The organism is Spirosoma oryzicola (assembly GCF_021233055.1).
Taxonomy (GTDB): Bacteria; Bacteroidota; Bacteroidia; order Cytophagales; family Spirosomataceae; genus Spirosoma; species Spirosoma oryzicola.
Window position 1 is genome coordinate 3,091,457 of sequence record NZ_CP089538.1, and the last position, 922,746, is coordinate 4,014,202.

Sequence of the window (922,746 nt, forward strand, 5' to 3'; positions counted from 1 at the left end):
GTGTGATGGCTCAGAATTAACCGTCTGACAGGCTGTAATCCTGCTTTCTGCGCTAAATCGGCCAATCGCCCACTTTCGTAAGGCGGCAGTAAAACCCACAACTGCCCTTCTGGGCGTATCAACTGCCGAACCGCTTGGACCAATTCTTCAAACGGTAAGTCGTCGGTATGCAGCGCCCGGTTTACGGCGGCATCGGGTGAGCGCAGATGGTTAGTATAAAAAGGAGGATTGGTTAAGATGCGGTCGTATTGCCCATCGCCAACGCTAAAATCCTGGATGCGTTCCCGAAATAGACTGATTCGTTGGGCAAAGGGACTGGCAGCCACGTTCTCCTGCGCCTGTCCGAAAGCGGCCTCGTCCATTTCTACCGCATCGACCAGAGCCGTAGCATTTCGTTGCGCAGCCATGAGCGCCAGCAAGCCCGTCCCGGTACCAATGTCGAGAATACGATTCACCGGTTCGGAACCCGCCGGTTCGGAACCCGTTACGTCGGCATACGCACCCAGCACGCACGCATCAGTGCAGACTTTCATGGCCGTACGATCCTGCTGAATAGTGAACTGCTTGAACGAAAACACGATCTGAACCGGGATTTTTTTGATTGATACGATTTACGGGAGCTTCCGCTTTGGCAGCAATTCTCAGTGGCGTTTCGTCTGGTTGTAGACCGTCTGGTTTACGTTATTTCCGGCCAAAATCGGCGGGGTTTTCGCCCCATACGGTTGTTTCCCACTTCAGAATTGGGTTGGCGTACCGATGCGTTTTAAGCCAAGTTTCGGCCCGGTCAAGCAAATCGAACAGTTCTTCGTTCCGAGACGTTTCTTCAAGCTTGGTATTGGCTTTCTTGTTTTTTACCCAACTAATAGCCGTTCGGGAGTCCGAATAAATTGGGATATTACTGCCTTTCTGATGCAGCAGCGCGAGCGCGTGAACGATTGCTAAAAACTCACCGATGTTGTTGGTTCCATCGGCATACGGTCCTTTCAGAAACAGCTTTTGCTTGGTAGCCAGGTAGATTCCCTGGTACTCCATATCGCCGGTCGCCGTGTTCCAGGCGGCATCGACAACCAGACTGTCCTCAATGGGCGAGCCAACCAAACCCGGTATCTTCGCACTGGTAGTTTCCGGCTTTTTTCCCTGACCGATGTGCTGGTGGGGTTTATCCTTATAGGCTTTCAGCGCAGCGGGTTTGCTGTCAAACGATTTGTAGAGCGCACCGTCGAAACCCGCCGTTTGTTTCTGACAGGCGTCCCACGAATCGTAAACACCCGTTTCGCGCCCACGCCAGACCACATAAAATTTTGGCTTTTTCTGAGCCATAACGACTAATCTTTTCCGCAAAAGTAGCGACAATCCGGTTTATTGCCTTCGCCGGTCGTCGGGAATCCGCTGGGCTAGTTGGCTAAAGTGGCTTTAGACAAGGGTTTAGCTTTTACGTAAAAAAGGTTTAATCCCGCAGGACCAAACCTTTTTTACATGGATTATCTATTCACCTCTTCTACTCGTCGTTATCAGGCCAGAACAGATACAAAGCCAGACCGACGACGGCACTTATACCGATTACCCGCGCTACGTGAAACGAAACGGGCGTAGGCATATCGACAATACCATGCTCATCGGTGACGGCGGGTTGTTTGACGTAACGCCCTTTCGACGGAATGGACATCTCGTCAAAGTTGTGCGCGAGTTTGTTCAGCCCTAATTCGAGATCAAGACCCCGCACGGATACGCCATGTCCCGTTCCGGCAGCTGATGGATTGAGGTTGTTTAATTTTTTTACTGAATTCTGAGCAGCTTCCCAGTCGTAGGTGAAATAAGCGGGTGGGCCGTGAAACTCTTCCCGCTGGGTAGCTACGGCAATGCCTGAGTTCTGATTGGTTGTGACAAAAGCATCACCAGCGATGAGCGTACGGTCCTTGTCCCGGAAAAAAGAAACGTGCCCCGGTGCATGACCCGGTGTATGGATTGCCCGCCAGTCCGGCAATTCAGGAATGATGCCATTTTCGGGAAAGGGCTTAATCTTATCCCCGAAATCCATTGGCCCGATTGGGAACACCCACGACATATAGGACATTGCTCCCCCGCCGATAGCCGGATCGGGTGGTGGATAGCTCGATTTACCTTGCAGGTAAGGCAGTTCCAGCATGTGCGCGTAGACCGGCACGTCCCACTCTTTCAGCAACGATTTTAGCGATCCCGTATGATCTGAATGGCCGTGGGTCAGTATAATCGCATTGGGTTTTGTTCCAGCGCCGAAGAGTTGTTCCGCTTTCTTTTTGATCTGGCCCGTGTAACCGGGAAGTCCCGCATCGACCAGCACCCAGGGATTGCCTTCTCCTGGCTCACCAATAAAAAAGACGTTGACGAATAATGTCTTGAGCCCTGCGACGTCGTGCGTAACGTCATAAGGTGACTTTGTACCAGCATCAACTGGCGCATCGAATTCAGTTTGGCTTTCCATATACGTTGCGTTTGTTCCGGTAAAATAACCTACTCCTTTTGTAGATTGTTTACGGGAACAAACGCAATGGACTTACTAGCTACGCTCTTCCCAAACCTGAACCAGATTAACAATCACCTCAACGGCTTTGTGCATATCCTGCACCGACACCCACTCCAGCCGGGAGTGGAATGCGTGTTCACCAGCGAATATATTGGGGCAGGGCAAGCCCATGAAGGACAACCGCGAGCCGTCGGTCCCCCCCCGGATACTCCGCCGTTCAGCCGATAAGCCGGCCCGACGGATGGCTTCGAGCGCGTTCTCAACCACATCGGGATGCTGATCCAGTACTTTTTTCATGTTGCGGTACTGTTCTTTTACGAGCAGTTGCGCCGACGAGCCTGGATAGCTTTTCAGCACATCGTTTAGTTTGTTTTGCAGGTACGTTTCTTTCTCCTGCAAGCCCACTTCGGTAAAATCGCGAATGATGAATTCCAGCACGGCCTGATCCTGATTACCTTCAAAACGCGTCGGATGCACAAAGCCTTCCTTATCCTCGGTTGTTTCGGGGGACAGGTGCTCTTTGGGCAGCGAAGCCAGCAGATCAGCGGCAATTTTTAGGGCGTTTTCGAGCTTGCCCTTCGCAAAACCGGGGTGCGTACTAACGCCCTGAACGGTGATGGTGACGGCATCCGCCGAGAACGTTTCGTCTTCAAGTGTCCCCAGGGCTTCGCCGTCGATGGTATAGCCGAAATTGGCGTCCAGCTTTTGCATATCGACTTTCTCGGTACCCCGACCGACTTCTTCGTCCGGCGTAAACAGCAACCGAATTCGTCCGTGTTTTACGTCTGGGTGAGTCAGCAAAAAATGGGCAGCGTCCATGATTTCGGCGACACCCGCTTTGTTGTCTGCCCCGAGCAAGGTGGTTCCGCTGGCCGTAATGATATCGTTGCCAATCTGATGCTGTAAATCAGGATGCTCATGCACCCGAATCATCTGCGTAGCGTCATCGGGCAATACAATATCGGAACCGTTCCAGTGGGTATGAATAATCGGTTTCACGCCCGCGCCCGTTACATCGGGCGACGTATCGACGTGCGAGCATAGGCAAAGGGTTGGTACGTTTGCTTTATCGGTCGTGGCGGGTATGGTGGCGTAAACGTATCCCCACGCATCGAGTTCTACGTCGGAAAGGCCCATGTCGTGCAACTCCTGCACGAGTACACGGCTGAGGTCTTTTTGTTTTTCGGTGCTGGGGTTCGTCGTTGACTGCGGATCAGACTGGGTATCGATCTGAACGTAGCGAAGAAAGCGATCAACAGCGGTGTAGGAATAATTGGCGAAGCGATTGGTTAGCATATGGTTGAGTAAAAAAGCCCGTTCCTACCACAACCGCGCTAGTAAGCTGATGGGTATTCAGAACGGGCTTATGGAATACGATTTATTTGAGCGTAGCCAGGACTTTCTGCATCTGTTCGGCTACAAACTGATTACCGGCGTCGTTGAGGTGAACGCGGTCGGTCGTCAGGATGCCTTTCTCTTTGTTGTCAGGGTTGTGCTTGAGGTTGTAGTCTAGGAATGCTTTGCGCAAATCGACCAGCGGCAGATTGTTCTTTTTAGCAATATCACGGATTAGCTGGCTGTACTGGTTCAGATCGCCATCCTGCTGGTTCGACATGTCCGTCTTTTCGCCGATAGCAGCGGGTGTACATAGCACAACGCGCGCATTGGCCGCCTGTAACTTCTTGACGACGGCTTCGTAAAACCGCACAAACTTGTCGGCATCGGTTCCGGTACCCGACGAAGCTTTGTGCCATACGTCGTTGACGCCAACCCACACCACGACAACATCGGGTTTCTTGGCCAGTACATCGTCATCCATCCGCAGGTATAGATCGTAAATCTTGTTACCACCAATACCTGCACCGATTAATTCATACTGATTGGCGGGCAGCAACGATTTCAGGCGATCAATGTAGCCGCCCGGATTAACCCCCGCCTGGGTAATCGAATCACCGAAAAACACAACACGGGTAGGGTTGGCGGTTGTCATAGCCAGCAAGGCGCCAACGCAAAAAAGGGCGATTACGCGAAAAAAAGTAGTCATACGAATAAACGAAATTGTAAATGGATTGATCGCTGTAGTTTTCTGTGGTGTCAGCGGGGCCGCCCATGCGGTTCGAAAACCCGACACCACGGTCAAAACAGAAAAACACTACTTATACGACCAGATTAAGTGCTAATACGCCCAGCAAGCCAACGACCGACACGATGGTTTCCATCAGCGACCAGGTTCGGATGGTCTGCGTGATACTCAGGTTAAAATATTCCTTGAACAACCAGAATCCCCCGTCGTTGATGTGCGAAAACATCAGGCTTCCCGACCCGATTGCCAGCACCATCAATTCTGGTTTGATCGGCTGATTCTGGATCAACGGCCAGATAATACCCGACGTAGTTAGGCCCGCTACCGTTGCCGAACCCACACACACCCGAATGAAGGCAGCAATCCCCCAAGCCAGTACCAGCGGTGGAATGGCCACGTCAGCCAGCATGGTACCGATGTATTTGCTTGTGCCGCTATCGGTAAAAATCTGCTTCAACGCACCCGCCCCGGCAATAACCAGTAGGATCGGCGCAATGGCTTTAACGGCTTCTTCCAGATCTTTCGTTACAGCTTTCATGGTCTGGCCCCGACGGATACTCAGTGTATACACAGCCGTTAAAACGGATATTAGCATCCCGATATACGGTTCGGCCATCAACGTAACGATTGTTTTCAGGGGCGACGAGTCAGGGAAAACTGTTTTCAGCGGACCAAACGTGGTTAGCAGTAACACCGGTAATAACGCGACAAAAAAGCTGATGCCTGTACCGGGTAAATTCTCGTCGGGTACTTCGCGAATATCGAATAGATCTTTATCCGGCGTCACTTTCATGTTGACCAGCGTTTTCCCGAAGATCGGACCGGCGATTACAATGGCGGGGATGGCCACGATCAACCCGTACAGAAGCGTCTGCCCAATATTGGCGTTAAGTTGTCCAGCCACCGCCGAGGGCGACGGGTGCGGAGGCAGATAACCATGCGCTACTGAAAGAGCCGATAGCATGGGTACCGCGATGGACAGCAAGGGCAGCCGCGACGATGCAGCTATAGTAAAAATCAACGGAACGACGATGATAAAACCGGCATTATAGAAAAGCGGAATCCCGACGACAAAACCTGCCAGGGCCAGCCCCCACCGAATGTTTTTGATGCCGAACAGCTTGATGAGTACGTTGGTGATTCGTCGGGCGGCCCCGCTCTCGGCCACGATGCGGCCCAGCATGGCCCCGAATCCAATGATCAATACCAGATCACCCAGCGTACCGCCAATGCCGGTTTGAATGGATTTGCCGACTTCCTGCACGGACATGCCCGAAGCCAGGCCGATACCGAGCGAAACAAGAACAAAGGAAATAAAGGTATCTAAACGAACAAATGCAACTAAAAAGACAAGGGTAAGTATTCCAATCAGCGTTAAAAAGAGGGGCATGAGACGTTACGGCTTCGGGTTGGTGACGTGTTTCCGACTGCAAAGGAAACATATCATTGAAACGATAAAGCGTAATCGGCTAATTTTTCTACTTCATTGACCAGCGGATTCAGAACATCGAAGGGTACAACGTGCAGTCGGGTAGTCGAATCGTAGCCAAAAACGGGTAATGGCTGCTGAAACGTTTCGTTGGCCGGATACACCAGAAAGAGATCGCTGGCTTCGTATTTTTTGCCGTACGCAAAGAGCTGGTATAAGTCAGCATGATCGATTCCGTAGCTTCCCGAATGGTCGGTGCCCGTCACTTCTTTCCATTTCATGTCCAGCACAAACTTGCGGTCGCTGTGCTCAATAACAATATCGGGGCGTAACTTAAACTTGGGCATGCCAGCGTGTTCGTCAACCAAATGTGCCAGCGATTCTTGCACCGTCACCTTGTCGGCCTCGGGCCAGTACCGGCGGATACCGTGCGAGACGTAATCCTCGAAAACACGCTCCATTGGAAACAGAAGCGACAAATCGGCAGTCAGCCCCACTTTGACGCCATACGCCCGCCGACCCAGCAAGGCTTCCGCCCAGCGCAACGCCAGTTCATAGCGGGCAAACAGCCGATTCGACCGTTTTACCAGTTTCAAATCGTCCTGTACGGACCCACAAGCCGAAATTCCGTCCAACGCCCCATCCAGTTGCCGAATGCGTTGCTGAACCGGAGCGCTGTGGTTCCGCTGCTGCAAATAATGCAACGTCGTTTTCAGGATTCGATTGGGCGCTACATCGGCGGTTAGCACGTCATACACCACCGCTAGCCGTTCGGCATGTTGCGCGTTTTCGCGTTGCTGACGGGTGGATTGAAACCGTCCTTTCCAAAACCGCTCATTGCTTTCTACCGAAACGTAAGACCGCTGAAGACCCTGCTGCACCAGCGATTCCAATGCGTCCAGAAAAGCGGTGACAAACACCTCCCACAGCGGCAGGTGCGTAGCATTGGTATGCGCCGACGAGAGCGTACGAAACGGGCCGTGTTGCAGGTGTCGCAACATCGAAAGCAGCATCGAACGGCTGGTAGCACCTCGCCCGATTTTGGGTAAGATTTCTAGCTGGGTTCCGTCTGGCAAGGTCACCAACCCAACGTATTTCCGAACCCGAACGTATTCGCGACCCTTTTGTACGAAAAAAGTCAATAAGCCATCGACCCCTTCCGCATCGACGGCTAGTTGCCGGAGTGCTTCAAAAACGGCGTCCGTTACAGACACATCGGCCGATGGGCCGGGGCGAATGGCACGGTCGGTTTCCTTGCCGATTAGGCCATTTTCAGCAACGGAAAGGATCGAAGGCATAACTAGTGTTGATTGGGACAGGTAGTGACAGAGCGGGCGGGGTGGTGTCAGGTTTAAGAACCTGACACCACCCCGCCCGGACACTTTGTTTGTATGCAGTCTTAAATCGTTACGCTGGGTTGCGTTACGTAGCGCAGCAGTTCCTGCTTGGTCGCTTCTTCGGCAAACTTCCCGTTGTACGATGCCGTAACCGTCGATGAATTGACATCATGCACACCCCGTGTCGATACGCACAGGTGTTTGGCGTCGATGATCACGGCTACGTCTTCTGTTTCAAGTATTTTTTTCAACTCGTCGGCAATTTGTACCGTCAGCCGTTCCTGCACCTGAGGGCGTTTGCAGAAATACTCGACAATGCGGTTGAGCTTCGACAAACCGATTACTTTACCGCTGGAAATGTAAGCTACGTGCGCTTTACCGATGATCGGGACAAAATGGTGTTCGCAATAGGTCTGAACGGTAATATCTTTCTCGACCAGCATCTCGTTGTACCGAAACTTGTTGTCGAACAGCGTCGGAGCGGGTTTGTTGGCCGGATTCAGTCCCCGGAAAATTTCTTTCACGTACATCTTGGCCACGCGCCGTGGCGACCCCTTCAGGCTGTCGTCGGTCAGGTCAAGGCCCAGAATGTTCATGATCTCCCGAAAATGCTCTTCGATCAGATCGACTTTCAGCTCGTCATCCAGGTCAAACGCATCGGGACGCATGGGCGTATCGACGGACGAAGCACCGTGCGCGTCACCAATTTCATCGACGAGTTCGTCCTGATCTGCCATGGCGGAATAATTTTCGTGACGACTATATCCATTCGTGTGCACTCCCTCTTGCTGGTTGGCACTCGCGCCATTAAGCGGGGTACTCGACGAAGTTCCGTTCAGTTTCATACAGTCTGATTTTAAGATCTAAGCCCTCGCTTAGCTGATTGCGTAAAATGGTATAAATAACGATAGCAATGTTTTCGGCCGAAGGATTCAGGTCGGCAAACTCTTCGGTGTCGAGGTTGAGGTTTTTGTGATCGAAGCGCTCCGTAACGTGTTCTTTGATGAGATCACCCAGGTACTTCATGTCAATCACATAACCCGTCTCGGGGTCAATCGGGCCCGTAACTTGTATAATCAGCTCGTAATTGTGACCATGATAATTGGGGTTATTGCATTTACCGTAGACGCGGGTGTTTTTCTCATCCGACCAGTTTGGATTGTGCAGACGATGAGCCGCGTTGAAATGTTCCTTGCGAAACACCGCAACCCGTGGGGCATTGGCCCGTTGTGTATCCATAAAAAGAAAATCGAAACCAGGATTCGATCAACCTGTCGTTACAAAGTTTGTGTACAACACAGGCAGACGGCGGAGCGTGTAGCCAGTACACTCCTCAGTGTGCTATTCTGCTTCGTAACAGGGTGTTTTTTAAAATTGTTCGACCGTTTCAACGAAACATTCAACCTAAAAAGCCCCCTATTCGCCTTCATAACACCTGTCATCACGGTATTGTTCCGCTCGTCATTCTGCGGAACCGGGCTCGTATTGCTACCGTTGACGTACCATGAAACGCGTACAAACCGCCATGATCACACTCGCTCTTATACTTGCTATTGCCACGGGTTCCACTTTTCTTTTTTTACGACAGGACGTCTTCGGCAGCGACCCGGCCACGACTCGTCTGGAGCGCATCAAGCAATCGAAAAACTACCAAAACGGGGTCTTTGAAAACCTCGAACCGACGGCAGTCATGCGCGAGGACGGGTCTTACTGGCAAATGATGAACGATTATTTCCACAAAGACAAGTTCAATACCCCGCCCCAGCCGCTGCCTTCCGTTAAAACCGATTTAAAGTCACTTGCCGACGATAAACCGACCGTTGTTTGGTTTGGGCATTCTTCGTACCTCATCAAAGCAAACGGTACCACCGTACTGGTCGATCCGGTTTTTAGTGGCTACGCGTCGCCCGTGTCGTTTTTCGGAAAATCATTCGCCGGTTCGGATGTGTACCGGGTAGACGACATGCCCGATATTGATATGCTGGTCATTTCGCACGACCACTACGACCACCTCGACTACAAAACGATCACGGAACTGATCCCTAAGGTCAAGAAATTTTACACCGCGCTGGGTGTAGGGGCACACCTCGAACGGTGGGGCGTTCCAGCCGACCGCATTGTCGAATTCGACTGGTGGGAAGGCAAACAAGTAGCGAGTGACATTCAACTAACGGCGGTTCCGGCACGACACTTTTCGGGTCGTAGCCTTGCCCGGGGCAAAACACTCTGGTCGTCCTATGTGCTTAATCTGCATGGCTACACCTTGTTTCTGGGTGGAGATTCGGGCTACGGTACGCACTTCAAGGAAATTGGCGACAAGTACGGTCCGTTCGACCTGGCTATTCTCGAATGCGGTCAATACGGTAAAGACTGGCCCAACATCCACATGTTTCCCGAAGAGGTTGTTACGGCGGCCGAGGATTTACGCGCCAAAACGCTTTTACCGGTTCACTGGGCTAAGTTCTCGCTGGCTTATCACGCCTGGAACGAGCCGATTCAACGACTTGTAACGCGGGCATCCGAAAAAGCCCTGCCCATAACAACACCCCGAATTGGTGAGCCGGTAGTCGTCAACGCGAGCTATCCACGGTCGGTCTGGTGGAATTTTTAAACGAAATAAACTTCTTTAGCGGACAGGATTGGCCCAACGAACTGGATTTTTTGACGATCCATTCCGTTCATTGGGCCAATCCTGTCCTTATTTTAGCCGAATTCCTTATCTTTCCCGTTCTAAAAACTGCTTTTGCATGAATCTTACGCCTACCCGCCGTCAATTTATCAAAACCGCTGCGTTAACGGGCACAGCGGCCACGGTTTTTCCATCCATCTTAACCGGTGCAAAGCCTGCCGATACCAAAGTTCGATTAGGCTTTATTGGCGTCGGGCTTCGGGGACGTAGTCATGTGGAGCAGGCCCTGTACCGCGAAGACGTGGTCATTCCGGCCATTTGTGATGTTGACCCGAACAGCATTGCCCTGACCAACGAGATTTTTAAGAAGAAAGGCAAACCACTACCCGAAGCGTATTCGAAAGGCGACGAAGCGTTTTTGCAGATGCTCAAACGCGATGATCTCGACGGTGTTATCATCGCGACGCCCTGGGAATGGCACGTACCGATGGCGGTGGCGACGATGAAAGCCGGGAAATACGCGGGCGTAGAAGTATCGGCCACGGTGAAGCTAAAAGAGTCGTGGGATTTAGTCGATACGTCGGAGAAGACCGGGGTTCCGTGCATGATCCTGGAAAACGTCTGCTACCGGCGCGACGTACTGGCTATTCTAAACATGGTCCGGCAAGGGATGTTCGGCGAAATGACCTACGCGCACTGCGGCTACCAACACGACCTACGCGAGGTAAAATTCAACAATGGCAAACAAGCCTACGGCGGTGGGGTTGAGTTCGGGGCTAAAGGTTATTCGGAAGCACACTGGCGTACGCAACACTCGGTGGATCGCAACGGCGATATCTACCCAACGCACGGGCTGGGACCGGTAGCTCACTGGCTGAATATCAACCGGGGGAACCGCTTTACGCACCTGACCAGTACCGCTACCAAAAGCCGGGGTTTGCACAAATACGTCGTCGATAAAGGCGGGGCCAATCACCCCAACGCTAAAGTCAATTTTAAACTCGGTGACGTGGTTACCACGGTTGTCGAGTGCGCCAACGGTGAAAATATCGTTATTATTCACGATACTAACTCGCCCCGCCCCTATTCGCTGGGATTCCGGGCGCAGGGTACGCAGGGCATCTGGATGGACGACAATGACATGATTTACCTGGAAGGCGTCAGTCCAAAAGCTCACACCTGGGAGCCGTTTGCTGCCTATCAGGAAAAATACGACCACCCTCTCTGGAAACGGCACGCGCAAACCGCCGAGAATGCCGGACACGGTGGTATTGACTTTTTTGTGATGCGGGCGTTTATCGAATCCGTCAAAACCAAGACTCCTCCGCCGATTGACGTGTACGATGCAGCCGTCTGGAGCGCGATCAGCCCGCTGTCGGAGGAAAGCATCGCGGGCGGCAGTAAACCCGTTGAAATTCCTGATTTTACGCGGGGTAAGTGGAAGACGAACAAACCTATTTTCGGGCTTAACGACCAATTTTAGGTAGCTTCTGAGCGACGAAACGAATTTCTATTCTTAATTTGTAAAAAAATTTAAAATATACCAATCGCGCGCTCTTTCCATTTCTAAGCGACTCTTTCTCATGACACCAACTGCCACCCCTCCGCAGGTTCGTCCCAATTACACCATCCCGCTGATCATCATCGGCGCTTTGTTTTTTATTTTTGGCTTCGTCACCTGGGTCAACAGTGTGCTTATCGCTTTTTTTAAGCAGGCGTTCAACCTGAGTACGGTCGGCTCGAACCTAGTGGCCTTTGCGTTTTTTATTTCGTACACGCTTATGGCCATTCCGTCGTCGGCTCTGCTGAAAAAAACCGGCTTCAAGAACGGTATGTCATTAGGATTGCTGGTCATGGCGGTTGGTACGCTGATCTTTGTTCCGGCGGCCAAATCGGTTTCGTATCCGTTGTTTCTGGTTGGTCTTTTCCTGATCGGCATCGGCCTGACGGTACTGCAAACGGCTTCGAATCCCTACGCGACCATTCTTGGTCCCCGCGAAAGTGCGGCCCAGCGCATCAGCTTCCTGGGTATTGCCAATAAACTGGCCGGAATCATCAGCCAGATCATTTTCGGTGGGTTATTGTTAACCAGCGGCAATGCCGTTGCCGGTGCAGCTTCTCTGGAAAAAGTAGTTTCTCCTTACCTGATTTTAACGGGTGTTCTGGTCGTTCTAGCCGGGCTGATCCGCTTTTCGAGCCTACCCGAAGTATCGGAAGAGCAGGATGATTCACCCGCCGATGTTACATCGCATACAAGCGTAGGCCAGTTCCCCAACCTTGTCTTGGGCGTTATCGCCTTATTTTGCTACGTTGGCGCGGAGGTAATTGCCGGTGATACCATTATCAACTATGGTAAAGCCATTGGTTTTGACAACGATCAGGCGAAGTACTTCACGACCTACACCCTGTATGGTTTGCTGGCGGGCTATGTGCTAGGCATCGTGCTGATTCCACGGGTTATCTCTCAGCAGACATCCCTGCGATTCGGAGCCATCTACGGACTTGTCTTAACAACGGCAACGCTGGTAACCAGTGGCTTCACGTCGGTGCTCTGCGTAGCCTTGCTTGGTTTTGGGCTGGCTCCTATCTGGCCAGCTCTTTGGCCGCTGGCGCTCAACCGTTTAGGTCGGTTTACCAAAATTGGATCGGCCTTGCTGATTATGGGCATCTCAGGCGGTGCGTTGCTGCCACTGGTGCATGGCTACCTTACGGACGCTATCAGCCCGAAAATGGCGTATGCCATGCTATTGCCTTTGTTTGGTTTCATCCTGTACTACGCAACGGTAGGCTACAAGAAAACAAGCTGGTAATGCCTACGACTGATTCTACCCCTGTCGCGTCGACGCTGACGGCTTCAACGCCAGGTCGTATCTGCCTGTTTGGCGAACATCAGGATTACCTGGGTTTACCGGTGATTGCCGCTGCAATTTCCCGACGTATTCAGATTCAGGCGAAGCAGGTCGATAAGCCCGGTTTTCGACTGAATCTACCGGACATTAATGCGACCGTTGCTATTCCGTTTGATGGTACCGAACTGGCTTATCCCAATAGTCGGGATTACTTTCGGTCGGCGGTCAACATACTTTTGCGCGAAGGATTTCAATTCTCCAAGGGTATTGACGGTGAAGTGCATGGCAACATTCCCATCAACTCCGGCACCTCTAGTTCTTCGGCCCTGCTCGTAACCTGGCTGAACGTGCTGACGCAACTGGCTGACGAACCTCGTCAGCTACCGCAGGAGCGACTGGCGGAACTGGCTTACGTAGCCGAAGTACTTGAATTTGGCGAACCGGGTGGTATGATGGACCATTACTCAACCGCCGTTGGTGACGTTATCTACCTGGAATCGACACCCAAAATCGCCCTTCGTAAATTTCACCCGATGCTTGGCACGTTCGTATTGGGCGACTCGCAGGAGCCGAAAGATACAATTGGTATTCTGTCACGGGTCAAGTTTGGTATGCTCGATATCATCAAGAGGCTTAAAACGGTAAATCCCGCCTTTTCGCTGCACGAGGCTACACTTACCGAAGCGGCTGAGTTCAAGGATATATTGACCAAAGATGAATATATTTTGCTGAAAGGAAATCTGGAGAATCGGGACATTCTTCGCGAAGCCCTAACCGTTTTGGATGCCTCCGCTACATCGGCAAGTATCGATCACATCCGGTTCGGGCAGCTCTTAACCCAGCACCAGACTAATTTGCGCGATGCCCAGCGGATCAGCACTCCAAAGATCGACCGTATGCTCGACGCAGCACTCGCAGCGGGTGCATTAGGCGGCAAAATCAACGGATCAGGTGGAGGAGGCTGCATGTTTGCGTACGCCCCTGAACATCCCGAAAAGGTTGCCGAAGCAATTGAGCGCGAGGGCGGCAAAGCGTACGTCATAACCGTAGCCGAAGGAACAACGACCTTTTCCAATAAGCCTTAAAGCTATTTTAGGTTTTTATACAAGAAATGTGCTTTTGTCATCCCGACGCCAGGAGGGATCTTCGGGAACAGGTGTTTAGTCCTTTTTCGAAGATCCCTCCTGGCGTCGGGATGACAAAAAATGTTTGTTTTCAGCGCCAAAAACGAGTAAGGCCCTATTCGGTGAATAGGGCCTTACTCGTTTTTGCGGTCTATTTCACACTAGCCGCTCGTTGCGCTGGAAACCACGAGGTTAAAAACGTAACGAGGATGACCAACACACTTACCAGCACAAGGTCGCTGGTATCAAGCCGAACAGGATAGGCGTCGATTATCGAACTGACAGTCCCCATTCCGATAAATCCGTATCGTTCCTGCGCAAGACAGATGACAATGCCGAGTACCAGACCGGTAAAAGCCCCCGTCAGCGCAATAATCGCTCCTTCAGTCATGAAAATTCGGCGTACCAGCCCCGTCGTGGCCCCCATCGCGTAAAGAATTCGGATATCTTCTTTCTTTTCGATAACCAGCATCGACAGCGTAAAAAAGATGTTGATGGATGCCACCAGAATGATAAATGAGAGTGTGATCGCAACAAGAAGCTTTTCGATCCGAATCGTCCGGTATAGATCAACGTTCAGGTCGTCGCGACTTTGGACCAGCAACTTTTCGCCTACAATCGTCTGCAATGCCTGTTTAGCCGCATTTTCATCCGTACCGGGCTTTAACTGAATCTCAAGGCTAGTCACTTCGTTGGGCCCGTACCCTAACAACGACCGCGCCACATTGACCGGAATCAGTACGAAGTTGTCGTACTTCGATTCAATAAAAAACACGCCTGAAACCGTCAAAGCTTCCCGGTTGAATGCATCCGGATTGAGCACACTAAACGATTGACCACTTTGCGGGTACAGGATTTCCAGCGGTGTCAGAATATCAACCGCCGAAATACTCAGGTCATTGCGAACCCCGTCGGCCACGATCGCGTAGTTGACGCCCTGATCGCGGAGCCGCAACCGTCCTTCGAGTAAGGCCGAATCGAGCTGTTTTCGTTGTAGATAGGTATCATCAACGCCTTTAAGCCGGACAACGGTTTGCCCGTTAGCGTAGCGGGCCAGAGCGTTATCCTGCGCTACAGTAGTCAGAAGGCTAACGCCTGTCGTCTGACGCAACCGATTCAAGAGTTCCGGCGATGCCACGAACCGTTTCCCTTCCCTGGGCGAGACGGTCATGTCGGCTTCAAACGTTTTAAAAATCTGGCGGTTCAGCTCATCCATCCCGTTGAAGACGGAAAGGACAACAACCAGTGCCATCGTTCCGACGCCTACACCAAGCATTGACAGAATAGACAGCCAGCTGATAAAGCTGCGTTTCTTGCGGGAAAAAAAATAGCGTCGGGCGATCCAGGCGGGGAGGTTCATATACAACGGGTGAATGAGTGGGTAAGTGAATGAGTGAATAGCGCTGATCGATTATTCGCTCATTCACTCACGCCCAATTCGCTTACTCTTCGTCTTCATCCTCCTCTGGTGCGGGCGGAATGTCGAGACCAGCGAATAGTTTGTCCATCTTGTCGGCGTATTCAGCCGTATCGTCCATGAAGAAACTGAGATCAGGAACAATGCGCAACTGATGGCGAACCCGTTCGCCGAGATGCTGACGAATAATTTTACCTTTTTCCTGAATGCTTTCCAGCAGCATTTGCTTATTCTTCGTAGCCAGGAAGCTCAGGTACACGCGCGCTACGCTCAAATCCGGCGATATGCGCACACTGGTGACCGTAATAAAGGCCCCATTGAACAAATGCGGCACCTCACGCTGAAAAATTTCACTTAAATCTTTCTGCAACTGCCTGGATACTTTCTGTTGTCGTTTTGATTCCATACTATCTTACCTGGGTATCTAGTTGAACGGGCAACTGATCGAATAGTTTTCCGTTTGCATATAAGCCCACTACCTGTTTATTCGCGAACAATCCGGCAACTCAACTGGACTCCCGGACCGCAAATATCCGTACCTTTTTCGGTTCTGCCGAAATTGACCGTAAATTCGCAGGGTGAGTTCGCGCCTGAGTGGGTCAATTCAGGCTCTTTGTCGCTTGAATTCATGCGCCTGCTCACCACCAACATACTGAATTACCGACTGTTTTGTTACGTTTTTTTCGCTCTTACTTTCCGTATCAATACGTAAGCCTGCTCGGTTTACTGTTACTGATTCGTCTGCCGCTGTTACTGCACCCGTTTCCTTTGTTGATACCAGAGCTAAACTGGCTGTTGGTGGGCGAACAGATTGGTGAAGGGAATCTGCTCTACCGCGACATCTGGGATAGTATCAGCCCCCTGTCGGCAGTGGTTTACTGGGGTTTGCACACGCTGTTTGGCCGGTCCACTCTGGCACTCCACGTGGCGGCTACGGTGGTTTCGGTATTCCAGATTGTGTATTTCAACTACCTGACCAACAACCGCGATGTGTATCCCGACCGCTCGTTCTGGCCGGGCCTGATCTACATGCTGTTTCTGCACCTGTCCTTCGATTGCCTGACGCTTTCGCCCGTGCTGATGTCCACCAGCTTTCTGTTGCTTGCTTTCGGCACGCTTATTAAACAAATGGAACGCCGGGGCGCTACCGACGAGGTTTTTGAAGTCGGTTTTTACATTGGCATTGCGGCTTTATTTTATCTCCCATCGGCGCTGTTTATAATTTGGGCCTCCCTGTCACTTCTTTTCTACACGGGAGCAAGTTTTCGGCAGCACTCGCTGGCGTTGTTTGGCTTTCTGTTCCCAATTGCGGCTACCGTGCTGTTTTATTATCTCAACAACAGCCTGGACGATTTTAACCGCAACCTGCTGGCGTCTGTATTCCGGGTTCGGCAATATTCGCTGTCCGACTTTCAGTCCCTGTTTGCTTCGTTGTTTATTCCACTGGGTCTGGGTATACTGGGTTTTCTTAGCTTATTCAGTAGCACAAGCCGCTACGTCAACTTTCAGCAGCGCGTTCAGCAGATCATGATGGTCTGGTTCGTTACGGCGTTTCTGACGATTGCGCTCATGCCGTTCCTGGCTCCCATGTCTTTCCTGAGTTTTGTGCCGCCGATGGCTTATTTTGCCATTTATTACTTTGAAAATATTCGCAAACAATGGCTCGCTGAATTGGGTTTCTCGGTGGCTTTTGGTCTGATTCTCCTCTTGTTTTACCAAGGTCTTCTCGGAATTATTCCGGGCGTCGAATTAGGCCGATTGAGTAGTTTACAGGTACGCCCTTCGCCCCTTCCGGATAACATTCGGAATCAGCATATTTTAATCATCGGCGAAGATTTAAGCGCGTATCGGGAAAACCGCCCGGCGACACCTTACCTCAACTGGGATCTGGCTAAGTATGATCTGAAAAATCTGGATAACTACGAATCGGTTATCAACGTATTCGATCATTTTCGAAAAGACCCACCCGACTACATCATTGATCGGGAAAACGTGATCGATAAATTGTTTCAACGCGCCCCGGCCCTGGCTAGCCGCTACGAAAAAACGGCAACAGCGGGCGTATACAAGCGAAAATAGATAAAAATTTGTAGCTTGTTGTTCTTTCTGACAGAGCTATAGCCTGCGAACGAAAACCGTAAATTTTTTAGTGACATGCCTTCCCACTCGTTCACCAATAAACGCACGAATCTTTACATCTTCCTAAGCGCTGTTTTCCTGACCAACGCCCTGATTGCGGAAATAATCGGCGTCAAAATCTTTTCGGTTGAGACGTTACTGGGTACCCGGCCCGCACAAATTCATCTGTTTGACAATTTCGTACTGGACTTTAATCTTACCGCCGGGGCTATCATCTGGCCGTTTGTCTTTATCACCTCCGATATTATTAACGAGTATTTCGGTAAGGCGGGTGTCCGGCGAATTTCGTTTCTGACGGCAGGTTTTGTGGGATACAGCTTTCTGATTATCTACGCGGTTACGAACCTTCCTCCGGCGCAATTCTGGCTTGACGTGAACGCGAAAGACGGAGCCGGAAACCCTATCAACATTGACAACGCTTTTCAGATGATTTTTCGCCAGGGACTAGGCATTATCATTGGTTCGTTGACTGCTTTTCTGGTTGGTCAGATTCTGGATGTGTACGTATTCCATTCGTTGCGCAAAATCACAGGAAGCCAGAAAATCTGGCTTCGGGCTACCGGTTCTACGCTTGTTTCACAGCTCGTTGACTCGTTCGTTGTGCTGGGTATAGCGTTCTATGTTTTCGGCAACTGGTCGCTGACGCAGGTACTAGCAGTAGGCATCATCAATTACATCTACAAAGCAACATCAGCCATCGTACTGACGCCTTTGTTGTACGTAGCGCATTACTTCATCGACCGTTACCTCGGAAAAGAACATGCCGAAGAACTAGCGAATGAATCGGCCATGAGTTCGTTTATGTAAGGCTACGGCGCCAGTTATCGAGCAACACTGCCGTGGCAATACCCACGTTCAATGATTCGGCTTCGCCGTAGCGCGGGATGGTTACCCGCTTGGTAACGTACTGCCCGATCTCAGGACTGATCCCATTCGACTCATTGCCCATAACCAGATAGCCCGACTTACTGAAAGCGAGTGCATGCACATCGTCGCCACCCAGAAATGCACCGTACACGATCTGCCCCTTAGCCGACTGTTTCAAAAACTGCTCAATATCACCGTACCACCAGTTCACCCGCGTGAAGGAACCCTTACTGGCCGAAATCACTTTCGGATTGTACACGTCAGCGGTCGTTTCGGAGCAAATGATTTTACGGATGCCGTACCAATCGGCAATGCGGATGATGGTGCCCAGATTGCCCGGATCGCGGATATCATCCAGAATCAGCGCGATTTCGTCGGGTCCAGCCAATAGCGGACGGTTTTCTTTCGTTCTGACGACAGCCAGAGCCGCGTTGTTGCTTTCAAGGGTCCCCGTTCGCTCCAGATCAGCCACTGACGCAATTTCGACCGGCGTTCGTTGGCGGTCTGTCAGTCGAGTGTTTTCTTTGTAGAATGCTTCGGTCGCCACCAGCAGGTCGACCTGAAAATCAGATTGCAGCACTTCCTGCACGCTCTTGGCTCCTTCGACCAGAAAAGCGCCATGCTGCTGACGGTATTTTTTCTGATGTAGCGACTGAATGTATTTGATTTGATTTTTGGAAAGCATGAAAAAAATAGATGGTGTGCGCTGTATGATGTATGATTGGCTGGCGGGCCGTACATTATGCATCCTACATCATAAGTCCGTCGTTATCGTATGTATGCTGACAGTCGCACTGTCAGGCTGTTTAAGTTCTAAAAAGTTACAGGGCGATCAATACCTGCTCACCGCGCAGACGGTCAAAGGAAACCGCACGGTCACGCGCGAACAACTCGAGAGCCTTATTCCCCAGCGCCCCAACCGCCGTACGCTTGGCTTACCCATCACACCGCCCCTTTGGTTTTATCAGCTGGGTCTGCACTCCTACAACCGCGAAGCGGTGTTGCGCGAGCTACAGGCCAAAACTAATGAATTTGAACAGCAAAGCCAGCAATTGGCCAACCAGCCCAAAGCGCTGAAGAAACTAAACCGGCGCTTCAGCCGGCAAGCCAAGAAACTTCGCCTGAAGGCCGAAGAAGGAAACTGGCTGATGCGTAATCTGGGTGAACCGCCTTCGTACTTCGCAGAACGCGATGCGCAGACGAACGCGGCTAAAATGCAAAAGTATCTGTCGGATAAAGGATTTTTCCACGCCCGAACCGCCTATAAACTGGATACACTGCGCCGGCGGCAGATTCGCGTTAACTATCTGATCACCGAAAATGCGGGCTTTTACCTGCGAACGGTGCGATATGAAATTGACGACCCACGCGTCGATTCGCTGGTGCGCAGCTCACTCAATGTGTCAAAATTAAAATCGGGCGATCGGTTTGATCTCGACAATATTTCGGGCGAAAAAGTGCGCATTGAGTCGCTCCTGCGCGATCAGGGCTATTATACATTTTCGCGTCAGTACATTCCCGTAACCGATCTGGATACGACCCGACGCAGCACTGAGCGACTGCCCACAGTGGACACCCTACGCCGAAACATTGACGTTTACCTACGAATCCTGAACCCGCCCGGCCAGTCAGCTCATCCCATTTATCGAATTGGCGACGTAGAAGTGCGGATCAGCCCCGACGAGCAGCAGTCACCCGTTGTGTCAACTGAACTGGACACGGTTAAGCGGAATGGTATTACCTACTTATTGGGTGGTCGCAATATCTCTTCCCGGATATTAGACAGTAAGATACGGATTCGCCCCGGCGAACTCTACAGCCAGACAAATTACCGCGAAACGCAACGGTCGTTGTTTCTGCTGAACCAATTCAAATTTGTCAACCTGAATTTCATCGATACCACCAATCGACGCTTGCGGGCGCTCGTCACTGCTACTCCGTTAGACAAATACGAAGCTACTGCGGAGAGCGGGGTAACGGTTCTGTACCAAGGTCAAGGTTATCCCGGTGGGTTTGGCAACCTGACGTTCCGGGTCCGTAATTTGTTTGGTGGCCTCGAAACGTTTGAAACCAGCATTCGCTACGGTTTCGAAGCACAAACCGGCTTCTTGCCCAAAGCCATTAGTGAACGGCAAGTGTATTCCTCTCAGGAACTGGGCATAAGCAGTTCATTAATTTTTCCTCAAATCATCTTTCCAAGTCGTTTACGGTTTTTATTCAATACTTATAATCCTAGAACCCAGCTAAGTATAAGTTACAATAATTCCTTTCGGCCCGATTTCCGTCGATCCTTATTGCGGGCATCGATGGCTTACAACTGGCAAATTTCGCCAACCAAGCAATTCAATTTTCTAATTGCTGACATCAATCTAATCAACGCTGGCGCTGGTACCGATTCGCTCGTTAGTAGTAGCTTTTATGAGCAAGTCGATTCATTATTCAGGTTAGGCAGTACAATTTATTTGGGTTTCAGACGGTCATTTGCCTCTAGTGTGAGCCTTGCCTACACCTATAACACCAATACTGTCGGCCAAAATCGGCGGGCTAATTTCCTGCGTACCGTTGTTGAGTCGGGAGGAACGACCTTAAATTTCTTTTCTGAACAGCAACTGCGTCAGTTTTTCAGCCTGAGAGATGAGAACGGTCAACAGGCTGGTTTACAGTACTATAAATATTTACGACTTAATGTCGATTACCGACATTACTATCCCATCCGTTCACGTACCACGCTGGCTTTCCGGGTTAATACTGGACTTGTATACGGGTATGGTCCTACCAATGGGGTTCCTTACGAGAAACTGTTTTTTGCGGGTGGTAGTAACAGTGTACGGGCCTGGCTACCACGCCGGTTAGGACCGGGAGCCGCTTTTCCCTTCTCCAGTAATCCAAACTTCCCAGACGTTACACAATCAGGCCAGTTCGTTTATCTTTTCGAACAACCGGGCAATATTTTGCTGGAAGGATCAGCCGAGTTACGAGGGAGGCTGTTTCATCTCTTTGCAGATGTCAACGGAGCCATTTTTGTTGACGCAGGCAATGTCTGGACATTAAACAACAGCCGACCGGGGTCCGTGTTCCGGCTAAACACGTTCGTACCGCAAATTGCCGTTGGAACCGGCGTTGGACTACGATTCGACTTTTCTTTCTTTGTCGTCCGCTTTGACGGTGGGATCAAAGTTTGGGACCCGGCCAGACAATACCTGAACGATATCAAGGACGGCGGTCGTGACGAACGATTCATCTTACCCAAGTTCTCGTTAAAACAGTTGTCGAGCGGCCCAAATCCGCTGGTCATCAATTTTGGTATTGGCTATCCGTTCTGATTACCGACCATACCAGTTTAAGAGAATTTAACGGGTAAATCCTGCCAAAATGACAGCATCTTTGCGGCATTCTTTGTAATTTTGTAACTCAGTTGATGAGATCGGAAGCACGCAATGTGATGCTCCATCATCTTGATTTCCATCAATATACTGACTTACTGACACTTATGACGCTTATTCCCGAACTAACAATATTACAACCTGCTGATAAGGAAGCCATTGATCTGCCCCGCACGCTGAAAGATGAGCTGGCAGTCGGTAAAAAACGCCTGTACATCGAAAGCTATGGTTGCCAGATGAATTTTGCGGACAGTGAGATTGTAGCCGCCGTCATGCGCAATGCCGGTTTTGCCACCACCTCTTCCGCCGAAGATGCTGATCTGATTTTTCTAAATACCTGCGCTATCCGGGAGAATGCCGAGCAGAAGGTTCGGAATCGCCTGAAGCACCTTACGGGCTTGAAACGCCAGAAACCAGAGTTGCTCGTCGGCATGCTCGGTTGTATGGCCGAACGGCTGAAAACTAAACTTCTGGAAGAAGAAAAGGTCGTCGACATCGTCGCTGGTCCTGACGCGTATCGGGATATTCCGAAACTGGTTGAGGAAGCGGAATCGGGTCAAAAAGCAGTTAACGTGTTTTTGTCGCGCGAAGAAACCTACGCCGACATTTCGCCGATTCGCCTGAATTCAAATGGCGTAACGGCATTCGTTTCGATCATGCGGGGCTGCGACAACATGTGTAGCTTCTGCGTCGTGCCGTTCACGCGGGGTCGCGAGCGGAGCCGGGATGCCCACAGTGTCGTTCGGGAAGCGCAGGATTTATTTGATCAGGGCTACCGGGAAGTGACGCTACTCGGTCAGAACGTCGATTCCTATAAATGGCAGGGTGAATCCGAGCCGGTTGTCACGTTTGCCAATTTGCTTGAAATGGTGGCGCTTATCCATCCCGATTTGCGCGTCCGTTTTTCGACTTCCCACCCCAAGGATATCACCGACGATGTGTTGTACACGATGGCGAAGTACGATAACATCTGCAAGTACATTCATTTGCCCGCGCAAAGCGGCAACAGCCGGGTGCTGAAGATCATGAACCGGACCTACGACCGTCCTTGGTACATCGGAAAGATCGACCGCATTCGGGAGATTTTGGGCGAAGATTGTGGTATTTCGACCGATATGATCTCGGGTTTCTGCACCGAAGACGAGGCTGAACACCAGGAATCACTGTCGTTGATGGACTACGTTCGGTACGACTACGCGTACATGTTCGCTTATTCGGAACGGCCCGGTACGCTGGCTGCGAAGAAATACACCGACGACATTCCGGAAGACGTCAAAAAGCGTCGGCTAAATGAGATCATTGCCAAGCAGCTGGAACACTCTACCATCCGCAACCAGCGGCACATCGGTCAGGTGCAGCGCGTGCTGATCGAAGGAACGTCCAAGCGCTCGGACGATTTCCTGTGTGGCCGCAATGACCAGAATAAAATGGTTGTTTTCCCGAAAGGAAACCTGGCCAAAGGACAGTACGTCGACGTGCTGGTTACCGAATGCACCTCGGCTACCCTGCTGGGAGAAGTAGTTAGTCGTTAATTGTCGTTCCTGTGATTCGTTGCCGTTTGGCAAATAGGCCCAACAAATGACCGTTGCAGACGAATAATAACGACAAATGCCCTACGCATGAACAATCAAGAAATTCAAAGCGTTAAACAACGCTTCGGTATAATCGGTAATGCGCCCGCCCTCAACTACGCCATCAATGTAGCGATGCAGGTTGCAGCCACCGACCTGACCGTACTGATTACGGGCGAGAGCGGTAGTGGTAAAGAATCGTTTTCTAAAATCATTCACAGCCTAAGCGCCCGCAAGCACGGTCAATTCATTGCCATTAACTGCGGAGCTATTCCAGAAGGTACGATTGACTCGGAGCTGTTTGGTCACGAAAAAGGGTCCTTTACCGGTGCTGTCGATTCCCGGAAAGGTTACTTTGAGACAACCAACGGGGGGACTATCTTTCTCGACGAAATTGGCGAAATGCCGCTCGGCACCCAGGCTCGTTTGCTTCGGGTGCTGGAAAATGGCGAGTTCATCCGCGTAGGTTCCTCCAAAACGCAGAAAACCGACGTGCGCGTCGTGGCGGCAACCAACGTTAACTTGATGGACGCCGTTGACAAAGGGAATTTTCGCGAGGATTTATATTACCGACTGAATACCGTACCGATCTTCGTCCCTCCCCTGCGCGAACGCGGTACTGACATTGAGTTACTGTTCCGGAAGTTCACAACCGATTTTGCGGAGCGCTATCGCATCAGACCCCTTCAGCTAACAGAGGGAGCCAAGCAACTGCTGATGAGCTTTCCTTTTCCGGGCAATATCCGGCAGCTAAAGAACATTGCGGAACAGGTATCGATCCTCGAATCGGAGCAAAACAAACCGATTGAAGCCGAAACGTTGAACAAATACCTGCCTCAGCAGCAGCCAAGTAACCGCACGCTGGCCTTGTTTCCGCAAGCGCAAGGCACGTCTGGATCAGACAATTTTTCCGAGCGCGAGTTGCTCTATAAGGTCTTGTTCGATATGCGCCGGGACGTGAACGATCTCAAAAAACTGGTTCGCGATGTGCTGGGTAATGAACAGGATGGCCGGCAAATTCTAAATAACCACAAAGATCTGTTCGATTCGATTCAGTCCGACGCAGACCATCCACCAGCCGAAACAAGCGTAACGCGTTTCTTACCGGCGGTCAACGGTTCGACCCGGCCTGACAGTCCACCGCCCTCGGAAACGTATAATACGCATCCGCCGGTGCAGCTCTTCGATGACGTAGACCGGGACATTAACGACGTGACGGTTGAGGATGTCACGCACGAAACCGAAGAAGACGATTCGCTTTCGCTCGAACGGCAGGAAAAAGAAATGATTCTAAAAGCCTTACGGCGGAACAACAATAAACGCAAATACGCAGCGCAGGCACTGGGTATTTCCGAACGAACGTTATACCGCAAAATCAAGCAGTATGAAATTGATGAAGAATAAACGTCAGCCAGCAGCGACCAGTCAGCGGCCAGCAGTAAGCCTAGGCAGGCTATCCGGCAGACATTGGCTCGGGTTACTGCTGGTTGTCGGCTGTTCACTGTTCACGACCAGCTGTGGTGTGTACTCGTTTACAGGTACGACGCTGTCGCCGGACATCAAGACAGTGACCGTCAACAATTTTGTGTTAGCCACCGCCGGTGGCCCGGCCAATTTGCCGCTGACCTTTAACGAACGACTGAAAGAATATTACCAGCGGTACACGAATCTTAAGGTAGTTCCCAACAATGGCGACATGGTGCTGGAAGGAAACATAACCGGCTATGATCTGCTGGCAGTTGCCCCAACAGCGCAGGACCAGGCGGGCGTCAACCGGCTTCAAATCACCGTGCTGGCCCGGTTCTACAACAACAAAGACGAAAGCAAAAACTTTGAGCAGTCGTTTTCGTTCTACCAGGATTTTCCGCAGAATCAGACGCTTAGCCAAAACGAAAGCCGTTTAATACCAAAGATTCTGGATCAGATCGTTCTGGATATTTTTAATAAGACAGCTGCCGACTGGTAAGCGTCGGGTATGAATGATGAGCGTCGACCGGTAAAATTTATCGAGGTTTATCATTCGTAACTTACCATCCGTACTTACTTTTGACCAACCGTAACACACGAATTAATATGCTGCCAATCGACAAAGAAACGTTTTCCTACTGGGTCACGCATCCGGATGACCTGTCTTCGACCGACTTCGTCCAGTTGCAGGAAAGCCTGCAAACCTACCCGTACTGCCAGGCGTTACACACGCTGACGGCAAAAGCGGCTTCCATTCACCTCAAAGGTCAGACAGTTCCTTTCACCCGGCAGGCAGCCGCTCACGCCTTGAGCCGTAATGCGCTGCGCAAATTGATCGACAATGAGTTTCAGTGGTCGGAGAATCTGCTGACCAAATTAAACGAACTCTCGACCAAGCACGTCCCTATTCCAGAGGATTACCAGCAGGAAAGCTATGCTTTGTTCAAATCAAAAGCAGGTCTTAGTGGCGGATTTCCCAAGATGCCTTTGATCCGTCTGCCCGAACCAGCGCAGTCCGAAAACGAAACAATTCCAACCCCTGAAGACCCAACACTTACCGAGACGGCCCTGCAAAAGGACCTTGCTCAGATTGCCGAACCAGTAGCGGTCGAGCCGGCCCCCGCCCCGGTTGATCTCGAACGCAAACGCCAGTTTGATCTGATCGAAGACTTTATTAAGAAAGAGCCACGCATTTCGCCCGTACGCGCCAAAATCAACGAACCCGTTGACCAGGAAGACTTAACGAAGCGGAGCAAACCTACGGGTGGCGGTCTGGTTACGGAAAGTTTCGCTAAAATCTTGGCAAAACAAGGTAAACTTGACAAGGCACGCGAAATCTATGAACAGTTAATAGTGAAAAATCCAGAGAAAAAAGCGTACTTTGCGGCAAAAATCAGTGAACTATCGAGTGCAGCCAGCGAATCAAGCGACTCATAAATCCACTCTTATTCATTGAAATAACTCTTTACTGATAAACGCACCGGCCTTCCGGTGATAACTAAACATTCATGATAACGGCAACTATTGTCATCATTTGTATCCTCACCGTCCTGTTGATTTTGATTGTACTCATTCAGAACTCAAAAGGTGGTGGCTTAGCCGGTGAATTTGGCGGACTAGGTTCTAATCAGCTTATGGGCGTCAAGAAAACGACTGACCTGCTGGAGCAAATCACCTGGGGCCTTGGCATCGGCGTAATGGTCTTATCCCTGGCTTCCTACATTATGGTTGATCGGAACCAGGCCGGTGGAATCAACAGCGTTAACGTAGATCGCGCTCAAACCCAAACGCTTCCTGGCTCCGCAGCGCCTACGCCAAGTCCGGCAGCGGGTGCAGCACCAAGCCAGGCGGTACCGGGTGCCGCTACACCAGGCGCGTCAACGTCTGCACTGACGCCACAGAAATAAAACAAAAAGACTTTGTTAAAACGGCTCTGGTAGCATGTCTACCAGAGCCGTTTTTATTTGGCAGCAAACGAGTCGGTGTTACTAGGCTACCGCTTGCGCCAGCAACTGACGGGCAATGGGCAAAAGCGTTTCCTGAACCGGATACGTCCGCTGACTTTCCAGGATGAATGTTGCCGGATTAGGCAGATGCCGATGCCGCCGGATTAGATCAAGTTTGATATTTTCAACGGTGTTGACAAAACTTCGGCGAATCGCTTCTACAAATTGAAAACGAACCAGACGGCCACCTGGCTCCTGTTCAGAATAAAGCGTCAGGCAGAAATAGTAAATCTGCGTCTCGGCCTGATTAGTGGCTTGCAGAAATAAGTAGCCTTCTTCGGGTCGTAGTGGCAGCAAACCAACCGGCGACAGCGTCAACGAACCCGCAATGTCGGCCCACTGCTGCTGCCCTTCTGTCAGCATCGTCTGAAAGCGGGGCAGCGCAAAATTCATGATCGTGTCGATCTCGTTCATGAACTCATCGTCCGTTACCTCAGATTTGTATTCAATTCGGGGCGGTGGTCCGGTAACTCGCTCTGCACGCTTGGGAAACGCGGCATTTAACGTACCTTTGCCCCGCGAAAAGCGCACGCCAGCCTCGTAGTGATTTCGTAGATCCGGCAAATCGGGGCAAAGTTTGTTTTCTGTAAAGTTCTGTCGGACGGCCTGTAAGTATGCCATCAAGACATATTTCTGGTACTCGGCATCAAGCCAATTTTGCGTAAACCAATCGGACTGTAATTTTTTCATAGACTCAATCCTGCACTTTAGTCAACATATTGGTACCTCAACATACCGAAGAAAGCTTGAATAACCAAATAGTGTTTGCTAAAAAAGATTGATGCACGAATGAATCGACCAGAAGTTAGCGAATGGCAGTATGTCAGGCTAAAGTCTGAAAATTTGACAGTTTATCGGCTTGGCACAGAAATTGGCACTTACAAAACAGCGTGTAATGCATTGCACAAACAGTTAATAACCTTAATCAACTCATTGTCATGGTAGCAGAAACGGAAAGCGTTAAAGTGAACGTGAAACCGCTGGCTGACCGGGTGCTGGTAGAAGCAGCTCCGGCCGAAGAAAAAACCTCGTTCGGCATCATTATCCCCGATACGGCAAAGGAAAAACCACAGCGCGGTACGGTTGTAGCCGTTGGTGCGGGTAAGAAAGATGAACCCCTTACGGTTCAGGTGGGCGACACGGTGTTGTACGGCAAATATGCTGGTACCGAAATCACCGTTGATGGCAAAGAATACCTCATCATGCGCGAATCGGACATTTTCGCAATTCTTTAATTCTAAGCGTTTCGATAATTCTTTAACGGGATTATCAAGGCAACGTTTTTTGTAATCCAAACTGATTCTAAAGCACAATGGCTAAGAAAATTTTCTTCGATACCGAAGCCCGCGAGCGTATCAAAAAGGGTGTTGACACCCTGGCCGACGCGGTAAAAGTTACCCTCGGACCTAAAGGCCGGAACGTAATTCTGGATAAGAAATTCGGCTCGCCTGCAATCACCAAAGATGGTGTAACGGTAGCTAAAGAAATTGAACTGAAGGACGCCATGGAAAACATGGGTGCTCAGTTGGTAAAAGAAGTGGCTTCGAAAACGGCTGATTCAGCGGGTGACGGTACCACAACGGCAACGGTTCTTGCTCAGGCGATCTACTCGATCGGCGCGAAGAACGTAGCTGCTGGTGCAAACCCAATGGATCTGAAGCGTGGCATCGACAAAGCCGTTACGGCCGTAACAGCGAACCTGGCGCAACAGGCACAGACAGTTGGTGACGACTTCGGCAAAATTGCTCAGGTTGCTACCATCTCGGCTAACCACGACGAGGAAATCGGTACGATGATCGCCGAAGCCATGAAGAAAGTGGGTAAAGAAGGTGTGATCACGGTTGAAGAAGCACGCGGTACTGAAACGGAAGTAAAAACCGTAGAAGGTATGCAGTTTGACCGGGGTTACCTGTCTCCATACTTCGTGACGAACACCGAGAAAATGGAAGTTGAACTGGATCGTCCGTTCATCCTGATTTCGGAGAAGAAAGTATCGTCGATGAAAGAGTTGCTGCCTGTTCTGGAGCAAGTAGCTCAAACCGGTCGTCCGCTGCTGATCATTGCAGAAGACGTTGACGGTGAAGCACTGGCTACGCTGGTAGTAAACAAAATCCGGGGTGCGCTGAAAGTTGCCGCCGTGAAGGCTCCGGGCTTTGGTGACCGTCGTAAGGCTATGCTGGAAGACATCGCTATCCTAACGGGTGGTCAGGTGATCAGCGAAGAGCGCGGTTTCAAACTCGAAAACGCGTCGATCGATTACTTAGGTCAAGCCGAAAAAATCCTGATCGACAAAGACAACACAACTGTTGTTAATGGCGTAGGTCAGAAAGAAGATATCACCGGTCGCGTTAACCAAATCAAAGCGCAGATCGAAAACACGACATCGGACTACGACCGCGAGAAATTGCAGGAGCGTCTGGCCAAACTGTCGGGTGGTGTGGCTATCCTCTACATCGGTGCTGCTACCGAAGTAGAAATGAAAGAAAAGAAAGACCGCGTTGACGATGCACTGCACGCAACCCGCGCTGCCGTCGAAGAAGGTATCGTAACGGGTGGTGGTATTGCACTGATCCGTGCTATCTCGGCTCTTGACAGCGTACAAGGAAGCAACGAAGACGAGAAAACCGGTGTTAATATCATCCGTGTAGCACTCGAATCTCCATTGCGTACTATCGTTGCTAACGCTGGTGGCGAAGGTTCGGTTATCGTGAACAAAGTGAAAGACGGTCAGGACGGTTTTGGCTACAACGCTAAAAACGATACCTTCGAAGACCTGTTTGCAGCTGGTATTATCGACCCGAAAAAAGTAACCCGTCTGGCCCTGGAAAACGCTGCGTCAATCGCAGGTCTGTTGCTGACGACCGAGTGTGTAATCGCTGACGAACCAGAAGAAGCTCCAGCTGGTGGTGGTGCTCCAGGTATGCACGGCGGTGGCATGGGCGGTATGATGTAATATCAACCGATATGAGTAGGCCAAACGGCCTGTTCATTCATAAGAAAGGCTCCCGATCGTCTGATTGGGAGCCTTTCTTTTTTATCTATTAATCCGTGTTTCTCTGTAAAGTCGCTTATTTGTGGGTACGTTCAACGAGGCTTATTGGCAAGATACCCTCACTTTATACAAACAAAAAAGCCAAGCGAGACACTCTCTTGGCTTTCTGATTTACTCAACGTTATGAAAAACTTTTCTTTTCGACACAATTATAAAACAAAAATAGAAAATAATCATTCTATTTCGTAAAATAATTTTTCAGAAAATTTTTAAACAATTAAAAATCAACTATTTATTAAAAATAGTTCTACAGAATTTTAAGTATATATACCTGTGTCTCAACGAAAAACCCCTTAGTTATTTCGTTGTTTTTTGATGGTCTAGGTAAACAATAGCCCATCACGAATGGTGACCGTCCGATCCGCTAACGCAGCTAAGGTTTCGTTATGGGTGACGATGATGAAGGTCTGTCCAAGCTCATCGCGGAGCCGAAAAAACAATTGATGCAGTTCTTCCGCGTTTCGCGAATCCAGGTTACCGCTGGGTTCATCGGCAAAAACGATAGCCGGTTTATTGATCAACGCGCGGGCAACCGCAGTGCGTTGCTGCTCCCCACCCGACATTTGCGACGGCAAGTGATTCAGTCGATGTTGCAGCCCTAAGGTTGTCAGCAACGACTCAGCCCGCTCCCGGACTTCCCGCTCGTCTTTCTCCGAAATAAAGCCCGGGAGGCACACATTTTCGAGGGCTGTAAATTCAGGCAGCAAATTGTTGAATTGAAAGACGAAGCCAATGCGCTCGTTACGGAACTGCGCCAGCTGTCGATCCCCCAGGGCAAACACGTTCTGTCCCGCAATGTGCAACTCCCCGCCATCAGGTCGGTCGAGTGTACCCAGAATCTGAAGTAACGTTGTTTTACCCGCGCCGGACGCACCAACGATGGAGACCACCTCGCCCGCTTCGATGGTTAAGTTTATGCCTTTTAGAACAGGAAGATTACCGTAGTTTCGGCGTATATCAGTAGTTTGAAGAAGCGACACGCGGTTTGTGATTTGTGGTTTATGGCCAATGGCTTATGATCGTTCGATTCGCTGATGGATAAGGCCGCTCGAACGCTAAACCACCAAAAACCGTAATCAATAAACCAAAAACTCGTTTTATTAGCTAACTTGCCGCACAAAAATACGATTTACAATTCTCCTTGTTGCAGTTGCCATGAATATACACGAGTATCAGGGTAAAGAAATTCTGAAAAAGTACGGTGTCCGGATTCAGGAAGGCATCGTAGCTGAATCGCCCGAGAAAGCCGTTGAAGCCGCTAAACAGATTATGGCGCAGTCCGGCTCAAAGTTCGTCGTCGTAAAATCGCAAATTCATGCTGGTGGTCGCGGCAAGGGTAAAGTCGTCGGTAGTGAACAGCGTGGTGTGGCTCTGGCGAAATCCGTTGAAGAGGTACGCGATATTGCGAAAAACCTGATCGGTAATGTACTGGTAACGCACCAGACTGGTCCGGAAGGCAAAAAAGTAAATAAAGTGCTGGTTGCCCAGGACGTTTTCTACCCCGGTGCATCGGAGCCGAAAGAAATGTACATCAGCATCCTGCTGGATCGTACCAAGGCTTGCAACGTTATCATGGCCAGCACCGAAGGGGGCATGGACATTGAAGAAGTAGCCGAGAAAACACCCGAAAAAATCGTAAAAGAGTGGATCGATCCGGCGGTTGGCTTACAGCCCTTCCAGGCTCGTAAAGTGGCTTTCGGCCTTGGTTTAGAAGGCGAAGCGTTCAAAGAAATGGTGAAATTCGTTACGTCGCTGTATAAAGCGTACGTTGATACGGATGCTTCCATGTTCGAGATCAACCCGGTTCTGAAAACATCGGATAACAAGATTTTGGCCGTTGATGCGAAAGTTAATCTCGACGACAACGCGCTTTACCGTCACCCTGACCTGGCCAATCTGCGCGACATCTCAGAGGAAGATCCGCTCGAAGTAGAAGCGTCAGCCAATGACCTGAACTACGTTAAGCTCGATGGTAACGTTGGCTGTATGGTAAACGGTGCTGGTCTGGCGATGGCTACGATGGATATCATCAAACTGTCGGGTGGCGAGCCTGCTAACTTCCTCGACGTAGGGGGTGGCGCTAACGCAAAAACCGTTGAAGCCGGATTCCGGATTATCCTGAAAGATCCAAACGTAAAAGCGATTCTGATCAATATCTTCGGTGGTATCGTTCGCTGCGACCGCGTGGCAACGGGCGTCGTGGAAGCGTACAAAGCGATTGGCGACATTCCGGTTCCAATCATCGTTCGTTTACAAGGTACCAATGCCGAAGAAGGCGCGAAGATCATTGACGAGTCAGGCCTAAAGGTTCAGTCAGCCGTGTTGCTGAAAGAAGCCGCCGAGAAGGTTCGTCAGGTTGTAGCTGCTTTATAAAGACAAAGCTGACTAACAAAAAAAGCCGGGACGAACCCGGCTTTTTTTGTTAGTCAGCTTTGTTAGCTATTCCGTCTTGATCCATTATAATACTTCTGTGCGTCAGGCAGTAGTTTCTGCAAGTCGGCAATCCGGCGCTGATCGGACGGGTGATCAGACAAAAACTCAGCGGGTGCTTTACCTCCGCTTGCCTTGGCCATCCGCTCCCAGAACGTAATGGCTTCCCGAGGGTCATAACCAGCCATTGCCATAAAGATCAGCCCGAGGTGATCCGCTTCCGATTCCTGCTTGCGGCTGTGCGGTAAGCCTACTCCGTATTGATATGCCAAAGGTCCTACGACGCCGAAAGCCTGTTGAAACAACGCCTGCGTTTGAGGGGTTCTGGCCGATGAAGCAATACCCGTCGCTACCTGACCAGCTTGGAGCAATCCATTGGCAACTAGTCCCTCACTCATACGCTCGTTACCATGCTCCGCAATAGCGTGCGATACTTCGTGCCCAAGTACCGTTGCCAGCCCCGCTTCGTTTTGGGTGTACGGTAGAATACCTGAATACACGACAATCTTACCGCCGGGCATACACCAAGCATTGACCTGGTTACTTTGCACCAAGTGGTACTCCCACTTAAACCCTTCCAGGCGTTTGCCATATCCGTTGCTGTTCATGTAACTCTCAACAGCCTGTCGAATTCGATCCCCCACTCGATTGACCATCTGGGCATCTCCGCTGTTGCTTACAACTCGGCTCGTGTCAAGGAACTGTTTATACTGGGTAAAGCTCATCGAGAGCATATCGTTATTCGGTACTAAAATCAGTTGCTTTCGTCCAGTTAGGGGTACTTTCTCGCAAGCGGTTACCGCAAAGACAAGCGACAACATCGCTATGATGGCTTTTTTCATTTTTGTGCGTTTTTGTTGAATGGTTATTCTGACGATATATGACGCGCAACATACGGGATTTGTTCAAATATTTACAAACGGGTGCGGTCAGGCCCTCTTTAGTCCTTAGATTTGCAACTGTCAGAATAGTTTAATAAAAACGCTGAGGGGCCGATCACTGTCCTTTGTGCCAAAAACTCGGACTCGCTGTCCGCGTTACACTATGAAAATTATCGCCGTTGGTCGCAATTACGCCGAACATATTAAGGAACTCAACAACGAACAGCCCGACGATCCGGTCATCTTTTTAAAGCCCGAAACGGCGGTACCGCTTAAAAACGAACCGTTTTTTTACCCTAGCTTTTCGAACGACGTTCATTACGAAGTTGAAATTCTGGTAAAAATCAATCGAGTTGGGAAAAACATCGACGAGAAGTTCGCTCATAAGTACTACGACGAAATCGGGATAGGAATTGATTTTACGGCCCGCGATGTACAGAGCAAACTGAAAGCCAAAGGACTACCCTGGGAACTGGCTAAAGGCTTCAATGGCTCTGCTCCTATCTCTCCGTTTATTCCAAAGACAGAATTTGCCAATTTGCAGAATCTGAACTTCCGTCTTGATGTTAACGGAGAAACCCGTCAGCAGGGAAACACCAGTCTGATGCTGTTCAAAATTGACTACCTGATTTCATTCGTTTCGCGGTATTTTCTGCTGCAACAGGGTGACGTTATCTTTACGGGTACGCCTAAAGGAGTTGGTCCCGTCCAAATCGGAGATCAGTTGACGGCTTACATTGAAGATCGAAAAATGCTGGAGATTGACGTAAAATAAACGACTCTTTATTGCCTGTTGGCATCACACAGTCCTCTGTGGTATCGCAAACGGGGAGTAGAAGTCTTCAATGCCTTTATATTGAAACGAGTACGTATTACGAGTGTCCTGGCGATGCTGATCTCCGCTGGAATGACCTTTGGTCAGACGAGTATAGACACGGCCAAGTCACCACAGAATGGAACCGCTACGGCGAGCCGCCTGGGAGAGCCGCCCATTGCCCCAGCCGGTTATTTTATGTTTCCAATCCGGCCGGGTTCCGCTAATTCGCTGGCGGGTGGATTGGGTGATTTACGAGCCAATCACTTTCATGCGGGTCTGGATATTCGAACGGGAGGTCAGGAAGGCTTGGACGTTCATGCCGCAGCCGATGGCTACATTTCTCGCATTGCCGTCTTTACCGGCGGCTACGGTAATGTTGTGTTTATCAAGCATCCCAACGGCCTGACAACGGTTTACGGGCACCTGAAAACGCTTAAAGACACGCTTGGCACTTACCTCCGCGAGCAGCAATACCAAAAGAAAACGTTCGAGATTGATTTACGGCCCGTACCGGGTCAATTTCCGGTTAAGCAGGGCGACGTGATTGCAGCATCCGGCAATACAGGCGGATCAGGCGGTCCTCACCTGCACTTCGAAGTGCGCGACGCGAAGGACAACCTCATCAATCCGCTGCTTTACGGTTTCTCCGAACTGAAGGATGATGTGCCGCCTTATTTTGAGCGAATTGCGCTGAAAACCATGACCTCGACCTCGCGCGTTAACGGTGAATACCAGCGAATCACCTACGCACCCGTTCGCCGGTCTGACGGAACTTACACGCTCACGCAGCCCATCACAGCATCGGGCTTAATCGGTTTAGAAGTGCTGGGCTACGACAAAACCAGCGGTTCGCCTTATCGCAATGGAATCAGTTGTCTGGAAATCCGGCTCGATGGGCGCGAGGTTTTTGCGTACAACATGAATAGCTTTCCCAATGAGCAAACCCGGTACATGAACATCCACGAGAATTACGAAGTGGAACAAATGAGCGGGCAACGCTACCACCGCGCGTACATTGCGGACGGCAACATACTGAACCTTTACAAGTTACAAAGCAATGCCGCCTATCGGGGGCGTTTACCCTTGCTTGATGGCAAACCGCACGAAGTAACGCTGACGCTTTTTGATGCGTTCGATCATGCGGCCCAGCTGACGTTCACGATTCTGCCGGAAATAACAACGACAAAGCCGCTTCCAGCAGATTCGGTAGCCACCCTTCCGGCGGAATCAGATCAGACGAGCGATATTCCAACAGCCACCATCACGACCGATGAAAACGTACTAAAGCTGACGGTCAGGAACATATCGGCGGCTAATCCTCCGATGGCAAAATTACACGTGGGCCGTACGATAACGGAGCAGGCGGTTAGCTATGTTCGTAACAATCAAGCGGTTTATCTCATCGATTTGCGGCAGACATTGCCCGATTCGGTACAGTTTGGCCGGGGTGTTGTGCGGACTAATTTTAAAAAGCGCATTATTCCCGGACGGGGTGATGTGGTGGTCGATGGCACAACTCGCTTGGCCTTTTCGCCTAAAACGCTTTATGACACGTTACATCTGGCCATGCGACCGCTACCGGGTGGTGGATTAGAGATTAACCAATCAACGATTCCGCTCAACGATTATTTAACCATTCAGTACCAACCGAACTACCCGATTGCCATCGATACCATGCGCACAAAAGCGTATTGGACCAGTGGCGGACGGGCCAGCTTCCTGGGTGGCAAATGGAATAAAGGACGAATCGAATTTAAGACTCGTTCCTTAGGCCGGTTTCAGCTTATGACGGACGCGAACCCGCCTACGGTCGAGATTCTGTCCGCTACGCCAAAGGGAATAACGGCCAAGATCCGGGATGATCTGTCGGGTATTGCGGATTTCCGGGCGCTGGTCAACGGCGAATGGGTGCTGATGCAGTACGATTACAAGCGGGCGTTGCTTTGGTCGGATAAACTCGATCCGGACGAACCCTTTGAAACGGGCTCGGAAGTACTTGTGCAGGTGAAAGATCGGGCTGGCAACATCGGTTCCGACAGCACGACGATTGAAGCCCCCCGCGCCCGACCAGCGGCACGTCCTAAAGCCGCACCAAAGCGTCGAAAAAAACGGTAAGGGTAGCTTAAGAAAGGTTCTTTCTTTTGTGTGAACTGGTATAAAACAGCAACTATAGATTTTTAGATATGAGTCTGAACGTTGGCGATATCGCTCCTGATTTCACAAGTACCGACCAAAACGGTCAGCCTATTAAGCTGTCCGATTATCGGGGAAAGAAGGTGGTTTTGTATTTTTACCCCAAAGACGATACAACGGGTTGTACGGCTCAGGCGTGTAGCCTTCGCGACAACTATTCGGATCTCAAAGCGGCTGGTTACGAGGTACTGGGCGTAAGTATCGATGATACGAAGTCGCACCAGAAATTCATCAACAAGTACAATCTGCCCTTTACGCTCGTCGCCGATACGGACAAGCAAGTCGTTGAAGACTACGGCGTGTGGCAGGAAAAATCCATGTATGGCCGTACGTACATGGGTACGGTCCGCACGACGTTTCTAATTGATGAAAACGGTATTATTACGGAAATAATCGGCAAAGTAGATACCAAGCAACACGCCGATCAGATTTTGAAATAAGTAAGTGCGGATGCCCACGTCCGTGCTGTTTCCTTAAATCCTGATGCGGATGTGGGCGTCCGCACCATTACTACATGGAACTCGAACAACTCGAACACATTGCAACCGCCGTTCGGCGCGACATCGTTCGCATGGTAGCCGCCGTTAATTCTGGTCACCCAGGCGGTTCGTTAGGCTGCACCGACTTTCTGGTCGGCCTTTATTTTGACGTAATGAAGCTTAAGCGGGATGAGAATGGCACCGTCATTTTCGACATGGACGGACGCGATGAGGATCTGTTCTTTCTCTCGAACGGACACATATCGCCGGTTTTCTATTCCGTGTTAGCTCGGTCAGGGTACTTCCCGATCGACGAACTGGCTACGTTCCGCAAACTGGATAGCCGTCTGCAAGGGCACCCCACCACCGCCGAACACCTACCGGGAATTCGCATCGCTTCGGGCTCCTTGGGACAAGGTTTATCGGTAGCAGCGGGAGCGGCTTATTCGAAAAAGCTCAATGGCGACACGAATCACGTGTACGTATTAATGGGCGACGGCGAGCAGCAGGAAGGCCAAATCTGGGAAGCAGCTCAGTTTGCACCCAACAAAAAACTGGGCAACCTGACCGCCGTAATCGATTACAACCTGGCTCAGATTGACGGCAAAACGGAATACGTCAACGACAACCGCGATCTGGCGGCCAAATACAAAGCTTTCGGCTGGCACGTCGACGAAATGCAGGGTAACGACATGGCTGATGTAATCAGAACCCTCAAGAAAGCACAGGAAAACCCGGACGTTCCGACGTTGATTCTGATGCATACAGAAATGGGCTTTGGTGTGGATTACATGGTTGGCAGCTACAAATGGCACGGCGTAGCGCCAAATGCTGAGCAGCTTACTCAGGCCCTCAACCAACTGCCGCTATCTGTAGGCTACTCTGATTACTAAACATAAGCCCTTGCTGTCTCTGAAGAAATTATGAAAAAGTACGAATATACCGAAAAGAAAGATACTCGCTCGGGCTTCGGCGCGGGCATGGCCGAATTAGGCAAAACCCACCCGAACGTTGTTGCCCTGACGGCTGACTTAGCGGGATCGCTTAAACTTGATGCGTTTATCAAAGAGAATCCCGAACGGTTTGTGCAGTGCGGGATTGCCGAAGCAAATATGATCGGCGTATCGGCGGGATTGACCATCGGTGGCCATATTCCTTTCGCCACGACCTTCGCCAACTTCGCGACGGGCCGTGTGTACGATCAGATCCGTCAGTCGGTTGCTTATTCAAACAAGAACGTTAAAATTTGTGCGTCGCACGCTGGGGTTACGCTTGGCGAAGATGGTGCTACCCACCAGATTCTGGAAGACCTGGGCATGATGAAAATGTTACCAAACATGACCGTCATCAACCCTTGCGACTACAACCAGACCAAAGCCGCTACGCTCGCTATTGCCGACCATGTTGGCCCGGTTTACCTCCGCTTCGGACGGCCTGTTATTCCGGTGTTTACCCCCGCCGATCAGAAATTCGAAATTGGCAAAGCGTGGACGGTGAACGAAGGTTCGGATGTGTCGATCTTCTGCACTGGTCATCTGGTCTGGGAAGCCATCAAAGCGGGCGAAATGCTGGCCGAAGAAGGAATCGAAGCCGACATTATCAACATTCATACGATTAAACCGTTAGATGAAGAAGCAATTATCGCTTCCGTGAAAAAAACGGGTTGCGCTGTATCGGCAGAAGAACACATGATCAGTGGCGGTTTGGGCGATAGCGTTGCGCATGTTCTGGCGCAACATAATCCGGCTCCGCTGGAATACGTGGGTGTCCATGACACTTTCGGCGAAAGCGGAACCCCTGACCAGCTGATGCAGAAATATGGTCTCACCGCCGACAAAATTGTTGAGCAGGTGAAGAAAGTAATGGCAAGAAAATAAGTGTTCGGTTTTTCAGCTTTCAGTTGGTTGACCCCTCATGCAGGCTTAGGTCAGCCAACTGAGAACTGAAGGCTGAATATTAAACAACGAATGACTGACGCAGAACTCCTCGCCAAATACCGCGATCCGTCGAGCCGGAATTATGCCTTTAATCTGTTGGTACGACAGTATCAGCAGAAAGTTTATTGGCATATTCGGAAGATGGTCATTGACCACGACGACGCTGATGATCTGGTGCAGGAAACATTTATTAAAGTCTGGAACAGCCTGGAACAGTTTCGGGGTGATAGTCAGTTATATACTTGGATATACCGCATTGCGACCAACGAATGCCTGAACTTTCTCAACAAAAAACGTCGTCGTTTTTTCCTGCCCATCGGTGACGTAGAGGGTGAGTTGATGGAAAAATTGGAAAGTAATGCTGATTTTGTCACGTCGGGCAATGAACCCAGCGGTGAAGAAATACAAATGAAGTTGCAGAAGGCGCTTCTGAAGCTACCGGACAAACAACGGCTTGTCTTTAACATGAAGTACTTCGACGACATGAAGTACGAAGACATTGCCGAGATCACGGGTACATCAGTTGGCGCGCTGAAAGCATCCTATCACCTGGCGGTAAAAAAAATCGAAGATTATCTGGATAAATCTGACACGTCTGATTAAACCTCAGCTCGCGTGGCTTGTCAAATCGCTAATAGGAAACGAATTGTGTGACTTGTACACAGAACGACAATGAACGAAATGAACAACTTCAGGCTTGACGAACTTCCCCCTGAGCATCCGCTTCGGCAGCAACCGTTTCGGGCTCCGGACGGCTACTTCGATCAGCTGCCTTCACGCGTACAGGCTCGGGTGACCCGCAAACCGAAACCAGCCTTCAGTATCAGCTGGTCCTGGCAACGAACGGCTACGTCGCTGGCAGGAGCCAGTTTAATTGCGGTGCTGATCTGGAAAACATTACCGCAGCGACAAGAGTCTTTAGGAAATGAAGCCTTGACGGGGGTGAGTAGTGAGGTGATTGCGGCTTACCTTGACGACCAGGGAGTCGACCCCTATGAATTAGCGGACAATCAGCAACTTCATTCATCACTGGGCAGTGATACGACGGCAATTCAGTATTTAAACGTGAAACCCGCCGATATTCAGCAGCTCATTGACGAACAAAACGTATCGGAATCTCTGGGCCTCGGCTCCTGACTTTAAAGAATGGTTAATTTTACCGCAATGAGACACGCATGGATTGGTTGGCTAGTAGCGATGATGATGACAACAAATGTCACTATCGCGCAACAGGACCCAAACGGACGCCAGAAGATAGAAGCCGCCAAGATCGGTATGATCACCAACCGGCTGAACCTAAGCACCGATCAGGCCCCGCAGTTCTGGGCGGTTTATAACGAATACAACGCGAAGAAGCAGGAACTAAACCGGCGGATTCGTCAGCTTAACAACGAGCCGTCCCGTACTAATCTCAACGACAACCAGTTGGTCAACGGTTTACGCGAAATCAATTCGACGAAACAAAAGCTGGCTGATCTTGATGACGAGTATATGAGTCGGTTCCTGAAAGTTATCAGCGCACAGCAATTAACAGAGCTGTACAAAACGGAGCAGACGTTTAATAAAATGCTGCTTAATCGGTTGAACAACCAGAATTAGCAGCCGATCACACGCGATTATCCTGACTGACTCTGGTCTCATCGGATTCAGGTGCTCTGAGTAACAGAAGCGGCACGACAAAGTCAGTCAGAATAATCCGTTCTATTTACCAGCTTAATAGCGTACGACCTTAAAGCTGGAAATACCCCCGTCGAAGCGAATAAGCATTTTCTTTTTGGCAGCATCATAACCGGGGCTTTCAAACACACCCCCACCGACCTCGGTAAATTCGTCCAGATGCTCTATGTTTAGCGCACCATCTTTTTTGATACGGCAACCGACTTCTTTGGGAACATGAACGGTTACCGAAGCGGCCCCTACTTCCAGTTTCACGTCCGACATATCGGCTTTTGACCCCAGTTTAAGATCAAGGTCAGCCGCTCCGGCGGCCAGTTTGAGGTTCTTCACGGCATAAGCGCTTAAGTCCAGATCACCCTGACCGGCTCCCAAAGCAATGTCCATCGTCCAGGCGGGATTCTGATTAAGATGAACGTCTACCCGGTTTTCAAACTTACCGTCTTTCAGATTAAAATCCTGGTTATCATCCTTGGGCTTCAATTCAATCGTCGGAATGTGGGTTACCGCATCGCGATCTACGGACATGGAATAACTACCGATGTTTTGGCGGGTATCCGCTTTGATCAGCTCCGAGGTCGGATCGCTAATGACAAACCGACCGGCCCCTCCGGCCATTTTGAATACCGCTTCACGAGTATCGGCCTCCATCGACTCCGTAAACGTGTTTGTCTGCACCGTAGTCGACTTCCGCTGCTCCCGTTCTGAACGATAATCGCTTTCATTATCATCGTCGTCATCACGGCTGGACTCGTTAGCGTCATCATTGTTGTCATCATCCTGATTCCAGTGGATACCGAACCCATCGTGATCTCTGTCGTGCGCAAAGAAGCCAAACAAGGTGGTTGGTACCGCTACGGCCAGCATAACCGTTGTAACAAAAGCCGCTGGATTGCCGCGTCGTTCGAGAATCAGGTTTACACCCGCCAAAATCAACAGCACGGGCCACAAATCGACCAGCGAGTGCCAGTTAACATCCAGCCAGCCAGCCCGACGAGCCAGGAACAGCACGCCAAACGTGAGCAGAAAAATACCCCAGAATAATCCATTTCTTCGTTGCATGACAAAGGAGATTTAGGAAAGGTATAGGTGTATTCACACAGCCTATACCCTCGCATGGTACCTCTATTACAAAGGGTTATTTGTATTGTTGTTATTGGGATCGTAGGGTGTTTTGATACGATCCCGGAAGATGAGCCATAAACCAATTGCGATCAAGACAAAAGGCCATAGATCACCAAAGTCGATGTCGAAATAACGATCCAGCAGGAACAGCACGCCAAGCAGGATCAGTACGGCACCTCCGATAACGCTACGGTCGGGTGATGCAGGTTGGTTGGGATTGTAGGGGTTCATAGAAAAAACGGGGTTTGCATAAACGGTTGATTGAGCCACTGATCCGCCAAATCGACGTTCAGGCAGAGCAATCCACAAGATACAGTAAATGATAAAAGACGGGAAATGAGGGATTAAAATTCCGATCACAAAAATGAACCGGACCAAGGCGCGATCTATTCCAAAATAGTCAGCTAAACCAGCGCATACCCCGCCTATCTGGGCTTGTTCAGAAATTCGTTCTAATCGTTTGTTCATGGCTTTCGTTGTTAAAACCGATGTAAACCTAGTCACGAAGCCGGATGTGCGGAAAAAGAATAGGAAGAATGGACGCGCGGTTTGATGGAAGTGTGTTTTCAATGATAGTAGGTAATACATAGTAGCAGGTAACGACTAATAAATGATAGCCGCTCCTTGCCTTAAGCCATCTACGATTGTCTGAACTCGCTACTCTTCTTCGATTGCTTCCAGAATATCCATTAACTCCCCGAACTCTTTGTTGCCCGGACGCTCTTCGTCGCCACCGCTGAGCGCGATACCCCGAACCGGTAATTCAGCTAGCAATTCATGGACATTCTGGGCGGAGATACCGGTTCCGAGCAATACGGAATGACGATTGGCTATTCGCTGAAGGGCCCCTTTTAATTCGGCATCAAGATGAAGCGGGGCCTTACTTTCAAGCAGGACATACTCCGCTCCGGCTGCGCCCGTTTGCAACAAGCTATCTAATTGATCAAGCGTTAAGAGCGATAAATCGACCCGTAGAATAAGTGGTTTTCCAAATGTGCCCAGATAAGGAAGCAACGCGGCTTCGTCTACCTGAAGCAGATCGGGCTGGTAGGTTTCGAGCAACGATTCAATGGTTTCTGGATCGGTTGACGCTGTTTCGCCGACAATCTGAACACCCGCCACCCACGATTTTATTTCTTCAAATTTCTTTGGATCAACATAGTCGGGCGACTCGGTGTCCATCGAGAAACCAAGCATGTCAACGCCCATACCGGCGCAATACCGGGCATCACTGAGATTCGTAACGTTGGAAATTTTAACAAGTGTTGCGAGAGCCATGATAAAGTCAATTGATGCTGCGAAGGTAAGAGCGCAAAAAGCGTGGTGCAAGGAGCAGGTGTTTTCTCCATGCTCTTTGCACCACGCGCTTCATGCAATATCCTGGCTCCGGTTGACTATTTATTCACCCGATTGTATATGGCCCGAAAGTTTTTGACGCTCTCGGCAATTTCCGGACCGTTGTTTTCCCAGTGGTATTCGTACTCCGCTGAAATGGGTCCTTTGAACCACTGACGCTTCAACTCCCCAATAACGGCTTCCACTTTACTATCCCCAGTACCCCAGACTACATCATGGTATTTTCCGTCCGGCGTATCCTGCTTCACGTCTTTAAAGTGCATACCGAGTACATGCCCGTTTAGTTTTTTCAGGCACTCAACCGGATCGAGTCCGGAGCGCACCCAGTGACCAATATCCGAGCAAGAGCCAACGTACTTACTACCACCGATGGCCGCCAGAACCGTATCGGGATGCCAGTAGCGCGACGGCTTGGGGTGGTTATGTAAGGCTACGTTTATCTTATACTGCTCAGCCAGTTTGCGCACCAACGGCATTTGTTCGGGTGTTGGCTCGGAGTTGATGTTTAACACACCCATATCCTTGGCAAATTCAAAAACGGCTTGCCAGTCCTGATCGGTCTTAGGGCTGATGACGCCATAAGCTACAATCGTAAGGCCACGATCTTTCACTAATTTCTTGATGGTCTGTCGCGCTGTTGCGTCCATGTTGAAATCCATCTTTCCGTCGATCCCTCCGCCAATCGTCTGACCCGGATAAATCTCAACGTATTTCAGGCCACAACTATCAATTTTCCGCAAGGCTTCCGTAAACGGAAATAACCGAAACGAGTAGGCTTGAGCACCCAGTTTCCAGCCCGCTTTGTCTTCCGGATTTTTCTGCGCTAACGCCGAAACAACGCTCATGACGACAATTAATCCGCTTAACAGGTATTTTGTCCGATAGTTCATAGAGTCCATTCTTTTTGACAAAAGGATAGAGACAACCTGCTTTACCCATTTCACGGTTGGGTGCCCGGCGGCAATATAAATCACCGGCAAACTTCAGCGAATCTCGTACCGCCGAAACTAAGCAGAAGTTAATTCGTGTTGGTATCTTTGTGCGCCGTTGTCGAAGCAACGACGCATTTGAACGATTCAATCGCAGGACTTTGAATCCTGGCAGATCATTATGAGCAAACACGGACGCATTTTAGTCGCCATGAGTGGCGGCATTGATTCCTCACTAGCAGCGGTTATGCTGCACGAAGAAGGCTACGAAGTTATCGGCATGACCATGAAAACATGGGATTATGCGTCTTCGGGCGGTACCAAAAAAGAAACGGGTTGTTGCAGCCTTGACAGCATCAACGACGCCCGGAACATCGCCGTTAGTCTCGGCTTTCCGCATTACATTCTGGATATCCGGGAGGAATTTGGCGATTATGTAATCAATCATTTTACGGGTGAATACCTCGAAGGCCGGACACCGAATCCCTGCGTGCTGTGTAATACCCACATCAAATGGGATGCGCTCCTTCGCCGGGCCGACCGGCTCGACTGCGAGTTTATCGCCACCGGACACTACGCCCATATCCGCGAAGAAAACAGCCGCTTCGTTATTTCGAAAGGAGTTGATACGCTGAAAGATCAGTCCTATGTATTGTGGGGCGTATCGCAGGAAAGTTTGAGCCGGACGAAACTTCCGCTTGGTCATCTGCGCAAATCGGAAATCCGCGATATGGCGAAAGACCGGGGCTTCATCGAACTGGTCACCAAGTCGGAATCGTACGAGATCTGCTTTGTACCCGACAACGATTACCGGGGTTTTCTGAAACGGCGGGTGCCGGGGCTGGAAGCGGAAGTAGCCGGTGGTAACTTCGTGATGGAAGGCACGGGCAAAGTGCTGGGGAAACACCTGGGCTATCCGTTCTATACCATCGGGCAACGGAAAGGGCTGGGTATGGCGTTTGGGCAACCCATGTTCGTGACCGAAATCCGGAAAGACACCAACGAAGTGGTACTGGGCATTGACAAAGATTTGTACCGCGATGGCATGATCGTTAGCAAGCTAAACCTACAAAAATACGATTCGATCAATGGGCCGCTGGAAACCGTGACGAAAGTTCGTTACAAAGATCCGGGTACACCCGCTACCATTTCACAAACGGGCGACAAAATAGAGGTCCTGTTTCAGGAAGGCGTTTCTGCCATTGCGCCGGGTCAGGCAGCCGTTTTTTACGAGGGCGACGACGTAGTGGGGGGCGGTTGGATCATGAAAAGCTTCCGCCAGAATGACCCGATCCGTGAGTCCGCCTACGCAGTTGTTTCCTAATGCTTATATTCACAGCGCAGTCCACCGGGGCTGCGCTTCTTGTTTCACCCATGACGACCGAACCCACCGATCCCACTCGTTACCCAATTGGTCTTTGGCAATCGCAGGATACCTACACCGTAGCGGAGATTCGTCAGCTTGTTGATCAGATCGCAACGCTGCCCGATGCTTATGCCCTCGTATTGGCCAACGTTTCGACGGCTGACCTGTCCCGCCAGTATCGACCTGGTAGCTGGACCGTCCAGCAGCTTGTCCACCACGTTGCGGATACGCACATGCTGCATTTTATGCGGTTGAAAAACGCCCTGACAGCGCCCGACACCGTTGGCGTTATGGCCGATGTGAATGCCTGGGCGGCCCTCAGCGAAGGACAACATGCGCCAATTGCCGATTCGCTTATCTTGTTAAAAGGAATTCATCAGCGCATCGCTTTTCTGGTTGGCACCTTGCTGCCCGACCAACTCGCCATCACGTATTACCACCCAGTTCGCCAGCGCCACCTTACACTGGCCCAGGCACTGTCGGTTATCGTCTGGCACGCCGAGCATCACCTCGCCCATATTCGACTCGCTCTCCAAGTAGCCTAACGAAAGAACCGATCACCCGTTTTCCAACTTCTTCTGCGATGCGCATTCAGACTGGTATCATTCTACTTTTTTTAAGCTGTTCAACGTTTCTTTTCGCCCAAACGCCACCGACCGGGCATCCGAATACGAACGGTGCCGGCTGGAAACCGCTTTTCGAGCGGGACCTTTCCGACGCCAATTACCCCAAGGGGGTTTGGAGCTACGACGAAGGCGAACTAACAGCCACTGCCGACAAAGCAATCTGGACCGCTAAGCCCTACGACGATTTCATTCTTGACTTGTTCTTTAAAACCGCCGAGGGTACCAATAGTGGCATTGTCGTTCATTGCAGCGATACAACCAACTGGATTCCGAACGCCGTCGAAATCCAGATTGCCGACGATCACAACAAGCAGTGGGCCGACGCGCCGACCAATGGGCAGTCCGGCGCTTTTTTCGGTCATCAGGCTCCTACCAAAAAGCTCGTTAAAAACCCCGGCGAATGGAACCGCTGCACAGTAACGTGCCAGGGCAAGACAATTTATGTCGTGCTTAACAATCAACTGATTAATACAATCGATCTGACAAAATTTACGTCTGCTCAGAAAAATCCCGATGGTTCGGATGTACCCGAATGGCTCAACAAACCAGCCGCCGATTTGCCGCTGCGTGGCTACGTTGGCTTACAGGGAAAACATGCCGGAGCACCGATCTACTTTAGAAACCTGAAGATCAAGGAGCTGTAGTCACATCATTGCTTTGTAGCTGTTCCTTATCCAGACTAGTTAGCGCAGATGTAGGCGAACCAGTCACTTTTTCGCCTGGATTTTGTTATGTATACGCTATGCAGAACGAACCTCAAACCCGTCACAGTCGCATCCTTCCCGAACTGCGCTTTTCCCTCAACCTGCTGTATGTGGGACGGCTGCTGGTGGGCATGAAATCGGCTGAAGAGGGGCAGGAACTATTTGATGAACGTATTGAAACCGTAACCGACGATCTCGTTTCGACCGAATTGCTCCACGAAGCGGCAGTGCTGGCGGGTGATGTGTTGCCCGAAGCCCCTTCGGTCTCGGCACCGGACGATACTGAATAAGTCGCAATCTATTTTCTTTGCATTTCCAACCTTACGCTATACATGACCGACGCTCCGTTAGCCGCCCTTTTCGATATGGACGGCGTTTTGGTCGATAATACCGACTTTCACATCAATGCTTGGCTACAATTTGCCCAAGCCAAAGGATTTCCGATTACCCGCGATCAGTACGTGGCAAATATCAATGGCCGCGTCTCCGCCGATGCGATGGCTTACGTGTTTCAGCGCCCCGTTGAAGGTGGCGAGCTGATTACCTTAACGGAAGAAAAGGAAGCCATTTACCGGGAGCTTTATCGTTCGCACTTGCAACCGGCACCGGGTCTGATTGCTTTTCTGGAAGCCTTGAAAGCGCAGAATATCAAGTTGGCCGTTGGCACATCGGCACCTATGAGCAATGTTCACTTTACGCTCGATGGGCTACAAATCCGACGCTATTTCGATACGGTCGTTGATGCCAGCATGGTTCGTCACGGCAAGCCCGACCCCGAAATCTACCTGAAAGCCGCCGAGCGGGTAGGCGTTGACCCCGCGCGTTGTGTTGTGTTTGAAGATGCTTTTGCGGGTATCGAAGCCGGATTGCGGGGAGGAATGCAGGTGGTTGCGCTTGCCACGACGCACACGCAGGCGGAATTGGTCAATAGCGGTGCGGCTCTTATCGTCAATGATTTTACGGAGCTTTCGGTAGCAACTATTGAGGCATTAGTCGACAAAACACCCCGTTGACCCGCCCGGATTTTGTATCTTTGTCCCCTAAATTTGTCTTGGCACCAACGTTCATGTCTTTGAACTCTTCATCTGAAAGCCCCCTGATTCCCGCCCGCGAGGGCTTTTTCTTTCCGGCAGAATGGCATCCTCACGTCGCCACCTGGCTAAGCTGGCCCCATACCGAAGCGTCGTGGACGAAAGAGCGGCAGGAGCTGATGTATCCGGCCTACATTGATTTTATCAAAGCCATCGCCGAAAGCGAACAGGTTTGCATTAACGCGCATAACGAGATTGTGATGCAGGCGGCCAAACTGCGCTTATTGGCCGCTGGCGTGAATATGGACCGCGTGACGCTGCTCCCCCACCCGACCAACGATTCGTGGTGCCGCGATCACGGTCCGGCCTTTCTGATCAATCCGACTACGAAACAACGGATGATCGTTAACTGGGGCTACAACGCCTGGGGGGGGAAATACCCGCCCTACGACCGCGATGACCTGATTCCGGTGGAGATTGCCCACTATCGTGGACTCGATTACGTCACGCCTGGCATCGTTATGGAAGGTGGTTCGGTTGAGTTTAACGGAGCCGGAACAGTGCTCACAAGCCGGGCCTGCCTGCTTAACCAAAACCGGAATAGCCATCTGAAACAGGCTGACATCGAGCGCTACCTGTGCGATTATTACGGCGTTCAGCAGGTGCTTTGGGTAGAAGAAGGCATCGTTGGTGACGACACCGATGGCCATATTGATGATACGGTGCGGTTTGTAAACGAAGATACGGTAATCGCGGCTTACGAAGCAGACAAGAACGACGCTAACTATCCGTTCCTTCAGGAGATCCATCACGAGCTAAAGCAGATGCGGCTTCTGAACGGTAAGCAACTAAACATTGTTGAACTGCCCATGCCTGACCCGGTTGTCAGCGATGGACTGCGGCTACCGGCTTCGTACGCCAACTTTTTAATTACGAATCAATCGGTTATCGTACCTACGTTCCGCTGCGCGGCTGACCAACCGGCGCTGGATATTATCGGTCAGTGTTTTCCTGATCGTAAGATCGTCGGCATCGACTCGACCGATATTGTGTGGGGTCTGGGTAGTTTTCACTGCCTGAGTCAACAGGAGCCAAGCATCTAATTGCCTATCAACGTTCTTCCGATGTACGACAACAAAACCTTTCGCTCCGTTGCCAACACCGAGAATGGTGAAGTCGGTGGAGAAACCTTGTTTCATTATCACCAACAGGATCAGATCGTCTGGGCCGAATACAGTGGCGGGGCTATCGTAAAGGGGTTTCTGATTGCGACAGTCGATAGTCACCATCGGCTCGACATGCGCTATCAGCACGTTAATGTGCAGGGTGAGCTGATGACTGGCTACTGTCAGTCAACGCCCGAACGGTTGCCCGACGGACGAATCCGGCTCCATGAACGCTGGCAGTGGACGAGCGGAGATCAGTCGTCGGGCGAATCCGTTGTTGAGGAAGTTGCCGATTAAGTGTCCTGAAGCTATGCGAGTCATTGTAAGTCTATTGAGTTTAATGCTGCTGGTTGGATGCGCCCGCCCGACATCGCTCGTAGCGGAGTTGGCTCCCCGTTCGCTGAAAGCGGTGAATCTCGAAGAAACGCTGAGCCGACGCGATGAGCTGATGATGGCGTATTCAATGACCAGTTACGACGCTAAAAACAAACCTGTATCGGTGGTCAATGGCGGTTGGGGCGTCGTAACCGTGCAGAAAGGCCAGCAGTTGGACCTTAGCGCGGCTGGTCCCGACAAAGCCCTACCGATTAGCCTGGAACTACCGAAGAATGGGCGCATTGTGGCCTCACTGGTCTTGATTGAAGTGGACGATTACAACCGGGCGAAGCAAATGCTGGATCGGGTTCGGCAAGTACATAATATTGTGGCTGGCCCGGCGGCTTTTCTGATCACAGCAGCCGAAGTCCTAACTCCGCTCAAATACGTAGCCGCTGGTCTGGCCGCTTCGGGCATTGGCCTGAAATTGGTCGATCAGTTTGACGATGATGATTTATTGGGCCAAAGCAGCGTCGACCTTTACGAAGCGGAACTACGCAAAAAAAAGCAGCAACTCGTGCACGTACCAACGGTATTCACGGGGCAGAACCTTCGCGACGCTTTCGACTATCGACTCGACTATGACATTACGCTTAAATCGGTGAAAATCCGGCCCGTTCGCCAATAAGCCCTTCGTTCAATCGTTGCTTAAACAGAGCGAATGTTTTTACAAAAAACGCTGTTTTCAACCTATTGAGACAAGGCACGCATGCCCCCTCAACCCAGTAATCAGTAACTTAGTACCTTACTTTTCCATTCCGACGCTATGCGCCAACTTACCGGCGGTATCTTGCTGGCTCTTGCCGTAACAGCCTGCAAAACAACCGCACCCGTGGTCCAGCAAACACCTCCACAGCCCGTTATCCTGACGCTGGGGACCAAAGCTTTCACTACGGATGATTTTTTCCAGTCGTTTACGAAAAATCAGTTTTCGTCCGACTCCGCCCAGCGGACCGACGTGAAGAACTATTTTGATCTGTATACCAATCTGAAGCTGAAAGTACTGGCCGCCGAAGCCGAAGGGCGCGATACAACCGAGGCTTTTCGGGAGGAAATGAATACCTACCGTAACCAGTTGGCGCAATCGTACCTGACGGACAAAGTGCTGGTGGAGTCGATAGCCGCTGAAGCGTACCAACGGATGCAGGAAGAAATCAACGCGTCCCATATTCTGGTACCTGTAACCGAAGACGCGGCTCCCACCGATACGTTGGCGGCCTACCAGAAAGCACTGGACATTCGCAAGCAGGCGCTGGCCGGTACGGATTTCGCCCAGCTTGCCCAGGACAATTCACAAGATCGTCAGACGGCTGCCAACGGTGGTAATTTAGGCTATTTCACGGCTTTTTCACTTGTTTACCCGGTCGAAACAGCGGCTTATAACACGCCCGTCGGCCAAGTCTCCATGCCCATCCGAACTCGGTCGGGTTATCACCTGATCAAGGTAAACGACCGTCGGCCAAGTCGCGGTAAGTTACGGGTGGCTCACATCTTGGTGCGGCTTAGCCCCAGTGCCGATGAAGCCGGTCAGAAAGCAGCGCAGGATCGTATCGACGCTGCGTACGCCCGGCTCCAGAAAGGCGAATCGTTCGAAGCGGTTTGCCAGGCCGTATCAGACGACATTACTTCTCGCGCGAACGGAGGACTGCTACCGGCGTTTGAAACCGGTAGGCAGGTTCCGGCGTTTGAACAGGCCGCTTACACCTTGACGAAACCCGGCGACGTATCGAAACCGGTTCGCACAAATTACGGCTGGCATATCATCAAACTCATCGAGCGGAAAGGGCTGGAACCTTATGCTGACTTAGCTCCTTCGTTGCGCCAGCGCGTTATGACCGATACGCGTGCTGATGTATTGCGCCAGGCAACCGTGCAACGCTTGAAGAAAGAATATCCTGTTCTGGAAGAAAAAGCAACCGTTGAGAAGGTGTTAGCCAAGGCCGATAGCAGTCTGCTGCGTGGTCAGTGGCGCTACACCGAGCCACTGGAGCCGGCGTTACAAAGCAAATCGTTGTTCGCCGTCTCCGGAAAGCCCGTAACCGTAAACCAGTTTTTTGATTACGTCCGGCAGAAACAGCAACCACAGCGTAATCCAGCCCTGGCACCCGCTGCGCCGATTGCATCAGTTACGGGTTCACCAGCGATAGCGATGCGCCGATTGCTCGACCGGTTTGAAGGGGATCAGTTAATGGCAACGGAGGAAGCTAATCTGGACAAGAAATCGCCGGAGTTCCGTTCGCTGCTGAACGAGATCCGGGATGGTGTCCTGCTTTCGCAGGTGATGGAGCAAAACGTATGGGAACGCTCGATGACCGATTCAACGGGACAACGCCAGTATTTTGACCAGAATGCGGAGAAATATCGTTTTCCGGAACGGGCTGCCGCAACGATCATTGTCGCTCAGAACGATGATTTATTGAAACAGGCCCGTCAGATGCTGTCCGGCAAACCGCCCTACCAGCTCAAGCGCTCGGCGGCTGACCTGACCTACGACAGTAACCAGACGATGCTGACGCCTAAACAGCGGGAAACCTTGTACGACGTACTCGTAACGATGGCCCGTAATCCAGAATATGTTGTTGAAGTTTCCGGTGCGCACGATGCCGCCGAGCGGGATTCGGTGTCGGCGGGTCGGATTCGGGCCGTTGTGAGTTACCTGCAAAAGAGTGGTGTTCCCTTGAACCGCATTGCGGAAAAGGATTATCAGGGGGCTCCCCCCCGCCGGGCAGCCGATGCACCTAAAGATGCGGCCGCCCAACGCCGGGTTTCGTTCCAGTATTTTTCGAATGATAAAGCCGACATTGCTAAAGTTCTCAACAGCCGGCAACCATCGTCCTCCGCTGGTCCGGCGGTGACGATCACCGAAGGTATTTTTGCGCAGGGAATCAACCCTTACCTCGACAGTATCGACCAGTGGAAAGAAGGTATTACCACCTTCAACCGGGCCGGTAAAGCTGTTTCGGTAACGATAAACCGCGTTGAACCCGCTCGGGCAAAAACGTTTGCCGAAGCCAGGGGCGCTGTCATCAACGATTACCAGGCTTTGCTCGAAAAACAGTGGCTTGCTCAGCTTCGTCAGAAATACCCGGTGAAGGTGAATGAAGACGAGATTCGGAAGTTAGGCAAGTAATTCACTAGTCAGCAGATCGGGGACGCGCTCAGCTTGCCAGGCAGGTTGTCCAGCACTCACAATCAAGTTCTTAATTTTTCTAAAAAGGCAGGACGGTTTCTGTTCTGTGCGTATCTTTAACTCATGAAAAAAGTAATCAGTAGCGCTTTTATTGCCTTGCTTGGCTGGTTCCTGACCGCACCGGTTTTTGGCCAGGGACAAGGGGTAAGCCTGAACAAGATCATTGCCAAGGTCGATAACTATTACGTACTTCGGTCCGATCTTGAGGAATCCTATCAGTCCTACGTGGGCCAGAACCAGACACCACCCCAGAAATGTCAGTTGCTGGAGAGTCTGGTCATCAATAAGATGATGCTTGCCAAAGCCGAGATTGACTCGGTTGTGGTTGACGATAAGATCGTAGACAGCGAACTCGACCAGCGGATGCAGTACATGGCGCAGCAGTTCGGTTCCGAAAAGAACATTGTTGAAGCCTATGGTAAGAGCCTAGAAATGCTCAAAAGCGAACTGCGCCAGCAGGTGAAAGATCAGAAAGTTGCGCAGAAGATGCAGCAGAAGATCACGACCGACGTAAAGGTGACCCCCCGCGATGTTCGTAAGTTCTTCGATGCTATTCCAAAAGACAGTTTGCCCTACATGCCCGCCGACGTTGAGGTTGGTCAGATTGTACGGTTTGCCAAGCCGACCAAGGAGCAGAAAGAAGCCCTGCGTCAGCGATTGTTGGACATCAAAAAACGGGTGCAGGCCGGTGAAGACTTTGCCAAGTTAGCGAAAGATAATTCGGAGGACGTGGGTTCGGCCCAGAACGGTGGCGATCTTGGTTTTGCCAAACGCGGCATGATGGTGGCTCCTTTCGAAGGGGCGGCTTTGAAAATGAAGCCAAACGAAATTTCGGACGTTGTTGAATCGGAATTTGGTCTTCACCTTATTCAATTGTTGGAAACGCGCGGTGCGGAATACCACGCTCGGCACATCCTGCTCCGCCCCGATTACAACCGGCTGGATCTGAGTAGCCCAACGCGCTATCTGGACAGCCTGCGGACACTTATCGTTGCTGACTCGGTTAAATTTGACAAAGCAGCCCACGACTTTTCGGAAGATAAAAGCACAGCAGATGCAGGTGGTTTGATCCGCGATGCACAGTCGGGAAGCAGCCGCCTGGCAATGGATGGTTCGATGGAATACGCGATGTTCCAGATGCTGGACACGATGAAAGTGGGCAGCGTTTCGGCACCCCTGCCGTATCGTACCGAGGACGGCAAAAGTGCGGTTCGGATTTTGTACTTCAAGAGCAAAGTCCCCCCACACACGGCAGATTTCAAGCTTGACTTCGAAAAGTTGCAGAATATCGTGCTGACTAACAAAAAGAACCGGGCCATTGATGACTGGTTCCGGAAATCGGTGGCGGATGTTTACATCAGCGTAGATCCTGAGTTTCAAAACTGTCGCATCTTTGGAACAACGCAAAATAGCGCAGCAGCATTGAGTGGTGGCGGCAATGAATAGCTTTCCGTTTTGAGGTTTACAGTTTTCGGCTAACTTGCATTGTCAGGGTCAACGCGGAAACCTGTAAACCATAAACTCTTTAACTGTATTATTGTGCCTTACTCATCGGATGTTGCGGCTGCGGAAGCCCTTACTACCTATTACCAAAAGTTAAAAGCGGAAATTTCGAAGGTTGTTATCGGCCAGGACGACACGGTTCGCTTGCTCCTAACCGCTATCTTCTGTCAGGGACATTGCCTGCTGGTCGGTGTGCCGGGCCTCGCCAAAACGCTGCTTATCCAGACGATTGCGGGGGCATTGGATCTCGATTTCAACCGTATTCAGTTTACGCCCGACCTGATGCCCTCAGACATCCTGGGTTCGGAAACACTCGATCAGGAACGGAATTTCAAGTTTATTAAAGGACCGGTTTTTGCCAACATTATCCTGGCCGATGAGATCAACCGGACGCCCCCTAAAACCCAGTCGGCTTTGCTGGAAGCGATGCAGGAATATTCCGTTACCATCGCCGGTCAGAAATACGGATTGGGTCGTCCTTTCTTCGTACTGGCTACGCAGAATCCCATTGAGCAGGAAGGAACGTACCCACTTCCAGAAGCGCAGCTCGACCGGTTTATGTTTAACATTTACCTGGATTATCCGTCGTTTCAATCGGAACTGGACATCGTTAAGAGCACCACAACCGACAAACGTCCCGAAGTACAGCGCGTCATTACCGGCGAAGAAATTCGGGAGTTTCAGCATCTAGTACGCCGGGTTCCGGTGGTTGACAATGTCGTTGAGTATGCCGTCAAGCTGGTACACAAAACCCGTCCAAACACGGAGCTGGCTTCTTCCGATGCAAATCAATACCTGGAATGGGGCGCTGGTCCGCGTGCTTCACAGGCATTGATTCTGGCTTCGAAATGTAACGCGCTGTTGAATGGCAAATACTCGCCCGATATTGAAGATATACGAGCCGTTGCGTTGCCCATTCTCCGCCACCGCGTCGTTCGCAATTTTAAGGCCGAAGCCGAAGGTATCTCCGTTGAGCAGTTGATCAAACGAATGCTGTAAGCCAAGCGATAGCTGTAAAGTAAAAGGCCGATCTTCGAAAAAGAGCGGCCTTTTGCTTTGTAAAAATGATTATTCGTCTTTATTACCCTCGCGATTTGTTTTACCCAGGTAGTCATCCTCCCCCATACCGGTCGAGTGGTCGTCAACACCCGAAGCGTCAACATCATCGTGTTCTTCTCCCACCAGATACTCAACGTCGGGCTTGGCCGAAAAATCGGGCTCGCCTACTTTTTCATGATCGTGCTGCGAACTTTCCATAACGTTTTGTCAGTTTGTTTCCCTCTATAACCGAAAAAGACGCGCGGAGTTACCACAAAATTAGCGTTGGAGCGGCCAGACCGAATCGGCAGTCACCTGGATGTTCACGCGCAGCCCTGCGTACAGGCTGTCATTGGTCGTCAGTACACGCAAGCAAAAATCAGGGTTTAGCTCTACTTCGATTTCGTAGTGGCTTCCTTTAAAAAACACCGCTCGAACAGTTCCCGAAATACCTGCTTCGCTTAGCCTGACCTGTTCTGGTCGCAAACAAAAAAGCGCCGAAGGGTATTCGACAGCCGATAAGCCTAACAAGGGCAGATGCTCCGTTTGCAAGATGTTGACCGGGCCGGTCATCTGGGCGGCATACGCCGTTTCGGGTCGTCGGTAGATGTCGACGGGATTGCTGAGCTGAATCAGTTTTCCGTCGCGCAGAATACCTACCGTATGAGCAATTGATAGTGCATCGCTGGCATCATGCGTAACAAACAGACACGCCGTATTTTCGTGCCGGACCAGATCAAACAGTAAGTTACGAACGATGAGCCGGTTTGGTAAGTCAAGATGGCTGAACGGTTCGTCGAGCAGCAACACGGCGGGTTTATCAGCGATAGCCCGCGCAATGGCCGTCCGTTGTTTTTCGCCCCCCGACACCTGGCGTGGTAACCGGTTCTGCACTTCCGTCAGTCGGCACAGTCGTAGCAATTCATCGACCCGGTAGTCGCGATACGTTTTCGCGAAGAAGCGGAGCGCATACGTGATATTTTCCCGAACGGATACATTCGGCATCAACTGGTATTCCTGATGGACAAGCCGGATCGCTGCGTGACCCGCCACCAGCACTTCGGAAGGACCTGGCACCCGTTTTCCGTCCAGCCGGACGTCTCCTCCATCGGCGTCCGTTAAGCCAGCCAGTATGCTCAGCAGCGTACTTTTTCCAGAACCGCTTGCTCCAACGAGCGCCATGACCTGACCTGCCTGGAGCACAAACGATACCTGTTGAACTGCCGACAACGGGCCGAATGATTTAGTAAGTGTAGTAGCTTCGAGCAATCGTTCGTTGTATTTATATGGGTTGATAATCACAAAAAAACAACCGACTGGCCCAAATGACCCAGTCGGTTTTCAACTGCGCTTCCAGTTCCGTTAGAAAATGAAATTCGTTGACAAAAACGTCGATTTATGGTCGCCCACAATGTCGTTTAGTACTTCTTTGTTGGCAGCAGTATCTTTCGTGGCTACTGCCGACCGGATAGAAAACGACCGAAGGGCATCTTCTACGGACAAGGTTCCCTCCGCCGAATCTTTGCGCCCCGTGAACGGAAACGTATCCGGTCCGCGCTGGCATTGCGCATTGATGTTGACACGGCTTACCAGGTTAACCAGCGGGTCGATGAGTTGGGCAATTGCATTGCTATCCGTCCCAAAAATACTCGCCTGCATACCGTGGTCGTCCGTAATCAGGTAGTCGATAAACTCTTCCACATCATCAAAGGGTACGATTGGAATAACGGGGCCAAACTGCTCTTCGCGGTATAATTTCATGCCTTCCTGAACGGGATAAACCACCGCTGGTTTGAACAGCGAAGCCGACACCTGGCCCCCGCCTTCGTTAACAACCGTTGCTCCGCTGGCTTCGGCATCACGGATGCACTCGGTCAGGTAATCCGGCTTGCCGGGTTCAGGTAAGGGCGTAATTTGTACACCAGCATCCCAGGGCATACCCGGCTTTAGTTTACTGACTTCGGGATTGAACTTACTCAGAAACTGATCCGCAACGGACCGATGTACCCAGATAATTTTGATGGCCGTACAGCGCTGACCATTGAACGAGAGCGTACCAAGCAAGCACTCTTTCACGGCTACGTCGAGATCAGCGTCGGGCAAAATGATAGCGGCATTTTTGGCGTCAAGGCTCATAATGGAACGAAGCCGGTTGAGTTTCGGGTGTTGGCGCTGGAGCTGATCGGCAACGCGACTGGACCCGATCAACGTCAGCACATTGACCTTACCCGACTGCATAACGGGGGGTATCACGTCGGCACCACGCCCGTAGAGCGAATTGACGACGCCTTTCGGGAAACTGCTCCGGAATGCTTCGAGTAACGGATAGTGCAGCAGCGAACCATGCTTAGGGGTTTTAAACAGGATCGTGTTCCCCATCAGAATGGCCGGGATAAGCGTAGTGTACGTTTCGTTGAGCGGGTAGTTGAACGGTCCCATCGCTAGCACCACGCCCAACGGCGACCGCCGTATTTGCCCGATAATTCCTTCTTCGATGCGGAACCGCGATGAGTTACGGTCCATCGTTTTCAAGGTATCAATCGTGTCGTAGATGTACGTTACGGTCCGGTCGAATTCTTTGGTCGCATCGGCGAGGTTTTTACCGATCTCCCACATAATCAGGTTGACAACCAGCTTTTTCTGCTCAAGCATTTTCCCCACGAAGGTTTCCATGCAGGCAATGCGGTCGGCGACGGCCATTTGGGGCCACTCGCCCCGACCATTGTTGTAAGCTGCGTAGGCCGCGTCGAGGGCTTCGAGGGCCTGTTGTGGTCCCGTTACGGGAAAACTGCCGACTAACTGACGCTGTAGCTCACCCTGCTCGTCGGGTACACAAACAGGCGAATACACCTCAGAAACAGGGCCGTCCCACTGCTTCATTTCACCGTTGAGCAAATACGCACGCTGGTGAATAGGTTCAATTCGAAATTCGGCGGGAATCTGGTCGTTGGTGGGAAACAGTTGGGTAAGTTGCGGATCGTTCATAGCGTGATGTCATCTGATAAGACGGGGCAAACGTCGCTATTCGACCAGCAAAATCAAACAGGAAGCCCATAAAATTACTCGTTGGTCCGGCTAAAAATTGGGTCCAACGAGTAATTGGCTGGCTAGCCTTCCGTTACAGCAAATTTAACCGGCTCATCAGTTCGGGTTTGTTTGCGCGACTGATCGGAATCACTTTATTGTTGATAACCAACGTATTTTCTTCGATGTCGACAATCCTGTCGAGATGAACAATGTAAGACCGGTGGACGCGAAGAAACTGCGACCCCAGTTTCTCTTCCAGGTACTTCATCGTTGTATAGACAATGTGCGTTTGCTTGTCCGTATGGATCTTGACGTAATCACCAATGTTCTCGACATACGCGATGGCATCAAACGGTATTCGGATATAACGACCTTCGCTCTTAACGTATATTTCCTGACGCTCGGTGGCCGACGCCAGTTTGGATCGGTGGTACACCTCCAACACTTTTTCGACCGCCAGGTTGAAACGAGGCATCGTAATCGGCTTCTTTATATAATCCGTCACCTGATACTGAAACGCGTCGAAAGCGTATTCCGTTTTACTCGTGGTAAGCACGACCAACGGAATGGACGGCAGCTTTTCCAGCAAGTCGAAGCCCGTCAAATCAGGCATTTCGACATCGAGCCAGATCAAATCGACGCTATGTTCTGCCAGAAAGCTCAGTGCTTCAGTCGGGTTATCAAATACACCCATCAGATCTAGCGAGCCGTGGTTCTCGCATAGCCGCTGAAGCGATTTGCGAGCCATCAGTTCATCCTCAACAATTATACAGGTCAATGCCATGATTTACGCTGGAGTAATCTTTTGTATCTCTTTCTTTATAACCGGAATCATTTCATTAACCTTTACGATTATATCGTTACAATAGATTTCTAACAGCTCATCTTTAGACCCTTGTTTTACTATTTTTTCTAACTGTGCCATTTTTCCTTCCAGCTGCGATAAGCCAACCATCCCAAACGTCGGCTTTAACTTATGCACTTTCTGGCCTAATTCCGTTCGTTTATCTTCCTGGCAAAGAACGGGCAACTCCATAATCTCCGGAACAATATCCGATAGAAAGATGGAAAGCATCTCAGCCGTGTATTCCATATCGGACCCATACAGAAGATTCAGCCGCTCCCAGTCAAGCATCGTATCGCCATCATGTACCATTTCGGCGGGGGCGTACTGCTGCAACAACGACCGAAGCTGAGCTGGTTCGAAGGGTTTGGTCAGGAAATCATTCATTCCGGCTTCAAGAGCCAGGTTTTTTTGGTCAAGCATAGCGGATGCGGTCAACGCAATAATGGGTATATTTTGATTGGGGTTATGAGAACTGCGGATGGCCACGGAGGCTTCATACCCGTCCATGATAGGCATTTGTATGTCCATCAAAATGATGTCGAAGCGTTGTTTTTTTGCTTCCTCAACGGCGTGTTTACCGTCCAGAGCAAGCGTATAGGGTACGTTCCACTTCGTAAGAAGACTAGTGATGTACTTCTGATTCATCAGGTTGTCTTCCACGATCAGTACGTGGCACCCCAGCGTATCATCGCACAGGGGTACGTTGCCCGGAGCTACTACGACCGGTTCCGATGGCGTTTCACTTTTGCCGAAAGGAAGCGTAAACGTGAACTGACTTCCTTCCCCAACGTGACTTCTGACGGCGATGGTCCCTCCCTGAATTTCGACCAGTTCTTTGGTAATGGCTAAACCCAGCCCGGTGCCTTTGTGCTTATGCCCGTGAGGATTTACCTGCTTGAACTTTTGAAACACCAAGTCTAATTTTTCTTTCGGTATGCCAATGCCCGTGTCAACAACCGCAAATTCAATCCAGTATTTGGCGGCTTCCTGTTTTTTCAGCCGGGCGGTAATCTGAATACTGCCTTCTTCGGTAAATTTTTCGGCATTACCGACCAGATTCATCAGGATCTGGTTCAGCATCACGTCATCACCGACAAAATCGCCGGAAATGCGGGCATCCAGCATGACATCGATTGAAATGGCGCGATCCTTTAGTTTCATCTCGAATACTTTCTGGATGGACCGCAGCAGGCCCGTCAAATCGAACGGTCGAGCGTGAACCTCAATCCGTCCAGCTTCAATCTTGGTCATATCTAATAAATCAGAAATCAGGCTGTGCAAAAAATTAGCGGATGTTTTTAAAATATCGATATACTCGCGCTGCTGCTGATCAGGTTTGGTATCGAACAACAGGTGCGACATGCCAATGATTGCGTTGAGGGGCGTTCGGATCTCGTGACTCATGTTAGCCAAAAACTGCTTTTCGGCCAGCCGAGCTTCATCCGCAATTCGTTTTGCTCTCGCCAATTCCTCTTCCAGTTGCTTGCGTTCGGTCAGGTCGTAATGAATGCCGATCGAGCCAACAATCTTCCCCTCTTCGTCCAGGATCGGTACACCACTGACCAGTGCCCAGATCCGGCTACCGTCTTTCCGAATCAACTGCATTTCGTACGAGCTGGCATTCCCCTGCTTTCGCGTAATTTGCTGCTGATTGATGACATTTCTAAACTCCGGGGCAACCAGCAGGTCAGCGGCATGTTTACCAACCAGTTCCTCCTCGGCGTAACCAACCATTTGACAGAAACGCTCGTAGGAACGAATAATGGTCTGGTTGTGATCAACCTCCAGCAAACCAAGCTCCATATTATTCATGATACCCCGGTATTTTTCTTCGCTTCGGCGAATGCGTTCGCGAGCCAGGTACTTGTCGGTAACATCCGTGTATTTCCACAAATGTCCCATGTACTGCTCCTTCAAAAATATAGGGATATAGTCGCGCTCCAGGATTCGGCCGTTCACCATTCTGATTTCTTCCCCAGTGACGGCCTGCCGGTCTTGCATTAACTGTTCAACCTGCTGCGCGAAGGCCTCGGGGTCTTCCATCGAACCCTTGATAAATTCAACCGACCGCGAGTAATCCTGCCCGATTAGTTGCTCGGGAGCATCTTGGATGCCGAACATGTCGCAAAAAAGCTGATTAGCCAAAATGACACGCTGCTGTTCATCTTTTACCAGAATGCCGGATTCCAGACTGGTTATCAGGGTTGAAAGCCGGGTTTGGGTCCGTTGCAACTGACTTTCGGCCAGTTTCCGGTCGGATATGTCGCGCGCTACCGCCACGAGTTCTGCTATATTGCCTTCCAACTCGATAAACCGAACGGTTTGACCAATCCAGACCGTTCGCCCATCTTTGGCAACCACCGGAAACTCACTATATGTGCTGTCGATACGCTCTTCCAGCATCGACTGGTAGAAAGCAAGGGTGGCCTTCCGGTAACCAGGCGCTACAATATCGGTAAAATGTTTGCCAACAAATTCCTGCTCGGTATAGCCCAGTAATTTTTCGACGACCGAGTTGACAAACGTAAAGACGCCTTCGGGTGATATTTTATAAATAATATCCTGAACAGACTCGATCAACTGACGATACCGCTGTTCGCTTTCTTGCAGCTCCGCTAATTTGGCCTGGATTTGCTGCTCCAGATTTTCATTGAGGTGTTGAAGCTGCTCATTGGCGTTGTATAATTCCAGCGCTTTTTTCTCTAGAATAGCTTCGGCCTCAACCCGGGCCCGCTTTTCGCGCTCCAGACGTCTTCTTAGTAGGTTGCTATCGTCTACCTGTGTCATTCCTTCACAATTTCAAAAAATACCCGGCTGCCATCATCAACGAGGTTAGTTTTCCTGATGATTGCTTTTTCACCGAAATGGGCCAGGCAACCTTCAATCAAACCGTGGGCAAAATCAGATAACTTACGTTCGGATTCGTAGTACATATGCAGCTGATTGTCGGATGGCTGCTCGACCGTAAAATGAGGCAATTCAGCATCCGGGTACAATTTTTTAACCTCTACGTGGATATAATGCTGAATAGACTTAAGCAAGTCGAAAGCAGAATGCGAGTAATCAACGAAAGGACGGTAACTTCTGGTGAAGGTAACAAACATGTATCGACCGTACGACCGAAGCAACTCAGATACAGGAATTTGCGCCTTCTGGCTCAAGTTACTAACCAGCGTCACCATTTCGCTGTGATCGTACGTACCAATCGCAGTGTATGTTCCTCCCGATGGCAAGTTACTTTCTGTAAGTAATTGATCTACTACTATATAGCCATACTTATCTTCGATCATTTCTAAAAACTCTGTAAACACAATGCCCTTCATAGATCTATTACTTATATATATACGGTAATATTACTCATTTTTCGGTAACAATTATAGTACTTTATGATATTAATCTATAATTAATAGATACCAAACCCATTCATTTCTCCCAAAAACCGGGCAAAATCTACAGTTCATCGAAATGTAAGCCCTCATGCCAGCTGGGTAAGCCAACTTTACATCGTCAGCAAACAAAAAAAGCTGGCCCGGTCTTCACCTTTCACACTGTAATTGACATGAAGCTTACTCTTAACGACGAAGAAGTAATTCGTCAATTCTACACCACCCGCCCTAACGATTGCTTCGAAACGCTTTACACTCGCTACGTTAGTAAAGTTTACAACCGCTGTCTTTCGCTAACGAAAGACTCCGACAAAGCCCAGGACTTCACGCACGACATTTTTCTCAAGATGTTTGCTCATCTCGACCGCTTCGAACAGCGTTCGTCCTTTTCGACCTGGCTATATTCCATTTCGTATAACTACTGCATGGATCAGCTTCGCATAGATAGCCGTATGGCAGTTAGTACCATCGACGAAAACCGAGATGATGACTCCGATGCGGTGGATAATCAGTTTGTTAGCGTAAACGACTCGGAAGAACTGGAAGAGAGTCTGCTACAACTCTCGCGGGTTATGAACAAAATAACGCCCGAAGAATCCATGATTCTTCGCCTGAAATACCAGGAAGGGCTGGACATCCGGCAGATTGCCAGCCGCCTTCAATTAAACGATAGTGCCGTGAAAATGCGCCTAAAACGCTCGCGGGACAAGGTAAGACATTTGTGCGCAATGCCTGCATTCGCGCGATAAAAGCAAATCGCAGTAGCTGACTAGTCAACCACTGCGATTTAAAAATTCGGCCTAAAGAACGACTAGCGCCATGCCTTTCGTAAAAAACGAAGCCAGTTGCCGTGCATAACCTTGGCAACGTCGTCGTCCGTATAGCCGCGTTGCCGTAATAGATCAGGAATTTTCTCTAAATCAGCAATCGTTTCCAGGTCGTACGGGCATTGTTCTTTTCCAAAAGCGCCGTCCAGGTCCGAGCCAATACCGATGTGGTTGGCATTACCCGCCAGCTGACAGATATGATCAAGGTGATCGACCATAACGGCCAGATTGCAGTTCGTGCTTTCGGGCGTCGATTGACCCCGTACCCAGCCGGGCACCATCATCCAGGCGTCCAGGGCTCCCCCGATAACGGCATCACGGGCGATCAGCTCCCGAATCTGGTCATCGCTAAACTGGCGATTGTGGTTCACCAGCGCGCGGCAGTTGTTGTGGCTGGCCCAAACGGGTCCGTTGAAGTGACTCAGTGCTTCCCAGAAGCTATCGTCGCACAGGTGCGTAGCGTCCAGGATGATGTTTAACCGCTCCATTTCGCGAAGTAACTCCTGCCCGGCGGCCCCCATGAACCCCGTGGCATCCGTTCCCTGTGCGTAACGCCCCGGACCATAATGCGCAGGACCGATAGCCCGCAAGCCGTATTCGTAAGCCCGCTCGACATAAGCGGTTGTCACCAGCGAGTCGGCTCCTTCCAGACTAAGAATGTAGCCAACGGGTTTGTGCTCGTTGGGTGTACCATCGTTCCAGAGCGCCAGATGACGTTCCAAACCCGCCAGGTCCCGGATTTGAACCATCTCCCCCGCTTCTTCCATGGTTTTGTACCAGATCTGCTGTGCCTGCGTCTGCGCCCAGGCTTGCTCCGGCGACTGCCAGCCAGGCAAGGGATTACCGGGAGCGACGAACCGGGCAATCTGTGTAGCAACGACTAATCCGATGTTTCCCCGGCGCAAGTCGGGCAGCGAAACCGTAGCTTTTGCCCGGTCGGGTTTGTCGGTCATGCCTTTCTCGCGCTCCCGCAACCGAGTGACCGGCTGCCGCAAATCGCGATTCCATTCCATCGCGTTCATGCTCAGGTCGAGATGGGCGTCAATTGTAAACATGCTTGTTTCTGTAATTTATAAGTATTCGTGCTTGTAGTAATGCTGGTGGTGTCGGTTTTGAGAACCGCGCGGGCGGCCCCGCCGACACCACCAGCATTACGTTGAGAGTTTTACGGATCTCGGACAATACTGTTTCGCAAAACCGACACCACCGACACCACGACAAGGCTAAAGCATCCTTTATACCGAAATCATCCGGTCGCGCGCAATGGCCAGCCACTCGCCGGTAATGGTTCCATTTTCGACCGTAAAGGCCCGCTCGTACAACGCTACGGTTGGACAAATGTGATTAGGCAATCCGTACAACACATCGCCGATCTGGTATGAGTGACCAACACCCGCTTCGACAACCAGATGTTCTTCACTCTGGCCGATTGCCTTCAAATGGGGAGCGTTCAGGAACGTAACGCGCTGCGCCAGTTCCCCTTCCGGGGCCACGGATTTATGCCCTAAATCCAGACACAGTTTATCAGCATCGGGTAAGGAAATAACCCGCGTTACCACGAGCGCTGCGGGTAAGAACGGCTGCTCCGGCAAGCCGGTCTGGTAACCTTTATCCCAATAAATAAACGTACCGGGACTGCATTCTACGTCAGGTCGTTTGGCGTAAATCGGGAACGTTGGACTCCCCCCCGCTACAATGACGGGTGACTCGAAACCAAGCGCGACCAGCTTATCGCGTAGCTGCTGCACGGGCGCAAAAGCCTTATCGCAATCGGCAGTACGCGCAGCCAGATCGGGGTTGCGGAGGTGTCCGTCGTACGCGTGTAACCCGACGGGTTTGATGCCATCCAGTTTATCAAGCTGAGTGTACAGCGTCAGCACGGCATCGTCGGGAAGTATTCCCGTCCGATTCATACCCACGTTGAGATCAATGTAAACCGGTACGATCAGTCCCGCTTCGACGGCTTGTTCGGCAATTTGCCGCGCCGTTGTGAGGTTATCAACCAGGCAGGAAAACCGGGTGTCTGGATACGCCTTCATGAGCGCCAGCAGCCGGTGTATTTTAGCGACATTGGGCTGGTAAGCCAGTAGCACGTCGTGCGCACCGCATAGGGCCAGCATTTCGGCCTCGGCGATGGTCGCGCATTTAAACTTCTGAATACCCGCTTCCAGCATCAGCTGGGCCGCTTCCCGCGACTTACTGGTTTTTACGTGGGGCCGCAGCCGGGAAACATCGTCAATCGCGTCAATGAGCAGTCGAATATTTTCCCGCACGCGGTCTGGATAAATAACCAGCGCGGGTGTATCCAGTTGATCGGCATCATTGAGTTGAAACCAGGGCGTTTGCTCCATTAATCGGCCAGTTCAAACAAGGCTTCTACTTCAACGGGAATATTGTCGGGCAACGAGCCCATACCCACCGCTGAGCGAACCCCGATCCCATTATCGGTTCCCCATACGTCGGCAAACAATTCGCTGCAACCGTTAATGATGTACGGATGACGCTCGAATTCAGGCACGCAGTTCACCATGCCCAACACTTTGATCACGCGCTTAACCCGGTCGAGGCTTCCCAGGTGCGTTTTGATCGTTGACAGGATCGTCAGGCCAACCTGCCGGGCGGCTAACTTACCTGCTTCCATGTCCATATCGGCACCGATCCGACCGATGATCAGACTTTTGTCATCGCGTACCGGACCATGTCCTGATACGTACAAATATTTTCCGTCGATAAGATACGGTTTATAAACACCCAGCGGTTGAGGAGCGGGTGGCAACGAAAGGCCCGTTTGTGCAAAAGCAATTTCGGGTGTTAATACATCAGCTTGCATAATAACTTGATTTTAAGCAAAACAATTGAGTAATGAGGCTTTTACCAGAACAGTCATAGCCGTCTAATCGCTACGGTATTGGTCTTGTAACGCTCAAACTTAACGGAAAATAGTTGTTTAATGGTCAGCGGACCAATCATCAATTAGTGAACGTTTGCGACCATTAGCCCTATTTTATTACGTGTTTTTTCCCCGATATACGCCGATCAAAAGCCGATTTTCCGCTTAAGATCGATGACGCCCAGGGCTACGAACGGGGCGTCTGCGTTACGACGACCGGGATGGCAATGCCGTTCAGATCGTAGACAATCTTACCCTTGCGGATGGTCATTTCGCATTCGAGTTTTTGCTTGCCGACGATTTTATGGCCGGTGTAGTCGAAGAAACCAAAGTAGCCCGTATCACGCACCTCAAACTCTCCTCCCCGAACGTTCAGAATCGCAATGTCCGCAACGGCACCTACGGATAAATGACCGAGTTCGGGTCGCCGGATCGCCTGCGCTGGATTCCAGGTACTGGCTTTGATGACACTCGGTACATCCATCCCCATCGCCATAAATTTCGACATGACATTGAGCATATCTTTCATCGCATTGTTCATGCTTCCCGTGTGAATATCGGTACTGATGGTGTTGGGGTAAAAGCCACTTTTCAGGGCCGGAATCGCCTGCGAAAAAGCGAAGCTGATACCGCCGTATCCAACGTCGAACAAAACGCCTTTTTTCTGCGCTTCCCAGACAAACGGTTTTACTTTACCGGTTGCCACATCGAGAATCGGCTCACGCGTTTTTAGCTGCCCAAAACAATGGGTATAGATGTCGCCCGGACGCAGGTATTTGGTAAACAATTCTTCTAGTGACAGCATTGGCGTACTCCCACCAAAATCGATCATAACCGGCAGGTTGGCCAACTTCCCCGCTTCGGCAGCCCGCTCGGTGGGCGTCCAGTTGTAGCCGCTGTAGTGCGCCAGTTTAACCCCAACGACCAGATCGGGATACTGTTTTGCCATGTCAGCGGTCAGACGGGCATCCATATCATCCAGATTCTGTTCGACCTTACCGCCCCGCATACCGCTTCCGACGATATTGAGCAAAGCCAGCACCCGCGTCTGCGAGCGATCAATCGTCTGGCTCTTGAACGTCGGGAAGTCGCGCCAGCCCGAGCAGCCCGCATCGACAATGGTCGTTACGCCGTTACGAAACGTAAAGCCGTCGGGCGGCAAGGCATTTGGGCCGTTGCTATACGCCTGATCGGGGTTCGTTCCGAAAAAAACGTGGGTGTGAATGTCGATCAGACCCGGCGTGACGTACAATCCTTTGGCATCGACAACCTGCGCAACGCCCTGCGTATCGATGTTTTTTTCGACCTTACTGATTTTACCGTCCCGGATGGCAACGTCCATGATGCCATCAATCTTGTTTTTAGGGTCGATAACGTGTCCGCCTTTGATGACAATACTATACGGCTGGGCGCAAGCCAGTTTACCGGCGAAGAGAATAAACAGCCAAAGAACGACCTGTTTCACAATCGGATCTCTCTAGAATAAACAAATGATTTCCCGGCGAGGCTGCTTTTGGTCTACCCCGCCAGAGACCTACCTAAACAGCAGCTTTTGACAGTTCTTCCTTGATCCGACGCGCCACAATCTTTTCCTGACCGGGTTTCAGCATCCAAACCGTTACGCCAATATGGCTGGGTCCGCTGCCGCCTACTTCAATCGACGGGTCGCCTTTCCGGAGTGATTCCTGTAGATCTTTTCCGGTCAGATGAAGTTTGCCGGGGTCCCACGAGATACGGAGCGTAGGCGTATGATTGCCCAACGGCGGAACGTGTACGTCCGTCTTAACTCCGCTGACGGTTTTCACCGTATTTTCGATGTGGGCTGTGTTGTCTTCCCACATTTTCCAGACTTTACCGTGGTCCTCGTTGATGAATCGTTCCAGCGCCACGTACATGCCCAGAATTTCTTCTTTGTTTACCTTCATACCCCGACCGATGTTGAAACCGCGCGGAGGCATGTGCAGACGAGCCGCCGAAATAATGTCTTTTTTACCCATCAGCAGACCGGCGCTCTGGGGACCCCGCATGGCTTTACCACCCGACACAACCACAAAACTGAACCCCATGTCGTTGAACCGCCATAAGTTCTCAACCGGCGGCACATCGGCGGCAATGTCAATAGACGTTGGGATGTTGTGCTTCTTGCCCAGCGCTACCCATTCTTCGTGCATGATCTTGCCCTTGTCGGCTTCGATGTGCAGAAAGTGCATGAGCGCGGTCTTTTCGTTGATGGCTTTTTCGACATCCTCAGCGGTCTCTACCTGAATGATTTTACAGCCCGTATTGGTCAGGGCATGGTTGTACACGATGTCGTGGGCCTTCTGACAGATTACCTCCGTTTTCATGTCTGTTCCTGCCAGGTGAGGCAGTTGCTCCACTTTCTTCAGATCCATGCCGGTCAGAATACCCGCCAGCCCGAGCGTCATACCGGAAAAAGCGCCCGAGGTAACCACAGCCGCTTCCGAATGAACCATCTGCGCAATCTTAGCCCCTACTTTGTCCTGAATTTCGTCGAGCAGACAAAACTCCTTGGCACCGCTCTGAATAGCTTCCAGCACTTCGTCATGCATAAGCGAGCCGGTCATGTAGGTCAGCGTACCAGCCGCATTGATGAAGGTGCGTACGCCCAACTCCTTGAACAAATCACGTTTAGGGGCGGCTGTTGGAGTGGCCGTGACGGCTATCGGAAGACCACCGCCAACCAATCCACCAACGAGCGTTCCGCTCGATAACCGCTTGATGAGTTTTCGTCTGCTTAACATGTGAGTAAGGTTAAAAAAGAAAGAAGGTTAGTTAGATATAGGCAATGCAATCCATTTCGACCAGCGAGCTACCCGGTACACCCCCGTAAACGGCAACGGTCGTGCGCACCGGCGGCTTGTTGCCAAACCGGCCTTTGTAAACTTCGTTCATGCCCTTGTAATCGTTCAGATCATGCAGGAACACGCTTACTTTCAGGACTTTCTCCATCGATGAACCGGCTTTGATCAACTCTTTCTCGAGTTCTTTCAGCACCTCTTCCGTGTGGACCTTGATGTCTCCTTCTTTGTGGTAGCCTTTTCCGGCGACGAAAACGAGATTGCCCAGCTTGGTCGAACCCGAAAACAAGGGTACGTCGTCCTGCGTCACGACATTGAAGGCTTCTTTCTGCGGAGCGGCTTCGGTTTTCACCAGTTCTATTGATTCATTGGCGGCAACCGCGTTGGTCGCTGCGCTTAGTCCGGCGACACCGGCAATGGACGAGAAAAGACGTTTTAAAATGGATCGACGTTGTGCTTTCATGAGAGAATTAACTGATTGAGGTTATCGTTTTCTGTGGTTTTGCGCGTTTTTGGCTTACTCCTACGTTCCGGTTTTACGCTTTACTCCAAGCGTAGCTTACTGATCTTCTGCGTATTGCCGTCAATCTTCAACCCGTCCTGGTACAGAATGGCCCGGTATTCGATCTCATCGTACGACTTGATATTGCTCTGCACGATTTCCAGACTTTGCTCGCCCGTTTTAGCGACGGGGTACACGTCTGTTTCGGTCCATTTCTGGTTGAACTCCTCGTTGAGCGAACTCTGAACAGGCCGGTATTCGAAGCCAACCCGGTAGTCCTTGCCGCTCCCCATCTTGCTCAGATCCGCCGTTAGTTTCAGGTTACCGTTCGGCAATTTTTCGGCCTTAACCGTTTTGAAATGAGCAGGTTCTACAGATGCTTCGACATTCTTTAGTTTGACCACGATCGGGTTCGGCCACTTGTGGTTGTTGTAGATCCGCTGCGCTCTTACAACCGAGATTTTAAGCCCTTCCGGCGTTTGCTCGAAGCGCGTCTGGCCATCGTTTTTCGGCTGGTATTCCACCACGTTGCCGGTCTGCCCCAGCACGCTTACCTCTGTGGTTGGCGTTGTTTTGATGGATTTCAGGAGAAAGGTCCGGCGCTCACCGCGTGGCCAGTCGGGCATTCCGGTCAGATAGGCGTAGACCGTTTTTTCATCTTTATTTTTGGTTAGCCAGATATTTCCTTCGTTGCGGACGATCCACGGACGGACGTTATGAACCGCTTCCTGATTGATGAAATGCCAGGCCCCAATTTCCATCAGTCGTCCCTGCTGGCCTTCGTTGAGGTCGCCCCACTGCGTTGGTCCGATGTTAAGCAGGTACGAGCCGCCCTTCGCCCGCGACTCGATGAGAATATCGATCAGTTCGGTTCCCGATTTGTAATGGTCGTTGGTTGGTTTGTAATTCCAGGCCGTTCCCATCGTCATGCAGCTTTCCCAGGCCGTATTGAGCGTTTCGCCGGGTAGGTACTGCTCGGGCGTTTCCAGCACTCCACGTGTCACCAAACAGTTGGGTTGGTATTTCCAGACGGTAGCTTTCACTTCTTCGCGCAGTACATCGCTGTCAATAAAAAACAAGTCGACCTGACCATATTTGGTCATCAACTCCTGACACTGGGCTTCGACAAATTGCTTGTACTTGGCCTGAAACGGCTTGGCTTTTTCCCAATGGTCGTCGCGGGTAATGTCTTTCATACCATTGCGGTAGGCAAACGAAAAATCTTCGGGTGAATAATAAAACCCAACCGCCAGTCCCCACTTGCGGCAGGCATCGACGTACTGCCGCACGATGTCTTTTTTGTAGGGCGTGTTCATCACTCCGAAGTCAGTGGTTTTGGTATCCCACATGCAGAACCCGGCATGGTGCTTGGTCGTGAACATGATGTATTTCATGCCCGCATTTTTCGCCAGAATGACCAGCCGTTCGGGATCCCAGTCTTTTGGATAAAACGTTTTCGGCAGTTCGCTGATGTACCGCTCAACGTAATCCGGCGACGCACCAACCAGTGAGTGACTGATCACGACGCCCAGCTGCGTATCAACGTTCCAGTGAATGAACATGCCAAAACCGGCATCTTTCAGCCACTCTTCGCGCTGTGGTTTGTTGTGGTTAGCCCCGATCTGAGCCCAGAGGCTGGTTGCCAGCAGATTGACGAAAAGAAAAACAAAGACGCTAACGAACTTCATAAGAAACTAGACTAGAATAAACTATATACCGAATCGATCTGGCAAAGAAAGCACGCGTTAATCGACCCTAAACTCATCAAGCAGTAGCCACGCTTTACCACCAGCTCCATATTCATTCGCCGGAATGACTCCTTTGTTGGTGGCGCGTATCCGCACGTAACGTGCCTGGACCGGCGAAAAGGTCGCCCGCACCGGATTGATGCCGTTGACGGGAAACTGCGTTTGCTGGTACACCTCCCGAAACGTTTTTCCGTCCTCAGACACGGCCATCTGGAGCATTTGGGGTGCCCACATTCGTTGCCAATGATAATTGAGTATGTGCGTACCGATGCTCGACACGGTTTGCGTTGCCTGTAAATCGATGATCACTTCGGCGTCTTTTCCCTGAAAACCAATCCACTCGCCTGTGTTGTAGCGGCTGGTTCCGGCCACACCATTGACAGCTACGAGTGGGCTTGCGGGTCGGTAGCCCCCCATCGGTTCGGGGGTAAAGGTGACAGGCTTTCCAGTGGCCTTGCTGATCGTGAATGCCTTTTGAAAGAGGCGTCCCTGTTGCTTACTATCCCGAAAAACGGCGGCTTTCACGGTACTCGTCTGAGCAATGGATAAGGGTTTGGAATAGACTGCACTCGTTAAGGTGGGCGTCGTACCGTCTGTCGTATAGCGAACGGTAGCGTCGGGTAAGGTGGTTGATAGCTTCAGATCTACGCCACCGGCTGCGTTGACAGACACCGTATCGGTCAGTTCGTCGAATCGGTTGGCGTAGTTGACGTTCCGTTGTTTTAAGAGCGTTTCCTGCTGACGAAGCCGACGAAGAAAGTCCGCGTAATTTCGGTTGTCGCGCGGGCTCCAGGCGATTTCGGCGACGGCCATCGCGCGGGGGAAAACCATATACTCAGCCTTTTCGGGGCTATCCATGTACTCGCTCCAGGCGGTTCCCTGCACGCCTTTGAGGTAAACCGCTTCATCGGGACGAAGCTCCGCCGGGATTGGTTCGTACGCGTACACTTTGCTCAACGGCGTATACCCCGCAGCCGCCAGCGGTTCTTCGGGGTAAAGCGATTGGTAATAATCAAAGTACACGTGACTTTCGGGCGTCATAATGGCGTTGTGCTTCTGCCGGATTGCCTCGATACCACCCTGAATGCCCCGCCAGCTCATGACGATAGCCTCCGGCGACATGCGCAACGACGGCGACGACGCGTGTTCGGTTCCTTCCAGAATTTCGTCCCAACCGATGATATGCCGCCCTTTTTTGGTCAGGTACATATCCATCCGACGGACAAAGTACCGTTGTAATTCTTCTTCGTTTTTCAGGTGTTCCCGCTGGATACGGGCCTGACAGCGGGTGCAGGTTTTCCAGCGCGTTTTCGGGCATTCGTCCCCGCCGATGTGAATGTACTTTGACGGAAACAAGGCCACAACCTCGTCCAATACCCCTTCGAGAAAGGTAAACGTGCTGTCGTTTCCGGCGCAGAACACGTCGTCAAATATACCCCAGAACGTAGCCGCCTGATACGGTCCGCCGGGCTGCCCATTGGGTTTCAGACAACCGAGTTCTGGGTAAGCACTCAGCGCGGCCAGTGCATGGCCCGGCATTTCAATTTCAGGAATAATGGTAATGTGCCGTTGCGTGGCATACTGAATAATGTCCTTGACCTCGGCCTGGGTGTAGTAGCCGCCGTAGCGCTTGCCGTCAAAACGGTGCGGTAGTTCTTTTTTGTGACCGATCAGCGTTTCGGAGCGGTACGCGGCTTTTTGCTGCAAGGCGGGATACCGTTTTATCTCGATGCGCCAGCCCTGATCGTCGGTCAAATGCCAATGAAAGGTGTTGAACTTGTACAGCGCCAGGAGGTCAATGTATTTCTTGATGAAGGGAATCGGGAACTGATGCCGACTAACATCCAGGTGCATACCGCGATACGAAAAGCGCGGGTAATCTGTCACTTCACAGGCAGGAACGATGCCCGATGTAGCCTGCGAAAATAGCTGAGTCAGCGATTGAAGGCCGTAGAACAATCCGGCTTCGTCGTGCCCGGTCAGGCGAATACCCTGCGGAGTGATTTGCAGCGCGTACCCTTCCGGCTGTTTACTGGTGATGGAATCAATCGACAGGAAGAGAGTCGATTTTGTTTTTTTGGTTGGCAGCGTCAACCCGGTGCTCGCCCTGATCTGCGCCTGAGCAAGCCCGATAAACTGATTAGAAACGCCAGCGCCGGACACAATACCGGTCAGTTGATTAAGTCGTAAATCGCCGGAAGTTTGTCGATACGATACCGGTTCGGGAATCAGTCCACTTTGCGCGAAAGGCTTTCCCAAATTGAGTAGTAACAACAAAATCGTAAGTCTAATGGGCATAGGAAAGGGGTAATGTGTATAGCGACTAGCCTATACAAGTGTTATAAAATTGACTGGGCACAAGATCGGCCCAGTCAATAACACGAAAGAAAAAATAAGGCACTTTACTAATCATGATGGCTTACTTATCGAGCCAAATACGTGAAAGAAAGTTGTTTTCACCCTGCCGGGCAACGGCAGCGTTATAGTTCTCCCGGTTCAGGTTTTCCTCTAGCGCCGGATACAGCATCCGACGGAAGATTTGCCCGCCTGTAATATTACCCACGTAGTTGTTAGGCACCAGAGCCGGGTAGCCCGTCCGACGCCAGTTCAGGAAAACTTCCTGTGAGTTCGGGAAAATCGACACCCAGAACTGCGTGTACAGCTGCTCCATCTGCTTTGCCATCGTAGCGGTCGTGACCAGCGCATTGGCCGACGCGTAGGCATCAATGTTCGCCTGCGAAATCACGCCATCCGATCCGAACAACGCCCATTGCCGCATGGCCGCTTTTAGGCCCTGATCGTACAGCGTGGCAGCCGATTTTGCGGTGTACCAGCCGCGCATAGCCGCTTCGGCCAGGTAGAAATTCGCTTCGGCGTTGGTCATGACCAGCATCGGCGAATTCAGTTTCAGGATCGTGTTCTGATTCGGCTCCGAATACGTTACGAAATCCGCTGGTTTCGAGTTGGCGATATTGGCGGGCATCCCTTTCTGGATCGACACGTCCGTGCTGGGTTTACCGTTGACATACACGACCGACAAAACGGGCAGGCGCGGATCGTTTGTTTTCTTGAGGTAATTGATAAACGTGTCGTAGTACTTGCCACCTTCGGGGTTGCTCACGCCATCGGCTTTCAGGTAATCGCTGTTCAGCATCCAATAGGCCAGCGGATTTTGGTTGATTACCTGACCCGAAGCCATGTACGTAATCTTTGCCAGATCAGCATCTTCCAGAATCGGTCCACCGGCAATGGCTTTCTTTACCCAGGTTTCGGCCAGGGCAACGTCGGGTTTTGTCATGCGCATCCCCATCCGCAGCATCAGCGAATACGCAAACTTTTTCCATTTCGTGATGTCGCCCCCGTAAATCAGATCGGCAGCGCCAAACGTTCCTTTCGACGCGTCAAACATCGCAATCGCCTTGTCAAGCTCGTTCAGCAGATCCATGTAAATGTCTTTCTGAGGATCATACGCTGGCTTGAACACACTGCTGGTGTAGCCCTGCACGGCCTGGGTGTACGGAATGTCGCCGTACAGGTCCGTAACTTTCGAGAAGCTGTACACGCGCCAGATTTTGGCAATCGCCAGTTTGTTCACCAGGGCCGGATCTTTCTCCAGGCCCCGGATTACTTCGCCGATCTCGTTGATTTCGTTCGGGTAGGCATTACTGAATACCGTATACGGTGCCGTTCCCTGGTTGAAAATGTACTTGGATCCCCAACTGGCTACGTCGTTGTAGCTCGTGGTGTATTGCATGGTCCCCTGTAAACCCGTGATCATGTTGCCCACGGCATCGTACTGTGCCTTGGTGAATACGAAATCGGGGCTGGCCGCGCTGGATGCGTCGGGATTGACGTTTAGTTCTTCCAGTCCCTGGCTACAGCTTTGCAACAGGCAAAGCGCAACCAGACAAGCGGCAATTTTATGGAATCGATTTTTCATGGGTGTCATTAGAATTTTACGATGAGGTTCAGACCGTAGCTTCTGGTGCGGGGCAGACCCAGCGATTCAAAACCCTGGTTGGAACTGTTGGTGAAGCTTTGCTCAGGATCGAAGTTGTCGGTCTGGCGGTACAGGGTCAGCAGGTTACGCGCTACGAACGAGACGCTGGCCGACTGAAGCCGAACGAACTTAAGCGTGCTTACCGGAATGTTGTAGCTGAAAATCACCTGACGAAGTTTTACGAAGCTACCGTCGTGCAGGAACAGTTCGGTGTAGTTTTTGTCGTTGTCGTAGTAGTTACGCAGGTTTTCTTTTGCAATCGTTTTGGTGTACGCATCTCCGTTGGCCGTCACACCAGTTACGGTCAGTCCGTTTTCGCGTCCTTCCAGCGTCCGCTTCAGCTTACCCATCCGGTTGGCGTAAACTTCCATTACCGAGAACACTTTGTTGCCAAACTTACCGTCGAGCAACACATTCAGCGAGAAGTTTTTGTAGCGGAATTCGTTGGTCAATCCCATCGTCAGCGGGGGAACGCCCTTGCCTAATTCCTGAAGCGCTGATTTCTGCGCGAAGCCGGTCGTTGGATCGTAGACGATGTTGCCGTTGGCGTCCCGAACACGGGTGGTACCGACGATGGTCCCGTACGGGCGACCTTCGATGGAGTTGATGTACGCCCAGTTACCTACCGACGTGGCCATCTGCATAGAATTGATCCCATCGGCCAGTTTCACGACTTTGCTGTCGTTGTAGGCTACGTTGTAACTCAGGTTCCAGCCGAAATTCGACGAGCGAACTGGGTTTACCGTTACGAGCGCTTCGATACCCCGGTTGTTTAGTTTACCCACGTTCAGGTAAACCGAATTGTAACCCGACGTTGACGAAATGCTGGTTTGCACGATGTCGTTGGTCGTTGCCCGGTTGTAGTACGTCAGATCAAGACCCACTTTTTTGTTGAAGAACTGAAGATCAAGACCTACTTCGTAAGTCGTAGACGTTAATGGTTTCAGGCCCGCATTGGTAATGGCGTTGCTGGTTACGTTCTGAAGCGGCTGTCCCGAGCTAGGCACCATCGAATAGCTCAGGTTGATCACGTACGGATCGGGGGTAGCACCACCAACCTGCGCCCAGGAAGCCCGCACTTTCGCGTAATCAATGACGCGGGGTAATTGGATAGCCTGCGACAGCACGAAACTACCACCGATGGATGGGTAGAAAATCGTGTTGTTTTTCGGACTCAGTGTCGAGAACCAATCCTGACGACCTGTCATGGTCAGGAACGCAACACCTTTGTAGTCAAGGTCAGCCGATGCAAAAACCGAGTTGGTACGCGTCTGCTGATTCAGCGGAACGGTGCTTACCGTTGCCAGGTTGGTTGAGCTGTAGAAGTACGGAATAATAAACGTCTGACCGCTCGTGTTCAACTGGTTATAGCTGAAATCGCGCCGGTTCATACCTGCCAGTGCCGACAAGCCAAAGTTGCCGAAGGTTGTGTTGTAGTTCGCCGTGAGCATGGTATTGGTTTCACTCACGTCTGTTTTCAGCTGCGTGTACTGCCCGTTGGGAATGTAGCGCGTACCGGTCGGCAGGATGTATTTATAATTGTAGTTGTAAAAATCGCGGCTAACCGTTCCTTTTACCGACAGGTTTTTCAGGAGTTTATACGTCAGACCGACTTGGCCGATGAAGCGGTTTTTACTGTCGTCCTGTTTGTATTTGTTCACCACAAAGTAGCTGTTGGAGGCAATATCGGCGTCATTCCAGGCAATTTCGTTGCCGTTGGCGTCGTAACCGGGGCTCAGCCACCGGATATCCGATGTGTTACCGATCATGTAGGGTGTCCAGTTCGGGTTACCCAACGCATCACCGGCTCCCGTTTTGTTATGGCCTTTTTCGAGGGTGTACTGCGCCAGGGCTTCAATAGAAATTCGCTCACCAAAGGCCCCGTTCAGGTTCAGGTTACCGGTTTTCCGGTTATACGTGTTGGTTGGCAGAATACCTTTTGCATCCAGATCCGATACCGAAAAACGGTAGTTCACTTTATCGCTACCGCCGGTAAAGGCCAGCGTATTGGTAAACGTTTTACCAGTTTGGTAGAAATTTTTGATGTTGTTTCGCTGAGCCGAATACGGATGGGTTTTGCCGTCAGCCGCTACGAAATCCGAACCGTCGATTTTGGCACCCCACGAACGCCGTCCCCAGGCAATCCCTTCGGCCTGCGTTGTTGGTTTCTTCGCGTTATCGCCCTGACCGTATTCATACTGCCAATCCGGGAAAACAGCCGCATTTTCCATCGTGAACGTCGAGTTGTATTCAACGCCGATTCCACGCTGGGCTTTTCCTTTTTTGGTCGTGATCAGGATAACGCCGTTGGCCGCCCGCGAGCCGTACAAAGCCGCAGCCGTACCGCCTTTCAGAACGCTAATCGACTCAATGTCATCCGGGTTGATACCCGCGATACCGTCGCCCCGGTCCACGTTTCCCTGACCACCGTTTGGCGTCGCGCTGCCGCCCGGTACCGTATTGTCAATGGGCATTCCGTTGATTACGTACAGCGGCTGGTTATCGCCAGTCAGCGAACCATTTCCCCGAATAATAATCCGGCTGGAGCCACCCGGTCCGGTTGACAGACCCGTTGCGTTTACCCCGGCAATTTTACCCGAGAGTGCATTGGCTACGTTGTTTTCCCGCGCTTGCGTAAACTCCGATCCTTTTACTTCACTGACGGCGTAAGCCAATGCCTTTTTGTCTTTGGCAATACCCAGCGCCGTAACGACCACTTCACCCAGTTGCGTAGCGTCTTCTTTCAGAGCGACATCGATTACTGACCGGCCGGAAGCGCTAACCTCCTGCGCTACAAAACCAATGTACGAAAAGATCACGGTTGCCTGAGGGCTCGACAACCGGAGCGTGTATTTACCCTCGCTGTCTGTTACCGTTCCTTTCGTTGATCCTTTTTCAATAATGGTAACGCCAGGCAGCGATGCCCCATCACTTGTATTTGTCACTTTTCCAGAAATCGTCTGCGCCAGAGCCGGTGCACTGAGCACCAGCAATAGCACAAGAAGCTTACTCAAACGAGCTTGCCAAGGTGGTAACATACATTTCATAAGAATGCCACTTTGAGGGTAGAACTGATAGGTTAAATCGAGACGCAAGTCTTAACTATGCAAACTTTGCAATATGTTCTGCAAACTTTGCGCAATATAATTGATCAACCGCTCCTATTGCAAATAATATTTTATTTTTCTGCCATCATATAGACGATTCTATGCAAAATATACGACATAGTTCTATTTTTGTTAGTGTATTTGGCAATATTACAAACTACATTTGCAACGTATGCAACGAAGAAAAGTACCTTGCAGACTTAGCAAACTAGCGATAGGTGAGATTTAGCCTTATTTTTGCTTTTACGTCGAATACATGACTTCCTCATTGCCCCATGTCAGTTGCTTTCTTAAAGGACGAGCGTAAAGAGTTAATTATTAAACAGATAGGACTCCACACGCGGATGAGCCTAACGGATTTGGCTACGACACTCAACGTGTCGGAAGACACGATTCGACGCGATATCAATGATCTGTCGGAAGAAGGTAAGCTGATCAAGATTCGTGGGGGTGCTATGTCAAAAGCGTATCATCACTCGTCACAGTTGCAGGAAACGTACGCACATCAAAATAAAATAACGATTGCGGAGAAAGCCTTGACGCTACTTCATGACGGTATGCTTATTCTGATCGGTGGCGGAACAACCATCCGGGAGTTTATCAAGATGATACCAACGGATCTGAAAGCCACCTTCATCACCGTAAACCCGCTGACAGCCGTTGAGCTGCTGGACAAGCCCAATCTGGAAATCATTATGATTGGCGGGCAAATTTCCCGCTATAGCCGAATGAGCGTTGGGGGCGAAGTGTACCAGCGGCTGTCTGAGTTACGGGTCGATCTGTGCATTATGGGAACAAACGCCATTGACCCCAAAGAAGGGCTGACCGACTCAGACTGGGAAACGGTACAGGCGAAAAAAGCCATGATTCGGGCGGCTCAGAAGGTAGCGGTATTGGCCATCGCCGAGAAAATGAATAGCGTCATGCGCATGAAAGTTGCGGATTTAGACCAGATCGATTACCTGGTTACGGAACTATCCGCTGACTCCGTACAACTGGCTCCTTACCGGACCGGACAGACAAACGTGCTTTAAGCAGTTGTTTTAAATTCTGGCCTAAAAACCATTCTGATTCTGTTCAATCGGCCTTTTTTCCATACAAAAGTCGTCCCATTCGCTCAAATTTTCAACCACAGCCCGACAAATGCTGTTTAGTAAGCAGTTCCGATTTCATACTAAACTAACGCTTCTTTGTCATGGGAAATTTATTGTACACCATCGCCGTCATCTTGATCATCATCTGGCTGCTGGGCTTCTTAGGATTTAACAGTTTTGGCTTAGGTGGCCTCATTCACGTACTGTTAGTTATCGCCATTATTGCCGTTGTTCTTCGCCTGATTCAGGGTCGAAGTGTGTAGCGGATTTGAGTAATACATGAAAAGCCAGTATCAAACCGATGCTGGCTTTTTTTATGGATACAAATGACTTTTTTAGCCGTTAGCGTTCTCTAACGTTTACCTAATTTTTTTCTAATGCTCTTCTAATCCGGCCAACTGGCCAACGCTCTACCTTTGTTGTATTAGTTTAACATGTATTTTAAGGTAGATAATCCAAAAATGCCAGCCCTTCTGGGACTGGCGTTTTTTGTTACGAACCGCTTCCTTTAAACTTAAGGAAACGTAACCTCCCCGGCTTCACCCGTGGGTTCAAGTACGGACACCTGGATACCCTTTGCCGAATCAGCTTCGTCTGGTTTTTGTCCGCTGGCCAGATAAGCTATGACCGCCTGCTCATTGGCAAAGTGATACCTTTCTATAACCTGGCTACCAGGTTCTGATTCCGGCGATTCCCTTTTTTGCCCGTCAGAAACAAGCAGGTTCAAAACGGTAAAATCATCGGTCCGACGAACCCTTATCGTTAATGTCGCCGACTCGGCGGCCCCGCCTTCCCGGTTGGTATTTAGAATTGTGTAGTAGTTACCAGCGTTGCCGGTATTTTCAAGAAGCCAGTTATAAATCGTTTCCATAGCGAATGTCCTCCAGACTGATTACAACCATAACGGAGTAAGAGTCATCGCTGTTTTTAAAATAGACGTATGCTGCGAGCGACGGCAACGTAAGCAGTCCACCAGGGCTATGATGGCAACACCTAAACGCAGTGAATGGCAACGGCGCTCACTACAATAGCTAACCAACTGACTGCTAATTATATAGCCATTCGGTGCCCGAAGCTTGTAAGCCTAATTATAAAAACCCCAAACAACTTCCGCCTTTACGTTGTCCAAAGACTAGTTACAATGCCTTATCTCAACGTCCCTATGGCCACGAACAACGATGATCTACACGGCAATGCGCCAGATTCCGCCCCGGTAGCGCTTCTGATCATTGATATGATCAATGACCTTGAATTTCCGGGTGGCGAAAACGTACTGGAGCCAGCCGAGAAAGCAGCCGAGAAAATTGCCCACCTGAAAAAGCAGGCGAAAGAATTAAAGATACCAGTCATTTATGCCAATGACAATTTTGGCAAATGGCGCTCTGATTTTAACGAACTCATTGATCACTGTCTGAACGACGGCGTTCGAGGCCAGCGATTGGTTGAACTTCTCAAACCCGACCGCGAAGATTATGTCGTACTGAAGCCGAAGCATTCTATTTTCTTCGCCACCACGCTTGATGCGTTACTGACCTACCTACACGTTGAGCAGCTCGTTATAATGGGTATCAGCGCCGATGTGTGCGTCCAGTTTTCGGCGAACGATGCTTACATGCGTGATTTCGGTTTGTACGTTCCAGCCGATTGCGTAGCCAGTCAATCAGCGGAAAACACCAAGCAGGCGGTCGATTACATGGCACGGGTCCTTAGAGCGGATACCACGCCCTCGGATAAACTTGATCTGAGCCGTTTGCTTCAAGAGTCATCATCAGTGCAAGAATAGAATATTACACTTTTTATAAATTTAAGTTTCCTTACATTGCTCAGCTTCTCCGTAGAACTTAGGCGTCAACATTCCTCTGAGCAATAGATTAACTACCTGATCGGCTTGATCAGCAATGTCTACCGGTAATGCCGCTACCATCTCAGCCGGAAACTGTTTTAAATAATCCGGATCGTTCAGTTGTTGCATGGCGCTGATGTACACAATCAGCGCTGTGTACCGCGTAGGATCATCCCGTACGTACCCTACACGTACGCCTTCGTCCATCAACTGCCCGAAATGCTTCAATAGAATTTCGCGTTTGTACACGCATAACTTCTCCCAAGCCTCTGGCTCTGAATGCCTTAAATCAGACCAGAAGTTTGGGTGTGTATTGGCAAAACTGACGCCGATGAAGCGTAGGTACTGCGCAAACCGCTGCCGCAACGACAAATCAACGTCGTTCAGAATCGCTTCGGCTTTGATCTGATAGTCTGCGGCAAATTGATCCATGCAGGCCATCAGGATGTCGGCCTTGCTGCTGAAATGATTGTAAATCGTCTTTTTACTAATCGATAAATCACGCACAATATCATCGATCAGCACATGACTGTAGCCATGTTGCAGAAACAGCCGTTGGGCGGATTCTAGAATCCGCTTACTCATTTTAATTTTTACAGACACTGTTTAAAAGTCAAGAGGAAACTAAAATACACCAAAAAGTGTAATATTTGCGCAACGAATAGCTGTACCATTGCCAAGTAAATAAAAACCGCGTTTATCGCCGAACGGTTCTTACCCATTACTCTATTACGCCATAGTAGCCATGAACTACGCTCCTAGTCAATTGTTTATCAGCGGCCTACTGATTTTTAGTCTGACGGCCTGCCAGTCAGCGTCCGATAAACAGCAGCATGCCAGCTCGGCTGCGCCCGAAGCTCCCGCTCCTATTCCGGTTGTTGTCAGTCCGATCAAAAATACACAGGAAGGGGGTCAACTGGTTCTGAGCGGCTCGGCCGAATCCGAAACAACAGTTAATTTAGGTTTTATGGTGGGTGGCAAACTCAACCGGGTTCCGATTCAGGAAGGCCAAACGGTTCGGGCGGGTCAGCTGATTGCGTCCATCGAGCCAACGGACTATCAGTTGGGCGTCACCATCGCCAACGCAAATGTGGCGCGGGTGCAGGACGAATACAACCGGCTCACCATTCTGAAAGAACGCGGCAGCGTGACGCCCAGCGATTATGAGAAAGTAGTTACGGGATTGGACGAAGTCAAAGCGCGGCAGCAGTTGGCTCAGAAAAATTTAAAAGAAACAAAACTGTACGCACCCATTTCGGGGATTGTAGCCCGCAAGGGAGCCAACCCCGGTGAAATCATCCCACAGGGTCAACCGCTTTTTCAGATTGCCGACATTCAGCCGATCAAGGTTCGGGTGGCCGTACCGGAATCCGAAGTAGGTCAGCTCCGGCTGGGACAATTGGCGCAGGTAACGATTCCAGCCCTTAATCAAACGTACAAGGGCAAAATATCCTTGATCGGTGCCGTGGCGGACCCTTCGTCGCGTACGTATTCGGTCAAGATCGACTTACCCAACCCCCGACTTCAGATTCGTCCCGGCATGATCGCCGACGCTCGCCTGACCTCATCGCATACCACAAAAGCGCTCACGTTGGCAGGCAATGCCGTCCTGCGCGACGATGATCAGTCCACCTACGTATTTGTGGCGGACCCTCAGAAAAAGCAAGCATTCAAACGCAAAGTAACCGTCGGAAAGGTTTTCGCCAGCGACGTTGAAATCACGTCGGGCCTTTCGGCTAACGATCTGATCGTCACGGGCGGACAGCAGAAACTCCAGAATGGTTCGTCGATTCAATTCAATCAGCCCGCACAATGAATCCCATCAAAGGCTCTTTACACTATCCGCAAGTGACGCTTAGCGTCGTGTTTCTGGCGGTAGCGGTTGGCATTTATTCGTTGCTGACCATGCCCCGCCGGGAGGACCCCAAAATTACGATTCGCTCCGGTCTGGTGGTTGCTTTTTACCCCGGTGCCAACTCGGCTCAGGTCGAAGATCAGGTAACGCGCAAAATCGAACAGTACTTGTTTGGCTACGCCGAAGTCCGAAAAGAAAAAACGTACTCGACCACCCGCGACGGGGCCGTTGTCATCAACGTTGAACTGGAAGAAAGCGTTAAAAACCCAGATATTTTCTGGTCGAAACTGCGGCACGATCTGAATCAGGCCAAAGTGCTGGATCTGCCCCAGGGCGTTCAGGGACCCATTGTCAACACCGATTTTGGCGACACGGTAGCCCTGCTCATCGGCATCGAATCAGATGATCTGTCGTATACGGAACTGGACCAGAATCTCAAACAGATTGAAGACGGTCTGCGTACGATCAAGGCGGTGTCTAAAATTCGGCGTTACGGCGAACAGAAAGAGCAGATTACCATAACGGCTCGTTCCGCGCAAATGGTGCAGTACGGCATTAAGTGGACGCAGGTCGTTCAGGTGTTGCAGGCTCAGAATGCCATCAAAGCGACAGGCAATGTTAAGACGGAAGATTCTCAAGTCCCGCTTTACGCGCAGGGCTATTACAATACCGAGCAGGAAATCAGTAATCAGGTTATTGGCACCAGTTCCACCGGCGCGGTCGTACGGCTGGGCGACGTGGCCACGATCAAACGCGAGTATACCGAACCGACATCAAGCATTACGGTCAACAGTCACCGCGCCCTGATGCTGTCGGTAGAGATGCAGGAAGGCAATAACATCGTTCAGTTTGGCGATAACGTAGCCGCCAAGCTGGCCGAGATTCAGCACAACCTGCCTAGTTCCATCAAGCTGACAACCGTGGTCAACCAACCGCAGATTGTTCAGCACAGCGTCAGCGATTTTATCCGCGAGTTTTTCCTGGCGATCATCTCGGTGGTGATCGTGACCATTATTCTGTTACCGTTCCGTATTGCCGCCGTAGCCGCGATGGCTATTCCCGTGACCGTTGCTGTCACCTTCGCCCTGTTGCACACCTTTAATATCGAACTGCACCAGGTATCGCTGGCTGCGCTGATCGTTGTTCTGGGGATGGTGGTTGACGATGCGATTGTCATTGCCGATAACTACGTCGAACTGCTGGACGAAGGCGTTGACCGCTGGACAGCCGCCTGGCGCAGTGCGAGTGATCTGGTCGTTCCCGTCCTGACGGCCACGGCTACCATTATCGCGTCGTTTCTGCCGATGGTCATCCTGAGCGGCTCGGTGGGCGAGTTTATTTTCTCACTGCCCATTACGGTTTCCATTGCCCTGGCCTCCTCGTTTATCGTAGCCATGCTGCTGACACCCTTTCTTTGCTACACGTTTATCAAGAAAGGACTTCATCAGGTCATTGATGCGACTCAGCAACACGCTCGGCCTAAAAAGAAATCGCTGCTTGATTACATGCAGGATGGCTACGACAAAGCCATTAGCTGGTGCGTCGATCACCGGACCGCTACGCTTGTTTTTGCCGTTGTGTCCATCGCTGCGTCGGGACTGCTATTCAAGGCCATCCGGCAGAAATTCTTCCCGGCAGCCGAACGAAATCAGTTCGTAGTTGAAGTCTGGATGCCGACGGGTACGAAGCTAGAGAAAACGAAAGAAGCTGTTGTCAAACTGGAAAACCTGATCAAAAACGATAGCCGGGTTACCAATTATGCGTCCTTTTTTGGCACCAGCGCTCCCCGGTTCTACTACAATTTTTCGCCGGAGCCACCCGTCACCTATTACGGTCAGATGTTGATCAATACGCATACGACCGAAGAAACCGAGACGCTGGCCGAAGAACTTACCGACAAAGTAGCGGCTGTTGTTCCCGAGGGAACGCCCCGCGTCCGATTGATGCAGCAAGGTTCGCTGACCATCGCCCCGGTTGAAGTTCGGATCGTCGGCAACGACCTCAACGAGCTAAAACGGCTTGGCGCACAGGTGCAGGCCATCGTTCGCCGTGCGCCGGGTAGTTCGCTCGTGCGCACGGATTTCAAAGAAGACTACTACGGTGTCGGCATCAACCTGAAAGACGAAGCCAACCGGCTAGGCTTCACCACAACGGGCGTTGCTACAAGCATTTATACCGGCTTTTCGGGCGCACCGATCTCCGTACTTTACGAAGGGGATCAGCCCATCAATCTGGTCCTTCGGCTCGACGAAGAAAGCCGCCGGAATTTTTCGGACCTGGAAAACACCTACCTGTCATCGCCCGTTACGGGCAGCAGCGTTCCACTTCGGCAGATCGCCACGCTGCAACCCGAGTGGCAAACCGGTCGCATTATGCACCGCAACGGCGTTCGGACGCTGACGGTTCAATGCGAGCCCAGCGGCAATGTTCTACCCTCGGAAATTCTGAAAGCCATCCAGCCCCAGATTGCCAAGCTTGATCTTCCCGTTGGCTACAGCATCCAATACGGGGGTGAAGATGAAAACCGCCGAGCCACGTTCAGTCAGATGGTTGGCGCGCTGGGAATCAGCCTGGTGCTTATTTTCCTGATCCTACTTTTCCAGTTCCGCAACCTGAAAGAATCGCTGGTCGTCATGGCGTCGATTCCGCTTAGTCTGTTCGGTGCCTTGCTGGGTCTGGTACTCACCGGCAACCCGTTTGGCTTTACCGCTTTCATGGGGCTCATCAGCTTATCGGGCATCGTTGTCCGCAACGCCATTATCCTGGTCGATTACGCCAATGAACTGATGCGAAAAGGCATGGACGTTCGTACAGCAGCGATAGAAGCCGGAAAACGACGGTTGCGTCCGATTTTCCTGACGACGATGGCCGCAGCGATTGGGGTTGTCCCCATGATTTTGTCGGGTTCACCGATGTGGAGTCCGCTGGCGAGTGTCCTTGCCGTGGGGGTCATTTTCTCGATGGTCATGGCGCTGCTTGTCATACCGGTTCTGTTTGTGATGACGGTCAAAAAGGAAAAAACGGTTACCGTAGCCACCACCTAGATTCAGTCAGTTATGAAGTGTCGTATCGTATTCGTACTCTGTATTTTCGTATTCATCAACCCAGCGCTCCGGGCGCAGACGATCACGCTTGCCCAGGCGCAGGAACAAGCTATTCAGCAAAACCGACGCCTTAAAATTGCCCGCTACAAGGTGGACGAAACAAGCTATAAAATTACGGAAGCGCGCAGTCGGCTTTACCCGTTGATCGTCGCCAACGGCATGTACACCTACAACGGTGTCACGCAGGATCTGACCTTGCCGCGCGGTTCTATCAGCGTGTTACCCGGTGCAACGCCCATCCCGTTACCGCAGCAGGACCTGACCTTGTTCAGGGCAAAACATCATCTATTTCTCGGCAATGTGCTGGCGTATCAACCCATCAGCCTGCTCGGAAAAATTAAGGACGGCATTAAAGTAGCCCAGGCCGACGTTGATTTAGCCAACACGCAGGTTAGCCAGGCGGAGCTGGCGATTCGGCAAGGGGTAGAAAAACTGTATTTCGGTCTGTTGATTGCTCAGAAGCAGCAGCAACAGGCTTTAGCCACCATTGCATTGACGCAGGCGAAGCTATACGATCTGGAAAGTGCCCTGCTGGCTGGTAAAACCGACCCGGTCAACAAAGTAGGATTACAAGCCGATCTGGCGAACCAGCAGCAGCAGCTTCTGCAAACCAACAACCAGATCGAAGACTATACCGCCGATCTGAACGAACTGATGGGGCAACCCACTGGAACGGCCTTGACCCCAACACCACTAGCCGATTCGCTGCCGGTTCTTCCCCCGGTCGAAACGTTTTTAGAGCGGGCCAAAAGCGGTAATCTAGAGGTTCGTCAGGCCGACCAGACCAGCCAGAAAGCGTCGCTTGGCGTACAGGCCGCCCGGAAGGATTACATTCCAACCGTCGGGGCCGTTGGTGGTTATTTGTTCCAGAATGTTATTTCCGACCTTCCGCAGAGTAATTACTTTCTGGGCTTGCAGGTAAGCTATACTATCGTTGATTTCGGTCGGCGCAAAGCGTCGCTTAACCAGCGACTTTCGCAGCAGAAGCAGGCCGACGAAAACCGGCAGTACACCCAGGAACACATTACCGGCGAAGTCGAGAAAGCGTACCGAAAAGCCCGACAGGCGGCAGCGCTGCTACCCGTTGCGGCTCAGGCGGCTCAATACCGGCGCGATGAATTCAAGCTAAAGAATGATCGATTGATTGCTGGTCTAGCGCTCAAGCGTGATGTGCTGGAAACACAGGCCGCCCTCACCAAAGCCGAAGTTGATTTGTACGCAGCACAACTAGCCTATCGCCTGGCTGTCTCCGATTTGCACCTGTTAACAGGCACACTCCGCTAACCTGGTTCTTGTCTGTCAGCTGACCAACCAAAAAATGGCCGCATCCCAGCAGGATGCGGCCATTTGGTTAACAATTCACCTAGACTTTATGCGCTTAAAACGCTTTCCCTATACTTGGAGGACCGTCAACACAATCAACTGTTAGGATTTGGTCCCGGATGAAGCTGAAACCAAAAGCCAGTTCATTTCTTACCGAATTACTAGTGATCATCCGCTTATACCGTTCTAATGCATACCACTTCGCTTATTTTCGCCAACAACCGGTGACGCTTTGGGTTACTCTTATAGAGGCCACTGTGTCCGTTGCTGGACACGCATCAAACCCATGTGGCTTTTACTACTACCGAAACGTTATGGAAAAGGACACAAACAAAAAATTCTTTGCCAACATTGTCCCGATACTCAAGGACTCTTTTAACGGCTTTTTGGATGATCGCTGCCTGAAACTAAGCGCAGCTCTTGCCTACTATACGGTGTTTTCGCTGGCCCCGCTGCTGGTGTTGATTATTTCGCTGATCAGCGTTTTTCTCGGCCAGGAAGCTATTCAGGGGGAAATTTTTTCGCAACTCAACGGACTGGTGGGCAACGAAGCGGCCAAACAGATTCAGGATATGATCAAGAGTGTAGAGCTATCAGGCAAAACGAACACGGCCTTGGCTATCGGGATTGTCACATTGTTACTGGGTGCCACCAGTATTTTCGTAGAAATTCAAGATTCCGTCAATATGATCTGGCGGGTTAAGGCGAAACCAAAACGCGGCTGGTTAAAACTCGTCAAGGATCGTCTGCTTTCGTCGTCGTTAATCATCAGCTTGGGCTTCCTGCTCCTGGTATCGTTGATTGTCAACGGTCTTGTACTGGCCTTGAGTGGTTTCCTTACTCGCTACATTCCAGGTCTTGGCGTTTTCCTGATCAGTGCGATTAACCTGGCTATTAGCACCGGGGTCGTCGCAGTGCTCTTCGGCGTTATTTTCAAAGTATTACCCGACGCCAAAATTGCCTGGAAAGACGTGCGCTGGGGTGCGTTCTTTACGGCTTTGCTGTTCATGCTGGGTCGCTACCTCATCGGTCTGTACATCGAAACGACTAGTACTAGTTCGGCTTACGGAGCTGCCGGTTCGCTCATTGTTATCCTGACCTGGATCTACTACACGGCAGCCATCCTGTACTTTGGCGCGGAATTCACGCAGGCCTACGCAAACCACGTCGGCATTCGGATCGAACCGGCAGACTATGCCGTGTACGTCGAGCAAACCGAACGGGAACGCACCGACGTTAAAAGTATTCCCGTTGAGCAGAAAGCGGCTTCAAGTCGTTAATTCGACGTAAATAATGAATTTTATTCATTGATAGTCAATCAATTAATAGTCATTTTTGTGTCGTTTTTTGTCATCCCGAGGAACGACAAAAAATAACCATTATTCACGTTAATTCAGGGCGTTTTCTGTTGTTGACAGCCTTTCGTTTGCAAACGAAAGGCTGTTTTTTTATGCGTTTTCTACCGTTGGGTGGCGGCCACAAACCGAAGCAAATCCTGATAGATGATGTTCTTCTTCCAGAACAACTGCGTGACCATCGCGATGTGTTTTTTGCGGGGCAACTCCGTGAACTCATACTTTACACCCACTTCCTTGAGCCGCTGACTGAACTTGCGGGCGCTCCGAGCAATACTTGGATACGTACGCTCCCCTACAAATAGCAGCATGGGCGGTGTACGGGCATCGACATGGTACAGAGCCGATACCGCCCGCCAGACCGCCGGGTCTTTTCCGAACGGAATGAGGTATTTTTCGTCGTCAGGGTATTCCATTTTTTGCAGGTAATCATACATATCGAGTCCCGCCGGATCATCGAGGATTGCCCCTTTGATGGGATTGCGATCCAAACCCAGTTTCGTAAAATACGCATCGTCGGTAGCGAGCAGGGCCGCCAGTCCGCCCCCCGCCGAATGTCCCATCACAAAAATCCGACCCGGATCACCACCGTATTCGGAGATGTGCTGCGCTGCCCAGCGAACCGCCCTGGCACAGTCGTCCGCTTGCTCCGGTACTTCTACATCAGGGGAAAGCCGGTAGTTGATCACGACAGCCACCACACCTTGCTTAGCCAATCGTCGCCCGATAAATGCGTACAGGCTCTTGCGGCCACTATTCCAGTTTCCGCCGTGAATAAACACCACAACCGGGCGACCCAAAACCACTTTATCGGTAGGCGCATACACATCAAGCTGATGCCGCTCGGCATCATAGTCGGGATAATCAGCGTTCACGTACGCAATATCCTTGGTTCGCCGACTGGCGCGGGCAAACGTGTATTCATTCGCCAAAATTAAAACGGTCAATAGTACAAACAGGGTAACGGGCGCAAGCGCGAAAAAGCGAAAGAAAGTCATTATTGAAAGCGAACGGAGTAAACCCGCTTCAGGTATACAAACTCGATTCGGGATTTGTTCTGTTCTCGTTCTGCTTTCCCCACCTGAATTCTTTTTGCAAAACACGACGTAACGGTTCGGTAACAAATACCAACAGTAGGACAGTACAGGAAAGCCCTTCTCCGTGTGTCTACTACATTTGGTCAAATCAAAAAGCGAAACACACACCGCTGCTTCCGGCGGCTTATCAACTATGTCAACCACGACAAAATCATTTCAGCACGTCAGTTATTTATGGGATGAAGCCAAAGCGGCAGAACTGGCTGGCGACGAGGTAGGGCTGTTAATTTACCGGTCTAACCTGCTCGGGGCCGATCTGCGCCTGACCAACTACGGGGGCGGCAATACGTCCTGCAAAGCGACGGCTAAAGATCCGCTAACGGGTCAGGACACCGAAGTTATGTGGGTAAAAGGGTCCGGTGGTGACTTGGGTACGCTAAAACGCAGCGGACTGGCGGCTTTGTACGTAGACCGTCTGCGGAGCCTTAAAACCATTTACCGGGGGCTCGAATTCGAGGATGAAATGGTCGAGCTGTTCAACCACTGCATTTTCGATCTGTCGTCAAAAGCGCCGTCTATCGATACCCCCCTGCACGGTTTTCTGCCGTTCAAGCACATCGACCACCTCCACCCCGACGCAGCCATTGCCATCGCAGCAGCCAAGGACGGCAAACAGATTGTGCAGGATTTATTCGGTGGTACACTCGGCTGGGTAGACTGGCAACGTCCCGGCTTTGATCTGGGTCTGAAACTGGAAGCGTGCGTTCAGGCCAATCCGGGCATCCAGGGTATTTTCCTCGGTTCGCACGGTTTGTTTACCTGGGGCGACACGGCGTACGAAAGCTACGTTAACACGCTGGAAGTCATTGAACGGTGCGCCGAATACCTCGAAGAAAACTACGGCAAAAAAGGGCCTATTTTCGGGGGTACGAAATTGGAATCCGTCGAAAAAGACGACCGGTTGAAACAGGCTGCGGCACTGGCTCCCATCCTGCGCGGGTTCTGCTCGAATCAGCAACCGATGGTCGGCCACTTTACCGACGACGACCGCGTTTTGCAATTTATCAACTCGGCGGATCTTGACCGGCTGGCTCCGATGGGTACCTCCTGCCCCGACCACTTTCTGCGCACAAAAATTAGTCCGCTCGTGCTGGAACTGGCTCCCAACGACGACTTGTCCGACGCGCAGGCTGTCAAAGCGAAACTAACCCCGGCGTTTGAGGCCTACCGGGCCATGTACGAGGATTATTACAACACCTGCAAGCATCCCAACAGCCCAGCCATTCGCGACAAAAATCCGGTGGTCATTCTGTATCCGGGGGTGGGTATGTTCACCTTCGCCAAAGACAAGCAGACCGCCCGCGTAGCCGCCGAATTTTACATCAACGCCATCAACGTAATGCGCGGGGCCGAGGCCATTTCGGAATACACATCGCTACCTCGTCAGGAAGCGTTTAACATCGAGTACTGGCTTTTGGAAGAAGCCAAGCTGCAACGGATGCCGAAACCCAAGCCGCTGACGGGCCGGATTGCCTTGGTTACGGGCAGTGCGGGTGGTATCGGTAAAGCAATCGCCAAACGGTTTCAGGCCGAAGGGGCCGTGGTGGTCATCAACGACAACGACGCCGACCGGCTGAAAGGAGCCGATGACGAATTCAACCAGCAGTACGGCAAGGACGCTTACGCATCGGCGCTCCTCGACGTTACGGATGGCGCAAGCATTCGGAAAGCCTACGATGTGGCGGCACTGGCATTCGGTGGTGTAGACATTGTGGTCAACTGCGCCGGTCTGTCGATTTCCAAACCCATTGAAGAGCATACCGAGAAAGACTGGGACTTGCTGTACGATGTACTCGTAAAAGGCCAGTTTCTGGTAACCCAGCAAGGAGTCGAGATCATGCGCAAACAAGCGATTGGGGGCGACGTACTGAACATCGTCAGCAAGAACGCCCTGGTGTCGGGTCCCAACAACGCGGGCTACGGATCGGCCAAAGCCGCGCAACTGCACCTGAGCCGACTGAATGCCGCCGAACTGGGCAAAGACCACATCCGGGTGAACGTGATCAACCCCGACGCGGTCATTTCCGATAGTAAAATCTGGGCGGGAGCCTGGGCCGAAGGTCGCGCCAAAGCCTACGGCGTAACGGTCGAGGAATTGCCTGCCTACTACGCCAAACGTACCCTCTTGAACGAGATCATTTTGCCCGACGACATTGCCAATGCGTGCTTTGCCTTTGTCGGTGGCCTGCTGAACAAATCGACGGGTAACGTACTGAACGTTGACGGTGGCGTAGCAATGGCTTTTGTTCGATAAACTTCAATCCTAAACCCTTATGCAACTCGAATCGTATCAAATTGCCGACCATAACAACAGCCTTCAGGAAAGTCACCAGCGTAAACTGGCGTACTGGACCGAAGAACTGGCGAACGCGGAAGCGATCATTGCAAAACTTATTGATTTTCAGATCGCTATTCCGAGCTGGGCGCTGGGAACGGGTGGCACTCGCTTCGGGCGGTTCGCCGGGGGCGGTGAGCCGCGTTCCCTGGAAGAAAAGCTCGAAGACATCGGTTTGCTGCACGCCCTGAACCAGTCGAGCGGAGCCATTTCGCTGCACATTCCCTGGGATATTCCGACGGACCCCGAAGCAATCAAACAACTAGCCGCTCAGCATGGTATCCGGTTCGATGCCATGAACTCGAACACGTTTCAGGATCAGCCGGACCAGCCGCTCAGCTATAAGTTCGGGTCGTTGCAGCACGTCGATCCGGCGGTTCGGCAGCAGGCTATCGACCACAACATCGAGGTAATTCGGCACGGTATTGCGCTTGGCTCCGATTCGCTGACGGTCTGGCTGTCGGATGGGTCCTGTTTTCCGGGTCAGCTCAATTTCCGCAAGGCGTTTGACCGGACATTAGGCAGCCTTCAGGCGATCTACGAAGCCCTGCCCGACGACTGGAAACTGCTCGTTGAATACAAAGCCTACGAACCGAATTTTTATTCGACTACGATTGGCGACTGGGGTTCGTCGTTGCTGTACGCCACCAAGCTCGGTCCCAAAGCCTACACGCTGGTCGATCTGGGTCACCACCTGCCCAATGCCAACATCGAGCAAATCGTTGCTATTCTGCTGAACGAGAAAAAACTCGGCGGTTTTCATTTTAACGACTCCAAATACGGGGACGACGATTTAACGGCGGGCAGCATCAAACCCTACCAGCTGTTTCTGATCTTCAACGAACTCGTTGACGGATTGGACGCGCGCGGTCTGGATCACGCAACGAGTCTGGGCTGGATGATCGACGCTTCGCACAACGTGAAAGACCCGCTGGAAGATTTGCTCCAATCCGTTGAAGCGATCCAACTGGCCTACGCGCAGGCGCTGCTGGTCGATCGGGTGGCCCTGGAAGAAGCACGGGAAGCCAACGATGTCGTTCGGGCGCAGGAGATCTTGCAGGAAGCGTTCCGTACCGACATTCGACCGCTGGTAGCCGAAGCCCGTCGGCGGGCGGGCGGTGCGCTCCAACCGCTGGCTTTATTTCGCCAGTTAGCCGTCCGCCAGAAGCTTATCGGCGAACGCGGTGCCAAGACCATCGCCACCGGTTTATAAGTGATACCGGTTACGGAACGCAACCGTCATGCGTTCCGTAACCGGTATTTTCGATCATTCTTATTGCCTACCCCCCGCCCTATGCCTGCAACGCCTGTTATCGCCATTTTCGACGTTGGCAAGACGAATAAAAAACTGTTTTTGTTTAATGAGCAATACGACATTGTCTGGGAAAAGACGACGCAGTTTGACGAAACGGCCGACGATGACGGTGACCCCTGCGAAGACGTAGCGCGGTTGGCGGATTGGGTACGCGATTCGTTGCAGGAGGCTGAAAAACTCAATGAATTCACGATCAGAGCCGTCAACTTTTCCGCTTACGGAGCCAGTTTTGTCCATCTGGATACGGATGGTAACGTAGTGGGTCACCTGTACAATTACCTCAAGCCATTTCCAGCAGCGTTACGGCGGCAATTTTACGCAACCTATGGCAGCGAAAGCGACCTATCGGTGCAAACGGCCTCACCCGCGCTGGATAGCCTGAATTCGGGTCTGATGCTGTATCGGCTCAAGCACGATAAACCGGCGCTATTTACTCGCACCACGTGTTCGCTGCACTTACCGCAGTACCTGAGCTACCTCGTTACGGGGCAATGCTTCTCGGATCTGACCAGCATTGGCTGTCACACGATGCTATGGGATTTCGTAAAAAACGATTACCACGACTGGGTAAAAGCGGAAGGAATCGACCAACGTCTGGCTCCGATTTTCCCGTCGGATGCCGTGGTATCGACCCACGATACGACCTTGCCGTATCCGGTTGGCATTGGTCTGCACGATAGTTCGGCGGCTCTCATTCCGTACCTGGCTTCGTTTCAGGACGCACCCTTTATCTTGATCTCAACCGGTACCTGGTCGATCAGCATGAACCCGTTCAATACCAGCCCGATCTCACCCGAAGAATTGCAGTATGATTGTTTGTGCTACCTGCATTACAAAGGTCATCCCGTGAAAGCATCGCGCTTGTTTGCGGGTTACGAACACGAACAGCAGACTAAACGACTGGCGGAGTATTTCAACGCGCCCGTTGACTATTACAAAACGGTTGCCTACAATCCAGGCACCATCCAGTCGTTGCGCACCAACCGGCCCGATTCCGGCACCAATTTCGATCAGGTAAAAAACCCACCCATGCAGGAATCGCTGTTCGGCTACCGGGATCTAGCTCATTTTCAAACGTACGAAGAAGCGTATCATCAGCTGATGCTGGACATCGTGGCTCAGCAGTTGATTTCGACGGATCTGGTGCTTGAAAATTCACCCGTCAAGCGGTTATTTGTGGATGGCGGATTCAGCAAAAACCCGATTTACATGGCTTTGCTGGCAACGGCTTTTCCGCAAACGGACGTGTATGCCGCTTCGGTAGCGCAGGCGACCGCGTTAGGTGCCGCCCTGGCTATTCATCAGCACTGGAACAAGCAGCCTATTCCGACCGAAATCATCCAATTGAAACTGTACACCGCTGACTCCGTAGCTAGTTCGTCGCCATTGACCAACCGGTAAAGCTCGTTACAAGCCGTTATCATCGCCCCAGACTCTTTTTTAGAGACTATTCAAAAATTTGTTTTATACCATTTCCATCCTGGCTCCGGCGAAATGGCCCGATGCCAAGACCGGGTCGCCGGGCCGGGTGGCCGGAGCCAGGACAAAAAACGTCCACTTCGGTTCGTCAGGACAAAATTTAGACAGCCTCTTACAACCTGAAACTGATTCGGGAAAGCACGTCGGTGCCGACGCGGGCGATAAATCGGTACTCCCCCGACGCGGGTAAAGTTATTGACTCGGTAATTTGGGCAGTGTTCACATATTGTTTTTCAAACATGACAACACCCTGGCTATCGGTGACGTGCACATCAATTGTTTTTGGACTGGGAATGGCTACTTTGATCGTGGCGGAACCGGTAGCCACATTGGGGTAAATGGCTAGTTGCCCCTCAAACCGCACATCCGTATTCGTCGGATTATCGACATCCACCGCAAAGGCATCCAACAAACAACCGGATTGATCGGTAACCGTATAAGTCGCTGACGCTGTCGGCGCTACGTTGATCGTCCTACCCGTTTGGCCCGAACTCCAGGTATAATTACCGGGCCACGATGCCGTCAGGGTAAGCGGCTTACCGGGCGTCGTCAAAAAATAACGACGTTGATTCACTTTCTTCAGCACGGTAAATTTGTCGCGGACAACCCCATCGGCAGCCACCCACTGTGCATCGAGCCGGTTGTCGGTAACGTCGATGACCATCGAGCCGCCCACCTGGTTATCTGAATACACCATAGCCGGATGCGGATATCCCACAGACTGCCAGCCCAGTTGCCCACCACTCCCGTTAACGACGTAGATCGTACCCGCCTGCTTATTCATGATCGGGCACGAATTGGGCGAACCGTCGTAGCGGGCGTTGCCAGTCGACACCGCGTGTTGACTCTTGTCGAACGTGGTCGATTGCCCGTAATGACCTTTCATCAGATAGCTACGCTCGTACAAATGGCTATGGCCCGACAAGACCAGATCAACCTGATACTGCTCCAGAATAGGCAATAGCTGCTGGCGGATTTGAATCAGATCGTTGGCGTTATCCGAATCATGCGACCCTTTGGTATAGGGCGGGTGGTGAAAAAACACGATCGTCCAGGGCTGGCGATTAGCGGCTAGATCCTTTACGAGCCATTGCGCCTGCCGACCGTTTGGGTCATACACGCGGCCACCGTCATTACCCTGTGAATCGAGGGACACGAAGTGAATATTTGCATAGTCGAACGAATAATTGCGTTTCGACCCCGACGCTACGCCCCCGGCCTCAGCCTGTTGGGGTACATTGACCAGCCGAAAATAATCAATATCCAGGTTGTTTGGATTGTCCACGTACTCATGGTTACCGGGGGTAGGCCATACCGGCAGGCGCTTCAGCAGGTCGGTGTACACGTTGAAAACATTCTGCTGGTATTGGGAATCGTAACCCTGATTGTAGGCATTATCGCCGAGCCATAGCCAGATGTCGGCGGGGCGGTCTTTCGTGGCATTCCGGTATTTCTCCAGTACGGCAAACTGATTGGCAGTGCCACTACCAAAATCGCCCAGCGCCCAGATACGAACGGGAACGGTTGAACCCGCCGTTGGCGACGTTTGAAAATACTGTTCACCGGAAGCCATCAAATCGTTCGTGTTCGTACCAATGGCGTAAAAATAACGGGTAGCCGCCTGCAAGCCCGTCAGGGTAACGACGTGTTCGGTAGTCAGAGCCGGATCAGAAACCGCCTGCGTAAGCTGGTCAGCATTCGCCCCGAAACGAACCCGGCTGGTCGTTGGCTGGTCGGTTCGCCACCGGACGGTTATGCTCGTCGGCGTAACGACTTGCAGATAAGGCGAACGGGTGACAGTCTGTGCGTTAGCAGCAGCCTCGCTTAGGAACAAGCAGACCAGCCACAGCACAGGTGCGGTATATTTACGGATCATGAGTAGTGGTAAAAACTACTAAAACTAAGAAATCATATGACAAGTTGCATCAACCAAGCGCAGGCAATTCCGCCGTAGGTACCCAGTACATGACTCAATACAGCCAGCAAAACGCCCACGGGTGCCAGCGCCGGATGAAACACAGACGCTACTGCCGGGGCCGTCGCCACCCCGCCGATGTTGGCCTGACTGCCTACGGCTACGAAGAAATAAGGCGCTTTTAGCCAGCGGGCGGCCACAAACATGACCAGGATATGAATAAGCATCCAGATAACGGCCACCCCAAACAGCCCAACATTACCGCTGACGTTCGACAAGTCGAGCCGCATTCCGATGGTCATAATCAGGAAGTAGATGAACAGAGTCGATAGATCGGTCGTACCCAGTTTTTCGAGCTTACGGGCACGGGTGAACGACAAACCAACGCCCAGGCTGGTTGACAAAATAACCACCCACAGGAAATTGGACAGAAACGGCTCCAGGCCATGCGCCCGCATCCAGTCGGCGTGGGGTTGAAACGTTTTGGTCAAATAAATGGCCAGGGCGTGGGCAATAGCAGCTCCCCCGAACCCCAGTGCCAGGATCGTTGTCAGATCGGTTAGATCGGTCGGTTTGTCGCGCTCCTCTCGGTAGTTTAAAATGCGTTGTTTTACTTCTTCGATGCTGCGGCTATCCGCTTTCAGAAAACGGTCGATGCGTTCCGAATACGCGGCTCCGTAGATCAGGCAGGCCGTCCAGGTATTAGCCACAACCGCATCGACCACCAGAATAATGACGAACAGGGCTTCGCTACAACCATAGATTTCCTTCAGTGCGATCTGCGTACCGCTTCCGCCAATCCAGCTACCGGCAATCGTAACCAGACCTTTCCAAAGCTGCTGTTCTTCGGCCTGTTGGTGAAAAGCGGGTGATAATGTACTGACAATCCACAGCGCAATGGGACCACCGAGAATAATGCCTACCGTTCCGGCCAGAAAAACCAGCAGGGCTTTGTTCCCCAACCGAAGAATAGAGCGTAAATCGGCGGTAGATGTGAGCAGGACCAGCGCAGCCGGCAAAAGGTATTGGGAGGCTACGGTGTACAAGCTCGATTGCTCGCCCGAAATAACGCCTAAACTGTTCAAGGCCCCCGGAAAAACGTAACACAGCAGCAAAGCCGGAACCCAATTGTAAAAGCGCTGCCAGCTTTTGTTTTCGGAGCGGGATGTATGAAAGATTAAAGCCAGCAAGGCCAATAGGATGCCTAACACAATGGCATCGTGAGCAATCAGGGGTTGTTTAGGCATTCGAGTAGGTACAGCACAGACCATTCGCTGGTCTTGGCAGCTAGTTACAGAAATAATTTGGCACGGGCCAGGCTTATCACCGGCGAAGTTGGCGAGCGATTCGATTTCTTCGACAAATCGCTTTCGCCAGGATGAGACAGGTAAACCTATTTATCGCTACCCGCCTGGATAGTTACATTGCCGGACCCCATGGCGAAATTGACTGGCTGTACACCGAAGGCGACTTTGGCTACGAAGCGTTTATGAAACGTTTGTTTCGGCCAATATCATCGGGTCTGTGCAATTCCTTGAGGAGCAGGACGGAAGAGACATCTTCTGGTTGAGATGCATTACACGAAATAGCATTGTGCGGTTCGACTTACGTTAATCAGTTATCCTTTTGTCGTGGTGTCGGCGGGTCCGTGGTGTCAGTTTCTCAAAACCGACACCACGGACCCGCCGACACCACTCTGCCCGTATTACATTACAGATTTTGGACAGTACGGATTACACGAAAGCGTGAAATAGCCGGCAGAGCGGGATTTGGAAGATCAGTCAACGAACACAACACTCTCAAGGCATCCGGTTGAGCCCTTCCCAGCGCACCTTCCAGCTTCCATCCTGCGGAAAGCCCGGCGAAGCGGGCCCCGCGTAGCCGTCCCAACCCGCGCACATCATCGACACCGCCATCAGCAGCCCGCCGTTGCCGGGAAGGTAAACACGGAGGTTGTCTCGCTGATAATTGTGCCCGTTGGGCAGGTACGTATTTTTCGTCACCTTCATCAGCAACGCATCCACGGCTTGTTTAGGTCGCCCCAGCCGGGCTGCGGTCATAGCCACCAACGGATAGTCCCAGCCCCAGGTATCTTCCCAATGCCAGACCGCCATAACCTTGTCGAAGGTGCGCTGCATCGTAGCAATATCCAGCCTATCCGAAGCGGGCAGAAATCCATAAGCACCCAATACGGTTGGGTGGTCGGTCATATACGGCTGAAACGTGTAGGAATCGGGAGCGCTCTCAGCCGCCAGATACAAGCCGTCCTGTACCGGCAAGAGGGACAATTTAGTCAGTACGTCGTCCCATTTTGGATTGCGAGCAAGACCCAACCGCTCGCGCCACTGCTGCGCAACGGAAAGTCCCCACCGCCAGTAGGCCAGTTCAAACGTTGGGTTGTACGTTTCTTCGGGCTTGAATCGCTCCTGAGCCGGAATTAACGCTTTTCCCAAGATGTACCGATTACGGGTCGAGTCCCAGTAAGCATAGGAGGCCATAAAATCAGCCGTATCGAACACCAGCTCTTTGTATTTCTCCAGCGTGGCCCGGTTCTGGTGATGCCGATACGCTAATTCGGCAAAATACAGGATGTGTGGCTGTTGCCAGATCAGAAACGGCGAAATGGTTGACGGACTTTCGTTGCCATCCTCGTCGGTCATTTTCTGCCAGCGTACGCCCTTAAAACCCTGCCGCTCGGCAATCGCGCGGGCTTTCTTTTGCACCGACCGATACCAGCCCAGACTTCGTTCCAGCAGATCGATTCGGTTCCACTGGGCGAAATGGGCCGCGTGCCACCAGTGCATTTCCAGGTGCGGTCTGCCGTACCAGCTGTTGTAGGTCAGGCCCGTTTCCTGCGGAGGCATCGAACCCGCACACTGAATCCGGGTCAGGTATTGCGATAACACAACGCGTCGTTCCAGTTCGGTCGTGCGGGGGTCGGTGCTCCCCGAAAAATCGACGGCCCCACCCGACTCCCAGAACTGCGCCCAGCTTCGATGACTACGAGTCTGCGTGTCGGTAAACGACGTAGGTGTTTCGCCGGTTGGCCGCTTCGAAAAACGGCAACTCATGTCGAGCGATGTCTCCTGACCGGACGGTTTCAGCACGAAGGTATGCGGTTCCGTTTGCTCAAGCGAAGCCTTCGAACGCCAGACGATACCCGCCGAATAATGAGTCGTATCAAGCGTTCGGTCTACAACCGCTGCGTTGGCGTTTATTGGCCGAAGTCGCGACGTATGGCGTTCCGGGTTCTGCCAGTCTACGTTGTTTTCCCACCCGCCCGCAGCGTACGGAAAGCGTATGGTTAACACCAAATGACCAGTTTTGAGTAAAGGCGACTGTACCCGAACGGCCAGTTGATCCTGAGTCGGATGAGCCACCGTCCATACATCCACCGACTGACCGTCAAATTCAAAATGACTACGAATCTCGCCCGTCCACAAGTTCAGCACCTGACGAATGTGCCCCAAATCCTGCGGTTTGGCCAGTGTCCCATCCGCTTTGGTCAGCCCGAAGCCAATCTGGCCTAGCTGCAACCGATGCGGATTCTCCCGAAACCAATCCGACGCCTGTTTCTTCCGCGTGGGTTCTGAATAGGCATACATGTACGCAATCATTCGCCCGTGTGATTGGTAGTCTTTGTACACTTCTTCGATCCGGTATTGCTGCGGGTTCGGGAAACTGTGCCAGCCCCACTGCGACTGCGTACCGAGCGGAACGCCCTGTCGATAGGTTTCGGGAAAGGTTTGCAGTCCAGTTGGGTCAACCGTGAACGCAAACTCGCCGTTGCCGACCGACAGCGACTGCATCGAATCAAAGCGGGTAACGACGACGTTATGACGCGTGACCACGGCTTTACGGTCAATGCGCGCTTCCGGTGAGAAGTCGTGAGTGGTAGGTTGACGCAACAGGTTTCCGAGCAGGCCCAGCGTACCCAATACCAATAAGCGAGTGAGCATATAAGCAGTTGATTGCCGTATAAAGGCGCTGGTAACCGATTCATACCGTAGGTCGAAAAGCGGAGTAGGAATAGACCGCTGATCCGTCAAAAAACAAGTCAGATCGCCCTTATTGACGGTTGCGTGTACGATTGATTAGTATTTTTGGGACGAAAACCGCTTACTACTTCAACTAATTATTTTTTTCGTTCAGGTTTACTTTTCGTATGAACAAACCTTCCTTCGCGGTTGCCTTCCTCCTGGCCGCGTTAACCACTGGTATGCGTACAGGCGCTACGCCTACCCCGCCGACTCGATCACCTCGTCATGTCACAAAAACCATTGTCGCATCGGAGCTAAAAGTACCGACCGGCTTTTCTGCCAGTATCGTCGCCGAAGACCTGGGCTCAGCCCGGCACATCGCCATCAGTAAAACCGGCGACATTTACGTGAAACTGGCCAAATTGAAGGATGGCAAAGGCATTTATCGCCTTCGTGATACCGACAAAGATGGCGTCATCGATGAGCGCGTTGGCTTCGGCGATTATCCGGGTACGGGTATTTACCTTAAAAACGGCTACCTGTACACTTCCTCAAATTCAAGCGTTTTTCGTTATAAACTGGATGAAAACGGCGAAGTAATCAATCCGGATCAACCCGAAAAACTGGTGTCAGGACTGATTGTTAAAGAACGGGACCAGTCAAAATCCATTGCGGTTGATAACCAGGATAACATTTATGTCAATGTAGCGTCGGATAACGATGCCTGCCGGGAAGCCGGGACGGGAAAAGGAATGATGCCCTGCCCTATCCTCGACTCGGCTGCGGCCATCTGGCAGTTCAAAGCCAACAAGCCGAATCAAACCTACGCCGATGGGGTTCGGTATGCCCGAGGACTGAAAAACGTGGTCGGTCTGGACTGGAATCCGGTTAGCAACTCGTTGTTCGTTATGCAGCACGGCCGTGGTCAGTTTCACGATTTTTACCCGCAGTATTATACGGCCAAGCAAAGCGCCGAACTACCCGCCGAAACGATGTACGAAGTACACAAGGGCGACGACGCGGGCTGGCCGTATGTCTACTACGATCAGATTCAGAAAAAGAAAATTCTGGCTCCCGAATACGGCGGTGATGGCAAAAAAACGGGTGGCGAAAAAACCATCGATCCGGCCGTGGCTTTCCCGGCCCATATGGGTCCGAATGGCTTGCTATTCTACACCGGAACCGCTTTTCCCGCCAAATACCGGAACGGTGCGTTTATTGCGTTCCATAGCCAGTCGGCGGAGTTGCACAAAGGCTATCTGGTTGCGTTCGTACCGTTCAAAAATGGCAAACCTTCCGGCAATTGGGAAATCTTCGCCGATAATTTCGCCGGCACGGATCTGGTGAAACCGACCGGTCCTGTTCAGCATCGTCCGTGCGGATTAGCGCAAGGCCCGGACGGGTCGCTGTACGTCACTGACGATATGAACGGAACGCTGTTCAAGATTGCCTACAAAGGTGCCTCGATGAGTCCGAAGAAAGCAGCGTCGACCCCCAAAGCGAAGTAAGCGAGCGATTACAGTTCACCGAATAAACGTCGCATCCACACCAGCAGGCTAGTTTAGTAGCTGACGGTGTGGATGCGACGTTTTGTTTAAATGCAGATAGCTTCTGTAGTACTTTAACTTGACTGTCTAAATTTTATTTTGGCGAACTGAAGTGGGTATTTTTTGTCCTGGCTCCGGCCACCCGGCCCGAGGAACGACCGGGCCGCCGGATGACAAAAAACTATAAAAATATTTTATACAACTCACTACCAATCAACGCTTTACCTGTACGGGCAAATCTTCGAGTTGAGCGTAGCTTAGCTTCCAGGCACCATCTTCCCCTTTTTTCCAGAGCAGGATAAAATTCCCTTCGCCGATGCCATGTGGTAGATCGGGACTGGCGGGCAATACATCGACCGAAAACGTACCGGCTTCGTAGGCTATTTGGCTATCTATACCGGAACTGACGACGTTGGTTTTCAGGTCGGCCAGCGTTGGCAGTGTTTCGTTGACCCATTTTCTGGATACTTCCGATTTACCCTTGAAGTGGGTGCCTCCCTGGACAAAATCCACATCTTCGGCTAGAAAGCCCGTAATTTTGTCCGAACTTTTGTTATTCCAGGCGTCAATAAACTGCCGATTGAGATCCTGAACCGTTGCCAGATCATTTGACCGTGAACAAGCGGTGAGGAGGCTACTAACGATTAGAATCCAAGAAAGTGTTTTCATGACTTTAGTGAGTGTGACATTTACCTCCCGTTCGTGTCCGCTACGCTAACAGCGTATGACACGAACGGGGCAAACGTCCAGTAAAACAAATGTTGTTTAAACAAACTACTTACCAGCTTTTGCGCCGATATTCAGATTCACCGTACGGCGTAGATGGATCACCGTAGGATTCGTTGGGCAGAAATCCTTCCCGTAAGATGTAGGATACTGGCGCTGTTTTGGGGTTGTACAAAGCCTGAGGCTGAACCGCTGGTGTCGCGGTGGCCGCTACCGCCGATCGGGTACGAGCCGTGGGCACATAGGGGGCCAGGTCGTTATTGGCAGTATTGGCAACGCGGGCAGCGGCTTCGCGCTCAGCTTCGGCACGGGCCAGCGCTTCCTGTTCGGCAGCAGCGCGGGCAGCCGCTTCTTTTTTGCGCTTATTGTCAACGTGCTTCCCGATAGCGTAACCGGCGGCTCCACCCGCGACCCCGCCAATTAAACCGCCGACGACTCGGTTACGCCGATTGATGATGGCACCCGCAGCGCCACCAACGCCCGCCCCAATGGCCGTACCTTTCGCCTGCGGACTCCAGCGCTTCTTTTTTTGCTTACCAATGGCGTAACCCGAAGCGCCACCGAGTACACCACCAACCACGCCCCCAACTGCTGGATTGCGTTTGTTAATGACAGCACCGGCTACAGCTCCAACACCTGTTCCTACTACGGCTCCCGTCGTCTGGGGTCCCCATCCGGAGCGACTTTGCGCCTGGCTAGTGTGCCCCAACAGGGTTACTAATAAAAACAGCAGACCAATCTTATGATGAATCGTTTTCATAGCAGTGGATTTTTGTGCGTTCATAGGTTAATTACTTCAACTAGAAACAACCGACCTTACTATTCACTTGTTTCATTTTACTCTAAGACATACATAGAGCAAATTGGTTTAATCCACGCCCTCAGGCGGTCAATATCCCGTTACATTCCACTCAGCCGTATCGACTAGTTCGACGCGCTTGCCCATCTTTTTCTGAATGATTTTAAAGTGATGTTCGTCATCGGGTGTGATGAGCGAAATGGCTTCCCCCTCGGCTTCGGCCCGGCCCGTTCGACCGATGCGGTGAATGTAATCTTTGGGCGAGCGGGGCAGTTCGAAATTGATCACATGCGGCAGCAACTGAATATCAATTCCTCTGGAAATCAAATCCGTAGCAACCAGCGCCGTGAGCCGACCGGCTTTAAACGTCGTCAACGCTTCGGTGCGGGCACCCTGACTTTTTCCGCTGTGGATAGCAGCAGCCCGGATGCCGTTTTTGTTCAACTTTACGACGAGGTTATCGGCGGTTCGGGTCGAGGAAACGAAGATGAGCACTTGCTTCATAGCGCCCGTCTTGATCAGGTAGCGCACCAGCGGTCCTTTCCGCTCGGGGTCAACCCGGTAAGCAATTTGTTTGATCAAATCCAGGTTTTGCTCCTCGTCTACCGCTTCAATTTTAGTCGGATTGCGCAGCAGATTTTTCTGAATAGTATCAATCGCGTCGCCCAACGTAGCCGAAAAAAGAATCGTCTGTCGGCGTGTCGGCACCTGATCAATGAGCTGATTTACCTCATCAGCAAAACCCAGTTCAAGCATTTTATCCGCTTCATCGAGGACTAGAATGCGTACCGCCGATAAACGAACCGCATTCGTAGAAATCAACTCCAGCAACCGACCGGGCGTAGCGACAACGATTTCAGCGTCTCGCACAGCAATCATCTGCGGGTTGATCGATACCCCACCGTACACCGCCAGCGTCTTTACGGGTCGGGGCAGTTTGGCGCTAAACGTTTGAAAAACCTCTGCTACCTGCACCGCCAATTCGCGGGTAGGCACCAGCACGAGTACTTTCACCTCGTCGTTTTTTGGCAGTTGCCGACGCATGAACTGTTCGAGAATGGGCAAGACAAAACCAGCCGTTTTACCCGAACCTGTTTTGGCAATTCCTAAAATATCTTTTCCCTCCAGAATGGCCGGAATGGCCGTCTCCTGAATGGGGAACGGTTTTGTGTATTCTTGAGCCGTGATCGCTTTCAGCAGCGACGGCGATAAACCCAGCGACGAAAAAGGCATGTAAATGGTAGCTTGTGATGACTATGAGGGAGCCCAGCGACGGTTATTTCTTACCGCTCCGCTTGATGGGTCGACCGTATTTCAAACGCTTCTCGGCTTCGTAATCCCGGCGAACGTTTACTTTCTGGTTTTTCGCCAGTTTCTCATGGAAAGCCGGGCCGACATCCTCCCGCTTGGGCGCTTTGACCTCAACGATCTTCATGTGAACTTTCGGCTGTTCGGCTTCCGTCAGTTCGGTAGATATAATGAGTTGTTCGGGCAGCGGTTCGCGCGGGATCTGGTATTTCATCAGGGCTTCGATGGCCGCGATGGGCGCTTGATCCGCTTCGGTGATGAACGTAATGGCAATACCTTTTTTATCGGCCCGGCCCGTTCGACCAATGCGGTGAATGTAATTTTCAGGAGCATCCGGCGCATCGAAGTTGATCACATGCGATACGTCGGCCACGTCGATACCACGCGCAACCAGATCCGTAGCGATCAAGATCCGGTACGTACCGGCCTTGAACTGATCGACGGCGTTGAAGCGGGCGTTCTGCGATTTATTGGAATGGATAATGCCGATTTGGTCTAGGTAATCATCCGAAAGCTGGTCGTATAGATCGTCGGCGAGTTGTTTGGTAGCGGTAAACACCAGCACTTTGGTCATGGCTGGGTTTTGCTCCAGGAGCAGCTTCAGCAGATTGACCTTTGTGTAGAAGTTAGGCACTTCGTAGCCTTTCTGCTCGATGTTTTCCAGTGGCGTACCGACGGGAGCCGCTTCGACCCGCACCGGATTGGCAAAGTATTTACCGATGAGTTGCTCGACTTCGTCCGTCATCGTGGCCGAAAAAAGCAGGTTTTGCCGTTTGGGTGGCAGTAGATCCAGGATCACATTCAGCTGCGCCCGAAACCCCAGGTTCAGCATTTCATCGACTTCATCGATCACCAGTTTCTTAAGCGATTTCATTTTCAACGCACCGTTGGTCAGAAAATCAACCAGCCGACCGGGTGTTGCCACCAGTATATCGGCCCCCTGTTGCACCTCGGCCAGTTGCGTTTTCAGATTGACTCCCCCGTAGACGCCCACAACCATCAGGTTCAGATACGTCGACAACTGCTTTATAGAGTCAACGACCTGCACCACCAATTCCCGCGTCGGAACGATGATGAGGATTTGCACCTGATGCTCTTTCGAAAACTGATACTGTCGAAGACTCGGCAACAGATACGCAAACGTTTTACCCGTTCCCGTCTGGGCAATGCCACAGACATCCTGCCCTGACATTACCACCGGAAACACCCGTTCCTGAATAAGTGTCGGCGTGGTGTAGCCAAGGTCGTTGAGTGCGTTCAGGAGCGGTTTGTTTAGATTCAGCGCGTCGAAAGTCATAGTCGTATCAGTCTACCAAAGGACGAAGGTAGGGCTTATCTTTAGTAGCCCCCGCATTTTGAACTACTTTTACGGTATGATTACTCCCGAACAACAAACCGATATACTGGCCCGGCTGGGCATCACGACGCTGAACCCCATGCAGGAAGCCGCCCAGAAAGCGATTCTCGCCGACAACGACACGTTTCTGATCGCGCCCACCGGTTCGGGAAAAACGCTTGGCTTTCTGCTACCCATTCTTCAGTTGCTCAGCCCCGACCAGCCCCAGGTGCAGTGTTTGATTCTTTCCCCCTCGCGTGAACTGGCCCTGCAAATTGAACAGGTCTGGAAAAAGATGGCGACGGGCTACAAAGTCAACGTGTGCTACGGCGGTCATCCGGTCGAAACCGAAATTAAAAATTTAAGCAACCCACCCGCCTTGCTGATCGGAACACCCGGTCGAATTGCCGATCACATTACGCGCCGGACGTTCTCGCTGGACGGCATTCACACGCTGGTGCTGGATGAGTTCGACAAGTCGCTGGTAATGGGCTTCCACGACGAAATGGCGTTTATTATCGGCGGTCTGCGCAATCTGCGGAAGCGGGTGCTGGTTTCGGCTACCTCCACCATCAGCATTCCCGATTTTGTCCGGCTTTACAAACCAACCACGCTGACGTTCACCCCCGAGAATGTAGAGCAAACGGGCTTGACGACGCATGTTGTTTACGCTCAGTCAGCGGATAAGTTCGACACGTTGTTTCGGCTGCTTGGCTCGTTGAATTCGGAAGGAGCCCTGATTTTCTGCAACCTGCGCGAAACCAGCGACCAAACCAGCGACCAGTTGGCCGAACGCGGTATTCAATCACTCATCTACCACGGTGGTATGGAGCAGGCCGACCGCGAACGAGCCTTGATTCAGTTCCGAAACGGCAGCGTGCGGTATCTGGTCACCACGGATCTGGCAGCGCGGGGTCTGGACATTCCCGAGATGAAGCACGTCATCCATTACCAGTTGCCCCTGCACGAAGCGGAATTTACGCACCGAAATGGCCGAACGGCCCGAATGCACGCCAGCGGAACGGCGTATATTATTTTATCGCCGAACGAAGAAACACCCGCTTATCTGCCCACGTCCCTAGACGAGTTAGTGCTCCCAACCGGAAAACCAGCGTTACCGAAGCCAGCGGACTTTGTGACGCTGTACGTCAGTGGTGGCAAGAAAAACAAGCTCAACAAGGTCGATATTGTCGGTTTTTTCTCGCAAAAAGGTCAGCTCGACAAAGGCGATCTTGGGCTGATCGAGGTCAAAGATTTTATGTCCTTTGTGGCCGTCAAGCGTGACAAGGTTGAGGATTTACTGGAGAAGATCAGTCAGGAGAAAATGAAGGGAAAGAAGTATAAAATCGAAATAGCCCGGTAAATGACAAGCCGCTGGGTTTTTCTCCTGAACGTTGAATAGAATCGCCTGCTGATTCTCTTTCTAAAGAGTACGTTACAACTACCTTCCTCATGACCCGATTTTCGATACGTTTACTGGCACTTCTTTTCGGCCTGATTTCCCAGACGGCCTGGGCGCAAACAAAACTGGATAGCTTGCTGCCCGTTCGTGGCTTCTGCATTGCCGCTCCGCAGCCTAAGCAACTGGACACGTTTCTTAAATTCATCAACGAAGAGCTTGCTCCGCGTCAGGTTAATACGCTTATCCTGCGAATCGACTTCAATTACCAGTTCGACAGCCATCCCGAACTCCGTGACAGCGTCGCCTTGTCGAAACGAGACGTAAAAAAGCTGGTGAAAGCCTGCCAGAAAAACAACATCCGCCTGATTCCGCAGATCAACCTGCTCGGTCACCAATCCTGGGCCAGCACAACGCATAACCTGCTTCGCGTTTACCCCGAATTTGACGAAACCCCGCACGTCAAAATGCCCGAAAAATACGTGTGGCCCAATCCCGACGGTTTGTATTGCAAGAGCTACTGCCCGCTGCATCCGGGCGTACACAAGGTTGTTTTTGAACTGGTAGACGAAATCTGCGATGTGTTTGAAGCCGACGCTTTTCACGCGGGGATGGACGAAGTGTTTTACATCGGCGACGATAAATGTCCGCGCTGTTCGGGTCGTGACAAAGCTGAATTGTTTGCCGGAGAAGTGGGCGAAATTCGGAATCACCTCGCGCAGAAAAACCGGAAGCTTTGGATTTGGGGCGACCGGCTTCTCGACGGGAAAACGACGGGCATCGGCATGTGGGAAGCCAGCATGAACAACACGCACCGCGCCATCGACCTGATTCCCACCGATGTGATGATCTGCGACTGGCACTACGAACGGCCCGACCAGACCGCCGTTTATTTCGCGACCAAAGGACTTAGCGTGATCACCTGCCCCTGGCGCAAACCGGCTTTTGCCGTTACCCAAACGCAGGACATGGTTAAATTCCGAAAGTCGGTAACCCCCCAGATGAAAGAACGGCTTCAGGGCATGATGCAAACGATCTGGTCAGGAGCCGGGCAGTTTCTGGACGAATTTTATGGGGTGAAGACGAATCCTGACGCGGGCGAAAACACGCAAACAAACTGCTTCAAAGCGCTTTACGGCGAAATTAACCGACTCGGCGAAGCAAACTAACGTCCATTGGCTATGATAACCTCTCAACCAAAGCTTAGCGCGGTAGACCTGTCGCTCAAACGCGTGTTTTCCATCGACGTGTTTCGGGCACTGACCATGCTGACAATGATTTTTGTGAACGACCTCTGGACCTTATCTGGTATTCCGGTCTGGCTCGAACACGCCCGCTCCGATCAGGATTTCCTGGGTTTTGCCGACACGGTTTTTCCGTGTTTCCTGTTCATCGTGGGCATGTCGATTCCGTTCGCCATCCGGCAGCGGCTCAGCAAGGGCGATTCGTACGCAAAGATCGTGCAGCACATCGTCATCCGGTCGGTTGCCCTACTGGTGATGGGCGTGTTTACGGTTAACGTGCCGGATCTGAACGCTCGGGCAACGGGTATAAGCGCCGAATGGTTTCAAATTCTGATGGTGCTGGGTTTCTTCTTGATCTGGAACCAGTACCCCAAAGGCGAAGGAAGCGCTAAGGCCCTTTTCATGGGTCTACAATTGCTGGGTGTGGTCCTGCTCATTTACCTGGCGGTTGTGTTTCGGGGCGGTCCTAATGACAAACTCGTGGTGATGACAGCGCAGTGGTGGGGTATTCTGGGACTGATCGGCTGGACGTACCTGACCTGCGCCATCCTGTATCTGTTCACTCACAAACAGCCGTTGTTGTTGGCCGGTCTGTGGCTGTTCTTTTCGCTCGTCTGTATAGCGGGTCATGCCGGTTGGCTCCACGCACTTTGGCCCGACGGTCCCCGCGACTGGATTCTGGGCAACGGCGCGTTTGACTCGTTCGCCTTCGCGGGCATTCTCGCCACGACACTCCTGACCCATCTTTACCGAACCGAACAAACCCACCGATTACCCACTTTCTTTGCCGGTATTGGCGTCTTGCTTCTGCTGGCTGGGTTCGTTGCGCGGCAATTCTTTATCATCTCAAAAATTCAGGCAACGCCAACCTGGGTATTTCTTTGCTGCGGCATTGCGTTCCTGGTTTACGCGGTCGTTTACTGGCTGGTCGATTTGCGGGGAAAGGCGAACTGGTTTGACCTGATCCGACCCGCCGGAACCAGCACACTGACCTGCTATCTGATTCCGTACGTGTATTACAGCGTCGCTGATTTGTCCGGTATTTCGTTGCCTCAAAGCCTTGCGGTCGGCGTTATCGGCTTGCTGAAAAGTATGCTATTTGCGTTAGTGGTTGTGGGCATCACGGCCCTCCTGGGCAAACTACGCATCAAACTTAAGCTATAACCAAGCCTTAGGCGATGAAACCGATTATACACGCCCTAGTTGGCACCTGGTTTATTTGCAGTACGAACTTTCCGATGTGGCTGAAGGGCGACAAGATCAACCCTACGTTCACGTACTCGCTAACGACCAAAAACGGGAATCCTAACGTTTTGCTGGACGAAGTAACGTACCATAAAAAAGGAAAAACCAAGACGCTGACCGGCTTTGACTATCCCGATCCGAAAAACGCATCGGCTTTTGTCTGGCGGGGCAAAGGCGTTTTAAGTCTACTACGGAGCCGGTGGAGCGTTGTCCTGCAAGATCCCAATGGACAATGGGCGGTTATTCAGTTCTCGAAAACGCTGTTTACGCCCGAAGGCATTGACATCATCAGTCGAACTCCGCAACTACCTGCCGAAACCCTCGATTACATCAAGGCTCAGATTGCGAATAAGCCGGAATTAGCCAGCCACCTGGCTACGATGCACGAACTCGCTATCCGCTAACGAAATGATTAATAACGCGTTCGGCTTTACAAAGCCAGCAGCAGTTTGGCGTTCGAACCGAGTTGCAGCTGATTACTGGCGGAATAAATAATCCGCAACGCATACACGTTCGTATTAGCCGGAACGGTCACGGTATGGTTCACCTGGAGAATATCGCTGCTGTTCGGCACCCGATTACCCGACCAGATCGACGGATCATTCCAACTGCCGGATTTAACCGTGTACATCGTGCGGGAACTGGTTTCGAGGGTAATGACAACGGCACTCATCGGCGCAACCGTAATAGCAAGGCTGGATGAATTCGGCAACGTCAGGGCGGTGGGTGTTCCTTTCGTGAACAAGCCACTGGTGGCTACCTGAGCGCTGGCGTAATACGTATCGGCCGCGTACCCGTACCGACCGGCCTGCGACAAAAGCGTCTGGTAGCTTGCCGTACGGATCGACACACCCGGTATCGTTATGCCCGCGTTTATCGTGTTGGTAACGTCTTTATTCAGTACCGTAATTTTTATCGTTTTCCCGTCGTCGGACGACGTAGCGAAATAGCTGGCTCGCGGATTTTTGGCAGATGTCGTTGGCGTGACCGTTAACAACCGCCCATTTTTTGCGCCGTCTACGAACGCGAGCAGACCGTAATAAATAGGCGCTACCCGGTACGACGCCACCGTACTGCTCGCTCCCCAGTCGATGGCCGAGTAAACGCTGGAACCCGAGGAATGAAAATTCACACCACTGACGCCACTAGCCGCCAGTTCGTACAGATAATTCAAAGCCCACAGCGCCGACACGTACGTGTGCGATACGTTCGTGGTATCAGCCGTACCCGTTGCGGCACTGCTCGTTTCCGAAAACCGCAACGGCACTTTCTTGGTCTGAGCCAGTTGCGTCACGTATGGCAACAGGCTGGCTTTGAACGTAAGCGGTGCGTTGTTAAAATTTAAAAGCGTATCGGCTGCGGCATCCCGCGACAAGGTCGTAGCGTTGTTACCTAGTCCGTAGCTATGCACATTGAGGGCGGCTAAAGGTCGAGTGCTACCCGAATTGTTTAGGTACGATGTGTACACGTCGTTCCAGCGCTGGTTCATCGCCCCGTAGTATTTTCGGGCTCCGCAATCCAGACCGCTGATGGGTATCGCCGAATTGGCCGCTTTGATGGCATCGTACATGGGTAGGTAATCTTTGATCAGGCAGCTATCGGGCGTGTAAGCCGTACTTCTGAATACGCCAGCGTACAGGTACGGCTCGTTACCCAGGCTGATGCTGTGCAGCTGAGCGCTGTATTTGTTCATGATGTACGTAGCTTCCGACACGGCGTTGGCAGGCGTATTGTTCGGCAGATTGATGGTGTAGATGCCTTTCCAGCCAATCTCCGACAAAAACGTAAAGAATTTGTCGGTGTCGTCCTGATAGGTAGCCCGAACGTTTGTGCTGCTTCCCCGAGTCGTGTTCTGCCAAACCATCCGATCATCAGCGGTAAAACCACCCAGCCGGATCACGGACCGATTGCTGATGTTGGCCAGTAGATTCTTAAGTCGGTTGTTGCCATTCGTCCCTCCTTTCCAGAAACTGCCCAATACACCCCACCGTCCCGTAGATAAGGTGTATTGCTCCATGCTGAATCCGACAAAATCCTCATTAACGCGATACCCCGCCGTTGCCGCGTCGACGTTGATCGCTACGTTGACGGACTGAGCAGACACAGACGGACGCAACAGTAGATTGACTACCAGAAACGCAAAGCAGACGATACATTTCATAAAAGAGACTACTAAGACGATAGTAAAGAAGTAAAGCTTAACCGGTTAGTTGTCAAAAAAGAGGAGATCGGAGCGAAGGTATACCTAAAGTTTATGAACCGAAAATAGTGTTCTTTTCCCATCAAAAAATAGCTACGTCGAAAAAATAATGCCAATCGCTGTAATGTTTTACGAACTCGCTCGTCTTTGTTTCTGAAATGGACTTACAAGCCTTTAAGCAGCGGATACTGCCCGTTCAGGGACGACTTTTTCGACTAGCGAGTATGTTTCTCCGCAATCGCGAAGAAGCCGAAGACGCTATGCAGGACGTGCTCCTGCGGCTTTGGTCGAACCGACAACAGCTGGATACGTACCAGAGTGTCGAAGCCCTGGCGGTACAGATGACCAAAAATCTGTGCCTGGACAGGCTAAAGTCACCGGCTAGACAGAAGATGACGGACGATTCAAGCTTACTGACGATACAGGCCGAAGGGGTTTCCCCCTATCGGCAGACGGAGCTAACCGATAGCGCCACGTTGCTTAGACGGCTAATCGACGAACTGCCCGAGCAGCAGAAGTTCATTCTCCATCTGCGGGATGTAGAAGAGTACTCATTCGAAGAGATCGAACAGGTTACGGGCCTTACGGTCAACAACATCCGCGTCATTTTGTCGAGAGCCCGCCAACGTCTGCGGGACAATTATTTAAAAGCCAATGCGTATGAAGCTGGACATTGAAGCCTTACTGAAAAAATATTACGAAGGAGAAACGACGGTGGCGGAAGAAAACCAGTTGCGGCAGTTCTTCCAGCAGGAAAACGTTCCTGAACACCTACGAAGCCATACGGCCCAGTTTCGCTACTTCGCCGAAGCCCGGAAGCAACAGCCCTCAGCCGCCAGCACAACCCAACTGGCAGCAAAGCTGGATACGCCCCCCCTTGGTCGCGTGCGGAGTCTGACAAGCTGGACCATGCGAATAGCCGCCGGCGTAACCTTACTGCTGGTTGGTTTTGCCAGCGGTCGGCTTTACGACCGACGGTTGTGGGACCGGGCAGGCACCGAAGCGGCCTATGGGGAAAGCTCCGACGAAGCGCCAGCCCGCGACATCAAAAAAGTACTGGCGTTCGGTCAGACACCCAGCACATCGGCCAGCGAACGAATTCAGGCCGTTAACCAAAGTTATGAGCTAGCGCAGGTGGATCGCGACATTACGCAACTGCTCATTAACACCCTGAATTTTGACGCCAACGTAAACGTGCGACTCGCGGCCTGTCAGGCGTTGATCCGCTTCGAAAACGAGCCGGGCGTCCGCGAAGCCCTCATCCAGTCGCTCAAGATTCAGAATGACCCGAATGTACAACTAACCCTCATCGACGCACTGGTGGCGATCAAAGAAAAACGGGCCGTGAATGAAATGCAGCGATTGGCGCAAAATCAGCATGTACTGGACATTGTACGCACGAAAGCCGCCGAGAGCATTAACCGTCTGAATCAAACCGGCCATTCGCCTTCGTAGGTTTTAGGGCAAAACCATTCGACAATGGCTAGTAAAAGGTACCCGATCGGGCGCACGCTGCGTCGTAGCCGTAAAACAACCATTGACCACTTAATTCAAATCCATTTAATCCGAATCATGAAAAAGTTACTCCTACTGAGTACCAGTATCGTATGGTGCATAACCGCTGTCCAGGCTCAGGAATACAAAACAAAGCTAGCGAATGCCAAAGACCGCAAAGTGATCATCGAAATGTCGGCCAGCGACATTAAAATCGAAGGGCACAACAGCGACGAGGTGCTGATTCAGGCTACCTCCGGCTACGAAGCCCCCCCCGAACGAGCGAAAGGACTCAAACCGCTCTACAACAGCGCCGTTGACAATTCCGGCATTGGCCTGGCGGTAACGCAGGAAAACGGTGGACTCAAAATTGAGAAAGCAAGCCGGAGGTCGATAAAATACACGATTCGATTACCCCGTAAAGTAGCCGTGCTGTACGAGCAATCGAACTGGCAGGGCTCTGCCATCAGCATCAGCAACATGGATGGCGACTTAGAAGTAAAAACCAACAATGCTCAAATCGACCTGACCAATGTAACGGGCCCGGTCGTAGCCAACACCACGAATGGACCGATCAACATCACCTTCTCCGCCCTGAGTCAGGAGAAACCGTCAGCCCTTTCCACCGTCAACGGCCCGATCGACATCACCTTACCGGCTAACTCGAAAGCGAATCTGCAACTTCGATCCATTAGTGGCGAGATGTATACCGACTTCGATCTGGGTGTCAAAAGCACAAAGGACGGGATGTCGAAGGTTGGTGGAGGCCAGATCATCGAAGGAACAACAAACGGTGGTGGCGTTGAGATGCAACTCAAGACGATCAACAGCAACATCTACATCCGCAAGCAAAAATAAAGACTTCTTCACCCTTTCCTACTATGAAAAAACTATCATATCTATTCCTGTTTAGCCTACTGATCAGTCCAGCGTTTGCGCAGAAAATCATTGAAAAGAGGCTCTCCGTAGCGAATGACCAATGGGTAAATCTTAATTTGAAGTTTGGTGACAGCATTCGCATCCGGTACTGGGACAAGTCAGAGGTGTTTATCCGTATAGCGGTAACCGTTAATGGCGGTCGACTCAATGACGCCCTGCTAGTAACCACAGGCAGTACCGAACAGGAGGTTACGGTCAAGACCGACTTCGACAAGGAGCTGATCAAACAAGGCAAGGCCGAAGATTGTCCCGGCGCAGCATCGACCTGGCGCAGCGATCGCAATGGCCAGAGTCACTACCTGTGCAGTGACATCAATTATCAGGTTTTTCTACCCCGCAAAGCCCGGCTAAAAGTGGAAACCATCAGCGGTAACATTGATATCGAGGGAGCTACAGCGGCTGTCTTTGCCAAAACCATCAGTGGTTACGTGGATATGAACTGGCCTAAAGGCCAGGGGGCTAATCTGGAAGTAAAGACCATCACGGGAGAAGTTTATTCCAATCTGGATATTGATTTCAAAAACAAAAAGCAAAAACACCCGATGGTAGGCTACCTGCTCGAAGGAACCACCAATGGAGGGGGTGCGGATGTACACCTCGAATCGATCAGCAACAATATTTTCCTGCGCCGAAAAGAGTAGCGCCATTTCCTCAGACCGGTAGATAGAATCTTTGCGATACGGTGCGGGCTACCTAGCTTGTCTACGTTTCGGCAAAGGTTCTATTTATTGCTTAAACGGTAGACTACTCTGCTACTCCGAATCGGCGAACGTTATTCACACAACAATAACAGGCTGATAAACAGTAGCATACCAATAAACAGATCTACCTTTTAAGCCGTAATATCTCCAACTTGGAGCTCCATTCATTGGCCTTTATACGAATCAACCGGATTAAATCGATCTTAGAAAGATATATACGTTTCTCCGCCCAATGCGTTGTACTTGAAATGCGATAACTCTATGCGTCTTGTTTACAACATTGGGCTATTTGCACTGTGCCTGCTGGCACTTCTGCGGCCAACTGTCAGCCAGGCTACCCACGTGCGGGCTGGCGAAATTACTACCCGACGCCTTCCCGGTCCGTCCTTGACCTACCTTATTACCTTAACGGCCTATTATGACGAGAGTCCCAGAGGCCGGGATGCGGCCACTGCGGCCACGGAAGCGCCGATCTGCTTTGGCGACGGTACAAGCCTGTCGGTTCCTCGCTCAGGACGCGTGTACATCAACGGCAACACATCCTCCGTAAACTCCTACACGGTCATTCATACCTACGCGGGACCAGGAACGTACGTCATCGGCAGTTACCTGATCAACCGAAACGCGGGAACCTCAAACACTCCTCCCGCTAGTTCTTCCGACCAGATTTCTTTTTACGTTTCGACTACAATTTTGATCAATGCAGCGTTACAGGTCAACTCCACACCCGTAATGCTCAACCCTCCGCTGGATTCCGCGCGCGTAGGTCAGAAGTTCTGTCACAACCCGGCGGCTTTCGACGCTGATGGCGACAGCTTGGCGTACCGGCTGTATAAGCCGCAGGCAACCGTTTCGGGCTGTCGGAGCCAGATCATTCCTTCCTACCTGGACCCGACACAATTCAGTACCAACAAGGAAGATGGCAGTACACCACCTACCTTTAGCATCGACTCCCGAACGGGTGATCTGTGCTGGGACGCCCCCGGCCAAGCGGGGCAATTCAACTTTGCCTTTATCATCGAAGAGTGGCGCAACGGCGTGAAGATCGGGGAGATTATTCGGGACATGCAGCTTACGGTTGTCGATCAGCCAAACAAACGACCCCTGATTGTGGGAGCGGAGATCTGCGTAGAAGCCGGCACTTTGATTCAGCAAGCCATCACGGCCACCGACCCCGACGGCCAACGGGTTATCATCCGAGGATTCGGAGGGCCGCTGAACGTCAACAACGATGGCTTACCGCTGCCCCCAGATCTGCGTATTCCGCCCGAGTTTGCCCGCCTGATCAACGGAGGAGTAGCCCAGGCCCAACCCGCTACGGTAACCTTCAACTGGCAAACCAACTGCAATCAGGCCCGAGCCGAGCCCTACGACATTACCCTCAAAGTCAACGACGTGCCCGGACGCGGGGCTGTTTCGCTGGTCTCCTTCGCCACTCTGCGCATCCGGCTCTACGCTCCCTCGGTCAAAAACCTCACCGCCCGACCCACCGCCACCACTGCCGGACGAGCCATCCAGCTCAACTGGAGTGCCTACAGCTGCGGACGCGTGACAACACTCGGCGCAGGTAACGACACGACCCAGCTCATCATCTACCGCAAAGAAGGTTGTACGCCTATTCAATCCCAGAGCTGTACCACCGGTTTAGACCCTAGCTACGGCTACCAGGAGATAATCCGGGTTCCTTATACGGCTACCAGCTACATTGACACCAGTGCCTTGCGTCGGGGAGTGAGCTACTCCTACCGCATCGTGGCCCGCAACCCCGGCATCGGCAACAACGGTGGCTTTAGCGTGGTCTCCACCGAAGCCTGTCTGGAACTACCCCTGCTGGCACCGGTCATGACTCAGGTCACCGTCGACAGCACCGACACACAACGGGGCCAAATTACCGTCCGCTGGACCCGCCCGCTGGGCCTGCAACCGGGTGATCTGGGCGCTCCTTACCAGTACCGCTTGCAGCGGGCCACTGGCCTGACGGGTACTGACTTTGTGACCGTAGCCACCATTAACACCAATCTGCAAGCCGGGCTGGCTGACACGGTCTACGTGGACAAAGGCAGCTCGACGAGCGCGCTGAACACGACGGCCAACGCCTACCGCTACCGGGTGGAGTTCTACTACACGGCTCCGGGCGGTGGGTTGACGCGGCTGGATGTGACCGAGGGCGCTTCGAGTGTGCGGCTGTCGGCGGCTCCGGCTCAGCGTCAAGTCACCTTGAGCTGGCAGGCGAGTGTGCCCTGGAGCAATGACAATCAGGTGCATGATGTGTATCGGAGTCGGTCAGGCCCCACCGGTCCTTTCAACAAGATTGCTGAGGTACGTGTCAGCGGAACGGCTAGTTACACCTATGTAGATACGGGTACGGACAACATCGTAGTGGATGGTAATACGAGCCGGGTGTTATCCGCCGACAGCAGCTACTGCTACCGGGTGATGACCCGGGGGACCTACACCGATGCACGGCTCGCGGTGGCCGTGCGGTCTCCCTTGGAGAACTACAGCCAGATTCTCTGCGCCACGCCCACCGACACGACCCGGCCCTGCCCTCCCCGGCTGGGGTTGGATAGCCTGAACTGCGCCAGTCTAAGCCCCGAAAGCCTGTGCAACCAAACCAGCTTTACCAACAAGCTGCGCTGGACACCCACTAGCGGCCCCACCTGTGATCCAAATGTAGTAGGTTATAAGCTTTACTACGGTCGCTATGAGCAGGACACACCCGCCGAGTTAGTGAGCATCCCCGCCCCAACGACTAGCTTCGAGCACAGCAGCTTGAGTACCGTAGCGGGTTGTTACTACGTGACAGCGGTGAGCCGCTCGGGGGTGGAGAGTTTACCCTCGAACCGGGTGTGCAATGATGCGTGTCCGTTGTTTGTGTTGCCCAACGTATTCACGCCCAACGGCGACGGCAAGAATGATGTATTCGCGGCCTTGAGTTGCCCTCGTTTTGTGGAGAGCGTCGCCCTGGTGGTTTACAATCGGAATGGCAGCAAGGTCTACGAAGGCAGCAGCGCAAGCCTAGCTTGGCCTGGTAAGTCGAGTGACGGTACGGACCTGCCGAGCGGGTTGTACTACTATCAGGTGAGTGTGCGGTATGCGGTGCTGGACCGTGCTGCGCCGGCGCAGGTCTTGAAAGGTTGGGTACAAATCCTGCGCGAAGGGGTCAGCATGCGGTAGGGCATCACGCGAACAATTCATAAAAAGATCGGTTTAAGCAATCAGTTTATCACTTAACTCAATCACCTTGTATGGCTTCGCTGACAGAAAGAATAGCTAGTTTTTTTAGTGGTAACGACTCGTCAACCGATGAAGGGTTACGCGACTTGTTCATCAGCGAGTTGAAGCGTGTTTATTACATCGAAAAAAGAGCCGTTGATGCGCTGGGTGAACAGGCCGAGGCCAGTACAACCAACGAAGTTCGTTCGGCTTTCCTGCAACATCAGGACGAGAGCGCCAATCAGGTTGATCGCTTGGAAGAAATATTCAGAATAATCGGCATCCAGACCGAAGAGCAGTCATCGGATGCCATCAACGGGCTAATTAGTGATGCCCGGCTGGTCGTTACAGAAACCGAAGAAGGTTCGCTTACGCGCGATGCGGCTTTGATTATTGCCGCTCAGAAAATCGAGCATTACGAGATTGCGATCTACGGTTCTCTGCTGACACTGGCCAACGTCCTTGACTTTACGCAGTCGGCGGAATTGTTATCTATGACGCTGGAGGAAGAGAAAACGACGGATCATAAACTAACGGCACTGGCCGAATCCTTTGTCAACTCGCGCGCTAGAGAAGAGGAAGAGCAGCATCCGGGAAGTCACCATGCGAGTCGCCATCCGCTTCACGGTTCCGATGCTGACGTAACGCTCGGTGGTCCGCTGGGCGTTTAACGATACTCACTACTGGTTCTCTACTAACGTCCCGACTGTTCTGACAGTCGGGACGTTTTTGTTTTGCGTAGTACAAAGCGTTTCGTACGCTTTCATACGACTATGCCCCGAACGCTACTGACCGTTTGTGTAAAGCTTGAATTCTTAGTGCCCGATTTTCGATAGTTTAGCCGATTCAATCAGCATCCGCCGGATCAGTGATCCAGTGTCTATTTATGAGAAAACTAATTTTATTTTCCTGTTTTATGGTCGGTATGGCATTTGCTGCTCAGTCTCAGCAGTTGTACATGCCCCGTAACATCAAACAAGCGTACCAGAAAGGAACGCGGTCGATGGATGGGAAGCCCGGCAAAAAATACTGGCAAAATTCCGCCCGTTACGCCATTACGATCACGGCAGCACCGCCTAACCGCACGATTCGGGGAACGGAAGAAATTACGTATGTCAACAATAGCCCCGACACGTTACGGCAGCTCGTTTTCAAATTGTTTCTGAACAGCCACCAGCCCGGAGCAATACGACAATCAGCCGTTTCGGCCAACTACCTCACATCGGGGATTCACATCGACAAATACGCCGAAAACAATACGTCGAAAACCTGGCAGGATGCGGGTAGCTCTACGGTCAAACGGGTTGGCTTGACCAAACCGCTGTTGCCCCGCGATTCGGTAAAACTATCGCTTGACTGGCATTACGACATATCGGTGGAAAGCAACCGCGAGGGCGCGCTCGATTCCACCACGTTCTTTCTGGCTTACTTCTACCCGCGCGTTGCCGTGTATGATGACTACAACGGCTGGGATCGAACCGACTTTACGGAAGCGCAGGAGTTTTACAACGACTTCAATGATTACAGCCTTACGGTTAATGTGCCCAAAAATTACGTCGTTTGGGCCACCGGCAATCTATTAAATACCGACGAGGTGTTGCAACCGACCTACGCCAAGCGCCTGAACGAATCCATGCGCACCGATTCGGTTGTCCACATCGCGACATTGGCTGAAATGACGGCGGGAAATGTAACGAAATCACAGGCTGTAAATTCCTGGAAGTGGAGCGCGAGTTACGTTCCCGATGTCGCCCTGTGCATCAGTAACCACTACGTTTGGGACGCGTCGAGCGTGGTGGTCGATAAATCCACCAAGCGACGGGCCAGCGTGCAGGCGGCTTTTCTGGATACGGCCAAGGATTTTCATCAGATGGTCGATTTTGGTCGACACTCACTCGACTGGTTTTCGAACAACTGGCCGGGTATTCCCTATCCGTACCCCAAAACAACGATTGTTCAGGGTTTTGCCGACATGGAATATCCCATGATGGTAAACGATGCCACCACGGACGACCTGAATTTCTCCCGCTTTGTCGCCGAGCACGAAATTGCGCATACCTGGTTTCCGTTTTACATGGGCATCAACGAAACCCGTTACGGTTTCATGGACGAAGGCTGGGTTACGGCGCTCGAATACCTGATTAGTCAGGCGGATTTGGGTACCGAGACAGCTACCCGCAACTTCCAACAGTTTCGCGTGGCCTATTGGAGCAAAGACCCCTCCGCTGAACAGGACTTGCCGATCATTACTCCCGCCAATATCCTGAGTGGTGCTGCGTTGGGTAACAACGAATACGGTAAAGCCGCCATTGGTTATCTCGCCTTGAAAGAGTTGCTGGGTGATGCTGTGTTCAAAAAAGCGCTGCACGACTTCATGGACCGCTGGCACGGCAAACACCCTACGCCCTGGGATATGTTTTATAGCTTTAACGACGCGTCGGGGCAGGATCTGAACTGGTTCTGGAACAACTGGTTTTTCAGCAATCACTACATCGACTACAGCATTCGGCAGGTTATCCCTTCAGCGAGCAAATGCACCATTTCGCTCGAAAATATCGGCGGCTACGTGGCTCCTGTCGATATTGTTGTGACCTACACCGATGGCACGACGGAGACGTTTCACCAAACGCCCAACCTGTGGAAAGCAAACCAAAAGCAAGCGACCGTTAATTTGACCACGAAGAAGAAAGTACAGGCAGTAACGCTGCAAGGCGGCATTTTTATGGATGCCGACCCCAGCAATAATAGCTGGAAAGCCAAGTAAAAACTAACAGGCCGGGACGATTAGGCAATGCCTGTTCGTTCACGGGTTCTGGTTTAGCGGGGTCTATTTCAGCCCCTGCTAAACTAGAACATCGGGCTGAGCCATCTGAATGCCAAAGTATTGATAAAGCAGGTGCTCAAATTCCGGCTTATCCCGAACGGCTTTATTGATCAGTTGATTGTTGCTCGTAATTTTCAACGCGCTATCTGTCATTGTGACGCGCCCGTGCGTTAAGGCGATGGTGCATAGCTTGTTTTGCGTGAAATACGAATCGGCAGATGTTTGATGAAAGTGGCACATTGACGCAAAATCCGATAGTTCGCGGGCCGTACGCGTGAACAGATAGGCTGGAATCCATTCGCCCGTTCTATCCCGCTGATTGATAGCGAAGTAGTTCGCATCGTATTCCGTAAGCAGATACCGACCGCTCGCATCCGACTGAATCAGGTTCAGTCGTAGCGGCATGGGATAGAACGGAAACCGGCGTCCGAATCCAACATCGACCAGCCAATCGATGCCGTCAACGTGGGCGATTATTGCCAGATGATCAAATTCAGCGTTGAAACCTATTTCCGGATCGTAGACGCGACCCGATATACGCCGAACCTGAAAGCCGATGGCGCGCAGTAATTCGTAGAACAAGCCATTCAGTTCGTAGCAAAACCCACCCCGCTTCTGCTGGACAATTTTCGTAAACAACGCATCAGGTTCCAGTATAATCGCTTCTCCGTAATGGATGGACAGATTTTCGAGCGGTATGGTCAGTAGGTGATGGTAATGCAGTTTTCGTAGCGTAGCCAGGCTTGTATCGACCGGTCCTGCGTAAAGAAGTCGATTTAGATAAGCATTGATGTTCATAGCGGTTGTGCGAACAATAGAGTACCTAAAGTAGCATCAACGCCGACAAAATTCGCTACGGTCATTCCTAAAATAGCCCGAATGATTGCTCAACCGCTCTTTACGGTGTTTGAGTTGCGCACTCGTAGCCAATACGCACAAACTACCGGGTTCAGGAACAATCCCTTACCGTCGAACGTCTCTAGAAGAAAGTACATCCTTTTGAGCGTTTATGACTCGCCGACAACATTTTGTTATTATTCTGATCTTAGGTACGCTTACGACAATCAGTCCTTTTTCGATTGATATGTATCTGCCGGGCTTCCCGGCCATTGCAAAAGATCTTCATACATCCATCGCTCAGGTCCAGTTGTCGTTAACTGCTTATCTGGTCGGTATTGCTGTCGGACAGCTTATCTACGGTCCTCTGCTGGACCGGTTTGGCCGGAAGTTGCCTTTGTACGCGGGCTTACTTCTTTATCTGGTGGCTTCCATTGGCTGCGCACTGACAACCTCCATAGAAACGCTTATTCTTATGCGGCTCCTTCAGGCCCTGGGTGGCTGTGTTGGACTGGTAGCAGCTCAGGCGCTGGTGCGCGATCTGTTTCCCATCAGTGAAATCGCTCAGGTCATGTCCCTGCTGACGCTTGTACTGGCCGTATCGCCCATGATTGCCCCAACCGTTGGCAGTTACACAACCGTCGCGTGGGGCTGGCATTCGATTTTCCTGATCCTTGCCGTAATAACCGTGTTTATTCTGGTAGGTGTCCATTTTGCACTGCCCAACGGGAAAGCCCCGGACGACTCTTTATCGCTCCGGCCAGCCGCCGTTTTGGGCAACTTTTTTATGGTCCTCAAGCAGCCTCAGTTTCTGACGTATGCGCTGGTAAGCGGCACGGCAACATCGGCCTCGTTTGCTTACATTTCCGGATCACCCGATGTGTTTATAAACCTCTACAGGATGAGTGAGCAGCAGTACGGCTGGCTTTTTTCGGCCCTTGCGGTCGCGTTGATCGCCCCAACGCAAATGAACCGATTCTTGTTGAAACGCTTCACTAGTGAACAAATTATTTACGTGACCTTGCTCTACCAATGCGCCGTAGGGCTGCTCATGGTTTTAGGTACCTGGGCGGGGTGGTTTGGTCAGTACGGTCTGATTGTCATGCTATTCCTGTTTTTATGCGGGCAAGGGTTGACCGGGCCCAATTCGACCGCCTTATCGCTGGCTCCGTTCAGCCGTCACGCCGGTAGTGCGGCTGCGCTGATGGGAAGCTTTCGTATGGCATTTGGAGCTGTTGTGTCCGGACTAGTTAGCGTCCTGCATAATCATACGGCAATACCGATGGTTGGGGTTATGTGCGGCTGTGCCCTTAGCGGGTTAGTGGCTCTGTTGATCGGCAGGCGCGTCATTCAGGGCGAAAACCATCAGAAAACAATTGGTGCTGTTTCGGAAGCAACCTTGTAGTTCAAACGGACTATTCACTGCAAATTCAGCCGAATTAGTATGAATCTATTTTTTAATAGAATTTTTTATAAAAAATTTGCAAACTTAATGTTACCAATTTAGTTATAAGTTATATATTAGCAGAACAAAACTGATAGTTATTATGCCTACCGTAACTTGTGAAATTTCTGCTGTTGCCAAACTGGCTTTTGTAGCCGACGCTTATCTGTACAAGGACAATCAGTCGATTATTGTTGTCCTCAAGCCCACTCTTCGGGAAGGCTTACCGTTGAATCGATCCATGCTGACGTTTCAGGTCAGTGGCTTCACGGTCGATGCCGTAGTAGAAGCCTACGAGCGAGAAGTGGTGTACACGCTGGCTCAGACGCTTCGCACCGCCGAACTATTGCTAGCCAAATCGACACCCCACCGCACAAACCGGTTTTCTTCGCTGGCTTTAAACTAGAACGCCTACCTGATGGCTATTGCACGGCAACAGCCGTTCGGGCTTTGCTTCCGACTCTGTAAGATGTCTGTCGTCTGTATAGCTTATTAATCCGTGAATTGATTGGGAAAGAGTACATTGCGGTGTCGGTTTTAGGAAACCGACACCGCAATGTCAAACACATAACTCTTAAATAAGACCTTTATCGCCAATAACGTTACGCAGCATTGGTTTCTGCAGTAGGCTTCTCCTGGTTGATTGCACTGGGGTCCATGTAGAACAGCGACCACAGATGCCCATCCAGATCCTGAAAACCACTCTCGTACATGAAGCCGTGATCCACGGGATCGTTTGGTGTCGTTGCCCCGGCGGCTACAGCTTTGTTTACCAAATTATCGACGGTCTCCCGGCTTTCGACAGAAAGGCTAATGATTGACTCCGTAACGCTGGTGGCATCAGCGATGTCCAGGTGCGTAAACGTTTTAAAGAATGATTTGACAACCAGCATCACGTAGATGTTTTCGCTGATAATCATGCAGGTTGCCTTCTCGTCGGTGAATTGCGGATTGAATGTGTAACCGAGTTCGGTGAAGAACGCAATTGACTTATCCAGATCGTTAACGGGCAGGTTTACAAAGATTTGCGTTGCCATGAGTATTTGTTTGTTAAGGTTTACTGGACAAAAATACATACTGGCGACGGCTTCAAAGAGGGGTATATCCGGCAATGTAAAGGGGTGATTGCGGCAACTTTTTCACCGCAATCACCCCTGTTTTACAAGCAACCGCTGCTTAGGCTGGCAACGCGAGTTCGCCCTGTTCCTCGCCAACGATATACACGAGTTTGTTAATAAATACGTCGTAATTAAGTCGTTCGTCAAACTCACGGCGCGCGCTTTCGGCCAAACGGGAATACACTTTTTTATTGTACCAGATCCGTGCCCAGCGCTGCGCAAATGCTTCGGGCGCTTCGTCGTTTTTCATCAACAGCCCGTTTACCCCTTCTTTGATGGCTTCGGATACGCCACCGGTATCACGGCCCAGTGCAGGCAATCCATAAGCATTGGCTTCACAGTAAACACAACCAAAGCACTCGGCCAATGAGGGAAGCAGCAGAGCCGTAGCGCTTACAAACAACGCTTCCAGCTTTTGCGCTTCGTCGTCAACGTTTTTCCGCAAGAATCCAAGCAGTTTCACGTATTGCCGACTCGTTTCCGGAATATCGGGCTGGCATCCTACGATAACAAGGCAACTCCTGATTCCCAGCCGATTCAATTCGATTATAAACCGTAGTGCATCAGGTCCTCCTTTTCGCTCCCAGTCAATACCCAGGAACAAAAAGTTGCAGGTGTTTGCGTCGAGCCGATTATTGATCCATTGCTCAACGTGATCGGTATGCGGGATTTGGGACAAGTTGGCCCCAAACGGAATGGTATGAATTTTCGACGGGTCCACCCTGTAATGGGAAAGCGCACTCTGCGAAGCCCAGTCCGACGAAAAAACGGCAGCGGTAGCCCGATCGAGCCCCCGTTGATACACCGCATTGCCATTCTTGATACTGCGGGGAGTGAGTACCGTGAAATCAGCGTAATAGTCAATGATTTGAGCAAAGGTGGTGTCATGGACGACCACTGTGTTCTGCTTAAAAGTCGTGTAGGCCAGAAAGTGCCCGTGAATCAGGATGACCAGGTCAGGATTAATTGCGTTTACTTCCCGGTCAAACTGCTCAGCGATCTTCTTTAGGTAATAAGGCTCCATCTCCACCCAGAGCCATTTTTTATAAAGCTTGTAATAGATTCGTTTGTAGAGCGTATAGTACCAGGGTTCCGAGGGAGCGAGTAAATTTACGCCATAGACTCGGTGACCTTTCTTTTCAAGTGCTTTGTAAATGTAGTACGGTATTCCAGACCAAGTTTTTATATCGTTGGGATCGCCTTTGCTTGCAACAACAATTTTCATGTTTGCCCGAGAGACTATGAAAAATTCAGTTCTTGTATTCAGTAACTAATTGTATCTAGACGAATGTAGCTTACGGCGTATAACATCAAATCCGTAAGCTACGCTAAGTACTTTTTTCCGTAGGCTACTATAAAGTAACGTATGTAAACGTTTGATTGCCTAGAGTACGGTAAGGCAATGCCTATACTTTCCACTAAGTTAGTAACCTTAACTACTGATGACATTAAAGAAATCAAATTCTTGATCTACCGGCGACTTAAGCGACCAAACGCCAGACAAAACGTTTGGTGCCGTTCTACAAGTGGTAAAATTGACCAGGACAACCAAGCACGATTAATTGTCTTTTACAAACCGCAGGTTAAAACGATAAGCAGGGCTATCACTTGCATAGAATAAGATTGTATACGCGTCGCCTGTGGCCCTCTCCTGAATGCTAAACGTACTGCCGTCGGCAGTCCAGAATTCACTGATATCGCCGTCCATAGGTTCGCCGTTCCGGAAGCTGTAGCCAGCAGGATGTGCATCGAAACCCGATGCATTTGTCCCACGGACCGTTCGCCAGTTGGCCGTAGATGTTAGCTTTTTGATGGCCTCCTGACCAGTTGCCCGGTTTTTGGTAAAGACCACGCCCTGACTTTCGGCGAGTGCTGTGTAGTCCTGTATCGTGGGCAATCGCCATCCGGCAGGCAGTGCAATAGCGCTGGCTTCTTCTAGCGTATAGTATCTGCCGTATTCCGGTTTTTCGTTTCCTGGGCGGTATGGTACCCCACCGGGACCGTCATAATTGATTGTTGTCCAGGTGTGCTTGCCGATTGTACGCGTTGCATAGTCTTTACCGCCAACGTGCACCACACTCACTGACGGTACTTGGGGGGCGGGTTGACTCTCCTGCTCTTTCTTGCAAGCAGCAAAACTGATAAGGAGTAAAAGAGTAAAAAGCGCTTGTAACGTGTCTGTACGGCGCTGTTTCAGTAGGTACTTTATGGCCATAACAATCGAGAATAGACGTTCACCTCTGCATTAGTCCGGTTTGACGCCAATGCCAAATCGGGGAATACGCTGCAAAGCAAACGTGTCGACAGAGCGGTTAACAGGCAATTGTCACCAAGTTCAGAAAACGCTGCCTGAATTGACTGAAAAGGGGGATGACCCGTACAGCTTACTGGCGGTTAAGAAAGGCTAGCTACTGAATAATGCCGATAAACCATGAGATTTCATCAACCAGTTACCTTTATAGTCAAACGCATTATAGCTCATGGTTCGATTACTTTTCTTTCTCCCTGCCCTGTTCAGCCTGGCCTTTTTGACTATTGGCTTCAGGCCCGCGCCCAAAACCAAACCGATTGTACTTGCTTACGTCGGCGGTTTTCGTGGTTTGGTCGATACCGACCGGATTGCCGCCGAGAAGCTGACCCACATCAATTATGCCTTCGTGGACATCAAAAACAACCGGGCGTGGCTGCACAACCTCGCTACCGACTCCACTAATTTCCGGAAGTTGAACGCGCTCAAACGTCGTAATCCCGACCTGAAAATTCTTATTTCAATTGGCGGTTGGGCCTGGAGCGAAAACTTTTCCGATGCGGTTTTAAGCGATACCTCCCGGACGGCCTTTGCGGCTTCGGCGGCTGATATTGTCCGGCAATACCAACTGGATGGCATCGACATCGACTGGGAATATCCCGGTATGAAAGGAGAAGACAACGTGTTTCGGCCCGAGGACAAGGAAAATTTTACGTTGCTGTTCAAAGCCTTGCGCGAGCAGCTAAACGGTCTCAAGCAGCAGACGGGCAAAAATTACCTCGTCACGACAGCCATGCCGGGCTTCAACGAGATTTTCACGCATACGGATATGGCGCAGGCGCACCAGTACCTGGATTACATCAATGTCATGTCGTACGACCATTTTACGGGCGGACTACTGGCGGGACACCACACCAACCTGTATCCATCGCGCAAGGCAGACAACGAGCAGTCGGGTGACCGAGCGGTGATGCTCTACAAGCAGGCCGGGGTTCCCGCCCAAAAACTGGTGCTGGGCATTGCCTTTTACGGTCGGGCGTGGCAGTTACAGAACGCTGATCCTGATGTGCATCCACGCTCCATCGCCAAAGTTGAACGGGGTGGTGGCTATACGTTTATCAAAGACAGCCTGTTGACCAATCCGGCTTACAAACGCCACTGGGACCGTCACGCCAAAGCGCCCTATCTTTACAATAGCGACTTAAAACGTTTTGTCTCCTACGACGACGAGCAATCCGTGAAAGAAAAGTGCCGCTACGTAAAAAAGAACGGCTTGGCGGGTGTCATGTTCTGGGAGTATTTCAGCGATCCCAAAACCTATTTACTGACCGAGATTGACAAACAGCTGGCAGAATAACGAAAAAGCGTAGCCAGATTCCTGGCTACGCTTTTTCTGTGTGCGGTTGTCGCGGTGCGCTTATCGACGGTAGCTTACGCGATAGATAACACCGTTGTTGTCTTCCGAGAAAAGAAGCGAGCCATCCGTTTGTACGGCAATACCAACCGGACGGCCAAACTGGGCTTGGTTACCGTCAACGAGGAATCCCGTAACAAAATCCTGCGTGCTGACGGGTTTACCGTTTTCAAAGTGAACCCGCACAACTTTATAACCTGATGGCTTTGTGCGATTCCATGAGCCGCGCATGGTTACAAACGCGTCGTTCTGGTATTCCGTTGGAAACTGGTTCGCCGTATAAAAGACCATACCGAGTGGGGCAGCATGCGCTTCGTATTGTAGCACAGGCAGCGTAGTTTTAGCCAGGATCTGGGCGTAGGTCGTGTCGCCCATGGGCCGTGGATGCGGGTTGTATCGACCATCACCATAAATGTACGGCCAGCCGTAGAAAGCCCCTTCTTTGATCAGGTTAATCTCCTCTTGCTGCTGTTCATCGCCTAGCCAATCGATGCCGTGGTCGAAACCATACATTTCTTTGGTTTGTGGGTGCCAGCCGAAGCCAATCGTGTTGCGCAGGCCTTTGGCGTATACCTTACGGCCCGATCCATCAGCGTTTGCCTGTAATATAGTCGCGTGCTCTACGTTCGGCTCTGCACAGGCATTGCAGGTGCTGCCTACGGTGATGTACATTTTGCCATCGGGACCAAACGCAATCGTGCGGTTCGGGTGCTGACCGGCATCGGGCAAATCATTGATGATGCGCTGCGGTTCCGACAAGGTACCATCGCCGTTGATGTTGGCTACGTACACATCGTTGATGGACACCAGATACATGCGATTTCCGTTGATGGTCAGGCCGTGCACGCTCTTGATGTTGGCAACAACCTGCTTCTGTTCAGCCACACCGTCGTTGTTGGTATCGCGGAGTAACGTTACCGTTCCGGCATCCCGGCTGGTCACGTAAACGGCTCCCGACGCACCAACGGTCAGCATTCGGGGTTTACCCAAACCATCCGCAAATTTGGTTACCGTGAAGTTAGCGGGAGCGGTCAATTGGGCAATGCGCGCATCCGTTGCAGGAACTAATGCTGGCTCAAACACACTACCCGTTACCTGGGCTGTCGTTGGCTGTTGGTTTGTTTCTGGAATCTGGGTGTTGTACGCTTCATCTTTGCTACAGGCAACAATAAGGCTTGCCAGTACAACACCTGCTACAGGCGTAAGTAAATTTTTCATTCGTTTTTCAACTGTTTAACATTGAGTAAGAATTAATATCAATCTATAAATCACACTCGACGTGATCCATAGATTGATGTTACAACACGTAACACTTCTTTAACAGGCGTCTAACAAGCAAGTTTAGGCGAAAAAATATATCCTATCGAATGGGATAAAGCCGGGCAGCAAGCGTCAGACATTCGCGCGGCTTGCGTCGTTCTTTCTTCTTTCTCTGGTAAAATCACGTATCTTGCCTGAACAGATCAGACGCTCTCTGATTCGTGGCTTCCTCTTATGATCAATCGTTTATTGCTTCTGCTGGCTGTGGTCATCACGCTGGCGGCTTTTGCCTTTCGTTCCGACGAAACGGCTGTTATTCGGATAAATCTGTTAGGCTACCGTCCGTCCAGTTCCAAAAACGCCGTGTGGGCCAGCCTGACCGACAAAAAAACGGCTCGCTTTCAAATCGTCAATGCGGAAACGAATCAGGTGGTCTGGCAGCGGGAAGTTAGCCCGGCCTTTGGTGCTTACGGGCCTTTTCGCCAAACCTGCCGACTCAATTTCTCGGCCTTCCGGCAACCGGGCCGCTATTACCTTCGTACCGATGAAGGCACTCGTTCGCCCGCGTTTCGCATCGGCGAGGACGTGTATGATGGAGCTGCCGATTTTTGTCTGCGTTACATGCGGCAACAGCGCAGCGGTTTCAATCCGTTTTTAAAGGATTCCTGTCACACCCATGACGGCTATACGATGTACGGTCCCATGCCCGATAGCACGCACATTGACGCGTCGGGTGGCTGGCACGATGCGTCGGACTATTTGCAGTATGTCACAACATCGGCCAATGCGACCTATCACTTGCTGGCCGCCTTGCGTGACTTTCCAACGGCTTTTGCGGATCAGCACCAAACCAACGGACTTGCGGGCGCAAACGGTCAGCCCGATGTTCTTGACGAAGCGCGCTGGGGCCTCGACTGGCTCCTGAAAATGCACCCGACCGACGAGTGGCTGTTCAACCAACTCGGCGATGACCGCGACCACGCTGGCCTGCGGATTCCTCAGGAAGATAAGCTGTACGGTAAAGGGTTCGAGCGTCCCGTTTACTTTGCAACCGGCGAACCACAGGGTCTTTTCAAGTACAAAAACCGGGCGACGGGCGTAGCGTCTACCGCTGGCAAAGTCAGCAGTGCACTGGCCCTCGGTTATCAGCTCATGCGCAATCGTCCTTCGGACTACGTAGATCGTGACTACGTAAACCGGCTTCGCCAACGGTCTCAATCAGCTTATCAGCTTGGCATTCAAAAGCCCGGCAATAGCCAGACTGCACCGGGTCGCGCACCTTATTTCTACGAAGAGGATAATTATACGGATGATATGGAATTGGCCGCCGTAGAACAACTGAATGTAGCGGGTTCGGCTAGCAAACAGGCCGTTCAGTGGCGGAGCACAGCTCTTAAATTTGCGCGTCAGGAGCCGGTCACACCCTGGATCGACAACGATACGGCCCGCCATTATCAGTGGTATCCTTTCGTCAATATCGGTCACGCCGAACTCGCTAAACGACTTCCGATCAGCCAGCGCAAACCGGTCACCGATTTTTACAAACGCGGCATTGAAACCGTCTGGCAACGAGCCAGGCAAAACGCTTTTTACCGGGGTGTGCCGTTTATCTGGTGCAGTAACAACCTGACTACTTCGTTCGCCACCCAATGTTACTGGTATCGTCAGTTAACGAATGATCAGCAGTATGCCGCGCTCGAACAGGCGAATTTCGACTGGCTATTTGGCTGCAATCCGTGGGGAACGAGCTTTGTATACGGCTTACCGGCTATGGCTGACACGCCCGCCGACCCGCATTCTGCCTTTACGCACCTAAAAAACTATCCGATCGATGGCGGTTTGGTGGATGGTCCCGTACGTGGCAGTATTTACAAGAATCTGATCGGTATCACGCTCAAAGAGCCCGATGAGTACGCCCTTTTTCAGAGTGATCTGGCGGTCTACCACGACGATTTTGGCGACTACAGCACCAACGAACCCACGATGGACGGAACCGCTTCGCTTGTTTACCTGCTGGCAGCCAAACAGTCCGAAAAGCGGCCCAAAACCGTAGAATTAGCCCGGTTGACGCCAAAAGCAGGTCAACCGTCGATTACCGATTCAAAAGCCACCTTCGATAAAGGAGCTAAAATTCAGGGTGATACCAGCAGCCGACAACTTTCCTTGGTGTTTACGGGCGACGAATTTGCCGATGGTGGTATGACCATTGCGAAGGTGCTTCGCAAACACAAGGTGAAGGCGTCTTTTTTTCTGACCGGACGTTTCCTGCGCAACCGGGCCAACGCTTCGCTCGTGCAGCAGCTTCGTCGCGATGGGCATTACATCGGCCCTCACTCCGATCAGCATTTACTGTACTGCGACTGGACCAAGCGCGATAGTCTGCTGGTCACGCGCGAGCAGTTTTTGCGGGATTTAAAGGCGAATTATACCGCTTTAGGCCGATTCGGTATTCAGCGCAGCAAAGCAACCTGGTTTCTTCCGCCTTACGAATGGTACAATGACAGCATTTCAACCTGGACTCGGCAAGCGGGTTTACAACTAGTCAATTACACACCCGGAACGCTAAGCCACGCAGACTATACCACACCAGAAGCAGGTAATTACCGGGACAGCGAGACTATTCTGCAATCGATTCGTACGTACGAACAACGGAATAGTAGTGGCCTGAACGGGTTTATTCTACTGATGCACTTGGGTACAGCGCCAAGTCGTACTGATAAGTTATACGATCACCTGGACGAACTGTTGACCGAACTTCGCCAGAAGCCATACCAACTGGTTAAGATCAACCAACTATAAATGAAAAATGCCTGCTTACACACAGTAAGCAGGCATTTTAAAATCTATTCGTCAATTTTCTACTCCGTTAATTGACCCGCAGTTTCTGACCGGGACGAATACGTGACCGGGAAGAAAGATGGTTTTTCCGACTCAACGCCGACACAGACATGCCATAACGACTGGCAATCGAGCTAAGCGTTTCTCCCGAACGGACCCGGTGTAACACCGTCCGTTTGATGTGCGGTCGGGAGCCAGATTCCGACGACGACGAGCGACCTCCCCGCAGGTAATCCCATACCGAGCCGGTCAGCAGAAAATGATCCGAGTTAATTGTATTCTCCGGAAATGAGTAAATGTTGAGCGGACTAAACGGGTTGCCTTCGTAACGTGTTTCGAAGTGCAAGTGCGCGCCAAAGCTCCGACCGGTATTTCCACCAAGCCCCACCTGATCACCTGCCTTGACAAGCTGCCCCGTCTCAACGGTTTGTTTGGACATGTGTCCATAGAGGGTTTCCAGTCCATTATAATGGCGAACCAGTACGTAGCGGCCATACCCGTTGCCATCCCAGCCTACAACCCGGACAATCCCATCAAAAGCCGCGTAGACCGGGTCACCCGTTTCCAGATCTAGGTCGGTACCCGTATGCCAGCGGCCCCACCGATACCCAAACGTAGAGGTCATTTTGCCCTCGTTCAAGGGCGCTGACCAGTAGTGGTTGGCTGGTGGGTCATAGAGCTTAAGATCGATAGCTTCGTTAAACTCCAGTGGATTGATGTTGTAGGGGTCAATGGTGCGGGAGTCCCAAACGGCGTAGTAGTCCGCTATTTTAACCCATTCGTTGCCGACCAGGACCGAGTCAATTATTTCAACCACGCTGGATTCGCCCTGGTCGATGGTGCTGGTGTCTTCGCTGACGACCTTATTCAGTTCTTTTTTGGGTTCGAATTGGTTATTAAAGCGCAGTTGGGTAGTTTCTTGTTCGAATGCTTCGTCCGCTTTCTGAGGCTGATCAACGATGGGTGCATTCGGGTTAGCCTGATTTTTGGGTGTAATCGTAAGGTTCTTTTTAAACCGCCCCCGTTCCTGTGCCTGTGTTGTTAGGGTAACACACAGACAGCCAACGGCTAGGAGCCATCGAACAGCCGTTTTTCTCATCAGTATCAAAGATGAGTTTGCAGCTACCCGTTGTCGGTACGCTTATGGATCAGCCTACTGACAACGGGTAGCTGCAAACTAGTAAGTTAATGAACAAGTTGTTGCTCCTGCATTTCTACAGTGACAAGATAACGTTCAGCATCAAGGGCAGCCATACAACCGGTTCCGGCGGCTGTAATAGCCTGACGATAAATGTTATCCTGGGCGTCTCCGCAGGCAAAGACACCAGGAATATTGGTGCGGGTACTTCCTTTGTCGGTCAGAATGTAACCGTTTTCGTCTAGATGAAGGTACCCTTTAAAAATATCTGTATTTGGTTTGTGACCGATGGCAACAAAGAAGCCGGTCACGTCTAGAACGTTTTCTTCGCCCGTTACCGTATCTTTTACCCGGATACCTGACACTTCATCGTCGCCCAGCACTTCTACCGTTTCGGTATTATACAGGATTTCGATGTTTGGAGCGGTTTTAACGCGCTGCTGCATGAATTTCGACGCCCGCATTTCGTCCCGGCGAACGAGCATGTATACTTTGCGGCACAAGTTAGCCAGATAGCTGGCTTCCTCGGCTGCGGTATCCCCCGCCCCGACAATCGCGACATCCTGCCCCCGGAAGAAAAAGCCGTCGCAAACAGCACAGGCCGAAACGCCCTTACCGTTTAGCCGCATCTCAGATGGCAGACCTAGCCATTTGGCCGAAGCCCCGGTTGAAATAATAACCGAATCGGCGGTTATCTCGTGTTTGTCATCAACGATGGCCCGGTGTACAGGACCCGAGAAATCAACGTTGGTGACCATGCCATAGCGAATATCCGTACCAAACCGACGGGCCTGATTCTCTAAATCCAGCATCATCTGCGGTCCCTGAACACCGTCCGGATAACCAGGGAAATTGTCTACCTCATTGGTAATGGTCAATTGACCACCAGGCTGTGGTCCCTGGTACATAACAGGGTGCATATTAGCCCGCGATGCGTATATAGCCGCTGTATAGCCAGCTGGGCCGGAGCCGATGATCAGGCACTTAACGTGTTCGGAAGTCATGTGATTGGTACTACGTTGTCTTCTTTTTAACAAAATACCGTTCCCTAAAAAAGGAGAGCATTAAGACAACATATACAAAATTGAAAAAAATCCCGCAGGAAAGCAAAAGAGCGTAACCGTGTAAGCAACAACCGATCTATTTTGGTTGATCCCGATACAAAAGCCATACGCCAAAGCTTTCTCAAAGCACGCGCCACTCGATCCGGCGATTCAACCGGCGGTTTTCGTCGCTCGTATTTGGCACAAGTGGGCGGGTTTTCCCAAATCCCGCGGCCCGTATTCGACCCGGATCAACACCTGTTTTCGTTAGATACGCCACAACAGCCTGGGCTCGCTTCTGCGAAAGAGTCAGGTTCGCTGCTGCGTCACCCCGGTCGTCGGTGTGGCCCGCAATTTCGATTTTGACGGCGGGGCTGGCTTTCAGAAAGGCCGATAAGCGATCCAGTTCCGTACGTGATTTGTCGGCAAGATCGTAGCGACCCGTTTCGAAAAATAGGTTGTTCAGCGTTTCTTTAGCCGTTTCGCCCGCAATGGCAGGTTCAAGCGGTACGTTCATAGACATTCCCGCGCCCGCGTCCCGCTTCTGGGTGAAGTCGAACGAAAGACTTTTGAACAGATACCCCGGCACACTGACGTACAACGCGTACTCACCACCACTGGGCAGCACAGCCGTGTACTGACCCGTCTGCTGATCGGCCTGTACGCGTGAAACAACTTGGTTCGTGGCTAAGTCAATCAATTCGACCGTAGCGGCCAACGGCTTTTTCGTTTTCGCATCGGCGACAATTCCTTTGAGGTAACTCACGGGCTTTACCCGCTCCCGCAGCGATTCGGGCAAGTCAAACGCGTACAGTCTCGACTTTTGCGAAACACCGTCTTTCTGCTCCTCAAATGAGTAATAAGCCCGCTTGCCATTGGCCGCCACAAATAACGAAGCCTGGTCTTCGGAGGTGTTGATTGGGTAACCCAGATTAGCAGGTGACGACCAGCCCGTTGCGGAGCTGTCCGATACGAATAAATCGTACCCGCCCATCCCGACATGCCCTTCCGACGCAAAGAACAGACTCTGCCCATTGGCGTGAATAAACGGCGACGCTTCGTTGAAAGCCGTGTTGACCGGCTCGCCAATGTTGACCGGCTCCCGCCAGTTTCCTTCGCCGTCCAGATCGCTGCGCCAGATGTCACGTCGCCCTTTTCCGCCCGGCCTGTCCGACACGAAATAAAGCCGTCTGCCATCCGCGGATAACGACGGCTGCGACTCGTAAAAGCGCGTATTTACTGACGAACCAAGATTTTCGGGAGCTGACCAGTCGTTGCCGGTTTTGCGACTCAGATACAGATCACAACTGCCGAACCCTTTCCGCCCCTGACAAGCCGTAAATACCAGCATCCGTCCATCCGCTGACAAGCTAGCGGTACCTTCGTTGTCGGGCGTGTTGATGCTGGCGTCAAGCGAAACCGGCGGTGACCAGGTTTCGCCGTTGAAGGTTGAGGTCAACAGGTCCTCGTCCCCTTCGGGCTTGAGGGCCGTAAAAACAAGCGTCTGCTCATCGGCGGTCAGTACGGGAAAATACTGCGAAGGTGTGGTTTGCAAGACAGGCGACAGCGGCTTGGGATCAACCGGTTGCGGATGCTGAACAGCCTCCTGCGCAAACCGCGCGGACTCAATCTGACGACCAATGCGTTTTCCCTGCACCGACTGGGGCGGAAACAGTGTCTGAAACTTTTCCAGATAAGGCAACGCTTCCGCGTAACGCCCCAACCGAAGGAGTGTGTTACTCAACGATTGGTAGGCCGCTCCTGACGCCGGACTGTCGGGCTGAATTTTTATTGCGTTCCGGTAAGCGGCAACGGCGGGTTCGTACCGGCGGGTAAACTCATAAAGTTGCCCAAGTTTCAGGTACGCATCCACAAAGTCAGGGTCCTGCTTGACAGCCTGCTCCATGAACGGAATCGCTTCGTTCGCCTTGCGCTCGCCGAATAGTTTGATTGCCTGATTATAGAGCTCCTTTGCTTTAGCGTTCTGCGCGAGCAGCGATGTACAGGGAAAGAGCAACAGGCCAATCAGCAGCGAATAAAGTAAAGCGCGGGAAACGTAGCGTTCGGGGTTACTCGTCTGTAGTGCGGTGGTGCGGCATGTCAACACCGTGTCCGCACAAACACGTTGATTATCTTTACTACGAAACGTACCCATCCAGAAGCGCCAAACTTTTTCCTTTACGGAATGTCCATGTATTTGTGTGTCTGCAACGAAATTTGCCATTGCGGGTGATCTTTAACGTAATCAACGATGCGGGACAGCATTTCATTGGAACGACTCCACTCTGTTTGCAAAAAGAGTTTGCAATCAGGTCGCAGATGCGGTACAAACGATTCGGCAAACGCAAAATCAGACGAATTGTAAATGATTACTTTCAGTTCGTCGGCTTTCTGAAAAATAGCCGGGTTGGGCTTTTTGAATTTTTTGGGTGAAAAGCAGATCCAGTCCCACGAGCCGGTAACGGCCTGACACACGCCCGACGTTTCGATGTTGGTCTGGAAACCGGCGCGATGCAGCGCGGCTGTAAGGTCGGTAAGATCGTGCATGAGCGGCTCTCCACCCGTTATGACTGCCATGCGGCCAGGGTACTGCAAGGCCCCTTCCACAATAGCCTCAATGGATTGTTTCGGATGCGCGTCGGCATCCCACGATTCTTTAACGTCGCACCAGTGGCATCCTACGTCGCAGCCGCCGAGCCGGATGAAGTAAGCCGCCCGTCCGGTGTGAGCGCCTTCCCCCTGAAGCGTATAAAAAGCTTCCATAACCGGCAGCGTAGCCGGTGTGGATTCGAGGGTATCTAGTTCCTGTTGTTTCTGTTCCAAAAGCATAGCACAAAGATACGCACTTATAACCCAGGCGTAAAGATTTTTGAAACCGTACTCGTCTTGTTATTTTTGTCGGTATGCTTCAATCTGTACGCTCGTTCCTGAACCGTCCCATTGCCGAAGAATTTAGCTTCCGTAACCACGTCAAACTGGCTTGGCAGGGCGGCCTTTACGTTTTCGTATTTACCAGTCTACTGAGCGGTAGTTTCAGCCACCTCGACCGACTGATGATGACGGCGTTGGTTTCGGTCGGCGTTGTTGGGGTTGTACTCTTAGCCAACGTGCTTATACCAAAGCTGGTTCCTGCCTTTTACAACGAAGATCGGTGGACCGTGGGTCGGCACATTCCGCACGTCCTACTGGTTCTGTTCCTGATCAGTTGCAGTAATCAGCTTATTCTAAGTTTGTTGAATGTGTCCCGGCCAAGTTTTGGGCAGATGTATTTTTCCGTTACCGTCATTGGATTCTTCCCGATCATGCTGGGGGTATTTGTCGCAGAACAACGACGCCTTAAACGGAATCTGGCCCACGCGCAGACCTTGAACGAGTTCGTTAGTCAACGCGCGGAGACGGCGGTAACCGTTGCGGCCACCCCTACCGTCAGCGTGATACAGGGTCAGGAGTTTGTCCAATCCAGCCCGATTGTGCTTACCTCTGAAAACGGGAAGGAGCGCTTGAGTCTGCAACCCGACCAGTTGCTTTATATCGAATCGGTCGGAAACTATGTCGATGTGCATTGGTTAAATCTGGCTCAGCCGCAGAAAACCGTTCTGAGAAGCACCCTCAAAGAAATCGCCGACACGCTCAGCAATTATCCGCAGTTTTTTCGTTCCCACCGCGCTTTTCTGGTCAATCTGAAAGCCGTTAGCCAGACGGAAGGCAACGCACGGGGCTACCAGTTAACGATCACCGGCGCTGAGGTTAAGATCCCCGTTTCCCGGAGTTATCTGGAAGCCTTCGATCAACGTATGACATTGCCGCCATTGATAGGCGGTCCGGCTCTTTCCTAGCTAAAGACAACCATTTTTCGGCTTCCCATTCATCCCTTTCCGTCCCAAACGGCCCGGAAACGTCATTTTATCCCTGTACCGTACTGCGTGTCCCACCCCCTTGCAGCGCCGTTTCCGCTGACTGAGTTTTGTATCATTCAACCGATTCAAAACCTAGTTCAGCTATGCAGTTTTTCGCCTTTCCAATCCGCCTTTCGCCCATTTTTTTCTGCTTATTCCTAACCCTTTTGACCGGATCTTTCGTCCAGGCGCAGTCCGACAGCCTTTCGTACGGCACTATCCCACAGGAAGAAATCGCAACGGGTAACGATCCAAAATTTACGCTGTTCGATGACGCTTTTTACCAGAACCAACTTTTTTTGCTGGGCGAATCGCACGGCGTCCAGAAGCCACAGGAAGTTGATTTTGACTTGCTCAAACACCTGAATCGAAAGCTGGGCATCCGCTATTACATTGCCGAGGTAGACGCGACCAAAGCGCATTACCTGAACGACTACCTCAAAACTGGCGACGACGCGACCCTGAAGAAGGTATTCAGGAGCTGGGTCCAGCAGACAGCCCAGTGGGCGAATAAGGATTTCTTCCGGAAGATTCAGAAAATCCGGGCGTTGAACCAAACGCTTCCCGCTCAGCGCCAGATTCAGTTTGTCGGTATCGACCGCATCCAAGACAACGCGCTGGTAGCCGAACACCTGACCGAACTGATACGCGGTAAAAAGCTACCCAAAGCCGCCCAGTCACTGGCCGACTCGCTTGTTCAAAAGCTGACGAAAAAAGACGCCGACAGTTTGGCCGCCAACCTAGCGTTGACCTGGCTTGACGATTGGAAAAAGAACGAAAAAGCCTACCAGAAAACGTTTGGTCCCCAAGCGCCTACCCTTCACCATCTGCTGACGAACGTCGGTTATCTGCAAACCATCAAAAGCCGCGAAGTAACGATTTTCACGAATTTCAAAACGCTGTTACCAACGCTGAACAACGAAAAGCTGTACGGATTCTGGGGCTTTTTTCATGTGTTGCAAAGTCCGCTGACGAACCGGACAAAATCGTTTGCCTGTATGCTGAAAGAATCCGACCTGTATCTGCACGACAAGATTGTATCAATCACCTTCAGCTACCTGGACTCCTACTCGATGGTACCAACGGCTTTTCTGCCTCCTTTCTGGCAGGATAAAGGTAAGCCCTACACACGCCTTGACAAGTTCAACAACGACAGTGAGTTGATGCAATCCGAAGGAACCGGTGCCATGCGAGCCGCTACCCGTCCAAACACCCTGACGCTCTTTGCCGTCGACCGACCCGGTTCATTCGCCCGGACGACGCCTATCCGTGTAAAGTACGCTCCCTACATGCCGAAGTCGCAGCAGATCCAGTTCGATCCCAAGCTACCGACAACGGCTTATTTTCAGTATGTCATTCTGGTCCGCAACTCGGATATGACAGAGCCGTTGGTTTTTTGATCAACCAGACGAGTTACGCCAAACACCCTGTTTCGATCCGGGCAGAATGCCTTTCGCGGGTTCTTGATTCGGTATAAAACATGCTGGAAGCCAGGCACAGTTCAGTACTACACAATGCGAACCGGGACGCTGGTGCGGTGTGCCTTTCGCAGTAGACGTTCGACAGACGGCAAGTGGGGACAGTAGTATCACCAGACAACAAAAATAACGTAGGCAGGCCAAAAACAATCCACTATGAAAACAGGCAAATTAAACTTCGACAAGGCAGTCACCCTAAAAATCACCTTATACTTTGTTTTAGCCTTTGGCATTTCCTATTGCTTACATCTACTTCAAACTATTTTGCCTTTACACGGAATCAAGTGGATTTTGAATGTCGGATTCTGACCATTCTTATCAGCAATAGTGGTAAGTTTTCTGTATAAAACCCCTCTAAAAGTAGAATTTTTCAGTAAAACCAAATGGGTTAGAAAAATTGAATTTGTTGGACTTGGCCTATTTTTCATCGGCACAATCATCAACAATATCGTACTAGGTAAGACCGATTATTCGCTGATTATTTTGTGGTCGGTATATGCCCTCTACTACACACTGTTAGAGGAATTGGGATGGCGGGTTTTCTTAGGAAATGAACTCAGTAAATATTCATTTTTAACTGTAGTTTTAATAAGTACGGTACTTTGGTTTACTTGGCATTACTCATTTCCAAATCGGCTTATAACGGAAAATCCATTCCAATTCTTAGTACTGATTGCGGCAGGAAGTGCAGGGATGGCCGAATTTTACAGAAAAACAAAATCCTGGATGCTTGTAGCCCTTACGCACGCTCTCGTTAATGTGAACCCACCAAGCCTACCAACATTGATTATTTTTTTAGTTGTAATAATTGGGCTGTTGACGTTTCATGAAAGTAAAAACAAGAAAGCGAATGTAACCTGTCTACGGTGAAAGCATGGACCCAGCCCAAATCGCGGCAGATCCAGTTTGATCTCAAGCTACCAACAACGGCTTGTTTCCAGTACGTTATTTTGGTTCAAAACTCGGCCATAAGGAGCCATTAACTCCCGAATTAACCCGAAGAAAAGAACACGACGAACGCCTTACTTCGATCCGGGCAGGATCCCTTTCGCGTTGGTTTTGATCCGGCACAAAAACATGCTGGAAGCCAGATACAGCGTCGAACCGTCGTCACCCCAGGCGCAGTTGGAAATAACCTCACCCGTGTCGATGCGGCCAATTAGTTTACCGGCTGGCGATATAATCAATAAGCCGCCGGGCCCCGATGTCCAGAGGTTGCCGTCCCGGTCTGTTTTAAGGCCGTCGAACACTTCTTTGGGGCGAAATTTTGGCAGTGACGACCCATCGTAGAAAACCCGGCCTTTGCCAACGGAACCGTCAGCGACTACGGGATAGGCCATGATCAGCGGCTTTGTCGAATCGGACTGCGACACGAACAGCGTCTTGCCATCGGCTGAAAAAGCCAGTCCGTTCGGTAAAGCCAGGTCTTTGATCAAGAGCGTTACCGTCCCGTTCGGCGCATAGCGGTAAACGCCATTGACGGTTGTTTCCTTGCCGGGATCTTTGTCCTGCTGCGGCAACCCATACGGCGGATCGCTAAAATACAGGCTGCCGTTGGTATGAGCCACCACGTCGTTGGGACTACTGTACCGTTTACCCTGCGCATTGTCAGTGAGCGTTCGTTTACCGCCCTTACCCCGTAGCGGCATGGCCGCAATTCGCCGGTCGCCATGATCGCAGACGATTAGTTGTCCTTTTGAGTCGACGGTCATGCCGTTGCTGCCGGGTTCTTCGCTATACGGCAGTCGGCCCGTATAGCCGTTATGCTCGACAAACTTCGACAAGCCCGTTTTGGGCGACCACTTATAGGTGGTTTGCGCTTTGGTTTCATTCACGAGCAGATAGCTGCTGTCGCGTACCCAGACGGGACCTTCCAGATGCCCGAACCCAGACGCGATGATTTCAATTTTGGCATCGGACGGAATAAGTCGGTTTACTTGCGGATCGATCCGGACAACCTGGCCAATGGTTGCGTATGGCTGGTTTTGTGCCACGGCCAGCCCACCAATAAAGAGCTGACTGACTACTATGATTGTAGCGTATTTCGAATAGTTCATAACGTTGATTAGGCTCACGCACGTCGATCTTCAACTGTCTGCTGAACGGCGAAGTTTAGGCGATATGACCGAACCTTAGCGAATGGAACGGACGACCAGGATGGCGTAAATTCCATAAACCTTCTCTTCTGTCCGGCGTTACATCCGTATTCTTTACGTCTGAGGTTTATATGAAAACTCCGCTCCTTACTGCGTTGCTTCTATCAAGTAGTTACAGCTTGTTCGCGCAACCGGCTCTATCGCCAAAACTCGAAACCGTTGCCGAATTCGGAAAACATCAGCCTATTGGCGTAGGTGTGTCGAAGGAAAACCGCATTTTTGTTACGTTCCCTAAGACCCCTACCGATTACGATTACGGCCTGGCGGAAATCGTGAACGGACAGCGTCGTCCTTACCCGAATGAGGAGTGGAACAAGTGGGATTCGCTCAACCCACAGAATCGGTTTATTAACGTGCAGGCGCTGTTCGTTGATCAGAATAACGCACTTTGGGTACTCGACCCGGCGAATCCCGCCGAACAGCCACCGCTTGTTCAGGGCATCAAACTGATGAAAATCAACCTGGCGACAAACCAGGTAGAAAAGATTTATCGCTTCGAAGACATTCCCCGCGAGAAAAGCGCGCTCAACGACGTTCGCGTCGATACACGTCGGCAAGTGGCGTATCTGTCAGACCCTGGTCGAGCGGCTATTGTCGTACTTGATCTAAACTCGGGGAAAAGCCGCTCATTGCTGGAAGGTGACAAATCGACCAAAGCCGACCCTGATTTTCACCTTAAAATCGACGGCAAAGAAGTCCGCGACACCAAAGGAAAATATTTCAGCAGCAACGTCAACGGCATCGCCCTGACCGACGATTTCAAATACCTGTATTACCGACCCATCACACAGACAAAATTATTTCGCATTGAAACGCAGTACCTTAACGATCCAAAGTTGAGTCCATCGGAGGTTTCTTCGTACGTTGAAACGATGGCCGAAACGGGCGTTTCGCACGGGATGTATTCCGACAAAGCAGGAAACGTGTATCTGACCGATTCGCCCACCAAAGCGGTGCGCTACCTCACCCCCGACCGCAAGCTCGAAACGCTCGTCCGCGATAGCCGCCTGCTCTGGCCTGATAGCTTTGGGATCGGCTCGGACGGCTATCTGTACCTGACAGCCGCGCAAATTCACCGCACCAAACGCTACAATGACGGCGAAGACAAAGTCGATTACCCGTTCCGTTTATACCGCATGAAGCTACCTAAATAGCCGAAGTCCGGGCTGCTTCCGGCATACAACGCTAAAGCGACGAGTGGCAATTGGGTCGTACTGTTTGTGAGTAAAAAAAGGGATACAACCCGCTTATAACCCGTAAGCTACTTACTCTCAACTGCGCTCCTGCATGAAACCGCTATCGCTGCTTCTCGTATTCGTCGCCCTTATACCGCTAACAAAAAATTCCGCTTCCGCGCAGGTCGATCATCTGGCAACAACGCCCAAACTGGCCGATCACCCACGCATTCTGTTGGGCAAGGGCGAAGAAGACGCGCTCAAACGAACGGTCGGTGCCGACAAAACGTGGGGCAAGCTTCATCAGGCGATCCTGAACGAGTCGGATGGATTGGTAGCAGCCGCTCCGCTGGAACGCATTCAGGTTGGTCGCCGGTTGCTGTCTACATCCAGGGAAGCCCTGCGCCGGTTGTTTTTCCTTGCCTACGCCTGGCGAATGACCCATCAGGACAAATACCTGAAACGCGCCGATCAGGAATTGCAAGCGGTGTCGGCTTTCAGCGATTGGAATCCGTTGCATTTTCTGGACGTGGCCGAAATGACGATGGCCGTTTCGCTCGGCTACGACTGGCTACACAATGACTTATCGGACCAGTCACGCTCGGTTATCAAAGAAGCGATTCTCAAAAAAGGGTTGGAGCCATCACTGAATAACCAATACAACAGCTGGCTCAAGGCAAGTCACAACTGGAACCAGGTTTGCAATGCGGGCATGGCTTACGGAGCACTAGCGATCTACGAAGACCAGCCTGATCTGGCGAAGCGGATTATCAACCGCGCCATTGACTCTATCGTTTTGCCAATGGGCGATTACAGCCCAAGCGGTGCTTACCCCGAAGGATACGGCTACTGGGGCTACGGAACCAGCTTCAACGTCATGTTTCTGAGCGCAATGGAAAAAGCGTTCGGCACTGACTTCGGCTTGTCCGCTAAACCGGGCTTTCTGGAAACCGCTGGTTTTATGGAAAACATGACCGGGCCATCGAACAATGCCTTTAACTTCTCGGATTCCGGTTTGAGTGGTGAGTTGCAACCCGCCATGTTCTGGTTTGCCCAAAAGCGCAACGATCCTTCCTTACTTTGGGTAGAACGCAGCCGTTTGATGAATAGCGACACCAAGCAACACCTGAAAAACCGACTTCTGCCAGCGGCTATTCTGTGGAGCAACGGTGTTGGCGTATCGACCGTCGCAGAACCCAAATCGACGATGTGGGTAGGCATGGGTAAAACACCGGTTGCCCTGATGCGAACATCGTGGTCTGACCCCAACGCGATCTACGTGGCGATGAAAGGGGGTAGTGCGTCAACGAATCACGCCCACATGGATATTGGCTCCTTCGTTATGGAGGCAGACGGGGTTCGCTGGGCGATGGATTTCGGTATGCAGAACTACGAATCGCTGGAGTCGAAAGGCGTTGATCTGTGGAATGGCAAGCAGGATTCGCAACGCTGGCAAGTGTTTCGGTACAACAATTTTGCGCACAACACCTTAACGATTAACGATCAGCTACAACGTGTCGAGGGGAAAGCACCCCTAACCAGTTCTTCAAAAACGTCTTCGTTTATGAACGTGACAACTGATCTTACCGATATCTACAAAGGGGCGCTGCCAAAAGCAAATCGCGGCATTGCGATTGTCGACAAAGCCTACGTCGTTGTTCGGGATGAATTGGAAACGCTGCCCAATGGAACAACGGCTCGCTGGACCTTGCTTACACCGGCCACCGTTACGATCGTAGACGATAAGACCGTTGAACTAACGAAAGATGGCAAGGTACTCAGGCTGCTGGTACAGGAACCCGCCCGCGTAACGCTGAAGACCTGGCCCACCGATCCGCCACATGACTACGACGCGCCAAACCCCGGTACAACACGGGTTGGCTTTGAAACCAAGCTACCGGCAAACGCAAAAACAGCACTGACCGTCCTGCTCGTACCCCAGCGGTCAGCTTCCAAAGTCAACCAAGGTGTAAAACCATTACAGCAATGGCCGAAGTAGCCCCTGCATTCATGCCCGGTTAACGAACAAAACCAGGCTGAACACGAATATCCGGGTTACTTTCTTAATTTTTTGCAATTCTCCCGTGATCTTTGTTGGCTTCTGCTGTTTATCGTTTTATACAAAGTGCCTCATGGACGCATCAACGCTAGAACCTCATAAAGCCAAACGGGGGGAGAAAACAACACTCGTCGGTATTTTTGTCAACATTGGCCTCGTCCTGGTGAAAGGGCTTGCGGGTTGGTTAGGTCATTCGTACGCGCTCATCGCCGACGCGATGGAATCGGCCACGGATATTGTCACCTCGCTTTTTGTGTGGGTAGGTTTGCGTACTGCGTCCAAAGCGCCCGATCAGAACCATCCCTTCGGCCACGGAAAAGCCGAACCGCTGGCCGCTATTGTCGTCTCCATGGCGCTGGTGGGAGCGGCTATTTTGATTGCGGTCCAAAGTATTCAGAACATTCAGGTGCCGCACGCTATTCCCGCTCCATTTACGTTGTTTGTGCTGGCGGGGGTTGTGGTGGTCAAAGAGGTGTTGTTTCGGCGCATTGCCAAAGTGGGAGCCGAGGTTGATAGCAGCGCCGTGAAAGCAGACGCCTGGCACCATCGCAGCGACGCCATTACGTCGTTAACGGCATTTGTGGGAATCAGCATCGCCCTGATTGGTGGACCGGGTTACGAAAGTGCGGACGACTGGGCAGCTTTGCTGGCATCGGGCTTTATTTTTTTCAATGCCTACCAGATTTTCCGGCCTTCGTTTGGCGAGATTATGGACGAAGCACCCGCTGGCGACTGGGAACAGGAACTGACAACCATCGCCATGACCGTGCCTCAGGTAAAAGGCATTGAAAAATTCAGGGTTCGCAAAACAGGATTTGAGTATTTCATCGACCTGCACCTCACCGTACCCGGTACGTTGACCGTTAGTCAGGGCCATGAAATTGCCCATGCCGTGAAAGCCGCCATCATGGAAGCCAAACCAGCCGTGTACGATGTGCTGGTTCATATCGAACCGGCCTGAAACCTTTCCGTTCTGCCCTTGTGTTGGAAAAGTAGAACATTCATGCATGGAATCATTCACAAAAATGTAGCAAACAAGCACGTTTGTCCGATTACGTGCTGACCTTTGCAGCTTAGTGCCAGTACCTTCCTTTTTTTATTGCTCAACTCTATGTTAAACCGCTACCTGTCCGCTGTTATTTTAAGCGGCCTGATCACTTCTCCTGCGTTACTTTTCGCGCAAACCCCTACGCCCAGTTCCTTAGATGACACGCTTCAGTTGAACGAAGTGGTGGTGCGTGGGTACGCGACAAACCGACGTTTGCTGGAAACACCCGCTTCCGTCGGCTTATTGACCCGACGTGACCTGAATCAACGCTTCGGAACGCCTACCATCGTCCCATCTCTGAACACCCTGCCGGGCGTACGGGCCGATGAGCGGTCACCGGGTAGTTACCGGCTGGCGATCCGGGGCAGTGCCATTCGGTCCCCCTTTGGTGTGCGAAACGTTAAAACCTACTGGAATGAACTTCCGCTCACGGATGCAGGGGGCAATACTCCCCTCAATGCGCTCGACGTTCGGGCGTTAGGACGGATTGAAGTCATTAAAGGGCCATCGGGAAGTTTGTACGGAGCGGGTACGGGCGGTACGGTTCTGTTCAGCGGATTAGGGGTTCCGGCGGGAAAGACGAACATCGAATTATCGGCTTTGGGTGGTAGTTATGGCTTATACGGCAACGGGGTCGCCGTCCAAACCGGCAAAAACAATTCGGCCATCAGCCTGAGCTATAACCATCTTCAATCGGATGGCTACCGGGAACAAAGCGCCGTAGTACGTGACAACATAAGCTTGATCGGCTCGTTCAGCGTCAGTCCGAAGCGAACGATATCAGTGCTCGGTCTTTATTCGGATCTGCACTACCAGACGCCGGGCGGACTAACAGAAGCGCAGTTTCGGGCTAACCCACGGGCATCGCGCCCGGCAACGGCGACGTTACCAAGCAGTGCGGCTCAGCAAGCAGGTATCTATCAAAAAGTCGGCTACCTGGGTTTTTCGCATGAATACCGCTGGAACGACCGGATTCAAAACACAACCGTTATTTACGGTTCGACAACGGACTTTGCCAATCCCTTCATTACGAACTACGAAAAACGAACGGATCAGGGAATCGGCGGACGAACCATCACCCAGATTCGATTCCCGAATGGTCCGCTCCCGACTACCTTTACCGTTGGGGCGGAGTTGCTGCGTAATTTCACCGTAGACCGCAATTTTGGCAACCGGGGTGGCACACCCGACACCATTCAAACGGACGAAGAACTGACCGCCCGACAGAGCACCGTTTTTGCCCAGGCCGAAACGGTACTTCCTGCCCGTTTCCGGTTAACAGCAGGATTAAGCCGAAACGATGTACGCTATGGCTTTACCCGCTTCCCGGTTCGGTCAGCAGGCGCTTTACCGGCCACAACCCTTACCCGCAATTTTTCGCCCGTCTGGCTACCTCGGGTAGCGTTACTGCGCACGTTTGGCAATAACTTATCCGCGTTTGCCAGTATCAGCACCGGCTATTCGGCTCCATCCAGCCAGGAAGTTCGGCCATCGGCGGGTGGCTTCAATACCACGCTTGACCCCGAACTGGGAACAAATTATGAGGTGGGACTACGTGGCTCGGCGTTCAACAGTCGGTTTCGGTTCGATGTAACGCTATACCAGTTTTACCTCCGCCAAACCATTGTTCGACGGTCCAATGCTGCCGGAGCTGAATTCTTTGTCAACGCGGGCCGTACCGACCAACGTGGCCTCGAAGCACAGCTTTCCTACGATTTTATCAGCCCTTATAAAGCCTCGTCATTTTCGCTCCTGCGCATCTGGCACAGCATGACGCTGACCAACTATCGGTTCCGGGATTACCAGCAGGGCACTACGGATTTGTCGAACAACCGGGTACCGGGTGTAGCGCCAACAACGCTCGTGACGGGTCTGGATGCCGAAACCCGACTGGGCGTTTATGCCCACGTGACTTTTCAGTTTCTGGATCCCTTCCCCCTTACGGACGCCAACACCGTCACCTCCGACCCAACCCGGTTGTTACAGGCTACCGTTGGGTTCCGCCGACCGCTGGGCCAACACTGGACGCTGGACATCTACGCTAGTGGCGATAACCTGCTGAATCAGACGTACTCGCTTGGCTACGATCTGAATGCAGTCGGCAATCGATTTTACAATGCCGCGCCAACCCGGAACGGTGTCGGGGGCGTGCGGTTGAGCGTGAAGTGGTAATACGATTATCGGGTTGGCAAATTGTATATTCGCCAACCCGATAATCGTTTAGAAACCAATATCAATGACGAGCGGCTGAACCAGCCATTGCTGCGTAGTGATGTTGTAAATTGTGCGAAAACCGGCCTCCAATGGCGTCCTTAGCCGAAGTGCGTTGAAGACGAACGACACATCCAGACCCGTTGTTCGATAGCCCTGACGCTCTGTTTGGTACCCGCTCACTCGGCCAAATCGATCGCGCACTTCGATCAGGCTTTGCCCCTCCGCGGCATCAAAAAACCCGGCCGCTTTAATACGCTGAACGTACAGCCAACGCCCCAGCGACCAGTGCGTATCGGCTATCGGCAAGCGGTATTCAACGCTACCAGCCGTGATTTGATCATCACTAATATAAGACTGTCCGCGTGGGTAAAACACCAATGCGCTAAACCGGTATGTACCCCTGGATTGCTCCTGATAGCCACCCCGCAACCGGATAGCCTGGTGTTTTCCAATGCCGGGCAAATACACGTTTCCCTGAATCCCCCACTGTTCGGCGGTTAAGCGCCCCCCGAAAGGTGTCGTTCGCCAGTTGGCCGAAATGGTCTGGCCCCAGCGCGGAGCTACGTCGCGTTTACTTTGGCGCAATACTCTTGAATAGCTAAAGCCGTAAGTCAGCGCATTCAGCGAACCTGCCGAACCAACGTCGGTTATGTATCGAAAGGGCAAATCATAGCCCGAAACTTGTAAATAGCTGTAATAAGCGGACAGGTTTAAGCCCTGAATGTATTTCGAATTGGTTAGTTGCAAGGGGAGTCGAATCCCTGCTGTAAGCTGGTTGTACTGCCATTGATCGGAGCGCAGACTATCAGCGGGGGCAACCCGGTCGATGTAGAGCGATGTGTTGCGGTTACCATGCTGAAAACTCAGGTCAAAAATTGGGTACAGGCCCTGGTAGCTTAGATTGGCGTAGAAGTTTCCGACCCGCTCCGCTTGATTATAGCCATAGCCAACTCCGATCTGGGTAGTACTTAATAAATCCTGTGAGCTCAAGCCGACCGATAATGCCTGCCCGGTACTGCTGATAGTTGGTCCCCAGCTGTAGACGTTGACCGCGTTGGCCAGCCGTCGAAAACGAGTGGACGGGTAAGGCGCGGATACGGGTACCGAGTCGGTTAAAATTTGGCGGCCCTGGCTTGCCCCCGGTTCTATGCTCGGCAACGAACCAAAGAAGCGAACGGGCTGCACCTGCCCTGGCGCATTCGGGCTGGTAGGAACAGCCTTCCAGTCAGACGGATTCAGCGGCATACGGGCAATGCGGTAGCCGGTTGCGGCAAAATCGTCGAAGGCGAGTGCGGTTCCCGATGGCGACACCGTTGCATGATAAGCGGCCAAGGGTCGTGACGTGACCTGAGAGACCTGCTTTGTACGGACATTCACGGCGTAGATATTGTCGATACCCGAGCGGGGCGAATTGTAAAAAATATAATCGCGCCAGGGCTGTGGGTTACTCAGGTTTTCATTCGCGTACGGCAATAGCTCCGTGCGTGCATCGGTCTCGGTATCGATCGTCAGAATTGTTTTCCGGTTATTTTTGAGCGCAACGACGGATAGCGTCTTATTGTCCGCCAACCAACGGGGATGGAGAAAAAACTCGTTTTCCGGATTGGAAAGTATCTTTACGACCTTTCCCGTTTTGCCGTCCAGCACGAGCAGTTGTGTTTTATACCGCTCCGTATTTTGTACAACCCCAATTTTTGAATTGTCGGGCGACAGCGCAGCCGCAGTGTACCGAGCGCGGTGCGTCAGACGGGTCAGCGTACCGGTGGTCAGGTTGAGCAGCCGAACGTTTGAGTAAATGCGTTGCCCCCAGCGCGGATCATAACCGAATTCGATCCAGCATACCTTGTTGGCAGTTGCCGACAGCATACTCGGATCATTTGGAAAACCCTGCACAAAAATCGTTTTCTCGGTACCGTTTTTACCCAAAATAACCAGTCGGGGGGTGTCACCAAGCCCGCTTTTCACGCATAGAATCGTTGAATCGGTCAGGAATTGCGGATACTGGTAATTGGTGAATACAGGCCGTTTGCTGTCGGCTTTTTCGGCTTCGACCGGAAGCAGAGTCGCGGGAGTGATGGTTAGCCGTTCCTGCTGTTTTTGCCAGCTTTCGGTTAAGTCATCCATCGTTTTGCGGTACAAATCCTCGGTACGCAGTTTTGTTTCGTCTTTAATGCTGGCCGAAAACGCAAACGGCCAGGGAAACCGGCGGTAGTTTCGATTTAGCACCCGGCTCCACACATCGGGACCATACGTACGCTTCAGGTAAGTTGTCATGAAGTAGCCAAGCACGTAATGGTTGGGCACGTTATCCCGATACGAACCCCCAACGGCTTTTGGGTAGTCGAAGCGACGACCAGCCAGCAAATTAGCCCGCATGCCTACGTCAAAATTAGGGATACGACCCCGCCCACTCGTACTCAGCAACGTTTCGGTGCTTACCGCATCCCCTTCCGCAAACCAGTCGGGCACCGTCAGCAACGGCAGAAATAAGCCCGAATTACCAAATACGGTATACAGAAATCGACCATACCCCTGCAACGCTTTGTCATTTTGAACCACATGCCGGTACTCGTGAACGGCCAGTTGATCAAGCCAGTTGAACGTTCCCAGTAAGCCGGGGTCCTGGGGAGGTATCGCAAAAAATTCCGACCGGCGCGGAAACAGCGTGACAAAGCCGTTGCTGTTGGTGGTCTGATTCTGGATCAGCAGCGAAATTCGTCTTGGTTTTTTCTCGAGTGACGCGCTGGCGGGTTCGTACAAGCTTTCGATTCGTTGGGCCGTTCGCTGAGCCGTGGAGTCAAGCCCCCTTGGGTAAAGTACGTTGAAATGAGGGGTTCTCAGCCGATACCAGCGTAGACTGGCTGGATTCTGGTCAAGAACAGGAAAGATTTGGGCTTCCGCCGTGAGCACGACAAGCAGAAGGATAGCGGTAAAAACAGGTCTTCGTAACATGCGTGTCAATGATACGAAGTTTACCGGAAAAACAGCTGCTCACTAATTCGTCACCCTGCTCCCGGATACGGAAATAAAGAAGATTATTGGAAAATAGTCAGCCATTGAAATAAGTAAACATTATTTTATATTTAGCTTCGTTACTTCACAATAAATTCTCGTCTAACCCATAGTTATTCAGCAAATTCTTACCGGTAACCCCCAATGAGCGTAGCAATAAACGAACTGAAAGGCAGTACAGACGTTGTGATCAATGCATTAAAAGCACAGGGTATCACGTATAGCCATGAGCTTCTGGAAGCAACTCGAACACCCAGCGACCGCAAAAAACTGGCGTCACTGCTGGAGACCGACGTAAGTGTAGTTTTAGAGCTGGCGAACCGGGCCGATCTGTCTCGCATTCACGGCGTTGGCGGTGTGTACAGCGACTTGCTGGAAGAAGCCGGCGTGGATACGGTCAAAGAACTGGCTCGGCGTGTCCCCGAAAACTTATTTGCCAAAGTCATTGAGATCAATACTCATAAACAGCTTACCCACCGTCCACCTACACTAGAGCAGCTTTCTGGCTTCATTGAGCAAGCCAGGCATTTACCCGCTGGTTTAGATTATTAATGACAGTAGTACCACCGTAACTTTAAGCAAAGAGCCATTCGCTAGTGAATGGCTCAATTTTTTTAACGTCGAGGAGAACTGGTCCAAGCCTTTACAGCCTATAAATGCTTCACGATGAAGTTGATGAGTTTCTTTACTTTATCGGTGTAGGGCGGATAGATAAACTTCATCGTACCAAAGTTACGCTGCATCACCCCCCGCTGATTGGAAAATTCCTGAAAGCTGAAATAGCCGTTCGATTTACCCAGACCACTGTTGTTTACGCCCCCAAAAGGTAGCTCAACGTTTCCAAACTGAAGCAACGTATCGTTGATAACCGTATCCCCCGCCGACGTTCGGTCCAAAATGTATTGCGTGTTGTTGCGGTTCCGGCTGTGGATGTAAAGGGCAAGCGGCTTCTCGCGCTGATTGATACGCTGCAAGGCTTCGTCGAGGTTTGTATAGGTACACAAGGGCAATACAGGGCCAAAAATTTCTTCCTGCATGATGCCCATGTCGTCGGTCACCTTGTCGAGAAGAGTGGGTTCAATAAAATTCTGGTCCGCGTTCATCTTCCCGCCCAGTGTAACTACCGCCCCTTTAGCAACAGCGTCATTCACTAAGGCTCGAATCCGCTCAAAATGGCGCTTATTGACAATCCGGGCGTAACTATCCGACGCTTCGACCGTATCGTTCGTTGGGCTGTACATTTTTCGAACAGCCTCACCAAAGGCTTTTACGAAAGGTTCTTTGATGGATTGATGCACCAGTAAATAATCCGGGGCAATGCAGGTCTGACCGTTATTTAAAAACTTTCCCCAGGCCAACTGCTCGGCGGCCTGACCAATGTTGGCCGATTCATCAACGATAGCGGGGGATTTACCGCCAAGTTCAAGCGTGACCGACGCTAAATGCTTAGCTGCGGCAGCCATGACTACCCGCCCAATAGCCGGACTGCCCGTAAAGAAAATGTGGTTGAAAGGCAATTCCAGCAGCGCCTGCGCCACCTCCGCATCGCCGTCAAAGACGGCTACCTCTTCCGGCGGAAACAGATCGGTAATCATCCGTTTGATCAGGGCAGCCGTATGCGGAGTCAACTCCGACGGTTTTATCATAACCACGTTGCCAGCAGCAATGGCCGACACCAGTGGTCGTATGGTAAGCACGAACGGATAGTTCCAGGGCGCGATGATCAATACGTTGCCCTTTGGTTCATGATGCAGATAGCTCGTAGTGCCTATCAGACTCAGAGGAGTTGGCAAACGCTGTGGCTTCATCCACTGCCGAAGACGCTGTGACGTGTATTTGATCTCGGCGTACAGTGACATCAGTTCACCAATCATGACTTCGGCGGAAGGTTTCCGAAAATCATCGTACATAGCCTGCTGAATATCCAGTTGATGCGCCATCACCCACGTCTTGATTCGTGTGATTCGCTCAATCCGATGCTGGGCGGTCGTCAACGCCATTTGACGAGCGTGTTGGCGCTGCCGGGTAAAAACCGTTTTAATCGTTTTGCTGAGGTCGGTTTTAGAAAATACAGTAGTCATGCGGAAGAGCGCGGAGTAACCAGAGGATAGTCTAAAAGTACAAATAATTGGCCAGAAAGCCCGATATTGGCATTTATATCGTGAATCGGCTATCTTAGCTAAAACTTTAGCACCCCAACTGGATGACGCTCGTCAGTGAAAACATCCGCTATCTGCGTAAACTCAACGGGCTAACGCAGGAGCAATTTTCCCGAAAAATAAATATAAAACGTTCGCTCTTGGGCGCTTACGAAGAAGGGCGTGCCAATCCGAATCAGCAAAATATACAGGCGATTGCTAAAGCGTTTAACACGACAGTTGAGTTGCTTACCCGCCAGGACCTGCGCAAAATTCGTGAAACACCCAACCTGAGTATTCCGCTCGGGCAGCCTGCCCGGTTGGCCGACACCAGCATGGGCCGGGGCGAGGGACCGATCATTCGTTCCGACGGTCATATCAATCCAGGTGATGACGATCCGTTTCAGCATCCTGACTTTCCCGATATTTTTTCTCAGCCCGGTGGCGTAGCCCACCCTGCCCCCCAAACGCCCGAACCGCAACCCCTTTCATCGGTACTGAACAAATACTACCGACCTCAGGAAGCCGTTCGGTCGGCTCCGACTCCACCCGTCATTACGCCCCCGGTGCACCCGACGCAGGAAAGGCCAATTCATGAGCGGGCACAACCCGTAAATTTTCAGCCCGTTCAGACCGAAGCACCGGGCCGCTCGCCCGTTGATCGGTTGTTTGGCAACGCAGACGGACATACCACGACCTCGGCGTTGAACCGCCCCTCGGAACCGCTGACCTTTAATAATGTTTACGAAGGCTCTGGACGCTTTGGCGATACGACGGCCAGCCGCCCGGTCCCTCCTCAAGCCATTGCTCCAACGATCCCGGTGGTCATGCAACCGCAGTTTGCGGAATACAGTCAACGGTACCAGCAATCCGATTTTCTGCACCGGCTTCCGGCTATGCATTTACCGACACTACCGGAAGGAAACTACCGGGCTTTTGAAGCGGGTGACGACTTTGTGTTTCCGGGTGCGCTGCTGGTGGGTCAATTTGTCCGGAACTGGTTTGACATTGCCGACGGAAAGTTGTACGTACTGCTTACCCAACACCCCCGCCCCGACGGGACAGGCGTTTTATGCCGCCGGGTCTACAATCAGGTGAAAATCAAGGGAACATTGCTACTCACGGTTGATAAGGCGGGGATTCCTAATCAGGAAGTGGCGCTGAAAGATGTGGTAGAAGTCTGGGAAATACGGGCCTTCGTGAGTCAGCAGATGCCAGCCCCACCACCAAACACAGACCGACTAAAACAGCTGGTTGATGAGTTACGCTTTGAAGTGGATCGTCTGTAAAAACGCATCGGTACCGTTACCTCACTATTGAGTCTATTTGACTCGCTTCCGTAACGCAATGATTGAGCGGAGGGTTAGCACTACCGAGTGCCGTAGTATGGTATGCATACTAATTCGCAATCAACTTCCGTTCTTTCCTCTTTTGATGAGGGCTTTAGGTAGGGGTCGAAAGGGCTTTACACTAAAGCCCTTTCCTATTGGGGCAAAAGCGCAGATCGCTTTGTATTTTTGCCCTTCATATGCGTTATTTTCTCGAATTAGCTTATCGGGGTACAACATACCACGGCTGGCAACGCCAACCAAACGGCTTAAGCGTACAGGAAGTACTGGAGACAGCTCTGACCACCGTTTTTCGGCAGCCGATCGCTATCGTGGGCAGTGGCCGGACCGATACCGGCGTTCATGCGGGCCAGCAGTTTGCCCACTTCGAAATAGAGGGTTCGTTGCCCAAGAATTTGCTCCGCTCACTGAATAGCCTCATCCCGAATGACGTCGCCGTCTATGACTGCTTCCCGGTTCGGGCCGACGATCATGCCCGGTATACGGCTACCTATCGGTATTATCAATATTCAATTATTCGCCGTAAAGACCCTTTTCGGGACGGTTTAGCCTATGTTTTTACCTTACCGCTTGACATTGACCGAATGAATCAGGCGGCCGAACGGCTCCTGCACCACACTGACTTCGAAAGTTTTAGTAAAGTAAAAACAGACGTTAAAACATTTAACTGTCAAATTGACTTTGCTTATTGGATCGCTGATGCAGCCGGGAATCTAACGTTTCATATCAAAGCAAACCGGTTTTTGCGGGGTATGGTCCGAGCAATTGTCGGTACACTGCTGGACGTGGGACAAGGCCGACTCAGCGTTGCCGGTTTCGAGGCAATCATTCTCGACAGAGATCGTAAGAGAGCCGGACGCGCGGCTCCCGCTGATGGCTTGTCATTAGTCGAAGTCGGGTATCCAGCCGAAGTGTTTGGTCAGCGAACAATCCTCTTGGCTAATACCATTGTTTAAGTAAAGCACACACGCAACGTAAAGACATACACAAAGAGACAACAGTAATTGAACTGGGTGCTTGTTCACTTCTCTTTTTGGCTCTTTTAGTTTGTCTACAAACATAAATTCTCTTGGAGATTGGAACGATTATACTGGCGGCAGGTGCTTCATCCCGCATGGGTGGCGAGCCAAAGCAGTTGTTAACCTACAAAGGTCAATCGCTTATTCGCCGGATTACGGACACCGCGCTGGCCCTGCAAAAGGGACCGGTCGTTGTTGTTCTCGGTGCCAACCGCGAACGCATTGTGCCCGAACTGGCGGGCCTTCCCGTAACGATTGTCGATAATGCAGCCTGGCAAACGGGTATGGCCTCGTCGCTCAAAACCGGGCTGGCGGCCCTTTATTTAACGAATAAATCCATCAAGGCTGTCATGGTGCTGCTGACCGATCAGCCGCTCGTATCGGTTGGACTGCTGCAATACATGCTCGAACGCTATACCGCCGAAAACAAAGGGATCGTAGCCTGCCGTTACGATGATCAGCTAGGAGTCCCGGCACTCTTCGACCGGCGTTACATCGAGCAAATGCTGAAACTGGAAGGCGACAAGGGAGCCAAATGGGTGATTATCAAACACCGCCAGGATTGCGTCGAAGTGCCGTTTGAAGCGGGCGCTATCGACCTGGATTCCAAACGCGATGTCGAACTGTTCAGCTTAGCTCAGTCGGGCCTTACGCAGTAGGGAAAATGCGGAAATTACTTATTTTTGCCCGGTACAACCGACTCGGCTTGAGTTGGTAGCCCTTGGGCGATTTTCCATAAAATACGTGTAAACTACCATAAACCCCCGACGCCTTGCCGTCAAGCGGTGGGCTGTACGTTACCTGGCAGCCGATTGCTTTTAACCTGTGACTGAATGAAAAATTACATTACTCAAGACCCTTGGTGTATTATCGAAGATGGGTTTCACCATCAGTACAACGAAATCAGTGAAAGTGTAATGTCCCTGGGTAACGGTCGCTTTGGCCAGCGGGGCAATTTTGAAGAGAAATTTACGGGTCGAACGCTTCAGGGAAATTATGTAGCGGGCGTTTATTATCCCGACAAGACCCGCGTCGGCTGGTGGAAAAATGGCTATCCCGAGTACTTCGCAAAAGTGCTCAATGCCGCCAACTGGATTGGTATCGATATCGATATTGAATACGAATCCCTTGATCTTAACCAGTGTGAGGTTCGTAACTTTCGGCGGGTGTTAAACATGCAGGAAGGCTACCTCGAACGTTCTTTCGTGGCCGTCCTCAAAAGTGGCAAAGAATTACAGGTCAACTCAAAACGATTCTGCTCGATTGTTGACGACGAAGCCGGGGCGATTCGCTACGCCATCAAACCGCTCAACTTCGACGCTAAGATTACGCTTACTCCTTACCTCGACGGTGCCATTCGCAACCGGGATGCCAACTACGACGAAACGTTCTGGGATGAAGTGCGCAAAGAAACGGGTTATGGCGAAGCGTTCATCGAGTTGCGGACCCGTAAAACCGGCTTTCACGTAGCGACTGGCATGTGCGTTGAGATCGAGCAGGACGGCGTCAAGGTAGATTACCAGTCGCAGCCGATCAAGCACGAGAAATACGTTGCCAATCGCATGACGCTCGATTGTCGGCAAGGCCAGGAGACGGTAATTTACAAGTACGCCGTCAACCTGTCGTCCCTGAACTACGATCCGGACACGATTACCAAAGAAGCGCACTACAGCCTGCAACGGATTAGCCGAAAAGGGTTTGACAAGATGCTATTCGAGCAGATGCAGGCATGGGCAGACAAATGGAAAACAAACGACATCATTATTGACGGTGATGTTGCCGCTCAGCAAGGCATCCGGTTTAATATTTTCCAGCTCAATCAGACCTATACGGGCGAAGATGAACGGCTGAATATTGGTCCCAAAGGCTTTACGGGCGAGAAGTACGGTGGCTCAACCTACTGGGATACCGAAGCGTATTGCTTACCGTTCTACCTGTCGACGGCGGATCAGAAAGTGGCCAAGAACCTGCTGGTCTACCGGTTCAAACAGTTGGGTAAAGCCGTTGAGAATGCAAAGAAGTTAGGCTTCCGGGCAGGAGCCGCGCTGTACCCGATGGTAACCATGAATGGCGAAGAAAGCCATAACGAGTGGGAGATCACCTTTGAAGAAATTCACCGGAACGGAGCTATCGCGTATGCTATCTACGATTACGTACGCTACACAGGCGACAAGCAGTATCTTGTTGATTACGGCCTCGAAGTGCTTATTGCCATCAGCCGTTTCTGGAGCCAGCGCGTCAACTGGTCGCAGGCGAAACAGCAGTATGTTATGCTGGGCGTGACAGGTCCCAACGAATACGAAAACAACGTCAACAACAACTGGTATACGAGTTATATCGCAGCCTGGACCCTACGGTACACCATTCAGGCCGTCGAGATCGTCAAATCACTGGACGCTGAAAAGTACGCTGAACTGATTGATCGGATTCATTTCCGGGAAGAGAAAGAAATGGCAACCGTCCGGCAGATCATCGACAAGATTTACTTGCCACAAGACGATGAACGCGGCATTTTTCTGCAACAGGAAGGCTTTCTGGACAAAGATTTAATGCCCGTTTCTGATATTCCGAAAGGACAACGGCCTATTAATCAGCACTGGTCGTGGGATCGGATTCTGCGTTCGTGCTTTATCAAGCAAGCTGACGTTCTTCAGGGGCTGTATTTCTTCGAAGACGAATTCGACACCGATACGATCCAGCGTAATTTTGCGTTTTACGAGCCGATGACCGTTCACGAATCATCACTCTCGCCCTGTGTACACAGCATTCTGGCATCGAGATTAGGCATGCGCGACAAAGCGTACGAAATGTACCTGCGCACCGCCCGACTCGACCTTGACGATTATAACAACGACACCGAAGACGGTTGCCACATCACAAGTATGGCCGGTACCTGGCTCGCTGTCGTAAAAGGGTTTGGCGGCCTGCGCGTAGAAAACGACCGACTGGTGCTGAATCCGTACTGCCCCGACCAGTGGCAGTCGCTGGCCTTTAAAATCAGGTTCCGGGGGGCGTTACTTCAAATCACCACGACACAGTCGGACGTAACGGTTCAAAACTTTTCGGCACAACCCGTATTGCTTCAGGTACACGGCGACGAGACGCTCCTTAAAGGACAAAGTAAGCACACCGTCAAAACGTCAGTTGACGCATAGCACGCACAGGGGCAGGATAAACCTGCCCCTGCTGATTTATTTGCTGAGCCCTTCCGAGCCTTCGCCAAGTGGCTCGTCACTGGTAAAAATTGTAAACGATGTCAGCGGTATCAGTTCGCCCACCGGTGTCATGCTTGGGTCTTCGTCGAAATCGAACCGAATCGATACGGGCTTTTCATTTCGCAAAACGTCGTAATAATTCGGAAATTCGGCGATTGGAATCGTAGTACTTCCCCGGAAAGCACCCGTTTTCAGTTTCTCAATCATCCCGGTTGAAGCGTATTTAGCCTCAGCTACGAAACTCAGGCTGTAAAACTCCAGCGGTCCTGCATTAGCCTTAAACCGCAAATGAATAAATCGTTGTCGATACGGTGTTTGACTTTGGTTATTTCCATGCACAAAAAGCACGGAATAGGTTGAAATTTCAGCTGTGAAGGTTGCCATGGAAGAAAAATGATACAGGATTTGGTGTGGTAATGTATTATCGTTTATATAAGTAACCAAAATAGCTTTATCGTACGGTTTGTTTGTAGGCTAATTGGTCACATACATAGAATCGAAATTCATTACCTATAACCTTAAAGTACCGGCTTTTGTCTTTTTGCTGCGATGAAGAAAATCCCCAGATCCAACGTTGGTTTTGATTGGGTTGCCCCCATCTACGATCAATTAGCCTCCGCTGTTTTTGGCAAGAAGCTGCAAAAGGCTCAACTAACGTTCCTGACCGACATTCCTGAAGCGGCATCGATTCTTTTGGTTGGGGGTGGTACGGGCTGGTTACTCGAGCAGATCCTGGTTCAGTGTAAGCCCAGGCGAGTTCTTTACTTGGAAGCATCGGCAAAAATGGTCGCCCTCGCGAGTCGGCGAATGGCGCAGAAATCCCTGCCGGGTACGGTCGAATTCCGGGTCGATGATCAGCTAAGTCTGCACCCGGACGAACAGTTTGACGTGGTTATCACGCCCTTTTTGCTCGATCTGTTTACCGAAAAAACAGTGCAGTCGTGGTTAATTCCTCGCCTGCGTCATGCGCTTCGACCCAACGGGCGCTGGCTTATTACGGATTTTGTGCAAACCCGCGTTTGGTGGCAGATCGTGTTATTATGGACGATGATCCACTTTTTCCGGCTTGCGGCAAACATTCAAACAAAACAATTAGTGGATTGGCCGCGGCTTCTGGCCGAAGGCGGATTGTCGCTCGAAAAGCGCCAGACACACGTAGCAGGTATGGTTGTCGCTGATGTCTGGAGAATTACGGCTTGACTTTACGTTGTTCCGACGTAAAAACTACAGCGTCCGAAGCATCTTTGTCAATGAAGTAAATTCGCCCACATCGTACCATTCTTCGTCTCCCAGGTTCAGCCACTGTCCGTCACGTCTAGGACGCTTCGTCTCAGCTTCATCGGGTTCGTAATCGTGATTGTATACCTCGGCCATTACGTGCTGTAAGGTTGTCCAGGGCAGTGTTTTCGTGGATTCGCGCCGGTTTTGACTGGTTACGATCTTGACCGTCCGTTCGACAAACGAAGCAATTAGCCGAATCTCGGTTTCCGATTGGCGGTTCGTCAGATCGAGGTATGTTAACTCAAAGGGGCGCTCGCGTTCAATCGCTTCGTAGGATGCCTGAATTAGTTCCTGCATCAGGTATTGCCAGCTATCCGCATTTTTTGGCCGTCCTCTTCGCAGACTACCATTATCTGGTTCAACCGAGATTTCCCAATAGTCATCGTCTTCGTCCAGTTCCTCTTCCGAAAAAAGATCCAGTTTCGTTTTGTTGACCAGTTCCGTTACGGTTTGCAGCCATGCCTTCGGTAACTGCCCCGACCACATGAAATCGTCGTCCCGTGTGTATCCTTCGGCAATCAGTTCATCATCATCAATACTATCGCGATCGGGATAAGTGATAGACAGTTTGATGTCCAGCGACTTGTTCGCCAACGAGCGCGCCGTCAGCGTGTAAAAGTAAGCGTAAGGCGCGGGCAACGACCGGGCGGTTTGGTAGCGAATTTGAATAGTAGTGAACGACATGCTTTTTTGTGCGCAGGACAACGAGCCGCAAAGTTAACGGATTCGGGCAATTGTGGCATTGCGATCAATCTTTCCGGTCGATGTCTCGGCCAATTCAGGAACAACCACCATGTCTTTGGGCACCGCATACGGTCCGAGTTGAAGCCGGATCGACTCCTGAACGGTCTGAAACTGCTCGGGGCTTAATGCGCGTTGTTCAAGCACCAGAACGACCCGTTGACCAAGCCTATCATCCGGCATAGCCGCAACAAACAAGCGGGGCACCCAACTAGCCTGGTCCTCTCCGGGAGAGGCAGTACCAGCTTGCCTGTATATCGCCAGTGCTTCCTGTGCCACGCGCTCTACTTGTTCCGGCTGTATTTTTACGCCACCGCTGTTGATGATCGTATCGGCCCGCCCCAGCAGTTGAAATTGCGTTAGGCTGGCTTGGCTACGAAATTCGACCACATCGTTTGTTTGAACCCGCTCAAAATTGGTCGCAGCCGATGTAATATGCAGACACCCGCGCTCATCGACACCCAGTTCGACCCCGTCCAGTGCCGTAAACCAATGGCTCCGCTCCTGACCGTTGAGCCGGCGCAATGCAATATGCGACACCGTTTCGGTCATGCCGTAGGTCGCAAAAACAGGCGCTTTTATAAGCTGCAACTCGCGTTCAAGTAAAGGGCTGGTAGCCGCTCCCCCAACCAGAATTGCTTTCATGGTATTCAGTATGGAGAGTTTTTCCGGAGTTGCTTCCAGAACCGTTTGCAGTTGTAAAGGCACCAGCGCCGTAAAGTCGAAGTGTGTACCCGGCGAATCAAAAAGCGCCAGCGGATTGCCCGACGGCTCTTGAATCGTCATGGGCATCCCCAGTTCGAGTCCGCGCACCAGCATCATAACCCCGGCTACGTAGCGCGTATTCAGACAGACCAGCGCCTTGTCCCCTGGTTGAAGGCCAAGCACACGACCCGTTAGTTGCGCACTCGCCCGCATCTGCGCCCGCGTGAGGACAATTGGCTTAGGCGTACCCGTTGACCCCGACGTGTGCAGCGTGAAACTCGACTGGTGGCTTAACCAGGCCCGACAAAACGCCTGTGTCTGCGCTTCGTAGTCAGTCAGGGGGTCGGGCCAGTTATCAGGAAACGTAGGGTCTAAAACCATTGCGTCAGAAAAGCCAGTGAGCGCTAATCGGTTCAATTAAGACTGTACGCGCAGTGTGCTGTTCGCGGCCTCTTCGATAACGTATCGTTTCAGCGGCAGCGTAGCGGGTCCTGAAATAACTTTACCCGTAACATCAAACCGCGATAAATCAAGCGGGCAATAGAACTGGTTTTCCTTAGCCCGGTACACCAATTCGGTTCCCTGGTACGTACATTTCGAGGAGACAGCAACGTATTCGCCACTATTTGTCTGGGCAACAATAACCTTGTTGACGACGACATAACCGCCTTTCTGCTTTAAGTTTTCATTGTCAGCAGCATTCAGATCAACCAGAAAATCAATCCCTTGCTCAGCGTCCGGAGCGGGTTCTTCCGTCGAGTTGGATGAGCAACCTGCGCTGGCGCGCGTTAGTAAAAGAGTGCCTACACCCGTGGCGGCCACTCGAAAAAACTCCTGTCGGTCCATTGTTCGTAAGGTGTTTTAGATGCTGGTTCGTTGTACTTTTGCCAACCACATCCTTTCGTGATGTAAATATGAGTTTTTTTTGTCATTCAACGACAGCGAACAAACATGTTCGCCGGGCGGTTACCCAAACAGTATGGAAGAAGCAAAAGTAATTGTCAATCCGATCTCGCCAGACAAAGTCGCCGAAGCACCGGGACTACTGGAGTATGCCCACACAGCAGGTGGCGCTATTATTCGCCCCGAAGACAAAGGCAAAATCACCGGTCGGGCTGTGGCGGCCATGCGCGAGCAAACCGACATGCAGCTTAGTCAGCTCTACAAGCAGATGCAGTTGCTGGCCGAACAGGCAACCGCCATTCGGCACCGCGTCGAAATATCCGAACGGATTTACGCAGCGCAGATGAGTTTTGAGCCCGTGGTAGGTCACACGTATCACTTTTATCAGCGCAAAAATGGTACCGATCTGCTTTCGATGGTCGGTCCAACCGAATGGGGCCGTAAGTTCCCCTTTGAACGCTGCCTTGCCACGGTTCGCATGATGGCGGACCATACCTGGGATGTGCAGTATCACGACGTTTCGTATAGTGAGTAAAATGCATGCGTGAAAAAGCGAATTGAAAGAGCTGCTTTCTCACGCATTTACGTTCGCTCTTTCTCGCTCTATCATGCAAAGTAACTATCCCTGGGAACCCATCAAAGAGTACCAGGAAATTCTGTTCAGCTACTACGACGGTATCGCTAAAATCAGCATTAACCGCCCCCACAAACGCAACGCGTTTACCCCACTTACCGTGAAAGAAATGTCGGAAGCGATGGAAATCGCCCGGCAGGACGAGCGCGTTGGCGTTATTATTCTGACCGGCGAAGGTGGCGACGCGTTCTGTAGCGGTGGCGACCAATCGATACGCGGTCATGGCGGCTACGTAGGCGAAGACAAGGTTCCTCGCCTGAACGTGCTGGATTTGCAGATGCAGATTCGTCGGATTCCAAAGCCGGTTGTCGCGATGGTAGCGGGTTACGCCATTGGTGGTGGTCACGTTCTGCACGTTGTCTGCGACCTGAGTATTGCCGCTGAGAACGCCCGGTTTGGTCAGACCGGCCCTAAAGTCGGTAGTTTCGATGGTGGTTTCGGCGCTTCATACCTGGCACGCATTGTTGGTCAGAAAAAAGCCCGCGAAATCTGGTACCTCTGCGATCAGTACGACGCTCAGGAAGCCTTGGATATGGGCTTGGTCAACAAAGTCGTTCCGCTCGATCAGCTCGAAGAAACGACGATAGCCTGGTGCCGGAAAATGTTGGAAAAAAGTCCGATTGCCCTGCGGATGCTCAAAGCTTCGTTCAACGCCGAACTTGACGGGCAGGCTGGTATTCAGCAACTGGCGGGCGATGCAACCCTGCTTTACTATCTTTCGGAAGAAGCCAAGGAAGGCAAAGACGCGTTTCTCGAAAAGCGGAAACCGGATTTCAGCAAGTTTCCGAAGTTTCCGTAATAAAAAAATGGGTGGTGTCCGGTTTGTAAACCAGACACCACCCGTTTTTTTATTGGTATACTAACTCCCGCACTTTCGACGGCGAAGAAGGATCGATACTCGACACGATAAACTCCCGAATAGCTCGTCCCTGCTGGTCAAAATCGTAGTAAAACGAGAAGACCGTCATTTCCGACGCTGCCACATTGCCCGTTGTTGATACCATCGTTTGTTTGGTCACCAAATTCTGGGTTTGTTTCCCCCGGAATGTCAGTGGGGATGGAATGCTCGGTTTGGTCAGGTCATACTCATAGGTGTTTTTTTGCACAAGACCCGAGTTGTAGACCGTTTCCTTGGCGACAACGTTCCCGTTTTTGATCGTGTAGGTGTCCTGCTGGCCATTGCCCGTATACCGAATCAAGTAGCCTTCCGAGTCATAGACGTATTCCCCGGCCTCCTGGTTACCTTTCAAAAAACCGCTGGTGTTCAGCAATAATGTGTTTAGGTAGTCCTTCCGATCCGAATCCAAATAGCGCTGGACGAGGTCGGGTGTGTATTCATACGAAAGCTGCTTCCACCAGGTAGCATTCGTGGTTTTTTCCTGAGTCAGCCGCTTTTGGGTATCATATCCGTACTCATTTTTGAGCCCTCCCCCCAACCGAATTTCTTTTCCGTTCAACATGACTGTTTTACCACCCGTTGTGTTTGGATAATACTCCGTTGTCTGGATCAACAGGCCCGGCTTCGCGACAGCTGCCGTCTGCGCATTAACGGATGATGCGGGTTGCGACGATGTAGCGGGTGTAATGTCGCTTTGTGGATTACTACAGGCCGACAATAAAGCGAACGAAACAAATAAAGTTACAGGAGCTTTGATAGCTGTTTTCATGCTGTAGGTATGGTGCTGATTAAATTGACTTTAAGGAACTTAGGTTAACCTGGTATACCAAAGTCAAATATAGGATTATACGAAACATTCCCATTTATGGAATCTACTTTTTTACGATGTGGGCCAACCAGGCTTTGTACTTTTGCGAAAACGCGCCCCTCTCCCTGCGACGTGACCGTTGAGCGGACTGAAAGTGCGATTGATTATTTGTTCACACATCGTTAATCTAGCTTCACGGCCATTCTAATAGCTTTGTGCTGAAATTTCCTCTTAAGCTAGTATGATACATGTAACTCGACTTAACCGGCTTTTACAGATTTGTAGTTTGCTCGGTTGGTTTGCGACGGCTACCTCTGCACAACAGACAGGTTCGCTGGTGCGAGGGCCCTATTTGCAAAAAGCGACCCCTACCAGCATGACCCTCCGGTGGCGGACAAATTCGGCTTCCCTTGGTGTTGTCCGCTACGGCACTTCCGCCGATAAATTAAACAAATCGACTCCGGAAGCGGAAAACCGCACCGACCATGAAGTTACGCTGACGGGCCTGAAGCCTAACACAAAATACTTCTATTCGATTGGTACGGAAACGACACCGCTGGCAGGTAGTGATCAGCATTATTTCTACACCTTTCCGGTCGAAGGTACGGTAAAGAAAACGCGTATCTGGTCATTAGGCGATTTCGGCAATCGGTCGGCCCGGCAGTATACTGTCAAAAACGCGTTCAAGAATTACGTCCAGCAAATGGGCGATCCTTACATTGATCTTTGGCTGTGGCTGGGCGATAACGCTTATAATCGGGGGCTGGATAAGGAATATCAAACAAACGTTTTCAGTGCAGATACCGGCTACAGTGGCGATCGATTCATGAGACAAACGCCCATTTTCGCCACGCCCGGCAACCATGACTATGCCGGTAACAACGACTTACGCCTAAACTGGAATATCCCTTATTTTGGCGTCGTTTCTCACCCGACCAACGCCGAAGCGGGCGGCATTCCATCCGGTTCAGAAGCGTACTATTCGTTTAATTACGGCAATATTCACTTTGTCAGTCTTGACTCTGACCGTTATGACGACAGCACATCGAAAGCATCCAACGTACGGTTCGGTGAAACAAGTCCACAACTTAACTGGCTTAAGCGTGATCTAACAGCTGCTCAGACCAATCCAAACATCACCTGGATTATCGCCTACTGGCACCATCCGCCGTACACCAAAGGCACGCATGATTCAGACAAAGAAAAGCAGCTTCGAGATGTTCGGATGAATCTGCTGCCCGTTCTGGAACAGTACAATGTCGATCTGGTTATGTGCGGGCACAGCCACGTTTACGAGCGGTCGGACCTGCTGAAAGGGCATTATGGCGACGAACCCACTTTCGACGCGAGTACGCATAACCATCCCAGCGTAAACGCAGAGCAGATGACAACCGCTACTTCGTCGGTGAAGGCAACGCACTTTATCAAACATCGGAAGGCAACGGCCAATGAAGGAACGATATACGTCGTAAACGGCGACGGGGGTGCCGGTGGTGGACACGTATCAGCTGGTACGGCGCAGTGGCCCCACAACGCAATGGACGTTTCGTACGACGGAGCGGGTGGCTCGATGTACATCGAAGTGGACGGCGACAAGCTGGAAGCAACCATGATTGCCGGTGATGGCTCCATTCAGGACCAATTTACGATCAGCAAGGAAAACAGCCGGTCGAAACGGAAATAGCTGTCTGGCCTTATTTATATTTCGTGCATCAGCCCGACTGGAGAACCCAGCCGGGCTCTTTTTATGAATCCGTTACCTGTTGAGCAAACGTGCGGTACCAAAACCCGATTGCACCTGCCCATCCTACAGTCAGCCATGCTCCTACGGGTAGCCCAAACATAATAAACAGTAAACCACCGATAAATCCGGCAAACACACCGGAAAGCCAGCGCTCGGGCAAGGCTTCATGCTTATACGCCAGGCTGTGCAAAAAAAGTAACCAGCCCCAGCCCGCCAGCCAAAGCCAAATGACATAATCGAGCCGTATATCCGCTGGGCAATTGCGGATGACGATCAGCAATTCAGGTAGCCAGATCAGGCTGTACGTCAGGACATACCGTCTGAATCGCTGTAGCCACGACAGCGGCAGATTCGGCAGTACCAACAGATACCGTCGCTCGAACGCACTGACCTGCCCGCCTATCTGAGAATGTGCGATTACGGCTAGCAACAAGCCGATGAGCAACAGCCGCTGGTCATAATCGTCGGTTGGGTACAGTCGACAAACGCCCGCTAGCAAAAGACCAGAAAACGCTTTGGTCAGCAAAAAGGACAATGGTTCGTGACGCAGCCAATAAACCGGGAAAAATAATTCATACGGTAAGGTAATAGCCAGTTGTAGCAGCCGGATTGACGACGGTGACGGATGCCGTAGTCGATAATCAGCCGCTCCCGCTCCGACCCCAACCAGAACGAAAATAAAAAGCACGATAGCGCCAAATGAGTCCCATCGCCGGTAGAAAGCCGCTACTTGCAGCATCCAGCCCGCATAGGCTATGACAGGCAGCAGCACAGCAATTTGCACAGCCAGCCACATCCCTACTCGCGTCGGGGTGGGAATGAGCCAGTATGTTTGCAGAAATAAATTCTCCGGTGCGGTTAATCGGTCTCGGATAAATGCGATTGTTTTCAGCAGATACAAACTCCACAGCAGAAAGATCAGCGTCAGGAAAAAGGGTGATCCCAGTGCTGCCGTAATCAGTGCTTTATGTTCATTTCCACTTAGGAAACCAAAGGCGATCAGCACAACGACCAGAAACGTACCGGCGTTTTGATTATAAAACTGAACGACAAAAATCCGATTAAGTGTAGTCAGCATAGCCGGTCAGGTTGCAGGAAGGATAACTCCATCGCCAACCTGCCAGACACGCGTAATAGACAAGCCGGTTAAGCTAACATCCTGATGCGAGGTTAGCAGAAACGAAACGGACTGATCTGTCGTAAGCTGCCGTATGTAATCGAACAGCTTAGCGCCCGTAGCCACGTCCAGTGTGGTCAACGGTTCGTCCAGCAGAACGAGTCGGGGATTACCCAGCAAAGCCAACAGCAACGACAATTTTTTGAGCATTCCGCTCGAAAACGTACCCGTGGTCTGTGTCCAGAACTTATCCACGCCCAACAGTTCGGCCAGCCTATTGACCTGATGGGTAGGCGCTTGTTTCGCCTTGCCGACAAATCCAGCCAGGTCACGGGCTGTCAGAAAGTCTGGATACAGCGGTTCTGCTTCGGCGTAATTTACACGCATTCGATAAGCCACCGGGGCCTTGCTGATTTCGTACTGATTGTCAAGAATAATCGTCCCCGAAAAAGGCAGCAACCCGGCTACCGTTCGAAAAAACGTAGTTTTTCCGGAGCCGTTGCCACCCCGAAAGTAATGGATGCCGGGCGTCAACGTTAGCGCCGGTACCGTCAGCACAGTACGGCCATTATAGGCTTTGGTAAGATTAGAAACGGCGAGCAAGCAAGGTGTTTGGTTTGTAGTCGTTGGTTCATCGTGTCCGGTGGGCTTTACGAACGCGCAAGGCGACACGATGAACAGACGACCTCCTTATGCTTTATAAAATAACCACTTCGACAGTTCCTTGTAGGTCACTTTTTTGCCGTACATCAGAATACCAACGCGGTAAATCCGAGCGGCCAGCCAGGTTGTTCCCATGAAGCCCAGCACCAGCAAAATCATCGACAATACCAATTCCCAGACTGGTACGCCAAAGGGAATACGGACCATCATCACCACCGGCGAGGTAAACGGAATAATGGATGTCCAGAATGCCAGCGCCCCGTCAGGATCACGCATAACGAACTGCGCTACAGCAATAGAACCGATGATTGGCAGCGTAATTGGAAACATAAACTGCTGCGTTTCCGTCTCGTTGTCAACGGCGGCCCCAATCGCCCCAAACAAGGCACTGTAAAGCAGGTACCCCCCCAGGAAGTAAAACAGGAAACAAGCGACAATCAACGGAATATTAAGCGTCTCAACCGCACGAACGACGCTGGTTAGTGCGCCCGACGATGCCTGACTGCTGGCCATAGCAGGTGCCTGTGTCACGGCTCCCGACGCTTGCATGGCCTGCCGTCCCCGATCAGCCTTGTCGCCAACCAGAGCGCCCCCCACCGAAAAAAGACCAACGGTCAGCAAAATCCACAGCATAAACTGGGTAAGTCCAACGAGCGCCACGCCCAGAATTTTCCCTAACATGAGCTGAAAGGGCTTCACCGACGAGATAATCACTTCCACGATGCGGTTGGTTTTTTCTTCCATAACCCCGCGCATGACCTGCGTTCCGTAAATAAATACGGATATGTAGATCATAAAGGCGCAGAAATAGCCAATGATCGTCATGGCAATCGCATTACTGTTTCGCTCTCCTTCCTCGCTCAGGCTAATCGTCTGCGCATCGACATTCACTTTTGCATCCTGAATGATTTGCTGGGTAATTCCCGCCTGGCTTAGTTTGATGGTTTCAATTTCCTTTGAAATCGCCTTCTCAATGTTGCTTTGTAAGGTCAAGCTAACACTTTTCTCCGCAAAAATCTGAACGGACTTTGGTTCCTCAATGACGTTTTTCGGGATGAATACCAGCGCGTCGTATCCTTGTTTTACGAATGACTTTTTGGCTTCCGGCAAAGATTCTTTCGGATAGGCATAGACAGTTTCGTCGTCGTTTTTAAACTTGTTAACAAACCGACCGCTATCGTCAACAACCGCTATTTTCTTCTGGTTGATCGAACTCACAGCTGCCCAGCCAATAATCGCGTAGAAGCTAAAAATCAGCAGCGGCCCCAGAATCGTCATAATCAGAAACGACCGTTTACGCACTCGGGTCAGGTATTCACGCTTGATAATCAAGGCAATTATATTCATTGCTTAATAAAGTAAAGGTCAGAATGATTCGTAATTAGGTAGTTTGAGCGTATTACTGAGCTAGCCCGTATCGACCAACCGCATCGCTGGTTTGATTAGTCTATGGCTTCGCCCACAGCCTGGATAAAGATCTCGTTCATGCTTGGGATGTTTTCGCCAAACGAACGAACAGCAACCTGATCGAGCAGAATACGGATCAGTTCATTGACGGCGGCATCGGGCGGAATCCGAATGTCGGCGCGGTAAAAGCCCTCATCGACCGGGCGGGTAGCCAACACCTCGAAGGCCGACGGCAGAGCGCTTAGTGTTCCCTGGTATTCGACGTGGTAAGTATGGGTTTTGAACTGCTCTTTGATCGCTCGCTTGGAACCGTCCAGTACCTTGTGCGAGCGGTTGATCAGGGCAATGTTGTCGCAGAGTTCTTCTACCGACTCCATGCGGTGCGTCGAGAAAATAATTGTTTTGCCGCTGTCGCGTAATTCAAGGATTTCGTCCTTGATCAGATTGGCGTTGATCGGGTCAAATCCCGAAAACGGCTCATCGAGAATAATCAGATCGGGTTCGTGCATGACGGTAGCCACAAACTGCACTTTCTGCTGCATCCCTTTCGAAAGATCCTGAATCTGTTTAGTCCACCAAGTCTTGATGTCAAACTTGACAAACCAGATTTTGAGCTTCTCCATCGCCTGCTTCTCGCTTAGCCCTTTCAGCTGGGCCAGATAAAGCAGCTGCTCCCCTACTTTCATTTTTTTGTACAACCCCCGTTCTTCGGGAAGGTAGCCGATTCGCCGGATGTGGTCCGGATTGAGTCGTTGACCGCCCAGGATAACCTCGCCGGAGTCGGGAGCGGTAATCTGATTGATGATCCGGATAAGTGACGTTTTACCAGCGCCGTTCGGACCAAGCAATCCAAAAATGCATCCCTGAGGAACGGTCAGACTGACGTCGTCCAATGCCCGATGCTCGGCGTACTGCTTGACAATGTGGTGGGTTTCGAGAATATTCATTCCGTTTAGGTAAGTTGTTAACACTTTCTCCAGCCAAACTACGGATATAGACAAGGTAAGATCAACCAAATTACGGATAAACTGTCACCGGGCTGTACGGACGGCAATAAAAAAAGCCACAACTCGTAAGCTGTGGCCTTAAAAGGCTTTTACCGTTACTCTTTATCAGTTGTAATAATCTCTCACCTGGAACAGCAGCATCAGAAAAATCAAGCCGATCAAAATACCCAGCAGGCTAAAGGCGAACACACTGGTTAGTATGCTAAGGAGCTGGGCATAATAACTGAATACCCAACCGGACCGCTTCCGGTTAAACAACCCCGGTAAGGCCAGTATACCCAATACAAGGCCGACTAGCGATAAGACCATGGAAATCGTATAGCCGAATCCGGTACCAATTCCACCGACGTAGGCGACGGGAACCAGCGCGGCTCCCAGACCCAGAAAGACCAGGATACCCGGCAAGGCAATAACCAGGAGTACCAGTGAAACAATGGGCCAGTATTTAACGAACCCTTCCCGAAAATTGATCGGGAACTGAAAAGGAGCTTTGGTAGTGAAAAAAGGAGCCAGTTCGGTCTCCAGCACGGCGGATTGAGTCATAAAAAGAAGGCTTAGTACCTTTGTACAGATCGGTTAGAACGATCAAAAGTACATAGCGTCATTTTTTGACATTGAACTGGCTGTGTGAACGGCAAACGACTGATTAAACGGTAGCGGTCTCTTCTGAATCAATGGGTTGTGTCCGGAATTCACCTTCCCATTTTGAGATAACACAGGTAGCCACGGCATTACCGGCTACGCTCGTCGCGCTACGGCCCATATCGAGCACCTGGTCGATACCCAGTAGCAAGGCCAATCCTTCGATCGGCAGATTAAACAAAGACATCGTTCCGGCAATAACGACCAGCGATGCCCGTGGCACTCCGGCAATTCCCTTGGACGTAATCATCAGAGTCAGCATCATCGTAATTTGCTGCTCCAGGCTAAGGGGCACGTGATAAGCCTGCGCGATGAAAGCCGTTGCGAATGTCATGTACAGCATCGACCCGTCCAGATTAAACGAGTAGCCCAGCGGCAGCACAAAGGAGATAATCCGCTCCGAACAGCCAAACCGGCGTAATGCTTCGATGGTTTGCGGGAAAGACGCTTCCGAACTGGCGGTGCTAAATGACAGGATGATAGCCGAGCGAACTTCCTTCAGCAAAGCGACGTACGGAATGCGAGCCACCACGCAGATCAAGGCCAGAACGACGAAAACAAAAAACAAAAGACCGCCGAAAAAGCAGAAAATTAAATAAACGTAGCCCGTCAGAATACCCAGTCCCTGCTGAGCCACCACGGCGGCAATAGCACCCAGCACACCAAACGGGGCAAAGGACATGACGTAACTGGTTACCTTGAACATGATGTGTGACAGGGCATCCAGCGCTTTGATGACAATCTTCCCCTGTGCACCTACTGAACCAACAGCGATACCAAAGAAGATGCTGAAAATAACGATTTGAAGAATTTCATTCGTTGCCATCGCTTCGAAAAAACTTGTCGGGACGATGTGCGTAATGAAATTATCGAACGTGAGTTTTTGAACCTCAACCCCCGTATCGGTACCTTTGGCGGGTAAGGGTAAGCTCATCACTTCACCCGGCTTCATGATGTTAACCACCAGAAGGCCAACCACTAAGGACAGGATGGTTGCAAAATAGAAGTACGCTAATGTTTTTAAGCCAATACGTCCTACCGTACCAAAATCGCCTAGTTTGGCAATCCCGACCACAAGCGTAGCAAATACCAGCGGCCCAATAATCATTTTGATGAGCCGGAGAAAAATTTTAGAAAGTATGTTCAGATCAGTTCCCGAAAATCCTGCATCGGTGGCCGGAAACAAATAGCCGATCAGGATACCAAGTACCATACCCAGAAAGATGCGGGTTGTCAAGTTGGGGAGTTTCATGCAAATAGGTCAAGTAGCCGTACTGACAAAAGTAGCAGAATCCGGGCACTCATAAAAACATCCATTCCTAAAAAGCCCCCTCGCTCAGTCCTATCGCCTTTTTTATCCTAAACCTACCGGTTAATATACATTTTTTTTGCAAAACCCGATTCATTGACGTAATATGCAGGTAAACTAATAAGCCAATTAATAAACAAACGCTTACCTAAACGTCCTTTTATAGATCGGTTTTCGATAAGTAAACAGCAGCCACATTACTGGATACAGCAGGATATCCGTCACCAGAAACGGAGTTTTGAACCGGATATCGTCAACAATGACTGTTCCGCTTCCGGAGTCACGCAACAGGCGATGGCGGTGGTGCCAGGATGTAAGGAAAAAAGGCAGGCGCGTGCCCTGATCAACAAAATAGATTTCCTGATCCGTTGACTGCTGATCGACAATCAAACTAATCCAGTCCTGTTTGACAAGCAGGAAATTAAGCCGCAGATGAACGACATCGCCCTGAAGGCAACCATCGAAACGCACGACCTCAACGGGCGGAAAGGGCGGACTGAGCCGATTGAAAAGGCTTCGGTCAAAGCCGTTCCATACCGTTGCGATGGGCTGATTGACATGGGTTTTAAGCACTAGGTGCATAGGCGGATTTTGGTCCTAAAACGAAACGAATGGGAGCAGACAACTACCCGATACGAATAGCATATAAACATCGAAAAGCCACAGCTGCTAGCGCTAATTTAGCCTTTTTACTCGTTTATCCAGTGAGCCTATGTAAACAGGTAACCTTCGGGTGTATGCGTAGATCTTCCAGCGGTGTTTTTTTCGTGCTGTCCTTTCTATTGATTGGTCAGTTAAGCTGGGCCTTTGGACCAAGCCCGGATTACCTGTCTATGCAGAATGGCCTGCCGCAAGGGCTTATTAAATCAATGCTCCAGGATCGGCGGGGCTTTGTCTGGCTGGCTACCCGCGATGGGCTGTGCCGCTTCGATGGTCTCCGTTTCAAGGTCTACCATCACGACCCTCACAATGCGCAGTCTCCTTCTTTCAGCAGTATTTACGAAATAAAGGAAGACAGCCGGGGTTCGCTCTGGACCCGTACGGAAAACAACAACGTCGATCAGTTTAACCCAACAACCGAGCAAACGCGTCGGGTTTCCGATTCTCCCGCTTTTCGCAGCATCGTCAATCATCATCTGCTGACGGCTATCTACCCCGACCAGCAGGGCAATGTATGGGTAGCTACACAATCCAATGGCTTTTTTCTGCTAGGCCCCGACGGCGGAATCAGTCAACGCAACTGGGCGATTAAAAACGACACGGTTCAGCACCGGATTGACGCTCTGCTCGTTGACCGCCACGGATATTTGTGGCTGGCAACCGCCGACGGTCTTCACCGCTATGACCCGAGAGCGCATCAGTTTACCGTTTTTCGGACGGCAAATGGCTTGCCGCGAAATGACGTGCGGGCGCTGCACGAACGCAAAAACGGCGAGTTGCTGCTTAGCTTTCCGGGGCAGTTTGCCGTTTTTAACCCGAACGGCGGTGAAACCCGGCAGGTCGTTGCTGTACCCGATCAGCCAACGTTCCCTCCCCTATTCACGGTTGACCATCACGGAAACGATTATGTAAATCTGTATCGCTACAACGACAAAACAGGGCTAACGCCCCTGGAAATACCGACGGCTCCATCGGTTGTTCATAGCCTCCCGCTGTCGATGCTGATTGACCGGTCAAACGTGCTGTGGATTGGTACCAACGGTCAGGGTGTGGCTAAATATGACCTCAACAAACGACCTTTTCAGGCCCGGCCTTATGCGATCAATTTCCAGACGGACTGGATAAGCCAGCAGTACGGTATGCCGGCTACCGCCATTCCACCAGAAATCAGAGTACAGGACCCTTTTACACTACGGTATCAACTCGACCGCAGTAAGAGCCTGTGGGTGGGTGGACTTAAAACGCCCGTGTTCCGGTATAATTCATCGCTCTGGAAGTTTGAACCCATTCCGCCTACGGGTATTGAAGCCAAGTGGTTGACCAAGGGCGCTTTCCGACTATCGGCGCTGGCTGTTGGAGCCGAAGGCGAATTCTGGGGGCTGCTGGCACCCGACGGACGGGCCGTTGTACGCTACGATCCGGCCAAACGCTCGTTTACCGCTTTTCCTTTGCCGTTGCCATCGGGTCACCCGTACGAAGTTATGGCCATGCAGGTTGACGGTGGCCGCATTTATCTGGCTACGCAAAGTCATGGTCTGCTTCGGGCCGACCTGGCAGATAAGCGATTGATTCACTGGCGTGTGAATCCCGAAGATCCCAACGCTCTCCCGATCAATTCGTTACTCAGCCTGGCCCAAGATCCGAAGCAGTACAATTATTTATGGATAGGAACCTACGGCAACGGTCTGTGCCGTCTGGATAAGCATACCGGCACGATCCGTACGTTTACCGTTCGGAATGGTCTACCCAACAACGTTATTTATGGCATTCGCCCCGACGCGGACGGTCATCTCTGGCTCAGCACCAACCGGGGCCTTTGCCGATTCGACACGCGCACGTTCGAAGTACGCAACTACACCACCGACGATGGACTGCCCGGCGATGAGTTCAACCGATTCCACGACATTTCCCTGCCCGATGGCCGTATTATTTTTGGTGGTTCAAATGGCTACGTTGCTTTTTATCCGCGCCGTGTCATCGATAATGCCTTCAAGCCCGTTGTTGCCCTGACAGCCCTTCGGGTTAACAACCAGCTTGTCGATGCAACCGTCCCCGATTCTCCGCTCACGCAGGACATCAACGAAACTCGTGAGATCATCCTTAATCACCAGCAGAACTTTTTGTCGTTTGATTTTGCCGCGTTGCAGTTTAACCACAGCAGTAAAAATCAGTATCGGTACAAACTGATCGGACTGGATAACGATTGGGTGTATAACGGTAACCAGGCTTCCGCTACGTACACGAATCTGCCACCGGCAACCTACACCTTTGTTGTCAACGCATCAAACACATCGGGGGTGTGGAGTCCTTACACCCATCAGATTCGCGTTGTCATCAAACCAGCTCCCTGGTCTACCTGGTGGGCGTATGCCTTCTACGCGCTTCTTTTGGTAGGCGCTATCATCGCGTTCGTCAGAATACGGATCAATCGGGTTCGGCTTCAAAGTCGCATGGAATTACGGGAGCAGGAATCCATCCAGCTAAAAACCATTGATGAAATCAAGTCCCGGTTCTTCGCTAACATTACACACGAGTTTCGCACGCCGTTAACGCTTATTCTGAGTCCACTTGAGCAGTTACTCAAAGAGGTTAACGATCCGCACCAGCATAGCCGACTGGGCATGGTGTACCGGAACGCGAGCCAATTGCTGCGTCTTATCAACGAATTGCTTGATCTGGCAAAGCTCGAAACCGGCAGCCTGACCGTTGTACCTACCCAGGGCGATCTGCCCGATTTCCTGGAGCGCACGGTCAGTTCCTTTGAGCAGGAAGCGCAGCGAAAAAATATCAAGCTGCGCGTCTACTACCAGCTGGCGCAACGGATGTATTGGTTCGACGCCGACAAAGTCGAGAAGATTATCAATAACTTATTGGCGAATGCCTTAAAGTTCACGGACAAGAATGGCACGATCGACGTCAACTTCTTTACATTCACGGCGGTAGACCCTGGCGCTCCGGCTGACGTACCAACCTCAATCAATAGTTTACGAATCATCGTTAAAGACACGGGTATTGGTATTTCAAATCAGAAATTACCTTTGATTTTCAACCGATTTTACCAAATCAATCAAGCCGACAAACCCGAACTGGTTGGCTCGGGTATTGGATTGGCCTTGGTTAAAGAATTGGTCGATATCATGCAGGGAACGATTCAGGTGGAAAGTCAGCCCGGCAAAGGATCGACCTTTACCGTCGAATTGCCCTGCCAGCCCACAATCGCTCTAGCTTCAATTGCGGCCTCCACGCCCGACTTGGTCAATCACTTGCCCGAGCCGTCATTGCAGCCGTTGGACGAGGAAAATGCCGTAACCGACCTACCCCACCTCTTACTGGTAGAAGACAATGACGACATCGCCGAGTTTGTAACGGACATTCTTCGTTCCGACTGGCGGGTCCAGCGGGCTAGCAATGGTCAGGAAGGCATCGAAGCGGCCCTTGCCGATGGTCCGGATTTAGTGATCAGCGACGTGCTGATGCCCGAGATGGACGGGTATGAACTGTGTAGGCAATTGAAAAGCAATCCCATCACCAACCATATTCCGGTGCTGCTGTTAACGGCCAAATCGTCCATCGAAAGCCGGGTTGAAGGGCTAGCCGCAGGCGCTGATGATTACATTGCCAAACCTTTTCAGGTCGATGAACTTCGCTGGCGCGTTCGAAACCGGCTGGAACAGCAACGGCGGTTTAGTCAGCACTTCCGAACAAGGCTGTTGAGTGAAGGGCACGTACCAACCGTCAGTGCTGTTCCCGAAGATGAGTTCATGAACAAAATCTACGCAGTCCTTAACGCCCGGCTGGGAGATACAACCTTTGGGGTAGAGCCACTGGCTGCGGCTGTCAACATGAGTCGGATGCACCTGAACCGCAAAGTGAAGGCGATGACCGGTCTTTCGCCTAATGAACTGATCCGGGCGGTGCGACTGAACCGGGCCAGCGAAATGCTGCTGACGAATGTTCCGATTTCCGATGTTGCCTATGCCATTGGCTTCGACACGCCCGCTTATTTTTCGAAGGTATTTAAAGAGCACCACGGTCTGACACCCTCCGAATACGTCGAACAAAACCGCCACAAATCGACCTAACTAGTCGATCCTCCTGCGTTTACCGCTCAATAAAGAAAGTCCCGGATGTGCATCCGGGACTTTCTTTATTGAGCGGCAGGTAACCATTTGCTCGTAAAAGTGAGCCAATTAGTGGGTATGTTACAAATTTTATAGCACTTGTTACGAATGAACAAGTCGTTCGAATTCATACGTAGTATCATTGCATATCTTCTTTTCTGGCCTAACAGGCAAGCACCGCTAAATGTAAATTTTTATGACCTACGTATCCTCTGTCACAGCTTCGGCCCGTACTACACCCGCTGAATGGCCCCCCTTGAAGTTATACCTGCGTGAGACAGGGCGGCAGTCGTTTCCTGTTTCAGACTTGGTCTATATGCAGGCAGTTGCCAACTACAGTTGGTTGAACTGGATGGATGGACGTCGGATGCTCATGCCACGTACGCTAAAGTATTACATGCCCAAACTGCCAACCGACTGGTTTATCCGGTTGCACCGTAACTGCGTCGTCAACCGTCGGTACGTAGAGCGGCTGGAACGCACCGATACAGGTGGGTTGGTTCACCTAAGCACCGGCGACGTATTACCCGTATCACGTCGGCGCTGGAGCAGCGTTCGTCGGCAGTTAGTCAATAATATGCCACACTTGAATTAAGTCAGCGGTTTTTCGCTTCTTGCAACACCTGTCTTAAAAGAATGGGCTCCGTCACTATCGACGGAGCCCATTTTCATGCGCTAAAAGCTGACTTGTGATTACATTTTTTCCAGAACGCGTTCGATCGACACTTCCTGTCCGATGCGCGCTTTGAGTTCACTGATTGGAACGCGGATCTGCTCGGTGGTGTCGCGGTACCGGATCGTAACCGTGTTATCTTCCAGGGACTGATAATCGACCGCAATACAGAACGGGGTTCCAATTAGGTCCTGCCGGGTATAACGCTTGCCAATCGCATCCCGATCTTCGTAGATAATCCGAAACTCCGACCGCAGACTCTTGACAATTTCCTGTGCTTTTTCGGGCAGGCCATCCTTGCGCACGAGCGGGAATACAGCCGCTTTCACCGGTGCCAGCGCCGGATGCAGTTTGAGGTAGGTACGCTCTTTCTGATCGTCGCCCTCACCGACCGTTTCTTTAGTGAACGCGTTGCAAAAGATAGCTAGGAACAACCGGTCCGCTCCTACCGACGTTTCGACCACGTATGGAACATAATTGCCATATGGCTTGCCCGTTGCCGGATCAACATCGTTGTCGAAATACTGTTGTTTTTTACGGCTTAACTCCTGGTGCGATTTCAGGTCAAAATCCGTGCGGGAGTGAATGCCTTCCATTTCCCGAAAACCAAACGGAAACTGGTACTCAATATCCACGGCGGCATTGGCGTAGTGCGCTAATTTTTCGTGAATATGGAATTTGAGTTTCTCCGCAGGAAGTCCCAATGCCTGGTGGAATTTCAGGCGCGTATCCCGCCAGCGTTCGTACCACTCCATTTCGGTACCAGGCCGAACAAAGAACTGCATTTCCATCTGCTCAAACTCCCGCATCCGGAAGGTGAACTGCCGCGCTACAATTTCGTTCCGGAACGCTTTCCCGATCTGAGCAATGCCAAACGGAATTTTCATCCGACCCGTTTTTTGTACGTTCAGAAAGTTCACAAAGATCCCCTGTGCCGTTTCGGGGCGCAGGTAAATCAGACTGGCATCTTCGGCCAGCGAACCCACCTGCGTCGAAAACATCAGGTTAAACTGACGTACCTCCGTCCAGTTGTCATTGCCCGAAACCGGATCTTTGATTCCTTCCGCAATAATCAGATTCCGAACACCGTCGAGGTCTTCGTTACCCAGCAGCCGGGCCAGCTCTTCGCGCAGGGCTTTCCCTTTTTCTTCGTCGCCGTTGGTTTCGTAGATCTCAGCTTTCTGCTCAATGAGCTGATCGGCCCGGTACCGCTTTTTCGAATCGCGGTTGTCGATCATGGGATCATTGAACGAATCGACGTGCCCCGACGCTTTCCAGGTGAGCGGGTGCATAAAGATCGACGCGTCAATGCCAACAACGTTATCGTGGAGCTGGGTCATTGCCTTCCACCACAATGTCTTGAGATTATTTTTCAGCTCGACGCCATTCTGACCATAATCATATACAGCCTGGAGACCATCGTAGATTTCGGAAGATGGGAATACGAAACCGTATTCTTTAGCGTGGGCAATAATGTCTTGTAAGGAAATTTTCTGCTCTGTCATAATCAGTTACTGAGTCCGCAAAGATAGGGTTTACGACGAAAATCCCCGATATTGGCTAACTTTCCATAACAATGACGACCATCATTTTTGAATCACCGCTGGGTCTTGTTCAGGTGACGGGGGATGAAGCCGGGGTTTCGGCCATCTCCTGCGTGAACGTTTCGGTCGACGAACCCGTCTCGGCATTCATTCCCGAACCCGTCAGCCAGGCCGTCCAGCAGTTAGCAGATTACTTTGCCGGAACGCGCAAAACGTTCGACTTCCTGATCAACCCGGCGGGTACCACCTTTCAACAAACGGTCTGGAAAGCACTCTTGAACGTACCCTTCGGCACAACGCTTTCGTACCTGGCCCTAACCCGGCGTATCGGCGACGAGAAAGCGATTCGGGCGGTAGCCGCTGCCAACGGAAAAAATCCGCTTTGGATTGTCGTTCCCTGCCACCGGATCATTGGCTCCAACGGTTCGCTGACCGGCTACGCGGGTGGCCTCTGGCGTAAAAAGTGGCTGCTGGAACACGAACGGGGTGGTACCGGACAATTGGTTTTATTTTAACTAATGATTAGATCTCGCTTCATTCTCTTTCTGTGGCTCCTGTCGGCGCTGACAGCCTGCGCCCCGCACTACAAAGGCCCGGTTACGGATCACTTTAACGGCAAAAAGTTTGTCAACCCGAACATGCCCGAACGAACATCGGGGGGAGTGCTAAAGTGGCTGTTGCACCGCGACAAAGGCCCGTGGCCGGAGCAACCCGACGCCTTCGTGGGGCCACGACCAGCCACACGCGTCGAAGGCGATAGCCTGGTCGTTACATTCGTCAACCATTCTACATTTCTGCTTCAGACAAACGGCCTTAATATTCTGACCGATCCTGTCTGGTCGAAACGCGTTGGCCCCACCTCGTGGCTGGGTGTCAAGCGTAAACGTCCGCCGGGCTTACGTTTTGACGAACTACCGCCCATCGACGTAGTGCTGCTCAGCCACAATCATTACGACCACCTTGACTTACCGACGCTAAAAAAACTGGTCAAAGCGCATAACCCGCTTTTTGTCACACCACTTGGTGTATCCTATCTGCCAAAGTCGGTAGACGGTCGGACAACGCGCGAATTAGATTGGAATGACACCTTACGGGTAAACGACAACTTACAATTGACCTGCGTACAGGCGCAGCATTTCAGCAACCGGGGCATGGGCGACCGCGACGAAACGCTTTGGTGCGGTTATCTGCTGCACACGGGTTTCGGTACGGTTTATTTCTGCGGGGACAGTGGCTACGGTCCGCACTTCAAACGCATTGGCGAACAGGCATCGCGTAGTTCGACCGGTCCCATTAAAGTGGCACTCTTACCGATTGGCTCGTACCGCCCCGAATGGTTTATGGCTCCGGTCCATGTGTCGCCAGCCGGTGCTGTCCAGGCCCTTCTGGATACGAAAGCACAGCAAGCCGTGGGCATTCACTTTGGTACGTTCCAGCAGGGCGACGACGGCCTCTACGAGCCAGCGAACGATTTGAGGAAAGCACTCCAGGAAAAACATATTCCAGAAAACCAGTTTTTAGTACCTCAGGAAGGCCGGGCAATTACGTTTAAACGATAAGCAGACAATTCGCTCCGTTTTTTGTAATCTTGCCAACGCGATCAGGCAACTATTGAGTAATGAATCCTTCAATCCCGTGAAACAAAAATCCTTACTTTTTCTGCTTGCGGTCTTTTGCGCGAGCGTTCTTGCCGCCTGTTCAAGAGAAAATGAGGTAGCGGCTGACTCAGGCCCAATTGTCGGCCAGTGGGATATCAACCGCTACACCATTTCGAACCTGCCCGCTTCCTACTCTACGTTGAATGGAACGGTCAGCACCAATCTCGGCACCGATACCTATACCTTTCGATCCGATTCGACGTATTCGGAAGAGTATTCCCCGTATAATTCTTCGTCCAAAAGCACCGAAGAAGGTCGATGGTCGTTTCGCGATACGTTGTTAACGCTACGCCCCAATCCAGCCTCTGGTCAAGTGACTCCTTATACACTTAAGTATGCACGGTCTACGGGCGAAATGTCTACCGGGCCGTTTAAATCCTCCGGAACTGTTGTTAATCCGACAACCCAGGCAACCGAGACCGTGAATTATCAGCTTGAGTTTTTCTACAGGAAGCGCTATTAACCACCAGTTGATTTTGGGAAACGAGCCTCGTAGCTTTGCAGCATGGATGAGATATTAAAGAGCGATCGGCTGACGCATTTAAAATATGATATCAGAGGGCCGGTTTACGAAAAATCGCTTGAGCTTGAGAGTCAGGGCTATAAAATCATTAGCCTGAATATTGGTAACCCGGCAACGTTCGGCTTCGACGCTCCCGACGAAATTGTTCATGACATCATCCTGAATATCCGCAACGCCCAGGGTTATTCCGATTCGCGTGGGTTGTTTGCCGCCCGCAAAGCGGTTATGCACTATACCCAGAACATTGGCTTGCCGGGCATTACCATCAATGACATTTACATCGGCAACGGTGTCAGCGAGCTGATCATGTTATCGATGCAGGCATTGCTGAACGAAGGCGATGAAGTGCTTATTCCGACCCCAGATTATCCACTCTGGACCGCTTCTGTGGCGTTTTGTGGGGGGAAACCCGTCCACTACGTCTGCGATGAAGCCGCCGATTGGAACCCTGATCTAATCGATCTGGAAAACAAAATCACGCCCAGAACCCGGGCGATCGTCGTCATCAACCCCAATAATCCGACCGGTGCCGTTTACGATAAGAGTGTCCTGGAAGGAATCGCTCGCATCGCTGAAAAGCATAAACTGATTGTCTTCTCCGACGAGATTTATGACCGGATTCTGTACGACGGAACGATGCACTACCCGATAGCCAAGATGATCCAGGATACGCTCTGCATCACGATGGGCGGTTTATCAAAAAATTATCGGGCTGCCGGTTTTCGCGGAGGGTGGATGATTATGAGTGGGGCCAGACAACGGGCCAAATCCTACATTGAAGGGTTAACGTTATTGGCCAGTATGCGCCTTTGTGCCAACGTACCAACGCAGTACGCTATCCAAACGGCCCTCGGTGGCTACCAAAGTATCAACGACCTGGTTATTCCAGCGGGACGGCTCTATAAGCAAATTATGCTGGCCTACGACCGTATGACGGCCATTCCGGGTGTATCGTGCGTGAAGCCGAAAGGTGCCCTGTATATTTTCCCGAAACTCGACTTAACCCAGTTCAACATTGCCCACGACGAGCAGTTTGTCTACGATCTGCTGACGGAACAGAAAGTGCTGGTCGTAGCCGGAACCGGATTTAACTTCCTGGATAAAAATCACTTCCGCATCGTTTGCCTGCCAAGCGTTGATGAGTTGACGGTAGCCTTAGATCGTATCGAAGCGTTTCTGGAGAGCCGCCGAAAATAAACAGTTCGCCCGGACAGCCGCCATGAGTAGCGCGACGATCCGGGCGAATAACTTCTTTAGCATTGTTCGGTCAATCAGCAGGCTATCTTGTCTACCCGCTGCTGGTGACGTCCTCCCTCAAATTCGGTGGCCAGAAAGAGCTGCACACACTGAAGCGCATCGTCCAGCGAAATGAAGCGCTCCGGTAAGCAAAGCACGTTGGCATCGTTATGCTGGCGGGTAAGCTGAGCAATGGCGGGTTGCCAGACTAAAGCCGCTCGTATGTTCGGGTGTTTATTAGCCGTCATGGATACGCCCTGTCCGCTCCCACAGATCAAGATTCCCCGTTCTGCTTTCCCCGTTTCGACCGCTGACGCAACCGGGTGAGCAAAGTCGGCGTAGTCAGCCGAATCCGCTGAGTAAGTTCCAAAATCAGTTACGGTGTAGTTACGGTCTTCAAGCCACGATTTGATCGCTTCCTTGTAGGTAAACCCGGCATGATCGGCACCGAGTGCAATGTGTTCAGGCATAGTACAATACGATAAGTAGAAAGTTGGCTATGGATTGATTGATGCTGGTCATATGGCTCAGCTATCAATTCATTCGGATAGCTTATTTATCTAGTTTCTGACGAAACGTTTTGGCAAAATTATTCGTTATTTGAATCCGCCCTAATAAAAATTGCGGTTAGACTCATTGCTGACTCTTTATTTTATTACTCAACACAGGACGGTAGTAGTCTGATTATTAACGAAGTGAGTACGTTTCGCGCCCACTGCCTTTTTTATTACCCAAATGGAAGAAACAAAAGAAAATGTTCACCGCTCTGAAACGCAGAGTACCGAACGCATTACGCAAGACTTACCAAAGCGCGACGAGTTACTGCTTACTCCTGACGAACAACGTATCAAAGACGCCTTTCAGGATCGTAACTGGAACGAAATTAAAACAGCCGACTCCTGGGCAATTTTTAAAGTAATGGCGGAGTTTGTGGAAGGTTTCGACAAACTCGCCAAAATCGGCCCGTGTGTTTCTATCTTCGGTTCGGCCCGCACCAAACCTGATAATCCGTACTATAAAATGACGGAAGAGATTGCGGCTAAGCTGGTACGTCACGGTTATGGCGTAATCACCGGTGGCGGTCCGGGTATTATGGAAGCGGGTAACAAAGGAGCCTTTGAGCAAGGCGGGAAATCAGTTGGTTTAAACATCAAACTTCCTTTTGAGCAACACAGCAACATTTACATCGATCCAGATAAAAGCATCAACTTCGACTTCTTTTTCGTCCGGAAAGTAATGTTTGTTAAGTACGCGCAGGGGTTTGTTGTCATGCCCGGTGGGTTAGGAACTCTTGACGAACTGTTCGAAGCTATGACGCTTATTCAAACCCGTAAAATCGCTCGTTTCCCTATTGTTCTGGTAGGCCGTTCGTTCTGGAGTGGGTTAATGGACTGGATCAACGACGTCATGTTGGGTCAGGAACATAACATCAATCCGGAAGATATGAAACTGGTGACTGTTGTAGACACACCTACCGAAGCTGTCAAAGCAATCGATGATTTTTACAGCAAGTATCTGCTGAAACCAAACTTCTGATAGGTGGTTGAATTTTGACCTGATCGTCTTGGCGGTTGGTCAAAATTCAACCATTCTTTGGTTAAAACTCCAAATATGGACCGATCTTTTCGATTGTCTTCGCGTCCAGAATCCGGATTGGCTTCAGCGATTCAGCGGAACTGTAAGCGCCGTGCTGCTCCCGGTAGCGTACAATGACCTCAGCCTGCCGACGTGATAAAAACGGGTGACGATCCAGTTCTTCAGCACTAGCCGTGTTGATTGCGATCCGGCGCGGTGCGGATTGAATTTTTGCAAATTTCTGTAACTCCTCCAGGGCTAACGAGTCAAGTCCGTATATATCCCTGAACTGGTCCGTCGCGACGAAACCGCCGAGCGCATCCCTGAATTTAATGATTCGTCCGGCCAGTTTGGAGCCAATTCCTTTCAAGGCAATCAACTGAGTGGTATCGGCCGTGTTGATGTCAAATGGTTGTAGTGCGGGTTTTGCAAAAGAAGCGTGACTGTTGCCTTTATACCCATCGGTGGCGTATGACTTCCCGGCTGAAACCTGTTTATCGGTTGTCCGGCTGTCCGCATATTTTTTCGTTGCAGGCTGCTCGGCCAACGTTATGTATGGCTCTAGCTGATCGTACAGATCGGGAGGAAAGTCATAAATACGCAGTAAATCTTCTTTTTTACGGAACTGCCCTCCTTTGCTACGGTATTTGTCGATTCGCTCGGCCAGCCAGCGGGGCAATCCTAGTTGCTGCCAGCCTGCTACGCTAACAGTATTCGGATCGAACGCGAAGAGTTTTGGCTCGCTGAAACGCTCCGCAGTGGTCTTTTCGTTTTCCGGTCTTGCGCCAAACTTGGGTTGTCGAGCTTCCTCCGCTTGCATCAGGCTCACCAGACTATCTAGTTTGCGCTGATCAGCAACGGATGTATCGACGGATTTGGGATCGGCAACAAAGCGATACAAAAAAGGGATTAGCAGGCAAAGCAATGTAAGGGAAATCAGTACCAACGTCCCTCTGGCTTCTTTGTGAGAAAATCCGAAATAATCACGAATAAGCGCTTGTAAACGATTGAACATAATGGTGAGTACCTGTCGATTGAACGACTAAAATACGTAACCAAAATTAAACAATCAATTTACTTACAGCTCTACTAAAACTAGTTCTCAACGAGTTTAAGGATCTTTCCTTCTCCCAGATCGCACAAGTATAACTCGTTTTTCTGGTCCTCGCCGAAAGCTGATATGGCCCCTGCCCTGGGTACGATTTCCTGATTCGAAGCTGACTTCGTACCGTTCGGTGTAAGCGCCCAAACCCGGCCACTCGCGTAATCAGCATAAACATACTTGCCGCGTAACGATGGATTCTGCGCTCCCCGGTACACGATACCACCCGTTATAGAGATATTGCCATCCCGATGCGGATACTGCCAAATCGGGGCAATCAGGTTCTTAGGAGTGGAATTCCCTTCGGCCTTATAGTCCTCACGGCCTTCTTTAACACGCCAGCCGTAATTTCCTCCTTTTGTGATGATGTCAACTTCCTCTATTTCATTCTGACCAACGTCGCCCGCCCATAGCTGACCTTTTTCGTCAAAGCTTATCCGCCACGGATTGCGCAAACCGTACGCAAATAGTTCTTCACGCAATCCCTCCTTGTTGTTGGCAAATGGATTGTCAGCGGGAATACCGTAGTGCCCTTTTTCGGTGCTGTTTACATCGACACGCAGTATTTTACCAAGCCAACTGCTCCGATCTTGTCCGTTGTTCTGCGGATCGCCCCCACTTCCGCCATCACCCGTTGCTACATACAGATAGCCGTCAGGCCCAAACAGCACTTTACCGCCGTTATGATTTGAGTACGGTTGTTTGAACCGGAACAGGATCACTTCGGAATTAGGATCAACCTGTGACGCATTGGTCGAAGAAGCTTTAAACCGGCTTACTATCGTTTCGCGGGGATTATTCTTGGTGTAGTTCACAAAGAAAAACCCGTTCTCCTTAAATTTTGGGTGAAAAGCCAGTCCTAATAGCCCCATCTCCCCGCCATAGGCGACTTTATTCCGAATGTCCAGATAGGTTTGGGAGGACGTAGCATCAGGGTTGTTATCAAACATTTTGATACGACCGACCTGTTCGACCACAAACACCCGATTAGAGCCATCGTTGGCGTGTGTGTACTCAACCGGTGAGTCAAACGTCAATTTTGGGTAAGCGTTTACGGCCCGAACTGAAGCAACTGACTTGGCTGAAGTAGCTTTGTCAGATTCGAAGATCGGAGGCAGTAGACCGGCCTCCTCGACATCTCCTTCGTCACCGGTGCTCACCAGCGATTTTATGTGCTCTACGCCGGCATTGTCAGCCACTTTTTTACTGGGTTGACAGAGCGACCACATAAACCAGGAAAACCCGGCTGTAGCAACCAGCGATAATAAAAATGCATTTATAGCCTTACTAAACATGGCTGTTCATCGTAGTTTGTTGATTAATTCAACACGAACAAAATAGACGCCAAACTAACCGTAGCTACTTTACGTTACGCTTTTGTTATGATATTGACAAAAATCCTTGGATTAGGAACGTTATTTGCTATTATTATACTCAGTTAAGTGTCGTACGATTTCCTCATCGCGGGGCAACTATTCTACTTTTTGAGTTCTCGTAACGACCTTACTTATTTAGTTATTCGCCAATACGATTATGCTTGTTGCTAATACTTCTTTCCTCGACCACCTACAGGCCCAACGGTCGCAGTATCGGTATAAACTTCCCTCCCGCCCCGATGCCGGTCGATTTATTGATCAGTTGATGCGGTTGCTGTTTCCCGTTACGCAGGACTGCCAGTCGGCTTCTCAGCATATCGAGGAAACGTACCAGAAGCTGCATCAGCAACTTATTTGCCTGTTTCAACCCTTGTCAGCCACGCTGCCCACTAATCCTGAAACGATTGCGGACAAGTTCTTTGAGCAGTTGCCCGTTATTTATGACAAGCTGTTTTTGGATGCTCACGCCATCGTAGACAACGATCCGGCGGCCGTTGGCGTCGAAGAGGTGGTAGCGGTCTACCCCGGTTTCTACACCATTGCCGTGTATCGCATTGCGCACGAACTTCTTGGCCTGAACGTGCCGCTTCTGCCACGGATGCTCACGGAGTACGCACACGGTCTTACAGGAATCGATATTCACCCTGGCGCGCAGATTGGCCGGTCGTTTTTCATCGACCACGGCACGGGCGTCGTGATTGGAGAGACAACCGTTATTGGCAATAATGTCAAGGTTTACCAGGGGGTTACCCTCGGCGCAACCCACGTTGCCAAGTCCATGGCTCAGAAGAAACGGCATCCAACGATTGAAGATAACGTGGTTATCTACGCGAATGCCACCATCCTGGGCGGGCGCACCGTTGTTGGGCATGATTCGGTCATTGGCGGTAACGTTTGGCTGACCAGTAGTGTAGAACCTTATTCGCTGGTTTACAACCAGCACCAGACCGAGGTTCGGCTTAAATCGCTTGACGATGCCGAGCCAATAAATTTTGTCATCTAAAATAGAATAACCTTAAATTAAGTTAAATGGGTAATTAAGGAGCTAGCGAACACGGCTATCTTTTTGATTACCCATTTATCTTTAGTGTTCACGTACCCAATTCCTACTTTCATGAAAGCTACCACTATCCTAGATACCATTGGCCAAACTCCGCACGTGCGCCTGAACCGCCTTTTTCCGGGTTATGAGGTTTGGGTAAAACTCGAGCGAGCCAACCCCGGTGCCAGCATCAAAGACCGCATTGCGCTGGCGATGATTGAAGATGCCGAAGCAAAAGGCTTACTTACATCAGGAAGCACAATTGTCGAACCTACCTCGGGCAATACAGGTATTGGTTTAGCGATGGTAGCCGCCGTAAAAGGATACAAGTTAATTCTGGTCATGCCGGAATCAATGAGTATCGAACGGCGTAAGATCATGGCGGCCTACGGTGCTACTTTCGACCTAACCCCACGCGAGTTAGGCATGAAAGGAGCAATTGCCCGCGCTCACGAATTGATCGAAGCAACACCTGACGCCTGGATGCCCCAGCAGTTTGAAAACCCGGCAAACATTGAAATTCACAAACGCACAACCGCCCAGGAGATTCTTGCCGATTTCCCCGACGGATTCGATGTGTTGATCACGGGAGTTGGTACGGGCGGTCATATTACGGGCGTATCGGAGGTGCTGAAAGAAAAATTTCCGAATCTCAAAGCCTATGCCGTCGAGCCCGAGGCTTCCCCAGTGATTCGTGGTGGGGCTCCAGGCCCACATCCTATCCAGGGCATTGGTGCCGGTTTCATACCGCAGAACTTACAACTCAGCGCTATTGATGGCACTATCCAGGTAAGCCGCGACGATGCCTTTGACTGGGCGCGACGAGCAGCACGGGAAGAAGGTTTATTCGTGGGTATCTCGTCAGGTGCTTCCCTGGCGGCTGTTCACCAAAAATTACCCGAAATCACGCCTGGCAGTCGAATTTTGACATTCTCTTACGATACGGGTGAACGATATTTGTCGGTTGATGGGTTGTACTAAGTAAGCAGGCAAACAGTACACTGTCCGTTTGCATCGATTAACTGCTTAACTACCAAAGTACATGTGGGGAATTACGGTAAACGGGTAATTTGGCTTTGTCCCTCAAAGTCACTAGTTACCCCGGCTACTTGTTTACCTCACGCTTCCTAACTACCAGTAACCCATAACTTAGTTTTCACGTTTAACGCGACACTATGATCCAACATTCCGCAACGTACCGTATCATTAAAGACACACTTTTTATTACCGCAGGCGTACTTGGTGCCGGTATGGGTATCAAAGGTTTTCTGTTATCAAGTCATTTCATTGATGGGGGTGTGACGGGCATATCGATGCTGCTCGCTTCCCTGTTTAATATTCCCCTACCCATCTGGCTATTGCTTATCAACTTACCTTTTATTGGGTTGGGTTACCGACAGTTTGGTCGGCAATTTGCCCTTAAAAGCACACTTGGGATTGCGGGTCTTTCGCTTAGTCTGGCCGTTATTCCTTTCCCGGATGTAACACCGGATTTTCTGTTGACGTCTGTTTTTGGCGGATTTTTCATCGGAGCCGGAATCGGACTGGCCATGCGGGGAGGTGCTGTTCTGGACGGAACCGAAATTGCGGCTTTGCTCATCAGCCGAAGCAGCCACATTTTTAAGGTAAGTGACGTTATCCTGGTTCTCAACGTAGTCATATTCAGCGCTGCCGCTTTTTTCCTGGGCGTCAACCCTGCGCTGTACTCCATGATCACTTATTTTGCCGCATCCAAAACAGTAGACTTCGTTATTCACGGTATCGAGGAATACACGGCGGTCCTGATCGTTTCCAAAAATCATGTGGCCATTCGCGAACAGATTATCGAGTGTGGTTGGGGAGTAACCGTCTTGAAAGCCGAAGAAGGCTATGGAAAGCACGGTAGCCACCATGACCTCGACTGTGTCTTGTACGTGGTATTGACCCGACTAGAACTCAGCCGTTTACGAAACATGATCTCGATTGTTGACCCAACGGCCTTTGTCATTCAGCACACGGTTGATGATGTGGCGGGCGGAAAAGTAAAAAGTTTACCCTTGCATTGACGCGCTGTCGGCGAAACGCTCAACGGTTGTTTGTGGAACACCCAGGTCGGTCCACGTTTGCTGGGCCTCAAACACTTCGGGATACCCGTTGAGCGCTTTTGTGATATGCCAGCCGTAATCGGCCTGAGCTGAAAATAACTGTCCGAGTCTTATCAGCGAAGAAGGTACCGTAAGTGTCACCAGTTTTTTCGTTGGGTAAGCTTTCACGAAGCGTTCGGCAGCTTCATGCTGGGTGATCGCTTCCGGTCCCTGAATGACGTATTCCTGATGTTGTCCTCCCCGCGCAATCTGAAACGCCCTGGCCACTTGTTTGCCGTAATCCTCGGCGGCTATATACCACGGACGCACGGAAGATCGATCGATCTGCAACACAAAACGCCCGACCCGCTGCGTGGTGTTCAGTGACTCCATAAAACAGGACGGATAAAAGATGGTGTACGGAATTCCCGACGCTTTGAGCAGGCGGACAGCCTTCTGCTTTATCGCAAACACCCACCAACTGAACCCATCCATGTCTTGATAGCGCATAACCATTGACGATAGATACGCAATTCGACGTACGCCAGCTTGTTTGGCCGCTTCAATTAGATTAACTATCCCCTGCTCTTCGGTATGAAAATCGGCAGGTTTTTCGGTTTGCCTGATCGATAGGTTCAGGTAAACCGTATCGATGCCTTGCAAGGGACCGATGAGACTAGCTATAGTTCGCAAATCACCGGCGGCTATCTCTGTACCAGGAAACAGACGACGGGCTGCGGCCACATCACGGGCAATGATCCGAATGCTGAAACCGGCCTTACGTAGTTCGTGAGTAACAGGTTTACCAATCATTCCTGTTGCACCAATAATGGCAATATGCATTTGATGGCTGCGCTGAAAAGCACAAATTAGCGCAGACCCCGCACAAACCGACGCATTGCTTCCCGGTAAACCTGCTCCGATTTATCGAGCGGCTGCTGGTCTTTCAGCAGCATTGCCAGCGTAATCATGCCATGCGATACCGACCACCACTCGAAATACAATCGTTGAATGCTTTCCTTTGCTTTGGGAATAAACGAGAAAATTGTCGCGCTAACCACGTCGCTAACCGCCTGCATAGCCTCTGACTGATCAACGGGGATGGTACAGTAAGCACCATCCAGGTTATACATCACCTGGTAAATTTCGGGCTGTTGCCGCGCAAACTCCCATTGAATAAGCGAAATCTCGTAAAGTCGCTTTTCCGGGTCTCTATATAATTTTACAATACGCTCGTACTCCTGATGCAGATGGCGAAACCCTTCGTTTCGAATTTCGTTCAGCAACACATCTTTGCTGTCAAAATATTCGTAGACGATGGGGGCACTATACTCAATGGCATCTGCAATTTTACGGATTGACACGGCCTGCCAGCCTTCCCGGCGGGCGATAGCTTTTGCGGTTCCCAGTATGCCAGCACGGGCATTTTCACGGGAACGGGGCTTGCGCTCGATGGTTTCCATAAACGATATAGAAGGTTAACCTTAGTTAACAGTGTTAAATCGCCTGAAAACTACGTATTTATGCGCGTATAATCTATGATTAATGCATAAATTATAAAAAAAATTATATACTCTCCCAAAGGCTTTAAACCCTGAGCAATGAAAACGAGACGAGAAGGAAGGTAGTTAACACCTGTTAAGTTTGTTAAAAGAGCCTTGGTAATCAACGCTATCTTCGTTCGGCTACTAGCCATACGCCAGCATCGCCAAGTTCATACGGTTCTCCTTCAACCGTACCATAACAGTCAACGATGGCGAAGCCTGCTTCGACAAACAGGTGACTTAATTCAGCTAAAGTATACACAAAGTGTTGCGCTGTCCGGGTCTGTGTCTCGCCATTTCTGACGTAAGTCAGGTGGGAATCGATGCGGCTTTCAAGGGGATCATACGTATTTTCAACCAGGAACAGAATCGCATCGTCGCCTTCACCCACAGGCTGCCAGTTGCGCTCCTGGTAGTCCGGTAGCACCGATTCGGCAACCATTTCCGAATGAGCCAGGAACCGCCCGCCCGGTTTTAACAGATCCGCTATTCGCTTCAAAAAAGCAAGCATATCGTGGCGGGGAAAGAAACTAAAGCTATTTCCTAAACAGTAGGCTGCATCATACGGCGCATACGGATCTAGATCCGAAACGGGCATCGTCAGAAAATCACCACGAATCGCTTCGAGCGCCAATTTTTCTTTCTTAGCAACCGCCTTGCACTCATCGATGTATTCGTCCGAAATATCGACGCCCACAACATGAGCACCCATCCGGGCCAGCGGCAACGCATGACGACCGTACCCGCAAAAAACGTCGAGTACCCGATCGCCCGGACCGAAATCCAGTGTTTCGACGAGTAATTCAAGATCCAGTTGTGTCTGCTCGTCAGTTTGGGCGGCTTTCCAGGCATTTTGCGGCAACCCGTGAAAAAAAGTATGATACCAGGCCATGAGGAAAAGAACTACGAACGGTGAATGGACTACCCTATATAGCAGCCCATTCACCGTTTCCTAATTCGGTAATAGTGATGATTAATTAAGAGAAGCGAGTGTTTCGCGGACAGCCTGAAAGTTGGGAACGTCACCCGCACTGTCGAGCACTTCGGCATATTGAATAATCCCTTCTTTATCGATCACGAAAGCAGACCGTTTGCTCACTCCTTTCAAATTCATGACAAACGTTTCGTAATACGTATCGTAGGCTTGCGACACTTCCTTGTTGAAATCCGACAGCAGATTGAACGGTAATTGCTGATCTTCCTTGAACTTTGCCAGCGTGAATGGCGAATCGACGGAGATAGCAGCAATATCAGCGTTCAGATCTGCGTACGTGGTTATATTATCCCGCATTTCGCAAAGCTCAGCCGTGCAAACGCTCGTAAAGGCCATTGGAAAAAACAAAATGATTAAATTTTTGCCTTGAAAACTGCCCAATGATACCTCCTGTCTATCACTATTAAACAGGGTAAAATCGGGTGCTTTTTGTCCGGGAGTTGGCATAATCGATTTTTGATTTTGGATTTTGGATTGTTGCTTTGGTGTAAAATCCGTCTGGAGGCCGAAATTCCGAAAAAGCAAAGGGAAAACAAGCATTATTCTGCAAACCGCTACTCGTTCTTTTTACAAATCACCCCAACGGCTCTTGTTTTAGTTATCGTTTTTGGCCAACTAGTCAACCAAGGTAGCGTATAAACGGTTACTCAAACACTATACCTTTACAGACACTCGAACGTAAATCAGAAATCGTATCTTTTTAAATGCAAAACTACTGGGGCATTGATTTGGGCGGCACCAAAATAGAAGGTGTTATTTTAAGTGCTCCTTCGCCCGACGCCGTTATTATCCGGAAACGAATCGACACAGAAGCGCACAAAGGCTATGATCATATCCTAGCCCAGATTCTCCGACTCATTGACATTCTTAAAACAGAAACGGGTTTGACTCCGGAGCGGATCGGTTTTGGAACGCCGGGCACGCATGATCCGGCCCGGCAAACCATGAAAAACTGCAACACCACCGTGCTGAATGGCCGCCCTATGAAACAGGATCTGGCCCGGATGCTCGGTGTTCCCGTCGAGGTAGCCAACGATGCCAACTGCTTTGCGCTGGCCGAAGCCACGATGGGTATTGTGCCCGATGTTGTCCCCAATTTCCAGTCAGTATTCGGCGTGATCATGGGTACGGGTGTTGGCGGGGGCGTTGTTATTCGCGGACGCGATGGCGTTCCGTTCGTGCTGAACGGCCTACAGGGTATTGGGGGCGAGTGGGGTCACAACATTCTGGAAGAAAACGGCTATCCTTGCTATTGTGGCAAACGGGGCTGTAACGAACAAGTAATCTCAGGACCTGCCCTACAACGGTATTATCACCAGATCAGTGGTGAAGAGCGGACGATGAAAGACATCATGGAACGGTATACTGCCGGTGACGATTTATTTGCTAGCCAAACGGTCAACCGACTGCTGGAATACTTTGGTCGTGCGATTTCCGTGATTGTAAACATCCTTGACCCAGATGCGATTGTGTTGGGCGGGGGCGTCGGTAATGTTGATTTGCTGTACACCGAAGGTGTTGAGCGAGCAAAAAAATATGTGTTCAACTCGGGCGAATTGAACACACGTTTTCTAAAACCTAAATTGGGCGACAGCGCGGGCGTCTTTGGTGCAGCGCTGCTGTAACGCTTTATCGTTTGTGGTTTTCAGCGGGCTAGCGCAACACGTCAGCCCGCTGTTCATATTCTACACTTAGCGCGGACGACCACCGCCCCGGTTGCCTCCCTGAGCGGGTTGCTGCTGTGGCTGGTTGCCGCCATCGCCACCTTCTCCGGCTTTAATATCGTCGTTGTCCACCGAACGACCGCGCCGACGCTGTGGCTGATCGAAGCTTAGTTTGCCAAACTTATAGTTGAAGTTGACCCGGATACCCGCGTTGTACAGGCTGGTAATGCTGTTCTGGGCGAAAATTGGCGATGACGATTCTGAACGGATGGTAAACGGATTGTTCAGGAAGTTTTCACCTGCTATACCGATACTACCCCGCTTGTCTTTCAAATCTTTTTTCACGCCAAGGCTGTAGAACGCAAACCCACCCTGGTAGCCCTGCAACTGAACTTGTCTTCCTCGTGCGAAGCCAAAACCCTGAATCCCCCAGCCGTTTTTAAGCGTCAGGTTTGTAAAGAGTCGTCCGGTGATAACCCAACCCGAATTGGTCGCGTTGTAAATGCTCATTGCGCTGTTGTTGGTCAGGTAAGCGTAGTACAAGTCAAAACCACCGCCAATCTGCCATTTTGAGAACAGCGTCGCGTTACCAAATATGTTAGCCCCGTAAGCGGATTCTTTACCGATGTTCAGGTACGTCGTCCGGATGACCTGCGCCAGAGCCGGGTTATTCACCTGGCCTACGCTTGACCGTACGGTATCCCGAACGCTGGTGATCGAGTTGTTGGTTTGCCGGGCAAACAACGACATATTTACGTAAACACTTTTGATGTAAGCGCTGCTGCTCAGTTCAAGGTTGTCCGTCAACTCGGGCGACAACAGCGGATTTCCCTGTGTAATGTTTGTTGGGTTGGCCGCATTTATGTTTGGGTTCAGGAATTGAATCCCTGGCCGTTGTAAACGACGGTTGTACGCCAGTTTGACGGTTTTGCCGCCTTTAAGTGCTTTCGAAATATTAACGCTCGGCACCAAATTGCTGTAGTTAGGAATGCCCAGATCCTGTCCGGCAGCACCACCCTGCTCACCAGGCTGCGTTTGGCTGTAGTTGGCGTTGATCGTAGTATGTTCGAAACGAGTTCCCGCTTTGATGGTGTATTTATTTTTGGTGGTTAAGGTGTACGACACGTAACCCGCTCCGATTGTCTGGTCGTAGTTGAGCGTATTGCCCGACCGTGATGGGTCCGCTAAAAGCTCAGCGGTACCGACGCCCAGGTTATACGTAAACGAGCTCTCGACCTGCCGGAAAATCCCTTTACCCCCAAATTCAATCAGTTGATTTTTTCCAATCGGTGTCTGGTAATCCCCCTGAATGGTCGTTTCCTGGTTGTAGCTGTTATTCAGGTTCTGCTGGCGGGATACTATCGTGGCAAAATCCGAAGAACTTAGAATGTCCGCCGTAAAATCGTTGTTCCGGTTGTTGCGACTGTACTGCGCCGATACGCTCAACTCCTGCTGAGGCTTTGCGTAGGTGCGGGTATAATCGATGTTCGCATCTACCGTACCGGACAAATCTTTCGTCAATACATTGCGATTGTTCAGGCGCGGAAAATAATCGTTCGGCGACGTCGTACGGGTCAGGAAGTTGTCTTGATTCTGATAGTTGTTCCGAGCACCATAACGCAGGCTCGCCGTAATCGCACTGTTCTTCGTGATATCGTAGTCCCAACCGAGTGTATACTGACCAAAAATACCGTTGTTGCGTGTATCAGCGGTTTGTTCGGTCGTGGTAGTTCCGTTACTGCCAAATGTCCGCTGCGTATTCTGGAACTTGCCAATCACGTTGTAATTGGCCCGGCCAAAGCCGCTTAAGCTAAAGCCCATTTTTCCCGTTCGCAGGTTACCGTTCAACCCCAGGTTAGTACCCCGGTTTCCAACGCCACTATCTAGATTTAAGGTAAACCCTTGTAACGTTGTTTTCTTGGTGATAATGTTAATAATTCCCGCTGACCCTTCCGCATCGTACTTCGCCGAGGGGCTGGTAATCACCTCTACCGTTTTGATCATGTCCGCCGGAATCTGCTTCAACGCGTCCGCTACGCTACTGGCGACAATGGTAGAGGGTTTGTTGTTGATCAACACCCGAACGTTGCTGCTACCCCGCAGGCTAACGTTACCGTCTAAATCTACCGATAGCAGCGGTACTTTACGCATGACGTCAGTAGCATCACCCCCTTTTGCCGTTATATCCTTGTCCGCGTTATAGACAAGCCGGTCCACTTTTTCTTCCACCAAAGAAGCCTGCCCAACTACTTCAACCTCTTTGAGCGTCCGTACATCGGCAGCCAGTTTCACCGCGCCTAAATCGACATCACCTTTACGATTGAGTTTAACGCTCGACAGCGTTTTATTCCGGTAACCAACGAACGAGATCAGAATCTGAAATTCTCCCTCCGGCAGTTTGGTAAGCGTAAACTTTCCTTTTTCGTCGGCAACGGTTCCGTCAATCGTTTTTTTCGTTTTCGTTTCAATCAGAGCAATGCTGGCAAATTCAACGGGTTTATTGGTCGTCGAATCAACAACGGTACCCGTTAATTTGGCACTACCCCGGGGTGTATCATCACTAGCCGTACCGGGAATAGCGGTAGCAGGCCGCTGCCCTCCCCCACCCGGCAAGGTCGGGAACTGCGCCCGAACCGCGTTGGATGCGGTAAACAGAGCAGTACCTACTACTAAAACACGTAAAACCTTTTTCATAGTCAGGTTAATCAAAAATAAAGGTGATCTATCCGGAGAATGTCCCGGAAAAAGACAATTTAACTCACAAAAAAACGAACAGGTAACGACTTATTGCTTATTACTACATAAACGGACCGCTGTTGGGACAGACGGAGCCCATTACTTAAGTAAAAAGTGCAGGTTCGTTTTTAAGCTCGGCGTATTCCGCACGTTGCATCACTTCGGGGACATCACTTGGTTCCGTCCGCGACGTGATTCGCTTACTGATGCTATAACTGTGCATCTGGCTGGCCGGATACGGTTTAGCCAGTAATGCCAATACCTGTTTTTCGTTCAGGTTTTCGTGCAACCAGGCGTGCTCTTCGTCAGGTGTCAGCACGCAGGGCATCCGTTTTTTCGAATTATGGATAGCCGCCAGCAATGGATTGGCCTCTGTGGTCAGCAACGTGTAGGTCGGGTATAGTTCGCCGGTTTCGGGATCAGGCCACTCGTCCCACAAGCCCGCAATGGATGCAATTTTCTGATCCTTCGTCGTGATGTAGAACGGAAACTTCTTGCTTCCAAGCGTATGCCATTCGTAAAAACCGGTAACCGGAATCAAACACCGCTTACCACTCTGCGCTGCCCCCCGGAACGACGGTTTTTCGTAGATACTTTCCGACCGGGCGTTGATGGTCTTTGTACGGATCTCCGTAGCATCGGTACTCGATTTGGTCCAGCGCGGAATCAGTCCCCAGTGAATCATTTGAAAACGGGCCGGCTCCTGCTTGGTTATGATGGGCCAGGCAGGAAACTGATAGGCATTGGCATGATAAACCGGCTGAAAATGGGTACCGCTGGGCAAGGCTGCTTCGTAGCGTGCTTCGAGTTCGGCGGCTTTGATAGCCAGTGATTTATGAAAACACATTAGACGATTTGATAGTCAGTGAAATGTTAGTCTCTATGGTAACCTAACCACCAAAACCCTGCTTCGGTTATACAACTCAGTAGTATTTACCAAAAGGAAAGAGTTTCGTTTTTGAGCCGTTCGCTGATCCGTCTTATCCCGGCTTTTGGACAAAGCCGGGTCATGGCTTTAGGCTTGTTTTTCGCAAACAAAAAAATTAACAAGCCGTTAATCAACCGACTCTATTATAACTCCTTTATGCCTGCTTCTGAACAACCGAGTAACACTGAACCTGTTCAAACGACCTCGCCTTCGTTGGCGGAGCTTGAGCACACCAGTTGGCAACAATTGGCATCGGCTCCTGAAAGCGAAAAAGATCCATTCAAAACAATGGTTGTCGCAACCTGCGCCGATGCCGGAGCCGATGCCCGAATGGTTGTACTCCGGCAGGTTGACGCTAACCGAAAATACGTTTGGTTTCATACCGACGCCCGTGCCGAAAAGGTTATACAACTGGAAGCCTTTCCAACGGCTACGCTACTTTTCTGGGACGAAAACCGGCAGATTCAGCTTCGATTAATCGTCGAAACCCGACTGCATACGGACGATTATGTTGCCGATGACCAGTGGGCTGCGCTCTGGGTTGGCGGTCGAAAGACATATCTTTCAGAGCGTAAACCGGGTAGCGAACAACCCGCCCCTTACCCTGGCTTTCCGGAGTCCCTGGGCGAAGAACTACCCACCGAGGCACAAAGCGAAGAAGGCCGAGACAATTTTGCGGTGATCGAATGCCGGGTCTTATCCATGGAGTACCTGCACCTCAGCCGGAAAGGGCAGACCCGCGCCCAGTTTCGGTACGAGCCAGAATCCAAAATGGTGTGGCTGGCTCCTTGATTGCTTTTAGCTTGCCGTTTCGCTCTCCTAAACGAAAACGAACTACATGCCAACCAACGACCGGGCTTTCAATTACGACCTTGATTATCGGCACCTGAACCTACGCGAACAGCCCGAACTGTACCGGGTTGGCAAAGGCGAAATGGGTGTTTTGCTGGTTCAGCCGTATAAATCGGAAATCTTGCCTTACTGGCGCTTCAAAACACCTGACATCGCCCGCGAATCGTCGGAAAAGATTTTTCAGCTGTTTCAGGACTACAAACAGAAAGGCGACTTTATTGGCATGGACATGGCCCGTAAATTTCTGCAAATGGGCTACACCCGTTCTCGTCGGTATGCTAACCACCGCACGGGTCAAAAATACGACGGTCCCGTACCGGATGATCAGAAAGGGCGTTCGGGTGCGCACGGGCGAGACCAACTTCCCCGCGACGAAGATCCAGTCAAAGCGGAATCAGCCCGAATCTTCTACGCCAAATACCTGGAAGCGAGGGAAGATCCTGACTATAAACGGCTGAAAAAAGCCTGGCAGGAACAGTACGGCTAATCTTTGTGTAGCTTTGTGGCTTCTTTACGAGCGCTGGTTGGTCGTAGTAGCGGACAAACGCGTTCCTAAGAGAAAGCACGAAGATCACCAAGATATCTATGCAACTCCTTGACGGTAAAGCCCTTTCGGCACAAATCAAACAGGAAATCGCGGCTGAGGTCGCGCAGATTCGCGAACAGGGCGGTAAAATCCCCCACCTCGTCGCCATTCTGGTAGGCAACAAAGGCGCATCGGAAACCTACGTAGCGTCTAAAATGAAAAACTGCGAAGAAGTGGGAATGCATTCAACCCTGATTCGCTTCGATACATCCGTTACGGAAGAGGAACTGCTGGCGAAAGTCCAGGAGGTTAACAACAACCCGGATATGGATGGTCTGATTGTGCAGCTTCCCCTCCCCGACCACATCTCTGCCGACCGTGTTATGGAAACCATTGATCCCGCAAAGGACGTGGACGGTTTTCACCCGATCAACATTGGCCGCATGGCAAAAGGGTTACCTGCTTACGTTTCGGCGACTCCGCAGGGCGTGCTGGAAATGATCAAACGCTACGATATTCAAACAGCGGGCAAACACTGCGTGGTGGTAGGGCGTAGCCAGATTGTTGGTTTACCCATGTCGATTCTGATGCAGCGCAACACGTATCCCGGCAACTGCACCGTAACCATCACCCATAGCCGCACACAGAACCTGGACGAAATCTGTCGATCTGCGGATATTCTGGTGGCTGCACTTGGCCGACCAGAGTTTGTTACGGCAGACATGGTCAAAGAAGGCGCGGTTGTTATCGACGTGGGCCTGGAGCGTGTACCCGATGCCAGCAAGAAAAGCGGCTTCTCGCTCAAAGGCGATGTCAAGTTCGACGAAGTAGCGCCCAAGACAAGCTTCATAACGCCCGTTCCCGGTGGCGTCGGACTGATGACAATCTGTTCACTCATGCAGAACACGCTGAAAGCCGCGCGTAAGGAAATTTATTCGTAGTTGCGATACCCAACAAGGACAGCTTCTTTAGCAAAGTTGTACCGCATAGGTCCGCTTAACAAACTTTAACAGCCCGCTCTAACCCGGTCGGGCTGCTTTTTTACGTATTTTTGGCAACTACTTACACAAAAGCAGTCAGTTAATCTTTACCTATATGCAGTCATTCAAACGCCTGAACACCCTCACAGGCTGGTTCGTTTTCGCGGTCGCGCTGTTTACCTACGCGAGCACCGTTGAACGGACGGCCAGCTTCTGGGACTGTGGCGAGTTCATTGCGTGTTCGTTTAAACTCCAGGTACCACACCCTCCTGGCGCTCCTTTCTTTTTATTGCTGGGCCGGATTTTCTCTATGCTCTCGTTCGGTGATTTAACCAGCGTGGCTTACTGGATCAACATGGCTTCGGTACTAGCCAGTGCATTCACAATCGCATTCCTGTTCTGGACGATCACGATGCTGGCCCAAAAGCTACTGGATAAACCGGAAAGCGAGTATAACACCGCCGATACGTTGCTGGTGATTGGCACGAGTGCCGTTGGCGCTCTGGCTTATACCTTCTCGGATACCTTCTGGTTTTCAGCCGTTGAGGCAGAGGTGTACGGGATGTCGTCTTTCTTTACGGCTATTGTCGTGTGGGCGGCTTTCAAATGGGAGCGCATCGAGGACGAAGCAGCTGCTAACCGCTGGTTGATTTTTATTGCTTACCTGACAGGTTTGTCGATTGGTGTTCACTTATTGAACCTGGTAACGCTACCCGCGCTCGCCCTGATCTATTACTTTAAAAAGTATCCGAAGCCAACGTTCTGGGGTGGTGCAACAGCCTTTGGCGTCGGCCTTGTTATTCTGGCAATTATCAACTCTGGTATCATTCCGGGTTTGCCTGGAATGGCCTTTGCGGTTGAGCGTCTGTTTGTCAACTCGTTCGGCCTTCCGTTCAACTCCGGCATGTTTTTCTTTATTGTCGTTTTTCTGGGAGCCGTAACGTATGGTATCATCTGGTCGGTACGGCAGAAACGGGCGGTCCTCAATACCTCCCTGTTAGCGCTTGCCTTCGTTCTTATTGGCTACGCTTCGTACATGCAGGTACTGGTCCGGGCTGATTTCAACCCGCCCATCAACGAAAACGACCCCAGCGACGCGCTGAACTTCCTATCGTACCTGCGTCGGGAGCAGTATGGAAGCCGCTCACTGCTTTACGGACCTGTCTTTACAGCTCGTCCAATTGATCAGAAACAGGGCGCTCCAATGTGGAAAAAAGAAGGCAACAAATACGTTATCTTCGACCACCAGCCTGAGTACGTTTACGCTCCCGGTGACGAAATGCTTTTCCCTCGGGTATACAGCAGCCAGCAAAATCACCCGCAGTTGTATCGCCAGATGCTTGGCTTAGCCGAAGGGCAAAAGCCTACGATGGGTGACAATCTCAAGTTTATGTTCGACTACCAGCTGGGTCATATGTGGTGGCGCTACCTGATGTGGAACTTCGCGGGTCGGGAAAGCGACGAAGAAGGCGCGGGTTACCTGCTGCCCTGGTCGTCGGATCAGAATGCACCCGATCTGCTAAAAACCAACAAAGCCCGCGACAACTTCTACATGTTGCCGTTTATGCTTGGCTTGTTTGGCATCGCGTTCCAGTATTTCCGCCGTCGTCGTGACTTCCTGATTGTCGGTCTTCTGTTCGTCTTTACGGGTATTGCCCTGCAAGTTTTCCTGAACTCGCCCCCATCGGAACCCCGCGAACGCGATTATATCTACGTAGGATCGTTCTATTTCTTTGCAATCTGGCTTGGCCTAGGCGTCATGGCGATTGCTGAAGGCATACGAACCTATCTCAAATCGGATATGACCCGTAACGGTCTGGTCGTTGGTTTATCACTGCTCGTGCCAGTGATGATGGGCGCGAAAAGCTGGGATAACCACAACCGGAATCACCGCTATCAGTCGGTTGACTTTGCCAAGAATCTGCTAAATTCCTGCGCTCCTAATGCTGTGCTATTCACGGGTGGCGACAATGATACCTTCCCACTTTGGTACGTTCAGGAAGTAGAAGGATTCCGTCGCGACGTTCGGGTGTGTAACCTAAGCCTGCTGGGCACCGAATGGTACATTCAGCAGATGAAGCGGAAAACGTACGAATCGGACGCACTGCCGATTTCGCTGGAGTTGGACAATTTCAACAAGGGCAAAAACGACATCGTACCCTTTTACGAAGTTCCCGGTGTGAAAAATGGCATTGACCTGAAGCAGTACATCAACCTGATCAAGACCAGCAGTCCTGCTATTCAGGTTCCGCTAACGAGTGGCGACATGACGAGCGTTCTGCCTTCGTCGGTGCTGTTCCTGCCCATCGATCAGGCGGCTGTTGATCAGGCAAAATTCGTTCCTGCCATGCTACGGCCACTGGTAAAAGATACGTTACAGTGGACCATCGGTAAAAAGGATCTGTACAAGCCGGATCTGATTATGCTCGATATGATCGCAACCAACAACTGGAAGCGTCCTCTTTATTTTTCGAGCACACTGGCGAGCGATAATTACCTGAACCTGAAAAATTACATGCAGCTGGAAGGGTATGCTTACCGACTAATGCCGGTTGCAGTACCTGGTGCCACGGATGGTTATGTTAATTCCGACATCATGTATAACAACATGCTGCACAAAACCTTCTGGCGTGAGTTCAACAATCCGGACGTATACTACGATGAGACCTATAAAGGACCACCGGTTATTTCAGCCCGGATCGCGTTCTTCCGACTGGCCGATCAGCTATTGCGTGAGGGTAAGAAAGACAAAGCGCATGAAGTGCTGAATTATTCGCTGAAAGTCATTCCGGATAAGAGCATTCCTTACGACCAGATTTCGTCAAACTACGTTCGGTTCATGTTCTCGGTTGGCGATAACAAAAAGGCGCTCGAAATTGCTGACACGATGGCGAAACGCGCTGACCAGAATCTGACGTACGCCAAAACCGGCAACCGATTTGGTAATCCTGACGCTGATCTGTACATCCTGCAAACGATTGTTGAAGCGTGTAAAGAATCAAACCAAACGGCAGCCGCCAATAAATACGAAGCGATTTTCCAAAAGCATATCAATTCTTTCGGTTGATCGATAAGCCCAAGAGAGGACAAAAAAGCCCCGACTACGCAATGTGGTCGGGGCTTTTTTTATTTTTCTGATCCGTAACGCTTCAGGGAACCGGCAAACAATTCTCTTTATTCATTAGGCTTGTGGGCACTCATTGTGCTTCGAACAGGTTTAGCAAACAGCTTTATTACGAAAAAATATGACTCCCGCTCTTGAAACCCGTGAAGTCTGGCTGCGTGGTCCGCTACCCGATATGCCTTCGCTTCTACAGCCCGTCGCCCACGCCCTGTTGCAAGCCAGAGAAGAAGTTACCGCGCTACTGGCCGACTTCCCGGAAGCGCAGCTTTGGGAACGGCCCGCTGCTGTCGCTTCAGTTGGATTTCATTTACAACACCTCACCGGTGTACTAGACCGGTTGTTCACCTACGCTCGTGGCGAAGCCCTGTCAGCGCCCCAACTGGACGCGCTCGCGCAGGAAGGCAAACCAACGGAACCGCCGTTGGCTGTTTCGGAATTAGTCCACCGCTTTCACAAGCAGATTGATAGTGTCCTTGCGCAGTTACGCAGCACCGACGAGGGTACCTTGACAGAAACTCGGGGTGTTGGACGAGCGCAGATTCCGTCGACGGTGTTAGGCTTATTCGTTCATGCAGCCGAACACACGATGCGGCATGTGGGTCAACTATCGGTAACGGCACGCGTGTTGTCCGCTTGATAATCTTTATGTCCTGCTTGGTTGACTTTTCATAGACAACCCTCGACCTTTCCGTCCGAAACGCCTGCTACATTAGCGGGCGCGACCACTAAACACCAGTCACATACGTATGAAAACGTCCTTATTGATCACCTGCATTCTGTTTTCTGTCGGAGGAAACGCCGTTCTAGCCAACCATCCTTCGCAGGATAAACCAGTCAGCAAAACGGTGACTACGTCCAAGCAGACGACGGCTCCGAAAAAGACAATGGTAACCAAGACGGTGCATAAGAAGCACGTCAAGAAGTCGGAGTAGAGTCGTGTACGCCCAGAGCGAAATAATGATTCCTGTTACTTCGCTCTGGAAACATATCCCTAAAGAATACTCAATCGTCCCCCGTCGGCAACGAGCGTCGTTCCGTTGATAAAGCGAGCTTCATCAGAAGCCAGGTAGCAAATCGCCGAAGCGATGTCCTCAGGCTTGCCGATCACACCTTCTATTTTCTCCTTACCGCTTTTTACATTCGGATTATCCCACAGCATGGGTGTGTCAACGGCTCCGGGCGCGACGCAGTTGATCCGTACTTTAGCAATGTCGTATTCGAGTGAAACACCCCGTGTAAACGCTTCCATAGCGCCCTTGCTGGCAGCGTACGGAATTACGTTTGCCGTTGTCTGATGGGCGTGAACGGAACTGACGTTGACAATTGCTCCGCCGTTTATGTGAGGAATGCAGCGTTTACAGAACACAAACACGGCTCTTAGGTTGACGGCCAACACGTTATCCCAGTCTTCAATCGACAGGTCTACAATTGGCGTATAGGTCATCATAGCGGCATCATTGACCAGCACGTCGACCTTTCCCCAGGCCGCCAGCACCTGGTCGACGGCGGCTTCGATCCGCTTTGCATCGGCTAGATCGACTTCCGCAAACAGCGCGTCGCCACCACTACGCTTAATTGTTTCGACAACCTCCTGACCTTCTGTTTCGTCCCGGCCTACAACCAATACCTTGCCGCCTTCCCGGCCCATTTGTTCAGCCGTAGCCCGACCGATACCCGACGTTGCGCCGGTAACAATGCATACTTTATCCTTAAATCGCATGAAATAGCTTTTTCCAGCTTAACTGCTTGCCGAATGGAACTGTTTATGGAGCGTATAGCCCAACCGATAGCAAAAAAGCGCAGGTCAAATGACCCACGCTAACCTTTCAAGCACTTAAGAAACGTTTCTGTTATTGAACAGCCAGAATTTTGAACTCTGTCCGGCGATTTTGCTGGTGATCATCCTCGGAACAGTTGACACCGTCAATGCAACCATTAACGATTTCGCTTTCGCCGTAACCGCGAGCCACCAACCGTTTAGCGTTGACCCCGCGCGATACCAGATAATCCAGTGCGGCCCGAGCCCGGTTCTCCGAAAGTCGAATGTTGTAGGTATCCGTAGCGCGCGAATCGGTGTGAGAACGTAGTTCAATCTGCATCTGCGGGTATTCCTTTAAAATTTCCAGAACGTGATCGAGTTCTTTCGCTGCATCAGCCCGAATAAAGAACTTGTTTAGATCGTAATAAATGTTTTTCAGCTGAAACACGTCGCCCACGCCGTATAACCCCAACGAGTCGGTAACAATCTTGTCCTTTTTCTTGACCTTGTTGTACTGGGTTCGTTTGGTCGCGTAACGGTCTTTTTGAGCGGTTAGCGTGTACGGCGCACCGGGCTTCATGTTGAATTCATAGCCACCATCGGGTCCCGTCATAACGGTCTGTTCCGATTTATCTTTTTCGTTACGAAGGGTTACTTTGACCCCGGCGGCTGGCTGTTGGTTGACCTCTGTTTTCACAACACCCCGTACCAGCGTACTCTCGGTTCGTTCGAGATAGATTGATACGCTTAAAACGGGCTTTGCCGATTGGGTAAGCGTCGAGAACCGGACGCTGTTTAGTGCATAGCCTTCTTTTACGGCCCGAAACTCGTAGTCAGTATTTGCTTCCACGCAGATCTCCGCGCGACCATCGACGTTAGTTATCCGCAAATCCTGGTTCGATCCGTTACGCAGGATACGTACATCGGCGCTTTCGATGGGCGAACCCGTTTTCGAATCAAACACCAGAATATTGAGTTGCTTGCAGGCCCGACGAAAGGCATAGATATCATCGTCGCTGACGCCTTTCTTCCGGTTACTGCTGAAGTAGCCCGTCGTTCTGTATTTGTCCGTGATAAATCCAAAGTCGTCTTTCTCGGAGTTAACCGGCGCACCCACGTTCTGAACGCCTTTGTAGGCAATACCATCTCTCAACTCAGCGAAGAAAACATCAAGACCACCCAGCCCTTCGTGGCCATCCGACGAAAAGTACAGATTCCCGTTAGCGTCCACAAACGGAAACATCTCGTTTCCTTCCGTATTAATTTCTTTACCCAGGTTTACGGGCGTGCCCCATTGGCCGTTGTTATACTCGACTACATACAAATCCGTGCCACCATATCCGCCGGGCATATCGGACACAAAATATAGCTTCGAATCGTCAGGCGCAAAGGCAGGGTGTCCAACGGAATATTCATTACTATTGAACGGCACCTCTTTGATGTCAACCCACTTACCACCGTTGTTTACGGAAGAATACAATTTCAGTTTCTTGATACCATCCGAGCTTTTTCCGGCTTTGCCTTTACTGGTATTGTTCCGGGTAAAAACAATCGTATTCTGATCGCGGGTGAAGGTCATAGGCCCTTCGTGATATTTCGTGTTCAGCGTGCGGCTGAAAATCTCGGCTTTGGTCAAAGGCTGATTGGGATCAGCAGCTTCGTTTGTAGCCATTTCTTTCGCTTCAGCTCCTCCTCCCAGGACGGCTGCGCTGGTACTACGTGTCTTTACGTCGGCGTTTGGTACGTGCAGTTGGTTGGTATCTGAATGGAAATACATGTCCAGAAATGGGGTCTGGTTCCAGCTAAAGACCCGCTTTACCACACCCGATTCGTCACGGGCCGACACAAATACAAGGCCGCCTTTGTAATACATCGGACTAAAATCAGCCTGCCGGGAGTTGATGGGCAAACTGGAAAGACGATACGACGACGAATCCTGATAGAACCGGCTCATATCCATGTAAGAAACCGTGTACCGGCGTCCGCGTAGATCCTGACCTTGTTTTTCGCCGTACTGACTGTACATTTTCTGCGATTCGCGGTATTTCCCGTTCTGGGCCAGTGCCTGCGCGTAGTACAGATAAATTTCGCTGTCCAGATCAGTATAGCCCTTCACCAATTCAGCGTAAATCCGTTCCGCATTTCGTGTATCTTGAAGCTTCCGGTAGCTATAGCCCAGTTTAGTCAGTGCTTCCTGGGTTTCGGCAGCATCTTTCTTTTTATCAGCTCGCAGAAATTCTTCATACGCTCGTACGGCACTGAGGTAACTAAGGTTATCAAACTGTTTGTTAGCCGCTCGCAGGCGCGCACTTTGCGCCTGAACGGTAAGGCTACCAAACGATATTCCAACGATGAGCAAAACCCGTATAATTCGGTTCATGGGAGTCAATCCGTTTATTTACTATGAACTCATGGCAGATCTATCAAAAAAAATGCCAGACTCAAAACCTAAAGAAGTAATTGCAAATCGCCTGACGAAGCGATTTGCTCAAACGATAAAAGTACAATTTATTAGATCGTAACCTGCGATTGAGGTCACTCATTTGTGATAATGAAGTCGTGTTTCAACCAGCAAACGGCGCAATTAATCTTTTGTAGTCTGTTTATAAGCCTATTTAAGATCCGCTGCCAAGCTAATTTTTACGATATCACGGGTTTCACTCGTTATTCGGTATCGATGGTCGATCCGTCGGCCAATGACCCAGACAATCTGGTCACCAGACAGCAATACAGCCGTTGATTCGCGTTCAGATCGGGTTAGTTTCAAGTCGTTCAACAGATCACTCACCAGCTTATGTCCATTCAACCCCAACGGACGGAAGCGGTCGCCCTGCTGCCAGGGCCGGATGGTCAGTGGTAAGGTTAAATACCTGGCGTCCAGGCAAGCTATCGCAGCGGTGGCAGGTACCTTAAAGTCGTCTGTCTTTTGGAAGATCGCTATTGTTAAGGCAAATTGACCCGCTACATCCACTGGCGTATCAGGCCAATCCCTCAACGTGATGGTATACGGCAAAGCCGCTATACGCTTCTCCAGCAGCAGGCCGGGCGTTCCATCGGCCAGCCGGTCGTGCATGATCCGGTGCGTAGTAGAAACAAATACCTGCCCGACCGACTGATTCAATGCGTCGATCATAGCGTCCACCTGAGCGATCGCAAAGCCAAACGGTTTTAGCCATTCGGCCAGCCGAAAAGTCAACTCATTTTGATCTCTAAGTTTTACTGTAGGCAGGAAGAGCTGCTCCCCCACCGGTTCGACAAGCGCATTCCAGGAACGGTTCAATTCCGACTGCACAAGCGTTTCGGCGGCACGAAGCCGCTCAACCGTTCGGGGAAGCGTCTGCCACAAACCAGCATTCAGTTCAGTGAGTACGGGCACCACATAGTGTCTGATTCGATTACGCGCGTATTTATCGTTGGCGTTTGAACTATCCTCCCGATACGTCACCGCTTTTTCCGTCGCGTAATCGGCCAGTTGATCGCGCGTGGCAAAGAGCAGCGGTCGAATGATAATCTCGTGTTCCGAACGCTGTTGTTTTGCTGCTATACCATGTAGTCCGGCCAGTCCCGTACCACGTGTCAAGTTCAGCAGTAGCGTTTCCAGCATGTCATTCTTGTGGTGAGCCGTAGCGATACAGTCGTAATCATGCTGTCTTGCTAACTCCCGAAACCAATCGTAGCGCAGATCGCGGGCCGCCATTTGAATAGACACACCACGTTCTTCGGCTATGGCTGCCGTATCAAAACGAATTTGGTGAAACGGAACCCCATATTGCTCTGCCTTGTTCTGGACAAAATGAGCATCAGCGTCCGATTCGGCTCCGCGCAGGCCAAAGTTGACATGGGCGATGGCAAATAATCGCTTTGTTTGGTGAAACAATTCGGTCATCACCATCGAATCCAGTCCACCGCTTACGGCCAGCAGCACGCGGTCAGTCGGATCAAACAGCTGATTGTCGTTAATAAATCCTAAAAATTCTCGCTCTACCATCCGGTTCCGGCGCCAAGCCGTAGTTTTGCCCCATGTTTCGTCTGTTTGTCCGCTTTCTTGTCGTTTTCGTTCTATTCAGTTCACTGATCGTGTCCAATCATGCTCTGGCACAGGTAGGCGGAGCGCCTGTGGCGGATAAGGTGGAGTTGTTGCATGCTGACAGTCTTGTTGGCGTCAATACGCCCGGTCAGGTTGTCCGCAAAATATACAACAACGTGCGCTTCCGGCAAAAAGGCGTGCTAATGTACTGCGACCTGGCGATACAAAACGCGACAACAAACATTATTGAAGCCTACGGAAATGTCCGGTTGGTGCAGGGCGATACCATTAGTGTACGGGGCGACACCATGTTTTACTACGGAAACACCCGGCAGGCCAACGTTCGCGGGCGCGTCATTATGCGCGACCGTAAGATGACACTGACGACCAGTCAGCTCGAATACGATATGCTATCGGGAATTGCGCACTACCCGACGCCCGGCCGCATTGTTGACAAAGAAAACGTACTCACCAGTCGCGAAGGGTACTACGATACGCGTAGCAAACTGTTTACGTTCCGACAAAACGTCCGGCTTGTCAATCCGAAAGGTACGCTCACCGCCGATTCACTGCTGTATAATTCACTGACCCGCATTGCCACCTTCCAGGGTCCGACCCGCATCGTCAACAAAGACGGGGTTCTCACTGCCGTTGAAGGCCAGTACAACACCACAACCGGTATTTCTAACTTCCAGCGCCGGGCCACCGTCGAAACACCTAAATACCGACTCACCGGCGATTCCTTGTATTACGATAACCTTTCCGAACTGGGGGTTGCTAAAGGTAATGTCATCATGGTTGCCAAGGACCGTAAAGCAATCATTACGGGCGACCACGTTCGTTACAATGGCAAAATTGGCATTTCGCGGGTAACGGGCCATCCGGTCGCGAAGAGTCTCGCGAACGAAACGACAAAGGACACTCTTTTTCTGCGCGCTGACACCTTGTTTTCCTTCGACGACAAAGTAACGAACACACGTCGTTTGCTGGCGCACAAAAACGTGTACATCTATAAATCGGATCTACAAAGCAAGTGCGACTCGTTGATTTACAATACCGCTGACTCAACGATTTATTTTTACAAAAAGCCGATTGTCTGGAGTCAGAACAGATACCAGATGGAAGCGGATTCGATCTTAGCGCAGTTAAAAAACAACCGCATTAACACGATGTACCTACGCAGCAAATCGTTCGTGATTTCGCTCGATACGCTGATGAATTTCAACCAGGTGAAAGGCAGGACAATAACGGCTTATTTTACGACGAAAACGGCACCAGTCAAACCAGCGGCCAAGCCAATTTTAACAGCAAGTCGCTCAGTCACTGCAACGAATGCCCCCGTCCGCAGCGTAATGACTAAAGAAACCACGCCATCTGCTACAACGGCTACTCAGCAGGAACAGACCTCGCTGGAACGCGTTCTTGTTGATGGCAACGGCCAGAGCATTTATTACGCTGTTGACGACCAGAATAAAATGATTGGACTTAACCACGTCGAGTGCAGCCGGATGAACATTGAGTTCAATGAAAGCAAAGTTGGACGTATACGATTTTATGGCCGTCCGGACGCGCAGTTGATACCACCTAAGGAGATTACCGGCGACGATAAAGAACTGGATGGATTCAGCTGGCGGGAGGCCGAAAAGCCAACAAAAGGACAAGTTTTGTGGCTCGAAACACCACCGGAAGCTAAGCCCGGAAGTAAAAAACCATTAAAAATCAGGAGTTCAACTAAACCTTTGGCTAAGAAACTCGTTCCAAGGGGTAATAAATAAGTGTTTTAACAATTTTTTAGAGTGTCACCCGTTGACATTGTCTTTGTCAATGAATACGTTTGTGGTGAGTACTTGTGTCCCTGAAGTTGACTTTTATGAAACAAATTATACTTATTGGTTTTCTCACCGCCTTTCTGACAGGCACAACTCCGCTACGGGCGCAGGTTGCCCCGCGCGATTCCGACGCCCGAAAGGGAAGTCGGCTGGAGTTGGGCCGGACAGCAGGAAGTCGGAAGCAAACCGCTCCAACACTGTCTAAGCAACGCTTTTCACTTGCTCCCCCCACAGCGACTACCGCAGTAAATCTTGACCGATCAGCGACCATTCGCAAAAACGCACCGATCAACGAATATTACCGGTCATTGCTGGTAGGACGCCCAGCCACAAAATCGACGGCTCGTTCATCTGCATCCGACGCTACCCCTTCGCCTACTGAAGCTAAATCTAGCCCGGATATAGCGATACGGGATGACGAACAACTGTTTAGCAACGACCAAATCACGGTTTCGAACATCTATCCGAATCCAGCCAGTGAGTCAGCCGAAATTGATTATCAGATCAAGGGGCACGTTGGCGAAGCAAAGCTGATTCTGCTGAACGTACTAGGATCACCCATTGAAGAATATGACATGTCACAGCACGAGCGGAAGGTCCGTGTGGCAACCCGCTCGTTGGCAAGTGGTTACTATTTCTATCAATTATCGCTTGAAGGAAAAAAGGTTGCGACCAAGAAACTGCTTGTCCGGCATCAATAACAACCGAAACAGGCTTGTTAAAAATTCATAAATAGGGTCCAAAAACCAGACACTACACTGCACTATGCGGGCTTCGTTGACGTTAAGTCGGTGTAGCCCGCATTTTTTTAGTATATTTGCAACCTTATGCAACAACGTCATATCAGTAGAAGTCTGCTGGGAGTTCTGATCGTGTTTTTTCTAGGGTCTTGCAGTCCGTTCTCCAAATTGCAGAAGAGCGGAAATGACGATCAAAAATATAAAGCAGCCGTTGAGTATTATAAAAAAGAAGACTGGTATCATGCTGGCCTGCTCTTTGAAGAACTGATTCCGGTATTGAAAGGTAGCACCGAATCAGAACTGGCGCAGTTCTACCATGCTTACACGCAGTTTCACCAGCAGCAGTACTTGCTGAGTGCAACGCTCTTCAAGAAATTTTACGAAACATTTGCCCGCAGTGAGTACGCGCAGGAGGCTATGTATATGTATGCCTACTCGCTGTATAAAGATACTCCGCAGTACAATCTCGATCAGTCAAATACGCTCACCGCAACCTCGGCTCTTCAGGATTTCATTAACACCTACCCGGATAGCAAATACCGCGACGAATGCACGAAAATCATTCTCGAACTACGCGGTAAGCTGGAACGGAAAGCGTACGAAAAAGCCAAGCTTTATTACAAAACCAGTGGTTTTAACATCGCATCGTATAAGTCGTCGGTTATTGCCATCAACAACTTTCAGAAGGAGTTTCCAGATTCGGAATACAACGAAGAACTGGCCTTCATGAAAGTGGATGCTGAATATAGCCTTGCCAATAATAGCCTGGAAAGTAAGCAAAAGGAACGCTATCAGGACGCAATCAGTTACTATCAGGCATTCATTGACAAATATCCTAGCAGCAAGTACGTAAAACAGGCTGAACGGATGTATGAATCCAGTCAAAAGGAAATCGAACGGCTCGACAAACTGGAGCAGGAGCGCGAAAAATTAAAGAACCTGCACAACCGTCCAGCTAAAGTAACAGCAGCAAATCAATAGTTTATGATTTATGAATAGCAGCGGTAAACGCTGCTGTCCGTGAACCAAAACCAAAATAGTATGGCAACGAATCAATCGATCATTACCCGCGACAACGACAAAATCGCACTTCCTACGGGCAATCTATACGAATCAGTATCGATTATTTCAAAACGCGCCCGGCAGATCGCAACCAAAAACAAAGAAGAACTGAGCAATAAACTGTCTGAGTTCGTTTCAGCAGTAGACAATCTGGAAGAGGTATTTGAAAACCGCGAACAGATCGAAATCTCGAAATTCTACGAGCGGATGCCGAAACCAACATCGACCGCTACGGATGAATTTCTGGAAAGCAAGGTGTACTGGCGCTATAACGACGAAGAGTAGTCTTTAGCCATTCCTAATGATATTCTCATAGCCGCACGGTACATTTGCCGTGCGGTTTTTTGATTTGTGATTTCAAGACTTTCTTGTGAACGGAAAACGTATTCTTCTGGGAGTAACGGGCAGTATATCTGCCTACAAATCAGCGCTACTCGTCCGCTTACTAGTCAAAGCCGGGGCCGACGTACAGGTTGTTATGACCCAGTCGGCGCAGGAATTTATCACCCCGCTTACGTTAGCCACACTGTCAAAACGCCCGGCCTTATCCGCTTTTGTGAACGACGCAAGCGGTAGCTGGAACAATCACGTTGAACTTGGCCTGTGGGCGGATGCGCTTGTGATTGCGCCCGCATCGGCTCATACGCTCGCCCGCTGCGCCCACGGCTTCTGTGATGATCTGTTGTCAGCAGTTTATTTATCGGCAAAGTGTCCTGTATTTTTTGCCCCAGCCATGGATCTGGACATGTACCGCCACGCTACCACAATCGAGAATCTTCAGCGACTCGAATCATACGGTAACCACATCATCCGGGCCGAACACGGAGAATTAGCCAGTGGCCTTGTCGGTGAAGGACGATTAGCCGAACCTGAAACCATTGTTCAACGGCTGGAATCGTTTTGGAATCAGGAGGCCCAACAATTTAATTCTGACCATAGTAATTCGTCTTTTCCCGTGGGTTCTGGCCCCCTGCTCAACAAACATGTTCTGATTACAGCGGGCCCAACGCAAGAAGCGATTGATCCGGTTCGTTATATCAGCAATCACTCGACGGGTAAAATGGGGTATGCAATTGCCCGCGCTTTTGCGCAGACAGGGGCTCAGGTAACATTAGTTAGTGGTCCAACAGCCCTGCCACTTCCTCATCCATCCGTTCGGCGCATCGATGTACGGTCAGCTAAAGAAATGTTTGAAGCCTCACAGGCCGTATTCCCGGTCGCCGATGTGGTGGTTTTAAGCGCGGCTGTCGCCGATTACACCCCGGTCTACGTGGCTGAGCAAAAGATCAAAAAAAAAGAAAATCAGTTTTCGCTCGAACTGACCAAAACTACCGACATTGCGGCTACGCTCGGTAGTCAGAAACGGTCCGACCAATTCCTTATGGGCTTTGCGCTGGAAACGAACAATGAGCGCGAGAATGCCTTGAAAAAGCTGAAAAGCAAACACCTGGACTGGATTGTTCTGAATTCATTGCGCGATCAGGGTGCAGGCTTTGGACACGATACAAACAAAATTACGGTTATTGACAAAGACGAGCAAACCCACGAATTTGCGTTGAAAACGAAAGATGAAGTCGCGCAGGATCTGGTTAATCTGGTCGTAAAAAAGCTGTCGGTATGAAGCGAATACTAGTAATCATAAGCCTGCTTTGCGGTATGCTTCCAGCACAGGCGCAGGAGCTGAATTGTCAGGTTACCATCAACTCGGATCAGCTGTTTGCCCAGCAGAAAACGGATTTTTCCTACGTTAATCAGCTCAAGGGAATCGTTACCGAGTTTATGAATAACCGGCGATGGACCAACGACCAGTACACGGTTTCTGAACGAATCAATTGTTCGCTCAATATTAACCTCATCAAGTCATTGACCCAGGGGGTATTTGAAGCAACTGCGCAGATTGTTGTCACCCGACCAGTTTATGGTTCAAGCTACGAGACTACGACCTTTAGCTACGTCGATCGGGCCTTTAACTTCGTTTATTTGCCCACCACACCGGTTTACTACCGAGAGAATCAATTTTCCGACGATCTTACTTCGTTACTAGCTTTTTACGCCAATGTAATCCTGGCGGTTGACTACGATACCTTCAGCAAGCGGGGTGGCAACCCGTTTATTCAGCGAGCCTTTACAATCATGAACCTGGCTCAGCAGGGCTCCCCCAACGGAGCCTGGCAAACGGGCGGTGATCGGCGCAATCGGTACTGGCTTGTCGAGAATCTGCAAAATCAGCAATTGCTTCCGTTTCGTGATGGATTATATACCTACCACCGCTTGGGATTGGACGTATTTGCCGCCAATCCAGTACAGGTGCGCAAGCAAACGCTCTCACTGTTGACTACCATTCGCACCATCGGGCTTCAACTGCCTAACTCGGTACTAATCAATTCGTTCTTCGACGCCAAGTCGCAGGAATTGCTGAATATCTTGTACGAAGGAACACCAGCGGAACGTAAACAAGCGTTTGATTTGCTGTCGTATCTGGACCCTAGTAAAACTGAAGCCTACCGAAAATTGGTGGCTGCCGGTCAATAGCCACCAATTTTTTAGCAGCCTTCCGGGAAGCAACGGTAGGAATGCAAATTGATGCCAGAAACCCCTGTCTGTTTTGAACCGCACTCAAACAGGCATTGTTGTTTAAGTAAGAGCTTCATCTATGCTATCGCATTTACTCATAAAAAATTACGCCCTGATTGATCAACTCGAACTGACGCCCGACCGTGAGCTAAACATCATTACGGGCGAGACGGGTGCGGGTAAGTCGATTATGTTAGGGGCAATCGGCCTGTTATTAGGTAATCGGGCCGATACGCGCGTTTTGTTCAATCCCGAACAGAAATGCATTATCGAAGGCGTATTTGGCGTGTCCGGTTATTTGATTGAACAGATTTTCGACGAAGAAGAATTAGACTTTTCCGATACCTGCATTGTTCGGCGGGAAATTAGTGTGAGTGGTAAATCACGGGCTTTCGTCAACGATACGCCTGTCAATCTGGAGACGCTCCGGCGCGTGACCAGCCAGCTGATGGATATTCACTCCCAGCACGATTCGGTTTTGTTGGGTTCGAATGAATATCAACTGGAAATCGTCGATACGTACGCACAGGACGACAACCTGCTTCGGCAATACCGTGTTGACTATCAGGCATACCGGTCTAAAAAGACGATTTACGATCAACTTCAGGCAGAAGCATCGGCCATGCGGAAGGAGTTTGATTACAACAACTTTTTATTTGAAGAATTAGCCAAGGCGCAGCTACTACCTGACGAGCAGGAATCGTTGGAGCAAGAGCTGAACATTCTTGAAAATGCCGAAGAAATCAAAGAGCGGTTGCAGCTCGCGTACGAATATTTAGACAATACCGAACAGTCGGTCATTGACTTTCTAAAAGGCACCGTCAGCAACCTAGCCTACATCAGCAAGCTATCGGACCAGTACGAACAACTGTTACAGCGAGCGCAGAGCAGTCTGATCGAACTGCGGGATCTGGCTGACGAAATCAGTTCGGAGCAGGATAATGTCGATATTGACGACTCCCGCGCCGAAACCATCCGGGAACGACTCAACCTGATTTACCAACTCCAAACCAAGCACCAAGTCAAAGATGTAGCGGCTCTGATTGCGTTACGCGATGAACTAGAGCGGAAGGTCGGTAAGGTGCTTAATCTGGACGATACACTTGCCGAAGCCAAGGCGCAGGCTGATGCGGCCCGTGAGCAGCTACAACTCAGCGGGCAAACGCTGTCGAACGCCCGACAGGTCGTGTTACAGCCTATCGAAAACGAAATTGGTGGTTTGCTCAAAGAGTTAGGCATGCCCAACGCTTCTTTAAACGTTCGATCCGAAGTTAGTAAACCGACGCCGACAGGCATTGACACAATCTCGTTTCTGTTTAGCGCGAACAAGGGCGTCAAACCACAGCAGCTGAAGAACGTAGCTTCCGGTGGCGAGTTCTCCCGATTGATGATGGCGATTAAATACATTCTGGCCAGCAAGCGCTCTTTACCGACAATTGTCTTCGATGAGATTGATACCGGCGTCTCGGGCGAGATCGCGATCAAGATGGGAAATATGATGCGTGATATGGCCCATAGTCACCAGATTATAGCCATTACTCACCTGCACCAGATCGCCGGACAAGGGACTGCACATTACTTCGTGTACAAAGATCATTCGGCCTCCAAAACCGTCAGCCGCATCAAAAAGCTTACCTTTGATGAGCGGGTCAATGAAATTGCTCAGATGATTGGGGGTAACAACCCATCGGCCAGCGCCGTTAAAAACGCCCGCGAGATCTTGAAACAACGAGCTACCGCCACTGTCAAATGATACCCGATGTACGACACAGGAGAACCGTACTTCTGTGTCGTATCTTTTATTTTTTCGTTCTCTATGATTAAACCTATTCGTACCGTTTTCGTATTGTTAGCCTTAGGCGGATTGTTCTGGGCTTGCGGCAAATCAGACGATGAAACCGTCAAAGAAGCAGAAGATGAAGTTTTTGCCATTCATGATGAAGTTATGCCGTTGATTGATGACGTCATGAAACTGCGTAAGCGCGTAAAAGCACGTATCACGACACTCGATAGCACCAAAGCGGCTGGCTCGGCTTCGACCACGCTCCGCATCGACGAAGAACGTGATCAGGCGCAGCGAATTGTCCGAAACCTGTCGGAAGCGGACAGCCTTATGATGAACTGGATGGACCAGTACAAGACGGATACAATCGCCAAGTTGCCCTCAGAAGACGCACTGCGCTATCTGGATGGGCAAAAAGAAAAAATAACTGATGTTAAAGCAAAGATTACGGGTAGCCTTACAGAAGCCGGTCAGTATTTACAGAAAAAATAAGAGCCGGTTTTTGGTAGTAGGTTTATTGGCTGTCGCAGCGGGTTGTAGCACGGGCGATGATAAATTACCGATTCTGGGCCAACGCGAAGCCATTACAAAGACGGTCAATGGTAAGTCTGTTACCGACTCCGTTTACCACACGATTCCCGATTTCAAGTTCGTCAGTCAGTATGGTGATACGGTCACGGCTAAAAACCTGGCCCGAAAAATTTACGTTGCCGATTTTTTCTTTACAACCTGCCCCACGATCTGCCCGAAAATGAAGGTTCAGTTAAAGCGGGTTTACGAGAAATTTAAGGGTAATTCGGATGTAGCCCTCCTGTCGCATACCATCAATCCCGATCACGATTCAGTGGCGGTGCTGAAAGAGTTTGCCGACAATCTTGGTGTAACGGGTAAGCAGTGGCTGTTTGTCACGGGTGATCGGGAAAAGATTTACGACATCGGTCAAAATAGCTACATGGTTACCGCCCAACAGGACTCATCAGCGCCAGGTGGCGTTGTTCACAGCGGTGCGTTTATCTTGGTGGATAAGGACAAACACATTCGGGGAATTTACGACGGCACAACCGAGAAGGGCGTTGACAACTTAATGAACGATATGGACCGGCTGTTGGCCGAGTATAAAAAATGAAACGGCTTTGGGGTTTTACAGTTCTTGCTTGTTTACTTGTCAGTAATATATCCTGCCAGAGCGAAGAAGAAATTAAGCGACAACGGTATATCACGGAAGGGATTCTACTCTACAAAAACTACTGCGCTAACTGCCATCAGAACAAAGGCGAAGGTCTTGCGGCCCTCTACCCGCCTATTGCGAACTCTGATTACCTAGCCAACAAAAACGACGTAATTTGCCTAATCCGCTACGGCCAGCAAGGCCCTATTGTGGTTAACGGAAAGCGGTATAATCGACCAATGCCTGCCCAGCCACAACTTAGCAATCTGGAAGTGGCAGAATTAATGACCTACATCTACAACCAATGGGGCGGAGAAAAGAAAGTAATTGATGTCAAGCAGGTAACCCCCATCCTTGAGCAGTGCAAGAAACCTTAACGGCACGGCGGGCTTACCGCAAAGATTTTGCCCTTATCGCTGATTGATCGCCAGCAAACAGATTCATTGTTGGCAATTAATTAGCGATAAGGGCAACGTTTATGAGTGCTTAGTTAAAACCGGGTCCTCCTTCGACGTTGAAAACGCCGGTTGGCTTACGAATGGAATACTGCGAAAAGTCCTGATTGGCGTCCAGACCTACCCCGTATAATTTTTCGCCGGTAAGCTGGCTGATCACAGCAACTTGCTTGTCGGTGAATACTTTTTTGGTAACGGGGTTCCAGTTCAGCTCCGGGGTAAGCAGTTTTTCCTGCTTTAGTTTATTGATTACAACAACGTGGCCCATTACCGTGTACAAATCCTTTGCTTTGTCGTAACGTCCCGAATCGGAGCGTAGCGTGGTGGCCTCTTCGCCGGTTGGCCCGTAGAATACGATATTTACGGGTTTGGGGTACTTACGGTTGTCGTTTAGGTAGCGGTACTGCTTAGGCGTTGTTAACTTTACTTTTAGCATAGCAGCCTCGCTGTACAGCAGACGGACATCGTTGATTTCTTCGATTGGTCCTTGATACGGTTCAACTTTCTTGGCCTGCTTTGGTTCACCACATGCCAGCAGCAGTAAGCTTCCAACTGCTGGCACGACAATCATTCTTATGAATACGCAAATTCTGTTCATTGGGTAAGCAGTGTGAATGCTACCGAAATAACACCTGATACTGACGGTAAGTTTACAGGTTCGATTAGTCGATAACGGGCTTACGGAACCAGCGGTCCGTTAGCGAGAAACCAAGGGCAATCCGTACGTACTGCTCCCGTACCTGCGTACCTGTTAGCACACCGCGCTGTCCACCAACGAACGATAACGTAATCCGATTGACAAAGTAAGCGCCTACTGGCAGCGATAAGCCCAGGCTACCGTTGATGTCATTGATCTGCGCTCCCTGAATTTCGTAAGGTAGTTTGTTGTACTGGAAGCCAGCCCGATAAGTAATCAGATCGCTGTATTTGTTCGAGGTAGGCTTGGGTGTGTACTCAACACCAGCCGCAACGTTCATTCCATCGACTAATCCACCCGACTGGTTATTGATCGTTTTGTATTTTCCCCACTGCTGAAAACCAACATCAACGCCAATGAGCAACCGGTTTGACCGTTCGATGCTTACGCCGAAATTCATCTGCTGAGGCAGTGTCGTTTTTCCTGTCGCGTTATAACGCAATGTATCGGCTGTGCCCAGGTCTGCACCGGCGAGCGTAGTCTGCTGATAAATGTTTGTTTCGCTTCCCTTAACCCGTGTGGTGGGATCATAGGTTGCACCCAGATTAAGCGTCCATTCATTACTCAGCTTAGGCCGCCAGGCAGCACCCAATTTCCAGACGACATCGCTGTAATTGGCCCGGCTCAACCGATTGACACGCGTATCCGGCGAACCAACACCTAGTTGATTGACAATGATCCGCGCATCCGACGAGTTGGTAACGTTTCCAAACAAAAAGGCGGCCTCAGCACCTACGAATATATTTTTAAATAACCGGTAACCAGTGGCAAACGCACCTTTGTTTAGACCGCCACGGCCACTGTAATTATATTCTACGACTGACGAATTACCAGGCAACACGTTATACTGCGTGAGTGAGTAATTGACGTACGTATAAGGGCGAAGGCTCAATGACATACTCCACCGGGAGCTAGCCGGAAAGGCCAGCGCCAGATACCCCAGGTTTCCGCCAAAATTCCGCTGAACCTGCGTCTGGTTACTGACGTTCTGACTGAGTGTTCGTGACTCACCCAGCAAGCCAACTTCAAAAACAGTATACGGCGGACGGCTTCCCAGCAACGCGGGATTCTGTAAATTCAAATAAAATGGACTGGAGTTGCTGATGCCGATTCCCCCCATGCCTATATTAGTGACGTTGCCCGTTGGGTAAAGTTCGCCAATACCCAGTGCTGAATAGGGTGAGCTTCCTAATCCTTGTGCCAGTACAACCGGCGACGTCGCGGCAGTGGCCAGCAAACTAGCAAATAGTACCCGGCTTATCCGCGTGTAAATTCTCAACATTATAGCGTAAAATTCGATTCAATCCTACCAGCACCAGTTCCGGCGCTGCAAATATCGGCTGTTTCAGACGACTTTCAAAAACCGGAGCGTCGCCACCACACAGTAAAACAACCAGATCGGGGCGATCCCGGCGGTACGTTTCTATGATACCGTTCATTTCGAACGCCATCCCATTTACGACGCCACTCTGCATAGCCTGCCGGGTGTTTTTGGCCGTTACGTCCGGCCAGTCCGTTGGCACATCCACGAGCGGGAGTCGCGCCGTTTGTTCGTGCATTGCCCGAAAACGCATCTGTAGACCCGGCGAAATAAGTCCTCCTCTAAAAACAGCGTCCCGGTCAACCAGATCAGCGGTCAGGCAGGTACCCAGATCAAACACCAGACAATCCTGCCCCGGAAATAAGCTTGAAGCGCCTACCGCAGCCGCCACCCGATCCGTCCCAAGCGTAGTAGGCGTATCATAATCTTTGCGCACAGGTACGGGCGTTTGTCCGTCCAATACCCAGACCGTATCGCTTACAGCTTGCAATAGGGTTCGTATCGCTTCGGCCGAGCGACTTGTCGATGACGCTAGTACCTGCTCAGGGTGTTTATAGGCCTCGCCTTTTTTATCCCAATCGGCTAAGAATACGTCGACAGACTCATAACGACCTGTTTCAACCAGCAGGGAGTCGCGAAACCAGGCGGTTTTCAAACTTGAATTCCCCCAATCAATAACCAGATTCATGCGTACAGATTCGTTGACCAGCTTCCGCACTACTATTGCACCCGAAAGGTAACGACAGTTTAGGGTGTAAACAGTGTCAAACGTTGTTGTTTTAAGGATTTTTAACGACTCTGACTGACCGTTGTCACGTAAAGAATCTCAAAATTACGGATAATTGGCAAAGCTTTTTATCGTTTCTGGAATAGATCGCAGAAACATTATTTGCGTATAGGGTGTTATCTTGACAAAACCGGATTAATACATTACCTTTGTCTTCATCAAGCCTGTTGGCAGGTAGTATCCTTCCTAGCAGCAATTCATAGCTGCGACGGATTTCCGGTTTTCCGACCATTTTGTTAACCACCGTATCTGGCCCCACCAGGTTCTCGTGTTTGGATCAAACAAACTACGTCCTAGTTATTTTATTTGACTTGTTTTCATTGCGTACGTATTCTGAACTTTCCAGGTTAGTTTAGTTTGGCTATCGGCGAGCGTTTTCGCTATCGTATAGTAGTCACAGACAGCCGCCCTGATAACTCCCCCCGGCACTCGATCAACTCCATTTTTCACTATTCCCGTACGAACGGCTTTTAAAGGTTTATTGAACCTGCACCCTATGTTTAAGAAAGAAGAATTAGATAAGAAGCTTCTCTCGGAGCTTCAGCCCATTGCCGAGCAGTTTGGCATTCGTAACATTGCCAAATACACCAAAGAGAAACTCGTTTACGAAATTATAAAACAACAGTCGGAACGCCCAGGCCCGGAAGGAACTGAAGAAACGGCTCCGGCTGAAGAAGCACCACGGCGCGGTCGGCGGACAAAAGCCGCCACGACGCCCGTAGAGACACCAAAAACCGATCAGCCGGAAACGGCTCCTACTGCTGAGACACCAGCCAGCACACGCACTCGCCAGCGCGTACGGCGCGATGTTGATGCCGCTGACATTCCAGCGCCAACGCCCGAAGATGGCATGACGGCAGCGGTTGATACAACGGCTATCGAGACGACACCAGGAACATTTCCGACTGATACACAGCCCTTAGACCAGTCGCCGGAAAGCATTCCTGCCGAGGCAGCGGCTCCGGTAACTACGGACGCCGAGCCAACGGAACAACCCGTTCGTAACCAGAACGAAAACGGACGTGACCGCAACAACGGTAACCCAGCAGCACGCTCAACGGAACCAGGCCAGCGAAACGATCGAAATAACGGTGCAAATGGCCGCTCTGACCTCAACCGGCAACGGAATCAACGGCCCGATGGAGCGCCATCCGGTCAAGGTCAGCGGGACACGGGCAACCGCCCACGTCTAGACAGTCAACGGGATGCCGGAACGACCGAGCGGAACCCACGCGAAACAGCAACCCCGGATCGTGGCTCGCGAGACGCAGCAACACCAGAGCGCGGACAACGCGATAACAATTCAAACCGGCGGGATTTCAACCAGCGCGACAACGGATCAAACGATCGCGGCAATCGTGACCAACGCGCTCGCAATCAACGGGTAGTAGCTGACGAAACAGCCTTGAATTTCAACGGCCACACGGAGGATGAATTCTTGACGCCAACGGTTGTCTCGGACGATAACATCGCAAACATGCAACCCACGGCTGCATCGGAAGCAACCGTTACGGAAACAGCCCCACAATCGCCCGAAACGGCGGTCGAAGCGCAACAACCCGGTCAGCCTCAGACGCAACAGCAGCAACCTCAGGTTCAGGCGGCTTCGCGGGAAGCCCAGGAATACCAGAACCGGATTCGTCGCCAGTACAATCAGCACATCCGGGAATTCGACGGTATCATTGATAACGAAGGAGTTCTGGAAATCATGCAGGATGGTGGCTACGGGTTCCTGCGTTCAGCCGATTATAACTACCTGGCTAGCCCCGATGATATTTACGTATCCCCTTCGCAGATTAAGCTGTTTGGCCTGAAAACAGGCGATACCGTTCGCGGAGCAATTCGTCCACCGAAAGAAGGCGAAAAATACTTTGCGTTGCTTCGGGTATCGACCGTAAATGGTAAAACAACCGAGGAAATCCGCGACCGGATCCCGTTCGAATACCTAACTCCTTTATTCCCGGACGAACAGCTCCATCTGAGCAACCGCCCTGAAAACTACTCATCGCGCGTACTCGATTTGTTTGCGCCTATTGGTAAAGGACAGCGCGGTATGATAGTGGCACAGCCTAAAACGGGTAAAACGGTGCTGCTCAAAGAGATTGCGAACGCCATCACGAAGAACCACCCGGAGGTGTATCTGATCGTGCTGCTGATCGACGAACGTCCCGAAGAGGTAACCGACATGGCGCGTAGCGTCAACGCAGAAGTTATTTCGTCGACGTTTGATGAGCAGGCGGATCGGCACGTTAAAGTATCGAGCATGGTACTTGAGAAAGCTAAACGCATGGTTGAATGTGGTCATGACGTAGTTATTCTGCTCGATTCCATCACTCGTCTGGCTCGTGCGTATAACACAGTCGTTCCTTCCTCGGGTAAAATCCTGTCCGGTGGTGTTGACGCCAACGCACTGCACCGTCCGAAACGCTTCTTTGGAGCGGCCCGTAACGTAGAAAATGGGGGTTCGCTAACGATTATCGCGACAGCGCTCATTGATACGGGCTCGAAGATGGACGAAGTAATTTTCGAGGAATTTAAGGGCACGGGTAACATGGAACTCCAGCTCGACCGCAAGCTTGCCAACAAGCGCGTTTACCCAGCGGTTGACGTACTGGCGTCGGGTACCCGCCGGGAGGATCTTCTGCTGGACAAAGAAACGCTACAGCGCGTCTGGATTCTGCGTAAACACATGGCCGACATGAACCCAATGGAAACAATGGACTTCCTGCTCGAGCGGATGAAAGGCACGCGCACCAACGAAGAATTCCTTATCTCGATGAACCGGTAAGCGGTTTATCACGAAATGCAGAGGCCCAATGCATAAAAGAGAATTCTCTTTTAGGCATTGGGCCTCTGCTATTTATGCCAGTTGACAACGTCCAGACGGGTCGTTAACTTGCACAAAATCCACAGTACCAATGAAAGACCTTATTCAATTAGCGATTCCGGGTTTTGTGCTTCTTTTGGTTGCGGAAGTCGTTGTTACGGCCATTCAGCAAAAGGATTACTACGAACTAAAAGATACGAGCAGCAGCCTGGCAATGGGCATCGGGAACGTGATCGTCGGCTTCGTCGGAAAAGTAATTGTCTTTGGGGCCTATTCGCTGGTTTATCAGTTTCGGCTGTTCACGTTTGATATGACCCAGTGGTGGTCGTGGGCAATTCTGTTTTTTGCCGACGATTTGAGCTATTACTGGTTTCACCGGATCAGCCACAGCAGCCGTTATTTCTGGGCATCGCACGTGGTCCATCACTCGTCGATGAAATACAATCTGGGTACAGCTTTACGGCAAACCTGGACGGGAACGCTCAGCGGCTCCTTTCTTTTCTGGATTTGGCTGCCACTCATTGGTTTTTCGCCGGTGGCCGTGATGACCATGCAGTCGATTAGTCTGCTGTATCAATTCTGGATTCACACTGAACACATCAATAAGCTCCCGGCTCCGATTGAGTTTATCTTTAACACGCCGTCCCACCACCGGGTGCATCACGGCTCGGATTTGGCTTACCTTGACAAGAACCATGCGGGCATTCTCATCATCTGGGATCGTCTGTTCGGTACTTTCGAGCCAGAAAAAGATCGGCCAACCTATGGTCTGACAAAAAACGTCGGCTCGCATAATCCGGTGCGGATTGCCTTTCACGAATGGATTGAGATCGGTCAGGACCTGCGCCGGGCCGGTTCGTTCGGAAACGCGCTGGGTTATCTTTTTGGACCGCCGGGATGGAGTCACGACGGGTCGCGTAAAACCACAAAGCAGTTACGAGCTGAACAGCGAGAGTCTCAGCAACCTTCACAAAATCAACATATTGAGCTAAACGCTTAGTAAACATTAAGGGGTTGACATAACCACAGCATTCGTTTTTGGGTTAGGTGAGCGTTATGTTTGCTACGTTACTACTTGCCTACTCCCTACTTCGTTTACCCGCTGATTCACTGGCACCGACTGATTCAGCGAAATTGCTACGACCATTAACCAAGATCGCTTACAACCTAGATTTTCGAAATTCGTTTCTAGACCGGCAACCCGTCAACGTTTGGGGTATTAACGCCGGCATTGAGTTTGGGCAGAAACGCCATCAGCTTACGTTAGGCTATTACTGGTTAAGTTACGCTACTTACCTCCGGCTTATTAACTGGCGTCGGGATGCCGCCCAGCGGATTAACCTTGATTATTACACACGAACCGATATGTGGTTCGTCAGTCTGCTGTACTGGTGGAATGTAACGAACAACCGGCGGTGGATGATCAGCGTACCCGCCGAGATAGGTGGCGGTATTGCTTACGCGCTTCCGCTGGACCTTCGCCAGAACGTTCAGATTGACCGTACCAAGCGTGATTTTTTTGTTCCGATCCAAGCGGGTGCCTACGCTCAGTGGAAAGCCACACGCTGGGTAGGCCTAAGCGTACAGTTCGGCTACCGGTTTTCCGTCTTCCAAACCGCGATCAACCAGAATTTTAACGGAGCGTATTACAGCTTCGGTGTAACGGTCTACCCCGCGTTATTTTTGGATGTATGGAAAGCAGTCACTAAAAAAGCGCATATTTCTCCCACACATCCCCCCCGATTCGACACCCAGTAACGTTTGGCCTAGAGTGCCCCCTAACGTACGCGCTTAGAAATCGCTGGTATTATAGGCTGTCGACACCACCCGATTCCAGTCAGGATGCCGCTTCAGATAAGCCGCTACGAACGGGCAAAGGGGTACGATTTTAAGGTTGTGCTGCTCCGCATAAGCGAGTACACCCTCAACCAGATGCGACCCAACGCCCTTTCCTTCCAGACTCGGATCCACTTCGGTGTGGGTAAGCGCCAGTGTTTCGTCGTCAACGTTCTGGTAAACCACAATAGATAGTTTTCCGTCCGTTTCCATCTCAAAACGGTGACGATGGTGATTATCGCGAATAGCAGCGTCGGTAAGATTCATAATTGGTTTATTTATTCACAAATTTAGCGTATACCTATTTACTGAATAAGCGGCCTACTTGTTTAATCGCCGACCTCAGTATGGACCTTACATCAAGTTACCGTTCTCTGTTCGAGAAACCTAGCCTAAGTTCACTGACGCAACTTTACCAGTTTGGCCTTGGTGTCTATCATGCCGACAAATGGCGAGAATTATCTTCCTACTTGCGCTGGGAAGTCAAACACAAGCTCGGCTTATTTCCTAAAAGTGGTTACCTGCGTTTTACAAACGATAGGCCGCTTCGGTTAGATGCCGACTCCGGCTCTCCTGAAACGCTCCCCGTTCATATACCGGTTCGTCTTGAGAAAGCAGCGTTACCGTGGCAACTACTGATAACCAACTCCCGTAGCCAACAATGGGGTTATCTGTTCGGCGATGAGCATAGTCTTTACAGCAGCTTCGACGGTGGCAAGACGGCAACCTGCCGATATCGGTTCCCCAATCCGATTCAGTCACTTTTTGTATCCAGTGCCGGCTACGTGTTTGTCTGCTCCCACGGAGATCTGATGTGCAGCACGGACCAGGGCCATTCGTTTGCCACCGTACTCACGCTGGCGAGTACCAGCAGCTATTTCCTGCCCAACAACGGCATGACCGAACTACCCGATGGTCGCTTGGTTCTCGGCGAATACGGTGTCGTTCGTCAGCAAAATGCCTGGCAGAATCTGGCGTATGTGTACTACTCCACCAATCAGGGAGCCAGTTGGCAACGTTCCGATTTTCTGATCCGCGACGGCGTCAACAAACACGTTCATCTGGTAAAATACAGTGTGTATTTGAACAGCCTGTTTCTGACGGATGGCGATAACAAAAAACAAGTATGGCAAAACCGAACGCTCTCGCAGCTCGATCAGCCTGCTCACGCGAACGGACACGGCTGGCATCGGCTGAATCAGAGTCACTACCAAACGGGCGGCTATCTGTCAATGGCAGAACTTAACGGCAACGTATTCTTTGGGTCTGATTACCTGGGAGGCACCAATTTTATCGTCTCCACGACCGATGGTTACCGATTTGACAAGCAGATCATTCCTGACCCGTATCGCCGGAGTCCGGTCATGAACATGCTGACGCGTCGGGCGGAGGCCGGTAAAACGGAATTATGGGCTGTTCTGCACAATAGCATTTCATCTTCTACGCGGTCGCTGCTGATGTTTTCGACCGATGAAGGGAAAACGTGGACGCGAGTGATCGATTACGACGGAACCCAGCACGAGATAAAACTCGTAAATGCGTCCCCAAAACTCGTTGATAACGTTTACTTCGCCCTTATTTCCCGACAGCAAAATCAATTTGAGCAAGCAGTTTTCTGCGTATCAGCGGTCTGAATCTAAGCCAGCGGCTTTGTTTTTAGGCAGATTCTACGTTTGTTCGCTGTATGAATCGTCTCGACCGTCTAACCGCAATTCTGATTCACTTACAAACTAAACGGGTGGTACGCGCGCAGGAATTGGCCGACCGTTTTGGCATTAGTCTGCGTACCGTTTACCGCGACGTTCGGTCACTGGAAGAAGCGGGTGTTCCAATCGGGGCCGAAGCCGGTGTCGGTTATTTTCTGACAGACTATCACCTGCCGCCCGTTATGTTCACCAACGCCGAAGCCAGTTCGCTGCTTCTGGCCGCCAAGCTGATCGAAAAATGGACGGATCAATCGGTACGAACCGAGTTTGATTCGGCCCTATTCAAGATAAAATCAGTCCTAAAGCGTCCCGATCAGGAGCATCTCGACGACCTGGCTCCCAATGTCGATGTGTCGAAGCCATCGGCGCGTCCACCGTATGCGGACGGGCTACTTTCCACCATCCAGCAGGCAATCGCCCGGCACCACGTGCTTGATCTGCATTATCATTCACTGTACAACGATACCGAAACAAAGCGCGAAGTAGAACCGGTTGGCTTGTATCACTACAGTTTGACGTGGCATCTGATTGGCTTTTGTCGCATACGGCAGGATTACCGCGATTTTCGCCTTGACCGGATTCGATCCATGACGGATACCGGCCAGCGTTTTGCGCGTCACGAACGATTGTCGTTGCAGGAGTACATCCAGCGGGAACGTAGTGGCTGCGATATGCCGGTCATTAACGTTACGCTTGTATTCCCCAAATCCGTGGCCCGCTTTATCCATGAGTCGAAGTATACGTGGGGCTTTGACGCCGAGGAAGATCTGGGCAAATACGTCCGGATTCACCTCAATACGCCCTATCTGGAAGGGCTGGCCCGCTGGCTCCTTACCTTTGGAACGACTATTACAATCGAGCAGCCCGACTCGCTGCTGACACTGATGCATACGCTCGCCGAAGAAGTCAGAGACCATTATGCTGCGCAAGCTGTACTGACGTAACCTACAGCCGTTCAGTGCTGACACTTCCTTTTTAGCCATCAGCAAGATAGTGCTGCGCTTCTGAATCCTACTGACATACGGCTGTCACCGGGGGTTGTTTTCTTTGCTTCGTCAACAAACAAACGGCTATGCAAACGAAACAAGCGCCCCCGATGACTACGCTGTGTTATACCACAAACACCACACTAAAGGAGCTTCATCAGTTTTGGAATGTTACGGCGCAGGGTATATACCGAGAAGCAAACCGGCTCGGCCTCGACATTATGGGGCCGGTATACTGGTCCTACTACGGTGTCGATGGCAATCCCGATACGGTGTTCAGGCTGGAAATTTCCTTACCGGTCAGCAAAGCAACCGGACAGCCTGACGGATTTTCTTTTAAGCGTAGGGAACCGTTTCATTGCCTGGCTGCGCTGCATGTAGGCCCGTGGGAGAATCTTCCCGAAACATACCAACGTCTAATGCCCACCGTTTTCGAACAGGGCAACCAGCCTAACGGCATTTGTCGGGAAGTGTACCTGAACATGAATCTGGAACAGCCGCACTACAACGTCACGGAAGTACAGATTGGCCTTGCGTAAATCACCCAATGAACTTGACCGATCCATGAAAGCAACCGCACAGCGCACCTATCAATCCCGGAAAGAAGAATCGTACGATGAACTGGCAGGAGCGCCTACACTTACGCAAACCTGGGTACGAAACCGGTTCGAGGGCGATATCGAAGGCGAAAGCTGGGAAGAATACCTTGTGATGTACCGCACTGATAATTCGTACGCCTTTGTGCTGCTGGAACGCGTTATCGGGAAGCTCGGCAATCGGTCAGGGAGTTTCGTCGTTCAGGGCAGAGGCACATCCGAAAACGGCACGGTCCGGGCGGAACTGACAATTCTGCCCGGCAGCGGTACGGGCGACTTGGCTGGATTACGAGGACACGGTTACCTAATCACGCCCTCTGGACAATCGTCAACGGTTACGTTTGATTACGATCTTGATTCCCCTGCTGCTAAACAACAAGTACGATGAAACTGAACGCTGGCATCATTACCGACAAGCTCCCAGAAACTAAACAGTTCTACTGTAACATACTCCATTTCGGCGTTACGTTCGAAAATGAATTCTACGTATTACTGCACACACCGAACCGGCAAGCAGAACTTGCCTTTCTGTTACCAGACCATCCTTCCCAGCAAGATCTGTTTAAGCCTTCTTTCGGCGGGAAAGGCGTTTTCCTAACCCTTGAACTGGATGACGTTGACGCAGAATACAAGCGATTGAAAGACTTAGGTATTCCTCTGGCGATCGATCTGCGCGACGAACCCTGGGGCGACCGCCACTTTGCTATCGTTGACCCAAACGGTGTTGGCATTGACCTCGTCACCTACGCACCACCGAGCAAAGCCTAATGACGTTTGCGCCAACAGCCGTCTGGCCGTTGGCGCAAACAATCCGGTTATTTATACGCCGGAATACCTGTGATCTCCGCCCCCAATATCAACAAGTGAATATCGTGCGTACCTTCGTATGTACTGACGGATTCAAGGTTCATCAGGTGACGCATAATCGGGTAGTCGCCGGAAATGCCCATCGCTCCCAGAATCTGGCGGGCATCACGCGCTACGCGCAGGGCAATTTCAATATTGTTACGCTTTGCCAGCGAAATCTGAGCATTGGTCGCCCGGTCTTCGTTCTTAAGCATACCTAGTCGCCAGCAGAGCAATTGCGCCTGGGTAATGGCCGTCAGCATTTCGGCCAACTTTTTTTGCACCAACTGAAAGCTAGCAATCGGCTTGTTGAACTGCGTTCGGTCAAGGGCGTACCGACGAGCCACTTCGTAGCACTCCATAGCCGCTCCAAGCGCTCCCCAGGCAATGCCGTAACGAGCCTGATCCAGGCACCGTATCGCACTTTTTAGCCCAAACGCTTCCGGCAATAAATTCTCTTTTGGCACCTTTACGTCCTGGAAAATCAACTCACCGGTACTGCTGGCCCGAAGCGACCATTTGTTACCTATTTCGTTTGTGGAGAACCCTTCCATACCACGCTCTACGATCAGCGCCCGAACCTTTCCCTGTTCGTTTTTGGCCCAAACAATCGCTATGTCCGCAAAAGGCGCGTTGGTGATCCATAGCTTAGAACCACTTAGCAGGTAATAATCGCTTCGCTCGATAAAATTCGTTTCCATACTACCCGGATCCGAACCGTGGTTCGCTTCAGTCAGGCCAAAGCAGCCAAGCATTTCTCCCTTGGCTAGTCCAGGCAGGTATTTTTGTTTCTGTTCCTCCGAGCCAAACGTGTAGATCGGATACATCACCAGCGAATTCTGGACCGACACGCACGAGCGCATGCCCGAATCGCCCCGCTCGATCTCCTGCAACATCAAGCCATACGAAATCTGATCCAGGCCACCGCCCCCAAATTCCGTCGGGATTGTGGCTCCGAACGCGCCGATCTTACCAAATTTCTGAACCAGCTGAGCCGGAAATTCAGCCCGTTGCGCATAGTCTTCGATGATCGGCGTAATCTCACGCTTTACAAAATCGCGTACTGCCGAACGTACCAGCTTGTGTTCGGCCATCAGAAGATCGTCAAGGCAGTAAAAGTCAGGTGACTCAAACGGATCTACCTTATTTCGGGGAGGGGTGGTGGTTATTGGCTGCATACTGCAACAACTCAAAAAACTACCGCTTGTTGGCATGCTTAGCGTTTTTTGCCAATTTATCAGCGATAGAAAAACAGGCGTGTAAACAGAGTAAAGTAACCGCTTCCGTAGAACGAACCCAAAGGTAAACCTGCCTGTTACATAACCAGGAAGCAATTTCCCTTATTTTTGTGAACCATCTGCCGGATAAAAACCGGCCTTACGAATTCATGATTCACCAACTTTCTATTACTTTATCACCGGAACACGCCTACGACGATGCCGCTTTTCGGGAGCAGGTGCTGCGCTCGTTAAAGATTTCTACCGATAGCTCGGCAGTTGTTCGCAAACGGCGGCAGTCGATTGATGCGCGTGGACGGCAAATCCGCATTCACGTCGATACGGACGTGTTCGTTAGTGAAACCCCGCCCCCACTCATCGGCTACAAAAAGCCGAAAGTAGATGTCAGCAGCGCTCCACAGGCTATTGTAGTTGGCGCGGGACCGGCGGGTCTGTTTGCCGCTTTACGTCTGGTTGAACTGGGTATCAAACCTATTGTCCTAGAACGCGGCAGCGACGTTCGCACCCGCCGACGTGATTTAGCGGCCATCAATAAAAACCATATCGTTAACCCAGAGTCGAACTACTGCTTTGGCGAAGGCGGAGCAGGTACGTATTCAGACGGTAAATTATATACTCGTTCCACCAAACGGGGTGATGTCCGTCGCATCCTGGAAATTTTTGTGGCCCACGGAGCCACCGAAGAAATTCTGGTGGATGCACACCCGCATATTGGTACCAACAAACTTCCCAACGTAGTCGCCGATCTTCGGCAAAGCATCCTCAACGCCGGTGGTGAAGTTCGCTTCGACACGAAAGTTACCGACCTTATTCTGGAGAAAGGTGAGCTGAAAGGCGTCGTTACGGCAACGGGAGAAGCCTTAACCGGCATCGGAGTTATTCTGGCTACCGGGCACTCCGCACGCGACATTTTCTACCTGCTGCAAGACCGGAATGTCCTGATTGAGGCAAAGCCGTTTGCAATGGGCGTTCGCATTGAGCATCAGCAAAGTCTGATTGATCAGTTTCAGTACCACCGACCCGACCGGGGCGACTACTTACCCGCAGCCTCGTACAGTTTGGTAACACAAACCCGTTTCAATGGGGTAGATCGGGGTGTTTTTTCGTTTTGTATGTGTCCGGGTGGATTTATTGTGCCAGCGGCTACGGCTCCAGGCGAGTTGGTCGTTAACGGGATGTCGCCATCGCGCCGGGATTCTAAGTACGCCAATTCAGGGCTGGTCGTTGCGATTACGGATCAGGACCTGAAACCTTATGCCGACGAAGGCCCACTGGCCGGGCTGGCTTTGCAGCAGGATTTGGAACGATGGGCGTGTCGAATGGGTAGCAAGGACAGTAGCCAGCCGTCACAGGTTGCTCCTGCCCAGCGCGTGGCCGATTTTGTGGATGGACGCGTGTCAACAGACCTGCTACCCACGTCGTATCAGCCGGGCCTGACCTCGGTAGATATGGCAGCGGTATTGCCCGACCATATTGCGCAGCCCCTGCGTCAGGGATTACGTGATTTTGGCCGCAAAATGCAAGGTTATCTGAGTAACAACGGTCAGGTAATCGGTGTTGAAAGTCGTACTTCGTCGCCGGTACGGATTCCGCGTGACCGCGATACCTGTGAACACGTAGGGGTTCGGCGGTTGTTTCCCTGTGGCGAAGGGGCTGGTTACGCGGGTGGTATTGTTTCAGCGGCTATGGATGGCGAACGCTGCGCCGAGCAGCTTGTACACTTATATAAAACGAGTTTATAGCGTATCGTTCGTGAGTTATCGTGGTTGACGCCCCGCGTATAACCCACAGACAAAACGCTATAAACTGTAACGCAAACCATGATCGACACTTCGTTCCATACCTTTACTGAGCAGCTCCGCCAGCGATTGCAGAAACCGTTACCCGGCGAAACGGCCCATCAGAAAATGGCATCATCAGCTCGTTATCGCCTGGGTATCAGACCTAACGAACGAACACGACGAAGTGCGGTTTTGATTTGCTTTTATCCGTATCAGAACTCGATCTACCTGCCGTTGATTCTCCGACCGCAGTACGACGGTGTTCATGCCGGGCAGATGGCGTTTCCCGGTGGCCGAATGGAACGCTTCGACGAGAATCTTACCCGGACAGCTTTGCGGGAAGCCCAGGAAGAAGTAGGCATTCGGGTGACGGACGTAAAGGTGCTGGGCTTATTGACCGAATTGTTTATTCCACCGAGCAATTTCTACGTACAACCCGTTGTCGGTATGCTTCCTTACCGGCCCGATTTTTATCCTGACCCTCGCGAAGTCGAAGCCGTGATCCAGGTTGATCTAGAAACGCTGCTGGATGAAACAATCGTTGGCGACAGTCAGATCGAAGTACGGGGCGTACTGGTTGACGCTCCTTTTTACGAAATTCAGGGGCACCGGGTTTGGGGAGCCACCGCCATGATGATAAGTGAGTTGCTGATGGTTATGGCCTCGTAGCCTACCTTAATCGATTTAGCACAATTTTTTTCAACGAATTCATTTTTACAAGTAATAAGTATTTTTCGGAAAGGCGGCCCGGTTGGTTAATCAACCCCTTCGGGATCGTTCGGTAATAGCTAGCTCATTATCATAACGGACGTCTTTTAAGATGGCAGGGACGCCACCGATTTCATAAGCATTTCTACGGATACCAGACGGTACTACTCACCAAAATAAAGGTGACTCTTATCCGTAAAGTAAGCTCATATACAGGCTACTGCCGATTGTTATAGTCGTCAACATTGATAGCTTTGTAGTTTGTAACAAACACGGTATCTCCACCGTTAGAAATTAAATCCCTTATTGCAAATTACTACTCCGTGAAAAGATGGATTGCTATCGGTCTCGTCGTTCTTGTGCTCGGCGGGATAATTGTGTATAACAAAGTATTACATCCTGCTCCCGGTGCTACCCCAGGTGGTCCTGGAGGAGGCAGCGCTGGAAAAGGTGGCTCCGAAAAAGGAGGACCTGGGGGCAAAGGTGGCCCCGGCGGTGGCGGCCCGGCTACCGTTAGTGGCTTTGTTGTGATTTCGAAAAACCTACAGGAAGATGTTGTCTCCAGCGGATCGCTACTAGCAGCCGAACAGGTCGATATTTACCCTGAGATTTCCGCGCGCATTACTCAGCTAAACATTCGGGAAGGCCAACCCGTCAAAAAAGGGGATTTGCTGGTCAAACTTTTCGATGCCGATCTACGGGCACAGTTGTTGAAACTTCAGGCTCAGGCCGACAATGCCCGCCGAACGGAAGAGCGGAACAAGCAACTATTGGAACGGGGCGGCATAAGCCAACAGGAATTTGACATTACAACAACAAACCTACGGTCGTCGCTGGCCGATATCGAGTTGGTGAGAGCAAACCTGCAACGTACCGAAATCAGAGCGCCTTTTACGGGTGTCATCGGTTTGCGGAACGTCAGCTCGGGAGCGGTCGTTTCGCCCAATACGCTGATCGCCCGATTGCAACAGGTTTCGTCACTTAAACTTGATTTTTCGATCCCGGAAAAATACGGCCAGTCGGTGCATCCGGGTAGCGAGATATCTTTCCAGGTAGACGGCAGCAACCAATCCAGCCAAGGCGTTGTTTACGCTATAGAACCCGGTGTTGAAGAGCAAACCCGTAACCTACGTATTCGGGCGAAGGTTAACAACACAACGGCTCGCTTCCGCCCCGGTACGTTTGCCCGTGTGACGCTAACCATTCAGAACGAACGTAGTCTGGTTGTGCCCACACAGGCCGTAATTCCTCAGACGCGTACTAATCAGGTTATTGTCGTTAAGAACGGAAAGGCGCAGTTTAAAGACGTCAAAACCGGAATCCGTACGGCCGGAACCATCCAGATTCTGTCGGGTGTCCAGGCCGGAGATACCGTTGCAACAACGGGTTTGTTGTTTCTTAAGCAGGATGCTCCGGTCAAGATTGGCCGTGTAGTAACCCTACCCGGTAACAGCCCTAAAGTAGCCAGTAATTAATCGAGTAGCCGATGGCAACCGGTAAATGCCAAACCCTAAAATATAAACTCAACCAGCAATGAGTCTGCCCGAATTAAGCCTGAACCGACCGGTCTTTGCTATGGTTATGTCCATTGTCATTGTCCTGTTCGGCATTATCGGCTTCACCTTCCTTGGTGTACGCGAGTATCCGGCGATTGACCCGCCGGTGATCACCGTACGGACCAATTATACTGGTGCGAACCCTGATATTGTCGAGTCGCAGATAACCGAGCCCATCGAGAAATCGCTCAACAGTATCGAGGGTATCCGGACCATCTCGTCCAACAGTGCGCTGGGAGCCAGTACGATTACCGTTGAATTCAATCTGGACGCCAACCTCGAACAGGCGGCCAATGACGTTCGTGACAAGGTTTCGCAGGCGCAGCGCCAGCTCCCGCAGGATATTGACGCCCCTCCGGTTGTAACCAAAGCCGACGCCAACTCGGACCCGATTATTTTCATGACCGTTCAAAGTACGACCCGTAACCCGACCCAATTATCGGATTACGCCGAGAACGTACTCCAAGAGCGTTTGCAGACGATTCCGGGCGTAAGTCAGGCCAATATTTACGGTCTTAAGCGCCAGGCTATGCGGCTTTGGATTGATCCAATCAAGTTGTCGGCTTATCGGCTGACCGCGCAGGACATTCAGAGTGCACTGACGGCTCAGAACGTCGAACTACCCAGTGGTAAGGTCTACGGAAACAATACAGAGCTGACGGTAAAAGCCGTTGGTCGCCTGACAACCGAAGAAGACTTTAATAACCTGATTCTGCGGCAGACGGCTAACCAGATCGTTCGCTTTAAAGATGTAGGCAGTGCAGTGTTAGGCGCTGAAAACGAAGAAACGCTATCGAAGCAAAACGGCGCAGTGGGTGTCATTCTGGTGCTTATTCCTCAGCCGGGAGCCAATTACGTGAGTATAGCCGACGAATTTTACAAGCGATTCGATCAGTTGAAGAAAGACCTCCCCAGCGATATTATCGTCAGCGTAGGGATTGACCGCAGTACGTTTATCCGTCGGGCGATTGAGGAAGTAGGCGAAACGCTGATCATTTCGTTTGTGCTCGTCGTATTGGTTATCTACTTCTTTTTCCGTGACTGGCTCATCGCCTTCCGTCCGCTGATTGATATTCCTGTATCGCTGATCGGAGCGTTTTTTATCATGTACGTTGCGGACTTTAGCATTAACGTACTAACGCTGCTCGGTATCGTACTGGCAACGGGTCTGGTGGTCGATGACGGGATCGTGGTCACGGAGAATATCTTCAAGAAAATTGAAGATGGCATGGATACCAAGGAAGCCGCCCGTGAAGGTTCTAACGAGATTTTCTTTGCGGTATTAGCCACATCGATTACGCTGGCGATCGTATTCCTGCCGATTATCTTCCTGGAGGGCTTCGTTGGTCGCTTATTCCGCGAATTTGGTATCGTCGTCGCGGGTGCCGTCTTGATTTCGGCCTTTGTTTCGTTGACGCTCACACCGGTACTAAGCGTAAAACTGACGAGCAAAAATCACGGTAAAGACTCCTGGTTCTACAAGAAAACGGAGCCGTTCTTTCAATGGCTTGACGAGTCGTACCGCGATTCGCTCAATGGTTTCATGCGCAAAAGGGGTTGGGCTTTCGTCATGATTGGTGCGTGCGCCGTAATTATTTTTGGCATTGGTTCGCTGCTTAAATCAGAATTAGCTCCGCTCGAAGACCGTGGCCGTACCCGTATTGCGATTACGTCGCCGGAAGGAACAAGCTATGAATCGCAGGCCGCAACTACCGACCGCGTGATGCAGCTTGTCCTCGACTCCATCCCCGAAACACGGTTGGCATTCAGCGTCGTAGCACCTGGTTTTTCGGGAGCAGGCGCGGTAAACTCGTCGTTCGTGATGATCAACATGGTTGAGCCTTCCGAACGCAAACGTTCGCAGCAGGAGATTGTCGATTACCTAACCAAGAACCTGAAAAAGTTCAGCGAAGCGCGTATGTTTGCTACGCAGGACCAGACGATCCAAGTCGGTCGGGGTGGCGGTTTGCCCGTTCAGTTCGTTATCCAGAACCTGAATTTTGAAAAGCTACGGGAGAAACTACCAGTTTTCCTTGACGAAGTCGCCAAAGATCCAACGTTTCAGAACAACGACGTTGACCTGAAATTCAACAAGCCGGAGCTAAACATCAGCATCGACCGCGAAAAGGCAACCAACCTCGGTGTTTCGGTACAGGATGTGGCGCAGACGTTGCAGCTGGCCCTGAGTAACCGTCGTCTGGCGTACTTCCTGATGAACGGAAAGCAGTATCAGGTGATTGGGCAGGTTGACCGGGCCGACCGCGACGAACCCGTCGATCTGGCTTCGTTCTACGTCCGCTCCAATCAGGGTCAGCTAATTCAGTTGGACAACCTGGTGAAATTTCAGGAGGTGAGCAGCCCACCCCAGGTGTACCACTACAATCGATTTAAGTCGGCTACCGTATCGGCCAGCTTGGCTCCCGGCAAAACCATTGGTGATGGGGTAGCCGCTATGAATGCTATTGCTGATCGTACGCTTGACCAAACGTTCCAGACGGCGCTCTCCGGCCCTTCGCGCGACTACGCCGAAAGTTCATCGAATACCTTGTTCGCCTTTGGTTTAGCGCTGGTGTTGGTTTATCTGGTCTTGGCCGCCCAGTTCGATTCGTTTGTCGATCCACTGATTATTATGATTACCGTACCGCTGGCGCTGGCCGGGGCTGTCTTCTCGCTTTGGATGTTCAATCAGACGCTGAACATCTTTAGTCAGATCGGTATCATCATGCTCGTGGGTCTGGTTACTAAAAACGGTATTCTGATTGTCGAATTTGCGAACGAGCAACGATTAACGGGCAAGAATAAGTTTGAAGCCGCCACCGAATCAGCGGCTATGCGGTTACGACCTATTCTGATGACAACGCTCGTGGCTGCGTTTGGCGCATTACCGCTCGCATTAGCGCTTGGGTCGGCATCGAAGAGCCGTATTCCACTGGGTATTGTGATTGTGGGCGGTCTGATGTTCTCACTCGTGCTTACGCTCTACGTCGTACCAGTAATTTATACGTATATGACTCGCCGGAAAGACGTTTCGGAAGAGAAAACGCACCAACGTCCATTACCACAACCAGATGGTCGACCAACGGGAGACACGACAAAGCCCGAAGAGATGGAAGTGCAACTTTAAAAAATGCATCACGCACAAAAAACCCCGGCGGACAAAATCTGCCGGGGTTTTTACTTCTCATAGGTTAATTAATGTCCGTTTTAACTCCGCCGAATCGTATGAATAGCGACAATGGTTGGCGCAGCCAGGTAAAAATCAAACAAAGCACGACCGACCAGTTCATGTCCAACCGCATTCAGGTAGCCAGTGTTTGTCGTACTGGTCAGAAAATATTCTTCGCGGGGCTGAATTACGGCGTCCGAGTCAAAAACGCTGAACGATTGCCGTACGTCCGACCGCATAAACAAAGCCCGTCCCTGCTGCCGTAACCACCGATAGACAGGCTCCGGATGCGGGAACGGACTAAGCAGTATTACTTTATGGCGATATGGTTTCAGCAACGTAAGTAAATCGGTCAACTCGTGCCGAACCGTAAACAACCGTGGAAGCAGTCCGAGTGTAGCCATACCTTGCATCAACAGGAACTGCCCGGCCTCGGCGGTTCGTTTGATCAGCCCCACTGGCTTTTTTTCAACGGTTGGCAAGAGCCACTCAGGCAGTACCAGATCTCCGGAAACGTCAGGCACACGACTCGTATCGCGGACGAATACCGATTCCAGGCCAGCCGGATGGTCCACACAGCCCTGACCCGCCTGCACCATGATCAGATCATAGTGTTCCAGCGGTAGCTGACTCATAGTCATCTGAACCGCAGCCAATGTTGACTGGGCGTACGCTTCTACCGAAACCGCTCGGCCAGTCTGGCTTATTTGCCGAATAAAATGACCAACAAAACTAATTTGTCCGGCAGAAAGGCCGTATCCTCCAATATGCCGGTCACCAATGATCAGTATCTTCATCGTACGATGTGACACCCGTGTGCCTTTTTCTATCCATACGCCCCTGAATTGATGAGTGTGGCAGTTACCAGCTAAATTTTTAGATATTATTTTGGCTAACCCGTGCAACGAATTACTACCCCACTGCGTATTAATACGTATATGCGCCTACTCACTCTAATCGGAACAAACGTTGTTTTTCAAGAAATCATCCTCGTTTGCCGAACATGACCTTATCAGCGTCATTCAGGCCTGCCGTGCCAATGATCCGCGGGCGCAGCGAACGCTTTTCAAGCAGTTTTTCGGGTACGCCAAGAGTATATGTCTTCGCTATACATCGAGCCGCGAGGAAGCGGAAGATGTTTTGAACGAAGGCTTCCTGAAAGTCTTACAACATCTGGATCGCTTCGACGAAAAACAACCCTTCAAGGCCTGGCTGCGCACCATATTGGTCAACACAGCCATTAGTCATTACCGGCGGAATCACCAACTAGAACAACATTCTAATCTGGAATCAGGCGAAGACGTACCTTTTGACGATGACATCGTTGACCAGATAGCCGCCGACGAGATTCTGGCTTTGGTGCAACAGCTGACGCCAACTTACCGAACGGTGTTCATGATGCATGTCGTTGACGGATATAGCCTGCACGAAATTGCGGGCATTCTATCGCACAACGAAGCTACTGTACGCTCCAACTATGCGCGTGCGCGCCAGAAACTACAGCAAATGATTCGGCAAGCTTATCCATTCCACGCTAAGACCGGCCCCAAGGCCCCATTACCCTATCATGAAAACTGATCGATTTGCCGATAGTATCCGACGAAAGCTGGATAGCATTCGACCTGAATTTTCAGAGCGAGACTGGAAACGGATGCAGGCGTCCTTAAACCAGGCAAGCCCTTCGCCCGGTGCACCCACCCCTTCCGCTCATCCTTTTGCGGGATATACGGCTAAGCTGGCCGCTGCTGGCCTGGTTGGTACCGCTATTTTCTTATCGACCACTATCTGGCAACACTATGAATTAAAACATCTACATCAAACGCTTCAGCAAGTAAACCAGAAAGTTAATACACCAACCAATAACGCCCCTGACCAGGATCAGCCTAGCCTGGCGTCAGGATCGGCCGGTGCTCAATCGGAACAGCTTGCCCTGCAAAATCAACGCCCCGCTGGTACAACGTTACCGGGTGAGGCAACCGTGAAGCGAGATACCGTATACATTGATCGGTATATAACCGTACCTGCTTCCCCAATACGTCTTCGCTCTACAGATAACGCTCAACTGGCTAATCAGCAAAGACGGCAATCGTCAAACGAGCCAATAGCCCTAACAAACGCGTCAGACCTGACGACGCAATCTGGTAGTTTGTCTCAAAATGACAAGCCACGACAAGGTTCGACTCATTTTGACGAGGCAACGACAGGCGCGATACAGCCTACTGGTGCGGGTATGTACCGCGAGAAACGGGAAAAGTTGCTTTCCAACGCAACTTCTCCGGCTAAGCGTCAGGAGCGAATTTCGGAGAGTCCGGAGAAAACTTCCCCACCGGATGCCGCTAGCCAGCAAGTCGCCTTGACCGAATCGTCGGGAGCAACAACGCGCAGCAACGGCTCGGTCGCTAACACGGGGAATGCCCCTGTAGCAGATAACGGAAACGTACCAACCCAATCGGCAACATTCAACGCCCCCCCCGCCACTGGATCAGCCGACGCGGCTCAATCGGCAATCGCTTTCGAACCGATGTCGGCCCTACCGATGCAGTTGAATACCATTCATTGGGACGCTGTGCTGGCACAACGGGCAAGACGTATGCGCCCGGCTAGAACAACAGTAATAAGCGGCCAGGCGTCATCAGCTCCTGTCGTTCAACGTGTTCGGCCAATTCCGTTTCAGTTTAGAGCGGGGCTTGGAACGGACCTGAATACGCAGGCGCAGAGCATAGGGGCTTACGCTGAAGTAATAGCATTCAAGCACTGGAGCCTGGGAATAGGGCTGAGTCAGGCTAAATTTGGAACAAGTTTCTTTCCGAGCATTCTTGATTTCGACAAGAGTAATCCGCAGGATTTTCGGAAGCAATATGGCCGTGGTTTTGACCCCCGGTTTGAAATTTTCGGCATTCAACTGTATACCAAACGAATTCAGCTTCCCATCAATCTAAGCTACCGGATTCCTGTATCCCAGTCTCTCACGATTTTACCCACCATCGGTACGGACCTAACGCTACAGAATCAACAGTTTATTAGCTTCTACCATCAATTGCCGTTCAAGATGGGTTACGAAAAAATTGACGGAAAAAGCATTCGTCCGATGGATTTGCTGAATAACGCGACATTTGGAGCAAGCGTTGAGTGGCAGGCAAAACATTGGGCTGCGCAGGCTGGGCCACTTATTACGACACCACTGCAACCCGATCCAGGTTGTCAGCAGGCAACGACCATTGGGTTACGGGCCAGGGTATTTTATCAGTTTTAAGCCGTGAGAAGGCCAGAGCAACTCGAATAAGTCAGTAAAAAAAGAAACGCAACGTAAGCGCTTACGTTGCGTTTCTTTTTTTAGACCAGTTTTTTTACTTGGATGCGACTACGCGCCATATCCGTCCGGCGGCATCGTCAGCAACTAGTAAGGCTCCGTCTGGTGCTACCGTGACTCCTACTGGACGGCCATAAACATCTTTGTCATTACCTGCTGTGATAAATCCGGTTAAGAAATCTTCCGGTTTGCCCGGCTTACCATTCGCAAACGGCACAAATACCACTTTATACCCCGAAAACGTCGACCGGTTCCAGGAACCGTGTTGCCCAACAAACGCACCATTGCGGTACTTTTCCGGAAACGCGGTTTCATCGTAAAAAGCTAAGCCAAGCGAAGCGGTATGCGAACCCAGTGGTACATCGGGAACAACCGTTTTTTTCACCAGATCGGGACGCTCACCTTTCCGGCGCGGATCTTCGTTCTGACCGTAATAGGAATAAGGCCAGCCGTAGAAAGCCCCTTCTTTGACGCTCGTTAGATAGTCCGGGACCAATTCATCACCCAACTCGTCGCGTTCGTTAACAGCCGTGTACAGGGTCTTGTTTTCGGGTTGCCAGTCCATACCCACCGGGTTACGCAAGCCGCTGGCAAAAATCCGTTCACCCGACCCGTCTGGATTGATCTCCAGGATATTGGCCCGCCGAACTTCGTTGTCCATACCATGTTCGCCCACGTTACTTCCCGATCCAACAGAGACATAGATCTTTTTGCCATCGGGGCTGGCCAGCAGATTGCGTGTCCAGTGATTGTTATAGCCACCGGCGGGCAAGTTTAGGATCTTTTTACCTGGACTGCTCATTTTTGACTGCCCAGCCTTATACGGGTACTGCCAGATACCGTCGGTATTAGCGACATAAAAATGATCGCCCAGCACCAGCATTCCAAAGGGTTGATTCAGCCCGCCTAAAAATGTTTCCTTTACTTCGGGCTTTCCATCTTTATTCGTATCGCGCAGGAGCGTAATCCGGTTGGCACTCGGTGCCGAGCGTTCCGAATTACTTTGCCCTACCGCAATGTTTTTGATTGCCTGTTTGACTCCTTTACGCTCCGTATTGGCTTCAGCGACGAAAATATCACCGTTCGGTGCTACATAAATCCAGCGAGGGCTCGCTAAACCACTAACGTATTCTGTTACGGCAAAACCCGCTGGTGCCTGTGGTGTTTTCCCCTGCGGCCAGCCAATAACATTACTGAAATGCTGCGTCGATTTTGTCGCGTACGGAGCAGGCAGAGTGATCGTCGTGTCGGCAGTGGCTACGTCGGTAGCGGCTGTATTGCTTTCTTTTTTTGAGTTGCAGGCTGCAAACAAAGCAGTCATGGCAACCGTCGTCACAATAAGTGTTTTCATTGTTGAGTTTTAGCCTCTCGTTTTTCCAAAGCCTTTTCTAAGACTTATCGTAAGAGTATGCTCGTTAAACTCATAATGAAATCGTTTAGTTACGGATTCTCTTTCTTGGCCGTTAGCTCGGTACCTTGAGCGGCTAGCGTCAACCCTGTCACGGCTTTTGTCGCCACGTCGCGAATAAATGTGATGACTGAACCGTACGAACTCGTCGATTGATAGGTATCTTCTTTTGCCTGTTTTACGAGCCGGTTTTTCCCAAATTCATTCGCTTCGCCCATTAAGTCCCCTTTTTGAGCCGTAACGGTAAATTTTTCAATTGGACTTCCGCTCGTAAATGTGTACGTCCCGGTATATTCACTCAAGCGGATTGAATCGGCAACCGCAGCCGTTGATTGGGCGTACGAAGAACCGCACAGCGACAGGGTTAATCCAGCGATTAGGAGAAAGAAGTATGTTGTTTTCATGGTTTTTAGGGTTAGTTCAGGTAAACTAACTGATTATAAAACCATTTCAAAACGGGCGTACGGAATCGGACCTTTGTAGAACACATCACTAACAGCCTTCATGCCAAAACGCCGGTAAAAATCAGCTGCATCGAGCCGGGCATCACACCAGAGTGTCGTAGCTCCCAGCCGACGGGCTTCGGCAATCGTGTGGTTCAGCAATTGAGTACCAATGCCCCGGCGCTGATGAGCGGGAGACGCGGCAAACTTTCGGAAACGCGCGGTCTGACCGTCCACAAATAAGGAGATTACAGCTACCAAATCGTCGTGAAGAAATGCGCCAACGTGATAGCCTTCCGAATCGTTGTCTACTTTTACATAATCGAGGGGTTTGTCAGGCCATAACACGCTGTGACGAAGCGGGTAGGTTTGCTCGGGTTTGATTGCCCGAATGGATAAGGTATCAGTCATCTGTCTATAATCAAGGGCCTGCAAGCTACCAATCATTTGGCAAAGCGCATCTTCTGGAGCTTGATGTAGCCTTGTTCCTTACCCCCATAAAAGCAGGAAACCGCCCCCAAGCGGGAACGGCTCCATGAGTACAACAAAACCACAGTAAAGCTGCCGGTCGTAACGGCCAGACAGAGTGCCTGTGGATTTGTCGTTGTTTCTTATGCTTCGATCAGGAATTCGTCATGCTGACTAACATCCAGACCTGACTTCTCATCTTCTTCAGACACACGCAGTGGCAGAATCAGATCCGTGATTTTCAAGATCAGATACGACATAGCGAAGGCAAATATCGAAACGCCAACCAGTGCAATCATGTGGTTTGTGAACAAGGTCGTTTGACCGAATGCCAACCCTTCGTCTACTACGGCTGAGTTTACCCCTTTGCTAGCGAAGATCCCCGTCATTACTAAACCAACCATACCCCCAACACCGTGGCAAGGGAATACGTCGAGGGTATCATCGAGCGTTGATTTCGAGCGCAGGTGAGCCACATAGTTCGAGATAATAGAAGCAACCGTACCGATAAAGATCGACGTAGGAACCGTAACAAAACCAGCCGCTGGCGTAATCGCAACCAAACCGACAACCGCACCGATGCAGAAACCAAGCGCCGATACTTTCTTGCCTTTAGCAGCATCGAACAGAACCCAGGCCAGACCAGCCGCAGCCGCAGCCGTATTCGTCGTAGCGAAAGCCGAAGCAGCGAGTGGCGTAGCACCTACTGCCGAACCGGCGTTGAAACCGAACCAGCCAAACCACAGCAGCCCCGTACCTAACAACACAAATGGAATGTTGGCTGGTGGAAAATAGCTGGCTTCGAGGTGCGACTTACGACGCTTCAGGTACAAGGCACCGGCCAAAGCAGCCCAGCCTGCCGACATGTGGACAACCGTACCACCGGCAAAATCAAGAACGCCCATTTTGAACAGAATACCTTCTGGATGCCAGGTCATGTGTGCCAAGGGAGCATATACGAACAGGCTGAACAGGATCATAAACAATACGTACGACCGGAAATTAACGCGCTCAGCCATCGAACCTGTTACCAGAGCGGGCGTAATTACCGCGAATTTCAGTTGAAAGAAAGCAAAGACGACCAGTGGGATACTTGCCGCTAATGACCAGGGCTTGCCGTCGAGTACACCTTTGAACATGAAGTGATCCATTGGATTGCCGACAATACCGCCAATCGATGAACCGAAGGCTAGGCTAAAGCCAACAACCACCCATAATATGCTGATAACACCCATCGCGATAAAGCTTTGTAGCATCGTCGAGATTACGTTTTTGTTATTGACCATCCCACCGTAGAAGTACGCCAGGCCGGGTGTCATCAACAAAACAAGCGCCGTAGCAACAAGCATCCAGGCTGTATCGCCAGAGTTGATGCCTTCCGTTACGATCTGGGTCGGAACACTGTTAAAGCCGGGAAGCACACCGAGTATGGCGAAAGCTCCCAGGAGAATTAGAGGTACGTAATTGGGCTTTTGCATGACAATTGAGGGGTTTTTGTTGTACTAAGATTATCGTATTCGTTTGGGTTAAGAAAACAGAGTTACCGTTAGAACTTAAAGATGGCAGCCATCCCCAGCGTCGTCTGTGATTTCGTAAGCGATCCGTCGTTTTTCTCGAATTTATCCGCATTGTAGGCGTCAATCCGTAGTTCGGGCTTGAACAGGATGTGGCCGTCTGCTGCGTTGATATTACCCGTCAACGTGATTGAGTTGACACTGGCACCATTACCAGCAGCGTCCGTTAATGCGCGGGCACCGTTCTTGTTATCAAATGTCTCGTAGCGAACACCCAGGCCAAACTTGTCGGTAAACGAGTAGTTCGAATACACGGCTACTCCACCCCAGCTCTTCGACGTAGCAGGGCCACCAACGCCCTGATAGTCACCTTTCTGCGATCCAGTAGCAGCATTCAAGCCCAGATAGAACTTAGGGGTAACCTGGTAGGTAGTCGTCAGATCGAACAGCGAGTAGCTTGCGTTGTCTGCGTTTACAGCGTCCGTGTTTTGCGATGCTTCATTCGACGTAATAGCATTCAAATAGACATTCCAGCCTACAACCGGCGAGAAAAAGAACTGTCCAATCAACCCCTTCTTCTTGTTGTTGTCGAACAGGTTATCGACGTTGTTGACAACGCCCAGCATCAAGTACGCCCGGTCACTGAAGGTATACTGTCCCTTTAACCCGATGTGATAGAAAGGACCGTTGTTGAAAAGGTTCGAAAGCGAATAGTTGTAGTTGACAGGTGCGTCAATCACCTCATAACCGATATGCGTACCGAACTGACCAGCGGTAAACGATAATTTGCTGGACGCTTTAAAAACAATGTACGCTTGTTTGATCGCCAGTGCGGTTGATCCGGGAGTACCGAGCAACCCAACATTATTACCATAGTTACCAAGATCGGCGAATGGTCCAAATGCCAGGTCGATAACCGCATCCACTTTATCAGCTGTGTATGTTGCTTTAGCCTGAACCAAGCCAATTCCGAACTGACCCGCTTTTTGGTCGAAGGCGCGCGCATTACCAGCGTTTGTACCATTCAGACCCAGGTTTGACTGGCTTTTAGGATTATTGAAGTTTCCAAAATAGTACGTATCCATGTACCCCGAGAACGTGAATTTCCCCGGCGTAGTGGACGTTGAATCCTGAGCGTATGTGCTCCAACTAACAAACAAAGAACTAATAAGTAAAAGTATTTTTTTCATGCTTTTTCTTTGGTAGCGTAGTGGATCTGTTGTAGTTTAACTGGGAGCAAATTTTATCATATAATTCGTTCAATACAAGAGATTTTAGCAAACAAAGAGGCAATTTTTTAGTTTTTCTGTTATTTTGTTCAAATTATTATAATTTTTAGAAGCAAAATACTCCATTTTACTAGTTTTTTCCTCTTTATAACATATTCTGCTATAGTCATTGTAGACCAAATATTATTTTCTAAGGATTATCAAGATTGATTCAGTTAGGATACGGCCTGGAAACATAAAAGCCCGACTGGATAACCAGTCGGGCTTTTCGCTTGCAGAGTTGCTACTAGTTAGGCTTCTGCGTGTAACCAGGCTTTCTTGGAAAGCAGCGTTTCTTCATCTTCAACGACCTCTGGGTCGGGAACGCAGCAATCTACCGGACAAACGGCTGCACACTGTGGCTCTTCATGAAAGCCGACACACTCGGTGCATTTGTCACTTACTATATAATAAAACTCATTAGAGACGGGAGCCTGTGGCGCTTTGCCGCTTACAACCGTTCCATCGCCGAAATCGACTTCGGTTAGTTCGGTTCCTCCGCCCCAAGTCCATTCAACACCACCTTCGTAGATGGCTGTATTGGGGCATTCGGGTTCGCAGGCACCACAATTGATGCACTCGTCAGTGATCATGATTGCCATGAGCAGTACAGATTTATTGGCGATGAACTTTTATCTTCCTGAATTGAACAACAAATATAACTATTTAAAGGTTATGGGAAAACTAAAAATTCATTACTTTAGTTGATGGTGTATTCCATTTGTTTATTTACTTCATGCTTCAATCAGAACGCCTGCAAACGTTCGTGGCTTTAGGCGATCATCTACGCGCTGCCGAAGCCCAGCCCGAGTTAGAGGAAATCGCTCAGCGGGCTTACCACAAGAATAACTGGTTTACTCCTGCGAACACAATAAATGCGCTGAAAGCCATAGCGGATGAGTTTTTATCAGCCGATAAACTAAACGCGTGGGTTAATCGCTATCCAAGCGAACCCAACACCTCGCCCCGTTCCATTGGTGTTGTCATGGCGGGTAACATTCCGGCGGTTGGTTTCCATGACTTGCTCTGCGTGCTAATCAGTGGCCATCGGCTTCTCGCTAAGTTAAGTGCCCAAGATTTTGTATTAATTCATTATTTAATACAAAAAATAAAAGACATTAACCCTGCTTTTTCGGATTATATCGATGAAGTTGAGCGTCTTAATGCAGCGGACGCGTACATCGCAACGGGAAGTAACAATACCGCTCGCTATTTTGACTACTACTTTTCTAAAAAGCCGAGCATCATCCGCAGAAATCGGACCTCTGTAGCCCTACTGACGGGTGCGGAGACAGAAGGAGACTTCGAGAAGCTCGGAAGCGACATTTCTGACTATTACGGGCTGGGATGCCGTAATGTTTCGACCCTGGTAGTGCCCGAAGACTATGACTTTACGCCCTTACTGCGCACTTTAGAGCCGAACGCGCGAACGTTTCTGAACAACCACAAATACCAGAACAACTACGACTACAACAAGTCCATTTATCTGATCAATGCGGTTCCTCATCTTGACAACGGCTATCTGTTGCTGACCGAAAACGAGGGGCTCGTTTCGCCCATTTCCGTTGTTTACTACCAGACGTATCGCACGCAGGCGGACGCAATGACGTGGTTTCAGGAACGGGCAGATCGCATCCAGGTCATTGCCTCAGCGCAAAACTGGCTCGCTGGCCATACGGATTTGCCGACGGTAGCATTTGGGCAGACACAACGTCCGAGCTTGAGCGACTACGCCGATGGCATTGATACAATGGCCTTCCTGACGTCACTATGAGTTGCTTTTTATCGTTTTCAGTGTGTGATTTTGAATGCTTCACGCACTGAAAACGATTTAATTGATCCAGGAAAACCGTGCCGATTAAAAGCTTCAGGACACATCAGCATTAGCTAGCTGATTCGGCCCCAATTGTTTTCCGTTTGTTTTAAGCCATCGAGGTGATTCCGGATCGGCGCATGCTGGGGCAATACGAGTTCAGGATCTTCCTGTAAAATAGCCTGTGCCGATTCGCGGGCAGCTGTTAACACCGCTCCATCTTTTGCCAAGTCCGCAATCATCAGATCCATGACCCCACTCTGCTGGGTCCCCGTTAGATCACCAGGTCCACGCAATTGCAGGTCTACGTCAGCAATCTCAAAACCGTTATTTGTACGAACCATTGTTTCGAGTCGGGTGCGGGTGTCGCTGCTAAGTTTATAGCCCGTCATCATAATACAATACGATTGTTCGGCTCCTCGCCCAACGCGCCCACGCAGCTGGTGCAACTGCGACAGTCCAAAGCGTTCGGCACTCTCAATGACCATAACGCTGGCATTGGGTACGTTGACCCCTACTTCAATCACCGTAGTGGCGACCAGAATCTGCGTTTCATGCTTGATAAACCGCTGCATCTCGTCGTCTTTTTCGTAAGCCAGCATTTTACCGTGAAGGATACCAATCTCGTACTTCGGACGCGGGAAGGCCCGCTGCATACTCTCGTAGCCATCCATCAAATCTTTGTAGTCGAGCTTTTCTGACTCTTCGATCAGCGGATATACGACGTATACCTGCCGCCCCAGTTCGATCTGCTGCCGCATAAAGCCAAACACTTCGGAACGGTGTTTATCGAACTTGTGGACGGTTTTGATGGGTTTTCGCCCTTTTGGCAATTCGTCAATGATCGAAACATCGAGGTTACCGTACAGCGTCATTGCCAGCGTCCTCGGAATAGGCGTAGCCGTCATAACCAGGATGTGCGGAGGTACGGTTTCGTTCTTACGCCAGAGTTTAGCCCGTTGCGCTACCCCAAAGCGGTGCTGTTCATCGATGATACACAAGCCGAGATTTTTGTACTGTACTGCATCTTCGAGTAAGGCGTGCGTCCCGACGAGAATGTGCATTTTTCCGGCCTGCAACTCCTCGTGCAACACAACCCGGCGTTTCTTGTTGGTCGAGCCAGTCAGAATGCCGATGTTTAGTCCCATCGCATCGGCGAAGGGTTTAAGTCCGTTGTAGTGCTGATCGGCCAGAATTTCGGTGGGAGCCATCAGGCAGGCTTGGGCACCGTTGCCAATCGCCAGTAGGCAGGCAATAAAGGCTACGATGGTTTTTCCGCTCCCCACGTCACCCTGCAACAACCGGTTCATCTGCTTTCCCGTCAGAAAATCCGTATAAATTTCTTTGATAACGCGCTGCTGTGCCCCCGTCAGTTCGAAAGGTAGCAACTCGTTATAAAAGTGCTTCATCAGCGACGTGTCGCGAAAGATCTGTCCGGGAAATTCTTCCTTCTGAATCAGCTTATTTTTGATCAGCCGAAGCTGATTATAGAACAGTTCTTCGAACTTTAACCGTCGTTGCGCCTGTTTCAGCCAACCCTGATTCTGAGGTAAGTGAATGTTCCACATGGCCTCACGCTTTCCTACGAGCCGGTACTGCTGGATCAGGGCGTCGGGAAGCGTCTCGTGAATATGGGGCCATGCCTGTTCGAGCAGTATCCGCATCGCTTTGCCAATCGCCTTGCTGTCGAGGTGCCGCTTACGGAGTTTATCGGTGAGGTTATAGACGGGAAAAAAACCTAATTCATGCTCAGCAGCCGTATTCGCGTTTTCTAGTTCGGGATGGACGATGCTAAACTGTCCGTTAAACGATTGCGGTTTACCGTATGCAATGTATTCACCGTCACGTCGAAGAGTTTTTTCGATGTACGTAATTCCCTGAAACCAGACGAGCGTCATCGAACCGGTACCGTCGGTAAAGGTACCAACCAGTCGCTTCTTCGGGCCTTCGCCTTCCAGATACCAGTCGCGAAGCCGTCCGCGTATCTGCGCAGATGACATCGAGTCCATCAGTTCGCTGATCGTGTAATAGCGCGTCCGGTCGTCGTACCGAAACGGGTAATACTGAATCAGGTCCCCGAAGGTAAATAAATTCAATTCTTTATTGAGGAGTTCTGTCCGTTGTGGACCGAGCCCTTTGAGGTAAAGAAGCGGTGTGTCAAAAAAAGTTGTACGTTCGGTCATAGCAGACCCGGTCTTGATTCACCCAATTATTCCGGCGTCCGGACTGGATTTAACCAAAATTAAACATTTCTAATCGAAAAAGAATAGTAACCTGTTTTGTAGAATTCAGGTATTACAGGCGTTTCCTGGACTTTGAAACAACCGATTTTACGAATGCGCTGTTAATGAGTCTACTGGCTATTCCTCGTCGGCCCGACCAATACCGAAGGCAAAACCGGCGTAAATATCCAGGCCCCGTGGTCGAATACCGTTACCGCTGCTTCCCAGCAAACCCAAAAAGTTGTCGGTTCCCAACCAGCCTGGTCCAACCCGAACGGATGCTCCTACCGACAGGCCACGGTTCAGATAGGATACGGGCACGGACAAGCTCAGCCAGCGCGCATCGTAACGGGGAGTTACAGCAACCAGCGATGGCTGGTGCGTAGCAAGCGCCTGCTGTGATCGAACGTCCTGCAAGTACGTTACGTTGATACCAAATCCGTCTGGAAGCTGATAATCAGCCGTCAGATTAAGCGATGTGGGAAGCCCGGAACGAAAACTCGTTCTATCAGGATTACGGCCCGTGTTGAATTTTGTTTGAATGACGCGCGCGATGTCTTCAACACCGTTCAAATTGTTGAAATCGCTGCTCCGAAACAAAACCGGGTTTTGCCCGATGTCGGAGTACTTATACTCCTGTCCCGTATAAGACAATCCCCCAATGTCGGTTAGGGCCAGGCCCAGTTGTAAAGCCGGACTATCGGCGTCATACTGACTGCGATACGTTAGCCCAAGATCGAGGCCAAACCCTTTACCCGGCGCTGCATTGCTGAACAGAGTACGAGGATTCAGGCTGCGGCCCTGCAAAAAGCTGGTGTACGCTAACGTAGCATCAAACCGATTAACCTCCAGCAGCGCACTGTTCGGGTTGTTTGGGTCGGGGATGATTTGGTAATCCATACCCCGATTGATCAAATGCTGCGCGTTGTAGCCGAGCAGCAGTTTGGCGGTTGCGCCGAGTTGCAGTTTCTGTCCGTCGCCTTCCCAAATGGTTCCGGCATACGTAAAGCCTAACTCCGCAAAAGTATTGGTGTTCGCACTGAATTTGTTGTCTCTATTAGGGATGCTATACAAGGCATTATCAACCAGGCTAGATCGAAAGGCAGAAAGCAGTTCTTCGGGTGCCCCTATCACCTGCCCTACCGCTCGAAAGCGTGTTGTCACCGCAAAAGCGGCCCGCTCACTGGTCTTTATCAGAAAGGCAGGACCCCGAATTTCACCCAGGATTGTTCCGTTTTTAGGCGCTCCGTCTAGGATTTCCTTTGTGTAGGAAGCATCGAAGCGCAGTGAGCCATCCGAATTTTTATACTGAGCCGGTACTGTTCCGCTAATTAAGCGCAACATGGAGAAGGGTGCCTGGTATCGAACGTAATTGTTGTTTACATGAGCAACACCCGTTACCCCATTCAGGTAAAACTTGGAAGGCGAATCAGCGGCTAAGGCCGGATTAATGTATAGCCGGTTGGTGCCACCGTAGCGGCTGGTTGATATGCCTAAAAGATTTTGGGAGAAACTGGCCGTAGCAGCCAGCAAAAATACTGGTAATACAAACGAATACTTCATCTAGTCACGGTTTGAATGGCAGAGCGTGCTGCAAAGTAAACGTCTATTCGCCACGTCAGTTTATTCCTGGGGCATTTATTTTGATCTAGTGGTAAAGGAAAAGACCGTCAATAGTAGCGATAGTATTGACTACCAGTTACCAATTGACGGTCTTACTAAATACAAACGATTACTTATACGCCTTCTGCCTCAACCAGTTTTACTTCAGGTACCAGGCGTGTCAGTAAGTTTTCAATTCCGGCTTTAAGCGTGAGCGTCGATGAAGGACAACCACTGCATGATCCCTGCAACAGCACTTTAACCGTACCGCTCGGCTCATCGAACGAGTAAAAACTAATGGCACCACCGTCCGATTCAACGGCAGGTTTGATGTATTGATCCAGTACAGCCTTGATTTTCTGGACAGTCTCAGAATCTACCTCAAGTTTTGTGGTATTGGTGTCCATCGTCCGCTGCGCAAAAACGGGCTTCTGCGCACCGAAATATTCTTTCAGGAAAAACTTAACTTCAAAAATTACTTCGTCCCAATCGGTTTCGTCATCCTTGGTAATCGTGATAAAGTTACCGGCAATAAACACCCGACGCACAAAATCGAAGCCAAAGAGCGCTACAGTCAAGGGTGATGCTTTGCCATCAACAAGGGCATCGCCAGCGGAAGCGTAATCGAACGACAATCCGGAAGGGACGAGTTCAAAATTGACGACGAACTTCATCGAGTTCGGGTTAGGACTTCCTTCGGTAAAGATGGATACGGGACGACTCAGCGTAGGATTCATGAGTGATGCGTTTTCGGTATACTATAAAGGCATTTAGCCGGTGATTCGTAGGGTAATAACAGCGACGGCTATTTTTTAGTTTTTGCCCACAAAAAAACCCGTCTGGTTGAATAGCCAGACGGGTTTTTGTATTGAGGAGGTTGACTAACCTTCTACCGTTTCGGCAGGAGCCGCAGCTACAGGAACGGTTTCGATTGCTGATGGACCAGCAGGAACGATGTCAACATACGAACGGCTGTTGCGGCCAGGACGGAATTTTACCGTACCATCAACCAGCGCGAACAGCGTATAGTCTTTACCCAGACCGACGTTTTTGCCGGGATGGTGTTTCGTACCGCGCTGACGGACGATGATATTGCCGGCGATAGCCGACTGGCCACCGAACAACTTCACGCCCAGGCGTTTGCTGATCGAGTCACGGCCGTTTTTGGAACTACCTACACCTTTCTTGTGTGCCATTTTTTTAGTGTTTTCAGTTTTTGAGCTTTCGGTTTACAGGGATGAACTGTAAACTAAATAACTGTCAACTTTACAGAGTGATATCTTCGATCAATACTTTGGTCAGGTACTGACGGTGACCATTTTTCTTTTTGTAGCCTTTACGACGCTTCTTTTTGAAGACGATAACTTTCTCGCCTTTCAGGTGTTCGACGATTTTGGCCGATACTGTCGCCCCAGCGACGGTTGGAGCACCAACGGTGATGCTTCCTTCGTTGTCAACAAGGAGAACTTTCACCTTGTCGGAGGCAAGTGCAGCGTCCACGTCGCCTTCTAACCGGTGGGTATAGATAGAACGACCCTTCTGGATCTTGAATTGCTGCCCTGCGATCTCTACGATTGCGTACATGTTTGTGTATGAAATTGGAAATGAGGTGCGAAATTACAGCTTTTCCGTATCAGTCGCAAGTGATCCGTGATTACTTTTTTGCATGATTCAAGCGTACAACACCTAAAAGGGCAGTTTTAACGACGTCTGAATCAGATTAGTAGCACATTTCGCAATTAGTTTGCCATCAGCCGCAACAATTCGCCCTTCGCCGTGAATAATGTTTTTGCCTTCGCGAATGATCTGACCCGTTGCCGTAACGGTATCGCCTAGCCGGGCTGCGTGCAGAAAATCAATGTTCAAGTTGACGGATGTATAGGCATACTCACGACCGAGGGTAAACACGGCAGCCCCGACCAGATCGTCCAGAATAGCAGCTGCCGCTCCACCATGTAGTGTGCCTGCCGGATTGGTAAGATCTTCCCGAATCAGGTAGTCGGCCACCAACCGCCCATACTCAGCGGCCCGGATTGTACCTTTCAGCCAACGGCCCATTGGCGAAATACTATGACGCATATCGTTGCCAATCTGCGAACGAAAGAAATCGAGACGAGGGTTTGTTAAATTGTCCATATCCAACAAAAATAGTACGAAACTAAGCCACAACCTCAATTGACGCTATTATTTGTGTACTTTCTTGGGAGGTTACCAGGACTTGTGCTACTTTTGGGCGATTTTATAACATGCCTATTTGATCACTCGGAATGAATTATACGCTTACGCAGATTCCCGAACGTACCCCTAAGCCGCGCCAAAGCGGGCTGACAATGGTAATGGACAAGGGACTAAGCCTGCGCGAAGTCGAGGACTTTCTGTCCACCTCCGCAGACTACGCAGACATTATCAAACTGGGCTGGGCAACCTCTTTTGTTACCCCCAAACTTCAGGAAAAGCTCGATCTGTATCGGTCGGCTGGCATACCGGTCTACTTCGGAGGGACACTGTTCGAAGCCTTCGTCGTTCGTAACCAGTTTGACGACTATCGCAAGCTTCTGGATAAGTACAAAATGGAATATGCCGAAGTATCGGACGGTTCCATCGACATGGTTCAGGATCAGAAGTGCGAATACATTCGGCAGTTGGCTACGCAGGTGACGGTTCTGTCGGAAGTTGGCTCGAAAGACGAAGCCAAGATCATCCCACCTTACAAGTGGATTCAATTGATGAAATCTGAACTGCAAGCCGGTGCTTGGAAGGTGATCGGTGAAGCCCGCGAAGGCGGCAACGTCGGCCTGTTCCGCTCGAGTGGCGAAGTTCGGCAAGGACTGGTTGAAGAAATTTTGACGCAGGTACCGTTTGAATCCATTCTCTGGGAAGCTCCGCAGAAAGAGCAGCAGGTCTGGTTTGTCAAACTGCTTGGTGCCAACGTTAATCTGGGTAATATTGCGCCCCACGAAGTGATCCCGCTCGAGACCATTCGCCTGGGCTTACGGGGTGATACCTTTATGCATTTTCTAGAAAAATAATTTTTCAGTTATCGTCTTCCGTTCACTGCGTACAGTAACTACCTGTCTCTGAACGGAAGGTCGCAAAACAGCAAACGGAATCCCTCGTTCTATGGAACTTATCAAATCGCTCATTGACTTCCTGCTTCATCTGGATCGTTACCTTGACGCATGGGCAAACGATTACGGTGTCCTGCTCTACGCCATCCTGTTCCTGATTGTATTTACGGAAACCGGGCTCATCGTTATGCCACTGCTCCCCGGCGATTCGCTGTTGTTTGCAGCCGGAGCCCTAGCCGCCCGTCCGACCAACGAACTAAGCGTATGGGTCATCATTCCGCTGCTGATCGTAGCCGCTCTGATGGGCGATAACGTCAATTACTTTGTCGGTAAGTTTCTGGGAGGTCGGATCAAATCCAGGGAGCGTATTCTCTTCTTCAAACGCGAGTACATTACCGAAACCGAGAATTTCTACGCCAAACACGGTGGTCGCACCGTTATTCTGGCTCGCTTTATTCCCATCATTCGGACAATTGCGCCGTTTGTTGCCGGAGCTGGTAGCATGAACTACGGAACCTACCTTCGGTTTTGCATCTTCGGTGCCATCCTGTGGGTTACGAGCATTTCGCTGTTGGGTTATTTCTTCGGCAATTTCCCGATCGTTCAGAAAAACTTTGAACTTGTCGTATTTGGCATCATTGGCTTGTCCATACTGCCTATCATCTTTGGAGCGCTCAAAAAACGAGCAAGCCGCCCTACTGTTTAAAAGATGACTCGCTACGGTCTTATCGGCTTTCCGCTCACCCATTCATTTTCACAACGGTACTTCACGGAGAAATTTCTCCGTGAAGGTATCGAAAACAGCCGCTACGACCTATTCGAGATGGCTGACGTTGGAGACTCGCTACCCGATCTGCTTACGATGCCGGGTTTGCGGGGTCTAAACGTGACCATTCCCCACAAACAAGCCGTATTACCTTACCTCGACCGGCTGGATTCTTCAGCGCAAAAGGTGGGTGCCGTCAACGTCATTAAACTCGAATCCGACGGAACGAAAACAGGCTACAACTCAGATTATTACGGCTTTCGACAATCAATTACTGACTGGCTGGCTTCGCTGGGTCGTTCCACGAACGGTTTGCAGGCATTGGTACTAGGAACAGGTGGCGCGTCGAAAGCGGTGCTGGTGGCTTTAAGCGACTTAGGCATTTCCTATAGATCGGTATCGCGAACGAAGACCGCTGATAACGCGTCGTACGACGAATTGCCCGAACTGATCGGTGATTATGCGCTTATTATCAACTGCTCGCCGGTGGGTACGTATCCGCATACTAACGAAGCACCGGCCCTCCCCTACGATAAGCTGACAGACCGGCATTTACTATATGATCTGGTTTACAATCCGGCCGAAACCCAGTTTATGAAGCATGGACTGGAACGCGGGGCTGCGGTTATGAACGGTTATCAGATGCTCGTCCTGCAAGCCGAAAAAGCCTGGGCGATCTGGCAGCAATAACGTATTGACTTGTTCTGCCGCAACGCTAGCTTTGCATTCGTCAATCGGCTAATCAATTCTCAGACTCAGTAAATTCAACAAGACATGGCACTCAGCGTTTTTGCGATTATTACGGCGAAGCCGGGTTTCGAAACTGAATTACGGAACGGCTTATCGGAGCTTGTTCCGAAAGTTCGGGAGGAAGAGGCCTGCTTGTTCTACGAACTATTCCAGAGCACCGAGCATCCCGATAAATTTATCATGCATGAACTCTGGACCGATACGGCAGGGCTTATGGCTCATGATCAGATGCCGCACATGAAAGCGTTTGGCGAACTGGCTAAAAACTGGCTGGCAGGTCCGGTAGAGCTGATTAAAGTAGAAAAATAAGCGCAATAGTAAGATTCTGGCGGGTATTCCGGGCTAGTAACTTACTTTCGCGTTCATGCAGGCAATTACATTTCAGAACGCTACGGTTTTTACCGGCGAATCATTTCTACCAGGCGCATCGGTTCGTATAGCGGATGGGCATATTCTGGAAGTTTCCGATACAGTTCTCAAGGCTAACGATGACGGAGAAACGGTCGTCGATCTGGCTGGCGATTACCTGATTCCGGGATTAATTGACTTGCAATTATACGGCGGTTCAAACCTCTTTTTGAACGATATACCAACGCCCGAAACCGTTCGGCACATTTACGAATCACACGCTCGTAACGGCACCACAACCTTACTCCCCACGATTCATTCGACGTCACTGGACGTCATGCAACAGGCGATGGCGGCTGTGCAGACCGTTCGAGCCGAAAATCCGTATGGCGTGCCGGGCATTCACCTCGAAGGGCCGTACTTCAATCCAATCAAGCGAGGTGCCCACAGCCCGGCTTTTGTGCGTACTCCCGCCGAAGGCGAGTTAGAGGCTTTATTCAGCACTAATGCGGATGTCGTCCGGATTCTGACGCTGGCCCCCGAAATACTGACGCCCGAACAACTGGCTACGATTCACCGCTTAAAGCATGCGAATACGCTGTTGTCGCTAGGGCACAGCAACGCAACGTACAAGCAAGCGATGGGTGCTTTTGCCGACGGCTTCCCGCTGGCAACGCACCTGTACAATGCGATGCGGGGCTTCGAAAGTCGTGAACCAGGTATTGTTGGCGCTATTTTCGACGATCAACACGTGCATTCGAGCATCATTGCCGACAGTTACCACTGCGATCCTGCTGCGATCCGCATTGCGTATCGGTTGCTGGGTGAGCGGCTGTTTTTGATCTCCGACGCTCTGTTCGCCAATCCACCCCGTCCCGATTTTTCGCTGGGTGAATTCGTTGTTCATTTCGAACCCGATCCGAACGGGCCAGGCCGCTACGTCAATAACGAAGGCAAACTCGCCGGTTCGGCTATCACGCTGATTGATTGTGTGCGGGTCGCCGTCGAGCAGGCCGATATTCCCCTGGTCAACGCCCTGCGGATGGCGTCGGTAATTCCGGCCCAACTGATTGGTATGGGCAGCCAGCTGGGACGGATTCAGCCGAACTACGTAGCTAATTTGATTCGGTTGGATAAATCGTTGCTGGTGAAAGGCGTCTGGGCGTCCGGTGTCGCCATTTCGACAGCGCGATAATCACTATTGACGTGCTTCGCTGGCAACGGCCCGCTCGTAGTTTTGATTGAGCATTTCGACGAATTTACCCGTTACCCAGCTGATGTCCGAATCTCGGATAAACACGAATCGCTTGGTAATGGATGTGTTCGCGTATGCCCGAAAAACCGTTTCCAGCAGCAAAGCACCGGCAATGATCTGCTTTTCGTTGAACTGATTTTGGGCATTGTTTACATCCGCTTCTGCCTTTTGGCGTACTACAGGATCGGTCAGATTTGTTAGATCAGGGTGGATCAACCCCTGGTAATTGGTCATCGCCAGCTGAGCGAACCGCTGAACATCACCGATTGTCAGCGGTACTGCCGTCGTACCTGCTCGTTCGGGATGCAGATAAGCCGTCATGGCCCAGGCGATCCCCCCGCCCAATGCCACCGTTTTACGCTGCTGTAAGCCTGGACTGGTCGTGTTGAATTCGAGATTCAACGCCGTATCAGCAACCATTTTAAGCACGCGTTGTGCTTCCTTTTTGTAATCCTCGATTGGCAGCGACCGGTTATTATCAATCAGATTAGCCAATGTTTTGGTACCGAAGGGCATACTGATGGAGTGAAACCGTCGATCCGCATCATAGTATCCTCCTTTCGTGTTACCACTTCCGATATCCATGCACGAGGTCGATCCCCATAATTTGCGGGGTACTGAACCAATCATAAACAACTCAGCTTCCCGAGCGGCTGTCAGCGTAGAATCAATTATCAAACTGTCGCTTTGGGGCATCTGGTTTTTGATCAGATCCGAGAAAAGTTCGTGAAGCTTGCCTTTCTTACCGGGTGTCTTGCCCAGCGTTTCGTTGATCCCGCTACTAAAGGCAATATAGATGTGATCGGCGGGTACTTTATACACTCGGATGGAGTCCAGGTACGCTTTCATTACGTTCTGACCCGCCAGAAACGCCTGCGCAGACCCACTCACCAACGTTACGTTCGGCGCATTTGGCCTTAGCTTCACTTCTTTTTTGTAAAAGCCGTTTTCGTACGTCGTTCGAAAAATCGCCAGTTTCACCCCGGAGGCTCCGACATCGATTCCGGCATACATGTCCCGGCCTGATATTTCTCCAATGAGTTGCTGCATAGCGGCCTCGCTGGCCCCAAATTTCAACTGTTTATACAAATAGTAGGCCTTCTGAAAGTAGCGTAGTGACGCCTGCGTGTTTTCCTGATCGCTGTATGCATAGCCCAAATTCTCGTAAGCGATGGCTTCCAGATAGTTGTCTTTTGATTGAACAGTGGGTAAGGCTCTCAACAGCAGATCAATCGCCTGCTGCGACCGGTCAACCATGCGTAACGTATTACCGAGCTTTATAAAATGGGAAGCTTCTTCGATGGTCCGGGCGTTCTGTGCCTGAACCGTATGGACACAGCCAACCAGTAAGAGGAAGTAGAAAATAGAGCGCATAAATAATAGGGATTCTGCTGATCAGTACAAACTAAGATAGAAGAAATACGGATAATCGCAAGCGAAATTTTATAAAAAGGATTCTTAGTTGGTAGCTACAGACTGATCGGTAGAATACGATCAGACACAATCGGGCGACATGATCCTTCTTGATCTCCCAAAGTTTTACCGTCCTAAAATTAAGTATAAATACAGCTACCGCCAAGTATGCAGGATCAAATAGCATACGTACCATTATATTCTTCACTATTCAAATATTTTGCAATTTTATTATGCATATTTTTGTTTTTTACTTATTATAATTTATATATTCAACTTTTAACAAATTATTATACTAGTCATTTGTTTCAATAGTTGAGCAGCCTGATGGCTAAAAGCCGGCCAACAGCTGGCTCAGAACTCGTTTGGTCAAGCCGCGAGTCAGCACGCTATTACGATTCAGTACACGTATTCAAACCCAATTTATCCAGTCAATTTTTCTTATCTATGAAAAGAAAACTACTCAAGCGTGGCTTCCTTTCCCTGCTACGTATGGCGCTAACGCTATCTATGATAGCACCTGTTGCTGCGTTGGCACAAACCAAACGCGTAACGGGTAAGGTCACATCCAGTGTTAATTCAGAAGCTTTACAAGGCGTCAATGTTTTAGTCAAAGGAGACTCCCGAAAAGGGGCCATTACCGACAATCAGGGTACGTTTTCTCTCGAAGCCAGCCCCAGCGACGTACTGGTTGTTAGCTTTATTGGTTTCAAATCAAAAGAGTTTAAGGTAGGCAACGAAACCACTTTTAATGTAACCCTGGATGAAGATGCGACGCAGTTGACGGAGCTAATCGTCACGGGAACCCGCAATACGGGACGCACCATTCTGGAAACGCCTGTGCCGGTCGATGTGATCTCGATCAAGGACATTATGGGTGAACTTCCGCAGATGGATCTGGCGCAGATGCTGGCGTATGTGGCGCCCAGTTTCAACGCCATCCGGTCGCAGGGGGGTGACCTCGACTCGCACGTCGATCCGGTTCAGTTGCGCAACATGGCTCCGAATCAGATTCTGGTGCTGATTAACGGCAAGCGTCGCCATACATCGGCCCTGCTGATTACGGGAACGGCGGTGGGCAGTCCCTCAACCTCGGTCGATATGCTGACCATTCCGGCTGCGTCGATTGACCGCGTCGAAATCCTGCGCGATGGTGCAGCCGCTCAGTATGGTTCTGATGCGGTAGCGGGGGTGGTCAACATCATCCTTAAAAAAGGAACCAACAAATTAACCGGTAGCCTGACCGGTGGAGGTTACCTTAATTCGGGCGGTAGCGCCGGAGCATTGACCAACGCCGGTAAACCGGACGGATTCAATTATCAGTTCGACGCGAACTATGGCTTTAAAATCGCAGATCGGGGCTACCTGAACATTTCAGGCCAAATCACCCAGCGCCGACCTACGCTACGCCCTTTCGTGAACGATTGGGGGTTTTACGACAACACCTACCTGAGCAACTTAAGGACCGACAAGTACGGCAATCCGATCATTACCAATCCCGAACTGATCTCGGCGCAGGCTGCGGGCAACACCACGCAGATTGCCGCCCTACAAACCCAGGATGGCCTGATGAGCGCACGGGGTCTGACAAAGGCTGACTTTGCCGTATACGCGGGTATGCCAGCCGTTACGCTGGGCAGTACGTTCTACAACGCCGGTTACGAGATTAGTCCGAATACAACCCTGTACAGCTTTGGGGGCGCTTCGTACAAATATTTGCAGGGCTACTCCTGCTATTTTAGAAGACCCTCGCAGACGGACCGATTCAACTACCTGCTTTACCCCAACGGCTTCCGACCACAGATGACCTCCAACACGTCTGATTTTTCCAATACCACGGGGATAAAGAGTAAAGTGGGTGAATTCAGCGTTGATTTCAGCAATACGTTCGGACGGAATGCCATGCGTATTGGTATGGTCAATACCATGAACGCTTCGCTGGGTTCCAACTCCCCCGTCAACATGTACCTGGGTACGCACCAGTTTTCGCAGAATTCGACTAACCTTGATTTTTCGCGGTATTTCAAAGGCATCATGAACGGCCTGAACGTCGCCTTTGGCGCGGAGATGCGCATTGAAAATTACAAAATTCTGAAAGGTCAGGACGAAAGCTACAGTTACGGCGACGCGGGTATCCTGACAGTAACCAAGGCTGGAGCCCTCGTAGGGCCGGATGGTAAACCGCTCGAAAACGCCAGCAGCGTTCCCATTGTCGATGCCACTGGACTACCGCTGCAAGTGTACGCAGGACAGCAAGTGACCGTTAAGAATTTATCGTCGAACTGTCAGTGCTTCGCGGGTTTTGGTCCAAAGAATGAACGCAATGAATACCGGACGACCATGGCTGCCTATCTGGATGCCGAACTCGAATTGACCCGCAAGTTCCTGGTAGCCGCAGCGGTACGACTGGAAAACTATTCGGATTTTGGGGGAGTGTCCATTGGCAAACTGGCGGCTCGCTATTCGCTCAGCAACAAGCTTACCCTGCGGGCTTCCATCGCCAGCGGTTTCCGAGCTCCTTCGCTTCAGGAACTGAACTATACTCATACCGCAACAGCCTTCGTTCCCGATGCCAATGGCGTTCCTCAACCCCTGGACGTAACGACCTACCCCACTAATAGCACGGCGGCACGTGTATTAGGTATCAAAGGATTGCGTCAGGAAAATTCACGCACGTACGGTTTGGGCATGACTTATCAGCCAACACGCGGTTTCGAAGTAACGGTTGATGCCTACCAAATCGACGTAGACAACCGCATTTTCCGCACCAGCTATTTCAATGCATCGGAAGTGGGTAACAACTACGGTGAGGTTATCGGCGGTGGCGAAGCGCAGTTCTTCGTCAACGGAGCTAACGTTCGTTCGCGCGGTATCGAATTCGTGGGCAACTACACGTACAACCTGAGCCGGAACAAAACTCTGAACTTTACGCTGGCGGCTATTTTTAGCAAGAACACGATCCTCAGCCGCAAAACCCTCGATCTGAAGGTAGCGAACCTCAACCCCGAACAAGTGGTCGAGAAGTACCTGAGCCGCGATGTTATCGGTCAGTTTGAAACGGGAACCCCACGAACCAAGCTGATCGGCTCGGCTAGCTACCGGTTCAACAAAGTGAACGTCATGCTGCGCGGCACTTATTTTGGCTCCGTCACCGAACGGTCGATCTCGTCGGACGATAACGGCAACTATTACGACCAAACGTTCTCAGCGCAAACCATTTTCGACCTGAGCGTTGGCTACGATCTAACCCGGAATCTAAAACTTTCGATCGGTGGCAGCAACATCTTCGACCGGTATCCCGACATACTCCGTTCGGAGAACCAAGGTTTTTACCTGTACTCCAACAACCAGCAGGGTTCAAACGGTGCCTATTACTACGGCCGCGTGATGTTCAACTTCTAATCATTCACTCCATCATGACTTACTTTCGTAAACTAAAAAGCGCGGGTCTTCTGCTGTGCTTCGTTTGTTCACTGACCGTCTTTCTGAGTTCGTGCGAACAGAAAAGCTACGAACCCAATCTGAACGCGGCTCCCGGTGGCGGTACCGTATCGACTTACAAGGCGTATACCCTATCGTCTACAGACGGCAAAAATATCTACGGACGGGTCGTTTTTTACAAGTACAACCCATCCGTTACACTGGTTCAGGTGGGACTATACAACACTACTGCCGGGGCTTCTTACACGTCGTCCGTTTATCAGGGAAAAATCACGGAAAGTACGGCGACGGTATTGAAACCACTCGACTCCATCAGCGGTGCTACCGGTGAATTTTCGAGCAATAAGTATTTCACCATCAGCGAAGCTGGTTTTTACGATAAGCTGAATGCCTACAATGCGAATGTTAAAATCATGGCCGGGACAACGCTGGTAGCCAGCGGTAATATCGGCGCGAATGCCGCACCTGTTGCGCAGCAGTAAAATCAATAAAAAGGGGTTGTCATCAAGACAGCCCCTTTTCTTTCCAGACTGTTTAACTCTTATGGTTTGTAGATCGTCAACTGATCCTCGCCCACTCGTTCCGTTTCAATAAGCCGACCCCGAACCCTGGGAGCAGTGATGCCTTCCTGTAACATACCGTGGCTCCGAAACACTCGCATTTCGTCCCACAAGCCCACTTCGATAAACGATTCCAGCAAGGCCGTTCCTCCTTCAACCAGCACCGACTGAACCCTTCGTTCGTACAGATCGGCCAGCAGTTGCGGTAAAAAGGGCTGATCGGCCAGCAACTGAATGGATCTTGTTTGCCCAACCGTATCAGTCTTGATAAAATTATAGACCAGCGTCGGTTGCGATTGATCGAACAGGTGTAGATTATCGGCTAGTTGAAGCGATTTATCGATAACGATACGGACGGGATTACGTCCCGGAACCAATCTGACGTTCAGGCGGGGGTTGTCCGTACGGGCGGTGTTTGTACCAACCATAATTGCATCTTCTTCGGATCGCCACCGATGCACCAGCCGATGGGACAAATCACCGCTTATTTTGACGGGAACGCCACCAGCACCCGCGATAAATCCATCAGCCGTTTGAGCCCATTTCAGGATAATATACGGTCGCTTCTGCTCGAAAAAAGTAAAAAACCGGGCGTTCAACTCCCGACCATACTCAGCCAGAAGACCCGTTTCAACCACGATACCAGCCTTCTGGAGTTTTTCAAACCCTTGACCCGCTACCAATGGGTTAGGATCATCGTTGCAGCAGACAACCCGTTTAACGCGCTTTTCGATGAGTAAATCGGCGCAGGGCGGTTGTTTTCCGTAATGCGAACAAGGCTCAAGCGTGACGTAAACCGTACTTTCGGGCAAAAGGTATTCATCGTCGGGCTTGATCGAAAAAATGGCGTTTCGTTCGGCATGGGCTTCGCCGTACCGCTGATGCCAGCCTTCGCCGATAATGCGCCCGTCGTGTTCAATCACGCAGCCAACCATTGGATTCGGACTTACCTTCCCTCGGCCAAGCGTGGCTAATTCAAGTGCGCGACGCATAAATTGATGCATAGTTGGTAACTTATGGTTGGTCGTTTATCGTTATACGATTGGATTAGTCTCGCTACTTCGGACGAGAAACCGCAAACTTCTTTAGTTTTACGCAAAATTACGCGACTTAACCCAATGGCCACCGCCAAACCACTCTATCAACGTTTAAGTAAGAATATTACAGCCTACCCGCCCGAAGAAGCGCGGGAAATGGCGTTTATGCTGCTCGATCATTATTTCGGCCTGCGCAAGACCGACGTACTGACCGACAAACCGCTTCCCCCCAATCGCACGGAACCCGACTGGTTTAGAATACTCGAACGCCTGAACCGGCAGGAGCCTATTCAACACGTAATCGGCACAACGATCTTTTGCGGTCTTGAGTTTGAGGTATCGCCGGATGTACTGATTCCCCGACCTGAAACGGAAGACCTCGTTCGGCTGATCATGCACGATTTCGCCGACCGTACCGACGATGTACCCATTGTTGATATTGGTACCGGAAGCGGCTGTATCGCAGTTACGCTGGCCCGTTTTCTGCCGCAGTCCGTTGTCACGGGTTGGGATGTTTCGGACGAAGCGCTTGCGCTTGCCAAACAAAACGCGCAGAACTTGAACGCCGACGTGTCGTTTGAGATACAAGACATTTTGCAGATTCCTGCCGATTTCGTCGGTAAATTTGATTGTGTCGTCAGCAATCCGCCTTACGTGACCCGGTCAGAAGCGGCTGACATGAACCGGAACGTGCTGGATTACGAACCCGATCTGGCCCTATTTGTCGAAGACAATGACCCGCTGGTGTTTTACAAAGCCGTAGCTGATTTCTGCGTTCGTCATCTGACGAAAGATGGCGCGTGTTACGTTGAAATAAACGAACGGTTTGGTGAAGCGACCCGGCAGGTATTTGCCGACCGTGGCTTTAGCAAAATTCAGGTTTACAAGGATATTCACGGCAAAGACCGGAGCATTCGGGCTACGTTCTAGCGATTAGGTTTTCAGTTGACTAGTTTATAGCTTTCGGTAGCCGAGATCAGGAATCAGAAACGTACCGCTCCCGAACCTTATACACTGCAAACGTCAGACGCATACCGATGCAAGCGACATCATTCACGTACCATACTAAAATCCGCGAGGTATTCCACGAAATGAGCCAGGTGGTTGTTGGGCAGGAACGGCTGCTCAACCGGCTACTTATCGGCCTTTTCACGGGCGGACATATTCTGCTCGAAGGGGTGCCGGGCCTGGCCAAGACTCTGACGATCAATACACTCGCCAAGGTCCTGGAACTTGATTTTCAGCGAATCCAGTTCACGCCGGATCTGTTACCCGCCGATCTGGTCGGCACAATGATTTTCAACCAGAAAACGGCGGAGTTCGAGGTCAAGCAGGGGCCGATTTTTGCTAACCTGATCCTGGCCGATGAAGTAAACCGCTCTCCGGCTAAAGTACAGGCGGCTTTGCTCGAAGCCATGCAGGAGAAACAGGTAACCATCGGCGAAGAAACCTTTATCCTTGACCGTCCCTTTCTGGTGCTGGCCACGCAAAACCCGGTAGAGCAGGAAGGGACCTACCCGCTTCCCGAAGCGCAGGTTGACCGCTTCATGATGAAGGTGTTCGTCGATTACCTGAACAAAGACGAAGAACTGGAAGTGATGCGCCGGATGTCGAACATGAACTTCGACTACGAAGTGCAATCGGTACTGGGCAAAGAAGATCTGGCTGCGATCCGCGATGAAATTAACGGTGTAACAATTTCAGAAACGCTGGAGCGCTACATCATCGAACTGGTTTTTGCGACCCGCCGACCCATGGAATACAATCTTCGCGACGAAGCCCGCTACATCCAGTTCGGCGTGTCGCCCCGTGCGAGCATCAACCTGAATCTGGCGGCTAAAGCCCTCGCCTACTTCGACCGACGCGAGTATGTACTGCCGGAAGACATTAAGGAACTGGCACCCGACGTTTTTAATCACCGGATCATGCTGAATTACGAAGCGGAAGCCGACGGCGTTACAACCTTGCAGGTGATTGATTCGATTCTGCGGAAAGTCGCGATTGGACGCTAAACTCTTACGACACGGATGCTGTTCTGGAACAATACTGCTCCGTAAGGGTGAACGTTTAATGAAGCAAAACAAGCTGTTTTTATTGGTTGCCTTGCTGACGGCGGGCAGTTTGTGGCTGTACGGACGCTTTCTGACTACGCCCAGACCTCAACATAAACCGCCCGTCGGAACAACGTCACCGGGTGGCAGACGGGTTGAAAAGTCCGATGCCGAATGGCGGTCCATCCTGTCGAACCCCCAGTACGACGTGACTCGCGAACGCGGTACCGAGTGGCCCAACAGCAGCGAGCTAACCCACGAACACCGACCGGGAATCTACCGCTGTGTGTGTTGCCACAACCCACTTTTTTCCTCGCTGACCAAGTTTGACTCGCAAACGGGCTGGCCGAGTTTCTACGCGCCCATCGTCCAGAACGCACTGTACACCGAACCCGATGGCGGGCGCACAGAGGTTCGTTGTGCGGTCTGCGATGCGCACCTGGGTCACGTTTTCAACGACGGTCCAGATCCGACCGGTCTTCGCTACTGTATGAACGGCGTGGCGCTTGTGTTTACTCAAGCAGACATGAAACGAGCTGCCCGAAACGAAGCCGCAAAGAAATAGCCCATAAGTCACCTTTTGGCCTAACATTTGCACTAATAGCACTAACTCCTTCAAGGAGTATTAAGCCGTTGCAATTTGTTTGGCTAGCGAGTGTTCTTATTTCTTTACATGGATAAATGTTTACTTTGGCGAGTTACCCGTCCTTTCTGGCTAATGGGTCTCTTTTCCTTCTGCTGCCTTTCTACCGTCTGCACTGCTCAAATGCGGCATGAAGTCGCTACAGAAAGCGGGCTGATTTCAGGAATGTCTACCGGAGACAGCGCCCTCGTAGCTTTTAAAGGGATTCCGTTTGCGGCTCCACCAATTGGTAATCTACGTTGGCAACCGCCCCAACCAGCACTTAAGTGGGAAGGCGTCAAAGCCTGTACCGATTTTGGCCCAAGTCCGATGCAGCCGACACCAGCACCTTTTGGTGTGTACACCCCAGAATTTCTCGTTCCGGCTGAACCCATCAGCGAAGATTGTCTGTACCTGAACGTCTGGACAGGAGCCAAATCTTCCAGCGAGAAACGCCCGGTTTTCGTCTGGCTGTATGGCGGAGCGTTCAGCAGCGGGGGAAGCGCCGTTCCTATTTACGATGGCGAAGCGCTGGCCCGAAAAGGTGTGATTTTTGTTTCTATAAACTATCGGGTAGGCATTTTTGGTTTTTTTGCCCATCCCGATCTGAGCAAAGAGTCTTCGACTAAAACGTCAGGCAATTACGGTCTGCTGGATCAGATTGCGGCCTTACAGTGGATTCAGCGCAACATCGCGGCCTTTGGGGGCGACCCTTTGAACGTAACCATCGCGGGTCAGTCGGCGGGTTCCAGAAGCGTCAACTGTCTATTGGCTTCTCCACTGGCTTGGGGATTGTTTCACAAAGCCATCGCCGAAAGTGGTTCAAGTGTACTGGCTAATTCAACCATCAATACAACCAGCCTTTTAAAAGCCGAAGAGCAAGGTGTAACCGTAGCCACAGCTCTACACGCGTCCTCTCCTGATAAGCTACGAGCGATACCCGCTCAGGAGTTACTTCAACAGGTGCAGGAACGTTTTGGCCCGATTGTCGACGGCTATGTGCTACCTCAATCGATAGCAACCATTTTTGGGTCAGGTGAACAGGCGAAAGTCCCTTTACTGACAGGCTGGAATGCCGACGACGGCGGGGCACCAACGGATCGCAAACAAGACGAGTTTCGGCGGGATTTGCAACGGCAGTACGGTGCATTCGCAGATGACGTTCTGCGCTACTACCCGGCCTCTACCGATGAACAGGCAGGTGCTTCACAAGCCGCGCTTCATCGCGATTTGACGTATGCCTTACCAACGTATAAACTGGCACAGATGCAGAGTGAAGCGGGAAAATCACCAGTGTACGTTTATCATTTTGCCCACAAGCCACCGGCTACGGGAAACTTTCTTCAATACGGTGCGTTTCACACCGCCGAGGTAGCTTACGCCCTAAACAATCTAGCGTTTTTAAAGCGGCCCTGGCAAGCTATCGACCGCGAACTCGCCAACCAACTATCTTCTTACTGGGTGAACTTTGCCAAAACTGGTAACCCAAACGGCTCAAACCTACCGCAATGGCCTTCGTATACGGCAACAAACGCCGACATTATGCTCTTTGGCGATAAACCGATAGCGCAAAAGCTGCTGGGCAACGAAGTACTTGATTTTCTGTATTCGAAAACCATCAGCCACTAAGCTCACTGGTTCGAACCTTCCTCTTAAACAAAGATGGCTAGACCCTCATAAAAGGTCTAGCCATTGTTTTGTGCAGAGAGCCTCAATTACTTTAAAATTGGCTCCAGAGCCGCCCGGTTTTCGTTGAGCCACGCGTGAATGTCGGCTACAATCTCGCGGATACCAAGTTGCGGTTTCCAACCCGTGAGGTTCGTTACCTTCGTGTTATCAGTGATGTAAAGCCGGATATCAGCCGCCCGGTTTTCGGCAACTTCTTTAATCGGGATCGTTTTTCCGGTCACCTCCTGACAGATTTCGGTTAGTTCCTGCAACGACGCGCTGCTTTCGACACCACCACCCGCATTCAGGATTTCACCGTTTACTTTATCCAGGTTATGCAATTCCCAGTCGATCAGGCGATACAGATCATCGATGTGGAGCATATCGCGGGTTTGTTTACCCGTACCGCCGTAGCCGATGTACGCCAGTTGCTGCTCGAAGTAATGTTTGGCGATCCAAAGTACCATCACACCCTGATCCACCTTGCCCATTTGCCAAGGGCCGGTTAGTACGCCACAGCGATTGATGACCGTTTTCAGGCCATAAAATTCGTTGTATTCCTGAATCAGCAACTCCGACGCCAGCTTGGTTGTGCCGTACAGCGACCGAGCCCCGTCCAGCGGAAAGTTTTCGGCGATGCCGCGTGATGATACGCCAGCAACCGGCTGATCATCCGTCAGCACAAACCGGGTGTCGGCTTCATCGAAGTTCAGCGTTTCGATGGTTTTGATCGGATAAACGCGACTCGTTGACAGAAAAACAAAATTGGCTTTGTGCTTGAGCGCGTAGTTCAGGCAGTTGACCGTACCAAACAGGTTCGTGTTGATGAGGTAGTCCGGCGTTCCATCCAGACCTGCCAGTACCGACGGTTCTGCCGAAGCTTCAATAACGGTATCCACCGCAGGTAGTGAATCAAAATCTTCTTTGCTACGAATGTCACCGTGGATAAACTCGATTCCGGCTGCTTTCAACCGCGCCAGACTCAGTTCCGAACCACGCCGTTTCAGGTTATCGAGAGCAAAAATCTGATAATCAGGGTAATTTTTCTTGAGTGCAATGCCCAGTGATGAGCCAACAAAGCCGGCCCCGCCGGTGATGAGAATTTTCATAATCTACTGTTTATCGGTTTACCGTTCACGACGTTCGGGTGCCTCTATACGACTTTACGGATGGCCACGCAACAAGTCATGAACTGTAAACTTAGGATGCGATTCGTTTGAGTTTGACGTTTTCGACCGGACGAATGACCAACGGTACCTTTTCAATTTTTACCGAGCTACTATCGAGACCAAACCAGCGGTCTTCTGACGTGGTAAAGCCTTTTATGTTGAAGTACAGGTTCATAATAAACCGCTCCCGAAACGGCAGTTCGTTTTCAAAGGAAAGGAATTTTTCCAGCACGACAAACCGGAAGTCGCCAATAACGTTCTGGCCCCGGAGCGATTCGTACCGGCTGGTGATGTCCACTTCCTTGTTTTTCACCATGTCCTCGATAACCTTCCGAAAGAACAGGTTGATACGCTGCTCGACCCGGAATCCGAGTTTAAACGTCACTTTGTAAGCGTCATCGGGCGCGATGGTGTTTACTTTGTATTCCATCGTGTACGGATCGTCGGTGGTATCGACGTGGACAAACCAGTAAATATCAGCACGCTTGGGCCGTTTCTGGAAAATAGAATAAATAATCTTGGATTCGATCTCCGATTGACGGGCCGCGTTGCTCATAAAGACCAGGTGCGTCGCGTATTTAGGAATACTGATATCGCGGCTAAGCTCTTTGATAGCCTGTACGTAGTGATCAATTCGGACGTATTCCGTCAGTCGAAGTTTGATCTGGAACGCCTGTAGCCAGATGTACATTACACTGGCAATGGCGAGGCCAATCAACAGCGACACCCAGCCACCATGCGGGAATTTGATCAGGTTAGCGACCAGGAATGATCCTTCGATACCCAGATAAACGGTCAGGAAAAGCACAACGCCCCAGGCCTGGTACTTCTTTGTGTACAGGTAATACGACATCAGCAGTGTCGTCATCAGCATCGTCAGTGTAATGGCCAGCCCGTAAGCCGCTTCCATGTTTGACGACTCGCGGAAATACAGCACAACCCCAACGCAACCAGCCCACAGCAAGAGATTGACGCTTGGTACATAAAGCTGCCCTTTTTGAACGCTTGGGTAACGCAGCCGGACTTTCGGCCAGAAGTTCAGCCGGATGGCTTCACTGATCAGCGTAAACGAACCACTGATAAGCGCCTGGCTGGCAATAACCGTTGCGGCTGTAGCGATGACGATACCAATAGTCAGGAACCAGGGCGGCATCACTTCGTAAAAAGGAATACGATCTTTCAGCACTTGCCCTTCCTGGCTGATCAACCAGGCACCCTGCCCAAAATAATTCAGAATCAGGCACGTTTTGACAAAAATCCAGCTAACCCGGATATTGGCGCGTCCGCAGTGACCCATATCGGAATACAGTGCTTCAGCCCCCGTCGTACAGAGGAATACGGAACCCAGCAACCAAAAGCCACCCGGATATTCAGACAAAAGCCACCAGGCGTAGTAAGGGTTGAGCGCTGCCAGAATACCGGGTGCCTGCGCAACCTGAACCAGCCCGAGTGTTCCCAGCATCACAAACCAGACCAGCATGATCGGGCCAAACGCCGTACCGACAACGCTTGTTCCAAACGCCTGAATCAGAAACAAAACCGTCAGAATCGCGATAACAATCTTGACAATCAGTTCTTCCGTTATATCGGGATACAGCAGCCGAAGCCCTTCTACGGCTGACGACACCGATATGGGCGGGGTAATGATCCCATCGGCAAGCAGGGCCGAACCACCAATGATAGCGGGCAGCGTTAGCCAGCGAGCGTGCCGCCGAACCAAGGCGTATAACGCAAAAATTCCTCCTTCACCCCGGTTATCAGCTCGTAGAATTAAGATTACATACTTAACGGTTGTTTGTAAAGTGAGTGTCCAGAATACGCAGGAAAGAGCCCCCCGAACGACGTCGGCCTGAATGACATTTCCCGCTCCAATAATGGCTCTTAACGTGTACAACGGTGATGTGCCAATGTCACCGTAAATAATTCCCATTGCTACCAGCAAACCGGCAGCCGAGACAGTGTCTAAATGCTTCTTATCTTCCATAAGATCGGCTTTCGCCTGGTCATTTTACGAGCGGGTCAAAACGGGGCAAAGATAGCCGTTGTTTAGATTCATCAACGCTGGTTGATCGGAAAGTTGCTAATTTGTTCGATTGGCGTAAAGCTAACTGTTAAGTTATTGTTTGAGTTTAAACTATATCAGCGCTGGCAACCCATAAACCCCTTGTTCATGCCCCTTTTCCAAGCTAGTTCAACGCACTACCGATACACTAGTCTACCAAAGCAGCATACAAAAAGTAGCCTTTCGATAAATCCAAAAAACACACTTTTCCGTATGTATGGAATCCCCATTTACACAATAGGTTTTGTTTAATTAGGTGTGTTTGAGCAGACGATTCGTTCCATGAGCGAATCGTCTCTTTTTTAACTCGTTACGCAATCAATTGCTAGTCGACACTACCTATCGTCCCGTCATCCGATCAACGTCTCCGTATCCACCAATAGCTTCTATACAATCAGCACAAAGCGCTATCATACTCTTTCAAATCAGTTGATGTGAAGCGCCACGATGCCAAAAAATTGATAAATAGAGTTTAACTGGCTTTAAAGTAATATTTTTCTTTATATTGTTACTCGGAAGTGAAGATGATAAATCCAAACGAAGCTAAAAATCGTATACCATACATTCAGGGCTTTCGCAGTCGGTTGTACGACGTTTCTTTGTGACGCAAGAAGTAAGCGTGGTACAGCCGCTGCGAAAGCCCTGATCTTTTTTGCTCATCAGCTAAATCGCTCCCAAAAAATACCAGTCATCAATTCGTCATTTGCTGGCTCCATCGAACGATCATTCACCGCTGCGCTAGGATACAGGCGGCTGGTTCCTCCGAAAAAGTACTTTTCGCATCAATACGACGACCAGCAAGCCAAAAAATAATGGAATAAATAGCCGGCCGTAGGAAGGCAAAAAAGCAACGGACATAAAATCGTTTAGTGACTCATTGTAAATAGCCCCCAGTGAGTCGTTGGGTTTGAGTTGCCTAAAATCATCCTCGCTGAAATGATTTTTTTGAGCATTCGGCCCGAACGCTGATGTGCTGTCATGCATCAGGTCCTTAAAATTAGCCCAACCGGAGAACCAACAATCGATTACTTTGTAAACGGCCAAGCACAAAGTCCATACCCAAAGCGGCACAAAAAGCAGATTGATCTACGCCTTTTGTGCCGCTTTAATTATCCGAAAAACGGTATGCTTAAAACAGGGTATCCCAAAGCAAATATCCATTCAACCCCATGATGATAACGGCCACGACCCAGGAGACGACTTTTACCCAGCCAGGATTTACGAAACGACCCATTTTCAGCTTATCATTGGTAAACGACACCAGCGGGAATACAGCAAAACTTAACTGAAGCGATAAAACTACCTGACTGAATACCAGGAGTTCCGAAGTTCCCTGCTCGCCGTACAGAATAGCGACGATCAGAGCAGGTACGATAGCAACTAGACGCGTAATAAGGCGACGTAACCAAGGTTTGATCCGTAGCTCCAGAAAGCCTTCCATGACGATCTGCCCGGCCAGGGTACCCGTCAGCGTCGAATTCTGACCCGACGCCAGCAAAGCTACAGCAAACAGGATACCAGCCAGTTTAACGCCCAGGATGGGGTCTAACAGCCGATGCGCATCGGTAATATCAGCAACATGCTGGTTTCCCGAAAAATGGAACGTTGCCGCCGATAAAATCAAAATAGCCGCATTAATGAAAAACGCCAAGAACAGCGAAACGGTCGAGTCAATCGTGGCAAACTTGATAGCGGTTTGTCGTCCTTCGTCGTCCCGGCCAAAGTCGCGGGTCTGTACAATGCTCGAATGCAGGTAAAGGTTATGCGGCATTACCGTAGCCCCCAGAATACCAATCGCAATGTAAAGCATGGCGGGATTGGTAACGATTTCTGTACGAGGAAGTAACCCACTAAGCACATCACCGACGGCAGGTCGCGACACAAACAACTCATAACCAAAGCATCCGATAATCAGGAAGATAAGGCTGGCCACGATTCGTTCGATCGTCTGAAATCCTTTGTTCTGCAAGTAAAGTAACAGCAGTACGTCAAGCGCCGTTATAAGAATACCGACCGTAATGGGTAAGCCGAATAGCAGGTTCAGGGCAATAGCAGAGCCAATTACTTCGGCCAGATCGGTAGCGGCAATGGCAATTTCGGCTAGTACCCATAAGCCAACCGCAACCGGACGGCTATAGTGATCCCGACACGCCTGCGCCAGATCTCGTCCGGTAACAATGCCTAATTTGAGCGAAAGGTGTTGAAGCAGAATAGCAAACAGATTTGAAATCAGTACAACGGACAGCAACCGATAGCCGAACTGAGCGCCCCCCGCAATATCGGTTGCCCAGTTACCGGGGTCCATATAACCAACCGCCACCATGAGCCCCGGCCCGAAATAAGCCATCAACGTCCTGAAAAAACCGCTGTTTTTAGGAACGTGAACGGAGCTATGAACATCCGGCAGAGAATTGTCTGTACTGGCTCGCTGCCATCCTTTCATGGGTGTATTTGTTGCTTCCATTTTATTCGATACACTAATGGATACTTGTCGCCAACCCGAAATGTTTTACTGGCTACAGCTATAACATTCAAATATAAGCATTGTTGAAATAAAAATTTAGACTTGTCTAAATTTTTAGAAAGTTTAACATAAAAACTATCTTTGCCTTTAAACTGTTCCATGCTACTTATCCGTTTCTACTAGGTAGCTATCGTTATGCAGTCATTTACCGAAGAGAATTATCTAAAGACCATTTACTACCTCGCCACCCGTCAGGAAGGAGAGGTAAGCACGAATGCGTTGGCTGAAATGACCGCCACTAAAGCGGCTTCCGTGACTGACATGTTGCGCAAACTGGCGGATAAGCAACTGATTCATTACAAGAAGTACCAGGGTGTCCGGCTGACAGACGAAGGCGAACGGCTGGCGCTGCAAATTATCCGACGGCACCGGCTCTGGGAGGTTTTTCTGGTTGAGAAGCTAGGCTTCGGCTGGGATGAAGTGCACGACATCGCCGAAGAACTGGAACACATTCGCTCGGACGAACTGGTGAGCCGTCTGGATGCGTTTTTGGGTAACCCGAAGTTTGACCCGCACGGTGATCCGATTCCGACTCCGGCTGGACACATGCCCCAGACCGGTTACCGAAAATTGTCGGACGTGGTTGCGGGCGAGGGTGTCCGACTGATGGGTGTGCTCGAACATTCGACCGAGTTCTTGCAGCACCTCGATCATTCCCAACTGACGCTTGGCTGTCTGGTGACTGTGACGGAAATCAACGCCTTCGACAAATCGGTTTTACTTCAGATTACGGGTGGCCGACCGGTGTTTGTCAGTCACGAAGTTGCCCGAAATTTGTTAGTCAATTAATTGTGCAATGTCGGTTGTAAGAAACCGAAAGGCTAAGCTAAGTTCTGTGTCGCTTCAAAGAAGCCGACTTCCTATACGATGAAACTGTTAGACTGGTATATACTCAAACGTTTCCTGCAAACCTATCTCTTCGTGGTGATGGTGATTGTGCTGGTTGTCGTTATGATCGATTACACCGAAAAGGTGGACAATTTCCATAAGAACAATGCCCCCGCCAGCGAAATCTTGGGGAGTTATTACCTTAATTTTATTCCCTATTGGGCCAACTACATCAGCCCACTAATGGTCTTTATTGCGACCGTGTTCCTGACCTCACGGTTAGCCGCCCGCACCGAGATTATCGCAATTCTGAGCAGTGGTGTCAGTTTCATTCGTTTGCTGTTTCCGTACGTACTCGGCGCGTCAATCCTGGCAGTAGTGACGTATTTTATGGTCAACTACGTCATTCCGAAGGCCAACAAGACCCGAATTAACTTCGAGATAAAATACATCAACGACGCTTTCACCTACTCCCGTCGCAATGTTCATATCAAGATTGCGCCCGATACCTACGCGTATCTGGAGAGTTATAACAACCAAAGTAATACGGGTTATCGATTCACGCTGGAACGCGTTGAAGGAAATGAGCTAAAGCAAAAACTTACCGCCGATCACATTGAGTGGGATAAGAAGAAAAAGAAGTGGGGCGTGTACGACTATAAAATTCGGACGATCAACGGCTTACAGGAAACCTTGACGCCCGGTGCCCGACTGGATACCACGCTCAATCTGAAGCCCGACGATTTCGGCTCCGATTTCAACCTATACGAAACACTGACTCGTCCAGAGTTAAACAGACACATCGACTTACTCGTCAGTCGTGGTTCGGACGGTGTAGAAACCTACCTGTTGGAGAAGTACAGCCGCGATACGCGCCCGTTTGCCATTATCATCCTGACGGTAATTGGCGTCATCATGTCGGCCCGTAAAAGTCGCCGGGGCGTGGGTTGGCAGGTGGCGCTGGGCTTCTTCCTAGCCTTTACGTATCTTTTGTTTTTCATGCTGGCGAAGGGGATTGCCGAATCGGGCAACCTGAATCCGGTTGTGGCAGTCTGGCTGCCAAATGCTATTTTTACGGTCGTCGGCGTATTTCTGTATAATACAATTCCGAGGTAATCATGCGCGGGAAGAACCCGTTTTGACTCTCAGAACGGCCCTCTCCCGCCTATTCATTATGTCCCAAAAGCCCACGTTTACCGATTATTTTCAGCTTCACTTCATTGTGCTGATCTGGGGCTTCACGGCCATTCTGGGCAAGCTCCTGGAACCTCTCGATTCGTCGGCGGTCGTTTTGTTCCGAACCCTACTGGCTGTACTTGGATTAGGAATTGTACTGGTGGTCCGTCGCCAGAATCTGCACGTTTCTTCTACCGACCGCTGGCGACTGCTGGCAACCGGCGGTCTTATTGGCTTGCACTGGGTCTTGTTTTTCGCAGCGGCCCGACTGTCAAACGTGTCGGTCTGTCTGGCCGGTATGGCCACCAGTTCCTTGTGGGCAAGTCTGCTGGAACCGCTGATCCTGCGCCGACGCATCCAACTGATTGAGGTTGTGCTGGGTGGAGTTGTTATGGCGGGTTTGTACCTGATCTTTCAATTTGAGTTCGACAAAATAGCGGGTCTAGTCGTGGCTATGGCTGCGGCTATGTTGTCGTCACTATTTACGATCATTAACAGCCGTTTCACGCAACGATACGATGCGCTGGTCATTTCGTTTTACGAGATGATCGGAGCTTCCATCGGGGCGCTTGGTTTGTGGTTCATTGCCCGGATGGTCGACCCCCTCGAAGCCAATCCTCCGATTCAATACGTACCGCACACACCCTTGCAATGGCTTTGGCTGTTGATCCTATCATTGGTCTGTACGGTATACGCGTATACGGTTGGGGTACGACTGTTGCGTAAGTTTTCACCGTACATGGCCGTTTTAACTGTAAATTTGGAGCCGGTGTATGGGATTTTACTCGCTGTACTGATTTTCGGCAACGCCGAACGCATGACAGCAGGCTTTTACCTGGGTACGCTGGTCATCCTGGCGGCCGTGGTCGCTTACCCGCTCTGGAACAACCGTCCCAGAAAAGTAAAATCCCAACAGCCAACACCGCTTTAATAGCCTGTTCATGACTACATCTTCGCCACTGGCGCGTTCTGTCTCGTTCTTGCTTTTGTTTTTTTCGATTGTCATTGCGTTGCCGCTGATTGCCTTGTCGTTTTACAATCACCCCTCACCCACCGACGATTATTGTTTTGCCAATACGTCGATGCGATACGGTTTCTGGCAATCACAGCAAATCTATTATGACGGATGGAGCGGTCGTTTTTTTCACAACTTTCTGGTTCATGGTAGCCCGCTGACCTTTGGCTGGTACGCTGGTTACAAGATCTACCCCATTGTTTTGCTGGCGTTACTGGCACTAAGTTTTTACGCTTTCGCGAGTCAGTGGCTACACAACCCGTTTGATGCCACGGTCAAACTAGCACTAGCTGCCGGTCTTTTTGTGGGCTTTGTCGCCACGTTGACGAGCCTATCCGAATATTTGTACTGGTACGCGGGAATGGCCTGCTACAGTCTGTCCAGCGTTTTTCTGCTATTTTTGTTAGCCACACTACTCGCGCACAAACGAAGCGGTTTTGGCTGGCACATCGGCTATATAGCCGTCGAGAGCCTGCTTATTCTGGGTATTATTGGCTCCAGCGAGACAAGCATGGTTATGGTTATGTCGGTCCTGGGCTTGCTAGCACTGGGCGAACTGATCCAGCGTCGTCGCTTATCGTTTACGACGCTGACGCTGCTGGTTGTGGGAGCCATTGGTTGTTACTACCTGATCTCCGCACCGGGTAATGCCGTTCGGATGGGCTCGAACCCCAACAGCCGGGATATTCCGCTTACGTTGCTGTCGTCGCTCCGATTTGCGGTAGGGTACGTGACGCGTCAGATTTTTCTAACTCCTCTGCTCCCCTTATCGCTGTTGTACATTCCTATCGCCTACCGGCTTACGGCTAACCGGCCTTTACCAGCTTACCTGCGCTTACACCCCTTGCTCGCATTGCTGCATGGTTCGGCAACGGTACTGGTACTGATTTCGCTGCACTTCTACGCAGTAGGCATAGCACCCGCCTATCGGCTGGTTAACCTCATCAATTTAGTGTTCTGGCTGAGTTGGGGGTATAACCTGACGCTTTGGGTAGCCGTTTTACGCGACCGCATCCATCCGCAACTAGGTCAACGATTTGTCCGTCCGGTCGCCATGGGCGCACTCGTGTGGACGGGACTTTCGGCTGGCTTTGGGCCGGTGCTTCCGCTTGCCTACGGTGACTGGCTTAGCGGTCGGGCGGCTCGTTACGACCAGGCGATGCAGGATCGGTATAACCAGATGACCCAATCAGGCACCGACACGGCGCTGGTTACTCCGTTACCGGTTTATCCGGCTTCTATGTTCATGGAAGATGTCAAAGAAGACCCAAAGCACCTGTGGAACCGCTGCTGGGCCGATTATTACCACAAACAGACGATTGTTCTCCAGGACAATCCGACTTCCCCTACTCACTAAGCGCATTCTCTGAACCGTATGACTCGGCTCTACCGACTACTGGCATCATCTCGACTAACGATTCCCTTGTTACTGCTGCCGATTGCCGGTTTCTTTGTTTACTTTTTTGCTCTTCGCTACAACATTCCTTGGTTCGATGATTTTGAGAATATTCCTTATTTTCTGGACCGGTTTCTCAACGCTCCGTCTGCCGGTGAATCCGTAGCCGCTTTGTTACGCCCGAACAACGAACACCGGGTGGTTTACGCCCGGCTCGTGGTTCTTGCTCACTATTACCTGACCGGGGGCATCAACTTCGCGAATCTGATGCTTTGGGCCAACGCCGGTCTGGTCCTGATTTTTTACCTTCTTTACCGCGCGCTCAGGAGTCAGGAACGCCTATCGCAATCCGCTCTGATCGGACTGCTTCCCGTACCACTGCTGCTTTTCACGGCGCAGAGCTACATTATGACGTTCACGGCCATTTTCTCTCTGCAATATCTGGCCATCATTTCACTAGTCACACTCACGCTTTTTGTGCTCGCCGTCAACCGACCGCTTTACGTAGGCATTGCGCTGGCACTCGGCTTACTCAGCACGTTCAGTATGGGCAATGGGCTCCTGCTGTGGCCTGCCGGCGTTGGTATGCTGGTCCTGCAACGACGTTGGCAAGCGTTAGCTATCTGGATTATAGCCGGCGGGTTGAGCGTATACCTGTACTTTTTGGGTTATCCGGTTCAGCAGGGTAACGACGCGGGGTTTGCGTACGTATTGCAGCATCCGCTACAAACGATTGCCGGTTTTCTAATTTTCTCCGGAAGTGTATTTGACTTATTTCCAACACTACCCGAAAAATACCGGTTTTTTCTGCCATTTCTGGCCGGTTTGGTTCTGATGATCGGCCTGGGTTACTGGCTGTTTCGCATGCTGGTTCGTTTTGTCAAAAGCGACAAAAATTATTCGTTCTTCGAGATCTTTGTTGCGGGCTGTCTGCTCTTTTTACTGGCCAACATTGCCCTGATCGCCTTTTTCAGACTTCGGTTTTATTTTGGCATGGCGCTCCACATCCCCTACCGGATCTACGCTTTGGCCCTGTGGTCGGTTGCCAGCGTATTACTCTTTAGCCAACTTTCCGAAACGATACGCACCCGCATCTGGCCAGCGGTCTGGCTGCTTTTTCTGGGTCTTAATCTGCTGACGTATGGTACGTACATACCCGAAGCCATAGAACGTCGCAAACAAATGCAGGGCTTAACGTTCAATCAACTGCATAGCGATATTGGCCTTGGCGGAACCCGTAACTCTGAACTCGCACGGTATATCAGCAATCTAATTGTGCTAATGCGTGATCGAAACTGGTACCATCTCCCCAGCCCGGCCATCACACCCGACGAACAGCAACTTGCCAAACCCGTTGTTGCGACGACCGCAATGCCGCCCTTACAAGTCGCTCGTCAAGCGGATTATTTTGTTGTGGACGGTACTACTCCAAACTACCATGTGGGACTTAATTCAGGAATTTATGTAATCATAAAATCGGCCCAGCACACCTACCTGGTATTCGCACCGAAAAACCGACCGGTAACGTATAAACCGTGGCGGGTAGCTCCTGGCTTTTCGGCGGCTTTACCGATTCACTTAATGCAGCCGGGCCACTACCGACTGGGGCTTTTTCAGACTCAGCCTGAACAGAGTACCATTCGGTTTGGCGACCAGTTTGTTGATATACCTGACTAACACGGATACTCGCAATCGCCTACGGGATTGTGCTATACGCTAAATGTACAGGCATGTTTTAGGATAAAAGGCTATTTTTGCCGCTCAAACCACCATCACGTTGGACACTAGAACCAATTCACTGCCTGATCAGATTAATGTTGTCATACCACTTTTCAACGATTGGCTGGCAGTAGGGCTGCTAATTGAGCGTATTCGGTCAGTGGTCGATGCGTCGATACAGAACCGGCTTGCTTTTTTAATCGTAGATGACTGCTCGGCCATCAATTACGATACGTTACCCACCGGAGTCGGAAAATCCTTATCCATACTACGGCTGTTTCGGAACGTTGGCCACCAGAAAGCCATCGCCTTAGGCATTGCTTATTTGGCCGATCAGCCGGATCAATACCCCACTATTGTGATGGATTCCGACGGCGAAGACCGCCCGGAAGACATTGTGCAACTGGTGGAGCGAGGTATCGAAAAGCCGGGCCATGTTGTATTCGCGCATCGGGCCAAACGTCACGAAAGCCTTATGTTCCGGACGTTTTACATTGTTTATAAGTCTGTTTTCCAGTTATTGACGGGTAAGGTAATTACCTTTGGCAATTTTAGTCTGGTTCCAGCCGGTCAGTTGCGAAAACTAGCCCATGTCTCCGAAATCTGGAATAATTATCCGGGGGGTGTCATTCGCTCACGGCTTCCGTATACCGCTATTCCGCTCGAACGGGGTCGTCGCCTGGCTGGTGAATCGAAGATGAATTTCGTGTCGCTGGTACTGCATGGCCTGAGTGCCGTCTCGGTACTGATCGACACAACCGCCATGCGACTCGTACTTTTTTGCATGATGATGCTTGTTGTGTCGATCTTTGGAATAAGTATTGTCTTGTTTTTAAAGTTTTTCACCAATACATCAACGCCCGGCTGGACGAGTAATCTGATCTTTTCGTTTTTGATTGTTATTCTCCAGGCATTCCTGATTTCATTGCTGCTCGTGTTCATGGTGCTGTCGTACCGAACACAGATCCAGTTTATTCCCGCCAAACAGTTTGGCGATTTTGTCGAGCGCGTTGAGCGCGTGTATTAAATCAACGTGTTTTCAATTCGAAGTTTTTACGAGTGTGGACTTTGTTTGCACCCAAAACTTCGGGCTGAAACTCATAAACTAGATGTCAGTTTATGACTATTGTTTATATCAAAGCAGCGGTTTCGGTTGCTTTAGGACTTTTCCTGATTGGACTGCTGTGGCAACGAACCGCAGTCGTCAATAAACTACAACGTTCTGGCGTATGGGTCCTCGACGGTTGCTGGGTAGCTTTCCGATTGATTCCATTCATCGTTACCTATATCGTCCTCGGCTATCAACCCCAGTCGGATGTAGCTACGTTTTATTATCCCATTGGCATGTCGGCCTTACAGGGTGGGGTTCCCTACCGCGATGTATACAGTTGCTATTCGCCGTTGTTCGGGTACTGGCTTGCGCCGTTCCTGAGCCTGTGGAGCGATATGCGTATGGTGGTCCTTGCCATGATGATCGTTGAAGGACTGGCCGTTCGGCTGACGTTTCACTACTATCAGACGCAGGAGTCGCTCGGCGAACGACTGTTCCGAGGTGTGTTTTATTATATCCTACCTCTGCCCCTCGTCATGTGCGTGTTCAGCGGACAGGAAGACGTTATTCTCTGGCTGTTTGCCCTACTGGCTATTCCGCTGATGCAATCAAGACCTTATGCCGCCGGGCTGGTACTTGGTCTGGGAATGCTGGCAACCAAAGCCGTTTTTATCCTGCTGCTTATTCCAGTCTGGCTGCTCAGTCTGCGTAATCTGCGGTTTGTATCGTGGTTCACAGCAGGCTTATTGACTGTCGGCATTCCTGCTATACTTTTTCTTTATTTCAAAGCGGGCCTACCCCTATTCATTGAGCAGCAATCGCACGAAGGCGATTTCCTAAAAGCACCCAACTGGCGTTCGATTTCAAATCCCTTCCTGACCGAAGGACTCCGCTCGGCAAATGACCTGTGGAAATGGGGCGGTTTATTGATTACGCTTCTGATCATGCTCGTTGGGGTATGGCGAATTTACTCGTCCCGCAAAAACTGGCGGTATCAGGATTATCTACCATTTCTGTACATCCTGACCTACAGTGTCATGAGCATTGTCCAGCAAAATGCGATCAGCAACTACGCGTATCTGTTTATGTTGCCGCTCGTTTTCACCATGACCAATTTCCGACGGACCTGGTTTTGCGTTGGGCTAATCGGGTTCAACATTCTGGCGGCTATCCATCCGTCGCTGTGGTGGCGGCTTGGTATGCCCTACTACAACCGGTTGACGGCCCTGGTAACCCCAGTTGCCGCGCTGGAATATTCGATTGAACTGCTCATATTTACTGGATTTATCTACTACGCCATTCGGGCAATGAACGCGCTGCGCCGACCCAAGTCGGTTGCGCAGGCAGAACCATATGCTGTTTAATTCGCTTCAGTTTTTACTGTTTTTTATTGTTGTAACACTCGCTTACTTTAGTCTGAAGTGGCAGGGGCGCTGGATACTGCTGCTGCTGGCGAGTTTTTACTTCTACATGGTGTTTAAGCCAGCGTACGTGCTGATCTTATTCGCAACTATTGTTATTGACTACATTGCGGGGATCTGGCTCGAAAAAACGCACGGCAAAGCCCGTAAGTGGCTGCTCGTTGTGTCGTTGGTCACGAACATTGGCATTCTTGCTTTTTTTAAATACCTCGGCTTTTTTACCGAGAATATTTCCTGGCTGTTCGAGCATCTACATATGCCAGAAGCAGCTGACCGGGCTTTCAACCTGGGCAATCGACTTTTCGTGAGAGTGCTTCGTTTCTTTGGCGAAACAGGCATTACGTCGTTCAAAAACAACATGAGCATTCTTCCGGTTGGGCTCTCGTTCCATACGTTTCAAGCGATGAGCTATACCATCGAGGTGTATCGGGGTAATCAGAAAGCAGAACGGCACTTCGGAATATACGCTCTCTATGTCATGTTTTATCCGCAGTTGGTAGCCGGACCGATTGAACGACCGCAAAACGTGCTCTGGCAGTTTCACAAGCAATTCTCTTACGACGCGGAAAACGTAAAAGCCGGTTTGATGCAAATGGCGTTCGGCTTTTTTAAGAAAGTAGTGATTGCCGACCGCTTAGCGATGCTTGTTGATCATGCTTACGGCGATCCGTCGGCGCATAACGGACTGACGTTACTGGCCGCAACGTTTTTTTATACCATCCAGATATACTGCGACTTTTCGGGCTATTCCGATATTGCCATCGGGGCCGCGCGCGTGATGGGCTTTACGCTCATGGAAAACTTTCGGACGCCGTACATCGCCCAGTCCGTTTCGGAATTCTGGCGACGGTGGCACATTTCGCTATCGACCTGGTTTCGCGATTACCTGTATATTCCGCTTGGTGGCAACCGCAAAGGTGAGTTCCGGCAGTACCTGAACATGATGATCGTTTTTCTGGCGAGCGGTCTGTGGCACGGCCCTAACTGGACTTACGTGATCTGGGGTGGGCTGAACGGCTTTTATCAGATTCTGGCCGTTCTACGGGATAAATTGCTAGCTCGGCTCGGCTTCTCGTCAACGCCACCCCGAATGATCACCTCCCCCGCCAGTGAGCGCCAATCGGATCGATCACCTGTACGGGTCGTCGTCAACGTGCTGATCACCTTCGTACTGATTATGCTGACATGGGTGTTTTTCCGCGCCCGAAGCGTGGGTGACGCGTTTCTGGTTCTACAACGGATTACAACCCTATCGCCCAGCGATCACATCGACAGCCCTATGAATGCCACCGAAATGTGGTTTAGCCTGTTCCTGATTGCGTTCCTCCTCATCAAAGAGTATTACTACCTTTACATTCCGACACGCAACACCGTCCGGTTCGCAGTGCTGTTTGTCCTGATTACGTTTGTGACGTACTTCTTTGGTGTCTTCTCGTCCAATCAGTTTATTTACTTCCAGTTCTAAAAAAATTGTGGGGTATTGGTGGTGTCGGGTTCTCAAACCCGACACCACCAATACCCCACAATTTTTACACGTTAACGACTCGTTCTACACTAAGCCTTTTTTCATGGCTTTCACTGCATAATCGACCGAACGGGCGCTCATGGCCATGTAGGTTAGCGATGGGTTTTGCGTCGAGGTTGAGGTCATACTCGAACCATCGGTTACAAACACATTCTTAACGGCGTGGAGCTGATTCCACTTGTTGAGCATCGACGTTTTAGGATCTTTACCCATCCGAACGCCACCCATTTCGTGGATATCCAGTCCTGGATTCCGGCGGTCGTCGCGCACCCGGATATTGGTAAAACCAGCCGCCGTAAACATTTCGGTCATCTGCTCCTGATAATCTTTGACCATTTTGTCATCGTTATCATCGTAAGCAATCGAGATTTTTAGCTGCGGAATACCAAACGGATCTTTTTGATTGGCGTCGAGCGCAACGTAGTTCGTTTCTTTCGGAATCGTTTCGCCCATCATGTGCGAACCCACGGACCAACCACCTAATTCGGGATTGAGCAGACTTTGCTTTAAGTCGGCTCCAATACCATCCTGGTTTGAGCGCGAAACACGATTGGCAGAGAACCCAGCCGCGTAACCCCGCAGAAAGTCGGTCTCCTGCTTGTAGACGTTACGGAAACGCGGAATATACGGACCGTTTGGACGACGGCCATCGGTGGTCGAATCGAGGTTGCCGTCATATTGCGCTGAAATACCGGCCCGGTAGTTGTGGAAAGCAACGTATTTACCCAGTACACCGCTGTCGTTACCTAATCCGTTCGGAAAACGATGCGAGGTTGAGTTCAGCAGAACCAGGTTTGAGTTCAACGCTGCCGCATTCAGGAAAATAATGTGGGCATAAAACTCCTGCATCTGCTTCGTGTTGGCATCAATGATCCGAACGCCAGTTGCCCGCCCCTTCTGCTCATCGTAAATAATCGAGTGAACGACCGAGTCTGGACGCAGGGTCATTTTACCGGTTCTGGCAGCCCAGGGGATCGTTGATGAATTGCTGCTGAAATATCCACCAAACGGACAGCCACGCTCACAAATGGTCCGGTGCTGACACTGTGCCCGACCTTGTTGCAAATGAATCGGCTGAGGCTTGGTAATATGGGCCGCCCGACCCATAATTACGTGACGATCTTTGTAACGACCTGCTACTTTCTGCTGGAAATGCTTTTCTACACAGTTCCATTCGTGGGGCGGCAGAAACTCGCCATCGGGTAGCGTAGCGAGCCCGTCTTTATTACCGGTAATCCCCGCAAAGCGTTCGACATAGCTGTACCAGGGAGCCAGATCGGCGTAACGAATGGGCCAGTCAACCGCAAAACCGTCACGAGCCGGACCTTCAAAATCGAAGTCGCTCCACCGTTGCGTTTGCCGCGCCCACATCAGCGATTTTCCCCCTACCTGATAGCCCCGAATCCAGTCGAACGGCTTCTCCTGAATGTACGGGTGTTCGGCGTCTTTCACGAAAAACTGCTGCGTCCCTTCGTAAAAAGCATAGCACTTGCTAATGATCGGATTGGCATCCTTTACTTCTTTGGTTAGCTGCCCCCGGTGTTCAAACTCCCAGGGCTGCGTCATGGTCGTTGGGTAATCGGTCACGTGCCGAACATCCCGACCCCGTTCCAGAACAAGCGTACGAAGCCCTTTACCGGTAAGTTCTTTAGCGGCCCAGCCCCCACTGATACCCGACCCAATTACGATCGCGTCGTAGGTGTTCTGTGCTTTAGCGTCAATATTCAGATTTGCCATGTTGAAAGTATGCTGATGGAACAGACTTACGGTTCAGCTAGCTACGTCCGTACAGTCAGTACCACAAACGACGGATTATTTAGTCGGAGTTTGTGAAATCGCCTTGGTTGGTACAGGAACACAGCCGTAATAGTGGCCGGGGATAAACTGGTAGTGAGTCAGGTTGGTCATAACATACTCCGAGTTCAAGTATCCCCGAATGGTCATGCCTTTCACCATCGAATAGAAGTCTTTCTGCGCGGGTAGCGTGGATTGCGAAAACTGGGTCAGCAGCGCCGTACGCTGCGTTGCATCGCCCTCCCGAAACGGTTTACCGAATGTTTTCTGCGCTTGTTCGTCTATCGCCGTCAACCCATTCAGGAACGTTTCCTGCGCGGGCTTATCGTAGCAATCAGCTACAATCTTTTGGATAAACTGATGCACATTCAGGGCTTTGGCGCCTGGGGTATCGGTAACCGGGATGATGGTTTCGACAATCTGGGCGAGTAAGTCGTCTTGACTGGACGAAAGAAATTTGCTGGTTAACTGAACAGTTTCGGAGGTCCAGCTATTGGCCCAGGCTGGCAGGCTGATGAGAGCCCCGGCGGCCATCGCCATTGATTTAAGCGCACTACGTCTTTCCACAGCAGGTTGTTATCGGTTCAATTTACTCTTCCAAAGATACAAAATCTAGTAGACTAAAGCGGTACAACAACCTCGTAAAACACAAAAAACCGGGCAACAAATTTTGTTGCCCGGCCTCTTTACCGAGTATTTATACGGAATAGAGCCGCTTGTTTACTTCGATCCCATACCGCTGCTACCAGCCATCTTATTAAGCACTTCTTTCGACACTTTCAGGTGCGTTTTAACCAGTGGGTGAGCCGCTTTTGCAACATCCTTCAACGCTGGGTCCGACGCATTCGATTTAACCATCGACATCACTTTATCCAGCTTTTCGTGACCGTTCACACCGCTCTCCTGTACATACATCCGGTCTAGCTCCATGCCCGACATGCCTTGCATTTTAGACACCATCGCCTGCGTTTCGGCATCGGGTTCCGACGGTAACGTTACGCCTTTCGCACTGGCAATTTCCTTTAGCTTGGCCGACAGTCCGGTTTGTTCGTCAACCTCAGCCTGCGCTAGTTCGCGCACTTCGTTGTTGCTTGTTTTTTGCAGGGCGGCTTTGCTTACTTCCAGTTGCATCATACCCCCTTTGGCAACCTGCATCATCAGATCCTGATCGGCACTAGATAATTTGGCGTTACCCGCACTGATGGCGCTTACAGCCGCGGCTCCTTTTTTGTTCTGACGATCGAACTCCGACTTACTTTCTTTACCGACCATGTTGGTCGATCCGGTGTTCGTCATACCACTGTTTTGCTGAGCCAGCGAGAGACTTGTCACTGACAAAACCGTCAGGAATCCAAGAGCGAGTGATTTAGTTTTCATAGCGTTATTGAGTTGAAAAAAATATTAATTACCCACCCCTAACGGATTGAATAAATCTACTGTTTATAAAAAACTCTAAAATCTATAGAGTATTTTGAGATAAGCCCCGTAGCCTCATAAACGCGACCAAGATTGAACAAAATAGGCCTTAAAACGGCCAAAACGCACTATTTACCGAAGCGACGAATAACGCGTTTCAGCTATCGACCGATCAACAACGCCTTCAGTCACCAATATGATTCTGGTCACTTGCCGCCAGCCAGTCCCTTGCCAGATACATCGGGCTGTTTTTCCAGTTCGGCACCATTCCAATTTAAGCGAGCCACTCGTCCCTGGCTGTTCAGTATAAAGCTGACGGGATCATGCCCATTCCAGAATTGGTCATAAGCTAACCGGAAAGTATCAAAATGCCAGTGAGCGAGCGTTCCCGTCATTGCGTTATTTATCGAAATATGAAGCTTACTATCCTTTATCGTTACGGTTGCGTTTCCATACAGTGGACTATTGTAGCTCCCCACATAAGCCGTCAGCGGAAGTGACGGATTTGTGTTGCGAACCCGCGTGCTATCGGCTTTCCGCTCGGCAGCTTTTGCCCGTTGCCGGATACCGCCGTAGAGTTGTCGAAACTCAGTGCTCCAGTCGTGGGATACCCCTAGCGCAAACTCGTCGAAAGCCCGGTACATAATTGCATGACGCAGTTCGGTATGATCAAGGTTTCCCTGCACGTATACAGCTAGCTTATGATCGGGCAATTGCGCGTGAATAGCGATCATACCAGTCAGGCTACCCGTATGAAGATTAATTCGATGTCCTCGGTAATCGTGTTGAAACCAGCCCAAACCGTAGGTTTTCCAAACCGGTTTTGTCAGTTGTTGAGTCGGATAAAACTGGCTGTCGGTCACCAACGTTTGTGGTTTCAATAACTCGGCCCAGGTCGCTGGTTTCAACAGCGTTTTTCCCCCATACCGGCCACTATCCAGCATACACTGCATCCAGGCGGCTATATCATCCGGACACGTCCACGCCGAACCCGCTGGCCCAATGGCATCGACTAATTCCTCTTCCGTCCGGCTATCTACCAATCGAATGGTATCATTGATCTGAATGTGCGGCCTGGCCCGGTTCGCATCGGTTACCTGCCGGACCAGAGCCTGTGTACGGCGCATGTTGAGTGGTTCGAAAATTCGCTTGTGGATAAAGGTTTCCCATGGCATGCCACTTACTTTTTCCACCACTTTTCCGGCAGCCAGATACATGATGTTCTGGTAAATAAAACCCGACCGGAATGAATACACGGGTTTAACAAAGCGCATTCGGTGTAGAATTTCGTCGGACGGAATCTGCATGGCTGTCCACAGATAATCCGCATTACCGACGCCCGTGTTGTGAATGAGCAGATCGCGCACCCGCAGTTCACGGGTTACTGCCGGATCGTACAGTTGAAAATCCGGCAGGTAATTGATGACCGGATCGTCCCAGCGAAGTTTACCTTCGTCAACCAACATACCCAGACAGGCAGCTGTCATAGCTTTAGTAGTCGAAGCCATCGCGAAAAGCGTTTCTGTATTTATCGGCTCGGTTTTACCTGCTTCGCGAACACCATACCCTTTCTTAAACAAAACCCGACCGTCTTTGACAACCGTCACAGTGAGCCCAGGCACCTGCCAGTCGCGAACGGCCTGTTGTACGTAGCGATCGAAGCGTCCTGTGGGGTCAACCGAAGCCTTTCTGGACTGAGCAACAAGAGCATGTTGAGGTACGTTTCCGAGAATAACCAATAAAAAAAGGTATAAAGTCCGCATGGCTTATTATTTATTTGGCCAATATACCATTTTGTTGCCTCGCGTAATGAGCAGAGTTACAAGATTTTGTGTCATCTAACCAACTAATCCTATACGGTATCTAGCTTGTACCGACGCACAGGGTATTTTGTCACTGCGTAAATTTGCTTTCACCCAATCATCAACGTATACCGAAACAATGATCTATTTAAACTACAGACGAATGCGGTACTTATTCGCTGGTGTAGCTACGCTCATAGCGCTCTCCGTCCCGATGAGTAGCTTCGCTCAGTCAAAAGCTGGTGCTGTCAAGTCTGCCAATGCTGCGTCGGCCATCAAGGAAAGCGACATCAAACGCGACTTGTTTGCCTTGGCCGGTGATCACTTCAGGGGCCGCGAAGGAGGTTCGCTGGACGAGTTGAAAGCGTCCGTCTGGATTGCGGACCAGCTTCGGGCAATGGGTCTCCAACCCGCTGGTGACGACGGTACTTTTTTCCAGTTCTTTCATATTCAGCGTACCCGCATCACCGAAACCAGCCGGCTGAATATAGGCGCTCATCAGCTCGTACACGGACAGGATGCCTTTATTCTGGCTCCGGCCATTGCCTCCGTCGATGCCCCACTGGTGTTTGTCGGTAAAGGTACACCCGAAGAACTGGCAAAAGTCGATGTAAAAGGCAAAGCCGTAGCGCTGGAATTTTCGGGAACGCCCCCGTCGGAGTTGAGCTACCGCCGGTTTCTGTTCGGTACCATGAGCCGACGGGCCGCCGAACTCGTGAAAGCGGGAGCGCTGGCCGTTATCTGGGTTTCGGATAAAGCTGCTCAATTTTACTTCGACAACTGGACGACTGGTCTCGAACGGGGACGGTACGATCTACCCGGTGGTCCGAATACGCGCGTCTTTTCGCAAGCGCCAACCCTGTGGCTTCCTTCCAGCGCTTTGGAATGGATTAAACAACCCGGCCAGCAGTTTACCAACATCGTGAACGTCGAAAGCTTCAACTATCCGTCGGTCAACATTGTCGCTAAAGTACCCGGAACGGACCCGAAGCTTAAAGATGAATACGTGTTGTTCAGCACCCACCAGGATCACGACGGCGTTCGCCGGGCGATTGCCGGTGACTCGATCTGGAACGGAGCCGACGATAATGCGAGCGGTTGTGTGGCGACGATGGCGATTGGTCGGGCGTTTGCGAAACAGCCCGGCAAGCGGTCGGCGTTGTTTGTTTTTCACGGTGCCGAAGAACGAGGACTGCTCGGCTCTCGCTACTACGTCGAAAAACCAACCGTTCCTAAAGGTTCTATCGTGGCCGTATTAAACGCCGAGATGATTGGCCGCAACGCACCCGATAGTGCCTGTATTCTGGGCCAGCAACCTCCGCATCGCAACTCAACGGATCTGGTCAACGCGGCTCTGGCGGTCAATCAGGCCGATGCGCATTTCAAACTGGATACGCTGTGGGATAAGCCCGAACATCCCGAAGGCTGGTATTTCCGAAGCGATCACCTGCCCTACGCCCGCGCCAACGTACCGGCCATTGCGTTCACAACGCTGCTTCATAAGGACTACCATACACCCAAAGATGAGCCAGACCGCATCAACACGGCGAAAGTAACCCGGATTGCCCGCTGGATTTACCTTACTGGCTGGGATGTCGCCAACCGCCCGCAACGTGTGCGGGTAGACGAAGGGTTTAAGTTAGAGCGCTAAAGCAAGACGTGTGATACTATAAAAGCAGAACGGCGTAACTTAGAAAGTTACGCCGTTCTGCTTTTCCTGCTCACCAGCGAATCAGCATGATCAGTTATGCCGCATGTCTACCATGAACGCCATCAACATTGACGGATCAATGACCGGCTACTCGTCAGTTAAAAAATAAGCTACTCAAGAAAGTGTTGGAGTTGGCAAAGAAGCCGTCGCTTAAATAACGATAAGATGATCAGATCTTCTTTAAATAACCTAATTTGGGACTTCGTTTTTTACCGGAACGGTATTACAGACAATCACTCACTTTAGTTGACGCGCGATGCTGCTTTTTTACCGGAAACTTATCCTATATACGTTGACGCTGGCTACTTTGTCGGCCTGCCATCGACAACCTTCCTCATCAACGATCTATTTCCCAGCCAAAGGCAACAACTGGACCCACGTTTCCCCTGAGAAAGCGGGTATGGACCCAACGTTGCTGAATGAGGCTGTCGCATTCGCCAAGACGCAGGAAACCACGCAGATGACGCCCAACTTCTCAACGCAGGAAGAAATTTTCGGTAAGCTACTCGGCCCAATGCCCAGCAGCCGGGCGGCTACGAATGGGATTGTACTGCGGCACGGCTACATCGTGGCCGAATGGGGCGACACGCAACGGCCCGATCCGACCTATAGCGTAGCCAAAAGCGTTTTGTCGACCGTAACGGGTATCACCGTCGAGCGCGGTATGATTCCGAATGTGCATGACCCAGTCGCTACGCTTATTCGCGATGGCGGCTACGATTCGGATCAAAACAAAGCGATCACCTGGGAGCATCACCTACAACAAACCAGCGAATGGGAAGGCAGCCTGTGGGGTAAAAACAGTGATTTTGTCGGAAAAGAAGCGTTTGGAAAAGGAGAACGTAAGCCTCGTACGCTCCAGAAACCCGGCTCCTATTATGAGTACAACGACGTACGGATCAATCGACTGGCGTTGTCGCTACTGCGTTTGTGGAAGAAACCTATTCCCGACGTTGTACGCGACGAGATTATGAACCCGATTGGCGCGTCGGACACCTGGCGTTACATCACCTACCCGACTGCTGTCGCCGATGTCGATGGTAAATCAATGCCCTCGGTTAGTGGCGGTACCCGCTGGGGTGGTGGCTTGTGGATCAACACCCGCGACGAAGCCCGGTTTGGTTATCTCTTTTTACGGCAGGGTCGTTGGGGCAACCGTCAGATCGTTTCGTCTGATTGGGTAAAGCAGGCGACTTCGCCGAGCCCTGTTGGCCCAGATTACGGCTACTTATGGTGGCTCAACACAGGCACCAGCTCGACGGGCAAGAAAGCCTGGCCCGACGCACCGACCACTAGTTTCGCGGCTCTGGGTGCAGGGTCAAACACCATCTGGGTAGATCCTGAGCACGATATTGTCATCGTCTGGCGATGGCACAACGGCAGTCCGAATGAATTGATTAAACGTGTACTAGCCGCCGTTAAAGAATAAATCCGTGCCAATAGGCTTGCTTTTTCGGATGAATCCGTTGCAAGTATATAGTAAAAACATACCGTCTAGTCAACTAGTTAACCAACGGGTATAGTTCTTAGTTGTCTTTAATGTAGTGACACAGTTTAGCACTATTTTTGACTCCATCAAACTACCAGATCTCACCTACCGTACAGCACAATGCCAACAGCAGAACGCGAACGAATTTACGAACGAGCCGATAACAAAGGCTGGAAAAAGTGGGGACCTTATCTTTCCGAACGGGCCTGGGGAAGCGTCCGCGAAGATTATAGCCCTTACGGTGACGCATGGAACTACGTCACGCACGACATGGCACGATCCCGCGCTTACCGATGGGGAGAAGAAGGGATCGGTGGCTTTTCGGATAACAAAGGCCATATCTGCTTCTCACTTGCCTTCTGGAATCACAAAGATAACATCATCAAAGAAAGACTCTTTGGCCTGTCGGGACCGGAGGGGAACCATGGTGAGGACGTAAAGGAGCTGTATTATTATCTGGATAGTACGCCCACGCACTCATACATGAAAATGCTGTACAAGTATCCGCAGCAGGAATTTCCGTATAACCGTCTCGTTATCGAAACATCGCGCCGGGGAAGGCACGACCCGGAGTTCGAATTGCTGGACACCGGGATTTTCGACCGGGATGAGTACTTCGATATCTTTATTGAATACGCCAAAGCCGATCAGAACGACTGGCTTGTGACCGTAACCGCACATAACCGTTCGGCGCAGACGGCCCCGCTTACGCTGCTACCCACGATATGGTTTCGGAATACCTGGGCCTGGGGCTATGAGCAGTACAATGCTCGGCCAATGCTCAACGGCATTGGCAATAAACAGATTGAGGTCAATCATAAGCAGCTAGGGAAGTATAAACTCTACTGCGAGGACGCCGACGCTTTGCTGTTTTGCGACAATGACACGAATACCGACCGGCTCTATGGCCGGCCGAACGTGGCGAAGTACCCAAAAGATGCCATCAACAACTTCATTGTCTCCGGCGGTAAGAAGAGCTTCATCAATCCGAATCAGATTGGCACCAAAGCGTCGGCGCAATACACCCGGCAGATTCCGGCAGGTGGTAGCGTTACCATACGCTTACGATTCAGTGACCAAACGCTTCTCAGCCAGCCTTTCGGCGATTTCGACGAAATATGGAACAAACGGCTGCAAGAAGCTGATGCTTTTTACGGTGAGTTACAAAAAAACGTAACCGATCCCGAACTGCTGTCTATTCAGCGGCAAGCCTACGCGGGTATGCTCTGGAATAAGCAGTTCTATTACTACAACGTCAACGAGTGGCTCAAAGGGGACCCAAAAATGCCTGTTCCTTTTCAGGGGCGCGTCTACGCGCGCAACGAAGGCTGGCGGCATATGTACACGGCCAACATCCTGTCGATGCCCGACAAATGGGAATACCCGTGGTTTGCCGCCTGGGATCTGGCGTTCCATACCCTGACGCTGGCCCGACTTGATCCGCATTTTGCCAAGCGACAACTGGCCGTTATTCTGCGGGAGTATTACATGCACCCGAACGGTCAGATTCCGGCTTACGAATGGAATTTTGGGGACGTAAACCCACCTGTCCACGCCTGGGCAACCTGGAAAGTATACGAAATCGACCGCGACCTCAATGGTGTGGGCGATGTGGGTTTTCTGGAACGGGTTTTCCATAAACTTCTGCTCAATTTTACGTGGTGGGTCAACCGGAAAGACGTAGCAGGAAACAACATCTTCGGTGGTGGCTTCCTCGGGCTGGATAACATTGGGGTATTCGACCGCTCACAACCGCTACCGATGGGCGGTCGCATCGAGCAGGCTGACGGTACTGGCTGGATGGCAATGTATACGCTTAATATGCTGCGGATTGCCTGCGAAATTTCCTTGACTCGTCCTTCCTATCAGGACATGGCCAGTAAGTTTTTCGAGCACTTCCTGCACATTGCCTCAGCGATGAACAACCTGGGCAAGCAAAATATAAGCCTGTGGGATGAAGTCGATCAGTTCTATTACGACGTGCTGCACACGCCTGACCAGAATGCCCGACTGCTTAAAATCCGCTCGATGGTCGGCTTGATTCCTTTGTTTGCCGTTGAGATTCTGGATGAAGAATTACTGTCTAAACTGCCTGATTTCAAACGGCGTGTCGAATGGGTCTTGACGAACCGACCTGATCTGGCGTCGCTTATTTCACGTTGGCACGAGCCGGGCAAAGGCGAAACGCACCTGCTGAGTTTGCTGCGAGGACACCGGATGAAAATGATTCTCAAACGGATGTTCGATGAAACTGAGTTTTTATCCGACTACGGTATCCGTGCCCTCTCGAAGTATCACGAACAAACTCCTTATCAGTTTGAGTTGAACAGCGAGATATTCCAGGTACGCTACGTTCCGGCTGAGTCTGAAATGAGTATGTTCGGCGGTAATTCCAACTGGCGGGGACCAATATGGTTTCCGGTGAATTTTCTGCTGGTCGATGCGTTGCTGAAGTTTTATCAGTACTACGGCGATGACTTTGAGATCGAGTACCCAACCAATTCGGGACAGGTCATGAGCATTAAGGAAGCGACCGTACTGCTCACGGAACGGCTGATCAACATTTTCCGTCGGGGTGCAGATGGTCGGGTTCCGGCTTACGGGTATGACGAAAAAATGCAGCACGATAAGAATTTCCAGGGGCTTTACTTATTCTACGAGTATTTCCACGGCGACTTGGGGGCGGGCCTGGGGGCCAACCACCAGACCGGCTGGACGGGGTTGGTAGCTGACCTGATCGAATACTGGTACAAGTATCAACCGGAAAATGCCTTGACGGAAACCATTGATAAATAGCAAATATCCTTAGACAGCCGGGCGAACCCGGCTGTTCTTTGTTTACGGCACACCAATAAATAAGTTCATCGTAGGCATTCAGGGCTATCCTTATCAACTTTGCGGAAAATCGTCATTTGAGTTGCTTGCTTATGTCTCCCCTTATCACCACCCGGTTGGCCTTATTACCCATTGATCTTCCGACTTACGATGCACTTTTTGCGGGCTCAGACAAGCTGAGTCAGCATCTGGGCATTCGTGTTCCGGAGATTCTCAGCGAATTCGGCATGGACGGTTTTGAGTATACTTATACCAAACTGGCAGCGGATCAGAGCGAAGGTCCCTGGTGGCTTTATTTGTTTATTCACCGTGCCGATCAGGCGTTAATTGGTGTTGGCGGTTATAAAGGCAAGCCCGACGAAGCGGGTATGGTCGAGATTGGCTACGAAATCTACCCTCATTACCGGGGGCAAGGTCTGGCGACCGAAACCGCTCAGGGCCTGATCGACTGGGCTTTTGACCAGCCCGCCGTGACCATTGTTCAGGCGCACACCCTTGCCGAGATGAGTCCATCGGTGCGGGTGCTGGAAAAATGCGGCATGACATTTAATGATGCCTTCGACGATCCCAACGATGGCGCGGTATGGCAATGGCAGCTCAAACGATCTTACCGAGATCGGGCATCTATGGCTCTGCGCGCCCATCGTAAGTAACGCAGTAGTTACGGCAACCAACATACTTAAGAAGCATTCTACTCTGCGTAATTACTATGATAATCGTTCGATCCAGGCTTTACAGCAAGTTCATAATGCTACTTTTCTAAACTTGCTGTATTTTTGCGGGTTAATTTACCATGACTACAAGCATCCGCGATATAGCTTACCAACTTCGGCAGAGCCAGCTCATAGCTCTGGCCGACGAAACGGGCTGGTCTGTAGCAGCCGATCCGACCAGCGACACAGCCGTTGCGCAACTGCTCACCCTTCGGCCACTTATTCCCACTGGTTTGCGGCCAACCGTTGTTATCCAGAACACGGATCAGCTGGGGTTATATGTTGCTAAAGTACCGGACATCGCCTATGACCTGGTTGAGTTTGCGGAAAATCCGCTGACGGTCGTGTACGATCAGGGAAAGAACGTGTCAGCCCAGCTTTGGTCAACGGGAGAACCGGCATCATCAGCGGGCGAAATTGCCGTCCGGCGATCATTGAGCGCCGATGTGCAGCGACTTATCGGAAGTTTTGGCCGTGGCTTGTTAACGATTCCGTTCGAGTCGCTAAGACTACCAGCCGAAGCGGAGGCCATTGGTAAGGAGCACTTTGGTACACTACCGGCGATGCCCCGCAAACCACGGATCATGCGGCTTGGTATCAATGGCGAAGTAAGTTTTATTAGAAAGTAGGGTTAGTTTTCAACGTATAGGTTCTCGCAGTTTGCTACTATACCTGGCTGTTTGCAGACCGTATGCCGAAGACTGAATACCAGTATTATGAATTTCAGTGACACGTTACATAAAAATCCGGTCTTTGCCATCGTCGCCCGCGAGGCCGAATTACTCGGCGTTCAGGCGTATGTCATCGGTGGGTTTGTCCGCGATCTGATCCTGCAACGACCGTCAAAAGATATTGACGTCGTTTGCATTGGTAGCGGTATTGCCCTGGCCGAAGCCGTTGGAAGAACCCTAAAAACGAAAGTATCGGTGTTCCCCAACTTTGGTACCGCCATGTTACGGGCCGCTTCTGACGAAGATCGTGATGGTGGCGCCGATTGGGAAGTTGAATTTGTGGGGGCCCGCAAAGAATCGTACCGAAGCGATTCGCGGAAGCCAATTGTCGAAGATGGTACCCTTGAAGACGATCAGAATCGGCGAGACTTTACAATCAACGCGATGGGTATTAGTCTGAACGCCGGCAACTTTGGCGAATTAATTGATCCCTTCGATGGCCTGAAAGACCTCAAGCGCAAGATAATTCGCACACCACTCGATCCGGACATTACGTTTTCCGACGACCCCCTTCGGATGATGCGGGCCATTCGCTTTGCCGCCCAGCTCAATTTTGACATTGAACCCGACACGTTCGATGCCATTGTACGCATGAACGAGCGAATCAGCATTGTGTCGCGTGAGCGAATTACCGACGAATTAAACAAAATTGTTCTGGCATCGACCCCTTCGTACGGCTTCAAATTATTGTACCACGCGGGTTTGCTGGACCGTATTTTCCCTGAACTGGTCGCGCTGAAAGGCGTTGAAACAATCGAAGGAAAGGGTCACAAGGATAATTTTTACCACACGCTCCAGGTTCTCGACAACATCGCTAACCGAACCGACCAATCAGCTACGTTACGGGATAACGAACTTTGGCTTCGTTGGGCAGCTCTCCTGCACGATATCGCCAAACCCGCAACCAAGCGGTTTGATGCCAAAGTCGGCTGGACGTTTCATGGCCACGAAGATATGGGTGCGCGGTGGGTACCGGGTATATTTCGCACGATGAAATTACCGCTTAATGAGCACATGCGTTTTGTGCAAAAACTCGTTCGCCTTCATCTACGCCCCATTGCTCTCACCAAAGAACAAATCACCGACTCGGCCCTACGACGACTTTTGGTTGATGCGGGTAACGACCTCGACGGTTTGATGGCGTTGTGCCGGGCCGATATTACATCGAAAAATTACGAGAAAGTCCAGAAGCACCTACGCAACTTTGACCGGGTTGAGCGCAAACTTCATGATCTTGAAGAGCGGGATAAACTCCGCAATTTTCAGCCGGTTATTACGGGGGAGCTGATCATGGAAGCGTTCAATATCCCCCCATCGAAAGAAGTGGGTGAAATTAAAACGATCATTCGAGAAGCCATCCTGGATGGAATGGTAAAAAACGAACTGGAAGCAGCGTTTCCGCTACTGGTTGAGGAAGGAAATAAGCGCGGGATGAACGTCGTAAAAAAGCTGTCCGAGCTAACTCTCAGTCCCGCAATAACTGAAGATGAAAAACCTGTATAATTGAAAAAATGGAGAACAAAACAAACTTTCGCCGTTTCTTCGGCGCATCGCTTACCATTCTGGGTGTAGTCGTTATTCTTTTCGCCTTGATTGCGTTCCTGTCTGACAACAGACCCGTTCTGGGCCTTTCCGTCTCGAAAGGAGAAGCTGCGGCTCCATTCATTGTCGGTATGATTTTCCTTGTCACCGGTGTGAACCTCGTTCGCGAATCGTAACGGCGCTCGTAGGATAGCGCATCGTGGGAACAGCTTGTATCTGGAGTTACATCACTTCGACAATTTAGCTGTCAGGAGCCACGGGTACGTGTTCAACGGGAGTGGCAGGCCGCTCGGTTGAATCTGAAGGTACATGAGATGCAGGTGCGTCGGCGAACGGGTTTTGTAAGCGTTAAAGCCGGAGCGGCCCATCTCACCCAGTTTTTGACCAGCCTGCACCCATTGCCCAGGCGCTATCTCTACCTTGTTGTTGTGGGCGTAGTAAAACAAGCCGTGTAAGATCGGATCATAGACCCAGATCCAGTTTCCACCCCGATATTCAGAGCCGGGATGCCAATCGGTTTCGACAGCCAACACAAGCCCACTGGTCATTGCCAGAATATCGACTGGCTTTCCGGTTCGGTCATCGACAGTATCCTGATTTCGGTCGACGATGAAAATATCCTGAGCCGGATGGCTTCCACGCACATTGTGGTCGAACAAGTCAAAACCTGTTGCCCGGTAGCCCTCCCCGTGTGTACCGCCAATAGCGCTGGTTGTGTAGCCCCGAATAGGAAACGAAAAGTACGTTCCTGTCCGGCGCAGACTATCGCGCTGTAAGCTATCGGAAGGGATGGTTTCCGAGCTACGGAAACGTTCCTGCAAGCCCTTCATGATGGCGCTAAACTGTTGCCGGGCTGAATCGGGTGTTATACTCTGCTCCCGGATCTTCGTATAAAGCGTCTGGTATTGCTGGCAGTACTTGTAGAGAGTAGGTTCATCTGAATTGCTGGTAACAACTTGCGACGATGCCACGTTAATCCCGCCTACCAGCAAAGCAGCCATCACACCCACTATCCGCATGAACAAAGTAATATCGATCTTCACTAACTCATTTTTCCGTTACGTCCCCAAAAATACGCAAAGTCGGGCTTATGCGTATCGTATCCTTTCACGAACGGGAGAGACTATAACAAAAAAATCTAGCAGCGGCTACTCGTTTGCGCAGAGCGACAAAGTTTCGGCTCGCCAAATCGGTGTTTATCCGCTTACGGGCAGACAATTTTGTAGAACGTATAACTGACTGTTATTGCGGTATAGGTGTAGCTGTCTTTCAAAGCCGTATTACCCTGGGCAATCTTATTTGTTGTTACGCCAAAAGTTCGTTCGCCTAAGCCGTCCAGGTAATCGTTGTTGGTAAACCGCGTACCAAATTCCAGCCCAACGCTCCAGGGGCGCTTTATTTCGTACTTGACGCCTATCCCAAGCGGAAAGTTTAACAGTGCCCGCGCTTTGACAACGGCGTTCGTGTAGCTGTAAAGGCCTATCCCACCAAACACGTAAGGTGTCCAGTTTTTCACTTTAGGTAGCAGCTTATAGTTCAGAAAATTGTATTGCAAATCAACCGTTGCTTCGCTGGTTCTGCTTCTGAATGAATAATTACGTGCCTGCTGAAACGGATCATTACTGTAATGATCTTCGGCCTGATAGCCACCGACTGCTAGTCCGGCCCGTATTGAAAACGAGCGCGTCGCATTATAACGGAAAAACATGTTAGCCGCTGGCCGGTAAAAGCGTGGATTCAGCCGCGTTGATACGTCGCCTTTGTAAAGCATACCACCCAGCCCTCCGCCAATTTCAATTTTTTGGGCCTGCGCACTAAAACTGATAAAAAGCCCGACTATAAACAGCCGGGCTATAATGATGTGTTGTTTGCTCACAGTCTATTTGATGGGTGGACACTTGATTTTCCCCGGAATTATGTAATGGATCTGAAAGCTAGTCAATAAATAACCATCCTTCAAGAAACCTAAAACATTGCTGGACGACCCACGAACAGGAGTGTTCAAAGCACTTAACACATCTTCCTGACTTGTCCCTCCAGCCTGATACAAACTTTCGAGTATCGCATAACGATCAGGAGCATCTTTTTTACGAGCGGCAAACCGCTGTTGCCGCCGATCGGCCATTTTTGAAGCCACACCTGTTAGCACTGCCGGATCGGCGTATGGACCTCCCACATCGTCCAGATAATCACTGAAGGTGTAGCGATAGCCTATTTCGAAGCCAAGATCAAAATCCTGATTAAGCTTATAGCGTAAACCGATTCCAACAGGAATGGCTACCGTGACGAGACTATACGGTTTTTCGTAACCGGGTTGGCCCTGCCCCTCGGTATGAAGCGGTTGCAGCTTCACCCATTTCTGAGCTTCATACGGTTGAGCTTCCTCGTTTGCGGGTGTCCGGGCTTCGGGGCTGTGGGCCACCAAGGCTATTCCCCCGAAAAGATAAGGAGATAATTTAGCTCGAACGCTGGAGTTACGGCCGTCGGCCACAAAATTGTAAATACCCGAGATGGCAAATTCTTTCAGATCATTCCGAAAGTGTAGATTTCGCGTGTACTGAACCAGATTTTCGGTACTTTTTTCAATTCGTCCCTTGTTGAACGTGTAATCGTCACCTGCAATTCGAGCCCAGGTAAATGAAGCCCGCGCAGCAAAATGAGGGGTAAACTGACGCGTATAGCCTAGCCCTACGTTCCAACGCGGCATGATGTAGGTAGCTCTCAGAAATTGCCGGTAACCGGCCAAATCGCCGTAGTAATGGGAAGAGCCGACACCAAAACTAACCGACGAATAAGGTAAAAATCGAGTGTTTGGTCGCCGTTGAGCCTGACTGTCTGACAAGCTGCTGATAAAAAGCAGACCTGCCAGAGCACTCGCTGCCAGATAATGGTATCGCTTCATGTGGGTAAGTTTCGTGAATCAACCGGGCTGTTGGCCCGAAGGTCAGCCATTTCCGAAACGGCTGTCACACTAATTTTATTGGAAAATAAGACCGAAAAATATATTATGGTCTGCAAAGAGAGTGCCAAGAATCAGGGTAGCTCCCCTGCAGACAGGCTACTTTCTCTAATTTCTGATATCCCAGCCCCAATTTAATTTGCTGCGGAGCGTATTGAGGAAATTATCATCACTGAGCTTGACCAAACGCGCTTTGAAGGCTTCTTTCTGCACGCTGATTCGGGCCGATACATCAACGGTAAACGAACGGGAATCCAGAGCTGCCAGGAAATTACCGCTCCGGCTTTCGACCTCAAAGGCAAGCTGACAGCTATCCATCACAATCATCGGTCGGACATTGAGATTGTGCGGACTGATCGGCGTAATGATGAAATTGTTGGTTTGGGGCAGCAGAACCGGCCCTCCACAACTGAGCGAATAACCCGTGGAGCCAGAAGGCGTGGACACAATGATACCATCGGCCCAGTAGGAGTTCAGAAACTCACCGTCCAGATAGGTATGAACCGTTATCATGGACGAGGTTTGTGTGCGTGTGATTGTAAAATCGTTGAGCCCAAACGGAAGATTTCCGAAGATGTCCGGATTCGACCGAACACCGACTAAAGAACGCTCATCAATGCTGTATTGCTCGTTGAAGAGCGCATCGATCATTAAGCGGATGGAAGGCGGGGCTACCGTTGCGAGAAAGCCAAGTCGACCAATATTGATACCAACGATTGGGATTTGCTGAGGCCCTACGTGCGTGACTGCGTCCAGCAACGTTCCATCCCCTCCCAGGCTAAAAATAAAGTCAGCATCAGCAATACCTTGCTCGGTCTGGTAGACGGCTTCACTGTTATGTGCTACAGCGGCACCGTCTAAAAATTCGCGGTATACTTCGGAGAGAACAACTTCGACCTGACGTTTGGCCAGCTCATCGAACATGGACTGAATATAGGGCCGAGCTTTCTCGGGAAAGTTGCGTCCGTGAATGGCAATTTTCATGAAAGAGTGTCACCGGGTCGCCGGTGCGGTTTTCGGTTTTCAGTGTTTGACTCTATCAACTAACTGAAAACCGAAAACGTTGGAACTAAGTATTAAGAAAACGGAGTAACGAATCGAGTCGCTCCTGATCGATGCTTTCGACCGGAGCGTTGGCAAAGGCTGCTTCGATATGGTAACCAAAGCGCTCCAGCGTCGATATAACCGGGGTAATATCGCGCCGATTGAGCTTGAGCGTCAGACGAGAACGATCCGGCATACCGTAGGCAGCACTGGAAAAATAGCTACTGATAATTTTAACGTTATTCGACTCGACTAGCCGACTCACTTCGGCCATTGAGTAGTCGCGCTCATGAAGCGTCAGAATCAGGATTGCCCCCGGTTCCTGAACACCGAGTTCCTGGGCAAACTGTTTCAGCAGTTCGTTGGCAGAGATCGTCCCTGCAAACTCCCGCCCTTCGTTCACAACCGCCACGACCTCCATACGATTTTGAATAATCAGTCCCATAATTTCATACAGGTGCTGATCTTCATTGACGTAGATCTGCTCAAACAAGCGCATCACGCTGCTCAGCGGTTGATCGCTGTCGGGCACATCCATCAGTAATTCTTCACTAACCACACCTCGGTAATCACCCTGATCAGTCAGTACGAGTTGCCCGATGCGGTGCTCCTGCATCCAATCCAGCGCCTGCCCAACCGAGTCAGTCGGCTTGAGCGCTGGAAGCATCGGGTCTATGAGTTCGGCAGCCAGCATACGAAATGAAATTAAAGGAAACTGTATGGCAGAAAACTACGGAAATTAAACCATAGTTTCCAAAACTTAGCGAAAAACAGCGTCTATATTTGGCCGAGAGTCGGCAGTTTCTGCGTCAACGGGACCAAATCAATAGCAGCAGCACTACCCAAATGTCGCTACGATAAACTACCAACCGACAGATGCTCGCTAAAGATCGGGTGTCTTTCGAGCCAATCGTCCAGCAGTTCGTTGAATCGGTATGGATGTTCCATCATCGGCGCGTGGCAGCATCGGTCGATAAAATGCAATTCCGAGTCAGCGATCAGGCGGTTGAATTCATACCCTACTTCAGCCGGTGTAATGGTGTCGTTCAACCCCCAAACCAGTAAAGTCGGCACTTTTATTTTATACAAATCTTTAGCCACGTTGTTGCGCTGAGCCGATTTCGCAATACCAACAATACTCATGCACTTTGGAATACTGCTGGTAATCTCGAATACCTCATCGATCAGTTCTTTCGACGCTACCTTCGGGTCGTAGAAGGTGTACGCTACCCGTTCGGCAATGTAGTCGTAGCTACCCCGCTTGGGAAACGAACCGCCCATCCCGTTTTCAAACAGGCCCGAGCTGCCTGTAAGTACCAGCCGCTGTACATGGTCGGGATGCTTGAAGCTATACAACAAAGCCAGGTGACCACCGAGCGAATTGCCCAGTAAGGTAAGATCAGTGAGTTGCTTATGGTCAACGAATTTTTCGATGAATGCCACGAGGCCCTCTAAACTGGCCTGACGCAAGGGCATTTCGTAAATAGGCATCAACGGTATCACCACCCGATATCGGTTCGAAAAACCACTAATGACGCCATCCCAGTTACTCAAGGCCCCAAAGAGACCGTGTAACAACAGTAATACTTCTCCCTGACCTTCGTCTACGTATCGAAAACCTGCTTCTTCCCGAATCTGATAGCTCATACGACAGCCTTAATTAGTGCAGTACCCCGACCGCAGCCGGGATTTCCCGCTTTGTTGTACTAAATCTTAAAAAATTAACCCAATTCGACAAAATAGATACACCGAATTCTGTTAAAGCCGCTTCCGGATGAAATTGAACACCCCACACGGGCAATGTCTGATGCCGTAACGCCATTACCTCCTCCTGTTCCGTAACCGCCGTGCAGACAAGGCTGTCGGGCAAGTCGCGGAGCAGCAACGAATGATACCGCGTAACGTTGAAGCGCCGGGGAACATTTTGAAACAAATGATCCTGCGCCTGCACCCGAATGGCTGACACTTTCCCGTGCATCGGTCGATCCGCTGGAACGACTGTAGCCCCGAAAAATTCGCCGATGGCCTGATGCCCAAGACAAACACCGAGCATCGGTAGCTGCTGGTGATAATAAGCAATTACCTCCATCAACCGACCCGCCTGCTGGGGTGTACCTGGACCGGGTGACAACACCACGCCGTCAACCGACCGTCTGGTTAGTCTGTTCATCGACTCGTCATTCCGCACCACATGACAAACGGCCCCAGCCTGTTGCAGGTAGTCTACCAGCATGTACGTGAACGAATCGAAGTTATCGACTATTAACAGATTCATACCTGTATAACACAATCGGCTGCGACAAAATTAATAGTTTCTAAAAAAAAGTATCAACCACTTTCTATTACCAATTGATTATCAAGTTATTAATTTTTAATAATCTTCTAATTATTCAATATTTCTAAAAAAAATACCAGATAATTAAGCGTACTTACACGGTATCGGTGATCAGAAAGGCTAATTTTGGCGTTTATTCGGTTGATTAAACGTACTACACATGCCTACGAATTCGCCCAATCAGTCGGTCAACCCAGTTTCTTCGTCCAACCCGTCTTCAACGTCAACGGACTATCCAGTACTCATTGTCGGTGCGGGCGTAGCGGGTTTAACCTGCGCCGTTTATCTGAAGCAGGCGGGTATTCAGGCGTTACTTGTTGAAGCAACCGACGGCATAGGCGGGCGTGTGAGAACGGATCGTGTGGACGGATTTCAGCTTGATCGGGGTTTTCAGATTTTTCTGACGGCGTATCCCGAAGCCCAGCGTCTCCTGAATTATTCGGACCTGAATTTACAAACGTTTCGGTCAGGGGCGCTCATCCACGACCAGGACGAATGGATCAAACTTCTTAACCCGTTTAAAGAACCTTTATCGACGTTTCAAACACTGGCCTCGTCGGTGGGTACGGTTAGCGATAAGCTGCTTATTGTCGAGTTGATTCGACGCACGCAAAGCCTGTCCGTTGGCGAGTTGTTTCAGCAAACGCCCACGACCACGCTGGCCTTTTTGCGCAGCATGGGCTTTTCAAACCAAATCATCGAGCGTTTTTTCCGGCCATTTTTTGGGGGCGTTTTTCTGGAAGACGCGCTTACCACTTCGAGCAATTTCTTTGAATTTTGTTTCCGTATGTTTTTTACGGGCGATGCCGCCGTACCCGCAAAAGGGATTGGTGCGATTGCCCGCCAGCTAGCAAACCGATTAGCTCCGGATCAGATCAGGCTCAACAGTCCCGTGTTACGAATTGATGGTAACTCGGTGCAGTTGACCAATGGTGACACCCTCAACGCAGAAACGGTCGTTTTGGCGGTCGATGCGGCTCAGGCGGCTTCTTTACTGGGCCGCCCCGCACCAACCGAGCAAGCCTTCAATCATACGACTTGTACATACTTCGCCACCGATTCGGAATTGCCCGCTGTAGCGAAACAAAAATTGCTGTTGTTGAACCCGCAGCGTAGTTCAACGGTACATAATGTGGCTATTATAAGCGACGTTGCACCTGATTACGCGCCAGCCGGTCAAACACTTGTCTCGGTTAGCACGCAGGGGCTGGCAACGATTAATGCAACAGCATTGACCGAACGGATTCGACAGGAGCTAACTGGTTGGTTCGATAACACGGTAACGAATTGGCGTCATCTACGCACCTACCACATTCCCCAGGCGCTACCGGCTTACCCACCCGGCCGGGCGGGTACCGAGTCGATTCACGAGCTGCTGCGGTTAGCCGATAATGTATACCAATGTGGCGACCATACGGCCTATCCTTCCCTGAACGGAGCCATGCAGACGGGCCGACTCGTTGCCGAAATGATTCGAAAACAGTAGTCAACAAAACCTATGAAAGCAGATTTTGACGTAGCCATCATCGGTGCCGGATTTGCCGGACTCGCTGCGGCTATCCGTCTGAAAGAACGCGGCAACACGTCTTTCGTCGTTTTTGAGCGGGCCGGTCAGGTGGGAGGCACCTGGCGGGATAATACGTATCCGGGCTGCGCCTGTGATGTTCCCTCCCACCTTTATTCGTTATCGTTTGCGCCAAATCCGGCTTGGTCACGCACTTATTCTACCCAACCCGAGATACTGGCTTACCTGACCGATGTGGTTGAGCGTTACGCACTTGACGCCCACATCCGGTATAGAACAGAAATCAACCGCACCGAATTTTCACCGGCTACGGGCCTCTGGACGCTTACTGACAGCCTGGGTCATTCGCTTACCGCCCGCGTTGTTGTAGCCGCTGTCGGCCCACTTAACTATCCATCCATTCCGAAACTGAACGGCTTAAAATCATTTGCTGGCAACGTCTTTCACTCGGCAAACTGGGATGCGGGCTATGACCTCACCAACAAACGGGTCGCCGTCGTCGGTACAGGAGCAAGCGCCATTCAATTCATTCCTAAAATAGCCCCTCAGGTACAGCAACTCACGGTCTTTCAGCGTACGGCTCCTTACGTGACACCCCGGCTCGACCGGGCCATATCGTCGTTTGAACATCGTCTTTTTCGGCGGTTGCCGATTGCGCAGAAAGCGTATCGTTCGCTTATCTACTGGCTTAACGAACTGCGGGGTATGTCTTTTCTGGGCAATGAGACGTTCAACCGGATTGGTACGAAACAGGCACTCAAACACCTTAAGAAATCGATTCGAGACCCGGAGCTTCGGCGTAAAGTAACTCCCGATTACAAACTGGGCTGCAAACGCGTTCTGATCTCTGACGATTATTACCCAGCCCTTACCCGCCCGAATGTAGAGGTTGTAACGGATGGTATTGCCGAAGTCAAACCCAACACCATCGTTGATACCAACGGCAAAGAACGACCGGTCGATACGATTATTTTTGGGACGGGATTCGTGGTTGCCGGTATGATCAGCCGCACGAATATTCTTGGACGCTACGGGCAAAATCTCTTCGAACAATGGTTATCGCAGGGCGCGCAGGCACACTATGGTCTTACGATTTCCGGCTATCCCAATTTACTATTCCTGGTCGGGCCGAACACCGGATTAGGTCATACATCGATCATTCACATGATCGAGTCGCAGGTCAATTATGTGCTCGACTACTTGAATCTGCTCGACAAAGCGGGCGAAGGTGCTTTTCTGGACGTTAAGCCAGAAGCGCAGCAACGCTACAATAACCTGATTCAGCAAAAAATGGCTGATACGGTCTGGGCATCGGGCTGTAAAAGTTGGTATATGGATTCGCAGGGGAGAAATACGACAATCTGGCCAGCGCTGACCGTGACGTATCGCAAGGCGACCCGGCGCGTTAACCCGGACGATTACGAGGTGGTCCATAGTAAACAGCCAGTCGTGGCCTAACGCTGGTACCAATCGTAGAGCGTTGTTGGTGGAGTCTGCCCTGTCCGTAATATCAGTTTCTTAAAACCGACATCACGCACAAGGCAGACTTACTTACAAAGCAATACCGATCAACTGTAGGAAAAATCAGCGCTTCGCTCTTACTTCGTGGACTGACAGGCAATCTGCCCGAACTGTCTTTTTTCTTCATGCGTGGAAACGTATTGTTTCGTTATGTACTGCCGTTTCTAATTGCCCTGCCGATTAGTTTCCTGATTCTCTATCCGCAACTAATCCGGTGTATGCGCGTGAGTCAGTCAACTGATTTTGAGCAACTCGACAGTCAGAAGCAGGTATACGTCAATCGATTGGCTACTCAGAAACAACGGCGGCAGCTTCGGCAAAACGTCGTGACGGCCACCAACCGCATTCGACGATTCTGGGATGGGCAGCGCGGACGGGCTATCCTTATCTACTGCCCTACGCAGGATGAATACCGCCAATACTGCATCGGTGGCGAAGGTGCCGGATGCAGCCTTGGCCTTCCCTGGGGTGAATCGTATCTCGTTCTGGGACCGGAGGGCAACAATGCTGATGTCATTGCCCACGAACTTTGCCACGACGAATTGTTTGCCCGCCTGGGCTGGTGGCGAGTCAAACGCCAGATTCCGCAGTGGTTTAATGAAGGCTTGGCGTTGATGGTCGATTACCGGTTTAGCAGCCCATCTCTTTGGGAAAAGCCAGGCACGGCCCAGCCGGACTCTCTATTTTCTGACGATGCAACCACCATGACCTTCGGTCAGCCACCCATGCTCAAACTAACGGATCTGGAAACCACCCGCGACTTTTTCGGAGGAAGCTACGAGCGGGTCATGCTGGCTTACCAGACCGCAGCTGACGAAGTAGGACGCTGGTTAGCCATTGTAGGTCAGGCCGGTGTTCCAGCTCTGGCTAATGCGGTCGCCAATGGCGATGACTTTAGAAACGCCTATCAACAGTTAGAACGGGAAAAACGGCGATCCCGCTCCCGATAGGGCTAGCGTGCATCTTTCTGAGAAACGCTGACGACCTGCTCTCCAGCGCTTTCTTCAAGTAATTGTTTTGGTAAGTGATCCAGAATTTCCTGTTTGAGGGCGTTTATCAACTTCCGTTTCAGAAAGCTACGGTGCACAACAAGGCTTACCTCCCGCACGGGTTGAGGGGCCGTGAAAGGCCGGGTTCTGGCCCGACGGGTTTCATCCATATCGAAGGTTGCCAGATACGGCAACAACGTAAAACCATCCTGTTTATCAATTAATTTGATGAGTGTTTCGAGCGAACCCGTTTCATAACGCAGTGCCGAACCGTTGGCTTTGCGGTCGGCTCCACAAATGTTCATCACCTGGTTTCGAAAACAGTGTCCTTCCGTCAGCAGCCAAAGGCCCGCCGTCTGAAGATCGTCCAGATCAACGTCTTGTTTGCGGGAAAGCGGATGCGAATCGGCTGCGTAAACCACAAACGGCTCTTTGAACAACGTAACTTCGGTGATACCATTTTCCGCGAGTGGCGTCACTACCAAGCCCACATCGATCAACCCGTTACGAAGGCGCTCAATGATCTGTTCCGTCACCAGCTCCTGAATCTGCACCGAGACAGCGGGGTACTTGTCGATAAATTCACCGATGAAATAAGGTAACAGATAAGGAGCCAGGGTTGGAATAATGCCAATTTTCAATTCGCCCTGAAAATCATTCTTCGACTCACTGACGATCTCGGGGATTCGACGAGCCGCCCGGAGTACTTCGCGCGCCTGGGCCAGAACCGCTTGCCCGGCTTCGGTTGGCACAACGGGCTGCTTTGAGCGATCAAAAACAAGGATGCCTAGTTCGTCTTCCAGTTTTTGAATTTGCATGCTTAGCGTCGGCTGGGTTACGTGGCAACTATCGGCGGCTGTTGCAAAGTGCCGATGCGTATCAACAGCTACAATATACTCAAGTTGAGAGATCGTCATTGAACGAGAAGGCTACGGCTTATCTAGGCGATATGCCTATCATCACTAAAACTGATGCAAAAATAGATCATATCAGATCAGACAATAAGCTCGTTGCCGATATTTCACGAATAAACCCATATTTGCTTGGTAAAAGTAAAATTCCGTTTGTGCCCCGGTTAAGCGCATCAGTAAGGCTTCTCACCGCAAATTGAGGGCTGTAGAGAAACAATTCAAACAAACAACGTATTCTCACACTGCGAAACAAGGGTTACCTTTGCGGTTTCGATGCGACAAAATGAGCTGCGGTTCGCGCTGTATAGTTCTAACCTGCCAGCAAACTAACTTTAAAAATTTACGGTTTCCTCACTATGGAAGCACCTGTTGTACAGTCACCCACTGCTAGGGTAAAAGCACCCGGCAAAACGGGCGTTCTACTCGTTAATCTCGGTACTCCCGATTCTCCGTCGGTGCCCGATGTACGCAAATACCTACGCGAATTTCTGATGGATGGTCGCGTAATCGATATTCCTTACATCCAGCGATTTTTCCTGATCAATGGCATTATTGCGCCATTTCGCGCTCCCAAGTCGGCCAAAGTTTACAAGGAACTGTGGACTGAAACGGGTTCTCCCCTGAAATACTACGGGCACGTTGTCGAACGGGAATTGCAAAAGGAACTTGGCAGCGAGTATGTTGTAAAACTGGCCATGCGCTACCAGAATCCCAGCATCAAAGCGGGTCTGGATGAGTTTCAGCAGCAGGGCTTAACGGAGATTATCGTCATTCCTTTCTTTCCGCAATATGCGTCGGCGTCTACCGGATCTGTTTACGAACTGGTGATGGACAACGTAAAGAACTGGCAGGTTATTCCGGCGGTTCGTTTCATCAACCGGTTTCTGGAACATCCAAAATTTATTGAGGGCTTTGTACGATTAGGCCGTAAGTACATGGATGCTTACGATTATGATCACATTATATTCAGCTACCACGGCTTACCTGAACGTCAGATTACCAAGGGCGATGTAACGCACTCCGTCTGCCAGTTCGGTAGTTGCTGCGAATCGTTTCACGCCATGAATCAGCACTGTTACCGCGCGCAATGTTTTGAAACGACCCGCCTGCTCGTGCGGGAGCTTGGTATTCCGGAAGGAAAATACACGACCTCGTTTCAGTCGCGCCTGGGCCGTACGCCCTGGATTAAGCCGTATACCGATGATGTTATTCGCGAACTGGGGGCCAAAGGTGTTCAGAGCGTTCTGGCTTTCTCCCCTTCTTTCGTAGCCGACTGTCTGGAAACTACCATTGAAATTGGCGTTGAGTACAAAGAGCTGTTCGAAGAGTCAGGTGGCAAGCACTGGCAGTTGGTGGAAAGCCTCAATGATAGCCCGTTGTGGATCGAAACACTAGTCGATTTAGTTAAAACAGCCTAATACAAATCGTTTCTCCCAGAAAAGCCCGGTGTCATTTACATCGGGCTTTTCTTTTGGTATTTGAGCCAGCTTACTCCTTGCTTAATGACTGACAGCCCCAATTCATTCATATTCAATGGCATAGTATCCCTTTCTCTACTCATTGATTTCAATTTGTCGAAGATTTGGCCCTTAAGAAAACCTGTTTTTTCTACTACAAGAGCTTATCGACAAGCCATAATTAACTTTTGGCATCTTTATTGACAATTGATAATATACTCAATGTAAAGATTAATTTACTTATATTTATAGCACCTATTTTCCACTCTGAATGAATGTCAATGCCCGATTGGGCTACTTCTGGAATCGCCTTGTCCATCTGACGATTTCATTTAAGTAGCCGACCTACCACGTCTTACCGACGAACTTTACCTAACTTGTATGATAGCAATTTTTTACGCCCCTCTCAAGCGCGTTGTCCGATGCGCCGTGACCAATTTTTGTTTGCTCGTCTGGTTGACCCTTCCGTCCTCCGGTCTTCCGATCACGAAAAAGCCAATGGAGCCTAGGCCTACTCAAAGTAAGCCCAGACCTACGCCCGTCAATCTGTTTACGCATCCCACTTACTTGCCTATAGTAGGTCAATCCAGCTTATCACCAGCCGATAATGATCCTATCCGGTTTAGCTTGCGGGCCAATACGCAGTCGATACGACTAGGTGAGGCTATTGACCTAACCATCAAAGCGGAACTGTTAACCGTATCACCAACCTTAGCGTTTCACCTTCCCGGCGCTACGGGTTACAAACTGAAACTTCTGCTTCCGGATGGCTTCGAGCAGACCGGAGGGGACATCATCGATTACATAGGAGCCGAACTGTCTTATCCAAACCAGACCGAAATAACCTACCACGTTATTGGTCACTTTTCAACGGTGGCGACTGGCACCTCGTTTCGCTTGTTAAGGGGTCATAGTCAGGCTGGTGCACAAAGCTTATTCGTCGAAAAAGCCGTTATCACGCTTAAAGAACGGCCTACGGAAAAAAGAGCGCTTCGGGAAGCGGAAACGGTTAGTGCTGAAACAACCCTGTACGTACCTACTGAAAACGCGTTAAAATCAGCACGGGTGGGTACGCCTAATTACCGGAGTTATCTGGAATTTGCCACTTGCGAGAGCATAGGCGGATGGGCTATCGATCTGGCTGACGTGAAGCAATCCATCGATCTGGCTATTTACGTCAATGACACAAAGGTCGCTACCGTTAAAGCCGATGAACGCCGAACTGACGTTGCCCAGGCATTTGACATTACCGACTCTTATCAGTACGGCTTTCGCTGGACTATTCCCGATCAGTACAAGGGCAACAAACCGCTACACATTTCGGTAAGGTATGCTGGCGACAATACCGAGTTGACGCACAGTCCCTTGAGCACCCCCGTTTGCTATGGATCAGCCCAACCTACGGAAACCGTCTCGGGTCCTGCCGAATCACCTGCCAATGCTAATTATCGGGGCTTTCTGGAATCCGCCAACTGTGACGCCATTGGCGGCTGGACCATGAACACCACAGCACCACGGCAAACCGTACGTCTGGACGTTTATATCAATGATACTAAAGTTACAACAATCAAAGCCGATGAAAACAGAACGGATGTCGCGCAGGCTTATTCGGTTACCGGCTTCGATCTGTACGGGTATCACTGGATTATTCCCGACAAATACAAGCAGAACGCTCCATTGAAAATTTCAGTAAAAGCAGCAGGCAGCACGTTTGAATTATCGCAGAGTCCTGTATTACTAACTACGTGCCCTGGCTCAACGTCTGCCAATGCGCCAACTCCATCAACTCCCCCAACGGACCCGGCCCCAGTGACTCCGGTCGTCCCAATAGAACCAGCCAAATGCGCGTTTACGCTTTCAACTACTTCAACTAACACGAGCTGTAGCAGCGCGGTTAGTCTGAGTGCCAGTTGTTCAGGTGCCAATTGCGATCAGGTCAGCTACACTTGGAGCGGTAACGGTGTCCGTCAGCAAGGACAGACAATCAACTTGACGGCCCCCGCCACGAACGGAGTTTATGCGTATACGGTCACAGCGAGCGCCACGGGTTGCGACAGCAAAACCGCTGTTGCCTCGTTAACTGTCGAAGGATGCCCGACTCCTGCCCCAACCGACTGCGATCTTATGCTATCAGCCAGTTCCATCAATACCAGTTGCGGCAGCGCTGTTAGTCTGAGCGCTACCTGTTCTGGTGCTGCCTGCGATCAGGCTAGTTACGCCTGGAACGGAAATGGCATTACAGGACAAGGTAAGACGCTCAATCTGACGGCTCCTTCCACTAATGGAACGTACTCGTACAGCGTAACCGCTAGTGTAAACGGATGCAGCCGCATTGCTGTCGCTACGATAACCGTCGACGGCTGTACGCCCCCTCCCACCTTGTCTTCGAACGAGCAGTACCCGATCTTAGACAGCCCACAACCCGAAGACAAACGACCGGTTTTACAAAACGACCGGGTGCGGGTGGCTATTGACTTAGGCGTTGGCGGTGTTGTTCGCGAGGTAACCGATCTACAAGTAGGCGAAAACATGATCAATTGTTACGTCAAATCGAACGGAAAGCGGGACGCCGGGCGCGACGATCAGATCTCCCTGTACAGTTTACCGGATGCGAATACGAAATGGACCATCAACGGCAAACAGATTCTGGATGACATTGGCTATAACCCGGTTCAGGGGGGGAACATTGCCGGAGAATACTCGCCGATTCTGGGCTACGGTCGTACCGACAAAATACTTTACAGCAAAACACGGGGATTGCATTGGGGTTTGCGCAACGAACCCGGCGACTATGTCGTAGAGCAGTGGATTCGGTTAGAGGGCAATATTGTCCGGCGGCACGTGCGCATTACCGGAGACCGTCGCGACCAGACCAAATACGCTGACTCGCGGCAGCAGGAATTACCTTGCACCTATACAAGCAGCGCTTTTTATCAGTACTACGTCGTACAAGGCGAGCCTTACTCAAACGCCCCCCTGGTCAACGTGAACGCAATTCCGAATATCGGTGGTAGCGGCAAGAGTTTTAATCAGTACAACTACAGCGGCCACATGGGGCCGTACGATGTCAACGCGTCGGAACCTTGGATTGTCGCCGTTCGGTCGAACACGAACCGGGGTATTGCGCTCCACACGCCGTATTCGCACGAGTTCAAAGCGGGTCTCTTCGATAGTCCGGGCGTTGGTGCGCCGGAGTCGGTCAATGCGGGCTATATCTCCAACGGGATGAATTTGATTCTGGACCCGAATGGTGTTTACGAGTTTGACGTGAACATGGTGGTCGGAACGCTGGACGAAATCCGCAGTACGATCAATACCTTACCCCGTTCGGAAACCAAGCCGAACTACGTATTCCACAACAACCCGATTCGACACGGTTTTACCTATCGTAAAGGCTACGATCAGGGATTTCCCATTACGAACGAGTTGATCATTACCCCAACGGATCGGCGCTTCCGACTGGTTTCTCCGCACAAAGGTTATAAAGCGTCTGAATTCGGCGTTGTCTACGTGCGGATGCGGGCGATCACTCCGGAGACGCAGCTCCTCTTCGATTGGCGCAAAGTAGGGCAGTCACAGCTGGACGCAGCAGGTAAGCCCCAGTCGGTGACGTTCACGATTATTCCGGACAACCAATACCATACCTACGCAATTCCGGTAAAAAACAATGAGTTGTGGAATGGTATCATCAATGAGTTTTCAATTCGTTACACGAACCCAGCCGAGTCAGCCATCAACGGGCAGCAGTTTGGCGTCAAATGGATTTCAGCCACTGACCTAGGGGATCAATAACTTCTCAGTAATCAATAGTAAAGGGGCACGAATGAAAAATTTTTCTCATTCGTGCCCCTTTACTTTATTAGGCAATTACAATGTCGTGATCAACCCTTTGATCACCGCAGCCAGCCGGACAGCGTCAAAAACACGTGCCTCTGTAGCGCCGTGCTTTAGCACACTTTCTTCGTGCGACTTCACGCACAGTTCACAGCCATTAACGGCCGATACCGCCAGACTCATTAGTTCAAAGAATTCCTTACCTAGTACCGGATTCATCATGATGCTCATGCGAATGCCAGGCTGGGTCTGCTGGTAATAATCTTTGCCCACAAAGTGCCGAAAACGGTAAAACACGTTATTGGTACTCAGCAACGATGTGCAGGCAATCGTCTCGGAGATTTCGTTGTCAGAAGCACCCTCCTGCTTAGCAGCCGCTGTTAATGAATCGATCAGCGGTTGGTATTTTTCGTTTACGGCTATTGACAGCGCCAGTAACCGCGATTCTTTCTTGGTCAACGTCTGGCTACTGTTCAACACGTTGCCAACATTAATTTTCAGGTCGCGCAGGTAACGGTGATCTGTCTGGGCTACGGCTTCCAGCACCGGATGCTCGCCCGACGGTTCCAGACCGACCAAACCGAGCAACGAGGTCACCGTTTCGTTTTGTGTAGTTGTCATGAGTCTATTTCTGAATAAGCAAATGAGTGATTAAGCGAAAACCAATGCAAAATTTGTCGCTTAATCACTCATTCAGTCAATCGCTACCTAATTAAGCTGTCAGCGTAGCTTCGCCTTTCTGCCAGTTGCAAGGACACAGTTCGTCGGTTTGCAACGCGTCCAGTACGCGGATTACTTCGTTTACGTTACGGCCAACCGAAAGGTCGTTTACGTTAACCCAACGAACGATACCCTGTGGATCGACGATGTACGTTACGCGGTAAGCAACTTTTTCATTTGCTTCAAGAATACCCAGTTCTTCAGCCAGTGACTTCGACGTATCGGCCAGCATTGGGAATTTCAGTCCACGCAGATCGTCGTGGTTTTTACGCCATGCCAGGTGAACAAATTCGCTGTCGGTCGATGCGCCAATGACCATCGTATCCCGATCCTGAAAATCTTCGAATTTGCTATTGAACTCAGCGATTTCAGTTGGGCACACGAACGTGAAGTCTTTAGGCCACCAGAACATAACCAACCACTGACCGGCATTTTTATGATCTTCAGACGAGATTTCGTAGAACTCTTTGTCTTTGTCAAGCGACACCACAGCCAGTTTTTTGAATTCTGGGAACTCTGAGCCAACAGAAACAATTTGATTTTTCATAGAATTTATTCAGGTTGTATATCGGATCGAATCTAACTTCAATGCAAAATAAGGCGGTGATCCACTAGAATCGATATTGATTTTATCGATGACTCATAGAGAAAACTTACCTGCCTATCAGTAAAGAAAAGGCTTTCAAGCATTTATTCACAAATCGATTTCCAGACGATAACTTCTTTTCTTTAAAGAATAATACTATTCGTTAGCAATGTTCTATCTATCACTTTCCCAATAAACAAAAAAGCCAGATCAGCGTGTCACTGATCTGGCAACAGGTAAGTAGATCTCTATAATTAAGCGGCCATTCGTGCGGTCGAGTCCTGCTCGCTGTTAAGCATGGGCAGAATAAGGGTGTTCATCCGTTCGCGCACAAAGCTCTCCTGCAAGTAAGAAGGCAGCTTGGCGACTAACTGCCGGTACGCGTCAATGCCCAGCGCTTTGGCAATGTATACTTCGTGAACGCCATTCACGTGCGCGACAATGTTGACCAGGCTCTGGTGAAACAACTTAACGTCGATCTCCGAATTGACAAAGCGTTCGATCTCCCGGTTCGTTGATGAAATCCGTAATCGGCTCAGCATGTCGAAGTAGGTCGTGTAGCCGATCTGTTTGGCTAACACTTTGTATTGTTCAACACTAAACTTCTGCAGGATTTCACCCGTTTTGGGGCTTCGTAAAGCCGTTTTGGGGTTTGTCTGGATCGCATTGCGAAGTGCCTTGACGCGCTGATCCCGAGTAGTCTTCAGGAACTGTGCTAGCTCAGCCTGAACCGACCCTTCCCGGGAAGGTAGCAGCAAGTCCGTTTTAGACGCTACGGTAAAGCGCTTCGCCATCGGTAGACGCTGAATGCGGTAGCCATTGATCGGACCAAGCGCGTAATAGCCAATCGAAGCCGGATAATAGCCTCGCACCACCATATTGCCAACCCGCTTCCGAATCAGCTCTTCGTTGCTCACGTTGATACCCTGAACGGCCAGAAAGGCCCGGGCACTAAACAGGGCACTGTAATAAGCCTGCGGAAAAGTCCAGTGCAGTGAGCTTTGCAGGTATTGCTCGTCGTTGACGACCGGCGTAATGCGCAACGCATACTCGGCACTCCAACTGTTGAGTAACAGCTTCTCCAGAGCCTTGTAACTCGCATCCGTTACCATTCCGTGGAACTGCTGAAAGATCGGAAACTTGGCAACGTCAAAGAGGTCATTGGCGTGCTGGATGTGGTAGTCCATCGCGAAAAAGTGGTTCAGAAACACCTGTGCCGGAATCGACTTCCGCCAGCTGTCGTCGAGCGGCAAATTGCTTGCAGAGGTCGGCGCAAAAGGTGCCTGAGCGTTCGGGGAATGCATCGTCACGTTGGTTATCTGTGTCATATTTTACTAACGAAAAAAGTGCTTTTGTCGTTCATCCAGAGGCAATTATTTTATATGGTCAACTATCTATAAATCAATAATTTAACTAGCAAATTTTTACCCTTGAAACAGCCCTCAAAATAGGACACGTTCCAGCTATACGGCCGGTTGCATTTTGACACTTTGAATGTACTTTTGGGCCATATTTTGCGTTGCTTTTAAACAATGAGACGAACCTATTCAATACTTTTTGCCAGTTTTCTGGTTTTCGCTAATTCGCCGTTTATCGTCAGTTGGGGCCAGTCGAGAACCCAGTCTGCTACAGCGCCCCTTTCTCTATCAATCCAGGGAACCATTATTGATGCAGCAACCCAAAAGCCTGTTGCAGGAGCCAATATTGAAGTAAAGAATCAGGCTGGCACGGTTAGCGACAGGCAGCGAGTAAGCACCGATGGAGCTTATAAATTAGTTCTCCGTTCAAGGCAGGCTTTTGTAATTTCAGCTAATGCCAATGGCTACGACCCTTTCTTGCAAGAGCTTGCTCCTACCTCAACTTCGACCGAAATTATCTCAGGAAAGAAAATTGCGCTGTATCGCACGGGCACAAAGCCATCGAATGACAAGGGCAGCTCGGTAGCAACCGCAGTGTCGTCTCAGGCATCCCGGCCAGCGGGTGCAACAACGACCTCATCGTCGTTGCCTACAGTTGACCTACCGACCGCAGTGGCTGTTGCAAACCGCCCATCAGCCGTCAACATGCCGCCACCAAACGAACGGCTGGCTCCGCCCAAAACACTCGACGCGAAGGTCATTTATACACCGCCACCACTCATTGCGGCCCCAACCGGCAAAGTGACGCAACTAAATGCGATCCAGTTTGTCCAAAGCAAGGCGGAATTGTTACCGGAAGCCCAGCCTTTTATGGAACAACTGTTAGCCTTTCTGCGCGACAAACCGACGGTAGAGATTGAGCTATCGGGTCATACGGACAACCAGGGGGATTTCGACAAAAACCTGCAACTCTCGAAGGAGCGTGTCGAAGTAGTAAAAGACTTCTTAGTCAAAAATGGCATTGCTGCCAACCGCATCACAACACGCGGTTATGGTCCTACCCGCCCCATTGCCAGCAACAATTCAGAAGCTACGCGGAAACTCAATCGTCGGGTTGAGATGATCGTGACGAAGCAGTAAAGCACGTAGAAAGCAACTAGCAAAGCCCGGACGATTCGCTCTTCCGGGCTTTGCTGTGATTGGCTTATTTTATTTTCGTCCTAACCACAAACCTCCGATCACAAGGGTCGTACCAACGACGGTGTAGGGCGTAATGGGTTCATTCATGAGCAAATAAGAGTAGGCAAAACCAAAGATCGGGCAGAGGAATAGCCACAGCGAAGCCCTTATCGGGTCCTGCCTGACCAGATAGAACCATAATTGCAGCGCAGCCACTGATACCGGTACAATCAGCCAGAACACCGACGCCCAGAAGCGTAAATCGTACTGCGACTGGCTAAAAGCAACGGGATCGAGCACGGCAGCCAACCCGACAAACGGAAGCAGGAGAAGCCCCCCGATAAACACCTGCCATCCGTTGATAACCAGATTGGGTAGTCGCCACTCGATCCGGGCGTAATAAACCGTTGCCGCCGACACGGAAATCATTCCACCCAACAGAATAAGCAATCCTTCAACAGTAGCGTAGCTGTTTTGGAGCAACGGGTAAGTAGCCACGCCTACACCAATCAGGCCAAGCACCAATCCACCCAGTTCGTTCCAACGGGGCATTCGGCGCAACCACACGGCCGAAAGCAGCGCAATAAACAGCGGATTCGTCGCCGTCGATAAACTACCAATGCCCGCCGGCACCTGCTTAAGTGCCAATACAAAAGCGCCTAGATAGATGGTGGTATTGAGCAGGGCAAAAATGGTTAGCTGTCGCCACTCTACGCCCGTGGGCCAGGCATTTTTGTGTCGTTTAATTGCATAGGCAAACAGGAGCATGCCGCCCCCGGCGATGAAAAAGCGTACCTCAGCCAAAACGAGCGGATGCACCGACTTTACGCCAAACTTAGTAGCCACCGACGCCGAAGCCCACAAAGCCGCAAAAAGCAAACCGGGAATAAGTTGTTGCATAATTAGGGCTTAATCGAAGAAATCCGCTGGTAAGGATTGTGCTGCTCTGATCGATCGCATCAACATTGTAAAATGACTATTCCGAGATAGTAACTTCTTAAGTAGTAATTCTTTTTCAAATTCATCGCGCTGATCGCCTAATTTCCTCGAGTGGTACCATTCGGCAATAGCATTAACAATCTCATGATGCTTGTCTTTTACAGCCGGTTTGAGATCAGAATGCAGATGGTTCAACAATTTTGCTGTATTCACAGCCTTTTGATTTGACGCATCTCTGGCTTTGAACAAAGCGTTACCGCCAAATTCGACGACGTAAACGATCTCTTGCTCCACGTCATCGCCCTGGTTGCATGGATCAAGGTAACCACCCGGTGGCGAAGTTTTAGGTTTTTTCTTATTTGCTTTCTGATCTATTGCGTACAGGTTTGACCACTCATACACTAAATCAGGGCGTTCGGTCTGCGTAGCGAAATGGTCCACTTCCATTTCATTTGGACTATCAAACACCTTTTCTGTCAAATAGCATTTACCGTTGAAAACTCTGTTTAATACGTCGATTATTTCTGAATTTCGGTAGGACTTTTGACTAGATAATGAAGCCGGCGCGGGTTGATCCCGAATTACATTAATCATTGGTGGGCGTTGTGTTGGGCTTCTTGCTGGGCAATCAGTAATTCCAGTTCAACTTTGAGAGTTGGAGAAAGATAAGCACTCTGATGGTCGTAAATACGCTGTAGAGCAGTCTTCATTTCAATGGGCTTATCTGCAAGCGTATTAAGGACTTCGTTTACTTGATTAATAATCTGATCTGCCGTTTCAGAATACTCGTTGTTTAAGCCAAAATGTGACATCATCAAATCAGAATAACTTCGGCCAACGGCTTCCTCACTAATACGCGTTTCTTTTGTTGTCAGATCAAAGATGGTAGCCTGCTTGATGCTGGCAATAACAGCTGGCGAATGAGTAGCAGCAATGAATTGAATGTTGGGAAACAGGCTGGTCAGCAGCGGTAGCACTTGTTCCTGCAATTGCAGATGAAGATGCGTTTCCGGTTCATCAATCAGGACAATACCACACGGATTATAGCTATAATCACCGACTTGCTTTCTAATGAGGTCGACTCGCATAAACAAGTCCATCAAGATACTTAATAAGGCTGAAAATCCCTCCGACAGCGTATCGAATGTCAATCTACGACCATCAGAAAGTTGAATAAAAAACTCAAAACTTTCACGAATAAAGACTAAGTTTAAGTCCTCATCTTCAAAAATTGAACGAAAAGTCTCTGTTAATCTTTTAAAAAATTCTTCAGATTCAGAAAGTTGAGTTTTATTATTATCTAATTGATCAAATGCCTGATAAACTTTCTTATTAACTAAGTATTGTTTAAATTTTTTTACAAATTTCTCTGAGGTATCATCTCCCAAAAGTTGATTAAAAAATTCTGTTTCTTTAGTAACAGTACTCACTTGAGTAACTTCACCAACACGTTTAGCCTGAAAGAAGGCATACAAAGTATTTACCTTATTTTGTACCCAGAAGTTATCGACTCCCTTTTTGTAGTTGAGATTAATTCTACTTAAAAAATCAATTTCGGTTTGTGTTCTAGTTACTTCTGAACTGTACTCTCCTTTCGTTTTTCTTTGATCTTTAATAGAAGATTTTAATCTATCCAGATGTTTTACAGGATCGTTAATTGTAATTAAATAATTTTGCTGACTAATACCACGCCAAATAGCAAAGTGTTTATCAATCGTTTTCAGAATCGTACTCTTCCCCGAACCGTTTTTTCCGGTCAGGATCAAATGGCTGAATGGTTTATAGTCGTGTAATTCAATATTAAAATCCTTGTACGCGTAACAGTCGTTTACGTACAAGGATGTAATGTATGGAAATTCTTCGGGTGTGATCATAGGCATTTCTCGCAAGCAGACGCTTACAAAGTTAACCAGATGCTTGCCTAAAAGCCAATCTTACCCTTCCGGCTGTTTCGATCCTGACCAGCGGCCCATTCGCGCATTTCGGCCAGCTCCCGCTCGAAACCGCCCGACAGGATTGGGAAGCGTAACCATGAGCGTGGATCGAGGTTATGATCGTCCAGGTGGAACGACGGTGCGTAGCGTTCGCGCTTCCACTGATTGCGGCTCCAGAGCCGGAAAAATCGTTCAACCCAAACCAGCAATAGTTCACGATCATGCTGTCCGGCGTAGCGAACTTCGATCATCTTCAATACGTCAACCGGTGGTTTCTTGTCGCGGATGGCGGCTTCTTCGATGGAGTTCAGCACGTCATAAGGCATCAGGTCCTGCTCGTCGGTCTGTTTCTTGTCCAGCGGGCGCAGTTCGGCGGTTGGTTGTAGGTTGTTTACCGCGTGTAATCCCTGCACTTTGATTAGCTGGTCAGAGGCAGAATCGTTGGTCGAAGAGCCTGTTCTATCAGCGGGGGTCCAGTCGTTTTTGACGTTTAGTCCTACCGTTTCGAGCCAGCGTAGCCAGCCCCGCAGAAAATGCTTGTCGATACCCGTGATCGGGCTGATGCTACCGGCGGTATCACCATCCATCGTGGCATACCCAACGGCGGCCTCGGAACGGTTCGACGTACTGAGCAGCAACGCGTTATTCAGGTTTGCCAGCATCCAGATACTTGGGGCACGTACCCGCGCCTGAATATTTTGCAGAGCTATATCGTCGGTATCCCACGACAGTTTGCGGCCGAGCTGTTCTTCAATCAGGCCCCGGTAGGTATCGACCAGACCGTTGATGTTGATATTCATGAACGTGGCCCCAATGTCATCAGCGAGTTCTTTGGCGGAGTTGAACGTGTCATCCGACGAATTTTCGGTTCCCTGATACATCACTGTCAGCAGCTTCCCGATGATCTCTTCCGACGTGGTGCAGTCCTGAATGGCTTTGATGTAGCCCAGTTTTTTCTTCACACCGTCAATACCAATGTTTTCAACCGCCATCCGAATCATCAGAAATACGGTTGCGGCAATCGCGGATGAATCCGCACCGCCACTGAGGGACAATACGTAGCCCTGCGAACGGCTTTTGCGCAGATAATCGAACAGACCAAGGGCTACGGCGCGCGCGAACTCTTCTTCTTTCAAATAACCGCCCCGCTCCCACGCTTCGAGTTCGGCCCGCTGAACAACCGGCGTCACTTCCGGCCAGTCGAACCGGTCCGTAACCCGCAGGTTCGGAAAAGCAAGGGCAATGTTGGCCCGATTCTGAGCCTGGTTTAATCGCGTTACGTCAATATCGATTACTGCCGGTACGATCAGAAAATCTTCGTAGCTCAAGCGAGCGCCCGACACCAGTAGTTCGCCGTTTGAAGCAACCATCGCATCACCGTCGTAAATAACCCGGCCTGCTTCGTTGCCCAGCATGTTGCTGTAGATATAACTCACCCCGAACGAACGCGATGCGTCAACCACAAACCGTTCGCGAACCTGCGATTTCAGGAAAGCAAAGTGGCTGGCGGTTGGGTTCAGAATAATATCGATACCCCGCTCGTAGAGGTTTCGGCCGGGCCGACTAGCGACCCAAGCGTCTTCGCAAATTTCAAAACCAATCCGAACCCCCGACAAGTCGTAGACAACATCACCGAACGGATACGTAAAATCACCGATCTTAATCTCGTCACGGACAAAAGGCGGCCAAGGCTGAAACCAGCGCGTTTCGTAATGTAACCCATTGTTAGCCATGTACTGTTTGGCCGTAAAGCCAAGAATACGTCGGTTGGCAATCAGACAAGCGACATCGAACGTACGGTTGTTATGGCGAAGGGGTAGGCCCACGGCTACCACAATGTCGTTGGTATGCTCGACAATCTCCAATAAAGACGCAATGGATTGGTCGATGGTATTTTGGGCATAAAACGCGTCTTCGCATCCGTACCCCGAAATACAAAGCTCCGTCAGACACAGCAGACTGACATTCTGCCTTTTGGCTTCCTCAATCGCGTTGATTATATTCTGTTTATTGTGCTCCCACGCTAGTGGTGTCTGATTCAGCACCCCGGCTGCTACTTTTAAGAGTTTCATCGATAAGGGAATGATTAAGCGAATGACAGGGCGACTTGAGCGACGGTTGAATCACAGCACAACGTAATCGCTACTCACCAGTAACTACTCGTTTACAAGAATAACAAACGAGACGCAAAAATAGATTTGTCCGAGGGTAAACTAAAAATCGCCGTAATCGACCTGAACGCAGGTTAAGCCCAGGGTTTGTCGCCACATGTCCACTACCTGTTGGCGGTCATCCACAACCAGTTCGACGCAATATCGACCGACAATATGCCGTTCAAACAGCTCCCGTTTTAGGTAAGAATCTTTGCGATTGTCTTTTACGGGCCGCATAAATAATTCGTAATCGGCCTCCGACCAGCCCAGATACCAGTTGATCCAGGCTACGGTTTCGGGACGACAAACCGCATCCCGACCCGAAAAGAACACGATGGCATACCCGGCAGCCTGTAATGCCTGAACAAAACGAATAACAGGCCACTTGGGGGTATCGATACCCACCCGATGCCAGTCAAAGGGCGACCGGTTTCCGCGTATGGCTATCGTCCCGTCGATGTCAACAATGACGCAACGCGGTAAGGCCTCGTCCTGCACCCGATGGGCCACCGTACTCCGGGTCAGCACTTCGGGTTGAAACGAAAATTTACTTTTTAGCCGATTGAGCCGTTCGGCCTGCTGTCGAATGACTTCCTCTCCTACGGTATCGGTTCGATTCTGGTCGCGCTGGATGCATTCCTCCAGGGGCGTTTCGATTAATTTATACTGGATTTTCACCTCCGCAAAGCGACGCGTGAGCATTCGGCGGTAATCGTTGAGGTAGCTTAGTTTCAGGTTCGTATTGTCGATTAATACGTGCCATCCCCGCGCCAATCCTTCCAGAATAGCCGTTTGCTGCAAGTCATTGACGAGCGTTTCGATGCGATTTATTTCCTGTTCAGGCCAGGTTTTCCAGTACTCCGCCAACGAAACGGGTAGCAAACCGCGCCGGAGATCGTCCCGATTGACCCGTAGCCAGTTTGGATGTTCCGCACAGAATTGTCGGGCAAAGGTCGATTTTCCACTACCACTCAGCCCGATTAAAATAAGAACGTGTTTCATGCTTCGCCGTTTACGCGTTGCCCAGCCCTTCATTCGCTGCCTCTGGACACAAAAATTCAGCACCCGGTAGCATGCTGAACCCGTTCAGAAACCGTTAGTTTTCGTTCTATCAGAATTCGGGTACGGCCACCAGCTTTTCTGTTTGCCCATACCGCCGTTTGAAGTAAATAAACGACGCAATGACCAGCACCACATAAAAAGCCGCCATGATGTATGCTCCAGCCATAAAAAACTCCCGATAACTAATGTTAGCATGACCAAAGTTCTTGTACAGCAGTACCCCGACACTGCCCAGATACCCGTACCAGTCGGCTAACGTCACAATGAAACCGACGGTGCTGACATAGCGAAACGAAGCGATCAGCCGTTCGAAATACAGCCCGTTGCAAGGTACGTAGGCCATGTACAAACCCAAACCCGTCAGCAGAAACCAGTTTCCGGGCGATAACACACCGATTGAGTAAGCGTAAGTGCTTAGACCAACCAGCGCACCGCCCGTCAGCATCAAGCCGTTGAGCAAGGTAAACGCCTTGAAATTGTCCGTTACGCGCTGAAGCAACCCCATCACGATCAGAATACCAACCGCTACCAGCGTTTCGGTTTTAGCGAAAATCGATGGATTGGATACACCCGCGTCTTTAAGGATTTCGGGACCGAAATTGTCGCGAAAATCGCGAAAGGCAGATAAGAGTACGTACGAAGCAATGAGCAATATCAACCCCAGCCTGAAATTACCCACAAACAACTGTCGTTCGGCGGCATCCATAGGCCTGCGTTCCGTACGCAGAGCACGGTCTTCGTCCGTAGGTGGCGGCAGCAGCGTTAGCGCATAAATGGAGATGAGCATCGGCAGGACAAACAACGAACCAGTCACGAACGGTAACCAGAATTCTGACACGCCCCAATCCGCCTTGATGGTTAACGCAACCGTTTTGACAAAACCCGACGCGAAGATGAACGAAGCGGTCAGACCCGCGACGAGCGCATCGGTTTGCCGACGCCCTTCCAGAAAGCCCAGCATCGTACCGTAGACCATGCCCAGCGGCAAGCCATTGAGGAACAGGAAAACAATATTCCACGGAGCCGGTACAAGAGCAAAGCCCAGCAGCGCCAATAACGCTACGACAACGAACAGCAGAATGTTGGTTGCCCGGCGGCCCGGCGACATTTCTGAAACAACCTTTACACCGATTCCCTTCGATACAGCATAACCAAATACCTGCGCCGTCACCAGCCAAATTTTGTAGCTCACCCCGGCAAAAACCATCCCTTCGAACGTAACGGCGGTGATGCCCCGGCGGAACGCATACATACAGGCATAGGTACAAAAAGCGGCTGTTGCCCCGAAAACAACGAAGGCAGTGGGATTACGAAGAAAACGCATTATGTGTCAAATTTGGCACTGGTTGCGACCAGCTACGAAAGGTTACTGCCAGTAAACTACAAACTTCTGCTGACAAACGCATAAACTCGCTGATCGGTCACCGCTTAGGTGACGGACGATACGACCCATGTCCAGTGCTTCCATCAGCTGATAGCCTGCATTGTGTGGGTTCTCGAAAATGCTTTGTGAACGGGGAAACGCTCCTGTCGACTGGCTGTAACGCGTGATCTACCCAGCAATTAGTTTTTGTCCCATAGCCAGATAGTAGTCGGCACCGGGCGTTGCCAGGCCGGGTATTTTGGCCTGCTCGTCCCAGGAGCGCAATTGCAGTATGCCTTTGAAATACGGATTCGCTTCAAATGCCAGCGCTTCAGCTTCCGACATCGGTCCACCCTGAAACGTGAGTGTTTTCAGACTGGCCTCCGATAAACGGGCAAAGTACTTTGGATTTCGGAAAACGAGGTACCGCTTGGCATTGACGTGGTTCTTGATCAACTGAGCCACTTTTTCGGAATACCCAAGCTGCCGCAAATAGTCCGCCCCAAGCCGCTCGTGATCGATGGTCCCGTAACCATCCATATACCCTTGAGCCGCGTCGCCTTCGGTCAGCTCAGGGGGTAAGAGATGACCAATATCATGCAAAAAAGCCGCTACAATGGTTTCCTCATCGGCCCCAGCCTGCTCGGCCAGTTGAGCGCATTGAAGCGCATGTTCAAGTTGCGTTACGGGCTCACCGAAATAAGCGTCATTTCCGCTCTGGGTGAAAAGGCTGGCGATGATTTCCATTGTAGCGACTTAGGGGTTGAGGGCTGGTTGGGAATAGATGAAACGCTTTTTGATTAGCTGTAATGCAGATAGGTTCGCTCAACGCTCCCGTCGTCGTAGAGGTCAATCAAGGCATAGCCGGCTTTCGTCTGTTGGTAAACGTCGCTTTTCCACCAATTCCCACAGACAGCACCATTGCACAGATACGTAACCCCATTGTAATCAACGCGATCCAGCAAATGCATGTGACCGCTCAGTGCCGTTTTTACGTTAGGATACTGGTAAAATAGCTTTAATAATTCCGGCGTATTCGACAAAACCAGCGCTCCCGGAATGGTCCAGTCACCGTTCTTAACGTTTTGTTCGCTGAAAAATGCAGTAGGACTAAAAATCGGAATATGCGACAGAACCAGCACGGGCGTCTTGGTATCCGTTTTTGCCAGATCCCCTTTCAGCCACTCCAGTTGCTCAGGGTCGATAAAGCCCGTATACCATTTCCCGTCCGGGGTTGGTTGCACGCTATCGAGAATAATAAAATGCCAGCCATTGCGGTCAAAGCTACGGTATCGACCACCAATCCGCATCAAATCGACAGCCCACTTCTTCCCGTACATCGGATCATTTTTCGCTTGTTCGAATCCCCAAACGTCATGGTTACCGATGCAATATTCGATAGGCAATGTGTTATTGGCTTTGACAACGGTATGCCAGGCATCCCACTGTTTCTGAACAGCGGACTGGTCCTGTTTGAGCGCATCCATAATCACATCGCCCCCGTGCAAAATAAAAGCGGGTTTGTCGGCCTGACTTTGCACGTGCTGCAAGCACTTTGCTACCGACTCCATTGGTTTGGCTTCGGGCGTTATGTGCGTATCGCCAACGTACGCAAACCGAACCGAACGCTTGCGGGCAACGGTGTTCGAATCAGGCGTTGGCGATAAAGCAGGCAGAAAAGGAAGTAACGAGGCTGATTTGAGTACGTTTCTACGGTTCATGAGAGTATTCAGGTCTAAAAAGTACGGCAAGATACGTATGGTTTGGCAGAACAGTCTACTCAGGCACCGGACGATTAGCAATACGTCTCCAACCAGCAAGCGTTGTTTTACTACCTGCTGGTTGAAGAACTACGCTTACTTCAATAGCCACATCTGGGCGTTAATATCGTCATTACCACCGTATTGACTGGCAATGGCGGCCGTATTATTGGCGGTATTGTACGAACGCTCGGTCGCCGGATACTGCCAGCGCAGTGGAATCCGCTGACTGTTTCCCGTACCGGGGCCGACCAGGAAGGTAGGCACGCCCGTCCGGCGCTGGTTGTAGAATGCTTCCAGACCCGAGTTCTGGGCGAAAGCCAGGTACTTCTGCGTCAGAATCTGATTCAGGCCCGTCGAACTGCCCGCATACTTCACTGCCGACTGTGCGTAATAATCGGCGAAGCTGACATTGACTGTGTAGGTATTGAAGTTGCGATACCCACCGTCGGCCGAGAAATAAACGGTGTTGGCACCGTCGGTGATCCCGTAGAACGCCCACGACGCTTTGATACCATTCTGGTAGTACGTCTCGGCATTACCTGATACCCAGCCCCGATTGATTGCTTCGGCGATGTTGAACTGTAATTCGGGGTAGCCAATAATACTATATGGCTCGGCCGTGTAGGTGCTGTAGTAGTGCTTGCGGTTGATGAACGAGTACACGCCCTGCGTTGCGTTCGAGGCCATCGTCGCCAGATCTTCTCCCGATGATGCGCCCACGAATGCCGCGAAGTCGGTCGGTTTCACACCGGCAGTAACTTTGGCCGTAGCGGGTTCGGCCACGACAAACGTACGGGGATCTTTCAGGCTCGTCAGCGTACCGAGGTACGTGGCCGCCATGTTCTCGCGGGTTGCGTTTCCGCCGAAGTTGTCCGGGTTGCGGTTGTACTTGTTGAACTGACTGTTGTAAACGTATTGCAGGTTATCGTTTGACGAGGTCATGACCGGATATTTAGTCGGGTTGCCGAGTACCTCCGCAAAACGAGATTTCACGTTCAGGTCCGTATCCGACTCTTTGCGGCTCAGGTTCACCAGTACGCGCAGCTTGTAGGTATTCACCGCTTTCTGCCACTTGCTCAAGCTATTACCGAAGTAAATATCGCCCGACAGGTTGTTATCGTTTTTGGCAATCAACGACGTCAGATCAGCGTTGGCACCGTCGAGCCAGTTCAGAATCTGGACGTATATTTCTTTCTGCGTGTTATAGTTCGGTGTCTGATTGTTGAGGCCCTGCAAGGCTTCGGTCATCGGAATGTCGCCGACGCGCCGGGTCATATTTTCGAAAAAGTAGGCCCGGAAGAACTTGCCCAGTGCCGAATACGCATTGACATCGGGCAGCCCTGCTTTTTTGGCTTCTTCTTCCATCTTCACCACGTTTTTCAGCGTTGTGTAGTTCAGGCCCGTCGTCGTCCAAGCGTAGTCATTGGTCGCGTAGTAGTTGTAATTACTAGCGTAGAATTGATTGTAGCGTTGGGCTGAATTCCACGCTCCACTGTTATCCGAGCTACCAGCAGTACTACCCGTACTGCCGCCAGAACCAACAAAGTACATATCGTTAACGACGCCGTTGAATACCAGCGATGCAGGAGCACTTGTTGGCCGGTTGGGGTCTTGTTCGAGCTGATCGAACGGTTTTTCGCAGCTTGCTAGCGTGAGTACCGCCAGCACGGGGATAATGTATTTCTTCAGGGACATTTCAGTTTGTAGTTTGTGGATTTACCCTCCCCCAACTCCTCCCGCGACGACGGCCACCGTGGCACGGACCGCCCAAAACGGGAGAGGTCGGAGGTATGAGGGTGCCCCGTTTAGAATGTCAGATTCAGGTTGATACCGTACCGACGGGTGGTCGGCGTTTGCAGGCTGGAGATACCGCCCGTCAGGAACTGATCGAGATCGATGTCTTTGTATTGCGCGAAGTAAAGCAGGTTACGGCCGACCAGCGATACACTTGCCTGCCGGACACCGAAGCGACTAAGCGCTTTCGTCGGCAGCGTGTAGCCGATGATGACCTCGCGGAGCTTGACGAAGCTTCGGTCCATCAGGAACGATTCAGCCTGACCGTACAACCGTGCGACATAGTCCTGTGCGAACGTCGCGGTAGTATTGGGACCGTATTTCAGTTCACCATAGTTCAGCACGTTACCGTTGACATCGTAATTTAGCGAACCACTCGCCAGCACGACGCCACTGCCCACGTACGATTTCACGCCCTGTACATCGTTGACCCGAGCGGTACCCAATGCGCCCTGTACCGTTTCGATGTTACGACCACCCTGGAAGGTTTTCTGCCGAACATAGTCGCCGATCACGCCACCTACACGTCCGTCGAACTGGAAGCTGAACGTCAGGTTTTTGTAGCTGAAGCGGTTGTTGATTCCCCAGACAAACTTAGGATTCACGTAGCCCAGAAACTGCGCCGTTGGGTTCGCGATGGGGCGGCCACCCGCATCATTGATATACTGTCCGTCAGGGGTGCGTACGAAAGCCCCGGCGTAGAAACCATCCGTACGGTCGCCAACGTTGATAAAGCGGTTACCACTACTACTACCAACAAAGTAACTGGATGACAGCGTGTTGATACCACCGTCAGGATATACTTCTTTCAGGCGTTCGGTGAAAGTCGAGTAGTTGGCAACCACGTCCCAGTTGAAGCCGTTGGTCGAGCGAATGGCCTTACCCGTCAGCGAGATTTCGCCACCTTTCTTCTGCGTCATGATTCCATTGACCAACCGACCGTTATAGCCCGTTGCTTCCGATGAAGGTAGTACGAAGATCCGGGGCCCGTCGTTGCTGACGTAGTAAGCAGCGTCCAGCGCAAGCCGGTTGTTCAGGAACCGGATGTCCAGCCCAACCTCCGTTTGGGAAGTCGAGTTGGGTATCAGATTCGGGTTGTTCAACGTGTTGGTATAATACGCACTAGGTTTATTGTTATACGATAGTGGTAATGAGTATACCGCTGAGTTCTGGTAGGTCGGTCCGCCATATGATGACAAATAGTTATCGCCGTAGCCGATGAGGAACGACGCCCCCGGTGTAGACCCAATAGTGGGGGCCGTTAACGCGTCTTTTACGTTGGCGTAACTGGCCCGTACTTTCAAGAACGAAATACCCAAGCTGGCTGGCAGTTTCACATAGTCCGACACCACCGTACTTAGCGCAACCGACGGATAGAAGTAAGTATTATTTTGCTTCGGCAGGGTTGAGAGTTTATCAAGACGGTTGGTCGTTGTCAGCGTTACATAATCGCGGAAGGTAAAGTCAACTGAGTAGTAGGCCGACAGTACGCGCATGTCGGCTGTGAAGTTGTTGGCAATCACCGGATTCGATGAGTTGGCGAAGTTATACACGCCCGGTACGTTGAGGTAATTGGTGCTTGCGTAGTCGGAGTTGTAATTCAGAATACGGGCTTCGCCACCAGCCAATGCATTGACCGTCAGATCGCGCGATACCGTCTTGTTGTATTGCAGCAGTACCTGATTAATGTTGTCGAACAGGTTCCGGCGGTCTTCGCGGTAGTCGCCCCGTCCTTCCTCCCGACCATAGGTCGTTGCCGAATAGGGTAGTTTTTCCGTCCGCAGCAGGTTGTATGTCGTCAGCTGCGTTTTGGCCGTCAGTTGCAGGTTGTTGGCAATCTGGTATTTCAGCGAGGTATAGCCGTACAGGTTGTTGTTGTAATGCCCACGCAGCCAGTATTTCGCCAAGAACCAAGGGTTATTGTAGCGCTGATATTCTGCATAGATCTGTTGCGAACCTTCTTTACCCGGCTGCCAGATCTGCTTCATATCGTCGATATTCCAGTCGGCACCACCCCAGGCAACTACGTTATAAATCAGCGAGTTCGGACCGTAGTTTACATCGGGGAAGTTGGGTGTAAACTGACGATTGTAGTTCATGCTAGCATCAAACCGCAACTTTGGCGAAAAATTGTATCCACCCGTCAGGTTGAAGTTGACGACGTTCAGCTTCGTATTCGGTACCAGACCGCGCTGGTAGTTATACGAGGTTGAAAAACGCATGTCATATTTTTCGCCCTGTGCCCCAACGGAAATGTTGTTGTTCGACAGAATACCGGTCTGGATAAACCGGCGCAGGTTGTCTTTACCACGGGGCAGGAACGGCGTTGGCTGCCGGTCGCTGGTAAACGTAGCTCCGTTGGGGAATTTCGTCGTGAACGACTGCCCCGGAATCACAGGACTGTCATATTGCGGAATCTGTTGGCCGTTCAGGGTTGGTCCCCAGATATCGTAGTCACCATCGTTGAGCCCGTTTCCTTTGCCATCCCCGAAGTCATACACGCCGTGGTCGCCGGGACCGTATTCATCCTGCACTTTCGGTATGGCGAGGAAGCCCTGATCGAACATCTGACTTGTGTTGACTTCGACCGAGAAACCGCGCTTGTCTTTCGTACCGCGCTTGGTCGTAATCAGGATGGCCCCGTTTTTACCCCGGAAGCCGTACAGCGCCGACGCCGATGCCCCTTTCAGGACCGTATACGTGTCAATATCGTCGGCGCTGATGTTCCAGGTATCCGACGTGATGGGGATACCATCGACAACGAACAGAACGTCGGTGTTGCCGCGCAATGAAATATTGGGACGCCCCAGCAGTTCAGCCGAACTACCAATGGTCAGACCAGCTACTTTGCCCGTCAGCGAGTTGATTGGGTTTGGCTCACGCGCTTTGAGTAGCTGGTTACCATCGACCGTCTGAATGGCGACGCCCGTCTGCCGAACATCTTTCTTGATGCCAAGCGCCGTTACAACAACTTCGTTAAGGTTGGCGGTACCGGCTTTCAGCGCGATGTTGACGACCGATCGATTGCCGATAGCCACGCGCTGATTGTCGTAGCCGATAAACGAAAACGTCAGCGTGGCACTCGTAGGATTGCTCACGTTCAGGCTGTACGTACCGTCTTCGCGGGATGTCGTGCCGACGGTACTACCCTGTACCAGAATGGAAACGCCCGGCAACGGCTGCTGATCTTCGGCGGAAGTCACGCGACCGGTAATGGTTTGTGCCAACGCTGGTAAAGCGGATAGCAGACTAATCAAAAACGCCAACGGCACCAGGCGTGGCAGTGGCGTCAAAAATCGTAGAGGAGACTTCATACAGTTTGTAGGTTAGTACTACGTACGTGATTTCCTACAAAAGTAAGTTGGCCATATTACCTCAATATTGACTGATTGTCAACGCTTTGTAAACACAGAAGTAATTATTTTACGCAAGCATAACACGCGTCTGTCCGTTTGTTTCGGGTTATTCTTAAACAATTTCCCTTTTAACTGCCTTCTGTGCTATTTTGACTAATAAAGTGACTAATCAGTAAGAAATTAGCGGTAAACCCTTCATCTTTATGACCCCTTACAAGATGCCTGATTACTCTCCGTTTTTCACTAAAGCAATCTGTTTTTTATCCAGTCTGCTCGTGTTCGCTTTTCTATCCGGTACGTTCGGCACGCAATCGCTTAAGGTTTGATACAAACAGTCTGCCCGTAACTGGAACGAGGCACTGACAGTCGGCAATGGTCGTCTGGGAGCCATGGTATTCGGCAAGGTAGACGAAGAATTCCATCAACTCAACGAAAGCACGCTCTGGTCGGACGGCCCGATTAACCCGAATCCAAAGGCAAAAAACTACCTGCTTCAGGCGCGCGAAGCCTTATTAGAGGAAAACTATGCGTTAGCGCCAACGCTCACCAATAAGAGTCAGGACCGCTATTCGGAATTGTATGAATCCCTGAGGGATCTGCTCATTCGGCAGTCGTTCGGTGGCAAGCCCACGAATTATAACCGCGATTTAAACATCTGATGGGCTTAGACTCAAACCGGCCAGCGATGCCAATTCAATCCGCTTTTTCAAGAACCTAGCATGCAAATTGTCCAGTCGGCAACAAACCCAAGTCTATGATTTTATGACCCAGGCAGGACGAAATTATACGTTAGTCAGCCAGTAGCGGTCACCATTCGGATTATCGACAAAAAAGCAGCAGATTGCCGGGAATTTCCGTTTCCGGCAATCTATTTAATGTTGGAAACGGGTACAATAACAACCCAGTCCATCCAATGAAACGTACACTTTTACGCGTCGCGTTCGGCCTTTTATTGAGTCTCCCGACCCTCGCGCAGCAACATTCCGAGCAGAATCACGACAAGTACGTCTGGCCTAAAGACGAACAGGTCAAGCAGAAACTAAACAACTGGCAGGATATTAAATTTGGTCTGCTTATGCACTGGGGTACGTATAGCCAGTGGGGCGTTGTTGAATCCTGGTCGCTCTGCCCCGAAGACGAAGGCTGGTGCGAACGTAAAGGCCCGTACTCAGCCAACTGGTACGACTATAAAAAAGCCTACGAAAACCTGCAGACGACGTTTAACCCGACTAAGTTCAACCCCGAACGTTGGGCGAATGCGGCCAAACAGGCGGGCATGAAATACATGATCTTCACGACTAAGCACCACGACGGCTTTTGCATGTTCGACACCAAGCAGACCGACTACAAAATCACTGACAAGAAATCGCCTTTTTCGTCGAACCCGCGCAGCAACGTAACAAAGGAAGTGCTGGGCGCTTTTCGGCAGCAGGGGTTCATGGTAGGTACCTATTTTTCCAAACCCGACTGGCATACCGAACATTACTGGTGGCCTTATTTCCCGCCTAAAGATCGCAATGTCAGCTACGATCCAAAGAAATACCCGGAGAACTGGAAGAAATTCAGCGACTTCACGTATAACCAGATCGAGGAACTGATGACCGGCTACGGCAAAGTAGACATCCTGTGGCTCGACGGCGGCTGGGTTCGTCCCGCCAGTACGATTGACTCGACTGTTAGCTGGCAACGAACCATTCCCTACAGTCAGGACATCAACATGGCCCGCATCGCGGGTATGGCTCGGCAGCATCAGCCGGGCTTACTCGTCGTTGACCGTACGGTGTCGGGCGAATTTGAAAACTATGTTACCCCCGAACAGCAAATTCCCGATCACTACATGCCGATTCCCTGGGAAACGTGCATGACCATGGGGGCCAGTTGGTCGTATATTCCCAAAGAAAATTTCAAGTCGGCCCGTAAGCTTATTCAGACGCTGGTCGATGTGGTAGCCAAAAATGGTAACCTACTACTCAACGTAGCCCCCGGCCCCGATGGCGAGTGGCACGAAGAAGCCTATCAGCGGTTGCAGGAAATCGGCAAATGGATCACCGTTAACGGCGAGTCAGTCTACGGTACCAAACCGTTGGCCCCGTATCGGCAAGGCCAGTGGGCTTTCACCGCAAACGGACCGAGCAGCTACGCATCCTACTTCGCGGGCGAATCGGAAAAACAGCTTCCGGCCACCGTATCTCTGCCGATGCCTAACGCATCACCGAAGGCAAAGGTTACTGTTTTGGGTTCATCGCAATCACTCAAAACAGTCAAGACAAAAGATGGATTGACCATCACCGTTCCGGATAAATTACGGCAGCAGCTACCCAACCAGCCGGTTTGGGTGTTTAAGATAACCAGTTAACAAAAAGGGCCAGTCGCGCGACTGGCCCTTTTTGCATCGTTTATTTCTGACGTAAACTTTACTCCCAACCCCTGGGGACTTGTAAATTACCAGATATACAGAACAATTCAACTTCATAATTTGACATTTTCCAGAATTTAAACGTTTGTTTAAAAAAACTATTCAATTCATTTGGGCGTTAAGAAGGAAGCAAATACTTTTGAACGTCCAATGAAAAAAAACATGAATTGTTCCCCTTTTAAATCAACCGAAGAAAAGATCCGGGAAGCGGCCAAGCAGGTCTTTCTGGAGAAGGGGTTCGATGGCGCCACATCACGGGACATTGCCGACAAGGCAGGCATCAACATAGCCTTAACGAATTACTATTTTCGTAGTAAGGAGAAGCTGTTCGTGAGTATTTTCGAAGAAATGTTTCAGCTGTTTTTCAACGGAACGGTCGAAATCATGAATAAGCAAATCAGCCTTCGCGAAAAGATTTCGGAGTTGATCGAACACGACTTTCAACTGCTTAAGAAGAACCCTAGCCTGTCTATTTTTATCATGAACGAAGTCCATCGCAATCCAGAGCGTATGGCAACCAGCATCGGGCTCATGAAACAAATTCAGCATTCTCTTTTTGAGGAACAGCTCAAGCAAGAGATTGCGCGTGGCAATGCCCGGCCAATCAGTTCGATGCATTTGATGCCTTTGATCTTCTGTAATATTCAGTTCATTTTTATTGGCAAGGCCATGCAGATGAAGATGTGGCAGATGAGCGAAGCTGATTTTGACGAGTTTACGAACACACACAAACAGCTAGTCATTGACATGATTACAACCTATTTGTTTGAATTCGAGAAGGTTTAAATTTTTTTATCCATGTTTTAAACAAATATTTAAAAATATTGCTTAGTTAAGTCATTTAAAACAAACGTTTCTTACCAGCCATGCAGACCATTCGATGGTACCTCTCCGCGCTTTTTGCGTTGGGCGGTACGTTAGCCAGCGCTCAGAGTTATTCGCTCGAGCAACTCATCAATAAAGCGTTGACAAACAATTACAGCGTTCAAACCGCCCGACTTGACGAAGTAAAAACCGAAGCGCAGATTGCCGAAGTCAAAGCGAACGCTCGCCCTCAGGTTAGCCTCGCCGGTGATTATCGGCGGTACCTCAAAATTCCAGGTCAGGTAATTCCAGCGTCAGCCTTTGGTGGCCCCGAAGGCGCATACACGGCGGTGGCATTTGGGCTACCGTATAACTTATCGACGACGGTGCAGGCAACCCAGCAATTGTTTAATCAATCGTTGCTGATTGCCACAAAAGCCGCTAAAGCCAGCCGCGATCTGTCGGCGTTACAAACGCAGAAAACCAAAGAAGATGTCGCCTATAATGTGTCGGCCACGTACTACAACCTGCAAACAACGGCGCAACAGATCGCTTTCCTGCGCACTAACCTGGCTTCGACCGAACGGCTGATTCGCATCACCGATTTACGGCGGCAAAATCAACTCGTACAGGGCATTGATGTCGATCGATTGCAAGTCAGCAAGCTATCCTCCCAAACCCAGATCGAATCCTTACAATCGACCTACATTCAATTACTGAACAACCTGAAGTACCTGACCGGAACGCCACAAACCGATTCGCTATCCGTGGCAACAGCGATTGAAGAAACGATTCCGGTAGCCCCCAGCAACGAATACACCATCAACCGGACGGATTTACAGTTGATCGATCAGCAGAAGATTATCAACAGCTTACAGCAGCAAAACATCAAAGCCGGTTTTACTCCAACGGTTTCGGCTTACGGCGTAGCGAACAGTTCCGTCTATGCCATCGGTGGCGACAACTCATACATTAAAAACTTACCCGGCTACTGGGTTGGTTTACAGCTGAACTGGAGCGTATTCGACGGCTTGGCACGTAAGGCACGATTAAGCCAGAGCCGCATCGACACCCAAAAGCTGGACGTGCAGAACCGTCAGATTCGGGAGTCGATTTCGATGGACATTGCCAATGCACGCAACAAATTTCTGGTCGAGCAAACGAATCTGTCAACCAATCGCGGACAAGTTGCACTGGCCGAAAAAGTGTACACACAAACGCAACTCCAATTTAAAGAAGGGACAGTTGACATTACGGAGGTCGTTCAGGCTGAAACCGCCCTCCGGGACGCTCAAAATAATTACCTGACCACGCTGGTCAATCTACGCACCGCCGAACTCGACTGGAAAAGAGCAACCGGCAGCCTAATCAACCGATAATTCAACCTCATTCATACAATCTGTAATCGTTAGCGAAATCATGAAACGAATCGTTGTCTTGCTTGCTTTAGTCAGCACCTTAGGCTTAACAGCCTGGACACTACTCAACAACAAAAAAGAAGTCGAAGAAAAAGTCTACAAGCCGAATCCAGATCAGAAAGTCGGCGTGCGGACGGCCACCGCTACACTACGCAACTTAGCGCAGGAGAATGCATTTCTGGGTTCGTTTATACCCAACCGTCAGGTCGAAATCCGGCCTCAGGCGGGCGGTCAGATCAACCAACTACCTATCCAAGAAGGCCAACAGGTCGGAGCGGGTCGGCTGATTGCCAAGCTGGACGACGAGCAACTTCGCTACCAGATCGAAGGGCTGCAAGTAACGCTCGAAGGCTATCAGAACGACCTGAAGCGTTACGAAAATCTGGTGAAAGGGGATGCTACACCGGCGGTTAACATCGAGCGCACCCAACTCAGCATCCGCTCGACCCAGGCGCAGATCAAACAGCTCCAGAAGCAGATTGCCAACGCCACCATCACTGCGCCTTTTGCCGGTATCGTAACCGAGAAAATGGTAGAAAAAGGCTCGGTAGTCTCCCCTGGTTCGCCCATCGCCAAGATCACGGATATTTCGTCGCTGAAACTCGTGGTCGATGTTCCCGAAAAAGCCATCAATCAGTTTCACGTTGGTCAGACTCTTTCCGTGTCAACCGAAGTATACCCGGATGCTCAATTTGCGGGACGCGTCACGCTGATTGCCGCCGAAGGGGATGCGGCTCACAATTATCCGGTTGAAATTACGGTTCATAATGCTGGTAAAAATCAGTTGCGGGCAGGCATGTACGGTTCTATTGCCAACACGAACAAGCTAAAAGGACAAATGCTGGCTATCCCACGGCAGGCTATCATTGGCTCGGAGAAGCAGCCACAGGTCTATGTTGTCGAGAACGGAAAAGCGGTACTGAAGTCGGTCAAGATCGGCGCTACCACGAACGACTATTACGAAATCACCAATGGACTGGAACCGGGCGTTCAAGTGGTTACAAGTGGACAGGTCAACTTGCAAAACGGAACGCCGGTCACAGCACAATAGAGCTTTCTAAAAATGCGTAACGATTGGTCGATCCACCGATGCAGTTTTCCTCGCGTTAGCCAGACCTTCCGGTAGGGATACGCAACTGCGCCGACCAGTTTTACAGATACTCTAACGAATCTATACCATGAATTTTGTCGAAACCATCATAAAACGCCCCTCCTTCATTATCGTGTTATTCGCGATACTGACAATCGGAGGTCTGTTTTCGTACCGCCTGCTGAGCTATGAATTGCTACCGGAATTTTCCACGCCGGTCATTACCATCACGACGGCGTATCCGGGCGCGGCTCCATCGGAGGTTGAAACGGAAGTAAGCCGAAAAATTGAAGACGCGGTATCGGGCCTGGATAACCTCGATGATGTAAAGTCCAATTCGTTCGAAAACGCGTCAGTTCTGGTCGTGCAGTTTAAACCAGGAACCGACATTGATCTGGCTTTGCAGGATGCGCAACGGGAGATTGACAAGATGGTGAGCGATTTGCCCGATGATGCGGAGCAACCCTCCCTCTCAAAAATATCGCCCAGCGACCAGCCCATCATGCAGTTGCTGGCCACCTCAACGTTGCCCAACGAAGTCTTTTATCAACAGGTTGACGACAAATACCTGCCTGTTCTCCAGCAGATTAAAGGCGTAGCCGACATTACAATGGTCGGGGGCGACAAGCGGGAAATCCGTATTAACGTCGATGATGATAAGCTTAACTACTACGGGTTATCCCTGCTTCAGGTAACGCAGGCCATCAATCAGGCCAACCTCGATTTCCCAACCGGCAAAGTGAAGAGCACCACCGAAAACATGACGCTGCGGCTGGCTGGAAAATTCACATCGCTGGACGACATTCGCAAATTGGTAATCGTAACACCTCCGCAGGGCAGCCCGATTCGGGTAAGCGACGTAGCAAACGTAACCGACGGACTAACCGAAGCCAGCAGCATCAGCCGTTACAACGGTCGGGACGGAATTGGTCTGTTCATCAAAAAACAATCCGACGCGAACGCAGTCGAAATCAGCCGGTTGGTACAGGAGAAGTTAACACAGATCGAGAAAGACAACGTAAAAGACAAGGTCAAGTTTGCGATCGCCTACGACAGCAGTGTGTTCACACTCGCATCCGTAGAAGCGGTAACGCACGATTTATTTTTGGCCGTTGGCTTGGTGGCGGTCGTTATGCTTCTCTTCCTGCATAGTTTTCGGAATGCCTTCATTGTCATGGTGTCGGTACCGGCCTCGCTGATTTCCGCCTTCCTGTTTATGTACGTGATGGGCTACTCGCTCAACCTGATGACGCTGCTGGCACTCTCGCTCGTAATCGGTATTCTGGTCGACGACTCGATTGTGGTGCTCGAAAACATCCAACGACACCTCGAAATGGGCAAAAACCGCTGGCGTGCCACCCTGGATGGCGTCAGCGAAATTGGCTTCGCGGCCGTAGCCATTACCCTGGTAATCGTGGTTGTTTTCGTACCGATCACGCTTGTCAACTCGGTCATCGCCGATTTGCTCCGTCAATTCTCCTTGACAGTTGCTTTCGCCACGATGGTTAGCCTTGTGGTCAGTTTCACCCTGACGCCCTGGCTTACGTCGATGCTCGCCAAGTTGGAACACCTAAACCCCAAAAATCCATTCCAGGCCTTTCTGCTTTGGTTTGAAAAAGGCTTGACGGCGCTAACCAGCGGATATCACAGCAGCCTGGCTTGGGTACTGAGTCATAAGCTGGCGTTTACGGGTATTCTGATTGCCATTTTTGTCTTCACCGGCTGGGTAATGAGTTTGGAAATTATTGGCTCGGAGTTTGTCGCTCAGGGCGATCAGGGAAAATTCCTATTGACAATGAAACTCGACAAGAGTGCCTCGTTGCAGCAAAATAACCTGACTGCCCGAAGCATTGAAAATTACCTGCGCAGGAAACCCGAAGTACAGACCATCTTTGCCAACGTGGGTGGAGCGAGTACCGGGATGAACAGCACCGGGCAAGGCGAGACAAATCGAACCGAGTTGACCATACAGCTGGCCGACGCTGCCGAACGACCTGGTCATGTCTTAACCGAACAGTACATGATCGACGTTCGGAAAGAACTGACGCAGCATTTTCCGGCTATCGAATTCAACTCATCGGTGGTGGGTATTGTCAACTCAGGAACGGCTCCAATCGAAATTTTTCTCAGTGGCGACGATGTCAATCAAAATCTCGCAGCCGCTCAGGAACTGGCCAATCGAATCAGTAGAACGCCCGGCGCCAACGATGTCAATGTATCGGTAGAGTCGGGAAATCCCGAAGTCCGGGTCGATATCGACCGGGAGAAAATGGCCAAACTGGGTCTGAACATCCAGACCGTGGGCGGCACGCTGCAAAACGCCTTCGCCGGTAACGACGATTCGAAGTTCCGGGATGGTGGCGAAGATTACGAAATCCGGGTCATGCTGGATGCCTTCGACCGCAAGGACCCCAACGACGTAAAGAATATCAACTTCTTCAGTCCCTCGGCCAATCGGGCGGTGCGACTAGGCGAATTTGCCAACGTAACCCTTAGCAATGGACCGTCGCTGCTAGAGCGCAAAAACCGGCGTTCATCGGTAACGGTAACGGCCAATACACTCGGTACGGGTTCGGGTACCTTAACCGCCGTGATTCAGGCTGATCTGGCTAAAAACCCATTACCGGCTGGCGTAACCGTGAGTTGGGGTGGCGATGCCAAGAACCAGAGTGAAGGATTCGGATCACTAGGAATCGCCATGCTGGCCGGTCTGATGCTGGTGTATTTCATCATGGTGTTGCTCTACGATAGTTTTGTTTATCCGTTTGTGGTGCTGTTTTCGGTGCCAGTGGCCGTAATCGGTGCCCTTCTGGCACTCGCCTTAACGTCGTCAAACATCGGCATTTTCGCCATGCTGGGTATGTTAATGCTGATTGGTCTGGTGGTCAAGAACGCCATTCTTATCGTCGATTTTGCCAACCAGCAAAAAGCGCAGGGCGTACCGTTTCGACAAGCGATTCTAACGGCGGGTGAAGAACGTTTACGGCCCATTCTGATGACCACCATTGCCATGGTAATCGGTATGGTTCCCATTGCGACGGCAAGTGGTGCGGGTGCCGAATGGAAAAACTCGCTGGCCTGGGTGCTGATCGGTGGGCTAAGCAGTTCGATGGTGCTAACCATCTATCTGGTACCGATGATGTATTACCTGGTCGATCGGCTCCAAGAATGGTTCCAAAACCGTTTCCGTAAAGCGAAGCGAACCGAAGCACTGGCCGAAGCAACTGCGTAATACACCCTTGCATACGGTGTCGGCAGAAAACCATCATGTGTTTTTTGCCGACACCGTATCCTTTCCCGAAAAAGCTCTTTTCAACAACGCTCAACTCGTACTTTATGAAACTCAGTCAGATAAACAGTCGCTTGCAGGAAATTCTTGCCAACATGGGTGTCAACTTTATGGCACTTACCGATCAGGCCGATTTCACGCGGGATCTCGGCCTCGACTCGTTGGATGTTACGGACTTGTTGGTTCAGGTCGAAATCACATTTAGTATTCGCATCCCGGATGAAGACTGGTGGAATCTAAAAACCCTCGGTCAATTACGAGAATACCTCACTCACGAAGTCATGTTTGATTAGTCGCTCTGACAGGCTTATTCCTTGTTTTCATCGATATCGTCTGGAAAACCGCTCAAACTCGTCCATTAACCGTGATTAGACAAAGTGTCCTGCTTTGTTTACTGGCTCAATCCGACTTTAGCCGATCCGTAAACTCCGTTGGCATCCGTTGCGGAGTCGAAAGGTTACCTCGCGCTCACGCAAACGCCCGGAAATTTGATTTGTTTAGTCAGTTATAGTCAGCATTACCAATTCCATCTGACTTGGCTGAAACAACTACCCCACTAGATCCATCGGCAATTCCACGAAAGAAAGTCCATAAATCATGCGATACCTAATTCATCTTTCTCCGTCTTAAAACAGCATTCAGTCCAGCACGAATGCGACATCTGACATAAGATACATTCGCTAGCTAAGTAATCAGGAAATGACTATTCGCATGATTGTTGATAAGGACGAGTTAAATTTCAACGGCTCGTTTTCGTTAACCAAAAAAACGCTTACTCTTCATCAAGTAACGGCCCTTGAATCAAAACTCTTTTTGCTAGAACACTGCTTTCGTCGGGCCGAATCGGAGAATTCCTATTCAATCAATCTGAAAGAAGTCAAGAACTTGCATATTAATCCGGTTAGCCTGAATCCCATCGATGAAGGCAATATCGCTGCTCAGGCAATCCTCGCGTAGCTACCGAGCAGAGCCAGGACCGGACGCTATCAGTATCCTGCCAAGTTTACCATAGCATGGGAAAGTAGACCTGAAATGTGGTACCTTGTTTCGGTGTACTGACAGCAGTAATGGCTCCCCCGTGATTGATTGCCACTTTTTCGCAGATGGCCAATCCGATTCCCGTTCCTGGATATTGGCTTTTGCTGTGCAGTCGTTGGAAAACCTGAAAAATGCGATCCAGATACTTCTCATCAAAACCAATTCCATTGTCAGCAACATCGATGCGGGTGTAAGCGGACGCCATCCGAGTCGGTCTTGCCAACGAAGACATTTCCAGAGCGGATACCGTTTGAGCGCTGATCTGAATGTGGGGCGTCCGATCAACCTGGCGAAACTTAAGCGCGTTGCTCACTAAGTTCTGAAACAGCTGGCCTAGTTGCGATTTGTCGCCCATGATCGTTGGTAATGGCCCGACTTCTATGACGGCCCCTGTTTCCTGGATGGTCAGCTCTAAATCCGTCAGCACCATTTTAAGCACGCTGTTCAACGATACCGGCGCAGAGGCATCCTGGCGAGTCGAAATCCGGGAAAAGGCAAGCAGATCTTTGATGAGCAGCGACATTCGATTAGCCCCGAACTGCATCCGTTCCAGGTAAGCAGTCCCATCACCGAGTTGATCCGTGTATTTATTTTTCAGCAAATCCCCGAAAGACTGGATTTTTCGTAAAGGCTCCTGCAAGTCATGCGAAGCAATGTAGGCGAACTGTTGCAGGTTGTCATTAGAGCGCTGCAAATCCTGGATAGACGCCTGTAATTGCTCGGTGCGCTGCTGAACCTGCTGGTCTAGTTCAGCCGACAACTGACGATACCGCTGTTCGCTGGCTTCCAGTGCCCGGCTTGCCCGAATCAGATCGGTTACTTCGGTGCACACTTCCAGCACGCCTGCGATGGTATCCCCTTCGTAATAAGGAGCGAATGTAATGTTGAAATACCCCGTTTCCAGCTGTCCATCTCGTGTTACGGGTACCTCTACAGCCCAGCCGTAAGTAGATTTCCCGGTTTTATATACCTCACGAAACTGGTCGGCCACCGACTGTCCATCCAGTTCAGGCAGAGCCGTAAGTAAGGGTTGGCCCACAATGTCCGTATCCCGATCCAGCAACGCGAGCATGGCCTGATTGATCAACTCAATTACGAGTTGATCCCCTTTCACAAGCATCATAGCGACTGGAGCCTGCTGCACCAGACTGCTCAGGCGGTTTTCAGCCTGCCGACGCGACTGCGAAATCGCGACCTGCGCCCGAATCTTTGTTAATAGTTCTTTGGCCGAAAAGGGTTTTACCAAATAATCGTCAGCACCTGCTTCGAGTCCGTCGATTCTGGCTTCCTGTCCGGCCCGCGCCGACAGGAAAACCAAAGGAATATGTGTCGTAGCGGGGTTGTCTTTGATCCGGCTCAGCAATTCTTTGCCATCCATCACCGGCATCATAATGTCACTCAGAATCAACTGCGGCACATAATTCGTCAGCTGCGCCAGTGCGTCGGCCCCGTTGACCGCCGTCCGAACGGTGAAATAAGGAGTAAGCAGGCGTACCAGATAAGCCCGCATGTCCGCATTATCGTCAACGACCAAAATCCGTATAGACTTATCTACCTCTTCGTCCTCGGCTGGCAATTCCGATTGCGATACGGGTGATTCTGTGCTGGTCATCATGGTACTGGCCTCCTGAATAAAACTATCGGCCAGTTTGGTCAACCCTTTTTGGTGCTTTTCTTCAATGATCTGACTGGGAAGCAGATGGGTTTTTCCTAAGGGAATACGTACGGTGAATGTACTTCCCTTGCCCTCTGCACTATTTACCGAGATTACGCCGTGGTGCAGACGGACCAACTCGCTAACCAACGAGAGGCCAATACCGGTGCCCTCGTGCGTCCGACCACCCGCATTTTCTACCCGGTGAAACCGTTCGAACATGTGCGGAATTTCGCGCTCAGGAATGCCGACTCCGGTGTCGATAACAGTCAGTACAACGGTGTCCTGTTCCTGTCTCAGTTGAATTGTTATCGCCCCTTGCAAGGTGTACTTAAACGCGTTTGAAAGCAGGTTGAGTACAATTTTTTCCCACATTTCCGCATCAACATACGCGACGGACGTGAGAGGCTGACAGTCGACTACAAAGCTCAGACCCGCTTTTTCAATGAGGGAACGGAAACTACTGGCCAGGTCCGTAGTCAGACCGACCAGATCGAGGGGGCGATAGCTGGCTTTTACGCGTCCTGCTTCAATCCGACTGAAATCCAGCAGGTTATTCACAAGCTTGAGCAGACGAAGCGCGTTCCGGTGCGTTGATTCAACCGGTTCTTTGTAGGCGGATGCCTGGAACGATGCATCCTGCAAAAGCTCCTCCAGCGGACCAAGAATCAGCGTTAATGGCGTCCGAAACTCGTGACTGATATTGCTAAAGAAAGCCGTTTTCGCCTGATCGATAGCAGCGAGTGCCTCGGCCCTTTTTTGTTCTTCCTGATAGGCATATACGTTCGAAAACGCCGTATTGATCGTATTACCCAGCAGTTCATAAAAGTTCAAATAGTCGATATCGAGCTCCCGTCGTGGACTAACCCCAGCGATCAGAAAACCGAACGGCTCGGCCTTATTTGAAATGTAAATGGGTAAGACAACCGCAGTATGAGTGGGTTCCGGGTAAGGACCTCCCTCTAAAACGCCTAAACTGTTATTCAGCTCATTGATAATAAGCGTCTTGGGCCATTCAGCTATCCAGTTTGTAGCCGCAACATCGAGTTGTTGGGACGTGGGGGCACTCGACAAGCCCGCTGCCTGAACAAGCGTTCCTACCGTTCCTCCGTTCTGAAACTCGTAGAATAACAGGAAAGGTAAGTCGAGAGCTGCGTCTGACTGCGTAGCTGTTATATTACTATAGATCTCCTCATTGGTTTTTACCTGCCCGGTTGCCGCAGCAATGTCACGTAAAGCCTGCGTCCGACGAGCGCTAAGCATCTTGTCGGTCGTTTCGGTAATCGGGTGGAAAATCCCTCCTACTTCCCCGGATTCATCGCGAATCGGAGCGAACGAGAAGGTCATGAAGGCTTCTTCGAGATAGCCATTCCGATCCAAAAACATCCGCTGGTCTTTGATGTAGGTTCCTTCTCCCTGCTGCCCACGGGTGAATGCATCGCCAACGACGGGCAAAGCTGTTTCCCAACAGATACGGAAGTTCTGCCCCATCGATTCCGGATGTTTGGCCCCACAAATCGGACGGTAGCTATCGTTGTAAATCTGGATCGTTTCGGGACCCCAGGCAATAAGGATGGGGAATGTTGAGGAAAGACACAAGCTAACGGAAGTACGTAGGCTTTGTGGCCAGGAAGAAACGGGTCCCAGGGGTGTTTGCGACCAGTCCATTGAACGGATCAACTTTCCCATTTCACCGCCACCGCCTAGAAACTGCTCCGTTGATTCGGTCTTATTCACTGTCGGTTTTCTAGTATTTGCTCGTAGTATGTCGATAATTCATTTTATACAGGTTGGTCTAATACGCTAGTTTGATCCGATCGATCCTAGGCTATACGAAGTAACACAATACCGTTGCGCGCCTTACAAGCAAGTAAATAAACAAGTATAAAGGGCTTAAAAGTACTACTTTATGCGGACAATACGTACTCGCTTCACTTGTCAACACCCCGCTCAGTCAGGATACCGATTGACGATATCCTGACACAAGTGTAAAGCACTGTTGCTCAATTACAACTAAAATTCTACTTTTTCCAGGCCAACTGATTCACTTTTCGGCCAATAGAATAGCCCATCCGCAACCCTTCTTCGCAGTCCATACGATAGTGTACGCCCAGAAGCACGCGCGAGTAAGCATTTTCCTGAGCCATTTCGTAAAAGCTGTTGTAGCTTCGTGGCGTCCCGTTAAATTCGGTACGTCCCTCGTGACAATGATCAGTCATAGCGTAGGTAGCGCCGTATATGTCCGTTAAAACTTCGGCAGCTACGGCCCCAAAGCACGAATGGCCGGAAGGGTAAGCCGGAAACGGTGGCGTAATACCTTCCAGAATCGTGATCGGATTATTTAATCGGGTTCGCCAGGTCGGATCAATCGTCCGGCGGATATAAGTAATAGGCCGTTCGATATTGTATACGTATTTCGAATTCCAGCAGGCTACCCCAATATCGCTAAGACCGATCCCTACTTTAGCGTACGTATACACAGCTTTTTCTAAAGACGCCCGTTCCTCACGCACAACCTGCTGCGCAATGGCCAGCCAGCGCCCGGCCGGTTCAAACGTCAGCTTATAAATGTCGTCACTCCAAAACTCGCCAATCCACTGCTGTTCCTTGGACAGGGGCGTTGTGGCCGAATAGATTTCGAGTCCCTGGGCAAATAAAGTCGAGGTTACGTTGGTACTGTACGCCAATGGAGGCTTCGCCAGTTTGTCAGCATCACTCGCAACAAACGTTCTTACTTTACCCCAGTAAGGCAATAAAGCCCGGCTGTAATCAGGAGCCGTGGGAAGCCATTTGCCAACACCTGCCGGGGGAACATAATCGCTAGGCTGATTGCGTAGATAAGCTGCATCGCCCGCAACATCGGTTTTAGCATAAGCAAGTACCGCTGTCGCTACAGCCTGACCGAATTGCTTTGACCGGTCAAGTTCGTCGGGAGTACCAACGGCATTCGTCAGCAGGCTTTTGTACAGATTCTCTATCTTTGCTTTGTCGACATCGGTAATATGGGGAAAGAACCCTTTCATCGTCAGATAGTAAACTTCATTCAACGCTATATCCCACCGGTACGATTTTCCTGCGTCAATTGTAGGTACCGACAAACCAGGAAGTTTGGTGGCTATAGACTGATAGGTAGCCGACGCGGGAACGATGGTTTCGTAAGCCGCCAGACCGATATAACCCAAGGTTCGAGCCGCAACGGGTGGCCGATAGCCAGGCGCATACTGCTCAATTTTTAAGAATAAATCCATCCACTGAAGGGCTACCGACGCATCGACTGTTGACGCATCAGCGCTGGGCTTTATCACCTCATTACGGGGTTGACAAGCCCAGAGCAAGCCACCCAAAACAACACCAACTACATAGCCGATGTACCTTTTGGCGTACCGGTTCAGAAAACGGCCATAAAAATTACTCATACGGTTTTAGTAAATACAAGTTCGATGGTTTGACTTTTACGCACATATAGACTGCCTGCCAACGAGTTTAACTCGTGAAACACAGCCCCATTACGTCAAACAGCAAAGCCACAGTAGACAATCTGTTTCTACCTACTGAAGCAGTAGCCAGCCAGTTGACGAAAAACCACAAGAAGTTTGATCAGATTACCCGCTCGGGAGGGAGCGAATAGGTTGGCTCAGAGCGAGTCGAGTACATAAAGGGGGCAATGGAAATTGCCGTAGATTCCCGCCAGGAGAAGTTCAAAAAATAGAGTACAATGCGGGAACCCGGAGAATATTCCTTAAGCAACAACTTGAGTAACTGACTGGCCTTACGGTTCGTTTCTGGTCCAGTCGATAAATGCGGATTCAGAAATGTCAGTAGATCATCCTGCCAGAACGAATGATTATCCGATTCTAATCCAGCAATGTACAGCGTATCATTGTTTAACGCTAAGCTGACAACAGCGTAGTATTGCCCGTGGTGAGTAAACCCCTGCTGGGTAATGCGAGTAAGTACGGTCTGATCCGTTGAATCTGACAAGGGTACGTAAAACTCGACAAGGCTGTCTACCGACCGATAAACCGACAAGCGTTTCGATAAGTCATTCTCTTGCTGCTTCCACGTCCCAACAGACGTGACGACATAAGCCAACACGTGCCAGAGCAGCAAAATAAAAAGACTTATCGAAACTACTTTTCTCACGCGCTGCAATTGTCACCGATTATACATTCATAGGCACACAAGAGCCGCAACAAAATCGATGCCATTTGCTAGCTGGATACCTGCTGCTTTTTTACAGAAGCGCATCCACTGAGTTCATTTATTTGCCTAACTCGTACACATCGTTGTAAAAACGCAGTTTCCCAGCCGCATCGACGTCAGCAATATTGTAAGTGATAAAAACGGGAAAGCGCTTGGGAATCGAGAGCGTCTGCGGCTTCTGATCGATCAGGCAACGGTTCATAAAACCAGCATCGAACGTTTCTTTACCGAGTACGAAGTTGGCCAATTCAACCGGTTTTTGTACCCGCACGCAGCCATGACTGCGCCAGCGGTCGTTGGTGACGGTAAAAATATCGCGGCCATTGGTATCGTGCAGGTAAATGGCTAATGGATTTTCCAGATCAAACTTAATCAGCCCCAGCGCGTTGTCACAGCCGGATGCCTGCCGGATACGATACGGGAAGTTCGTCTCGGAAAGGCTTTCCCAGTCCACCTCTTCAGGATCTACCACGCGGTTTCGGCTGTCGAGCACTTCCAGGTTTTGATTATACAGAAACGCTACATCTTTCTGAATCTTCGGCAGCATTTCTTTGGTGACAATGCTCTTTGGCACGTTCCAGTAAGGGTACGCCACGATATCCTTGATGTAGGTTGTCATGCACGGCGTGCGTTTGTCTTTTTTACCGGCAACCACCTTCATCGGTACAAACCGTTTTCCGCTCTGATCAAACACGTTTAACTCGCCAGCGGGTATATTTACAACCACAAACCGTTCGGGTTCAAAGCGGTTAATGTAGCGGTAAAAGTTCAGCGTCTGGCGGATCAACCGAAGCGAATCGGCAACCGCCGGATTTGTTTTGGCCAGATTACGCAACCGGTTATAATGACCTACTAACTGGTTGTAGGGAGCGAAGGACGTATTCCCCAACAATGATCGGAAAAATACGGTATCAGCTTTCCCAACCCACGACGAATCAATTGCTTCGGGAAGTCCGCTGAAAACGACCCGCGATGGTTTTTTCCCGTATCGAACTTCCATCATCAGTTGCGCGATCTTATCAGCAACCTCTTCTCGGGTAACCGACGGCGTAATTGCGTAGCGGCTCGTGTCAATCCCTACCGAATCGGCATATCGACAAATCTGATGAAGATTTTGCTTCGCCAAGCTCAGGTTGCGGATAGCCTGTTCACGATTGTTTGTTTCTTCACGCTTGCCCTTTTGCCAGGAGATCACCTCACGACCGACAAAAAACAAGACCACTAATCCGGCCAATACGGCCACGCCAATCCAAATTTTACGTGTATCCATTTTCGTTGAGTGTAGCTTTCTTTAAAAACTCGAAAACGTCCCTTTAGGTTATCGAGGGCGTTTGTTCGTTAACATAGAAAACGCCCTCGCCAGAGTATCTGATGAGGGCGTCCTACATTTCGTTAATCCTATTCGTTAACTATAGGGCGGCTTATCGATATCTGGTTTTGGATTCGGATTGCGGTTTGGGTGCATCATGTGCACGTTTGCAGCGGGCTCATCACCGTCCATATACTCATCTTCCAACGCATCGGGAGCAAGTTCTTCAGGGTCTATTTCGCTGCCCGGTCCGCTGGTTCCTTCGACGGATTGGTCACCCAAACCGGCGGGTGAAATAGCCTGTTTTGCGCGAATCAGATTTTCTTTGTCTTCACTTTCCATAACATCCTCCTTTCAGGGTTTTGTGGCTGTTGCTAACAGCCTCTTTTCATTGAGATAACCACCGGTTACTGATATTGTTCGGCTTGTCTATAAACACATAATCCGCTAACTCGACAGCCGAATCAGCGGATTATGCCTATTGTTAACGATATCAGCGGTTTATTTTCCGCCCTGAGCAGGCATCAATACCGTGTCTACCGAATGAACAATACCGTTGGTTGTTTCAATATCAGCGGCATTGACGGTGGCCGTATTGCCAGCTCCGTCGGTAATGGTTACCGTATCACCTTGTTTGCCCACGGTCAATGTACCGCCGGTTACCGTCTTAAGCTTCTGCCCGTCCTGTAGTTGACTGGAAGTCAGCTTGCCTTTCACGACATGATACGCGAGCAGCTTAGTCAGTTTTGCTTTTGCCGCTGGCTTCATCAGTTCATCGACCGTACCCGAGGGTAGTTTGCTGAACGCGTCGTTGGTCGGCGCAAAAACGGTGTATGGACCCTTACTACTCGCTTGTTCGGTTAAACCCGACACCCGCAACGCCCGGAACAGAATCGTGTGATCAGCCGATTTGGCTGCACTAATGGCTAAATCTTTCCCGGTCGACACACCCGATTTGAGGGCGCTTCCAGGCATACCCATGTTGCTTGCCGAAGCAGACTGAACCGCTGCATTTTGGTCTTGAGCCAGCGCCATTCCATTGGCTCCGATGAGTAGAGCGAAAGCAATCGCCCAGCCGAAACAAGGTTTCGTAGTCATAGTCGAGTATTGATGGTGAATAAACCTGACCTGTTCTACCGAACAAGTCCCAATGCCACACACACCGGTTTGAGGGAAACGAACTCCATCACCAAATATTTCGTAAGCGGTAGTTTATCGTTCTTAAAACGAGTTAAAGGACTTATACGGTAAAATTGATCAGCGAAGTTTCAGCCGGTTTACAGGGCCAGTTACTAATTATTGCCGACGACTAAAATATTTTAAAGGAGAAAAGCCAATTTTGCCTTTCGGTTGTTTCCTATCTTAAATCAACCGGTAACGCTTATTACCATGCAAATATCGAAACACAAAGTAGCCGCCATCCATTATACGCTCAGTGATGACGCGGGAAACGTCCTGGATTCGAGCCAGGGCAATGATCCGCTCTATTACCTTCATGGCAAGGGGAATCTCATTCCTGGTATGGAAGAAGGCTTGGAAGGAAAAGTAAAAGGCGATAAAGCAAAAATAGATGTAGCCCCCGAAAAAGGCTACGGCAAACGGAATCCTCAGCTTATTCAGGAAGTGCCCATCAAAGCTTTTGGTGGACAAAAAGTAGAAGTCGGGATGCAGTTTGAAACCAATCAGGGCGAACTCATCACGGTGACGAACGTAAGTCCAGACTCCGTTACGGTTGATGGGAACCACCCGCTGGCCGACCAGAATCTTCATTTTGATGTGGAAGTGATCGACGTTCGCGACGCCACTGACGAAGAGCTGGCTCATGGCCACGTTCACGGTCCAGGCGGCCATCATCACCATTAATCAGTAAGGTACTCGGTTTATGATGGGTTTAGGCACCGATTAAGAGCTGCCTGACTTGTCATAAACCGAATACGCCAAGCGGTTTATTTCGAAAAAACGCCTTTGGCTATCAGGTACGGGATCAGGAGCCAGAGCAGCCCTTTGATCAGAAAAAACAAGAAGCCCAGCCAACCAACGCGCTTAAGCCATACTTTAAACCGCTCATTCATGGCTGTCCTTTTTTCGACAAAGATAGTTACGATTCCAGTCATTATAGTCTGTTTCGTCAGCAAAGGTATCTGCCCAAAATATTCGTAATTTTGCGATTATGACGCAGATTGGCACGGATATTCACGTAGCAACCCAGTTTTTAGAAGCAGGCAATGTGGTTGGCATTCCAACCGAAACGGTTTACGGATTAGCCGGTAATGCCCTCAATCCCGACGCCGTACTGACCATTTTTCGGGTCAAGAACCGGCCAGCCTTCGACCCACTTATTGTGCATACCGACTCACTGATCAAGGTCGAACAGTTTGTTACCGACATTCCCGAACCGGCACGGTTGCTGGCGGAAACCTTTTGGCCAGGCCCGTTAACCCTGCTCCTGCCCCGCCACGACCGGATTCCGGATCTGGTCACGTCTGGCTTACCGACTGTTGCTGTCCGCATTCCTAATCATCCGCTTACGCTCGGTCTGCTCCGTTCGCTTGATTTTCCACTGGCGGCCCCGAGTGCCAATCCGTTTGGTTACATCAGTCCGACTACGGCTCAGCACGTTGCCGATCAGCTAGGCGATCAGGTACCGTACATTCTGGACGGAGGTCCGGCGAGTGTCGGATTGGAATCAACGATTATCGGCTTCGAAAACAACACCGCTACCGTATTTCGGCTGGGTGGCATGGCGCTGGAACAGATTGAGCGCGTTATTGGCCCGGTCGCGGTACGAACGCATTCGACCTCGAACCCCAAAGCACCCGGTATGCTGAGCAGTCATTATGCTCCGCGCAAACCGCTGGTGCTGCTGCAACCCGGCGAAACACCGCCATTCCACGATAAAGCGGGCGCATTGGTGTTTCGCGAACCGTTTGGTGGGATTCAGCCCGATCACCAACGCGTGCTATCGCCCACCGGCGATTTGAACGAAGCGGCTAAAAACCTGTTTGCCCACCTGCGTACTCTGGACAGTTTACCCGTAGAAATGATCTATGCCGAACCGCTTCCGAACCAGGGATTGGGCTGGGCGATGAACGACCGCCTTCGCCGGGCGGCTGTACAACCCTGATCTCCGGCGCTTATTTTTCGGAGCGGTCCAGTTCCAGGCTGCGGCCTTGTAGCCCACCCGTGTGAATAGCCACAACGGCTGCACCTTCGGGAAAAAAGCCTTGCCGAGCCAGGTCGTAAATGCCATACAGCATCTTTCCGGTGTAGACCTGTTCCAGTAGCACACCTGTCTTTCGTTCAAATTGCCGGATAAAGTAAAGCAGGTCGGGTGTTGTACGCGCATACCCCCCGAAGGCGTATTGATTATCCAGACGGAAATTTAGGTGGGTTTCTCTCTCAAAAGGCAATCGAAAGTCGGATGCGTTGAGCGCCAGAAACCCAACTACAGTTGTTTCGGATGGGGCCGATTGAACCAGTCCGCCGACCGTACCGCCCGTGCCAACCGAACAGCAAACGTAGTCGGGGCCATTTCCCAATTGAGCAATCAGTTCCGGCATGATTTCTGACGCACCGCGCATCGCCAACTCATTCGTTCCACCCTCAGGCAACACATAGCAGGGGCCAAAGCGATCTGTCAGGCTGAGCAGGTAATCGGGTTCCTCTTTCCGTCGGTACTCCGCACGACTGACAAACTGCACGTCCATACCGCACGATTCGCAGAACAGCAGCGTAGGATTTCGGGGTACATTGGCTAGCTCCTCCCCGCGTACAACACCAATCGTCTTGAATCCGAACACGTTTCCGGCAGCAGCGGTCGCGTACAAATGATTTGAATACGCTCCACCAAAGGTCAGCAAGGTGTCGAAGCCTTGCTTTCGCGCTTCGAGCAGGTTGTATTTTAGCTTACGCCATTTATTGCCCGATACCAGCGGATGCAGCAAGTCGTCACGTTTCAGCAGCAACCGAATACCAACGGGTTCAGGAAATGGGTCGGAAAGCAGTTGCACCGGCGAGTTACCAGCTAATTGCGACAGTTGCCGGGCAAGTTCGTCCATAATCCGTATTTTTGTGGGTTAATCGCCGGAGAGCAATACGCTTTACTCCCCGGCATGACTGCAAATCTGAGAAAATGGTAGCGGAAACGGAAGACGACTTACCCGAAGACGACGAATTATACGAACATCACCGCATTGTGGTTGATAAAGGCCAGAGTTTGTTGCGCATTGATCGGTTCTTGATGGATCGGCTACAGAATGCGACGCGTACCAAAATTCAGGCGGCTATCGACGTTGAATCGGTCCGCGTGAACGGTCGAATCACGAAGGCCAGCTACAAGATCAAACCGGCGGATGTCATTACGATCTCGTTGCCCCACCCGCCCCGCGACACCGATATTAAGCCGGAAAACATTCCGCTCAACATCGTTTTTGAAGATGACGAGCTGTTAGTCCTCAATAAACCGGCGGGTATGGTCGTACACCCTGCTCACGGCAACTGGGACGGTACGCTGGTCAACGCCCTGGTGTATCACTTTCAGAATCTCCCCACATCCCGGAATGGAAACATTAGACCCGGTTTGGTTCACCGCATCGACAAAGACACGTCGGGGCTAATGGTCATCGCCAAAACCGAATACGCCATGACTCACCTGGCCCGGCAATTTTTTGATCACAGCATCGAACGGACCTATAACGCACTCGTCTGGGGTCTGCCTAATCCAACCGACGGCACCATTACGGGTTACATTGGCCGGAGCGTGAAAGACCGCAAGGTACAGGTGATTTACGACGACGAAACCAAAGGCAAATGGGCTGTCACGCATTACAAGACGCTGGAACAATTGCAATACGTCGCACTGGTTCAGTGTAATCTGGAAACAGGTCGCACGCACCAGATCCGGGCGCACATGAAACACATCGGCCATCCGCTGTTTAACGACGCAATGTACGGGGGCGACCGCATTCTGCGGGGCAATCCGGTTGGCAGTTACAAAGCCTTTGTCGAGAATGGGTTTAAGTTGCTGCCCCGACAAGCCTTACACGCAAAGTCGCTTGGCTTCATTCACCCCCGCACCCACGAGTGGCTTCAGTTCACCTCCGAACTTCCCGACGATTTTCGGTCTGTACTCGATAAATGGCGGAAGAAAATGATGGTTGATGAAGACTGAGGCATTAACTTAGCGTGTTCACGCATTCTTAAAACAAGTACCCATCACCTTTCACGCACACTTCCTCCATGATTTCTATCCGCCCCGGCACCCGTGCCGACGTTCCGCAGGCTTTTGCCTTAGTTACCGAACTTGCCGTTTACGAATTAGCCGCTGATCAGGTCTCGAACACCGCCGAGCAGATGGCCGACGACGGTTTTGGCGCAAACCCGCTCTTCGGACTGCTTGTCGCCGAAGAATCTGAAAGTCAGAAAATCGTTGGTATCGCGTTGTATTATTTCCGGTACTCGACCTGGAAAGGCAAGCGGCTTTATCTGGAAGACATTATCGTTACCGAAGACTTCCGGGGGTACGGCATTGGGAAGCTGCTCTTAGACGCGACTATCGAGATGGCCCGCGAGACGCATTGTACCGGTATGATGTGGCAGGTTCTGGACTGGAATAAGCCCGCCATCGGTTTTTATCAGCAGTTCGGAACCCGGTTCGATGATGGATGGACCAACTGCCATCTGGATTTTTAGTCAATACGCATAAACCAGGGCGTATGGAGCCGGTTTCTAAAAGTCCCGGCTCCATACGCCCTGCCCCATCACAAAAAAACTATCTTTGCAGTTCGAGCATAGTGACAAAGCATGACGTATCGTCAACGTAAAGCCATCAGAATTGCTGGCTGGGTATTTCTAAGTATATTTTTGATCGGCTGTGTAGGAGCGGTTATCGCCTACGTTAAACGCGAGAGCTTACTCAAATCCGGTCTTGAGCGGGCCATTCGCAAAGCGAAGCGAGATTATAATCTCGACGTTCGAATTGGCTCGGCCAAATTCACGGGTCTGAGTTCGGTGGCTTTTACGGATATATCGGTTGTTCCCGAAGAGCGCGACAGCCTTGCTCGCATCCAGCGCGTGGAAGTGGCCGTCCGGTTCTGGCCCCTTCTGGCCGGTAAAATTGGACTGTCGGGTATGACGCTGGAAAACGGTCTGGTACAGGTCGTCAAGCGCGACTCGCTGACAAACATCGATTTTCTGCTTCGCCGGAGTCGCGATTCAACGAAAAAGGAAAGTAGTCGGCGGGCGGATCTATCCAATGTCGCCGAAAACCTCATTGATAATATCCTCTCAAAAATTCCTGACGATCTAAATATCAGCAATTTAGAATTTCGGGGGATCGAGAATAAAACCAGACTCAGTTTACTTACCCAAACGGCTTCGATCAACGATGAAGTGGTGGCGTCAACGCTGAAGCTCAACGGGAACGAAGCCACCTGGCACGTTACGGGCACTGCCGATCCGGCGGATCGTGAGTATGATCTGGCGTTGTATGCGGATGGTAAACCGCTTGAACTGGCTTACATTCAAAAACGCTTTAACCTAAAGCTGCAAGCCGACACCGTGCGGGCACAACTGCGCGATGTAGACCGCGCAGGCGATGAGTTTCGTCTGGAAGGGGTCGGCTCGGTTCGTAATCTGCGTATTAACCACCCGGCTATTGCTCGCACCGATGTGCTTGTTCCGCAGGCTTCGATGGATGCCAATCTGTTTGTGGGCGAAAATTACGTAGGAGTTGATAGCTCGTCGGTTCTTCGGCTGGGCGAGGCCAGCGCACGACCCTTCGTAAAATACACGCTGAAACCAGCAAAAATATACGAAGTACAACTGCACACCGACCAACAAGATGCGCAGGCTGTCTTTAATTCGTTTCCGCAAGGGCTATTCGAATCGCTGGAAGGTATGCAGGTGGCGGGTAAATTGAAATACGATATGGTGTTTCAGTTGGACACTTCGCTGCCCGATTCCGTAAAATTTGAGTCGGGTTTAACTCAGGAAGGGTTCAAGATCCTAAAGATGGGACGGACGGACTTTACGATTATCAATCAGCCGTTCATTTATACCCCGTACGAAAAAGACAAACCCGTTCGGGATATTGTCGTTGGTCCCGACAATCCGGATTACACACCCCTGAACCAGATCTCGCCCGACCTGCGGAACGCTCTGCTAACTTCGGAAGACTATAATTTCTTTACGCACAAAGGCTTCAACGAGAAAGCGTTCCGGGTGTCGATTGCGACGAATTTCAAGGAGAAATCCTTTAAACGAGGAGCGAGCACGATTTCCATGCAGCTCGTAAAAAATGCCTTCCTGAACCGCAACAAAACGCTGTCGCGCAAGGTCGAAGAGATTCTCATCGTCTGGCTTATCGAAAACGAGCGCATCATCTCCAAGGAGCGGATGTACGAAGTTTACCTGAACATCATCGAGTGGGGACGCAATATTTACGGTATTGGCGAAGCGGCCCGGTATTATTTTTCCAAACGGCCCGCCGATCTGAATTTAGGCGAAAGTATTTTCCTCGCCTTTGTCGTTCCTCGCCCTAAGCGCGCGCTCGATTGGTTTCTGCCTGATGGGTCACTCCAGGCTCGTAACGTACGCGGTTACTTCCGGCTTATCGGCAGGATTATGGCGCGCCGTGGCTTAACTGCTCCCGATTCGGGAGCCTATGGCTTCTACAACGTTCGGCTACGGGAAGGACTACGTCGTCAGATTGCACCGGTTGATTCTCTGTATCAGACCGACAGCCTGATGACCGAACCCATTGATGGGATCGACGTGGAGAATGACGAAGGAAATGGAATTGGTAATTTCTTCCGGCGGCTGTTTAAAGGCTCCAAAAGCGACCGGGATAATAACCGGACGGACGAACAGCCAACGGTTCAACCCGAAAGTAATACTCCTTTTTCTGGCGAAACAGCACCAACGGATACCGTGAAAACGCGTAAACAATTACGCCAGGAGCGTAGGGAACGAAAGCGTCGGGAAAAAGAAGAGGAGCGATTACGCGAAGAATCCGGCAATCCGTAACCACGTGGTTTATGAAAGCATTGATAAGACTTGTCCTGATTGTTCTGGTCATTGGTGGCATTGCGATCTACTTTTTTTCGCAGTACAACAACACTTCTTTCAAGACGCAAACCATTGACTTAGCGGTTGACTGCTCTGACGTTGATAACGTGTTAGTCACCTCAACGGTCAATGTCGTCGTAAAGAACTTGTCGTCACGCTCGCACGACGACATCTCCGTCAAGATTGAGGCTTTCGATGAATCAGGCAATCAATTGAAAGAGAAGTTCACTACGTTTTCGCGAACATTGTTGCCCAACAGCAGCTTCGACAAACCCGTTACATTGCCTGCGGGTACCAAACGTTGCGATTGCAAGATCGTCAGTTCACATCCGGTGGAGTAAACCAGAAACAAAAACAAATGCCGTATCTTGGAGATACGGCATTTGTTTTTGTTTCTGTTAGTCTAGTAAATCCGGGCGTCGGGCGCGCGTACGGGCCAACGCCTGTTCATGCCGCCACTCGTCAATTTTAGCTTCATGGCCGGACAGCAGGATGTCCGGCACTCGATGTCCTTCAAACTCTGCCGGGCGGGTATACACGGGAGGAGCTAATAAATTATCCTGAAACGAATCGGTCAATGCCGAGGTTTCGTCATTCAGCACACCCGGCAGAAGCCGAATGATAGCATCGGATAAAACAGCCGCAGCCAGTTCGCCACCCGACAATACGTAATCACCAATACTGATTTCTTTCGTGATGAACATTTCCCGAACACGTTCATCAACGCCTTTGTAATGACCGCAAAGAATGATTAGGTTCTGGCGCAGCGATAAGGAGTTAGCCGTCTGCTGGTTCAGTCGCTCGCCGTCGGGCGTCATGTAAATGATCTCGTCGTAGGTCCGTTGCTCCTGTAGCGACCGGATGCAAGTGGCAATCGGTTCGATCTGCATCACCATCCCCGCGCCCCCACCGAACGCATAATCATCTACCCGCCGATGCTTATCCGCCGTAAAATCGCGCAGGTCATGGACGACTACTTCTACATATCCTCCCTGTTGGGCTCGTTGCAAAATAGAATGGCCAAAAAAGCTATCGAGCAGACGCGGCAGACAGGTTATAATATCAATCCTCATCGGTATGATCTTGATCTCCGTCAACTTCCGGCTTTTCGTTGCTGTCTTCTTCCATGTAAATCGCCAGCAGTCCGTCCGGAAGCGCAACGTTTAACTTCTGGTTGGTCCGATCAACCGTGCGAACGATATCGCTATTGATGGGAATCAGCACCTCTTTGCCGAGGTAATCCATAGCAATCAGGTCCTGCGCATTCATGGCGTAAACGCCCCGAACGGTACCCAGCGAGCCTTCTTTCTCATCAACAATTTGATAGCCGACGATCTCGTGGAAGTAAAAGCGGGTTTCGTCCGTAATCGGCTCCAGTTCATCAAGAGGCAAAAACGCTCCGCAGTTGATGAGTCGTTCGGCCTGCTCAATGGTATCGATGTCTTCGAAGGCCACAATCGCCCGGCTACCTTTCACGATAGCGATGGATTCAATAAAATAAGGAATCAACTCCCCCTTTACTTCGAGCAAAACCGACTCAAGATCGGCATACTCATCGGGATTGTCAACGTCTAAATAAAGCACTAACTCACCACTGACGCCGTGCGTCTTGGTGATATGGCCTAGCTGATAGCAATCGTCTTTAGTCATAAGTAACGCGGCCACGAAGCCCCATTTTTGCAGCAAAAATACGGCTTTCCACCGGAAAGCCATCCCGCTACGTTGTTTACAGAAAAAGCCTGTCCACTTATGAACAGGCTCTTACTTACAGATTTACAAACCGCCGAGACGGTCGAAAAACTATTCCGCAGCCGGTGTTTCTTCGGGTGCAGCCGTTTCCGCAGCGGGTGCTTCTTCAGCAGGAGCCTCGGCAACAGGTTCTTCAACTTTGTTCTTTTTGGCAATCGCTTCAGCGCGCGCTTCGTTAACCTTTTTCTCCGCATCCAGACGAGCGGCACGAGCCTGCTCTTTCGTTTGCGTTTTGGTTTCAGCAGCACCTGCCTTACGATTTTCTTTGTCTTCTTTCCAGGTACTGAATTTTTCGTCAGCCTGTTCCTGCGAGATAGCGCCTTTGTTGACACCAACTTGCAGGTGCTTGCGGTACATGATGCCTTCGTGCGACAATACCGAACGGGTTGTGTCGGTTGGTTGAGCACCTACCAGAAGCCAATGTACGGCCCGCTCCGATTTCAATACAACCGTTGCAGGGTCGGTGTTGGGGTTATACGAACCGATTTTCTCGATGAACCGGCCATCACGGGGCGATGTTGATTCAGCCACGACGATGTCGTATATCGCCATTCTTTTGCGTCCACGACGCGATAAACGGATTTTAACAGCCATTTGTGCTTGTTGGTTTTGATGGGGGACGCGTCCCCCGCGTAAAACGTGGCCGCAAAGGTACAAAAAAAGTATTTAGAAATGCATATAAATCTTACATTTCTAAATACTCATCCGCTTCTCCGTAAAATACCTGTGCAATACGAGTCTATAAGCCGGGTTCTGTCCTCCGGCAAAGCTTATTAGCTCGGCCAGATGGCTTATCATTTATCTAGGATGGTCGTCACCGGCCACCTCGTTCGACCTACCCGCGTCGGCATTCGGATTGCTCCGAAACGGGAACGAGCCGCCCCACATCCGACGCTTATTTGGTCTTTCAGCCCCTAAGGTTTATCCTGCCCCACCGGTCACCCGTTGGGCGGTAGGCTCTTACCCCACCTTTTCACCCTTACCTTTCGGCGGTATATTTTCTGTGACACTAGCTGTCGAACGGCCGTTCCCAGCCGTCCGCCTTCCCGTTAGGAAGTAAGGTGCTCTGCGCTGCCCGGACTTTCCTCATCTGATTGCTCAGCCGCGATAAGCCAACTCGTATTGTTCAGGTCGGACAAAGGTACACCCATCCCGCCGGTTTCTCAACTGATCATTCTTTTCATTTGGGGTTTTATGTTGGAGAAGGGGGTGTTTCATATGCCGTATCTCGAAGATATGGCATATGAAACACCCCCTTCTCCAACACACCTTAAAGACGATCGATTTGACTCCTTAATTGGTCTTCGGATTTTTCGTCGGTGCACTTCCGCTTGCCGGTGGATTATAGACAATTTCGTTGTCGGGCACATCCCAGTAATCCAGGTAGCCGTAATTGATGGTAGCGTTCGTGCTGACAGCGCCGGTACGGCTCAGCGCAACAGCCCCTTTGCGACCAGTTTCCAGCAAACCCCAGCGCCGGGCATCGTAGAAAGACAGGGCGCGGAACAGCAGACCGACACGTCGTTCGCGCCGTAGTTCTTCTTTAGCAACGTCCAGCGACAGGTTTGTTCCGGCAACGGCGGGCAAACCAGCGCCTTGAAATTTGCGAACTTCGTCGATCAGGGCAAGGCCATCTTCAATTTTGCCAGTATTGATCAAGGCTTCGGCTTTCATCAACTGGTTTTCTTCGTACGAACTGGCCAGATACAATTCATACCCGCCCGCATTCAAGTTTGAATACGTAATGACAGACGTACTGCCTTCCGAACCGGCAGCCCCTCGATTGATCAGGTCATAGCGGGTAAAAAACGAGTTACCCCGCGACGCTTCACCGATGTAGGGAGCCGTTCTTCGTCTAAAGTTATTGGTAAAACGAAGGTCACCCGTCTTGAAATCCTGAATCAGGCGCTCGGTGATTTTATAGGTGTTGTTCGCTCCGGTGGTTTTCGCAGAAACGGTCCCGGCAGTCGGTGACAGGAAATCGCCAGTTGTGTTTGACCGGCCCGTGAAAACAAAATCAGACGCCTGTATACCGTTTGTTGTCAGAGTAATGATGTCGGCCCATTGCGCAGCCGTCATCGCACTGACGCGGGTGTTAACCAGGAGGTTCCGGGCTTTCATGGTATTGATATTCCGTTGCCACATCGCAGGTGTCAATACGCCCCCTCTACCGACTCGGTTGAAGCTTGGAATAAGCCCTTCCATCGTTGCTGTGTAATCCGTATTAACCGTTAAGCCAGCCAGAATGGTAGCAGCCGCATCGAGGTTTTTATTTGCTTCGGCGATCATGGTCTCTTTTGACACATAATTGCCGTTTGTACCGTTCAGGGCTTCGCCATTGGCCTTATCATTGATAATACCGGCATAATACATGGAGCCAATCCGGGAGTACGCGTACCCTTTCCACCAATAGGCCCACGCTTTCAACACGCCCTTCTTCGTGTCAGCAGCTCCCGTAAACGTTACCGCGTCAATGTTAGACAGAATCGTGTTGGCGGCATTGTTCATGTTGTACATGTATGCCCACTCGTAGTAGGTCGAGTTCTGGAAGCCCGTCGAGTTGACGTTCGCCGTAATCCGGATGAAATCAATCTGCTTATTGGGTGAGTTTGGATTAAGCAACACCGTACCGTCGTCGAGCGTAATCTGATTCGGCGCACCGATCTGGTTGATAAAGACGTTAGCAATATCCGTCCCGATCACGTCGCCCATCAGTTCGTGATTGCCAATGGCCCCCGACCAGAAATAACCCGGTACGCCATCGTAGTATTTTACATCTTTAAAACCCGTGATATAAAAGCCTTCGCCGAAAGAGACCAGACCCGTTTCCGTTTTCAGGGCCGGTGACGACGGTTGGTTGGGGTTCTTAACGTCTAATTGTTCTTTACAGGATGCCATAAAGCCTGAGAAAGCCAGCGTTAAGGCAAGTATTTTTAACTTATTCATACGGTCAGTTTGGGAATGGGTTTCTTTAAAAGCCAAAGTTTAAAGAAGCCTGGTACGACTTGAAGTTCGGCATCGTGCTATGGTCAGTTCCTCTGTCCCAGGCCGAGTTCGACGTTCCTGAGCTGATTTCAGGATCGAAACCGGTGTATTTGGTAAGCGTCCAGAGGTTACGTCCCGACAGCACCAGTTGCAGTCTTTTGACAGCCGGAATCTTGAACACTTTCGCGAAATCAATACCGACCGAAATATTCCTCAGCCGTAGGAACGATGCGTCTTCGTAGAAATAATCTTTGGTTCCGTTGGCGGTCCGTTGTGCGTAAATGCCCCGATAGAAAGCCGTCCAGGCACCCGTCTGTCCATCAATCGTGAAGGGTTTTGTGTAATCACTGTGGATACCATCCCGATACATCCACTCTTTGGTCTGGTTGTACAGGTGGTTACCGTTTACCCAGTCAAATTGAACGCCGAACGTCAGGAAGCTCTCGAACGTCACGTCGTTGATAAACGACATGTTGAATTTCGGGTTTGGATCACCGAAGCTAAACTTGTCCGCCGTGAAGTAAGGCTGCTTCGTGGCTTTGTTAACCACGTATCCGTTGCTGGCCAGCGTGTAATTTTCCTGATCCGCCGTGGCGATAAACGGATTGCCGTTCGCATCCCGTGCATCGACATCGTGGATGGTTTTGTAACCGTATAGCTGACCAATTTTTTCACCAGCTTTCAGGACGTAGTTTGTGCTTCCGGCGTTGGACGTAACAATAATTGGTGCATCGCCCCGAACCGCAATGATCTGCGATGATTGCTTACCAAAGTTGACGGTCGTATTCCATTTAAGATTCGAACCCTGATAAACCGTCGAATTTAACGACATCTGAAGGCCATTCGAACCCAGTGTGAACGCATTATCTGTTAGCTTACCCAGACCAATAGAAGGCGCTACGTCAATCTGGTAAATGGCGTCTTTTGTTTTCCGGTCCCAGTACGTAGCCGACAGCGCAATGGCGTTCAACCAGCTGCTACCCTTAAATAAGCTGAATACCATGTCGGTCCCGATTTCCAGTTCTTCCGATACCTCCACCCCTAGCGCTGGATTTGGCTGCTGGTTGGCGTAATAGAATGCCGTTGTGTTGCCTACCGTCGTGGGGGTGATGGTCACGTACCGGTCAAACGGCTGCGGCTGGATACCGGCCTGACCATAAGCCGCCCGTAGTTTTAGCTCAGGAAGAAACCCGTTAACGGTGCTGTTCTGCCAGAATTTCAGGGCCGACAAACGCAGGTAAGCATCACCACGCGGGAAGGTAAAGGGTTTAGAACCCTGACCGAACGCAGAGGAATAGTCACTCCGGAAACCGCCCGAGAAACCCGCAAAGTCGCCAATTTCAAACCGTTGGTTCACCAGATACCCGTACGTAATGAACGGCTCTACATAATCGCGATACACCCGCCACGAGGTTGTGTTAGCTGCATTGTACGGAGAATAAGCGGCTGGAAGGCCAATGCCCGCACTAGTGTATTCTTTTATCTGGCTATTCCGCCAGTCGAACAGGGCCTGTGTCGTTGATCGGATCGGAAGATTCAAATGAAAGTCTTCTTTAAAATCGAAGGTAGCTGTAGCCGTCGCCAGGAAGTTCTGGAATACTTTACTGTTCGTATACTTCGTTAAATCTCCCGTATTTGTGGAGTTAAAGTTAGAACCATTGTAACTGTTAGTAATGAAGTTAACCGATCCCTGCGTGATCCAATACTTATTATTGGCATTATTAGCCTGGTTAAGGTACTCTAGATCGCGGTTTTGGGTCTGGTAGTTCAGTCCGTATTTCAGATCCAGGTCAACGTACTTCGGAAATTTGTAATTCAGGTTCAGGTTCTGAATGATGTCAACCTTATTGTCGTTGTTGCGGGTGTACGCCTGCCGATACGATGGGTTCGACGCATTGATACCGATGGTCTGGTTCATATTCAGCGGAATAGAACCATCCGTGGTTGTCAGGTCGAAATCGGCCAATGGATACGCATTCAGTAGGTTGTACAAAATGGTCCGGTCCAATGATTTGAGCGTACTCTTCGTGTAGGCAAGCTGCGTGATCGACCGCAGGGTCAGCCCTTTGGCTAACTGTGCCCCAATGTTAGCGGACAAGTTGCTCCGGTCCCAGTAACCGTTGTCCCGAATATTACTTTCCTGATGGCTGTTGGAAACAGACAAACCGAAATCGGCTTTCTGACTACCACCGGTGATCGCAATACTATTGTTGGTCGTATTCGCTGGCTTGAAGAAATACGCAAAGTGATCGTGGTATTTCAGATTAGCGTCGTACGGTTTGCTGTTGGTCGCAGTTGGATCAATCGAGTTGTATTGTACGTTCTCCGAATAAATCCCATTGACGGCATCATATACGATTGGTCTGCCCGATGAACCGATAATGTTGTTGCTGGCATCGGTAGCAAACGCGTGGTATTGGGCTTTGCTGACGCCACCATTGTTCAGAAAGGTGTTTTGGGCAATGCTGGACGAGAAATCGATGTTTAGCTGCCCGTTCTTACCCTTTTTGGTAAATAACTGAATAACGCCATTGGCACCCTGCGCACCGTAAATGGTAGCGGCAGCGGCTCCCTGTACCACTTCGACGCGCTCAATCGAGTTCAGATCGATGGTTTGCAGACTGGTCGCTCCCATCTGAATCCCGTCGATCAGGATCATAGGCTGGGTTCCCCGGTTGATGGTGTTGATACCCCGCAACAGAATATTAACGTCGGCACCGGGTGTACCACTCCGGCTGGTGATTTGCGCGCCGGGAATTTTACCGATCAGAGCCTGGTCAACCGAAGCCGAGGGCGTTTGGGGTAAATCTTTACCGGAAACTGATTCAACCGAGATCGCGATCTTCCGCTTATCAGTGGCGACACCAACTCCGGTTACAACCACTTCGGAGAGTTGCTTTGTATCGGTCGTTAGTATAACGTCGATTACTGAACTGGCACCGATCTCAACTTCTTTCGAAGCCATGCCAATAAAGGAAAAAACCAAAGCTCCTTTTGCCGGAGCAGAAATTGAATAACTCCCGTTACCATCGGTGACAGCGCCGACTGTGGTTCCTTTGACAACTACGGACACGCCGGGAAGCGTGGTACCATCTTCAGCGGAAGTTACCTTACCCGTAACCGTCCGTCCTTGCGCCCAGGTCAACGCCCAGGTTGAGCATACCAGAAGGAAGCTCAATAGTAAAACTTTCCTCATAAATTAATCAAATCAATTAGGCTATAGTACTCAGAAGTCTCTTTCACAAAAGTAGGTGCCTTAAATTCTAAAGCAAATTTTAACATAGAAAAAATTATAACCATTTTCTAGTTTAGAAAATAATCTATCCTAATCAATTAGTTCAATAAAGCTCCTTTATGCCGTACTATGTTGCAATTGTAGCTTTACAAATAAAATTATCTTTTGCATATGTGATTCTTATTGCAATACCTAAAACAACACGCCATTATACCCCTACGCCACGCATAAAAGAATAATACAATTATAAGGATAGAATTTAACTGAATCAAATCAAGTATTTTATAAGTATTACTACTTAGTATTGTCACCATTTAATGACTAAACCGAATATTAAATTGTATTTTACAAATAACACAGTCTTTATTAAATAAATATGTCGCATATGCCATACATTTTTAAGATATCTAGATAATACATCGATTTTATTACAAATGAGGCATACTATGCGTCAACTCGACAACCTATGAATTTTTGGCGGTGAGCGTTTATTCCTTCACGCCAGTCATTGCTAAAAAAGATGCCCTGGCCAGTCGGTTTATCACCAACCAGCCAGGGCATCTTACCCGGCGTATCAGACCTTACTTAACTACTGCAACCCGTCTACTTTTACATTTATCTGACCACGAGCATTTACAACAGCCAGTATAGCAGTGGGTGTCAGATAAACCTGATCTGGTTTGATTTCGTCAATCCGCCCGTTTATCACAACACCTTTTGCTAACTGATTATTCTTCAACTTCTCCTGAAGTAACTTCTGCATTTCAGCGATCTGCGAACCCACCGGAATGGTCAGTTGCTTTTCCAGCGTCCGGGCGAGTGTTCCCTTTAGCAGCCAGCTAGCCGATTGCTGAAGGATGTTGCGCGTGTCAAGGTCATACTTTAGATCCCTCAACGAAATCGTCTGGCTTTGCGGATCGTAGTAAGGCTGGCCTTTGAGATAGATGTCGCCATTGACCGTTCCTTTCAGGCCCGCTTTGATGATGAGATTTTCGTTCTGACCATACATTTCCATGCTGGCGATCGTGACGCTGTACCGGTCATTGTTGAACGAAAACGTTTTGCCGACGAACTCCTCCGAGGCAATTCGGGCGGCTTCCTGATAACTGGCTTCACTGAGCAGTCCAATCTGGAAATCGTCTTTCACCTGCGGCACAACGGTCAGATCGGGCAATGAAACTGCCGGGCGCACGTCAGGTTTTGCGCCCGTTGTCGTGAGGGTATAGCCTTCGATACCAATCGTAGACCGGATAGTCCGTCCTTCGAAGCGGAGCGGTGTGATCAGAATACGTTTCGGCACGACTTGCAGATATGTCCGGTATTTCTCCGAAACAAGGTACGGTTCGCGTAGGGTATTCCAGGCCTTTAATACCGGTGTTCGAAGGTCAACGTTGCGACGAATCTGCTGATCCAGCGTCTTGGTAATGCTGCTTAAATTCTTGTCGATCAGTCGCCCGACAATATTCGTGATCGGGATATTTAGTCCCACGAAACTCACCGTAGGCCGACGTACCCAGCCATACCCGTCACCCTGCGTCTGGGTATGAACAGACCAATCGCGCTCCAGGTCGAACTTGGTTTTGAACCGAAGGTCAATCTCAAACTCAGTTTCTTTGTATTGCGTGAATCCTAACACCGAAACGCCCGCTTTTGCCCAGATTTTTAACGGAACTACGAAATGAAAAAGGCTATCCTGAGCATTCACGATAATCGTTCCCCGCTTCCAGACCTTCGTCATAAAGTTGTCGTTGTTGTTATCTTCCAGACTGTTGTCTTCGTAGATCAGACCATTGACCTGCGCGTTTATCTGCCGCTCCACATCCTCCAACGCAATGGATACAGGAACATGCACGGTTGACAGAAAGCGTTCGTTACGGACTTCCATTTCGGTGGTGTTATAGGCCTCTTTCGGCGCTTGTGGGTTTAAACGATTGTGCGAAGATTGGCAACTAAGCAAGTTAACAAACAGCCAGCCAATCGCCAGACGAACCACGAGAAAACGACTCATAGCGGGTGGTATGTACGCGCTTCAGGCGAGTTACAATCAGCCATCTACCTGGTTGATCGTAGATAATCGTTGCAACTCGCCCAGCTCGCTATTACTTAATGGTAACCTTTGTCGCCCCATAACCGAACTTCTGTTTCTGGGCGTCTTCATAAAATTTCACGTTCGGATGTTTACTCAGCCGTTTGTGCAGTTCTGTCCGCAATGCTCCGCTTCCAACGCCGTGAATAAATGTAATATCGTGCATGCCGCTGGCAATGGCGTTTTCAAGCGATTTTTCGAACGTAGTGAGTTGAAGCGTCAGCAGATCGGCGGGTGTTCGTTTGTCCGAACCATTCGGCAGTAACGCGTCAATATGCAGGTCAACTACCGACGATGGGCGCTCGACCGATATGCCTCCCAACTCCGATTTCGACTTAAGCATTTCCGCTTTAAGGTCTTCGGGCTGAATGGTCGTCGTTTTCTGCGGCTTAGTAGCCGTTGCGGGTTGTCCTGAATCAGCCGGATTTGCGTTTATGGCTTCGGCATCCAGTTGCGTCTGAAAACCGGTTTGATTCAGCACCGGAACGGTTACTTTGTTCTTAAAAAATGTAGCAGCCCGCGCTTTGAAGCGTTTGAGCAGTGGGGTACGGAGCGACGATTTTCCGGCCCGAAACCAAAGTCCCTGAACCACAAACGTCGGCCATTCTTCAAACTTGGCGTGCTGGTACAGGTCATTCATTTTTTGCTGCGTCTTTGGTTTCAGCAGACCACTGTGCAAACCCCGAAACTGCACACCACTACCAACGCCCGCCGATTCTTCGCCCAGCGTGTAAGGAAATTCCCAATCCGTGTTGTTAATCAAGTGAAGTGTATATTCACGATCGTTGACGGGGACGAATGCCAGATAAATGCCCTGATTGGCCAAAATGGCTGGTGCCGATGGTGCTACCGTTTTTTGTGGGGCGTAAGCGCTGGTTTTTAATAACCGCTCCGATTCCAATGGCGAAACCGGTACCAACTCCGACCGCATCACGGGAATCCGGAACCCATCCTCAATTTCTATTTCGATCATATCGCCGGGTAAGAAGCGCGATATAACACCCTGTTCTTTCGCCCGAAGCAGACGAACTCGATCACCTATATTCATAACTCTGTAGTCAATTTTCAAAAGTACAACGTTGACCGATTGATTGATTATAAAAACCCCGCAGTCGTTCCGAAAATATCGGACGTTCTATAAACAAATTTTGTGGTCCCCGATGTTCATTAATTTTACCGGGATTATACCGCCGTACCATGTCACCTACCGTAAACGAAAAGCTAGACCTTGCCACGAATTTTGTTCTTCACACGAACCGGAATATTTTTCTGACCGGAAAAGCCGGGACGGGAAAGACAACGTTTTTGCACCAGATCAAACAGTCGAATGTCAAACGACTGGCCGTGGTGGCTCCCACGGGCGTAGCAGCTATCAATGCCGGGGGCGTCACCATTCACTCGTTGTTTCAGCTACCCTTTGGGCCGCTGGTACCGGGTTCGACGCAGCGCGAAAACCGTAAATTTAACCGCGAGAAAATCAATCTGCTCCGTACTCTCGATTTGCTGGTGATCGATGAGATTAGTATGGTCCGGGCCGATGTGCTCGATGGTATTGACGAGGTACTCCGGCGGTATCGGTATAACTCCGCACCGTTTGGTGGTGTTCAGTTGTTGCTTATTGGCGACATGCAGCAGCTCCCTCCCGTTATCCGCGACGATGACTGGGCCTTGCTGAGTCCTCATTACGATACGGGCTATTTCTTTGGCAGCAAAGCGCTGCAACAAACGCCCTACGTGTCGATCGAACTGACGCACATCTACCGGCAAGCCGATGAACGCTTTATTTCGATTTTAAACAGCATTCGGGAAAAATCCATAACGAGAACGCAACTGGACGAACTAAACCAGCATTACGTCCCCGATTTTCAGCCGCACGACGACGAAGGCTATATTACGCTATCAACGCATAACACGACAGCGCAGCAGATCAATAACCAGAAGTTAGCGTCCCTGAAGGCCAAACTCCGTACGTTTACCGCTACCGTCGAGGGCGATTTTCCGAACCATGCTTATCCGACCGAAGCTGATCTTGACCTGAAAGTTGGCGCACAGGTTATGTTCATCAAAAACGATATTTCCCGTGACAAACTGTTTTACAACGGTAAGATCGGGCAGGTAACGGCGATGGAAGAGGATGTCATTTTCGTGCGAAGTCACGGCGAAGAGATAGCTGTGTATCCCGCTGACTGGACCAATATTCGCTACAGCCTGGATGCGGAGACAAAGGAGATTAAAGCGGAACCCATCGGTAAGTTCACGCAGTTTCCGCTCAAACTCGCCTGGGCTATTACCATTCACAAAAGCCAGGGACTGACCTTCGAGAAAGCGATTATTGATGCGTCGGGAGCGTTTGCCCACGGTCAAGTGTACGTGGCGCTGAGCCGATGCAAAAGCCTGGACGGTCTCGTATTGCGAACGCCTATCCCCTCCTCCAGCATTAAAACCGAACAAATGCTGGAAGATTTCCACGATCAGGTACAGCAACAAACGCCCACCGAACAGCACCTCGAAGAATCAAAACGGACTAATCAGGAGTATTTGCTTCGCGAGTTGTTTTCGTTTGAACGGGCTAATTCGTTCGCCTACCGCTGTAGACGCATTATCAACCAGCACCTCGACAGTTTTCCCAGTGAACTTCTCTTGGGATTAACCCAACTGGCCGACAGTTTACGCACGAAAGCATCGGAGATTGCGAACCGGTTTCAACAGCAACTTTCGGGTTATTTCGCCAGCGACATGCTTCCCGAACGAAACGAACCGTTGCAAGAACGGATTCGAAAAGCCAGTGCTTATTTCCGAACCTTACTCGCCGACGAGTTGCTGCCGATCATCTATCAATGCCCGACCGACTGCGACAACAAACAGGTCCGCGAAAGTATGCTCGATATGCTCGATGAACTGGAGAAGGAGTTGTTCAGTAAACTGCGCAGTTTCGAAAACAGCCTTAATGGCTTTGAAGCATTGGCGTATTTACAGGCGCGAAACCGGGCCGAACTGGACTTTATCCCCGAACGCCGAAAATTCGAGCCACAGCCATCGGAAGCCGCTGTCAGCGAATCCTCGCGGGGCAGCTTGTACAGCGCCTTGATGAAATGGCGTAACGGATTAGCCGGTGAACACAACACGTCCACCTATATGGTATTGCCCCAGAAAACGGTTGTCGAATTGGCCCGCATTCGTCCGACGACAACGGACGAACTACTTCGTATCAAGGGCTTTGGCAAAACAAAAGTTAAGCAAATTGGCGCTGACGTACTGGCTATTATCCGCACTTACACCGACCGAAGCGAGTTACCGGCCAAACCGCCAAAACCGCAGAAAGCAGCAAAAGTTAAAGAGCCAAAAGAACCGAAAGTTCCTACGACCACGGTTACTCTGACGCTCTTTCAATCGGGTAAAACGGTCGCCGATATTGCTACCGAACGCAGTTTATCCGTTTCGACGGTTGAGGGGCATTTAGCCAAATGCATAACCGCTGGTGAACTGTCCATCGACGAGTTGCTGCCCGCCGACCGCATTCGAATGATCCGCTCGTACCTCGAAAGTAATCAGCCCGAAACGCTGGGCGAAGCTCTGGAAGCCATTGGCAATGACGTCACGTACACCGAACTTCGATTCGTTCGAAACGCGATGCAGGTCGAAGGGTATCAATAACCGCCGTAGAATTTACGTAATCCCCATTCAACCGATGCTAGAATCAGCACAACAAAGAACAGCCAGCGCCAGTTGATGATTTCGTTCATTTCCTCGGTACTACTGAGCCGGGCTGGGTGTGAGCGGGCGGTCAGGTCACGCACGAGGTTGTCTACCTGAGCGGGTCCGTAAAAATGTCCACCCGTCTGTTGAGCGAGCTGACGAAGCATTCCGTGATCGGCGGTTGTATTCAGGGCTTCGAGCTGAAGGTCACGCACCACAAACTGACCGGATGATTGCTCAGGCCGGTTGTTGACCGTCACGCTAGCCCGGAAGCGATAAGCGCCCTGGGGCAAACGGCTGATCTCAAAACGGCTGTTTGTCTCGGTGGGCGTATAGTTGTACGAACGGGTTACGCCTTTTTCGTCGGTAATATCGAGTTTAACGGGTTTATCGTAGAGTCGTTCGTAGATGTCGTTGTAAAGTTCAGTTTCGAAAATGACCTTCTCTCCTGCTACAAACTCATCACGGATTGGATAGACTCGCAATTTCCGGCGATCTTCTTTGACGGAGATCAGTTGAATTACCTTTTGAACCAACTCATCAACAACGTCCTGTTTGTCGGTCAGCGCGTATTCTTCGAGCCGCCACGACCACAAACCTTCGCCCGCCAGAACAGCCGTTTTGCGGGGTGCGGTTACGTTTAGGGCCAACAATGGTTTTGTGGTACGAACATTACCGACCTGCTGCCACAACACCACTTCGCTTCCCGGCTGAAGGCGAAACTCACCGTACGGAACGGCCATAGGTGGCAGCTTGCTTAACAGTTCCAGCTTTGCCGGATCAAAATTCAGTTGCTTAAATTCGCCGTTGAAAACGCCCGTTACTTTGTCGCTCTGGTTCGGTTGAGCCACTACCTGTACAACCGGATTCGACGTGTTGAACGGCCCCAGCGACGATTGATTACCCAACACAAAAAGCACCGGCGTATTCTTAGCCAAATATTTTTGAACGAGTGCATTGCCCAATCCCCCATTATCCGGAATCTGGTGCAGGATGATCAGATCGTAGGTTTTATCGGCGGGTGGCGTCGCTTCGGCGGGTGTACCGGTCAGAATGCGTACGTCAAGTTCGTAGTTCTGATTACGCTCCAGGATGTTCCGCAACGCTTTAACGTCGGGGTGGGGTGACAGGGCCAGCAGGAGTACTTTTTCTTTCCCATCGATAACGTCCAGATACACGTCCTGACGGTTATTCTGCGTAGTGAATTCGCCCGGCTGCGGTAGCACCTCCACCACATAATGCTGTACCCCTTTTTGCGTAGCCGTCGTTTGGAAAGTTACCTGATTAAACGTGTCGTTCTTACCAAAATTGATTGATTGCCGACCTAGTTCCCGTCCGTTCTGACGCAGGACAACGGCAGCACTACGTCCTTGGAAACCGTTACTAACGATTTCGGCCTGTACCGGAAACTGATTCCCCAGATACGCAATGCGATTGGCGATAATGCCTTTTAGCTGAATATCCTTCTTGGCCACCGTATCACCCAACCCAACCGTTTGAACGGCAAATGGGTACTGACCGAACGTCGGCGATAAGCCCTGATTGAAAATACCATCCGACACCAGCACCACATCCGTTAAATTGCGCCCTTCGTAATCGGACCGAATGCCCGACAACAAACCCGACAGATTGGATGTCCGTTGCGTGAATGGAATTTGGGTTAGATCAGCTTCAGAAACGGTATCGGCAAACGTTCGCACCGACACGTCGAGGCCCTTTTCGGTCAATTGCTGCCGTAAGGTTTGCAGGCTCGTCAACGCCCGGTTCAGCGCAGGCCGACCAGCCGCCGTGAGCGACTCCGAGTTATCAACCGCCAGTACTACCTTGGGTTTTTCCGTGATCGTGCGTATACCGCGGATAAGCGGATTAAGCAACAGAAAGCACAGAAAGCTTACGATCACAAACCGTAAAGCGGCCAGGCCATACGTTGTTCGCTTGTCAAACCCACCGACTGTGGCCCCACTACCCGCTAACCGGGGCAAGGGCTGGTACATCGCAAACGCGTAAGCCGCTCCAACGAGCAGGCACACTAAAATCCACCAGGGTGAAGATTGAAAAATAACGTCGGAGCGCATTCAGTAAAGGGTTTCAGTTCGGCGGTTGTCGTTTTTAGAAAAGCTAAAAACGACAACCGCCGAACTTTTTAAGTAAGCATTCCCCCATCCACTTGCAGCACCTGGCCGGTGATGTAGCGGGATAGGTCGGAGGCCAGAAAAACAGCGCAGTCGGCGACTTCGTCGGGTTGCCCCCCACGCTTCATCGGAATCTGCTGCTTCCATTCTTCCAGCGCCTTTTCATTGATTTCGCCGGTCATTTCGGTTTCGATAAAGCCCGGTGCGATGGCATTGGACCGGATATTCCGTGACCCCAATTCAAGCGCGACCGATTTAGTAAAACCGATAATACCCGCTTTTGACGCGGCATAGTTGGCCTGTCCAGCATTACCCCGAATACCAACCACGGATGTCAGGTTAATGATCGACCCTGACTTAGCCTTCATCATTGGTTTAATGGCCGCTTTGGTTAAATTAAAGACAGACTTTAAATTAACGTTGATAACGCTGTCCCATTGTTCTTCCGACATGCGCATCAGCAATCCGTCTTTGGTGATACCCGCATTGTTGATGAGTACATCAATCTTGCCAAAATCCGCTACCACCTGGCTGATTAGTTCTTCGGCAGCTTTGTGGTCCGACGCATCGGAGCGATACCCTTTTACGTCGCCCCCGAACGCCCGGAGTTCTTCTTCCAGCGCTTGTCCTTTTTCAACACTCGACAAATACGTAAACGCTACGGTGGCCCCCTCTTGAGCGAATTTAACCGCCATCGCCCGCCCGATTCCACGAGACGCACCGGTAATTAGCGCAACTTTTCCTTTCAGTAAATCCATTGGTTAGTCAAAAATCCGAACGTAACGCGTACGGACTATTAGTAAAAAACACGAAGAGCCAAAAATAGCAGTTTGAGCGGAAACGGCAAGGTTGACAGACGGTTTTGGTTTAGTAAATAAGCTATGTTACTTTGTCATAAATAACCCACTGCTTATGTATTTCCGTGCCCTGCTACTTCCTTTACTCGTATTTGTATCTACGGCCAAGGCTCAAAAAATTTTCGCTCATAACGACTATGTTCAGCCGGTACCTTTCGCGACAGCCTACGAGCAACGCGCTGACTTTATCGAAGCCGACGTTTGGGTACAGAATGGCAAATTGGTTGTCGTCCACGACCAGCCTACAACTATCGCTCCTACGCTGGATTCCCTGTATATAAAGCCCATCGCCAAACTGTTCACGCAGTACGGCGATAAAGTAAGCCCCGACCGGGATTATACCTTTGGCCTGATGATCGACGTGAAGGACGATCCTGCTGTTGTATTGCCCAAACTAATCGAGCTTTTGCAGGAAAACCTGTCTTATTTTAACCGAACGGCAAACAGCAAGGCTATACAGGTTATCGTCAGTGGTAACCGCCCAAGAATCGACACCTACCTCGATTATCCTTTCCTGATTCAGTTCGATGGCCGGCCTAGTGAAGTATATGATCAGGAAACGTTGCAGCGTGTGGCGATGATTAGCGACAATTTTCAGTCGTATTCCCGCTGGAATGGTATCGGCGACATTCCTGATGTTGATCGCGAGAAACTTAAGCGCATCATCAAGCGAGCCCACAACGACAATAAACCAATACGTTTCTGGGGAGCGCCCGACACGCCCGATGCTTGGAAGAAACTAAAGAAGCTCGGCGTTGACGTGATCAGTACGGACAAAGTAGGCGAAGCGGTGAAGGAATTCCACTGAGCACATTACGACTTTATTTTTCATCCATAACACGACACAAAAGCCCGGCGTTTTCGTCGGGCTTTTCTTTTTACGTGCCTAGCTGTCAAGCAGTAAACATACTACCACTCTGTCTTATAGAGGTATCAACGTTCGTTGTCTTTCCTTAACCTTTTTCTTTCTCAATGGAAATTCCACAACTTAAGAAGGCTCCGCTCACTTACGATGTAGTCATTGTCGGTTCGGGTGCCGGGGGCGGTATGGCCGCTTATATGTTAGCCAAAGCCGGGGCTAAAGTCGTGTTGCTGGAAGCGGGTGGTTACTACGACCCCGCCGACCCCAAGTACATTACGCAATTGAAATGGCCCTGGGAATCGCCCCGGCGCGGGGCCAGTACGGCGGCTCGCTCCGGCGGTGATTTCGATGCGGCCTGGGGTGGCTGGGCCATTGACGGCGAACCTTACTCCGCAAAATCAGGCACGGAATTTCATTGGTTTCGCTCCCGAATGCTGGGCGGACGCACCAACCACTGGGGACGAATATCTATGCGCTTCGGCCCAGACGATTTTCGGCGTCGCTCGTTAACGGGCGTTGGCGATGACTGGCCTATCCGCTACGAAGACCTCAAGCCTTTCTACGACCGCGTGGACCGATTGATTGGCCTCTTTGGCTCAATCGAGAACTTACCGAATGAACCGGACGGAATCTTTTTACCTCCCCCCAAGCCACGTTTGCACGAGTTGATGGTTCGGAAAGGAGCACAGAGCATTGGGATTCCGGTTATTCCGTCGCGGCTAAGCATTTTGACAAAACCCATTAACAATGAGCGCGGTCAGTGCTTTTACTGTCATCAGTGTAATCGCGGCTGTCAGGCTTACGCCGATTTTTCGGCATCATCCGTACTTTGCATACCAGCCGTCAAGACCGGAAATGTAACGCTGATCAATGGAGCCATGGCGCGTGAAGTGCTCACCGATCCAGCCACAGGACTCGCTACGGGTGTAAGCTACGTAGATACCCGCACGTTGCAGGAAATAACCGTTCGGGCCAAAGCGGTTATGCTTGGGGCTAGTACCTGCGAATCAGCGCGGATTCTGTTGAATTCGAAATCCGCTCGCTTTCCGAATGGGTTGGCCAACAGCAGTGGCGTCGTGGGCAAATACCTGAACGATTCGACAGGGGCCAGCCGCTCCGGCTTTATCCCGGCCTTGATGGATCGCAAACGCTACAATGAAGATGGCGTGGGCGGTATGCACGTCTTTACGCCCTGGTGGCTCGACAACAAGAAACTGGATTTCCCGCGTGGCTATCACATCGAATACGGGGGCGGAATGGGTATGCCGGGTTACGGTTTCGGTGGCGGTATCGAAGCGCTCAACGGTATGATTCCCGGTCGCGATGGTAAACAAAAGCCAGGGGGCGGTTATGGCAAAGGGCTAAAGGACGATTACCGCCGATTCTACGGAGCTTATATCGGTATGTCCGGCCGCGGTGAGCCCGTCCCGCTCGAAAGTAACTACTGCGAGATCGATCCTGACAAAGTGGATAAATACGGTATTCCTGCCCTACGCTTCCATTACAAATGGTCTGATTACGAAGTTAAGCAGGCCAAGCACATGCAGGATACATTCGAAGAAATTATTCATGCAATGGGGGGCATTGCGCTAGGTCCAAAGCCTGGCCCTGATACGGCACACGGGTACGGACTGGCTGCTCCTGGTCGCATCATCCATGAAGTGGGTACCGTACGGATGGGGAGCGATCCACAAAAGTCAGCGCTGAATGGATATCAACAGGCACATGACGTAAAAAATCTATTTGTTGTCGATGCCGCTCCCTTTGTCTCGCAAGGGGACAAGAATGTTACCTGGACTATTCTCGCCAGTGCTATGCGCACGTCGGAGTATCTAATCGATCAGGTGAAAAAGCGAAATATCTAGTGAAGTCTGACCAATAGGAAGAGAGCGATGGGATTTTGGAAATAGAACCATAATTTTCGGCGCTCTCTTCCTATTTGATGCGTATTGCGTTTATATAGACCATAACTCTCAGAGTCAGCGCTATTTATTGAAAAATTTATTTGGTTATTTCTAACAGATTTTACTTACTTTGTAACACAAAGTACTTTCAATAGACATTTCTATACACTATTACAAACAAGCACTTTTACGACCATGCAGAACAAACGGCTTATTATCATCTTGCTCGCAGTAGCATTCTTGTTGCTTATACCCTTTGTTGCGATGCAGTTCACGGACGAAGTGAACTGGACTCTGTTCGATTTTGTCATCGCGGCTGTCCTGCTGTCGGGCACCGGTCTTCTATGCGAGCTTGTTATGAGAAAGGTTAGCAAAAGCGAATACCGGATTGCTGGCTGTATAGCTCTTTTGGCAGCACTCTTCCTTATCTGGATTGAGCTTGCGGTAGGCGTGTTTGAAACTCCATTTGGTGGTCACTGAAACGGTAAGCAAGGCAAAAGCAGCGGACCTTATGTCACCAGTCGCTCACCCGGTAAAGGTGTCAGTCCTGATAAGCTTAAAACAAAGAAGGCCGAACGTTTCCGCTCGGCCTTCTTTGTAAAACTATGTGGTGTTCTTATTCAACCACTGCTTCCGGCTTCTTAACCGTGATGGTAAGTACTTCACCTTCGCCGGGATAATCAGCCATGATTACATCACCTTCTTTCAATTCGCCTTTCAGAATTTCTTCTGCAACGGGATCTTCAAGGTAACGTTGAATCGCACGGCTTAGCGGACGAGCACCGTATTGTGGGTCATATCCTTTTTCTGATAAGAAATCTTTCGCTTTCTCGGTCAGCTGGACAGTGTAGCCAAGGTTGGTTACGCGTCCCAGGAGTTTACCCAGCATAAGATCGATGATGCGGTGAATGTCTTCACGTTGCAGTGAGTTAAACACAATCACATCGTCAAGACGGTTTAAGAACTCCGGTGAGAACGCTTTGCGCAGCGCGCTCTGGATCGTGTTCTTCATCAGCTCGTCTTGCGTTTCGGCAGACTTGCGTGTCGCGAAACCAATACCGGCTCCAAAATCTTTTAGATCACGAACCCCGATATTCGACGTCATGATGATGATCGTGTTCCGGAAATCAACCCGGCGGCCCAGACCGTCTGTCAGGATACCATCATCAAGCACTTGCAGCAGAATGTTGAACACATCTGGGTGCGCTTTTTCGATCTCATCCAACAATACAACGCTGTATGGTTTCCGACGAATCTTTTCGGTCAACTGACCACCTTCTTCGTAACCCACGTAGCCCGGAGGAGCTCCAACCAGTCGGCTGACGCTGAATTTCTCCATGTACTCCGACATATCGATCCGAACCAGCGCATCGTCTTTGTCGAAGAGATAGGTAGCCAGTACTTTCGCAAGCTCTGTCTTACCAACACCCGTTGGGCCAAGGAAGATAAACGAACCGATTGGTTTCTTTGGATCTTTCAGACCAACGCGCGTCCGCTGAATGGCTTTCACCAGTTTCTCGATAGCAGCGTTTTGTCCAATAACCCGACCTTTCAGCTCCTCGCCCATGTTGACGAGTTTCTTGCCTTCATCATTCGATACGCTCGTGACTGGGATACCCGTCATCATCGCAACGACTTCGGCAACGCTTTCCTCGTTTACCGTGTAGCGACGTTTCTTAGTATCTTCCTCCCATGCCTGCTTGGCACGGTCGAGTTGATCGATCAGGCGTTTTTCTTTATCGCGAAGCTGAGCAGCCTCTTCGTATTTCTGGCTCTTAACAACCTGGTTTTTCTCCTTCTTAATATTCTCAATCTGCTCTTCGAGCTTTAAAATATCTTCGGGAACCGTGATGTTTGAGATGTGTACGCGAGCACCGACTTCATCCAGCACGTCAATGGCTTTGTCGGGTAGGAACCGGTCCGAGATATACCGCTCCGATAACTTCACAGCAGCCTCAATCGCTTCGGGTGTGTAGTTAACGTGGTGGTGATCTTCGTATTTATCCTTGATGTTATTCAGGATTTCAATGGTTTCTTCGATTGACGTAGCATCGACCATGACCATCTGGAAACGACGGGCTAACGCACCATCTTTCTCGATGTACTGACGATACTCGTCAAGCGTGGTAGCACCAATACATTGAATGTCACCGCGCGCTAGTGCTGGTTTGAACATGTTCGAGGCATCGAGTGAACCCGACGCACCACCAGCTCCTACGATGGTATGCAACTCATCGATGAACAGGATTACTTCCGGCGACTTCTCCAGCTCGTTCATGACGGCTTTCATCCGCTCTTCGAACTGACCACGGTATTTCGTGCCAGCAACGAGCGATGCCAGATCGAGCGTTACGACGCGTTTGCCGAACAGTACCCGCGATACTTTTTTCTGCACAATGCGCAGAGCAAGTCCTTCGGCGATGGCCGTCTTACCGACGCCCGGCTCACCAATCAGGATCGGGTTATTTTTCTTCCGGCGGCTCAGGATTTGGGCCACACGCTCAATTTCTTTTTCACGACCAACAATCGGATCAAGTTTACCGACTTCAGCAAGTTTGGTCAGGTCACGGCCAAAGTTATCAAGAACAGGTGTTCTCGACTTCTCAGAACCCTTCGGATCTTTGCCCGAACTGGAACTACCGCCACCACCGAACATGCCCCGGTCATTGTCGTCATCGTCGGTTTCGGGGCCCATCACTGGACGGCTTCCCGAAGACTGATATTCGAGCATTTCTTTAATGACTTCGTAGTTAACGTTGAACTTATTCAGAATCTGCGTGGCGACATTGTCTTCATCGCGCAGAATCGATAGTAACAAATGCTCCGTTCCAATGAGCGGGCTTTTGAAAATCTTAGCTTCCAGGTACGTGATTTTCAGCGTTTTTTCCGACTGACGGGTCAGTGGAATATTCGCCAGGTTTTTCACATTGTTCGTAGCCGTTCCTTTCGTCGCCTGTTCAATAGTGACCCGGAGTTCGTCGAGCGAGATACCGAGTTTTTTCAGTAGCCCGACGGCCACACCCTCGCCCTCACGAATCATGCCTAACAGCAGATGTTCGGTGCCGATGTAGTCGTGGCCTAAGCGCAAGGCTTCCTCCCGACTTAGCGTGATAACTTCCTTGACGCGGTTTGAGAATTTTGCTTCCATTCGCTTGGGGTCTCCTTGGGTAAGCGTATACTGGCTTAACGAAGAGATTTAAGGATTTGTTCACTTCTGCCAGCGAGCCAGTTTTGCAATTATCGGTGAGTACGTTTTCAGGATAACTGCTATGTATATAACACCTGAAATCGATAAATCATTTCAAACTTAAAAACTCCGTCGCCAGCGGTCCCTGGCAAAATAATAGGTCTATTATGCTAAGGTTGGGTACAAAATCAAAGCCAAAGTTTTGTGCGTACGGCTTCGGCTTGTAGAATACATACGATTCAGGCCTGTTTCTCGGATTTATTAATGAGCGAGCGTCAAATAGGCCGACTTCCGGTACTTTCTCATAGCAATCTGTCAGGTTTAGGTCGACACGTTGCCTTACTAATTTCAGACAAATTGTCAGCAGTTCATAATTCAAATCAAACAGGAATGCCCAGTTTTTTTGGTACACTGGTTCAAACTCCGGCGCGTAGTAGTCAAAAAAAGGTGCTTTTCCGTAAGCCGATTTCAGGCATCGCCAGTGGTGCATTTGCCAGGGCTGACTCGTATCGATCCGAAGGTCCCGAACTGGATTGTGGTGCGTTCCTTGCTGCACCGGCACCGTCAGGGTGTCTACTTTATTTGCCGTCAGAACGTAGCAACGATTTCTGTAACTTTGCTTCTGGTAATGCTCATGAGCCTCAACCCGCACTCGCCGAAACTGCAATAACCCTGAGACATAATCTAAACAAGGCAAATAATGTAATTCAACGAGTAACTCGGTATGATCAGGCTGCGGTTGGTACTTTTCCAATAACTACAAACGTATCTGTTCACAAGTAAGGTAAAAAATCAATACCACCAACTGATTTTATAAATTTTTAATTTATTGGGTATCCCTGGCACAAAACCACAATTTTGTAGCTGAATATTCCGTCGATTACTGAATGATCTTTTTCCGTTTGCTGTCCAGACTACCGCTCAGGGTCCTCTATGGCTTATCTGACTTCTTGTACTTTCTATTGCTTTACGTAGTTCGCTACCGGCGTGATGTGGTACTGGAAAACCTTCGTTTGTCGTTTCCAGAAAAATCAGCCGCTGAAATACAGTCAATTGCCAAAGGATTTTACCGCAACTTAACTGACTTGATCGTTGAAACGATCAAGATGCCCGCGCTCTCCGCCGATGAACTGAGACGACGGGTCCATTTCTCAAATGCAGAGCTGGTCAAAGACCAGTTGAGTGCAGGTCAGGCAGTAATTGGCATGGCTTCGCACACCAGCAATTGGGAATGGATTCCATCCGCTTCCGTCTTGCAGGGCATGCCAACCGACAGTGTCTACAAAACGCTGAATAATCCTTTCTTTGAGAACTTGATGCGGTCGATACGCGCTAGTTTTGGCGCTGTTCCGGTACCAATGAATACCCTTCCCCGCCGGATGGTAGCCCAAAAGGACGTTCCGCGTATTGTCGCTCTGGTCGCCGATCAAGTGCCGGATATTCCTGAATACGCGCACTGGATCGATTTTCTCCACCGCGACACGCCTTTCTATCCGGGTACCGAACGACTGGCCCGTAGCCGAAATCTACCCGTTTTTTATACGGAGCTCCGCCGGGTTCGGCGTGGCTATTATGAAGTGACGTTTACCAACATCGGCCAGCCCCCCTACGATGCCTTGCCCTCGGGGGCTATCCTGGAGAAATACCGCGATTTGCTGGAAGAGACCATTCGAAAATACCCCTCCGACTGGCTCTGGTCACACAAGCGGTGGAAACACTGGCGGGGTAAATACGCGAAAGTCGGCGCGAAGATCTAGTAGCTTTTGAGAGGCAATGCCTACCTCACATTCGACAGGCAACCTCTAAGGTTAAGGTGTGGTATCAACGCTTTTACCTTTCATCTGGACGCTCTTTTTACGAGTCGACAGGCTATTTAAACCGAAACCGACACGCTCCCTCACTAAATCAATAAATAATTCTATCGATTAGGTAATAACCATTTTTTTTACTCCATCTTTATCCAAGTAGTTTATAATTTCTTTTATAATATCTCAACTTTCCTATGAAATTATTTTTACGAACGGGCAGATGGGTTGTTACCTCTGCGCTCACCATGCTATGCTTATCGTCGCTGAGCCAAGCGCAAAATCCTAAGCAAGTAGCTAAGGATGCCAAAGTGTCGCCTGATTTGTATACCATTATCAGCAACAACGGCAATCCAAATCAGGCACCCATTGATGGGTTGCAACGCCCCAATTTATTCAAAACAGCTGGCAACACGATCGCTATTGACGCGACAGCCAACTCCGAACAGGAAGGGGAAGCTTTATTACAAGCGTTGCAAGCCCTGGGGCTTCAGCGAGGATTGGCATACAAGCAAAAAGTATCGGGCTATTTGCCGATCGACAAGCTTACGGAGCTAAAGAAAATACCATCGCTAAAATTTGCCCGTCCTTCTTATAAACCTAAAAATCGGGTTGGATCGGTTACCTCACAGGGCGACGCAGCACTACGGGCGGATGTTGCCCGCTCAGCTTATGGTGTAACAGGCTCGGGGGTCAAAGTAGGAATCTTGTCTGATTCGTACAATGCGCTGGGTGGAGCAGCCGCTGGTGTAGCATCCGGCGATCTGCCTTCCGGTGTAGAAGTGCTTTCGGACCTCCCTACAGGTGAAGGAACTGACGAAGGGCGCGCCATGGCCGAATTGGTTCACGATATAGCCCCTGGCTCCCCCATTGCTTTCCATACGGCCTACAATACAGAGCTTGAGTTTGCGCAGGGTATTCGTAATCTGGCCAACATTGGCTGTAAAATTATTACGGATGATGTCGGGTATTTTGCTGAACCATTTTTTCAGGACGGCGTCGTTGCCCAGGCCGTTGATGATGTTGTTAACAACAAGGGAGTAACGTATTTTTCGTCGGCAGGCAACTCCGGTCGTTTCTCCTACCAGAACTCGTTCAAGCCTGTTTCTTTCAAAGATCCTCAGTACGATTCAAACACGTATACGGCTCACGATTTCGGCGGAGGTGACATCAAACAAAGTATCACGATTCCAGGGAGAGGGGGCACGGCCATCCTTAGTTTTCAATGGGATGATCCATTCTTCTCCGTTAGTGGCGGTGCAGGTGCCAAAACGGATATGGATGTCCTGGTTTATTACAACGGAGCCCTTCTGGCAAACTTGTCGGGAATTGACGCCAACGAAGGCAATGACCCGGTTGAAATCATCGGTGTACAAAATAATGGTAGCGCTGCGATTACCATTGAAATCGCTCTTGTTAAATACTCGGGGCCAGACCCAACGCTGGTTAAGTGGATAAATTTTGGTGATGATGTTGTTGTTGAACATGACACGAAAAGCTCGACAATTGCTGGCCACCCAAACGCTAGTCGTTGTATTGCCGTAGGTGCTGCTCCCTACTATAACACGCCGGCATTCAAGGGTGCTTTGACAACAGCTATCATCGAACCCTTTTCGTCCGCCGGTGGAACGCCCATTCTTTTCAACACCAACGGTACGCGCATTAGCTCAGTCACGCGCCAGAAACCCGAGATCACGTCTGTCGATGGTACGAATACCACGTTCTTTTATGCCGACTCAGGTAGTGACCCGGATTCCTTTCCAAACTTTTTCGGCACATCAGCCGCGGCCCCTCATGCCGCAGCAGTAGCTGCTCTGATGAAAGAAAAAGGAGGCAACAGTCTGTCCACCAATTCGATTCTTTCAGCGCTGGAGCAAACGGCACTGGATATGGACGATCCGGTAACAGCCGGCTTTGATTCGGGTTTTGACTTTGGAACCGGTTATGGCTTCATTCAGGCGGACAAAGCGATTCAGGCCATTAGTGCCACGTCATCGGATTTCGCTATCGTTGGTGTAACTAAAGTGACCTGCACCACGGTTTCGGCGGGACTGCGCACGTTGACATTCAATCCCCAATACGCAGGATTGAGCGGTCAGCCCATTTTGTTTTCCGTAGCGAATGAGTTGAGCCCTACGACAAATCCTGGTCCTTACACGCTTAATCTATACATCGACAATCCGGTAATTACACTCAAAGCAACGCAGGCAGGCTCCTCCGGTGAAGCAAGCTTTACCTACAACTGGCTCGACGCCTGTGGAACCAACACAATCCCATCGGGTTCTTTTTCAATTATCGGTGTAACGACGGTAACCTGCACAGCAGTAACCCCTAGTCAGCGCACGTTAACGTTCAATCCCCAATACGCGGGACTAAGTGGTCAGCCTGTGTCCTTTTCTGTGGTCAATGAGTTGCTACCAACAACCAACCCCGGTCCGTATACGCTAACGATCTATACCGATAATCCAGTAATTACGCTCAAAGCAACCCAAACGGGAACCGCCACAGAAGCAAGCTTTACCTATAACTGGCTGGCCGCTTGTGGATCAACCGGCGCACGTCTGGCCGCCGAAATGGGTTCTGGCTTACAGGTGGACGTATTAGGCAACCCCGTGGGCGAAACCGCCGACATCGAAATTAAAGGCGTTTCGGGGCAATCCGTACAACTCAACTTGATCGACGTTCAAGGAAATGTGTTGCAGCAGCGGACGATCGATCAGGCCAAATCCGTTGAACGGCTTAGCCTACCAGTGAATGGTCGGAAAGGATTGCTTTTCTTGCACGTTGGCACGGCTTCCGAACAAAAATCCGTTAAATTGATCAAACAGTAAGCCGAACAATTCGTCAAGTAAAAACGCAAATCCCGTCAGTGACCGAAACAATCGGTCACTGACGGGATTTGCGTTTCTCAAGGGATAAAGGCCCTTAGAGCGTATCTCGTTTAGCGGCCCGTCTGGCAGCCCGCTTTGCTTTTATTTCTTTTTCTTTCTGGTCGAGTTTGTCCCCTACCTTTTTCGTTTCTTCGCTGATTTCCTGACCAGCTACTTTCGTTTTTTCCTTTACTTCCTGACCAACTTCTGTGGCCGCATCGCCAACACGACGACCTGCGGTCTTCACGTCATCTTTCACCCGAGCTTTCCGTTCGGCCCGCTCCTGCTTACGCATTTCTTTGGTGCTCGCGGCTGTACTATCCTGGGCGTAGGCTCCGACAGTTACTATCAGAACCAGCGCGATAACACTTACTATCTTGGTTTTCATGTTCTATTTTTTTGTGTACATGATAGGTTGTACGTTCAGTTTACGGTTCAGCCATGTAGCTAAGCCCGCTAAACTTTATCAGCTTAATTCAACTCGCTTCGGGTTATAATGTTTATTAACGTTGTGTTAAACCAACTCATAGTCAGCGCAAAGAGTCTCAACAGATGAAATTTCAAAGGCGAACATTTATGCGAAACACAACGTTTTCAGGACAAACAGATAACAACGAAGAAGGACCTTTTTCCGTACCTTTGTTTACGACAACCATCTGTGTCAATCGGCTGTGCCGCTATTTGTATGCTTGATTCGCTGCTCACTCCTTCTATTTCGGCGGCAACGCCAGACTCACCAGTACTGTATACGCCTTCGCTGACGCAATACAACCGCCGGAAAACGATTACGGTCACCATTGGCGACGTACCGCTAGGCTCCGATTATCCGATTCGGGTTCAGTCCATGACCACCATTGACACGATGGACACGCTTGGCTCTGTGGAGCAGAGTATTCGCATGATCGAAGCCGGTTGTGAGTATATCCGCATTACGGCACCCAGCGTGAAAGAAGCGCAGAATCTAGAGAATATTCGGAAGGAATTACGGGCGCGTGGCTATACAACCCCTCTGGTAGCCGACATTCACTTCACACCCAATGCGGCTGAACTGGCAGCGCGCATCGTTGAGAAAGTTCGCATCAACCCTGGCAACTACGCCGACCGCAAGCGGTTCGAGTTTATCGATTACACCGATGCTGCCTATGCTGCTGAACTGGGCCGTATCCGGGAAAAATTTCTGCCGCTAGTCCGCATTTGTAAGGAGTACGGTACGGCGATGCGCATCGGCACGAACCACGGCTCCTTGTCCGACCGGATTCTGAGCCGCTATGGCGATACACCCGTGGGCATGGTTGAATCGGCACTGGAGTTCCTGCGCATTTGCGAGGACGAAAAGTATTATAACATCGTTTTGTCGATGAAGTCGAGCAATCCGCAGGTGATGGTGCAAGCGTACCGCCTGCTGGTGCAGCGACTGGCCGAAGAAGGCTTACAACCTTATCCGTTACACCTTGGCGTCACAGAAGCAGGTGAAGCCGAAGATGGGCGCATCAAGTCAGCACTGGGTATCGGCACACTCCTCGAAGATGGTATTGGCGACACAGTTCGCGTATCGCTGACCGAAGAGCCGGAGCGAGAAGCGCCCGTTGCACAGGCCCTGATTGATCGCTACATCAACCGGGCGGCTACTACGACGCCGATCCCGACCGTTACCAGCTACCCTATCAATCCGTTCCAATATACCCGCCGGACTACGCACGAGGTAGCTAATTTTGGCGGTCAGAACGTACCACGCGTCATTGCCGATTACAGTCAGATTCGGGTTACGGACCATGACGCGCTACAGCCAATCGGTCATTTTTATCTACCCGTACCCGACAAATGGCGCATGAATGACCTTGGTGCCGACTACATTTACACCGGTTCGCATCCGGCGCAGTTCATGTTGCCCAACGGCTTGAAGGAGATTCAGGACTTTGCGGTCTGGCAAACAAATGGAGATCAGGTTAACGCTTTCCCGTTATTAACCGCAGCGGAATACCTAACCGCTCAGTCGACCGCGCTTAAGCTTCATAACCGATTGAACATTATACGGGTAGTACTGGCTGATTTGTCGCATGAGCTGTTGAAAGCGCTCCGTTTGGATAAGACGGCGGTTCTGCTGATCGCAACGGAAAATGCCCACGCGATGGCTGAATTACGCCGGTTGGTCATCGAGTTGATCAATCCAGAACAGACCAGCGATTCGATAACGATACCCGTTGTCATCCAACGCAGCTATTCAGCAGTACCCGAAGAAGATGTGCCCTTATTTGCCGCTACCGACGTTGGTGGATTGCTGATTGATGGTCTGGGTGATGGCGTTATGCTTTCGCCGAACTCAGCCTCAGCGGACGAGCTAAAACGGCTTAACAATCTGGCCTTCGGTATCTTGCAGGCTGCCCGGACGCGTATTACCAAAACGGAATACATTTCGTGCCCTTCCTGTGGCCGAACGCTGTTTGACTTGCAGGAAACGACGGCACACATCCGTCAGCGCACGGACCATCTCAAAGGCGTCAAGATTGGCATTATGGGCTGTATCGTAAATGGTCCTGGTGAAATGGCCGATGCCGATTATGGTTATGTGGGGATTGGTCGCGATAAGATTGCGCTTTACCGGGGACAGCAGGTCATTAAAAAGTCAGTTCCTGCCGACCGGGCCGTTGACGAATTAATCGACCTTATTCGTGAAGATAATCGTTGGATTGAGCCTGAAAAAGTTGATTTGTAGTGACTCAACACGCTATAAATTTTGTTAGTTAACTAGGGCGGGCTATGTTTAAGTCATAAGCACTAGCAACTACAACCCGCCCATTACTCTTTATGAATCGCTTTCTCGATTACCTGAAAATTGGTCCTGTTTTTTCGTACTTTCTTCGCGTTTTCCGTAAGCCGGACCCAAACCATCCGACAAACGTGAACCTGCGCATGATGCACGGTATTAACCGGGTCTCTATTATCATGTTCTTGTTTGCCATTATTGTTTACACCGTTCGCCACTGCGTCCGATGAACATCGAAACCCTGCGTGATTACTGCCTGACAAAAGCGGGTGTTACCGAGTCGTTTCCCTTTGGCGAAACGACGCTGGTATTTAAGGTTGGCGGTAAAATATTTGCGCTTGCCGACATCGAAAGCCGCCCTACCACTGTCAACCTTAAGTGTGATCCTGAACGGGCGGTGCAACTGCGGGACGAATACTCGGCGGTTATGCCGGGCTATCACATGAACAAAACGCACTGGAACACCGTCCTGATTGATGGTAGCGTCCGGAGCAGCATGGTTCATGAGTGGATTGATCATTCCTACGAATTAGTCCGCAAGAGTTTACCCAAAGCCATTCGGGAGCAATTAAACTGACCCATCGGCTTGCCCCGACAGGGCTAAAAGTTGTAATTTCGCAAGGCTAGAAAACCAGACCTGTGTTATGGAAGTTGCGTTGATATGTCTGCTGTTTGTAGTGTATTTAACCATTCGCTACTACCTCGTTGATCACGACACACCAGCCGACAAAGATCGAAATCGATTTCGGAAAGGAATGGACATGATCAGTAATCGGAATATTACCGGCGCTCATTCTTATTTCGACGAAGCGGTTCGTCAGCACCCGAAATCGGCCATTGCCTACGCATATCGGGGAAAGTGCCAGCTCGTTCAGGAAAATTATTACTCCGCTATCTACGATCTTACGCAGGCGATCAACCGCGACAATACGTTGGCTGACTGCTATCTGGACCGGGGCATTGCTTATTACAAAACCGAGCAGTTCAACGACGCTTTCCGCGAGTTTGATAAAGCGGTCTGGCACTTCCGTGACGAGCAACCGGACGCTTACCGGTGGCGCGCTCTGGCCCGAATTCAGGTTCGGCAACTGCCGCAGGCCGAAAGTGATTTACGCCGGGCCGTTTCACTGGGCGACGAAAATTCATTTCACCTGCTGCTTCAACCGCCGTTTACCAAACCGGTAAGCGTTTAATAGATTAAAAGAGGCTTGGTGGGATGTGATGTCGGGTTTTGACATCACATCCCACCAAGCCTCTTTTAGTATGCAGAGACTATTTCAATTTAGCCATTTGCTCCACGTTCCGGCGGGTGTCCAGTCGGCTTGCCTGCGCCAGTTCCATCGATTTCTGAGCCGCTTTCTGCGCATCGGCACTCTTACCACCGCGTCGATAAGCTTCCGCTAATTCGAAATATAGATCAGCCTGTTCTTTCGGAGCAGGTTTCGCAGCAAGACCCTTATTGACCCACTTCACCACCGTTGGCGCATCCGTAGCATCGGGACTTGCCCGGTTGAAAAGCCGGGAGATGTAGATGTACTCAGGCGCTGATAGTTGGTTTGATGCGACCTGGCTGTCCATCCGCTCCACAGCCTTGCCCGTTTGCCGAGCGCGGAAATACGCATTGACTTCGGGCAGTAACGTGCGGTTAGCCGCCACTCTCGGATCAATACCGATCTTCGTTAGACCCTGACGTACCTCCAGAATCTTGGCTACTGGATACTGAGCCCCCCGCCCGCTGTATAAGGACGACATTAGAATGTTTTCGGCTACCTGCTGCGTTGGTTCGGCCCCGTACGCTTTCCGGTAGGTGTCCAGATGGCCCAGCATGTACTGAAACATAGGATTTTCGAAGTCCAGAACCAGTTTCTGCAACGCGAGCCAGTTGGTCTGGTTGGCATACGTAGCGGGAGACTGCTGACGAGCGTATTCATTCATGGCCGCGATATTTGCCACTGTATCTTTCGTAACGCGGCTATACATCGCATAGTCGATCAGGAAATTAGGAGCCCGTTCGCCTTGCTGATAGCGTGACTTCATAGCTTGACTACGACCCGATGGACTCAACGCGTTAGTGCCGTGCCGAATCACTTCATCCGTCGAGTTGTTACTCATTGCGAAATGAACCAGATTCTGTTGCGGATCGAAATACAGAAACAAAGGCAACGAGGGTACGAACAAATGGTGCTTATCCAGGAATGTTCGTGTCGAAGGTTGGCCTATGTCTAGTTTCGTGCTGAGAAACTTGTCGTTGTAATACTTTCCCACGCGGGCGTCGGCCAATGTAGGGACGAAGCTTTGGCAAACGTGACAGGTAGGCGAAAAAATCTCGACGAATACCGGTTTACCCGCTCGGCGAGCTTCCTGAAATACTTTTTCTACCGGCGTCTGCTTAAATTGAATTCCCTGCTTTTGATTTTGGGCAAGGGCAATCTGAGCGACGAAGAGTAGCAGAAGAATCTTTTTCATACATTAATGATCATTGCCAGGTAGGCTATAGCAAATTAACGACCAATTGGGTCGCTTCGGTGTCAGCTACTGCTGCTTTTGCTGCTCTTTAATTTCTTCTTCGAGACGCTTGCTCAGCACCCGACAGGTGTTTTCAATGTCAGTAGCCATCTGTTTGTCGCCCGTTGCATTGACCGCCGTATCAGCGATGCCGCTCATCATCTCAATCAGGAAGCGCTTCATGTCCACTACTTCCATTTCCTTTGTCCAAAGATCAATTTTCAGCGTGCTGTTGTGGTACTGATCCCAAAGTGCAATGGCAATGGCACGCGTATCGCTGAGACCCTCGTTTGGGTTATCGGTAGCTTCCCAGTAAATTTTCTCGGGAATATTCTGATTGTCTAACTCGACCGTAAAATGAATGTCTGATTTTTTCATAGACACAAATTTACGGAACGCAGTCGGGAATTGTATGGCCCAAATCGCCTACTTTCGTCCTAAAGCAAGCAACTTGTATGTATACTTTATACGCCATTCCAAATTGTGATACTGTCAAAAAAGCCCGCGTCTGGCTAGCCGAGCATGGTATCGAGTACCAATTTCACGATTATAAAAAACAGGGTATTGATCGAAAAACGATTGAACACTGGCTTACGCAAAAGTCATGGGAGGACCTGGTAAACCGCGCCGGAACAACCTGGAAGAAATTACCCGACGCCGAAAAGCCAGCCAACGCCGGTGACGCTATTACCCTGATGATCGACAAACCATCGGTGATTCGCCGGCCCCTGATTGAATCGAATGGTCAATTAATTTTGTTAGGCTTTAAAGCGGATCAATACGAAGAAGCATTCGTATAAAAGCAACGAAGCCATGCCAACAAGAACTCTGAATTCGCCGGAAGATGTTCGTTTTCTGGTCGATTCTTTTTACGAAAAAGTACAGGCTGATCCACTCATTGGCCCCGTCTTTACCGATGTAGCCCAGGTTGACTGGTCGAAACACCTACCCAAAATGTACGCCTTTTGGGAGAATTTGATTTTAGGAAACAACACCTACCACGGTCATCCGTTCCGCCCCCATCTGATCATCAACCAGCAGCATACGCTCACCATGGACCATTTCGAGCGTTGGTTATCGTTGTTTTCGGCCACGCTGACAGAGAACTTCACGGGCGAAACCGCCGAGCAGGTCCGACAGCGGGCTACCCAGATCGCGCTGGTCTGGAACAATAAGCTGGAGTATCTAAACAACGATTCCTACATGGGCTAAAACCACGTGAAGCCGCTAAGTTTCGTTTGGCGGGACTTAGCGGCTTCATATACCTTCGTAACAATTGGCTTTTACTGTTTGCTGAATACTCGCTTGAGCAGATCCGTGACCCGTGCCGCCGGATTTTCGCGAATTTTTGATTCTTCCTGCGCGACAAGAATAAATAAACCGTCAACCGCTTTGTTGGTAGCGTATTCCGTCAGGTTCGGATTCGCTTTTTGCACGAATGGCAGTTTGTTGTACGTATTGACGAGATCGCTGTAATAGCGCGTTGCGTTGTTTTTCTTTAGGGTGCTGTCAATAATGGGCGTAAACTGCATGACGAGTTGTTGTCCTGATGTACGGCGCAGGTATTGCGTAGCCGCGTCGTTTGACCCCCTCAAAATACCCACTGCATCCTGAATACTCATGGATGTGATCGCTTTGACGAACACGGGAGCAGCTTTTTTAGCGGCATCCTCAGCAGCTCGGTTCAACGATAACTCAAACTGATCAACCTGTTTGTTAAGACCAATCTGCCGAAGTTTCGTCGCTACTTTTTGCGCTTCGGGTGGAAAAGCAATCTTTAATAAAGGATTCTTAAAGTAACCATCTACCTGCGATGCCTGCGTGGAGCCATTCGTTACACCAATACGAAGTGCTTCTTTGAGCCCGGAAGCAATATCGCTGTTTGTCAACCCTCCCGCTGTTCCGGCAGAGGGCTGCGTAACAGCATCGAGAATCTTACCAAAAATGCCCCCACCGGATGACTTCTGACGGGTGGAGTCCTGAGCGAAGCTGGTTGTACTAAGCAGTGTCGCCAGCAATGTAGCGGTAAGCACACTTTTTTTCATCATTGATAAATTAGGTTGCGGTTTAATAACGGCCAACGCCCCTAAATCGTTTTTTCGTACTTTTGACCGCTGCCAGAAGCGAAGGTTTAATAACGAATCGCTTCAAACTTTATGACGACCTTCGGGTTGCATTTCTTATGACCAACACGATCCGTGCCGAAGTGATCACCATCGGCGACGAAATACTCTTCGGACAAATCACCGACACCAATACGGCCTGGCTGGGAACCGAACTAACCAATATCGGCATCCGCGTCGTTCGCAAATCGTCCGTTGGCGATCAGGCCAATGTCATTCTGGACGTTCTTCACGAAGCGCACCAACGCGCCGACGTGATTATCCTGACCGGAGGACTGGGACCGACTAAAGACGACATTACCAAGAAAACCTTGTGCACGTACTTTGGCGTAGGTATGGTGCGCAATGAAGAGGCCCTGGCGCTGGTAACGAGTTTCTTCGTCAAGCGAGGCCGCGAAATGACAGACCTCAACCGGGGCCAGGCGGACCTACCAGCCAACGCTGTTTATATGCAGAATGACTGGGGTACGGCTCCCGGTATGTGGTTCGAACACGAAGGCCGGGTATACGTTTCGTTGCCGGGGGTTCCGTTCGAGATGAAACATTTGATGACGAATCGAATCCTTCCCAAATTACGCGGGCATTTCAACACGCCGGTGATCAAGCACAAAATGATTCGGACGGTTGGCATTGGCGAATCATTCTTGGCGGAACGCATTGAAGCCTGGGAAGACGCACTGCCCGACCCGATCAAACTGGCGTACCTGCCCAGCTTTGGCGGTGTTAAATTACGGCTGACCACGACGGGTAACGACGAAGCACTACTCGACCAGCAATTGGCCGAACAAGTAGAAAAAGTACTTCCATTGATCGAAAAGAACGTATTTGGCTTCGATAATGACGAACTTGAAACGGTCGTTGGCCGGCTATTAAGCGAGAAAGGTCTTACACTTAGCATTGCAGAAAGCTGTACCGGTGGCTATGTATCGTCCCAGATCACGAAAATACCCGGCTCGTCGGCGTACTTCTGGGGAAGCGTTGTCAGCTACAGCAACATCGTCAAGGTGAACCAGTTGGGCGTTACTCCTGAAACGCTGGATCAGTTCGGCGCGGTCAGTGAGGAAACGGTTCGGCGGATGGCCGAAGGTGTCCGTAAAGCGTTAGGAACCAATGTCGGCATTGCCACCAGCGGAATCGCCGGGCCTGACGGTGGAACACCTGACAAACCCGTCGGCACGATCTGGATCGCCTGCTCGACCGAAGAACGCACCGCTGCCCGGTTGCTCAAGCTCGGTCAGTACCGCGATCAAAATATTCAATTGACCTCCACGTATGTGCTTAATATGCTGCGGGAAGAATTATTGACGCTGTAAAACAGAAAGTAGGACGAGCCTGGTGAATGCGCTGCGTTTGGGAATTTCCCTTCCCCGTTTTTCGCTGCCAGCTCCTACCCTCTAACTCCTATAAACATGGCACTAATTGACATGGTAATGCCCAAAATGGGCGAAAGTATAATGGAGTGTACGGTTATTGGGTGGCTTAAACAGCCAGGCGACCGTATTGACGCCGACGAATCCGTGCTGGAAGTAGCCACGGATAAGGTGGACACCGAAGTACCAGCACCCGAAAATGGAATTCTGAAAGAACTACTTGTTAAAGACGGCGACGTGGTAGCCGTTGGTGCGCCGATTGCCCGTATTGAAACCGACATTGAGGAAAACCAGCTGTCAGCGGAGGGTACTCCTTCACTTCCACCGAATCAAACGCCTGAAGGGATCGGTGATGTAGCCAACGTTCCCGACGATATTGAAAACAACGATCAGTCCGAGGTATCGGAATCTGCGCGGGAGCTAGAAACCAGTATCGCGGCCATGAGCAGCCGCCCCGCCACTGACAAAGCGGTTGCCGCTTCGGCCACGGCGTTGGCGGGCACGCAGACGGCATTTCCTGACCGTTTCTACTCCCCGCTGGTACTAAACATTGCCAAGGAAGAAGGTGTTTCGCGCGATGAACTCGACCGGATTCCCGGTTCAGGTCTCGAAAACCGGGTTACGAAAAAGGATATTCTGGCTTATGTAATCGACCGGGCTGAAGGTAGAGTGTCGCAACCAGCTCCGGCTGCTCAGCCCGCCAAGCCACAACCAGAAGCGCCGAAACCCCAACCCGCTGCATCAGGATCAGCAACGCCTATCAACGGTAATGCGCATGGCTCCGTTAATGGCCAGAACGACATTATCCAGATGGATCGGATGCGTAAAATGATCGCTCAGCGGATGGTGGAATCAAAGCAGATTTCTCCCCACGTTAGTTCGTTCGTTGAGGCCGACCTTACCCCCGTTGTTGAATGGCGGAACCGCGTAAAAGATCAGTTCAAGCAGCAGTACGGTGAAAACCTGACCTATACCCCTATCCTGGTCGAAGCGATTGTCAAAGCGATCAAGGACTTTCCGATGATCAATGTTTCGGTGGAAGGGGATACGATCCTCGTCAAAAAGCCGGTCAACGTTGGTATGGCGGTGGCACTACCTAACGGAAATCTGATTGTACCGGTCATTCACGATGCGGAACAGTATAACCTGGTGGGATTAACCAAGAAAGTAAATGATCTGACCAAACGCGCCCGCGAGAATAAACTAACCGCCGACGATCTGGCCGGAGGAACCTACACCATCTCAAACATCGGTACATTCGGCAACCTCATGGGAACGCCGATCATCGTGCAGCCGCAGGTAGCCATCATGGCTTTCGGAGCTATCGTGAAAAAACCCGCTGTGATCGAAACACCCCAGGGCGATTTTATTGGTATTCGGCAGCTGATGTTCCTATCGCACTCGTACGATCACCGGGTCGTCGATGGGTCCTTGGGCGGACAGTTCGTTCGGCGCGTGGCCGATTACCTGGAACAATTTGACGTAAACCGTAAACTCTAATCAGCGATTATAGCCAACCGCCCATGCGGTTCACTACGAGTATGAAACAACGCATTGCGATTGACATGGACGATGTCATGGCTGATACCCACGCTAAGTTCATCAAGCTTTATCTGGAAGGCGACATGCCCCGCTACACACTGGAAGAGCTAAAGGAAAAATCGTTCCATGAACTGTTCGACGAAAACGAATACAAAGCCATCTCCGAGCGCGTCTATGAAGTAGGTTTCTTCCGCGATATTCCGGTTATGGAAGGTGCGCAGGATGTCATTGCCAATCTGATGGAAAAGTACGACGTTTTTGTTGCCTCGGCGGCCCAGGAGTTTCCTAATTCACTACGCGAAAAATGGGACTGGCTTCAGGAACACTTCCCGGCTATTTCCTGGCATAATTATATTTTTTTAGGTGACAAAAGCGTGTTGAATACCGATTTTCTGATCGACGATCTACCACGTAATCTACGTACCTTTCAGGGTGAAGGATTATTGTTCGACGCACTTCACAACCGCGATGACCAGCAGTTTCAGCGCGTGAAGTCTTGGCAGGAAATAGCCAAAATATTGTTGTAAATCGGTTAGCGGGGTGGTGTGAGTTATTCGTAACTGACACCACCCCGCTAACCGATTTACAACCAAAACAAAAAGCCCCAAGTTGGGGCTTTTCTGTTATTGACACCTGATGAAACTACGCTTCTACTTTTTCATCAATGAGACGATCGTGACCGACTTCGTGCTGGGCTTTCTTGGCTTCGGCAGAAGGTCTCAACCGAACAATGTGAAGCTTATGCAGAATTCCAATTACCGGGTAGGTAGGATCGAATTCAAACCATTTAGCACCGAAGTTAGCCGCGTTAGGCCGTTTGTGGTGGTTGTTCTGAAACAGTTCGCCCATCATAACCACGTCCAGAATCAGCGAATTTTTTGATTGATCATGGTTATCGAAGTTCGAATAACCGTATTTGTGACCGCTCCAGTTGATGATTGCACCGTGTACAGGCCCCATGACGAAGTGAACCGGTAACAGGAAGAAGAACGCCCAGTGCATGTCCAGGTAAATGAAGGCGAAAATGTAAAACAGGCTGTACAGAACGCCCCAGCCAGCCCGGGAAACCCACGAATCACCAACTTTCTCGATAAAATTCCATTCTGGATAATTCCGGTCGAACTGCCGCTCGATGGCTTGCTTGCGGTGCAAAACGGCGTTGTAAATATTTTTCGTCTGCCACATCATCGTGAATACGTTCTTCGTGTGATGGGGAGAGTGAGGATCTTTTGGCGTGTCGCTATAGGCATGGTGCATCCGGTGCAACACGGCATAAGCGCGTGGGCTCAGGTAAGATGACCCTTGCGATACGTACGTTAACAGGTAGAAAAACCGCTCCCAAAACTTGCTCATCGCGAACATTTTATGGGCCGAGTAACGGTGTAAGAAAAATGTTTGGCAAAACAGGGACAGATACCAATGTCCGAGGAATGCGGCCAGTACAATCACAATATTGACTGTTTAAAAGGTGAACAACCGAGTAACCTAAAAATACTCCTACAAAACTAACGAAATTTAATCCGTTTTGGGTTGCCTTCTCCAAATAATACTTTAAATTATTTGAAAACAGTCTAAATGGGATTTGTCCATTTATCGGCTTTGCCAAATCAGATCAATTTGTCGTAGTAGCATACTGCAACAGATTAGCGCCCATGCGCAAGGCCTGCTGCCGCATAGGCTCGGGATCATTGTAAACGCTTTGGTCTTCCCAACCGTTCCCCAAATCGCATTCGTAGCTGTAAAAGCACACCAAACGCCCCTGGTAAATCAACCCAAACCCCTGGGGAGCTTTGCCATCATGCTCGTGCACTTTCGGCAATCCAGCAGCGAACTTAAACTTTTGCTGATAGACGGGATGGTTAAAAGGCAATTCGACAAACGAAAGTTCGGGAAACACTTTTTTCATCTCCCGCCGAATAAACTTATCCAGGCCGTAGTTGTCGTCAATGTGCAAAAAACCGCCCGCCGTCAGATAGCGACGCATATTTTGCACATCAGCCTCGCTAAACGATACGTTCCCGTGTCCCGTCATGTGGATAAACGGATACCCAAAAATGTCAGGGCTGCCGGGCTCCACAATGTCTTCTTCGGGAAAGATGTTCATCCGTAGGTTGGCATTAGCGAACTTAATCAGGTTTGGCATCGAGGTCTTGTTGGCGTACCAGTCGCCCCCGCCGTTATACTTCAGTTTGGCAATTTTATAAGCATACTGGGCAACCGTCACCGACAGCGTTGCCTGGAGGAGAAATAACGTCAGCAGTAGCTTTTTCATACGTTTATAAAGTTTAATACCTGACAAGCTGTCAAAGCCGCTGTCTCTGTGCGCAGGCGATTCGCGCCGAGCGTCACCATCTGAAAACCGGCATCCTTGGCCTGTTTAATTTCCTGTTCTGAAAAATCACCTTCGGGTCCAACCAAAACGACGTAATGCCCTCCGGTCGTAGCGGCTTTAGCCAAATGATCAACGGGTTCATCGTCGGGTAAATGCGCAATAAACCGCTGCTTGTCCCCTACGGACGAATCGCTTAACGTTTTTAGCATTTCCCCAAACGAAACGGCTTCGTCGAGTTGCGGCAGATGAGACTGGAGCGACTGCTTCATAGCCGCAATGGCAATCTTCTCTAACCGCTCCAACTTCAACACGCGCCGTTCGGAATGGCTACCGAAAAAAAAGGTAATTTGTTCAATACCAATCTCAACCGCTTTTTCAATAAACCACTCGATCCGGTCGCTATTTTTTGTCGGAGCAACACAGATTTGAACGGAGAACGGACGTGATGGCGTCGATTGGGTGTCGATGATCCGATACGAACAGCGTCGATTGTCGGCCTGGGTAATAACGGCGGAATACCGATTTCCGTGTCCGTCCGTTACGGCAATCGCATCGCCAACTCCTAGTCGTAACGTTTTAATAGCATGGCGAGAATCGTCTTCGGTCAGGTAGGAAACGGATTCAGGCTGATAGAATAAATGCATGGAAGCAAAAATACACATTCTGTCGGTTTGACGTTGCAACAAGCGTCGCTACGGCGTATAGACCACCTTCGGATTTTTCAGGCTTTTCATGGCCTGTTCCAGCCCGTTCAGGGTTAGCGGAAACATCCGGTTGCCCGACCACGCGCGAATAAGCTTCGTGCTTTGGGTGTATTTCCAATAATCGGCTATGCTGGGATTGAGCCAGACCAGATGTGGATACTGAGTTTTAAAACGATCAAGCCAGATAAGACCAGCCTCTTCGTTATAATGCTCGATGCTTCCCTTGACTGATGTAATCTCGTAGGGCGACATAGCCGCGTCGCCCACAAAAATCACTTTGTAATCTTTAGTATACTTATGCAGCACCTCCCAGGTTGGCACCCGGTCGCGACGGCGCTGGTTGTCTTTCCACAAGGTCTCGTAAACGCAGTTATGAAAGTACAGAAACTCCAGATGTTTAAATTGGTAGCGAGCCGCCGAAAACAACTGTGAACACAAGTCGATGTGCTCGTCCATTGAGCCGCCCACGTCGAAAAGCATCAATACTTTTACCTGATTCCGGCGCGAAGGCTGTAGTTGAATATCCAGCAAACCGGCGTTGCGGCTTGTGCTGTCTATTGTCCCGTTGATATCCAGTTCGTCGTCAACTCCCTCACGGGTGAGGATACGCAACCGACGAAGGGCCATTTTCAGGTTACGCGTGTTCAGTTCAACGTTGTCGTCGAGGTTTTTGTAGGCTCGGTCTTCCCAAATTTTTGTTGCCCGCCGGCTTCCCGTTGATGGCTCCTTATCTCCCGGATTCAGGTTGAACCCTTCCGGCGAACTGATGATGCCGCTGTTGCCAAATGGTGAAGATCCACCCGCCCCAATCCAGCGGTTCCCTCCTTCGTGTCGCTCATCCTGTTCATTCAGCAACTCCCGAAATTGCTGCCAGAGGGCATCCAAACCTCCTTCGGCTTCGATGGCCTCCCACTCTTCGCGTGTCAGTCTATTTTCCAGCGTATTGATCAGCCAGTCGGGCGGCACTTCCGGTAAATTAGTTACCTGTTCCGATTGCTTACCCGTCACGTATTCGCCAAACAGTCGATCATATAAATCCAGATGCTGTTCGTGCTTGATTAGGGTCGTTTTGCTCAGGTAGTAAAAGTCCTCTATAGTCGTACTGCCGACATTACTCCGCAGAGCCGACAACAACGTCAGGTATTCGGGCAACGTGACGGGCAACGCGTGTTGACGCAACAGCAGAAAGAAATCGAGAAACATAACTAGTGGAGAGCAACGTGATTTTGTGATCTACTCTGTTCGCTCTTAATACGGTCGGCCTCCTTTTTTACGGAGAGCAGTCATCAGGTCGGTATCCTGTTCATTCTTGAGCAATGCACCCAGGTAAGGTGGCAATTCATTCAGCGTGTCCAGATCGTTCAAATCGTCGTGCGTTACGCCAGCAACCAGCAATAACCGTATCCAGTCGATCAGCTCGCTTGTCGATGGTTTCTTTTTAAGCGCTTTCACGTCGCGGATAGTATAAAAAACCGACATGGCTTTCGCTACCAGTTCCTGCGCCAGATGGGGAAAATGAACCGTAACGATCTGCTGCATCGTGTCCGAATCCGGAAAGCGAATAAAATGGAAAAAGCACCGACGCAGAAAGGCATCGGGCAATTCTTTTTCGTTGTTGGACGTAATGATGACCACGGGCCGGTGTCGGGCGCAGATTGTCCGCTTCAACTCGTAGCAATAGAACTCCATCCGGTCGAGTTCCTGAAGCAAATCATTGGGAAATTCAATATCGGCCTTGTCGATCTCGTCGATGAGCAAAACAGCCTGTTCGTCGGATTCGAAAGCATCCCAAAGCTTTCCTTTTTTGATGTAGGCTTCGATGTTATTGATGCGGTCCGTCCCTTCGCTGCCGCTACCAAGCTGCGAATCCCGCAATCGGGAAACAGCGTCGTATTCATACAGCCCCTGCTGAGCCGAGGTAGTCGATTTAACGTGCCAGGTGTAAAGCGGCATTCCCAACGACTGCGCAATTTCATAAGCCAGCAACGTCTTGCCCGTACCCGGTTCGCCCTTAATCAGAAGGGGTTTCTGGAGCTGGATAGCCGCATTAACAGCGGTACTAAGTTCGCGGGTGGCGACGTAGGTATTGGTGCCCGAAAAAGTAGTCATTCCTTGTTCGTTGCTAGTCGTCGGTGAACAGTCGTTAGCCACAACCGGTTGGCTATGACTAACGACGGACCGTATTACCTAATTATCTTCCCCATCACTCATGAATGAATACAGCGTATTGTCCAGGTGTAAGGAGTTTGCCTTGAAATTCTGAACGAAGTTTTCAACGACCTCGTCGTTAATTTCTTCTACGTTCAGGCACACGTCCAGACTAATACCGTAGTCAAATTCCGTGTCAACTTCAACGTGTTCCTGCACCTTAACGGTTTCTGTTTCTTCGATTTCCTCGATAATTTCTGTCAGAGCCGTTTCAGCTTCCTCTTCCAGCTCGGGAGCGATTTTATAGTTTGGAGTCCGATCTTCGGGTGGGACATACTCCGGATACGTTTTCTGTACCTGTTCAACGGCCATTTCATAAACCAGACTGCTATGATGGAGCCGAAGTGTGTATACCAAGGCATCAAAGACTACTTCCTGTCCCTGATAGCTACCTGGAAACTGAATATGAACGCATTCGCCAGATTCCAGCACATCAAGATCGTCGTCTTCCACGTAGATGAACGATTTACCTTCCTGCCGGCACTCTTCTTTCAGTGCGTTTATCTCTTCGGGATTAAATCCCTCATTCTTGTAGTTTGCCATGTAACAAAGCTAATGGATAATGTATAATGAACAACAACGACCGCTATCTGTTCAAGCGAGACAGAAAGAGTCGGGTGAACTGCCTTTTTTACGACCGTCACGCAAGCTATTTATTGAAAAACAAGGAATTGCCAACTCTAACAACCGGTTTTCGACAACCACTTGCCAATTGATTAACCGGTAGATTATCTAAAAAGTAGTAGCTTGGTATCCGTAAAATTATCGTTAAACGCACTCCATTCGCGAACTCACCTATCAACTTTACTCCTCTGACCGTATGAAATCAATCCTAATAACCGGCGCTTCGGGCAATCTGGGTACCAGCCTCGTCGAAGTGCTACACCAAAAGGGTTATCACGTTATTGCTACGCTGGGTTCAGCCAGAAATCTGGACCTGTTTAATCACCTTCCCAACGTCGAAAGCTACGTAGTCGATCTGTTGGATGCAGGCAGTGTGTCAGATTTTCTGGACAAAATAGCCGGTAAGCCCATTGATGCTGCGGCTTTACTGGTGGGTGGTTTTACGGCTGGTAGTATTCAAGACACCGATATTGACGCGTTGACGACCATGTACCAGCTCAACTTCGTCACCGCCTTTGCGATGGTAAAACCGTTGCTGGCAACATTCGAAGCGCAGGGCGGTGGCCAGTTTGTGTTGATCGGCGCTCGTCCGGCACTAGAGCCTGAAATGGGTCAAAACCTGGTCGCTTACTCGCTGAGCAAATCCCTTGTTTTTGCGTTAGCCAACCTGATCAACGCGCACGGAAACGGCAAACACATTTCGGCAACGGTGATTGTCCCCGGCACCCTTGATACGCCCGCTAATCGGGAAGCCATGCCCGACGCAGATCCTGCGACGTGGGTTAGCCCGGATGCTATCAGTGAAACCATTGCCTTTGTTTTGTCAGATACGGGCAAGACCATTAGCGAACCGGTATTCAAATTTTACAACCAACCGTAACGTTCTATCCAACGCTTTGCTCACGGGAGGAGTCCTGTTTTTAGAACCAGCGAACCGGTTAAGTAAGTATAGCTGCTTATACCAGCCAATTGGCCATATCGGCAACGCCGGCAGTATAATTTGCGTACTTAGCCTAGTAATACCTACCCAGCGTACTATGAGAAACATCTCGCTTCTTGTCTTTTTTGTCAGCTTAATGTTGTCGGCACAGGCTCAGGAAGTCGTGATTGATACCAGCTATTACGCCCCCCCGCCCGTAGTACGCCAACGATTGCTCAAGGAAGACCCCGATGACAACACCAGCAGCCGAGAAGTCAGGGAAAGTAACCGGGCGCAACAGACGTTATTGAATCAACTCAATGAGGTTCAAAGCTGGTACGTGAGCGCCGAAGGTGGCTTGCGCAGCGATATTAGCCGGTCGAGTAATTCATTTGGCGGCCTGGTCAGCAACTCCACGCCAACGAAAGTAGTCTGGAGTGTACTGGTTGGTTATACCTACCGCAATGCCTGGAGCCTCGAAGCGGGCTATACGCGCGCACCGACTCACCTGAACATCACCATTGCCAGTAATCCAGAGCCGCTTGTTTTTAACTACCTTAACAATGGTTACGGGATACCCATACGGCTAAAACGTCGTCTTGGTTCGGGAAAGCAGGCAGCGAATGGCACTGGTTTCTGGGTTACCGGAGGAGCTTGGCTCACGCCCAACGGAAATAGCCAGACCGGCGATTTCAAACTGATTGGTTACAGCTACGGCAGCCGCAACCGGGTCGATACGATCCGCCTAAGCAACACAACGGCTGTTTTTAAAAGCATTACAGGTATCGCCGAACTGGGCCTTGACTACGCAGCCCGGCTATCACCGTCTTTAGAGTTAGGCGGCTACGTACGAAAATACTGGGGGCTGGGCAACGCGCTCAAATCGGATTTGACCTACACCGTCAATAACCGTTCGACGGAGCACGCTACGATCACGGCGGACGGTAGCGGCTGGGGCTTTGGGATTACGCTGCGCTACATCTACGGGCGTCAACACGAGATGAAAAAGACGGACCGCCACGAACGCACTTTGAACGATCAGGGCTTCTGACTTAAACGAGCCGAACGAAGCGTTATTTTTTGCAAAACCTGCTCACCGACTGCTTTGCCCATCACCTGCCCGTTGGTTATGGCTTCCCGGTAATGAATGCCGCCGTACAAGCGACTAATTGCGGCTTCCTCAGCCGCCTGATTGAAGGAGCGAAACTTGCGAGACGGTAAGCCATACGCCATCTCAGTACTATCGACAAAGGAAACTTGCTTGCCAAAAACCTGCGATAGAACAACCGCCGAAGCCGTCGATACAACGCTATGGCCACTGGGATACTCCGGAAAGGGTGGCGTTTGCAGCAGCGGTCGCCAGCTTTCGTCCAGATGAGCGTTGATGTACGTTTCGGGCCGAATGACGTTGTATTGGTATTTTTCGTACCAGCAGCCAATAAAGCTGTCGTATAAGGCAATGGCGGTTAGCGTATAGGCAGCGCTTGTTTTCATCAGATCCGCTTTGGTCTGGCGCGCAACCTGTCCGGCAATGGATAGCCAGTGACCACCCGGCGACAGTTTTTTACTGGCAAAATTCAAGTGTCCCTGAGTATTCAGAAAGAACGGGTTACAATCCCAATAGCTGGCAATCAGTCGCTGCTCGGGAGTCATGTTTTTAACTGCTTCGTAGACCTCCCGCGCCGACTCCCGGAAGGGGCTTTTCTCACTCGTGCTGAAAGACGGCGGCCCCACCGTTCGGCACTGGTTGGCGGAGTCCAGGGTAAAGGGTTTTATTCGTCCCCAGTAGGGTTCCACGGCAGCCATATAGCCGGGCGGGGTGGGTGCCCACGCACCCGTCTTCTTTGTGGGTGCATACCGCCGGAGCGAACGAGTCTGCCGGTAATTGTCTTCTTTGGACCATACCATAATGTGCTGCGCGACCTGCTCGCCGTACGCTTTCGACGCCTGTATGGTCTGTTCTGAGTAGCCCGCTGCTTTTACCTGCGCCCAAAGACGAGCGGTGCCCTCGTCAAAGGTATTTTCAGAGAAGATCATCCCGCGCCCTGTCCGCAAAAAAGCTTCGGTGGCGGCCAGCGCCGGATCACAGGCAGCATCTGGTTTAAGCGTCAATCCGGGCATCGACCGAATCTGTCCAGCCAACGAGCGATAATCACTGTGCGGAAAGGATACCAGCGTTTCGTAGGCAGCAATGTGGGCGTAAGCGTAAATACGAGAGGCTACCGGGGGCGAAAACACATCGGCCACAATGACATTGGTCAGCAGTTGTTGCGCTGAATGCAACCAGCGTACCTCTTTCACCACCGACGGTCCTGGGCTTGGCGCTTTCAGGCTCATCAAGAGCCCCGCCGTAAGAAATAAGAACAGTCTTTTCATCGTTCAAAACCAACTAAGGGCCCATCGTTGACAGTGAACAGCAATCGCTGGCGACCCGCTGCGGACCGAACGCTAACCACCTGCCGCACATCGCCCCCCGCCCAGATACCCGCCTGCCGGGGCGCAACGGGCTGAAACTTCCCCCGGCCATCCCCCCGTAGCAAACAGCCAAAGCTGGCCGAGCAAGGCCCGAACTGCACGCGGTACGGATAGAAATTCCCGGCTACCAGCAAATCTTTTTTGCCGTCGGCGTCCAGATCTTCCCATAGCAACGCACTCCCCCTCGATAATTGCGCTTCCGTTGGCAATGGTTCAAACTGAAATTTCCCGTTCCCCGTATTCACGAAAACGCCCGAAGCCAGTTGCTTGACCGATACAATCGTTGCCTGACCCAGTTGCTTCGGTGTGAGAATGTCGGGTACGGTAGCGTCCGCGTATTGGCGATACCGGGTAAACTTCTTGCGCAACGGCACCACCTGATCAAGTAACTCATCGCGGGAAGCTACAGGATAGGCTTTTCCTTGAATGTAGTACGTCCAGAGTGGGTCAACCACTCCGTCGTTGTCAATATCGGAAGCGGTAATCTGCATGGGTTGCTTGGCATCGGCACGAAACAAATTGTTCAATCCGGCATTGCCCGCAATAAGATCGGTGTCGCCATCCCCATCAACGTCAGCCGCCAGCAGACTGGCCCACATGCCTTCGGTATCAGCCAGTCCAGCCGAAGCGGAATCGTCGGACAGTTTTCCATTCTGATTGTCGAACAAACGTACTGCCATCCAATCTCCCGCCAGAATCAGCTCTGGAAACTTATCATTGTGTAGATCGGTCCATACAGCGGCCTGTACCATACCAATCGTTCGCAATCCAGGAGCCAGCTGATCGGTAACATCGGTAAATTGCGCGGCTCCGCCAGCGGGTGTATCATTCCGCAGCAAATAACTTGGGGAAGGCAACGGAAACGAACCTGGCTTGCCGCGTCCGCCGACAAACAAATCCAGATCACCATCACCGTCCATGTCGGCAGCCGCAACCGCCAGCTTACTGCTTCGCATCGGCGGCAAAGCCTGCATGGCGCGGGTAAAACCACCTTTGCCATCGTTCAAGTAGAGTCGATCCTGGTATTCGGGTGAACCCTCTTCGTACTCATTCCCCCCACTGGCTACGTATAAATCCGCATCACCATCTTTATCCGCGTCGAAAAAGAGGGCGTTGACATCCTCACTAGCGGCATCGGCCTGCCAGGGTTGCCCATCCGCCCGCTTGAACGTTCCGCTGGTTTGTTGAAGCCATAATTCGCCACGTTGTCCAACGGCTCCCCCCAGAAAAATATCCTCCAGACCGTCCGCGTTCACGTCGGCTTTGGCCAAGGCAGGCCCTAACCGTGACAGTTCATACGGAATCAGTACCTCGACCTTGAAATCAATAAAATCATTTTCGCGGTGTTTGTAGGGCAACAACTGATTCATTACCAACGGCCTGAACAGGGCCGTTTCTGAATTGTTGAAAGAACGAGCCGGACTAGCATCGGCCTGTCCCAGCGTAAGGATCTGGTCAGCGGGTACATTCGTCAGCTGACTTTGCTGTCCGTCCGGCCAGTAGACCGTCAGGCGACGTACGGTTGCTTGTTTACCCAACCCAAAATGAATCGTTGGTTCAACCGACGCCTGGTAACCGCGCACCGGATAAGCCTCCTGCAACTGGCGCCCATCGGGCGTTTCGAGCACGATTCGGGCACCTACCGCTTGCGTATTGGCTCCTTTTCCCTGTAATCGAATCCGTAAGAAATGCGCTTCCGAACGGTTTTTCTCGGCGTTATTCCGGTAAAGGGCAACCGGTTCGTTTTGCTTGCAAACGATTAGATCCAGGTCGCCATCACCGTCGAAATCCGCGTAAGCCGCGGCCCCCGACACGGCGGGTATCGTCAAGCCCCAGTTGGCCGATTGATTGCTAAAGGTTAAATCGTGGTTATTGCGAAAAGCGTAATTGGTCGGTCGATTTGAGGGCATTTTCCGAACCAGATCGACGGTCTGAAAATTCAGGTTGCCTTTGGCGGCTTCTTCCAGCTTCGCTTCGGCAACGGTGTATTTCATAAAATCCAGGTCCGTAAAATCGCGCAGGTAACCGTTGGTCACGAATAGGTCTTTCCAGCCATCGTTGTCCAGATCCGCCAGCAACGCCGACCACGACCAATCGGTTGATGCCACACCCGCCATCTGTCCAACTTCACTGAATCGCACCTGCTGACGGCTATCACTTCCCCGATTCAGTTGAAGCATATTCCGCATCTGCTGCCGAAAATAGCCGCTGTCGATCAGCATCTGGTACGAGTCGTACTCGTCCGGGCCTTTAAGCATCTTCTGCCGGTGATTGTCTTCCGGCAACATATCAAGCGTGACTACGTCTGGCAGCGTGTCATTGTTGTAATCGGCCAGATCACAACCCATCGAGAACTTGGACGTATGCGTCATTGCCGTTCGCAGCGACTCTTTAAAGCCGGTGTGATGTCCGGCCCCATCGTGCTGGTTCAGATACAGACAATCCTGCTCGGTATAATCGCTGGTCGTGTACAGATCAGGCCAGCCGTCGCCGTTGAGATCGCTTACGCCCACGCCAAGTCCGAAGTTAAGCGGGTTATTGACAATACCCTCCGCCAGTGTTACGTCCGTAAACTGGTTGGCATCATTTCGCAATAGCCGGTTTCCAAATCGCATATCCGGCGTCGCCCGGATCTTGCGCGTGTTCAGAAATGGGTTGTAGGTATGGTTGGAGTGATTGAGGACAAAAACGTCCAGATCACCGTCGCGGTCGTAATCAAAGAAAGCGGCCTGAGTCGATTGCGTACCGGGCAGATCGAGGCCGAACTCCTTAGCACGCTCCCGAAACCGGGGTACACCGTCAGTCACGCCTTCGTTGATGAACAGTTCGTTCACCAATTTTGCGGCAGGGTATTTTCCCGAGTGGCAAACGTACACATCCAATCGGCCATCACCATTCACATCGGCTACGCTCACACCCGTTGCCCAGGTTCCATTACCCGCAACGCCCGCCCGCTCAGTTACATCGTCAAAATGCCAGCGGCCTGTCGCCCGGTCAGCTTTGTTCAGGTAAAGTTTATGCGGAACCGTATTGCCCGAAAAAAATAGATCCGGCTGACCGTCGCCGTTGAAATCACCAACGCCAACACCATTGCCATTGTACAGGTATTCGTACCGAAAAATGTTTAGCGAATCGGTTTCCGTCAGGCTATTGACAAAACGAACATTCGTTTCGTCGGACGACAACAGCGTAAACAGCGGAGCCGGGTCTGAACTAGTATCGGGCCAGAGTACGCCTGCCAGAAAGCAGACCGCAGCCAGCAATGTCTGGGATGTCCACATAGTGCGTTAATCAAGCCGAAGATTTTCGTCGCCGGGTTCATAAGCTACGTACAGCAACAGCAGCGTCAGCATTTCCTGATCGCTACGCATCTGCCCATCGGAGGTGATCAGTTTGGGGGGTTTGTTTGGATTTTGTAGGTTTCCTTCCGTATTGTCGTACGTGCCAACCACGTTGATAACCGCCCCTGTCGGCAGCACGACGGGTTTCTGATACCGGTAAAGTTCCTGCCACCGAAAATCCCATTCCGGAATTCGTACCAGTGGTAAAGTATCGGCGTTGGGTAATGTAGCGAAAGCGGTAAACCGTTTGCCAATCTGGTGCATGTGCGGCCAGGCGTACAACAACGTAATAGGCTGATTTCGGTACGCAATGCGCAGTCGAGTGGTTAGGCTATCGCCCCCAAAGACCAGCAAAGGAGGAGTAAGTTCTTTCTCGCCAATGCCGCCCGACCCTAAGCTAATCACCTTCACCGTTCGTCGGATAGGTTTCTTGGTAAAGAAAAAATTGACGCCACTCAGGTTCTCGATGTCTTTGGCTGCGGGTCCGAAATGAACCGTCAGCAGCATGACGCCCCGTTTGGGCATCACCCAGCCCATATCCGTTGGATACGTGTCGACGGTAGTGCCGGGAATCCAGCCGCCGTAATAAGTCATCTGCTTCTTATAAGGCATCCACTCCCGATACCGCGACGCGTCTTCGCCGTTTAGGTTGACCTGCGAGACAGTGTTGTTCAGATCAATCGACGGATCATCAACCGGGTGGATGGCAAAATTGGCGTGGTGAATACTTTTCTTATCCGTCGAGGTGAACTCAATCGCTTCTACGTTCGCTTCCTGAGCCAGTTCAAACGGAATTTTAAAGACCATAAATCGTTCGACACCATCGCCAACCAGCTTAAACGGCTGCGTCATTTTCAGGGTCAGATCGGGTACGCGGTGGTAGCCCGTACCCGCATCGGCCCGGGCCAGCAATGCTTTCTCGGCGTCGGTATTGGCTTTCCCTTTTGGCATCTCGGCGTCGATCCAGTCGGTAAGCGTTTTGATCTGCTCCGGGCTCAGGCTACGTTTGTTGGCAAAGGCAACGTAATGATCATCAGCGCGCCAGGGCGGCATATAACCCGTCTTTACAACCTTCCGGATAAATTTTGCCCGCTTGGTTACGTCTTCGTAGGTGATGAGTGAAAAGGGTGCCGCTTCGCCCGGACGGTGGCAAACTGCGCACTTAGCGTGAATCAACGGCTGGACATCCTTGTAGAAGGTTGGTTTCTGCGCGTAGCCACTCTGAGCGATCAGAAACCAACTTAACAAAATCAGGTGCGCAAGGCACTGCTTCATAACTAGTCAAAAAAAAGCCAACCCGCCGGCCTGGCGGGTTGGACATAAAGTTACATAAAATTCAGGAAATTTCTATTCCGATTAGGTAATTACACCTACGGACGATCCCACCACACACGACCGGTAGCATCCTGCGGATCAGTACCAAAACCGCTTTCTTTAGCCATTTCGTCCAGAGCGGCTTTGCGGTTTGCGTAGTTCGGATCGTTGACGTTCGGAATACCCAGCGGTGCACGACGTGGTACGGTCAGCGTGGCTCCGTTTGAGATCAGCGCTGGTAGCGGCAACGTCGAAGATGGGTTAGGAATACCCGTCCGTTTCCAGGTGGCCCAACCTTCCGACGGCTGACGCAGGAAGTGAATGTATTCCTGGCTGGCAATCAGATCCATTGCTTTTGCTGCGTTGAAAGCGACTTTCGCGTTCGACAGGTAAGCCGCTTTCTCGGTAGCTGTCATTGGCGTATAATTCGTCAACTGGGCTCCCTGAGCAACTGCATCGTACCAATCCAACGAAGCCGTTACGCCCGTTTCGTACCAGGTTTTCGCGCTTTCGCTCGTAACAGCCTGTGCAGCTAGCTCGGCCCGCATGTAGCAGAAATCAGCGTAGGTAATCACCGGGAAGTAGTTACGGCCCGTTCCAGCGGTACCGGCAGCATCAGCGTAACCTGCCTGAAACAAACGAGGCTGAATGTACGACAATGTATCGATTGCGGTACGGTTACCATTCAGGGTCAGGTAACGAGGGCTATAATAGCGCTGAACGTTCTGGGCAGTCCGAGCGGCATCCGGGCTTGTAAATCCACCCAGATAACGACGCGACTCTTTCGTGCCAGCGGGTAATTGACCACCCGAAATCAGCAGATCAATGTTAGCCTGCGAATAACTGTTAGGCGTAAAGTACGCATCTAACCGGGGGTCCTGCGTATCCCACATGAAATCGACCAGTGGTTTTCCGGCCCGTAAGTTAGCGGGGTTCCAGTTGGCATCACTGCCGCCCGTGAAGCTGGCAGGCGTAACAAACACCCAGCCATCCGTATTGCTACTCATCAGATCAGTCGCTGGCGAACTCAATACTTCGGTAGCAATTGCTTTCATCGTAGCCTGATCCCGTTTAGCCAACCGCATCGCGATTTTTAACCGCAACGCATTTGCGGCTTTAACCCACTGCTGCGTATTGCCTGCGTAATACTGATCGTTCGAACCAAGGGCAACCTGTGACGCCGTTTGAGGTGTTTTCAGGACTGTAATTGCTTCTTTCAGTTCACTGTCAAGCGTAGCAAAGATGGTTTGCTGCGGGTCATACTTCGGCGTCAGCGTACCACCATAACGAGCCTGGAAAGCTTCGGTATATGGAATGCTGCCGTAAATATCACTCACGTAGAAGGTGTAATACGCCTTCAGAATCCGGGCAATCCGTATCATGTGTACGTAGCGAGGCTGCTCTTCAGCGGCCAGGTTACCAACCAGCTTTTCTACATCAACCAGCGTGTTACCAACCCCGTTGTATAACCGGCCGTAGCGCTGCGAGAAGTTGTCGTATACCTGCGTAAAGTTCTGCCCGTTCCCGTTTACACCCGTCGAATATTGCATCCACGGCATGATACGCTGGTACAGATCGTAATACGCTTCAAAATCCTGACCATGCAGTGAGATTGTTGCGTTCAGAAACTGGTTGGCAGGCGGAACACTCGTTAACCCTTCCGGGTTAATGTTCGTTTCCACAAAGGCTTCCTTCTGGCAACCGCTGAACACCAGCGTTCCTGCCATCAGTAGTCCGGAAAAATATTTTTTATAAGAAATCATCATTGCGTAAGTTCAATTATAGTACTTGCTGAATTAAAGTCCAACGTTGACCGTCACCCCGATATTGCGGCTGAAAGGCAGACCGCCGTACTCCGCAAATTCACCTGCGTTGTTGCTTTTCAGTGATTGTGGGTTGATGCCGTCCTTGGCAGTCCGATACAAGTAACCCAGGTTACGGCCTACAACGCTCACTCGGAGTGATTGAATTTTAACTTTATTCAACAGCGTAGCCGGTACTTCGTAGCTAACTGATGCTTCGCGGAGAGCTACCCATGAGTTTTCGAATACCGAATACTCGCGGATACCTGATCCCCAGTTCGACAGGTTGTCGTAGTACGCATAAGCCGGAACAGGAGTTAGGTACCCTTTGTCTACCGCTTCTTTGTACGACATACCACCCAAGTCAACCTGCTTGCCATCTACCGTAGCCGTTACTCCTTTATTCAGGATTCCGTCAGGAATGATACCGTCGTTGCGTTGTACGCCCTGCGCATCCGTGAAGGCAATACCACCCGACTCCGCATTACGGCCAGAAAGGCTGTTTTTGAAACTACCGTTTGCCGATCCATACGCGTGCGTAGCCGACGCCATCACACCACCGATTTTAGAATCAACCTGTAACGTAGCTGCAAACCGGCCGTACCGGAAGTTGTTGACATTGCTCAACAGGAATTTCTCCAGCATGGTACCAACGTCTTTAGAACCTTGACCCGCTGCACCACTGCGCAGGTACGTCAGATAACCACCGGTTGTACCACTGGCAGCACCGATAAGTTTCCGACCCTGATCGTCACGCGCATAGGCATACGATGTGTTGATCGTTCCGTAATCACCACCTACGCGGGCAATCGACTGAATGTCGGCACCGAAGGCAAGACTTAATTGGTACGTATCAACGCCTTCGATCAGTTCCAGAATCTTGTTGCGGTTCCGGCTAAAGTTGAAGGACGTGTTCCACTGGAATTTGTCAGTTTTAATTGGCGTACCCGTCAGCAAGATTTCAACCCCACGGTTCAGGATTTTACCACCGTTGGCAAGCCGTGCTCCGATACCGGCTTCCGTCGCTACGGGTAATTGGAAGATCTCGTTCGTTGTCAATTTATTGTACACAGCGAAATCGATGCCCAACCGGTTGTTGAAGAAGCGTAGATCAGCCCCTACTTCCCACTCGCGCGCCAGGCGGTTACGCAGGTTATAGTTCGGAAGGATATTATCCCGGAAACCGTACTGCTGAAGCTGACCGTTAACCGACGTAAAGATACTTCCTGCCGAGTAGAAACCCGTCTGGTTTGTCCGCCAAGCATCCGTGTCACCACCCGTGAAGCCATAACTCGCCCGTAGTTTACCGAACGATAGTTCTTTCGGCAGGTTTTTGATCGACTGCGTGAAGTCCCACGCTAAACCAACTGATGGATAGTAGTATGAGTACTGACCTGCCCCACTCGCATAGGTCAGCGCCGATGAATAGTCGATCCGGTTAGTAAAGTTGAGGAACAGAGCGTCTTTATAGCTCAGATCACCATAGGCGTAAATAGCATCCGTCCGTTTCGATGAAGCCAGACGATCACCGCTGATATCAGCAACAATTGGGTTGATCGAATTAGGCAGGGCAAACTGACCTGGAATCCGTAAGCCACCATCCGTGCGCAGACGATACTCACGACCACCGTTGATCCGGTTGGTTTCGCCACCAGCCGTCAGGTTCAAATGGAAGAGCGGGCTCAGATCCTTGTTGAACGACAACAAGGCTTGGATACGTGACTGGCTGTTGTTCTGTGAGTATTGAGAGTATTCACCACCCGCAAAACCTACACCAGCACCCAGGTTTTTGTTTTCTGTCGCGTAGTTTTCGTTCTGAACGTTAGCCCGTACCAGACCGGTCAACCAAGGCGTAAAGTTGAAGTTTACGTCAACATTACCCCGGAAAATTTTCTCCCGACGTGTCGTTTTATACTGAAACGTCTCCCACATGAACGTTGTGATGTTGTAGGGATCAGCGGCCCCCTGCTTCCGGCCACCCAGCGGTGATGCGTAGTTGTTAGTCCAGTAGTCGATATCCAGACTCCGTGGCCGGTTATACACGAAACGGAAAACCGGGTTGAAGTTACCACCCTGACGAATTGGGTTCAGGTTGTTGTTGTCGGTGTAGTCAGCCGAAACGTCGAGGCTAACCAGCTTACCTAATTTCTGCGTAGCCCGAACGTTGAAGTTGTTCCGCTTCATTTCAGCACCAGCTGGCATGATCGTGTTGTTGTAAAGATTCGAGAACGACGCCCGGAACGACGACCGGTCGTTACCGCCTTCTACCGCTACGTTATGGTTGATGAATTTACCCGTCTGGAAGAAGTTCAACGGATTGTTGGCTTTCCAGGGAATCATGCGACCATCGATGTCCTGCACCATGTGTCCATCCAGTTTAGGACCGAATGAGTAAGGCCAGTTCTGGGTATCAACTAAGTCCGTACCATTCGCTGATTTGGCAAACGTTGGCGAGATACCAGCACCGTATTCATTTTGTACATCCAAAAACCGGTACGCTGTTTCGAACGAAGACGTGTGGTTGTAGGTAACGCCCAGACCTTTCTGCTCACGACCATGTTTCGTCGTGATAACAACGACACCATTCAACGCTTCTGAACCGTACAACGAGCTGGCAGCAGAGCCTTTCAACACCGTCATCGTTTCAACGTTGTCGGAGTTGAAGTTTTTCATGATGTTACCGAAATCCTGAGCAGCACCCCAAGAGTCAGCACCCGTAGTGGCCGGACGAATCAGTACGCCATCGATAACGAAGAGTGGCTGCGTGTTAGGGCTCAGCGACGCGTTACCCCGGATACGAATCCGCGAAGACGACATTGGTCCGCCCGCGCCCTGATCGATCTGAACCCCGGCTACTTTACCTTGTAAAGCGTTCACCAGGTTGGCGCTGTTAGCGCGTTCCAGATCCACCCCTTTTACTTCCTGCGCGGCATAGGAAAGCTTACGCGTTTCCTGCTTGATACCAAATCCGGTTACAACTACCTCACCAAGCGTTTTAGAATCGTCGGCTAGGTTGATGTTCAGTTCGGTGGCATTACCAACAGCAACTTCTTTGCTAACAAATCCAATGGCCGACACAACCAGCGTTGCCGCACGGGCAGCTGGCAAATTAAGCCGGAAGGTTCCGTCAGCTCCTGCTGTTGTTCCCGTCGTCGTGCCCTTCACTTGAATAGTGGCACCCGGAAGCGGATTGTTTTGACTATCGCGCACAGTTCCCGTGACGGTAGCCCTAGCCTGCGCCAGAGTCGGCAAACACCGAATCATGACCAGCAACATTACTAGTAGTAATTTTTTCATTCGTGTTAGTGATTATTTAAAGAGATAAAATAGGTAAAGAGTGCAGGGTTATTACCTAGAAATTCTATCGTTACTGCAATCCTAAGAAAATTATTTCGAATTTAATATGTAGTTAATATAATTTTTTAAAAACTTTGGCAAAAAACCGGCAAAGTACAATGCTATCTAAGTAGCTCAAAGAAATGTCGGGCTTTGCGTTCTTAACCAAGTATTCGTTCGGCTAACCGACCGTTTAGCAGTATTATCGGCTTACACCATGAATTCAGCTCTATTCCTTGATGAGGATTTACCGATTTCGCAGTCGGTTGTGGATTATAAGAAAAAGCAAAAGCAACGTAAAGTTCTCGCTCACTTATATGCGGAAGGCAATTGTACACTAGCTCATTTGGCAAAGCTCCTGCACAGCAGTGTCCCTTCCGTTACCAGCCTCGTCGATGAATTGGTCAGTAATCAGTGGGTAACCGCCATCGGTACCGCAACGGGCAATAACGGTAGACGCCCGGCTCTGTTCAGCCTGAACACGAGTAACCAGTTTGTGGCTATTCTCGATATCAGTACGCATGATACCAAGATCATCTTCATGGACTCGCTGCGCAAAGTGGTCTTTCGTCGGGATTATGATTTGCGACTGGTTGATAATCCTGCGTTCCTATCTACGCTGGTTCGTCATTATGCCAATACCCTCGCTGATTCAGAAATTGACCCATCCGACGTATTGGCGGTTGGTATATCCATGCCGGGTCTGGTTGACGCCCGTCGCGGTTTAAACCTGACGTACAAGAACTTAAGCCAGGTTAACGACTCGTTACCGCGTTGGTTTTCGGAGCAGTTGCAAAAGCCCGTTTATTTAATCAACGACACCAAAGCTACCGTACTGGGCGAAAGTCGCTTCGGGCGGGCGAAGGGTAAAAAGCAGGTCCTGGCGATCAATATTGACTGGGGCGTTGGGCTGGGCATCGTTGTCAACGGCGAAGTCTTTCAGGGAACCAGTGGCTTTGCGGGTGAACTAGGCCATATTCAGGTCGATCCGGCGGGTGAACTTTGCTACTGCGGTAAGATTGGCTGCCTGAACACGATTACATCAGCGTCGGCGCTGGTTCGTCGGGTGCAACGCGATATTACCGACGGGCAGATTTCGAAACTGGCGACTTTTCGCGATACTGTTGACCAGATCGATATTGACGAGCTGATCAACGCGGCCCATCAGGGCGACTCCTACGCGATTGACATGCTGCACGAAACAGGTTATCAACTGGGCAAAGGGCTAGCCGTTGCCATTAGCCTCTTCAACCCGGAAATGATCGTTGTTGATGGCATTCTGACCAAAGCAGCGTCCTTTATCCTGAACACAATCGAACAGGCAATCAGCAAATACTGCCTGTTCGATTTCCGAAATGACCTAACCATCGAGATAACCCAACTGAACGGCACCGCCAAATGGCTGGGTACTCATGCGTACGTGATGGAAGACATTTTCGCTACGTATTGAGCCGACCGTTCAGTGAGTTAGGGATGGCCTTATTTGACAAATAAAAGCTCCCGGTATTTTACCAGCGGCCAATCTTCGTCATCAACGATTTGTTCCAATTTATCAACCTCATAGCGAATACTATCGAAGTGATTCTTGACTTCGGTTGCGTATAGCTTGGCGCGTTCGGTCGTATCTTCGACGTTGTTTGCTTTCTTGCGCGATTCAATCATCGCTTCGACGCCTTTCTTGATAACCAGTACGCGGCTTGAAATTTCGCGCAGAATATCTTTGATCGGTTCCGCTTCGACGGTCATATCTAGTTCAATTAGATTCCGGGCGGTTTCGGCGAGTTTGTTCTGGTATTTAAGCGCCGTTGATACAACGTGGTTCATGGCCAGATCACCCATCACCCGCGACTCGATCTGCACATTTTTGATGTACTTTTCCAGTTCGATTTCATAGCGCGATTCAACCTCGGCATGATTCATAACACCCGTCCGCTCAAACAAGGCCAACGATTCGGGCTGAACAAAAACGCTCAGGGCTTCGGGCGATGATTTAAGGTTTGAAAGGCCACGCTGGGCCGCTTCCTCGACCCACTCGTCCGAATAGCCGTTGCCTTCAAACAAGATCCGCTTGCTGTTGGCGTAGTATTCTTTGAGAATATCGACGATAGCCAGTTCTTTCTTTTCGCCTTTTCCCAATCGCGCATCCAGATCCGTTTTGAACTTATTTAGTTGGTCGGCGACAATCGCGTTGAGTATCGTCATGGTCGACGCGGAGTTCGCGGAGCTACCCACCGCCCGGAATTCAAATTTGTTGCCGGTAAACGCAAAAGGCGACGTTCGGTTGCGGTCGGTATTATCGCGCATCAGGCTGGGAATCCGGTTCAAGCCGAGTTTGTAATACACGTTATCGCCTTTATTTACTGTAATTTCCGATTTGGTTTCCAGGTCATTAAGCGCCTGGGTCAGCGTTTCGCCCAGAAAAACAGACACAATAGCGGGGGGCGCTTCGTTGGCCCCAAGCCGGTACTCGTTGCCCGCCGATGCGATGCTGGCCCGCAGCAGGTCGGCATTGTCGTGAACGGCTTTCACAACGTTTACCAGAAACGTTATAAACCGCAGACTTTCTTTGGGACGCGTACTCGGAGCCAGCAGGTTGACGCCCGTATTGGTTCCCATCGACCAGTTGTTGTGCTTACCGCTCCCGTTAATACCAGCAAACGGTTTCTCGTGAAAGAGAACCTTTAGGTTGTGCTTTTCGGCGACCCGCTCCATCAAGTCCATCAACAGCGCATTGTGATCGATGGCCAGGTTCACCTCTTCAAATGTCGGCGCTACCTCAAACTGACCGGGCGCTACTTCGTTATGGCGCGTTCGAACGGGCATCCCCAATTTCATGGCTTCGAATTCAAAATCGACCATGAACGCGTTGATGCGCGGAGGAATCGAGCCAAAGTAGTGATCGTCCAGTTGCTGACCCCGCGCGGGCGAATGACCAAACACTGTTCGGCCTGCCAGCACCAGGTCGGGCCGGGCGTAGAAAAGGGCCCGATCCACGACGAAATATTCCTGTTCTGGTCCGAGCGTTGGAATGACTTTCGTGATGTTACGATCAAAATACTGGCAAACGGCAGTAGCTGATTTGTCGAGCGCATTGAGCGCTTTAAGCAGTGGCGTTTTATAGTCAAGCGCTTCCCCCGTGTACGAGATAAACACCGACGGAATACAAAGGGTCTTCCCTCCTGCCCCATTGTCCATCAGAAACGCGGGCGATGAGGGGTCCCAACCGGTATACCCCCGCGCTTCAAACGTGTTGCGCAACCCACCGTTGGGAAACGAAGACGCATCGGGTTCCTGCTGTACCAAGGCACTCCCCTTAAATTTTTCGATGGCTTTTCCGTCGATGGTAATATCAAAAAAAGCGTCGTGTTTTTCGGCAGTTTCGCCCGTTAGCGGCTGAAACCAGTGTGTATAGTGCGTAGCCCCTTTGGCCGTTGCCCACGATTTCATGGCGCTGGCGACTTCATCGGCAATGGCCCGGTCGATTTGCCCATTGGTACTAATCGCTTCCGTTACTTTCAGGTAGGCTTCAGGCGATAACAGCGCCCGCATCACTTCGGTACTAAAGGTATTGCTGCCAAAAAAATCGCCAACGCGTTCAGTAGGAGCGGTTACGGGTATTGCCTGACGGCTTTGGGCAATCTCAAGCGCCTTAAAGCGAAAATTGCTCATTCGAGACTGGGTGGTTTAGGATGAAAAACTCGTCAAACTTAGAAAAAAAGCCGGAAAGCAAATAGATAGACGAAAGCGACTACGACAAATTCAGCAAACGCAAAAAGCCCGACTACTTTCGTTGCCGGGCTTTTCGAGGGAAGACTAAAAAATAGACTCCTATCTTCAGTTACTTGTTTAGTCTTACGCTTCCACGACATCAGCCGCTTTCACGGTCTTGATGATAACAGCGGCAACTTTGTATGGATCAGCCGCCGAGTTCGGGCGACGGTCTTCGAGCCAGCCTTTCCAGCCGCGTTCTACCGTTGCGATAGGGATACGGATCGAAGCACCCCGGTCCGAAACACCGTACGAGAACTGATCGATTGACTGGGTTTCGTGCTTGCCGGTCAGACGCAGGTGGTTGTCAGCGCCGTACACGTCGATGCAAGCTTTGATAATTTCCGGTGTTTTACCGAAACCTTCGCAAATTCTGTCGTACGTTTCTTTGCTACCAGCGGTGCGAAGCGTCGAGTTCGAGAAGTTAGCGTGCATACCTGAACCGTTCCAGTCGGTGTCGCCCAGGGGCTTGCAGTGCCAGTTAATCGAGATACCGTATTTTTCACCGATCCGCTCCAGGATATAGCGAGCAACCCAGATCTGGTCACCGGCTTCTTTAGCACCTTTTGCAAAGATCTGGAATTCCCACTGACCCGTTGCTACTTCGGCGTTGATACCTTCTACGTTCAGACCTGCATCAAGGCAAGCGTCGAGGTGTTCTTCAACGATGTAACGACCATATGCGTTATTAGCACCTACCGAGCAGTAGTATGGACCTTGTCCGCGGGTTGGGAAACCTTCGGCAGGGAATCCTACTGGCTTATTGATGGATTCATCCCACAGGAAATATTCCTGCTCAAAACCAAACCAGAAATCATTGTCGTCATCTTGAATCGTTGCCCGACCGTTGGTTTCGTGTGGTGTACCGTCTGCGTTCAATACTTCACACATAACGAGGTAACCATTTTTACGCTGTGCATCAGGGCAGATAAAAACAGGTTTCAGCAGGCAGTCCGACGAGCCGCCAGGAGCCTGTTCGGTCGAAGAACCGTCAAAAGACCACATAGGGCAGTCTTCCAGTTTGCCCGAAAAATCGCCTTCGATTTTAGTTTTAGAACGCAGACTTTGGGTGGGCTTATAGCCGTCGAGCCAAATGTACTCTAACTTCGACTTTACCATGGTATACAGGTGGATTGTTTTGAGATAGGGTTATTGTTACGATACTTCGGCAAATATAGAAGGACGTAACCATAAATTATTAATGCTTTACCCCCATCTAACCGTATTTCTTATGGATTTTATAGAAAAGTTATAATCTAAATTCGTTTGATCCTGTATCAAACCATATTTCCCGCCTAATTTTAACTAACTTGCAAGAAGTACAGGAAAGCCGAAAAATAAAGGTCAGCGAGCGATCCTTACCTTTAAAATGACCTGATTTGGCGGGAAAACAAAGCGTTTGAACCAGTTGACGCCTATAGCCAACTGGGGCTTGCTTGCTTTAAACCCGTCCGGTGAACAAACCCGACGATTAACATTTTGATAACCATAAAGCAGGAAATTAGCGGGCTGCTTTCGTTACTTTTAGGGTCTAAAAGGCTTCTGCAAACTGATACCTTACTGCAATAGAAGCTGCTTCTAACCCTAATGTCGTTAAACACGAACTGATCATCGTTCTTATGGATTCCAGACGAGAGTTTTTGAAAAAAGCCGCTTTGTTATCAAGTGTTGCGGGCTTATCAGAAGTGCTACCCGCTTCCATCCAGAAAGCATTTGCCATTGACCCGCAACCCGGCACAACGTATCTGGACGCTGAACACGTCGTGGTTCTGATGCAGGAGAATCGTTCGTTCGACCATACGTACGGAACGCTTCAGGGCGTCCGGGGCTTTAACGACCCCCGCGCCATTGACCTGCCAAACAAAAACAAAGTCTGGCTTCAGAGCAATGCCGCCAACGAAACCTACGCTCCCTTCCGGCTGAACATCAAGGATACCAAAGCAACCTGGATGAGTTCGTTACCGCACTCGTGGGAAAATCAGGTCGATGCCCGCAACGGCGGTCGGTATGATGGCTGGCTGGAAGCCAAAAAGTCGGGCAATAAGGAGTACGCCAAGATGCCGTTGACGCTGGGCTACTACAACCGCGAAGACCTTCCTTTCTACTACGCCCTGGCTGACGCCTTTACGGTTTGCGATCAGAATTTCTGCTCCTCGCTTACCGGTACAACACCAAATCGCTTATTTTTCTGGACGGGCACGCTTCGCGACCCCAAGGACCCGCAGGCTATGGCCAACGTCCGCAACGAAAACGTCGATTACGAAGCGGAAGTCAACTGGACGACCTTTCCCGAACGGCTTGAAGACCTCGGTATTTCCTGGCGCATTTATCAAAACGAGATCAATATATCGACGGGTTTTCAGGGTGAGGAAGATAGCTGGCTGGCTAATTTCAGCGATAACCCCATCGAGTGGTTTTCGCAGCACCGCGTTCGGTTTCATCCCGCCTACTACGCTTACATCCAGCAACAGGAAAAAATTGTCCCGAAACGCATTGAGGCCCTCGAAGCAACGCTTAAAACGCTACCGGAAACCGACAAGGAATACGCCCGAACGAAGCGCGAATTAGCCAGTAAGCAGCACTTTCTGAAACTTATTCAGGCGGATTTGGTCAACTACACCCCGGAGAAGTTTAAACAGCTTTCGCAGCGGGACAAAAATCTGTTCGAGAAAGCGTTTACGACGAACAGCAATGATCCGGATTACCGCACCCTGTCTACGCTTACGTATCAGGATGGAGCGACCAGGCGTGACGTAAAAGTACCAAAGGGTGATGTCCTGCACCAGTTTAGAGCAGACGTAAAAAACCGGAAACTACCAACCGTTTCGTGGCTCGTGGCTCCCGAGAATTTTTCCGATCACCCATCGGCCCCCTGGTACGGAGCCTGGTACATTTCGGAAGTGCTGGACATTCTGACGCAGAATCCCGACGTCTGGAAAAAAACAATTTTTATTCTGGCCTACGATGAAAACGACGGCTATTTTGATCACGTTCCGCCATTTGTTCCGGCTCATCCCGACCAGCCCGAAACAGGTCTGACCAGTAAAGGCATCGATACTCGAACCGAATTTGTTACCCAGGAGCAGGAAAGTAAGCGGCAAAATCACGGTCGAACCGGTCCGATTGGACTAGGCTTTCGGGTTCCGCTGGTGATCGCGTCGCCCTGGAGCCGGGGTGGCTATGTTTGCTCCGAAGTATTCGATCACACCTCGACGCTTCAGTTTCTGGAAACGTTTCTTAGTCATAAGAAAGGCCAGAAGGTTGAAGAGCCGAACATTGGTGCCTGGCGTCGCACCATTTGTGGCGATCTTACTTCGGCGTTCCGACCCTATCAGGGCGAAAAAATCAAACTCCCGACGCCCGTAGCGAAAGACGCTTTCATTGAACACATTCATAAAGCCCAGTTCGCCCCCTTGCCGACGGGTTATCAGGCATTCAGTCCTGAAGAAATCCGGCAGATCAACGCCGATCCGCTGGCGGCAACTCAGCTAACCCGACAAGAGAAAGGGGTTCGCCCCGCCAACGCGCTGCCCTACGAACTATATGCCGACGGGCACACAGCAGGCAACCGTTTCGTCCTGACGCTGGCGGCTAAAAACGACGTGTTTGGCAAACAGGCCGCCGGGTCGCCGTTTCAGGTTTACCCGATTGGCACCAACGATGCAGCGATCCGATCCTACACCGTTGCCCCCGGCGATCAGTTAAGCGACTCCTGGCCGCTCACGGAGCCCTATCACTTGCGCGTGTACGGTCCCAACGGTTTCATGCGTGAGTTCAAAGGAGGGGCTGACAATCCGCCCGTTGCTTTATCCTGCGAGTACGAACGAGACGCCCGGAATCAGTTTACCGGTAATGTGCGGGTTAAACTCACCAACACAGATTCGCAGCGCGCGTATTCGGTTCAACTCGTTGACAATGCCTACCACGCCAAGGCGGAGCAGCGTACACTGGAAAAGGCTGGAACGAAAGGAGCGCAGGCTGTTGTGATCCTGAATTTAAAGAATAGCCACAACTGGTATGATTTCAGTTTGAATGTATCTGGCTTCGCGGCTTTTGACCAACGGTACGCGGGCCGGGTCGAGACGGGCAAAGCAGGCTACAGCGATCCGCTGATGGGTCAGGTTAACTCAGTTTAGACTTTAATTTTTACTTTCTATGACGAACGAACAACCCACCTTAAAGAAAGCCTTAAGACCGATTCACCTCTGGGCGATTGGCGTCGGATTGGTTATATCCGGGGAGTATTTTGGCTGGAATTACGGTTGGGGAGTTGCGGGTACGGTTGGGTTGCTGATTGCAACCCTGCTGATCACCTTACTTTATTTCACGTTTATTTTCAGTTTTACCGAGCTGACCACCTCTATTCCGAACGCAGGTGGGCCGTTTGCGTACGCGCTGAAAGCGTTCGGACCGATGGGGGCGCTGGTTGCCGGATACGCCACGCTGATTGAGTTTCTGTTCGCCACGCCCGCCATTGCACTTGCCCTCGGAAGCTATGTCCACTTTCTGTACCCGTCCATTCCGGTTATCGCAACGTCAGTGAGTTCATACATCCTGTTTACGCTGATCAACCTGCTCGGCATCAAGGAAGCAGCCTGGTTTTCGCTTATCATGACGTTGCTGGCGATTGCGGAACTCCTTTTGTTTATCGGTGTGGTTGCCCCCGATTTCAAATTGGACAACTTCCTGCACAATCCTATGCCTTTTGGCTGGTCAGGTGTTTTTGCGGCCCTTCCTTTTGCCATCTGGTTGTACGTATGTCTAGAAGGCGTCGCGATGGTCGCCGAAGAAGTCAAAAACGAAAAGAACGCCATTGCGAAAGGGTATATTTCGGCCCTGCTCACACTAACGATTCTGGCGCTGGCTGTGATGATTTGCGTCGGTGGTATTGCCGAATGGGAGAAACTAGCCACGCTCGACTATCCGCTACCTGAATCGATTGGGATTGTACTAGGACGCGACAACCCACTGACCAAGCTATTTGCCAGCGTCGGTCTGTTTGGTCTTATCGCTTCGTTTCACGGTATTATTATTAGTTACTCCAGGCAGATTTTTGCGCTGGCCCGTAGCGGCTATTTACCGACGGTTTTAGCAACCGTTAGCGCTCGTCAACAGGTACCGTATTGGGCGTTGCTATTGGGAGCCTTCTTTGGCATTGCGGCACTCTGTGTGCTCGATACCAGCAAACTCGTGATTCTGTCAACGATTGGGGCCGTGGTTGTGTACATAGTCAGTATGCTCGCCCTGTTTAAACTGCGCCGGAGCGATCCGACCCTCAACCGACCCTTCAAAGCGCCGTTTTATCCGGTCTTTCCGGCGGTGGCGCTGCTGCTGGCCGGTATCGCTTTGGCGGCCATGATTTATTTCTACAGTTGGCTGAGTCTGCTGTTTTTTGTCGGGCTAGTCGTCATTGCAGGCTTATTTTACGCTTCGGGTCGGTATGAGAAAAGCAAGCAGGAATGGCGCGTCGACGTGCCCTAAAATACGTTTTCTGAGTACATTACTAACGCAATAGGTATGCTGTATCACTGCACGATCCGGGGCTTCACCTATCGGTTCAAGAACCTAACCGAACTGCTGGCTAAAGCAAGTCCGTTGCGTTCGGGCGATACGCTGGCGGGACTAGCGGCTGAACGTTACGAAGAACGGGTGGCTGCTCAGTTGACGCTGGCTGATGTACCGTTACCTACCTTTCTGAACGAGGCCGTAATTCCGTACGAGTCCGACGAGGTAACCCGGCTGATTTTGGATACGCATGATGCCGACACTTTTTCATCGATCAGTCATTTCACCGTCGGCGATCTGCGCGACTGGCTACTGAGCGACGAGGCCGATACGACGGCACTTCGTCAACTGGCCCCCGGCCTAACCCCTGAGATGGTTTCGGCGGTCTCGAAACTCATGCGGAATCAGGATTTGATCTTGGTAGCGAAGAAATGTGAAGTCGTCACCCGCTTTCGAAATACAGTCGGTTTACGAGGGCACTTATCTGTTCGGCTGCAACCCAATCACCCCATCGATGACGCCAGGGGCATAGCCGCCAGTATGATCGACGGCTTGCTCTACGGCAGCGGTGACGCTATGATCGGCATCAATCCGGCCACCGACAGTCCGGCGGCAACGGCCCGTTTGCTGCACATGATCGACGGTATTCGCGAGCGTTTTTCCATACCAACCCAAAGTTGCGTGCTGAGTCACATAACAACCACCCTGCAACTGATCGAGCAGCAAGCTCCTGTCGATTTGGTATTCCAATCGATTGCCGGTACCGAAAAAGCGAATGCCAGTTTTGGTGTAAATCTTTCCTTGTTGCAGGAAGCCTACGAAGCCGGGCTTTCATTGAAACGCGGCACACTTGGTCAAAACCTGATGTATTTCGAAACAGGTCAGGGTAGCGCGTTGTCGTCGGGTGCGCATCACGGCGTCGATCAGCAAACCTGCGAAGTACGCGCCTATGCCGTCGCCCGCCATTTCAACCCGTTTCTAGTTAACTCGGTCGTTGGCTTTATCGGTCCGGAATATTTGTTCGACGGAAAGCAGATCATCCGGGCAGGACTTGAAGATCATTTCTGCGGCAAACTCATGGGCTTACCAATGGGCATGGATATTTGCTACACTAATCACGCGCAGGCTGACCAGGACGATATGGACACGCTCCTGACCCTGCTTGGCGTAGCCGGTATCAGCTTCATCATGGGCATTCCGGGTGCCGACGATATCATGCTCAACTACCAATCTACTTCGTTTCATGATGCGCTGTACCTGCGCCGGGTACTCGGACTGCGACCAGCGCCCGAATTTGAAGAATGGCTGCTTCGGCAAAACATTATGGATGCGCTGGGAAACCGCTTATCGACGAGCGCTCAGAAACAGTTCTACACGGAGTTGATCGAAGGATGAACGAACCAAAAAAACTACCTGACCAAACCGATGAGTGGCAGCGCCTGAAAGCCTACACAACGGCTCGTATTGCACTGGGCAGGACGGGTATATCCATCCCGCTCCGCGAATCCTTACAGTTTAAACTTGCTCATGCTCACGCCAAGGATGCGGTCTATTCCGGGTTAGCTATCAGCGGCTTACAAGATGCGCTACAAGACCTGAACGTACCCATTTGCCCTGTTCACAGCCGGGCCGAAAACCGCGATATTTACCTGCAACGGCCTGACCTCGGACGACTCTTATGCGACGAATCGGCTCAACTGCTTCAAAACCTGAACGCCCCGCCCGCTGATGTATGCCTAATTATTGCCGATGGGCTGTCGGCCAGCGCGGTGAATACCTACGCTCCGCCGGTTGTCAACATGCTGGTCGAAACGGCCCGGCAGGCTGGCTACACCCTCGCTCCTATCGTGCTGGTCGAACAAGGCCGCGTCGCTATTTCGGACGTCATCGGCCACCTGCTTGGCTCTCGCCTGGCGATCATCCTGATTGGTGAACGACCGGGCCTAAGTTCATTCGATAGTATGGGCGCTTATCTGACCTACGCGCCCCAACCGGGTCTTACGGATGAACGCCGGAACTGTCTTTCCAATATCCGCGATCAGGGATTACCGCCCGCCCTGGCTGTCAGTAAACTGATGTGGCTGATTGATTCGGCTTTTCGGCTGCAACTCACGGGTATAGCGCTGAAAGATACTGACGGTTCGGAAGCCGACCGTTTACCAATCGGGTGACATTCAGGCTTCGAAACGGAACCGACCCCGCCGTTTTTTTGTAATTTTGCGGGATACGTCATTTACTGTGAAAAAAGTCGCCTTTTATACACTTGGCTGTAAGCTGAATTTCTCCGAAACCTCGACCCTTGCCCGTTTGATGGAGCAGCAGGGTTACGAACGGGTGGAGTTTAACCAACAGCCGGATATCTTTATCATCAACACGTGCTCTGTGACAGACAATGCCGACAAGAAATGTCGGAAGATTGTCCGCGAAGCGCAAAAGATCAACCCCGACGGCTACGTGGCTATTCTGGGATGCTACGCTCAATTGAAGCCGAAAGAAATTTCGGAGATTCCGGGTGTAGATGCGGTGTTGGGAGCCGCCGAAAAATTCCGATTGCACGAACTGATGCCGACGTTCGAGAAAGTACCGACCGGTCAGCCTGCGCAGGTATTTAACTCGCCCATCGAAGAAGCCATCGACTACCACGCATCGTATTCGCTCAACGACCGGACTCGTACGTTTCTGAAAGTACAGGACGGTTGTGATTACCCCTGCGCCTACTGTACCATTCCACTGGCACGGGGCAAAAGCCGCTCTGACACGGTAGCGAACGTGGTAAAAGCCGCCCGCGAAATAGCCGATAGAGGGGTAAAGGAAATTGTGCTAACGGGTGTAAATATTGGCGATTTTGGGTTAGTCAACGGTGAGCGGCAGGAAACGTTTTTCGAACTGGTTAAAGCCCTGGATGATGCGAAAGGCATCGAGCGCTTTCGTATTTCGAGTATTGAGCCAAACCTGCTGACCGACGAAATCATTGCCTTTGTTGCTCAGTCGAAGCGGTTCGTCCCCCATTTTCACGTACCGCTGCAATCGGGCAGTAATCGCGTACTAGGCTTAATGCGCCGTCGCTACAAACGCGAGTTGTATGCCGACCGGGTACAGAAAATTAAGGAGTTGATGCCCCATGCCTGCATCGGTGTCGATGTAATCGTGGGCCACCCCGGCGAAACCGAGGAAGCGTTCAAAGAAACGTATCTGTTTCTGAACGAACTGCCAGTATCGTACCTGCACGTGTTTACCTATTCCGAACGGCCCAACACAACCGCCCTTTCGATCAAGCCTGTGGTTCCGGGTCACGTTCGGGCCGAGCGGTCGAAGATGCTGCACATTCTATCGGAAAAGAAACGGCGGGCGTTTTACGATTCGCAGGTGGGTCGTGACGCGACTGTGTTATTCGAAGAAGACATAGCCGACGGTATGATGCAGGGGTTCACCGAAAACTACGTTCGTGTTGTGGCTAAATACGATCCGCTGCTTATCAACGAAACGCTACCCGTTCACCTCACCACCGTTAACGCCGATGGTCTGATGGAAGTCGCCGAAGTAACGTACGCATGAACCAGCGAATAGCGCATTTGACGCTCGTGGTCAATGACTACGACGAAGCCATTGACTTTTACACGCACAAGCTCAACTTTGATCTAATCGAAGATACCGCTCTGAGCGAAACGAAACGATGGGTTCTGGTGGCTCCCAAAGGAACTGCTGGCTGTTGTTTGCTACTGGCAAAGGCCGACAGTGAGGAGCAGAAAAGCCGTGTTGGCAATCAGACGGGGGGCCGCGTGTTTCTTTTCCTGTACACGGACAACTTCTGGCACGACTATACCGCGATGCAACAAGCGGGTATTAACTTCTTGAGACCACCCGTCGAGCAACCCTACGGTACGGTTGCCGTTTTCGAAGATTTATACGGCAATCAGTGGGACTTACTGGAACCAAAGAATATAGATTAAAGCAAAAGAAAGGGGCTTGAAACCTCCATAAAATTCATACGCCATATCTTGGAGATATGGCGTATGAATTTTATGGAGGTTTCAAGCCCCTCTTCGTAAAAAAGGACTTTTATTTGCCCTGCGTCAACTCGCGCTCTTCGTAGGCAAGGCCATACTGTTTCAGCACCTCGTCAGGAACGCCATCCCACTGGTTTGGGACGTTACCCACGTAACCGATATCCTTGATGCCCATCTGGCTGGTGTAAAAACCCGTTGCCGTCAGGTTACGCATCATCGAGAAAAAGGCAGCACCCTGCGTCATGTCCGGCTTCACCTGCTTCGGGTAAGCAATTTGCTCCACGAGGTCAATCTGCTGCGCTTTGGTACACAACACAAACTGTTTGCCGTACCGTTTGACGCAGGTATTGTCCAGCCAGCGAATACCACCACGCATGGGGGTCTGGTTATTCGGCTGATCTTTCATCATAAATTCGATGAAAGCGGGTACGCCCGCCTGCGACGCACTTCCCGACCGCTCATCGGCAGGAATGATGATATCGGACAACACCGTCACCGTCTGTAGTTCGTGGGGCGTAAAGAATTTTTCGGCGTTCAGCTTCGCATCGCGTTCCGCTTCAAATTTCTGCCGGCCACCCGGAATCTTAAGTGGTTTAACGTCCGGTGGAGCGGGCACAGCGGCTTCCACGGGCGAAACTGCCAGACCGAATCCGGCAAGAGAAAAGGCTTTAAGGGTGTCTCTGCGTTTCATGGGTGAAAACGTTAAATGTTTTTCTTCTTGACCTGATCGATAAGGTACTCGGATGTGCGCATGGAACTGGCCAGGATGGTCCAGGTAACGTTCTTGTCGCCCTGCGACGGGAAGGCAGCAGCATCAACGACAAACAGATTTTTTACGTCGTGCGCCTGTTGGAAACTGTTCAGTGCCGATGTTTTTGGATCTTTCCCCATCCGGGCCGTACCCACTTCGTGGATAATTTTACCAGGTGCTTCCAGACCATAGCTGTTCTCAGGACCGGGTTTGTTACCGAGCGCGATACCACCCATTGAATGAATAATTTCTTCGAAGGTATCCTGCATGTGCTTGGCCTGCTTGACCTCGTAATCGGACCACTTGTAGTTGAACCGAAGTACCGGAATACCGTATTTATCGACAACGTTCGGGTCGATTTCGCAGTAGTTGCTTTCGAGCGGGACGGGCTCACCACGACCGGCCATACCAACGTAGGCTCCGTAGAACCGGCGGTAGTCGTCTTTCAGGCCGGCACCGTAGCCACCCGCTGGTTTCATTTTACCGTCGCGACCGGGAATCATGCCGTTGAGCGCTTCAACGCCCCAACCAAATCCGTAGGCAGGCATACCCATACCACCCCAGTATTCGATGTGGTAACCACGTGGGAAATCCAGTTTCTTGTTGTCAAGCCACCAGGGCGTAAAGACGTGCATACCGCCCACGCCGTCTTCGTTGTAGCGTTTGCGGTCCATCAAGGCCGGAACAAACGCCGAACGCGATGCGCCCGTTGAGTCATTGATGTATTTACCAACAACACCGCTGGAGTTGGCAAGGCCAGTTGGGAAGCGGCTCGATTTAGAATTAAGCAGCAAGCGGGCTGTTTCGCCAGCACTGGCAGCCAGCACAACCGTTTTCGCCATGATTGACTTTTCCTGCAACGACAGCGTGTCCACGTAGCTCACGCCCGTCGCCAGACCCGTTGCCGGATCGGTCAGTACTTCGCGGACCATCGCTCCGTTGATCAGCGTCACGTTGCCCGTTTTCAGCGCCGGTTTAACCAATACGGACGACGACGAGAAATCGGCATACGCCTGACACGCCCGACCGCACTGGCTACAGTAAAAGCACTGCCCCCGTTCTTCATTGATCTGTTTGGTCAGGATCGACAACCGCGATGGAATAACCGGAATACCGATGCTCCGTGCCCCTTTCCGAATCATCAGCTCGTGCAGACGAGGCTTCGGCGGGGGCAGGAAAATACCATCGGGTTCGGAAGGCATATTTTCGACCGAGCCGAAAACGCCAATCAATCGGTCAACCCGGTCATAGAAAGGTTTGATATCATCGTAGCCGATCGGCCAGTCTTCGCCAACACCGGTCATGCTTTTACGCCGAAAATCGTCGGGAGCAAACCGAAGCGAAATCCGACCCCAGTGGTTGGTACGTCCGCCCAGCATCCGGGAACGGAACCAGTGGAACTCGGTGCCTTTCGCCGTTGTATAGGGTTCACCTTCAATATCCCAACCGCCCCATGCGGCATCGAAATCACCGAACGCACGCGTCGTTCCAGCACCACGGCGGGGCGATTCCCAAGGCCATTTCAGTTGCGTAATGTACTTGGGATCAGCGGGGTCAAAGTAACCACCAGCTTCCAGCAACACGACTTTAGCCCCCGCTTTAGCGAGCGTATAGGCAGCCATGCCACCACCAGCACCGGAGCCGACTATAGCTACATCGTACTGAGCTGGGGCTTTTTTAATCTGAAAGGGGTCCATGCAAAAATGTTGAGGTTATTATGAGTACTCTAAAAAATAGCCTAAATATACACTATAAAGAGCAAAAATGGTGCTTGATACCCTTCTAATTGGTTAGTCGAATAAATACCAATCGACACCGAAAGCAAAACTTCGACGCATGGCCAGATAATCAGGGGCGACAAAGTAGCCGGGTTGAAATACTCCCTGGTTAGCGTGGGTAAGTTTTACGAACAAGCGGGTCCGGTTGACGCGTAGATTGGCGAAAAGATCCGCTAACACGTATCCTTCTACTTTCTTTTCATTCTGAACATAAAACTGCTGCGTAACGGGCATGTACGCATCCGCATAGTAGGGCGATTTGTAATGCAGATCCACTCCGATCTGAATGTACAGTACCTTGGCGTAAAGCAGTTCGTACTGGAACCGAGCATTCATAAAAAACGGAGGTGTCCGCAGTACATCTCTACGTGATTGAACCGTGTAGTACGCCTGACCCGACGCCAGAAACTTACCCACTTCGAAGTGGTATCCGAGTCCTGTTCGCAACACACTAAATGATCCGTTAAGCTGACGGACTACAGCCGCCGTATCGAAATAGATGTAGTTGCTGAGCAGGTAATAATCGATTCCGGGCTGTATCAGTAATTTTTTGTAACGAAGGTTAAGCTTGCCGTATGCGTGGTTGTAGCCCCTTAGATTAAAATTGTTTCGCCAGAAGAAAATATGACTTTGAAAGCGCTCCTGCAATAGCGTTGGATTCGCAAATATAGACGAGTAGCCAGCCGTCAAGTACTTGCTCTCAAACTGCCCCTGCAACCGATAACCTCCGCCAACCTGATACTCGGCCTCCGCCGTTACCTGCGACAGGCTGTCCGGGAAATAATAGCCTAGCCACCCACCCAGAAACGTTTCAGTCCGACGGGTTTCGTATTCATTTTCGTTCGCCCCCGATGTATTGTAGCGTGTGTATTGCCCGTAAATCCGGTTGCGGAGGTAAGCCCGGTAATTGAACGCCGATCCACGACGGTCGTAGATTCCTTTCAGCCCAAACTGGTTTTCGACCAACCGAAACCGGGCATCCTGATAAACCGTGGATGTATCACCTAGGATAGTGGGGTAGAACGCATAATTGGCCTGCAAGTACTCATCGTGGTACGAGTTCTTGTGGCGATTGTAGTCGAGCCGCTGGTAGATCTGGAACCCTTGATCGAGAACATACTGGTGGTATATGTGCCAGTCGTTGCGAATTTCGTTGCCGCGAGGCCCGAGAGCGGATGACGTAGCGGACGCGGAACCGTTCGTTAAAAGCGCATCACCCGTGTAAGCGTAGTCATTCCGGCTTCCGTCAAGATTTGTTCCAGGTAATACCCCCCCCTGCTCTTCGACGCTGTGGTTCATATTGATGAAGTGCGCGAGCAGGGTGTACTTTTCGTTTTTAGACTGGTAGTTGGTATGCCCCAGAAAACCCCAGTTCTGGGCCAGTAGTTTCGTCGGATCGTTAGCGCCACTGGTTCCAAATTGCTTCTGCGACGTAAATCGCTGGGCGTTGAATCCTACGTTCCAGCGGGGGGTTATGTTCTGCGCAAAATCGAATCGGAGAATGTTTTGGTTACGCCCGCCCAAAGCCAGATACATATCGGTAAATGGCGACTTGGTATTGAAATATTTCACCTGCATGGTCTGGTACGCATAAGGCGAAAAAACGGAATAGCCCGTTTGCGCACCGAGTTGCTGCGGTACCGGCACAAACACGTTTCGCATCGGCGTTCCCAGATTACCTAAATCCTGGTAAAGATTTTGCGCCCGCTGGACGTACAAAAACCGGTGCGCGTCATCCATGGTCGTATCCATGGTGTAGAGCTTCTTCCGGTTATTAAAAATATCGTCTTCCAGTATGTAGCGGGTCGTCTTGGGTCCGTAGATAACCCGGGTTGAGTCGTCGATACCGCCGAAGCTACCACCAGTAGCGCTTCCCGGACTTGTTGTTTGCCCAAACCCACCCTGGCCAAATCCGCCCGGCAATTGCGTTGCACCCGGAAACTGCTGCGCCCGACCAATGACAGCCAGCCCTATCAAAAAGAACAGAAAAAGTACGCTTCGATTCATTAAGTCAAAAGTACGCCAAAACCGCCGGATGGCCGGAACGGAAGTCCCTCGGTTAAGGATTTTTAAGGAGAATATTTTTTAGAATACCGTCAAATTCGGCTTCATAGCCGGATAAGAACGCCATTTCAACGGGCAAATAATATAAAGGTAGCCGAAGTCGTTCCTCGTCGGTTAGCAACGCGTCGATCTTCACCCAGTCTTTTTCGGTTGTCAGCAACCCATCAACAGCACTTAAGGATTGAGTCAGCCGATCAAGTTCGGCACGGGTATATGCATGGTGGTCGCCAAAACGATGGTGTTTCTCCATCGAAAATACCTGTCGAACGTACGTTTCTAGCGGAGTTGCGTTGGCTAGACCAGAAACGAGCACGACTGATGACAGTTTGTCGGTAGCCTTATGCGTAGCGAACGATGTAGGCTGGCCGTATTGCAACCGAGAAAAAAGGACTGGCGTCTTCGGACGGGTGTATCGCAGAATAGCCCTTCTGATAGTCTCCTGTTCGTCTTTGGAAAGGGTATCGGGGCATTTAGTAACGATCACGACATCGGCCCGCCGAGCTCCGTGCCGACGTTCGCGCAGACGCCCCGCCGGAAACGGATGATCGGTGTAAAACAATCGATTGTAATCCGTCAGCAGCACGTTCAGTTGTGGCTGTACGGCCCGGTGCTGAAACGCATCATCAAGCAGAATTCGCTTTGTTTCGGGGTACTGGGCCAAAATTTGCTGAATGGCATCAGCTCGGCGCTCGCCCACAAACACACGCACCCAACGGGCAAATTTTCGATACAGTTGCAGAGGTTCGTCACCGATGGTTTCGGCGGTGTCCTGGTTGGTAGCCTCCCGAAATCCTTTGGTGCGACGACCGTACCCCCGGCTTAACGTAACCGATTCGAAGTGATTATTCGCGTCTTTTGGTAGGTGCCGTTTAATCAAATATTCGATCATGGGTGTTTTGCCCGTGCCGCCAACGGTCAAATTCCCCACGGCGATAACGCAGGAATCCGCTTCAAAACTGCTGTATAATTTACTATCGTACAACCAATTACGGGCATCCGTAATCAATCCGTAAATACTACTAAAAGGTAAGAGAGGTAAGTTGGCGGCCAATTGCTTCGCTAATAATTTCGTAACATTGCCTTTATTGAGCAGTCAAAAGTAGTACTTTTAGGCTTGTGAACCCCCGCCATACCGTACGGTACAATGAGTCTAAAAACCGACTACCTGAAATACATTCTGCATTTTCGCTTTGAAGCGGGTACGTCGCGTGGTATTCTTACGGAAAAAACATCCTACATCATTCGCTTATTTGACGACGAGAATCCGGCGGTTGTCGGCTATGGCGAATGCGGCCCACTGAAAGGACTAAGCTACGACGACCGGGCTGATTTTGAGGAACAATTGGCTCAAAACTGCCAGGAGTTCAATAATCTGGATTTGCAGCTCTTTAGCTGGAACGTTCCCATTGTGCTCAACCAGCTCATCAGTCCTCAGTTTCCGAGCATTTTATTTGGTTTCGAAACGGCCATGCTCGATTTTTTATCGGGCGGTCAACACGTTATTCTCGAAAACGAGTTTGCCAGCGGCCATCGTTCATTACCCATCAATGGCTTAATCTGGATGGGCAGTCCTGAGTTTATGCGGCAACAGATCGAAGACAAACTGCGGGCCGGATACACGACCCTCAAGCTGAAAATTGGCGCTATCGATTTTGAGCAGGAATGTGATCTGCTGGCAATGATCCGCGAACGCTTCACGCCCGAGCAGATTACGTTGCGGGTAGATGCCAACGGCGCGTTTAAGCCCGAAGAAGCCATGAAAAAGCTCGAACGGCTGGCTACTTACGCGCTTCATTCGATCGAGCAACCCATTCGAGCGGGTCAGCCCGACTTAATGGCTGATCTCTGCCAACATTCTCCCCTGGCGATTGCCCTTGACGAAGAACTGATCGGCCAGATGGAGTATGTTCACAAGTTTCGGTTGCTGAAAAAGATTCAGCCGCAGTACATTATCCTCAAACCGACCCTACTGGGGGGTATGCGCCACTGCGACGAATGGATCGAACTGGCCGGACGACTCAATATTGGCTGGTGGATAACGTCGGCGCTCGAATCCAACATTGGTCTGAACGCCATCGCTCAGTACACGGCGCAGTTCAAGAATCTTATTCCACAGGGGCTGGGTACAGGACAACTGTATCACAACAACGTCGATAGTCCGCTAACGATCGAACAGGGGTATCTGCGGTACGATTCATCCAAACCCTGGGACTTCGCCCAATTGGCCAGCAGCAGTATCCAATCACGGTAAAGCGTCGCAATCTTTTTAGACTGTTCGTTCTTGCTGTGATCCGATTAAAGGGCTAGACCCAATCAACTCCTTTCCGCAGCAAGCTCAGCGTACGTTCTTCTTGGCTGCCTGGTTCGGGTCTGAAATCATACGTCCAGTTGGCCTGTGGTGGCATACTCATCAGGATAGATTCTGTACGGCCATTCGTTTCAAGGCCAAATTTAGTCCCCCGGTCCCAGACCAGATTGAACTCGACGTAGCGGCCCCGACGTAGCAGTTGCCACTGTTTTTCGCGCTCACCAAATGGCAGGTCACGATTCTGACGCATGAAGTGGGTATAGATGGGAGCAAACGCATTGCCGACATCCTGAACAAAGGCAAACAATTCAGCTTTGTGGCTTGCATCGGCCGGTTTCAGGTAATCGAAGAAAATGCCGCCAACTCCGCGTGTTTCCTGCCGATGCGGAATGAAAAAGTAATCGTCGGCCCAGGTCTTAAACTTAGGGTGATAAGCTGGATCATGTCGGTCACAGACGGCTTTCAGGTGTGCATGAAACCAGCGCGCGTCTTCATCAACAACGTAGTGGGGTGTTAAGTCAATACCTCCACCGAACCAGCTCTGCCCGGTACTCATTTCAAAATAGCGCACATTCATGTGGATGATGGGCACCATCGGATTTCGTGGATGTAGCACAATTGAAACGCCCGTTGCGTAAAATTCGGCAGGCTCGGTCAGGTTCAGCGAGCGTAACGTCGCTTCAGTAGCGGCACCCTGAACCGCCGAAAAGCCGACGCCCCCTTTTTCAATGACAGCTCCGTCGGCTATTGTACGCGAACGGCCTCCGCCACCACCGGGCCGTTCCCAGGCATCTTCGCGAAACTGACCCATGCCATCCGCATCCGCCAGCGCCTGACAGATACGGTCCTGTAGATCCGTAAAAAATGCAGTAATTGTTTCTCGGGTAATCAGTTGTTCCGACGTCATAGTAAACGCAAAGATACGACAGGATTATTCGGCAAGCTTCAGCGCAAAACGTACAGGTCGGGATTTGTCGATCATAATCAGCAATCCCTGTTCGGCGAGCTGACGTAATAATTTACCCGCCCGATAATCCGAAATGTTGATCAATTTGGCGAATCGGTCAGCCGTGATGTCGTCGTTTTTGCGGAGATACTGAATCAACGTCCGGGCAGTAGTCGATTTAAGCAAATCTGGCGTTTCTGCCGTTTCCTGGGTGATGATCAATTTATTCGTCGGGACCGATTTATCCTTTGCCCGGACATAAATTGTTCGTTGCCCTAACTCATTGATCGCGTAATGGGGCTTTTCGTCACTTTCGGCAACGCGCACCACCAAAACAATCCGTCCGTCAGGGCGCAGCACCTCATAACTCACCGTCAGTCCAGGCTCGATAAGCCGATCTGAAGCTTCTTCTATTTTGTAAACTTCTCTTATTTCAGAAGGTACGCCAACTATTTTTCCATCGTCAGCAATTCCAATCAACAACGTGCCACCCGATGTATTGGCGAAGGCAGCCAACGTCCGGGCAATGCGGTAGGCCGACGATAAGGATCGTTTGAATTCTAAGCGCGTGTTTTCGCCTTGTGCAATAAGATCGTCGAGATCATTCCGAGTCATAACTAACTAACAAAAGGATCGGGCATATGGCTATATAGATCGAGACTTTTGCGTAAATATAGTTATCCTAACGAATCAAATGTTGTCGTTTAAACGCGCCGGATTACTTTACCGGCTCTATATGTAATTCTGAAATGAAGATATGGGCTTAGCACCACTGCCAGGTTTAGAAATCAGATTTTATGGGCTAAGATGGATTAGTAAGGCTATGAATTCTATTCGTTATACTCGCATCTATATACTCAGCAATTGATTGACTTTCTCTTTATCTACCTACTTCTCTGACGCGTAACCTTTTTGGGATTTTATATTCCCCCGCAAACAATTACTGGCTACGGGGGAATAGTCTTATTTATTCTTCACTGGCTTTAGGCTTACGGCCACGTGGCTTGCCGGTATAAGCAGGCTTTGGAGCCTGGTCTTCTAATTGTAGCTCATACCCAACTACGCCTTCTTCGTAATCAAATGGCTTAACGGTGAAAACATATTTTGAATTCGAGTAATCGATTCCACCTTTCTGCAGAATAATCGGCAGGGAAATGCTATAACTTTTTGCCGCTTTTTCCAGCTCGAACGTTCCTTCCTGCTCGTCGGTAACCGGAATTACGTATAGTGATTTTATTTTTCGCTTTCCTTCCTGAGTTCCGATTCTAAACTGAGCAGTTTCAGGATCGAAATCTAATTGCGATATGGATTTGGCGGGAAAAACAAGTTTACCGGCGGTTGATATATATCCCGTTACTGGTGCTACTTTTTTTGCTTTTTTCTCTTTAGGCGTACTATTTTCCTGGGGCGAGAAGAACCTAATTTGGGCTGCTTTCATGAAGATTTCTTGTTTAACATGGTCCTACTAGAACTTAAGCGCGAATATACAGTTCACAATTATATAAAAAATATAGGCTAGGATCAATTTGCCGTTTTATTTACATGAACAGAGCGCTACACATTGAATTAAGTACAGTTATTTTTACACAGTACAAATAACAAAAAAAGCATTTTCACTAATTCATCCCTACTATTCTTCTTACTACTAATACTATATCCCTTCCTATAAGCGAATAAATGAACGAGTTTCTTAAAATGGGTTATAAAATAAAGCAGGACTAAATAGATAATAATGATCCTAAAGTAGTGTTCTATTTTTGCAAGATTCTATTCTATTTTCTATTCATAGCATGAATTTATCGATAGTATATTTACTTTTTACGGCCAGGAGTATATAAAAAAAGGAGTACTTGTTAATAAGTTAGTACCTGTTTCACCACAATACTTGTAACTAAATTTCAACAAACCTTTGCATTCGTCGTTAGCCTTCCAATGTCTTCTAAAGAAAAGATGTTCTTCTAAACTTAATTATTACCCCGTTAGGCTAATCATATGTTTTAATAGCTAACTAGGTTATCATTTTATTTGAATCAGCGGGTAACAATCTCGAAATGCGGAATTGATGGTTGCCTTGCGTCTCCTTATAGCTAATGGACAGTTCGTAACTATCGCAGATTTGTTTAACGATTGCTAAACCAAGTCCGATGGAATCCGTTCCGGTTCCTTCTTTTTTAAATCGTTCAAAAAGTCGTTGTGGCTCCGAAACCAGCGTCCCTCCTGTATTTCTCAAACATAAGAATTCATTGCTCGAATCCAGTTCAATAAAGCCCCCGGACTGGTTATGTTTTATGGCATTATTTACCAGATTCGTCACCAGAATATCAGCCAAAGCAACTGGCAGTTCCGCTTCAAACGAATCATGCGAGCAAATATGAACCGTCAGTTCCTTGAACGACAGTACCTCTTCCATATCCTGCAATTTTTCGACGAGCAACTGGGATAAATCGATGAGTTGGATGCCCTGAAACTGATGATTTTCAATTTTCGACAACAATAACAATCCCTGATTTAAGCGTACGATGCGCCGGGAAGCTTCATAGATTGTTTGTATCCAGTGCGTTTGTATCTCGGTTAATTGTTCGCTCTGGATCAGTTGCTCTACTTTAGCATTGATCAAAGCGAGTGGCGTTTGCATCTCGTGCGATGCGTTCTCCGTAAATTCTTTTAAACTTTGGTAATCCTGCCGCATCTTATCGGCCATTTTTTGCAGCACTTCGTTCAACTCATTGAATTCTGTTATTTCGGATGTAGCCAGTTGCAAAGGAGCCTCACTATTTAAATTGAAATGTTTGATGCGCGACAACGTATTATAGAATGGAAGCCAGATTCGACCGGATAACTTTCCCTGAAACCAGAACGTCCCTATTAACAACAAGCCCAAAAATGTAGCCATTGTAAACGTTACGGCTTCAATAAGTCGGTACGTTTGAATTAGCGATTTTCGAATAGATACCCGGTGAAGCGTTCCGTGGATGGGCACGTAGAATGTAAGCTGTCGAAACGGAATTAGCTCGTCGTCATAGCGGTTTTGAATCAACGTATCAGCAAAAAAGGCTCGCCTTGACGTGGGCGGTTGACTCACCGGCGCAACCTCAATTTTATTTTCGACAAAATAAGGACTGCTCGACCAGGTGTTATGAATACGAACGTACGTTTCGAAATCGCGTCGTTCGATCTGCAATCGGCTTTCTACTTCGTCATAAATCAAATAGCGAATGATCTGGTAGAAAGCCAGCGCCGTCAGTAGATAAATAACCAGCGAGAACGCCAGATAAATGCGATTGGTTTTAGCGAGCAGTTTCACGATTGACTAAATTTATAACCGATACCATAGATCGATTGTACGTAATCGGCAGCTCCTTTTTCAATCAATTTCCGACGCAGATTTTTGATGTGCGAATAAACGATATCAAACGAATCCGCCGAATCGATGTTGTCACCCCACAAATGCTCGGCAATAGACGCTTTTGTGAGCGCAACGTCGATATTTGACAAAAAATAAAGTAACAAATCGTATTCCTTCCGCGACAAAGTCGTAAGCTGATGGTTAACGTAAACCTTCCGGTTTTGCGGTACGACGACGATCTCCTGAAAACGAATTTCGGTATGCCCGCCAAACTGTCTACGTCGCAGCAATGACTTCACTCTGGCGTTTAATTCGGAGAGATGAAACGGCTTAGTCAGGTAATCATCCGATCCGATTTCCAAACCTTTCAATTTATCTTCCAGCGCGTTGCGGGCAGAAATAATAATAATTCCTGTCGTAACAACCAGTTGCTTCAGCGTTTGAATGATCTGAAAGCCATCGCCCCCCGGTAAGGTTAGATCAACGATAACACAATCGTAGGTATAGAGGTATATTTTTTCGTCGGCCTCCTGCACGGTCGTGGCTGTTTCACAGATGTATCCTTCCTTTTCCATGTAATCGGTGATACTTTCAGCCAACCCTTTTTCATCTTCAACTACCAGAATTTTCATACGACTGCTTAGCGAAATAGTACACGAAAATAGCCGCCAATTCTGGAAAGAATTTGGAAGTTTTCGACGTTACTTTATACCAATCAACCTTTTATAGACTATGGGCACAATATCCTCTAAACGTATAGCCTTTCTAGTGGTATGTTGCCTGGTTTGTCTTCACTCGGCAGCTGTACACGCTCACGATACGACCACCGTTCATTGTTTATTTTCTCAGGATTGGGAAGGCAAACAAGCTATGCTGGTAGCAAAGGTTTTGTACCAGCCACCAATTATTGTTAAAGCGACCGTTTTCAACAGAAAGGCCGATTTTACGATTACCTTGCTCGAGCCCAGTCCGGCCTATATCTGGCTTGAAGGGAAAAAAGAGGATTACCAGCTCTTTATTGACTCACCGGCTATCTATGTCAGTTTCGACCAAACAGCGTTCGTCACGGGTTCTCCCAGCAGTGAGTTATGGGCCGAGCAGCTAACCATGCTGACTACCAATCAAGAGTCCGAAGGTGATCTACGAACCGAACTCGCGCATGCTTTCTTCGATAACGATTCACTAGCCATACGTAATCTTGAGCAACTGGACGATTCCATAAAGACAGCCCATACCAATCAGATCGTCAAACAAATTTTAGATCATCCTTCATCGGCATCAAGCTGGTTTCTTTTTGCCTCGAATCACTTTTCGTACAACCGGACACTTGATTTGTTTGGTAAACTCTCCGCCTTTTCTTCCTATCCATCGTTCAAACGAATACAGGCGAAATTGGCAAAAAATCAAGTTGATACTAAGGTTACTGATTTCACTTTACCAACAGTCACTGGGCAAAGTTTTACGCTGTCTACGCTAAAAGCAACGTATATTTTAATCGACTTTTCGTCCCGTTTTTTCGCAGCCTGCCACAAACGGCATAACGCGCTAAAACAAATTTACAGAACCTATCATCCGCGGGGGCTGGAGATTGTCACGGTCTCCCTTGAATTTAATTCGACAGCTAGCAGGAACGATATGCAGCAAGAAAACTTACCGTGGATTCACGTTCTGGATTTAATGGGGCCAACTTCTATCAGCAACCAATTCGGCGTTGAACAGATGCCGGATACCATTCTACTAAGCGCCGATCAAACGGTACTCGGTCGAGATATGTCCGTGAGCGAAATTGAAGCCACGCTCAGTCGTCTACTGAAAAAATGATGATTCTGTACATTCTTAACGAATGCTCTAACCGCTAACGAGCGGTACTTATCTGCATGAAACTGAGCTTGAACGCTTGTTTTTATCGATAAAGCCCAGTTTTCCCAAATGTTTCCAGAATTGAGATCGTGTTTTGCCTACACTTGTCCGGGAGCCAGATGATAGCCGGACAGGTTGACGCCAATGATCTACCCGCATTTTCTGGAGTCTCACCAGCAACGGTCCACCTCCACAAAGTACCGACGAACAACGGGCTGGCTGCTCTGGCTGAGTGCCGGTCTTCTCACAACCCAGGCCGTAGCGCAGCAACCTACCCTCAATCAGGTTCTTGACCAGAGCGTTCGGCAATATCCGTTCCTGAAATCCAAACAGGCCGAAGTCAGCAGTGCCGAACGCCGATTGCAGGCCAGTCGCACGGATCTGCTGCCGATTGTGATGCTCCAGGATCAGTACAACTACGCCACGAGCAATAGCCTTAACAATTCGTTTTTCCCCAACGAAGGCACCAATATATCCACCTCCGGTGGGGTCAGGCCCTTTGCTCTTTCGCAAGCCAGCTTCGGCAGCTACACTAGCGCTTCTATTGAGTGGCGAGCCATTGCGTTCGGGCGGGTAAAAGCGGGTATCAACGTAGCTAAAGCCGACCTTCAGCGCAGCCAGGCCGATTACGAAAACGAACTTTTTCAGCATCAGGTCCGCACCATTGACGCCTATCTACTTTTACTGATCAATCAGAAACTGGTTCAGATTCAGCGGAGTAATCTAGATCGGGCGCAGACGTTCAAGCGCGTCGTCGATTCAGGTGTTCGGTCGGGGATGCGGGCGGGCGTCGATAGTGCGTTAGCGACGGCGGAATCGGTACGCGCCCGGCTCCTGCTGCTCGAAAGCCAGCAGCGGGAACAGGTGCAGCGCCTTCGACTTTCCGAACTAGCGGGTCAGCTTCAAAGCGGGATGCAGGTCGATAGCATGGGCTTCTACAGCTCGATTCCCAACGGTGTTTTCCTATCGGATTCGCTTTCGCCGAAGAACCCAACCCTGCGTTTGTTTCAGTCGCAGATTAACCTGTCGGCAGCCCGGAGCTTAGCTACCCAGCGGTCGGGGATGCCACTTATTTCGCTGGTTGGCGCGGGTAACGCCAGAGGTTCGGGTTTCTCCAATCAGGGCGATGTCTTTCTGAACAACCAGATTAATGGACTCGGCTATCAGGTTGGCAATTATCTGGTTGGCGTTGTTGCACGCTGGAACCTGACGAACCTGTTACGGGCTCACCAGGATTACCGGGCCGATCAATTTCAGATCGAGCGGTCGCGGCAGTTGTTCAATACGCAACGGCTGCAAATTTCACGACAATATCAGGAAGCCGAAACGCAGTATCAGGTCGCGCTGGAGCAAGCCCGGCAGGCTCCTATCCAGCTGCGGGCGGCCCGGCAGGCTTATAACCAGGCCAAGTCACGCTACGAAAGCGGACTGACCGATTTACCGACCCTGCTGCAAAGTGTTCTGACGCTCAATCGCGCCGAAGTAGATGGCTACGTGTCGATTAGCAACGTGTGGCGTTATCTGCTCCTCAAAGCAGCCGCCGAGGGCGACCTATCGCTATTTATGAATCAAGTCAATTAAGTAAAGTCCAGGTTGTAGTTTCCGGTAGGTGGGTTGTGCGTAGTTGGGATTGACAGCGCAACGTCCGACCAACCCAGCACCGGGAACTACAGGCTGATCATTAATTACCGAAACCTGTTATGTATCAACTCATTCGATCTGCCTTACGAAAACCAATTTCGGTGGTTGTAGCGGTTCTGGGACTTCTCTTCTTTTCGGTGATGTCGCTCTTTACCATCCCCGTCGATATCTTCCCAAACCTCGATCTGCCCACGATTTATGTGGTTCAGCCTTACGGCGGTATGGCCCCCGACCAGATGGACGGATTCATTGCCACGCGCTATCAGGACCACTTTTTGTACGTGTCGGGGATCCGCGACATCGACGTAAAAACCATTCAGGGACTATCGTTGATCAAACTGCAATTTTATCCGGGAACCGACATGGCTCAGGCTGCCGCCGAAGTAGCCAACAACGTCTCGCGGGCGAAAGCGTACATGCCTGAAGGCACCGTGCCGCCCCAGGTGGTGCGCTTCGATGCCAGTTCGGTACCGGTGGGTCAGCTGGTGTTTGAAAGCCAGAGTCGTTCGCTCAACGAAATTCAGGATTACGCATCGTCAAGGGTACGACCGATGTTTTCGCGTATTCCGGGCGTGTCCAGCCCTCCCCCCTTCGGTGGTAACCAGCGGACGGTCATCATCAAAGTGAATCCGCAGCTGGTCCGCAGCTATCAACTGACGCCCGAAGAAGTCATCAAATCCATCGTTACGAACAACCAGCCGTCGCCCGCCGGGAATATACGCATTGGCGACAAAGCCCTGATGACGCCGGTGAACTCGCTCGTCAAACGTCCCGAAGACTTTTTGAACATTCCAATTCGGGTTGGTTCGGGTCCGACGGTGTTTGTGCGCGACATTGGTACGGTTGAAGATGGCGCTGACGTGACGGTGAGTTATGCCTTGGTCAATGGCCGCCGGGCAGTATATATCCCGGTGGTAAAAAAGTCGGATGCTTCCACGCTGGATGTTGTTAACAACATCCGGAAAGCGATGCCCGAATTACAGGCCGCCGTGCCCGAAGACGTAAAGATTTCGTACGAGTTCGATCAGTCGGTTTACGTCACGAACGCCCTGAAAAGTCTGGTCACGGAAGGGATTTTGGGTGCCGTACTAACCGGCTTGATGGTACTGCTGTTCCTGCGCGACTGGCGTAGCGTGATTATCGTGGTCGTCACCATTCCAATTTCGATTCTGTCGGCAGTAATCATGCTTAATTTATTTGGGCAGACGATCAACATCATGACCTTGTCGGGACTGGCCCTGGCGATTGGAATTCTGGTGGATCAGGCAACGGTGACGATTGAAAACATCCACCAGCATCTGGAAACGGGAAAACCCAAAGCCGTTGCCATCTGGGATGCCTGTAAAGAAATCGTCTTCCCCGAATTCCTCATCCTACTGGCGATTCTGGCCGTGTTTGCGCCCGCTTTTGTTATGAGTGGTGTACCACGATCCATGTTCCTACCCTTGTCGTTATCGGTTGGTTTCGCCATGATCGCGTCGTTTCTCCTGTCGCAAACGTTTGTGCCCGTACTGGCCAACTGGCTTCTAAAAAGCCATCCGCCCCACGAAGCGCCAACGCTGGCTCTCGACGCGCAGGAACGGCACGCTATACTAGAAGAGGATATGCATCCAGAAGCCAACGCAAAGGGTTTCGACAAGTTCAAACAGCGGTATTCAACCTTTCTCGATAAAGCTTTGAATCGTCGGGGGCTGGTTGTTGGCGGGTATCTGCTGGGTAGTCTGGCGATTATCGTGGTCTGCTTCCTGGTTATCGGAACGGACATTCTTCCCCACGGCAACAGCCACCAGTTTCAGATGCGGCTTCGGATTCCTGATGGAACGCGGGTAGAACGAACCGAAACGGCCACGCTAAAAGTACTCGACATCATCAAGGATGCGGTGGGTGCCGAGAACGTTGAGATCTCGTCGGCGTATGTCGGTACGGTTCCGTCCAGCTACGGTACGTCCAACATCTTCGTGTTCAACAGCGGTCCACACGAAGCGGTTTTGCAGGTGTCATTAAATGAAGAGCATCCCGTAAAAATGGATGATCTCAAAGAGGATCTTCGGTCGCGGATTGCCAAAGCATTACCCAATGCAGCCATCTCGTTTGAACCCATCGAGCTGACCGAAAAGATTATGAGTCAGGGCGCTTCGACGCCGATTGAAGTAACGATAGCGGCTAAAGACCTGACCGAAGCGGGACGCTTTGCCAATAAGATCCGGGAGCAGATGACCAAAATCGATTTCCTGCGCGACGTGCAGATTGCGCAACCGCTGGCCTACCCGGTGCTGAATGTAACGATGAACCGCGAACGGGCCGGACAATTGGGGGTTACATCCACGCAGGTCGCCCGGTCGATGGTAGCGGCTACGTCGTCAAGCCGGTTTACGGATAAAAACCTGTGGCTCGATGAATCGAAGGGACTGGCTTACCAGGTGCAGGTGCAGATTCCCGAATACCAGATGAGCAGTACCAACGACATTGGCAATATTCCGCTGCGCAGTGGCGAAATGCATCCGCTACTGTCAGACGTGGCTACGTTTTCGGAAGGCACGGCCCCCGGCGAATACGACCGCGCCGGACCAAACCGACTCGTTACAATTACCGCCAACTTGCAGAACATAGACTTGGGTACGGCCCAGAAAGCCGTGCAAAACGCCATCAAGAACGCGGGCGAACCACCACGCGGTGTCCTTGTCGAGATGGGCGGACAAACCAACCTGCTGACCGATACGCTCAGTAGCCTGCAAACGGGTCTGCTGGTCGCTATCGTCATTATCTTCCTGCTGCTGGCGGCCAACTACCAGTCGTTCAAGCTGTCGCTGGTGATTCTATCGGCCATTCCTGCCGTAGTGGCGGGTGCCCTGCTGATGCTGCTGGCCTGCGGTGCCACGCTGAACCTGCAATCGTACATGGGTCTGATTATGTCCGTCGGCGTATCGGTCGCTAATGCGATTCTAATGGTGACGAATGCCGAAAATCTCAGACTGGAAGTCGGCGATACCCGTAAAGCCGTGGTGCTGGCGGCCAACAGCCGGATTCGCCCAATTCTGATGACCAGTATCGCCATGATTGCGGGGATGGTACCGATGGCGTCGGGACTTGGCGAAGGTGGTGATCAGATTGCCCCACTTGGCCAGGCCGTAATTGGCGGTTTGATCGCTTCCACACTGGCGGCACTTCTTATTTTACCATGTGTATTCAGCCAACTACAGGCCAAAGCAACAACGCAATCCGTATCGCTCGACCCCGAAGATCCAGAAAGCAAATTTTTCGACAACCAACTGACTCCCGCTCCTGCGGTCCGCTCCATATGAAACCATTATTGAGAGTAATCTGGCCGGTATCGGTTCTGGCTGGCCTGGCTGCCTGCTCGACATCCGGCAATCACGACACCAAACAGGCCGCCACGAAAGAACCAGAAACGCCACAGGTGGCCATGACAACGGTTCAGGCCTTGCAACCCAGCAAACGGGTAACCCTGCCGGGTGAACTGAAACCCTGGAATCGGGTCAATATCTACGCCAAAGTAAAAGGTTTCGTGCGGGAAATTCCGGTGGACCGGGGCACGTTCGTTCGCAAAGGGCAAGTGCTGGCCCGGCTTGATGCCCCCGAAGTCCTTTCGGAACTCAGTCAGGCGCAGGCCCAGTTACAGGCGCAGGAAGCAACGCTGGTTGAGCAAACGACCCGCGCCCGCGCCAGTCGGCTGACCTATAACCGACTGCTGCAAACGGCCAAGATGGAAGGTGCCGTGTCGGCCAACGAACTCGATCAGGCGCAGGCCAAAATGCAGGCCGATAGCGCGATGGTGGTTATGGGTCGCGGTACCGTGCAGGCTGCCCGTTCGAATTATCAGGCTAAAACCCAGCTTCGACAGTACTTAACGATCACCGCCCCGTTCGATGGCATGGTAACCGAGCGGAACATCAGTCCCGGCGCGCTGGTCGGTGCGGGCGATAGCGGCCGTCCGTTATTTGTGCTGGAAGATAGTCGAACCCTGCGATTGACAGTAGCAATTCCCGAGACCTTTGCCAACCAGCTCAAAAACAACAGCGCCGTTTCGTTTACGGTCAATGCCATTCCCGAACGCCAGTTCAACGCTAAGTTGGCCCGGAGTGCGGAGAGTCTGGTGGAAGCGAACCGGGCGATGATGGCCGAATTTGACGTTAACAACGCGGCTCGCGACTTAAAATCCGGGATGTACGCTGAAGTGACATTGCCCGTTGAACGGTCGGCTAAAACGATGTTTGTGCCCACGACTTCCGTCGTCAGTTCGAGTGAAAAAATGTTTGTGATTCGGGTACGCGACAACCGGGCTCAATGGGTATCGGTGCAGAAAGGCAACGTCGTTGATAGTCTGGTTGAAGTATTTGGCAGCGTTCAGCAAGGCGAACCGATTGTCAAAATTGCTTCGGAAGAAATTCGCGATGGCCAGGCGATTAAAACAAAATAGCTTGTTCTGTTCCTCTCCGATCCGTCGGAGAGGAACAGAATCCTACCTTACCCGGCTTTGTTCGTCCTCTACGCTGGACTGACGCTGGCGGGCTACTTTTAAGTTACGATTGCCGAAATTATAGGTAAACGTCAGTCGGGCTACGCGCGTTTCCCAGCGGTTGGTGAAGGTCAGGTTCGTACCCGCGTATTGGATCGTTCCCCGGTTCCGCGTGATGTCCAGAATGTCGCTTACGTTCAGGCGCAAGGTGGCCGCTTTCGCCAGCATTGTTTTTTGAAGACCTACGTTCACCTGCCCCATACCGCCGAATCGGCCCTGACCGTAGATTGACGCGGTGTTGTACCAGCCCGACAGTTCAGCGGTAAATCCTTTGGCAAGCGTAAACCGGTGGTTCATCGTAAAGTTGGCCGACACGCGCCGATAGTCTAACCGCTCGCCAAGGTATTCCGCGTCGTAAGCATTCAGAAAAATATCTGCCGTTTGTCGGACGGTCCACCAGGCAGTCAGTTTTAGCGGTGTGCTCAGACTTAATACAATATTGTTGAGCACCGCCAGATTGACCGTGGTCGATTTCAGGACCTGCCCCTGCTGCTCATTGACGCCTGTAATGACGTCCGTCGTGTGATTGTAACCCAGACTGACGTTCGTTTCATTTTTATAGGTGTAGCCTACCTGAAACGCATTCGTGTACTGAGGCCGTAGAAAGGGATTCCCCTGCGCGAAGGTATACGGGTCCATCACGTAGATGAATGGATTGAGATCCTGATAGCTCGGTCTATCGATCCGGCGACTGTAGGAACTGGTCCACTGATGATCCGGGCTGGCTTTGTAGGTTAGAAACGCACTCGGAAATGCGTTCAGGTAACTACGGTCTACGACTTTCTGGAGCGTTACCGAATTGCCAACAGAACGCGTGTATTCCAGCCGAACCCCAGCCTGTACGGACCATTTAGCCCAGCTTTGACTTCCGCTCAGATAACCAGCGCCAATTGTTTCTTTGTACAGAAAATGATTCGTTCGCTGCGGGTCGGGCACGTAACCACTTTCCGTCACAGTCCCGAAACGTACATCATTGTCGGATGTCACATAACTGATTTTACCCCCGGTTTCCAATTTCAGTCCTCCACGCATCGGATGAACGTAATCAGCTTTTACGGCCTGAATCAAAATAGCGGAAGGAGTCTGGTTCAGCTGAAGCAGCGGAGGACGAATTTCTTCGTTCTGCGCGTTCACATAGCGAGTCCGCATGTTATCCTGCCCGTTGACGTGCACCTGCCCGTAATCCAGATCAATCGTCAATTCCCGCCCCAGCGTATCAAACGTATGTTTGAGATTGGCATTGGCCGACAGCCGTTGCATGGGTCGCGTTGATGTATTCGTCATCGTTACGGTCTGCTGAAGCTTATGCTGTGCGTTGTAAATCAAATTGGTATTGTCGATACCAGACGCCCGATCGGTCAGCAATCCATTAATCATAACCCCGACCGTTGTGTTGCGGCTCAGCGCATAATCGGCACCCGCTTTAAACGTATGCACCCGCTCGGTACTGATTTGCGTGCCCAGGTTGTTCACCGTCGTTAGCGAATCTCCCGCCCCAAATCGGCGCAGCGCATCGACAGACGAATACCGCTGGCGATAATCGTAGTTGTAGTTACCAAACAGGTTCCAGTTTCCTGCTTTATGGTTGAGCGTTGCCCCCGCCGACGCTTTCGGGTACCGACCATATCCTGCCCCGAACGTAGCACTCCCCGCCGTGCCGCCACCGACAGCACGACTGCCGCGCTTAAGTCGGATGTTGATAATACCCGCGTTTCCGGCAGCGTCGTATTTAGAAGATGGGTTCGTAATCAGCTCGATTGTCTGCACGCTGTTGCTGGGCGTATTGCGCAACAGATTAACTACTTCCTGAGCAGACAGATACGTTGGTTTACCGTCGATCATGACTAGTACGCCCTCACGTCCTTTGAAGCTGATGCGGTCGTTCTGATTATCGACGACGACGCCCGGCGCTTTTTCAAGCACTTCCAGCGCTGTTCCTCCCGCCGAAACAATACTGTTTTCGACGTTGACGACGGTTTTGTCCGGCAGTTGCTCGATAAACGGTTTTTGCCCTGTAACGGTTACTTCGCCTAACGTTTTCGTAGCGTTGTTCAGGACAAGTGCCGGCACATCCGTTTGCGGTTGATCGGCGGCAACGGTAAACGGCCTGGATAAAGTCTTTTGAAAACCCACAACCTGAGCCGTGACCTGGTACGTTCCCGGCTTAACATTGTCGAACGTGTAGCCGCCCTCCGCATCTCCGATAGTACCTTTCACCAGTGTAGAGTCACTGGCTTTTACCAGCATGAGGGTGGCAAACTCAAGCGGCTTTCCCGCCGGGTCGTGTACCTTTCCCATCACAGCCGTCCGAACCGACGACTGAGCCAGGGACAAGGATGACATCAGGCTACCGCCTAACATCAGCAGAACGCAATACGTTAATTGACAGAATAGTAGAGGTTGGCGTTTCATTGCAGTTGTTGTTTAACACTGCAAAGTTGGTCAGTCAGACCACGCCCATCAATCGCACAAAGATGTGAAAATAGAACGCGGTCGTGCGGCTAGAACAGGCTTTGTTTACGGTATTGGGCGGGCGACATGCCCATCGCGCGCCGAAACAACTTCATAAAATAAGTAAGGTTATTGAACCCGCAATCGACGCTGATATCCGCCAGACAGCGACTGGTGGTCCGCAGCAGCTTGGACGCCAGCGAAATGCGCTGTTGGTTGATAAAATCGACGGGCGTTATGCCAAACGTCTGCCGGAACGTCCGGTAGAAATTCGGCTCGCTCATGCAGGCTTCGTCGGCCAACTCCTTGATGTGCAGGCTACGGCTTAGGTTTTTATTGATGTACTGCGCAATGTGCGCTAAACGGTTCTCATTAACCAGAGGACTCGATGAACTCAACAGCAGTGTCCGGGCCTGGGTTTGCATCAGCCGAACCATCAGTTCCTGCAACACCAGATTGGCGAACACATCTTTGGCCTGATTATTTTCGGTGAAGATGTAGATCAGGCGAGCAATCAACTGATGAATGGGTTCGTCGTTGGTCAGAAAAAAGTTGGCCTGCCCAAACTGCCACCCCTGCGAATTATCCACGAGCGGAGTCCGGTCATTAAGCATATCCGTAACCTGCTTTACTTTATCGGGATCAATCGCCAGTGCCAGACATTGGGTAGGATTCTGGCTTTGCGCTTCGGGGAAATCGATGCGCATGGTTTCTTCGCTGGGTACAATGACCGACTCGCCAGGAAGCAAATCGAACGAAGGCGTTCCGGGCAGATGCATTACTTTCTTTCCCCGGATCATGCTGGCCAGTACCGGATTGGTAAACGTCAGCTCCACCTTTTCGGCTACGTGCTGCGTTTCGTAAATGTTTAATTCTGCTGTATCGATGGTATAAGCAGTCCGATTCTCTACTTCCTGTTCCAGCCGCCGGGATTTCAGGTGATACGAAATGTCTAGCGGAGTTTTCTGTACGCGTTTCATGAAGAATGGTCTAGTTACACGAGCGTATTGCCGGGTTCAGCATGCGCAAATTAGTCATTTACTGATACTTAACTAGTATTATTATCACAAATCTTAGTGTATTTAAAAGATAGAGACATTAATTGATCCTAAGTACATAGCAGTTTTCGGGCAGTTAACGCATTATACTTTAGCCGCCATTTTGATAGGATAGTGCAGGGAGACGATACGATTGGTCAATTTTTATAGAACAATTTATCCAAACTTTGTAACAAATCCAATTTAACTTTTCTTCGTTACGAACATGGAAGTATTAGAAGCTCCAAGCAAGATTCTGCCCCGGCCTGAGTTTAAGAGCCAGTACGAGAACTACATTGGCGGTAAATGGGTGGCTCCGGTAGATGGCGAATACTTTGCGAACAACTCGCCTATCGACGATAGCTTAATCGCCCGTGTTCCTCGTTCCAAAGCCGCCGATGTTGAACTGGCACTCGATGCGGCACACAAGGCTTTTCCGGCCTGGTCCCGTACGTCGGCGACCGAACGCAGCAACATGCTGATTCGGATTGCCGACCGGATCGAACAAAATCTTGAATTTCTGGCCCGCGTCGAAACGGTCGAAAACGGGAAAGCCGTTCGCGAAACGATGGCCGCTGACTTACCGTTGGTTGTCGATCATTTCCGCTACTTCGCCGGGGTGATCCGGGCCGAAGAAGGCAGCCTGGCCGAACTCGACAAAGACACGGTGTCGATGATCATCAAGGAACCCATTGGCGTTGTCGGGCAGATTATCCCCTGGAATTTTCCGCTGCTGATGGCTACCTGGAAGCTGGCTCCGGCGCTGGCCGCTGGCTGCTGCGTGGTGATGAAACCCGCTGAGCAGACGCCAACGTCGATTCTGGTGTTGATGGAAGTGCTCGAAGGGCTGATTCCGCCCGGCGTGGTGAACATTGTCAATGGTTTCGGCCCCGAAGCAGGCAAGCCATTGGCTCAGTCCAAGCGCATCGCGAAAGTAGCCTTCACGGGTGAAACGACGACGGGCCGACTGATCATGCAATACGCGTCGGAAAACCTGATTCCGGTAACGATGGAGTTGGGCGGTAAATCCCCTAACATCTTCATGGAGTCCATCGCCGATGCGGACGATGAGTTCTTCGACAAATGCGTAGAAGGTGCGGTGATGTTTGCCTTGAACCAGGGCGAGATCTGTACCTGCCCCTCGCGACTGCTCATTCATGAGCGGGCCTACGACCGGTTTATCGAACGAGTTGTTGAGCGTACCAAGGCCATTAAGTTAGGCCACCCGCTCGACCCGGATACGATGATGGGTGCCCAGGCCAGTAACGATCAATACGAAAAAATTCTCTCTTACATCGATATCGGCAAGCAAGAAGGGGCCGAGATCCTGACGGGTGGCGGCCCCGCCGGTTTAGTGGATAACGGGCTGGAAAGTGGTTATTACATCCAGCCCACCATCTTCAAAGGCAACAACAAAATGCGCATTTTTCAGGAGGAAATCTTCGGGCCTGTCGTATCAGTGACGACCTTCAAAGATGCTGACGAAGCCATCGCGACGGCCAACGATACGCTGTACGGGCTCGGGGCAGGTTTGTGGACTCGGGATGCGCACGAGTTGTACCAGATTCCTCGTCAGATTCAGGCGGGCCGTGTGTGGGTGAACTGCTACCACAATTATCCGGCGCACGCACCGTTTGGCGGCTACAAGAAGTCGGGTTTTGGTCGGGAGAATCACCACATGATGCTCAATCATTACCGGCAGACGAAGAACATTCTGATTTCGTACAGCAAGAGCAAGTTAGGGTTCTTTTAATAGAGAAGCGGACTGGGTCGAGCGCTAAAATTAGTTGCTCGATTCAGTCCGCTTTTAGTAATCACTCAGATTTTATCCGACAGCTAAGTGCGTACCACTGATTTTTTTATGACCACGCAAACCACCTCCCGCGTCGATGTAACCCCGGCAGCCGCCAACGTTATCGACAACCTGAAGGTCCAGCACGGACCGTTAATGTTTCATCAGAGCGGGGGGTGCTGCGATGGCTCATCGCCTATGTGTTACGCCGTGGGTGATTTTATCATTGGCTCGACTGATGTGTGGCTGGGTAAGATTGAGGACTGTGATTTCTGGATGTCGGAAGATCAGTTCGAATACTGGCGACACACGCACCTGACCGTCGATGTGACGCCGGGGCGGGGAGCCAGTTTTTCGCTCGAAATTCCACTGGGCATTCGCTTCCTGATCCGTTCACGCCTATTCAGCGAAGACGAAATGAATCATCTGCCACCGGTTCGGGTAGGGGGCGATAGTTAACATCAGTCAAATAACTATCGGTCAGTAATTTACCAACCTAATAGCGGTTCACACAAGTCCTTCCCGCATGGCTTTTAGAACGGCTTCAGTTTTTGAGTTGACCTGTAGCTTATCGTAAATACTGCGGATGTGCGACCGCACCGTATCGATGCTGATGTGCAGTTCGTCGGCAATCAGTTTGTAGCTGTACCCACTGACCAATCCTTTCACAATATCCAGTTCGCGTACCGACAGCTTGTAGTCATCGCTTGGCTGCGCCTTTGGTTGCTGAAAATGCAATAATACCTTCCGGGCGATGCTCGCGGTCATCGGCGATCCGCCCCGGTGCAGATCGAAGATAGCTGCTACCAACTCGGCGGGCGACGTATGCTTGAGCAAATAGCCACTGGCTCCGTTCCGAATCGCCCGAAAAATTTTGTCTTCATCGTCAAACACCGTCAGCATCAGTACCTGCGTGGCTGGCAAAACAGCCTTAACCATCGGTACGGCCTCGATGCCGCTAATGCCGGGCAAATCAATATCCATCAACACTACGTCGGGTCGAAGCGAACGTATTTCTTCGGGCAGGTGCTGACAGTTGCCAAACGCGCCCAGCAAGGTTAGCCCCGGCGTCGCCTGAATCAGAAACGAAAGTCCTTCGCGCAGTTCGCGGTTGTCTTCGTAGTAAATAATGCCAATATCCGTCATAGTCATTTAGGAAAGCGGGGTCGTTAATACCACCGATGTACCGGCACCCGGCGCAGACGTAATGGCTAGTTTCCCCCGAATGTCGCGCGCACGCGTCTGTAGATTCACTAACCCATTGCCCAACCGTACCGTTGCCGGATCGAACCCTTGTCCGTCATCCTGAATCTTGACGTGCAACTGCCGCCCAACAACGCTCAACGATACATCAAGCCGGGAGCAATGGGCGTACTTGACGGCGTTATTCACGCTTTCTTTAAATATCAGGTATAGGTTACGGCGCTGTTCGACATCTAGTTTCAGGGCTGGAAAGGGTTCCGTTGCGGTCATAGTAAACTTGATACCTTTTGCTTCCGTAAGCCGCAGCCCGAATTCGCGCATCCGGCTCACCACATCGTCCAATCCATCGTTGCGCGCTTTGATCGTCCAGATAATGTCCTGCATAGACTCGGCGAGGGTGGTGGCGTTGGCACTGATGCGTTGCAACAATGGGACAGACTCAGGCCGAACGTCAGCAATCTGGCTCTGTACTACATCACTGAAAATACGAATACTGCTTAGCGTCGATCCAATATCGTCGTGCAAATCCGTAGCGATTCGATCCCGGATTCGGGTCAGTCGCTGCTGCTGAAGCTGACGATTTCGGTAGATTCCCCACAGGATAATCAGCACTGTTGCCAGAACCAGTGCTTTAAACCAAATGGTCTGATAATAAGCCGGGATGACACGCATGAGTACCGTAGTCCCGGTTTGATTCCAGACACCATCGCTGTTAGCCGCCCGGATGCGTAACTGGTAATTGCCGGGAGCCAGATTGGTGTACGTTGCCGTACGGGCATCGGTTGTAATCCATTCCTCGTCAAATCCCAGTAGTTTGTACGCATACCGGTTTTTTGTAGCCTGACTGTAGTTGAGCGCGGCAAATGCAACCGTTACCGTCGTTTCGTCGGGTTCCAGTTGAACAGACTGGCCTGGTTCAAGCCTACGCGGACGATTGTTGACCCGGACTTCGGTGACGACGACCGGGGGCGGCATCTTATTTTTTCGTAGCTGTTCGGGTTGGAAGTAAACAAATCCCCCTTCTGCGCCAATAAACAACTCGCCCTGACGGCTTTGTGTGATGGGTTGAAACAGATTATTCGTTAACAGCCCACTGGCTTTGCTGTAGTAGCGAAACCGTTTCGTTACGGGATCAAGCTCGTGCAGTTGCTCATCGGTGGCCAGCCAAAGATGCCCCCGTTTGTCCTCCGCTATTCCAAAAATATGATCGGCCAACAAGCCATTTTCCAGCGTGTATGTCTGCAAAACGTGCCCATTCGTATCCGCTTTAACCATAAAATCGATGCCCGACAACCAAAGGTTTCCCTGGCGGTCGATCAGAAAGGTACTTTGTAACTGGTTCGATGGCTGAACGACGGGCTTAGAACTCTGTATCTCGACACGAACGGCCTGACTCCGCGTCGCATTGATGCGAACCAGACCGCGTGTCGTCAGCACCCAGAGTCGCCCCTGGTTATCTTCCTGCATTCGGCTTACACTAAACAACTGATCCGTTTCGGTAGACAGCCGCCAGGCACGAATTCGGTCTGTAGCCGGATCATACCAGTACAGCCCCTGCCGACCAGAGCCTAACCACAGCCGCCCCTGCCGGTCGTTGTAGAAGCTCCGGATTGGAACGGATGGCGACTGGCTATTAACATTTTCGGAACGAGAAACCCGTTTGTACTGCCACTGCTTACGCGTCGGATCATACACACCAACACCGTCTTCCAGACCAACCCACAGCCGCCCATACTGATCTTGTGTTAACGCGTAGGCCACTTTATCTGTCATGGTGGCAACCGTTTGCAGCGTTCCCTGGTGGTTCCAGCGAAACAAACGGGCATTTTGGGTTACACCCCAGAATAACGAATCCGTACAGTAATCCTGAAGAATGACCGTTACACTACTTACGGTTCTATTATCTACCGAGTCCCGTACCAACTGACGACCGAATTTGGTCGCTACCGGATCGATGACAGCCAGACCGTACTTGGTACCGACCCAGAGCGCCCCCGTTAAGGAGTCACTATACAATGATCCCGTCATCCCCCCCGGATAGCTGGTTGGGTCGTCAGCAATTCGTTCAAACGTAGTGTAGCTATTTCTGACGGGGTCGTAACGGGTCAATTGGGTAAGCCCGCCCAGCCAGAAGATCGGTTTGCCGTCGGCTCCTTTCCCTTCTGCCATTTCGGTTATAATTCCCGACTTACCCAGATATTCGACGAAGCGATTGGTAGCGACTTCATACCGCATTAAGCGCTGCGTCGTGTAGGCGTAAAGCGTTCCGGATTTGCTTTCAGCCAATCCATTCACCTCAAGAGAAGCGTTGGGATGATGTTTATCCTTCCCAATAACATAGGCATACCGACGGCGGCTGGGGTCAAATTGATACAAAGCCCCCGCAACAACAACCCACACGTTTCCCCGCCGGTCAATAAACGGGCTAGCATAGGCAGCAGGCATTATATGAGGTAATGCATACGCCGTCAGTTGACGTGTACGGGGATCTATTCGATACAGCCGATCAACAGAAGAAAACCAGCCCATCCCGGCTTTGTCGAACCGAACCGGCGAAACAAAATCATTGTCAGCCTGGCGATCGCGCAATTGGGGCAGCGCTATGGTCTGCCCCTGCTCCTTGGTGGGATCGAAGCGATAAAGGCCCCGATTTGTTGATACCCATAAATGGCCGTTCTGGTCGGGTGTAATTCCGCCCGGCACGACATAATTACCGGGCAAACCATCTGGTCGTCCCGTCCGCTTGTAGACTTTGACCTGCACACCGTCGAAGCGGTTTAGCCCGTTGATCGTCCCGACCCACATAAAACCACGCTGGTCTTTGGCAATGGCCGTAACAACGTCGTTCGACAACCCCTGATTGGTTGTGTAGCGAACAAACGCTGCCTCCGCCGATTGCGCCCGAGTTTTCTCCGAGGGTCCAACCGCAAGCAACCAGCCAATCCCTAGCACAGCGAGCCATCTGATGCCTTTTCCCATAGCTACCTCAACATCTTACAAAGGTTGCCAGCGTCTTGTCCAAAGTCAACTCAATTGGCTCGCATAAAGATGTGAAATGCATACTGCGGGAATCACCCTCGTGGTTCATATACCTTAACGATTGTAAAGGCGTGCAACGCTTCATTCTGCCGATTGATGTAATCGATAGCGGCCTGCTCGGTTCTGTGCGGATTGGGTTCCGTTTTGGGTAGATCGAATAACCTGGGTCCACTCGTACGGGGCTCCTCCGAATTCAGGAAGCGGTGCACTCGATACACATAATAAACAGCTTCGATATTCATAGTTTCAGGCACTTTCGCGAAGAATGACTAATGACGTTGTCAAACGCCTTTTGTAAGCCTAAACTTCACGCTACCGGACACGAATAACTACCGGATCGTTATCGAATTGAGCAGAATACCGAATAGATCGTCAATAGGTGGGGTTAAAATGTAATCAGGATAAAATTATATAGCCTTACGCAGTGGAACGAGTTTAATCTTTTTGGCTGTTGCCGACTCTAACAAAGCAGGAGAAGCAGTCCCGATCAGTATAACTGAATGATGTTTCGGGTAACTTATCCGACTAAATTGTCTTTAATTGAGTTTATACAACAAATCATTGATCATCTATCAACTTATGAACCCCTGCCGCCTGGTTATCTTTGTGCTTTTGTGCCTGCTAACGCTGTCAGCGTACGCACCCCTACCCGATAATCCCGATGCAGTAGAAGGCAAATGGCTTAGCGCCAGAAAGAAAAATCAGGTTCAGATTTTTAAACAGGGCAACAAGTATTTTGGGCGGATCGTCTGGATGGCTGAACCGAACGACCCGGAAACGAACAGACCTAAAACCGACAGGGAGAACCCTGACGAAAAGCTCCGCAACCGTCCACTGCTGAACCTGGTCATCATGACGAATTTAACTTACAAAGGAAACAACGTCTGGACCGACGGGCAGATTTATAACCCCGAGGATGGGAAGACGTACAGTTGTGATTTAACGCTTAAAGATCCCAACTCGCTGGACTTGCACGGCTACGTGATGGGCATTCCTCTATTAGGCAAAACCAAAACCTGGACTCGGGTCAGATAAAACGCTGATGTACTACTCGATGGCTTTCTGACTACCCAGCCTATGGGCACATGGAGCGACGAGGGAAATGCTCTCTAAATCAAGGACATAAAAAAGCCCGGCTGTTCGGACCAGCCGGGCTTAGAGTTTAACCGTTGCGGCAAGCCGTCGGAGTTTCACCCATTTTGACCTTGCAAAGGTAGGTATTACAGCCCTAAAGAAAAATTGAAACCGGAAAAGAAATAGTTTACCAAGGAGTTACCAGCTATCCCTTATGGTTAGTATAAATGGCTGATGACAGTACGTTGATTTATTTAAGAAACGCTTGACAAGTGAGCATTCCGCGACACCCTCTCTTCTACAAAGGCTATTTCAGATGGTCACTTATGTCTTATTATCCTTTTCATTAATCGCTCAGTTTTTAGCTCAGCGCTTAACAGAGCATTAAAGGAGGTAACTAAAACCCTTTATAAAAGTTCTTGCTTGCCATTCCTCGTGTTAATAACAGGAAGATTTTCAATCATTTCTCTCCTATTTTTCTCGTTCAGCAACGTTAGCAGGCCCGTCTCACTTCTGCTCTCTCTAAAACGAGCAGCGACAAAACCATCCGCTACTGACAACGGAGGCAACCCATTAAGTTTGTCATTTTTAACAAAATAAGCATTATTACCCGCCTGATTACACCCTACGAATGAATATCCTTTTTCGGCTGCTAGATCATGCAAAGCAGTTAAAGATGCGCCAAAATAAAGGTTAGAATAGTGCTCTCCTGTTCGCACAAAATCAGCTTTATAAGGCACAGTTATAGCTCTTTCGGCCCCAAACAAACTGTTATATTCAGCAATAACAATATCTGCCTCTACGGCCTTGATTGCTTTCCAAACCCAATAATCATTACCATCGATGTCGATGCTTAGCAGACCAATTTGACCAGAAACTCCGTTCTCTGCTAGAAGTTGATTAATATTCTCCGCTGTGATAAAACTAGCTATAGCAGTAAGGTCATACTGCCAAAAGAAGGAGCGGTTTTTTATGTACTCAATGTGCGCAGGAGAGCCATCCAAAATGAGGCCTCTCCAATTATTATTCATCAATAGGAAACGAGTATTCGACTCTTCGTAATTTTCAACGCCAAACTCGACGAACGTATCAATTTTAGGTTTTACATGGTTGATTAAGTATTGAATAATACCGTCGTCACCAAATTGAGAAAATACTTTAAATTCAGCGTCTTTCAGTGATTTGGCTTGAGGAACTGTCCTAGCAAGAGCCGCACCAATAACTAACCGTATCGCCTTATTATCTTCTTTAACACGATAAATTTCATTAAGTACCGCCTTTACCTTATCGATAAGCTTCATGGAATATATAGATCATTTATATTATATAAAGGCTTATCCAAATCGATTTACTTACTTATCAGTTACTATATGTTTCTTTCGATCAGTAGAAGTGATTTATAGACGCATACGACCGCATCCTTACCTCAACCTCGAAGAAGTCACTTCGAAAGGTAACAGACTTACATTCATCCGCTCTAACTCAGGCGAGGTAAGAAAATAACCACTCACGTAAATCGCCAAACTGTCCCGTTGAAATTCAAACGGTAGGTTACAGGCATTCCAGGGTACGCCATTAGCTGGGATAAGTTGCCCCCCGCTTTGTAAACCTCCGGAGACCACAACCGTTACGGGAGCGTCAACCACTCGTTGAGACCGAGTCAGTTGGCCGATGTTTGCATAGCAAGCCGATACAGATGCATCAACCGCTTGTTGTTTACAGCCAGCAAAACACAGCAGCAAGCCAGCCAGAATGAAAATGCGCCCCATCATTTTGTCGTTTTGTACTATGATCCGTCAGATTGTAAATAGGTTGTAGTCACTCTATTATTTTACAAAAATCAGCACGCGTTATAATGCAGCGCAGGCATGTATCCTTGACGCACAAAAAACCCGCTGCACCTGAGAGGTACAGCGGGCAATTGGGGTGCGACTCGGTTTGTCCGAAAAACCTGATCGCCTTAGTTGAGAACGAGTCTAAGCGTTTGCTATGTCAGCGGCTTAGTGTTTAATGTCAACGCGCGTTGAAAACTGCTTCTGATCCGGGCCAACGATGAAGGTGTAGGCACCATCAGGCAGAGCAGACAAATCGAACCGACGAGCCGAGCCATTCAACGAACCGGTTTGAACCAGCACATTGCGTGAGTCGTAGATAGCTACGTTTGCTTCTACATTTTGGGCAGGCAGTGTCACTTCGAACTTGTTTTTATCATAGGCCGAAATAGTTGGCTGCACCAGTTGTTTCTGGCTGCTTTCGTCAACAATAACCGTGTTACCTTTGATCGTCAGCCCCTGCGACATCCAGTACGAGTCGTTGCTGGCTGTCAGGTAGTACTGACCATCAGACAGACCGTTGAGGTTAAACGAGGTAATTCCTTTCTCACTGCGTGCAACAACACCACGATAAAGCAGATTGCCGTCGGCATCAATAATAGCCACGTCAACCGGCTCAGCCGTTTGAATATATAAACGTACTTTCTTTTGCTCGGACTTCTCAACACTCACCCCGTTTATAACTAAACCATTGTCAGCTTTAGCATCTCCCATGCCTGCCAGACCCCATACTGAAAGTAGTACAGCAATTGTTAAACGGAACTGTTTCATTGGACTTTAATTTATATTTTTCCGTGACAAAGGTGCTAGATAAAGCCTATTCAATGCAATAGCAAGCAAGCCATGTTGTACAAAAACAAGAAAACTTCCCTTAAAAAGACAATTATTTATCAATATAATGGGTATTTTATCAAAAAAGTACAACAAGTCCATCCATATAGCTTATTATTTGTATTTTTTCAATAATTCTAATTTTTTGCACTAATCTGTTTACTAGTCTTACACTTTACAGAAAAAATACAATTTATAGATAATGAGCGTCTTTTTAGATTAGCAAGTCGAGGCTGATTTGATGGCTTCGCATTTGCTTAAATCAGTGTGATGCCCTTAACCAATACCCTTTAGTTGCCGTTATAATTCGTAACTGAATGCTTAAAACGGCAGAAAAACAAGCCACTCCCTGCCCGTTGATCTCCTTTATCCATTATGAAAAAGTCTATTTATTTTCTGCTAATGCTGGGATTGGTTCATTATTCCGTAATGGCTCAGTCTATTTCTTACCCTCATCCTGTTCGGTACATTACGCTCCGCCAGGAGCAAAAAACGATGCGTATGGCTTACATGGATGTTGCACCCATAGGTAAGCCAACCGGCAAAACAGTATTGCTTTTCCACGGTAAGAATTTCAGCGGTATCTATTGGCGGGACGTAATTAACTTTCTCAGCAAAGCGGGCTATCGGGTTATTGCGCCGGATCAGGTTGGCTGGGGTCGGTCGGATTTTCCTGATCTACATTATAGTTTCCATGCGCTGGCTGCGAATAACAAGCAATTGCTTGATTCATTGCAGGTCGATCAGGTGGTTGTTATGGGCCACTCAATGGGCGGTATGCTGGCGACGCGCTTCGCTTTACGTTACCCCGAGCGGGTACGTCAGCTGATCCTGGAAAATCCGATCGGATTAGAAGATTACCGGACATTTGTTCCGTATTCGCCCATTGATAGTTTGTACGAAGGTGAATTAGGGGCCACCTACGCGTCGTACAAGAAGTACCAGCAGAGCTATTACCCGACTTGGGAAGCCAAATACGAAGAATGGGTGCGCGTACAAGCGTCGGCACTGGAAGATCCGCGTTTCAAACAGATTGCCTGGGTCAACGCCCTGACATACCAAATGATCTATGAGCAACCTGTTTGTTACGAATTCAAAAACCTAAAAGCTCCCACTCTATTAATTATCGGTCAGGCCGACCGGACCATTGTCGGGAAAGCGCGGGTACCTAAAGCGCTGGTCAATCAGCACGGTCAATACCCCGAACTGGGCAAACGCACGCATCAACAAATCGTGGGCAGCCAATTGGTGGAGCTTCCGGGTGTGGGCCACATTCCGCATGTGCAGTCATTGGCGGAATTTCAGAAAGCCGTCTTGAGTTTTCTGCGCTAAACTCGTTCAACAAACACTAATTGAACCAGACCTGGGGCACCGTGACTGTGTTAACCCAGTAATTTTTCAGCGAGCTCATGCAGGCTTTCCATTCATTAAAGACAAACGGTTTTTGAACAAACGACGTCGAATTTAATTCATTAGCCATTTCCACGTTTTCGTCTGTTTTGTAAGCCGACAGCATAACGACGGGCAGCGATTTGCCTTGCGGGTGAGCCCGTAATTCTTCCAGGAAAGTAAACCCGTTCTCTTCTGTCTTTAAATCCACATCCAGTAGTATCAGCCTGGGACCCGGACCCTTTAGGCTATGCAGGTAATTAACGGCTTCCCGATAAGAGGCAAGATAGGTGAAGGTGGCTTCTTCAAAGCTGTATTTCGCAGCATATTCTAGCGTATCCAAAACCATTGGATCATCATCTATCAATAAGATAGGAAACGGTTTGTTCATAACAAACGGGCAGCAATTGAGATGTAAAACTGGAGAAAACTTTCATACTTTAGATTTATTATGAATTAAAAAGTAACAAAATCTCCATCTATTTATAATAAGCAGTTGTGCTTTGGCGGATCAATTGCCTCATGCACAGTACTACTTTCTGTCAGAAACGATTCCAGGCAGTGCGTACCGCTGAATACGCGGTTTTCTTCGGTAAGGCTTACGTTGAATCTATCAATCAGGATAAACAACAATCTCGCAGATACACGGATTTAGACTGCACTACTCCTTTATTATAAACGTAACGCTGGCAATAAACGTCTGTCGTGGTATGCCAATCCTACTGTATTTAGTCTTTGTTTTGGACGAGATCATAAAGCATTGAATTAGGTAGGGCCTGCTCCGTTCACTCACTACCGGGAACAGTCTTTTGCAGCTGGTACTTACGTTTCATCATGGAAACCTCGCCCGATCACTCTACGTCCGCAGACAAACAACCTCAACCCGCCCAACAGCAGATTGAGGCCGCTACTAATTTTCTGGAAACATGCGACCGCTTATCAACGGGTTACGATAATGGCTTTTACTGGGATGACGTTCAGCGGGCGTTGCGCATTGCGGCAGGAATCGAAAATTGGCCGGAGTGAACTACCAGCGCCTTGTTCACTGGCTAACCGGTGTTGGAAGTACCGCACAGGCCAAGACTTAATTAGAAAACTAACTTCGTAACGTTAACAGATAACATACCATCACATGAGCAGTAGCGTCAGGGTTGGCACCTGCGGCTTCAACGGCACAAAAGCCAACTATCAGCAACGTCTTTCCTGCGTGGAAGTACAACATACCTTCTATCAACCTCCGCAACTGACGACCCTGCACCGATGGCGCAATGATGTTTCCGCCGACTTTGAGTTTACCCTAAAAGCCTGGCAGCTAATTACTCATCAAGCCAAGAGCCCAACCTACAAACGTCTCAGGCGAAAACTCACCGATCAGGAACTGGCGGATGCTGGTTTTTTCCGTCCTACTACCATTGTCGAAGAAGCCTGGCAGCTTACCCTGGCCTGCGCCCATGCGTTGAAAGCCCGGACAATTCTCTTTCAGTGTCCAGCCAGTTTTACCCAGACGTCGGAACACATCGCCCACATGGTCGGCTTCTTTTCCCGAATCGACCGGACAGGACTCCGGTTATGCTGGGAACCCAGAGGAAACTGGGACCGGCAGGTCGTTCGTGCGTTGTGTCACGACCTCGACCTGTGGCACGTCGTTGATCCATTTGTTAATACAACAACAACTCCTGAGCGGTGTTATTTCCGGTTGCACGGCCGGCAGGGCTGGCGATACAAGTACGAACCGCATGAGTTGACGGAGCTTCTGGAACTTCTGCCTCACGAGCAGCCGTCATACGTATTTTTCAACAATATCCACATGATGCAGGATGCACTGGCATTCAAAACCATACTGGAATCGCAGGACAACCTTGATTGATTGGCCTGCTTGCTCATCCTTGTCTTTACTTGTTGACGCAATAGATAAGACCCGTTCCTGGCTTGGCTCTCATGTCCTCGACGTACTGCTCCATTTCGGATTGCCCGCACAGCTCCTGCGTGATTTTGGCTGACTGTGGATTGTCCGTGGTGTATACCGTGCAACTATAACAGAGTTTCCCGACCGACGAAGGTTTGCAGGAAAACAGAACCGAAAAGCAGGTAAGCAAAAGCAAGCGTTTCATAACCGATGTGTACTGAGTTCGCCAAAACTAATCGATTGAGGCACCTTGCCTCAACGGATGTCTGCGCGAACTGTACTCATCGAAGCATGGCCTGACAGAAACACTGCCTGAAATAGCCCGTTCTCCGGCTGGCTGCTGTAGATTGGGCAGACAGCTATTTCTTCAGCACCGCCATGATCTTCTGGTAGATATCCGTGTTTTCGTAAACACCCCGAAAGTCCAGAGAATGCGGCCCGTAGGCAAAAACCGGCACCATCACTCCGGTATGGTCGTTGGTGCTGAAATGCCCATCGACGTATCCTTTTTTCAGGTTTCCATCAAGCAACGTCAACCCGCCCGTTTCGTGATCGGCGGTAACGATTACCAGCGTTTGCCCGTCGGCGTCAGCAAAACGCATGGCTTCGCCAATGGCTTTGTCAAAATCAAGCATTTCGCGCGCTACGTAGCTCATGTTGTTGACATGACCGCCGTAGTCGATCTGGGCACCTTCGACCATCATAAAAAAACCAGCCTGATTTCCTTTCAACTCCGCAACTACTTTTTGGAGACTATTCGTCAGGAAATTGCCCCGGCCTTTGTCGATGGATACCACCGCTTTATCGTCAAGCAGGACGAAGGGTGCTTTCAACTGGGTAAGGTCGCTGAACTGTTCACCGACGCGGTATCCGTCTTTCCGCAACGAATCAAGCAAATGCTGATCCTTGAAATAGCGCAACCCACCGCCAATAAGAATATCGGGTTTGGTCGCCAGAAAATCGGTGGCAATCTCCTGTTCGAATGACCGGTCGGGTTGGTGCGCGTAGAAGGCCGCAGGTGTAGCGTCGGTTACACTACCCGCCGTGATCAAGCCGCTTTTTATGCCATATTTTTTTAGCTGCGCTGGTAAGGCCAACAGAGGCCGATTCAGCGAATCCACGCCAATAGCCCGGTTATTAGTTTTCTGTCCGGTAGCCATGGCCGTTGCTCCCGCTGCCGAATCCGTAATGTAGGTATCGGCGGCACTGGTTTTCGAAAAACCAATGTTCAGCATTTTAGCCAGATTGAGGTTACCCCGGTTGGCCGTCAGCCCGGTGTAGATCTGGGCCAACCCCATGCCATCGCCAATCAGCAGAATCACGTTGCGCACCCGGCTACGGGCATCGTTGTTGCGATAGGTCGGTTCGTAGACGGTATGGAAATCCGTACTTTGAAATTCGGCGGTGGGTCGTGAGTTCAGGAATTCGGCCAGTCCACTGATCTGATCGGTATTGATGTAATCGACGCCCAGATTAACCAGCGCTTTCCAAGTATTGATGTTATCGGGTGTCGCCCAGAGCCGGATTTTTTTGCCCAGCTGATGCCCGTTTCGCACAAACGCCTGTAGCTTTTCCGCTTCTTTCTTCACAACAAGCCCTTTGCCATTCCAGCGACTGAACGCCAGAAACGACTGGCTGATCAGTCCGATATGCTTGAGTTGGTCAGCTGTATAGTTTACATCGGGCCGTCCGTCAAAGAGTAGCCAGTCGGGGAAGTTGTTGAACTGATCAGGAGCCGGAATAGTACCGCTGACCACCACACGAACCTGTCCGTTCACGCCAAAAGCAGCGGGGTACGCGCCCAACTGTTTTATCAGTAAAGGAAGCGTCTGGCTTGCCGGCGTTTTCAGGTCGATCAGCAGTTGCAAGGGAGCACCATCTTTGTAAATCTTACCGCCCTGCTCTTGCATCTTTTGAAGGATTGGCTGGATATACAGTCGTTCCAGTGTACGGCTGTTATCGACATCCGATGAGTCATGCGCCACATAAAGCTGACCCCGATACGCGTGAACGTCAGCTTCAATGGATCCGAAATTGGCGTAATAAGCCGCCAGGAATGGGATGTTCTGCGCGTAATCGTTGTGCGAATGTGCCTGGGCGGTGGTATACAGTCCGGTCGGTTGCGCGAAGCTGAAACGGCTGATTAAAAATACAGTTAAGCAGAAGAAGTGAAATCGAGAAATCATGCAATAAACGAGACAGTTGGACTCTCAGGGGGAGTTTGTAGTCGCCGGACGGCGATGAATGCGCTACTACGGTAGCCGTAAGCCAGCCACAAAACTACGATCAATTGCGCGTTCGCACCGCATCGTCTGGTGAAGTAACTGTTATTATTTACCGGCACTCAAGTCACTTCTTAACGATTTAGTAACACGCCCCTTTTCTTTAAATAAGTATAATTAGCGCCCTTCTGCTGGTCTTGCCACTTTATTTCTATTCCGGGAGCTACTTTAACTTTACGCATCTGGCAAACTTACTTAAAGTCTAAAATTTCCAGTTCTGGTGAAACTACCTATTTCGACTCCTGCTCAACTAGTAAATTAAAATACTGACTATCAAGAGTATAATTAAAATATTACTATAATCCGTATAAAGTACTATAGTATAAATCAGGTCTCTCTGCATTTGAGTGCTTGGGACGCTCCTGTTTATTAAGATATTTTTAATTCTGGAAATACGGCTCGTCACAATCAGACAATACGTTCAATTTTGCACCTTAATCTCATGTCCTCTGTATGCCATCCATCTACAAATTGACTTCTCAATATGGGCGTTGCTGGCGGTTATTGCTTTTAGCTTTAGCCGTTACCGTTTCACTATCCGCCCAGGCAGCAAATTTGCCCCTGGCGGTAAGCGCAACGGCTCATTCAACAAACGCAAAAACGACGGCTGACGTCACGATCACTGGTCGGGTGACCGATGCAACCACCAACGAAGCCCTGGCCGGTTGCAGCGTCGTACTGAAAGGAACTCAGCGCGGCACAACCACCGACGCTGATGGGCAATACCGGATCACCATACCCAACGCGAACAATGCCGTACTTGTCTTTGGTTTTATCGGTTTCGTATCGCAGGAAGTAGCGGTCAGCAATCGCACGGCGATCAACGTAGCCCTTAGCTCGTCAGCGTCCGAATTGAGCCAGGTTGTCGTGATTGGTTACGGTAGCACTACCAAGAAAGATATGACCGGGTCCATCAAATCGGTGAAAAGCACTGATTTTAACCGGGGGATCATCAACTCGCCGGAGCAATTGATCCAGGGTAAAGTAGCCGGGGTAAATGTAACGTCGGCGAGTGGCGAACCCGGTAGTTCGCAAACCATTACGATTCGCGGACCCGGTGGTGTTCGGACCGGCAGTACTCCCCTCTTCGTGCTCGACGGTTTACCCCTGGACAATTCCAGCACGGGCGGGGTTACCAACCCACTGACGTTTCTGAATCCACAGGATATCGAATCGATTGACGTACTGAAAGATGCCTCGGCAACGGCGATCTACGGAGCGCGGGGCGCCAACGGCGTTGTCCTGATCACGACCAAGAAAGGAAAATCGGGTTCCGCGTCGCTGACTCTTTCGTCGAGTCTGGGCATTTCCAAAATGGCGCGTCCGCTGCCAGTATTTACGGCGGATGAGTTTCGGGAGCAAGTAAAAGCGCTTGGTGGTGTTCTAGATGATAAAGGTGGATCAACCGACTGGCAAAAAGAAATCAGCCAGACCGCATACACCCAGAACCATAATTTGTCGTTTAGTGGCGGATCGGATAAGCTAACCTATTACGGGTCCGTCGGCGTACAGAACCAGCAGGGCGTTCTCAAAAACAGCCAGCTCGACCGCTATACGGGTCGTATCAACGCAACACAACGGATGCTGGATGACCGGCTGACGCTGGACGTAAACCTTAACGCATCGTACACAAATAATCAACGGCCTCCCGGAAACTCGGCAGGTAGCGGAGTGACGACCATTGGCGGTGCCATCTCCGCTAATCCCACATTTCCCGCTTACGATTCGGCAGGTGATCCGTTTCAGTACCAAGGAGCTACAAACCCGTTGATCACGTTGAAGCTCGAGAAAGACATAACGACCACGAACCGGATCGTAGCCAATATTTCACCGTCCTACAAAATTCTGAAGAATCTGGTCTACAAGCTCAATTTCGGCATCGACAACTCCAGTGCGGTTCGCGATCAACAGTCACTGGCCAACGCCGTTCCGCAACAGGACGGACGGCTGCTGAGCACTTACACTACCAACCGCAACGTGCTGGTAGAAAACTACTTCACGTACACGCTCACCAAGACCAACCACAATCTGACGGCTTTGCTGGGTCACTCCTACCAGAATTTCTTTGTGCAGGAGCGCAACTGGAGCATCAACAAATTCCCGATTACGCCCGTCGAACCAATCTACAACCCTGGTTTAGGGCAGGAACTGACGCTAGCGAATAACCGCCCAACGGGTTTCGCGCTGAAGAATGAATTGCAATCGTTTTTTGGCCGGGTCAATTACCAGTTCAACGACAAGTATCTGGTAACAGCTACCGTACGGGCCGACGGTTCGTCGAAGTTCGGTGCCAACAACAAATACGGCGTTTTCCCATCGTTTTCAGCGGGATGGCGGCTGTCGGAAGAAAGCTTTCTGAAATCGGGACCGTTCACAGATCTGAAATTACGGGCGGGCTGGGGCCAGACGGGCAACCAGGAAATTCCGGCTAAAATCACGCAGGCCCTGTTTACGGCTCAGGTGTCCAACACGACCAGCTATCCCCTCGACGGTTCGACCAGCTACCCCGCCGGTATCTCGTACACCCGACTGGCGAATCCCGACATTCAATGGGAAGTATCGTCGCAAACCGATTTAGGACTTGATTTTGCCGTGTTCAAAGGGGCATTGTCGGGTTCGGTCGATTACTTCCGCAAAGTATCGAACAAGATTCTGCTTGAAGTAATCCCCGCCGATCCCGTTCAACCCGCCAGCACCTATTGGACCAACGTGCCGAACATGAGCATCACCAACCAGGGGCTCGAACTGGACTTGAACTACCGTTACGCCAGCCTGAGCGGTTTCCGATTCGACATCGGGGGAAACATCACGTTCATTGACAACGTAGTCCGCAACTCCCCTTATTCGGTTATCACGTCGGGATCGGCGCAGGGTTCGGGCCTCACGTCGGCAACGGTCAACGGCTACATTAACGGGCAACCCATCGGTACGTTTTTCCTGAAAGAATTCACGGGCTTTGACGAGAAAGGGATTAGCACCTACCGAGATGCGGACGGCGACGGTATCGTCACGGACAAAGACCGGATTGCGGCTGGCAGCGCGTTGCCTACCAAGCAGTTCAATATCAACAGTACTCTGGCATACAAAGGCTTCGACTTAGCGATCAACTTCAATGGCGTGTCGGGCAACAAGATTTACGACAATACGGCCAACGCGAGTTTTTACAAGTTGCGGTTGTCGAAGGGCCTGAACTCGACACCCGAAGCCATTCAGTACGCGCAAGAGTCGATCAACAACTCGGCCCCGGTATCGACACGCTATTTAAAGAGCGGCAGCTTTTTCCGGCTCAACAACCTCGCGCTCGGTTATAACCTGAATCCGAAGTCGATAGGTATCAACCGCTGGCTCAACGGCATTCGGATCTCTGTAACGGCTCAGAACCTGTTCGTCATTACCAAATACGACGGGTACGATCCAGAGGTTAACACCGACCGTGCCGTGAATGGTATTTCGTCTTTTGGTATCGATTACCTCAGCTACCCCAAAGCGCGCTCGGTCATCTTTGGTCTGAACCTTACATTCTAATCATCCTGTCATTGATTGTCTTTTCACGTCTTGCTATTCGTCTGTCTGGAACGTTGGCAACAGCAGGATAAACGACAATCAATGACTTACCTTCTTTAGCCATGAAAAAAATAATCTTTTCCGCGTTGGCGCTCGTTGCTTTGTCGGGAACATACGGTTGCACCAAACTCGAAGAAAACGTACTCGATGAAGCGTCGGTATCGGGCTTATCGGACCGGCAGCTTGCCGACGGTAACATTGCCCCGGTTTACGCGCTGCTTCCCAACATTTTCCTGCATACGAACTACTTCGCCGTTCAGGAAATTTCGACCGACGAAGCGATTCTACCCTACCGGGGCGGCACCGACTGGGGCGACAATGGCATTTATCTGGCCCTGCACCAGCATACGCACACCAGCACAGATCCCAACCTGCTCAATACCTGGAACCTACTGGCGCAAAGCCTTTCGCGTTCCGTGTCGGCCGTCAATACGCTGCCGAACCTTAAAGACCCGTCGGCGGCTATCTACCTGGCCGAAGCACGGGGTATGCGGGCTTACTACTCCATGCTGATGCTTGATCTGTTTGGGGTTGTATTCGTCAAAGACGATCCACAGGCCAACTCAAAAATTTTACGCGGAGAGGCCGCCTACAATTACATCCTGAGCGAATTATTAGCCGCCGAGCCTAATCTATCCCCTTCGGTTGGTCCTGGCCGGATGAGCAAAGGGGCAGCCTGGGGTCTGCTGGCGCGGCTTTATCTCAATGCCGCCGTGTATCGCGACCGGTACGCTACGCAGTTTACGTTTCAACCCGCCGATATGGATAAGGTGGTGGAATACTGTGACAAGATTATCAACTCGGGTCAGTACCAGCTGTCGAGGGATTACTTTTCAATTTTCAACTCGAATAACCACGACAACAAGGAGTTGATCTTTGCCGTCGACCAGCGGGCCGAGCTGAATGGAACAAACCGACTGGCTTATTTCTCGATTTCGGGCGACCAGTTTCCGCTGCCTGCTTACCCGGCGGCTAACGGCACCGACGGTCCGGCCATCACGCCCGATTACTACCGAAGCTGGACCAGCGCGTATTCACCAAAAGATCCGTCCGTTGACCCGCGTTTTTACAAGCAAAACCTGTCGATTTACTCGAACCCGGCGGATTCGTGCGTAGCCGAGGGTGATTTCAACATCAACCGGGGTATTCTACGCGGCCAACAGTACGGCCTGCTGCGGGTGAACGGCGCTTTCTTGCGTTGCCCCGATGGCAAATACAAAGTTGGCAGGCTGACCAACGTAACCCGCAACCGCCCCACCGTACCCGTGATTTTCACCGAGCAGGTTGATTTCACCGTAGCGGGCAGCGATTACAGCACGGGCTACCGGGTCGAAAAATACGAGTTCAGCAAGAAATCGACGAGTGGCCGGAACCTGGGCGACGCAGACATTTCGATTGTTCGGCTGGCCGATGTGTATCTGATGCGTGCGGAAGCCAAACTCCGCAAGAGCAATGATGCAGCCAGCGCCCTCGCCGACGTGAACACGGTTCGGGCAGCGCGTACGCTGACAACGCCCCCACCTACCCTGACGACGATGGATCTGGACCTGCTGTTCCGGGAGCGCGGTTTCGAATTGTACTGGGAAATGGTTCGCCGGACGGATATGATCCGCTTTGGTAAATACGAAGGGACCTGGACCGAAAAGACCAACAACAATACCCGCAAGCGCATCTTCCCGATTCCACAAACCGCCATCGATGGCGCGTCGAACTTGCCCGGTTATCTAGTGCAGAACGAAAGCTATTAAACAACTATCGCCGATCCGTATTCTGCTAAGTAAAACAGCGGCTAATCATCACCTGATTAGCCGCTGTTTTGTTACGGTGTCGTTCAAATAGGTTTTTCACTAACTCGACAATTGCCACAGCACGTGGAATCCAGAGACTAGCAGCAGTAGCAAGAACGAGTAGACCAGTGCGTGCACAGACAAATCGACGAGTCGATAGAAGAAATTAGAACTGTTGAATTCCATAGGTTAGTAACGAGTAGGGTTAAGCAAGTACGGGTAAACTTTAGGGAAACCAATTTAAGTAATTGCAGAAGTAAATCGACTACAAAACAGGCAGAAGTAACCGGCGACTAATAAAAATCCCTACCGGCAGGGCCAGAAGGGATTACACTACTACCTTCAACATAAAAATATAATTACTCAATCATAAGCAAATCAGATTACGACCGCCTTTGTAGCAGTTGTAGATACCTCTAGCGAACCCAAACTCCTCAGTACACTCAACTGGTTTAGCTAGCGCCACTATTTCAAAAACTAATAGATGACCATGCAAAGTAAATACACAGTAGCCAAACTTGTATTTATACTTAAGTAATTCTAATCGATTTTTAACACTAATCTAGAAAATTGATCGACACACATGCCAAACTACTACCTCTTGATTAACGGACAATCCTGCAAATGTCACAAACCGCTATTGTTCGGGTGATTGTCCAACAATCATACCGGTTTCTGACTTAATACGTTACTTTACTAAACCAGGCTGTCGTTTTGAAGCGCTTCAGTTTGCGCAAGTACACGCAGATACTAGCGTTATTCTCTTTTACTGATAATCATGCAACAAAAAGCAACCATCTGGCTTGTCGACGATGACGAACAAGTTACGGACATCATCCAACGAGCCTTCAAGCTCGAGCAGTTGACTTGTCAAATAGTCAGCTTTCCCAGTGACACAGCGTTGCTGGAAGCTATTACGCAGGCCGCTTCACTCCCAGCCTTGCTGATTGTCGATTATTACTTGCCCGGTACGGATGGTTTACAACTCATCCAGCGACTAAAAGAAAACCCATCGACCAGCACGTTGAAAACCATTCTGTTCAGTCAGAATTTAAAGTCGGATGTGGTGTTCAAGGCGCAGGAATTAAACGTTTATCAGGTTACCAACAAGCCTACCACCTTTCAGGAATGGCGTAATTTTGCCGATGAACTTTGCCTGGCGGGTTATTTCTCCTCGCTCTAAACAAGCAAACGCCTGATCAACGGTATTCCGGTCAATCAGGCGTCGTTTTCGCTTCGCATTTAGCGCGATAGGTATTTACTTCTTTTTCGCAGCCCGCATTCCGCTGGCTTGATCGAACGATAGGTTGGTGGTAAAGAAAGGAAGCATCTTCTGCTCGATTCGTTCAGCAATGCGGTTGATATGATCGCCTTCGTATTCTTCGTACGTATGCGCAATTCCATAACTGGTCAACACCCCATCCAGCCGCTTGTTGTTGGCCGCAATACTTACATCCTTATCGCCGGCATCAAACGCCACCGCCTTCAACTGCTTGATGTTTGAAATGTACTGATCGATCATGGCTAACGGCGCATTGGCTACCCACTTAGCCATAACGATTGGCTGGGGCTGCCCATCTTTTACCGGTAAGTCCAGGTGAAAAACGCCCTGACCGGGGTCCGGCGACCAGGCTGCTGCTGACGCAAAAGCGGCTTTTGTGCCAAAGTCAGCTTTTTCCAGATCGGCTACCGTCTTGACGCTTTCCAGCTTGGCGGCCTGCTGCGGATTGGGTGTAGCATCCAGATTAGGCAGCATACAGCAGGGGCTCAATAGATACAGGCTGGAAAAAATCTCCGGGTGTTTCTGACCAATTCGAATCGAGCCGTAGCCTCCCATCGAGTGACCGGCCAACCCCCGACTGGTTGCCTGCGGGATCGTCCGGTAATGCCCATCGACATAGGCAACCAGTTCTTTGGCTACGTAATCCTCCCAATTGCCAATGGTGACCGAGTTGGAGTACATACTACCGAAAAAACGGTTGTAGGCGTTCGGCGTCACGATAATAAACTCTTTTGATTTTCCGTCTGCCAACGCCTTATCAACAGTAGCGGGCAGATTGATCCAGTGCTTCGTAAACCCATACCATTTGTCATCGCTGTCGGTAAACCCGTGCAGAAAATAAATAACGGGGTAGCGTCGATTCTTGTCGGTTTTATAACTCGGCGGCAGATAAATCGACACATCCCGATCAGGCGAATCGCCAGCCAGATTGCCCTCCAGCCCTTTCCCATGCACTTTAATACGCTCTACCGTTCCCGTCTTCAAGGCGTTATCCTGACCAAAGCCAGACAACGAACCGATCAGACAACAGACCGTCGTCAACACAAACGCCCGACATTGCCGAGCCAAAGAAGTAGTTGATTGATTCATGTCCCTAGAAGAACGAAAAGAAATCTCTTTACTGCTTATCGAAGCGTTTTAACCGCCATTGCCTCACTTCCGCAACCCCTGCTGCTACAGAAACCGTTTACAGGTAAGGTTATAACAAGTATGAGTTACAGTAAGCCAGACACAGATTGCTGCCTGGCTTATTTGTGTAGAGACAGTACGATTGAAGCGGCTTTTGCCCAGTTATGAAACAGTCCTTTTGTCTGGACCAGTAAAATACCAGTACGGTCTGGATCATCGAGCGATCGAAACACCCAACGAGCAAAAACCCTGGCGCGTACTAAATGGAGTTAGGCGATCAGGGCGAACCGGTTAGTAGGCAACGTAGCGATTGTTACAGGTGGGAAGCGCGTTTTGAGATTAGTTGCTGAGTGTAAAGGTAACCGTCATCAGTCCGCCATCAATTGATCGATCCAGAATAAGCAAGCCTGTATCTTCATCAAACAACCGGTCACCCACTTGCGGCAACACACCAAACGTCCTGTAAAACTTGTGAATGCTATTGAAGCATATTTTCAGCTTTTCTTCCCAGGTATCGGCGATAAGCTGATCTTCATACCAATTAAAAACTGTTGAGTGCTTCTTGATGAAATGAAGTTGCTTTTCGGAGAGCAAGAAGCGAACCTTCCACTCTTGGATTACCCACTCATCGTGTTCAAACGTATCGACAATAGCTCTCATGATGGTTTGACTGGCTAGCTCTCCGTGAATTACTAAAGGTAACCGAAAATATAAGGTATACAACTTTAATCTTTGTTTACGGTAGTAAGCACTCCTATAAATAAACCATTACCTCACGTTTTCATTAGTTCCGGTTAATTCATAGCGGAAGCTTACCAAGCAATACGTATCAAACGCCAATCATCACCGTTACGAGTAGAAATTACAGGAAATCTAGTATTACACCCGTAAGGTTATTATTTCAATTTCACTTATGTATTGTAAAGCATGGGAGTTCGAGTCTCCCCGTGGTCACTTCACATATTTCAATTCTACTCAGGTACGATTAGAAGACCCTTCTTGTTTACTAAAACCTAACTGTCTGAGATTTCAATTCCACTCAGTTTTACCCGTTTCAGGAAGAAGACGAGTTGGCGGATACACCGACCGAACTTCGGGTCAGGCTGTCGATTATCATTAATAAGGAACTGGTCTTTGAACTAGCTCGGTTGGGGCCGGAGGTAAAGGTGTTATCTCCGCAACGGCTGATCGACGACCTCAACCAGTTTCACCATCAGGCGTATCAGCAGTATTGTCTTTGAAGAAACCAGCCGGGTAACGACCCTCTTCTAGCGTACTCGTCAAGTAACGTCTCCACTGACCGCCATAAAAATTGAGCCGATGACAACGATGCCACCGGCTCAACGTATACACAAAATCGTTACTCATTCAACACGCAGACAAAGCTCAGTACGGCTGTCCGGTGCTGGCACTGGTGTGCTTACATACCTTCTTTCTGGGAAGCGTTCAGGGGCGTCAGTTTCAGGCTGGAAATAGCTATTCCCTGCGCCGATTTGATCGACAGTTGGGTCATATCCGATTCCGGAAAAAAGATTTCTGTCATCACGGTTAGTCCTCCGTCGGCAAACAGTTCGACCGAGGCCACATCCGATAGTAACGTCATGGACAGATTGGCGTCCGCCGATAGCCGAGGGGCCGTGTGCCGTTTGCCAAACCCTTTTTCAAAGTCTATTTTTCCCGATTTGGAGCGGTCAATGTAGTACGCGTTGGCTTTTTTGTCGTAACCTACCACTAGTTCGTTACCCTGCTTGTTGGCGAGTACCACCGAGAAATCAGCCGTGGCCGGAGCCGTCAGTTCTAGCTTGAAAAGAGAGGTTTCCTTTTTGGTTTTGGCCGTCAGATCGTACGAATCCTTGACAGTCAGGCTTTTCAGCGAAACGCCCGGTTCGTCCAGACCGTTCAGTTCTTTTATCGGCGTAGACGTCAAATACAGTTCGTTACCGACTGCTTTCAGGCCCATCTCGCGCGGAACGGTCGTAGCCCCACGCCAGGGGCTGGTGGGTACTTTATCCGCATACTGCCAGTTGTTCATCCAGCCCATCAGAACCGTCCGGTTGCCCGTATTCGAGAAGGTTACCCCCGCGTAGTTGTCGGGTCCGAAATCCATCCATTTCGTTTCCTTCGAATACGCTTTAAACGCTTTTCCGTCAAAATCGCCCAGAAAATACTGCGTAGCCGAACCGCCATTTGGCCCGCCGGGATTGATGTTTACGATCAGTACCCAGACGGTCTTGCCGTTGTGCGTGAGTGGAAACAAATCCGGGCATTCCCAGACGCCCCCGTGCGCGCCCGCGTCACTCCCGAAATCGCTTTCTTTCGACCAGCTTTTCAGGTCCGGCGATGAAAAGAACGTGATCCGATCTTTGGTAGCCAGCGTCATGATCCATTTCTTCCCGGCTTCGTACCACCGCACTTTGGGGTCCCGAAAATCAGTAATGCCGGGGTTACTCAGGACCGGATTTCCAGCGTATTTCGTCCAGGTCTTCCCTTCGTCGAGGCTGTAGGCCAGACTCTGCGACTCCACCTGCTCCGGCTTCTGCTTTTCGAGTTTGGGATTGTGGTGCGTGAAAATAGCGACCAGTGGTGTTTGTCCGTTCTTCCCAAATCCGGTGGTATTGTTTATATCAACAACGGCGCTCCCCGAAAAGATATATCCCAGACTGTCGGGATAGAGCGCAACGGGCTGCTCCTGCCAGTGGACCATATCCTTACTGGTGGCGTGGACCCAGTGCATCGGCCCCCAGACCGAGCTTTCGGGGTAATACTGGCAGAACAGGTGATAAACGCCTTTGTAGTAGACCATCCCGTTCGGATCGTTGATCCAGTGGGCTTTGGGCGAAAAATGAAACCGGGGCCGGTGGGTCTGGGCCAATACCGTTGACCCGGCAAACGTCAGCAGGGTGACGAGGATGGATAAGAGGCTGTTTTTCATAGACTGTTGGGTTAGCCGGAGCGGGTGGCCGACGCTATGCCGTTCCACCCGCTCCGTTCGTTGATTACCTTAAAATCCGGGATTCTGCTGGTAAAGACCTTTCGTAAAGGTAATTTCCCGTTGCGGAATAGGCAGGTATTCGTCCCGGCCCGCCGTAAATTTAGCGCCACTTAGGTGCGACCGGCGGGTTTTTTCCTTGGTGATGTATGCGTTCAGCGTTTCGGCGGCAATTCCCCAGCGTACCAGATCAAAGAAGCGGGGGCTTTCGGTAGCGAACTCCAGACGACGTTCGAACTGTAAAGCCTTCCGGGCGTATGCCTGCGTCCAGTTGGCCGAATCGTAGGGCTTGATCAGGTACTTGGATGGATCAGTGCCATCGGCTTTCTTGGTGCGGCCTGTGCTGGCAGCGGCCCGCGCCCGTATCTTGTTGATCAGCGGTAGCGCCAGAGCCTGTTGCCCCAGTTCGATGTACGCTTCGGCCTGCCAGAGCAGCACGTCACTGTACCGGATGATGTCGATATTTTTCGAAACACCCATAAACGGACCCTGCTTTTTGTACGACGAACTGGTTGCCAGTTGCTGTGATTTCATGGTTTGGTAGAATCCGTATACGCCCGGATCGCGCACCCAACTGTTGCTGAACGGTGAAGCCGAATTGTACTTGTACGGGTGGCCATCGATGCCAATCGTGTGATCGACGCGCGGATCGACCGTAGCCGTTTTGAAATCGATCACAGCGTCGTTGAACGTATCGAACTTAGGCAATCCGTTGGCATCCGTTCCGAAGGCGTTGGCCAGGTTCTGGCTGGGCTGGTGGAAACCGCAGCAACCGTATTGCGGAGCACCGTGGGGGTAGTTCAGCCCATCCTCAAAATTAAGCCGTCCCAGCGTCGTTCCGTCGTTGATGGAATACTGCACCGCAAAGACCGACTCGACACCGTTGTCGTATTCGGGCAGGAAATTCTCGGCGAAATCCGATTGCAGATTGTATTTACCCGAACTAATCACCTGCTGGGTCAGGTCAACCACTTGCTGCAACTTTGTTTTGTTGATGCTGACAACCTTGTGGGTTTCGTCCTGCTCATACGCCTGATAAAGCCGCAACTTGGCTAGATAAGCAGCCGCCGACAGTTTGTTCGCCCGACCCACCTGCGATTGCGAAGCGGGCAGGTTCGTTACCGCGTACTGAAAATCTTCGGCGATCTTATCCCACAGCTGGTCGTTGGTGTACTTCCGGTTCGACGTAGCCAGAATCTGATCGTTCGTCAGCGTTTCGTCAATGTAAGGCACGTACTTGAACAGCATTTTCAGCATGAAATGGGCGTGACCGCGCAGAAACCGCAGTTCGGCCAGACGCGTGGTTTTCAACGCAAAACTCGATTCCGTCAGGTTGCTGATCGACCGGATGGCTACGTTAGCCCGCGAAATGGCTTTGTAGTAGTTTTCCCAGGTGTACGGGTGATAAAACCCGCCACCCTGCTGCGGCTGCGTCAGGTTATGCTGCTCGTAGAAGTTGATGTCTTCCAGATCGGACACGCCACCGCCACCTTTGTACGCATCGTCGGACCGGACGCTGCCGTACACCCACATGCTGGCGATGGGACCAATCATTTCGCCGTTACCCAACGAGGCATAAGCGGCTGTTACGAGAGCGTCGGCATTGTCGGCGCTTTTTATATTTTCGGACGAAAGCGTTCCCTGCGGCTGGTAATCCAGGAATTCTTTGCAGGATGAAAACAAACCGCCACCGGCCATCAGAAGCAATGAAACCAGAACTTTATTTTTCATGATCGTAAGTCTTGGGCTTAGAAGGAAACATTTAAACCGAACGTGAGGGTACGCGGCACGGGAACCGTATTGATGTCGATCCGTTCGGGGTCAGGTCCCAGGTAATTCTTGTTTTTCAGCCAGAACACGTTCTCGGCCATCGCGTACAACCGCAGGCTTGCCATACCCAGCTTGCCTACCATATCCCGTGGAAAAGTGTAGCCCAGCTGGACGTTCCGCAGTTTGAAATAAGCGGTGCTGACGTTAAAATAATCCGACGACCGGGTTTCGTTGTTGCCATCCGACAACGTGAGCGCCGGAATGCGGGACGACGTGTTCTGCGGTGTCCAGGCATTGAATACGCCCGGTCCTACGTTTTCGCGACCACGAATAAAGTTGTTGTAGAACGTGTAGGGATCGAAACCGGTCCGGCTGGCTATGCCCGATCCGAAGATCGAAAAATCGAAGTTTTTGTAGCCCAGTTCAGCGCGAACACCGTACTCAAGACCGGGCAGCGTCGTTCCGAAAAATTCCTGGTCCAGCGCGTCGATTTTGCCATCACCGTTGAGGTCCCGGTACTTGATGCGCCCCGGAGCAGCACCTACCTGCTGAGCGTGCCGGTTTACGTCTTCCTGATTCTGAAACAAACCATCGGTCCGGTAGCCGAACAAATCGAATTGCGAGTGACCGATGATTGTCGTCACGGCGTTTCCGGCGAAGGCTGACCGCACTTCGTCAGGCAATACGGTAATCTTATCCCGGAAGCGGGCAAAGTTGGCCGATATGTTATACCGGAAATCGCCTTTGGGTTTCCCGTAATACGTCAGCAATAGTTCAAATCCTTTGTTGGTCTTCGTCGCGCCGTTCACGAATTTCAGCTGGCCCTCACCCACCGCTGCTGCTACAGGTGGCTGAATGAGAATATCTTTGGTTTCGCGGGTGAAGTAGTCAAACGAACCAACCAGGCTACCGTTCAGGAATCCGAAATCAAGTCCTACGTTTAATTCGTCGGTCGTTTCCCAGCGCAGAGCCGGGTTGGCTCCCTGCGTTTGCACGAAACCCGATGGCAACGTGCCGCTGTTCGTACCGTTCAGGTCATAAGCCGTTCCCACGTTCCAGTACTGATCGAAAAAGCTGTTATGGCCATTGGGCACCTGCGAAGCCAGCGTACCGTAGCGGGGTTCGAACAAGCCAAAGCGGGCCAGATCCCCAATGTCCTGATTACCGATCCGGCCCACGCCCGCCCGTAGTTTCAGGTTGCTGATGGCCTTCACGTTCTGCATGAACGCTTCCTTATCGATCCGCCAGCCGACCGAAGCCGCCGGGAAAAAGCCGTACCGATTGTCGGTACCGAACCGGGACGAACCATCCCGACGAAGCGTAAGCGCAGCCAGATAGCGGTCGCCAAAACCGTAGTCGATCCGGGCAAACTGCGATAACAACCGGCTTCCGGTCGATGTACCCGTGCTGCTGGCATTACCCGAAGCGGCACTCAGGACAAAGTAATCTTCGCTCTGCACGGCAAAATTCTCGCGGTACGATACGACGTTATCCAGGTTGTCCTTAATGGATTCAACCCCCGCCAGTACGTTGAACCGGTGCTGACCTACATCGAAATTGTACCGTAGCGTGTTGGTCCAAGTCAGGCTTAGGAACTGGTTGGTGCTAAGCGTCAAACTGTTGAGCGACCGGGCAATAAAGCCATTCTGGAACGATTGTTCGATGTTTTTGTTGGAGAAACCCGCATTGTCCATCCCCAGCGACGACCGGAACACCAGCCCCCGGACCGGTTCGATCTCGGTGAAAATATTTCCGAATGCAAATGTCCGGCGGACTTTGTCCCAGCGGTTGATGTATTGCATAAACACCGGGTTGTTGCGGTCCGAATAACCCGACCCGATAGGACCCGCGTAGTCACCCGTTGTGGTGTAGACCGGAATGGTTGGCGCCAGCGTCACGGCCAGGCCAGGTGTTGGTGCTCCGCCGAGGTCTGTGGTGACGGGCGTTTCGCGGGAGGCCGTTAATTGCAGATTGACCCCGAACTTCACCCGGTTGTCGGCCAGGCTTGTCATCCCATTTACGCGTCCCGTGATCCGGTTGTAGTCGGTAAACCGAACCATACCTTTGGTATTGAGGTAGCTCAGGTTGACCAGAATCGACGAGCTTTTGGTCCCGCCCGAAATCGTCAGGTCGTTGTTCGTGATGAAGCCGGTCTGGTAAAGTTCTTTTTGCCAGTCGGTGTTGCCCGCCGGTACGTTCTGGTTACCGCCAACGTAAGGCTGCACCGTTACGTTGTTCAATACGGGATTGCTGAAATTCTTGTTCCAGTCGAAGTTGTAAATTTCACCGTAGGCCGAAGAAGGGTCGGCTCCGTCATTGACTGATGCCTGCCAAAGCGCCCGTCCCCGATCAACGGCGTTCAGCATTTTGAAACGCTCTGGTTTTTCGGACTGGGCCGAGATACTGGTGTTGAACTGAACATTTAGTTTTCCGTCGGTATTGTATCCATTTTTGGTGGTTACGATAATCACCCCGTTCGACGCCCGCGATCCGTAAATGGACGCTGATGACGCATCTTTCAGGACCTGAATGGACTGAATGGCGGTGGAATTAAGACTTTGGAAAACGAAGGGCCGCTTGGTCGGTACGCCGTCGATAATGTACAGCGGATCGTTGTTACCGAGGGTGTTGGCACCCCGGATCAGCACCCGGCTGGACTCGCCGGATGGCGTACCCGATTTCTCGACGTACAAACCCGGTACCCGTCCCTGCAAGGCCTGCATGGGGTTCCCCGAGCTGGTCGCTTTCGTAGCCGCTACGTCTACAATCGCCACCGCACCCGTCAGATCCTGACGGCGGGCCGTGGTGTAACCCAGCACGACCACTTCGGCCAGTTGACCACCTTCGGCCAGCGAAACCGTCACGGTATTCGTATTCACAACCGACACCGTCTGGGTAGCGTAGCCGATAAAGGAAACGGTAACCCCAGTGGCACTCTGCGGCACAGCAATCGAAAACTTTCCGGCAACATCGGCCACCGTTCCGGTCGTCGTTCCAGGAATGATGATGCTGGCACCGGGAAGTGGCTCGTTGGTTTTCGAATCGAAGACAGTCCCGGTAACCGTGCGTTGCTGGGCGAGTGCCAACGTGGCTGTCAGCAACAGGGCAATCAGCGTAAACAGGTAATTTTTACACATGTTGTTGTTGGGTTTAAGAAAAGGTGAAATGGTGAATTACGTTGGTCAGATCACTTCAGACCGCAGGATTTTATCCACGATGGTTTCCGCCGTGAACGTAGGCGTTGCGCCCCGTTGCGTCGCAACATACGCGCCGGTTGCACAGGCAAATTCAAGGGTGTTTTTCGGCGATTCGCCCTGTAGCGTTTTGTACAGAAAGGCAGCCAGGAACGCGTCACCACTCCCGATTGTATCAGCTACGTCGATCGAAAAACCGACCTGACTATACAGGCCCGTTTCGTCCAGCAATACCGCGCCGTTCTCGCCCAGCGTCACGCAAAGGATTTCGAGTGCATAGCGATCGCGCAATTGATGCATAGCCCGGTGCAGATCGTTTTCTTCGCCGTACCAGGCCGATAGTTCAATTAGTTCGTGCTCGTTCAGCTTGGCGATGTCGGCCTGATGCAGCAGTTCTTCGACCGTTTCGCGTTCGTAGTGCGGAGCGCGCAGGTTTACGTCGAACACCTTCCGGCGGGCAACAGCCAGCAGCGCCAGTAAAGTCTCGTGCGTCATGGGGCTGCGTGCCGCCAGGCTACCGTACACGAACAGATCGCTATTCTGAACGGCGTCGATCAGGTTGGGCTCGAGGTGAATGTAATCCCAGGCGACGGGCTGGACGATCTTATACGTTACCTCATTCGTATCCGAAATATTGGCTTTGGCAACACCCGTTAAGTGCGTCTGACCGATCTGAACCAGATCGAGCGGGAGCCCTTTCTGATCCAGAAATTGAATCAACTCGCGACCCAGATCGTCGGTACCTACCCGGCTGATAATCTGCGCGTTGATGCCAAAATTCCGCAGATCAGCGGCTACATTCATGGGGGCTCCCCCCGCTTGTTTACTCGTTGGCAGTACGTCCCAGAGCGTTTCTCCGAAACAGGTTATGGTTTGTGTCATGATCAGAGTCGTTTAATGGGCGAAGACCGTTCTTTCGATTTGCTCCAGACTGGTTCCTTTGGTTTCGGGCATGAGCCGCAGCACGAATACGAGTTGCAGCACCATCATGAACGCGAAGAACAGGAAGGTAGTCCCCCCGCCGATCTGCTCAGCCAGGTACGGGAAGGTGAAGGTGATGATCGCGGCCATCAGCCAGTGTGTAAAACTGCCTAGCGCCTGCCCACTGGCGCGGACTTCATTCGGGAAAATTTCGGAGATAAATACCCAGATGACCGCTCCCTGCGAGAAACCAAAGAAGGCGATGTAAACGAAGAGCAGCAGCGGTACTGTCATGCCGAAGTCCTGGGTGTAGAAGGCCCGCGCCACGAGTCCCAGCGTGATGATAAGCCCTACGGAACCGATTTTCATCAGCGTCCGACGACCGTAGCGATCAATCAGATTGAGCGAAATCAAGGTAAAAATAAGGTTGACCAGCCCGATACCCGCCGATGACAACAGGGCCGAACTTTTGCCCAGACCGGTCATTTCGAAAATACGGGGGGCGTAATAGATGATGGCGTTGATGCCCGATACCTGATTGAACACCGCAAACAAAACGGCCAGCGTGATTGGGGTACGGTATTTGGCCGTAAACAGCCGGGCATTCTGAGGCTGGTCGGCGTGTTGTTGCAGTGCCTGTAGCGTTTCTTCGGCGGTTGCCGGATCAATCATATAAAGTACATCGCGCGCTTCGGCCACCCGCCCCTCGACCAGCAGCAGCCAGCGGGGACTTTCGGGAATATTCAGAACGGCAATCAGGAAAATGAGCGACGGAAACGCCTGTACGCCCAGCATCCAACGCCACGGCTCGCTACCCATATCGCCCAGCAAATAGTTGGACAGGTAAGCGATCAGGATACCCAGTACGACGTTGAACTGGAAAAGGGCTACCAGCCGACCACGCGATTTAGCGGGCGAAATTTCAGTAATATACATCGGAGCGGCCACCGACGAAGCGCCGACGCCCAGCCCACCCAGAAACCGGAAGATCAGGAAAATGGTCCAGTTAGGGGCTAGTGCCGTACCGACCGAAGCCAGCAGATACAGGATTGCAATACCCAATAAAGTTTTCTTCCGCCCGAAGCGCTGCGTCGGGATACCGCCCAACATCGAACCCAGCACCGTGCCAACGAGCGCAATCGAAACCGTCAAACCGTGTTCCCACACATTCAGCCCCCACAACGATTGCAACGATTGCTCGACACCGGAGATGACGGCCGTGTCGAAGCCGAAAAGAAAGCCGCCCAAAGCAGCCGTAATGGACCAAAAGAAAATGCGTTGTTTCTGACTCATGTTTACCCGCATGAACTGGTTTCGTTGGCAGTTCATGGGTCAAACTTAGCAGATGAGTCACGGAAGCACGCTCCGATATTTGTTCAAATAGATTCGAAATTAGTTCAAATACATACTCACTGTAAATCAGCTATTTATCTAATCAATCAGACTAATGCCTTTCAGTATTGTTACAAGGATTTTCGATTTTGATACCGCCGAAATTATACCGCGTCTGCTCTACTCTCGCCTATTTGATCGGCTACGCGTTCACCTGCGACCGGCGGTACTCGGAAGGGGTCTTACCCGTATGCTGTTTGAAGAAGGTTGTGAAATACGTGGGGGAGCTGAAGCCGGTCTGCTCGGCAATTTCCGACATCGTTTTCGCACTGTCGCGCAACAGTTGCTTGGCTTTTTTCAGCCGGATTTCGGTTAGATAATCCATTACATTCTTGTCGAGCAGCGCCTGCACTTTGCGGTACAGCTGCACGCGCGAAACGCCCATCTCGCGACTTAGTTTCTCGACACCGAACGTCGAATCACCGATATTTTTTTCGATCAGGGCCGTCAGATCATTCAGGAATTTACGGTCCTGCTTATTCTCCCCCGACGGCAGCGAATCGGTCGCGAAACGTTGCTGCTGTTTCCGGCGGTTCGCCAGCGTAGTGCGGAGCGTTTCCAGCAGGTAGGTCGAATTAAACGGTTTGGTCAGGTAAAGGTCGGCCCCGGCGCGGGTACCTTCGATCTGCTGTTCCATCTGGTTCTTGGCCGTCAGCAGCACCACCGGAATATGGGACGTTCGCCAGTCGGTTTTAATACGCTGCGTCAGTTGCATCCCGTCCATGCCGGGCAGCATGATATCGCTCAGAATAAGGTCGGGAATCGTTTCCAGAATACGCTCCCAGCCCGCTTCGGCAGTGGTTTCGGCAATGACATCAAATTCGGCGCCCAGCCGATTCACCAGAAACGTGCGTAGATCGTCGTTATCCTCGATAATTAGCAGCGTTCCGGCAGAGCGGCCAGCCGACAGCGGCATTGGCGGTTCTTCGGTGGCTACCTCCGCTTCGATAAACGGGCGATACCGACTCACAAGGCCTGTACGCTCGGTCTCATCCAGGTGTTCGCTACCTATGGGCAGCAGGATGGTAAACGTCGTACCCCGGCCTTTTTCCGAAACAACGTCAATATCACCCCTGTGCAGTTGAATAAACTCCTGCGACATGGCCAGGCCGATGCCTTTCGCCAAGTTAAACGGCTGGCTACCGCTGTAGAACAAGTCAAACGCATGGTGCTTTTCGTCCGGGGTCATCCCCTCCCCGTTGTCAATCACCTGAATGCGCGCTTGCCCGGCGACCACGTCGATGCAGACGTGAATTAGCCCACCCTTTGGTGTGTACTTGAAGGCGTTGGACAGCAGGTTGAACAGCACCTTATCAAGTTTTTCAGTATCGATCCAGACAGGCAGTTTTGGGTAGCTCGTCAGCAGTTGCAAATCAATGCGCTGCCGCTCGGCCTTCCGCTGAAAATCGCCGATGATATCCCGCACGAAAGCAATCAAATCCTGTTCAGATGCCTGCAATCGCTGCTTACCCGCATCCGTTTTGCGTAGGTCCAGCATCTGATCCACCAGTCTCAGCAGCCGGTAGGCATTTTTCTGTACCAACGACAAATTGTTACGCAGTTCGTGCCCCCCTACGTTTTTCTTCGCCAGTAGATCTTCCGTCGGGATCAGGATCAGGCTGAGGGGCGTGTTAAATTCGTGAGAAATGTAGGAGTAGAAACGCAGCTTTTCTTCCGTAGCCTGCCGGGCCTGCTGCGACATCGCTTCGATCTGATTTTTCTGGTTCCGAATCTCTTCGTTCTGCTTTTCCAGGGTCAGGTAAGCCGCCTGTTTGGAGCGGAACAGATACAGGGCCCAGCCCCCAAGCAACAGAACCACGATCAGGCAGGCAAACGTAATGTACAGGGTGTTCTGCTGCGAGGTGTACGTTTTGGTCAGGTTTTCAAGGTTCCGGTTCTGCCGGTCAATATCGGTCTGCTGTTCGATCACCTTCTCGTTCTGAAGTTTCATGATGCGAACATTCGTTGAATCAACCAGCGTGGTCAGTAGGCGGTTTTCGCGCCGAAAAGGTTGCTTTTCCAGAATCGCGAGGGCGGTGCGAATAGCTTCCTTACCGCCGGTCGGATACAGCACGGTAGCGTCCAGAATGCCCCGATCCACCAGATCGATACCTTCATTTTTTCCGGGTAAGCCATCAACGCCGATAATCTTGATCCGCTGGCCGATCCCCAGTTGCTGACAAACCTGGTGCGCTTTGAGCGCCGTACGGTCATTTTGGGCGAAAATAAGCTGTACGTTGGGCGTCTTCTGAATCAACTGCGTCAGTTCGTCCGCAAACGAGCGCCGATCCCAATCCCCTTCCAGTTTCTTGATTAATCGCAGGCCCGGATGCGCTTTCAGAATCTGGGAAAAACCCCGGTGCCGGTCGATATCCGCCGACGATCCCGGCGACTCGCCAATCTCGATGACGTTACCGCTTCCTTTCAGCAGGGCATTGGCGTACTGACCGGCTGTTCGGCCTACTTCCACGTTATCAGCTCCTACATAGGCCGTATACTGATCCGAAGCCGTGCGTCGGTCCAGCACAATGACGGGAATACCCAGTTGGTAAGCTCGCTCGACAACGGGAGTAATGGGCTGGGCGGCATTAGGCGATACAATGAGCAGGTCTACCCGCTGGTCAAGCAATTCCTGAATCTGCCGGATCTGCGTATTACTTTGTCCCTGAGCATCTTTGACAATGAACTCAACATCCGGATGAAACGAAAGCTCCTGGTTCATGCTCGCCAGCATGGATTTGCGCCAGGTATCGGTAAGCGTGCGTTGGGAAAACCCAATTCGAAACCGTTTGTCCGAAGACTGACAGCCCCAATTTAGCTGGAGAAAAAAAAGAACCGCACTGACTAGCACAGCCCATGTTACTTGCCGGAAAGCCAGAAGCCAAAAGTTCGATTGATTCATGAAAACAGGGAGCCCTACACGCAATGTATCTCAAATATACTATAGAATATACACAATCCATAATTGGATAAGTTCTATAATAAAGTCGAGGTGACGCAATTGTTTTTTCCATTCGTCACAGACAAAGGTATTCGAAAGGAACAGTATATGCGCGTTTTAACCGCTACGGCTTCGATCCCATCCAGGTTAGACTAGCCTGAACGGACACGGTGTCGGAACGAGGTAAGTATCCTGGATTGAGATGGTCAAAATCCGAGACTGTCACCTAATAATCAAAAGGTGAGCCTTATGCATTACGTTAACTAAAACAGTCTTGGGGTGTCTGATCGGCCCACGCTTATTTAGAGGCCGATCCCTAATCATCCACACCATGAGTAATCTTGTTGCTGTTCTTCGGTTTCTATTTTGTGTCTGTACTCTTAGCTTTTGCCTCTGGTTCTGGTGGGACGAATGGCAGAGGCACCGAACCAAACGGGAGCTTCAACGCCAGCAGAAAGCGTATAGATGCGGTATGCTCGTTGCCAGCAAGTACACCCTTTACACAGGAAAACTGCCTTCTTCCGAGTTTATGTACTACGTGCGTGAGATCGGCTACTGTAATGATCCAACCCAGGACGCCATTCGTGAGCTGATCCATCAGACCGACTCAATCTTTGCTGCCGGCTGGACTCACCAGCCGGAGCTAATCACCCTTGATAACTAGTACATCTGTCCGCTCTATATATTCACCCAAGGTAGCCTAGGTTCGTTCGAACCCCATACTTAACATTTAATAGGTTATGCCAGTTAAAGACTTGGTTTACTAATTCAGCCAAGTCATCATGAGCCAAGAGTCAGAGAATTTAAAAGTGATTTTTTACCAGCCAGCCGCTGAAGGCGAACGGGGTACTATCGTGGCGGATGGCTATTTTAGCTTTGTACCGACCTTTAAAGCGGGCGATGCGATCAACATCACCCTGAGCAAGCCTAATGCCGCTGACCCCGTCGTTCATGACCCGATTGGCCACAAAACGCACCACGTCCAGGCTACCGACTGGGTGATCATGATCGACGAGAATTCGAAGCAGGCCGTCGCTACGCTGATTGTTTCAGTGTCGTCCATTGAACCGACAGCAACATCAACTGATTATCCCAGTATTGTGGCAACCCATTAAAAAGGCTTATGGCGTTCGGCTACTGGCGTTCGCCATAGCAGTAGCAGAGACCGTCGGGAGCTACGACAAAAAAAACCTTCCAACTGACATCACCGTGTTGTTGGAAGGTAAATTGAGGCCGGTCAATAAGCAATCCGTTGGTCTTCAGCTCGGTAAATGCTTTGGCTACGTCGTCAACCTCAAAGAAACAACCATCCTGCGCGGGGTCACCGCCGTTTTCGGCCAGACCAATTAAAATTCCATCCCTGGTTAGGGTAGCCGACTTGTGTGGCATGTCGGTTCGTTCTGCAAGCCGAAATCCAAGCGTTTCTTCGTAAAAAGGAAGGGCAGATTCAAGGTCACTTACCGGCAAATTCAGGCTATCCTGCTGATAAGGCCAGACTTGTTTGATCACTGCTTTTGATTGATCCATTGGTTTTTGGCGAATACGCGTTACGGACAATCCCACCTGGATTGCCACTCGACAGAGGCAATCTACGCACTGCTCAACGTAACCTTTTTACGTCGTGTATTCTCTGGACAGAAAATTTGTTCAGCAATTCGCTACATCTACCCTTGTCAACACGCGTACGGAAGAAATAAACACCACTGAACCACTTCTCGTGATACGCCAATTAATTACTTTGCCAAGAAACTTCACTCGATTGTGCTAACTTTCAGCATCATAGCAACTCGCTATATGGATTGATCGCACCACTATGAGAGCTATTCGACTTTCGCGCAGCTATCTAAAACCTACTACTGGTGTAGCGGTTATGCTGGTTGTGTTTTTGTTTTCGGAGTTGGTTAGCTGGCTAGCATCGTACCCAATCAATTTGCTCAAAATGCAACAGGTGGGTGGTGTTTTACCTTACCTGTGGCTCGTACTGCGTAGCTTACTTATTCCTGAAGTAATGACAGCCCTCATCGTTGTATGGCTGCTCAATCAGGCCCATCGCTGGTTTGGGATTGAGCAGGTCGAGAGCAACTGGCGGTCTATCCTTGGCTACAAGTTGATTTTTTTGCCTGTTCTAGCCCTGTCTTTTATCTTCTTTAATCCGGTTACCGAGACGGTTCGTTTTCTTCTGGAAGGCTACCCTCGCTATTCACTTAGCACTTTCTGGAACGTATACCTGGCAGGAACATTCAGCTGGCCAATCTACATTCGGTATTTGGCCCTCGTTCTGGTCGTTGGCTATGCTTTACTTACTATTTCTTTGCTAGGCGATCTGCATCGTCAAACCAGTTTGTCGCCAACGCGCTAGGGCTGTCACTACAATATGCCCGTTACTAACTGTGTAACCAGTAAACTGGTCAGCGTCTTTTTCCCCGAATAAACTGAAAAGGACGTTGTCCGCAAATTTCCAGAAAGTTAGTACTGAACGTAGCCAGACTCTCGTAGCCCACATCCATAGCTAACTGCGACACGTTTTCGCTACCCATTTCGATCAACTCCAGGGCTCTGATCACCCGGGCTATTTTGCAGTAGCTCGAAAAGGAAATACCCAGTTGTTGCGTAAATAGTCGGCTGAGCGTGCGCACCGAAAACCCAAACTCACGGGCTAACTCCCCAAAATTGATTTGTTCGGACAAATGCCCCTGTACGTATTTAAGAACGGATTCTAGTCTGGCGTGAGTAGTCGAAGGCAGATAGACCGGTACAGCTTTTTCAATTTCAGCCGGTAATAAATCCAGGATTGCCCGCAAGAACGTAGTGACCTGTGAATCGTCCTGTTGCTCCTGGCTCCATTTTTCGGTGTGCCGAATCATTTCGCGCAGTAGAACGGTGATGGGAAATACGGAAATTAGATCGGTCAGCGGTTCTTCGTTACGGGCTACCGGGAAGCACAGTGACCGCATGTGCAGCTGCGGACTATCCGACCAGATTTCGTGATGGGTATGAACGGGAATCCAGACGCCATACCCACTGGGAATAAGTATCTGCTTGCCCTGACCGTTCAGATGAATGCACCCCTGCTCGGCGTAGACCAATTGGCCCCACGCGTGCCCATGCCAGTCGGAGTGAAAACAGCCTAGCTGTTGATGAAAAATAACGAAAGACGTGCGGGTCGGGTCGATAAGCGATGCACAGCTTATCTGTTGTCTAGTCATGGCCGATACGAATAAAAAGTAGTCCTTTCTGCGTAATTTTTCCAATATAGCACCCGGTAGCTTTGCGAACAGGTTCACCAGTCTATTTTTTCCATGATCTCGCATCCCAACCTCGACCTTGTCCACCGCTTTTTCCAGGCCTACGCAACCAACGATCAGGCGACCATCGAAACCATTCTGTCACCGGCTATCCAATGGCATATTCCCGGCGACCATCCTCTGAGTGGCACCAAAACCGGTATTGCTGCCGTGATGGCTTATTTTGCGCAACTGGGCAAGGCGGCTTTTCAGGCCAGTCCGATTGTTATGGGCGTCAACGATCAGTATGTGATTGATTGTCACCAGAACTGGAGTTCACTGGACGGCGTGGTCAATCTTAAGACGATGTCCTGCCTTCTCTGGAAGATCGAAGACGGAAAAATTACAGAGGTCTACAATTTCCCGGAAGACCAGCACAAGGTAGACACGTTTTTCCGAAGGGTTTACGGTATTGAAAGCCAGAGATGAGCTCTGACCAACAGCTTATCTTGAAAGACAAGAAGCACGGTGAGCTCTACCGTGCTTCTTGTAAGGAGTATTATGCTTCAAATCCCGCAACTGTTTTCCTACCGGTGAGCCCGGCACAGGTAAAGCGAATGGTTAACGATTGGCGTTCCAGACCAGGATCGTGCAGCCGCTGGGACTACTTGCCTGATGTTCGGTACCGACCGGGTAGTATAAATACGAACCGGGCCCAAACGACTTCCCTCCTTCTACCTGAGGGTCTACGTACACTCCCTCCACAACAAATACCTCATCGGGTACGGAGTGGCCGTGAACGGGGTATTGCTTGCCGGCACCTATACGAATCAATACGCGCTTTTCGCCCGGCTGCGCGCGCAATTGCCATTTTTCGACTCCTTCACTAACAAACTGCCAGTCGGGTGTGGAGCCATCTTTAGTTTCGATTAATAACATGTTGGTAGGTACGTGACAAGACGAACGTCGGTGATCTAAATCGCATCGGAGCAACATAGCTTGATACATACAAGTTCTGCGGAACGAAAATTCAGATCGAAACTACAGAACTCAGTGGCCTGGTTTGGATCAGGAACCGACGTTACAACTAGGTTTCACGAATCAACAGAAGCACCCATTTTGATAAAGGACAGCCTTCACATGGCTCAGAAGCCAGCATCAATAGCGCATAAAAAAAGCGCCCGACTCAGTTAAGTCGGACGCTTTTACGTTACCGTTTAATCACTTTATCGGGGTTCATCTCCAAACTTCTCGTTACGACCCGTCTTGTCAGCCGCCCCGGTGATGGCCCCTTTTGCCATCTCGAAAAGCTTAACCATCTTGCCTCCTGGCCGATCCCAGTATTCACCGGCATGAGTGGTCACTTTCAGCAAAGCGATATTCGGATCATCTTTGCCGTTAGGAAACCAGGTTTTCAGAAAATCACTCCATAATTCGTTTATTTTCGCCTGGTCTTTGACTACCTCGGCATAGCCTGAAGTCGATACGTAAACCTCGGAACCCGGATCCGAAAAGCCAAGGGCGATTCGCTCATTATTGCGGATCTCGGCCACTTTATTAGAGTTGTCGTAAGTAAAAAACCACATGGTACCGTCCTCATCCATTTGGTGCGTAGCCATGGGCCGGGCATGAAAATCGCCGTCTACCTCCTGGGTGGTAAGCATAGCGATGCGGATATCCTTGATCTTGTCCCGAAGCTTATCGAGCTCCATGGCGTTCAGCGTGTGTTGAGCTTGCATAGAATTGCAGATTTATGTTGTCTTACCCTAAGCCGCTGTTTATAAAGCAGGTTTAGCCGATAGAGATAAATCCCCATAAACTGAGCCAACGGGTTCGCTCACCAGAAGATCCGCATTCTGGTAATGCATGGCGTTTTCGGTTATGCCTATCTCAGAGATGACTGACGGTGACATAAGGCGAGCCAACGAGCCTTCTCAAGTTAACGCTTGTTTAATTTTAGATAACCGAACGTGTTGTTTCTTGCAGTCAGCATCAGAAACGTCTAATGAAAACAGTGCTTGCTTACTGGGACACAGAAAACAATGACGGTCATGCGTATGCCTCGTGTCCGGATTGCCATAAAGAAATGTGTTTACCCGATCAAAGCTTTAAAGCGGTAGAGGCTTACACACCGATAGCGAACTACAATCAGTCGGTATACTGTCCAACGTGTAAGATAGAATTCACGGTTTCCCAGGTGCTGCTTTGACGGTTAACGCACTGAAAGCAGGGAGTTACCATATTTATTTCCCTGAGCAGCCGCGTATTGTTTGAACAAAGCGGTTTCGGTTAAGATGATGCAACCGTACAGATCCACCTTTAAGCCCAGGCTACTCGCTTGAGTCTTAAAGGTGGACATCCGTAGACTGATACTCGTTGCTATCAAAGTAACTTAACGGCCCGATGAGGAATAGGAACGGCTGCGGGTCGTTTTGCTGGTCGTTTTTACTTTTCTACCGTTGCTTTTCGAGCCACCCTGACTCATTGAACTACCCTTGCTCGACGGCGAGACAGTACCGCCCGTTGAACCGTTTTGAGCAGGCGTAGAGCCCGCTGTGGTGTTACCCGTGTTGCTGCTACCCGAGGCCGTAGATTGTGCCTGACCTTTTACGGTCGCTATTACTAATAAAGCACCCAGAATGATTCCCTTTTTCATGCGCTTGTCTAGGATTAATGTTTTCAAGTAGCCTAACTAGCCGGAACCTAAAATGGACTAACTAATCGAGTGAGTGGGTTTGTGTCTATAAGTTAGTTGCTTTGATAAGGATCACCCATGCGTCCAGTATGCTAGTTGGCTAAGCGATATAGCTCCATTTCCTATTAACTGTCCGACTAATTAATCATTGTTCTTTTCGATCCTGTTGCCGCTTAGCAGTCCTTATACGTCGTCAGACCGTTCAGGAGAGTCAATAAACAATTGTTTCCTTTGGTCACTTTAATCTGTTACAATGTCGTACGTCGGCTGCCGGTTATCCTGTGTTCTTACAACAACCAAGACTACTTAGCCAAGCGGTAAGCGAAAAGGCAGAGCGGGGTTATTCTCCCGGCAAATTCTGAAAAGCGATCAAGCCAAACAAAGTAAAAAAGTACTGATCCAGTCAACTGATGAAAACAAAACGAATTGAAGAGCTACTTGACGAAGTAAAAAGTCTGCGCAAAAAGGTGAAGAAGTCCGCTCAGGCTCAGGCCAAAGTAGAGGATAAGCTGGCTCAGGTCGAAATCTTGGTAAAAGCTCTCTACCACCAGGTAAAGGACGAACAGGATCAAAGCGGCAAAGAAGGCAAACCAGGCAAGAAGTCCAAGAAAAATAAGCTGGACGATGCGAGTGCACAGGAACTCGCTCAGATAGCGAATGAGACCGAGGAGAAGACGGCCCAACTGTAGAGTAACGCCACAACGTCCAGCCACTCATCATGAAGCTGGACGTTGTCATTAAGTCCCCAACAAGTTTACCTAGTAGAAAGCATTGGCCCGTAAACACAACGCTCCTCCATTGGCGCTAAGGCAGCGGTCGTTTCGATACATAAATAACCGCTGGCATTGTATCGGTGCAGCAGTAAAAATTGTTTTTCTCCGCTTGGTAGATCCCCCCCGAAGCCGCTACGTAAAGACGGTTCTGGGAATCAAGGTGTAAATTGATCAACTGATGGTTGAACGGAAAGCGGACGGTGTACTCACCCGACGCATCCTGTTTCTTGATCTCGGATGGATTAACATAAGCGGTGGTTGAACCGGGAGCAGTTGGCGTACTATGCGACTGAATCGTGTAAACGGTGCCTGTACCGGATTGAACCCAGCCGATTGGTTTGATATCGTCCAGGTATTGTTTGTAATGCTGCAAATAGTACTGCCAGGTTTTTCCATAATCAGCCGAAAAGTAAAGTGCATCCCAGGCCCCCAACAGAACTCCCTGCTGATTGAATTTGTTCGTGTGTAAGGCAAAAGTGGTATCATTTCGGACCAACAATCCCGGTATTCTCCCCTGAAAATCTTTTGACTCCTTCCATGTTTTTCCCCGATCCGTCGAAAAATACGCCTTCGTCCAGGTCGTTACCAGCAGTGTTTTGTCGATATCGCCAGCAATGGCATACGCTTCCCGGCCAGTAGGAATTTCCAGTTTGATCCAGTCAGGATCTTCAGCCGTAACGGCGGGGCTAACAACTTGCGTGTCATTTTGCACACAGGAGAGAACCGTTATCAAAGCAACGACAAACAGGAATACTTTTTTCATGGCGGTTGCGTATTAATAAAAACAGGAATCAATTGACCAACAGCTTACGTGCTGTGAGGTATACGCTAAAACACTAGTAAAGACTAGATTATACCCAACTGCTACAGTAAAGTAAACGAAATCGGTAGGCTGGTTTGCACGTTAACAGGCTTCCCCTTGAGTTGACCCGGTGTCCAATCGGGCATTGCTTTGACAACGCGCATTGCTTCCTCATCGCAGCCCCCGCCAACACTTTGTTTGATTTGTACGTCAGCAATATGACCATCACTTGTTACCACAAACCCGACTACTACAGTGCCTTGTAGGTTAGCGCGTTGCGCCTGGGCGGGATAACGCAGATTTTTCATCAAATAATCGGCCAGTCCGGCTTGTCCACCCTGCGGAGTTGGTGGTTGATCCACTACGGTATACACATCGCCAACCCCTGACGGATTTTCGGGGGAGACTTCTTTTTTACACATGCTGAACAACAGTATAAACAGCAAAGGCAGCAGTTGTTGACAAAGGCGTTGTTGACATGCAGGGAAGGTATTCATACGAACAGCTGTTAACCTACATGACAAGCAGACTTTCGTGATCTAACTACTCACTGGCTGTATTATCATACTGTTAACTAATTCGAAGTAGCGCGCTGTGTGCGTATAAGAATACTGATTGATACAACCAAATACTGGATGACTAGCTCACTGATTGAGTTTGCCGTACTTGTTGTTATATGCCTTACCGGCTTTGGGCCAGGTTAATTTCAAGGCTGACCAAATGTTGTTTACGCGTAGACATTTGCTTTCAACAAAGCCGTAGTCATAGGCTATTTTAATCACGGTTGGTAGCGCCAGATCAGTTCCTTTCTGACCACCCTTGGGCCACGAAACCCAGATCGTGCCTGTCGGCTTTAACTGATTCTTTACCGCTGGGAGTTGCTTGTGCAGCTCAAGCTGACTGACGACAAACAGGTGTATGTAATCAAAATCGCCAATAAGTTCGGTTTCGAGCTGAAGACCAGAAGGATCAATGGCTTGAACTGCATCGGCAGGAGCATTGATCAATATAGCCCGGTCGCCTTGATGGAGGCCCATCTTCATCGATACTGATTTTATCATGAGTAGCACGCGGTTTATGAATAAGCATCTTTATCGAATAAGTAGCCGCTATTTACCAATTTCAGCAATTAAAGTAACTGATTATTAACGCCTTATTGATCTGTTAAGACTAAATTGCTAGCATACCCTCTGTATTTTTTGATTCTTTCAACGCTGTGCTTAGTCCTCGATGGCTTCGATACCCAGTCGCTTGAGTTCTTCGAGACGATCCTTCATCGCTTTAAGCTGCTCAGGGGGATGTCCTTGCCAATCCTTAACCTCACCGATGACCCGAAGCGGATTCTGCGAGCGGTAGGACTTTGTTGGATTTCCCGGATATTTCTTGTCCGTCAGGTTGGGGTCATCTTCAATCAAGCCGGTGGGCTCCACACGATAAATTCTACCGCTTCCCTTGCCCAAGGCAAGTTCAGCCCCCCAAATTGCCGCATCCAGTGTAGCGGTCAGGTAAACATAAGATGCAACCTTCCGTTTTCCATAGTTTGACTTAAATCCGGGGCCAATCAAGTCTCCGGGTTTTAGATCAGCTTTGGTACCGTGGTAGAATCGCTGTAAGCTAAGGCTATGATCAGGTGCTGCGGACCGACCTTCTCTTTCGTTTGTTTCCATAAATCCAAACTGTTAAAACTTCATAAATAGCAGACGATAATTAAAAGATTAGCCCACCTAGTCGCTTCTTGCGCTGTACACCGCTCAAGAGGAAAATGTACCGACTTCTACTTCTCATCTTCATCATTTTAGCCGTTCCTGCCCATGCCCAGCTCACAAAGAAGCAAATTGTTACGGGCTTTGTCGATAGCCTTTATTCTCAGACCCTGAAGGAGAATCGACAAATATGGGTTCATCTACCTGACGCTAGAAATGACCCTGCCAACAAAACAAAAAAATACCCCGTCCTCTACGCCTTTGATGGGGGCTATCTGTTCAATTCACTAGTGGGCATGGCTGAACTCTTAAGCGGCAGTTCCTCATGCCCGGATATGATTATAATCGGTATCATTCAGGTAGATCGTGGACGGGAACTGACGCCGACTCATGTTGCCAATATGGCCCCCTTTGATGCATCAGACACCACGTTTGCCAAAACCTCAGGAGGAGGAGAAGCTTTCACTACGTTTCTGGAAAAGGAACTGATTCCCTACGTGGAGTCTACCTACTTGGCAACCTCAGATCGAACTCTTGTCGGTCACTCAACCGGTGGCCTGATGGTCATCAACACCCTCCTGAAGCATCCTGGCTTGTTTAAGCAGTACGTAGCCATCGACCCTGCTATGTGGTGGGATCATCAACGCCTGCTGCTTGAATCAAAGACAATCCTATCTCGTCGCTTATTGAGCGGTAAAACGCTTTACCTCTCCCTGTCCAATACACTCCCTGGGGGCATGAGCCTGACCGCAGCGGAAAAAGACACATCGATAAAAACGCTACACTTTCGGTCTGCTCTACAACTGTGCCGGCTTATTAAAAAATATACGCAAAAGGATTTTACTTTTCGCTGGAAATATTACCCGAACGATAACCACGGCTCAGTAGCTTTGATCACGGCTTATGATGCGATACGGTTCTTTTCTGAATCTAACACACGTCAGTAAAGGCACTTAGTTAAAACGAGTGTACTTGGTTGTTCTTTCAACTAAATTATACATTTACTAAGCCAGAATATATCCATAACCATCAAACGACAGGAAAAAATGAGAATCCATTTTTACGCAACAATTATTGGACTGAGCCTTTGTTTTGGCCAGCCGTCCTGGGCACAGACGCTTTATGCCACGCAAGATACTACCTACATTCGTGCGGTAGAAAGGGCGCTGGTTTATTTGCAGAAAGGACAATGTGAGCCCTGTCTAACTACCTATCAGAAAGCGTTCACTATCGCTCAGAAAAGCGCCTTGAGTACAATGCGGGCAGCTCTGTGCGCTTTTCAATGCAAGCAATATGACTTGGCCAAATTCTATATTCAACGGGCCACTGATATTGACTACGCAGTAGCCGAAGAGACTTGGTATGACCAGCAAACCGCGCCCGAATTTGATCTAGTACGATCCTCGGGCATGAAAGAATTAGCAGAAGAGGTGTTTACTAAAAAGGATGCTCAACTAGGTCTGAATCAAGCCTTGAAACAGCAGTTAATCACTATCTACACCACCGACCAGCAACCCCGATCGCGCGTTGATTCTCTTATCCGCAGCTATGGCATGAACTCGCCCCAGATGCAACAGTTATGGCAGCAGATTCATCAAATCGATTCGGTTAATCTGGCTAAAATTGAGCAGATCATTAAGCAATATGGCTACCCCGGCCAAAGTTTAGTTGGCTCTAAGCAAGGCAATACCGCCTGGTTGGTTATTCAACATTCTTCCTTGTCGGTTCAGGAGAAGTATTTTCCCTTGATGCAGCAAGCCGCCAAAGAAGACGAAATGCAAAAATCAAATCTGGCCCTGTTAACAGATCGAATTCGGTTGGCCAAAGGGCAGCAACAGCTTTACGGTACTCAGGTCATTAGTGATAGTACGGGAAAGAAAGCTTTCGGCCCTATAGAAGACGAAGCCAATGTTAACAAACGGCGAGCTGAAGTGGGATTAGGTCCAATAGAAGAATACGCTAAACAGTTTGGTTTAGACTATAATAAATCACTTAATCGCTAACGGGTTAGCTGGCTTTACGAGTGGAAAAGCTCTCAAAGTAGATAGCCGATGAGTCAAAATTCAGTAGTCAAGAAAGTTGACAGGCTTCTCTACTTCGGTCTTCGGCTATTAACAGGGACCAATTTGAACTGCCTGAGATTAGTCAATAGTTATTATGTGTTGGTCTATGATTGTACATACCGTGAAAGTAATTCTGTTGATTACTCTGTCTATGTTGGCACAAGCTAAAGTTAAGGCTCAGAGCGCACCATTAGACACCTATTCGCACTTGGACACGGTTCAAGCTGTCAAGCGCTTATTTGCCACCAAGCGAACAGCTAGTGAAATTTATCTGGGCGTTGGCCTGCCTGTAACGCTAATTGGCGCGGGTAGTGCTTTTTTGGTTACCACCTTAGCCAGAACCATTAAACTAGGAAAAGGAAATTCAGCGCCTATCATCCTCGCCAGTAGTGGAGTGGGTCTAGTACCAACAGGCATTGGCTTAGTCCGATACATCCGTTTTAGTCGCAGTAAGGAGCAGGCTATTCTGGATGTTTATCAGGAAAACACAAGGTTGCCTAAGCGGATCGAACGTCAACTAAAGCCTAAATATTTTTGGTAAATAGAAAACAGAAACCTAAGCCTGTTGACTTGAGATTAGTAGTTGTTTTCAACATATATACTAGTTAAAAATAGATCACGATAAAGCATAGTAAGTCGACTTATTAAATCGCTTTGCCCTTTATCGTGATGGCCTATTTCTTCATTTGACCTACATACAGCGATAGGTTCAGGCCAACAAACGATCGCCTGGCGTTCAGATTACCGAAAGCCGTCAGACCAATCCCAAAATCTTTGGTTGAGGTAATAAACCGAATGTCGCCAGGTAAGCCAACGGTCAAGTAGCGAGCAGGCTCATAATAATTAGAACCATACAGGATTGGGTCACCGATTGTCGAGAGATACTTACCCCGATTGACTCCCCAGACAGTGCTTACGCCCGTTGAGAAACGGAATTTACCGGCTTTAATTCCATACAATAAAGCCATTTCCTGGGCCATAATACCGGGACGATTGTCAGAAAACAGTTCGCGATTATCTGTATAACGGGCAATCAACAAGGTCGGTTTATCGGCGAATTCGTACCCCAGGGCCATCATACCGCTGGGAAACTGACTCACCCCCAATCCCACCCCAAGCCAGTAATTAGTTGAGTCAGACTTCTGGGAATAACTAATGCTAGCCGTCAGACAGATGAGCATTGTAGCCCGACAGAATGTAAAGGATTTTCTCATAACGTGGTAGCAAGTTAATATTGATGCAAAGTACAAGCTGCCCATTCTCTTCTGTCATAGTGACTACAGAATTTATCTCGGAGCGATAACTACCAGTGCTGTTGCGAAATAAGTATCGAATTGAAAGGTACTATTAAATAGACTGTTTTTCAATTATTTGCCGGATCCTAACTCATTCACGACTCCTGATCCTTAGCCAAATTAAGGGCGTACGAGTTTGACCTGCTGCCGCTCATTAGCTGTGCTTATATCCAGAAAGAGTACGCCCTGAACATCACCTAACGGCAGGCTTACCCGCTCCACGGCGCTCGCTTCTTCGATGTTATGCTTATAAAGCGGCTTACCTTGCTGGTCCACTAGCTGCAACTGCACGGTCTGACCGGTTACTCCGCTAATCTCAACCTGCGCCACTGGCCCGACAACCGGATTACCTAATACTTTGATGGACAAACCTACCCCATATTCTTGGTTACCGATGCGCGCCGACCTACCACAAGCGGCTAGCCAGTTATACGTGTAATTAACTGCTGATGTGCCCTGCCGAGCACTAAGTCTTATAGTTGGATTATCGGTATACAGTTCGAGGTCGTAGGGCCCCGGATTGCTTGTCGGTAGTTTCTCGTTGACAACCGAGAAACTGATAGGTTCTCCGCTTACTCCTGCATACTGTGGAGTAAACGTTAGTAATCGTTTATTGGCGCTTAGCGCTTCACATTTGATCGTTGATGCCCCCGTAATGGTAAAGCTGGTAGGAGTCGAAGAGGTTTGTTTGATCGTTAGCGCAAAACTGGCCTTAACCGATAAACCCGCAGGGTCAAAGGCTGTAATGCTCACGGTAAATATACCCGTCTGTGAGGGTGTGCCCGTAATAACGCTTCCATTCAATTCTAATCCTTGAGGAAGACCCAAAGCCGAATAAGTCAGCGCCTGACCGTCTGGATCCGTAAAGTAGCTACTCAATTGAAGCTGGTAAGGCTGACCTTGCAAAATCGTTTGGTTAGCGACTCCCGTAGTCGTCGGCGCTTGATTGGTACTTGTTCCTGACTGACAAGACGACAACCAATCGTAACGGAATCGGGCTTCGGGATTACCGGCTTGGTTGGCCACTAATGTAATAGTTGGATTGTCCCGATACAGACGAAGCGTATAAGGCGCTGGCCGATTAGTAGCAGAAAGCTCGTTGACTACTGAAAACGAAATAGGATTACTGTTCTGCCCTGTATACTGAGGAGCAAACTGAACATTGTATTCACCTCGATCAGCATTGACTAGCTGACAACTGACTCCGCCCACAGAGGTAATGGCAAAACCAACAGGCGGATGTTCATACACACCCATATCGATACGGTTCTGAAGAATACGGGGGTTTCCGTCGAGATCCTTGTCAGATGTGCTTACCTCCGTACTATTCGGATCACCAGCATTGATCGCCGGACTACCCGGCTTTAAATGATAATCTCCCCGGTTGGCATCCACAAAAAGCGGATCCTGATTTATGTTGCCAACTCCCGTATAGCCACCTTGAATGTCAGAATAAGACGCTTCCAATTTACTTGTCTTAGCGTCTATATACATTCCTGATCTAAACACGGCCTGGTCCGGTGCAGTATTCTGCCAGATTAGACAGTTGGTCAGATAGATTTCATTGGGATTCGTAAGGCGGCCTCTTTCAGACCCCGTTCCATAAAAGACTCCTCCTGTACTCGAAGCGGAGTTACTTATAAAATTGCAGTTTGTAAACTGTAGTTTCGTGTAGGCCGATCGGGAGGTGCTATATACGGCCCCGCCATCCACTGCCGAGTTATTGGCAAAGACGCAGTTTCTAAATGTAGGTTGCGATGCAGAAGCCTCAAGCGCCCCTCCTTCTCTATTGGCAGAATTAGCAATAAAACGACAATCTTCTATTAGGCAGCTACTCCCGATCAAAACCACAGCTCCTCATGTAGGCGCGCTGTTGTTTATATACGTACATCGCTTCATAACAAGCTTCGAGGATAACCCATACTGTGAAACAGCGCCAGCACCAACTGTAGCCCTGTTTCCTTCGAAGTAGCAGTCCTCCATAAGCGTGTTTGTGGTTACACCACCATCTGGATTAAAGGCTATTGCTCCGCCTTCCCTACACAAATTATCTTTGAAGATGCAATTGGATAAATAAGTATTGCATTGGCCATTACCAAACGGAAAAACGCCGATTGCCCCGCCCGCTGACAACGATGAGGTCATGTAATTATGTAGAAAGCTGGAATTCGTAATTTTTACGTTGACTTTGCTTCCAGTAGATTGAATATGTATAGAGCAACTTCCGCTCAAGCCTTCAGAACCATTTTGAAATCCATCTCTAACGATCAATCCATCAATGTGCACACTATCGGCTACATTATTGATAACAATAATCCGCTGCGAATTATCCTGGTTGTAGTCTTGTACACCAATGTCACCTGACAGCGTGGTTTCATTAGTGCCCTTTAAGCGCTGGCTGGGAGATGTCTCATTCCCAGCAAAACCACCGTAAATCGAAATGCCCGATACAATGCTGAAAGACGCTGTCCTATCGGTTGTTGTTGTAGTCTTATAGATACCCTTCGCCAACCAGAACTGAGTTTTGTTCGGAGCTAGTCCAATACGACTCTGTAGCTTGGTGCCGGCTAACGCGTTACTCCAAGAGTCTCCCGACCCATTTCCTGAGCCTGACTCAGTAACGTAAACAACAGATTGGGCGTGAGCAAAAGCGAACAGAAATAGGAAAAAGAACGTAAACAGGTGCTTCATAGATAACTAGCTAATAAATCTTTACAAAGATAGGTCTCTTAGTGCAAAGCAAGGCCAAAGCACATAAACGAGTAGGAGCTCAAAAGTAAAATAGTGTGTAGAAAGTAGTACTGTTACTAGGAAATAATTACCGAGGATAAATACGACGATGTAAACCGGTTGCCGCCTGCGCTGTATTACAATAACCTTTGTTCAGTTGAAAACTAAGGACACAAAAAAAGCCCAAAACAAGTGTTTTGGGCCCAATTGGTACCGGGAGCCGGACTCGAACCGGCATGTCCTTGCAGACAATGGTGTTTGAGACCATCGCGTCTACCGATTCCGCCATCCCGGCGACAGAATCGTCTCTGTTGCCAGAGATGCGTTTGTCAAACGTGGGTGCAAAAGTAAGGAGAAAGATGAAAAGACAAAACGATGAAGCTATTTTTTTTATTTTCTTTGATTATTCGTACCGAAGGGCTTCAATCGGATCGAGTTTTGAGGCTCGCACAGCCGGGTAAATACCCGCAAACAAACCTACCGTTACGCAGACGCCTAACCCGAGAAACATCCATCCCCAGGGCACGACAAATCCGCCGGTTCCTCCGCTGATTAGTGTGGCAATCAGATTACCAATCCCCAGACCCAGAATAATTCCTCCCAGGCCGCCAAGAATACAGATGACGATGGCCTCAATCAGAAACTGCTGACGAATCCGCTTGGGCGTGGCTCCGAGTGATTTTCGAATACCAATTTCACGGGTACGCTCCGTAACTGACACAAGCATGATATTCAGCAGGGCAATCGAAGCGCCAAGCAAGGTCACAAAACCAATACCAAACCCACCCATCCGCAGATACCCAGTGATCGTCTCGGTTTGCCGGACTAAATCGTCGGCGCGCTGAATTTCGAATGAATCCGGTTGACCGAGCGGATCGCGACGGATCTGACGCATCACGCCCCGCGCTTCGCCAACGATTTCGTCCTGATCAGCAGCCGTCGTTACCGCAGCTGTAATGTTGAACGTTTGCCGCTGGGTACCAGCGAGTGCCCTTGCGTTATCCAGTGGAATCAGCACAACCCGGTCTTCGTCTCCGCCCGTAACTCCTCCTTTTTTGGCTAACACCCCAACCACCTTGTACTGAATACCGGATACCCGGATAACCTGATTAATCGGATTTAATTTGTTTTCAAACAACGTAGTGGCCACTTCACTACCAATGATGGCAACGTTGCGTGCGTAATCGACTTCATTACCCGTAAAATTCCGACCATTCTGAACGGTGTATCCTTTCACCGGGATGTAAGCCCCATCTCCCCCGATGAGTTGGATGTTGGGGTTTGTTTTTTTCGAGCCAAATTTCGCCTGCGTTCCTCCGGCGGCTACTGTCGATACAGTAATTGTCGCGCCATAAGGAAATCGTTGTTTAAATTGAACAGCATCGTGATAACTGATGGGCTCGTCCTGTTTTTGCACCCGCCCCCCCTGCCGAAACTCATCCTGACGGGCAACAACCGAGAATGTATTAGCTCCTAAACCAGCGAAGCTGCTGGCTACCGAGTTTTGTATTCCATCGATCGCCGTCAGGATGCCGACCAGCGACGTGATGCCAATGGCTATGATCAGGGAAGTCAGGATGGTACGTAGGCGATTTCCCGCAATCGAACGCAGTCCTTCGCGAATATTTTCAAGTAGGTTCATAGCAAATAGGAAACGAGCGAACGGCCAGATACACCACTGGTCAGGCGATTACACATCTACCTTCTCTTTCGCTCGTTATCTCGCACAAAATTTGCTTATCTTTCGTTATTACAAAACTACCATTAGTATTCTTAACGGGGAAACCAATGAAACGGCTGCTGTTACCGCTTATCCTAATTTTGATATTAACGGGTCATACGTGGGCCTCCAAAATTCTGATTCCGATGGACGATGCCCAGAAGAATCACCTTAAAGCGTACGGCATTGCTTATTGGGTGCTTAAAACGCATGATACCGAAATCGACTGGTTGCTCAACTACCGGGGCGGTTCGTTTATGATGCCCCAAAGTCAGGCGTTCGTCAACGAAATGGTTATCCGGGGGGTTAGCTACGAAGTTATCTCGGATGCGCAATCGGCCCAGATTTTATCCGAAATAGCCGCTGCCGACGCCAATATGGATGCCGTTAAATTACAGAAACCGCCTAGAGTAGCCGTTTATTCTCCCAAGACCAAGCAGCCCTGGGACGACGCCGTAACAATGGTTATGACCTACGCCGAGATTCCCTACGATGTGGTTTTCGACGAAGAAGTAATGAATGGCAAGCTCCCCGAATATGACTGGTTACACTTGCACCACGAAGATTTTACCGGGCAGTACGGCAAGTTCTTCCATTTTAAAGACCAACCCTGGTACATCGCCCAGAAGCAGGAAGCGGAGAGTATTTCCCGAAAATTCGGCTTCTCGAAAGTCCCTCAGCTAAAGCGTGCCGTGACCCAGAAAATTCGTGATTTTGTGCTGGGTGGTGGTTATTTGTTCGCGATGTGTAACGCAACGGATACCTACGACATCGCTCTGGCATCGCAGAATACGGATATTGTAGACGCTTTCTACGACGGTGACCCCGCCGATCCAAACGCAAACAGTAAGCTGGATTATAGCCAAACCTTCGCGTTCCGCAATTTCCAGGTCTATACCAACCCGTATCTAATCGAGTTCTCGAACATCGATAATCAGCCCGAAGAGCGGGGTTTAAGCGAACACAACGATTATTTTACCTTGTTTCAGTTTTCGGCTAAATACGACCCGATCCCAACCATGCTGACGCAGAATCACCTGAACGTCATTAAAGGGTTTATGGGGCAAACAACCGCTTTTAAGAAAAATCTGATTAAGCCGGAGGTAGTCATTATGGCCGAAAATCGGGCGGCTGGCGAAGCACGGTATATTCACAGCCCGTATGGTCGCGGCTTTTTCACGTTCTACGGCGGCCACGATCCCGAAGATTACCGGCACGAAATCGGTGAAGAACCAACGGATCTCAATCTGCATCCGAACTCAGCCGGTTACCGACTGATTCTAAACAACATTTTATTTCCGGCGGCCAAGAAGAAGAAACAAAAAACCTAGCATGAACGCGTTCTCCGAAAGGCAGTATTTCCGGCAATGGTGGCTGTGGCTCATTCTGGGCTTCAGCGGCTGTTCGGTAGTTTATGGCGTCATCCAGCACCCTGGTCAATGGCCGGGTCTGGTCATCTTCGCCTTCGTCGTAGCCTTGTTTGCCCTCTGGCGTTTGGACACCCGCTACGACGAAACCGGAATTCATTACCGCGTTTGGCCGCTGATGGCCTGGCGGACAATCCGTTGGAATGATGTCCAGGAAGCAACGCTGGTCACCTACCGCTTTGTCGGCTACGGCATTCGCTGGAACTTCGGCGAGTGGGTGTATAACGTAGCGGGTAACAATGGATTACGCATTCGGACAACGACGAACAAGCGCGTGCTGATCGGTACGCAACAACCCGACGAACTCCAGGATTTCCTGGGCACATTGACCGTTCTACACTAGTTACTGAACCATTCGTCCACCATTTCTCCGCGTCCTTTACTTTCCAGTTTCCGCTCCAGATCGTCCGGCAGCTTAGGGAAGAAATCAATGCCGGTCAATTGCTCAATCTGGTCAACGGGTACTACGAATTGCTTCAGCGAACTTTCCGACGCTTCATTATCGAGCAGAAAACCGATCATGCGTATGTCAGGCTTGTTGCAATACAGAATTACTTTGTAAAACTTTTGCGGAACGCTTACTTCGTTGGCTTTTCCAATCGTGGGTAAGCCTGCTTTCAGTACTGGCCCCGTGATGATGTAAAGTCCATTGTCGCGAACCGCCCAGGTACGAACCAGGTCTTCTAGCTCTTTCCAGATACCTCGGTTAAAATCCGGCACCTGGGGTGTGATATTGCTCATCAGGAATGTTTCGCGCATCATCCGCTGTGAGTATTTGAAATCACCCGCCGGAGCCAGGTGCCCCCGATCATAACCCGACCGCGTGTAATCAGAGGGTAAAGCCGTCCCATTGGCAGCCGCCCGATCTGGTTGAAACTGTTCATTTTTCCGGTCGGCGTCGCCCGTCGTCTCATAGTCCAGCAGCGGGTAAGCGACCCATTCGGCATCCTTGTATTCATCCCGGTAGCTGAGCGTGTATCCTTCGTGACGAATCAGCTCCCCGCCCGATCGGGAAACGGGCAGAATAAAATCGACCTGCTTCTCGAATTCAAAGCGCACGATTTTAGACTCTCGGTTTGTCTTCGTTTTCGACGAGCGTCTGCCCCTTTTATCGCTCGCTTCACTTTCAGATGCCGAAGGCTCCGGGCGTTCGTCCGTAGCTACGTCGGAATCCGGTTCCGGTGCCCGGTAGGGGTTCGATTCTTCCTTTTCGGCGTGTGATCGTCTCAGACCAATTATTTCCCGAACATCATTCCAGAAGGCAACGACCGGCTTGGTTTTACCGCCGTAGTGCAGAAATAAACCAATCAGGAAAAATACAAACAGCAGCACAAGCGTGTTACCGCGTAATCGGAAGCCCCGGCGGGCGTATTTTTTTGTATTAAAGCGAGGTCTGAAAAACATAGGCGTAAATCTACAGAGTTTGCGGACAACACAGCTTTGCAGGAAGAAGAAAGCCTAACGATTTATTGATCGACTTTAAACTCCTGCCTGTCTAACAGACGAACCACAATGAGCGGACAACTGTTGAGCGGTTATGTCGTTACGTATTGCCGTTATTGGCGGAGGAGCCGCCGGTTTTTTTGGTGCCATCACAGCCGTTGAAACGTATCCGGGTGCTACGGTCACCATTCTGGAAAAGACCCGTACCGTATTGAACAAGGTCCGCATTTCGGGTGGCGGACGCTGCAATGTTACTCACTCCTGTTTTGACAATCGTCAACTCGTCAAGCATTACCCCCGTGGCGAAAAAGCGTTACGCTCGCTATTGAACCAATTCGACGCGGGCGATACGGTACGCTGGTTCGAGCAGAAAGGTATTGCCTTAAAAACGGAAGCCGACGGGCGGATGTTTCCCGCAACCAACACCTCCGAAACCATTGTCGATTGTCTACTGAATACCGCCCAACGACTGGGCATTCAGATTCGAACCAGCTGTGGCGTCAGTACCTTACGGCCTGATGGGACCGGCTGGCAACTTCAGTTACTAACCGGCGAAACGCTGTACGCGGATCGCGTTTTGATCGCAACGGGTGGCTATCCGCAACGGCCCTCTTACGACTGGTTTCCCGACCAAACGGATGAGCTGATCGATCCGGTACCATCGTTGTTTACGTTTAACGTACCTGATAATTACCTGCTACCGCTGGCGGGCGTATCCGTTTCCGATGCAGCGGTGTCAGTGGTTGGGACGAAACAACAGCAGCGCGGTCCTTTACTCGTTACGCACTGGGGTTTCAGCGGTCCGGCGGTATTGCGGCTATCGGCCTGGGCAGCCCGCGACCTGGCATCAGTTGATTACCGATTTACGCTGCGTATCAATTGGGTTCCTACACTGACCGAGAACGAACTGCGAGCAGCCTTACAGGATTTCCGACAGCAAAATGGCCGCAAACAGGTAAGCTCACAAAATCCGTTTGGTTTGCCATCCCGTCTTTGGCAGGCCTTTGTTTCTGAATCGGGAATCGAAGACAGCCAGCGGTGGGCCGATTTACCCGCTAAACCACTCAATCGACTGGCGGAACGGCTTACCAACAGTCAGTTTGGGGTTGCTGGTAAAAGTACGTTTAAAGACGAGTTCGTTACCTGCGGGGGCGTCCCGCTCAGCAGCCTCGATGTACAAACCCTTGAGAGCAAGGCTCAGCCAGGTTTGTTTTTCGCCGGCGAAGTGCTTGACGTTGACGGAATTACCGGCGGTTTTAATTTTCAGAACGCCTGGACGACGGGGTACGTCGTCGGTAAGCACATTGGACACGAATCGACTGCGGTAGCCGAATAGCCTGTTTGTAGGCATCCTTAAGTCTATTAAGCCATATAAATCCTGCTTTCGGGACATTTTTGGTTGCCGAAATAGTCGATGGAGCGTATTTTGATGTAGTCCAGCCTGACGCATTCTCTGGCTTCTATGATCGCTCTGCTTTATCCAAACTCCCCATATTATCGACGCTTCCGGTGTGTACTTTATACGGTGAGTTTGCTTTTTCTGGCTAGTTCGACGTTTGCTCAGCGTGTAAACCTGAACGAACTCCTGACCTACATGAGCCTACCAGCGGCACAGTTTGATCGGTGCATGTTCCGGAAAGGCTTTGTTTGTTATAAAAATGAAAGTGGTGTCATTGGTTTTACCTGTCTGTTTGCCTATTCCAGCAACACGCTGCTGACCAGACCGACAACAGCCTCTGCCCTTATTCAATACGTGCGCACAGGACGTTCTGATATATTGATGTATCAGGTTCGCTCGAAAGAAGAATGCGAGCAACTTCAACAGCAGCTGATTCGTCAGGGCTACGCGCTTGAACCTGTATCTTCGGATCGCCTGACGTACGTGAACAACAATGTAGTCGTCACCTGCCAAAAGGTCGATGTAAACAACGGCATATCCGGTAATTACGCAGGCTACAACCTATCCTTCATCCGGCGCTGGTATTAGCCCGGGGTATTGTTCTCGACACCAGTCAGCCAGTTTCTTTTGAAACCGCTTTATGGTGCTACGAATGAGCCAGCTGGCTCAAATTCCCAAACCGTTCAGGCGGTCGGTGAGTTATAGCGGGTATGACAACGACACGTACGCAACAAATTCGCCCGCAACTTCTTCTAGCTGGCCTTCTGGCTATAACAACGGCTTGCAGTTCAACGAAAAACGAAGGCTTCAAACAGCGCATCCGCTTATCCGTTGGTGAGATCAAGGAAATTTCTTTACCAAGCCGGGGAGACGGTTCTACCCAGTTAATCGGCACGTCAGATAACCAAGAAGTGGTTGAAGTGTCACGGCCAGAGCTGGCCCCAGCGGTTGATACCCTGAAACGCGATAAATCAGGCCCTACTGTTTTTCAGCTAAAAGGAATTACCGTGGGTAGCGCCAATGTTATGTTCTCGGAAAAACAACCCAATGAAACGGGTAGCGGCCAGGTAAAGAAAACGTACGTTGTTCAGGTGGTAGCTAAATAAAATTACGACCGGCAAGCATCTCATTAAACGGGAAAGTTAGGGCTCGATAGCCTATCCTTATACCTGGTTATTTCCGAAATCCCTTCAAACAACCAGTCTTACTACCCTGTTACGACCTTGTAGTAATTCGCATCCGTCGTGACACAACCCATTGCCTCTGTCGAAGCATCGGCACCCAACAAGTGGATTATCCTTGGAACGGTCATGTTCGGCACGTTCATGTCTACGCTCGACAGTAGCATCGTGAACATTGCCCTGCCGACCATTCGCCGGGAACTCGGAGCGGGTGATCGCGTCGAATGGATCGTCCTGTGTTACCTACTGACAACAACGAGTACGCTGCTGATCATGGGCAAGCTCTCGGACTGGGTTGGACGGCGGCAACTGTACATCACCGGTTTTAGCGTTTTCGTCGTGGGGTCGCTGTGCTGCGGGTTAGCCTGGAACCTGTGGTCGTTGGTCGGCTTCAGAGTCCTTCAGGGCTTGGGCGCATCCATGATTTTTGCCATTGGGCCGGCCATTATCAGCGATGCCTTCTCCCCCAAAGAGCGGGGTCAGGCGCTCGGCCTCATGGGTTCCATTGTGGCTGCGGGCTCCAGTGCAGGTCCTGTAATTGGTGGTTTGCTGTTGAGCAAGTTTGGCTGGTCCAGTATCTTTTTCGTCAATGTCCCCATCGGCTTAATCGCCATCTGGCGGGCGTGGACCATTTTGCCGGAAAGCCCTAAAGTGACCGGGCAACGCTTCGATCTGGTTGGAGCAGGTCTTTTTCTGGTTGGTGTCATTACCTTGCTAACAGGTCTGGACTTCGGGCCAGAACCTCGCTACGGCTGGAACGACTCACTTGTGGTCGGATTGCTGTCGGTAGGCGGTGTCTTACTAGTGCTCTTTTTTCTCTGGGAAATGCGGGTCAAAGAGCCAATGTTACGGCTTAGTTTGTTCCGCGTCCGGGCGTTTACTTCGGCAATCCTGGCGGCCTTCTGTGGCTTCATTGCCTCCGGTGCCAACCTATTCGTGATTCCTTTTTTCCTGCAACAATTACTGGGCCTCCCGCCCGGACGAGCGGGGCTGATCCTGCTGGCAGGTCCGCTGACCCTTAGTCTGGTCGCACCGCTGGGCGGCTATTTATCGAGTAAGATCAGTGCCCGCTGGCTTTCCAGCGCTGGGTTGCTTATTACAGCCAGCGGTTATTTTGCTTTTTCGTATCTGTCCACTGATTGGGAATGGCAAGATGTGGTCTGGCGAAGTTCGCTGGTGAGTCTGGGATTCGGTTTATTTCAGTCACCCAATAGCAGCAGCGCCCTCAACTCGGCTCCGCTGGATCAACGAGGCATTGCCAGTAGTATGATTGCCTTTATGCGAAACCTCGGCTTTGTGGTAGGCATCGCGCTGGCGGCTGCCGTTTGGTACAGCCTACGAAACCGATATGCAGTCAGTAACCACGTATCGCCCGAAGCAACACCGGCGCAGTTACTTGGCATGCACTATGTGTATTTAACCATGACCGGGTTAGTGCTGCTAGGAGCCCTTTTTTCGCTAACGCGCGGCAATGCACCAAAGCCATCGCCCGCCGAAACAACGGCGTTGTCGACCAGCGGCTTATCAAACCCGGTTAGCCAAGCCGACTGATGACGACAACTGAATATCAATAGCAACCGTCATCAGTCGAGCTAGCGTTTATCGTTTCGGTCCAACCGAATCGTAGATAACAACTTTCTCCCACAACGACGCATAGTTGTTTCTGAAGTCGTCGTGAATCGGATGTTTCTGGTAACTTTCTTCATCGGCAGGGCTGTCGAAAAAGCACAGCCACGAATAGGTATAGTCCCGCTGAATAACCTCACGGTTAGTCTTGGCTGGCGTTCCAATATGAACCATCTTGATTGTCGGACATTTAGCCAGCTTGTTTAATCCTTCCAGCAACTTCGCTTTGTCGGCCTCACTGCCCGGATTTTTCAGATAAAAGAAAACGTGGTGGGTAAACAGTTCTTTCGGGGCCATTTCAGCCATGCCCGTTGCGGGAAGTGCAGCCCCTAGCCCGGCGGCAACGCCACTTTTCACAAATGCTCTGCGCGATTGCTCGTTCATAAACGATTTAGGTTTGTTCAGCGAAGCGGCATTTACCCGCTTACAAAAGCAAAAATGAACAACAGTTAGCCGCTTTGCAACTTCAAGTGTACACTAATAAGGGAAATCCCTTACAGATTTTTCATTCTACGCGTTATTCCTGCAAATTTCACCAAGCTGAAACAGAGTCACACGTTGGATAAAGCCCACTAAATATATAGGCTCCGTTTTCAATTGTACGCTGATCTGTGTTTATATGCTTGACTTTTGACAGACAGGAATGGTTACAAATCAGTTAAAAGATGAAGATGTTAGCCTTATGGTGGTGGTGTCGGCGGGCCGCCCGCCGACACCACCACCATAAGTGAGCTACGGCTACTTGTTTCGGACTGGTCAAAGAGCCAAAACTTCAGATTACTATTTCAGGGAACCAGAACAGCTATTTTACCCCGCGTTTTTCCGCTTTCAATCTGTATGTGCGCTTGCCTCATCTCGTCAAAATCAAAGGTCTGCGAAATGTGGGATTTGATTTTACCCTGCTCAAGAAGGTTTGCCAGTTGGTTCATATCCTCGCCGTTTGACTGCACGCGTATCGGATAGCCAATCATTCCTTTAGCCTCCGCTTTTTCTATCACCGCTTCGTTCTTCCCCGACGGAATACTAATAATCGTCGCCCCCGGTTTCATCACGTCGAGCGAATGGTCGATGTTTTCGTCCCCGATTGTATCCAGTACGAAGTCAATAGCCTGGGTGGCTTCTTTTATCGTTTGCGTCTTGTAATCAATATGTTCGTCGGCTCCGAGCGATAAAACAAAGTCTTTGCTGGCTGCCGACGAGGTTCCAATTACGTAAGCGCCTAACTCTTTGGCGATTTGTACCGCAAAGTGCCCTACCCCACCCGCAGCGGCATGAATGAGCACCCGTTGACCGGCCTGCACGTTAGCGTGTGAAACAACAGCCTGAAAAGCCGTCAGAGCAGCCAACGAAGCAGCCGCTGCTTCAGCATGGGAGATTGATCCAGGCTTCAGAGCCAGATGACTCGCCGGCGCAGCTACATACTGAGCGTACGCTTTGCCGAATCCCGGAAAGTTGACCATACCAAACACATCATCGCCCGCTTTGAACAACGGTGATTTCGACTCCACAACGATACCTGAAACATCCCAACCCAGGATAATTGGATTTTGATCGTTGAACAGGCTGGACACTCCTTTCCCGGAGCGCGTTTTTACATCTATGAGGTTGACGCTGATGGCCTTGACCTGGATCAGAACTTCATTGTCGGAAACAGCGGGCGTATTCACATCGGTAACGACAAGATTGTCAACACTACCGAAATCAGTTAAAATAATCGCTTTCATGCGTAAGTCTGTTTGATTGGCACAAAAGTATACGCTGGCTTTCCCGTCGCTCTGTACATTTCTTCGCTATTTCGGTAGAACCAGACTACTGACAGGAAATTTAGCGCGACAAATGGCCTTTATGGAAAAGGACGCCTTTGTTGAGCGTCCTTTCTCGTTAACTTCGATCCACCAGCTTGTAGTTATTCGCGTTGTAGCGATCTCCGGTGTCCGGATATTTGTGCAACAGGTCTTCAATAGCCTGTACTTGCTGGTCTGACAGCTGGACATCGACACTCCCCGCATTCTCTTCTAAATACTTCCGCTTTTTGGTGCCGGGGATAGGGATAATGTTATCACCCTGATGCAGCACCCAGGCGAGCGCCAGTTGAGCGGGCGTGCAGCCGATACGCTGGGCAATATCCGCAAAGCCAGCGGCTAAATGCTGGTTATTGTCGGCATGTTCAGCCTGATACCGGGGTAGTGTTTTCCGGAAATCTCCTTCTTTCAACTCGGATACGTTCAGTGTGTTGGTCACCAGTCCCCTGGCCAGTGGGCTGAATGGTACGAACGAAATGTTCAGCTCTTTGGTAAGGGGTAAAATGGCTGACTCCACATCGCGGGTCAACAGGGAGTATTCGCTTTGTAACGCCGAAATCGGATGGACAGCATGGGCTTTTCGAATCGAATTGGCCGACGCTTCTGACAAGCCCAGGTATTTGACTTTGCCTTCTTTCACCAGATCAGCCATCGCCCCGACGGTTTCTTCAATCGGCACGTTTGGATCGACGCGGTGAGCATAGTACAAATCAATAACATCGATCTGTAACCGTTTCAGGCTCGCTTCAACCGCTTTTTTGAGGTAAGCGGGCGATCCATCGAAAGCCGATAAATTGCCATCCGTCTGAGGAACAAACCCAAATTTCGTCGCAATAAAAATCTTATCCCGGTTCGACTTCAACACCTGCGAAATCAACGATTCATTTTTGCCGCTTCCGTAAATATCGGCCGTATCCCAGAAGTTAATGCCCAGTTCAATGGCTCTGTGAAGCGTTGCTATCGACTCATCGTCATCGGGCTGACCGTACGCATGGCTCATCCCCATGCATCCCAGTCCAATGGCCGACAACTGCACATCTGTATTACCTAATAATCTGTATTTCATAAGCTTGTTTCTGTTTGAATGTTCTCACGAACATTCCGTCCACAATCCGTTCACCTGCCTGGATTGAAGAAGGCTTAACCTTTGTAAGATGCCCGTTGTTCAAGATCAGGGAGTCAGATAACGTCTATATTAATACCTTACCTCTGACTTTATCCAGCCGTCGAAAAACAACGCAAACCACGAAGGCTCACAGCCTGGATACGCCATCGTCCTGATAACGAAAGCAAAATTCAACGCTGGCCGTTATATTTGCCCAACCACAACGTTTGCGTTTAATGAAAAACCTTATTTTCCTGCTTCTTTTCTGGCCCGCTTGCGCACAGTCCCAGGCCCTGCGTGTGGCGGTGGCGGCCAACGCGCAGTTTGTTATGGAACAGTTGCGAACCGCTTTTCAGAAGCAAACCAGCGTCACCGTGGAATCGATTGTCAGTTCCTCGGGTAAACTTACCACGCAGATTCAGCAGGGCGCTCCCTACGACGTATTTCTGTCTGCCGATATGGATTACCCGCAGGCCCTTTATAAACAAGGCTTGACCCAGGCTGCGCCCGCTATTTATGCCTACGGTACGCTTGTGCTCTGGACGGTGGGCGATTTGCCCTTGTCTAAAGACCTTACGGTGCTGAAAAATCCGGCGGTGCGCCATATCGCCATAGCGAATCCGGCAAAAGCACCGTATGGCGAAGCCGCCGAAAGCGTATTGAAACACGCCCAGTTGACGGATCAGGTAAAGGCCAAAATCGTCTATGGCGAAAGCATTGCGCAGGTAAATCAATATGTCCTATCCGGTTCGGCAGAAATGGGTTTTACGGCAAAATCGGTTGTCCTTGACCCTAGCCTGCAACAGAAAGGGCACTGGATCGAACTCTCCACGGACCACTATTCGCCCATTGCTCAGGGCGTTGTGGTACTCAAACGAACAACACAGGGCAAGGCCGCCGGGCAGTTTGTTCAGTTTTTACGGAGCCAGACCGCCCGGCGCATTTTACAACAGTTTGGTTACCGATTGCCCAAGAATTAAAAAGACGTAGCTCATGCCCATTGACTGGGACCCTATCTGGCTCACGTTACGACTTGCCAGTATCACCACCTTTATCCTGCTGCTCATCGGTGTCCCGCTGGCCGGGTGGCTGGCGCTTAGCCGGTTTCGATTGAAACCGTTGGTCGAAACCGTTATCAGTCTGCCGCTGGTACTTCCCCCTTCGGTTGTCGGCTTTTACTTGCTGCTGGCTTTTAGTCCGAACAGTTGGCTGGGGGCCTGGTTGCTTCGTACGCTCAATCTTCAACTAGTCTTTTCGTTCGAGGGGCTGGTCCTGGCGTCGCTATTGTACAGTTTGCCGTTTATGGTTCATCCCATTCAGGCGGGCCTCGAAAATTTGCCCATTTCCTGGCGCGAAGCGGCCTACACGCTGGGTCAGTCTCCCGTTCGAACGTTATGGCACGTCTTGTTGCCCAATTGCAAACCGGCTCTGCTGACGGGCATTGTGCTGTCGTTTGCCCATACGATTGGTGAGTTTGGATTAGTCCTTATGATTGGCGGAAACCTGCCAGGACAAACCCGCGTAGCCTCCATCGCCATTTACGACGAAGTGGAACTGTTGCATTTTGAATCAGCGCACGTCTACGCAGCGCTGCTGTTGGGCCTCTCGTTTCTGATTTTATTGCTGGTGTACGCGATTAACAAACGGGTAACGATATGATTACGCTGGATGTCTGTATGCCGCGCCTATTTGCCGAAGGCGTTACCGAGCTTGATGTGCAATTCGACCTGACGGTGGGTAGCCTGACGGCGCTCGTAGGCCCTTCGGGTTCCGGGAAGACGACCTTACTGCGCCTGCTGGCCGGATTGGAAAAACCAAGCCGTGGCTGCATTGAGATCAACGGCGTACGCTGGCTCGATACCGCCCGGCGCATCAATTTGCCGCCCCAACAGCGGTCAATAGGCTATGTTTTTCAGGATACGGCCTTGTTTCCGAATATGACCGTACGCGAGAACATCCAGTTTGCCGCGCCCGCTGGTCATCCTGAATTGGTCGATCAACTGATCCAGGAAACGGGACTCGCTACGTTTATCGGCCAGAAACCATCGGCCTTGTCGGGTGGGCAACGACAGCGGGTGGCGTTGGCTCGCGCGTTGGTACGTCGGCCAACAGTACTGTTGCTGGATGAACCTTTTGCGGCTCTCGATCCGGACTCTGGCGGGCAGCTCCGTCAGCTGCTTTTAAAACTGCATCAATCCTGGGGTACGACGACTTTGTTGGTTAGCCACCACGAAACCGATGTTCAGGTACTAGCCGACCGGGTTATTCGGCTGGCGCAGGGACGTATTCAAAGCGACCGAGTCAATGAGAGAACAGATGTTAGCATTACAGCAGCGTCCGAACCAATCCGGCACATTTACTTCGATGAAACCAGTCAGGAGTGGGTTGTTCAGACCGACACGCTGCTGCTACGATCCACCAATTCGGCTTGGGGGAAGCTACAGGTGAATGACTCCATTCGGATCGCAACCTCCTAAAGGTATGTAATCGGTAGTATGGCTCGTGTCGGTTATTTTATTCACGCGCCATCGCAATGACAACCGCACCGATAGCCATCAGTGCAGCCCCGGCAATAACCTGCCAGTTCACTTTTTCTTTGAGGAAAACAACGGCCAGTATAATTGAAAAAACCAACGACACTTTGTCCAGCGACGCCACACGGGACGCGTCACCTATTTTGAGCGCCCGAAACGACAGCAGCGAAGAAACGCACGTGACGATGCCCGCCAGAATCAAATAAATCCAGACGCGTCGCTCGATACGTGCCACATCAGACAGCGTTCCCTGACTGATGACAACGCCCCAGGATACAATCAAAATAAGAACCGATTGAATGGCAAACGCCAGACTAGAATCGACGTTTTTAATACCGGCCTTCGACAGTGTTACCACGATAGCCGTTGCCACCGCGGCCAAAAGCGAAAAAAGAATCCACATGAGTTAAGGAATAGCGAAGCGTTTATTAATCAACTAACTGTCTCATTTAAAGGTTACAGTTCCCTGTTATTTAGCTATGCGCATTGCAGCAGGCTACTATGCCCGGACGCTCGATCAACCACCCGGAAACGGCAATCTACCAAGTGCAGCTCTGACCACCGGGAAGAGACTGAAACGCTCGCTTAATGTTATGCAAATGTTAACAACGCTAGTTATAAATTACTAAATCGTTATGATTGACCTGAGTCAAATTATAATCTCTTAACACAGACTATTTTTACAGCGTTGTAATAAACCTGCACTTGTGAACCGCTTTCGATTCGCTTTCCTTCTGACAGCCAGCCTGTTTTCGTATACTTTCAACTGCACCTTTGCCCAAACCGCATTAACACCCGCAACCCCCTGGGGATCATGGCTTATTGGTACCGTTCAGCTGCCGGGCAATGAAAAAAAATGGGGTGGTTTTGCCGAAATACAGACCCGAAGCAACGCAGTGATGCAACAGTTTTTTTATTACGAGTTGAAGGGTGGTATCAGTTACGACCTCGACCGTAATTTTACCCTGATGCTAGCGGGTGGTCAGTATGGTACCTACGATTTCAAGGATCTGTCTACCGGACCGCTCAATACCGAAAAGCGGCTATGGCAACAGCTCATTATTAACCAGTATTTGTCGCGAATAAAATTTGAACATCGGTACCGCATTGAGCAGCGTTGGTTTACGTATAGAGAAGGTAGTCAGATGTTTCGAAACCGCATTCGTTATCGATTGAATGCGTTCGTTCCCCTAAACAAACGAACCATCACCGAGAAGACGATCTTTCTATCACTGTACGACGAAGTGTTTCTTAACCCCGTTGGCCCAACCTTCGAACGCAACCGTCTATACGCGGGCGTTGGCTATCAGCTTACGAAAAACTGGATTATCCAGACGGGCTGGGTGAATCAGACCAATTACAGCCCCGCTACATTTGAGCAGGGCGTATTTACTCCCCAAGCGGCTTCTGGTAAAAACAACCTGGTTATCGGGTTAACTTACCGTATTTCCCGCCGTAGCGGCCACGCAGAAAAGCTCCCCTCGCAACCTGACTGATTACCGTACAGTAAGGTATTCGTAAAAAAGCCCCCTGTCCCATTCTACCGTTTGGGTTATTAGCTAATGGGTTTTAGTTTTGCTATATACTATGAGAAAAGGTGTCTTCTCTGAACAGGGCAGCACTGGAATGACGGTGCCTGTATTCTACACCCTATTCTGTAGTTACAGGATTTATGATTTCTTCTTTTTCCGATTTCGTTTCCTATCCCCACTCTGCGCTCATCACTAAGCGCACATTTCCCCGTTCCGTTGTACGGCGACTATTCCAGAGCCTGCCAGGTACACCAGTGAAATTTATTTATTCTTTTTTTCGAGTGTGGTTAAACGGTAGAACAGATTATTGTGTCCATCAATCTGAGATTGTCTCGCAGGCGTCTGTATTTATCCTTTGTTTATACCAGCATTTGCATTCACGACGTTCAATCGAAGCAGGCCTAAAACAACGACCTACGTGGTGCGTCGTTTTGAGGCAGCGTCGCCTGCGGGAAGCGCTCGCAGATCCTGCTCCCGTTCATATGCTACCTTATAAACTGTGATACTAACCTCTAACCATATTACTATCCAGTCTGTACTTTTACAAAGTTTATGAAAAGCGTTTTCGTTTCGTGTTGGTTCTTTTTGATGGGGTTCTATTCTTTTCAGACAAGCGCTCAAATCCAAGTTTCGTTTCCGGTTAGCCGAGCCGTTTTTCAGCGTAACACAAATAATGAAGCCACTATTCGTGTAAACGGCTATTTTACGACGCCCGTAACCCGAATTGATGCCCGCGTTCAGGCACGTGACGGACAAGGGACCTCAACCGACTGGGTCACGATTCAGAATAATCCGACTGGCGGTAATTACGCCGGTGATCTGACCGTAAAAGGAGGCTGGTACAACCTGGAAGTACGGGGCATGAACGGTGATCAACAGGTGGGCGGTAGCACTATCGTTGAACGGGTGGGTGCCGGCGAAGTATTCGTGATCGCGGGTCAGTCGAATGGTCAGGGTGTGTACGACGACATGCCCAGCGCCAGTGACGACCGCATCAACTGCGTCAATTATTTTGATCCTTCGGAGTCGCAGAACGACCCGCCTATGGATGTGCTGAATTTATTCTCTCATGTCAATCAGGGTGTTCGAATTACGCCACGCGGAGTAGGCAGCTGGTGCTGGGGTCGGGTCGGTGATATGCTAGCCCAACGACTGAAGGTACCGATCATGTTTTTCAACGCTGGTTACATTGGCACAGCCGTCAAGAACTGGCGCGAAAGTGCGGAAAATGGCCGTACGGAAAGTATTTACTCGCAGGGTTTGTACTATGCCGACGGTCAGCCTTATGCCAACCTACGGATCGCCTTGCAGTTTTACATCAATATGCTGGGCGTCAGAGCCATTTTGTGGCAGCAGGGCGAAGCCGAAAATTTCGACAATACAAGTCAGAGCAGCTATTACAATCATTTACAGTACGTTATTAATCGCAGTCGGCAGGACGCCAACAAAAATATAGCCTGGGTCGTTGCCCGCGTGTCGTATTCAGGCGATTCACGGGGAGCCCGTCCTCAGATCCTTGCCGCCCAGAACCAGATTATTAGTTCGGTAAGCAACGTGTTTCCAGGACCAGAGACCGACAACATTCAGATTCCCCGTCAGCGCCCGCCCCGGACGATCTTCGACGATGTACACTTCGATGTCAACGGACTCTACGAGGTAGCTAACGTCTGGAACAACAGCCTCAACGACAGATTTTTCGCGAATGCCCAGCCGATTTCTCCAACCCCTGCCCCGACGGTTACGGTATCGTGCGCCGGTACCAATCAACTGTCGATTGCCGTGAATGGCTCGTTCTCGTCGGTAACCTGGAACACGGGTGAAGGCGGCCAACGCATTACCAAAGGGGCTGGGCAGTACCGGGCGAAGGTGAAAGACGCGGCCGGTAATGTACTGTTCTCACCCGTTGTGCGCGTGGCTTCTGCTCCATCCATTCAGGCTTCGGGTCCGACCACGTTTTGCGCCGGAAACAGCGTGACGTTACGGACTGATTACGACAACAATATCCAATGGAATAATAACAATACGTCGCAACAGCTGTCTGTCAATTCCTCCGGCGATTATTCGGTTCAATACCGGGATGTAAGCGGCTGTACGTTTGTTTCGGGAACGACCTCGGTCCGGGTAAATCCATTACCCGCTATTCCGACGGTTACGGCTCAGCAAACGACAACCTTTTGTCAGGGTGGCAACACCACGCTGAGCGCCAACGAGGTTGCGGGTTATCGGTATCGGTGGAACTCGGGCCAGACCGACCGCAACATTACGGTACAGACAGCGGGAGCCTATACCGTGACTGCCACGGACCAGAACGGCTGTACATCGCCCCAATCGCAGTCAATTGCTGTCGTTGTAAATCCTTTGCCAGCAACCCCAGTTATTGCGGCCAGCGGAAACACGACCTTCTGCGCCGACCAGCGCGTAACCCTGACTTCGACCGAAAATACGGCCTATCAGTGGACGAACGGAGCAACTTCGCGAGCCGTGACCATCAACCAGTCCGGTGTGTACACGGTGCGGACACAAAATCAGTTTAGTTGCTTTTCGGCTCCGTCCAACGCCATCACGATCCGGGTAAACCCGCTGCCAAATTCGCCAACACTGACAGCAAACGGGCCGACAACCTTTTGTGATGGTAACCAGGTAGCACTTACAGCAACCAGCAATTTACGCCCTTTGTGGAGCACCGGCGATTCCGTACAAACCATCCAGGTGCGTCAGTCGGGTTCTTATTCGGCGCGGGTTCGGGATAACAACGGCTGTTTTTCGCCGTTAGCTACGGCGATTGCCGTTGATGTAAAACCACTGCCGAGCGTTCCTTCCGTTACGCAGATTGGTACCTATACGCTCGAAGCGATGGGCTCCCTTTCAGGCGATTTTTACCGCTGGTACATCAACACCGATACGCTGGCCGTTCAAACAGCGATAATCAAGGCCGGTCGATCCGGTTCGTACGCGGCCCAGGCGTTTATTCGCTACAGCCCAACGCTGACTTGTTTTTCTGATCCATCCGCCCGGCTAAACTTCGTAGTTGATGACTCAAACCAGGGATTAAGTATCTATCCGAATCCTAGCCCTGACAAAATCATTACGCTCGAAACGCTGAATAACCTGGCCAACGCCACAATCCGCATCTTTACCGTATCGGGCCGGGAGGTTGAAACGATTTTCCTACCAAGTATCGAAGATCGTAAATCCATCGATCTGCAAAAATTGGCTCCGGGCATGTACATTATGCAAATCAGGGCGATTAATTACTCAGCATCCAGACGTTTTCTCGTCGGTATGGGCAACTAAGTCCCGCCTTCGACAAGATAGAATTCATTAACAAGAAAGGCTCCCCTAGCTGTGTTAGGAGAGCCTTTTTTATGTACATTTTAGACTATATACTGTAATTTTATTTTGAAATTCTATCTAAACATCAAATATAATAGCTACAAATAGAACTCAAGATAGAATATTCTATAAATTGCTTGTCCAATAAGTGGGCATTACTGACAGTCAAAAAAGCTCCTCTTCATTCTCTGTTACCCATCCATGAAAACGTATTGTACAGTTCTTTTAACTCTATCTCTCCTCCCTAGTGCATTTGCCCAGCGATCGTATTACGGTACCGAAGAAAAATGGCCCGAACAGGACACCGCCCGAAAGGTGTACACCGTGAAAGGCGAACGGCACGGCATCAGTTATTTCAAGAAGCATACGTTCAAGGACGTACAATACCAAATGGGGTCGACGCTTACCTTCGATACCTACCACACCCCCGACGTCATGTACGGCTGGTGCCGCAAATGGGCCGAACAATACCCTAACCTGGTCGATTTGTACGAAGTAGCAAAAAGCTACGAAGGGCGGCCTATTTTACAACTGACACTGACCAACAAGAAAACGGGTAAACACACCGACAAACCAGCGGCTTACTTTGAAGGCGGACGGCACAGTGGCGAAGTCACCAGTAGTGAAGCTGTCCTCTGGCTGGCCAAACACTTGCTGGACAACTACGGTAAAGACGCGTCCATCACGAAACTGCTGGATACCAAAACCATTTACTTACGTCCCGAAAACAATCCTGACGGCGCAACGATGTACCTGTACACGGCGCAACGCAACCGCAGCAGCCTGCGCCCGAACGACAATGATCGGGATGGACTGCTGGATGAGGATTCTGAAGATGATCTCGATGGCGACGGGATCATTTACCAGATCCGGAAAAAGGCAACAACGAAGGCGGACCTGGAAAAGGCGGATTATGTCATCGACCCGAAAGATAAGTCAGGCCGGTTGATGAAGCGGGTACAGGCCGGCCAGGGCACGCACCTCGTGTACACCGAAGGCATTGACAACGACGGTGATGGCAAGTACAACGAAGATGGTATTGGTGGCCTGGACAACCACCGCAACTACCCCGAAAACTGGCGACCCGACCAGGGTGGCGACTTTACCGGGCGGGGCTACACGCAGGGCGGTGCCAGTGAGTACCCGCTCAGCGAACCCGAAACGCGGGCTACGTACGTCTGGCTGATGGGTCACCCCAACATCACGGTGGTCAATTCGATGGACACGAGCGTTCCGATGCACCTACGCCCCCCCTCCACATCGGCCAGCGCCGAAAGTATGTTCCCCGCCGACGAGGCTATTTACAAACACATGGATAGTTTGGGGCTTTCGTTTACGGGCTATCCGTGGGCGGGCGATGTGTACGATGTGTATAATACGCGCAACAAAATCAATCGCTTGACCGGCGACCCGTCAAAGCCACAACCCCTGTTCGGACACGGGCCGGATTTCGGCTATTTTCAATACGGTGCCGTTTGGTACGGGGATGAGCTTTGGAACAATGGGGCCATGAAAGATTACGACGGCGATGGCGACCGGGATGAATACGACGCGCTGATGTGGGACGACGAAGCCAACGGCAAACGTGGCTTCAAGCCGTGGACCAAAATGACGCATCCCCAATTGGGCGAAGTAGAGATTGGCGGCTTTAACCCTAAGTTTTTCTCACAAAACGGTCCGGCCTGGATTCTGGAGAACTGGATCTCGAAGCAATCGAAATTCAATCTGGCGATGGCGAAAGAACTTCCGCAGGTTGATTTGACCGATGTAACCGTGAAACCGCTGGCCGATAATGAATATGAAATAAAGGCGAGTTGGATAAACTCCGGTAAGTTACCCGTAGCGTTAGAGCAGGCCAAGCGGGTTAAGATGGTTCCCGAAGACCGGGTAACGCTGGACATCAACAAGGAGCTGTTGAAAGGTTTTAAAGATGCGAAAGTCGTCATTACCCAACCGGCTCTGTTTGACAAAACGATCTACGCGGGCTACACAAACGTTGGCGAGAAAAAAGAAGCGACCTTCCGGGTTAAGCTCAACCAACCGGGCAGCATCAAAGCAAAGGTTAAATTACTGTCAACGCGGGGTGGTTATACAGAAAAGGAAATTACCATCGGTAAGTAATTTACAAAGCGAATAGCGAACAAGCGTGCGGTCAGATTCTTGATTTTGTGTTACGGCGGTGTCGGTTGTCAACAAAAAAGACGAGTTCCGCATAAACCTCTTGTGGTGTCGGTTTCTTAAAACCGACATTTCTGCTGGCAACAGTTGGTGTCGGTTTTGAGAAACCGACACCACAAGAAACGAAGCCAAAAACCATGACCGCACACTTGGTTACTTTTCTTTTTGTGCTAACCCACCCCAGAAAACTACAGATCCCTCATCCAGTAGACCATCGTTTTAGGCGTCGATACCGATTCGCCGATATCGGGCCAGTCGAGGGTGCTTCGCAATGCATCCTGCTTGACATAGCCTCTCTTCTGCCAGAACAAGTCGTTAGGTCGGTAATCCAGCGGTTTGGCGGGGTGGTTCTCGTCGCGCTCGACCGCGCAGAAGCAGGTTGTTCTAAACGTACCGAAACTACGGGCGTGGGCTTCCCGCTCATCGAAAAAACGGTGCCCTAGCCCCAATCCGCGAAACGCAGACAGCAGAATACTTTCACCAAAATAAAAGATGCGATCAATATCGGCAGAAGTCTGCGTAAACGGTCGGCGAATGTCGTCTGTTTCGTCACGCAGCGGAATGGCCGTCGTGGCACCAACCATCTCGTCTCCGCTGTACACCGCAAACAAAAACGACCGCTCCGACTGGCTATACGTTTTCAGATACGCTTTTTCGTACGCAACCGACCCTTCGTATAGGTACGGAAAGTCGCGGAAAACGGCAATACGTAGCCGGGCCAGCTCGTCGAAGACGGATGCTATTTCGCTTCCTTTTTTGGTAGTAAACGACAGTGCACTCATCGACTATTCCGATACCAACTTGATCCAGAGCGGCAGGTTGTAGTACGTCGTTACCCGCGAAATTTTCTCATCCTTGACCTCCAGAAATGCCGCAGCAGGCAGTCGATAGGTTTGATTGTGCGCTTCGGGTAGACCCGCTTCACCTTTCTTATAAACCCCGTTCACGATAAACTCCACCGCTACGCGCGTGTCGGTCGGCTCCGTCAGAAACACCAGATCGGTCAGCGTTTCGTCGTACGACTCGTCCATCGTTTGCATGAACTCGGTGAATTTTTCGGTACCAACGCGCGCTTCGCCCTGGTTCGGCTCGTGTCGAACGTCCGGGTGCAGCAGCACCAGCATGCCGTTCCAATCTTTCTGGTTGAAGCTCGAATAATACTCTTGTACAATCTCTAAGGCAGTCATTGCAAGTAATCTAAGTCTGTTTTTATCAACTCATCCGCCGTAGCGAATGTTGACCGTTGAGCAAAGATACAAAGTAGCCCGCTGACCGGCGACAGAAAGCTTTTTCTACGAATCACCTAAATTGCCGACCATCGATACAGGATGCGGTTTGATACCTTATCTTCGACCACGCCTGAATGCGCTCGACGCTTAATCCCTGTTCACGCTTGAGTAAGAAAAATAACATACCCGTTTTTGAACTGTCAAAAGAAGCAAAAGCGGGATTATTTGTTCGAATGGTCGATTCGACGGTTATTAAGTCGGGCGATCACGACATTGACATTGCCCATCGCGACAATTCGTATCTGTTGTTCATTCTGCAAAGTGGAAACGGACGATTTTTGCTGGACTTCGAAGAATTTCACTTTCAAGCACCCGCTTTTGGTTTGATCCGCCCCGAACAAGTACACCGCTTGGTCGATCATCAGGCCGCGAAGGGCTGGCTTGTCGCTTTTGATCCTGGCCTGCTCGATCCGGAGTTGGTTCAATCAGTCCGCTTACTGACGCTATCGCCCCTTCCCGACCTCAATTCCGACAAGCTTGCTTCGATTCACGAACTCGTCCGTTTGTTGTACACCTTGTTTTGGTCAGCCGATAGCCGATCAATAACGTTACAACACCTGCTGAACGCGCTTGTCAGTGCAGTTTGCGACCTTCACCAATCCGTCAATAAGGCGTCGGGTTATACAGAGAGTAGGGCCGATGAAATCACCCTCGCTTTTCGCCAGTTGGTTGAACAGCAGTACATTGACTGGAAACGGCCCGCTCACTATGCCGAAGCACTTCATGTATCGGTCAATCACCTGACAGACACTATCAAGCAAAAAACGGGCTTCCCGGTATCGTACTGGATTCAGCACCAAACGATGCTCGAAGCCAAGCGGCTTTTATACCATACGCAGGGAACGGTCAAAGATGTCGCTTACCGCCTGGGCTTTTCCGATCAGCATTACTTTTCCCGACTATTTCGCAAGGTTACGGGCCACACACCGATTGAATTCAGGCAGCTATTCCATGATTTGTCCACCAAAACCCCGCCTTCAGCCATTCTTTAGGCCGCCTGCCCCCCGTTTCTTTGCATCGTAGCCAATTAGCAAAATACGATGAGCCTTCTAGATACGATTACCAAAGCGGTTGGGCAAAAAGCCACGATCATTGAAAAAAGACAAATCGCCGATCATACCTTTCACCTAAAAATTCAGGGGAGCGCCCTGCAAGCGCTGACGTACACACCGGGCGAACACCTGCGGGTATTGATTGGGCTCGACAAGAATAGCTCACTCATGGATAAGGTCCGAACGTACTCCATTTGGCAGTATGATCAGGCCAATGCCACCATTGATCTTGCCGTTTGTACGCATTCGAAGGGCGTTGGTAGCCGCTGGATTCAGGAGGTGCAACCGGGTGAACTTCTGTACTTCGTCGGTCCGAGAGGCAATTTCACCATAGACGATTCGGGCGATTATTACGTGTTTGTCGGCGACCCATCGGCATTGGCGCACCTGTACGAAATCAACCGAAACCTGTCGGGTTCTAAAAAAATCATCAGCTTTATCTACGCCGACCAGGATATGGATTTCTTTCCTGATGTGGATGGCTGTACGCCTTTTTCATTTTATCAACAACCCCAAAATCCAGCCCAAACGGTTATCGAGCAACTGACCAGTCAGGTAAACAACGCGACCGGGAAAGGAATGCTGTATGTTGGTGGTGATAGCCGACTCTGCGCGACGCTCAACCGCTATTTTCGGCATTCGCTCCACTGGGGAAGCCGCCAGATCAAAACCAAGCCTTTCTGGAATCCAACAAAAACAGGTTTATCGTAACCCATAAAATCGTATGTACGCTCAACTCATCATCTGCCAGGATGCGCCCGCTCATCCGGACGGTCCAACCAGTCAATCACCGCAACCGAATCCGCTTACCCCATCGACTATTTATTTGAACTGGCAATTAATCAGCGATCGACTAACGACCGGTAAACTGATCGACCTGATGGCTTGTCTGGACGAGCTTGGTTTCGCCCAGTTGGAAACCGATTAAGCACTTACTCGCCCAACCACTGGCGGAACGCCATCGCTTTCTCGCGACTTACCATAACGCTTTCTTCAGTGGCTGGCCGAAGCTCTACCTTCAGCTTGCTACTGAAATGCAGATGGATGCGATGAACCGCTTTATGACTAACGATAAATTGCCGGTTGGCCCGGTAAAACTGTTTTGGATCAAGCGACTTCTCTAGTTCATCGAGCGAGTAGTTAAGGCTGTATTGGTTGTTCGCGTGCGACTTTAGAAAAGTCAGCTTGTTGGTCGAGAAAAAATAAGCGATCTCACTCCCGTCGATGGGTATCAACCGCTGGCCGACATGCACCAGAAAGCGATCCCGGTAGGCAAGCGTCGCTGGCTGACGCTCCGTTAGCTGGCGGATCAGTTCGTCAATGGGCATGCTTACAGTCGGGTTGCCGCCGTACGTCTGCCGAAGCTGACGAAACTTATGCAACGCTTTTTGCAACGCCGTTTCCTGAATGGGTTTTAGCAAATAATCGACACTGTTGACGTCAAAAGCCTTGAGGGCGTACTCGTCGTACGCCGTCGTGAAAATAATCGGACTCGTTACCGCTACCTGATCGAAAATCGCGAAGCTCTGCCCATCCGACAGTTCAATATCCAGCAAGATCAGATCAGGATGTACGGGCTGCCCAACAATGGCTGGTTGCTGGCTGCTTTGCCGAAGGTACGCTACCGTGCGTTCGATGCTGTCGAGTACGGCCAGCACCGTTACATCATCCCCCGCCCGCTCTACCATGGCTTTAAGCTGACGAGCAGCTACGGCTTCGTCCTCCACAATTAGTATATTCATGGCTGCACGTTCGGTAGTAAAGGAATCGACACCTGAAAAATGTGTTCCGTCCGGTGAATAATTGGGTCGGATTGATTGAGCAGTCGGTATTTAGCCGAAATATTAGCTAATCCCATCTGGTTTGAAGGAACAACGGTTTGCTTAGGCTGCAAATTATTAACCACAAGCAGGTTGTGAGCCGCATCGCTTTCGATCCGAATGGTGAGTGGACTACCCGTCGATATTCGATTATGCTTCACGGCATTTTCGACCAGCATCTGAAGCGTAAGCGGGGGCAACCCGTAATCCAGTACGTCGGCAGCAATAGCTAGTTCCAGCACCAAACCCTGTTCGTAGCGCGTTTTGAGCAGCTCGACATACGCCTGAATAAACGTTAGTTCTTTCGACAACGGAATAAGTACCTGTTCGTTGCTTTGCAAAAGATACCGGTACACCTGCGACAGATTAATGATAAACGCAACGGCCTGCTCTTTCGCATCCTCCATCACCAGTCCCTGCAAGGTATTCAGGCTGTTGAACAAAAAGTGCGGTTTTACCTGCTCCTTTAACGATTCCAGCTGCGTTTGCAGGTTGATTTTTTTCAGCTCCTGCGCTTCGTAATACGTGACGGTCCACTGCCGATACAGGTACATCCCTTCGTAAATAGCTGCTATGGGTATGATACCGAAGAGGCCAACGGCCACATTGTAAACGTAGCGGATGGGGGTGTAATGATAACCCCAGAACAGACTTGTGTCGTACAGGAACGTGGTCAGCAGCCGCACGAGTCCGGTGGTAATGACGAACCACACAATCTGAAAAAGAATACGCGGTCGGGTTTGACTCAAATCCGGGTAACGCCGTCGCGACCGGAGGATACCGTACCGGCTGATCGTCCACAGCAACGACACTTCCAGCAGACTGAAAATCCAGTCGATCCAGAACAGTTGATTATGCTGTCGATTGATTTCGTCGTAGAAAATCCAGTTGGCCAGCAACGCCATAACCGGAATACCGACCAACCGAAACCACTTGTCGTTTAATCCTGTCATCCGTCGTTGTCCGAAGGCTGCAAGGTAGCCGTACGGCATCATTGTAACAACTCAATGGCCCGTTCCAGCGCCCGATCATGACCGGCTTTCAAGTCGTCGGACGTGTTCTTAACCCGTATTTTGGGCATAATCCCAATACCTTCCAGATTCTGACCCGTTGCATTGCGTACGTCGGCAATGGGCACGCGGATGCTCCAGCCGTTGGGCAGATCGCGGGTAATAGCGTCCGACAGAGCCCCGCCCGTTACATCGCCTACCTGCGTCACCTGCTTGTTCTGTATCATCGCCAATACAAATGTTTCTGCCGAGCTATACGAAGACCGATTCGTTAGTACGACGACTGGTTTGGTATACTGAAAACGGCCCGCCGGTTCGGTATAAAACGTTAGTTCGGGCGCAAAGTCAGCGTGACGCGGTCCATTGCGAAGCCGGGCGGTAAAGGATCGATGCCGTTCGCTGGCGAATCGGTTGGCAACGTACTGAGCCACCCGGTCTTCGCCCCCACCGTTGTTGCGCAGGTCAATAATGATTCCTTTCGTATCAGCCAGATACGTCAGCACCGAATCCATCGTCTTTTCGTACGTCGCAAAACTAGCTTCGAACCCTTTCAGCAGCAGGTAGCCGACATGCGGACCGATTTTACCGCATTCAAATTCGTCCGTAATTGGTCTGGTGGCACTCACGTACGTTTTGACCACTTCGCCGTTGTAGTCATCCACCTTGGTTCGGCCTAGAATTCCCCCTGAATACCAGGGCAGTTTAGTGGCAGCCGTCGGACGTAGATAAACGTGATTATCGTCCAGTACATCGAGCAGACTGGTCATCACCCGGTATAAGTCCGCATCGGTAGATTGCTCATTGATCTGCGGTCGGTAGGTTTTATAGGCATCATCCCAGTCAATTTTTTTCGGTTCAAACGCGCCGTATAACTGGTCGTATTCTTTCCAGAGCTGATCGAAATTGGTCATGGGTGTATTGGCCGTTTGCGGTCCGAGAAGTTTCGGACTACAACCCGAAGCAATGAATAGTACGAGAATAAGCCGAATGGATTTCATGCGCAACGATTGAGTAGTGGTTAAAAATTAACTTCGCCTTCCAGTGATACGTTACTGCTGACAGCCCGGACGGGCCGAGGAACGGGATAGGACACATAACGAGCGCGGTACGTAGCTCCCACGCTCATGCGCGGACTCAGCCGATAGCTGTAACCAAACTGCACGTTGACATGACTCAGTTTTCCGACAGCCGTTGGTCGGGTACCTTGTTTAAAGTAAGCAGCCACATTGCTATCGTCCGTTGATTTAGGGTAGCCCGCCCAGATAGCACGGGTAATCAGGCCAAGAACGGCCATATCCAGGCGCAAGGACAAACTGTGGTTGGGCTGAAATGCGTAGTCGGTCTGTACCACCGGAGACAGCGTCGCCGTATTGACAAGCCAGGGAAAATTACCGACTTCATCGGCATACCAGGCCGACTCCCGAAGCGATCCACCCACCCAGGTGCTTAGCTTGGTGGGTTCCACCGGACCGACACGCCGGAAGTAATCGGCTTCCAGATTAAAGGCGTACATCGTCGAGGAAATCTGATACGAAAACTCGTTTCCATCGCCCGTGGGTGTAGTATAGGTCCGGGCTCCGAAGCGCGTCGGATTCATCTCACCAACTCCTCCCGAAAGACGAAGATTAAAGCGGGCGCGTTCGGATTGATGTCGATACGTCAAACCAACCAAGGGTAACGCCCGACCTGTGTATTCCAGCACCGAAGCCTGCTGATCGAGCATCCGTAGGCGGAACGTACCCAACGAAAGGCCAATGGTGTTTTTATAAGTCTGCGCGCTTGCTGGCGAGACAAGTCTTGTGATAAAGCTCAGGATAAAAAACAGTTTGTGAAACGTATGCATACGCTGCTGCTTGATGGTGCGGCAAAGTTGCGAACCGTACCGCAAAACAAGACTGATCGGCCGACGAACCGGAAAAAGTCGATCATCAAACCGGAAAGAACCCTCCTAAATCGTATTTATATGCCACTAGCGGTGTGGTGTCGGCGGGTCCGTGGTGTCGGTTTTGAGAAACCGACATCACTAGTAGGACGTATGGATTTGACTGTTAATTGTAGAATTTTATTCTTTCGATACTATATATCATACAACAAAGTGCTTATTTTATACTGACAAGCAACTCTTTTAGTCACTTCCGTCTTTTATAGCCCATGAACAAGTTTACCTTTCTCTGCCTGGCCATAGGATTCTTTCTGACCCAAGCGATTCCTTTACAGGCACAGACCTTCTCCCTGGAAGCTGTCAGAAGTTATCCGTTTCCAACGGAGCTGACTAGTTCAGCAAAGGGTTCGCGCATCGCCTGGTCGTTCAATGAGCAGGGCAAACGAAACGTGTACGTGGCAGAAGGCCCCGACTTTACTCCACGCAAGCTCACCAGCTACGGCGAAGACGACGGCCAGGAAATCACCAGCTTAGCTATTTCCGACGACGGCCAATGGGTTATCTACGTACGCGGTGGCGATCACGGCTCAAACTGGGATGATGAGCAACCGGTAAACGTAACGTCTTCACCCGTACCACCTAAAGTGCAAATCTGGAGCATACCGTTTGCGGGTGGCGAAGCAAAAGCCCTGGCCGAAGGTGAAGAACCCGTAATCTCACCCAAAAGCGACCGGGTAGCGTTCGTCAAAGGCGGCCAAATATGGATAGCTCCCATCAATGGTTCGTCCGCAGCAAAATCCTTCTTCAACGCCAAAGGCACGAACGGCTCCCTCGAATGGTCACCCGACGGCTCAAAGCTGGCGTTTGTCTGCGACCGGAAAGACCACGCTTTTGTCGGCGTGTTTACCAACGAAACAACACCCATCACCTGGATAGCACCTTCCTTTTCGCGGGATCGCTCCCCACGCTGGTCGCCCGACGGAAAACGAATTGTGTTTGTCCGCACACCCGGCGCGGGCGGTGCTCCTGACTCAATCCTGGCCCGCAAACACCAGCCCTGGTCGATCTGGACCGCCGATGCCGCGTCAGGAACGGCTTCACAACTCTGGCAAGCTCCCAAAACGCTGGCAGGTTCCGTTCCAACTACACATGGCGGATTTAACCTGCACTGGGCAGCCAATGACCGAATCGTTTATCTGTCGTATCAGGACGGTTGGCCGCATCTGTATTCCATTGCGTCAACCGGAGGTAACCCCTTACTGCTGACACCGACGCCGTTTATGGCTGAGCACATTACCCTAAGCCCCGACAAAAAATGGCTGGTGTTCAGCGGCAATACCGGTCCCGACAAGCTGGACATCGACCGTCGGCACGTAATACGCGTACCCGTGGACAAAGCTCAGATGGAGGTACTTACGCCCGGCAACGGTCTGGAATGGACGCCGGTAGTAACGGGCGACGGATCGACCCTAGCCATGATCAGCGCGACGGCCCAGCGCCCTCCCCTGCCAACGGTAATGGCCTTCGCCAAAGGAACACCAAAAGTTCTTGGGCAGAACCTGATTCCGGCTAACTTCCCTCAGAATCAACTGGTCGTTCCTAAGCAGGTAACCGTCAAAGCGCCGGACGGCATGATTGTCCATGCGCAGCTTTTCGAACCCGCGAACGGCTCGGCCAAAAAACCGGCGCTTATCTACGTCCACGGTGGCCCGCCCCGGCAAATGCTCTTGGGCTGGAACTACTCCGACTATTACGCTAATTCGTACGCGCTCAATCAGTATCTGGCTAGTCAGGGATTTGTGGTATTGTCAGTTAATTACCGGCTCGGTATTGGTTACGGCTATGATTTCCACCAGCCCGCCCATGGTGGTGCCAACGGAGCGTCGGAATACCAGGATGTTCGGGCGGCTGCCGTCTGGCTGTCCGAGCAACCGCAGGTCGATGCCACACGAATCGGTATTTACGGGGGATCGTACGGCGGGTATCTGACGGCACTGGCCCTCGCCCGCGATTCGAAGCTATTTGCCGCGGGTGTTGATATTCACGGTGTACACGACTGGAGCCAGCAACGGACGATCAGCAATTCGAGCGACCGCTTCGAAAAAATTCCGGATGCGGAACAGGCCGCTAAAGTGGTTTACGAATCGTCGCCCATTTCGTCGGTGAGCCGTTGGACCTCACCGGTTCTCATCATTCACGGCGACGAAGACCGGAACGTACGCTTTAGCCAGAGCACCGATCTGGTCCAACGTCTCGAAGCGAAGGGTGTACCGATGGAAACGCTCGTCATTGTTGATGATACGCACCATTGGATGAAGCATACCAACGCCCTAAAGATGGGCAACGCTACCGCCGACTATTTCAAACGGAAGCTTATGAAACCAAGGCAGTAACGCGAAACGGTTCGCTTCGTTGAGAATGTCGGTTTGAATTCTCAACGAAGCGAACCGTTTACAGAATCTTGTTAGCGCACGCAGCGGAAACCGAGGTTATTACTGCCGCTGCTTACTTCGCCTTTTCCCCGACTACCCGCTTTATACCGAATACAATACTGATCACTGCACAGGAAAGAGCCGCCCCGCTGGACACGCTTAACCGCTCCCGGTTCATCGGGGTCATAACTATCATCGGGTCCCTGCGGATCACTTTTGGGCGATTGATTGTAATAGTCGGGTCGGTACAAATCCTGACACCACTCCCAAACGTTGCCTTCCATATCGTACAAACCGTAGGCATTGGCCGGAAACGATTTCACCGACGCAATACCGGCAAACCCGTCCTCCTGCGTATTTTTTTCGGGAAAATGGCCCTGATGAATATTCGCTACCCAGCGGCCTTTAGGTTTTAGTTCGTTACCCCAATAGTACGTCTGGTTGTTAGCCCCACCCCGCGCGGCAAATTCCCACTCGGCTTCGGTCGGCAAACGTTTACCAGCCCACTTCGCGTAAGCGATGGCATCATCAAAGCTCACATGAACGACCGGCTCATTGTCGTGACCGTTAATCGTACTCTGCGGTCCGGTAGGATGCTGCCAACTGGCCCCCGGAACGTATTTCCACCATTGCAGCGGATTGTTCAAAGAAACCGCCGACGCAGGTTGTATAAACACCGCAGAACCGGGAACGAGTTGATCGGCTGGAACGTCGGGGTAATCGGCGGCATCGAGCGGTCGTTCGGCTACGGTTTTATAACCGGTCGCCTTGACAAACTGGGCAAATTGCGCGTTCGTCACCTCGTGTTCGTCCATCCAGAACCCTTTTACCGAAACCGGATGAACGGGTCGGGCATCGGCAAATTCGTCGGAACCCATTTCGTAGGTCCCCCCTTGTAGCCAGACCATCCCATCGCGCTTTTCGCCCGGCTTTCCCGGAACCGTCTGTCGAACAGCGTTGGCATCACGTGCACCATCTTTTGACAACTGATCATCCGACTGGGATGCGTTACAGGCCAGTGTTCCCCAAACGACACCCAGGGCCAAGATAGATTTTCGAAAAAAATAAACGCGCATAGTCAATGGAACCGGGCTAGGATGCCTTCGTATAGACAAAGCTACCAAATCCTATCCGAACGAATAGCACGCCTACCTGATCCCGCGCAGAGGAATACGATTTCTCCCGTAAACCATTGGTTCATTGCTACCGGTTAAACCTTCCTATCGTTTGAATTGCCCGAGCAGGTATTCGTAGAAATTCTCGACGTTCACGTCCGTGACAATTGTAGCGGCATATCCGGCTCCATCCAGATAGGTTTGTCCGGCGTTGGGTGGACGCGTACAGACGTTCATGCGTACCGATTGCGTTTTGAACTGCTCAGGCATAGCCAGATAACTGGTTGCCAGAATATCCCACATGAAATACGTGTAATAATAGCCCGGAATCGTGTCCAGCGTCAAGGCCCAGAACTGCCCCGCCAGATTCGAAAGTGGATAATCAATCTGGGTGGCTAGTTTGGACAGAAACGCTTTGGTTACGGGTACGTGGTTCGTGACATCTAACGGTATAAACGTAAGCGGCAATTGCCATTCCACTAATTTTCGGGTACTAACCGGGTCCCAAAAGACGTTCCACTCGGCACTGCCGTCGTGCTGGTAGGTTTGCACATTGCCCGATACCGTAAAGGCTCCCGCCATCCAGACGATCTGCTCAATTTTGTCAGCTAGTTCCGGCGCTTTTTCCAGCGCCAACACCAGATTAGAGCAAGGCCCAGTCAACAAAATAGTCACCTTGTCGGACGCTTGGGTTAGCCGGTCGATGAGCAGGTCAGGCGCAGCCGGATACGCGTACGGGTCGGGCGCTTTCGGCAGGTTGATGAGCATCGGCAGAGCATTGATAATGTCCGGACGCGCCCGCCATTCGCTCGGAAATGCGTTGATACCCGCGTAGTCGCCCCGCCCCAGCGGAATGTGTTCGTGACTCGTCAGTTGAAGCAGTTTGTAGGTCGATTCAAGCGCGGGCTCAATGTAACAATCGGCAGGTGTTACGGTCACGCCCAGCAATTCGACATCGGGCATGGTCAGCACGAGCAGCAGCGACAGCAAGTCATCAATGCCACCGTCGTGATCCATCAAAAGAAGTTTGGGCATTCGCAAAACGGTTATAGAACCACAAAATAATCTGCAAAAGAATATAATTTTCTAAAGGCAGGGTGACTTTCTTTACAAACCAATTCGCAGAACTGAGAACAAACCGTTTTGCGAATCAATGAATGATTGCTTCTAAAACACCACTACGCGTTATTTTATTTGTTTTAATCGGCCTCACCGCGCTTACCTATTACCATCGTAATCCAACGGGCGACGACGCCTGGTTTGCCGAGCAATCGTATTGGTTTGTCAAAGACGGCGTTATCCGTTCCGAGTTTTTCAGGGGCTTGTTGGGCTGGGAAAATCAGTTGCTGGTTAGCCACAAACTGTTTTTGCTTTTCGGAGCCGGACTGATCAAGTTATTCGGCTATCAGCTTCCCGTCGTTCAGTTCGTCGGTCTTATTTCTTTCGTTGTCGTCGTAGCCGAAGTTATTGCGTACCTGCGCCAACGAGAAGGCACCTATGATTCCTGGTACCTACTCGCCATTCTAATTTTGATTTTTTCGAATCGCCTGCTGATCAAGATGAGCTTCGAAAATCGTCCCGAAATCATGCTGGCAGCCTTGGGATTTGGTTCGTTCCTGTGCCTGGACAGTAAGCAGCTATCGTCGCTGAAAACCGCACTAGCCGCGTTTCTGGCAGGATTAGCGGTGCTGTCTCATCTCAATGGCGTCATTTATCTGCTGGCTGGTTTAGGAACCCTGCTTTATCTGCGCCGGTATAAACAGGCCTTTTTGTTTACGGTGGTGGGTGGCGTTACGTCGTTATTTTATTTCACCGATATTGTATTAGCCGATAACGGGTTCGCAACCTGGTACTATCAGTTTCGTCATGACCCGGCTACGCAAAGCGCGTTCGGCTGGTACCCTAAACTGCTGGTTATCCTCACGTTTCCTAAGCTCTTTTTTGAGTCGCCGGAGCAGGTCGCCTTGTCGCTGTTGCTGGTTTTTCTGCTCTGGCACCAGCGCCGATTTATCAAGCATGTACCTTCCGTTCTAAAGATCTATTCGGTTATCGTGGTGCTCTCGTTCTGGCTGCTTACCAAAAAAGCATCGGGTACGTACCTGCCGCTTTTCATGCCCTTCATGCTGGTTCTGGTGTACGAATTATACCGGCTGAACTCATTTAAAAACTTGGCCCTGTACGTCGTTCTGGCCGCTTATTTTATCATTGGTCTTGTCGGTACTATCGAGATTATCCGCCGTAATTTCACGATGCGGTATCTGCCACTCTCCTATCAGGATTTGCGAAAAGCTATTCCAGCGCATACCAAAGGGCTTGTCCCCCTAACGTTTTTCTTCAACGAATATGAACATTACGGAAAGCTGCTCACCAGCGAGAATTATAAACACCAGTCTACACCATCGGATGACCCCGCCAACGCAATGGCACAATGGGCCAATGACCGGGATGTCGATTTTATCCTGCTGGACCACACGTTCAGGCCCGAAGGTTACTATCCCAAACCGGGAACCGATTCGCTGGCCCACTACAAACTAGGCTATTTCGACGGACGGTTTGCGGTCTATCTACACGCCAAGACTAGAGCCCAATAGCGTAGATGGTCAATAGGCTTGAAAGTAATTTTCAGTAACTTTTTTGTCATGGCACCGGCCACCCGGCCGGTGCCATGACAAAAAATTCATTGCTGTATACCTATAGAAAGCCCCATTCAGACTCTATCAATAAAAAATTTGCCAATAGGCGTATAAACCCACCATTTATACTAGCAGACAACAACTTTCTGTATTTTAGCTCAGCATACGACCTTGTTTACAGAAAGTACCCTATGAAAAAATTAGCTTTACTTCTATTACTCGGCGGCTACGGCGCGTTGGGACAATCGCTTTCGAAACCGGAAGCCGCCGTTATTGCCACTGTTAAAAAGCAGATGCCTGAAACCGAAGCGTTTCTGGAAAAAGTAGTCAACATCAACAGCGGTACGCTCAACATCGAAGGCGTTCGGACGGTGGGAAAATTGATGGCCGATGAACTCGAAAAGCTGGGTTTTAAAACCGAATGGGTTTCCTTACCCGACTCGCTGAACCGGGCGGGTCACCTGGTAGCAACTCGGCAGGGCAAAAAAGGAAAAAAGCTATTTTTGATTGGCCATCTGGACACGGTATTCGAAAAATCGCTGCCGATGGAACCCTTCAAGCGCATCAACGATTCGACGGCGACGGGTCAGGGCGTCAACGACATGAAAGGGGGCGACGTGCTGGTGATCGCGGCTCTGAAAGCGCTTCACACCCAAAAACTGCTCGACGATACGTCCATTACAATCTACTTTACGGGGGACGAAGAAAGCTCGGGAGGCCCCGAAAGTCGCCGGGATTTCATCGAGCGAGCCAAACAGTGCGATCTTGCGCTAGCCTTTGAAACCGCGCAGGGACTCGGTAGCGTAACGACCGGACGGCGCGGATCGAGCGGCTGGACACTTAACGTAAAGGCCCGTTCAGGGCATTCATCCCGGATTTTCAGCGACCTGGGTTACGGAGCAATCTACGAAGCCGCCCGAATCCTGACCGAGTTTCGACGGACGCTGGGGCAGGAAAAATACTTGACGTTCAATCCAGGGTTGATTGTCGGTGGTGCAGAGGTGCATTATGATGAGAAAACGGCAAAAGCCGAAGTGGTTGGTAAAACCAACATTGTAGCGGGCACAGCGTTGGTCAAAGGCGATTTGCGGTTTCTGACCGAAACCCAGAAAGAAAATGCCCGCGCTAAAATGCGTGAGATCGTAGAGAAAAGTTTACCGCTGACCAAAGCCTCGATTTCGTTTACGGATGGTATTCCGGGCATGGAACCCACCGCAGCGAACGACGAGTTGCGCAAACAGGTCGATAAAATAAGCCGCGACATGGGTCTTGGTCCCGTTACGGCTTTCGATCCGGGGGCGCGGGGTGCGGGCGATGTATCGTTTGTGGCCAAATACATCCCTTGCCTGGACGGTCTGGGTGCTTCGGGCAAAGGGGCGCACAGCATCGAAGAAACGATGAACCTGAAGGAATACCCGTTCCTGATTCAACGCACGGCGGTACTCATCCATCGCCTGACGCGCTGAAACGGGTAGCGACCAACCTTTCCTAAACCCTATCCGCTCATGAACCGAATTACGACCATCGATGTAACGCGCGGTCTGGTCATGGTCATTATGGCGCTGGATCATGTGCGCGACCTGTTGCACACCAGCGCCACGACGCAGGACCCTACCGATCTGGCGGTCACCACCGCACCGTTATTTCTGACGCGCTGGATCACCCACCTGTGTGCCCCCACGTTTGTTTTCCTGTCTGGTATGTCAGCGTATCTATCGGTGAAAAAACAGCAGCATTCGCCCAGTTCCCGGTTGTTTCTGCTCAAACGTGGTCTGGTACTGATCCTACTCGAACTGACCCTTGTCAACTTCGCCTTCTGGTTCGACATTCAGTTTCGCACGATACTGCTGCAAGTGATTTACGCGATCGGTGGCGGGTTGGTTGTTGTTTCGCTTCTGGCCCGGCTACCGGTCAGATGGGTCGGTAGCCTCGGTCTGGTCATTATCTTCGGGCATAATCTGTTGCAGGCGGTTCCGGTACCGACCAGTCACGCAGCCCGCTTTGTTGAATCGCTGTTTTTTCGGGTAAACGTTTTCCAGCCCAGTCCTTCGTTTACGTTGATTGTGGGTTATCCACTACTTCCCTGGCTGGGGATTATGCTGGTTGGATTTGCGGGCGGTTCACTCCTGGACCAACCGCTGGTACGTCGGAAGCAAACACTGCTACGGTTAGGGCTAGCGTCTCTGGGTTTGTTCCTGCTCCTGCGCTTTATCAATGTTTACGGTGACCCGGTTCCCTGGTCGGTACGAAAGGATACGCTGTTTACTATGTTGTCGTTCATCAACGTAACCAAGTACCCACCATCGCTGCTGTACGATCTGCTGATGCTTGGGATTGCGCTGATATTGCTGAGTCTGGCCGACGGAGCCGACAATGCAATCACTCGTTGGCTCACCGTATATGGCAAAGTACCGATGTTCTACTACATCATTCATTGGTACGCCGTCCATCTGCTGATGATTGCGATGATTCTAATTCAGGGATACGCCTGGCATGACATTCGACCCGGCACAATGAGCTTCGGACGACCGGCGGGTGCGGGCGTTGAGCTTGGACTGGTCTACTTGGTCTGGGGTGGTCTGGTGCTGGCCTTGTACCCGCTTTGCCGATGGTACGGTCGCTACAAGGCGTCTCATCCGTCGGCTGTACTGCTGCGGTATATCTAGGCAAATGGAAATCGCCGGCCAACAATCCGGCGATTCGTTATTCGTCAAGTTTGTTTAAGCGACCTGAACGCTGACTTCGTAGTAATCAACCGTTGGCGGACCCGCAAAATAGTTACCCATTTTCTGCAATACGCCTTGTAGAAAGCCACTGTTTTCCGCATCCTGGCGGTGCGCTTCCGACTCCCACAGCGTGACCATGAGCCCTTTGTTAGTTTCGGAGTTCGTCAGGAAACGGCTGTTTTTAAAACCGTCCAGTTGTTTAAGCGCCGGACCAACCGAATCCCGGAAATAATCGATGGCTTCGTTGATCGACTCCGGTTTCAAGGGTACTTGAATGACACGTGCAAACATACGATAAGGGTTAGAGACAGGAAGAAATGATTTTGTACAATCAGTAATCAGGTGATAGGAATTATCTTACTACCCGTTCGAAAATAGCAGAAAAACAGATCCCTACGACCATCAACTCCCCCATTTTAGCAAAAGGAGTGAGTTGCTGTCTACAAAAAACAGGCGGAACCTTTCGACTCCGCCCGTTGGCTACTAGCAGGTGTATAAATGTTTATTTGCCGTATGGCTCGATGGTTTGGATGGTCCCGTCGGAGTTGCGTTTCAACTCGGTCACTTTGACGTTGCGCAAATGCGTTTTTCCCGACAGTTCAGTATCATGGTAGAAAATATACCACTTGCCGTTGATCTCGACAATGGAATGATGCGTTGTCCAGCCTTTCACCGGATTCATGATCACGCCCTGGTACGTAAACGGCCCATACGGCGAATCACCAACGGCGTAAGCCAGATAGTGCGTGTCGCCCGTTGAGTACGAGAAGTAATACTTACCGTTGTATTTGTGCATCCAGCTTCCTTCAAAAAAGCGCCGGTCGTGGTCACCGCCTAGCAGCGGTTTGCCGTCTTTATCAACGATCTTAACGTCCTTCACCGGCTCGTCGAAACGCAGCATATCCTTGCTCATCCGAACCACTTTAGCACTGATAGCCGGTTCGTTGTCTTTTTTCAGGTCGGTCTTTGATCCATTTGCTTCGTACTTGCCCGTTGCCCAGCGCTGCAACTGACCGCCCCAGATACCGCCAAAATACATGTACGAGTTCCCATCGGTATCGGTGAAGACTGCCGGGTCGATACTAAAGCTGCCGGGGATCGGGTTAGGTTCGGCCTTGAATGGACCACTTGGCGATTTGCTGGTTGCCACGCCCATCCGAAACACATCCTGCTTATCCTTGACGGGAAAGTACAGGTAATAGGTACCATTCTTGAAAGCCGCATCGGGTGCCCACAACTGCCGACCCGCCCACGGAATGTCTTTGATCGATAAGGCAACGCCATGATCCGTAACCTTACCATTGATGCTGTCCATCGACAGAATATGGTAATCGTTCATGGCGAAGTGAGCCCCTTCGTCATCTTCCTTCACACCCGCGTCAATGTCGTGCGAGGGGTAAATATAAATTTTACCGGCGAAGAGGTGAGCTGACGGGTCAGCCGTATAAATGTCGCTCACCAGGGGCTTGGGTAGGTCTTTCGTGCCGGCAGAATCAGTCGTTGCCGCCGTCGTTTCGGTTGTTTCTTGGGTTGTCTTTTTGTTTTGGCAGGCACCGAGTAGCAGACCACAGATGGCCAACGCAAACAGCGACAGGTAGGTTTTGGAATGGTTTACCATTTGACTTAGCGTATTGGAATAAATATACTGGCAATATAGGGTGAAAGGCTTGATGTGACGAACAGTTTTTTCACTAATTATTTGGGGTTAAGTACAACAAAATGGCTTTCCTCCCCTTGCCCATTAAAGCCTGATCTGTTTGATAAGCCCCTACTTCTATTCGTTGCGGTTATCGCGCATTACGATTTGTGATGCTGGTTTGCTCGACTCTCACGGCTCTTTGCCCCTACTTTTGTCCTGAATTATTCGCTTAGCCAGATTGTTTTTCATTAGGGGCGTTTGCGTTCTTTCGAGCGACAAACCCCACCGATTTACAGACTAGTAGACTTTATGATTACCACAGATATTTGCATCATTGGCGCGGGGCCGGTAGGCTTGTTCGCCGTCTTTGAAGCTGGTTTATTGAAGATGCGGTGCCACCTCATTGACGCACTCCCACAGGTTGGCGGACAACTGTCGGAAATTTACCCGCAGAAGCCCATCTACGACATTCCCGGTTATCCGGAAATTAAAGCGCAGGAATTGGTTGACAACCTGATGGAGCAGATTGAGCCGTTTCATCCGACGTTTACGCTGGGCGAACGGGTCGAAGCCCTCGAACGTCAGGACGACGGGTCGTTTGTTATTACGACCAATGACAGTACCAGCGTGCACTGCCAGGTTGTTGTGATTGCCGGCGGGCTAGGCTGTTTTGAACCCCGCAAACCGGAGATTCAGAACCTGGAGCAATTTGAAGGAAAAGGCGTTGCGTACATGGTCAAGAACCCCGAGCAGCTCCGCGACCGACGCGTTGTGCTAGCCGGTGGGGGCGATTCGGCCCTCGACTGGACTATCTTTCTGGCCAACATCGCCAAAGAAGTGACGCTGGTGCACCGGAGCGACAGTTTTCGGGGAGCGCCCGATTCAGCCGAAAAAGTGTTTGAGCTGGCTAAAGAAGGCCGCGTCAATCTGGTACTTCAATCGACGATTACCAGCATTACGGGGAGTGGTCATTTGCAGGAGGTAACGATCACGGCGAAAGACAAAACCGTGACAACCTTAGCTGCCGATAACCTGATTCCGTTGTTTGGCCTGACACCTAAACTCGGCCCGATTGCCGACTGGGGACTCCGCATCGACAAAGCGGCAATCAGCGTTGACACAACCGACTACTCGACCAATGTAGAGCGGATTTACGCCATTGGTGACATCAACACGTATCCGGGCAAGCTTAAACTGATTCTGTCTGGTTTTCACGAAGCGGCATTAATGTGCCAGAGTGCGTTTAAATACGTCTATCCGAACCAGAAATTAAGCTTTAAGTACACAACGGTTAACGGCATTCCTACTTTTTAATACCGCTTCCTGTACCGATTATTCGACAATCGGTACAGAGATTCAAAAACAATACCATGATTCAGTTCACACTAGAAGATCGGAACGGCGAACGGCAGCCTGTAGAAATTCCTGAGGGCATTAATTTGAGCTTGATGGAAGTGCTGAAAGCGTCTGACTATAACGTACTGGCAACCTGTGGTGGCATGGCTCTTTGCGCTACCTGTCACGTACAGGTGCTCGAAGGCCTGGATGCACTCCCCCCCGCCCGCGATGCCGAACTCGACATGCTGGATACGCTTCCCGACGCCGAATTCGACAGCCGATTATCCTGCCAGATCCGCGTCGATGAAGCCCTTGAAGGAGGAATTTTCAAGATTAAAGGACCGGAACAGTAACCCGTAAGCGACTAGCGTTCTGCCAACCTTATTCAAGTTTGCTACCGATGCGTTGCCAATTCTTAGTCCACTTCAACGATCATCTCGATCTCAACGGCACTATTTAGCGGTAGAGCGACCATACCAACGGCGGACCGGGCGTGTTTTCCTTTTTCGCCGAATAAAGCGACCAGCAGGTCCGAGCAGCCGTTAATCACTTTCGGTTGATCGACAAAGTCGGGCATTGAGTTTACGAAGCCGGTTACCTTGACGATGCGCCTGACATGAGCCAGTTCGCCAAGCTCGGCTTTCAGCGTCGAAAGCAACGAAATAGCCGTTGTGCGGGCCGCTACATAACCCTGTTCGATAGTCAGGTCTTTGCCCAGTTTACCCGTTATGGCGGAGCCGTCTTGATTAGTCGATATGTGCCCCGCCAGAAATACCAGATTACCCGAACGGACCGCTTTGACGTAGTTGCCCGACGACGGGGTAGGTTTGGCTAGCTCGATGCCCATGTTCGTCAACGTCTGTTCGGGTGTTTGCCCATGCGAGAAGTTGAGACCGGCGACCAGCAAAAAGCTGAGTAGTAAGGAAAGATAGTTCATGGATAACAGTGGTTTATTGATGAGCATTAGTTCACGGCTGCGCTGGTCAGTAGAGACACCTCTTTTTTGAGCACAATGAAACTGAGTGGCTGTTTTGGTATACCGAACCGGGGGTCATTGGGAAACGGTTTTGTTTCGCCGGTAGGTTCGTAACCGCGACGCTGGTACCAGGCAATCAGCTCATGCCGGGCTGTAATTACAGTCATCACAATAGCCCGACATTGCCAGGCAACAGCCCGTTGCTCGGCGGCTTCCAGCAATGTTCGTCCAATACCGTTGGCTTGCGACTCCGGCGCAACCGTCAGCATGCCCAGATAAAGGCTTTTCTGTCTCGCGATAGTCGGTTCAGCCTCGATGTCTTTCTTTTCCAGATAGACACAACCCAGTAAGTGACCCTCTTGCTCGTACTTGAGAATCGTAACCGCCGGATCGCGCAACATAACACGCAGGGCATTTTCATCGACTCGAATTCCGTCCAGCAAATCGGCTTCGGTTGTCCAGCCTTTGCGGGAGTTGTCTCCTCGGTAGGCGCTGTTGACCAGCGTGTTCAACGAAGTAATATCCTGTTCTGTGGCGGTAGTAATCAACGCATCCTTCATAGATCGCAAAGATATTGGGCATCCATGAATAAAAAAGCGTCCGACGTAGCCGCTACATCGGACGCTTTTTATGGTTTGGTACTGGGTTTATCGACCATAAACGGCTAATTCTTTAAATCGAGCATACCGCTCCCTGGCCAAATCAAGTCCCTCCTGATGCGTTGCGGATAGCGCGTTAAACAGGTTCGTTTCGATCAGGACGGTATTTTTCTGGACTGTGCGCTTCCAGGTTCCTGCCACCCGTCCATCGACAACGACAACCGGGCTGAAGATGCCATTACCGGCGCTCACGATCTGTTTAAAATCAAGCGAACCGAGTGCAGCCGTACGATTTTTATAACCCACCAAATACTCGTCAAAAGACGGTAGCAAATGAACAGCCAGTGACGTATCATATCCGAAGCGCTCGTGTTGAGCTATCCAATAAGTATGTTTGTTATACATTTCCTGAATAAGCTGCTCCTTCACCGAGTGGATGCCAGCCTTGGCCTCGGCCACTGTTAGGCCCGACCACCAGATAAAGTCCTGCAACGTAGCGGGTCCGTGACTCAGAAAATACCGTTTTGTCAACTCGGCCAGCGCGTCGTCGCGCTCCCTTGGTTTTGTCGGCGCAATCCATTCGTCGAGTAGCGTGTACGTATTTTCACTACCCCGCCGGACGCCACAGCAGATAAGCCCATCGGAAGCAGCCCGCACTAACAGCAGGTTCATGCGTATGTCGTGAGTGGGTATTCCTGCCTGCGCAAGAGCAACATTCAATTCCTGACGAATGAGTTGTTTTCCTCCCAACAAGGCATTCGTCATCGCGTCGTAGCTTTTCGTTAGCTTTTTCTCGTCCAGTTCGAGCCTTCGCAGGTAGCTTGCTGACAGGATATGAAGCCGAGGCCGCAGCAAATTCAGTATCCAGCGAACATCGTCAGCCGCGATCAGGTGAAGCGTACCCCGCATTGCCCATGTTCGAACAACCGACCGGTCGGCAATGGCCTGATCAATCGCGGTTTCTGTAGTAGGCAATCGAAGACCAAGCGCCCATTTTGCCGCCAGAAAATCCTGCCCCTGTACGGCCCCTAGCCAGGCTACCAGCTCAGCAGGCTTCGTAAACATCGGCTGACTAATCTGCTGATTAGCGAGCCGATAGCGGACAATGTCGGAATCTGTCACAGGGTATTAGTAGCTTGTTGGTAATGTATTACAAAGTAATACATTACCACTGACAGCCCTATGTCAGCAGTAAATGCGCTTTTCCTACTTTTTCCAGACTGATAGTCGCATACATACCGCAAACGTTGGCGAAGGGTTTCACAATCGAAAATCCGAACCAGTTTCCGCACAGCCCGGTTTACTAGCTATGCTGACCAAAGCCCGTTTTGGGCTATATCCGGTCAGCTATCCAGTACAACCATGAATTTACAGCTCAACAACAAAACGGCTTTAGTAACCGGCTCAACGGCAGGGATTGGTCTGGCTACCGCCCGGAAACTTTTGGAAGAAGGCGCTCAGGTGATTATCACGGGCCGCACCGAAGACCGTATTCAGTCGGTCATTCAGCAATTAAAAACAGAACTGCCCAACGCAGTGGTACGCGGTGTCGCCGTTGATTTTTCCCAGAAAAACACGATTGACAGCCTGCTTGAAGCGGTGCCGGAGGTAGATATTCTGGTCAATAATGCGGGTATTTTTGGACCGAAAGCGTTCGCTGATATTCCCGATGAGGACTGGTTCCGCTTCTTCGAAGTAAATGTGATGAGCGGTATTCGGCTGGCCCGGCATTACTTTCCGGCTATGATTGCCAAAGGCTGGGGCCGTATTCTGTTTATTTCCAGCGAATCGGCGTTACAGATTCCGGAAGAAATGATTCATTACGGCATGACTAAAACGGCTCAGCTGGCTGTAGCGCGGGGTCTGGCCGAGCTCACCAAAGGCACCGCCGTAATGGTTAATGCCGTGTTACCGGGTCCGACGGCATCGGAAGGTGTGCAGGATTTTGTTGCGGATATGGCCAAACACCAGCAAAAAGACCGTGAACAAGTCGAACGGGAGTTTTTCCAGAACGCCCGGCCCACGTCGCTGCTTCAACGATTTGCCAGCACCGATGAGGTAGCCAACATGGTTGTTTACCTCAGCAGCCCACTAGCCTCGGCCACGAATGGATCGGCAGTTCGTGTTGATGGTGGTGTGGTTAAAGCCATTGTTTAAGGTAAGCTCTTTAAATTGGTGCCTGATTCCAGTATTGTCCGGAATCCGTAAAACACGTAATGTGATGATGGGGGGCGTTGGGGCCGTGGTGTCGGTTTCTCAAAACCGATCCTTGGCGTCAGCAATCTGTGTCGGTTTTGAGAAACCGACACAGATTGCTGACGCCACTACAGAAGGGCATCGAACGTTTTACGAATTCCGGACGATCATTGACAAACACTCATGTCTTTGGGCAGTGTAATTTTTATCATCTCACTACCGGACGTCTGACCCGAGTTGATGGTTACCGCGTTGAATCCGTTGTAGTCGACTCCCGCTTCATAATCCGTATTGGCTTCCAGGCCCACCAGTTTACCTTTACCAGCGGTCAGGAACGCCTGCTGCCAGTTCGTCGTCCCGACTTTACGATATCGAACCCAGGCGCTGGGCGAAATTTGTACATCTGTCTTATTTTCGCAGTACGCCGTCACGGCTACATCGAGATCGACTAAATTCGCCGGGTACGTAACAGTTGCCGTATGGCTGCCACACAACTGACTGACCGTTGCGGTGCCGATCATCATTCCGCTGGGCGAATACAGCTCAAGACGGGCCGCCCCCGAGAACGGACTCTGAATGTTAATTGCATTTTCGGTCGTCGAACCGCTTTTGTAAAGCTGATTCCTGTTGTATAGTTTCCAGCTAACGGGTTTTCCATCCGGCTTCCCGGTGATAGCCCACTGCGCTCCACCCGGACACGTCGTTCCACTGGGCGTCCAGAACGCAAGACTATACCCTGCTGCATACGTTGCGGAAATGACCGCCTGTAATTTACCCCCCTCCTGACTTACCGCTGCGTTTCGTTCGTACGTCCACTCGCCGTTTGTTTCGTTGTAGCGAAATACCGGAATTTGATCGCCCGCCTTTAGTTTATGGCCCGTTCCAGGATTAAGCACATCGCCATTCAACTCAACTCGTACCGTTGCGGGCTGGCTTAGATTACTGACCTTCTGTCCATTCGAATTTTCCAGCTCGATGGTAACAAATCCGGCGGGTGTAAATGTACCAACGACATCTTTATTACCCCGATCATCAACACCCAACCGGGTCGTGAAACCACCGGGATAAGCGCGCAACGCCAACTCCGACAAACTGGAATAGGCCGCAATCTGCGCAGACAGGTTACCACTAACGACTTGCCCTCTGGTATCCTTTAGCTGCGTATTGGCGGCTATCTGTACCGTGGCGCTGGTGGTCATCGAAGCGCTAGTCTGTGTTGTGATGGATTCATTCGTCCGGACAGCTCCCGTCGATGAGGTTTCGACCACACCATTACTGAGCGTCACGCCAGCCGGGGGAGCCGCATCTTTCACCAGTCGAATCGAGAACGGTTCGGGTTTGGCTTTATCAACAAACAGATAAATACTTGAGCTAATGTAACCAGCGGCCTCGGCGACAATGCGTAATTCGGCGGGTTTGGCCGTCGACGGAACGGTTCCTTTCAAGCCCAGAAACAGGTCCGCATTACTGCTCTTGATGCTGGTGGTCGATACGCCCTCATACGTAACAACGCGACTGGCGTCCGGCCCATAAATCCTGATCTGAACCGGACTATTGAGCGACTCGCCTGTTCGGGCGTCTACAACCAGCCCTTGAAGCGTAGTCGGTGATGGCTCATAATTAATTTTAAAAACGACGCCCTTTAGCGGGTCAAGATGCTGAATGTCGTTTAAATCCTGGCAACCCGTCACCAATGCTGCCGTAACGACGGATAAGGCAAGTCCATTGAAAAAGCGCTGCCAGCCGGTATGTGTTTTGCGGTTCATGGTTGTAAGCCTAAAAACGCGTTGGAATCAGATTATACGAGAAACCAATGCTGACAATGGGATAATATTTTAGCGGTTTGAGGTTATTTTCGATGATAGGTCCCTGATCGCTCGACGGTTCAAGCATCCCGGTTGTGTTAAACGCGAGTTGGGGCGATTGCTGGTAAAACACCCCTAGGTCGGCCATGAATTTTAGCCGATTACGCAAAAAAGGGTGCCCCCAGCCGATACCCGCGTAAGGTGCTATTCGGTTGAAATTAGCCTTACCGTCAACCGTACCGACCTGATCGATGGTGAAAACGACATCGTTGAATCGTACATCTTTCGTCGGCTTTCCAAAGAAGGTTATCTCATTAAGGTTGTAGTAGGCTCCCCCCGTTATTCGAAATCCAGCACGTTTGAATGGATAGTAGTCAGCCAGTAGGTTCACCGACGACAAGTTGATCGTGTAGTCGAACCCAAGCTGTAATTCATCGGTATCTTTTCCCGATTTCAACGTTCCGTTGTACGTGAATCGATTCACTCCCGCCCGTACGGCTACTTGCCGAACGATTGACTTACTTAGGCCAACACCAAAACCGGCCGTTCCCCCGTGAACGCTTACGGCAACACCCGGTCGGTACACTGGCAGCGACATTGGATTCGTTTGCGTATAGCCCGTGAACGGCAATAAGGCTAGTAATGATGCTGTTAACAAGCGCATGGTTTACGTGTGATTTAAGCCATTTTCATCAACATACCACACTAACTTATTTGTTAACTTATAGTTTACGGTATTTATAAAAAAAGATATTTCATTAAAACAGTTCTTCTTTATTTACTATTTTCACAAATGATAAACTTTGTTTCGGCGTCGTTTTCGTTTTACTCTTTCTCCGATACCTATCAAACAAAATGGGTCAACCCGGCTAGGCTGACCCATTTGATTGTTTAAAAGATAATCTGGTTAGGGCTTCGATGAGCCAGCGCGCGCAGGTGGCGCACTTGCAGCGGCAGTAGCCATTGGATTACCTTCTTTGTCCAGCTCGACCAGCTCGTAACCGAGTCGCTCCAGACCCGGTTTGACCAGCTCTTTGTTACCCACTACGGTAATAACCATGTTGTTCAGCGGTAACCGTTTTTTTGCAATCGCGTCAATCTGCGCTTTTGTAATCGTACGAAGTATTTCGTTCTGTTGCTCCGTAAAGTTTTTAGGCAGGTTGTAGTCAATCACACGACCCAGGAAATACGCTTTTTGCAGCGACGTTTCGTAACGCAAGGCATCGACTTGTCCGAGCGAACTCTTCACAAACGCCAGTTCCTGATCCGTAATACCCGATTTGCTGTAGTTGGTTATTTCTTTGATGAACTCAACTACCGAACTGTCTGTGGCAGCTGCTTTTACGCCAGCCTGTGCGGTAAATGGTCCCGGCGTATGCGTACTCGAAAAGCCCGAACGCGCCCCATACGTATACCCTTTGTCTTCGCGCAGGTTCATGTTGATCCGGCTGTTGAAGGCTCCGCCCAGCATGTAATTGGCTAATCCGCTCCGGTAATAATCGCCGGTGGCGTCGTAAGGCATATCCGTCAGATAGCCAATCCGAATTTCGGACTGAGCCGCTTTTTCCTTGTCGATCAGGTAGATGCGGGTCTTGTCAATTTTCCGGTTGGACGCGGCTTTGGGTACGTTTACGGGTTTAGCCGCCCACTTGTTGAGGAAAGCCAGTTTCGGCACGATGGAAGCCTGTTCAACGTCGCCCACAACAACTAGATTCGTTACCGACGGCGAGAAATACTTGGCGTAGAACGCTTTCACGTCATCCAGCGTAATGGCTTCGACGGTTTTCGCTGTACCGCTCACGGGAACGGCCCGAATGTTATCCGTTCCGTAAATCAGTTTGTTGTAAGCCTTGTTGGCAATCACAACCGGCTGGGTGCTTTGGTTAGCGATCAACTCCAGTTGCTGCTTTTTCAACCGCTCGAAATCATCCGGTGCGAACTTGGGCCGGAACAATTTTTCTTCCACCAATGCCAGTGTCGAATCCAAATTCTTGGTCAGTGACTCAACCGAAACGTTAATTTCTTCGCTGCCAGCCCGAATGTCGACGCTACTACCGAGCTTTTCCAGTTTCGTGTTTAGCTGCTCGTTCGAGTAATTCTGCGTTGCTTCGTTCATCAACGCAGCGGTCAGTTGCGCAATACCCGCTTTTGCCGGATCGTTCGCCGATAGCAGGTGTCCCCCTTTGATCGAGAATAGCAGCGTTACAGCCGGAATTTCTTCATTACGGGTACCAATCATTTTCAGACCATTCGCCAGTTTATCGGTCCAGAAAGGCGGCACTTTCAGCGCGGGGTTCGGGCCGGGACCGGGTTTTACCTTCCGGTCAAAGCCATCTTTCGGCTTCGTGTACGTCAGCCCCGCGTAGCCATAATCGGGTGCTTTGTAATCGGCGGTCGAAATGGTATAGTTGTCGGGCTTAGCCACGATTTCAGGTTTTCCTTTCGGATACACCGTCAGAATGACCGCGTTTTTACCTTTGATGTATTGGTTATAGACCCGCATCACATCCGCTTTCGTGACCGATTTATACCGTTTCAATTCCTGCGGGAGGTAATTCGGGTTGTTTAAATACGTCTGGAAGGCTGCTAACTGCGACACCTTTCCGGCTACACTCGACAAACCGTCGATCAATTGAGCCTCACGCGTTGCGGTAAACTGGGCAATGTCGTCGTCGGTAACACCCCGTTTTTCGAACTCAGTCAACGTTCGCCGGATCAGCGCTTCGGTGCTATCCAGCCGTTTATCCGGAAAAGGCAGCACGGTCATAGTGAACTGCCCCGCCAGTTCCGTTGCCGGGTGCGATGCGTTAGCCTGCACGGCCAACTGCGATTTCACGAAGTTTTTGTAGAACAGCGAGTTTTTACCACCGCCCAGAATTTCGGCCAGTGCGTCGAGTGGTGCTTCGTCGGGGTGGTAGTTTGGTACGGTTGGTAAAACAACCTGTAACATCGGGAAGCGGATGTTATCTTCATAAGACACGTAGCGGTCTTTGTCGAGGATCGCGGCTGGCACCTGCGTTTTGGTCACTTCGGGACCGCGCGGGATAGATCCGAAATATTTTTCGGCCAAAGCCACCACTTGTTTTGTGTTCACGTCGCCACCAATGGTCAGGACGGCGTTGTTGGGGCCATACCAGCGTAGAAAGAAGTTTTTCAGGTCATTGACATTAACCCGGTTCAGGTCTTCGATGTAGCCGATGGTCAGCCACGAATACGGGTGACCGTACGGAAACAAATTTTTAGCGGTGTATTCGCTGGCCAGTCCATAAGGCCGGTTATCGTAATTTTGGCCCCGCTCGTTTTTAACCGTTGCCCGCTGAATTTCGAATTTTTTCTGGGTTACGGCGTCGAGCAGAAAGCCCATCCGGTCGGCTTCGAGCCACAAAGCCCGTTCCAGCTGATTGCTGGGTAGCGTTTCGTAATAATTTGTCCGGTCGCGGTTGGTCGAACCGTTCAGTGTTCCGCCCGATTCAGTAACGATTTTGAAATGCTCGTCGTCAGCAACGTGATCGGAACCTTGGAACATCATGTGCTCGAAAAAGTGAGCAAAACCTGATTTACCGATTTCTTCACGGGCCGACCCAACGTGGTACGTCACATCGACGTGAACGATGGGGTCCGAGTGGTCTTCATGCACCACGAGCGTTAATCCGTTCGGCAATACGTATTTTTCGTACGGAATAAGGATCTCTTTACCCTGGCGAGTTACTTTCTCGACCAGCTTAGTTTGTGGATATGCGGTGTTTACCGTAGCCAGAGCCAACACAGCCGCCAGGTAAACCGGGATTTTTCTCATAATGATATACGGACAGTCTAAGGTAGCAAGTTACGCAGATTACGACGGAAATGTGGGCCGCTTATCACGGTGTTTCTCCGGTTATCACGGAAAGCGAGTAGATTGATCGACCTGAGCAGTAACCGAACGTGCAACCATACCCAATCAGGAAGACAATCTACACCCGATTTAGCCCAGTTCAAGCGCCGGTTTTTACACTTCAGACACCAGACGGATGACGATGCATTGATACGTAGCGAACTTTGACGATTCCACTTCACAACCGGTTTTGTTTTCACACCTATGCCGCAATGAACGCCAACGGATATATTGACAGGCAAGGTTTTCACTTGCACTACTCCATCGAAGGAAAAGGCCGACCCGCGCTGGTAATCGGGAGTTCAATCTATTACCCAAGAACGTTCGTCGATACCATTCGGGATCAGCTGCAACTAATCTTTGTCGATCACCGTGGTTTCGTAGCTCCTCCCGAGGGTGAATTATCCCATGATGCATTCACAATGGATACGCTGCTGGAGGATATTGAGGCCGTCCGGGAAACGTTGCAACTAGCGCATTTTGTGATTATCGGTCATTCCGGGCACGCATTCCTGGCGCTTGAGTACGCCAAAAAATACCCGCAGTCCGTAGCACACGTGGTGATGATCGGCGTCAGTCCCGACTACAGTGCGGCTACCCATCAGGCTACGGCGGCTTTTTTCGAGCAGGAAGCGTCCCCGGACCGCAAAGCGGCCTTTGCCCAGAGCATGGCTCAGTTACCGGCAAAACTGGTCCGTGATCCGCAAAACCGGTTTGTCGATTATTGCGTATGTGCTGGTCCGCAAAGCTGGTTCGATTACACGTTCGACGCCACCCCACTGTGGGCAGGTGTTTACACGAATAGCCAGGTGTTCGACTACGTATGGGGTGTTGTCTTTCGGGACATTGACATTACTTCGGGACTAGCGATTTTTGATAAACCCGTGTATGTAGCGCTAGGTAAATACGATTTTCTTACCGGGCCACCTTCCTTGTGGGACCGCGTAAGCCATCTATTCAAAAACCTCACCATCAAGCTATTCGAGCACAGTTCCCATACTCCGCAACTGGAAGAATCCGCTCTTTTTAACGAAGACCTACTTGCCTGGATCGGTAGGCAACCGGTCACGTATTGATTTTATGGATCACGCACTCAACGCGCTCGTTCGCCGGAATTTTATTGATAAAGCCGCTTACTTCGCCCAACATCTGCCGGGCATGAACGTCGTTGATACCAATGCGTATACAATCGTTGATTGCGGATTACCGAGCGACACGTTTAACGTCATTGTTCCTAAAACAACGGATCTAATTGCCCTGACCGACCTCTTTGAGAACGGGGTAAGTGAGTTCACGCGAAAGCGGTTTCCGATGTCGCTCTGGTGCTGGGAAGAACTATACACAGCCGAACTGGCTATCCTGATTCACCATTACGAACTGACGGGTGACGAAACCAACGTAGCCATGTGGCTGAACTTGCGGACGCGATCAATTAAACAGCCTTGCCCCTCCGATCTGCTTATCCGACCCGTTCAAGCACCCGCCGATTACAACCAATTTGCCTATGTCCTCGCTGACCTATTTGGCGACTCTCCGGAAGCCGACCAAATCAGACTGTACTACCAGCGGGTCAGCCAACTTCACTTACCAGACCAGCCTATCCAGCTTTACATAGGCGAATACAACGGTCAGGTTGTTGCGACAGGTACTTTATTCGTAACCGACGAATCCGCCGGAATCTATGATATTGCCACCCGGCCAGCCTGGCGGAAACGCGGTTTTGGGTCCCGGATGTTCGAGCGATTATTGTGGGAAGCAAACCAGCAATCGGCCAGTCAAGTCGTTTTACAGGCGTCGGCCGACGGACTGACTATTTATAAACACGCTGGGTTTTCAGAGGTAGGTACCGTACAGGTTTGGGGAAACCAGCATCCAATTATTGGCTAGCTCGTTTACTATTTACGATTAGAATAAATTAAAAAATATAAGCCTTCAAATACGGCTGAATGCGCCATTGCCATTTACTAATGCGGGCAGTGTAGTTCCCTATATAGTTGAAATTCAGCACTTGTCTACTATTTTAGTATTTTAATTTTGTTTACTGAATAATTTACTACTTTCATTCCCCGCATAGTTCAATCTTCCTAATCGCTTAAACACATGAAACGTGTCAGTTTTAAAATTAATATTCCTATTCGCTACCGACAGGCATCGATTCTGGTTGTTGAAGACAGTGACGACGAATGGTTTGTGATTCGTTGGGCCTTCCTGCAAAACTGGCCAGGCGTTAAAGTTGTCCGGACGACCAACATGACGGATACCATGACGTACCTGGCTTCCTGCTTCGAAAAAAACCACGGCCTACCCGATCTGATTCTCCTTGATTTGTACTTACCTGACCGGGAAGACGGTTGGGCTTTACTCGAAAGCATAAAAGTAGACTGTTTTTATCGACGCGTACCGGTAGTCATGATCAGCAACTCCACGCTTCAGGAAGATATCGAGCAATCCTACTACCTACACAGCAATTCCTACATTGTTAAGCCCACGACTTACCAGGGATGGGGCAAAACAATTAAGGAGTTTCGGCATTACTGGACAAAGTCGGTTGCCTTGCCCGAGGCAACCCTGTAAACAACCGCAGCGGCCCTTCCATCGAAGGGCCGCTGCGGTTACGGACCGAAAAATCTATTTCAAATCAAAAGACATTATTGCTTCGGGCTGGTTATGGTATCGTTAACGGATCACCAACCCAACATACTACCTAGATGTCTTTTTATTCAGCCCGCCCTGAAGATCTTTTTTTTGACGCTGCCCGCAAAGGTGACGTCGCCTACATCAAACAACTACTCGACGCCAACACGGAGGTGAATATACAGGATGGACGCGGGTTCACCCCCCTAACCATTGCCGCCTACGACGGCCACGCCGAAGTCACAAAGATGCTGCTCGACGCGGGCGCTGATCCAAACGTGCAGGACGTTAGCGGGAACACGGCTCTGATGGGAATCTCGTTTAAGGGTTATCCGGAAATTGCCCGTATGCTCATTGACAAAGGCGCAGACCTGGATTTGCAGAACGGAAACGGCGGCACCGCTCTGATGTTTGCTACCATGTTTGGCCGAAATCAACTGGTAAAGCTGCTGCTCGAATACGGGGCCGACACCTCACTGCGGGACATTCGCAACATGACGGCGTTTGATCTGGCCGTTCAGCAGGGTAATGAAGAAGCTCTGCAATTGTTTCAGCAAATCAATCACAGAGCTTCGGAATAAACGCTTATTTACCGCCGGGTCGGCTGGGGCGTACCTCGATTTTGCTGGGTAACGTCCGGGCAGGCATCCGGATCAGATCGACAACCAGCTGACCGATATCTTCCGGCTGAATTTTCCAGGCGTCTTTTTCGCTCGGCTGGTGGTTGTCAAAATAAGTTGCTACCGAACCGGGCATGATCGTCGTTACTTTGATCCCATCGCTCCGTAGATCAAGCATAATAGCCTGCGAAAAACCAACCAGTCCAAACTTACTGGCGTTGTAAGCGGCTCCTTTCTCGAAGAAATTTGTCCCGGCCAGACTGGCAATCGTAATGAAATAGCCTTCGGTTTCTTTCAGAGCGGCCAGACTGGCTTTGGCACTATAGAAAACACCCGTCAGGTTGATGTCGATGGTTTCCTGCCATTGCTCAGGGGTCATTTCCTGAACAGGCGCAAAATGCCCGACACCGGCGTTCGCAATCACGTAATCCAGCCGGTTCCACTGCTTCAGTACGGTTTCCACGGCGTTCTGCTGTGAAGCCAGATCCCGCACGTCGGCTACGATACCGATAGCCGCTCCCGCCCTGATTTGATTCAGCGAATCGGCAGCCGCCTGGATGCTTTCTTCGGACCGACCCGTAATCGCTACGTTAACGCCTTGATGGATTAGCGCTTCAGCAACGCCATAACCAATTCCCTTTGAGCCGCCTGTTATCAGTGCGGTCTTTGTACTATCTGCCATAAGTAAATGAAGTTATACACTATCTCGGCAATAACTCGGGAGTCGATTCGAAGGTTTTAGGGTTCCTGCGGTCGTCAAATCAATTCTGGACGACATCCCAAACCAAAATGCTGAGTAGTTTTACGCCTTACTCACCTATTGACTACGGATCAGCTTTCTTATTCCCGCTCGAATGCGTACTTGTTTCTTTTTAGTTATCTTCTTCGTTGCTACGGCGGCATTCTCCCAAACCGTGAATTCGTCCTCGTCGGGGCCCTCCGAAAAACTATTTGCTTCACCGCCTTCGTCCTCCGGTATCCGCTGCTGGTGGTGGTGGCTCAACGGCAACGTCACCAAAGAAGCCATCACCCGCGATCTGGAAGCGATGAAAGCCAAAGGATTCAGCGGGGCCTGCCTGTTCGACGCGGGTGGCGCGGAGCAACGGGGTAACGCCCAGGTACCCGAAGGACCGATGTTTGGATCACCAGCCTGGCGCGAACTGTATCGGCACGCCGTGAACGAAGCCAACCGGCTCGGGCTGGTATTGAGCATGAGTATTCAAAGCGGCTGGAACCTCGGCGGACCCGACATCACCCCTGCCGAAGCGGCTAAGCAACTAACCTGGTCGGAGGTAACCGTAAAAGGTCCCATGACGTACCGGCAAGCGCTGTCGCAGCCAGCGACCAAGGAAGGCTACTACCGCGATATTACCGTGCTGGCATTCCCGAAAGCGGCTACGGCTCACGCACCCATAAAAGACCTACAGGCCAAAGCTGGAACCATTGAGTTGGGCGGTTCTGCCCCCGACACGCGTTTCCTCCTGACCGACGATGCGGGAGCCCCAAACGAAGCCGCTATCTCACCCCAGACTATCCAGAATCTGACGGCCAAAATGAATGCACAAGGTGTTTTGGAATGGCAGGTTCCAGCGGGCGAATGGGTTATCATGCGCTTTGGCTACACGCCCACCGGGGCGGAGGTATCGACATCAAGCGGAAAATGGCAGGGCCGCGTTCTCGACCCGCTGACCGCAAAGACGTTTAATCGCTACTGGGACACGCACGTTGAACCGCTCTTGAAAATGATTGGACCGATGGCGGGAAAAACCCTCAAATACCTGCAAACTGACAGCTGGGAAGCAGGCGGCTGCAACTGGACCGAAACGTTCGCGCAGGAATTCCGCAAACGGCGTGGCTACGACATCTTTCCTTATCTGCCGGTCGTAGCCGGAAAGCTCGTCGGAAGCCGCGATGTCAGCAACCGATTTCTAGCCGATCTGCGCAAAACCATCAGCGACTGCGTCGCCGACAATCATTACGCGGTCTTTGCCGAACGCTCACACCGCTACGGTATCGGTCTGCAACCCGAATCAGCCGGTCCGCACGCGGGTCCTTTCGACGGACTGAAAAACTACGGCTACAGCGAGATCATGATGAGCGAGTTCTGGTCGCCATCGCCCCACCGCCCTACGCCGGTCAACCGTTTTTTTGTGAAGCAGGCCGCCAGTGCCGCCCATATTTACAACAAGCCACTGGTCGGTGCCGAATCGTTTACAACCATCGGTCCGCACTGGAACGACGTTATCTGGTCGGCCATGAAATCGAGCGCCGACCACGAATTTTGCGCGGGTCTGAATCTGATTTACCTCCACACGTTCACCTGCTCACCGAGAGAGATGGGCTTACCCGGTCAGGAATATTTTGCCGGAACGCATTTTAACCCCAACGTAACGTGGTGGAATTTATCGGACGGATTCATCCAATACCTGAGCCGCTGTCAGTACATGCTTCAACAAGGGCAGTCCGTATCCGATGTGCTATATTACTACGGCGATCACGTTCCGAACATTGCGCGTCAGAAAGCCGACGACCCTGGTCATGCGTTGCCCGAATTTGACTATGATGTCGTTAACGAAGACCGGTTGCTAGCGTTAAGTGTAAAAAATGGGCGAATTATGCTTCCGCACGGTCTTTCGTACCGGGTTCTGGTATTGCCCGATCATCGGGTGCTGTCATTAGCCGCGTTGCGCAAAGTAGCCCAACTGGTACAGGCTGGTGCCACCGTAGTCGGTTCAAAACCAAAGTCCACGGTAAGTTTAGTAGGCTATCCAGCCAGCGAGAACGAGTTGAAACGACTTAGTGACCAGCTATGGGGAACAGGCGAGTCGACAGTGGGCGAACATAAAATCGGCTATGGGCGAGTGATCTGGGGTAAAACAGCCCGTGAAGTGTTGCTAGCCGATGGCGTTAAACCCGATGCGGAACTGACCGGTATTGCTGGACAAGTGTTCGATTATTTCCACAAAACCCTGAATGGCGACGACTATTATTTTATCAGCAATCAAAATTCGGTTGCCACGCAGTTGAACGCGACCTTTCGGGTAGCCGGTCGCCAGCCCGAACTCTGGGACCCTGTGAGTGGGCAAGTACGACCCGCAACGGTTTTTCGTCAACAAGACGGTCGGATCAGTTTACCGCTGGATATGACACCGTACGGCTCTGTTTTTGTGGTTTTCCGAAAAGCCATTTCAGCAACGAAACAGAGTACACTCACCCAGCGCAATGATCCAGTCTACAAACCGATCTCAACACTGTCGGGTCCGTGGCAGGTAACGTTCGACTCCAACTGGCTAAGCCCTAAAAGTCAATCGTCCGTGACGTTCGATACCCTGGTCAGTTGGACCGACCGGCCCGAAGAAAGCATTCGTTTTTATTCCGGTACGGCTACCTATCGTAAAACGTTCGACGCCCCTAACCAAACTACGGATTCGCTCTACCTTGACCTGGGTGATATTCAGGATGTGGGTATAGCACGGGTACGGCTCAACGGACATGATTTAGGGATTGTCTGGACGCCACCGTTTCGCGTATCAGTGGGCAAATGGCTTAAACCAACGGGAAATCAGTTAGACATCGACGTGGTCAACTCCTGGCGAAACCGGCTCATCGGTGACCGCGAGAAACCGAAAGAGCAGCGACTCACCCAGACCAACATTACGATAAAGCCCGACTGGAAACTTCAACCGTCTGGACTACTCGGCCCCGTACGACTTATGTCAGCTACCCGGCCTTAACTGATCCGTGGAGTCGGCGGGGCCGTGGAGTCGGTTTTGAGAAACCGCGCGGGCGGCCCCGCTGAAACCACGGCCTTGCCGATACTACTATCAAGAAACCGATACCATTTTTAAAATATTTTAATATATTCTCGGTTGGTTTGATGGTCTTCCCTGAAATAGCGTCCTTTGCCGGGAATAGCTCCTAAATTGTCTGTAGTATTGCCCATGAAGCGTTTGTCATTTCCCGCAGTGACCACGGCCCTACTGGCTTTGGTTTGTCTTTCAGCCCACACACGCCTTATTGACCCACCGCCCCTTTACAAGAACGCATCAGCGCCCATTGAGAGCCGGGTGCGCGATCTGCTCAAACGCATGACGACGCAGGAAAAGGTCGGGCAGCTTTCTACGTTGCTGGGCTGGGAAATGTACGACAAACGGGGCGACTCCGTACAGGTCAGTGAGAAATTCAAGAAAGCGGTAAACGAACAGCAAATTGGCATGTTGTGGGCGACGCTGCGGGCTGACCCCTGGACGCAGAAAACCCTGACCACCGGGCTGAATCCGGCGCAGGCGGCCCTGGCGACCAACGCCATTCAAAAGTACGTTATCGAAAATACCCGCTTAGGCATTCCGATGATGCTGGCCGAAGAATGTCCGCACGGGCACATGGCGATTGGCACCACGGTTTTCCCTACCGCACTCGGCCAGGGAAGCACCTGGAACCCGTCCCTGATTCAGCAAATGGCGAGTACCATTGCCCGAGAAGCCCGTTTGCAGGGCGCTCATGTGGGCTACGGCCCCGTACTTGATCTGGCCCGCGAACCACGCTGGTCGCGCGTAGAGGAAACCTACGGCGAAGACCCTGTTCTGAACGGGCAAATGGGCATAGCGATGGTAAAAGGCTTTCAGGGTACAAGTATCAAGAGCGGAAGCAACATCATCTCGACGCTTAAGCATTTTACGGCCTACGGCGTTCCCGAAGGTGGTCACAACGGAGGTAGCGTAAGCCCCGGTCCGCGTGAACTGGCTCAGGTCTATCTGCCCCCATTTCGGGATGCGGTCAAAGCCGGAGCATTGTCCATCATGACGGCGTACAATTCCATCGATGGTATTCCTTGTTCGGCCAACCCTTATTTGCTGAAAACAGTACTGCGCGATCAGTGGCACTTCAACGGATACGTTGTGTCGGATTTGAGCAGCATTTCGGGACTGATGAGTAATCACCGCGTAGCAGCGACCCCCGCCGATGCGGCTGCCTTAGCCATCAATGCGGGGCTGGACTCTGACCTGAGTGGTTACGGATTCGGAAAAGCACTTCAGGAAGCCGTTGACAAAGGAGCCGTCAGTACTGCGGTCCTGGATACCGCCGTCAGCCGGGTTTTGCGGATGAAATTTGCGATGGGGTTGTTCGAATCACCCTACGTTAGTTCAGAAAAAGCCCGCTCGGAAGTCCGAACAGCCAGTCATGTTGCGCTGGCCCGGCAGGTAGCCCGCGAGTCGATCACGTTGTTAAAAAATAAAGACAACGCATTGCCGCTTGCCAAAACGCTTAAACGCATTGCAGTGATTGGGCCAAATGCCGATAACGTGTACAACCAGTTGGGTGACTACACGGCTCCGCAAGCTGAGGGGGCGGTAGTAACGGTGTTGCAGGGTATTCGCAATAAGCTGGGTGCTAACGCTCAAATCAATTACGTAAAAGGCTGTAGCATTCGCGATACCGCAACCAATTCAATTGCCGATGCCGTTGCCGCAGCTAAGCAGGCCGAAGTAGCCGTTGTGGTACTGGGAGGCTCCAGCGCCCGCGATTTTAAAACGGAATACCAAAACACGGGCGCGGCCAAAGTATCGGCAACGTCGGTGAGCGATATGGAAAGTGGCGAGGGCTTCGACCGCGTTAGCCTTGATCTGATGGGCAAGCAACTGGAATTACTACAGGCCGTTATGAAAACCGGAACACCCGTGGTGCTGGTGCTGATCAAGGGGCGACCGCTTAATTTGAACTGGCCTGCGGCTAACGTACCTGCTATTGTCGATGCCTGGTACCCCGGTCAGGAAGGCGGGAACGCCATTGCCGATGTGCTGTTCGGTGACTATAATCCAGCGGGGCGGCTCACCATATCGGTTCCCAAATCGGTTGGGCAGTTACCCATTTACTACAACTACAAGAATCCGGCCCGTCACGATTACGTCGAAATGGACGCCAAGCCGCTGTTTCCATTTGGGTACGGATTAAGCTATTCAACTTTCGATTACAGCGGTCTGCAAGTACAGGCAACACCCACGGCCAGCGATGTGCAGGTAAACGTTTCATTTACGTTAAAAAACCAAAGCAATCGGGATGGCGATGAGGTCGTTCAACTCTACATCAGTGACCGGTCGAGTTCGGTCGTGAGTCCAGCTAAACAACTCAAAAAATTCGCGCGTGTTCACCTGAAAGCAGGTGAACAAAAAACCCTGACCTTCCAGCTGCGCGCCGAAGACCTGATGCTGTTAAATCCTGCTATGCAGTGGGTAGCTGAAAAAGGCACGTTTTCCCTCCTGGTCGGCGCATCGTCCGACGATATCCGGCTAAAACAGGATTTTCAGCTTGCCAAAGATATTCCGGTTCGTCCGTGATAAGATAACCCCTAAAAACGAATGCCATATCTTGGAGATATGGCATTCGTTTTTAGGGGTTATCTTAAACTGATCGCTTAAGGCTGTCCGGCCAGCACTTCGGCCAATTTCTTACCCAGGGCGTCACCCCGAACGTTTTTAGCGACAATCTTGCCATCGGGACCAATCAGGAAGTTCTGCGGAATTGCCCGGATGCCGTACTGTTTAGCCACTTCGTTATCCCAGAATTTCAGGTCCGACACCTGCGTCCAGGTCAAATTATCTTTGTGGATCGCCTTCAACCAGGCTTCCTTCGCGTTGGGCCGATCCAGCGATACGCCGAGTACTGTAAAATTTTTGGTTTTGTACTCGTTGTAATTTTTAACCACGTTCGGGTTTTCGGCCCGGCAGGGACCGCACCAGCTTGCCCAGAAATCGACCAGTACGTATTTGCCCTTAAAATCGTGCAAAGCAACGGCATTACCTGATGTGTCGGCCTGGGTAAAATCGGGAGCGAGTTCGCCGACCGACGTAGCTTTGATCCGGTTGAGTACGGCCGTGTATTCCTGTCCGGCTTTGCTGTTTTTAACCCCTTCTGCCAAGCCATCGAATACCGGTTTAACATCACCGTATTCTGGCGCATAACCGCCGAACGACTTCAATGCGTCTAGGCTAACCAGACTTTGCGGCATCGATTTGATAAACTGAGCATACACCGTTTTTTGCTCGGCTTCAATAGCTTCGTAGCGCTTATCCAGCGATTCTTCGAATTCTTTTTTACTTCGCTGTTCGGCGGTAGCTGAGCGATATTCCTGCATCAGCTTTTCCATTTTTTCGTTCGTTGCCTTCAGGGCTGTTTCGAGCTTCTGATTATCGGCGTTGAGCGACGTTCCGCTGACGACGGCGTTTTTGAGCGAGTCGGGGCTAACGACCTTTACCGTACCCGGTTCCAGATAGACACTCATGGATGGCGTCGGGCTGGTTCTGCTCAATCCTTTTCCGCGCTTATCAACGAGCAGTATACCCTTGACCGGGTTCTCGACCGATCCTTTGAACTCAAATTTACCGTCTTGAATCGTCGTTGAATCGAGCTTTACCGTGCTACCTGCCATGTAACGCAAGTAGGCTTTTGCCGGAGCCTTTACAGTTCCCAATTGGCCTTGTATCGTATACGATCCGCTTTGGGCCCATAGCAACGACGGCAACATCGTCAAGGCAAGGGAGGCTAGTTTTTTCATAGTGTACAGAAGTTTAGCGAATTAAGCGATAAAAGCGCTTATCGTGGCAGAAAAGGCTTTTTTTTTCGTATTCGGTGATCAATCGTTTCGTCCTCCCAAACCGCTTATCCTCAAAATACACTGGATTATCAGCCACTTCGCTCATTAGGCGAATACAAACAAAACGGTAGCCTGGCTACCAATAACTTGCGGCTTTAACGCAACCACTCCTTTTTATGAAACAGCTCTTCTTGGCCATAAGTCTGCTGGTTAGCTCGCTTCTATCGGCTCAGGCTCAGATCGACACGATCAATACCAACACGCTGAAATTGAACGTGTCGGCATTTAAAGAAAGCAAACGATCCTACGCAGTCTTTTTCGAAGACAGCACCGGCAAACGGCTTACATCGGCTGATATTTGGGATCGGACCATTCGCTTCTCGAAATCGGCTACCGGACAAAAAACATACGTGTTCGACTGGAAGTGGTTTTCGAAGGACTCACTGATTGGTCATGTAACGACAACCGGTCTGCTGCCGTCGCTGGCTCCGCTCACGCACGATGCAACCTATGCCAAGCGGGGCGCCCGAAACTTTGTCTTCAACCACAACATTGTTACGATACCGACAGCGAGCCGACGCACGGCCAAAGACAGCACGTTTAAGGTTGTGCTGAATCCACCGGCCTTCGCATTTCCGATGGATTTAGAAATTCTACCACTGCTACCCGTCAAAAAAGTAGGGCAGGAATTTGCGCTTGCTTTCTACGAACCCGGTTCACCCACATCCAACTATTACCGGCTAACGGTGACGGGTAAAGAAGACCTGCCCGTTGGTGGCAATGCGAAAGTCAATTGCTGGCTCTTGAAAATTGATTACGGTCAGCAGGGTGCTTACGCTACGTTCTGGATCTCGGACCAATCCCGCGAAGTGCTTAAAATGCGGGAATATTTTCGGGGTCGCTACCGCTACAAAGTAAAACTGTTTTAACGCCTAGGCTGGCTGCTGATCGACGCTATTGGGTTCCGGCGGGTGCTGACGGAAGATTTCTTCGAGTCGCTTAAACAACTCCGGATGCTTTTCCTGAAGCAAATCGGGACGTTTGAAAAAGTACTCGGACACGACGGCAAAAAACTCAGCGTCATTCGTGATGCCATACGGGTTGATGTCCGAGTGATTGTCTTTTATTTGGCGAATGTTTTCGTGAATCAGTTGCAACCAGGGCTTGATGTGACTTTTTTCGAGCAGGTATTCCGGCAATCCGTCCGTAGCGCCGTCGGCTTTGTCGAGGAGGTGTACAAACTCATGGATGCCCGTATTGCCCTTACTGGTTTCGTTGGCAAATCCGTCGCGCAGAGCCGGTTTAGAGAGCACCATTGTACTCTGTAACGCGCCCCCTTCCCCAACCATTCCCAGAATATTTCGTCCATCGCCGGTCGTTTGATAATCCGCGTTGAACCGATCCTCGTAAAGCAATACATCCGTTAAAGGATACGACCAGTCGCCAAACCCGAAAATTGGAATGATCGCGCTACTGGCAACGAGTACCCGGTCCAGATCATCGACGGTTGTGCCAACACCTTCGATTTTCGTATGATTGAGGAAGTGATTGACCCGGTTCTCGAACAGCGTCTTTTTGTCGCTGCTTAGTGATCGATAGTAGGCAACATGCTCTTCCAGCAGTTGCGGATACGTGGGTGGCAAAGGTACCGCGTCTATGGCCTTTTGCTGCTGATACCGCCAGATGAGCCAGCCAATAAAAAGAACAACGATACTAATCAGAACAATCATGGATGAATGGCTTTGCTAAGGTTATAATTTCTGAATATGAATGGCTACTTTCGATTGAACGTGGATCAACACCTGAATCCCGTCGGGTCGAACCGCTATGGTCTGCGGTACAAGCCGAAACGATTGAATACCGAGGTCTGTTTTTTTGCCCGGACCTTTTTCGAATGCTTCGTTTATTTTCTTTGGTAACTGTTCAATTTCGCTTCCCATCGGAATCACCAGCATTCGCTCCATCAACTTGCGCAACCCCTTGTGGACAACGGTATTCGAAAATTTAGACAAAGCATTATCGGTTTGAGCATCGAAATCCAGGTCCTTGACGTGCAGTGTTTTTGTTAGCGTATCAAAGACAGGGCGGCCCCGTAGATACAGTGTCCCATCCACAAGCCCGTTTACTTCTGTTTTAACAATAACTGTCCGCTGGCCTCCGTATACCGAGGCTTTATTAATGGTCAGTGTGCCCAGCGCCACCTTTTTCGGTTCTTTTGACAAGATGCGACTCAGCATCCGGTTGATGTCGGCATACGGGATAAAACCCACAACGCGTAAATCAGCGATCTGCGAGACGGTATCTCGCTTCTGCAACTGCGGCAGAGGCACCAGCGGCTGTACGGGTTCCTCCGATTTCAGGTCCGTTCTGGTTTCGAAGGCTATCCGCAAATGCGTGGTTATCTGCTTAGTATTGCCCGTGATCGGGCTTGCGGCAACGCTGATCGGCTTGGGTATCAGCCAAAGACCGTACTCTTTCTCCAGCAACAACGGCTTTTGAATATCCTGCCAGACCGGCTTTACCATGGCGTCGAGTCGCAGGTCTTCGTAAACCGCTGTGTCGATAGCTTTCTCGATGGAAGTACGATGGTTGTCGAGTATCCGCTGCGCAAAGTTGGTCAACGAGATTTCTTTGCCAAACAAACGAATCTCGGGTTCACTGATCCACTGGTAATCAGTGAATTTAACGTTGCTGGCGAGTCGCCAGTTGGGAGTTACGCGCAACGGGCTCTGAAAGTTGACCTGCAAGGCGCAGAATGGTTTCTGCGGTGATGTGTCGCTGGCACCAAACGGCTGGATCAGCCATATCTGCAATGGAGCCGAAAAACGAATTTGCTGATCAACGTACTGAATATGAACAGGCCCCGAACGTTCTATTCTGAATGAGAAGATACCGCCTTTTGTCTTTTTACCGACCAATACGGGGTCAAGCTCCTTGTTGATCTTTTTTTCCAGTTCCGTCAACTGAAAGGTTATAGGGCCGGCCAGATACGAAATTTGAGACGGAATTGGCGGATCAAAGCCGTCGGCTTTCGGCGGCTCGGTTTCTACCTGCTGACACTGGCTTGTAAACAGCACCACTGCCAGCGCAATAGGCAACTGGATTCGTCGTAATAATTTCATCAATAGTGTAGTGGTCTATCGTCTGTTTCGCGGGAACGTACAGAACCGATTTTGGGCAACTTTACTAGCAATAACTTCACGGCTTTTGAGTTGTTTCCTTACCGGGTCATCGGGCGCTGACAACAGCCCGAGCAGACAAACTTTTGCTGGGGAAAAGCGCTTCGCTACCGGAACGGCGAACACATTCTGCCTGACGGATTTAATCGGTAACTTTGTGCAAACACGCTAGCCAATGGCAGAAGACATACCACAGGGTGACCCTACTCTCCTAAAAGAATTGATCCATTATCCAATGCCGTTTGGAAAATACAAGGGTAAGCTGATTCGCGAATTACCCATGTCTTACCTGGAATGGTTTGCGCAGACCGGGTTTCCGGCGGGTAAGCTGGGCATGTTGTTACAGACCATGTACGAAATCAGGCTGAACGGATTAGACTACTTACTACGGAATTTAGACCAATAACCCCTTTGCCGCTATACAGGCCAGCGGTCCGCGTTACTTGCCTACAGTTCGTCGATGCCCGTTGAGGGTCGCGTTCGAAAAATCGATAAAAATGAACAGATTGAGAACTCACTCAGCGCTTCAGTTCTTTTCCAGCTTTTTCAGCTCGTTCTGAATATACGCTTTTGAGAGCCAGTTCGTACCAATCATTACGCCTTCAATGTTGCGGGTTTGGCTAATGTCTTTTAACGGGTTACCATTGAGCAAAACCAGGTCGGACACATTGCCCGGTCTGACAACGCCCGAATTGGGCTTGTTCAGGTAAGAAGCGACGTTGACCGTGCCGGTACGCAGCACCTCATAAGGTGTTAATCCGGCGTCAACAAGGTATTTCATTTCGTGATGAATCGAGAATCCCGGCACATTAAATACTTGGGGGGCATCAGAACCCAGCAGCAGTTCGACACCGTTTTTCTGACATTCGCGGATTATTTTCCGGCGAACCTGAATCAGTTTTTCGGCCCGCTCTTTCGAAAAGTTCGGGTTATTGTTGTAACTGTTTTTCGCATTGACCCAGCTTTTAATCTGATCGGGGTTCATGTATTTCATTTCAGGGTCGTCGGTAAACGTTTCTGCCGGAAGCGGAGAAAGCCAGCGCTCGGCGAGTGCTTGCGTGGGCACAACCCGGATACGGCTGTTGCGCAGGCCCGTAACTAGTTTTGGCAACATGGATTCGCTGGTGCGGTCAGCAATCCAGGCCCCAAACAAGCCGGTTTCCTGTTCGGCCAGCGTGTCGATACCCGGCGTAAGGGCTTCAATGAATCCATCCAGGTGATCAATGGACGAGTAATGAGCATCGATAGCGCGCCAAACGCCGACGTTGAACGACACGTGTCCGACGAACGGAATACCCACTTCGTGCGCGGTTTTGGCAATAGCCGGAAACGTTTCTTTGGTCAGGCCGGGGTGTAATTTCAGAAAATCGTAGCCAGCCGCTTTTTGCTCACGGACCATCTCAGCACCCCGTTGCGCCGTTTTTACGGTTTGCCCATTAAACGAAGGTCCGGTGGCGTAAAAATGGGGTCCCAGGATTTCACCACTGTTGATTTTGCTGCGTAGTTCGAGATGCTTCGGATGGCCGAGCATGCCCCGAATTGTTGTGATGCCGTTCGCCAGATAAAGCGTCAGCACTTCTTTCATGGGTTCAAGGTCGTCGATGGGCGGAACGTGCGCGTGAATCTCGGCCCAGCCAGGCATGAGGTATTTGCCTTTAGCCTCAACGATTAATGCATCTTTACTGAATTTGATCGTACCCGCATTGCCCAATGCCGTTATCGTACCAGCCTTCACCACAACCGTCTGGTTTTCCAGGACCCGCTCCTGATCCATCGGTATTACATTGACCGACCGAAATACGATTTCACGATTACGGACAGGCTCCTGGGCGAATAGGCGGGTACCAGCAACCAGTAGCAAAGAAATAAGCACCAGAACAGAAAGAGCACGCATACAATTTTCGTTGTTTACGGTTTATAAATCAGACCAACTAGTACTCTGAGCATCAATCCTATTTGGGTAACAGCTACGCGTAAATGTATTTAATTCATTTCTACTACCGATGAAAATCAAAGCAATTATTACCGGCGCTACGGGTATGGTGGGCGAAGGCGTCCTGCACGAATGCTTACAGCATCCCGACGTTGAACAAGTGTTGGTTATCAACCGAAAGCCCGGTGGCGTATCGCATGCCAAACTCCGCGAGATTGTTCATAACGATTTCTTTGATCTGAAAGCAATTGAAAGCCAACTAACGGGTTATAATGCCTGCTTTTTCTGCCTCGGTGTCTCGTCGGTCGGGATGGATAATGATGAGTACAAGCACCTGACTTACGATCTGACAATGAACGTAGCGCAGTTGCTGGCAACGCAAAATCCGGCCATGACGTTTTGTTATGTTTCGGGTGCCGGAACCGATAGTACCGAGCAAGGTCGGCTCGCCTGGGCGCGGGTAAAAGGAGCCACCGAAAATGCGCTGATGCGACTCTTCAGCAATGCGTATATGTTTCGTCCCGGTTTTATGAAGCCTACGCCCGGCCTGAAAAATGTGAAAAGCTACTATAAATTCATTGCCTGGTTGTACCCCATTGGTCGGGCGCTTTATCCGGCAGGTTTTTCAACCCTACAGGAACTCGGTCTGGCCATGATCAAATCCGCAACGCAAGGTTACGAGAAGCGGATTCTGGAAGTGAAAGACATTGTTGCTTTAGCCAAGCGTTAGTGTTTTGATCGACAGGATCACTTATTTCGTTACCGTCACAACCGGCGGATTTTTCTGCTGGCTGGCAAACTGCCGGAGGTAGGTAAACCACGCATCGCTAGACGTAATCCGTTCTGCTTTGTCCCAGGCACCGCCGGTGTAATAGGTAATCGTTTCGCCGGACTTAGTACTGAGTTTAGCTAAGCCATGTTGGTATTTACGCATCATTGGAACCGACGCTTTCGGGAATACGCATCCCACTCCGATTGTTCCATCATTGCCATGTGTAGGCTCCCAGTAGGCCAAAACACCCGTTTTTTCGTCGAGCAACAGCGGACTCTCCTCGGGCCGTAGCGTGATACCGGCGACCATTGGCAATGGCTGGCGAGCCGTATGAACAACATGCACCTGTACTTTGCTCAACTGCGACCCCGCATCCAGCGAAATTGTTTTGCTTTCGTTTACCCTGATACCGTTGAAGGTATAGGGATCGTATTTTACCCGGAAAGTTGAACGCAGTGGGCCATTGTCCAGAATTTCCCAGGAGCGGTAATTATGAATGTACTGAATGGAATCGTTCAGGAAAACGCCGATGTCGCCCGCACCCAGCGTCAGCCCAACGTGGTAATAATCCAGTCCCTCGCCGTGGTCTTTGTGGTAATCGTTTTGCTTATACCACCTATCAAGAATCAGCTTGTCGGTGCGTTTGGCCCAGATGTCGGAACCGTAGGCGTTGTCGGACCGTCCGTTGAGGGCCGCCCCGTAGATGCGGAACGCCACCCGGTCATTCTCCCAGGCAAAGTCGTCGTAGCGTTCGGGAACGTACCGGCAATAGGTTTTAGCCTCAACATGGGCTGGTTTTCCGCGCCGTAGCATCAGTTGAATCGCTTGCTTTGGCCCGATAGACACCTGAACTAGCAGGTTCTGAATGGCCTTCTGACCGTGGTGTTCCAACTGATAAGCGACTTCGTTTCCGTTCTGAACAACCTGCAATTGAGCCGTATCGACCTGCGGATACACCTTTTGTACGGTTGCCCAGGGAATCTCAACGACGGTTTGAGAGAGGGAGGTATTGCCTGGATTGGTGATTTTCAGGGTAGCCTGTTGCCCTATTGCCTTTGCGGCAAAACCGGTCAACATACCTAGTAGCAAACAAAATCGCATTGTCGTACAAGTGAGTGATCGCGCAAAAACTCCGTTCGTCCGTTCGATGTCGTCAGCTAGTTTCCAGTTGACGATACGGTTGGCAAATTCAGTCGGGTAAGACCCGGATGTTTGTATAAAATCACGGGAAGGCGTCGATCTACTTGTTTCTGCGGACAGGGAGGACAGCTCCGCCTGGAATAAAATAGCCTTCCCGAGTGAGTAGCAAGCACATCGGGAAGGCTATGTTCTTATTTTACCTTGGAAAACTTGGCACCGAACAGGAAGATAACAGCGTAGCAGATAATGGGCAGATAATACGCTCCGGCTACATCTTTATCGGCAATCTGACCCATCAGCGGAGGGAAAAGCGCACCACCAACCACGCCCATCACAATAAACGAAGAAGCCTGTTGCGTTTGCGCGCCCATTCCTTTCAGACCCAGGCTGAAAATGGTCGGGAACATAATGCTGAAAAAGAAATTGAGCATCAGCAGAGCGACGAACGACGGCCAGCCAAAGCTCTGCGCAATGATTACGCACATCGCAATATTGGCTAAGGCAAAAGCGGCCAGCAGTTTGTTCGGTGCAATAAACTGCATCAGGTACGTTCCAACAAACCGGCCGATCATCATCATCACCATGCTCAGGGCAAAGTAATACGATGCCTGCTCGGCAGCGAAGCCCATTTTCTCGACCCCGTAATTGATAAAAAACGCCCACGTGCCACCCTGAGCTGCCGTGTTGAACAACTGCGCAATAACCGCCCACACAAAGTGCGTACGTGAAAACAGACTCCTAGGCTGCTGAACGTCGGCGGGTGTCGTTGGCACCGCGTACGCGTCAGCCTCCGCTTCAATGGCATGGGCATCCTGAACCGGCGGAACCTTCACAAACGAGAACGCAATGGCGATACTCAGGATAACCGAACCGATAATGATGTAAAGCATCTTCACCGACTCCAGGTCATTGGAGTGCTCCTGGCCACCCCGCAGAATGAAATACCCACCGATGAGGGGTCCGATTACCGCGCCCAATCCGTTGAACGACTGTGCGAAGTTAATCCGCTGATCGCTGGTCCGCTGATCGCCCAAACCGGCCACAAACGGGTGCGCTACCGCTTCGAGCGTAGCCAGTCCACAGGCTAGAATAAACAAGGCAACCCGGAAAAAGCCGAATGACTCGGCATTGGCTGCCGGTATAAACAGAAATGCGCCAATGGCGTACAAACCGAGCCCAAACAAGACCCCATTTTTGTAGCCGAACCGCTTCATGAACAGGCCAGCGGGTATGCCCATTACGGCGTACGCGCCGAAAATCGAGAACTGAACCAGTCCGGATTCTGCTTTCGACACGTGCAGTACATTCTGGAAATGTCGATTCAACACGTCACCCATCGTAATCGCAATGCCCCAGAGCATGAACAAGGACGTGACGAAAACAAGGGTAACAAGGTATTTTTTTTCAGTAAAGGCAGCTTTAGGCTTGCCTGAGATCGTTGTTGCCTGCATGCAGTTGGGTTAATTAAACGGGCGTATCGAGCGTTGCCAGTTGGACGACTGGTTCGCTCGGCTACACTTGTAAAAAAGAGTTTTCAGGACCAAATTACCGCTTTCAGCGATAATTTACAGCTTTTGAACAACCCAAACCCGTTATTTTAACTTCCTCGCTCAAAGCAAGTCTATCGCTATCCAATTCGCGTAACTCCTAAAAGGCTAATCTTCACGTCCTTCTTTCCGGTTAGCATCGGCCATCCGGACTATCTTGGGCGTAAATTTCGCCAGAACCGATACCAGATCGTGCTGGGCATTAATGACGGTTTCAATGTCTTTGTAGACCATCGGAGCCTCGTCCAGATCACCCCCGATCAACTGCACATCGGCTTGCTGGAGGGCTTTATTCCATTCCGAACGCGTAATGCGGGCAAAGGCTTGCGTACGTGACATTAATCGACCCGCTCCGTGCGACGCCGAATTCAGTGAATCCGCATTCCCTCGTCCGCGCACCACGAAACCGGGCTGCGTCATTGATCCCGGAATGATGCCTAGCACATCCTGTCCGGCGGGAGTAGCTCCTTTTCGGTGAACAATCACCTCGCGACCGTCCGGAAGTTGCTCTTTCCAGGCAAAATTGTGGTGGTTTTCGACCATAGTCAGTGGCGTTTGACCGAGCGCTTTCGCCAGTTTTCGATGGATCTCGTGGTGATTAGCCGATGCGTATTCGCCCGCCAGATTCATGGCAATCCAATACTCCTGCCCTTCTTCGGTATTCAGATCGAGCCACGCCAGATGAGCCGCCTGCTTCGGAAGCCGGGTACGCTGCATCGCCAGCTTCGAGTAATAATTGGCGACGTTCCCACCGAACCCACGTGATCCCGAATGAGATAACAAGGCCAGATACTCACCCGGCGGCAGATTCAGCTGGTCATCGTTGGTGTACACCTCTACGATACCCCATTCGACAAAGTGATTACCCGTACCGGAGCTTCCCAATTGCCGATATGCTTTGTCCTTTAAATCACGAATTACTTTGGTGGCTCGCCACTGGGGTAAGTCCATCACACTCTCATCGATCTTCTGGCGGGTTTCGCCCCCCATACCGAATTTGGTTTGCTCGACCAGCGATTTTTTCAACAAGTCCGGTTCTCGGTTTAAAAACGCGGGTGGCAGATCGAACACCGACAGGCACATTCGGCAGGCAATATCGACACCGACCGCGTACGGAATAACGGTATTGGCATCCGTGGCAAGGACTCCACCAATGGGCAATCCATATCCCTGGTGTGCGTCGGGCATCAGCGCACCAGCGACTGAAACAGGTAAGCTAGCGGCTGTTCCCATTTGTACCAAAGCGCCTTCTTCGATCTGCTCACGCCCAAACACGGCATACGGCAGTGATTCGGTGCGTAAGGCAAAGTCTCGTTCGGTCTGCTTCTCGCTAGCGTCTGACACGTACGGAGCCGGTTCAGGAGGCAGGTAGGTCGCCCCCGTCTCACTAAGCGGCACGGGGATACCCCGCTTGTTTAGCTCATAGACAGAGCGAGCTAGATTCGTGACTTTGTTGCTCGAGTAAGCGTATTTTTTGGGATGTTGCAGCATCTGCGCCAGCAGACCCATCACCTTTTCTTTCGGGTAGTTGGCCCGTTGTACCAGCCCGTTGGCTACGCGCAAAAAGGATGCGTGTAACTCGTCGGGAATTGGAGCCAGTTTAAGGATGTCGTCAAGTGTGATTGGTATTGTTATTGGCGTTTTCATGAGCAATTATGCGGACATCCTGTCCGCTGTAAAGTAATTAACTGAGCGGACAGGATGTCCGCGTTAGGATTAGCGGGACCGAACGAACAGCTGTTTTAATTGATCAACCATCGAGCCACCGTTGGACACCGAAATTGAATTGATCTTGTCCGCGATTTTCTCCACGTATTCCATTTCTTTTAACTTCCAAAGCATCTCATTGTCTTCCATTAGTTTGGCAGTGTTCAGTAAACTCCGGGTTGATGCAGTCATTTCGCGACCTATGGTGTGGTTAGCCGACGTTTTTTTACAGGCCAAAGGTTAAGGGCTACTGCGCAGTGTTTTTGCGCAGTTCAGAAAATTTTTCCATTTTTCTGAAAATTGATTAACCCGATGCCTGCCAATCGCAATGCGCTTGTTCGCTATAAAACGTTAGATGCTTGTCTGCGCAACCGCCAGCGAAAATGGACGCTCGACGACCTGATCGAAACGGTATCGGAAGCACTTTACGAATACGAAGGGCTTGACAAAGGCATTAGCCGACGTACCGTTCAGGCAGATCTGCAACTCATGCGGAGCGATAAACTAGGCTATTTCGCGCCCATCGTTGTCATTGACAAAAAGTATTATACCTACGCGGACCCAGCATACAGCATTACCAACATTCCGCTGTCGGACGGTGATCTATCGCGCATGAACGAAGCGGTTGAAGTCTTGAAGCAATTCAAAGGGTTTTCTCATTTCACAGCCCTCAACGAAGTCGTGCAGAAGCTGGAAGATTACGTGTACTCGACAGCGCAGAAATCGATCCCGGTGATTGATTTCGAGAAAAACGATTCCCTGAAAGGACTTCATTTTCTGGATGACTTATACCAAGCCGTCGTTCAGAAGCAGGCCGTTCGCATACAATACCAATCCTTCTCAGCCCGGTTACCGAATACATTCGTGTTTCACGTCTGGTGGCTAAAAGAATTTAAGAACCGCTGGTTTGCGGTGGGTATGCGCGACGGGAAAAAGAACCTTATGCATCTGGCGCTGGACCGGATGCTGACCGTTGATGGGGCACCTGATACGGATTACACACCCAATCAACACATTGACCCGGAACTGTACTACCAGGATGTGATCGGCGTATCGGTCAGTGAAAATATGCGGGCGATCGTCGTAAAACTCTTTGTTACGCGAATACATGCACCTTACGTCGAAACAAAGCCGCTTCATCACTCTCAGCAGATTGTTGAGCGAATGGCCGATGGGATTGTCATCCAGCTCAAGGTGCAGCACAACTTTGAGCTGGAAAAGGAAATTCTGGGATTTGGCGAAGGCGTGCAAGTGCTCGGCCCCGAACGACTCCGCCGAATTATTCAGCGCCGTTTGCATGCTGGACTAAACGCTTACGAACCGGTAAACGAGACACCATTAGCCGGAGAACAGTGATGCCTTTTGCATCGTATCGTACTGTTCGCAGGGCGACCGTCAACCCTGTAAACTGTCGTATTTTCGGTCGATCAGTTCAGCGACTAACCCCGTCCAGCCGGTTTGATGGCTAGCGCCCACTCCCCGCCCATTATCGCCGTCGAAATATTCATAGAAGAGAACGTAGTCCCGGAAGTGCGGGTCCTGATACTTCGGATGCTGTCCGAAGGTAACCCGTTGTCCCGATTCGTTCAGGGTGAATAAAGAGATAAGTCGGCAAGTCAGTTCGCAGGCCACCGCTTTTAGCGTAATCTGCTTTCCTGAACCAATCGGGTACTCGACGGTGAAATCGTCGCCGAAGTAGTCATAGAAACGTTCGATGGACTCAATCATAAGGTAGTTCAAGGGCATCCAGACTGGTCCGCGCCAGTTGCTGTTTCCACCGAACATGGCGCTGTCGCTCTCGGCGGGCGTGTACGCTAACCGGAAGGTCGTGTCGTCAAGCGTAAACTCGTACGGCTGATCGCGATATACTTTCGACACCGCCCGAACGCCGTGCGGACTCAGGAATTCCGTTTCGTCGAGGATCTTGCTGAGTAGCGATTTCAGTCGAAATCCCCTCAACAAACTCAGCAGCCGTTTTTCTTCTTTTCCAGCTTCGGTATAGCGTGAAACCTGACTGTACAGATCGGGTCGATGGCTTTGAAACCACTCCATCCGCTTCCGAAAGCCGGGACGTTGTTGTAGTAGTTCGTCGCTTAAAATTTCAACCGCAAACATGGGAATCAACCCAACCATCGTTCGAACGCGCAGCCGCTTTACGTTACCGTCAGACATTCGAAGCTGATCGTAAAAGAAGCCGTCCTGTTCGTCCCAAAGACCCTGACTGTTCTCGCCGATGCTGGTCATAGCTCCGGCTATGTATAGAAAATGGTCGAAGAATTTCGTAGCCAGTTCATCATAGACGGGGTCGTGCTGCGCCAGTTCGAGCGCAATTCGCATCATATTAAGCGCGTACATCGCCATCCAGCTCGTACCGTCGGCCTGTTCAAGATGGCTACCATCGGGCAGTATGGCATTGCGGTCAAACACGCCAATGTTATCAAGGCCCAAAAAGCCTCCCTCGAAGATATTATTTCCCGATTCGTCTTTTCGGTTTACCCACCACGTAAAGTTGAGCAACAGCTTATGAAAAATGCCCCGTAAAAACCGAATGTCTTCTTCGCCCGGCGGTTTACGCTCCAGCTCCATGCGGTAAATACGCCACGACGCCCAGGCATGAACCGGTGGATTCACGTCGCTAAACGACCATTCGTAGGCGGGTAGCTGCCCGTTCGGGTGCATAAACCACTCGTTGGTCAACAACATGAGTTGCTGCTTGGCAAAACCCGGATCAATAACGGCAAACGTAACGCAATGAAACGCCCAATCCCAGGCCGCGTACCACGGATACTCCCATTTGTCGGGCATCGAAATAACACCCGCATTGATCAGTTGCAACCAGGTGTGGTTCCGGCCTTTGGCTCGCTCCGGTGGTGGTGGCGGACTGTTGGGATCGCCAGATAGCCAGCGCGACACGTCGTAATAGTAATACTGCTTGCTCCAGAGCATACCGGCAAACGCCTGACGTTGTACCAGCTTTTCGTCGTCCGTTGCCTGAGCGGGGTGAATGCTGGCGTAAAACGCATCGGCTTCGGCCTTGCATTGTGCGCTTATCGCATCGAAATCCGCGAAGGGATCGCTCAAGCCGGTCGATTCCAGCCGGAGCCGAATGGTTGTTGAGCCTCCGGCCTCCACCGTAATTACGTAATGCGCGGCTGCTTTAGTACCCGTTTTTTCCGGATTGACGGTATCCGCGCCGTACACAACATGATCGTTAATGCCGTCTTTCGGATAGCGGGCTCCGTTGTGCGTGTTGTACAGCCGGACCAGGTTAGATTCGTTCTCGCAGAACAGCCAGTCCGGCTGGCCTTCCGCGTGGCATACATACCGACCTAGCTGCACCTGCTGGGCCAACACGGTTCCATCCGATTGAAGACTTAACTGCGGCTGTTGGCTTGGCACCCCATCGGAGTCGTCCCCCCAGACCCACGTATTTCGAAACCAAAGCGTGGGGAATACGTGCAATTGAGCCGTTTCGGGCCCTCGGTTGACTACCGTAATCGTCATTAGTATATCCTGCGGTCCGGCTTTCGCGTACTCAATGAACACATCGAAGTAGCGATCTTCATCGAACAGTCCGGTATCAAGCAACTCAAATTCGGGATCCTGCCGCGTCCGACGCCGGTTTTCAGCGATTAGCTGCGTATACGGGTAGGCAGCCTGCGGATATTTGTACAGCATCCGCTGGTAGGAATGCGAGGGCGTATTGTCGAGATAATAGTACAACTCCTTCACATCTTCGCCATGATTGCCCTCGCCGTTGGTCAGGCCAAAATAGCGTTCCTTGATAATCGGGTCGCTGCCGTTCCAGAGTGCCAGGGCCAGGCAAAGCTGTTGTTTATCATCGCAGAATCCCCCGATACCGTCTTCGCCCCAGCGGTAAGTGTAGCTACGCGCCATGTCGTGGGTTGTGTAATTCCACGCATCGCCGTTCGCACTATAATCTTCGCGGACAGTTCCCCACTGGCGGTCAGATACGTAGGGGCCCCACTGCCGCCAGGCGGGGTCTTGTAAGCGTTGTTGTTCGGTGGTCAATTGCTACGGTAGTAATGGTCTAATGATGCCTGACTGTTGACGCAGGATGCATGAGGGAAGCAGCATGCATCGGAAATCATGCTTCCCTCATGCATCCTGCGTCGCACTTATTCTCAGCCTCCTGTCGCGAACGGTTCGATTACGGTCATGCCACCATCAATAAAGATACTGGCACCCGTAATATAATCCGACAAATCGGAGGCCAGAAACACAGCGAGGTTACCAACATCCTGCGGTTGACCGATACGGTTGTACGGAATCAATGACATAAGGCTGTTCAGCGCCTGTGGTGTTTCCCAGGCTGCACGGTTGATCGGTGTCTGAATAGCACCAGGGCAAATGCTGTTGACGCGGATCTGACGATCACCGTACTCCTGCGCCAGCGACTGCATCAGCATTTTAATGGCCCCTTTCGAAGCGGCATAATTAATGTGTCCGGCCCAGGGAATCACTTCGTGTACTGAACTCATGCAAATAATCTTTCCGGTGGCGAGGGAAACCTCCGGGCGTGGTCCCCGACGTAGAAACTCACGGATGGCTGCGCGCGCGCACAAGAACTGACCCGTCAGGTTAACACTGATGACCGTATTCCACTGCTCCAGCGTCATTTCGTCGAATTTCGCGTCGCGTTGTAGCCCCGCGTTATTGACCAGAATATCAACGGTTCCGTACTGAGCGACGACATCAGCAAACAGTTGGGTAACTTCTTCTTCCTTACTGACATCACATTGGATAACAGTACCGGCTCCACCAGCATCCGTAATTTCTTTCAGCACAGCCTCGGCTTCATCCTTACTTTTTGCTGACGAGTGGTTGACGATAACCGTAGCACCGGCCTTAGCCAGTGCTTTAGCGACACCCGCACCAATTCCACTACTGGACCCGGTAATAATGGCGATTTGCCCTTTAAGAACATTATCCATGAAGAACATAAATTAATATAGTCAGTACAATTAAAAAGCTGGCTTACGGATCATGCGTACGGCGGCTTACATCTTTGTTAGCGATTATTCCCTATTTTAGAGACGTTTCGCTAACGAATTGTATCCCTCCTCATTTTAACTACCCATGTACACAACCAAACGCGTCCCTTTCCACATTGTTTTTCCGTTCACCTGGCGAGCCGTCCTGCTTTTCTTAGGTTATTCCACGATTATCTGTCTGTTGTATTCCCTGGCGGGCTGGACTTTTCTGGCGATTCCATTCGTTCCGGTGGCTACTATTGGCACCGCCGTCGCTTTTTACGTTGGCTTTAAAAACAACTCATCGTATGATCGGTTATGGGAAGCCCGGCGAATTTGGGGGAGTATTACCAACGCCAGCCGGTCGTGGGGCATTATGGTGCTCGACTACATATCTTCGGCCCAACCAAACGATTTGCTGGAAAAAGCTGAGCTAAAGACTACGCGAGAAAAACTCATTTACCGGCATTTGGCTTATATAACGGCCCTGCGGGTGCAGCTTCGGCAAAAACCCGTTTGGGAGTTGCATCATAACCCCGCCCACGACATTATCGAACGGATTGAGTCTTTCCGGCAATGTAGTTTAGATAAGGAACTGAGCCGTTTTCTGTCAGACACCGAGGTTGAAGCGCTGATCAAACACCCGAACCCGGCTACTTATTTGCTCCGGCAGCAATCCGCCGACCTACGGCGACTGCGTGAAGACAACCAACTTTCGGAATACTATCACGTCGATCTGGAACGGATGCTCGTTGAGTTTTACAACCAGCAGGGCGCTTGCGAACGGATCAAATCGTTTCCCTTCCCCCGTCAGTACGCTTATTTCAGCTTTATTTTCACTTGGTTGTTTATTGCCGTTCTCCCGTACGGGTTGCTTACCGAGATGGCAAAAGTGAGTGGCTGGCACATCTGGCTGACCGTTCCTTTTTTTACGGTTATAGCCTGGATATTCAATACGATGGAAATTGTCGGTGATACCAGCGAAAACCCGTTCGAAAATAGCATCAACGATATACCGATGACGGCCATTTGCCGCAATATTGAAATTGACTTGCGTGATATGCTGGGCGAAACGGAGCTACCCAAACGAGTGCAGGCAATCGATAACATTCTTATGTAACACGGGCGAACGACAAAAGTCGCTGCTTATCGAGGTAGGCCGTTTTACCTTTTATTCCGGCGGATGAAACCAACAATTGGTTTCATCCGCCGGCTTTTTTTATCCGAAAACTTATCTGACTCCCTCGGCTGTCCGATGGGTCATTTTACTAGAATTGTATTTTAAGGGTGTAAATTTTTCTCAAAAAATCAGATTGTCCTAAAATTTAAAATTATTAGAAAAATGCAAATTATACGTCATTTATAGGGACTTGTTGTATTTTTTCAATAAACAGCCCACAATACCTATATTCGATTGTCTTTTTACATGAACTTTTCCTAAAACGCTGACAATCAAGCCTACTCCTATTGCATTAAATAGCCTTTGCCGCACACCTTTGTCACGGTAAAACAAAATTTCAAACCAAATGAAACAGTTCCGTTTATCAATTGCTGTACTACTTTCAGTATGGGGTCTGGCAGGCATGGGAGATGCCAAAGCCGACAATGGTGCAGGAGCGAATGGGGTGAAAATTGAGAAGTCCGAACAAAAGAAAGTACGCGTTTATACACCGACAACAGCACCGGTTGAAGTGGCTATTATCGATGCCGACGGCAACCTGCTCTATCGGGGCCTGATTTCAAAAAAACAAAAAGGAGCAACCTCCTTCAACCTCAACAGCCTGCCCGACGGTCAGTACTTCCTGACGGCTGGTAACAATGCGTGGTGGTTGTCACAGGGACTTACGATCAAGGGCAATGCACTAAGCATTGACGAACGTAACCTACAGCAGGTGATGGAGCCAACAGTGGCGGCTTACGAGAAAAACAAATTCGAAGTAAATCTGCCCGCGAAAAATGTAGAGGAAGCCAATGTGGCTATCTACGATTCGCAGAACATGCTGGTTCAAACCGACTCGTTCAAAGGCTCGGTTCGCCGGTTCGATCTGTCGGCCCTTCCCGATGGTGCGTACACATTCGTCGTTGGCCCAACGCAGAAGCAGTTTTCGACGCGCGTTGCGATTAAACACTAATTGGTAACCCCACTGGTAGGCTAGCCTCCGGGAAGGCCCTGACAATCCTTCCCATCTCAAGCAATCCGGTTTTTCGGACAAACCCGATTGCACACCCATTCTCCAGGCCCGTGACAAACCAATGTCACGGGCTTTTTTGTCTCGTACACGTTAGGTTCCTAATTCGCGAAGCCGAAGGATAGACAGCTCCTTCATTTTGGATTCGAAAACAATGTCCACCTCTTTACCGTATGTATTGACGGGCGAATAAAGCCAGTCGGCGTGGGCTTCGCGTCGGGCTTTGGGATCTTCGCGTTCCTGCCGCGAATCGGAATAATGAAACACTGGTCTTACATCCCACGTCGCATAGGCCGTCATAAACGCTTCTTCTTCGGTTTGGAAACCGGGATTAAGCGAGTGGTGAAAATAATCGAAGACGATAGGCGTTCCGACTTGTTCGTAAACCTGAACCAGATCGACAACTGTGTACAGACTTGGGCGGTCATCGTTCTCGACGGTCAGGCGGGCGCGGAGATTTTCGGACAACAGGCTGAAATTCTTCGCAAACCGGGCTAATGTACTGGCTTTGTCGCCGTAGGTACCACCCGCGTGGATGTTGATTTTGTTCCAGTGCGACGGTTTCAAGCCCATCAGGTCAAACACTTCCGACTGGTATTCCAGATCCTTGATCGTGTTGTCGAGCACTTTTCCCTGTCCGGCAAGGTGATTGAATGGACCCGGATGCACCGTCAGACGAATAGGCCGACTACCGATTTCTTCGAGTGTTTCCCGGATGTCCGGAAAATCGGGCAGTTCAGAGATCTTGTACTCGGACGCCCATGGAAACAGATCCGACGTAACCCGAAACAAGCGAAAGCCGTGTTCGAGATTCCAGTCCACGACCTTCAATAAATCCTGCACATTTTTCAGGGCCAGCTCCGAAGCATAGGCAGTCCCGCGCTCGGTGAATGTCTTTTTGATCATTCCCCGGGTGGTCGTCACTTTGTCGGCCTGAAGGCTCAAATTGATGCAGGCATAGCCAACATTGGAAGGTGATAAATTCATAGTCCTTAAACCAGAATACCCCCCGTGCGGTTTGCTATTGTGACCGTTCGTTCAAAACTTAGCTCGTTATGGTGCCAATCGCCGGGCAAGGTTTTAACTTACCCCATCAGCGTAGCCGATTTGTATGAAACAATTTTATCTGTACTTACTGGTAGTTCCGTTTCTATGGCTAAGCAGTTGCGTTTCTCTTAAAACCGTTAACACGTTTAGCAAGGCGGCAGTTGTCAGCTTACAGCAACACAAAACCCTACCGATAACCTTTACGACTCTTTACCAGCAACGCGTGCAGGACGATTCGCTCGACCGACATCCCTTTAAAAAAATTCCTTTGATCGGAATTGATTTTACCGAACGTGTCCGCTACGACTCGCTACGTTCTTACCAGGTTGCAGACAGTCTGCTCCGCAACGGCAATCAATTGCTAATTGATTATTTCCAGTCGATAGCGGCTTTTTCCGACCCAAGTGGCTCATTCGTTCCCGTTCGGCTCAAGTCGGCCAGTTTTGATAGCTTTTTGCAGAATTCGGCCATCAAACTGACGTCCGCCGAAACGGCCTCGTTTAATCGCATCGCCAACTTACTAGGCTCTTCGGCTACCGGTGCTTACCGCCGTCGAAAACTGGTTGATCTACTAGAAAACAGTCATACCGACGTTCAGAAGATGCTGGCTGTACTGGCTTTTTCGTACGAGCGACTGGCTGAAGTAACAGACATTAGCCGGGAGCAGCAGTACGGACATTACAAAACCGTTCTCATCCAGGATCCGACGCTGACGTATTTGCAAAAACGCACCCTCGCTCAGCAATGGTTACTGACAGCGGGCGACATGGCGAAAAAGCGACAGGCCATACACGTACACGTGAAAACGCTCAGGACAGTCAGCGCGGGCTTCGATGACCTATATCAACAGCGTCAACAATGGAAAACGAAAGCGTTTTTTGCCAGCGTTAGCGCCTACTTAACCACCCTGCAACAGCTTCAGTCCGATCTGGAGCAACTTACCCCTGTCTATGGAAGACTTCACCCTTGATCAAATCGTCAGCATTGCAAACGGTTACCGGACGGTAGCCCGCGCCCTGAACGAATTTCAGGTGATGCACTGGTCTGAATTTACCTACGAGCAACAGCTCGATCTGAATGCGTATCAGAATAGCCTGCTCAACCGTGCCCAGGATTTACAGACGCTGGCGGTGCGCCCGGCTTTTAGCCAGGTCAGCGAAACAGCCGCAGCCATCCGCCAGGCAACCGATGAGGCCAAAGCGGGACTTCGACGCATTCGCAACGTAACAATAGCGCTCAACATTGGCGCGATCACCGTTGCGCTGGCCGCTTATGTAGCCCGCGCCAATGGCAAAGGCATTCAATCGGCACTTCGCGAACTAGCGGATTTGTTAGCGCTGGATAATGAGGAACCGGTCTGAGATCCGGGTGTATTAATAGTAAACGGCTCCCCCGTTGACTGGCGTTCTGCCTGATCAGCGGGGGAGCCGTTCATACGTCTGATTCTACCTACAGAATTAAGCCAGATGGCGATTTCACGCCGACTAGTTCAACTTCAAAAATCAGGTCCTGACCAGCCAGCGGGTGATTCGCGTCGAGCGTTACGCTGGTATCAGTCAAATCGCGAACAATCACCGGGATGGGCCGGGGGTTACCATCTTCGTGCATATTGAGCGTCGATCCTACTTCCAGCGGAATATCAGCCGGAATGTCCGAGCGGTTCAAGGTAAAGATCATTTCTTCATTTGCTGGACCATAAGCGTCTTCCACCGGAATGTTGATGGTTTTCTTTTCGCCTTGCTGCATCCCAGCTACGCCTTCGTCAAAGCCTTTGATGACCTGACCACTACCAACCGTAAATTCCAGCGGGGTACGTCCCTGCGATGAATCGAATACGGTTCCGTCGGTTAGAGTGCCGGTGTAATGCACCTGAACGGTATCGCCGGATTTTGCTTGTGCCATAACTACACTACTGTTTAGTGAATACTTCGCCAAAAGTACAGAACCTATTTGAAAGGTTCTGTAGCAATTATTTATTCAAAAGATGACAATCTTCATTCACCTTTTCGGGTTGCTTCTTATCTATTCAGAAACATCGTCCCCCGTTTCTGATGAACTACAAATACGTTTGGTTGTTTGCAACTATCTGTACAACGCTGATTAGCCGTTCAATAAATGCCCAGCTTCCCCGCTCCCTCCACCCCAACATTACCATTGAGAAACTGATGAATACGCAGGTCAGAGGGGTGCGGCTGGCGTACGACGCAACCACTCAGACTATGTTTTACAATGCCTTTACCGGCGACATTTTTCGCATTGAGCAACCCACCGGCGGTCAGGCGTACGACGTACCGATTGGTTCGTGGCTTGATCACGGCATCAATTATTTACAGGGCATGGCGTTTGCCAATGGGGTTATGATACTGGCCGGAAACTTCAAACAATCCGGACAACAAGGGTACGGGCTGGTTGTCAAAGGCATCCGGCAGTCGAATGGAAGCTGGCGTTGGGAACGCATCATGCAAACCGACCCCTACCCGTCTTCGGCAACATTGTACGACCATGCCTTTAGCGCCGTATGCGTTACACCCAATAAAGATTCTGTGTACATCAGCAGCGGCTCCCGAACCGATCACGGCGAAATTGAAGATACCGATGGCTTATACCCCAATACCCGCGAGGTCCCGTTGACGGCAACGATTTTCAAATTACCCATAAACCCAGCGTCAACGATTCATCTGCCGAATGAGGTAAACGCGCTCAACCAGTCGGGGTACGTGTTTTGTCAGGGCGTACGCAACGAGTTCGATCTGGCACTCGACGCGCAGGGACGATTATTCGGCGTCGAAAACTCCGGCGACCGGGATGACCCGGAGGAAATGAACTGGCTGCGGAAAGGGCATCATTACGGTTTTCCGTGGGAAATGGGCGGCAATCAGACACCCCAGCAGTTTCCCGGCTATAATCCAAGTCAGGACAAATTGCTGCCCGCTTCGCTATCGCCCGATCAACAGCAGAAATTTTATAACGACCCGACTTTCCCTACCCGCCCCGCCGGGCTTGTCGTAACGCAACCCATCCGCAATGTAGGTCCTGATGCCAATTTTGCGCGCGATCCGAACACAGGGCAAGTGGTCAAAGCCAATTCGCTCAGTACCTTCACGTCCCATCGCTCCCCGCTGGGTTTAATCTTTGACACCGACAATAGTTTGGCGGATTTTACGGGCGATGCGTTTACCCTGAGCTACTCAGCCGGTGGCGGAGTACGGGGCGGCTATTTGTTTGCGGAAGAACCCGGCGAAGACTTGCTGCATATTCGACTTCAATACGATCCAGCAACAGACAATTACACCGCCCAGACCACCAAAATCGCCGATAATTTCATAGCCCCGACCGACGCCGAGCGGATAGGCAACATTTTCTACGTGATCGAAGAAGGCAGACAGGCCATCTGGAAATTAACGTTTAAACCTCGGCCTACTGCCCTGGCGGATTTAAGCTTGTCCTTGAAAGCATCGGATCTGGTAGCAACCATCAATCAACCGCTTACGCTCACCCTGACGGTTCAGAACGACGGCCCGTCACAGGCAGAGCAGATTCAACTCGAAAACCGATTGCCGCCCAGCATGATATACGCAGGGGGAGCGTTGACTAACACCAACAACGTGTTGACAAAGACGATCGCTTCGCTGAGTAAGGGTCAATCGGTAAACCTAGTGTACCAACTGATACCGTTGCAGTCGGGCGTCTTTCAGAACGATGCGCAACTCCTTGCCAGTAACACGCCCGACCCTGATTCGGAACCCGGCAGTGGTACCGCCGACGGGCAGGATGACGCAGCGCGAGTCGTGGTCCGAACGCGCGACGCGGGTTCCGCTGTCTTTGTCTCGCCGAATCCGAACCAGCGACCGCTTCCGGCAGTAACTTCCAATCAGCCCTCGCCCGATCCGACAAAAGCTGACCTGAGTCTGCAATTAATCGCCAGCAACTTAGCCCCCACCGTCGGTGATCTTGTTTCTTTTACGGTACTGGTCTCTAACGCGGGTGGTCAACCGGTTTCGTCCGTAACGGTTGGGCATACATTACCGGCGCAAATGACCTTCGAAACAGGTACGGGATGGACAGCAAATGGATTGACGCTAACAAACCAGATAGGTAGTATTACAGCCGGAGGACAAGCCGTAGCGACCTTTGTAGCCCGCGTGACGAGTAGTGGTCAATTGCTCAATCAAGCCCAGATAACGCAGGCTACCCAGGCTGACCCGGACTCTACACCCAACAATGGGTATACCAACGGCGAAGACGATACAGCCCGCATCGAGCTTAGGGTTCGCTAGCGATTCCAGACCGTGATCAATTCGAGAAACTCGTGCTGGATAGACTGCGTCCGGTCCTCGTTGTACCACCGCTGAAGACGTTCGGCCAATTCGGGGAATGGCATTTTGTCCCGCCATTCCAGAAACAAGGTCTGAAGAGCCGCCGGACGTGGTCCCCACGAACCCAGCTCCGTCAAATCGGAAGCCCGTACACAAACAAGTTTCGGAATCGACTTACCACCGTTGGTCAGGTAGGCGTTCATCAACTCAGGGTTCTTATCGCGCAGCAAAAACCGGATCGATACGTTGGGCGATTGTTCTGCCATTTGGTGCAGCACCGGGATTGATTGGGCCGCGTCGCCACACCAAGACTCAGTAAGAACAAGCCAAATCCATAGTTCCGAAACCGATTCCAGCGCCGTCTTTAACGTAGCATTCAGGCTGGTTAGCTTATCCAACCGGCTCATCCTGTGCAGGTTTAACTTCGCATACCCTAAAATTTAGGGAGTGTTGTAAGAAGGTGCCTCGGAGGTTGTACGGCCCTGCGCCAGCAATTCGGTTGACAGGGTAACGTATTGATCGTACGTAAGCGCCGATGCGATCAACTCCGGCGTAACCACAGAAGAAGGTAGTGTCATAGGTATACCAGTTAGTAGCAATTCTGCAACATCAGCTTGCGTCTCTTTCGTTCGCCTGTCTGCCAGCAGCACAGGCCGCTTGATGAATTAAGTAGTTCCTTCTTGCATATATCGTTTTCTTATGTATACATTTACAACTGTAAGACCAGTTTTATTTTTCGATTATCATGGATGCACCAAGCAACGAATTTCTTCGTGGCACGCTCAAAACAATTGTCCTGAAACTTTTGGCTGAACAATCGCCATCGGGTCGGGCCAGAATGTACGGTTATGAAATTACCCAGGCCGTTAAAGAGCGAACCAAAGGCGAAATAACGCTGTCGTTTGGCGCCTTATACCCCGTATTGCACAAACTAGAGCAGGAAGGTTTATTGATCACAGAAAGCGAAGAGGTGGAAGGGCGACTCCGGAAATACTATTCGCTTACACCAACCGGTACCAAAGCCGCCGAACAAAAAGTCTCTGATTTTGAACGGTTCATGGAAGCCATGCGCGCCCTGCTGCATCCACCAGTCAGTTTGGCCACCGGACACTAATTACGCCTAAATCAACTCAACCGATAAGTAATCGATCCAGTGCCATGGAAAAACTCAGCCCGCAACAACTGGCCACGTTGCATCATCACCTGATCCATAGTGGTTCTACCAACGTTCTGATTGACGAATTGCTCGACCACCTGGCCTGCGAGGTGGAGTACTATATGTGGATTGGTTTATCGTTTGATGCGGCTCTGAAAGCCGTTCTGGAACAGGCGAACAATAAGGCGGTTCAGCATTTACAGTCTGCCTACAAAGTGGAGCTGGCCATGACTGAAGAACAACTCCGGCAAGCGAGTCTGGATGATATCGTGTTTGAATTTCGCAACAAGTCGTACGGGGCCTACGATCTTCGGCAGGCTTATCGCATCAATCTGCGCAACGCGTTTATCATGACCATTGGCCTGTGCCTGATGCTGATGGCTATGATGGATGGGATTAGCCGCCGGACGTGGTCTTACCTTAGTCCTTGGGGCGTTGCGTGGCTGATCGGTTTAAGCAGCGTTACGTTCGTAGTCATTAGCTGGTATCTGCAATCGACCCGCCAACAGCCGACGTCTGTATCCCGGACCTTTATCGATCACGCCTGAAACAGCGTATATACATCCCGGTTATATCCAAGAAGAAATGACCAGTAAGCTAGTCCGTTGTTCATGTGTTGTGTAACGGACTAGCTTACTGGTCATACTAGTCAATATTAGTAGGCGCGGGCAAAAACCACGCGGCCTTTGGAGGGCTTACCAGAATACACATCGACGCCTTCTTCGGGCTCCTGATCGAACGGAATACAGCGAATGGTAGCTTTCGTAGCTTCCTTGATTGCTTCCTCGGTTTCGGACGTGCCATCCCAGTGAGCCAGCAGAAAACCACCTTTTTCGAGCTGCTCCTGGAATTGATCGAAGGTATCGACCTTAAACGTATTTTCTTCCCGGAACTTGAACGCTTTGTTGTAAATCGACTGCTGAATGTCGTCAAGCAACGCCTGAATTCGTTCGGTCAAGCCCTCGAAAGGTACCGTTTCTTTTGTTTTCAAATCGCGACGTGCCATCTCGATGGTGCCGTTTTCCAGATCACGACCACCCATCGCCAGCCGAACCGGAACACCCCGTAGTTCGTATTCGGCAAATTTCCAGCCGGGCTTGTTCGCATCCGAATCGTCGTATTTAACCGAGATCCCCGCTTTCCGCAATTCCTGCACCAACGGTTTTAGCTTGGCCGAAAGCAGTTCGAGTTGTTCTTCGCTCCGGTAGATCGGTACGATAACGACTTGAATAGGAGCCAGTTTTGGCGGTAGTACCAGACCATCGTCGTCGGAGTGAGCCATGATCAGCGCACCCATCAACCGCGTCGAAACGCCCCACGATGTTCCCCAGACGTAATCCAGCTGGTTTTGCTTATTCAGGAACTGAACGTCAAAGGCTTTCGCGAAATTCTGCCCCAGGAAGTGCGACGTTCCCGCCTGAAGCGCTTTTCCGTCCTGCATCATGGCTTCGATGCATAACGTATCGTCGGCCCCGGCAAAACGTTCGTTCGCCGTTTTGGCTCCCCGAACGACGGGCAGCGCCATCCACTCCTCCGCAAACTGCGCGTACACGTCAAGCATCTGACGCGTTTCCGCTTCGGCTTCCTCCTTGGTCGCGTGCGCGGTATGGCCCTCCTGCCAAAGGAATTCGGCGGTACGCAGAAAAATCCGCGTCCGCATTTCCCAGCGTACTACGTTGGCCCATTGGTTTACCAGCAGTGGCAGATCGCGGTACGATTGAATCCAGTTTTTGTACGTACTCCAGATTACCGTCTCGGAAGTCGGACGAACGATCAGTTCTTCTTCGAGTTTCGCTTCCGGATCGACCGTAACTCCTGAACCGTCCTCCGCGTTTTTAAGCCGGTAATGCGTCACGACGGCGCATTCTTTGGCAAATCCTTCGACGTGTGAGGCTTCTTTACTCAGGTACGATTTCGGAATAAATAACGGGAAATAAGCATTCGAGTGGCCGGTTTCCTTGAACATATCGTCCAGCGCCCGCTGCATCTTTTCCCAAATCGAAAAACCGTACGGCTTGATGACCATACAGCCACGAACGGCTGAATTTTCGGCTAGATCGGCCTTTCTGACTAACTCATTATACCACTCGGAGTAGTTCTCACTACGGGACGGAATTGCTTTTGCCATGATACGCTAAAGAAAAAAAGATGACCAGATGACGACCCCAGAAATTAACACGCTGATTACTAGTGTATTGAAACACAGATATGCTTGTTTATCTGGCTGAACCGCAACTTTTTACATCTTTTTTTCCAACATGATTAAACCTTGATGAATAAAATGGAATCTAATATATTGAAAAGTTGCAAAGATAGGTTTTTGCTCTATTTTTGTAATCAATCGTGTCAAACCTTTGTTATAGGTTAAAGTGGCACTTGGTATGAGCCTTTACTACTATTAATTCCCTGGCCAAATGATAAAGCAACGCATGTATCGATACTTGACGCTGGCCGCGCTGATGGGATTTTGGAGCTGTTCTTCGATGGAACAGACCGCTCGGAATACTGGCGAATCGGATGACTTGTATGGCAACTCGGGCGACGCCCCTGTTTACGCCGACAATTCCTCGGATGCCTCGTCAGTGGCTCCGCTAACTCCTCGTCAGCAACGGCAACAACAGCGTGCACTCCGTAACGCCAACCCTGACTACAACGATGAACAGCAGGGTTACAACAGTAATACCGACGAGTACTATTCGGAGTTGAGTACTCGTAAAATTAATCGGGGTATTTCAGCCGATCCAGGTTGGGGTGATGCTACGACAAATAGCTACAACTCTGGTTTCGTCAATGGGTATAATGCCGCTTCGACCTCGGCTTACAGCTGGAACCGCTGGGGTTTCAACAACACAGGCTTTTACAGTGGTCTGGGTTTAGGAATGGGGATGGGCATGGGTGCCTTTAACATGGGCTTCGGTAGTCCGTTCTATTCACCCTTCTACGGTAACTCGTTTGCATATAGCCCGTTTGGTTACGGATACTCACCCTTTGGCTACGGCGGTGGCTTTTATGATTCATTCTACAGCCCTTATGCATACGGTTATGGTGGTGGATTTTACAATTCGTTCTACTCACCGTTTGGGTACGGCGGTTACTATGGCGGCTATCTCGCGGTGGTTGTAACGGGTGCCGATCCGTACCGGGCTAACCGGAATTACGTGCGTAGCTCGGGTCGTTCGGCTGGAAACTATGCGTCTGGTTTTGTTAACGCTCCTCGCACATACACGCCAAACGGCGGTCGCAGCAGCTACGATGGTGGTACGGCCAGTTCGTCAAACCGGTCTAACGATAGCCGCTACTACGCTCGGCCAAGCAACAACAACAGCCGGGGTACGTATTACTACGACAACAACTCGAGCAACGGTCGGACAGGAAACAACGCAGCTACCCCTGCGGCTCCTTCCTACAACAGCAACAACGAATATTACGCTCGGCCACGGACAAACAGCCGGGGTAGCTATACACCATCCGACGCTAGCGGAGGCCGGGGCAGCTATCAGCAGCCTTCGTACCAAAGCCAGAGCCGGGGTAGCTACCAACAGCCTTCGTATCAAAGTCAGAGCCGGGGCACCTATCAGCAGCAGCAGCCGAGTTTCCAGCAGTCCCAGCCTAGCTACAGCGCTCCCAGCCGTGGCTTTAGCGCCCCTAGCTCAGGCGGTGGAGGATTCTCCGGTGGTGGCGGTGGTGGTCGCTCAGGTGGCGGTGGACGCGGTCCGCGCTAGTTAAGCGTACATTTTTCTAGATTTTGAAACCCGCTGATAGACAATCGGCGGGTTTTTTCGTTGTTATTATGGCTAATTAAACCACCATTTTTTCATTAATCAGGTTAAACGTTTTACAGCAATGCCACTCTAACACCAAAGTGCCATTCGCTGGTTTAATCGCTTACGCATATGAACACAAAGTTTTTCTTATCAGCCTTTTTTCTGGGTTGCACCGGGTTGGCGTTTGGGCAAGGCCCTGCTGCTGACTACGCTGATGACGCTTTCCGCTTTTCTGATTTTTCTCAAAGCGGTACGGCTCGTTTTCGGGCGTTGGGTGGCAACCACACAGCCCTGGGTGGTGATGCCAGTAACTTATCTGGCAATCCGGCGGGTCTGGCTTTCTACAACCGTTCCGAACTGAGTATAAGCCCTTCGTTTAACCTGGTGAACAATCAGAACTCGTTCCTGGGTGGCCAGACAAACAGCAATGGTGGTAAGCTGAACATCGGGCAGTTAGGCGTTATTCTGGCGGGGAGTTCGAACAATTCACGGCGCTGGCGTCGGACGGCTTTCGGAATCGGCTATTCGCAGTCTACTAATTTTTACGACAAAATAGACGCGCGGGGTATCAACCGAAACACAGGCTCGTCACTTGCTCAAACCTATGCAAACAATGCGACGGCGGGCAACTACAGCGAAGCCGAATTAAGTGATGATTACGACCCAGCGTCGAACACGGTTAGCTTCACCGAAGCAGGCGCTTACGGGCTTTTCCTGATAAACCCTACTAATCTGGGCGCAAATGGATCGGGACCGCCATACACGGCACTGGGTCGTGACGCCACGAGGGCGAAAGATCAGCGCGCTACCTTGAATCGTTCCGGGACGCATTCGCAGTGGTCGCTTTCCTACGCGGGTAACCTGGATGATAAGCTGTACATCGGTGGTTCGATTGCCTTGACCCGTCTTCGTTATTCATCGGAGTACATCTTTCTGGAGACGCCGGTCAACGGGGTGGATATTGCTAATTACAGCCAGACGAATCGGTTCGACGTAACAGGTAATGGGTTCACCGCGACGCTGGGTTTGATTTACAAGATCATTCCTGATTTGCAGATTGGCGCAACAATAATGACTCCAACGTTCAGCAGCGCACGTGAAGTGTTTTCGCAATCGCTGGCGGTTAACCTGGCGCCGGGCTCGGCTATATCCCTGAGAAGACCTAATCAAGTTAATGTCACATCCCCTTACGACAACTTTGATTATTCGCTGCAAACCCCCTTGCGCGCATCGGGTGGTGCCACGTACTTTATTGGCAAGGGAAAGATTGGCTTCATAACAGCATCGGCGGAATACGTTGGCTACGGTGGTTTACGGGTTAGAACATCCTATTTTAACAGCCAGCAGGACAACACGGATTTTAAAAATGATGTACGGCAGGTCGTTCAAAGCAGCTACCAGAATGTTCTGAACCTGCGGGCGGGTGCCGAAATCCGGGCAGGTTTACTTCGGCTACGCGCAGGCGTCGGTTATTTACCCAGCGCTTATAAACTTGATCTGGATCGGGTGGCCAGAGCTGACCGGGATAAACTACTGCTGTCAGCGGGTTTGGGTGTCCGGAATGATCGTTTCTTCGCCGACCTGTCCGGTTCGTATCTGACCTACAATACAGGTTTCACGACTTACCAATTGTCCAATAGCGCTGACACGCCTACGGTGGCGACCAGCAATCGCAACACAAACGTTATGCTTTCGTTTGGCGTATTCTTTTAATAGAGAAAGCGTACAATAAAAAAGCGGTCCAGATCGAAGTTTTGATCTGGACCGCTTTTTTGTTGTTTGTCTTACATCCACATCCCAATACGCCGAAGTACCTCTTCTTCGCTCGTCTCGCCCGAAATGACGATGCTCGCCTGACTGTAGAAAGGTAGCCGATTCGTATACCGCTGCTGCAAGGTGTTGAACAGATCCGGATCGCTTGGATTATTGAGCGGTCGGTCATCGGCAGCATGAGCCAGAATTCGCTTGACCAGGATGTTTACGGGTACATCCAGAAAAACCGATATTCCCGTTGCGTTGATGTACGCCATGTTTTCGTGAAAGCAGGGCATACCACCACCCGTAGAAACAACCGCACTGTCGCCGGGACGGATGGTTCGTAAAATGCGCCGTTCGGCTTCGCGAAAGTATTCTTCACCCGACTGGGCAAAGATTTCGGGAATAGAGCGCCCTTCATCGCGGACGATCTGCTTATCTGTATCGATAAAGCGGTAATGGAGCGCGTCTGCCACCCGCTTACCCAGCGTGCTCTTGCCCGACGAAGGCATTCCAATCAGGAAAACGTTTTTCATTCATCGAAAGAACAAACGACTGAAGGCGTAAAAGGACGCGGCAAAACGTTGTCCCTCCACGCCTTCAGTCGTTTACTCATTTTACTTTTTCAATCACTTCCGCAGCATCGGGGGTAGCGTTATAGTGCCACTTTCCGCGCACGACGCCATTCTGGAGCAACCACGTTCCCGGATTGGAGCGCATAATTGTTTTCAACACAGTAGCGTCGGCTTTGTAATACGGAACCTTATCAAGCTGAAACTCTTTGCGGAATGCTTTGATCTCGTCGTCGCTGGCAGAGGTCAATATATAGGGTGTGACGTTAGACCCCTGCAACCCCTCAACCAACGACCGAATAGCGGGTAGACTTCCTGCGTCAATATCCTTCGTGTTCTTAACGATGATAAACAGCTTGTTGCCTTCAAAGGTCTGCTGGGTAAAGTCGCCTTCATCGTTCCAGACGCGATAATCCGTAATCTTCGGCTTTGCATTTTCATTGACCAGCACCATTTCTTTGAATTTATAGCTCTGGTCCGTGGGGTACTGCTCAAACTCCGAGGTTTTCCCATCCTTTTCCATCACGTATTTGTAACGCAGTGGCTCCGAAGGCTTCATTTGGGTTGGAATGCTTTTGCCGATTGCGTACGGCAGCAAGTCCAATGGTGGCAAGAACGAAATGGCGTAGATACCCAAACCTAGCGTCAGGAATGTTGTCAGGGCCACCACCCAGCCAGTTCGGCGGGGCGTAATTCGATTCCGGTGACCGATGATAAACAGGATGAGAATCGTAAGGACAACGTCTTTTCCAAACGAAGTCCAGGGCTTTAACTTAATCGCGTCGCCGAAGCAGCCACAGTCGGTCACGCGGTTGAAGTAAGCCGAATAAAACGTCAGAAACGTAAAAAATACGATCAGAAAAAACAGTAGCCAGGTTGTTAATTTAGGCTTGTAAGACACCAGCAACGCTACCCCAAGGATGATTTCGGCGGCACAAAACAGCACCGACATCGTTAGTGTAAACGGCACCAGGGCCATAAAGAAATCGTGTAGGAACGGAACGTCCTGCGCGAAGACTTCGAAATACTCTTCGAACTTGATCTGCGTTCCAACGGGGTCGTTGAGTTTGATCAGGCCCGAAAAAATAAAGATGACACCCACCAAAACGCGAGCGATTCGGGCGGCTATCAGCATCGGTGGCGTACCGGTTTTAATTTTGGGTTGCGTGGCTGCTGTGTTCATAGTTTTTTGACAGGATTGACACGATTATCAGGATGAACAGGTAAACGGCATCCTGTCAATCGTGTCAATCCTGTCTACTAAATGGTCAGTTTTATTAGACAGAAAACGGCGTAATTGATCATATCCATATAATTGGCTTCAACGCCTTCCGATACCAACGTATTTCCCTGGTTGTCTTCAATTTGCTTGGTGCGCAAAAGCTTCATCAGGATAATATCCGTCATCGAACTCACGCGCATGTCGCGCCAGGCTTCACCGTAGTCGTGGTTTTTTGCGAACAACAGATCAATAACCCGGCCAATCTGCTCATCGTACAGTTTGTCGAGTTCGTCGGTGGGTATGTCGGTGCGCGAATCGGTCAGCAGATGAAGCTGAATAAGCGCCATTACGCAGTAATTAATGATGCCAACAAATTCGGGTTCAATGCCTTCGCCCACCCGGTTTACGCCCGTTTCCTGCAACGTCCGAATACGCTGCGCTTTGATGTAAATCTGGTCGGTGATACTTGGCAGTCGTAAAATCCGCCAGGCCGTACCGTAGTCTTTATTTTTTTTCAGGAATAAATCTTTGCAGCGTTGAATGACGTGCCGATATTCGGTTTCCGTATTTTGCATAGTCCTCAGTCAACAGCCAACCGATCCTAGTTTGTTAATGCCGAGCAGCTAACAACCTGAACTGACGACTATCGCCTATTTTTATGCCGAAAGTTACGAAAAAAACCCTGAACTGCCGGGGACGACTTGTGTCATTGGACACGCCTGTCGTGATGGGTATCCTCAATGTCACCCCGGATTCATTTTTTGCCGGTAGCCGGATTTCCCTTGACGAAACTGTTGACGTCGCTCAGAGAATGCTGACCGATGGCGCAACGTTTCTGGACATTGGTGGTTATTCGACCCGCCCCGGTGCCGCCGACATAAGCCCCGTCGAAGAAGCCGATCGGGTCCTGCCCGTTATCGAAGCTATCCTGGACAGCTTTCCCGATGCGTTGATTTCAGTTGATACCTTCCGGTCGTCGGTAGCAAAACAGGCCGTTGAGTCGGGAGCGGTACTTGTCAATGACGTAGCCGGGGGTACGCTTGATCCGGCCATGTTTGAAACGGTTACTGCTTTGGGTGTCCCGTATGTACTAATGCACATGCGAGGTACACCCGCAACCATGCAATCCATGACAACGTACCAGAATCTGGTGACTGACGTGATCGATGAACTAGCCATCCGACTGGCTGAATTACGGTCGTTCGGTCAAAAAGACATTATCATTGACCCCGGATTTGGCTTTGCAAAGACGCCAGCACAAAATTTTTTGCTCCTTAGCAACCTCGATTCGTTACGCCAATTTGATGAGCCTTTACTAGTCGGCTTGTCGCGTAAAACGACCATTTGGAAAACCCTGGATATCAGTGCTGATAAGGCACTAAATGGCACGACCGTTTTAAATACGGTTGCGCTCACCAAGGGGGCCTCTATCCTACGTGTTCATGACGTTCGGGAGGCCGTCGAAGCCATAAAATTAACCCAACATCTAAAATTTTTTTAGCACAACTCTTGCGTTAAAAAAAACAAACTCCTACTTTTGCATTCCCAAACGACAACGACCTGTTTGCAGTGAGGGAAATGATTTGGTAGCTCAGCTGGTAGAGCAATACACTTTTAATGTATGGGTCCTGGGTTCGAATCCCAGCCGAATCACAAAAGCCGCTCAATTGAGCGGCTTTTGCTATTTTATAGCTATCGCCTACGGGTGTGCAACTAGCTAGGTATTTATGCCCATCAGCTACGAATTACTCACAAACGTTACCCGCCAATTACCATTCACGACTCTGATGCATTCGAATGATTGAGCACGAAATGCCCCCGTTGGTATAGGCGAATGATGGTCATCCCCCTTTTCTCTTACTGCTCTCTCTTACCATTTGGTATCCTAGCACAGACGTAATCAATTCTGTGGCCGAGTTACGACTACAGTTCATGAATTTGGGTAGCATAAAGCGCGCGCTAAATCTTACCATTTTACCAGTCTAGAAACCGCGTTACACTTACTCAAGACCAGGTCTTTATTCGCCATTTTTCGTAGCTCGATTATTTAGAATCAAGCTAAAAACCAATACATATATTCATTTTTTAAGAAAATCTAGAAACGAATTCATAATTAACGCCGTTTACTATTAAATTCTGGCAAAGCTGATTTTTACCAAATTTTTTTAGTAGTATATTGCGTGACTTTGTCACAAACGCCCGTCAACTCGGCTGTCAACTTCGCATTAAATTACCGGCCGGTACGTTAGTTAATTTAGAATTTCCCAATAAAAGCTGCTATTTTTTGTAATTCTGATAATCAGAAGGCTAAAAACGGCAGCATAACCCAACGCTGTTACGACCATGTCTGATCAGGTTGACCAATTCGATGACTACCAGGGACAATCCTGTCTACGTTCATCTAACCAAGGACTATTCAGTCCGGAACTATCTAATCCTGGCCGATCCGGTTCGGAACCATCCAGTCCAGGACTCTACCGTTCGGAATTCGAACACGATAACTGCGGCATTGGCTTTGTGGCCCACATTAAAGGCCGGAAGTCACACCAGATCGTGTCTGACGCTCTCCAGATGCTCCGGCGGATGGAACACCGGGGTGCTGTTGGCGCTGAAGCGAATTCGGGCGACGGAGCAGGTTTGTTGATTCAGATTCCACACGAGTTCTTCGTGGACGAAACCCGCAAACTTGGGGTTCATCTCCCACCAGCGCTTGAATACGGCGTCGGTATGGTTTATTTTCCGAAGGATGTCTGGCTCCGCGAAGAATGTCGGGCCATTCTGAACCGGAACATGAAGAAGCTGGGGCTGGAATTACTCTGTTACCGTGTGGTACCGGTCAACAACAGCGATTTGGGCAATGGTTCGCGCTCTGCCGAGCCGCAAATGGAACAGGTGTTTATTAAACGCCCATCCGATATTACAAACGCTGACGATTTTGAGCGGAAACTTTACATTCTTCGTAACTACAGTACGCGCATCATCAACGAGACTGTTGCCGGAGTCAATCACTTTTACTTTTCGTCGCTGTCCTGCCGTACGGTTACCTACAAAGGTCAGCTGACAACGCTTCAGCTAGAGCCTTACTTTCCGGATCTTCAGCAGGAAGAAGTTGTTTCCGCGTTGGGCGTTGTGCACTCCCGGTTCTCGACCAATACATTCCCATCCTGGAAACTGGCTCAGCCGTTCCGCTACATCGCTCACAACGGCGAGATCAACACGGTACGGGGTAACGTCAACTGGATGAAAGCCGCCGAAGGTCTGCTCGAATCATCGAAGTTTACGAAAGACGAGATGGACATGCTGCTGCCCATCTGCGATCCGAAACAATCCGATTCGGCCAACCTCGACAATGCCATTGAGTTGCTGGTCATGAGCGGGCGGTCACTGCCGCACGTGATGATGATGCTCGTCCCCGAAGCCTGGGATGGCAATGAGCACATGGATCCCGTTCGGAAGGCGTTTTACGAATTCCACGCGGCTTTGATCGAACCCTGGGACGGCCCGGCATCGATCTCGTTTACAGATGGACGCATTGTCGGCGCTACGCTCGACCGTAACGGATTGCGCCCTTCCCGGTTCTGGGTTACCAACGACGATGTCGTAATCATGGCATCGGAGGTGGGTGTACTCGACATCGACCCGGCCAAAGTGGTCTCGAAAGGTCGCTTACAACCCGGCAAGATGTTCCTGGTTGATATGGAGCAGGGCCGCATTGTTTCCGACGAGGAAATCAAAGCAGAGATCTCTTCCCGCAAGCCGTACCAACACTGGCTGGACGAAAACAAAATTCGCATCTCGGATCTGGAAGCGCCTATTCGGACGTACCAGAAATACGATCCTGCTAAATTATTGCGGATGCAACAGGCGTTCGGCTTCACGTCGGAAGATCTGCGCATGATTCTGGCCCCGATGGTCGAAACGGGCAAAGAAGCACTTGGTTCGATGGGTACCGACGTACCGCTGGCGATTCTGTCGGAGCAGAGCCAGCACATGAGCCATTATTTCAAGCAGTTGTTCGCGCAGGTGACCAACCCGCCGATTGACTCGATCCGGGAACGGTCGATTATGTCGCTTATCTCATTTGTTGGTGCTACCTACAATTTGCTCAGCGAATCGCCGGAACATTGCCGTCAGGTCGAGTTGGATCAGCCGGTATTGACGATTCAAGAGTTCGACAAGCTGCGTTTCATTGACAAGCCGAAGTTCCAGGCCAAGACGTTGAACTGTCTCTTCACGGCTGATGGCAACGGTAAGTCGCTGGAACGCGCCCTTGACCGGATTTGCCGCTACGCCGAAGACGCTATTCAGGACGGTTATTCGATTCTGGTCTTGTCTGACCGGGCTATCGATTCAAGCCACGCTCCGATTCCGTCATTGCTTTCAACGTCGGCCATTCACCACCACCTGATTCGTCAGGGTCTGCGGGGTAAAGTAGGCATTGTTGTCGAAGCGGGCGACGTTTGGGAAACTCACCACGTAGCAACGCTGATTGGCTACGGCGCGTCGGGCGTGAACCCGTACATGGCGTTCGAGACAATTGCCAACATGAAAGAAAAAGGCTTGTTGCAGGTTGATTACGACCTCGATAAGCTTTACAAAAATTACATCAAAGCGGTCAACGGCGAATTGCTCAAAATCTTCTCGAAGATGGGTATTTCAACGTTGCAATCGTACCAGGGGGCCATGATTTTTGAGTGCCTTGGTTTGAATCAGGATGTTGTCAGCCGCTATTTTACGGGTACCGTTTCGCGGATCGGCGGTATGGGCCTGGACGAGATTTCTCGCGAAATTCTGGTTCGCCACTGCCTGGCGTTCCCCGACAAACCAGTAGCGGCTCCTCGCCTGGAAGTTGGTGGAATCTACCAGTGGAAGCAACGGGGCGAAAAGCACATTTTCAACCCTGATACGATCCACCTATTACAACAGTCGACGCAGAAGAACGATTACTCGCTCTTCAAGAAATATTCAAAGCTCATCAACGATCAGACGCAGAAAGCAATCACGCTGCGTGGTCTGTTGAAGTTCAAGAAGGGATCGGCCGTTCCCCTCGACGAAGTTGAGCCGATTGAAAGCATTTTCAAACGGTTCGCTACGGGTGCCATGTCGTTTGGCTCGATTTCGTGGGAAGCGCACACAACGTTGGCGATTGCCATGAACCGGATCGGCGGCAAAAGCAACTCGGGCGAAGGTGGTGAAGACGAACTCCGCTACAAGCCACTGGCAAACGGCGATAGCATGAACTCGGCTATCAAACAGGTTGCTTCGGGCCGGTTTGGCGTAACAAGTTACTATCTGACGAATGCCCAGGAGTTACAGATCAAGATGGCGCAGGGTGCTAAGCCCGGCGAAGGTGGTCAGTTGCCCGGCTTCAAAGTAGACGACTGGATTGGCCGTACACGCCACTCGACGCCCGGCGTAGGTCTGATTTCGCCCCCACCGCACCACGATATTTATTCGATTGAGGATCTGGCGCAGTTGATTTCTGATCTTAAAAACGCCAACCGGGCCGCTCGGATCAGCGTTAAACTGGTGTCGGAAGCGGGTGTTGGTACGATTGCCGCCGGAGTAGCTAAAGCCCACGCCGATCATATTCTGGTTTCGGGGCACGATGGCGGTACGGGTGCTTCTCCCCTGTCGTCGATTCGCCACGCAGGTCTTCCCTGGGAGCTCGGTTTAGCTGAAGCACACCAGACTCTGGTTCGTAACAAGCTGCGGGGCCGGGTAACGGTACAGACCGATGGGCAGATGCGTACCGGTCGCGATCTGGCCGTAGCGGCTCTGCTCGGTGCCGAAGAGTTTGGCGTAGCCACAGCGGCTCTGGTAGCTACGGGCTGCATCATGATGCGGAAATGCCACCTCAACACTTGTCCGGTGGGCGTTGCAACGCAGAATAAAGAGCTTCGTGCCTTATTTACAGGCAAGCCTGAACATGTCGTTAACATGTTTACGTTCCTGGCAATGGAACTTCGCGAGATCATGGCTGAATTAGGCTTCCGTACTGTCAACGAAATGGTCGGTCAGGCACAAATGCTTGAACTCCGTGACGATTTACCGCACTGGAAATTCAAAAACATCAACCTCGATGCACTGCTGTACAAAGAGCCAACCAACCTGGATGTGGCACTCTACAAGCAGGAAGAACAAAACCACTACCTGGACGACGTTCTTGACCGCAAGTTTATCAAGGCCGCCAAGCCAGCATTAGAATCAGCAGAATCGGTTTATGCCGAGTTTACGGTGCAAAATATTGACCGTAGCATCGGTACTATGCTCTCGAACGAAATCTCGAAGAAGTACGGCGGACCGGGTCTCCCCGAAAGCACGATCCACGCCAAACTGCGGGGTACGGCCGGTCAGAGCTTTGGCGCATTTGCCACGAGCGGTATCAAACTTGAACTGGAAGGCGATGCGAATGACTACTTCGGGAAAGGTTTGTGTGGAGCGCAACTGATTGTTTATCCAGACCGGACCGCTCAGTTCAAACCCGAAGAAAACAGCATCGTCGGTAACGTGTCGTTCTACGGCGCTACTTCAGGTGAAGCGTTTATCCGGGGTATGGCGGGCGAACGGTTCTGTGTTCGTAACTCGGGTGCCAAGGTAGTTGTCGAAGGCGTGGGTGACCACGGTCTGGAATACATGACGGGAGGACTGGTCATCATTCTCGGTCAAACGGGGCGCAACTTTGCCGCTGGTATGTCGGGTGGTGTGGCTTACGTCTACGATCAGGATGGTACGTTTGCCTCGAAGGTCAACCCTGAAATGGTTAGTCTGGAAAGTCTAACAGACGAGGATCAGGGTATTCTGCGGGAGTATATCGACAAGCACTTTCAATACACGACCAGTAATGTAGCGTTAGCGCTCATTCAGGACTGGGGGCAGCAGGTTAGCCGGTTTGTGAAAGTCATGCCAAGCGACTTCCGCAACGCACTGGCGGGTCGGGGTATCTCACTGGCCGAGCAGATTCGGGATAAAAATGTAGTTTATCAAGACATTGTTGTGGATGTGACGCAGGGATAACTGCGAAGTACTATGGGAAAACCTACCGGATTTTTAGAATTCGCCCGTGAATTGCCTAAAAAGCGCGAGCCGCAGCAGCGTATTCACGACTATAAGGAAATTGAAATGCCGTTTTCGGAGCAGGACTCTCAACGGCAGGCAGCCCGCTGCATGGACTGCGGTACCCCATTTTGCCACAGCGGCTGTCCGCTGGGCAATATCATACCGGAGTTTAACGATGCCGTGTATGAGCAGAACTGGGCTTATGCGTACGAGATTCTGAGCACGACGAATAACTTTCCTGAATTTACGGGTCGTATCTGTCCTGCTCCCTGCGAAGCTTCGTGCGTATTGGGTATTAACAAGCCGCCCGTTGCCATCGAGTTTATCGAAAAATCAATTGCTGAAGTGGCTTTCGAGCGTGGTTATATCACACCCAAACCACCGAAGGTTCGGACCGGGAAACAGATCGCGGTTGTTGGATCGGGTCCGGCGGGTTTGGCCGCTGCGGCTCAGCTCAACAAAGCAGGTCACACCGTAACGGTATTCGAGCGCGCCGACCAGATCGGTGGTCTATTGCGCTATGGTATTCCTGATTTCAAACTAGAGAAATGGACTATCGACCGTCGTTTGGCGGTCATGGAAGCCGAAGGTATCACGTTCAAAACCGGCGTTGACGTTGGCGTCGATGTGAAAGCGCAGGATTTGATGGATCAGTTCGATCTGGTTATGCTGACTGGCGGTTCAACCGTTCCGCGCGATCTACCTATTCCGGGCCGTGATCTGAAAGGCGTTTATCCAGCAATGGAATTCCTTAGCCAGCAAAACAAGCGTAACGCCAGCCTACCTGTACAAGTCGACCACCGGGGCGTTCCTTATGCCGATGGCGAACTGTTGGCAACGGATAAAAACGTCGTTGTTATTGGTGGTGGCGACACAGGTTCTGACTGTGTGGGTACATCTAACCGCCACGGAGCAGCCAGCATTACTCAAATCGAGTTAATGCCTATGCCACCGAAAGAGCGCGCTACCAGCACACCCTGGCCCAACTGGCCAATGATGCTTCGCACCAGCACTTCGCACGAGGAAGGTTGCGAACGCTACTGGTCGATTAACACAAAGGCGTTCATCGGTGATGAAAACGGCAATCTGAAAGCTTTACGTCTGGTCGATCTGGAATGGAAAAACGAAAACGGACGGATGCAGATGGTTGAACAGCCCGGCTCTGAGCGTGACATCCCCTGCGAGTTGGCTTTGCTGGCGGCTGGTTTCCTGCATCCCCAGCACAACGGTTTGCTGGACGATCTGGGTGTTGAATACGATGAGCGGGGTAACGTAAAAGCAACCAATTATCAGACGACGACCAATCCGAGAGTGTTCACAGCGGGCGATATGCGCCGGGGTCAGTCGCTGGTCGTATGGGCTATTTCTGAAGGACGGGAAGCCGCTCGCGCTGCTGACTGTTACCTGATGGGCGAAACCCTGTTGGAAGGCAAAACCGTTTCTCTGTTGGCCGAAGTATAAAATACGAGAAAAGTCCTACAAGAAAGGCCCCTGGTTTCGATCAGGGGCCTTTCGTTTTTATTTCTCAGCAATTACTTCAACCTCGACCAAGACCTCGTCACGGGCAATTTTGGGTATGCTTTTAATCTCGGCAATGCTTGGCGCTCCCTGCGTGAAGAACGTAGCGCCAACGCTATTGACCTGCTGTGATACAGCCGAATTGACCTGCGTGGTCGTTCCTTTGACGTGGTAGGTTACCTGTTTCACGTCACGCAACGTTAACCCAACGGTTCCTAAAGCAGTCTTGATGTTTTCGAAAACCTGCTGCGTCTGCGTGGTCAGATCGCCGGGACCAACCAGCTCGCCATTGGCGTTAAAAGGACGCTGGTTACTGACGTATACTTGCCTTCCCGACACGCCTGTTTCTACTTTGTACAGATAGCCGGTAGGCTGTTTGGGCTCGGTTTGCGCCTGCACGAAGGTGGCTGTAAGTGCGCAAAACAGAATTGCTAGACAGTGTTTCATCAAGGTATAGTTGGTTTTAAAGCATAACAGGTTCTTCCTTTTCATCGAAGAAAAGGTAATTCAAAAAATCGATGTACGGCTTGATGATACGGCAACCGCGTACAACTTCTTCCGCAAAATTGGCTTTCATTACTTCCTTATCGGTGTACCGATGGACGAAAAACAACTCTTTACGGCGTAGTAAGTCGATTTCGGGGTGATCAGCCGAATAACCCTTGGGCATCACTTTCAACACTTCGCCGTGTATTTCCGGGAAGTAAGCTTTGAACTCGTCGGCTTCGATAATCTGCTTCAGTTCGTCAACATTATAATCGACCTCCTGACGAAATTTAGCCAGATTAGCTGGTGTCGGCTGCCACATACCTGCTCCTAGAAATGACTGGTTACCTGGCTGAATTTGTACATAATAATCGATTCGGCCTGAGTGCCGACCACCGGGACCAATGGCAAACGCCATGTTGGATTTGTACGGTGCTTTATCTTTAGAGAAGCGAATGTCGCGGTTGATCCGAAAAATGCAATCCTTAACGGCGGTGTTAGCCAAGGGCTCAAACGAGCTTAAATCCGTCAGCACCTGCTGTACAACCCCGCACAGTTCATTTTTAGCTGCATCGTAGCGAGCGCGGTTTGTCTGAAACCATTCGCGATTATTGTTTTGAACGAGATCGCGCAGAAAGTCAAAGGTCGGTTTGGTAATGACCGCATTTGAAGATGATTTTGTTGCCATAACTAACCAAAGATAAACAATTGTAGGCAACATCAATGAATAGACAGTACGGTTTCCGGCGAAAATTTATAACGCGACACCGTACAAAAATGATCGTTACTCAATCCGAGAAGGTTACTTTTTGTTTCGATTAATGTACACTCTACACGCTTACAGCACCAGAACGACAGGCGCTTCTAGGCAACTTGGTATGCGTTGCTTCATCCTACCTAATACAGTGAATAATAGATTGATAATCAGCTTGACTACCAGCGATGATTCCCGTAAATTCGGTTAGTTCTCACTAAACCGCTTACGACAATGAATCTGTTACATCGCATCGAGCACTGGGGCGACACGCATCACCCCGCCTGGACAGACGCCCTTCGTATTATGCTGGGTATTGTTCTGGTTCTGAAAGGAATCAGTTTCATTAGTGACACTACGTATCTGACGCAACTGGTTGGTGGTCTGCACTTCGATTTATGGTCTGTGATGGCCGTACATTACGTCGCGTTCGCGCATTTGATGGGCGGATTCCTGATACTAGTCGGCTGTATGACCCGATTGATGGTACTGTTTCAGTTGCCCATTCTGATTGGTGCTGTCTTTTTCGTCAACATCAGCCGGGGCTTTTCGACATTAAATTCTGAACTCTGGCTTTCGCTGATTGTCCTGACGCTCTTGCTGTTATTTCTGGTTATCGGTTCAGGTCGGTTTTCGGTCGATGAGTATCTGAAACAAAATGCCCGCTGACCAGTTAAACTCCCATTACTCAACTAACAATGTTATGGCAGACAAGACCCTCGAAAAAGTCGAAGAGGAATACAAAGATCAGCGAATCACTGGTAACCAAGATAACGGTACCGCACATGGTTCGAAAGGCAATGGCCGGAGTTCAACATCGCACAAGAGCGCGAAGCATTCTAAAGGAGGAAGCAGCGCAGGACATGCTAGTGGCGGTAGCAAAGGCGGGCACAGCAACTAGACAGCAAAATCGTTTCTGCTATGACCCTGTTCGTTAAATACTACTCTCCGCAGAGTGGCGGTGGCAATAGCCACAAGAATCAAAAGGAAGAAGGCAAAGCGGGGAAATATGGCAGCCATCAGCGCTCAACCAAAAAGACGACGGAGAAAAACGATCCCGACAAAGTTGAGCAGACGAAAAGCAACGCGAATAGTGTCGATTAATAACAAAGAAGGCCCGTCATGGACGGGCCTTCTTTGTTAAAAGATATAGCGGATCTGACACCAAGGAATTTCATCCTGAACCAGTCGCTCAAACACAGCGATCATCTTACTCTTTAGCTGGTGGTCGTAGCGAATGTTCCAACCACCGTATTGACTAACCTTGCTTTCCTGCAATTCGGGCACCCATAACAATTCCTCCGCTTTCGGATTAATGGCCAGATTGGCCTGGTGCTGCCCCTGGTTGTGTGTCAAGAAAATTACTTCGCATTTGAGCTGCTCCCTAACTTCGGGCCGTAACGCGGAATCGAGTTGACGAAACAACTCCCGATAATCATTTCGCCACTCTTTACCACCGTAAACGATAACCGGCGAAAAATTGACGTGCACTTCATAACCGGCATCGTAAAAATCGTTAATGGCGGCAATGCGCTTTTCAATACTGTCGGTCCGAACATCGACTAGCTTGCTTACATGCGGTGGCAGGAGACTGAACCGAATGCGTACTTTTCGCTTCGGATCAAAATCAAGCATGTCTCGATTGACAAACTTCGTCGCAAATGTTGCTTTGGCACGCGGGTGATCACGGTAAAAGGCCAACACCTGCTGTACACCATCCGACAAACTATAGTCGAGAGAAATGTCCGAATTACAGCCAATATCGTAGGTATAGTAATCAGGATCGGTTTGGTTCGCGGCTTTCGGCCAAGGCTGGCTCATCACGTGCTTATCAACCGTTGCCATAATCTCGTCAACGTTGGTGAACAGCGTTATCGGATTTACTTTCTTGTGGCGGTCAACATAACAATAGGCACAAGCGCCAAAACACCCGTTTGCCAGACTCGGCGCGATAAAATCCGAGCTTCGACCGCTCCACTTGATATCCTGTGATTTAAGCTTTCCCAGCACCAGCACGTCCGACTTAACCTTGAAATGGTTCATTCCCAGTTCGGGCAGACGATTATGCTGCTTTATTTCAAGCGTCTCAGCCTGAGGAAACTGAGCCAGCACAGCTTCTCCCTGCTGGTTCATTGCATCGGCTGTATACAAGATAACACTTGGCTGAAAATCAGGCATAAAAGGGTCGTTGAGTTAGTACATTAATAACATCGTAAAGCACTATATGGTTCAGCATTCTTCACAGATAAATAATTCACTTACAGACAGTTATGATAATAAAAATTAATTCTACGACCGAGATCACAGCGACAATATAAGAAAGTATATAGTCAGATTATGACGCATTTTTCAACATTATCACCAACAAAACCGATTTCAATTTTTGACAAAACGTAGGCACTAATACCCGTAAACATTAGGTACAGACGGGTATAAACACCATAAAAAGAGCTGCTCATACGGAATTGAAACACAAAGAATCTTGGTATTCGCCAAGATTCTTTGTGTTTATCCAGCCCATTTTTGTACGTCAAATCACAAATACTATGAAAAAACAAGCTCTTTTAAACCGTATTTCGCAAGGATTCATCCTGTTATCCGCAATTGCTCTTTTATCCGTCAGTGTCATGGCCTTCTCAAATCCGCAGTCGGTAATGGATTTGGTACGTGTTCAGTTGACGAATACCGATGCTTTTAGTTCAATCCGTGGTGTTTACGGCGGAGTGGGCCTTACACTGTTTATTAGCCTGCTTTATCTGATGGTTAACGACACCCGAAAAGGGCTGGCCTTTTTAAGTCTGCTGTGGGGCTTTTACGCCTTGTCACGCACAGTCACCATTTTTAGCGAAGGAGCACTCGGCGACTTTGGCAAGCAGTGGTTAATCACCGAATCGGCCTTATGCCTGATAGCGGTTGTTCTGCTTGTCACAAACCGCAGAACGCCAGTTCTTAACTAAACCGTTCTAAAATAAAATCGCCCGTTTAGTGTTAATCTACTAACACTAAACGGGCGATTTTATTTTCACTACGCTCTAGGCGTTACGCTTATTCTCTTCATGACCGTTTCCGTTAGCGGGAACGGGTTGTGGAGCAGGATGACCGTGAGCATCGGAATGCTCATCTTTTTTGGCGTTCTTTTTCAGTTCTTCCAGTCCTTTCTTACCATAAGCCAGTCGCGTAATACCAACGTACAGTACCGGCACGACAAAGATAGCCAGCGACGTAGCGGCTAACATACCACCCAGTACCGTCCGGCCAATGGTAGCACGCGCAACACCCCCTGCCCCGCTGGCAATAGCAAGCGGAAATACGCCCAGGATAAATGCCAGCGATGTCATCAGGATTGGGCGAAGCCGTAACCGCACCGCTTCGATAGTCGACTCTAACAAGTCTTCGCCTTTATCGACGCGCTCTTTGGCAAACTCCACAATCAGGATAGCGTTTTTAGCCGCTAAACCGATCAGCGTAATTAAACCGATCTGCGCATACACGTTATTGTTTAGATACGGGAACAGAATCAAGGCCAGGATAGCTCCAAATGCACCGATTGGAACCGACAACAGTACGGAGAACGGAACCGACCAGCTTTCGTACAGAGCCGCCAGGAACAGGAAGACGAATCCGACCGATAGCATAAAGATGTAAATCGAACTGCTGCCCGCGTTAATTTCTTCACGGCTTAACCCACCAAAATCATAGGCATAACCAGCAGGAAGCACTTTGGCCGCCACTTCGCGCAAGGCATCGTTGGCCTGACTACTACTGAAGCCCGGCTTGGAAGCGCCGTTCAACTCTACCGATCGGAACAGGTTGAAGTGCGAAATCAAGGGTGCATTTTCAATAACACTAGTTGTGATGACGGCACTGATAGGAACCAGTTGCCCACCCTGGTTTCGAACGTAATACTGGCCCAGGTTTTTGACATCGGCCCGGTACATGGTATCGGCCTGAGCAACGACCCGGAATTTACGACCGTAAATAATAAAATCGTTCACGTACTGGCTACCCAGGAACGTCTGCATCGTCCGATACACATCGCTCACCGCAATGCCCAGCTTTTTACACTTATCACGGTCTACGTCGACGCGGTAGGCTGGACTTTTGGCCGTGAAATACGTAAACGCACGACCGATTTCGGGCCGTTTGTTGGCTTCGGCCAAGAAGTTCTGCACGACGTTGTCGAAGGCACGAACGTCGTCATTGCTTTCACGCTGCTGTATCTCGAACGTGAAACCCGATGACTGACCAAGACCCGGAATGGCTGGTGGCTGCAACACCTGAGGACGCGCATCGTTCAAACTCGACAGCGCCTTTTGTAATCGAACGACCAGCGAATCGGCCTGCATGTTTCGTTCTTTACGTTCTTCCCAAGGCTTAAGCTGCATAAACACCGTTCCGCTGTTTGACTTGGAAGCGAACGTAACGGCGTTCAATCCCCCCAAGGCGGCAAAGTGATTGACATAAGGCTCTTTTTTAAGGATAGCCATTATTTTGTTGAGTACTTCCAGGCTTCGGGTCGTAGAAGCCGCTTCCGGAATCTCGTAAGTGACAATCAGTCGTCCTTCATCTTCCGTCGGAATAAAGCCCGTTGGTTTCGACCGGAACATCAGCCCCGTTCCGATGTACAGGACAATTAACCCAACGATTACTAACGGGGTCGCTTTGATAAGCCGCTGTACGGCGTTCGAATACGAATTGGTTACCCGCTCGAACCACTGGTTAAACTTGTAGAAAAACTTGTTCAGGCCCGTTGCGTTCTCGTCAATGTGCATCGGACGAAGCAGCAGCGTACACAGCGCGGGAGTCAGTGACAAAGCAACAAACGCCGAAATCAATACCGAAACGGCAATGGTGATTGCGAACTGCTGATAAAGTCGCCCAACAATACCCGGAATAAAACCAACCGGTACAAACACAGCCGCTAGAATCAAGGCAATGGCAATTACCGGTGCCGAAATCTCACGCATGGCTTCTACGGTAGCCTCCTTGGGCGACATGCCCTTATCGATGTTTACCTGTACGGCCTCCACCACCACAATGGCGTCATCGACCACAATACCGATAGCGAGTACAAAGGCAAAAAGCGTCAGCGTGTTGATCGTAAAGCCGAGAGGTACAAACAAAGCAAACGTACCAATAATAGACACTGGAATAGCCAGCAGGGTAATGAGCGTAGCCCGCCAGCTTTGTAAGAACAGGAATACGACCAGTATAACCAGTACAAGGGCTTCGAGCAGCGTCTCGACTACTTCCGAAATAGACACCTGAATAACCGACACAGATTCGAACGGTACGACGTATTCGATGTCTTTCGGAAATGTCTTTTTCAGGTTGTCCATGGCGGCATAGACCCCCTTGGCCGTTTCCAGAGCGTTACTGCCGGGCAACTGATACACCAGCAAGTAAGACGCCCGATTGCCATCCACGAATGAGTTACTGGCGTACGAAAACTTACCCAGTTGCACCCGCGCTACGTCTTTCAGATAAACCAGCGAACCCCGGGCCGGATCACTACGCACAATGATATTTTCGAACTCGCTTTCTTTGCTGAGTCGGCTGTTGGTGAAAACTGTGTACTCGAAAGCCTGTGAACCGGGCTGAGGTGGAGCCCCTACCGAACCACCGGCTACCTGCAAGTTCTGCTCCTGCAAAGCCCCTACGACATCGGTAGGTGTCAGACCAAGCTGCGCCAAACGGTCGGGCTTAAGCCAGATCCGCATACTAAAATCGTCGGCCCGGCTGAAAATATCGCCCACCCCCGGCACCCGCAGGAGCGCATCACGAATGTAAATGTTCGTATAGTTATCCAGGAACGAAACGTTGTGCGTACCTTTTGGCGAATACATAGCGACCAGCATAAACAGCGACGGGTTCCGTTTCCGAACCACGACACCCAGACGCGTCACTTCTTCCGGCAATTGTGGCTGGGCGATACCTACGCGGTTTTGCACATCGAGAGCGGCAATGTTTACGTCCGTACCGACTTTGAACGTTACGTTCATCGTCATCCGACCATCGTTGGTGGCATTGGTCTGTACATAATCCATGCCCGGCGTACCGTTGACCTGCGTTTCGATGGGTGTCGCTACGGTCTGTTCAACCGTCTGCGCATCAGCCCCGGTATAGTTTCCCGTTACCTGCACGACAGGCGGTGTAATATCAGGATACTGGCTGACTGGTAAGCTCAACAAGGCCAGCACCCCCAACGCTATAATAACGACGGATGTGACGATGGCCGTTACCGGTCGATTAATGAATATTTCTGCAAACATAACTTATTGAGTAGTTGAACAGATAATCGAATGAACAAGCCTGATTTCGTCGGTGCTCGCTCATTCGCTCATCTTTCTTTATTTTGAGGCCGACTGATTCGTACTTGAACTTGGAGCTGAACTTCCACCCTGGCCGGGCGGGGTTACTTTAACGACAGCGCCCTCGCGTACTTTTTGCGTTCCTTCGGTCACAATCGTTTCTCCTTCATTAATCCCATTTCGAACGACCACTTTATCATTGATACGCGGCCCGAGCGTTATCTTTTTCTGAGTTACCTTACTGCTGTCGCCCACTACCCAGACAAAGTATTCGCTCATCTGCTCGGTTACTGCCTGGTAAGGAATCAGTATCTGTGGCTGCCCGGTGCTGTTCTTGACCCGGACATTAGCCGCCAAACCAACTTTCAGCTGTTTGTTCGGGTTTGGAAAAGCGATTCGAATGCGAAGCGTACCCGTTTGCGGATCGACAGCGCGGTCAACAATCCGGATCGTACCAGGATACGGATACCGGCTGCCATTGGGCAACATCAGGATAAACGTAGAGTCGCGGGCGGCTGTCTTCTGACTTTGAAGTTGCAGAAAACGAGGTATTTCAGATTCGTCAACCTGCACATCAGCCGCAATTGGATCATCGGAGGAGATGGTGTTCAACGGAGTCGAACCTGGCGCAACAGCCGCACCAAGCCGCACTTGCGAAATACCAATGGTTCCGTCCAGTGGCGCGTAGATCGTCGTATATTTTAGATTGGTAGCCACCTGCTGAATGCTGGCCTGCGCGGCTGCTACCTGCATTTTCGTAGCTTCCAGACTGGCATTGGCATTATCGACCAGTTGTTTGGCAACAGCGTCCTGCTGCGCCAGCGTGTTGTACCGGTCGGCATCTTTCTGGGCACGGTTCAGGTTTGCTTTCTGCACGTTCAGGTTTGCTACTGCCTGATCGTAACTCGCCCGGTATTGCTGTGGGTCAATGGTATACAGCTTCTGGCCTTTCCGAACGCGCTGTCCATCCTGAAAGAAAATACCCGTGATATTTCCCGCAACCTGCGGCTGGATATCCACGACTACCAGGCCCGTTACCGTCGCCGGAAATTCGTCGTAGTAGGTGGCACTTCCTTTAGCTACTTTAACGGCAGTCACAGCCGTCGGCGGTGGAGGGGCCTGCTGCTGATCATTTTTGTTACCGCCACAGGAAGCCAGTACGATACTTCCGGCTACAATAAGTACATGACTATAAAATTTCATATGTGTAATTACCTGAGACTCGATAAGGATTTTGTTAACAACGAAAGCCCTGTTCTAGTGAATTAGCCGTCGTCTTATTCTGGTGTACTCGTGATTTATTGACTGGTACAAAGCCAACACGCTCATACTTATGGTTGAAACCGAATAGCGCCTAAAGCCTGCTGGACATCGAGCTTGCTCACGATCGTCTGATACAACGCGTTAAATACATTCAACCGCGCCGTCCGAAGGTCAGCTTCAGCAATCGTAACATCCAGATACGTTTTTATACCGGACCGATATTGCAGGTTGATAATTCGATAGACATCCTCGGCCAGCAACTGATTCTCGCGTAGCGCCAGATAGTTAGCTAAATTACCCTTATACGTCGCTAATGATTGCGCGTATTCAGCGTCAACAGCGCTCGTCAGGGCCGCCAGATCCCAGTTCAGCCGCTGCACCTGTAACTCCGAAATCCGTAACTGCTGAATTCGCCTGCCCCCCTGAAAAATAGGTAGTGCTACGGCAAGCCCAATCAACGAGTTGGGAAACGTCTGTGAATAAAGTTGTCCGAAAGCGTTGTTTTGGTAGAGCAGGTTGTAGTTGGCAAATGCGCCGACCGTCGGTAGAAAAGCCAGGCGGTTGTACCGAACATTAGCCGTTAACAAACGTCCCTGCGTCTGTAACAACTGATACTCAATGCGGTCCTGTGGATTGACCAGTTGCAATGTATCCAAGGCAACTTCATTGGCGAGTTGCAGCGTATCGTATGTAACGCTCAGCTGGGCATTGGGCGGATAGCCCATAAGCTGCTTTAGAACCTGGTATTTTGACCCAATCAGATCACTGAACTGCTTTCGCTGAGCGAGTGAGTTATTAAGCGCTATTCTGGCCCGCTGCGGGTCGGTCTTGTCAACGATACCACCCTGATACTGATTCGTTGCGTCCTGCAAACTACGCTGTAACCGCGTAATATCTTCGCTCAGAATATCGACCTGCCGCTGCGTCAGGATCAAATCGTAGAATGCTTTGCTGACATTCACGACTACATTAATCTTGTTGTTTACCGTGGTCTGAGCCGCCTGAAGCCGGTAAGCATCGGCGGTTTGGCTAGCCAATAGTAAATCTCGATTGAAAATACTCTGCGTCACGGAGAATGACACCGTAGATGTGTTTTGCGCCCCCAGCGCTGTGGGAACACGTTCGCCGGTAACCGGATTGGGAATGAGCGTGACCGGAAGCTTCAGGAAATGCTGTAAATTGTATCCAGCCGCTATTTGTGGATACCAGGCGGCCAGTGAGCTTTGCACGGTTCGCTCGGCTACTTCCTGGTCAATGATAGACTGCCGAACTATCGGCTGATGGGTCAAAGCATACTGGATGCAGTCCGGAAGATAAGCCTGTTTTGCTAGTGAATCGGTGGTTTTCTGAGCCTGAACACTAAAAGGTAAAAAACAGCCAATACTTAAGAGGAAGCTAATAAAACTAGTTTTCATAACATAACGAAAGGCAACAAAGCCGTTTCTGGTAGATAGTCAACGGCGTGTACTATCTACAACCCGTTACAAGTATCGTTTTGTTCGCTTATGCTGTAAAATATAAGAAAGCTTTAATCGTCCGTTTGCCAAACCCGTTTGATCACTGTAATTTCGGGACCTTATCAGTATAGTAATACGCGCCATGGCGGAAGCATCAAATGACCCGTTAGAGAACAGTACGACTGATCGTAGTCATACCGGAACATCGCTTAATTTTATTGAGCAGTTTGTAGAAGAAGATATATCAGCCGGTAAAAACGGCGGTCGCGTGCATACGCGCTTTCCGCCCGAACCCAACGGTTACCTGCACATCGGCCACGCCAAATCCATTTGCCTTAATTTCGGTCTGGCCGACAAATACGGTGGACAGACTAACCTTCGTTTTGACGATACCAACCCGGTTACGGAAGATACGGAATACGTTGATTCGATCAAGAACGACGTGCGCTGGCTCGGCTTTGACTGGGAAAATGAATTTTATGCGTCCGATTATTTCGATCAGCTCTACGCGTTCGCCGAAGCGTTGATTCAGAAAGGACTCGCTTACGTCGACGATTCAACGGCGGAAGAAATTGCCGCTCAAAAAGGCACACCGATGGAGCCGGGCCGCATGAGCCAATACCGCGACCGGAGCATTGACGAGAATCTCGACCTGTTCCGTCGCATGAAAGCCGGTGAGTATCCGGATGGGGCCAAGGTATTGCGGGCTAAAGTCGATATGGCTTCGCCGAACATGCAACTCCGGGACCCGATTATCTACCGGATCAAGCACGCGCATCATCACCGTACGGGCGACACCTGGTGTATCTACCCGATGTACGACTTTGCCCACGGCCAGTCCGACGCGATTGAGCACATTACGCATTCGCTTTGCACGCTTGAGTTCGAGGTTCACCGGCCTTTGTACGAGTGGTTTATTGACAAACTGGCGCTTTTCCCCTCTCGCCAGATTGAGTTTGCGCGACTCAACCTGACCTACACGGTTATGAGCAAACGGAAACTCAAACAGCTCGTCGAAGACCATCACGTCAGCGGTTGGGACGATCCACGCATGCCTACCATTGCGGGTATTCGCCGTCGTGGGTATACGCCCGCTAGTATCCGTGAATTTGCTGACCGCATCGGTATAGCCAAACGCGATAACCTGATCGACGTGGGCTTGCTTGAGTTCTGCATTCGGGAGGAACTCAACAAAACGACGCACCGCGTCATGGCCGTTCTCGACGAAAAACCGCTGAAACTGGTCATTACAAATTATGAAGTGGGCCGGGAAGAGATCATGCGCATCGAAAACAACCCCGAAGATCCTAACGCGGGCGAACGCGATGTACCGTTTAGCCGTGAGGTGTACATTGAACGCGACGACTTCCTGGAGAATCCACCGAAGAAATTTTTCCGGTTGTTTCCGGGCGGTATGGTGCGGTTGAAAGGGGCTTACATCATCAAGTGCGATGAAGTTGTCAAAGATAACGCGGGTGAGATTATTGAACTGCGTTGCTCGTATATTCCCGAAAGCCGGAGTGGTTCCGACACGTCGGGGATCAACGTGAAAGGTACGATCCACTGGGTATCGGTTCCGCACGCCGTTGAAGCCGAAGTACGGTTGTACGACCGGTTATTCTCGGTAGAAAATCCAGCCGCCGATGAGCGTGAGTTCCGTGAATTACTGAATCCAAATTCGCTGGAAGTTGTACGGGCCTTTGTCGAACCCGCATTGGTCGAAGCCGCGCGGTCGGGTGCGCAGCGTAATTTCCAGTTCATGCGTAAAGGCTATTTCATCCTCGATTCTGACTCAACTCCGGAACGGCCTGTTTTCAACCGAACCGTAACCCTGAAAGATAGCTGGGCGAAGGAAGTCAAAAAAGGATAGACGCTGGTTATAATGTATCAAATAGAAACGGGCTTTGTTTTCACAAAGCCCGTTTCTATTTGACTTTAAGTCAAGTTCTTGTAAAAGCTGAGTAGCTCATAGCTCACTCGTCAATACTTCTAAAATCAAACCCTAACAGGTTTTCTCACTTCTCACAATCTGCGCTACCCGTACAATCCAGGCTGACGAAGAGTTCAGAGCGTATTTTCCAGCCAGCGTCTGTTTTGCGCCACATTGCCAAATACGTACCCGTTATGGTCTGAACGCCATCCGACCGTTTGAAGCGTCCCGTCCAGTGTCCGTGCTCGGCTGCCAGCGGCCCAGACTTGCTCACTTGTACACGCTCGGTAGTTCGTACGTAACCCATGAAAGCAGGGTCCTTGAACTGTACCGAGACTGAAGCTAAAACGGAGTCACGCCCGGATACGTGTGAACCGCTCCCGCGCGTAACCTCAATATCCGACGACATCGTCTGACCAAATGCAGCTAGATCACGCGCCTGTATCGCTCGGTTCGACTGATTCCGTAATGCCCGTATCGACGCTTCGTCCGCCAGTTTGTCTTTCGTAGAATTAGTTTGAGCAGCAAGCAGATAAGGTAGTTGACAAAAAACAACCGTCAGCAATAGTCCCAGTAAACGATTCATAACGATCTAGTTTAACCGATAAACCGGATAGCGGTTATGCGTTTTTTCGTAGTAAGGCGTCTGCCGATAGATGAAATTCAGCTGTGCGTCGGCATTATCGGCAAACGCTTTGTCAGCAGCCCGTTTTTCCTCCAGTTGCTTCCGCAAGGCCGGATCTTTCCTGACCAGTTCAGCAGCGGTATCCTCGAAAATGTAATCAGCGAAGTACTCTTTCTGATCAAGAATACTATCAAAAAAATTCCAGGCAAAAAACGAGTCAACGCCTTGCGGTTCAAGCGTTTCGACAATATACTGATTAGCCGCCTGATTGGTCTGAACCAGGTAATCACCTTTATAGAACTGAAGTTTTTGTGATTCCGTCCGCACCTTCACGCCCGTATGGAGGTAATGACCTTCGTAGGGTCGTTGCGGGCTTTTAAAATCGGTGATGTAATAAGCCGACACCGTTAGCAACGAATCTTTTGATAACGGTTGCAGGGTTACGCCATTACGTTTTAACTCACCAATGACCTCCTGCCAAGCCTGCGGAATAACGTAAGCCCGTGGCTTGTCGATCTGCGCGTCAACGACAAAGTTGTTCAGGTAAGGGACTTGTTTTTTAAACGGTTTGCTTCGGTCGTAATAAAGTCGTTTCAACCCCGACACATCACTCGGTTTGTACGCAGCTTCATAGCCCAGAAACATAACGGAATCCACTTTACTACGGTCCAGTTTATAACTCAAACCAAACGTTTTCTGCTGACGTACGGCCTCGTTTGCCCGCTGCTGATTCGCCAGAATGGTTTGGGCTTCCCGCTCACATAATCGCATCACTGCTTCGTCGAAAACGTACGAAGCCTTGACCCGCGCCGGGTACGGTTTCCACATATGCGTTTCCAGCGTAAAGCCGAAACAATTAAACAAAGCCGCATAACCCGTTGAGTAACGGGGCGAATCGTTATAGCCAATCAGGCCGCTCTCGGGCGTATCACCCGCGTGATTGACGTAGGGGGCAGACGGAAATCCTTTGGCAACCAGCATCTTGTCGATCTCAGGCTGAAATCGTTGGGTCATGTAGCCCGCCAGTGCTGGATGCAATTTATCCTTCTGGGTGGCAAAATACGTCAGGACATGCTGGTAATCAGCACCATCGCTAGTATGGTTGTCAATAAACACCTGCGGTTTCAGCGACTGGTACATCGTCTGGAACGCGCGGGTATTTTCCGCTTCGGCTTTTATAAAATCGCGGTTGAGGTTCAGGTTTCTGGCGTTCCCCCGAAAGCCGTACGTATCGGGTCCGTTCTGATTCACCCGCGACACGCCCCGGTTCAGACAACCGCCTACGTTGTAGACCGGCACAATGGCGACCAGCACATTTTTAGGGAGTTTATTTGCTTTTAGTAGATCGCGAGCCAGCATCATACAGGCGTCGATGCCTTCCGGCTCGCCGGGGTGTATACCGTTATTGATCAGTAAGGTGACGCGGTTCGGACGGGCCGTAAACTGCTTATCAGCCGCTAGTAAAAACAGGTGTAGCGGTTTGCCAATATCTGTTTTGCCGATCTCGATCAGTTTGGCCTGATCGTACTGCTTATCCAGTTGCTGATACCAGCTAATAATCTGAGGGTAGGTAGCCGTCTGGTTTGTGTCGCGTTCGTACGGCGTCAGCATAGACGCGGTCGATTGCGCGTAAAGTAAACTGAACAACAATTGGTACAAACAGCAGCCAAAGCTGGCAACCTGCAAGATTCGGGAGGCAATGAACGAAATGAATTTCATGAGTAATGGTTAACAAAACGCGAGTGCTCCTTTATTTTTCTTCATTGGAAGCGCTACCAAGAGTTACACGTTGACAGGAGTCTACAGAATAAACTATAATTTTACGGCAGTTCTGTAGAATTATCAATCCAAAGCCAACCCCTTTTCCAAACAAATAGAATAAATCGTTCCAGAATACAACTCCGCATTACCTTCAGTACATTTTATACAACCTCTCTATGAACCGAATATTCGTCCCAACGGCACTCACGGCTCTGCTCATGGGCGCTACGACTTCACTCCTGCTAGCGCAGCAAACCCCAACCATCGACAAGCGTTATGCGGATGAAATCAAAAAGCTAGCGGATCAACCTGCCGTCAAAACAGCCTTCCAAACCTTTATCGATCTTGAACCACAGACGAAGCAAGACTTAATTACCTTAACGGAAACACCATCTCCGCCTTTTAAAGAACAGGTACGGGCGAAGAAATTTGCGGCCATGATCAAGGAAGCCGGAGCGGATTCGGTCTGGATCGATGAGGTAAACAACGTCCTCGCCAAACGTAAAGGTCGATCAGGCAAAAAGACCGTCGTTGTGGAAGCTCACCTGGATACGGTCTTTCCCGAAGGGACCGACGTAAAGGTCAAGCAGAAAGGTGACACGCTCTATGCACCGGGTGTTGGTGACGATACACGCGGTTTAGCCGCCGTACTGGCCGTAGTGAAAGGTATGGAGAAGGCAGGTATCGAAACAGAGGCTGACGTACTGTTTGTAGGTGCGGTTGGCGAAGAAGGTCTGGGTGATCTGCGCGGGGTTAAGCATCTGCTGCGTAAAGACGGGGGCATTAAGCCTGACTCCTACATCGCAGTCGATGGCGACGGTATCAGTAGCATCACCCATCGGGGTCTGGGTTCGCATCGCTACCGCATTACGTTCAAAGGTCCGGGTGGTCACTCGTACGGATCGTTCGGTATTGTCAATCCGCACAGCGCTCTGGGCAAAGCCATCTATCATTTTACTACCGAAGCTGACAAAGCCACTCGTCAGGGCGTCAAAACAACGTATAGTGTTAGTGTCATCGGCGGAGGCACGTCGGTTAACGCCATTCCTTACGAATCGTGGGCTGAAATTGACATGCGCTCGGAAAGTCCGGAGAAGCTTAATGAGGTTGACCAGTTGTTGCAGACAGCCATCCAAAAAGCATTGAAAGAAGAAAACGCTGTTAAACGGCAAGGTCCTGATCTGACCGTAGCTGTTAAAAAAATTGGAGACCGTCCATCTGGAAGAACCGAAGCAACGGCGGCTATTGTACAACGGGCGGTTGCCGTTTCCAAATACCTAAATGCCGAGCCGCAACTGGAAGTTGCTTCGACGAATGCCAACACACCGATAGCGCTGGGTATTCCGGCTGTAACGATTGGTAGCGGAGGTATTGGCGGAGGTGAACACGCCCTAAACGAATGGTGGCTAAACGACAAAGGCTACCTGGGTATGCAGCGCATTCTGTTGCTCTTACTCGCTGAAGCCGGACTGGACAAATCTACTACCGCATCCGCGAAGAAGAAGTAATAGGAAAGCTGTTATTTAGTGTTTGATGGTTTAATATTTCATACGCCATATCTTGGAGATATGGCGTATGAAATATTAAACCATCAAAGTATAGCCTGTTCTACTTTATCTCATTATTAGCTACCGCAGCATCATCGGTCAGACGTGTGACTACCGATTCGGACAGTGCGGTTTCACTGTCTTTTCCGACCGCACGCTGCTCACCGATTCCACCGGGGCCAGGCAGCATCTCGTTCGCCAAAGCCATCATGTCCGTGATGAATCCAGGCGCGAAACCGTGAATAGCCGCGCCTACTTTAGCCGGAAGCGTAATGACTCGTTCCGCTTCTCCCGTTCGGCAAGCGTCAATAATTTCGCGGGCGCAGTCATCAGCGGCTATTGTAAAGAAAGGAATCGAATCGCCAATTTTGAAAACGGTATATTCTTTCTCGTTCTGTCCTTTGAAGAAGGCATTGCGCGGGCTTCCCGTACGGATCAAGCCGGGACATATGGTGGTAACCAGGATATTGTCTTTCATCAACTCGGAACGAAGTCCTTCCGAATATCCCACAAAGGCGAACTTACTAACCGAATAAGGAGCCAGATGTGGTACGGCAATCTTACCACCGAACGAGGTAATATTGACAATGCGCCCTGCCTTGCGTTCTCTCATCTGGGGTAGCACGGCATTGATCATGTTGAACGCCGACCAGAAATTAGCTTCCATCGTATCCCGGAAATCTTCTTCTGTCGCATGTTCCAACGGACTGACGATAATCGTTCCGGCATTGTTGACCAATACATCAACCGACCCCAACACTTGTCCGACGGCCTTGATAAACTGCTCGACCTGCGCTTTGTCGGTTACGTCACAGGCGTAGGTAAACACATCGCTGCCCCGTCGGCGTAAGTCCTCCTGCGCGCGATCCAGTTCGTCCTGATCACGGGCGCAGATCGCAACGTTAGCTCCTTCCTGTGCAAACTGACGGGCCAGTTCAAGACCCAATCCACGAGAACCGCCGGTAATAACCACCGTTTTCTCGTGAAAGTCAATCGTTCGTTTTTTGGTTAGAAAGGCTTTCGCAGCAACGACCGCTCCGATACCTGCCAGCGTCCACCAAAGTCCTTTACTGTTCAATGCACTCATTGGCTTTGTCGTTTTCTATTCGTTCCGTACTCAACCACGAGACCAAACCGATTGTTACGGGAAATCAGATGCGATTTTACATAACCATATGCCCTAACGAGCAGTTACAGTAAGCGTACAACAAATAAGTGACCAACTTAACGATTATGGAAAGTACACAGAATTTGCAAGGCAAAAAGATTGCGGCCCTAATGACGGAGGGCTTTGAACAAGTAGAATTTACGGAACCAAAGAAAGCGCTGCAAGATGCCGGAGCAACGGTTCACCTCATTGCCCCGAAAGGCGGTAGCGTAAAAGCCTGGGACGAAACCGAATGGGGCGAAACGTTCGATGCTGACTTACCACTCGCCGGAGCAGATCCATCCCAGTACGATGCATTATTACTGCCGGGCGGTGTCATGAATCCCGACAACCTGCGTACCGAACAACAAGCCATTAAATTCATTCAGCATTTTTTCGAACAGCAGAAACCAGTAGCGGCTATCTGCCATGCCCCAACGTTGCTGGTTGAAGCGGACGTGGTTGACGGATTGACGCTGACCTCCTTCCCATCGATCAAAACCGACCTCCGCAATGCGGGCGCGGATTGGGTAGATCAAGAGGTTGTCGTTGATGGTAATCTGGTGACTAGCCGCAACCCAAACGACATACCTGCTTTCAACCGCGAAACGATCAAGTTGATCAGCGAAGGTGTAAAAGAAAAACAGTCGGCCTAAGGTAGTAAGCTCAAAATAGCAAAAAGGGACGTTTCGGACGTCCCTTTTTTATTCCTGCATCTTGTGGTTAGCCGTAGACTACCCGTTGTTCCAGTATGTTGGCGGGATAACCAACTTCCATCAGGTATAAGCCGTTGGGAGGAGCTGCCCGCCCGGCGATGGTCCGGTCCTGCGCGGCAATCAACTGCTCAAATTGCTCAAGCGTCATACGCCCCTGCCCAATCTCAAGCATCGTTCCGACGATAGTACGGACCATACCCCACAGAAAACGGTTCGCTTTTATATGCAACGTCAGCAGATCAGCCTCGCTACGCTGCCAATACGCAAAATCAAGTCGGCAACGGAAGTGCGTTACGTTGGCCCTCACCTTACTAAAACTCTTGAAATCAGTGTGCCTCATCAGAATCTGACACGCTTCATTCATTAATTCGACGTTTAGTTCTGGTCGAAAATGGTACGTTAATCCAGGTTCGAACGCGTTCTTGTATCGCGTAATGTGATACTGGTAGTAGCGCGAAACCGCCGAAAATCGAGCGTGATGGTTCGGTGCTACAGGAAACAACGTACGAATGGCGATGTCTTCGGGCAGGATGCAATTGATTGAGTAAACCAATGCATCGGATAGCAAAATGGGTTCGTCAAGATCAAAATGGGCAAATTGCTGCCTAGCATGAACGCCCGCATCAGTACGCCCACTACCGACGACAAACACTGGTTTTCGAAGTCGCTGCGTCAACGCAGCTTCGAGTGTTGTCTGCACACTAACGCCGTTTGCCTGTGTCTGCCAACCGTGATAAGCCGTCCCGCAATACGACAATTCAATAAAATAACGCATACCGGACAAATGTACAGCCAATCGGTGAAAACAAAGAAACCGTGCATTCAGTGAATGCACGGTTTATGAGAAAGAATGTACGTGTTAGCGTGGCCCTCGCCCACCACCCTGAAACCCACCCGGCCTTGCGACATTGCCTTGCGGATTCGGCTCCGGATTGCGTTGCTGAAACTGAGGTTGTGATCCTCGGTTTTCGTTCATCCGTGAAAAACCGCTTTCGCGACTACCCGGCATTGATTGGTTACCGGAAGGAGCCTGAAAACCGGGACGCTCATACGAACGATTCGGCGACTGAGGAAACCCACCTTGCGGGGCGTTATTGCCAGATTCAGCGGGCCGGTAGGTACCCCGATTGGATTCAAACGACCGGTTTGGCGCGGCATTGTTGCCAGGAGCAGCACCATTCGCATCAGAGCCGTTAAACGAGCCACGTCGATTGGGAGAAAAACTGCCGTTGTATTCCCGATTTGGTTCGATGTCTCGGGTATAGCCCCGATCTGGCGTGCCGTTCCCATTGTAGGTACCACGACCCGGCACGTTATTTCTATTATAATCCCGGTTCGTTGTATTATCGCCGTTGTACCAACCCCGGCCAGGAGTATTATTGCCGTTGAACTCAGGACGTGGATCATTATTAAAACGACTATTGCGGCCATAATCCTGGCGGTAAGCCGGACCGTGATCAGGCCGGTAAAAGCCTACTGAACCGTTACCCACAACCGAACGACCCGGTCTGTCCAGGTTGTCGACCCGGTACACCGGCACGCTCCGGCGGGTTACGCGTTCGATGTCAGCACGCGGTGGGCCGTAGGCGTATACCCGGTTGTTTGTCCGGTAGACGTTGTTGATGATTGTCGTGGACTGGTAAATATTGACCACATTAGGCCGGGGTACGCAATAGCTGTAAACCCGTGGACTCGCGATGTATACCTCCGGCACAAACGTCCAGTAGGGAGCGGGAATGTTAATATTGATGCTCACGTTCATGCCCGGAGCAAGAGGAGCCCAACCGTAATATCCTCCTCCCGAACGCCAGGCAACCCATGCCGGCCCCCAGTCGGTACCCGGAATCCAGAGCCAGCCGCCGTACCCAGGGTCGTAAATCCAGCGCCCGTAGTGAAACGGAGCCCAGCCCCAGGCATAATCCGACACCCACGTATTTCCGTATTCCGTAACTACCCAATGGCCACCCGTGGCATACGGCTGGAAGTCAGGGCCAGCATTTGGCATCCACACGTCCCCATAGCCAGGGTACTGCGTCCATTGTCCATACGGAGCCAATTCATCATAAAAAGACTCGACAGGAACGCTGACACCTGGCTGCGCCATCGTTTTCTGAGAGATCGATGGACTGAGCGCTAGTAGGGCTACCAGGCCAAGCAGCTTTATCGTTTTAAGGATAGTCATGACTCGATTCGTTTGTGGATTGAGTGTTAACACTCAACAAGGGTTAGATTGATAAACCACCCAAACGTTTAGTCACGCATCTAAAAGATTATTACAGGCTATCACTATGATTTCAATCGTTTGAAAACAGCCCCCGCAACAAGTCCACCGAACAGATACCACCCAACGGTCATGACTGCCGTTGCGGTTGTGCGTTTGGTTGGTGCTTCGCCCAATCCCATTGGTCCCGGCAGCGTAACGGCTCCGATTCCAGCTAGGGCTCCTAATGCAGCTCCCGCAACGACCGGTTGTTCTTTACTCACACCTACTAAACTGTAATAGAGTGCATTGGACGCTACATCGCCGAGCATTGCCAGTCCGTAGAGCTTTTTTCCCTGCGGGGGTTGCTCCCCGGCCGCTTCAAATCCTTTAACAATACTACGCTCCCCGAGAAGGTCAGCGCGGGGGGCATCAGGCACAAACTGACGAACCGTTTCATGTAATACATTGAGGGCAATGGCTCCGGCAAGGCCACTGCCGAGCGCTTGTGAGAGGGTAGGCGTGATTGTAGCAGACATAAATACTGAGTAGTCAATGAATTTATCCATTGAACCGTCCAGTTAAAAAGATGTTTTATGTCCGTCGTCTCTCTCAACCGTTTTAGTGGAAGCAAACAAGTGTTTAGCCGAACTCGTCGGACGCTGTAATTGAGTACTTACGGGCACTAAACGCTTATTTTTTACCTTCTTTCTAACACCGCATTTTCAGCAACGTTCTTACGATTACCGTTTAATACTTATTTCCATGTTAACCGTCCGTAAAATTCACCCGGCAGTTTATTCGCCCATCAGTGATCTGATCACCTATCGGGCACTGCCCACACGCTCTATTGAGTATGTCGATCCGTTTTTATTTTTAAATCATCATGGTCCGCAGGTTTACGAACCAAATAATAACGGACTTCCATTTGGGCCGCATCCGCATCGGGGCATGGAGACGGTTACCTTTATTCTCGATGGCGACATTGCCCACCGGGATAGCAGCGGTCACGAAAGTGTTATCAATGCGGGTGGTGTTCAATGGATGACCGCCGGAAGCGGACTGATTCACGCCGAAGTCTCGTCGGACCAGTTTATGGAAGAAGGCGGCAAACTGGAAATTTTACAGCTTTGGCTAAATCTGCCCGCAAGTCTGAAAATGACAAAGCCGTTCTACAAAGGGCTCCAAAAAGAAGCTATTCCCAGTCTCAGGCTGGACGACGGCAAGGTAATCGTCAATTTGGTGGCGGGTGATTGGGATGGTCATCAAGCCGCCTTTGACTCCCACATTGGTATCCAACTGAACACTATTTATTTTCAGCCGGGCGGTACAGTAACGCTTATGGTTCCTAATGATCACAACATTTTCTTCTACGTAATCAAAGGGCGTCTCAATGCCAACGGAACTGTCATCAATGCCTTACATCTGGCCGAATTTGACCACGACAGCAGCGAACTGGTTGTAACAGCCGCCGAAGATAGTATTCTATTATTCGGTCACGCCAAGCCGCTCAACGAGCCCGTGGTTTCACAAGGGCCTTTTGTAATGAATACCCAGCAACAAATTATGGAAGCCTACGACGATTATCGAAAAGGTAAGTTTGGTAGTTGGCACTGATCCGAAGCACCGGCAGCAAATTAATCGTCTTTAACCAATCAGCCCGCCACAGATCGTAGCGGGCTGATTGTTGTTAGGCAATAACGGGTTCTTCGTTGGTAATAAACATCTTGGGTTTCGGCGCTTCGATACCGTCTCGTCCAAACTGCCGGGCGACATTCTCCAGCATGTAGTAGTACGTTTCCCAGTACGTCTCGCTTTTTGTCCACACTCGTACGTCATAATCACGCGAATTGGCGTTCAATTTGGCGATCAACACATCGTGCGACCGATCTTTGAGCGCATAAGGACACGCATTTACAACACGCAGTAGCGACGCTTTTGTAGCGTCCAGATCGTTCTGACTGCCAACCGTATATACCTGATCAACCCGGATTATACCTTTCGTACTGATATTCGTAATCGACGATGTGGATAGGGGTCCGTTTGGCAAAATAATGGTTTTATTATCAAGCGTCACCAGAATGGTGTCGAAGATGCGGATGGCTTCAACCGTTCCCGTAAAACCCTGCGCGGAAATCAAATCACCAACCCGAAACGGTTTAAACGTCAGAATTAAAACGCCCCCGGCAAAGTTAGCTAGGCTGCCTTGCAGTGCCAGACCAACCGCCAGACCAGCGGCTCCGATGATAGCAACGAACGAAGTCGTTTCAACGCCCAACGTATTGGCAATACTCAGCAATAACAATACGCGTAGGACGGCATTGACCATCGACAGCAGAAAGGGCTGGACGTCACGGTCTACGTGCTGTTTCGCCATCAAAGAGGATAATAATCGGGTAATCCAGCCAATCAGCCAGAGACCCACCATAAGGGTTATGATAGCCAGCAAAATGCGGCCACCATACAGTGCGGCAAAGGTAATTACTTGGTCGTAGATGCGTTCGGCGTTCGTCTGAGCCTGTTCCATGAGTAGTAAACGGGGGATTTGTTTGCAACTCAGACGTGAATACAGATAAAGGTAACGAAACCAGATACGAGTTAAGTAATCTTTTTTAGCCTTCTTGTTACTATAACCAGTTCTTCCGCCGGAAAATCCATACCGTCAGAGCGGATGACAATACCATCATCGCTAACGCAAATACATAGCCGTATTTCCAGTGTACCTCCGGCATTTCGTCGAAGTTCATCCCCCAGATACTCGCCAGTAAAGTCGGTGGCAAAAAGACCAGCGAAACAACCGTAAAGATTTTGACGACCCGGTTTTGCTCCAGATCAATCAAACCGAGGTAGGTATTTTGTAGAAATTCCAGCCGTTCGAAAATAAAGTTCGTGTGATCGATCAGCGAATTAATGTCCTTGATGAGCGTTCTCAAGCGCTGCTGTTCCGGGTCGCTAAACCAGCCGTCGGAACGAATCATTGACGAAATAACGCGCTGTTTATCAACCACATTCTCCCGAATCGACATGGTTAGCTCCTGGTAATCGTTGATATTCAGCAGCATCTCACGGTCCAGGTTAGCGTCCAGATCAAGCATCCGGTTGATTGCTTTGATTTCGCTCGACACCATTTCGACCAGATCCGCGTCGTAGTCGATCCGGGATTCGAAAATAGATATTAGAATCTGGGCTCCGTCACTGAACACGGCCCGACGCGATTTGATCCGCTTAACCGTATCGGCAAATGATTTCAGGTCGGCGTTGCGGTACGTAAACAGAGTATCGTCTTTAAGCAAAAAACTTACCGGTACCGTGATGTAACGTTGCTCTTTATCCGGAATTAAAAAGTTTGAATTCGCAATCAGAAAATCGTCTTCCTCAATGTAGCGGGAGCTGCTTTCAATTTCGAGCTGCTCCTGCTGACTCAAAAAATCCACGTCGAATTTCTCCTCCACGCTCTTGATCTCGGCGGGTGTCGGGTTTTGCAAATCGACCCAGAGCGTACGCTCCGTGTTGGAAAACGAATCGATGTCACGGATTTTACGAACAGAAGTTTCGTCGAGCTGGAAGATACGAATCATGAAGTCCAGTTTAGAAGTGCTGTAATTGGGACGCAAAGTTCATAAAAAAACGGAGCGGTGGAAAGCCGCTCCGTTAACTGTTTACTAAGTTAATGTCCCTGCCGGGTTTTATTTCTGCTCATATTTGTCTTTATACGTTTTATAGAGCCGCTTGTGGCGGTCATCCAGATTGACCTTACGGCCCTGAATGAATACCTGTTCGACCACGTTGGTACGCATATCGAGCGCGTCGCCCGCTGACACAAATAAGGTAGCCTGCTTACCTTTTTCTAGCGTTCCAACGGCGTTATCGATGCCCAGAATTTTGGCGTTGTTCAGCGTAATCAGTTTAAGCGCTTCTTCTTTGTCCGGAATACCAAAACCGGCGGCTGTTCCGGCCAGAAATGCCAGATTTCGCGTGCGCCACCACTCATCGGCATAACTCAGCCCAACGAGCACACCCGCTTTTTGCAGGATACCCGGCATACGATACGGCAAATCCACGTCCTCATCTTCCCGGTTTGGCAGTCGATGCAACTGGCTTAGGATCACCGGCACGTTATTCTCTTTCAAAAAAGTAGCTACCCGATTGGCTTCTTCGCCACCAACGACCACTACCTTCGGGATACCCAGCGCTTTGGCGAAGGTTACTGCTTCGATAATATCTTTGCCGTAATCAGCCCGGATGTACAGGTTTTGTTTACCCGAAAATAATCCGCGCATAGCCTCTAACTTGAGATTCATTGGCATCGGATTCGATAGGGCTGCGTACGCCTTCGCGTCGGAAAACGTTGCCTGCAAGGCGCTGATCGCTTCGGTCCGCTTCGAGTTTTTCCGAACCGTAAGCGAGAAGTCATCGTAGTTGAACTCACGGGCGAAATAACCCGGCCAGTTGAGCCAGAGGCCGTCGTCTTTTTTCAAAACGGCATCTTCCCAGTTCCAGCCGTCGGCCATCATCACGCTTGAACTTCCCGACACTGTACCGCCTTGCGGCATAGCCTGCGTCAGCAAAACGCCGTTGTTGCGAATAGTCGGAATAATCTCCGAATCGGTGTTATACGCAATCAGAGCCCGAACGTTAGGGTTTAGATCGCCAATTTCCTGCTTATCGACCGTGGCTTTTACCGCACCAATTTCCTGCAAACCGACGGTTGCGGCTGGTGAGATAAAGCCGGGATAGACGTGCTTTCCCGAAGCGCTGATGACCTCGGCTCCCGCCGTTGGGGTACTACCATCACCAATGGCCGTGATTACCCCTTTGTCGAATACCACAACGCCATTCTGAATGATTTGCCCATTGCCAACGTGAATGGTTGCCCCGGTCAGGGCGATGGCCCGTTCCTGCGGTTTGGCCGGAGCCGGGTTCTGGGCGTAACTCGTAAGAACGCCCAGCGTAAGTATGGATGTCAGTATTTTTTTCATGTGTTTTTCTTGAATGCCCGAACGCCCGTAGAAGAATTACCGGGTTCAGTCTATTTTCCTTCTTCTTCGCCTTCAGCCATGACACCCTCAACGTCTTCGCAGTGCCACATCCGCGACCGTCTGAACGTTGGGCGCTGGGTTGGTACACCGCTCGCTTTGGCCGACAAGGTTTTCTGAATCAGCCGGGCCCGCTCGGCCTGCATGGCTTCCCGCTTGGCTTCTTCGCCTTTCAGGCTAAAGTAAATAGCGCCTTCGATCATTGTTATTTCGGGCCGGGCGTAGATAGACAGCGGGTGCGCATTCCAGAGGACCAAATCCGCGTCTTTACCCGCCTTGATACTCCCCATCCGATTGTCCAGATGCAACAGTTTTGCCGGGTTGAGCGTCACCATTTTCCAGGCATCTTCTTCCGAAACACCACCGTATTCGACGGTTTTGGCCGCTTCCTGATTCAACCGGCGGGCCATCTCAGCGTCGTCGGAGTTGATCGAAACCGTTACTCCCTGACGGTGCATCAGAGCCGCGTTGTACGGAATCGCGTCGTGCACTTCCATTTTGTACGCCCACCAGTCGGCAAACGACGAGCCACCCGCTCCGTGTTTCGCCATCTTGTCGGCCAGTTTGTACCCTTCCAGAATGTGCGTAAACGTGTTGACTTTGAAGCCCAGCGAGTCAGCTACTTTCAACAGCATGTTGATCTCCGACTGCACGTACGAGTGGCAGGTGATAAACCGTTTGTTCGCCAGAATTTCGGCCAGCGCATCGAGTTCAATATCCCGGCGCGGTGGCGTAGCGTTGGCTTTTTCTTTGGCGCTCAGCTTGTTATAAGCCGTCCACCCTTTCGAGTACTCTTTAGCGCGGGTGAAGTGATCCATGTAAACCTGTTCTACCCCCATCCGCGACTGTGGGAACCGAACACCACCGCTGGGGTTATTGGCTTGTTTGACGTTCTCGCCCAACGCAAACTTGATAAAGCCGTCGGCCCCTTTGATGAGCATATTCTCCGGCGACTCGCCCCATTTTAGTTTGACAATAGCCGACTGACCACCGATGGAGTTTGCGGAACCATGCAGCAGTTGGGAGGTTGTAACACCACCCGCCAGTTGCCGATAGATGTTTACGTCGTCGGGGTTAATAACATCAGCCATCCGCACCTCTGCCGAACTCGACTGTCCGCCTTCGTTGACTGAGAGCAGGGCAATATGCGAATGTTCGTCGATGATACCGTTGGTCAGGTGTTTGCCCGTACCGTCGATCACGTTCACATTGGCGGGTGCTGTCAGACCTTTACCGATTTTAGAAATTTTACCGTCCGTTACCAGCACGTCGGCTCCGGTCATCACGCCATCTTTCTCGTTGGTCCAGACGGTAGCGTTGCGAATCAGTACGGTCTCTGCTTTGGGTTTTTGCAGATTACCCATACCCACGAACGGATACATGACAGCGGTAGACGACGTGGCCGACGTTGACCGGGCAGCCGTTACGGTAGTCGATTGCGGGATATCGCCCGATCGGGTTGCCGACCAGGTGATGCGTTTTCCATCGGGGGTTTCGCCGTCGCCCTTAAGGGTGGTTGGCGAGGTGCGGTAACCCGTTAGGCGCGTCGTACCCGAATTGGGGCGACGATCCAGTTGGGTTTGAATCGAGATAATATCTCCACTGATAGCAACTTTCGGGGTGATTTTGGTTGTATCGACCTGGATTTGGTAGTCGGGCTTATCGGCTGACTTCCCGGTTATGTTCAACTTAATGTTGCTCCGGTCACCGATGGTCAACTGCCAGCTTCCGCGCAGATCAGCGGCATCTTTCTGATTGACGATGTACTGCTTACCGCGAATCCAGTTTTCGAAGATGACGTTATCCGCGCTGAACAAATTGCCGGAGGTTATAATAAAGTTGGCGACCCGGCCTTTCTGCAAGGTGCCAACCATGTCCTCAGCCTTCATGAGCCGGGCAGGTACGACGGTCAGCGCTTCCAGGGCTTTCTGCTCCGACAGGCCGTTTTCAATGGCTTTGCGCAGATTGGCCCAGAACTCAGTTTTATTGCGAAGTCCTGCCGTTGTCAGCGCAAAAGGAATGTTGGCACTAGCTAGTCGTCCCGCATTCATGGGTGCCATTTCCCAGTGCTTCAATTCAGAAATAGCCACGTTATCGGCATCCCAGGCATCTTCAACGTCGTACGGCTGCGGAAAATTAACTGGTACAATCAGTGATGCGCCCGTTGCTTTGATCTCGTCAAGACGCTGGTATTCATCGCCCGAGCCTTTGATGATGTACTGAACACCAAACTCGTCGCCTACTTTGTCGGCCCGGAGAACCGCCAGTTTGTCGCCCACTTCAAAGATCGCGGGTAGCGACAGGTTACGGCTCAGAGCCTCGAGCGACAGGTTTGCCTGCTCCTTGTTCCCACCCCGTTTGTACCAGTCAGCATCGTACATGGCCTGCCGCAACAACGCTACGGAACCCATCGCCGAGTTTGGGTAATTTTGCCGCGATGTGCCTTTGCTGAACGAGTAATGAGCCGTAGCATTTGGTTTCAGCACAAGCGTATTTTCCCGGTCGTCGGCAAGAGCCACCAAAGCGCCCGTTCCCCGAACGATTCCATCGTGTGGGTGCGTCAGTACGGCTCCAAAGCCTAATTTGCGAAGTTCATCGGCCTTGGCTGGCGTCGCCTTGAAGAGTAAGCTGGCATTGTTTTCGGGTTGTACCGCCTGGTTCCAGTAGTAAGCCCCTTTTTTGGTTGATTCCAGTTGCGGAGGGCCACCCCGAAATCCGCCGGGACCACCCGTCTGTGGTATTTCCGGCATGCCATAGTCAGAGTCAATATCGATCAGAGCAGGGTAAATGCGTTTACCTTTCAAATCGGCAACAACCGTTCCGGCAGGAAGGCTAACGTTGCTGCCGACAGCCTCGACGCGACCGTCACGAATGAGTAGCGTAGCGTTTTGTAGGGTCGTTTGTGGATCAACAACAATGGTAGCGTTGGTGAATGCATACAATCCTGGCCGTTCGTCGTAGACACCGTTGCGGGGGAAGGTCGTCTGAGCCACAGCAGAGTAGGCCAGACCAGCCGCAAGTAGTGCCGTCAGGAAATGTCTTGTCATGAAGTAGTTTGATTGGTTAATGATTGGGGTTAACTCCCAAAAATACGTAAACAATTGCCTTTACGGTCACTTCCCCAAATAATATATCGCCACCAAGGCGCAACTACGAATAGATTTATCATTATATTAAAATTGTTTCTTTGTATTGATCAACACCACCTGGTTAATTTGTAGCGATCAACACCAACCTTCAATCTGTATGCGCCATTCATCTTCTATCCTGTTACTTATTGGCTTTTTTATCACACTTCAATTGCGGGCGCAAGGATCCCTCCAGACAACCCGCGACCTTATGAATCACAACGGGCTGAGCGCAGCAACGACCAACCGGCAAAATAATGCAGGCAAGTTGCTTGGTAGCCCTTACCTCGACACAACCTGGCAGACCAGCAACGTAAAGTTTTACGGCAATCTTAATCTCGTCAGTGATTCACTCGCTAACGTACCGGTTCGGCTGGACCTTTATTCGCATGATGTTGAAGTTCGAGCGGGTGCTAACGACGTTCGGGTAGCGAAAGGCCCTTCGGTGAAATACATCGTGCCTACCAACCCATCCGATTCGCCGAGCCGGTTCGTCAACGTTCGCGAGTTTAAAGGTGAGGCCGACGCCCTGGCGGGCTTTTTCGAGCAAATCGCTGCGGGTAAGCTAACGTTGCTACAATACCCGTCTGTTTATGTGAAACGGGCCAATTTCAACCCGGCTATGGGTACTGGTTCCAAAGATGATGAGCTGATTCCCAAAAACGACTGGTACATCGTCCAGAATGGAAAAGCTAACCGGTTTTCTCCCGGCAGGAAATCATTGCTTGAGCTGATGGCCGATAAAAAGGAGCAGATTGAAACCTATCTCAAAACGGAAAAACCGGATTTAAAAACCAAGCCGGGTCTATCGGCGGTGTTTGCTTACTACAATAGTCTTTAACGGCATTTTAACCGCTGATTATCAAGAGCAAGCTAAATTGAGCCACTTATCAACCGGGTTAGACTAAGTAAGCTAGTCCGATTGATTTCTGGCAATGCGTCGTCTATTTTCTTTGTCCTTTATTCTACCGGTTTCCTTGGCTTATCGAATAAGCGTTCGCAAGGATTGGGTTGCGGCTCTTTTTAGTACCTTCTTTTTGGTGAACGCCTGTCGCGCTCAATTGCCTTCGGGCAGGGATACCTCAACGGTCGGAGTAGATACCCTCAATAGCAGACGAGCAATTCATTATCAGGATGTTGCCGACGTCCTCAAACGGTGCTTCCCACGTTTGGGCATCACCACTCACGACTCGGCCTCGTTGCAGGAAGGGAAACGGTTTGTCCTGGTGCTTCCTCAGGTTGGCTACACCCTTCAAACGCGTGCCCTGGCTGCCATTGTCGTCAATACAGCTTTCCGAAAGCCACTGGCAAACATGTCGACCATGACCGGAACGCTTTCCTACACCCAGAATAATCAGGTGATTCTGATGGCGAATGCCGCCGTATGGAGTGCCGCCAACCGCTATTTATGGACCAACGACTGGCGGTTGATGCATTACCCACAGGCGACCTACGGATTAGGCATGTACACGTCCACCGACCGGGTGATCAACATGGATTATGCCTACTTTCGCCTGTACCAAAGCCTGTTACGACGTCTGGCACCAAACTTTTACGCTGGGATTGGTTACGCACTGGATTTACATTGGGGTATCAACAGCTACGATAGTCGTCGGGAATTGACGCGTATCTCCCGCTATTCGGTTGGTGTGGCCGGTCGGTCGGTATCCTCAGGTCCTACACTGCATATTCTATACGACAATCGGCAGAATGCGATCAATCCAAACGGCGGCTTGTACGTTAACGCCGTTTTTCGCGCGAACACGCAAGCACTCGGCAGCGATAAAACCTACCAATCGCTGTTGATCGAAGCCCGAAAGTACATACACCTACCTCGGCAATCAGACAACATTCTGGCCTTTTGGTCCTATAACGCGCTAACGTTGAGCAGCGATCCTCCTTTCCTGGATTTACCCAGCACGGGTTGGGACAGTAACGGAAATGTTGGCCGGGGTTTTATCCAGGGACGTTTTCGGGGCAAGAAACTACTGTATGCCGAAACCGAATACCGATTCCCACTAACGACCAATCGGCTTTTAGGGGGTGTCATTTTCGCCAATGCCCAATCCGTTACGGAACATCCCAGCGAACAATTCGAAAAGGTAGTACCAGCGGTTGGAGCGGGTTTGCGCTTAAAAATGAATAAAATTTCCCGAACAAACCTCTCTGTCGATTACGGATTTGGCTTCGATGGATCGAAAGGTTTGTTCTTTAATTTAGGCGAAGTCTTCTAGCTTAAATTACATTCATTTTACCCAATAATTAGCAGACTAACCTACCAAAAGGTATAAGGGAATCTCTATAGACTAAACAATCAGAAAGGGTGAGTAATTTGATTAAGTAAATTTTGACAAAAACCGGCTGTAAAGTAAAATTTTGACGTTTTTAGGAGGTAACTTGCTGCACAGTTTTCTTCTCTATAGATTACCTTCATAAACATACAGTTTTGGTGAAACGTCTCCCTTTTTTGTTGCTGGTGTTTGTCATTTTTGCGGTAGGCCAGCCGTGTCTGTACGCCCAAAAGAAAAACGAAGCCTATCAACTTCACATCAGCAAAGCCACATCACCTATTGTTGTCGATGGAAACCTGGACGAACCGGCTTGGCAGGCGACAGAAGTAGCAACGGATTTCTGGATGGTACTGCCTATGGATACCAGCCGAGCCAACGTTCGTACGGATGTTCGAATGAGCTACGATGACCAGAACATTTACCTGAGTGCCGTCTGCTATCACGGCGATGTAGCAGGGCCTTATATCGTTGAATCGCTCCGGCGCGACTGGTCTTTCCCGAAGAACGATAATTTCATTCTTTTCATGGACACCTTCGACGACCAGACCAATGGTTTCGCTTTCGGAGTCAATGCCGCGGGAGCGCAATGGGACGGCCTGTTGTACGAGGGCAGTAAAGCGAACTTAAGCTGGGACAATAAATGGACCTCTGCCGTTCGTAACTATTCAGATCGTTACATCCTCGAACTGGCGATTCCGTTCAAGACCATCCGCTATAAACGCGGCATTACCCGCTGGGGCGTCAACTTCGGTCGGCAAGACCTGAAAACAACCGAGAAATCGTCCTGGACGCCTATTCAGCGCCAGTTTCCGACTGCTTCTCTGGCTTATACGGGTGTGCTGGTCTGGGATCAGGCACCCCCACAACCCGGCCCCAACATTTCGCTTATTCCCTACGCCCTCAGCGGTTTAAACCGCAACTACGAAGGAGATACGCCGACAGACAGTCGCTTTGACGCGGGTATGGATGCCAAAGTGGCCGTCACCTCATCGCTGAATCTTGATCTAACCGTTAATCCCGATTTTTCGCAGGTTGACGTTGATCAGCAGGTCACGAACCTCGACCGTTATGAACTATTTTTCCCCGAAAAGCGGCAGTTCTTTCTGGAAAACGGCGACCAGTTCACCAACTTCGGCTATTCAACCATCCGTCCTTTTTTCAGCCGTCGGATCGGACTCGGTGGCGTCCCGATTCGCTTCGGTGCCCGGCTAAGTGGTAAACTCAATAAAGACTGGCGGATCGGGTTGATGGATATGCAAACAGGCCGGGTAGACAATATGGGATTACCCGCCCAGAATTTTGCCGTAATGGCCCTGCAACGTCGGATTTTTTCCCGATCAAACATCGGTTTTCTGTTTGTCAATAAAGAGTCGCTGTCGTACGAACCCGTTTCCGATAAACCGATCTACTCGCGCTACAACCGAAATTTTGGTCTGGAATACAATCTCGCATCCTCGAACAACCTCTGGATGGGTAAAGCACTGTACATAAAATCGTTTAGCCCTGAAACTTCGCAGGAGGACAACGCGGTTTACGCGGCCAATTTGCAATACAACAGTCGTCGATGGCTAATCAGCGGACAGCTCGAAATGGTGGGAGCCAATTACACCGCTGAAGCGGGCTACGTACCGCGCCGGGGTTACGAGCGGGGAACAGCAACCGTTGGGTATACGTTTCTCCCGACCAATGGACCCATTCTGAATCACGGTCCCACGTTAACGTCTACGTATTTTTTCGACAAAGCCGGGCGGCAGAGCGACAACGAAACGTACCTGGGCTATACGTTAACGTTCCGTAGTCGAAGCGTTTTAACGGCCTGGGCCGCCACCGACTATGTGCGGCTGCTGCAACCTTTCGATCCGACCAATTCGGGACGCGAAACCCTGGCGACCGATACCGAACACAACTGGACGGCCTGGGGCACTCAGTTTACGTCAAAACCACAGAGCCTGTTCACCTACGGATTTTCAACGCGCTACGGCGGTTACTATTCCAACGGCTCACGGCTAAACCTCACGGCGGATGTAGGGTACCGCTTTCAGCCTTACGTCAGTTTGGCAGCCAGTGCGAACTACAACGATATTCGCTTACCCGGCCCCTGGGGGAAAACGACGTTCTGGCTCGTCGGGCCACGCTTCGACCTGACCATGACCAATACGCTGTACCTGACGACTTTTTTGCAGTATAATGAGCAGGCCAAAAACATGAACCTGAACGCCCGATTCCAATGGCGTTACAAGCCAGCTTCTGATTTGTTTATTGTTTATACCGATAACTATCTGCCTACGATGGGACAACCGGGATCTTTTTCGGTTAAAAACCGGGCGTTGGTACTCAAGTTTACGTACTGGTGGAATATCTGATGCTCAGCATTTAAAACAAAGCGTTCCGCTGTCTGTTATTTCTTCAATCACGCGCCAAACGTGATCAGTTTACTACACAAAAACCAACCAACGTTATGAAAAGTCTAATGCGTTTTTTCCCAATAGCCTTCGTGGCCCTGTTCATGACTTTGTTTCTGACCAGCTGTCAAGTCGTAGGTGATATATTTAAAACGGGTGTCTGGACCGGCGTCATACTCGTCGTCGTCGGTATTGGCGTTGTGATCTGGCTCGTCTCAAAATTGTTTGGTGGCGGTGGCCGGTAATAAAGTCAGATCGCTTCTACAAAAACAAAACCCGATCCAGCAATGGATCGGGTTTTGTTTTTGGGCTATTCAGAAGTTGGCCGCTAACGCAGGAGAGGCCATCTTTTCCGGACGAAAAGACGGCCTTTCATGCTTTGACTTAAGTCGATTTAGGCTACCAGTTCCAGCAGACCGTCCCGCTGTAATACGGCTTTCTGGCGTTCGCTCAGATCGTCGGATGCTTTCATAAGTGGTAACCGAACCTCCGCCGAAATCAAGCCCATGATTTCCATGATGTTCTTTACACCAACCGGGTTTCCTTCTTCGTACAGAAGCGGGTCGATACGCAGGAAGTGGCCGAGTTCTTTTTGGGCAAAACCAAAGTCACCCTGCAAGGCCGCATCAATTATGCCTGAGAACTTAGCCGGGAATGCATTGGCTATCACCGACATCACCCCTACTCCACCGATGCTGATAATAGGTACAGCCTGAATGTCGTCGCCGGAGATCAGCAGAAAATCATCGGGTTTGTCGCGGGCAATTTCCATGCACTGCTCAATTACGCACGACGCTTCTTTAACACCGATGATGTTAGGATGCTGAGCCAGTTCGCAAATCGTCTCCGCCGACATGTTGATACCCGTCCGGAACGGAATATTGTACAGGATCACGGGAACAGGGCTTGCATCGGCAACGCGCGTGAAGTGTTCGATAACTCCCCGTTTGCCGGGTTTATTGTAATAAGGACAGACGGACAGAATCGCGTCGACCCCTTCGAAATCAATATCCTTCATCCCCGCCACAACATCCGACGTTACGTTACCGCCTACGCCAAACACGATTGGAAGCTTCTTGGGATTATTTTCTTTAAGATACTGTAACAATTGTTTTTTCTCCTGCTTCGTCACCGTTGGCGATTCGCCCGTAGTGCCTTGCAGAACAATGTAACGGACGCCCCCCTCGGAAACGTGCCGGATGATGCGGCCGAAGCCGTCGAAGTCGACAGAATGATCGGCCGTAAACGGTGTCACAATAGCCACACCGACGCCGTGAAATGTAGTGTCCATTATCGGATACAAGAGTTTATTACCACAAAGTTACGGGAATTGAACCGGAATTTTTTTGCAAATGCGTCAAGCATTACAACTATACGCGGCCATTGTAAGTCTTAGGGGTAAATTTTGACAACGATGCGCCTTATTTTCGTCATTTTCCTGATTGGTCTGTCGAGTTGTAACTGGGAATCCGTTTTACCCGATCCTGCCAGTACGGTTATCGATGTAAAAAGCCAGCGGGGATGGCGAACAACCGCGCTCGACAACGCGTACAAGATTCAGTTTCCTCGTGGCTACCAGGGTGGAATCGGCCCAACGATTGAAGGACCGGAGTTTAGTCTAAAACGATACGATCAACAGGCTTACTTCTTGGGTATTATGCCCTTTTTTGGCGGGGGTATGCCCCTACCGAATCCACAACCAGCCACCATCCCTCATGGAAATGTGCTCTTAGACCGGCTCGTTACCTTTCAGCGAAATGGACAAACCCAGGGCTTGTTTTACTATGCTCAGCAGCCTAAAGCCCTGGGTCGTTTGTATTTACTTCACAACGGTACCCTTGGTTATAGCATGATTGTTCAATATGATTACAGCCTGCACCAGGAAGTTTTGGGCATTTTGCAAACCATTCAACCTCACTAGTCACCCATCGATACACTACACGTCCAGCATCGCCAAGAACTCATCTTCGCTGATCATGGACACATTCAGCTTCTGGGCTTTTTCAACTTTCGACGGTCCCGCGTTTTCACCAACAATCAGATAGTTAAGCTTTTTGGAAATACCACTGAGCAGTTTACCTCCATTGGCCGCAATCCGGGCTTCCAATTCCTCCCGACTGAAATTAGCGAAGGTACCGGTGTACAAAAATGTCTTACCCGCGAGTGTGTCTCCCTCCGGTTCAACGACTTTTCGTTCGCCGACAAATTGCAGTCCGGCGGATCGTAGCCCTTCGACAAAGTCTTGGTTCAGTTGGTCGGCAAACCAGGCAACTACGCTTTCGGCGATGCGTGGTCCCGTATCAGGCACGGCCAGTAGTGCCTCCTGACTCGCGTTCATAATGGCATCCATTGACCCGAAATAATCAGCTAGTTTTTCCGCCGTTGTGCCCCCAACGTAACGTATACCTAAGGCAAACAAAACGTTCTTGAAAGGTTGCGCTTTCGAGCGTTCGATTGCCGTCAGGATGTTTTCAACCGTCTTTTCGCGGAAACTAACCACCCGACGCTTTCCCGTTTCTTCGTCTTCGAAGACTTTTTCGATACCCAGCAACTCAGCTGACGTAAGTGAATAGAGGTCAGCGGGTGTCTGTACCAGTCCCCGGTCGATAAGCAATTCGATTTTGCCTTCCCCAAGACTTTCGATGTTCATCGCCCGACGCTGGATAAAGTGTTCAAACCGGGCTTGCCGCTGCGGAGGGCAACCCCGTTCGTTGGGGCAATAAAAATGCGCTTCGCCTTCTTTGCGAATGAGTGGCGTACCGCAGGCCGGACAGGTAGTCGGGTAAACAATCGGTTGGCTCTGACCGGTCCGTTTGCCCAGATCAACACCCGTAATTTTGGGTATGATTTCGCCCCCTTTTTCTACGAATACGGTATCGTGTAATTGAACACCTAACCGCTCGATCTCATTGGCGTTGTGCAGCGACGCTCGTTTTACGATGGTTCCGGCCAGTAGTACGGGTGTCAGCATCGCAACGGGCGTTACGGCACCTGTCCGGCCAACCTGGTAATTGATACCGTTCAGCGTTGTGCTGGCCGCCAACGCTTTGTATTTGAAGGCAATAGCCCATCGGGGACTTTTAGCCGTATAGCCTAGTTCGCGCTGCTGATCGTAGCGGTTGACTTTAATAACGATCCCATCGGTACCAAGCGGTAGATCGAAGCGTTTGGTTTCCCACTCGCTGATGTACAGCATTACGTCCTTGATAGTCGCGCATTTTTGCCAGGTTTGCGATACGTTGAAACCCCAATTTTTCAGGGCAACAAGGCTTTCTTCGTGGGTCTGGAAGATTTCGGGTTCGGACAGAAACGAGTATAGGTAACAATCCAATCGGCGTTTGGCTACGGCTGCGGAATCCTGCTGTTTAAACGTGCCAGAGGCTGCATTTCGGGGGTTTGCCAGCAGGGCTTCGCCAATATCTTCACGCTCTTTGTTGATCCGTTCAAACTCAGCCAGTGGCAAAAACCCTTCGCCCCGCACCTCAAATAGAGCAGGAATGCCTTCCCGGTGTACGCGCAGGGGAACCGTCCGAATCGTCCGGATATTATTTGTGATGTCGTCGCCACGAACACCGTCACCACGGGTAGCCCCCTGCACAAGCACGCCGTTTTCGTAGGTCATACTCAGAGCCACTCCGTCGAACTTAAGTTCGCAGATGTATTCAAACTCCTGCCCGTTCAATCCTTTCCGCACGCGATTGTCGAATTCAACCAGATCTTCCTCGGAATAGGTATTTCCCAGCGAAAGCATCGGAAAGCGGTGATAGACCGTTTGAAACTCTTTACTAACGGTTCCACCCACCCGGGCGGTCGGCGAGTCGGGTTTGCGAAATTCAGGATGCTGAGCTTCCAGACCAGCTAATTCGGCTAACAATTTATCGAACGTAAAATCGTCTACTTCCGAAACGCTGTTCTGGTAATACTGGTGATTGTAATAATTCAGGCGGTCGGTCAATTCCGCAATGCGCTCCTGGGGTGTCATACAATAAAATTAAATAGGCGCTAAGGCACTCTACTGACTTATAAAACAATTAGATACACAAACAAACAAGCTTTTTTTGCCTCAAAAACTACTTTCGTCTATTCTCTACTTACTCCACAAACTACTTCTCAATACGGGGTTTGTTTCCTTGTTCAAGCAAAAAAACATAGTTTTACAGGATAAAATTGTAAGCAGTTTACGGAAACCAGTTGCATAACCGTTCTTTTTAGGCAATTAGTTTTCGACTGTTCCCGAATAACTATGACTCAGCCTTTCATTGCGCCTTCGTTGCTAGCTGCCGACTTTGCGAATCTGCAACGGGACCTCGAATTAATAAACCGTAGTGAAGCCGATTATCTGCACTTCGATGTGATGGATGGCGAGTTTGTTCCCAACATTTCGTTTGGCTTTCCTATTCTCGATGCTGTTCGCAAGCACTGCCAGAAACCACTGGATGTGCATCTGATGATCACCCAGCCGGACCGGTACATTGACGCCTTCGCCGAAGGCGGAGCCTCGGTAATTCATGTGCATTACGAAGCCTGCACGCACCTTCACCGCACCCTTACGCACATTCGCGAGATGGGTTGCCGGGCGGGCGTCGCACTCAACCCACATACACCCGTAACAGGTCTGGAGGATGTGCTGGAACAGATTGACGTAATCCTGATCATGTCGGTCAACCCTGGATTCGGTGGTCAATCGTTTATTCCCAATACCCTCCCCAAAATAGCCAAATTAAAGCAGATGCTGACGGCGAATCGCTCGTCGGCACTGATTGAAGTAGATGGTGGTGTCGGCCCGAAAAACGCAGCGGCCTTATTAGACGCGGGTGCAGACATATTGGTAGCGGGCAGTTCCGTTTTTGGTGCCAGCGATCCGCTGGAAGCCATCCGGCAGCTGAAAAACAGTCGCCAACCACTCATGGCTTAACCCGGCCGCTTACTATACCAACCCATAACGTTACGTTCCGCAAGCTTGTACTTATGAAGACATTATCCATGGCCATCACACTCAGTATCTTACTGCTGACAATGGCCTGTCGTAATACTACCCAAACCCAATCGGAAGCGACTAGCCCCGCCGACTCAACAAAAGCTCCCCCAGCCCCCGAATGGGCTAAAAACGCCACCATTTACGAGGTAAACACCCGCCAGTTTTCCGCAGCCGGCACGTTCAAAGCCGTTGAACTACAGCTACCCCGCCTGAAAGAGCTGGGCGTTGACATCGTCTGGATGATGCCCATTTATCCAATCAGTCAGAAAAACAAGAAAGGAACACTGGGTAGCCCCTACGCCGTTGCCGACTATAAATCGGTGAACCCCGACTACGGTACGCTGGCAGACTTCAAATCGTTGGTCGACCGCGCTCACGTGCTCGGCCTGCGCGTGATTTTGGACTGGGTTCCCAATCATACTGGCTGGGATCATACCTGGGTCAAAGAGCACCCGGACTGGTACACGCTCGTCAAAGGAAAGATGACAACACCACTCGACCCCAAAACCGGCAAACCGACCGACTGGACCGATGTGGTTGACCTCAATTATGACAATCCGGCTATGCGCAAAGGCATGATCGAAGCCATGCAATATTGGATCAAAGAATGCGATGTTGACGGCTATCGTTGCGATGTAGCTGGCTATGTCCCCGATGATTTCTGGGCACAGCTTCGACCCGAACTGGATAAAATCAAGACCGTATTTATGCTGGCGGAGTGGGAAGACGACCCTGCCCAGTTTAAGAAGTGCTTCAACATGAATTACGGCTGGGCCTTGTTTGCGATGATGAAAAATATTGCGCAGGGAAAATTACCCGCCACCAGCCTGGACACCTTGCGCAGCAGCAACCAAAAACGGTTTCCGGCCTGGTACTACCAGATGCTATTTACCCAGAACCACGACGAAAATACAAATAACGGTACGCTGGAAGAATCGTTTGGCCCATCAGCCGACGCGTTCATTGTGTTGAGCAGCACCCTGGAAGGAATGCCTCTGGTTTACAATGGCATGGAATCCAATTTAACGAAACGACTAGCCTTTTTCGAAAAAGACACGATTCCCTGGGGCACCTACGAAAAGAGTCACTTTTTTAAAGCACTGCTAACCCTCAAGCACAGAAACCGGGCGCTCTGGAACGGTCTGGCGGGCGGAAAGGCCGAGAAAATTACAACCGACCACGACGAAACCGTCTACGCTTACTCGCGCCAGCGTGACAACGACCGGGTTACCGTTTTACTTAACCTCAGCAACCAGGCTCAGACGTTTCGTCTGTCAGGAGAAGGCTATGAAGGGTTGTACACGGAAGTGTTCAGTCGTCATCCGATGGAGCTAAAACCCGATATGTCTCTCACGCTAAAACCCTGGGAGTATAAGGTGTTAACCAATTAAGTTTTTGTAACTTACCAAACACAATCTGAATGTGTAGTTTGGAGTTTATAGGCTAGCGTTCGTCCGTACTAAAATCAGTACACGAATTTGTCCTGAATACTTTTTTCGTTTATGCGAGTTTGGAGCATCCTGTCAGGCTTGTTGATTATTATGGCCGAAGCAGTCAGTCTAGCGCAATCAGCGGGCGGGCGCTCGACGGACACACAACGGCGTACCACTACTCAACCCGAATCACAAGGCCAGAACAGCGCCCCGGTTCAGTGGGCTAACCGTGTGGTGGGATTTTCGTCCGAGAAGGTAAGCGGAAGCGGTGAACAATATAAAGCGTCGCAGGCATTGGGCCGACCCAGTAAGGTCCCGAACCTAGGCGAAAGTCCTGCGGCCTGGGCCCCCAAAACGTCCGACGGTACCGCCGACGAATGGATTCAGGTTGCCTTCGCCAAGCCAATAACCATTCGGCAGATTATTATTGGCGAAAATGTAAATCCGGGTGCGGTGGTACGGGTGCAGGTGATTGACGCCCAAAAGAAAGAGCATACGGTGTACAAGAATGCCACACCATCACCCCGAACCGATCCTGTGCTACGAATCGCCCTGAACGATTCAGCCGTGGTAGGCGATCAGGTGAAAGTGTTTTTAAACGGGGCATCCATCGCGGGTATCAACCAAATCGATGCCATTGGTATCTCGGATGATACCAAGCCCATTACGGTCGGCATCAACGTATCGAACGAGACGCCAAAAGAAATTATCAAGGAAAATCTCGGCAAAACGGTCAACTCACCGGGGCAGGAAGTCGCGCCCGTCATTGCACCCGATGGCCGAACGCTTTATTTTACCCGCAATTTCAACAAAGCGAACATTGGTGGGGCCGACCGGCAGGACGTTTGGTTCTCGACGCTTACCGCCGGTACTAGTGGCAATCCATCTAGCTGGAGTGAAGCCGTCAATATTGGCCCGCCCATCAACAACGCGGGTGACAATGCCATTAGCGGTCTTTCGCCCGACGGTCGCATCGCCTACCTGATCAACGTATACCTGCCCGACGGCGGTTTGTCGTTCGGCATATCCCGGTCGGTTAAAACCCGTCAGGGCTGGTCGCAACCCGTCGAGTGTAAAATCGCCAACAACTACAACCTACACGAGAAAAACCAGTTAGAGTTCTGCGTCTCGCCCGATGGCAGAGCGATCATTCTGGCCGTGCAGCGGAAAGACACCCGTGGCAACCGCGACCTGTACGTAGCCTTGCAGAAACCTGACCGAACATGGGCAGAACCCATTTCGTTAGGCCCTGTAGTCAACACCGCCGATTCGGAGAGTTCGCCTTTTCTGGCTGCCGATGGCCGGACGCTTTATTTCACCTCAGCGGGTCATCCGGGCTACGGCAACGGCGATATTTTCGTAACGCGCCGACTCGATGATTCATGGAACAATTGGAGCGATCCGGAAAACCTGGGACCAGCTATCAACACGGGCGAATGGGACGGTTATTTTACCATTCCGGCTTCCGGCGATTTCGCTTATCTGAGTTCGCGGGCGGGTTCGATGGGTGAAGACGATATTTTCCGGCTTAAACTTTACCCGGCTATCAAACCTGATCCGGTCGCTATTGTATCGGGACAGGTGCTGGATGCCAAAACGAAAAAGCCGGTCGCTTCCGAAGTAATCTCTAGTCTGGCGAACGAAGATAAGGAAACGGCCAAAGCGGATTATGATCCAGAAACCGGCGAGTACAAACTAATTTTGCCGACGCAAAAAATCTACACGCTCAAAGCCATCAAAGAAGGGTATTTTCCCACTACCGAAACTCTCGACCTAAGCAAAGACAAGCGCTTCCGCGACATCAAGCGCAATTTATTGCTGATCAAGATCGAGGCCGGTCAAAAAATAACGATGGGCGATGTGTTGTTTGAGCAAAGCCAGTTTACGCTACTTCCGGGTGCCTCGAGCGAACTGAACCGACTGGTTGACATGATGAACCAGTATCCGGTGATGGAACTTATGATTGAAGGCCATACGGATAACCAGGGCGATTGGGAGCCTAACATGAAGCTATCCGCCGACCGCGTCCAGACGGTAAAAGAGTACCTAACCAGCAAAGGAATTGCCGAGAGCCGGATCCAGACGAAGGCATGGGGACCGAGCAAACCCATTGCCAGCAACGGCACCGAAGAGAAGCGGAAACAGAACCGGCGGGTAGAATTCACGATTCTCAAGATGTGAGAACAAAGATTTTGCGCTAGTTTTGCCCCAATGTTTACCCCATCGTCCCGTACTACGCTGTTTTTGCTGGGTGCTTTGCTTATCCTGGCACTCGGTCTTCGCCTATACCGTGTCGGTACTTACGGCATTTATTTCGACGAAAAATCGACGTTACTGATCAGTCAGGGCGTTTGCCTGGAAGGCGCTAATCAAAAGGACGTTTTTAGCAAGACGTATTTTACGCCCGCTGAATTCTGGAAGCCAAAAACCTTCAACGACTTTATCGACGCCAACATTCGGGGCGACATCGGCAATAGCCCCTCCTATTATGGCGTACTGTGGCTTTGGATGGAAGTGTTTGGTTTGAGTGACACCTCCTTGCGAATGCCTTCGGTGATTTTCAGCACGTTGATCGTTTGGCTGCTGTTTGTTTTCGTCCGTCGGCATTTTAAATCGGACTCCTTAGCACTTACCAGTGCGGCCATCGCAGCAATCGAACCGTTTTTCGTTTCCTACAGCCACATTGCCCGCAACTACTCGATGACGTTCTTCCTGACGTTGCTGGCGACGCACTTGTTTTTGCTCATTATGGAACGGGTACGAGCCGGGGGAAGCGTCGCGAATCGAAGTCCTTCACTGCCGGTGCTTTATGTTTCCTATGGATTCGTCTTTGTCGCTTCCGTTTTATCGCACTACCTGACCGTTACGGTATTCCTGTGTCATGGCTTATACGCGCTTATCTACCTGCGCAACATACGAGCCTGGGTATCATTGGGCATTACCGGCGCTATCGGCCTGGGGTTGGTTTCGCTCTGGTTCCTGTTTGGTGGAGGTAAATACACCTTCTTTACACTGGAATACCAGAAGAATTTCTACCGCAACATTGCTCTGACCAATCCGTATCATTCGGGCTTTGGGATCATCCTGCCCGCTACGATTCCTAACATTGCGGTACGCGCTGTACCCATCTTCTCCGACCTGTTCATCGTAACAAACGGCATGATTACCGTTCTCGTCAGTGTTCGTAATGCGATACTGGCGCTGGGCTTGGGTGTACTGGCAACGGGCGTTATTCATCGCTTCATCGGCGTACAAAAGCCGCCAACCTGGGTTTATGCCGCGGTTCCCGTGCTGCTCCTGGCTGGTCTGCCATTTTACACGCTCGATCCGTTGCGTCTGTTGGTGTTGTCGATTGCCGTGCCGTTCGTGTACCTGATTGGCCGGTACGTAACGGATCACACGGATACCGCCCAGAAAAGACTTGTTGTCCTGTTAGTATTACTGACCTTCGTACCTACCTTATTTCTACTGTTCATGGCGTGGCGGTCTGGTCACACGTTCGGTATCACGCAACGGTACTCCGGTTTTTCATTTCCTTACGTTTGTATTCTGGTCGCGATGGGATTCCATCAACTGACTACCCTGCGTTGGTGGTTCAGCGTACCCATTGCCATCGTTCTGCTCATTCAGGCGGGAAACATCGTTCAGCTGCTGGTTGATATTTACGCCGACAAAGCGCCTAAATACACCTATTTCGACAAGCCTCGCATCGCGAATCCGTATTGGTCATCGGCCCAGAAATTGAAGAGCCTCTATACGCCGGGGGATACGATCCTGTATCCAAACAAAAGGCGGCAGATCTTTTCGGAGAAAATGGACCGAACGTATTCGCCGGTGGCTTTGCTGGACGCTCAATTGGTAAACGTTTACCTACCTGAGGATGCTCAGTATATCCAACGCATCGATCCGAACGAACGAAACCGAATCGTACTCGTGAAAGGACGCTCTGGTGAAAAAATTACTATTTTTGACTTTAAAGGCTCGACATACCGCTACGGCGAATAAACGACTACCTTAATCAACCGACTACGACTTTGACAACAGAAGCCACCGACTTTCAATCGCTCCAGGGCCAGCTCCGGCTCAAGATCCTGGGTCTTTACAATCAGGCTCACGCTGGTCATATTGGCTGTTCGCTGAGTTGCGTCGATCTGATGATCGCCACGCTGGTACTACGCAAACGGCAGCAGGATACGTTTCTGCTGTCGAAAGGCCACGCTGCCGCTTCACTATACGCCTGTCTCAACCACCTCGGCGAAATTTCGGACGAGGTACTGGCGACCTACTACAAAAATGGCACGACGCTGCCCGCTCACCCTGCGCCAAACAAACACGCGGGCATTCCATTTGCCACGGGTTCGCTGGGACACGGCCTGCCCATAGGAACGGGCGTTGCACAAGCTGGTAAATTACTCGGCGACGACTCCCGCGTCTATGTCCTGATGTCCGACGGCGAAACCAATGAAGGAACCACCTGGGAAGCCGCTCATTTTGCGGTTCAGAACGGACTGGACAACCTGATTGTGTTGATTGACAAGAATGGTTTACAAGGCTTTAACCAGACGGCCAACGTGCTCGGCGATACAGCGGATGCCCGCACCTGGACAGCAATGGGTTTTGAAACGGTTGAAGTAGATGGTCACGACATACCGGCAATTCTGGACACGCTCGATCAGCTGACAACCACGTCGAACGGGAAGCCTAAAGTTGTTATTGCCAAAACCGTAAAAGGCAAAGGCGTATCGTACATGGAAAACCGGCTTGAATGGCATTATCTGCCCATGACACCCGCTCAGTATGAGCAGGCACACGCCGAAGTGGGTGAACGCTATTTGTCCGTAGATGTCGTCTAAAGCCAGGATATAGTCGATTACCGTTGACTATAAAACTTGTCATTAATACAACACATCCGCCCTTTTGCCGTAATATTGCGGCCTGAATGAATTCGTCTGATCCCATTTTGCTACCAGAAAAAATCGCCCGCCTTCAGGGACCAATCGTTGTGTTCGGAGCCAGCGGCTTCATTGGCGCGAACTTGTTTGAACAATTGTTTCGTGTACGCACGGACGTTTTTGCCCTCACCCACGATGCAACGAAGGCCTGGCGGCTCAAACTTTTAGATGTTCCAGCGGAAAATATTGTCCACTGCGACATTCTATCGAATAACTCCGTTCAGGACGTTTTTGGGAAAATCAAACCCAAAACCATTTTTAACCTGGCGGCCTACGGTGCCTACAGCAAGCAGAAAAACGTAGGGCTTACCTACGAAACCAATGTGCTGGGTACGGTTAACATCCTGGAGAATTGCTCGGCGGAAATGGTTTACATTCACGCCGGTAGTAGCTCCGAATACGGCTTCAACTGTACCGCACCCAAAGAAACCGACCCGGTAGAGCCGAACAGCCACTACGCGGTATCGAAAGTATCGGCGGCTTACACGCTTGACTACTACGCCAAGGTTCACAACCTCAACACGCTCAACCTACGGCTTTATTCCATTTACGGGGGCTGGGAAGAACCCGACCGGCTCATTCCGCGCCTGATCGAGGAAGTCCGGCAGAGTAAGCTCCCGCCACTGGTGTCACCGGACATCAGCCGCGATTTTGTGTATGTGGACGACTGCGTGGATGCCTTTGTACAAGCGGCCCTGCGGGTCGATCAGACGAATCGGGGTCGGTCCTATAACATCGCTACCGGCAAGAAAACAACCATGCGTGAGCTGGTTGACGTTGCTCGGCAAACGTTTGGCTTGGCACAGGAACCCGTTTGGGGAAGCATGAACAACCGGAACTGGGATCTGGCTGACTGGTACGGCGACCCGACCGCAGCCGAAGCTGATCTGGGATGGAAAGCGACAACCCCCCTCAGCGATGGCCTTCGCCGGACGGCTGACTGGCAGATATCCCATGCGTACGAAAGTCGCGTGATTCCGGCCTTCAACACGCCAACCCTGAACCCGGTTATCTCGCCAATTATTGCCTGTTATAAAGACGCGCAGGCCATTCCGTACATGTACGAGCGGCTGGTCAAAACCTTCAATGAGATGAAGGTGCGGTACGAAATCATCTTTGTTAACGACAATTCGCCCGACAACACCGACGAAGTCCTGAACGAGATTTGCGCCAAAGATCCGAATGTCATCGCCATCAAACACTCCCGAAATTTTGGGTCGCAGGCCGCTTTCCTGAGCGGTATGGAAATTGCAACCGGCGACGCAGTTGTGTTAATGGACGGTGACTTACAAGATCCACCGGAAGTTATTCCGAAATTTTACGAGAAATGGCAGCAGGGCTTCGACGTGACGTACGGGGTTCGGGTGCAGCGAGAAATGGCTCCGCACGTTCATTTCTTCTACAAGCAGTTCTACCGCCTGTTCCGCAAAACGGCGTATATCAATATCCCGGTAGACGCGGGTGACTTTTCGATGATCGACCGGAAGGTGGTTCGGGAACTGGTCAATTTACCGGAGACCGAACAGTTTCTGCGCGGGCTGCGGGCCTGGGTTGGTTTTAAGCAAACGGGTGTTGACTACGTACGACCAGAACGTATGTTCGGCGTCTCGACCAACAACTGGACAAAAAATATCTGGTGGGCGAAGAAAGCGATCTTCTCGTTTAGCTTCGCGCCACTTGAGTTAATGACCTATGCCGGTTTTGTGCTGACGGGTCTGTCGGTACTGGGCATTCTGTGGCAGATACTGGCGAAGCTGGTCTTTTTCCCGGACACCCCCGCTGGCCTATCGACCGTTATTATTCTGGTGATGTTTTTCGGTGGTATCAACCTGTTGGGCATCTCGTTCCTGGGCGAATACATCAGCAAGATTTTTGAGGAAACGAAAAAACGACCGAAGTTCATTCGTACAATGGTTCGCAAGGGCCAGCGTGTTTATAAAACAGCGGCTGAGATCAGCACGCTGGTAGAGCAACGGAAGAGTAAATGAGTTTGTAGTTGGCGGTTAGCACGTTACTACAACCCACAACGTATAAACCATGCGAAACGAATTTTCTGCCGCTATCGAGCGCATTGCGCGTGAAGACGATAAAGTGGTATTTATAACGGGTGACTTAGGCTACAACGCTCTCGAAAATGTGGTTGAAGTCTTAGGGCCTCGCTTCATCAACGCGGGTGTTGCCGAGCAAAACATGGTGGGCGTAGCTGCGGGTATGGCTTACCGAGGGTACAAAGTGTTTTGTTACAGCATTGCACCGTTTGCGGTGTACCGGTGCCTTGAGCAATTTCGGAACGACGTTTGTCTGCACAACATGCCGGTTTTTCTGGTTGGCAACGGCGGTGGCTACGGCTATGGCATTATGGGCAGTACACACCACGCGATTGAAGACCTTGCCTGTTTGAGTAGCCTTCAGAACGTCAATACGTACATTCCAGCGTTTGCCGATGAGGTCGCGCCCATGCTCGACCAGATCCTTACCGAAAGCCGTCCGGCTTATCTTCGCCTAGGGGCAGGACCGAAGACACCCGATGGCGCGCAAACGGCTGGTACGTTCAAGCATATCGTACAGGCAAAGGAATCGATTGGTACCGTAGTGGCCCTCGGTCCGGTTGCGGCCAACGTGCTGACAGCTGTACAGGATGAGTTGCTGGTCGACCAATTTGACGTGTACACCGCTACCAACCTACCCCTCGACTTGCCTGCTGACTTAGCCCATCGCTGGGGTGGAAAGCCGATGCTGGTTGTTGAAGAACACGTTTCGATTGGTGGACTAGCGCAGCAACTATCAGTAAAGTTACTGGCTTACGGAGCGGCCCCAAGTCATTTCGTCAGTCTATCGGCACAAGGGTATCCGAACGGTCTGTATGGCGACCAGAAATACCACCAGCAACTGTCGGGCCTTGACCCAGCTAATATTGCCCGTCAGCTGGCTTCATTTATGATCTACTAGTTTGTACTTTAGCGTACCATTGACCCTACCTGCTAGGGTCAATGGTACAGCATACTCCCGTAAACTGCTAACGGACCGTCCAGTTGCCAACACTTCAATACAATCCCGAAAAATCCCGGACAGCGGTTGCTTCTCAATCGACAGGCTGGCTATTGGGCGGTATTGGCATGGCCGTTCCTCTGATTCTGTTCGCGCTGGTTTGGAGCTACTATGCCGTCAACGTGCCCAAATGGGATGACCACGCACTTCGGGCCTTTTTGTACAATTTTGATCAGGAAACAACGCTTTCGGGAAAGATCTACCAGCTTTTTCGCCAACACAATGAGCATCGTATCGTTTACGACCGTTTTGTTGCGCTCCTAGACTATCAGCTGTTCGGCAAGCTCAATTTCCGGCATCTGATGGCAATCGGAAATTTGAGCCTGGTGGGTTTATTACTCGTTTTTGCCACGGTATGCCGTCGCGAAGGCCGATCCGTAACATTAGTCATCCCGATTGCCCTCTTCCTGTTTAACCTCTCCCACTGGGAAAACATGTTCTGGGGCATGGCTGCTTTGCAGAATTTCTCGGTGGTTCTATGGGTAATACTGACGTTCTTCTTACTTATCTACGCGAATCGACTAGGTCTGGCGATTGCTTCGGCAACGCTGGCAACGCTCACAAGCGGTAACGGCCTTTTAGTATGGCCAATCGGGTTAGTGCTATTGGCGTTGCTGCCAAACGAGGGGCTACCATTCAGACCCGGTAACTCAACTCGGTCGAAAGCGTTTTTGCCACTTGTCATCTGGCTGTTGAGCGCAGTCGTAGTTTTAGGTCTATACTTTGCAGATTACGAAAAACCAGCCGGAAACCCGCCCCTCCGTGGAACCGTTGGTGACTTACTGAAAGGCTGGCTGGCTTTTACTGGCGCTGCTGCGGAAGCTCTCCCACTAAAATCTTCGCTCCGGGCCAGCATCCTGCTCGGTGGCGCAATGACATTGGTAACGATTGGTCTGGTAGGCTGGCAAATCGTTCGTAACCGTCAGGCCATAAGCCGGACAATTCAACAGCGGTTACGTGCACACAGCGGAACGGCTACCCAATCCATTCCGCCGTTGACGCTGTTTTTCTGGGGTTGCGCGCTGTTTCTGCTGGGCACAGCCGCTGTCGTAGCCTGGACACGAACGGGTTTTGGCCTCGATCTGATCATTACCAGTCGGTATAAAATTTACTCCCTAACGCTGCTAGCTGTTCTTTACCTGCTAGTTGCCCTGGTTGTCGGCAAGCGTATTCGACCGGTTGTTGTAGCGGGCGGTTTGGCTGGAAGTTTTGTGTTCGCCTGGTGCGCGTACTTAACGTTTCTGGACGATTCGATCTGGTTCCGCAACTGGCAATTGACCAATCAATTTAACTGGACCTATACGACAAATCAACCGGTAGCCGCGCTTGACTCCGTAACGCGTCATTATTCAAATCCTGCTCCAGCCTCCTACGATTCCTATTTGGGGGCGATATACGGTGCTCCACAACGGTCAGTCATTCCTTTGACGCTTACCAAAGCACCATTTGGCTACATAGCGCAAACAAACGCAGAAACCGACTTGAACGTGTTAATGGGTCAGGGCTTGACTCGTAATGCCGGAACGTACATTCTGCTTCGATCTTCCCAACGATCGTATCTGGTTCCGGTTTGGCAGAACCAGCGGTCGCTGCGTCAAACCCATTTTTTGCCCCAGAGATTGTTCTCAAACGGGTTCAAAGCGGATATCTGGCTGAACAGTCTGGAAGCCGGTACCTATCAATTATTTATACTACAGGTTACGGACAACAAGCCCGCTACGGTATACCCGACGAATCAGCTTGTTACGTCCGTAGGCCAAGCAACCGACATTAAAAAGAACTGGTAAATTGACACGGCTTGTAGCAACTTCCGTATCAATACCCAATAAATAGAGTTATGCAAACAAACGCGCCAACGACTACTACCACCGCACGGCCAGCCTTGTATCATCTTCGTCAATTGGATGGTATTCGGTTTATCGCCGTTGCGCTGGTACTTTTCGATCACTGGATGGCTGGCCGCGTCGACGTACCACTTGGCCCGCTAGGCGTCACGATCTTCTTTGTTCTCAGTGGTTTTCTGATCACCCGCATCCTGCTATCGAGCAAGGATAAGCTTAAAGACAGCCCTAACGGTGGCTTAGGTAAATACCTGAAAATCTTTTACATACGACGAACAATCCGTATCTTCCCGGTCTATTATCTGGTCTTGGTTGTTCTCTATGCGATTAACGAACCACCCGTCCGACAGACGTTTGGCTGGCTGGCTCTTTACGCAACCAACCTGTACATGGCTTATTATTCCGTGTGGATGGGTACCGTGGATCACTTGTGGTCACTGGCGGTAGAAGAACAGTTTTATTTGTTTTTTCCACTGCTTTTGTTTCTGGTGCCACGCCGATGGGTACCGCTAACGACGATGCTCATGATTGTGGGTGCCGTCGCACTGCGTTACGTGCTCTACCGGGCGCGGGCACCCTGGTTCATTGGCTATGTGACCATGCCTGCCTGCCTGGATTCGTTTGGACTGGGTACGATTATGGCATTCTGGTGGTTGTATCAGCGTGAACGCTTCCAGCAGGTATTTCAGAACACCATCTGGATCTGGTTTAGTATACTGCTGTTCGTTGCCGTACTCATGTTGACGAAAATTGTACCCGCCGTTCCTGATCCGCGTGGATGGCAGGGGCATCATAATGTCATGTCTGACGTGTGGGAGCGGCTGGCCGCTTCTTTAGTCGGATTCTTTCTGATTGGACGAGCCGTATTAGGGTTTGGTGGTCCCATAAAGTGGTTACTCGAAAATCCGGTTAGCCAATACATGGGTAAGATTAGCTACGGGCTGTATCTTTATCACAATTTTGTCTTCAACGTATACCATACCCGCCCAACGCATTTTACGATACGAGCCTGGCGACGCATTACCGATGTATTACCATTTCTGAATAGTTCGTATATTTTTCAGTTCAGCTTTTACTTAGCCCTGACGCTTGTTATCGCCAGCTTATCATGGTATCTGATTGAAAAGCCGATCAATAACCTAAAGGACCGCTTCTCCTATTGATTGCGGGGCTATTCAAGATACCAGTATACGCACTGAAGAAAACACCTGATTTACAATTAACACTTTCTGATGACATCAAACAGGCAAAGTATAGCGTAGACACCGCTGCTCAACGACCAGGCTTATCGTGGGATTGTACACAAAGATCGCTGAACTACCTTGCCTTATATGCATTCAGCTTTCCCGCTCAATAAAGTCCTATTCAGTTTACAGGAGCACCGACAACTATTTCCTATATTTGCGCAATTTAAGTTTGTACACCATTTGCGTCGCGGCTGTCAGATTGCTCGGCCTTTTGGTGGACCGGCCCAACGGCCCACCTGTTACGAAATCCATAGATACGCTGCATGAGCATCCTGCTGTCAATTGTAATGCCCGCTTACAACGAAGAAGAAGTTATTGACGTTGTTGTTAAGCAATGGACCGATTTACTGACCCGTCAGTTTCCAACCGATAATACTAAATTGATTGTCGTTAACGACGGCTCACGCGATAACACAGGTGCCATTCTCGATCAGATCAAGAGTAAGTACCCTAAACTTCTGGTTGTTCACCAACCCAACGGTGGCCACGGCAACGCTGTTGTAAATGGCTATCGGCAGGCGGTTGCGCTGGATTCAGAATACGTCTTTCAAACGGACAGCGACGATCAGTTCATTACCGATGACTTTGGTAAGCTGTGGGCTAAGCGAAACGAATCCCCGTTTATTCTGGGTTACCGCGAAGAACGCTTCGACGCTCCGGCTCGTCTGGTAATTACCCGCATCCTTCGGTTCAGCATTGCGTTTATCTACGGAACGTACATCATGGATAGCAATATCCCGTTCCGGCTTATCCGGGGAAGTTTCCTCAAACGATTACTCGCTCAATTGCCGACTCCGACTCCGTTTGCCCCCAATATATTCCTGGCCGTTATGGCCAAGAAAGCGGGTTACAATACCTTCGATATTCCCATCACGCACAAAGAGCGTCAGACAGGTACCGTTTCGATCCTGAAATGGAAGCTTTTAAAGGTGTGCATACAGAGCTTCAAAGAACTCGCTCAATTCCGGCTTGACCTTAGTAGCAAGGTGAAAGCACTCAAAAAGCCGGAACCAGTAACTGCATAAATTAACAATACGTTATAGGGTTTATAGGTTAACCAATATGGCGGCTCAACTTTAACTAATATACCCGGGTACATTATACAACCATGAATTATAAATACGTCATTATTGGCTCAGGACCGACGGGCCTTGGCGCGGCATACCGCCTGAAAGAACTGGGTATTACCGACTTCATCGTTCTTGAAAAAGAAAACCGCATTGGTGGTTTGTCGAAAAGCTTTGTCGACGAGAAAGGGTTTACGTGGGACGTTGGTGGTCACGTGCAATTCTCGCATTACAAGTACTTCGATGACCTGATGCACAAAGCGCTGGGTGCAGATGGCTGGCTGTCGCACCAACGCGAATCATGGGTCTGGATCGAAAACCGGTTTGTTCCGTATCCATTCCAGAACAACATCAAATACCTTTCGCCCGAAACGATGTGGAAGTGTCTCGAAGGCATTATCCATAACTACAAGTTTCCAACGAATAAGAAACCAGCGAACTTCCGCGAGTGGATTCTGGCAACGTTTGGACCAGGTCTGGCCGAAACGTTCATGTTCCCTTACAACTTCAAGGTATGGGCCTATCCTACAGAGGAAATGAACGCCGTCTGGGTTGGTGAGCGGGTAGCCGTAACGGATCTGCAACGGGTTACGAAAAACATTATCTTCGATCAGGATGATTTCTCGTGGGGTCCTAACAGTACGTTCCAATTCCCCAAACATGGCGGAACGGGCGGTATCTGGGAGGCAGTCGGTGATCTGGTCGGCCGGGAGAATATCAAGCTGAATGCAGCTGTTCAAAAGGTCGTTGGTCCCGAAAAGAAAATCGTGCTGACCAACGGGGAAGAAATTCATTACGAACACCTGATGAGTACGGTTCCGCTCGATATCTTCACCAAACAGGTAGAAGGTCTGGACGCGGATACGGTTCAAACGGCGCAGGGCCTGAAACACTCGTCGACCAACGTTGTCGGTATTGGTTTGAAAGGCAAGCCGAAACCAAGTCTGGAAACGATGTGCTGGATGTATTTCCCGGAATCAAACAGCCCCTATTACCGCGTAACGGTATTCTCGAACTACAGCCCTAATAACGTTCCGGATATCAACCAGCACTGGTCGCTGATGACCGAAACGAGCGAGTCGACCGCCAAGCCCGTCAACCGCGAGACGCTGATCAACGACACGATCCAGGCGTTGATCGAAGACAAGTTGATCGAATCAGCCGATGACGTAATTTCGACGTTCCACATGCCATTCGAATACGGTTATCCAACGCCTTCTGTTGAACGGGATGCCATTCTGAAAGCAGTACTACCCAAACTGGAGCCGTTCGGTATTTACTCACGCGGACGGTTTGGCGCCTGGAAATACGAAGTTAGTAACCAGGATCACTCGCTTATGCAGGGTGTCGAATGGGCTAACCGCGTAGCTGCCAACGTTCCCGAATTAACGCTGCCTTTCCCCGAAACGGCCAATGCCATGTGGGGTAAATAAGCCAGTACCTTTTTAGTCAATAGTCGTTAGTCATTCGTCGTAGCTATCCGGTAGTTTTCTACCGAAAGCCTATGTCCGTTGACTAGCGACTATTCACTATTTTGCACCTATGAAACGAAGCGTCTGGATTGGTCTTGGGGCAGTATTACTCGTCATTGGCGGATGGCTTGGGTATCGATCTTTTTATCCAGCCAAGCGCACAGTATGGTCTTTGATGCCTTCGGGCCCCTTGCTCGTGCTAGCCAGCGACCGTCTACAGGATACCGTATCCGCGCAGGCGCTAAGAACCCAGGTTGCACTCCAGCAGCTGCCGGTATTCGACGAAGCCCGGCAACGACTCGACCGGTTCCTGTACGCAACGACCGACTCGGTAACCGCCATCCGGTTCGCGAAAGGCAAAAACATCCGGTACTCCCTTCATTCTATTTCGCGGACAACGCTTGATTTCATTTTTTACATTCCTACGACGGACGACGATCAGGCTTTCATCAATCGCCTGACCAATCCCGATCCGCGCAAGTATCGAATTTTGCGTCATACCTTTGCGGGTGAACGCATTTTCGACTTAGTATCCCGCTCCAACGAACCCGTTGGCTCGTTTATTCTTACTGATGGTTTTCTGGTTGGTAGTTCGTCCGGTATTCTGATCGAGAATGTAGCCAAACGGATGCACGAATCATTGCGGCTACCCCGATCAGAGCCGAAGTTTCAGGTCGATGCCGACCATTGGGCGGGTTTGTCCATGCGTCCCGAAGTACTTCAATCGCTCTTTGGCAACGCAAGCTCGCTGGTTCGGCTTTTCCTGCCCGAAGAGTTAAACCTGCAAATTCGTGCGTCAGCGTCGCCTTCGCATTTAATTGGATACGCATCGGATGAGATCGGTGGGCGGCAGGATGTTGCTTCCTTATTTACGGGACAAACGCCCCGACGCATTCAAAGCGGGGACTTAATCCCCCAGACAACGGCTACTCTTTATTACATTGGCGTAAGTGACGCCCCTCGCTTTGGCCGGTCGCTCAACAAGCTGCTCCGGTCAGCGTCCAGCGATTTTTTACGCGACCGATTTGATCAAATTGAACCGGCCACCGAAGCACTGTATCAATCATTGGGATCGGATATAATGCTGTGCCGGATGGAATCGCCTTCGGGTGCTCGTCAGCAGGTGATGGTCCTCAACGCGACCAATATAAAAGCGCTATCGAGTGCTTACCAACAGGCCGCTTACCTGGCTGGCGCGAAATCACCTGCCCCGTTAAAGACATTTCTTGGGCACAAGACGCTCCTGCTCGATGTGCCCGAACTTCCAGCCTCGCTTTTCAGCAGTTTGTTTACGGGCTTTCAACGAAGCTGGATCACGCAGCACGGCAACTCCCTGATTGTGGCGAATGGCGAAGAAGCCATGCAGGAATACCTGTTGCAACTTCAGCGCAAGGCGGTTTGGTCAACGGACCAGCGACAGGCTGACCTGATAAAAAACACGCTTCGCCCGGCTAATTTTACCGCTTTTATTCGGCTGAACCGCGTTAATGCAGACCAATCGCAAACGCTGCTCACCTCAACCTGGCCGCTGGCCTGGCAGAACCTACTTGACGGCCCCGAAGGAGCTGATCGCGGCTCAGCCCTGGCGAACCTGGAAAATATGGCTTATCAGGCCAGCTACGGAAACGAAAAAATATTGTCTACGCTGGTTCTGGGTCGTACCACCCGCCGAGCCAGCAAGGCCGTTCTGAATCGACTGCTATTGCAGAAAAAGACGGCGTTTGATGCTGCCCTGATTGCCGCTCCGGTCGTAGCCGGCAGCTTGAGCGAAGGGTTAGCCCCGTTTTACGCGCAGAACGATGCAGGTCAGTTTGTTTTGGTGACACCCGATGGTGACAAGATTGTACAGAAAAATATCGACGGTCCCGTTCGGAGCAACACGCTGGCGGTTGACTTCCTGGATAACGGAAATCTACAATACCTGTTCATGACCGACCGAACGCTGTACATAGCCGATCCACGTCAGAAGTCGGTGCGTTTGAACACGATCAAACTTCCGGCGGGTATCGACCCCACGTACCTGACTCGTCCGCGTGGTAGCTTGCAACGCAACTGGGTAGCGCTGGTTACCCACCAGGATGGACAGGTGTATGCCCTCGACCGGCAACGAAAAGCGTTTATCCAGATCATGAAAGCCCCCCGTAAAGGACCGCTTCTCTTGCCTTTTCAGGTTATTGCTACCCGAACAGGCATGGAAGTGCTGGCAGCACAGCAGGACGGTACGCTGAATCGCTGGCGCGAAAATGGTCAGTCACTCCCCCACTTTCCAACCCGTATTGAACGATCTAGCGAGGATGATTCGGAAATTCGCTTTGCCGGACCCGCCTTTCAGCCCATTGGTCAGTCGACCATTCGGACGATTACCGAGGAAGGTCAATTGTTGACGTTGAATGCCAACGGCTTGATTGCGCAAAAAACACAGCTTTACCGGCCAGTGCGTAGCGGCTCGTTTCGACTTTTCCCCGACGAAGCTCAAACAAACTGGCTGTTGCTGCGCACAAGCGATACCGAAATGACCATACTCGATCAAAACGGACAACGCCGGTTCGACGTTCGGGCCTTGCAACCGGGTCGTAACAACGTTCGCTACCACCGACTTGGCGCAGGTATCGAACTCATCAGCGTCAAATCAGGCAGTTTTACCGTGCTCTACGATCTGAATGGGCGTATCATCGGCGACCGCCCCATTCCCAGCGATTTCCCAATTGCTTTGCAATTCGACGAACGAACCAACGAATTATACATTTTAAGCGGAGCTAAACAGGCTGTTCAGTTATTTAGCATCCGACTTCGGTAAGTAGTATCCACCATGCGTTTTCTTCGATATACTGTTCTTTTTGTCGCCCTTATTCTGTGGGTAGCTGGTCTTTCCTCAACCGTTTCACACTGGTTATACAACGCCGGTGTCATCGTTGATGATTACCGCCACGGCGATCTGTACCGGATTTCGGCCCTATCGCAGTTTAAGGATGATCAGCCCGTTTGCCCCCCATCGAACCGGGCGAGCGACACGGCTTCCACGCATTTATACATCATCGGCGATAGCTTCTCGGAAGAGCAACGCATTGGTCAGAACGATTTTCGGGTAAGCCATTACCAACGGGTAAAATGGGGCTTTACGCAACGGGCGCAACTAGACCCAAGTAAACGAAATGTGTTGTTGCTGGAAACGGTTGAACGGCATTTTCGCGAACATTTTGCCCAACCCGTGAATGAACTAGTAGTCGAGAAGGATACCGCGCAAAACCCTACTCCCATCCAGACGTGGTGGGAAAAACTGAACGCGGACTACCACCGATCTGACGTCGAAGAACGGCTGGCGTCTACCCTGTTCAGCCAGGACTGGGCCTTCTGGTTTAAAGAGGCCAAAGCGACTCTGACGCTCGACTGGTTCAACCGGGCCAGTACGGGTGTCAGCTTATCCCGCGATCAGAAAAACATTTTCCTGGATTTCGATACGGACACTACTCGGAAGAAGCTATCGTCTTTTTCCGAGCTGTCGGATGCGGAGGTCAATACACTGGTAGACAGCCTCAACTCGGTGGCCGACCGCTACCGTCGACTGGGTTTCGACGACGTTTATCTGTCCATTATTCCAAACAAAGCTACTATTCTGGAACCGAATCGTGGTGCTTATAACCACCTGATCGAACGGGTACAGAACAGTCCCGCTCTACGCGTTAAAACGGTAAATATTTACTTGCCTTACAAGCAGGCAAAACAATCGCCGTACTTAAACGGCGATACGCACTGGAACTGCCAGGGCCGGTCCCTGTGGCTGGAAGCGGTCCGGAAGCAACTGGCTATATAAACAAACAGGCCGTGTCAGCAAGAAACGGCCTGTCTAAAACTAATTGTCAATCGGCTTATTAACTGGTCCAGAACGCTAGACGAGCTGAAACAAATCTTTTACACCAAGCATCCGCTTCGAAATAAAGCCTTCGCCAAACTCAGCGCCAATCATGTGGCCATGTTCGCGGGTGCGGGATTCGAGAAACTTCATGAACGGTTCGCCCGAAATGTAGCTCTGTGGTTCAGTATTACTTGGATCAAAAAACTGACTTTTATAGGCTTTGATCGCATCCAGTTTGCGATCCCAGTACGGCGTTACGTCAACCACGAAATCGGGCTTGAGCGAACGATCCTGAATAAAATGGTAGATGTAAATAGGCCGGTGTGCATCCTGCGGCTGGCCGTCTTTCCCGACCGTTTTGATTTGTCGTAAACCGGCGTAAAAACAAGCTTCGATAACCAACTGAGCCGCCCGACCATGATCGGGGTGCCGGTCTTCGACGGTGTTAGTAAGAATAATGTCGGGCTTGTAATGACGGATAATCGGTATCAGCGCCATCTGATGCGCTTCGTCGTTGCGAAAAAATCCATCGCGAAATCCCATGTTCTCGCGGGCTGCTAACTTCATAATCCGCGCTCCCTCTTCGGCTTCCTTCAATCGCGTTTCGGGTGTGCCCCGCGTGCCCAATTCACCCCGGGTCAGGTCGACCCCAGCCACGGTTTTACCCTGTTCGACCAACGACAGGATGGTACCTGCGCAGGTCATTTCAATATCGTCGGGGTGAGCCCCAATAGCCAATACATCTACTTTCATGAACTTAGCATTAATTATGCTGACTTTTCCCTATTTTCATCAACAGCCAGTTACTCTGACAATCAAAGAATACGCTAATTTGTTCGCTTATGTCTAAAAACAGTGATGCATCATTTTTCCATCGAAACAATTATTTTTGACGCAGAACCCTTACCATTCCCACACAAACGTAGTTATGTCGTATAAAGCGCTTGCTCTTCAAGTAACCTGTCAAAGTGTCAATGCTTACCAAACCCGCGACGAGGCTGAAACGGCGATGCTTCAAACCATCGACCGCCTTGAAAAACAGATAGCGGCTTCTATCAACCTCATCGGACGCGATACCTTACTTGTTGTCGTTCCCGAATACTTCCTGACAGGTTTCCCACTGGACGAAACGACTGACCAATGGCGGGAAAAAGCGGCTCTCGAGATCAACGGACGCATTTACGAAGCACTCAGTGCAATGGTTCAGCGCCAGCAAATCTACTTCTCAGGAAACGCCTACGAGCAAGATTCTTTTTTTCCGGAGCTTTATTTTCAAACCAGCTTTATCATCGGTCCCAACGGTGACGTGCTCCTGCGCTACCGGCGTTTGAACTCGATGCTGTCGCCTACCCCCCACGACGTTTGGGAGTTGTACCTGGACGCCTACGGTTACGATTCACTGTTTCCCGTTGTCAAAACCAACATTGGTAATCTAGCCTGTATCGCGTCAGAAGATATTCTATATCCCGAAGTAGCCCGCTGTTTAGCCATTCGGGGGGCCGAAGTGCTCTTGCACTCTACATCGGAAGTGGGTAGTCCGCAACTGACCCAACGCAACGTTGCTAAGATGGCCCGCGCCATCGAAAACATGACTTACGTGGTATCAGCCAATTCAGCTGGTCTCGTCGGTACTTCGCTACCTATGGGCAGTTCTGACGCCGGTTCCAAAATCATTGACCCCAAAGGAACAGTGCTGGCCGAAGCCGGTTACGGCGAGAGCATGGTAGCCAATGCCGATATCGATCTGGCGATGCTACGGGAATTTCGGCAACGTCCGGCAGCGGGCAATCTGCTAGCTCGTCAGCGATTTGAGCTATTTGCCGAAAGCTACGCCAGACACAATTTCTTTCCCCCTAATACACTGCTGAGTCAACCCGCCGAACGTCAGCACTTTATTCGAACACAGCAGGAAGTGATCAAGAAAATGTATAGTTAGCGGGTAGTCGAAGCCCTAAGAACGATGCGTATGAGCAATTCGCATTCTCTAGGGCTTCTATTCAACATCGAATCTTATTCCGTCATTTCGCTTGGGTCGATTATAATTACTTTTCGTCGGCGTTTGGGCAGGCGTAGTAAATTGTTGCCCATCTCTTCGGGTGTCTGATCACCCAGTAGAATTCCCCAAGCCCGTAAGCTCTCAACCCGGTCGAAGATTACCTTCATAATGGCGATGGCGGGAATCGACAAAAACATACCGGACACGCCCGCTACCGCTCCACCAATTAATACACCAACAATAGACACAAGCGCATTGACCCGCACTTTTGACGCTACAATAAGCGGCACAAGGACGTTGTTATCAATAAATTGCACAAAAAGGAAAACACCCACGACGCCAAGAACAATGGGAACGTCGGGCTGGTTGCTAAACGTAATCAACACCGTTAGCGCTGTGGCAACCAACCCACCGATGTACGGAATCAGGTTCAGGATGGCGGCCATTATCCCCAGCAACGCGGCATACTGAACGTTCAATATTAATAAGCCGACCGTGTTGAGTATCGCAACGGCGACCGTTTCGAACAGTAAGCCGACCATATAACTCTGAATGACGCCCTTGATTTCTGTCATTACTTCATGCACCTGGCTGCTGTATTTTTCCGAGAAAAGAACCACGACAAAGTGGATGAGCATTGTCCGGTAGTAAAGCAGCAAGAAGACGTAAATTGGAATTAGCGTAAGCGTACCGAGCGGCCCGGCAATAACGCCTAGTGTATCCGGGCTTTGTAAGCTGTTCAGCGTTTGGGCCTGCGCCTTCTGGATGTACTGGTTCTGCTGGCGATAACTAACGTTGTACTCGCGTCGAACCCACTGCTGCACTTCGTGGTAAACATCGTTAATGTTCTGACGAATTTTAGGAATGTCGTCCGTTAGATCTGCCAGTTGCATCGATAATACGGCGGCAGTACCCAGCAGTACAACAGCAGCCAGCAACAGTGCCAGACTAATGGCAATTACTTTGTGTATACCCAATCGCATAAGGCGATCTTCGACAGGTCGTAACAAGACCGCTAGTAAGCCCGCCATAGCCAACGGAACCAGAATATCCTGACCTAGATAGACGGCTGCGGTTATAATAGCAAGCGATAATAATGATAGTGAGAACTGGTGATAGTGGGGTCGCTTAACGTCAGAGAGCATACGGGCTAAGATTACATTTACGCATAAACTAAAATGACGATCAATCGGCTACCCTATTTACGGGTGCAGTACCCAAATTATTTTCGTTGGTAGAGCGAATCGACAATTGCGGACAGCCAGTAGTGTGTGGGTTGACGGATTATGGCTTTACAAAAAAATCGCCTACTTTACTGTCCCAAACCCTACCTGTAACCTTATGCAGTTGACCATCAACGAACGTTCCAGTATTCCGAAATATCGTCAGATCGTTGAAGCCGTTTTGCACGGAATAGAAACAGGAACCTTACACCGCGATGAACAGCTACCGTCGATCAACGAACTAAGCGTCGAATTTTATCTGGCGCGCGACACCGTTGAGAAAGCCTACAAGGTTCTTAAGAAAGACGGGGTTATTGAGTCGGTTCGGGGCAAAGGCTATTTTGTTCGGCGCGAAGGGCCGGACCAGCTCCGGGTGCTGCTGCTCATGAACAAACTCAGCGCCTACAAAAAAATCATTTATTACGCCCTCCTCGATGCGCTAGGCCCCGGCGCGGTGGTTGACCTGCGCCTGCACCACCACGATACGGCTAAATGCGCTCAGCTCATTCAGGACGGCCAGGGCGACTACGATTATTACGTTGTCATGCCGCATTTCTACGACCAAATAACGGCTCCGGCTCAATCGGTCAACATTCGCTCGCTGCTATCCGACATTCCGGCCAACAAACTGGTTCTGCTGGATAAAGGACTACCTGATCTGAAAGGTGACTACATCGCTGTCTATCAGCAGTTCGACAACGATTTATACGAAGCGCTGGAATCAGGGTCGGATCTGCTCGAAAAATACGGTAAGCTGGTTTTAATCTTTCCCGGAGACGTGCGCTACCCTACCGAGATTATCCAGGGATTCAGAAACTACGCGGTTCACTACAAAAAGAATTTTTCGGTTCTAGCCACAACGGTCAACAACACGATAGAACCGGGTACGGCCTATGTTGTGCTTGAAGACAGCGATCTGGCTGAGCTTGTCCGGCAGGTACGACGCCAAAACCTGACGCTTGGGCGCGACGTTGGTATTCTATCGTTCAACGAAACACCCCTCAAAGAAGTACTCGCCGATGGCATTACGGTCGTCTCGACCGATCATGAACAAATGGGTCGCTCAGCCGCACAACTTATGCTGGCGCATCGCTCCGAAAAAATCAAAAATCCGTTTAAGCTTATTCGACGGGCATCGCTATAAACAATGCCCGTCGAAGTCAGTCCCTTATTTTTTATACGCAAACTTCATGATGTAGCCTTTTTTGCCGTTTCCTTCGCTGGCAATAAACAGGTCGCCGTTGGGCGCGAAGCAGATTCCTTCGGGCTGACGGTATTGTTTCGGATCGAGCGGTTCGGAATAGATGATTTTGGCCTGTCGGTTGGTAATCAGCAACCGCTTGCCCGCCGACGTCAGAATGTACCACTCGCCCGTAATCGGATGAACGGCAATGCCGGATGGTTTATAACTTTTGGGGTCTATACCCGCGCCTTCGAGTTGTTCATCGTTCAGGCTCATGTCCTTAAAAACAGCCTTGTTCAGCAGATCGAACGAATAAACGGTCTTGTCGCTCGACGGACCACCGTTTTTGACCGCAATCAGCAACCGCTTCGTTTTGGGATCGTAACCCAGACCCTCGACCTCTGTTTTCTTGGGCAGATCCGTTTTAGTCCGGCCAATCTGAGTTGACTCCGGTTTAAAGCGAAACAGATTACCGTTGCTTTCCAGCACGTAAACCTCATCGTTTACATATTCAATACCTTCAAAGTCACCGTATCCACCAAAGCCAAAGTCTTTAACGACGGCCTTCTTTTTCGTATCGAACACATACACAACCGCTTCCTCGTCCTGTACGCAAAGTAGCTGATCGTTTTTGTAGTATGTCAGCCCCGATATTTCTTCCAGTGCTTTGGGCAACGTATAGGTTTCATCGGGTGCTGTGAGCCGATACGGTAGCGTGAACGAGGCCGCAAGTTTTCCCGCTTCGGGTGTATCTTCCGCGCTTTTTTTCGTTTCGGATGAAGGGCCGCAACTGACCAGTAACAGCAAGATTCCGGTAATGATACGATTCATGAACAAGGGCGTTTGCCGGTAAAAATAGACGTAAGACCTGTAATTTCAACTACTAATTCGCGCAGTCGTCTTTACTCAAAAACAGAATGGCGTCATTCAGGTTGCGGAAACTGGCATTCCGCCGGTTTCTTTTTTGTGTGGTATTCACTATACTTAGCTTTGTATAATGACTGCCGCAACTATGACCCATCGCCTGACGAATCGACAAAAATGGCAACTCGCCCTGAGCGTGTTTGCCGTTTATTGGCCTATTCGGCTCTACGTTAACATATCGGCATTTAGCTGGTCGCTTGTCGAACGCAGCATTCCGTTCTGGTTGCTGGAAACCATACTGAGCATTTTATTTTTTTATTCCTGGATCAACGTAACGGAGTGGCTTCAGCAACGGCTTTTTAAGCGCTCTGGCGAAGGCTTTCTCATCGAGTTCAAGATTCCGGCCCAATTAGCGACTCTGGCCATTGCCAGCGCGTTGGCCGTTGTTTTCAACATTGCTTTTTACACGATCTGGCATAGTGTGGATGATACGCTGCAAAAGGGCTTTGGCCTTATTCGTGAGCAGGAGCCACGCCCGCAACGGGTTGAACCCACACCCCCCGTTTCCGAAGAGCGCCGTAAAAACCGGGAGCAGCGCCGACGCGTCAACAATGGTCTGACGGTGATGGCGATGTTGTCGGCTTTTTATCTGGCAGCCAACCGCCGGGCCTACCGCCAGCTGGAAGATGTGCAGGTACGGGCCGAACGACTCGAAAAGGAAAACGTGCAGGCTCAGTTTGCCGCCCTTAAAAGTCAGGTCAATCCACATTTTCTCTTTAATAGCCTGAGCATTCTGTCATCGCTGGTCCATGCCGATGCGGATCTGTCCGAAAAATTCATCGATCAGTTGTCCCGAGCGTACCGCTACATTCTGGAGCAAAAGGATAACGAACGGGTATTGCTTAAAACCGAGCTTGAGTTTATTCAGGCGTACCGTTTCTTGCTGAACATTCGCTTCGAAAACAAGTTCGACGTGGTTATCAATGTACCCGAAGCCGATCAGAGTCGGTACAGCATTGCTCCGTTGACCTTGCAACTGCTGGTCGAGAATGCCGTTAAGCACAACCGAATGTCGGCCAAGGAACCGTTGCACGTATACATTCAGCTCGACGGCGAAAATTTGATCGTGCAGAATAATCTCCAGCCGCGCCCGCAATCCGAACATTCGACGGGCGTCGGATTGCAAAACATCATTACCCGATACGCTTTGCTTACCGATCAGCCAGTCTGGGTGGGCGAGAATGAAGGTGATTTTATCGTAAAGATTCCGCTTTTAAACGAGCGAATCCCGGTCAGTGAGCCAGCGGCTAGTACAATCGTCTAATCGCTTAATTGTCTGCTAAACAATGAACGTAGTTATTATCGAAGATGAAAACCTGACGGCCAAACGACTGGAAAGTCTTCTGCACAAGTACGATCCGACCATTAACGTCTTAAGCCGGTTGCCGTCCGTGGCCGAAGCAGTAGGCTGGCTAAGCCAACCAAGCCATCCGGCTATCGATCTGGTGTTTATGGATATTCACCTGGAAGATGATCTGGGCTTCCGGATTTTCGAGCAGGCCAATCTGACCACACCGGTTGTGTTCACGACGGCCTACGACGAATACATGATCCAGGCGTTTAAAGTGAATAGCATCGATTATCTGCTCAAACCGATTAATTACGATGAGCTGGTAGCCGCCATTGAAAAATTCAAGTCGTTCAAGAAGCAGTTTGGCGTAACGAGTCCGCCTACCCCCGATCTGGACACGCTGTTAAGTTTGATTGGCAAGCCCCGCGAAATGGACTACAAAGATCGGTTCATGATCACAGTCGGGAATAAGATCCGGAGCATCAGTACGCACGACATCGCGTATTTTTATCTGGAAGAAAAAATTGTTTTCCTGGTTACAAAGGATGGCTTAAACCTCCCCGTTGACTACAGTCTGGACAAGCTGACGCAGTTGCTTAATCCACGCCATTTTTTTCGCATCAGTCGCCAGTTTTTAGTGTCACTCCCCGCCATCCATACCATCCATACGTTTTCGGCGGGCAAACTCAAGCTTGACCTGATGCCCAAAACAAAGCAGGAAGTCTTTGTCAGTGGAGACCGCGTAACCGAATTTAAAGAATGGCTGGGGAAATAGCTGGCTTACAGAAGTATCTGCCGCTGGCTGTACTTAGCGATTTTATAGAATAGATCTTTTGGATTGAACGGCTTGGTAACGTAATCGACCATACCGACCTTGACGGCCCGGTCCTGGTTGCTGAATGTGGCCGAAGCCGTCAGCGCAATGATCGGTACATCGGGATCCAGCTTACTGATTTCGTAGGCCGCTGTATAGCCATCCATTTCTGGCATCTGAAGATCCATCAGAACCAGGTCAAACTGCCCATCCCGGTATTTGTTGACGCCGATCAGACCATTTTCTGCCGTTTCTACGTCAATCCCCCACATGGTCAGAAACTTCATCGCCACCTTTACATTCACGGGGTAATCCTCAACCAAAAGAACTTTCAGCCCTTTTAAGGTCTTGTTATCGACGGTATCGGGCATTGCCATTGCGGGTACAGCTACACGACTGATTCCCAGATCGAGGGTGAACGAAAAGGTTGCTCCTTTGCCTTCCTCACTTTTTATCTGAATGGCGCTCTCATACAACTCAAGCAGCTTTTTGGTGATTACCAAGCCCAAGCCCGTCCCCCCGAATTTTCGGGTCGTGGCCGAGTTAGCCTGCGTAAACATCGTAAAAATGGCTTCCTGCTTGTCCTTGGCAATGCCTATGCCCGTATCCTGCACCGATATGTAAATAGAAGCCCGTTCTTCGGTGCGGTGCTCCAGAGACAGCTCTATCGTAATCGTACCTTGGTTCGTAAACTTGATAGCATTAGACACTAGGTTGGTTAGTACCTGCCCAATTCGCAGCGAGTCGCCAACCAGCGAATCAGGAATGTCGTCGTCGATCATCAACCGGATTCGGTTACCGTTTTCCTGCGCTTTAGCCTGCTGCGCCCGTTTGATGTTTGAGACAAGTTGCTTCAGATCGAAATTGATTTCCTCAAGTTCAACCTTCCCGGCTTCTATCTTGCTGAAATCCAGAATATCATTGATCAGCGCTTGCAGGTGTTCGATGGAAAACTGGAGAGTTTTTAGATTTTCAGTTAATGCCAGAGGCACTTCCTCCTGCATCATCAGATACGTCATGCCAACGATCCCGTTAAGCGGGGTGCGGATCTCGTGGCTCATCATCGACAGAAAATCCGACTTAGCCTGTGTGGCGTTTTCGGCAACTTCTTTTGCATTCCGCAACTCCGCTTCAATCGTTTTCCGGTGTTCAATCTGCCGCTGCAAAAAACCAACTAAACCGATTAGATTGTTCGGGTCGAAATCCGCCATAGATTCACCCTCCGGAACTTCGATCAGATGAATGGCTTCCATGAGCTTTTCTACCGACTGGCGTCGCTGGCTAACCTCGTCTTTCAACTGCTGATTTATCGCTGAGTATTCGCGTTCATTAAGCAGGGCCGAGTGTTCGAGCAACTCTTTATCCCGGTCAAAATTGAGGTACGAGTCATTGACAGCTTTAATAAACTGCTGAAAACGTTCGTGTTCCAGGCATTCCGGGGTCAAATGACGGTTTATCTGACGGATCAGGATTTTGTGCAGTGAATTAACGTTCATTACCGCTCGGAAAGGATGGTTATGGTCATGGTCTGATTGTGTAATTCGCCAGGACTGTCCGGCCCCGCCGGCGCAATTTCTCCGTACGAATAAAATCCTGTCATTATAGGCTGATGACCGAATATTTCACGGGCCACTTCAACCTCTTCCTCCGTACGTTGCCCCAGGATAAGTTTGCGCCCAACGCAGCTGATAAGCAGGGCCAATTCGGGCGTTTCTCCCAGTTGTTGAAGGGATGCCTGAGCCGCCGTGGCCGACGCTTCGACCAGCCGATCCAGATTGGCGCGCATAAATCGGACGCGGGAACCCTGCGGGATGTCGCCAGCAAACGTCATGCTTTTCGTCGTTTCGTTAATGGACAAAATTGTCCTCACTAGCGGTTGTGAGTCAAGCGTCGTTCGGATCGACAAGGGAAACAACAAAGCCGTTCCGGGCAAGCCATCGGCGTATTTTCCCAGATAGTCTTTGTATAGATCAAGAGCAATGCGGTCGTCTATCTGAAACAATTCGTTGTAGGATGATTTGGTCACTTCACGTTCAGGACCGAACACGTCCCAGCCCCCCACCGATCCATGCCCTATTTTCAACGCCGAACCATACAAGCCGACACCCACAACTTTGCCCGAAACAGGATTTTGATTCAACCCTACCAGTGTTCGTTCAAAACGGTCGCCGTCACCGGCTAACCCACCAATTACGGGAACCAGGCGGTTCAGGCATTGGTTGCTGGCTTCAATTAGATCACTCCCATTGACAACGCCACCGTCCGAGATGAGGACAATAGCGGCCAGATTATCGTCACTCAACGCGCAGGCAATCTGTTCACCAGTCCCGTAGCTTTCTTTGTAATCAGCAATATCTATTTGAACCGCCCGAACGGTTGTCTTCTCAAACTCAATGGCCGTAACAACCAGGGTATCGTCATAAACTTTATCGGCAATTATTTCCCCTGACGTAGAGTTGATGACAATGTGCGCTGTCGGGTAGAGCTGACGCAGGTGTTTGTAATGATCACCCTCTTCCAATAACCTTCGTTCGCCAAAGGCCAAAACAAGCTGCGCCTGTTCGGGCCGAAAATCCGGCGTTCCTGAAATCGTTTCCCAGCTGCCTCCGACAAACCTTGTCTGCCCTATTCTCATCGTGTGTAATGACGTGTGTACATCTCGATACACATTATCTATATAAGTACAATTCTACGTAATTATATAGTTATTTTTACTATATAGTAATACATTATATTTATATATTTATTTTATCGCAATGATATAGCTACTAAAACGTAGGTTTACCAAATTACCAGTCTGGCCAAAAGGTTATGGCAATGTTTAGCGGTAGGATACGACTGCGAACCCGTATCTTTGTCCAATGGATAAACCAGACCAATCTCCCCGGAGACGCGGTGAACGCACCGACGTTAATTTAACCGTTTCAGAACCAGTCGAACTAATGACGTTTCTGATTGCGCAGTTGCCTCACAAGAATAGAAACAACATCAAGTCTTTGCTAAAAAACAAGCAGATTCTTGTTGATGACAAAGTATATACGCAGTTCAATCACCCCCTACGGGCGGGGCAGATCGTTACGGTAGCCGCCAACCGAGCCCCTCAAACGTCTCAGTATCGGGGTCTTACTATCCTATTTGAAGATTCGCACCTGATTGTAATCAACAAACAGGCTGGTTTGCTATCGATGGGTACCGATAAGGAAAGAGACCGCACAGCCTACAGCATCTTAAGCGATTACATTAAGAAAGAGAATCCCAAGAACCGGATTTTTATCATCCACCGGCTCGACCGTGAAACGTCTGGTGTGATGATGTTTGCCAAAAGCGAGAAAGTACAGCGGTTGATGCAGGAATCGTGGAACGCGACGACCAAACAGCGAACCTACGTTGGCCTGGTAGAAGGCATACCCGAACCACCAACCGGTACGGTTGTTTCGTACCTGCGCGAAAGCAAAGCTCTGATCGTTTATTCAAGTCAGAATCCGGATAACGGCCAGTTGGCGGTTACGAATTACAACGTTGTAAAAAGTGCCAACGGCTACGCGCTGCTCAATCTGGAATTAGAAACGGGCCGAAAAAACCAAATCCGCGTTCACATGCAGGACATTGGCCATCCAATCGTGGGCGACGCCAAATATGGGGCCACATCGGACCCAATCGGACGTCTGGGTTTACACGCTGAGGTACTGGCTTTTGAGCACCCCATCAGTGGCCAGCCAATGCGGTTTGATGCCCCTGTGCCGAAGAGTTTTTTAAGCGTTGTAAAGGAACGAGAGGCATAGCCGTGTAGGTAAACCGCTATTCGGTAACGATTGGTTTTTCGTGCGTTGTTCTACCTGAAAGCGAATGCTTCCACCCCTCAATCTCCGGCTTCGGCATTCAAAAATCGGCATTCGGCCAATTTCATTTTCCCACGTAGATTCATCGACGCACCTTTGACCTGTCAATCCCGAATGTCATGAAAAGGTTATTACTATCTATACTCATTATCGGTTCAACGGCTGCGGTTGCCCAGGTGCCAACGAGTGGGACGCCGGCAGCCCGGCCAGACCCGTTTGCTACGCCTGCCAATACGACGCCTTCCAGTACAACCGGTACGCCTTCAAGCCCAGATACATTTACGCTGCCAGCAAGCCCGACGCGGGACGATTTTTCGGCTCCTGCCGATAACCAGCCTAGACCAGGAACGACCGGTTCGGAAGCGGAGCCTATCGCCCGTGGTAACGGCAAAATCACGGGGGTTCTGGTCGATTCGTCGAGTAACAAACCCGTCGAATTTGCGACTATTGCTGTCCTGAGTACCGCAACGAACAAGCCAATTGACGGAACAACGGCTGACGCAGCCGGTAAATTCGTGCTTCCCAAACTGGCTCCCGGCAAGTACCGGCTTTTATTTACGTTCATCGGTTACAAAGACAAGCGTTCCAACGTCATCACCATCGAACGGGGTAGCGACATCAATCTGGGCACCATCAAGATTTCGTCGGATGTCCGGACACTTAAAGAAGTGAACGTAGTTGGTCAGGCTGCCATGATCGAGGAGAAAGTAGACCGGCTTGTCTACAACGCCGACAAAGACATTACGGCGAAAGGCGGTGACGCTACGGATATCGTGCGGAAGGTACCAATGCTTTCGGTGGATATGGACGGAAACGTTAGTTTGCGCGGTAGCAGTAACGTAACGGTTTTGATCAACAACAAGCCCTCTACCATTGTCGCCAGTAGTGTAGCAGACGCGCTCAAGCAGATTCCAGCCGACCAGATCAAAACTGTTGAAGTAATTACCAGCCCCTCGGCTAAGTATGACGCGGAAGGATCAGCGGGGATCATCAACATTGTAACCAAGAAAAATACGCTACAGGGTGCGACACTTAACGTTGACGGTGGCGTCGGAAACCGGGGTAGTAATCTGGGATTGAACGGTAACTACCGCGTCGGTAAAATGGGCTTCAACCTGGGTGGTTTCGGTCGGACGGAATACAACGTTCGGGGATCGTTCGCGAACGACCAGACTACCTTATCGAACTCAGGCAGCAGCGTACGGACCCTTCAAACGGCCAACACGTTGAGTCAGCGCTTATTTGGTAATTTTCAACTGGGCTGGGATTACGACATTGATAAAAACACCTCGCTTACGGCCAGCCTGCGTTACGGAGCCCGAAACGGAAACACGAACCAGTATAACCTACTGACCCAGACGTTCCAGTCTAGCGGTTATTTCCCTTCGATCAACAACCGGAATGTACAAACCAAAGACCTGTCGGGAACGGTCGATGCGAACATAACGTACACCAAGACGTACAAACCACAGCAGGAGTTCAGCATCCTTGCGCTGTACAGCCGTAACAACCGTACCAACGATTTCGTGGCGGATATTCTGAGCGGTACTGATTTTGAGACGATCACCTCCCGGCAGAAAAACGACAACAATAGCTACAACCAGGAATCGACCTTACAGCTTGACTATCAGACGCCCATCAAAAAGAACCAGCTGCTCGAATTTGGTGCTAAGGGGATTTTTCGTCAGGCGAATAGTCAGTACCAGTATTACTTTGCCAACGGCGCTGAAGGCGATTACCAGATTGATCTGAGCCGTCAGGGAAACACCCTGCTTTACGATCAGAACATAGCAGCTTCTTACCTGTCTTACACGCTGACAACGAAAAACAAATTTACGATCAAAGCGGGTGCTCGCTACGAATACACGTTTATCAACGCGAAGTTCAGTAACGAATCAGCCGGGCAGTCAACATCCATTCCCGACTACGGAAATATCGTACCGAGTATTAATATTTCCAAGAACATTGGCGGTGGCAAGATTATCAAGCTGGCTTATAACCGCCGTATTCAGCGCCCCGGTATTCAGTTCCTGAACCCGAACGTCAACGCAGCTAACCCGACCAATATTACGCAGGGTAACCCGTTGCTATCGCCCGAATTGACCGACAACGTTGAGTTCAGTACCAGTACAAACATCAAAGGACTGTACCTGAACGCTTCCTTGTTTGCCCGGCGTACCAACAATGAAATTACGGCGGTGCGGGATGTGTCGCAGCAATCGTTTGGCGATGTCGTCAATCCGGTTCTTCAACAGGTGATTCGGACTACCTACCAGAACGTCGGTCATCAGGACGCCTACGGATTGAACCTGTTCGGTAATGGCACCTTGTTTTCTAAACTACAGCTTGGTGGCGGTATTGATCTGTACCACGTCAGTCTGACCAACAACAATACTAACCCGATCTATGCAGCGTCAAACTCAGGCTGGGTCATTTCGGGCCGTATCAACGGCACAGTATCGCTCGCAAACGGTTGGGCATTCCAGGCTTTTGGCGGCATGCGGGGTAGACAAGTTCAATTGCAGGGCTACCAAACCAGCATGTATTTCTACAACCTGGGTGTTCGAAAAGACTTTAACAACAAAAAAGCCAGCCTTGGTCTCGCTGCTGAAAACTTCCTCAACCATCCGTTCACGATGCGTTCAGAACTCTCGTCGCCTATCCTGACCCAGAATGCAACGACGAATTTCTACAACGCTGGTGTCAAGCTGACGTTTAGCTACAAACTGGGCAAAATGAGTTTTGACGCTCCGCGCAGAAGTCGGCGATCAATCAACAACGACGACGTGAAAGAAGGTGATAACGGCGGTGGCGACAACGGCGGTAACGGTGGTGGTCAGCAACAACAGTCTGCTCCGGCGGGCAATGGCGGTGGCAGCCGCAGCGGCCGTCCCCGGTCCTAAAAATCGTTGATCGTAGTGGTTAATACGCGCTATGATCGTTAGTTCTTAATTAGAATAGGTTGGTGGCAATCCCTCTGGTTTTACTGGAGGGATTCCTTTTTTTAGGACAGATACGGCTTACCATTCTGCCCTACTTACCGTTCCCGGACATGACTATCTGCAACGAACGGATGCGAATCAGCGTATGAAAAGACAGGTGGTTCCTACTGCTGTTAACACCACTAACCGGCACGGAGCTCACCGTTTATCATCAGTTTGTTAATTCTGTGTAAAATTCGACTAATTAGTAAACTCTGTTGACTAGTTTTCGGTTAGATAAGCATGATGCACTCCTACATTCAAATTCAATGACCTTTCTCATACGGACTTTCGTTCTTCTGAGCCTGCTGTTTATCGGTTGGCCACAGTTGACGATGGGCCAGACAATCTACACAATTAGCGGTCGCGTTACCGATGCAGCGACTGGCGAGGGCATTCCTTTCGCTAGCATTGCGGTAAAAGGGTTAACCAATGGTACAACCTCTGACGCCGACGGTCGCTATAAACTACAATCAAAGCAACTTGCTGATTCTATCCAGGTCCTTAGTCTCGGCTATCAGACGCGTACGTATCCGCTAACAGGTGCCGTTACGCAGATCATCGACGCGCAGTTAATCGCTACGGCCACGAAACTTCAGGAAGTAAAAGTGTACGCCAAAGGGGGCGATCCTGCCTACCGGGTGATCCGCGAGACGGTACGCCGACGAGACCAGTTCAATCCAGCGCAGCTATCGGCCTACCAGTACGACAGCTACACCAAGATCGAAGGGTATATCAACAACTTCGGCCAGAAACGCAAAAAGAACCGAAGACCAGGGCCAATCAACCGGCTACTCGGTAAACTCCCATCCATCACGGACGAAAACGGACTGCCCGCCGTTCCGGTCTTTATCTCCGAAACGTTCTCTAATTTTTTCGCCCGCAGCAAGCCCGAAAAGGTAAAGGAAAAAGTGCTTAAGTCGCGGGTTACGGGGGTTGGCATAAGCGATGGCGGTTTGATCGCCCAGCTTACGGGCGCGTCGTTTCAGCAGTACAATTTTTACCGAAATTCGATTTACCTTTTCCTGAAAGATATTCCTTCGCCAATTGGAGGGCAGTGGGAAACGGTGTATACCTTCCGGCTGAAAGATACCATTGCCATCAATGACGCCGTATGCTACGAGATTGAGTTTACGCCTAAACGTGCTAGTGATCTGGCGTTTACCGGCACCGTTTGGATCGATACGCTGAAGATGGCACTAGCCCAGGTTGATGCGCACGTTGACAAGAAAGCGAATATCAACTTTGTGGATGAGCTTCACATCGAACAGAATTGGGAAACGCTGCCTTCGGGTCTTCGATTTCCGACGCAAACCCAGGTTACTATAGACACCGAGCAGCCTACGCCACGCGCGCCGGGAGGCTTGGTTCGCTTTTTCTCCACCGCTCGCAACATTATCGAAAACCAGCCCAAAGACGTAGGGTTCTACGACCCTTCTATTGAACTGGCCGATGACTACCGGCAGGCCGATCCAACCTACTGGAAAAGCGTTCGGCCAGATTCACTTTCACCCAGTGAATGGCGGGCGATGCAGGTAGTTGACTCGGTACGCAATGTACCCATTATCAAAGTGGCGGGCGAGATTATCAAACTCGGCGTCATCGGCTACAAACCCATCGACAAACTTCATATCGACATCGGTCCGCTGCTTTATTCGTACGCCAACAACAACGTCGAAGGAAACCGGTTCCGGCTCGGGATGCGAACGAATACAGGATTTAGCCGGAAATGGCTTCTCAGCGGTTATCTGGCTTACGGCACGCTTGACCAGACGTTTAAGTACAGCGCCAATATCGAGTACATTGCCAGTCGTAAACCGTGGACTGTCTTCGGCGTTCGACGCACCTACGACCTGGAGCGCATTGGCGTATCAGCGGACAATATCGGTAACAACTCCTTGTTTGCCGCTTACTCACGCTTTGGCACCATCCGCCGTCCGTACTATCAGGAAGAAAATCTGGCGTATTTCCGACGCGAAATGGGCCGGGGTTTTACGCAGACGTTGGCGATACGCAACCGCACCTTTGAGCCCTTGTTTCCTTTTGCTTTTCAGCCGCAAATACGGGACCGTGATCAAACCATTCGGGATAGTTACCGAGTCAGCGAACTGATCTCCGAGACACGGTTCGCTCCCGACGAAGTAATTCTGCAAAATGACAACGTCCGGGTTAGTACCGGCGCGGTGCGCAAACCAATTTTCACCTTACGCTACACGCTCGGCGTTCGCAACCTGCTGGGCGGTGACTTTACGTACCATCGCGTTGCGCTGACCATGAAACATTCGTTCCGGATGGGTGTTCTGGGGCGGTCGTATTACAGCCTGGGTGCGGGCATTATTCCATCGACGGTGCCTTACCCTCTTCTGTACACACCGCTAGGTAACGAATCGGTGTTCTATGTCGGCAACGCGTACAACCTGATGAATTATTTTGAGTTTGTCTCCGACCGTTGGGCGACGGCGCAGTATGAACACAATTTTGGTGGTCTGCTCTTCAACCGGTTGCCGTTATTACGTCGGCTCAAGTGGCGGGAGCTGGTAACGGCTCAGGTATTAGTCGGTAGTGTATCCGGCAGTAACCTGGCCATGATTCCCGGCACGGATGCCCAGGGACGCACTGTGGAAGGATTTAACTCCTTAGGCCGCACGCCCTACATCGAAGTCGGGTACGGAATCGACAATATTTTCAAGGTGCTCCGGGTCGATGCCATTCATCGACTTACCTACCGTGATAATCTCACGCGCACGGGTATTCCCGTCACGCCTTTCGCGATCAAGCTGTCAGGCTGGCTTTCCTTGTAGCGGCTCGCAGTTATCCCGACGAATGCCCCCAAGACGAAGAAAGTAAATTAGCCCGCTTCTATCCGGAGCGGGCTTTTGACTATTAAGCTACGGTTGCTGCTAACACCTCATCGACGGTTAGCCCATCGAGCGACGGAGCCACCAGATCGGCCTGTGTCAATACGTCCGGCGAGCCAATACCGACCACGAACATACCACCCCGCTTACCAGCTTCAACACCCGCAACCGCATCTTCAAACACGACGCATTCGGCGGGAGAGACTTCCAGTTCAGCGGCTCCTTTTAGAAACACTTCCGGGTCCGGTTTACCCTTGGAAATCTTTGTTCCGTCAATAATCGCGTCGAAAGCCTGGCTCATACCGATCCGTTCCAGAATGAGCGGAGCGTTTTTACTGACCGAGCCAAGAGCCGTTAACAGGTTGGCTTTGCGCACCTGCGAAAAGAAGGTAGCGACGCCCGGTAAAATATCTTCGGAGGTCATCCGGCCAACAAGATCCAGATACCATTGATTTTTCTGTTCGGCTAGTTCAGCCTTTTGTTCGTCGGAAACCGTCAGGCCACCGTGAGCCAGAATAATATCAAGCGACTCCATGCGGCTAACGCCCTTAAGCCGTTCGTTAAATTCCTCGGATATATCGAATCCGAGTTCGTTGGCCAGCCTTTTCCACGCCTGATAGTGGTAGGTAGCCGTATCGACAATAACGCCGTCGAGATCAAATAAAAACGCTTTAATAGGACTCATTCGCATGTAATTACAACAGATCGTAAATGTAGGCAGATTTCACGGTAGGCATCAGCCCATCCGGTTAGATAACACCAATTCTGGCAGACAATTCAATCTAAAGTGTTCCTGTCCACCTTTTGTTGTTTTCTTCCCAATTAAAACTTCTCCGCTTAATCAATATTTTTTGCCAATGCCAATTTCGAATTGTTTACTTTGCATTACAAAGTACTTTTAAATCAGATCAAAAATGGAACAGTCATCGGCCTCCACCAATTCCCAGTCTGTATTTGACCACATCAACCGCTGGACCCGGACATCGACAATGCTTAAAGCCGGCGTAATCGGGTTTCTCGTTTTACTGTTGCTAATTCCAACCGGGATGCTCCGTTCGCTGATCTCCGAACGAGAAATGACACGGAACGCGGCCATCGCAGAAGTGAGCAGCAAATGGGGCAATGAGCAGGTTATTGGTGGTCCTTTCTTATCCGTTCCTTACGAAATAGCGGCAAAAGACAGCAAAGGGCAGAATCAGATTCAAACAACGTACCTTCATTTTCTCCCCGATCAACTCCTATTCGACGGTGATGTCAGACCAGAGAAGCGCAATCGGGGAATTTACACCGTCATGCTTTATAACACCCAGCTGACGATCCGGGGTACGTTCAAAAAACCCTCGCTCACGTCGATGGGCCTGCCAGCGGGTACCGCCCAATGGGACAAAGCGTTTTTATCCTTAGGGATCAGCGATATGAAAGGCATTCGTAACTCCATTGCGTTTACCGTTAACGGTCGCCAATTGCCTGCCGAGTCGGGCATCCCAACCAATGATATCGTTTCTTCAGGCGTTAGTGCTCCTGTTCAGCTTGACGCAGCTACCTACCGTTTTGAATCGAAGTTAAACCTGAACGGAAGCAGTCAGTTGAGTTTTCTGCCATTTGGCAAGGAAACCCAGGTAAACCTTCGTTCCTCCTGGTCGACTCCTAGTTTTACCGGCTCGTACCTGCCGGATAAGCGCACCGTAAGTACGCAGGGATTTCAGGCTTCGTGGAACGTATTAGAGTTTAACCGCAATTTCCCCCAGCAAGGTATCGGCAATTTTCTGAATAAATCGAACGTAAAGGTGGCGGACAACGTACCCCTGTTTGGCGTTAAGTTGCTGGTTCCCATCGATGAGTACCAGAAGACAACCCGCTCCGCCAAATACGGCATTCTTTTTATTATCCTGACGTTTGTTTCGTTCTTCTTTATCGAAATCCTCGACCGTCGGCGTATTCACCCCATGCAATATTTGCTGGTTGGTTTTGCCATATGCCTGTTTTACGTGCTGCTCTTGTCTATTTCTGAGCATATCTCGTTTGATTGGGCCTACCTGATTAGCAGCGGGGTCATCTTAACGCTGGTCACTTTTTATGTACGCTACGTATTCCGCAATCTCCGCCTGACCATCCTGTTTAGCGCGATTCTGACCTTGTTGTACGGCTTTTTCTATTCGCTGCTTCAACTGGAAGATTACTCGCTCTTGCTGGGCAGTGCGGGGCTACTCCTGATTCTGGCGACTACGATGTATTTAACGCGCCACGTTGACTGGTACCGGGCGTATGACCCCGAACGGGCGATAGCCTAAGTGCCTGGCCCGTTCAGACTATCGGCATGTACACGGATAGTCTGAACGGGCTACCCTTTTGTTGCGCGTTAGGCGGGAAGATAGACGGTAAAAGCCGCTCCTTCGCCCAACCGGCTTGTTACCCGAATCGTCCCATCGTGTTGCTCGGCCACTCGCTTCACAATCGCCAAGCCGATACCGGTACCAGAAAACTGCTGTCGATTGTGCAGCCGCTGGAAAACCTGAAAGATCTGTTCCGCATACTGCTGATCGAAACCAATACCGTTATCAGCGACACAAATGGCCCAGTACGACCGATTGATCGGCAAATCCGCCTGTAAGTCAGCGGGCAACTCGTCGAAAACCGTTAGCCGGGAGGATAGCCGCACAACCGGCGGAACAGGGTTTCCAGCCCCGTCGACCCGGCGAAACTTCAACGCGTTTGATAATATGTTCTGAAACAGTTGACGCAGCTGATGGCGGTCGCCCATGAGGTCCGGCAACTCTGAGATGTCAAGGCGGGCGTTCGTTTCCTGAATAGGGTGCCACAAGTCTTCGACAATATCGTCGATGAGCTTACCAAGCGAAAAGAGCCGGAACGCATGCCGCTGTGACGATAGCTGAGAGTAGTCAAGCAAATCGCGGATCAATATGGACATTCGTTCGGCTGATGCCTGCATCCGTGTTATCAGCTCTCCCCCTTCCGCGCCAAGCATCGATGCGTAACGGTTCTGTAACATATCCCCAAACGACTGAATTTTGCGCAGCGGCTCCTGCAAATCGTGACTGGCGATGTAGGCAAATGACTGCAAGCTTTCGTTCGACCGTTTCAACTCCAGGTTAGCCGCTTCCAGCTGTTGTTGATAACGTCTGCTTTCCGAAACATCCACGTTTGCAATCACCACACCATCACCCGCTTTGGCCGTAATCCGTAGCCACCACTGGTCGCCGATTATTAACTCGGAACGGTCCGTCTCACCCGTTTCAACGACGCGTACATACCGGGCAAATTCGTCGATTTGCTGCGCAGGCGTTGTAACCTCAAAAAAAGTCTTGGTCAAAATGGCGTCCGCCAGTTCACCCCACATAGCGATGCACTGCTGATTAGCCAGAACGGTTCGGAAATTCTCAATTTGACCGTCTTTTCCCCGCATCGCGGCATGAAGTGAAATCGCAGCCTGTGCATTGTCCAGTACCGTTTGCAACAACTCCGCCTGCTGGGCGAGTTGTCGTTCGGCTTGTTTGCTGGCTGTACAGTTTATCAACAACAGGACAAGCCTATCCAGCCCCTGACGTACTACCGACAGTTCAAGCCATGTCTCCGGAACAGCTACGTCGATATACCGATGAAGCGTTTGCTCGCTCTCCCCGGTCTCGACAACCCGTGTGTACATGGCGAACAGGCCGATTTCAACGCTTCTGGGCCATAACTCAAGCAACCGCTTGCCGATTAGTTCGTTCGGCTTTACAAACAGGGCGCTTTCTGCGTTCGGTGTTGCATCCAGTACCCGAAAGTCGATTACCTGTCCGTTATCGTCGCGAATAGTCGCTAACGTAATGAGGCAATTCAACGCTGTTTCGGGAAACGGCTGGTAACCAGTTTCAGTTACCGCTTGTCGCCGGGGCGGGTCCGTAAACTGAGACTGATTCATAGTTGGAATGAGTTAGATAAACTATAGGTACGAATGACTTCTTAAAAATACATAGTTTATACCAATCTCAACCAGCAACAACACGTTTACAAACTCCGGCTATTTTGTCAGTTCAAGTACCAACGCCGTTTTTGCGGGTAGTTTGATCAGTTTTAAATCGCTGATGGTTTCATCCGTGAGCACATTTTTAGCTGCCGTGACGCCATTCATTCGTTCGACAAACCGGCTGGTATCGAGCGAAATTTCTTTCTCGTTCGTATTGGTAGCGATCATCACAGTTTTGGTGCCGTCGTACCGGAAGTATACGTACGTTCCATCCTGTGGTAAGTACTGCATCAGCTTGCCGGAGTGCATAGCAGGATTGCTACGTCGGTAGGTTGCCAGCTTACGAACGAACAGGAACGCTTCGTTCTCGCGATCGGTACGACCAGCCGTTTCGAATTTGTTTTCTTTATCACCCGAAAAACCACCCGGAAAATCCTTACGCACCTCCGCATCCGACGGGCTTTTAAAATTCTTCATCAAAATCTCGGTACCGTAGTACATTGACGGAATCCCACGGGTCGTCAGCAGCCATGTCAAGCCGATTTTGTATTTGTCGAAATCTTCGCCGATGACCGACAGGTAGCGGTCGGTGTCGTGGTTATCCAGAAACGTTACCAGCTTGGTAGGGTCCTGATAAACGGCATCCTGCGCCAACGCCTGATAAAACCGGTTAACGCCATCGCTCCAGCTGAATTTCTGCTTCAGCGCATCCAGCATCGAACTGTAGAGCACAAAATCAAGCCCGCCCGGCTGATTCGACTTAAACGGAAAATCAATTTTGTTGCGTGTGTAATACGCCTGATCGACAACGTTATCTACCCACGATTCGCCAAAAATGTGAATTTTCGGGTACTCGTCCAGCAACGCCTGATTGCAGCGGTTCATAAACGGCTGATCGTTGTACATGTAGGTGTCCACGCGCCAGGCATCGACGCCAAACGTCTCAACTGACCACAGGGCGTGCTGAATCAGAAAATTAGCAACGAATGGGTTACTTTGATTCAGATCGGGCAGAAACGGTACGAACCAGCCATCGGTCGTCACCCGACGGTCGCTTTCGGCACCATGCGGATCCGTAATCGGCTGGTACTTGTACGATGTATTCGTATAGGTCGGCCACTGATGCACCCAGCTTTTCATGGGTATATCTTTCAAAAACCAGTGGTTGATGCCAACGTGGTTGTACACCGCATCCTGAACGACTTTCAGGCCAGCCGTGTGCGCTTTTTTGACAAAGTTTTTATAGGCTTCATTGCCGCCCATACGCCGGTCAATTGCGTAATGGTCCGTGAATCCGTACCCGTGGTAGGCCGACCGCATCGACCCGCCCTCGTTGGTCAGCGGCTGATCGTTTTCCAGTACCGGCGTAAACCAGATAGCGGTTGCTCCCAGGTCTTTGACGTAATCCAGATGCTGACCAGCGCCAGCCAAATCACCACCGTGCCGGTAAAACGGGTTGCTACGGTCGGCGTTCGGGTCGGCCATATCGGAGAACTTATCGTTCGATGGATCGCCGTTGGCAAAGCGGTCGGGCATAATCAGGTAAATAAAATCAGCGGCCGAAACGCCTTGCCCCTTCGGTGATTTGTCCCGTGCGTTGAGTTCGAAGGGCTTGGTTAACGTCTGGCTTCCTCGCTTACCCACCAGCTGAAGTGTACCAGGTTTTGTGGTAGGTGCAATCGTTAAATCAAGAAATGCGTAATTAGGATTTTCGACGGTATGCGCCTTGACAAGCTTTACGCCGGGGTAATTGACGGAATACGTCAACGTACCGGCATTCGGCCCGTAAAGGAGCAATTGTACAGTCGAACGTTTCATGCCTACCCACCAGTTGGTTGGATTGACCCGTTGAATTTGGGCGTTCTGCGCCAGTACGAACGCACTATTGACCACTAGAACAATCAGTAGTGTAAGCTTGTATATAAGGTGGGTTCTCATCTAAACGCTGTTTTAGCGAAATGATCGAAGAATAATGCAACAAGAACGCAAAAATAACCCAAGTTTTTCATCGAAAAAGGCCATAATTTTGCGTTTTATCAGTTCCTATCATCCGTAACTTCTCATAATTAATTTTCATGAATACGACTTCTGTTGTCCCCATTATGGACAAACTGATTATTTATCAGATTTTTACGCGCCTGTTTGGCAATCAGAATACAACCAACCGTCCACACGGTACCCGCGACGAAAACGGCGTTGGCAAATTCAATGACATTAACGATGAGGCTCTTCGGGCGATCAAACGGTTCGGTGCATCCCATGTCTGGTACACGGGTGTCATTGAACACGCGACGCAAACCGATTATTCGGCTTACAGTATCCGTGTCGATGATCCGTCGGTCGTGAAAGGGCGGGCGGGTTCACCCTACGCGGTTAAAGATTACTACGACATTGACCCTGATCTTGCCGTCGATGTTCCAAACCGAATGGCGGAATTTGAAGCGTTGGTCGAACGTACGCACGCCCACGGACTCAAAGTAATCATCGATTTTATTCCAAACCACGTAGCGCGACAGTATTATTCGGATGTGAAACCGGCGGGCGTTGTCGACCTGGGTGAGAACGATGATACGTCGGTTGGTTTTGCGACAAGCAATAACTTTTATTACCTGCCGGGCGAAACCTTTGTATCGCCCGAATCCCGTTCGGACGGAGCGGCTTCACCGGGCGGCCTGCACGAATTTCCGGCTAAGGTTACCGGCAGCGGTTCCATTACAGCGGCTCCTGACATCAACGACTGGTACGAAACCGTTAAGCTCAACTACGGCTACAACGTTTTCGACGGCAGCATGCATGTCAATCCGGTTCCGGCAACCTGGCACCAGATGCTTGACATTCTGTTGTTCTGGGCGGAGAAAGGAGTCGATGGCTTCCGCTGCGACATGGCGCATTATATCCCGCTTGAGTTCTGGCAATGGGCCATCAGCCGCGTCAAACAGAAATACCCCCGTATTATTTTCGTCGCCGAAATTTACGATCCTGCCCTTTATCGCCCCTTTATTTTTGTGGGTGGCTTCGACTACCTGTACGATAAAGTAGGTCTGTACGATGCCGTTAAGGAATTGATGGAAGGCGACAGTAACGCTTCCTGCTACAAGATTTCACGGGTATGGCAGCAGGAGTCCGGCGATTTTGCTCAGCACATGCTGCGCTTCCTGGAAAACCACGACGAGCTACGGATTGCTTCGCAAGCCTTCGCGGGTAATCCGTGGGCAGCGGTTCCGGGCATGACCTTGTCGGCGACGATGCACACGGGTCCGTACATGCTGTATTTTGGTCAGGAAATTGGCGTTCGGGCCGAAGGTGCGGAAGGGTTCAGCAGCAACGACGGACGTACCACCATTTTCGACTATTGGGGGTTACCCGAATGGCAGGGCTGGCTCAACAAGGGTCGTTACGACGGCGGGGGATTGTCCGAGGAGCAACAGCAGCTTTGGGCTTTTTACCAGCAATTAAACCACCTCGTCAATAGTTCGGACGCTATTCAGAACGGTTACTTCTACGATTTGCAGTATGCCAATGACAACGGCCAGAGCGCTGGTTACGACGCACACCAGTTGTACAGCTACCTACGCCATACCGACCGGCAAAAACTCCTGATTGTCGTTAACTTTTCAAATCGGAACACCTACGAGACAACCGTTCGTATTCCGTATCATGCCTTCAACACAATGGGTCTGGACTCTTCGCGGACTTACCAGTTGACCGATATTTTTCTGACCAATACGACGATTGAAGCCGCTGGAACAGAAGGATTTTCGTTAACAATGCCGCCCCATAGCGTCCAGATTTTTGAAATAAAATAGTGATTAGACTAGAATTTTCTAGTCTAATCATTGAGTTGGTTGTAGTACAGTTGTCATTCACCATTCACCCATGATAAAACGATTTACCACGCTTCTTCTGATTTTTTCTTCGTCGGTTTTGTGGGCACAGGAGTCGGTATCTCCTGAGCTGAAAGCGGTGTCGATCACGGGCGGAAAGACACCGTCGGAAACAGCGGTGACTATTGGTAAACAGTTTTTGGGTTATCCATACGTGTCGCACACGCTGGACGCCAGTCCGACGGAGCAACTTGTGGTCAATTTACGCGAATTCGACTGCACGACCTACCTGGAAACGGTACTCGCTTTATCGCTGGCCTGGCACGATCAGATCGAAAAAACAAACCTCGCTTCGCTGGATCAATCGTTTCGCAACTACCTCACCAAGCTTCGCTACCGCGATGGCCGGATCGAGGGGTACGCCAGCCGTTTGCATTACTTTTCGGACTGGCTTCGCGATAACGAACGTAAAGGTCTTCTGATGGACGTAACGCGTGAACTGACCGGTAGTATCTCCGTCGCGAAACCTGTGTCGTACATGACTACGGCAACGTACAAGTACCCGCGCCTGACGGATCCCGAGATTTTCAAGCAAGTCGCCCTCGCTGAAGCGTCGATTAGCCAGCAGTCTTTTTATTTTATTCCGACGAAAAACATCCGGCAGGCAGAAGCCCAGCTCCGCGAAGGCGACATCATTATGCTGACAGCCGCCCGGCCCGGTCTGGACATGAAACACGTTGGCCTGGCGGTAAAACATCCCGATGGTCGGATTCATCTGTTGCATGCGTCTTCGGATCAGGCAGCCGTCGTCATTACCTCGTATTCGCTGAGCGAATACGTACAGGGCCACAAACGACTTTCCGGGATTCGGGTCGCCCGACTTCGACCCACCCGTGATCTGGCAACCGCTGCCGTCGAAACAAATTAATAAAAGACAGGAGGTGAGCCACTAGCTCACCTCCTGTCTTTTGACCTTACTCCTAACAACCGGCAAACGCTTCTCTTTTGCGCTTACACGAATTCGCGGCTACATTCGCAACTATAGTTCAGGCCTGATCGTTATCCATCAGCTATTTTTCTATTGGCTGATCTAGCCACAGGCATTTCGCACAACCGGCAACCTTAGTAACCAAATACGCACTTGACCGCTCTTTCGCCCGCCGAACGACTTTTCATCCAGGATCACTTAACCGATGATGTACGAGCGCTGTCTCTGCGCCCACAAGCCGCCGGTATCGATACAAAAAAGGTTATCGCCCAGATTGCCGCCCGTCAGAAAGCGCGCGAAAAATTACCCACTTGGTACGCAAACGACGCGTTACTTTTTCCACCCGCTTTATCGGTCGAGCAGGCTTCTTCTGAACGAACAGCCCAGTACAAAGCCTCGCTGGTTAGCGGAACGATGCTAATCGATCTTACGGGTGGTATGGGCGTAGACACATGGGCGTTCGCGCAACGCATCGACCGGGTTGTGTATGTTGAGCAGCAGCCCGATCTGGCGATGCTCGCAGCCCACAATTTACCAGTACTGGGTGCGACGAATGTTGACGTACAAACCGGAAATGGCTTAGCCTTGATCGACCATTTCGCCCAGGCTGCCGACTGGATCTACCTTGACCCGCACCGACGCAACGAGCAGGGCGGGAAAGTTGTCCGCTTAGCTGATTGCGAACCCGACCTGTCGTGTCCAGATACGATTGCGGCCTTGCTGAAAAAAGGAAATCGGCTATTAGTAAAAGTATCACCGTTACTTGATATCGACTCGACCGTCCGAAGTTTGTTTTCGGTTGAAGCAGTACACATTGTTGCCGTGCAGGGCGAGGTAAAAGAAATACTCCTGACGATAGGACACCAGCCGGTATCCGCCAGCTCGGTCGAAGTCGTAGCCATCAACCTAACGGCAACGGGTAACACGGTTTTCCGGTTTCGTAAAGGCGACGAAGCCGGGGCCAGTATCAGGCTGAGCGATCCGCAACAGTACGTGTACGAACCGAACGCAGCGATACTGAAAGCCGGGGCCTTTCGGCTGGTGGCCGATCGATTTGATCTGGCAAAGCTGGCTCCGAACAGTCATCTGTACACGGGCAGCGAGCTGAAAAACGATTTTCCGGGCCGCGCCTTTCGGCTTGAGCACGTGGTCAAATCAGACCGAAAACAGGTAGAATCGATATTACCAACGATGAAAGCAAACCTGACAGTCAGAAACTTTCCTCAGTCAGTGGCCGACTTGCGGAAGAAATTAAAGTTGAGCGAAGGTGGCGACACGTACATCCTGGCGACTACGTTGCAAAACGGCGATAAACGACTGTTAATCACGAAAAAAGTGGTCTGACTTAACCACTCATTCTTGTAAGTCAATGAACGTAATTCGTAAATCAAACACGCACATGAAACTCCTATCACGCATCACACTACTGCTGGCGCTTATTGTTGTTCTTGGAAAAGCCAGTGCCCAAACCGTTTACGCAGGAGAAACCACGGTTGATAAAAACAAGCTACCGGGTCTGTACCTGACCTTGCAGGGTGACGGCAAGCAACTGGAAAAAGATTGGGAAGAACAGCTTAAAACTTACGGACGAATGACGGCTTCGCGCGGCACCTATCGCGTACCCAATGCGGACATACAATCCGTTTCGCCCGAGCCGATCAACCTGACCAGCACGGTTAAGTCAACCAGAACCTCGGCTACCATCTTTGTTGCCTTTGATCAGGGTGGCGGAAATTACGTAACGACTGGCAACAGCAATTACGCGGCTGCCGAGCGGCTGTTAAAAGACTTTTCAGAAAAGAGCCTGTTCAACCAGGAAGTGCGAACCGCAGAAACGGGCTTTGACGAAGCGCAGAAAAGTCACCAGAAGACGGTTCGTAACGGCGAACGGCTCCAGCGCGAAATCGAGCAAAACGCCAAAGAGAAAGAGCGACTCCTGAAGCGTATTGACGATAACGCTAAAGAATTGGAACAACTTCAGAAAGACATCGAAGCTAATAAAACCGAGCAGGAGAACGCCACGACCGAGCTGGAAAACCGCAAAAAGAATGTGGAAGCGGTAAAAGCAAAGCGCAGCAATTAATTGCTGAAAGTGGGTAATCGGAAAGCTACGTTGCTCCGATTACCCAACTTCCCTTAGTTTCCTTCTTTAAAAAACACCCGCTTCACGCGTTCGCTGACCCCCGTCAGTAGCTCATACGGGATCGTACCAATTTGCCGGGCCAGTTCGGTAATCCGTAGTTCATCGCCAAAGACAATCACATCATCACCCTCGGCGGCAGGCGCCTGGGTAACGTCAACCATGGTCATATCCATACAAACGTTACCCACTGTTGGGCACCGAACACCGTTGATCCACACGTGCCCTACTCCATTCCCTAACCGGCGGTCAAAACCGTCAGCGTAGCCAATAGCGAGGGTAGCAATCCGGGCATCGTGGTCCAGCACGCCCCGGCGGCTATACCCCACTGATTCGCCCGCTGGCACAGCCTTGATCTGGCTAATGACCGTGTGCAACGTCCCTACCGGACGAACGGCCTCTTTGTCGAGCTGGCTGGACTCAACACCGTACAAACCAATGCCCAGCCGCACCATGTCCAGTCGGTATTCCGGAAATCGTACGATACCCGCCGAATTGAGCAGATGACGCGTTGGCCGGTAGCCTAAGCCCGCTTCGAGTGCCGCCGTAGCCCGCAGAAACGTTTTAAACTGCTGCTGCGAAAATGAATTGAATTGCGCTTCATCCGCCCCTACCAAATGACTGAATACCGTCTCTACGCGCAAGTTTGGGTAGCTTTTCAGGTAATCGATTACCACGGGTAGCTCGTCTTCAAGAAAGCCCAGCCGGTGCATCCCCGTATCAATTTTCAGGTGTATCGGACACGGTTTGCGCTGCGCCGACCGCGATGAGAGAGCTACTGTCTCTGCCTCCGTGTGCTTAGCCACAAAATTGCTCCATTCCTTCAGCAAGCGTATGCTGTAAATTTCCGGCTCAAGACTGTATTCAAGCAGCGTCGCAAAGGTTTCTGGTGCGGGATTCATGACCATGATCGGTAAATCAATGCCGTGCTGACGGAGCGAAACCCCTTCATCAGCGTACGCTACGGCCAGATAATCGACTCGGTGGAACTGCAATAACTGAGCGACTTCCGCGCTGCCACTGCCGTACGCAAATGCCTTCACCATCACCATGATTTTGGTATTGGCACCGACTTTTTCCCGGTAGTAGTTCAGGTTATGGGTAAGCGCATCCAGGTTAATTTCGAGCAACGTACCGTGTACTTTTCGTTGCAACCGGTTGACGATTCGCTCAAAAGAGAACGGCCGGGCCCCTTTTACCAGAATATCACTATCCCGCAGTTCACGGACCGAAAACTCGGTTAAAAATGCGTCGGTCGTTGGAAAGAAAATGCTACCGTCGGCAAAAAAACGACGATTCTGGGTAAGTACGGGTCCGATTCCGATAAATTGCTCAACGCGATTCGCCCGAATCAGATTCGCCACTTGCTCATATAGCTCCGATTCCGGCTGCCCCGACTGTAACACATCGGACAGAATAACAACACGTCGTCCGCGTGTACTCTGCTGATTGAGAAAGCTAAGCGCTAATTGCAAACCCGCTACATCGTTGTTGTACGAATCGTCGATCAGTACGCAGTTGTTGATTCCTTCTTTCAACTCCAGGCGCATCGAAACGGGTCGTAGCCGATTCAGGCGGCTTTGCAGGGCGTCAGCATCCAGAACGCGCAACGTAAGCATCGCGACGATGCAATGCATTAAGTTTTCAACCGAAGCCGGGTCGGTAAACGGAATCGTAAGCAGAACCGTACCAAATGGCCCGCTGAGCGTCAGTCGATCCTGTTCCAACGTCGCCTGACAAACAGCCTCCCTCCCCGTCATGGACCATGTTACAAACCGCATGTCGGTGTTTACCGCTTTCAGAAGTAGGTTTACTTCTTCGTCAATGTCGGCGTAATCGGCGCAGTAAATAAGCGTTTCGGCATGGATAAACAACCGCAGCTTTTCGGCAATTTTCTGTTTGCGCGTCCGGAATCCTTCGTCATGTGCGGTACCGATGTTTGTAAAAATGCCGATTGTCGGGCGAATGATTGCTTCCAGCGCCTGCATCTCGTGCGGCCTGGAAATGCCCGCTTCGAAGATACCCAGCGTATGGCTTGCGTTGAGTTGATGCACCGACAAGGGTACGCCCAACTGCGAATTATAACTTTTGGGACTTTTGGCAATCACAAAATCATCGGCCAGCAGTTGCGCCAGCCACTCTTTTACAATGGTTTTGCCGTTACTACCCGTGATACCAACAACCGGTATGCGGAACTGGCGTCGGTGTTCGGCGGCTAAGGTCTGTACCAGCAGCAAACTACTGTCAACCTCCACAAATTGGGCGTCGGCATAATCGATTAGTTCCGCCCGGCGGTCGGGCGTGAGCGCCGACCGCTCGACGACAAAATAGCGAATGCCTTTCTGGTACAGCTCGCCAATAAAATTATGTCCATCGTGGTGTTCGCCCTGAATGGCAAAGAAAACCGACTCTCCCGTCTGACTCGTCGTGGCCTGTTCGCCCACCTGCCGCGAATCGGTAATCCACCGAAATTTATCTAACTGAAGTTCCTGCGTTGTCATACATCAAATTCAAGCGGTCATGCTCTGGTCCATGATTGTCCCGATTGAATCCGTTCCTTATTTCGCAGAACTGGCGCAAAGCCTTACATCCAGCCCCGTCGTTTGAAATAAATAACTTCTCCAACGGCAATCACAACCATGCTAAAAAGCACCCAAAAGTAACCGGTTTTTGTTCGTAGTTCGGGCATATTGTCAAAGTTCATCCCGTAAATACCCGCAATGAAGGTCAGGGGAATAAAGATGGCGGATACAATCGTCAGCGTTTTCATGACGGAGTTCATGCGGTTACTGACAATCGAATAATACACATCCATCAAGCCCGAAATAAGCTCGCGGTACGAATCCAGCGATTCAATGATTTGGTTGATGTGGTCTGAAAGGTCGTGCAGGTAAGGAAGCGTACTGCGGTCTATTAAAGTCGATTCTTCCCGCAGTAACACACCGATCATATCACGTAGTGGGTAAATCGTCCGCCGGATAAAGGCCAGTTCGCGCTTGAGTGTGTACAGGATGGACAGTGTTTGCTGGTTGGCCTGTTCGCGAATAATTTGCTCTTCCAGTTCATCCATTTTTTCGCCGATACGCTCCGTAATAAGCAGATAATGATCGACAATCACGTCCATAAGCGCATACAGCAGGTAGTCAGCACCATTGCGCCGGGTTTTACCCGATGAAGCTTTAATGCGTTCGATAACGGTCTCAAAAATATCCTTCGTCCGTTCTTCCTGGAACGATATCAGGTAATTTTTTCCCAGCACCAGACTAACGTGTTCGGCCTCAATGGCCTGCCGCTGACGGCTATGGTGCAGCATTTTCAGCGTTACAAACACCACCGTATCGTCGTAGAGGTCAATCTTCGGCTTCTGTTCGGTGTTCATCACATCTTCCAGCAGCAGCGGGTGCAACTGGTATTGCTGGCCAATTACCGAAACGACCTTTTGCTCGTGAATACCATCCACGTCAAGCCAGTTCACGAAAGACGTTGCCTCGTTTGGTAATCGACACGCGCTTAGTTTGACGATTTCATCAACATGGTATTCAGTCGCGTTGTATTCAATGCGTTTGATCTTTGTTGCGTGATCAATATCGGCCCCTACATAGGTAAGTGTACCGGGTGATGTACCGAGTGTTTTCTCAGCGGAACGATAGCGTCGGTGTTTCGACATAAGTAATCAATAAATAAAGTATACCCAGTCGAAAAGCTCGCTACGGACGGTACGTCAACCGGTAACAACGCTCCGTTCGTAGCCAGTTCCGGTAATCACTTGCTGTATTTTACAGTAGATTAAGCAACGGAAAACTTCTTTTCTGGGTCAACGATAAACCAACTACTTCCTGCGTTGTCGAATGTTCAGAAAATCGTCGTTTACGCCATGATTCGCTTGCTCCTACTCTTCATTTTGACCAGCACTGGCTTAGCCGCGTGCAGCAGTGGTCAGACCGCTTTCAGGCGGGGAAACTTCGATTTGGCAGTCAAACGAGCTTCGCAGCGGCTTCACCAGTGGCGCGGTCTGGGTAAACGTGGCTATACGAAAGCACCACTCGTACTTAAACAGGCGTTCGAGCGCGCGTATGAGGAACACCAGAAAGCGATCAGAAACCTGTCGTCACCGTCGAATACCAAAGACTTTCCGTGGGAAACGATTTACAACGAGTACGAAAAACTACAAAGCCTGACCAACAACGCCCGAACCTGCGAAGCCTGTGCCGGGTGGCTGGCTACTTACCCTACTTCCTACGCTGACCGACAGCAGGAAACCCGCCAACTGGCCGCAGCCGACCGCTACGAACTGGCCGAGCAGGCATTCGCCTACCGGGAGGATAACCGGCTGGCGGCAAAGGATGCTTATTTCAATTATCAGAAAGCCCTGTCGTGGGTTCCTAACTTCCGTCAGGCCAGTGCCAAGGCGCAGGATGTCCTCCCGTTTGCTATTCTGCGGGTCGTCGTCGAACCGTTATCGCCAACCTCAGAAATCAGCGCTGCCGACAACCGGGAGCTGGAGCGTATGATTTTTCGGCAGATCGACCGGAATGAAGCGCCATCACCGTTTGTCCGGCTTTACCGGCCCGACGAATCAGCGGGCGATGGCTTTCCGATTCACCAGGCGGTGCAAATGCAGGTGTCCGATTACGTGCCTATCCGGGATAATACGGCCTCATCTACCACAACCGTGTATAGCAACCAGACGTACAAGGTTGGCGAAAAGAAAATCAATGATTCGACCAAGGTGGACGTGATGGAAAAGGTAAGCGGTAGTCTGACAACGTACCTCCGAACAATTAATGCTGAACTTACGATGCGACTGCGCGCTATCGACACGCAAACGGGCAAAACCATTTGGGAAGACAGCGTATGGGAAACGCGCAGCTGGCAAACCGAGTGGCAAACTTTTAGCGGTGACGACCGCGCACTGAATGGACAATCGCTCAAAAGCGCCAATCTGTTTCCTCCTTCGCGCTGGCAACTCTACGACAGCCTGAGCGACGAACTGGCCGATGATGTCGTCAGGCGATTGCGCTCCAAGTACGCAAAAGATTGACAGTTTTCGCTTTAATGCACCGGAGTCAGCGTCACTGGACCGAGTAATCCCGATGGCGTTGGTTTCCAACGACCCGCATCAAAAGGCTGATAGCGAATATCCACCATGTTGATATCGTAAAACTTTTTCCAACCCGGCTGCTGGCGGTCGTACAGTCGCATATAGTTTGCGGACAGGTTTGTCACGTCAATCTCTAATTGGTTTCCCGTTGGCTTCAGTTGGCTGGCAGGAACCGATAACCGAAATGGTATACACCAGGCCGTTCCGAGCGATTGTCCGTTGAGTCGAACCTCGGCGACTTCGCGCACATCACCCAGATCGAGCTGATAAGAAGATACGTCCGGTTCACCGGCTGGCCGATCAAAGCGGGTACTGTAGCGGACCGTTCCAGAAAAATAGTCCGCAGAATCGGCAAAGGTTGTCCAGGAACCAAGCCTAGGCACCGTTACCGACGCCGTCAAGGCCGGACGACCGCGCAGAAACTGCACCTGCCAGGGACTCAGTAAATCGATAAATTTTTGGGATGATAGATCAGCCCGTTTGGTCGTGCTGGCAGACCGTGGTAGCGTAGCCTTGGCTGAACTCACATCGACAAAATAAGCCTGCCCCGGTTCCAGTGACAGGAAAATCTCACGCTGCCCATTCGGTCCTTGGCGAGTCAATACCGGTTCGGTCCGGTTTGTCAACGGATCGTAGCGAGTCGCCTGTCCCTGTGCCGACAGCGCAACCCAATTCTGGCGAAAGCGATTACCCAGGTTAGCAATAAAATAATGAGTAGTATCGCGCTGTCGCTTGCGGATAAACGACAGTCCTTCCGCTGCCCAGGTTTCGGCACGAACGTTCGACTGGCGGAGCGTTTCGAGGAGATTGGCGCTAACCGTCACGGATTTTAGTTGTCCCAGCGTTTTCGCGAGTTGCCTTATTTCGGCGGAGCGGGCTGCGTGTTTATAAAAGCCGGGTGCCTTTGCCGGTAATTGGCCATCTACAATGATGCGGGCACCCTGCCGAGCCAGTCGTTCCAACTGTCGGAGTGACTGTTCCGGTAAATACGTCGTTTGTGGCAGAACAATCACCTGATACGTGGCACCACCCGGGCTACGAATTCCTTCCTTCGTGACAGTTAATTTATTCAGCAAATCATCCGAAACGTAATCGAATGAGTAGCCCCGATCAAGCAACTGCTCACACAACTGGCCGAAGGGTTGCGGCAATAACCACCGCTCTACATGGTGCACTTCGAGCTGATGAATGCCTCCCGCCGATTTAGCCGGTGTCGCCCACAGATCGTGGATGGGAAAATAAACCAGCACATCGTTGTCGGGCTTACTACGCTGTAACCGCGCTTGACACCGTTCGATGTATTGATTCAGCAATGGCAGATGCGGCCAGAAATGTGACGCAGGGCCGTAATTGGTTGAAGCATAAAATACCCAGCCCGGCCACGCTTCGGCGGGTGGTGAATACGGAATGCCGTGATAAAAGATATGGTTGACGCCCGCAGTAAACAATTGATCGACCTGCGGTTTGATCTGGGACAGCGACACCTGAAAATGATTTGCCAGCCACGTACCCGTTTCTGAACTAACTAATGGCTTACCAGTCAGATTGGCTGCCGACGACGCAAACTTCATAGCCAATGAATTCGGTGTTCCGAACCGGTCAACTTCGTATTGTTCGTCCACCCGTAAACCCGGAATGGGAAACCGGCTGGACCCAAACGATTCCGTTTCTGGAATATCGACCACAGCATACAGATCGATTAGATTTCCTGGTGAACCATGCGCCTGGTTTCGAACCCGATACTGATGGCCGTGCGCCCAGCTGGTCCAGGTTTTCGTGAACCCATCACGCAACAGATCGGCTAGTGTCTGGTGATAATCCTGCTGAACCAGGATACTGGTTTCGGTTCGTGTTATGTCCAGAAAAGCGGTTAGCTGCGTAGTGAGATCATAGCCCCGTCGGTTTTTAAACTCGGCAAGAAAGTTATCTGTCCAGTTGGCACCGAACACTTCGTAGGAATCATTATAAACCGCGCGAGGTTGCTCAGGCAAGCGGGCTAGTGTTGAGTCGAAGCGTTTGACGTACTGCTCAATTGCCGATTGGCTGAAATAATCGAGCACTAACCCCTCTCCGCCGGGTGCCGGTCGCTTGACCTGCTGTCTGGTCAACTCGGTTAGTAGCTTACCGTTTTCAAGCTTCCACTTTTTGGCCGCCATAGCCGTTGAAACACCCGGCCCACCGAATGGCCAACCGGTACCCATTGTCAGATCGACGCCGAGCCCTAACCGCTTTCCTTCCCGGACGGTATGGGCGAACACTGCCAGCCAGCGATCATTCAAAAAAGGGATAAACTGTTTCTCGTACCCCTTGACGCCATAAATCGGGATGATGTGCACACCGCCTAACCCAGCCCTGGCGAACTGCTCTAGCTGCTGCGTAATATCGTTTTCATTGACGGCATTACCCATCCACCACCAATATGTCCAAGGCTTTGCCTGCTGATTTCCGATAGATCGCTCAGGCTGCGGCTGACCAAGCAGCATTCGCCAACAAAAAGCGGTAAGCAAGCCTATTAGTACGTATTTTTTCATCCGAGAATTCCCTAATCCGCTGGCCCGTTCAGCCACCATTAAAAAGCGTATACGCGTCAAGTAGGTAAAGCGCTCGTACGACGAAAACTCATGATGTCCCCAAAAATACTACCTACTCTTATCGTTCAACCGTATCTACTGATTGCTTTGCGACTAGCGGAATGTATCATTTGTGTAGGGTTTTTACAGGCTATGACCTTGGTCTATCGATGAAATCCATTACGCTATTGGCAATACGTTAAACGCTCACGGTCAAGCTGGATAACCCTCAATCTACCATACCTATATACGAAAATACATTTTCTAAAACTTTATTCTTTGTAAGTACTTATACTAGTAATTATTTATTTACTTTTATAGTTAAATACTAACTTAAGAATACGCATTAACCTTAGTTCACGTATGCAGAAACCTTTATTGCACACAATTCTTTGGACGACCGTAATTAGTAGCTTATGCTTTGTCGAAGGCAATAGCACCTCCCTGAACAATCACCTTAGTTTACAACCGGCTCCCCGAGCGGCAGTCACGTTTCCAGGACACGTAGAGGCTGAAAACTATGTGATGATGCGGGGCATACAAACGGAAACAACGGCGGATACCGATGGTAGCCAGAACGTCAGTCAGATTGACGATGGCGACTGGATGGATTACGATGTTAACGTACCCACCACGGCGGTTTATACGCTGAAGTTCCGGATTGCCAACGGCTACGGAGATGGTTCTAGGTTTGAGGTGCGTACCGCTACTGGTACAGTCCTGGCGAGCGTTGATGTTCCCCGCACGGGTGGTATTCAAAACTGGCAGACAGTTGGTGCTATCGCTCGACTGACAGCCGGTAGTCAGCGATTACGAATTTACGCGGTAAAGGGCAACTGGAACCTGAACTGGTTTGAAGCGGCCGACAGTCGTCCCTTCCCCGGCAAATTTGAGGCTGAATCCTACGACGTAGCCTCTGATGTCCGGCCCGAACAAACAGCCGATACCGGCGGTGGATTAAACGTAGGCTACATCGACGATGGCGACTGGATGGACTATAATGTCAATGTGGCTTCGGCAGGCTTGCACACCTTTCGGTTTCGGGTAGCCAACAGCTACGGCGCTGGCCGAATCGAGATCCGATCCGAATCGGGTGAGGTGCTGGGCGGAGCAGATATTTCCCGCACGTATGACTGGCAGAACTGGACCACTGTATCAACGACCGCTACCCTGTCGGCGGGCAGTCAGGTACTGCGTTTGTACGCCCTGCGTGGCGCGTTCAACTTTAACTGGTTCGAGGCAACCCAGGGTGGCATCGTACGCCCTGCTGCGGTTATTTCCTTCGGCACTCTACCGGACAAAACCGTAGGCGATGCGGAGTTTGCCCTGGCCGCGAGCAGTACGAACACCGAAACCCCAATCACGTTTTCTTCCTCAAACCCATCAGTCGTATCCGTTTCAAACGCCACGGGTTCCTGGAAAGCATCGCTTGTATCTGACGGAACCGCAACTATAACGGCTTCGCAGGCAGCATCCAGCTCATTTCTGGCCGCTTCGGATGTGGCTCAGACGCAGGTTGTCAAAGCGGCTCCGGTTGTCTCGATCGGCCAAAAGATTCCGATTGACGGTAAACGCTGGTATCAGCTCAACAATGTCAGCAATGGCCTGGACGGTTTGTTCGACGGCGTTACCGACGTCAATGTCGAAACGGGTTGGGGCAAAGTGCTGGCGAATTACGACGCTTATTATCCACTCGAAGAGGGAGAGTCGATGACGCTGATGGGCATCCGCTTTTACGACTTTATGGGAACGTGCGTTGATAATCCCATGACGTTATCGATCATTACCGACCAATGGCAACGCATTCCCATCGCTACGTTTACCGGCGAACAATACGCAGCCTGGGTAGGTCCTTATCCAAACCGGTCCGCAACAGGCAACGCGCAGTTTAAGCTTGATCAGCCGATCAGTAATGCCCGCTATCTGGTCATCAACACCTGGGGCGTATTCCCGACAGAAATTGAGCTGTACGGTTCATACACCCCGTCGTCCCAGACGAAAACACCTACGCCAGCCAAGACCGTTAAGCTAAAGGATATGTTTGGGGTAAATGCCTACGAATGGAATTTCGAGGACGGCAACACCCCCTGGCAGATCAACGAAGACAAGATGAAGATCGTAAAGAGCTTCTCCAGTATTCGTCACTACATGGACTGGAATAAGCTGGAATCCAGCGAAGGCAACTATTCCTACAATCCAACGTTGAGCGGTGGCTGGAATTACGACGCTATTTACGAACGTTGCAAAGCCGAAGGGATCGAGGTTCTGGCCTGCCTGAAAACAATCCCCGACTGGATGGTCAACACGTACCCGAGTGACCAGCGTGATGCGGAAAATACCCCCCTCCGCTACGGAAAAGATTTTTCAGACCCGAAATCGTACATAGAGCAGGCCAAGGCTGGCTTCCAGTACATGGCCCGCTACGGCAGCAACCCGAACGTAAATCCGGCTTTAATAAGCGTCAACTCAACCCCGCGCTGGACGGGCGATACACCAAACTCGGTAAAGATTGGCCTTGGGCTAATCAAATACATCGAATGCGATAACGAGCGGGACAAGTGGTGGAAAGGCCGAAAAGCTTATCAGACAGCCCGCGAATATGCGGCCAACCTCTCGGCTTTTTACGACGGCCACAAAAACACGATGGGCCCCGGCGTCGGCGTGAAAAATGCGGACCCCAGCGTCAAAGTAGTTATCGGTGGATTGGCATCCGCTTCGAGTGGTTCCGATTACATCAAGGGCATGATCGACTGGTGTAAACAGTATCGGGGCTACAAAGCCGACGGTACGGTCAATCTATGCTGGGATGTCGTTAACTACCACATGTATTCGGATAATACATCGTCGTCGCAGAGCGGTAACTCCACGCGGGGTGCTGCTCCGGAAGTAACGCCCATCAACCGGATCGCTGAAGATTTCCGCAAAACGACCCATTTGCAGTCGTACGATATGCCCCTGTGGGTTACCGAAGCGGGCTTCGATGTGAATCAGGGCAGCCCCTTGCGAGCCATCCCAATCGGCAGCAAGTCGGCCCTGGAAACGCAGGGTGACTGGATTCTGCGCACCGCTTTGTTCTACGCGCGGCAGGGCATCGAGAAAGTTTTCTTCTACCAGCTCTACGATGATAACGCAACGGGCGGTATGTTCGGAACCTCTGGTTTGGCGAATGGCGACAACATGAGCCGTCGTCCGGCAGCTGACTATTTATTGCAGACGGGTAAGCTCTTTGGTGAGTATTCGTACCGGCAAACACTAAGTCAGAACCCGTTCGTAGACCGGTATGAATTTAACGGCAAATCGGCTTATGCGCTGGTAGTACCCGACGAAGTAGGCCGCACGGCTTCGTACACCCTGGATTTAGGATCGGCAACGCAGGCACGAATTTACCGTCCTAAAGTAGGTAGCAACGACATGAGTATGGAAGTTGTCAATACGAGCCAGGGCAAGGTACAGCTTACCGTAACCGAAACTCCGATGTTTGTCGTACCGGGGAATACAGCACCCAATGCCCGCGTAGCGGCTAACGTGCTTGCCGAAGAGAAAAGCCTGGATGAAGCGGTTCAGGTGTTTCCAAATCCGACAGCCGATTTCATTACCATTCAGGCCCAGCGGTCGAGCGAGTCGCCTATCAAAGTCAACGTGTTTGACGCGAGTACAGGACGGATTCATCGACACGTAAAGATCCCCAAGGTTAGCGATCAGTTCTCATCAAAAATTGATCTGTCTCAACTCCCAACGGGCATGTACATCCTGGAAATCAAGCAGGATGCGGAGCGGGTAGTGCGGAAAGTGGTAAAGGCTAACTAGCCGGAATCATCAATAACGCCGAAGGGGTAATCACTTTATGAAGTGATTACCCCTTCGGCGTTTACGCCAACTAAGCCATCCGTTTCACGTAAATATCGTAGTTGAATTTGATTTGTCTATACAGGTACCGCAGGGACACAACCAACTTGCTTTTGCTAAGACCTAACGCGCCGGGGCTGTACGTGCTTGGTTCTTCCTCGGTATTTTTTTGCTGAAACAACTGCTTGTAGTCGTTATAAAACAACCCTTTTCCTTTGTGGCGGATAAAGGAAATACACATCTGGTACTCCGTTCTATCGGGCCGGACACCTTCCACATAGCGACCAAATCGCGCGAAGAACGAGCTATGCCGTAAATGCGGATGGTCGCTGTAAAAGTAAACTTTGTTGTAATCCGTGGCCCAGGCGGGAAAAACCATTTCCGAATACTCGTTATTGAAAGGCTTTAGGTACGGATAGCGTATGTACGAATAGAACCGGATAACATCGAAATCAGGACGCTCCTTTATGATGCCCAGGGCTTCTACCAACCGATCTGGAAACGCAGCGGTTGGTTCAAAATCCTCTTGAACGTACAAGGTATATGGCGTGTGAACGGCGTCCTGGCCCTTGTTGATGTTATTACCAAGCCCTTTGTTGACCGGCGTGGTAACCAAATCAAATGAAAAAACTCGCTGTAAGTCGTTTAGCGTATCCAGGTGAACGGTTGCACTGCCATCATCCGACACGACAACAGCGCCAAACTGGCAATTCAGGTTCCGAAAACTCACCAGCAGATTCTCCAGCGAGTGGCTTCGATTGTAATGTGTTATCAATAGCGTAACGGCTGGAAAATGGTAGTTCTGGCGCATGGATGGAAAATAATAGACTAAAGCAGATGCGATCAAGTTACCTCACCGGACAAGCATAACCTGTCCACTTCGAACGAAATGACGTTCCTCATTTTTCGCGTTTAAAACACTGTAATCAATTGTCCAGGCGTAGGCTCCTACCGGACAAGGCTGATTGCGAAATGTACCATCCCAGTGCACTTCAGCCTGCCGACTCGAAAAGATCACACTCCCCCACCGGTCATAGACCCGGAACGAATACGAAGTAAAATCACCGGAATGAATGACAACTAACTTATCGTTGACAGCATCGCTATTGGGTGAGAACGCATCCGGTATATAGACATCTTCCAGATGGCAATTTTCCAGTTCAGCCTGTACCGTATCGCTGTACGTACAGCCGTCCAGATTGGTTTCCAGCCAGTAACTTCCCGGCGTGCTAACGGTTAGCTGCCGGTTTTTGCTTTGATCGGACCAGACAAAACTGGTACCCGCTGGCAACTCATTAGGCACCTGCAAGACCACTGGCCTACCATCGCAAAGCGCCAGATCATCACCCAAATTAAATGGTGCGTCAGGACGACCGTTCACAATGAGCACGTTCGACTCAGCCGAACACTGCGACCGGCCAATAGCAGCCGAATTGATTGGCTGGGCGTTTCGCAGTCGATAATAGGTACGTCCCGCCCGAACGGGATTGATGGTATAGGTTGCCTGGCCGCTTCCAGGAACCGGCGTCCAGTTAACGTTGTCGGCACTTTGTTGCCAGGCATACACCGGATTAGGGTATCCGGCAGCGGCTCCGACGCTCAGTGTCAGCCGGGTATCGGCACAAACCGTTGTTTCGGAAGCGCTTGTATTTGGGAACTGGATCGATAAGCTCGGGTGAACGGGTCGAAAGCTGATATCATCAATGATCAGATCGTTTCCACAACCCCCTAAGCCTTTGTTGATCAGCTTAACCACAACATCGTTGGCGTTCGTTTGAATAACGAAGGGCATACTCAATTGAACCCACACCGGGTTGGCAGAGCGCGTTACGGCAGGCTGCACTACTTCGCGTATCAGCGTGCCATCGGCTTGTTCTACCCGCATCGCGATGATCGGGTTGCGCAGTATGTATTCGTCACAGATACCCGGTTGCAGTACTTTATTGATGTTCAGCACCCACATCGAGAATTCGTAGGTGACACCGGGACATAATCCTTCGGCTTTCTGACTAAAAAACTCGCTGGGCTGAAACGAAGCGTTGACAATAAACATATTGCCTTTTACGTCGCCGGGCGTATGGTCTTCAGTTACAGTATGCCAGGCATCACCGTGACAAGAGCCATCTACCGCATCCACGATGTTGTACTCACCATCATTCGGACAGGCGGCCGCCCGGTACATAAAATTCGTTTGGCCGCTGGGCAACGCGCCACGAGGACCCGCGCCGAATGTTTCGCAGATAATCGCTCCCGGCGCACATTGGGCCAGACTGGTCGTATGAACCGCTAAAGGCAGTAGAGCTAGTAGAATAATCCAGTACAATAATGCCGACTTGCATTGACAAACGAGCATAGCCAAAGGTGGTGTAAGCGAGAAACAACAGATTTTAGACTAACAAATAGCTAAGCCGTCAGGCAAAAAAAGCACTTAATTATACATTGACGGTCAAACTGGTCATTAATCAGCTATTTCACAGGGTTATTACCTTTAACTTTTCCGCTAAACACACGCCTAGTTGTTTAGCGATGTTTTTGTGTCGTGCGGCTGCTGGGCAACGAACATGCTGCTGAACCGACGCAATTCGATGGCAACCCGAACGAATAGAGTCCGCGAAAAAGAACCGTCTTTCTCCAGTGTTCTGGTCCCCGTCCAGACCCGCGCTTTAGGTGACTTCACTTGTTTCACCGTACCGAACTGCATCAGATCGAAGCACATACGACCATCTTCCCCGCGAATTTTCTTCATCACGTACCCGACTTTCAGGGCGTATTCCCGAACGTAGCCGATGCTGATGCCGTAGGCGTTCAGGTGAGGCCGTTTCATGTGCCGGACTTCGGCAATAGTGTCTTTCATCCGCTCGAGCATCGAGAGTTTCCAGCGCGTAAATCCTTTTTCGGGATTCGGGATAAACGAGTATCGTCCGTACACGCAGATAACGCCCGGCTGCTGCAACACCGCCATCATTTCATCAATCCATTCGGGTGGGTACAGACCATCGGCATCGGCGGTCAGCAAGTACTTTCCTTTTGCCTGTTCCAGCCCCATCTGGCGAGCGGGGCCCCATCCCTGAATCGGTTGAAATACCGAACGAATGCGTAGCTTGTCCAGCGTTTTCTGCGTCTGATCCGTCGAATTATTATTGACCACCAGGATTTCGAACGGTATGTTGGTCTTCATCTTCGCCAGCGACGCGATGCTACGCAGGATGTTGACCTCTTCGTTCCAGGCCGGAATGGCAACGCTCACGACTGGATTAGGCTTCAGAACCGCTTCCAGATCACGGTTGATGGACTCAAAAACCGATTCAGGAATCTCGTCGAACGAAGCGTAAGGGTAATTGAATTCCTGAATCCAGGCTGGGGCTTTTAGAATGTTCATATACTACAAGCGTTAAGGTTAGCTATTATACAGCCGCCATATTAGCCGCCGATGTCCGGGTGCGCTTAGACGATACCGATTGAAGAATAAATTCGATGTGCCGGTACGTAAACAGCGACAGCACATGCACCCCAGCCAGGCAAATCAGGATGTAAAGCAACTCCCCGCCATTGGTGTGAGGCACCTTGATCAGCTTAAAAAGAACCAGATCCATGACGGACAAGATGACCGTATGGTTGAGGTAGTACGAGTACGAGAGATTGCCCAGGAAGGCGAGTCGTTCGCTGGCCAGCAGCTTGGAAACAGCACCCGTCTCCTGCGAAAAGGCAATGATAACGAACGCAAACAACAGCGGCATTAGCCAGCTCTGCTCGTGCGTGAACGAACGAACCGATAGTATGGTCAGAGCCAATAAAATGATTTCGGTGAATGAACTTTGCCAGTACCCGAAATCCGCCGTAAACCGCCGACGTATCCGATACGCCAGCATACCGATCAGAAAGCTGTAGACACACCGTATGAACCCGTAGTCGTAGTTGTAAATGATGCTACCGTTATGCCGGACGATAAACCAGGTTAGCAGACTAAAGCTCAATCCACAAATAACCAGCAGGTTTTTACGAAACACAACCAAACAAAGCGCCCAAGCGATGTAGGTGTAGAACTCTACGCTGATGCTCCAGCTAGGACCATTCCAGGTTACCTGATCAAACAACCCCAGCGACTGAGTAAGGGTCAGATTCGACAGGAAAGAGATAAGCGTCTTGTCCTCGGCAAATACCGGATTGGATAGCTTAACAACGTAGTGATCAACGACAAACCGAAAGGTTTCAAAAAGCAGTACCAGCAACAGAGTAAAGAGATGTAGCGGATAAAGCCGCTTGAAACGCTTAACCACGAACGGCTTTATACTCTCAAAATCGGTGATCTTGTTGAAATTGCTATGGGTCATCACAAACCCTGACAGCACAAAAAAGAAGTCAACAAAAATGTCGCTTTTCGCAATGAAGACATTGCTTGCCAACAGGTTAAGGTGCTGCATATGGAATAAAATAACCATAATGGCAGCCAGACCGCGAAATGAATCAACCGCTCGAAATCTCATACCAACACCTGTTTTGCTGACCTTGGAGAAACCAATGATTTATATACGTCCAGCGTTTGGTCAATGGATTTTTGAAGCGGGAAATCCGCCAACCGCTTCACTCCTTTCTCGACCAGCTGTGCTTTGAGCGTTGTCCCCGTAAGGACGGTTTCCAGCTTGTCGATTAAATCGTCCATGCTGGTCGGTTCGAAATACACGGCGGCATCGGCGGCAACCTCCCGAAAACATTCCGTATCGCTCAGCAGCATCGGGCAGCGTGCTTTAAAGGCTTCCAGGATCGGTAAACCAAACCCTTCGTAAAGCGATGGATACACGAACAACTGCGCATTCTGATACAGAAAATTAAGCTGCTCGTCCGTGGCGTTGATGTGCCGTACCCGATCCGTAAGCCGCAACCGATTCAGAAACTCCCGGTCGGCAATTTCCAGTTTGCCACCCCCCGTCAGAATCACGTGCAGATCCGGAAAACGATGAGCGATCTTCTGGAAGGCATTCATGAACAGGTAAAAGTTTTTGTAGCCGCTGCGGTCGCCCACAAACAAAAGATACTGTTTGGGTAGCTGATCGACCGGCTGAACCCGTAAAGGCGTTTCAATATCGATGCCGTGATAGATAACCGATACTTTGGCCGGATCTACGTCGAAAAAACTAAGCAGATCTTTCCGGGTGGTTTGCGAAATGGTTATGATCGAATCGGCCCGGTCAATATTCAGGCGCTTCTGATACGTGAGCGGGTCCTGCGCCCAGAAGTATTCAGGCAGCCGCTCGTAGGTCAGGTCGTGGATTGTAATGACCAGCGGCTTTTTTAACGATTGCAGAAAGTACGGATCGTAGTAGGTCGGGTGAAATACGTCGAACTCATTTTTCTTCAGCAACTGCTGGCAATAGAACTTATTGAGCTCATAATCATACCGTTCCTTTCGGCCGAGTATCCGATCACCGAGTTTGCCTTTGAGCGCCAGAGGTTCGTTCTGAATGTAATGGTTCTTGGCGTGCAACACCCCCAGCTTGTAGGAAATATCCTTCGTCTGTTTGATACCCTGGATGATATTGGCAAAGTATCGGCTGATGCCTCCGTACTTTTGCGTAGTGAATTTCTGATGATCGATGAATACGTTTATCATGGCAGGGCAACGGCGTTGAACAGATAGGTGGCGATAAGTTTTAAAGGGCTAGCCAGGTGGCCGGAAGCAAATCTTTTGTGTTCCAGGTGGGTTGTTGCTTGTACCACTTCTTAGGCGTAATGACCAGCTTGTCAGGATTCGGATTCAGCCATGCGCCCCACCAGCTAAATGAACTGTTGGCAATGATGTGATGCTTACAGCGGCTCATCAAAACCAGGTCAGCGACATCACTGTCTGCACCGGAGTTACGGACAAAAACAGCGTTATCCGGTAAGGGCAGATTATCGCGCACCCACTCCTGATCGTCACTAAAAATAAAGAACCGGGGCGCATTCACCTGTACCTGTAGTTGATTGAGTGCCTGCTCGTAGTAGGATAATCCGACAAAACCGAAGGTCTGACTAAATTCTGGGTGGTTTACGTAATCCCCCCGCCGGATATGAACCGAAACCGGCATCGAAGCCGCCTTGATCAATTGCTCGTACTCGTCAAACTCAGGGCTTGGATTAGAAGTGAGCGTCAGTTCGCGCCGGATTGTGTCCGCACTTTCCCGAAAGTATTCTTCCGATTGCCAGAAACCATCCAGGGTAATACAACTGGCTCTGGCTTGCGGCACACTGGTGTCAAAATGAAAATGCTTTTCCTTGAGAAACAGAAAAAAAGGTGGCAAACTGCGGTTTGGCAGCAGTTTTGTCGCTTTTGATACGTACTCCGCCGGTGAATTTTGAAGTACGCGGTAAGGCACTGCGAAGTGCTTTAGCTTAAAAGCACGGGGTGTATCCGTGTCATAGGTATAATGATAGTAGCTTAGATCCAGGTAAAGCGATGTTTTGTTCTTCAGCGCCAGATGCCGGGCAGCCGCGAACTGAAAAAGCTGATTGCCTAAACCGCTGGTTATTCTACTGATAATCATCTTGATCTAAAAATGCTTCATTAAGAGACAATAGTTCTACTCAATTCGCCTTAATAACAACTTGTTATTTACGACTGTTAACTTTAAAATTACAATTTATACCTAAACGACCCAAATCCATAATTAAACACTAATCGAAATTTAATAATTGGTACGTAAATACCCCAACACCTCCGCCCGATCACGAGCGTGAAGAATCGTGGCTCCCGACAGTTTAGGGAACAGGTTTTCGTATTCGTTGAAATGGTGCTCCATTCCCCAGTTTGGATTCGACAAAATAATGTTGGTCCCGCCAAAGCAGCTAGCCAACGCAGCTGTACCACCGTGCATGGATATGAAGTGATTCGCATTGGCGTACACCATCAATTGCAGATGATTGTAGTTCTTAGCCACCGACGGGTGATACTGTGTGTATAGATCGTCCATCAGGATCACATCGGGATGCGTTTCCCGCAGCCAGGCATGTTCATTCAACGACATGGTTTCGCTGTTGTCCTGAACGATCTGGGTAGGCAACGGACGATTGTAAACAATCTGGTATTTAGCGCCGTACGTACGAATAATCTGATCGAGCGTCGGAATGTCGAGGAAGTTGATAGGCGGCTGATCCCACTCGATATTGTACTTGTTGGCAATGACCAGCAGGGGTTTATCGTACACAAAGATATCGTTCCGGTAGTGGGCTTTGTACGGCACCTGCACCCAATTCCGAAAGCTGTATGAGTTGCTGTGCGTCATGTTGGGTACATCGTAGTGCGCGTAGGATTCCGTCCAGACCCGCTTTTCAAAACGCTCCTCATGATCAGGACTGAAAAAGTAAAAATCCTTGGTATGCTTCGCCGAAATCGTTTTGAGTAACGTACCATTTAAGTGATGCCAGTAAGCAAACGGTAACACGTAGCGAAGTTCCTGATCGAACTCGCCGTGGTAACTAATCACTTTGTATTTTTTCTTTAGTACATAATCACGTACGATGTAACGTCCCTGAACCAGCTTACAGTAGTAATTGTCGCGCACAAAATACCGCAGGTCCTTGCGGAGATTAGGGTATTTTACGCGAGCAACTACGTACAAGGATTTCAGGATTAACTTTTCCAGGCTAGGCATAAATCAGGCAGCTTTACCAAATGTTTTAAGTTCGGCGAGGGGATATTTGAATCGAATTGTCAAACCAACGTAGATCAGTCCACCGATGATGATTTCTGTCACCAGATTGACCACACTGATTGAATCGGTATACGACTTATACAGTTCAATGGCACCGATCATAAGCAGACAGAACAGAAGGGGTTTGGCAAAATTCTGCGCAAATTCGCGCATAAACGGACCAATCAGCGAATAGACGATCCGAAAATTAATGAGCAGGTTCGACATGGTGGCAATCAAAAACGCCGAGGCAATACCAATTACCCCCCAATATTGAGCCAACACGTACACCAGCGGAATTTTAATAAACAGCGTCGCCACGTTCAGGTAGAACAACAGCTTTGGTTTACCCTTCGAAAACGCCAGCGTAAACAGCGGATTACTCAGGAACGTAAAGATGCTGACAAAGACAAAGATTCGAATGAGTATAATCGTCGGCTCCCAACCGGGACCGTAAAAAAGCGGAACGACACTGTCAGCCGTGATAAACAAGCCCGCCAGCAAGGGCAGATTGATGTAGCTGAGCAAATCCAGAATCGTCAGATACGACTTTTTCAGTTCGTTCGTGTCCCCCTTGAACCGCGCCAGAATCGGGTAAGCCACTTGCAGGATAATCGGGCTTAGCCGTGAAATCGGAAAAACGGCGAGTTGGGAAGCCAGCGTGTAATAGCCAAGTGGTTTTACCCCCAGCATCCCGCCTACCAGAATGTTATCCGAATTCGCCTGCACGAACCCAACGATTCCATCCCCCACATTGTACAAACCGAAGCGCAGGTGATCCTTGATTAGATTCAAATCGAACTTTAGTACCGGAGAAAATAGCTTGCGTCCGTACATCAGTTGCAGAATCGACTTGGCCGCCTGCTGCGCCAGTTGCCCGTAGATCAGCGCCAGTTCAGCAAAACCGGTATAGGCCAGCACAATGGTCGTTGCTGTTCCGACGACGGTACCCGTTATATCGATGCTGGCTACGGCTTTGAACCGCAACTCTTTCTGAAGCAAAAACAAATAAATCTGCCCAACGTATACGATGATAAAATACAGCGACGACAGTTTGATGACCTGCTCCAGGCGGGGTTCTTTGTAGTAGGCAACGACCAGCGGCCAGCTAAAGAAAACAACAACGCCGATGACCAGGCCCAGCACTAGATTCAATAGGTAAATCGTGGAGAGCACCTCCCGGTTTTCTTCCTGTTTGTAAATAATCGAGTTAGAAAAACCGAGATTGGCGAAAATACTAAAAAAGGCGATCAGCAAGGTGCTGACGCTGACAATGCCAAACACCGACGGCTCCAGCAGCCGCGCCAGAACGGCCACCTGACCGAACTGGAACAGCGTAGAAATCGCCGTCGATGTACTCATCCACTTGCCACCACTGATGGCCTGTTGCTTGTGACTCATTTGGATTGCTGATCAAAAACCCGTTCGCCAGTTGGTGCCCCGGCTACAACCTCGTTCGGCTCCGCAAACCGCTTGGTACGGACCACACCCTGCTCGATATCGCCAACCGTTGGCGCATCCGTATCGCCCCCTTCCACTTTGTTTAAGGCGATCAACACCGGATGTTTCGCAGCTTTCGAGTAAAGGGTAAATAACTGTTTATCCCGACGCCCCCAAAGCGTATGAACCGTCAGGATCATGAGCGAAACGGCACTCCGATTGACCAGATGCAAAGGGATCGGACTACCCACCAGCGCCGGCAACTCCAGAATAATTTTCTGAAACCCACTCATTTCTACAGACTCTTCGCGGGAGAGCAGATCTTCGGGCTCCCGTACGTTCATGAAATTCGGGTGCAGATCATACGGAAAAAAAGCGATACCCTCCTGCTCGAACTTGCTATCGGTTTGCGCAATGCGGGGGTACAAATAGGCCACCCGCTCACCTGACTCCGCGTACAACCGGGACAGGCCGTGCGCAAACCATGTTTTCCCTTGTTTGGCTCGTAGACTAAATAGGGTGATCACGGGTGGATGGGCTGCTACGCGCTGTTGCTCAATTTCAATGTTGATGGCGTTACCCAGTTGCTCAAACATACTGACGGCAGCCCGGCTAGCTTTGGAGTTGACCGCAAATTTCTTCACGGTTGGGAATACCGCCGTAACCGAGCTTCCAACTCGCTGTTCAGCCTGCTCCAGGGAGTTGATGCGCTTATCGGCCCAGATGCGCAGAGCGGTGAGCAACAACGCAATCACAAAACCAGCCCCTGCCCCAATGGCGGTAAAAAGCCAACGTTTAGCCGGTTGTGGCGAGAACGGAAATACCGGCGGGTCGAGCACGGACAAGGACCCATCGATGGCAATATCCTGCCGGTGGGTCGTTGCCTGATTTAGCGACTGAACTAGTGCCAGGTAGTCTTTTTCAGCCACGGTCATGTCGCGGGTAAGTTGCCGCTGCTCAGATTCCAGGGGCGAAAAGGCGGTCGATTCTTTCTGGTATTCGTCCAGCCGTTTCTTGATGACGTCCATCCGCGCACCCGACTCTTCGAATTCCAGCACCTTCGCTAGCCACTCATTCACAAGCCTCATCTTCGGAATCGATTCGGCGGTGTTATCGGCCGCGAAGTAGTTCTGCGCAATCTGTTTCAGTTCCGCCGATTTCTGGTCGATCTTAGCCTGAAAACGGTCCAGAGCAGCCTGGGGCTGCCCATTGGTACGGGCGTTTATCAACTGGGATTCGGCCTCGGTCAGTTCGGCTTGCTTATCCGTAAGAGCGGTATTGATTTTCAACAGGTTTCCGCCCTGCGACATGCGCTGATTAAGAGCATCCATTGCCGCTTTAGCGGCCCGGTTGCGCATTACTTCGCCACTGTACTCTGTTACCAACGCATCACGGGTGGTTGACCGTGTTTTCAGTTCGTCTTCGAAGTTGAGCACATTGTGCTGCACGTTAAACGCCCGTAGTTTTGATTCGGCATTGTCCAGCTGCTTTTTGGCTTCTTTTGTTTTCGCTTCGTAGTACTCCACAACCGGATTGGTCTCCCCGCTCTTCAGCGATGTGTACCGCTGGTTCAGCTCTTTTATAGCCAGGTCCAGCGTTTGCTGCGCAATGGCCGGATCGTCGGTTTCGTACTCCATATCCAGCATATCACTGGCGCTTCGGCGGGTTGCTTTCAGCTTTTTGCTGATGTAGTCAGGCGAGTACGGTAAGCTACCGTCCTGCATCAGCTTCCGGATAGGGTTATCGGTCTGGCTCCGCGACAGGCTATCGATCCGGCTACGGGTATACGCCAGATCATTCCCACGCACCAGCGACTGACGCACGTTTGCCGGTATAGCCTTCTGTAGTTGCTGGAAGCTGGCAGCCGAAAGTTGCTGTGGCGAGGGTTTGGTCACCTGCAAGTGCTGACTTAGCAAATCCCGGCCAACGTTGTAAAGCGTCTGGTTGGAATTAAGCGTCGTCAGGATGTTGTCGAAAGCATTACTCACTCCCGAATAATCGGTCTGGAAACCTTCCTGCGTTGACCGGAGCGAGTAGCCCGATGTCAGACCCGTGTACAGAGTAGCCTTTGTTTTATATGTACTTGTCTCATTCCGCATGAAGTAAAAAACGGCTCCTGCCCCCAGGCACGGAAAGACAATAAACCAGATTAGATGCTGCTTCAATAGCCGCCCAAGTCCTTGAAATGTCATAACGTTAGCTGCGTTTCAATTGGTTAATAGGAACTCCTACAAACAGTTCAAGCGCGTATATCGTCTTGATAAACTGCGTCTTGGCTTGCTCAACTGTTGATCGTGTTTCGGCGTACCGGTTGCTATTAAAGGCGTGTGTTTCGGGGGTAATCTTTCCTTTCTGCAACTCCACCAGCCCAATTTGGTAAGCGGCCAGTGACGCCTGATCGTCACGCAACCGAATCTGCAAAATCCGCTGGGACAGAATCAAATCCTGATACAGATTGAATAAGTCGCGCTTCAATTGAATTTCGGCGGTACGACGGCGCTCTTTCGTGGATTCGTAATTGGCACGGGCCAGCTTGATCTGCTGGGGACGACCAAACAAATCATGAATGCTTATGGCAACGTTTACCCCCGCCCGATAACCGTTTGAGATCTGCCCCAACTGATCGCTTACATTCGTGCCCGTCGACAGGATAGCCTGATTACCGGACGAGTAATTGTAGTACCCGGTTACATTCTGTAACACCTGAAGCTTGGAAAGTTGTAAAGCAGCGAGCTGTGCATTTGAGACGGCTCCTTCAAATTTTACCGATGGCGAATACGCTAACGCCAGCTTATACATTTCGTCAAACGAGACTAACTGCTGGGCAATGTCCCGATTGAAGTCAAACGTCATACTATCGATAGGCAAACCGTCGGCGGGCGATGCGATTGGTTTCGGCGTCGCCTGCGCCGGGGTAGCTCCATTCTGACTGTAGCTTGCCGTGTACCCTGCGATCAACAGAACCAGTACCAGCGCACACAGCTGGATAAAGCGGCTCAGTCGATCAATCCTTATTCGTTTCATGTTTATGTTGTAGGGATTTATTGTTCATTGAGTAAAAGCTACTTTCACTCAGGCGGGCTGTTCCTGCCGCCAGGCTTTGGGTATCTGCTGAATAGCGGCTTCAAATTCGTGCGCGCGTCGCTCCCAGGAATTGGCCTGTGCGGTATGTACCCGCTCCTGGATGCGCTGAGGGTCTTTGTCGGCGAGGGCGCGTCGAATAGCCTGCGCGAAGGACTCCGGTGTATCAGCCAGTTCAATGATGCCCGCAAAGTCATCAAGAATTGAAAAAGGAGTCGATACCACGGGTAAACCAGCGGCCAGATACTCGTTGATTTTCAGCGGATAAATTGTATACGTATGTTTGTTACAGACGAATGGGATCAGCCCGACGCTTAGCTTTGCCAGTATGGGAGGCAAATCGGCAGGCTGACGGGGTGGAATAAAGGTTACGTTGGGGAAGGAATCCAGACGCTCTGGCAGCTTGGGTTCGTGCACCTCTCCGATAAACTGAAATTCGACATCGGGCATCGTACGAGCGCAGTATTCCATGATATCGATATTAACCCGGTTATCGGCGGAGCCTAAGTATCCCACAACTGGTTTTACGGGTGGCTGCTGCTGGGCCAGCTGGCGGGTTTGGTTAAACAGCTCAAAGTTGGCACCGTTCTTCACGCAGAAGGTGTTGGGTTGCAGTGCTGATTTGTCCTGCTTCAGGGCTTCCGACGTAGCAATGACCCCATCAACCCGCCGGATGTAGGCGTCTTCGTAGCGCTGTCCGTGCCGACTCATCCAGTCACCCACAACGGAGATTTCGTCGAAGCAGTAATAGATCGTCGCGCACTCATTCAGCTTTCCCAACAGCGGCAAACCGATCACCGGATTGAACGCATTGATAACCAGAGGACGGTGCATGTTCAGCCGACGCATCACATCGCGCAGACCACTAATCAGCCGGTCGGTATTCCAGTGCAGTACCTGATCGTGCGAGCGGGCCGCCAGCCAGTTGATGGGCAACATAACCGGTGGAGACCAGACGTACAGCTCTCCCCCATGTTCCGTCGTTATTTTAGACAGCGGATTGTTCAGGTGCAGGATGTTCCGTACGGGTATATCCTGCCGCCCTGCAATCCCCTGCGCCAAATCCTTCACGGTGTATAGATAATCGACAAAAAGAACCCGATGGCGAGCCGACAATTCGGTCATAAGCTGCACGACCGCTTTTTGGAAGTCACCTTTCCAGGATGTTTGCGCAATACAGATGATGCTATCAAATTGCTTCATAGGGCTGGGGCGTAGGTAGGTGATTGGTTAATCGAGGATTCGGAAGTAGCTGACCGGGTGTCCCACCGGTAACAGGTAGCAATCAGCATGGTACTGATGTAAATGACGCCGTTCGTTGGGAACTGCCCCAGAACCGGATTGGAGTAACCCATGAGGGCAATACCGACAAACTCCGCCAGAAAGCCGTACATAATTTTGACCATCCAGGGGTCTTTGAGCTGCCAGACCTGATAGATACCCACCAGTACCAGCCCTACCAGCATCATAATGTACAGCGTGACCCCAACGCGACCCGTTTCCATCCAAAGCTCTACGAACCAGCTGTCGGGGGCAATATGAGCCGCCCAGTGCCAGGGCGAAAACCGAGCACCACCATCGGTTGATGTGCCAATGCCTGCGCCAAACGGTAGATCTTGCAGGTACGTACGCATCTTAGCCTGATTCTGAAGTCGCAGGATAAACGATGGGTCGTTCATCGGCGTCAGTGCCGACCGCATCCGTTGCACCTGGTAGTTGGAGCTACCCACGCTCGTGTACATCAGGAGCAGAAAAAGCGGCACCGCCAGAACAACACCAGCGATCAACTTGGGAATATCACGTTTCAGCAACAGATAAAAGGGGAAACCCGCAATCAGGACGAAAAGAGCGCTTCGGGTTCCGGAAACGGCATAGCCCCAGAAATAGACCAGCGCCAGAACGGCAAAAAACGCCTTGTACTTAATCGATTTTTCTTCAAAAACCCGGGTTATAGCCACCAGCGTTGCACCGGCCATCTCGGCCCCGAACTGGGCGGCATCCGAATAAAACGAGAAACAGCGGAGCTGACCAAACAGGATGTGCGTAGCCGCGTTGCCACTATCCAGCCAGATTTGCTCGTTCGTTGTCAGACCGATGTATTGCTGTTTGAAAGCCCAGAGCGCAGCCAGAAAGGACCAGCTGAGCCAGGAGTTGACCATAATTTTAACGTCGTTGCGGGTGATGGGAATAACCAGCACCATGATGGATACCAGGAACCAGTGCAACGAAAAGGCCCGCACGTGTAAAAACCAGGCTGGCCGGTAAGGCGCTTCGGGGTTGAACAGTTCGATGACCGTGTACAAAAACCAGATACCGATGAGTGCGAAAGCCGGACTACGCAACCGACGCCACTCCATGCGCTGGCCGTTGATAAACAGACTGAACAGGATCAGAAACAACAAGCCATCGACCGACACCCCCACGGGTATAGACGCTGGCAGGAACCGGGAAAAACCGACGATAAAAACCAGTTGTAAATAAACGAACAGGCCAAACCGGGGCTCCAGCAAAATGAGCAACACCAGAAGCAGCGCAATCGGCAAGAGCACCGCCAGAACAGCGCCGGTAGGGCCGACCCGACTGATTAAAAAGCCCACCCCCACGGTGTACAATCCGCCGAGCAAACTGTACAGCCAGAAATGGTTCGAGAGCTGATTTCTCAAAAAAGATGCTGACTGTGCCATAATTAATCCGTACTCCTAAACACTTAGATAAGCGCATCCACTGCGTTGGCGCGTCGTACTTTCTCCCAGGTTCCCGACTGGTTTCCCCGGAGATAGCGGACTAGTCCAGCGAGCGCACATACGTTCATGAACGTGAAATAAAACGGAACAAAAACTGCCTTCCAGCGCAACTGACGCTTTTCGAGAACATATCCCAGCCAGGCCGCACCGTAAAAAAGTATCTGTGCCGCCAAAAGCAGACCCCAGCCCGAAGTCCAGCCATCGCGGATAACCAGCCCGATATTGAACAGCAGAATCAGGGGCAGACATAGGGGCGTAACGGCCCAACGCATCACCCGGTGCGAGACGTACTCAAACGTCAATAAGCCGTACCGGAAAGGATTTAATAATTTTTTCAACCAGACCATCGATTGGAAACCACCAGCCGCGATTCGGATTTTGCGTTTTTGTTCGTCAATGATTGAAAACGAAGGCCGCTCGAGTGCGTAAGCCTCCGGCTCGTACGTAACCCGGTAGCCGCGTCCCGCAATCAGGAGCGAAATCATAAAATCGTCGAGAATGGTATCGGGCGATACGGGTTCATACAAGTCGGTACGAACGGCGAATAACTCACCCGCGGCTCCAACGATTGTGTGTAACTCGGCATCCCATTTTTTCAACTGCGATTCATACTTCCAGTACAGCCCTTCGCCTGAACCAGCCGCCGACTCGCTATCCTCCGTCAGAATGCGTTTTTCACCCGCTACCGCCCCAACGTTTGGATCGCGAAAATGCCGCACGATGTTTCGAACGGCTTCCGGATTGAGTTGGGTGTTGGCATCGGTGAAGATGACAATCGGTGTTTGAATCGTCTGCATCGCGCGGTTCATAGCCGCGACTTTACCACGGCGTTCGCTTCCCCCGAGCACCTCGACCGCATCACCATACGTCGCCTTCAGGAACGTATCTGAGTCATCGTTCGACCCTTCCGTTACAAACAAAAATCGAATGTGCTCCCGTGGGTACACCTGTCCAAGCGAATTCGCTACCTTGGCGGGCAGGCAATCTAACTCATTATAGGCCGGTACGATCAGGGTCACATCCGGCGTAAAGTCGTCCGATATATTGGTTACCACCGGGCGTTTTGGCCGTAGCTTAATTAATGCCCAGACTACGACCCCGTAACCGAGGTAGGTATACACAACAAGTCCTATACAAAGAAGTAACAGTAGTTCCATTCGTATGTCATTAATAAACAAATCAGGCTGTCATCGCCATGGGTGACGGCACTGAAACGGATTGCTTGCTGGAATGCTTCAGGTTCCAGATGATAGCGTCTTTTACCGATTTAAGGTAAGCAGGCTGCCAGCGAATCGTGTACTGAATCAGCGCTTTGGGAATAGCAACGCCGAAATAGTACACGTAAAAAACCAGCAGTTGCCAGCCCGCTACATTCCGGCGCATAAACCACAATCGGTTCCGAACGTGGTAATACACTTTCATGGCGTTCATCTTTCCGACGCTCATTGATTCACGGTGGTAAATCAGGGCTTCGGCCTGGTAATAAATCTGAAAGCCAGCCCGTCGTATCCGGGCCGACCAGTCAAGTTCTTCGTAATACAGAAAAAAACTGTCGTCCAGCGAGCCCGCCCGTTCCAGCACCGCCCGACTGACCATCATCGCGGCACCGTGCGCAAAGGGTGTTGGTCCCGGCTGATCGTGCTGGCCTTTGTCGGGTTCCATCAGCCCGATTGACCAGGTTCGGCCCGTATACGGATTCAGTGGACGGTAGCCCGCATATTGAATGACGTTTGGCTGATCGTGGTAGCGAATCTTGGGACAGGTGACACCGATTGTTGCATCGCGCAGAAACGGTTCGACCAGTTTCTCCAGCAAATCGGGCGTTACGATGGTGTCGTTGTTTAGAAAAAACAAGTAATCACCCTTGGCATAACGGACACCGAGGTTGTTGCCTCCAGAAAAACCCAGATTGTCGGGACTGACGACAACCGTTACGTTCGGATAATTTCCTTGCCGGATGCGCTCGGTAGGATTTTCTACCGACCCATTGTCGACGACAATAATTTCAAAATTTGGATACGTTAACTGCCGGGTTGATTCCAGCATATCGCAGGTCACCACCGCCTGGTTGTAGTTGATGGTGATCAGCGAAATAAGTGGTAGCGTCTTTATACGTTCTCCTTCTGCCATACTGCCTTGAGAGTTTTCAGAAGTATAAGCATATCTGTCCGAAACGAATACGTTTTGGCGTATAAAACGTCCAATTGAATCCGCTCCTGGTCAGAAACCTTCGCTTTGCCGCGCTTGGTCACCTGCCACAGCCCGGTCAGACCGGCCGGTGCCGCGAACCGACGGGCATAGCCGATGGTGGTCAGTTTTTCCGCTTCATAAATTGGTAAGGGCCGATTACCCACAAAGGACATGTCGCCCCGCAAAATGTTATAAAACTGCGGCAACTCATCAATACTGGTATTGCGCAGGATCTTACCAAGCCGCGTTACCCGTGGATCTTCCTTGAACTTCGAGAACATCGCCTTCGCCTTTTGCTCGCGCTGGTACAGAATCTCACAGATTTGCTTCTGGTCCATGAACAGCGGCTGCTGACACGAAGTACCGGCGATCTTACAAACCTCGCAGCGTTCGTCGTCGGTTTTTTCGACGACTGGCGCGTTGTACATATTCTGCGATGCCATACCCGCCAGGAGTTTATCGGCTCCGGTGCTCATGGTGCGGAATTTATACATGTTAAAGATCTTGAACCCCGTTCCGACTCGCTTTGAGCTGTAGAAAACCGGTCCTTTAGAATCCAGCTTGACCAGAATCGCCACGACCAGTAGTATGGGCGATATCATAATCAGAATAAACAGCGAGACGAAAATATCAAAGAGCCGTTTCCCGATTGGAATACGAATGGACGCCGACTTGGGATTGATACGGCCGCTCTGCTCGTAGTCTTTCTTCTGAATCAGGTATTTCAGCCGAATACGCAGCGCTTCCTCCGAGTAATTATGAGGAAATGCGTCGATCACATGCCCATGAAACGGAGCCTGCCGAAGATCAATATTGGTTCGATCCGTAAGCAGCACAACCGGCACGTGCGCGAGCTTACGCTTGGCCCCCAACTCCTTCAGAAAGAGCAGACTATCCAAGTCATCATTGAAGAGTACCAGGTCAACGGGTTCGCCATGTTCCAGCTGAGCCAGCGCAGATTGCCCATCCGGCACGTCAGTTACGTCGATCTGTGAACCAAATGCCTGCCGAAACGACTCAACCCGTCGTTCGTTGCTTTCAACGTAAAGCACCCGAAATAGTTGAAGCTTTTCTTGTACCGCCTGCATATTCGTTGACAACGGAAGTTGATCGTTAAGTCGACTATTGTTGGGAGATGTCGATGTCATTGGCTTCGATTCGACGCAGTAAGCTTCTGATTTTCGTTTTGACCTCAATTGGATTGAATGGCTTCACGATATAATCGTCAGCACCCAGCTTGAGGAATTTGATGCGCGTGTCACTATCCGAAAAAGTAGATAGAATAATGATCGGTAGTCGGTGAAAAAGCGGACTGGCCCGCAGTGTCCGAATCAAATCGGTCCCATCCATGTGAGGCATCTGAATGTCCGATAGGATAATGTCGACGGGGTTTCCTTCTTCTAACCAGGTTACGGCTTCGATACCATTTTCCGTTGTTACCACTTCAAAATCATCTTTCAGTGTCTGACGCAACACTTTACGGATAAAAGGATCATCTTCGGCAACCAATACGTGGTAAAGTGATTTCATTCTAGAGTACAGTTAAGCTGCTTATGTAGTAGCGCCCGTTGGCAAACAAGGCTTGTTTTATTCTCGTAAATATAGTCAAATGTTTACTAATATAAATATATAAAACCTTAATATAAACGATAATTTTTCCATAGTTACTTAAGCAAATTTATAAGTAGAAATCACCAAAAAGCGTTATGCTTGTATATTCCACGATAAAATTACACTATTCGGCTAAATAAGTAATAGTTCCACTCATTTAGTAACTAAAATCTGTTTTATCTACCATACGTTTTGTTTGCTCCGTATTTCTGCACGACAATGTACGGTAGGATTGCTCATACGGATTTCTGGCTTACGGACGATGATTCGCCTTTCTGTTACACCCTGAGACCTGTCGTTTGGCATTCGCTTAGAACACATTTATCCCCTCACGCTAACTATCGTACGTAAGTTATATAATTCATGGGTAAATACCCTACCTGCTATTTACAAAAAACAGTTTACAGGGAACAAAAGTTAGCTCCTTATAGCCATAAACTTAAATATTAAAATACTATATCTTCATAAAATTGATTATGAACCTTATATTACTACTATTTTACTGCTGTACTATTCTACGCTTCTCCCCGCTGGATGATGCCATTTGAGCCGACAATTTGTATTCTTTGATGAATCACTGAATCTTTGCAGTTCCGAATACAACCCGAAGAAATCCGTCGTTGAACTAATTTAAGAAGCAGTGCTTTTGATTAGCGAACGGACCTTATCCGTATTTCTGGAAAATTTCATTTGTTTTTCGATCAGGCCATCCCTGACAGCAGCAGGGCAGAACCCACAGTCTGCCCTGTTATCATTGTGTAACACTACGTACTTATGTGGAAATCTATTGCCCGCGGCATTTTAAAGCTGCGGCTATTCTGGCTCACCGTACTGATTATTGTAACCATCGTGATGGGTAACTTCGGGACCCGTCTGCAACTGTCCTATCAACCTGCCCGCGTTTTACCGCTATCTGATAGCACGCAGCAACATTACGAAGACTTCAAACAGCGGTTTGGTATTGATGGATCGGTTATGATTGTGGGCTGGCAGGACAAGCGCTGGTTCGACTTGCCCGTTTATCAGTCGTGGTACGACATGACGGAACAAGTCCGCAAACTACCCGGTGTAAAAGACGCACTGTCCATAAGCCGCCTGTACACCATCGCCCGGCAGGATACGACATGGGGTATTAAACAAGTCGTGACCCAACGTCCGCAGACGCAGCAGCAGGTCGATAGTTTGCAAAAAAAGATACTGGACCTTCCCTTTTACGATGGTCTGCTCGTCAATCCCGAGACGAAATCAACGTTGATGGCGATTTCGCTGGATGAGAAGACGTTAAACACGAAAGATCGCCTTGGCATCGTCGCAGCCATCCGGCAGCAGGGTGACACCTTTGCCAAAAAGACGGGCATCACCGTTCATTACTCTGGTCTTCCCTCCATCCGGACGGAGGTATCTAAACGGGTAGCGGGTGAGTTAAAGCTGTTTACGGCGCTGGCCGTAGCCGTAACGGGCCTGCTGGTGTGGTTGCTGTTCCGTTCCTGGAAAGTGGTGGTTCTTTCGCTCACAGTCGTACTGATGGGTGTGTGTTTTGCGGTGGGTGCGTTGGTCCTCTTCGGTTATGAGATGACCGTATTAACGGGTCTGCTCCCCCCCCTGCTGATTGTGATCGGCATTCCGAACTGCGTCTTCTTGATCAATAAATACAACGCCGAACTGGCCGAGCACGGGCAAAAACAACGGGCGCTGGAAAATACCATTGAAGAAATTGGGCTTGCTTCGTTTCTGGCCAACGTAACCACAGCTATCGGCTTCGGCGTTTTCTACTTTACCAATAGCCGGCTGCTGGTCGAGTTTGGGTTGGTAGCGGCTGTTTGCGTACTCGCGGTGTACGTGATCTGCCTGCTGATGGTGCCGATTATCCTTAGCTACCTTCCGGTTCCTAAAACGCAGCAGGGCGATTCAACGGAAGTCAGTATCTGGCGTGGTACGCTGACCCACATCGATAACTGGGTTCACCACAAACGACCCCTTGTTTACGGTCTGATTGCCGTTATTACCGTAATTAGTGCCTTGGGGCTGCCGCTCATCCGGATCGAAGGGTTCGTGGTCGATGACCTACCGAAAAACGATCCGGTGTATAATGACATGCGTTTCTTCGAAGCGCAGTTTAAAGGGGCCTTACCTTTTGAAGTGACCATTGATACGGGCAAGCCCAACGGCATTTTGGCTGGAACGGGTTCGGCACTGTACAAAATCCGGGCGATGGAACGCATTATTGCGCAGTATCCTGAGTTTTCAAAACCCCGTTCACTGGTCGATGCCATTCGTTTTGCGTACCAGTCCTACCGGGGTGGCGCACCAAAGTATTACGTGCTTCCGCCCGCTCTTGCCCTGCGCGACATGGTGGCCGAAGCGCCAATAGGCGTGAAGTCGTCCCCGTCGTCTTCGCTGACCCGCTCCTATATAGACAGTTCCCGACAGGTTGCGCGGGTTAGCTACCAGATGGCCGACATTGGCTCCATTCGGATGCAGGAAGTTTTGGGTAAACTACAGCCGCGCATTGATTCATTGTTCCGTGATACGGGCTACAAGGTAAGCCTGACCGGCCACAGTCTGGTGTTTCTTAAGAGCAACGATTACCTGCTTGGCAACCTATACGAAAGTCTGGGCATTGCGATTCTGCTGATTGCCTTGGTTGGTATGGTGCTGTTCCGGTCGGTCCCCATTATCTTGATGTCAAAACTTCCGTGTCTGATTCCGTTGCTGGTAACGGCGGGCATTATGGGGTATACCGACATTGCGTTTAAACCATCGACTATCCTTATTTTCAGTATAGCGTTTGGCCTTTCTTCCGACGGAACGGTTTACTTTCTGACGAGCTATCGGCAGCAGCTGCAACGCGGTCTGGCACCGTCGGCGGCTATTTCGGCGGCTATTCACGAAACGGGGGTTAGTCTGATTTATACCGCCCTGATTCTGGCGGGTGGTTTTTCGGTGTTCGCAGCCTCCGGTTTTGGTGGTACAGCAGCCTTGGGCGTTCTGGTGGCCACAACGGTACTTATGGCGTGTCTGACAAACCTTATTCTGCTGCCCGCCCTGCTGCTCAGCCTGAAACGCTATCGGGTTTAATGGTGTTTGAGTTACGGATCAATAGGCATGAGTGTTAAGTAAATTACAACAGTCAAACAATTGATTTTGCAGTAGAAAGCAACAAGTACGCTGTAAGTTGGTCACCCCGCTAGCTAACAAGCAATTGTTTTGTTTGTGGTTACAAGCATTCTAACCAAAGAGCTGCCAATGATACCACTCTCAAGCTTTGGAGAACGTATATGTATTCTGGGACCATCCAACAGTGGAAAATCAACCCTTGCCAATGCAATCGGTCGAAAACGAAACGTAGAGGTGATTCATCTCGACCAACTTTATCACTTACAAAATACGGATTGGCAAGTGCGGCCCACCAATGAATTTATAGCGTTGCACGATGCAGCAATCGCTCGCGATCATTGGGTTATGGACGGTAATTACTCCAGTTGTATGGAGCAGCGTCTCAAACGGGCTACAGGCTTGATCCTTTTGGATGTTTCTACCTCGACTAGTCTACTCAGGTATTTCTATCGGACACTATTTGAGCGCAAAAGGTATGGAGGATTAGAAGGGGTACCGGAGCGAATTAAATGGGACATGATTCATCACATTATTTTATCGACTCCCAAAAATAGAAATCGGTACAAGACTATGTTTTATGACATCGATTTGCCAAAAGTACGATTATCGTCAGCCCATCAAATTAATCAATGTTATCGAAACTGGGGCTTGTAAGTAATAAAGCAGAAATAGTTTAAAGTATTCTATAATGGTATTTTGTCATGCTGACGCGACGTATCTTCGGATGAGCCATTGATCCTACTACCAAAGATGCTTCCTGCGTCAGCATGACAAACAATACCCTAAACTATTTCGGCAGACCTACTTATCAGAACAGAACGTTGACTTGAGTGTTGACACTCACCATTCGTTAGCCAATATCCAACGTCGCAAATTCGTTGTCACGAGTATGGCCCAAAAGAAAATTTTGATCGTTGAGGATGATCGGCGTATTGCCCAAAATATTAGCCGGGGCCTTCAGGACGAAGGCTACGCGACCGAGGTGGTATACGAAGGCATCAATGGTCGGCAGGCCGCTCTGCAACCAAGCGTCGATCTCTTGATTCTTGACCTGAACCTTCCCGAATTAAGCGGCTTCGAGGTATGTCGATCGGTTCGGGCGGAGCGACCTCTCCTGCCCATCATTATTCTGTCGGCGCTCGGCGAAATCGAAGATAAAGTAGAAGCCTTGGCGCTTGGTGCGGACGATTACCTGGTAAAACCGTTCGATTTTCGGGAGTTGATCGCCCGTGTCGCTACCTGTTTCCGGCGGCTGGCGTTGAGCAATAGCGTTGAAACCGAAGAAATCTGGCAGGTTGCCAATCTGACGGTCAACGTAACCAGGAAAGAGGTTAAACGGGGCAACACGCTCATTGACCTGACCGCCCGCGAGTTTGCCCTGCTCGAATACATGATTCGCAACCGAGGTCGGGTATTACCCAAAGCCGATATTGCCGAAACGGTCTGGAGCCTTAATTTCGATCCGGGTACAAACGTGGTGGAAGTCTACATCAACTACCTGCGCCGAAAAATCGACCGTGATTTCGAACCAAAGCTTATTCATACCCGCCCCGGTATGGGATACGTTCTGAAAGAAGACTAGCTTATGACCATCCGCAACCGAATCGCCCTCCAGTTTTCGTTGATCGTTGCGTCCATTCTGGTGGCGTTTTCGGTGATTATTTACGTCGTGTCGGCAAACTACCGGCGAGAAGAGTTTTACGAGCGGTTGAAGAACAAAGGCCGAACAACAGTTCGGTTTCTGGTTGAAGTAAAAGAAGTCGATCAGGAGTTGCTCAAAATCATTGACCGGAATACTCTGACCGCTTTAATTGATGAGAAAGTGCTTATTTTTGACGAGCACAACGCACTGATCTACAGCAGCGTAGATGACAAGATCATTCACTACGATGTTCACTTGCTGAGTGAAGTCCGGCAACAAAAAGAAGTCGAAACGTACAGTGGCGACAACGAACTGGTAGGCTTACTGTATCAGCAGAATGGCCGCGACCTGGTCGTATTGTCCTCGGCGTATGACCAGTTTGGCCGGAGTAAGATGGCGAATCTACAGCTTACATTGGGCTGGGGATTGTTGGGTGGATTAAGTATTACGATCGGGCTGGGCATTTTCTTTGCGGGTCAGTCGCTACGGCCTATCAGTCGGATCAATGAGCAGGTATCGGCCATTACGGCGCGTAACCTCCGGCAACGTCTGGACGAAGGCAATCGACGGGATGAGATTGGTCAATTGGCAATCAATTTCAACGACGTGCTGCAACGATTGGAAAAAGCCTTCGAGCAACAGCGTAGTTTCGTGTCGCACGCATCGCACGAGCTACGGACTCCGCTGGCCGCTCTGAAATCCGAGATTCAGCTAGGGTTACGTCGCCCATTGACGGTACCCGAACACGAAGAAGTGCTCGTAAACTTACTTTCGGATGCAGATCGGCTTATTGGGCTCACAAACAGCCTGTTGTTTCTGGCGCGTACGCTCGAATCGATCCAGAGCGTTCCCTTTCAGACCGTTCGCATCGACGACATTGTTTTTCTGGCGAAAGACGAATTGCTAAGCGCCAAACCCGCGTACCATATCGAAATCGACTACGAGAATATCCCGCACGAGGAAACCGAAACGGTCGTCAATGGGAACGAGAGTCTGCTGAAACAGGTTATGCTCAACTTGTTTGACAATGCCTGCAAATACTCCGCTGATCACACCGCCCTGGTACGAATCAGCACCGACGAACGCTACTGCCGGGTGGCGGTTCGCGACCGGGGGATTGGTATTTCGGAAGCGGATCGCCAGCACATTTTTGAATCGTTCTACCGGGCGTCCAACGCCATTGCTTACGATGGATTCGGCATCGGCTTATCCATCTGCGACCGGATCATCGAACTCCACCAGGGCAACTTGTCGGTTGATAGTCAACTGAATAGGGGAAGTACATTTACCGTTTCGTTACCTCACGTATAGGCTTCTAATTTTTTTCTAATTAATTTCTAACGCTACCCTAAGCCCGCTCTAAGTAGCCTTTAATAGCGCATAGTGATCTTTACTGCCGTATTTATTTGGGTAAAATGCGGTTACTGCTTTCGATCTTCTCTTTTTTTTTAATTGCTTATTCTGCTCAGGGACAGCCAGCATCGACGCAAGGCTCCCCGGCCCAGGATTCGCTTTCGCTGACTCTCCGGCAGGCCGATAGCCTGTTTCTTAAAAACAACGTACAACTGCTGGCCGAGCGGTTCCGGATCGATGCCAGTCAGGCGCAGGTTATTCAGGCTAGTCTCTACGACAACCCGACCGTTACGGTTGAGCTGAGTACGTATAACAACCAAACCAAACGTGTACTGGACGTTGGTCGGCAGGGTCAGAAAACTGTAGCCATTGAGCAACTGCTGTACACGGCGGGTAAGCGCAACAAACGCGTTGCGCTGGCTTCCGAAGCCGCCCGGCTGACGGGTCTGGAAATGCTCGATCTGTTGCGGGGATTGCGGTTCGATCTACGCACGCGGTTCTATTCTATTTACTTCCAACGGCAGACGCTGGCGCGGTTTAATCAGCAACTTACTACGCTGCAAACAACCGTAACGGCGTACGAAAAGCAGTACGATCGCACGAACGTATCCCTGCGGGAGCTGCTTCGACTGAAAGCGTTACTTTTTCAGCTCAACAACGACCGGACAGGCATTATTTTCCAGCTAGCCGACGACGAGCGGGCTCTGCGGACACTCTTATCGGTCGAAGTTCCGGTTAATCCGGTGGTTGCCGAAGAAAACTTGACGCATTACCGCCTGCCCACCCAGCCCGACGATACGCTCCGGCAAATGGCCCTGCGCAACCGTCCCGATCTGCTGGCTGCCGAATCGCTGACGCGTCAGGCGGAACTCAATTACAACCTGCAACGAGCGTTGGCCGTACCCGATGTGCGCATCGGCGGAGCCTACGATCAGGCGGGCAGCTACATCAACAATTACGTCGGGCTGTCGCTCTCGACCGACATTCCCTTATTTAATCGCAATCAGGGGGCGATTCGGGCGGCCCGGAGTCAGATCAGCTTCCAGAATGGACTTCAGCGCCAACGGGCGATTCAGGTTAGTAACGAAGTAGCTACGTCGCTGCAAAAAGTACGCGAAGTCGAACGGCGGGTGCAGGGACTCGAGCAACAGTTTACCGAACAGTTTGAGCAACTGAACCGGGGCGTCATCACCAACTTTCAGAAAGGCAACATCAGCCTGATTGAATTTGTCGATCTGATCGAAGCCTACAACGATAGCGTTCAGCAGCTTAACCGACTGAAAGCCGACCGCGTGGGCGCTTACGAAGAACTGAATTACCTCATTGGCGAAGACTTATTCAAGGAATAACATGATTATCAACAAACTCCCCATACCCCTTTTTGCGCTCGGCCTGCTGTTGTCGTCCTGCCAGCCCAAGCCCGCCCGTGAAGAACAGAAAGCATTCCGCCTGTCGGACACGATGATGAGCCGGATCAAGCTCGATAGCGTTGTCACTCAACCCGTACGGAACGAATTAACCTTGGTTGGCCGGGTGGTCGCCGACGAAAACCGGGTGATCAAAGTGTACCCGCTGGTGGGTGGCAACGTCGAAGAAGTCAAAGTAGAACTCGGTGATTACGTCCGGAAAGGGCAAACGCTGGCGTCTATCCGGTCGAGTGAAGTCGCGGATCTGGAACGCCAGTCGATACAGGCGCGGGCGGATTTGCTGCTGGCCGAGAAAAACTTACGCGTGGCGCAGGATTTGTTCGAATCAAAGCTGACGTCCCAGCGCGAAGTTGTTGCCGCGCAGAAAGAAGTCGAGCAGGTCCAGGCCGAAGTAAACCGTACCAAGGAAGTGTCGCGCATCTACGGCATTGGCAAATCGTCCATTTACACGGTCAAAGCGCCCATCGATGGTTACGTCATTGAAAAGAACGTCAACCGCGACATGCAGCTCCGCTCCGACAACGCCGACAACTTATTCACCATCGGGCAGATCAGCGAAGTGTGGGTGCTGGCCAACGTGAATGAAAGCGATATTGGCCGGGTAAAACAAGGCATGGAAGCATCGGTACAAACGCTGAGCTACCCCGACGAGAAATTCCAGGGTCACGTCGATAAAATATACACGGTACTCAACCCAAACACCAAAGCCATGACGGTTCGGATTCGGCTGGACAACAAAGCCATGAAGCTCAAGCCCGAAATGCACGCAACCGTTACGCTACGCTACACAGCGGGCGGACAGCTGGCCACCGTACCGGCCAATTCGATTATTTTCGACCGCTCCAAACGGTATGTGCTGGTCTACAAAAACCGCACGGATATTGAAACCCGCGAGGTCGATGTCCTGAAGTCGCTGGGCAACGTAGCCTACATCAGCCAGGGTGTCAAACCGGGTGAGACCATCATTTCCAAGGATCAGCTGCTGGTCTACAATGCGCTGAACGATTAAGCCTTGAGTGGGCGGCTATGGATTCCGATCCATGCGCTCTGCACCCATGAACAACCATGAACAAACTCATCAGTAACATAGTCGGTTTTTCGCTCAAAAATCGGTTTTTTATCTTTTTCATGACAGCGGCCCTGGTGATCGCTGGCATAGTCAGCTACCTGCGGACACCGCTAGAAGCCTTTCCCGACGTAACGAACACGCAGATTATTGTCGTGACCGAATGGAATGGCCGGTCTGCCGAAGAAGTTGAACGATTCGTGACCGTGCCGATCGAGGTGGCTATGAACTCCGTTCAGCGCAAATCCAACGTCCGCTCAACGACCATGTTTGGTCTGTCGGTGCTGAAAGTGATCTTCGACGATGATGTCGATGATTTTTTTGCCCGTCAGCAAGTCAATAACCTGTTGCGCAATGTATCACTACCCGATGGTGTCGAACCCGAAATTCAGCCGCCCTACGGCCCGACCGGTGAGATTTTTCGCTACACGCTGGAAAGTAAAGACCGCGACAGCCGTGAGCTATTAACGCTCCAGAACTGGGTGATCGACCGGCAGCTTCGAAGTGTACCGGGCGTCGCCGATGTGGTAGCGTTCGGTGGCCGCGACAAGATGTACGAACTCCGGGTCAACCCGACGCAATTAACCAAATACGATATAACTCCGCTTGAAGTGTACCAGGCCGTTACGCGCAGCAACATCAACGTTGGGGGCGACGTGATTGAGCGTAACGGCCAGGCTTATGTCGTACGCGGGGTTGGTTTGCTCACGTCGATTCAGGATATTGAAAACATCATTATCGAAGAGACGGGCGGCAATCCCGTGCTGGTCAGAGACGTAGCGGAAGTCGCCGAATCCAACCTACCGCGCGTCGGTCAGGTCGGGCTGGATGCGAACGACGATGTTGTCGAGGGTATCGTGGTCATGCGGAAAGGCGAGAATCCCAGCGAAGTGCTCGGTCGGGTAAAAACCAAGATCGAGGAGCTAAACACCCGTATTCTGCCGTCGGACGTGAACATGGTCACCTTCTACGACCGCGACAACCTTATCGAGTTTTGTACGCGTACGGTACTACACAACCTCACCGAAGGTATCGTGTTGGTCACGGTGATCGTCTTTCTATTCATGGCCGACTGGCGCACCACGCTGATCGTGTCCATCATTATCCCGCTGGCACTATTGTTCGCCTTTATTTGTCTGCGTTTACGGGGTATGTCGGCGAACCTGCTGTCGATGGGGGCGATTGATTTTGGAATCATCATCGACGGTGCCGTCGTCATGGTGGAGGGGGTGTTTGTGTCGCTGGATCATTTGTCTCATCGGGTCGGTATGACGCGCTACAACAAGATGGCGAAGCTAGGGCTGATTCGAAAAACGGGTGGCGAATTAGGCAAGGCCGTTTTCTTTTCCAAGCTGATCATCATCACGGCGCTGCTGCCTATTTTCTCGTTCCAGAAAGTCGAAGGCAAGATGTTTTCGCCCCTCGCCTGGACCCTCGGCTTTGCCTTGCTGGGCGCTCTGCTATTCACGCTGACGCTGGTGCCGGTATTGTGTTCGATCCTGCTCAAGAAAAACGTTCGGGAGAAAAATAACCCGATTGTCAACTTTTTCGAGCGTATTGTAATGGGTGCGTTTGGCTGGTGCTTTCGCCACCGTCGGTTGAGTTTGATCGGGTCGATCGGCTTTATGGTCGCTACCTTTTTCTCGTCCTCCCTGCTGGGAACGGAATTTCTTCCGCAACTCAACGAAGGGGCGCTCTGGGTTACGGCTGAGTTGCCCATGAGTATGTCGCTGCCCGAAAGTGTAGCCATGTCGAAAACCATTCGGCAGGACCTCAAAAGCTTTCCCGAAGTAAAGCAGGTTCTTTCCCAGGTTGGCCGCTCCAACGATGGTACGGACCCCAACGGGTTTTACTTCTGCCAGTTTCAGGTGGATTTACGCCCCAAAGATGAGTGGACGCGGAAGATCTCGACCGAGCAGCTCACCGACGAAATGGACGCCAAGCTGCGCAACTATGCCGGGGTTCTTTACAACTACTCGCAGCCCATTATCGACAACGTCGCCGAAGCGGTAGCGGGTTACAAGGCCAGTAACGGGATCAAAATTTTCGGATCGGATGTGTATGAGCTGGAGAAGTACGCCAATCTGGCAATGGACGCGGTAAAAGACGTGGACGGCATCAAAGATCTGGGTATTATCCGCAACGTGGGCCAGCCCGAAATGAGCATCCTGTTTCACGACCACAAAATGGCCTTATACGGCGTATCAACGGCTGACGCGCAGGCGGTTATCGAAATGGCGATTGGGGGGAAAACGGCGTCGATCCTATACGAAGGCGAACGCAAGTTCGACATCCGGGTGCGGTTCCTGCCCGAATATCGCCAGAGCGACGACGACATTATGCGGCTGATGGTACCGACGATGAGTGGCGGCAAAATTCCGCTCAAAGAAATTGCTACGATCAAGCAGGTTACCGGCCCGGCGTTTATCTACCGCGATCTCAACCAGCGGTTCATCGGGGTTAAGTTTTCGGTGCGGGGCCGCGATTTAGGGAGTACCATTGCCGAAGCGCAGCAGCGCGTCCGTGAAAAACTTCAGCTCGATAAAGGCTATTCGGTTGAATGGGTGGGCGAATTCGAAAATCAGGTTCGGGCGACCGATCAATTGGGCAAAGTGGTACCGATCAGTATTGCGGCCATTTTCGTGATTCTGTTCATCACGTTCGGCAACGCCAAAGATGCGGGACTGGTCTTGCTAAACGTGCCGTTCGCCCTGATTGGTGGGATTCTGGCGCTCCACGTAACGAGCATGAACTTCGGAATTTCGGCGGGGGTTGGCTTTATTGCCCTCTTCGGAATATGCGTGCAGAACGGTGTGATTCTGATCACCGTCTTCAACAAAAACCGACAGGAACGTATGCCGCTTGACCAGGCGATTCGGGAAGGGGTTCAATCGCGTATTCGCCCCGTAGTGATGACGGCGCTGATGGCCGCTATCGGTCTGTTTCCGGCGGCTATTTCAACCGGCATCGGTTCGGAGACGCAAAAACCGCTCGCTATCGTCGTTATTGGTGGACTCGTCACCGCTACCGTGTTGACGTTGCTGGTGTTCCCGATCATCTACCGGATGTTTTACCGCAAGAAACTAACCGTAGCCTCCGACAAAGGCAATACCATGCAGCCGGTCGAAATGATGTAATACTCGTTCTCTCCTACTTTCAGCAAAGGATACTGAATAGCTTGATTGTGCTTCTGAACGTGGAGGTTTGCTGTTGAAAGCTCTGGTTTGCACCCCTCTCCCGCTTTGGGAGAGGGGCCATAGTATTAAATACGTTTACCACCCTGGGTTCTGCTTTAGGGTCGGGTTCAGCGCTATTTCGTTAATGGGCAGCGGCCACAGATAATCCCGGTTCGGGTCGAACTTCCGGAAGCTGGCATCCTGAACGAGAATGTAATTATCCGAGGTGAGGTTGACGGCAGTTGTCGTACCGTATTCGGTTCTAAAGAAGTAATTTCCTAGAACCGGCTTAGGCAGTTCGATCTCAGCCGTTTTCCAGCGGATCAGATCCCAGTAGCGGAAACCTTCCTGCGCTAGTTCTACCCGACGTTCCCGCCGAATCTCGTCCCGCACCGTAAGACCGTTGGCCGTGGCAAACGCGTTCGTCAACTTAGCGACTCCGCCCCGCGCCCGCAGCCGATTGATCGTCAAGTCGAGGTCGACATCGCTGATCGTACCGTTTAGTTCGTACGTTGCTTCGGCGTAGGTAAGCAGCACTTCGGCGTAGCGGAGCAGTACCCGGTCAATCAGCGATTGCGTCGTAACCCAGTCGTCAAGATTCGAATATTTCCGAAACGTGAATCCCGTCCGGTTGAAAACTAGCGGAGCAATGTCAAAAACAAGTTTCGTTCCGATCCAGGCATCACCCGTTTTGAAAAACGTATCGCTCATGCGCGTATCCCGATTGACAAACACGTCGGTCGATTTCGTCGGAGCCTTGTACAAGGGTGATTTTGCCGTGGGCAAACCGTCTTTCATCAGATAAGAATCGGTCAGGCTCTTCGTTGGGTTCATATTGCCAGTTTCGAGCGAACTCCGAAAGAAGTTTTGCGTAGCCACCCGGTCGGTAGACGATACCCCATACTGCTTCACAATGATGTTCTCCCGGTTTTGCCGTCCTTCGCCCGCCAGTTGAAAGAGATCAAAGTAACTACCGCTGAACAGATCTTGCTGCTTGCTGTCGATAACCGCTTTGGCAGCGTCAACGGCGAGTTTGAGGTGCTTTGTCGGCTCCCCATAGTTGTGATACTTTGAGCGCGTTCCTTCAAACAAAGCAACACGAGCCTTAAACGCCAGAGCCGCTGTGTTGCTGATTCGTCCGTAATCGGCGGTTCCGAGCGCGGTTGCCGTTGGTAGCTTCTGAGCGGCATAGTCCAGATCCTGATAAATCTGGTCGTAGATCTGAGCGCGTGGGGTAGCGGGAGCCTGTAATTCAGCGGATGTATCGTCAAGCGTTTTCAGAATCAGAGGTACGTCACCGTATCGCTGAACCAATGCGTAATAGCCCCACGCCCGAAAGAACCGCGCTTCGGCAATGTAACGATCAATGATCGTGGCCGACGTAGCCGCCGACGCCCGTGGCGCTTTTTCAATGACGTTATTAGCCGCCCGGATCAGCAGGTAATTGGTGTTGTAATCCGTCGCGGTAGCCGGAGCCAGTCGCGATCCGTCGCTGATGTTGTTGGTAGCCAGCCCAAACGCATCATCCGACCATACGTCTTCGGTGCCATACGTGACATTGAAGGTGCTATTGTATCCGGGGGGCGTAAACGTGCCGAACCCAGGCAAATACATGTACAAATAGTTGGCTGCTGTTTTCAGATCAGACTCGGTGCGCCAGTATGTTTCGTCGCTGACGGACGTTTCGGGCAGGCGTTCCACTTCGCAGGATGGCAAAACGGCCATCATAGCCAAGGCCAGAAAAGCAGGTTTTATAATCGATTTCATAAATAAGCTCAAGTTTGATTGGCGTCCAGCCGTTCGTTAGAAGGATACATTTAAGCCCACAGAAGCGGTGGCGAAGTACGGGTAGTCATTATCCACACCGTCGCGCGCTTCGGGATCGAAGTAACCCTGGAATTTGCCCAGCCCCGAAATGGTGAATAAATCCTGACCAGAGAAAAAGAAACGTGCCCGCGCGATACCGATACGCTGCGTCAGGGTTGACGGCAAGGTATAGCCAACCTGGAAGTTCTTCAACCGCATGTAGCTGGCATTGAGCACCCATTTGTCGGAAGACAGGTAATTGTGCGTAGCGCCAACATAAGGCCGTGGAAACAGAGCCCCTTGATTTTCGGGAGTCCAGTAGTCACCATGAATAGCCAGAGCCTGTTTCCACGTTACTAGCAAAGGGGCAATTGATTCGGTGTTGGGTCGGTAATTCCGTTTGCCCACGCCCTGCAAAAAGATCGTCATGTCGAAGCCTTTCCATTGCGCACCGAACGTAAAGCCGAAAAGATAGCGGGGTTGCGTGGTTCCCAGCAGCAGCAGATCGCCCCGGTTCGCCACCGTACCCTGCCCGACTGTCAGCCGCTTATCGCCGTCCTGATCGATGTATTTTACGTCACCAGCTCCGGTACGGCTGTCCTGAAACGCCCAGGCTTTTACTTCGTCGGCGGTCTGAAAGTAGCCCGCTGTTTGATAGCCCCAAATGGTGTTGATCGGGAAGCCTTCGATGAGGTTGTTGGTGCCCGACGTAACCACCGTCCGACCCGAATAGCTGATCAACTTGTTCTGGTTGTCAGACAGGTTGGCCGCAATCGAGTAGGTAAAGTCTTTGCCGATCCGGTCGCGATAGCGAATTTCGGCTTCCCAACCCCACGATTTAAGCTCACCATTATTTTTCCGTGGTGTACCCACCCCAATCGTACCGGGCAATTGCTGAGGTGTCAGCATATTTCGGTTGAACTTCACGTAGTAGTCGCCGTTGAATTGCAATCGGTTCTGGAAGAAAGCCATATCGATACCAACGTCCGATGTTTCGATGGTTTCCCAGGAAAGGGTACCCGACGGAATTGAGTTTTGGTAGATATACGATGTCCGCGAGTCACCCAGGACCAGATTGGCGGCTTTGCTCAACTGACTCAGGTAATCGTAATAACCGAGGTTTGAGCCAAGCGCTCCACCCAGACGGCCCCACGATCCGCGCAGTTTGAATTCCGAAAAGAACGGCAGCGCCCGCGAAAACCAGCCCTCCCGGTGCATGTTCCAACCCGCCGAAGCCGACGGAAATACCTTGGTCCGTAAGCCCGGTGCCAGCTTCGAGCTTTCGTCCTGCCGGATGGTCGCTTCGAATAAGTACTTGTCAGCGTAGTTGTAATTGAACCGTCCAAAAACCGACTGGTACGCATACGTTTGAATCACTTCGCCGTTCACTTTCGTCCGGTCGTCGCCCAGGTTCAGCGTTGGCAGATCGTTGCTAACCAGTGTAAGCGCTCTGGATGAATCAGCCTGAAACCGATAGTCCTCCCATTGGTACCCGGCAAAAAAACCAAAGTTGTGCTTATCCCCTACTTTGACATCGTAGTTAGCCAGGAATTGCAGGTTGGTATTTTTGGTCACTTCGTTCGTGAGCTGGTACGAATTGGGCTGATTGAGGTAGCTAAGAACGCGCGACTTGCCCCAAAGCGGCACCGTTCGGTTAAAAATGGCCCGGTTGCCCAAGCGGTACTGAACCCCGGCAACGGCACGCAGCGTCAGACCCTTGACAAAATTGGCCGCCTGTAGCGTAAACACGTTATCGAAAAAATTGCGGTCGTAATTGTTGTAGCCGCCCGATTCGAGCGTTGCATACGCGGTAGCTGCCGAACCAGCCCCGTTGTAACGACCTTCCGGCGTAAAGAAAGGCGTTCGGGTTCGCAATCGGTTAATCTGATAGATCAAGCCACTACCACTCACATCGGCGGACGAACTTCTGGTCTTGTCAAGTGTATAGGAAAGGCGCGCATCAAGCGAGAGGTGTTTTGTCAACTGAGCCCCCAGGTTAACCCGCAGGTTGTACCGTTTATAATTATCAGGACCAACCTTAAACAGACCTTGCTTTTCGTAATAACCACCCGAAATCAGAAAATTCAGCTTGTCAGTACCACCCCGTGCGGTTAGGTTATGCGTCGCCATCATCGTATTTTTCTTCAAAATCTGATCCGACAACGACTGCTGATTGTAGTACAGGTACGTACCCGTATCCGCCGGGTTTATGACGTAGGGAATACCATCGCGGATGCGCTGCAAATCATCGTCGGTATACTCGGGGTTGCTACCGGAATTTTTCCGGGCAAGGTTCGAAAAATTGGCTTCGTCCAACAGACTCATCCGGCCCGGTGTGTTGATGGACCAGTCCGTACCGTATTGCGCCAGGTAATCGAACGTGACCTTACCCGCTTTTCCTTTTTTAGTTGTCACCAGAATAACCCCACCAGCCGCCTGAGCGCCGTAAATAGCGGCTGCTGCGGCATCTTTCAGAACGCTAATACTTTCAACGTCGTTTGGGTTGAGCGTTTGCAACGTCGTGATTGGCGCACTGACGCCGTCGAGGATTACGAGCGGGTTTACGTTACCATTGGCCGACGTAACCCCCCGAATCTGGATCGCCATACTCTCACGTCCGGGCTGTCCACTCGCGCGGGTAATGTTCAAACCGGGCGTTACCCCCTGCAACGCATTCGCCAGGTTGCTGACCGGACGGTTTTCGATGGCTTTCGACTCGACCGTAGAAACGGCTCCCGTGAGGTTTACTTTTTTCTGCGTGCCGTACCCGACAACAACCACTTCTTCCAGTGATTTATCGTCGCTCTGTAGTTGCACGTCAATTACAGAGCGGTTGTTGACCGTCACTTCCTGCCGCAGGTAACCCACAAAGCTGACAATAAGCACCGACTTTTCGTTGGGCACCACAAGTTTGAACTGCCCATTTCCGTCGGTCGTCGTGCCGCGCGTTGTACCCTTCAGGACAATACTGACGCCGGGTAATGCTTCCCCTTTTTCGTCCGTGATTCTACCCGAGACGGGTACTTCGGCGGCTCGGGCTGATACAGCAACACCCGAAGCGATATGCAGCAGGATCAGACAGCCTAGCACGATCCTACATGTTAAGTAGAATTTTAACTTTTTCATAAGGGAATAAGAGTTAGAAGGTAATTACTGGAAAAGGTCTATTATCCACTGGTGGGCTCAACGTCACCGATTCTCGTCTAGCTAAAGCGACGAAAACAGGTGTGGATCGCCAGCACCACTTATCGATAAAATACAAATTAAGCACTCTTTAATGATGTCCTAAAGAATGAAAACGAAGCTGTATGGGTAAGTTTACTCATGCCTTTCTAGCCCGGCAACCATAATTCTATTTTAAATATTATATATCTTATTAAATAAATTATAACTAGCTTTTTGCAAACGTTCCCGCAAGCGTTTGCATTGGCTAAAAATTATCAGATTTTTTAACTGTATATTGATATTTCACCAGATACTGACTATTTACCAAGACCATTACGAGCTTATTACAAACCAACTATCTCTTGATCTAACTTAGAATTTTTATATTTTTTGACGCTTGTTTTGAGAACTGGATCGTGGGAAGCGTTTGTCTTGCCGGTGAGTAGACCTGCCTTATTTCGCTTCTTTAAATTGTAAGCATGTTGAACGAAAGAGAGAACAGAAATTAGCGTTTAAATAGAAACCTCTCCCGCTTAAAAACAACGCTGCATACAAATCCCGGCTATCAAGTCGTTCTATAAAAGACTAAATTTACGGCGATCCTATTTCTGGCTGATGCCTTGCTGATGCCCTGGTCAGGAAGTTCAGCGCCTGCTATTGCGGCAGGCACTAAGTCGAACCATTTCGCTAACCGATCGATCATCCGAACAACACCGGATCAAGTAAAAATATGATTCAGCTTATGAAACGCGTTTCGCTCATTCTACTGGTTACCGTTAGCTTAACGGCCTGTAATGGGATACTTTTTAAAAAGAAGAACTGCAAAACCTGCGAAACACTTACTTATAATCCACAAGGCACCCCGCCAAGCCGGATCGAGAACCGAGTGTGTGGCGACGAAGTAGACGCGTTCATTATATCAAACAACATCACAACCAGTAGCCTGACCGTTGTAACGACTTGTAAGTAACCTACCCAGCACAAAAAAAACGCCCGATCAGTTTACATCGGGCGTTTTCCGTTACATTCCAACCTTATTACTTATTGTTTACAAAGGCACACCCAAGCTTAATTTACTGTATCGTCCTGCGTAGGTTGTTGCTACTGTCGACGTTGATTTGTTAAGTTTCCCTACCAGGAAGCTTGTTTGACAGAGCAAGTTACTTTCCTACTGAGCTATTTTTTTATAGTAGTACAAATTAACAGGCGTTACCGAGGCTCGCTGGCTGAGGGTAAAATAACCCTCTCCGTCTTTATCAAAACAGATGGCTTCGCCTTTTGGCTCAGGCAGCAGCGGAGCCCCCCGGCTGTTACTTTTTTGCATGACATCGGCAACCGCCTGACCAACTGCCCGTTTCCAGTAAAATACCTGCCCATAGGTACGCACTACGATTTCGCGGCCATCGGGCGATATAGAAGCCCCTGAAACAACAGGAGAAATAGGTAGCTCGCCATAGGCCTCAGCTAGAGTGATCTCGTTGATATTTTGCGGATAGGCCAGCCGATACAGGTGCACATTTGGCTGGCGATTGGCAATGATGTAAATGTCGTTTGTCAGGGGATCTACAAACATCGCTCGGGCATCCTGTGGCCCATCGGGATAGCGAAAATTGATCCGCTCAATCTGGGTGATTTCTGTTTTAAGGGTCGATGGTTCGGGCAGTCTGTAGACTTGCGAAATGCCGTATTGTCGATCCTGATCTCCGATATCGCCAATGTACAAATACGTCGTACCTGGATTTGGACCCGGTCCGATTGCCAGATCTTCCCAATCGCGGTTTGAAAATTTGGGTACCTTCAGCTGCCCTTTAATCTGACCATCATGTCCCAGCATCGTCAGCGAAGCAGCAGTATCCTTTGCCTGAATAGCCCATAAATTGCCGGGCTGACTTCGGCTATCGGCCAGTCCAGATACGGTATCAATCTGTCCGATGGGTACGGAAGCTACGGTTGGCTCAGTACTAAATTGAGTCCTGTCCGTTTCAGGAATTTCAAGTTTGCAAGCGACTACTACAAAAAAAAGACACCCAATTAAACAAAGACGCATAGACTTACTTATCTGATTCTGTCATTTACTTAACTACATAGCGTACCAAATGATGAAATGATTCCCTACAATCTTATTCAAGATCGACACACTGGTCGTTACGCTACGGTTAATATTATTTATCGGCTCAACACCAACTGGCACATAAACCACTCATAAACAGCAATTTCTCATCTCCACCGATATACCATCCAAAGAGTTCGACCCTTAAATCAATTCCATGCAGGCACACCAGTACTTTTAGACATTTCGAGTCGAATAAAGTATCGCTAATCACTCAATTCCACGCAGATGCGACTGGATGACAAGTTGATTTGTATAAAATTTTATACAAATTCCCTGTTCACGCAGGTACGATTAGAAGCTTCGACCTTGACGCAGAGCTTGCTAAACGCTCAGTATTTCAATTCCACGCAGGTACGATTAGAAGGCACAGGCAAGTAAAGCCCTAGTCGAATGGCAGAGATTTCAATTCCACGCAGGTACGATTAGAAGTTCGAGTAGTTATAAGCGTCGGTCCCGTCGTAAAATTTCAATTCCACGCAGGTACGATTAGAAGTGGTTATCTCCCGTTGGGGTAGTAGTTGTACTATCATTTCAATTCCACGCAGGTACGATTAGAAGAAGCAAATACGGGGTTCAGGAACATAACGTACTCGTATTTCAATTCCACGCAGGTACGATTAGAAGCGTAACGTGTTGGACTACCTCTACGAAGAGCCGGACCCATTTCAATTCCACGCAGGTACGATTAGAAGCCGTGAAATTACGACTAAACTAGTGGGTTTATTACTTGCTGAATAGGTTTTGTGAAAGGCTATTCACATAAAAAGTCGTCAACCGGCAATGATAGAAAAAGATACGCCGTTCGACGACTTTCTTATAATCAGTCTGTTATACCCTGAAAAATCTGCTTTGAGGTATCTATAACGTGTAAGTCAAAGAACGAATCGAGCCGATTGACGACTTATGCGTCTTAAACGGCCACTCAGAACAAACAAAAACGAGTCATACAGAAATAGAGTAATTGCTCGAAACGACCTGGATCAATCCCGACTTAGGCGGGTAAATAGACACTGAACGTCGCTCCTTGTCCGGGTTGGCTACTGGCCGTGATGACTCCGCCGTGATTAGAAACTACCTTCTCGCAGATTGCTAAACCGATGCCTGTCCCGGCAAATTCACTTTTGCCGTGTAGCCGCTGAAAGACCTGAAATATTCGATCCAGGTATTTTTCCTCGAAACCGATTCCATTATCGGCAATCTTGATGCAGTGATAAGTACTGGCCAGACGAGCCGGTTTTACCGTATCGGGCAATTCAGCACGAACCACTTCATCGGCAGTAACGCTAATCGTCGGTTGCTCGTTTGATCGATGAAATTTGAGCGCATTACTCAGGAGGTTCAAAAAAAGCTGTCCTAATTGTGAAGCGTCACCCTGAACAACGGGTAGCGGATGGATGTCCACGATGGCGTTCGTTTCCAGAACCACCATGTCCAGGTCAGCCAGCACGGCATCGATTACATCGGCTAAGGACACGGCTTTTCGATCGATCTGACCCGTGGAGATACGTGAAAAAGACAGCAAATCCCGGATAAGCGTCGACATACGATTAGCTGCTGACTGCATCCGCGTGATGTAAACAGTCCCCTCCTCTAGCTGGTCGCTATACTGGCTTTGCAGTAGATCGCCAAATTGCTGAATCTTGCGTAGCGGCTCCTGCAAATCGTGCGAGGCAATAAAGGCAAATTGCTTTAAATTGTCGTTGGACCGTTGTAAATCCTGATTGGCCGACTCAAGCTGCTGCGTTCGCTGCTGTACCCGGTCGTCTAGTTCGGTGTATAGTTGCTGATAGCGCGCATTGCTTTCTTCCAGCTTTTTCCGGGACAACACCTGCTCAGTTACATCGATAATTACGCCCATTACACCAGACACATCGCCATTCGGCTCCCGCAGCGGATAGTAGATAAAATCGACGAAAAGCGCCCGAATTTGTCCTTGCTGAACCAGCTTTATCGGTGCGCCCCGTTGCACGTATGGTACTCCCGTCGTAGCGACCTGCCTCAACAGGTTCTCAACACCCTGCCCCGCAATATCAGGCAGCGCTTCCAGAAGGGGTTTTCCCAAGAGTGCCGCCAAAGGACGATCAACCAATCGCGAAAAAGCTTCATTAACTAAGCGGAACACAAAATCAGGTTCCCGTCCGACAATGGATAGTACGATTGGAGCTTGCTCGAACAGGTTATGTAGCTGCTGCTGACTGGCTTCAAGCTGCTGCCTGGCCGTTACGACAAGGGTAACATCCTGAACAATTCCATTGAAGCGAACGACTTTGCCGTCCGATTGCCGTATCGTTTTTCCTTTGGCTTGAAGCCAGCGGAATCCGCCGTCTTTTCGGCGCGCTCGGAAAATAATATCGTGATCCCCTTCATTAAGTCCGCTTACCGATTTGAAGTTTTCCTCAGCGACGCGCTCCTTATCATCGGGGTGAACCTGATCCAGAAGAATAGCAGCGTTTACGTCAGCATCAATCGATAACCCGAACAGCTGCTTACAGATCGGTGACCACTCGGTCTGCCCTGTTACCAAATTATAATCCCAAAACCCAACCTGCGCGGCTTCTAAGGCAAGGTGTAAGCGTTCATTCTCAACGATTATATTAGTCAACGGTGTATTTGTCCCCATCCAAGACCGCTCAGTTAACACGCACATCCATGAACTAGCCCAGGTCCAGTCCGCCAATCCCGTACGTTAGTGTGTCAGGCTTTATTTTTCAAGAGCAAGTTACACAGCGAAGCGCTAGTTGCAAGCATTCGGTAAACCCAATACACCAGGCCATCGGTTCTATCCGTAAAAAATAATTGGCAGGCGATTTACCAGGAAACGATGTGCTAGCTGCTCAGCAACTGATCGAGTTGCTTAAGATTGAATTGATGCGCATTCTGCACCTCAGACAGATGCTGTTGAAGATAGTCCAGGGTGAGTTGGTGTCGATGGATTAAGTTGGATCGGTAAGGCTCCCTTAAAAAAGTATCCTGGGTCTGTTGTAAACGTATCTCTGTATTTCGTATGGCTTGATTAAGGTTATCAATATAATGTTCATTCCGTTTTGTCCGTTGCTGCATTACCCCAACAAGCCATTGTTTATGAACCGACTGCCAGTCAACGGGTTTGTTTAAAATATGCTGCCATTCGCTTTCCGGCTGCGCTGACTTATCGTCTACAGCTTCACCCGTATGAGATACCAAATCAAGTTGGGCAACCAAGTTCATCAATTCGGATTGCGTTGCCGGATCAGCGGAGTCAATAAACTTATTGGCTATGCCAAATACGTACTGATCAAGTGCTTTGTGGAAGGATTGGTTAGCGTTTCTCACAAGTTCGTTTTTGTTATAAGCTTACAATAGACGATAAAAAGTACGAATAGATAGTGTGAGCGATTTTCTTAAATAACCAGACAGATTAAGGGCGTTAAGAAGCAGGTTGTGCTGCTAGATACAGTACCGTTTGAGCCCGTTCATTCAAAGCTTCCAGGATTAACGTGTGAGCAACTATTTTTTTTATATTTTTCTTCGATGCATAGAGCGGGTCAAACTGATCTACATCCAGTAGTAAGTTTTCCAACTCTGTTTCCATCGCAGCGAGCAGGTCAGTCAACTGATTGATCGGGCACTGCCCCACGCAGGTAGTTACTCCTTTTATCAGGCGAACCTGCTTATCTACCGACTCGGTTAGTTGGTTATAATTCGTACGAAGAATGGAAACAGCTGTAATCCATCTCACCAACACCTGATCCGCAGTTAGCTCATTTATTGAAGAGCCTTTTTTTGGCCGTTGAGCCCTCATTCTCCGTTTTGTTTAACGTAAAAAGCCTATATGAGGCTACAAGTTCAACAAAAATAGAAATTCTACGCTTATTTCAGCTATATATATAATTTATTTTATTACAGCGGTATACAGAACCTAAACAAGCGTCATTTAGCATAAACACCTACTCAACAGAGTACTAAAGCGCGTAAAGCAAATAGCCAGGCAATCAGTATTAGTATTGTACGAATATAATTAAGCCTGACCCATAAGGTTACCAAATGAGATACCCGTTCCGTAAAAAGGGTATCCATACGCTGAAACTTGATAATCGTTGGAATGAAAAAAGTAAACGTACTTATTCGTTCACAAAACGTTAGCAACGCTGCGGCAAGCCACCAGTTATAGCCCGGCGCCCCTAGCCAGATAACAATAAAACTGGCCAGTGTCAGCAGGGTAAGCGGTAGGGTTGTTACAAAGGCCCAGAATTTCCGTCCAGAGTCCAATTCACGCATGGCTTCCCGATCGATGTAACAACCGGATAAGGCCGACTTTCTGAACCATTGGGGTATAACGACTTTAATTTCATAGAGTCCTGCCCCAAAGGCAGTTCCCAGGTTCAGGACAAATAGCAACAACAGGATTTGTGGTAAATAGCTCATGGCGACGCCCATTAACGGTTTGGATTAAGAGCGAAACCTAAGCGTTTGAAAGCCCTAATCCAGACAAATGGGAGTCAACAGAGCCACTACGGCGATAAACAGGGCGAAATGAACGATGAACAAACAGGCTTTACGCTCAACGTTCAACCATCTGATAAGCCAAAAAGCGTTGGGGTAATTTTTATCGTTACCCGTTCGTGTGTGGTGTAAGCAAAAAGTTTGTTTTTTAGACCGTTCATTCAGAGCGGATCATTCGGTCAGAGCAGCTAAACCACGATCAGCACACCCACCCGCACTGATTTTTCTGATCTGATGAACAAGTTTACTTGGTACAATCAACGAACACAACAAACAGGCTTCACCCAATGGAAGAAACAATTCAGGCGTACATCAATGCGTACAATGCCAAGGACATACCCGCCCTATTAGCCCTGCTGGACGACCAGATATTTTTCGAGAATATTTCCAATTCATCGGGTATTACGCAAACAACGTCTAAACAAGCCTTCGAACAGCTAGCTCTCCAATCGGCGGATTACGTTGCGGAGCGTAAGCAAGTGGTTCGTTTCATGGTGGTGAGCGCCACGGCTGCCGCTGTCGAAATTGATTACTCTGCTACCCTTGCCACAGATCTGCCTAACGGCTTAAAAGCAGGTGATACAATTCGTCTTCGCGGAGTAAGCATTTTTGAAATGAAACATAAAAAGTTTACCCGTATCAGCGATTACAGTTAACCGGTTCAGTATCAGAGTCAACAAACACTCCTTTATCAGCGTAAGGAGCCGATACGGGCAATTACCTTCCTTGCTTGTCAGCTTGCTGCCTAACTATTAGCTCTTACCCACAAGCTCCTTACTTGATATAGACTTTATCTAAGAAAGCAATTAACAATACAACTGACAATTAGGCAATTAGAATTGAAACGAGTTAGCTTTAAACCAGTTGACAAAGATTTTTATACGGTCTATCCATTAATACTGCCACTTCACAAGCTCATCCTTCACCGGGGATTACCCACCCAGTACTTTTGTCATGTCCGTAAGTGAACGGAGTTTGTCCATATACGGACAAGGTTAGCCATTGGCACAAAACGTAAATACTTGAAAATCAATAGCATTTACTTCTTGGCACAACCTTTGGCTTATTGACAATGAACTGTAAACAACACCAAACACAACGACTACCATGTTACTACCCATGCTTCATAAACTGGCTCTTTCGGCCCTCATCAGTGCTTCTACGCTAAGCAATCCTACGACACCCAAAGCGTTTGATGCCAGCGCCTTTGTCACCATCGACAACCACATTCGGGTATCCGTCGTCAAAACAGCCGATACGGCCATTGAAGTCCTTCTGCGGAACGCCGAAAACGAAGTGGTTTATCAGCAATACATCGGCAGAAAAGACGAAAAGTTTGCCTTGAAGCTGAATGTCGACCAATTGACTGATGGCAAGTACGAGTTAGAAGTAAAATCCAACGGAACTAGCTTTCGCAAGCAGCTTAACCTGTCTACGCAGCCGGTTCGGGAAACCAGCCGAGTGGTCGCCATGCACTAATCTTTCCGCTTTCACCGCACCCGTTCAAACCCGGCTCAGGCCGGGTTTTCTTTTTTGGTACCAGCTAATGCGAACAGCTTATGGAGTCGCAACGTCAATTAATTGGATTGAACCATTTATATTAATCCTTGTAAGACCATTCTTCACCCATCAAAACCCAATACGCGATGCCAACCTCACTGCATACGGACGTTCTGCTGGTCGGTGCTGGCCCAACGGGGCTTTCCCTGGCCTGCCAATTTCTGCGTCATGGCGTCGATTTTATCCTGATTGACAAAGGAGAAGGCATTACGCCATACTCCAAAGCAATTGGGGTACAGGCGCGCACGCTGGAAATTTACGAACAGATTGGTTTGGCGAAATCCTTGATTGAGAAGGGTAACATCGCCGAAAAAGCGCAACTGCTTGAGGATGGCAAGGTTCGCGGAGAGGTGGCACTGGCCACCGTCGGTCAGGGACAAAGCCCTTACCCGTTTCTATTGTTAGTCGAGCAAAGCCAGCACGAACAGCTACTCTATACTTTTCTAAAACAGCAAGGTAAATCGGTTCAGTGGAAGACCAGCCTGGATCAATTTTCGCAGACAAGTGAGGGCGTAACGGCCCACGTAACAACGCCGACCGGCGACCAACAGACGATTACCGCGAAATACCTTGTGGGTTGCGATGGCGCAAAGAGCGTTGTCCGTCACACGCTCGGTTTATCCTTCGCGGGTAGCACGTTGGAGCGGCTTTTTTACGTAGCCGATGTACACATCAACTGGCCGCTTGACCATAACTCGGTCAGGATTTGTTTGGCGAAAGCAACGCTGACCGCTTTTTTTCCATTGCCCGGCGAAAACCGCTACCGGATCGTAGGCACATTCCCCGAAAACGACCAACAAGCGGAAGGAACGGTATTGTACGAAGCCATCGAACGACAAATAAAAGCAGATACGAAACTAGCCTTGGACATTACCCAGGTCAACTGGTTTTCGACGTACAAAGTGCACTCCCGGCGAGTAAGCGCGTTTTCCGACGGACGGTGCTTTGTGGCGGGTGATGCTGCGCACATCCATACACCCGCCGGTGGGCAGGGTATGAATACGGGTATTCAGGACGGTTATAACCTGGCCTGGAAACTGGCATTTGTGCTCAACCACCAGGCCGATGACCGCTTGCTGTCAACCTACAACGAAGAACGCAGTGCCAACGCGAAGCACCTCCTGGAAACGACCGACCGTATGTTTGACTTCGGCGCTAGTCCCGACTGGTTTCTGGCGAACTTACGCACGTATGTAATTCCTTACGTCGCTCATGTTTTGCTTGGACTTGATGTAGTCAAAAAAGCGGTATTTCCGTTGATTTCACAGATTGGTATCAACTACCGATCCAGTTCCCTGAGTGAGTCGGGTATTCATCCCTTTTCCAAGGTGCAGGCAGGTGATCGTATGCCCTACGCGCTGATTGATGGAGAAAGCATTTATAATGGGTTGCGCTACCCGAAATTTCATCTGCTTGTCTTTGGCGATGCGGCTGAAAACGATCCGGATAAGCTCCATGCGTTTGTCGACCGAAATCAATCCATTCTGGACATCCATCACTACCCGCTTTCGCCCACCATTCAATCGCTGTTTGCTATAGAAGGCAACTTCAGCGTTCTGCTCAGACCCGATAATTACATAGCCCTACTCGATCGTAGTTTATCGGCAACTCAGCTAAAAAGGTATCTCAGGAAAACCATTGGCTGTGCTATTAACTGACCGTGTCAATCAGAAAGCGCAAAGCGCCAGCAGGCGCTGTTTATCAAACATCCTAGCTTTGCTTATTGGCGTTGAGCGTCAGCGTCATAAAGTAAAAAAAGTTGAACAAAGTCAGCGGTCAGCTCATTAGAAGATAGCGTTGTTTTTGGCGCTTATTCATCTATATGATCGTATGAAGACGTTTTACACCTTCTCAAGTGTCCTGCTCGCTGTTGGTTTCGGATTGACCGCCTGCGAAGATCACAGACTCAGCCCTAATGCATCCTTCCCCGAACGCATTAATTTCGTTGCGCAGCGTCAGTATCCCGAAGGCTTTGCCTACTCGGCCCAACTCGACCGATTTCTGGTTTCGTCCATCACGCAGGGGAAAGTAGGTACGGTTGATGTCAACGGCAATTATGCCGACCTGATCGCACCACCCGAGCTGATTAGCAGCATGGGTATGCGAGTCGCCGATGGGCGTCTTTTTGTTTGCAACGCTGATCAGGGGGTATCGACCAAAAGTACACCGCAAACCACCCGAAAGACAGCTGAATTGTTGGTATTCAACATTGCCAGTCGTCAGTTAGAGCGCCGGGTCGATTTAGACGATTTATACACGAGTCCTGCTCATCTGGCCAATGATCTGGCGGTACAACCAGACGGTACCGTTTACGTAACCGATTCGTTCGCACCCGTTATCTACAAAGTGATGCCTAATGGCCAGGCGAGTGTTTTGGTAGAAAATCCGCTTTTTGCGAGCGCTACGTTTGGGCTCAACGGTATTGTTTACCATCCCAACGGCTATTTGATCGTTGCCGTAACCAGCGCCGGCAAGTTGTATAAGGTTGATCTGAAGAACGGAAACGCCATCTCGGAAGTGGGCGGTCTACCCAACTTGCCGGGTGATGGATTGAGCCTACTCAATGGTGATCTGTACGTAGTGACGGGCAGCGGTAGTCAGGTCGCTCAACTGCGAAGCACGGACGACTGGAAGACAGCTACGGTTGTCAAACGAGACACCGAAGGATACAGTCAGGCTACAACAAACGTAGCGGTTAATGGCAGCATCTATTCGCTCAATGCCCGGATTGGCGAAATTAGCGCGGCTATGGGCGACGCGTCTAAACTGCAATCCAACACGTATAGCATTCAGAAATTCAGGTAAGCAACGTCTGGTTTGCTGCTGTTACTGATTTAAATAACGGCAGCAAACCGGACATATCTTTTGTCTTACAGCCCCGCTGATTCAGCGAAAACCCGGATTAACGTTGCTGTCTCCTACCCGGCAATGCTATTTAGTTTCTGCCTATCCTGTTCGGTTAATGTGATGGCTCCTACTGCCATGTTTTCCTCCAGATGCTTCACGTTAGACGTACCCGGAATAAGCAAAATGTTATCGGCATGATGCAGCAACCAGCTCAATGCGATCTGGTGTAGAGTAGCTCCTTTTTCAGTGGCAATACGCTGGATCACATCTTCCTTCTGAGCATCCATGCCACCGCCAATCGGGAACCAGGGAATAAAGGCGATGTTTTGTTGCCGACAATAATCCAGCACCGGCTCCCACTCCCGGTTGTACACGCTGTAGCGGTTCTGCACCGACACGACCGGAAAAAACTGCTGCGCTTTCTTAATCTCTTCTACCGATACTTCGGAAAGGCCGATGTGGCGGATTTTGCCTTCCTGCTGCGCTTTTTGCAGAAACTCAAACGTAATTTCGGCGGGTATTTTCGGATCAATGCGGTGTAACTGATACAGTTCGATGCGATCCAGTTTCAGCCGTTGCAGGCTCCCGTTCAGTGCTTCGTGCAAATGTTGGGGACTGGCATCGTTATGAATATCGGCCCACGGCCCAAAACGAACCAAACCTCCCTTTGTCCCGATGACCAAGTCTTTTGCATAAGGATGAAGGGCCTGGGCGATCAATTGTTCCGAGGTAAACGGCCCGTATTGATCGGCTGTATCAATGAAGTTGCAACCCAGCTCTACGGCCCGACGGAGTACGTCAATCGAGTTTTGCGGATTTTCGGGCATTCCCCAGATAGCAGGACCGGTAATACGCATTGCACCGTAACCAATACGGTTTACTTCCAGATCACCTCCCAGCAGAAAGGTGGTTTTTAAACTACTGTTTTCCATAAAGTTAATTAAACGATTGTCGAAATTGAAGTGGTGACAGATTGGTTTTGCTCTTGAATAGTTTGTTGAAGGATTGGGGGTATTTAAAGCCGAGTTGGTACGCTATTTCACCGACGGACAACGTTGTCGTACTCAGAAACTCCTTTGCTTTTTCAATCAGCTTATTCTGAATATGCTGCTGCGCATTTTGCCCCGTCATACTCCGTAGCAGGTCGCCCAGGTAGTGCGGTGATACGTGTAGCTGGTCAGCAATGTACTCTACGCTGGGAAGACCGGCTGTAAGCGTCTGGTCGCTATTGAAGTAATCGGCCAGCAGCAACTCTAGCTTTGTGAGCAGATCGTTGTTGATCTTCTTTCGGGTAATGAACTGCCGGTTGTAAAAACGGTCGGCATACTGAAGCAGGAGTTCCAGCTGCGTAACGATAATGTCTTGGCTATGCCGGTCTATGTTCGAATGATATTCGTCTTCGATGTTGGCCAGTATCGTTTCGATCAACTGCTGTTCTTTATCGGAGACAAACAAGGCTTCCGTCAGTTCGTAGGAGAAAAATCCGTATTGCTTGATGGTTTTGCCCAGGGTGTATCCTTGCAGAAAATCGGGATGAATCAGCAGCACCCAACCGTCCGTAGCACCGGCACTTGTATAAAGAAGTTGACCGGGAGAGATAAACGACAAAACGCCTTCGTCGAAATCGTAGTAGTTTTGCCCATACCGCATTTTACCGTCATAGTTCTTCTTCATACACACCTGATAAAAAGGATAAATAACCCGTTCATTCAGTAGTTGGGGCGATTGTTTTACCTTATCCAGTTGAATGACGCTCACCAGCGGATGTTCAGGCTTGGGAAGGTGCAACAGTCGGTGCAGTTCACTGATGGATTGAATCACGCGAATGGGTTGCTGCTCTTCTTTTTTCATGGACTAGAACGGTTTGCCAAGCAATAAGACTTAAAAAGACGTGCTGTTGACGACAGTACAAATGTCCGCCAAAGCGCACTAAATAAAGTAGCCGGATTCCGTTTTGTTGTATTCAGAACGGATTAGTACGGTCTCTGACAATGAACAGACTTAAGCAGTGAGCTGGCTACGATTGAGAATACGGAGATCTGTTTTATCTTCCATCTAAGTAAGCTACGGCTTCCCAACAAAGAGCATACCCAGTTTTTTTGGTTGAGCATCCACGCTCGTCAATTAAAAATATCAGGCTTATGAAAAAGCTTCTACTCCTGTCCCTTATTGGTTTAAACGCTTGCCAGGAACCTGTGTGCGAAAAAGGCATCGACCAGACGACGGGCCTGGCCATTCGCGTGTTAGACCGGCAGTACTTTGCCTATGACCAGAAACAAGGCGAGGATTTAACCCGCAACGGCCTGATGATTAGCAGTCGGGATCAATATGAGAACGTGTTTTCGCAGTGCTGTGGGAACCGCCTTGAGAACATTGATTTCACCCAGTACGATTTACTTGGCTTAACGACGGTTAACCGGGGAAGCAATAGCCACTATATCCGCGATGTGAAACGAGACGATACCAACAAAAAAATTACGTATACAGTCAGTGAAGCGTACTGCACTCGCTCATCCCCCGTTGAAGGACACAGCAATTTCGTCGTTGTTCCCAAAATACCAGCGGGTTACCAAGTTGACTATGTGCGCAACCAATGAAGTTATCAGGCTTTTTCATCAACCAATCTATCAGTTTCGACTTAGGCTTGACGTACACGGTCGGTGACACTGGATCACTGAACACGTTACTAGCCGGTAGTGCCAATGCCGTGACGCCTAACATTCCCAAAGCCCTGAACATAGGCTTAGGATTCCAAGTCTGTTTTGGCAAAAAATAACCTGTCCGTGGCTCTTGTCTCAACCAAAAACCGCTAGCATCTAGGCGGTTTTTGGTTGCTCTGCTGCGCCTAACAAGCGCCAGACAGCTGCCAGCACCTATGTTCGATTCAATGCTTTTCGGTAGGTGTCGATCGCTCGTTGGCGGGCGAAGTTGTGCTCGATCATGGGCTTTGGGTAGTCCGGCGTACCGTACTCGGGTATCCATTCCCGGATGTAAGCTTCTTTCGGATCGAAGGTTTTGGCTTGCGAAACCGGATTAAAAACCCGGAAAAACGGCGAAGCATCGTTGCCCGAACCAGCGACCCACTGCCAGTTACCGTTGTTGGCCGCCAGATCGTAGTCGCGCAGCTTTTGGGCAAAATAAGCTTCACCAATCCGCCAGTCGATCAACAGGTGTTTGATGCAGAAACTAGCGGCATTGAGCCGAGCCCGGTTATGCATCCAGCCAACCTGGTTCAACTGACGCATACCCGCATCTACCAGCGGGTACCCCGTCATGCCTTGCTGCCAGCGTTCAATGTCTTCTTCGCGGTTCAGCCAGGGAACAGCTTCGTAGTTTGGTCGAAACGGCTTATGTTCAACGTGGGGGAAATGATCTAAAATCTGAAAGTAAAAATCACGCCAGATCAGTTCGGTCAAAAAACGCTCGCTGTGCGCCTGAGCCTGGCGCACCAACTGCCGGATGCTGATGGTGCCGAAGCGTAGATGAATACTCAGTTGGGTGGTTCCTTCCAGAGCGGGCTTGTCCCGGTTCTTGGCGTAGTGCTCTAACAGTTGATCCGATACCTGCGTAGCCGGAAACGACTCGTTGACGGGTTTGAACTTCATAGACGCTAAACTGGGTATTGACTGAGCCGCCGTCTGATAGAAGTTGTTAAAATAATCCCGAGTCGGGTAAGAGCGAACGTAAAAGTCGGTCAGGTTGGCTTTCCACTTCCGTTGATAAGCGCCAAAGACCGAGTAAGGCTTCTTTGCGTCGGTCAGGACCTCGTCGGTGTCGAAGATCGTCTGGTCTTTGTAGGCGTGAAAACCAATCCCTTGCTCCGCTAGCAATTGCTGGACCTGCTGGTCGCGTTCTTTGGCGTAGGTCTCATAGTCAGCGTTGGTATACACGCCGGCCAGCGGCATTGCCTGCATGATTTGTTTCCAGATCGTCAGCGGTTCACCGTAATATACCAACAGTGTAGAGCCCAGTTGAGTCAGCTGGTCCTGTAGCGCATGAATCTGCTGGTGAATAAACGCGACCCGGCGGTCGTGCCGATCGCTCAGCGGGTCAAGAATGATGCGGTCGAAGATAAAAACAGCCAGAACCGGATGCCCGCTTTTGAGCGCGTGGTAGAGAGCGGCATTATCGTCGAGTCTCAAATCACGGCGGAGCCAGCAGAGGGCAATGGGTTGGTCAGTTGAAAAGGTCATAACGGATCAAACAAACGACATAAACGGGTTAAGTCCGTGTTGATGCCACAGGGACAAGGTCTATCAGCCTTCATATCGCTTTGTCAATCCACTTTGTTCGACCAACCGTCGAAAATGTCTACTCTGGAAGATGCGCTAAATAATTTTTAACCGTTCTTCCTCCAGATCGATCTGATACAGCTGCTGGCGGATAATCGCTTCGTCAATCAGAGGATCTTTGTTCAGTTCAGCCAGATACTGTCGTTGACTTTCGAGCATTTCCACAAAAAGAGACTTTGTTTTTACGTTCATCCACCGGTCATCCGTAGCTTTAGCCCGCTCTTCCCACAGCGTCAGGAATTTTTCCATACTAGCCTGACCGTTCAGTTCTTTCTCGTGTTTCGCCTTCAGAAATTGGTAGACGTGCTGCTTTAAGCCCTGTTTCATTTTTTGTCTGACCTGTTCTTCCGCTTCTTCGTTGAACAAGCCGTCAAACAACCTCGACCGGGCTATCAGGTAAGGCAACGTAAGCCCTTGCACCAGCAGGGTAAGCAAGATGGCAACGAAGGTAATCACCAGAATAAGGTTTCTGTGTGGGAAGGCAGCGCCATTATCCAACGTGATGGGTATCGCCAAAGCAGCCGCCAGCGACACCACACCGCGCATACCTGTCCAGCCAAGAAGCAGGGGCATCAGCCAACGCCTTCTGTTGGAACGAGAGATGGGGGCTACGCTGGGCCGGAAAATCAGGGTAGCGATCAAGGCCGCGTATGAACTAATGATTCGGGCAACGATCAATACGCCCGTTATCAGTACGCCATAACCAATGGCGGTACGGAGCGGGATGCCTTCAGCGCGTACCCCTTCGACAATTTCGGGAAGTTCCAGACCGATGATTAGAAAAACAATTCCATTCAGTATAAACACAAAACTTTCCCACACGCTAAAGCTTTGAATCCGGCTGGCACTATTGAGAAAAACAAGCCGCCTAGCCGACATAAATAAGCCACCGCTCACGATAGCCAGCACCCCCGAACAATGCACCTGTTCAGCTACCCAGTACAGGCAATAGGGTTCGATAATCGTCAGCGTAATGTGCGATTGCGCATCGAGGGGAAGACGTTTATGAGTTTTAACAAAAATCCAGGCCAGCAGCAGACCAATGCCTGCCCCCCCGATTACCATCCATAAAAAACTAAGAGCCGCTTGCTGCCAAACGAACTGACCCGTACCGGCGGCTACCAACGCGAACCGAAAGATAATAAGCGACGATGCATCGTTGAGCAAGCTTTCCCCCTCCAGAATAACGGAGGTAGCTTTGGGAATTTTCACAAATTTGGTAATCGCACCAGTACTTACCGCATCCGGTGGCGACACGATTCCACCCAGCAAGAACCCCAGGGCAATGGTAAATCCGGGAATGAAATGGTTGGCCACCAGCGCTACCGAGAATGCCGTAAACAGCACGACGAGAAACGCAAAGCTGCCAATCATACGCCACCATTTCTTCATTTCCTTGAATGAGATCGTCCAGGAAGCCTCAAACAAGAGGGGCGGCAGGAAAATAAAAAAGATAAGATCAGGATGGATACGGACGATTGGCAGTCCCGGAATAAAACTGACGAGTAGCCCTGCCACCACCAGCAGAACGGGATAAGCAATCTTTAGGTGAGTCGCCCACGCATTCAGCAGCACGATGGTGGCTACCATAGCGAGTAAAAAAGGTAAAAGGGTGTGCATTAAGTCAAGGTTGTGTAGTTGGCTGTTTATTCGCTTCAGCAATATATCATTTACCGACTGTATCAGCTACAGAAGCCTTGATCGGCAACGGATAAATTCCCTACCTACTGTGGTTAAAATTACTTTTATTGGTCAAGGGCAGGCTGCATAGGTCAATGAAGATCGACAATGGATTGATCCCAGAGAGCGTCTGCTCATACCAATCACTCACAGGAATGACAGATTGCCCGGCGATGCATCGTTTCAGCCTTATGCTCTGGTTTGTTTTTGTAACTTTCCTTCCGCGGATAAGCTTGTTAAGATCAACAGAAACAACGATATAAATCGCTTCCTGTTGATTTACCGTATATTGCTTAATCGTTCAGTAATTTTTGCTTGACGAAATAAGATATTTAGAGGAATGACATTATTCCACCCCCATGTGGACTTACTTTATTCGGAGTAACGCCAATATATGGTTTTCGCTGATTGGCATCTTGGTTACCCATTTTCGCTTACTAGGTCAACCGCTACCCCCTCAATGGGACCGTCTGTCGCTGGCCGATGGGTTATCCCAGTCTTACGTGACCTGCATGATTCAGGACCGGCTGGGCTTTATGTGGTTTGGCACGGCAGAAGGGCTAAACCGCTACGACGGCCTGCAATTTAAATCCTGGTTTCATCAGGCCAACAATCCCAATAGCATTAGTAATAACCTAATTGATGCTTTGCTGGAAGACCAGCACGGGCACATCTGGCTAGGAACCGAAGACGGACTCACGTGTTACCTCCCGGAGCAGGACACCTTTGTGCGCTACTACCACCAGCCCAATAACCCCAATAGCCTCAGCCACAATAAAGTATGGGCGTTGTTAGAGGACCGACAGGGTTTTATCTGGATCGGAACGACAAACGGGCTCAATCGGTTCGATCCTGTGCGGAAGCGGTTTACACGTTATCCCTTTCAAGAACACAACCCCAACGGAATCAGCAGTCCTAAAATCCGTTCGTTGTATCAGGATCTGCAGGGATTGATCTGGATTGGCACTTACGGCGGTGGCCTAAACGTCCTGAATCCAGGCACGAACCAGTTCACGGTTTATCGCCACAAAGCCACGAATCCGCAAAGCCTGAGCCACGATATCGTTACCAATATGTACGAAGATCGCCAGGGGCGGTTCTGGGTGGCTACTTACGGGGGTGGGCTCAATCTGATGGACCGCCGAAAAGGAACCTTCAAAGCGTTCAGAAACCAGGCTGGCAACCCCAATAGCCTGAGCCACGACGCGGTGTACACCCTCCTGGAAGATAAACAGGGGCAGTTCTGGGTAGGTACGGATGGGGGTGGTCTGAACTTGATGGACCGCTCGAAAGAGGTATTCACCCGCTATTTGCCAATGCCTACGGATCGGCATAGTTTGTCCTCACCGGTCATCAAAACGATTTTTCAGGACCGCCAGCAGAATCTCTGGCTAGGCACCTGGCAAGGAGGAATCAACATTCGCTATGCCGCCCGCCAGCCGTTTCGGGTCTACAAGTCGGACCGCTATGCTTCTGCCGGTATGCGCACCGAATTGATAACCGCCTTTCTGGAAGACGAAGCGGGCCACATCTGGATAGACGTCGATGGTAACAGTCTGAGCCGATTCGATCCGAAAACGAATCAATTTACCTACTACCCGAACGTATCTGGCCTTAAGCAATATCCATTTACGAACATATTGGACCCCCAGGGCAAACTATGGCAGCTAACCCGGACAAGTCCCTGGCGTCACTGGCTAGACGACAAAACTGGCCTTATAAAAAGCTGTCAGCCAACTAGTAACGACTTACTGAACCAGCAAATTGATAAAGTCCTGAAAGACTGGCAAAACAACTGGTGGATGGTTGGTCAACGGGGGGTGGTCCGCTTTGATTACAGGCAGCGCTGTTATCAAACCTTCCGCCATGAACCAGCGAATCCGTATAGCCTGGCTAAAGGCAACATTTCAACCATCTTCGAAGATCAACAACACCGGGTTTGGTTGGGCGTTGCGAATGGCATCGATCTGTTTGATTCCGTTACGCACCGGTTTTCCCACTACCCTTTTGACCGAACCGGACAGTACGGAGGAGCGATTGGTATTACCCAGGACAATCGCGGCCTGATCTGGGTAACCTCAGGGGACGGGGAGCTGTTTCGGTTAGATCCTAATCAAGGGCAACAGGCTAAATTAACGCATTCGACTTCACTGGGACAAAGCGCAATGGGCGTCCTGACCGACGCTCAGAACCGGATCTGGATAACAACCCGGAAGGGTCTACTGTGCTACGACACCAGGCAATCTTCACTCAACCAGTATGACCACCGGGATGGTTTGCAAAGCGACGAGTTCTTGATAGGCTCTCTGCTGAAAGCGCGAAATGGATTATTTTACGTGGGCGGAATCAGTGGCTTTAATGTATTTGACCCGTTACAGATCCAGAAAAACCCTTACCAGCCACCGGTAGTGCTGACGGATTTTCAACTGGCCAATCAAGCCGTCCCAATCCGGAACAGCGCGGGTGACACGCTTCCCGAAAAAAGTCCGTTGCCGCTGGCTGTTCCCTACGTAAACCAACTGGAGCTTGCCCATAATCAGAATGATTTTTCGTTTGGCTTTGCGGCCCTCAATTACTACCTGCCTCAGAAAAATCGGTTTCGCTTTCGGCTTAATGGCTATGACACACACTGGCGGGAAACCAACAGTACTCAGCCAGTAGCTTCTTATACGAACATTGACCCAGGTAATTATAGCTTCGAAGTCCAGGCGGCTAATAACGATGGACTCTGGAATAAGCAGAGCCTTTTACTACCGATTCTTATTCACCGCCCCTGGTGGGCCAGTTACTGGGCGTACGGGCTATATGGACTACTGGTCGTTGGACTCAGTCTACTGGCCATTCGTCGTTATCGGCGCCGGTTGACGCAAAAACAGCTTGCCCAGCAGCAAGCCTACGAGGACGAACAAGGACGAGTGATGACGGCCTTAAAAAGTCATTTCTTTGATAACATAACACATGAGTTTCGTACGCCCTTGACCCTGATTCTCACCCCTACCCAGCAGTTAAAGGAGAAATTATACGATCCGACTCAGGAAGTACAAAATCATCGTCGGCTGGATACGATTGATCGCAGTGCGCACCAACTGTTGAGTCTGGTCAATCAACTGCTGGATCTTTCGAAACTGGAAGCCAAAGCCTTACCGGTGGAAGAATCGACAGGCGATCTGGTTTTGTTTGTCCAGACAATCGTTGACTCATTTCGCACGCAGGCCGAAGTCCGGTCCATTCAGCTGAATTTTGATTCGGCCGGAATGCAGCCTGCCTATTGGTTCGACTCAACCAAACTTGAGCGTATTTTGGTCAACCTGCTGGCAAATGCGCTCAAGTTTACCAACGCAGGCGGAACGGTTTTGACCCAGCTTACGCCCCTTGACGACGGCGTACAAATCATCGTGTCCGATACCGGTATTGGCATAGCACCCGAAGAGTTACCCCGCATCTTTGAACGCTTCTACCGGGTGACCAACGTCCGTCCGGACAAGCTTTCCAAAGATCGGCAGCGAGAAGGCAGCGGGATCGGGCTGGCACTGGTGTATGAATTGGTGCAGCTGCAAAAAGGTAAAATTGAGGTACAAAGCCAGGAACGGGAAGGCACTACTTTTCAGGTAACGCTTCCCTACCGACCAGTGGCGGCTGCTCTTTCTGCGACAACAGCAGTCGATCCAGCACCGCTCCATAAAGCTACGGAAGAAACCCCTGTCGTGCTGGTGGTTGAAGACAACGCTGAACTGCGACAATTGATCGCTGAGAGTTTACCGGCTCACTACAGGGTATTGCAGGCCCTAAATGGGCAGGTCGGTTTTGAGCAGGCCGTTGAGCAAATCCCTGATTTAATCATAAGCGATGTACTGATGCCGGTCATGGATGGTTATACGCTGGTCAGGCATCTAAAAAACGATTGGCGTACCAGTCATATTCCGGTGCTACTTTTAACGGCTAAGACAGCGCCAGCCAGCCGCCTGACAGGGTTGAGCCTTGGCGCTGACGATTATCTTACCAAACCGTTTCAGATCGAAGAGTTGCAATGGCGGGTACATAATCGACTTCAGCAAGCTCAGCAACTGCGTAACAGGTTTAAAGCAAGCCTGACTCAGCCGGACCAGGAAACTTCTATTCCCGGCTCTGCCCCCATAGACCCCTTCCTGGAATCGGTATACGCGCTAGTGGAGCAACACCTCGACGATTCAACGTTTGGAGCGGAAGCCCTGGCCGCTACCCTGGAACAGAGTCGTATGAGCGTATACCGCAAGCTTAAGGCACTGACAGGGCTGTCGGCGAGTGAATGCATACGCGGTTACCGGTTAAAACGTGCCTGCGTTTATTTGCAGCAGGGTATGTCGGTTACCGAAACCGCTTATCAAGTAGGCTTTGAGAGTCCGGCCTACTTCACCAAGTGCTTTCGGGAAACCTATCAGCTGACTCCTACCGAGTTCGCCCGATCCAATACGCCTTTGTCGTAACATTTTTGTCACAACCTCGACACTTAACAATAAATGATCGCTTTGCAAATTGGCTAACTGGTGTACGAATTGCCCTTTGGATAAGCGCTTGTCAACAGCTCACGGCGGAACCTACTTCGCCCACCACATTCACCCTTCGGATTGTGGCGACATGGTCGATACGAACCGTATCGACCACGCAAACCGTAGCGCAATCGCCGAATGACTGGCGTTAGCCGTTGTGCGCCAGAACATGACGACGTCCAACATTCATAAAGTGTATATCGTAGTTGTGTTTAAGCTGTCGGTAGATTACCCGCGCAAATCGCATTAAAGCACCGCTGCTATTTTGCCACCCGCTCCGCTGAATCGTACTGGGTTCTGCCGAATTGTTGTGATAAAATAACCCCGTATGGTCCTCGTAGAAGAGCCCTTTACCTTTGTTTTGCAGAAAGGAGATGCACATTCTGTACTCCGTTTGGTCTGGTGGAGTTGTTTCGTCAAAAGGGCCAAATTTATCCAGAAAGGAGCTACGGCGCAGGTGAGGATGGTCACTGTAATAATGCACTTTCCGGTAGTTGATAGCCAAGGGTGAAAAGACCATTTCCGAAAACATAGTGGAATAAGGCTTCAGGTAAGGATAGCGGAAGTAGGCATAAAAGCGTACAATATCCAGCTCGGAACGTTTATTCATTTGCGCTAACGACTCGCGAAGCGCGGCTGGGAATTGGGCACCTGCTTCAAAATCATCTTCAACAAACAGGGTATACGGCGTCTTTACCGCCCGCTGGCCCTTATTCATGTTATAACCAGCACCCATGTTACGGGGGGAGGTAAGCAACTCGAAAGAGAATTTCTGTTGTAGCTTCTTGATTCGATCCAGGTGAAGAGGCTGACTACCATCGTCCGTTACGATAATAGCTGCGAACTGGCAGTTAAGCGCCTGAAAACTCTTGAGCAGATTTTCCAGCGAAAGGCTTCGATTGTAGTTGGTGATTAATACCGTTACCTCGTTGAATGCGTGAACCATGATAGCGTATCGTTTTGAGAGAATATAGTGCCGATTGGCTGATTCAAATGTAGCGGTCAGTCAGGGCTAGGCTAAGTGGATTTCGATGAGCAGCTGGTTTAGCCCGTTTTTAGGTTACTTTAGACGATAAACCGAATTATAAAACGATAAATAACTCTTATAAAAATCCCTATTTAGTTTACCATTTTACCCGTCGATACGAATTTTTACTTTTTCATGTTACTATCAAGCGCTATGCTGGGAGTATGTTGACAATCGTACTATGGTTACGCACCAAAAACTAAAACAGCCCGGTACCTGAACAGTACCGGGTTGTTGATCCACTTTCAGTTGGCGATATAAACTGCGATTACCGTTGTAGGTATTTAAGGGGGTCCACTACGTTATAATCCGTATCGTCCCGTAGAATGCTGTTGAGGGAGCCAAGGTGAGCCGCCCCAATGAGTAGTAACGCCCGTTTCGCCTTCGTTTTTAGTTGGGCAGTAACCATGTTGGAGTATATTTTGTAATCTCTGTTTTTAAAAACAGAGATCAGTTCAGCACCAATATAGGCGGGGTTGATAAAGGCCGTATCGACCATTGCATCCGGATTTTTAAATGTTCCATTCACCACTCTCGCTGGCGTGATATAGCGTAGATGATAAATTTTGTTGTAAGTCTCAGGCTGATTGATAAAAACCAGGTAGTTCGTAAACGATAATTTATTTTCCTGTAGGGCTATTACTTTTTCAACGACCATTGATCTCAAGGCCGCCCCTTCTTCTTTATACAACTGGATGTTCTCACCATTATCCAAAATGCCTTGCGAAGTTCCTCCCGGCGCATTGACGCAATGTATTTTGGGTAGACCGAGTTGTTTAGCCATTCTAAAGGCTAGCTGGTAAACTTCACTTCGACCATCTTCCAGTTGATCGAGTTTTAGCTTGTCGTGAACGTAGAGATTGTATAAACTGTCGATCCGTTGTTGTTTGTCAGGAAGCACCTCCACCATGATCAGGTCAGGCCGATAAGGCAGAATCCGTTTTGCAAACGCAGCAAGCTCACCTTGTTGTTTAGGCAGCAAAACGTCGGTGTTTGGATTACCGCTGTTATAAAGTTGGGCAAGGTGGTCGGACCCCAACAGCATAATATCTGTTTTTTGAGCCTGCACGGATGCACTAAGAAGTGATGCTACTACCGCTGTCAGGAGTATACGTTTTACGTTCATTCGAGTTTTCACAGTATAGAAGGTTGATTGTGCGGCCTTGGCCACTCAGCACAAAAATAGCGTAAAACGACAGTGTAGTGTTTTTGTTGATTCGCGACAGGTCGCTTCGGCAAACTGGTTTTGCCGACTAGCAAGTTGATTTAATTACGACTGATCACGCTGAATGGTCAAACACGCTCGATATAGATTCGCCCTGCGTCCTGACAGTACTATTTCTGCTGTCAGGACGCAGGGCGAATGAAATGCAAAGAGGAAGGTTAGTAATTGCGCGGAACTAGTGTAACGGTATCTATCCAATAGTCATTTAACGCCCGAAAGTAATTCTCCCATTGTTCCAGACCCAAAGGCTTTGTAATGAATGAATGAGCGCCTAGTTCATAAGCCTTTGCAATTATAGCACTGTCTTCATTGTGGCTTAACACAACAATCGGTAAGCGGGGATAGTCCTCTCTAATCCTTTTTAGCAACTCAAAGCCCTGATCCGAGCTTGGTAAATTTAAATCGAGTAGCACTAAACGGGGAAAATCACGTTGCTCAGCAGCCGTTATTTGCAGGTGAATCACTGCCTCTTCAAGAGTAGAGGCCATAACTGGCTGAGCCAGGGGCATCTTTTCTCGTAAACCGAAAGCGATTAAAAGTTGATGGTCCTTATTATCCTCTACGACCAATAAGGGAAAGGATCTTCTTAGGTGGCGACGCTTGTCGTCAGGAGTCATTCTAGCGATTGTTGAGTACTTGTGTATTGAGCGCTCAACAATGCACAATCAATATTAATTCTGCTAATTCCCGTTGGAACACCTCTTTTTTTTAATAGAATATAAGGTACTGTGTAACACATTACTAACCTGCTTGTTATGACAAAAAGAACACCCTTCCTTCACTGGCTTCCTTTCAACGAAGATCCCTTGGCGAGAGCCGTGTATTCATTCTGGACCTAGTGGAAGGGTAATTCTTAGTCGCTTACTTAACTCATATTGCCTCTCAGTAGACAAATCAGTGTAAGCTTGGATTGACTGGATGCGCAGGACGATCTCTTTCACCCTTGCTTACAAAACCATCATCAATGCTGTCTTCATCGTCTTCTTCTACCAGTAAAGAATCGGCATAGGACTTAACCATATCGTTCTGCACGCCGGAAAAGTCGGGAGCGTTGGGAATAATCAGCCAGGCATTAACCGACTTAGCTTCCTCTGTTTCTTGGTTGTCATTAGCTTTCTGCGAACGGCTCTGTTCAGCCATACGTTCGTTTTGCCAATAAAACGTTTCATCCTGATGGTTATAGAAGCCAGTCCGAGAACCCGAATCGTCTGTATTCAAAATCATTGAATAGTTATTTTCGAGTGATTCAGCGGTGAGGTCAGGTGGGGCCTGCGTTGCTGAATACCATTTGCCAAGTTCAATGTCCGTGTCGGGTAAAATCGCCATAGTAAGGTTGTATTCAATAGTAGACCACAATGTACACAATTCAGCGATAGTAAGTTTGTCTAGAGAAATAACTAGACGGCGGGCAACATACTGTGCTTAAGCGGGCCGTATTATTAACTCATCGGCCTCAAAATCCACTTAAATTGTTTACATTTATCCATACAAAAATCATATACTCATCTTAGATAACTTTTCAACCATGAACAAGCTCGTATGGATTAGTTGCGTAGGCGTCGCTACGGTGTTGACCGCTTGTCGCGAAGCCAACCAGGAAGTAACCCCCGATTTGGCTTCACCGCTAGTAGGAAAATTTAACGTTACTTATCTGATTGCGGGCCCAATGAGTCAGACCAGGCAAGGGGGAACCGGTTCGTTTGTGCGATTGGAACGAAAGAGTAATAATACCCTACTGGTTAAGGTAAGAATTGATGACGGAATGGTTCAAGTCAACGATCAGTACGAGGCCAGAATCACACCCGTTAGCTTGCAAGCGTATAGTCAACAAGAAGCTGGCCTTCGCAGTCGCTATAGCTTGACGGCTGCTAACTTAAGCCCACTTGGTGGGGAAAGTGTGAGCCAGATTAGTCTTTTCCAGGACGGAACGATTCGGGCGGCACTGGGCTACGTAAACTCCTTAGGACAAACCGTCAGTCTGGGAGTAAACTTGTAGGAAAGGCCAAAGTGCAGAATCCTATCGTTCCGTTAATTGATAGCGTCTCTTAACGCACGAAATACACGCTCGATCAAAACCTTGTTTAGTATGAGCCTAGCTATTGAAAAGTCTTATACGGGTAACAGCTACGAAACCGATACAACAGCGTTGCACACCATTCATTAGACTGATACGTTTTTCCAATTGTTTAATCGCCTAACATCATGAAAAAGCAACTTATCATTCTAGGGCTTACTGCATGCGTTGCTTGTCAGCACGATGCTCCAAGTGTTCAGCCGGTGCTTGCTCCCGATGCTGCGAAAATTATAGCGGGTACCTATATGGCTACCATAGCACGGATTCCTGACGTAAAATCGTATCCCATCAACGGTAAAACGATCACCTTTCAAATCGAACGCATTGCCCCTGACACGGTACGCGTCAACGTGCAGGCTCCTGCTAACGGCTTCTATTCGCCCGCCAGAGACACTACCTACAATAAAGTTTATGTGCTTACAAAGCCACAAGGCTACTATCTGACATTAGAAACTGACAAAACCCAGCCGAATAATCAGCTGGGAAGCGAACTCGTAATTGCCTCCCCTCTGGCACCCGATACCTCACCAAACTGGGCATCGTACGTATTTCTACCTCCGGGCTACAAACTAGGTCGCGTATCGGCTGAATTTACCAAAGTCAAGTAGCACAAATTGCCCGGCGGAGAGCAATACCTGACGAAGAATTTCGAAAAGTCTAAAATCGTTGCTCGCTTGAAGTGGTAATTCAAGCGAGCAACGATTTTTGTAACAGCCGTTGCTTGTATGTTAATCAAGCACATATACTTGGTCAAAACCCTTTTGTGTCACTCCGAGAAGAGTATATCAAATAGACTTACCCATAGTTATTACTACATACAAAAAAAGTAGCCAGCTTAGATGCTGGCTACTATGTACTATCCTTGTTTTAGTCGTGCTATTTCTGGCCAAACGTAAAGTAGACACCTGCTCCCAGCAAAAGCCACTTTCCTGTTTCACCATCACCAAAAATCAGATGATAACCCGCATCAGCATTTAATCCCAAGCTAGGTGAAAGAGCATATTGCAGCCCTACCTTAGGAGCCGTCCCAAAGTTGTTAGCGCTGTTCGATGCTTTAAACGTCTGGTAACCATTCGTAATTTCGAATGTGGCAGCGGCTCTGTATAATCCAGCCTCCAGCCCAACATAAGGGCGCAAAGCGGACGTGGAGAAAAAGTACTCGGCTTGCCCTGTCACCATAAGAATATTCCCAGACGCTTTGACCGATCCATTAACACCTGCTCCAGGGTCAATAGCGAAGTTCGCCGAATTACTGGTCGTAAAGTAGCGACCGTTTAAGCCAACGGCTAAATTAGGTTTAATGAAATAGCGTAGCGTCGCTCCGCCCCCCCAGAGGCCGTCCGAAAACGAGGAGCCAGATTCAGTTAGAGCCAAGTAATTGCCCATTAGGTTCGCTTGAAACTGTGCCTGGGCCTTGGAGGAAAAAAGTAGTGCGCCTACAACCAGAAATAAGTAAGTTGTTACCTTGAAAGAGCTTTTCATGCTGAAGATGCTGCTTTAATTGAGGCTAAGTTAGAGTTTATGAACACAGCGGCCTACCTTCATTTAGTCAAAGGCGGCTAATTGGGCTTGTTCATAATGTATGCTCTAATCTGTCTCCACATGACATTAGTCCAATGGTTCGAGAGCCAGACGAGTTAATCGGCCAGAATCATCCCAGTATAAAGCAATCAACCCATCTGTTCGCTCAGCTAGTAACCGGAATCCTTGCTCGACAGCGTACCGATGCCGCGCATGTACCATGTCTACCCCTTCCTGATAAGATACTACAATTCGTTTAACCCCAAACGGACTACCAACTGGCCAGTTGCGTTGACTCACATTATACTTCATCAGAGTTTAGAACAGCTAAGTGAATAGAATTACTTAACGTCTAGACCCCTTAACTGCTAACTTAGTTGTAAGAGCCTAACAAAGCGCTTAGGCAATGATTTTATCGGTTTTAGTAGTCGTATCCCTTCCTACCAGTCCTGCTGCCCAAATATACCTTCGAACTAGTTTCAGAAGCTGTTGATAGTAGAGCTACCCAGTATTACATTAATTTCCACGCGGGGCGTCGTATTCTGAGAAACAGGGGCGAAGGGCAGCTTGTACTGTTTAGGCTGAGAACGAGCACCATGTGAACAAAGAATTGGTGTACTGAATAACCCTTGCGTCATTACACGGCTGTCCTTGTAAAGCTTAAATAAACAATAGTGTATGCAAACAAAAAACCGCCAACGTTTCCGAAGGCGACTTAAGTTGCTGGTTATCAGCTGAGCCAGTGGAGGGATTCGAACCCCCGACGCGCTTGCGCATCCTGATTGCAAATCAGTTTTGTCTATTTATACTTACTATCTGCTTGTTTATTATTAATACTGTTATTCAATACATTATACAAAGTAGCGGTATATTTATTTTCGTCTTAATTCTGGTTTTTGAGGAAATCTGTATGCAAGCGGCTTAGCTACCTGATTATCGTATAGACATACTGACTACTCTTCACCATGAATGCAACGGCCAACTTTTACTTCGATACTCGCCAGCAAAAACAGGATGGCACCTACCCTATTAAGCTACGCATCACCTACCAACGATAGCAGCGCTACTACCCTACTGAAATTAATCTGACGCTCGATCAGTGGCACAAAGTCTGTGAGCCCAAGCCACGCGAGGATTTTATTAAAGACACAAAGGCTTTTCTAGATGCAATCAATAAAAGGGCTGAGCAGATAATAAGTGTACTGCCCGTGTTCAGCTTTACCGAGTTCGAAAGTCGTTATAGCAGTAAAAGTCCAAACCGCCCTGACAATGTGCTCATGGCTATGGAGCAGTACATCGATCAGCTTTCTAGAGAAGGTCGCGCCAGTACAGCTAGTAGTTATAAGGATTCGCTGGTTGCCATCAGGACTTATCATAATCGACAAAGCGTTTTATCTTTTTCGGCTATTACACCCGTTTGGCTTAAAAGCTTTGAGCTGTGGATGACTGGCAATAGTCGCTCCCTGACAACAGTGGGTATTTACCTGAGGAGCCTTCGCACGATCTATAACCGCGCAATAGAGGAAGGCATTCCGGAGAAATTAAAGCGATCATTGAGCGTTGGGGACAGCGGCCAATTCGGCCTAACCAATATATTTTTAACGTCCTCAAGCCCGGCTTAACGCCAGAACAGGAATTAGGGAAAATTCGACAATTCGTTAAGATGACGAATATTTATATTCGTCAGATAGCGTCTACAGTTGATATCGACAAAGACGTAACGACCGACACGGCTCGCCACTCATTTAGTACCGTCCTGAAGCGCCGATTAAGTTTATCAGTGAGCGCCTGGGTCATCAGGAATCCGGACGACTGAGAGCTACCTTGACAGCTTTGAAGATGACGTAAAAGCGCAGTACGCTAGTGCGCTGACCTCGTTTAAAAAGAAGGACAAAGAGTAGCTAGTCTCTACCCCCATAAGTGGTTTAGTTGAAAGACTGGCGAAACTCGACGGGTGATACATTCGTCTTTTGCTTAAATAGCTTATTGAAGGATTGAGGATGCTCAAAACCTAGTTCGTACGCAATTTCAGCAATGCTTAGACTGCTGGTGCTCAGCATATCCTTAGCCTTTTCAATCAACTTATTGTGGATAAACTGCTGCGTACTTTGGCCAGTTAGCGACTTGAGCATGTCGGTCAGGTAGCGGGGTGATACGGCAAGATAGTCTGATAGCTCTCTAACGGAGGGTAATCCAGAAAGCGACGCGTTTTGGCCATTGAGCCTGGTTGACAGATACGCGTCCAGTTTAGCAATCAAATCATTGTAAATAGCCTTCCGCGTAATAAATTGTCGATTATAAAATCGATTGCAATAGTTGAGTAACAATTCGATTTGAGAGACAATAATATCCTGGCTGAATGAGTCTATATTCGTTGCCAGCTCACTAGCTATGCTGTCAAATAGATCAGTAACAATGGATTTCTCTTTCTCGGATAAAAATAGGGCTTCCGAAACGGCGTAGGAGAAAAATCCGTATTTATTAATTGTATTTCCAAGTGGATAATGCCGGATAAGATCCGGATGAAAATAAAGACTATAGCCTTCGTAGCTGCTTTCTTCTCCCGACATCGTGACTAGCTGATTCGGGGCCAAAAAAGCCAAGCCTCCTTCGTCAAAATCGTAGTACCCCTGCCCGTACCTTACCTGCCCTTGAAACTTCCGCTTAAAGGATATTTTGTAGAAGTTGATAATAAACGATGTTCCCGCATCAGCCAGATTCACCGCTAAGTTGCTGTAGTTAACCAATGCGATGAGTGGATGGAGCGGCTTAGGCTGCGCGATCCGCTCCATCAACGTTGAGATGCTAGTGACTAGATGCGTTTTCTTATCAGACGCTTTCATATCACATTTACTTGGTTAAATCTGACGGTTAATCCTGAGCTGAAGGCCGAACCACGATATCACCTACATCGACGTTTTCCGGCTGCTCGATGGCGAAGGCAATAGCGCGGGCAACAGCATCGGGTGAAATAGCTACTGTTTCGCTCCGTTCAGTGATAGCGGCCCTCATCGAAGGATTTTTGATTTTACTAGCAAATTCGGTTCGTACAAAACCTGGCGATATACCGGTTACGCGCCACCGTCCATTCGACTCTTGACGTAAAGCTTCGCTTAGGGTACGAACGGCATTCTTTGTTGCAGCATAGACGCCTTGCATAGGAACAATTTTGATTCCTGACGTAGATATAACATTGATGATATGGCCAGAGCCCTGTTGACTAAAAACAGGCAGCGCAGCGGCAATGCCATATAAGACACCCTTCAAATTTATATCAATCATTTCCTCCCACCCCTCAACGTCCAGTTCATCAATTCGGGAGAGCTGGCTCACGCCAGCATTGTTAATCAGTACGTCCAGTTTTCCAAAACGCTCGCACGCCAGGGTTACCAAACTCGCTAAATCAGCTTTTCGTTTAACGTCTGATACGACATAGGCTACCTCACCACCCGCTGACTTGATTTGGGCGTTAAGCGCTGCTAGGCGGTCGGCCCGGCGTGCACCCAGTACAACGGCTGCTCCCCTCTCAGCGAGCAATAAAGCGGTAGCTTCCCCTATACCGCTACTGGCTCCTGTAATTGCTACCACTTTACCTTTGATTCCATTTTCCATAGTTAAAACAGATTTTACACTGCAAAATTCACCCATAGAAAGCTGGTAGGTGTAGCCAAAAAGGCAAACGTTGTAGCCAGAAAAACACTGGTATAGAATGTTGAATACTAGGCTTGGTATTCAACATTGATATTGGTCAGGAAACGCCGTTAACGGTTTGCGCCAGTAATTGCAATAGGAAAACAAGTAAAGCCAGGTAGACTAGTTTTTCATTGAAATAAGTGGTAAGTCAACAGATTGTATAGAAGCAACTGATGGTTCAGATTTAGTTATCGTCTTTCATAGTGTGTGGACGTTTGTACATCAGCGAGTTTAGCCGACTAATGAATCAAACCGGTTAACGTTCATGAGTGTATTAACAATTTTTGGTCTAGCTGCCGTTGCTGTCTCTCTCGTCTGTTACTTTCTGCAAGCCCGCTCCAGGTGGTGGGTATTGGGCTTTGCTTTATCGTGTATCCTCGGCGCTGTCTACGGTTTTTTGGCTAACTGGTATTGGTTTAGCCTTTTTGAAGGCATATGGGCCGTTCGCGGCTTTATTCGACTCTACCAGCAAAGACACGCAGACTAAGGCGTCCTATTCACCCTTCGGCTCCCAGAGCTCAATGATATTCCCCTCTGGATCGAGCACGTGCACGAACTTGCCGTAATCGTGCTCCGCTATTTCATCAACAATCGTTACGTTATCCCGTTTCAACTCGTCCACCAGTGCGGCAAGATTCTCCACCCGGTAGTTGATCATAAACGGCTTAGCGGAGGGATTGAACACCTCGGAATCGCTGGCGAATGCGGCCCAGGTGGTTGACCCTTTTTGGGCGGGATCATCAGCCTGCCGCCACTCAAACGTTGTTCCGTATTCGCTGGTTTCTAATCCCAGATTTTTGGCGTACCACTCGTTCATGGCTTGCGGGTCATTGCATTTGAAGAATACACCGCCCAGGCCCGTTACTTTTTTCATAGTTATCGATTTGGTTGTTACTCCAGTGAAGCTATTAGCACGCGTTGTCCCTACCTATTAATTGAGCAGCTTCTTTTTCTGAGCGTTAAACTCCTCCTGCGTTAGAACGCCCGCATCCAGCAGCTGCTTTAGTTTAATCAGCTCATCCGCTACACCAATGGGTTTATCAGCTACCGGAGATGTTTCTGCCGTTCTGTACTCGGCGGGTGGTATCACCTCACCGGCCTCAAAGGCATTGGCCAGTTCGACCCGGTAGCGAGCCATGAGGCCAACGGACACAATGGCTACAGCTGCAAAGCCAGTCTTCTTTGTGCCCACCATACTCAGATCTTTGACAACAACCGTTTTACGGGCAAAACGAGTACCTAGGTAGTCTTTAATCAACCGGCCATTGCGGTAATCAGCCGTAAATGATGCCGGATTCTCGTAGATAAAGGCAAAAGCTTTATCGGGTAGGGTTCCTTTCCCCAGTTGTAGCGTATCGCCCTTCTTGATGATCCAGCCACCAAGTGTGGTTTGATAGCCGTAATCGAAATCTTCAGAATAGAGCCAAGGCTTACCGGGTTGCAAATCAGCTTCCGTGACGGGTGTTCGTCGCCTGGTCTGGGCAGAAAGTAGTAACGGGAATACTAGAAGAAGAATTAATGTGAAGAGATGCTTCATGAAGGTGTAGCTCGCGAAATGCTTACTGATAGTCTTAAAAATCTTTAAGTTTGTCTCTTTTGATCTGCTGTTGTTTACTGACTAGTAGCGATTTGGCTTTCTCACTGCATGATTCACACTCATCATACTTATCAGTGTCTCGAATCCAAAAATACTCCACCAACTGTTTCTTACAACTTGTGTTATAATAGATCCTGCTATACGTAGTGGCTATTAGCGTATTATTGACCCAACGCCTTGATAAGATCGTTTCGTTGCCGCAACTGACTGGCTTTGTTCGTACAGTTGGCTCTTTCTCGCCATACTTCAAAGCCAAAGCCTCTTCAAGCTCCATCGAATTACTACTTTTCAAACTTATCAATCGTTCATTCTTAAAGATTAGGTAAATTTTCGTCAGTGCTATTCCTGATACTTCGTATTGGTTCATATAGAATACCCTGACATCAGGACAAAAGGAAGAGCCAATAGGGCTTTCATGGGGATTTTGCCTGTTAATGACCAACTCGCCTATACTTGTATTTTCCTGATCGAACATATAGTTATCGACAACCGACAGTTGTTCGCCGGACTCAGATACCAATGAGTCAATCAAGCCAATCGTCGATCTGCCAATTCTAAACCGGCCAATACCTTCAATCTTATCCTGAGCGTAGCTGCTCAGCGAAATCAAGAATAAGAAAAGTACTCTTTTCATCATAGGAGCACAACAAGTCAAACACATAAATTCCGATCAACCTAATGTTTGCAATCAAAAGCTATGTGAGTTGTCAATCAAGTGCTTTAAGTTCTCGATAGCCTCAACGACGCTCGGATTATGCAGTACTGATCCGGCAAATTCTTTCAGCTTATCAAACTGCTCGCCTGCTTCTTTAGCCGATCTTCATACTGGCCGATTACTAATACCAGCTAGTCTATGTTAGGATTAGCCGCTTGCCGTCCACTAGCGTATTGCTCGTTTCTCATCGCCGACAACCAGCCAAGTTAGCTTTGAAGAAAAATCAGACAACTATTAATCCAGCGTCAGGGGCATAACCATTGCACTTTGCATGGCCAACTCCTTATCAGCTCGGATTTGGGATTCTCGAATAGCAATCGATTCCCGGTACTCCTTCGCTTCGGCTAGCTTGGTTAAGGTGAGCGGGTGGCCAGCCTTACCAAAAACATCCTCAACTTCATCAAGCTCGACTCTAAAGAACTCTCGCCGGTTATTGATGAGGTTGATTCGCTTTTCGGCAAGCTGCTTATGGATTTTATACTCGAGATCAGGAGCGTTATCCGAGTAAACCATCGCATGTACGTCAAAGCAGAAGGGCACTGACGCGTCGCCTAGTTCTTTGACTCGGTCATTGGTTCAAGTCGCCGGGTCATTCCGATTTTGAACACGTCCTCGCCGAACGAGCCGATATTAGAAATGATGTAGACGTGCCCGGATTTGGTTTGTTGGGCCATCGACAGCGCCCGTTCTTTCTGCAACTGAACATCAGTCAGTAGCTGCTCTAGTTCTTTGATCTTCTGATCCAAACTAGCTAGCTGGTCACCTGTGGCACGTTTGGCCTCCTCAGTAGCCTTAGCTAAGGCTTTCTGGTATTTAGCCTCTTCATCTTCGGCCTTCCGTTGAGCCGTTTCAATTTCCCGCTGCGCCTTTTCTTCTTCACGCATTTGCTCACGGATCATACGCTGTTCCTCCTTCTCCGCCTGCAACTTTTGCTGTAGCTCAAATTCCAGGCGGAGTTCGGCTATTTTGTAGCCGTAACACGCTTGGATAATGGTACTCTGATTGACGCTACCTAACTTATTAATAGCTTCGTATGATTTGGCAATACGGGCTTCCATATTACCCATATTATTCCAGCTAACCCGAGCAATGGCTGCGTCGCAGTCACCGTTGAAAGCCCGAAGCATCAGTTTTGCGTACTGCTTTGTCATTCTCCGACCTTCTGCTCTACTCCCCCCCACAGACCATTCAACCGGACAGGATACGGCCTTCTCCTCTTTGATAAGTTGTTTAAGCGAGTCGCGAATTACCTCTAGTTTCTCTTTGTATTGGTCAGAGCTGGAGTAGTTATATACGGGTTCGTAAAGGCCGTATGAGATGTCTTCGAGTTTACTTTCAAACAGGTTTATTTCTTGTAGCAAGGATTCATAGACAGTACGCTTGGCGGCATAGTCATTGCGTAGCTTTTCGACATCTAGCTCAATCCGCTTTATCTCACCTTTCCGCTGTTGAAGTAGCTGGTCAACATCAACGATTGGGGCGTATTGGCGATTTAGCCGTTCCACTTCGTGCTCACTCGTATTAACCTGCTCACGGAGTTTATAGCAATAGTAAGCCAGATTGGCCAGGGTAATACAGAGTACAAAAACTACTAGTGTAGAGGTTTCAATCATTCGTATGGTGTGGTTAAAGTAATAAGCTAACTGGGCGCAGTACAACAGCCTGCAATGTTCATATAAGCCAATGCGGCAAGCGGTTTACTATAAACCCCTCGACTTTTCCTGCTTTACAATGTTGTAGAGTTCATAAACTTCGGAAAGCTTCATCGAATAATCAGGGTAAAACTTCTTGTCTTCATTCAGCGATACGCAATCAATAATCCCGTTTTCTACGTCGTGACGCACAATTCGCTTAATGACAATACCATCTTGATGAACAATTACAAAGTCAGGAAACCGGTGTATATGCAGTTTACTCTTCCATAAGTGCCTTGCTACGTTACGGCCTATTACTATGTCACCCGCCGAAATAGCATCCTTTCGATCGTTGTCCATACTGTCTCCCCGAACTTCGAAGGCTCTGTAGATTCCGGAGTGCCTTTTTTCGACAATCGACGGTTGAAGACTTGCGGGATCCGGAGCAGCAGGAAGGCTTCTCACTCGAACTGGTATCAGCGCTTGAAACGGCAGCACGAGCCAATTATCAAGCCTACTGCCAAACAGCGGATCCCGAGGAGTACCGCCAATCCTATCAGGAATGGGAAGAGCAGGACGACAAGCGCTATAATGAGTACTACCAGAACTACAGCCGCTAGCCATGAAGGAGCTTATTGCGATTACGACTAGTGGGCAAGGCTCGCTTGTCGTCTCAGCCCGTGAACTGCACGAGTTTTTAGGAGTCAAGTCACGTTTTATTGACTGGATCAAGAACCGAGTCGGTAAGTACAAATTTCTGGAAGACACCGACTATGTAACGGTTTCTAAAAATTTAGAAACCGGTGGTCGCGAACTTGACTACGCACTGACCAGTTCACTACGGAGGCTCACAAGCCACGTTCGAACCAACGGGTAAAGCCTTGTTTGCTACCGATCGCAAAGGCCAGTCCGTACCTATCTTCGTGATGCCTGGTTCATGGGTACGCTGTTTGGATAAGGGACAGTTCACCGCCGTTCCGGATCGGATCTTTCATCAACAGTTTGAGCTGGTTCGTTAAACCCGCTCGAACGAATGAGCCGAACTACAAGCATCCCGATCACACGCCCTGGTAGCAAATGTTTGTGAAGGCAGGTCATGGCTCATAAACTCAACGGATTGGCTGAACTTGAGGCATTGATTCGTGAGATGGCAATTTGAGAATAGCCGCGAAACCCGAAGGTTGCTTTCTATCGTATTTGCTGAGTATCTTCGAAAAACGGACGTTATTTGGAACACGGCTTCTAGGCATTGCTTGGAAAACCATCTATTTAGTAAACTCACCTTTTGTCTAACAGCTGTCAGACAACGCTTGTTTTTGTCTTCCATTCTGTAGTACTTAACATATAATAGATTATACAACAGATTGTATTGCGCTGGAATAGCTTGACACTAACCGTGTACAGTTATGAAGGTAAGTGGGTTTATTGACCTCAAGAAAAAGTACAAAGTCAGCGCTTTCCGCTGGCACGTGGTCGAGCTCTATCGACTGGAGCTGGTCAGTGAAAAACAGATTTTGGCCGAGCTGAATATTTCCCGAAATTCACTCCGGATCTGGAATCGAGCCTACCAGCGCTATCGACTCCGACGCTACTATCCTAGTCCTAAACGCGCTCGACGGATGAAAAGTAAAACCGATGAAGTGGCCCTACTTAAAAAGCAGCTAGCCGATACTCAAAAACTACTCCAGCACGAACAACTCAAACGGGAAGCCCTGGAGATCATGATCAACATTGCCGAAAAAGAGCTCAAAATTCCGATTCGAAAAAAGCCTGGCCCCAAACAGTAAATCAACTCAGCCTGCATCACCCACTGGTGAGTATGGAAACACTCTGCGGGCTGTTTGGGGTAAGCCGTCAGGCTTGGTATGAGAAGCAGAAACGATGTCAGAAAGCGGATCTTACAAATACTATGGTGTTAGCCGAAGTCCGGCGGTTACGCCTGGACTTGCCTTCGGTTGGAGCGGAAATCCTGCACCACCAGTTGACCGACTTTCGTCAGCAGCATGGGATCAAACTAGGTCGGGATAAGTTTGCTAAGTTACTCAGAGATAATGGCTTATTGATAAGGCGTAGAACGCGACGGACGAAGACTACCTGGTCGAATCATCCCTTTCGCAAGTATCCCAACCTGGTGAAAGGGAAAAAAGTAGACGCTCCTAATGAGTTGTGGGTGAGTGATATCACCTACTTGCCCCTACCTCGTGGGTTCGCTTATCTGAGTCTGATCACCGATGCCTACTCGCGGAAGATTGTGGGTTGGGCGCTACACCCCACTTTAGAAATGGAAGGGCCATTAAGTGCCTTAAAGATGGCGCTAAAGCGAAATAAGGTTAGCCAACAGCTAATCCACCACTCGGACCGGGGCGTTCAGTATTGCTGTCATGCCTACACGGGTCTGTTACGAAAAAACAAGATTGCTATTAGTATGACTGAGCAGGGCGATCCGTACGAAAATGCGTTAGCTGAGCGGGTCAATCGGACGATAAAAGAGGATATGTTGCTCAATCGGGGCTTTATCAGTTACGCGGCTGCCGAAGAAGCGGTTCAACGAGCGATTGAGAACTACAATCAGCTACGGCCACATCGGAGTTGTGGTTACAATACGCCGGAACAAGCGCATCGCCTGCAAGGTGAATTGGTCAAGAAATGGCGCGTCAAGAAACGTCAACAACCGGGAAAAATGCAACAGATAGCGTCAATAGTAACCGCTTAAAGTGAGTCTCAAATTTGTCAAGTAAAATCAGTGTAATACACAGTTTTATAACTACAATTATGTTAATGAACATAACTTAGAAAGGCATCAATTAAGTAGATGCTACCTTTCTAAGTTATGTCTAATTGTTATAGATGAACTTCTTTGTTTGCAACTCACCAATGCCAAATGGAGATCCTGCGCTCTTTTCATAGACAAGGACGTACGAAAGTAACGTACTAGCTACTGAGCCCCCTTATTGCTTCATTATTTTAATTGTTTTGTTCTGTGTTGGAGTGCTAACCTTTAATAAGTAAACTCCTGGTAAATAACCTAACTGAGCTGAGCTATACATTGTGGCTGCAACTTCCTCAATCCGTGTATAACTTACCAACTTACCTTGCTGGTCGGTAACCTGAATTGTTACTTGTTCACCTAATGCTCCATCTACTAGTATTTTTATTACTTGGTCTGAACTTGGATTCGGCATCACTTGAATGCTTAAATCAGTTGATGCACTCTTTGCGGATAATCTTGCCCCTTTACAGTAGGGTAACCAATTTAGGATATAACTCTGTTCACCGGCAGTGCCTTCCTGGGTGGCTTTAAGGGTGACAACAGGATTGTCAGTATAGAGATTTAAACTGTAAGGGCCTGGCTGAGTTGTCGGCAATAACTCATTGCTAACCGAAAAAGACACAGGTTGCCCTGTCAAGCCTGTATATCGCGGGGTGAATGTAAGCTTTCGCTGATTAGTCGCTATTACCTCACAGTCAACATTTACTACACCTGTAATGGAAAAGGGCTGGTTGGAAACAGAATCATCTATTTTGACTAAACGATACTTAGCGTCAATATCAATGTAACGACCGTAAAGAGCATTATTGAATACAGTTAAAGAAGCTGTTTGAAAGAAACCTACTCCTTGATCTGGGTTGTCGAGTACCTTTAGGGTTGTACCATCAAATTTGGCTAAGTAATTACTGTAGCGACCATCAGCGAAATAGCGATTATATATGCAATACAATATATTATTATACACAATCATTTCGCCAAACACCCCTCCTTTTCCAGATACCTCATTGTCAGGTTCTGGAATCAATTCCATCTTCGTTCCATCGTACTTAACTAATTGCCCCCTGCCGTTAGCATTTGTATACTTTCCATAAAGTGCATTTCTATAAACTATTAAAGGATACTCAGTTCTTGGATAGTAAATATCTAAATACCCCTGACCGTTATCAGGATTCTTTATCAGAGAAATAGTTTGGGCGAAAGCATTCTGGGTAAACGTAACCAGAATACTGGCAAGTAATACGAGCGTAGCTTCTTTTTTCATCAGTAATAGCATATTTATTCAGTTTAGATAGCAAACACAATAGCCCTAAATATATTTACCATTTCAATTATCTGTACATTAAATATTTATTTATATACTATAAAATTAATAAAATAGGGTAATTTTATCAAAGACGAAATAACTTGTTACTTAAGAATAGCTAACATAAAATTGCCTTTTTTGCCACATATAGGACTCAACAACCTAGATTTCAGACATTTACACGAAATCTTGTGATTTCGATGTAAATGGTCGTCTGAAGCATCCCGGCTCCACTGGTTCATTCATAGTATACGAAAACATGTTCGGACTTTTCAGCTAAACAATGACCGATAACTACAGAAAGTACTATTTTAAGCCCGAAACGCTCGCCAAATATTGGGAGATTCGCCTATTATATTCGATGAATCACAAATTATAGCAGATAATAGGCATAGAAGTGTAATATAAGCCCCGTCACGCGACGATCTGTATCAAAACGCATCCACATCGTCTAACCATAAAGAGTGCCTTAAATCGAACGTTTTACTGTCAATTGTACAAACGATCCGTCAGGCGCTGATAGCGTAACACCCGCTTTGTGGGTTTGCCCCGGTAATGCCGCTTCGCATAACGACCGAAGGTCTCCTGATACAACTCAAAATCGTCTCCCCGTAACTGCCTGCCTATGGTGTTGTCTAGATCCCGATACCGTTTCGACCAAAGCTGCTTTTCGTAGTAGGTGTCAGCTAGCGCATAGCGGGAAACAAACCGACCATCGACCAAATACAACTTCCGGCAGCGCTTAGCGGTGATGGGACAAACAAAGTAGAATACGGTTCCCTTGCCCAGGTTGCTGGGTGCAATGAGCAGATCAATGCGGCGCAACTTGCTTTCCCCCGAAACGAGTAGCGCAGCATAACGCATTTTGCCTTCAGGCTAGCGGCCATATCGATGGTGGCGACTCGTTCACCATTACGGCTCCATCCAAGCTGGTGCGTCTTGCCGTCAATCAGACAGCCGGATTGCTTGAGGGTTGCTGTACTGAGGTAAAGTAAGTCGTCGATCGTGGTGGGACATTGAGCAATGCGGGGCATAGTGGATCGAGTTTTCCGAGTGTTGAAACCTAAATTGTTAAGGAAGATGGGTAAAAACTCTTCCTTGTCAACCAACAGAGTCAAATCAGTGACCGTTCAGAGCAGGCTAATTACTCTCGACGGTCGTGCGCGTTATGGAATAAAATAAACTTCATTGGCTTACAAACACGGTTTTTCCTCACTAGGTAGCGAACATAAAGGGTGTCCACTTTGCTGGACACCCTTTTTTATGGACACGGAAAACTCAATATAGTCCGGCTTCGTGCGCAGGTGATATGATGTCAGAAAAACCTTCGTGATGTTTCTACACGTCTTTTTATGGACTCGCAAAACTCAACGTCGTTCGGCTGCACATACGCGAATTGACCAACGAAAAATCATGGCGTTGTCCATACACATCTTTTTATGGACTCGCATAAACTTCCCCTGGCTTGTTTGGGTACATACGCGTTATGGGCTCCGAAAACTCTTCGATCGATTGGGTCCCGCGCGCGTAGACTGACTCAAATAAACTTCATTTCGTTCTAGACAGGGATTTTCGCCATTCCTTTTTTATGGAGTCAAGAAACTCTTCATTTGGCCCTAAACGCTGTTTTTGCCTGTCTTATAGGCTGGCTGAAAAAACTCAACGTTTGTTGGGCCCCGCTCTCGTAGACTGACTTGCAAAACACTTCAATTGATCAGAAAAGGTAGTTGGCTCTATAGCGACCGAAATAACTCAATGAACCGGCATTAGGCCGAGCCTCACACGGGCGCGCACGCGTGTACGGTGTGCAATAACTTAGTTTGTTTGGTTGAGATGGTTCATAAACGGCGGGTATTCCATCTCTAGGATGATATCGCCGTTAGACTGCTCTCGACGAACCAGAGCGCGCTGTTTCTGTTGTAGCTGCTCATCCCGACGCTGCCTGTTTTGCAAGCCTAGCTCCCGCGTAATGATGTTGGCATTGAAATAGCCTAGCACGGCTCCTTCGAACTTATGGGAGTAGATCACATCCTCAATGCGGGCAATGGCCCATTGAAAAGCCTCATCATCGCGTTTTGATTCTTTGAACTTGCGCCAATAGGATTGACCCACTCGCCAGTAAGCACACAGGCCCGAGAGGGTGTAAGGCCGAATAAGCGGTAAGTCAATCAGACAGGTTTGTTCGCCCTGTGCTGAAGTGCTCGGTCTTCATCCAGGGATTTTGGTCTACCCACTCGAAGTAATCGGTAGCGGCTTGCCATAGCGCCTGCGGAGTGGCAAAGCGGGGCGTTCGTCCGGTAGTGTGGCGTAGTCGCCAGGCTTGATTAGCCGTTTTAAAACCCATGTTGGATAGAATTAACGAAGGCTTGAAGATACAAAGAAAGCGGACTTGTCTCGCGTGCGCGCGAAACGACCGTGCATTAACCATAGAAACAGCGGAAAGGGCGATTCTGGTCCTCTGCGCTGCTTCTATTGAACGCTTCGGTTTTCACTGCCTTTGTCTTAACAGACCAATCAGTTTAGGCTTGGATTGATGGGATGTAAAGGACGACCACCTGTCGGGTCGGTTATAAAACCATCATCAATATCGTCCTCGTCTTCATCGGTGTCGTACTCGTCATTATCACTGTCTGTTGGCAGGGTACCCACATACGAGTTCACCTCATTGTCCTGTACACTGGGAAAATCTTCCGGCGCATCGGGTATCAGCATCCAGGCGTTTACCGACTTGGCCTCATCAGTTACCCAGTCAAGGTTGTTGTTGATTTCCTGCGAACGACTCCAGCCAGGCATACGCTCGTCATCGAAGTCGTCATAGCGCTCGTAATGCCAATAGAACTTGCCGTCCTGAAGCATATAAAAGCCGGGCCGAGGGTCGAACCCGACTATCTTCAAAATCATTGAATAATTGTTTATCACTGGTTCGACGTAGAGGTCAGGCGGGGCTAAGTGGCGGGGTACCATTTGCCAAGTTCAATGTCCGTGCCGGGTAGAGTTGCCATAGTAAGTCTGGGATCAAAATTAGACCTCCAATGTAGTCAATTCAGCGATAGCAGGAAGGCCGTTTGCTTGCTCAGGCTAAACTAGCCCATGCGTTATTCCAATCGGGTGTTGTCGAAGAGTGATAGCCTGCAGGGGACGATGTAGTACGCTTAGTCGAAGTCGTATCACTATCGTACATATGCGACAGCGTGCTAGTTGACAACTCGCTATTGCAGTGCATTTGCATTTTTGCAAAACCATACCAGTTCCCTGTCTTAGATAGACATCACGCCTTATGTATTTCTACAACTGTTAAAGCAATTTCTTGGGTCTAGTAAATGGTTCTTTACCGTAAATGGGACCAAGCCAGTTGTGTTTTTATCACCAGTTTTTTCAACTCTTAACCCACTCTTGGGATGTTGTTAGCGGAACGGCGTATGGGACTAGATCTAAGTTATCTTAGCTATTTAGTTATGATACGATTGATACTGCGGTGTAAATAAGGGGTTCTTTAGCGGCCTTGATACCCATAGAAACACCTGTTTTCAGGAAGAAGTAGAAAAACCCAGTCTACTTAACTCTATTTACCCTATTTGGAAATAGGGCTGTTTTGCTCGTTCTAATCTTTCAAAGATAGTTCAATTTTGTCTCACAATCAGGGCCCAATCTACACATAGAAGAGGCTTTCAATTGCAGAGTAGAGCTTTGAGTATGCTGACTACATCGGTGCTATTTCTAAATTATTTAACTACTAAAACTTTATGACTACTCTTTCACTTGCAGACATTGAAACTGCGGTTTCAGCTGCTTTCGATCACTGGCTAGATCAGGATCCTGTAGATTTTAATCTTACACTGAGTGGTCATCAGGTCACAGTTACAATTCGCCTTGTTGATGATAGATTCAACTGCGGTATTCCAGGTTTCAATATGGCTAATGCCAATGAAAATAGCCTTCGTCAATGGGTACCTAACCATATTGAAAAAAACGGAAATAGAGGATTATTATCACCCTGTAGAGATGCAGCCGTCAACGTCTGGTTAAAAGGTGGGGTGTATGTGATGTTTAACTTCCACGTCAACTTAGTTAGTCCATGCTGATTACTGCTATTAATAAAAATTGTTGCTCAGTATTCTAACTGTCTTATTGATTCTCTAAAATATAAGTAGTTAACCAGTAAGTCCAAATAAGCTGAATATAGACTATAAATAAAAGTAGGCAAAACTCCTAAACTTTTTCACTGTGAAAACGCTAGAAAAAAAACAAGAAACACCAAAACGTACTGAAGACATTAAGATACAAATAGCTAACGCTAAAGCGTTTTTTAATGACGAAAAATTAGCTACATATGCCCCCGAAGACAATCCTTACGCCGACAAGGATGGCTTGGTAGAGTTTATCATCGGCGTTGAGTTGGTTGATGACCCTGTTGTTGTAAAAGCATTAGTGGAGCAGAAAAAAATACTCATTGGCATCACTTCTGTAGTTACAGATTACATCAATCGTTATTCACAAGCATACGGTAAAGAGTACAAGACAGATCCCGAGCTGTGGACATTAGCGCTTTCTAAAGTTCCTCTGATGGGGCCTAGCAAAATCGATACTCAGTCATATACAAGACATATAAAGGGTATTAGTATTGCATCTGATTTTGTAAACTTTATTCTTGATGTTGTCGCAAGCGAGGGATCTTCTGCACTAGATAGTTTTAAAAGCTTTTTGCAAAAGCAGGGAGAAGCTTTGCGATTTGGGGTTGAACAAAATAAAGACTTTTATAAGACGATTACAGTTGGTGTTGCAGTTGAAGTATTTAAAGTTGGTGATGAAGTTATATATACGCCAAAAATTAAGCAATACCGAGTAGACTTTGACCGATCAAATACTAAATGGTCGTCAGCTTGTGCTAGTGCTGAATTTGTTGATATAAACTTTAACTACATGTACGCAGCTAATGTGTTTGATTATGAAGCCTTAGAAGATCCGGAAATAAAAAAAGCTTTTGATGATTTTCTTCGAGGTAGCAGAAAAGCGCAGATCGAAAATGCTACAACATTCTTCAATGATGACTTTCCTCCTAAAAACCCTGTTCAATAATATATGACAGGTGTAATTGTAATCAAGTACAGATAGGTATTTTATAAATAGGTAGCATAGGGATAACTTAAAAATTCCTATGCTATCTATTTTACTTTGCTATAAATCGTAACAAGCTATTATCGACTCTGTCTTTAGTAATCCACTGCCCACTCTCTGGCACGTTCGATAGTAAATAATAGCATGCCTGCCGTTCTAGTTCATCAACACTGACCCAGTAGTTACCCTAAGACTGTTCATCAACAGCGTTTGTATTGGGCATCCACACGGCGGTAACTCGTGTCTGAGCATACGGTTCACATCGTCCTAACTCTACCAGTAAGACGACAATCGCCTTCCAGAGCGCAGCCGGTACGCTTAGCTTACCTCCGGCGATACTGCTTGCGTTCCCGTTGTCACCATCCCCTGCTCTATCCGCTGTCCTGGCAATTATGTACAGTTCATTTCCTTAAGTAACTGATGTACGGGTGCGTTCTTCAGGAGTTGCAAGACTTGCCGGTGCAGGTTGGGACCTATGATAACAGTGCGGATAAATAAAGTGCGGTTTTCCTATATCCTGATCATTAATAGGGCAAGATAGGCCGTCGCGATGGTAGTCGCTTTCAAATCTTATGTTTGTGCAATCTGTGTGCCTTGCTCGGTACCAGCTAGTTGGTAATGCTAGATCAAGGATAAAATTTCTGGTATAACGTGAAGCCAATCCTTTTAAAACAGCGCTTAGGCGCCAGTTGCAACAGTTTGCTGTTTATGTCGACGATTGTGAGATACGCTATAGGTTGGCTGAGTAATCAACTATACGTTTGGAATAGACTCTGAGGCCCTAGTGTTATCAAGATAACCTAGCGCTATGTTGTCGTCTCGGGTTGGTTCTGTATGTTGAGGAACCGAAATGGAGGGCTGTTTACACTGCTCCAGGCTAAGGATGAGCAGTAAGCAGCTTATGAATTTAAAACATTGGATAAACCCGTGTTTCATTACTCCCCCCTATCCTTTCAATGCTTATATAAAAAGTGTTGTATGCAAATCCGTATGCAAACAAAAAACCGCCAACGTTTCCGAAGGCGGCTTAAGTTGCTGGTTATCAACTGAGCCAGTGGAGGGATTCGAACCCCCGACGCGCTTGCGCATCCTGATTACAAATCAGGCGGAATCGACCGCTATCCGACACTGGCAATCCTTACATTCGGCAATCAGATGACCTATTCCCGAATTGTGATGCAAAAGTAGTGCTTCTATATGAGACATGCAATACTCATGCGTAAAATCTTGGCCGAATATTTTTATCCGGCCAAGATTTTACTAGGCTTGTGCTACTTTCAGTTGATGACGTAGTTCATCGAGTTGCTTTTCAGCATCGGCGATCTTTTTGTCAATATCAGCCCGTAATTTATCGGCGTTCTTCGAGCGGGCGAAGAATTCGATGTTATTCCGGTACGTAGCAATATCATTTTCAATCGCTGTAATTCGACGGCGAATATCGTTTTCACGTTTGTTGCCTCCGCCATCACGCTCACCCCGGTTGAAGTCACGGCCACCAGCACGAGTTACTTCGGCTTCATTCTGAAGCATCACCCGTTCTTTGTCTTTCGCCGGAATCTTACCCGTAGCACCTACCAACGCATTTACGGCGTTGATATAGCGCTTTTGCGTAGCCTGCATGTCCTTCTTGGGGACAAAACCAATGCCATTCCACTCTTTTTTGAAATCATTCAACTCCGATAGGTCTGCATTTTCATTGGCAGCTGCTTCGATCCGCTCAATCAGGGCAATTTTCTTAGTCAGGTTCGCTTCAAACTCGCGTTCCGTTTCCTGATTCTTCGAGCGCTTTTTGTTAAAGAAAGCGTCACAGGCTGCTTTGAAGCGGTCGAAGATGGAATTCTTTTGCTTTTCCGGCACCTGACCAATATTCTTCCACTGACGTTGCAGTTCGATTACGGTCTGTGTAGCTTCTGGTGATTCCTCCCCCGAAGCCAGAATTGATTCTACCTGCTCACAGAGTTCAGTTTTGGCCCGCAGGTTTTCCTCCCGCTTGCTTTCCAGTTGCTTGAAGAATTCGCCTTTGTTGTGGAAGAACGTTTTCAACGACGCCCAGAACTTTTTGCTCAGCTCCTTGCCTTCTTCACGCGGCATCGGCCCTTTGATCGCGTTCCAGCGATCCTGAAGCGCCATAACTGTCTTCGTCTTATCGTTCCAGTCGTTGATACTGTTGGATGTAAACGAAGTCAGCGGTATCAGTTCTTCGTAGATCGCCGATTTCTCTTCGTAGAGCTGAGCCGATTCTTTCCGTTGCTCGTTGGTTTGGTCCCGACGTTTGTCGTACAATACGTCCAGAGCAGCTTTCATACGACCCCACAATACTTCCTGTTCTGCCTTGGGTGCCGGACCGATATGCTTGTATTCTTCAAACAGAGCATTGGCTTCGTCAATCGTCTGCCGGGTTACCGGTGTTTCTTCGGCGGCTTTCGCCATGCCTTCTACTTTCTCGATTACCTCGGATTTCAGAGCCGCATTGCGCTTCCGATCCAGTTCTTTCAACTCGAAATAAATATTCCGGTTGCTATAGTAGCGATCAACGAGCGCGTGGTAGGTAGCCCACAACGTTGCGTTGTGCGGGGAGTTCATGTTCCCGGCGGCTTTCCACTCGTCCTGAATTTTTTTAAACTCGTTCCAGCTTATTTTTGGATCACCAGCGTTGTTTTCGTCGGTTTCAACCAGCTCACGCAACCGCGTCAGCAAGTCTGTTTTGGCCGCAAAGTTGGTGTCTTTGGCTTTGTCCAGATTCTGGAAGTACGTATTTTTCTGGCTCTTGATCTGCTTATACAGATCATCGAACCGCTGAATCGTTTCGTCGAATTTATACTCGAAGCCTTCTTCAGCACCCGTTTCAGCAACGTAGCTCTGCAACGCAGCTTCCCGTTCGGCCCGCTTCATCTGGTCGAACAATGGCTTAACTTCCTTGAGCACCTGATCGGCTTTCTTGAAATCGCCGGGGGTTACAGCCGCTGAACTAGTCACTGCCAATTGTGATTCCAGCAGATCAACGAAGTCCTGCTTCGAGAACTGGCTATAATCAACCGAAGGAGCCGCTGCTTCGTCGTCCGTATCCGGTACATCGGCATACTGCTCGGCAACATCCCCTGTCGATTCAGGAGTGGCTTCAGCTGTAGGCTTCTCTGTCTTTTCTGCGACGGTCTCCAACGTAGCCTGCTGGGCATCCTGCGGTTCGGCAGCCGATGCAGAAGCCTCGCTGGCCGCACCCTCTGATTCGGACTCGGCAGCGGGAGCGTCGGCGGGTGATTCTTGTATATCCGCAGCACCCGTTGCGTCCGGCTGGGTTTCAGCCGTTGGAGCCGGTGAAGTCTCCGCCGGTTCGGGCGTAGTTTCCGTGCCCTCGACTGCCTGGTTAGGTTGCGTCGTGGTGTCTTCGGGTGTATTAACTGCCAGGTCGCCGGTAGCCTGATTCGTGGTGTCCGGTTGCTGGTTAATTTCCTGTTCTTGGTTTGCCATGTTGGGAACGTACCGATTACTTTTGCAAAAGTACGACAATATGCGGATTTTCCTGTATTCCAGCCGTTGAAAAGCCGTTAAACAAACTCAGCAGTATGCCGTCAACAATCAGTGATTTACGTAAAGAATATACGCTAAACGGTTTAGACGTGGTCGATGTTTCACCAGACCCCGTTGCCCAGTTTCAAGTATGGTTCAATGCCGCCCTTGCAGCGGGTGTCCCGGAGCCTAACGCGATGTATGTAAGCACCGTTACTGCCGAAGGACGTCCTGACGGGCGGATTGTCTTACTCAAAGATGTATCAGAAGCGGGGTTTGTCTTTTACACAAATTATGAAAGCCGGAAAGGGCACGAACTTACTAATCATCCCTTTGCTACGCTAACTTTTTTTTACCAAGAACTCGAACGCCAGATTCGCATCGAAGGACGGGTAGAAAAGGTAAGTCCCGAAGAATCAGATGCCTATTTTAACAGCCGACCACGCGGAAGCCAGATTGGTGCCTGGGTATCACACCAAAGTTCGGTAATTGAAAACCGGGCCGTACTGGAAGCCCGACAGCAGGAACTCGAAGCACAATTTGCCGATAAGCCAGTACCCCGCCCGCCCCATTGGGGTGGCTTTCGGGTCGTTCCCGATGCAATTGAATTTTGGCAGGGACGCCCTAGCCGACTCCACGACCGGATACGCTATCGGAAAGAAGCCGACAACTGGCTCATCGAACGATTAGCGCCCTAGTGAGTTTGTCGCACATGCCTATTCTAACCAAAAAAACAGTGGCCAGCGGACGATTTAAGTCGTAAAACGATACGGTAAATGTGAGACTTTGGCTGCTTTACAGGGCAAGATTTCTTCCCACTCTTGTCTATGGTCGGCAAAAAAGCCAAAGCTCAACAGGCCGTTTCGAACCGAACGCTGTTTAGTGTCATTTCAGCCTCATCAGTCGGTACGCTTATCGAATGGTATGATTTTTACATTTTCGGGAGCTTAGCCGCTATTCTCTCCTCGCAGTTTTTCCCGAAAGATAACCCAACGGCTGCGCTTCTATCAACCCTGGCGACGTTCGCGGCTGGATTTGTTGTCCGCCCGTTCGGAGCGTTGGTTTTTGGGCGATTGGGGGACCTTGTCGGTCGCAAGTATACGTTTCTGGTGACGCTCGTTCTGATGGGCGGGTCCACGTTTGCCATCGGGCTCGTACCAGGTTACGCAACAATCGGTTTCTGGGCTCCGCTGCTGGTATTACTGCTCCGTCTGATCCAAGGACTCGCCCTTGGCGGAGAATACGGGGGTGCCGCGACCTACGTAGCGGAATACGCCCCCGAAGGCCGACGGGGCTTTTACACCAGTTTTATCCAGACGACCGCCACGCTGGGGCTTTTTGTGTCACTGGGTGTCATTCTGATCACCCGACAAACGCTTGGCGTCGAAACATTCGGCGAATGGGGCTGGCGCGTACCTTTTCTGGTGTCTATTCTGCTGGTTGGCGTTTCGATTATTATTCGACTGCGGATGGCTGAATCACCATTATTCGCCAAGCTCAAATCAGAGGGGAAGACATCAACGAACCCGCTGGCCGAAAGTTTTGGAAAGAAGCAGAATCTAAAAATGGTGCTGCTGGCTTTGTTCGGCGCGACGGCTGGCCAAGGGGTCATCTGGTACACCGGCCAATTTTACGCACTCTCGTTTATTCAGAAAGCCTGTAACATCGAGTTCGTTCAATCGAATGTTATTGTAGCCGTTGCGCTGCTCGGTGCTACCCCGTTCTTCGTCATTTTCGGAAGTCTGTCGGATCGCATTGGACGTAAACCCATCATGCTGGCGGGTATGCTTTTGGGCGTTCTCACCTACCGCCCGATCTACGATAAACTCTACAATCTGGCGGATTTGAGTACACGTCAGGAAATTGTGGACGCTCGTACAATCAGCCGCAAATCAGCCGCCCAACCGAATGGGGATCTGCTCACAACGATGACGACTTCTCATTATTACGGCGACGGATTAGTGGCTCAAGACATTGAAAAAACTATAACAAGCCGCAAACCCTCAGCCCCCACCATTAAACCCGAAGTAAGCAAAGCTATTCTTCTACCCTCGCGCAGCTTGTGGCTGATGATTGCCCTGGTGTTTATTCAGGTGCTTTACGTGGCTATGGTATACGGCCCGATTGCCGCTTTCCTGGTCGAGTTGTTCCCTACCCGCATTCGTTACACATCGATGTCGCTGCCTTATCATATCGGCAATGGCATATTTGGTGGCCTTACTCCTTTCATTGCCACGGCTTTGGTAGCCACGGCCACAAAAGCAAACGAAGCGGTTCCTGGTTCCGTTGAGAAGCCGTACCTCGAAGGACTTTGGTACCCGATACTGATAGCCGCCGTGTGTTTCGTCATCGGTGCGTTTTATTTGTCCAAGAATGAAAAAGCGAACGAGTGAATGGGCAGTTCCTGACTTAGCTTGTAAAGCCAGCAATGTGGTGTCGGCAGGGCAACCCGCGCGGTTCTCAAAACCGACACCACCATAGAAGGGCATCGGATTGGGAAACCGCACAGGTCAGATTGAAGAACCTGACCGCACGACGGCGACGGCTCAGTGCTTCAATCCTCATACTTGCTTACCACCCTTTAACGATTCTATCATTCACTTTGTGAGCGTTTAACTAATCTATCAATATGAATCTCGTCAAAAAATACCTCGGTATCGTTTGGATATTGCTGGGTGCTTACGTCGGTTATGACCGCACCATCGACAGCCTGGCTAAAATTGCCAGTGACAAGCTGGAAGACCGTGTTTTTGGCTGGGTGATCCTTTGCGTACTGGTTCCGATTGTCGTTGGCGGGCTAATATTGTTCGGCAAATACGCTTTTGACGGAGAATATAATTCTAAGGAGTGAATTAGCGATTAATTCAGGGAGTGAATAGCTTTGCCGGAGCATACTTATAATTCACTCAATTGCTAATTCGCCTAATCACGAATTAATTATGCGTATCCGAACCTTTGACGAGTACCAGACAGCTTATCAGAAAAGTGTTGACGACCCTGAGGAATTCTGGGCCGAAATTGCGCAGCATTTTCAGTGGCGCAAACCCTGGACCAAAACACTGCAATGGAATTTTACCGAACCAAACGTAAAGTGGTTCATTGGTGGTAAGCTGAACATTACCGAAAACTGCCTCGACCGACACTTACCTACGCTGGGCGACCAGCCGGCCATCATTTGGGAACCCAATGACCCTGCCGAAGCCAGCGTTACGCTTACCTATCGGATGCTTCACGATCAGGTATGCCGGTTTGCCAACGTACTCAAACGCAACGGTGTCGTTAAGGGCGACCGGGTGTGTATCTACATGCCGATGGTACCCGAACTCGCGATTGCCGTATTAGCCTGCGCCCGTATCGGTGCGGTGCATTCGGTTGTCTTTGGCGGCTTTTCAGCGCAGAGCATTGCCGACCGGATCAACGACGCCCAATGCAAAGTAGTGGTTACTGCCGACGGCGCGTACCGGGGGAACAAAGAAATTCCGCTTAAAAGTACGGTAGACGACGCTCTCATTGCCTGCCCAAGCGTACAGCGTGTCATCGTTATGACGCGGACCCGCACGCCGGTATCCATGCTGAAAGGCCGCGATGTGTGGTGGGAACAGGAAATCAAGCAAGTCACCGCCGACTGCCCAGCCGAGGAAATGGACGCCGAAGATATGCTGTTCATTCTGTACACGTCGGGCTCAACCGGTAAGCCAAAAGGCGTCGTGCATACCTGCGGAGGCTACATGGTATACGCTGCGTATACCTTTCAGAATGTGTTCCAGTATGAGCCGGGGCAGGTTCATTTCTGTACGGCAGACATCGGCTGGATTACAGGACACAGCTACATCGTCTACGGACCGCTGGCTTGTGGGGCCACTTCCGTGATTTTCGAAGGAACGCCGACTTACCCGGACTACGGTCGTTTCTGGGATATCACCGATAAGCATAAGATCAACATTCTGTATACGGCTCCTACCGCCATCCGGTCGCTGATGAGCTTTGGTCTGGAGAAAGTAGACAATCACGACCTAAGCAGTTTGCAGGTATTAGGGTCAGTGGGCGAACCCATCAACGAAGAAGCCTGGCATTGGTACGACGACAACATCGGCAAAAATCGCTGCCCGATTGTCGATACCTGGTGGCAAACCGAAACGGGCGGTATTCTGATTTCACCGCTGGCGGGTCTTACCAAGACAAAGCCTACGTATGCCACGCTACCGCTGCCCGGTGTTCAGCCTATTCTGGTAGATGAGAACGGCATCGAGATCGAGGGTAACGGCGTAAGTGGTAACCTGTGCATGAAATTTCCCTGGCCGGGTATCTTACGAACAACCTACGGCGACCACGAACGCTGCCGCCAGACGTACTTCTCGGCTTATCCGGGTCTGTACTTCACGGGTGACGGTTGCCTGCGCGACGAAGACGGTTACTACCGCATTACGGGCCGCGTGGATGATGTGTTGAACGTATCGGGTCACCGCATTGGTACCGCCGAGGTCGAAAACGCGATCAACATGCACACGGGTGTTGTTGAAAGTGCCGTAGTCGGGTATCCGCACGACATCAAAGGACAAGGCATTTACGCCTATGTCATCACCGATCAGCAACCATCCGATCACGACGCCGACCTAACCAAACGCGATATTCTGGCTACCGTTAGCCGCGTGATCGGACCCATCGCGAAACCCGACAAGATTCAATTCGTGACGGGCCTGCCCAAGACGCGTTCCGGCAAGATTATGCGCCGAATTCTTCGAAAGATTGCCGAAGGCGATACCAACAACCTCGGCGACACAACAACGCTGCTCGATCCCTCCGTGGTCGATGAGATCAAAACAGGCGCGTTATAATCCAGACTGTGTGTACAAAGAAAGGCCGGGCGAAAGCGTCCGGCCTTTTTTACTAGCTGGTGTTTCCAGCCAAAAGCATGTTGCCGACTAAATAGTTAATAAAAAGTGGAACGGGACGTAACAAATCAAGGCTATTTCCGCTATTGTATTAAAGCCCTACCAGACCGATCTGAGGCTTTCCAGTTACCTCCCTACCATCCGTCAAACGTAGTCGTCTTATGAAAAGCCAGCATCGTTGCCACTGCCACATTATTCCACCGTTCGTAGTCGATGAACTCAAAAAAGCAGGCGTTGATATTTCGTCTCAGGACAAAACAATCAACCGCTCGTTTCGGGCACGACGCGCCGAACAGCTTGCCTTACGGAGTAGCGAATCCGCACTTGTCGCACCACCCACGAAGAATGCCGATCGTCTTGTCTACGATTCAAAGACCACGCAGAACCAGCGCCTGCTGCTCGTACGAAAAGAGGGCGGAGCCGCGTCAGCCGATCCAATTGTCAACACGGTTTACGAAAATACCGGGGCGGTTCGAAGCTACTACAAAGACACGTTCAATTACCTGTCCGTAGACAACCACGGAGCGGACCTGGTCCTGAACGTACATTTTGGCAAAGCGTACGCCAACGCGTTTTGGGATGGTGATGAAATGACCTTTGGCGACGGCGACGGTGAGGTGTTTATCAATCTGGCGAACGCTATCGATGTTACGGCTCACGAGCTGACGCACGGTGTTGTTCAGTACACGGCAGGTTTAAATTATCAGGGACAATCGGGCGCACTCAACGAGCATTACGCCGACGTGTTTGGTTCTGTGATCAAACAAATTGCCAAGAAGGAGACCGCAGCGACCGCCGACTGGCTTATTGGCGACGAGATTATGGGACCAACGCTCAAGGGGCAGGCCCTACGCTCTATGAAAGCGCCCGGTACGGCCTACGACAATAAGTTGATGGGCAAAGATCCGCAACCCGCCCACATGGACAATATCTACAAGGGTTCGCAGGATAATGGCGGTGTCCATATCAATAGCGGCATTCCGAACAAAATCTTTTATTTGGTTTCGGTTGGTATCGAAACGGACAAAGCGGCTTTGCTCTGGTTTGAAACGCTCAAAACGCTGAAGCCAACTACTAATTTTAAAAGCTTTAAAACGGCGGTGCTCAAGCAAGCCAAGAAACTAGCCAAGGCGGGCAGCCTACCGGCCGATACCGAAACAACCGTCAAACAAGCGTTTGAAGCCGTTGGTTTGTAGTGCATAAACACGGCTTCGACAGGCAGGCTTATGAAACTGGTGTATTCGCGCGAAGGGGGTTTATTTCCTCAGATAGCGCAAACGGAACTTCAGACAACCGATTTACCTGCTGATCTTCAGAAGGTGGTCGATACGGTTTTGGCCGACCCGACGGCTTACAAGTCTAAGTCAGCGAACAAAACCCTTCGCGATGGCTATCAGTACAAACTTAATTTACAGGAGGGTCGCAAGAAAGTCAGCCTAACATTCGACGATCTCAACCTACCCGACGACGTTCAGCCTTTAATTCACTTTCTGCAACAACGTACGGGAAAACCGTGATACCAGCGCTTCATCTTACTGCTGATTTTACTGTTGAAAACGCCGGACCAAAATACCCGGCGTTTTTTTTGTAACACCAGGTGGTCAAGCGAGAAAAGTTGTGACGTCAGGTTCTTAAACCTGACGTCACCGGTCTCGGCAGTGGTGTCGGTTTTAAGAACCCGGCGGGCGTCCCGACGATACCTGCCAATCCGCAAGCAAGGTTCGGGCTCTGTTTTAGCTAGCTCGTTTAAAAGCCCTACGCCATTGGCCGGGTAAGCAAACCGGATTGGCTGCTTTTATAACCACGAACAAACCTAAGTTCGCGCCATCCAAACCGATCACTATGCTCAAATTTACTGTTGGTACGGCTTTCGTTTCGGTGTTTTTGCTGAGTAGCTTTCTTACCAAGCAAAAACCAACGGCGAAAACGGCCAGAGAAAACTACCAAACCTATTGTTCTTCGTGTCACGGCGAAAAAGTAGAAGCGTTCGTTGACCGAAAATGGAAACACGGCAACGAGAAAAGCGATCTGGTCAAAAGTATTTCGGAAGGTTATCCGGATTTGGGTATGCCCTCCTGGAAACCGTCGCTGAACGCAACGGAGATCGATGAGCTGGCGGACCTGATTCGAGAAAGCCTAAAAAACGTCGATCAATACAAATTCGCCAGTAAGCCGACCTCGAATGTGTTTGCCTCAGAAGGACAGACCGTTAAACTTGACACGGTAGCAACCGGCTTAGGATCGCCCTGGGGACTGGCGTTCCTGCCCGGTGGCGACATGCTGGTAAGTACCCGCTCCGGCGACATATACCGGATCGAAAAAGACGCGCAAAAAACGAAGGTAACCGGCGGGCCAACCGTGTTAGCCGAAGGTCAGGGCGGTTTGCTGGATGTCGTCCTGCATCCGGATTTCGCTAAAAATCAGCTCGTTTACTTTTCGTATTCAGCCGTAAAAAACGAAGGTGATCAGAAGCTTTCGACCACTGCCGTGATGCGGGCCAGACTGAACGGCACTACCCTGACCGATCAGAAGGTTATTTTCACGGCGCTCCCCTACTCAAAAACGCGTCATCATTACGGCTCCCGCATGGCATTTGACAACAAAGGCTATCTGTTTGTTTCGGTTGGTGAGCGGGGTAATGAAAAAGAAAATCCGCAATCCATCGCAAACGATCTGGGCAAAGTTCACCGGCTGTACGATGATGGTCGCATTCCCGAAGACAATCCATTTGTCAAGGATAAAAGCGCCAGTGGCTCTATCTATTCCTACGGCCATCGCAACCCGCAGGGAATGCTCAAACACCCGGTCACCGGCGAAATCTGGACGAACGAGCACGGGCCACGCGGGGGTGACGAGTTGAACATTATCAAGAAAGGAGCCAACTACGGCTGGCCAGTGATTTGCTACGGCATCAACTACGATGGAAAACCGATTACCAACCTCACCGCTAAAGAAGGCATGGAGCAGCCACTCACGTACTGGCTTCCGTCCATTGCGCCGTCGGGTTTCGCCTTTGTCGATAGTCCGAAGTACCCCGCCTGGAAAGGTAATCTACTGATTGGCTCTCTGCGATTTCAGTATTTGAACCGCTGCGTGATGGACGGCAAAAAGGTTGTCAAGCAGGAAAATCTGCTGAAGAATGTTGGTCGCCTTCGGAACATCAAGCAAGGGCCGGACGGCTACCTGTATGTCTCGGTCGAAGAGCCCGGTTACATTTTCCGACTACTTCCCGTGAATCAATAAAATATTCAATAAAGAGCCGCCGGATATGATGAACCAGCGGCTCTAATTTTCTAATAAGGATAACCTCTATAAATTAAGCTCATGATAAAAAATGATATCAATAATATAGCATTAGATCAGATTCCTACTACCGAGACCGAATACTTTGAATTTAAGTCTAGTAACCTTAAAAATAATCTAGACTCTTTAGCAAATAAACTAGGAAAAGCTGTTTCAGGATTTGCAAATTCTGGTGGCGGCTATTTTATCATTGGTATAGATGAAAAAACAGGTAATGTCGATGGAGGAATACCAATCAAAATTGGACGATTACCAACGATAGACTGGATCGATAAGATGATTTATCAACTTGTAGAGCCCACTCCACTATATGAAAGAAAATTGATTTTTGATTCAAAGAACCGAGGAACTATTGATAAAGACTGCGCAGTCTTGATTGTATACATACATGAGAGTTACACTGGCCCTCATATGTCAGATGGGAAGTACTACATTAGAGCTGGTGTTCATACTGATCCGGCTCGGAATTTTATAGTTGAAGCTATTAGAGCTAAAAGGTATCAATCAAAACCAAAGCTAACTCACCTTTTTCGACTTAAACCAAGTAATGAACAAGTGCTTCAGCTAGGCATTGTAGCTTTAACAGATGCATCAGCAATTAATATAAGCATTCAAATATTTCCTCTACCAAAAAGAATGGAAGGCCGAGAAAAGGATTTCCCAATAGCAATTACTTTGATAGATCGCAACAACCCTTTTTATTTTGATGTCTCTCTATTTGCCGATTCAAATGAAAAATTTGGCGATAATATTACCTTACAGATTGAGTACTATGATATTCTCAGTAACAAATATTACGAGGAGCGTAAAATAGGCGTTAATAATGCAACCCCGCCCATAACCATAGGTAGCACTCCTGACAAAAAAATCGTACAAGCTCTTGAATCGATTGAAAAAGCAGTATCTAAAATAGATACCTCTCGAAAGAGTATTAACAAACCTATCGTTACGACTTCTAACGAAAGTTTAAAGCAAGCCTTTGTAAATATTCAAAGACTTATTCCAGAATTATTGTCAGAGATGAGAGCTGACTTGGTAGATCAACCATTTATACGAGAATTTATTCTATTTAGTAAACATTGGATATATAATCACGATCACAATAATGACATTTTTATGTATTATTATGAAGACCATACTTACTTGCGTAATAAGCTAAGGATACTAGAAAATTACGGTTTAGTTTATGAAATTACCTATAACAAGGTCGATCGGTTTGTTTTATTAGAGCCGTTCGTCGAATATTTAAATGAATATAACTCCTAAAACGAATCATACAAATTAACAACCTTATTATACAATCAACCGGCGGCTTTTGTTTTTACTCGTTCAGCATGACGGCCATCATGTACCAGGCCGCATGAGGAAGCCATTGTTCAGCCCACCGCCAGTCGGCGTCTTTCCCGGTCATTTTATACGATAGGTTGAAATCGATATCGTCTTCGTTGGCTATCCCCGACGTGATGCCGTTGACAATACCGCCGGGCGCATTGGTGTATTCAAACGTCCCAAAGAATCCGTAGGCCGGATTGTTATGTCCAGCACCTTGCAACATGCTGGCATCGTAGGGATTCAGGCCGAGTATCCAGTTCAGTTGATCAAGTGCAAAGCGGTCCAGACGGTCCCGCATCGGTTTATCGTCGGTGAACAGCGTAGCGGCCAAACGAGCGGCCGTCGCCATTGAACCCAGCCGCGCATTTTCACCCTGCCACCAGGGCGAGGCTTCGCTACCGTGTGGAAAAAAGAATGTTGTGCGCCGACTGCCGAGCGTGTCCTGCACCAACTGCCGACTGTAGCCAAACGGATTGTTGACTTCGTTCGTTACAGCCATTTCGTAGGTCATTGATCGCCTGACGGTTTCTTTGATGTCCTTTTGTTTCTCGGTCGAAGCTAGTGGATAATAATACAGCAGACTGACCAACGGCAAACCGGCATCTGAGGGGTGGAAAAAGGGCCGATCCTGATCATCAGCCCGCCAGTAATCCCGGTAATTTTTCCACGTAGCGAGTCGATTGACGAGTTGTTGCGCCCGCTTATCGGCAGCTTGTTTATACACATCTTTCTTGGTAGCCTTGTATAACTCCGTAGCGGCACTCAGCGCGCAATAATCATCAACGATGTTTTCTTTGCCGTCGTTGGTCATCGCTACGTTGTTTTTTTCGAGAAAGGCAAACGCGCTTTCAGCCGCTTTCAGGTAAGCCGTCGGGCTGTAGTCACCGACCCTATCATTAGCATAGGTCGACGCCATCGCCAAAGCGGCAATAGCCACGCCCCCACCCGACCGATAACTGACCTGATAGCTGCGCCAGTTGGTTTCGTCGGCGGCACTGGTCAGCGTTTGATCTTTGGTTTGCTTGATGCGATACGCCTTATCTTCCGCCTGAATCACCCGATCTTTCGCCAGCTTACCGGGGCCGGGCGCTTTTACCGAGCGATAAAACGAGCCGTCCTTTGCCTGCACACGAACCAGATAATCAGCCCCGTACATCGCTTCGTCCAGCAATCGACGCAGGTACTGCCGAAAATCGGTTCCGGGCCGTTTCAACAGATGCTCGTGCGTCTTAAACAAACTCCAGGCGGTCAGCGAGATTTGTTGCGGATTGAAGTATGATGAGAACGTCAGGTGCGAAAGGTGTTTACCGTAGTCGCCGGTGGCGTCGTACCAACCGCCGTGTACGTCGAGCGTATCGGCAGGTCGTCCGGCCAATGTTAAGTGATGATCGGCTTTGTCGAGCAGACCCGAACTGCGCTGCCCTTTGAAGTAATAAATCACATCGGACAGCGTCTGCTGTTCCAGCACATTTTTACCGATCACAAACGGGTACGACGAAATCGGCTTGCCCGAGGCCGTAACCTGCACTCGATATTTTCCTTCGGTGGTGTAGGGCGAGAAATCAATGGTCCAGAAACGCCAGTTTTTCCACGTATTGACGGGACCACTAAACGCGGTTTTTCCCGAATAAGCAACCTTCCCCGTCTCGGTATTGACGAGTTGAAAATCGGGAATAGAAAGCTGCTGATCCGCAATGACAATAGCCCGTTTTGCCTTACTTCCTTCGTAACCAACCTGATTGGTTAGTACCTTGATCGATTGCGCCTGTAGTAAAAAAGAAAGTTGAAAAAAAAGAGCCAGTATGCTCTTTCGAAGTACTTGTCCAGACATGGTAGAGGATAAGTTCGACGCTTGGTAAGCACGCCATTCGTTGTTATTTATTTTCCAGCTCCCCAGAAAACAGCATTCCGAAAAATCGTCACAAACGCCTTATTTTCGAAAAGATTGGGGTGATGGCCCATGAAAATATACACGTTGCGAGCTTTCATGTGCTCGTTGGACCAGACAACCGGGTGATCGCCCCCCATTTTGATCTCCGAATCAGGCGAATACGTCGATTCATCAACCGTAGCCAGTACATTGACATTGGGTCGGGGACTTTTATTGTAGGTGTACCATTCCTCTTTCTGAACGTCGAACGTTGCGGGTACGCCTTTCATACAAGGATGGTTTGTCGCTTCGACATGTACCGTTGCCTTAGCGAAACTGGCGATGTAGTTTTTATACCGGATACCGCCCATAAACTCCGAAAACCAGGGCCACATCGGGTAACCGTCAAATTCGCCCAGCAGGGTAGCGTGGTGAAATCCAATCCAGCCCCCTTTGCCTTCGGTGATGTATTTCTGAAAGGCCGCTTTTGCCGCATCGCTCCACGCGTACGGCGGATAATTCAACTGAATAAACAACTGATATTTCGCCAAAAACGCGTCATTAATCGGTTCCGCATTTTCGATGTAATCGACCGTAAACTTGTTTTCGTCAGCCAGTTGTTTCAACCATTCCTTGGCAGCAGCCACAAAAGGCGCATGAACCCCACCGGCCTCTGTCATAGCAACCACCCTAAACACCGGTTTCCTGGACTGGGCGAACGTTACAATCCCATAGCAGACGAATAGAAGGACCAGCAAACTGGTGCGCGCAATAACTCGCTTATTCATGCTTTTCTAGAAATTCCAGGTGATTTGTTCGGCGCTGCACAACAGAAACTAAACAAGCGTGTCAGCACACAAAAAAGCTACAAATTGATCAGATTACCGAATTTATGGTAAGTGATCGAGCGAAGTTCTACCGGTTTCTGGCTATCACTGTGCTCTATACAAGCCGCTCGGCCTATTTTTACGTATCTTTGATAAGAATTTCACTCCTGACCCTAGCCGATTTACTTTACGAACAGCTCCGAACGGCCTGCTTGATTCGGCAGCTACTATCCTACACTAGTTTCAGGTGTTGACTCTTATTGCAGTATGATTGCCCCCACATCGTCAAAAATTTCCCGGCATAAGGTTGCTTCTTCTTTCTTCCACGCACGACGGGTTGGTCGCTGGCTGGCTTTTTTATCCATTTCTCTCTTCGCGTGTTCGCTAATAGGGCGCGTTTTCGGGCGCTACTATTTTCTGGAATTGTTCAGTCACTTCGCTGTTCAATATCAGTGGCTATCGTATGGCTTTTTGGGCTTGTGGGCAATCTACGGGCTTGTTTACCGAAAAATGGCCACGCTGTTCCTGCCGGGTCTGTCCGTCGCGTTACTGGTCAGTACAATTTACATCAACGAAACGCCTTGGGTGGTGGGTGATTACGATACGCCTATTCCAGCCCCTACCGGCGATGTCCGCGTATTTCACGCCAACGTTCTGTACGCGCGGGAGGAGTATGTAACAACGGTCGCTATGCTACACCAGTACCGCTCCGATCTGTTTGTGTTGCAGGAAATGACACCCGCTACCATTCGTCTGGTAACGGATAAGGTAAAAAATGAATTTCCGTACTGGTTTGCCTGCTATTCGAAAGGCGGAGTCTGGACGCTGGTGGGAAGCCGAACCCCGTTCCAGGTTGATCAGGCGTTGGCTCGTCGGCTTCGCATCATTTCGCTGACGACGCAGGTACGCGGTCGGAAGGTTACGTTGTTGACCGTTCATCCACGTACACCGCTCGTTCCGACCTGGTTTCGCGAACGGAATAAGCAGTTAGCGTATGCCGCACGTAAAGCGCGAACCAATGCCACACCAACGGTTTTGATCGGTGACTTCAACATCAGTATTTTCTCGCCGATTTACGACGAAATATTCCAACCAACCGACGCATCGTCAAACCGTACCACCAGCAACGGTCAGCTAACCGCAGCCCGGCGTGTCAAGACGCAACCGACCTGGCCGAGCTTTTTTCCGCTCATCAAGATTCCCATCGATCACGCCTTTGTCAACAATGGATTCACGCCATTGCTGTTCCGAACCATTGACCAGTCCGGTTCGGACCATCGCGCCGTTGTCGTTGATTTGAAAATCAGATAGATTTTTTAGATTTTTTTTGTGGCTACTCCTAAGATAAATAGACGATAGAAGTCAAATGCCATATCTCCAAGATATGGCATTTGACTTCTATCGTCTATTTATGCACTATCTTACTGCTTTATTTAGACGCCAGATGGGCGGCAACTTCGGCTAAACGGGTTGCATAGCCCCACTCGTTATCGTACCAGGCCGCAACCGACAGCAAGTCACCCTGCTTGGCAGTCAGCGGCAAATCGACAATTGAGGTGTGCGGGTCAGCAACGATGCGATTAGAAGCCCACTCGCCTTCCAGCACGTCCATAACACCTTTTAAAGGTTCCTCCTTAGCCGCTTTCCGGAAGGCTTCGTTTACTTCTTCGACCGTACACTCTTTTTCGGTCAACAGGTTCAGTTCGGCAATACTGCCCGTCCGCACCGGCACGCGGTACGCTTTACCCGTAATTTGCAGGTCCGGCCAGATAAACTTCAGTGCCTTAGCCGCACCCGACGACGATGGAATCACATTTTCGGCAGCGGCCCACGAATCACGACGGTCTTTCATCGGCTGGTCGGTCAGTGATTGCGTATTTGTGTACGCGTGTACCGTCGAGAACAGTCCCGATTTGATGCCGAAGTTATCTTTGATCACTTTCACAACAGCCGCCAACGCATTGGTCGTACAGCTGGCCATGCTGATAATTTTATGCTTCTCTGGATCAAACGTATCCAGGTTGATTCCTTTCAATAGTACGGCGTCGCAGTCGTCCAGCGATTTGCTGGCAGCACTAACCAACACGCGTTTTGCACCCCGGTCAATGTGCGCCTGTGCTATCGAACGAACCGTAGCCCGGCCTGTGCAGTCGATCACCAGATCAACGCCTAACGAGCCCCAGTCGGGAATTTCTTTAGCGGAGTTGTAATAAGGAATATCCTGATCACCGATCTTAAGATGACCTTCCGTGCCACTGACCGGCTCAGGCCAGCGACCATAGTTGGTGTCTACCGAGAAAAGGGCAGCCAACGTAGGCTCGTCTTTGATGTCGGCGATAGCGACTGGTGTGAAGAGGTTGTCGCGGAGAGCAACCCGAAGAACCGTGCGACCAATTCGACCGAAGCCGAATAAAGCTATTTTGTTCATAGTGAGGTTGATAAAAAAGGAACTTGCCGTCCTTCAGCAGAACAGCTGTTTACTGAGTACGCGTACTCATTTTGACAACACTCGAAAACAAATTGCTGTTTCAAAAACCCGGTTAATGATTTTATAATCCTTATTTGGGCAAACACTTATGCGTTTTAGGTAGTCATGATTAATACCAGCAGACACCCACCTTATGGCTTTATTCGTCATCGTCCGACACGGACAATCGCAATGGAACCTCGAAAATCGGTTTACCGGTAGCGTAGATACTCCCCTAACCGAGTTGGGTCGTCATGAAGCCCGCGAAGCCGGAACCCTGCTTAAAGCAGACCACTTCGATAGAGGGTTTACCTCCGTTCTGCAACGGGCCATTGAAACGATGGACATTATCCTGCACGAGATCGGCCAGACAGACATCCCCATCGAACGCAGCGCGGCCCTCAATGAACGCATGTACGGTGATTTGCAGGGCATGAACAAGCATGAAGCAGAAGAACGGTTTGGAGCAGAGCAGGTGTTTCGATGGCGACGCGGCTATGCCGACCAACCACCCAACGGCGAGAGCTTATCCGATACCTACAACCGCGTCGTTCCTTATTTCGAGTCTACAATTTTGCCGTGTCTTCAAGCTGAAAAGAATGTGTTGGTTGCGGCCCACGGCAATAGTTTACGCGCACTGCTGATGAGGCTGGAAGCGATCAGCCCCGAATCGATCGAGAAAGTCGAGTTGGCTACGGGTATTCCACGGCAGTATACTTTCGACCCAGCAACGGGCGCGTTCGTGTTACGACCAAAATAACACTGTACACAACCACACCCTCGTGATCAGACAGTACGCTTGCTTACGATAGCACACTGTTTTTCACTAATTAATCTGAGAAACGACTACGCCATCAAGCCGAGAAAAATTAAGAGATGGTGGGTAGAAGGTGGCTTAAATTTTCCTTCTTACCTAAACACCAAGCAAAGTCTAATGGTTAAGTAGACAGAAAGACAACGTTTAGCCTTTTGAACAATGGAAACACAAAACCAGAACGGTAACGGTCATCAAACAAACGGTCAGTCTTCTCAAGATGACCAGACCTTAACCACTCGCCAGGGGCATCCGATTAGCAATAACCAGAGCGTCCGTACGGTCGGGAGTCGTGGGCCAACCACGCTGGAAAACTATCAGTTCATCGAAAAGATCACTCATTTCGATCGGGAGCGGATTCCAGAGCGTGTCGTACACGCTCGTGGGGCTGGCGCGCATGGCTATTTTGAAGCCTACGGTACAGCCGGTGACGAACCCGTTTCTAAATACACCCGGGCAAAACTGTTCCAGCAGAAGGGCAAGAAAACACCCGTTTTCGTACGGTTCTCGTCGGTTATTCACGGTGGTCACTCGCCCGAAACCCTGCGTGATCCACGCGGCTTTGCGGTGAAATTCTACACAGAAGACGGCAACTGGGATTTGGTGGGCAACAACCTGAAAGTGTTCTTTATCCGCGATGCGATGAAGTTCCCGGATCTTGTTCATGCTTTTAAGCCCGATCCAGTAACGAACCGGCAGGATGGTGAGCGTATTTTTGATTTTATCAGCAATACGCCGGAAGCAATGCACATGATTACGTTCCTGTTTTCGCCTTGGGGTATACCGGCCAACTACCGGCAGATGCAGGGATCGGGGGTAAATACCTACAAGTGGGTGAACGATGCGGGCGAAGGCGTCCTGGTGAAATACCATTGGGAGCCAAAGCAAGGCATCAAAAACCTAACGCAGGAGCAAGCCGAGCAGATTCAGGGTAAGAACTTTAACCACGCGACTCAGGATCTTTACGATGCTATCGAGCGGGGCGACTTCCCAGAGTGGGAATTGTTTGTTCAGATTATGAGCGACGACGATCATCCGGAACTTGATTTTGATCCGCTGGATGACACCAAGCTGTGGCCAACCGATCAATTTCCCTTCCTGCCCGTTGGCCGGATGGTGCTGGATAAAAACCCCGTCAACTATTTTGCGGAAGTAGAACAAGCGGCCTTCGGAACGGGCGTTCTGGTGGATGGCCTTGACTTCTCGGACGACAAGATGCTTCAGGGACGTACCTTATCGTATTCCGATACGCAACGGTACCGGGTTGGTCCTAACTACCTACAACTGCCTATTAACGCGCCGAAGAAACGGGTTGCCACTAATCAGCGTGACGGTCAGATGACGTTCATGGTCGATGCTGCTCCGGGTCAAAACCCGCACGTGAACTACGAGCCATCATCATTAGGTGGTTTGAAGGAATCGCAGAAAGTTGGCCCAGACCATACCCCGTACGTGGCGGGTAATCTGGTCCGGCAGAAACTGGAACGGACGAACGACTTCAAGCAAGCGGGCGAACGTTACCGGTTGCACGAAGACTGGGAGCGCGACGACCTGATTAATAACCTGGTGAGCACCCTGAAACCGGCGCATAAGATTGTACAGGACAAGATGATCGAGTTGTTCACAAAATGTGATGAAGATTACGGTCGCCGGGTTGCCGAAGGTCTACGGCAAGGTAACAGCGAACAACCCGTTTTGGCAGAGACCCAAGCCGAAGGGGTACGTCAGGCTACCGAAGATTCACAGGAAGCGCAGCCTTATTAAACTTAGACCCAGCGTCTAAACAGAAAGAGCCCTCATACACGAGGGCTCTTTCTGTTTAGTACAAAAAGTATTTATTTCAGTACTTCGACTGTGTTTAACTCTGGTCCTCCACCGTGATTGGCGGAACCGGCAATGATGTAAATGTTGTCTTTGTACACGACAGCCTGCGTTCCATGACGACCTTCCTTTAGCTTCGGTCCCGCTGTCCAGCGGTTTGTTTTAGGGTCCAGCACTTCGGCCTCGTTGTGCGCCAGCAACTGCGTAGTTTCGCCACCGATTACCCATACTTTGCCACCCTGCGTTACTGCCGTGCCACCCGCTCGCTGAGTCGGAATGTTGGAGGTAGCGGGCAGGGTTTCCCAACGGCCCGTTTTAAAATCGTACACGTCTACTTCGGCAATGGTCGTTTCGAGCACTTTGTTGATACGCGCGGTTGAGTTGCGTCCACCGGCCAGGTACAATTTATCCCCGACGACCGCTGCGGCAATGTGATCGCGCGTGCGGGGCGCGTCAGCCAGTCGTTTCCAGGTGTTTGTCTTCGGATCATATTCGTCCAGCCAGGCAACGTGACCATCGTAATGGCCATCGATGATGCCACAGGCCATGTAAATCTTGTCTTTATAGACTACAATACCCGCCGATCCACGCAGCCGCTCTTTGGGAATTTCGGGACCTTTCCGCCATTCGCCCTGTTTGGGACTGTAGATGTATATATTCGGAATCGGGGTTTCATGCGGGTATTTTCCTTCAAACGCACCCATCACGTAAATTTCACCGTTGTAATTGATCGCCTGAAAATGGTTCATCTCAACCGGCGGGGTCGGCAGCCGCTTCCAGACCATCGTTTTCAGATTGAGGGCTTCGAGTGGTTTCATGCCCCGACCGCCTAACGCGTACAGGCTGTCGCCGACCAGTGCAGCTGCATTCTCGTGGCGTTTCTCGCAGGTATTCTGCGTAGTAACCGGTTGCCACTCCTGTGCGTAGGCACTCGTACCAACGGCCATTAGACCAAAGCAATAGAGCAAATATCGATTCATAAGCGGTTGTAGAATTATTCCGATCAGGTTAATTGTGTCTAAAGTGACGACTTACTTGCCTTTGTATTTACACAACGTATTGTCGGATTTTATAAAATACAATTTGTAGTTAAGCGCTTTAGGATCAGTACATCCTTTCAAATTTAGTACCTCGACGGTTTTAAAATCAATGGGATGGCTTTCGGCCTGCAAGGCAATATAACCTGTTCCCAGCGGTGTGTTTGCCCGGTTCATCCAGTACATAGCGGCCTCCTGACTGAAATGGCCCGCTTTCCAGTCGTGATCCTGGCTCACAAACCCTCCGCCAACCTGCGGTTTTTCGTACGTTAACACCGTATCCCGACCTACGAGGTGATGCACGATGGAATCGCCCAGCACAATGGCCGAAGCAGTCACCCACTGATCGCCGTTGTACGTCTTAGAATCAGAGTCAATACAGTGTTCCCCCCTGGGCTTACCCTCCATCGACACCTGGGTACCGGGGGTGCAAAGATTGGCGGTATGCCGCTCTCCTTTGTCCAGTCCACCTAATAATTGTAGCTCCAGCGACACCGGGAAGGTCTGACTAATTGATAAACTCGCAGCTGACTGCGAATGCACCATCACGCCACTGTTGCGCACGTTCCATGAATCGCCACCGGGGATCTGATTGCCGACGAAACGATAGGTGAACCGGACGATGTAGTACGAGAACGGCGTTTTATAATACAGGTGCCCATACTTCCCATCAAACGTTTTGTATTGATCATATGCGATCCGCAACATGCCGTTTTCGACCCGGAATGTGTTTTTGTAATTATCGTTCAGGGGTTGATCCGCGATTTTTATGTCCCAATCCCGCAGGTCTTTGCCGTTGAATAGCTGAACCCATTCCTGTTTGTCAGGGCTTGACTGAGCCATAGCGGATGAAACGACGAACAAAAGAGAGAGACTAACCAATAAGTGTACTAATCGATTCATGAAGCTGACAGTTGAGAGATTACAACCGAAAAGACACAGTTCGTTTCTGGCTACTTAGGGGTGTACAAATAAAAGTCGGAATGGATCGGAGTTGATACGCCATATCTTGGAGATATGGCGTATCAACTCCGATCCATTCCGACAGCTTCACAAAATCTCTTTTTACGTTTTCCGTTTTTTCTTCCGGGCCGAAGGAAACAATACGTTGTTCAGGATCAGCCGGTAGCCGGGCGAATGTGGATGGAGCTTTAAATCGGTCGGATTGCGAAACCCACCACCCCGTGATCCTTCAGGATCGTGACCGCCGTAGAACGTCCACTGGCCGCGTCCTACCTCACCGTAGATATACCGGTCCGATGTTTTGCCTTCGCCCATCACCAGGCTGCTTGGCTTAACGGCTCCTTTCCGAAAAGCGGTTGTCTGCCCGAAAAATTCTTTGATAATCGATTCGTGGTTCTGCGTAAGCATGGAAGGAATCACATCCCACTTGGCCGAGAAATTAAACAGTTCGAAAAAACCGCTCGACTGATCATACCCACGTCCGTTGGCTGAATTGATGTCGGAAAAGGTCGAGAAACCCCGATAGCCGTTGTCGGCTTCGAGCGTAAAATTTCCGAAGGCCAGCGTTTTCGTAAAATCAAGTTTATCCTGCGCGTCGGGGTCGACACCGTCACCGTCGTAGGCACTGCTTACAATATCGACGCCGTCAGCCGCCAAGGCAATATCGAGGGTTTCAGCCGCCGAACACATGGCAAACAAGTAGCCACCACCCGCACAAAACTCTTTGATCCCTTTGGCAACAGCTAGTTTCATCTGCGAAACTTTGGGATAGCCATACTTACGCGCAATATCTTCCTGAACCTTGATGTCGGTCAACGACTGACGGTGCATATTCCGTCCGTACTGTCCCGTAAAATCCTCGTGATGCAGGTGCAGCCAGTCATACTTTGGCAAATCACCTTTCAGTACCTCTTCGTCGTAAATAACTTCGTAGGGAATTTCGGCGTAGGTCAGCACCAGCAAAACGGCATCGGTATTTTCGAACTCCGCCGGACTAACCTTGATGGGCGAATAAACGATGATTTTAGCCGCTTTTTGAAGCGTCACCACGTTCATGTTCAGATCGGGGTCGGACAACTGTTGCTTAAGTGAAGCCGCTTTGGCGTCGGATATGGCTTCGAAGGAAACACCCCGAACGCGACATTCCGTCTCGACAGCCTGCGTTTGTTTGACCATAAAGCTACCGCCCCGGTAGTTCAGAAGCCAGTCGACATCTTCGCCGTCTTTGAGCACTTTGTAGGCAATGCCATAAGCCTTGAGGTGATTACTCTGCTGATCGTCCATCGGAATCAGAACGGCCCCCGCCCGACTGACCAATCCCACCAGCAGCAACAGAAAAGAGAAAGCTATTTGTCGTATCGGAATACGAAAAGTAACATACCATTCCATAGTGTGCATTATTTTTGACCTAACGTTGCGAACTCACTGCCAAAGCCACGTTTCGTTCGTCGTTCAAGGGGTTCTGCTGGTCGTTTGTCTGAGTCAATGCCCATGAACTAAAAACCAACATTTTCTTCAACTACGCATCAATTCAATGGTCTGGAACTCTCCATTACTCACTCGTTACGGCGTTACTGCAAGCACTCTTTTCCTACTCGTTATGTCCTTTTGCCAATCATCCGTTATTGCTCAATCCCCATCGGTCGAGACCGGTGTTTCGCAAACGCTGGCAAAAGCGCGAAAGCAAACCATCAGCAAAATAGCTTATGCCTTAAAGTTCGACATTCCCGCGCAAAAAAACCAGCCTATTCCCGCCATGGAATCAATAAGATTTGACTGGGCAAAAAACGCGGCTCCGCTCCAACTCGACTTCAAAGAAGAACGTGCTCATTTGCAGACTGTTTCTGTCAACGGAAAGCCAATTTCGGTTGCTTTTGAACGTGAACATATCCTCATTCCAGCGGCTCAATTGAAGCCCGGAACGAACACGATTTCAATCCAGTTTACGGCGGGTAATCTGTCGCTTAATCGCAACGACGATTACCTCTACACGTTGCTCGTTCCCGACCGCGCCCGCACGGTATTTCCCTGCTTCGATCAACCCGATCTGAAAGCGACGTTTCAGCTGTCGCTAACAGTTCCGAATGGCTGGCAGTCAATGACCAATGCCCCCGTGCAGGATTCGTCCGTCGCGGGCAATCGCAAAACCGTCAACTTTCAAACGTCCGACATTATCCCAACGTATCTGTTCTCATTTGTAGCGGGTAAGTTCACCGCTGTCTCGCGAATGCTGAACAATCGGCCCATGACGCTTCTTCACCGCGAGACCGACACGACCAAAATCCGGCTCAGCCTGGACCCTATTTTTAAGCTACACGCCGACGCGCTGACGTTTCTGGAAGCGTACACCCAGATTCCATATCCGTTTAAAAAGTTTGATTTTGCGGCTATCCCCGATTTTCAGTACGGCGGTATGGAACACGTCGGTGCGATTGATTACCGGTTGTCGAGCTTGTTTCTGGATAATGGGGCCACGCGCGACCAGAAGTTATCCCGCGCGACGTTGATTGCCCATGAAACGGCGCACATGTGGTTTGGCGACATGGTTACCATGCGCTGGTTCGACGACGTGTGGCTGAAAGAGGTATTTGCCAATTTCATGGCCGATAAGATTACCGAGGTTTCAACGCCGGATGCCAATTACGACTTACAATTCGTAGTCGATCATTTTCCGGCAGCGTACGCCGTTGACCGCACTGAAGGCGCCAACCCCATTGGTCAACCGTTGGCCAATTTGCAGGAAGCCGGTACGCTGTACGGCGGCATCATCTACCACAAAGCGCCCATTATGATGCGACAGCTGGAACGCTTGATGGGCAAAACGGCCATGCGCGACGGGCTACGTCAGTACCTCAAGAAATACGCGTTCAGCAACGCCACCTGGGCTGATCTGATTGGCATTCTGGACACGTACACGCCTACCGACCTGGAAGCTTGGAACCGCGTTTGGGTCAACGAAACCGGACGACCCACGTTCAGTTACCAGCTCGATCAAAAAGAAGGTAAAATTAGCCGCTTCGTTGTTTCGCAGAAAGGCGAAGATGGCAGCAGCCGGTTGTGGCCGCAGGGTTTTGAAGTCGCTCTGGTTTACCCGGATCACGTTGACGAGGTAACGGTATCGATGACACAGGCGCAGGTAACTGTACCCGAAGCCGTTGGAAAGCCAGCGCCGTTGTTCGTTGTGTTCAATTCGTCGGGGCAAGGTTACGGCTTATTCCCGGTCGATACGGCGATGTTGTCGAAACTGGCGACGCTCAAAAATCCGGTGACGCGGGCTTCTGCCTACATTAATCTTTTCGAGAATATGCAATCGGGGCACATCATTGATCCGGTGCGCCTTGGAACGATCTATCAAAACTTACTGGGCAATGAGCCGGAAGAACTGAACCTGCGTTTGCTGACGAGTCAACTGTCGGATATCGTCTGGAATTTTACCAAACCGGATAAACGCTCGGCGCTGGCGACTTCTGTGGAACAAGCTGCGTGGCAGGCAATGGAACGGGAAACGGCTGCTGGAAAGAAGAAACTCCTGTTTCGTTTGTACCAGAACATTGCCTCCAGTACCGTAGCAAAAAATCGGCTGTATACCATCTGGAACGAGCAGAAAGCGCCAGCGGGTGTTACCCTTACAGAGGATGATTATACGAGTCTAGCCCTGGCGTTGGCCGTTCGTGATTATCCGGCAGAAGGTATTCTAGCGAAGCAATTAAGTCGCATCAAGAACCCCGACCGTAAGAAACGACTAGACTTTATGATGCCCGCGTTATCGTCCAACGTCGCCGAGCGCGATGCGTTTTTTGCGTCACTGGCCACTGAAACCAATCGCGAACGCGAAGCCTGGGTAACGGCGGCTCTGGGTTATTTGCATCATCCGTTGCGGGCGCAAACCTCGGCCAAATACCTGGTCAAGAGCCTGGACCTGCTGGAAGAAATTCAGCGGACGGGCGATATTTTCTTTCCTGAATCGTGGCTACGCTCGATTCTTTCAAGCTACCAGACGCCCGAAACGGCACAACTGGTTCGTAAATTCCTGGCCGACCGGCCTACGTACAATCCACGTTTGCGGGCCAAGCTCCTGCAAGCCGCCGACAATTCGTTCCGGTCCAGTAAGCTGCTGTATCAATGACATTACCCGGTGACGTTTTCCCGTTGTTCGTACGAGCCGATTGGTTAGCCAATCCGTTACCCAGCTCAAGGATAGCGCCAATTTATTCCGATAGAAAATTAAAAGGACTGCAATCTATTTCCTTATCAGCCTGTTGCTTCCTTTAGTAGCTATTCGCTGAATGTTTTCGTATCTGGCAACCCAACCCGGCTCTAGCTACGTTTATTTTAACCCGTTACTGAAGTACTGATGAGCTTTTTCAATTCTTTAAAAACTCGACTGCGCGTTGTTGGTTTTGGCGAAGGGGTTTCGTTCCTGCTACTCCTGTTTATTGCCGTTCCCCTCAAACGAATCTACGGCCACCCGGAAGCGGTCCAGATTCTCGGACCCATTCACGGCCTTCTTTTTATTTATTACGTGTTACTCATCGTTCAGGCCAAAACGGAATATAGCTGGTCCTGGGGTAAAACCGGATTAGCTTTCCTGGCGTCACTTTTACCGGGTGGCACGTTTTACGCTGATCACAAAGTATTTCGCCACTTGCCCGAAACGGTCGAGCAGGTATGATCATAGCGAACGGTTTACAAATTCTTAAATAAAAAAGCCGGACATCCCTGTCCGGCTTTTTTATCAGGCACGCGTGTATTATTTAGCGGCTTCAACAGCGGCTGCTGCTTCGATGGCGGCAATGGCGGCACCGTTTTTCTCGCCGTATTCGTCCCGTTGTGTTTCAAAGTAGGAGAAAATCTCATTGATCGAATCGACGTTCTCGGCAATTTTCGAATGCATCTCACCCAGGTTTTTTTCCAGAGTCGAGTCATTCAGTCCGTTCATGTTGTCTACTTCGATCTGACTGATTTTAGTGATGATCGCCGTTTGGCTATTCTGTAAATCTTCCAGTTCACGAACGACTTTGTTCATCAATTCAAATTTCTGCGCTTTATCCATGATAGATCTAGTTTTGTTGAGTATCCATCCTATAACCGCGCAGAATGGCAAATGGTTATTGCTCGACGATAACTTATGGTCAAAGACAGCGTTGAAGAGGTCACCCACAACGAATGCAATACCTTTAGGTAACAGTCGTGTAGCGCTTGTACACGGTTACAATCTCTACCGTTTTCCATCCCGAACGGGTATATAATCGCTTACTGTTTATAATCTTCACGCGATCACCGGCTTCAATGGTTACGGCTTTAGGCGGAGCGAATTGTTCAGGATCAGGTAACGGCTCATTATCCGGCTTCAATTGCATTTGCCGTATGTCTTTGTCAAAGTCAAACTGTCGGGATACTGCCTGCCAGTTGTAGTTAACCGTGGCAAGAGAATCATAGGCAACTGGCTCCTTGTTGGTGTATGGGTTACGCACGTACTGCTCCGGCCAGGCATGGTAAAACCCAAAAAAGCGTTCGGACCGGTGTACACTCGGACCGTTGATGTCTATCCGCAAATCGGTCGTAGCCAGATCTCGTAGTTCAACCAGCATATCCGTCGAGGGTTTCCCGTCGAAATTGGCATCGACAGCCTCGCTGGCTACTGAAGATACCGGCCTGTATTTACCGTGAAAGCGTTCGTGTAACGATATAAAATCTTCATTCGGGGCAAGCGTCTGTTGACAGCCAACCGCACTAATAAGCCAAAGTAGGGCAAGCACACCGGTTCGTTTCATAGGAAAAGGCAGATTGAACGTTTTCGAATCTAACTATATAATACCCTCAAGTTTCACTTTATACTCGTTTTGCACACACAACACGGCGAATAATCTACATCATTAAATATATCTATATCATTATAAATTAAATCAATTTGATCTATATATTCATTGCTAGTAATATTGTCCCATCATATAAGTCGCACGTTAACAAAAAAAATAAGTAGCCTTTCATTCACTACTAATTCATTCGACTCCAATGGAAAACCAGCCAACTAAACTTACCACCGCTTCGGGAAGCCCGTACTTCGAACACGAAAACACCATGTCGGTTGGACAGCGTGGGCCGTTGCTGTTACAGGATTATATCCTGCACGAAAAAATGGCGCACTTCAACCGGGAGCGGATTCCAGAACGCGTTGTCCACGCCAAAGGATCAGGCGCTTACGGGACGTTCACGGTAACGCATGACATCAGCAAATACACCCGTGCCAAACTGTTCAACGAGATTGGCAAGGAAACACGGGTATTCCTGCGCTTTTCGACCGTGGGTGGTGAGAAAGGCTCTGCCGATACCGAGCGCGATCCACGTGGTTTTGCATTGAAGTTTTACACGGAAGATGGCAACTGGGATCTTGTAGGCAACAACACACCCGTATTTTTCATCAAAGACCCGAAGAAGTTCAGCGACTTCATTCATACCCAGAAACGCGATCCGTACACGAACTGCAAATCGGCCACGATGATGTGGGACTTCTGGAGTCTGAACCCCGAAAGTCTGCACCAGGTTTTGATTCTGATGTCGGATCGTGGTACGCCCGACGGCTATCGGCACATGAATGGTTATGGCTCGCACACGTTCTCGATGATCAATGCTGACAACGAACGCGTTTGGGTAAAATTCCATTTTAAAACCGCGCAGGGCATCAAGAATTTCAGCAATGACGAAGCCGTCAAGATGAAAGGAATGGACCCCGACTACGCGCAGCGCGACCTGGTAACCTCAATCGACAAAGGCGATTTCCCACGTTGGAACGTCAAGATTCAGGTGATGACCGAAGAACAAGCGAAAGCGTTCCGCTGGAACCCCTTCGATCTGACCAAAGTATGGCCGCAGGGCGATTTCCCGCTAATCGATGTGGGTACGCTGGAATTGAATCAGAACCCAAACAACTACTTCGCTGATGTTGAGCAGGCTGCCTTTGCGCCCGCCCACGTTATCGATGGCATCAGCTATTCACCCGACCGGATGCTACAGGGCCGTATCCTGTCGTACCCCGACGCCCAACGCTACCGGCTTGGCGGCAACTACGAGCAGATTCCTGTAAACCGCTGCCCGTTCGCCGTTAACAATTACCAGCGCGACGGACAGATGCGCGTCGACGGAAACGGTGGTCGTTCTACCAATTATTTCCCGAATAGCTTTGACAATATCGTTGCTGACGAGAGCTACAAACAACCGGCTTGGGATTTAGGAACGTCAGTAGCCGATTGGTACGACCGGAATGCGCCGGGTGAGAATGACCATTACACGCAGCCGGGTAATCTCTGGCGGTTGATGACCCCTGAGCAGAAAATTAATACTGTTAACAACATCGTGGGAGCCATGAGCGGCATCGATGGCCCGAAACGGGATCAAATTGTCAATTTACAACTGTGCCACTGGTTCCGCGCTGATTTATCGCTGGGTATGAGCATTGCCCAAGGTTTGGGTATCAACATGGAAACATTGCAAGGGGCAATGCCTACGCAACACGCTTAATAGTATTTTTCCTGTATCTTGGTAAAACAAAGCCGGATAAAATTATCCGGCTTTGTTTTTTGTCATGCGCAAGAATCGGGTTGGCTTCCCATCGGGTTATAGCGACTTTTGTGTAGTCAAACCAACAAACCGATGACGACCAACAACGCTTATACGTATGGACAAATAGCCCGCGCTATCGAACATCTTACGGCCAATTTTCGCGAACAACCTTCGTTGGCGGAACTGGCCGAAAAGGTAAACATGAGCGAGTTTCATTTCCAGCGGCTCTTCACCGATTGGGCTGGTGTTAGTCCCAAAAAGTTTGGCCAGTATTTAACGCTCGAACACGCCAAGCAGCAGCTCCGCGCGGGTTCGTCGCTGACCGATGTTGCTTATGAAGCCGGTCTATCGGGCACGGGTCGTCTGCACGATTTGTTTGTCAGCATCGAAGGGGTAACACCGGGTCAATTCAAACAGGCCGGGGCGGGTCTGGTCCTCTCCTACGGCATCTTTGACAGTCCATTTGGCGCGTATGTGCTGGGGGCAATCAACAAAAAAATTGCGGTGCTGCATTTTCTGAACGATGGCGAAAAGGCTGAAGAACTCTTACCCATCGCGTGGCCGGGAGCCCAAATACAGCATAATCCAGAAACGCTTCAATCGCTGGCCGACCAGGCTTTTCCCGTTACGGGCACGCTGAACTTGCCACCCGACAAACCATTAGCTTTGTTGCTGCGAGGCTCTACTTTTCAATTGAAAGTATGGGAAGCGCTGCTGAAAATCCCCGAAGGTCGGTTAGCCAGTTACGACCAGATTGCCGAAGCAATTGGTCAACCTACGGCTTCACGGGCGGTCGGAACGGCGATAGGCAGTAACCCGGTGGGTTACCTGATTCCCTGCCATCGGGTTATCAAGAAAACGGGTTTGTTCGGCGGCTATCGCTGGGGAACCGAGCGGAAACAGGCGATGCTGGGTTGGGAAGCAGCACGGCTGAATCGCTAACTTTTTCGATTCATTGACCTACGTACAATACTACTCTTTCAGTCCATAAATAAATGACCCAGGCTGTGTGTCAGCGGGGTCGCCCGCGCGGTTCTCAAAACCGACACCACAGTCTAGATCTGGTTGGCATCACAACCTAGTGGTACCGATTCATTCCTAGATCAATCGTTCTTACGGATAATCTTTTTCAGGATCGTTACGCTTCTTTCCAGTTCCTCTTCCGTGCTGGATGCGAAACCCAAGCGCGTACCGTTCAACTGTTGACCGGGCGGATTGTGCGCCAATCCATTCGACAAGTACAACCCTTGTTGCCCGGCCTGCGTAGCCAACGCTTCTATGTCAATCGACGGATCGAAGCGGGTCCAGACAGCCATTCCACCGTCGGGTTTTGTGAATTGCACGGCATCCCCTAACTCAGTTGCGAGCAAATCGCAAAACCGGTCTCGACGATCGTGATACGTACGAAGCGACTTGCGAAAATGGCGTTTCATGTCCCGGCTCTTAAACAGTTGTCCGATAGCAAATTCAAGCATGGGATCACCTTGCCGGTCGATGATACGCCGAAGTCGGGCCAATTCGTCAATGAAAGCCGCCGGAGCGACGACATAACCAATTCGAAAAGCGGGCGCTACCGATTTTGTCAGCGACCCGACATAAACGACCATGCCGCGCGGGTCGGCGCTGGCCAGCGGCAAAATAGGACGACTGAGATAATGAAAATCGTAATCATAATCGTCTTCCAGTATCGCAAATTTATAAACCTCAGCAAGTTGCAGTAACTGAATGCGCCGATCGGGTCGTAACGTAACGGTCGTCGGGTAATGATGGTGCGGGGTTACGTACACCATACGAACTGACCCTTCTTGTTTACAAAGTTCAGCCAGCGCGTTTACGTCTATACCATGCTGATCAACGGGTACCGTTCGCAAGCTAGCTCCAGCCTTCTGAAAATTCATCGTTGCACCGGCCCAGGTCATTTCTCCCGTCACAACTACATCGCCCGAACGTAGCAACACTTGACCAGTCAGGTGCAGCCCCATAATGCTGCCCCTCGTGATCATGATGTTATCGGGTGTCGTTTGTAAACCACGAGTTTCGTTTAGGTGACGCGAAAGCTGCTCCCGCAACAACGGATGGCCTTTTGTGTCGCCGTAACCGAAATGAGCCTGCGGATTTCCCCAGCGGAAATAAGACCGGTACGCCCGGCTCAATTCCTCCATCGGAGCCAGTCGAATATCGGGAAAACCATCGTCCAGATGCAATCCGGCACCAGTGGTCAATACAGGTCGAACCAGAAACGTAACCGATTCAAAGGCGTAACCGGGTTGAGTACGGCGCTGTTCATCGGCTTTCTTCTCAACAAATGCCTGCGGCTTTACTTCCGGAAAGTGCGTTGCGACATACGTACCACTGCCGGAACGACTTTCGAGCCATCCCTGCGCGAGCCCTTCCCCGTAAGCCGCCACGATTGTCTGCCGATTCAGATCAAGCAGGTCAGCCAGTTGACGGGTTCCGGGCAACCGCTGTCCCGCGCCTAACGTTCCGGCTCGAATCAGTCGGCTTAATTGCTCACTGACCTGAATAAAAATTGGCGTGACCGATGATTTGTCGAGTTGAAGCAGGGATTTGAACGGGAGCATAACCGGACTAGCTGTATTCTAGAAACTGGACGATTTAGACAGTCCGGCAAAGAACGACATTTGTTTAAAATTAAACGCTGTTATTCAGCACCAAGATCTTTAGTTTACTTGTTCTGATCATGCAAACCACCCGTACAACACCCAGCCGCTCCGCCAAACGCGTTCATTACGATGAAGAAATCATTCATCCCATTCTGGACGAGGCTCTTTTCTGCACTGTTAGCTATGCCGTCAATGGTCAGCCGATGGCTATTCCAACGGCTTTTGCCCGGAAAGAAGACAAAATCTACATTCACGGCTCAGTAGGTAGCCATTTTATGCGCGAATTGGAGAAAGGTAGCCCCGCCTGTATTTCGGTGATGATTACGGATGGGCTGGTATTGGCTAAATCAGCGTTTAGTCATACGGTGAATTACCGTTCGGTGATCCTCTTCGCTACCGCCGAAAAAGTTACGGACGAAACCGAACGCATGGAAGCCCTGGCTCTTATCACCGATCATTTGATACCCGGTCGCTGGGCCGATCTACGACCAACGACCGCCAGCGAAATGCGCAAAACAATGGTACTCGCTTTTTCACTAGCCGAAGCGTCCGCAAAAGTTCGTACGGGAGGACCGAACGACGAACCCGAAGATCTTGATTTGCCAACCTGGTCGGGCGTGATTCCAATGAAAACGGTGCAATTGGGGCCCGTTACGGCTGAAGCCAGTGCAGGAACGCCCCTGCCCGATTACCTGCGTTGAGAACAGGTTCATTGGCGGAGAATCGCTTTTTTCGGAACTTGCTGCCATTTCCCTGTACAATGATCATTCGACCTTACGAAAAACCAGATGCCGCTCAACTTATTTCGGTATTCTGCAAAAGTGTTCCAGTCGCCTTCGGTGAAAACGAAATTAGTGAGTACAGTACATTTCTGGAAACGTGGTCAGGTCCCTACTTTGTTGCCGAGGATAACGGAAAGCTATTAGGTGCCTGTGGCTATTATAGTCGGGACGACCGACAGGAAGCGTATATCTGCTGGATATTGTCCGATCCGGATGCCAAAGGGCAGGGCATCGGCAAAACACTCCTGTTGCACAACCTGGCCCTTATCGACGAACAGCCGATCATTCAGCGCATTGTGTGTGAGACGTCGCAGGTTGCTTATCTTTTTTTCGAGAAATTTGGCTTTGAACTACAGCACACCAAACCGGATTATTGGGCCCCCGGTCTTGATCTGTATCACATGATACTCCATAAAAAGGCCTCATAAGAACGAGATTCTTACAAGGCCTTTTTATCTATTTTTCCCGGTGATAGACCAGCACGGGTACGGTCGATTTTTCTACCAGACGAGCGGTGCGGTTGGGGTGCAGCAGTTTATCCAGAAAACCTGCTTCGGGGTATAATTGCATCACAATCAGGTCAGCATGTGCGTTGTCGAGTTGATCATCCGTCAACACCGAAAGCTTGGCATCGAACGTATCAATTAGCGAATCGGTCTGGGCAGATACTACACTTTGCGTCGTTTTTGGCTGCATGGCATACACAATGGTATGCACCTGAGCCGGACGAACGGCTTGCCCTTCGGTTGTAATTGGAACAATCAGCACCGGACAAACGGCTTCGTCAGCCACATCGGACACGGCGCTACCCGCCAGCCGGTCGAAAAACGTATTCAGATCGCTGCGGCCCATTACGATCAGATCGGCAAAAAGCCCTTTGGCAGCATCTAAGATTTCGTCGTCAACGCTGCCAATTCGCCACTCCGCCCGGACCGAAAACCCTTCGGCCTGTAACTCTGCTTCGAGCTGCAACAAACGCTGACGGCTAATTTCTTCAATTTCCTGCGAGGCTACCAAGCCAAAACCGGGATCACCAACGGTTGGTAACGTCGTATCTGGAATCATCGGTTGGTAGACATGCAAGAGTGTTATGGTTGCACCGGTCTTACGGGCAAAAAGCCGTACCCAGTCGAGGGCAGCGGTCGAACTTGACGAAAAATCGGTAGGAAAAAGCAGGTTTGTCATAATTGCGTGAACAGGGATTTGTAATCACAACAAACGAAACGCCCAACATTCCCGGCAATCCATCAATTTTTGTCTGCATTTGATACCCGCATGTAAGCGATGCTACCCGTTTATCGGGTCGTCGGGGGTGTTATGATACGCCCTGTTCCGCTACCGCTATTCATGGTTTCGACGGCCATTATCTGCTTCATTGTTTTTTCCATGCCTTCGGTCGAACCATCCAGGAAGATAACGTTGCCTTTCCCGTTTTCAGCGAAATGCTTGATCGCTTCGGTCCAGATCGAGAACAGGATCAGGGATGCATCGAGATTGGCTTCGGTCATGACTTTTGCCGATTCGGCCATACCCTTCGCCACTTCTTCCCGGAACAGAGCCACACCCTGACCGCGCAACTGCGACGCTGTTTTTTCGGCCTCAGCGGAGATCTTGATGGCGTTCCCGTCCGCTTCGGCGGCCTTCGTTTTGGTGATCAGCAGTGCTTGTCCTTCGTTTTCGGCGGCCGCCTTGAGATTCGACGAAGCAACCACTTGCGCCATCGACCGCATAATCACTTCGTCAAACGCAATATCGTTTAGTTGTAGATCCGTCAGGTGATAGCCCCAGCTTTCGAGTAAAGTGTCCAGTTGCGACTTAACGTGTTCAATAATTTCTGAGCGAAGGGCCAGAATTTGAGCCTGTCGTTTGGTCGCCACAAAACTACGGATCGAGCCTTCGATGGTTCGAACCAATGCCTGCATGAACGACGCTTCGTCAATGAATTTGAAGGCTACATTTTTGATTGTTTCTTCTTCCTGGTTCAGCACCGAATAGACCAGCATCGCTTTGAAGTTGACATTGGCCTGATCGGCGGTAATGGCCTGAAACGACAGTTCGACGGAGCGGTTCTGGATCGAAATACGGCGATAAATAACCTCGACAAAAGGGATTTTAAAGTTCAGCCCAGGCCCCATTACCCGAGCATATTTCCCGAAGATGGTTACAACGGCTACCGTTCCCTGTTGCACAATCACAATCGAGAGGAACGCGGCAACCAGCACGAGGACAAAGAGTATGCCTAGAAAGGTCATTAGCTAAAACGGATAGATACAAAAAAAACGGATTCTGTAGTAAGGTACAGAATCCGTTGATACGCTTGTCTTTTTTTGTCAGATCGGCCAGCCTAATTGCCGGCAGCGAGTTCAAAACTTGCCACATTGCGCTGACGGAAGTACACTGTCATCGCCAATACGAATCCGGCAAAGGCCAGCATGGCCCCTACCCATTCGGGCGAGGTGTAACCCAAACCAGCCGCAATAGGCAGACCGCCGAGGTAAGCGCCCAACGCATTACCAATGTTAAAGCCAGCCTGACTAACGGACGAAGCCAGCATTTCGGAACCATTGGCGGCCCGAATCATCAGAATCTGAATAGGTGCTCCTAATGAAAACGCAACGGCTCCCGTAACAAACGTCATGATTAGCAACGGACCTTTGAAGGGAGCGACGAAGTAAACGACCATCAGACAGACCGACATCAGCAGCAAAAACAGAGCCGTAGCCTTGATGGGCGACATCATATCGGCCGTTCGTCCGGCAATCAGGTTACCAACGGCCATTCCCAGACCGGCCAATACCAGAATCCAGGTAATTTGATCGCTACCAAAACCGGCTACTTCGGTCAGCAAGGGAGCGATATAACTGAACCACGCAAATAAGCCGCCCGTACCGATAGCCGTAATTCCTAAGATAAGCCAGGGCTCAACGCGCGTAAACAGCTTCAAATCCTTGCGTAGATTCGATTCGCCAACGACGGGCATCTCCGGGAGCAGTTTTTGAATGCACAGCATCGTAATCAATCCAACGACGGCAATAAGGATAAAGGTAATCCGCCAGCTCATCGTATGGCCGATGTATGTTCCCAGCGGAACGCCGATGATGTTGGCCACCGTAAGCCCCGCGAACATCATCGAAATAGCCTGCGCTTCTTTTCCTTTACCGGCTAACCGGCTTGCGACTACGGCCCCTACACCAAAGAACGCACCATGCGGCAGCCCCGACAGCAGGCGGGTCATCATCATGATCTCATAATTAGGGGCAAAGGACGAGAGTGCATTACAAAACGTAAACAGGGCCATAAGCCCCAGCAATATCTTTTTGGGAGGATAATTTCCGGCAATACCCACCAACAAGGGTGCTCCCAAGACCACCCCAAGCGCATACGACGAAATCAAATGGCCAGCAACGGGAATCGAAATGTGGAGCGAGTTGGCGATATCCGGCAGAATACCCATCATGACAAATTCTGTCATGCCTATGCCGAACCCTCCAATGGTGAGAGGTAATAAGCTCTTTTTCATTTGCAGCGTACTAATTTTCTGACAGCTTGTGAATTTATCTACTTAGAAAATTCACAATAACCTCCACTAATTGAAGGCTATTTAATCAGAAAAATAAAAAAAGTGCAAAAATGTTCCCTGCTCTACGAATAGTCTAGTTTATTGATTACCTAATACAATTGCACAAAAAGGCCCCGGTCCAGACAAACGTTGTGGGACCGGGGCACTTCCAGATGAGACGAATCGATTAGTGTGCCAGCAGCCAGTTTTCGCCGGTACCAATACCGGTTTCCATCTGCACAGCCATCGGAATCGCATTTTTCATAATGTCATTAACCCGCTCCCGCAACAAATCGATTTCGTCACGGTGAGCATCGAACACCAGTTCATCATGCACTGTCAGAATCATCTTCGATTTCAGCCGCTCGGCCTGCATAAACTCATGAATACGGATCATGGCGATCTTAAGCATATCGGCGGCACTTCCCTGAATTGGGGCGTTGACGGCGTTACGTTCGGCAAACATCCGGTCCGTTACGTTCCGCGAGTTGATGTCACGCAGGTACCGACGGCGACCCAGGATTGTTTCGGCATAGCCAAAGCCCCGTGCTTTCTCGATGCTCTGGTCCATGTACGCTTTTACCGCCGGAAACTCACCGAAGTATTCCTCAATAATTTGAGCGGCTTCCTTGCGGGGAATCTTCAATCGCTGCGCCAGTCCGAACGACGAAATACCGTAGATAATCCCGAAGTTGATGGTTTTGGCTTTCCGGCGCATATCGCCCGTTACCTCGCTGATGGGTACGTGGAAAACTTTACTGGCCGTCTGGGTATGGATATCGACGCCGTTGTTGAACGCATCAAGCATGGTCTGATCACCACTGAAAGCCGCCATAATCCGCAGTTCGATCTGCGAGTAATCGGCCGACATGATCAGAAATTCCGGTCCACGCGGCACAAAAGCTTTCCTAATCTCCTGACCGCGTGGGGTCCGAATCGGAATGTTTTGCAGGTTCGGATTCGCCGACGATAACCGCCCGGTCGATGCGACGGCCTGGTTGAATGAAGTATGAATCCGACCCGTACGTTTACTGATGAGCAACGGCAGCGCATCCACGTACGTATTTTTGAGCTTGATCAGCTCACGATAGTCCAGAATTTTACGGGCAATTTCGTGCTCTTCTTCGAGTTTCGACAACACCTCTTCGCCCGTGGCGTACTGACCTGTTTTGGTCTTTTTAGCGTTTTTATCGAGTTTCAGCTTATCGAACAGAATTTCACCCAACTGCTTCGGCGAGCCGATGTTGAACGAATCCCCCGCAATAGCAAAGATTTCCTGCTGCACCTGTCGCATGTCGGTATCAAGCGTTGCAGATAGTTCGGCCAGCGCATTGGTATCGATAGTAATGCCTTCCAGCTCCAGATCCGTCAGCACCTGCACGAGCGGCATCTCAACCTGATCGAACAGCTTGTGTAGATTATCTTTTTCGAGCCGGGGCGCAAACGTTTCTTTCAGTTGAAGCGTAATATCAGCGTCCTCCCCCGCGTACTCAACTACTTTTTGCACCTCCACATCGCGCATCGACAGCTGCCCCTTCCCTTTTTTACCAATCAGCGATTCGATTTCAACCGGCTGGTAATTCAGATAAGTCATTGCCATCATGTCCATGTTATGACGCATTTCGGGCTCAATGAGGTAATGGGCAATCATGGTGTCAAACAGCTTACCCTGCACCTCTACGCCGTACTTTTTGAGCATCAGCAGGTCGTACTTCAAGTTCTGACCAATCTTACCAATGGCCGGATTCTCAAAGACGGGCTTAAACTGATCAACAATGGCCTGCGCTTCTTCCCGATTTTCCGGTACGGGTACATAAAACGCTTCGCCTGTTCGGTACGAGAATGACAGACCAACCAGATCGGCCTCGACCGGATCGATGGCGGTTGTTTCGGAGTCAAAGCAGATACTTTCCTGCAAACTCAGGTAGTGAACCAGACTCGCCCGCAACTCGGGTGTATCGACCAGCCGGTAATCGTGCTTGACCGACGTAATCGTTTTCCGACGTTCGGGCTGATTCTCGTCAATCTCGTAGTCGGGGTACACGTCGAGATAAGCGGGCTGATCGGGTTCTGCGGTGACTTTCTCCGCCCCTTCAATCGTTGACGAATCGGTCACGACATCGGGGGTCGCTGCCGACGCGGAAGCTACCGGTGCTTTTACGCTGGTTCGCTTGGCTTTCGTCTTCGGCTTTTCGACTGGCTCGCTAGCCGCAGGCGCGTTACCGACCGAACCAAAATCAAACGGCAAGTCTTCTGCACCGGATGGGTTCAGCGCCGGATCGCCGGACCGTCCCATGTTCGGGAAAGGAAGAAACGCTGGCGCATCACCACCCGGCGAATTAAACAAATCCATCTGTCCCGAGGCCGGTTTTTTCGGTGAGTCAGCCGCTGGACTCTCGTCGTAATTCGGACCCAGCAGACGGGTTTTCATCTGCCGAAACTCCAGTTCGTCCAGCAAAGCCGACAGGCGGGGCTTATCGTATTCGGTATGCCGCAGCAGGTCTTCATCAAACGCGACCGGCACATCAAGGTGAATCGTCGCCAGCTGCTTCGACAGCAAGCCTTGCTGCCCATAATTGACGACATTTTCTTTAAGCTTACCCTTTAACTGATCAGCATTAGCAATCAGGTTTTCGACGGAGCCAAAATCAGCAATCAGCTTCTGCGCCGTCTTTTCACCTACTCCCGGAATACCAGGAATATTATCCACCGAATCGCCCATCAGACCCAGCATATCGGTCACCTGGTCGATTCGTTCGATCTGCCAACGCTCCAGCACTTCAGATACGCCTAGCTTCTCAGCGGGTTTGCCCATGAAAGCCGGTTTGTAAATATGAACGTGTTCTTCCACCAGCTGACCGTAATCCTTGTCGGGTGTCATCATGTACACCTCGAAATCAGCCAGAGCCGCTTTTTTGGCGATGGTTCCGATAATATCATCAGCCTCGTACCCTTCCAGAATCAGGATAGGAATCTGCATCGCTTCAACAATCTTTTTGATGTAAGGCGTTGCGACGCTGATGTCTTCGGGTTGCGACTGCCGGGTGGCTTTGTACAGCGGAAACTGCTCATGGCGGAACGTCTTCTTCGAGGAGTCGAACGCAACGCCGATGTGCGTCGGTTTTTCTTTGGTCAGCACCTCGATCATGGCGTTCATGAAACCAAAAATAGCCGACGTGTTAACCCCGCGCGACGAGATACGGGGTGATTTGTTGAAAGCAAAATGGGCGCGGTAAATAAGCGCCAGCGCGTCTAACAGAAAGAGTTTTTTTTGTGGTTTGGCCATTATACAGGTCGCAAGTCAAGGCGCCAAAGGTCGAAAGTCTTACGGACAATCGCGCGATGTGAACCCGACAAATTGATGGTCAGAGCTGATTATACCCTATAAACACAACAGTCCGCATTGGGTTTTGATTCCGGTCAAGTCTGTCTTTAAAACAGAACAAGCCGCTCTAGTTGGGGAGCGGCTTGTTGGCAAAATGAGTATCGAATTAGTCGACTACGGAAGCAGTAACCGATCAATGATATGCACAACACCATTCGACGCCGTGATGTCAGGACCTGTAATGTTAGAAGCCGAAGTACCGTTGCTCTTACCTGTTACTGTCACGCCCGTTGTGCTAACACCGGCTGTCAGGATCGATCCGGGCAGCGCCGTCGACAGGCTAGATGCATTGGTAATCAACGGGGTGTATAAGCGGTTGTTAGGAACGATGTGATAAGCCAGTATTTGTTGAAGTTGCGCTACGGGTAACGCACTGACAGCCGCTACCGATGTCAGGCTAGGCACCGACGCCGTAAAGGCCGCATCGGTCGGCGCAAATACTGTGATCGGTCCGCCCGACGTAGCCGTTAACGAGCTAACCAGCCCGGCCCGGGTCACAGCGGCATTCAAGTACGTGAATGAAGCTGTCGGCAGGATGGTTGGAATACCTTGAATGGTCGTAGCGACATCACCGAAAACAGGCGGCAACAGCACCCGATCAATAGCGTGTACGATCCCGTTGCTGGCTTCCCCACTGGTCGAAACCACGCGAGCGCCGTTTACCGAAATAGCCGTAGCGGAAGTCGCTGTAGTAGACGTTGCCGATGTAGAGGCTCCTTTGGTAATGTAAAGCGTTCCTCCTGACAGCGTTTGCACGGGTGTGTTGACCGCCGTAGGAATAGCCGACGCCGTAAGCTTGCTGGTCAGTATGTGGTACTGAATGACGGCGGTTAGTAATGTAGCAGGAGCCGCTTTGATTGCGTTCGTATCTGCATACCCAAACGCCTGAAAAGCCGCGTTGGTCGGTGCGAAAACAGTGTAGTTGCCCGCTTGACTCAACGCTCCACTCAGCCCGGCCTGCCGCACAGCCGTTCGGAAGATCGTAAACTGATTTGATGATCCATTACCGTTGTTGATCAGATCGTTGACCGTCGATGGTGTTGGTGTGCTGTCGTCGTTTTTCTTACAGGCTGAAAACGAGAGAAGGAGAACGACGAACAGAGCCGGTAGCAGACTCCACGCTCGTTCACGAGACGAGTGGTGATTGGAAACCATGATAGATTTGGGGTTAGAGAACAAACACAAGGATTTGTTTGCATTCGTTCTGTAAAGGAACGAGGGTTTATTTGTTTTGTTCTTACGCCCACCCTGATATTTATCAGGCGTTGTCTTAATACTTAGTTTGAGGTATCAGTTGACACTATAGAGAAGGATCCCACACCGAATCAGCAAACTATCCGTGCTTTCAACCGTTCTGATAACAGTATTTTTCCTAGTTCAGCCATCATGATTCGCCCTCTGCTCCTAATTAGTCTCGCGCTGGCCTGTAGCTGTCAGAATCGTTCGTCCAATGAATCCGCAGCCACTCAGTCGACCAGCCCATCCGTTGCTCCTGACACGCTGTGCTTTCAGCAAATTATGGGGCGAGATACCACAACCCTTCGCTTGATCACGCATGAAGCAACCGCAACCGGATTCCTGGACATTAACCCCTACGAGAAAGACCGGGCAAAAGGATCGATTCAGGGTACGGTCAAGGGTAACCAAATTCAGGCAACCTGGGACCGGTCTGGCGAAGGCGTAACACAACGCCATGCGCTCGACTTTACGCTCAAAGCGGATGCCATCACCTGGTACGAAGGCGAACGGGTCGAAAAACAGGGTGTATGGGTATTGAAAGAACCCAACAAGGGCTACGCGTACGTGCTGACAAAGACCGACTGCCCCTGACCCCCGCTCCTACGCCACCTTACAGCTTACGCCGTCCATCGCTTCCAACGCCCGAAGAAATGTGTTAGCCGGAAAAACTTTTAACGTCCGCGACTGTAAACTGACCTCAAGGCGTTCGGTAGGATCGACAACATTGAGCGACAACGTACAGGTACCCGGATGCGCATTGACCAGTTCATTGATCTGAGCAATCAACTGGGCATTCAGCACATCGAGTGTCAGCGACACCTTGATTTCTTTGCAGAATTTTTCGCGCATGTCGTTCAGCAAACGAATATTCGTGGCCTTAAACTCCAGCTGATCAGAGTTCCAGCGATTCTGCGTTTTACCCGTGATGTGCAGGAAGCGACCAACATCGATATACTGACCCATCCGCACATAATCGTCACCGAAGAGGGCTAGTTCTACCGCCGTGCTGTAATCTTCGATCTTAAAAATGCAGAACGGGTTACCGTTTTTGGCGATCTTCGTTTGCATCGACGACACAATACCCGCTACCTTGATTTCGGGCGACTTGACTTCAAAAATCTTGTCTAACGTGCAGTTGCAGAAGCCATCGAGTTCGAGTTTGAATTCGTCCAGTGGGTGCCCCGTGATGTAGAAACCGACGACATCTTTCTCGAATTTAAGCTTTTCGATCTGGTTCCACTGCGGTACGGTCGGTGGTTTAGGGCGGCTGAGCATGGGTTCACCTCCCATCATGGCACCAAATAGCGACTGTTGAGCGGCTGCTTTCTCGGTATGGTAATTGTTGGCGTAACGAATAATTTTCTCCAGAAAAGGCGATGTATCGCCTTCGCCCAGATCAAAATATTGCGCCCGGTGGTATTCGTCAATGCTATCGAATGCGCCCGCGTAAGCCAGCGATTCCCACGTTTTTTTATTGACGGTGCGCAGATTAACCCGAATGGCAAAATCGAAAATATCCTTGTACGCCCCACCGGCTATTCGTTCTTCGATAACGGCTTCAACGGCGGCATCACCCGCTCCTTTGATACCACCAAGTCCAAACCGGATTTCGCCTTTCTGGTTTACGCCAAACACGCGCTCCGATTCGTTCACGTCGGGGCCGAGTACCGGAATACCCAGGTTTTTACACTCTTCGAGGAAGAACGTAATTTTTTCAATGTTGCCCAGGCAGCTCGTCAATACGGCAGCCATGTATTCCGACCGATAGTAGGTTTTAAGGTAAGCAGTCTGGTACGCAACGAAGGCGTAACAGGTTGAGTGCGACTTGTTGAAGGCGTACGACGCAAATGCTTCCCAGTCCGTCCAGACTTTCTCGCAGGTTTTCAAATTCAGTTTGTTGGCCGAACAGCCATCCATGAATTTGCCCTTCATCTTGTCAAGCGTCGCGCGGTCTTTCTTACCCATCGCTTTCCGCAGTACGTCGGCGTCCCCCTTCGTGAAGTTGCCGAGCTTCTGCGACAGCAGCATCAGCTGCTCCTGGTATACCGTAATGCCGTACGTATCCGCCAGAAACTCTTCCATTTCGGGAAGGTCGTATTTGACTTCTTCGCGACCGTGCTTGCGGTTGATGTAATTCGGGATGTATTGAATCGGACCCGGACGATACAGGGCGTTCATGGCAATGAGGTCCTCAAAGCGGTCAGGCTTCAGGTCCTTCATGTGCTTTTTCATTCCGTCGGATTCGAACTGGAAAATCGCATTGGTTTCACCCCGCTGAAACAGTTCGTACGCTTTCGGATCGTCCAGTGGAATGTCGTCGATACCGGTTTCGACACCATTGACGAACAAACCGCCGTGGTTTTGCTTGATAAGCCGCAGACACTCCTTGATGATCGTCAGGTTGCGCAGCCCCAGAAAGTCCATCTTGATAACGCCCGCGTCTTCAATGACTTTTCCTTCGTACTGCGTGATGATCAGGTTGGTATCTTTCGAGGTCGAAACGGGTACGATGTTCGATAAGTCGTCGGGGGCAATGATGATTCCCGCAGCATGGACGCCCGTGTTCCGCACTGTACCTTCCAGCCGACGCGCCTGTTGCAATACGTTCTGCACTTTCTCGGTATCGATCAGCTTCATGGTTCGACCCACGTTCTGATCGCCCGATTCCAGCGCCCGCATTCGTCGCACATTCTCAACCTCCTCCGGCTGAATCACGTTGGCTAGTCCGCCGGGGCCGTCGATAGGATCTTCGAAAATCCGACGGAGGGTCATGTTGTAGGTCGGCTTGTCGGGTACAAGCTTGGCCAGCGCGTTGGCATCCGACAAGGGTAGGTCCATTACCCGGCTCACGTCTTTAATAGCCGATTTGGCCGCCATCGTACCATAGGTAACAATAGCCGCTACCTGCTGTTTCCCGTACTTATCAACTACGTAGTCAATTACCCGCTGACGACCTTCATCGTCAAAGTCAGTATCAATATCGGGCATTGACTTCCGGTCGGGGTTAAGGAACCGCTCGAACAGCAAGTCGTATTTAATGGGGTCAATGTTGGTAATACCGATGCAATAGGCCACGGCGCTTCCGGCGGCACTTCCCCGACCAGGACCCACCATTACGCCCAGATCACGACCAGCCTTGATGAAATCGGCCACGATAAGAAAGTACCCGGCAAAACCCATTGTCTTGATCGTAAACAATTCGAAGTCAAGGCGCTCCTGGGCGGTCTGATCAATGTCACCCCAGCGTTCTTTGGCACCGGTATAGGTCAAGTGCTTGAGGTACTCCCACTGGTTGGCAACGTCGTCGGTATGAATCTGAAACTCCCTTGGGATCGGGAAGTTGGGCAATAAAATGTCACGCTTGAGCTTCAAGACTTCGACCTTATCGACAATCTCGTTGGTATTGTCGATGGCTTCGGGCAGGTCATGGAACAGCGTCGTCATCTCCTGCGTGTTCTTGAAATAGAACTGATCGGAGAAAAACGCAAAGCGCGTATTTTTAGGCATTGCTTCATCGTCGTTGAATTCCTTCATCGACGGTGTGCTTTGCTTCTCGCCCGTGTTCACACACAGCAGAATATCGTGGGCAACCCAATCGTCACGGTCAACGTAGTGCGAATCGTTCGACGCGATGATCTTGACGTTGTATTTGCGGGCGAGCTTGACCAGCACTTCGTTGGCTTTGATCTGGTCAGGAATCTCATGCCGCTGTAGCTCAACGTAATAATCTTCACCAAAGCGGTCGAGCCACCATTTGAATTCGGCTTCTCCGGCTTCTTCGCCTTTTTTAAGGATCGTTTTCGGCACGATGGCCCCGATGCAGCAGGTCGTTGCAATCAGCCCTTCCTTATACTTGTCGATTAGTTCCTTGGTTACCCGTGGATACTTGCCGTACAAGCCTTCCATGTACCCCAGCGAGCAAAGCTTCGCCAGATTTTTGTACCCCTGCGGGTTCTTCGCCAGCAGCAGCTGGTGATACCGAATATCTTTTTGCTCTTTGGTGAACTGCTTACGCGTATGGTCCTCTACCACGTAAAACTCACAGCCAACAATGGGTTTGATCCCTTGCTTGCTCGCTTCGGCCACAAACTCAAAAACGCCGAACATATTACCATGATCGGTGATCGCTACGGCGGGCATATTGTCACCTTTAGCCTTCTTAATCAGCTTCTTGATGTCAGCCTGCCCGTCGAGCAGCGAGTATTGAGTGTGGGTATGGAGATGAGAGAATTGCATAACTGGTCCGCAGATTACTGGGTTAAAAATAGCCACATTACACGGGTAACAGGCAACGATGAGCGCAGAATTTTAGAAAGATTCTGCTAATGGACTGATTGACAACCGCGTGTAGATAACCACATCATACCCCAAAAAAATTCACCCCACCGGTAGCCAGTGAGGTGATTTTAACCAGAGCAATCTCGTTTTCTGCGTGACGACAACGCGTGGCGGCAACAGGCTTTACCAGCCCGTCCGTTGACCAGCGTTTTCGAGGTATTCCTAAAAACTCCCGATTTTGTTCTTGGATTCAGTTCGTTGCCTGTTCAGGTTCAGTAGCCTTCGTCAGTAACCAGATAATAGGCCCGGCTTTCGGTCTGCTGGTTAGCCGTCTGAACCGTTACGGTCAACCATTCCACATGACTGTAGTCGTTGAAAGGAGCACTGTGGCTCTCCGTAACCTGCCCATTCTGTTCGCTCACTTGTTGCGTGATAGCGGCTATGGCTTCTTCCCGGGAGGAGAAACTACCCAGCAGATCACCCAGTTCAAGACCCGTTTCTTCATCAGGCAATTCTCCATTAAGACTGGAAATGGGCGATTCCGGCAATGCTACGGCCTGAAAACCGGGGTTTGCATACAATTCGATGAGCATATTACTGAACGATTGATATTCGATTGTGTGAGGTGCCCGTCGGGCCTGGTGTAGCCTACTGGCTCCATTAACAACTCAGCAGACAAAAGAGTGTTAGTAGAATTGGTTCATAAATCAGAAATTCTGGTCTTCTATTCAAAAGATAAGTCAGCTAGTAACTCCTTGCCAATTGAGGGACGACAAGAAGCCCCAATCTATCATAAATCGACAATTTATTGATTCATGCGATGGACTAACGTTCGTATAAGTTCGTCAGCATGAGTTGTATAACCACCCTTTTTCCACCGTAACGTATTTGGATGGCAGATTTGATACGTGTGCGTAGGTAATCTGCCTGTGGCAATAAGTTGATCTCCCACTACTTTTGGTCTGAATAGTACATTATAGTACATTCTCATAAGCTCAGTAATCTGTTTAGATACTTTACAAATCGGCAGACAACGCTTACGGTCGTCAAAACGAATGAACACAACGGGATTATAGCGTTTGGCTCTGTCGCGATCGGACAGCAATCTACCCTTTTTTGGGCGTCTATATACTTGACAAACACGGCACGGCGTTTGATAGAAAACGTTTCGATACAACCCACATAGTCAATCATGAATACTCAACATACTTTCCGGTCAGTCCGTACGTTGCTGATAGTCGCATCGGTCGTCGGCTCGTTAACGACTGCCTGTAAGAAATCTTCATCGGATCCTGATGTTGACCCCCGCGATCAGTACGTCGGTACATACAACGGAGGTGATCGGGGTTACCAAAGCATCATCACCATCGGTTCGATACCACTGAATGCCGAATACGGCGCGGCTAGTATCATCGTTACAAAAGGCTCCGGTTCAAAAGAAATTTATATCGAAGCACCGCAGCAATCGCTCAAGGTAACCGCAGAACTGAACGGCAGCGATTTTACGGTAATCGACAAATCCAGTAGCCAGATTTTTATACCACCCAACAATACCTACACCGGAAGCTATCAGGCAACGGGTGTGTTTGGTGTCGATCAGGCAACGGGAAAAAACTCAGTTGCCCTCAGGGCCACAACCCAAACGCTGGAAAAAGGAACGTCCATCAGCCGGTCTGAACTCTTCACTGGCTCACGAAATTAATTATCTTCGTACCGGTTCCTAGATCCGGTTCTTCCATGAAAAAAATCATCCTGACCGGCCTGATAGCCGGTCTTTTTTTGTCGTCCTGGGCGCAATCAACGCTCCCACGCTCTACCGCTACTCAGGCTATTGCTAAGCAGACGATCTTGCAGGAAGCCTCGGCCGAATCCGTCGGTATGAGTACCACCCGACTGCAACGAATGGATGCTGTTATCAACGATTACGTTGCCCAAGGTCGTCAGGCGGGGGTGGCCGTGCTGGTTGCGCGCAATGGCAGAATTGTCTACCACAAAGCGTACGGTCAGGATGACATTCGAACGAAAACGCCCCTCAAACGCGACGCTATTTTTCGCATTGCGTCGCAGACCAAAGCAATCACGAGTATCGGCCTGATGATGCTGTTCGAAGAAGGAAAATTTTTGCTCGATGACCCGATTTCGAAATACATTCCGGCCTTTAAGAATCCTAAGGTGCTGGACAAGTACAACGAGAAAGATACGACCTACACGACGGTTCCGGCCAAGCGCGAGATCACCATTCGTCACCTGCTGACACACACCTCCGGCATTAGTTACCCCAGCATTGGCACCAAAGAAGCTGTCGCGATTTACGCTAAAAAAGACATTCCGAGTGGTATCGGGGCACCCGGCGGTACGCTGGCCGAAGCCATGAACCGATTGGCCTCGCTACCTTTGATTCATCAACCCGGCGACCGCTGGACTTACGGCTTGAGTGTCGACGTTGCTGGTTATTTGATCGAACTGCTTTCCGGTCAGACCCTCGACCAATTCCTGCGTACCCGGTTGTTTGAGCCGCTAGGTATGAACGATACCTATTTTTACCTGCCTGCGCAAAAGCAGGATCGCCTGACGAACTTGTACACCGAAGACTCTAGCACCAAAGTACGGCTGCTCCCATCGCTTAACGGGATTTCGGCTGACTATCCAACGCAAACCGGGACATATTATTCGGGCGGGGCGGGTCTTTCGTCTACCCTGTACGATTACGCTATTTTTCTGCAAATGATGCTGAACGGTGGTGAGTATAACGGCAAACGTTTCCTTAGCCCAACGACAGTACGATTGATCACAACCAATCAGATTGGCGATCTGAATCAGGGAGCCAACAAGTTCGGCCTGGGCTTTTCCATCACCTCCGAACGCAGCGCGACTCGCTTACCCGTTTCGCAGGGCTCGTTCGATTGGGGCGGTTTCTTCGGCACAACGTATTGGGTTGATCCGAAAGAAGGCATTGTTGGTTTACTCTACACGCAGAAAGTACCGAACAGCTACGGTGACCTGAACGATAAATTCAAAGTGCTGGTCTATCAGGCGATTACCCAGATGCAGGAAAGATAAGTTCACCAAGCGCCGTGATAAGCAGAACGGTAGGAATCAGGCATTGGCTACTTTTCCGGTTATGAAATACGCTCTGACCCTCTCTTTTCTGTTACTGATTCAACTGGTCCGCGCTCAATCGGCGGATGAAAAAGCGGTACTTGATGCCGAAAAGCAGCGTTTCGATGCGCAGGTTAGCAAGAACTACGCCGTGCTCGAGAAAGTACTTAGCAACGATCTTGTTTACACGCACTCACACGGCGGCAGCGATACCAAGCAGTCGTATATTCAGTCGATCCGCGATGGCAAGTCGAAGTACGATGCAATCGACATGGAAGAACACAAAGTACGCATTTACGGCAATACAGCAGTCATTAATGGTGTATGTATGGTCAAAGCGGTCAGCAATGGCGAAACGATCAACACACACTTACGCTACACCGACGTGTACGTACGCAACGGCAAACAGTGGCAGATGGTCGCCTGGCAGTCGCTCAAGCTACCAAACTGATTTTTGTACCAGGCGCTGGTCGGCTCAGTAAAAAAACAAGCCGACTAGCGCCTGATGATTACTCTACTTTTAGGTACTCCCGCAATTCGACGGCATCGATAGGATTCATGCGTCCAGCCAATACCAGCCGCAATTGCCGACGTCGTAACGCGCTGGCGTAACGCTCTTTTTCTTCATCTGTTTCCGGAATTACCGCTGGCACTTCGATGGGTCGTCCACTCTGATCCACCGCTACAAAGGTGTAAAAGGCGCTGTTGGTGCTGACGCGTATCCCCGCCGGAATGTCTTCGGCCCATACTTCAATAAACACCTCCATTGACGAGCTGAAGGCCCGCGTCACCTGCGCTTTCATCGTGACAATATTGCCCAGCCGAATCGGTTCAGCGAATGACACATTATCGACCGAAGCCGTCACGACAATACGATTTGAATGTTTTTGCGCGGCAATGGCGGCCGCAATGTCCATGAAGTGCAAAAGTCGCCCTCCCATCAGGTTATTGAGCGTATTGGTATCGTTGGGAAGTACCATTTCGGTCATCACCGTCATGGACTCACGGGCAAGTTTGGGTTGAGGCATTTGTTGAATAAGCAATTATTCTACAAACCAACGATCTAAAACCCAAACGGGCAAATGGACCTAATACCGGTTATGCCTAAAGCCTGGTATTAACCCGTAAAGAACCGCCTACGAGTCAATCCATATGTGCGACAGAAATCGTATATTTAGACAATAACACTAAAGAGTAAGACAAAACCTATGGAGCGTTTAGTCGATTACTTTGAACACATTCCATCGCTGCATCGAAGCCTGATTCTGGTAGGGGGCATTGCGATTTTCTGGCTGATCGAAAGTGCAGTTCCCTTGTTCAACTTTTCTCTGACGGGGTCAGGCTACCGAAAAATTCCGCACGCAGGCATCAATATTTTCTTTACCCTTACGACGGTTCTAGTCAATTTTCTGCTGGCATTTCTCTTGTTACGCACCAGCGACTGGACCATTCGGCATCAGGTTGGTTTACTTCAATGGCTCTCCTTACCCTTGTGGGCTGAAGCACTTATCGGGCTGCTGTCGCTGGATTTAATTGGAGCCTGGCTACCCCACTGGGCTGAACACAAAGTCAAGTTTTTGTGGCGATTTCATGTAATTCACCACACAGACCCCTACGTCGATACAACCACCGCCAACCGCCATCACCCTGGCGAAAGCATTATCCGCTTTGCGTTTACACTACTGGCCGTGTTACTTGTCGGTGCTCCAATGTGGCTTGTTTTTCTCTACCAGGCTTTATCAGTACTCTTATCTCAATTTAACCACGCAAACATAGAGCTGCCGCGCTGGGCCGACCGGTTGTTAGGACTGTTCATTGTCACTCCGAATATGCATCACGTCCATCATCATTACGTTTTACCAGTTACGAACACCAACTACGGCAATATTTTTCCGTATTGGGATCGCCTGTTTGGTACCTACTACGAAATGGCGGGCAAAGACATAAAGTACGGTATTGACACGCACCCGGAGTCTCACGAGCACTCTCAGGTTGGCAGTTTGCTGAAAATTCCGTTCAGCAACTATCGTCCGCCCGTAGGTGAGCCGCCACAAGGTTAGGAAGAATTTCAGCATTAAGTCTAGTAACAGCCAACCTAGCAAATTCGGAACTAATCGCCCTGAAAACGGTTTATGTGAGAGAAACAAGTTAAACTTAATAAACAGATTTCACTCATGGCAGCAGGATCACATGCCGTCGAAGCGACCGATGCGAACTTCAACGAACTGATTAATTCCGATAAGCCGGTTTTGGTAGATTTTTGGGCCGAATGGTGCGGTCCTTGTAAAATGATCGGCCCAGTTGTGGAGCAACTCGCTGGCGAATATGAAGGCAGAGCTGTTGTAGCTAAAATGGACGTTGACCAGAACGCCCAAATTCCTGCTAAATTCGGTATCCGCAGCATTCCTACGTTAATGGTGTTCAAAAACGGTCAGTTGGTCGATAAAGTGATCGGTGCCGTTCCCCGCAACGTTCTGGAACAGAAATTACAGGCAGCCATTGAACCAACCACGGTTTAATCGCCCCAATAGATAAAGCGAAACCCCGGCTGAACGTTCAGCCGGGGTTTTGCTTTGTTGGTGGTGTCGGTTTTGAGAAACCGACACCACCATACGGTTTAGTCAGCACAGTAGACAAGCCTCCATTATTAGAGATGAATAGCTCGTCGCGGTATCGGTTTTGAGAAACCGACACCACTGCTGGTTGACCTTATACCAACATCCGCATTGGATCTTCGAGCAGTTGCTTGAACGTTTGCAGGAAAGCCGATCCGGTTGCGCCGTCAACGACACGGTGGTCGCAGGAAAGCGTTACCTTCATCACGTTGGTTGGCTTCACCTCACCATTTTCAACCTTAACGGTTTGTTTGATAGCACCTACGGCCAGGATACACGAGTCAGGTGGGTTGATGATCGCGGTGAATTCTTCAATGCCGAACATACCCAAGTTCGAGATCGAGAACGTGCTTCCCTCCCAGTCTTTTGGCTGTAGTTTTTTGTCCTTCGCTTTACCAGCCAGGTCTTTCACTTCGCCCGAGATGGTCGACAGCGTTTTCTGATCGGCGTTACGAACGACCGGTACTAATAAACCTTCGTCAACGGCTACGGCTACGCCGATGTTGACGTATTTATATTTCCGGATTTTATCACCCAACCACGATGAGTTTACGTTCGGATGTTGTTTCAAGGCCAAAGCAGCGGCTTTGATCACGAAATCGTTGAACGACACTTTCACCGAGCTAACACCATTGACCGTAGTACGCAGGTCCATCGCCTTGTCCATGTTGATTTCCATGGTCAGGTAGAAGTGTGGAGCCGTGAACAGGCTTTCGCTCAACCGGCGCGCAATGGTCTTACGCATCTGGCTAACAGGCACATCTTCGTATTCACCCTGCGGTTGCGGAGCGGCAGGCGACGGCTGTGGTGCCGCAGGTTGCGAAGCAGCGGGAGCAGGCTGTGCAGCGGGGGCAGGTTGTGCCGGAGCGGGTTTAGCCGCCGGAGCGCTCGGTACGAATGACTCAACATCGCTCTTCACAATGCGTCCTTCGGGACCTGTACCACGCACCTGTGCCAGATTGATTCCTTTTTCCTCGGCAATGCGCTTCGCCAGTGGCGACGCTTTCATACGACCGTTCGATTCGGGGTTGCTTCCTTCGCCACCACCGTACGACAGATCGGTATCCGCATCCGCTGGAAGGTCGGCTTGCGGATTTTGTTCGGCTGTCTGCGAACCACTTTCACCGGTATCAGCCTGCTGACCACCGGTTTGCGGAGCGCCACCGCCATCTAACAGCACTTTAAAATTGGCTCCTTTTTCGCCTACTACGGCAATGATGTCGTCTACAGCAACGGAAGAACCTTCTTTTACGCCAACGTACAGCAGTGTACCTTCTTCGTAAGCTTCCAGATCCATCGTGGCTTTATCCGTTTCGACTTCAGCCAGAATATCGCCCGATTTGACGGTATCGCCTTCTTTCTTATGCCAGGCTACGATGGTTCCTTCGGTCATCGTATCACTCATTTTAGGCATACGAATAACCGATGCGTTAACGCTTTCTGCCGGGGCTGCCGATACCGCTTTAGGATCGGGCAAGTTGGTTGACGTTTTGCCACTGGCTCCACCACTCGGTGCTGGCGCGGCTTCATTCGAAGCGGGTTTGGCTTCTTCTTTCGGCGCGGCTGCTTCCTGGCTACCACCACTTGACCCGTTGAGAAGTGCTTTGTAATCTTCTCCATCGGCTCCGATAATGGCCAGAACGCCGTCTACCGGTACAGATGCACCTTTTTCTACGCCGATGTACAGCAATGTACCTTCTTCGTACGACTCAAGGTCCATCGTTGCCTTATCGGTTTCGACTTCGGCCAGCACATCGCCGGATTTTACTTTATCGCCCACCTTCTTGTGCCACTCCGCAATGACGCCTTCGGTCATTGTGTCGCTCATCTTGGGCATTCGGATTAATTCAGCCATATCCAGCTAGAGGTAAATATCAAATTGTAAAAAGACCGGACGAGCCTGCAAAGACAAGCAGCCCCAGAGTTGTGAGCCGCCGTTGCAGTTGAGGGTCAAAATTAAGGGAAAGGACCCTATGTTGTATCGTCAGTTAGCGTTTTCTCTATTAACTAGTAATAAAGGCATTTCGTTATAGTACCAGAATTACGGCTCAGGGCACCCTTCGCATTAGGGACTTATTCTACCCACAAGACCAGCCCTTTCAGATAGCCACCTTCCGGATGGAACAGACTAACAGGGTGGTCGGCGGGCTGGCTCAGGTGATGCAACACGCGCACCTGCCGCCCCGCTTCGATAGCCGCAGCTACGATGGTGTTGTAAAACAATTCCCGGTCAACAACCTGTGAGCAGGAGAACGTAAACAGGATACCACCTTTAGCAACCCGCCGTAACCCCTCAGCATTCAGGCGTTTATAACCCTGCACGGCCCGGTGCCGCGCCGACAGGCTTTTGGCGTAGGCGGGTGGATCGAGGACAACGACATCGTACTGATGATCATGGCCTTTCAGGTAATGCATCACATCTTCGGCGTACGCCTGATGCTTGTCTGTTTCCCCAAAGTTAGCAGCCACGTTTTGATTCGTCAGATCAATCGCTTTCTGCGAAACATCGACCGAATGGACCAGACTGGCTCCAGCCTCAAGGGCATACACGGAGAATCCACCCGAATAACAAAACGCATTCAGCACTCTTTTTCCGTGGGCATACTGGGCCAGCAACTGACGATTATCGCGCTGATCGAGAAAGAAACCGGTTTTTTGTCCCGTAATCCAATCGACCAGAAACGTGCTGCTATTTTCCTGCACGGGATGTGGTACGGGTGTTCGACCGTACAGATAACCATTCATCACACTCGCTCCGTACTCGTCAGGCAACGTGTCGGCACTTTTATCGTAGACCGCCTTTAGTTCGTCGCCGAATACGTTTCTTAGCGCTTCGGTAATCAACTGACGCTCGCGGTGCATACCGATGGAATGCGCCTGCAACACCGCCACGCCATTATACATATCGATAATCAGTCCCGTGCACCCATCGCCTTCGCCGTGAACGAGCCGATAACAGTTTGTTTCTCCCGTAACAATCGCCTGTCGGATGCTACGGATATGGGTCAATTTATTTGTCCAGTAAGGAACGTCGGGCGTTACAGGGCCACCGGCGGTTGCGCCAAACGAGAAAATGCGGATAGCAATGCTGCCATCGTGGTAATGTCCGCTGGCCAGATAATGCCCTTTCCGGTCATACACTTCAACCACATCACCATCTTCGGGATTACCCTCATAGCGCCCAATAGCCCGCGAAAATACCCACGGGTGAAATCGCCGGACGGCCTCGTCGCGTCCAGCCTGTAGATATATTTTAGTAAATGACATTCGTATTCGAAAAACACCGCAAAGATACATCAGTGTTTTTTGCCATTCACCAAGGTAATCTGTGCAGATCGTATATTCCTGTGTTATAAGCGACAATCGCCGGAAACAAAGAAGCCTCCATGTTTCCACAGAGGCTTTCTTGTTAGTCAAACAACTATCTTATTAACCAACACTTCCTTCCAGACTGATCGCCAGCAGCTTTTGTGCTTCTACGGCGAACTCCATCGGGAGTTGGTTCAATACTTCTTTTGCGTAACCATTGATGATCAGTGCTACGGCCTGCTCGGTTGGAATACCACGCTGGTTGCAGTAGAACAACTGGTCTTCACCGATTTTCGACGTGGTTGCTTCGTGCTCTACCGTCGCCGATGGATTGTTTATTTCCAGGTATGGGAACGTATGCGCACCACATTTATCACCCAGCAGGAGCGAATCGCACTGAGAGTAATTACGAGCATTTTCGGCCCGTTTCAGCACTTGCACCAGACCCCGGTAGGAATTCTGACTCTTACCCGCCGAAATACCTTTCGATACAATCCGGCTCTTGGTGTTCTTACCAATGTGGACCATTTTGGTACCCGTATCAGCCTGCTGCATGTTGTTGGTAACAGCCACCGAATAGAATTCACCAATCGAGTTGTCGCCTTTCAGGATCACCGAAGGGTATTTCCAGGTGATGGCCGAACCGGTTTCAACCTGCGTCCACGAGATTTTGGCGTTTGGACCCTCGCAGATACCGCGCTTGGTCACAAAATTGTAAATCCCGCCTTTACCGTCTTTGTCGCCCGGATACCAGTTCTGAACCGTCGAGTATTTGATTTCGGCGTCGGCGTGGGCGATCAGTTCAACGACAGCTGCGTGCAGTTGATTTTCATCCCGCATCGGCGCCGTACAGCCTTCCAGGTAGCTGACGTACGAACCTTCATCGGCAATGATCAGCGTCCGCTCGAACTGCCCGGTTCCGGCGGCATTGATCCGGAAGTAGGTCGAAAGCTCCATTGGGCACCGAACGCCTTTGGGAATGTAGCAGAACGAACCATCGGTAAACACGGCGGCATTCAAGGCTGCAAAGTAGTTATCCTTGGCCGGAATAACCGAACCCAGGTATTTCTTCACCAGTTCAGGATGTTCGTGAACGGCCTCTGTGATCGAGCAGAAAATGATACCGCGCTCGGCAAGATCTTTCTTGAACGTCGTCGCTACGGATACCGAATCCATCACGGCATCAACAGCCACCCGAGGAAGCTCCCCGGCAGGCGCATCAACTACGCCTGTAAGCCGCTTCTGTTCGCTCAGCGAAATACCCAGTCGATTGAATGTGTCGAGCAGTTCAGGGTCAATCTCGTCAAGGGAGTTAACCGCTTTCTTCTGCTTCGGCGCTGAATAGTACTTAATGGCCTGATAATCAATTTTGGGATATTTGACGTTAGGCCAATGGGGTTCGGTCATTTCCTGCCATAGCCGAAACGCCTTCAACCGGTCTTCGAGTAACCAGTCTGGCTCGTTTTTCTTGGCGGAAATAAAACGGATCGTGCTTTCGTCAAGGCCCGCAGGGGCTTCGTCGGCTTCGATCAACGTCTCGAATCCATATTTATATTCAGCGTTGGTTATGCTTTCTAAAATGTCAGCGTCCTTGCTCATAGTCTCGGTTAGCCGCGTGGTTTTTTGCACCGTTGCGTTGTATTTTTAACAAAAGGCCAGGTGGGTATGTTCCGGGCAGGTTGGACAAATATCGGAAACTTTCCGTTATTTCGAGCAATCCCCTATCTATTCCCTTCTTTGCATGCGTGCCCCCAAACGTTTCATCAACATTGAACTGCTGCTTGGCATCTCAGCAACCTTTCTGAGCTTGGCCGCTTTGGTTGTTTCTATCTTTCAGACAAAGATCGCCCGCGATCAGCAACAGGCTTCGGTCTGGCCATACCTACAGCTTATCAGCTCTAACGTGGATCAGGAACTGCATTTTGGATTTGAGAATAAAGGGGTGGGTCCGGCTATCATAAAAAGCTACGAGATACTCTACCGCGGAAAAACGTACACGAGTACGCGCTCGCTCTTCTACGAAGAAATTGGCGTTCAGACAGCCGGTGGGAAAGGATTCAGCGATGTACTGAAAGGCGATGTCTTTAAATCGGGTGAGGATATAGAGTTGCTGTTCGTCGCTAAAAACGATACAATTGTTCAAAAAACATCGGCACTGCTTGCTGACTCTTCATTGCGGGTGCGTATTCGCTATGCCGACGTGTACGGCAACTGCTGGTTGCTTGACCGACATAAAACGACTTCCCTGGGCAACTGCCCGGACTGATCGAAACAAGAGCGGGCAGGTTGGAGAACCTGCCCGCTCTTGTTTCGATCAGTCGAACTAGTCGATTATATAGGTTACTCGCTTACTTTACCGACACCTGAATTTTGCTGTAATAGAGCGTCGTTAACCCCTCAAAACCAGAGTCCGTACCGACAAGCAGCCAAAGTTCGCCTTTATCGTTACTACGAGCCGTAAACGGAGTTCCGGTATTAGAACGCGTAATGAGCTTATACCCCTCGGTGTCGCCACTGGTACCTATGTTTCCCAGCACGATTGCATCCTTGCCGCCTTGTATCTGCTGTCCTTTGTCGATGTTGAGTGAATAAAAGCCGTCTTTCAACTCTTTTACGGGTTCGACGGGGGTAGCGCCTGCTTTCAGATAAACACTGCCTCCCGGCGAACCACCGATACCCATTGAATTCTCAGGATATTGCGACGCTAACTCAATGGTAAAAACCAGCGAATAGTCTTTATTCGGCTGCAAACCAGTTACTTTCTTTTTAAGGTACATGAACGCGTCGTCGCTGCGATTCATGCTTTCGATCATAACCGATTTACGCGTTGTATCTAAAGGAGCGGGCAAGCCTTTCCAGCCCGACTTGAATTCCATAATACTATCCTGAGCGGTACCGTAATCTACAATTTCGGCTGTCCAGCCGTCCTGATCGCGTTGGAAATTAGATTGATAAGGCAACCCAGGTTGCGACGAAATTTCATCGTCTTCGGTATTACAAGCGGAAAAAGTAAACAAACTGCCGGTTAAAGCGGCTACTAACAGCAACGTTGATTTCATTAGTTACTCGATTGGTTTCCTATACAGAGCCCCCCTGCGATGGATTCGTTGGAAACGTATCGAAAAAAGTCAACGGTACCGATTTCGGTCACTACTGCCCAATCCGCGTAAAGCCAGGTAAAAAGCGATAACGTAGATCATTTGGTTTCCTGCTCCGGTCCAATCTTCCTTTAGCGTTGTGCCGAATAACAATGCGCCGATGATGCATCCACCGAGCAGATAACCCCACCGGCTAAACTGGCCCCCCACCAAGATCAAAACCCCGCTGGCAAACTCCAGGAAAGGAAGCGTGTACAGAAATGCATTCGTCAGAAAGCTGGGCAGGATTGTCTGAGAAAACCCCGCTCCCATTTTCGCTACAAACGTCGTTAGTTTGGGAATACGGACAAGGCCATGCATCAACATATTGATACCTAGCCCTATACGCATTACCAGCTGCGCTAACTGATTATTGTTCATGTGCTCGATGAATTAGTAGTGGTCAATAATGAACAATATTGTTGGCAGATGCAAACCTATTTGTTCGTTACTGACTATTCCTCTTCATTCACATCCCTGTCTTCTACTTCTTCCTCCATCAGCAAATCGTCATTAACGCCGTTGGCGTCAACGTCAGAATCGTTGACCTCCGCTTTCTCGGGTTCAGGGCCCTGGTTCGTAATCGGACTTAAGTACTCAATCTGCGACACACCCGCGTTAGCCTCTTCGCCTTGGGCGAGTAGTTGCACAACACCCTGGTTGTCATCTTCGGCAGGGCTATAGTTATTTTCGGAATTCATAAGTTGATCGGGTTAAAGGTTCTCTTTTCGTTTAAACACTGCCGGAGCGGGTCACATGGCCACCCAAGGCGTAGTTATCATCCTGATGATGATCATGTTCACCGGTTGGATCACCGTCTTCATCGGTCGGCTCGTCACTCAATTCATTATCGTCAACGACTTCTTCGTCATCTCCATCTTCCATAGCCGCCCCACTTTGATTGCGGAAGTTGTCGGGATCAATACGGCCAATTCGTGAACCAATGAGTTCTACGTCGCCAGGCATTGGATTTAATAGCGTTGTCATAATCATTGCGAATTTGTTTCTTGTAAGATAACCCGGTAAACTAGCGAAAGGTTAAACCTCATCCTTCACAGTCCGTCCTAACTATATTATGAAATCAGTATTTCTGCTGGTTAGCCTGCTCCTTACCTATCAGGGGTATGCTCAGGTAAATCGCGATCCTTTATTTACGTCATTCGACGGCACAAAAATTCATTACGATATTCTGGGAGAAGGCAAGCCGGTCGTGCTAATACACGGCTTTATCAGCACCAGTGAAAGTTGGAAACGAGCGGCCACCCGACAGGCACTGGCCGATGCGGGCTTTAAAGTAATCACCCTCGATTTGCGCGGGAATGGCTTGTCGGACAAACCTCATTCAGCCGAAGCGTACCGCGACAACGCGGAGCTGAAGGATGTGATGGCACTCGTCAAACACCTTGGCCTGACGAACTACGATGTGGTTGGTTATTCGCGGGGCGCTATTCTGACCGCCAAACTGCTTACGCTGGACAAACACATCCGAAAGGCGGTGATGGGCGGCATCAGTGTTGATTTTTCAGACCCGAACTGGATTCGTCGGAAGAATTTCCACGAAGCGCTGGTCAAACCGGGGAGTCATCCTGAACTACAGAGCGCTATTGATTACGCCAAAAAGTCGGGAGCCGATACGGTCGTACTGGCCCGCTTGCAGGAATTTCAGCCGGTTACTACCCGTGCTGAACTGGCGAAAATCAACGTCCCGGTACTTGTCGTTAATGGTGATAAAGATACCGACAACGGTGACCCGCAAACGCTTGTAGCCGCCATTCCGGGTTCCCGTTTGGTGATTGTGCCGGGTGATCATGGCGGGGCCATGCGAACGCCGGAGTTTGCAAAGACAGTTGTAGGTTTCCTGTCAAACTAGTTGCGTATTGGTCAACATAAAAAATCCCTGTCGGATAAGTCCAACAGGGATTTTTTATGTAATCGATAACCCTATTTCTGGTACGAACCGAAAACGTGGTCCCAGATCGGCGTCGATACACCGTAGTTACTTTCGGGATTCTTGTAGTGGTGCACGCTGTGGTTGATCCACAAATACTTGAAGAAGTTTTTGGGCGGAGTGTAAGCGTGAACAATAAAGTGCGTCGACAAATAACCCGAATAACCCACCAGAAAGCCGGGGAAGAAAGCATAGGCTGCTTCGCCCATAAGCAGGAAGAAGAAACCAAAAAAGGCTCCGGCTACGAAAATGGCTAAAGCGGGCGGCATCGCCAACCGCGTCTTGTCTTTCGGGTACTCGTGGTGAACACCGTGGAAGGTGTACTGAATTTTTGCCCGCTGGGGTGTCGAAGGCGTTAAATGGTAGAGGTAGCGGTGTAAAACATACTCAAAGAGGGTAAACACAATCAAACCCGTTGCAAATAAAGCAGCAATTTTGTTTGCACCCATGTCGGTATAGGTAAACGCATACCAACCTAGAAAAACGGACAGCACCAGCCACATGGAAATAGGAACCATGATGTGCGTGCGCGAAAGTGCTTCCAGAATTGGGTTATCAAACAGTTTTTTTGTGCCGCTGTTTTTAGGCCGGGTTTTACCGTGACCGGCCATTGTTTGCAACTTTTCGGTAGTTGATTCCATAAAACAGATACGTTGACAAATTATAATAGTGCAAAATTACACAGAAAAACGAGTCCGCTTACTCAGGTAGTAAAATTAGTTTACTATCTGGGTTACGTTTTACTTACCTCCAACTGGTCAGAAATCTTTTCCTGCATCGCCTGAACGTTGCCTTTGGGCAGTTTCGGCTTGATAATCAGGCGCAACGAATTTCTAAAATTCAGATAATTGAACATCCAGTTTATAAAGATCGACAGCCGGTTTTTCACGCCGACGATCGCCATCAGGTGCACGAACAACCACGTTAGCCACGCAAAAAATCCCTGAAATTTAAAAAAAGGCAAATCGACAACAGCTAGTCCGCGACCAATGGTGGCCATTGTACCCAGATCATGATACGTAAATTCTTCCAGCGGTTGGTTGCGGACGATATGAAAAAAGTTTTTCGCCAGATGCTTACCCTGCTGAATAGCAGGCTGGGCAATCTGCGGATGCCCGTTCGGCCATTTCTCCTCAGTCATCAAGGCGACATCACCAATCGCAAATATATCCGTAAAACCCTGAACTTGATTAAACCTATTGACCAGGATACGTCCGCCCCGTCCAAGGGTTTCGGGCGGCAATCCCGCCAATGGATTCGCTTTGACGCCAGCCGCCCAGATCAGATTATTCGTCCGCAGCGTTGATCCGTCATTCATGGTTACGATACGACCGTCGAAGTCCTTCACGCGTGTGTTTAAACGCACATGCACGCCCAGCTTCTGCAAGTAGTCGAGCGAATGCTCCTGCGACTGAACGGACATCGGCCCCAGCAGCTCCCCTCCGGACTCAATGAGATAGATATCCATCATTTTGAAATCCAGCTCGGGGTAATCCTGGGGCAATACGGTCCGGCGCATTTCGGCCAGCGTACCGCAAAGCTCCACCCCTGTTGGTCCACCACCCACCACCACCACGTCCATCAACCCTTCCTTTTCGTCCTCCGTCTCGACACTTAACGCATCCTCGAAGTTTTGCAGCATCCGGTTACGCAGGGCGATAGCTTCTGCCACTGATTTCATCGGCAGCGCCTTTTCGATGATGTTCTGCTGATTGAAGAAGTTGGTATCCGCTCCGGTCGCGATAACGAGGTAATCGTACGTGATGGGGCCAAGTTCAGTATCGACCGTTTTTTCGGCGGTACGAATGCCCGTTACGGTCGTTACCCGAATGTGTACGTTTTTGCAGTTGCCAAACACCACCCGCAGTGGAAACAGAATTGAATTGGCCTCTAATCCGGCGGTGGCAACCTGATAATATAGCGGCTGAAATTCGTGGTAGTTCTGTTTGTTGATCAATACGACCTGAAACTCTTTGGCCTGCGATAATTTACGAGCCAGTTTAAGGCCACCAAAACCCGCGCCAACAATCACAACGCGCTTTCGATCCGTTTGAGGTATGTTTGGATTCATCCGCTTTTAGTTTACAGTTTCATCGTCAGTTACGCATGGACAACCTACAGCAATCAACTGCTTTTTACCTAGATGGTTCTGAATCGCTAACTAAACACAATTAACCCTCGTAATTAGCTAATTTTTTCTACAGAATGCGCTTCGTTGAGTACTCGCTCGTAATGCGCTTCGTAAAGCGGCAGGATACGGGATAGCTCAAACTCTTTAGCCCGCGCCAGAGCGTTGGCTTTAAAGGTCGGCAGGTGCTCATCATCCAGAACATACAAGGCATTTTTGACCATATCATCCACATCGCCCACGGGGCTCAGAAAACCTGTTACACCCTGTACGTTCAACTCCGGCAACCCACCGGCGTTTGATGTGATCAGCGGTACTTCGCAGGCCATCGCTTCGAGAGCCGCCAGCCCAAAACTCTCGTTTTCAGAAGGCATCACAAAGAGATCGGCTACCGACAAGACTTCTTCAACGGCGTCCATCTTACCCAGAAACCGCACCTGATCATAAATGCCGAGGTCCCGCACCAGCCGTTCGATACGCGCCCGTTCAGGTCCGTCGCCGACAAGGAGTAATTTAGCCGGTAACTGTTTTTGAACGTTGTAGAATGTCATCACTGCATCGTCGATGCGTTTCACCCGCCGGAAATTGGAGGTGTGCACAATGAGCTTTTCGCCATTAGGGCAGATCGCTTTCTTGAAATGCTCTTTCTGCTGACGCTTGAAACGATCCAGATCGATAAAATTGGGGATAACTTCGATCTCGCGGTGAACATTAAAATGAGCGTAGGTATCCTGCCGGAGATTTTCGGAAACCGAGGTAACACCATCGGATTCGTTGATGCTAAAAGTAACTACCGGCTCATACGAAGCATCTTTACCAACGAGGGTAATATCGGTTCCGTGCAAGGTGGTAACGACCGGTACCATACGCCCCTGCGAACGCAGAATCATTTTAGCCATGTACGCTGCCGACGCGTGCGGAATGGCGTAGTGAACGTGCAGAAGATCAACGTTTTCGTTCGTGACTACATTCACCATTTCGCTGGCTAGTGCCGACTCATAGGGAGCATACTGAAAGAGCGGATACGAGGGTATATTTACTTCGTGGTAAAAAACGTTTTCGTTGAAAAAATCGAGCCGGGGTGGTTGTTGGTACGTAATGAAGTGAATCTGGTGGCCGTTTTTAGCCAGTGCTTTACCTAGTTCGGTGGCTACTACGCCACTGCCTCCAAAAGTTGGATAGCAAACAATACCGATTTTCATGCAGTAAGCCCCTTCGGGCTGAGAACGATTTTTTCGGACAACACTAAAAACGGCCGAAAAGAATCCCAAAGCCCCGTTTGCTAAGCGAGTAATTTAGAATAAAAGCTTTTTGTATCCGTCACTAACCCAATCAGCGTACGTACCTATTCCTCAAAAACTGTTATTTTTGTAAAAAACCACCATGTCAACGCGTCAGCCCATTCCTTTCTCGGCATTTGCTTTTGGCTTCCTGCGGCTGATCCGGGTGCAGAATCTGCTGATTGTGGTGATGACCCAGTTTCTGGCGCGGATCGTGCTGGTCGGCCCGCGCGACGCCTGGCCCCGCCTGCTTACTGATCCGACCATCTGGCTGCTCTCGCTCTCGACGGTATGCATTGCCGCAGCGGGTTACATTATCAATGATTATTTCGATATTAAAATCGATCTGGTCAATAAACCGGAACGGGTTGTCATTGGCCGTTACTTGAAACGCCGGGTAGCCATCGGCACGCACCAGCTCCTGAACGTAATCGGCTGCCTGATTGGTCTGTACCTGAGCAAGTGGGTGTTCCTGACGGATGTTGTTTCGGTATCGCTGCTGTGGCTTTATTCGTCCCAGTTAAAACGGCAACCGTTTATTGGCAACATTGTGGTGTCGCTGCTTACGGCTCTGTCACTCATTGTCCTAGCCGTTTATTACCGCCAGAACGCAGATATGCTGCTTATCTACGCCTTGTTTTCGTTTGGGATTTCGCTCGTTCGGGAGATTATCAAAGACATGCAGGATGTGCGGGGCGACGCCCGGTTCGGCTGCCGAACCTTGCCAATTGTGTGGGGATTACGCCGGACGAAGTACCTGCTTTACGTCCTGATCGGTTCGTTTATCTTCGGCATGTTTCTCATTGCGGATTCGCTCAGTAACCTACGACTCGGCCTGATTTTTCTGGTGTTGCTTGTTCCTATCATCTGGCTTACTTACCGCCTTGTCGTGGCTGATACGCGTCGCGATTTTGGCTACCTCAGCAATCTCTGCAAGCTCATTATGCTCCTCGGTGTTGTGAGCATGGTATGGGCGTGAGGACGGACAGCATAAGTCAACCGCGTAACTTCGAAACGTTGAGAATACAGAAAACCAAACGCCTGTCAAGATGAAAGAATCCAAAGTCGAAGCCCTGATTTACTACTCGAAACTAACATTTGACTCGGATCACATCGTGAAGAAGTCAAAACAGGAGATCCAGGAAAAGCTTGATGAATACACGGCTCAAGGATATCGTTTGACGTCGACAACGTCCACTAATTTTGGTACGGCTCTCTATATTTATTTGTTTTTCGAAAAAGACATGTAATGGTTTGCCCTTCTGAGTGCGTTTCATTTGGTTAAGTTACGCGCTCTGACTATCTCCAAAAACTACCGTTCGCTCAAGGACTTACAGCGTAATTCATGACTCCTCATACATTTGTTTTTATACCAGCTAAATTATTCGGTGCGTATGAGAACATTTGTTTTTACCCTGCTTTTTATAGGTAGTTTACTGACGAACAGCCGCGCGCAGGATTGTATGGGTATTGCCCTCAAATCGGGAATGAGTTTTGAACTGAGTACGTTCAATGCCAAAGACAAGCCAACGGGCAAGATCACCTATCAAGTGAAAGATGTTCACAAAGAAGGGAGTTCGACGGTCATGGATATTGTGGCTCAATTTCAGGATGAAAAAGGCAATCAACGTCCTCCCTACCCCATTCATTACACCTGCACAGGTGATGAGCTTGTTGCCGATTTATCAGGCATGGCGCAGGGAATGCAAAGCAGCATGAAGGATATGGAGATGAAGCTAAAAACCAACAAACTGGTTTACCCCCGCAAACTTAGCGTTGGACAGAAGCTGGACGAGGGTAAAATGGAAGCTGACATTCTAACGAATGGCACGCCAATGATGAACATGATGATGACGATGAGTAATCGGCAAGTGGAAGGTCAGGAATCGGTGACAACACCCGCTGGCACCTTCGACACCTACAAAATCACGTCGGATATCAGTTATGAAAACCGGCCCCTGGCAATCCCTATCCCCATACGAGGAACCATGCGGGTAGTGAGCTACCGGTCCAATAACCAACTGCTGGACATAAAATCGGAGAACTACAACAAAAACGGTAAGTTGATGGGTTACACACTTTTAAGTAAAGTCAACTAGGCTACCAGTAGGCTCTCCATACCGGCCATTGGCGAAATTGTAAAAACTTTCGCAACTTTGTTGCAAAAAAGCCGGTTAAGAGGAGGTACGATTGAGCGAAGCATCGTACTTTTGCGTTTGCCTATGAAAACAGATATTCTTTCTCGCAAAGCTGACTACATTGGTATTACAGGCTCCGTATTGTGCATCATCCACTGCATGATTACGCCTATCCTGTTGATGTCCACGGCTCTGCTTCAGGATGAACACCTCCGCTTTGGCTACTTGAGCCTGGATTATATTTTTATTGGCGTAAACATTGTTGCGGTTTACTTTGCAACGCGTCACTACGCTCCGCCAGTTATCAAAAAAGCGCTCTGGAGCTTTCTGTGTCTCTTTGCCGTAGCAATCATCCTGGAAGATGTAAGTCCTGTTTTTGAATACCTGGGCTACGCAGCATCAGCCGGTTTGGTTGTTACCCACCTCATCAATATTCGGCAGCATCGCATCCAGCACGTTCACTAGGCTTAACTAGTTAGGGCCGAATGCCCGGTTCGTCATAAACGTATTGTCGGTCAAGGTTTTCAGGAAACTGATTACCTGCTTCTTCTCGGTATCGGTTAGTGCGATACCCAATTGTCCGTTCATTTTTAAGGCCGCATCGAGCGTTGGACTGTCTTTCACGCCTGATGCGTAGTGGTTGAGCACTTGGTCCAGCGTCGTAAAACGACCGTCATGCATGTACGGAAACGTATTTTCTACATTGCGCAGGCTTGGCACTTTGAATTTTAAGCGGTCGGCTTCGTTCAGCGTAATCGTGTAGCGTCCCTGGTCGTTGATGCCACTCGCCGGAAGGCCATTGTTACGGTAACTGTGGTCCGTAAATAAATCGGTAGCGTGACAACTCGCGCATTTTTGTTTAAAGACCGCCAGTCCAGCCAGTTCATCGCTCGTTAATACCCCTCCGGCTTCGTTTCGAACGTATTTGTCGTAACGCGAATCAGCCGATACCAGGGTCAGCACAAACTGCGAAATAGCTTTCAGAAACCGTGCCGTCGTTACGGTATCCGAGCCAAACGCATTTTTGAACATGGATGGGTATTTAGGGCTTTTTTGAACCCTTACCAGTACATCGGCAAACTTCATGTCCATCTCGACCGGATTGGTGATCGGTGCAATAAATAGCGTGTTCAGATCCGTGACGCCCCCATCCCAGAAAAACTCCCGCGACCAGGCCATATTCTGCAAACCCGGTACATTGCGCGTACCGATTCGATCGTCGATACCGTGACTCAATGGATGGTCGGAATGGGCAAAACCGGCAAACTGCTGGTGGCAGAATCCGCAGCTAACGCTACTATCGCGGGATAGATGCGTATCGTAAAACAAGGATTTTCCTAATGCCACTCCCTCGACAGTTAATGGATTATGCGTCAGGTCATAAACCGGATCGGGAAAGTTGGCGGGCTTTCGCAGCGCAACGGGCGTAGTTTTATAATCAACACCACCTGGTTCCGTTGGAGTCGGGTTAGGCGTTGGTTCATTCGCATCCGGCTTCGTCTGACAGGCAACGGCCAGCCCGAACAAAAACAGGCTAACGAGCAAACCCGCCTGTCTGACTGTATGGAGAACGGATTTTGTCATTGGTTGGCCGCCACGCGATTATAGCTAAACATAGACGCGTAATTGTCAGCGATGGTAGCCGAGAAAGGGACAAACATCACTTGCGGATTCTGCGCAATGCTCAGTTTCGTTGGTCCGTCAAATACCTTCAGCGCATCGACTTTCAAGCGCACCTGCGGTTTGAGCGACGGATCGACTTTAACAACATCTCCGTTGAAAGATAGCGTAACCGAACGCAGGTTATTGATCGTTTTCTTGCCGTTATAGCCACCCCCAAAGCCTCCAACGTGGTAAAAGAACGCGCGATTATCCGTAGTCGGAGCTGCCGGAGACGTTCCTTCGAGCTTGAGAAAAACGTAGCCCGAATTCCATTCCCAGTACATTCCATTATTCAGAGCGGGATCCAGAACGCCCGTACGCTGGCTGATGTCGGCCAAACTCCGCAGACTATCTACACCAATCAAAAACGTCATACCCGTATAATCACCCGCCGGTATTCCGCCCAACGTCATGGTCTGCGAAGCGGGTTTCTCTTCCTCAACCAGAAAATAGCTGTTTGCCTGCGGTAGCGCGTATTCGGTGCCATCCGCTTTTTTAAGTCGGATATTACTAATGAAGTAGTTAAACTTCGTCACCGTAAAATCTTCGCCGAGTGCATTCTTGTACGTCTGGGTATTTAGGGTTATATCCTGATTGCCGACGACATTATCAACGGACAACGCTAAAGAGCCAACCGAGTCGGATGCCTGTTCGGGGTCAACGGTATTACAGCCAACCACGGCAGATCCAACGGTTATTAATACGAAGAGTAGTTTGAAGAAGTAGTTTTTCATTACGCAGACTATAAATATCTATTACACCAAATACGCTGGTTTACTGCGAGTTGTTGCGCCCGTACAGGATAACAAGCGTTACTATACTACCGCTGACGATCATCAGAAACAGCCAGATCAACGCATTTGCTGCGCTGAGCGGACGCTGCATCAACTCGTTGACGAATCCCACCACGGTACCTACACAGATGCCGATCATACTGACAAAAATAAACTGAATAATGGGTGGTAACCGGCGCAGCATACGGAATGGGTTCGTATGAATAACGAACGGGTCACGGTTCTATTTTTCCGATTGACCAGTTCGTTATTTAGGGACTGTCTACAAATTTGTTTTTGATCCGTTTTTGTCATCCCGACGCCAGGAGGGATCTTCGGGAAGTGATAATTTATGTCATTTCCGAAGATCCCTCCTGGCGTCGGGATGACAAAACACCCACTTTATCTTATTAGAAGAAAATTTAGACAGTCCCTCAGAGTCATCACTTAAAGAGTAGTAACCAACCGGCTTACAATCACCGTGTTTTTTCCTTCCGTAGTTTGCTCGTAGGCCACCAAGAGTCCGTTTTTCGTCGCTAGTGCCACGGGATATGTCGCATTGATGGTTTCGGGCGTCAGGTACGTGGTCGAACTGATTGCCTGACCAGCCAGTGTCCGCATACCGATTCGTTGGACAAAGGAACCCATCTCGCCCGATCCATCTTTCGAAACCGACTCATCCCAAAGCCACACAAGCCGCCCGTCGGTCGTTGCCACCTGCGGATGTTTGGCCCGGTTGGTCATGACCGACGAAACCAGTTTATGGGCTCCCATTTGCGCCAGCCGAAGTCCGGCCTCCCCTTCTTTTCCCGAGAACCAGGTCGTTAGGATTTCATCGCCGAGTTGAGCGACCGAAGGCCCGGCATGCGGACAAGCATTGACCTGCCAATGATCGGCAAACACCACCTGTGGCTTGCTGAACGTTTTACCACCATCGTTCGAAATAGCCGTGCTGATGTCGCGGGAAGCAATCTCTCCTGCCCTGGTCGATGGCAACAGGTCGCGGTAGGTCAGGTGGATATTCTTTTGGGAATCGACGAACAGATTGGTTCGGCAGCACTGGCACGCGTTATCGTCTACCAGCACCGCTGGCCCAAACCCACCACCTTTGGTTGTCTGCGCAAAAACAACCGGACGCCCTTCTCGATTCGGTAATTTTTCGTCAAGCCATACCGCACCGATTTCCCCGTTGGGTAAACGGGCGATATCCGCAAAGGAGTGGCTTTTTCCTGGCGCAGCATCCTGATGAACCGATTTTGGCTCTGTCCAGGTTTTTCCGTTGTCGGTTGAGACGGTGTACAGTAGATCACCGGCAAAACGCGACTGAGCCGTTGGTCGGGGGACTTCAAAAATCGCCAACAAGGTTCCGTCAGCCTTTGAAGCGATTTTGGGCATTCCTTCGGCGTGAGCAGACAGCGTAGACGGTGCTTTTACTTGTATTTTGTCCCCGAAGCTTTGCCCGCCGTCGGTCGATATGGCGAAGTAAAAAGCGGCTCCTTTATCGCCGTCTTTCTCAACCCAGCTCAGCAACGGATTTCCGGCCGCGTCGGTTGTCAGGCGGGGTGTAGCGCCCACAAATTCTGGATTGGAAACGGTAGTCTGGACGGGTGGCCGGGCAGCCGCTAACCAGAGTAAAATTGATACTATGAATGAGTACATCATGATTGGTTACGATTTGACGTTTGGACGCGGTTATTTCCCCGAAAACGTGTATTGAGCGCCGAACACAAAAGTCCGGGGAGCCGCCGGCGTGTAGGTTGTGCGGTCGGTAGCGTTGTTGCCGCGAGTCGCGTTGGTCGCAAAAAGCGCGTCGGTTACGTTCAGTACATTTGAAAACAGTTCAATGCCTTTCCACTGGTACCCCACACGGATATTGGCGAAATTGTAGCCACCGTACCGAACGGTGTTGACCTGGTTCTGGTACCAGCCCGATACATGCTGCCACTCCACCGACGTACGGAAATTCTTCAACCAGACCGGGTAGTAGCTGATTTCAGTGTTCCAGATCGTACGCGGGGCCGACGGCATATCTTTCCCATCAACGTTCTGCACCGCATCAGACGCCCGCTGGCTAAGCGTAAATTCGACAAAGCGGTGAACCGCGTGGGTCCCGCCAAATCGAAAGAATAGCTGCTTCGATGGACGATAGGTAACGCCCAATTCAACGCCCCGGTGCAGGGTTCGACCCGCCGATTGGTAGTCATACGAATTATCTGGCTGACGGATGTTCAGCAGTTCGTTGGTTCCGTTCATCTGGTAAACGGCTCCGTCGATGTACACTTTGTTGCTGAACAGACTTGCCCAACCGCCTACTTCCAGGTTGTTAAACTGAGCGGGTTGCAGGTTATAGTAAAACAGATCACCGGTTGCCGTTGGCGTGGTTCGTTTCAGGAAGATCGAAGTAAGCGCCGGGGGCGAAAACCCTTTAGCATAACTGGCATACAGCCCTTTACCGTTTCCTAGATCATACGTAGCGCCCAATTTAGGGGTAAGTTGACTATACGCCTTGTTGCCCAAACTGTTGTCCAGTGCGTTGGTATAATCGAACGCCATCCGGTCGTAGCGCAGACCCGCCGAAATTCGTAGCTTCGGCATCAGTTCCAGATCGTACTGTACATAAGCGGCTATATTGTGAATATCGGCCTGGTAGTTAGCCAATTGAACATCAGGCCGCTCGCGCAACTGGGTGTATTTAAGCACCGATTTTTTATCCGCCCGTAATTCAGCCGACAGTTCCGTCTGGTAAGCGTAGTACGTATTTGGCGACAGATCCAGCGTGACACCAGCGATAAGCTTACTGTTCAGAAAAGTCAGTCGTTGGGTATGCTGGGCAATAAAGCCGTAACTGCGGAAATCGTTGCTGTTAATCTGCCCCGTCGCGGTCGATGAACCACTCGTCCACCGAATCGAATACGTTGGATTCTGCCCGATGCTGTTGTTCCGTATAAAAGCGGTTACGAACGACTGTGAACCATTCTGCCAGTCGTGCTCAAGCGTCAGCCGACTGCGTAACGAAACCGTTTTGCGGTACGTAAAATCGGTTGTGCTGGCGTACTGACGCGCAAAAAAGGCGGTACTGTCTACATTGCCGGTGGTTTGCGAGTTGTAATCGTTGTACGAAACAGTGCCCGTCAGGCGAGTATGTGGCGTAAAGGCGTATTCGAGCCGGGTGAAGTACGACGATTTATCGTAATCCGAACGGGCCAACCACGAATTGCGCTGCCGGGACACAAAGCCGCCCACGTAAATACCAAACTTACCCTGGCGAGCACCAGCACCAACCTGAAGCCGCTGGTAACCCCACTGATCGACCTGAATACCAACCCGAACCGTGGGCACAGCCGTTGGCCGCTGGGTGATAAAATTAACCGCTCCGCCTACGGCCTCTGGTCCGTAAATAGACGACACCGGCCCTTTCACGACCTCGATTGAGCTAACAGTAAATTGGTTCATTTCGAGCAGGGCGTTATGGTTAAAAACGCCCATTGGCCGGATTGGAACGCCATCTTCCAGGTACAGAAAATACGCGTTGGTGGTCATCGGCTGACGGATCGCCATCATGTGCTGCTCGTTGCCCAAATTGACCATCAATACGCCCGGCGTTTTGTTGATCACCTCGTAAATACTCGTCGGCTTGGTCTCTTCGATGAGTTTGGGCGAGAGCTTAGAAATCGCTATGGGTGTTTCGGTTCGCAGAGCAGCCTCGCGGTTACCCGTTACGACCACCGTTTGCAGATCCTCAACGGCTGGCTCCAGCGCGATTCGCAAGGGCTGATCAGCCGTTGCCATCACCTCCCGCTTTCGATAGCCGACGGCGGATACGACTACCATTGAACCATTGGTCGGCAGCGAAAAGCGCCCGTTTCCGTCTGTAACGACACCGGCTTTACCCTCCGCAACGATTACGGTTACCCCCGGCAAAGGTTCTTTGGTTTGCGCGTCATACACTAAGCCTTGCTTTACCGACTGCGCGGCAGCAGACCATACAATCATCACCCATAGCCCAATGGCTATGAGACATTTATATGTTTTCACTAAAATAAAGTTTAAGTCGAAGAAAGGAATACAGTACTACACACGCTCAGGTAGCTAAGCGTTGACATAGTCACTTATCGTACTGGAAATAAAGATTCGACTAAACTTTGGGAGGACGGAAAAGACCCACGAGCGGGGCAACGTAAGAAGGAAAACGATAGACAGGTACTCCTGCCAACAACGATTCGACCGAGGCTGGTTCGAACGTAAACGGCTGGCTATTCTCGCAAAATAGCTGCAACACAGGCAAGTTCTGCACCCGTTGGGTGGTTTCCTTATCCTGCTTGTCCTGCTGCGCTTTCAGGCGTTTGGCCAGATAACACTGACCGTCGCAGTGCAGCTGCGGCTTGTCGCGATTTTCGCACAGCACACGGGCGATGTACTCCTTGTTGGCATGATAGTACGCAATGGTTCCCCACGGGCTTACCGTTGGCAGCAGCGTCGCAAAGAGGAGAACAAAGAGTAGCGCATTTTTCATGACATGACAAAGGTAGAACAGAATTGCGACCTGTACTTCGTCCAGCCGAAAGTTTCAGTTGAAACGATGAAGAAACAACGCCGATAATATGCAACAATGTTGCATAATACTTTATCTTTACGAAAAACCCCATTCCTATGCGCTATCTCACGTTTGCCTGCCTGCTCTTAGCCTTCGCTGCCTGTTCGGATAAATCCGCTGCTGACAAACCCTTACTCGACGAAGCAGCTAAATATCACAATGAAGCCATTGAGGTTCAGGAGCAAGTAGAACCGCTGGTCGATCAGGTTGATTCGGTTCGAACGCTGCTGGTAAAGAAAGCCACTCCGGAAGCCAAATCAACGGCGCAGTCACTCGATAGCCTGAAAACGGCCTTCGAAGCGTGGGAAGAAAATCTGGTAGAAGTACCCGGCATGAAACACGAACACCATGAGCACAGCAGCGGTAAACACCATCATCATAACCATAACAACGACGCCAAGGACATGTCCGCCGATCAGATGCGTGATTTGCAGCGCGAATTCCTGACCAATATCAAAGCGATTCAAACCCAGACGCAGCAGGGTATGGATCGGGCCAAGAGCTTGCTTTAACGCTTACTCGTTTACCGCCAGCCAGTACATCAGAGCGATACCTAACAGCATAAACAAACTATGCAGCCAGGAGCGTCTGGTCGGAGCGGCTTTCTGTAATTCGGGTATCAGGTCGCTGGCGGCTACGTAAATAAATCCGCCAGCGGCCACCGGCATGATATAGATTAGGTATGCTTCGAGCCACAGCCCAGCCAGCAGTACCGTAACGATGCCAACGATGCAGGTCAGCGCTGATAATAAATTGTAAAGCAAGGCCCGGCGAATGCTGTAGCCTCCGTAGAGCAGCGTACCGACATCTCCTACTTCCTGCGGTAATTCGTGCAATAGTAATCCGGCAGTTGTTGCCCAGCCTGCTGCCGGGCTTACCAGAAAACTACCTGCGATCAGCGTTCCATCGATGAAATTGTGTAGCGCGTCACCCACCAGGTTCATCGACGCCAAGGGTTGTACGGTCGATGCATCCGTCCGATGCTGGTGATGCCGCAAGCGGATAAATTGTTCGAGATTAAAAAACAGGACGATTCCAGCCAGAACCTCTACTAAGACGATCTGACTATCACCGATTTGCTCTAGCGATTCGGGTAACAGGTGCAGAAAGGCGTCGCCCAGAAGCACTCCCGTTGATAAGCTGATTCCCAAAGTCAACCACTGTTTCAGAACAAACTTCGGCAGTAGATAAGCGATTCCTCCAACCAGAGCAACTCCGCAAACCAACAAGCCCGCGAGGCTACTGTGGCCCCATATCTCCCATCGAATCGATTGCGTTGTTAACAGCATTATTCTGTTTAGTACTTTGGCCGGAAGGGAGTGCTTGACTACCGAGAAAGTACCCAACCATCAATCGATGCCCTTAGACACTCTCCTTCCAGCAACAAAATTTTATCAATGACCTGGGGCCATGTTGTTGGCTAACAATGCTGTCGCCGGGGCCGTAGTCCGTGGTGTCGGTTTCTCAAAACCGACACTTTACGCCAGCAGAGATGTCGGTTTTGAGAAACCGACACCACGGCCCCACCGGCATCACAGCCTACCGACATCACGCGGACACCAGATTACTATACGCAGGTTCTATATCAATTACTCCCAGACAGGAAACGGGTCCTTGAAGCTGCCACCCGACTCCAGGTGTTTTAGTTCAAGCTCCGTGCACAGGCAGTCCTGTAATTCCTTGGTTACTTGCTCCTGGTTTACATCCTGACCGATAATGACCAGCTCGTTTTGCCGGTCGCCGAAGCGTTTGTGCCAGCGAGCTTCGATTTGAGTGCGATTTTCCAAAAAAGACCCGTACTGTATGCGCTGGTTAAAAGGCATGGAAGCCCACCAAACCCCTGCCGACTCGGCTCGCAGACTACCGCCAGCCTGGCTGAAGTTCAACGCATCGTCGGGTCGGGAAGCAAGCCAGAAAAGTCCCTTACTGCGAATGATACCCGCCGGGAAATTTTCGCTCAGGTAGTTCCAGAAGCGCACCGGATGAAACGGTCGCCGGTCACGGAACACGAAGGAAGAAATACCATACTCTTCAGTTTCGGGCGTGTGTCCTTTTCCGCTTCGCTGGTTCTGCAACTCCTGAATCCATCCCGCCGATTGCGACGCTTCATCGAAATCAAACCGGCCCGTGTTCAGGATTTCGGCTGGATCAATCTTACTGAACTGACAGTCTACCAGTTTCGCTTTTGGATTGAGTTTGCGCAGGATAGCTTTCAATTCCCCCGATTGCTGGCTACTGATCAGATCGGTTTTATTGACAATGATGACATCGGCAAACTCGATTTGATCCGTCAGCAAATTGACAATGGTTCGGGTATCGGCGGCATCTTCGTTTAGTTCACGGTCATAAACGGTATCGACACTGCCGAAGTCGCGGTAAAAATTAAACCCGTCAACAACTGTTACCAGCGTGTCTAATCGGGCGAAACGCGACAAGTCAACAGCATGGGCCTCATCGACCGAACTATCGGATTGGAATGTAAACGTCTGCGCGACGGGCAAAGGCTCCGAAATGCCCGACGACTCGATAAGCAGGTAATCGAACCGGCCTTCCTTCGCCAGTTTTTCGACCTCAATGATCAGGTCTTCGCGCAAGGTGCAGCAAATACAACCATTCGACATCTCGACCAGTTTCTCTTCGGTTCGCGAGAGTGTACCCTCCTGCCGAACGAGCGCGGCATCGACATTGACTTCGCTCATGTCGTTGACGATAACGGCTACTTTCAGCCCTTGTCTGTTGTGCAGAACGTGATTGAGCAACGTGGTTTTTCCGGCTCCCAGAAAGCCGCTCAATACCGTGACAGGCAATCGCTTGTCCGTCGCCTTCTGAATCGCTGGTTGTATAGTTTGACTTGCCATGGGGCAAATCTAAAGACAATTTTTCTTTTTGCAACATTGTTGCAAAAAGAAAAATTAGGCCGAATAATCACTGCGCAAAGTCTTTATGCGTTTTGACGACTCGTGTCGCGATTCGTTCCTGTTACTGCTTTAGAGCGAGGTAATACAGCGATGGGCGGGCGCAACTTTATCAGCAATAGCCGGTTCTACAGAATGCGAATTGGCTTTTTGTCTTCGTCCAGAGCGACAAACGTAAATGTGCCGTGGATGGCGTGATGGCGTTCCATTGAGTACATTTCTTCGACGAAAATTTCGACGGCAATTCGAATGCTCGTGTTACCCACGTGTTCGACCCGACCGATAAGTTCTATGATCGTTCCGGCCGGTATGGATTTGGTGAAATTGATTTTGTCCAGCGACACAGTGACCATCCGCTTACGCGAAAAGCGTGTCGCCGTAATAAACGCTACTTCGTCCATCAATTGGAGCGCGGTACCGCCAAAAAGGGTATCGTAATGATTGGTTGTATTCGGAAAAACGGCTTTGACAACACGGGTTTCAGCGGCTGCAATTCGTTCGGTAATCGATTCGGCTTGATCAATGGCCATGTACTAATTGGTTTACTTTTTCTTGGTGAGTCTGGTTATTGTAGTCGGTTCGCAAGGCACACAGACAGTCGGCGCACAGACACCCTTCATACAATGAACGAATGTAGTGCTGTTGCGTTTCGGTCAGAGTAATTGACTGACACTGGCACAGGTTGATACTACCCACACGACACTCGAAAGGTCGTTGGCAACGTGGACAGGCGATATGCTCGTGCTTACTGCTGGACGGACAACTCATTCGTTTCAAACTCCTGCTCGAAGGCGATAAAATTAACAACCTGTTTTTGCCGGTTGAGGATAGGTCTGATCGTGATATGACACCAGTATTTGGATTGGTCTTTACGGTAATTCACTACCTGTTCTTCAATGACACGATGTTTTTCGAGCGCCTTCCTGATGCGGTGTCTCGATGATGGGTCAGTCTCTGCTCCCTGCAAAAATACGGGACGACGGCCTACAACTTCGTGGTTTCTGTAGCCCGTCATCTGCTCAAAATTAGTATTTACGTACTGAATTACCTGCGTCGTATCGGTTACGACGACGGCCCATTTGCCACTTTGCAGGTCATGACGGACGTTTGCGGGAAGATCCCACTCATTTGATTTGGCCAGTGCCATCCAGCCCGCTGTACCGGTAGGCAGTACGGGTTTTTGTCTGAATTCCCACCCAATCCACAAAGGTGTAATGTATGCCGTTTTATAGTGTTCCGCTACTTGCTTATCGTATATTCCGCAGAAATCCATGATCAGGCCAGTTAAAGTTCTATACTAATGATGGGGGAGTCTATGTGTCGCTTTATAAACACAGTAACTAATCCGAAGGTTATTTGTCCAGGTTAATCTTCACTTTTCAACTCAACTGTGCTTTTATTGCCTAATCGGTGTTCAATCATACAGCAAAAGCACCGTTGCCCGTTTGTCGCTTATAGCAGCAATAACTTAGCCATGTTTTAATCGTAACTCTTATTCTCGGGGGCTGACAATGAATCGACGGGTTGAAGACAGTCCTTTGACGCGAATGGGTACTTTCTCTTAAATTTCAGCCAAAACAATCCCCTAGCCCCTGTTCGTTACACTGTAGTAGCCTGCTGAATCAGCAAGATAGCTACAAGCAAAAGAATGGCACACGAGCATCACCACGACCACGGCCATCACCACGGACCGACTGTCCTGACATCAATCAACCGGGCGTTGATTATTGGGGCCGTTCTCAACTCGGTTTACGTAGCCGTAGAATTTATTGCTGGTTTTTATTACAACTCGCTCGCCCTAACCGCCGATGCAGGCCACAATCTGAGCGATGTAGCCAGTCTTTTGCTTTCCCTGCTGGCCTTTCGGCTGGCCCGTGTACGCAACACGACCAATTTTACGTACGGTTACCGAAAAAGCACAGTATTGGCATCGCTGACCAACGCCATTATTTTGTCCGTTACCATCGGAGCTATTATCTGGGAAAGTATTCAGCGCTTCCGACACCCCGAACCGGTCCCTGGTGTATCCGTGGCCTGGGTCGCTGGTTTTGGCATACTAGTCAATGCGTCTTCGGCGCTGCTTTTTTTTCGCGATAAAGAGCATGATCTGAACGTTAAAGGAGCCTATCTACACTTGTTGGCCGATGCTTTAGTTTCCTTGGGAGTCGTTGTTGCAGGGCTGCTGATCAGTTATACCGGCTGGGTCTGGCTCGACCCTATTAGCGGTCTGGTTGTAGCGGGTGTCATTCTGGGCTCAACATGGCGACTTCTGAACGACAGCCTGCGCCTTTCACTCGACGGCGTTCCGGCTGACATTCAACTTACGGATGTGCTTACCGATCTTCGGACCATCAACGGCGTTCGGGATGTGCACCACGTACACGTTTGGGCCATGAGCACAACCGAAAACGCCCTTACGGCGCACCTCGTTCTAGATCCTGGCTTGTCGGATCAGCAGATAACAGCGCTAAAGCACGACGCCCGACACCGGCTTGAACACCGCAACATTAGCCATGCTACGCTTGAAACCGAGGTCGTCGCCGAAACCGACTGCGAAGCCGAAAACTGTTGATCGTTACCTACTGCTCGAAATCATAGTCACGCTCCACCCGGCAGATGCGGGTTTTGTAGCGTTCGTACCAGCGTTCGCGTCCGATCTGCTGCGCTAGTTGGTGCTCGGCATGTCTTTTCCAGTTGCGAATGGCCTCCAGACTTTCCCAATAAGAAACCGTGATACCAAGTGCTCCCCCCTCCGCGTTTCGAGCCGATTCCGCTCCGAGAAATCCAGGTTGCTGCTCCGCCAGCTCAACCATGCGGATAGCCATGTCGCCGTATCCTTCCGCTACGTCCGTTCGAACAGACGTAAAAATAACAGCGTAGTAAGGGGGTTCGGGTGTTTTAGCGATCATACCGTCCAAGATAAACAAACACGCGGATTATTCATTTATGCAACAATGTTGCATTTTATACTAATTTGTGCGTTCTTCGTAAAAAAACGATGTATGCTTATGGATACCAGTGATCAATTAGATGTCATTATTATAGGAGGAAGCAACGCGGGTCTGAGTGCTGCACTGACATTGGGGCGCTCGTTACGAAACGTGCTTGTCATTGACGGTGGCAAGCCTTGCAACCGACAGACGCCCCACTCCCATAATTTCTTGACCCAGGACGGCGAAACACCCGCTCACATAGCCACCATCGCCAAAGAACAGATCCTTCGCTATCCGTCTGTTACTTTCCTGACTGACCTCGCCACCGAAGCGCGTCAGGAATCGGATGGCTTCATCGTTGAAACGGCCAATGGTCATTCGTTTCGTTCACGCAAAGTACTATTAGCGACGGGTATTGAGGATATCATGCCTTCTATCAACGGTTTTGCGGAATGCTGGGGACGCTCTGTGCTGCACTGCCCGTATTGCCACGGCTACGAAGTACACGGCCAGCGACTGGGCATTCTGGCCAATGGCGAGACGGCTTACGAACTGGCCCGACTGATTCAGCATTGGAGTCCTGATTTGACCGTATTTACCAACGGTCCAGCAACGCTGACAAACGATCAGTCGGAGGTGATTAGTCAGTTGGGCATACCCGTCGTTACGGCTGAAATCGCGGAGATTGAGCACCAGTCTGGTCAGTTGGAAAGACTACGTTTTACAGATGGCTCCACCCACGAACTGGACGCTATTTTCAGCCGGGTTCCGTTTCGCCAGCATACTACGCTTGCTCAGCAACTAGGCTGTCTCGCTGCGGAATCAGGTCTGATCAAAGCGGACGAATTTGGTGAAACAAACATTCCTGGTGTGTACGTGGCGGGCGACAACAGTTCGCCCATGCGACAGGTTGCCGCTGCCATTGCGAGTGGTAGTAAAGCAGCCGCTATGCTGAATCGTCAGTTGATTGCCGAAGAATTAAGCGCCCGACTTGTTAAAGCAGATGCTGTCCAGTAGCTTTTACGGAAGCGGTTCATGACGGGTAACGGACCTAGTTTGTCGCCAATAAACTATCTTTATCGGTGAATCAATCACGATAAGGGTATGCGGTTCCTAGCCTGTTTACTTCTGGTTTTATCCTGCTTCTGCCGGGTCGTTGCTCAACAGCGAACGTACTGCAATCCAATGGACATCAGCTACCGGTACAACTTTGAGCAACTGAACGAGAAGATTTCGTACCGCTCAGGAGCCGATCCGGTCATCATTAACCACAAAAACGAGTATTACCTGTTCGTCACCATTCAGGGCGGCTGGTGGCACTCGAAAGACTTAGTCAACTGGAAATACGTCGTTCCCGACAAATGGCCCATGGAGGACATGTGTGCTCCGGCGGCCCTGTCGGTGCGCGACACCTTGTACTTGTTTCAATCTACGTTCGAGCAACGTCCTATTTTTATTTCGACGGAACCCGAAAAAGGAAAGCTGCTCTTTTATAACCGCTGGCTTCCCCGCCTGCCCAAAGACATTGGTCCCTGGGACCCGGCCCTTTTTCACGATGACGACACCGACAGGTGGTACATGTACTGGGGTTCTTCCAACGTTTACCCGATTTTCGGCGCCGAACTCGACAAGAATCGTAAGCTGACCTACGCGGGCAATAATCCGGCGGAGGCTTATAAGGCAATGCTCTGGCTCGACCCCTACCAGCACGGTTGGGAACGGTTCGGACCAAACCATTCGGACCCATTCAAACCGTTTACCGAAGGAGCCTGGATGACGAAATACAACGGAAAATATTACTTGCAATACGGTGCGCCCGGTACCGAGTACAACGTTTACGGCAACGGTACTTACGTTGGGAAAGAGCCGCTTGGCCCGTTTGAGTATGCGCCTTACAATCCGGTAGCCTACAAACCGGGCGGCTTTGCCACGGGGTGTGGTCACGGCAACACGTTTCAGGATAATTTCGGCAACTACTGGAATACGGGTACCACCTGGATTGGCTACAACTGGGGCATGGAACGACGAATCGCTATGAATCCGGCGGGCTTCGACAAAGACGATCAGTTATTTGCCAATACCCGGTTCGGCGACTTTCCCCATTATTTGGCTACCAAAAAAATACCGAGCGGGAATGGTACCGACAGCGATGCGCTATTTACGGGCTGGATGCTTCTCAACTACAAAAAACCGGTCGTGGCCTCCTCAACGCTATCCATTCCAACCGATTCCGTACGAGTGGCCGCTAACGTAGCCGACGAAAATCCGCGTACGTTCTGGGTAGCGGCTCAGAATAGACCGGGCGAAACCTTAACCACCGACTTAGGTACCGAACGGGAAATCCGGGCGGTCCAGGTCGATTACATCGATTACAAACAAACCCTGTACGAGTCCGACTCCACGGTATACACGCAGTTTAAAATCCTGACGTCGATCGACAACAAAAAATGGGATGTTGTGGCTGATCTCAGCAAGGAGCCTAAGCGCGACCGGGCCTGTGCCTACGTAGAACTAGCCAAGCCCGTCCGGGCGCGGTATGTACGCTACGAACACCTATACGTAGCTGGTTCCCATCTGGCAATCAACGCATTTCGCCTATTTGGCAACGGATTCGGTAAAGCTCCGGCAACGCCTGTCCTAACCGCTAAGCGTCAGAAAGACCAGCGGAATGCAGACCTGTCGTGGAGCAAAGTACCGGGGGCCGTGGGCTACAATATCCGCTGGGGTATTGCTCCCGACAAGCTATACCAGACTTATCAGTTCTGGAACGATCAACCCAACACCTTCGAATTGCGGGCGCTGAACGTTGGTGTCCCCTATTATTTCGCCATCGAAGCGTTCGATGAGAATGGGGTATCCGTGTTAAGCAAAGCCATTGACGATGGTTCTGGATTGGGGAAAAAGTAATAGCTTTCTGTCATGCAATTCTCTTTTCGAAACGACCAGCCCGACGTAGCCGTTGCTATTCTTCGCGAGGTAGGCCAATGGCTTGTTGACAACGACCGTCAACTCTGGAACGTTGATGCGCTCACGCTGGAAAACCTTATCGACAATTTTACGCGGGATAAGCTTTACGTGATGTACGCCAATCGGGATGACGGAAGCGAACCCGAACCGGCAGCAACCTTTGTGCTTCAATGGGAAGATCCGCTCTACTGGCCTGATATTCCAGCTCATACGTCGGGATTTATCCACAAATTAGCGATCCGACGCCCTTTCAACGGACAAAACCTGTTTGCGTCGATAATCGAATTTTGTCAGAACGAATGTCGGAAACAGGGCATTCACTCCATCCAGCTCGAAACCGACGCCGGGCGGCCAAAACTCATGCAATTTTACGAACGCCACGGTTTTCAGCCCACCTACCAACGTGACGTGCAGGAGTTTGATGTATCGTTTACGTGCCAGTTTTATATACTGAATTTCTGACCGGACAACCCCTCCGAAAAACGGCTGATTGGGATTGATAAAGACGGGCAATCAAAAATCTTTTGAACCGACAAGCGAACGGCTGGTTCATTAGCTGGGGACATCGGGTTAGTCTGAGATCCTGCCGGTTTCCATTCTGTTTTATCAATTTCTTTATTCATGCCCGAACCGAATCAGCGAACAAGCCGCGATTTTCGTCTGTATCACATTTATGCAATCATCCTGATTGACGTCATTGTCGGTTCGGCGGTCGGTCCTATTTTGCCGGAGTTCGTCCGGGGGTTACAGAAGCCTCAGCTCTGGCTAGCGGTTGGTACAGCACTTTTCCTGGGTGTACAGTTGTTTTCGGCTCCGCTCTTGGGCAAACTTTCTGACGGGTACGGTCGCCGGCCCATTTTTATTATCTCATCCATCGGTACATTTCTGGCCGACTGTCTGCTTTTGCCCGTACGCGTCGGTTTTTACTTTGCCAATCGGATCAGCGATGGCGTTACCAATGGCATGTATGCCACCGTACGATCATCGATCACCGATATTTCGCCGAAAGATCAACTGTTTAAAAACCTGGGCATCGAAGGCGCAATTATTTCGCTGGGCTTTGTGATTGGTCCGGCTGCGTCGGGCCTATTGCTGACCACCTTCGATATCGTTGAAGGACACCAGGCCAAGGTAGTCGCCATCATGGCGGTGGTGTTGTCGAGCGTGAACATGATCTTGAGCTGGACGCTTCGGGAAACGCACCCGAACCCACCTGGTGTAGACGTTTCGGCACTTAAAAGCGAACTTGTTCAATCGCTCAGCGTTCATACGCTCTGGCGTCGCCTGATGGACAAAGAGAAGCAGCACCGTGGCTTGAAACAGCTTGTACTGATGCAGTTGGCGCTGACTCTGGCCGTCGGTTACTACTTTTACTTCGTTACGTTTGCCAGCTTTGGCGAACTACACATGGACGCGAAAGCAATTTCTTATTTTTTCATGTACTTCGGCGGATTGAGCGTTGTGATCAGCTATGTTTTTTACGCGTACATCGCCGACCGTATCAACCAGCAGAAAGCAATTTTCTGGCTGGCTCTGCTGGGTACGCCTATACTTGGTGGTTATGGACTCATCGGTACGTCTGTCTTTTCGCTGTACGTTCTGGTTACGTTTGACTGCCTCACGTTTTCGCTGATCCAGGGTTTGATCGAAGGGCTGATGGCTCGACTGACCACCGACGAAGACCGTGGCGAAATATTCGGAATCAACCAGGCGTTGCAGGGCTTGGCCAGCTTCGTCACCACCATTGTGCTCGGCATCTTGTCCCTGGTTGACCTACGGTTACCGTTTGCCTGGTTTGCCGTTTGTCTGGCCGCAGTAGCCTGGCTAGCCAGCCGACGTGTAGGAACCCATAAAGCAATCTAGCGCGGCCTTTGGCTCATTTTCAGCGTTGCCCCAAACGTTATGTCGGGAGCTGGCCTATCTCGGCCAGAGCTTCTTGTATTACGATCAATCAGGCTTCGTCAAGAAGCGGTATCGTTTCCAGGTTTTCTCCCGAAAAAGCAATGGCTCGTTCGGCGAATAACACTTTAATTGCGGCCCATGTCGTGCGAAACAATTCACTTTTGCGGTAAGCGTCCAGCTCTTCGGCAGAATCCCAAAGGCTATACGTCATCCGAACGTTAGGATGGTCCGGATCGCTTAGCAGTTGAAGAAAGCGATTGCCGGGGAATGCCCGAATCTGATGCTTTGAGTCGTCGAAAATAGTGTGGAAGTCGGAAAGTTTGTCTTCCTGAAAGGTCATACGGACAATACGGACGAGCATTTTTGTTAAACTAAGCTTGTGGTTTATCGTTCCTTGTTTAATGTTTGCAGAACCGTTTCTACGGCTTACAGACAGGTATCGCGCTGTGTTGACAGCCTGACAAAAACTACAAACCCTAATTTATGAATTACCGTACATTTGGCCGCACCGGCTGGGAAGTTTCCGAGATCGGCTATGGCATGTGGGGCCTCGCCGATTGGACCGGCTCCGAACGTTCACAGATCGAGAAAGCGCTTGACCTTGCCGTCGAACGCGGCTGCAACTTTTTCGATACCGCCTGGGGGTATGGCTCTGGCTTGAGCGAACAAATTCTCGGCGAACTCCTAAAACGTCATCCGGAAAAAACGCTTTATTCTGCCACAAAAATTCCACCCAAAAATCGCAAATGGCCTTCCAAGCCGGACTTTCAACTGGACGACGTTTTCCCATCCGATTACATTGTTGAATACACTGAAAAAAGCTTGCAGAATCTGGGTGTTGAAACGATTGATCTGCTTCAGTTTCACGTCTGGGAAGACGCCTGGGCCGAGCGCGAAGAATGGCAGGACACTATCACGAAACTAACGCAGCAGGGTAAGGTACGCGCCTGGGGGATTTCGATTAATCGCTGGGAACCGGACAACAGCCTGAAGACGCTTCAAACGGGACTGATCGACGCGGTGCAGGTAATCTACAACATTTTCGACCAGAATCCCGAAGACAATCTGTTTCCGCTGTGTCGTGAACTCAATCTTGGCGTGATCGCCCGCGTTCCTTTCGATGAAGGTACATTGACGGGTACGTTTACGAAAGAAACGACATTCCCGGCCAACGACTGGCGTTCCACCTACTTTGTTCCCGAGAACCTGAACAGCAGCGTTGACCATGCCGACGCGTTGAAGCCGCTGATTCCCGAAGGCATGACGATGCCCGAAATGGCACTGCGATTCATCTTAAGCAATCCTGACGTTCACACTACGATTCCGGGAATGCGCCAACTACGAAACGTAGAAGCGAATACGGCGGTTAGCGATGGACGCGGTCTGTTACCAGAATTGCTGCACGAACTGAAAGGGCACCGCTGGGACCGTACGCCAACCGAGTGGAGCCAATAGCCCAGGGGGTAGGTATCGACCAAAAACGAATCGAGCCCGCAGGATTATGCGGGCTCGATTCATTACAAAAAACGGGGCTAACTTAGTACAGTGTTGTTACGCCGACTGGCTCACGTACGGTTACGCCTTCCTGAATAAAAGCAATCAGATCTTGGTTAAGACGGTCTTTTTCGGTCACATACAAACCGTGGGGAGCACCGTCGTAAACGATGTATTGCGCTGATGGTATCGCATTAGCGGTCCGTTCGCCCGATGCTTCGATGGGTACGGTCTTGTCATCGTCCCCGTGAATTACCAGCGTTGGCACATGTATCTGAGTTAAATCGTCGCGGAAGTCCGTAGTCGCAAACGCATTCGCGCAATCAAGCGTAGCCCGGTAAGAGGCTTCGTAAGCCCGGTAGAAATCGCCATCCAGATGCGCCTGGCTAACGGGCTTGCTCAGCAAGCCTACGCCGTAAAACTGCTTGCCAAAAGTTTGCAGAAAGTCAGCACGGTCCTTTTGAAGATTTTCCGTGATTTCATCGAAAACGCTCTGGTCAACGCCATCCGGGTTGTCTTCGGTTTTCAGCAGGTAAGGTGTAACGGCGCTAACAAAAGCGACCTTCGATACCCGCGCTCCACCGTAACGGCTCATGTAACGGGCTACTTCGCCACCACCCATCGAAAATCCTACCAGCGTAACGTTTTGCAGATCAAGCGTGTCCAGCACAGCTTTAAGATCGGCGGCTAGTGTGTCATAATCATAACCATCCCAGGTTTGCGTCGATTTGCCGAAGCCACGACGGTCATATGCGATCACCCGCATACCGTGGGCTGGTAACTCAGCTAATTGATAATCCCACATAGAGTGGCTCAGCGGCCAGCCGTGAATCAATACAACTGGGTTGCCGGTACCTAAATCCTGATAGAAAAGTTTTACGTCATTACCCGACGCGTCAGTATCTACTTTGATGTAACTCATGTCCTTAAGGTGAATTGTTGAATAAATCATCTATTCAACCAGGACTGTCACAAATAGTTTGACGTTCATTGTCATTTGGTAGTTTTTCGAGATTGATCTATCATTGAAGCATGAAACAATCGCTTCTCCATCGACTTGCCAGCCAACCCGATGCCCTGAATCATTTGCTATTTGGCTTAACTGAACAACAAATCCGGCAGCGGCCACCATCCGGCAAATGGTCTATTTTCGAAAACATAGCGCATTTAGGCCGCTATCAGGAAATTTTTGTGGACAGACTCCATCGCATCAATTCCGAAGAGGCACCCTTATTTAATCGCTACGTAGCCGACGAAGATCCCGGCTTTTCGGGCTGGACGCAGCTTTCGGTTGATGAACTCCTGGAACGGCTGCGGGGAGAGCGGGCCACGTTGAATGCATTTCTGAGTATCCTTCCCGAAGAACAGCTTCTCCGCGTGGGGCAGCATCCGGCTTCCGGTATGATGACGGTCGAAGGATGGACCGAGCTTTTTCTGCTTCACGAAGCCCATCACTTCTTCACCGTTCTGCAACTGGGCGGTGCCCTACGGACCGCCGATCAGCCAATGGGCCTGTACCCGCTGCCTGCTCAGTAAAAGCGTCGATAAACCTTTTCATCAATCTGTTGGCTTACTTGCTGAAACGCGTTCCAATCCTCAATGGCAGGGATAGACATCAATTTCATGGGAATAGCCGTGCCGTTCGCCCGGTAAGGGGGTTGTTTGTATGCGAACGGATTCAGGAAAAACCCCTGACGTTCGTAGAATCGAACTCTTCGCTGGCTCATGTCATCGGTAGGCAGTTCTACTTCGAGAACATAGGTAGCTTTTTCCAGCGTCAGTAGTGATTGTAAAGCTTTCTGGCCGAGTTGTCGGCCACGCTGTTCAGGGTCAACGGCAAAATGTTCAACATAAATCAGGTTGTCCCATTGCCAGTAGATGATAAAACCAATGGGTTTTTCCTGTTCTACCAGCGCACATATATGCATATCTGGACTATCCAGCATTTGGAGAAGCTGCGTAAAATCGCGCCTTTCTTCCATTGGAAAAGCTTGCTCGTACCACACCTGAATGGTAGCCAGGTACGGATGTGGACCCGTAATTCGTAGAAACTGCATCGTCTGCAAACAACATTGCGCCCGAAAATAACAGCTTGTCGCCGATCAAGGAATAGCTTCACTGACCGGCGACAAACTGCGACTACAACAACACTCCCTGAAATACCTCATCCAGTCGAGACACGGGCTTGATGCTGATCTTATAGTCTTTGGCGTCCAAGCCTTTCAGGTTGTATTTAGAAATAAAGATTTTCTTAAAGCCTAACTTCTCCGCTTCGGCAATCCGCGATTCGATCCGACTGACGGCCCGTACTTCGCCCCCAAGCCCTACTTCGGCAGCAAAAGCCACCGACGGCAGAATAGCCGTATCCTCGTAGCTGGACACCACAGCCGCGCATACCGCCAGGTCGATGGCCGGATCTTCTACGCGTAGTCCACCGGCAATGTTAAGAAACACGTCCTGCTGGCCTAATCGGAACCCACCCCGCTTTTCCAGAACAGCCAGCAGCATATTCAATCGCTTCGCGTCGAAACCCGTGCTACTTCGTTGCGGAGTTCCGTACGTAGCCACGCTAACCAATGCCTGCGTTTCGATCATCAAGGGCCGATTCCCTTCCAGCATCGACCCGATGGTAACGCCACTCAACGCTTCGTCGCGCTGCGAAATCAGGATTTCGGACGGGTTGGTCACCTGCCGAAGTCCGGAGCCAAGCATTTCATAAATTCCCAGTTCGTCGGTACTGCCAAAGCGGTTTTTTGTCGTACGCAGGATTCGATACGTCGTGTGCCGGTCCCCTTCGAAGGTCAGGACCGTATCGACCATGTGTTCTAACACTTTAGGACCAGCCAGCGTCCCTTCTTTGGTAATATGACCGATCATAAACACAGGCACTCCGCTTTCTTTGGCGTATTTCATGAACTCAGCCGTGCATTCGCGCACCTGCGAGACGCTTCCTGCCCCCGATTCGACCAGCGATGACTGCATTGTCTGGATGGAGTCGATGATCAGAATTTCCGGTTCAAAGTGTTCAGCAACGCGAAAGATGTTCTGCGTCGAAGTTTCGGTCATCACGTGGCAATCGCTCACGGGCGCGTCCAACCGCTCGGCTCGCATCTTGATCTGTTGCTCACTTTCTTCACCCGACACGTATAACACGCGTAGTCCAGCCAGGCTAAGGGCAATTTGCAGCAGCAGCGTCGATTTGCCAATTCCCGGTTCACCACCGATAAGCACAAGCGAGCCGGGGACAATCCCACCGCCCAGTACTCGGTTTAGTTCGCCATCAATCGTTGCGATCCGGGGTTGCTCTTCGTAATTGATGGCGTGGAGCGCCTTGGGTTTAGGCGTAGTCTTTATACCACCCGGTCCAGACGATGGACTGCGCCAGCTTCCTTTCTCGGGTTCGTCCTTCTGGACGAGTTCTTCAACGAACGTGTTCCACTCGCCACAGGACGGACAACGACCCAGCCATTTAGCCGACTGGTGGCCGCAACTCTGACAGAAATAGGTGGTTTTTATTTTGGCCATCTTCTCGGTTAACAGGGAGCAGCGATAAATTATCGACAAAAAAACGCCCGTCCATTAAACGTTGTCACGGACACTATATCCAAGGACAAATGCCTGTAAACGGGTCGCTTATTGACGGAAAACTACTCATCTATGTAACGCCGTTTGCTCGAAATAAGTTGGCCTTTCATACCGTTCAGGCACAATTCACGTTAAACCCAATGGTTCATCTATTTTACGATCACTTATGAAAAAGAACCTGCTTTTTGCGGCATTTATGTTGCTGCCAGCTTTGACATTTGCTCAGGGCGGCTTCCAGATTGGAATCAAAGGAGGAGTTAATCTATCAAAGCTCAGTTTTGGCAATTTCGTTAGAACCGGCACAACCGGCACTGGACAACCAACCGTTGGTGTTGACGGTCAAACCTTTCGGGATAATTTAAGCGCTAGTCTTGATACGCGAACGGGTACGTCTTTCGGTATTTATACCCGTTTTGGTAAAAATTTATTTCTTCAGCCCGAATTGATGTATTCAACCAAGGCTGGCTCGTTTGATGTCGTGCGTAATGGTGCTACGGAAACCGTAACGGTTAAAACAACCAGTTTTGACGTACCGATTCTACTGGGTATCAAAGGCGGGCCAATTCGGGTAATGGCCGGACCGATTATTTCGTTCCGTATTGACGACAACCAGCGACTGGGAGAAGCGATCCGTCAGTACACGAACGGAAGTCTGAATGATGCCTGGTCCCAGGCTTATTATGGTTACCAAGTGGGTGGCGGTCTGGATCTTGGGTCGTTTGGCCTGGATGTGCGTTACGAAGGCAACCTTACCGACATCGCCCAGATTGAGAATAGCGCTGGCAAATTCAGTCAGCGCCTGAAGTCGTGGCAGATCACGTTAGCTTACCGGTTATTCTAGGCGATAGCTGCCCATTGCCACAAAAAACAAAACCGTTGCTGTCTACTCCAGGAGTCCGCAGCAACGGTTGTTCTTTCAAATAACCCACTAAATTGATATTCAGTACCGCCGATTGAGTTTTTCCTCAACCGGCGGTTTATAGTTTCTAATTAAGCAGTTTTTGCCAGAATTGGGTCAACTGCTGCGAAATGTCTTTCATCCGCCGACGTGAGATAGCCACCTCACGACCATCTGCCAGTTGTACATGGCGCTCCTTGTTAAAAACGCTACGCTGCACATAAGCCAGATTCACAATGTAGGACTTGTGGATACGAAGAAAGATCGAACCATCCAGCGTTTTTTCAAACTCCTTCAGCGTTTTAGATACTAAGTATTTTTTACGGTCCCGCGTAAACAGAAAGGTATAGTTCCCTTCACCTTGTAGGCACAACACATCATCGACGGCGATAAAAATGGTTCGGTTCAGGTAAGGCAGCGTAATACGCTGCGAACCGCGCTGGTAAGAGGCTGGAAATTGAGGAACTACAGCCGTTGGCGGGACAGATGAGAAAACAGTGGCTTCCATATCGAGACGTTTTTGGTTCGTGTATTTGTTCTTGATTGATGAAACAAAACTACCGTCCTCCAGCGGGTCTCAAAACAAATGGCTTGACTACCTGAGCAACTCAATTAGAGCTAACTATTTAGTAATCAAGCCATTCAATGATTTTCCTTTAAAATCTTCAAGTGAATGTACCCAACTCAATACGTAAAACTACGTGGTTGAGCCAGTGGGAAGCCTACGGGCTATTTCCGGGGAAATAACCACGTCAAGTGATTAATTTAACGCTACTGGTTGGAAATCACGAATGCGATCCATGAACATTTGAGCCCGACGACGTGAGATTTTTACCTGCTGACCATCCGTCAACTCCAATTCACCTTCTTTTTTTACGAAAAACTTCCGCACAAAACCCAGATTGACAATGCACGATTTATGAACCCGAACGAACGCCTGTCCATCAAGCAGCGTTTCGTATTCTTTTAATGTACGCGACACAAGCATTTTAGTACCATCTTTCAGGAAGAAATTTGTGTAGTTTCCGCAGCCTTCAAGACGTACAATTTCGTCGACAGAAACCGTGCGTTTACGGTCGTAGAATGGGATCAGAAGTTTTTGTAAACAAGAGGAATCGGCAATTTTTTCCACACTTTTGTGGAACGGCATAGACATAGGGTCAAAAATTGAGTCATTGGCAAATGTTTTCATAGCCGCTATAAGTGAGGTTTGATAATGATTGTATTGGGATTGAGATTCAATGAGTTAGTACGCCGATACGCTGCTTAAAGCTTTAATCTCAACGTATATTCTTAGGGTTATAAGCGCAACAATCAGACCTACTTCTCTCAGTAGCCCCCGTTTTCTTCATGTTATTTTATAAACCCTTATTTTTCAGACCACTTTTGCCGCTTACTCAACAAATTTTAAAGTCAACTTTTTGCAATCATTTTAACTGAATTTAGTAGTATTGGGTAATAAAAGCCACAGTCATCCGGCTGTGAAACGAACTACATTGGACGCGCTGTCAGGATTTACGTACCTTTGCAGCCATAAAGAAAGACTGATCAACCTGTAGCTTATGCTGGAGAACGTTAAGGCCATATACGAAGAAATAAATCAATACAACGTCGCATCGAAAGAGCAACTTGAGCAATTTCGAATGCGGTTCATCAGTCGAAAAGGTGTTATAACGGAGTTGTTTGAAGGGTTGAAGACAATTCCAGCAGCCGACCGACGTGCTGTTGGTCAGGAACTCAACGGTCTGAAAAACTTTGCCCAGGAGCGATTTGACGCGTTTACGCAACTAGTAGATGATCAACAGACAGCTGCCAACAGTGCTCCTCCCGTTGATTTGACGTTGCCAACAATTCCGAATTTGACGGGGACTCAACACCCCCTGACGTTGGTCCGACAACGCATTATTCAGATTTTTGAACGCATTGGTTTCAACGTCACCGACGGTCCCGAGATCGAGTCTGACTGGTATAATTTCGGGGCGCTGAACTTCCCCGACAACCACCCTGCGCGCGACATGCAGGATACGTTCTTTGTTGAAAAGAAAAGCGATTCAGCAGGCGATATGCTGTTACGAACCCATACATCGAACGTACAAATTCGGTTGATGGAGCGGCAAAAACCGCCTATACGCTCGATTATGCCCGGTCGTGTGTACCGCAACGAAACCATATCGGCACGGGCACACTGCATGTTCCATCAGGTCGAAGGCATTTACATTGACCGTAACGTTGGATTCAAAGACCTAAAGGACACGCTGTATCATTTCGTTAAAGAGATGTTTGAGCCGGGTACGCAAATCCGGTTCCGCCCCTCCTACTTCCCGTTTACAGAACCCAGCGCCGAGATCGACATTTCGTGTCAGATTTGCGGTGGTAAAGGGTGTAACATCTGCAAACACTCCGGTTGGGTTGAGATCGCAGGCTCGGGCATGGTCGATCCGCAGGTAATTGCCAATTGCGGGATTGATCCTGAAGAATACACCGGTTTTGCCTTCGGTATGGGCATCGAGCGCATTACTCAGTTGAAATACGTTGTCAACGACTTACGTCTGTATACCGAAAATGACGTTCGTTTCCTGCGTCAGTTTGAAGGACTTTAATGTAGCGAACGAATGCCTGGTCGAACGAGTAAACCCAACCCATCAATGGTTCATTCGTTCAGCCAGGCCCTCGTTTCCACTTTCACCGATCAGTTATGTCTCCTATTCGCCTTTCCGACTTAGCGTTCACCCTTGAAGCTGTCCTCGATGAAGCCTTCGGTCAAAAAGCGGTGTGGGTCATTGCGGAAACGAGCGACATAAAAAATTACCCAGACCGGGGATACTGCTTCCTAACACTGGTCGAACGGGAATCGGCAGGGCGTGAAACGCTGGCTAAGCTCGATGCCTGCATCTGGCGACGCAATTATCACACAATCAAAGATTTTGAGCAGGCTACAGGGGTAGCTTTCGCCCGGAATATTCAGTTGTTGATGCTTGTTTCGGTAAGCTTCAGCCCGGTTTACGGCTTACGGCTTGAGATCCTTAAAATCGATCCCTCCTACACGCTCGGTAATCTGGAACGCGAACGTCAGGCCGTTTTGGATGCACTGGTTCTGGACCATCCCGATTTGGTGTGGCTCGAAGCGGGTCAGTACATTACGGCCAATCAATTACTTCCCCGACCGGCGGTTATGCAACGATTGGCCCTGATTTCAGCTCCTGGCTCCGATGGTTGGCGTGACTTCCGGCATGAGCTAACACAGAATCCGTTTGGCTATGACTTTGTGGTCGATGAGTACCTGTGTCAGGTTCAGGGAAAAGGCGCTGAAAAAGCGATCTGTGCCCAACTCGAACGGATTCAGGCCAGCAACGTAGCTTACGACTCGGTTGTCATCGTACGCGGTGGCGGTTCTCAACTGGATTTTGGCTCGTTCGATACCTACGTGCTGGGGCAGGCCGTTGCCGGATTCGACATTCCCATACTAGCCGGTATTGGCCACGAACGGAATGTCAGCATCACGGATCTACTCTGCCACGAAAGCGTAAAAACCCCGACGAAAGCGGCTGCCTTTTTGGTAGAACACAACCGTCAATTCGAAGAAAGTTGCCTGCTGCTGCGTGACCGGCTGAGCGTAGTAGCCCGCGAAACGCTGCAAACGACGCGCGAGCAACTGGATGCCGAAACCGAACGGCTTCGGTTTGTCATGCACAACTATTTCCGTGACCGGCATACCGACCTGACCGAGAAAGCGGTGACCATTCGGCATCTCGATCCGGCGAACGTACTCCGGCGCGGGTATGCCCTTGTTCTGCGAAACGGTTGTATTTTAACGCAAAGCGACGACATCAAATCCGGCGAAACGCTTGATATCCAGTTGAAAGACGGTACTGTTACAGTAATCAGCGCGTAATCTTTGATAGGCAGTTGCTGATCAGTATATTACTCGTTCAAACCGCCACCTGACAACAGAAGTAAATTATTTTTAACAAACCTATGACTTATCAGGAGGCTTACGATCAGCTTGTTACGCTGGTCGATGCTATTGAGAATGACCAAGTTCCACTCGACGAGCTGCCCGCAAAAATCCGGTCAGCAACGGAGTTAATAACATTCTGCCAAAATCGGCTTCGCGATGTTGAAACCGAGTACCAGGATGTGATTGAACGCTTACCAAAGCGGTAGAAATAGGAATTTTATCATGGCGCGTTATGCGACCTTTGCCAAACCTTCCCTAATTTTATCGCCGGGGTAGCCCCTTTGGGGACATTTGTGCAGATTTTGATCGCGAGGTGAGGAATTGCCCCATATACTGCCTGATTGAGACTTTTTATATGAATTTGTTTGCCACGTTAAATGAAGTACTGAATTCGGACGTTCTGAGCAGGATTGCCGCCTACGTTGACGAACCAACCGAAAAAACGAACAAAGCCGTAAATGGTCTTGTCTATACGATTATAGGTGGCCTAATGAAACGGACTACCACTGAAATAGGTGTCAATCAACTGTTTAACCATATTCAGAAAGGCCGCTACGAAGGTACATTGACGGACAATCTGGCAACAACGTTACGCGATCCTAACCAGACGAATACGCTTATTACGCAAGGAGACGAAGTCATCAGCCACCTCCTGCCAGCGATGAAAAGCTCAATCGGTAGCATGATTTCGAGCTACGCGGGTATTCGTAACTCGTCGGCAATTTCACTGCTAGGATTGACGAGCACTATTGTTTTGAACGTACTGGGCAAACAGGTTAAAAGTCAGAAACTGGACGCCGATGGTCTGGCTTCGACTTTATTCGCTGAGCGGGAAGCATTCGTGAATGCCGTACCGGATGAGCTTATGCCCCGGCTTATTGAAAAAGTTGGTCTTCACCAGATTGTCAATGGTGTAGCTACCCCAGCACGACGTAGTGCCGTTGAGTCCCCAGGTCGTTCCGTAGCGAGTACATCCGGCTCTTCGGTCCGATCAACGGCTACGGTCACCCGTCCTTCGGTTAGCTACGATCCGGTCGACGATTCCGATAGTGACAATGGTGCACTAACCAAATGGGGTGTGGGCGCCCTGCTAGCCGTAGCGCTTGCTGTCGGCGGTTATTTTGTATACCAAAACACGATAAACCATTCCGGAGTAGCCCAGGATTCCAGCGATCTGGCGACCGTCACGGGCGATACGATTCAGGCCGACACCGTAACCCGGTCGCTGGCCGTACCGGTCGAGCCAAAACCGCAGACAGCGACAGCAGCTCCCACGGCGGTTTCGACGGCAGCGCCTGTTTCAACAACCGGTCTTTCGGGTAATCTCAGCCAGCTAATGACGCCTTATCTGGGCAATGCTATGTTGCCCAAAGGTCGCGTCTTCCCGTTAACGGGCGTTGCCTTTATTCCTGGTTCGTTGTCGCTAACGGCAGGCTCTCAGGCGACTATCAACGAGTTGGCAACGTTGTTAAAGTCTTATCCGCAATTGCAGATTCAGCTTGTTGGTTATGCCAATGATGCTCAGGCAGGGGTTACCAATAAAAGCCTTTCGTTCAAGCGCGTTAACCAGATCAAACAGCAGCTGATGTCATCGGGAATAAGCTTTGTTCGAATTGACGCCATCGGACGCGGCACGGGTGTTGCCAAAAATGACACATCACGCATCCCCAAGCCGACAATGCGCAAAATCAACGTAAAAGTTGTGGCGAAATAAGTAGTTGACGGGTATGTGCAGCGCTTGTCAACTTCAGGGGTGAACGCTTAATCTGCTTCTCTTTGCCGGCTTATCATTATTTTATGATTGCCAAACAACTTTGTTTATGTCGGGTTGAGTAAAAGATTGAATCAACATACTCAACGAACATGACAACAGAAGTCGGAAAAACTGCCCTGATTACGGGTGCGTCAAGCGGAATTGGACGAGAATTGGCAACGCTGTTCGCCAAAGACGGTTATAATCTGGTATTGGTCGCTCGGAGTGAAGACAAACTTCAGGACTTAGCCGATAAATTCAAGCAACAGTTCGGTACCTCATCCATTACGGTTATCGAAAAGGATTTATCGAATCCTGAAGCTCCTCAGGAAATTTACGACGAGGTAGCGCAAAAGAATATTACCGTCAATACGCTGGTCAACAACGCTGGTTTTGGCGAATATGGCAAGTTTGCCACCGAAACGGATTTGCAAAAAGAGCTAAACGTCATCCAGGTCAACCTGACGGCGCTGGTTCATCTGACCAAGCTGTTTTTGAAAGACATGGTCCAGCGTAACGAGGGTAAGATCCTCATGCTTGGTTCTATTGCCTCGATTATGCCTAATCCGATGATGGCGGTCTACGGAGGTACCAAGTCGTTTATCTACTCGTTCTCCGAAGCGTTGCGCAACGAAGTTAAAGACACGAACATTTCGATAACGGTATTGATGCCACCGGCTACGGATACCGATTTCTTCAACAAGGCGGGTGCTATGAATACTGTCGCGCAGGAACAAGCCCGTTCGATGAGTCCAGCGGATGTTGCGAAGGAAGGCTACGAAGCGCTCATGAAAGGGAAAGACAAAGCCATTGCCGGATTCTCGACGAAAGTGCAGGCAGCCGCTTTCCGGGTGCTACCCGACTCGATTGTCAGTCAGGCAGGACGCTCACAAATGAAGGACAAAGCCGAAGCGGAACAGGAAAAGCAATCCTTCAATCTGGCACTGGGCATTGGTATCGCAGCCGTTGCGCTCGCGGGTATCGTTATTGCCGCCCGGTACAAAAACCATTCAGGTTGGACAGCAGGTGTAAACCTGGGCAACGCTATTGATCGGGCACGCTACAAATTCAAAGCCGAGCAGACCGTTGGCTCCGCCAAGGACGCGGTTCAGTCGGTAGCCGATGCCGTAAGCAGCACCGTGTCAGGAGCGAAATCTAAAGTAGAAGCCGCTCTTATATAACGTTTGCTACCTAACGAAGAAAACCTTCTCGAACGTTCGGGAAGGCTTTCTTCGTTAAGAGCGACTACCGGGAAATTTGGTAAAAACCTTGTGGATCGCTTCTCCAACCTGAACGGGCGTAACCTGCTGCCGGTTAAGCACACTCGATACGGCAACGTCCCAGATCAGCGCGTTTCGCTGGGAATCCACAACGTGCAGATTGACCGTTCCTTCCTGATACGTACCAACCGGCACTTCCTGACTTTGCCAGTGGTATCGCCGTTGTCCCGTGTAGAAGGGCGCTTCATAGATGGTTGTTTGCCGCGTCTGTGTCTTTTCCTTCATCACCGCCCCGATGTTGACGAGCAGATCAGGATTATCGTTTGTTTGCTGGTACCCCCGATTGGTTAGCTCCGTGGTTACCGCCCGCTTGATCTGTTCGACTACAGCCTGATACGCGTCCTGGGGCGATGGACTGATCCGGTTCGTATCAATGAAAGCAAATGTTCGATAAGCCGACCAGGTTGCCGATTTATCAGTCTTATTCTGAGTGACACGATACGACGGCGAGCAGCCTATAACAAGGGCAAAAAGCATTAGTGCGATTCCGGGTACTATTTTCATAATCTTTCCATTTTGACGCTATACAAATCAGTCATTCTATCAATTAGCCTGGGCGGTGTTTGTTCCCTAAACAGCCGATTTCTGAGCTAAAGCACCTCGCGAAATTCGTTGTTAAGTGCCTTATGCCCATTGGTAAACACCGGATAATCAAAACAACTTCCTGCCCTCGTAGTTCAACTAATTACTCACTAACCATGTAAATCGTTATGAATACAGTGACAGGAAAAACAGCGCTGGTAACCGGTGCCTCAAGTGGAATCGGCCAGGAAATTGCCAAACTCCTTGCGAAAGACGGTTATAATCTGGTGCTGGTTGCCCGTAGCGACGACACGCTGGAGCGTCTGAGCGAGGTCTTCAAAGGCAACTACGATACCCAACAGATAACCATTATCAAGAAAGATTTGTCCGAAGAAGATGCTGCTCAGGATGTTTACAATCAGGTGAAAGCAAAGGGCATAACGGTTAATGTGCTGGTCAACGACGCGGGCGTTGGTTTATATGGCCTGTTTGGAACCGATACGGACTGGGAACGCGAAAAAGCCATGATTCACCTCAATGTGCTGGCGCTGACCCAGATGACCAAGCTGTTTCTGTACGATATGCTTATCCGCAACGAGGGCAAGATCCTGAATCTGGCGTCGCTGCTGTCCATTACGCCATCTCCGCTCATGGCAGTTTATGCCGGTACCAAAGCCTACGTCTATAACTTCACGCAGTCGCTCATCAACGAGTTGAAAGATACGAACGTGACGATTACGGCTTTGCTGCCCAATGCCACTGACACCGATTTCTTTAACAAAGCGGGGGCGCAGAATACCAAAATAACCGACGAATTGCAGGACCCCGTCATGGTAGCCAAAGACGGCTACGAAGCATTAATGGCGGGTAAACCCAAAGTCATACCGGGCGGTCTGAAAAACAAATCGTACGAAGTATTGGCGTACGTAGCCCCTCAGGAAGCACTGGCATCGCTGATGCACGACAAGATGTTGCAGAAACCGGACCCGGATGCTGAGCAGGAAAAGAAAACCACGCTGGCCTGGGGCATTGGTTTTGGCCTGGCCGTTGTAACCGGGATTGCGATTGGTATCGCGTACAAAAATGCCAACGCTTTAGACCGGGCTCGCTATCGATACAAAGCCAAATCAGCCGGCAATTCGATTTCTGACGCCTTGTCGTCGGTAGTGGATGCCGTTGTCGATGCTTATCAGAACACTAAAACAAAAGCGGAGCACCTGGTCAGCAAAGGCGAAGATAAAGCGGTTGACCTAGAAGCAGAAGTCGCAGCGTAAACGACGGGCCTAGTGAACGGAATAATCAGTTTAGTACTCCGTTCACTAGGCTTAAATCAATCTTACTTCCATGAAAAATTCATCATTCTGGCGAATTGCTACAGCCGTCTTTGCCGTTGGTAGCATATTGTACACGACGATGGCTAGCAGCCAGTCCCGCCAGCAGGGACGTGAGCGGCAACCGGAGGATTCGGACGACGAAGAGCGTGAATATGACGTGCCGGTCGAGTACCAAAACGTTTTTGACAAAAACCCGATTGTTCCGGCAGGCTGGGCGTTTGGTGTCGTCTGGTCAACGATCTATTCGGGCTTAGGTTCGTTGCTGGTTCATCAGGCGCTTCCTTCTCAGGCGTTCAACCCACGCTATCAGAAAGCGCTGCCGTGGTGGTGGGCAAGCTGGACGTGCAACGCCATCTTCGGTCGGTTCTTCTCGCAGAACGACCCGCAAAGCATTGTCATTTCTGATCTGACAACGAAGCTTAACCTCCCAGCAGCATTGGCGTTACATCAAAGTCTGGAAATCGGCAAAAGCGATGTGCCTACTCCAGAAAAATACCTGCGCATTCCGGTGAGTTTGTATGCTGGATGGCTGACAGCAGCGACAGTCGTCGGTACGCCCGACACGTTACTGACACTTGGCTGGTGGGAACGTGACGAAGAGCGGGATGAACCACTTGCCGCTGGCATTCTGGGTGCAACTGCCGGGGCAGGTTACCTCATTGCCCGTCGGCTGAATGACCCTTGGTATATGGTTCCGTTCGTCGCCGGTTTTGGTGGTATTGCTACCCGGCAGTGGAACAAATTACCGCTTCTGGGCTGGACAGCCGCTAGCCTGGCATCTACTTATGTCGGTTTATTAGCTTATTGGCTGCCCAAGGGTAAATTCCATGAGTATGACCGCATCATTGTGCACGATGCCGAAGCTGAAGTCATAGCCGATCAAATTGAAACACCGGAGCCTCAACAGGCCCAAATCGTCCGGGAACGGATGAAGCCAATTGAAGCCGAAGGACTGGATTAGCTTTGCCTTATCTCTTAGAAGCCGCCTTAGATTGAATAAGGCGGCTTTTTTGTTAAGCGTTTGTCATTTTGTCCTTCTTTTAAGCCATCCGATGCGTTTTTGTGCCAAATTGTCCGAAAAACCACCCCGGCCCGTGATTTGTTATTAGCTAGTCATACAGTAACTAACGCTTACCCACTACAGTCATGGATTTTAAGAATTACACCGTAAAAGCGCAGGAGGTCGTTCAGAAGGCTTCCGAGATCGCCCTTGGCAATGGCCAGCAGGCGATTGAAACCGGTCATCTGCTCCAGGCTATCCTGTCGGAGGATGAAAACGTAATCGGTTTCATTACCAAGAAACTTGGCATTAATTTACAAAATACAACGGGTGCGTTACAGGCCATTCTCACGACTTACCCAAAGATTTCAGGCGGTAATGGTAGTGTGTATCTGAGCAACGACACAGCCGCAGCGTTGGCCAAAGCCAGCAATTATACAAAAGAGTTTGGCGACGAATTTGTGAGCGTTGAACTGATGCTGCTTGGGCTAATGGCAGGTAAAGATCAAATTGCAACGTTATTACGCGACGCCGGTTTCAACGAAAAACAAGTTAAAACCGCGATCAACGAACTTAGAAAAGGGAATTCCGTGAAAAATCAAAACGCCGAAGCAACCTACCAGTCACTCGAACGGTATAGCATCAACCTGAACGAACGGGCACGCACGGGTAAGATCGACCCGGTGATTGGCCGGGATGAAGAAATCCGGCGGGTGCTTCAAATCTTAAGCCGTCGGACTAAAAACAACCCGATTCTGCTTGGTGAGCCGGGCGTCGGTAAAACGGCTATTGTTGAAGGACTTGCCCAACGTATTGTATCGGGTGACGTTCCCGAAAACCTGAAAACAAAAACGCTTGTCTCGCTCGACATGGGTCTGCTGATTGCGGGGGCCAAATATAAAGGCGAGTTCGAAGAACGCCTGAAATCGGTCATCAAAGAGGTGACGGACTCCAACGGTGAAATCATTCTGTTCATCGACGAGATTCACACGCTTATTGGTGCGGGTGCGGGCGGAGAAGGCGCTATGGACGCGGCCAACCTGTTAAAACCAGCCTTATCGCGCGGTGAACTCCACACCATCGGTGCCACGACACTGAAGGAATACCAGAAATACATCGAGAAAGATAAAGCGCTCGAACGTCGATTCCAGGCCGTAATGGTCGATGAACCAGACATGGCCGACGCCATCTCGATTCTGCGCGGTATCAAAGAAAAGTACGAGTTGCACCACGGCGTTCGGATCAAAGACGATGCAGTCATTGCTTCTGTCGAGCTGTCTACGCGCTATATTACCGACCGTTTCCTGCCCGACAAGGCCATTGACTTGATGGACGAGGCTGCTGCTAAACTGCGTCTGGAAATGGATTCGGTTCCGGAAGAACTGGACGAACTCAACCGGCGCATTATGCAGCTGGAAATTGAGCGGGAAGCCATTCGGCGGGAAAACGACAAAGAAAAAGAAAGCCTGCTGAACAAGCAGATCGCTGACCTGACCGAACAGCGGAGTAGTCTGCAAGCCAAGTGGGAAACCGAAAAAGCGTCGGTCAACGAAGGCCGGACACTGAAAGAGCAACTCGATCAGTTACGCTTTGAAGCCGAACAAGCCGAACGAACGGGCGATTACGGAAAAGTTGCCGAGATTCGCTACGGTCGGATTCCTGAGATCGAAACAAAACTCAACTCGCTGGCGCAGGAAGGTGGCGACAAAGGTGGGTCAGATCGGATGATGCAGGAGGAAGTGACCGCCGAAGACATTGCCGAAGTAGTGGCTAAATGGACGGGCATTCCGGTTTCGAAAATGATGCAGAGTGATCGCGAAAAACTGCTCAACCTGGAGAAAGAACTGGGTAAGCGGGTAGCTGGTCAGCAGGAAGCGATTGAAGCAGTGTCGGATGCCGTTCGCCGGAGCCGGGCGGGTATGCAGGACCCCAAACGGCCAATCGGTTCGTTTATCTTCCTTGGTACAACGGGGGTTGGTAAAACGGAAGTCGCCCGGACATTAGCCGAATACCTCTTCAACGACGAGAATGCGATGATACGAATCGACATGTCGGAGTATCAGGAACGTCACGCCGTAAGCCGACTGATTGGTGCTCCTCCGGGATACGTTGGCTACGACGAAGGTGGTCAGTTGACCGAAGCGGTGCGCCGGAAACCTTACTCGGTCGTTTTGCTCGATGAGATCGAAAAAGCACACCCCGATGTCTGGAACATCCTGTTGCAGGTGCTTGATGAGGGTCGTCTGACGGATAACAAAGGCCGCGTAGCGAACTTCAAGAATACGATCATCATCATGACTTCCAACATCGGTAGCCATCTGATTCAGGAGAAATTTGCTGAAGACGAAGGCTGGAACCATTCGCTGGTGCTGGAAGAAGCGAAATCAGCCGTGATGGAGTTGCTGAAACAAACCATCCGCCCTGAATTCCTGAACCGGATTGACGAAATCGTGATGTTCGAACCGCTGACGCAGGCCAACATTCGCAAGATTGTCGATATTCAGTTCAACGAGATCAAGAAACGGCTAGCCGAAAATGGCGTACAGCTCGACGCGACGGACGAAGCTCTTACCAAGCTTGGCGAAGAAGGCTTCGATCCCCAATTTGGCGCTCGCCCGCTGAAACGCGTACTGCAACGCCGGGTCTTGAACGAACTGTCTAAAGCGATCTTATCCGGTGAGGTGAAGAAAGACTCAGTCGTACTGATGGAGTTGAACAACGATGGCGAGATTGCCTTCACCAACCTCGACGCTGAAATAGAATTATAATTGTCCAAGTAATAGAAAATCCCGACTGCTGCATAGCGGCCGGGATTTTTCGTTATACGTTTACCTAATTCATACCGTAACTATGCCTGAGATCAGCCGATTTTTTGGAATCATCATCTACATGTATGCTAAAGATCATCTCCCTCCTCACTTTCATGCAGAATATAACGGCGAAGAAGCCATGTTCGCGATTGAATCTGGTGAAATTATAATTGGCAGTTTACCTAAAAAGCCAACCCGCCTTGTTCAAGCGTGGGTTGAGTTACACAGAGATGAACTGATGGATAACTACAATTTGTTGCAACAGGAGATTGGCAGTTTCAAGAAAATAAAACCGTTAGAATAATGCTACCGCGCATCCGCCAGATACTTTTTGTCGAGCCCTATAAGGTTACTTGCTTGTGGAATACAGGCGAAGTGCGTGAAATCGATTTGCAGCCTTTACTTACCGACTCCGTTACGAAACCGAATAGTCCTGTCAATCGCTTATTTGACAAAGAACTGTTTGAGCGAGTAAAAACTGACGGGCGAACCCTGTATTGGGATAACTTGCTGACGATGATCGACTACGATGGCAATTATATACCGGCTCCACTAGATTTTGACCCCGATGTTATGTATGAACGAAGTCGTTTGGTAGATTAGAGAATAAGTGAATTCACTTCTATCTATTTAATTACTTGCATCAACCAACGTTCCAGTGGCAAGAAGCTAGAGCCTTACATGAGTAATCAAGTTATCGAAAAACTTGGTATACTAGAAAAGCATCCAGTACTGGATGCTTTTCTAGTATACCATTAAAATTTATTAATCTACCGCCGGCGGCCAAACAACCGCAGTAGATACAGAAACATATTGATAAAATCAAGGTAGAGCCGTAACGCACCCATAACGGCTACTTTCCGTCCTCCCTCGGTACCGGCGTCACCAATAGCGTACATTTCCTTTATTTTCTGGGTATCGTAAGCGGTCAGGCCGACGAAGATGAGTACCCCCGCGTAGGTCGAAATCCAGTACAAGGTTTCGTTGTGCCAAAACAAGTTGACGAGCGAAGCAATAATCAATCCGATAAGCGCCATCAACAGGAAACCTCCCAAAGACGTTAGATCGCGTTTGGTAAAATAGCCATAAGCACTCATTGCCCCAAATGTACCGGCTGTCACGAAGAAGGTGGAGGCAATTGAACCGCCCGTATAAAGTAGGAAAATACAGGCCAGCGTTAACCCGTTCATTATAGCGTAGCCAATAAACAGGGCCGTAGCCATTTGCGCCGACAGACGCTGGATAGCCGCCGACAACGACATGACCATCAGCACTTGGCCAATCAGCAAACCGTAGAAAACAATCCGGTTACCAAAAACCAGCTCCAGGATGGCGGGCGAACTGGCAACCCAGATTGAAACAGTGGCCGTTATGAGTAAAGCAACAGACATCCACCCGTAGACCTGCGTCATAAAGGCGGCCTGCTCCTGCCTGATTTGCTCGGCGGTCAGCGAAGGATGGTGTCGTTCAGAATACGATTGTGATTCCATGTGGACGAATTGATTTAGGCTGGAAAGTACGGTAAAGGCACGGATATTCGCAAGTGGCTCTCAGAAGAACAAAAAAGCCGAAACAGCGATGTTTCGGCTTTTGGCAATCATTTGTATACGGCTTATTGTAGATTGGCGTCTTCACGACTGTTGAAGGTATCGCCCTGGCTAAGATCGCCGGTTCGGAGCCCTTTTTTGAACCAGTAAACCCGTTGGGCTGACGTGCCATGCGTGAAGGCATCGGGTACGACCCGACCCTGCGTTTCTTCCTGGATCTTATCATCACCAATCGCATTGGCTGCGGTCAGCGCCGACTCGACATCGTTCTCATCGAGTACGAAGCTTTGTCCTTGCGCGTGATGCGCCCAGACACCCGCAAAAAAATCGGCCTGGAGCTCAAGACGAACCGACACACGGTTGTATTCCCGCTGGCTGAGTCGTTGGCGCAGTTCGTCCGTTTTATCCATGATGCCTAACTGCTTCTGTACGTGGTGCCCGATTTCGTGCGCTACCACATAAGCCATCGCGAAATCGCCGGGTGCCTGAAATCGTTGAGCCAACAGGTCGTAGAACGACAAGTCGATGTACACTTTCTGGTCGAGAGGACAATAAAAAGGCCCCATCTCTTCCTGCGCGGTACCACAACCTGACGTTGTTGCTCCTCGGAACATAACCAGAACCGGCTTACGGTATTGCGCGCCCTGCTTAGCAAACAAATCGGTCCATACTTTCTCGGTACTACCCAGCACGAGCCGGGTAAACTGAGCGGCTTTATCATCAGGCTGAGGTCCGGTAGGTGCCTGAGACGCTGACTGTTCTTCCGGGGCACTGCTGTTCAGGATCTGCGACGGGTCGCCACCAAGTAGCATCACGATTACAGCAATGACTACTGAGCCAATGCCACCACCAACTAACAAGCCACCACCCCCGCTGCTACCGCGACGGTCTTCGACGTTTTCGCTTTCGTTTTGGTTTAACCAACGCATGGTTGATAATTTATTTTTAGGTAGAAAAATGGTTTCGTTGGTGATATAACTCGAAACGAAGGCAATTGGCTTACCGAGACCATTATTTTACTTATGATCCCGTCTTGGCTTCGCCCGTTCGTATTGCACCGGCCAGGCAACCTCATCACCCAGAACATGGGCTGCATGAAGTGGGAAATATGGATCTCGGAGAAATTCACGAGCCAGCAGCACAAAATCCGCGCGACCATCCGCAAGAATCGTTTCGGCCTGTTCAACGTCTGTAATGAGGCCCACGGCTGCGGTCATAACACCCGCTTCTTTTTTAACCCGCTCCGCAAATTCGACCTGATAACCTGGACCTACTGGAATTTTGGCATGAGCAACGTTGCCACCAGTTGAGCAGTCGATTACATCAACTCCTTTGGACTGAAGCACGTTGGCCAGTGCGACCGAATCCTCCACAGTCCAGCCCCCTTCCGTCCAATCGGTTGCCGATATACGGACGAAAAGCGGATATTCTTCCGGCCAGACAGCCTGAACATGGCTAACCACTTCCAGCAACAAACGGATCCGATTATCGAACGATCCCCCGTATTCGTCGGTCCGTTGGTTACTCAACGGCGACAAAAATTCGTGGAGCAAATACCCATGTGCCGCGTGAATTTCAATCACCTGAAAACCCGCTTCCACCGATCGCCGGGCGGCATCCTGAAAATCGATCAAAACGTTTTTTATGCCTTCGACGGTTAAAGCAAGTGGTCTTGGATCAGAGTCTGTAAACGGTATGGCACTCGGCGCAACAGTTTCCCAGCCTTTATCCTGATTCGACAGAATGGCTTTACCACCATCCCAGGGCCGCTGCGTGCTGGCTTTCCGACCGGCATGAGCCAACTGAACACCCGCGATGGCTCCGTGCTGATTCAGAAATTGGGTGATTCGTTTCAAACCAGCAATGTGTTCATTCGTCCAGATACCTAAATCGTTGGGTGAGATACGGCCCTCGGGCGAAACAGCGGTAGCTTCGGTAATAATCAGTCCGGCACCACCTACTGCCCGGCTTCCTAAATGAACTAGATGCCAATCGTTGGCAAAGCCGTTTTCACTGGAATACTGGCACATGGGCGAAACAACAATTCGATTCTTGAACTGAATACTTCGAATGGTAATCGGCGAAAAAAGAGTTGACATACAGTGCAGTCTAAAGTCAATAAATGAGTCTGTTTTTCCTGATGGAAAGCAACAACAATTAAGTAAGCAACACGCAGCACGGGACCGAGGTTTTAACTTTAAACCGTATTCGCCTGTTTAATGCGACTACTAACTCACTATATCGCTATGAGTCAACGGGTCCGAAATAACCATTTGTTAGCTGAGTGGGTTGATAAGTCTCATTTGAACGCTCAACGATTATGGCAAAAGATCCAAAAATTGATCGGCGTGACGACGTTAGTCCGACCGAGGGAGAGCATAAATACGGTGACGTAGAATTTGCTGATCCTACCAACAAAAAGTACCCCATTGACACCCCTGAACATGTACGGGCGGCCTGGAGCTACATCAATCACAAGGATAACGCGGAAAAATATGACGCCGACGACGTAGAACAAATCAAGGAACGCATCAAAAAAGCGGCAAAAAAACACGACGTAGCGATCGAGTCCGATTAGTACCGTTAAAGTGCTAGTCGCCCGAACCCGTCAAGTCTACCCGACCTGGCGGGTTCTGCATTTTCGTACCGATAACCATTCAACAGAAAAGCCGGTTTACCCATTTACCAGCCTCTTGCTAACTACTCCTGTTTATTATGCCTGCGTCCAAGACTCCGATTTACAGCGCTTTAGCCGCTAACCTAGCCATTGCCATTACCAAATTCATAGCCGCTAGCGTTACGGGTAGTTCGGCCATGATTTCGGAAGGTATTCACTCGCTGGTTGATACACTGAACGAAATCCTGCTGTTGCTGGGGCTTGCTCGCAGTAAGAAACCAGCCGATGCGAACCGCCCGTTTGGCTACGGCAAGGAGCAGTATTTTTGGGCATTCATCGTATCGATCCTGATCTTTGGCGTAGGTGGTGGCGTTTCATTTTACGAAGGCATCACGCATCTTCAGCACCCGGAGCCGATTGAAAAGCCGCTCTGGAATTACATTGTCCTTGGCATCGCTTTTTGCTTCGACGGCATTTCCTTTATCACGGCGTTCAAGGAATTCAATCGACAACGGGGTACACAGCCGTTCTGGTCGGCGGTAAAACGCAGCAAAGACCCATCAACGTTTGTTGTGCTATTTGAGGACGCTTCCGATTTGCTGGGGTTGATCGTAGCGTTTCTGGGCGTTTTTCTTGGCCACCAGTTCAACAATCCGTATTTCGACGGTGCCGCTTCCATCATCATTGGTTTGATTCTGACGGCAGTTTCGGTTGTTCTGGCGCGCGAAAGCCGAAGTTTACTCATGGGCGAAAGCATTGAACCGCAAACGTTACAAAAAATCGTTGAGTTGGTCGAACGCGACGACGCCGTAACCAGTGTGCTTCAATCACCCTCGATGTACCTTGGTCCCGAAGAAGTTATTGTTATGCTCGTTGTTGACTTCCACGATGCTTTATCTACGGCAGAACTGAATAAAGCAATCCAACGAATACGAGACGCGATTCAACAGCATTTTCCACTTGTAAAACACGTATTTATTGAACCGGGTGTTCCGAATCAACCCGTACACGCACCAAAACATGGGCACCCCGTCCGCTAGTTTTGCAGAAAAGCACCGATGGCTTTCTTAACGGTCGCTTCTTCGCAGGAAGTAGCCAGATGACCACATTCTCCGGTAAGTTCAACCCAAGATACCCGCGCGTTCTATTTATTTAGAAAGATTCAAGGTTTTATGAAACAATCGTTTCGCGTTTCGCGTACCTACTAAGGTAGGCTTACTCATTTGTTAGCTTACTGAGTAAAAAAGCATCCACTTATCCTGTTTTTGTTCAAATAAAGTGAGATGGCCAAACGCCGGATCGGATTGAGTCCGGCGTTTTTGAAACAAGTAAACCAGCAATAATTTGTCAAGTCACGCAACCAAGTCGTTCATCTCCTCGTATAGATAAAAACGACGATGTTGATTAGCTCATATCGTTGGGTAAATGTAAGTAGTGAGCAAACGCCAGGCCTGAGATGAGCCTGGCGTTTGTTTATCTGTAATGACTAATTGGTTAAACATCCATTAAAAATCGTGGGAGATGTATAACAACTAGGGCTCTTTAAGAGTATTATAGATGTAGACAATATAGGTAATAAAAAACGCCCAGACGCATGAATTGGGCGTTTTTTCTTGTTAAAAGCAACGCCCAACTTATCTCGTCACCCCTGCTCCTATACATCGCATCTGGCTGAATTATTGATCCGCTAGCGCTGACGACTCCCCTTTTACTTACACCGTATTAAAAGTCAACATAGACAAGAAACGGCGAAGGAGACCTTCGTTGACGTTAGTTTTCTTCATATATCGTTAAGTTGAGCCAAATACTACCCGAAAAGTAGACTAAACGAAGCTCGTACAATTATTTCGTGTATATTAGGTGTTTTCCGTAACTACCAACCCGATGAATCAATACGCTACTCAAGCTGTTTTTATCGCTGATGACGACGAAGATGATCGTTATTTGTTGCAGATCGCCTTTCGAGAATACTGTCCAGCGTGCCAGTTGCGATTTGCTACCGATGGTCTAAACCTTCTCGACGCATTAACGCAGACGGACATCCATCCGTGCCTGATTATTCTGGACATGAATATGCCCCGGCTTAATGGCTTAGAATCGTTGTCCGTTTTACGAAGCAATCCGCTTTATCAGAAAACGCCCATCATCATTCTGACGACCTCGAGTGCAGCGGGAGACCGGCAACGCGCTCATGAACTGGGCGCCAATGATTTCATTACAAAGCCATTAAGCCTGAACTTGTTCGGACCAATTATCCACAAACTTCGTGAAACCTGGCATCTCGACGGATGTATCTAGCGCCCGGCACAGTCAGTTTGCGGCACATGCACCTACAAAACTGAAGGCTCACCTCGCTAAGGTGAGCCTTCAGTTTTGTAAATGAAAATCATTAGATTATCTCACCGAGTGACTCTTTGTAGTAATTTATACAGATACGTTCCTAACCACATCCTTTCCATCCATGAATCCCATCTTTATCGCCGTTGACCGCGTAGACACTGGACTCACCTATGTAAACGTAGCTGCCATTACGGATATTCGTACACTTGGTGCGTACGTCAACATCCGAATTATTGGCGTAGAAACTGGATTTCCTGTACGCCATAGTTTAAGCGAGGTAAAAAAGATGCTGGATAACGCGGGAGTAACGATTTCTCGGTAAAACAATACATCCTACTTACATCTGTGCACAAGAACGTAACGATTCTATACAAGCCGCAAAATAGCGTCCTTGGATAAATACTTGTGCCTTTTCTTTAGCCCAATTTTAGAGCAAATAGTTTAGAAAATTTTAGGAAGTCATTCGCCTGTTCAGTACAAAGCGGATCGTTGCGTTGATCGCCTTGTCGCCCGTGCTCTTAACACTACACTCGATCTACTAGGTAAGCTTATATATACTTGCCGTTATCTACATGAAGTCCCCAATCATCCCGTATTCTCAGTCCTAACAAACGGTTGATGGCAGGTTTAACAGCGCGACGAAGTAGCTCAATCAAAGGCTTGACAGCGCTTTAAGAGGTCGAGTTATATAATCAACGACTGTCGCTCTGTTTGGTACTGACAAATTAGTATATATAAACTTTGTTAAAGGATTATTAAACAAGTATAACCATCTAGTAAATGTTTATATTAATTGATTAATGTATTAACATATAATTTAATTAATAAACTAAATTTGCTTTAAGTATTTACATATCACCTATAACAAACCTTAAAGTGACTCATACCTCTACTATCATCTCAAGCTTTGTAAGCGTACCCATGCGCTTACTAACTGCCCCCTTATCTTTCCAGCGGTTTACAAACAAGCCTGGTTGTCCTCATTGTGGAAGCCTGCTTGACAGCGACCGAATCAGCAGACCCTTACTGCTCAAAAATGTGTTGTTTTTTGTACCACTAAAAGCCTATCGGTGCATGAAATGTCGCAAAAAGCACATTCGCTTCTAATAGTGTATTAACTGTATTTAATATCTATCTAACTAGCCTCAAAACCCCTGACTAGTCTTAAGGTCAGCCGTTTTGGGGCTAGTCACCGTTTGTACAACCCGTGTACTTTGTTTTTAAGTGCTTAGGCTATTATGGAATCAGATCTCAACGGCTAGCACTAGGTCAATTCACTTTAAGTGAAGCTTCATCCCCTCATGGGAGTCTACAAATCCCAATGATTCATAAAACCGTTTGGCATCGGGTCTTTTCTTGTCCGTGGTTAGTTGCAATACATGAGCTCCCCGCTCCTTAGCCCGTCGAATAGCATACTGAAAAATCTGAGCGCCAATTCCTTGCCCTCGATGACTGGATTTTACGCGCACTGCTTCAATTTGAGCCCGTATACCTCCTTGATAAGTTAAATACTGGATAAAGCTTAGCTGGAAGGTGGCTACTAGTTCACCCTTGTCCTCGACCACCGTCAACTCTTGCTGTTTGTCGTCAGTAATCCGTTGAAATGCCTGTAGGTAGGATGCAGGCAGGGGAATTTCAAACTTTTCCCGGATCGTGCCTAGCTCATCATCGGAAAGCATTCGTACAATGTCAACCAGGTCTGCCGTTGTTGCTAATCGGTAAGCTAAATGCATTTTAAAAATCGGAAAATGGTCTAGTTAGTTAACGTACTATTTCAGCCGCTATAGACCAAGCTAATAGTGATTCCATCAGCTTCTTCATCAGTTCCGAACGACGCGCTCAGGACTCCTTTGTCCGATTCTGGCCGCGTTGTGGAAGGGTCATTATCATCGGTATAAACGCCCAGGTGCCGATTGGTCAGATCCCTGGCGCACGGTAGTGAGTGATTTGACTTCGTAGCCCAGCGACCAGCTAAGCGTTTAGTCTAAACGCTAACGTTGTAGCATCGCCTGTAGTAGCTTATGCGTCCTATTGAATCGAGACGCAAGGAATTTTGCTATCAGCTACAGAAAGCGTGAAAAGAAAAATAGCCGGGCTGTCTACTTGCGTAAGACAGTAGACAGCCCGGCTAAATTGTTGATCAGGAACTACGTCAAGCTATAGGTTTTCACTCTCGTCAAACCGCAGAACTTACAGCATACCCCTTTTCATTTCTTTTACGGCATGGTCGGCGGCTCGTGCCGTGATGGCCATGAACGTGAGTGATGGATTCTGGGTGGATGTCGATGTCATGCAAGCGCCATCCGTCACAAATACATTTTTGCAGTTGTGCAACTGGTTCCATTTGTTCAACATGGAGGTTTTAGGGTCTTTTCCCATGCGCACACCGCCCATTTCGTGAATATCGAGCCCCGGCGCTTTGTCTGGTTTGTCGTGAGTCCGGATGTTTGTAAAGCCCGACACCGTCAGCATTTCTGTCATTTGCTCATGAAAATCGGCAATCATCTTCTCGTCGTTATCATCGTACGCTACCGAAATTTTCAGTTGCGGAATACCCCAGGCATCGGTCAGGACGGAGTCGAGCGCTACGTAATTGCTTTCTTTCGGAATCGTCTCTCCCATCATGTGCGAACTGACCCGCCAATTGCCGTACTTGGGTTGCATAAGGCTTGACTTCAGATCTTCCCCCATAGCCGATGTGTCGACGCTTGTAGGGCGGCTGGAACCAAAGCCCGCTGCATAGCCCCGCAGGAAGTCGGTTTCCTGCTTGAGTACGTTGCGGAAACGAGGGATATAGCTACCGTTGGGCCGGATACCGGCGGTCGTTGAATCCTGAAACCCTTCGTGTTCGGCAGAGATGGTCGTACGGAAATTGTGGAATGCCACGTATTTACCCAACAAGCCATTGTCATTGCCAAGCCCACTAGGAAAACGGTTCGACTTTGAGTTCAGCAGGACCAGATTGGTATTCAGGCAGGCAGCATTGAGGAAAATGATTTTGGCGTAGTACTCGGTCATCTGCTTCGTATGGGCGTCCACAACCCGCACTCCCGATGCCTTGCCGAGCTTTTCGTCATAAATAATCGAATGCACAACCGAGTCGGGCCGGAGCGTCATTTTTCCGGTTTTAGCAGCCCAGGGTAACGTGGATGAATTGCTGCTGAAATACCCCCCGTATGGGCAACCCCGCTGGCACAACGAACGATTCTGACATTGAGCACGTCCCTGCTGGTAATGAATGGGTTGTGGCTTGGTCAGGTGTGCACAGCGACCAATGATAACTGGTCGTGTACCTTTGTATTGCTTAGCCATTTGGTCTGAAAAGTGCTTTTCCACGCAGGATTGCTCGTGAGGAGGCAGAAACTCCCCATCAGGCAAGACCGACAGACCATCCTTATTGCCCGATATACCCGCGAATTTTTCTACATAGCTGTACCAGGGAGCCAGGTCAGCGTACCGAATGGGCCAGTCTACCGCAAACCCATCCCGCGCCGGCCCTTCAAAATCGTACTCCGACCAGCGTTGGGTTCCCCGCGCCCACATCAGCGATTTACCTCCTACGTGATAGCCCCGAATCCAGTCGAAGGGTTTCTCCTGTACATAAGGGTGTTCGGCATCCTGCACAAAAAAATGCGTCGCGTCTTCTCTATTAGCATAACACCGGCTAGCTACCGGGTTAGCCTCGATATATTCTTTTGATAATTGACCAAGGTGCGCAAACTCCCAGGGCTGCATGAGCGTGGTAGGGTAATCGGTAATGTGTTTTACGTCCCGGCCCCGCTCCAGTACGAGGGTTCGTAATCCTTTACCGGTCAATTCTTTGGCTGCCCAGCCACCGCTAATTCCCGAACCCACTACAATGGCGTCGAAGGTGCGGTCTTTTATCGAATCTATGGTTAAAAAAGACATGAATATCAGCAATAAGGGTAACAAAAAAAGAGATAACTCACTAGTTAGTACCGTTGACGGCTAGTTTGGGGACGGGGACGCAGCCGTGATAAAAGCCCGGTGCCATATTGAACTTCTCAACGTTCACCAGGTAATATTCCGAATTCATATATCCCTGAATGGTCAACTTTTTTACCATGCTCACAAACGCCTGACCCGCTGGGTCTGTCAGTGCGCTCAATTTGGCAAGGAGATCCATGCGTTGAGCGGCATCACCTTCCGAAAATGGCTTACTGTACGTTTGCTGAGACGTTTCCTCCAGGAGCGCAATTCCTTTCTGAAGCGTCGCTTGGGCCGGTTCACCGTAGCAGTCTTTAACCATACGCATAACGAACAGATGTACGTTGAGCGATTTAGCACCGGGAGTAGTAGTTGTCGGGATAAAGGTTTCTACAATATCGCCTAGAAGCGCTTCTTCGCTAATCGACAAGGTTGAAACAGTTCCTAGCGAATCGGGGGTCCAGCCGGAGGCCCAGGCAGGTAAGCTGGCCAGGCTACCAAGGGTCATTGCTAAGTTCTTTAACGCAGAACGTCTTTGCATAAGAGGTGCGTTGTAGGTTGGTTTTAAGAGTTAAACGCTCCTTAGTTCGTGAACTATAACAGGAGATAGTTTAATAAATTATTGGTTAAAGATAATACATTAAGGCTTAACAAAAAACTATTATTTCTATCGTGCTACTAGCCATAGTGGAAGCTTCACGTACTTACCTGCATATCAGGCCTATTGACGAGAATCGTTACTTTTCTGGAAAGTCTCAAAAATAGAAACGAGACAGTTCGAGAACCGATCCTGAGCAACTAGGTAGCCTTCCACTAAGCTATGTCTCTATGCTAGAAACTTCTACTGGCTCCACATAAGGCAGCAACCGGTCGGATCTGGTGAACGAACAAATGCAGGTTAACTTATTTGTTTCTTTATCGTAGCAAGCCTCGACAAAGAAACCCTCCAGACTATAAAGTTCGCGCATCCGACACAAGTCTTCGCGTTTGGCCAGTGGGACACCCCATAATGCCAATGCCCCTTGCCGAATCAGCATCGGCTGGCGATCATAATTCTCTCGAGTAATTTTCATGGTAGGAAATGTTTATTCTTTTTTTCTGCTATCGCGTAAACATTACAACGATAGTAGCTGGATAAAAATGTCCGTACGTGTGACGGTTACCAACCAGACATTTTAGGTAACGGTAGACAATACTAACTACTAAGCTGTGCATCGAGTCCTAAAATAATCGATCAATGCACCATACGTACACAATTTTTACACCCTAGTAAGTATATAGATACTGATTCAACTATGAATGGACCCTTTCTGTCTAGCTGAAGCGACTGACTTGATGCTAAAGCAGCAAAGAGAGTACACGCATCAAACACAGGTCGCGGCCAGCAACAGGCAGGAAGTCTATTATCCTCGAACAATTGCCTGCAAAAGAAGGTCTATAGCTGCATCAGTACACTCACAACAACCGTTTGGCGTAGTTGCAACCTTAGGGCGCACATACGTTCTTCAGCCCCATGGTTTGGCTCTATAACTTCCCCTCCTGGCTATTAGCCCTAACACTTGTCCTCGTTTTTATTGCCCTTTCCTGGCTTAGCCTCCTGCTGGTTCGGCGCCCTCTTCAGCGTAGTTCTACCGCTGCGCTTATCGATAACGGCACCGTCGGATGGTTTTTCTCGGGAGTGAGTCTTCTGTATGGCCTGCTATTGGGCCTGCTGACGGTCGCCACTTGGCAGAATTACACACAGGCTTCTGGCTTGGCCTCCCGTGAAGCGGCTCAACTGTCGGTACTCTACCGTAACTTAAGTGGCTATGCACCCGTCCAACGGAAACCTTTACACGCTCAACTCCGACGCTACACGCAGCATATTGTGCAGCGTTCCTGGCCCAACCAGCGCCTGGGCATCATTGATGATGAGGAATCTACGGAGTTTATGCGGCTTCAGACGTTATTGCTAGGCTATGGACCTGACACAACGGCTCATGAACTTATTCATCAGCAAGCCCTGCAAGCCTTTAACAATTTGGCCGAGCTACGTCGTTTGCGAGCCGAAGCCATTGGTGGCGGAGTGCCGGCCGTTATTTGGTGGGTAGTTCTATTAGGCGCACTGCTGACACTGGTCTTCGCGGGGTTATTTGTAGTACCCTCCTTTTGGTTTCATGGTCTATTAAATAGTTTGTTAGCTATTATGCTGGGCCTGTTGATTTTTCTGATTGTGAGTTTGGATCATCCGTATTGGGGAGAGGTAAGCGTAAGCACGAATGCCTATGAGCTGGTGCTAAAAAAGGTGATGATTGACTTTTGACAAGTCCGTTCGCTGTTCCCTATCCGAAACGAGTAATCTCAAGCTAGCGATGATGAACGTGACGTTCATAGCTACAGCTACAACCAAATCAATAACAGAACAGCAACGCAGTACATCCACTACACTAATCGACAACTACTTAAACACTACAGCTTTTGTAGAGTTTAAACCCTGAGTATGCATTTAGTGCTAACTATTTATCAATTAATTCTATCGCCTAAATCTTTACAACAACGTATGAATTACTTCTCAAAAAGAGTCATCGCCCTATTAGGTGTGACTTTATGTCCTGCGTATTTGGTGCTATCGGCGCCTGCAAGCCTGCCCCGACCAGCGCCTTCCCTGATAGACAACCCCGCTTCATCCAAGATTGACAGTAAAGCAAACAAGCCCTCCTTTCGATCCTCCCCGATTACAAACAACGATCCTATCCGTTTCTCGATTCAGGTTCGTCAAGCAACAATCAACTTAGAAGATGAAGTAGAGTTAGTTATTACAGCCGAACTACTTGATATTACACCAGCATCCATGTTTTTCACCGAGTCGGCCAGCAGCTTTCGCATCAAACTCGTCATGCCCGAAGGTTTCCGTCAGACGGGGGGCAGTTATGTTGATTACGTTGGTGCCACACTTAGTCCCACTACGCGACCTTCGGTCTCCTATACCGTACGTGGCCGCTTCGCTTCGCTGTCTAACACGACGGCTTTTCGTTTATTACGGGGTAACGCAATTGCTAACGATCAAAGCCAGTTTGTTGAAAAGGCCGTCCTCGCCGTCAATCCCATCGGTTCCCGATCGGTTTTGCCTACAAGCAGACAAGCAGAGGCCATGTACGTAGTCACGGGCGAGACGTCACAACAGCCTGCTACCCAAACGACAGCGGTAGTTACGCAACCCGTTTCGGCGACGGGAGCTAATCCGCTTATCAATTTAAGTATTGGTCAGGTCAAAACCGGCAAAGCGGGCTCCGATGCCTCAGCAACAATTACGGGTAGCGCGCCTGATTTCAAGCTCAATCTGGTGATTCCTAAGGGAGAGAAAGGTGATTCTAATGCAGGGGCGAGAGCTACCGCGGCTGCGGCTCCCAACATCGTCGTTGATGGGTTTACCAATCAGGCGATTCAAACGGCGATCAATGCGGCTCCCGCAACGGGAGCCCGCATTATACTTCCCCCTGGCGAGTATACCTTCACCAGCAATATTTCCATTGACAATAAGAGTAATATTGTCCTGGATGGACAGGGGGCGGCTGTTCTTAAAACAAGTGCTATCAATGCCGCCACCATGATCTGGACCTTTCACACCTGCAACAACATCCGCTTAACCGGGCTACACCTGGTCTCACAGGTGGCAGGCAACTATGGTTACGGGATGGTCGCTACCAATGAGCAGTCAAAGCTGGACGGTTATGAGATTGACCACTGTAGCTTTACCGCACCCCTGGCCGACTTCAACGCTATTAGCATGAGTCAATACTCGGAGGGATCTAATCAGGGTGAGACTTCCCGCAACATCCGTATTCACCATAACAAGTTTTTCAACATAGGTCGGATGGGCATCGAAATCCTGTCGCACGGGTTTGATGGTGTATACCGGTTGGATGGAATCGATATTCATGACAATGAGTTTCGTAATCTAGGCATCAACAGTACGTATGGGATGAGTGTATCGCTATCGGGTCTGATGCAAAATGCTCGCATCAGCAACAACCAGACGGTAGACGCCAAGGAGATTGGGTACGAAGTGGTCAATGCCCGCTACGTAAATATAGTTAATAATGTCGCCCTGGGCGTTAACAACACCTTCGCAGGCATTGGCATCTCGGATAATAACCGGAATCTGACCCAGTACATCACTGTCTCGGGTAACACGTGCACCACCAAAGGAGCGCCCCTTCAGGCTTTTGGTACTCAATGGTTGACAGTGACGGGCAACACCTTTTATAATCCGACGACAGCCAATTCTGCCATCACCATGTGCCGTTTTTCCAGCTGTAAGTACGGCAGTTTTACCGGAAATACGGTTGTGGTTGCGGCTAACAGTGCGCTCACCCTTGATAACACAGGCTACTATGCTGTATCAGGCAATAATTTGTCAAACGCGTTGAATACCAATGGGTACGAGCTGATTTATCTTTACAACACGCAGGCTACCCGCAACGTGATTGGCACAAACGTGTACATCAAAGCAGCGGGTACGGAAAATAACGGTATACCGAATGTGAAGCAAGCGGCTGGGGCAGCTAACAACACCTATTGATCAACCTATAGATACGTCTAAGGGGTTCGGTACTTTCTACCGAACTGCTACTAATAACAAAGCCTGAATCAGCGACGATTCAGGCTTTGTTGGCTGACAGATGTGTTTAGCGGAGCAGAAATTTAGCTTGTTTGCTTACATCCACTAGAAGCGTGCCCGGCGCGTTGCCCATTAGCAAACTTACGCGATTGAGGCCGCTGATCTCCCTAATGATCAGACCGCACAATAACGGTCGATTAACTCCATCGATATTGTTTAAATCCTGCCTTATGGACTAATCTATTTTTAAGTGCTGACCAATAGGCGCTTAGGATCATATGAGTTAACCACTGATCCGTTTGTATGTCTGCAATGTGCCTACAGCCGAATAATTCGTTAAAACAATCTACTTCGACAAAGGATCACTTATATACTTACCTGGATGATTGTTAGGCTCATAAACGCAATTACAGCAAGCGCATTATAACAAACCACTACTCAACCGATGAACATAGGAATTATTGCCCATCTCAAGCACCCTATCCGCAAGCCGTATATGGGGGGCCTAGAGGCATTCACGCATGACGTTTGTCTTCGTCTGAAAAACAGAGGGCATCAGATTACCTTATATGCCAGCGAACTCTCGGACCCCGCCCTCAATGTGCGGGTTATCATGAGTGATACCGATTACGACCGGGAAACCTTTAGTCGCTTCCGGTCGCATGAACTAAGTGAAGAATTTATTTCTACCCATCACGCTTACTTGGAGCTGATGCAGGATATTGACGGGCAGGGGCATGATATAATCTTCAACAACAGCCTGAATTATGTGCCCATCACCATGGCTTCTCTGATTCAAACGCCCATGCTTACTGTCCTGCACACGCCCCCTATTTTTGAGTTGAAGCGGGCGATTCGCCATGAAAAAAAGCGGGGCCAGATCCGGTATGTCAGCGTTTCCAGACCTAATGCCGAGGCATGGCGACCATTTGTTGGCGACTGTGAAGTAGTCTCCAATGGCGTTGACACCACGCGCTGGACCTTTGTTGACCAGCCCACGGGAGGCTACGTGTTATGGTTTGGCCGTATTCATCCCGATAAAGGCACTCACCTGGCGATTCAGGCGGCTAAAGAAGCAGGTAGAAAAATTAAGATTGCTGGCAGCATTGCGGATCGGAGCTACTTCGATATCTACGTACAACCCCTACTGGACGATTCCGTTGAACTGGTGGGTAATTGCAGCCACGAGCAGCTGAACCACTATATTGGCAACGCCGATGTAAGCGTTATTACTCCTTGCTGGGATGAACCCTTCGGCCTGGTCGTAGCCGAAAGCCTGGCCTGCGGCACGCCGGTAGCAGGTATCGCCCGAGGGGCATTGCCATCGATTTTGTGCGAAAAGTCGGGTTGTTTGACAAGCAGTTCGTCTCCTTCCGAGCTGGCCCGCTGCATCAATCAGGCGGCTTTATTAAACCGAGCCGACTGCCGGCAGCGAGCCGAAAGCGAGTTGGATGTAGAACGGATGGTCGACGCCTACGAACAGCTTTTTGCTCAACTTATTTCTACGCCCTCGTTGGTCTATGCCAATTAATATTGCATTTTATGTTCACCATCACGGATCAGGCCATCTGATGCGGTGTCTGGCAATTAGTACGTTGTTGACTGATTGCCAGATTACCTTCTTAGGCAGTCGATTAGAGGCCTACTCATCCCTGATTCCGGACTCCATCAACTGCATTGAACTGCCGATGGATACCCCTTCTTCAGCAGACAGGCACTACGCCGAAGGCAATCCGGTCGAGGGGCTACATTATGCTCCACTGAACGTTGAGGGCCAGCGGCAACGAACGGCTTTACTAACCGAATTTTTTAATCGGGTATCGCCACTGCTGTTCGTGGTTGACGTTTCGGTCGAAGTAGCCCTGCTGGCCAGGTTGAGTGGCGTGCCAACGATTGTCATCAAGCAGCATGGCAATCGGCAGGATCTACCCCATCAACTGGCTTATCAGAGTGCTGAAGTAGTGCTTGCCCCCTTTTCACCGATGATGAAGCAGGAGGAAACGCCCTGGCTGGCCAATAAACTGGTTTATACCGGAGGCTTTTCCCGATACCCACTCCAGGTCAATAGCCGCTCGGGTGAACAAGCAAATCGGGCAGCGGTTTTAGTGGGGGCAGGCGGAACTAGCCTTGACGCAACATTTCTGATACATATTGCCCAGCAAGCCCCCGACTGGATCTTTGAAGTTGTGGGTAAGCTAGCCGGTTCAACGACGGACCGTGTACCGACCAACGTTATATGGCATGGTCAGCTTGATGATCCTCGTTTGATCCTGGAGCGGTGCGTACTGGTAATTGGCAATGCGGGCCACAACACCGTTATGGAGATGGCCGCTCTCAACAAGCGCTTCATCGTTATTCCCGAGCAACGTCCTTTCGATGAGCAGTTGATCAAAGCGACGATACTGGATCAGTTAGCGCTAGCCTGTGTTGTTCATCCCCATGAACTTTACCAGACCAATTGGCCCGCTGTACTGACCGCTACAGCAGCTCGTGAGCCACATTGGCAAGGAATTGTCGACAAGGAAGCCACGGCGCGGGCCGCTCAGCTGATCCGCCAGACGTACGGATCAATCTATAATTCTGGTGACTACTCCTTGAGTGCCGATAGCAATTCGGCGGTTGAAGGTTCGCGTAGTAACTGAATATGATCCTCCGTCCAGTGAATAAACCCCCGCTGCTGGAATTTCGTCAGCCATCCTTCCATGGGCCACACATGCCATTTCTTTTTAAAAAAGGTAGCGTTGGCTATGATATCCCGAAGGTGGTTTAGGGGTGGATCGTAACTCGTATGGTACTGGTGGTACGCCAAAGCAGGTATCATTGCTAACGGAACGGCAGCCTGGCGTGCACTGAAAGCAAAGTCGGTATCTTCGGCCCCGTAGCCGCCGTAGCCCTCGTCAAAGCGGCCTATCTGATCAAAGGTTTGTTTGCTACAGCCAAAGTTCAAGGACCAGAACAAATGATACGGTAAGCATTCGGAGCTGGTACGAATCGGATCGGCTTTACTTAATTCGTCCAACCGGTGCCAGAAATCGGCTTCTTCGACCGCGTTTTGGTGCAGATACCGAACTTGTCCTGACCAGAGCTTGCTATCCTGTTCAAAGGCATTGGCATAATGTCCGAGCATGCTGCGGTGAGGAATGCAATCGACGTCCAAAAAAACCAGATCATCGTAGGATGCAGCCTCTACGGCTCTGTTCCTGGCTTGAGCCAAAGGCAGATGATTGCTGTGGTGAATGGGTTGCTCGACAAGCGGAAACGATGTTTTAGGTACTGTATAAGGCTTTTCATTCATGTAGATGAGTACCAGCTCAGCGGGCATGAGATGACTTTGATTGAGTCCGTCGATTAGATTAACTAACGCCTTCTCCCGATTATGGACAATGGTTAATACCGATATTTTCTTCATTAAACAGGTTTATTCGATTAGGCCAGCCGACATCTCTTTACAGGCTCACCGATGAACGGCTTTAGAAAAGGCTTATGATCAACCAATTTCTTTTAGACTGATTAATCAGTGAGTCTAGCTTTCAACTAAAAGAGAAGATCGAACCATTATGTTATGAAGAATTATGGCTTTGATCGGTAAAGTATTATGGCAAAAAAGCAGCTCAAACTACTAGGCAGTCAGAGACGTAATTCATGTAGTTGTCTACAGCAGCGGATTGTAAAACCATTGGAAACACTTCATTTCAAGTTAAGTCGGGAGTTTGCGCAACTGACGTATTTAAGCCATTATGGCTTTTCCGGCCTAGTGATTAGAGGTTCTGGACCCGAGGTGCTCAGCAAGAACAATAGGATAAACAGCCGAAATCAACTCATCTACGATAGCAACGGACTACTAATCACTCGCGTCGCTAATTATCAGCAAAATCCACAACAACAAAGTCGGTTATCTACAGATACGAAGCGTATAAATAGTGAAGCATCATTATAACGAAGCCTCCAGAATGACGTTTTGGCGGCTTTTGTCATTTTTAGAACACAAAAAATCCTGACTTCAACATGAGTCAGGATTTCTGCTTCTATCCACACCATATTTAGGCTGATTTAACCGCCCAAATAATCAGATAAGAGTTTACAGCTTATCCGATTAGCAAATGTATGTTGATACATATATAGTTGGTACATGAAGGGATGTAAATATTTTACAGCTAGTACTGCTTTTGGTCTAAGAGTAGGTAATACGTCCTCCGTAGTAACTGATAGTACAGGATAAACAGGGACTTACTTTCTGTTTACACGGGCACCGCACGAAAACACACAGATTACTCAACAAACAACTACTATCACTTACCAAACCTACACTGATAATCACAAAAAAAGCCCATTCAAGGGCTTTATGTGCGATGTAATAGTAAGTGGGTCTTTAAGTATGCTTACTTTCCGATACAGAATTTACTAAAAATAGAATCAAGTAAGTCATCGGTTGTTATTTCTCCCGTTAATTCTCCCAAGTGCTGCAAAGCGACTCGTAAATCCATAGCCAGCCAATCGGGGGTGACGCTTGCATCAAGTCCATTGATCGCCCGAGCGAGTGCATTATCCGTCCCGATAAGGTGTTCATAATGGCGCGCGTTCGTTACAACCGCGCTACCTGTCTGCACAGCGGCATCTGTCCGGACCCGCGCTGATAAGGCCGCCTTTAATTCTTCCAGATGCGTGTGCGTAGCCGCTGAGATCCAGATAATGGGTTCGGCAGCAATGGTTTCGAGATCCTGTTTTTTTTCGTCGGTCAGTACGTCCATTTTATTGCCAACCAACAGGTAGGGCTTGCCCGACGTTCGAACTTCTGCGATAGCCGTTTGTAGCTCTGCTGGCTCGATATTTTTGCCATCGAAAAGATAAACGACCATAGCCGCATCGCGCATTTTCTGTTGCGTTCGTTCAATGCCGATGGCTTCAATCTGATCCGTAGCCTGCCGCAGACCAGCCGTATCGATCAACCGAAAACGGATGCCATCAATAAATAATTCGTCCTCAATAACATCGCGCGTTGTACCAGGAATATCCGACACAATGGCTTTCTCTTCGTTTAACAAAGCATTGAGCAACGTTGATTTTCCCGCGTTAGGCTTACCCACGATGACCGTAGGAACACCATTTTTAATTGCATTTCCCGTCGAAAACGAATCAAGCAACGGATGAAGTACCCGCCGAATAGCAAGCATCAGTTGCCGGAGTTGATCGCGGTGAGCAAATTCAACGTCTTCCTCGCCAAAATCAAGTTCCAGCTCGACCAAGGCAACAAAGTCGATCAATTGCTGACGCAACGCTTTGAGTTGTTTGGAAAACCCACCGCGCAGCTGGCTTAGTGCGGCTCGATGGCTGGCGTCGGAATCGGATGCAATCAGGTCGGCTACGGCTTCGGCCTGAACCAGATCAAACTGACCATTGAGGAAAGCCCGCTGCGTAAACTCACCCGGACGAGCCAGTCTAACCCCTTCCCCACTCAGCCGACGCAGAATCTGCTGAATAATGAACTCGGAACCGTGGCACGAAATCTCAACAACATCTTCCTTGGTGAAGGACTTTGGCGCACGAAAAACCGTAACGAGTACTTCATCGATAATGCTGCCATCCGTATTTCGCAAAGTGCCGAAATGAGCCGTATGAGACGCCTGTTGGGTAAGATTTTTTCCGTTAAACAAGCGGTCGGTTATATCGACCGCCCCTTCGCCCGAAACGCGAATGATGGCAATGGCACCAATGCCCGGCGCAGTAGCCAAAGCAGCAATAGGTTCTAGCTGAAACAAGTGTATTGTGTATAAGTTAGAGTCTGACGTTCATGCTCTGTGAGTACATCGGCCTGATATCCTCACAAAGACGTAAACTAAAGACCAGGTAGTTGACCCGAAAAAACAGGCAATCGACTCGTTATGCCTACCAGCCGTTTTTCAAGAGCGGCCTTTGGAATAGCAAGCCAGTCGGCATGTTGATCGCCGAGAAAGAAACGCATTTGCCCCGCAGCGAGGTTCCTTATCGTTTCGGGTCGTTTTTCCGCTGATTGGCTCGCCGTGTCGCTTACCTGCTGAACAATGGCGTTGAGTAACGAACGAGTCAGTCCTTCGCCCGCTTCTGACGGCTTAAAATGACGCTGAGCGATGGAACGGCCCAGCAGATAAGCTTCCCGAAGATTTTGCGGCAACAACTCTTCGCTGACCCCATTTAGGTATCCAACAACGTTGATGTGATGCCGGTAGCTTTCTTCCTCCTGTTCCGTGGACAGTACGCCCATTTTACGCAGGCCCAGCAGCACAATGTACGAAAAAGCCAGATTGGTACCGGCCATATCTTCCTGGTTTACCGGAGTTCCCCAGTTCATATTCCACCGTCCTGAGTGCGTTGAAAACCAGCGCGCTCCGGCATGAATCAGTCGTACTTTAAGCGTTCGATTTACGGCTTTTTCACTTACCCATTCCTTAGGGTCGTTGATACCAAACACCCACTCACCGGTTTCCTGCAACCGCCGAACCGTATCGTTTTTAATCCGTTCCGTTAACCATAGAACTTGAGCGCCATCGGCGCCTAAGTAGCAGTAGGGCAATGAGAAACAACCCAGAATCAGCCCGATCTGACCCGCATTTTTTTTAAAGAACCGCATGCCTTCGGCCATCTGTTTGGCATCCGCCCAGGCTGGCAATCGATTGTACGTAGCAAAAAAAGTGCGTACCGCTTCCGGCTGTCCATCCGTCGTAAAGTTGTGGTTGTCTGCCAGCCATGTCATTAGCTGACGAAGTGCGTCACGGCCATTCTCCTCGACAACGGTTGCTATTACCGCATCGGCGGCTGGGTCGCCCTGCTGCCGACAGCTTTGTAACAGTTCGTTCGAAAATAGTCGCGAGGGTTTAATTAAGGTTGGCATCGGATGGCTACTGGTTTCAACTCAGTAACGTCGTGCGTAAGAAATTGGTTTGGAGCGAATCTTGTCAGAAGGACACTCATTAATCAGCACTATACCCTGATCCGCAAGCCGTCGTAACCGAGCCGGATATGCATCGGTAACTCGTTCTCAACCTCCCGATGTAAGCCAAGTCGATGGCTGATGTGCGTAAAATAGGTCTGGTCGGCGCCGATACGATTTGCCAGGTCAACAGCCTGGTCAAGCGTAAAATGCGAAATGTGTGGTTGCCGCTGGAGTGCATCAAGCACCAAAACTTTGGTACCATACACTTTACGTAGCTCCCCTTCCTCAATGTAGTTGAGGTCGGTCAGATACGTAAAGTCGCCGATGCGAAACCCGAAAACGGCTAATTTATGATGCAGTACTTCGATAGGTATGACCGTCACTCCTTCTACCTCGAACGGTTCATTTTGAATTTCGTGAACTCGAATCTGTGGAATGCCGGGGTACTTGTGTTCGGAAAATATGTACGAAAACTCCCGTTCCAGCTGATTGAGAACCGTCGAACGGGCGTAGATGGGCATGTCCCGGCCCGACCGGAAATTAAAAGCGCGAACCTCGTCCAGACCAGCGGTATGGTCTTTGTGTTCGTGCGTAAACAAAACAGCGTCGAGTTGTTTGAGATCAAGACGCAGCATCTGCTGACGGAAATCCGGCCCTGTATCGACAACGAAACTCCGCCCGTCTACCGCAATATGAATAGACGAGCGGAGCCGTTTATCGCGAAAATCTACGGATCGGCACACATCGCACTCGCATCCAATCAACGGCACTCCCGACGATGTTCCTGTTCCCAGCAGTGTTATAATCATACGTAGTGAATGAGTGCCCAAGGCACGTTAGATGACCGGGCTGGCGATTCTGCAAACTAGCAAACAGTCGATCACTGAAACACCAGCTTCATTAATCACCAATCCGCACATTCACTAATTATTTATCTGTCAATTGGTTCACAACTTCGACCAACCGATCAAAATTGAGTGGCTTAACCAGAACGTCGTTAAAGCCCGCCGTTTTGAATTCTTCTTCGGTGTAATTTTTAGCGTTACCCGTGATGGCAACGATTGGAACGGCGGCTTTCTCTTTTTCGGGTAAGGCCCGAACGCGCCGAACGCACTCCATACCATCCATGATAGGCATGTTGATATCTAACAGCAGGATACTAAAATCTTCTTTCTCAAGAATCTGCAATACCTGTTCGCCGTTTTTTACAGCCGTAATATCGTAATTCTGGAACTCAAGAATTTTACGAGCCAGATTCTGGATAACAGAGCTATCTTCGGCAATCAGGACGCGTTTGGAAGCTGACATAGGGCTTGGGGAATCGTGTTATGTTTTAGCGAGGTGAAATTAGCATTTTATCCGCAAACGCAAAAAAGGGCGTTAAGGGTCCGAAATCATAATTTCATTGGTTTATAAGTAGGTAAGCTTTTTCCTGCGTTGATCCAAACCAATTTTTATAAAAAAAATACACTTGAGTAGTACATCAATCCAATTTTATTCGTAAGTTTATTTCTCCTATCCACTAACTACTATAGAGTTACTGTTCTTTACTCTGCGCTGACGGCTCCGTACCGTCTGTTAGTGACTGCCACCGCCTGCCACACTACGTTGTTAATGTAGCTTCTTGTGTGTTAAACCTTCTTGCTAACCTACTCTATGAAACTGACCGGACCTGAAGGCTCTTTTGAGCTGAACATTCTTGATTATGAATGCAGTGACTCGCCTTACTTTATGGACCGCAACTGGCTTATTGTCAGTCTAAAAACGTCTTACCAAGCGCACAATTACGTCCGCACGGCATCTATCTTATCAACCTGGGAAATGGAATTACTCCTGAAGTGGATGCGCTCCATGGAGGATGGTCAGGAATTATGTTCCAAGCTAAGTTTTGTTGACCCGGCGCTGGGATTTAGTCATGTTTCAATTGGGAAAGGTGACTACCGGTTCCGGATTAAGCTTAGTTCAGACGCTTTGCCCAACTGGAAGCGCGACAGAATCCCTTTTTATCTGCCGGTCACTCCCGACAAGCGGGAACTTCAAGGAGCTATTCAGGATCTGGAACGGCAGCTCAAGCGGTTTCCTGTAAGAGACTAATCAACGGATCGATAAACAACGGCCCGTTTATAACTTACGCGGGGGCTGCTCAAACAGCCCCCGCGTTTTTTTATTTTGTCCACTCTGCCAAAAACTCGGAGAACGCAGCTTCTAATGCCTGCAAAGCCTCGGCCAGTCCGCTCGTATCGTTCACCTTGAGCTTACCCTCGGCTGTACGGGAAATATCCGCGACACGGGATACACCAATCGTTCCGGCACTGCCTTTAAGCGTATGCAGGTGACTTTTGACGGTGGGAATATCGCCGAGTTTGTAAGCTTCAACCGCGCCGTTGACCAGTTCGGTAGCTTCCGTCACAAATTCCTCCATGATGCTATCAACCAATTCCTGTCCACCGATGTCGCGAAGTTGACTGACAATGTCTTCGTCGATGATGGGCAGCGCAGGTTCCACGACAACCGCGCTTACCTTTGGTGATTGGACAGGAATCGCCTGCTGCCTGGCCCGGTTGGCATCCGTAATTTCTTTCACCTTCGCTATCAGGCTCTGCGCACGGATAGGCTTAGCAATATAATCGTCAAGCCCCTGACTGATAAATCGCTCCCGGTCTTCCCGCATGGAATAAGCCGTCATGGCCACTACTTTCGGAAGCTGCTTGCCAAACTGCTCGCGCAGGTTACGCGTCGTTTCAACCCCGTCCATATCCGGCATCTGAATGTCCATGAAAATAACGTCGAAGGCGTCACCCTGAACTTTATCGATTCGCGTTTCGACTTCCCGGATGGCAGCCGGACCACTATCAGCCGTAACGACGACACAACCCGCTTTGCGCAGAATTTCGCTGGCGACTTTCCGATTGACGGCGTTATCATCAACGAGTAGCACGTTGGGGTGGTAATCGCTGAAGAAATTCGCTAACGCAACTTCGGCGACTTCGGTATTTTGTGGGGTTGGGCTGATGGCCGTTTCTTTCAGTTCAATCGTAAACCAGAATGTACTGCCCTTGCCCACCTCCGATTCTACGCCAACATCCCCTTTCATCAGACTGGCCAACTCTTTGGAGATAGCCAAGCCAAGACCGGTTCCTCCGAATGACTTCCGTGACGACGTATCGACCTGACTGAATGAGTTGAACAGCAGGTTAATATTCTCCGGTGAGATCCCGATACCCGAATCGTTTACATTGATCCGAATTCGGTTGAATTTACCGCGCTTGCTGATCAGCGAGGCTTCCACGCGCACGGTGCCGTTCTCCGTGAACTTGATCGCATTGGAGGTTAGGTTCGACAGGATTTGCAACAGCCGGGTCTGGTCAGCAATGACATAAACTGGCAAGTCAGGGCTGATGTGGTACGTCAGTTCGTTGTTTTTAGAACTGGCCTGCTGCCCAAAAAGCGCGATGAGTTTATCGAAAATTTCCCGGAAGGCGACCGGTGACTCGTGCAGCGCCATTTTACCAGCCTCAATCTTGGAGAGATCCAGAATGTCGTTCAGGATATTGAGCAACGTTTCTGACGACCGCTTGATGGTTTTCACGTAGCTACGCTGCTCATCGTCCAGCCGGGTGTCGTTCAGCAGGTCGATCATGCCAATAACCCCGTTCATCGGCGTCCGGATTTCGTGGCTCATGTTGGCGAGGAACCGTTCTTTTACTTTTAACGAACGTTCGGCTTCTTCTTTGGCTTTGACCAGCTCAGCCGACTGCCGTTTGAGTTCTGTAATGTCACGGGCCAGCACGGCCACCACCGAGTAATCGCCCTGCTCGTCCTTCAAAAGCAGCATATTGAACATAAACTGCCGCTCGGTACCGTCTTTTCGACGCATACTCACTTCAAAGTTGCGCAGGCTGTGATTACGACCCAACTTAATCATGGCCCGGTGAATCACACTCTTGTCAACGAAATACTGCGTGGCATCCTGACCCAGCACTTCTTCAGGCGTATAACCCATGCGTTTGAAGACCGATGGGCTAATCATTGTAATCCGCCCTTTGCGATCCACCCGAACGTAAATATCCTGTAGGTTTTCGAAAATTCCCCGGAATTTTTCTTCGCTTTGCCGGGTCGCAATTTCGGCTCGTTTGCGGTTGGTGATATCCCGAGCAATGCCCGATACTTCGTCAATGACGCCCCCGGCCAGCAGGATCGGATTCAGGTGAAATTCCAGGTAGGTTTCTCCCCGAACGGTTTCGAAATACAGCTCGAAGTTTTGCGGAAAGCCCCGGAACGCCTGCCGGTACTTTTCTTCCAGCATTTTCCGGTTTTCTTCCCCGATCATCCGCCAGCCCAGCTTGGGCGCACTCGATTGAATCATCGGTGACTCGTCCAATTGGTACTCGATCAGGCGCGTGTAGTTTTTGTTGAACGACGTCAGCTTCAGCGCTTTATTGACCGACCAGATCAGATACGTGCTGCTGTCAAAAATGGCATTCAGTCGGGCGTTCTGCTTGTCCAGTACAGCCTCCGACTGCTTGCGGGCAATAGCCAGCGCGACCTGCCCCGAAATAAACTCCAGTAATTCCAGGTCGCGGGGACCGTATATTTGGGCGTCATCGTACGATTTAACGCCAATAATTCCCGTGATTTCGTCACCGATCCGCAAGGGGGCCGTTAGCATCACCTGCGGTTGGAGCTGCCCGTACAAGTCGATCTGATGCTGTTCGGCCAGCTGCCGAATGTCTTTTTCGTACAGAAACAAGGGCTTATTCGCCCGAATCGTGTATTCGGTAAGGCCGTTACCCAGCTTCCGTTTGGTAAACCGCATGTTGCCTCCGAAGTACTCATCGACGTAATACGGAAACGACAGGTAGGTTTTACTGGAATCGTAGAGGGCAATGAAAAAGTTGCGCGCATCGATGATGTTGCCCAATTCCTCGTGAATCTTGTGATACAGCTCGTTTAGATTGGGCGTATTGATCGTCCAGTTGGCGATGCTATAGTACAGCTTCTGCGATTTTTCCGCCCGAATCTTACCGGTTATATCGTGCAGGATGCAACGGAACGCCGTCGGACGACCGTTATCGAACCGGCAGTTGACACTACCCGACAGAAAAAGCGTTTTGCCGGATCGACTGCGAAAAACCGTTTCAAAATAAGGCAACTTATCGCCGTTCTGAATACGACTGAGCATCGCCAGCGTACTATCGGTATAGTCGGGATGCAGCACGTCACGCAGGTTCAGCGCTGCAATTTCGTCCGAACTGTAGCCGAGCATCTCACGCCAGGCTTTATTAACAAAAATAAACTTACCGTCCAGTGTCAGAAGCTGAATCAGATCCGACGTATTATCGACCAGATCCTGCAACTGCGCGTTGGTATTCGATAAGGCCGACGCCACGCGCCGTTTATTGGTAACGTCTTCGCCGATCAGCGTAAACGACGCTGCCTTAAGATCATCGGCGGGATTGATGATAAACGAGTTGAGCCGTACGTTTCGGACCGCTCCGCTCCGTGCCAGCAGACTAACTTCTTTCTGTTCAGGATTGACGCGTTTAGTGAGCGCTTCTTCAAATTCCAGTTCGAGCCGGGCCCGGTCAGCCGCCGGAATAAAAACGTCAAAGAAGTTTTTTCCGACAACCTCATCCGGTTGCCAGGCTGTTACGCGATACGTGTAGGGATTGACATACAATAAGGTTCCTTCCTGATCGACGGTAACGCCGATTAAATTAAGCTGATCGAGCGTCTGACGAACATCCGTATAGGGCGTTCCATCCGCCAGCGCTACCCCATCGCGTTCATGATGAAGCCGTTGAATCTCGGCGACTAATTCATCTTTTGTTTTGGCAGACCATTGCATAGTTAACCGTCAGTGAGTAGGTAATTATAGAAGTAACTTGACTGTCAGTGATAACGTATACCTTTATTGACTCACTGATTAAATGTAAAAAAAATATCAATTTTCCACAAAGCATCCCGCTCGGATGCCAAGGATCATTTTTATTCGAAAGCCGTTAATTCGTTGACATAATATTGCGAAATTTGCCCTGAATGATCCTACAACTATGCGAACGTGGTTTATTATCAGTTTTCTTTCGCTTACGCTACTAAGTTGCGAACCTTTTGATTTAAAACGAAAAACCTTTCCTACCTGCGCCAAACCCTCCGCCACGATTGGCTTCACCGCCGACCGACTGGACGTAACTTTATTTGCGGAAAACCCTCAGGGCGACATTGGCCTGATAGGTTGGGATTTTGGCGATAATAAAGGCGTAAACCGTGTCGGAACACGCGTGGCGTACAATTACGAAAAAGCCGGGACCTACGTAGTAACCATGACAATAGCCAATACCTGTGACGATATCTTCACCACGACCTACCGAATAACCGTCCGTAACCAATGATCATGCGATTGCTCTTTCTTGTTAGTTTGTACTTGCTCATAAACTCTCCGGCCTGGGCTCAGGAACGCGTGCGCAACATTCGCCTGCGCGTACTGGACTCAACACAACTGGAAATTCGCTATGATCTGGTTAACGCCCGCCCCGGCGACTCTGTTTATTTTGATGTACGCAGTCGTCAGCGCGGCCTTCTAACCGTTCTCCCCCAGTTTGTACGGGGTGATATAGGCACTCGAATTACAGCGGGCTCCGACCGGCGCATTGTTTGGAACGCCTTAGCGAACGGCTATGCGCTCAACGAAGAAATTCAGGCCGTTGTCCGGATCAAAACGAGCCCGATACGGGAGTCCTCTCCGTTGGCGAACGCCCCCGCACCCCGCCCGGATGCCGTTACCGAACCCGCCCCAACGACACCCACTGGCGCAGCACCATCCAGTGCACAGCCATCCCAATCCAACACGGAGCGACCCGGTCAGGAGCGACCCCGCCAGGATCGCTACGCCGGACCGGCCTGGGCTTTGCTATCGGCGGTGGCACCGGGTGTCGGCAATATTTTTGTGCAGTGGCCTAAGCCAAAACTTGGTCTGCGTCCGTTAATAACAATAGGATGTTACGGCTTAGCGGCCTACGGTATCATCGAGCGCCAAAAGTCGAGGGATAATTTTGCTATCTACGAACAGCAGAAAAATGCCCAGGCTGGCGAACCGTACTATGCCCTTGCCAACGATCACCATCACCGGTATTACGTGGCAACGAGGGTAGCTATTGCCGTAGCGGCAACCGATGTGGTGCTGACACTATTGAGAGGACTGCGAAACAGCCAGTTAAAGAAAGAAGCCCGTCGGATTCGGTCTTTCTCGGCTTATCCGGGCCTTCAGGCTGGCCAGCCAACGGCGGGCATCCGGTATTCATTCTAAGCAAAAATGACCATGCGCCTGATTTTCTTCGTTATCGCATTTGTTTCGCTAACGAAATACAGCGTTGGGCAATCGACGACAACCCGAGAGTCCAAACCGTTTATTTATTCGGCATCGAGCGAGTGGCAGAAAGTCACGATCCATCCCACGTCGCCAACGCAGCCAACTACCGGTCAATCCGCTTCGTCGGCACCACTGCGTAGCGCTACTTCCAGAGCGAACCGGACAAATTCCGCTCCAGCGACAACCCCCGGCTTCCGCCCTGCCTTTACCGGTGACTTCGCAACCAACCGCAACGGCTGGAAAGCCGGAATCCAGGGTGATTACCACTACCAGATTGGGATGGGCCGCTACAGTATTCTCAAACGGAACAGTAGTACGAGGCAGGCAGCGTTTAGTTATGTGCCGTTGCCAACAGACATCAACCTGAACGTAGCGGACCAGTTTACCATCAAAATTGACGTATTGGCCGATTCGGGACGCGTACCCAGTGGTGGCATTCTGTTCGGCGTTCGCGACTCTCTGAATTATAACGCCTTTACGCTGAACGGTCAGGGGGAAGTTTCAATCGTTCGAATGGTAAACGGCCAGACAACCAGCGATTACATGTCCGGCGATTTCTTTAAACCCGGTATTCCCGTGGAATCCAATCGCAACCGGCTCACCATTCGGCGGAAAGGGTATTCGCTCCACTTTTATATTAATGACCAGGAAATTCGTACCAGTCCTTACCGGTTCAGAATGCTACCGGGCAATGGGATTGGTATGATTTCCTCCGCTTACTGGACGGCTTTTCAGAAGCTGAGCGTTACGCTCGGCGCGTCCGGTCCGGAGCCGCTACCCTCGTATACCAGCTCCGTAACCCAGCCAGCCACAACTAATACGACCCCGGCCCCGGTTGCAGATAATACGACAGCATCCATCGCTACAGAGTCCGTACCGAAGACCGAAGCGTCCAAACCCGCTAGTACAGGCCCGGTCTCCTTCACTGAATCATTTACCGACAATCAGAATCATTGGCTGGTTGGGCGAAAAAATGGCTATGAACTGGAAATGAGCCTCGGCAATTATTACATCCGTAAAACGTCTCCCGCAACGGCTAATCCTGCTCATAGTTATATCCGTCTGCCGCAAGCAGTGGATCTTAACAAAGCAAAGACCTTTACCATAACCGTTGATATGATTGTGCCGCCGGGTGTCCAGCCCGATGGTGGTCTACTGGTCGGGGTGAAAGATGTTACTACGTTTTGTCAATTTCGGCTTATGGGCGCTAACCGCGTATCGATCAAATCGATTACCAACGGTAGCACGTTTGCCAATTACATGCCCGGCAATCCTGTTTCACCAAAAGTCCCCGTTAATCGCGAGCGCAACACGTTGACCATCAAGAAGGAACTGAATCAACTTCACTTTTACATCAATGGACAGGAAGTAGAAGACAGTCCGCACGTTTTCCGACCCTTCAAAGGAAATGGTATCGGCTTCATTGCGGCCTCGCCAACTGTTAAGTTTCAACATTTGGCCGTGCAGACCGGCACCGAATAGAAGGCTAATTCCGAACCTGCGCTCCTGATCGATCAATGGTCATGAGCTGCCCGTTGAGAAAAACAGAAGCGGTATTTCCACGGAAAGGTGTCGTCGCTTCAAACTGGGGCTGGATCACCCATTCGTCGTATTCGTTGACATAGCCCCAGCGTTTACCTTTTCGGGCCATGCGCCAGCCCTGCTCATCAATGCGATTATCTACTTTGTCGTAAGGCTTATCGGCAGGTTCGGAGTATTGTGGTTTCGCGGTTTGCGATGACGACCGGCTTGGAGAAGGCTCGCTGCTAGCCGGTGCGGAGGCAGTCCGAACGGGAGCCTCCTCCTTCTGCACACTGACCTTTGGAGCAGGTTCATCGCTGGCAACGGTTTCTACTGGGTTTTTGACCGGTTTCTCAGCTACTTCTTCTACCGCCTTACGCTTTTTTTTAGGCAGACGAGAGGAACGACTCGTTGCATGCTTAGTCGCTTTTTCCGTTCGCGACTTGCGGGGTGGTTCGGGCTGCTGTGAACTCGTATTTTTGATAAACCAGTAAATCAAGGCCAGCAACGCCAGCGCGAACAACACGCCATATACGCCACTTCGGTCGCGGGGAATAACCTCTACCCGAACCGTACTCAACGGATTATTATTGGCGTCGAAAAGGGTATAGTCGGTGGTTTTTGTCGGCTTGACCCAACCCCTGTTTTGCGGAGAAAGGCCCGTACCCAGATCGTCAATTGTAACGGCCAACAAATTGTCTACCTCCCAGGATAAGGTTACAGCCTCGCCTTTGTGTACACGGGCGGGCTGGGCGGTAAACGAACGGACAACGGGCTGTGGTTCGGGAATGCGCGTCGGTTCTGGACGATAAGGCTCCGTCTTTACAACGGGCGCAGGCTTCGAATCGGACTTGTACAGCACATTTTCCCAATCGGCAGATACCAGTCGTTCGCGCAGTGAATTACCCTGCGGTTCGCGAGCGGCTTTAAAGAAATTGCTGACCAGATACGAGAAGACTTCTTCGGTTACGACCGATTCGTCGGCGTCGATGCTGCTTAACAAATCCCGCAACACCCAGGATTGAATCGTTTGTTGTGATTTGTATAAGTCGAGTTTGGCCGCAATCCGCTTCCGTACCTCCTCCCGGCTTATACTCGTTGGAGTGGCCTGAGGTATCGACGGAGCCGAAGGAACGGGTTGTGGAGGGGGTGCCGTTACTGGCTCTGATTTAGGCGGATCAGGAATGGTAGCCAGAATAGCCGGAAGCCAGCGATCCGTTACGAACGACCGCGATAAGGTCAATCGTTCCGCTTCAGTAATGATTTCTTCAAGGTGCAGGGGTAATAGTTTTTTTTTGTCGGTCCGCGCGTACGTTTCAGCCGTCGATTTCAACGAGTTGATGCGGGGGAACAACCCGCCGACCTGGTAGCTCACGTCGTTGACCAGCCGCATAAATTCAGCGGACGCAATACCATCCTGCTCGGCTTCGGTTAGCAGACCATTTCTGCGCCACTGCCATTCTTTCAAGTCGCCTTCGTGCAGGACGACCTCTTCTTTTATTCGTTCTTTTAATTCGGTAAGCGTCATCGTGACAGCCTAAATGCTGGATTGGGTAAGTAGAATTGGCAAACAAGGTAGTCCTAATGAGTGGTGTCAGATTCTCAAATCTGACACCACTCATTAGGACTACCCCACTACACACCTAACACATTAGGCATAGAAACTAATTTCCGCTTTTTCAATAATATGCCATTTTTCACCTTGCAATTGCAATTTTCCGTCAGAAATCATGTGAATACGGCTGTTTGCTTCGGGTCGGGACTGGTAATTGCAGGCGTCGCTCAGGTACGAATAGGGGTCGCTAAGCGCTAGCCGCTGGGCTTCCGGATCGTCGGTCACGCGGAAGGTAGCCTGTGCTGGTCCCGTTGGCGTAATCACAAAGACCATTGGCCGGTTGGGCGTTTCGACCAAGCTACTTACGCTAAAACCACCGGGTACATCGGCCGTGCGGGCGTATAGTTTTGACGGTAGCGTCTTGACCGGGGCAGACCGCTGCGCTTGTGACGGCATTGGTGCAGCAGGGCGTTGAACAGGTTCGCTGGTAGCAACTACCGGTTGAGCGGGCGCTGGTCGCGGGGAAGGCGGTGGTGTCGATGCGACAGCGGGCTGTGTGGGGGCTGGCCGATGATCGACCCGAGCCGTTTGCTGTTCGCGAAGCTGCGCTAATTGGGCTTCCAGAGCTTTCAACTTCGTAACCAATGCCCTATTATCCTGTTCTAGCGAAGTAACGCGTCCACTTACTTCGCGCATACTATCGGTGCTACCACTTGGGGATCGTCGCTCCGCATTAATTTTACTCCACGCCAACCGACTTTGCCACCAGAGCAGGACCAGGCCAATGGTAGCGACAAGCGCAAGAATTAAAGCCAGGTAGGTGTAGACGCTTGGTTTCGACGCTGCGCCTGCATCTTGCGTTTGCGCGACTACTGTGTCTTGAGCCTGCGCGACTACGCTGGCTGTCAGTCCGAGAACCAACAGCCAGCCTTTTTTGAATCGTTGCGTCATCATTCGGTTACGACTGATTTTTGGCAATGTATTTCGACAGTTCGTAGAGCGCGTTCTTGAGCGGCAGGAAAAAGAACGTTTCCGACAGCCGCGCATCGGCATCGCGTTCGATGGGCAGTTTAGCCAGCATGTAGCTATCGTGCAGTACGCTACTCCGGGTTACGTCCGAGCCAACCAAGAAGTCGTAGTAATCCTGCGTCCGGCGAATACCAAAGTCACCGAGGAAAGCCGACACCGAGCTATTTTTTAACGTCTTTTCCAGAAAATCACGCACGTTTCGAAGTACAGAGTCGTGGAAATCGTTTTCGCCACCCACTACGTCTACGGTCGTTTCGTTGTAAGCGAACGAAATTGGGTGCGTTGGCTCGTTACCCCAATACGCCGTTGTCTGGTTGCCCCGGTACTGATCGCGGTCAGTAGCCGTCTGGTACAGAACCGCGCCGTTTGCCGTTGTTTCTTTCGGGTTATCAGTCAGCAGAATCTGGAAATTGGCGGGCACCGGCTTGGTCGTATAAGCGGCAAACAACCGCTTGGTGTAATCGATCAGATCGCCCCGCGTACCAAGCAGGTTCAGGTACTGGCTACCCCGACCCGTGAACGTCAGGAAGCGCGGCAGATCGAGCGGTACACCGGCATCCTGCTTTTCCTGCGATTCGATCAGCTGCACCAAGTGGTATATGATCGACGCGTAATGCAGGTACAGCACAATCAACAACGCGGGCTGCTGGTTCTGAATCGCTTTCGTAAACTGGAAATGATCGTCGTATTTGAACAGCAAGCTCACCACATCTTCGGGCGACATCCGACGTTTAGGGTCCAGGAAAGCGTCCAGCGTCTGATCGGCTCCTGTTTTCTGGCTTGATGGGTTGTTGCTCCGGTACGTCAGGAAGTTGGACACGAAGCCGTTGTCCATCCGTCCCGACGGTGCTCCCGTTTCATCGAGGCCTCCACCCCAGATATCGTTGGCTGCGAATCGGAATGAGGTATTGAAATACCGACGCTGGCTCTGCGCAAAAAACATCAAATCCGACGTGCCCCCTCCGATATCGACGTTGACCGCATTGGCCGTCGGCAGAACGCCCTGCCGTTGCAGATAGAAGTACGGTGCCAGCGATTCCAGAATAGGTTCATCCTGAAAATAAGCCGTAGTACCAAATACCTCCTGCATCGCTTTGTTCCACTCGGCGGTCAGTCGGTTGCGCGTACGCCGGGTCATGCTCGACGGAGCCAGCCAGACGATTTTCGTCAGGGCCACATCGCCTTTGTTCTGCACAACCTTATGGCGAATCAAGAGCAGAAGCGTCTCGAAAAACGCCCGCACCCGCAAATCGTTCAGCGTATCGTTTGGCTTATTCTCGAATAACCATTTCAGTGTCGATACATAGCGGTTGTTCTCGCCCACCGTAACCTGTTCAAGGTCGATGTTGAAGCCGAGGTTCAGTTTCGTAAACAGGTAGTCGCCCCCCTGCGTAAGTCCCTCCCGCTCGTAGATGGTCGTCCGTAAGGGAAAGGCAAAGGGTGTACCCAGTCTCGGATTTCGGCCAATGAGGGGCGGTACGAACTCGCGCCGGACCAGCGGCTCTAATTGCTCGAACGCGCCAAAGCTGCTCCGGACGCTGTACCGGTCATAATCCTTGCTAATTCCCGGTCCCGAGTACGGCTTGTTGAGCAAAACCATTTGCAGGTCATCTTCGGTAACGGTCAGTGCTTCTGGATCAGGTTTAGAACCGCCCTGATCCTTGACCAGATACGCTACGTGCGTATTCGACGTACCAAAGTCAATCGCAAACGTAAACTCTTCGTAGCCCCGATTTGAAACCGTGATAAACTCCGGCAACACCATGCCCCGGTACGGAATATCGTTGTTGGACAGCTGAATTTCGACCAGATCGAACGCTTCGTTGATCTTGTAATAATACGATGCAGGTCGTTCGCCTACTTTCGGACTGCGGGGCTGGGGTTTCCCACTCGTCAGCGCATGTTGGCTGACCACATCCTGGAACCGGTAGAAATTTGCCTGCGTTGCCTGCGACGTTGTACCGTCGGCCAGCAGAACCGTGTACCGATTCAGCGTTTGCTGGTCGGGAATCGTCAGTCGATAGAACGGGAAGAAACCCATGCCGACCGGTAGGTCGAGGACTTTTTCGGGTTCGTTCAGTTCGTACGTCTTCCGGAAGTCTACAAATCGTACGCTTTGCCCACGCACGGGTACTTTGAGCGTAACCGTAACGCGCTGGTCGCTGATGTCCAGCGTCAGGTAATTGCGCAGATCGTCGAGGGTAAAGAAATTGAAATATTCTTTTCGAACCGGCAGCAGAAAATCGCAATCCGCGCGGTTTGCCGTTCCGGTAAAGAACCGTTCGCTGTTGATTTTGAACGGCATCCGAATCAAAAAATCCTCCAGGAAATCGTCGGTCGAGACGAATGGATACTGCACGTTATCGACGCCCGGCAACCGACGGTCGGCCAGCAATCCGCCCGCGCTCAGATCGTTCAGCAGCGACGACGGAATAACGGTACGGGAATCCCAGTCAGTATTTTTGACGTATCGTCCGCGCACATCCATCCGCGAAGCCAGTGCCAAGGGAGGCCGCACGTTTGTTTTGACGCCGTTCTTGTTGGTTTCTTCTTTGTAGTAACCAACCGTTGGCAGCATCACAAAATCGCTGTTGCTTTCCACCTCGCGCAACACGTCGTCGGCCCGAACGCTGTAGAGCGGTAAGCCCGTCACGACCTGAAGCGTACTGAACCCTTCGATGTTGGTGCTGATCGGAATAAAATCATTGAGCGTTTTTCCGGCATCAACGGGTAGCGGATACGGATTGTCGCGGAACAGTTTGTCCAGAAATTTCATCAGACCACTGTTTTCCGGCAGCAGGTTTTTGTATTGTTCGAACAACCGGCTCAGGTACGTCACGAACGCCCGGTCACGATTTTCGAGGGGTACGTATTCTTGCTGAAACAACACCCGGCCCGTACTGCTCTTGGGTGGATCGAGAAACTTGTTCTGGCGTTCCTGCTCCCAGTTGGGCGACGTAAATACCAACGTCAGCGGTGACGTGCCGCCCAGCAACGCGCCTTTGTAGTAAATCAGCGTGAAGGTTTGCAGGTTAGCCAGATCGTGGCGCATGTCCAGTTCCAGCGCCTTCGCCAGTACCCGGTGCGGATGCCGCCGATTCGGCGCGTTGGGCAACGGTGCTTTTTGGTTCAACGCACCAAGCCGATCCGCGCGATTCCAGACCCGGTACGTCAGGTCAGGGCTGGCCCCGGCCTGGAACAACAGCTCGAGCAGATCGAGGCAGTGCGATACCAGCACATGGTACATATTCGGCTGAGCCGGACGCAGGTCATTCATCACCAGCCGGAAAGCAGCATCAAACAGATACAACCGGGCAAACGGCGACGGAATGGAGGTACCCGCTTTGGCGGCCAGTCCTGCCTGATTCAGCAGGGTATCGGGGATGTGTTCAATGCGATTACCGACCAGCCCAACGGTTCCGCCCGTCCAGCCGAGGTGATTTTGTTCGACCACGTTCGGGTCGTTGTCAATGCGAAGGATATGGGGCATACTAAACTTTTCAGTTTACAAAATCCGGCCTACAGCCTTAGCGAGCTAGCGGTAGGCCAAACATTAGGTTTAAACAAGCTGCCGGTTGAGGTCACCGAGTTTTTGCATACACTTATCGGCGACGACCATCAACAGGTGCATCAGGCGCGTTTCGGGCTGCGGGTACTGGGCCAGGAGTTTTGGCTCGGCGTCGCCCGCTTCGTTCAGCAGGAAGCTTTCGTTGATTCCTTTGTCGCCAAAGCCCATGAAGGTTTTAGGCTCAATTTGTTTGGCACGAACCATTCCGTTGAAATCCGTCTGGAAATTGAACGGGTCGAATTTGCGGTCGTTATCGGCCATTTCAGACAGCCATTTCCGGAAATATTCTCCCATAAACTTGGTCAGCGCCACGAAGTAGGTTCCACTACCCAATTGCTGCTGCAAGCCCAAGCTTTTGGCAAAAGACTCCCGCAGGTTTGCAGGTATGTACTCGGTATAGAACTTGCTGGCGTAGGCAAACCGAATCATCGGCTGCATCACGTTGCGGTACGTCGAGTCAGCGAAGTGAACGAAATCCAGTTGACGGTCGTCGCGCCGGAGGCCGTATTCGTAGTACGTTTTGGCACCAGCAAATTCACCCGCCCCCCGGTTCGCAAAATCCAGAACGGTTTCAGCAGCCAGCAGTTCTACGATATGCGCATTGTTGGCTTGTTTGACGCCACCTTCCACGTTCGCGTAAAGCTTAGCGCCGGGTTTGTCACCGATGTAATACAGCGAATCAAGATGAATCTGATTCTGGTAGTACGACAGGGCCGCCTTCGTTTTCGAGTTGAAGCGGTTCTGGTCGATGGCGCTCTGCCCGTTTTCTTCCAGCGCAAAATACGGCATCACCGTAACGGCTCCTTTGCGGGCATTGCGAATCGGCATTTTCTGACTCGGCTCCTGCAACAGCTTCACCAACTGCGGAAAGCCCGACGAACCGGTACCACCGAAGATCGAACTAATGATGAAAATCCGGTCCGTTTCGTTATTGAACGCGCCGACGAAGTATTTGTAGAGGGCCGAATCTTCGAGGGCGTTAAATACGACGCTACCAATGTTCGGATTGCCTTTGAAACCAACCGACAGATCGAGTTTCAGCTCCGCACTGGTGGGCCGGGCCGAGTTGTCGTACAGCACTTTCAGCAATTCCCGGTCGATGTCGTCCATCGTGCTGACGTTCAAAAACTCCTCGAACGTACCCTGGTGCTCGGTCAATTGGGGTAGAAACGAATCGCCGATGCGTTCCTGCGTGGTTTCGCTCTGGAGCGTGCCCAGCGACTGGATGGGCGCGGCAAAAAAGGCCTGACTGTTCGGCGCGGCTCCGTTCGGATAAGCCGCATTGCGGATGGTCCGGTACAGTTCGACACCGTTAAGCGCACGGGCCGTATCGCCATTCTGCATATCCATATCCAGCAGAATCGGGATGATTGTCAGATTATCGGGTACTTTGGCCCCGGCTGCCAGCATCATCGTTAGCGAACGCAGTACCCGCGCACCTGTCCCGCCGATAGCAAAAACAAAAAGCTTCATCTTTTTACATGTTCAGCTTCCAGCTTTTTGTTTTCAGGCCGCGAAGCGATCATTCTCGTTTACGCCAGCCTGAAAACCAAACCCTGAAAACTAGTGTCAACTACGATTTAAAACGGGGTGTACCGGGCAAACTTTGAACCGCGCCGGAAGAGTAGCGAAAAACCGAAAAACAACAGCCCCGCCAGAATTAAGTTAACTCCACCGAAACCAAGCATATAGCTGTCCGCTTCAGGCTCGCCGGTTGCATCTTTCGCGTAACTGACAGCCAGCGAAAAG

General features: G+C 50.3%; 772 protein-coding genes, 3 tRNA genes, 1 other RNA gene, 1 pseudogene and 1 CRISPR repeat array (2 of these 778 only partly in view). Of the genes and pseudogenes, 383 read left to right on the forward strand and 394 right to left on the reverse strand.

The genetic code is table 11. The features are described 5' to 3' along the window. The 9 genes from LQ777_RS13130 to LQ777_RS13170 form a co-directional block, all read right to left on the reverse strand. A protein-coding gene (locus LQ777_RS13130) for a tRNA1(Val) (adenine(37)-N6)-methyltransferase (RefSeq protein ID WP_425276950.1) crosses the window boundary here: on the reverse strand, positions 1-593 show its 5' portion. 148 nt of this gene lie to the left of the window's left edge; the window shows 593 of its 741 coding nt (coding positions 1-593); it begins with the start codon at positions 591-593; its stop codon lies off the left edge, out of view. A gap of 88 nt (positions 594-681) precedes the next feature. Beyond that, positions 682-1,320, reverse strand: coding sequence for a ribonuclease H1 domain-containing protein (locus tag LQ777_RS13135; protein ID WP_232558379.1), 639 nt, complete (start codon positions 1,318-1,320; stop codon positions 682-684). Positions 1,321-1,498: 178 nt separating this feature from the next. Further along, positions 1,499-2,461 (reverse strand): MBL fold metallo-hydrolase, encoded by a 963-nt coding sequence (locus LQ777_RS13140; protein ID WP_232558380.1) that lies wholly within the window; start codon positions 2,459-2,461, stop codon positions 1,499-1,501. A gap of 75 nt (positions 2,462-2,536) precedes the next feature. Beyond that, entirely contained in the window at positions 2,537-3,799 is a 1,263-nt protein-coding gene (pepT, locus tag LQ777_RS13145) for a peptidase T (protein WP_232558381.1), read from the reverse strand. An 82-nt stretch (positions 3,800-3,881) separates the two neighbouring features. Continuing rightward, a complete protein-coding gene (locus tag LQ777_RS13150) occupies positions 3,882-4,547 on the reverse strand; it encodes an SGNH/GDSL hydrolase family protein (RefSeq protein ID WP_232558382.1) in 666 nt (221 codons plus the stop codon). A 112-nt stretch (positions 4,548-4,659) separates the two neighbouring features. Further along, positions 4,660-5,976: a GntT/GntP/DsdX family permease gene (locus tag LQ777_RS13155; RefSeq protein ID WP_232558383.1), complete on the reverse strand. Its 1,317-nt coding sequence runs from the start codon at positions 5,974-5,976 to the stop codon at positions 4,660-4,662. Between the two features lie 53 nt (positions 5,977-6,029). Then, positions 6,030-7,313 carry an McrC family protein gene (locus LQ777_RS13160; RefSeq protein WP_232558384.1) on the reverse strand — a complete coding sequence of 428 codons (1,284 nt, stop codon included), beginning with the start codon at positions 7,311-7,313 and terminating at the stop codon, positions 6,030-6,032. Between the two features lie 101 nt (positions 7,314-7,414). Then, a complete protein-coding gene (gene folE / locus LQ777_RS13165; RefSeq protein ID WP_232558385.1) occupies positions 7,415-8,197 on the reverse strand; it encodes a GTP cyclohydrolase I FolE in 783 nt (260 codons plus the stop codon). Continuing rightward, a complete protein-coding gene (locus LQ777_RS13170; RefSeq protein WP_232558386.1) occupies positions 8,160-8,591 on the reverse strand; it encodes a 6-pyruvoyl trahydropterin synthase family protein in 432 nt (143 codons plus the stop codon). Before LQ777_RS13170 ends, folE begins: the two co-directional genes overlap by 38 nt. Before the next feature lie 265 nt (positions 8,592-8,856). Between LQ777_RS13170 and LQ777_RS13175 the strand changes: the two genes are divergently transcribed. From LQ777_RS13175 to LQ777_RS13190, 4 genes are all read left to right on the forward strand, one after another. Further along, positions 8,857-9,963 (forward strand): MBL fold metallo-hydrolase, encoded by a 1,107-nt coding sequence (locus LQ777_RS13175; protein WP_232558387.1) that lies wholly within the window; start codon positions 8,857-8,859, stop codon positions 9,961-9,963. A 136-nt stretch (positions 9,964-10,099) separates the two neighbouring features. Next, a complete protein-coding gene (locus LQ777_RS13180; RefSeq protein WP_232558388.1) occupies positions 10,100-11,464 on the forward strand; it encodes a Gfo/Idh/MocA family protein in 1,365 nt (454 codons plus the stop codon). A gap of 100 nt (positions 11,465-11,564) precedes the next feature. Next, entirely contained in the window at positions 11,565-12,791 is a 1,227-nt protein-coding gene (locus tag LQ777_RS13185) for a sugar MFS transporter (RefSeq protein ID WP_232558389.1), read from the forward strand. Continuing rightward, positions 12,791-13,915: a GHMP family kinase ATP-binding protein gene (locus tag LQ777_RS13190; protein WP_232558390.1), complete on the forward strand. Its 1,125-nt coding sequence runs from the start codon at positions 12,791-12,793 to the stop codon at positions 13,913-13,915. The genes LQ777_RS13185 and LQ777_RS13190 overlap by 1 nt, the downstream gene beginning before the upstream one ends. Positions 13,916-14,105: 190 nt before the next feature. Here LQ777_RS13190 and LQ777_RS13195 read toward each other — a convergent pair whose 3' ends face one another. The 3 genes from LQ777_RS13195 to LQ777_RS13205 all read right to left on the reverse strand — a co-directional run bounded on the left by LQ777_RS13195 (position 14,106) and on the right by LQ777_RS13205 (position 16,001). Next, positions 14,106-15,314, reverse strand: coding sequence for an ABC transporter permease (locus LQ777_RS13195; protein WP_232558391.1), 1,209 nt, complete (start codon positions 15,312-15,314; stop codon positions 14,106-14,108). 82 nt (positions 15,315-15,396) lie between these two features. Beyond that, on the reverse strand, positions 15,397-15,777 hold the full coding sequence (gene rbfA / locus LQ777_RS13200) for a 30S ribosome-binding factor RbfA (RefSeq protein WP_232558392.1): 381 nt from the start codon (positions 15,775-15,777) through the stop codon (positions 15,397-15,399). A gap of 77 nt (positions 15,778-15,854) precedes the next feature. Beyond that, positions 15,855-16,001 (reverse strand): hypothetical protein, encoded by a 147-nt coding sequence (locus LQ777_RS13205; protein WP_232558393.1) that lies wholly within the window; start codon positions 15,999-16,001, stop codon positions 15,855-15,857. A 39-nt stretch (positions 16,002-16,040) separates the two neighbouring features. Between LQ777_RS13205 and LQ777_RS13210 the strand changes: the two genes are divergently transcribed. Both LQ777_RS13210 and LQ777_RS13215 read left to right on the forward strand, forming a co-directional pair. Then, positions 16,041-17,450, forward strand: a complete 1,410-nt coding sequence (locus LQ777_RS13210) for a hypothetical protein (RefSeq protein ID WP_232558394.1) — start codon at positions 16,041-16,043, stop codon at positions 17,448-17,450. Positions 17,451-17,525: 75 nt separating this feature from the next. Continuing rightward, positions 17,526-18,317 carry a queuosine precursor transporter gene (locus LQ777_RS13215; protein ID WP_232558395.1) on the forward strand — a complete coding sequence of 264 codons (792 nt, stop codon included), beginning with the start codon at positions 17,526-17,528 and terminating at the stop codon, positions 18,315-18,317. Here LQ777_RS13215 and LQ777_RS13220 read toward each other — a convergent pair. Beyond that, on the reverse strand, positions 18,310-19,062 hold the full coding sequence (locus LQ777_RS13220; protein WP_232558396.1) for a TrmH family RNA methyltransferase: 753 nt from the start codon (positions 19,060-19,062) through the stop codon (positions 18,310-18,312). The two genes, LQ777_RS13215 and LQ777_RS13220, sit on opposite strands and share 8 nt — an antisense overlap. On the opposite strand from LQ777_RS13220, the gene tamL reads away from it, so the two are divergent. The 6 genes from tamL (at position 19,061) to secG (ending at position 26,705) form a co-directional block, all read left to right on the forward strand. Continuing rightward, positions 19,061-21,700, forward strand: a complete 2,640-nt coding sequence (tamL, locus tag LQ777_RS13225) for a translocation and assembly module lipoprotein TamL (RefSeq protein WP_232558397.1) — start codon at positions 19,061-19,063, stop codon at positions 21,698-21,700. The two genes, LQ777_RS13220 and tamL, sit on opposite strands and share 2 nt — an antisense overlap. Positions 21,701-21,867: 167 nt before the next feature. Beyond that, entirely contained in the window at positions 21,868-23,292 is a 1,425-nt protein-coding gene (miaB, locus tag LQ777_RS13230; protein ID WP_232562850.1) for a tRNA (N6-isopentenyl adenosine(37)-C2)-methylthiotransferase MiaB, read from the forward strand. Between the two features lie 87 nt (positions 23,293-23,379). Beyond that, the gene (locus tag LQ777_RS13235; protein ID WP_232558398.1) at positions 23,380-24,735 is read left to right on the forward strand and encodes a sigma-54 interaction domain-containing protein; all 1,356 of its coding nucleotides are present in this window, start codon (positions 23,380-23,382) and stop codon (positions 24,733-24,735) included. Beyond that, positions 24,725-25,297 carry an LPS assembly lipoprotein LptE gene (lptE, locus tag LQ777_RS13240; RefSeq protein ID WP_232558399.1) on the forward strand — a complete coding sequence of 191 codons (573 nt, stop codon included), beginning with the start codon at positions 24,725-24,727 and terminating at the stop codon, positions 25,295-25,297. Before LQ777_RS13235 ends, lptE begins: the two co-directional genes overlap by 11 nt. 107 nt (positions 25,298-25,404) lie before the next feature. Continuing rightward, positions 25,405-26,235 (forward strand): hypothetical protein, encoded by an 831-nt coding sequence (locus tag LQ777_RS13245; protein ID WP_232558400.1) that lies wholly within the window; start codon positions 25,405-25,407, stop codon positions 26,233-26,235. Positions 26,236-26,306: 71 nt separating this feature from the next. Further along, positions 26,307-26,705, forward strand: coding sequence for a preprotein translocase subunit SecG (gene secG, locus LQ777_RS13250; protein WP_232558401.1), 399 nt, complete (start codon positions 26,307-26,309; stop codon positions 26,703-26,705). Positions 26,706-26,786: 81 nt separating this feature from the next. Here the strand turns inward: secG and LQ777_RS13255 are convergent, their stop codons facing one another. Beyond that, on the reverse strand, positions 26,787-27,494 hold the full coding sequence (locus LQ777_RS13255; protein ID WP_232558402.1) for a hypothetical protein: 708 nt from the start codon (positions 27,492-27,494) through the stop codon (positions 26,787-26,789). Positions 27,495-27,742: 248 nt separating this feature from the next. On the opposite strand from LQ777_RS13255, the gene LQ777_RS13260 reads away from it, so the two are divergent. After that, a complete protein-coding gene (locus LQ777_RS13260) occupies positions 27,743-28,039 on the forward strand; it encodes a co-chaperone GroES (protein ID WP_012925587.1) in 297 nt (98 codons plus the stop codon). A 77-nt stretch (positions 28,040-28,116) separates the two neighbouring features. Further along, on the forward strand, positions 28,117-29,757 hold the full coding sequence (gene groL, locus LQ777_RS13265; RefSeq protein WP_232558403.1) for a chaperonin GroEL: 1,641 nt from the start codon (positions 28,117-28,119) through the stop codon (positions 29,755-29,757). A 419-nt stretch (positions 29,758-30,176) separates the two neighbouring features. On the opposite strand, the gene LQ777_RS13270 is transcribed toward groL, so the two are convergent. Further along, entirely contained in the window at positions 30,177-30,836 is a 660-nt protein-coding gene (locus LQ777_RS13270; RefSeq protein WP_232558404.1) for an ABC transporter ATP-binding protein, read from the reverse strand. A 175-nt stretch (positions 30,837-31,011) separates the two neighbouring features. On the opposite strand from LQ777_RS13270, the gene sucC reads away from it, so the two are divergent. Beyond that, a complete protein-coding gene (sucC, locus tag LQ777_RS13275) occupies positions 31,012-32,229 on the forward strand; it encodes an ADP-forming succinate--CoA ligase subunit beta (RefSeq protein WP_232558405.1) in 1,218 nt (405 codons plus the stop codon). Positions 32,230-32,291: 62 nt separating this feature from the next. On the opposite strand, the gene LQ777_RS13280 is transcribed toward sucC, so the two are convergent. Next, positions 32,292-33,128 (reverse strand): M48 family metallopeptidase, encoded by an 837-nt coding sequence (locus LQ777_RS13280; protein WP_232558406.1) that lies wholly within the window; start codon positions 33,126-33,128, stop codon positions 32,292-32,294. Positions 33,129-33,330: 202 nt separating this feature from the next. Between LQ777_RS13280 and LQ777_RS13285 the strand changes: the two genes are divergently transcribed. The 8 genes from LQ777_RS13285 (at position 33,331) to LQ777_RS13320 (ending at position 40,192) form a co-directional block, all read left to right on the forward strand. Further along, positions 33,331-33,942, forward strand: coding sequence for a fumarylacetoacetate hydrolase family protein (locus LQ777_RS13285; protein WP_232558407.1), 612 nt, complete (start codon positions 33,331-33,333; stop codon positions 33,940-33,942). A gap of 237 nt (positions 33,943-34,179) precedes the next feature. Further along, complete coding sequence (locus LQ777_RS13290; RefSeq protein WP_232562851.1) at positions 34,180-36,099, forward strand: M23 family metallopeptidase; 1,920 nt, start codon at positions 34,180-34,182, stop codon at positions 36,097-36,099. Between the two features lie 68 nt (positions 36,100-36,167). Then, positions 36,168-36,617: a thioredoxin-dependent thiol peroxidase gene (bcp, locus tag LQ777_RS13295; protein WP_232558408.1), complete on the forward strand. Its 450-nt coding sequence runs from the start codon at positions 36,168-36,170 to the stop codon at positions 36,615-36,617. Positions 36,618-36,691: 74 nt separating this feature from the next. Then, positions 36,692-37,549: a transketolase gene (locus LQ777_RS13300; protein ID WP_232558409.1), complete on the forward strand. Its 858-nt coding sequence runs from the start codon at positions 36,692-36,694 to the stop codon at positions 37,547-37,549. A gap of 30 nt (positions 37,550-37,579) precedes the next feature. Next, positions 37,580-38,533, forward strand: a complete 954-nt coding sequence (locus tag LQ777_RS13305) for a transketolase family protein (protein ID WP_232558410.1) — start codon at positions 37,580-37,582, stop codon at positions 38,531-38,533. Between the two features lie 90 nt (positions 38,534-38,623). Further along, the gene (locus LQ777_RS13310) at positions 38,624-39,196 is read left to right on the forward strand and encodes an RNA polymerase sigma factor (RefSeq protein ID WP_232558411.1); all 573 of its coding nucleotides are present in this window, start codon (positions 38,624-38,626) and stop codon (positions 39,194-39,196) included. Positions 39,197-39,265: 69 nt separating this feature from the next. Next, positions 39,266-39,730 carry a hypothetical protein gene (locus LQ777_RS13315; RefSeq protein ID WP_232558412.1) on the forward strand — a complete coding sequence of 155 codons (465 nt, stop codon included), beginning with the start codon at positions 39,266-39,268 and terminating at the stop codon, positions 39,728-39,730. A gap of 9 nt (positions 39,731-39,739) precedes the next feature. Next, positions 39,740-40,192, forward strand: a complete 453-nt coding sequence (locus LQ777_RS13320) for a hypothetical protein (protein ID WP_232558413.1) — start codon at positions 39,740-39,742, stop codon at positions 40,190-40,192. Positions 40,193-40,306: 114 nt separating this feature from the next. Here the strand turns inward: LQ777_RS13320 and LQ777_RS13325 are convergent, their stop codons facing one another. The 4 genes from LQ777_RS13325 to LQ777_RS13340 form a co-directional block, all read right to left on the reverse strand. Further along, the gene (locus LQ777_RS13325) at positions 40,307-41,329 is read right to left on the reverse strand and encodes a LiaI-LiaF-like domain-containing protein (protein ID WP_232558414.1); all 1,023 of its coding nucleotides are present in this window, start codon (positions 41,327-41,329) and stop codon (positions 40,307-40,309) included. Positions 41,330-41,395: 66 nt separating this feature from the next. After that, positions 41,396-41,860 (reverse strand): PspC domain-containing protein, encoded by a 465-nt coding sequence (locus tag LQ777_RS13330; RefSeq protein ID WP_232558415.1) that lies wholly within the window; start codon positions 41,858-41,860, stop codon positions 41,396-41,398. A gap of 189 nt (positions 41,861-42,049) precedes the next feature. Further along, positions 42,050-42,670: a phosphoribosylanthranilate isomerase gene (gene trpF, locus LQ777_RS13335; protein ID WP_232558416.1), complete on the reverse strand. Its 621-nt coding sequence runs from the start codon at positions 42,668-42,670 to the stop codon at positions 42,050-42,052. 116 nt (positions 42,671-42,786) lie between these two features. Next, on the reverse strand, positions 42,787-43,638 hold the full coding sequence (locus tag LQ777_RS13340; RefSeq protein ID WP_232558417.1) for a sugar phosphate isomerase/epimerase family protein: 852 nt from the start codon (positions 43,636-43,638) through the stop codon (positions 42,787-42,789). A gap of 220 nt (positions 43,639-43,858) precedes the next feature. Here LQ777_RS13340 and mnmA point away from each other — a divergent pair, with 220 nt between their 5' ends. The 11 genes from mnmA (at position 43,859) to LQ777_RS13395 (ending at position 54,637) form a co-directional block, all read left to right on the forward strand. After that, a complete protein-coding gene (gene mnmA, locus LQ777_RS13345; RefSeq protein WP_232558418.1) occupies positions 43,859-45,001 on the forward strand; it encodes a tRNA 2-thiouridine(34) synthase MnmA in 1,143 nt (380 codons plus the stop codon). Beyond that, positions 45,001-45,588: a DinB family protein gene (locus LQ777_RS13350; protein WP_232558419.1), complete on the forward strand. Its 588-nt coding sequence runs from the start codon at positions 45,001-45,003 to the stop codon at positions 45,586-45,588. Before mnmA ends, LQ777_RS13350 begins: the two co-directional genes overlap by 1 nt. A 38-nt stretch (positions 45,589-45,626) precedes the next feature. Continuing rightward, the gene (locus LQ777_RS13355; RefSeq protein WP_232558420.1) at positions 45,627-46,313 is read left to right on the forward strand and encodes a 3-keto-disaccharide hydrolase; all 687 of its coding nucleotides are present in this window, start codon (positions 45,627-45,629) and stop codon (positions 46,311-46,313) included. A 98-nt stretch (positions 46,314-46,411) separates the two neighbouring features. Continuing rightward, on the forward strand, positions 46,412-46,663 hold the full coding sequence (locus LQ777_RS13360) for a hypothetical protein (RefSeq protein WP_232558421.1): 252 nt from the start codon (positions 46,412-46,414) through the stop codon (positions 46,661-46,663). A 42-nt stretch (positions 46,664-46,705) separates the two neighbouring features. Further along, the gene (locus LQ777_RS13365) at positions 46,706-47,386 is read left to right on the forward strand and encodes an HAD family hydrolase (RefSeq protein WP_232558422.1); all 681 of its coding nucleotides are present in this window, start codon (positions 46,706-46,708) and stop codon (positions 47,384-47,386) included. 59 nt (positions 47,387-47,445) lie between these two features. Beyond that, entirely contained in the window at positions 47,446-48,507 is a 1,062-nt protein-coding gene (locus tag LQ777_RS13370; protein ID WP_425276905.1) for an agmatine deiminase family protein, read from the forward strand. Between the two features lie 21 nt (positions 48,508-48,528). Then, positions 48,529-48,867 carry an avidin-fold protein gene (locus LQ777_RS13375; protein ID WP_232558424.1) on the forward strand — a complete coding sequence of 113 codons (339 nt, stop codon included), beginning with the start codon at positions 48,529-48,531 and terminating at the stop codon, positions 48,865-48,867. Positions 48,868-48,880: 13 nt separating this feature from the next. Continuing rightward, positions 48,881-49,573 carry a putative manganese transporter gene (locus LQ777_RS13380; RefSeq protein ID WP_232558425.1) on the forward strand — a complete coding sequence of 231 codons (693 nt, stop codon included), beginning with the start codon at positions 48,881-48,883 and terminating at the stop codon, positions 49,571-49,573. 138 nt (positions 49,574-49,711) lie between these two features. Beyond that, positions 49,712-52,075, forward strand: a complete 2,364-nt coding sequence (locus LQ777_RS13385; protein WP_232558426.1) for a peptidylprolyl isomerase — start codon at positions 49,712-49,714, stop codon at positions 52,073-52,075. A gap of 123 nt (positions 52,076-52,198) precedes the next feature. Then, entirely contained in the window at positions 52,199-53,581 is a 1,383-nt protein-coding gene (locus LQ777_RS13390) for a peptidylprolyl isomerase (protein ID WP_232558427.1), read from the forward strand. Between the two features lie 93 nt (positions 53,582-53,674). Continuing rightward, a complete protein-coding gene (locus LQ777_RS13395) occupies positions 53,675-54,637 on the forward strand; it encodes an AAA family ATPase (RefSeq protein WP_232558428.1) in 963 nt (320 codons plus the stop codon). Positions 54,638-54,706: 69 nt separating this feature from the next. Here LQ777_RS13395 and LQ777_RS13400 read toward each other — a convergent pair whose 3' ends face one another. From LQ777_RS13400 to LQ777_RS13425, 6 genes are all read right to left on the reverse strand, one after another. Beyond that, positions 54,707-54,895: a hypothetical protein gene (locus LQ777_RS13400; RefSeq protein WP_232558429.1), complete on the reverse strand. Its 189-nt coding sequence runs from the start codon at positions 54,893-54,895 to the stop codon at positions 54,707-54,709. A 60-nt stretch (positions 54,896-54,955) separates the two neighbouring features. Continuing rightward, a complete protein-coding gene (locus LQ777_RS13405; protein WP_232558430.1) occupies positions 54,956-55,978 on the reverse strand; it encodes an ABC transporter ATP-binding protein in 1,023 nt (340 codons plus the stop codon). A gap of 60 nt (positions 55,979-56,038) precedes the next feature. After that, positions 56,039-57,661, reverse strand: coding sequence for an NADP-dependent glyceraldehyde-3-phosphate dehydrogenase (locus LQ777_RS13410; protein WP_232558431.1), 1,623 nt, complete (start codon positions 57,659-57,661; stop codon positions 56,039-56,041). A 133-nt stretch (positions 57,662-57,794) separates the two neighbouring features. Then, a complete protein-coding gene (locus tag LQ777_RS13415; RefSeq protein ID WP_232558432.1) occupies positions 57,795-58,487 on the reverse strand; it encodes a LytR/AlgR family response regulator transcription factor in 693 nt (230 codons plus the stop codon). Between the two features lie 3 nt (positions 58,488-58,490). Then, the gene (locus LQ777_RS13420) at positions 58,491-61,337 is read right to left on the reverse strand and encodes a PAS domain S-box protein (RefSeq protein ID WP_232558433.1); all 2,847 of its coding nucleotides are present in this window, start codon (positions 61,335-61,337) and stop codon (positions 58,491-58,493) included. Then, positions 61,334-61,873, reverse strand: coding sequence for a heme NO-binding domain-containing protein (locus LQ777_RS13425; RefSeq protein WP_232558434.1), 540 nt, complete (start codon positions 61,871-61,873; stop codon positions 61,334-61,336). Before LQ777_RS13425 ends, LQ777_RS13420 begins: the two co-directional genes overlap by 4 nt. A gap of 236 nt (positions 61,874-62,109) precedes the next feature. Here LQ777_RS13425 and LQ777_RS13430 point away from each other — a divergent pair, with 236 nt between their 5' ends. After that, complete coding sequence (locus LQ777_RS13430) at positions 62,110-62,685, forward strand: RNA polymerase sigma factor (RefSeq protein WP_232558435.1); 576 nt, start codon at positions 62,110-62,112, stop codon at positions 62,683-62,685. A gap of 62 nt (positions 62,686-62,747) precedes the next feature. Here LQ777_RS13430 and LQ777_RS13435 read toward each other — a convergent pair whose 3' ends face one another. The 10 genes from LQ777_RS13435 to LQ777_RS13480 all read right to left on the reverse strand — a co-directional run bounded on the left by LQ777_RS13435 (position 62,748) and on the right by LQ777_RS13480 (position 77,736). Further along, positions 62,748-63,818: a dipeptidase gene (locus tag LQ777_RS13435; protein WP_232558436.1), complete on the reverse strand. Its 1,071-nt coding sequence runs from the start codon at positions 63,816-63,818 to the stop codon at positions 62,748-62,750. Between the two features lie 180 nt (positions 63,819-63,998). After that, positions 63,999-65,114, reverse strand: coding sequence for a D-TA family PLP-dependent enzyme (locus LQ777_RS13440; protein ID WP_232558437.1), 1,116 nt, complete (start codon positions 65,112-65,114; stop codon positions 63,999-64,001). Beyond that, positions 65,114-65,593, reverse strand: a complete 480-nt coding sequence (locus LQ777_RS13445; RefSeq protein WP_232558438.1) for a RidA family protein — start codon at positions 65,591-65,593, stop codon at positions 65,114-65,116. The genes LQ777_RS13440 and LQ777_RS13445 overlap by 1 nt, the downstream gene beginning before the upstream one ends. 247 nt (positions 65,594-65,840) lie before the next feature. Beyond that, positions 65,841-67,121 (reverse strand): amidohydrolase/deacetylase family metallohydrolase, encoded by a 1,281-nt coding sequence (locus LQ777_RS13450; RefSeq protein ID WP_425276951.1) that lies wholly within the window; start codon positions 67,119-67,121, stop codon positions 65,841-65,843. Positions 67,122-67,191: 70 nt separating this feature from the next. Further along, positions 67,192-68,415, reverse strand: coding sequence for an aminotransferase class V-fold PLP-dependent enzyme (locus LQ777_RS13455; protein ID WP_232558440.1), 1,224 nt, complete (start codon positions 68,413-68,415; stop codon positions 67,192-67,194). Positions 68,416-68,446: 31 nt separating this feature from the next. Then, the gene (locus LQ777_RS13460; RefSeq protein WP_232558441.1) at positions 68,447-68,935 is read right to left on the reverse strand and encodes a RidA family protein; all 489 of its coding nucleotides are present in this window, start codon (positions 68,933-68,935) and stop codon (positions 68,447-68,449) included. 80 nt (positions 68,936-69,015) lie between these two features. Then, entirely contained in the window at positions 69,016-70,662 is a 1,647-nt protein-coding gene (locus tag LQ777_RS13465) for an alpha-L-fucosidase (RefSeq protein WP_232558442.1), read from the reverse strand. Between the two features lie 57 nt (positions 70,663-70,719). Continuing rightward, positions 70,720-73,020 (reverse strand): glycoside hydrolase family 20 protein, encoded by a 2,301-nt coding sequence (locus LQ777_RS13470; protein ID WP_232558443.1) that lies wholly within the window; start codon positions 73,018-73,020, stop codon positions 70,720-70,722. Positions 73,021-73,141: 121 nt separating this feature from the next. Further along, a complete protein-coding gene (locus tag LQ777_RS13475; protein WP_232558444.1) occupies positions 73,142-74,662 on the reverse strand; it encodes a SusD/RagB family nutrient-binding outer membrane lipoprotein in 1,521 nt (506 codons plus the stop codon). Positions 74,663-74,670: 8 nt separating this feature from the next. After that, positions 74,671-77,736, reverse strand: coding sequence for a SusC/RagA family TonB-linked outer membrane protein (locus tag LQ777_RS13480; RefSeq protein WP_232558445.1), 3,066 nt, complete (start codon positions 77,734-77,736; stop codon positions 74,671-74,673). Between the two features lie 368 nt (positions 77,737-78,104). On the opposite strand from LQ777_RS13480, the gene LQ777_RS13485 reads away from it, so the two are divergent. Beyond that, on the forward strand, positions 78,105-78,863 hold the full coding sequence (locus tag LQ777_RS13485) for a DeoR/GlpR family DNA-binding transcription regulator (RefSeq protein WP_232558446.1): 759 nt from the start codon (positions 78,105-78,107) through the stop codon (positions 78,861-78,863). A 161-nt stretch (positions 78,864-79,024) separates the two neighbouring features. Further along, on the forward strand, positions 79,025-79,186 hold the full coding sequence (locus LQ777_RS13490; RefSeq protein ID WP_232558447.1) for a lmo0937 family membrane protein: 162 nt from the start codon (positions 79,025-79,027) through the stop codon (positions 79,184-79,186). 251 nt (positions 79,187-79,437) lie between these two features. Here LQ777_RS13490 and LQ777_RS13495 read toward each other — a convergent pair whose 3' ends face one another. Then, positions 79,438-79,794, reverse strand: coding sequence for a hypothetical protein (locus LQ777_RS13495; protein WP_232558448.1), 357 nt, complete (start codon positions 79,792-79,794; stop codon positions 79,438-79,440). A gap of 291 nt (positions 79,795-80,085) precedes the next feature. On the opposite strand from LQ777_RS13495, the gene LQ777_RS13500 reads away from it, so the two are divergent. Further along, entirely contained in the window at positions 80,086-80,706 is a 621-nt protein-coding gene (locus LQ777_RS13500) for a cysteine hydrolase family protein (protein WP_232558449.1), read from the forward strand. 21 nt (positions 80,707-80,727) lie between these two features. Here LQ777_RS13500 and LQ777_RS13505 read toward each other — a convergent pair whose 3' ends face one another. Beyond that, complete coding sequence (locus LQ777_RS13505; protein ID WP_232558450.1) at positions 80,728-81,369, reverse strand: TetR/AcrR family transcriptional regulator; 642 nt, start codon at positions 81,367-81,369, stop codon at positions 80,728-80,730. A 142-nt stretch (positions 81,370-81,511) separates the two neighbouring features. On the opposite strand from LQ777_RS13505, the gene LQ777_RS13510 reads away from it, so the two are divergent. From LQ777_RS13510 to LQ777_RS13525, 4 genes are all read left to right on the forward strand, one after another. Continuing rightward, positions 81,512-82,582, forward strand: coding sequence for an efflux RND transporter periplasmic adaptor subunit (locus LQ777_RS13510; RefSeq protein ID WP_232558451.1), 1,071 nt, complete (start codon positions 81,512-81,514; stop codon positions 82,580-82,582). Beyond that, positions 82,579-85,665, forward strand: a complete 3,087-nt coding sequence (locus tag LQ777_RS13515) for an efflux RND transporter permease subunit (RefSeq protein ID WP_232558452.1) — start codon at positions 82,579-82,581, stop codon at positions 85,663-85,665. Before LQ777_RS13510 ends, LQ777_RS13515 begins: the two co-directional genes overlap by 4 nt. A gap of 12 nt (positions 85,666-85,677) precedes the next feature. Beyond that, on the forward strand, positions 85,678-87,009 hold the full coding sequence (locus tag LQ777_RS13520) for a TolC family protein (protein WP_232558453.1): 1,332 nt from the start codon (positions 85,678-85,680) through the stop codon (positions 87,007-87,009). A 353-nt stretch (positions 87,010-87,362) separates the two neighbouring features. Then, on the forward strand, positions 87,363-88,328 hold the full coding sequence (locus tag LQ777_RS13525; protein WP_232558454.1) for a YihY/virulence factor BrkB family protein: 966 nt from the start codon (positions 87,363-87,365) through the stop codon (positions 88,326-88,328). 179 nt (positions 88,329-88,507) lie between these two features. On the opposite strand, the gene LQ777_RS13530 is transcribed toward LQ777_RS13525, so the two are convergent. Continuing rightward, positions 88,508-89,401 carry an alpha/beta hydrolase gene (locus tag LQ777_RS13530; RefSeq protein ID WP_232558455.1) on the reverse strand — a complete coding sequence of 298 codons (894 nt, stop codon included), beginning with the start codon at positions 89,399-89,401 and terminating at the stop codon, positions 88,508-88,510. A gap of 232 nt (positions 89,402-89,633) precedes the next feature. On the opposite strand from LQ777_RS13530, the gene LQ777_RS13535 reads away from it, so the two are divergent. The 3 genes from LQ777_RS13535 (at position 89,634) to LQ777_RS13545 (ending at position 94,551) form a co-directional block, all read left to right on the forward strand. After that, positions 89,634-91,754 (forward strand): bifunctional aldolase/short-chain dehydrogenase, encoded by a 2,121-nt coding sequence (locus LQ777_RS13535; protein ID WP_232558456.1) that lies wholly within the window; start codon positions 89,634-89,636, stop codon positions 91,752-91,754. Between the two features lie 19 nt (positions 91,755-91,773). Beyond that, positions 91,774-93,048: a sugar isomerase gene (locus LQ777_RS13540; RefSeq protein ID WP_232558457.1), complete on the forward strand. Its 1,275-nt coding sequence runs from the start codon at positions 91,774-91,776 to the stop codon at positions 93,046-93,048. Between the two features lie 81 nt (positions 93,049-93,129). After that, positions 93,130-94,551, forward strand: coding sequence for an FGGY-family carbohydrate kinase (locus LQ777_RS13545; RefSeq protein ID WP_232558458.1), 1,422 nt, complete (start codon positions 93,130-93,132; stop codon positions 94,549-94,551). Between the two features lie 190 nt (positions 94,552-94,741). On the opposite strand, the gene LQ777_RS13550 is transcribed toward LQ777_RS13545, so the two are convergent. The 3 genes from LQ777_RS13550 to LQ777_RS13560 all read right to left on the reverse strand — a co-directional run bounded on the left by LQ777_RS13550 (position 94,742) and on the right by LQ777_RS13560 (position 100,503). Then, a complete protein-coding gene (locus LQ777_RS13550) occupies positions 94,742-96,505 on the reverse strand; it encodes a purple acid phosphatase family protein (RefSeq protein WP_232558459.1) in 1,764 nt (587 codons plus the stop codon). A 32-nt stretch (positions 96,506-96,537) separates the two neighbouring features. Continuing rightward, positions 96,538-97,791 carry a DUF819 family protein gene (locus tag LQ777_RS13555; RefSeq protein WP_232558460.1) on the reverse strand — a complete coding sequence of 418 codons (1,254 nt, stop codon included), beginning with the start codon at positions 97,789-97,791 and terminating at the stop codon, positions 96,538-96,540. A gap of 552 nt (positions 97,792-98,343) precedes the next feature. Continuing rightward, a complete protein-coding gene (locus LQ777_RS13560) occupies positions 98,344-100,503 on the reverse strand; it encodes a hypothetical protein (protein ID WP_232558461.1) in 2,160 nt (719 codons plus the stop codon). 206 nt (positions 100,504-100,709) lie between these two features. On the opposite strand from LQ777_RS13560, the gene LQ777_RS13565 reads away from it, so the two are divergent. Further along, positions 100,710-102,032 carry a PQQ-dependent sugar dehydrogenase gene (locus LQ777_RS13565; RefSeq protein ID WP_232558462.1) on the forward strand — a complete coding sequence of 441 codons (1,323 nt, stop codon included), beginning with the start codon at positions 100,710-100,712 and terminating at the stop codon, positions 102,030-102,032. Positions 102,033-102,284: 252 nt separating this feature from the next. Here the strand turns inward: LQ777_RS13565 and LQ777_RS13570 are convergent, their stop codons facing one another. From LQ777_RS13570 to LQ777_RS13585, 4 genes are all read right to left on the reverse strand, one after another. Further along, positions 102,285-102,740 carry a YybH family protein gene (locus LQ777_RS13570; protein ID WP_232558463.1) on the reverse strand — a complete coding sequence of 152 codons (456 nt, stop codon included), beginning with the start codon at positions 102,738-102,740 and terminating at the stop codon, positions 102,285-102,287. 109 nt (positions 102,741-102,849) lie between these two features. Beyond that, a complete protein-coding gene (locus LQ777_RS13575; protein ID WP_232558464.1) occupies positions 102,850-103,557 on the reverse strand; it encodes a YMGG-like glycine zipper-containing protein in 708 nt (235 codons plus the stop codon). Between the two features lie 129 nt (positions 103,558-103,686). Further along, positions 103,687-104,829, reverse strand: coding sequence for a DEAD/DEAH box helicase (locus LQ777_RS13580; protein ID WP_232558465.1), 1,143 nt, complete (start codon positions 104,827-104,829; stop codon positions 103,687-103,689). Between the two features lie 43 nt (positions 104,830-104,872). Continuing rightward, positions 104,873-106,201 carry a DEAD/DEAH box helicase gene (locus tag LQ777_RS13585; RefSeq protein WP_232558466.1) on the reverse strand — a complete coding sequence of 443 codons (1,329 nt, stop codon included), beginning with the start codon at positions 106,199-106,201 and terminating at the stop codon, positions 104,873-104,875. Positions 106,202-106,277: 76 nt separating this feature from the next. On the opposite strand from LQ777_RS13585, the gene LQ777_RS13590 reads away from it, so the two are divergent. The 4 genes from LQ777_RS13590 (at position 106,278) to LQ777_RS13605 (ending at position 110,532) form a co-directional block, all read left to right on the forward strand. Further along, entirely contained in the window at positions 106,278-107,603 is a 1,326-nt protein-coding gene (locus LQ777_RS13590) for a DEAD/DEAH box helicase (protein WP_232558467.1), read from the forward strand. A gap of 89 nt (positions 107,604-107,692) precedes the next feature. Next, positions 107,693-108,808 carry a family 20 glycosylhydrolase gene (locus LQ777_RS13595; RefSeq protein ID WP_232558468.1) on the forward strand — a complete coding sequence of 372 codons (1,116 nt, stop codon included), beginning with the start codon at positions 107,693-107,695 and terminating at the stop codon, positions 108,806-108,808. Between the two features lie 12 nt (positions 108,809-108,820). Further along, on the forward strand, positions 108,821-110,047 hold the full coding sequence (locus tag LQ777_RS13600) for a heparan-alpha-glucosaminide N-acetyltransferase domain-containing protein (RefSeq protein WP_232558469.1): 1,227 nt from the start codon (positions 108,821-108,823) through the stop codon (positions 110,045-110,047). Between the two features lie 14 nt (positions 110,048-110,061). Next, the gene (locus LQ777_RS13605; RefSeq protein ID WP_232558470.1) at positions 110,062-110,532 is read left to right on the forward strand and encodes a lipocalin/fatty acid-binding family protein; all 471 of its coding nucleotides are present in this window, start codon (positions 110,062-110,064) and stop codon (positions 110,530-110,532) included. A 26-nt stretch (positions 110,533-110,558) separates the two neighbouring features. Here LQ777_RS13605 and LQ777_RS13610 read toward each other — a convergent pair whose 3' ends face one another. Next, positions 110,559-112,289, reverse strand: a complete 1,731-nt coding sequence (locus LQ777_RS13610) for a hypothetical protein (protein ID WP_232558471.1) — start codon at positions 112,287-112,289, stop codon at positions 110,559-110,561. A gap of 197 nt (positions 112,290-112,486) precedes the next feature. Here LQ777_RS13610 and LQ777_RS13615 point away from each other — a divergent pair, with 197 nt between their 5' ends. From LQ777_RS13615 to LQ777_RS13645, 7 genes are all read left to right on the forward strand, one after another. Then, entirely contained in the window at positions 112,487-113,005 is a 519-nt protein-coding gene (locus tag LQ777_RS13615; RefSeq protein ID WP_232558472.1) for an RNA polymerase sigma factor, read from the forward strand. After that, positions 112,989-113,783 (forward strand): HEAT repeat domain-containing protein, encoded by a 795-nt coding sequence (locus LQ777_RS13620; RefSeq protein ID WP_232558473.1) that lies wholly within the window; start codon positions 112,989-112,991, stop codon positions 113,781-113,783. Before LQ777_RS13615 ends, LQ777_RS13620 begins: the two co-directional genes overlap by 17 nt. 117 nt (positions 113,784-113,900) lie before the next feature. Further along, positions 113,901-114,680 (forward strand): DUF4097 family beta strand repeat-containing protein, encoded by a 780-nt coding sequence (locus tag LQ777_RS13625; RefSeq protein WP_232558474.1) that lies wholly within the window; start codon positions 113,901-113,903, stop codon positions 114,678-114,680. A gap of 23 nt (positions 114,681-114,703) precedes the next feature. Further along, positions 114,704-115,402 (forward strand): DUF4097 domain-containing protein, encoded by a 699-nt coding sequence (locus tag LQ777_RS13630; RefSeq protein ID WP_232558475.1) that lies wholly within the window; start codon positions 114,704-114,706, stop codon positions 115,400-115,402. Positions 115,403-115,723: 321 nt separating this feature from the next. Beyond that, the gene (locus LQ777_RS13635; protein ID WP_232558476.1) at positions 115,724-118,639 is read left to right on the forward strand and encodes a T9SS type B sorting domain-containing protein; all 2,916 of its coding nucleotides are present in this window, start codon (positions 115,724-115,726) and stop codon (positions 118,637-118,639) included. A gap of 71 nt (positions 118,640-118,710) precedes the next feature. Beyond that, the gene (locus LQ777_RS13640) at positions 118,711-119,349 is read left to right on the forward strand and encodes a YciE/YciF ferroxidase family protein (RefSeq protein ID WP_232558477.1); all 639 of its coding nucleotides are present in this window, start codon (positions 118,711-118,713) and stop codon (positions 119,347-119,349) included. A 215-nt stretch (positions 119,350-119,564) separates the two neighbouring features. After that, the gene (locus LQ777_RS13645) at positions 119,565-121,442 is read left to right on the forward strand and encodes a M1 family metallopeptidase (protein WP_232558478.1); all 1,878 of its coding nucleotides are present in this window, start codon (positions 119,565-119,567) and stop codon (positions 121,440-121,442) included. A gap of 78 nt (positions 121,443-121,520) precedes the next feature. On the opposite strand, the gene LQ777_RS13650 is transcribed toward LQ777_RS13645, so the two are convergent. Further along, a complete protein-coding gene (locus tag LQ777_RS13650) occupies positions 121,521-122,300 on the reverse strand; it encodes an arylamine N-acetyltransferase family protein (RefSeq protein ID WP_232558479.1) in 780 nt (259 codons plus the stop codon). 211 nt (positions 122,301-122,511) lie between these two features. Between LQ777_RS13650 and LQ777_RS13655 the strand changes: the two genes are divergently transcribed. Together LQ777_RS13655 and LQ777_RS13660 are read left to right on the forward strand one after the other, a co-directional pair. Further along, complete coding sequence (locus LQ777_RS13655; RefSeq protein WP_232558480.1) at positions 122,512-123,744, forward strand: multidrug effflux MFS transporter; 1,233 nt, start codon at positions 122,512-122,514, stop codon at positions 123,742-123,744. A 142-nt stretch (positions 123,745-123,886) separates the two neighbouring features. Then, positions 123,887-124,189 carry a hypothetical protein gene (locus LQ777_RS13660; protein WP_232558481.1) on the forward strand — a complete coding sequence of 101 codons (303 nt, stop codon included), beginning with the start codon at positions 123,887-123,889 and terminating at the stop codon, positions 124,187-124,189. 196 nt (positions 124,190-124,385) lie between these two features. Here LQ777_RS13660 and LQ777_RS13665 read toward each other — a convergent pair whose 3' ends face one another. The 3 genes from LQ777_RS13665 to LQ777_RS13675 all read right to left on the reverse strand — a co-directional run bounded on the left by LQ777_RS13665 (position 124,386) and on the right by LQ777_RS13675 (position 127,116). Continuing rightward, positions 124,386-124,820, reverse strand: coding sequence for a VOC family protein (locus tag LQ777_RS13665; protein WP_232558482.1), 435 nt, complete (start codon positions 124,818-124,820; stop codon positions 124,386-124,388). Positions 124,821-124,959: 139 nt separating this feature from the next. Continuing rightward, on the reverse strand, positions 124,960-126,126 hold the full coding sequence (locus LQ777_RS13670; protein WP_232558483.1) for a glycosyltransferase family 4 protein: 1,167 nt from the start codon (positions 126,124-126,126) through the stop codon (positions 124,960-124,962). Between the two features lie 333 nt (positions 126,127-126,459). Next, positions 126,460-127,116 (reverse strand): FISUMP domain-containing protein, encoded by a 657-nt coding sequence (locus LQ777_RS13675; protein ID WP_232558484.1) that lies wholly within the window; start codon positions 127,114-127,116, stop codon positions 126,460-126,462. Positions 127,117-127,381: 265 nt separating this feature from the next. On the opposite strand from LQ777_RS13675, the gene LQ777_RS13680 reads away from it, so the two are divergent. Further along, positions 127,382-128,506: a glycoside hydrolase family 18 protein gene (locus LQ777_RS13680; protein WP_232558485.1), complete on the forward strand. Its 1,125-nt coding sequence runs from the start codon at positions 127,382-127,384 to the stop codon at positions 128,504-128,506. Positions 128,507-128,566: 60 nt separating this feature from the next. Here LQ777_RS13680 and LQ777_RS13685 read toward each other — a convergent pair whose 3' ends face one another. Then, positions 128,567-129,781 (reverse strand): PQQ-dependent sugar dehydrogenase, encoded by a 1,215-nt coding sequence (locus LQ777_RS13685; protein ID WP_232558486.1) that lies wholly within the window; start codon positions 129,779-129,781, stop codon positions 128,567-128,569. 276 nt (positions 129,782-130,057) lie between these two features. Between LQ777_RS13685 and LQ777_RS13690 the strand changes: the two genes are divergently transcribed. Beyond that, positions 130,058-132,622, forward strand: coding sequence for a bifunctional glycoside hydrolase family 9 protein/polysaccharide deacetylase (locus LQ777_RS13690; RefSeq protein ID WP_232558487.1), 2,565 nt, complete (start codon positions 130,058-130,060; stop codon positions 132,620-132,622). A gap of 67 nt (positions 132,623-132,689) precedes the next feature. On the opposite strand, the gene LQ777_RS13695 is transcribed toward LQ777_RS13690, so the two are convergent. The 4 genes from LQ777_RS13695 to LQ777_RS13710 form a co-directional block, all read right to left on the reverse strand. Beyond that, complete coding sequence (locus LQ777_RS13695; RefSeq protein WP_232558488.1) at positions 132,690-133,760, reverse strand: peptidoglycan DD-metalloendopeptidase family protein; 1,071 nt, start codon at positions 133,758-133,760, stop codon at positions 132,690-132,692. An 86-nt stretch (positions 133,761-133,846) separates the two neighbouring features. Next, the gene (trxB, locus tag LQ777_RS13700) at positions 133,847-134,803 is read right to left on the reverse strand and encodes a thioredoxin-disulfide reductase (RefSeq protein WP_232558489.1); all 957 of its coding nucleotides are present in this window, start codon (positions 134,801-134,803) and stop codon (positions 133,847-133,849) included. A gap of 181 nt (positions 134,804-134,984) precedes the next feature. Continuing rightward, complete coding sequence (locus LQ777_RS13705) at positions 134,985-137,066, reverse strand: OmpA family protein (protein WP_232558490.1); 2,082 nt, start codon at positions 137,064-137,066, stop codon at positions 134,985-134,987. Beyond that, positions 137,021-137,671 (reverse strand): 7-carboxy-7-deazaguanine synthase QueE, encoded by a 651-nt coding sequence (locus LQ777_RS13710; protein ID WP_232558491.1) that lies wholly within the window; start codon positions 137,669-137,671, stop codon positions 137,021-137,023. Before LQ777_RS13710 ends, LQ777_RS13705 begins: the two co-directional genes overlap by 46 nt. A gap of 74 nt (positions 137,672-137,745) precedes the next feature. On the opposite strand from LQ777_RS13710, the gene LQ777_RS13715 reads away from it, so the two are divergent. The 3 genes from LQ777_RS13715 (at position 137,746) to LQ777_RS13725 (ending at position 141,086) form a co-directional block, all read left to right on the forward strand. Continuing rightward, positions 137,746-138,678, forward strand: coding sequence for a LytR/AlgR family response regulator transcription factor (locus LQ777_RS13715; RefSeq protein WP_232558492.1), 933 nt, complete (start codon positions 137,746-137,748; stop codon positions 138,676-138,678). A gap of 164 nt (positions 138,679-138,842) precedes the next feature. Then, a complete protein-coding gene (locus LQ777_RS13720; protein ID WP_232558493.1) occupies positions 138,843-140,138 on the forward strand; it encodes a TraB/GumN family protein in 1,296 nt (431 codons plus the stop codon). A gap of 405 nt (positions 140,139-140,543) precedes the next feature. Continuing rightward, a complete protein-coding gene (locus LQ777_RS13725; RefSeq protein ID WP_232558494.1) occupies positions 140,544-141,086 on the forward strand; it encodes a CPBP family intramembrane glutamic endopeptidase in 543 nt (180 codons plus the stop codon). Between the two features lie 152 nt (positions 141,087-141,238). Here LQ777_RS13725 and LQ777_RS13730 read toward each other — a convergent pair whose 3' ends face one another. Further along, positions 141,239-142,273 carry an SMP-30/gluconolactonase/LRE family protein gene (locus tag LQ777_RS13730; protein WP_232558495.1) on the reverse strand — a complete coding sequence of 345 codons (1,035 nt, stop codon included), beginning with the start codon at positions 142,271-142,273 and terminating at the stop codon, positions 141,239-141,241. Positions 142,274-142,443: 170 nt separating this feature from the next. Between LQ777_RS13730 and LQ777_RS13735 the strand changes: the two genes are divergently transcribed. The 4 genes from LQ777_RS13735 (at position 142,444) to LQ777_RS13750 (ending at position 148,826) form a co-directional block, all read left to right on the forward strand. Then, entirely contained in the window at positions 142,444-143,526 is a 1,083-nt protein-coding gene (locus tag LQ777_RS13735) for a major royal jelly family protein (protein WP_232558496.1), read from the forward strand. 133 nt (positions 143,527-143,659) lie between these two features. Further along, positions 143,660-145,546: a heparinase II/III domain-containing protein gene (locus LQ777_RS13740; RefSeq protein ID WP_232558497.1), complete on the forward strand. Its 1,887-nt coding sequence runs from the start codon at positions 143,660-143,662 to the stop codon at positions 145,544-145,546. A 133-nt stretch (positions 145,547-145,679) separates the two neighbouring features. Beyond that, entirely contained in the window at positions 145,680-146,567 is an 888-nt protein-coding gene (locus LQ777_RS13745; protein ID WP_232558498.1) for a cation diffusion facilitator family transporter, read from the forward strand. Between the two features lie 150 nt (positions 146,568-146,717). Continuing rightward, positions 146,718-148,826, forward strand: a complete 2,109-nt coding sequence (locus LQ777_RS13750; protein ID WP_232558499.1) for a TonB-dependent receptor — start codon at positions 146,718-146,720, stop codon at positions 148,824-148,826. 48 nt (positions 148,827-148,874) lie between these two features. Here LQ777_RS13750 and LQ777_RS13755 read toward each other — a convergent pair whose 3' ends face one another. After that, positions 148,875-151,820 carry a TolB-like translocation protein gene (locus LQ777_RS13755; RefSeq protein WP_232558500.1) on the reverse strand — a complete coding sequence of 982 codons (2,946 nt, stop codon included), beginning with the start codon at positions 151,818-151,820 and terminating at the stop codon, positions 148,875-148,877. Positions 151,821-152,024: 204 nt separating this feature from the next. Between LQ777_RS13755 and LQ777_RS13760 the strand changes: the two genes are divergently transcribed. Next, entirely contained in the window at positions 152,025-152,432 is a 408-nt protein-coding gene (locus tag LQ777_RS13760) for a DUF4332 domain-containing protein (RefSeq protein WP_232558501.1), read from the forward strand. 98 nt (positions 152,433-152,530) lie between these two features. Here LQ777_RS13760 and LQ777_RS13765 read toward each other — a convergent pair whose 3' ends face one another. Next, a complete protein-coding gene (locus LQ777_RS13765) occupies positions 152,531-153,961 on the reverse strand; it encodes an aldehyde dehydrogenase family protein (RefSeq protein WP_232558502.1) in 1,431 nt (476 codons plus the stop codon). Between the two features lie 122 nt (positions 153,962-154,083). Here LQ777_RS13765 and LQ777_RS13770 point away from each other — a divergent pair, with 122 nt between their 5' ends. The 4 genes from LQ777_RS13770 to LQ777_RS13785 all read left to right on the forward strand — a co-directional run bounded on the left by LQ777_RS13770 (position 154,084) and on the right by LQ777_RS13785 (position 159,541). Continuing rightward, on the forward strand, positions 154,084-155,307 hold the full coding sequence (locus LQ777_RS13770; protein WP_232558503.1) for a helix-turn-helix domain-containing protein: 1,224 nt from the start codon (positions 154,084-154,086) through the stop codon (positions 155,305-155,307). A gap of 239 nt (positions 155,308-155,546) precedes the next feature. Further along, the gene (gene truA, locus LQ777_RS13775) at positions 155,547-156,323 is read left to right on the forward strand and encodes a tRNA pseudouridine(38-40) synthase TruA (protein ID WP_232558504.1); all 777 of its coding nucleotides are present in this window, start codon (positions 155,547-155,549) and stop codon (positions 156,321-156,323) included. 158 nt (positions 156,324-156,481) lie between these two features. Continuing rightward, entirely contained in the window at positions 156,482-157,045 is a 564-nt protein-coding gene (locus tag LQ777_RS13780; RefSeq protein WP_232562852.1) for a nucleotidyltransferase family protein, read from the forward strand. Between the two features lie 174 nt (positions 157,046-157,219). Further along, positions 157,220-159,541 carry a glycoside hydrolase family 65 protein gene (locus tag LQ777_RS13785; protein ID WP_232558505.1) on the forward strand — a complete coding sequence of 774 codons (2,322 nt, stop codon included), beginning with the start codon at positions 157,220-157,222 and terminating at the stop codon, positions 159,539-159,541. Positions 159,542-159,577: 36 nt separating this feature from the next. Here LQ777_RS13785 and LQ777_RS13790 read toward each other — a convergent pair whose 3' ends face one another. Further along, entirely contained in the window at positions 159,578-159,985 is a 408-nt protein-coding gene (locus LQ777_RS13790) for a hypothetical protein (protein ID WP_232558506.1), read from the reverse strand. A gap of 165 nt (positions 159,986-160,150) precedes the next feature. Here LQ777_RS13790 and LQ777_RS13795 point away from each other — a divergent pair, with 165 nt between their 5' ends. After that, positions 160,151-160,801 (forward strand): class I SAM-dependent methyltransferase, encoded by a 651-nt coding sequence (locus tag LQ777_RS13795; protein ID WP_232558507.1) that lies wholly within the window; start codon positions 160,151-160,153, stop codon positions 160,799-160,801. Positions 160,802-160,825: 24 nt separating this feature from the next. Here LQ777_RS13795 and LQ777_RS13800 read toward each other — a convergent pair whose 3' ends face one another. Genes LQ777_RS13800 through LQ777_RS13810 form a run of 3 tightly spaced genes read right to left on the reverse strand, consistent with a single transcriptional unit; the run spans position 160,826 to position 163,174 of the window. After that, on the reverse strand, positions 160,826-161,566 hold the full coding sequence (locus LQ777_RS13800; protein ID WP_232558508.1) for a hypothetical protein: 741 nt from the start codon (positions 161,564-161,566) through the stop codon (positions 160,826-160,828). Positions 161,567-161,599: 33 nt separating this feature from the next. Continuing rightward, on the reverse strand, positions 161,600-162,709 hold the full coding sequence (locus LQ777_RS13805) for an AMP-binding protein (RefSeq protein WP_232558509.1): 1,110 nt from the start codon (positions 162,707-162,709) through the stop codon (positions 161,600-161,602). A 36-nt stretch (positions 162,710-162,745) separates the two neighbouring features. After that, positions 162,746-163,174: a QcrA and Rieske domain-containing protein gene (locus LQ777_RS13810; RefSeq protein ID WP_232558510.1), complete on the reverse strand. Its 429-nt coding sequence runs from the start codon at positions 163,172-163,174 to the stop codon at positions 162,746-162,748. A gap of 133 nt (positions 163,175-163,307) precedes the next feature. Between LQ777_RS13810 and LQ777_RS13815 the strand changes: the two genes are divergently transcribed. Next, the gene (locus tag LQ777_RS13815) at positions 163,308-163,766 is read left to right on the forward strand and encodes a DUF2452 domain-containing protein (protein WP_232558511.1); all 459 of its coding nucleotides are present in this window, start codon (positions 163,308-163,310) and stop codon (positions 163,764-163,766) included. A 73-nt stretch (positions 163,767-163,839) separates the two neighbouring features. Then, positions 163,840-164,664, forward strand: a complete 825-nt coding sequence (gene menB / locus LQ777_RS13820; RefSeq protein ID WP_232558512.1) for a 1,4-dihydroxy-2-naphthoyl-CoA synthase — start codon at positions 163,840-163,842, stop codon at positions 164,662-164,664. Positions 164,665-164,713: 49 nt separating this feature from the next. Here the strand turns inward: menB and LQ777_RS13825 are convergent, their stop codons facing one another. Beyond that, positions 164,714-165,532, reverse strand: a complete 819-nt coding sequence (locus LQ777_RS13825) for a hypothetical protein (RefSeq protein ID WP_232558513.1) — start codon at positions 165,530-165,532, stop codon at positions 164,714-164,716. 280 nt (positions 165,533-165,812) lie between these two features. Here LQ777_RS13825 and LQ777_RS13830 point away from each other — a divergent pair, with 280 nt between their 5' ends. After that, positions 165,813-167,255, forward strand: coding sequence for a purple acid phosphatase family protein (locus LQ777_RS13830; RefSeq protein ID WP_232558514.1), 1,443 nt, complete (start codon positions 165,813-165,815; stop codon positions 167,253-167,255). A gap of 61 nt (positions 167,256-167,316) precedes the next feature. Here the strand turns inward: LQ777_RS13830 and LQ777_RS13835 are convergent, their stop codons facing one another. The 7 genes from LQ777_RS13835 to LQ777_RS13865 all read right to left on the reverse strand — a co-directional run bounded on the left by LQ777_RS13835 (position 167,317) and on the right by LQ777_RS13865 (position 174,042). Beyond that, positions 167,317-168,393: a hypothetical protein gene (locus LQ777_RS13835; RefSeq protein ID WP_232558515.1), complete on the reverse strand. Its 1,077-nt coding sequence runs from the start codon at positions 168,391-168,393 to the stop codon at positions 167,317-167,319. A 6-nt stretch (positions 168,394-168,399) separates the two neighbouring features. Beyond that, positions 168,400-169,035, reverse strand: coding sequence for an ABC transporter ATP-binding protein (locus LQ777_RS13840; RefSeq protein WP_232558516.1), 636 nt, complete (start codon positions 169,033-169,035; stop codon positions 168,400-168,402). Positions 169,036-169,122: 87 nt separating this feature from the next. Continuing rightward, entirely contained in the window at positions 169,123-170,442 is a 1,320-nt protein-coding gene (locus LQ777_RS13845) for an ABC transporter permease (protein ID WP_232558517.1), read from the reverse strand. Positions 170,443-170,537: 95 nt separating this feature from the next. Then, a complete protein-coding gene (locus LQ777_RS13850; RefSeq protein ID WP_232558518.1) occupies positions 170,538-171,449 on the reverse strand; it encodes an ABC transporter ATP-binding protein in 912 nt (303 codons plus the stop codon). Positions 171,450-171,614: 165 nt separating this feature from the next. Beyond that, positions 171,615-172,052 (reverse strand): chromate transporter, encoded by a 438-nt coding sequence (locus LQ777_RS13855; protein WP_232558519.1) that lies wholly within the window; start codon positions 172,050-172,052, stop codon positions 171,615-171,617. 103 nt (positions 172,053-172,155) lie between these two features. After that, positions 172,156-173,403, reverse strand: a complete 1,248-nt coding sequence (locus tag LQ777_RS13860) for a dicarboxylate/amino acid:cation symporter (RefSeq protein WP_232558520.1) — start codon at positions 173,401-173,403, stop codon at positions 172,156-172,158. Between the two features lie 201 nt (positions 173,404-173,604). Continuing rightward, the gene (locus tag LQ777_RS13865; protein ID WP_232558521.1) at positions 173,605-174,042 is read right to left on the reverse strand and encodes an SRPBCC family protein; all 438 of its coding nucleotides are present in this window, start codon (positions 174,040-174,042) and stop codon (positions 173,605-173,607) included. Positions 174,043-174,197: 155 nt separating this feature from the next. Between LQ777_RS13865 and LQ777_RS13870 the strand changes: the two genes are divergently transcribed. Together LQ777_RS13870 and LQ777_RS13875 are read left to right on the forward strand one after the other, a co-directional pair. Then, complete coding sequence (locus LQ777_RS13870; RefSeq protein WP_232558522.1) at positions 174,198-178,202, forward strand: hybrid sensor histidine kinase/response regulator transcription factor; 4,005 nt, start codon at positions 174,198-174,200, stop codon at positions 178,200-178,202. 235 nt (positions 178,203-178,437) lie between these two features. Continuing rightward, the gene (locus LQ777_RS13875; RefSeq protein WP_232558523.1) at positions 178,438-178,836 is read left to right on the forward strand and encodes a LytR/AlgR family response regulator transcription factor; all 399 of its coding nucleotides are present in this window, start codon (positions 178,438-178,440) and stop codon (positions 178,834-178,836) included. 98 nt (positions 178,837-178,934) lie between these two features. On the opposite strand, the gene LQ777_RS13880 is transcribed toward LQ777_RS13875, so the two are convergent. Further along, positions 178,935-180,419, reverse strand: a complete 1,485-nt coding sequence (locus LQ777_RS13880; protein ID WP_232558524.1) for a glycine--tRNA ligase — start codon at positions 180,417-180,419, stop codon at positions 178,935-178,937. A 71-nt stretch (positions 180,420-180,490) separates the two neighbouring features. Here LQ777_RS13880 and LQ777_RS13885 point away from each other — a divergent pair, with 71 nt between their 5' ends. From LQ777_RS13885 to LQ777_RS13900, 4 genes are all read left to right on the forward strand, one after another. Continuing rightward, a complete protein-coding gene (locus LQ777_RS13885) occupies positions 180,491-180,973 on the forward strand; it encodes a methylated-DNA--[protein]-cysteine S-methyltransferase (RefSeq protein ID WP_232558525.1) in 483 nt (160 codons plus the stop codon). Positions 180,974-180,976: 3 nt separating this feature from the next. Then, a complete protein-coding gene (locus tag LQ777_RS13890; RefSeq protein WP_232558526.1) occupies positions 180,977-182,017 on the forward strand; it encodes an MBL fold metallo-hydrolase in 1,041 nt (346 codons plus the stop codon). Positions 182,018-182,093: 76 nt separating this feature from the next. Further along, complete coding sequence (locus LQ777_RS13895) at positions 182,094-182,579, forward strand: lipocalin family protein (protein WP_232558527.1); 486 nt, start codon at positions 182,094-182,096, stop codon at positions 182,577-182,579. Between the two features lie 42 nt (positions 182,580-182,621). Continuing rightward, the gene (locus tag LQ777_RS13900) at positions 182,622-183,836 is read left to right on the forward strand and encodes a pyridoxal phosphate-dependent aminotransferase (RefSeq protein WP_232558528.1); all 1,215 of its coding nucleotides are present in this window, start codon (positions 182,622-182,624) and stop codon (positions 183,834-183,836) included. Positions 183,837-183,910: 74 nt separating this feature from the next. Here the strand turns inward: LQ777_RS13900 and rpiB are convergent, their stop codons facing one another. Further along, on the reverse strand, positions 183,911-184,345 hold the full coding sequence (gene rpiB, locus LQ777_RS13905) for a ribose 5-phosphate isomerase B (RefSeq protein WP_232558529.1): 435 nt from the start codon (positions 184,343-184,345) through the stop codon (positions 183,911-183,913). A gap of 265 nt (positions 184,346-184,610) precedes the next feature. Between rpiB and LQ777_RS13910 the strand changes: the two genes are divergently transcribed. Further along, positions 184,611-185,411: an LOG family protein gene (locus tag LQ777_RS13910; protein ID WP_232558530.1), complete on the forward strand. Its 801-nt coding sequence runs from the start codon at positions 184,611-184,613 to the stop codon at positions 185,409-185,411. Positions 185,412-185,472: 61 nt separating this feature from the next. On the opposite strand, the gene LQ777_RS13915 is transcribed toward LQ777_RS13910, so the two are convergent. Then, positions 185,473-186,465 carry a ComEA family DNA-binding protein gene (locus LQ777_RS13915; protein WP_232558531.1) on the reverse strand — a complete coding sequence of 331 codons (993 nt, stop codon included), beginning with the start codon at positions 186,463-186,465 and terminating at the stop codon, positions 185,473-185,475. A gap of 80 nt (positions 186,466-186,545) precedes the next feature. Then, a complete protein-coding gene (locus LQ777_RS13920; RefSeq protein WP_232558532.1) occupies positions 186,546-187,847 on the reverse strand; it encodes a PQQ-dependent sugar dehydrogenase in 1,302 nt (433 codons plus the stop codon). 238 nt (positions 187,848-188,085) lie between these two features. Between LQ777_RS13920 and LQ777_RS13925 the strand changes: the two genes are divergently transcribed. The 3 genes from LQ777_RS13925 (at position 188,086) to LQ777_RS13935 (ending at position 191,015) form a co-directional block, all read left to right on the forward strand. Next, positions 188,086-188,931: a serine O-acetyltransferase gene (locus tag LQ777_RS13925; RefSeq protein WP_232558533.1), complete on the forward strand. Its 846-nt coding sequence runs from the start codon at positions 188,086-188,088 to the stop codon at positions 188,929-188,931. 111 nt (positions 188,932-189,042) lie between these two features. After that, a complete protein-coding gene (gene cysK, locus LQ777_RS13930) occupies positions 189,043-189,951 on the forward strand; it encodes a cysteine synthase A (protein ID WP_232558534.1) in 909 nt (302 codons plus the stop codon). A gap of 194 nt (positions 189,952-190,145) precedes the next feature. After that, on the forward strand, positions 190,146-191,015 hold the full coding sequence (locus LQ777_RS13935) for a YitT family protein (protein ID WP_232558535.1): 870 nt from the start codon (positions 190,146-190,148) through the stop codon (positions 191,013-191,015). Here the strand turns inward: LQ777_RS13935 and LQ777_RS13940 are convergent. From LQ777_RS13940 to LQ777_RS13955, 4 genes are all read right to left on the reverse strand, one after another. Beyond that, positions 191,001-191,876, reverse strand: coding sequence for an SDR family oxidoreductase (locus tag LQ777_RS13940; RefSeq protein ID WP_232558536.1), 876 nt, complete (start codon positions 191,874-191,876; stop codon positions 191,001-191,003). The genes LQ777_RS13935 and LQ777_RS13940 overlap by 15 nt on opposite strands. Positions 191,877-191,902: 26 nt before the next feature. Continuing rightward, positions 191,903-192,496 carry a TetR/AcrR family transcriptional regulator gene (locus tag LQ777_RS13945; RefSeq protein WP_232558537.1) on the reverse strand — a complete coding sequence of 198 codons (594 nt, stop codon included), beginning with the start codon at positions 192,494-192,496 and terminating at the stop codon, positions 191,903-191,905. Between the two features lie 208 nt (positions 192,497-192,704). After that, positions 192,705-193,469 carry an SAM-dependent methyltransferase gene (locus LQ777_RS13950; protein ID WP_232558538.1) on the reverse strand — a complete coding sequence of 255 codons (765 nt, stop codon included), beginning with the start codon at positions 193,467-193,469 and terminating at the stop codon, positions 192,705-192,707. 81 nt (positions 193,470-193,550) lie between these two features. Next, entirely contained in the window at positions 193,551-194,018 is a 468-nt protein-coding gene (locus LQ777_RS13955) for a redoxin domain-containing protein (protein WP_232558539.1), read from the reverse strand. Between the two features lie 257 nt (positions 194,019-194,275). Between LQ777_RS13955 and LQ777_RS13960 the strand changes: the two genes are divergently transcribed. Continuing rightward, the gene (locus tag LQ777_RS13960) at positions 194,276-195,196 is read left to right on the forward strand and encodes an ROK family protein (protein WP_232558540.1); all 921 of its coding nucleotides are present in this window, start codon (positions 194,276-194,278) and stop codon (positions 195,194-195,196) included. A 66-nt stretch (positions 195,197-195,262) separates the two neighbouring features. On the opposite strand, the gene LQ777_RS13965 is transcribed toward LQ777_RS13960, so the two are convergent. Both LQ777_RS13965 and LQ777_RS13970 read right to left on the reverse strand, forming a co-directional pair. Then, positions 195,263-197,929 (reverse strand): TonB-dependent receptor, encoded by a 2,667-nt coding sequence (locus LQ777_RS13965; protein ID WP_232558541.1) that lies wholly within the window; start codon positions 197,927-197,929, stop codon positions 195,263-195,265. 145 nt (positions 197,930-198,074) lie between these two features. After that, positions 198,075-198,818 (reverse strand): SOS response-associated peptidase, encoded by a 744-nt coding sequence (locus LQ777_RS13970; protein WP_232558542.1) that lies wholly within the window; start codon positions 198,816-198,818, stop codon positions 198,075-198,077. A 237-nt stretch (positions 198,819-199,055) separates the two neighbouring features. Here LQ777_RS13970 and LQ777_RS13975 point away from each other — a divergent pair, with 237 nt between their 5' ends. From LQ777_RS13975 to LQ777_RS14000, 6 genes are all read left to right on the forward strand, one after another. Then, positions 199,056-199,691, forward strand: coding sequence for a pyridoxamine 5'-phosphate oxidase family protein (locus LQ777_RS13975; protein WP_232558543.1), 636 nt, complete (start codon positions 199,056-199,058; stop codon positions 199,689-199,691). A 46-nt stretch (positions 199,692-199,737) separates the two neighbouring features. Next, positions 199,738-200,238 (forward strand): DUF4385 domain-containing protein, encoded by a 501-nt coding sequence (locus LQ777_RS13980; RefSeq protein ID WP_232558544.1) that lies wholly within the window; start codon positions 199,738-199,740, stop codon positions 200,236-200,238. A 98-nt stretch (positions 200,239-200,336) separates the two neighbouring features. Continuing rightward, a complete protein-coding gene (locus tag LQ777_RS13985) occupies positions 200,337-201,218 on the forward strand; it encodes a bifunctional 5,10-methylenetetrahydrofolate dehydrogenase/5,10-methenyltetrahydrofolate cyclohydrolase (protein WP_232558545.1) in 882 nt (293 codons plus the stop codon). 154 nt (positions 201,219-201,372) lie between these two features. Then, on the forward strand, positions 201,373-204,324 hold the full coding sequence (locus LQ777_RS13990) for a glycosyltransferase family 117 protein (protein WP_232558546.1): 2,952 nt from the start codon (positions 201,373-201,375) through the stop codon (positions 204,322-204,324). 178 nt (positions 204,325-204,502) lie between these two features. Next, positions 204,503-205,018: a DinB family protein gene (locus tag LQ777_RS13995; RefSeq protein WP_232558547.1), complete on the forward strand. Its 516-nt coding sequence runs from the start codon at positions 204,503-204,505 to the stop codon at positions 205,016-205,018. 109 nt (positions 205,019-205,127) lie between these two features. Continuing rightward, the gene (locus LQ777_RS14000) at positions 205,128-205,313 is read left to right on the forward strand and encodes a hypothetical protein (RefSeq protein ID WP_232558548.1); all 186 of its coding nucleotides are present in this window, start codon (positions 205,128-205,130) and stop codon (positions 205,311-205,313) included. A 59-nt stretch (positions 205,314-205,372) separates the two neighbouring features. On the opposite strand, the gene LQ777_RS14005 is transcribed toward LQ777_RS14000, so the two are convergent. The 3 genes from LQ777_RS14005 to tilS form a co-directional block, all read right to left on the reverse strand. Beyond that, a complete protein-coding gene (locus LQ777_RS14005) occupies positions 205,373-206,101 on the reverse strand; it encodes an SDR family NAD(P)-dependent oxidoreductase (RefSeq protein WP_232558549.1) in 729 nt (242 codons plus the stop codon). Positions 206,102-206,231: 130 nt separating this feature from the next. Next, positions 206,232-208,520 carry a carboxypeptidase regulatory-like domain-containing protein gene (locus tag LQ777_RS14010; protein WP_232558550.1) on the reverse strand — a complete coding sequence of 763 codons (2,289 nt, stop codon included), beginning with the start codon at positions 208,518-208,520 and terminating at the stop codon, positions 206,232-206,234. 231 nt (positions 208,521-208,751) lie between these two features. Further along, entirely contained in the window at positions 208,752-210,128 is a 1,377-nt protein-coding gene (tilS, locus tag LQ777_RS14015) for a tRNA lysidine(34) synthetase TilS (protein WP_232558551.1), read from the reverse strand. A gap of 32 nt (positions 210,129-210,160) precedes the next feature. Between tilS and LQ777_RS14020 the strand changes: the two genes are divergently transcribed. The 10 genes from LQ777_RS14020 (at position 210,161) to LQ777_RS14065 (ending at position 219,700) form a co-directional block, all read left to right on the forward strand. Then, positions 210,161-211,942: an OstA-like protein gene (locus tag LQ777_RS14020; protein ID WP_232558552.1), complete on the forward strand. Its 1,782-nt coding sequence runs from the start codon at positions 210,161-210,163 to the stop codon at positions 211,940-211,942. 95 nt (positions 211,943-212,037) lie between these two features. After that, a complete protein-coding gene (locus tag LQ777_RS14025) occupies positions 212,038-212,697 on the forward strand; it encodes a T9SS type A sorting domain-containing protein (protein ID WP_232558553.1) in 660 nt (219 codons plus the stop codon). A 126-nt stretch (positions 212,698-212,823) separates the two neighbouring features. Continuing rightward, a complete protein-coding gene (locus LQ777_RS14030; RefSeq protein WP_232558554.1) occupies positions 212,824-213,717 on the forward strand; it encodes an outer membrane protein assembly factor BamD in 894 nt (297 codons plus the stop codon). Positions 213,718-213,777: 60 nt separating this feature from the next. After that, positions 213,778-214,083 carry a DNA-directed RNA polymerase subunit omega gene (locus LQ777_RS14035; RefSeq protein ID WP_232558555.1) on the forward strand — a complete coding sequence of 102 codons (306 nt, stop codon included), beginning with the start codon at positions 213,778-213,780 and terminating at the stop codon, positions 214,081-214,083. 85 nt (positions 214,084-214,168) lie between these two features. Further along, complete coding sequence (coaBC, locus tag LQ777_RS14040) at positions 214,169-215,419, forward strand: bifunctional phosphopantothenoylcysteine decarboxylase/phosphopantothenate--cysteine ligase CoaBC (protein WP_232558556.1); 1,251 nt, start codon at positions 214,169-214,171, stop codon at positions 215,417-215,419. Continuing rightward, entirely contained in the window at positions 215,416-216,330 is a 915-nt protein-coding gene (gene porD, locus LQ777_RS14045) for a type IX secretion system protein PorD (RefSeq protein WP_232558557.1), read from the forward strand. Before coaBC ends, porD begins: the two co-directional genes overlap by 4 nt. 121 nt (positions 216,331-216,451) lie before the next feature. Then, positions 216,452-218,125, forward strand: coding sequence for a DNA repair protein RecN (gene recN, locus LQ777_RS14050; RefSeq protein ID WP_232558558.1), 1,674 nt, complete (start codon positions 216,452-216,454; stop codon positions 218,123-218,125). 63 nt (positions 218,126-218,188) lie between these two features. Continuing rightward, complete coding sequence (locus tag LQ777_RS14055; protein WP_232558559.1) at positions 218,189-218,647, forward strand: viral A-type inclusion protein; 459 nt, start codon at positions 218,189-218,191, stop codon at positions 218,645-218,647. Continuing rightward, positions 218,586-219,281 (forward strand): SCO family protein, encoded by a 696-nt coding sequence (locus LQ777_RS14060; RefSeq protein WP_232558560.1) that lies wholly within the window; start codon positions 218,586-218,588, stop codon positions 219,279-219,281. Before LQ777_RS14055 ends, LQ777_RS14060 begins: the two co-directional genes overlap by 62 nt. Further along, positions 219,278-219,700, forward strand: a complete 423-nt coding sequence (locus LQ777_RS14065; RefSeq protein WP_232558561.1) for a c-type cytochrome — start codon at positions 219,278-219,280, stop codon at positions 219,698-219,700. The genes LQ777_RS14060 and LQ777_RS14065 overlap by 4 nt, the downstream gene beginning before the upstream one ends. Positions 219,701-219,809: 109 nt before the next feature. Here LQ777_RS14065 and lptC read toward each other — a convergent pair whose 3' ends face one another. The 3 genes from lptC to LQ777_RS14080 all read right to left on the reverse strand — a co-directional run bounded on the left by lptC (position 219,810) and on the right by LQ777_RS14080 (position 222,484). Continuing rightward, the gene (gene lptC, locus LQ777_RS14070; RefSeq protein WP_232558562.1) at positions 219,810-220,376 is read right to left on the reverse strand and encodes an LPS export ABC transporter periplasmic protein LptC; all 567 of its coding nucleotides are present in this window, start codon (positions 220,374-220,376) and stop codon (positions 219,810-219,812) included. Positions 220,377-220,440: 64 nt separating this feature from the next. Further along, entirely contained in the window at positions 220,441-221,757 is a 1,317-nt protein-coding gene (gene bamG, locus LQ777_RS14075) for a BamG family beta-barrel-assembly machinery protein (RefSeq protein WP_232558563.1), read from the reverse strand. Next, a complete protein-coding gene (locus LQ777_RS14080) occupies positions 221,714-222,484 on the reverse strand; it encodes a type III pantothenate kinase (protein ID WP_232558564.1) in 771 nt (256 codons plus the stop codon). Before LQ777_RS14080 ends, bamG begins: the two co-directional genes overlap by 44 nt. 595 nt (positions 222,485-223,079) lie before the next feature. Here LQ777_RS14080 and rho point away from each other — a divergent pair. The 3 genes from rho (at position 223,080) to LQ777_RS14095 (ending at position 227,168) form a co-directional block, all read left to right on the forward strand. Continuing rightward, positions 223,080-225,371, forward strand: a complete 2,292-nt coding sequence (gene rho, locus LQ777_RS14085) for a transcription termination factor Rho (protein WP_232558565.1) — start codon at positions 223,080-223,082, stop codon at positions 225,369-225,371. Between the two features lie 130 nt (positions 225,372-225,501). Then, positions 225,502-226,410 carry a sterol desaturase family protein gene (locus LQ777_RS14090; RefSeq protein WP_232558566.1) on the forward strand — a complete coding sequence of 303 codons (909 nt, stop codon included), beginning with the start codon at positions 225,502-225,504 and terminating at the stop codon, positions 226,408-226,410. A gap of 56 nt (positions 226,411-226,466) precedes the next feature. Then, positions 226,467-227,168 (forward strand): hypothetical protein, encoded by a 702-nt coding sequence (locus tag LQ777_RS14095; protein WP_232558567.1) that lies wholly within the window; start codon positions 226,467-226,469, stop codon positions 227,166-227,168. Between the two features lie 33 nt (positions 227,169-227,201). Here LQ777_RS14095 and LQ777_RS14100 read toward each other — a convergent pair whose 3' ends face one another. Then, positions 227,202-227,513 (reverse strand): GNAT family N-acetyltransferase, encoded by a 312-nt coding sequence (locus LQ777_RS14100; protein WP_232558568.1) that lies wholly within the window; start codon positions 227,511-227,513, stop codon positions 227,202-227,204. Positions 227,514-227,593: 80 nt separating this feature from the next. On the opposite strand from LQ777_RS14100, the gene LQ777_RS14105 reads away from it, so the two are divergent. The 5 genes from LQ777_RS14105 to LQ777_RS14125 all read left to right on the forward strand — a co-directional run bounded on the left by LQ777_RS14105 (position 227,594) and on the right by LQ777_RS14125 (position 231,302). After that, complete coding sequence (locus LQ777_RS14105; RefSeq protein WP_232558569.1) at positions 227,594-228,880, forward strand: beta propeller repeat protein; 1,287 nt, start codon at positions 227,594-227,596, stop codon at positions 228,878-228,880. Positions 228,881-228,930: 50 nt separating this feature from the next. Continuing rightward, positions 228,931-229,896: a helix-turn-helix transcriptional regulator gene (locus LQ777_RS14110; RefSeq protein WP_232558570.1), complete on the forward strand. Its 966-nt coding sequence runs from the start codon at positions 228,931-228,933 to the stop codon at positions 229,894-229,896. 128 nt (positions 229,897-230,024) lie between these two features. Continuing rightward, positions 230,025-230,477 carry a GyrI-like domain-containing protein gene (locus tag LQ777_RS14115; RefSeq protein WP_232558571.1) on the forward strand — a complete coding sequence of 151 codons (453 nt, stop codon included), beginning with the start codon at positions 230,025-230,027 and terminating at the stop codon, positions 230,475-230,477. Between the two features lie 25 nt (positions 230,478-230,502). After that, positions 230,503-230,922, forward strand: coding sequence for a DUF3224 domain-containing protein (locus LQ777_RS14120; protein ID WP_232558572.1), 420 nt, complete (start codon positions 230,503-230,505; stop codon positions 230,920-230,922). Continuing rightward, positions 230,919-231,302 (forward strand): VOC family protein, encoded by a 384-nt coding sequence (locus LQ777_RS14125; protein WP_232558573.1) that lies wholly within the window; start codon positions 230,919-230,921, stop codon positions 231,300-231,302. Before LQ777_RS14120 ends, LQ777_RS14125 begins: the two co-directional genes overlap by 4 nt. A 47-nt stretch (positions 231,303-231,349) precedes the next feature. Here the strand turns inward: LQ777_RS14125 and LQ777_RS14130 are convergent, their stop codons facing one another. After that, the gene (locus LQ777_RS14130; protein WP_232558574.1) at positions 231,350-232,558 is read right to left on the reverse strand and encodes an acyl-CoA dehydrogenase family protein; all 1,209 of its coding nucleotides are present in this window, start codon (positions 232,556-232,558) and stop codon (positions 231,350-231,352) included. A 209-nt stretch (positions 232,559-232,767) separates the two neighbouring features. Between LQ777_RS14130 and LQ777_RS14135 the strand changes: the two genes are divergently transcribed. The 4 genes from LQ777_RS14135 to LQ777_RS14150 all read left to right on the forward strand — a co-directional run bounded on the left by LQ777_RS14135 (position 232,768) and on the right by LQ777_RS14150 (position 239,787). Next, the gene (locus LQ777_RS14135) at positions 232,768-234,360 is read left to right on the forward strand and encodes an NAD(P)/FAD-dependent oxidoreductase (RefSeq protein WP_232562853.1); all 1,593 of its coding nucleotides are present in this window, start codon (positions 232,768-232,770) and stop codon (positions 234,358-234,360) included. 78 nt (positions 234,361-234,438) lie between these two features. Further along, positions 234,439-235,068, forward strand: a complete 630-nt coding sequence (locus LQ777_RS14140; RefSeq protein WP_232558575.1) for an NUDIX hydrolase — start codon at positions 234,439-234,441, stop codon at positions 235,066-235,068. Between the two features lie 362 nt (positions 235,069-235,430). Further along, complete coding sequence (locus tag LQ777_RS14145; RefSeq protein WP_232558576.1) at positions 235,431-236,582, forward strand: efflux RND transporter periplasmic adaptor subunit; 1,152 nt, start codon at positions 235,431-235,433, stop codon at positions 236,580-236,582. 58 nt (positions 236,583-236,640) lie between these two features. Continuing rightward, positions 236,641-239,787, forward strand: a complete 3,147-nt coding sequence (locus tag LQ777_RS14150) for an efflux RND transporter permease subunit (RefSeq protein ID WP_232558577.1) — start codon at positions 236,641-236,643, stop codon at positions 239,785-239,787. An 80-nt stretch (positions 239,788-239,867) separates the two neighbouring features. Here LQ777_RS14150 and LQ777_RS14155 read toward each other — a convergent pair whose 3' ends face one another. Then, on the reverse strand, positions 239,868-240,626 hold the full coding sequence (locus tag LQ777_RS14155) for an SGNH/GDSL hydrolase family protein (protein WP_232558578.1): 759 nt from the start codon (positions 240,624-240,626) through the stop codon (positions 239,868-239,870). Between the two features lie 172 nt (positions 240,627-240,798). On the opposite strand from LQ777_RS14155, the gene LQ777_RS14160 reads away from it, so the two are divergent. Both LQ777_RS14160 and LQ777_RS14165 read left to right on the forward strand, forming a co-directional pair. Then, positions 240,799-241,407, forward strand: a complete 609-nt coding sequence (locus tag LQ777_RS14160; RefSeq protein ID WP_232558579.1) for an RNA polymerase sigma factor — start codon at positions 240,799-240,801, stop codon at positions 241,405-241,407. After that, a complete protein-coding gene (locus LQ777_RS14165) occupies positions 241,397-243,082 on the forward strand; it encodes a hypothetical protein (RefSeq protein ID WP_232558580.1) in 1,686 nt (561 codons plus the stop codon). Before LQ777_RS14160 ends, LQ777_RS14165 begins: the two co-directional genes overlap by 11 nt. Positions 243,083-243,176: 94 nt before the next feature. Here LQ777_RS14165 and LQ777_RS14170 read toward each other — a convergent pair whose 3' ends face one another. From LQ777_RS14170 to LQ777_RS14195, 6 genes are all read right to left on the reverse strand, one after another. After that, entirely contained in the window at positions 243,177-244,490 is a 1,314-nt protein-coding gene (locus LQ777_RS14170) for a PQQ-dependent sugar dehydrogenase (protein WP_232558581.1), read from the reverse strand. Between the two features lie 89 nt (positions 244,491-244,579). Continuing rightward, the gene (locus LQ777_RS14175; RefSeq protein WP_232558582.1) at positions 244,580-244,951 is read right to left on the reverse strand and encodes a DUF3471 domain-containing protein; all 372 of its coding nucleotides are present in this window, start codon (positions 244,949-244,951) and stop codon (positions 244,580-244,582) included. Between the two features lie 33 nt (positions 244,952-244,984). Continuing rightward, positions 244,985-245,401 (reverse strand): GNAT family N-acetyltransferase, encoded by a 417-nt coding sequence (locus LQ777_RS14180; RefSeq protein WP_232558583.1) that lies wholly within the window; start codon positions 245,399-245,401, stop codon positions 244,985-244,987. A gap of 200 nt (positions 245,402-245,601) precedes the next feature. Continuing rightward, a complete protein-coding gene (locus LQ777_RS14185) occupies positions 245,602-246,936 on the reverse strand; it encodes an ammonium transporter (RefSeq protein WP_232558584.1) in 1,335 nt (444 codons plus the stop codon). Between the two features lie 68 nt (positions 246,937-247,004). Continuing rightward, positions 247,005-248,162, reverse strand: coding sequence for a porin (locus LQ777_RS14190; protein ID WP_232558585.1), 1,158 nt, complete (start codon positions 248,160-248,162; stop codon positions 247,005-247,007). Between the two features lie 329 nt (positions 248,163-248,491). Further along, on the reverse strand, positions 248,492-248,842 hold the full coding sequence (locus tag LQ777_RS14195) for a 4Fe-4S dicluster domain-containing protein (RefSeq protein WP_232558586.1): 351 nt from the start codon (positions 248,840-248,842) through the stop codon (positions 248,492-248,494). 134 nt (positions 248,843-248,976) lie between these two features. Here LQ777_RS14195 and LQ777_RS14200 point away from each other — a divergent pair, with 134 nt between their 5' ends. Then, positions 248,977-250,014 (forward strand): aldehyde dehydrogenase family protein, encoded by a 1,038-nt coding sequence (locus tag LQ777_RS14200; protein WP_232558587.1) that lies wholly within the window; start codon positions 248,977-248,979, stop codon positions 250,012-250,014. A gap of 113 nt (positions 250,015-250,127) precedes the next feature. On the opposite strand, the gene recG is transcribed toward LQ777_RS14200, so the two are convergent. From recG to LQ777_RS14230, 6 genes are all read right to left on the reverse strand, one after another. After that, positions 250,128-252,236, reverse strand: a complete 2,109-nt coding sequence (gene recG, locus LQ777_RS14205; RefSeq protein WP_232558588.1) for an ATP-dependent DNA helicase RecG — start codon at positions 252,234-252,236, stop codon at positions 250,128-250,130. Between the two features lie 177 nt (positions 252,237-252,413). Further along, the gene (locus LQ777_RS14210; RefSeq protein WP_232558589.1) at positions 252,414-253,838 is read right to left on the reverse strand and encodes a DUF5723 family protein; all 1,425 of its coding nucleotides are present in this window, start codon (positions 253,836-253,838) and stop codon (positions 252,414-252,416) included. Positions 253,839-254,011: 173 nt separating this feature from the next. Further along, a complete protein-coding gene (locus LQ777_RS14215) occupies positions 254,012-254,614 on the reverse strand; it encodes a NifU family protein (protein WP_232558590.1) in 603 nt (200 codons plus the stop codon). Positions 254,615-254,758: 144 nt separating this feature from the next. After that, positions 254,759-255,073 (reverse strand): 50S ribosomal protein L27, encoded by a 315-nt coding sequence (gene rpmA / locus LQ777_RS14220; RefSeq protein ID WP_232558591.1) that lies wholly within the window; start codon positions 255,071-255,073, stop codon positions 254,759-254,761. A gap of 70 nt (positions 255,074-255,143) precedes the next feature. Continuing rightward, the gene (rplU, locus tag LQ777_RS14225) at positions 255,144-255,461 is read right to left on the reverse strand and encodes a 50S ribosomal protein L21 (protein WP_232558592.1); all 318 of its coding nucleotides are present in this window, start codon (positions 255,459-255,461) and stop codon (positions 255,144-255,146) included. Positions 255,462-255,563: 102 nt separating this feature from the next. Next, a complete protein-coding gene (locus tag LQ777_RS14230) occupies positions 255,564-256,013 on the reverse strand; it encodes a PaaI family thioesterase (protein WP_232558593.1) in 450 nt (149 codons plus the stop codon). Positions 256,014-256,144: 131 nt separating this feature from the next. Between LQ777_RS14230 and LQ777_RS14235 the strand changes: the two genes are divergently transcribed. The 5 genes from LQ777_RS14235 to nagA all read left to right on the forward strand — a co-directional run bounded on the left by LQ777_RS14235 (position 256,145) and on the right by nagA (position 260,004). Then, entirely contained in the window at positions 256,145-256,906 is a 762-nt protein-coding gene (locus tag LQ777_RS14235; RefSeq protein WP_232558594.1) for a phosphosulfolactate synthase, read from the forward strand. 91 nt (positions 256,907-256,997) lie between these two features. Then, positions 256,998-257,651: a DedA family protein gene (locus tag LQ777_RS14240; protein ID WP_232558595.1), complete on the forward strand. Its 654-nt coding sequence runs from the start codon at positions 256,998-257,000 to the stop codon at positions 257,649-257,651. A 3-nt stretch (positions 257,652-257,654) separates the two neighbouring features. Then, positions 257,655-258,401, forward strand: a complete 747-nt coding sequence (locus tag LQ777_RS14245; RefSeq protein ID WP_232558596.1) for a shikimate dehydrogenase family protein — start codon at positions 257,655-257,657, stop codon at positions 258,399-258,401. Between the two features lie 84 nt (positions 258,402-258,485). Then, positions 258,486-258,770, forward strand: coding sequence for a putative quinol monooxygenase (locus tag LQ777_RS14250; RefSeq protein ID WP_232558597.1), 285 nt, complete (start codon positions 258,486-258,488; stop codon positions 258,768-258,770). Positions 258,771-258,825: 55 nt separating this feature from the next. After that, a complete protein-coding gene (nagA, locus tag LQ777_RS14255) occupies positions 258,826-260,004 on the forward strand; it encodes an N-acetylglucosamine-6-phosphate deacetylase (protein WP_232558598.1) in 1,179 nt (392 codons plus the stop codon). A 3-nt stretch (positions 260,005-260,007) separates the two neighbouring features. On the opposite strand, the gene LQ777_RS14260 is transcribed toward nagA, so the two are convergent. After that, complete coding sequence (locus LQ777_RS14260) at positions 260,008-261,438, reverse strand: tetratricopeptide repeat protein (protein ID WP_232558599.1); 1,431 nt, start codon at positions 261,436-261,438, stop codon at positions 260,008-260,010. Between the two features lie 486 nt (positions 261,439-261,924). On the opposite strand from LQ777_RS14260, the gene LQ777_RS14265 reads away from it, so the two are divergent. Together LQ777_RS14265 and LQ777_RS14270 are read left to right on the forward strand one after the other, a co-directional pair. After that, positions 261,925-264,879: a TonB-dependent receptor gene (locus LQ777_RS14265; protein ID WP_232558600.1), complete on the forward strand. Its 2,955-nt coding sequence runs from the start codon at positions 261,925-261,927 to the stop codon at positions 264,877-264,879. Between the two features lie 14 nt (positions 264,880-264,893). Beyond that, a complete protein-coding gene (locus LQ777_RS14270) occupies positions 264,894-265,400 on the forward strand; it encodes a hypothetical protein (RefSeq protein ID WP_232558601.1) in 507 nt (168 codons plus the stop codon). Between the two features lie 59 nt (positions 265,401-265,459). Here LQ777_RS14270 and ribD read toward each other — a convergent pair whose 3' ends face one another. Further along, a complete protein-coding gene (gene ribD, locus LQ777_RS14275; protein WP_232558602.1) occupies positions 265,460-266,470 on the reverse strand; it encodes a bifunctional diaminohydroxyphosphoribosylaminopyrimidine deaminase/5-amino-6-(5-phosphoribosylamino)uracil reductase RibD in 1,011 nt (336 codons plus the stop codon). Positions 266,471-266,596: 126 nt separating this feature from the next. Between ribD and prmC the strand changes: the two genes are divergently transcribed. From prmC to LQ777_RS14295, 4 genes are all read left to right on the forward strand, one after another. Beyond that, on the forward strand, positions 266,597-267,445 hold the full coding sequence (gene prmC / locus LQ777_RS14280; RefSeq protein ID WP_232558603.1) for a peptide chain release factor N(5)-glutamine methyltransferase: 849 nt from the start codon (positions 266,597-266,599) through the stop codon (positions 267,443-267,445). Between the two features lie 107 nt (positions 267,446-267,552). Continuing rightward, entirely contained in the window at positions 267,553-268,527 is a 975-nt protein-coding gene (locus tag LQ777_RS14285; protein WP_232558604.1) for an AAA family ATPase, read from the forward strand. Between the two features lie 58 nt (positions 268,528-268,585). Beyond that, entirely contained in the window at positions 268,586-269,131 is a 546-nt protein-coding gene (msrB, locus tag LQ777_RS14290; RefSeq protein WP_232558605.1) for a peptide-methionine (R)-S-oxide reductase MsrB, read from the forward strand. Positions 269,132-269,374: 243 nt separating this feature from the next. After that, positions 269,375-270,817 carry a carboxylesterase/lipase family protein gene (locus LQ777_RS14295; protein ID WP_232558606.1) on the forward strand — a complete coding sequence of 481 codons (1,443 nt, stop codon included), beginning with the start codon at positions 269,375-269,377 and terminating at the stop codon, positions 270,815-270,817. An 86-nt stretch (positions 270,818-270,903) separates the two neighbouring features. On the opposite strand, the gene LQ777_RS14300 is transcribed toward LQ777_RS14295, so the two are convergent. The 3 genes from LQ777_RS14300 to LQ777_RS14310 all read right to left on the reverse strand — a co-directional run bounded on the left by LQ777_RS14300 (position 270,904) and on the right by LQ777_RS14310 (position 276,551). Continuing rightward, a complete protein-coding gene (locus LQ777_RS14300) occupies positions 270,904-271,965 on the reverse strand; it encodes an NAD-dependent epimerase/dehydratase family protein (RefSeq protein WP_232558607.1) in 1,062 nt (353 codons plus the stop codon). A 91-nt stretch (positions 271,966-272,056) separates the two neighbouring features. Continuing rightward, positions 272,057-274,009: a KUP/HAK/KT family potassium transporter gene (locus LQ777_RS14305; protein WP_232558608.1), complete on the reverse strand. Its 1,953-nt coding sequence runs from the start codon at positions 274,007-274,009 to the stop codon at positions 272,057-272,059. 1,207 nt (positions 274,010-275,216) lie between these two features. After that, positions 275,217-276,551, reverse strand: coding sequence for an Nramp family divalent metal transporter (locus tag LQ777_RS14310; RefSeq protein ID WP_232558609.1), 1,335 nt, complete (start codon positions 276,549-276,551; stop codon positions 275,217-275,219). A 195-nt stretch (positions 276,552-276,746) separates the two neighbouring features. On the opposite strand from LQ777_RS14310, the gene LQ777_RS14315 reads away from it, so the two are divergent. The 8 genes from LQ777_RS14315 (at position 276,747) to LQ777_RS14350 (ending at position 286,682) form a co-directional block, all read left to right on the forward strand. Then, positions 276,747-277,400 carry a metal-dependent transcriptional regulator gene (locus LQ777_RS14315; RefSeq protein ID WP_232558610.1) on the forward strand — a complete coding sequence of 218 codons (654 nt, stop codon included), beginning with the start codon at positions 276,747-276,749 and terminating at the stop codon, positions 277,398-277,400. Positions 277,401-277,478: 78 nt separating this feature from the next. Continuing rightward, complete coding sequence (locus LQ777_RS14320; protein WP_232558611.1) at positions 277,479-278,555, forward strand: LptF/LptG family permease; 1,077 nt, start codon at positions 277,479-277,481, stop codon at positions 278,553-278,555. A gap of 58 nt (positions 278,556-278,613) precedes the next feature. Beyond that, entirely contained in the window at positions 278,614-279,546 is a 933-nt protein-coding gene (locus LQ777_RS14325; protein WP_232558612.1) for a DMT family transporter, read from the forward strand. A gap of 10 nt (positions 279,547-279,556) precedes the next feature. Beyond that, a complete protein-coding gene (locus LQ777_RS14330; protein ID WP_232558613.1) occupies positions 279,557-280,987 on the forward strand; it encodes a DUF6056 family protein in 1,431 nt (476 codons plus the stop codon). Between the two features lie 18 nt (positions 280,988-281,005). Continuing rightward, positions 281,006-282,703: a hypothetical protein gene (locus tag LQ777_RS14335; protein ID WP_232558614.1), complete on the forward strand. Its 1,698-nt coding sequence runs from the start codon at positions 281,006-281,008 to the stop codon at positions 282,701-282,703. A gap of 100 nt (positions 282,704-282,803) precedes the next feature. After that, the gene (locus tag LQ777_RS14340) at positions 282,804-283,772 is read left to right on the forward strand and encodes a glycosyltransferase (RefSeq protein ID WP_232558615.1); all 969 of its coding nucleotides are present in this window, start codon (positions 282,804-282,806) and stop codon (positions 283,770-283,772) included. Between the two features lie 92 nt (positions 283,773-283,864). After that, on the forward strand, positions 283,865-285,160 hold the full coding sequence (locus LQ777_RS14345) for a hypothetical protein (protein WP_232558616.1): 1,296 nt from the start codon (positions 283,865-283,867) through the stop codon (positions 285,158-285,160). Continuing rightward, positions 285,150-286,682 carry an MBOAT family O-acyltransferase gene (locus LQ777_RS14350; RefSeq protein WP_232558617.1) on the forward strand — a complete coding sequence of 511 codons (1,533 nt, stop codon included), beginning with the start codon at positions 285,150-285,152 and terminating at the stop codon, positions 286,680-286,682. Before LQ777_RS14345 ends, LQ777_RS14350 begins: the two co-directional genes overlap by 11 nt. A gap of 84 nt (positions 286,683-286,766) precedes the next feature. Here LQ777_RS14350 and LQ777_RS14355 read toward each other — a convergent pair whose 3' ends face one another. The 4 genes from LQ777_RS14355 to LQ777_RS14370 form a co-directional block, all read right to left on the reverse strand. Continuing rightward, entirely contained in the window at positions 286,767-288,479 is a 1,713-nt protein-coding gene (locus LQ777_RS14355) for a GMC oxidoreductase (protein WP_232558618.1), read from the reverse strand. 75 nt (positions 288,480-288,554) lie between these two features. Continuing rightward, entirely contained in the window at positions 288,555-289,076 is a 522-nt protein-coding gene (locus LQ777_RS14360; RefSeq protein WP_232562854.1) for a gluconate 2-dehydrogenase subunit 3 family protein, read from the reverse strand. A gap of 180 nt (positions 289,077-289,256) precedes the next feature. Beyond that, positions 289,257-289,913 carry a DUF4142 domain-containing protein gene (locus tag LQ777_RS14365; protein WP_232558619.1) on the reverse strand — a complete coding sequence of 219 codons (657 nt, stop codon included), beginning with the start codon at positions 289,911-289,913 and terminating at the stop codon, positions 289,257-289,259. A gap of 245 nt (positions 289,914-290,158) precedes the next feature. Continuing rightward, a complete protein-coding gene (locus LQ777_RS14370) occupies positions 290,159-291,715 on the reverse strand; it encodes a serine hydrolase (RefSeq protein ID WP_232558620.1) in 1,557 nt (518 codons plus the stop codon). 202 nt (positions 291,716-291,917) lie between these two features. Between LQ777_RS14370 and LQ777_RS14375 the strand changes: the two genes are divergently transcribed. The 7 genes from LQ777_RS14375 to LQ777_RS14405 all read left to right on the forward strand — a co-directional run bounded on the left by LQ777_RS14375 (position 291,918) and on the right by LQ777_RS14405 (position 300,951). Beyond that, a complete protein-coding gene (locus LQ777_RS14375) occupies positions 291,918-293,405 on the forward strand; it encodes a M28 family peptidase (RefSeq protein WP_425276906.1) in 1,488 nt (495 codons plus the stop codon). 316 nt (positions 293,406-293,721) lie between these two features. Further along, positions 293,722-294,894, forward strand: coding sequence for a serine hydrolase domain-containing protein (locus LQ777_RS14380; protein ID WP_232558622.1), 1,173 nt, complete (start codon positions 293,722-293,724; stop codon positions 294,892-294,894). Between the two features lie 180 nt (positions 294,895-295,074). Next, the gene (locus tag LQ777_RS14385) at positions 295,075-297,750 is read left to right on the forward strand and encodes an MGH1-like glycoside hydrolase domain-containing protein (protein ID WP_232558623.1); all 2,676 of its coding nucleotides are present in this window, start codon (positions 295,075-295,077) and stop codon (positions 297,748-297,750) included. 131 nt (positions 297,751-297,881) lie between these two features. Beyond that, positions 297,882-298,442 carry a GNAT family N-acetyltransferase gene (locus tag LQ777_RS14390; protein WP_232558624.1) on the forward strand — a complete coding sequence of 187 codons (561 nt, stop codon included), beginning with the start codon at positions 297,882-297,884 and terminating at the stop codon, positions 298,440-298,442. A 140-nt stretch (positions 298,443-298,582) separates the two neighbouring features. Beyond that, positions 298,583-299,131, forward strand: a complete 549-nt coding sequence (locus LQ777_RS14395) for an L-threonylcarbamoyladenylate synthase (protein WP_232558625.1) — start codon at positions 298,583-298,585, stop codon at positions 299,129-299,131. An 87-nt stretch (positions 299,132-299,218) separates the two neighbouring features. Next, a complete protein-coding gene (locus LQ777_RS14400; protein ID WP_232558626.1) occupies positions 299,219-300,736 on the forward strand; it encodes a CCA tRNA nucleotidyltransferase in 1,518 nt (505 codons plus the stop codon). An 8-nt stretch (positions 300,737-300,744) separates the two neighbouring features. Beyond that, positions 300,745-300,951, forward strand: coding sequence for a hypothetical protein (locus LQ777_RS14405; protein WP_232558627.1), 207 nt, complete (start codon positions 300,745-300,747; stop codon positions 300,949-300,951). Between the two features lie 51 nt (positions 300,952-301,002). Here LQ777_RS14405 and LQ777_RS14410 read toward each other — a convergent pair whose 3' ends face one another. From LQ777_RS14410 to LQ777_RS14440, 7 genes are all read right to left on the reverse strand, one after another. Next, on the reverse strand, positions 301,003-301,818 hold the full coding sequence (locus LQ777_RS14410) for a M23 family metallopeptidase (protein ID WP_425276907.1): 816 nt from the start codon (positions 301,816-301,818) through the stop codon (positions 301,003-301,005). A gap of 161 nt (positions 301,819-301,979) precedes the next feature. Beyond that, the gene (gene porG, locus LQ777_RS14415) at positions 301,980-302,651 is read right to left on the reverse strand and encodes a type IX secretion system protein PorG (RefSeq protein WP_232558628.1); all 672 of its coding nucleotides are present in this window, start codon (positions 302,649-302,651) and stop codon (positions 301,980-301,982) included. 3 nt (positions 302,652-302,654) lie between these two features. Then, entirely contained in the window at positions 302,655-303,677 is a 1,023-nt protein-coding gene (locus tag LQ777_RS14420; RefSeq protein ID WP_232558629.1) for a DUF6089 family protein, read from the reverse strand. A gap of 165 nt (positions 303,678-303,842) precedes the next feature. Further along, entirely contained in the window at positions 303,843-304,718 is an 876-nt protein-coding gene (locus LQ777_RS14425) for an NAD kinase (RefSeq protein WP_232558630.1), read from the reverse strand. An 85-nt stretch (positions 304,719-304,803) separates the two neighbouring features. Further along, positions 304,804-305,472, reverse strand: coding sequence for a CBS domain-containing protein (locus LQ777_RS14430; RefSeq protein ID WP_232558631.1), 669 nt, complete (start codon positions 305,470-305,472; stop codon positions 304,804-304,806). Positions 305,473-305,630: 158 nt separating this feature from the next. Then, entirely contained in the window at positions 305,631-306,425 is a 795-nt protein-coding gene (locus LQ777_RS14435) for an alpha/beta fold hydrolase (protein ID WP_232558632.1), read from the reverse strand. A 13-nt stretch (positions 306,426-306,438) separates the two neighbouring features. Next, complete coding sequence (locus LQ777_RS14440; RefSeq protein WP_232558633.1) at positions 306,439-307,053, reverse strand: anthranilate synthase component II; 615 nt, start codon at positions 307,051-307,053, stop codon at positions 306,439-306,441. Between the two features lie 220 nt (positions 307,054-307,273). On the opposite strand from LQ777_RS14440, the gene LQ777_RS14445 reads away from it, so the two are divergent. The 3 genes from LQ777_RS14445 (at position 307,274) to LQ777_RS14455 (ending at position 311,109) form a co-directional block, all read left to right on the forward strand. Further along, positions 307,274-308,599 (forward strand): NAD(P)/FAD-dependent oxidoreductase, encoded by a 1,326-nt coding sequence (locus tag LQ777_RS14445; RefSeq protein WP_232558634.1) that lies wholly within the window; start codon positions 307,274-307,276, stop codon positions 308,597-308,599. A 12-nt stretch (positions 308,600-308,611) separates the two neighbouring features. Next, positions 308,612-310,096 carry a flavin-containing monooxygenase gene (locus LQ777_RS14450; RefSeq protein WP_232558635.1) on the forward strand — a complete coding sequence of 495 codons (1,485 nt, stop codon included), beginning with the start codon at positions 308,612-308,614 and terminating at the stop codon, positions 310,094-310,096. Between the two features lie 188 nt (positions 310,097-310,284). After that, complete coding sequence (locus LQ777_RS14455) at positions 310,285-311,109, forward strand: hypothetical protein (RefSeq protein WP_232558636.1); 825 nt, start codon at positions 310,285-310,287, stop codon at positions 311,107-311,109. A 2-nt stretch (positions 311,110-311,111) separates the two neighbouring features. Here LQ777_RS14455 and LQ777_RS14460 read toward each other — a convergent pair whose 3' ends face one another. Then, on the reverse strand, positions 311,112-312,065 hold the full coding sequence (locus LQ777_RS14460) for a hydrogen peroxide-inducible genes activator (RefSeq protein WP_232558637.1): 954 nt from the start codon (positions 312,063-312,065) through the stop codon (positions 311,112-311,114). Positions 312,066-312,415: 350 nt separating this feature from the next. Between LQ777_RS14460 and hemH the strand changes: the two genes are divergently transcribed. Both hemH and LQ777_RS14470 read left to right on the forward strand, forming a co-directional pair. Next, the gene (gene hemH / locus LQ777_RS14465; RefSeq protein ID WP_232558638.1) at positions 312,416-313,477 is read left to right on the forward strand and encodes a ferrochelatase; all 1,062 of its coding nucleotides are present in this window, start codon (positions 312,416-312,418) and stop codon (positions 313,475-313,477) included. 420 nt (positions 313,478-313,897) lie between these two features. Beyond that, positions 313,898-317,308 carry a hypothetical protein gene (locus LQ777_RS14470; RefSeq protein WP_232558639.1) on the forward strand — a complete coding sequence of 1,137 codons (3,411 nt, stop codon included), beginning with the start codon at positions 313,898-313,900 and terminating at the stop codon, positions 317,306-317,308. Between the two features lie 75 nt (positions 317,309-317,383). Here LQ777_RS14470 and LQ777_RS14475 read toward each other — a convergent pair whose 3' ends face one another. From LQ777_RS14475 to LQ777_RS14485, 3 genes are all read right to left on the reverse strand, one after another. Further along, positions 317,384-317,971, reverse strand: coding sequence for a carboxymuconolactone decarboxylase family protein (locus LQ777_RS14475; protein ID WP_232558640.1), 588 nt, complete (start codon positions 317,969-317,971; stop codon positions 317,384-317,386). Positions 317,972-318,062: 91 nt separating this feature from the next. Beyond that, complete coding sequence (locus LQ777_RS14480; protein ID WP_232558641.1) at positions 318,063-318,617, reverse strand: peroxiredoxin; 555 nt, start codon at positions 318,615-318,617, stop codon at positions 318,063-318,065. Between the two features lie 293 nt (positions 318,618-318,910). Beyond that, the gene (locus LQ777_RS14485; RefSeq protein ID WP_232558642.1) at positions 318,911-319,984 is read right to left on the reverse strand and encodes a hypothetical protein; all 1,074 of its coding nucleotides are present in this window, start codon (positions 319,982-319,984) and stop codon (positions 318,911-318,913) included. Positions 319,985-320,188: 204 nt separating this feature from the next. Between LQ777_RS14485 and LQ777_RS14490 the strand changes: the two genes are divergently transcribed. Then, complete coding sequence (locus LQ777_RS14490) at positions 320,189-321,154, forward strand: OmpA family protein (protein WP_232558643.1); 966 nt, start codon at positions 320,189-320,191, stop codon at positions 321,152-321,154. Between the two features lie 69 nt (positions 321,155-321,223). Here LQ777_RS14490 and LQ777_RS14495 read toward each other — a convergent pair whose 3' ends face one another. The 10 genes from LQ777_RS14495 to LQ777_RS14540 all read right to left on the reverse strand — a co-directional run bounded on the left by LQ777_RS14495 (position 321,224) and on the right by LQ777_RS14540 (position 335,515). After that, positions 321,224-322,093: a DMT family transporter gene (locus LQ777_RS14495; RefSeq protein ID WP_232558644.1), complete on the reverse strand. Its 870-nt coding sequence runs from the start codon at positions 322,091-322,093 to the stop codon at positions 321,224-321,226. Between the two features lie 9 nt (positions 322,094-322,102). After that, positions 322,103-322,726 (reverse strand): hypothetical protein, encoded by a 624-nt coding sequence (locus tag LQ777_RS14500; protein ID WP_232558645.1) that lies wholly within the window; start codon positions 322,724-322,726, stop codon positions 322,103-322,105. Next, positions 322,723-324,006 carry an AAA family ATPase gene (locus LQ777_RS14505; protein WP_232558646.1) on the reverse strand — a complete coding sequence of 428 codons (1,284 nt, stop codon included), beginning with the start codon at positions 324,004-324,006 and terminating at the stop codon, positions 322,723-322,725. The genes LQ777_RS14500 and LQ777_RS14505 overlap by 4 nt, the downstream gene beginning before the upstream one ends. Before the next feature lie 47 nt (positions 324,007-324,053). After that, the gene (nadE, locus tag LQ777_RS14510) at positions 324,054-326,138 is read right to left on the reverse strand and encodes an NAD(+) synthase (RefSeq protein ID WP_232558647.1); all 2,085 of its coding nucleotides are present in this window, start codon (positions 326,136-326,138) and stop codon (positions 324,054-324,056) included. A gap of 141 nt (positions 326,139-326,279) precedes the next feature. Beyond that, positions 326,280-327,221, reverse strand: coding sequence for a phosphatase domain-containing protein (locus LQ777_RS14515; protein ID WP_232558648.1), 942 nt, complete (start codon positions 327,219-327,221; stop codon positions 326,280-326,282). A 109-nt stretch (positions 327,222-327,330) separates the two neighbouring features. After that, positions 327,331-328,605, reverse strand: coding sequence for a DUF5690 family protein (locus LQ777_RS14520; RefSeq protein WP_232558649.1), 1,275 nt, complete (start codon positions 328,603-328,605; stop codon positions 327,331-327,333). Positions 328,606-328,833: 228 nt separating this feature from the next. Further along, positions 328,834-329,391 (reverse strand): HD domain-containing protein, encoded by a 558-nt coding sequence (locus LQ777_RS14525; RefSeq protein ID WP_232558650.1) that lies wholly within the window; start codon positions 329,389-329,391, stop codon positions 328,834-328,836. Between the two features lie 53 nt (positions 329,392-329,444). Then, positions 329,445-330,365, reverse strand: a complete 921-nt coding sequence (locus LQ777_RS14530; RefSeq protein WP_232558651.1) for a metallophosphoesterase family protein — start codon at positions 330,363-330,365, stop codon at positions 329,445-329,447. Between the two features lie 135 nt (positions 330,366-330,500). Further along, entirely contained in the window at positions 330,501-332,102 is a 1,602-nt protein-coding gene (locus LQ777_RS14535; protein WP_232558652.1) for a SusD/RagB family nutrient-binding outer membrane lipoprotein, read from the reverse strand. Between the two features lie 110 nt (positions 332,103-332,212). Beyond that, positions 332,213-335,515, reverse strand: coding sequence for a SusC/RagA family TonB-linked outer membrane protein (locus LQ777_RS14540; protein WP_232558653.1), 3,303 nt, complete (start codon positions 335,513-335,515; stop codon positions 332,213-332,215). Between the two features lie 422 nt (positions 335,516-335,937). On the opposite strand from LQ777_RS14540, the gene LQ777_RS14545 reads away from it, so the two are divergent. The 8 genes from LQ777_RS14545 to LQ777_RS14580 all read left to right on the forward strand — a co-directional run bounded on the left by LQ777_RS14545 (position 335,938) and on the right by LQ777_RS14580 (position 345,531). Continuing rightward, positions 335,938-336,216 (forward strand): glycoside hydrolase N-terminal domain-containing protein, encoded by a 279-nt coding sequence (locus LQ777_RS14545; protein ID WP_341871377.1) that lies wholly within the window; start codon positions 335,938-335,940, stop codon positions 336,214-336,216. A 254-nt stretch (positions 336,217-336,470) separates the two neighbouring features. Then, complete coding sequence (locus LQ777_RS14550) at positions 336,471-337,913, forward strand: alpha-L-fucosidase (protein WP_232558655.1); 1,443 nt, start codon at positions 336,471-336,473, stop codon at positions 337,911-337,913. Between the two features lie 222 nt (positions 337,914-338,135). Next, positions 338,136-338,759 (forward strand): TetR/AcrR family transcriptional regulator, encoded by a 624-nt coding sequence (locus LQ777_RS14555; RefSeq protein WP_232558656.1) that lies wholly within the window; start codon positions 338,136-338,138, stop codon positions 338,757-338,759. Between the two features lie 80 nt (positions 338,760-338,839). Then, entirely contained in the window at positions 338,840-340,156 is a 1,317-nt protein-coding gene (locus LQ777_RS14560) for a TolC family protein (RefSeq protein ID WP_232558657.1), read from the forward strand. Positions 340,157-340,196: 40 nt separating this feature from the next. After that, positions 340,197-341,246, forward strand: coding sequence for an efflux RND transporter periplasmic adaptor subunit (locus tag LQ777_RS14565; RefSeq protein WP_232558658.1), 1,050 nt, complete (start codon positions 340,197-340,199; stop codon positions 341,244-341,246). A gap of 127 nt (positions 341,247-341,373) precedes the next feature. After that, a complete protein-coding gene (locus tag LQ777_RS14570; protein ID WP_232558659.1) occupies positions 341,374-344,517 on the forward strand; it encodes an efflux RND transporter permease subunit in 3,144 nt (1,047 codons plus the stop codon). A 104-nt stretch (positions 344,518-344,621) separates the two neighbouring features. After that, entirely contained in the window at positions 344,622-344,867 is a 246-nt protein-coding gene (locus tag LQ777_RS14575) for an acyl carrier protein (protein WP_232558660.1), read from the forward strand. A gap of 406 nt (positions 344,868-345,273) precedes the next feature. Further along, positions 345,274-345,531 carry a hypothetical protein gene (locus LQ777_RS14580; protein WP_232558661.1) on the forward strand — a complete coding sequence of 86 codons (258 nt, stop codon included), beginning with the start codon at positions 345,274-345,276 and terminating at the stop codon, positions 345,529-345,531. 46 nt (positions 345,532-345,577) lie between these two features. Here LQ777_RS14580 and LQ777_RS14585 read toward each other — a convergent pair whose 3' ends face one another. The 6 genes from LQ777_RS14585 to LQ777_RS14610 all read right to left on the reverse strand — a co-directional run bounded on the left by LQ777_RS14585 (position 345,578) and on the right by LQ777_RS14610 (position 353,876). Then, a complete protein-coding gene (locus tag LQ777_RS14585) occupies positions 345,578-349,003 on the reverse strand; it encodes an ATP-binding response regulator (RefSeq protein WP_341871357.1) in 3,426 nt (1,141 codons plus the stop codon). A gap of 284 nt (positions 349,004-349,287) precedes the next feature. Further along, positions 349,288-350,682: a vanadium-dependent haloperoxidase gene (locus LQ777_RS14590; RefSeq protein WP_232558662.1), complete on the reverse strand. Its 1,395-nt coding sequence runs from the start codon at positions 350,680-350,682 to the stop codon at positions 349,288-349,290. A 181-nt stretch (positions 350,683-350,863) separates the two neighbouring features. Next, positions 350,864-351,409: a hypothetical protein gene (locus LQ777_RS14595; protein WP_232558663.1), complete on the reverse strand. Its 546-nt coding sequence runs from the start codon at positions 351,407-351,409 to the stop codon at positions 350,864-350,866. A gap of 118 nt (positions 351,410-351,527) precedes the next feature. Continuing rightward, a complete protein-coding gene (locus tag LQ777_RS14600; protein ID WP_232558664.1) occupies positions 351,528-352,739 on the reverse strand; it encodes a L,D-transpeptidase family protein in 1,212 nt (403 codons plus the stop codon). A 135-nt stretch (positions 352,740-352,874) separates the two neighbouring features. Continuing rightward, complete coding sequence (locus LQ777_RS14605; protein ID WP_232558665.1) at positions 352,875-353,120, reverse strand: hypothetical protein; 246 nt, start codon at positions 353,118-353,120, stop codon at positions 352,875-352,877. A 159-nt stretch (positions 353,121-353,279) separates the two neighbouring features. Next, positions 353,280-353,876: a fasciclin domain-containing protein gene (locus LQ777_RS14610; protein WP_232558666.1), complete on the reverse strand. Its 597-nt coding sequence runs from the start codon at positions 353,874-353,876 to the stop codon at positions 353,280-353,282. A 291-nt stretch (positions 353,877-354,167) separates the two neighbouring features. Between LQ777_RS14610 and LQ777_RS14615 the strand changes: the two genes are divergently transcribed. Next, a complete protein-coding gene (locus tag LQ777_RS14615) occupies positions 354,168-354,641 on the forward strand; it encodes an FKBP-type peptidyl-prolyl cis-trans isomerase (RefSeq protein WP_232558667.1) in 474 nt (157 codons plus the stop codon). A gap of 83 nt (positions 354,642-354,724) precedes the next feature. Here the strand turns inward: LQ777_RS14615 and LQ777_RS14620 are convergent, their stop codons facing one another. Beyond that, complete coding sequence (locus LQ777_RS14620; RefSeq protein ID WP_232562906.1) at positions 354,725-354,892, reverse strand: hypothetical protein; 168 nt, start codon at positions 354,890-354,892, stop codon at positions 354,725-354,727. 56 nt (positions 354,893-354,948) lie between these two features. Between LQ777_RS14620 and LQ777_RS14625 the strand changes: the two genes are divergently transcribed. After that, complete coding sequence (locus LQ777_RS14625) at positions 354,949-355,902, forward strand: L-threonylcarbamoyladenylate synthase (protein ID WP_232558668.1); 954 nt, start codon at positions 354,949-354,951, stop codon at positions 355,900-355,902. Between the two features lie 10 nt (positions 355,903-355,912). Here the strand turns inward: LQ777_RS14625 and LQ777_RS14630 are convergent, their stop codons facing one another. Beyond that, positions 355,913-356,836 carry a 1-aminocyclopropane-1-carboxylate deaminase/D-cysteine desulfhydrase gene (locus LQ777_RS14630; protein ID WP_232558669.1) on the reverse strand — a complete coding sequence of 308 codons (924 nt, stop codon included), beginning with the start codon at positions 356,834-356,836 and terminating at the stop codon, positions 355,913-355,915. Positions 356,837-356,910: 74 nt separating this feature from the next. Here LQ777_RS14630 and LQ777_RS14635 point away from each other — a divergent pair, with 74 nt between their 5' ends. From LQ777_RS14635 to LQ777_RS14650, 4 genes are all read left to right on the forward strand, one after another. Then, entirely contained in the window at positions 356,911-357,948 is a 1,038-nt protein-coding gene (locus LQ777_RS14635) for an RluA family pseudouridine synthase (protein WP_232558670.1), read from the forward strand. A gap of 68 nt (positions 357,949-358,016) precedes the next feature. Further along, positions 358,017-358,469 carry a GNAT family N-acetyltransferase gene (locus tag LQ777_RS14640; protein WP_232558671.1) on the forward strand — a complete coding sequence of 151 codons (453 nt, stop codon included), beginning with the start codon at positions 358,017-358,019 and terminating at the stop codon, positions 358,467-358,469. Positions 358,470-358,580: 111 nt separating this feature from the next. After that, positions 358,581-360,803: a transglycosylase domain-containing protein gene (locus tag LQ777_RS14645; RefSeq protein ID WP_232558672.1), complete on the forward strand. Its 2,223-nt coding sequence runs from the start codon at positions 358,581-358,583 to the stop codon at positions 360,801-360,803. Between the two features lie 11 nt (positions 360,804-360,814). After that, a complete protein-coding gene (locus LQ777_RS14650; protein ID WP_232558673.1) occupies positions 360,815-361,186 on the forward strand; it encodes a hypothetical protein in 372 nt (123 codons plus the stop codon). A 57-nt stretch (positions 361,187-361,243) separates the two neighbouring features. On the opposite strand, the gene trmD is transcribed toward LQ777_RS14650, so the two are convergent. The 8 genes from trmD to LQ777_RS14690 all read right to left on the reverse strand — a co-directional run bounded on the left by trmD (position 361,244) and on the right by LQ777_RS14690 (position 371,948). Further along, the gene (gene trmD, locus LQ777_RS14655; RefSeq protein ID WP_232558674.1) at positions 361,244-361,918 is read right to left on the reverse strand and encodes a tRNA (guanosine(37)-N1)-methyltransferase TrmD; all 675 of its coding nucleotides are present in this window, start codon (positions 361,916-361,918) and stop codon (positions 361,244-361,246) included. After that, positions 361,908-362,495 (reverse strand): ribosome maturation factor RimM, encoded by a 588-nt coding sequence (rimM, locus tag LQ777_RS14660; RefSeq protein WP_232562857.1) that lies wholly within the window; start codon positions 362,493-362,495, stop codon positions 361,908-361,910. The genes trmD and rimM overlap by 11 nt, the downstream gene beginning before the upstream one ends. A gap of 150 nt (positions 362,496-362,645) precedes the next feature. Next, positions 362,646-363,188, reverse strand: a complete 543-nt coding sequence (locus tag LQ777_RS14665; protein ID WP_232558675.1) for a 30S ribosomal protein S16 — start codon at positions 363,186-363,188, stop codon at positions 362,646-362,648. Between the two features lie 132 nt (positions 363,189-363,320). After that, positions 363,321-363,718, reverse strand: an RNA gene (rnpB, locus tag LQ777_RS14670) — RNase P RNA component class A. 169 nt (positions 363,719-363,887) lie between these two features. Beyond that, positions 363,888-365,540 (reverse strand): RagB/SusD family nutrient uptake outer membrane protein, encoded by a 1,653-nt coding sequence (locus LQ777_RS14675; protein ID WP_232558676.1) that lies wholly within the window; start codon positions 365,538-365,540, stop codon positions 363,888-363,890. A gap of 25 nt (positions 365,541-365,565) precedes the next feature. Beyond that, complete coding sequence (locus LQ777_RS14680; RefSeq protein WP_232558677.1) at positions 365,566-368,775, reverse strand: SusC/RagA family TonB-linked outer membrane protein; 3,210 nt, start codon at positions 368,773-368,775, stop codon at positions 365,566-365,568. A gap of 628 nt (positions 368,776-369,403) precedes the next feature. After that, positions 369,404-370,822: a DUF4403 family protein gene (locus LQ777_RS14685; protein WP_232558678.1), complete on the reverse strand. Its 1,419-nt coding sequence runs from the start codon at positions 370,820-370,822 to the stop codon at positions 369,404-369,406. A gap of 91 nt (positions 370,823-370,913) precedes the next feature. Next, positions 370,914-371,948: a Smr/MutS family protein gene (locus tag LQ777_RS14690; RefSeq protein WP_232558679.1), complete on the reverse strand. Its 1,035-nt coding sequence runs from the start codon at positions 371,946-371,948 to the stop codon at positions 370,914-370,916. 149 nt (positions 371,949-372,097) lie between these two features. Here LQ777_RS14690 and LQ777_RS14695 point away from each other — a divergent pair, with 149 nt between their 5' ends. Continuing rightward, on the forward strand, positions 372,098-374,554 hold the full coding sequence (locus LQ777_RS14695; RefSeq protein WP_232558680.1) for a helix-turn-helix domain-containing protein: 2,457 nt from the start codon (positions 372,098-372,100) through the stop codon (positions 374,552-374,554). On the opposite strand, the gene LQ777_RS14700 is transcribed toward LQ777_RS14695, so the two are convergent. Together LQ777_RS14700 and fabG are read right to left on the reverse strand one after the other, a co-directional pair. After that, positions 374,548-376,671 carry a VWA domain-containing protein gene (locus tag LQ777_RS14700; protein ID WP_232558681.1) on the reverse strand — a complete coding sequence of 708 codons (2,124 nt, stop codon included), beginning with the start codon at positions 376,669-376,671 and terminating at the stop codon, positions 374,548-374,550. The two genes, LQ777_RS14695 and LQ777_RS14700, sit on opposite strands and share 7 nt — an antisense overlap. 68 nt (positions 376,672-376,739) lie before the next feature. Beyond that, a complete protein-coding gene (gene fabG, locus LQ777_RS14705) occupies positions 376,740-377,486 on the reverse strand; it encodes a 3-oxoacyl-[acyl-carrier-protein] reductase (protein ID WP_232558682.1) in 747 nt (248 codons plus the stop codon). Positions 377,487-377,640: 154 nt separating this feature from the next. Between fabG and LQ777_RS14710 the strand changes: the two genes are divergently transcribed. The 3 genes from LQ777_RS14710 to LQ777_RS14720 all read left to right on the forward strand — a co-directional run bounded on the left by LQ777_RS14710 (position 377,641) and on the right by LQ777_RS14720 (position 380,831). Then, positions 377,641-378,393 (forward strand): phosphatidylinositol-specific phospholipase C/glycerophosphodiester phosphodiesterase family protein, encoded by a 753-nt coding sequence (locus tag LQ777_RS14710; RefSeq protein WP_232558683.1) that lies wholly within the window; start codon positions 377,641-377,643, stop codon positions 378,391-378,393. A 164-nt stretch (positions 378,394-378,557) separates the two neighbouring features. Continuing rightward, complete coding sequence (locus tag LQ777_RS14715; RefSeq protein ID WP_232558684.1) at positions 378,558-380,312, forward strand: GMC oxidoreductase; 1,755 nt, start codon at positions 378,558-378,560, stop codon at positions 380,310-380,312. Between the two features lie 234 nt (positions 380,313-380,546). Further along, positions 380,547-380,831 (forward strand): hypothetical protein, encoded by a 285-nt coding sequence (locus tag LQ777_RS14720; RefSeq protein ID WP_232558685.1) that lies wholly within the window; start codon positions 380,547-380,549, stop codon positions 380,829-380,831. A gap of 136 nt (positions 380,832-380,967) precedes the next feature. On the opposite strand, the gene LQ777_RS14725 is transcribed toward LQ777_RS14720, so the two are convergent. Then, complete coding sequence (locus LQ777_RS14725) at positions 380,968-383,499, reverse strand: ATP-dependent Clp protease ATP-binding subunit (RefSeq protein WP_232558686.1); 2,532 nt, start codon at positions 383,497-383,499, stop codon at positions 380,968-380,970. Between the two features lie 148 nt (positions 383,500-383,647). Beyond that, complete coding sequence (locus tag LQ777_RS14730; RefSeq protein WP_232558687.1) at positions 383,648-384,292, reverse strand: WbqC family protein; 645 nt, start codon at positions 384,290-384,292, stop codon at positions 383,648-383,650. A 133-nt stretch (positions 384,293-384,425) separates the two neighbouring features. On the opposite strand from LQ777_RS14730, the gene LQ777_RS14735 reads away from it, so the two are divergent. Both LQ777_RS14735 and LQ777_RS14740 read left to right on the forward strand, forming a co-directional pair. Continuing rightward, complete coding sequence (locus tag LQ777_RS14735; protein ID WP_232558688.1) at positions 384,426-385,295, forward strand: lysophospholipid acyltransferase family protein; 870 nt, start codon at positions 384,426-384,428, stop codon at positions 385,293-385,295. Between the two features lie 245 nt (positions 385,296-385,540). Continuing rightward, complete coding sequence (locus tag LQ777_RS14740; protein ID WP_232558689.1) at positions 385,541-388,174, forward strand: S8 family peptidase; 2,634 nt, start codon at positions 385,541-385,543, stop codon at positions 388,172-388,174. A gap of 94 nt (positions 388,175-388,268) precedes the next feature. Here the strand turns inward: LQ777_RS14740 and LQ777_RS14745 are convergent, their stop codons facing one another. Further along, entirely contained in the window at positions 388,269-388,601 is a 333-nt protein-coding gene (locus tag LQ777_RS14745) for a hypothetical protein (RefSeq protein ID WP_232558690.1), read from the reverse strand. A 297-nt stretch (positions 388,602-388,898) separates the two neighbouring features. On the opposite strand from LQ777_RS14745, the gene ispG reads away from it, so the two are divergent. The 4 genes from ispG to LQ777_RS14765 all read left to right on the forward strand — a co-directional run bounded on the left by ispG (position 388,899) and on the right by LQ777_RS14765 (position 392,170). Further along, positions 388,899-390,926 (forward strand): (E)-4-hydroxy-3-methylbut-2-enyl-diphosphate synthase, encoded by a 2,028-nt coding sequence (gene ispG / locus LQ777_RS14750; RefSeq protein ID WP_232558691.1) that lies wholly within the window; start codon positions 388,899-388,901, stop codon positions 390,924-390,926. Positions 390,927-391,018: 92 nt separating this feature from the next. Beyond that, positions 391,019-391,207: a DUF6728 family protein gene (locus LQ777_RS14755; protein ID WP_232558692.1), complete on the forward strand. Its 189-nt coding sequence runs from the start codon at positions 391,019-391,021 to the stop codon at positions 391,205-391,207. Then, positions 391,204-391,554 carry an MmcQ/YjbR family DNA-binding protein gene (locus LQ777_RS14760; protein ID WP_232558693.1) on the forward strand — a complete coding sequence of 117 codons (351 nt, stop codon included), beginning with the start codon at positions 391,204-391,206 and terminating at the stop codon, positions 391,552-391,554. The genes LQ777_RS14755 and LQ777_RS14760 overlap by 4 nt, the downstream gene beginning before the upstream one ends. Positions 391,555-391,621: 67 nt before the next feature. After that, on the forward strand, positions 391,622-392,170 hold the full coding sequence (locus LQ777_RS14765) for a tetratricopeptide repeat protein (RefSeq protein ID WP_232558694.1): 549 nt from the start codon (positions 391,622-391,624) through the stop codon (positions 392,168-392,170). A 79-nt stretch (positions 392,171-392,249) separates the two neighbouring features. Here LQ777_RS14765 and LQ777_RS14770 read toward each other — a convergent pair whose 3' ends face one another. Together LQ777_RS14770 and gldC are read right to left on the reverse strand one after the other, a co-directional pair. Beyond that, a complete protein-coding gene (locus tag LQ777_RS14770; protein ID WP_232558695.1) occupies positions 392,250-393,443 on the reverse strand; it encodes a thioredoxin family protein in 1,194 nt (397 codons plus the stop codon). 66 nt (positions 393,444-393,509) lie between these two features. Then, positions 393,510-393,860 (reverse strand): gliding motility protein GldC, encoded by a 351-nt coding sequence (gene gldC / locus LQ777_RS14775; protein WP_232558696.1) that lies wholly within the window; start codon positions 393,858-393,860, stop codon positions 393,510-393,512. Between the two features lie 77 nt (positions 393,861-393,937). Between gldC and LQ777_RS14780 the strand changes: the two genes are divergently transcribed. Then, the gene (locus LQ777_RS14780) at positions 393,938-394,282 is read left to right on the forward strand and encodes an ArsC family reductase (RefSeq protein WP_232558697.1); all 345 of its coding nucleotides are present in this window, start codon (positions 393,938-393,940) and stop codon (positions 394,280-394,282) included. 13 nt (positions 394,283-394,295) lie between these two features. Then, positions 394,296-394,694 carry a group III truncated hemoglobin gene (locus LQ777_RS14785; protein ID WP_232558698.1) on the forward strand — a complete coding sequence of 133 codons (399 nt, stop codon included), beginning with the start codon at positions 394,296-394,298 and terminating at the stop codon, positions 394,692-394,694. Between the two features lie 71 nt (positions 394,695-394,765). On the opposite strand, the gene LQ777_RS14790 is transcribed toward LQ777_RS14785, so the two are convergent. Continuing rightward, positions 394,766-395,530: a DUF4197 domain-containing protein gene (locus LQ777_RS14790; protein ID WP_232558699.1), complete on the reverse strand. Its 765-nt coding sequence runs from the start codon at positions 395,528-395,530 to the stop codon at positions 394,766-394,768. A 134-nt stretch (positions 395,531-395,664) separates the two neighbouring features. Between LQ777_RS14790 and LQ777_RS14795 the strand changes: the two genes are divergently transcribed. The 3 genes from LQ777_RS14795 to LQ777_RS14805 all read left to right on the forward strand — a co-directional run bounded on the left by LQ777_RS14795 (position 395,665) and on the right by LQ777_RS14805 (position 399,044). Next, complete coding sequence (locus LQ777_RS14795; RefSeq protein WP_232558700.1) at positions 395,665-396,918, forward strand: competence/damage-inducible protein A; 1,254 nt, start codon at positions 395,665-395,667, stop codon at positions 396,916-396,918. Positions 396,919-397,014: 96 nt separating this feature from the next. Then, complete coding sequence (locus LQ777_RS14800) at positions 397,015-398,475, forward strand: dihydrolipoamide acetyltransferase family protein (protein ID WP_232558701.1); 1,461 nt, start codon at positions 397,015-397,017, stop codon at positions 398,473-398,475. Positions 398,476-398,516: 41 nt separating this feature from the next. Next, positions 398,517-399,044 carry a 5' nucleotidase, NT5C type gene (locus LQ777_RS14805; RefSeq protein ID WP_232558702.1) on the forward strand — a complete coding sequence of 176 codons (528 nt, stop codon included), beginning with the start codon at positions 398,517-398,519 and terminating at the stop codon, positions 399,042-399,044. 115 nt (positions 399,045-399,159) lie between these two features. On the opposite strand, the gene LQ777_RS14810 is transcribed toward LQ777_RS14805, so the two are convergent. The 6 genes from LQ777_RS14810 to LQ777_RS14835 all read right to left on the reverse strand — a co-directional run bounded on the left by LQ777_RS14810 (position 399,160) and on the right by LQ777_RS14835 (position 404,304). Then, positions 399,160-399,966, reverse strand: coding sequence for an acyl-CoA desaturase (locus tag LQ777_RS14810; protein WP_232558703.1), 807 nt, complete (start codon positions 399,964-399,966; stop codon positions 399,160-399,162). Between the two features lie 163 nt (positions 399,967-400,129). Then, positions 400,130-400,789, reverse strand: coding sequence for a DUF4159 domain-containing protein (locus LQ777_RS14815; protein ID WP_232558704.1), 660 nt, complete (start codon positions 400,787-400,789; stop codon positions 400,130-400,132). Continuing rightward, positions 400,786-401,493 (reverse strand): 16S rRNA (uracil(1498)-N(3))-methyltransferase, encoded by a 708-nt coding sequence (locus tag LQ777_RS14820; RefSeq protein WP_232558705.1) that lies wholly within the window; start codon positions 401,491-401,493, stop codon positions 400,786-400,788. Before LQ777_RS14820 ends, LQ777_RS14815 begins: the two co-directional genes overlap by 4 nt. A gap of 48 nt (positions 401,494-401,541) precedes the next feature. Continuing rightward, positions 401,542-402,756 carry a vWA domain-containing protein gene (locus LQ777_RS14825; protein WP_232558706.1) on the reverse strand — a complete coding sequence of 405 codons (1,215 nt, stop codon included), beginning with the start codon at positions 402,754-402,756 and terminating at the stop codon, positions 401,542-401,544. Between the two features lie 45 nt (positions 402,757-402,801). Beyond that, positions 402,802-403,662, reverse strand: a complete 861-nt coding sequence (locus LQ777_RS14830) for an AAA family ATPase (protein ID WP_232558707.1) — start codon at positions 403,660-403,662, stop codon at positions 402,802-402,804. 78 nt (positions 403,663-403,740) lie between these two features. After that, positions 403,741-404,304 (reverse strand): hypothetical protein, encoded by a 564-nt coding sequence (locus LQ777_RS14835; protein WP_232558708.1) that lies wholly within the window; start codon positions 404,302-404,304, stop codon positions 403,741-403,743. Positions 404,305-404,581: 277 nt separating this feature from the next. Between LQ777_RS14835 and LQ777_RS14840 the strand changes: the two genes are divergently transcribed. After that, a complete protein-coding gene (locus LQ777_RS14840) occupies positions 404,582-405,265 on the forward strand; it encodes an SDR family NAD(P)-dependent oxidoreductase (RefSeq protein WP_232558709.1) in 684 nt (227 codons plus the stop codon). Between the two features lie 157 nt (positions 405,266-405,422). After that, the gene (locus LQ777_RS14845; protein WP_232558710.1) at positions 405,423-406,355 is read left to right on the forward strand and encodes a hypothetical protein; all 933 of its coding nucleotides are present in this window, start codon (positions 405,423-405,425) and stop codon (positions 406,353-406,355) included. On the opposite strand, the gene LQ777_RS14850 is transcribed toward LQ777_RS14845, so the two are convergent. The 5 genes from LQ777_RS14850 to LQ777_RS14870 all read right to left on the reverse strand — a co-directional run bounded on the left by LQ777_RS14850 (position 406,343) and on the right by LQ777_RS14870 (position 417,533). Beyond that, positions 406,343-407,680, reverse strand: coding sequence for a vanadium-dependent haloperoxidase (locus LQ777_RS14850; RefSeq protein WP_232558711.1), 1,338 nt, complete (start codon positions 407,678-407,680; stop codon positions 406,343-406,345). The two genes, LQ777_RS14845 and LQ777_RS14850, sit on opposite strands and share 13 nt — an antisense overlap. Then, the gene (locus tag LQ777_RS14855) at positions 407,677-411,060 is read right to left on the reverse strand and encodes a VCBS repeat-containing protein (protein WP_232558712.1); all 3,384 of its coding nucleotides are present in this window, start codon (positions 411,058-411,060) and stop codon (positions 407,677-407,679) included. Before LQ777_RS14855 ends, LQ777_RS14850 begins: the two co-directional genes overlap by 4 nt. Before the next feature lie 6 nt (positions 411,061-411,066). After that, a complete protein-coding gene (locus LQ777_RS14860) occupies positions 411,067-412,395 on the reverse strand; it encodes a c-type cytochrome (protein ID WP_232558713.1) in 1,329 nt (442 codons plus the stop codon). A 95-nt stretch (positions 412,396-412,490) separates the two neighbouring features. Continuing rightward, positions 412,491-414,200 carry a SusD/RagB family nutrient-binding outer membrane lipoprotein gene (locus LQ777_RS14865; RefSeq protein ID WP_232558714.1) on the reverse strand — a complete coding sequence of 570 codons (1,710 nt, stop codon included), beginning with the start codon at positions 414,198-414,200 and terminating at the stop codon, positions 412,491-412,493. A gap of 30 nt (positions 414,201-414,230) precedes the next feature. Further along, entirely contained in the window at positions 414,231-417,533 is a 3,303-nt protein-coding gene (locus tag LQ777_RS14870; RefSeq protein WP_232558715.1) for a SusC/RagA family TonB-linked outer membrane protein, read from the reverse strand. Between the two features lie 256 nt (positions 417,534-417,789). On the opposite strand from LQ777_RS14870, the gene LQ777_RS14875 reads away from it, so the two are divergent. Further along, complete coding sequence (locus LQ777_RS14875; protein ID WP_232558716.1) at positions 417,790-419,022, forward strand: ROK family transcriptional regulator; 1,233 nt, start codon at positions 417,790-417,792, stop codon at positions 419,020-419,022. A 29-nt stretch (positions 419,023-419,051) separates the two neighbouring features. Here LQ777_RS14875 and LQ777_RS14880 read toward each other — a convergent pair whose 3' ends face one another. Together LQ777_RS14880 and LQ777_RS14885 are read right to left on the reverse strand one after the other, a co-directional pair. Continuing rightward, entirely contained in the window at positions 419,052-421,241 is a 2,190-nt protein-coding gene (locus LQ777_RS14880; RefSeq protein WP_232558717.1) for a glutamine synthetase III family protein, read from the reverse strand. A gap of 183 nt (positions 421,242-421,424) precedes the next feature. Further along, positions 421,425-422,459, reverse strand: coding sequence for a glutamine synthetase beta-grasp domain-containing protein (locus tag LQ777_RS14885; RefSeq protein WP_232558718.1), 1,035 nt, complete (start codon positions 422,457-422,459; stop codon positions 421,425-421,427). Positions 422,460-422,959: 500 nt separating this feature from the next. On the opposite strand from LQ777_RS14885, the gene LQ777_RS14890 reads away from it, so the two are divergent. The 6 genes from LQ777_RS14890 (at position 422,960) to LQ777_RS14915 (ending at position 430,795) form a co-directional block, all read left to right on the forward strand. Then, positions 422,960-425,476, forward strand: a complete 2,517-nt coding sequence (locus LQ777_RS14890) for a phosphocholine-specific phospholipase C (protein ID WP_232558719.1) — start codon at positions 422,960-422,962, stop codon at positions 425,474-425,476. Positions 425,477-425,495: 19 nt separating this feature from the next. Then, positions 425,496-426,821: an ethanolamine permease gene (gene eat, locus LQ777_RS14895; RefSeq protein ID WP_232558720.1), complete on the forward strand. Its 1,326-nt coding sequence runs from the start codon at positions 425,496-425,498 to the stop codon at positions 426,819-426,821. A gap of 36 nt (positions 426,822-426,857) precedes the next feature. Next, positions 426,858-428,240 (forward strand): ethanolamine ammonia-lyase subunit EutB, encoded by a 1,383-nt coding sequence (locus LQ777_RS14900; RefSeq protein WP_232558721.1) that lies wholly within the window; start codon positions 426,858-426,860, stop codon positions 428,238-428,240. Beyond that, positions 428,237-429,016, forward strand: a complete 780-nt coding sequence (gene eutC / locus LQ777_RS14905) for an ethanolamine ammonia-lyase subunit EutC (RefSeq protein ID WP_232558722.1) — start codon at positions 428,237-428,239, stop codon at positions 429,014-429,016. Before LQ777_RS14900 ends, eutC begins: the two co-directional genes overlap by 4 nt. A 67-nt stretch (positions 429,017-429,083) precedes the next feature. Next, a complete protein-coding gene (mtaB, locus tag LQ777_RS14910; protein WP_232558723.1) occupies positions 429,084-430,400 on the forward strand; it encodes a tRNA (N(6)-L-threonylcarbamoyladenosine(37)-C(2))-methylthiotransferase MtaB in 1,317 nt (438 codons plus the stop codon). Then, a complete protein-coding gene (locus tag LQ777_RS14915; RefSeq protein WP_232558724.1) occupies positions 430,397-430,795 on the forward strand; it encodes a VOC family protein in 399 nt (132 codons plus the stop codon). The genes mtaB and LQ777_RS14915 overlap by 4 nt, the downstream gene beginning before the upstream one ends. A gap of 109 nt (positions 430,796-430,904) precedes the next feature. Here the strand turns inward: LQ777_RS14915 and LQ777_RS14920 are convergent, their stop codons facing one another. The 4 genes from LQ777_RS14920 to lpxK form a co-directional block, all read right to left on the reverse strand. Beyond that, entirely contained in the window at positions 430,905-431,543 is a 639-nt protein-coding gene (locus LQ777_RS14920) for a gluconate 2-dehydrogenase subunit 3 family protein (protein ID WP_232558725.1), read from the reverse strand. A gap of 11 nt (positions 431,544-431,554) precedes the next feature. After that, a complete protein-coding gene (locus LQ777_RS14925) occupies positions 431,555-433,300 on the reverse strand; it encodes a GMC family oxidoreductase (RefSeq protein WP_232558726.1) in 1,746 nt (581 codons plus the stop codon). 93 nt (positions 433,301-433,393) lie between these two features. Beyond that, complete coding sequence (locus tag LQ777_RS14930) at positions 433,394-435,388, reverse strand: putative porin (RefSeq protein WP_232558727.1); 1,995 nt, start codon at positions 435,386-435,388, stop codon at positions 433,394-433,396. 52 nt (positions 435,389-435,440) lie between these two features. After that, positions 435,441-436,496 (reverse strand): tetraacyldisaccharide 4'-kinase, encoded by a 1,056-nt coding sequence (gene lpxK / locus LQ777_RS14935; protein WP_232558728.1) that lies wholly within the window; start codon positions 436,494-436,496, stop codon positions 435,441-435,443. Positions 436,497-436,589: 93 nt separating this feature from the next. Here lpxK and LQ777_RS14940 point away from each other — a divergent pair, with 93 nt between their 5' ends. After that, positions 436,590-437,696 carry an o-succinylbenzoate synthase gene (locus LQ777_RS14940; protein WP_232558729.1) on the forward strand — a complete coding sequence of 369 codons (1,107 nt, stop codon included), beginning with the start codon at positions 436,590-436,592 and terminating at the stop codon, positions 437,694-437,696. A 52-nt stretch (positions 437,697-437,748) separates the two neighbouring features. Here LQ777_RS14940 and hemF read toward each other — a convergent pair whose 3' ends face one another. The 5 genes from hemF to LQ777_RS14965 all read right to left on the reverse strand — a co-directional run bounded on the left by hemF (position 437,749) and on the right by LQ777_RS14965 (position 442,677). Continuing rightward, the gene (gene hemF / locus LQ777_RS14945) at positions 437,749-438,660 is read right to left on the reverse strand and encodes an oxygen-dependent coproporphyrinogen oxidase (protein ID WP_232558730.1); all 912 of its coding nucleotides are present in this window, start codon (positions 438,658-438,660) and stop codon (positions 437,749-437,751) included. 24 nt (positions 438,661-438,684) lie between these two features. Then, positions 438,685-439,314 carry an AlbA family DNA-binding domain-containing protein gene (locus tag LQ777_RS14950; protein ID WP_232558731.1) on the reverse strand — a complete coding sequence of 210 codons (630 nt, stop codon included), beginning with the start codon at positions 439,312-439,314 and terminating at the stop codon, positions 438,685-438,687. 352 nt (positions 439,315-439,666) lie between these two features. Continuing rightward, positions 439,667-440,137, reverse strand: a complete 471-nt coding sequence (locus LQ777_RS14955; RefSeq protein ID WP_232558732.1) for a hypothetical protein — start codon at positions 440,135-440,137, stop codon at positions 439,667-439,669. Between the two features lie 570 nt (positions 440,138-440,707). After that, positions 440,708-442,003, reverse strand: coding sequence for a sensor histidine kinase (locus LQ777_RS14960; RefSeq protein ID WP_232558733.1), 1,296 nt, complete (start codon positions 442,001-442,003; stop codon positions 440,708-440,710). Then, positions 442,000-442,677, reverse strand: coding sequence for a response regulator transcription factor (locus tag LQ777_RS14965; RefSeq protein ID WP_232558734.1), 678 nt, complete (start codon positions 442,675-442,677; stop codon positions 442,000-442,002). Before LQ777_RS14965 ends, LQ777_RS14960 begins: the two co-directional genes overlap by 4 nt. Positions 442,678-442,915: 238 nt before the next feature. Here LQ777_RS14965 and LQ777_RS14970 point away from each other — a divergent pair, with 238 nt between their 5' ends. The 4 genes from LQ777_RS14970 (at position 442,916) to LQ777_RS14985 (ending at position 449,984) form a co-directional block, all read left to right on the forward strand. Then, positions 442,916-443,866: a TlpA family protein disulfide reductase gene (locus tag LQ777_RS14970; RefSeq protein ID WP_232558735.1), complete on the forward strand. Its 951-nt coding sequence runs from the start codon at positions 442,916-442,918 to the stop codon at positions 443,864-443,866. A 183-nt stretch (positions 443,867-444,049) separates the two neighbouring features. After that, positions 444,050-445,486, forward strand: coding sequence for a TolC family protein (locus LQ777_RS14975; protein WP_232558736.1), 1,437 nt, complete (start codon positions 444,050-444,052; stop codon positions 445,484-445,486). Positions 445,487-445,605: 119 nt separating this feature from the next. Further along, entirely contained in the window at positions 445,606-448,848 is a 3,243-nt protein-coding gene (locus tag LQ777_RS14980; protein ID WP_232558737.1) for an efflux RND transporter permease subunit, read from the forward strand. Next, positions 448,845-449,984 (forward strand): efflux RND transporter periplasmic adaptor subunit, encoded by a 1,140-nt coding sequence (locus LQ777_RS14985; protein WP_232558738.1) that lies wholly within the window; start codon positions 448,845-448,847, stop codon positions 449,982-449,984. Before LQ777_RS14980 ends, LQ777_RS14985 begins: the two co-directional genes overlap by 4 nt. Before the next feature lie 42 nt (positions 449,985-450,026). Here LQ777_RS14985 and LQ777_RS14990 read toward each other — a convergent pair whose 3' ends face one another. Together LQ777_RS14990 and LQ777_RS14995 are read right to left on the reverse strand one after the other, a co-directional pair. After that, positions 450,027-452,495 carry a TonB-dependent receptor domain-containing protein gene (locus LQ777_RS14990; RefSeq protein WP_232558739.1) on the reverse strand — a complete coding sequence of 823 codons (2,469 nt, stop codon included), beginning with the start codon at positions 452,493-452,495 and terminating at the stop codon, positions 450,027-450,029. A gap of 89 nt (positions 452,496-452,584) precedes the next feature. After that, positions 452,585-453,514: an AraC family transcriptional regulator gene (locus tag LQ777_RS14995; RefSeq protein ID WP_232558740.1), complete on the reverse strand. Its 930-nt coding sequence runs from the start codon at positions 453,512-453,514 to the stop codon at positions 452,585-452,587. A gap of 283 nt (positions 453,515-453,797) precedes the next feature. Here LQ777_RS14995 and LQ777_RS15000 point away from each other — a divergent pair, with 283 nt between their 5' ends. Then, the gene (locus LQ777_RS15000) at positions 453,798-455,324 is read left to right on the forward strand and encodes an aldehyde dehydrogenase family protein (protein WP_232558741.1); all 1,527 of its coding nucleotides are present in this window, start codon (positions 453,798-453,800) and stop codon (positions 455,322-455,324) included. Between the two features lie 108 nt (positions 455,325-455,432). Continuing rightward, positions 455,433-455,822 (forward strand): DUF779 domain-containing protein, encoded by a 390-nt coding sequence (locus LQ777_RS15005; protein ID WP_232558742.1) that lies wholly within the window; start codon positions 455,433-455,435, stop codon positions 455,820-455,822. Between the two features lie 48 nt (positions 455,823-455,870). On the opposite strand, the gene LQ777_RS15010 is transcribed toward LQ777_RS15005, so the two are convergent. The 3 genes from LQ777_RS15010 to LQ777_RS15020 form a co-directional block, all read right to left on the reverse strand. After that, on the reverse strand, positions 455,871-456,509 hold the full coding sequence (locus LQ777_RS15010) for a response regulator (RefSeq protein WP_232558743.1): 639 nt from the start codon (positions 456,507-456,509) through the stop codon (positions 455,871-455,873). 6 nt (positions 456,510-456,515) lie between these two features. Further along, the gene (locus LQ777_RS15015; RefSeq protein ID WP_232558744.1) at positions 456,516-459,545 is read right to left on the reverse strand and encodes a sensor histidine kinase; all 3,030 of its coding nucleotides are present in this window, start codon (positions 459,543-459,545) and stop codon (positions 456,516-456,518) included. A gap of 92 nt (positions 459,546-459,637) precedes the next feature. Next, positions 459,638-459,847 carry a hypothetical protein gene (locus LQ777_RS15020; RefSeq protein WP_232558745.1) on the reverse strand — a complete coding sequence of 70 codons (210 nt, stop codon included), beginning with the start codon at positions 459,845-459,847 and terminating at the stop codon, positions 459,638-459,640. A 337-nt stretch (positions 459,848-460,184) separates the two neighbouring features. Here LQ777_RS15020 and LQ777_RS15025 point away from each other — a divergent pair, with 337 nt between their 5' ends. Then, a complete protein-coding gene (locus LQ777_RS15025) occupies positions 460,185-460,640 on the forward strand; it encodes a DUF2147 domain-containing protein (RefSeq protein ID WP_232558746.1) in 456 nt (151 codons plus the stop codon). A gap of 446 nt (positions 460,641-461,086) precedes the next feature. On the opposite strand, the gene LQ777_RS15030 is transcribed toward LQ777_RS15025, so the two are convergent. The 3 genes from LQ777_RS15030 to LQ777_RS15040 form a co-directional block, all read right to left on the reverse strand. Then, entirely contained in the window at positions 461,087-461,980 is an 894-nt protein-coding gene (locus LQ777_RS15030) for a hypothetical protein (protein WP_232558747.1), read from the reverse strand. 120 nt (positions 461,981-462,100) lie between these two features. Further along, positions 462,101-462,451 carry a hypothetical protein gene (locus tag LQ777_RS15035; protein ID WP_232558748.1) on the reverse strand — a complete coding sequence of 117 codons (351 nt, stop codon included), beginning with the start codon at positions 462,449-462,451 and terminating at the stop codon, positions 462,101-462,103. Positions 462,452-462,679: 228 nt separating this feature from the next. Continuing rightward, complete coding sequence (locus LQ777_RS15040; RefSeq protein ID WP_232558749.1) at positions 462,680-463,282, reverse strand: DUF3244 domain-containing protein; 603 nt, start codon at positions 463,280-463,282, stop codon at positions 462,680-462,682. Between the two features lie 435 nt (positions 463,283-463,717). Between LQ777_RS15040 and LQ777_RS15045 the strand changes: the two genes are divergently transcribed. Next, positions 463,718-464,674 carry an alpha/beta hydrolase gene (locus LQ777_RS15045; RefSeq protein WP_232558750.1) on the forward strand — a complete coding sequence of 319 codons (957 nt, stop codon included), beginning with the start codon at positions 463,718-463,720 and terminating at the stop codon, positions 464,672-464,674. Between the two features lie 16 nt (positions 464,675-464,690). Here the strand turns inward: LQ777_RS15045 and LQ777_RS15050 are convergent, their stop codons facing one another. Beyond that, the gene (locus tag LQ777_RS15050) at positions 464,691-465,122 is read right to left on the reverse strand and encodes a response regulator (RefSeq protein WP_232558751.1); all 432 of its coding nucleotides are present in this window, start codon (positions 465,120-465,122) and stop codon (positions 464,691-464,693) included. Between the two features lie 443 nt (positions 465,123-465,565). On the opposite strand from LQ777_RS15050, the gene LQ777_RS15055 reads away from it, so the two are divergent. Together LQ777_RS15055 and LQ777_RS15060 are read left to right on the forward strand one after the other, a co-directional pair. After that, complete coding sequence (locus LQ777_RS15055) at positions 465,566-465,757, forward strand: hypothetical protein (RefSeq protein ID WP_232558752.1); 192 nt, start codon at positions 465,566-465,568, stop codon at positions 465,755-465,757. A 106-nt stretch (positions 465,758-465,863) separates the two neighbouring features. Continuing rightward, positions 465,864-466,598, forward strand: coding sequence for a DUF72 domain-containing protein (locus LQ777_RS15060; RefSeq protein ID WP_232558753.1), 735 nt, complete (start codon positions 465,864-465,866; stop codon positions 466,596-466,598). Between the two features lie 25 nt (positions 466,599-466,623). Here the strand turns inward: LQ777_RS15060 and LQ777_RS15065 are convergent, their stop codons facing one another. Together LQ777_RS15065 and LQ777_RS15070 are read right to left on the reverse strand one after the other, a co-directional pair. After that, positions 466,624-466,842 (reverse strand): hypothetical protein, encoded by a 219-nt coding sequence (locus tag LQ777_RS15065; RefSeq protein WP_232558754.1) that lies wholly within the window; start codon positions 466,840-466,842, stop codon positions 466,624-466,626. 154 nt (positions 466,843-466,996) lie between these two features. Next, positions 466,997-468,823 carry an alkaline phosphatase gene (locus LQ777_RS15070; protein WP_232558755.1) on the reverse strand — a complete coding sequence of 609 codons (1,827 nt, stop codon included), beginning with the start codon at positions 468,821-468,823 and terminating at the stop codon, positions 466,997-466,999. Between the two features lie 549 nt (positions 468,824-469,372). Here LQ777_RS15070 and LQ777_RS15075 point away from each other — a divergent pair. From LQ777_RS15075 to LQ777_RS15085, 3 genes are all read left to right on the forward strand, one after another. After that, a complete protein-coding gene (locus LQ777_RS15075; RefSeq protein WP_232558756.1) occupies positions 469,373-472,444 on the forward strand; it encodes a SusC/RagA family TonB-linked outer membrane protein in 3,072 nt (1,023 codons plus the stop codon). Between the two features lie 101 nt (positions 472,445-472,545). Further along, on the forward strand, positions 472,546-474,231 hold the full coding sequence (locus LQ777_RS15080) for a RagB/SusD family nutrient uptake outer membrane protein (protein ID WP_232558757.1): 1,686 nt from the start codon (positions 472,546-472,548) through the stop codon (positions 474,229-474,231). An 817-nt stretch (positions 474,232-475,048) separates the two neighbouring features. Then, positions 475,049-475,453, forward strand: coding sequence for a response regulator (locus LQ777_RS15085; RefSeq protein ID WP_232558758.1), 405 nt, complete (start codon positions 475,049-475,051; stop codon positions 475,451-475,453). A gap of 75 nt (positions 475,454-475,528) precedes the next feature. On the opposite strand, the gene LQ777_RS15090 is transcribed toward LQ777_RS15085, so the two are convergent. Together LQ777_RS15090 and LQ777_RS15095 are read right to left on the reverse strand one after the other, a co-directional pair. After that, positions 475,529-476,641 carry an alpha/beta hydrolase gene (locus LQ777_RS15090; protein ID WP_232558759.1) on the reverse strand — a complete coding sequence of 371 codons (1,113 nt, stop codon included), beginning with the start codon at positions 476,639-476,641 and terminating at the stop codon, positions 475,529-475,531. A 378-nt stretch (positions 476,642-477,019) separates the two neighbouring features. Continuing rightward, the gene (locus tag LQ777_RS15095) at positions 477,020-477,340 is read right to left on the reverse strand and encodes a hypothetical protein (protein WP_232558760.1); all 321 of its coding nucleotides are present in this window, start codon (positions 477,338-477,340) and stop codon (positions 477,020-477,022) included. Positions 477,341-477,750: 410 nt separating this feature from the next. On the opposite strand from LQ777_RS15095, the gene LQ777_RS15100 reads away from it, so the two are divergent. Next, positions 477,751-477,921, forward strand: coding sequence for a WCX domain-containing protein (locus LQ777_RS15100; protein WP_232558761.1), 171 nt, complete (start codon positions 477,751-477,753; stop codon positions 477,919-477,921). A gap of 179 nt (positions 477,922-478,100) precedes the next feature. On the opposite strand, the gene LQ777_RS15105 is transcribed toward LQ777_RS15100, so the two are convergent. The 6 genes from LQ777_RS15105 to LQ777_RS15130 all read right to left on the reverse strand — a co-directional run bounded on the left by LQ777_RS15105 (position 478,101) and on the right by LQ777_RS15130 (position 489,848). Continuing rightward, positions 478,101-479,612, reverse strand: a complete 1,512-nt coding sequence (locus LQ777_RS15105; protein ID WP_232558762.1) for a glycoside hydrolase family 32 protein — start codon at positions 479,610-479,612, stop codon at positions 478,101-478,103. 69 nt (positions 479,613-479,681) lie between these two features. Continuing rightward, positions 479,682-481,400: a RagB/SusD family nutrient uptake outer membrane protein gene (locus LQ777_RS15110; RefSeq protein WP_232558763.1), complete on the reverse strand. Its 1,719-nt coding sequence runs from the start codon at positions 481,398-481,400 to the stop codon at positions 479,682-479,684. 17 nt (positions 481,401-481,417) lie between these two features. Continuing rightward, positions 481,418-484,576 carry a SusC/RagA family TonB-linked outer membrane protein gene (locus LQ777_RS15115; protein ID WP_232558764.1) on the reverse strand — a complete coding sequence of 1,053 codons (3,159 nt, stop codon included), beginning with the start codon at positions 484,574-484,576 and terminating at the stop codon, positions 481,418-481,420. A 45-nt stretch (positions 484,577-484,621) separates the two neighbouring features. Then, entirely contained in the window at positions 484,622-485,515 is an 894-nt protein-coding gene (locus LQ777_RS15120) for a carbohydrate kinase family protein (protein WP_232558765.1), read from the reverse strand. Between the two features lie 12 nt (positions 485,516-485,527). Next, the gene (locus tag LQ777_RS15125; protein ID WP_232562858.1) at positions 485,528-486,847 is read right to left on the reverse strand and encodes a sugar porter family MFS transporter; all 1,320 of its coding nucleotides are present in this window, start codon (positions 486,845-486,847) and stop codon (positions 485,528-485,530) included. Positions 486,848-487,088: 241 nt separating this feature from the next. Then, positions 487,089-489,848 (reverse strand): substrate-binding domain-containing protein, encoded by a 2,760-nt coding sequence (locus tag LQ777_RS15130; protein WP_232558766.1) that lies wholly within the window; start codon positions 489,846-489,848, stop codon positions 487,089-487,091. Between the two features lie 370 nt (positions 489,849-490,218). Here LQ777_RS15130 and LQ777_RS15135 point away from each other — a divergent pair, with 370 nt between their 5' ends. Further along, positions 490,219-490,551 carry a hypothetical protein gene (locus LQ777_RS15135; RefSeq protein ID WP_232558767.1) on the forward strand — a complete coding sequence of 111 codons (333 nt, stop codon included), beginning with the start codon at positions 490,219-490,221 and terminating at the stop codon, positions 490,549-490,551. A 118-nt stretch (positions 490,552-490,669) separates the two neighbouring features. Continuing rightward, positions 490,670-491,002: a hypothetical protein gene (locus tag LQ777_RS15140; RefSeq protein WP_232558768.1), complete on the forward strand. Its 333-nt coding sequence runs from the start codon at positions 490,670-490,672 to the stop codon at positions 491,000-491,002. 19 nt (positions 491,003-491,021) lie between these two features. Here the strand turns inward: LQ777_RS15140 and LQ777_RS15145 are convergent, their stop codons facing one another. After that, entirely contained in the window at positions 491,022-491,414 is a 393-nt protein-coding gene (locus tag LQ777_RS15145) for a VOC family protein (protein WP_232558769.1), read from the reverse strand. Between the two features lie 286 nt (positions 491,415-491,700). Between LQ777_RS15145 and LQ777_RS15150 the strand changes: the two genes are divergently transcribed. After that, on the forward strand, positions 491,701-492,246 hold the full coding sequence (locus tag LQ777_RS15150; RefSeq protein WP_232558770.1) for a hypothetical protein: 546 nt from the start codon (positions 491,701-491,703) through the stop codon (positions 492,244-492,246). Between the two features lie 49 nt (positions 492,247-492,295). On the opposite strand, the gene LQ777_RS15155 is transcribed toward LQ777_RS15150, so the two are convergent. After that, positions 492,296-493,093 (reverse strand): helix-turn-helix domain-containing protein, encoded by a 798-nt coding sequence (locus LQ777_RS15155; protein ID WP_232558771.1) that lies wholly within the window; start codon positions 493,091-493,093, stop codon positions 492,296-492,298. 93 nt (positions 493,094-493,186) lie between these two features. Here LQ777_RS15155 and LQ777_RS15160 point away from each other — a divergent pair, with 93 nt between their 5' ends. Continuing rightward, entirely contained in the window at positions 493,187-493,600 is a 414-nt protein-coding gene (locus LQ777_RS15160) for a nuclear transport factor 2 family protein (RefSeq protein WP_232558772.1), read from the forward strand. 132 nt (positions 493,601-493,732) lie between these two features. Here the strand turns inward: LQ777_RS15160 and LQ777_RS15165 are convergent, their stop codons facing one another. From LQ777_RS15165 to LQ777_RS15180, 4 genes are all read right to left on the reverse strand, one after another. Further along, positions 493,733-494,050 (reverse strand): cupin domain-containing protein, encoded by a 318-nt coding sequence (locus LQ777_RS15165; protein ID WP_232558773.1) that lies wholly within the window; start codon positions 494,048-494,050, stop codon positions 493,733-493,735. Positions 494,051-494,337: 287 nt separating this feature from the next. After that, the gene (locus LQ777_RS15170) at positions 494,338-494,850 is read right to left on the reverse strand and encodes a pyridoxamine 5'-phosphate oxidase family protein (protein ID WP_232558774.1); all 513 of its coding nucleotides are present in this window, start codon (positions 494,848-494,850) and stop codon (positions 494,338-494,340) included. Between the two features lie 473 nt (positions 494,851-495,323). Beyond that, positions 495,324-495,470, reverse strand: coding sequence for a hypothetical protein (locus tag LQ777_RS15175; protein WP_232558775.1), 147 nt, complete (start codon positions 495,468-495,470; stop codon positions 495,324-495,326). A gap of 33 nt (positions 495,471-495,503) precedes the next feature. Next, positions 495,504-495,767: a hypothetical protein gene (locus LQ777_RS15180; protein WP_232558776.1), complete on the reverse strand. Its 264-nt coding sequence runs from the start codon at positions 495,765-495,767 to the stop codon at positions 495,504-495,506. Between the two features lie 449 nt (positions 495,768-496,216). Here LQ777_RS15180 and LQ777_RS15185 point away from each other — a divergent pair, with 449 nt between their 5' ends. Further along, positions 496,217-496,495: a hypothetical protein gene (locus LQ777_RS15185; protein ID WP_232558777.1), complete on the forward strand. Its 279-nt coding sequence runs from the start codon at positions 496,217-496,219 to the stop codon at positions 496,493-496,495. A gap of 115 nt (positions 496,496-496,610) precedes the next feature. Here the strand turns inward: LQ777_RS15185 and LQ777_RS15190 are convergent, their stop codons facing one another. The 4 genes from LQ777_RS15190 to arr all read right to left on the reverse strand — a co-directional run bounded on the left by LQ777_RS15190 (position 496,611) and on the right by arr (position 499,048). Continuing rightward, positions 496,611-497,342, reverse strand: coding sequence for a hypothetical protein (locus tag LQ777_RS15190; protein ID WP_232558778.1), 732 nt, complete (start codon positions 497,340-497,342; stop codon positions 496,611-496,613). 101 nt (positions 497,343-497,443) lie between these two features. After that, complete coding sequence (locus LQ777_RS15195; protein WP_232558779.1) at positions 497,444-497,878, reverse strand: energy transducer TonB; 435 nt, start codon at positions 497,876-497,878, stop codon at positions 497,444-497,446. Between the two features lie 147 nt (positions 497,879-498,025). Next, the gene (locus tag LQ777_RS15200) at positions 498,026-498,442 is read right to left on the reverse strand and encodes a hypothetical protein (RefSeq protein ID WP_232558780.1); all 417 of its coding nucleotides are present in this window, start codon (positions 498,440-498,442) and stop codon (positions 498,026-498,028) included. Positions 498,443-498,601: 159 nt separating this feature from the next. Next, a complete protein-coding gene (gene arr, locus LQ777_RS15205) occupies positions 498,602-499,048 on the reverse strand; it encodes an NAD(+)--rifampin ADP-ribosyltransferase (RefSeq protein ID WP_232558781.1) in 447 nt (148 codons plus the stop codon). Positions 499,049-499,143: 95 nt separating this feature from the next. Here arr and LQ777_RS15210 point away from each other — a divergent pair, with 95 nt between their 5' ends. The 3 genes from LQ777_RS15210 to LQ777_RS15220 all read left to right on the forward strand — a co-directional run bounded on the left by LQ777_RS15210 (position 499,144) and on the right by LQ777_RS15220 (position 501,688). Next, positions 499,144-500,031, forward strand: a complete 888-nt coding sequence (locus LQ777_RS15210) for an alpha/beta hydrolase (RefSeq protein ID WP_232558782.1) — start codon at positions 499,144-499,146, stop codon at positions 500,029-500,031. Positions 500,032-500,130: 99 nt separating this feature from the next. Then, a complete protein-coding gene (locus tag LQ777_RS15215) occupies positions 500,131-501,087 on the forward strand; it encodes a DUF6624 domain-containing protein (RefSeq protein ID WP_232558783.1) in 957 nt (318 codons plus the stop codon). A 181-nt stretch (positions 501,088-501,268) separates the two neighbouring features. Beyond that, complete coding sequence (locus LQ777_RS15220; RefSeq protein ID WP_232558784.1) at positions 501,269-501,688, forward strand: hypothetical protein; 420 nt, start codon at positions 501,269-501,271, stop codon at positions 501,686-501,688. 133 nt (positions 501,689-501,821) lie between these two features. Here LQ777_RS15220 and LQ777_RS15225 read toward each other — a convergent pair whose 3' ends face one another. From LQ777_RS15225 to LQ777_RS15245, 6 genes and pseudogenes are all read right to left on the reverse strand, one after another. Then, on the reverse strand, positions 501,822-502,361 hold the full coding sequence (locus tag LQ777_RS15225; RefSeq protein WP_232558785.1) for a hypothetical protein: 540 nt from the start codon (positions 502,359-502,361) through the stop codon (positions 501,822-501,824). A 201-nt stretch (positions 502,362-502,562) separates the two neighbouring features. Then, positions 502,563-503,936 carry a putative Ig domain-containing protein gene (locus tag LQ777_RS15230; protein WP_232558786.1) on the reverse strand — a complete coding sequence of 458 codons (1,374 nt, stop codon included), beginning with the start codon at positions 503,934-503,936 and terminating at the stop codon, positions 502,563-502,565. A gap of 108 nt (positions 503,937-504,044) precedes the next feature. Continuing rightward, a pseudogene (locus LQ777_RS30690) lies at positions 504,045-504,293 on the reverse strand (right-handed parallel beta-helix repeat-containing protein); the annotation flags it as partial. 6 nt (positions 504,294-504,299) lie between these two features. Then, positions 504,300-505,133, reverse strand: a complete 834-nt coding sequence (locus tag LQ777_RS15235) for a hypothetical protein (protein WP_232558787.1) — start codon at positions 505,131-505,133, stop codon at positions 504,300-504,302. A gap of 247 nt (positions 505,134-505,380) precedes the next feature. Further along, a tRNA-Leu gene (locus LQ777_RS15240) sits at positions 505,381-505,467 on the reverse strand. 108 nt (positions 505,468-505,575) lie between these two features. Next, positions 505,576-506,814, reverse strand: a complete 1,239-nt coding sequence (locus LQ777_RS15245; protein ID WP_232558788.1) for an ABC transporter permease — start codon at positions 506,812-506,814, stop codon at positions 505,576-505,578. Between the two features lie 146 nt (positions 506,815-506,960). Here LQ777_RS15245 and LQ777_RS15250 point away from each other — a divergent pair, with 146 nt between their 5' ends. Together LQ777_RS15250 and LQ777_RS15255 are read left to right on the forward strand one after the other, a co-directional pair. Continuing rightward, a complete protein-coding gene (locus LQ777_RS15250) occupies positions 506,961-508,223 on the forward strand; it encodes an asparagine synthetase B (RefSeq protein WP_232558789.1) in 1,263 nt (420 codons plus the stop codon). A gap of 1 nt (position 508,224) precedes the next feature. After that, positions 508,225-508,662, forward strand: a complete 438-nt coding sequence (locus LQ777_RS15255; protein ID WP_232558790.1) for a hypothetical protein — start codon at positions 508,225-508,227, stop codon at positions 508,660-508,662. Here LQ777_RS15255 and LQ777_RS15260 read toward each other — a convergent pair. Next, entirely contained in the window at positions 508,659-509,723 is a 1,065-nt protein-coding gene (locus LQ777_RS15260) for a DNA/RNA non-specific endonuclease (protein WP_232558791.1), read from the reverse strand. The two genes, LQ777_RS15255 and LQ777_RS15260, sit on opposite strands and share 4 nt — an antisense overlap. 133 nt (positions 509,724-509,856) lie before the next feature. Here LQ777_RS15260 and LQ777_RS15265 point away from each other — a divergent pair, with 133 nt between their 5' ends. The 4 genes from LQ777_RS15265 (at position 509,857) to LQ777_RS15280 (ending at position 513,893) form a co-directional block, all read left to right on the forward strand. After that, on the forward strand, positions 509,857-511,098 hold the full coding sequence (locus tag LQ777_RS15265) for a BaiN/RdsA family NAD(P)/FAD-dependent oxidoreductase (RefSeq protein ID WP_232558792.1): 1,242 nt from the start codon (positions 509,857-509,859) through the stop codon (positions 511,096-511,098). 126 nt (positions 511,099-511,224) lie between these two features. Further along, positions 511,225-511,749 (forward strand): hypothetical protein, encoded by a 525-nt coding sequence (locus LQ777_RS15270; RefSeq protein WP_232558793.1) that lies wholly within the window; start codon positions 511,225-511,227, stop codon positions 511,747-511,749. A gap of 122 nt (positions 511,750-511,871) precedes the next feature. Then, positions 511,872-512,267 carry a protease inhibitor I42 family protein gene (locus tag LQ777_RS15275; protein ID WP_232558794.1) on the forward strand — a complete coding sequence of 132 codons (396 nt, stop codon included), beginning with the start codon at positions 511,872-511,874 and terminating at the stop codon, positions 512,265-512,267. A gap of 138 nt (positions 512,268-512,405) precedes the next feature. Beyond that, a complete protein-coding gene (locus tag LQ777_RS15280) occupies positions 512,406-513,893 on the forward strand; it encodes an MFS transporter (protein WP_232558795.1) in 1,488 nt (495 codons plus the stop codon). Positions 513,894-513,941: 48 nt separating this feature from the next. Here the strand turns inward: LQ777_RS15280 and LQ777_RS15285 are convergent, their stop codons facing one another. The 3 genes from LQ777_RS15285 to LQ777_RS15295 all read right to left on the reverse strand — a co-directional run bounded on the left by LQ777_RS15285 (position 513,942) and on the right by LQ777_RS15295 (position 516,836). After that, the gene (locus tag LQ777_RS15285; protein WP_232558796.1) at positions 513,942-514,352 is read right to left on the reverse strand and encodes a Dabb family protein; all 411 of its coding nucleotides are present in this window, start codon (positions 514,350-514,352) and stop codon (positions 513,942-513,944) included. Positions 514,353-514,753: 401 nt separating this feature from the next. Further along, positions 514,754-515,692, reverse strand: coding sequence for an NADP-dependent oxidoreductase (locus tag LQ777_RS15290; RefSeq protein ID WP_232558797.1), 939 nt, complete (start codon positions 515,690-515,692; stop codon positions 514,754-514,756). A 157-nt stretch (positions 515,693-515,849) separates the two neighbouring features. Next, a complete protein-coding gene (locus tag LQ777_RS15295; protein WP_232558798.1) occupies positions 515,850-516,836 on the reverse strand; it encodes an aldo/keto reductase in 987 nt (328 codons plus the stop codon). A 275-nt stretch (positions 516,837-517,111) separates the two neighbouring features. Between LQ777_RS15295 and modA the strand changes: the two genes are divergently transcribed. From modA to LQ777_RS15310, 3 genes are read left to right on the forward strand one after another with little or no spacing between them, the layout of a single operon-like run. Then, a complete protein-coding gene (modA, locus tag LQ777_RS15300) occupies positions 517,112-517,855 on the forward strand; it encodes a molybdate ABC transporter substrate-binding protein (protein ID WP_232558799.1) in 744 nt (247 codons plus the stop codon). Positions 517,856-517,868: 13 nt separating this feature from the next. After that, complete coding sequence (gene modB / locus LQ777_RS15305) at positions 517,869-518,534, forward strand: molybdate ABC transporter permease subunit (protein ID WP_232558800.1); 666 nt, start codon at positions 517,869-517,871, stop codon at positions 518,532-518,534. Continuing rightward, positions 518,531-519,352, forward strand: a complete 822-nt coding sequence (locus LQ777_RS15310) for a sulfate/molybdate ABC transporter ATP-binding protein (protein ID WP_232558801.1) — start codon at positions 518,531-518,533, stop codon at positions 519,350-519,352. Before modB ends, LQ777_RS15310 begins: the two co-directional genes overlap by 4 nt. A gap of 37 nt (positions 519,353-519,389) precedes the next feature. Here the strand turns inward: LQ777_RS15310 and LQ777_RS15315 are convergent, their stop codons facing one another. Next, positions 519,390-519,812, reverse strand: coding sequence for an EamA family transporter (locus LQ777_RS15315; RefSeq protein WP_232558802.1), 423 nt, complete (start codon positions 519,810-519,812; stop codon positions 519,390-519,392). A 304-nt stretch (positions 519,813-520,116) separates the two neighbouring features. On the opposite strand from LQ777_RS15315, the gene LQ777_RS15320 reads away from it, so the two are divergent. The 3 genes from LQ777_RS15320 to LQ777_RS15330 all read left to right on the forward strand — a co-directional run bounded on the left by LQ777_RS15320 (position 520,117) and on the right by LQ777_RS15330 (position 526,395). Next, positions 520,117-520,905, forward strand: a complete 789-nt coding sequence (locus tag LQ777_RS15320; RefSeq protein WP_232558803.1) for a DUF2490 domain-containing protein — start codon at positions 520,117-520,119, stop codon at positions 520,903-520,905. A 588-nt stretch (positions 520,906-521,493) separates the two neighbouring features. After that, positions 521,494-524,235: a T9SS type A sorting domain-containing protein gene (locus LQ777_RS15325; protein WP_232558804.1), complete on the forward strand. Its 2,742-nt coding sequence runs from the start codon at positions 521,494-521,496 to the stop codon at positions 524,233-524,235. 240 nt (positions 524,236-524,475) lie between these two features. Beyond that, on the forward strand, positions 524,476-526,395 hold the full coding sequence (locus LQ777_RS15330) for a M14 family metallopeptidase (RefSeq protein ID WP_232558805.1): 1,920 nt from the start codon (positions 524,476-524,478) through the stop codon (positions 526,393-526,395). A 245-nt stretch (positions 526,396-526,640) separates the two neighbouring features. Here LQ777_RS15330 and LQ777_RS15335 read toward each other — a convergent pair whose 3' ends face one another. Both LQ777_RS15335 and LQ777_RS15340 read right to left on the reverse strand, forming a co-directional pair. Further along, positions 526,641-527,234 (reverse strand): GNAT family N-acetyltransferase, encoded by a 594-nt coding sequence (locus LQ777_RS15335; RefSeq protein ID WP_232558806.1) that lies wholly within the window; start codon positions 527,232-527,234, stop codon positions 526,641-526,643. 3 nt (positions 527,235-527,237) lie between these two features. Next, positions 527,238-527,639, reverse strand: a complete 402-nt coding sequence (locus LQ777_RS15340; protein ID WP_232558807.1) for a nuclear transport factor 2 family protein — start codon at positions 527,637-527,639, stop codon at positions 527,238-527,240. 176 nt (positions 527,640-527,815) lie between these two features. Here LQ777_RS15340 and LQ777_RS15345 point away from each other — a divergent pair, with 176 nt between their 5' ends. From LQ777_RS15345 to LQ777_RS15355, 3 genes are read left to right on the forward strand one after another with little or no spacing between them, the layout of a single operon-like run. Beyond that, entirely contained in the window at positions 527,816-528,733 is a 918-nt protein-coding gene (locus LQ777_RS15345; protein ID WP_232558808.1) for a helix-turn-helix domain-containing protein, read from the forward strand. 48 nt (positions 528,734-528,781) lie between these two features. Further along, positions 528,782-529,504: a siderophore-interacting protein gene (locus LQ777_RS15350; protein WP_232558809.1), complete on the forward strand. Its 723-nt coding sequence runs from the start codon at positions 528,782-528,784 to the stop codon at positions 529,502-529,504. A 13-nt stretch (positions 529,505-529,517) separates the two neighbouring features. After that, positions 529,518-529,721: a hypothetical protein gene (locus tag LQ777_RS15355; protein WP_232558810.1), complete on the forward strand. Its 204-nt coding sequence runs from the start codon at positions 529,518-529,520 to the stop codon at positions 529,719-529,721. A gap of 4 nt (positions 529,722-529,725) precedes the next feature. On the opposite strand, the gene LQ777_RS15360 is transcribed toward LQ777_RS15355, so the two are convergent. From LQ777_RS15360 to LQ777_RS15375, 4 genes are read right to left on the reverse strand one after another with little or no spacing between them, the layout of a single operon-like run. Next, positions 529,726-530,535 (reverse strand): LytR/AlgR family response regulator transcription factor, encoded by an 810-nt coding sequence (locus tag LQ777_RS15360; RefSeq protein WP_232558811.1) that lies wholly within the window; start codon positions 530,533-530,535, stop codon positions 529,726-529,728. Continuing rightward, positions 530,532-531,566: a sensor histidine kinase gene (locus LQ777_RS15365; RefSeq protein ID WP_232558812.1), complete on the reverse strand. Its 1,035-nt coding sequence runs from the start codon at positions 531,564-531,566 to the stop codon at positions 530,532-530,534. The genes LQ777_RS15360 and LQ777_RS15365 overlap by 4 nt, the downstream gene beginning before the upstream one ends. A gap of 38 nt (positions 531,567-531,604) precedes the next feature. Beyond that, positions 531,605-532,621, reverse strand: a complete 1,017-nt coding sequence (locus LQ777_RS15370) for a S41 family peptidase (protein ID WP_232558813.1) — start codon at positions 532,619-532,621, stop codon at positions 531,605-531,607. Between the two features lie 20 nt (positions 532,622-532,641). Continuing rightward, a complete protein-coding gene (locus LQ777_RS15375) occupies positions 532,642-533,466 on the reverse strand; it encodes a hypothetical protein (protein ID WP_232558814.1) in 825 nt (274 codons plus the stop codon). A 308-nt stretch (positions 533,467-533,774) separates the two neighbouring features. On the opposite strand from LQ777_RS15375, the gene LQ777_RS15380 reads away from it, so the two are divergent. Then, positions 533,775-535,898: a S9 family peptidase gene (locus tag LQ777_RS15380; RefSeq protein ID WP_232558815.1), complete on the forward strand. Its 2,124-nt coding sequence runs from the start codon at positions 533,775-533,777 to the stop codon at positions 535,896-535,898. 71 nt (positions 535,899-535,969) lie between these two features. On the opposite strand, the gene LQ777_RS15385 is transcribed toward LQ777_RS15380, so the two are convergent. Together LQ777_RS15385 and LQ777_RS15390 are read right to left on the reverse strand one after the other, a co-directional pair. After that, complete coding sequence (locus LQ777_RS15385; protein WP_425276908.1) at positions 535,970-537,013, reverse strand: formylglycine-generating enzyme family protein; 1,044 nt, start codon at positions 537,011-537,013, stop codon at positions 535,970-535,972. 144 nt (positions 537,014-537,157) lie between these two features. Further along, a complete protein-coding gene (locus LQ777_RS15390; protein WP_232558816.1) occupies positions 537,158-538,087 on the reverse strand; it encodes a nucleoside hydrolase in 930 nt (309 codons plus the stop codon). Positions 538,088-538,209: 122 nt separating this feature from the next. On the opposite strand from LQ777_RS15390, the gene LQ777_RS15395 reads away from it, so the two are divergent. From LQ777_RS15395 to LQ777_RS15405, 3 genes are all read left to right on the forward strand, one after another. After that, complete coding sequence (locus LQ777_RS15395; RefSeq protein WP_232558817.1) at positions 538,210-539,643, forward strand: hypothetical protein; 1,434 nt, start codon at positions 538,210-538,212, stop codon at positions 539,641-539,643. A 233-nt stretch (positions 539,644-539,876) separates the two neighbouring features. Next, on the forward strand, positions 539,877-541,151 hold the full coding sequence (locus LQ777_RS15400) for a M20/M25/M40 family metallo-hydrolase (RefSeq protein ID WP_232558818.1): 1,275 nt from the start codon (positions 539,877-539,879) through the stop codon (positions 541,149-541,151). A gap of 39 nt (positions 541,152-541,190) precedes the next feature. Beyond that, positions 541,191-542,351: an acetyltransferase domain-containing protein gene (locus LQ777_RS15405; protein WP_232558819.1), complete on the forward strand. Its 1,161-nt coding sequence runs from the start codon at positions 541,191-541,193 to the stop codon at positions 542,349-542,351. Between the two features lie 54 nt (positions 542,352-542,405). On the opposite strand, the gene LQ777_RS15410 is transcribed toward LQ777_RS15405, so the two are convergent. Together LQ777_RS15410 and LQ777_RS15415 are read right to left on the reverse strand one after the other, a co-directional pair. Next, positions 542,406-542,702, reverse strand: a complete 297-nt coding sequence (locus LQ777_RS15410; RefSeq protein WP_232558820.1) for an antibiotic biosynthesis monooxygenase family protein — start codon at positions 542,700-542,702, stop codon at positions 542,406-542,408. 211 nt (positions 542,703-542,913) lie between these two features. Continuing rightward, positions 542,914-544,029, reverse strand: a complete 1,116-nt coding sequence (locus LQ777_RS15415) for a glycoside hydrolase family 43 protein (protein ID WP_232558821.1) — start codon at positions 544,027-544,029, stop codon at positions 542,914-542,916. A gap of 330 nt (positions 544,030-544,359) precedes the next feature. On the opposite strand from LQ777_RS15415, the gene LQ777_RS15420 reads away from it, so the two are divergent. After that, entirely contained in the window at positions 544,360-545,364 is a 1,005-nt protein-coding gene (locus LQ777_RS15420) for an NAD(P)/FAD-dependent oxidoreductase (protein ID WP_232558822.1), read from the forward strand. Positions 545,365-545,420: 56 nt separating this feature from the next. Continuing rightward, complete coding sequence (locus LQ777_RS15425; RefSeq protein WP_232558823.1) at positions 545,421-545,741, forward strand: 2Fe-2S iron-sulfur cluster-binding protein; 321 nt, start codon at positions 545,421-545,423, stop codon at positions 545,739-545,741. A 62-nt stretch (positions 545,742-545,803) separates the two neighbouring features. Here LQ777_RS15425 and LQ777_RS15430 read toward each other — a convergent pair whose 3' ends face one another. The 3 genes from LQ777_RS15430 to LQ777_RS15440 form a co-directional block, all read right to left on the reverse strand. Next, the gene (locus tag LQ777_RS15430; RefSeq protein ID WP_232558824.1) at positions 545,804-546,325 is read right to left on the reverse strand and encodes a RidA family protein; all 522 of its coding nucleotides are present in this window, start codon (positions 546,323-546,325) and stop codon (positions 545,804-545,806) included. 26 nt (positions 546,326-546,351) lie between these two features. Next, positions 546,352-546,924 (reverse strand): GNAT family N-acetyltransferase, encoded by a 573-nt coding sequence (locus tag LQ777_RS15435; RefSeq protein ID WP_232558825.1) that lies wholly within the window; start codon positions 546,922-546,924, stop codon positions 546,352-546,354. An 87-nt stretch (positions 546,925-547,011) separates the two neighbouring features. Beyond that, the gene (locus LQ777_RS15440; protein WP_232558826.1) at positions 547,012-548,085 is read right to left on the reverse strand and encodes a winged helix DNA-binding domain-containing protein; all 1,074 of its coding nucleotides are present in this window, start codon (positions 548,083-548,085) and stop codon (positions 547,012-547,014) included. A gap of 240 nt (positions 548,086-548,325) precedes the next feature. Here LQ777_RS15440 and LQ777_RS15445 point away from each other — a divergent pair, with 240 nt between their 5' ends. Continuing rightward, positions 548,326-549,120: an SDR family NAD(P)-dependent oxidoreductase gene (locus tag LQ777_RS15445; RefSeq protein ID WP_232558827.1), complete on the forward strand. Its 795-nt coding sequence runs from the start codon at positions 548,326-548,328 to the stop codon at positions 549,118-549,120. A gap of 206 nt (positions 549,121-549,326) precedes the next feature. Here the strand turns inward: LQ777_RS15445 and LQ777_RS15450 are convergent, their stop codons facing one another. The 3 genes from LQ777_RS15450 to LQ777_RS15460 form a co-directional block, all read right to left on the reverse strand. Beyond that, positions 549,327-550,925, reverse strand: coding sequence for a hypothetical protein (locus LQ777_RS15450; protein ID WP_232558828.1), 1,599 nt, complete (start codon positions 550,923-550,925; stop codon positions 549,327-549,329). A gap of 10 nt (positions 550,926-550,935) precedes the next feature. Beyond that, complete coding sequence (locus LQ777_RS15455; RefSeq protein ID WP_232558829.1) at positions 550,936-551,628, reverse strand: hypothetical protein; 693 nt, start codon at positions 551,626-551,628, stop codon at positions 550,936-550,938. A 243-nt stretch (positions 551,629-551,871) separates the two neighbouring features. After that, positions 551,872-554,760: a M16 family metallopeptidase gene (locus LQ777_RS15460; RefSeq protein WP_232558830.1), complete on the reverse strand. Its 2,889-nt coding sequence runs from the start codon at positions 554,758-554,760 to the stop codon at positions 551,872-551,874. Positions 554,761-555,050: 290 nt separating this feature from the next. On the opposite strand from LQ777_RS15460, the gene LQ777_RS15465 reads away from it, so the two are divergent. From LQ777_RS15465 to LQ777_RS15480, 4 genes are all read left to right on the forward strand, one after another. Then, positions 555,051-555,914: an alpha/beta fold hydrolase gene (locus LQ777_RS15465; protein ID WP_232558831.1), complete on the forward strand. Its 864-nt coding sequence runs from the start codon at positions 555,051-555,053 to the stop codon at positions 555,912-555,914. A 4-nt stretch (positions 555,915-555,918) separates the two neighbouring features. Beyond that, positions 555,919-556,725 (forward strand): GNAT family N-acetyltransferase, encoded by an 807-nt coding sequence (locus tag LQ777_RS15470; protein ID WP_232558832.1) that lies wholly within the window; start codon positions 555,919-555,921, stop codon positions 556,723-556,725. Positions 556,726-556,938: 213 nt separating this feature from the next. Next, positions 556,939-557,412 (forward strand): response regulator, encoded by a 474-nt coding sequence (locus LQ777_RS15475; RefSeq protein WP_232558833.1) that lies wholly within the window; start codon positions 556,939-556,941, stop codon positions 557,410-557,412. 134 nt (positions 557,413-557,546) lie between these two features. Further along, the gene (locus LQ777_RS15480; RefSeq protein WP_232558834.1) at positions 557,547-558,053 is read left to right on the forward strand and encodes an ankyrin repeat domain-containing protein; all 507 of its coding nucleotides are present in this window, start codon (positions 557,547-557,549) and stop codon (positions 558,051-558,053) included. A 4-nt stretch (positions 558,054-558,057) separates the two neighbouring features. On the opposite strand, the gene LQ777_RS15485 is transcribed toward LQ777_RS15480, so the two are convergent. Beyond that, positions 558,058-558,774 carry an SDR family oxidoreductase gene (locus LQ777_RS15485; RefSeq protein ID WP_232558835.1) on the reverse strand — a complete coding sequence of 239 codons (717 nt, stop codon included), beginning with the start codon at positions 558,772-558,774 and terminating at the stop codon, positions 558,058-558,060. Positions 558,775-558,946: 172 nt separating this feature from the next. Here LQ777_RS15485 and LQ777_RS15490 point away from each other — a divergent pair, with 172 nt between their 5' ends. Next, entirely contained in the window at positions 558,947-561,826 is a 2,880-nt protein-coding gene (locus LQ777_RS15490; RefSeq protein ID WP_232558836.1) for a glycosyl hydrolase, read from the forward strand. Positions 561,827-562,033: 207 nt separating this feature from the next. Then, positions 562,034-564,427, forward strand: coding sequence for a glycoside hydrolase family 3 N-terminal domain-containing protein (locus LQ777_RS15495; RefSeq protein WP_232558837.1), 2,394 nt, complete (start codon positions 562,034-562,036; stop codon positions 564,425-564,427). A 77-nt stretch (positions 564,428-564,504) separates the two neighbouring features. Here the strand turns inward: LQ777_RS15495 and LQ777_RS15500 are convergent, their stop codons facing one another. Then, positions 564,505-565,644, reverse strand: a complete 1,140-nt coding sequence (locus LQ777_RS15500) for a TlpA disulfide reductase family protein (RefSeq protein ID WP_232558838.1) — start codon at positions 565,642-565,644, stop codon at positions 564,505-564,507. A 215-nt stretch (positions 565,645-565,859) separates the two neighbouring features. Between LQ777_RS15500 and LQ777_RS15505 the strand changes: the two genes are divergently transcribed. Then, positions 565,860-566,612: a hypothetical protein gene (locus LQ777_RS15505; protein ID WP_232558839.1), complete on the forward strand. Its 753-nt coding sequence runs from the start codon at positions 565,860-565,862 to the stop codon at positions 566,610-566,612. A gap of 3 nt (positions 566,613-566,615) precedes the next feature. Here the strand turns inward: LQ777_RS15505 and LQ777_RS15510 are convergent, their stop codons facing one another. Then, complete coding sequence (locus tag LQ777_RS15510; protein ID WP_232558840.1) at positions 566,616-567,413, reverse strand: M90 family metallopeptidase; 798 nt, start codon at positions 567,411-567,413, stop codon at positions 566,616-566,618. Positions 567,414-567,434: 21 nt separating this feature from the next. Beyond that, positions 567,435-568,805 carry a DUF4403 family protein gene (locus LQ777_RS15515; protein ID WP_232558841.1) on the reverse strand — a complete coding sequence of 457 codons (1,371 nt, stop codon included), beginning with the start codon at positions 568,803-568,805 and terminating at the stop codon, positions 567,435-567,437. A 232-nt stretch (positions 568,806-569,037) separates the two neighbouring features. Here LQ777_RS15515 and LQ777_RS15520 point away from each other — a divergent pair, with 232 nt between their 5' ends. Then, positions 569,038-569,268, forward strand: a complete 231-nt coding sequence (locus tag LQ777_RS15520; protein ID WP_232558842.1) for a DUF3820 family protein — start codon at positions 569,038-569,040, stop codon at positions 569,266-569,268. A gap of 120 nt (positions 569,269-569,388) precedes the next feature. Here LQ777_RS15520 and LQ777_RS15525 read toward each other — a convergent pair whose 3' ends face one another. Beyond that, complete coding sequence (locus LQ777_RS15525) at positions 569,389-570,756, reverse strand: amidohydrolase family protein (RefSeq protein WP_232558843.1); 1,368 nt, start codon at positions 570,754-570,756, stop codon at positions 569,389-569,391. A gap of 109 nt (positions 570,757-570,865) precedes the next feature. Between LQ777_RS15525 and LQ777_RS15530 the strand changes: the two genes are divergently transcribed. Then, positions 570,866-571,525 (forward strand): NAD-dependent epimerase/dehydratase family protein, encoded by a 660-nt coding sequence (locus tag LQ777_RS15530; protein ID WP_232558844.1) that lies wholly within the window; start codon positions 570,866-570,868, stop codon positions 571,523-571,525. Between the two features lie 21 nt (positions 571,526-571,546). On the opposite strand, the gene LQ777_RS15535 is transcribed toward LQ777_RS15530, so the two are convergent. The 4 genes from LQ777_RS15535 to LQ777_RS15550 form a co-directional block, all read right to left on the reverse strand. Next, positions 571,547-572,668: a DUF4861 family protein gene (locus LQ777_RS15535; protein WP_232558845.1), complete on the reverse strand. Its 1,122-nt coding sequence runs from the start codon at positions 572,666-572,668 to the stop codon at positions 571,547-571,549. A 230-nt stretch (positions 572,669-572,898) separates the two neighbouring features. Continuing rightward, on the reverse strand, positions 572,899-574,158 hold the full coding sequence (fucP, locus tag LQ777_RS15540; RefSeq protein ID WP_232558846.1) for an L-fucose:H+ symporter permease: 1,260 nt from the start codon (positions 574,156-574,158) through the stop codon (positions 572,899-572,901). A gap of 204 nt (positions 574,159-574,362) precedes the next feature. Continuing rightward, the gene (locus LQ777_RS15545) at positions 574,363-575,901 is read right to left on the reverse strand and encodes an RtcB family protein (RefSeq protein ID WP_232558847.1); all 1,539 of its coding nucleotides are present in this window, start codon (positions 575,899-575,901) and stop codon (positions 574,363-574,365) included. A gap of 69 nt (positions 575,902-575,970) precedes the next feature. Beyond that, complete coding sequence (locus tag LQ777_RS15550; protein ID WP_232558848.1) at positions 575,971-576,153, reverse strand: SPFH domain-containing protein; 183 nt, start codon at positions 576,151-576,153, stop codon at positions 575,971-575,973. Between the two features lie 120 nt (positions 576,154-576,273). Between LQ777_RS15550 and LQ777_RS15555 the strand changes: the two genes are divergently transcribed. Then, entirely contained in the window at positions 576,274-577,317 is a 1,044-nt protein-coding gene (locus LQ777_RS15555) for a helix-turn-helix transcriptional regulator (protein ID WP_232558849.1), read from the forward strand. A gap of 39 nt (positions 577,318-577,356) precedes the next feature. Here LQ777_RS15555 and LQ777_RS15560 read toward each other — a convergent pair whose 3' ends face one another. Both LQ777_RS15560 and LQ777_RS15565 read right to left on the reverse strand, forming a co-directional pair. Beyond that, positions 577,357-579,993 carry an MGH1-like glycoside hydrolase domain-containing protein gene (locus LQ777_RS15560; RefSeq protein ID WP_232558850.1) on the reverse strand — a complete coding sequence of 879 codons (2,637 nt, stop codon included), beginning with the start codon at positions 579,991-579,993 and terminating at the stop codon, positions 577,357-577,359. Between the two features lie 113 nt (positions 579,994-580,106). Continuing rightward, positions 580,107-580,916, reverse strand: a complete 810-nt coding sequence (locus tag LQ777_RS15565; protein WP_232558851.1) for a glucose 1-dehydrogenase — start codon at positions 580,914-580,916, stop codon at positions 580,107-580,109. A gap of 145 nt (positions 580,917-581,061) precedes the next feature. Between LQ777_RS15565 and LQ777_RS15570 the strand changes: the two genes are divergently transcribed. Further along, positions 581,062-582,075 (forward strand): bestrophin family protein, encoded by a 1,014-nt coding sequence (locus tag LQ777_RS15570; RefSeq protein WP_232558852.1) that lies wholly within the window; start codon positions 581,062-581,064, stop codon positions 582,073-582,075. A 406-nt stretch (positions 582,076-582,481) separates the two neighbouring features. Beyond that, on the forward strand, positions 582,482-583,087 hold the full coding sequence (locus tag LQ777_RS15575) for a T9SS C-terminal target domain-containing protein (RefSeq protein ID WP_232558853.1): 606 nt from the start codon (positions 582,482-582,484) through the stop codon (positions 583,085-583,087). 150 nt (positions 583,088-583,237) lie between these two features. Here the strand turns inward: LQ777_RS15575 and uvsE are convergent, their stop codons facing one another. Then, entirely contained in the window at positions 583,238-584,131 is an 894-nt protein-coding gene (gene uvsE / locus LQ777_RS15580; RefSeq protein ID WP_232558854.1) for a UV DNA damage repair endonuclease UvsE, read from the reverse strand. A 124-nt stretch (positions 584,132-584,255) separates the two neighbouring features. On the opposite strand from uvsE, the gene LQ777_RS15585 reads away from it, so the two are divergent. Next, positions 584,256-585,161, forward strand: a complete 906-nt coding sequence (locus LQ777_RS15585; RefSeq protein WP_232558855.1) for a hypothetical protein — start codon at positions 584,256-584,258, stop codon at positions 585,159-585,161. Beyond that, a complete protein-coding gene (locus LQ777_RS15590) occupies positions 585,142-585,552 on the forward strand; it encodes a hypothetical protein (RefSeq protein ID WP_232558856.1) in 411 nt (136 codons plus the stop codon). The genes LQ777_RS15585 and LQ777_RS15590 overlap by 20 nt, the downstream gene beginning before the upstream one ends. A gap of 88 nt (positions 585,553-585,640) precedes the next feature. Here the strand turns inward: LQ777_RS15590 and LQ777_RS15595 are convergent, their stop codons facing one another. Further along, positions 585,641-586,093, reverse strand: a complete 453-nt coding sequence (locus tag LQ777_RS15595) for an FKBP-type peptidyl-prolyl cis-trans isomerase (protein WP_232558857.1) — start codon at positions 586,091-586,093, stop codon at positions 585,641-585,643. 149 nt (positions 586,094-586,242) lie between these two features. Here LQ777_RS15595 and LQ777_RS15600 point away from each other — a divergent pair, with 149 nt between their 5' ends. After that, on the forward strand, positions 586,243-588,468 hold the full coding sequence (locus LQ777_RS15600; RefSeq protein WP_232558858.1) for a PQQ-dependent sugar dehydrogenase: 2,226 nt from the start codon (positions 586,243-586,245) through the stop codon (positions 588,466-588,468). On the opposite strand, the gene LQ777_RS15605 is transcribed toward LQ777_RS15600, so the two are convergent. Beyond that, complete coding sequence (locus LQ777_RS15605; protein WP_255720893.1) at positions 588,465-588,947, reverse strand: thioredoxin family protein; 483 nt, start codon at positions 588,945-588,947, stop codon at positions 588,465-588,467. The two genes, LQ777_RS15600 and LQ777_RS15605, sit on opposite strands and share 4 nt — an antisense overlap. Beyond that, on the reverse strand, positions 588,948-589,085 hold the full coding sequence (locus LQ777_RS15610; RefSeq protein WP_232558860.1) for a hypothetical protein: 138 nt from the start codon (positions 589,083-589,085) through the stop codon (positions 588,948-588,950). 167 nt (positions 589,086-589,252) lie between these two features. Here LQ777_RS15610 and LQ777_RS15615 point away from each other — a divergent pair, with 167 nt between their 5' ends. Beyond that, positions 589,253-589,621, forward strand: a complete 369-nt coding sequence (locus LQ777_RS15615) for a PadR family transcriptional regulator (protein ID WP_232558861.1) — start codon at positions 589,253-589,255, stop codon at positions 589,619-589,621. Positions 589,622-589,665: 44 nt separating this feature from the next. Next, the gene (locus LQ777_RS15620; RefSeq protein WP_232558862.1) at positions 589,666-590,211 is read left to right on the forward strand and encodes a hypothetical protein; all 546 of its coding nucleotides are present in this window, start codon (positions 589,666-589,668) and stop codon (positions 590,209-590,211) included. Positions 590,212-590,318: 107 nt separating this feature from the next. Here LQ777_RS15620 and proS read toward each other — a convergent pair whose 3' ends face one another. Then, on the reverse strand, positions 590,319-591,791 hold the full coding sequence (proS, locus tag LQ777_RS15625; RefSeq protein WP_232558863.1) for a proline--tRNA ligase: 1,473 nt from the start codon (positions 591,789-591,791) through the stop codon (positions 590,319-590,321). A gap of 286 nt (positions 591,792-592,077) precedes the next feature. Here proS and LQ777_RS15630 point away from each other — a divergent pair, with 286 nt between their 5' ends. Together LQ777_RS15630 and LQ777_RS15635 are read left to right on the forward strand one after the other, a co-directional pair. Continuing rightward, the gene (locus tag LQ777_RS15630; RefSeq protein ID WP_232558864.1) at positions 592,078-593,385 is read left to right on the forward strand and encodes a pilus assembly protein; all 1,308 of its coding nucleotides are present in this window, start codon (positions 592,078-592,080) and stop codon (positions 593,383-593,385) included. Positions 593,386-593,556: 171 nt separating this feature from the next. Then, the gene (locus LQ777_RS15635) at positions 593,557-595,140 is read left to right on the forward strand and encodes an outer membrane protein transport protein (protein ID WP_232558865.1); all 1,584 of its coding nucleotides are present in this window, start codon (positions 593,557-593,559) and stop codon (positions 595,138-595,140) included. A 71-nt stretch (positions 595,141-595,211) separates the two neighbouring features. Here the strand turns inward: LQ777_RS15635 and LQ777_RS15640 are convergent, their stop codons facing one another. The 3 genes from LQ777_RS15640 to LQ777_RS15650 form a co-directional block, all read right to left on the reverse strand. Then, on the reverse strand, positions 595,212-595,718 hold the full coding sequence (locus LQ777_RS15640) for a shikimate kinase (protein ID WP_232558866.1): 507 nt from the start codon (positions 595,716-595,718) through the stop codon (positions 595,212-595,214). Between the two features lie 76 nt (positions 595,719-595,794). Further along, positions 595,795-596,937 (reverse strand): BT_3928 family protein, encoded by a 1,143-nt coding sequence (locus LQ777_RS15645; protein ID WP_232558867.1) that lies wholly within the window; start codon positions 596,935-596,937, stop codon positions 595,795-595,797. Positions 596,938-597,014: 77 nt separating this feature from the next. After that, positions 597,015-597,551, reverse strand: a complete 537-nt coding sequence (locus tag LQ777_RS15650; RefSeq protein WP_232558868.1) for a DUF1599 domain-containing protein — start codon at positions 597,549-597,551, stop codon at positions 597,015-597,017. A gap of 83 nt (positions 597,552-597,634) precedes the next feature. Between LQ777_RS15650 and folP the strand changes: the two genes are divergently transcribed. The 4 genes from folP (at position 597,635) to LQ777_RS15670 (ending at position 605,496) form a co-directional block, all read left to right on the forward strand. Then, positions 597,635-598,477: a dihydropteroate synthase gene (gene folP, locus LQ777_RS15655; protein WP_232558869.1), complete on the forward strand. Its 843-nt coding sequence runs from the start codon at positions 597,635-597,637 to the stop codon at positions 598,475-598,477. Positions 598,478-598,556: 79 nt separating this feature from the next. Then, positions 598,557-598,629: transfer RNA gene (locus tag LQ777_RS15660), tRNA-Lys, on the forward strand. Between the two features lie 690 nt (positions 598,630-599,319). Next, entirely contained in the window at positions 599,320-603,993 is a 4,674-nt protein-coding gene (gene gltB, locus LQ777_RS15665) for a glutamate synthase large subunit (protein WP_232558870.1), read from the forward strand. Between the two features lie 12 nt (positions 603,994-604,005). Continuing rightward, on the forward strand, positions 604,006-605,496 hold the full coding sequence (locus LQ777_RS15670) for a glutamate synthase subunit beta (RefSeq protein WP_232558871.1): 1,491 nt from the start codon (positions 604,006-604,008) through the stop codon (positions 605,494-605,496). 57 nt (positions 605,497-605,553) lie between these two features. On the opposite strand, the gene LQ777_RS15675 is transcribed toward LQ777_RS15670, so the two are convergent. Together LQ777_RS15675 and LQ777_RS15680 are read right to left on the reverse strand one after the other, a co-directional pair. Beyond that, on the reverse strand, positions 605,554-606,000 hold the full coding sequence (locus LQ777_RS15675; protein WP_232558872.1) for a RidA family protein: 447 nt from the start codon (positions 605,998-606,000) through the stop codon (positions 605,554-605,556). A 16-nt stretch (positions 606,001-606,016) separates the two neighbouring features. Then, the gene (locus LQ777_RS15680) at positions 606,017-606,727 is read right to left on the reverse strand and encodes a DUF2461 domain-containing protein (RefSeq protein ID WP_232558873.1); all 711 of its coding nucleotides are present in this window, start codon (positions 606,725-606,727) and stop codon (positions 606,017-606,019) included. Positions 606,728-607,027: 300 nt separating this feature from the next. Between LQ777_RS15680 and LQ777_RS15685 the strand changes: the two genes are divergently transcribed. The 3 genes from LQ777_RS15685 to LQ777_RS15695 are packed head-to-tail and all read left to right on the forward strand — an operon-like array spanning position 607,028 to position 607,897. After that, positions 607,028-607,462 (forward strand): DoxX family protein, encoded by a 435-nt coding sequence (locus LQ777_RS15685; protein WP_232558874.1) that lies wholly within the window; start codon positions 607,028-607,030, stop codon positions 607,460-607,462. A gap of 34 nt (positions 607,463-607,496) precedes the next feature. Further along, a complete protein-coding gene (locus LQ777_RS15690; protein WP_232558875.1) occupies positions 607,497-607,694 on the forward strand; it encodes a hypothetical protein in 198 nt (65 codons plus the stop codon). A 20-nt stretch (positions 607,695-607,714) separates the two neighbouring features. Beyond that, the gene (locus LQ777_RS15695; RefSeq protein ID WP_232558876.1) at positions 607,715-607,897 is read left to right on the forward strand and encodes a hypothetical protein; all 183 of its coding nucleotides are present in this window, start codon (positions 607,715-607,717) and stop codon (positions 607,895-607,897) included. Between the two features lie 36 nt (positions 607,898-607,933). On the opposite strand, the gene LQ777_RS15700 is transcribed toward LQ777_RS15695, so the two are convergent. Next, positions 607,934-608,971 (reverse strand): spore photoproduct lyase family protein, encoded by a 1,038-nt coding sequence (locus tag LQ777_RS15700; RefSeq protein WP_232558877.1) that lies wholly within the window; start codon positions 608,969-608,971, stop codon positions 607,934-607,936. Between the two features lie 368 nt (positions 608,972-609,339). On the opposite strand from LQ777_RS15700, the gene LQ777_RS15705 reads away from it, so the two are divergent. Next, positions 609,340-609,750: a DUF4345 domain-containing protein gene (locus LQ777_RS15705; RefSeq protein WP_232558878.1), complete on the forward strand. Its 411-nt coding sequence runs from the start codon at positions 609,340-609,342 to the stop codon at positions 609,748-609,750. 75 nt (positions 609,751-609,825) lie between these two features. On the opposite strand, the gene LQ777_RS15710 is transcribed toward LQ777_RS15705, so the two are convergent. From LQ777_RS15710 to LQ777_RS15720, 3 genes are all read right to left on the reverse strand, one after another. Further along, on the reverse strand, positions 609,826-613,065 hold the full coding sequence (locus tag LQ777_RS15710; RefSeq protein WP_232558879.1) for an efflux RND transporter permease subunit: 3,240 nt from the start codon (positions 613,063-613,065) through the stop codon (positions 609,826-609,828). A gap of 78 nt (positions 613,066-613,143) precedes the next feature. Then, a complete protein-coding gene (locus tag LQ777_RS15715; RefSeq protein WP_232558880.1) occupies positions 613,144-614,307 on the reverse strand; it encodes an efflux RND transporter periplasmic adaptor subunit in 1,164 nt (387 codons plus the stop codon). Positions 614,308-614,435: 128 nt separating this feature from the next. Further along, positions 614,436-615,782: a TolC family protein gene (locus tag LQ777_RS15720; RefSeq protein ID WP_232558881.1), complete on the reverse strand. Its 1,347-nt coding sequence runs from the start codon at positions 615,780-615,782 to the stop codon at positions 614,436-614,438. Positions 615,783-615,966: 184 nt separating this feature from the next. Here LQ777_RS15720 and LQ777_RS15725 point away from each other — a divergent pair, with 184 nt between their 5' ends. Next, complete coding sequence (locus tag LQ777_RS15725) at positions 615,967-617,694, forward strand: glutamine--tRNA ligase/YqeY domain fusion protein (protein WP_232558882.1); 1,728 nt, start codon at positions 615,967-615,969, stop codon at positions 617,692-617,694. Positions 617,695-617,839: 145 nt separating this feature from the next. Here LQ777_RS15725 and LQ777_RS15730 read toward each other — a convergent pair whose 3' ends face one another. Next, positions 617,840-618,340, reverse strand: coding sequence for a YybH family protein (locus LQ777_RS15730; RefSeq protein ID WP_232558883.1), 501 nt, complete (start codon positions 618,338-618,340; stop codon positions 617,840-617,842). 6 nt (positions 618,341-618,346) lie between these two features. Continuing rightward, the gene (locus LQ777_RS15735; protein WP_232562860.1) at positions 618,347-619,990 is read right to left on the reverse strand and encodes a M14 family metallopeptidase; all 1,644 of its coding nucleotides are present in this window, start codon (positions 619,988-619,990) and stop codon (positions 618,347-618,349) included. Positions 619,991-620,316: 326 nt separating this feature from the next. Here LQ777_RS15735 and LQ777_RS15740 point away from each other — a divergent pair, with 326 nt between their 5' ends. After that, positions 620,317-621,648, forward strand: a complete 1,332-nt coding sequence (locus LQ777_RS15740) for a M20/M25/M40 family metallo-hydrolase (protein ID WP_232558884.1) — start codon at positions 620,317-620,319, stop codon at positions 621,646-621,648. A gap of 100 nt (positions 621,649-621,748) precedes the next feature. On the opposite strand, the gene LQ777_RS15745 is transcribed toward LQ777_RS15740, so the two are convergent. After that, the gene (locus LQ777_RS15745) at positions 621,749-622,774 is read right to left on the reverse strand and encodes an SDR family NAD(P)-dependent oxidoreductase (protein WP_232558885.1); all 1,026 of its coding nucleotides are present in this window, start codon (positions 622,772-622,774) and stop codon (positions 621,749-621,751) included. Between the two features lie 146 nt (positions 622,775-622,920). Here LQ777_RS15745 and LQ777_RS15750 point away from each other — a divergent pair, with 146 nt between their 5' ends. Beyond that, positions 622,921-623,490, forward strand: coding sequence for a type 1 glutamine amidotransferase domain-containing protein (locus LQ777_RS15750; RefSeq protein WP_232558886.1), 570 nt, complete (start codon positions 622,921-622,923; stop codon positions 623,488-623,490). 67 nt (positions 623,491-623,557) lie between these two features. Here LQ777_RS15750 and truA (LQ777_RS15755) read toward each other — a convergent pair whose 3' ends face one another. The 3 genes from truA (LQ777_RS15755) to LQ777_RS15765 form a co-directional block, all read right to left on the reverse strand. Further along, positions 623,558-624,325, reverse strand: a complete 768-nt coding sequence (gene truA, locus LQ777_RS15755; RefSeq protein WP_232558887.1) for a tRNA pseudouridine(38-40) synthase TruA — start codon at positions 624,323-624,325, stop codon at positions 623,558-623,560. A gap of 84 nt (positions 624,326-624,409) precedes the next feature. Beyond that, the gene (locus tag LQ777_RS15760) at positions 624,410-625,732 is read right to left on the reverse strand and encodes a DUF6600 domain-containing protein (protein WP_232558888.1); all 1,323 of its coding nucleotides are present in this window, start codon (positions 625,730-625,732) and stop codon (positions 624,410-624,412) included. 104 nt (positions 625,733-625,836) lie between these two features. Further along, positions 625,837-626,289 carry a hypothetical protein gene (locus LQ777_RS15765; RefSeq protein ID WP_232558889.1) on the reverse strand — a complete coding sequence of 151 codons (453 nt, stop codon included), beginning with the start codon at positions 626,287-626,289 and terminating at the stop codon, positions 625,837-625,839. 226 nt (positions 626,290-626,515) lie between these two features. Here LQ777_RS15765 and LQ777_RS15770 point away from each other — a divergent pair, with 226 nt between their 5' ends. Further along, positions 626,516-627,367, forward strand: coding sequence for a pirin family protein (locus LQ777_RS15770; RefSeq protein WP_232558890.1), 852 nt, complete (start codon positions 626,516-626,518; stop codon positions 627,365-627,367). Positions 627,368-627,440: 73 nt separating this feature from the next. On the opposite strand, the gene LQ777_RS15775 is transcribed toward LQ777_RS15770, so the two are convergent. From LQ777_RS15775 to LQ777_RS15790, 4 genes are all read right to left on the reverse strand, one after another. Beyond that, positions 627,441-628,277, reverse strand: a complete 837-nt coding sequence (locus LQ777_RS15775) for a mechanosensitive ion channel family protein (protein ID WP_232558891.1) — start codon at positions 628,275-628,277, stop codon at positions 627,441-627,443. 100 nt (positions 628,278-628,377) lie between these two features. Then, positions 628,378-629,328, reverse strand: a complete 951-nt coding sequence (corA, locus tag LQ777_RS15780; RefSeq protein ID WP_232558892.1) for a magnesium/cobalt transporter CorA — start codon at positions 629,326-629,328, stop codon at positions 628,378-628,380. 108 nt (positions 629,329-629,436) lie between these two features. Beyond that, positions 629,437-630,729: an amidohydrolase family protein gene (locus LQ777_RS15785; protein ID WP_232558893.1), complete on the reverse strand. Its 1,293-nt coding sequence runs from the start codon at positions 630,727-630,729 to the stop codon at positions 629,437-629,439. 50 nt (positions 630,730-630,779) lie between these two features. Beyond that, a complete protein-coding gene (locus tag LQ777_RS15790; RefSeq protein ID WP_232558894.1) occupies positions 630,780-633,833 on the reverse strand; it encodes an amidohydrolase family protein in 3,054 nt (1,017 codons plus the stop codon). A 199-nt stretch (positions 633,834-634,032) separates the two neighbouring features. Here LQ777_RS15790 and LQ777_RS15795 point away from each other — a divergent pair, with 199 nt between their 5' ends. The 4 genes from LQ777_RS15795 to LQ777_RS15810 all read left to right on the forward strand — a co-directional run bounded on the left by LQ777_RS15795 (position 634,033) and on the right by LQ777_RS15810 (position 638,852). Next, a complete protein-coding gene (locus LQ777_RS15795) occupies positions 634,033-634,755 on the forward strand; it encodes a hypothetical protein (RefSeq protein WP_232558895.1) in 723 nt (240 codons plus the stop codon). A 94-nt stretch (positions 634,756-634,849) separates the two neighbouring features. Beyond that, a complete protein-coding gene (locus LQ777_RS15800; RefSeq protein WP_232558896.1) occupies positions 634,850-636,148 on the forward strand; it encodes a BamA/TamA family outer membrane protein in 1,299 nt (432 codons plus the stop codon). A gap of 215 nt (positions 636,149-636,363) precedes the next feature. Continuing rightward, positions 636,364-638,568: a carbohydrate binding family 9 domain-containing protein gene (locus LQ777_RS15805; RefSeq protein WP_425276909.1), complete on the forward strand. Its 2,205-nt coding sequence runs from the start codon at positions 636,364-636,366 to the stop codon at positions 638,566-638,568. Between the two features lie 95 nt (positions 638,569-638,663). Then, a complete protein-coding gene (locus LQ777_RS15810) occupies positions 638,664-638,852 on the forward strand; it encodes a hypothetical protein (RefSeq protein ID WP_232558897.1) in 189 nt (62 codons plus the stop codon). 149 nt (positions 638,853-639,001) lie between these two features. Here the strand turns inward: LQ777_RS15810 and dapA are convergent, their stop codons facing one another. Then, a complete protein-coding gene (dapA, locus tag LQ777_RS15815) occupies positions 639,002-639,898 on the reverse strand; it encodes a 4-hydroxy-tetrahydrodipicolinate synthase (protein ID WP_232558898.1) in 897 nt (298 codons plus the stop codon). Positions 639,899-640,021: 123 nt separating this feature from the next. On the opposite strand from dapA, the gene LQ777_RS15820 reads away from it, so the two are divergent. Then, complete coding sequence (locus LQ777_RS15820) at positions 640,022-640,528, forward strand: hypothetical protein (RefSeq protein ID WP_232558899.1); 507 nt, start codon at positions 640,022-640,024, stop codon at positions 640,526-640,528. 15 nt (positions 640,529-640,543) lie between these two features. On the opposite strand, the gene ligA is transcribed toward LQ777_RS15820, so the two are convergent. Continuing rightward, the gene (gene ligA / locus LQ777_RS15825; protein WP_232558900.1) at positions 640,544-642,589 is read right to left on the reverse strand and encodes an NAD-dependent DNA ligase LigA; all 2,046 of its coding nucleotides are present in this window, start codon (positions 642,587-642,589) and stop codon (positions 640,544-640,546) included. Between the two features lie 261 nt (positions 642,590-642,850). Here ligA and rpe point away from each other — a divergent pair, with 261 nt between their 5' ends. The 13 genes from rpe (at position 642,851) to LQ777_RS15890 (ending at position 662,456) form a co-directional block, all read left to right on the forward strand. Beyond that, positions 642,851-643,522 (forward strand): ribulose-phosphate 3-epimerase, encoded by a 672-nt coding sequence (gene rpe, locus LQ777_RS15830; protein ID WP_232558901.1) that lies wholly within the window; start codon positions 642,851-642,853, stop codon positions 643,520-643,522. Between the two features lie 53 nt (positions 643,523-643,575). Further along, on the forward strand, positions 643,576-644,976 hold the full coding sequence (locus LQ777_RS15835) for an alpha-amylase family glycosyl hydrolase (protein WP_232558902.1): 1,401 nt from the start codon (positions 643,576-643,578) through the stop codon (positions 644,974-644,976). 111 nt (positions 644,977-645,087) lie between these two features. Beyond that, complete coding sequence (locus tag LQ777_RS15840; protein ID WP_232558903.1) at positions 645,088-647,199, forward strand: OmpA family protein; 2,112 nt, start codon at positions 645,088-645,090, stop codon at positions 647,197-647,199. Between the two features lie 30 nt (positions 647,200-647,229). Further along, entirely contained in the window at positions 647,230-649,023 is a 1,794-nt protein-coding gene (locus LQ777_RS15845) for a glycosyltransferase family 39 protein (protein WP_232558904.1), read from the forward strand. A 29-nt stretch (positions 649,024-649,052) separates the two neighbouring features. Further along, a complete protein-coding gene (locus LQ777_RS15850; RefSeq protein ID WP_232558905.1) occupies positions 649,053-649,871 on the forward strand; it encodes a transketolase in 819 nt (272 codons plus the stop codon). 86 nt (positions 649,872-649,957) lie between these two features. Beyond that, the gene (locus tag LQ777_RS15855; RefSeq protein ID WP_232558906.1) at positions 649,958-651,958 is read left to right on the forward strand and encodes an NAD-dependent epimerase/dehydratase family protein; all 2,001 of its coding nucleotides are present in this window, start codon (positions 649,958-649,960) and stop codon (positions 651,956-651,958) included. 49 nt (positions 651,959-652,007) lie between these two features. Then, entirely contained in the window at positions 652,008-652,919 is a 912-nt protein-coding gene (locus LQ777_RS15860) for a transketolase family protein (protein WP_232558907.1), read from the forward strand. 83 nt (positions 652,920-653,002) lie between these two features. After that, positions 653,003-654,805, forward strand: coding sequence for a hypothetical protein (locus LQ777_RS15865; protein WP_232558908.1), 1,803 nt, complete (start codon positions 653,003-653,005; stop codon positions 654,803-654,805). 50 nt (positions 654,806-654,855) lie between these two features. After that, complete coding sequence (locus LQ777_RS15870) at positions 654,856-656,022, forward strand: acyltransferase family protein (protein ID WP_232558909.1); 1,167 nt, start codon at positions 654,856-654,858, stop codon at positions 656,020-656,022. A 347-nt stretch (positions 656,023-656,369) separates the two neighbouring features. After that, positions 656,370-657,131, forward strand: a complete 762-nt coding sequence (locus LQ777_RS15875; RefSeq protein ID WP_232558910.1) for a glycosyltransferase family 2 protein — start codon at positions 656,370-656,372, stop codon at positions 657,129-657,131. An 83-nt stretch (positions 657,132-657,214) separates the two neighbouring features. After that, entirely contained in the window at positions 657,215-658,606 is a 1,392-nt protein-coding gene (locus LQ777_RS15880) for a protoporphyrinogen/coproporphyrinogen oxidase (RefSeq protein ID WP_232558911.1), read from the forward strand. A gap of 109 nt (positions 658,607-658,715) precedes the next feature. After that, positions 658,716-661,442 carry a hypothetical protein gene (locus LQ777_RS15885; RefSeq protein WP_232558912.1) on the forward strand — a complete coding sequence of 909 codons (2,727 nt, stop codon included), beginning with the start codon at positions 658,716-658,718 and terminating at the stop codon, positions 661,440-661,442. Positions 661,443-661,454: 12 nt separating this feature from the next. Continuing rightward, positions 661,455-662,456, forward strand: coding sequence for a hypothetical protein (locus tag LQ777_RS15890; RefSeq protein ID WP_232558913.1), 1,002 nt, complete (start codon positions 661,455-661,457; stop codon positions 662,454-662,456). A gap of 75 nt (positions 662,457-662,531) precedes the next feature. Here the strand turns inward: LQ777_RS15890 and bshB1 are convergent, their stop codons facing one another. Continuing rightward, positions 662,532-663,251 carry a bacillithiol biosynthesis deacetylase BshB1 gene (bshB1, locus tag LQ777_RS15895; RefSeq protein WP_232558914.1) on the reverse strand — a complete coding sequence of 240 codons (720 nt, stop codon included), beginning with the start codon at positions 663,249-663,251 and terminating at the stop codon, positions 662,532-662,534. A 175-nt stretch (positions 663,252-663,426) separates the two neighbouring features. Between bshB1 and LQ777_RS15900 the strand changes: the two genes are divergently transcribed. After that, the gene (locus tag LQ777_RS15900) at positions 663,427-664,434 is read left to right on the forward strand and encodes a nitrilase-related carbon-nitrogen hydrolase (protein WP_232558915.1); all 1,008 of its coding nucleotides are present in this window, start codon (positions 663,427-663,429) and stop codon (positions 664,432-664,434) included. A gap of 74 nt (positions 664,435-664,508) precedes the next feature. Here the strand turns inward: LQ777_RS15900 and LQ777_RS15905 are convergent, their stop codons facing one another. Further along, positions 664,509-665,639, reverse strand: a complete 1,131-nt coding sequence (locus LQ777_RS15905; protein WP_232558916.1) for an AI-2E family transporter — start codon at positions 665,637-665,639, stop codon at positions 664,509-664,511. A gap of 196 nt (positions 665,640-665,835) precedes the next feature. Here LQ777_RS15905 and LQ777_RS15910 point away from each other — a divergent pair, with 196 nt between their 5' ends. Then, the gene (locus LQ777_RS15910; protein ID WP_232558917.1) at positions 665,836-666,861 is read left to right on the forward strand and encodes a GntR family transcriptional regulator; all 1,026 of its coding nucleotides are present in this window, start codon (positions 665,836-665,838) and stop codon (positions 666,859-666,861) included. A 24-nt stretch (positions 666,862-666,885) separates the two neighbouring features. On the opposite strand, the gene LQ777_RS15915 is transcribed toward LQ777_RS15910, so the two are convergent. After that, on the reverse strand, positions 666,886-667,731 hold the full coding sequence (locus LQ777_RS15915; protein WP_232558918.1) for an SdiA-regulated domain-containing protein: 846 nt from the start codon (positions 667,729-667,731) through the stop codon (positions 666,886-666,888). Between the two features lie 181 nt (positions 667,732-667,912). Here LQ777_RS15915 and LQ777_RS15920 point away from each other — a divergent pair, with 181 nt between their 5' ends. After that, a complete protein-coding gene (locus tag LQ777_RS15920; protein WP_232562862.1) occupies positions 667,913-669,088 on the forward strand; it encodes a sensor histidine kinase in 1,176 nt (391 codons plus the stop codon). A 22-nt stretch (positions 669,089-669,110) separates the two neighbouring features. Further along, on the forward strand, positions 669,111-669,890 hold the full coding sequence (locus LQ777_RS15925; protein ID WP_232558919.1) for a LytR/AlgR family response regulator transcription factor: 780 nt from the start codon (positions 669,111-669,113) through the stop codon (positions 669,888-669,890). Positions 669,891-669,895: 5 nt separating this feature from the next. Here LQ777_RS15925 and LQ777_RS15930 read toward each other — a convergent pair whose 3' ends face one another. Together LQ777_RS15930 and LQ777_RS15935 are read right to left on the reverse strand one after the other, a co-directional pair. Further along, entirely contained in the window at positions 669,896-671,425 is a 1,530-nt protein-coding gene (locus LQ777_RS15930; RefSeq protein ID WP_232558920.1) for an ATP-binding protein, read from the reverse strand. Then, positions 671,425-672,564 (reverse strand): FIST signal transduction protein, encoded by a 1,140-nt coding sequence (locus LQ777_RS15935; protein WP_232558921.1) that lies wholly within the window; start codon positions 672,562-672,564, stop codon positions 671,425-671,427. The genes LQ777_RS15930 and LQ777_RS15935 overlap by 1 nt, the downstream gene beginning before the upstream one ends. Before the next feature lie 226 nt (positions 672,565-672,790). On the opposite strand from LQ777_RS15935, the gene LQ777_RS15940 reads away from it, so the two are divergent. The 3 genes from LQ777_RS15940 (at position 672,791) to LQ777_RS15950 (ending at position 679,550) form a co-directional block, all read left to right on the forward strand. Then, a complete protein-coding gene (locus LQ777_RS15940) occupies positions 672,791-673,711 on the forward strand; it encodes an RluA family pseudouridine synthase (RefSeq protein WP_232558922.1) in 921 nt (306 codons plus the stop codon). A 176-nt stretch (positions 673,712-673,887) separates the two neighbouring features. Then, complete coding sequence (locus tag LQ777_RS15945) at positions 673,888-676,671, forward strand: TonB-dependent receptor (protein ID WP_232558923.1); 2,784 nt, start codon at positions 673,888-673,890, stop codon at positions 676,669-676,671. A gap of 347 nt (positions 676,672-677,018) precedes the next feature. Further along, positions 677,019-679,550, forward strand: a complete 2,532-nt coding sequence (locus LQ777_RS15950) for a DUF5686 and carboxypeptidase-like regulatory domain-containing protein (protein ID WP_232558924.1) — start codon at positions 677,019-677,021, stop codon at positions 679,548-679,550. Between the two features lie 82 nt (positions 679,551-679,632). Here LQ777_RS15950 and pgmB read toward each other — a convergent pair whose 3' ends face one another. Continuing rightward, the gene (gene pgmB, locus LQ777_RS15955; RefSeq protein ID WP_232558925.1) at positions 679,633-680,292 is read right to left on the reverse strand and encodes a beta-phosphoglucomutase; all 660 of its coding nucleotides are present in this window, start codon (positions 680,290-680,292) and stop codon (positions 679,633-679,635) included. Between the two features lie 229 nt (positions 680,293-680,521). On the opposite strand from pgmB, the gene creD reads away from it, so the two are divergent. Continuing rightward, entirely contained in the window at positions 680,522-681,898 is a 1,377-nt protein-coding gene (creD, locus tag LQ777_RS15960; RefSeq protein ID WP_232558926.1) for a cell envelope integrity protein CreD, read from the forward strand. A 68-nt stretch (positions 681,899-681,966) separates the two neighbouring features. On the opposite strand, the gene LQ777_RS15965 is transcribed toward creD, so the two are convergent. Further along, positions 681,967-683,529, reverse strand: coding sequence for a sensor histidine kinase (locus tag LQ777_RS15965; protein ID WP_232558927.1), 1,563 nt, complete (start codon positions 683,527-683,529; stop codon positions 681,967-681,969). A 99-nt stretch (positions 683,530-683,628) separates the two neighbouring features. Next, positions 683,629-685,512 (reverse strand): glycoside hydrolase family 13 protein, encoded by a 1,884-nt coding sequence (locus LQ777_RS15970; RefSeq protein ID WP_232558928.1) that lies wholly within the window; start codon positions 685,510-685,512, stop codon positions 683,629-683,631. A gap of 137 nt (positions 685,513-685,649) precedes the next feature. Here LQ777_RS15970 and LQ777_RS15975 point away from each other — a divergent pair, with 137 nt between their 5' ends. The 4 genes from LQ777_RS15975 (at position 685,650) to LQ777_RS15990 (ending at position 690,469) form a co-directional block, all read left to right on the forward strand. Further along, the gene (locus tag LQ777_RS15975; protein WP_232558929.1) at positions 685,650-687,380 is read left to right on the forward strand and encodes an alpha-amylase family protein; all 1,731 of its coding nucleotides are present in this window, start codon (positions 685,650-685,652) and stop codon (positions 687,378-687,380) included. A 70-nt stretch (positions 687,381-687,450) separates the two neighbouring features. Further along, positions 687,451-688,326 carry an N-acetylmuramoyl-L-alanine amidase-like domain-containing protein gene (locus tag LQ777_RS15980; RefSeq protein ID WP_232558930.1) on the forward strand — a complete coding sequence of 292 codons (876 nt, stop codon included), beginning with the start codon at positions 687,451-687,453 and terminating at the stop codon, positions 688,324-688,326. Between the two features lie 213 nt (positions 688,327-688,539). After that, a complete protein-coding gene (locus tag LQ777_RS15985) occupies positions 688,540-689,730 on the forward strand; it encodes a THUMP-like domain-containing protein (protein WP_232558931.1) in 1,191 nt (396 codons plus the stop codon). 55 nt (positions 689,731-689,785) lie between these two features. After that, entirely contained in the window at positions 689,786-690,469 is a 684-nt protein-coding gene (locus tag LQ777_RS15990) for a hypothetical protein (protein ID WP_232558932.1), read from the forward strand. Positions 690,470-690,522: 53 nt separating this feature from the next. On the opposite strand, the gene LQ777_RS15995 is transcribed toward LQ777_RS15990, so the two are convergent. Both LQ777_RS15995 and corA (LQ777_RS16000) read right to left on the reverse strand, forming a co-directional pair. Further along, a complete protein-coding gene (locus LQ777_RS15995) occupies positions 690,523-693,027 on the reverse strand; it encodes a bifunctional UDP-N-acetylmuramoyl-tripeptide:D-alanyl-D-alanine ligase/alanine racemase (protein WP_232558933.1) in 2,505 nt (834 codons plus the stop codon). 83 nt (positions 693,028-693,110) lie between these two features. Continuing rightward, on the reverse strand, positions 693,111-694,193 hold the full coding sequence (gene corA / locus LQ777_RS16000; RefSeq protein WP_232558934.1) for a magnesium/cobalt transporter CorA: 1,083 nt from the start codon (positions 694,191-694,193) through the stop codon (positions 693,111-693,113). A 207-nt stretch (positions 694,194-694,400) separates the two neighbouring features. Between corA (LQ777_RS16000) and LQ777_RS16005 the strand changes: the two genes are divergently transcribed. Further along, positions 694,401-695,567, forward strand: coding sequence for a hypothetical protein (locus tag LQ777_RS16005; protein WP_232558935.1), 1,167 nt, complete (start codon positions 694,401-694,403; stop codon positions 695,565-695,567). 11 nt (positions 695,568-695,578) lie between these two features. On the opposite strand, the gene LQ777_RS16010 is transcribed toward LQ777_RS16005, so the two are convergent. Continuing rightward, a complete protein-coding gene (locus LQ777_RS16010; protein ID WP_232558936.1) occupies positions 695,579-698,158 on the reverse strand; it encodes a glycosyl hydrolase in 2,580 nt (859 codons plus the stop codon). A 402-nt stretch (positions 698,159-698,560) separates the two neighbouring features. Between LQ777_RS16010 and LQ777_RS16015 the strand changes: the two genes are divergently transcribed. Further along, positions 698,561-702,004, forward strand: coding sequence for a carbohydrate-binding protein (locus LQ777_RS16015; RefSeq protein ID WP_232558937.1), 3,444 nt, complete (start codon positions 698,561-698,563; stop codon positions 702,002-702,004). A gap of 70 nt (positions 702,005-702,074) precedes the next feature. Here LQ777_RS16015 and LQ777_RS16020 read toward each other — a convergent pair whose 3' ends face one another. From LQ777_RS16020 to LQ777_RS16095, 16 genes are all read right to left on the reverse strand, one after another. Continuing rightward, positions 702,075-702,854: a glycosyltransferase family 2 protein gene (locus LQ777_RS16020; RefSeq protein WP_232558938.1), complete on the reverse strand. Its 780-nt coding sequence runs from the start codon at positions 702,852-702,854 to the stop codon at positions 702,075-702,077. A 42-nt stretch (positions 702,855-702,896) separates the two neighbouring features. Then, positions 702,897-704,396: a T9SS type B sorting domain-containing protein gene (locus LQ777_RS16025; protein WP_232558939.1), complete on the reverse strand. Its 1,500-nt coding sequence runs from the start codon at positions 704,394-704,396 to the stop codon at positions 702,897-702,899. Between the two features lie 159 nt (positions 704,397-704,555). Further along, on the reverse strand, positions 704,556-705,422 hold the full coding sequence (locus tag LQ777_RS16030; protein ID WP_232558940.1) for a glycosyltransferase family 2 protein: 867 nt from the start codon (positions 705,420-705,422) through the stop codon (positions 704,556-704,558). A 25-nt stretch (positions 705,423-705,447) separates the two neighbouring features. After that, positions 705,448-706,527: an acyltransferase family protein gene (locus LQ777_RS16035; protein WP_232558941.1), complete on the reverse strand. Its 1,080-nt coding sequence runs from the start codon at positions 706,525-706,527 to the stop codon at positions 705,448-705,450. Next, entirely contained in the window at positions 706,524-707,651 is a 1,128-nt protein-coding gene (locus LQ777_RS16040; RefSeq protein ID WP_232558942.1) for a glycosyltransferase family 4 protein, read from the reverse strand. The genes LQ777_RS16035 and LQ777_RS16040 overlap by 4 nt, the downstream gene beginning before the upstream one ends. A 40-nt stretch (positions 707,652-707,691) precedes the next feature. Beyond that, the gene (locus tag LQ777_RS16045) at positions 707,692-708,564 is read right to left on the reverse strand and encodes an alpha-1,2-fucosyltransferase (RefSeq protein WP_232558943.1); all 873 of its coding nucleotides are present in this window, start codon (positions 708,562-708,564) and stop codon (positions 707,692-707,694) included. A 141-nt stretch (positions 708,565-708,705) separates the two neighbouring features. Continuing rightward, complete coding sequence (locus LQ777_RS16050; protein ID WP_232562863.1) at positions 708,706-709,662, reverse strand: hypothetical protein; 957 nt, start codon at positions 709,660-709,662, stop codon at positions 708,706-708,708. A 12-nt stretch (positions 709,663-709,674) separates the two neighbouring features. Next, positions 709,675-711,111, reverse strand: a complete 1,437-nt coding sequence (locus tag LQ777_RS16055; RefSeq protein WP_232558944.1) for an MOP flippase family protein — start codon at positions 711,109-711,111, stop codon at positions 709,675-709,677. Next, complete coding sequence (locus LQ777_RS16060) at positions 711,108-713,342, reverse strand: GumC family protein (protein ID WP_232558945.1); 2,235 nt, start codon at positions 713,340-713,342, stop codon at positions 711,108-711,110. Before LQ777_RS16060 ends, LQ777_RS16055 begins: the two co-directional genes overlap by 4 nt. Positions 713,343-713,346: 4 nt before the next feature. Next, positions 713,347-714,174: a TolC family protein gene (locus LQ777_RS16065; protein WP_232558946.1), complete on the reverse strand. Its 828-nt coding sequence runs from the start codon at positions 714,172-714,174 to the stop codon at positions 713,347-713,349. A gap of 48 nt (positions 714,175-714,222) precedes the next feature. After that, positions 714,223-715,434 (reverse strand): glycosyltransferase, encoded by a 1,212-nt coding sequence (locus LQ777_RS16070; RefSeq protein WP_232558947.1) that lies wholly within the window; start codon positions 715,432-715,434, stop codon positions 714,223-714,225. Next, positions 715,431-716,915 carry an O-antigen ligase family protein gene (locus LQ777_RS16075; protein WP_232558948.1) on the reverse strand — a complete coding sequence of 495 codons (1,485 nt, stop codon included), beginning with the start codon at positions 716,913-716,915 and terminating at the stop codon, positions 715,431-715,433. The genes LQ777_RS16070 and LQ777_RS16075 overlap by 4 nt, the downstream gene beginning before the upstream one ends. Positions 716,916-716,938: 23 nt before the next feature. Next, positions 716,939-718,132 carry a glycosyltransferase family 2 protein gene (locus LQ777_RS16080; RefSeq protein ID WP_232558949.1) on the reverse strand — a complete coding sequence of 398 codons (1,194 nt, stop codon included), beginning with the start codon at positions 718,130-718,132 and terminating at the stop codon, positions 716,939-716,941. Positions 718,133-718,154: 22 nt separating this feature from the next. Next, positions 718,155-719,105, reverse strand: a complete 951-nt coding sequence (locus LQ777_RS16085) for a glycosyltransferase family 2 protein (RefSeq protein ID WP_232558950.1) — start codon at positions 719,103-719,105, stop codon at positions 718,155-718,157. Then, positions 719,084-720,313: a sugar transferase gene (locus LQ777_RS16090; protein WP_232558951.1), complete on the reverse strand. Its 1,230-nt coding sequence runs from the start codon at positions 720,311-720,313 to the stop codon at positions 719,084-719,086. The genes LQ777_RS16085 and LQ777_RS16090 overlap by 22 nt, the downstream gene beginning before the upstream one ends. Then, entirely contained in the window at positions 720,288-720,695 is a 408-nt protein-coding gene (locus tag LQ777_RS16095; protein ID WP_232558952.1) for a response regulator, read from the reverse strand. Before LQ777_RS16095 ends, LQ777_RS16090 begins: the two co-directional genes overlap by 26 nt. A gap of 855 nt (positions 720,696-721,550) precedes the next feature. Between LQ777_RS16095 and LQ777_RS16100 the strand changes: the two genes are divergently transcribed. The 6 genes from LQ777_RS16100 to LQ777_RS16125 all read left to right on the forward strand — a co-directional run bounded on the left by LQ777_RS16100 (position 721,551) and on the right by LQ777_RS16125 (position 732,518). After that, positions 721,551-723,854 (forward strand): efflux RND transporter permease subunit, encoded by a 2,304-nt coding sequence (locus tag LQ777_RS16100; protein WP_232558953.1) that lies wholly within the window; start codon positions 721,551-721,553, stop codon positions 723,852-723,854. A gap of 928 nt (positions 723,855-724,782) precedes the next feature. Beyond that, entirely contained in the window at positions 724,783-725,475 is a 693-nt protein-coding gene (locus LQ777_RS16105; protein WP_232558954.1) for a response regulator transcription factor, read from the forward strand. Between the two features lie 3 nt (positions 725,476-725,478). Beyond that, positions 725,479-726,846 (forward strand): sensor histidine kinase, encoded by a 1,368-nt coding sequence (locus tag LQ777_RS16110; RefSeq protein WP_232558955.1) that lies wholly within the window; start codon positions 725,479-725,481, stop codon positions 726,844-726,846. 104 nt (positions 726,847-726,950) lie between these two features. After that, a complete protein-coding gene (locus LQ777_RS16115) occupies positions 726,951-728,237 on the forward strand; it encodes a TolC family protein (RefSeq protein WP_232558956.1) in 1,287 nt (428 codons plus the stop codon). Position 728,238: 1 nt separating this feature from the next. Beyond that, positions 728,239-729,324 (forward strand): efflux RND transporter periplasmic adaptor subunit, encoded by a 1,086-nt coding sequence (locus tag LQ777_RS16120; RefSeq protein ID WP_232558957.1) that lies wholly within the window; start codon positions 728,239-728,241, stop codon positions 729,322-729,324. Between the two features lie 56 nt (positions 729,325-729,380). Then, positions 729,381-732,518: an efflux RND transporter permease subunit gene (locus LQ777_RS16125; protein WP_232558958.1), complete on the forward strand. Its 3,138-nt coding sequence runs from the start codon at positions 729,381-729,383 to the stop codon at positions 732,516-732,518. A 135-nt stretch (positions 732,519-732,653) separates the two neighbouring features. Here the strand turns inward: LQ777_RS16125 and LQ777_RS16130 are convergent, their stop codons facing one another. Both LQ777_RS16130 and LQ777_RS16135 read right to left on the reverse strand, forming a co-directional pair. Next, positions 732,654-734,324, reverse strand: a complete 1,671-nt coding sequence (locus LQ777_RS16130) for a RagB/SusD family nutrient uptake outer membrane protein (RefSeq protein WP_232558959.1) — start codon at positions 734,322-734,324, stop codon at positions 732,654-732,656. Between the two features lie 36 nt (positions 734,325-734,360). Next, on the reverse strand, positions 734,361-737,489 hold the full coding sequence (locus tag LQ777_RS16135; RefSeq protein ID WP_232558960.1) for a SusC/RagA family TonB-linked outer membrane protein: 3,129 nt from the start codon (positions 737,487-737,489) through the stop codon (positions 734,361-734,363). 781 nt (positions 737,490-738,270) lie between these two features. Here LQ777_RS16135 and LQ777_RS16140 point away from each other — a divergent pair. Further along, entirely contained in the window at positions 738,271-738,498 is a 228-nt protein-coding gene (locus LQ777_RS16140; RefSeq protein WP_232558961.1) for a hypothetical protein, read from the forward strand. A gap of 198 nt (positions 738,499-738,696) precedes the next feature. Here LQ777_RS16140 and LQ777_RS16145 read toward each other — a convergent pair whose 3' ends face one another. The 5 genes from LQ777_RS16145 to LQ777_RS16165 form a co-directional block, all read right to left on the reverse strand. After that, positions 738,697-739,575 carry a PE-PGRS family protein gene (locus LQ777_RS16145; RefSeq protein WP_232558962.1) on the reverse strand — a complete coding sequence of 293 codons (879 nt, stop codon included), beginning with the start codon at positions 739,573-739,575 and terminating at the stop codon, positions 738,697-738,699. Between the two features lie 334 nt (positions 739,576-739,909). Next, positions 739,910-740,333: a CRISPR direct-repeat array (repeat unit 30 nt; unit sequence ATTTCAATTCCACGCAGGTACGATTAGAAG). A gap of 299 nt (positions 740,334-740,632) precedes the next feature. Next, complete coding sequence (locus tag LQ777_RS16150) at positions 740,633-742,243, reverse strand: PAS domain-containing sensor histidine kinase (RefSeq protein ID WP_232558963.1); 1,611 nt, start codon at positions 742,241-742,243, stop codon at positions 740,633-740,635. A gap of 224 nt (positions 742,244-742,467) precedes the next feature. Further along, the gene (locus tag LQ777_RS16155) at positions 742,468-742,953 is read right to left on the reverse strand and encodes a hypothetical protein (protein WP_232558964.1); all 486 of its coding nucleotides are present in this window, start codon (positions 742,951-742,953) and stop codon (positions 742,468-742,470) included. A gap of 94 nt (positions 742,954-743,047) precedes the next feature. Next, complete coding sequence (locus LQ777_RS16160) at positions 743,048-743,422, reverse strand: hypothetical protein (protein ID WP_232558965.1); 375 nt, start codon at positions 743,420-743,422, stop codon at positions 743,048-743,050. Positions 743,423-743,571: 149 nt separating this feature from the next. Then, positions 743,572-744,045: an anthrone oxygenase family protein gene (locus LQ777_RS16165; RefSeq protein ID WP_232558966.1), complete on the reverse strand. Its 474-nt coding sequence runs from the start codon at positions 744,043-744,045 to the stop codon at positions 743,572-743,574. Between the two features lie 45 nt (positions 744,046-744,090). Here LQ777_RS16165 and LQ777_RS16170 point away from each other — a divergent pair, with 45 nt between their 5' ends. The 5 genes from LQ777_RS16170 (at position 744,091) to LQ777_RS16190 (ending at position 748,488) form a co-directional block, all read left to right on the forward strand. Then, complete coding sequence (locus LQ777_RS16170) at positions 744,091-744,255, forward strand: hypothetical protein (RefSeq protein WP_232558967.1); 165 nt, start codon at positions 744,091-744,093, stop codon at positions 744,253-744,255. A gap of 155 nt (positions 744,256-744,410) precedes the next feature. Continuing rightward, a complete protein-coding gene (locus LQ777_RS16175) occupies positions 744,411-744,779 on the forward strand; it encodes a nuclear transport factor 2 family protein (protein WP_232558968.1) in 369 nt (122 codons plus the stop codon). 451 nt (positions 744,780-745,230) lie between these two features. Further along, a complete protein-coding gene (locus tag LQ777_RS16180) occupies positions 745,231-745,602 on the forward strand; it encodes a hypothetical protein (protein ID WP_232558969.1) in 372 nt (123 codons plus the stop codon). Positions 745,603-745,769: 167 nt separating this feature from the next. Next, on the forward strand, positions 745,770-747,341 hold the full coding sequence (locus tag LQ777_RS16185) for an FAD-dependent monooxygenase (RefSeq protein WP_232558970.1): 1,572 nt from the start codon (positions 745,770-745,772) through the stop codon (positions 747,339-747,341). Positions 747,342-747,513: 172 nt separating this feature from the next. Then, positions 747,514-748,488: a gluconolaconase gene (locus tag LQ777_RS16190; RefSeq protein ID WP_232558971.1), complete on the forward strand. Its 975-nt coding sequence runs from the start codon at positions 747,514-747,516 to the stop codon at positions 748,486-748,488. Between the two features lie 113 nt (positions 748,489-748,601). Here LQ777_RS16190 and LQ777_RS16195 read toward each other — a convergent pair whose 3' ends face one another. Together LQ777_RS16195 and LQ777_RS16200 are read right to left on the reverse strand one after the other, a co-directional pair. After that, positions 748,602-749,462, reverse strand: coding sequence for an aldo/keto reductase (locus tag LQ777_RS16195; RefSeq protein WP_232558972.1), 861 nt, complete (start codon positions 749,460-749,462; stop codon positions 748,602-748,604). 4 nt (positions 749,463-749,466) lie between these two features. Further along, positions 749,467-750,381 carry a helix-turn-helix domain-containing protein gene (locus tag LQ777_RS16200; protein WP_232558973.1) on the reverse strand — a complete coding sequence of 305 codons (915 nt, stop codon included), beginning with the start codon at positions 750,379-750,381 and terminating at the stop codon, positions 749,467-749,469. Positions 750,382-750,671: 290 nt separating this feature from the next. On the opposite strand from LQ777_RS16200, the gene LQ777_RS16205 reads away from it, so the two are divergent. Beyond that, entirely contained in the window at positions 750,672-751,127 is a 456-nt protein-coding gene (locus tag LQ777_RS16205) for a hypothetical protein (RefSeq protein ID WP_232558974.1), read from the forward strand. Then, the gene (locus LQ777_RS16210) at positions 751,124-751,306 is read left to right on the forward strand and encodes a hypothetical protein (protein WP_232558975.1); all 183 of its coding nucleotides are present in this window, start codon (positions 751,124-751,126) and stop codon (positions 751,304-751,306) included. Before LQ777_RS16205 ends, LQ777_RS16210 begins: the two co-directional genes overlap by 4 nt. Before the next feature lie 97 nt (positions 751,307-751,403). On the opposite strand, the gene LQ777_RS16215 is transcribed toward LQ777_RS16210, so the two are convergent. After that, the gene (locus LQ777_RS16215; RefSeq protein ID WP_232558976.1) at positions 751,404-752,723 is read right to left on the reverse strand and encodes a cryptochrome/photolyase family protein; all 1,320 of its coding nucleotides are present in this window, start codon (positions 752,721-752,723) and stop codon (positions 751,404-751,406) included. Between the two features lie 135 nt (positions 752,724-752,858). Beyond that, positions 752,859-754,442, reverse strand: coding sequence for a Na+/H+ antiporter (locus LQ777_RS16220; protein WP_232558977.1), 1,584 nt, complete (start codon positions 754,440-754,442; stop codon positions 752,859-752,861). 419 nt (positions 754,443-754,861) lie between these two features. On the opposite strand from LQ777_RS16220, the gene LQ777_RS16225 reads away from it, so the two are divergent. Beyond that, positions 754,862-758,965, forward strand: coding sequence for a hybrid sensor histidine kinase/response regulator transcription factor (locus LQ777_RS16225; protein WP_232558978.1), 4,104 nt, complete (start codon positions 754,862-754,864; stop codon positions 758,963-758,965). A 76-nt stretch (positions 758,966-759,041) separates the two neighbouring features. Next, entirely contained in the window at positions 759,042-759,170 is a 129-nt protein-coding gene (locus LQ777_RS30515; RefSeq protein WP_255720679.1) for a hypothetical protein, read from the forward strand. A 6-nt stretch (positions 759,171-759,176) separates the two neighbouring features. Here the strand turns inward: LQ777_RS30515 and LQ777_RS16230 are convergent, their stop codons facing one another. From LQ777_RS16230 to LQ777_RS16245, 4 genes are all read right to left on the reverse strand, one after another. After that, positions 759,177-759,974 carry a glycosyltransferase family 2 protein gene (locus LQ777_RS16230; RefSeq protein WP_232558979.1) on the reverse strand — a complete coding sequence of 266 codons (798 nt, stop codon included), beginning with the start codon at positions 759,972-759,974 and terminating at the stop codon, positions 759,177-759,179. 349 nt (positions 759,975-760,323) lie between these two features. Beyond that, entirely contained in the window at positions 760,324-761,181 is an 858-nt protein-coding gene (locus LQ777_RS16235; RefSeq protein WP_232558980.1) for a DUF5694 domain-containing protein, read from the reverse strand. A 257-nt stretch (positions 761,182-761,438) separates the two neighbouring features. Then, positions 761,439-761,897, reverse strand: a complete 459-nt coding sequence (locus LQ777_RS16240) for a response regulator (RefSeq protein ID WP_232558981.1) — start codon at positions 761,895-761,897, stop codon at positions 761,439-761,441. A gap of 277 nt (positions 761,898-762,174) precedes the next feature. After that, positions 762,175-762,606 (reverse strand): hypothetical protein, encoded by a 432-nt coding sequence (locus tag LQ777_RS16245; RefSeq protein ID WP_232558982.1) that lies wholly within the window; start codon positions 762,604-762,606, stop codon positions 762,175-762,177. Positions 762,607-762,805: 199 nt separating this feature from the next. Here LQ777_RS16245 and LQ777_RS16250 point away from each other — a divergent pair, with 199 nt between their 5' ends. Both LQ777_RS16250 and LQ777_RS16255 read left to right on the forward strand, forming a co-directional pair. Further along, positions 762,806-763,276: a hypothetical protein gene (locus tag LQ777_RS16250; RefSeq protein ID WP_232558983.1), complete on the forward strand. Its 471-nt coding sequence runs from the start codon at positions 762,806-762,808 to the stop codon at positions 763,274-763,276. 206 nt (positions 763,277-763,482) lie between these two features. Next, positions 763,483-763,962 carry a hypothetical protein gene (locus LQ777_RS16255; protein WP_232558984.1) on the forward strand — a complete coding sequence of 160 codons (480 nt, stop codon included), beginning with the start codon at positions 763,483-763,485 and terminating at the stop codon, positions 763,960-763,962. Positions 763,963-764,230: 268 nt separating this feature from the next. Here the strand turns inward: LQ777_RS16255 and LQ777_RS16260 are convergent, their stop codons facing one another. Both LQ777_RS16260 and LQ777_RS16265 read right to left on the reverse strand, forming a co-directional pair. Beyond that, entirely contained in the window at positions 764,231-764,836 is a 606-nt protein-coding gene (locus LQ777_RS16260) for an outer membrane beta-barrel protein (protein ID WP_232558985.1), read from the reverse strand. Between the two features lie 126 nt (positions 764,837-764,962). Beyond that, positions 764,963-765,187, reverse strand: a complete 225-nt coding sequence (locus tag LQ777_RS16265) for a hypothetical protein (protein ID WP_232558986.1) — start codon at positions 765,185-765,187, stop codon at positions 764,963-764,965. A 971-nt stretch (positions 765,188-766,158) separates the two neighbouring features. Here LQ777_RS16265 and LQ777_RS16270 point away from each other — a divergent pair. Together LQ777_RS16270 and LQ777_RS16275 are read left to right on the forward strand one after the other, a co-directional pair. Beyond that, the gene (locus LQ777_RS16270) at positions 766,159-766,497 is read left to right on the forward strand and encodes a phage integrase SAM-like domain-containing protein (RefSeq protein ID WP_232558987.1); all 339 of its coding nucleotides are present in this window, start codon (positions 766,159-766,161) and stop codon (positions 766,495-766,497) included. Positions 766,498-766,538: 41 nt separating this feature from the next. Beyond that, positions 766,539-766,691, forward strand: coding sequence for a hypothetical protein (locus LQ777_RS16275; RefSeq protein WP_232558988.1), 153 nt, complete (start codon positions 766,539-766,541; stop codon positions 766,689-766,691). A 109-nt stretch (positions 766,692-766,800) separates the two neighbouring features. Here the strand turns inward: LQ777_RS16275 and LQ777_RS16280 are convergent, their stop codons facing one another. From LQ777_RS16280 to LQ777_RS16315, 8 genes are all read right to left on the reverse strand, one after another. Further along, a complete protein-coding gene (locus tag LQ777_RS16280; RefSeq protein ID WP_232558989.1) occupies positions 766,801-767,718 on the reverse strand; it encodes a helix-turn-helix domain-containing protein in 918 nt (305 codons plus the stop codon). A gap of 28 nt (positions 767,719-767,746) precedes the next feature. Continuing rightward, a complete protein-coding gene (locus tag LQ777_RS16285; protein WP_232558990.1) occupies positions 767,747-768,487 on the reverse strand; it encodes an SDR family oxidoreductase in 741 nt (246 codons plus the stop codon). 574 nt (positions 768,488-769,061) lie between these two features. Next, positions 769,062-769,442, reverse strand: a complete 381-nt coding sequence (locus LQ777_RS16290) for a VOC family protein (protein WP_232558991.1) — start codon at positions 769,440-769,442, stop codon at positions 769,062-769,064. Between the two features lie 57 nt (positions 769,443-769,499). After that, on the reverse strand, positions 769,500-770,105 hold the full coding sequence (locus tag LQ777_RS16295; protein WP_232558992.1) for an SHOCT domain-containing protein: 606 nt from the start codon (positions 770,103-770,105) through the stop codon (positions 769,500-769,502). A 34-nt stretch (positions 770,106-770,139) separates the two neighbouring features. Beyond that, a complete protein-coding gene (locus tag LQ777_RS16300) occupies positions 770,140-770,802 on the reverse strand; it encodes a hypothetical protein (protein WP_232558993.1) in 663 nt (220 codons plus the stop codon). A 312-nt stretch (positions 770,803-771,114) separates the two neighbouring features. Then, on the reverse strand, positions 771,115-771,393 hold the full coding sequence (locus tag LQ777_RS16305; RefSeq protein ID WP_232558994.1) for a GIY-YIG nuclease family protein: 279 nt from the start codon (positions 771,391-771,393) through the stop codon (positions 771,115-771,117). Positions 771,394-771,431: 38 nt separating this feature from the next. Then, positions 771,432-772,493: an SNIPE associated domain-containing protein gene (locus tag LQ777_RS16310; RefSeq protein WP_232558995.1), complete on the reverse strand. Its 1,062-nt coding sequence runs from the start codon at positions 772,491-772,493 to the stop codon at positions 771,432-771,434. 87 nt (positions 772,494-772,580) lie between these two features. Beyond that, on the reverse strand, positions 772,581-772,874 hold the full coding sequence (locus LQ777_RS16315; protein WP_232558996.1) for a hypothetical protein: 294 nt from the start codon (positions 772,872-772,874) through the stop codon (positions 772,581-772,583). A gap of 71 nt (positions 772,875-772,945) precedes the next feature. Here LQ777_RS16315 and LQ777_RS16320 point away from each other — a divergent pair, with 71 nt between their 5' ends. The 4 genes from LQ777_RS16320 to LQ777_RS16335 all read left to right on the forward strand — a co-directional run bounded on the left by LQ777_RS16320 (position 772,946) and on the right by LQ777_RS16335 (position 775,227). Continuing rightward, positions 772,946-773,134, forward strand: a complete 189-nt coding sequence (locus LQ777_RS16320; RefSeq protein WP_232558997.1) for a hypothetical protein — start codon at positions 772,946-772,948, stop codon at positions 773,132-773,134. Positions 773,135-773,136: 2 nt separating this feature from the next. Then, positions 773,137-773,391 (forward strand): antA/AntB antirepressor family protein, encoded by a 255-nt coding sequence (locus LQ777_RS16325; RefSeq protein ID WP_232558998.1) that lies wholly within the window; start codon positions 773,137-773,139, stop codon positions 773,389-773,391. Between the two features lie 529 nt (positions 773,392-773,920). Continuing rightward, positions 773,921-774,301: a hypothetical protein gene (locus LQ777_RS16330; protein ID WP_232558999.1), complete on the forward strand. Its 381-nt coding sequence runs from the start codon at positions 773,921-773,923 to the stop codon at positions 774,299-774,301. A 32-nt stretch (positions 774,302-774,333) separates the two neighbouring features. Continuing rightward, the gene (locus tag LQ777_RS16335; protein WP_232559000.1) at positions 774,334-775,227 is read left to right on the forward strand and encodes an IS3 family transposase; all 894 of its coding nucleotides are present in this window, start codon (positions 774,334-774,336) and stop codon (positions 775,225-775,227) included. A 235-nt stretch (positions 775,228-775,462) separates the two neighbouring features. Here the strand turns inward: LQ777_RS16335 and LQ777_RS16340 are convergent, their stop codons facing one another. The 5 genes from LQ777_RS16340 to LQ777_RS16355 form a co-directional block, all read right to left on the reverse strand. Continuing rightward, positions 775,463-776,545 carry a T9SS type A sorting domain-containing protein gene (locus LQ777_RS16340; RefSeq protein WP_232559001.1) on the reverse strand — a complete coding sequence of 361 codons (1,083 nt, stop codon included), beginning with the start codon at positions 776,543-776,545 and terminating at the stop codon, positions 775,463-775,465. A 531-nt stretch (positions 776,546-777,076) separates the two neighbouring features. Next, on the reverse strand, positions 777,077-777,451 hold the full coding sequence (locus LQ777_RS16345) for a hypothetical protein (RefSeq protein ID WP_232559002.1): 375 nt from the start codon (positions 777,449-777,451) through the stop codon (positions 777,077-777,079). Positions 777,452-778,402: 951 nt separating this feature from the next. After that, positions 778,403-778,699: a DNA-packaging protein gene (locus LQ777_RS30520; RefSeq protein ID WP_255720688.1), complete on the reverse strand. Its 297-nt coding sequence runs from the start codon at positions 778,697-778,699 to the stop codon at positions 778,403-778,405. Positions 778,700-778,751: 52 nt separating this feature from the next. Then, complete coding sequence (locus tag LQ777_RS30525; protein WP_255720689.1) at positions 778,752-778,931, reverse strand: DNA-packaging protein; 180 nt, start codon at positions 778,929-778,931, stop codon at positions 778,752-778,754. A 170-nt stretch (positions 778,932-779,101) separates the two neighbouring features. Next, positions 779,102-779,488, reverse strand: coding sequence for a hypothetical protein (locus tag LQ777_RS16355; RefSeq protein WP_232559003.1), 387 nt, complete (start codon positions 779,486-779,488; stop codon positions 779,102-779,104). Positions 779,489-780,330: 842 nt separating this feature from the next. On the opposite strand from LQ777_RS16355, the gene LQ777_RS16360 reads away from it, so the two are divergent. Both LQ777_RS16360 and LQ777_RS16365 read left to right on the forward strand, forming a co-directional pair. Continuing rightward, positions 780,331-780,669, forward strand: a complete 339-nt coding sequence (locus LQ777_RS16360) for a hypothetical protein (protein WP_232559004.1) — start codon at positions 780,331-780,333, stop codon at positions 780,667-780,669. A gap of 142 nt (positions 780,670-780,811) precedes the next feature. Next, a complete protein-coding gene (locus LQ777_RS16365; protein WP_232559005.1) occupies positions 780,812-781,663 on the forward strand; it encodes a hypothetical protein in 852 nt (283 codons plus the stop codon). A gap of 1,088 nt (positions 781,664-782,751) precedes the next feature. Here the strand turns inward: LQ777_RS16365 and LQ777_RS16370 are convergent. Both LQ777_RS16370 and LQ777_RS16375 read right to left on the reverse strand, forming a co-directional pair. Further along, positions 782,752-782,835 (reverse strand) — tRNA-Thr (locus LQ777_RS16370). A gap of 127 nt (positions 782,836-782,962) precedes the next feature. After that, positions 782,963-785,170 (reverse strand): DUF349 domain-containing protein, encoded by a 2,208-nt coding sequence (locus LQ777_RS16375; protein WP_232559006.1) that lies wholly within the window; start codon positions 785,168-785,170, stop codon positions 782,963-782,965. A gap of 95 nt (positions 785,171-785,265) precedes the next feature. Here LQ777_RS16375 and pdxH point away from each other — a divergent pair, with 95 nt between their 5' ends. The 8 genes from pdxH to LQ777_RS16415 all read left to right on the forward strand — a co-directional run bounded on the left by pdxH (position 785,266) and on the right by LQ777_RS16415 (position 794,670). Continuing rightward, the gene (pdxH, locus tag LQ777_RS16380) at positions 785,266-785,907 is read left to right on the forward strand and encodes a pyridoxamine 5'-phosphate oxidase (protein ID WP_232559007.1); all 642 of its coding nucleotides are present in this window, start codon (positions 785,266-785,268) and stop codon (positions 785,905-785,907) included. A 129-nt stretch (positions 785,908-786,036) separates the two neighbouring features. Continuing rightward, positions 786,037-787,602: an MFS transporter gene (locus tag LQ777_RS16385; RefSeq protein WP_232559008.1), complete on the forward strand. Its 1,566-nt coding sequence runs from the start codon at positions 786,037-786,039 to the stop codon at positions 787,600-787,602. 236 nt (positions 787,603-787,838) lie between these two features. Continuing rightward, positions 787,839-788,060 (forward strand): DUF6814 family protein, encoded by a 222-nt coding sequence (locus LQ777_RS16390; RefSeq protein WP_232559009.1) that lies wholly within the window; start codon positions 787,839-787,841, stop codon positions 788,058-788,060. Positions 788,061-788,148: 88 nt separating this feature from the next. Next, a complete protein-coding gene (acs, locus tag LQ777_RS16395) occupies positions 788,149-790,044 on the forward strand; it encodes an acetate--CoA ligase (protein ID WP_232559010.1) in 1,896 nt (631 codons plus the stop codon). A 218-nt stretch (positions 790,045-790,262) separates the two neighbouring features. Continuing rightward, positions 790,263-791,297: a M4 family metallopeptidase gene (locus LQ777_RS16400; protein ID WP_232559011.1), complete on the forward strand. Its 1,035-nt coding sequence runs from the start codon at positions 790,263-790,265 to the stop codon at positions 791,295-791,297. Positions 791,298-791,327: 30 nt separating this feature from the next. Continuing rightward, a complete protein-coding gene (locus tag LQ777_RS16405; RefSeq protein WP_232559012.1) occupies positions 791,328-791,618 on the forward strand; it encodes a protealysin inhibitor emfourin in 291 nt (96 codons plus the stop codon). Positions 791,619-791,943: 325 nt separating this feature from the next. Then, positions 791,944-793,344, forward strand: a complete 1,401-nt coding sequence (locus LQ777_RS16410) for a PQQ-dependent sugar dehydrogenase (protein ID WP_232559013.1) — start codon at positions 791,944-791,946, stop codon at positions 793,342-793,344. 81 nt (positions 793,345-793,425) lie between these two features. Next, a complete protein-coding gene (locus LQ777_RS16415) occupies positions 793,426-794,670 on the forward strand; it encodes an AlbA family DNA-binding domain-containing protein (RefSeq protein WP_232559014.1) in 1,245 nt (414 codons plus the stop codon). 55 nt (positions 794,671-794,725) lie between these two features. On the opposite strand, the gene LQ777_RS16420 is transcribed toward LQ777_RS16415, so the two are convergent. Both LQ777_RS16420 and LQ777_RS16425 read right to left on the reverse strand, forming a co-directional pair. Beyond that, positions 794,726-796,567, reverse strand: a complete 1,842-nt coding sequence (locus LQ777_RS16420) for a glycoside hydrolase family 9 protein (protein WP_232559015.1) — start codon at positions 796,565-796,567, stop codon at positions 794,726-794,728. 47 nt (positions 796,568-796,614) lie between these two features. After that, the gene (locus LQ777_RS16425; protein ID WP_232559016.1) at positions 796,615-797,394 is read right to left on the reverse strand and encodes a ThuA domain-containing protein; all 780 of its coding nucleotides are present in this window, start codon (positions 797,392-797,394) and stop codon (positions 796,615-796,617) included. A 306-nt stretch (positions 797,395-797,700) separates the two neighbouring features. Between LQ777_RS16425 and LQ777_RS16430 the strand changes: the two genes are divergently transcribed. Then, on the forward strand, positions 797,701-798,744 hold the full coding sequence (locus LQ777_RS16430) for an endonuclease/exonuclease/phosphatase family protein (RefSeq protein WP_232559017.1): 1,044 nt from the start codon (positions 797,701-797,703) through the stop codon (positions 798,742-798,744). Between the two features lie 118 nt (positions 798,745-798,862). On the opposite strand, the gene LQ777_RS16435 is transcribed toward LQ777_RS16430, so the two are convergent. Next, complete coding sequence (locus LQ777_RS16435; RefSeq protein WP_232559018.1) at positions 798,863-799,861, reverse strand: type I glyceraldehyde-3-phosphate dehydrogenase; 999 nt, start codon at positions 799,859-799,861, stop codon at positions 798,863-798,865. Between the two features lie 193 nt (positions 799,862-800,054). Between LQ777_RS16435 and LQ777_RS16440 the strand changes: the two genes are divergently transcribed. Together LQ777_RS16440 and LQ777_RS16445 are read left to right on the forward strand one after the other, a co-directional pair. Continuing rightward, a complete protein-coding gene (locus LQ777_RS16440; protein WP_232559019.1) occupies positions 800,055-800,660 on the forward strand; it encodes a 2,3-bisphosphoglycerate-dependent phosphoglycerate mutase in 606 nt (201 codons plus the stop codon). A 216-nt stretch (positions 800,661-800,876) separates the two neighbouring features. Continuing rightward, positions 800,877-802,478: a catalase gene (locus LQ777_RS16445; protein WP_232559020.1), complete on the forward strand. Its 1,602-nt coding sequence runs from the start codon at positions 800,877-800,879 to the stop codon at positions 802,476-802,478. Between the two features lie 71 nt (positions 802,479-802,549). Here the strand turns inward: LQ777_RS16445 and LQ777_RS16450 are convergent, their stop codons facing one another. The 3 genes from LQ777_RS16450 to LQ777_RS16460 form a co-directional block, all read right to left on the reverse strand. Further along, positions 802,550-803,515, reverse strand: a complete 966-nt coding sequence (locus LQ777_RS16450; protein ID WP_232559021.1) for a Kelch repeat-containing protein — start codon at positions 803,513-803,515, stop codon at positions 802,550-802,552. Positions 803,516-803,566: 51 nt separating this feature from the next. Continuing rightward, on the reverse strand, positions 803,567-804,475 hold the full coding sequence (locus tag LQ777_RS16455) for a 3-keto-disaccharide hydrolase (RefSeq protein ID WP_232559022.1): 909 nt from the start codon (positions 804,473-804,475) through the stop codon (positions 803,567-803,569). A gap of 162 nt (positions 804,476-804,637) precedes the next feature. Then, positions 804,638-805,924: an asparagine synthetase B gene (locus LQ777_RS16460; RefSeq protein WP_232559023.1), complete on the reverse strand. Its 1,287-nt coding sequence runs from the start codon at positions 805,922-805,924 to the stop codon at positions 804,638-804,640. 211 nt (positions 805,925-806,135) lie between these two features. Here LQ777_RS16460 and LQ777_RS16465 point away from each other — a divergent pair, with 211 nt between their 5' ends. Both LQ777_RS16465 and LQ777_RS16470 read left to right on the forward strand, forming a co-directional pair. Then, on the forward strand, positions 806,136-808,661 hold the full coding sequence (locus LQ777_RS16465; protein ID WP_232559024.1) for a M1 family aminopeptidase: 2,526 nt from the start codon (positions 806,136-806,138) through the stop codon (positions 808,659-808,661). 228 nt (positions 808,662-808,889) lie between these two features. Beyond that, positions 808,890-809,207 carry a DUF3817 domain-containing protein gene (locus LQ777_RS16470; protein WP_232559025.1) on the forward strand — a complete coding sequence of 106 codons (318 nt, stop codon included), beginning with the start codon at positions 808,890-808,892 and terminating at the stop codon, positions 809,205-809,207. Between the two features lie 78 nt (positions 809,208-809,285). Here the strand turns inward: LQ777_RS16470 and LQ777_RS16475 are convergent, their stop codons facing one another. Then, entirely contained in the window at positions 809,286-809,588 is a 303-nt protein-coding gene (locus LQ777_RS16475) for a hypothetical protein (protein WP_232559026.1), read from the reverse strand. Positions 809,589-809,712: 124 nt separating this feature from the next. Further along, positions 809,713-810,309 carry a hypothetical protein gene (locus LQ777_RS16480; protein ID WP_232559027.1) on the reverse strand — a complete coding sequence of 199 codons (597 nt, stop codon included), beginning with the start codon at positions 810,307-810,309 and terminating at the stop codon, positions 809,713-809,715. A 241-nt stretch (positions 810,310-810,550) separates the two neighbouring features. On the opposite strand from LQ777_RS16480, the gene LQ777_RS16485 reads away from it, so the two are divergent. Continuing rightward, complete coding sequence (locus tag LQ777_RS16485) at positions 810,551-812,053, forward strand: catalase (RefSeq protein WP_232559028.1); 1,503 nt, start codon at positions 810,551-810,553, stop codon at positions 812,051-812,053. 132 nt (positions 812,054-812,185) lie between these two features. Continuing rightward, positions 812,186-813,037 carry a bifunctional transcriptional activator/DNA repair enzyme AdaA gene (locus LQ777_RS16490; protein ID WP_232559029.1) on the forward strand — a complete coding sequence of 284 codons (852 nt, stop codon included), beginning with the start codon at positions 812,186-812,188 and terminating at the stop codon, positions 813,035-813,037. A gap of 161 nt (positions 813,038-813,198) precedes the next feature. Here LQ777_RS16490 and LQ777_RS16495 read toward each other — a convergent pair whose 3' ends face one another. After that, positions 813,199-814,677: an aminotransferase-like domain-containing protein gene (locus LQ777_RS16495; RefSeq protein ID WP_232559030.1), complete on the reverse strand. Its 1,479-nt coding sequence runs from the start codon at positions 814,675-814,677 to the stop codon at positions 813,199-813,201. Between the two features lie 119 nt (positions 814,678-814,796). On the opposite strand from LQ777_RS16495, the gene LQ777_RS16500 reads away from it, so the two are divergent. Further along, a complete protein-coding gene (locus LQ777_RS16500; RefSeq protein WP_232559031.1) occupies positions 814,797-815,420 on the forward strand; it encodes a pyridoxamine 5'-phosphate oxidase family protein in 624 nt (207 codons plus the stop codon). A gap of 59 nt (positions 815,421-815,479) precedes the next feature. Next, positions 815,480-815,929, forward strand: a complete 450-nt coding sequence (locus LQ777_RS16505; protein WP_232559032.1) for a GNAT family N-acetyltransferase — start codon at positions 815,480-815,482, stop codon at positions 815,927-815,929. 28 nt (positions 815,930-815,957) lie between these two features. On the opposite strand, the gene LQ777_RS16510 is transcribed toward LQ777_RS16505, so the two are convergent. The 5 genes from LQ777_RS16510 to LQ777_RS16530 form a co-directional block, all read right to left on the reverse strand. Next, positions 815,958-816,686: a universal stress protein gene (locus tag LQ777_RS16510; protein WP_232559033.1), complete on the reverse strand. Its 729-nt coding sequence runs from the start codon at positions 816,684-816,686 to the stop codon at positions 815,958-815,960. 110 nt (positions 816,687-816,796) lie between these two features. After that, complete coding sequence (locus tag LQ777_RS16515) at positions 816,797-817,753, reverse strand: SPFH domain-containing protein (RefSeq protein ID WP_232559034.1); 957 nt, start codon at positions 817,751-817,753, stop codon at positions 816,797-816,799. 92 nt (positions 817,754-817,845) lie between these two features. After that, the gene (locus tag LQ777_RS16520; RefSeq protein ID WP_232559035.1) at positions 817,846-819,021 is read right to left on the reverse strand and encodes an MFS transporter; all 1,176 of its coding nucleotides are present in this window, start codon (positions 819,019-819,021) and stop codon (positions 817,846-817,848) included. Positions 819,022-819,247: 226 nt separating this feature from the next. Beyond that, positions 819,248-822,346 carry a DNA polymerase I gene (polA, locus tag LQ777_RS16525; RefSeq protein ID WP_232559036.1) on the reverse strand — a complete coding sequence of 1,033 codons (3,099 nt, stop codon included), beginning with the start codon at positions 822,344-822,346 and terminating at the stop codon, positions 819,248-819,250. A 213-nt stretch (positions 822,347-822,559) separates the two neighbouring features. Continuing rightward, positions 822,560-823,600 carry a fasciclin domain-containing protein gene (locus LQ777_RS16530; RefSeq protein ID WP_232559037.1) on the reverse strand — a complete coding sequence of 347 codons (1,041 nt, stop codon included), beginning with the start codon at positions 823,598-823,600 and terminating at the stop codon, positions 822,560-822,562. Between the two features lie 231 nt (positions 823,601-823,831). Here LQ777_RS16530 and LQ777_RS16535 point away from each other — a divergent pair, with 231 nt between their 5' ends. Next, complete coding sequence (locus LQ777_RS16535; RefSeq protein WP_232559038.1) at positions 823,832-824,275, forward strand: hypothetical protein; 444 nt, start codon at positions 823,832-823,834, stop codon at positions 824,273-824,275. 9 nt (positions 824,276-824,284) lie between these two features. On the opposite strand, the gene dnaE is transcribed toward LQ777_RS16535, so the two are convergent. Both dnaE and LQ777_RS16545 read right to left on the reverse strand, forming a co-directional pair. Further along, positions 824,285-827,920, reverse strand: a complete 3,636-nt coding sequence (gene dnaE, locus LQ777_RS16540) for a DNA polymerase III subunit alpha (RefSeq protein ID WP_232559039.1) — start codon at positions 827,918-827,920, stop codon at positions 824,285-824,287. Between the two features lie 314 nt (positions 827,921-828,234). Next, positions 828,235-828,555, reverse strand: a complete 321-nt coding sequence (locus LQ777_RS16545) for a hypothetical protein (protein WP_232559040.1) — start codon at positions 828,553-828,555, stop codon at positions 828,235-828,237. A 599-nt stretch (positions 828,556-829,154) separates the two neighbouring features. Between LQ777_RS16545 and LQ777_RS16550 the strand changes: the two genes are divergently transcribed. From LQ777_RS16550 to LQ777_RS16560, 3 genes are all read left to right on the forward strand, one after another. Further along, positions 829,155-829,664, forward strand: coding sequence for a hypothetical protein (locus tag LQ777_RS16550; protein WP_232559041.1), 510 nt, complete (start codon positions 829,155-829,157; stop codon positions 829,662-829,664). Between the two features lie 35 nt (positions 829,665-829,699). Beyond that, on the forward strand, positions 829,700-831,022 hold the full coding sequence (locus LQ777_RS16555) for a serine hydrolase domain-containing protein (RefSeq protein ID WP_232559042.1): 1,323 nt from the start codon (positions 829,700-829,702) through the stop codon (positions 831,020-831,022). A 61-nt stretch (positions 831,023-831,083) separates the two neighbouring features. Then, on the forward strand, positions 831,084-831,512 hold the full coding sequence (locus LQ777_RS16560; RefSeq protein WP_232559043.1) for a nuclear transport factor 2 family protein: 429 nt from the start codon (positions 831,084-831,086) through the stop codon (positions 831,510-831,512). Between the two features lie 58 nt (positions 831,513-831,570). Here the strand turns inward: LQ777_RS16560 and LQ777_RS16565 are convergent, their stop codons facing one another. Beyond that, positions 831,571-832,089 carry an acyl-CoA thioesterase gene (locus LQ777_RS16565; protein WP_232559044.1) on the reverse strand — a complete coding sequence of 173 codons (519 nt, stop codon included), beginning with the start codon at positions 832,087-832,089 and terminating at the stop codon, positions 831,571-831,573. A 180-nt stretch (positions 832,090-832,269) separates the two neighbouring features. On the opposite strand from LQ777_RS16565, the gene LQ777_RS16570 reads away from it, so the two are divergent. Both LQ777_RS16570 and trxA read left to right on the forward strand, forming a co-directional pair. Beyond that, positions 832,270-833,121, forward strand: a complete 852-nt coding sequence (locus tag LQ777_RS16570; RefSeq protein WP_232559045.1) for a sterol desaturase family protein — start codon at positions 832,270-832,272, stop codon at positions 833,119-833,121. A 114-nt stretch (positions 833,122-833,235) separates the two neighbouring features. Then, a complete protein-coding gene (trxA, locus tag LQ777_RS16575; RefSeq protein WP_232559046.1) occupies positions 833,236-833,580 on the forward strand; it encodes a thioredoxin in 345 nt (114 codons plus the stop codon). 190 nt (positions 833,581-833,770) lie between these two features. Here the strand turns inward: trxA and LQ777_RS16580 are convergent, their stop codons facing one another. The 3 genes from LQ777_RS16580 to sufB all read right to left on the reverse strand — a co-directional run bounded on the left by LQ777_RS16580 (position 833,771) and on the right by sufB (position 838,584). Beyond that, entirely contained in the window at positions 833,771-835,531 is a 1,761-nt protein-coding gene (locus LQ777_RS16580; protein ID WP_232559047.1) for a pyruvate dehydrogenase complex dihydrolipoamide acetyltransferase, read from the reverse strand. Positions 835,532-835,749: 218 nt separating this feature from the next. Then, complete coding sequence (locus tag LQ777_RS16585; RefSeq protein ID WP_232559048.1) at positions 835,750-836,943, reverse strand: class I SAM-dependent rRNA methyltransferase; 1,194 nt, start codon at positions 836,941-836,943, stop codon at positions 835,750-835,752. Between the two features lie 162 nt (positions 836,944-837,105). Next, positions 837,106-838,584, reverse strand: coding sequence for a Fe-S cluster assembly protein SufB (gene sufB / locus LQ777_RS16590; RefSeq protein ID WP_232559049.1), 1,479 nt, complete (start codon positions 838,582-838,584; stop codon positions 837,106-837,108). Between the two features lie 142 nt (positions 838,585-838,726). On the opposite strand from sufB, the gene LQ777_RS16595 reads away from it, so the two are divergent. Next, the gene (locus tag LQ777_RS16595; RefSeq protein WP_232559050.1) at positions 838,727-839,251 is read left to right on the forward strand and encodes a hypothetical protein; all 525 of its coding nucleotides are present in this window, start codon (positions 838,727-838,729) and stop codon (positions 839,249-839,251) included. 82 nt (positions 839,252-839,333) lie between these two features. Here the strand turns inward: LQ777_RS16595 and LQ777_RS16600 are convergent, their stop codons facing one another. The 4 genes from LQ777_RS16600 to LQ777_RS16615 form a co-directional block, all read right to left on the reverse strand. After that, positions 839,334-840,044, reverse strand: coding sequence for a hypothetical protein (locus LQ777_RS16600; protein WP_232559051.1), 711 nt, complete (start codon positions 840,042-840,044; stop codon positions 839,334-839,336). Between the two features lie 69 nt (positions 840,045-840,113). Next, positions 840,114-840,503, reverse strand: coding sequence for a DoxX family protein (locus LQ777_RS16605; protein ID WP_232559052.1), 390 nt, complete (start codon positions 840,501-840,503; stop codon positions 840,114-840,116). Positions 840,504-840,577: 74 nt separating this feature from the next. Then, a complete protein-coding gene (locus LQ777_RS16610; protein WP_232559053.1) occupies positions 840,578-840,823 on the reverse strand; it encodes a hypothetical protein in 246 nt (81 codons plus the stop codon). Positions 840,824-840,854: 31 nt separating this feature from the next. Beyond that, a complete protein-coding gene (locus LQ777_RS16615) occupies positions 840,855-841,109 on the reverse strand; it encodes a hypothetical protein (RefSeq protein ID WP_232559054.1) in 255 nt (84 codons plus the stop codon). Positions 841,110-841,197: 88 nt separating this feature from the next. On the opposite strand from LQ777_RS16615, the gene LQ777_RS16620 reads away from it, so the two are divergent. Next, a complete protein-coding gene (locus tag LQ777_RS16620) occupies positions 841,198-841,992 on the forward strand; it encodes an alpha/beta fold hydrolase (RefSeq protein ID WP_232559055.1) in 795 nt (264 codons plus the stop codon). Positions 841,993-842,063: 71 nt separating this feature from the next. On the opposite strand, the gene LQ777_RS16625 is transcribed toward LQ777_RS16620, so the two are convergent. From LQ777_RS16625 to bshA, 3 genes are all read right to left on the reverse strand, one after another. After that, positions 842,064-842,711, reverse strand: coding sequence for a sterol desaturase family protein (locus tag LQ777_RS16625; protein WP_232559056.1), 648 nt, complete (start codon positions 842,709-842,711; stop codon positions 842,064-842,066). A gap of 92 nt (positions 842,712-842,803) precedes the next feature. Next, positions 842,804-844,141 (reverse strand): NAD(P)/FAD-dependent oxidoreductase, encoded by a 1,338-nt coding sequence (locus tag LQ777_RS16630; protein ID WP_232559057.1) that lies wholly within the window; start codon positions 844,139-844,141, stop codon positions 842,804-842,806. 113 nt (positions 844,142-844,254) lie between these two features. After that, positions 844,255-845,400: an N-acetyl-alpha-D-glucosaminyl L-malate synthase BshA gene (bshA, locus tag LQ777_RS16635; RefSeq protein WP_232559058.1), complete on the reverse strand. Its 1,146-nt coding sequence runs from the start codon at positions 845,398-845,400 to the stop codon at positions 844,255-844,257. Between the two features lie 181 nt (positions 845,401-845,581). Here bshA and LQ777_RS16640 point away from each other — a divergent pair, with 181 nt between their 5' ends. The 4 genes from LQ777_RS16640 to LQ777_RS16655 all read left to right on the forward strand — a co-directional run bounded on the left by LQ777_RS16640 (position 845,582) and on the right by LQ777_RS16655 (position 848,081). Then, positions 845,582-846,457 (forward strand): geranylgeranylglycerol-phosphate geranylgeranyltransferase, encoded by an 876-nt coding sequence (locus tag LQ777_RS16640; RefSeq protein WP_232559059.1) that lies wholly within the window; start codon positions 845,582-845,584, stop codon positions 846,455-846,457. Positions 846,458-846,527: 70 nt separating this feature from the next. Next, positions 846,528-846,728, forward strand: a complete 201-nt coding sequence (locus tag LQ777_RS16645; RefSeq protein WP_232559060.1) for a KH domain-containing protein — start codon at positions 846,528-846,530, stop codon at positions 846,726-846,728. A gap of 144 nt (positions 846,729-846,872) precedes the next feature. Then, the gene (locus LQ777_RS16650) at positions 846,873-847,577 is read left to right on the forward strand and encodes a TapB family protein (protein ID WP_232559061.1); all 705 of its coding nucleotides are present in this window, start codon (positions 846,873-846,875) and stop codon (positions 847,575-847,577) included. Between the two features lie 123 nt (positions 847,578-847,700). Then, complete coding sequence (locus LQ777_RS16655) at positions 847,701-848,081, forward strand: MerC domain-containing protein (RefSeq protein WP_232559062.1); 381 nt, start codon at positions 847,701-847,703, stop codon at positions 848,079-848,081. 6 nt (positions 848,082-848,087) lie between these two features. Here the strand turns inward: LQ777_RS16655 and LQ777_RS16660 are convergent, their stop codons facing one another. The 6 genes from LQ777_RS16660 to LQ777_RS16685 all read right to left on the reverse strand — a co-directional run bounded on the left by LQ777_RS16660 (position 848,088) and on the right by LQ777_RS16685 (position 854,564). After that, the gene (locus tag LQ777_RS16660) at positions 848,088-849,200 is read right to left on the reverse strand and encodes a cytochrome-c peroxidase (protein WP_232559063.1); all 1,113 of its coding nucleotides are present in this window, start codon (positions 849,198-849,200) and stop codon (positions 848,088-848,090) included. Continuing rightward, positions 849,197-850,012, reverse strand: a complete 816-nt coding sequence (locus LQ777_RS16665) for an MbnP family protein (protein WP_232559064.1) — start codon at positions 850,010-850,012, stop codon at positions 849,197-849,199. Before LQ777_RS16665 ends, LQ777_RS16660 begins: the two co-directional genes overlap by 4 nt. Before the next feature lie 40 nt (positions 850,013-850,052). Continuing rightward, entirely contained in the window at positions 850,053-850,256 is a 204-nt protein-coding gene (locus tag LQ777_RS16670; protein WP_232559065.1) for a hypothetical protein, read from the reverse strand. A 242-nt stretch (positions 850,257-850,498) separates the two neighbouring features. Continuing rightward, positions 850,499-851,713 (reverse strand): sialidase family protein, encoded by a 1,215-nt coding sequence (locus LQ777_RS16675; RefSeq protein ID WP_232559066.1) that lies wholly within the window; start codon positions 851,711-851,713, stop codon positions 850,499-850,501. 30 nt (positions 851,714-851,743) lie between these two features. Next, complete coding sequence (locus tag LQ777_RS16680) at positions 851,744-854,044, reverse strand: TonB-dependent receptor (protein WP_232562864.1); 2,301 nt, start codon at positions 854,042-854,044, stop codon at positions 851,744-851,746. Between the two features lie 142 nt (positions 854,045-854,186). Then, the gene (locus LQ777_RS16685) at positions 854,187-854,564 is read right to left on the reverse strand and encodes a hypothetical protein (RefSeq protein WP_232559067.1); all 378 of its coding nucleotides are present in this window, start codon (positions 854,562-854,564) and stop codon (positions 854,187-854,189) included. A 137-nt stretch (positions 854,565-854,701) separates the two neighbouring features. Here LQ777_RS16685 and LQ777_RS16690 point away from each other — a divergent pair, with 137 nt between their 5' ends. Continuing rightward, positions 854,702-855,157 carry a hypothetical protein gene (locus LQ777_RS16690; protein WP_232559068.1) on the forward strand — a complete coding sequence of 152 codons (456 nt, stop codon included), beginning with the start codon at positions 854,702-854,704 and terminating at the stop codon, positions 855,155-855,157. Between the two features lie 3 nt (positions 855,158-855,160). On the opposite strand, the gene LQ777_RS16695 is transcribed toward LQ777_RS16690, so the two are convergent. The 5 genes from LQ777_RS16695 to LQ777_RS16715 all read right to left on the reverse strand — a co-directional run bounded on the left by LQ777_RS16695 (position 855,161) and on the right by LQ777_RS16715 (position 858,833). Continuing rightward, positions 855,161-855,934 (reverse strand): ZIP family metal transporter, encoded by a 774-nt coding sequence (locus tag LQ777_RS16695; protein WP_232559069.1) that lies wholly within the window; start codon positions 855,932-855,934, stop codon positions 855,161-855,163. A gap of 300 nt (positions 855,935-856,234) precedes the next feature. Beyond that, entirely contained in the window at positions 856,235-857,503 is a 1,269-nt protein-coding gene (locus LQ777_RS16700) for a GTP-binding protein (RefSeq protein WP_232559070.1), read from the reverse strand. A gap of 185 nt (positions 857,504-857,688) precedes the next feature. Continuing rightward, a complete protein-coding gene (locus LQ777_RS16705; RefSeq protein WP_232559071.1) occupies positions 857,689-858,090 on the reverse strand; it encodes an acyl-CoA thioesterase in 402 nt (133 codons plus the stop codon). Beyond that, positions 858,080-858,328, reverse strand: a complete 249-nt coding sequence (locus LQ777_RS16710) for a cysteine-rich CWC family protein (RefSeq protein WP_232559072.1) — start codon at positions 858,326-858,328, stop codon at positions 858,080-858,082. Before LQ777_RS16710 ends, LQ777_RS16705 begins: the two co-directional genes overlap by 11 nt. Beyond that, entirely contained in the window at positions 858,306-858,833 is a 528-nt protein-coding gene (locus LQ777_RS16715) for a PAS domain-containing protein (protein WP_232559073.1), read from the reverse strand. Before LQ777_RS16715 ends, LQ777_RS16710 begins: the two co-directional genes overlap by 23 nt. Before the next feature lie 375 nt (positions 858,834-859,208). On the opposite strand from LQ777_RS16715, the gene LQ777_RS16720 reads away from it, so the two are divergent. Beyond that, positions 859,209-860,132 (forward strand): cation diffusion facilitator family transporter, encoded by a 924-nt coding sequence (locus LQ777_RS16720; protein ID WP_232559074.1) that lies wholly within the window; start codon positions 859,209-859,211, stop codon positions 860,130-860,132. 7 nt (positions 860,133-860,139) lie between these two features. Here LQ777_RS16720 and LQ777_RS16725 read toward each other — a convergent pair whose 3' ends face one another. Further along, positions 860,140-860,469, reverse strand: coding sequence for an antibiotic biosynthesis monooxygenase family protein (locus tag LQ777_RS16725; protein WP_232559075.1), 330 nt, complete (start codon positions 860,467-860,469; stop codon positions 860,140-860,142). A gap of 99 nt (positions 860,470-860,568) precedes the next feature. Between LQ777_RS16725 and LQ777_RS16730 the strand changes: the two genes are divergently transcribed. The 4 genes from LQ777_RS16730 (at position 860,569) to LQ777_RS16745 (ending at position 865,323) form a co-directional block, all read left to right on the forward strand. Continuing rightward, positions 860,569-861,510 (forward strand): NAD(P)/FAD-dependent oxidoreductase, encoded by a 942-nt coding sequence (locus tag LQ777_RS16730; protein ID WP_232559076.1) that lies wholly within the window; start codon positions 860,569-860,571, stop codon positions 861,508-861,510. A gap of 87 nt (positions 861,511-861,597) precedes the next feature. Further along, positions 861,598-863,400, forward strand: a complete 1,803-nt coding sequence (locus tag LQ777_RS16735; RefSeq protein WP_232559077.1) for a family 43 glycosylhydrolase — start codon at positions 861,598-861,600, stop codon at positions 863,398-863,400. 12 nt (positions 863,401-863,412) lie between these two features. Further along, entirely contained in the window at positions 863,413-863,922 is a 510-nt protein-coding gene (locus LQ777_RS16740; protein ID WP_232559078.1) for a GNAT family N-acetyltransferase, read from the forward strand. A gap of 159 nt (positions 863,923-864,081) precedes the next feature. After that, a complete protein-coding gene (locus LQ777_RS16745) occupies positions 864,082-865,323 on the forward strand; it encodes an MFS transporter (RefSeq protein WP_232559079.1) in 1,242 nt (413 codons plus the stop codon). An 88-nt stretch (positions 865,324-865,411) separates the two neighbouring features. On the opposite strand, the gene LQ777_RS16750 is transcribed toward LQ777_RS16745, so the two are convergent. Next, positions 865,412-865,723: a putative quinol monooxygenase gene (locus tag LQ777_RS16750; protein WP_232559080.1), complete on the reverse strand. Its 312-nt coding sequence runs from the start codon at positions 865,721-865,723 to the stop codon at positions 865,412-865,414. A gap of 122 nt (positions 865,724-865,845) precedes the next feature. On the opposite strand from LQ777_RS16750, the gene LQ777_RS16755 reads away from it, so the two are divergent. After that, entirely contained in the window at positions 865,846-866,817 is a 972-nt protein-coding gene (locus tag LQ777_RS16755) for an aldo/keto reductase (protein ID WP_232559081.1), read from the forward strand. A gap of 82 nt (positions 866,818-866,899) precedes the next feature. On the opposite strand, the gene LQ777_RS16760 is transcribed toward LQ777_RS16755, so the two are convergent. Further along, on the reverse strand, positions 866,900-867,778 hold the full coding sequence (locus LQ777_RS16760; protein ID WP_232559082.1) for an alpha/beta fold hydrolase: 879 nt from the start codon (positions 867,776-867,778) through the stop codon (positions 866,900-866,902). Between the two features lie 110 nt (positions 867,779-867,888). Between LQ777_RS16760 and LQ777_RS16765 the strand changes: the two genes are divergently transcribed. Continuing rightward, complete coding sequence (locus LQ777_RS16765) at positions 867,889-868,392, forward strand: DinB family protein (protein WP_232559083.1); 504 nt, start codon at positions 867,889-867,891, stop codon at positions 868,390-868,392. Here the strand turns inward: LQ777_RS16765 and LQ777_RS16770 are convergent. Continuing rightward, positions 868,386-868,913, reverse strand: a complete 528-nt coding sequence (locus LQ777_RS16770; protein WP_232559084.1) for a GNAT family N-acetyltransferase — start codon at positions 868,911-868,913, stop codon at positions 868,386-868,388. The two genes, LQ777_RS16765 and LQ777_RS16770, sit on opposite strands and share 7 nt — an antisense overlap. An 82-nt stretch (positions 868,914-868,995) precedes the next feature. Beyond that, positions 868,996-870,381, reverse strand: coding sequence for a DNA repair protein RadA (radA, locus tag LQ777_RS16775; protein WP_232559085.1), 1,386 nt, complete (start codon positions 870,379-870,381; stop codon positions 868,996-868,998). Between the two features lie 226 nt (positions 870,382-870,607). On the opposite strand from radA, the gene LQ777_RS16780 reads away from it, so the two are divergent. Then, complete coding sequence (locus tag LQ777_RS16780) at positions 870,608-871,282, forward strand: porin family protein (RefSeq protein ID WP_232559086.1); 675 nt, start codon at positions 870,608-870,610, stop codon at positions 871,280-871,282. 145 nt (positions 871,283-871,427) lie between these two features. On the opposite strand, the gene LQ777_RS16785 is transcribed toward LQ777_RS16780, so the two are convergent. Both LQ777_RS16785 and LQ777_RS16790 read right to left on the reverse strand, forming a co-directional pair. Beyond that, entirely contained in the window at positions 871,428-871,847 is a 420-nt protein-coding gene (locus tag LQ777_RS16785; RefSeq protein ID WP_232559087.1) for a LytR/AlgR family response regulator transcription factor, read from the reverse strand. A gap of 252 nt (positions 871,848-872,099) precedes the next feature. Further along, a complete protein-coding gene (locus LQ777_RS16790; protein ID WP_232559088.1) occupies positions 872,100-872,531 on the reverse strand; it encodes a LytR/AlgR family response regulator transcription factor in 432 nt (143 codons plus the stop codon). A gap of 370 nt (positions 872,532-872,901) precedes the next feature. On the opposite strand from LQ777_RS16790, the gene pheS reads away from it, so the two are divergent. The 5 genes from pheS to LQ777_RS16815 all read left to right on the forward strand — a co-directional run bounded on the left by pheS (position 872,902) and on the right by LQ777_RS16815 (position 878,231). Continuing rightward, positions 872,902-873,939, forward strand: a complete 1,038-nt coding sequence (pheS, locus tag LQ777_RS16795; RefSeq protein WP_232559089.1) for a phenylalanine--tRNA ligase subunit alpha — start codon at positions 872,902-872,904, stop codon at positions 873,937-873,939. A 95-nt stretch (positions 873,940-874,034) separates the two neighbouring features. Further along, on the forward strand, positions 874,035-875,231 hold the full coding sequence (locus LQ777_RS16800; protein WP_232559090.1) for an exodeoxyribonuclease VII large subunit: 1,197 nt from the start codon (positions 874,035-874,037) through the stop codon (positions 875,229-875,231). Positions 875,232-875,314: 83 nt separating this feature from the next. Then, a complete protein-coding gene (xseB, locus tag LQ777_RS16805; protein ID WP_232559091.1) occupies positions 875,315-875,503 on the forward strand; it encodes an exodeoxyribonuclease VII small subunit in 189 nt (62 codons plus the stop codon). 149 nt (positions 875,504-875,652) lie between these two features. Next, entirely contained in the window at positions 875,653-877,011 is a 1,359-nt protein-coding gene (locus LQ777_RS16810; RefSeq protein WP_232559092.1) for a DUF937 domain-containing protein, read from the forward strand. A 149-nt stretch (positions 877,012-877,160) separates the two neighbouring features. Beyond that, positions 877,161-878,231, forward strand: coding sequence for an SDR family NAD(P)-dependent oxidoreductase (locus tag LQ777_RS16815; RefSeq protein WP_232559093.1), 1,071 nt, complete (start codon positions 877,161-877,163; stop codon positions 878,229-878,231). 54 nt (positions 878,232-878,285) lie between these two features. Here the strand turns inward: LQ777_RS16815 and LQ777_RS16820 are convergent, their stop codons facing one another. Next, a complete protein-coding gene (locus LQ777_RS16820) occupies positions 878,286-878,834 on the reverse strand; it encodes a DUF4136 domain-containing protein (RefSeq protein WP_232559094.1) in 549 nt (182 codons plus the stop codon). Positions 878,835-879,040: 206 nt separating this feature from the next. Between LQ777_RS16820 and LQ777_RS16825 the strand changes: the two genes are divergently transcribed. From LQ777_RS16825 to LQ777_RS16845, 5 genes are all read left to right on the forward strand, one after another. Next, positions 879,041-880,126: an SDR family NAD(P)-dependent oxidoreductase gene (locus LQ777_RS16825; RefSeq protein ID WP_232559095.1), complete on the forward strand. Its 1,086-nt coding sequence runs from the start codon at positions 879,041-879,043 to the stop codon at positions 880,124-880,126. Between the two features lie 70 nt (positions 880,127-880,196). After that, on the forward strand, positions 880,197-881,147 hold the full coding sequence (locus LQ777_RS16830; RefSeq protein ID WP_232559096.1) for a TspO/MBR family protein: 951 nt from the start codon (positions 880,197-880,199) through the stop codon (positions 881,145-881,147). Positions 881,148-881,332: 185 nt separating this feature from the next. Next, positions 881,333-883,954 carry an ATP-dependent chaperone ClpB gene (gene clpB / locus LQ777_RS16835; protein WP_232559097.1) on the forward strand — a complete coding sequence of 874 codons (2,622 nt, stop codon included), beginning with the start codon at positions 881,333-881,335 and terminating at the stop codon, positions 883,952-883,954. Positions 883,955-884,036: 82 nt separating this feature from the next. After that, positions 884,037-884,300, forward strand: a complete 264-nt coding sequence (locus LQ777_RS16840) for a DUF4160 domain-containing protein (protein ID WP_232559098.1) — start codon at positions 884,037-884,039, stop codon at positions 884,298-884,300. Next, the gene (locus tag LQ777_RS16845) at positions 884,300-884,599 is read left to right on the forward strand and encodes a DUF2442 domain-containing protein (protein ID WP_232559099.1); all 300 of its coding nucleotides are present in this window, start codon (positions 884,300-884,302) and stop codon (positions 884,597-884,599) included. Before LQ777_RS16840 ends, LQ777_RS16845 begins: the two co-directional genes overlap by 1 nt. 167 nt (positions 884,600-884,766) lie before the next feature. Here the strand turns inward: LQ777_RS16845 and LQ777_RS16850 are convergent, their stop codons facing one another. The 3 genes from LQ777_RS16850 to namA form a co-directional block, all read right to left on the reverse strand. After that, on the reverse strand, positions 884,767-885,486 hold the full coding sequence (locus LQ777_RS16850) for a Bax inhibitor-1/YccA family protein (RefSeq protein ID WP_425276910.1): 720 nt from the start codon (positions 885,484-885,486) through the stop codon (positions 884,767-884,769). Positions 885,487-885,608: 122 nt separating this feature from the next. Beyond that, positions 885,609-886,472, reverse strand: a complete 864-nt coding sequence (gene ypfJ / locus LQ777_RS16855; protein ID WP_232559100.1) for a KPN_02809 family neutral zinc metallopeptidase — start codon at positions 886,470-886,472, stop codon at positions 885,609-885,611. Positions 886,473-886,559: 87 nt separating this feature from the next. Continuing rightward, on the reverse strand, positions 886,560-887,642 hold the full coding sequence (gene namA, locus LQ777_RS16860) for an NADPH dehydrogenase NamA (protein WP_232559101.1): 1,083 nt from the start codon (positions 887,640-887,642) through the stop codon (positions 886,560-886,562). A gap of 221 nt (positions 887,643-887,863) precedes the next feature. Between namA and LQ777_RS16865 the strand changes: the two genes are divergently transcribed. From LQ777_RS16865 to LQ777_RS16880, 4 genes are all read left to right on the forward strand, one after another. Beyond that, a complete protein-coding gene (locus tag LQ777_RS16865) occupies positions 887,864-888,121 on the forward strand; it encodes a DUF6582 domain-containing protein (protein WP_232559102.1) in 258 nt (85 codons plus the stop codon). A 137-nt stretch (positions 888,122-888,258) separates the two neighbouring features. Then, positions 888,259-889,200, forward strand: coding sequence for a cation diffusion facilitator family transporter (locus LQ777_RS16870; protein ID WP_232559103.1), 942 nt, complete (start codon positions 888,259-888,261; stop codon positions 889,198-889,200). 844 nt (positions 889,201-890,044) lie between these two features. Beyond that, complete coding sequence (locus tag LQ777_RS16875; RefSeq protein ID WP_232559104.1) at positions 890,045-890,458, forward strand: response regulator; 414 nt, start codon at positions 890,045-890,047, stop codon at positions 890,456-890,458. 163 nt (positions 890,459-890,621) lie between these two features. Next, positions 890,622-890,822 carry a hypothetical protein gene (locus tag LQ777_RS16880; RefSeq protein ID WP_232559105.1) on the forward strand — a complete coding sequence of 67 codons (201 nt, stop codon included), beginning with the start codon at positions 890,622-890,624 and terminating at the stop codon, positions 890,820-890,822. A 952-nt stretch (positions 890,823-891,774) separates the two neighbouring features. On the opposite strand, the gene LQ777_RS16885 is transcribed toward LQ777_RS16880, so the two are convergent. The 4 genes from LQ777_RS16885 to LQ777_RS16900 form a co-directional block, all read right to left on the reverse strand. Next, positions 891,775-892,233 (reverse strand): GNAT family N-acetyltransferase, encoded by a 459-nt coding sequence (locus tag LQ777_RS16885; RefSeq protein ID WP_232559106.1) that lies wholly within the window; start codon positions 892,231-892,233, stop codon positions 891,775-891,777. Between the two features lie 457 nt (positions 892,234-892,690). Then, the gene (locus LQ777_RS16890) at positions 892,691-894,409 is read right to left on the reverse strand and encodes a GMC oxidoreductase (protein WP_232559107.1); all 1,719 of its coding nucleotides are present in this window, start codon (positions 894,407-894,409) and stop codon (positions 892,691-892,693) included. Positions 894,410-894,449: 40 nt separating this feature from the next. Continuing rightward, positions 894,450-894,989, reverse strand: coding sequence for a gluconate 2-dehydrogenase subunit 3 family protein (locus LQ777_RS16895; protein WP_232559108.1), 540 nt, complete (start codon positions 894,987-894,989; stop codon positions 894,450-894,452). 277 nt (positions 894,990-895,266) lie between these two features. Continuing rightward, a complete protein-coding gene (locus LQ777_RS16900) occupies positions 895,267-895,521 on the reverse strand; it encodes a hypothetical protein (protein WP_232559109.1) in 255 nt (84 codons plus the stop codon). Between the two features lie 440 nt (positions 895,522-895,961). On the opposite strand from LQ777_RS16900, the gene LQ777_RS16905 reads away from it, so the two are divergent. From LQ777_RS16905 to LQ777_RS16920, 4 genes are all read left to right on the forward strand, one after another. After that, entirely contained in the window at positions 895,962-896,750 is a 789-nt protein-coding gene (locus tag LQ777_RS16905) for a bestrophin-like domain (RefSeq protein ID WP_232559110.1), read from the forward strand. Between the two features lie 237 nt (positions 896,751-896,987). Beyond that, a complete protein-coding gene (locus LQ777_RS16910; RefSeq protein ID WP_232559111.1) occupies positions 896,988-899,009 on the forward strand; it encodes a glycoside hydrolase family 55 protein in 2,022 nt (673 codons plus the stop codon). A gap of 484 nt (positions 899,010-899,493) precedes the next feature. After that, a complete protein-coding gene (locus tag LQ777_RS16915; protein WP_232559112.1) occupies positions 899,494-900,579 on the forward strand; it encodes a glycosyltransferase in 1,086 nt (361 codons plus the stop codon). Continuing rightward, on the forward strand, positions 900,569-901,690 hold the full coding sequence (locus LQ777_RS16920; RefSeq protein WP_232559113.1) for a glycosyltransferase: 1,122 nt from the start codon (positions 900,569-900,571) through the stop codon (positions 901,688-901,690). Before LQ777_RS16915 ends, LQ777_RS16920 begins: the two co-directional genes overlap by 11 nt. On the opposite strand, the gene LQ777_RS16925 is transcribed toward LQ777_RS16920, so the two are convergent. From LQ777_RS16925 to LQ777_RS16945, 5 genes are all read right to left on the reverse strand, one after another. Next, positions 901,636-902,457 (reverse strand): glycosyltransferase family 2 protein, encoded by an 822-nt coding sequence (locus tag LQ777_RS16925; RefSeq protein WP_232559114.1) that lies wholly within the window; start codon positions 902,455-902,457, stop codon positions 901,636-901,638. The two genes, LQ777_RS16920 and LQ777_RS16925, sit on opposite strands and share 55 nt — an antisense overlap. Positions 902,458-903,427: 970 nt before the next feature. Beyond that, a complete protein-coding gene (mnmE, locus tag LQ777_RS16930; protein ID WP_232559115.1) occupies positions 903,428-904,804 on the reverse strand; it encodes a tRNA uridine-5-carboxymethylaminomethyl(34) synthesis GTPase MnmE in 1,377 nt (458 codons plus the stop codon). 77 nt (positions 904,805-904,881) lie between these two features. After that, positions 904,882-905,913 (reverse strand): oxygenase MpaB family protein, encoded by a 1,032-nt coding sequence (locus LQ777_RS16935; protein WP_232559116.1) that lies wholly within the window; start codon positions 905,911-905,913, stop codon positions 904,882-904,884. Between the two features lie 89 nt (positions 905,914-906,002). Then, complete coding sequence (locus LQ777_RS16940) at positions 906,003-906,764, reverse strand: MBL fold metallo-hydrolase (protein ID WP_232559117.1); 762 nt, start codon at positions 906,762-906,764, stop codon at positions 906,003-906,005. A 118-nt stretch (positions 906,765-906,882) separates the two neighbouring features. Continuing rightward, entirely contained in the window at positions 906,883-907,263 is a 381-nt protein-coding gene (locus tag LQ777_RS16945) for a response regulator (protein ID WP_232559118.1), read from the reverse strand. Positions 907,264-907,611: 348 nt separating this feature from the next. On the opposite strand from LQ777_RS16945, the gene LQ777_RS16950 reads away from it, so the two are divergent. Beyond that, on the forward strand, positions 907,612-908,049 hold the full coding sequence (locus LQ777_RS16950) for a WapI family immunity protein (protein ID WP_232559119.1): 438 nt from the start codon (positions 907,612-907,614) through the stop codon (positions 908,047-908,049). A gap of 70 nt (positions 908,050-908,119) precedes the next feature. Here the strand turns inward: LQ777_RS16950 and LQ777_RS16955 are convergent, their stop codons facing one another. Next, positions 908,120-911,803: a PAS domain S-box protein gene (locus tag LQ777_RS16955; RefSeq protein ID WP_232559120.1), complete on the reverse strand. Its 3,684-nt coding sequence runs from the start codon at positions 911,801-911,803 to the stop codon at positions 908,120-908,122. Positions 911,804-912,008: 205 nt separating this feature from the next. On the opposite strand from LQ777_RS16955, the gene LQ777_RS16960 reads away from it, so the two are divergent. The 3 genes from LQ777_RS16960 to LQ777_RS16970 are packed head-to-tail and all read left to right on the forward strand — an operon-like array spanning position 912,009 to position 914,806. Further along, a complete protein-coding gene (locus tag LQ777_RS16960) occupies positions 912,009-912,347 on the forward strand; it encodes a PKD domain-containing protein (protein WP_232559121.1) in 339 nt (112 codons plus the stop codon). A gap of 2 nt (positions 912,348-912,349) precedes the next feature. Further along, entirely contained in the window at positions 912,350-913,261 is a 912-nt protein-coding gene (locus LQ777_RS16965) for a hypothetical protein (RefSeq protein ID WP_232559122.1), read from the forward strand. Positions 913,262-913,273: 12 nt separating this feature from the next. Next, complete coding sequence (locus LQ777_RS16970) at positions 913,274-914,806, forward strand: hypothetical protein (protein ID WP_232559123.1); 1,533 nt, start codon at positions 913,274-913,276, stop codon at positions 914,804-914,806. A 4-nt stretch (positions 914,807-914,810) separates the two neighbouring features. On the opposite strand, the gene LQ777_RS16975 is transcribed toward LQ777_RS16970, so the two are convergent. The 5 genes from LQ777_RS16975 to LQ777_RS16995 all read right to left on the reverse strand — a co-directional run. Beyond that, positions 914,811-916,373: a WG repeat-containing protein gene (locus LQ777_RS16975; protein WP_232559124.1), complete on the reverse strand. Its 1,563-nt coding sequence runs from the start codon at positions 916,371-916,373 to the stop codon at positions 914,811-914,813. Between the two features lie 123 nt (positions 916,374-916,496). Continuing rightward, positions 916,497-917,354 carry a hypothetical protein gene (locus LQ777_RS16980; protein ID WP_232559125.1) on the reverse strand — a complete coding sequence of 286 codons (858 nt, stop codon included), beginning with the start codon at positions 917,352-917,354 and terminating at the stop codon, positions 916,497-916,499. 4 nt (positions 917,355-917,358) lie between these two features. Continuing rightward, positions 917,359-920,919: a hypothetical protein gene (locus LQ777_RS16985; protein WP_232559126.1), complete on the reverse strand. Its 3,561-nt coding sequence runs from the start codon at positions 920,917-920,919 to the stop codon at positions 917,359-917,361. Between the two features lie 69 nt (positions 920,920-920,988). After that, a complete protein-coding gene (locus LQ777_RS16990; protein ID WP_232559127.1) occupies positions 920,989-922,470 on the reverse strand; it encodes a hypothetical protein in 1,482 nt (493 codons plus the stop codon). A gap of 107 nt (positions 922,471-922,577) precedes the next feature. Continuing rightward, positions 922,578-922,746, reverse strand: the 3' portion of a protein-coding gene (locus tag LQ777_RS16995) for a hypothetical protein (RefSeq protein ID WP_232559128.1). Its footprint extends 206 nt past the window's final position; the window shows 169 of its 375 coding nt (coding positions 207-375); its start codon lies beyond the right edge, outside the window; it ends in the stop codon at positions 922,578-922,580.

Bases quoted from the DNA above. Each gene is read 5' to 3' on its own strand.
- LQ777_RS13135 (WP_232558379.1), bottom strand. From the start codon at position 1,320: ATGGCTCAGAAAAAGCCAAAATTTTATGTGGTCTGGCGTGGGCGCGAA.
- LQ777_RS13140 (WP_232558380.1), bottom strand. From the start codon at position 2,461: ATGGAAAGCCAAACTGAATTCGATGCGCCAGTTGATGCTGGTACAAAG.
- pepT (WP_232558381.1), bottom strand. From the start codon at position 3,799: ATGCTAACCAATCGCTTCGCCAATTATTCCTACACCGCTGTTGATCGC.
- LQ777_RS13150 (WP_232558382.1), bottom strand. From the start codon at position 4,547: ATGACTACTTTTTTTCGCGTAATCGCCCTTTTTTGCGTTGGCGCCTTG.
- LQ777_RS13155 (WP_232558383.1), bottom strand. From the start codon at position 5,976: ATGCCCCTCTTTTTAACGCTGATTGGAATACTTACCCTTGTCTTTTTA.
- LQ777_RS13160 (WP_232558384.1), bottom strand. From the start codon at position 7,313: ATGCCTTCGATCCTTTCCGTTGCTGAAAATGGCCTAATCGGCAAGGAA.
- folE (WP_232558385.1), bottom strand. From the start codon at position 8,197: ATGAAACTGAACGGAACTTCGTCGAGTACCCCGCTTAATGGCGCGAGT.
- LQ777_RS13170 (WP_232558386.1), bottom strand. From the start codon at position 8,591: ATGGATACACAACGGGCCAATGCCCCACGGGTTGCGGTGTTTCGCAAG.
- LQ777_RS13175 (WP_232558387.1), top strand. From the start codon at position 8,857: ATGAAACGCGTACAAACCGCCATGATCACACTCGCTCTTATACTTGCT.
- LQ777_RS13180 (WP_232558388.1), top strand. From the start codon at position 10,100: ATGAATCTTACGCCTACCCGCCGTCAATTTATCAAAACCGCTGCGTTA.
- LQ777_RS13185 (WP_232558389.1), top strand. From the start codon at position 11,565: ATGACACCAACTGCCACCCCTCCGCAGGTTCGTCCCAATTACACCATC.
- LQ777_RS13190 (WP_232558390.1), top strand. From the start codon at position 12,791: ATGCCTACGACTGATTCTACCCCTGTCGCGTCGACGCTGACGGCTTCA.
- LQ777_RS13195 (WP_232558391.1), bottom strand. From the start codon at position 15,314: ATGAACCTCCCCGCCTGGATCGCCCGACGCTATTTTTTTTCCCGCAAG.
- rbfA (WP_232558392.1), bottom strand. From the start codon at position 15,777: ATGGAATCAAAACGACAACAGAAAGTATCCAGGCAGTTGCAGAAAGAT.
- LQ777_RS13205 (WP_232558393.1), bottom strand. From the start codon at position 16,001: ATGAATTCAAGCGACAAAGAGCCTGAATTGACCCACTCAGGCGCGAAC.
- LQ777_RS13215 (WP_232558395.1), top strand. From the start codon at position 17,526: ATGCCTTCCCACTCGTTCACCAATAAACGCACGAATCTTTACATCTTC.
- tamL (WP_232558397.1), top strand. From the start codon at position 19,061: ATGAAAAAAATAGATGGTGTGCGCTGTATGATGTATGATTGGCTGGCG.
- LQ777_RS13220 (WP_232558396.1), bottom strand. From the start codon at position 19,062: ATGCTTTCCAAAAATCAAATCAAATACATTCAGTCGCTACATCAGAAA.
- miaB (WP_232562850.1), top strand. From the start codon at position 21,868: ATGACGCTTATTCCCGAACTAACAATATTACAACCTGCTGATAAGGAA.
- LQ777_RS13235 (WP_232558398.1), top strand. From the start codon at position 23,380: ATGAACAATCAAGAAATTCAAAGCGTTAAACAACGCTTCGGTATAATC.
- lptE (WP_232558399.1), top strand. From the start codon at position 24,725: ATGAAGAATAAACGTCAGCCAGCAGCGACCAGTCAGCGGCCAGCAGTA.
- LQ777_RS13245 (WP_232558400.1), top strand. From the start codon at position 25,405: ATGCTGCCAATCGACAAAGAAACGTTTTCCTACTGGGTCACGCATCCG.
- secG (WP_232558401.1), top strand. From the start codon at position 26,307: ATGATAACGGCAACTATTGTCATCATTTGTATCCTCACCGTCCTGTTG.
- LQ777_RS13255 (WP_232558402.1), bottom strand. From the start codon at position 27,494: ATGAAAAAATTACAGTCCGATTGGTTTACGCAAAATTGGCTTGATGCC.
- LQ777_RS13260 (WP_012925587.1), top strand. From the start codon at position 27,743: ATGGTAGCAGAAACGGAAAGCGTTAAAGTGAACGTGAAACCGCTGGCT.
- groL (WP_232558403.1), top strand. From the start codon at position 28,117: ATGGCTAAGAAAATTTTCTTCGATACCGAAGCCCGCGAGCGTATCAAA.
- sucC (WP_232558405.1), top strand. From the start codon at position 31,012: ATGAATATACACGAGTATCAGGGTAAAGAAATTCTGAAAAAGTACGGT.
- LQ777_RS13280 (WP_232558406.1), bottom strand. From the start codon at position 33,128: ATGAAAAAAGCCATCATAGCGATGTTGTCGCTTGTCTTTGCGGTAACC.
- LQ777_RS13285 (WP_232558407.1), top strand. From the start codon at position 33,331: ATGAAAATTATCGCCGTTGGTCGCAATTACGCCGAACATATTAAGGAA.
- LQ777_RS13290 (WP_232562851.1), top strand. From the start codon at position 34,180: ATGTTTCCAATCCGGCCGGGTTCCGCTAATTCGCTGGCGGGTGGATTG.
- bcp (WP_232558408.1), top strand. From the start codon at position 36,168: ATGAGTCTGAACGTTGGCGATATCGCTCCTGATTTCACAAGTACCGAC.
- LQ777_RS13300 (WP_232558409.1), top strand. From the start codon at position 36,692: ATGGAACTCGAACAACTCGAACACATTGCAACCGCCGTTCGGCGCGAC.
- LQ777_RS13305 (WP_232558410.1), top strand. From the start codon at position 37,580: ATGAAAAAGTACGAATATACCGAAAAGAAAGATACTCGCTCGGGCTTC.
- LQ777_RS13310 (WP_232558411.1), top strand. From the start codon at position 38,624: ATGACTGACGCAGAACTCCTCGCCAAATACCGCGATCCGTCGAGCCGG.
- LQ777_RS13315 (WP_232558412.1), top strand. From the start codon at position 39,266: ATGAACGAAATGAACAACTTCAGGCTTGACGAACTTCCCCCTGAGCAT.
- LQ777_RS13320 (WP_232558413.1), top strand. From the start codon at position 39,740: ATGGTTAATTTTACCGCAATGAGACACGCATGGATTGGTTGGCTAGTA.
- LQ777_RS13325 (WP_232558414.1), bottom strand. From the start codon at position 41,329: ATGCAACGAAGAAATGGATTATTCTGGGGTATTTTTCTGCTCACGTTT.
- LQ777_RS13330 (WP_232558415.1), bottom strand. From the start codon at position 41,860: ATGAACAAACGATTAGAACGAATTTCTGAACAAGCCCAGATAGGCGGG.
- trpF (WP_232558416.1), bottom strand. From the start codon at position 42,670: ATGGCTCTCGCAACACTTGTTAAAATTTCCAACGTTACGAATCTCAGT.
- LQ777_RS13340 (WP_232558417.1), bottom strand. From the start codon at position 43,638: ATGAACTATCGGACAAAATACCTGTTAAGCGGATTAATTGTCGTCATG.
- mnmA (WP_232558418.1), top strand. From the start codon at position 43,859: ATGAGCAAACACGGACGCATTTTAGTCGCCATGAGTGGCGGCATTGAT.
- LQ777_RS13350 (WP_232558419.1), top strand. From the start codon at position 45,001: ATGCTTATATTCACAGCGCAGTCCACCGGGGCTGCGCTTCTTGTTTCA.
- LQ777_RS13355 (WP_232558420.1), top strand. From the start codon at position 45,627: ATGCGCATTCAGACTGGTATCATTCTACTTTTTTTAAGCTGTTCAACG.
- LQ777_RS13360 (WP_232558421.1), top strand. From the start codon at position 46,412: ATGCAGAACGAACCTCAAACCCGTCACAGTCGCATCCTTCCCGAACTG.
- LQ777_RS13365 (WP_232558422.1), top strand. From the start codon at position 46,706: ATGACCGACGCTCCGTTAGCCGCCCTTTTCGATATGGACGGCGTTTTG.
- LQ777_RS13375 (WP_232558424.1), top strand. From the start codon at position 48,529: ATGTACGACAACAAAACCTTTCGCTCCGTTGCCAACACCGAGAATGGT.
- LQ777_RS13380 (WP_232558425.1), top strand. From the start codon at position 48,881: ATGCGAGTCATTGTAAGTCTATTGAGTTTAATGCTGCTGGTTGGATGC.
- LQ777_RS13385 (WP_232558426.1), top strand. From the start codon at position 49,712: ATGCGCCAACTTACCGGCGGTATCTTGCTGGCTCTTGCCGTAACAGCC.
- LQ777_RS13390 (WP_232558427.1), top strand. From the start codon at position 52,199: ATGAAAAAAGTAATCAGTAGCGCTTTTATTGCCTTGCTTGGCTGGTTC.
- LQ777_RS13400 (WP_232558429.1), bottom strand. From the start codon at position 54,895: ATGGAAAGTTCGCAGCACGATCATGAAAAAGTAGGCGAGCCCGATTTT.
- LQ777_RS13410 (WP_232558431.1), bottom strand. From the start codon at position 57,661: ATGAACGATCCGCAACTTACCCAACTGTTTCCCACCAACGACCAGATT.
- LQ777_RS13415 (WP_232558432.1), bottom strand. From the start codon at position 58,487: ATGGCATTGACCTGTATAATTGTTGAGGATGAACTGATGGCTCGCAAA.
- LQ777_RS13420 (WP_232558433.1), bottom strand. From the start codon at position 61,337: ATGACACAGGTAGACGATAGCAACCTACTAAGAAGACGTCTGGAGCGC.
- LQ777_RS13425 (WP_232558434.1), bottom strand. From the start codon at position 61,873: ATGAAGGGCATTGTGTTTACAGAGTTTTTAGAAATGATCGAAGATAAG.
- LQ777_RS13430 (WP_232558435.1), top strand. From the start codon at position 62,110: ATGAAGCTTACTCTTAACGACGAAGAAGTAATTCGTCAATTCTACACC.
- LQ777_RS13435 (WP_232558436.1), bottom strand. From the start codon at position 63,818: ATGTTTACAATTGACGCCCATCTCGACCTGAGCATGAACGCGATGGAA.
- LQ777_RS13440 (WP_232558437.1), bottom strand. From the start codon at position 65,114: ATGGAGCAAACGCCCTGGTTTCAACTCAATGATGCCGATCAACTGGAT.
- LQ777_RS13445 (WP_232558438.1), bottom strand. From the start codon at position 65,593: ATGCAAGCTGATGTATTAACACCCGAAATTGCTTTTGCACAAACGGGC.
- LQ777_RS13455 (WP_232558440.1), bottom strand. From the start codon at position 68,415: ATGTTAAGCAGACGAAAACTCATCAAGCGGTTATCGAGCGGAACGCTC.
- LQ777_RS13460 (WP_232558441.1), bottom strand. From the start codon at position 68,935: ATGAAAGCACAACGTCGATCCATTTTAAAACGTCTTTTCTCGTCCATT.
- LQ777_RS13465 (WP_232558442.1), bottom strand. From the start codon at position 70,662: ATGAAGTTCGTTAGCGTCTTTGTTTTTCTTTTCGTCAATCTGCTGGCA.
- LQ777_RS13470 (WP_232558443.1), bottom strand. From the start codon at position 73,020: ATGCCCATTAGACTTACGATTTTGTTGTTACTACTCAATTTGGGAAAG.
- LQ777_RS13475 (WP_232558444.1), bottom strand. From the start codon at position 74,662: ATGAAAAATCGATTCCATAAAATTGCCGCTTGTCTGGTTGCGCTTTGC.
- LQ777_RS13485 (WP_232558446.1), top strand. From the start codon at position 78,105: ATGTCAGTTGCTTTCTTAAAGGACGAGCGTAAAGAGTTAATTATTAAA.
- LQ777_RS13490 (WP_232558447.1), top strand. From the start codon at position 79,025: ATGGGAAATTTATTGTACACCATCGCCGTCATCTTGATCATCATCTGG.
- LQ777_RS13495 (WP_232558448.1), bottom strand. From the start codon at position 79,794: ATGGAAACGATTTATAACTGGCTTCTTGAAAATACCGGCAACGCTGGT.
- LQ777_RS13500 (WP_232558449.1), top strand. From the start codon at position 80,086: ATGGCCACGAACAACGATGATCTACACGGCAATGCGCCAGATTCCGCC.
- LQ777_RS13510 (WP_232558451.1), top strand. From the start codon at position 81,512: ATGAACTACGCTCCTAGTCAATTGTTTATCAGCGGCCTACTGATTTTT.
- LQ777_RS13515 (WP_232558452.1), top strand. From the start codon at position 82,579: ATGAATCCCATCAAAGGCTCTTTACACTATCCGCAAGTGACGCTTAGC.
- LQ777_RS13520 (WP_232558453.1), top strand. From the start codon at position 85,678: ATGAAGTGTCGTATCGTATTCGTACTCTGTATTTTCGTATTCATCAAC.
- LQ777_RS13525 (WP_232558454.1), top strand. From the start codon at position 87,363: ATGGAAAAGGACACAAACAAAAAATTCTTTGCCAACATTGTCCCGATA.
- LQ777_RS13530 (WP_232558455.1), bottom strand. From the start codon at position 89,401: ATGACTTTCTTTCGCTTTTTCGCGCTTGCGCCCGTTACCCTGTTTGTA.
- LQ777_RS13535 (WP_232558456.1), top strand. From the start codon at position 89,634: ATGTCAACCACGACAAAATCATTTCAGCACGTCAGTTATTTATGGGAT.
- LQ777_RS13540 (WP_232558457.1), top strand. From the start codon at position 91,774: ATGCAACTCGAATCGTATCAAATTGCCGACCATAACAACAGCCTTCAG.
- LQ777_RS13545 (WP_232558458.1), top strand. From the start codon at position 93,130: ATGCCTGCAACGCCTGTTATCGCCATTTTCGACGTTGGCAAGACGAAT.
- LQ777_RS13550 (WP_232558459.1), bottom strand. From the start codon at position 96,505: ATGATCCGTAAATATACCGCACCTGTGCTGTGGCTGGTCTGCTTGTTC.
- LQ777_RS13555 (WP_232558460.1), bottom strand. From the start codon at position 97,791: ATGCCTAAACAACCCCTGATTGCTCACGATGCCATTGTGTTAGGCATC.
- LQ777_RS13560 (WP_232558461.1), bottom strand. From the start codon at position 100,503: ATGCTCACTCGCTTATTGGTATTGGGTACGCTGGGCCTGCTCGGAAAC.
- LQ777_RS13565 (WP_232558462.1), top strand. From the start codon at position 100,710: ATGAACAAACCTTCCTTCGCGGTTGCCTTCCTCCTGGCCGCGTTAACC.
- LQ777_RS13570 (WP_232558463.1), bottom strand. From the start codon at position 102,740: ATGAAAACACTTTCTTGGATTCTAATCGTTAGTAGCCTCCTCACCGCT.
- LQ777_RS13575 (WP_232558464.1), bottom strand. From the start codon at position 103,557: ATGAAAACGATTCATCATAAGATTGGTCTGCTGTTTTTATTAGTAACC.
- LQ777_RS13580 (WP_232558465.1), bottom strand. From the start codon at position 104,829: ATGCCTTTTTCGTCGCTGGGTTTATCGCCGTCGCTGCTGAAAGCGATC.
- LQ777_RS13585 (WP_232558466.1), bottom strand. From the start codon at position 106,201: ATGACTTTCGACGCGCTGAATCTAAACAAACCGCTCCTGAACGCACTC.
- LQ777_RS13590 (WP_232558467.1), top strand. From the start codon at position 106,278: ATGATTACTCCCGAACAACAAACCGATATACTGGCCCGGCTGGGCATC.
- LQ777_RS13595 (WP_232558468.1), top strand. From the start codon at position 107,693: ATGACCCGATTTTCGATACGTTTACTGGCACTTCTTTTCGGCCTGATT.
- LQ777_RS13600 (WP_232558469.1), top strand. From the start codon at position 108,821: ATGATAACCTCTCAACCAAAGCTTAGCGCGGTAGACCTGTCGCTCAAA.
- LQ777_RS13605 (WP_232558470.1), top strand. From the start codon at position 110,062: ATGAAACCGATTATACACGCCCTAGTTGGCACCTGGTTTATTTGCAGT.
- LQ777_RS13610 (WP_232558471.1), bottom strand. From the start codon at position 112,289: ATGAAATGTATCGTCTGCTTTGCGTTTCTGGTAGTCAATCTACTGTTG.
- LQ777_RS13615 (WP_232558472.1), top strand. From the start codon at position 112,487: ATGGACTTACAAGCCTTTAAGCAGCGGATACTGCCCGTTCAGGGACGA.
- LQ777_RS13620 (WP_232558473.1), top strand. From the start codon at position 112,989: ATGAAGCTGGACATTGAAGCCTTACTGAAAAAATATTACGAAGGAGAA.
- LQ777_RS13625 (WP_232558474.1), top strand. From the start codon at position 113,901: ATGAAAAAGTTACTCCTACTGAGTACCAGTATCGTATGGTGCATAACC.
- LQ777_RS13630 (WP_232558475.1), top strand. From the start codon at position 114,704: ATGAAAAAACTATCATATCTATTCCTGTTTAGCCTACTGATCAGTCCA.
- LQ777_RS13635 (WP_232558476.1), top strand. From the start codon at position 115,724: ATGCGTCTTGTTTACAACATTGGGCTATTTGCACTGTGCCTGCTGGCA.
- LQ777_RS13640 (WP_232558477.1), top strand. From the start codon at position 118,711: ATGGCTTCGCTGACAGAAAGAATAGCTAGTTTTTTTAGTGGTAACGAC.
- LQ777_RS13645 (WP_232558478.1), top strand. From the start codon at position 119,565: ATGAGAAAACTAATTTTATTTTCCTGTTTTATGGTCGGTATGGCATTT.
- LQ777_RS13650 (WP_232558479.1), bottom strand. From the start codon at position 122,300: ATGAACATCAATGCTTATCTAAATCGACTTCTTTACGCAGGACCGGTC.
- LQ777_RS13655 (WP_232558480.1), top strand. From the start codon at position 122,512: ATGACTCGCCGACAACATTTTGTTATTATTCTGATCTTAGGTACGCTT.
- LQ777_RS13660 (WP_232558481.1), top strand. From the start codon at position 123,887: ATGCCTACCGTAACTTGTGAAATTTCTGCTGTTGCCAAACTGGCTTTT.
- LQ777_RS13665 (WP_232558482.1), bottom strand. From the start codon at position 124,820: ATGGCAACGCAAATCTTTGTAAACCTGCCCGTTAACGATCTGGATAAG.
- LQ777_RS13670 (WP_232558483.1), bottom strand. From the start codon at position 126,126: ATGAAAATTGTTGTTGCAAGCAAAGGCGATCCCAACGATATAAAAACT.
- LQ777_RS13675 (WP_232558484.1), bottom strand. From the start codon at position 127,116: ATGGCCATAAAGTACCTACTGAAACAGCGCCGTACAGACACGTTACAA.
- LQ777_RS13680 (WP_232558485.1), top strand. From the start codon at position 127,382: ATGGTTCGATTACTTTTCTTTCTCCCTGCCCTGTTCAGCCTGGCCTTT.
- LQ777_RS13685 (WP_232558486.1), bottom strand. From the start codon at position 129,781: ATGAAAAATTTACTTACGCCTGTAGCAGGTGTTGTACTGGCAAGCCTT.
- LQ777_RS13690 (WP_232558487.1), top strand. From the start codon at position 130,058: ATGATCAATCGTTTATTGCTTCTGCTGGCTGTGGTCATCACGCTGGCG.
- LQ777_RS13695 (WP_232558488.1), bottom strand. From the start codon at position 133,760: ATGAGAAAAACGGCTGTTCGATGGCTCCTAGCCGTTGGCTGTCTGTGT.
- trxB (WP_232558489.1), bottom strand. From the start codon at position 134,803: ATGACTTCCGAACACGTTAAGTGCCTGATCATCGGCTCCGGCCCAGCT.
- LQ777_RS13705 (WP_232558490.1), bottom strand. From the start codon at position 137,066: ATGGCAAATTTCGTTGCAGACACACAAATACATGGACATTCCGTAAAG.
- LQ777_RS13710 (WP_232558491.1), bottom strand. From the start codon at position 137,671: ATGCTTTTGGAACAGAAACAACAGGAACTAGATACCCTCGAATCCACA.
- LQ777_RS13715 (WP_232558492.1), top strand. From the start codon at position 137,746: ATGCTTCAATCTGTACGCTCGTTCCTGAACCGTCCCATTGCCGAAGAA.
- LQ777_RS13720 (WP_232558493.1), top strand. From the start codon at position 138,843: ATGCAGTTTTTCGCCTTTCCAATCCGCCTTTCGCCCATTTTTTTCTGC.
- LQ777_RS13730 (WP_232558495.1), bottom strand. From the start codon at position 142,273: ATGAACTATTCGAAATACGCTACAATCATAGTAGTCAGTCAGCTCTTT.
- LQ777_RS13735 (WP_232558496.1), top strand. From the start codon at position 142,444: ATGAAAACTCCGCTCCTTACTGCGTTGCTTCTATCAAGTAGTTACAGC.
- LQ777_RS13740 (WP_232558497.1), top strand. From the start codon at position 143,660: ATGAAACCGCTATCGCTGCTTCTCGTATTCGTCGCCCTTATACCGCTA.
- LQ777_RS13745 (WP_232558498.1), top strand. From the start codon at position 145,680: ATGGACGCATCAACGCTAGAACCTCATAAAGCCAAACGGGGGGAGAAA.
- LQ777_RS13750 (WP_232558499.1), top strand. From the start codon at position 146,718: ATGTTAAACCGCTACCTGTCCGCTGTTATTTTAAGCGGCCTGATCACT.
- LQ777_RS13755 (WP_232558500.1), bottom strand. From the start codon at position 151,820: ATGTTACGAAGACCTGTTTTTACCGCTATCCTTCTGCTTGTCGTGCTC.
- LQ777_RS13760 (WP_232558501.1), top strand. From the start codon at position 152,025: ATGAGCGTAGCAATAAACGAACTGAAAGGCAGTACAGACGTTGTGATC.
- LQ777_RS13765 (WP_232558502.1), bottom strand. From the start codon at position 153,961: ATGACTACTGTATTTTCTAAAACCGACCTCAGCAAAACGATTAAAACG.
- LQ777_RS13770 (WP_232558503.1), top strand. From the start codon at position 154,084: ATGACGCTCGTCAGTGAAAACATCCGCTATCTGCGTAAACTCAACGGG.
- truA (WP_232558504.1), top strand. From the start codon at position 155,547: ATGCGTTATTTTCTCGAATTAGCTTATCGGGGTACAACATACCACGGC.
- LQ777_RS13780 (WP_232562852.1), top strand. From the start codon at position 156,482: ATGGGTGGCGAGCCAAAGCAGTTGTTAACCTACAAAGGTCAATCGCTT.
- LQ777_RS13785 (WP_232558505.1), top strand. From the start codon at position 157,220: ATGAAAAATTACATTACTCAAGACCCTTGGTGTATTATCGAAGATGGG.
- LQ777_RS13790 (WP_232558506.1), bottom strand. From the start codon at position 159,985: ATGGCAACCTTCACAGCTGAAATTTCAACCTATTCCGTGCTTTTTGTG.
- LQ777_RS13795 (WP_232558507.1), top strand. From the start codon at position 160,151: ATGAAGAAAATCCCCAGATCCAACGTTGGTTTTGATTGGGTTGCCCCC.
- LQ777_RS13800 (WP_232558508.1), bottom strand. From the start codon at position 161,566: ATGTCGTTCACTACTATTCAAATTCGCTACCAAACCGCCCGGTCGTTG.
- LQ777_RS13805 (WP_232558509.1), bottom strand. From the start codon at position 162,709: ATGGTTTTAGACCCTACGTTTCCTGATAACTGGCCCGACCCCCTGACT.
- LQ777_RS13810 (WP_232558510.1), bottom strand. From the start codon at position 163,174: ATGGACCGACAGGAGTTTTTTCGAGTGGCCGCCACGGGTGTAGGCACT.
- LQ777_RS13815 (WP_232558511.1), top strand. From the start codon at position 163,308: ATGGAAGAAGCAAAAGTAATTGTCAATCCGATCTCGCCAGACAAAGTC.
- menB (WP_232558512.1), top strand. From the start codon at position 163,840: ATGCAAAGTAACTATCCCTGGGAACCCATCAAAGAGTACCAGGAAATT.
- LQ777_RS13825 (WP_232558513.1), bottom strand. From the start codon at position 165,532: ATGAAAACAGCTATCAAAGCTCCTGTAACTTTATTTGTTTCGTTCGCT.
- LQ777_RS13830 (WP_232558514.1), top strand. From the start codon at position 165,813: ATGATACATGTAACTCGACTTAACCGGCTTTTACAGATTTGTAGTTTG.
- LQ777_RS13835 (WP_232558515.1), bottom strand. From the start codon at position 168,393: ATGCTGACTACACTTAATCGGATTTTTGTCGTTCAGTTTTATAATCAA.
- LQ777_RS13845 (WP_232558517.1), bottom strand. From the start codon at position 170,442: ATGAATATAATTGCCTTGATTATCAAGCGTGAATACCTGACCCGAGTG.
- LQ777_RS13850 (WP_232558518.1), bottom strand. From the start codon at position 171,449: ATGAATATTCTCGAAACCCACCACATTGTCAAGCAGTACGCCGAGCAT.
- LQ777_RS13855 (WP_232558519.1), bottom strand. From the start codon at position 172,052: ATGACTCAATCCGCCGTGCTGGAGACCGAACTGGCTCCTTTTTTCACT.
- LQ777_RS13860 (WP_232558520.1), bottom strand. From the start codon at position 173,403: ATGAAACTCCCCAACTTGACAACCCGCATCTTTCTGGGTATGGTACTT.
- LQ777_RS13865 (WP_232558521.1), bottom strand. From the start codon at position 174,042: ATGCACCTAGTGCTTAAAACCCATGTCAATCAGCCCATCGCAACGGTA.
- LQ777_RS13870 (WP_232558522.1), top strand. From the start codon at position 174,198: ATGCGTAGATCTTCCAGCGGTGTTTTTTTCGTGCTGTCCTTTCTATTG.
- LQ777_RS13875 (WP_232558523.1), top strand. From the start codon at position 178,438: ATGACCTACGTATCCTCTGTCACAGCTTCGGCCCGTACTACACCCGCT.
- LQ777_RS13880 (WP_232558524.1), bottom strand. From the start codon at position 180,419: ATGACAGAGCAGAAAATTTCCTTACAAGACATTATTGCCCACGCTAAA.
- LQ777_RS13885 (WP_232558525.1), top strand. From the start codon at position 180,491: ATGACGACCATCATTTTTGAATCACCGCTGGGTCTTGTTCAGGTGACG.
- LQ777_RS13890 (WP_232558526.1), top strand. From the start codon at position 180,977: ATGATTAGATCTCGCTTCATTCTCTTTCTGTGGCTCCTGTCGGCGCTG.
- LQ777_RS13900 (WP_232558528.1), top strand. From the start codon at position 182,622: ATGGATGAGATATTAAAGAGCGATCGGCTGACGCATTTAAAATATGAT.
- rpiB (WP_232558529.1), bottom strand. From the start codon at position 184,345: ATGCCTGAACACATTGCACTCGGTGCCGATCATGCCGGGTTTACCTAC.
- LQ777_RS13910 (WP_232558530.1), top strand. From the start codon at position 184,611: ATGGAAGAAACAAAAGAAAATGTTCACCGCTCTGAAACGCAGAGTACC.
- LQ777_RS13915 (WP_232558531.1), bottom strand. From the start codon at position 186,465: ATGTTCAATCGTTTACAAGCGCTTATTCGTGATTATTTCGGATTTTCT.
- LQ777_RS13920 (WP_232558532.1), bottom strand. From the start codon at position 187,847: ATGTTTAGTAAGGCTATAAATGCATTTTTATTATCGCTGGTTGCTACA.
- LQ777_RS13925 (WP_232558533.1), top strand. From the start codon at position 188,086: ATGCTTGTTGCTAATACTTCTTTCCTCGACCACCTACAGGCCCAACGG.
- cysK (WP_232558534.1), top strand. From the start codon at position 189,043: ATGAAAGCTACCACTATCCTAGATACCATTGGCCAAACTCCGCACGTG.
- LQ777_RS13935 (WP_232558535.1), top strand. From the start codon at position 190,146: ATGATCCAACATTCCGCAACGTACCGTATCATTAAAGACACACTTTTT.
- LQ777_RS13940 (WP_232558536.1), bottom strand. From the start codon at position 191,876: ATGCATATTGCCATTATTGGTGCAACAGGAATGATTGGTAAACCTGTT.
- LQ777_RS13945 (WP_232558537.1), bottom strand. From the start codon at position 192,496: ATGGAAACCATCGAGCGCAAGCCCCGTTCCCGTGAAAATGCCCGTGCT.
- LQ777_RS13950 (WP_232558538.1), bottom strand. From the start codon at position 193,469: ATGGCCTGGTATCATACTTTTTTTCACGGGTTGCCGCAAAATGCCTGG.
- LQ777_RS13955 (WP_232558539.1), bottom strand. From the start codon at position 194,018: ATGCCAACTCCCGGACAAAAAGCACCCGATTTTACCCTGTTTAATAGT.
- LQ777_RS13960 (WP_232558540.1), top strand. From the start codon at position 194,276: ATGCAAAACTACTGGGGCATTGATTTGGGCGGCACCAAAATAGAAGGT.
- LQ777_RS13965 (WP_232558541.1), bottom strand. From the start codon at position 197,929: ATGAAAAAGGTTTTACGTGTTTTAGTAGTAGGTACTGCTCTGTTTACC.
- LQ777_RS13970 (WP_232558542.1), bottom strand. From the start codon at position 198,818: ATGTGTTTTCATAAATCACTGGCTATCAAAGCCGCCGAACTCGAAGCA.
- LQ777_RS13975 (WP_232558543.1), top strand. From the start codon at position 199,056: ATGCCTGCTTCTGAACAACCGAGTAACACTGAACCTGTTCAAACGACC.
- LQ777_RS13980 (WP_232558544.1), top strand. From the start codon at position 199,738: ATGCCAACCAACGACCGGGCTTTCAATTACGACCTTGATTATCGGCAC.
- LQ777_RS13985 (WP_232558545.1), top strand. From the start codon at position 200,337: ATGCAACTCCTTGACGGTAAAGCCCTTTCGGCACAAATCAAACAGGAA.
- LQ777_RS13990 (WP_232558546.1), top strand. From the start codon at position 201,373: ATGCAGTCATTCAAACGCCTGAACACCCTCACAGGCTGGTTCGTTTTC.
- LQ777_RS13995 (WP_232558547.1), top strand. From the start codon at position 204,503: ATGACTCCCGCTCTTGAAACCCGTGAAGTCTGGCTGCGTGGTCCGCTA.
- LQ777_RS14000 (WP_232558548.1), top strand. From the start codon at position 205,128: ATGAAAACGTCCTTATTGATCACCTGCATTCTGTTTTCTGTCGGAGGA.
- LQ777_RS14005 (WP_232558549.1), bottom strand. From the start codon at position 206,101: ATGCGATTTAAGGATAAAGTATGCATTGTTACCGGCGCAACGTCGGGT.
- LQ777_RS14010 (WP_232558550.1), bottom strand. From the start codon at position 208,520: ATGAACCGAATTATACGGGTTTTGCTCATCGTTGGAATATCGTTTGGT.
- tilS (WP_232558551.1), bottom strand. From the start codon at position 210,128: ATGGTAGAGCGAGAATTTTTAGGATTTATTAACGACAATCAGCTGTTT.
- LQ777_RS14020 (WP_232558552.1), top strand. From the start codon at position 210,161: ATGTTTCGTCTGTTTGTCCGCTTTCTTGTCGTTTTCGTTCTATTCAGT.
- LQ777_RS14025 (WP_232558553.1), top strand. From the start codon at position 212,038: ATGAAACAAATTATACTTATTGGTTTTCTCACCGCCTTTCTGACAGGC.
- LQ777_RS14030 (WP_232558554.1), top strand. From the start codon at position 212,824: ATGCAACAACGTCATATCAGTAGAAGTCTGCTGGGAGTTCTGATCGTG.
- LQ777_RS14035 (WP_232558555.1), top strand. From the start codon at position 213,778: ATGGCAACGAATCAATCGATCATTACCCGCGACAACGACAAAATCGCA.
- porD (WP_232558557.1), top strand. From the start codon at position 215,416: ATGAAGCGAATACTAGTAATCATAAGCCTGCTTTGCGGTATGCTTCCA.
- recN (WP_232558558.1), top strand. From the start codon at position 216,452: ATGCTATCGCATTTACTCATAAAAAATTACGCCCTGATTGATCAACTC.
- LQ777_RS14055 (WP_232558559.1), top strand. From the start codon at position 218,189: ATGATTAAACCTATTCGTACCGTTTTCGTATTGTTAGCCTTAGGCGGA.
- LQ777_RS14060 (WP_232558560.1), top strand. From the start codon at position 218,586: ATGTTAAAGCAAAGATTACGGGTAGCCTTACAGAAGCCGGTCAGTATT.
- LQ777_RS14065 (WP_232558561.1), top strand. From the start codon at position 219,278: ATGAAACGGCTTTGGGGTTTTACAGTTCTTGCTTGTTTACTTGTCAGT.
- lptC (WP_232558562.1), bottom strand. From the start codon at position 220,376: ATGAACAGAATTTGCGTATTCATAAGAATGATTGTCGTGCCAGCAGTT.
- bamG (WP_232558563.1), bottom strand. From the start codon at position 221,757: ATGTTGAGAATTTACACGCGGATAAGCCGGGTACTATTTGCTAGTTTG.
- LQ777_RS14080 (WP_232558564.1), bottom strand. From the start codon at position 222,484: ATGAATCTGGTTATTGATTGGGGGAATTCAAGTTTGAAAACCGCCTGG.
- rho (WP_232558565.1), top strand. From the start codon at position 223,080: ATGTTTAAGAAAGAAGAATTAGATAAGAAGCTTCTCTCGGAGCTTCAG.
- LQ777_RS14090 (WP_232558566.1), top strand. From the start codon at position 225,502: ATGAAAGACCTTATTCAATTAGCGATTCCGGGTTTTGTGCTTCTTTTG.
- LQ777_RS14095 (WP_232558567.1), top strand. From the start codon at position 226,467: ATGTTTGCTACGTTACTACTTGCCTACTCCCTACTTCGTTTACCCGCT.
- LQ777_RS14100 (WP_232558568.1), bottom strand. From the start codon at position 227,513: ATGAATCTTACCGACGCTGCTATTCGCGATAATCACCATCGTCACCGT.
- LQ777_RS14105 (WP_232558569.1), top strand. From the start codon at position 227,594: ATGGACCTTACATCAAGTTACCGTTCTCTGTTCGAGAAACCTAGCCTA.
- LQ777_RS14110 (WP_232558570.1), top strand. From the start codon at position 228,931: ATGAATCGTCTCGACCGTCTAACCGCAATTCTGATTCACTTACAAACT.
- LQ777_RS14115 (WP_232558571.1), top strand. From the start codon at position 230,025: ATGCAAACGAAACAAGCGCCCCCGATGACTACGCTGTGTTATACCACA.
- LQ777_RS14120 (WP_232558572.1), top strand. From the start codon at position 230,503: ATGAAAGCAACCGCACAGCGCACCTATCAATCCCGGAAAGAAGAATCG.
- LQ777_RS14125 (WP_232558573.1), top strand. From the start codon at position 230,919: ATGAAACTGAACGCTGGCATCATTACCGACAAGCTCCCAGAAACTAAA.
- LQ777_RS14130 (WP_232558574.1), bottom strand. From the start codon at position 232,558: ATGCAGCCAATAACCACCACCCCTCCCCGAAATAAGGTAGATCCGTTT.
- LQ777_RS14135 (WP_232562853.1), top strand. From the start codon at position 232,768: ATGATTCACCAACTTTCTATTACTTTATCACCGGAACACGCCTACGAC.
- LQ777_RS14140 (WP_232558575.1), top strand. From the start codon at position 234,439: ATGATCGACACTTCGTTCCATACCTTTACTGAGCAGCTCCGCCAGCGA.
- LQ777_RS14150 (WP_232558577.1), top strand. From the start codon at position 236,641: ATGAGTCTGCCCGAATTAAGCCTGAACCGACCGGTCTTTGCTATGGTT.
- LQ777_RS14155 (WP_232558578.1), bottom strand. From the start codon at position 240,626: ATGAAGATACTGATCATTGGTGACCGGCATATTGGAGGATACGGCCTT.
- LQ777_RS14165 (WP_232558580.1), top strand. From the start codon at position 241,397: ATGAAAACTGATCGATTTGCCGATAGTATCCGACGAAAGCTGGATAGC.
- LQ777_RS14170 (WP_232558581.1), bottom strand. From the start codon at position 244,490: ATGAAAACACTTATTGTGACGACGGTTGCCATGACTGCTTTGTTTGCA.
- LQ777_RS14175 (WP_232558582.1), bottom strand. From the start codon at position 244,951: ATGAAAACAACATACTTCTTTCTCCTAATCGCTGGATTAACCCTGTCG.
- LQ777_RS14180 (WP_232558583.1), bottom strand. From the start codon at position 245,401: ATGACTGATACCTTATCCATTCGGGCAATCAAACCCGAGCAAACCTAC.
- LQ777_RS14185 (WP_232558584.1), bottom strand. From the start codon at position 246,936: ATGCAAAAGCCCAATTACGTACCTCTAATTCTCCTGGGAGCTTTCGCC.
- LQ777_RS14190 (WP_232558585.1), bottom strand. From the start codon at position 248,162: ATGAAAAAAATACTTTTACTTATTAGTTCTTTGTTTGTTAGTTGGAGC.
- LQ777_RS14195 (WP_232558586.1), bottom strand. From the start codon at position 248,842: ATGGCAATCATGATCACTGACGAGTGCATCAATTGTGGTGCCTGCGAA.
- LQ777_RS14200 (WP_232558587.1), top strand. From the start codon at position 248,977: ATGCTTCAATCAGAACGCCTGCAAACGTTCGTGGCTTTAGGCGATCAT.
- recG (WP_232558588.1), bottom strand. From the start codon at position 252,236: ATGACCGAACGTACAACTTTTTTTGACACACCGCTTCTTTACCTCAAA.
- LQ777_RS14210 (WP_232558589.1), bottom strand. From the start codon at position 253,838: ATGAAGTATTCGTTTGTATTACCAGTATTTTTGCTGGCTGCTACGGCC.
- LQ777_RS14215 (WP_232558590.1), bottom strand. From the start codon at position 254,614: ATGAATCCTACGCTGAGTCGTCCCGTATCCATCTTTACCGAAGGAAGT.
- rpmA (WP_232558591.1), bottom strand. From the start codon at position 255,073: ATGGCACACAAGAAAGGTGTAGGTAGTTCCAAAAACGGCCGTGACTCG.
- rplU (WP_232558592.1), bottom strand. From the start codon at position 255,461: ATGTACGCAATCGTAGAGATCGCAGGGCAGCAATTCAAGATCCAGAAG.
- LQ777_RS14230 (WP_232558593.1), bottom strand. From the start codon at position 256,013: ATGGACAATTTAACAAACCCTCGTCTCGATTTCTTTCGTTCGCAGATT.
- LQ777_RS14235 (WP_232558594.1), top strand. From the start codon at position 256,145: ATGAATTATACGCTTACGCAGATTCCCGAACGTACCCCTAAGCCGCGC.
- LQ777_RS14240 (WP_232558595.1), top strand. From the start codon at position 256,998: ATGGAACTTATCAAATCGCTCATTGACTTCCTGCTTCATCTGGATCGT.
- LQ777_RS14245 (WP_232558596.1), top strand. From the start codon at position 257,655: ATGACTCGCTACGGTCTTATCGGCTTTCCGCTCACCCATTCATTTTCA.
- LQ777_RS14250 (WP_232558597.1), top strand. From the start codon at position 258,486: ATGGCACTCAGCGTTTTTGCGATTATTACGGCGAAGCCGGGTTTCGAA.
- nagA (WP_232558598.1), top strand. From the start codon at position 258,826: ATGCAGGCAATTACATTTCAGAACGCTACGGTTTTTACCGGCGAATCA.
- LQ777_RS14260 (WP_232558599.1), bottom strand. From the start codon at position 261,438: ATGCGCTCTATTTTCTACTTCCTCTTACTGGTTGGCTGTGTCCATACG.
- LQ777_RS14265 (WP_232558600.1), top strand. From the start codon at position 261,925: ATGAAAAGAAAACTACTCAAGCGTGGCTTCCTTTCCCTGCTACGTATG.
- LQ777_RS14270 (WP_232558601.1), top strand. From the start codon at position 264,894: ATGACTTACTTTCGTAAACTAAAAAGCGCGGGTCTTCTGCTGTGCTTC.
- ribD (WP_232558602.1), bottom strand. From the start codon at position 266,470: ATGCGTCGCGCACTTGAATTAGCCACGCTTGGCCGAGGGAAGGTAAGT.
- prmC (WP_232558603.1), top strand. From the start codon at position 266,597: ATGGCCACCGCCAAACCACTCTATCAACGTTTAAGTAAGAATATTACA.
- LQ777_RS14285 (WP_232558604.1), top strand. From the start codon at position 267,553: ATGCAAGCGACATCATTCACGTACCATACTAAAATCCGCGAGGTATTC.
- msrB (WP_232558605.1), top strand. From the start codon at position 268,586: ATGAAGCAAAACAAGCTGTTTTTATTGGTTGCCTTGCTGACGGCGGGC.
- LQ777_RS14295 (WP_232558606.1), top strand. From the start codon at position 269,375: ATGTCTACCGGAGACAGCGCCCTCGTAGCTTTTAAAGGGATTCCGTTT.
- LQ777_RS14300 (WP_232558607.1), bottom strand. From the start codon at position 271,965: ATGAAAATTCTCATCACCGGCGGGGCCGGCTTTGTTGGCTCATCACTG.
- LQ777_RS14305 (WP_232558608.1), bottom strand. From the start codon at position 274,009: ATGGAAGATAAGAAGCATTTAGACACTGTCTCGGCTGCCGGTTTGCTG.
- LQ777_RS14310 (WP_232558609.1), bottom strand. From the start codon at position 276,551: ATGGAAGCAACAAATACACCCATGAAAGGATGGCAGCGAGCCAGTACA.
- LQ777_RS14315 (WP_232558610.1), top strand. From the start codon at position 276,747: ATGCAGTCATTTACCGAAGAGAATTATCTAAAGACCATTTACTACCTC.
- LQ777_RS14320 (WP_232558611.1), top strand. From the start codon at position 277,479: ATGAAACTGTTAGACTGGTATATACTCAAACGTTTCCTGCAAACCTAT.
- LQ777_RS14325 (WP_232558612.1), top strand. From the start codon at position 278,614: ATGTCCCAAAAGCCCACGTTTACCGATTATTTTCAGCTTCACTTCATT.
- LQ777_RS14330 (WP_232558613.1), top strand. From the start codon at position 279,557: ATGACTACATCTTCGCCACTGGCGCGTTCTGTCTCGTTCTTGCTTTTG.
- LQ777_RS14335 (WP_232558614.1), top strand. From the start codon at position 281,006: ATGACTCGGCTCTACCGACTACTGGCATCATCTCGACTAACGATTCCC.
- LQ777_RS14345 (WP_232558616.1), top strand. From the start codon at position 283,865: ATGACTATTGTTTATATCAAAGCAGCGGTTTCGGTTGCTTTAGGACTT.
- LQ777_RS14350 (WP_232558617.1), top strand. From the start codon at position 285,150: ATGCTGTTTAATTCGCTTCAGTTTTTACTGTTTTTTATTGTTGTAACA.
- LQ777_RS14355 (WP_232558618.1), bottom strand. From the start codon at position 288,479: ATGGCAAATCTGAATATTGACGCTAAAGCACAGAACACCTACGACGCG.
- LQ777_RS14360 (WP_232562854.1), bottom strand. From the start codon at position 289,076: ATGGCGATGGCCGCCGGGGCTCTCATCAGCCTGCCAGCCTGGGCCAAT.
- LQ777_RS14365 (WP_232558619.1), bottom strand. From the start codon at position 289,913: ATGAAAACTAAATCACTCGCTCTTGGATTCCTGACGGTTTTGTCAGTG.
- LQ777_RS14370 (WP_232558620.1), bottom strand. From the start codon at position 291,715: ATGCGGACTTTATACCTTTTTTTATTGGTTATTCTCGGAAACGTACCT.
- LQ777_RS14375 (WP_425276906.1), top strand. From the start codon at position 291,918: ATGCGGTACTTATTCGCTGGTGTAGCTACGCTCATAGCGCTCTCCGTC.
- LQ777_RS14380 (WP_232558622.1), top strand. From the start codon at position 293,722: ATGCTGCTTTTTTACCGGAAACTTATCCTATATACGTTGACGCTGGCT.
- LQ777_RS14385 (WP_232558623.1), top strand. From the start codon at position 295,075: ATGCCAACAGCAGAACGCGAACGAATTTACGAACGAGCCGATAACAAA.
- LQ777_RS14390 (WP_232558624.1), top strand. From the start codon at position 297,882: ATGTCTCCCCTTATCACCACCCGGTTGGCCTTATTACCCATTGATCTT.
- LQ777_RS14395 (WP_232558625.1), top strand. From the start codon at position 298,583: ATGACTACAAGCATCCGCGATATAGCTTACCAACTTCGGCAGAGCCAG.
- LQ777_RS14400 (WP_232558626.1), top strand. From the start codon at position 299,219: ATGAATTTCAGTGACACGTTACATAAAAATCCGGTCTTTGCCATCGTC.
- LQ777_RS14405 (WP_232558627.1), top strand. From the start codon at position 300,745: ATGGAGAACAAAACAAACTTTCGCCGTTTCTTCGGCGCATCGCTTACC.
- LQ777_RS14420 (WP_232558629.1), bottom strand. From the start codon at position 303,677: ATGAAGCGATACCATTATCTGGCAGCGAGTGCTCTGGCAGGTCTGCTT.
- LQ777_RS14425 (WP_232558630.1), bottom strand. From the start codon at position 304,718: ATGAAAATTGCCATTCACGGACGCAACTTTCCCGAGAAAGCTCGGCCC.
- LQ777_RS14430 (WP_232558631.1), bottom strand. From the start codon at position 305,472: ATGCTGGCTGCCGAACTCATAGACCCGATGCTTCCAGCGCTCAAGCCG.
- LQ777_RS14435 (WP_232558632.1), bottom strand. From the start codon at position 306,425: ATGAGCTATCAGATTCGGGAAGAAGCAGGTTTTCGATACGTAGACGAA.
- LQ777_RS14440 (WP_232558633.1), bottom strand. From the start codon at position 307,053: ATGAATCTGTTAATAGTCGATAACTTCGATTCGTTCACGTACATGCTG.
- LQ777_RS14445 (WP_232558634.1), top strand. From the start codon at position 307,274: ATGCCTACGAATTCGCCCAATCAGTCGGTCAACCCAGTTTCTTCGTCC.
- LQ777_RS14450 (WP_232558635.1), top strand. From the start codon at position 308,612: ATGAAAGCAGATTTTGACGTAGCCATCATCGGTGCCGGATTTGCCGGA.
- LQ777_RS14455 (WP_232558636.1), top strand. From the start codon at position 310,285: ATGCGTGGAAACGTATTGTTTCGTTATGTACTGCCGTTTCTAATTGCC.
- LQ777_RS14460 (WP_232558637.1), bottom strand. From the start codon at position 312,065: ATGACGATCTCTCAACTTGAGTATATTGTAGCTGTTGATACGCATCGG.
- hemH (WP_232558638.1), top strand. From the start codon at position 312,416: ATGGAAGCACCTGTTGTACAGTCACCCACTGCTAGGGTAAAAGCACCC.
- LQ777_RS14470 (WP_232558639.1), top strand. From the start codon at position 313,898: ATGATAGCAATTTTTTACGCCCCTCTCAAGCGCGTTGTCCGATGCGCC.
- LQ777_RS14475 (WP_232558640.1), bottom strand. From the start codon at position 317,971: ATGACAACTACACAAAACGAAACGGTGACCTCGTTGCTCGGTTTGGTC.
- LQ777_RS14480 (WP_232558641.1), bottom strand. From the start codon at position 318,617: ATGAAAAATCAAATTGTTTCTGTTGGCTCAGAGTTCCCAGAATTCAAA.
- LQ777_RS14485 (WP_232558642.1), bottom strand. From the start codon at position 319,984: ATGACACAGATAACCAACGTGACGATGCATTCCCCGAACGCTCAGGCA.
- LQ777_RS14490 (WP_232558643.1), top strand. From the start codon at position 320,189: ATGAGACGAACCTATTCAATACTTTTTGCCAGTTTTCTGGTTTTCGCT.
- LQ777_RS14495 (WP_232558644.1), bottom strand. From the start codon at position 322,093: ATGCAACAACTTATTCCCGGTTTGCTTTTTGCGGCTTTGTGGGCTTCG.
- LQ777_RS14500 (WP_232558645.1), bottom strand. From the start codon at position 322,726: ATGATTAATGTAATTCGGGATCAACCCGCGCCGGCTTCATTATCTAGT.
- LQ777_RS14505 (WP_232558646.1), bottom strand. From the start codon at position 324,006: ATGATCACACCCGAAGAATTTCCATACATTACATCCTTGTACGTAAAC.
- nadE (WP_232558647.1), bottom strand. From the start codon at position 326,138: ATGAAACTCTTAAAAGTAGCAGCCGGGGTGCTGAATCAGACACCACTA.
- LQ777_RS14515 (WP_232558648.1), bottom strand. From the start codon at position 327,221: ATGAAACACGTTCTTATTTTAATCGGGCTGAGTGGTAGTGGAAAATCG.
- LQ777_RS14520 (WP_232558649.1), bottom strand. From the start codon at position 328,605: ATGCGTTTTCTTCGTAATCCCACTGCCTTCGTTGTTTTCGGGGCAACA.
- LQ777_RS14525 (WP_232558650.1), bottom strand. From the start codon at position 329,391: ATGGAAATCATCGCCAGCCTTTTCACCCAGAGCGGAAATGACGCTTAT.
- LQ777_RS14530 (WP_232558651.1), bottom strand. From the start codon at position 330,365: ATGAACCGTAGAAACGTACTCAAATCAGCCTCGTTACTTCCTTTTCTG.
- LQ777_RS14535 (WP_232558652.1), bottom strand. From the start codon at position 332,102: ATGTCCCTGAAGAAATACATTATCCCCGTGCTGGCGGTACTCACGCTA.
- LQ777_RS14540 (WP_232558653.1), bottom strand. From the start codon at position 335,515: ATGAAGTCTCCTCTACGATTTTTGACGCCACTGCCACGCCTGGTGCCG.
- LQ777_RS14550 (WP_232558655.1), top strand. From the start codon at position 336,471: ATGAAACGTACACTTTTACGCGTCGCGTTCGGCCTTTTATTGAGTCTC.
- LQ777_RS14555 (WP_232558656.1), top strand. From the start codon at position 338,136: ATGAATTGTTCCCCTTTTAAATCAACCGAAGAAAAGATCCGGGAAGCG.
- LQ777_RS14560 (WP_232558657.1), top strand. From the start codon at position 338,840: ATGCAGACCATTCGATGGTACCTCTCCGCGCTTTTTGCGTTGGGCGGT.
- LQ777_RS14565 (WP_232558658.1), top strand. From the start codon at position 340,197: ATGAAACGAATCGTTGTCTTGCTTGCTTTAGTCAGCACCTTAGGCTTA.
- LQ777_RS14570 (WP_232558659.1), top strand. From the start codon at position 341,374: ATGAATTTTGTCGAAACCATCATAAAACGCCCCTCCTTCATTATCGTG.
- LQ777_RS14575 (WP_232558660.1), top strand. From the start codon at position 344,622: ATGAAACTCAGTCAGATAAACAGTCGCTTGCAGGAAATTCTTGCCAAC.
- LQ777_RS14580 (WP_232558661.1), top strand. From the start codon at position 345,274: ATGACTATTCGCATGATTGTTGATAAGGACGAGTTAAATTTCAACGGC.
- LQ777_RS14590 (WP_232558662.1), bottom strand. From the start codon at position 350,682: ATGAGTAATTTTTATGGCCGTTTTCTGAACCGGTACGCCAAAAGGTAC.
- LQ777_RS14600 (WP_232558664.1), bottom strand. From the start codon at position 352,739: ATGGATACACGTAAAATTTGGATTGGCGTGGCCGTATTGGCCGGATTA.
- LQ777_RS14605 (WP_232558665.1), bottom strand. From the start codon at position 353,120: ATGGAAAGTGAAGACAAAGAAAATCTGATTCGCGCAAAACAGGCTATT.
- LQ777_RS14610 (WP_232558666.1), bottom strand. From the start codon at position 353,876: ATGACTACGAAACCTTGTTTCGGCTGGGCGATTGCTTTCGCTCTACTC.
- LQ777_RS14615 (WP_232558667.1), top strand. From the start codon at position 354,168: ATGCAAATATCGAAACACAAAGTAGCCGCCATCCATTATACGCTCAGT.
- LQ777_RS14620 (WP_232562906.1), bottom strand. From the start codon at position 354,892: ATGACTGGAATCGTAACTATCTTTGTCGAAAAAAGGACAGCCATGAAT.
- LQ777_RS14625 (WP_232558668.1), top strand. From the start codon at position 354,949: ATGACGCAGATTGGCACGGATATTCACGTAGCAACCCAGTTTTTAGAA.
- LQ777_RS14630 (WP_232558669.1), bottom strand. From the start codon at position 356,836: ATGGACGAACTTGCCCGGCAACTGTCGCAATTAGCTGGTAACTCGCCG.
- LQ777_RS14635 (WP_232558670.1), top strand. From the start codon at position 356,911: ATGGTAGCGGAAACGGAAGACGACTTACCCGAAGACGACGAATTATAC.
- LQ777_RS14640 (WP_232558671.1), top strand. From the start codon at position 358,017: ATGATTTCTATCCGCCCCGGCACCCGTGCCGACGTTCCGCAGGCTTTT.
- LQ777_RS14645 (WP_232558672.1), top strand. From the start codon at position 358,581: ATGACGTATCGTCAACGTAAAGCCATCAGAATTGCTGGCTGGGTATTT.
- LQ777_RS14650 (WP_232558673.1), top strand. From the start codon at position 360,815: ATGAAAGCATTGATAAGACTTGTCCTGATTGTTCTGGTCATTGGTGGC.
- trmD (WP_232558674.1), bottom strand. From the start codon at position 361,918: ATGAGGATTGATATTATAACCTGTCTGCCGCGTCTGCTCGATAGCTTT.
- rimM (WP_232562857.1), bottom strand. From the start codon at position 362,495: ATGACTAAAGACGATTGCTATCAGCTAGGCCATATCACCAAGACGCAC.
- LQ777_RS14665 (WP_232558675.1), bottom strand. From the start codon at position 363,188: ATGGCTGTTAAAATCCGTTTATCGCGTCGTGGACGCAAAAGAATGGCG.
- LQ777_RS14675 (WP_232558676.1), bottom strand. From the start codon at position 365,540: ATGAATAAGTTAAAAATACTTGCCTTAACGCTGGCTTTCTCAGGCTTT.
- LQ777_RS14680 (WP_232558677.1), bottom strand. From the start codon at position 368,775: ATGAGGAAAGTTTTACTATTGAGCTTCCTTCTGGTATGCTCAACCTGG.
- LQ777_RS14685 (WP_232558678.1), bottom strand. From the start codon at position 370,822: ATGAGTCGTTTTCTCGTGGTTCGTCTGGCGATTGGCTGGCTGTTTGTT.
- LQ777_RS14690 (WP_232558679.1), bottom strand. From the start codon at position 371,948: ATGAATATAGGTGATCGAGTTCGTCTGCTTCGGGCGAAAGAACAGGGT.
- LQ777_RS14695 (WP_232558680.1), top strand. From the start codon at position 372,098: ATGTCACCTACCGTAAACGAAAAGCTAGACCTTGCCACGAATTTTGTT.
- LQ777_RS14700 (WP_232558681.1), bottom strand. From the start codon at position 376,671: ATGCGCTCCGACGTTATTTTTCAATCTTCACCCTGGTGGATTTTAGTG.
- fabG (WP_232558682.1), bottom strand. From the start codon at position 377,486: ATGGATTTACTGAAAGGAAAAGTTGCGCTAATTACCGGTGCGTCTCGT.
- LQ777_RS14710 (WP_232558683.1), top strand. From the start codon at position 377,641: ATGTATTTCCGTGCCCTGCTACTTCCTTTACTCGTATTTGTATCTACG.
- LQ777_RS14715 (WP_232558684.1), top strand. From the start codon at position 378,558: ATGGAAATTCCACAACTTAAGAAGGCTCCGCTCACTTACGATGTAGTC.
- LQ777_RS14720 (WP_232558685.1), top strand. From the start codon at position 380,547: ATGCAGAACAAACGGCTTATTATCATCTTGCTCGCAGTAGCATTCTTG.
- LQ777_RS14725 (WP_232558686.1), bottom strand. From the start codon at position 383,499: ATGGAAGCAAAATTCTCAAACCGCGTCAAGGAAGTTATCACGCTAAGT.
- LQ777_RS14735 (WP_232558688.1), top strand. From the start codon at position 384,426: ATGATCTTTTTCCGTTTGCTGTCCAGACTACCGCTCAGGGTCCTCTAT.
- LQ777_RS14740 (WP_232558689.1), top strand. From the start codon at position 385,541: ATGAAATTATTTTTACGAACGGGCAGATGGGTTGTTACCTCTGCGCTC.
- LQ777_RS14745 (WP_232558690.1), bottom strand. From the start codon at position 388,601: ATGAAAACCAAGATAGTAAGTGTTATCGCGCTGGTTCTGATAGTAACT.
- ispG (WP_232558691.1), top strand. From the start codon at position 388,899: ATGCTTGATTCGCTGCTCACTCCTTCTATTTCGGCGGCAACGCCAGAC.
- LQ777_RS14755 (WP_232558692.1), top strand. From the start codon at position 391,019: ATGAATCGCTTTCTCGATTACCTGAAAATTGGTCCTGTTTTTTCGTAC.
- LQ777_RS14760 (WP_232558693.1), top strand. From the start codon at position 391,204: ATGAACATCGAAACCCTGCGTGATTACTGCCTGACAAAAGCGGGTGTT.
- LQ777_RS14765 (WP_232558694.1), top strand. From the start codon at position 391,622: ATGGAAGTTGCGTTGATATGTCTGCTGTTTGTAGTGTATTTAACCATT.
- LQ777_RS14770 (WP_232558695.1), bottom strand. From the start codon at position 393,443: ATGAAAAAGATTCTTCTGCTACTCTTCGTCGCTCAGATTGCCCTTGCC.
- gldC (WP_232558696.1), bottom strand. From the start codon at position 393,860: ATGAAAAAATCAGACATTCATTTTACGGTCGAGTTAGACAATCAGAAT.
- LQ777_RS14780 (WP_232558697.1), top strand. From the start codon at position 393,938: ATGTATACTTTATACGCCATTCCAAATTGTGATACTGTCAAAAAAGCC.
- LQ777_RS14785 (WP_232558698.1), top strand. From the start codon at position 394,296: ATGCCAACAAGAACTCTGAATTCGCCGGAAGATGTTCGTTTTCTGGTC.
- LQ777_RS14790 (WP_232558699.1), bottom strand. From the start codon at position 395,530: ATGATGAAAAAAAGTGTGCTTACCGCTACATTGCTGGCGACACTGCTT.
- LQ777_RS14795 (WP_232558700.1), top strand. From the start codon at position 395,665: ATGACCAACACGATCCGTGCCGAAGTGATCACCATCGGCGACGAAATA.
- LQ777_RS14800 (WP_232558701.1), top strand. From the start codon at position 397,015: ATGGCACTAATTGACATGGTAATGCCCAAAATGGGCGAAAGTATAATG.
- LQ777_RS14805 (WP_232558702.1), top strand. From the start codon at position 398,517: ATGAAACAACGCATTGCGATTGACATGGACGATGTCATGGCTGATACC.
- LQ777_RS14815 (WP_232558704.1), bottom strand. From the start codon at position 400,789: ATGAAAAAGCTACTGCTGACGTTATTTCTCCTCCAGGCAACGCTGTCG.
- LQ777_RS14820 (WP_232558705.1), bottom strand. From the start codon at position 401,493: ATGCATTTATTCTATCAGCCTGAATCCGTTTCCTACCTGACCGAAGAC.
- LQ777_RS14825 (WP_232558706.1), bottom strand. From the start codon at position 402,756: ATGTTTCTCGATTTCTTTCTGCTGTTGCGTCAACACGCGTTGCCCGTC.
- LQ777_RS14830 (WP_232558707.1), bottom strand. From the start codon at position 403,662: ATGACTACTTTTTCGGGCACCAATACCTACGTCGCCACCCGCGAACTT.
- LQ777_RS14835 (WP_232558708.1), bottom strand. From the start codon at position 404,304: ATGGCAAACTACAAGAATGAGGGATTTAATCCCGAAGAGATAAACGCA.
- LQ777_RS14840 (WP_232558709.1), top strand. From the start codon at position 404,582: ATGAAATCAATCCTAATAACCGGCGCTTCGGGCAATCTGGGTACCAGC.
- LQ777_RS14845 (WP_232558710.1), top strand. From the start codon at position 405,423: ATGAGAAACATCTCGCTTCTTGTCTTTTTTGTCAGCTTAATGTTGTCG.
- LQ777_RS14850 (WP_232558711.1), bottom strand. From the start codon at position 407,680: ATGAAAAGACTGTTCTTATTTCTTACGGCGGGGCTCTTGATGAGCCTG.
- LQ777_RS14855 (WP_232558712.1), bottom strand. From the start codon at position 411,060: ATGTGGACATCCCAGACATTGCTGGCTGCGGTCTGCTTTCTGGCAGGC.
- LQ777_RS14860 (WP_232558713.1), bottom strand. From the start codon at position 412,395: ATGAAGCAGTGCCTTGCGCACCTGATTTTGTTAAGTTGGTTTCTGATC.
- LQ777_RS14865 (WP_232558714.1), bottom strand. From the start codon at position 414,200: ATGATGATTTCTTATAAAAAATATTTTTCCGGACTACTGATGGCAGGA.
- LQ777_RS14870 (WP_232558715.1), bottom strand. From the start codon at position 417,533: ATGAAAAAATTACTACTAGTAATGTTGCTGGTCATGATTCGGTGTTTG.
- LQ777_RS14875 (WP_232558716.1), top strand. From the start codon at position 417,790: ATGAATTCAGCTCTATTCCTTGATGAGGATTTACCGATTTCGCAGTCG.
- LQ777_RS14880 (WP_232558717.1), bottom strand. From the start codon at position 421,241: ATGAGCAATTTTCGCTTTAAGGCGCTTGAGATTGCCCAAAGCCGTCAG.
- LQ777_RS14885 (WP_232558718.1), bottom strand. From the start codon at position 422,459: ATGGTAAAGTCGAAGTTAGAGTACATTTGGCTCGACGGCTATAAGCCC.
- LQ777_RS14890 (WP_232558719.1), top strand. From the start codon at position 422,960: ATGGATTCCAGACGAGAGTTTTTGAAAAAAGCCGCTTTGTTATCAAGT.
- eat (WP_232558720.1), top strand. From the start codon at position 425,496: ATGACGAACGAACAACCCACCTTAAAGAAAGCCTTAAGACCGATTCAC.
- LQ777_RS14900 (WP_232558721.1), top strand. From the start codon at position 426,858: ATGCTGTATCACTGCACGATCCGGGGCTTCACCTATCGGTTCAAGAAC.
- eutC (WP_232558722.1), top strand. From the start codon at position 428,237: ATGAACGAACCAAAAAAACTACCTGACCAAACCGATGAGTGGCAGCGC.
- LQ777_RS14915 (WP_232558724.1), top strand. From the start codon at position 430,397: ATGAACCAGCGAATAGCGCATTTGACGCTCGTGGTCAATGACTACGAC.
- LQ777_RS14920 (WP_232558725.1), bottom strand. From the start codon at position 431,543: ATGAAACGCAGAGACACCCTTAAAGCCTTTTCTCTTGCCGGATTCGGT.
- LQ777_RS14925 (WP_232558726.1), bottom strand. From the start codon at position 433,300: ATGGACCCCTTTCAGATTAAAAAAGCCCCAGCTCAGTACGATGTAGCT.
- LQ777_RS14930 (WP_232558727.1), bottom strand. From the start codon at position 435,388: ATGAATCGAAGCGTACTTTTTCTGTTCTTTTTGATAGGGCTGGCTGTC.
- LQ777_RS14940 (WP_232558729.1), top strand. From the start codon at position 436,590: ATGAGTCTAAAAACCGACTACCTGAAATACATTCTGCATTTTCGCTTT.
- hemF (WP_232558730.1), bottom strand. From the start codon at position 438,660: ATGACGTCGGAACAACTGATTACCCGAGAAACAATTACTGCATTTTTT.
- LQ777_RS14950 (WP_232558731.1), bottom strand. From the start codon at position 439,314: ATGACTCGGAATGATCTCGACGATCTTATTGCACAAGGCGAAAACACG.
- LQ777_RS14955 (WP_232558732.1), bottom strand. From the start codon at position 440,137: ATGAAAGCAGCCCAAATTAGGTTCTTCTCGCCCCAGGAAAATAGTACG.
- LQ777_RS14965 (WP_232558734.1), bottom strand. From the start codon at position 442,677: ATGAAAATTCTGGTAGTTGAAGATGAAAAAGGGTTGGCTGAAAGTATC.
- LQ777_RS14970 (WP_232558735.1), top strand. From the start codon at position 442,916: ATGCTGGTAGCAAAGGTTTTGTACCAGCCACCAATTATTGTTAAAGCG.
- LQ777_RS14975 (WP_232558736.1), top strand. From the start codon at position 444,050: ATGATCTACCCGCATTTTCTGGAGTCTCACCAGCAACGGTCCACCTCC.
- LQ777_RS14980 (WP_232558737.1), top strand. From the start codon at position 445,606: ATGTATCAACTCATTCGATCTGCCTTACGAAAACCAATTTCGGTGGTT.
- LQ777_RS14985 (WP_232558738.1), top strand. From the start codon at position 448,845: ATGAAACCATTATTGAGAGTAATCTGGCCGGTATCGGTTCTGGCTGGC.
- LQ777_RS14990 (WP_232558739.1), bottom strand. From the start codon at position 452,495: ATGAAACGCCAACCTCTACTATTCTGTCAATTAACGTATTGCGTTCTG.
- LQ777_RS14995 (WP_232558740.1), bottom strand. From the start codon at position 453,514: ATGAAACGCGTACAGAAAACTCCGCTAGACATTTCGTATCACCTGAAA.
- LQ777_RS15000 (WP_232558741.1), top strand. From the start codon at position 453,798: ATGGAAGTATTAGAAGCTCCAAGCAAGATTCTGCCCCGGCCTGAGTTT.
- LQ777_RS15005 (WP_232558742.1), top strand. From the start codon at position 455,433: ATGACCACGCAAACCACCTCCCGCGTCGATGTAACCCCGGCAGCCGCC.
- LQ777_RS15010 (WP_232558743.1), bottom strand. From the start codon at position 456,509: ATGACGGATATTGGCATTATTTACTACGAAGACAACCGCGAACTGCGC.
- LQ777_RS15015 (WP_232558744.1), bottom strand. From the start codon at position 459,545: ATGGGAAAAGGCATCAGATGGCTCGCTGTGCTAGGGATTGGCTGGTTG.
- LQ777_RS15020 (WP_232558745.1), bottom strand. From the start codon at position 459,847: ATGAATATCGAAGCTGTTTATTATGTGTATCGAGTGCACCGCTTCCTG.
- LQ777_RS15025 (WP_232558746.1), top strand. From the start codon at position 460,185: ATGAACCCCTGCCGCCTGGTTATCTTTGTGCTTTTGTGCCTGCTAACG.
- LQ777_RS15030 (WP_232558747.1), bottom strand. From the start codon at position 461,980: ATGAAGCTTATCGATAAGGTAAAGGCGGTACTTAATGAAATTTATCGT.
- LQ777_RS15035 (WP_232558748.1), bottom strand. From the start codon at position 462,451: ATGATGGGGCGCATTTTCATTCTGGCTGGCTTGCTGCTGTGTTTTGCT.
- LQ777_RS15040 (WP_232558749.1), bottom strand. From the start codon at position 463,282: ATGAAACAGTTCCGTTTAACAATTGCTGTACTACTTTCAGTATGGGGT.
- LQ777_RS15045 (WP_232558750.1), top strand. From the start codon at position 463,718: ATGAAAAAGTCTATTTATTTTCTGCTAATGCTGGGATTGGTTCATTAT.
- LQ777_RS15050 (WP_232558751.1), bottom strand. From the start codon at position 465,122: ATGAACAAACCGTTTCCTATCTTATTGATAGATGATGATCCAATGGTT.
- LQ777_RS15055 (WP_232558752.1), top strand. From the start codon at position 465,566: ATGGAAACCTCGCCCGATCACTCTACGTCCGCAGACAAACAACCTCAA.
- LQ777_RS15060 (WP_232558753.1), top strand. From the start codon at position 465,864: ATGAGCAGTAGCGTCAGGGTTGGCACCTGCGGCTTCAACGGCACAAAA.
- LQ777_RS15065 (WP_232558754.1), bottom strand. From the start codon at position 466,842: ATGAAACGCTTGCTTTTGCTTACCTGCTTTTCGGTTCTGTTTTCCTGC.
- LQ777_RS15070 (WP_232558755.1), bottom strand. From the start codon at position 468,823: ATGATTTCTCGATTTCACTTCTTCTGCTTAACTGTATTTTTAATCAGC.
- LQ777_RS15075 (WP_232558756.1), top strand. From the start codon at position 469,373: ATGCCATCCATCTACAAATTGACTTCTCAATATGGGCGTTGCTGGCGG.
- LQ777_RS15080 (WP_232558757.1), top strand. From the start codon at position 472,546: ATGAAAAAAATAATCTTTTCCGCGTTGGCGCTCGTTGCTTTGTCGGGA.
- LQ777_RS15085 (WP_232558758.1), top strand. From the start codon at position 475,049: ATGCAACAAAAAGCAACCATCTGGCTTGTCGACGATGACGAACAAGTT.
- LQ777_RS15090 (WP_232558759.1), bottom strand. From the start codon at position 476,641: ATGAATCAATCAACTACTTCTTTGGCTCGGCAATGTCGGGCGTTTGTG.
- LQ777_RS15095 (WP_232558760.1), bottom strand. From the start codon at position 477,340: ATGAGAGCTATTGTCGATACGTTTGAACACGATGAGTGGGTAATCCAA.
- LQ777_RS15105 (WP_232558762.1), bottom strand. From the start codon at position 479,612: ATGAAAAACAGCCTCTTATCCATCCTCGTCACCCTGCTGACGTTTGCC.
- LQ777_RS15110 (WP_232558763.1), bottom strand. From the start codon at position 481,400: ATGAAAAATAAAGTTCTGGTTTCATTGCTTCTGATGGCCGGTGGCGGT.
- LQ777_RS15115 (WP_232558764.1), bottom strand. From the start codon at position 484,576: ATGTGTAAAAATTACCTGTTTACGCTGATTGCCCTGTTGCTGACAGCC.
- LQ777_RS15120 (WP_232558765.1), bottom strand. From the start codon at position 485,515: ATGACACAAACCATAACCTGTTTCGGAGAAACGCTCTGGGACGTACTG.
- LQ777_RS15125 (WP_232562858.1), bottom strand. From the start codon at position 486,847: ATGAGTCAGAAACAACGCATTTTCTTTTGGTCCATTACGGCTGCTTTG.
- LQ777_RS15130 (WP_232558766.1), bottom strand. From the start codon at position 489,848: ATGAATCAATCGAACTTTTGGCTTCTGGCTTTCCGGCAAGTAACATGG.
- LQ777_RS15135 (WP_232558767.1), top strand. From the start codon at position 490,219: ATGAGTAATCTTGTTGCTGTTCTTCGGTTTCTATTTTGTGTCTGTACT.
- LQ777_RS15140 (WP_232558768.1), top strand. From the start codon at position 490,670: ATGAGCCAAGAGTCAGAGAATTTAAAAGTGATTTTTTACCAGCCAGCC.
- LQ777_RS15145 (WP_232558769.1), bottom strand. From the start codon at position 491,414: ATGGATCAATCAAAAGCAGTGATCAAACAAGTCTGGCCTTATCAGCAG.
- LQ777_RS15150 (WP_232558770.1), top strand. From the start codon at position 491,701: ATGAGAGCTATTCGACTTTCGCGCAGCTATCTAAAACCTACTACTGGT.
- LQ777_RS15155 (WP_232558771.1), bottom strand. From the start codon at position 493,093: ATGACTAGACAACAGATAAGCTGTGCATCGCTTATCGACCCGACCCGC.
- LQ777_RS15160 (WP_232558772.1), top strand. From the start codon at position 493,187: ATGATCTCGCATCCCAACCTCGACCTTGTCCACCGCTTTTTCCAGGCC.
- LQ777_RS15165 (WP_232558773.1), bottom strand. From the start codon at position 494,050: ATGTTATTAATCGAAACTAAAGATGGCTCCACACCCGACTGGCAGTTT.
- LQ777_RS15170 (WP_232558774.1), bottom strand. From the start codon at position 494,850: ATGCAAGCTCAACACACGCTGAACGCCATGGAGCTCGATAAGCTTCGG.
- LQ777_RS15175 (WP_232558775.1), bottom strand. From the start codon at position 495,470: ATGTCCACCTTTAAGACTCAAGCGAGTAGCCTGGGCTTAAAGGTGGAT.
- LQ777_RS15180 (WP_232558776.1), bottom strand. From the start codon at position 495,767: ATGAAAAAGGGAATCATTCTGGGTGCTTTATTAGTAATAGCGACCGTA.
- LQ777_RS15185 (WP_232558777.1), top strand. From the start codon at position 496,217: ATGAAAACAAAACGAATTGAAGAGCTACTTGACGAAGTAAAAAGTCTG.
- LQ777_RS15190 (WP_232558778.1), bottom strand. From the start codon at position 497,342: ATGAAAAAAGTATTCCTGTTTGTCGTTGCTTTGATAACGGTTCTCTCC.
- LQ777_RS15195 (WP_232558779.1), bottom strand. From the start codon at position 497,878: ATGAATACCTTCCCTGCATGTCAACAACGCCTTTGTCAACAACTGCTG.
- LQ777_RS15200 (WP_232558780.1), bottom strand. From the start codon at position 498,442: ATGATAAAATCAGTATCGATGAAGATGGGCCTCCATCAAGGCGACCGG.
- arr (WP_232558781.1), bottom strand. From the start codon at position 499,048: ATGGAAACAAACGAAAGAGAAGGTCGGTCCGCAGCACCTGATCATAGC.
- LQ777_RS15210 (WP_232558782.1), top strand. From the start codon at position 499,144: ATGTACCGACTTCTACTTCTCATCTTCATCATTTTAGCCGTTCCTGCC.
- LQ777_RS15215 (WP_232558783.1), top strand. From the start codon at position 500,131: ATGAGAATCCATTTTTACGCAACAATTATTGGACTGAGCCTTTGTTTT.
- LQ777_RS15225 (WP_232558785.1), bottom strand. From the start codon at position 502,361: ATGAGAAAATCCTTTACATTCTGTCGGGCTACAATGCTCATCTGTCTG.
- LQ777_RS15230 (WP_232558786.1), bottom strand. From the start codon at position 503,936: ATGTATATAGACGCTAAGACAAGTAAATTGGAAGCGTCTTATTCTGAC.
- LQ777_RS15235 (WP_232558787.1), bottom strand. From the start codon at position 505,133: ATGAAGCACCTGTTTACGTTCTTTTTCCTATTTCTGTTCGCTTTTGCT.
- LQ777_RS15245 (WP_232558788.1), bottom strand. From the start codon at position 506,814: ATGAACCTACTTGAAAATATTCGCGAAGGACTGCGTTCGATTGCGGGA.
- LQ777_RS15250 (WP_232558789.1), top strand. From the start codon at position 506,961: ATGAAACGGCTGCTGTTACCGCTTATCCTAATTTTGATATTAACGGGT.
- LQ777_RS15255 (WP_232558790.1), top strand. From the start codon at position 508,225: ATGAACGCGTTCTCCGAAAGGCAGTATTTCCGGCAATGGTGGCTGTGG.
- LQ777_RS15260 (WP_232558791.1), bottom strand. From the start codon at position 509,723: ATGTTTTTCAGACCTCGCTTTAATACAAAAAAATACGCCCGCCGGGGC.
- LQ777_RS15265 (WP_232558792.1), top strand. From the start codon at position 509,857: ATGTCGTTACGTATTGCCGTTATTGGCGGAGGAGCCGCCGGTTTTTTT.
- LQ777_RS15270 (WP_232558793.1), top strand. From the start codon at position 511,225: ATGATCGCTCTGCTTTATCCAAACTCCCCATATTATCGACGCTTCCGG.
- LQ777_RS15275 (WP_232558794.1), top strand. From the start codon at position 511,872: ATGACAACGACACGTACGCAACAAATTCGCCCGCAACTTCTTCTAGCT.
- LQ777_RS15285 (WP_232558796.1), bottom strand. From the start codon at position 514,352: ATGAACGAGCAATCGCGCAGAGCATTTGTGAAAAGTGGCGTTGCCGCC.
- LQ777_RS15290 (WP_232558797.1), bottom strand. From the start codon at position 515,692: ATGAAAGCGATTATTTTAACTGATTTCGGTAGTGTTGACAATCTTGTC.
- LQ777_RS15295 (WP_232558798.1), bottom strand. From the start codon at position 516,836: ATGAAATACAGATTATTAGGTAATACAGATGTGCAGTTGTCGGCCATT.
- modA (WP_232558799.1), top strand. From the start codon at position 517,112: ATGAAAAACCTTATTTTCCTGCTTCTTTTCTGGCCCGCTTGCGCACAG.
- modB (WP_232558800.1), top strand. From the start codon at position 517,869: ATGCCCATTGACTGGGACCCTATCTGGCTCACGTTACGACTTGCCAGT.
- LQ777_RS15310 (WP_232558801.1), top strand. From the start codon at position 518,531: ATGATTACGCTGGATGTCTGTATGCCGCGCCTATTTGCCGAAGGCGTT.
- LQ777_RS15315 (WP_232558802.1), bottom strand. From the start codon at position 519,812: ATGTGGATTCTTTTTTCGCTTTTGGCCGCGGTGGCAACGGCTATCGTG.
- LQ777_RS15325 (WP_232558804.1), top strand. From the start codon at position 521,494: ATGAAAAGCGTTTTCGTTTCGTGTTGGTTCTTTTTGATGGGGTTCTAT.
- LQ777_RS15330 (WP_232558805.1), top strand. From the start codon at position 524,476: ATGAAAACGTATTGTACAGTTCTTTTAACTCTATCTCTCCTCCCTAGT.
- LQ777_RS15335 (WP_232558806.1), bottom strand. From the start codon at position 527,234: ATGAGTGCACTGTCGTTTACTACCAAAAAAGGAAGCGAAATAGCATCC.
- LQ777_RS15340 (WP_232558807.1), bottom strand. From the start codon at position 527,639: ATGACTGCCTTAGAGATTGTACAAGAGTATTATTCGAGCTTCAACCAG.
- LQ777_RS15345 (WP_232558808.1), top strand. From the start codon at position 527,816: ATGCGCTCGACGCTTAATCCCTGTTCACGCTTGAGTAAGAAAAATAAC.
- LQ777_RS15350 (WP_232558809.1), top strand. From the start codon at position 528,782: ATGAGCCTTCTAGATACGATTACCAAAGCGGTTGGGCAAAAAGCCACG.
- LQ777_RS15355 (WP_232558810.1), top strand. From the start codon at position 529,518: ATGTACGCTCAACTCATCATCTGCCAGGATGCGCCCGCTCATCCGGAC.
- LQ777_RS15360 (WP_232558811.1), bottom strand. From the start codon at position 530,535: ATGAATATACTAATTGTGGAGGACGAAGCCGTAGCTGCTCGTCAGCTT.
- LQ777_RS15365 (WP_232558812.1), bottom strand. From the start codon at position 531,566: ATGACAGGATTAAACGACAAGTGGTTTCGGTTGGTCGGTATTCCGGTT.
- LQ777_RS15370 (WP_232558813.1), bottom strand. From the start codon at position 532,621: ATGAAATCCATTCGGCTTATTCTCGTACTATTCATTGCTTCGGGTTGT.
- LQ777_RS15375 (WP_232558814.1), bottom strand. From the start codon at position 533,466: ATGCATACGTTTCACAAACTGTTTTTTATCCTGAGCTTTATCACAAGA.
- LQ777_RS15380 (WP_232558815.1), top strand. From the start codon at position 533,775: ATGAACAAGTTTACCTTTCTCTGCCTGGCCATAGGATTCTTTCTGACC.
- LQ777_RS15385 (WP_425276908.1), bottom strand. From the start codon at position 537,013: ATGCGCGTTTATTTTTTTCGAAAATCTATCTTGGCCCTGGGTGTCGTT.
- LQ777_RS15390 (WP_232558816.1), bottom strand. From the start codon at position 538,087: ATGCCCAAACTTCTTTTGATGGATCACGACGGTGGCATTGATGACTTG.
- LQ777_RS15395 (WP_232558817.1), top strand. From the start codon at position 538,210: ATGATTGCTTCTAAAACACCACTACGCGTTATTTTATTTGTTTTAATC.
- LQ777_RS15400 (WP_232558818.1), top strand. From the start codon at position 539,877: ATGAAAAAATTAGCTTTACTTCTATTACTCGGCGGCTACGGCGCGTTG.
- LQ777_RS15405 (WP_232558819.1), top strand. From the start codon at position 541,191: ATGAACCGAATTACGACCATCGATGTAACGCGCGGTCTGGTCATGGTC.
- LQ777_RS15410 (WP_232558820.1), bottom strand. From the start codon at position 542,702: ATGTTTGCACGTGTCATTCAAGTACCCTTGAAACCGGAGTCGATCAAC.
- LQ777_RS15415 (WP_232558821.1), bottom strand. From the start codon at position 544,029: ATGGTAAACCATTCCAAAACCTACCTGTCGCTGTTTGCGTTGGCCATC.
- LQ777_RS15420 (WP_232558822.1), top strand. From the start codon at position 544,360: ATGATTACCACAGATATTTGCATCATTGGCGCGGGGCCGGTAGGCTTG.
- LQ777_RS15425 (WP_232558823.1), top strand. From the start codon at position 545,421: ATGATTCAGTTCACACTAGAAGATCGGAACGGCGAACGGCAGCCTGTA.
- LQ777_RS15430 (WP_232558824.1), bottom strand. From the start codon at position 546,325: ATGAACTATCTTTCCTTACTACTCAGCTTTTTGCTGGTCGCCGGTCTC.
- LQ777_RS15435 (WP_232558825.1), bottom strand. From the start codon at position 546,924: ATGAAGGATGCGTTGATTACTACCGCCACAGAACAGGATATTACTTCG.
- LQ777_RS15445 (WP_232558827.1), top strand. From the start codon at position 548,326: ATGAATTTACAGCTCAACAACAAAACGGCTTTAGTAACCGGCTCAACG.
- LQ777_RS15450 (WP_232558828.1), bottom strand. From the start codon at position 550,925: ATGAACCGCAAAACACATACCGGCTGGCAGCGCTTTTTCAATGGACTT.
- LQ777_RS15455 (WP_232558829.1), bottom strand. From the start codon at position 551,628: ATGCGCTTGTTAACAGCATCATTACTAGCCTTATTGCCGTTCACGGGC.
- LQ777_RS15460 (WP_232558830.1), bottom strand. From the start codon at position 554,760: ATGAGAAAAATCCCGGTTTACCTGGCGGCTGTGTTGGCTCTGGCTACG.
- LQ777_RS15465 (WP_232558831.1), top strand. From the start codon at position 555,051: ATGAACGCCAACGGATATATTGACAGGCAAGGTTTTCACTTGCACTAC.
- LQ777_RS15470 (WP_232558832.1), top strand. From the start codon at position 555,919: ATGGATCACGCACTCAACGCGCTCGTTCGCCGGAATTTTATTGATAAA.
- LQ777_RS15475 (WP_232558833.1), top strand. From the start codon at position 556,939: ATGAAACGTGTCAGTTTTAAAATTAATATTCCTATTCGCTACCGACAG.
- LQ777_RS15480 (WP_232558834.1), top strand. From the start codon at position 557,547: ATGTCTTTTTATTCAGCCCGCCCTGAAGATCTTTTTTTTGACGCTGCC.
- LQ777_RS15485 (WP_232558835.1), bottom strand. From the start codon at position 558,774: ATGGCAGATAGTACAAAGACCGCACTGATAACAGGCGGCTCAAAGGGA.
- LQ777_RS15490 (WP_232558836.1), top strand. From the start codon at position 558,947: ATGCGTACTTGTTTCTTTTTAGTTATCTTCTTCGTTGCTACGGCGGCA.
- LQ777_RS15495 (WP_232558837.1), top strand. From the start codon at position 562,034: ATGAAGCGTTTGTCATTTCCCGCAGTGACCACGGCCCTACTGGCTTTG.
- LQ777_RS15500 (WP_232558838.1), bottom strand. From the start codon at position 565,644: ATGAAAAAACTAGCCTCCCTTGCCTTGACGATGTTGCCGTCGTTGCTA.
- LQ777_RS15505 (WP_232558839.1), top strand. From the start codon at position 565,860: ATGAAACAGCTCTTCTTGGCCATAAGTCTGCTGGTTAGCTCGCTTCTA.
- LQ777_RS15510 (WP_232558840.1), bottom strand. From the start codon at position 567,413: ATGATTGTTCTGATTAGTATCGTTGTTCTTTTTATTGGCTGGCTCATC.
- LQ777_RS15515 (WP_232558841.1), bottom strand. From the start codon at position 568,805: ATGAAATTATTACGACGAATCCAGTTGCCTATTGCGCTGGCAGTGGTG.
- LQ777_RS15520 (WP_232558842.1), top strand. From the start codon at position 569,038: ATGGCAGAAGACATACCACAGGGTGACCCTACTCTCCTAAAAGAATTG.
- LQ777_RS15525 (WP_232558843.1), bottom strand. From the start codon at position 570,756: ATGCGTGCTCTTTCTGTTCTGGTGCTTATTTCTTTGCTACTGGTTGCT.
- LQ777_RS15530 (WP_232558844.1), top strand. From the start codon at position 570,866: ATGAAAATCAAAGCAATTATTACCGGCGCTACGGGTATGGTGGGCGAA.
- LQ777_RS15535 (WP_232558845.1), bottom strand. From the start codon at position 572,668: ATGCGATTTTGTTTGCTACTAGGTATGTTGACCGGTTTTGCCGCAAAG.
- fucP (WP_232558846.1), bottom strand. From the start codon at position 574,158: ATGCAGGCAACAACGATCTCAGGCAAGCCTAAAGCTGCCTTTACTGAA.
- LQ777_RS15545 (WP_232558847.1), bottom strand. From the start codon at position 575,901: ATGAAAACGCCAATAACAATACCAATCACACTTGACGACATCCTTAAA.
- LQ777_RS15550 (WP_232558848.1), bottom strand. From the start codon at position 576,153: ATGACTGCATCAACCCGGAGTTTACTGAACACTGCCAAACTAATGGAA.
- LQ777_RS15555 (WP_232558849.1), top strand. From the start codon at position 576,274: ATGCCTGCCAATCGCAATGCGCTTGTTCGCTATAAAACGTTAGATGCT.
- LQ777_RS15565 (WP_232558851.1), bottom strand. From the start codon at position 580,916: ATGGATAATGTTCTTAAAGGGCAAATCGCCATTATTACCGGGTCCAGT.
- LQ777_RS15570 (WP_232558852.1), top strand. From the start codon at position 581,062: ATGTACACAACCAAACGCGTCCCTTTCCACATTGTTTTTCCGTTCACC.
- LQ777_RS15575 (WP_232558853.1), top strand. From the start codon at position 582,482: ATGAAACAGTTCCGTTTATCAATTGCTGTACTACTTTCAGTATGGGGT.
- uvsE (WP_232558854.1), bottom strand. From the start codon at position 584,131: ATGAATTTATCACCTTCCAATGTTGGCTATGCCTGCATCAATTTGAGC.
- LQ777_RS15585 (WP_232558855.1), top strand. From the start codon at position 584,256: ATGAAACAATTTTATCTGTACTTACTGGTAGTTCCGTTTCTATGGCTA.
- LQ777_RS15590 (WP_232558856.1), top strand. From the start codon at position 585,142: ATGGAAGACTTCACCCTTGATCAAATCGTCAGCATTGCAAACGGTTAC.
- LQ777_RS15595 (WP_232558857.1), bottom strand. From the start codon at position 586,093: ATGGCACAAGCAAAATCCGGCGATACCGTTCAGGTGCATTACACCGGC.
- LQ777_RS15600 (WP_232558858.1), top strand. From the start codon at position 586,243: ATGAACTACAAATACGTTTGGTTGTTTGCAACTATCTGTACAACGCTG.
- LQ777_RS15610 (WP_232558860.1), bottom strand. From the start codon at position 589,085: ATGACACTACCTTCTTCTGTGGTTACGCCGGAGTTGATCGCATCGGCG.
- LQ777_RS15615 (WP_232558861.1), top strand. From the start codon at position 589,253: ATGGATGCACCAAGCAACGAATTTCTTCGTGGCACGCTCAAAACAATT.
- LQ777_RS15620 (WP_232558862.1), top strand. From the start codon at position 589,666: ATGGAAAAACTCAGCCCGCAACAACTGGCCACGTTGCATCATCACCTG.
- proS (WP_232558863.1), bottom strand. From the start codon at position 591,791: ATGGCAAAAGCAATTCCGTCCCGTAGTGAGAACTACTCCGAGTGGTAT.
- LQ777_RS15630 (WP_232558864.1), top strand. From the start codon at position 592,078: ATGATAAAGCAACGCATGTATCGATACTTGACGCTGGCCGCGCTGATG.
- LQ777_RS15635 (WP_232558865.1), top strand. From the start codon at position 593,557: ATGAACACAAAGTTTTTCTTATCAGCCTTTTTTCTGGGTTGCACCGGG.
- LQ777_RS15640 (WP_232558866.1), bottom strand. From the start codon at position 595,718: ATGAAAAACGTTTTCCTGATTGGAATGCCTTCGTCGGGCAAGAGCACG.
- LQ777_RS15645 (WP_232558867.1), bottom strand. From the start codon at position 596,937: ATGAACACAGCAGCCACGCAACCCAAAATTAAAACCGGTACGCCACCG.
- LQ777_RS15650 (WP_232558868.1), bottom strand. From the start codon at position 597,551: ATGCAAAATACGGAAACCGAATATCGGCACGTCATTCAACGCTGCAAA.
- folP (WP_232558869.1), top strand. From the start codon at position 597,635: ATGCCGAAAGTTACGAAAAAAACCCTGAACTGCCGGGGACGACTTGTG.
- gltB (WP_232558870.1), top strand. From the start codon at position 599,320: ATGTCTGATCAGGTTGACCAATTCGATGACTACCAGGGACAATCCTGT.
- LQ777_RS15670 (WP_232558871.1), top strand. From the start codon at position 604,006: ATGGGAAAACCTACCGGATTTTTAGAATTCGCCCGTGAATTGCCTAAA.
- LQ777_RS15675 (WP_232558872.1), bottom strand. From the start codon at position 606,000: ATGAAACACTGTCTAGCAATTCTGTTTTGCGCACTTACAGCCACCTTC.
- LQ777_RS15680 (WP_232558873.1), bottom strand. From the start codon at position 606,727: ATGGCAACAAAATCATCTTCAAATGCGGTCATTACCAAACCGACCTTT.
- LQ777_RS15685 (WP_232558874.1), top strand. From the start codon at position 607,028: ATGAATCTGTTACATCGCATCGAGCACTGGGGCGACACGCATCACCCC.
- LQ777_RS15690 (WP_232558875.1), top strand. From the start codon at position 607,497: ATGGCAGACAAGACCCTCGAAAAAGTCGAAGAGGAATACAAAGATCAG.
- LQ777_RS15695 (WP_232558876.1), top strand. From the start codon at position 607,715: ATGACCCTGTTCGTTAAATACTACTCTCCGCAGAGTGGCGGTGGCAAT.
- LQ777_RS15700 (WP_232558877.1), bottom strand. From the start codon at position 608,971: ATGCCTGATTTTCAGCCAAGTGTTATCTTGTATACAGCCGATGCAATG.
- LQ777_RS15705 (WP_232558878.1), top strand. From the start codon at position 609,340: ATGAAAAAACAAGCTCTTTTAAACCGTATTTCGCAAGGATTCATCCTG.
- LQ777_RS15710 (WP_232558879.1), bottom strand. From the start codon at position 613,065: ATGTTTGCAGAAATATTCATTAATCGACCGGTAACGGCCATCGTCACA.
- LQ777_RS15715 (WP_232558880.1), bottom strand. From the start codon at position 614,307: ATGAAATTTTATAGTCATGTACTTATTGTAGCCGGAAGTATCGTACTG.
- LQ777_RS15720 (WP_232558881.1), bottom strand. From the start codon at position 615,782: ATGAAAACTAGTTTTATTAGCTTCCTCTTAAGTATTGGCTGTTTTTTA.
- LQ777_RS15725 (WP_232558882.1), top strand. From the start codon at position 615,967: ATGGCGGAAGCATCAAATGACCCGTTAGAGAACAGTACGACTGATCGT.
- LQ777_RS15730 (WP_232558883.1), bottom strand. From the start codon at position 618,340: ATGAATCGTTTACTGGGACTATTGCTGACGGTTGTTTTTTGTCAACTA.
- LQ777_RS15735 (WP_232562860.1), bottom strand. From the start codon at position 619,990: ATGCTGACGCCGTACGAACGCGACACAAACCAGACGGCTACCTACCCT.
- LQ777_RS15740 (WP_232558884.1), top strand. From the start codon at position 620,317: ATGAACCGAATATTCGTCCCAACGGCACTCACGGCTCTGCTCATGGGC.
- LQ777_RS15745 (WP_232558885.1), bottom strand. From the start codon at position 622,774: ATGAGTGCATTGAACAGTAAAGGACTTTGGTGGACGCTGGCAGGTATC.
- LQ777_RS15750 (WP_232558886.1), top strand. From the start codon at position 622,921: ATGGAAAGTACACAGAATTTGCAAGGCAAAAAGATTGCGGCCCTAATG.
- truA (WP_232558887.1), bottom strand. From the start codon at position 624,325: ATGCGTTATTTTATTGAATTGTCGTATTGCGGGACGGCTTATCACGGT.
- LQ777_RS15760 (WP_232558888.1), bottom strand. From the start codon at position 625,732: ATGACTATCCTTAAAACGATAAAGCTGCTTGGCCTGGTAGCCCTACTA.
- LQ777_RS15765 (WP_232558889.1), bottom strand. From the start codon at position 626,289: ATGTCTGCTACAATCACGCCTACCCTCTCACAAGCGCTCGGCAGTGGC.
- LQ777_RS15770 (WP_232558890.1), top strand. From the start codon at position 626,516: ATGTTAACCGTCCGTAAAATTCACCCGGCAGTTTATTCGCCCATCAGT.
- LQ777_RS15775 (WP_232558891.1), bottom strand. From the start codon at position 628,277: ATGGAACAGGCTCAGACGAACGCCGAACGCATCTACGACCAAGTAATT.
- corA (WP_232558892.1), bottom strand. From the start codon at position 629,328: ATGATTCGTATCTTCCAGCTCGACGAAACTTCTGTTCGTAAAATCCGT.
- LQ777_RS15785 (WP_232558893.1), bottom strand. From the start codon at position 630,729: ATGAAAAAAATACTGACATCCATACTTACGCTGGGCGTTCTTACGAGT.
- LQ777_RS15790 (WP_232558894.1), bottom strand. From the start codon at position 633,833: ATGACAAGACATTTCCTGACGGCACTACTTGCGGCTGGTCTGGCCTAC.
- LQ777_RS15795 (WP_232558895.1), top strand. From the start codon at position 634,033: ATGCGCCATTCATCTTCTATCCTGTTACTTATTGGCTTTTTTATCACA.
- LQ777_RS15800 (WP_232558896.1), top strand. From the start codon at position 634,850: ATGCGTCGTCTATTTTCTTTGTCCTTTATTCTACCGGTTTCCTTGGCT.
- LQ777_RS15810 (WP_232558897.1), top strand. From the start codon at position 638,664: ATGAAAAGTCTAATGCGTTTTTTCCCAATAGCCTTCGTGGCCCTGTTC.
- dapA (WP_232558898.1), bottom strand. From the start codon at position 639,898: ATGGACACTACATTTCACGGCGTCGGTGTGGCTATTGTGACACCGTTT.
- LQ777_RS15820 (WP_232558899.1), top strand. From the start codon at position 640,022: ATGCGCCTTATTTTCGTCATTTTCCTGATTGGTCTGTCGAGTTGTAAC.
- ligA (WP_232558900.1), bottom strand. From the start codon at position 642,589: ATGACACCCCAGGAGCGCATTGCGGAATTGACCGACCGCCTGAATTAT.
- rpe (WP_232558901.1), top strand. From the start codon at position 642,851: ATGACTCAGCCTTTCATTGCGCCTTCGTTGCTAGCTGCCGACTTTGCG.
- LQ777_RS15835 (WP_232558902.1), top strand. From the start codon at position 643,576: ATGAAGACATTATCCATGGCCATCACACTCAGTATCTTACTGCTGACA.
- LQ777_RS15840 (WP_232558903.1), top strand. From the start codon at position 645,088: ATGCGAGTTTGGAGCATCCTGTCAGGCTTGTTGATTATTATGGCCGAA.
- LQ777_RS15845 (WP_232558904.1), top strand. From the start codon at position 647,230: ATGTTTACCCCATCGTCCCGTACTACGCTGTTTTTGCTGGGTGCTTTG.
- LQ777_RS15855 (WP_232558906.1), top strand. From the start codon at position 649,958: ATGAATTCGTCTGATCCCATTTTGCTACCAGAAAAAATCGCCCGCCTT.
- LQ777_RS15860 (WP_232558907.1), top strand. From the start codon at position 652,008: ATGCGAAACGAATTTTCTGCCGCTATCGAGCGCATTGCGCGTGAAGAC.
- LQ777_RS15870 (WP_232558909.1), top strand. From the start codon at position 654,856: ATGCAAACAAACGCGCCAACGACTACTACCACCGCACGGCCAGCCTTG.
- LQ777_RS15875 (WP_232558910.1), top strand. From the start codon at position 656,370: ATGAGCATCCTGCTGTCAATTGTAATGCCCGCTTACAACGAAGAAGAA.
- LQ777_RS15880 (WP_232558911.1), top strand. From the start codon at position 657,215: ATGAATTATAAATACGTCATTATTGGCTCAGGACCGACGGGCCTTGGC.
- LQ777_RS15885 (WP_232558912.1), top strand. From the start codon at position 658,716: ATGAAACGAAGCGTCTGGATTGGTCTTGGGGCAGTATTACTCGTCATT.
- LQ777_RS15890 (WP_232558913.1), top strand. From the start codon at position 661,455: ATGCGTTTTCTTCGATATACTGTTCTTTTTGTCGCCCTTATTCTGTGG.
- bshB1 (WP_232558914.1), bottom strand. From the start codon at position 663,251: ATGAAAGTAGATGTATTGGCTATTGGGGCTCACCCCGACGATATTGAA.
- LQ777_RS15900 (WP_232558915.1), top strand. From the start codon at position 663,427: ATGTCGTATAAAGCGCTTGCTCTTCAAGTAACCTGTCAAAGTGTCAAT.
- LQ777_RS15905 (WP_232558916.1), bottom strand. From the start codon at position 665,639: ATGCTCTCTGACGTTAAGCGACCCCACTATCACCAGTTCTCACTATCA.
- LQ777_RS15910 (WP_232558917.1), top strand. From the start codon at position 665,836: ATGCAGTTGACCATCAACGAACGTTCCAGTATTCCGAAATATCGTCAG.
- LQ777_RS15915 (WP_232558918.1), bottom strand. From the start codon at position 667,731: ATGAATCGTATCATTACCGGAATCTTGCTGTTACTGGTCAGTTGCGGC.
- LQ777_RS15920 (WP_232562862.1), top strand. From the start codon at position 667,913: ATGACCCATCGCCTGACGAATCGACAAAAATGGCAACTCGCCCTGAGC.
- LQ777_RS15925 (WP_232558919.1), top strand. From the start codon at position 669,111: ATGAACGTAGTTATTATCGAAGATGAAAACCTGACGGCCAAACGACTG.
- LQ777_RS15930 (WP_232558920.1), bottom strand. From the start codon at position 671,425: ATGAACGTTAATTCACTGCACAAAATCCTGATCCGTCAGATAAACCGT.
- LQ777_RS15935 (WP_232558921.1), bottom strand. From the start codon at position 672,564: ATGAGAATAGGGCAGACAAGGTTTGTCGGAGGCAGCTGGGAAACGATT.
- LQ777_RS15940 (WP_232558922.1), top strand. From the start codon at position 672,791: ATGGATAAACCAGACCAATCTCCCCGGAGACGCGGTGAACGCACCGAC.
- LQ777_RS15945 (WP_232558923.1), top strand. From the start codon at position 673,888: ATGAAAAGGTTATTACTATCTATACTCATTATCGGTTCAACGGCTGCG.
- LQ777_RS15950 (WP_232558924.1), top strand. From the start codon at position 677,019: ATGACCTTTCTCATACGGACTTTCGTTCTTCTGAGCCTGCTGTTTATC.
- pgmB (WP_232558925.1), bottom strand. From the start codon at position 680,292: ATGAGTCCTATTAAAGCGTTTTTATTTGATCTCGACGGCGTTATTGTC.
- creD (WP_232558926.1), top strand. From the start codon at position 680,522: ATGGAACAGTCATCGGCCTCCACCAATTCCCAGTCTGTATTTGACCAC.
- LQ777_RS15965 (WP_232558927.1), bottom strand. From the start codon at position 683,529: ATGAATCAGTCTCAGTTTACGGACCCGCCCCGGCGACAAGCGGTAACT.
- LQ777_RS15970 (WP_232558928.1), bottom strand. From the start codon at position 685,512: ATGAGAACCCACCTTATATACAAGCTTACACTACTGATTGTTCTAGTG.
- LQ777_RS15975 (WP_232558929.1), top strand. From the start codon at position 685,650: ATGAATACGACTTCTGTTGTCCCCATTATGGACAAACTGATTATTTAT.
- LQ777_RS15980 (WP_232558930.1), top strand. From the start codon at position 687,451: ATGATAAAACGATTTACCACGCTTCTTCTGATTTTTTCTTCGTCGGTT.
- LQ777_RS15990 (WP_232558932.1), top strand. From the start codon at position 689,786: ATGAAACTCCTATCACGCATCACACTACTGCTGGCGCTTATTGTTGTT.
- LQ777_RS15995 (WP_232558933.1), bottom strand. From the start codon at position 693,027: ATGACAACGCAGGAACTTCAGTTAGATAAATTTCGGTGGATTACCGAT.
- corA (WP_232558934.1), bottom strand. From the start codon at position 694,193: ATGTCGAAACACCGACGCTATCGTTCCGCTGAGAAAACACTCGGTACA.
- LQ777_RS16005 (WP_232558935.1), top strand. From the start codon at position 694,401: ATGATTCGCTTGCTCCTACTCTTCATTTTGACCAGCACTGGCTTAGCC.
- LQ777_RS16010 (WP_232558936.1), bottom strand. From the start codon at position 698,158: ATGAAAAAATACGTACTAATAGGCTTGCTTACCGCTTTTTGTTGGCGA.
- LQ777_RS16015 (WP_232558937.1), top strand. From the start codon at position 698,561: ATGCAGAAACCTTTATTGCACACAATTCTTTGGACGACCGTAATTAGT.
- LQ777_RS16020 (WP_232558938.1), bottom strand. From the start codon at position 702,854: ATGCGCCAGAACTACCATTTTCCAGCCGTTACGCTATTGATAACACAT.
- LQ777_RS16025 (WP_232558939.1), bottom strand. From the start codon at position 704,396: ATGCTCGTTTGTCAATGCAAGTCGGCATTATTGTACTGGATTATTCTA.
- LQ777_RS16030 (WP_232558940.1), bottom strand. From the start codon at position 705,422: ATGAACATTCTAAAAGCCCCAGCCTGGATTCAGGAATTCAATTACCCT.
- LQ777_RS16035 (WP_232558941.1), bottom strand. From the start codon at position 706,527: ATGAGATTTCGAGCGGTTGATTCATTTCGCGGTCTGGCTGCCATTATG.
- LQ777_RS16040 (WP_232558942.1), bottom strand. From the start codon at position 707,651: ATGATAAACGTATTCATCGATCATCAGAAATTCACTACGCAAAAGTAC.
- LQ777_RS16045 (WP_232558943.1), bottom strand. From the start codon at position 708,564: ATGATTATCAGTAGAATAACCAGCGGTTTAGGCAATCAGCTTTTTCAG.
- LQ777_RS16055 (WP_232558944.1), bottom strand. From the start codon at position 711,111: ATGAGTCACAAGCAACAGGCCATCAGTGGTGGCAAGTGGATGAGTACA.
- LQ777_RS16060 (WP_232558945.1), bottom strand. From the start codon at position 713,342: ATGACATTTCAAGGACTTGGGCGGCTATTGAAGCAGCATCTAATCTGG.
- LQ777_RS16065 (WP_232558946.1), bottom strand. From the start codon at position 714,174: ATGAAACGAATAAGGATTGATCGACTGAGCCGCTTTATCCAGCTGTGT.
- LQ777_RS16070 (WP_232558947.1), bottom strand. From the start codon at position 715,434: ATGAAGCAATTTGATAGCATCATCTGTATTGCGCAAACATCCTGGAAA.
- LQ777_RS16075 (WP_232558948.1), bottom strand. From the start codon at position 716,915: ATGGCACAGTCAGCATCTTTTTTGAGAAATCAGCTCTCGAACCATTTC.
- LQ777_RS16080 (WP_232558949.1), bottom strand. From the start codon at position 718,132: ATGGAACTACTGTTACTTCTTTGTATAGGACTTGTTGTGTATACCTAC.
- LQ777_RS16085 (WP_232558950.1), bottom strand. From the start codon at position 719,105: ATGGCAGAAGGAGAACGTATAAAGACGCTACCACTTATTTCGCTGATC.
- LQ777_RS16090 (WP_232558951.1), bottom strand. From the start codon at position 720,313: ATGACATCGACATCTCCCAACAATAGTCGACTTAACGATCAACTTCCG.
- LQ777_RS16095 (WP_232558952.1), bottom strand. From the start codon at position 720,695: ATGAAATCACTTTACCACGTATTGGTTGCCGAAGATGATCCTTTTATC.
- LQ777_RS16100 (WP_232558953.1), top strand. From the start codon at position 721,551: ATGTGGAAATCTATTGCCCGCGGCATTTTAAAGCTGCGGCTATTCTGG.
- LQ777_RS16105 (WP_232558954.1), top strand. From the start codon at position 724,783: ATGGCCCAAAAGAAAATTTTGATCGTTGAGGATGATCGGCGTATTGCC.
- LQ777_RS16110 (WP_232558955.1), top strand. From the start codon at position 725,479: ATGACCATCCGCAACCGAATCGCCCTCCAGTTTTCGTTGATCGTTGCG.
- LQ777_RS16115 (WP_232558956.1), top strand. From the start codon at position 726,951: ATGCGGTTACTGCTTTCGATCTTCTCTTTTTTTTTAATTGCTTATTCT.
- LQ777_RS16120 (WP_232558957.1), top strand. From the start codon at position 728,239: ATGATTATCAACAAACTCCCCATACCCCTTTTTGCGCTCGGCCTGCTG.
- LQ777_RS16125 (WP_232558958.1), top strand. From the start codon at position 729,381: ATGAACAAACTCATCAGTAACATAGTCGGTTTTTCGCTCAAAAATCGG.
- LQ777_RS16130 (WP_232558959.1), bottom strand. From the start codon at position 734,324: ATGAAATCGATTATAAAACCTGCTTTTCTGGCCTTGGCTATGATGGCC.
- LQ777_RS16135 (WP_232558960.1), bottom strand. From the start codon at position 737,489: ATGAAAAAGTTAAAATTCTACTTAACATGTAGGATCGTGCTAGGCTGT.
- LQ777_RS16140 (WP_232558961.1), top strand. From the start codon at position 738,271: ATGAAACGCGTTTCGCTCATTCTACTGGTTACCGTTAGCTTAACGGCC.
- LQ777_RS16145 (WP_232558962.1), bottom strand. From the start codon at position 739,575: ATGCGTCTTTGTTTAATTGGGTGTCTTTTTTTTGTAGTAGTCGCTTGC.
- LQ777_RS16160 (WP_232558965.1), bottom strand. From the start codon at position 743,422: ATGAGGGCTCAACGGCCAAAAAAAGGCTCTTCAATAAATGAGCTAACT.
- LQ777_RS16165 (WP_232558966.1), bottom strand. From the start codon at position 744,045: ATGAGCTATTTACCACAAATCCTGTTGTTGCTATTTGTCCTGAACCTG.
- LQ777_RS16175 (WP_232558968.1), top strand. From the start codon at position 744,411: ATGGAAGAAACAATTCAGGCGTACATCAATGCGTACAATGCCAAGGAC.
- LQ777_RS16180 (WP_232558969.1), top strand. From the start codon at position 745,231: ATGTTACTACCCATGCTTCATAAACTGGCTCTTTCGGCCCTCATCAGT.
- LQ777_RS16185 (WP_232558970.1), top strand. From the start codon at position 745,770: ATGCCAACCTCACTGCATACGGACGTTCTGCTGGTCGGTGCTGGCCCA.
- LQ777_RS16190 (WP_232558971.1), top strand. From the start codon at position 747,514: ATGAAGACGTTTTACACCTTCTCAAGTGTCCTGCTCGCTGTTGGTTTC.
- LQ777_RS16195 (WP_232558972.1), bottom strand. From the start codon at position 749,462: ATGGAAAACAGTAGTTTAAAAACCACCTTTCTGCTGGGAGGTGATCTG.
- LQ777_RS16200 (WP_232558973.1), bottom strand. From the start codon at position 750,381: ATGAAAAAAGAAGAGCAGCAACCCATTCGCGTGATTCAATCCATCAGT.
- LQ777_RS16205 (WP_232558974.1), top strand. From the start codon at position 750,672: ATGAAAAAGCTTCTACTCCTGTCCCTTATTGGTTTAAACGCTTGCCAG.
- LQ777_RS16210 (WP_232558975.1), top strand. From the start codon at position 751,124: ATGAAGTTATCAGGCTTTTTCATCAACCAATCTATCAGTTTCGACTTA.
- LQ777_RS16215 (WP_232558976.1), bottom strand. From the start codon at position 752,723: ATGACCTTTTCAACTGACCAACCCATTGCCCTCTGCTGGCTCCGCCGT.
- LQ777_RS16220 (WP_232558977.1), bottom strand. From the start codon at position 754,442: ATGCACACCCTTTTACCTTTTTTACTCGCTATGGTAGCCACCATCGTG.
- LQ777_RS16225 (WP_232558978.1), top strand. From the start codon at position 754,862: ATGTGGACTTACTTTATTCGGAGTAACGCCAATATATGGTTTTCGCTG.
- LQ777_RS16230 (WP_232558979.1), bottom strand. From the start codon at position 759,974: ATGGTTCACGCATTCAACGAGGTAACGGTATTAATCACCAACTACAAT.
- LQ777_RS16235 (WP_232558980.1), bottom strand. From the start codon at position 761,181: ATGAACGTAAAACGTATACTCCTGACAGCGGTAGTAGCATCACTTCTT.
- LQ777_RS16240 (WP_232558981.1), bottom strand. From the start codon at position 761,897: ATGACTCCTGACGACAAGCGTCGCCACCTAAGAAGATCCTTTCCCTTA.
- LQ777_RS16245 (WP_232558982.1), bottom strand. From the start codon at position 762,606: ATGGCGATTTTACCCGACACGGACATTGAACTTGGCAAATGGTATTCA.
- LQ777_RS16250 (WP_232558983.1), top strand. From the start codon at position 762,806: ATGAACAAGCTCGTATGGATTAGTTGCGTAGGCGTCGCTACGGTGTTG.
- LQ777_RS16255 (WP_232558984.1), top strand. From the start codon at position 763,483: ATGAAAAAGCAACTTATCATTCTAGGGCTTACTGCATGCGTTGCTTGT.
- LQ777_RS16260 (WP_232558985.1), bottom strand. From the start codon at position 764,836: ATGAAAAGCTCTTTCAAGGTAACAACTTACTTATTTCTGGTTGTAGGC.
- LQ777_RS16265 (WP_232558986.1), bottom strand. From the start codon at position 765,187: ATGAAGTATAATGTGAGTCAACGCAACTGGCCAGTTGGTAGTCCGTTT.
- LQ777_RS16270 (WP_232558987.1), top strand. From the start codon at position 766,159: ATGGAGCAGTACATCGATCAGCTTTCTAGAGAAGGTCGCGCCAGTACA.
- LQ777_RS16275 (WP_232558988.1), top strand. From the start codon at position 766,539: ATGACGAATATTTATATTCGTCAGATAGCGTCTACAGTTGATATCGAC.
- LQ777_RS16280 (WP_232558989.1), bottom strand. From the start codon at position 767,718: ATGAAAGCGTCTGATAAGAAAACGCATCTAGTCACTAGCATCTCAACG.
- LQ777_RS16285 (WP_232558990.1), bottom strand. From the start codon at position 768,487: ATGGAAAATGGAATCAAAGGTAAAGTGGTAGCAATTACAGGAGCCAGT.
- LQ777_RS16290 (WP_232558991.1), bottom strand. From the start codon at position 769,442: ATGAAAAAAGTAACGGGCCTGGGCGGTGTATTCTTCAAATGCAATGAC.
- LQ777_RS16295 (WP_232558992.1), bottom strand. From the start codon at position 770,105: ATGAAGCATCTCTTCACATTAATTCTTCTTCTAGTATTCCCGTTACTA.
- LQ777_RS16300 (WP_232558993.1), bottom strand. From the start codon at position 770,802: ATGATGAAAAGAGTACTTTTCTTATTCTTGATTTCGCTGAGCAGCTAC.
- LQ777_RS16305 (WP_232558994.1), bottom strand. From the start codon at position 771,393: ATGGTTTACTCGGATAACGCTCCTGATCTCGAGTATAAAATCCATAAG.
- LQ777_RS16310 (WP_232558995.1), bottom strand. From the start codon at position 772,493: ATGATTGAAACCTCTACACTAGTAGTTTTTGTACTCTGTATTACCCTG.
- LQ777_RS16315 (WP_232558996.1), bottom strand. From the start codon at position 772,874: ATGGACAACGATCGAAAGGATGCTATTTCGGCGGGTGACATAGTAATA.
- LQ777_RS16325 (WP_232558998.1), top strand. From the start codon at position 773,137: ATGAAGGAGCTTATTGCGATTACGACTAGTGGGCAAGGCTCGCTTGTC.
- LQ777_RS16330 (WP_232558999.1), top strand. From the start codon at position 773,921: ATGAAGGTAAGTGGGTTTATTGACCTCAAGAAAAAGTACAAAGTCAGC.
- LQ777_RS16335 (WP_232559000.1), top strand. From the start codon at position 774,334: ATGGAAACACTCTGCGGGCTGTTTGGGGTAAGCCGTCAGGCTTGGTAT.
- LQ777_RS16340 (WP_232559001.1), bottom strand. From the start codon at position 776,545: ATGAAAAAAGAAGCTACGCTCGTATTACTTGCCAGTATTCTGGTTACG.
- LQ777_RS16345 (WP_232559002.1), bottom strand. From the start codon at position 777,451: ATGCGTTATGCTGCGCTACTCGTTTCGGGGGAAAGCAAGTTGCGCCGC.
- LQ777_RS30525 (WP_255720689.1), bottom strand. From the start codon at position 778,931: ATGGGTTTTAAAACGGCTAATCAAGCCTGGCGACTACGCCACACTACC.
- LQ777_RS16355 (WP_232559003.1), bottom strand. From the start codon at position 779,488: ATGATTTTGAAGATAGTCGGGTTCGACCCTCGGCCCGGCTTTTATATG.
- LQ777_RS16360 (WP_232559004.1), top strand. From the start codon at position 780,331: ATGACTACTCTTTCACTTGCAGACATTGAAACTGCGGTTTCAGCTGCT.
- LQ777_RS16375 (WP_232559006.1), bottom strand. From the start codon at position 785,170: ATGGCAAACCAAGAACAGGAAATTAACCAGCAACCGGACACCACGAAT.
- pdxH (WP_232559007.1), top strand. From the start codon at position 785,266: ATGCCGTCAACAATCAGTGATTTACGTAAAGAATATACGCTAAACGGT.
- LQ777_RS16385 (WP_232559008.1), top strand. From the start codon at position 786,037: ATGGTCGGCAAAAAAGCCAAAGCTCAACAGGCCGTTTCGAACCGAACG.
- LQ777_RS16390 (WP_232559009.1), top strand. From the start codon at position 787,839: ATGAATCTCGTCAAAAAATACCTCGGTATCGTTTGGATATTGCTGGGT.
- acs (WP_232559010.1), top strand. From the start codon at position 788,149: ATGCGTATCCGAACCTTTGACGAGTACCAGACAGCTTATCAGAAAAGT.
- LQ777_RS16400 (WP_232559011.1), top strand. From the start codon at position 790,263: ATGAAAAGCCAGCATCGTTGCCACTGCCACATTATTCCACCGTTCGTA.
- LQ777_RS16405 (WP_232559012.1), top strand. From the start codon at position 791,328: ATGAAACTGGTGTATTCGCGCGAAGGGGGTTTATTTCCTCAGATAGCG.
- LQ777_RS16410 (WP_232559013.1), top strand. From the start codon at position 791,944: ATGCTCAAATTTACTGTTGGTACGGCTTTCGTTTCGGTGTTTTTGCTG.
- LQ777_RS16415 (WP_232559014.1), top strand. From the start codon at position 793,426: ATGATAAAAAATGATATCAATAATATAGCATTAGATCAGATTCCTACT.
- LQ777_RS16420 (WP_232559015.1), bottom strand. From the start codon at position 796,567: ATGTCTGGACAAGTACTTCGAAAGAGCATACTGGCTCTTTTTTTTCAA.
- LQ777_RS16425 (WP_232559016.1), bottom strand. From the start codon at position 797,394: ATGAATAAGCGAGTTATTGCGCGCACCAGTTTGCTGGTCCTTCTATTC.
- LQ777_RS16430 (WP_232559017.1), top strand. From the start codon at position 797,701: ATGATTGCCCCCACATCGTCAAAAATTTCCCGGCATAAGGTTGCTTCT.
- LQ777_RS16435 (WP_232559018.1), bottom strand. From the start codon at position 799,861: ATGAACAAAATAGCTTTATTCGGCTTCGGTCGAATTGGTCGCACGGTT.
- LQ777_RS16440 (WP_232559019.1), top strand. From the start codon at position 800,055: ATGGCTTTATTCGTCATCGTCCGACACGGACAATCGCAATGGAACCTC.
- LQ777_RS16445 (WP_232559020.1), top strand. From the start codon at position 800,877: ATGGAAACACAAAACCAGAACGGTAACGGTCATCAAACAAACGGTCAG.
- LQ777_RS16450 (WP_232559021.1), bottom strand. From the start codon at position 803,515: ATGAATCGATATTTGCTCTATTGCTTTGGTCTAATGGCCGTTGGTACG.
- LQ777_RS16455 (WP_232559022.1), bottom strand. From the start codon at position 804,475: ATGAATCGATTAGTACACTTATTGGTTAGTCTCTCTCTTTTGTTCGTC.
- LQ777_RS16460 (WP_232559023.1), bottom strand. From the start codon at position 805,924: ATGGAATGGTATGTTACTTTTCGTATTCCGATACGACAAATAGCTTTC.
- LQ777_RS16465 (WP_232559024.1), top strand. From the start codon at position 806,136: ATGTCCTTTTGCCAATCATCCGTTATTGCTCAATCCCCATCGGTCGAG.
- LQ777_RS16470 (WP_232559025.1), top strand. From the start codon at position 808,890: ATGAGCTTTTTCAATTCTTTAAAAACTCGACTGCGCGTTGTTGGTTTT.
- LQ777_RS16475 (WP_232559026.1), bottom strand. From the start codon at position 809,588: ATGGATAAAGCGCAGAAATTTGAATTGATGAACAAAGTCGTTCGTGAA.
- LQ777_RS16480 (WP_232559027.1), bottom strand. From the start codon at position 810,309: ATGAAACGAACCGGTGTGCTTGCCCTACTTTGGCTTATTAGTGCGGTT.
- LQ777_RS16485 (WP_232559028.1), top strand. From the start codon at position 810,551: ATGGAAAACCAGCCAACTAAACTTACCACCGCTTCGGGAAGCCCGTAC.
- LQ777_RS16490 (WP_232559029.1), top strand. From the start codon at position 812,186: ATGACGACCAACAACGCTTATACGTATGGACAAATAGCCCGCGCTATC.
- LQ777_RS16495 (WP_232559030.1), bottom strand. From the start codon at position 814,677: ATGCTCCCGTTCAAATCCCTGCTTCAACTCGACAAATCATCGGTCACG.
- LQ777_RS16500 (WP_232559031.1), top strand. From the start codon at position 814,797: ATGCAAACCACCCGTACAACACCCAGCCGCTCCGCCAAACGCGTTCAT.
- LQ777_RS16505 (WP_232559032.1), top strand. From the start codon at position 815,480: ATGATCATTCGACCTTACGAAAAACCAGATGCCGCTCAACTTATTTCG.
- LQ777_RS16510 (WP_232559033.1), bottom strand. From the start codon at position 816,686: ATGACAAACCTGCTTTTTCCTACCGATTTTTCGTCAAGTTCGACCGCT.
- LQ777_RS16515 (WP_232559034.1), bottom strand. From the start codon at position 817,753: ATGACCTTTCTAGGCATACTCTTTGTCCTCGTGCTGGTTGCCGCGTTC.
- LQ777_RS16520 (WP_232559035.1), bottom strand. From the start codon at position 819,021: ATGAAAAAGAGCTTATTACCTCTCACCATTGGAGGGTTCGGCATAGGC.
- polA (WP_232559036.1), bottom strand. From the start codon at position 822,346: ATGGCCAAACCACAAAAAAAACTCTTTCTGTTAGACGCGCTGGCGCTT.
- LQ777_RS16530 (WP_232559037.1), bottom strand. From the start codon at position 823,600: ATGGTTTCCAATCACCACTCGTCTCGTGAACGAGCGTGGAGTCTGCTA.
- LQ777_RS16535 (WP_232559038.1), top strand. From the start codon at position 823,832: ATGATTCGCCCTCTGCTCCTAATTAGTCTCGCGCTGGCCTGTAGCTGT.
- dnaE (WP_232559039.1), bottom strand. From the start codon at position 827,920: ATGCAATTCTCTCATCTCCATACCCACACTCAATACTCGCTGCTCGAC.
- LQ777_RS16545 (WP_232559040.1), bottom strand. From the start codon at position 828,555: ATGCTCATCGAATTGTATGCAAACCCCGGTTTTCAGGCCGTAGCATTG.
- LQ777_RS16550 (WP_232559041.1), top strand. From the start codon at position 829,155: ATGAATACTCAACATACTTTCCGGTCAGTCCGTACGTTGCTGATAGTC.
- LQ777_RS16555 (WP_232559042.1), top strand. From the start codon at position 829,700: ATGAAAAAAATCATCCTGACCGGCCTGATAGCCGGTCTTTTTTTGTCG.
- LQ777_RS16560 (WP_232559043.1), top strand. From the start codon at position 831,084: ATGAAATACGCTCTGACCCTCTCTTTTCTGTTACTGATTCAACTGGTC.
- LQ777_RS16565 (WP_232559044.1), bottom strand. From the start codon at position 832,089: ATGCCTCAACCCAAACTTGCCCGTGAGTCCATGACGGTGATGACCGAA.
- LQ777_RS16570 (WP_232559045.1), top strand. From the start codon at position 832,270: ATGGAGCGTTTAGTCGATTACTTTGAACACATTCCATCGCTGCATCGA.
- trxA (WP_232559046.1), top strand. From the start codon at position 833,236: ATGGCAGCAGGATCACATGCCGTCGAAGCGACCGATGCGAACTTCAAC.
- LQ777_RS16580 (WP_232559047.1), bottom strand. From the start codon at position 835,531: ATGGCTGAATTAATCCGAATGCCCAAGATGAGCGACACAATGACCGAA.
- LQ777_RS16585 (WP_232559048.1), bottom strand. From the start codon at position 836,943: ATGTCATTTACTAAAATATATCTACAGGCTGGACGCGACGAGGCCGTC.
- sufB (WP_232559049.1), bottom strand. From the start codon at position 838,584: ATGAGCAAGGACGCTGACATTTTAGAAAGCATAACCAACGCTGAATAT.
- LQ777_RS16595 (WP_232559050.1), top strand. From the start codon at position 838,727: ATGCGTGCCCCCAAACGTTTCATCAACATTGAACTGCTGCTTGGCATC.
- LQ777_RS16600 (WP_232559051.1), bottom strand. From the start codon at position 840,044: ATGAAATCAACGTTGCTGTTAGTAGCCGCTTTAACCGGCAGTTTGTTT.
- LQ777_RS16605 (WP_232559052.1), bottom strand. From the start codon at position 840,503: ATGAACAATAATCAGTTAGCGCAGCTGGTAATGCGTATAGGGCTAGGT.
- LQ777_RS16610 (WP_232559053.1), bottom strand. From the start codon at position 840,823: ATGAATTCCGAAAATAACTATAGCCCTGCCGAAGATGACAACCAGGGT.
- LQ777_RS16615 (WP_232559054.1), bottom strand. From the start codon at position 841,109: ATGACAACGCTATTAAATCCAATGCCTGGCGACGTAGAACTCATTGGT.
- LQ777_RS16620 (WP_232559055.1), top strand. From the start codon at position 841,198: ATGAAATCAGTATTTCTGCTGGTTAGCCTGCTCCTTACCTATCAGGGG.
- LQ777_RS16625 (WP_232559056.1), bottom strand. From the start codon at position 842,711: ATGGAATCAACTACCGAAAAGTTGCAAACAATGGCCGGTCACGGTAAA.
- LQ777_RS16630 (WP_232559057.1), bottom strand. From the start codon at position 844,141: ATGAATCCAAACATACCTCAAACGGATCGAAAGCGCGTTGTGATTGTT.
- bshA (WP_232559058.1), bottom strand. From the start codon at position 845,400: ATGAAAATCGGTATTGTTTGCTATCCAACTTTTGGAGGCAGTGGCGTA.
- LQ777_RS16640 (WP_232559059.1), top strand. From the start codon at position 845,582: ATGTCAACGCGTCAGCCCATTCCTTTCTCGGCATTTGCTTTTGGCTTC.
- LQ777_RS16645 (WP_232559060.1), top strand. From the start codon at position 846,528: ATGAAAGAATCCAAAGTCGAAGCCCTGATTTACTACTCGAAACTAACA.
- LQ777_RS16650 (WP_232559061.1), top strand. From the start codon at position 846,873: ATGAGAACATTTGTTTTTACCCTGCTTTTTATAGGTAGTTTACTGACG.
- LQ777_RS16655 (WP_232559062.1), top strand. From the start codon at position 847,701: ATGAAAACAGATATTCTTTCTCGCAAAGCTGACTACATTGGTATTACA.
- LQ777_RS16660 (WP_232559063.1), bottom strand. From the start codon at position 849,200: ATGACAAAATCCGTTCTCCATACAGTCAGACAGGCGGGTTTGCTCGTT.
- LQ777_RS16665 (WP_232559064.1), bottom strand. From the start codon at position 850,012: ATGAAAAACTACTTCTTCAAACTACTCTTCGTATTAATAACCGTTGGA.
- LQ777_RS16670 (WP_232559065.1), bottom strand. From the start codon at position 850,256: ATGCTGCGCCGGTTACCACCCATTATTCAGTTTATTTTTGTCAGTATG.
- LQ777_RS16675 (WP_232559066.1), bottom strand. From the start codon at position 851,713: ATGATGTACTCATTCATAGTATCAATTTTACTCTGGTTAGCGGCTGCC.
- LQ777_RS16680 (WP_232562864.1), bottom strand. From the start codon at position 854,044: ATGATTGTATGGTCTGCTGCCGCGCAGTCGGTAAAGCAAGGCTTAGTG.
- LQ777_RS16685 (WP_232559067.1), bottom strand. From the start codon at position 854,564: ATGAAAAATGCGCTACTCTTTGTTCTCCTCTTTGCGACGCTGCTGCCA.
- LQ777_RS16690 (WP_232559068.1), top strand. From the start codon at position 854,702: ATGCGCTATCTCACGTTTGCCTGCCTGCTCTTAGCCTTCGCTGCCTGT.
- LQ777_RS16695 (WP_232559069.1), bottom strand. From the start codon at position 855,934: ATGCTGTTAACAACGCAATCGATTCGATGGGAGATATGGGGCCACAGT.
- LQ777_RS16700 (WP_232559070.1), bottom strand. From the start codon at position 857,503: ATGGCAAGTCAAACTATACAACCAGCGATTCAGAAGGCGACGGACAAG.
- LQ777_RS16705 (WP_232559071.1), bottom strand. From the start codon at position 858,090: ATGGCCATTGATCAAGCCGAATCGATTACCGAACGAATTGCAGCCGCT.
- LQ777_RS16710 (WP_232559072.1), bottom strand. From the start codon at position 858,328: ATGAGTTGTCCGTCCAGCAGTAAGCACGAGCATATCGCCTGTCCACGT.
- LQ777_RS16715 (WP_232559073.1), bottom strand. From the start codon at position 858,833: ATGGATTTCTGCGGAATATACGATAAGCAAGTAGCGGAACACTATAAA.
- LQ777_RS16720 (WP_232559074.1), top strand. From the start codon at position 859,209: ATGGCACACGAGCATCACCACGACCACGGCCATCACCACGGACCGACT.
- LQ777_RS16725 (WP_232559075.1), bottom strand. From the start codon at position 860,469: ATGATCGCTAAAACACCCGAACCCCCTTACTACGCTGTTATTTTTACG.
- LQ777_RS16730 (WP_232559076.1), top strand. From the start codon at position 860,569: ATGGATACCAGTGATCAATTAGATGTCATTATTATAGGAGGAAGCAAC.
- LQ777_RS16735 (WP_232559077.1), top strand. From the start codon at position 861,598: ATGCGGTTCCTAGCCTGTTTACTTCTGGTTTTATCCTGCTTCTGCCGG.
- LQ777_RS16740 (WP_232559078.1), top strand. From the start codon at position 863,413: ATGCAATTCTCTTTTCGAAACGACCAGCCCGACGTAGCCGTTGCTATT.
- LQ777_RS16745 (WP_232559079.1), top strand. From the start codon at position 864,082: ATGCCCGAACCGAATCAGCGAACAAGCCGCGATTTTCGTCTGTATCAC.
- LQ777_RS16750 (WP_232559080.1), bottom strand. From the start codon at position 865,723: ATGCTCGTCCGTATTGTCCGTATGACCTTTCAGGAAGACAAACTTTCC.
- LQ777_RS16755 (WP_232559081.1), top strand. From the start codon at position 865,846: ATGAATTACCGTACATTTGGCCGCACCGGCTGGGAAGTTTCCGAGATC.
- LQ777_RS16760 (WP_232559082.1), bottom strand. From the start codon at position 867,778: ATGAGTTACATCAAAGTAGATACTGACGCGTCGGGTAATGACGTAAAA.
- LQ777_RS16765 (WP_232559083.1), top strand. From the start codon at position 867,889: ATGAAACAATCGCTTCTCCATCGACTTGCCAGCCAACCCGATGCCCTG.
- LQ777_RS16770 (WP_232559084.1), bottom strand. From the start codon at position 868,913: ATGCAGTTTCTACGAATTACGGGTCCACATCCGTACCTGGCTACCATT.
- radA (WP_232559085.1), bottom strand. From the start codon at position 870,381: ATGGCCAAAATAAAAACCACCTATTTCTGTCAGAGTTGCGGCCACCAG.
- LQ777_RS16780 (WP_232559086.1), top strand. From the start codon at position 870,608: ATGAAAAAGAACCTGCTTTTTGCGGCATTTATGTTGCTGCCAGCTTTG.
- LQ777_RS16785 (WP_232559087.1), bottom strand. From the start codon at position 871,847: ATGGAAGCCACTGTTTTCTCATCTGTCCCGCCAACGGCTGTAGTTCCT.
- LQ777_RS16790 (WP_232559088.1), bottom strand. From the start codon at position 872,531: ATGAAAACATTTGCCAATGACTCAATTTTTGACCCTATGTCTATGCCG.
- pheS (WP_232559089.1), top strand. From the start codon at position 872,902: ATGCTGGAGAACGTTAAGGCCATATACGAAGAAATAAATCAATACAAC.
- LQ777_RS16800 (WP_232559090.1), top strand. From the start codon at position 874,035: ATGTCTCCTATTCGCCTTTCCGACTTAGCGTTCACCCTTGAAGCTGTC.
- xseB (WP_232559091.1), top strand. From the start codon at position 875,315: ATGACTTATCAGGAGGCTTACGATCAGCTTGTTACGCTGGTCGATGCT.
- LQ777_RS16810 (WP_232559092.1), top strand. From the start codon at position 875,653: ATGAATTTGTTTGCCACGTTAAATGAAGTACTGAATTCGGACGTTCTG.
- LQ777_RS16815 (WP_232559093.1), top strand. From the start codon at position 877,161: ATGACAACAGAAGTCGGAAAAACTGCCCTGATTACGGGTGCGTCAAGC.
- LQ777_RS16820 (WP_232559094.1), bottom strand. From the start codon at position 878,834: ATGAAAATAGTACCCGGAATCGCACTAATGCTTTTTGCCCTTGTTATA.
- LQ777_RS16825 (WP_232559095.1), top strand. From the start codon at position 879,041: ATGAATACAGTGACAGGAAAAACAGCGCTGGTAACCGGTGCCTCAAGT.
- LQ777_RS16830 (WP_232559096.1), top strand. From the start codon at position 880,197: ATGAAAAATTCATCATTCTGGCGAATTGCTACAGCCGTCTTTGCCGTT.
- clpB (WP_232559097.1), top strand. From the start codon at position 881,333: ATGGATTTTAAGAATTACACCGTAAAAGCGCAGGAGGTCGTTCAGAAG.
- LQ777_RS16840 (WP_232559098.1), top strand. From the start codon at position 884,037: ATGCCTGAGATCAGCCGATTTTTTGGAATCATCATCTACATGTATGCT.
- LQ777_RS16845 (WP_232559099.1), top strand. From the start codon at position 884,300: ATGCTACCGCGCATCCGCCAGATACTTTTTGTCGAGCCCTATAAGGTT.
- LQ777_RS16850 (WP_425276910.1), bottom strand. From the start codon at position 885,486: ATGGAATCACAATCGTATTCTGAACGACACCATCCTTCGCTGACCGCC.
- ypfJ (WP_232559100.1), bottom strand. From the start codon at position 886,472: ATGCGTTGGTTAAACCAAAACGAAAGCGAAAACGTCGAAGACCGTCGC.
- namA (WP_232559101.1), bottom strand. From the start codon at position 887,642: ATGTCAACTCTTTTTTCGCCGATTACCATTCGAAGTATTCAGTTCAAG.
- LQ777_RS16865 (WP_232559102.1), top strand. From the start codon at position 887,864: ATGGCAAAAGATCCAAAAATTGATCGGCGTGACGACGTTAGTCCGACC.
- LQ777_RS16870 (WP_232559103.1), top strand. From the start codon at position 888,259: ATGCCTGCGTCCAAGACTCCGATTTACAGCGCTTTAGCCGCTAACCTA.
- LQ777_RS16875 (WP_232559104.1), top strand. From the start codon at position 890,045: ATGAATCAATACGCTACTCAAGCTGTTTTTATCGCTGATGACGACGAA.
- LQ777_RS16880 (WP_232559105.1), top strand. From the start codon at position 890,622: ATGAATCCCATCTTTATCGCCGTTGACCGCGTAGACACTGGACTCACC.
- LQ777_RS16885 (WP_232559106.1), bottom strand. From the start codon at position 892,233: ATGCATTTAGCTTACCGATTAGCAACAACGGCAGACCTGGTTGACATT.
- LQ777_RS16890 (WP_232559107.1), bottom strand. From the start codon at position 894,409: ATGTCTTTTTTAACCATAGATTCGATAAAAGACCGCACCTTCGACGCC.
- LQ777_RS16895 (WP_232559108.1), bottom strand. From the start codon at position 894,989: ATGCAAAGACGTTCTGCGTTAAAGAACTTAGCAATGACCCTTGGTAGC.
- LQ777_RS16900 (WP_232559109.1), bottom strand. From the start codon at position 895,521: ATGAAAATTACTCGAGAGAATTATGATCGCCAGCCGATGCTGATTCGG.
- LQ777_RS16905 (WP_232559110.1), top strand. From the start codon at position 895,962: ATGGTTTGGCTCTATAACTTCCCCTCCTGGCTATTAGCCCTAACACTT.
- LQ777_RS16910 (WP_232559111.1), top strand. From the start codon at position 896,988: ATGAATTACTTCTCAAAAAGAGTCATCGCCCTATTAGGTGTGACTTTA.
- LQ777_RS16915 (WP_232559112.1), top strand. From the start codon at position 899,494: ATGAACATAGGAATTATTGCCCATCTCAAGCACCCTATCCGCAAGCCG.
- LQ777_RS16920 (WP_232559113.1), top strand. From the start codon at position 900,569: ATGCCAATTAATATTGCATTTTATGTTCACCATCACGGATCAGGCCAT.
- LQ777_RS16925 (WP_232559114.1), bottom strand. From the start codon at position 902,457: ATGAAGAAAATATCGGTATTAACCATTGTCCATAATCGGGAGAAGGCG.
- LQ777_RS16935 (WP_232559116.1), bottom strand. From the start codon at position 905,913: ATGCCAACCTTAATTAAACCCTCGCGACTATTTTCGAACGAACTGTTA.
- LQ777_RS16940 (WP_232559117.1), bottom strand. From the start codon at position 906,764: ATGATTATAACACTGCTGGGAACAGGAACATCGTCGGGAGTGCCGTTG.
- LQ777_RS16945 (WP_232559118.1), bottom strand. From the start codon at position 907,263: ATGTCAGCTTCCAAACGCGTCCTGATTGCCGAAGATAGCTCTGTTATC.
- LQ777_RS16950 (WP_232559119.1), top strand. From the start codon at position 907,612: ATGAAACTGACCGGACCTGAAGGCTCTTTTGAGCTGAACATTCTTGAT.
- LQ777_RS16955 (WP_232559120.1), bottom strand. From the start codon at position 911,803: ATGCAATGGTCTGCCAAAACAAAAGATGAATTAGTCGCCGAGATTCAA.
- LQ777_RS16960 (WP_232559121.1), top strand. From the start codon at position 912,009: ATGCGAACGTGGTTTATTATCAGTTTTCTTTCGCTTACGCTACTAAGT.
- LQ777_RS16965 (WP_232559122.1), top strand. From the start codon at position 912,350: ATGCGATTGCTCTTTCTTGTTAGTTTGTACTTGCTCATAAACTCTCCG.
- LQ777_RS16970 (WP_232559123.1), top strand. From the start codon at position 913,274: ATGCGCCTGATTTTCTTCGTTATCGCATTTGTTTCGCTAACGAAATAC.
- LQ777_RS16975 (WP_232559124.1), bottom strand. From the start codon at position 916,373: ATGACGCTTACCGAATTAAAAGAACGAATAAAAGAAGAGGTCGTCCTG.
- LQ777_RS16980 (WP_232559125.1), bottom strand. From the start codon at position 917,354: ATGATGACGCAACGATTCAAAAAAGGCTGGCTGTTGGTTCTCGGACTG.
- LQ777_RS16985 (WP_232559126.1), bottom strand. From the start codon at position 920,919: ATGCCCCATATCCTTCGCATTGACAACGACCCGAACGTGGTCGAACAA.
- LQ777_RS16990 (WP_232559127.1), bottom strand. From the start codon at position 922,470: ATGAAGCTTTTTGTTTTTGCTATCGGCGGGACAGGTGCGCGGGTACTG.